An 894,274-nucleotide genomic window follows, 5' to 3' on the forward strand; every position below is an offset into this window, starting at 1 on the left:
TCTGTGTCGTCCCGTCCGTGGGCCAGGTGGTTCTGCGGCGCGGCCAGGCAATAGACCTCCTTGCCGGTCTTGGCGTCGATCCAGTCGTTGGCGGGGATGCCGGTCTCGGACGGATGCAGGCCCGTCAGGATCGTCGAGTGGCCGGGGCAGGTCTCGGTCAGGCCGTGGGTCTGATAGCCGTTGATCGACACCAGTCCCTGGTCCGCCATCCGCCGCAGGCCGCCGGAGTAACGGCTGCGATACTGGTCGAACAGATTGGCGCTGAACTGGTCCACCACGATGGTCACGATCAGCTTCGGCGGCGTCAGGGCCGCGCGGGCGGTCTGCGGCGCCGCCGTCTGGGCGGTCTGGGCCAGGACCGGACCGGCCGCCCCCAGCGACAGGGCGGCCAGGGCCGCCAGCGTGATGCGCGACAGGGACATGGGCTTACTCCGAAACAGCGTGGCTCAGCGTCTTAAAGGCCGCCGATGGCGATGGCGTGACAGCGGATCAGTGGGCCGGTCGGGACCGCAGCCGTCCCAGCTGATGCACGGCGACGGCGATCACCCCGCCGACCATCACCCCGATAATGGCCGAGCCCAGCGCCGTCACCGCCCAGCTGATCACGCCGTGCAGCGGACCCGTCGCGGCGCCGACCGCATGGGCCAGATGCTCCAGCGGCTCGGCCGGCCAGTGCAGGCCCAGCGTATGGGTTCCGTGCACCAGAATGCCGCCGCCGACCCACAGCATGGCGGCGGTCCCGATGATCGACAGGGCGCTCATCACCACCGGCATGCCCTTGACCAGGCCGCGCCCCAGGACGCGAACCCCGCCGTTGGGGCGCTCGGCCAGATGCAGGCCGATGTCGTCCATCTTCACGATCAGGCCCACGACCCCATAGACGGCGACCGTCATGGCGACGCCGACCACCGCCAGAATGGCCGCCTGGGTCAGGATCGGCTGGGCCGCCACATCGGCCAGGGCGATGGCCATGATCTCGCCCGACAGGATCAGGTCGGTCCGCACGGCCCCGGCCACGGTCGCCTTCTCCAGCGACGCGGGATCGTCCTCGGCGGCGACCTCTTCGTCAGGACCATGGCCGCCGAAGACCTCCATCAGCTTCTCGGCGCCCTCGAAACACAGATAGGCCCCGCCGCACATCAGGATCGGGGTTATGGCCCAGGGGGCGAAGGCGCTCAGCAACAGCGCCGCAGGCAGGATCAGCAGCAGTTTGTTGCGAAACGACCCCAGGGCGATCTTGCCGATGATCGGCAGTTCGCGGCTGGGCGACAGGCCGGTGACATAGCGCGGCGTCACGGCCGCATCGTCCACCACCACCCCGGCGGCCTTGGTCGAGGCCTTGCCCGCCGCCGCCCCGACATCGTCGATCGAAGCCGCCGCCATCTTGGCGATGCCCGCCACGTCGTCGAGCAAGGCGATCAAACCGGAAGGCATGCGAGAATCCCCAAGTTGCGCCGCAATAGGCGGTCGCTCCCGGCCCTAGGGCGCGCCGCCGGATTTGTCGAGCGCATCCGCACGACGACGAAAGCCCCGCCGGCGAACCGGCGGGGCTTCCATTCGAACGCATTTCCGATGTCGGTTTTTTTAGAACTTACGGCCAACCCCCACAGAAACGACCCACGGGTCCAGATCCACATCGCTCTTCAGAGCGCCGTCGTTGACGTCGGCGTCGATATTGACCCACACCTTCTTGACGTCGACGTTCAGGCTCCACGGTCCCTGGATGCCGATGTCGGCGCCCGCCTGCAGGGCGTAGCCGAAGTTGTCGTCCAGATCGACTTTGAAGCCGTTCTTGTCCTCGCCGCTGTAGAACAGCATGTAGTTGACGCCCGCGCCGACATAGGGGCTGAACCGGCCCTCGGTCAGCGGGCGATACTGAAGGGTGACGACCGGCGGCAGGACCCAGGTCTCATGAACGGCGACGTCGGTCGTTCCGCCCTGGGCGCGGATCTCATGCTTGGTCGTGCCCAGGATCGCCTCGACCGCCAGATGGTCGGTCAGGAAATAGGTGAAGCCCAAGGTCGGCATCACGCTGTCGCCCACATCGACGTGCAGGCCGGAGTCGGCGCCGGCGGCGGTCGTGATGGCGTTGTCGGCTTCGGAAAAGACGTCCGTCACGCGGCCGGTGATGACCCAGTCGCCCTTCTTGGGCGCTTCCCAGACGGCGGTCTGGGCCATGGCCGGCGCGGCGAAGGCGGCGGCGGCGACGGCTGAGAGGATCAGGGTTTTCAGTTTCATCTTGCTCATCCCCGACGCCCGCTGCCGCCTCATGCGACCTGTTCCGAGCGTCTTGAGAGGGATGTGCGCCCCCTGCAAAGGTTCGGCCTTGATCCAGCGCAAACCCATGCAGGGGTTGGACAATCTGTCCAGTCAGACCACCCGGGCGTGCCGCTTCTCGATGTCGACGGCGGCGGGATCAAAGGCGGCGCAGACCGCTCGCACGAACGGACGACCCAGCTCCGTGACCGTCACCACAGACCCGCCGACCTCGGCCAGCCCGTCCAGCTGGAACGGCAGCAGCCGGGGCCAGGCGGCGTCCACCTCGGCCAGAGCGCGCCCGTGTCGGCGCGCCAGATCCGCCACATCGACGGCGAAGTCGCACATCAGCCGTTCGATGATCTCGCCCACGAAGGCGTCGCGCGGATTCAGGGCCACGCCTCGTGCGACCGGCAGGTCTCCAGCCTCCACAGCAGCGCGCCAGTCTCGCTCCTGGGTGTGGTTCTGAACAAAGCCCAGCGGCGTGCGGCTGATCGACGACGCCCCCAGGCCGATCAGCACCGGCGCCTCGTCGGTCGTATAGCCCTGGAAGTTGCGACGCAGCCGGCCGGCCCGCGCGGCGGCGGCCATGGAATCGTGCGGCAAGGCGAAATGATCCAGTCCGATCGCCTGCCAGCCCTTCTGCACCAGATAGCGCGCCGCCGCCTGGCTCTGGGCGAAGCGCGCCTCGGCCCCAGGCAGATCGGCGTCCTTGATCAGCTTCTGATGCGACTTCATCCACGGCACATGGGCGTAGCCGAACAGGGCGATCCGGTCCGGCCGCAGGGTCGCGACCTGGGCCACCGTATTGACGACGTTCTCGACCGCCTGAAGCGGCAGGCCGTACATCAGGTCGAGGTTCAGCGAGGTCACGCCCTGCGCCCGCAGCGCCTGGGCCGCCCAGCGGATGGTCTCGAAGGATTCCGGCCGGTTCACCGCCGCCTGAACCACGGGCGACAGATCCTGCACCCCCAGGCTGGCGCGGCTCAGGCCGATGCGGCCGGCGGCCTCGATCCAGTCCTGGGTCAGGACTTCGGGGTCCAGTTCGGCGGCGATCTCGAAACAGTCGCCCAGGTCGAACCGGGCGGCCAGGCCGGCGAACAGCCGCTCCAGCTCGTCCGGCGGCAGCATATTGGGCGTGCCGCCGCCCAGATGGATCGAGCCGACCCTCAGGCGTCGACCGTTCAGCCCGCCCATCCGGGCCAGGACCAGATCGGCCTCCTTCAGCAGCAGATCGACATAGCTGCTCATGGGGGCGACCCGGTTCATCGCCCGGGTGTTGCAGCCGCAGTACCAGCACAGCCGCTTGCAGAAGGGGATGTGCAGATACAGCGACACTGCGCGGTCGAGGGGCGCGGCCGACAGCCACGCCCCCCAATCGGCGGCCCCGACGGCGGGCGTGAACTGCGCCGCCGTCGGATAGGAGGTGTAGCGCGGCGCGTGGGCGTCGTAGCGGGCGATCAGCTCGCGCGTCGTCCGCACGTCGGCGCCGGCCGGGCTAGAGAGGGACATCGCCTTCTTTCGCCGCATCGACCGACAGGCCTTGATCGCCTTCGTCGAACAGGTGGAACTCGTGCCAAAGGCCGTTCAGCACGCCGAAACCGACCGCCAGCCCGACACCCAGGATCCAGGAAAAATACCACATGGCTTGATGCTCCTCGGGTTCAGTACAGGTCGGGGTTGGTCTTGAGTGCGGCGGTCGAGGTCCGGCCCCACAGCACCTTGTAGACCCAGCTGGTGTAGGCCAGCACGATGGGCAGGAAGACCAGGGTGCAGATCAGCATGATGAACAGGGTCACGTGGCTGGACGAGGCGTTCCAGACCGTCAGGCTGGACTGCGGGTCGACCGAGCTGGGCAGGATGAAGGGGAACATCGACAGGCCGACGGTCGAGATGATGCCGACGGTCGAGATCGACGACCCGCCGAAGGCCAGGGGCGCGGACCGCAGCCACATCCCCGACAGGCCGACCACCGCCCCGACGAAGCCGAGGGTGGGCGCGATCATCATCCACGGATAGAGCTTGTAGTTGTCCAGCCAGGCGCCGGGCGCGGCCTCGACCGTGGTGCGCAGCGGGTTGGAGAAGCCCTGGATGTCCAGGTCCCCCACGATCCGATAGCCGACGTTGCCGAAGGCCATATACAGGCCGCCCGTCGCGAACAGGACCAGGGCCAGAAGGCCGGCGATGGTGCCGAACAGACGGGCGCGTTCCAGCACCGGTCCCTGTTCCGCCTTGACCGACAGCCAGGCCGCGCCGTGCAGCACCAGCATGGCCACCGACAGCAGGCCGGCGATCAGGCTGAACGGGGTGAACAGGCCCAGCAGATTGCCGTCGTAGAAGGAGCGCAGGTCGCTATCCAGGCGGAAGGGGGCGCCCAAGAGGACGTTGCCGACGGCGACGCCGAACACCAGGGCCGGCACGAAGCCGCCGATGAACAGGCACCAGTCCCAGAACGACCGCCACTTGGGCGACGGCCGCTTGGAGCGGTACTTGAACGACACCGGCCGCAGGATCAGGGCCGACAGGACCAGGAACATGGCCAGGTAGAAGCCCGAGAAGCTGACGGCGTAGACGAAGGGCCAGGCGGCGAAGATGGCGCCGCCGCCCAGGATGAACCACACCTGGTTGCCTTCCCAGGTCGCGCCGACGGTGTTGATCACCATCCGGCGCTCCTCGTCCGTCTTGGCGACGAAGGGCAGCAGGGCCCCGACCCCCAGGTCGAAACCGTCGGTCAGGGAGAAGCCGATCAGCAGCACGCCCAAGAGGGCCCACCAGATCAGGCGAAGGGTTGCGAAGTCGATTGGAAGATCCATGGTCGGATGTCCTCAGTCTGTCTGGTTCAGGCCACGGCCGGGGCGGCGACGGGGGTCGCGGGCGCCTCGGGGGCGGGGGCGCTGAAGGTTTCCTGCTCGTGGAAGGGCCCCTTCTTGATGGCGTAGAGGATCAGCCTGACCTCGACGACGGCCAGGGCGCCGTACAGGGCGGTGAAGCCGATGATGGTACCCCACAGCTGGGGCACGGTCAGGGACGAGGCGCCCAGGAAGGTCGGCAGCACGCCTTCCACCGCCCACGGCTGACGCCCGAACTCGGCCAGGATCCAGCCGAACTCGATCGCGACCCACGGCAGCGGGATCATCAGCACGGCCAGGCGCAGGAACCAGCGGGTGTCATGCTTGCGCACGGTGCACAGGAAGAAGGCCGTGGCGAAGAACAGGATCATGAACATCCCGATGCCGGCCATGATGCGGAAGCTCCAGAACAGGGCCGGCACGTTCGGCACCGTCTCCCAGGCCGTCTGTCTGATCAGCTCGGGCGAAGCCATGCGCGGATCGGCGACGTGGCGCTTCAGCAGCAGGCCATAGCCCAGGTCGCGGCGATGGGTCTCGAACACGCCGCGGGCGACGGGATCGGCCGGATTGGCCTTGACCTTCTCCAGGGCGTCATAGGCGATGACGCCGGATTCGATGCGGTCCTCAGCGGTGGCGACCAGTTCGAAGATGCCCTCGACCGGCTTGTCGATGGTGCGGGTGGCGATCAGACCCATGATCCACGGCACGTGGACGCCGTAATGGGTCTCGCGATCCTTCATGCTGGGGATGCCGATCAGGGTCAGGCCGGCGGGCGCGGGCTCGGTGTGCCACATGGCCTCCAGCGCGGCCAACTTCATCTTCTGGTTGTCGGTCAGGGCGTAGCCGGACTGGTCGCCCAGGACGACGACGGACAGAGAGGCCGCCAGGCCGAAGGCCGAGGCCACGGTCATCGACCGCTTCGCGAAGCCGACATGCTTGCCGCGCAGCAGATAGAAGGCCGAGACGCCCAGCACGAACACCGAGGCGCAGACATAGCCGGCGCTGACGGTGTGGACGAACTTGGCCTGGGCCACCGGGTTGAAGATCACGGCCATGAAGTCCGTCACCTCCATCCGCATCGAGTCCGGATTGAAGGCGGCGCCGACCGGGTTCTGCATCCAGCCGTTGGCGATCAGGATCCACACGGCCGACAGGTTCGTACCCAGCGCCACCATGAAGGTGACCAGCAGGTGGGCCGACGGCTTCAGCTTGTCCCAGCCGAAGAACATCAGACCGACGAAGGTGGCCTCCAGGAAGAAGGCCATCAAGCCCTCAATGGCCAGAGGCGCCCCGAAGATGTCGCCGACATAGTGGCTGTAATAGCTCCAGTTCATGCCGAACTGAAACTCCATGGTGATACCGGTGGCGACGCCCAGCACGAAGTTGATGCCGAACAGCGTGCCCCAGAAGCGCGTGATCGTCCGCCAGATCGGCCGACGGGTCATCACATAGATGGACTCCATGATGACCAGCATGAACGACAGCCCCAGGGTCAGGGGCACGAACAGGAAATGGTAAAGGGCTGTCAGCGCGAACTGCAGCCTGGATAGGTCGACGACCGCGAGGTCGATCATGGCTCTAGGCTCCTTGTAGCCGGCCCCGACGACCGACGTTCGTCCCGCCCTAGAACCAAGGCGGGGCGGTCGCCTTGATTTCGATCAAAGCCCCCCTGCCCCCGGGATCGTAGTGGACTGATCGTCCTTGGACATTTCGCCCAACGACGGTTTGTCCAATGGCTTTCGGCCCTGTCCCGAGGCTGGAGTGTTCGAATGACCTCTGCGCCGATTTCGGCCTCCTCTCCCGCCGCCCCTCCCGCCGTCTGGCTGAAACGGTCCGCCGCGCCCTGGCGGCGTCTGACCGCCCTGGCGGGTCTTCTGGCGGTGGCGGACGTGGTTCCGGCGGTCGGTTTCGCCGGCGGTCTGGCCATGACGGTGGCCGCCTTCGGCGCCTCGCCCCTGGCCGCCCTGCCCTGGCTGCTGCTGGCGGTCGTCAGCCTGACCGCTCGCGGCCTGATCGGTCAGGCTGCGGTGGTGGTGGGCGCGCGCCTGGGCCGTTCGGTCAAGACCAGCGTGCGCGATCGGCTGCTGGCCGACCTGTTCGGCCGGGGCGCCCGATCCGCAGACTCATTGACCGCCGTGGTCGAGGGCGTGGGCGCGCTGGACGGCTATATGTCCCGCTTCACCCCGCTGAAGATGGCCGCCGGCCTTTCGCCCCTGCTGATCATCGCCGTCGCCGCCGTCGCCAGCCCCTTTTCCGCCGGCATACTCCTGTTCACCCTCCTGCCCTTCGTCTTCGGCATGATCCTGGCCGGAACCGCCGCCGCCGGCGAAAGCCGGCGTCAATTCCAGGCGCTGGAACGGCTGTCGGGCCTGTTCGTCGACCGGGTGCGCGCCCTGCCCGCAGTCCTGGCCTTTGACGCCCGCGCCCGCACCACTGTCGAAATCGCCCGCGCCTCCGACGAACTGGAGCGGCGCACCAATCGGGTCATGCGCATCGCCTTCCTGTCCTCCGGGGTGCTGGAGTTCTTCTCGGCCCTGTCGGTCGCCCTGATCGCCGTCTATTGCGGCTTCAACCTGTTGAAGCTCCTGCCCTTCCCCGCGCCGGAGCAGTTGGACCTGCCGCGCGCCTTCTTCGTGCTGGCTCTGGCGCCCGAGGTCTATCAGCCCCTGCGTCGCCTTGCCGCCGCCTATCATGACCGCCAGGCGGCCGAGGCCGCCGTCCCCGCCCTGATCACGCCCGAGCCCGTCGCGCGCGACCGACATATCCTGCCGGAAGACGCCCCGGCGATCCGCTTTTCCAGCGTCTCTATCGCTTACGGAGACGCCGCCCCGGTGATTTCCGATTTCGACCTGGAGGTCCGCCCCGGCCAGATCGTCGCCCTGGTCGGCGCCAGCGGCTCGGGCAAGTCCAGCCTGCTGCACCTGTTCCTGGGCCTGTCGCCCCTGACCGCCGGAGAGGTCGAGGTGGGCGGCGCGCACCTCAGTCAGGCGGGCGACTTCGCCGGTCAGATCGCCTGGGCCAGCCAGAACCCCGTCGTCGTGCCGGGCAGTCTGGGCGACAACATCCGCATCGCCGATCCGTCCGCCTGCCCCGGCCGGATCCTAGTCGCCGCCGGAGAGGCGGGCCTGTTCGGCGATCTGGACCGGCCCATCGACGAACGCGGCGGCGGCCTTTCGGGCGGCGAACGGCGCCGCCTGGGCCTGGCCCGCGCCATTCTGAAGCGCGCCCCCATCCTGCTGCTGGACGAGCCCACGGCCAATCTGGACCCCGCTGCGGAAGACGCCATGCTGGATCTGATCCGCCAGGCGACGCGCGGTCGCACGACCTTGATCGCCACCCATTCCGCCGCCGTCGCGGCCATGGCCGACCGCGTGGTGCGCCTGTGATGAACCGTCCCTCGTCCTCCCGCATCGGCGCCTTGATCGCCGCCCAGCGTCGCGCCCAGCGGCTGCGTCTCCGTATCGCCGCTGCGACCGGCGCGATCGTCGCCGTGGCGGCAACCTGTCTTCTAGGGCTGTCGGGCTGGTTCATCACCAGCGCCGCCCTCGCCGGGGTCGCCGGATCGGCGGCGGTCCAGGCCTTCAACTATATGGTGCCCAGCGCCACCATCCGTCTGCTGGCGATCCTGCGGACCGGCGCCCGCTATATCGAGCGGGTCTCCGGCCATGAGGCGGCGCTGAAGGCCTTGGCGCGGCTGCGTCCGCAACTGTTCGATGCCCTGGCTTCGGCGCCGCCAAGCCGCGCCCTGGCTCTCGCTTCGGGGGAAGCCTCGGCGCGGCTGGTCCAGGATGTGGACGCGGTTCAGACCCTGTTCGTGCGGCTGTCGGCGCCTTGGGCCCTGGGAGCCGGCGCCGCGTCCGCCGCCCTCCTCGCCGGCCTGGCCAGTCCATGGGCGGGCGCGCTCCTGCTGGCCTCAATGGCCCTCTGCGCAGCCGGCGCCCTTCTGATCGCGCGACGTCTGGCCGCCCCCGCCGGGCAGGCGGTTCAGATCGCCGTTGGCCGACTGAAAGACCGGCTGGCCGCCCTGGAGGCCGTATCGCCCGAATTGAAAGCCTATGGGCTGGACCGTTGGGCGGCGACCCAAGCGGCCGAGGCCGCCGCCGATCTGGACCGAGCCCAAGCGGCCCTGACCCAGGCCGGAGGCTGGATGGCCGCCTGGCAGGCGGTCGTCACGGGGGCGGCGGTCGCGGCGGTGGTCCCCGCCACCCTGGGCGCATCCCTGCCTCTGACCGCCCTGGCCGCCCTGGCGGCGGTGATGGGCGTCGAGTCGGTCGCCGGCCTGGTCGGCGCCCTGCAACAGAACGGCGCCGCCGAGGAAGCCGCTCGCCGCCTGGAGGCCCTGCCCTCGGCTCTTCACCCGAATCGGGCGCCGGTTTCGGTCGCCCCGACCCTGGTGCTCCAGGCCGACGGCGCGGCCCTTCATCCGCCGGCGCGCCTGGGCCTGATCGGCCCCTCCGGTGCGGGCAAGACCACGCTGATCGAACGCCTGATCGGCCTGCGGGACGCCCAGCCGGGCGAAGCTCGCCTGGGCGACATCGACGTCGCCGACCTGACCCCCGAGGACCGACGGCCGCTGTTCGCCTATGCCGCCCAGGACGTGCGGCTGATCGACGGCACCGTCCGCGAGAACCTGCTGCTGGCCGGCCCGGCCGACGACGACGCCCTGTGGCGCGCCCTGGACGACGCGGCCCTGGCCGAACGTCTGCGCGCCGACCCGGCGGGTCTGGACGCCCGCATCGGCCCCAACGGCGAACGGCTGTCGGGAGGCGAACGGCGTCGGCTGGGTCTGGCGCGCGCCTATCTGCGGCCCGCCGCCTGGCTGGTGTTGGACGAACCGACCGAGGGGCTGGACCCGGCGACCGAGGCCCAGGTGCTGAAGGCCCTGGATCGACGGCTGAAACAGGCCGGTCAGGGCCTGATCCTGGTCAGCCACCGCTCCGCCCCAACTCAGTTGTGCGACCGGACGATCCGGGTCGAGGGCGTGGGGGAAGACGGCCGGGTCGGCCTGGCGCCCGCCCGCCGGCTCACGCCCGCCTAGAGCATGATCTGAAGCCGATCAGGCTCTAAGCCTCGCCCTCGGCGATGTCGCGCAGCCGCTCGGGTTCTTCGATCCGCAGTTCGCTGAGCGACAGCAGACGGATCACCCCTGTGGTCTTGAACTTGGTCAGGACCCGGCTCACCGTCTCTATGGTCAGGCCCAGATAGTCGGCGATCTCGGATCGGGTCATCGGCAGCCGCACCTGATCCTCGGCCTGCGGCCGCAAGGGATCGCGGCTGGGCAGCTCCAGCAGGAAGGAGGCGATTCGTTCCTGCGCCGTCTTGCGGCCCAAGAGCAGCATCTGGTTCTGGGCGGCGGCCAGTTCGTGGGTCGCCCGATCCAGCAGAGCTTCCTCCAGCCGGGGCCGCTCGCGGACAAGGGCGCGGTATTCGCTCTTGCGGAACCGGCACAGCGTCGCATCCTCGATCGCCTCGCCTGAAAAGGCGTAGTCCTCGCCGGTCGCCAGGCCCACGAAGTCGCCGGCGAACAGGAAGCCCGTGATCTGGCGCCGCCCGTCGGGCAACAGCTTGTAGATCCGCACCGATCCCGAGGTGATGTTGAACAGATGGATGGCCGGATCGCCCTCGCGGATCAGGGCCTCGCCCGCCTTCAGCGACACCCTTTCGGCGATGGCGTCCAGGCCGGCCAGGTCCGCCGGATCCAGGCTGCTGCAGACGCTGAAGGCGCGCGCGCCGCAGCCGACGCAGACCGATTCCTGTCGGCGCTGTGCGCAGTCGGTCGGCAGGGCGCGAAGTTCCAGCATGATGGGGCGATTATGCTCTTGTCCGCCTAAGACGCAATTCTTTTGACGCGGATCAAGGCGGTCCTTTCGTCTAAGCCCTAGACGTCCGACAATGAGCGCACTCCAATACCGACGCCTGAGCGGCGACGAGGCCGACCAGGCCTATGTCATCGCGCGCATGGCTGATTCGACCCTGACGGTGGACGCCTGGCGCGCCCGCGTCGCGGCGGCGCCTGCGGCCGGCGGAGTGATGGCGGCCGTGGCGGGAGGGGTCGTGCGCGCGGTCCTGGCCTATACGATCGCCACCACGACGGAGGGCGAGCGTCAATTCATCGTCGACGCCCTGGTCGCCTTCGATCTCTTGAGGCCCGAGCGGCTCGTCCAGGGCCTGATCGACGCCGCATGCGACCTGGCCCGGCAGAACTGCAAGGCCATAGGCCTGTCGGCGGGCCTGGACGCGCCAGGACGCGACGCCGTGATACGCCATATCGCCGAAGGCGCCGTGCTGCATCGGGTCATCTGATCCAGCGGCGCGGACGGGGCTGCTGGTGCGGGCGGCCGGGATCGAACCGGCAAGGGCTTTCGCCCGGCAGATTTTAAGTCTGCTGCGTCTACCAGTTTCGCCACGCCCGCGAGCCGGTCCGGCTCTATAGCCAGAACCGGCGGCCGGGGCCAAGCGGCTCAGCGCGCAGGCGTGGCCGGGGCGGCGGGGCGCATGGCGCGGAAATCGACGTCCGAATCGGCGATCAGCCACAGCAGCCCCGCCCAGGCGGCGACGTTCTGGCTCAGTTGGGCCGGGTCGATCTTGTCCAGGGTGTCGTTGGCCGTGTGGTGCAGGTCGAAATAGCGGGTTCCGTCCTGGGCCAGGCCGAAGAAGGGCACGCCCAACGGCCCCATAGGCCCGACATCGACCCCGCCCTCGGTCTCGACGCGGTCCGAGGCCAGGACGCCGATCGGATAGAGGACGCGCGTGGCGGCCTTCTGGAAGTCGGAGCCTTGCGCGCCGGCCGGCAGCCGCAGCGCATAGACCCGGTCGGCGCCGAAGTCGCTCTCGCCGGCGATGATGTGCTTGTCCAGGGCGGCGCCCTGGTTGCGGGCGTAGACGCCGCCGCCGTTGCCGGTCCGGGGCGTCGGCTGGGCCACCTCTTCGGAACCATAGAAGATGACGCGCAGGGTGCGCGCCGGGCGACGGCCGCTGTCGGCGATGGCCTTGGCTGCGGCCACCGTAATGGCGCCGCCCGCTCCGTCGTCGATCGCGCCGGTGCCCAGGTCCCAGCTGTCCATGTGCGAGCCCAGGACGATGATCTCGTCCGGCCGGTCGGCGCCGGGCAGGTCGCCGATCACGTTCTGGCTGTGGGTCTCATAGGTATGGGCCGTCGATGTCAGGCGCATCCGCACCGGCTCGCCCAGGGCGACCAGGCGGCTGACCTGGTCGGCGTCCGGCGCCGACAGGGCGAAGGCGGGGATGGTCGGCTTGCCGTCCACATAGCGGGTGGTGCCGGTGTGCGGCATCCGGTCCTCGTCGGACCCGACCGAGCGCATCACGAAGGCCGCCGCCCCCTTGGCCGCGGCGACGCCCGGCCCGGCCCCGCGCACGCGGGTCTGGGGACCATAGCCCGAGCCGTCCTGCATCGGATGCATCTGGCCCAAATCGACATAGACGATCTTGCCCCGCACAGCGGCGTCCGGCGCGGCCTGAAGGTCTTCCATCGAGGCGAAACGGACGATCTCGGCCTCGACTCCGCCTGTGGGGGTGGCTGGCGAATGGCCCAGCGCGGCGGCGACCAGGGCCTGGGCGTGGTCGCCGACAATGGCGGCGGAGCTTTCGCCCCGCTCCCACCCGACCAGAGGAAACTCTTCGATGCGGACGTTCTGGAAGCCGTGGGCGCGCAGATAGTCGGCGGCCCAGGCGGCGGCGTCCTGTTCGGCTTTCGATCCCGCCGGGCGCGCGCCGAACCGGGTCGTCAGCTGGGTGACGTAGTCCAGGGCGATGTTGGAGCGCAGGGCCGCGTCGCGAATGGCGATCGCCCGCTCCACCGTCGCGGCGTCCTGGGCCGACGCCAGGGGCGCAAAGGCGACAAGGCCCAGCGCAAGGGCGCTGGCGGTCAGCAGACGAAGGGACATGGGCGCGGCTCCACTTGGAAAGCCGCGACCCTAGAAAGAGTCAGCCGTTCTGGAAATAGGGTTCCACCGTCCCCTGCAACTTGACGGTCAGGGCCTTGCCCTTGCGGTCCACGCGATTGCCCAGAGCCAGCCGCACCCAGCCCTCGGAGACGCAATATTCCTCGACATTGGTCTTTTCCTCGCCCTTGAACCGGACGCCGACGCCGCGCTGCAACGCCTCGGCGTCGTGATAGGGGCTGGACGGGTCGACGGAGAGGCGGTCGGGAGGCGTGTCGGACATGGTCGGTCAGAGGGCTCGTAGGTCGGAAAGGCGCGGTGATAGCCGCGCCCGGCCGCCCTGCCAACCGAAACCGCCGCTCAGAACCCGAGCCAGAGCCGCGCCAGCGGTATGGCCAGCCACAGGGGCGCCGTCAGCAGGCCGCGCGCCAGCGGGCGCCGAAGGCGGTGCGCAATATACAAGACTTCCCCGAGCATGGCGGACCATCCTCAATGCCTCGCCCCCAAATCGGGCGTGAAGGGAGGATGCGCCCAAATGGGTTAGCGGATCGCCGTCATCCCACTAAGGATGAATCCGCAAGGGACGTCACTGCACCGTCTGGCGCGGCTGGGCGTCGGCGGCCGAGGGCTGATAGGCTTGGGGACCGCTGGCCGGAGCGGCGGCGGGGGTCGCGGTCGGGCGGGCGGCTGGACGGTTCGCCGGGCGGCGGGCGGCCGGACGCGGGGTCTGACGCGCCGGGGGCGCCGCAGCAGGCGTCGGCGCCGGGGACGCAGCCGTCGGACCAGAACCCGGCGTCGCGGGCGCGGCGGCGGCCGGGGCGGGGGTCGCTTCGGCGGCGGCGGCGCGGGCCGCCATCTGCTGCGCCTGGAAGCGGGCGGCCATCTTCTCCGTCAGCTCCTTGGCCTGGGCCGGCGTCATCTGGGCCATGACGGCCGCCAAGGTGCGCGGCCGCATGGCCGCCGCGACCGGCAGACGCACCCGATCCTCCAGCGAAGCCATGACGGGGGCGGCGTCCTTGGGCCGCATGGCCGAATAGACCTGAACCAGCCGGTCGATCTCGGCCTTTTCGCGCTCGTCGACCTGGCCCAGCATCTGCTTCATCTCGGCCTTCAGCGCCTCCAGCGCCTTGACCTTGGCGTCCAGCTTCTGCTCGGCGGCGACCATCAGCGGCAGGGTGGTGGCGAAGTCCTGATCCCGCGCGTCCAGCTCGGTTCGGCGCGCCGACAGGGACTGGATGATCTTCAGCTCGGCCGGAGAAATGCCGGCCTGCTGCGCCAGCTGTTCGGGCGACAGGGCGCAGGTCCCGGCCGGGGCGGGCTTGGGCGCCGCAGCGGCGGCGGCCGGCGCAGCCTCCTCGGCCCAGGCCTTGGCGCCCTCGAACCGGCCCGGCGCGACGCCGGCGGCGCGCACGGCGACGCCCCCGCCGATGGCGACGGCGATCAGGGGGAGAAGGCGGGGGATGCGGGCCATGAAAGAAGGTTCCGAACTCAGGCGGCGAACAGGTCGTCGTCCAGATTACGACGCGCGGCGTTGAGGCTTTGTTTTGCGGTTTGGTTAGCGGAGCCGACGGCGGTCAGGGCCTGGACGATGGCGGCGACATTGTCGCGCCCGGCCGGCGCCCGGCCCGTCGCGGCGCTCGCGACGGTCGGGGTCATGCCCTGGATGCGTTCGGCCAGGGCGGCCATGCGGCGGGCGCGCTCGTCGTCGTCATTGACCAGGCCGGCGGGCGAAACCGGGACCGCGGCCGGACGCGCCGGCTCGGGACGGACGACGGTCTCCTCGTCCCTGCCCCGGGGCGCCGACGTCGGCGCCCGCGCGATCAGCATCTCCAACTGCTGCTTGACCTCGCGCGCCTTGATGATCCGGTCGTGCAGCAGATCCGTCTCCTGGCCCGAGGCGCGCAGATTGGCCAGGGCGGCCTCGGCGCGGCCGGCGGCGGCGTTCAGCTCGGTCACCGCCTGGGCGAAGGCGATCTGCCCGGTGCGAAGGGCCGCCAGCTTGCGCTCCAGCTTGATCCCGTAGCCGACCGCTGCGACCAGCAGCAGCATCAGGACGGCGTCCATGATCATTCCAGCCATCAGCGCGCGCCCTTTATTCTTGCGGCGGATTCAGGGCTGATCGGCCCTTCGACGCGCACGGCGATATGTTGTCCCTTTCGGCCCATGCGGCCGGTCGTCAGGGGGATGGAGCCCGCACGGATCGAAACCTCCGAATCCGGCGTGGCGTTCAGCATCATCGTGTCCCCGACCTTCAGGTTCAAGACGCTGGACAGGGGCATGACCTGCTCGTCCAGCACCGCCCGCACCTCGGTTTCGGTGGTCCAGATTTCGGTGGCCAAGTGGCCTTCCCAGATGTTGTCGCGGCCGAACTTCTCACCCATGAACTGCTGCAGCAGCATCTTGCGGATCGGCTCCAGCGTCGCATAGGGCAGGAGCAGTTCGATCCGTCCGCCGCGATCCTCCATGTCGATCCGCAGCTTGATCAGGATGGCGGCGTTGGCCGGGCGCGCAATGGCGGCGAAGCGCGGATTGGTCTCCAGCCGGTCCAGATTGAAGGTGACCGGGGTCAAGGGCTCGAACGCCTGGCGGGCGTCGTTCAGCACCACCTCCACCATCCGCTGCACCAGCACCCGTTCGATGGTGGTGTAGGGCCGCCCCTCGATCCGCAGGGCCGCCGTGCCGCGACGGCCGCCCAGCAGCACGTCGACGATCGAATAGATCAGGTTGGAATCGACGGTCAGCAGGCCGTAGTTGTCCAGTTCCTCGGCCCGAAACACCGCCAGGATGGCCGGCAGAGGGATGGAGTTCAGATAGTCGCCGAACCGGATCGACGAGATGTTGTCCAGCGACACCTCGACGTTGTCCGAGGTGAAGTTGCGCAAGCTGGTCGTCATCAACCGCACCAGGCGGTCGAACACGATTTCCAGCATCGGCAGGCGTTCGTATGAGACGAGCGCCGAGTTGATGATGGCGCGAATGCCGGACTTTTCCGACCCGTCGTCGTCGCCGAGATCGAAGCCCAGCAGGCTGTCGATCTCGTCCTGGTTCAGGACGCGCTCGGACAGGGCGTCCGCAGGATCGCCCAGTCCGGCCAGGGAATCGATCGGCGCGTCGGTCATCGCCTATTGCACCAGCATTTCTTCGATCAGAACGGCGTCGACCTTGCCCGGCGCGGCGACCAGATTGATGCGGCGCAGAAGCTCGGCGCGCAGCTGATAGGTGCCGGCGGAACCGCTCAGATCCTCGGGGCGAAGCTCCCGCACGAAGCCCGTGAACATGTCCTGCAGGCGCGGCATTTCTTCCTGCAGATGCGTCGCCACCTCGGCGTCATGCATCTCCAGCGTCAGCTTGAGCTTCAGGAAGGTGGGGCGTCCGTCCGGCGACTGGATGTTCATCACCATGTCCGGCAGGGTGTAGAAGGTGACGCCGTCCGGCCCTTCTGAAATCTTGCCCAGCGACGGATCGGCCTCGCCCTCCTTGCCGCCCCCGCCGTGGCCGCCGCCCTTTTCCTCGCCCTTCTTCTCTTCCTTGCCGTGACCGCCCTTTTCCTCGGCCTTGGCTTCGCCGTGGCCGCCTTCCGGCGCGGCGGCTTCCTCGCCATGCGCCTCGGCCGGCTTGGGCTTCATCAGGAAGAAGGCGGCCGCGCCGCCGCCGCCAAGGACCAGCAGGGCGACCGGGGCGATGATGAACAGGATCGGCAGCTTCTTTTTCTTGGGCGCGCCTTCTTCGCCCTCGGCGCCCGCCTCGGCCTCGGTCGCGTCGGCGCTGGGGTCGCCCTTCTTCTTGCCAAGTTTCAACATGCGCTCGCCCCGGAGAATCTACAGGGGAAGATCGGCCCGGCTTGGTTAATGCGACGTTTACAAACGGCAGTTTTTGCCGGGCGAACTCGCCCCTCCTCCCCCGCAAAGCCCCGCCGCGCCTGAATTAACCCTGTTGGCACGGTCATTGCGTAAGGGATTTCCGAAGGAGCCTCGTCGTGGAAAACGCCGCCTATATCGGACTGTCCCGTCAGATGACGCTGCGCCGCGAGCTGGACATCGTGGCCAACAACATCGCCAACGCCGACACCACCGGCTTCAAGGTGGAGCAGCTGATGGTCGGGACGGAAATCGGCCAGCGGGCGCGCAACGACGCCATCCGGCCGTCCGCCAGCTTCGTGCTGGACAACGGCGTCGGCCGGGACTTCGGCCAGGGCGCCATGTCCGAGACGGGCCGCACGCTGGACTTCGCCATCGCCGGAGAAGGCGCCTTCTTCACCGTCCGCGACGGCGCCAACGGCGAGGCCTATACCCGCGACGGCGCCTTCACCCTGGACCCCGAGGGCCGGTTGACGACCAAACAGGGCGCGCCTGTGCTGAGCGGCGGCGCCGAGATCGTGCTGGACCCTGCGCTGGGCGCCATATCGGTCGGCGCGGACGGGACCATCACCCAGGCGGGCCAGATCACCGGCCGCCTTTCCGTCGTCCGGTTCGACACCCTGGGCGTTTTGGAGAAGGGCGGCGACGGCCTCTACCGCAACGGTTCCAACACCCAGCCGGTCGAGGCGAACGACGCCCAGGTCCATCAGGGCGCTCTGGAAGCCTCCAACGTCAACTCCCTCGTCGAGATCACCAACCTGGTCGAGATCAGCCGCGCCTATGAGAGCGTCACCCGGATGATCGAGAACACCACCGACCTGAGCCGTCGCGCCGTCGAGCGCCTCGGCAAGGTCGCATAAGGAACCCTGGACATGCGCGCACTTCGCACCGCCGCCTCGGGCATGGCCGCCCAGCAGCTGAACGTGGAGGTCATCTCCAACAACATCGCCAACATGAACACGGTGGGCTTCAAGAAGCAGCGCGCCGAGTTCCAGGATCTGCTCTATCAGAACGTCGAGCGGATGGGGGCTCAGTCCTCCAGCCAGGGCACGGTCGTCCCGACGGGCATTCAGATCGGCGCCGGCGTCAAGGCCGGGGCGGTCTATCGCGTGACCGAACAGGGCACGCCCCAGCAGACCGGCAATCCCTATGACATGGCGATCGACGGCCGCGGCTATTTCCAGGTGACCCTGCCCTCGGGCGAGATCGGCTACACTCGCGCGGGCAATCTGGCGCTCAGCCCCGAAGGCCAGATCGTCACCGACGACGGCTATCCTCTGGAACCGGCGATCTCCATCCCGCAGGACACGGTCAAGCTGACCATCTCCAAGACCGGCCTGGTCCAGGCGACGCAGCAGGGTCAGACGGCGCCGACCACCGTGGGCCAGATCCAGTTGGCGACCTTCTTCAACGAGGCGGGGCTGGAAGCGATCGGCGACAATTTGCTGCTGGAGACGGCCGCCTCGGGCGCCGCCAACATCGGCTCGCCCGGCGACGTCGGTTTCGGCCAGATCCTGCAGGCCTATACCGAAGCCTCGAACGTCGATGCGGTGTCCGAGATCAGCGCCCTGATCATCGCCCAGCGCGCCTATGAGATGAACTCCAAGGTCATATCGACGGCGGACCAGATGATGTCGGTCACCTCCCAGGTGAAGGGCTAAGCCATGAAGATCGTTCGTAACGCCCTGGCCCTGACCGCCGTCTTCGCTGCGATCGCCGGCGCCGCCTCAGCCGGTTCGGTGGTCCTGAAGTCCAACCCCGTCGACGACGACGGCCGGGTGACGCTGGGCGACCTGTTCGAGGGCGCCGGCGCCGCCTCTGAGGTGGTGGTGGCCCAGCGCGTTGGCCCGTCCGTCGTTCTGGAAGCCGGCGCCCTTCAGGCCCAGGCGCGTCAGGCGGGTCTGGACTGGGACAATCCGACGGGCCTCCGTCGAGTCGCCGTGCGTCGCGCCGCCGCCGTCCCGGTTCAGACCGCCGCCGCCTCGGCCGGCCAGACGGCCCGCCCCGCCTTTGTCTCCGCCGGCGCCCAGGTCATCGCCCGCAACGACATGGTGCGCGTCACCTATCAGGTCGGGGGCGTCAATCTCAGCGTCATGGGCAAGGCGCTGCGCAACGCCGCCCTGGGCGAGCCCGTGGCGGTCATGAACACCTCCTCCAACCGCATCATCGACGCCGTGGCCTCCGGTCCCGGCCAGGCCCTTGCCGGTCCCGCCGCCGACATGGTCCGCGCCAATCCTCAACAATTCGCCGCCCGCTAGGGAAGTCCGTCATGCGTAAGCTCGTCCTCGCCGCCGCCGTCTCCGCCGCCTCCCTGGGCGCCTGCTCCACCGCCGTCGAGGCGGTGCGCGGCCCCCAACTGGCGCCCATCGGCTATCCCGCCGCCCTGGTTCCCACTCAGCAGGCCTATATGGCCGCCCCGGCGATGCGGACCGAATCGACCCCCGCCAGCGCCAACAGCCTGTGGCGGGTCGGCGCCCGCACCTTCTTCGGCGACCAGCGCGCCCGTCACGTCGGCGACATCCTGACCGTCCGCATCGACATCGACGACCGCGCCCAGACCCAGAACACGACCCAGCGGTCGCGGTCCAACGACGCCTCGACCGGAGTGTCCAACTTCTTCGGCCTAGAGAGCAGCCTGGGCCGCGCCTTCCCCGGCGGTTTCGATCCGGCCAAGATGGTCGGGCTGGAAGGCGAAACGAACGCCTCGGGCTCGGGCTCGGTCAACCGGTCCGAAAAGGTCTCTCTGACCATCGCCGCCGTCGTCACCGAGGTTCTGGCCAACGGCAATATGGTCATCCAGGGCCGCCAGGAGGTCCGCACCAATCGTGAGGTTCGCGAACTGACCGTCGCCGGCATCGTGCGGCCGGAAGACATCTCCTCGGCCAATTCGATCAACCACACTCAGATCGCCGAGGCCCGCATCTCCTACGGCGGTCGGGGCGACATCAGCCGGATGCAGGCCACCCCCGCCGCCCAGAGCCTGGTGGAGCGCTTCAGCCCGTTCTGATCCGCTGCGGCGCGAAAGCCACAACCATCAGCCGCGCAAGCGGAGCCGTGAACTGTTGACGGATACCCGCGTTTGACCGTCAGACGCGAGTTAATCAAATGTTCAAGGTTCTGATCCCCGCCGCCGCCGCCATCGCCTTGGTCGCCTTCGCCGCCAAGCCGCAGGCGACCGAGCCCTCGGCCCATATGTCGGCGGAAACGCTGGCCATGGCCTGGCATCTGAGCCACGAGGGCGCCATGGCCAAGCTGGCCTACGGCGTGGCCAACTCCGATCAGTTGGCCCTGATGGTCACCTGCTCGCCCGGCGACCGGACGGCCGTGGTCTATGGCGACGTTCAGCCGGACACGCCTCGCCTGATCAACGCCTCGCACGGTCCCAGCCTGATCGATCCCTTGACCGGCGGCGACGCTACGGAGTCGCGCCTGTCCTTGCAGGACGCCAGTCTGAAGGGTCTCGCCGACCGCGGCGTGATGCGGGTTCAGGGCGATGCAGGCCAGTTCGACCTGACCGCTGACAGGGCCGAGCGGCGGATGATCGCGGACTTTCTGGCCTATTGCGGATCTTCGCGCGCTTGACAAAATACGCGGCTGACGCAGGCTTGACTTCCACCGCCAGCAGGGCCGACCGATGAACCTCATTCTCGCCGCCCTCCTGGCTTTCGGCCAGGCGGGAGCTCCGCGCGCCGCCCCGGTCTGGACCTGGACCCTTTATGAGAACGAGGGTCCGGTCGTTCTGGCCAATGAGGCGCCCGACACGCCCAATCTTCGCGCCACCGTGGAATGTGATCCGCGCTCAGGCGTCGTGGACCTTACGGTATACAAGGAAGACGCCCCGGCGCCCGGCGCCGCCTTCGCGCGCCTGAGCTCCGGCGACGTCGCCGCGACCAGTCCGGCCCGGTTCGGACGGCGGGGACGGCTGCAGGTGACGGTCCGCACCGACCATCCGCTGTTCGCCGCCTTCGTCGGCTCGGGCGATCTGACCATTCAGACGGGCGATCGAACAGACCGGGTGGCCATCCCCCGCGCCCATCTTGCCAAGCTGCGCCGTTTGGCGGACCGTTGCGCCGGTTGAGGAGACCGACGATGTCCCGGCTTAAGCTGATCCCGCCCCTTCTGTCCGTCGCGGCCCTGGCCGCCTGCGCGACCCAGCCGCCGACGGCCGACCTGTCCCCGGCCGCATCCGCCCCCGCCCCGACGCCGGGCTACGACTGGATCCGCAACACGGACGAGCCGCCGCAACAGGCTCTGGTCTACGGCATGGCCCACAGCGACGAGGTCAAGCTTCAGCTCTTCTGCCGTCCGGGTTCCGATGCGCTGGACCTGGCCGCCATGCTCGACAAGCCGGCGCGCCAGCTGCGGCTGGAGTCGGGCGGCGACACCGAAACCTATCGCGCCACTTCGGAAGAGGCGGCGATCAGCGACGGCTATTACGCCCAGGCCCGCGCCCACACGAAGGACCCCGTCTTCCAGCGGTTCCGCCGGCTGGGCTGGATCGCCGTCTGGGACGGGGACGAACGTCATGCCTACGCCGCCCGCCCCGCCGCCCTGGCCGAGATCGAACGCTTCTTCGCCGCCTGCGGATGACGGCTTGACGCCCCCCGTCCGCTCCGCTTGCGTGGCGGCTGAAAGCGGAGGGCGTCATGAAGATCATCGGTTTGGCCGTTGCGGCCTGTCTGGCGACGGCGGCGACCGGCGCGGCTGCGGCCCCGGAGGCTGCGCAGACGGGGGTCCCCGTGGCGGCGCCGGCGACGGCCCGCCCGGCTGAGGCGGCCCTGAACGCCCTGATCGCCGACTACGAAGCCTATCTGAAGGCGATCGACCCCTTCGCTGCGGGCGGAGAGGGCGATGTGGAGGCCATGGGCCGGGTCCCGGACCTGTCGCGCGCCTTCGAACTGGCCCAGCGCGCGCCGCTGGAAGCCTTCGTCGCCCGGGTCGAGGCCATCGACCCGGCAAGTCTTTCCCAGGCGGGGCGGATCAACCACGCCTTCCTGCTGTACAGCCTGAAGCGCGGCGTCGAGGGTCTGGATTACGACGCCTCTCGCCTGGCCTTCGACAGCGAAGGCGGGCCCGGAACCTGGGCCCTCTATGTCGGCCAGAGCACCCGGCTCAACACGGTGGCGGAGGCTCAGGCCTATATCCGGCGCATACGGGGCTTTGGCGACATCTACGCCCAGACCACCGATAACGCCCGGCGGGGTCTCGCCACCGGCATGGTCCAGCCCCGCTCCGTCACCGAAAGCGCCCTGGCCGGGGCGCGCAACGACGTGGCGATCACGCCCGAGGACGAGCCCCTGCTCAAACCCTTCGCCACCCTGCCGGCCACCATCGCCCCCGCAGACCGCGACCGGCTGAGGGCCGAGGCCGCCGCTGCGGTCGCCGCCGTCCTCGTCCCCGCGCGCCAAGCCTGGCTGACCTTCCTGGAGACCGAATACCTGCCCCAGGCTCCGATCGAGCCCGGTCTGGGCAACCGCCCCGGCGGCAAGGCCCTCTACGCCTATCTGGTGCGCGGCCACACCACCACGGACCTGACGCCGGACCAGATCCACCAGATCGGCCTGTCCGAGGTCGCCCGCATCCGCGCCCGGATGGAGGTCGAGATGAAGGCCGCCGGCTGGACCGGCGACTTCGCCGGCTTTTTGAACTTCCTGCGCACCGACCCGCAATTCTACGCCCAGACGCGCGAGGACCTGCTGGAGAAGGCGTCGGAGATGGCCAAGCGTGCGGACGGCGGCCTGCCCGCCCTGTTCGCCACCTTGCCCCGCCTGCCCTATGACGTGCAGCCGGTCCCGCCCCAGATCGAGGCGACCTACACCACCGGCCGCTACAATCCCGGCTCTATGCAGAACGGCGTCCCTGGCCACTATGTGGTCAACACGTCGAAGCTCGACCAGCGCCCCCTGTACGAACTGCCGGCCCTGACCTTGCACGAGGCCGTGCCCGGCCACCACCTCCAGATCGCCCTGCAGCAGGAGGCCGAGGACCAGCCCTATTTCCGTCGCCAGGCCAATGTGACCGCCTTCACCGAGGGCTGGGGCCTGTACCCCGAATACCTGGGCGAGGAGATGGGCTTCTACCGCACGCCCTATGAGCGGTTCGGCCGCCTGTCCTACGAGATGTGGCGCGCCTGCCGCCTGGTGGCCGACACCGGCCTGCACTGGATGGGCTGGTCAGAAGAGCAGGCCCGCGCCTGTTTCCGCGACAACTCGGCCCTGGCGCCCCACAATATCGAGACCGAGCTTCAGCGCTACATCGGCTGGCCCGGCCAGGCCACGGCCTACAAGATCGGCGAGATCCGCCTGCGCGAGATCCGCGCTCGGGCGGAACGCGAACTGGGGCCGAAGTTCAACGTCCGCACCTTCCACGACGCCCTGCTGACGGAGGGCCCGCTGCCGCTGGCCCTGCTGGACCAGCGGATGGACGCCTGGATCGCGGCGGAGAAATAGGACCTTCCCCCGCTTGCGGGGGAAGTGTCAGGCCGTGGCGCGCAGCGACACGCCTGACGATGGGGGAAGTCTTCTGTTCAAACGAGACTCCCCTCTCCGACCCTGGTCCGCTGCGCGGACGCCGGGCCACCTCTCCCGCAAGCGGGAGAGGGTCTTAAGCCCACCCCGGAACCGGCAGGCCCTTCGACGTCAGGAATTCCGGATTGAACAGCTTGGACGCATAGCGCGACCCCGGATCGCACAGGCAGGTGACGATAGTCTTGCCCGGCCCGATCTCGCGCGCCAGCCGCACAGCCCCGGCGATATTGACCCCGGCCGATCCGCCCAGCGACAGACCTTCGTGCTTCACCAGATCGAACAGGATCGGCAGGAACTCGGCGTCCTCGATCCGGTAGGCGTAATCCGGCTTGAACCCCTCCAGATTGCCGGTGATCCGCGCCACCCCGATTCCCTCGGTGATCGACGAGCCCTCGCCCGTCATCTCGCCCTTGGTGAACCAGTTGAACAGGGCCGCGCCGGCGGGATCGGCCAGGGCGATGGTCACCTCCGGCTTCTTCTCGCGCAGATAGGCGGCGACGCCCGAAATGGTGCCGCCTGACCCCACGGCCGAGACGAAGGCGTCGATCTCGCCGCCGGTCTGCGCCCAGATCTCCGGGCCGGTGGTCCTATAGTGGGCGTCGCGGTTGGCGGTGTTGTCGAACTGATTGGCCCAGATGGCCCCGGCCTCTTCGCTCTCGTTCAGCTCAGACGCCAAGCGTCCGGAATAGTGGACGAAATGGTTCGGGCTGGAGAAGGGGGCGGCGTCCACCTCGACCAGGCGTGCGCCCAGCGACCGGATGGCCGACTTCTTCTCCTCCGATTGGGTGCGCGGAATGACGATGACCACCGGATGGCCCAGGGCCGCCCCGACCAGGGCCAGGCCGATGCCGGTGTTGCCCGCCGTGCCCTCGACGATGGTCCCGCCGGGCTTCAGCGCGCCCGACGCCCGCGCGCCCTGAACGATGGACAGGGCGGCGCGGTCCTTGATCGAGCCGCCGGGGTTCATGAACTCGGCCTTGCCCAGGATTTCGCAGCCCGTCTCGTCGGACAGGCGATTCAGGCGGACCAGCGGCGTATGGCCGATCAGGTCGATGACAGACGGTGTGACGGACACGTTTCAGCTTTCAGGCGAGGTCGAACGGGAGGACGATCAGGCGGCGACCTGACGCCTGCCTAGGTGGATGCCGCATTCGACCTTGTCCATCCCCGACCAGCGTCCGGCCCGCGCGTCTTCGTCGTCTTCGACGGCGCGGGTGCAGGGCCAGCAGCCGATGGAGCGGTAGCCCTGCTCGACCAAGGGATGACGGGGCAGGTCGTGCGCCTCCAGCCAGGCCTCGACGGCGTCGGCGTCCCAGTCCGCCAGCGGATTGATCCGCAGCACCCCGTCCAGCACCTCGAACGGTTTCAACGCCGCGCGGGTCGCGGCCTGATAGCGTTTGCGCCCGGTGATCAGGGCGTTGAACCCGACCGTCGCCCGCGCCAGGGGCCGCACCTTCCGCAGGTCGCAGCAGGCGTCGGCGTCGGTCTTCCACAGGTCGTCGCGGGCGTCCAGGCTCGCCTTCTCGTTCGCATCCGGCGTGACCAGCCGCACGTCGGTCAGCCCCAGAGCCTTGGTCAGCTGGGTGCGATAGGACAGGGTCTGCAGGAAATGCTGGCCGGTCTCCAGGAAGACGACCGGCACGTTCGGGTCCGTCTCGGCCACGATGTGCAGCAGGGCCGCCGATTCCGCCCCGAACGAGGATATGGTCCCGACCCGCAGGCCCAGGGCCGGATCCAGCGCCGCCTTCAGGATGTCCGACGCGGCCTTGCCCTCGGTCTCGCGGTTCAGCCGGTCGGCCAGGGCCTGCAGATCCCGATCGTTCGACGCCGCCCGCCGTCTCTGCCAGATGGTCGGGGCGGGATCGACGGCCGGCTGATAGGAGCCGCTGAAGGCCTGATCCATCCGCGCCCAGGCCGCCGTGTCGGCGCCCGGCGCCAGCTCCACCGCGTCGAATCCCGACCGCCGCAGATGGCGCGCCTGGTCCGGCAGGACCTTGCCCGCCGCGATCAGCCGCCCGGCGTAGCCCCGCTCGCGCAGCACCGCCGCCAGCGAGAAGCCGCGCCCGTCGCGAAAGGCGTCAAACTCCAGCACCAGGACGTCGGTTGCGGCGGCGGCCGCCTCGACCTCTTCCAGCGGGGTCGTCACCGACAGGCGCGGCCCGTTCTGAACTCCCTCAAGCGTTTGCAGCATCGAGCGTCTCATAGATGGCGTCGCGGAAGGGATCGGGTCCGACACGGCGCACCGTGTCGATGAACCTCTCGCCCTCGGCGCGGATTTGCAGATAGCGGTCCAGGGTCCGCTGGATGGCGGGCGCCACCTCGTCGGCCGGCAGGCTCTTGCCGACGATGTCGCCCAGCGCCGCCTGTTCGTCGGGCGAACCGCCGACGGTGATCTGGTAGTACTCCTCGCCCTTACGATCCACGCCCAGAACGCCGATGTGGCCGACGTGGTGGTGGCCGCAGGCGTTGATGCACCCGCTCATATTGATACGCACCGGCCCCAGCCTCTCCTGATAGTCCAGGTCCGCCAGCCGTTTCGACAGGGCCTGGGCCACCGGGATCGACCGGGCGTTGGCCAGGCTGCAATAGTCCAGTCCCGGGCAGGCGATGACGTCGGTCGCCAGATCGGCGTTGGCCGTGGCCAGCCCCGCCTCCAGCAGCGCCCGCCAGACCGTCGGCACATCGTCCAGCTTCACATGGGGCAGGACCAGGTTCTGCTCATAGGCGGCGCGCAGTTCGTCGAAGCCGTAGCGTTCGGCCAGGTCGGCGACCGCGTCCATCTGGTCGGCCGTGATGTCGCCCGGCACGCCGCCGACCGGCTTCAGCGACACCACCACCGAGGCATAGCCCGCCTGCCGGTGACGCCGCACATTGTTCCGCGCGAACCGGGCGAAGTCCGGGTCGGCCAGCAGGGCGCGGTCGAACGGCGCGCTGGTCCTGGGCAGATCCTCGAACGGCGGCGGGGCGAAATAGGCCTTGATCCGCTCGGCCTCCTCCTCGGGAATCCGCAGGTCTTCCAGGCGCAGGGTGGCGTAGTGCTTGTCCACCTCCTGGCGAAAGGCCTCCAGCCCGACCGAGGCGACCAGGATCTTGATCCGCGCCTTATGGATATTGTCGCGCCGCCCCAGCAGGTTCCAGGCTCGCAATATAGCGGTCAGATAGGCCAGCAGGTCTGCGGCGGGCACGGCCGAAGCGATCTCCTGACCGATATGGGGCAGTCGCCCCTGCCCCCCGCCGACGAAGACGCGGAAGGCCGTCCCGCCGTCCTCGCCCTTTACGATCTGGAGGCCCACGTCATGGGTCCGGATCGCCGCCCGGTCCTTCTCGGCCCCGATCACCGCGATCTTGAACTTGCGCGGCAGGAACGAGAATTCCGGATGGATGGTCGACCACTGACGGATGATCTCGCACCAGGGTCGCGGATCCTCGATCTCGTCTTCAGCCGCCCCGGCGAAGACGTCGGTCGTGGTGTTGCGGATGCAGTTGCCCGAGGTCTGGATGGCGTGCATCTCGACATCGGCCAGATCGCTCAGGATCGCCGGCAGGTCCGTCAGGGCCGGCCAGTTGTACTGGATGTTCGTCCGCGTGGTGAAATGGCCGTAGCCCTTGTCATAGGTGCGGGCGATATGGGCCAGCCGGCGCATCTGCCGACTGTTGAACGTTCCATAGGGAATGGCGACCCGCAGCATATAGGCGTGAAGCTGCAGATAGACCCCGTTCATCAGCCGCAGCGGCTTGAACTCGTCCTCGGTCAGGGCGCCGGAGGCGCGGCGCGCCACCTGGTCGGAAAACTCCGCCACCCGCTCACGCACCAGGGCGTGGTCGAACTCGTCATAGCGATACATCAGCCCACGCCTCCCGCGACGCTGTGGCCGACGGTCGGACCGGCGGCGCGAATCCGCTCCTTCAGCCGATCCCGGCCCGAGGGCGAGCGATCCTGAACCTCGACCAGATAGGGATTGACGAACACGTCCGGCCGCGCCGCGACCTCGGCCAGCACGATCTCGGCCGCCGCGTCGTCCAGGGTCGAGGCCTGGTCCAGGCGCTCGACCGGCTGATTGTCCACGCCCGCATAGATGACGCGCCCGTCCGACAGGCGGTTTGCGGTGACGATCTTCATGCCGCCGCCTCCGTCCGCACGTCCGGCTGGGCCGCCGAAAACGCCGCCGTCTCGCCCACGAACACCAGGGCCGGACCGGTCAGGTCCGCGCCGCGCACCAGGGCGCCCAGCCCGTCGAGCCGGCCGGTCAGCACCCGCTCATCCGGCCGGCTGCCGTTCTCGACGACGGCCACGGGTGTCGAGCCCGCGCGGCCGGCCGCCATCAGCCTGGCCGCCGTCTCCTCGGCCCGGTCCACGCCCATATAGATGGCAAGGGTATGATTAGGCGCGGCCAGTCGGCTCCAGTCGGCGTCGACGCCGCCCGGCTTGGCCTGGGCCGTGACGAAGGTCACCGCCTGGGCATGGTCGCGGTGGGTCAGGGGAATGCCCGCTGAGGCCGCGCAGGCCAGCGCCGCCGTCACCCCCGGCACGACAAAGACCGGAACCCCGGCCGCCCGCATCGCCTCAAGCTCCTCGCCGCCGCGCCCGAAGACGAAGGGATCGCCGCCCTTCAACCGCACCACCCGGTGACCGGCCCGCGCCTCCTCGATCATCAGGGCTTCGATCTGATCCTGAGGCACCGAATGTTCGCCGCGCGCCTTGCCGACATACAGCCGCTTGGCGTCGCGCCGCGCCCGTTCCAGCACGGCTTCCGGGACCAGCCGGTCGTGGATGATGACGTCGGCGTCCTGAAGCACCCGCAGCGCCTTCAGGGTCAGCAGCTCCGGATCGCCCGACCCCGCCCCGACGATATGGACCATCCCCTGCTCCGGCGCGGCCGAGTTCAGCAGACGCAGCATCTCGCGCCGCGCCTCCGCCGTGCGCCCCTCGGCTGCCAAGGCCGCCGCCGGTCCCCGGAACGCCTTCTCCCAGAACCGTCGCCGCGCCATGAAGTCCGGCACATTGGCCTTGACCGTATCGCGCAGCTCGCGCGCCAGCCGGGCGACATGGGCCAGGCCGGCGGGCAGAACGCCCTCGACGGCCGTGCGGATGTCGCGGGCCAGGATCGGCGCCGATCCGCCGGTAGCGACCCCGATCACCACCTCGTCCCGGTCGATCAGGGCCGGGGTCTGGAAGTCGCTCAGATGGGGCTTGTCCACCACATTGACCTGGGCCCCCGCCGCCCGCGCCAGGGCGCTGAGCCGCGTCAGTTCGTCCGCGTCGTCCAAGGCCATAAAGACCAGCCGCGCGTCCGCTAGGTCGTCCGCCTCGGGCGCGCGCAGCGCCGGCTCAGGCGCGCTCAGCGGGATTTCCATCTTCGGCGGGGCGCCGTCGGGCGCGAACCACAGCAGCTGGGCCGGCGTGTTCAGGAACAGTCGCAGCTTGGCCAGGGCGGGCTCACCGCCGCCGATGATCACGATCTTGGCGGCCTCAAGCGGAATGGAGGCGAGAAATACACGCATCGTCTTGCTTTCAGGGCCGGCGTCGGGGAAGGAGGACGGCGGCGGAGCCCGAACCATCGGCCTCCCCGTCCAGACCCGCAAACCAGATTGCCTTTGGCACGCTGATAGGATTTCTAACGGCGATGGCCCGTTCCCTGCTCCCGCTCAACGCCCTGCGCGCGTTCGAGGCCGCCGCGCGTCACCTGAACTTCTCGCGCGCGGCCGACGAACTGGCGGTGACGCCCGGCGCCGTCAGCCAGCAGATCCGCCTGCTGGAGGACATTGTCGGCGGCCCCCTGTTCGTACGCGAGGCGCGCGGTCTCCAGCTGACCGACCTCGGCCGATCCTCGGTCCCCCTGCTGCGTGAGGGGTTCGAGCGGCTGATGGACGCCTCGGCCCTGCTGCGCGAGCCGCCGCGCAGGAAACAGGTGTCGATCAGCATCGCCCCCGGCTTCGCCTCCAAATGGCTGATGCCGCGCATGGACGACTTCCACGCCGCCCATCCCGAGATCGAGCTTTGGATATCGGCCGACATGGAGACTGCCGACCTGACCGAGGGCAAGGTCGATCTCGCCGTCCGCTACGGCCCCGGCGACTACCCCGGCCTGACCGTGGACCGGTTGATGACCGAAACGGTTCTGCCCGTCTGCGCCCCGTCTCTGATGAACGGCGAACATCCGATCCGCATACCCGCCGACCTGATGCGCCACACCCTGCTGCACGACATGTCCAACGACGGCGACCCCAGCCGCCCCGACTGGGCCATGTGGCTGAAGGCGCGCGGCGTGCGCCACCCCGACCCGCGCCGGGGCTCGCGCTTCAACCAGTCCAGCCTGCTGATCGAGGCCGCCGCTTCCGGCCGCGGCGTCGCCCTGGCCAAACGCACCCTGGCCCAGGCCGACCTGGCCTCGGGCCGTCTGGTCGCCCCCTTCCCCGACGGCTCGGAAGCGGTCGGCTTCGCCTATTACGTCGTCCAGCCCCGCGACCGCCCGCCCTCGCCCAGCGCCACCGCCTTCGTCGCCTGGCTGAAGCGGCAGGCCGTCGATCACGACAATACGATGGGACAGCTTTAGAGCACCGCAAACCTTGACTCCGACGGCGGCCGGACCGACACGACCGCCCCATGATCACGCGCTATTCCCGCCCCGACGCCGCCGCCATCTGGTCGCAAGAGACCAAGTACAAGATCTGGTTCGAGATCGAGGCCCATGCGGCGACCAAGATGGCCGAACTGGGCGTCATCCCCCAGCAGGCCGCCGACGCCATCTGGGCCAAGGGCAAGGACGCGACCTTTGACGCCGACCGCATCGACGAGATCGAGCGCACCACCAAACACGACGTCATCGCCTTCCTGACCCACGTCGCCGAGATCGTCGGCGAAGAGGCGCGTTTCCTGCACCAGGGCATGACCTCGTCGGACGTGCTGGACACCTGTTTCGCGGTCCAGCTGGCCCGGTCGTCGGACCTGCTGATCGAAGGCGTCGATCGCGTCCTGGCCGCGCTGGAAACCCGCGCCAAGGAGCATAAGTACACCCCGACCGTCGGCCGCAGCCACGGCATCCACGCCGAGCCCGTGACCTTCGGCCTGAAGCTCGCCGGCTATCACGCCGAGTTCCAGCGCGCCAAACGCCGCCTGATCACGGCCAAGGAAGAGATCGCCACCTGCGCCATTTCCGGCGCCGTCGGCACCTTCGCCAATGTCGATCCCGCCGTCGAAGCCTATGTGGCCGAACAGATGGGGCTCCAGGTCGAGCCGGTCTCGACCCAGGTCATCCCGCGCGACCGCCACGCCGCCTTCTTCGCCGCCCTGGGCGTGGTCGCCTCTTCGGTCGAGCGTCTGGCGGTCGAGATCCGCCACCTGCAACGCACCGAGGTGCTGGAGGCCGAGGAATTCTTCGACAAGGGTCAGAAGGGCTCGTCGGCCATGCCGCACAAGCGCAACCCCATCCTGACCGAAAACCTGACCGGCTTGGCCCGTCTGGTCCGCTCAGCCGTGACCCCGGCGATGGAAAACGTCGCCCTGTGGCACGAGCGGGACATCAGCCATTCCTCGGTCGAACGCGGCATCGGTCCCGACGCCACCATCCATCTTGACTTCGCCCTGCAACGCCTGGCCGGCGTGATCGAGCGGCTGAACATCTATCCCGAGAACATGCAGAAGAACCTCGACCGCCTGGGCGGTCTGGTGCACTCGCAACGGGTCATGCTGGCCCTGACCCAGGCCGGCGTCTCGCGCGAGGCGGCCTATGCCGCCGTGCAGGAGAACGCCATGAAGGTCTGGCGCGGCGAGGGCGCCTTCCTGGACTTCCTCAAGGCCGACGAGCGCGTCACCCTGCCCCACGATCAGCTCGAAGCCCTGTTCGACCTCGGCTATCACACCAAGAATGTGGACGTGGTGTTCAGGCGGGTGTTCGGCGAGGGGTGAGCCCCGAACCGCAAGACGACCGCCGCATCGGCTTTGCTCCCGTCGTCGATGCGGACACCCGCCTGCTGATCCTCGGCAGCCTGCCGGGCGACGCCTCGCTGAAGGCGGCGCAATATTACGCCCATCCGCGCAACGGCTTCTGGCCTTTGATCGGCGGCGTGCTGGACGAGCCCCTGGCCGCCCTGCCCTACCCCGACCGCCTGGAGCGGTTGAAGGCGCGCGGCGTCGGCCTGTGGGACGTAATCGCCTCGGCCCGGCGATCCGGCAGTCTGGACGCGGCGATCAAGTCGCCCGAGGCCGCCGATCTGCGCGGTCTGATCCAGGACCTCCCCGAACTGCGCGCCGTCGCCTTCAACGGCGGTCTGGCGGCCAAGCTGGGTCGGCGGATCCTGGCCGACCTCGCCGGCCTCGCCCTGGTCGATCTGCCGTCGTCCAGCCCCGCCCATGCAATATCCTTGTCGGCAAAGGCGGAAACCTGGGCCATACTCGGCAAGTTTCTCCCGGATAAGCCTGCCGTCTGATGATCCTGACCCTCTCCTGCCCCGACCGCCACGGCATTGTGGCGGCCGTGTCCGCCTTCCTGCTGGAGCGGGACGCCAACATCTCCGACGCCCAGCAGTTCGGCGACGCCGCCGGCGCCACCTTCTTCATGCGTGTGGTGTTCGAACCGCGCGAAGGCGACGACCCGGCCGCGATCCGCACCGCCTTCGCCCCTCTGGCTGGGCGATTCGACATGGACTGGACCCTGAGGGGGCCGGAACCGCGCAAGGTGATGATTCTGACTTCGCGCTTCGACCATTGCCTGGCGGACCTGCTGTACCGCTGGCGGATCGACGAACTGCCCATGGATGTGACGGCGGTCGTTTCGAACCATCCGCGCGAGATGATCGGCCACGTCGATCTGGGCGACCTGCCCTTCCATCACCTGCCCGTCAGCGCCGCCGACAGGCCGGCCCAGGAGGCCCAGCTTCTGCGCCTGATCGAGGAGACCGGCACGGAGCTGGTCGTTCTGGCCCGCTACATGCAGATTCTGTCCGACGATCTCAGCGGTCGGCTGGCGGGGCGCTGCATCAACATCCACCACTCCTTCCTGCCCGGCTTCAAGGGCGCCCGCCCCTATCACCAGGCCCATGCGCGCGGGGTGAAGGTGATCGGCGCCACGGCCCACTATGTCACCGCCGATCTGGATGAAGGTCCGATCATCGAACAGGACGTGGAGCGAATCAGCCACCGCGACACGCCGGACGACCTGATCCGCAAAGGGCGGGACATCGAACGCCGGGTTCTCGCCCGCGCAGTCCGCCGCCATCTGGAGGACCGGGTTCTGCTGCACGGCGCCAAGACCGTCGTGTTCGAGGACTGAACCCCGCGCTCAAAAATAATTTTGCTGCGGACCGGTCCGCGCCGAAACCAAAGGCGCGTTGCCGTGTTCTTCAGGGGCGCGAGACGCACAGTAAGCCGGGTGAGACATCCCCCAACGTCCCCGGCAAAAAGAAAGGGCCGCACTTTCCCCCGGGTGCGGCCCTTTCGACGTCTGAAGGCCCGAAGGCCGAAAGTCCTATTCGCCGGCGCGAATCTGTTCGCGGGCGATCGAGGCCAGTTCGTCGATCTTGGAGCGGATTTCGCCCTCCGAGACCGTCAGGCCCGAGGCCTTGAAGTCGCCGGCGACCTTGCGGAACACGTCTTCGTCGCCCGGCTGCTCCATGTCGGCGCGCACGATGGCGGCGGCGTACTGGTCCGCGCTGTCGGCCGACAGGCCCATCTTCTCGGCCGCCCACAGGCCCAGCATCTTGTTGCGCCGGGCGATGGCCTTGAATTCCTGCTCCTGATCGAGGGCGAACTTGGCCTCAAAGCCCTTTTCCCGATCGTCGAACGTCGTCATGTCGCTCAGCAAGCTCCGCACACCCCTGACCTCGGGGCAAGCGCCGTCTATAGCCCGCCCGCGCCCGAACGCAACATGGCTTGCGTAGACCTTGGTCCTGTTGCGGCGTCGCACGCGGCGTTCATTTGTGTCGAGGGCCGCCTTCCGCTAAGGAGACGCCGAACGAGATTGACTGCCCGAACGATTCCAAAACGCGCCGCCAGGACCGGGTCTTCCCCTTTCCACCATGGCCGCGCGATTTTTGTTTCTGGAGGGCGCCCGTAAGCCGGGACCGGAATATGAACAGCAAACGCAAGAAGATCTACGAGGGCAAGGCCAAGATCCTGTACGAAGGGCCCGAGCCCGGCACCCTGATCCAGTACTTCAAGGACGACGCCACCGCCTTCAACGCCCAGAAGAAGGCCGTTCTCGAAGGCAAGGGCGTGGTCAACAACCAGATCAGCGAATTCATCATGTCGCGCCTGAACGGCATCGGCGTGACCAACCACTTCATCAAACGCCTGAACCTGCGCGAGCAGCTGATCCGCGAAGTCGAGATCATTCCGCTGGAAGTCGTCTGCCGCAACATCGTCGCCGGCTCGATGAGCCAGCGTCTGGGCATCGAGGAAGGCACGCCCCTGCCCCGCTCGATCATCGAATTCTACTACAAGAAGGACGAGCTCAACGACCCGATGGTCACCGAAGAGCACATCACCGCCTTCAACTGGGCCTCGACCCAGGAACTGGACGACATCCTGGCGATGACGGTTCGGGTCAACGACTATCTGTCAGGTCTGTTCAGCGCGGTCGGCATCACCCTGGTCGATTTCAAGATCGAGTTCGGCCGCATCTGGGAGAACGACTTCAGCCGCGTCATCCTGGCCGACGAGATCAGCCCCGATTCCTGCCGCCTGTGGGACTCCTCGACCGGCGAGAAGATGGACAAGGACCGCTTCCGCCGCGACCTGGGCAATGTCATCGAAAGCTACACCGAAGTCGCCCGTCGCCTGGGCATCATGAAGGGCATGCCGACGGTGATCCAGGGCGGCCTGCACTGATGATTGACGTCGCGGAAGAGGGCGGCGAGTTCCGACGGTCCATTGACCTGGCCGGAACCAGCCGCTTTCGCCGCATCGCGGGCGTCGGGCCGGTCTATGAAGTGACCGCCATTGTCGGGGACCGCATCAGGGCCTGTCTAATCGACAGCGACGAAGCCTTCGACTATCCGCTGGCCGACGCCGAAAACGACCCCCTGGCCTGATGTTCGCCATTTCCTTCGATCTGGACCTCAACGAGACGACCGCTATCCATCCCGCCGGGGTGAGGCAGGCGTATCGCGAGATCGAACGGACGCTGAAACGCTATGATTTCCACCGCGTCCAACAGAGCGTCTATCTCACTGAGATCCCGGACCTCGCTAATCTGACTCTGGCCATGACCGCCCTCAAGGCTCTGCCCTGGTTCCCCCAATGCGTGAAGGACGTTCGCGGCTTCCGCGTCGAGAACTGGTCCGACTTCACTCCCTTCATGAAAGGCAACGGCTGATGGCCAAAATCAAGGTTCACGTCTTCCTCAAGCCCGGCGTTCTGGACGTCCAGGGCAAGGCCGTCGAAGGGGCTCTGCAGGGTCTGGGCTGGTCGGGCGTGTCCAACGCCCGCGTCGGCAAGCTGATCGAGTTCGACCTGGACGGCGTCGAGGATCCGCAAGGCGAGGCCAAGAAGATGTGCGAGCAGCTGCTCGCCAATACGGTGATCGAAGGCTACCGTATCGAGGCGGCTTGAAGCATTCGGCCTCTTCCGCGCGAAGGTGCGGAAGAGGCGCTTGCATCCATACAGCGGACTCCTAGTTAAGCTAACGGCTTGAACGACGGAGCACCTATGCCCTTCACCCTCACCTCCACCGACATTCAGGACGGCGGCGTCCTGCCCGACGCCCAGGTTCACGCCAAGGGCAACACCTCGCCCCACCTCGCCTGGTCGGGCGCGCCGGACGGGACGAAGAGCTACGCCGTCACCTGCTATGATCCCGATGCCCCCACCGGCTCCGGCTTCTGGCACTGGACGGTCGCCAACATCCCCGCCGCTGTGACCGAACTGGCGACCGGCGCCGGCTCGCCCGGCGGTCAGTTGCCGACCAGCGCCGTCCAGGGCCGCACCGACTACGGCAAGGTCGGCTTCGGCGGCGCCGCCCCGCCGCCCGGCCACGGCCCGCACCGCTATGTCTTCACCGTCTTCGCCGTGGACGTGGAGCGGCTGGACGTCACCGCCGACGATTCCGGCGCGGTGTTCGGCTTCAACCTGCATTTCCACACCCTGGCCAAGGCCTCGATCACCGCGACCTATGAGAACCTGGGCTGAGCCCGCCCCTCGGCGGCCGCGCCGCAACCTTATGTGATCGACGATCATTTCCAGCGGGTTGAAGCCTGAGAGGGGCCGCCTATGTTGCAGCGCAACACCCCTCCCCTCTCTCGTTCCAGGATTTTCGAATGGCCGTCTCCGGCGCCGTGGCCGACACTGACGTCGCCGTAAGACCCATGGCTGCGGGCCGTGTGGCCCTGATCCTGATCGCCCTGGCCATGGGCGGTTTCGCCATCGGCGTGACCGAGTTCGCGGCCATGAGCATCCTGCCGGACTTCGCCGCCGGCCTGGGCGTCGACGCCCCCACGGCCGGCCATGTGATCAGCGCCTATGCCGCCGGCGTGGTGGTCGGGGCGCCCATCCTGGCGGTGCTGGGCGCGCGCAGCCCCCGCTGGCTGCTGCTTATCGGCTTCATGGCCCTGTTCGCCGTCGGCAACGGCCTGTCGGCCATGGCGCCCACCTATGAATGGATGCTGGTCTTCCGCTTCCTCAGCGGCGTGCCCCACGGCGCCTATTTCGGCGTGGCGGCCCTGGTCGCCGCCTCCATCGTGCCGCTTCACCTGCGCACCCGCGCCGTCTCGACCATTCTGATGGGGCTGACGGTCGCCACCGTCATCGGCGTCCCCTTCGCCAATCTGGTCAGCCACGCCTTCGGCTGGCGCTGGACCTTCGCCATCGTCAGCGTCCTGGCCGTGATCACCATGGGGTTGGTCGCCCTGTTCGCCCCGCGCGACCCCGCCCATGCCGACGCCAGCCCCTTGCGCGAACTGGGCGCCCTGAAGCGGAGCCAGGTCTGGCTGACGCTCGGCGTCGGCGCGATCGGCTTCGGCGGCATGTTCTGCGTCTACGCCTATCTGGCTTCGACGCTTCAGGCGGTGACCGGCGTGGGGCCGGAGATCCTGCCTTGGGTCTTCGCCGTCTTCGGCGTCGGCATGTTCCTGGGCAATATTCTGGGGGCCTGGGCGGCCGACCGGATCGGCTTTCCGGCGGCGGGCGGCCTGCTGCTGTGGAGCGCCGCCGCCCTGGCCCTCTATCCGTTGGCCGCGCCTCACCTGTGGGCCGTCATGGTCGTGGTCTTTCTGATCGGCGGCGGCGGCGGCCTGGGCTCGGTGCTTCAGACCCGTCTGATGGACGTCGCCGGCGACGCCCAGACCCTGGCTGCGGCCTTGAACCACTCGGCCTTCAACACCGCCAATGCGCTGGGCCCGCTTCTCGGCGGTCTGGCCATCGCCGCCGGCTACGGCTGGACCTCGACCGGCTGGGTCGGCATGGGCCTGTCCCTGGGCGGGTTTGCAATCTTCGTGATCGCCTGGTTGGCGGGGCGCAAATGTGCTGCGTCGGAGCGTTTGGCGTAACCACAGTTTATGGTAGTATGGGCGTATGGCGGACGTCACCAATGACCTCATCTACGAAGTGCTGAAGTCGATGCAGACGCGCCTGGATCGGATCGACGGCAACATCGCCGACGTGAAGGGCGAACTTCAGGCCATGCGCCTCCACCTCAACGGCCTGAACCAAGACGTCTCCAACCTCTATCAGATCGTTGATCGTCAGGACGCCCGTCTCGGCCGGATCGAGACCCGCCTCGGACTTCTTGAACCCGCGCACTGACATTTGCTGAAAACGGTGCTAGAGGCCCGCGCCATGAGCGCAGCCGTCATCGTCTTCCCCGGTTCCAACTGTGATCGCGACTGCAAGGTCGCCGTCGAACGCTCCACCGGCGAGCCCGTCTCGATGGTCTGGCACGCCGAGACCGAACTGCCCCAGGGCCTGGACCTGATCGTCATTCCCGGCGGCTTCTCCTACGGCGACTATCTGCGCTGCGGCGCCATGGCGGCCCAGTCGCCGGTGATGCAGGCCGTGAAGAAGGCGGCGGACGACGGCGTGGCCGTGGTCGGCATCTGCAACGGCTTCCAGATCCTGTGCGAGGCCGGCCTGCTGCCCGGCGCCCTCTTGCGCAACAAGGGCCTGAAATACGTCTGCAAACCCATCAGCCTGACCGTCGCCAACGGCCAGACCCGGTTCACCGCCGGCTATCAGGGCCAGCGCGAAGTGATCATGACCCAGGGCAACGGCGACGGAAACTTCTTCGCCGACGCCGAGACCCTGGCCCGGATCGAGGGCGAGGGCCAGGTGGTCTTCCGCTACGTCGACAACCCCAACGGCTCGGTCAACGACATCGCCGGCATCCAGAATGCGCGCGGCAATGTGCTCGGCATGATGCCCCACCCCGACCGCGCCTTTGAGGCCGAACTGGGCTCCGCCGACGGCGCGGTTCTGTTCCAGAGCATCTACGCGGCGGCTTGACGGCAATCATGCGTTGAGGCGGAGTGGGGTTATGAAAGCCCTCCTCCCCGCCCTCGCCGTTTCCGCCCTCTTGGCCGGCGCCGTCTCCGCGAAGGCGCAGGACGCGCCGCCGCCCCAAGAAGACTGGGTGTTGACCTCCATTCCCGAGCGAAAGGCCACCCTGGCCCTTGCTGAATTCACTTCGGGCGTCACCCTGGTCGCCCGATGCATCGACGGGGCCTACGACCTTTTCATCACCGGCCTGCCCGAGGCCCCCGCACGCGCCACGACGCGCGATCTTGGGCTTTCGGTCGGAGAAGATGCGGCTCTTAAAACCACCGTCTGGACCGTGGGAGAGGATCGCACGACGGCTTTCAGCCGTCTGCCGGCCATGGTGGCGCGCCAATTGGCGGAAGGCGGCGAGCTCCAGATCGTCGCCCAAGGCCCCGACCACCGACGCTACCGCTTCATCATGGCCCTCAACCCGTCCAGCACCGCCCTTGAGCAGACCTTGACCGCCTGCGGTCGGCCTCTGATCGATCCCCGCGACAAGGACACGGAGGGCGACGGGCGAGAAACGCTTCCTGCGCTCGCGCGATGGGAAATCGTTCCCAGACCCCGGTTCCCGGCCCCTGTCGGCGGCCGATCGCCGACGGAAGGTTACGCCGTCCTGTCCTGCGGCGCTGAAAACGACGGTCGGCTGGTGAACTGCCAAATCGAAAGCGAATGGCCGCGAGGTTACGGCCTGGGGCGAGAAGCCTTGCGCTCGGTGGATCGGGCGCGGCTCCGCCTCAATGACGAGGCGGCAGCCGCAGGCCGGCGCCTGGAAGACGGGATAATCGTCTTCTCCATCAACTTCAGGATGGATTAGGACTCACGGTCGCCAGCCCCCCTTTGAGGGCTGGGGCTTAGAAGAACCAAGGTTCTCTCGCGCTCGTGACCCGTGATGATCGCGTTCTTGGCTAACCTGAACGTGCATCAGCGTCTCGGGGGTGATCATGGCGACTATTCTCGATCCACCGCCCCAGGCGGTGCTGGACGACCTCCAGCGGCTGAACGCCCTGGGACGCCGTGGGGTCCAAGATGGCCGGCGACAGTCTGCTGATGGCGACCTGGAACATCCGCGCCTTAGGCGTGAAAGAGGGCGGCGCCCGCGCCCCCCGCGTTCATCCTCGGCAAGGTGGGATCAGCCCGCGTCGTCCACGCCCTGAACCGCCAGGTTCTCATCCAAAGCATCGTCGCCGTCCTCGATCACCGAGACGCCGTTCTCGAGTTCGGGGTCTTCATCGGCGGTGTTGACGCCGCCTGGCTCGCGCTGGGCGGCCAGTTCGCGGGCGCCGACGCCCTGACCGTTTTCGATGGCGCGGTTGGCGGCGACTTCATCGGTTTCGAAATGCGGGGTTTCGGTCTGATCGGCCATGTCGCCTCTCCAGTTGGAACTGGACTGACAACCGGCCGCACGGCCGCCGGTTCCTGACGTCGGTGCAATTCTCAGATGGAACCCTCGGCGCTTCAACGGCTTGCAGAAGCCCCAACCCAAACGACCCGCCGCTGCGGCAAGCGGGCGTATGGTTCAGGGGGTCTTTGACGGAGTCGGCGCCGGTTTCGGACACATCGGACACATCGGACACATCGGACACATCGGACAGTGTTTTAGGGGGCGCCCCGTCGCGTCAAGGGCTCCAGACTGGCGCGGGACAAGGGCCGGAAGGTCAGGAACCGCCCGCCCACGCTCAAGGTCGCCTCATAGGCCTGGGGCCTTTGCAGCAGGGCGGGATCGTCCGCCGCCGCCGCCCGGCCGGAGGCGATCTCGCGCGCGTCCATCGGCGGGACGACCGGTCGCCCGTTGGCGTTCGCCAGGGCCGCCATGAAGCGCCGCACGGCCAGGGCCTGCTGCGGCGGCGTCAGGGCCGCGCGCACCTCGGCCCAGGCCGCCTCGGCCGAGGCGTTCAGAACCAGCGCGGGCGCGGCCTGGGCCTGGGCCTGGCCCAGGGCCGGGTCGCTTCCCCACGCCCCGAGAAGCAGAACGGCCAGGCCGGCGCAGGCGTGAAGGCGGCAACGGATCATCCGGCGACACCAGCATGGGCCGTCCCTCTCTCGCAAGCTTCACATTTTCAACCCAGGCCGGTGAACCTTCCGTCCCCGTGGGGCGTACAGAGCGCTGAACCGTGAAGTGGAACCCCCATGTCTTCGATCCTTCGCCCCACGCCCGCTCAGCGCACCCGTCGCCTGGTGGTCCTGGCCGCCGCCGTCTTCGCCGTGGTCGTCCCCCTGGTTCAGAACCTGGCCGGGCTGGGCCTGACCCAAGCCGAGTTCGCCGCTGAAGGGAACCAGACCCTGCGGGTCGCCGGCTACGCCTTTTCGATCTGGGGCCTGATCTATCTGGGGCTTCTGGCCTACGCCGTGCGTCAGGTTCTCCCCCAGACAGGCGAGAGCGTCCTGATCAACCGGATGGGCTGGCCCTCCGCCGTGGCCTTCTTCGGCCTGGGTCTCTGGATCATCGTGGCGGCCCTGAACCTGAAGGCGGCCAGCGTCGTCATCATCTTCGCCACCCTGATCGCCCTCTTGGCGCCGATGCTGGCCCTGTCGGGCGAGGTGCGGCGGCTCGCCCGCTTCGATCGCGACCGGCTGCTGCTGGTCTGGCCCCTCGCCGCCCTGGCCGGCTGGCTGACGGTGGCGGCGCCGCTGAATCTGATCACCACCCTCACCGCCTTCGACGCCCTGCCCGCCGCCCTGTCGCCGACGGCATGGGCGGTGCTTGCCATCGTCGCCACGACAGGGGTCGCCCTGGCGGTGACGGCGGCGCTGCGGACCCTGGCCTATCCCCTCCCGACGGCCTGGGGCCTCCTGGGCGCCTTCGTCGCGGAACAGGCGGAAAAGCCGGCGGTGGCCTTCACGGCCCTGGCCGGCGCCGTGATCCTGCTCGTCGGCGGCGTCCTTCTCGTGTTCCGCCTCAAGCCTGGAGTCGAACGCGCCGCCTAGGTCGAGGTCGAGGGCGGAACCGCCTTGCCCGCCCCCACGTCAAAGGCGCCGTCCTCGTCATAGCCGACGCTGCCGACGCCGGTCGCCTCTCCGGTCATCCGCTGGCGGCGGCTGGCCAGGGCCGCCTCCGGCGCCGCCGCATCCATCTTCCGCGTCGTTTCGGGATCGTTGGACCGGTCCATCTGCTGGTGCTCGGCGGGGCTGGGCTTGGTCAGATCGTGGGAGGCCATCAGATGCCCTCCCCGTCTTCCTCGGTCTCCTCGACCTCCTTTTGCGCCTCTTCGGCCATGGCGGAGGCGCCGGCGTCGTCGGCGGCGATCTCGGCCCGGTCTTCGTCTTCAGGTGTGGCGGCGGGGTCTATCGGGGTGTCGGTCATGCGGATGCTCCTTTGTCGCCAGGAGACAATGGCGCGGCGCCCGACCCGTTCCGTCCGTCCTTCCCTGGCTCAGATCACGGCCGCGACATCGGTCCTGCCGAAGTCCTCTCCCTTGAACAGCAAGGGTTCGCCCCTGCTGCGGCTCAGCGCATAGGCGAAACAGTCGCCATAGTTCAGCCGCGCCAGATGCCGCCCTTTGCCGAACCGCACCATGGCTTCGCACGCGATCCGCATCTGCGCCAGGTCGACCGGAACCAGATCCAGCCCATAGTCGGCGTGCAGCCGGGCCGCCACAGGCCTCGCGTCCATTCCGAGCCGCGCGCTGAGCACAGCAGTCAACTCGACCCAGGTCGCGACACTGACCATACGAGTTTCTGCGGCCCGAATTCGCTCGTCGAAATGCGAAGCTTCCGGCTCGCCCAGTACGATAGCGACGAACACCGAGGTGTCGATGACCATCAGCGCGGAAGCCCGTGCTCGTCGTACATTTCGTCGTCGATTTCCCGAAGAGACCGGCCATCGCCGGGCGGCAAGGTCCGCAGATAGGCGAACAGCGCCTCGCGCTTCGTCGCCCGCTCCGCCGCCGCCTCGTCGGCGGTCAGTTCCCGCCAGGTCTTGTCCAGGGCGATGTCGATCGCCTCAGTCAGACTGACCCCCAGCCGCTCGGCGACGGCGCGGGCCTTGCGCTCCGTCTCGGCGCGCTTGATGCTGAGGCCCATTCTAGAACTCCCAAAATGCTGTCTAGAATGTAGCCTATCGGCCCTTCACCCGCTAGAAGCGCCGCCCATGACCGCTCCTCAAAAGACCATGGCCGAACTGGCCGCCGAATACGGCCTGGCCCCGAACGAATATCAGGTCGTCCTCGACCGGCTGGGCCGCGAGCCTAATCAGGTGGAACTGGGCGTCTTCTCGGTCATGTGGTCCGAGCACTGCTCCTACAAGTCCTCCAAGATCCACCTGGGCAAGTTCCCCACCACCGGCGAGCGCGTCATCTGCGGTCCGGGCGAGAACGCGGGCGTGATCGACATCGACGACGGCGACGCCTGCATCTTCAAGATGGAGAGCCACAACCACCCCTCCTATATCGAACCCTACCAGGGCGCGGCGACGGGCGTGGGCGGCATCATGCGCGACGTCTTCACCATGGGCGCCCGGCCGGTGGCCCTGCTGAACGCCCTGCGCTTCGGCGATCCGTCGCATGAAAAGACCAAACGCCTGGTCAAGGGCGTGGTCTCCGGCATCGGCGGCTACGGCAACTGCGTCGGCGTGCCGACCGTGGCGGGCGAGACCAACTTCCACGCCGGCTACAACGGCAACATCCTGGTCAACGCCATGTGCGTCGGCCTGGCCAAGGCCGACAGCATCTTCTATTCGGCCGCCCCCTCGGCGGGCCTGTCGGTGGTCTATTTCGGCTCCAAGACCGGCCGCGACGGCATCCACGGCGCCACCATGTCCTCGGCCGAGTTCGACGATGAGTCGGAATCGAAACGCCCTACCGTCCAGGTCGGCGATCCCTTCGCCGAAAAGCTGCTGATCGAGGCGACCCTCGAACTGATGGCCTCGGGCGCCGTCGCCGCCATCCAGGACATGGGCGCGGCCGGCCTGACCTCCTCCTCGGTCGAGATGGCCGGCAAGGGCGGTGTCGGCATCGAGCTGAACATGGACGCCGTGCCCCAGCGCGAAGAGGGCATGACCGCCTATGAGATGATGCTGTCGGAAAGTCAGGAGCGCATGCTGGCGGTCCTGAAGCCCGGCCGCGAGGAAGACGGCTATCGCATCTTCCAGAAGTGGGGCCTGGACGCCGCGGTGATCGGGTTCACCACCGACACCGGCCGACTGGTGCTGAAGCATCACGGCGAGACGGTCTGCGACGTGCCGCTCGCCCCCCTGTTCGACGACGCCCCCCTGTACGACCGCCCCTGGGTCCAGCCCGCGCTGCAGCCGAAGCTGAACCACGCCGATATCCCCGCGCCCGACAACTGGGCCGATGCGGTGATGAAGGTCGTCGCCTGCCCCGACATGGCCTCCAAGCGCTGGATCTGGGAACAGTACGACCGCCACGTCATGGCCGACACGCTTCAGGACTCGGCCACCGGCGCCGACGCCGGCGTGGTCCGCGTCCACGGCACCGACAAGGGCCTGGCCGTCACCTCGGACTGCACCCCCCGCTACGTCCAGAACGACCCCTACGAGGGCGGCAAACAGGCGGTGGCCGAGGCTTGGCGCAACCTGACCGCCGTCGGCTCGCGCCCCATCGCCATCACCGACAATCTGAACTTCGGCAATCCGCAGCGCCCCGAGATCATGGGCCAGATCGTCCGCGCCATCGACGGCATGGCCGAGGCCTGCCGCGAACTGTCCTTCCCCGTCGTCTCGGGCAATGTCAGCCTCTATAACGAGACCAACGGCGTCGCCATTCCGCCCACCCCGACCGTGGGCGCCGTGGGCCTGCTGCCCAACTATGACGTGGTGACGGGCTTCTCCGGCATGGCCGAGGGCGATGCGCTCGTCCTGATCGGCCAGACCGTCGGCGAACTGGGCGCGTCCCTCTATCTGCGCGAGGTGCTGGGCCGCGAGGACGGCGCCCCGCCGCCCGTCGATCTGAAGCTCGAAAAGAAGACCGGCGACTTCGTCCGCGACCTGATCGAGGCCGGCGACCTGACCGTGGTCCACGACCTGTCCGACGGCGGCCTGATCGGCGCCGCCGCCGATCTGGTTCTGGCCTCCGACGTCGGCGTGACCCTGGACGCCTCCAGCGCCGCCCACGCCCACATCTTCCTGTTCGGAGAGGACCAGGCCCGTTATCTGGTCGCCGTCCCCGACGCCGACGCCCTGATCGCCAAGGCCCAGGCCGCCGGCCTGCACGCCTCCGTCGTCGGCCACGCCGGTGGCGACGCCTTCGCCTCTCGCGGCGACAAGGGTGAACTGTTCAGCATTCCCGTCGCCCACCTGCGTGAATGGCACGAGGGCTGGATGCCGGGCTGGCTCGGCGACGCGGCCTGAGCCGTCTGGACTAGCCGGGTTACAAACGGATAAGGGCCGTCGCACGGCGGCCCTTGTTCAGCCTCGACCGGACCCCAAGTCTAGGGCCTCACTGGAGGCATGGACATGACCCTGGCTGCCGACGCCGTCTTCCGCCCCGCCATTCCGCCCCGTCGCACGGGCGGCCCGCTGTCCCTGCTGCCCTTCCTGTGGATCAGCTGGCGCGATCCGATCCGCATGTGGTCCGAGCGGCATTTCACCGAGCCGCAGCTGTACGGAAACAGCGCCTTCGGCGAGATCCTGGTGGTCAGCCACCCCGAGGGCGTCCGCCACGTCCTGACAGAAAATGCATCAAGCTATGTGAAGGGCGACCTGCAACGCCGCGTCCTCGGTCCCATGCTGGCCGAGGGCCTGCTGCTGACCGAGGGGGACGCCTGGCGTCGAGTCCGGCGCATCCTGGCGCCGCTTTTCACCCCCGCAAAGATGGCCACCCTGAACGCCCGTATGGCGGAGGTTTGTCAGGCGCGCGTCGCCGGCTGGTCCCTGTCTGCGCGCGGCCGGGTGCTGGATATCGACAGCGAGATGTCCGGCCTGACCTTCGACATCCTGTCGGCCACCATGTTCTCCGACGACCTGGGCGGCGAGGCCCGCGGCTTCGAGCGCGCCCTGAATCAGTTCCTGGCCAATGGGGCCCGCATCGATCCGCTGGACGTGCTGGGCGCGCCGGACTGGGCGCCCCGTCTGGGTCGTCTGGCCAGTTTCGGTTCGGCCCGCTTCTTCGAACAGCGCGTCCCCCGCTTGGTCGAGGCCCGCCGCGCCCGCATCGAGGCTGGGGACATGCCGCCCCAAGACCTGCTCAGCGCCCTGCTGCTGGCCCGCGACGAGAACGGCGGTCCCGGCCTGTCGGACGATGAGGTCGCCGCCAACATCCTGACCTTCATTTTGGCGGGGCATGAGACCACGGCCCGCGCCCTGGGCTGGACGCTGCACCTGCTGTCGCGCCAGCCTGAGTACATGGCCCGGCTCCAGGCCGAGGCCGAGGCCTTCGACGTCTCCGATCCGCAATGGGCCGAGGCCCTGCCCTGGACCCGCGCCGTGCTGGACGAGACCATGCGCCTGTTTCCGCCCGCCCCGACCATGGCCCGTAAGGCCCTGGCCGACGACGAGATCGGCGGTCAGCCGATCAAGGCCGGCGCCACCGTCATCATCTCGCCGTGGATTCTGCAACGCCACAGCCTGCTGTGGGACGACCCTGACGCCTTCAGGCCGGAGCGCTTCCTGCCCCAAAACCGCAAGTCCATCGACCGCTACGCCTACATCCCCTTCAGCGCCGGTCCCCGCGTCTGCATCGGCGCCGCCTTCGCCATTCAGGAGGCGGTGATCGCCCTGGCCTCCATCCTGCGCGCCGCCGAGGTTGAGCCGATCACGACCATCGAACCCCGCCCCGTGCACCAGATCACCCTGCGCAGTCGCGAACCGATGCGACTTCGGCTGCGGATGCGCCGAGGCTGAAGAATTCACGCGACGGAATTCGCCGCCCGGCGCGTTAAACACAGGTGTCGCCGACCGGGCGCCATTGTTCAGCTTGCCATCAGCTTCAGGACGACCGCGCTGCGAACCGCCATTCTGCTGCCGCCGGGTTCGCTCTTCTCCGAAGCGCGCCCCAACTCCATGGAGACGGTCGTGCGGACGCTCGCCCGCTGCGATCATGATCCAGACACCCGAATTCTCTGCCAGGAGGGCGCCCAGGACCACAACGCCTCCCGCGTGATCGCCCTTCCACGACGCAACACCCAACAGAGTCTGTTCGACGCCCTGCGCGCGCTTCAGCCGGAACTGATCGAACACCATCAGCAGGTGAAACAGGCCCTGGCCGTGTCGGCGCGTTTCCCCCAGGCGGTGCATGTCCTTTATCGACACAATGCATTGAAGCCCGCGCGCCGGTGGTTTGATCGGTGGCGCTACGCCTTGCGCTACAGCCGGATGGACGGCTTCATCTTCGTCAGCCAGGCGGAGAAGACGGCCTTCGCCCGGACCTATCCGCAGTTGGCCGATCGCGCCCACGCCGTGCCCAATCCCATCGACGCCGGCGCCTGGCTGGCGCCGCCGGAAGATCGCCAGCCGATCATCGCCTTCGCCGGACGGGCCATGCCGGAAAAGGGATTGGACGTCCTGTGCGCCGCCTTGCCGGCCGTGCTGGACAGCCACCCGACCTGGCGCGCGGTCCTGATGTTGAACGACTGGGCCGCGCACGCGGACTGGGCCGCCCCGCACCTCACGCCGCTTCAGCGGTTTGGCCCCCGGGTCGCCGTCCTGCGGTCCGCCCCGCTGGACCAGGTGCGCGAACAGATGAAATCCGCCGCCATCGCCGTGACGCCCTCGACCTGGGACGAGCCCTTCGGTTTGACGGCGGTGGAAGCCCATGCGGCGGGCGCCGCCCTTATATCATCGGGGCGCGGCGGCCTTCGCGAAGCCAGCGGCGACCACGCCCACTATCTGGAGGCCGTGACCCCCCGGCATCTGGTCGCGGCGTTGGACGCCTTGATCCGGGAGCCGAACCGCCGCCTGGCCCTGGCCCGCGCGGCCCAGCACTATGTGCTCAAGACCCACACGCCCGAAAGGCGCGCCGCTGAACTGGCCCAGGTGCGCCGCCAGTTGGTCGAAAGCCGGAAACGCCGAGACGCGGCCTGACGCCCCCCGCAGTCGGAAGACCTGTCACATTGTAGGGATAAGGGCGACGAAAACTCAGGATGCGCCGATGACCCGCCTCGCTCTTTCCCGCCGTTCCATGCTTGCGGCTTTCGGCGGCGGCCTGGCCCTGTCGCCGACCGGCCCCGCCCTGGCCCAGGCCGTGTTCGATGTGAACCCCTTCCGGCTGGGCGTGACGGCGGGCGACCCGCTCCCGGACGGCTTCGTCATCTGGACGCGCCTGGCCCCCGACCCGCTCGCCTACGGCTCCGGCATGCCCAAGGCGCCCGTCGCCGTGAAGTGGGAGGTCGCCGCCGACCGTGGCTTCAACACCGTCGTCCGTTTCGGCGAGGCGATCGCCCGGCCCGAGCTGGGCCATTCCGTCCATGTCGAGGTCGAGGGGCTGGAGCCCGCCCGTCCCTATTTCTACCGCTTCCAGTGCGGGACCGAGCGTAGCGGCGTCGGGCGCGCCAAGACCGCCTCCCTGGCCGGCGCCTCCGTCTCGGCCGTCCGCTTCGGCGTCGCCGGCTGCCAAGCCTATGAACAGGGCTATTACACCGCCCACCGCAAGATGGCGGAAGAGGAGCTGGATTTCATCTTCTGCTACGGCGACTACATCTATGAGGGTCGCGCCAACCCCATCTATCAGTCGGGCGCCGGCCCCCAGGACAACACCCGCGTCCACCTGGGCGGCGAAATCTACAGCCTGGACGACTATCGCCGCCGCTATTCCCAGTACACGATGGATGCAGACCTTCAGGCCTCGCGCGCCTCGGCTGCCTGGTTCTGCACCTATGACGATCACGAGGTGGACAACAACTGGGTCGGCGACATTGATCAGGACGGCACGCCGCCTGAGGTCTTCCTGCTGCGTCGCGCCGCCGCCATGCAGGCCTTCTACGAGTTCATGCCGATGCGGAAATCGGCCTTCCCGCGCGGCGCGGGCATGCAGGCCTATCGCCGGGCCCAGTACGGCGACCTGCTGGACGTGGCCTTCCTGGACACCCGCCAGTATCGCACGGACCAGCCCTGCAATGACCGCTTCAACGCCAACTGCCCCGGCATAGAGGCGACGACGGCCCAGGTTCTGGGCGACGCTCAGGAAGCCTGGCTGCTGACCAACCTCGACCGTTCCAAGGCCCGATGGAAGGCCCTGGCTCAGCAGGTCATGATGATGGACCTGAACCGCAACACCTCCGGCGGCCAGGGGGTCAACACCGACAGCTGGGCCGGCTATCGCGTGCCGCGCAACCGGCTGCTGAGCCACATCCGCGACCGCCGCATCGACAATGTCGTGGTCCTGACCGGCGACGAGCATCAGAACTATGCGGGCGGTCTGTGGCTTGACGGCAGCCAGCCCGAGGGCGCCCCCATCGCGGTCGAGTTCGTCGGCACCTCGATCAGCTCGCGCGGCGACGGATCGGACCGCGGCGCCGACTACGACCGGTTTATGGCCGTCAATCCCCAGCTGAAGTTCCGCAACTCCCAGCGCGGCTATGTGGTCTGTGAAGCCACGCCGACCGTCTGGACCACTCAATTCAAGGTTTTGGACAAGGTGTCGGACCGCTCGGGCGTGCTGACGACCCGCCAGACCTTCGCGATCGAGGCGGGATCGAACACGCTGACGCCGGCGTGATGACCTCACATAGGCTGGAGCCTATGGACAGGATATAGCCTCTCAGCTATATAGCGACATGCCATGGGCCGTCAGCAACCATGATGAGTTCGACCCAGAGTTCGACGCCCTCCCAGTCGAAGTCCAGGACGAGCTATTGGCGATGACGGCGCTGTTGGAAGTCTATGGGCCCCGGCTGGGCCGCCCCCATGCCGACACCCTGGCAGGGTCAAGGCACGCCAACATGAAGGAACTTCGGTTCAAGGCGGCCGACGGGGTCTGGCGGGTTGCGTTCGCATTTGATCCGGAGCGGCAGGCCATCCTGCTGGTCGCCGGCGACAAGGCAGGCGTGGCCCAGAAGCGATTCTACAAAGGCCTTATCGCCAAGGCAGACAGCCGGTTCACCAGCCACTTGAGGGCGCTGAAGGAGACATAAGATGGGTCGCACGCGCGAAGAGATCATGGCTGCGCTGCCCGAGGCCCGCCGGGCGCGCATCGACGCCCGCGCCGCCGAACTCGTGGGCGAAGTAGAAGGCCTGAAGGCGTTGCGCGAGCTCGCCGAACGCAGCCAGGAGCAGATCGCTCAGGCGCTTGGAGTAAAGCAGCCTTCGGTGCTCAAGATGGAACGCCAAGCCGATCTCTACCTGTCCACTCTGCGCCGGTTCGTCGAGGCGGCCGGCGGCACCCTTGAACTGCGCGTCGAACTGCCCGGAAAGGGCGTCCTTCACCTCACGGGCATGGGCGACATCAGCCACTGAGATAGGATCCGCCTCGGCCAGGAGAGTGCGGCGACTTCTCCCGTGCGGATCAGAGAACCGGCACCGCCTGGCTCAACCGCCCGCCGACCCGGATCGGCTCGACCCGCGTCGCCAGCCCCGTCCGGTCGTCCGTCTCCACGAAGACGCCGCACACGGTGGCCGGCCCGGACGCAGGCGTATAGCGCCCGCCCGAAATGCGGGTGGTGAAGCGGCGCAGCGGCTCTTCCTTTTCGTTGCCGATCACGCTGTCATAGTCGCAGCAGCCGCCGGCGTCGGTCTGATAGGCCGTGCCGCCGGGCAGTATCTGACAGTCGGCGGTCGGGACGTGGGTATGGGTGCCGACCACCAGGCTGGCGCGCCCGTCGCAGAAATGGCCCATGGCCATCTTCTCGCTGGTCGCCTCGCAGTGCATGTCGACGATGACCGCGTCGGCCACGGCCCCCAGGGGCGCCGCCGCCAGCTCGCGTTCCACCGCCCCGAACGGATCGTCCATCGGGTCCATATGCACCCGGCCCAGCACATTCATCACCAAGACGGTGCGGCCCGTGTCGGTCTCGAACAGATTGGCCCCGGCGCCCGGCGCATCCATCAGCCGCGGATAGTTGGCCGGCCGGATCAGACGCGGCTCGCGCACGATATAGGTCAGGGCCTCGCGCTGGTCCCACGAGTGATTGCCCAGGGTCAGGCAGTCCGCCCCCGCCATGAACAGCTCACGCGCCGTATTCTCGGTAATGCCGAAGCCGCCCGCGGCGTTCTCGGCGTTCACCACCACGAAGTCCAGCTTCAGGTCGCGCTTCAGGCCCGGAAGATGATCGCTGATCCCGTCACGGCCGGACTTGCCGATAACGTCGCCGAAAAACGCCAATCTCATTCGTGTACGCCTTTACCAACATCCGACCAGTCCTCGACCCTTAGGCCGGCAACGCGCTCGAACTCGCCAGTGTTGCGGGTGACGACGGTCAGCCCCCGACTGCGAGCATGACCCGCAATCTGATAGTCATAAGGTCCGATGGGGCGACCGCGACGCTCCAGATCCGCACGGATAGCCGCCGTATGCCGGGCCGCATCTTCGTCGAAAGCAAGAATGTCCAGCCGCGCGAGGAACGACTCCAGCCGTTCGGCGCGACGAGAGTCCGCGAGCTTGTTGGGTCCAACCGCCAGTTCCATGACGACCACCGTCGATACATGAAGCGGCTCGTGCTCAGACCTCAGACGCGCATTCAACGCAGCGCTGCGGCCCCGCAGGATTTCGATACAGATGCTGGTGTCCAGCATATAGCCGGTGCTCACCAGTCCTCCCGCTTCTGCATCTCGGGCTGGTCGCGATCCGGCCAATCCGAAATGCCGGGCTGGTCGAGAAAGTCATCCCACAGCGCATCCACCGGCACCAGGCGCAGGCTCTTGCCCTCCTTGATGACGCGAAGCTCCTTCACGTCATCGGGAAAAGCCACGGCCTTGGGCAGTCGCACGGCCTGCGAGCGATTGGACTTGAAGACCGTAGCTTTCAGCGGGGCGCTCATGGCCTCCCTATCGGCTTGCTGCACGGATATGTCAATGGCATATCCCTCAGAACGCCTGATACCCCGCCTCGGTCAGCACGCCGTGCAGCCGCATGTCGTGCGCCTCCAGGCTCAGCGCCTCCACCGCCTGCCCCGCATAGGCGAAGCCCACCCGGATCACATCGGGCCGGGCCGCAAAGGTGCGGTCGTAGAAGCCGCCGCCCTGCCCCAGCCGGCCGCCGGACGCATCGAAGGCCAGTAGCGGCGTAATGATCAGGTCCGGCTCCACCAACTCGGCCAGCGGCAGGGGCGCGGGACAGCCGGCGGCGTCCAGCTCCAGCGGCTCGCCCGGCGACCAGGCGCGGAAGACCATGGGCGCGTCCCGCTCCAGCACCACCGGAAGGCACAGCCGCCGCCCCGCCGCCTCCAGCGCGACAGCCAGGGCCCCGGTGTCCAACTCAGACCCCATGGCGCGATAGAGGGCGACGACCGCCCCCTGCGGCAGGGCGTCGATGTGGTCGGCGGCGCGTTGGGCGGCGGTCGGATCGGTCCAGGCCAGGGCCTTGCGCCGCGCCCGGGCGGCGGACCGGAGTTCATGCTTGTCGAACATGGGTGCGCTCGGCTGGCGCGCGTCTCACGCGCAGGGCGAAGAAGGGGAGGGGGTTGGCGGCGCCGCAAGAACCGTGAAGGACGTTTAAATCCTCTCGAACCTGGGTAGCCAGGTGGGCTCCATATGCCCAGGCCCTCGAGCCCGGACAGGGACAGATCCCTTCGAGTGAATTAAGGTCGCGAGGAAATGTTGCCTCCGACGTGAGCCGCAGCAGGACCCGCCTTCGCACAAGATAGGGCCTGCGCCCCGCCTTCTCAAGCGGTGTAATCCGATCAGCCGCCTTCAGATGGATTGGGCGATCTTCTCGATCCGGGCTGCAACCGCATTCAGCGCCTCAGCGACGCCGTCACGGGTGGGCGCCGGGTCGCCCGTCGGGGCCGGCGCTCCGCCGCCGTTCAGTCGGGCCTCATGCAGCTCATCCGCCAGGATCAGAGCCGACATCAGGAAAAGCCGCAGATCCCCCACATGGCCGACGTCCTGGGCCACCTGGCGCACCTGGTTGTCGAACTGTTTGGCCAGGATGCGGACCCGCTCCTCCTGTCCGTCGGCGCAGCCCACCGCATAGGGGCGACCGTTCACCTCCACCGTCACCGTCGCCATCAGTCGGCCTCGCCTTCGATTTCATCGCGAGCCTGACGTTCGCCCTGGACCAGCACCTCTCGCACGGCCTCGGCCGCCCGCCCCAAGGCTTCAGACGCCTCGCGCCCCGCAGCCTCCAGTTCGGCCAGGCGTGCGGCGTCCGCCGCCCCGTTCGCATCGCTGCGGGGCGCGAACAGATCGTCGTCGGCGATCGGCGGCGCCGAAGCCGGTCGGGCCTTCAGCGCCAGGATCTTGCGTTCCAGTTCGGCCAGGGCCCGGTCGATACGGGCCCGTGCGGCCGTGGTGGCGTCTGCCATCGGTCGCTCCTTCAAATTGCGTATAGAACCCGAGGACGCGCCGGGGTAAAGCGGCGCGCCTCTGAATTTCCGTTCCCGCCGAAAGGTCTCGCCTCGTGAACGACGTCAAATCCGCCCCCAAGGCCACGCCCCAGCAGATGGCCAACGCCATCCGCGTCCTCGCCATGGACGGAGTCGAAAAGGCCAAGTCGGGCCACCCCGGCATGCCGATGGGCATGGCCGATGTCGCCACGGTGCTGTTTTCGAAGTTTCTGAAGTTCGACGCGAGCCGCCCCGACTGGGCCGACCGCGACCGTTTCATCCTGTCGGCCGGCCACGGCTCGATGCTGATCTACGCGCTTCTGCACCTGACCGGCTACAAGGCCGCGACCAAGGAAGAGCTGTCGAACTTCCGTCAGTGGGGCTCCAAGACCGCCGGCCACCCTGAGTACGGCCATATGCCCGGCGTCGAGGTCACCACCGGCCCCCTGGGTCAGGGCCTGGCCACCTCGGTCGGTTTCGCCATGGCCGAGCGTCACCTCGCCGCCAAATATGGCGAGGACCTGGTCGATCACCGCACCTGGGTCATCGCCGGCGACGGCTGCCTTATGGAAGGCGTCAGCCAAGAGGCCATCGCCCTGGCCGGCCGCTACCGTCTGAACAAACTCACCGTCCTGTGGGACGACAATGAGATCACCATCGACGGCAAGGTCTCCCTGTCGGACGCCACCGACCAGAAGGCCCGCTTCAAGGCCGCCGGCTGGGCGGTCAAGGCCATCGACGGCCATGACATGGACGCCATCAAGTCCGCCCTCAAATGGGCGACGCGCCAGGACAAACCGACCCTGATCGCCTGCAAGACCAAGATCGGCAAGGGCGCCGCCACCATGGAAGGCAGCCACAAGACCCACGGCGCCGCCCTGGGCGCCGCCGAGATCGCCGCCACCCGCCTGGGCCTGGCCTGGGATCACGAACCCTTCGAAATGCCCCAGACCATCGCCGACGCCTGGGCCAAGGTCGGGCGTCGCGGCGCCAAGGACCGCAAGAAGTGGGAGGCCCGCCTCGCCGCCTCGCCCCAGGCCGCCGATTTCACCCGCGCCATGAAGGGCGACCTGCCCGAGGGCGCCTTCGACGCCCTGAACGCCAAGATCGCCGAACTGATCGAAACCCAGCCCGCCCAGGCCACGCGCCAGTCCTCGGGCGCCGCCCTGGACCAGGTCTTCGCCGCCATCCCCGAACTGGTCGGCGGCTCGGCCGACCTGACCGGCTCGAACAACACCTTCGTCGCCGGCACCCCCATCTTCGACCAGCCCGCCTATGAGGGCCGCTACGTCAACTGGGGCATCCGCGAGTTCGGCATGGCCGCCGCCATGAACGGCCTGGCCCTGCACGGCGGGATCATTCCTTACGGCGGCACCTTCATGGTCTTCTCGGACTACAGCCGCCCGGCCATCCGTCTGGGCGCCCTGATGGGGGTCCGCGCCATCCACGTCCTGACGCACGACTCGATCGGCCTGGGCGAGGACGGCCCGACCCACCAGCCGGTCGAACATCTGGCGGCGCTTCGCGCCATCCCGAACCTGAACGTCTTCCGCCCCGCCGACACGGTCGAGGCCATGGAGTGCTGGCAGATCGCCCTGCAGGCCAAGACCACCCCCTCGGCCATGGCCCTGTCGCGCCAGAAGACCCCGGCAGTGCGCACGGTCGCAGCGACGGAAAACCTGTCCGCCAAGGGCGCCTATGAGATCAAGGCGGCCTCGGGCGAGGCCAAGGCCACCCTGTTCGGCACGGGCACGGAACTGGCCCTGGCCCTGAAGGCGGCCGAAGCCCTGGAAGCCGAAGGCGTGCCGACCCGCGTCGTCTCCGTCCCCTGTTTCGAACTGTTCGAGCAGCAGGACGCCGCCTACCAGGCCTCGGTCATCGGCCGCGGCACGGTGCGTGTCGCCGTCGAGGCCGCGATCAAGCAAGGCTGGGAGCGGTTCATCGGCGAAGACGGCGCCTTCGTCGGCATGACCGGCTTCGGCGCCTCCGCCCCCGCCGAAGTCCTCTACGACAAGTTCGGCGTCACCGCCGACGCCGTCGTCGCAGCGGTGAAGGCGCGGCTGTAAAACCATGCCCTTCTCCCGTTGGGAGAAGGTGGCCCGCAGGGCCGGATGAGGGACCGCCGGCGGGCCAGTCGCACCGTCGGTCCCTCACCCTTTCGCGCAAGAACGGCGGCTTCGCCGCCGTGCGCTCAAGCCCTCTCCCGCCGGGAGAGGGAAGGCTTGTGGAGATGTCGATGATTTCGGTTCGCGGTCTGCTGCTGACCATAGTCATGGCCACGGCCTTCACCCCAGCCCCCTATGCCCAAGCTCTCGATATGGGCGTCCGCGCTACGCCTATCGTTATCGGATCATCATGGGCCGTGCCGTCGAACGTCTATGGCGCGACGCGTGAGATCAACGTCTGGCTGCCGCCCGGCTATGCGGGCAGCGGCAAGACCTATCCCGTCCTCTATGTCCTCGACGGCGGCCAGGATCAGGACTTCCACCACATCTCGGGCCTCGCCCAGCTGGGAACCGTCGTCGGCACGACCCGCGACGTGATCGTGGTCGGGATCGCTTCGGTCGACCGCCGCAACGAACTGGCCCTGCCGACGCAAGACCCCGAACTGATCGCCCGCTATCCGACCCAGGGCCATTCCGACCGCTTCCGCCGCTTCCTGGCCGAAGAGGTCCAGCCTTTCGTCGAGACGCGCTTCCGCACCAGCGGCGAGACCGCCCTGATGGGCGAATCCCTGGCCGGCCTGTTCGTGGTCGAGACCTTCCTCAAGGAACCCCAGATGTTCGACGCCTATGTCGCCGTCAGCCCCAGCCTGTGGTGGGACGGGGGCGAACTGGCGCGTCAGTCCGGCGCCCGTCTGCGTGACCAGTCGAACGACCCGCGCACCCTGATCCTGACCCTGGGCGACGAGGGCCCCGAGATGCAGGCCCCGATGGACGTCCTGACCGCCAATCTGCGCGACCACGCCCTGCCCGGCCTGAGCTGGAGCTTCACCCCCCGCCCGACCGAGACCCACGCCACCATCTACCACGGCGCGGCCTTGGACGCCTTCCGCAAGCTCTACGCCGTCCCCACGCCCTGATCCAAACCCCGGAGCCCCCCATGAAACTCGGCACCCCGCTTTCCGACACCGCCGTCCGCGTCATGCTGCTGGGCTCCGGCGAACTGGGCAAGGAGGTCGCCATCGAGCTTCAGCGCCTGGGCGTCGAGGTGGTCGCCGTCGACCGTTATCCGAACGCCCCAGCCATGCAGGTCGCGCACCGCAGCCACGTCATCCCGATGACCGATCCCCAGGTGCTGAACGGCCTGATCATGGCCGAGGCCCCGCACATCATCGTGCCCGAGATCGAGGCCATCGCCACCGAGGTCCTGGCCGACATCGAGGCCGCCGGCATGGCTCGCGTCATTCCCACCGCCCGCGCCGTCCAACTGACCATGAACCGCGAGGGCATCCGCCGTCTCGCCGCCGAAGAGCTGGGCCTGCCCACCAGCCCCTACGCCTTCGCGGGCAGCGCCCAGGAACTGGCCGCCGGCGCCGAAACCGTCGGCTACCCTTGTTTCGTCAAGCCGGTCATGTCCTCGTCCGGCAAGGGCCAGTCCTTTGTCGAAAGCCCCGATGAAATCGCCGACGCCTGGACCTACGCCCAAGACAGCGGCCGCGTCGCCGGCGCCCGTGTGATCGTCGAGGGCCGGATCGACTTCGATTTCGAGATCACCCTGCTGACCGTCCGCTCGCGCGCCGCCGACGGCTCGACCCGCACGGATTTCTGCGCCCCCATCGGCCACCGTCAGGTCAAGGGCGACTATGTCGAGAGCTGGCAGCCCCAGGCCATGAGCCCCGCTGCCCTCGCCGCCTCGCAGGACATCGCCGGCAAGGTCACCGACGCCCTCGGCGGTTTCGGCGTCTTCGGCGTCGAACTGTTCGTCAAGGGCGACCAGGTCTGGTTCTCCGAGGTCTCGCCCCGCCCCCACGACACCGGCCTGGTCACCCTGGCCAGCCAGACCATGAGCGAGTTCGCGCTGCACGCCCGCGCCATCCTGGGCCTGCCCGTCGACGTGACCCAGCGCGAACCGGCCGCCAGCGCCGTCATCTACGGCGGCATGGATGCCCAAGGCGTCGCCTTCGAGGGCGTCGCCGAGGCCTTGTCCGTCCCCACGGCCGATCTGCGCCTGTTCGGCAAGCCCGAAGCCTATGAGCGCCGCCGCATGGGCGTGGCGACCGCGCGCGGCGCCGATGTGGACGAAGCCCGCGAACGGGCGCGGGAGGCGGCGGGTCGGGTAAAGGTGGTCCCGGGCTGACGCCGAACAGGGCGGAATCAACACTGCCTTAACCGTAAGGATTCACCATGCCGGTCTCATCGTTCCGAGGCCGCGTTCCATGTCCCAATTCCAGACCGACGTCATTCACCGTGGCGACTGCATCGAGATTCTGAAAAGCCTGCCCGACGCCTCGGTCGACATGGTCTTCGCCGACCCGCCCTATAATCTTCAGCTGGGCGGCGACCTGCTGAGGCCCGACAATTCCAAGGTCGATGCGGTTGACGACGACTGGGACAAGTTCGGCAGCTTCGCCGAATACGACGCCTTCACCCGCGCCTGGCTGACTGAGTGCCGCCGGGTGCTGAAGCCCGAGGGCTCGATCTGGGTGATCGGCTCCTATCACAACGTCTTCCGCCTGGGCGCGGCGATCCAGGACCTGGGCTTTTGGGTGCTGAACGACATCATCTGGCGCAAGTCCAACCCGATGCCGAACTTCAAGGGCACCCGGTTCACCAACGCCCACGAGACCCTGATCTGGGCCGCCCGGTCGCGCGACCAGAAGCGCTACACCTTCAACTACGATGCGCTGAAGGCCTTCAACGAAGACACCCAGATGCGGTCCGACTGGACCTTCGCCCTGTGCACCGGCGAGGAGCGAATCAAGGACGCCGACGGCAAGAAGGCCCATCCGACCCAGAAGCCCGAGGCCCTGCTGCACCGCGTGCTGCTGTCGGCCACCCGCCCCGGCGACGTGGTCCTGGACCCCTTCTTCGGCACCGGCACCACCGGCGCCGCCGCCAAACGCCTCGGTCGCCACTACATCGGCATCGAGCGGGACGAGACCTATGCGGCCGTCGCCGAGACCCGGATCGCCTCGGTCATTCCCGCCAATCCCGAAGACCTGGCCGTCATGGGCTCCAAGCGCGCCGAACCCAAGGTGCCCTTCGGCGCCCTGGTCGAGGCCGGCCTGCTGAACCCCGGCGACCGTCTGTACTGCCCCAAGGGCGAGCGCGAGGCCCGCGTCCGCGCCGACGGCTCCCTGGTGTCGGGCTCCCTGACCGGATCGATCCACAAGCTGGGCGCCCTGCTGGAGAACGCCCCCGCCTGCAACGGCTGGACCTACTGGCGCTTCAAGACCGACCAGGGGCTGAAGTCGATCGACGCCCTGCGTGCGGAAGTCCGGGCGGGGATGCAGTAGCCGCCCTACGGTAAAGCTCTGTAACTTGCCGGATTTTCGATGGAAATTTCGTCTCCGCGACGGAACCGCGCACCCGCGTGAACATTGATGTCGACAGGCCCGCAGCGCCGGGCTGGAGCAAGCACATCGATGAAGATCGCGCAGGTCACACCGCTTTATGAGGCTGTGCCTCCCAAACTGTATGGCGGCACCGAAAGGGTCGTCGCCCATCTCACAGACGCCCTGGTCGATCTGGGCCATGAGGTCACTCTGTTCGCCTCCGCAGACGCACAGACGCGGGCGCGGCTGATCCCCGTCCGCGACCAGGCCATCCGCCTGGACCCCGCCCCGCTGAAGTCCGATCTCGCCGCCCATATGACCATGCTGGGCGAGGTCCTGGATCGCGTCGATCAGTTCGACGTCATCCACTTCCACACCGACATGATCCACTTCCCCCTGTTCCGGCCCTATGCGGACCGGACCATCACCACATTGCACGGACGGCTCGATCTGAAGGATCTGCCCGGCGTTTACGATCGCTGGAGCGACTTCGGCCTGATTTCCATCTCGGACGACCAGCGCCGCCCCCTGCCCCATGCGAACTGGAAGGCGACCGTGCATCACGGCATGCCCGGCGACCAATATGTCTTCTCGCCGAAGTCAGAGGGCTATCTGGCCTTCCTGGGCCGCATCTCGCCCGAGAAACGACCCGACCGCGCGATTGAGATCGCCACCAAACTGGGCCGCCCGCTGAAGATGGCCGCCAAGGTGGACGCCGCAGACAAGATCTATTGGGAGGAGACCATCCGTCCCATGGTCGAGGCCAATCCCCTGATCGAGTTCATCGGCGAGATCGGCGACCATCAGAAATCAGCCTTCCTGGGCGGCGCCGAGGCCCTGTTGTTCCCGATCGACTGGCCCGAACCCTTCGGCCTGGTGATGATCGAGGCCATGGCCTGCGGCACGCCGGTGGTGGCCTTCCGCTGCGGATCGACGCCGGAAATCATCGAGGACGGCGCCACCGGCTTCCTGGTGGACACCATGGAACAGGCCGTCGCCGCCGCCGACCGTGCCCGCCTCCTGGACCGCGAGGCCATCCGCGCCCGGTTCGAACTGCGCTTCTCGGCCGCCGCCATGGCCCGGCGCTATCTGGACGTCTACGGCGACCTGCTGGCCCGCCGCCCGTTCGCCGAAGCGCCGCTGACGGAGGTGGTGACGCCGCTGCGCCCCCTGGAAGACCGCAGCTTCGCCGCCATAGCCTGATCCCCGTCTTATTGTCGAGGTTGAGCGGCGGAGGGTGAAACCCTCCGCCGTCGGCTTCATTTCATCATCGGAGCGGCCCTTGAGCGCCGCATTCGAATGAGACGTTTCGCGCAGGCTCAACAGCGACGGGGACAGACACCGCATGGACGACGCCTATTCCACCCAGCTGACCGCCGGTGAGTCCATCGAGGCTTCGGGCCTGGAACAGCTGATGGCGCTGAAGGCGGGGGACGCCTTCCTGGTCGCCGACGGCTGGGGCGACATGAAGGGCGGGGCCGACGGCCTGTTCGCCGGGGACACGCGGGTTCTATCGCGCTGGACGATGACCGTGGGCCTGTTGAAGCCGTCGCGGCTGTCGTCCGGCGTCAGCCAGGACAACGTCTTCTTTTCCTGCCACACGACCAATCGCCCCCTGCCGCCGATGGGCGGACGCTCGACCCCGGCCGGGGTGATGCATATCGAACGGCGGCGCTTCCTGTGGGACCGGCGCATGTTCGAACGCATCCAGATGGTCAACCACGGGGTCGAGGACATACTTCTGCCCCTCGCCTTCGACTTCGGGGCCGACTTCGCCGACATCTTCCAGGTGCGGGGGACGCCGCGGGCCAGGCGCGGCACGATCCACGCCCCCACCACCGACGGGCGCCGCGTCACCTTCCGCTACACCGGCCTGGACGGGGTGGACCGCGGCAGCTGCCTCGCCTTTTCCGAACCGCCCGCCCGCCTGACCCCTAACCGCGCCGAGTTCATGTTCAGCCTGCCCAGGGGCCGGTCGATGGAGCTGTTCATCGAATGCGGTGTCGATTCCTGCGAAGCGCCGGACGCCCGTCGCTGGCGGCTGAACGCCATCCAGGCCCGTCTGGCGATGCGGGCCAAGCGGCGGCGCGGCGCCTCGGTGCGCGGCCCCCGCAGCCCGCGGTTCAACGACTGGCTGGACCAGTCGCGGGCGGACATGGCCCTGTTGACCACCGACCTGCCGACCGGCCCCTACCCCTATGCCGGCACGCCCTGGTTCTCGACCCCGTTCGGGCGGGACGGCATCATCGCCGCCTGGCAGATGCTGTGGCTGGACCCGTCCCTGGCCAAGGGCGTCCTGACCTATCTGGCCTCGCGCCAGGCGACTGAGACGTCGCTGTTCCAGGACAGCCAGCCGGGCAAGATCCTGCACGAGACGCGCGGCGGCGAAATGAGCGCCCTGGGCGAGGTGCCCTTCGGCCTCTATTACGGCGGGGTCGACACCACCTGTTTGTTCATCGCCCTGGCCGGCGCCTATGCCGGGCGCACCGGCGATCTGGAGCTGATCCGCAAACTGTGGCCCAATCTGATCGCCGCCGCCGACTGGATGCGCGACTATGGGGATTCCAACGGGGACGGCCTGATCGACTATCAGCGCGGCGCCGACACCGGCCTGTCCAACCAGGGCTGGAAGGATTCCGAGGATTCCATCTTCCACGCCGACGGCCGCTTTCCCAAGGGGCCGATCGCACTCTTAGAAGTTCAAGGCTACGCCTTCGCCGCCTGGCGCGCCCTGGCGGATCTGGGCGAGCGGCTGCACGACGACCGAGCGGTGGAATGGCGCATCCGCGCCGAACAGGTCCGCGCCCTGGTCGAGGACAAATACTGGATGGAGGACGAGGGCTTCTACGCCGTCGCCCTGGACGGAGACGGGGAGCCGTGCCGCGCCATCGCCTCCAACGCCGGCCATCTGCTCTTCACCGGCCTGCCGTCGCCCGAACGGGCGCGGCGCGTGACCCGACGCCTGTTGTCGTCACGGTTCCGCACCGGCTGGGGCGTGCGGACGCTGGAGCTGGGCCAGGCCCGGTTCAATCCGATGAGCTATCACAACGGCTCGGTCTGGCCGCACGACACCGCCATGGCCGCCGCCGGCATGGCCGCCTATGGCGAACGCCAGGCGGTGGCCGAGATCTTGGCCGAGATCTACGCCGCCGCCGCCCATTTCCATCTGCGTCTGCCCGAGCTGTTCTGCGGCTTCCCGCGCGCGCCGGGCGAACCGCCGATCGCCTATCCGGTCGCCTGCCTGCCCCAGGCCTGGGCGGCGGGGTCGGTCTTTCTGATGCTTCAGGCGTCGCTGGGCCTGTCGATCGACGCCTGGAGCGGAACGGTCGATCTGATCGACCCGGTTCTGCCCGCCGGGTTGCAGACGCTGAAGATTCAGGGTCTTCACGTCGGAGACGCCTCGGTCGATCTGGACATCCAGCATGTGGACGGCCGCGCCGTGGTGGTGCCTCGTCGCAAACAGGGCGGGATCGCCATCCGCACCCTGCGGTGATCAGGCGGCGTCTGACTTCCGTTTCAGCCAGTCGCGCAGCGCCTGGTTCATGCGCGTCTGCCATCCCGGCCCGTCCTGTTTGAAGGCGGCCAGCACGTCGGCGTCGAACCTTATGGTGGTCGAGATCTTATCCGCGCCCTTGGGGCGTCCGCGTTGGACCAGCGTCTCTCCTCGATAGTGATCCGCCTTGTCGAACCAGACGTCGTCAAGTTCCGGCGCCTCGTCAGGATCGACCCAATCGGTCTTCGTAGCGTCGCTGTTCACGGTCATTCGCCTTCCTCATCGAAATGATGTGGCGCGCCTCGCCACGCGGCGTCCACACCAGAACCACCATACGGTCGGTCAAACGCCCAATGGTGATCAGACGTCTTTCTCCATAGTCCCGACGATCATCGTCAAACGTCAGATGATCACCGTCGAACACAGCCGACGCCTGGGCGAAATCCAGTCCACGCTCAATCCACGTGCGATCACGCTTGCTGGGATCGAAGGTGATGCGCACAGATTTTTGTTACTACAAAAATAGGTCAGATTCAACGGTCGCCCGATCCAGGGCCTTGGCGAATACGGTGGGCAGGGCCGCGCGCGCCGCTTCGAAAGGCATCCATCGCCAACCCGCCCTCGCCTCGCCTCGCGCCGTCATCACCGTCAAGGTCAGGCTGAAATGGGTGAAAACATGCTCGACCGATCCGACGTCTCGCCAGTCGGCGTCGATCGGCGGCGGCGTCAATGGTTCGCCCGTCGTCCAGTCACTGGTCGGCAGGCCCAGCATTCCGCCCAGCAGACCCTTGTCGGGCCGCGTCTCCACCGCCACCCGACCTTGGTCGTCGAACAAGACCCAGGCGACGCCCTTCCGCTGAGGCCGATCCGTCTTCTTGGTCTTGACCGGATAGCGTTCAGGATCGCCTGACGCGCGACCGGCGCAGGGGTCCGCGATGGGGCACAGGTCGCATAGCGGCGACTTGGGCCGGCACACGGTCGCGCCCAGGTCCATCAGGGCCTGGGCCCAGTCGCCGGGCCTTTGGTCGTTGATGAAGAGGCCCGCCAGCCGCCGGAGTTCGGGCCGCGCCTGGGGGACCGGCGTCTCCACGGCGAACAGCCGCGCCATGACCCGTTCGACATTGCCGTCGACCACATTGGCGGGGCGGTCAAAGGCGATGGCCGCCACCGCTGCGGCCGTATAGGCGCCCACGCCGGGCAAGGCTGAAAGCCCCGCCTCCGTATCGGGAAACACCCCGCCATGTTCGCCCGCCACCGCCCTGGCGCAGGCCAGCAGATTGCGAGCGCGGGCGTAATAGCCCAGTCCCGCCCAGGCGGCCATGACCTCGGCGTCCTGGGCCGCCGCCAGGTCCGACACCGTCGGCCAGCGGCTGGTGAAGGTCTGGAAATAGGGGGTGGCGTGCGGGGTGGTGGTCTGTTGCAGCATGACCTCCGACAACCAGACGCGATAGGGGTCGGGCCTCTGCCGCGTCCCCGGCGGAGCGCGCCAGGCCAGGCTGCGTGCATGGCGGTCGTACCAGTCCAGCAGACGGGCGCGGATCAGGGCGATGTCGGGAGAGACGTCAGTCATGGGATCGGTCTATATAGGCCCATGCGCCGCCCGCTGCCCACAGACGCCGAGGTCCGCGAGATCCTGTCGCGCCGCCGCACCCGCCCGGCGCCGCGCCCGGCGCCGCGCGCGGGCCAGGCCCTGACGCCCCTGATCAAGAAGCTGGACGAACAATTCGGCCGCGGCGCCGGCGCCCTTGAGCCGCGCTGGCGCGAGATCGTCGGAGACCGCCTGGCCCGCGTCACCCGGCCCCAGAAGCTGACCAAGGGCAAGGGCGGCCAGCCCGGCGTGCTGGAGCTGCGCGTCGCCGGCGCCGCCGCCCTGCTGGTCCAGCATCAGTCAGAGGACATCCTGGCGCGGGTGAACCTGTTTCTGGGCGCCGGTTCGGTCGATCGGCTTCGCATCGCCCAGGGACCGATCAAGCCCTTGACCGAGCCGGCCGCCCGCCCCAAACGCGCCGCTGTTCCACCGCCCCTGCCCGCCTCGGCCGAGGCGGAACTGGCGGCCTCCCTGGCCGCCGCACCCGAGGAACTGAAGGCCGCCCTGGCCAAACTGGGCCGAGCGGCGATATCGCGTTCGAACGACCGCGATTGACAAATCTTCGCCGCACCTGTTCTCGAATGATCAAGGTTGCGCGGTTCACCCGGAATCACGCCGCCGATCGCCAACGATCCGACTGAGGAAGTCCTATGGCCCCGACCGAATCCCGCTTCGCCCGCATGAGCCGCCGCGCGGCCATCACCGGCGCCGCCATGGCGACCATGGCCCTGGCCGCCTGCGGCGGCGGCTCCAAGGGCGCCGTCGAGGGCGACATGGGCCTGGGCGCGCCGGAAGGCGCCAAGGTCACCGTGGTCGAATACGCCTCGGTCACCTGCCCCCACTGCGCCCTGTGGCAGAAGAACACCTGGCCGGCGTTCAAGGCCAAGTACGTCGACACCAACAAGGTGCGCTACGTCTTCCGCGAACTGCCGACCCCGCCGGTCGACGCCGCCACCGCCGGCTTCCTGGTCGCGCGCTGCGCCGGGCCGGACAAGTATTTCGACGTCGTCCACCAGCTGATGGCGACCCAGCAGGAGATGCTGACCTCCTCGCCGCGCGACTGGCTGCTGCGCACGGCCCAGGCCGCCGGCCTGTCTGAGCAGCAGTTCAACGACTGCGTCACCGACAAGGCGGCCGTCGCCGCCATGGAGAAGCGCGTCCAGGCCGCCCAAGCCCAAGGCGTGACGGGCACTCCGGCCTTCTACGTGAACGACACCCAGGTCATCACCCCCGGCGGCGAAGGCGCCAGCCTGGCCGACCTGTCGGCCGCCATCGACGCCGAGCTGGCGAAGTAAGCCATGGTCCGGCGCGCCGTCCTCGCCTTTGCTCTGACCGCCGCCCTGGCGGGTCCGGCCTCGGCCGCCGAGCCCCCGCCGCCGGTCACGGCCCAGGACCATGTTCTGGGTCAGGCCGACGCGCCGGTCACGGTGATCGAATACGCCAGCTTCACCTGCGCGCACTGCGCCGTCTTCCACAACGACGTCCTGCCGGCCTTCAAGGCCCGCTACATCGACACGGGCAAGGTCCGGCTGGTGCATCGCAACCTGCCGACCCCGCCCGCCAATGTCGCCGCCGCCGCCGCCGCCGTGGCCATCTGCGCCGCGCCGGGCCGCTATTTCGACGTGGCCGAGGTCTTCATGCGTGACCAGGCCAATCTGCGCACCACCGGCGCCAAGCCCTGGTTCGACGCCGGCCTCGCCGCCACCGGCAAGACGCGCGAACAGGTCGAAACCTGCCTGAACGACCCCGCCACCCGCGCCGCGCTTCAGGCCCAGATCGCCGGCGCCGAGGCGGCTGGGGTCGAGGGCACGCCGACCCTGTTCGTCAACGGCAAGCCTGTCGCCGGTTACTCGCTGGAAGCCCTGTCGGCCGCCGTCGATCCGCTGCTGCGCCGGTAAGCGCCAGGACCGATGCAGTTCCAGCGCCTCCGGCTCGTCGGCTTCAAGTCGTTCGTCGATCCGGCGGAGGTGCACATCGAATCCGGCCTGACCGGCATCGTCGGACCCAACGGCTGCGGCAAGTCCAACGTCCTTGAGAGCCTGCGCTGGGTCATGGGCGCCAATTCGGCCAAGGCCATGCGCGGTCAGGGGATGGACGACGTCATCTTCGCCGGCGCAGCGGGCCGCCCCCCGCGCAGCCACGCCGAAGTCCAGCTGACCATCGACAATGCGCAACGTCGCGCGCCCCAGCCCTTCACCGACAGCCCGGTGCTGGAGGTGTCGCGCCGGATCGACCGGGGCCAGGGTTCGACCTATCGGATCAACGGCAAGGAGGTGCGCGCCCGCGACGTTCAGCTGCTGTTCGCCGACGCCTCGACCGGCGCCAACTCCCCCGCCCTGGTCCGCCAGGGCCAGATCAGCGAGTTGATCGCCGCCAAGCCCCAGAACCGCCGCCGGATCCTTGAGGAAGCGGGCGGCGTCGCCGGCCTGCACACCCGCCGTCACGAGGCGGAGCTTCGCCTGAAGGCGGCCGAGGCCAATCTGGAGCGGCTGGACGACATCGGCCGCGAGCTGGAGACGGCGCTGAATCGGCTGAAGCGCGAAGCCCGTCAGGCCGAGAAATACAAGAAGATCTCCGCCGAGATCCGCGCCCTCCAGGCCGCCCTGCTCTACGCCCGCTGGAACGACGCCCAGATCGCCGCCGAGGCCGCAGCCCTGGAGCTGCGCGCCGCCGACCGCGCCGTGGCCGAGACGACGACCGCCGCCGCCGCCGCCCAGACCGCCGCCCTCGCCGCCCAAGAGGCCCTGAAGCCGGCGCGGGAGGAGGACGCCGTCGCCTCCGCCCTGCTGCACCGGGCCAGTCTGGAGCGCGACCGGCTCGACATGGCCGAACAGGCCGCCCGGGCCGAGGTGGATCGCCTGAAGGCCGAGGCCGCCCGCATCGCCGCCGATACGGAGCGCGAGACCAATATGGCCGCCGACGCCAAGCGCGAGCTGGACCGGCTGGATCACGAACTGGCCCGCCTCCAGGCCGAGATCGCCGCCGCCCCCGCTCGCGGCCCCGAACTGGACAAGGCCCTGGCCGCCGCCGAGGAGGCCCGCAAGACCGCCGACGCCGAGGTCGAACGCCTGGCCGCCGCCCTCGCGGCCGTCGAGGCCCGCGCCAACGCCGAGGCCGCCCGCCGCCGCGACGCCGAGACCCGCCTGTCCCGCGTCGCCGCACAGCTGGAACAGGCGAGGCGCGAACGCGAGGCCCTGGGTCCGCTGGAAACGCCGGAGCTGGAAGCCGCCCGTCAGGCGCTGGAGATCGCCCAGGCCGAACTGACCGCCGCCCGCGAGGCCGTCGAGGCGGCCGAAGTCAGACGCGGCGACCTGGCCCGCGCCGAGCAGGAAGCCCGCACCGCCGCCCGCGCCGCCGAAGACCGGCTGGGCCGGTTGCAGACCGAGGCACGCGGCTTGGCCCAGCTGCTGGTCGGCGGCAAGCGCGACCATCCGCCGGCGCTCGACAAGGTCCGCGCAAACCGAGGCTATGAGGCCGCCCTGGCCGCCGCCTTGGGCGAAGACCTGGACGCGGCCCTGGACGCCCGCGCCGCCGCCTACTGGGGCGGGGCGGAACCTCGCCCGCCCGTCTGGCCCGCAGGCGTCGAACCGCTTTCGGATCATGTCCAGGCTCCCGACCAGTTGGCGGCGCGTCTGGCCCAGTGCGGCGTCGCGCCGCGCGCTCAGGCGGCCGAACTGGCCCGCACCCTGCCGGTCGGCGCCCGTCTGGCGACGCCCGAGGGCGACCTGTTCCGCTGGGACGGCTTCGTCAGCCGCGCCGAAGCGCCCCGTCCCGCCGCCGTGCGTCTGGCCCAACGCACCCGCCTGGCTGAGCTGGAAGCCGAGATCGACAAGGGCAAGCCGGCGCTGGAACAGGCCCAGACCCAACAGAAGGCGGCGGCCGAAGCCTTCCGCGCGGCAGAGGAGGCGGTGAAGACCGCCCGCCTGCAACCCTTCGCCCTCGACAAGGCCGTGACCGCCGCCCGCGACCGTGTCGAAAGCCTGACGCGGGAGCAGACTCGCCGCGAAGCCCGCGCCCAAGCGCTGGACGAGGCCTTGGCGCGGCTGGCGGCCGAAGTTGCCGAGGCTGAAGCCGCCCTGGCCGCCGCCCAGACGGTCGAGGCCCCGTCGGAAACCCTGGCCGGAATGCGGGACGATCTGGCCGCCGCCCGGGCCGCCGCCGACGCGGCTCGCATCGCCGCCCAAACCGCTCGGTCGGACCGTGACGCCGAGGCTCGCGACCGCCAAGGCCGTGAACAGCGCCTGGGCGGTCTGACCCGGGCGCGCGACGGCTGGATCGCCCGGTCCAAGGACAGCGGCGGCCGCATTGCCGCCCTGGAGAAGGACGCGGAGAAGACGGCCGCCCTGCTGAAACAGGCCGAGGTCGCGCCCCAAGGGTTCGCCGAACAGCGCGGCAAGCTGCTGGACACACTGACCGCCGCCGAACAGCGCAAACAGGCTTCGTCCGACGCCATGGCGACCGTCGAGGCGGCTGCGGCCGAGGCCGACCGCGCCGCCCGCGCCGCCGACGCCGCCGCCTCCCAGGCGCGCGAAGCCCGCGCCGGTCTGGCCGCTCGAGCCGAGGCTGCGGCCGAGAAGCTGACCGAGGCCGAGGCGACCTTGCGCGAGACCGCCCAGATGTCGCCCGAAGACCTGGCCCGCAAGCTGACCGACGAGGCCGTGGCCCGACCGCCCGACGCTGCCGGCGCTGAGAGCCTGCTGTACGGGCTGGAGCGCGAGCGCGAGGCCCTGGGCGCCGTCAACCTGCGCGCCGAGGACGAGGCGACCGAATACGGCGAGCGGCTGAACAGCATGAAGTCAGAGCGGATCGACCTGACCCAGGCCATCGCCAAGCTGCGCGACGGCATCGACGAGTTGAACGCCGAGGGCCGCGAACGGCTGATCGCCGCTTTTGACATCATCAACGCCAACTTCAAGGCCCTGTTCGAGGCCCTGTTCGACGGCGGCCAGGCCGAGCTGAAACTGGTCGAGAGCGACGATCCGCTGGAGGCGGGGCTGGAGATTTACGCCTGCCCGCCCGGCAAGCGGCTGTCGGTCATGAGCCTGATGTCGGGGGGCGAACAGGCCCTGACGGCGGCGGCCCTGATCTTCGGCGTCTTCCTGGCCAACCCCGCCCCCGTCTGCGTGCTGGACGAGGTGGACGCCCCGCTGGACGATGCGAACGTGGACCGGTTCTGCAAGATGCTGCACGAGATGCGGTCGCGGACCGACACCCGTTTCATCGTCATCACCCACAATCCGGTGACCATGAGCCGGATGGACCGGCTGTACGGCGTCACCATGCCCGAGCGTGGCATGAGCCAGCTGGTCAGCGTGGATCTGAAACAGGCGGAGACGCTGGTCGCATGATCGCCCTGCTGCTCGCATTCGCCGATCCCCAACTGGTCGAGACCGGCGTCGGCCGGTTCGCCGTCTACGCCGATGTCGCCTCAATCGAGCGGCACGGAGACCTGGCCCGGATGCGCGAGCTTCAGGTCACCGAGGCGGGCTTCAAGGTGGGGGACGTGACCTATGTCGGCGGCTGGTCGCGCTGGGTTTTCGATTGCCGGGCGCGCACGGCGGACCGGCTGGATTTCGCCTCCCTGCGCGAAGACGGGACAGAGGGGCCGGCCACGCCCGACGCCGCGCCCGCCTATCAGGCCGCGCCCGGCGGGGATGCGGCGGAGTTGCTGGCCGTAGCGTGCGGGGAGGCTCCGGCGCGGGAGATCCTCACGCTGGATCAGGCGATCGCTCGGGGCCAGGCGGCGTTGAAGGACTGACGCCGCCCCACCCGGCCGCTGCGCGGCCACCCTCCCCGGAGCGGGGAGGGAGATTAGGGGGCCGCTCTTCCCCCTGCGGCCATTCCAGACGGTCGCGCGGCAGGGCTTCGCGGCATTCGTCGCGCATGAAGGCCATCAGTTTCTCGCGAATCTCGCAGCGCAGGTCGAAGGCGACCGGGGCCGAGCGGGCGCTGGCCAGGCAGCGGACCTGAAGCACCCGTTCGGTGATGTCGGTCACCTGCATGACCTGGACGTCGCCGTCCCAGAGCTTAGAGTTCTTGACGATCCCCTCGAAAGCCTCGCGCAGCTTATCAATCGGGGCCTCGTAATCGACGTAGAAGAAGGCCGTGCCGATCAGGCGGGCGTTCTCGCGCGTCCAGTTCTGGAAGGGTTTGGTGATGAAATAGGAGAGGGGCAGGACCATGCGCCGCCAGTCCCACAGCTTGACCACCACATAGGTGGCGGTGATCTCCTCGACATTGCCCCACTCGTTCTCGACGATGACGGCGTCGTCCAGGCGGATCGGCTGGGTCAGGGCGATCTGGATGCCGGCGACCATGTTCGTCAGGATCGGCTGAAGCGCCAGACCGGCGATGATGCCGACGACGCCGGCCGAGGCCAGCAGGCTGACGCCCCACTGGCGGAAGCCGGAGATGGTCATCAGGGCCAGGCCCACGGTGACGATGAACAGGATCACCTTGGCGACCCGCTGCAGGATGCGAGTCTGGGTCAGGTGTTTGCGGGCGAGCAGATTGTCCTCGACTGAGATATTGTACCGCTTCAGATGCATGACCGACCACATGTCGAGCACCCCTGACGCCATCCAGCCCAGCGTCAGGATGGAGAGGAACAGCAGCACCGCGCGGATGTCGGCCGAGGGTTCGGGATGCATCGGCGACACGGTCACGCCGATGCCGACGCCGATGATGATGATCAGCACCCGCAGCTTGACCCGCGCCCTCTCGACGATCCCGCGCCAGAAGACGTCCTTGTTCCGGACCATGCGGCGCAGGACCGCGAAGACGACCTTGTGCGTCAGCCAGCCGCCGCCGACGAAGACCAGTAGGACGAGGCCGATCACCGCCCATTCGGGCAGCCAGTCGAACTGACGCCACAGGGCGCGGACTTGACGGGTCAGGGCGATGATTTCGGGAGGCATGGGCTCCTAAACGCGCGACAAGCGGGACGGTTGTCGGTCTCAGGCGGCCCCCGCCGTCGCTTCGACCAAGTCCGCCAGGCGTTCGGCGGCGTCGGGGATGGCGACCGAGCGAGCGGCGGCGGACATGGCGGCCAAGCGGGCTGAATCGGACAGGACGCGATCCAGGGCTGCGGTCAAGCTCTCGACGGTCAGGGCGTCCTCCAGAATGACCTCCGCCGCCCCGGCTTCGGTCAGGGCCTTGGCGTTCAGGCGCTGGTGGTCGTCGGTGGCGATCTTGAGCGGGATCAGGACCGAAGGCAGGGCCGCGATCGCCAGTTCGGCGCAGGTCGAGGCGCCGGAGCGGCCGACCACGAGATGGGCCTTGGACAGCCGTTCAGCCATGTCGCGGAAGAAGGGGGCGACCTCGGCCTCGATCCCGGCCTCCAGATAGATCTGGCGCGCCGCCTCCAGCGTCTCGGGTCGGGACTGTTGCTGGACCTTGAGCCGCCGCCGCAGGGCTTCCGGCAGGGCCGCCAGGGCGCGGGGCGTGGTCTCCGACAGGATGCGGGCGCCCTGGCTGCCGCCCGTCACCAGAACCTGGATGGGGCCGCCTTCGGCGGGGGCGACATAGGGGCGATCGAACAGGGCGCGGATGTCGGCGCGCACGGGCGAGCCGACGACGTGGGACCGGCCCTGAACCTTGGCCGGCGCCCGCTCCAGCGTCGGGAAGGACGAGGCCACTTCACCCACATAGGGGGCCAGGATGCGGTTGGTGCGGCCCAGGACGGCGTTCTGCTCATGGATGACGGTCGGCCGCTGCGACGTCACCGCCGCCACCAGGGCCGGGGCGGACGGATAGCCGCCGAAGCCCACCACGACATCGGCGCCCAGCCGGTCGAAGGCGGCCCGCGCCTGCATGACGCCCTTGAAGATCTGCACCCCGGCCTTGATCAGGCCCAGGGGGCCGGCGCCGGTCGCGGCGTCCAGGGCCAGCCGTTCCTCGGCCGGAAAGGCGTGGGCGTACTGCTCGCCCCGATGATCGGTCGCCAGGACCACGCGCCAGCCGCGCCCGGCCAGCTCCCGCGCCAGGGCCTCGGCCGGAAACATGTGGCCGCCGGTGCCGCCGGCGGCGACGACGCAGAGTTTGGACATGGGGCCTCCGGGAGAAACAGTGTCTGAATAGTCCGATTTGTCCGGTCTGAGGACGGCGGGCGGAAAAAAGAGTGTCCGATGTGTCCGATGTGTCCGGTTGGCCGTTCGATCCCTTCGACCCCCATAGAATGCCACGGTTTTTCGGCGCGATGCGGAGAAGGCGGTTGGTCGGGATCAACGCCTTGATAAGGCGCAGGTTTACGGCCCTGATCACGGGCCTTCACGCGCCGCCGCCCTAAAGCAGCCGCCGCCCCGGCCGCGACAGGCTGGCGCCCGGCTCATAGGCGCCCGGCCGACGCCGGGTCAGGGCCAGGGCGAAGCCCATGGTCAGGCCCATGGCGATCATGGAGGAGCCGCCGTAGCTGACAAAGGGCAGGGTCATGCCCTTGGTCGGGATCAGGTTCAGGTTCACCGCCACATTGATGCAGGCCTGAAGCCCGATCAGCATGAAGAGGCCCGCCGAGGCCGTCTGTTCGAACGGATCGGTCAGCTTCATGGCCCGGCGCATGCCCCGGACGACGATGAAGGCGTAAAGGCCGATGATGATCAGGCTGAGGATCAGGCCGAACTCTTCGGCGCCGACGGAATAGATGAAGTCGGTGTGCAGGTCCGGCACCCGGCGCTTCATCACCCCCTCGCCCACCCCGCGGCCCAGGAGGCCGCCCGCGCGGATGGCCTCGGCGGCGGCGTCGATCTGGTGGGTGTCGGTGGTCTCGGGCGAGAAGAAGCGGCTGAGGCGGTCGCGCATGTGGCCGAAGACGAAATAGAGGGAGACCAGACCCGCCATGCCGGCGCTGGCCAGGACCGCCATCCATTTGAACGGCACCCCGGCCATGAAGAAGACGGCCATGAAGGTGGTGGTGATCAGCAGGGTCTGGCCGATGTCCGGCTGGATCAGCAGCAGGCAGACCGTCAGGGCGTAGAAGCCGAACGCAATGGTCACGCCCGGAACCCCCTGGCCCTTCTGCGCCTCGGCGAACATCCAGGCGGCGAAGACGATCAGGCCGGGTTTGGCGAATTCGCTGGGTTGCAGGCTGAAGGGGCCGAAATTCACCCAGCGCGCCGCCCCCTTCACCGTGTCGCCGATGAAGGGCAGGGCCATCATGACGACGATGGCGCCCAGCAGGGCCAGGACGGCGATGCGCCGCACCCCGCGCGGCGACATCAGGGAGGTGGTCAGCATCAGGGTCAGGCTGACCCCTGAAAAGACGATCATCCGCCAGGAATAGTGGAAGGGATCGGTGATGGATTCATCGGCCAGGATGGCGGCCGGGCTGGAGGCGAAGCTGAGGGCCACGCCCAGGCCCATCAGGGCCAGGGCCGCGCCCAAGAGGCCGCGGTCCACAGTCCAGAACCACTGGGCGACCGGGCTCTGGTCGTTGCGGGAGAAGGCGGGGGTGTAGGAGGCGCTCATCGGGCCGTCTCCGGGATTGCGCCGAGGGCCAGGACGGCGGCGCGGAAGGCCTCGCCCCGCGCCTCGAAGTCGGGGTACTGGTCGAAACTGGCGCAGGCGGGCGACAACAGCACGATCTGGTCGCCGCCCGCAGCCTGGGCGTCTGCGGCGGCGGCGGCGACGGCGGCGTCCATGGTGTTTGAGATGACGTGGGGCGTGTCGCCCAGGGTGCGAGCGAAGGCCTGGGCCGCCTCGCCGATCAGATAGGCCTTGGCGATCCGGGGGAAGAGGTCGGGCAGGTCGTCGATGCCGCCGTCCTTGGGCTTGCCGCCCGCGATCCAGAAGACCTTGGGATAGGAGGACAGGGCCTGCCGCGCGGCGTCGGCGTTGGTGGCCTTGGAGTCGTTGATGAAGCGGACCGGGCCGATATGGCCGACGGCCTCCATCCGGTGGGCCAGGCCGGGGAAGGTGAGCAGGCCTTTGACGGCGGCCTCATGCGACACGCCCAGGGCGCGGGCGGCGGCATAGGCGAAGGCGGCGTTCTGGGCGTTGTGACGGCCGGGCAGCGAGCGGGCGGCGGAGAGGTCGGCGAGGATCGCGCCGTCCGACTCTATCGAGGTTGATCGCACCTCTATTCCGCTCATCCCGGCGAAAGCCGGGACCCAGTCCTGTGGGCGCTCCGGCGGGTGCGATGCGGCAGCACGCTGATCCCCGGCATCGTGTCCTGACGAAAGCACTGGGTCCCGGCTTTCGCCGGGATGAGCGGAAGAAATGGTTAGAACACGCGAGGCCAGGTCGCGGACGATCCCCTGCCCCCATTCCTCGTCGACCCCCACCAACGCCACCGCCTCCGGTCCCTGCGCTTGGAATATCCGCCGCTTGGCCGCGACATAGCCCTCCATCCCGCCGTGGCGGTCCAGATGGTCGGGCGAGACATTGGTCAGGATCGCCACGTCCGGCGCGAAGCGCGTGGTCAGGTCCAACTGATAGCTGGAGACCTCGATCACATAGACGGCGCCCGGCGTCGGCTCCGGCAGGGCCAGGACGCCGATGCCGATATTGCCGCCGACATAGACGGTCAGGCCCGCCTGCTGCAGCACCCAGCCGATCAGGGCGGTCGTCGTGGACTTGCCGTTGGTGCCGGTGATGGCGACGACTTTCGGCCGCCGCCCCTGAGGCAAGGCCTCCAGCGCGCGGGCGAATAGTTCGACGTCGCCGATCACGGGCACGCCCGCGTCTCGTGCGCGGTCCACCGTCCAGTGCGGCTTGGGATGGGTCAGGGGGGCGCCGGGCGACAGGACCAGGGCGGCGAAGCCGGACCAGTCGGCCGTGGTCAGATCCTCGACCACGAAGCCCTCGGCCTGGGCCTGAAGCCGGCCCGAGACGCCGTCGTCCCACAGGACGGGGATCGCGCCCCCGGCCTTCAGGGCGCGCGCCGCCGTGATCCCCGACCGTCCCAGGCCGAAGACCGCGACCCGCCGGTTGTCGAAGCCGGGAACGGGGATCATCTCCGCCCGCCGTCATCCTCGGGCTTGACCCGAGGATCGAAGGATCCGCCGCCGGTGGGTAGGGCCGGACGCACAGTCAGGTCCACGCCCGATCCTCGGGTCAAGCCCGAGGATGACGAAACTCGGGTCAAGCCCGAGGATGACGAAGCTCGGGTCAAGCCCGAGGATGACGGAGAATGGGGGAGCCCGCTCATCTCAGTTTCAGCGTCGACAGGCCGAGCAGGGCCAGGGCGCCGGCGATGATCCAGAAGCGGATGACGACGGTGGATTCCGGCCAGCCCATCTTTTCGAAATGGTGGTGGATCGGGGCCATCAGGAAGATGCGCTTCTTGGTCAGCTTGTAATAGCCGACCTGGATCATGACCGAGGCGGCCTCCATCACGAACAGGCCGCCGACGATGCCCAGCACCAGTTCGTGCTTGGTGGTGACGGCTATGGCGCCGAGCGCGCCGCCGAGAGCCAGGGATCCGGTGTCGCCCATGAAGATCTTGGCCGGGGGGGCGTTGTACCAGAGGAAGCCCGCGCCCCCGCCGATCATGGCGGCGCAGAAGATGGCCAGTTCGCCGGCGCCCGGGACGTGGTGGATCTGCAGATACTGGGAGAAGACGAAGTTGCCGGCCAGATAGGAGATCAGACCGAACGCCCCCGCCGCCATCATCACCGGCACGGTCGCCAGCCCGTCCAGACCGTCGGTCAGGTTCACGGCGTTGGAGAAGCCGACGATGGTGAAGGCGGCGAAGGCCACATAGAACCAGCCGATGTTCAGCAGAACCGCCTTGAAGAAGGGGAAGGCGATCGAGGTCTCAAGCCCCGGCGAGGTGGGCGAGGCGGTCATCCAAAGCACGGTCAGAACCCCGGCGATCACGGCCACCGCCGTCTGGGCGACCAGCTTCTGTTTCGAGGTCAGGCCGGCCGAGGTCTGTTTGGTCACCTTGGCGTAGTCGTCGATGAAGCCCAGCACCCCGAAGGCCGCCGTCACGCCGGAAACGATCCAGATATAGGGGTTGGTCAGGTCGCCCCACAGGAAGACGGCCACGCCGATGCCCGCCAGGATCATCAGCCCGCCCATGGTGGGGGTGCCGACCTTGGACAGGTGGGAGACCGGACCGTCGTCGCGGATCGGCTGGCCCCGGCCCTGTTTGGCGCGGATCCAGTTGATGAAGCGGCTGCCCATGGCCACGGCGACGATGGCCGCCGTCGCCAGGGCCAGGGCCGTGCGGACGGTCTGATACTGGATCAGGTTCAGCAGCGGATACTGGTGCGCGACATCGGCGTAATAGAGGTACAGAAGATAGAACATGCGGGGTCTCTATCGGGTCGCCGGGGGCGTGTCAGGGCTTGAAGGGGCGGTTTGAAGATCGGCCAGGGCCTTGGCGACCAGGGACGCCCTGGACCCGTTCGATCCCTTGACCATGACGATATCGCCGGGGCCCGCCAGCACGGACGCCTCGGCGGCGAGTTCGGCGGCGGTTTCGCGCCACAGGCCGCGTCGCGAGACCGGCAGGGCGTCGTACAGATGACGCATCTGGGGACCGGCCGCATGGACCAGGTCCAGGCCGGCGGCCTCGATCGGCTGGGCCAGGCCCTCGTGCAGGGCGCGGCTCTGGTCGCCCAGCTCCAGCATGTCGGTCAGGACCGCGATGCGGCGGCCGGCGGCGGGGCGGGCGGCCAGGCTCTTGAAGCCCGCCGTCATCGACAGGGGATTGGCGTTGTAGCTTTCGTCGATCAGGGTGAAGGCGCCGCCGAGGACGGCGACGGTGCGGGTCTGACCCCGTCCCGCCAGGGGCTGGAAGCCGGCCAGGGCCTGGAGCCCCGTCTCCAGTTCGACGTCCAGGGCGTTCAGCATCAGAAGGACGCACAGGCTGTTCAGCCCCCAATGGGCGCCGGACTGGGCCAGACGATACTCCAGCGGCTTGCCGAACAGTTCGGCGGCGACGGTCGCCCCCTCGGCGTCCGGGCGGAAGTCCTTGAGGCGGGCGTCATGGCCCGGATCGGTCCCGAAGGTGACCAGCCGCGCCCCGACCGCCCTGGCGGCGTCGCACAGCAGGCCCGAGAAGGCGACGTCGCCGTTGGCGACCGCCGTCCCGCCGGGGACCAGGCCCTGGAAGATGGAGGCCTTTTCGCGCGCCACCCCCGCCTCTCCATCCGAGAAGGCCTCGATATGGACCGGACCGACCGTGGTGACGCAGGCCGCGTGGGGGGCGACGAAGCGCGACAGGGGCGCGATCTCGCCGGGGGCGTTCATGCCGATCTCGAAGACGGCGCGCCGGGTCTCGACCGGCATCCGCGCCAGGGTCAGGGGCACGCCGATATGGTTGTTGTAGCTCTTGATCGAGGCGTGGGCCGGGCCGGCCAGATCAAGCCCCGCCTTGATCGCCTGGGTCACGCTGGTCTTGCCGACGCTGCCGGTGACGGCGCCGCGCTTGACCTGGGGGGCGCGCTCGCGGGCGGCGACGCCCAGGGCCTCCAGCCCGTGCAGGGTGTCGGGGACCACGACATAGGGTCCGCCCTCGACCGGCCGTTCGACCAGGGCGGCCGCCGCGCCGGCGGCGAAGGCGGAGGCTGCGAACTCATGCCCGTCGCGCGCGCCCTTCAGGGCCAGGAACAGATCGCCGGGGACGATCTCGCGGCTGTTGTAGGTCAGGCCCGTGACGGGGCGGTCGTCGCCGTGCAGCACGCCGCCCGTGGCGGCGGCGATCTCGGCGGCCGTCCAGAGCGGGCGGGCGGGTGTATCAGGCATACAAAGACAGGGCCTCGGACGCGACGGTGGCGTCGTCGAAGGGATGAGTCGTCCCGCCGACGATCTGGCCCTGTTCATGCCCTTTTCCGGCGATCACCACCACATCCCCGTCGCGCATCATTTCGATGGCGGCTTCGATGGCCGCGCGACGGTCGCCGATCTCCAGCGCATCCGGGCAGCCGGCGCGGACCTGGGCGCGGATCGCGGCGGGGTCTTCAGAGCGGGGATTGTCGTCGGTGACGATGGCGACGTCGGCCAGACGCGCCGCGATCTCGCCCATCAGGGGCCGTTTGCCGCGATCCCGGTCGCCGCCGGCGCCGAAGACCACGATCAGACGGCCGGTCGCATGGGGGCGCAGGGCGGTCAGCACCGTCTCCAGCCCGTCCGGCGTATGGGCGTAGTCGACATAGACCTCGCCGCGCCCGGTTTCCGGCCCGCCGATCCTTTGCAGCCGGCCCTGGGCGCCGGTCAGGCCTTCCAGGGCGCCGATGACGGCGTCGGGGCGGTCGCCGGCGGCGATGCACAGGCCCGCCGCCACCAGGGCGTTCGAGGCCTGGAAGGCGCCGGCCAGGGGCAACAGGATGTCACGCACCTCGCCCTGCACGTCCAGGGTCAGGCGCTGGCCCTCCGGCGTCGCCTGGCGGCCGATCAGGGTCAGGTCGCGCCCGCGTTCGCCCACGCCCATGACCCCCAGGCCCGCCATGATGGAGGCGGCGGCGAAGGCGGAATAGGCGTCGGAATCGGCGTTCAGCACCGCCGTGCGGCCGCGCGGCAGCAGGGCCTCGAACAGGCGCAGCTTGGCGGCGCGATAGGCGTCCATCGTGCCGTGATAGTCGAGATGGTCCTGGGTCAGGTTGGTGAAGGCCGCCGCCTTCAGCGCCACCCCGTCCAGACGCCGCTGGTCGATGCCGTGAGACGAGGCCTCGACCGCCACATGGGTCACGTTCTTGGCGGCCAGTTCGGCCATCAGGCGGGCGGCCTCGGCGGCGTCGGGACTGGTCAGGCCGGGCCCGGTCAGGGCGTAGGTCTTGTCGCCCTTCTGACCGACGACGCCCAGGGTGCCCATGCTGGCCGACTTGTGGCCCAGGCCCGCCCAGATTTGGCGGCAGAAGGCGGCGACCGAGGTCTTGCCGTTGGTGCCCGTCACCGCCACACAGGTCTTGGGCTGGGCGCCGTAGAAGCCGCGCGCGGCGATGGCGTAGGTCCGGCGCACGTCGCCCGAGGTGACCAGGACCGGCGCGACGCCGTCGGGCGTATCGGCCGGCGCCAAGACGGCGGCGGCGCCCTGGGCCAGGGCCTGGGGGATGAAGGCGCGGCCGTCGGCCGTCGTGCCCGGCAGGGCGACGAACAGGGCGCCGGGGGCGACCTTGCGGCTGTCGGCGGTCACGCCGGTGATGATCGGATCGGACGCCACGTCCCGGCGCAGCAGGTCGGACAGGTGCAGCGCGCTCACAGCCCGTCCCCCTGCACGTCCTGATATTGCGGGATCTTCTCGCCCGAGGCCGTGCGCCAGCGGTCGGCGCGGCGTTCGATGCCCAGGAAGCCGGCGATCCGGTCGGCGATGTTGCGCACGGCGGGCGCGGCCACATAGGCGCCGGTCTTGGGATAGGTTCCCGGCTCGTCCATCAGGACGAAGACGGCGTAGCGTTTGGCGGTCAGAGGCCCGTCCACGGGGAAGACGGCGGCGAAGGAGCCCAAGGCGTGACTGGGGTCATAGCGGCCGTTGACCAGCTTGTTGGCCGAGCCCGTCTTGCCCCCGACCCGCAGGCCCGGCGCATCGGCGAAGCCGCCAGAGCCCTTGACCACATTGGCGCGCATCAGCTCCAGCACCGCCCGCGAGGTGTCCTCGGTGACGATCTGCTGCGGCTTGGCGCCGCGCGCGCCGCCGCGACGCAGGGACAGGGGCACCATCCGCCCGCCGTTGGTCAGGGCGCCCATGGCCTGAACCATTTGGGCCGGGGTGATCATGATGCCGTAGCCGAAGGAGAGCGAGGCCAGGGTCGAGTTGTCCCAGCGACGCGGCAGGACCGGCCGGGCCGATTCCTTCAGCTCGATGGTGGAGGCGTCCAGCAGCCCCAGGCGCCGGAAATAGTCGCGCATCGTATCCGGCCCCATCTGCACCGCCAGCTGGGACGTGCCGATGTTGGACGAGTGCAGATAGACCTCTTCCAGGGTCATGACCCGGTTCTGGGCATGGAAGTCCTTGATCTTGCGGTCGCCGATCTGGAAGGCCTCGGAGGCGTCGAACAGGGTGCCCATGTCCGCCCGGCCGGTGTCGAGACCGGCCGCCACCGTAAAGGTCTTGAAGACCGAGCCCATTTCATAGTGGCCCGACACCGCCCGGTTCAGGGTCGCGCCGTCCGGCGCCGCACGGCGGTTCATCTGGCTGAAGTTGGGCCAGCTGGCCATGGCCAGGACTTCGCCGGTCTGGACGTCGGTGACGATGGCGACGGCGCCCTTGGCCTGGTTCTTGATCGCGGCGGCGGCCAGTTCGTTCTCGACCACCCCCTGGACGCGCAGGTCGATCGACAGGGGGAAGCTTTCGCCGCGTTGGCCCGCCGCCCGGATTTCGTCGTTGAAGGCCAGTTCGGCGCCGGAGATCCCCTGCCCGCCCGTATCGGCGTCGCCGATCAGGTGAACGGCCGAGGTTCCCAGCGGATAGGCGCGCCGGTCCTCCGGCTCGAAGGTCACGCCGCCCAGGGCCAGATCATGGACGGCGGCCTTCTCCTGGGGCGTCAGACCGGTCAGCACGATCAAGCGGCGGTCGCCGTCCAGCACCCGTCGAAGCCGCTCGGCCGGAATGCGCGGCAGGGCGCGGCGCAGCTGGCGATAGGCCAGGCCGCGGTCCCAGATCTCCGCCGGGTCGATATAGAGGCCATAGTGGACGATGTTGATCGCCAGCAGCTCGCCGTTGCGGTCCGTCAGGTCGCCGCGCACCAGGGCGTCGGGGCTGGCGCCGAAGCCATGGGCGCCGGCCGGGGCCAACAGGGCCCGATAGGCGGCGCCCAGCGCCAGACCGGCGAAGACGCAGGAGAAGACGATCAGGATCAGGAAGATGCGGACGCGGGTGTCCTCTTCCGGCCGGGCGTCGGCGCGGGCGCGTTCGAAGCCGTGCTCCAGCCGCCAGACCAGTTCCGACAGCCAGCGCCAGAAGGGCGACAGCCGGCCTTGCAGATCCACGCCCGGCGCCGGCCGGTGATAGCGATGATCCTGAACCGTCATTGCGCCGCCTCATCGGATGAGTCGTCGGCAAACAGGCCGGAGGACGGGGCGGCGGACGGGGTGGCGGCCTGAGGCTGAGCCGGGGACGCAGGCGCCGCGGCCGACTTCAGGTGCGGCAACTGGGCTTCATCGGCCTGGCGACGGACGTCGACCGGAGCCATGCCGATCTGGCGCGACAGATTTTCCAGCCGGGCGGGCTGTTCCAGACGGGCCACCTCGGCGCGCAGCAGGCGGACCCGCTGGCGGTTTTCGCGAATGTCGCGCTCAAGCTCGGCGATGCGGCTGCTTTCGCGCGCGGCGGCGGCCTTGGCCGCATAGACCGAGACGATCATCACCGCGACCAGGGTCACGCCGATGATCTCGATCCAGCGGACGCCGCGGATCTTCCAGTCGAACAGCCGTTGCAGGGCGTTGCGGGAATAGCCGAAGAAGGGCGCCGTGGTCATGCCGCCATCCTCCTCTTTTCGGGCGCCCAGGCCGGGGCCTCGGTGCGGATCGCCGCCCGCAGCTTGGCCGAACGGGCGCGCGGATTGGCGGCGCGCTCGGCCTCGCCCGCTTCGCGCGCGCCCTTGAACTGAAGGTTGAAGCTGGGCTTGCGCGGGTCGACGGCCATGGGGGCGTGACGCGATCCAGCCGGCGTATTGCCCGTCCGCTCGGTCAGGAAGGCCTTCACGATCCGGTCTTCCAGAGAATGGAAGGTGACGACGGCCAGACGGCCGCCGGGGGCCAGGGTCGCTTCGGCCGCCTCCAGCCCACGCTCCAGCTCGCCCAGTTCGTCGTTCACGGCGATGCGCAGGGCCTGGAAGACCCGCGTCGCCGGATGGATGGGCGCGCCGCGACGGCCGCCCAAAGCCTTTTCGACCACCTCGGCCAGGTCCAGGGTGCGGGTGAAGGGCTGCTCGGCCCGGCGACGCAGGATGGCGGTGGCGACCCGCCCCGACTGACGCTCTTCGCCGTACAGTTTAAAGATGTGGGCCAGGGGGCCGTGGTCCCAGCCGTTGACGATGTCGGCGGCGGTCTCGCCCTCATCGGACATCCGCATGTCCAGCGGCCCGTCGCGCATGAAGGAGAAGCCGCGCTCGGCCTGATCCAGCTGCATCGACGAGACGCCGATATCGAAGACGGCGCCGTCCAGCCGGGCCTTGCCGCTGTCGGCAAAGGCTTGGGCCAGGCCCGAGAAGGGAGTGCGGACAAGTTGAAACCGGTCGGGGAAGTCGGCGGCCACGGCGTCGGCGTGGGGCTGAACCGTCGGATCGCGATCCAGGGCGATCACCGCGGCGCCGGTCGCCAGAATGGCGCGCGTATAGCCGCCGGCGCCGAAGGTGGCGTCGATCACGACCTCGCCGGGCGCGGGCTTAAGGGCCTCCATCACCTCGGCGAGCAGGACGGGGGCGTGGGGCGCTTCAGTCACGAACCGCCTCCCGCCAGCTTCATCTGGGCCGCCAGTTTCAGCGCGCCGATCTGGGCCATGCCGGCCTTGGCCAGGGCGCGCTGTTCGGCGCGACGGGCCGCCCACTTCTCGCGCGACCAGATCTGGAACCGGTCGTTCAAGCCGACGATGACGACCGTGTCCTCCAGACCCGCCTCGGCGCACAGGGATTCGGGCAGGGTGATGCGGCCGCCCGCGTCATAGGCCAGGCGGACCTGTTCGCCCATCACCTGCCATTCCAGGGCCGAACGTTCCTCGGAGCCGAACGGCAGGGATTCGATCATCTCGGCATAGACGGCGAACAGGCGGTCGCCGCCCGCTTCCAGACAGTCGGCCTCGATGGAAGGGAAGATGAAGACGCCGCCGGCCGCGCCGTTTTCAGCCGTGCGGAAATCATTGGGGATCAGGAGACGGCGCTTGCCGTCCAGCTGCTTCTCGTAGGTCGAGAGAAACACGCCCTGCCCAATCGAACCCTTCGGCCCGTCCCTTAGATGCCTGACGAACGCCCGCCGCGCCCGCCTCTCAGCCCCATCTCATGAGAGTGGGATAGCATGGGATGAAATGGGTCTCAATGGGATCAGCAGTGTTACTTAACCATGTTTTCACGCGATTGGACTTGAAGTCGCTCCGACGGAGAGAACATAAGCGGAACTTGCAAAGTATTCACAGGCTGTGGATCAGTCTAGGCAGTCCAGCGCCCACAAGAGGTTAACGGGCGCCGCCGTGTGGACGGCCCGATCCGGCGGCGAAAAATGGGGATGGAAGCAACTGCCTCAAGCAGGCTGAAGACGCGCAGCCCAAACGAACGGCCTCAAGTAGGCCGAAGGCCGATAGGCCCTCAAAAAAAGATATGCCAGACGGCCTGTAAGCCGGGTTTTGTTCCGCCCCGAAGGACGGCGACGATCATTCCTCTGGACCGTCCATTGCTGAACGGTTCTCGCGACCTACCCGGACATCCAGGGCGGTGAGCCCCGCGAGGCGAACCCCGCACGATGTCCCTATTTGGTCTTGCTCCAGGCGGGGCTTGCCATGCCGTCCCTGTCGCCAGGTCCGCGGTGGGCTCTTACCCCACCCTTTCACCCTTGCCGCCCGCGAACGGGAGGCGGTTTGCTTTCTGTGGCGCTATCCCTCGGGTCGCCCCGGGCGGAAGTTATCCGCCGCCTTTTCACCGTGGAGCCCGGACTTTCCTCGACGGACGCGAAGTCCGCCGCGACCGCCCGGCCGTCTGGCGGGGGCTAGATGCGCCGCCCGGCCGCCCAGGTCAACAGCAGGCGGATCATTCGCGGCTTGACGAGACCGGGGGCGCCGTGACTGCTGGGCGTGGCTGGAGGGGCGAGACCATGACGAAGACGGCGACGAACAAGAGCGTGCGGCTGATGGCGGTATTCGGCCTGGCGTCCCTGGCCGCCGTGGGATTGGGCGCCGCCGTCTGCGCCCTCAGCGGCGTATCGGCGGCCTCCTGGGGACGGAACCTGGCGGCCTGGCTGGTCGGGGCGGTGATCGCCGCTGCCCTGGCGGCGGCGGGGCGGCGCATCGTCTCGCCGGGGGCGGCGCTGGCGGTCGCCGGACTGGCCGTGGCGGGGCTGGCGGCCAGCTTCTTCAATCCAGCCCAGGAGGGGGTGCATCGCTGGATCGACGCCGGGCCGCTGCACGTCAATATCGCCATGGTCGTCCTGCCGTCCCTGTCGGTCGTGCTGGCGGCGGCCGAGGATCGTCGGGCGATCTGGGGCGCCGCCGTCGCAGCCCTGATCCTGCTGGTCGCCCAGCCGGACGCTTCTCAGACCACGACCCTGGCGGCGGTCCTGATCCTGGTCGCCGCCTTTCGCGCGCCCAGCCGTGGAGTGAAGGCCGCTTTGATCCTGTTCGCCGGACTTGCGGCTGCGGCGGCCTGGATGCGGCCCGATCCGTTGCAGCCGGTGGCCGAGGTTGAGGAGATCGTCGGCCTGGCCTTCCAGATCTCGCCCCTGATCGGGGGCCTGGCCCTGATCCTTCTGGCCGTCTTCACAGCGGTTCCGGCCGTCCTGACCCGGGCCGACGCCAGACTGAAGCTGGCCGGGGGCGCGTTGAGCCTGTGTCTGGCCGCCTGGGCGGTCACGCCCTTGTTCGGCGCCTTTCCGGTTCCCCTGGTCGGGGTGGGCATGAGCCCGATCCTGGGCGCCTGGCTGGGGGTCGGACTGCTGGCGGCGACGGCGCGCGCGCGAACCTACTAATCCAGCACGCCCGTGACGCTCTCGACGCTGGCCAGCTGCAGCAGGCCGACCAGACGGGCGCGGGTCTCGCCGTCGGCGACGCCGTCGACGCGCCCGGGCCGCCAGTGGCGCTGGAAGGCGCGGACGGTGGTCTCGGTCTCGACGTCATAGTCGCCGCCGGGCGCCAGCCCATAGCCCAGCCGGTGCAGGCCGGCGCGCAGGACCACGACCCCGATCCCCTGGTCGCCCTTCTGCAGCAGGCCGCCCAGGGCCTTGATCCGTTCGGGCGCCGGTTCGAACCACAGGCCGTGTCCGGCCTCGGCCAGCCGCTTCCAGGGAAAGAGTTCGCCGGGATCGGCCTTGCGATCCGGCGCCAGGTCGGAATGGCCGATGATGCGGTTGTCCGGAATGGTCCAGCGCTGGCGAATCTCGCCGATCAGGGCGATCACCGCGGCGATCTGGGCCTCGGGAAAGGGGCGATAGCCGAACTCATGGCCCGGATTGACGATCTCTATGCCGATGGAGACGGCGTTGCAGTCGTCCTCGCCCCGCCAGACGCCCCGACCGGCGTGCCAGGCGCGCCGTTCCTCGGGCGCCAGCTGGAAGATGCGGCCGTCCTCCTCGACCAGATAATGGGCCGAGACCTTGGCCTCCGGGTCGCGCAGACGGGCCAGGGCGGCCTCGCCGGTCTCCATCCCGGTATAGTGCAGGACCAGCATATCGGGCGGCGCCCGGCGCGCATCGAAGTTCGGCGAGGGCGCCGCGATCAGCTCAACCATGGTTCAGGGGGCTTCAGCGGCCGTGGCGGTCCCAGCCGTAGGCGACCCAGGTGCCGTTGACCTTGTGAGCCTCGATCAGCTCGGGGTCTCCGGCGCGACGGCGCGGGGTCAGGTTGCGGCGCGCCCGCATGGCCAGACCGGCCAGAAAGACCAGCACGCCGGCGAACAGGGCGATCACGGCCACCGCGGCGGCGGTGAAGACGGCCAGAACAGCGCCTACCGCCATGGCGGCGACGGCGGCGATCAGGCCGGCGACCCACAGGATGGAGGCCACCAGGCCGTTGGGCCGGCGACGGGCCGCGACCCCCAGGGAGGCGAGACGTTCAGACTGGAACATGGATCATCCTTTCAGACGTTCCGCAGAACGCCCAAGCCTCAATGTCGGTCCATTGAGACGTGCGGTCAATGGAGCGCCCCCTCACGCCTGTGTGCGATGGATCGTCACGCCTCCTTCAGAAGACCGGCTGATCGGCCAGGACGACCGCGCCCTCGCTGCGCATCCGTTCGCCTTCGATGCGGCGCATGACGGCCTGGGCCTGAGGGTCGGCCATGACCCCGCCCAGCATGACCAGGGCCTGGGCCGCCTCGCTCTGGACCCCGAACATTTCCGACAGGGCCTCCCACGGCGACTTCTGCTTGGGGAAATGTTTGAAGCGGACCGACTCGCCGGCCGGAATCTTGGCCAGGGCCTTGGCCTTGGCCACCGCCTCGTTCAGCCCGCCCAGCTGATCGACCAGACCCAGAGGCAGGGCCTGGGCGCCGGTCCAGACCCGGCCCCTGGCGATCTCGCGCACCCGCGCCGGCTCCAGCTTGCGGCCGGTGGCGACGCGCGTGATGAAGTCGTCGTAGATCCGGTCCATCGAGGCCGCAAAGGCCGCGCGCTGGCTGTTGGTGAAGGGCTGGGTCGGGGAGAAGGCGTCGGCGTAGGAACCACCCACGGTCAGCTCGCGCATGTCCACGCCGAACCGGCCCAGGGCGTCGGCGATCACGAACTTGCCGCCGAACACGCCGATCGAGCCGGTCAGGGTCGAGGGCTGGGCCACGATCCAGTCGGCTTCGGAGCTGATCCAATAGCCGCCGGAGGCGGCGTAGGCGCCCATGGAGACCACCACCGGCTTGCCGGCGGCCTTGGCCGCGCGCACGGCGGCCAGGATCTGTTCCGACGCCTCGGGCGAGCCGCCGGGCGAGGAGACACGGAAGACGATGGCCTTCACGCTCTTGTCCTCAATGGCGTCATAGATGGCTTCGGCCGTATCGTCCGAATGGATGGAGGAGCCGCCGCCGAAGCCGCCGCCGTCGCTGCGGCCGGTCACGATCGCCCCTTCCCCGCCGACGATGGCTATGGCGTTGCGGCCCGATCCGGTCCGTTCGCCCTTTTCAGAGACGTATTTGCCGAATTCGACGATCTCGGCGCCCTTGCCGGCGCGGCGCTTGATCTCGGCCTCGGCCTCCTCGACCTGGCCGATCTTGTCGACCAGCTTGTTCGAAAGGGCCTGTTCCGCCGAATAGGGGCCGGCCTCGATCACCGCCTTCAGGGCGGCCGGGGTCGTCTTGCGGTCCTGGGCGGCGTTGGCCAGGGCGCTGTCGTACAGCGACGTCATCCAGGCCGTCATGGCCTCGCGGTGGGCGGGGGTGTAGTCGCTCTGGGTGTATTCGTTGACGGCGTTCTTGTATTCGTAGCGCTGCTCGAAATCGGCGCGGACGCCGTATTTGTCGAACGCCCGGCCCAGGAACAGACTGTCGGCCGAGAAGCCGGTGGCCTGGAAGCCGGCGGTGTTCTGCATCCACAGTTCCGACGCCGAGGCGCCGACCATATAGGTGGACATCACCGCGCCCGCAGGGGCGAAGCCCTGGCTGTGAGCGATGACCGGCTTGCCCGAGGCGCGGAAGCGGCGGATCGCCTGGCGCAGCTCATCCGCCGAGGCCGGGGTCATGCCGCTTTCCGGCAGGCGGACCAGCACGGCCTTGACGCCGGCGTCCTCCTGGGCCTGGGCCAGACCGTCCACCACCTGGGTCACCGACAGGCCCGATCCCCCGAAGGCCGCGAACGGATTGGTCGAGGGCTGGTCGCTGATCCCCTCGCGCAGGTCCAGTTCCAGCACCATGGTCGCGGGCGTCGTCGGCTTGGAGGCGCCGGCGATGGCGACCGTCAGCAGAACGACCGGGACCACGACGACGAACAGGATCAGTCCGGTGAAGACACCCAGAACCGTCAGAAAGAATTGCTTCATGGGAAAAGGCGCGCTCGCAAGAGGCCGGAATGGCTCAGCCGCACCATAGAGCGGGAACGGTCACCGTCAAATGAACGTCGTGCAACGTGCGGGCGCAGTTCGGCGCCGCACACGGCCGCGGTTGCAATGCGGCGCCGCGATTGATGCGGAGAGCGGAAATCCCTATATGAGCCGCCTGCGAGCGGGGGCTGATCGCCCCGTGTCCTATTTCGGAGACCGCCGTCCCATGCTGGTCACCCTGATGAAGTCCAAGCTGCACCGGGCCACGGTGACCCAGGCCGACCTCGATTACGAGGGGTCGATCGCCATCGACATGGACCTGCTGGACGCGGCCGGAATCTATCCGAACGAACAGGTCGATGTGCTGAACATCACCAACGGCGCCCGTTTCACCACCTACGCCATCGAGGCCCCGCGCGGCTCCAAGGTGATCGGCGTCAACGGCGCCGCCGCGCGCCTGGTCCAGAAGAACGACAAGGTGATCGTCGTCACCTACGGCCAACTGCCCCAGGAAGAAGCCCGCCAGTGGACGCCCAACGTGGTGCTGTTGGACGACAACAACGAGATCAAGCGCCCGGCCTGAGCCGAGATCGTCGCCGATGCAAAAAAGGCCCGCCGGCGACGGCGGGCCTTTCTCATTCTGCGCCCAGGATCAGCGGGCGATGTCGTAGACGCCGGTGATGTCGATCCGCACCGTCAGTTCGCCGGCGGCCACCGGCGTGCTGTCACGGCTTTCCATGGCCACGGCGCGGGCGGCGAACATCGGCTGCGGCGGCTGGGGCGCATAGCCGCCGCCTTCGCTCAGGTTGCGGATGCCCGCCAGCTGGACGTTCAGGGCCTGGGCGTACAGCTGGGCCTTGGCCTGAAGCGCCTGCACGGCCAGTCGGCGCGCCTGGTCCTCGGCCGCCGAGGGATCCTTCAGGCCGAAGCTGATGCCGTCGATCTGATTGACCCCGGCGGCCACCACGGCGTCGGCGGTGGTCCCGACCTTGGTCAGGTCGTTGATCGTCACCGTCACCCGATTCACGGCCTGATAGCCGCGCAGCTTGGGCGGTTCGTTCTGCTGATAGTCATATTGCGCCGACAGGTTCAGGCCCGAGGTCTGGACATCGCGCTCGGCGATCCCGGCGCGGCGCAGGGCGGCCATGACCTGGGTCATGCGGGTCGCATTGTCGCGCATCGCCTCCTGGGCCGTCGCCGCCTCGGTCTGGACGCCGAAACTGATGGTCGCCATGTCCGGCGCGGCCTTGACCTCGCCATAGGCCGACAGGTTCAGCGAGGGCGGAGGCTGCATCATTTGGACGCCCGGCTGGACCGTCTGGGCCGCAGCCGGCGCGACGGCGCCCATCACCGCAGCGGCCGTAAGGGCCCCGCCCAGCATCAGGGATTGGAAGGCGCGTTTCATGAAGATGTCTCCGTGGAAGATCCCGACCGACGGGGTCGTCGATCCATGGCCGTAACCTTGGCCTTTTACGCCTGAACGAACGTCCGGTCGTCGATGTCGGTTTCCGTTCATCTTGATGAATTCGCCGAAACGGACGCGGCGAAGATCAGGCCCTTGGCAAGCCGCGCCCTCCCCTGCTAGGCCGTTCCTCCCGCCGCGCCGCGCCTCTCGGCCGCGTCCCTGGGGGCCTGTAGCTCAATGGTTAGAGCCGACCGCTCATAACGGTCTGGTTGGGGGTTCGAGTCCCTCCGGGCCTACCACGGGACTTCTTTCTCTGAATTTCTCAGCCCTCAGGGGTCTAGCCGAAACGGCCGAACACAAGTAGTCAAACAGCAGATCGCTTGTGCGGTCGATGTCGAACACCCACTTCTCTCTCTTCCAACCGTCGGGAACACGGCGGCGGCGAAGGGATTTTCTTAATCATGGGCCGTTAGGCTCTGAACGTCGGTATTTTCCGACTCTGGAAGCGAGGCAATGAGTATGCGTGCGACCGAAACGATCTAAGCCCCGCCAGCGGGCTGCTGGTTTTTCGCCGAACGGCGAGTGAAAGGGACAGGGCCTCACCAGCCCTGTCCTTTTTGCTTTTTGGCCCTTCCTTTTTGGATTGCCGCGTTCGCTGAAAACGAGCTTTATGCCACCGGGAGGCGCGTGATGTTCAAAGGCAGGTGGTGGGACAGGCTGGGTTGGTTGGCGGGCGCCATAACCTGGATCGCGGGCTGGGCGGCGATCTTTTGGCCGCCGATCAGAGAGTATGGAAAATGCGTGGCGATCAGCGATCCTGCCTTGGCCCACCGGCTGAACGCTGTTGCGGCGGGCCAAGCAGGCGAACTGCCCAAGGTCTGCACCCACGACGCCGTCGACACCTTCATCGCCCTCCTGCAAATCCCGACGCCGATCTATCCAGACGTGCCGATCGGCGGCTATCTGTTCTTGGCGGCGAGCGTCATACCCTTGGTGGTGCTGGGCATCTGGGTTCGACAGGCGATCGAATACTGGGACAATGCGCGCGTCCCACTGTCGGTTTTGGAGACCGACGTCACCCTAAGCTTCGCCGAGCCCGACATGAAGCGGGCAATTTTGACGAGGAAGCAATTCTTCCACGCCAACCAACCCGACGTGGGCGCCTATCATTCGACCACCAAGGTGGATGGGGAAAAGGCGTCGATAGACCCCGACCACCAAGTCTTTGACGCCCAGGTCGGACATCGCTCGATCAAGGGGGAAATCATAAAGCAGGGCAACGAAAAATCGATCAATGTGATCGAGATCTACAACGAATCCCTGCCTCGAAATCCGCTCATAACCATACTGCCCAACCAGGTAGTACATTCGATTTACAAGAATTTCGGCGCATTCTTCAATGTGATCGTCAAGAGAACGACTGTCATTCATCTGGTCGATGAATACAACGCAAAAGAACCGTTCTACTCCATATCTTCGATGCGATATCCGGTGACGAACGTAAAACTGAGGTTCCTTTTCCATTCTGAAACCGCGCCGTCTCCAGAAGACATCTCCGCCTTCCTGATCAAGGACAATCTGGCGATGCGGCTGGCCTTGCCCCCTTGCCATGAGGGCGCCTTCACCACCTATGAGGTGGCGGTGCGAGAGTTCAAATCCGCGACGATCCGCGTCGCCTGGAACAATCGGAACCTGTTCGCTTGGAAGGAGCGGCAGCCGACGGCGGACAAGCCGTCTCAGCCGCCAGCCCCGACCGCGGAGAAGCCTGCGAAGAAATGAGACGTCGCGCCGAACGCGCAGCGCGAGCCTCAGCCGCCCTGGGTCCAGCGTTCGACGTCCGGCTCCAGTCCGATCAGGGCCAGGCCGGCGGGGATGGATTCGAACTCGCGGAAGACTCGGTCCGACAGCGCTCGCCGTCAGCTTTCAGGGAGGCCTTTTAGGCGCTTCAGCCCCTCGCGGGCGTACTCATTGTCTGGATCGAGCCGCAGCGACGTTTCGAAATGGGCGATCGCCGCTGCAAAGTCGCCCTCGGCCGCTGAAAGGTCGGCGAGGCCGTCATGGCTGAACGCCGATTGCGGAAACTGTTCGAGGGTGAAGGCGAACAGGCGGCGCGCCTCCTCCATCGCGGGCAGGCCGGACAGTTCATAGCCGATCTCGACCAAAAGTTCATCGGTGGCGAAGGCTTCGGCCGAGGGCTGGGCCGCCTTCATGGCCTGATACTGGCGGATTCCAGCCTCGGCCCCGCCCGCCATCACCGCGTCCAGGATCACCGTCTTGGGCTGAACATCCGGCAAGGACGTCGCCTCGCCGAAGTAGAGGCCGGCGAGAGCCCGGGCCGTCCCGCCGCCGCTGGCCTCGTCGCTGTTGCTGAGGACCACGATGGTCAGGTCGTCTTCGGGGAAGCGGGCGACCATGTTGGAAAACCCCGGCCCGCTGCCCGCATGGCCGACCATACGGCGACCGTGCCAGGTGCGAATCTCCCAGCCGAAGCCGTAGTTGTTGCGCGCCCCTTCGGTCATCTGGGCCAGGGAGGCGGGCGAGACCAGCCGACCGCCGTCGACGGCCTGGGCCCAGGTCGACAGATCGTCCACGGTGCTGCTCAGCCCCGCCTCGCCATAGACGCCGGTCATCGACTGCGGCGTCGCCTCGATGAAGGCGGAGCCGATCGAATAGTAGCCGGTCGCCAGATGAGGGATGATCCGCCGAGAGGCGTTGAAGACCGTGTGGTCCATGTGAAGCGGCGTCAGAATCCGCTCACGCAGGACCTCCGGATAGGGTTTGCCGGCGACCCGTTCGATGATCGTCCCCAAAAGGTTGTAGCCGGTGTTGCTGTACCGATAGCCCTGGCCCGGCGCGAATTCGAGCGGCCGGTCCCGCACCAGGGCCACGACGCCGCCCGGGCCGTAGGTTCGGCTGTCCAGGGTTTCGTCCCAGTCCGGCAGGCTGGTGTAGTTGGGGATTCCCGAGGTGTGGGTCAGCAGCTGCCGCACGGTGACGGCCCGCCAAGCCGGGGGACAGTCGGCGAGGTGGTCGCAGGCCAGGTCATCGACGCTGAGCCGGCCCTCCTCCTTCAGCATCATGATCAGAAGGGCGGTGAAGGGCTTGGTGACCGAGGCCAGTTGATAGACGGTGTCGGTGTCATTGGGGACGTCGAAGGCCCGGTTCGCCAGTCCATAGCTTCCCCGGAAGACAGGCCTCCCGTGCGCGGCGACCAGGACAGTCCCGCTGAAGGCCGCGTTCTGCACCGCCGCCTTCATATAGGCGTCGAAGGCCGCGCTCAGATCGGGTGCGACGGCGGACGGTGACGGGGCTGACTGGAGCTGGGCGGCCTGGATCGAGGTCGCGCACGCGCCGCTCAGCAGGGCGCAGGCAGCTGCGGCAGCCGCGCGCCAGGTCTTGTTCAAAGCCACGTCAAATCCTCCGTCACATCCAGATATCTTTGCATCAAATTATTTTACGTCAAGATATTTTACACAAAGGTTTGTGCGCGTGGTTTTCACCGCCTATCCTCCCCCCATGATCCAGACCCCCTCCTCGCCGGACGTGATCGACGCCGTCCTGGCTGACTGGCGAAACGCGCGGCCCCAAACCCAGGCCGACGCCCTGAACATCGTGGGACGCATCCTGTGGCTGGGGCGACGGTACGAAGAGGCCGTGGCGCAGATGCTGGCCGAACACGGCCTGTCCTATTCCGACTATGACGTGCTCGCGACCTTGCGCCGCGCCGGCGCGCCCTTCGAACTGTCGCCGACGGATCTGGCTAAGCGTGTCCTGCTGAGCTCCGGCGGCCTGACGGCCTGCCTGCGGCGTCTGGAGACGCGAGGCCTGGTGTCGCGCCACAGTGTGAAGGAAGACCGCCGACGCCTGTTGGCGCAGCTGACGCCGGAAGGTCTGACCCTGGTCGAGGGTTTCATAGACCCGCGTTTCGCCATGGCCGAACGCGCGCTGGCCCCGCTGGACCCGACCCAGAGACGGGAGGCGGAGACGGTGCTGCGCCGCCTGATGACGGCGGCGGAAGACTGAGGCTGCTGCGAATCAGCCGCCCTGGGTCCAGCGTTCGACGTCGGGCTCCAGTCCGATCAGGGCCAGGCCGGCGGCGATGGATTCGAACTCGCCGCCGGTCTCGATCCGGTCGGGGCCGAAGCGGCGGGTGAACAGGGCGCGGACGGCGGGGGTCAGGGAGGTGCCGCCGGTCAGGAAGACGCGGTCGATGGCGGAGGGGTCCAGGCCGGAGCGGTCGATGGCCTGATCCAGCGCCGCCTCCATCTCGGCCAGTTCGGGGGCGATCCAGGCGTCGAACTGGGCCCGCGTCACCGTCGCCTCGATCCGCACCCCGCCCGCGACGAAACGGAAGTCGGCCGTCTCGTCGCGGGAGAGATCCTGTTTCAGGCTGGAGACGGCGCGGTACAGGGCGTGGCCGTGGTTGTCGTCCAGCACCTCGATCAGCCGCTCGATCTTCTCGGGCTCAAGCGAGGTGGTCGCCAGGGCGCGGATGTCGCGCATGTCGCGCGACGCCCGCAGCAGGGCCAGCTGGTCCCAGCGGGCGAAGGCGGAATAATAGCGCTGGGGCGCCGGCAGGGTCTTGCCCAGGCTGGTGTAGAAACTGCCCTTGCCCAGTTCGGGCGAGACCAGATGGTCGATGATCCGATAGTCGAAGGCGTCGCCGGCCACCCCGACGCCGGACTGGGCCAGGGGCGTGGATTTCAGCCCCTCGGGCGTGCGTTCGAACCGGACGATGGAGAAGTCGCTGGTGCCGCCGCCGAAGTCGGCGACCAGGACGGTGGCGTCCCGTTCCAGGGTGCGGGCGAAATAGAAGGCGGCGCCGACGGGTTCATAGGCGTAGCGGACGTCCTCGAACCCCAGCCGCTTGAACGCCGTCTCGTAGCGCGACAGGGCCAGGGCCTCGTCGGGCCGATTGCCGGCGAAGGTCACGGGGCGGCCGACGATGACGCGGGGCGGCAGATCGGCCATGGCGGCCCCCGCATGGTGGCGCAGCTTCAGCAGGAAGGCGGACAGCAGATCCTCGAACGTATAGCGCCGGTCGTGGATGCGGGTCTCGGTGAAGGCGGCGCTGGCGGCGAAGGTCTTGAACGACTGAATGAAGCGCGTGTCCACCGGATCGTCCACATAGGCCTCGATGGCCCAGGGTCCGGCCTCGACCACCCGTTCGGGACGGCCGCCGTCCTCGGCCGGATGGAACTGGAAGCTGAGGGCCGAGCGGAAGGTGGAGACGCCGCCCGCCCCGTCAACCGTGAAACGGACCAGCTCGGCGCCGGTCGCAGGATCGGCCAGGGCCACGACCGAATTGGTCGTGCCGAAGTCTATGCCGATCGTGATCGGCTGCGGCGTGGTCATGACCCGGCTCCTCGAAGGGCGGGCTTCCTACAGTGTCCCGGCGGATTAGGAAACGCCGGATCGCGGCTCTACCGGCGGTTCGTCGCCTCGGCGTGTCGCGCCAGCAAGGCCTCGGCCTGGCCCAGGTGCAGACGTTCGACCATGGCGCCCCCCACCCGGATCGCGCCTCGCCCCTCGGCTTCCGGCGCGGCGAAGGCCGCCACCACCGCCTGCGCCGCCTGGACCTCAGCCTCGGACGGGGCGAAGGCGGCGTTGGCGGCGGCGATCTGGGACGGGTGGATCAGGCTCTTGCCGTCAAAGCCGTACAGCCGGCCCTGCGCCGCCTCGGCCGCCAGGCCGTCGACGTCCTCGATCCGGTTGAACACCCCGTCGATGGCCAGCAGTCCGTGCGCCCGCGCCGCGACCACCAGGGCCGCCAGCCAGGGTTTGAACGGTTCGCGATCCGGCGACGCGCCCGTCCTCAGGGCCTTGGCCAGGTCGTTGACCCCCAGCATCAACCCCTGAAGCCCCCCGCCCGCCGCCGCAATCTCGCTCAGGGCGATCAGGCCGCGCGGCGTCTCGATCATGGCCCACAGGGCCGCATCCGGCGCGCGGGCCGACAGGGCGTAGACGGTCTCGACCGTCTCCACCTTGGGCGCGACGATCAGGCCGGCGCCCGCCTGAGCCAGAGCGTCCAAATCGTCCTCGCCCCAGTCGGTGTCCAGGGCGTTGATCCGCACGCCCAGACGGGGACGAAATCCGCCCGCCTTCACCGCCGCCACGGCGGCCACCCGCGCCTCAATCTTGGCCTCGGGCGCCACGGCGTCTTCCAGATCAAGGACGGCGACATCGCAGTCCACGTTCCGGGCCTTTTCGATCGCCCGGGCGTTGGAGGCCGGCAGATAGAGGACGCTGCGAGCCAGTTCGCCCGACATCAGACCTGCCCGGTGACAGGAACCAGGGCGCCGGTCATGGCTCGGCTATCGGGCGAGGCCAGGAACAGGATCACCGCCGCCAGATCCGCGGGGGCGACCCAGGCGGCCGGATCGGCGTCGGGCATGTCCTTGCGGTTGGCGGGCGTATCAATGATTGACGGCAACACCGCATTGACCGTTACGGACGTGGTTTTCAGCTCCTCCGCCAGGGCCTGGGTCAGGGCGTGGACGCCCAGCTTGGCGGCGCCGTAAGCCCCCATGCCCGCGCCCGGCTTCAGCGCCGCAGCCGAACCGACATTGACGATCCGCCCGTCCGAAGCCGCCTTCAGATAGGGCAGAGCCGCCCGGCTGGCGTTCAGGGCGGTGGTCAGGTTCAGGGCCTGCATCCGGTCCCAGGCCGGCTGCGCGTCGTCCGTCGTCTGCCAGACGAAGCCGCCGGCGATATTGGCCAGCACGTCCAGCCGCCCGAACCGGCTGATCACCGAGGCCACGGCCTCCTCGGCCTGGACCGGGTCGGTCAGGTCGACCCCGCCGATCTCAAGCACCCCGGGCGGAACCGGATGGCCTTCGGCATGGTCGATGACGGCGACCGCCAACCCCGCCGCCAGGGCGGCCTCCAGCACGGCCCGGCCCAGCACCCCGTGCCCGCCCGTGATCGCGATCACCCGTTTCATCTCGTCCTCCATCCCTTTGCCCCTCTCGTCTGTCGGCTCAGCCTGCGGCGAAGACCTTGGCCATCAGGCGTTCCAGCCCCGCCTGGTCCACGGCGTCGAAGGCCGCCGGGGTCGTCGCATCCACGTCGAAGACGGCGATCAGTTCGCCCGAAACGTCAAGCACCGGCACGACGATCTCGCTGGCCGAGCGGCTGTCGCAGGCGATGTGACCGGGGAAGGCGTGGACGTCTTCGACCAGCTGGGTCTGGCGCGTGGCCGCCGCCGTCCCGCACACCCCGCGCCCGAAGGCGATCCGCAGACAGCCCAGCGTCCCCTGATAGGGTCCGACCACCAGTTCGTCCGCCCCATCCGGCGTCTTGTCCGGCGCGACGACGTAGAAGCCGGTCCAGAAGAAGTGGTCGAAGGCGTCGGCCAGCATCGAGGCCACGGTCGCCATCCGCGCGGTCAGATTCGGCTCCCCGTCCAGCACCGCCAGGATCTCGGCCTCGACCTCGGCATAGCGGTCCGCCTTGTCGGCGGGGCGGTCGTCGCGGGGGACATAGGACATGGGCGCTCCTTCGATTCGCAGCCGATATAGGCGCCCCCGCCACCGGAAGCGAGCCTTCGTCCACAGGGTTCAATTTGTTAAATACCGGAAATCGCACAACAAGGTTCGGCGTAGCCAAATTTGCCGCTTGCTGTGGCGCCGCTTTGTCGCAAAACATTGTTAACCATGTTTGGCGGTCTGACCCGTCGGCGTCGGCGCGCCGTCCTGCGTCGCGTCGGCCAGTTGGGATTGCGGGAGCGACAGGAAGGTATGGGCGAGTACGACAACGCCGGTCACGGTCCATCCCAGCTCCAGCGGCATCGCATGCCCCTGGCCGGCGGCGCCGTGGCGGTTCTGGTCCTGCTGATCGCCGTCCTGCTTCTGGCCAGCTGCGGCGACGGCGCCCCCGGCTTCTGGCGCCGAGGGGCCCAGAACGAGGCCGCCCTGTCCTGCCCCCGCCCAGCCTCGGTGACGGGATCCGAATTCAACGCCCAGGAGGCGAGCCTGCGCCACCTGCGCCGCGCCGCCTTCCGCGGCGACTTCTTCGCCCAGCTGGAGCTGGGCTCGCGCTACGCCGCCGTCCGCGTCACCGACAAGAATATCGAGGATCCGATCGAAAGCTCGGTCTGGTACGCCATGGCCCTGGCCAATGACGAGGGCTACGCCCCGATCAACGGGGTCGAACCCCAGGGCGGCGGCCTGTTCGGCGGCGGCCTGCGCCGTCTGTCGAAGTACGACGACTGCCGCGCCTTCGAACGCCACCGCGCCTATCAGGTTCTGGACCGCCAGCTGTCGCGGATGAGCCGCCAGGAGCAGGAGGCGGTGCGCGACCGGGTGATCTACATCCTGTCGACCCAGGACGCCGAGGGCTATCGCACCCTGGCCCGTCTCCACGACGGCCTCTATGGCCCGTTCGGCGAACCTGCCGACAATCGTGAGGCCCGCGAGGCGCTCGGCCGCAAACCCGAGGGCAAGAGCTTGGGCCAGCCCCGTTCGCGCGGCGGCTACTGGGCGGCGGTCAATCTGTTCCAGAGGAACGACGTCGACGCCTATCTCTACAACTATCTGGCGGTTCAGACGGGCGACGTCGGCGCCTATGTGCTGATGAAGGACTTCGAACGCTCCTCGCCCGGCCGCGCCCAATATGCGGGCTTCGTCGAGGCCAAGGCGCGTCAGTGGACCCCGCCGTTCGAATTCTATCCGTTGGAGGCCCCGGCCTCGGGCGTGCCCTTCTCGGACGAGAGCCGCCCGCGCGGCGACGCCTATGAATACGCCCTGTCGCGGCTTCAGGGCGAACTGCCCTTCGTCCATGTGGGCCGCGCCCTGCGCTATCTGGGCGTGACGCCCGAGGCCGTCACCGCCCCTGAGCAACTGTCCCGCCAGCAGATCGAGGCCTTCGAAGCCATGATCGGCCATGCGACCGAAAGCCGGCTGTCGCCGCTGGAGCGGGTCCGCGCCATCCAGCTGGCCGCCGTCAACGGCTCGTCCGAGGCCCAGCTGGTCCTGGCCGTCATGTACGCCGAAGGCATCGGCCTGCCCGCCGACTACGCCCGCTCGTTCAAATGGTTCGAGGAGGCGGCCCGCCAGGGCAGCCCCGAGGCCAAGTTCGCCATGTCCACCTATTTCGCCCTCGGCGTCGCCGGGGTGGCCGATCAGGACAAGGCCGAGGCCGTCGCCTACCGCATCGAATCCGCGCTGTCGGGCTTCGGCCCCTCGGCCTCGCGCTTGCAGGCCCTGTTGTCCCAGGTGTCCCGCGCCCAACAACAGCGCCGCTAAATGGGAGGGTCTGGTCGCATGAACATCCGCTCGCTCGCGAAAGTCTCGCTCCTGGCGGTTTTCGCCCTTTCCGCCCTGGGAGCTATGCCCGCCCCGGTCCAGGCCCAGGTCGCCGCCAAGGTCGAGGCCCAGACCCGGCCCAATTTCGGCGTCCTGCTGGACCCGCCGACCCGCGCCCGGCCCCGCGCCCATCGCCCCTACGACTATGGTCATTATCGCGGTCCCGACTGGCGCCCCCTGCCCCGTCCCCCGCATCAGGAAGAGGTCGTACTGGTCGACTGCGGCGGCAATCCCGGCTCGGGCGCGATCGAGAGCGCGGTCCAGCGGGTGCGTCCGGGCGGCACTCTCATCATCCGGGCCCGGGCCGGCGCCTGCGTCGGCTGGCTGAACATCGACAAGCCGATGACCATCATCGGCGACAGCGGCTTTGATCCGCGCCGCTGGGATGCGGCGACGCCCACCCTCCAGGCGCCCGACGGCCTGCCCTGTCTGACCGCCGCCCCCGGTGTCCGGGTCGAGGTCCGCGACCTGGTCTTCGCCTCGCCCCACGCCGGCGACGCCGCCTGCGTGATCGGCTATGGGGCTGAAATCGTCATGAGCCGGGTCGGCTTCCGCCACGCGGGCGACGAGGCGGCGATCTATGTCGACGGCGGGCTTCTGGACCTGCGCGACGCCCTGATCGACGCCCGCACCGTCTCGGCCGCCGTGGTCGCCGACGGCGCCGCCGTCACCCTGTACGAGACCGCCATCACCGGCGCCGTCTCGGGCGTGGACCTGACGCCGGGCTCCGCCGCCCCCTCCAGCCTGACCTCGGTCACCCTGATCGGATCGGAACAGCCGAACAGCTTCGGCCCGCGCGCCATCGGGGTGATCGTTCGCTCCGCCCGCGATTATGGCCGGGTCGAGATCAGCAACGCCAAGATCTGCGGCTATGTGGAGGGGATTGCGATCGAGGGCGCCTCGGTCTCGGTCTCCAACAGCCGGATCTGCAAGGGCGACAAGGGCGCCGTCCTCTACAACGGCGAACTGCTGTTCGATCAGAACCGCGTCCGGGTGGATCAGGTGGGGGTCGCCGCCGCCTCGGGCCGGGCCGTGATCACAAACAACAGTTTCGCCGGCGTCCGCGACGCCATCTATGGCGAGCCGCGCGCCAGCATCGAGGCCCGCGACAATCGGGTGTGGTCGCGCGACCTGTGCCGCCCCCGTTTCGAAAACCGCTATCGCGACCGTTATGCGCCTTCATGGGGCGGCGGCGACCGCGGCTATGACTGCCAATACAGCCCCTATCCCCGCGACTGGTGGGAGGCCGAAGACGGTCAGTACTATGACTACGGCTATCCGCTGGACGGCTATGATCGGTATCAGCAGGGCTATGGCTGGTACGACCGCAGCGGCCGCTATGTGCCGGACAACCGCTACTACGGCGATGATCGTTGGAGTCGCGGCGGGCGCGGCTGGTAATCGTCCCTGTACGGCGCAGTCCGCCGGTTCGGCGTGATCCGAAAAACCGAGGTTCGGAAACCGGTTTCAGGCTCACGCTTTGTTACAAACGCCATGGTCAAGCCGGTTTCGCCGCGCTAGAGCAGGCCGCATGTGCGAGCGGGTCAACCCGCCGAACCTTAAGACAAAGCTCAGGGGCTTAAGATGACTCAGTGGGTGTACGGCTTCGGCGGAGGCTCCGCCGACGGCGACGCGTCGATGAAGAACCTTCTCGGCGGCAAGGGGGCGAACCTGGCGGAAATGTCCGCCCTGGGCCTGCCCGTCCCGCCCGGCTTCACCATCACCACCGAGGTCTGCACCTACTATTACGCCCACGGCGAGACCTATCCGGCCGATCTGGAAGACCAGGTGAAGACGGCCCTGGCCAAGGTCGAGGGCGTGGTCGGCAAGACCTTCGGCGACGTGGACAACCCCCTGCTGGTCTCGGTGCGTTCGGGCGCGCGAGCCTCGATGCCCGGCATGATGGACACGGTGCTGAACCTGGGCCTGAACGACCAGACGGTCGAAGGCCTGGCGAAACTGTCGGGCGACAGGCGATTCGCCTTCGACAGCTACCGGCGCTTCATCACCATGTATTCCAATGTGGTTCTGGGCCTCAGCCACGACGATTTCGAAGAGGTGCTGGACGCCCACAAGGACCGGCTGGGCGTCAGCGTCGACACCGATCTGAAGGCCGAGGACTGGGAGCGGGTCGTCGAGGACTACAAGGCCGTGGTCGAGCGCGAGCTGGGCCACCCCTTCCCCCAGGATCCGAAGGACCAGTTGTGGGGCGCCGTCGGCGCCGTGTTCGAAAGCTGGATGAACGACCGGGCGAAATTCTATCGCCGCATGCACGACATCCCCGAAAGCTGGGGCACGGCCGTCAATGTCCAGTCGATGGTGTTCGGCAATATGGGCGAGACCTCGGCGACCGGCGTGGCCTTCACCCGTAATCCCTCGACCGGCGAGGCGCGGCTGTACGGCGAGTTCCTGATCAACGCCCAGGGCGAAGACGTGGTCGCGGGCATCCGCACGCCCCAGTCCCTGACCAAGATCGGCCGCGAGGAGATGGGCGAGACCGCCCCTTCGATGGAAGAGGCCATGCCCGAGGTGTTCGGCCAGTTCGTCGAGGTGGTGGGCAAGCTGGAGAGCCATTATCGCGACATGCAGGACATCGAGTTCACGGTCGAACAGGGCCGGCTCTGGATGCTGCAGACCCGCAACGGCAAGCGCACCGCCAAGTCGGCGCTGAAGGTGGCGGTCGATCTGGCGGCGGAAGGCGTGATCAGCCAGGAAGAAGCCGTCAGCCGGGTCGAGCCCTCGGCGCTCGATCAGTTGCTGCACCCGACCCTGGACCCGGAGGCGCCCCGCACCGTCATCGCCGCCGGCCTGCCCGCCTCGCCCGGCGCCGCGACCGGCAAGATCGTGTTCGACGCCGACGAGGCCGAGCGTCTGGCCGGCCTGGGCGAGGCCGTCATCCTGGTGCGCGAGGAGACCAGCCCGGAAGACATCCACGGCATGCATGCGGCGCGCGGCATTGTCACGGCGCGCGGCGGCATGACCAGCCACGCGGCCGTGGTGGCGCGCGGCATGGGCCGGGCCTGCGTCTCCGGCGCCGGCGAGATCCACATCGACGAGGCCAAGGGCGTCTTCAACGCCCGCGGCCGCACCTTCAAGACCGGCGACATCATCACCATCGACGGCTCCAAGGGCGAGGTGCTGGACGGCGCCGTGCCGATGATCGAGCCCGAGCTGACCGGCGACTTCCAGACCCTGATGGGCTGGGCCGACCAGGTGCGCCGCCTGAAGGTGCGCGCCAACGCCGAGACCCCGCTGGACGCCAAGACGGCGCGCGGCTTCGGCGCCGAGGGCATCGGCCTGTGCCGGACCGAACACATGTTCTTCGACGACACCCGGATCGCCGCCGTGCGCGAAATGATCCTGGCCGACGACGAGGCCGGGCGCCGCACGGCCCTGGCCAAGATCGCGCCGTTCCAGAAGTCGGACTTCGTCGAACTGTTCGAGATCATGGCCGGCCTGCCTGTGACGGTGCGTCTGCTGGACCCGCCGCTGCACGAGTTCATCCCGCATACGGACGAGGACATCGACGCCCTGGCCGCCTCGTCTGGCATCGACGCCGAGAAGCTGAAGCGCCGGGCCAAGGAGCTGCACGAGACCAACCCCATGCTGGGCCATCGCGGCTGCCGCCTGGGCGTGGCCTATCCCGAGATCTACGAGATGCAGGTCCGGGCCGTGCTCGAGGCCGCGCTGGAGGTGAAGAAGACCTCGGGCGTGGCGCCGATCCCGGAGATCATGCACCCGCTGGTCGCCCTGGGTCTGGAGATGAAATATCTGCGCGAACTGACCGACCGCACGGCCAAGGCGGTGTTCGCCGAGGCCGGCGACAGCGTCGACTATCTGGTCGGCACCATGATCGAACTGCCCCGCGCCGCCATCCGCGCGGGCGATCTGGCCGAGCACGCCCAGTTCTTCAGCTTCGGCACCAATGACCTGACCCAGACCACCTTCGGCATCAGCCGCGACGATTCAGGGCGGTTCCTGCAGGCCTATCTGGACAAGGGCATCTTCGAGACGGACCCCTTCGTGCGTCTGGACCAGGACGGCGTCGGCGGCCTGATCGAGATCGCGACCGAACGCGGCCGTGCGGTTCGCCCCGAGGTCAAGCTGGGCATCTGCGGCGAGCACGGCGGGGATCCGTCGTCGATCGCCTTCTGCGAAAAGGCCGGCCTGGACTATGTCTCCTGCTCGCCCTACCGCGTGCCGATCGCCCGCCTGGCGGCGGCCCAGGCGGCCCTGAGCGGTGAGCGCGAAAAGGATCGGTAGGCGCCCCTCCTCCTCGGGGCGAGCCCCAGGATGACGGAATGAAATGGAATCAGAGGCGGCGCTGCGAGGCGCCGCCTCTTTTCATTGCGCGCCGCATTTCCGTCTTACTTAGCCGAACACAGTGTGTGTCTCTCCGTCCACAGACGACGATCCGTTCCAGCGGCGCCTGGAACAGAGAACGCCCTCACCTATTTAAGCACTCGCTGGATGGGGCTGATGATCCAACCGGTCATCACATCTAGGAGTTAATAAGAAACAATGCGCAACATTATTCTCGCTGCTGTCGCCGTTTCCGCAATCGCCGCTCCGGCTTTTGCTCAAACCAATCCTGAACCGCGTGGTTACGGATCACTGGGCTATACTCATCTTGAAAGCGACAACGCCACCACCGGCGCCGTGACCGGCCGCCTGGGCGTCAATCTGAACCGCTACCTGGCTCTGGAGACCGAGGCCTCGGTCGGCGTGAAGGACGACGACTTCACCGTCGCCGGCGTGGACGGCACGACCAAGCACGAGTGGGACGCGGCGGGCTATGTGGTCGGCAAGGTGCCGGTTTCCGACAAGCTGGAGCTGTTCGCCCGCGGCGGTTACGGCCACACCGAGCTGAAGCAGGAGTTCCCCGGCGCCAATACCGACGTGGGCGGCGACAGCTGGAACTACGGCGCCGGCGCCAACTACTATCTGGACGGCGTGAACGGCCTGCGGGCCGACTGGACCCGTCGCGACTACCGTGACGACGCGGGCGAGGCGGACGCCTATTCGCTCAGCTACATCCGTCGCTTCTGATCCCGGCGATCAGGCGGATTGAAGAAGGCGCGCTCCGAAAGGGGCGCGCCTTTTGCTTTCAGGACTTCAGGCGAAATCGCGGGCCAGGGCCCAGCGCTGAGAGCCTTCGCCGAACGGACGCACAAACCAGTCGCGGTACTGTTCGAAGGCCTCGATGATCTTCTGACGCAGGGCCTGGGCGTCCACCGCCTCGCCGCGCTGACGTCGGAGGGCCGCAACGCAGTCGACGACCAAATTCTGGTGGGCCGAGCCGCCCATGCTCTTCAGCACGGCGGCGATATCCTGAGCCAGGCTTTCCAGCACTGTCTTCGGCGTCGTCTGAGCCATCTGGGAACTCCCCTGTTCTCGACAATCGAACGCCTCGCAAAATCCGCCGCCGGATTCAAGCGTGGCCTCAGAAATTATCGTCGCAGATCGGGATTAACCTGCCGTAACGCCGGTCGAAACTTTTGGTTTCGTCACCCTAGCCACGCTTGCGCACGAATACCGTCCCGGCCGAGTACCCTGCGCCGAAGCTGCAGATCAGACCGGTCTCGCCGGGGACGAAGCCGTCATTGTGCAGGTGGAAGGCGATGATCGAGCCGGCCGAGGAGGTGTTGGCGTAGTCGTCCAGGATGATGACGTTCTCTTCCGACGACGGTTCGCGACCCAGCACCTTCTTGCCGATCAGCTGGTTCATGTTGATGTTGGCCTGGTGCAGCCACAGCCGCTTCAGCTCGTGCGGATCCAGGCCCAGTTCGCCGGCGTGATCGACGATCATGTCCGAAACCATCGGCACCACGTCGCGGAAGACCTTGCGACCCTGCTGGATGAACAGCTTGTCGTTCTGGACGCTGTCGTCGGCGACCGGCGAATCCAGATGGTCGGTGTCGCGCGCGTTGCGGTTCAGGAAGCCGAAATTGTTGCGGATATTGTTCGAGAAGACGGTCTTCAGCCGCGTGCCCAGCACGTCCCAGCCGCCGGGTCCGGCGGTGCCCGAGGATTCCACGATCACGGCGGTGGCCACATCGCCGAAGATGAAATGGCTGTCGCGGTCGGTGAAGTTCAGGTGGGCCGAGCAGATCTCCGGATTGACCATCAGCACGGCCTTGACCGAGCCGCCGGCGATGAAGTCGGCCGCCGTCTTGATCCCGAAGGTGGCCGAGGAACAGGCCACATTCATGTCGAAGGCGAAGCCCTCGATCCCCAGGGCCTGCTGCACCTCGATGGCCATGGCCGGATAGGGGCGTTGCATGTTGGAGGCGGCGCAGAGCACCGCGCCGATCTCGCTGACCGGCTTGCCCCAGGCCTCGATCGCCTGACGGGCGGCCTTGACCGCCATCTCGGCCAGGATCGACAGCTCCTCATTGCTGCGTTCGGGCAGGTTGGGCGCCATGCGGGCAGGGTCGATCACCCCGGCCTTGTCCATCACGAACCGCTGCTTGATGCCCGAGGCCTTTTCGATGAACTCGGGCGAGGAATGGGGCTTGGCCTCCAGTTCCCCCGCCTCGATCCGATCTGCGTGACGGGCGTTCCAGCCGTCGGCCCAGGCGTTGTAGCTGTCGACCAGTTCGGCGTTGGAGACCGATTGTTCGGGGGTGAAGAGGCCGGTTGCGGCGATGACGGCGTGTTGCACGGGTAGACAGTTTCCTTTGCGAACGCCTTCAATAGGACGGCGGCGGCCTGCGGTCGAGACTGGCGATGATCCCGGCGGCCCAGCGTTGCACCTGGCCGCGCGGCGCCGGGGGCGGCGGCAGATCGCGGGCCGCGATCAGGGCCTGGACCAGATCCTCGGCCTCGCAGGGCCAGCCCTGAGGCGTCACATAGATCGGATAGTGGATCAGGGCGGCCAGGATCAGATGATCGACTGTGGCGCGCCGGGTGCGGCGCTCGAAACTCAGCCGGTCGTCGGTCAGGCCCCAGCCGGCGTAGAAGGGCCGCCCATAGACCGACACCGCCTTGCCCCGCATCAGGGCCTCGAACCCGGTCAGGGAGGTCAGGGTCGCGACCCGGCGGCAGGCGTTCAGGCAGTCGATGATGTCCAGTCCGTCCGCAACCGCATCGACCGAGGCCAGGGCCGAGGCCTCCAGCCGTCCGGGCCGGTTGCCCGCCAGAACGTCGGGATGGTTGCGATAGACCAGGAAGGCGTCGGGGTGATCGGCCCGCGCCGCCTCGACCAGGGCGGAGTTGGTGTTCAGGTCCGGTTCGCAGCCCAGCAGGATCGACTTGTCGTTCTCCACCTGGCCGACGACCAGCAGCACTTCGCGATCGCCACTCCTGTCTTTGGGCCAGTCCGCCGGCGCCTGGCCCTTCAGATTATATTTCGACAGGCCGGCCTCGACGATGCGGGTCCGAAGCGCAGCGGCGCGGGCCAGCTGCTCCGGCGTGGCGGCGGTCGTCTCGATCAGGGTTTCCAGCCGCGACGGGCGCGACGGGTCGTAATAGACCCCCTGGTCGTCCAGGGCGACCGACAGGGCGCCGACGAAATCGGACCCCAGGCCGCGCGAACGGATGAAGCCGTCCTCCATGCGAACGGTCGGGCCGTCAAAGGTTGCGGCGGCCCGGCGCACGGCCTCGCTCTCCTTGCCCGCCCACCAGATCAGCCGACCATTGGTCGCGGCGGCATGGGCGGCGGCCCGCGACGGCGACATGAAATAGCGCATCCGCGCCTTGGGCGAGTTCAGCAGGCGGCGCACCGGCGGGCGTTTGGCCGGGGCGAAGCCGACGGCGGACCAGGGCCCCGCCAGACGGTCGGCGCGGTCGCGCAGGGCGATCAATCGCTCCAGCGCCTGTTCGGCCTCACACCGCTCGCCGGTGACGGGATCGACATAGCGGCTATAGGCGATCAGGGCGGCGGCGGCAACCTGTTCCACCGAGCGCGCCGCGCCGCGTCGGCCCGTGTCCACGGCGTCGGTCGTCAGGCCCCAGCCGGAATAGAAGGGCGCCCCGAAACAGCGGACCGGCAGGCCCCGCAACAGGGCTTCGAACCCCAACGCAGACGTGACGCAATAGACGGCGTCCACCGCCGCCAGCAGGTCGGCCGGCCGCACGTCGGCGTCCACCAGGGTGACGCCGGACAGGTCAGTGACGCAGCCCCGCTTCCGACCCGCCGCCACCGCCGGATGGCGTTTGACGATCAGTTGGGCCTCAGGCTCGTCGCGCCGGGCGGCGGCGACCATGGCGTCGAAACTGTCTTGCGTCGCCAGGCCGTAGCCGATGGAGGCGTCGCCGAAGGTCTGGTCCACGATCAGGACGCGGCGGCCGGGCCGCAGCAGGCCGGGGTCCAGCGGCCCGCCCATGTTGGTCTTGGACACGCCCGAAGCGACGATCCGGTCGATCAGGGCGCGGGCGCGGGCGGTGGTGGCGGCGTCGCACCAGGTGTCGGCGGTCTGGATCAGGTGTTCGAGCCGGCTGGGCCGGGTGGCGTCGTAATAGACGCCCAGATCATCGACGATCAGGCTGAGACTGGCCGCCCCCGCCTCCCCTATGCCGACCGAGCGAAGGAAGCCGTCTTCCAGCGCGACATAGGGGCGGTTGTTCGCTTCCGCCCAGCGGCGACCGGCGGCGGCGGTCGGCTTCAGGCCCCAGCCCAGCACGGCCTGGACCTGATCGCCCGGCAGGCGGCGCAGGTCGTAGTCGTTCAGGAAGACATCGAGGAAGGGGACCTTCAGCACGCCGGGCGCGCAGACCCAGGCGGGGGTTTTGGCGGCGATGTCCGAGGCTGGGGTCAAGGCGGGTCCGACGGATTGAGCGCGAGGTTTAGGGCGGTTGGGGGCGTCGGGCTAGAGTGTGCTGATCTTCCCCCGCTTGCGGGGAAGTGTCAGGCCGTGGCGTGCAGCGACACGCCTGACGATGGGGGAAGTCTTCTTGTTGAAACAAGACTCCCCTCTCCGACCCTGGTCCGGCTACGCCGGACGCCGGGCCACCTCTCCCGCAAGCGGGAGAGGGTCTTCAGCACCTACCCCGCGATCTGGCCGAAGTCCGCCACCTGGCCCATCACGTCGCGCACCTGGCCCAGCAGTTTCAGACGGTTGTCGCGCTCCTCGGGAACGTCCGAGTTGACCATCACCGCCTCGAAGAAGGCGTCGACCGGGGCGCGCAGGGCCGCCAGGGCCGTCATGGCGGCGGCGAAATCCTCGGTCTCCAGCGCGGTCTCGACGGCGGTGCGGGCGGCGTTGACGGCGAAGGCCAGGGTGGTCTCGGCCTCGGGCTGGTTCGGCAGGCCGGTCTGGCCCATGCCGGTCGGAACCGGCCCCTTCTTCTCCTCGGCGCGGAGGATGTTGGAGGCGCGCTTGTAGCCGGCCAGCAGATTGGCCCCGTCGTCGGTGGCGAGGAAGGCGGCCAGGGCCTCGACCCGACGCACGATGCGGACGAGGTCGTCGTCGCCCAGGGCGAAGACGGCGGCGACGAGGTCGTGGCGCTGGCCCTGATCGCGGAGGAGGACGGTCAGGCGGTCGGCGAAGAAGGCGAGAAGGTCGTGAGCCGCGTTAGCCTCGACCGTCACCCCTTGATTCCGATACAGTTGCAACCCGCCTTCAATCTGCTGTCTCAGAGAAAGACGCAGCTCATTTTCAATGATCAAGCGGATCACACCCAAAGCCGCACGACGGAGCGCGAAGGGATCCTTTGAACCCGTGGGCTTTTCATCGATGGCGAAGAAGCCACAGAGAATGTCCAGCTTATCAGCGAGCGCGACCGCGACAGTAACAGGCGCGGTCGGAACGGTATCGTTGGGCCCCTGAGGCTTATAATGATCTCGCACCGCGTCAGAGACAGCATCGGAGTAACCGGCGAGACGAGCGTAGTACCCGCCCATGACCCCTTGCAGCTCCGGGAACTCGCTCACCATCCCAGAAAGAAGGTCGGCTTTCGAGAGTTGCGCGGCTTGCCTCGCAGCGCCAGCATCCCCCTCAATCGCGGGAGCCACATCGGAAGTCTTAGCGACTATACGTTCTAGTCGCTGAGCCAATGTGCCCAGTTTGGCGTGGAAGGTGACGCCCTTCAGCTTTTCGTTCCAGGCGTCGAAGCCGACCTTCTGATCCTCGTCCCAGAAGAAGCGGGCGTCATTCAGGCGGGCGGACAGGACGCGGCTGTTGCCGGCGGCCAGGGCCTTGCCGCCGTCGGTGGCCTCGACATTGGCGACGACCAGGAAGTTGGGGGCCAGGCCCTCCTTCGACGGGTCGCGGACGGCGAAATACTTCTGGTGCACCTTCATCGACAGACGCACGACCTCGGGCGGCAGGGCCAGGAACTGGGGGTCCATGTCGCCCAGGATCGGGGTCGGCCATTCGGCCAGGCCCGCCACCTCGTCCAGCAGGCCGTCGTCATCGACCAAGACGAGGCCGCGCGCGGCGCAGGCGGCCTTGGCCTGTTCCAGAATGCGCAGCTTGCGGTCGGCCACATCCAGCAGGACGAACTCCCGCTCCAGCTGGGTGCGGTAGTCGACGAAGTCGCTGACCTTCAGAAGTTGGCCCGAGCCGAGGAAACGGTGGCCCTCGGTGAGGGCGTCGGATTGGATCCCGTCGATATCGAACAGCACCACCTTGCCGTCGAACAGGCACAGGATGCGCTTGATCGGGCGGACCCAGCGTAGCGTCCCAGAACCCCAGCGCATCGACTTGGGCCAGGGGAAGGCGCGGATGACCTGGTCCACCGTCTCGGCGACCAGATCGGTCGTGGCCCGGCCCTTGGACGACAGGACGGCGTAGAGGACGCCGTCGCGCTCGGTCAGTTGATCGCGGGTCAGGCCGGTCTTGCGCAGGAAACCTTCAAGCGCCTGTTCCGGCGCCGAGGCCTTGGGCCCCTTCACCTCTTCCTCGCGGTCGGGCGTGGCGGCGGGCAGGCCGTCGATCACCAGCGTCAGCCGGCGCGGGCCGGCATAGGTGGTCAGAGCGTCCCAGGTCAGGCCGGCGGCCTTCAGCCGGTCGGAGACCATGCGCTCCAGGTCGCGCGCGGCGCCCTGCTGCATGCGGGCGGGGATTTCTTCGGAGAAGATCTCGAGGAGGAGTTGGGGCATCAGGCGGTTTTCCGCTCTTGTTCAACGTAAGCGAGGGCGCAGGCTTTGCAGAGTTCGCGGATGCGGCCGATGTAGCTCTGGCGTTCGGCGACGGCGATGGCGCCGCGGGCGTCCATCAGGTTGAACAGGTGGCTGGCCTTCAGCACCTGGTCGTAGGCCGGCAGGACCAGGGGCTGGCCCTGGGGTCCAGTCAGGGCCAGAAGGCGAGAGACCTCGGCGACCATATCCTCGAACCGGCGCTTCAGCCCGTCGACGTCATAGCCGTGGAAGTTGGCCTCCGACTGCTGGCGCTCGTTCTCCAGGAAGACCTCGCCATAGGTCAGACCCTCCTTGGTGAACTTGAGGTCATAGACGTTGTCCACGCCCTGGACATACATGGCCAGACGCTCCAGCCCGTAGGTCAGCTCGCCCGAGACCACATCGACCTCGATGCCGCCGACGCCCTGGAAATAGGTGAACTGCGTCACCTCCATCCCGTCGCACCAGACCTCCCAGCCCAGGCCCCAGGCGCCGACCGTCGGGTTCTCCCAGTCGTCCTCGACGAAGCGGATGTCGTGCAGCTTCGGATCAATCCCGATCGCCGCCAGCGAGCCGAGATACAGCTCCTGAAGATTGTCCGGGTTGGGCTTCAGGATGACCTGATACTGATAATAGTGCTGGAGGCGGTTCGGGTTCTCGCCATAGCGGCCGTCGCCGGGGCGGCGGCTGGGCTGGACATAAGCGGCCTTCCACGGCTTGGCGCCGAGCGCGCGCAGGACGGTGGCGGGGTGCAGGGTGCCGGCCCCGACCTCGATGTCATAGGGCTGGAGGATGGCGCAGCCCTGCTCGCCCCAATAGCGGTGCAGGGTCAGGATCAGGTCCTGGAAGGCGAGCGGCTCGGTCGAGGTGGTCAAATCGGGCTCGGGAGGGGCTAAAAAAAGACGGCGGACCATAGGGCCCGGCGCCGCGCGCTTCAACACGCGCGGGGGATTTATGGCTCAGGCGGCGGCGAGGCGGGTCGGGGCGACCCAGGCGACCGGATGGGCGGCCGACAGGGCGGCGGCGGCGGCGGCCGCGTCCTCGCCGGACCGGCACAGGCCGAAGACGGTGGCGCCCGAGCCGGACATGCGCGCCAGGGCCACGCCGGGGGCCGCCGCCACCGCTGAAACCGCATCGGCTATGGCGGGCGTCAGGGCCTCGGCGGGCGGCTGAAGATCGTTGCGAAGACCCGCCAGCCAGTCGATCACGACCGCCGGGCTCCAGTCGGCGGGCGGCGCGGGCCAGGCAAGGGCGTGGGCAGCGGCGCGCGGCGGACCGGCGTCATAGGCCCTGTAGACGGCGCCGGTGGGCGAAGGGACGCCCGGATTGAACAGGACGGCGTGGAGCGGCGGCAGGCGCGGCTCGTCGGTCAGGACCTCGCCCCGCCCCTCGGCCCAGGCGGTGCGCATCCGCAGGCACATGGGGCCGTCGGCGCCGATGACGCCGGCCACGGCCTCCAGCGCCGCATCGTCTATGTCCAGCGCCAGGGCCTGACGCGCCAGTTTCAGGGCGGCGCCGGCGTCGGACGAGCCCCCGCCCAGGCCGGCGGCGATGGGCAGGCGCTTGTCCAGCGTTACCTTCAGCGGCGGTTCGCCTGCGCCGGTCGCCTGGCCCAGGGCGCGAAGCGCGCGCAGGATCAGATTGTCGGGCTCGGCCGCCAGACCCGCGCCGAACGGGCCGCTCACGCTCAGCGACAGGCGGTCGGCGGGCTCGACCGTCACCCGATCCCCGACCTCGCCGAAGGCGACCAGACTGGACAGGGGATGATAGCCGTCGGCGTCCACCGGGCCGACGTGCAGGAACAGATTGATCTTGGCCGGGGCCAGGGCCGTGAGTGGTGGCATGGAGTAGGTCTTAGCGACTTGGGGGCTGGGTCGGAACGGGGAATACGGCGCCCCTCTCCCTTCCCGGTCGTCATCCTAGGGCTTGTCCCCAGGATCCAGACTCCCGGTGTTCGAGCGGACGCACGTCTGCGGACACACCGGGAGTCTGGATCCTCGCCACAAGGGCGAGGATGACGGGCGTGGGTGTGGCAGCGCGGGGGCTGAGCGTGCGGTGGCGCGCCCCCTATTGCGGCACGCCGGTCGCGGGGCCGGCGCCGTCGAGGCCGTTGGCGATCTTGCGTTCGACCTCGGCCTTGCGTTCGGGCTCCGGGTCAAGGCTCAGGACGCGGTTCCACAGCCAGACCGCCTCCCGCCGACGCCCCACCTTCCAGTAGGCGTCGCCCAGGTGATCGGTGATCTCGGGATTGGCGGGCTCCTTGTCGGCCGCCTCCTCCAGGGTGACGACGGCGGTGTCGTAATAGCCCTGTTTGAACTGGGCCCAGCCCAGGGAGTCCTGGATATTGCCGTTCTCGGGCTCGGCGGCGTGGGCCTGGGCCAACAGGCCGGCGCCCTGATCTACGCGCAGACCCTTGTCCACCCACAGATAGCCGAGATAGTTCAGCACGTCGGCGTTGTTCGGGTCCGCCTGATGCGCGGCCCACAGTTCGGCCTCGGCCTCGGGGATGCGGTCCAATGATTCCAGCGCCGCGCCGCGCAGGAAATGGATGTTGGCGCCCTGGTCCGCCGTATTCAGCAGCGGGCCGTTCAGAAGGGCCAGGGCCGCCTCGAACTGTTGCGCCTGGATCAGCTGGCCCGCCAGGACCAGGGCGATGCGCGGATCGTCAGGCTGGGCGGCGGCGGCGGCGCGCAGTTCGGTCAGGGCGGCCTCGGACTGGCCGTCCTCCTCCAGATTGATCGCCAGCTGGGCGCGGGCGCTGGCGTAGAGGACCGGGTCCTCCGGCCCGACGCGCGACAGGGCGGTGCGGGCGGCGGACTTCAGCCCCACCCGGTCCAGCACCTGGGCCAGCTGAATCTGGGTCGCCGCATCCTCGTGCAGGTTCAGGGCGAGCCGCAGATAGACCACCGCAAACTCATTACCCCGTTCGGCCACGGCCTGGGCGGCGGCCGTGGTCAGGGCCTGGGCCGCGCCCTGGCGGAAGTCCGGAACGGGCGGAGGCGGATCTCCGGCCTGAAGCCGCGCCAGGGCGCGGGCGGTCGCCAGATCGGTCTGTCCCTGCATCGCCGCCTGATAGACGGCCAGGGCCTGGTCCCGCTTGCCGCGCCGCTCCAGAAACTCGCCATAGGGCCGGTGGAACAGGGCGCCCAGGGTCGGCAGATCGGACAGCGCCTTCAGCTCGGCCTCCGCCTCGGCGTATTTGCGGCGCTTTTCCAAGAGAAGGGCGCGGTTCTGGCGCGCAAAGGCCAGGGTGACGGGATCGCCCAGGGCCGGTGGCGCGGCCAGGGCGCGGGTCCAGTCGCCGGCCGCCCCCGCGATCCAGGGCGCGACCATCAGCCCGGCGCGGGCGTGCGGGGCGGCGATGGGTCGGGCGGCCAATGCGGCGTCGGCGGCGCGGGCGTCGCCGTGCACGAAGGTCTGGACGGCCGCGAGCAGCCGCCCCCCCTCGGTGAAGGCCGGCGAGGCGTCGGCGGTCGGCGCCAGGCGCGCCGCCACGTCCAGATCGCCGCTGAGCAGGGCCGAGGTGAAGGCCTGTTCGCGCAGGCGCGGCTGTTCCGGCGTCAGGGCCTGGGCCTGGGCCAGAAGATCGGCGCCCCGTTCGCCCTCCCCCGTCATCAGGGCCAGTTTGCCGGCGAGATACAGCCCATAGGCGCTGCGGCCCTGGGCGTCGGTCGGGATCGGCGACCAGACCTCGGGGATGGGTGGTTCGGCCGGTTCGTCATCGCCCGCGACGTCGGTCGCCGGATCGCCTCCGGGCGTCATTTCCTGGGGCGCGCCGTCCTCGGGTTCGTCTTCGGCGGGCGCGGCGTCAGGCGTCTGACCCGGCTCGAGGATTATGGCGGGCGGATGGTCCTGGGACGGATTGACGGACGGCGACGCCGGTCTTGTCTCCTGCGCGACGGCCCCCTGGGCCATGGCCAGGGCGAGGACGGTCAGGGAGGCGGCGAACAGGCGCGAACGGGAGGCGATCATGCGCCGACCCTTCACGCTTTCCACCGCCCCCGCAAGAGCCCCGTCACATGTTCGGATAGTTCGGGCCGCCGCCGCCCTCGGGCGTGGTCCAGACGATGTTCTGCGACGGATCCTTGATGTCGCAGGTTTTGCAGTGGACGCAGTTCTGGGCGTTGATGACGAAACGGGGGTCGGTCTTGGCGACCTCGTCCGCATAGACGACCTCGTACACGCCCGCTGGGCAGTAGAGCCGGGCCGGTTCGCCGTATTTGGGCAGGTTGACCTGGATCGGCTTGGACGGGTCCAGCAGTTTCAGGTGGGCCGGCTGGTCCTCGGCGTGGTTGGTGTTCGAAATGAAGACCGACGACAGCTTGTCGAAGGACAGTTTGCCGTCCGGCTTGGGATAGGCGATCGGCTTGTGCTTGGCGGCGGGCTCGGTCGAGGCCGCGTCGGTCTTGCCGTGTTGCAGGGTCGGGATAGGGGACCAGCCGCCCAGCAGGGTGCGGCACCACATGTCGAACATGCCCAGCGCCCCGCCCAGGGTGGTGCCGAACTTGGACAGCAGAGGCTTGGCGTTTCGGACGACCGACAGCTCCTTATAGACCCAGCTCTTCTTGAAGGCGGCCTCATACTCGACCAGTTCATCGCCGCCGCGTCCGGCCTGAACCGCGTCATAGGCGGCGTCGGCGGCCAGCATGCCGGTCTTCATGGCGTTATGGCTGCCCTTGATCCGGGGCACGTTCACAAAGCCGGCCGAGCAGCCGATCAGGACGCCGCCGGGGAAGCTAAGCTTCGGAATCGACTGCAGGCCGCCCTCGGTGATGGCCCGTGCGCCGTAGGAGATGCGCGTGCCGCCTTCCAGGTGCGAGGCGATGGACGGGTGATGCTTGAACCGCTGGAACTCGTCGAACGGCGACAGATGCGGGTTCTTGTAGTTCAGGTGAACGACATAGCCGATCGCCACATAGCGGTCGCCGAAGTGGTACAGGAAGCTGCCGCCGCCGGTGTGCTCGTCCAGCGGCCAGCCGGTGGTGTGCTGGGCCAGGCCGGGCTGGTGCTTATCCGCCGGCACCTGCCACAGCTCCTTCAGGCCGATGCCGTATTTCTGAGGCGACCTGCCGTCCTGAAGCCTGTGCTTGGCGATGATGGTCTTGGCCAGGGAGCCGCGCACGCCCTCGGCGATGAAGACATATTTGCCGTGCAGTTCGATGCCCGGCTGGAAGTCGCCGGTCGGCTTGCCCTCGCGGTCGATGCCGAAGACGCCGGCGACGACGCCCTTCACTCGACCCGTCTCTTCTTCCCAGACGACGTGGCTGGCGGCCATGCCGGGATAGACCTCGACGCCCAGGGCCTCGGCCTGTTCGCCCAGCCAGCGCGCCACATTGCCCAGGGAGGCGATGTAGCAGCCGTCATTGTGCATGAAGGGGGGCATCAGCCCCATCGGCAGGGCGGCCGACCCTTGCGGACCCAGCAGCAGGAAACGGTCCTGGGTGACGGGCGTCTCCAGCGGGGCGCCGCGCTCCTTCCAGTCGGGGAAGAGTTCGTTCAGCGCCTTGGGGTCGATGACCGCGCCCGACAGGATGTGGCCGCCGACCTCGGCGCCCTTTTCCAGCACGGCGACGCTGATTTCCTTGCCGTCCTTTTCCGCCCGCTGTTTCAGACGGATGGCCGCCGACAGACCGGCGGGGCCGCCGCCGACGATGACGACGTCATACTCCATGACCTCGCGCTCGACGCCCTGAAGAGCCTCCAGCGGCGGCAGATTGTCGATGATGGCTTCCTGGCGGGCGTTTTCCGCGCCGCCCTCGATGGCTTCTTCGGCCATGTCTTCCCCTGAAATCCTGCTTGTTCGTGTGGTTATGCCGCTTATCGGAAGGTGACGCGAGGGCGGTCAAGGCTTATCGGTGTGCTGAGACATGAACGCGCAACCTCACGAGATCGCTGCAATCGAAAGCCTGCTCGCCTTCTGGCGGGATGCGGGGGTGGACGCCTGCTACGGCGAGGCGCCGGTCGATCACACCCATCTGGCCCCGCCCCCCGCCCTGAAGGCGGTGCAGAAGGCCACGGCCTCGGTGGCCGCGCCCCTGGTCGGACCCGGCGCAGTCGATGCGATCGCCCAGGCGAGACGCCTGGCGGCGGGGGCCGCCACGCTCCAGGATCTGGCGGCGGCGGTGGCGGCGTTCGAAGGCTGTCCCCTGCGCGCCATGGGGGCGACCCAGTCGGTCTTCGGCCGTGGCGACCCGAACGCGCCGGTGCTGATCATCGGCGAAGGCCCCGGCACCGAAGAGGACCGGATGGGCCAGCCCTTCGTCGGCAAGGCGGGCAAGCTGCTGGATCGAATGCTGGCGGCGGCCGGACTGACCGGCAAGGTCTTCATCACCAACACCGTCTTCTGGCGCCCGCCGGGCAACCGCACCCCGACCCCGCAGGAACAGGCGGTATGCGCGCCCTTCGTCGAGCGCGCCTTTGCGCTGTTGCAGCCCAGGGCGGTGCTGTTGCTGGGGGCGGCCTCCGCCAAGTCGGTGCTTCAGACCGAGGAGGGCATCATGAAAATCCGCGGCCAGTGGCGGGAGTGGCGCCTGAACGAGGGCGCCGTGTCCGCGCCGGTCGTGCCGACCCTGCACCCCGCCTTCCTTCTGCGCCAACCCCAGGCCAAGCGGCTGGTCTGGGGCGATCTGTTGGCGCTTTCGGCTCGGCTGGACGGCGCAGGTTGAGGTTACCGCCGCTTTAAGGCATGCTGATCGTTTGACGACCAACGCCACACGATCCCCGCCTGACGAGAACGGGCAGGGCGACGCCAACGGGGCCGCCGCGTATGTTGATGTTCCGCCGGGCGCTGATCGCCCCGACTCTGGTGCTTTCGCTCGCCTTCGCCGGCGCGGTGCAGGCCGAGGCGCCTGCAGAGGGAATGGCTGACGTCAGTTCCGGTTCCGTCCGCCCCACGGCCCTGAGTTCATCTGATCGCCTGTCCTACACCACCGCCTTCGACGCCCTGCGGCGCGGCGACATCGAGGCGGCCCGCCTGTCGGCGCGTCAGGCTCAGGACCGCGTCCTGCTGGGTCAGGTCGAGTTCGAAAGCCTGTTCCACCCCGACCATGTCGCCACCTATGAAGAGCTGACCGCCTGGCTTGAATCCTATTCAGACCTGCCCTGCGCGGACCGGGTCTACGCCCTGGCCATGCGGCGTCGGCCCGACGGGGCGCCGGAACCGGTCAAGCCAGGGGGGCTTCTGGGGCGGACCTGGAACAGCGTCGTCGCCGCCGTCTCGGGCGGACCGGCCGTCGATCCGATGAAGGCGGCGCGCGTCGCATACAACAATGACGACCTGACCGGCGCCTCGGCCGTCGGCCGCGAGATCGGCGACTGGTGGACGGTCGGCCTGGCCGAATGGCGGCTGGGTCAGTTCCATCAGGCCTTCGCCGCCTTCGAGCGCGTCGCCAATGATCCGACCGAAGATCCCTGGGTCCGCGCCGGCGCCGCCTATTGGACCGCCCGTGCGGCCTCCCAGTCCGGCCGCCAGGACCGGGTCAACGACTATCTGCGTCTGGCGGGACAGTGGCCGGCGACCTTCTACGGCCAGATCGCCCTGCGTCAGCTGGGCGAAGAACCGGCGATCGAAAACCTGGGCCCCCGACCTTATGAGGCCCCACCCCGGCTGCAGCGCGCCGTCTATGTGCCCCAGGACGGCCGCGTCGGGGCCGATGAGTTGAACGCCTTCGTGCAGAGCGACGCCCGCGCCCGGCGCACCGTCGCCTATTACGAGGTCGGCAGGCGCACCGAGGGCGAGAATGAGCTGCGCGCCGGGCTTCGCACTGCGGTGGGCGACGCCGCCCGGATGTGGATGGCCCTGGCGCGGGTGATGATGCCCAGCAGCGGCGGCGACGTCGCCCGGATCGACGCGACCCGCTTCCCCATGCCGGTGCTGGAGCCGGAGGGCGGCTTCGTCATCGAGAAGGCCCTGGTCTACGCCCTGGCGCGCAAGGAGACCGACTTCAATCCCGACGCCCGGTCCGGCGCCGGCGCCTATGGGCTGATGCAGGTCATGCCGACGACGGCGGCGGAGATGACGGGAGACCGCACCTTCGTGACCGACCCGACCAAGCTTCTGGTCCCGGCGACCAATATGCGGCTGGGTCAGGCCTATGTCAGCCGGATGCTGAACCTGCCGGCCTTCCAGGGCGATCTGTTGCGCGCGGTCGCCTCCTACAACGCCGGCCCTGGCCCGATGCTGGCGGCCCTGAGAAAACTGGGGCCGGACGCCGATCCCCTGCTGCTGATCGAGACGATCGACGTGCCCCAGGCCCGCGAATATGTGGAAAAGGTCGTCGCCGCCTATTGGATCTATCAGCGTCTGTTCGGCGGCCCGCTGAAGACCCTGGATGCGGTCGCTTCGGGCGCCCGGCTCGTGCCGCTGGCCCTGGACTATACGCCGCCGACGGAACAGCCCCTGATGGTGGCCCAGGCCAGCCCGATCGCCGGCGCCCAATAGGTTTTCAGAACACCGCCGCCAGCAGAAGAGCCCAGAAGGCCGCTCCCACCAGGGCCGCCAGGCCGTAGCCGGCTAGCGGACTGAGGCCTTCGGACGAGGCCTTGACCTGAACGGCGGCCTTGGTCGGCGCAGGGGTGTGAAGCGGCATCTCGTCCTCCGGGTGGAACGGGCGGTCCCACGCCGGTCAAGATAACGACGTCATCTTAACGGCCCGTCTGCGGCCAAGGTTGCGAAACCCTTAAGCCAGGGCCTCAGTCTCCCACTGCCGGAAATCCGGTTGGGCCAGGAGGGCGGCGACATAGGTTGCGGCTGCGCCGTCGTCGCCATGGGCGCCGAGGTCGATCTGGAAATGCCGAATGCGCGCAGCGACCGGGGTGAAGAAGGCGTCGGCGATCGACCAGTCCCCGAACAGCCAGGGCCCGGCCTGCCCGAACCGGCCGCGCATCTGGCGAAACAGATCGACCAGCCGGGCCAGATCGCGGTCCAGGGCCGGGTCCGACGGGGTCTCGGACCGGGCCTCGCCGACCATGGGCCGGTCCGGCCCCGTGCCGCAGAAGGTCCGCAAGGCCGAAAAACCGGAATGCATCTCCGCCGTCGCCGATCGGGCCAGGGCGCGGGCCATCGGGTCCGCAGGCCACAGCCGCGCCTCGGGATAGGTCTCGGCCGCCCATTCCGCGATCGCCAGCGTATCCCAGATGAGCGTATCGCCGTGCCTCAGCACCGGGACGAAGCCGGACGGCGAGACCTGACGCAGCGCCGCCTTCTGGGCCTGGGTCTCATAGCGGACGTCCACGGTGGTGAAGTCAGCGCCCGTGCGCTTCATCACCAGCCACCCCCGCAGGGACCAGGTCGAATAGGTCCGGGGGCCGATGATCAGTTCCATATTGGCTCCTCCCGGCGATGCAGTCCCGCCTCAGATGCTGAAGTCCTCGGTCGAGAACCGGCCGTCCAGCCAGGCCACGATCCGTTCCGCCGCATCTTCGGCCGACATGGTCGTGGTGTCGACGACGATCTCGGGCGTTTCGGGCGCCTCATAGGGGCTGTCGATGCCGGTGAAATTCTTCAGTTCGCCGGCGCGGGCCTTCTTGTAGAGGCCCTTGACGTCGCGCTGCTCGGCGACGGCCAGGGGCGTGTCGACATAGACCTCGACGAACTCGCCCGGACCGAGCAACTCACGGGCCATGCGGCGTTCGGCGCGGAAGGGGGAGATGAAGCTGACCAGGACGATCAGGCCGGCGTCCACCATCAGTTTCGACACCTCGGCGACGCGGCGGATGTTTTCGACCCGGTCCTCCTCGGTGAAGCCCAGGTCGCGGTTCAGACCGTGGCGGACGTTGTCGCCGTCCAGCAGATAGGTATGGCGGCCGTCGGCGTGCAGCCGCTTCTCGACCAGGTCGGCGATGGTCGACTTGCCGGCGCCGGACAGGCCGGTCAGCCAGATGACCCTGCCCTTCTGGTTCTTGATGGCCGCGCGCGAACTCTTGTCCACCGACAGGGCCTGCCAATGGATGTTGTGGGCGCGACGCAGGGCGAAGTGCAGCAGGCCCGCCCCGACCGTCCGGTTCGAAATCCGGTCGATCAGGATGAAGCCGCCCAGATCCTTGTTCTGAGCGTAGGGGGCGAAGGCGACGGGGGCGTCCAGCGACAGGTTGCAGACGCCGATCTCGTTCAGCTCAAGCCGTTTGGCCGGCTGCTGCTCCAGGGTGTTGACGTTCACCTTGTGCTTGGGCTCGGTGATGGTCGCCCCGACCAGCTTGGCGCCGATCTTCAGCAAGTAAGGCCGCCCCGGCAGCAAGGGTTCGTCGTCCATCCAGACGACCGTGGCCTCGAACTGGTCGGCGGCCTCCGGCGGGGCGTCGGCGCCGGCCAGGACGTCGCCGCGCGAGACGTCGATCTCGTCGGCCAGGGTCAGGGTGATCGACTGTCCGGCGACGGCCTGGGCTAGGTCGCCGTCGGCGGTGACGATGCGGGCGACGGTCGAGGTCTTGCCCGACGGCAGGACGCGCACCGGATCGCCCGGACGCACCGTGCCGGCGGCGATCTGGCCGGAGAAGCCGCGGAAGTCGAGATTGGGCCGGTTGACCCATTGCACCGGCAGGCGGAAGGGGTCGGCCTGAAGATCGTCCCCGACCTCCAGCGTTTCCAAGAGGCTCATCAGCGGCGGGCCGGCGTACCAGGGCGAATGATTGCTGGCTTCGGTGATGTTGTCGCCGCGCAGGGCGGACATCGGGACGGCGTCAAAGGTCTTCAGCCCGATCTGGTCGGCGAAGGCGGAGAAGTCGGCGACGATGGCGTCGAACACGGACTGCGACCAGCCCATCAGGTCCATCTTGTTCACCGCCAGGATGACATGGCGAATGCCCAGCAGGCTGACCAGATAGGCGTGCCGCCGCGTCTGGGTCAGGACGCCGCGCCGGGCGTCGATCAGGATGACGGCCGCGTCGGCGGTCGAGGCGCCGGTGACCATGTTGCGGGTGTACTGCTCGTGACCCGGCGTGTCGGCGACGATGAATTTGCGCTTTTCGGTCGAGAAGAAGCGATAGGCCACGTCGATGGTGATGCCCTGTTCCCGCTCGGCGGCCAGGCCGTCGACCAGCAGGGCGAAGTCGATGTCGCCCCCTTGCGTGCCGACGCGGCGGCTGTCGGCCTCCAGCGCCGCCATCTGATCCTCGAAGATCATCTTGGAGTCGTAGAGCAGCCGGCCGATCAGGGTGGACTTGCCGTCATCGACGCTGCCGCAGGTGATGAAGCGCAGCAGGCTTTTGTGCTGGTGGGCGTCCAGATAGGCGTCGATGTCGCGGGCGATGAGGTCGGACTGGTGAGCCATCAGAAATAGCCCTCCTGCTTCTTCTTCTCCATCGAGGCGGACTGGTCGTGGTCGATCATCCGGCCCTGACGTTCAGAGGTGGTGGTCAGCAGCATTTCCTGAATGACCTCGGGCAGGGTCGAAGCCGTGCTCTCGACCGCCCCGGTCAGGGGGTAGCAGCCCAGGGTGCGGAAGCGGACGGACTTCATCTGGGGCGTCTCGCCGGGCCGCAGGCGGAAGCGGTCGTCATCGACCATGATCAGGGCGCCGTCGCGCTCCACCACCGGCCGTTCAGCGGCGAGGTACAGAGGCACGATGGGGATGTTCTCCAGATGGATGTATTGCCAGACGTCCAGTTCGGTCCAGTTGGAGATGGGGAAGACGCGGATGCTCTCGCCCGGCCGTTTGCGGGTGTTGTAAAGCCGCCAGAGCTCGGGCCGCTGGTTCTTGGGATCCCAGCGGTGTTCGGCGGTGCGGAAGGAGAAGATCCGTTCCTTGGCCCGCGACTTTTCCTCGTCGCGCCGGGCGCCGCCGAAGGCCGCGTCGAAGCCGTGCAGGGACAGAGCCTGTTTCAGCCCCTCGGTCTTCCACAGGTCGGTGTGGAAGGCCGAGCCGTGGTCGAACGGATTGATGCCGCGCGCGAGGGCTTCCGGGTTCTGGTGCACCAGCAGTTCGACGCCCAGGTCGGCCGCCGCCTGTTCGCGCATGGCGTACATGGCGCGGAACTTCCACGTCGTATCGACGTGCAGCAGAGGGAAGGGCGGTTTGGACGGATAGAAGGCCTTCCAGGCCAGATGCAGCATCACCGCCGAATCCTTGCCGATCGAATACAGCATGACCGGGCGCTCGGCCTCGGCCGCCACCTCCCGCATGATGTGAATGCTCTCGGCCTCCAGGCGCTGAAGATGGGTCAGCCGCGAAGGGCTGATCGCCAAGGGTCGGATCGGGGTCGGCTGTTCAGTCAGAATGGCGGCGTCCACCAGGTCAGGTCTCCATCGAACCCTGACGTGAAAGCCCAGCATGCAATGGGTCGCAAGCGAATGATACTGTCGCCCGTCGAGAGATTTGCACCTGACGGGCGAACGGCCAAGCCTGGGCGGAACCTGAGCCGCATGTGGCGGCTTTATGGCCGAAAGGGGATTCCATCATGAAAACGCTCGCCCGCCTCGCCCTGTCTCTGAGTCTTTGCGGCGCCTTGGCCGCCTGCGTCACGGCCCCTTCGCCGTCCGAATATCGGGCGCCGCAGCCGCTGAAGGCGATCGAAATCGACCGACTCTGGTCCGGGCGTTGGCATGAGGTGGCGCGCCTGCCGGACCGGCTGACCGACGGCTGCGTCGCCGGCGCCTCGGCCTATCGCCCGCTGGGCGGCGACCGGATCGCGGTGCGCGACACCTGTCAGATCGGCACGCCGGAGGGCAGGGAGAAGGCGATCAGCGGGGACGGACGCATCCTGGACCCCGGAACGAACGCCAAGCTGCGCGTGCGTTATCTGCACGGCTTCGTCACCTGGGACTTTTGGGTGCTGGACCGCGCCGACGACTACAGCTGGTTCATCTCCACCGATCCCACCTTCCACCGCCTCTTCATCTACACGCGGGACGTGCCGAGCGCGGCCGAGATCAAGGCCCTGACGGATCGCGCGCGCGCCCTGGGCTATGACGTGAGCCGCCTGGAATACCCCGCCCTGCCGTCCCGCTGAGGATCGGGGTCGGCGACGCATAAGGTCTCTGTCGCGTTTTTGGGTCTGGATTTACGTCGCGTCACGCGAACAATTGGGACACGCCCGTCGGCAATCGCGATGCTTTCGCAGGTGTTTGACCGCCACAAGGTTGACCCGACGGTCCGGCTTCGTTCATCACGAAGACGGGTGGAAACGCACAGACCGGAGAATCGGCGAGCATGGGTTTGGTAGCGAATATTCGCAGGGACGTGAGGTTCGCGCGGGGCCTGTTCCGTCTGCTCAAGCGCATCAAGCCGATCGAGCTGGATAGCGACGTCCTGCTGTGCGACGACTTCGAAGAGGCCGTCGACAAGTTCGCCGACAACATCGCCGTCGAGGACGAGCGCCGCAGCCTGACCTATCGCGACCTGGACGCCATGGCGAACCGCTTCGCCCACTGGGCCAAGAGCCGGGGCCTGCGCCGCAGCGACACCATCGCCCTGATGATGACCAACCGGGTCGAATATCTGGCGGCCTGGATCGGCTTTTCGAAGGTCGGGGTGGCCACCGCCCTGATCAACACCAATCTGACGGGCCAGGGCCTGGCCCACTGCCTGACCATTTCCAATGCCTTCCAGGTCGTCGCGGACGAGGACTGCTGGCGCCAGATCGAGGACGCCCGCCCCCTGGTCGGCCACAATCTGATGCTGTGGGTTCTGGGCCTGGACGACGAGGACGAGAACAGCGAACGCCGGGGCCTGGACAAGCCGGTGCGCGGCGGCTCTTCGGTGCGCCCCGCCCGCAGCGGACGCGAGGGTCTGACGAACCGCGACACGGCCCTTTACATCTACACCTCCGGCACCACCGGCCTGCCCAAGGCCGCCCGCATTCCGCATTCGCGCGCCCGCACCTATATGCGCGCCTTCGCCGGGGCGACCCGTTCGACCCCCAAGGACCGCATCTTCAACGTCCTGCCCCTGTACCATTCGACCGGCGGTCTGGTGGGCGTGGGCGCGGCCCTGCTGAACGGCGCGCGCCTGGTGATCCGCAAGAAGTTTTCGGCCAGCAGCTTCTGGCCGGACGTCGTGGCGTCGGGCGCCACCATGTTCGTCTATATCGGCGAACTGTGCCGCTATCTGGTGAACTGTCCGCCCCAGGCCTATGAGAAGAAGCACAAGCTGCGCTTCGCCTTCGGCAACGGCATGCGCGGCGACGTCTGGCCTGAGTTCCAGAGCCGGTTCAACATTCCCGAGGTGCTGGAGTTCTACGGCTCGACCGAGGGCAATGTCTCCCTGTTCAACTTCGACGGCAAACAGGGCGCCATCGGCCGCGTCCCCAGCTATCTTAAGAAGCAGATCAACATCCGTCTGGTTCAGTGCGACGTCGAGACCGAACAGCCGGTCCGGGGGCCCGACGGCCTGTGCCGCCTGGCCCGCGCGGGCGAGATCGGCGAAGCGATCGGCGAGATCGGCAACGACATCCGTCACGACTTCTCGGGCTATGCCGATAAGGCCGCCTCTCAGAAGAAGATCCTGACCGACGTGTTCAAGAAGGGCGATCGCTGGTTCCGCACCGGCGACCTGATGCGCCAGGACGCCGAGGGCTATTTCTATTTCGTCGATCGGATGGGCGACACCTTCCGCTGGAAGGGCGAGAATGTCTCGACCTCCGAGGTCGAACAGGTCCTGATGGATGCGCCTGGCGTGGCCGAAGCCATCGTCTACGGCATTCCCGTGCCCGGCCAGGAAGGCAAGGCGGGGATGGCCGCCCTGGTGATCGAAGGCAAGTTCGATCCCAAGACCTTCGCCGACCACATCAATGGCAAACTGCCGGCCTACGCCCAACCGGTCTTCCTGCGAATGATCGAGGCGGCCGAGACCACCGGCACCTTCAAATATCGCAAGTCCGACCTTGTGGCCGACGGTTTCGATCCGGAAAAGGTCGGGGCGGCCCTGTATGTGCGCGGCGGCAAGAGCGGCTATCAGAAGCTGACGGCGGCGGCGCGCACGGCCATTCTGAACGGTGAAGGCCGGCTTTGACGGCGGTTGGACGGCGTTTGGCGAAACGCCGTCTTAATCAATAACCGCCATGGTCGACGCCTCTCCGTCTAGGATGTCGCGTCCCCATGTTTCAGATCATCGGCATTGTGCTGCTGTTCGGCCTCGTCTTCGGCAGCTACGCCATCTCCGGCGGCAAGTTCGAAGTCATCATCCACGCCGCCCCGCACGAACTGATGGCCATCGGCGGGGCCGGCATCGCCGCCTTCCTGATCTCCAACTCCCTGCCCGTGATCAAGGGGGCCATGGGCGGCCTGGGCAAGACCTTCGCCGGACCGAAATGGAAGAAGCAGGACTACAAGGACCTCTTGTCCCTGCTGTTCCAGCTGACCAAGACGATGAAGTCCAAGGGCGTGGTGGCCCTGGAAAGCCATATCGAAAAGCCCAAGGAATCGACGATTTTCCAAAAGTACCCCAAGGTGCTGAAGGATCACTTCGCCGTCGACTTCATCTGCGACACCCTGCGGATGATGACGATGAACCTGGAAGATCCGCACCAGGTCGAAGACGCGATGGAAAAACAGCTCGAGAAGCACCACCACGAGCATCTGGAAAACGCCCACGCCCTGCAGAACCTAGCCGACGGCCTGCCCGCCCTCGGAATCGTGGCCGCCGTGCTGGGCGTCATCAAGACCATGGGTTCGATCACCGAACCGCCCGAGGTGCTGGGCACCATGATCGGCGGGGCCCTGGTCGGCACCTTCATGGGCGTGTTCCTGGCCTATGGTCTGGTCGGTCCGTTCGCCGCGCGCCTGACGGCCATCATCAACGAAGAAGCGGCCTATTATAAGATCATCCAGTCGGTCCTGGTGGCCCACCTTCACGGCAATGCGGCCCAGATCTCGGCCGAGATCGGCCGGGGCGACATCCCCTCCTCCCTCCAGCCGTCCTTCAGCGAGATGGAAGAAACGCTGAACAACGTGTCGAACGACTGAACCGGAACACGCCCCAGGCCGGGGTGTTTTCGTCCTGATCTGCGCCGTCGCGATCGCCGCTTGCCCCGGCCTTTGCGGCGGCGCTATCGTTTCGGGCAAGGCCTCAGACCTTGCGAACCGCCTTCTGGAGGATTGTCATGCGCATCACCGCCCTCATCGCCGCCTCGGCCGCCGCCCTCGCCATCGCCGCCTGTTCCAAGGCCCCCGAGGAAAAGGCCGAGGAGGCCGCCAGCGACGCGGTCGAAGCCGCCGGGACCGCAGCCGACGCCGCCCTGACGGCGGACCAGGCCGCCGCCGCTGCGGCCGCAGCCGCCAATGAGGCGGCCCAAGACGCCGACGCCGCGAACGCGGCCACGACGCCGACCGAAACTCCGCCCGTCGACGCCGCCCATTCGGAAGCGGCCAAGCCGGCCGAGCCGGCGCACGACGCCGGTCATGACGCCGGCCACTAAGGTCCAGACCCCGTCTGAAAGGCCGCTCCGTTCGGGGCGGCCTTTTTCGTTGCGGCCGTCCGGGTGTACAGCCGCGCCATGAGTTCCCAAGACGCCTCCCCCCGACTGACCTGGACCGAAGAGGGCGAGCCGCGCTCGGGCCGGTTCGGCGACGTCTATTTCTCGCGCGACGACGGTCTGGCGGAAAGCCGCGCGGTCTTTCTCCAGGGATGCGATCTGCCGGGGGCCTGGGCGGGCCGTCAGGGCTTCACCGTGGCGGAACTGGGGTTCGGAACGGGGTTGAACATCGCCGCCGTGCTGGACCTGTGGCGACGGACGCGGCCTGAGGGCGCACGGCTGAACGTCTTTTCCGTCGAGGGTTTTCCCCTGACCGTCGAGGAAGCCCGTCGCGCCCTGAGCAACTGGCCGGAACTGGCCGAGCCGGCCGAGGCCCTGCTTGAGGCCTGGCCGGAGGCGACGCCCGGCTTCCACCGGGTCGATCTGCCGGGGTTTGACGCCGTGCTTGATCTCGCCGTCGGCGACGTAGGCTGGGCGCTGGATCAATGGAGCGGGACCGCCGACGCCTGGTTCCTGGACGGCTTCTCTCCCGCCCTGAACCCCGACATGTGGTCGCCGCAGGTCCTGGACCGGATCGCAGAACGATCCGCGCCCGACGCCCGTCTCGCCACCTTCACGGTCGCCGGCGCCGTGCGACGGGGATTGAGCGAGCGGGGCTTCGTCGTCGACAAGCGGCCGGGGCATGGGCGCAAGCGCGAACGGCTGGAGGCGCGACGGACGGGGCCGCCACAGGCCGAACACCGACCCCAGGTCGCGATCGTCGGGGCGGGCATAGCCGGCGCCTCGGTCGCGCGCGCCCTGGCGGCCGCGGGGCTGACGGCGGTGGTGATCGAGGCCGATCGGCCGGGCGCAGGCGGTTCGGGCTTCCCCGCCGGCCTGGCGACGCCGCGCCTGGATGCGGGAGACGCGGCCATCGCCGGCCTCTACGCCCAGGCGCTGGAACGGGCGCGACATCTGTACGACGCCACGCCGGGCGCCGTCCTGGGCCGAGGGGTGCTGCAACTGCCCCAGGCCGAGAGAGACCGGGCGGAGAGAGACCGGGCCCGCTTCGCCAAGATCGCCGACCAGCCCCTGTGGCGCGAGGGGGCCATGACGGTGATCGACGCCGCTGCGGCCGAACACCGTCTGGGCGAGGCCCAGGCCGACGGCGGTCTGATGATGGCCGACGCCCGCGTGGTTCGCCCCGCCGCCATTCTGGAGGCCTGGCTGGAAGGGACCCCCGTCCTGTCCGCCTCCGTGGCAAGCATCCGGCGCGCGGGCGACCGCTGGGACCTGCTGGACGCCCAGGGTCGGATCATCGTCACGGCCGACGCCGTCGTGGCGACGGCCGGCTGGGGGGTCGAGGCCCTGCTGGAGACCGGCGCCCTGTCGCCTGTCAGAGGTCAGGCGGACTGGCGCGACGGTCCATCGGTCGAAGGGGCAGCCTGGGGCGGCTATGTCGCCCCCACCGGCGCCGGCCTGCTGTACGGCGCGACCCACACACGCGGAGACGTGGACCTGACCCCGCGCGACGCGGACAGCCGCCAAAACCTTGAGACATTGAAGGCCCGTCTGCCGCAACTGGCCGCGCGACTGTCGCAAGAGGGAGGGCGGCGCGTCGCCGTGCGCGCCACGACCCGCGACCGCCTGCCCGTCGCGGGTCTGAGGAGCGATGGCCTCCATATTCTGTCGGGTCTGGGATCGCGCGGCTTCTGCATCGCGCCCCTGCTGGGCGAACATGTCGCGGCCTTGATCGCCGGCCGGCCCTCGCCCCTCCCCGCAAGCCTGGCGGAACGGGTGTCGCCGGATCGCTTCTGAACCGCGCCTGCCGACGGACTTAACGAGACGGATCGTGTATCGTTGCGCCAAGCTGAAAGGATACGCCATGCGCTTTACGCTGATCGCCCCCGCCCTCGCCTGCCTGCTGACCGGCGCCGCCTTGACGGGTTGCGCCGCCCCTGCCCCGCAGAAGACCCTCGCCGAGACCGGCTCCGAGGCGGCGCGCTGCTTCCGCACCGATCAGGTCCGAAACTTCCGCGCCGAGCGGCCGGCGAACCTCTATGTGCGCTCGGTCCGCGGCGACGTGTTCGAGATCAACACCAGCGGCGGCTGCTGGGATCTGGATTCGGCGATCTCCATCGCCATCACGCCCACGGCGGGCGTGTCCGAAAACGTCTGTGTCGGCGATCCGGTCAACATCCTGGTCCCCAGCGCCACGCCAGGCAACCGGACCTGCCGCGCCTTCATCACCCGTTCCCTGACCGAGGCGGAGGTCGAGGCCCTGCCTGAACGGGTCCGCCCCTGACGCGACGTCGCGGCCGCTTGAAATTGGACGATCACGGGTATCAAATCGCCTCTTCTTGGGGAGGATATGATGCGCGGAATCGCCACATTCGCACTGATCGCCGGCCTGACTCTGACGGCCCAATCCGCTGCGGCCGAAAGCTGGAGCCGTTTTTCGGCGACGGATCGGATCGCCTATCTGGTCGATCTGGACCAGTTGAACGCCGTGGACGGCGTGGTCGCCGCCCGCTTCGCCCGCGTGCCGTCTCAGGGCGATGCGGCGGATCAAAGCCATGAGATCGAAGAAGTTTCGATCCGCTGTTCGGACGGCCAGTCGCGCACGACGACGAATGTGACCATCGGGGCCGACGGGGCGGAGACCGACCGCTATTCCGAGGAGACGCCGTGGGAGCCGTCCCCGGCCGGCGGCATCTACGGCGCCCTGAAAAGCTTCGCCTGCGACAGCATGCGGCCCAGGGGCGACACCTGGCCGACAATCGCCGCCTTCATCGCCGCGGGCCGCGGCGGCTGATAGGCTGAAAGCCTCCGCACACGGTGGATTTGTCGCGGATTTTCAAGCTTAGCGTCACGCAGGCGACGCCTATTCGTCGTCCACACGACATCGCCCCCCGCTACTGAGCGCCATTCAGCCAAGTTGGGGATGATGATGGCGAACGAACTGAAGACGCGGCTGATGGCCGCGGCCGCCCTGAGCGGCGTCCTGGCCATGGCCCAGGCCGCTCAGGCGCAAAGCCAAGAGGCCGGACCGACGGATCTGGACGAGATCGTCGTCACGGCCCAGCTGCGCGAACAGAAGACCATCGAGGTTCCGTTCGCCCTGACCGCCTATTCCGGCCAGTTCCTGGAAGACCTGGGCATTCAGGAGTTCGAACAGCTGTCGGCCTTCGTGCCGGGCTTCCTGGTGCAGAACCAGTCGCCGAACAACCCCGGCTTCGTGATGCGCGGCATCACCTCCGACTCGGGCGCCGCCACGGCCGAGCCCCGCGTCTCGGTGTTCCAGGACGGCGTGTCGATCTCCAAGTCGCGCGGCTCCTATGTCGAACTGTTCGACCTGGCGCGCGTCGAAGTCGCCAAGGGCCCGCAATCGACCCTGTACGGCCGCGGCGCCCTGATCGGGGCGGTCAATCTGGTGCAGAACCGCGCCCAGCCCGGCCAGACCGATGCCTACGCCAATATCGAGGCGGGCAATGAAGACTATCGCATGATCGAGGGCGCGCTGAACCTTCCGGTCGGCGAGACCGCCGGCCTGCGCCTGGCGACCCGGCTGAAGACCCGCGGCGGTTCGGTCGAGAACCTGCGGGGCGGCGACGATTTCAACGGCATCGAAACCAAGGCCGTTCGCCTGTCCGGCGCCTGGGCCCCGTCCGACGCCCTGCGTTTCGACGTGATCGGCAACTATCAGAACGACCACGCCTCGGGCACCTCGTTCAAGTCGATCGCCTATGCGCCGGCCGACCCGAACACGGGGGCCGTCCTGGGCGGCAAGGAGCCCTGGGAAGGCGCGGCCCTGACGCGCGGCGGCGCCTTCGACGGCGGCAAGGACCTGGGGCTGGACCGCGAAGTCTGGGGCTTGACCGGTCTGGCCCGGATCAATCTGAACGCCGCCTGGACCCTGAACTCGACCACCGCCTATCGCGAGTTCGACAACTACGAGACCTTCGACGCCGACGGCGTCTCCCTGCCCGTCCTGACGGCGGCGGAAGAGACCCATGGCGAACAATGGAGCCAGGACCTGCGCCTGGGCTTCGACAACGGCGGCCGCCTGACCGGCTTTGTCGGCGCCGGCTGGTTCCACGAAGAAGGCTATCAGCGCACCCCGGCCCAGTTCGACGAACGCCTGGCCCTGGCCCAGCTGGCCGGCCTGCTGGACGGTTCGCCGACGACGGTCGGCGACCGCACCCTGCCGCTCGCCGCCTATCCCACCGTGGCGCGCGGCGCCCTGGCCGCCCTGTTGACGCCCCTGGGCGCGGGCGCCCTGGCCACGCCGATCGCCGCCAATCTTGACCCGGCCCATATCGAGACCTCGACCAACCGGTCGGAGCTGACCTCCTATGACGTCTTCGGCGACGTCACCTACGCCTTCACCGACCGGTTCGAGATGTCGGCGGGCCTGCGTTACACCCGCGACGACAAGACCACCGGCTACGCCAGTTCGGTGGAGCGCCGTTCGGCCCTGGGCGCTCTTCTGGGTCTTCAGACCGGCGCCGTTCCCGCCACCCAGGTTCCCAGCTTCCTGGCGGCCCTAGCCAATCCGAGCTTCGCCGCCCTGCCCGCCGGCCTCTTCCCGCTGTTCGGTTTGACCGCCCAGCCGACGACCAACAACGGCGACTTCTCCTACTTCGACTCGGAAGACGACGGCCTGACCTGGCGCCTCACGGCCCGCTATGAACTGACCGACGAGACCAATCTGTACGCCAACTACGCCCGCGGTCGTCGCCCGGAAGTCATCAGCGCCTCGGGGCCGTCCGCGCCCAGCGGCGCGGCGCGCTTCACCCCGGTCGATGCGGAAACCGTGGACAGCTATGAGGTCGGCGCCAAGTCGGCACTGCTGGACGGCCGCCTGCGCGTCGACGGCGCGGTCTTCCTGTACAACTACGAAAACTTCCAAACGACGATTCAGCAAGGCACGCAGTTCATCACGACGAACGCGGGCGAGGCCAAGTCTTACGGCTTCGAAGGTCAGGCGAACTTCGCCGTGGCCTCGACCTTGGACCTGTTCGCCACCTATGCCTACAACCACTCGCGCTTCGAGAACGGCATCTACGACGGAAATCAGTTCCGCCTGTCGCCTGACCACGCCGCCTCGATCGGCGCGACCTGGCGCCTGCCGACGACGGGCGGCGAGATCGAGGTCCAGCCGACCTACACCTGGCAGTCCAAGGTCTTCTTCAGCGACGACAACGACATCCCCGCCCTGCAAACGCAGAACTTCGTCGCGGACCTGATCCAGGACGAATATCAGGACGCCTATGGCCTGCTGAACATTCGGGTCCGCTATACGCCGGAAGGCGGAAACTGGGGCCTCGAAGCCTTCGGCGAAAACGTCCTGGACGAGAAGTACATCAAGGACGCCGGCAACACCGGCGACGCCCTGGGCATGCCGACCTTCATCGCCGGTCGTCCGGCGGCCTATGGTCTGGTGTTCAAGCTGAAGCTGTAAGGATCGAACGATGAAACTGGATCGCCGCAGCCTCCTAGGTCTGTTGGGCGCGGGGGCGGCGACGCCCGCCGTCGCCCAGGCCGCCCATGCCGGTCAGGTCGCCTTCCTGCACGGCGTGGCGAGCGGCGATCCCGATCATCATTCGGCCGTCTTCTGGACCCGCGTCACCCCGGCCGATCCGTCGGCCGGGGATATCCCGGTCGTTCTGGAAGTGGCCAAGGACGCCGAATTCACCGACATGGTGCGCCGCACCGCCGACCTGACCGCCCGGGCCGAGCGCGACTTCACCGTCAAACACGATCTGCATGGGCGCGGCCTGGAGCCCGGCCATGAGTATTTCTACCGGTTCATCGCCCGCGGCGTGACCTCGCCCGTCGGTCGGGTCCGCACCCTTCCTCTGGGCGCCACGCCCCAGGTGAACCTCGCCGTGGTGTCGTGCCAGCTGTATCCGGGCGGCCTGTTCAACGCCTATGAGGCCATCTCCCAGTTGGATCGACTGGACGCCGTCGTCCACCTCGGCGACTACATCTATGAATACGGCGCCGCTCCGAACGACTACGGCATGAATACCGGTGCGCCGCTGGGCCGGTCGCCCCTGCCGCCGCATGAGATCGTCAGCCTGGCCGACTATCGAACGCGCCACGCCCAGTACAAGACCGATCCCGACCTTCAGGCCGCCCACGCCCGCGCCGCCTTCATCTGCGTCTGGGACGACCACGAGGTCGCCAACGACACCTGGATGCGAGGCGCCGAGAACCATCAGCCCGCGACCGAAGGCGACTTCCCCGCGCGCAAGGCGGCGGCTCTACGGGCCTATTTCGAATGGATGCCGATCCGCGAAGCCCGCCCCGGGACCATGAAGGAGGCGATCAACCGCAGCTTCCACTTCGGCGACCTGGCCAGCCTGCATATGGTCGAGACCCGGCTGCTGGCCCGCGTCGAACAGATGGAGTTCGCCGACATTCCCAAGACCGCCGACGGGCGGCCGGACCTCGACGCCTTCGAGGCCCAGCGCCAGGACCCGTCGCGCGATCTGCTGGGCGAGCCCCAGCGCCGCTGGCTGGGCGAGGCCATGCGCCAGTCCAAGGCCGCCGGCCGGCCGTGGCAGATCCTGGGTAATCAGGTCATTATGGCCCGGGTCAAGGGGCCGAACATTGAACAGATGGTGCCCCCCGCCCAGCTGGCCCAGATGGTCTCCGGCCTGCCCGACGACGTCCGCCCCCAGGTCGAGACCGCCATCCAGCTGTTCAGACTGGGCCTGCCGTTCAACCTGGACAGCTGGGACGGCTATCCGGCCGGACGCGAGCGTCTGTACGAGACCATGAAACAGGCGGGGGTCGAGCCCATCGTCCTGGCCGGCGACAGCCACGCCTTCTGGGTCAATGAACTGTATGACAACGGAGGGGAGCGCCGGGCGGTCGAGTTCGGAACCTCGGCCATTTCCAGCCCCTCGCCCGGCGACCATGTCGGCGGCCTGCCCCTGGGTCTGGCGCTGCAAGCCGCCAATCCCGAGGTCAAGTTCTGCGACCAGTCGGCCAAGGGTTTCGTGCTGCTGACCCTGGAGCGGGATCAGGCCGTCGGCGAACTGCGCACCGTCTCCACCATCCTGGCCAAGCCGTATGAGAACCGTACGCTGAAACGCTATCGTCTGGCGCGGACTGAGACGGGCCTGGGGCCGTTGGAAGACGTCACCGCACCCGCCTGATCGCCGCCACCGCAAGGGCAGCTCCCAAGAAACACAGGGCGGCGGCCACGAACAGGCTGCGCAAGCCCAGATCCAGCCGCTCCAACAGGACCAGGGCGATCAAGGGGGCGATCGCCTGGGGCAGGGTCACGGCCAGGTTGATCAGGCCCAGATCCTTGCCCCGATCCTGAGCCGAGGGAAGGACGTCGGTCATCAAGGCGATATCGACGGCGCCGTAGCAGCCTTGGCCCAGGCCATAGAGGGCGAAGGCGATCAGGACCAGGGTCCAGTCCGGGGTCGCCGCCATGACGGCCGCTGCGATCGTCAACAGGACCGCCCCCGTCACCCCCAGGGGCTTTCGCCGCGTCACACGCGACCCGTTGACGGCGACCACGGCGCTGACCGCGACCACCCCGACCACGGCGATGGCGGTGACAAGGGAATGACCCGCCTCAGCCGTCCGGCCGGGGAACAGCCGAGCAAAGCCGATGGCGTCGGCGATGTAGAAGAGCAGATAAAAGGCCACCAGCGAATAGCCGGTGACGACCAGGAAACGATAGGACCAGGCCAGGCTGAAGTCGCGGGTTGCAAAGGGCCTGAGCAGGCTCGCCAGGGAGAAGCCCGAAAACACCGGGCGGACCTGCGCCGACGGCGGCGGATCTTCGCGCGACAGCAGGGCGAAGGGCACGGTGGCCGCCGCGACGACGGCGGCCAGGACCGCCAGCCGCGCCGCCTCGCCCTGCGGTCCCCAGGCCATGACCACCGACCCGATCATGGCGGCCAGAGGATAGCCCATGCCCATGACGGCCGACATGGCGCTGCGCCGGTTTTCCGGCACCCGATCAGCGAAGAGGGCCAGGAGCGGCGCCAGCAGGATGTTGAACGCCAGTTGAAACCCGACGAGCGCCAGAACGAAGCCGACGGGTGTCGATGCGCGATGAAGGCCGGCGTAGCTGGCGATCGTCAGCACCGCGCCGATGATGATCCAGGGCCGTCTGCGCCCGTGTCTGGACCGGGTGCGGTCGCTGAGGGCGCCGCCGATGATGTTGCCGACCCCGGCCGCCATACAGCCCCAGAACAGGGCCTGACTGAGCAGGGGGCCTTTGGCCTCGCCGCCGATAAGCTCGGCGTGGAGAGGCGCAAGCACCTGAAGCAGGGGCGCCACGCCGATGAAGCCGCCGATATAGGCGACGGCGTAGCCGAAGAGGAAGGCCGGCCCGGCCGGCCGGGTTGGAACGCCGGCGACCACGGGCGGGGGCGTCAGGCGCGAACGGCCCGCGCCGCCGCGAGGCCCAGCGCCTGGAGGGCGGCGGCGGCGATATGGTCGGCGTTCAGCCCGGCCTGGGCGTACATGGCCGCCGGCGTGTCCTGATCCTGGAAGACGTCGGGCAGGTTCAGTGTGCGGACCTTCAGCCCGCGATCCAGGGCGCCCTTCTCCGCCAGCAGTTGCAGGACGAAGGCGCCGAAGCCGCCCATGGCCCCCTCCTCCACCGTGATCAGGGCCTCGTGCTCGCGGGCCAGGCGCAGGATCAGATCGGCGTCCAGCGGCTTGGCGAAACGGGCGTCGGCGACGGTGGCGGACACGCCGCGCGCCGCCAGCAGGTCAGCGGCCTTCAGCGCTTCCTGAAGTCGGGTGCCCAGGGACAGGATGGCGACGGCGGTCCCCTCGCGCACGATCCGGCCGCGGCCGATCTCGAACGGAGCGGCCAGGTCCGGGATCTCGACCCCGACGCCGTCGCCGCGCGGATAGCGGAAGGCGCTGGGGCGGTCGTCGATGGCCAGGCTGGTCGAGATCATGCCCGCCAGTTCGGCCTCGTCGGCGGCGGCCATCAGCACCATGCCGGGCAAGGCCCCCATGAAGCCGATGTCGAACGATCCGGCGTGGGTCGCCCCGTCGGCGCCGACCAGACCGGCTCGGTCCATGGCAAACCGCACCGGCAGGGACTGGATCGCCACGTCGTGGACGACCTGGTCATAGCCGCGCTGGAGGAAGGTGGAATAGATGGCGCAGACCGGCTTCATCCCGTCGGCGGCCAGGCCGGCGGCGAAGGTGACGGCGTGCTGTTCGGCGATGCCGACGTCATAGGTGCGGTCGGGGAAGGCCTGGCCGAACAGGTCCAGCCCCGTGCCCGAGGGCATGGCGGCGGTGATGGCGACGATCGACGGATCGGCCTTGGCGTGTTTGATCAGTTCGGTCCCGAACACCTTGGTGTAGCTGGGGGCGTTGGAGACGGCCTTGGTCTGCTTGCCCGAGACCACGTCGAACTTGACGACCGCATGAAGTTTGTCGGCGCTGCTCTCGGCGGGGGCGTAGCCCTTGCCCTTCTGCGTCACGACATGGACCAGAACCGGCCGGTCCTCGATGGCCGCCGCCTTCTTCAGGATCGGGACCAGGTTCTCCATGTCGTGACCGTCGATGGGGCCGACATAGTAGAAGCCCAGCTCTTCGAAGAAGGTGCCGCCCGTCACCATCCCACGGGCGTATTCCTCGGCCTTCTTGGCGGCGTTGCGGAACGGACGCGGCAGGTGCTGGGCGAACGAACGGCCCAGGCGGCGAACGTTCTGATAGGCGCCGCCGGACACCAGACCGGCTAAATAGGCGCTCATGCCGCCCACCGGCGGGGCGATGGACATGTCGTTGTCGTTCAGTATGACCATCAGCTGGCCGCTGGTGGCCTCGGCCGCATTGTTCATCGCCTCATAGGCCATGCCGGCCGACATGGAGCCGTCGCCGATGACGGCGACCACCTTGTTCTTTTCCCCCTTCTGGTCGCGCGCGGCGGCGAAGCCCAGGGCGGCGCTGATCGAGGTCGAGGCGTGGGCGGCGCCGAAGGGATCGTATTCGCTCTCGCTGCGCTTGGTGAAGCCGGACAGACCGCCGCCCTGGCGCAGGGTGCGGATGCGATCGCGACGCCCGGTCAGGATCTTGTGCGGATAGCACTGATGGCCGACGTCCCAGATCAGGATGTCCTTGGGCGTCTCGAACACATGGTGAAGCGCCGTGGTCAGCTCGACCACCCCCAGGCCCGCGCCCAGATGGCCGCCGGTCACCGAGACGGCGTCGATGGTCTCGGCTCGCACTTCTTCCGCCAGCTGCTTGAGCTGGGCGATGTCAAAGCCCCGCATGTCGGCGGGAAACTTGACGGTGTCGAGAAGCGGGGTGTCGGGCATCAGCCGGGAAAACCTTGGTAGTCTGATCAATCAACCCGCGAGGGCGGTCGACGTTTCGTATCAGGACCGGCGCCTTAGCACAAAGTCCACGCTCGCCTTGAGGATTTCCGCCTCATCGCCAAAGGACTCCAGGTGGGCGCGAGCCTGATCGGACAACAGCGCGACCCTCTGTCGCGCCTCGTCCAGCCCCAACAGGGTGACGAAATTGGTCTTGCCCAGGGCCGCGTCCTTGCCGCCGGCGGCCTTGCCCATTTCCTCGGCCGAACCCTCGGCGTCCAGAATGTCGTCGACGATCTGATAGGCCAGGCCGACGTCGTGGGCGAAGCTGATCAGGGCGTGCTGATGCTGGGCCGAAGCCTCGGCGATGATCAGCGGAATCTCGAAGGCATAGGCGAACAGGGCGCCGGTCTTCAGACGTTGCATCCGGGCGACCCCGCCCAGGTCGTCGCGCACGCCCAACAGGTCGATCATCTGGCCGCCCGCCATGCCCCGCGCGCCCGAGGCCAGCGACAGCCGGGCCGCCAGTTCGCAGCGGACGGCGGGATCGTCGTGGGTGTCCTCGTGCAGAATGATGTCGAAGGCCGCCGTCTGAAGCGCGTCGCCGGCCAGGACCGCCGTGGCCTCGTCATAGGCGCGGTGGACGGTCGGGCGGCCGCGCCGCATGTCGTCGTCGTCCATACAGGGCAGGTCGTCGTGGACCAGGCTGTAGGCATGGACGCATTCCAGGGCGCAGGCGGCGCGCAGCACCGACCGCGCGTCGATGTCGAACAGCCGCGCCGCCTCAAGGGCGAAAAAGGGCCGCAGCCGTTTGCCCGGTCCCAGGGCCGCATAGCGCATGGCCTCGGTCAGGCGGGATTCCGGCCCTTCCGCGCGCGGCAACAGCTCATCCAGCGCCACCGTCACCAGATCGGCGACCTCGGCGACCCGGTCGATCACGGCCTGCTCGGGCGAATTGGCGGCGATGACCCGGTTCAAGACGATCGACCGCCCTTGGCCGCAAGAGGACGATGCGGCTTCATTCGAACGACGCCGCCTCAACGCCCTTGGCCTGGCCGTCCGGCCCGACCACGATCTTTTCGACCCGCAGCTGGGCCGCCTTCAGACGCGCCTCGCAATGGGCCTTCAGCCGGGCGCCCTCTTCGTACAGGGCGATGGATTCCTCCAGCGGGGCCTGGCCGGATTCCAGGCGCGAGACGATGGTCTCCAGACGCTGCAGCGCGTCTTCGAAGCTGAGGTCGGCGGGAATGGCGGGTGCGGCGTCGGTCATGGCGCGCGACCCTAAAGACCCGGTCGCCCCGCATCAACGGTTATGCGGCTAGCGTTTTTCGTAACGGCGCTGCGACCAGTATTTGAAGCCCTGGTTATGCACCAGTTTCCACCCGTCGGCCTTCAGACGCGCGCCGACCATATGGTTGAAATAGCCGTGGGCGAAGACCAGGACGTCCTGGCCGGTCTCGGCGCGGGCGATCAGCTTGCGGGCCGCCTGTTCGGCGCGAACCTCGGCCTGGGCCCGGGTCTCCTGGCCGCCGTGATGATCGAAGGCGTGCCACCAGAAGCGCGACACCACCCCCCACCATTTCGGCGACAGCTTGATCCAGTCGGGGATCGGCGGCGGCGGCAGGGGCGCCTCGATGAACATGACGTCCGACATCACTTCCCGCCCGGCGACGACGGCGGCGGCCGTCTCCTGGGCCCGCTGGCGGGTGGAGGCGTAGATGGCGCCGGCGCCCTGGGCGGCGGCGACCAGTTCGGGCGGGGGCGTCTGGCCCGCCAGCAGACCGCCGACCTCGTACTTCGCCCACCAGTCTCCGTACTCGCGGGCAGTGATCAGGCACTTGCGCGACAGGGCGGGTTCGCCGTGGCGCGTCAGGATGATGGCGCCGGGCCGGACGCCCCTCGCGGCAGGCGCGCCAACAGAGCCGCCCACCTGAACGGCGGTCTCTTCAGTCGAATCGAGGGACAGGGCGGGGGCTGACATGGCGATGGGACGAACCTTAAGGTTTCAAGGCCTTATACGTCCTAATCCTCCCCGAGCGCGGCGACGTGTGCGACCGCGGAGCGGCCTGGTCCTTCAAGGTCGTAACCGCCCTCGCGCGCGGACACAACCTTGCCCGAACAGGTCCGGCGCGCGTTTCCCCGAACCGCGCAGGTCGCCCAGGTGAAATCCTCGGCCTCGAGCGACGGGTGCGCCAGCGGATCGCGCGCCGCATGGGGGGGCGACCAGCGCATGGGCCGGCATCGAGGCGTGGGTGAAGACCGGAAGGCCGCTCATGTCTCAACCTCCATGCGCAGATGAGCCTCGCCCCAGGCGCGCAGGGCGAGAATGACCGGAGACAGCGTCCGCCCCGCCCCCGTCAGGCGGTAATCGACGCGGGGCGGAACCTGAGCATAGACCGTCCGATGCACCAGTCCCGCCGCCTCCAGCTCGCGCAACTGCTTTGTCAGCATCCGCTGAGTGACGCCGGGAAGATGACGTTTCACCTGACTGAACCGCAGGGGGCCGTCGAGCAGATGATAGACGATCACGCCCTTCCACTTGCCGCCGATCAGATTGAGGGCGGCGTCGACGACGCATTCACCCGGCCGTACGTTTCGAGGCGGCGCCACGAAGGTTTCGGAAAAGACGGTATCCATTCGGGTACTACATACAGAAAAATGCCGTTCTTGCGCCGAATGTAGCTGAAGGCGATGTGGGGCGCGACGACACAAACCAAGGAGCATTGTCATGAAGGCCATCGGCACGACCGGCCCCCGCCCCGTTTCCGATCCCGCCGCCCTGATCGCGTTCGAGGCCGCCGAGCCTGAGCTGCGCCCGCGGGATCTGCTTGTTGCAGTCAAGGCCGTCAGCCTGAACCCCGTGGACACAAAGGTGCGCAGCAGTCGGCAGCCGGACCAGCCCAGCATCCTAGGCTATGACGCCGCAGGCGTGGTGATCGGCGTCGGCGCCGACGTCAGCCTGTTCAAGGTCGGAGACGAGGTCTTCTACGCCGGCCAGATCGACCGCCCCGGCTCGAACGCCGAACGTCAGGCGGTGGACGAACGGATCGTGGGCCGCAAGCCCCGGTCGTTGAACTTTGTCGAGGCCGCCGCCCTGCCCCTGACCGCCATCACCGCCTGGGAACTGCTGTTCGACCGAATGAAGGCGGACCGGCACGAGGACGAGAGCCTGTTGATCGTCGGCGGCGCCGGCGGGGTCGGGTCCATCCTGATCCAGATCGCCAAGGCCATGACGAAACTGCGTGTCGTCGCCACCGCCTCTCGCCCTGAAACCCGCCAATGGTGCCTGGACCTGGGGGCGGACGCCGTCATCGACCATTCCCGCCCCATCGACGAAGCCCTGACGGAAGCCGGCGAACGGGCGCCGAAATATATCGCATCCCTGACCCACACGGCCGGCCATTTCGAGGCCCTGGCCCGCGCCGTGGCGCCCCAGGGGGTCATCGGCGCCATTGACGACTTCAAGGGTCTGCCGGTCGAACTGCTGAAGCAGAAGGCGGCCGGTTTCGTGTGGGAGTTCATGTTCACCCGCCCGGTCCACCAGACCCCCGACATGATCCGGCAGCACGAAATCCTGAACGCCGTGTCGGAGGCGGTCGACGCCGGCGCCATCCGCACCACCCTGACCCGCAACCTGGGCCGGCTTTCGGTCGAGACCCTTCTAGACGGGCATCGCCAGTTGGAAAGCGGCTCGACGATCGGCAAGGTCGCGCTGGACGGCTTCTGAGGCTAAGGGGCGGGTCATGACCGAGATCCTGATCCGCACCCCCCGCCCCGGAGACGCCGAAGCCCTGGGCGCCCTGGGGCGTCGGACCTTCGTCGAGACCTTCGTGACCGGCTTCGGCATTCCCTACCCCGAGGCGGACCTCACGGCCTTTCTGGACGCCAGCTTCGATCCCGAACCGACACGGAAAAAGCTGGCCGAACCCAACGCAGCCTGGTGGGTGGCCGAGCGGGACGGCGAACTCCTGGCCTTCGCCAACGCCGGTCCCAACGGCCTGCCCCACCCCGAGGCGCGGCCGGAGCATATGGAGCTGCGCCGCCTGTATGTGTCCAAGGCCGCCCAGGGCCTGGGCCTGGGCACGAAGCTGCTGACCCTGTCGCTGGACTGGATGGAGGCCAACACGGGCGGCCCGCTCTGGATCGGCGTCTGGAGCGGCAACGAAAAGGCTCAGCGCCTGTACGCCGCCTATGGGTTCGAGAAGGCGGGCGAATATGAATACCCGGTCGGCGCCTGGCGCGACCACGAGTTCATCTTGCGGCGCGGATAGACTATGATCCGGCCATGACCCGCGCCGAACTGCTGGAAAAGCTGCGTGAGCTTAAGCCCTGGCTGGAAGAGCAGGGCATCGTCAACCTGCGCCTGTTCGGCAGCTACGCCCGCGACGAGGCGGGACCGGACAGCGACGTGGATTTGCTGGTGGACACCTCGAGACCGATGGGCATCGAGTTTCTAACGACGGAGCGTCTGCTTTCGGAAAGACTGGAAACGCCGGTCGAGTTCTGTTCGTGGGAAGTCATGCGGCCCTATGTCAGGACGAAGGTCGAGAAAGACCTGATCCTTGTCTGACGAAGCCGATGCGATCCTGATAGCCGAAATCCGGGACGCCGCAAGCCGTGTAAAATCCTACATTGCGCCTGAAGGCCGGGAAGGCTTCATGTGTCAAACCCTGGTCTATGACGCCGTCTGCATGAACCTGTTGCGGACAGGCGAATGCGCCCGCTTCCTGAGCGACGCCGTAAAGACGCGACTGCCGGACATTCCATGGCCCGACATCGTCAGTCTCCGAAATCGAGTGGCGCACAGCTACGAAACGTTGAAGCCGGAAGTCCTCTGGCTGATCGCCAGCGTCAGTCTGCCACAACTGGACGCGGCGCTCCGCAGCCTGGGTGAAGCCTGATGCTCCTGCCCTTCTTCACCGCCCTGCGCGACGCCAAGGTTCCGGTGTCGATGAAGGAATGGCTTCATCTGATGGAGGCCATGGACCGCGATCTGGCGGGCCGCGAGGTCGAGGCCTTCTATCACCTGTCGCGAGCCGTCCTGGTCAAGGACGAGAAACACTATGACCGGTTCGACCAGGTGTTCGGGACCGTATTCAAGGGCGTGGAATCTGTCGGGGCGGGCGAGGACCTGACCACCGACATCCCCGAGGAATGGCTGCGGCTGCTCAACGAGAAATATCTGACCGACGAGGAAAAGGCCCAGATCGAGGCGCTCGGCGGGTTCGACAAGCTGATGGAGACGCTGAAACAGCGGCTGGAGGAGCAGAAGGAACGCCATTCCGGCGGCTCAAAATGGATCGGCACGGGCGGGACCAGTCCCTTCGGCCACGGCGGCTATAATCCCGAGGGCGTGCGGATCGGCGGCCCCGGACGACAGGGTCGGGCGGTCAAGGTCTGGGAAAAGCGCGAGTTCAGGAACCTGGACGACACGGTCGAACTGGGCACGCGCAACATCAAGGTCGCCTTGCGTCGCCTGCGCCGGTTCGCGCGCGAGGGGGCGGCGGAAGAGCTGGACATCGACGGCACCATCGACGGCACGGCGCGCCAGGGCTGGCTGGACATCCAGATGCGGCCAGAGCGACGCAACACGATCAAGGTGCTGCTGTTCCTGGACATCGGCGGCTCGATGGACGGCCACATCAAGCTGGTGGAGGAGCTGTTCTCGGCCGCCCGGACCGAGTTCAAGAACCTGGAATTCTTCTATTTCCACAACTGCCTGTACGAAGGCGTCTGGAAAGACAACCGGCGGCGTCACACCGAGCGGATCGCCACCTGGGACCTGCTGCACAAATACCCCGGCGACTGGCGCGCCATCTTCGTCGGCGATGCGACCATGAGCCCCTATGAGATCACCATGCCCGGTGGTTCGGTCGAACACTGGAACGAGGAGGCCGGGGCGGTGTGGATGAAGCGAGCCCGTCAGCAGTGGGACAAGTCGGTCTGGCTGAACCCGGTGCAGGAACGGTATTGGAGCTACACCGCCTCGGTTGGCCTGTTGCGGGAGCTGATGGAGGACCGAATGTTCCCCCTGACGCTGGAAGGGCTCGACAAGGCGATGCGGGCGCTGACAAGGTAGGTTCGCCTGCGGGGCGAGCCGCCCCGTGGATTGTGAAAGAGGCCAGAGACATGCTCGCCGCCTTCGCCCTGCTTCTTCTGGCCCAACAGGCCGCCCCGACCGTGGTGTGGGAGGCGCCGCCCGCCGCCGAAGCCCCGCCGCCGCGTCCCGCCCACAATGTTCCGGAATGGGGTCTCGCCGATCCGTTCGGCTATGAGCGGGCGCGGTGCAGCCCGCAGCTGCGCGGCGCGAGATCGCTGGAAGTCTGTCAGGCCGAGGTTCGCGCCCAGCTGGCCCTGGCTCTGGGGCCGGATCTGCCCGACGCCCTGCGCCCTGAGGGGATGGCGGGCGACTGCCAGATGGCCCAGGCGGCCCAGGGCGGCTCGTCCTACGGCCTGCAGTGCGGCCCTCAGTCGCGGGCGCCGACCGACTCTCCCCGGCCCAAGGAGGTGGATTGCCGCCCCCGTCCCGAACGGGGCGGCTTCAGTTCGGAATGCCGACCGGTGGGGACGACCGAGGACAAGGGGCTGACGCTGAAGCTATGGGGCAATGACTGACCCGAACGAAAACGCCGCCCGCGATCGCGGACGGCGTTGAACGTCTTTGAATAGTCGGTCGCGTCAGTTGCGATTGTCGCGCAGACTGTCCTTCACGCCGCCGACGGTGTTTTGGACCTTGCCTTCGACCTGGTCCGCCTTGCCCTCAGCCTGAAGCTTGGAATCGCCGGTCATCTTGCCGACGCCTTCCTTGATCTTGCCGCCGACATTCTTGGCGGAGCCTTCAATACGGTCTTGATCTGGCATGGGAATTCTCCTGTTTCGAGCGACGCCGCGATGGCGCTGCAAGGTGAAGGAGAAACGGGAGCGGGTCCGGGCCGTTCCGTAAGGCTCAGCTTGCCCGACGCAGCCACACCGCGACCGCCCAGGCGTGGGAGTCGTGGCGCAGACGCGACAAAGCCACGGTCGGGTCCAGCCAGACCAGGGTGTGATCGTCCTCGCACTTGGCCTGGGGGTTCTCGGCCGTGACCGTCGCGGTCCAGAAGCCGCCGACGTTGCAGAGGGGCTCGCCGGTGCTTTTCAGATGATACTGGCCCGCCTCGGCGATGCGGTTCAGAGGCGTCACAGACAGGCCGGTTTCCTCGACGAACTCGCGCACCAGGGCCTCGACCTCGGTCTCCTCGCCATCCACCGCCCCGCCGGGAAGATCGAAATAGGCGCCGGCCGCTCGTTCGACCCGGACGCAGGCGATCAGGCCGTCGCGCTCCACCACGCCGAAGGCCGTGGCGCGGTGGCGATAGTCGAGCGCGGGATTACGAAGGCCGAACTGGAGCATGATGCAGATCCGACCTTAGAGGTCGAACGCCAATTTGGCGCGCACGCCCTTGTGCGCCGCGTCGAACTCGACGGCTGAGCGCAGGCCCGAGGCCATGGCCGAAATGATCTTGCCGCCCAGGCCGGTGCCCTTGGGTGTTCCGTCTCCCAGACCCGGACCGTCGTCTTCGACCGTCAACAGGGCGCGATGCTCGCCGTCCGGCTTCAGGCTGATGCGGATCTCCCCGCCCTGCCCAGGCTGATAGGCGTACTTCACCGCATTGGTGACCAATTCGGCGACGACGACGCCCAGGGACACGGCCTGGTCCGTGGTGACCCAAAGGGGAGCGGCGTCGACGACCAGACGCGGCGAACCTTCGCCGGGCCCCAGCGACTTGGACAGCTCGTCCATCAGGCCTTGCAGATATTCGTCCATGGCCACCCGGCTCATGTCGCCGGAGGTGTAGAGGCGGCGATGGACGTGGGCCACGGCCTCGATCCGCGCCTGGGATTCACGCAGAGCCTCGCGCGCGCCTTCATCGCTGATGTGGCGCATCTGCAGCGACATGAAGCTGGACACCAGCTGCAGCGAATTGCCGACGCGGTGATTGACCTCGCGCAGCATGGCCTCGGCGCGGTCGCGGGCCAGACGGATCTCTTCCTGGGCGATCTCGTTCTCGCGCTGAAGCCGCCGACGCAACAGGGCGTCCTCGAGGGCCGACCGCAGCAGGGCGGTGAAGTCCTCGGACACGTCCTTGATGACATAGTCTGCGGCGCCGGCGCGCAGGGCGGCGACGGCGATCCGCCCGTCCTGGGCCCCCGTCACATAGACCACGGGCGGCGGCGCCGGCAGGGCCAGGATGTCCGGCAGGACGTCCAGACCGTCCCGGCTGGGCATATAGTGGTCCAGGGCGCAGATGTCGTACTGGTTGGCGGCGAGCAGCTCCAACCCTGCGTCGCCGTCCGGGGCGCAGGTGACGGCGTAGCCGTGGCGGGTCAGTTCCTTCTCGACCAGCCGCGACAGGCCGCGGTCGTCGTCGATGTAGAGCAGACGGATGGGGCCGGACAGTCCGATCGTTAAATCTCCGGCGCCTGCATGACCGACAGGAAGAGACCCAGCTGACGGATCGCGCCGGCGAAGGACTCATAATCGACAGGCTTGGTGATGTAGACGTTGCAGCCCAGGTCGTAGCAGCGCTGGATTTCGACCTTGTCGTCGGTGGTGGTCAGAACCACGACGGGCGCCCGCTTCAAACGGTCGTCGGCCTTCACCTTTTCCAGAATGTCCGTGCCCGACATGTCGGGCAGGTTCAGATCCAGCAGGATCAGCAGCGGGCCGTTGGCCAGGATTTCCGCGCTGAACAGATAGTCCAGAGCGGCCCCGCCCTCATCGAAATGCTTGATCTCGTTGCTGATGTTGGCGCGACGGATGTTCTTTTCGATCAGTTTGGCGTGACCGTGGTCATCCTCGACCATGATGATTTTGACGGCTTGCGTCACAGTACGCCTCCAGGTTCCGACAGGATCAGTCGTTTGGGGAATTTCAGGAGGAAAGTCGAGCCCTTGCCAAGCTCGGACTCGATATCGATCGTGCCGCCGATGCGCCGAACGCTGTTGCGGACGAAGGCCAGGCCCAGGCCCTCGCCTCTTCGGTCCTGTTTCCCGGAGCGCCGGAACAGTTCGAAGATGCGTTCGTGGTCCCGCGCGGCGATGCCGCGACCGTTGTCGGCGACTCGATAGACGACCCAGCCGCCGGGCAGGTCTTCGCCGGATATGACGATTTCGCCAGGGCGGCCGGCGTCCAGATATTTGACCGCATTGTCGATCAGATTGCCCAGAATCTGTTCCATCGACAGGCGGTCGCTTTCGATCGACGGCAGGGCCTCCACCAGGATCTGGGCGCCGGCGGCCTCGGTCTGATGGTGAACGCTGTCGGCGATGTTGCGAGCCATGGCGGTCATGTCCAGGGTCTCCGGCAGGAGATTGCGACGCCCTTCGCGCGAGAGGCGCAGGATGGCGTTGATCAGCCGGTCCATCTTCTCGGTCGAGGCGCGGATGAAGCCCAGGGCCTCGGGCATGTCTTCGCGCACGGCGGTGACGATGTCGGCCGACACCTCGCGTTCCGCCTCGGCCTCGGCCACCCCGCGCTCGATGATCTTTCCGGCCTGCTCCAGTTCGGAGGTGTAGCCCATCACATTGACCAGGGGCGCGCGCAGATCGTGGCTGACGATATAGGCGAAGCGCTGGATTTCCTCATTGGCGCGGGTCAGGGCGGCGGTGCGGTCTCGCACCATGTCCTCCAGGCCGGCGTTGATGGCGGCCACCTCCTCGCGCGCGTGCTGAATCTCGCCGACATAGCGCCGCACCATCCAGGCCGAGAGCAGCGCAAGGACCAGGACCAGCAGGCCGGTGATGGCGTTCATCACCACGGTCATCATGGCGGCGCGCTCGGACACGCGGGTCCGTTCGGCGATGCGCGCGGACTTGAAGGCGTCGAAATCGTCGATGGTCTGGCGCAGCTCGTCCATATAGCGTTTGCCTTCGCCGGACCGCACCGTCTGGATCGCTTGGCCTATGCGGCCCTCACGCGCCAAGGCCAGGGTCGCCTCCATCTCCCTCAGCTTGGCGTCGGAGAGCCTACGGATTTGGGCCACCGGCGCCCGGAGCGTCGGGTCGGCCGCCGCGCCTTCTTCGAGAAACGCCAGGGCAGGCTCGCGCTCCGCGCGCGCCTCCTCAAAGGGCGTCAGGAAATCGCTGCGGCCGGTCAGCAGAAAGCCGCGTTGCGCGGTCTCCGCATTCAGCATGGAGATCAGGACCGTGCGCGACTGGCGGCGCATCTGCTGGGCGTGTTCGATCGCATCGTTAACCGTGGCGGTGCGCTGTATCATGACGAAGGTCGAGATGTTGACCGTCAGCAGCAGGACGAAGGCCAGGACCAGCAGGCCGGTGACGGATCGCGCCAGGGAGGGCGTGCGCACAAAATCGCTGAACCGCGACCAGCTTTGGCTCGAGGGAAGTTTCATGCGGCGCAGCATTAGCGGCGACCGAGGCTGCGTCAAACGGCAGTCACACGAAACTCTTGGGCCTTTCGCGTCTTCTGATGAGTATGGTCTGGCTTGCCGGTCTGCGGCGGGCGGAAAACGGGGGGAAGAGCGATGATCTGGTGGTGGTGGATTTTACCGGCGGCGGCGGCCCTGATTGGCCTGGTTCTGCTGGTCCGCGGCTTGCGCGCCCTGTTCGGCGGCAGGGCGGTGCGGGGCGTGGCGGGCGCGGCGCTCGGCGGCGGCGTCCTCTGGCTGGCGTCCCTGGCGACCCTGTTCGGCCTGAACCTTCAGACCTACGACCGGCTGACCTATGAACGTCCGGTTGCGAGCCTGGAACTGAGGCGCCTCGGGCCGCAGTATTATGAGATCGAGCTGACGCCCCTGTCGCAGGACAGGCCGGCCGCAGCGACCCTCTATCCTGTCCACGGCGACGACTGGCGGATCGACGCCCAGGTGCTGAAGTGGAAACCTTGGGCCAATGTGCTGGGTCTGGATTCCCAATATCGGCTGGAACGCCTGTCGGGTCGCTATCGCACGGTCGAACAGGAGTTGACCGCCGAACGCAGCGCCTATGATCTGGCGGCCATCGAGGAAAACGCCCGCAACGGCGCCCTGCCCTATAAGGTCGAGGCCTGGGACGCGATCCGGCGTTACCGGCGCTACATCGACGCCGCCGATACCCTCTACGGCTCGGCCGCCTATATGCCGATGGCCGAGGGCGCGCGCTATGAGGTCTGGATCACCCAGTCCGGCCTGATCGCCCGCCCGGTCAATGAGGCCGCGCGCGCCGCCTCCGCCGGCGGCTGGACGGTCGCCGACTAGGCCGAATCCACATTCCGCGCCGCCAAGGCACGATGGCGTCCAAGAGTGCGAAGGCGAGGGAGCGCCCCTCCGATCCGTCATGCCCAAAGCCGGCCCCAAAGGCGGCTGTCGATGACAGGTCTCGACAAGGGGGAGCCTAAGCGCTCGTACCGCTGAGGCGGTACAAATACGATTACGTAAGCAACCAGGCGTTTATGATGCAGGAATGCGACACGGTATAATATTGTCGCGCCGCAGGCGGCGGTCTACTCCAATTTACAAGTCGATTGTGTCAGCTCTTCAACAACCGCGGAAGCGGACAGGCGTATCTGGGGGATACAAGATGAAAGTTGCTTTGCTAACCGGCGCCGCAGTGGCCGCCGTACTGGGGGGTCATGCCCATGCCCAGGAAGCCGCACCGGCTCAGACCGTGACCGAAGTCGTCGTAACCGGTTCGCGCATTAAGCGGCCGCAGTTCGACGGGACGATTCCCGGGGTGCAGGTCACCAAGGAAGAAATCATTCAGCGCGGCTTCAACAATGCTTACGACATCGTGCTGAGCCAGCCGATGGTCTATGCCGGCGCCAGTCCTTATGGAAGCAACGGCGGCCAGACCTCAAGCCTGGGCACTGCCTTCGCCGACCTGCTGGGTCTGGGCAGCCAGCGCACCCTGACGTTGGTCAACGGCCGCCGTCAGGTGTCGGGCAACGCCGCGACGCTGTTCGTCACCGGCAACAACGCCGGCTCCCAGGTCGATCTCGGCGCCATTCCGTCGCAGTTGATCGACCGCGTCGACACCCTGACCGTCGGCGGCGCGGCCGCCTATGGGTCGGACGCCATCGCGGGGGTGATAAACTACATCATCAAGGACAAGTACGTCGGCAGCGAGGCGCGCGTGTCTGCGCGGACCTCCGAGCAGGGCGACGCCAACCGCTACAGCTTCAGCGTCATCCACGGTGAGAACCTGATGGATGACCGGGCCAACCTGACCCTGGCCTTCGAAGAAACCAAGACCGACGCCCTGTACGCCGACGCCCGGCCGTGGACGCTCGACGCCGCGACCGGCGTGACCAATGCGTTCAACGGGTCCAAGCGGAACCCGAACTTCGCCGCCAACGCAGCGATTGACATCGCCGGTCTGAACAACGGGGCGTTCCTGCGCAACACCGACGACGGCATCCCGTCCACGGCCTACGCCTACTTCACGCGCAACTCGCTGCAGTATCCGTCGGGTATCGCGTTTACCCCGACGAGTTCCACTGCGGCCTGTCCGACGACGATCGTCGGGGTGACGGCGTGTCTGTTGCCGACGGGTTCGGTCAGCTCGACTTCGCAGCTGGTCCCCGGCATTCCCACCGGCAACGGCCTGTACTTCACCAATGCGCCGTCGGGCACCTTCCCGAACTTCGCGCCGACCTCGCTGCCGACCGGCGTCACGGCTGCGGCCGTGTTCGCCAGGTACGGCGTGACGCCGCCCACCGGCCTGACCGCCGCCCAGCAGAACACTCTCGCCATCAACGTGCTGCAGAGCAAGCTGCCGACCCTGCGCGAGTATCTGGCCCAGAACCCGAACACCGACATCAACCTGATCGTCGGCTCGCTCTATTCGAACATTCCGCGGATCGCCAATACGGACCCGGCGACTCGGGCGTTGTTCCCCTTCATCGCCAAGCCGGTGCGCTTCAACGCCAACGGCGAGGCCGAAAATTGGTCGTTCGCCAATATCGGGGCGCAGGATCAAGGCACCTTGGGCTCCGCGCCCGGAATCGAAGGCAATAACACCAGCCGCTACAGCCTGATTCAAAACGAGCAGACCCGTAAGAACTTCACGGTCTTCGCGACGTTTGACATCAACGACCGGATCAAGGCCTACAGCCAGAACATCTATTCGACGGTTGAAACGGTGCTGCCGCGAAATGGGGCTTCCGGTAACGCCGTGACCTCCGCCGGGAGCGAGACTTCGGGCATTCTGATCAGCATCAACAACCCGTACCTGAGTGCGACGTCGCAGCAGCTGCTGCGCAGCAGCGGCGCGGTCAATAGCGCCAACAACTTCATCATGTCGCGCACCAACCAGGACATCCTGGGCGACAACCCTCAGCGCGGCGTCACCAACATCGGCAACTTCGCCCAAGGCCTGAAGGGCGACTTCGACTTCCTGCACCGCAACTGGACCTGGGACGTGTCCTACACCTACGGCAAGGCTGATGGTAAGGTCGAGTTCACTGGTATTCGGGACCTGGAGTACCTGCTGGCGATCGACACCGTTCGCGACAGCAGCGGCGCCATCACCTGCCGCGCCAAGACCAACCCTTCCGCCTATCTGGGCAAGAGCCCGTCGGTGATTGTCACCAACCTGGCCGACACTCCGGCGGCGAATGGCCTGGTCGCGAAGCAGCCGTTCCAGCCCGTCGTGACCCAGGCCATGATCGACAGCTGCCAACCGCTGAATCCGTTCGGCTACAATCAGATGACGCAGGCGGCGAAAGACTACGTCACCGCTCAGCAGTTCTACGCCTTCGAGAACGTCCAGACCTTCCTGCAAGGCTCGGTGACCGGGGACCTGTTCGAACTGCCGGGCGGTCCGCTGGGCGTGGCGCTCGCCGCCGAACGCCGCACCACGAAGAACGACTACTGGGTCGATGACGTTTCGCGCTACGGTCGCACGCGATCGGCGGCGATCTCGGCGACTCAGTACGAGACCGAGGCGCAGGAATACGGCGTCGAGGTGAATATCCCCGTCCTGGGCAATGGCTTCAACCTGCCGTTCGCCCAACGTCTGGAAATCAACTCGGCGGTTCGTTGGTCCAAGCAGACCGGCGAGGCCGCGACCTTCGTAAACCAGCAAGGTGCGACGGTCAGCCCGACCTACGACGGCGACTGGTCGAAGATCTGGTCGCTCGCCGCCACTTTCCAGCCGATCCGCGACATCACCTTCCGCGGCAATGTCACCCGCTCGATCCGCCAGCCGGACGGCGTGGAGCTGTTCTTGGGCGGTCAGGCTTCCTTCACGTCGATGAGCGACCCGTGCGCAGTCGGCAATATCAACTCGGGCCTGAACCCGGCGACGCGGAAGGCCAACTGTATCGCCGCTGTTCGCGCCGCGGGCTACGCATCGACCAACGCCGAGGCCGAAACCTTCCTCAGCACCTTCAGTCCCGGCACGCCTTCGGTGCTGGGCGCCCGCTTCGGCAACGATGAACTGAAACCGGAGCGCGGCGAAAGCTGGACGGCGGGCGTGGTGCTTGAACCGCGCTACGTGCCGAACCTGCGGATGTCGTTCGATTACATCGACATCCAACTGAAGGACCAGCTGACCCGCGTCTCGGCGGAACAACTTCTGACCTACTGCTACGACTCCGCGTCCTATCCGGACAATAGCGGCCAGTTCGGTCTGAACACCTGCGGCTCGGTTCCGCGGTACACGTCGGGGACGGAGCCGAACCCCAGCCGCGCGTTCAGCGTCAACGACGGCTGGCAGTCCACATATCTGAACCTGGCTCAGACCAACCTGCGCGCCGCCAACATCGTCGTCGTCTATCGCAAAAAGCTGGCGGAGCTGTTCGGGTCGTCGAGCGACTGGGGCAGCGTGTCGGTGAACAGCAACCTCTACCGCGTCTACGAGTCGAGCTTTAGCCCCACGGGTCTGGCGGGCGACACCGAGCAGTATCTCGGCAGCATCGGCACGCCGAAGTGGCAGAGCAACACCACGATCGGCTACACGCGCAAGAGAATCTCCACCAGCCTGAACTTCTACACGCAGTCCGACACCATCCGCTTCAACGGTTCGGTGCCGGCGACGATCGAACAGAACGCCTACCTCGACCGCAAGGGCTACGCCATATACAACCTCTATGTCGGCTATCAGCTCAACGATGAGGTCGATGTGCGTTTCAACGTCAACAACCTCTCCAATAAACGGTGGGAAGAGGAGGCGGTCGGCGCCATCTACAGCACGGTTGGCCGCACCTTCCAGTTCAGCATCAACGGGCGCTTCTAGAGCCTGATCTGTTGCCCAGGAATCGCTTCGCGGTTCCGCTGACGCCTTAATCAGGCTCCAGATTGGGCGAGAGCAGGACCCATCCTTCTGCCGGAACCGCTGCGCGGTTCCGGCAGAAACGATTCTGCTCTGGCGGCTCTGGCCAGGCGATCAGCAAGCAAACCCGTCGTCTGAGGCTCTCACAGGCCACGTCAACCTTGGCGGTCAGCCGCCTCGGCAACACCCCCACAGCCTGATCGGCGCACCCTTTTTTGGGCCTGAAGCTCGGCCGACCGCGATCTGCAGACGGGCCCTGCCCAAGGTCCAGTCCAACATCCGATACAGGTGGTCTGATCCTTGTTCGGATCGCAGACCATGGTTGGGATTGCTCTAGACCTGGCCCAGGGTGCGCAGCTTGGCGCGGGGGTGGATTTCGTTCTGGCTCATGACCACCGTCTGGCCCCGGAACCGCTCGATGATCGAGCGGACATAGGGGCGAGTCTGGGGCCCGGTCAGCAGGACGGGATTCTCGCCGGACATAGCGATCCGTTCGAAGGTGTCGCGGACGGCGCGGATGAAGTCCTGCAGCCGCGACGGCGCCATGGCCAGCTGCTTGTCCTCGCCGCCGCCGATCAGGCTTTCGGCGAAGGCGTTCTCCCATTCGGGCGACAGGGTGACGATCGGCAGGGCGCCGTCGCCGCCCTGGTGCTGCCAGCACAGCTGACGGGCCAGGCGGGCGCGGACGTGTTCGACCAGGGTGGTGACGCTGGTGCTGTGGGGCGCGGCCTCGGCCAGCCCTTCCAGAATGGCGGGCAGATCGCGGATCGAAACCTTCTCGCGCAGCAGGGCCTGAAGCACCCTTTGCAGGGTGGTGACGCTGACGACGCTGGGGATCAGCTCCTCGACCAGCTTCTTCTCTTCGGTTCCCAGCTCCTTCAGCAGCTTCTGCACCTCGCCGTAGGACAGCAGGTCCGCCATATTTTCCTTCAGGATTTCGGTCAGGTGCGTCGTCAGGACCGTGGAAGGATCGACCAGCGTATAGCCGTGGAAGGTCGCTTCTTCGCGCAGGGTTTCGCTGATCCAGGTGGCGGGCAGGCCGAAGGCGGGCTCGCGCATATGTTCGCCCGGCAGTTCCACCTGCCCCCCGGCGGGGTCCATCGCCATCAGATGCCCCAGACGCACCTCGCCCGCCCCAGCCTCCATCTCCTTGATGCGGATGGCGTAGCCCTGGGTCGGCAGGCGCATATTGTCCAGAATGCGGACCTGCGGCATGACGAAGCCGTATTCCTGGGCCAGCGATCGACGGAGCGCCTTGATCTGGTCGGTCAGACGCCGCCCTTCCAGATCATTGATCAGGCTGAGCAGCGAATAGCCCAGCTCGATCTTGACCTCGTCGATCGTCAGCACGTTCGAGATCGGCTCTTCGACCTCCTCCTTGGGGGCGGCCGCAGCGGCGACCTCGGCCTCCGTCGGCTGGGGCTTGAGCCGTTGGCGGCCCAGGCGCCAGGCCATGAAGCCCGAACCGATGGCCAGGGCGGCAAAGGGGATCAGCGGCATGCCGGGGATCAGGCCGATCAGACCCGCCGCCCCCGACACCACGCCCAGAGACACGGGGTTGGTGGCCAGCTGGGTCACCAGGGCCTTGTCCGCCGTGCCCTCGACGCCGGCCTTGGACACCAGGAAGCCGGCGGCGATCGAGATGATGATGGCCGGCACCTGGGTGACCAGACCGTCGCCGATGGTCAGCTGCACATAGGTGTTGGCGGCGTCCATGGCCGGCATGCCGTGCTGCAGGGTGCCGATCAATATGCCGCCGATGGCGTTGATGAAGGTGATGATCAGGCCGGCGACGGCGTCGCCGCGCACGAACTTCGAGGCGCCGTCCATGGCCCCGAAGAAGGTCGATTCCTGCTCCAGCTCCTTGCGGCGCAGCTTGGCCTGGTCCTCGGTGATCAGGCCCGACGACAGGTCGGCGTCGATCGCCATCTGCTTGCCCGGCATGGAGTCGAGGGTGAAGCGGGCCGAGACTTCGGCGATCCGGGTCGAACCCTTGGTGATGACGACGAAGTTCACCACCAGGATGATGGCGAAGATGATCACCCCGATGATGAAGTTGCCCCCCATCATCAGCTCGCCGAAGGCGTTGATCACCTGGCCGGCGCTGTCGTGCCCCTCCTGCCCCTTGGTCAGGATCAGCCGCGTCGAGGCCAGGTTCAGGCCCAGACGGAAAAGGGTCGAAACCAGCAGAACCGTCGGGAAGATGGCGAAGTCCAGCGGCTTCTTCATCATCACGGCGGTCATCAGGATCAGCACGGACGAGACCAGCGAGATCGCCAGCAGCAGGTCCAGAAGCATCTTCGGAACCGGCAGGATCAGCAGCATGATCACCCCGATCACGCCGACCGCCATCAGCACCTCGCCGCGGTTGATCCAGCTCAGCACGTCGCGCCCGGTGGGCCGCGCCATGCCGTCCTTCATCATGATCGGCGCATCAGTCACGGCCCAGGGCCTTCAAGGCGCGGCGGGTCGCCTCGGCGATCACGGCGTCGCGCTGATCCTCCGTCGCCGAGGCGGCGCCGGTGAAATAGGCGGCGATGATGACCGGCGAACCGCTGAGCGGGGTCAGCATGCCCACGTCGTTCGTCGTGCCGCGGGCGCCCGAACCGGTCTTGTGCGCGACGCTCCAACCCTCGGGCGCGCCCGCCTTGATCCGGTTGGGGCCGGTCGGGGAGGCGGTCAGCCAGCCGTGCAACAGGGCGTCGTGCGCCGGCGTCAGTCGATCGCTGAAGGCCATTTCGCGGATGTTGGCGACGGTCTGTTCCGGCAGGCAGGTGTCGCGCGGATCGTCAGGCAGGGCGGTGTTCAAGTCCGGCTCCAGACGAGAGATGACGGTCGTCGTGTCGCCGAAGGTCGGCCACCACGAACGCCATACGCCGATTCCGCCCATCTCGCGGATCAGGATATTGGCGGCCGGATTGTCGCTGACCTCCACCGCCGCCTGCATTAGTTCGCGGATGGTGAGCGTCCGCCCCACCGCCTTTTCGGTCACGGGCGCATGGGGAATGATGTCGGCCGAGGTGATGCGGACCGGCCGGTCCAGCCTTTCCTCGTCCCGCTGCACCCTTTGCAGGATGGCCGCCGCCAGAAAGGGTTTGAAGGTCGAGCAGAAGGGAAACCGCTCCTGGCTGCGCCACAGCGCCCGCACCCCGCTGCCGACGTCCAGGGCGGCGACGCCCAGCCGCCCGCCCCACCGCGTCTCCAGATCGTTCAGGAACAGGTCCGGGGCCGCCTCGGCCTTGACCTTGGTCTGGCTGCGCGGCGTGCAGGCGGCCAGGCCCAGCGCGCCTGCGCCGGCCATCAGCCTCCGCCTGTCCAGACCGCGCCCCATGCTCAGGCGGCGTAGCCCGAGGCCGAGACGCCGGACTGCGGGGCGGGAATGACCGTCCCCTCCTCGGCGTATTCGTTCAGCTTGTTGCGCAGGGTCCGGATGGAGATGCCCAGGATGTTGGCCGCATGGGTGCGATTGCCCAGGCAGTGGGTGAGCGTGTCCAGGATCAGGGTCTTCTCCATCGCCGCCACCGTCTGGCCGACGAAGCTGCGGGTCACGGCGTCGGCCGCCTGGGCCGCCCGGGCCGCAACGCCGCCGCCATAGGGGTTCCCCACGGCCGCCGTTCCCATCATGCCGCCGCCTTCCGCCGTCAGCGGCTGGCCGTCCGGCAGGCGGATGGCGTCCACATCGATCTCGGGTCCGGTCGCCAGCAGCACGGCCCGGTGCATGGCGTTTTCCAGCTCACGGACGTTGCCGGGCCAGCGGTGGGCGCTGATCGCCTGACGCGCCCGCGCCGACATCGGCCGCTCGGGCACGCCGTTGGCCGCCGCATATTTCTTGATGAAGTGATCGGCCAGCACCCCGATGTCGCCCGGCCGTTCGCGCAGGGCCGGCAGGCGCAGATTGACGACGTTCAGCCGGTACAGAAGGTCTTCGCGGAACGTGCCTTCCGCGACGGCCTTGGCCAGGTCGCGGTTGGAGGTGGCGATGATGCGGATATTCACCGGCACGGGCTTGGAGCCGCCCACCCGGTCGATCACCCGCTCCTGGATGGCGCGCAGCAGCTTGGCCTGGAGCCGGGCGTCCATCTCGGAGATTTCGTCCAGCAGCAGGGTGCCGCCGTCGGCCTCTTCGAACTTGCCGATCCGGCGGGCGACGGCGCCCGTGAAGGCGCCCTTCTCGTGACCGAACAGTTCCGATTCCAGCAGATTATCGGGAATGGCCGCGCAGTTGACGCTGATGAAGGGCTTTTCGGACCGGCGCGAATGGTCGTGCATGTAGCGCGCCATCACCTCCTTGCCGACGCCGCTTTCGCCGGTGATCAGGATGGAGGCTTCGGAGCGCGCCACCTGATCGGCCAGTTGCAGCACCGCCTTCATCGCCGGATCGGCTGAGATCATCGGCTTTTCGTCGTCGGCGACGGCGGCCAGGACCGCCGCTATCATCTCCGCATCGGGCGGCAGGGGGATGAACTCCTTGGCCCCGGCCTTGATGGCGGCGGCCGCCTCGCGGGCGTCGGCGTCGACCCCGAAGGCCACCACCGGCACAGTGATCCGCTCGGCCTCGTTCGCGGCGATCAAGGCGGCGATGTCGAGCTGATAATCGACCATCAGCAGGTCGGCGCCCTGCCCCCGTCGAAGCTGTTCTGTCGCCTGATCCGCGCGCTCGACGTGACTGACCTTGGCGCCGTGCGCCATGGCCATCTTCACCGCCGAAGCGAGCTGTCCGCTCAGTCTGCCTACCACCAGAAGACGCATCGTTCTTCTCCTCTAATCCTTCACCCGGTCAGACGCGCAGCGCGCGTCAGCCGCCCGAGTCCTCAGTCTTGATGATTTCCGTCATGGTCACGCCCAGCCGATCCTCGACCACGACGACCTCGCCGCGTGCGATCAGACGGTTGTTGACGAAAATGTCGATCGCCTCGCCGACCTTGCGGTCCAGCTCCAGCACCGAACCCTTGTTCAGCTTCAGCAACTGGGCGACCGACATGTGCGACTTGCCCAGCACGGCCGAGATATTGACCGGAACCTCGAACACCGTCGCCAGATCGGCGGCGGTTTTTTCGCCCGCGTCGTCGGCGACGGCCAGGGCGGTGGAGTCGGGAAATTCCTCGAGCGATAGATCGTCGGAGGCCATCAGAACTCACTCCGGTCGGTGTGGATTGGGGGTTCGGCGTGTCCCGCCTCGGCCGCCAGGGCGGCGCTCAGGGCCTCCGCGACGCGGGCGGCGGAACCTTCGGGATCGTGATCGGCGCGACCGTCGGCCCACTCCAGCTGGAAGGCGGCGACCGCCATGCCGGGTTCGTCGCGGAAGGCGACGACGCCGGTGAAGCCGCTGTCGGCGCAGGCCTGTTCGATTTGGCCGCGCACCACCTCGTCCAGGCCCGAGGCCCGGATCACCAGGCGCGGCGAGGCGTCGATCTCTTGAGCCAGGGACTCCAGGGCGGCGCGCAACGGCGCCTGGGGGAAGCGGTGCAGGGCGGCGTCGGCGATGGCCCGCGCCGCCGCCAGGGCCAGGTCGGCGGACTGTTCGCGATGGGTCTGGGCGACGGTTCGCAGCGACGGCAGGGCGGCGGCGGCGGCCTGGGCGATGTTGGTCAGGGCCATGGCCCGGATGTTTTCGACCTCGGCGAGGGCCTCCTGGCGCGCCTCCAGCCGGGCGGTGGCGACCAGGGCCTCGACCTCTGCGGGCATGTAGCTGCGTTTGACCGGCTTCCAGGCGCTTGCGCGCACCACCGCGCCGTCGGCGTCGAACTCGGTGTCAAAGGCGAAGGGGGTGCTCATGTCAGTAGATCAACTCGTCGTCGGAGCCTTGGCCGGCCAGCATGATCTCGCCGCGCGCGGCCAGATCCTTGGCGACCTGGACCATGGCCATCTGGGCCCCATCCACGTCCTTCAGCCGCACCGGCCCCATGGACTCCATGTCTTCGCGCAGGATCTTGGCGGCGCGTTCGGACATGTTGGAGAAGAACATCTCCCGCAGCCCTTCGGAGGCCCCCTTCATCGCCAGGCCCAGCGAGTCCTTGTCAACGGCCCGCAGAAGGGTCTGAACCCCGCCCGGATCCAGCTTGGACAGGTCTTCGAAGACGAACATCAGGGCGCGGATGCGTTCGGCGGATTCGCGGTTGCGCTCTTCCAGGGCGCCGATGAAGCGCGCCTCGGTCTGTCGGTCGAAACTGTTGAAGATGTCGGCCATCATTTCGTGGCTGTCGCGCTTGGAGGTGCGCGCCAGGTTCGACATGAATTCGGTGCGAAGGGTCGCCTCGATCTTGTCCAGGATTTCGCGCTGGACAGGCTCCATCCGCAGCATCCGCTGGACGCATTCCAGGGCGAAATCCTCCGGCAGGGCCGTCAGCACCCGGGCGGCGTGGTCGGACTTCACCTTGGACAGGATGACGGCGACGGTCTGGGGATATTCGTTCTTCAGATAGTTGGCGAGAACCGCCTCGTTCACATTGCCCAGCTTGTCCCACATGGTCCGGCCGGCCGGACCGCGGATTTCCTCCATCAAGCCGTCGACGCGATCCTTGGGCAGGAAGGCGCTGAGCAGCTTCTGGGTCTGTTCGAAACTGCCCATGACGGCGCCCGTGCCCGACAGGCCGGACACGAACTCCAGCATCAGGGCCTCGACCGCCTCGGCCGTCACATTGCCCAGGGTCGCCATGGCCTGGGAGATCTCCTTGACCTCCTCGTCGTCCAGCCTCTCCCACAGGGCGGTGTGGTCTTCGCCCAGGGCCAGCAGGATGACGGCCGCCTTCTCGGGGCCGGTCAGCCGATTGGGGTCCTCGATGACCGGCTTTTTCGAAACCAGCTTGGCCATCAGCCTTCCGCCACCCAGTTGCGCAGGATGTTGGCGGCCTCGTCAGGATGGGCCTGGACGAAGTCGGCGACCTTCTTGACCGAAGACGCCTTCACCTGCCCTTCGATACGGGCGATGTCGATCTTCTGGTCCATTTCGTTCGGCGCAGGCAGTTGCACCAGCTGGGGCTGGCCGTCCGGGCCGATGACGGTCGTGGTCAAGGTGGCGACCGGCGTGCCGTCCGGGGCGGCCAGAGCCGGCGCTCCAGGACCGGCCGCCCCGCCCGAGCCGGCCGTCTTCAGCAGGGGCCGCAGGACGAAGAAGATCAGCAGCAGCGCCACTGCCGCCAGAATGCCCAATTCAATCAGGCGCATGACGTCGGTCTTGGAGAAGTCCAGCAGCGAAGGCTTGTCGTCCAGCCCCCCGGGCAGGCCGGTGTCGCGGTTGAAGCGGACGTTGATGACCTCGATCTTGTCGCCGCGGGCCTCGTCTATGCCGGCCGCCGCCGCGACCAGGGACTTGATCTGAGCGATCTCCTCGGCCGAGCGCGGCGCATAGGTCGGCTCTCCCTTGCCGTCGGCGGCCGGGGTCCATTTGCCGTCCACGGCGACGGCGACGGCCAGCTTCTTGACCTCGCCCGGCTCCTTGGTGGTCGTGGTGGTGGTGTTGGAGATTTCGTAGTTTGTCGTCTCGGCGTTCTCGGCGGTGGTCGAGCCGGCCGGCGTGGTCGCGGGCGGGGCGCCGCCCGGGATGTTGTTCGCCGCCGTCACGCCGCCGTCGTTCTGGCCGGTCGTGTCCGAGGACTGCGAGCCGTTGGCCGTGGTCGAACGCACGACCTGGCCGTCGGGATCGAACTTCTGTTCCTGGGTGGTGGAGCGGCTTTGGTCGATGTCGGCCGTCACCTGGACCCGCGCCGAGCCGACGCCGACGACGCCCTCGACGATGTCCTTGATGCGCGCCTGAAGCTGGGCCTCGGTATTGCCCTTGGTTTCGGCCGCAGAGGCCGAGGTGAAGCCGCCGTCGTCGCCGGCCGCCAGGGTGCGGTTGTTCTGATCGGCCACCGTGACCCGGTCCGGCTTCAGATTGGGCACGGACGAGGCCACCAGATTGCGGATGGCCCGCACCTGATCCGCCGTCAGATCCCGCCCGCCCAGGCCGACCAGCACGGCGGCGGTGGGTTCGCCCGCAGCAGCGGTGAACATCTCGCGACGCGGCATGGTGATGTGGACGCGGGCGGCGGTGATGCCGCGCATCGACATGATGGTGCGGGCCAGTTCGCCTTGCAGGGCGCGCTGTTCGTTCAGCTGCTGCTGGAACTCGGTCTGGCCCAGGACCGACTGATTGTCGAAGATTTCGTAGCCGACCGAGCCGGAGGTCACGAGCCCCTTTTCGGCGATCAGCATCCGCGCCGTGCCCACGTCGTCGCGATTGACCATGACGGTCGAGCCGTCGCCCTTGGAGGCGTATTTGATGCCGGCCTGTTGCAGGGCGGCGGTGATTTCGCCGGCCTCGCGCAGATCGAGATTGGAATAGAGCAAGGCGTCCGGCGCCTGGCCCACGCGCAGCATGACGGCGACCAGGACGGCGGTCACGCCCGCGGCGACGCCGAGGACGGCGGCCAGACGACCGATCCCGAACTTCTGCAACGCCGCCGTAAAGCCGCCCACGCGCCCACGCCCCAAACTCACGGGAGACACCGACGCCCCGCTAGGCAGAAAATGCCGTGTCGATGGTAAATGGGCCGTTAAGAGACCTTTACGGGCGAACCGCCGCTTCCAGCTCAGTCAGGACCGGTGGCGCGCCGGACGGCAGGGCCGCCCTGGGATCCTTCAGCCAGGCGGCGATGTCGCGATAGACGATCTCGGCGTCCAGATCGCGGTCCAGCAGGTGCCAGCTGTCGGGATACCAGGCCGTCTTCAGGGCGCCGCCCTCGGCCACGGCCCTTTGCAGGGCCTTCTTCATCTGATCCCTTTTGACGATCTCATCGTGCGCGCCGTACATCAGAAGGGCGTCGCCGCGGATGCGGCCCAGGCTGCGCGACGCCGTCTCCATCAGATCGACCAGGCCGTAGATGGTGTCGAACCGGGTGGCCAGGATGCTTTGCGGGTCGCGGCCGTTGCGGACCAGCTCCAGCGTGTTGCTGGAGGCGTGGATGTCGCGCGTGATGAAGCTGGGCGGCTCCAGGGCCACGCCGCCCGCCAGACGCGCGGCGATGTTCAGGACGGCGCTGTTCAACGGCCCCTGGGTCGACCAGCCCCAGACGCCGGGCGCCAGCAGCACCACCCGGTCGGCGTCGGGCGGATCGTCCGATCCGAAGGCGGCGGCGGCCACCGATCCCCCCATGCTCTCGCCGACCACGGCGATGACGGCATGGGGATGGCGCGCGCGGGCCAGGGCGGTCGCCTCGCGCAGGTCCTGGGTCATCTTGGCGGTCCCCGCCCAGACGCCCCTCCCCGGCGCGGCGCCGAAGCCGCGCTGGTCATAGGCCCAGGTCTCGATCCCCTGTTCGGCCCACCAGGGTCCGGCCAGGCGGAAGCTGGCGGCGTGGTCGTTCATACCGTGCAGGGCGACGATGACCGCCCAGGGCTCACGGTCGGTCGGCCCCCAGCGCATCAGAGGCAGCCGCGCTCCATCCGACATGACTAGGGCGCGATCCTCCACGTGCGGCCCGGCGAAGCCCGCCGGAGGCGTCATCGGCGGCTGGATGTGGGGCGCGGCGCAACCGGTCAGGCCCAAGGCCAGTCCTGCGGCCGCGATCAGCCCTCTGGAGGTCATGCGCGCATCCTCATCGGCGTTAAGATCGAGGCGACGCGCATCCGCAGATAGGGGATCACCTCTTCCTCGAACCACGGATTCCGTCTCAGCCAGGCGGTATTGCGCCAGGACGGGTGCGGAAGCACCAGATGGTCGGGGGCGTAGTCCCGCCAGGCCCGCACCGTTTCGGTCATATTACGTTGGGTTCGTGCGCCCAGGGCCCAGGCCTGGGCATAGCCGCCGACCAGCAGGGTCAATTCCATCTGCGGCAGGGCCTGCATCAGCGGCGGCCGCCACAGCTCGGCGCAGCGCGCGGGCGGCGGATAGTCGCCCCCTTTCGGCGCCGTACCGGGATAGCAGAAGGCCTGGGCCGCCACCCCGATGCGACGGTCGGCGTAGAAGGTCTCATAGTCCACCCCCATCCAGTCGCGCAGCCGGTCGCCGGACGGATCGGTGAAGGGCAGGCCGCTTTCATGCACCCGCCGCCCCGGCGCCTGGCCGCAGATCAAGAGCCGCGTCTCGGGAAAGACCCGAACCACCGGGCGCGGCGTATGCGGCAGCACGCCCGCGCAGGCGCGGCAGGCGCGGATGTCGCTCAGAAGGGCGTCGAGACTTCCCACGCCCCGCTCATCCCCGCGAAGGCGGGGACCCAGATCATTGGGGGCTTCCGTCTCGCCGATTTTCAGCGATGCCGATCCCAAAAGCCTTGCCTCAAGAAAAGGACTGGGTCCCCGCCTTCGCGGGGATGAGCGGAGTGGTCAATCTTCGATGTCGTCCTCGGCGACCGGCGGACGGCGGCTCAGCGCCAGGGCCGCCTCCTCCTCGGTCGGCAGACGCAGGCGCGTCACGCCGCGAAAATTGTCCGGATCGACCGGCTTGCCCTTCTTGGTGATGGTCAGCCTGCCCTGCCGCATCAGGCCCAGGGCCGTCGCCCGCACCTTGGGCAGCATGCGCTGCCACTGCTCCGGCTGCAGCGCCTTGGCCACCTCGGCCGGCTCGATGCTCTTGCCCGGCTCAAGCCCGGCGAGTTTATTCAAGATTGCGGTTTCGATCGGATCGCTCATTGCGCCTATATGCTGCACCGCGAGACCAGAAGTAAGGCCGAGTCGTCATGCCGAAGAAAATCACCGTCACCGAGGGCGAGTTCGCCGGCTGGCAGACCTATGATCTGCACGACACCTTCGACGTGGTGGTCGGCCCCTTCTACGGCAAGCTGGATCCCGACGGCCACATGCGCTGCGCCTTCCGCGCCGAGCAGAAACACATGAACGCCGGCGGGCGGATGCACGGCGGCTGTCTGATGACCTTCGCCGACATCGCCATGTTCCAGATCGCCTATCAGGAGATGGAGGGCGCCTCGGGCGTGACGGTCCAGCTCGATTCCACCTTCATCGACGGCGCCTATGTCGGCGAACTGATCGAGGCGACCGGACAGGTGACCAAGGCGGGCAAGAGCCTGATCTTCGTGCGGGGCCAGATCAACACCGGCGAACGGCTGCTGATGACCTTCTCGGGCGTCATCCGCAAGTTCACGCCGCGCGCCTGAGCCGCACGACCAGGGCCATAAGGACGGCGAAACCGGCGGCGGGCCACAGGGCCGCCAGTCCCAGACGGCCGAAAACCAGCGCGCCCAGAACCGCCCCCAGGATCAGGCCGGCCCAGAGCGTCAGATAACCCTTATAGGCGGACCGGTCCCCGCCCCTGACCGCGCTGGCCAGGGCCTGGCCCAGCTTGACCAGGGTTCCGGTCATATAGGTCAGGCTGACCCCGACCTCGCCGTTCCTCAGAAAGACCGAATTCTCCGCCCCCATCGCCATGACCATCAGGCCGACGGCCGCAGGCGTCAGCCCCGCGCCCGCCAGGGCCGCCGCCGACGCCAGCAACAGGGCCTCGAACATCAGAACCCGGCTGCGCGATCGCGCATCCTCGCCGCCCGCGACCAGGGCGCCGAAAAAGGAGCCCAGAACGAACAGGGCCAGGATCCCCGCCAGCTGTCCGGCCGCCGGCCAACGCCCTTCGGCGAGGTTGGCGGCCAACCGCGTGGAGTTGCCGCTCATGAAGGAGACGAACACCCCGCCCAGGTGCAAAAAGCCCAGGCTATCGACATAACCCGCCAGTCCTGCGAGCAGCAGGGCCAGCCGGCGGTCAGACGGCGCCAGCAGCCGCAAGGCGGCTCAGACCCCCGCCTTGGCGGCCGGGCGCTCGCGGCAGGCGTCGAACCAGCGGTGCAGGTTCTCGAACTCGGCGGGCGGGCGATAACGGACCAAACGGGCGAAGTCCAAACCGACCACGGCGACGATGTCGGCGATGGTGAACCGGTTCAGGGCGATGAATTCCCGCTCCGCCAGATGCCGGTCCAGGGTCTTCATGAACCGCTCGGCCGAAACCCGATTGTACTCAGCCACCTGTGGGATCTGCACCGCCTCCAGAGCCGCCAGGGCGGGATGGGAATGGCGCACGTTCAGCATGATCGGATTGGACAGATAGAATTCGCACCGGCGCGTCCACATCTCGACCACCGCCTGTTCGCGGGCGTCGCGGCCGAACAGGTTCGGCTCTGGGTACAGGGCCTCCAGATAGCGGCCGATCGCTACGGATTCGGAAATGGTCTCGCCGTCGTCCAACTCCAGCGCCGGAACATGAGGCACGCCGACCTTGGCGCGATATTCGGCCTTCTTGTGCTCGCCCGTCAGTATGTCGACGTCGATCAGTTCGACGTCTTCGATCCCCTTCTCCGCCATGACCCAGCGGACCCGCCGCGGATTGGGCGCGCGGTGCGAGGTGTAGAGCTTCATCGGGACGTCTCCGTTGTTTTGGGAAACGCTACTGCCCGAAGACCGTCGCTGGCAAGGCGCCGACGATGGCGGCGCTCATCAGCGTGGCCATGAAGCCGGCAAACAGGGCCTTCCAGATCAGCCCCAGAACCTCATGACGACGCTCGGGCATCAGGACCGACAGGCCGGTCACCGTAATGCCCACCGAACCGATGTTGGCGAAGCCGCACAGCGCATAGGTCATCAGCATCCGCGTCCGCTCGCTCATGGCCTCGGCCGGTATCTTGCCCAGGTCGATGAAGGCCACGAACTCGGTCAGGGCCAGTTTGACGCCCAGCAGCCAGCCGCCCTGCCCCGCCTCGCGCGCGTCCACCCCGATCAGCCAGGCCAGGGGGGTGAACAGGAAGCCCAGAATCCGCTCGACCGTCAGCGGCTCGCCGAAGACGATCAAACCGCCCAGCATGATGTTGACCAGGGCGACCAGGGCGACGAACACAATCAGCACGGCCGAAATGTTCAGCACCACCATCAGCCCGTCCGAGGTGCCCTTGGAAATGGCGTCGATGGCGCTGTCGTACTTCAGGGCCGAGTCATAGCTGATGGCCTGGGCCGCCTGTTTGTCGGGCTCGGGCACGATGATCCGCGCCAGCAGCACCCCGGCCGGGGCCGAGACGATGGAGGCGACCAGCACGTGGCCGGCCGCGTTCGGCAGGGTCTGGGACAGGATGCTGGCGTAGGCCACCATGGTCGATCCCGCCACCGTCGCCAGACCGACGGTCATCATCAGGAAGATTTCGGACCGGCTCAGCTTGTCCAGATAGGCCTTGATGACGATCGGGCTTTCGATCGTGCCCAGGAAGATGTTGGCCGCCACCGCAAGGGCCGAGGCGCCGCCCAGCCCCATGGTGCGCTGAAACAGAAAGCCGAAGCCCCGGATCAGCCACTTCAGGATCTTCCAGTGCCACAACAGGGCCGACAGGGCGGAAATCACCATGATCAGCGGCAGGACGTTGAAGGCGAAGGTGAACAGGGCGCCTTCGTTCTGAACCGCATAGGGCTGATCGCCCCCGCCCAGATAGCCGAAGACGAACCGGGTTCCCTGGGCCGTCGCCACGGCTAGGCCGTCGATCGCCCCCGTGACCGCCGCCAGCACCGTTCGCGACCCCGGAATGGCGAACAGGGCCAGCACCAGCGCCGCCTGAACGGCGACGGCGCCGATCGCCAGCTTCCAGGGGAAGACCCGCCGGTTCTCCGAGATCGCCCAGCAGACGGCGATGATGACGACCAGGCCGAACAGGCTCTGGAGGTTCAGAAGGCTGAACATGAAACGGCGATCCCTGCCCGGCCCGCGCCGGCTTCATCCGCTTCAAGGACAAAGTGACGCGGCTGACAAGAGGCGTGCGAAAAAGGGCGGAGCCGACGCCCCGCCCTTTTCCTTGCCTTCGGAAGGCTTGAACCGGCTTACAGCTGGCGGCGCACCAGCTTGCCGTAGGTCTCCATCAGGTCCAGCGACAGGGCGCCGGGGGTGAAGCGGTAGTCGCCCACCTCGGCCACCGGCGTCACCTCGACGGCGGTGCCGGTCAGGAAGCATTCGGAGAAGTCCGACAGCTCTTCGGGACGGATGTCGCGCACCACGACCTCGATCCCCTTGGCCTTGGCGATCTCGATCACCGTCTGACGGGTGATGCCGTCCAGAATGTGCTCGACGCTGGGGGTGTGCAGCACGCCGTCCTTGACGAAGAAGACGTTGGCGCCGGTGGCCTCGGCCACATAGCCGCGCCAGTCCAGCATCAGGGCGTCGGCGAAACCGTTCCGCTCAGCCGTGTTCTTGGACATGGTGCAGATCATGTAGAGGCCGGCGGCCTTGGCCGTGGTCGGGGCCGTCGCCGGGTCGGGGCGGCGCCACTTGGCCCATTCCAGCTTCAGACCGCGCGCCTTGACCTCGGGATCGAAATAGCTGGGCCAATCCCAGACGGCGACCGCCAGATGGACCTTGTTGTTCAGGGCCGAGACGCTGGTCTGTTCCGGCCCCAGATAGGCGACCGGACGCACGTAACAGTCGGTCAGACCGTTCTTGGCGCAGGTTTCGTTACAGATGGCGTCGATTTCAGCGACGCTGTAGGGTATCTCGAAATCGAGCAGGTTCGCGGACCGCTTCAGGCGCTCCGAATGCGGCGTCAGCTTGAAGATTTCGCCGCCGTACATACGCTCACCCTCGAATACCGACGAGCCATAGTGGAGGGCATGGGTCAAAATATGCGTTTTCGTTTCCCGCCAGGGCACGAATTCGCCGTCAAACCAGATCCATCCATCGCGATCGTCGAAAGGAACGAAGGCCATTGAAACACGTCTCCTGCAGAAGTCTCCCTGTTAGAGCCCCCCGAATCGCTCAGGTCAACGGCTGGGATCGGGAGAATCGCGCATGAGCCTGACTGAAACCCGCTCTTACGGCCGCTCGGGACCCATCGCGGGACCGGGGGTGGGCCGTCATCTGCTGATCGTCGATGACGACGACCGCATCCGCGAACTGCTGAAGGAATTCCTGGCGCGGGAAGGCTACCGCGTCACCGGCGCCGCCCACGCGGCGGCGGCCAAGCGGATGATGGAGCTGATCGAGTTCGACCTGGTCGTGCTGGACGTCATGATGCCCGGCGAAAGCGGCCTTGACCTGACCTCCTGGGTCCGCGCCAAGGCCGAGACCTCCAAGACGCCGGTCCTGCTGCTGACGGCGCGGGGCGACCCTGAGGACCGGATCGAAGGTCTGTCGCGCGGCGCCGACGACTATATGTCAAAGCCGTTCGAGCCGCGCGAACTGGCGCTGCGCATCGACGCCATCCTGCGGCGCACCGGCGGCAAGCCGATCGGCCCGCGCGAGATCAAGCTGGGGACGGCGGTCTTCGACATGGAGCGGCTGGAGCTGATCCGCGACGGCGCGCCCCAGCGCCTGACCGAGGCCGAGGCCCAACTTCTGAAGACCCTGGCCCTTCACGCCCATGCCCCGGTCGAGCGGATGAGCCTGTCGCCCGACACCGCCGACATCACCGGCCGCGCCGTGGACGTCCAGGTCACCCGCCTGCGCCGCAAGCTGGAGGTCGATCCCAAGAACCCGCGCTATCTCCAGACCGTGCGCGGCGTCGGCTATATGCTGGCGCCCGACTGAGGGCGGACCCGACGCCATGCGGCTGCTGCCCGCCTATCTGTGGCCGCGTTTCCTGAAGCGGCGGATACCGACCTCGCTGTGGGGCCGGTCGCTGCTGATCATCGTCCTGCCCGTGCTGGTGATGCAGGTGGTGGTGACCTGGATCTTCTTCGACGCCCACTGGCAGACGGTGACGGCGCGCCTGTCCGAAGGTCTGGCCGGCGACATCGCCTGGGCGGTCGAAAGCTATGAGGACGACCCCAGCCCCCGCAATCTGGAGCGGCTGGCCAGCCGGGCCGAACGCTCCATGTCCCTGTCGATCGCCCTGCAGGAGGGACGCACCCTGCCGACCGAAACCCGGCGTGGGCCGATCGGGGTGGTGGACCGGGTGCTGGACCGCGCCTTGGACGCCCGCCTGGACCGCCCCTACTGGTTCGACACCACCCGCTACCCCGCCTATGTCGATATTCAGGTGCAGGAGCCGCAAGGGGTGCTGCGGATCATCGCCCCGCGTGAGCGCGCGGTGGCGACCCAGGCCCACATCTTCGTCCTGTGGCTGGCCGTCGCCACCATACTGCTGATGGGGGTGGCGATCCTGTTCATCCGCAACCAGGTCCGCGCCATCGAACGTCTGGCCGACGCGGCCGAGGCCTTCGGTCGAGGCGAGACCGTGCCCCGTTTCAAGCCGCACGGCGCGCGCGAGGTGCGGGCCGCCGCGACCGCCTTCCTGTCCATGCGCGACCGCATCCAGCGTCATATCGACCAGCGCACCGCCCTGCTCGCCTCGGTCAGCCACGATCTGCGCACGCCCTTGACCCGGCTTCGACTGGAGTTGGCCCTGGCCCCGCCGTTCAAGCGTCAGTCCGCCATGCGCGGCGACCTGGACGAGATGGAGCATATGATCGACGAATATCTGGACTTCGCCCGCGGCGAAGCCGGCGAGCCGCCGAAGCCGGTGTCCATCCGCGATCTGCTGAAGACGGCCGGCGAGGACGCGAAACGCGCCGGCGCCGAAGTCGAGCTGGCGGCGCCGGAGGGGCTGACGGCCTCGCTGCGCCCCCTGGCCTTCAAGCGGGCCTTGGTCAATCTGGCCGGCAACGCCGCTTCGCACGGCGAACGGGTGCGCCTGTCGGCCCGCGCCCTGGCCTCAGGCGGGCTGGAGATTGCGGTGGAGGACGACGGACCCGGCATTCCCGAAGACATGTATGAGGAAGCCTTCCGACCCTTCTCGCGCCTGGACGAATCCCGCAATCAGAACCGCAAGGGTGTCGGCCTGGGCCTGGCCATCGCCAGGGACGTCGCGCGGGGACACGGCGGCGACGTCACCCTGGACCGCAGCGACATGGGCGGACTGAAGGCGATCATCCGCCTGCCCGGACAGGCCTCCATCGTCGCCCCCTCTAGCGAAACGGGGGGCCAGGGCGCATCTTCAGTTCGGACAGGGCATGGAGATGAACACGATGCGTAAACTCGCCTTTCTTGCGCCGCTTGCCGCGACCTTGGCCGTCGCCGCCATGGCTCAGGCGCAGAACCCGAACGTCAACGTCACGATCGGCCCCGACCTGCAGCGCCAGGTCGAAAAACTGGGCGATCGCGAAGTCAATGAACAGATCGACGCCCTTCAGGCCGAAGTGGGCAAGGCGCTGGAGCAACGCTATCCCGGCGCCACGGCCAATCTGGTCCTGAACGATCTGAAGCCGAACCGGCCGACCATGGAGCAGATCCGCCAGAACCCGAGCCTGGACCCCATCCGCAGCGTCTCGATCGGCGGCGCCGCGATCAAGGGCGAAATCGTCACCGCCGACGGCCAGTCGCGGCCGGTGGACTTCTCCTACTTCTCGCCGAACATCCGCGACGTCTGGGGCTACAGCGTCTGGCGCGACGCCGACCGAGCGTTCGAGCGGTTCGGCGACCAGATCGAACGCGGCCGCTTCTAAAGGGTCTCAGGCGCCCATTTCGCGGTTGCGGCGCACCGCCGCCGCGACCGTGTCGTTCAGCATCTCCGTCAGACGCCCGTCCCTCGCCATGGCCTCCAGCCCCGCGCGGGTCGAGCCGCCGGGCGAGGCGATGCGGCCGATCAAGGCGTCCAAGGGATCATCGCCCATCGACTCTGCGGCGGATCGCAGGGTGGCGCGGGCCAGAACGTCAGCCGTGCCCGCGTCCAGTCCCGCCGCCTCCCCGGCGCGCGCCAGGGCCTCTGTGAAGGCGTAAAAATAGGCCGCGCCCGATCCGGCCACGGCCGTCGCGGCGTCCATCAGGGCTTCGTCCGCCAGATCGACCGTCTCGGCCATCGGCTGGAACAGGGCGCGACCCAGGGCGCGCGCCCGATCATCGGCCGACCAGACCGAGGCGACCCCGCGTCCGCGCGAGACGCCGGTGGTCGGCATCACCCGCACGATGGGCCAGCCGCCGATCCCCTCGGCCAGGGTCGGCGCCGTGACGCCCGCCATGACCGACAGGATCACCGCCTTATCGCCCAGGAAGGGCAGAAGCGGCGTAATGACGTCGCGCCACAGGGCGGGCTTGACCGCCAGGACGATCACCTTGGCCTCGGCCAATACCTCGAGCGGCGGATTGACCCGCGCGCCCTGCGCCCGTGCGGCTTCTGCGGCGGGCTTTTGCGAGGGCGTCAGGATGATCAGGTCGGAGGCCGCGACCGTCTGGGTCAGCAGCCAGCCTTCCAGAATGGCCGAGCCCAGCCGACCGCAGCCGACCAGGACGACGGGGCCTTCCACCGGCTGGGGATCAGCCATCAGGCGTTGCCGACCGTCTCGAACAGGCAGGCCTCTATGGCCTCCTGGGGCTTCTTGTTCCCGCGCACCATGAAGTCGAAGGCGGGGTAATAGCGGTCCGCCGCCTCGATCGCCGCATCAATCATCGAGGCCGCCTGGGCCAGGGTCGGCCGCTCGCCCATCGGCAGGGCCAGGGAATGGCGGAAGACGATCTCGCCGTCCTCGGCCCAGACCTCGAAATGGCCCATCCAGGTGCGCTGATTGATCAGGCCGACCAGTTCGTGGGCGGCCGTCTTGCGGCTCTTGGCCACCTTCAGATCAAGGGCGCAGCACAGTTGCAGGCAGTCGCCCTCGGGCCGCCAGGCGAACCAAAGCTCGTAATCCTTCCAGTCCCCTGCGAGCGCAAAGGCCAGATCGCCGTCGTCGGTGCGATCGAACGGCAGGTTCTCGGCCGTAAGAACATGCTCCACGACCTCCAGCGGGTCGAAGGGCACGTCCGTTTCCTCGGGCCGGGCGATGTCCATCAAGTCTCTCAGTTCGGGCTGCGGCCGCCAGAATCACGGCCGTTAACAGAGTGGTAAGCCTGTTCGCGGATTCGGCTCAACCGGCTGCGTCCCCGGGTTGAGTTCCATCTGTGGACGTTCCCGCAGCGGGCTTGGTCGAAGCCTTGGCGGCGGGCTTCTTCCCGGCCTTCAGCTCGGCGATCTCGGCCCGCAGGGCGGCGATCTCGTCCTTCAGCACATCGAACTCGTCGCGCCGGACCAGGTCCATCTCGGCGACGATCCGGTCGGTCTGGGCGCGCCAGGCGGTCTTGGCCTCTTCGCCGGCGGCCTGGGCCAGGCCCATGGCGCCCGTCGTCAGCTTGGCGAACTCATCCAGAAGGGGATTGCGGGTCTGCATCGAAAGGCTCCGACTCGAACGTCGTTAACGGAGGGTCACCGACTATGGTGAACGAAACCTTTCTTTCTGCTGCTTCGGCGGCGCCATCAAGGCGTCGTGATGCGTCTTCACAGGCGACGTAGGCGGCGACGCTTGCTAAACCGCCCGTCAAGAGAACGGCCAGCACAGGAAATCCCCTTGCCCTTTCCCGAATTCGATCCGGTCCTGATCCATCTCGGACCGCTTCCGATCCGCTGGTACGCCTTGGCCTATGTGGCCGGCATCGTCCTGGGCTGGTGGTACGCCGCCCGACTGATCAAGACCGAACGCCTGTGGGCGCCGGGCAAGCCGCCGATCAGCACGACCCAGCTGGACGATCTGGTGCTGTGGATCGTGCTGGGCATCGTCCTGGGCGGCCGCCTGGGCTACGCCCTCTTCTACAAGCCGGTCATGTACGCCCAGCTGTTCACGGGCCAGACCCTGGGCGAACGGTTCGAACTGTTCCAGCTCTGGACCGGCGGGATGAGCTTCCACGGCGGCTTCCTGGGCGTCTGCCTGGCCATCGTCCTCTATTCGCGCGGCCAGAAGATCGACATGCTGCGTCTGGGCGACGTGGTGGCCCCGGTGGTGCCGATCGGCCTGATGTTCGGCCGTCTGGCCAACTTCATCAACGGCGAACTCTGGGGCCGCGAGACGACCGTTCCCTGGGCCATCCGCTTCTGCAACGCCCGTATCCAGCAGATGTACGGCTTCTGCCCCGCCGGCGACGCGCCGCGCCACCCCAGCCAGCTCTATGAGGCGGGCCTGGAGGGGATCGTCCTGCTGTCCATCCTGTCGCTGGGCATCTGGAAGTTCGACCTGCTGAAGAAGCCCGGCTATGTCACCGGCCTGTTCCTGGTCGGCTACGGCGTCTGCCGCGCCGCGCTGGAGAATGTGCGCGAGCCCGACTTCGGCATGCCCGACTTCCCCCTGGGCCTGACCATGGGGATGATGCTGTCCATCCCGATGATCCTGGTCGGCGCCTGGCTGGTTTGGCGCGCCTGGAACCGGCCGCCCGTCGCCGCATGAGCGAAGCCGAGAGCCTGAAGACCCGTCTGGCGCGCGAGATCGCCCTGACAGGGCCGATGACGGTCGCCGACTATGTGACCCGCTGCCTGCATGATCCCAAGGGCGGCTACTACGCCTCGCGACCGGCCCACCAAACGATTCTGGGAGAAGGCGGCGACTTCATCACCGCCCCCCTGATCAGCCAGATGTTCGGCGAACTTATCGGCCTGTGGGCGGTCGAGACCTGGAACCGGCTGGGCGCGCCCGAGCGGTTCCGTCTGGTCGAGGTCGGCCCCGGCGACGGGACATTGATCAGCGACGCCCTGAGGGCGGCCCGCCTGGTTCCCGGCTTTCTGGAAGCCTGCGACCTGATCCTGCTCGAGCCCAGCGGACCTTTGCGCGATCTGCAGGCCAGGGCCCTGGCCGGCGCCGACCTGTCGCCGCGCTGGGTGCGCGACCTGACCCAGATCGAGACCGACGTCCCTGTCGTCCTGATCGCCAACGAGGTGCTGGACTGTATGCCCGCCCGCCAGTTCGTCCGCACCGAGGACGGCTGGGCCGAGCGGCGGATCGGCGTCACCGACGACAACGACCTGATCTTCGGCCTGACCGCGATCACCGGCGGCTTCGAAAAGCCCCCGTTCGACATGACGCCGGGCCAGATTTTCGAGATTTCCGAACAGCAGGCGATCTTCGGCCGCGACCTGGCCCTGCTGATGAAGGCCGCCTCCGGCGCTGCCCTGCTGATCGACTACGGCCGCGCCCGGCCCGAGGCCGGCGACACCCTTCAAGCCCTGCGCCGCCACCAGAAGGTCGATCCGCTGGACAGTCCCGGCGAGGCCGACCTGACTCAGTGGGCCGACTTCCCGCGCGTGCTGGAGGCCGCCGTCCGCGCCGGCGCCGACGTGACCGGCTGCCTGGGACAGGGCGACTTCCTGCGCCGTCTCGGGATCGAAGCCCGCGCGGAACGGTTGAAAACGGGGCGCCCCGATGCGGCCCCCGTCATCGACCGCCAACTGCACCGCCTGACCGCCGAGGACCAGATGGGACGCCTGTTCAAGGCCGCCGCAATCTTCTCCCCCCGCTCGCTGATCGTGCCGGGATGGGATCAATGAGCGACCCGCTGACCAGCCTGGCCCCCATCACCCATCCGCTGCTGACCGCCGCCGGCTTCGACCACGGCTTCTTCACCCGCGCGGGCGGCGTTTCGACCGGCATATACAAGGGCCTGAACACCGGCGTCGGCTCCAAGGACGACCCGGCCGCCGTGGCCGAGAACCGCCGCCGCGTGGCGGCCCATTTCGGGGCTGACGCCGATCATCTGAACGGCTGCTATCAGATCCATTCGGCCGTCGCCCGGGTCGCCGATGGCCCGTGGCGCGGCGACCGCCCCGAGGGCGATGCGGTCGTCTCGGCCGAACCCGGCCTGCTGTGTTCGGTCCTGACCGCCGACTGCGCCCCCGTTCTGATGGCGGACCCTGAGACCCGGATCGTCGCCGCCGTCCACGCCGGCTGGAAGGGCGCCCTGGGCGGGGTGGTCCATTCCGCCGTCTCGGCCATGGAGGCCCTGGGCGCCGCGCCGCGCCGCATCCTGGCCGTCGTCGGCCCCTGCATCGCCCAGCCCAGCTATGAGGTCGGCGTCGATTTCCAGGAGCGGTTCGCCCACCACGACCCCGGCAGCGAACGCTTCTTCAAGCCCGGCGCGGCGGACGACAAACGCCTGTTCGACCTGCCGGGCTTCGTCCTGTGGCGTCTGCAACAGGCCAGGATCGGCCAGGCCGTCTGGACCGGCCACGACACCTGCGCCGACCCGGACCGCTTCTATTCCAACCGCAGGGCGTTCCAACGCGGAGAGCCGGATTTCGGGCGCTTGATTTCCGTGATCGGGGTCTGACTTAATCCGCTTGCCCTCTCCCTCCCCGTCCGGGGAGGGAGAGGGTGTATCACCCCGCCTGGGCCAACTCCGGTACGCGCGTCACTTCCCGCCACGCATGCGGCGCAGCCAGCAGGGCGCGGACCAGCTTGTTGTTGACCGCGTGGCCGGCCTTGTAACCCTCGTATCGGCCCAGCAGGGGCGCGCCCAGGACGTAAAGGTCGCCGATCGCGTCCAGCGCCTTGTGCCGCACGAACTCGCGTTCCATGCGCAGACCGCCGGGGTTCAGAATCTGGTCGCCGTCGATGACCACGGCGTTCTCCAGCGAACCGCCGCGGGCCAGACCCGCCTGGCGCAGGGCCTCGACCTCATGGGCGAAGCCGAAGGTGCGGCAGGCCATGATCTCCTGGCGGAAGGTCGCCTCGTCCACGACGAAGTCGATCACCTGATTGCCGATGGCGGCCGAGGGGAAGTCGATTTCGAACCGCATCTCATAGCGGTCGCACGGCAGAAGCGCGGCGTGTTTGTCGCCCTCGACGACATGAACCGTCTCCAGGATCTCGATATAGCGCTGGGGCAGCGCCTGGGGCCGAAAGCCCGCCCGGTCCAGCAGCCGCACGAACTCCAGCGCCGAGCCGTCCAGGATCGGCAACTCCGGCCCGTCCACCTCGACCACGGCGTTCGATACGCCCAGCGCACAGAAGGCCGCCATCAGGTGCTCGATGGTCGACAGGCGCACGCCCTCCACATTCTCGATCATGGTGTTCAGCCGCGCGTCCACGACCGCCTCGCCCGACACGGGGATGCGGTTGTCGCGGTCGGTGACGTCCGTGCGCACGAAGACGATCCCCGTCCCCGCAGGCGCAGGCCGCACCGCAAGCCGGACCCGGCGGCCCGTGTGCACGCCAACGCCGGCGATAATCGCCGGTGCGATGAGGGTGCGTTCCTGATGGTCGTTCCGGACCGGCAAAGGCAAACTCGCTTCGTTACCGCCGCAGCCCATGGGGACGGACTGCGGCACAGGCCCGGTCTAACGGTTGGCCGGCAACAGGAAAATGAAAGTCGGGTTTCGGATTGTTTCGTTCTGATACGGACGGAACGAAAAACGCCCCGAAGCCGGGCTTCGGGGCGTGGTGGTCAGTTTTTCCGGCGGTCAGTTGGCGAGACGGCGGAGAAAAGAAGGGATCTCCAGATCGTCGTCAGCCTGGCCCGCTTCCGGCTCGGGCGCCGACTGCGGCTGGGCCGACTGGCGCATCTGCGGCTGGGCGCGGCTGTAGGCGGGCTCGGGCTGCGGCTGGGCGCGCTTGCCCCGACCGAACAGGCTCCAGCCGCTGCGGCGATGGTCGCGGTCGTCATAGTCGTCCGCGGCCGGCTCGGGCGAGCGCGCGGCGTAGAGGTCGCCTTGGGGTTCGACCGGGGCGCGGCTCGGCTGGGCCGAGGCGGCCGGGGCGCGCGTCTCATACTCCTCGACCCACGGATCGACGATCGGCTCCAGGGTGCGCGGCGCCGGTTCGGCGACGCGGATCACCGGCTCGGGACGGGGTTCGGCCGCAGCCGGGGCCTGAAAGCTGGGGACGACAGGGGCGGCTTCGATGCGGGGCTCGGGACGGGCCTCGACGCGCGGTTCCGGGGCGCGTTCGGCGCGGACCGGCTCGCGATAGGTCTCGCGGGCGGGCTCCGGGGCGGCGCGCGACGTCTGGGTTCCGTACAGGCCCCCGGCCGAGCGGCGGGCGCTGTGATCGGCCAGGGGGGCCGTCGGCGCCGAGGGCTCGGCGCGCTGCACCACGCCTTCGTCCATGCCGGTGGCGACCACCGAGACGCGGATCTTGCCGTCCAGCGCCGGATCGAAGGCGGCGCCGAAGATGATGTTGGCGTCGCCGTCCACCTCGGCCGAAATGGCGTTGGCGGCTTCGTCGACCTCCAGCAGGGTCATGTCCAGACCGCCGGTGATGTTGACCAGCACGGCCTTGGCGCCCTTCAGGCTGGTTTCGTCCAGCAGCGGATTGGCGATGGCGTTCTGGGCCGCCATCAACGCCCTGTCATCACCGGATGCCTCGCCGGTGCCCATCATCGCCTTGCCCATTTCGGACATGACGGCGCGCACGTCGGCGAAGTCCAGATTGATCAGGCCCGGCAGGATCATCAGGTCGGTGATCGAGCGCACGCCCGAGTGCAGGACCTGGTCGGCCATGCCGAAGGCGTCGGCGAAAGTGGTGCGTTCATTGGCGACGCGGAACAGGTTCTGGTTCGGAATGACGATCAGGGTGTCGACATAGCGTTGCAGCTCGGCGACGCCGGCGTCGGCCAGGCGCATCCGGTGGCGGCCTTCGAAGGTGAAGGGCTTGGTCACCACGCCGACCGTCAGAATGCCGCGATCGCGCGCGCATTTGGCGATGACGGGCGCCGCGCCCGTGCCGGTGCCGCCGCCCATGCCGCAGGTGATGAACACCATATGGGCGCCTTCGAGGTGCTGATGGATCTCGTCGGCGGATTCCTCGGCGGCGTTCATGCCGACCTCGGGGTGGGCGCCGGCGCCCAGGCCTTGGGTGATGGTCTCGCCCAGCTGGATGCGGCGATCCGTCTTGGCGAAGCTGAGGTGCTGCGCGTCGGTGTTGGCCACGACGAACTCGACCCCTTCCAGGCCGGCGTCGATCATATTGTTCACGGCGTTGCCGCCGGCGCCGCCGACGCCGAACACGACGATGCGGGGCTTCAGTTCAGTGTGTTGCGGCTTGACCAATGAGAGCGACATTCTGTTTTCCGACCTTCCGACCCTGCCCCTCGTCCCAAGGCGAACACCCCGCCGAATCACCTTGGTTATGAGCGCGTTAAGGATTGCACCCACGAGGGTTAAGAGATGGTTACGGCGATAATGTGAGTCGGACTCGAGAACAGCACAAAGTGCGAGCTTGGCTGGAGGTTGATGCAAAAAAATGGGGCGGCCTTGTCAGGCCGCCCCCGGAGGTCTTGAAGATTGGCCCCTTACCAGGGCCGATAGTTGAAGCCGATGTTGAAGCGGCGTCCGTAAGGATCGAAGTTCGAGTAGAGCGTCGTACCCAACCACGGCGCCTGCTCGGCGTTGGTCACATTGGTTACGCCAAAGCGGAGATCAAGATCTTCGCGCATGGCGTATTTGAACTGCAGGTCATGACGAGCGAAGTTTCCGGTGTCGAAATACTCAGCTGGCCGCGAGTCCGGATTGTTGATGGCGTCGCGGCGCTGAACAATGTCCTGAGCCGTCTGCCAATCGACAATCCAGGTCGCCGTGAACTTGTCATTCGGCGAATAGGACAGCGAGGACGTCATCCGAACCCGCGGATAATACAAGGAGCTCGAAAGTTCCGTGAAATCGTTCGGATTGGAGATGTTGTTGAACTGCTTCTGCTCGATCAACCACGTGCCACGCAGGCTGTAGTTGATCCGGCCCAGCGACCAAGGCGTGATGTCCGCCAGGTCAGCCGCATAGTTCACGTTGAAGTCCAGGCCGCGCGTAGTCCGCTTGGCGAAGTTGAACGACGCTTGCAGGAAGTCCGTGATCTTGAAGCGGTCATCGTTAGGCGCAGGCAGATCCACGGCGGAACGCGTAATGACGTCGCAGAAAACGTCGTTCAGTGTCGGGCCGTTGACGCACAGGTTCGCAGACGTTTGGCCCGTAACCGTTGAGAGCAGGTCCTTGATCTCGATCTCGTAATAATCGAGCACCAGGCTCAGACCGGGCGCGATCGGAGGCTGATACACCACCGAGAAGGTGAAGGACTCTGACGTTTCCGGCTTGAGGTTGGTGTTGCCTGCGAGGGCGCCGGAAACGCTCGAGCTATACACCGGCCGGAACGCATTGGTGGCCGTGGGATCGGAGAAGTTGAACACTCCACCCAATCCCAGAGACGCCGCTTGGGTCGAGCAGTTCGCAATACGCTGGTTCGCAATGGTGCGGTCAGACAGATTGGCGATCACCTGCGCATCGCAAGGGTCCGTAATGGAAGCGAAGGTTTGGACGCGAGGCCCAAAACGTTCGCTCAGATCGGGCGCGCGGGTCGAGGTGTTGAAGCTCGACTTGAAAGCCAGCTCCGGCACGGGGCGATAAACCAGGTTGATGCCATAGACGTCATCGCCGCCGGTCGTGGTGTAGTCGGAGTAGCGGTACGAACCGCTCAGCTCTGCATAATAACCCAGGAAGCTTTCGCGGAAGAGCGGAACCGCCAACTCAGCAAACACTTCCTTGGTTTCATACTCAGCGCCGGGGGCCCAATCGTCGCCGATGTTGCTCAACAGCCAGCGACCTTCGGCCGTGCGGGTGCGCCCCGTGCCGGTCGTTTCTTGACGGCGGTACTCGGCGCCGAGCGCGACGCCGATCGGGCCGGCGCCCCAGTAGTCACCCACAGTAGCCGAGATCGACGCCACAGCGCTGTCTTGCGTGTTCTTCTCGTCCACCCCCGTCTTGGCGGTGATGTAGTTGATGGCTTCCTGGCTGGCGGCGCCTTCGCCAAAGATGTTGTAAGGCTGGCATTCAGCAACTTCGGGGCTGCTGGCCGTCAACGCGCCAGCCGACCCGGCGGCGGCGCCGGTGTTCTGGTTGGCGATGGTCGCACCGTTGGCCGTCAACAACTTGACCCGGCACACGATCGCATTCGGCGTCCCAAGAACTCCGGCGGTGTCGCGCACGGCGTCCAGAGCGAAGGCGTAGCGAAGACCATCGACCGGGTATTCGGTGTTTTGGTTTTCCACCTCGCCGTGAGTGTAGCCGATATCCCAGCTGATGTCCTTGACGAACCCGAAGCCGTCGTGGGTGCCGTCGGCGCTCACGACAAAGCGGTTTAGTTCGCGAGTGTTTTCTTGGATGCGATCACGAGACCAGGCGGTGTAACGCGCCCAAGGAGCGTTGAACTGTGCGAGGGGCGCGCCGGGGGCCGTCGCCGTGGACGTGCCGTACGGCTGTACGACGTTGCCTTGGATCTGGGCCAGCACATTCGCCGGGAGGAAGGCATTGTCGAGCCGCGACAGAAACGCCGTGGGGCTTGACGTTCTGGCGTTCAGAACCGGCCGTTGCTGCTGCGCAAGCGAATACGAGTTCGTGAAATAGACGTCAGCAAAGGCGGGACCGCCATTTTGCTCCGACTCTTCATAAACGTATTTATATTCTGCGTGAAGGTTGATGTCCGGCGTGAGCTTGAAGTTCAGCCCGGTCTGGTAACGTTGGCTGCGGGACTGAGGGAAGTAGGATTCGCGGTTGAACAGTGCGGGGTTCTCACCGTCCCCGCCGATATGGGTGCCCTGGAAGCGGCCCGTGTTCGCCACCTTGCCGCCGAAATCGGCCAGACGCGCATTGCCGTTCTCGTCAAAGACATAGGTCAGGCCCGGACGGGGATTATAGCAATCCGCCGTCAGGGGACCGTTGGCCGCAAGACAGTTGGAGCTGGTGGCCACATTGGGGACGTTGGGGTTCAGCGTGGGATCGGGCCGCACGCCGTTGGCGATCGTCAGTTGACCGCCACGCAGGATCTGCAGCTGCCGCAGGTCACGATAAAGAACAGCGTCGTAAATACCGTCCGAGGTCAGACCGACAGTGGTCGGATCCGCATCATTGCCGACCAGACCCCAGGCCTTGCCCAACCATTCGATCGATTCCGCATTGACGTCTTCAATGTCTTCGTATTCGCCGAAGCCGTACACATTGAGCCGGTCGTCCAGCAGATTGACACCGCCGAGGATCGAAATCCTCTTGGTGGTTTCATCCCCCCCCTTGTTTATGATGCCGTAGTTGCCATCGACCTCGAGCCCTTCGAAATCCTTGCGGAGGACGAAGTTCAGGACGCCCGAAACAGCGTCGGCGCCGTAAACCGAAGACGCGCCGCCCGTCACGATTTCAATATTCTGGATCAGAAGACGAGGGATCGTATCAACGTCAACCGCCAGCGAACCGGTCTGAGATCCGACGTGCCGGCGACCGTCCACCAGGGTCAGGGTCCGCCCCGCGCCCAAGCTGCGCAGGTTCGGAAGCGAAAGCCCCAACGCTCCCAGCGCATTACCCGTTGTATCGGAAGGAACCTGCGAATTCGACAGGGCCGGAATGGTGGCCAGATAGTCGATCACCGTCGTCTGACCCGTCTCCAGAAGGGCCTCTCGCGACACCTGAATTAGGGGCGTAGGAGCCGTCGTGGGGTCACGACGAATGCGAGACCCGGTGACGACGATTTCTTCGACGTCCGTCGTCGATTCCGATGAGGCGGGTGTCGAGCTCTGCGTTTGGGCGAAAGACGGGGCGGCCGCAGCCAAGACGCCCGCCAAAATTGTCGTGCCAAACAGGATTTTACGAGTGGATCTCATTGAATGAACAGCCCCATGAAAAATCGGGCGGCGATGGGCCGCCACGAACGTGAAGGGTTTGTAACAAGATGGCGGCAGGTATCCATCATTTCGAACACATTCCGAACGTCTTGCCGTCCATATGTAGCGGCAAAGCCACAATTTCGCCTTCGGCTCCTCAGCAAATGAGGTTCAAAATCCTTTGAATTCTGCTGAATTGCGAAAATGTTTTGCGTGTACATGCAAGTTTTCGGGTTATGTTACCAAAACACGTCGATTTATCGGTTAATAAATCCGCGAAATGTGAAAGGTATTTATAAGGCGGCCCGAGATTGATCGCAGCGCCGAAATCGGGGCAAGAAGGTTGCTAGAGGCACCAACCAAGCTTGGTCTCGGCTACATCAAGCGCCGAGTTTGGACTGACGGCCGAAAAGCAGGATTATCTTACAGATTATCCCGCAGCCACCCCGCCACACGCCCCACCACATTGCCGCGGTGCACCTTGGGCGCATCCGCAGCCGTGATTTGCCGCGCCATCAGCTTCCTGGCCGACACCGCCTCACGGGGTCCATAGGCCGCCCGCAACAGCACCCCGGCGGTGGCGCAGAAAGCCGGTCCTGACGCGGCGTCGGCCAAATGTGGCGCCCGTTGGGGTTTTCCGAGGCGGACGGGGCGGTCGAAGACGCGCACGGCCAGTTCCCGCACGCCGTTCAGCTGGCTGGCGCCGCCGGTCAGGACCAGGCCGGCGCCGGGCTCAAGGCCGACCCCTGCCGCCTTCAGCCGGTCGCGCAGCAGTTCCAGCGTCTCTTCCACGCGCGGGGCGATCACCGTCTTCAGCATGGCGCGCGGCACAATGACCGGGCCGGCCGAGGCGTCTTCGCCGCGCGGCGGCGCCTCCAGCATTTCGCGGTCCTCATTGGCGCTGGCCATGGCCGAACCGTGCAGGGTCTTCAGCCGCTCGGCGCCCGCCTTGGACGTGGACAGGCCGCGGGCGATGTCGGACGTCACATGGTCCCCGCCGACGTTCAGGCTCTCCACATGCAGCAGGGACCGTCCGCCCCAGACGGCGGCGCTGGTCGAGCCGCCGCCCATGTCGATACAGACGGCGCCCAGGTCCATCTCGTCTTCTTCCAGGGCGGCGAGCGACGAAACGACGGGCGCGGCGGCCACCCCCTGGAGATCCAGATGGGCCAGCTCCAGACAGTGGCTCAGGGTCGTGAACACATTCTCGGCCATGGAGACGACCAGAAGATCCAGCCCCAGCGACCCGCCGCGCATCGCGCGCGGATCGTGGACGCCGCGCGCCCCATCCACTGACCAGGCGATGGGCAGGACGTGGATGGGCCGACGGTTGGGCAGACGGATCTGGGCCAGGGCCATGCCGATGGCGCGAGCCAGATCGGCGTCGCCGACGGGATTGGAGCCCAGGGACACCCGGGCTTGGACGCGGTGGCTGGCAATCTGGCCGATGGCGGTCGTCACGACGACGCCGGAGACCGGGCTCTGGGCCGCGCGTTCGGCCCGTTCGACGGCATGGCCGATGGCCTGGGCCGCCTCGTCCATATTGATGATGGCGCCGCCCCTGACGCCCTTGGACTGGACGTGGCTGGCGCCGGCGACGCGGATGGTGCGGTCGGCGTGACGCACGCCGTCCGGCTTCATGATGAAGCACGAAACCTTGGACTGGCCGATGTCCAGGGCGGCGATCACCGGCGCGCGGCCGGCGCGGGGGTCCATCCCCCGGCCCTGGTCGTTCGCCGATCCACGCTGCATTCCCGCCATACTCCTACTGGTCCCTGTTAAGCGTCGGCGGCGGGGCGCACCGCAATTTCGTCCGGCGTTCTCAGATCGACCCGGGCGAAGCCCAGGTCGAGCAGGCGTTCGCGCTGATCCAGCGCATCCAGGCGGATCAGGGCCGCCTCCTGTTCCGTGGCCGGCAGCTGGATCAGGCTGCCGTCCTTCAGGCGCAGATCCCAGCGGCGTTCGTCCACCCGCACCACCGCGTCCACCCGGCTCATCAGGCGCGGCCGCTGGGCCAGCAGAGGCAGGATTTCGGCGGCGGCCAGATCGGCGCCCTTGCCCACGACCAGAGGCAGGGTGGGATAGCGGCGGGCGTCGGCGCCCTTGATCACCTGGCCCCGTGTGTCGATGACCTTGATCTGACCGGCCTCTTGCCAGACGGCGAGGCGGTCATGCTCCTTGACCTCGATGATCAGGGTGTCGGGCAACAGGCGCACGACGCGCGCGGACTTGACCCAGCCCACGCCCTGCACCCGGTCGCGAATGGCGTCCAGATCCAGGCTGGTGATCGGCTGGCCTGAATAAAGACCCAGGGCCTGCTGAATGGCCGGCTCGGCCTCGGCCGAGGCGCCGGTGATGTGAACCCGCTTCAGCGACAGTCCCATGCCGGCCGTCATCCCGTCGATCCCGTGGGAGACGGACTGGCCGATCCTTTCGGCCCGCGCGCCCGTCGACAGAATGCCGACGACCAGAAGGGCGCCGGCGCCCAGGGCGATCATGACGGTGCGGGGGGAGACGTCGATCCGGCCGATGGCGGCCATCTTGCCGGGAATGGCGGACGCAGGCTTGGGCGCCCCGCCGCGCGAACGCCCTCCCTTCTTGGGGGCTGCGCCACGCGAGGAAACCGCACTCTGTCGCCGACCGCCGCGAACTACCGCGGGCATGAGGCGTCCTCCACCATCCACCGAACCAGGTCTTCGTAGCTCATTCCGACATGGGCGGCCTGCTCGGGGACGAGCGAGGTCGGCGTCATGCCCGGCTGAGTGTTGACCTCCAGCAGAACCAGATCGTCCTTAACATCGTCATAACGGAAGTCGCTTCTGGACACGCCTTTGCAACCCATGGCGACATGCGCCGCCTCGGCCTGGCGCAGGGCCGCCTCGAAAACGGCGGGCGGCAGGACGGCGGGCAGGACGTGAACCGAACCGCCCGGCGCATATTTGGCCTCATAGTCATAGAAGCCCTTGGTCGGGGTGATGTCGGTCACGGTCAGGGCGCGCGGCCCGTCCGCATAGCCGATCACGGCGACGGCCAGCTCCTTGCCGGCGATATAGGGCTCGACCATCACCTGTTCGCCATAGGCCCAGGACGGATCGCCCACCTCGGCGACCGGCCGATTGGCGCCCTCGCGCACCAGATAGACGCCGACGGACGAGCCCTCGGCGTTCGGCTTGACCACATAGGGCGGTTCGATGACGTGGCGCGCCGCCACCTCATGCCGGTCATACAGGCCGCCGCCCGGAACCTTGATCCCCGCCGCCCTCAGCACGGCCTTGGACTTGTTCTTGTCCATCGCCAGGGCCGAGGCCAGGACGCCGGAATGGGTATAGGGAATCCGCAGGGTCTCCAGAACGCCCTGGACGCAGCCGTCCTCGCCCCAGGCGCCGTGCAGGCAGTTCAGCACCACGTCCGGCTTGATCAGGCCCGACAAGACGTTCGCCAGATCGCGCCCCGCATCCACGCGGCTGACGCGCACCCCCTGCCGCTCCAGCGCCTGGGCGCACTGTTCGCCGGAGGTCAGCGACACCTCCCGCTCGGCGGACAGGCCGCCCATCAGGACGGCGACATGAAGGTCTTCGAATGCGCGGGTCATGGGCTCTCCGATTGCGGCCGAGATGTTTAACAGGCCGTCAACCTTGTCGCCCGCGCGAGGTGAAATTTGTGCGTCAAACGCCGGTGATCAGAGGCGACGCCCGATCCGCTTGATCTCCCACTCCAGCTGAACGCCGGTCTTCTTCAGGACGTCCGCCCGCACCGCCTCGCCCAGGCCCTCGATGTCGGCCGCCGTCGCCTCGCCGGGGTTGATCATGAAGTTGGAGTGCAGCTCGCTGAACATGGCCCCTCCCCCGGTCTCCACGTGCAGCTTGCCGCGCCAGCCGGCCTCGTCGACCAGTTTCCAAGACGAGTGACCGGGCGGATTCTTGAAGGTCGAACCGCCGGTCTTTTCGCGGATCGGCTGGGTGGTTTCGCGGCGGCTGGTGATCTCGTCGATCCGGGCCTGCACCGCCTCGGGCGCGTCCGGGGTTCCACGATAGACGGCCTCAACCCAGATGATGTCGGCCGGCGCCTGCGAATGGCGATAGGTGTAGCCGAAGTCGGCCAGGGCGTAATCGACCCGCTCGCCCTTGCGGTTCAACCCCCAGGCCGAGACCAGCACATCCTTGGTCTCGGACCCGTAGCAACCTGCGTTCATGGTCAGGGCGCCGCCGACCGTGCCCGGAATACCGGCGTAGAATTCCAGCCCGGCGATCCCCGCCTTCGCGCTGGCCTTGGCCACCATGGAGTCCAGCGCCCCTGCGCCGGCCGTGATCGTGTGGCCGTCCGTCGTCACCTGGGCCCAGGGCCGGCCGGCCAGGCGGATCACCACCCCCTCGACCCCGCCGTCGCGGACGATGACGTTCGATCCGACGCCCAGAACCGCCACCGGCACGGCCGGATCCAGGGCCTTGAGAAAATCAGCCAGATCCTCGGCGTCCGCCGGAATGAACAGGGCCTCGGCCGCGCCGCCGACGCGGAACCAGGTGTAGGGCCCGAGCGGTTCGTCCCGCAGCAGCTTGCCGCGAACGGGGGGAAGGGTGATCTCGGTCATGCGGCTTCGATGTCGGTCCGGGAAAAGTCGTCGCCCTTGTACAGCAGGGGCGATCGCGCGTGGCGAGCGCAGGCATAGGCGAAACAGTCGCCGAAGTTCAATGCCGCCGGGTGACGGCCCTTGCCGTACCGGACGTGAGCGCGGATCGCCTCGCGCCGCGCCTCGGCGGGAATGGCGACCACCTCGATATTGAAGTCGGTCAGGAAGGCTTCCACGGCGCCCTCGGCGTCATGGACTTCCATATTCCTGCGCCGCGCCACCGCTATGACCGTCTCCCAAACCGCCATTGGAGAGGTCAGGCGAGGCGAGCCGCGCTGTAGACGCTCAAAAAGATTTCGCGCGTCGGACTCGCCGGTCAGGATGGCGGTCAACGCCGAGGCGTCGACGAACATCAATCCCGCTCATAGAGGCTGTCGATCCAGGCCTTGTCGATCGGCTCTCCTCGCTCTCTTGGCGCTCGCGCCTCCAGCGCCCGGACGAAGGCGAGGCCGCGTTCCACGAAGTCCGACGGCGTCTCAACCTGCTCCAACTCGCGACGCAGCGCGCGGCGCACCGCCTCCGTCTTGCTGATCCCTGCGATGCGGCTGAGGCGTTCAGCCATCCGATCGACTTCGGGATCCTTCACATAAAGGGCCATGGCGTCCTCGAGGGATATACCGTCACGCCACAATATATACTTTCCAGACCTCGCCGGACAAGCCGGGCGTCACCCCAGCGCCTCCAGCTGCGCCGGCAGGCCATAGGCCCAGCTGGTGATGTCGCCGGCGCCCAGCAGCACGACCACGTCCCCCGACTGGGCCTCTTCCTTGATCAGACGCGGCAGGACGGCGGCGTTCTCCAGCGCCTGGACATGACGGTGGCCGTAGCGGCGGATCCCTTCAGTCAGGGCGTGCTTGTCCACCCCTTCGATCGGCTGTTCGCCCGCCGGATAGACGTCGGCGACGATCACGCTGTCGGCGTCGGAGAAACTGGTCGAGAAGTCGTCCATCAGGTCGCGCAGACGGGTGTAGCGGTGCGGCTGGACCACGGCGATGACCCGGCCCTCGCTCACCTGACGCGCCGCCTTCAGCACGGCGGCGATCTCGACCGGGTGGTGGCCGTAATCGTCCACGATTCGCACCCCGTGCACCACGCCCGTCGTCGTAAAGCGGCGCTTGACCCCGCCGAACCCGGCCAGACCCTCGCGGATCGCCTCGTCGGATACGTCCAGCTCGCGCGCCACCGCGATGGCGGCCAGGGCGTTGGACACATTGTGCCAGCCCGCCATCGGCAGGTGCAGATTGTCGATTCGGTGCGTTTCGCCGTTCTGGATCACCACGTCGAACCGGGCGCCGTCCGGCCCCATCTGGCACCCCTCGGCCCGCACCATGGCCTGGGGATTGACGCCATAGGTCACCAGCCGCCGGTTATCGATCGAGGCGACCAGCTTCTGCACCTCGGGATGGTCCAGGCAGACGGCGGCGAAACCGTAGAAGGGGATGTTCTCGACGAAATCGACGAAGGCCTTCCGCACCGCGTCGAAGTCGCCGTAGTGGTCCAGGTGTTCCGGGTCGATGTTGGTCACGATCGCAACAGTGGACTTGAGCCGCAGGAAGCTGCCGTCGCTCTCATCCGCCTCGACCACGATCCAGTCGCCGTCCCCCACCTTGGCGTTGGTGCCATAGGCGTTGATGATGCCGCCGTTGACCACCGTCGGGTCCAGACCGGCCGCATCCAGCAGGGCCGCGACCATGGAGGTCGTTGTCGTCTTGCCGTGGGTGCCGCCGACCGCGATGGAGAACTGCAGCCGCATCAGTTCGGCCAGCATCTCGGCCCGGCGCACCAGGGGGATGCGACGCTCGCGCGCGGCCTTCATCTCGGGATTGTCGGCCTTGACCGCTGTCGAATAGACCACGGCCGAGACGCCCTCGCCGACATGGGCGGCGTCGTGGCCGATGAAGATCTTGGCCCCCAGCTTCTCCAGACGTTCGGTGTTGGCGCTGGCCTTGGCGTCCGAGCCCTGAACCGAATAGCCGATCTTCAGCATGATCTCGGCGATGCCGCTCATGCCTATGCCGCCGATGCCGACGAAATGGACGGGACCGAGGTCGAACGGGACGGGGCGAAGGCGAGCGATCATCCGATGCGCTTAGCAATAGATTTGGCGGATTGCACGGGGGGGGCGTGTATCCAAGTTTCGAAGCCGCGCGAACGGATCGCGCGCCGGAACGCCGGGCCCTGCCTACGACTTTAGTCGATTGGCCTTCGGCGGGCCTATCGTGCAAACAGGACGCGAAATCGTCAGTCGTCCGGTCGAGTAGGAGTAGGTCGTGGGCAAACTTGGAACCCCTCTGGTATTTGGGGTCATCGCGATCCTGGGGGCCGTCTCATTGGGCGTCATCGCCCTGCACCAGGGCGAAAGCGTCAGCGCGGTCTGGATGGTGGTCGCCGCCGTCTGCACCTATGCGATCGCCTACCGCTTCTACAGTCGCTACCTGGCCGGCAGGGTCATGCAGTTGCAGCCCTCGCGCCCGACCCCGGCGGTGCGGCGCGACGACGGCCTGGACTATGTGCCGACGCCCCGGAACGTCCTGTTCGGCCACCACTTCGCCGCCATCGCCGGCGCGGGGCCTCTGGTCGGGCCGGTGCTGGCGGCCCAGATGGGCTATCTGCCCGGCGTGCTGTGGATCCTGGTCGGCGCCGTGCTGGCGGGAGCGGTGCAGGACATGATGGTCCTGTTCATGTCCACCCGGCGCGACGGCAAGTCCCTGGGCGACATGATCCGCACCGAAATGGGCAATATCCCCGGCGTCATCGCCCAGGTCGGCGTGCTGATGATCATGGTCATTATCCTGGCCGTCCTGGCCCTGGTGGTGGTCAAGGCCCTGGCCGAGAGCCCGTGGGGAACCTTCACCGTCGCCGCCACCATTCCCATCGCCGTGTTCATGGGGCTCTACACCCGATTCCTGCGCCCCGGCCGCGTCGGCGAGGTCTCGGTGATCGGCGTCGTCCTCTTGATCCTGGCCATCATCGGCGGCGGCCATGTCGCGGCGGATCCCTTCTGGGGCCCGGCCTTCACCCTGACCGGCCCGACCCTGGCGATCCTGATGATGGTCTATGGCTTCATCGCCTCGGTCATTCCGGTCTGGCTGCTCTTGGCCCCGCGCGACTATCTGTCGACCTTCCTGAAGATCGGCGCCATCGTGGCCCTGGCCGTCGGCATACTGATCGTGCGTCCGCACCTGCAGATGCCCGCAATCACCCCCTTCATCGACGGCACAGGCCCGGTCTTCGCCGGCGCCCTCTTCCCCTTCCTGTTCATCACCATCGCCTGTGGCGCGGTGTCGGGCTTCCACGCCCTGATCTCGTCGGGCACCACGCCCAAACTGCTGGAGAACGAAGCCCAGATTCCGATGATCGGCTACGGCGCCATGCTGTGCGAGAGCTTCGTCGCCGTCATGGCTCTGATCGCCGCCACGGTTCTGGACCCGGCCGTCTATTTCGCCATGAACAGCCCGGCCGCCGTCATCGGCAAGGATGCGGCCTCCGCCGCCGCCGCGGTGGCCCAGTGGGGCTTCCACATCACCCCCGGCGAGCTGGAGCAGCTGGCCCGCGACGTGGGCGAGCATTCGATCCTGTCGCGCGCGGGCGGCGCCCCCACCCTGGCCGTGGGCATGGCCCACATCCTGTCGGGCGTGATCGGCGGCAAGGCCATGATGGCCTTCTGGTATCACTTCGCCATCCTGTTCGAGGCCCTGTTCATCCTGACCACGGTCGATGCCGGCACCCGCGTCTGCCGCTTCATGATCCAGGACCTGCTGGGCGTCGCCATGCCCCAGATGCGCGAGACCAAGTCCTGGGGCGCCAATGTCGTCGCCACGGCCCTGACGGTCGGTCTGTGGGGCTATTTCCTCTATACGGGCGTCGTCGATCCGCTGGGCGGCATCAACAGCCTGTGGCCCCTGTTCGGCATCGCCAATCAGATGCTGGCCGCCGTCGCCCTGATCCTGGGCACGGTCGTCCTGTTCAAGATGAAGCGGGAGCGGTTCGCCTGGGTCATGGTCGTCCCGGCGACCTGGCTCCTGATCTGCACCCTGACGGCCGGCTTCCAGAAGCTGTTCCATCCGGACGTCCGCATCGGCTTCCTGGCCCACGCCCGGAAGTATCAGGAGGCCCTGGGCGCCGGCGAACTGCTGGCCCCGGCCAAGACCGCCGGCGACATGCACCGGATCATCGTCAACGACTACGTCAACTCCGCCCTGACGGCGGGCTTCCTGTTCGTGGTCGTCACCATGGTGATCTATGGCGTCCTGGCCTGTCGCAAGGCCTATCTGAACAGCCGCCCGACCGTGCGCGAATATCCCGAGGCGCACGATCTGACCCCGGCCGACGATGCGGCGGACGTCGCCCGTGCCTGATCCCTCGGGCCAGGACGATCTGCTGTGCCTGTGCCGCGACGCCGCCGTTCGGTGGGGTCGCGGCGTCCGGCGCACGGCCGGCGCCATGATCGGCCAGCCGGACTATGAGGCCTATGTCCGGCATGCGACCGCGACCCACCCCGACCAGCCGCCTCTGGACAAGATCGCCTTCTTCCGCCTGCACGAGCAGCGCCGTTTCGGCGGCGCCGGCGGCTTCAAATGCTGCTGAGCTGACAGCCGAGCCTTCGGCCGTCCTCACTCGGGGAGGCGCGCCCCGTCCCAGGCGAAGACCCCGCCGCTGTCCCCCGGCGTCAACCCCGCCGCCACCGCCAGCAGCCGTTCGGCCGAATGATCCGGGCTGAACAGCCGTCCCTCCCCGACCCCCTTCTGAAACGGCGCGCTCAGTTCCGTATCCACCGTGCCGGGATGAAGCCCGGCGACCACCGCCAGCGGGTGGGTCCGCGCCGTCTCGATCGCCAGATTGCGCAGGATCATGTTCAGCGCCGCCTTGGACGCCCGGTAGGCGTGCCACCCGCCCAGCCGATTGCCCCCGATCGCCCCGACCCGCGCCGACAGGGCCGCAAACACCGCCCGCCGGTCGCGCGGCAGCAGGGGCAGGAAATGTTTGGCCACAAGCGCCGGCCCGACCGTATTGATTCGATAGTCCCTGAGCAGATGCTCGGCCTCGAGCTGACGCAGGGACCGCTCGGGCTGGAAACCGTCGTGCAGGACGCCGGTCGCGACCAGCACCAGGGTCGGCGCGGCGCCTTGCGCGATCCGCGCCGCCGCCTGGGCCAGACTGTCCTCGTCCTCCAGATCGGCCGCCAGGGCCTGGGCGCCGGGAACCGCCGCCGTCGAACGCGACACCGCCCAGACGGCCTCGAACCCGCCCTCGGCGACCAGACGCTGCGTCAGGGCCCGCCCGATCCCGCCCGAGGCGCCGATTACCACCGCCGATCCGCTCATCTTCATCTCCCATGCCGACGCGGCTCATGATAGGGGCGCGTCATGAGCATCACCACGGTCGGCCTCGATGCCGACGACACCCTCTGGCACAATGAGACGATCTTTCGTCTGACTCACGCCCGCTTCGTCGACCTGCTGGACGACCACGGCGACGCCGCCACGATCGAGGCGCGCCTGGCCGAGACCGAACAGCGCAACCTGCGCCTCTACGGCTACGGCGTGAAGGGCTTCACCCTGTCGATGATCGAGACGGCCATGGAGCTGTGCGACGGCGGCGCCCCGCCCGAGGTGGTGCGCGAGATCCTGGCCGCCGGCCGCGAAATGCTGGCCCACCCGGTCGAGACCCTGCCCGGCGTGGACGAGGTGGTCGCCGAACTGGCCGAAAACTACCGCCTGGTCCTGATCACCAAGGGCGACCTCTTGGATCAGGAACGCAAGCTGGCCGCCTCGGGCCTGGGCGACCGGTTCGCGGCGGTCGAGATCGTCTCGGAAAAGGACCGGGCCACCTATGAACGGGTCTTCACCCGCCACGGCACAGGCCCGGCCGAAGCCGTCATGGCCGGCAATTCGATGAAGTCCGACGTCCTGCCCGCCATCGCCGCCGGCGCCTTCGGCGTCCACATCCCCTACCATGTCACCTGGGCCCATGAGCTAGCCGACGCCCCGGTGAACGAGCCGCGCTACGTCTCCCTCTCGCGCATCGCCGAACTGCCCGACTGGATCGCGGCGATCGGCGACGCATAAGCTCTTGCCCCCCCGCCCCTCCCTCTCTAAACGGGCCGCTTAACCGACAACCCGACGCAAGCTCCGCATGGCGACGCCCTGCGGCGGCTACGCGCGCGCAAAGAACCAAGGATCCCCTCGCCCCGTGCACGCCTCGGACATCAGTCATGACGAACGCGACGCCATGGTGCGCGCGGCGCTGGCCGAGCAGGGCGACAGCGGCGTGACGCCGCGCCATACGCTGTTCTTCTTCCTCGGCGACGAGGACGCCCACGGCGACCTGTGCGAGGTGGCGCGGCGCGCCGGCTTCATTGCGCGCGGCGAGGGCGACATGACGATTCTCGAAACCACCATGGCGGTCGATGCGGCGAGCTTTGCGCCCGTCTCGGCCATGATGCAGACCTGGGCCGCGGCCTTCCAGCTGGAGTACGACGGCTGGGAATGCGCGGTCGTGACCCACTAGAACAAAAAGAAGAGGCCCTCCCCATGCCCAAACGCACAGACATCCAGTCGATCCTCATCATCGGCGCCGGCCCCATCGTCATCGGTCAGGCGTGCGAGTTCGACTATTCGGGCGTCCAGGCGTGCAAGGCGCTGAAGGCCGAGGGGTACCGGGTCATCCTGGTCAACTCCAACCCCGCCACCATCATGACCGACCCGGAGGTGGCCGACGCCACCTATATCGAGCCGATCACGCCCGAGATGGTCGAAAAGATCATCGCCAAGGAACGCCCCGACGCCCTTCTGCCCACCATGGGCGGCCAGACCGCGCTGAACACGGCCCTGGCCCTGGACGCCTCTGGCGCGCTGAAGAAGTACGGGGTCGAGATGATCGGCGCCAAGGCCGAGGTCATCGACAAGGCCGAGGATCGCCAGAAGTTCCGCGACGCCATGGACAAGCTGGGGCTGGAGAGCCCCCGCTCCAAGGCCGCCCATTCGATGGAAGAGGCGCTGGAAGGGCTGGAATACGTCGGCCTGCCCGCCGTCATTCGTCCCTCCTTCACCCTGGCCGGCACCGGCGGCGGCATCGCCTTCAACCGCGAGGAGTTCGAGGAGATCGTCCTGCGCGGCCTGGACCTGTCGCCGACCACCGAGGTGCTGATCGAGGAATCCGTCCTGGGCTGGAAGGAGTACGAGATGGAGGTCGTCCGCGACACGGCGGACAACTGCATCATCATCTGCTCGATCGAGAACGTCGATCCGATGGGGGTCCATACCGGCGACAGCATCACCGTCGCCCCTGCGCTGACGCTGACCGACAAGGAATATCAGCGGATGCGGACCGGCTCGATCAATGTGCTCCGCGAAATCGGGGTCGAGACCGGCGGATCGAACGTCCAGTGGGCGATCAATCCCAAGGACGGCCGCATGGTCGTGATCGAGATGAACCCGCGCGTGTCGCGCTCCTCGGCCCTGGCCTCCAAGGCGACCGGTTTCCCCATCGCCAAGGTCGCCGCGCGTCTGGCCGTCGGCTACACCCTGGACGAACTGCAGAACGACATCACCCAGGTCACCCCGGCCAGCTTCGAGCCGTCGATCGACTATGTCGTCACCAAGATCCCGCGCTTCGCCTTCGAGAAATATCCGGGGTCCGAGCCCCTCTTGGGCACCTCGATGAAGTCGGTGGGCGAGGTCATGGCCATCGGCCGCACCTTCCAGGAATCGATGCAGAAGGCCCTGCGCGGGCTTGAGACCGGCCTGTCCGGCTTCGACGAGATCGAGATCGACGGCGTCGCCGATGTCGAGGACGCCGGCGCCGCCCGCGCCGCCGTGGTCCGCGCCCTGGGCGTTCCGACACCCGACCGGATCCGCGTCATCGCCCAGGCCTTCCGCCACGGTCTGACGGTGGAAGAGGTCAACGCCGCCTGCGCCTACGAGCCCTGGTTCCTGCGCCAGATCGCCGACATCGTGCGCGAGGAAGGCCACGTCCGTATCAAGGGCCTGCCCACCGACCCGACCGAGTTCCGCCGCCTGAAGGCCAAGGGCTTCTCCGACGCCCGTCTGGCCGCCCTGACCGGCAAGACCGAGAAAGAGGTCCGCGCCGCCCGTCGCGGCCTGAACGTCCGCCCCGTCTTCAAGCGGATCGACACCTGCGCGGCCGAGTTCGCCAGCGCCACCGCCTATATGTACTCGACCTATGAGACCGGCGCCCTGGGCCAGGTTCCCGAGTGCGAATCCGAACCGTCGGACAAGAAGAAGGCCGTCATCCTGGGCGGCGGCCCGAACCGGATCGGCCAGGGGATCGAGTTCGACTACTGCTGCTGCCACGCGGCCTTCGCCTTCGACGACATCGGCGTCGAGTCGATCATGGTCAACTGCAACCCCGAGACCGTCTCGACCGACTACGACACCTCCGACCGCCTGTATTTCGAGCCCCTGACGGCCGAGGACGTGCTGGAGCTGATCGAGGTCGAGCGGTCCAAGGGCGATCTGATCGGCTGCGTCGTCCAGTTCGGCGGCCAGACCCCGCTGAAACTGGCCCATGCGCTTCAGGAGGACGACATTCCCGTCCTGGGCACCAGCGTCGACTCCATCGACCTGGCCGAGGACCGCGAGCGCTTCCAGCAGATGCTGGAGGCCATCGGCCTGCGCCAGCCCCCCAACGCCCTGGCCCGCAGCGCCGAAGAGGCCGCGCAAAAGGCCGAAGAGGTCGGCTATCCCGTCGTCCTGCGCCCCTCCTATGTGCTCGGCGGCCGCGGCATGATGATCGTCCACGACCGCGAGCAGCTGGACCGCTACGTCCATGAGGCCATGCGCGTCTCGGGCGACGATCCCGTCCTGATCGACCACTATCTGAACCGCGCCACCGAGGTGGACGTGGACGCCCTGTGCGACGACGAGACCGTCTTCGTCGCCGGGGTGCTGGAGCATATCGAGGAAGCCGGCGTCCACTCGGGCGACAGCGCCTGCTCCATGCCGCCCTGGTCGCTGCGTCCCGAGACGGTGGCCGAGCTGAAGCGCCAGACCACCGAAATGGCCAAGGCCCTGAAGGTGCGCGGCCTGATGAACGTCCAGTTTGCGATCGAAGAGCCGCACGGCGATAACCCGCGCATCTTCGTGCTGGAGGTCAATCCGCGCGCCAGCCGCACGGCCCCCTTCGTGGCCAAGACCATCGGCCGGCCCATCGCCTCGATCGCCGCCAAGGTCATGGCGGGCGCGCCCCTGGCCTCCTTCGGCCTGACCGACGCCCCCTATGACCATATCGCGGTCAAGGAAGCCGTCTTCCCCTTCGCCCGCTTCGCCGGGGTGGACACCATCCTGGGCCCGGAAATGCGTTCGACCGGCGAGGTCATGGGCCTGGACTGGAAGCGCGAGGGCGAGGCCGACATGGCCCCCGCCTTCGCCCGCGCCTTCGCCAAGTCCCAGATCGGCGGCGGCGCCAAGCTGCCGACCTCCGGCTGCGCCTTCGTCTCGGTCAAGGAGGACGACAAGCCCTTCATCGTCGAGGCGGTGAAGACCCTGCTGGCCCAGGGCTTCTCCATCATCGCCACCGGCGGCACCCGCGACTATCTGGCCGCCCAGGGGATTGAGGTCGGCCTGGTCAAGAAGGTGCTGGAAGGCCGTCCCCACATCGTCGACGCCATGAAGAACGGCGAGGTCCAGCTGGTCTTCAACACCACCTCGGGCAAGCAGTCGCTGCAGGACAGCTTCTCGCTGCGCCGCACCGCCCTGATGATGAAGATCCCCTACTACACCACCACGGCGGGGGCCCTGGCCGCCGCCCAGGCCATCGGCGCCATCAAGGCCGGCGACCTGGATGTGAAGGCGATCCAGGACTACGCCTGACGGCCATCAGGACGCCGGATCGGCTTCCGGCGCGGCGTCCTCTCCCGCCACGATCCGTGTCGCGGCCAGGTCGGCGGTGACGTTGCCGACGGTGCGGAAGATGTCGGGGATGACCTCGACCGCCAGCAGCAGGGGCAGGACGCCGAGCGGCAGGCCCATGGCCAGACAGATGGGCCCGATGGCGGCGAAGAAGCTGACCTGACCCGGCAGGCCGACCGAGGCGATCGAGACGGCGATGGCCGTCAGTCCGCCGGCGACCAGGGCGGACAGGCTCAGATCCACCCCGTTCAGTTGGGCCACATAGAGGCAGACGGCCAGATTGGCGACCGGGCTGGTGATGCGGAACACCGCCACCGCCAGGGGCAGCACCAGGCCCGCCGAGGTCTGGGGCACGCCCAGCCAGTCGCGCGCCCGCTCGATCATCACCGGCAGGCTGGCCAGCGACGACTGGGTCGAGACGGCCACCACCTGGGCCGGGGCCACGGCGCGCGCGAACCGGGCCAGAGACATCCGCCCCCATAAAGTCGCCACGACATAGAGGATCAGGATCAGGCCGATCTGGCTCAGACAGACGACGGCGACATAGTGGGCCAGGGTGCCCGCCACCCCCAGCCCGGCCCGCAAGCCCACGCCGAGCGCCAGGGCGAAGACCCCGAAAGGCGCGGCCAGCAGCACCCAGTGCACGATCACCACCAGGGTCTCGGCCACCGCCTCGAAGAAGCCGGCCAGGGGGCGGCGCAGCTCGGGCTTGATCCGGGTCGCGGCGAAGCCGAAGGCCACGGCGAAGACCACGACCGCCAGAACCCCGTCGTCGGCCGCCGCCTTGATCAGATGGGCCGGCGCCAGACTGGCCAGAAAGGCGCGGACCCCGTCGGTCCGGGCCGCCTCGCCCGCCGTCTGGGCCACATCGGACGACCCTCCGGCCAGGGGGGCGCGGCCCGCCTCTGGGTCAATGGGCCACAGGGCCAACAGCCCCAGGCCCGCCAGGATGGCGTAGACCGTCGCCCCGACCAGCAGGACGCCGAACACCGTCAGGGCCCGCGCCGCGATCCGCCCCGTCGCCGCCGCATCGGCGATGGAGACGATCCCCGTCACCAGAAGGCTGAAGACCAGGGGGATGACGGTCATTCGAAGGGCGTTCAGCCAGACCTGCCCCAGGCTCTCGATCACGCCCAACCCTCCGGTCAACAGGGGCGCATCGGCGCCTTGGGCCAAGGCGCCGACGACCACCCCGGCGACGAGGGCGGCGATCACAGCGAAGCTGAGCGAGGTGAAGAAGGCGGCGAGTCGGGAAGAGCGCATACGCCACGGCTAGCACCGGTTTCGTCCGCGCGCGCGTTAAACCTTCTATCGCCCGTCGTCAGCCCATGTCGTCGCAGGTGGAAACGCCCCCGCCGCCGCGCGTTGAGCCGGAAACAAAGGAGGCTTCCATGCCGCGTCTGAACTCCATCGTCCCCCTGGTCGGCAGCCTGCTGCTGTCGCGCGGCGGCCGTCGTCTGGCCGGACGCCACGCCGGCAAACTGGCTCTGGCCACACTGGCGCTGGAGGTCTGGCGCAACCGCCGTCAGAAGGCGGGTCAGACCCAGGATCAGACGACGTCCGAGCCGCGCCCCCGGCCTCGATCGCGATGGAGCGGCCGGTCCCCGCGATAGGTCTGGACTTCCCCGACGGTGAGGCGGAATAGTCCGTTCCGCCGCATCAGGAGCCGCCCGATGATCAAGGTCCACCATCTGAACGACAGCCGGTCCCAGCGCGTCCTTTGGCTGCTGGAGGAGCTGGGGCTGGATTATGAGGTCGTGCGCTATGAACGCGACGCCAAGACCCGGCTGGCCCCGCCTGAACTGATCGCCGTCCATCCGCTGGGCAAGTCCCCCGTCATCGAGGACGGGGCTATCAAGGTCGCCGAGACCGGCGCCGTCGTCGAATATCTGCTGGACGCCCACGGCCGGGGCCGGCTGCGCCCGCCTCCCGGCACGGAAGAGGCGCGGCGCTTCACCTATTGGCTTCACTATGCGGAAGGGTCGGCCATGCCGCCCCTGCTGCTGAAACTGGTGTTCGGCCTGCTGCCCCGCCGCGCCCCCGCCCTGCTCAAACCCCTCGTCAACGGAATCGCCGCCAAGGCCCAGAGCGGCTTCGTCGATCCGCAGCTTCGCACCCATATCGGCTTTTGGGAGGATGAACTGGGCCGGTCCGAATGGTTCGCCGGGGATCAGTTCACCGCCGCCGACATCATGATGAGTTTCCCGGTCGAGGCCGGGGCGGACCGGGCCTTCGACATAGCAACCAAGCCGCGCCTGGCCGCCTTCCTGCAACGCATCCACGCCCGTCCCGCCTATCAGCGGGCGCTGGAACGGGGCGGCCCCTACACCTATGCGTGATGGCGTCGCGGGGATGCGCCGCGCAACCCGACGGGGATGAAGGCGTTAACGTCTCATGCGCCTTCAAACCATTCAGATCGTGGCCGGACTCGTCGCGGCCGTCGCCTTCATCCTGGCCTTCATGGCGGCCGGCGCCGCCGTGGCGTCGAGCCTGTTCATGCTGATGGGCCTGGCCGCTGTCGCCTGGCTGGCCTACAGCCTCATCAAGAGCGTCACCCACCGCAGCGGCAAGACCAAACCCCCCGCCCGCGCCTGATCTCGATCGGGCGTGGAGGCGCGCCCTTGAATTGCGGCGCGATAAGCCCTAGTGTCTATGCCCGGCCGCGCCCGCCCCGCGGCCTTTTGTCTGCCTATTTCGCGTCTTTCCAGTCTCCGGGCGAACCAGAAAAATCACGACACCAATGGAAAAAGTGCCGATGACGGGCGAGGGCTACCGTGTCCTCGACGATCAACTGAAGCAATTGAAGTCGGTCGAGCGGCCGGCCGTCATCGCGGCCATATCCGAGGCCCGCGAGCACGGCGACCTGTCCGAAAACGCCGAATACCACGCCGCCAAGGAGCGTCAGGGCTGGATCGAGGGCCAGATCGCCGAGATCGAGGACAAGATCAGCCGCGCCCAGGTCATCGACGTGTCGAAACTGTCGGGCAATCAGGTCAAGTTCGGCGCCACCGTCACCGTGGTCGACGAGGACACGGAAGAAGAGGCTTGCTATCAGATCGTCGGCGAACACGAGGCCGATGTGAAGAAGGGCAAGATCTCCATCGCCTCGCCGATCGCCCGCGCGATGATCTCCAAGGAGGTCGGCGACGTGGTCGAGGTCAACACCCCCGGCGGGGTCAAGGCCTACGAGATCCTCAAGGTCGAGTGGAAATAACCACAGATCGAATAACCGTCTCCCTCCCCGTTCCGGGGAGGGTCGTCGCGCAGCGACGGGGTGGGGGCGGCCCGGCGGGCCGCTCTTGCTCGATCGGCCCCTTGTCTGTGGGGCGTCGCCGTGCCCGCCCCACCCGGCCTCGCTTCGCTCGCTCCCCCTCCTCGGAGGGGGGAGACAGAACAGATGTCTGACCCCGTCTCCATCTGGGTCGTCTCCGACGGCCGCACCGGCATAGAGAACCAGGCCCTGGGCTTGGCCGAGGCGGTTCAGCGCCTGACCCCGGCCGAGATCACGGTCAAACACGTTCGCTGGCGGCCCCTGTTCGACCGTCTGCCGTCGGCGCTGAAGACCCCGGCCATGTTGGCGTCCGCTCCGCTCGCGGCGCCCTGGCCTGATCTCTGGATCGCCACCGGTCGTGCCACCCTGCCCCTCTCGACCCGCATCAAGCGCTGGAGCGGCGGCAAGACCTTCGTGGTTCAGACCCAGGACCCGCGCTGGGCCAACGCCCGCTACGACCTGATCGTCGCCCCGGCCCATGACGGCCTGTCGGGCGACAATGTCTTCGAGATCACCGGCTCGCCTCACCGCGTCACGCCGGAGCGGATCGCCCAGGCCGCGCCGGCCTTCGCCGACCGGATCGCCCCCCTGCCCCATCCCCGCGTCGCCGTCCTGATCGGCGGCCGGTCCAAGGCTTTCGACCTGACCCAGGCCCATGCGGCGGACTTGGCCGACCGGATCGCCGCCGCCGTCCGGGCCTCAGGCGGTTCGCTGATGCTGACCTTCTCGCGCCGAACGCCAGATGCGGCCAAGGCGGTGATGACCGAACGCCTGTCGGGCCTGCCCGGCTGGATCTGGGACGGAACCGGCGACAACCCCCTGTTCGGCTTCCTGCATTTCGCCGACCATGTGCTGGTCACTCAGGACAGCGCCAACATGGCCGCCGAGGCCGCCTCGACCGGCAAGCCGGTTCACATCCTGCCCATGGTCGCGCTGAAGCCCGCCGGCAAGTTCGCCCGCCTGCACGAGGATCTTCAATCCCACGGCGCGACCCGTCCCTTCGACGGCGCGCTGGACCGCTGGACCTACGCCCCCCTGGCGGAAACCGACCGGGCGGCACGGGCGGTTCTCGAGGCGATGGGGACGCGGTAAATCGCACCCTCACTTTCGTCATCCTCCGGCAAGCCGCGTCTTCGCGGCGCAGACCGGGGGACCCAGCGGCGCCGAAGGCGAAATCTTTCCGCAGCAAGATGCGGAGACAACTGGTCCGCGACAGGTTCGCGCTATCGCGCGCCGCTGGGTCCCCCGGTCTCGCTACGCTCGCCGGAGGATGACGAAAGGAGGGGTTCAGTCGCCGCCCCCTCCGCCGCCACTGTCACAGCCGCCGTCCGCGCTGGAGTCGGCGCAGCCTGACGTGTCCGACGTCGGCGGGACGGCGCCGCCGTCCGAACCGTCGCCCTTCTTGGCCTTGGCGTTCGCCGCGCCCATCAAGGCCACGCCGAGGCCCGATCCGATGGCCGTGCCCAGGGCGAGGCCCAGGCCGACATTGTCCATCGCCACGCCCAAGGCCACGCCGATCGACAGACCCATGCCGATCCCGATCGGCAGGAAGGCCGCGTTCTTGTTGGTCATTCTCATCTCCCCTTCATCTTCGGCGAGACTATCATCGCGCAAACGGGAATCAGCCCCTAAATAGGCGCATGACCCAAGCTCGTACCGTCCGCGTCGCCATCATCGGCTCCGGCCCCGCCGGCTGGACCGCCGCCATCTACGCCGCCCGCGCCTCGCTGAACCCCGTCGTCATCGCCGGTCTCCAGCCCGGGGGCCAGTTGACCATCACCACCGACGTCGAGAACTATCCCGGCTTCGCCGAGACCATTCAGGGCCCTTGGCTGATGGAGCAGATGCAGGCCCAGGCCCTGCACGTCGGCACGGAAGTCATCCACGACATCGTCGTCTCCGCCGATCTGTCGCAGCGCCCGTTCCGGCTGAAGCTGGACGGCGGCGAGGAAATCCTGGCCGAGACGGTCATCATCTCCACGGGCGCCCAGGCCAAGTGGCTGGGTCTGGAGTCCGAGGCCGCCTATCAGGGCTTCGGCGTCTCCGCCTGCGCCACCTGCGACGGCTTCTTCTATCGCGGCAAGAACGTGGTCGTGGTCGGCGGCGGCAACACGGCCGTCGAGGAAGCGCTGTTCCTCACCAACTTCGCCGCCAAGGTCACGGTGGTCCACCGTCGCGACGAGTTCCGCGCCGAGAAGATCCTGCAAGACCGCCTGTTCGCCCACCCCAAGGTCGAGGTGATCTGGAACGTGGCGGTGAAAGAGGTGCTGGGCGTGGTGGACGGCGTCGCCCGCAACGTCACCGGCGTTCGCTTGAAGAACGTTCAGGACGGTTCGACCCAGGATATCCCCGCCGACGGCGTCTTCATCGCCATCGGTCACGCCCCGTCGTCGGAACTGTTCAAGGGTCAGCTCGAGACCAATTCGGGCGGCTATATCCGCGTCAAACCCGGCACGGCCCAGACGGCGATCGAGGGCGTCTGGGCGGCCGGCGACGTGACCGACGACGTCTATCGGCAGGCTGTGACTGCGGCGGGCATGGGCTGTATGGCCGCGCTCGAAGCCAGCCGTTTCCTGGCCGAGGAAGACCACGCCAAGGCCAACCATCCCATCAGCCATAAGGAAGCCGAGAAGATCGGCGTCTGGTGATCGTCTAAAAGGGCGGCCTCAGGCGAACAGCTGCAGACCCGGCGGCGCATATTGGACCGGCTGGCCTGTGCGGCGGCGCAGGGCGTAATCGACCGCCGTCTGCACCGCCTGTTCATCGGTCGGCTTGGACAGGACGCCAATGGCGCCCGCGACGCCGTCGCGCACCATGCCCGGATTGGCGGTCATGAACAGGACGGTCACGCCCATCTCCTGACCCAGCTCCCGCCCCAGGCTGATGCCCGTGGGGCCGTCGGACAGGTGGATGTCGACCAGGGCCAGATCGACCTCGTTCTCACGGGCCAAATTCTGGGCCGACTTCGACGTCGACGCCACACCCACGACCTTATGGCCCAAGTCTTCCAGGACGAAACGCAGCTCCATGGCGACGAGCGCTTCGTCTTCAATGATCAGGATGCGGGCGGTCATGAGGCGGGAGGCGGGTGCTTATGTTCTATGGCGGACAAAACGCAGAAAACGGCGATCGGTTTCAGTCAGGGTGGCTAAAGCCGGTCTCTTTCCGCCGCCCGGCGGCGCGAGAGCGCCGTAGCGGGCAAATCCACAACAATTCTTAAACCGTCGGCCGCCCATTCGCCGTGCAGCCGCCCCCCCAGTTGGCCCTCCACCGACAGACTGGCCAGCGAGGAGCCGAACCCCTGACGCTCGGGCGGCCCTTCGATCACCGGACCGCCGATCTCGGTCCAGGTCAGGATGAACCGGTCGTCGTCGCGGCGGGTGATCAGCTCGACCCGTCCCGCCGTCGCCGCCAGGGCGCCGTACTTGGCCGCATTGGTGGCCAGTTCGTGGAACAGCAGGGCGACGGAGGTCGCCGCCTGGTCGTCGAACACGGCGTCGTCGCCGCTGATGTGAACGCGCGGAGCGCCCGTGTCATCGCTGTACGCCCTGAACAGATCCGCCAGGAAGGTGTGCAGGGTGGTGGCCCCCACCGTCGGCTGAGACGCCTCCGTGTGCGGTCGGACGAACTCATGGGCGCGGGCCAGGGCGGCGATACGGGTCCGCAGAGACGAAGCAAAGGCCCGGGCCTCAGGATACTGACGGGCCGACAGGGCCACGAGCGCCGTGACCACGGCGAAGATGTTCTTGATCCGGTGGCTCAGCTCCTGGCTGACCAATTCGCGACCCTGCTCCAGCCGTTTCAGCTCGTCGATGTCGGTGCAGGTGCCGAACCAGCGGGTGATCTCGCCATCCTCGTTGCGGATCGCCACCGCCCGCCCCAAGGTCCAGCGATAGACCCCCGAATGGTGCTTCAGCCGATATTCGATCTCATAGGGTTCGCCCGTCTCCAGCGACCGGCTCCAGCGGGCCCTGGCCCGCTGCTGATCGTCGGGATGGAACATGTCGTTCCAGCCTTCGCCGTCCGTCGATCCGGCGGGCACGCCGGTGAACTCGTACCAGCGCGCATTGTAGTAGTCGTGGAAGCCGTCGGGCCGCGTCGACCAGACCATCTGGGGCATGGCGTCGGCCAGCACCCGGAACTGGGCCTCGCTGGCCCTCAGCCGGGCGGCGACGTCGTCGGACGCCTCCAAGGCCCGTTCAAGCGCGTCCCGGCCCTCGTCTCTCTGACGCAGGGCGCGGCGCAGTTCCATCTGCGACATCACCTGACCGGCCAGGGTCTTGAGCGCCGTCTCCTGAAGCTCAGTCAGACCTTCCGGCCGGGGCTGGGTGTCCAGAACGCACAGGGTGCCCAAGGGCAGGCCGCTGGGCGTCTTCAGCAACCGCCCCGCATAGAAGCGCAAGCCCGGCGCCTCATGCACCAGAGGATTGCCGTCGAACCGGGCGTCCTTCGTCGCATCCGGCACCACCAGCCCGTCCTCATTCAACAGAGCGTGGGCGCAGAAGGAGGTCGCCAGCGGCGTCTCGCGCACGCCCAGCCCGACCTCGGCCTTGAACCACTGCCGTCCGGAGTCGATCAGATTGACGACCGCGATCGGGGTCTCGCAGATGCGGGCGATCAAGGCCACCACGTCGTCAAAGGCGGCCTCGCGCGCCGTATCCAGAATGCCGTAGTCTCTCAGGGCCGCCAGACGCTCGGACTCATCCCACCGTGCAGGTTCAGCAATGGGGTCGGTCAAACAGGCGTCCTTTCGAGGCCGTAAGCGGGATCAGCAGCTTCAATGCTCGACCCGCGCAAGCGTTGCATTAGAACGCCCATCGCTTCACTTGGCGGGGCGTCCGACCTCTTCCACCGCCATCACGGCGACGCCTGGCGGAGCGGGCTCCGGCTCCGGCCTGGCCTCCAGGGCCTGAAGCCGCGCATTGATGGCGGCGACCTCTTCCTGGGTAGGCAGACGACGTCCGCCCAGGCTGACCACGCCCACCACCCTTTGACGTCCATCGACCTCGACGGTCTTGAGCGGGGCCGCCTGCCCTGCCTCGGCGGGGACCGCGTCCGGGTCCGGGCCTCCGGTCCCTTGGCCGGGCTGAACGCCGGGTCGGGGGCGGGCGAACCGCGCTTCATCGATCAGGGGCTCGCGTCCCTTGTAAACGGCGCGGAAGGCGGCCGTCTCCCCGTAAAGACCCTTCCAGCGATAGAAGACGTGCGTCCCGATCTTGTTGACGCGCGAGACGGTCGGCGCCCACCAGGGATCCACATAGTCGGCGTGATAGTGGGTGGCGGTCCCCACCGTCTGGGCCACATAGCCGTTCAGGGCCTTTTCGGCCGCCTTGCGCGCCCGCTCCCACGCCCAGGGAACCGGCGCCTGGGACAGGGCGCCGTCGCAGGTGAAGCTGAACTGGCACCCGGTCGTCCGCTCGGCGCCTTCAAACACAACGCCGCACACCGTGTCGGCGTAGTTGGGATCGCGCACGCGGTTCAGCACCACCTGAGCCACCGCCGCCTGGCCCTCGTCGGGCTCCAGCGCCGCCTCGTAATAGACCGCCTGGGTCAGGCACCGCAGGGCGCGACGGCGATCCTCGGCCCCGCCCTTGAAGACGAAGGGCCGCGCCGGACGCAGGGCTCCGGCCGTCACCAGGGTCGCACCTGGGGTGAAGGCCGCCGGGATCAGGGCCGGATCGTGCCGCTGCGCCAGGGCCAGCTGCGAGGCGCTCAGCCGTCCCTCAAGAGCGGCCAGGCCGTGGGGCCCCAGATCGCCCTGGGTGATCCGCGCCACGGCCTCCGCGGTCCGATCCGCGTCCGGCCGCACGGCCGAGCCAGCCGACAGGGCGACGCCCAGCACGGCGGCGGCGGCGGGCAAGGCCGCAGCCGAGCGCCTGACCGCCGCCCAAATCCGGTTCCAAGGGGTGAGGACCATTCTGTTCCACAGCAGGCGCGACCGGGTCATGGACGCAGGAGGCCCGGACTGTGCCCGCATTTCGGGGCCGTTTTCAGGCGGACCGCCGATCCGCCTTATCGACCGCCCAGGCTGGCCCGCAACATCCAGGCGAACTTCTCGTGCGCCGCCAGACGCTGGGTCAGCAGATCCACGGTCACGTCGTCGCCGTCCCCGTCCGCCACGTCCAGGGCGGAGCGCATGGTGGCGATCAAGGTCTCATGATCGCGCATCAGCTCGCGCAGCATGTCGGGCGCGTCCTTTTCCGGCTCGCCGTCGCGAATACTGGTCAGGTTGGCGAAGGCGCCGTAGCCCTGCGGCGCCAACTCGCCCAGGGCGCGGATACGTTCGGCGATGTCGTCCAGGGCCGCCCACTGGTCGCGATACTGCTGCTCCAGCATATTGTGCAGCGAGAAGAATTCAGGCCCCCGCACGTTCCAATGATAGCCGTGGGTCTTCAGATAGACGGCGTAGGCGTCCGCCAGAACCCGGGTCAGTTGCTCAACCACGTCGCCGCGCTCGCTCTGGGACAGTCCGGTGTCAATGGTTGCGGTCATAATACGCTCCGTGGGTGTGAGTTCGTCGCCGGCAATCTAGACGGAATCCGGCAGGCAGGAACGCAAAACCGCAACAAGCGTTGCATCACATAACGTCGCATCGAACGACGTGAGGGGACGGGCACAATATGACGCCAGGCGCGGTCTTTCGCCGATTTCTGAACGCCGAAGCCGGTCTCCTCGTTCTCGCCCGTCTGAAGTCCGGTCCCGCCTGGCGGAGAATTCTAGTCGGACTGGCCGGCGCCGGCGCAGGACTGGCGGTGCGGGCGGCCACCGCCGGCTTTTACGGCGGGATCACCGGCTTCATGATCCTACTGCCGGGCGTCATTCTGGCGGCCTTGGCCGGCGGACGTCTGGCGGGTCTGACGGCGGTTGCGGGGTCTCTGCTGGGCGGCTGGGCGCTGGTCGCCTTGAACCCCGGCCCGACGACCCCGCATCTGGGCGTGGTCGCCACCTCCAACTTCGTCTTGGTGGGCCTGTTCTGCACCTGGCTGGGCGCCTCCTTGCGCCAGACCCTGATCCGGCTGGATTCCGTCGTCTCGGCCCTGTCCCTGTCCAACGCGCGGTTTGACGAGACCGGCGCCTTTCTGGGCTATGCCGGGATCAACCTGAACGTGGACGGGGCGCGCGAACCGCTGGAGAAGGCCGCCCGCGCCGAGCGCCGCCAGCATTTCCTTCTGAACCTCAGCGACCGCCTGCGCGACCTGTCCGACCCGGAGCGGATGATGGCCGAGGTCGAGGCGTCCCTGGGCGGCCTGCTGAGCGCGAACCGCGTCGGCTACGGCGAGGTGGACGAGACGGGCGAAGTCGTCTCCTTGAGCCGCGACTGGATTCAGGGCGTCGCCAGCGTTCACGGGCGCGCGCCGAGCGTCTTCAATCCCGCCCTCGTCGCCGACCTGTTCGACGGTCGGACCATCCGCATCGACGACGTCCGCGACGACCCCCGTTCGGCCGACATCGCCGCCGCCTTCGCCGAAATCCAGACCCGCGCCCTGATCCGAGCGCCGCTGATCCGCAACGGCCGATTGCGCGCCTTCCTCTATGTCCACGCCGCCGCCCCCCGACGCTGGACTGACGCGGAGGTCCAGCTGGTCGAGGAGGTCGCCGCCCGCACCTGGGTCGAGATCGAACGCGCCCGCGCCGAGACCGAGACCCGCGAGAGCGAACAGCGCTTCCGCGCCATCGCCGACACCGCGCCGGTCCTGATCTGGGTCACGCGCCAGGATCGCCGCCGCGCCTTCATCAACCAGGCCTATGCGGACTTCTTCGGCGCGGACTATGAGACGGCCCTTGCGGCGGACTGGCGCGCCCGGCTGCACCCGGACGACCAGGACCGCATCCTTCGGGAGTCCCTGGCCGGAGAGGCGACGAGAGAACCGTTTTCTCTGGAGGCTCGGTATCGGCGTCATGACGGCGAGTGGCGCTGGCTGAAATCCTTCTCTCGTCCGCGCATGGCCGGAAGCGAGTTGATCGGCTTCGTCGGCGTCGCCTTCGACGTCACCGACATGCGCGAGGCCCAGGCCCGGCTGACCGAATCCGAAAGCCGGTTCCGCACCGTCGCGGACAGCGCTCCGGCCATGATCTGGATGACGGACGCGACGCCCCGGATCGTCTTCGCCAACAAACGCTATCGGCTGTTCTGCGACATCCGCTCGCAGCGCCAGTTGCTGGACGGCTGGCGCAGACTGATGCATCCGGACGACGAGACGGTGTTCGACGCCGCCTTCCTGCGGGCCTTCCAGGCGCGGGATCGGTTCGAGGCGCTCAGCCGGGCCAATCATCCGACCCTGGGGCTGCGCTGGCTCCGGACCGAGGGCGTGCCCCGGTTCGACGCGGCCGGCGCCTTCCAAGGCTATGTCGGCGCCACCATCGACGTCACCGACGCCAAACGCGCCGAGGACGACCTGAAACACATCAATGAGCTGCTGGAGGAGCGGGTCGCGGAGGCCCTGACCGAAAAGGCCGCCGCAGAGGCCCATCTGATGCACGCCCAGCGGATGGAGGCGGTCGGCCGCCTCACCGGCGGTGTCGCCCACGATTTCAACAATCTGCTGACGGTGGTGATCGGGGCGCTGGACATCATCCTGCGCTCCGACGACGCCGCAAAACGCAAGAAGCTGGGCGAGGCCGCCCTGGCCGCCGCCCGTCGGGGAGAGAGCCTGACCCACCAGCTTCTGGCCTTTTCGCGCCGTCAGGCCCTGCGTCCCGAACCGGTCGATCTGAACGGCCTGATCCGCGAGGGCGAGCCCTTGCTGCGCCGGGCCGTCGGCGAGGCCGTGGACTTCAAGATCCGGCTGAAGCGCGGCGGCGTTCGCGTCAACGTCGATCCCGCTCAGTTCGAGGCCGCCCTGCTGAACCTGGTCGTCAACGCCCGCGACGCCCTGGGCGACGTGACCGGGCGCGACGCCGCATCAGCCGATGCGGCCAGCAAGGCCGACGGGCCGCCTCGATCGGGTCGAGACGGCCCCGTCCGCGCCGGCGCCCGCATCACGATCCAAACCCAGGCCTGTTCCGTAGCGGCGGGGCAGATCCCGGAACTGGCGGCGGGCGACTATGTCTGCGTCGCCGTGTCCGACAACGGATCGGGCATGTCGGCCGATGTCATCGACCGCGTCTTCGAACCCTTCTTCACCACCAAGCCAATCGGCAAGGGAACGGGCCTGGGCCTCAGCCAGGTCTATGGCTTCGCGCGACAGTCGGGCGGCGGGGTCCACATCGCTTCCAGCCCCGGCCGCGGCTCGGAGATTCGCCTCTATCTGCCGCCGCTGATCGCGGACAAGGCCGCCCCGTCGCCCGAACCGGCCGACGTCGACGCCGCCCTGCCGAACGGCCACCGCCTGCTGCTGGTGGAGGACGACGCGGATGTCGCGGCCATCGCCCTGGATCAGTTGGAAAGCTTCGGCCTGGACGTCGAATGGGTCGAGAACGGCCCCGAGGCGCTGAAGGCCCTGGAACGGGCGCGCTTCGACGTCATGTTGACCGATGTGGTCATGCCGGGCGGCATGAGCGGCGTCGATCTGGCGCGTCAGGCCGCGCGTGACTGGCCCCAGATGCGGATCGTCCTGACCTCGGGTTATGTGGGCGACGATGTGGACCAGGTTCTGGCCGACACGCCCTGGCCCTTCCTGCGCAAACCCTATTCGCCCGAGCAATTGCGCGCCGTTCTTTCGACGGCGGGGCCGCGGCCAAACCATTAGATCCAAGAAAAACGCGCCGCAGAGGCTGCGGCGCGTTTTTCTTCGTCAGTTCCAAGGCCGCCTCAGCGGCGCGCCTTGCGGGCGGCGTAGCGCGCGTCGCGCCTTGCCTTCTGCTCTTCCTTGGTCAGTTGCTTGCGCGCCTTGCGGTCGGCCCGCTTCTCGGCCTCGATCGCTTCCTGAGCGGCCATTTCGGCGGCCAGACGCGCAGCCTCCTTCTCGGCCTTCTCGCGGCGCTGTTCCGCCTTGGCCAGTTCGTGCTGCTGGCGCAGGGCTTCCTTTTCGGCGGCGCGCTTCTCAGCCAGGCGCTCGAATTCGGGATCGGGGGCGGCGGGTTTGGGCTTGAACTTGGCGAGCAGAGCCTTCTTGGCTTCCTGCTGGGCGGTCAGGCGGTCGGTAAATCCGGTCTTCAAATCTTTCATGCGAAAGCGTCAGGGTTCCTTGTGATCGGCCAGCGGCCATCGGGGGTCGGGCGGCGGAGAACGCGCGCGTCCCGAAGCGGGGCGCACAAAGCCTATGCAGGGACCAAAAGCAAGGTTCGCCGCCACGAAATCGGCCGCGTGCACGAAATGGCGCGCTTAAGGCGCCCTTACCTGCTCCAGTGATGCAGATAGGTCGCGCCCGCCCCTTTGCAAGGGGCAGGCGCAAGGGCGGGTTCGTCAGTTGGGCTTCTGCGCCTGGCCGACGGCGGTTCCGGCCGCTCCACCGACGGCGGCGCCCACGGGTCCGCCCACCACAGCCCCCGCCACCGCGCCGCTCGCGGCCTTTTGCTCGATAGTGGTTCCGCAGGCCGTCAGCGCCAGGGCGCCGGCGGCGATGCAGGTCGTGATGATCATGCGCGACATGGCGTCTCTCCAAAAGGTCACGCTTGAACGCCGCGCCGCGCTTGAGGTTCCCAGAGAGATCCAGAACTGACGAATACGGGAAACGGACCAACGGACAACACAATCCGCGCGCCATTCAGCAGATATGGGGAAATGTGACAATCTACAGCCGAGACGCCGTGCAACCCTATACAGTATTCGCTCTATCCACTGTCGCAATCTGGCCCATATTGTCATGCCGTCGGGGCTACATCGTAAAAATACCTAATCCTTTCGTCGCCTTAACCAGCCGCTTGCGAATCAGCCACATTCAGGTCACAAACTTCGCTATATAGGCCCGTCCTCGACGCACGGGCTGTATGTGCCGCGCGCCGAATGCCGGCTGGGCCGGCGACCGTTTCGGGTCGCCCCGCCGGCGAGACTACCCGGGGGCAGCGTTTCTCGCCCTGCTGAACAGGATGAACTCGTTGTCGCATTCCTCGCAGACGCGCGGCCCCGCCCGCACCGATCATGTGGCGAAGATCAAGCCCGTGACGGCGGCTGCGGCCTTTGGCTGTCTGGTGGGACTGGCGATCGGCGGCGCCTATCTGGGCGGGACCATGGCGCGCAATGCGACGCTGCGGGCCCAGGCCGAACGGATCCAGGGCGCCACCGCCGCCGGCTTCACCGAAGAAGCCCTGTCCGCCGCCGCCGGCGGTCTGGACGCCAGCGCCCTGTCGATCGCTCGTCGGCACGACCCCTACACCAGCGCCGGCGCCGCCGAGCGCGATCGCCAGGCCGAGCTTCTGGCGGCCCGTCTGGATCAGTTGGACGCCAACCGCGATCCCAAGCTGCGCCACGCCAATCTCTCCACCCCCGTCGGCGCCAAGCCCTTCCGCCTGGATCACGCCTTGGACGCCAGCCGCGACCTCGATTGCCTGACCCAGGTCGTCTATTATGAAGCGCGGGGCGAGGGCCGCGACGGCATGCGGGCCGTGGCCCAGGTCGTCCTGAACCGCGTCCGCCACCCCGCCTTCCCCAAGAGCATCTGCGCCGTCGTCTATCAGGGCGCCGCGCGCCGCACCGGCTGCCAGTTCTCCTTCACCTGCAACGGCGTGATGCGCGGCCGGATCAACCAGGCCGCCTGGAACCGAGCGCGCGGCATCGCCTCCTCGGCCCTGTCCGGATCGGTCTATGCAGGCGTCGGCAACGCCACCCATTTCCACACCACCGGCGTGTCGCCCGACTGGCGCAACACCCTGATCCGGGTGAACCAGGTGGGCAGCCATCTCTTCTATCGGTTCGGCGGTCGCGCCGGCTCAGGCGGGGCCTTCACCTACGCCGCCCGTCCGTCTCAGGCCGACGATCAGCCCCGTCTGATCCAGGCGGGTCTCAATCCTGTCGAAGCGGCCCGCCAGGCCGGACAGGCCGTGGCCTATTCCCTGATCCTGGCCCAGGAGGGCGGCGCCGAGCCCCAGGCTGCGCCGACGACGAACGCCCGCCCCGCCGCCAAGCCTGCGGAAGCGGCCGTCGCCACCCAGACGTCCGGCCAGGCTTCCACCCCGCCCGCCGCCCGGCCCACGGCCGCCTCGGCGCCGCGCGGCGCGGCGCCCCGGGCTGAGGCCAGGACGGAAACGGCGGACGCCTCCAACCCCGTCTGATCGCAAAGGTGCTTCAGTCCGGGCCGAAAGGCCCCCGTGTCGTCCGGTTCTGATCGAATTCGCCGAACCGACGGCCGGGCTTGTCCGGGCTTGAGGTCTGCTCCCGCCCGACGCCGATCATGCTCAGCCGGTCGTAGCCGACGCTGAGCGGTTGAGCGGGCGCCCGCCGCACCCGCAGGGCCTGGGGCGTCTGGGGCGTCTGGGACATCGGTCGCTCCTCGCGCGGTTCATCGTATGAACGTCGCGCGCGGCGGGCTGTTCCCCTGGCTTCACAGGGCGTCCAGGCCGATGTCCAGCACGGGCGCCGAATGGGTCAGGGCCCCGACCGAGATCACATCGACCCCGGTCTCCGCGATCGCCCGCACCGTCGTCAAATCCACCCCGCCGGACGCCTCCAGCCGGATGCGCCCCCCGGTCCAGGCCACCGCCCGCCTCAGGTCCGCCAGGCTGAAATTGTCCAGCATGATCACGTCCGGCGCCAGGTCGTCACTGATCAGGGCCAGGACTTCGCTCAGCTGATCCAGCCCATCCACCTCGACCTCCACCTTCATCAGGTGAGGGGCGAAGGTCTTGGCCCGCCGCACGGCCTCGCCCACCCCGCCGCAGACGGCGACGTGGTTGTCCTTGATCAGGATGGCGTCATCCAGGCCGAACCGGTGGTTCACCCCGCCGCCGCAGGCCACCGCATGTTTCTCCAGCGCCCGCAGACCCGGCGTCGTCTTGCGGGTGTCGGCGATCCGCGCCCTGGTCCCGGCGACCGCCTGAACATAGGCCCGCGTCAGGGTCGCCACCCCGCTCAGCCGTCCGACCAGGTTCAGGGCCGTCCGCTCGGCGGACAGGAAGGCGCGCGCGTCGGCCTCGACCACCGCCAGCACGGCCCCCGTCTCGAACGCCGCCCCGTCGGCCAGCCGAAGCTCAACGTCGGCCGTCGGGTCCATCGCCTGCACGGCCAGCCGCACGGCCTGAATCCCGGCCAGAACGCCGGCCTTGCGCGCCGTGAAGGCCGCCTTCATGCGCGCCCCTGGGGGAATACAGGCCAGGGCCGTGACGTCGCCCGCCCGCCCCAGGTCTTCCGCCAGGGCCATCCGCACCACCGGTTCGATCAGGACCTCCGGCAGGGATCGGTTCAGGGCCATGTCTCGGGAGGTCTCCATAGAGGCTGTCATTCCGCCGCCAGGGCGAGGTCTCCGGCCAGTCTGATCCGCGTATGAGCAGCGTTCGCGGCCTTCTGCGGATAATCCGCGCGGTAATGGCCACCCCGGCTCTCATGCCGATCCAGCGCCGCCTGGGCGATCAGCCGCGCCGCCAGAAGACAGGCCGCCGGCCCGTGCCGGGCCTCCAGCCGGTCGATCAGGGCGATCAGGGCCGTCAGACCGGCCTCGTCACGCACCACCCCGGCCTGGGCCGTCATCGCCGTCCTCAGCTCGGCCAGGGCCGCCTCGGGCAGATCGGGCGCCAGGGGCGTCGCGACCGGCCGTCCGCCCCCCGTCTCGCCCGACGCGACCCGCCCGGCCCGCCGTCCGAAGGCTGCGGCCTCAAGCAGGGAGTTGGACGCCAGACGATTGGCGCCGTGCACCCCCGTCGCCGCGCATTCGCCGACGGCGTACAGGCCCGGAACCGTCGTGCGACCTTCGGCGTCGGCGGCGACCCCGCCCATGTGATAGTGGCAGGCCGCCATCACCGGAATGGGGCTGACGCGCGGGTCCAGCCCGGCGCGCATGCATGCGGCGAAGACGGCCGGAAACTCGTGCGGAAAGCCCTCTCCCACAGCCGTGCGCGCATCCAGAAAGGCGCCCCGGCCTGCGGTCCGCGCGGCATGGACGGCCCGGGCCACCACGTCGCGGGGCTTCAGATCGGCGTCGGCCTCTTCGCCCAACAGGAAGGCGCCCGCGCCGTCGATCAGCCGCGCCCCCTCGCCGCGCAAGGCTTCGGTCGCCAGGGGCGCGGGGTCCAGGCCGACGTCAATGGCCGTGGGGTGAAACTGCACGAACTCGGGGTCCAGAATCTCCGCCCCCGCCCGCGCCGCCAGGGCCATGCCCTCGCCTTTCAAGGCGGCGGGGGTGGTGGTGGCGGCGAACAGCCCCCCGGCGCCCCCGGTCGCCAGAACCACGGCCGAGGCCGTAACCTCGACCAGCCGTTCGCCGCGGGCGGCGACCGCCCCGACCACCCGGCCGGTCTCATCCTGCATCAGCCCCTTCAGCCGGGCGTCTTCCCAGACCTCGATCCGGGCCTCGGCCCGCACGGCTGCGACAACGGCCGACAGAATGGCGCGTCCGGCGCCGTCGCCGCCGACCCGCGCCACGCGCGCCACGGAATGGGCCGCCTCCAGACTGACGACGAAGCTGCCGTCCCCATACCGGTCGAACGGCGCCCCCAGGGCCGCCAGCCATTCAACGGTTTCGCGCCCGGCCTCGGTCAAGGCCTGGGCCGCGCCTGGATCGACCAGACCCGCCCCGGCCGCCTCGGTGTCGCGAGCGTGCAGCTCGGCCGAGTCCACAGCCGTCAGGGCCGCCGCCATCCCGCCTTGAGCCCAGGCGGACGAACAGCCGCTCAGCAGCGGCTCCGGCGTCAGGACCAGAACCCTCGCCCCAGCCTGCGCGGCCTCCAGCGCGGCCGACAGCCCCGCCAGTCCGGCGCCGAAGATCACCGGCCCCTCATGTCGCACGCGGCTCATCGTCCGATCCCCAGATAGTTCAGGCCCAGCCGAACGGCGCCGGCCGGATCACCCTCGGTCACGGGCATCAGGGCGCCGACCGCCGCCGCCGCGCAGAGGGCCAGGGTCAGCAGATAAAGCCCCAGGCTCCTGCCCGCCTCGGGCCAGCTCAGCGTGCCCCACGCCGCGCGCCAGACGCCGCGCTTCAGATGGCTGAACACCGACAGGGCCAGGAAGGCGGCCAGGATGAACCGGCCCGTGGAAAGACCCCACCACACCACGGCCACGCCGATGACCAGCAGGACGATCTGCTCAAGCCGCGGATGAACCCGCGTCAGCACCGGCCCCAGAGCCTTGGACCCGTCCAGCGGCGGAGCGGGAACCAGGTTCACCAAGTTCAGCATGGCGATGAAGAAGGCGCCAGCCAACCATTCCCCCTGGCCCGTCGCCATCCCGACGGCGACGAAGGGGATCATGGCCAGAAGACCGAAGGCCGGCCCGGCCAGCGAAACCAGCACTCCGTCCCACTCGCTTCGAGGCGCGCGCCGTCCCTTGGCCAGTCCGCCCAGGAAGGGGATGATGTAGATGCGCGCCGGACCCATGCCGAGCCGGTTCATCGCCAGGGCGTGCCCCGCCTCATGCACGAACAGGCCGATCAGCACCGCCCCCGCCACGACGACGCTGCCGGTTATCCACCACAGGAAGCCCGCCATCAGGGCCGTGGACAGCACGGCCCAGACCAGGCTCTGATCCTTCTCGACCGGTTCTTCGGCCACCGCCTCGGTCTGGGCCGGCCGCGCGCCCGCCGCTTCGGGCTTGATGTCCCACGGCCCCAGGGGACGGTCGGGCGCGGGGGCGGGTGTGTCTGTCTTGCTCATGGCGTCCAGATGGGCGCGGCGCCCTGTCCCGACGAGGGGACCGATCGCCGCGTCGCTCAGATCAGCTCCACATCGACGTGATGCCGCGCCTTGACGATGTCGTAGCGGGCCGGGATCGCCGGCGGCGGCAGGTCGATCATCCGCTGCACCGCCATCCGCCCGCGTTCGATCATCGCCTCGGGCACGGTCACTTCGAACTGCATGTTCAGCAGGCAGTCGTGGATGTTCTGAAGCGTGATCCGCTTCATGTGCGGGCACAGGTTGCAGGGACCCACGAACTCCACGCTCGGCACGTCGCCCTTGATGTTGGAGGCCATCGAACATTCGGTGATCAGCACCACCCGCTTGGGTCGCCGTTGTTCGACATAGTCGGTCATGGCCGCCGTCGATCCGGCGAAGTCGGACGCCGCCAGTATCTCTTCCGGGCATTCGGGGTGGGCCAGAACCTCGGCGTCGGGCCAGGCGTCGCGCATGTCGGCGATGTCCTGGGCGGTGAAGCGCTTGTGCACCTCGCAGTGCCCCTTCCAGGCGATGATCCCCACCGTCGTCTGGGCCGCCACATTGCGCGCCAGGAATTCGTCGGGGATCAGGATGACCCGGTCCACGCCCCATTCCTTGGCCGCCCATTCCACCACCTGAACGGCGTTGGCGGATGTGCAGCAGATGTCGGTCTCGGCCTTCACCTCGGCCGTGGTGTTCACATAGGTGATGACCGGCAGGCCCGGATAGCGCTGCTTGATCAGCCGCACGTCCGCCCCCGTGATCGACGAGGCCAGCGAACATCCCGCCCGCAGATCGGGGATCAGCACGGTCTTCTCCGGGCTCAGGATCTTCGAGGTCTCGGCCATGAAGTGCACGCCGGCCTGAACGATCACCTTGGCGTCCGACCGGGCGGCCTCCTTGGCCAGGCCCAGGCTGTCGCCGACATAGTCGCCGACCCCGTGGAAGATCTCGGGCGTCATATAGTTGTGAGCCAGGATCACGGCGTCGCGCTCGCGCTTCAGCCGGTTGATCTCGCTGATCAGCCGCGCCTGTTCGGGCCACTCCAGCGGCGTGACGTGGTCCTTGACCTTCGCCCACACCCCGGCGGTCTCCCGCTCCAGTTCCTGCGTCAGACCAAAGGCGCCGTCGGCCATGATCCTCTCCCATCGACCCTTATGCTCAAAGTTAGCATAAGCAGAACCAATGTAGGCCGATGGGGGACGGGCGCAAGCGGATTGTTCAGTCGATCAGCTCGAACAGATCGCCCAGCGGGACATCCAAAGCCTTGGCCAGGGTCAGGGCCACCACGACCGACGGGGTGAAGACTCGGTTTTCAATCGTGTTCACCGTCTTGCGCGACAGCCCGGCCCGGTCCGCCAGCTCCTGCTGCGTCAGACCGGCGGCCGTCCGCACCTCCTTCAACCGCACGGCCAGCCGAGGCTCAGCCACGCGACGCCTGCCGGTCCAGCCACCAGTAACGCAGCGCGGCGGTCATCGCCGCGACCTCGAAAACAGCGGGCATCCCCGCGACCGTCAGGGGCGGCTGAAAAAGACCGGCGACATAGAGGACAGCCACGGACGCCAGCGAGACCCGGAACGACCAAGCCGTCGCGCTTCGGCGGAAATGGATCATCAGTTCGTCTGCCGCCTTGGGCAGGGCCCCGGCGCGCCTTTGCCACACCTTGCCCCCCAACATCACGCTCATGACGGTCAAAGGCATCGCCAGGGATGCCAACGCCCGCTTCCAGTCCTCCATGTCACCCCCGCCGGACGCGATCCGCCAGGCCGCATCCACTCCGAAGGCCGTACAAAGCAGACCGAGCGCCGCCAAAAAGACCATGCCCAAGGCCTCGGCGCTTTGAGCTTGGTCCTTGTCCAGTCCGCCCTTCACGGCCTCGCGATCCGCTTCGAGCCGCCCCCCGAGATCGACAGCCAGAACCACCGTCAGACCCAGAACAGCCAGACCGAACCCGAACGCCGCCATCGACAACAGCGCGGAGCCCTTCAGTTGCGCCGCCACGATCATCAATCCGAAGGCGGCTAGGGCTAGCGCGCCCAGCAGGAAGCCTTCGCGCTTCATACGCTTCAACCGCGCCCGCGCCCGCGTTCTCGACAGAGCGATCCGCTCCGCATTCCCGTCCGCCTCACCCACGGTCGGCCTCACGGTCTAGAAGATAATAGCGCAACACCGCCGCCGTGCCGGTCAGGTAAAGGAGGGCCGGCAAGGCCGCGACCGCCGCAGCCGGTCGCCAAAGCCCCAGTGCAAAAACACCGACCATCCCAACGGCGGCGACACCCAGGGCCGTAGCCAGCGCCCTGTGTCGGAATGACAGCGTCAGTTCGTCGTCCAGCAGTCGTTTCATCCGCTTGTCGCGCCGATTGTCCAGACCGGCCACCATCAGCAGCATGAGGCCGCCGATCATGGGCCCCATCACGACCATTAGATCATCCACGCCCCCCGGCGCGCCCGACGCCAAGCCCCAACCGGCCTTGACCGACAGGAAGGTCAGATAGGCGCCGGTGATCGGCATGACGGCCATGGAATGCGCCCGCTGCCGTTGGACCTTGTCGCGATAGGCGGAGCCGGTCTGTAGCTTGTAGGTGTCAGCATTCGGCAGGAAACGCCGCGCGAAGAAGGCGCTCGCAATGATGGCGGCGACGCCCGCCGCCATCGTCACGCCGCCGATTAGACGCCCCTTCTCGGGGTTCGCCGGCCACTCCTCCATGACCAGAAGGCCGGTCACCAGCAGGGCCAGTCCAACTCCGCCCAGGCCTGCGCAGATCGCGAGACGCTGTGTGCGCCTCCGCTCTCGCGCCCGTACCTCACGTCTTTCCTGATCGTCCATCATGGCCCCGCGTCACCTACAGGCGACATATAACCCATGGGTTACTCGGCGCGTCAAGCGGCCCGGTCGCTCGCCTCCGACGCAAGCCTTCTGCGTGCTTCGGCCGCCTGACGTCCGCGATGCCGGGGCGCCGCCGGGCTATTTCAACACCTCGCCACCTGGTCTTGCGCCGATAACCGTCGCCGCAGACGGCAAGAACCGTTCCCAAACCCGGCAGGTTCGCCTAGACAACGGCCGACTTCATTCCGCAGAAGACCGACTTCCCGACATTTCCATGCAAGACACCATCCGCCGCATCCTCACCGCCCGCGTCTATGACGTGGCGGAGGAAACGCCCCTCGATCCGCTGCGTCGCCTGTCGGCGCGGCTCGCGCGGCCGGTGCTGCTGAAGCGCGAAGATCTGCAGCCGGTGTTTTCGTTCAAGATCCGCGGCGCCTACAACAAGATCGCCGGCCTGTCCCAGGCGGAACTGTCAAAGGGTGTGATCTGCGCCTCGGCCGGCAATCACGCGCAAGGGGTGGCCCTGGCCGCCGCCCGCCGCAACATCCCCTCGACCATCGTCATGCCGACGACCACCCCCGGCATCAAGGTGGCCGCCGTGCGCGCCCTGGGCGGCGAAGTGGTCCTGCACGGCGACAGTTTCGACGAGGCCTATGCTCACGCCCGCCATTTGGAGAGCCGGACCGGCGCCGCCTTCATCCACCCCTTCGACGACCCCGACGTCATCGCCGGCCAGGGCACGGTGGGGCTGGAGATCGCCCGTCAGCACGCCGACCCCATAGAGGCCGTCTTCGTCCCCATCGGCGGCGGCGGTCTGGCCGCGGGCGTCGCCGCTATCGTCAAATTCCTGCGTCCCGAAACCCGCGTCATCGGCGTCGAGCCCGTCGACGCCCCCACGATGAAGGCCGCCGTCGACGCCGGCGAGGTCGTGACCCTGAACGAGGTCGGCCTGTTCGCCGACGGGGTGGCCGTGCGCCGCGCCGGGGCCGAGACCTTCCGCCTGTGCAGGGATCTGCTGGACGAAATCGTCCTGGTGGACACCGACGCCATCTGCGCCGCCATCAAGGACATCTTCGACGACAGCCGCGCCGTCGCCGAACCCTCGGGCGCCGTGGCGCTTGCGGGGCTCAAGGCCTGGGCCGCCGCCCATTCCGGATCGGGCGCCCTGATCGCCGTCAACTCCGGCGCCAATGTCAATTTCGACCGGCTGCGCCATGTCGCGGAGCGGGCCGAGATCGGCGAGGGCGCCGAGGCCCTGCTGGCCGTGGCCATGAAGGACGACCGCGACGACTACCGCCGTTTCCTCGACAGTCTGGACGGCCGCTCGGTCACCGAGTTCAACTACCGCTGGTCCGGCGACGGCCAGGCCCAGATCTTCGTCGGCGTGGCCCTGCGCAACGGTCCGCACGAGCGCGACGACCTGATCGCTCGGCTCCGCGCCGGCGGCTATGCGGTCGAGGACATGAGCGACAACGAGACCGCCAAGCTGCACGTCCGCTATATGGTCGGCGGCCGCACCGTCGGCCTGCCCCACGAACGCATCCTGCGCTTCCAATTCCCCGAGCGGCCGGGCGCTTTCCTACGCTTCCTGAACAGCCTCCAGCCCGCCTGGGCCCTGACCCTGTTCCACTATCGCAACCACGGCGACGACGTCGGCCGGGTCCTGGCGGGAATCAGCGTCCCGCCCGAAGAACAGACCCAACTGGCCGCCGCCCTCGCCGACCTGGGCTACCCCTACGTCGACGAAACCACCAACCCCGCCTGCCGCCTCTTCCTTGACGGGACTTGACCCAGAGGGGAAGACGGTCGCCATGTCTGATCCCGCCCCTCCCCATCGCCGCGCCGTCCTGTCGGGTGCGGGCGCCCTGGCCCTCAGCGGCTGCGCCACCCTGTCGGGGGCGCCGGCCCGGCAGACGGTCTGGACCTTCGACCGGCTGGCCGACATCGGCGGCGAGCGGACGACGGTGGAGGGTGCGCCGGCCCTGATCGACAGCCCCTATGGCCGGGCTGTACGGTTCGACGGCGTGGACGACGCCTTGTTCATCGACAGCCATCCGCTGGCCGGAGCCGAGACCTTCACCTTCGAGGCCCTGTTCCGTCCCGACGGCGGCGCCTTCGAACAGCGGTGGTTCCACCTGGCGGAAGAGGCGCCGGCGGGCCAGCCCCCGTCCCAGACCCGCTTCCTGTTCGAAATCCGCGTCGTGCGCGACCGCTGGTACCTGGACGCCTTCACCCGCGGCCCCGGCTACAACCACACCCTGATCTTCCCGGAGCGGCTGTACCCCTGCGGACAGTGGTTCCATGTGGCCCAGACCTTCGACGGAACGATGTACCGGTCCTATGTCGACGGCGTTTTGCAGGGCGAACATCCGATCGCCTTCAAGCCCCAGGGTCCGGGACAGGCCTCCGTCGGCTGCCGGATCAATCGGCTGAACTATTTCAACGGCGCGGTGCGTCAGGCCCGCTTCACCCCCGCCGCCTTGGCGCCGGACCGGTTCACGCGACGCTGAACCGATCGGCGCCCCGCTCATGCGCCAGAAGCCAGCGTTTGCGCTCCACCCCGCCGGCGTAGCCGGTCAGGGCGCCGTTCGCGCCGATCACCCGGTGGCACGGCACGATGATCGCCACCGGATTGGCGCCGTTGGCCAGCCCCACGGCCCGCGCCGCCCTGGGCGATCCAACCGCCGCCGCCAGCCGGCCATAGGTCCAGGTCTCGCCCGCCGGAATGGTGCGCAGCGCCGCCCAGACCGATCTTTGGAAGGCCCCGCCGCCGGTCCGCACCTCCAATCCCTCAAAGGCGCTCAGCTCGCCGGCGAACCGGGCGTCGGCCGCCCGCCGCACCCCCTCCGCTCGTCCCGTCCTCAGGGCGACCGGCCCGTAGTGGCGGTGCAGCAGCCGCCGCATCCGGTCTTCATAGTCGTGAAAGTCCAGGGCCCGCACCGCCCCGTCCGCGTCCGTCACCACCAGAATCTCGCCCAGAGGCGAGGCGAACCGATCCAGCGTCAGGTCCGAGGCCGCCGTCGCGGGTTCAGTCATGGCTCATCTCCTTGATCATGTTCCAATACAGGGCCCCATAGGCGCGCCACGGCCGCCACCGCTCGGCCCGCGCCGTCAGGGCGGCGTCGACGCCGGTCAGCCGGTCGCTGGGCGCGTCCTCTCCGTCGTCGATCCAGTCGCCGACGGGACGCAGACCCGGCCGCGCGGCCAGGACCGGCGCCAGTTCGGGGTCAGCGGACAGGTCGCGCGTGATCGCCTCCGGATCGGCCGCCAGGTCGAACACGCGCCGCACCCGCGCCAGGACGCCGGGCAGGGCCTTCAACTCGTCGATGCGGGCCTCGACCACAGCCTTGCCGAGCGCGCCGGAGCGCACCGTCACTGCGCCCTCGGTCCCATCCACCGACTTGCGCAGCCGCCGCGTCCAGGCGCCGTCCGCCGTGGTTTCGTCGGCCGCCCCACGGGCCGCCAAGGCCGCCGACACGAAGTCCCAGTCATAGGGCGGGCGATAGGCCAGGTTCAGGGTCACGCGCCCGCCGCCCTCCTCCGCCGCCCTGCGCCGCCGCAGGGCCGAGGGCGGGCGCCCGTACAGGGCCTGGAAGGTTTCATTGAACCGGCGCACGCTGCCGAAGCCCGACGCCATCGCCACCTCGGCCATGGTCAGTTCGGTCTCATGGATCAGCTGTTTGGCCAGAAGCACTCGCCGGGTCTGGGCCACGCTGACGGGGGCGGCGCCCAGATGCTGGCGAAACAGTCGCCGCAGGTGCCGCTCCCCCACCCCCAGCCGCTCGGCCAGGGCCTCGGCGTCCCCGTCGTCCAGCGCGCCCGCCTCGATCAGGGCCAGGGCGCGGCTGACGGTGTTGGACGTGCCGCGCCAGGCGCCCATCTCCGGCGCCGTCTCGGGCCGACAGCGCAGACAGGCGCGAAACCCCGCCGCCTCGGCCGAGGCCGCAGTCGGGTGGAACACCACATTCTCTCGCCGCGGCGTCCGCGCCGGACAGACCGGCCGACAGTAGATGCCGGTCGAGGTGACCCCCGTGAAGAACCGCCCGTCGAACCGGGCGTCGCGCGCGCTCAGCGCCCGCCAGCAGGCTTCCGCATCCAGGGTCTGTTCCATCGGCGCAGAATGGGCGTTTCAGCCGCACCTGTCTCGCGGTTTTCGGCCATGGATGAGCGTGAGAATTCCATCCGAGAACGGGGGTTTCGCTGAGACCCCATGCGACATAACCTCTCACCTGCGCACGCAGAGGCGCAGTTATAAAACAATGGGAGTCACGCCTTGGTTCGCCTACCTTTTTCCACGCTCGCCGTCCTGGGGGCCGGCGCCGTCCTCGTCGCCTTCACCGCCGCCGCCCAGGACAGGGTCAGCCCGGAACCCGCCGCCTCCGGCCGCGCCCTGCCGGTCGGCGCCTATCGTGAGACCTGCCGGGGGATCACTCTGAACGGCGATCGGCTGCGCGCCCGCTGCATCGCCAAGAACGGTCAGTCCGTTTCGTCGACCCTCAGCGTCCGCAGCTGCCGGGGCGCGGCGATCCGCAATGACGACGGCCGCCTGGCCTGCACGCCGGCTTCGGCCCCCCGCTCGGCCTGACTGCGGAGGAGGCGACCGGCCGGACCGGTCGCCTTTCTGCGGACCTACATAGGCCAGAACAGCAGAATGGCCGGCGGACCGATGATCAGCACCAGCAGGCTGAGCGGCGCCCCCAGCTTGGGATAGTCCGAGAACTTGTAGCCGCCCGGCCCCATGACCAGGGTGTTGCACTGGTGTCCGATGGGGGTCAGGAAGTCGCACGCCGCCCCCACGGCCACGGCCATCAGGAAGGGATCGGGGCGATAGCCCAGCTGCTGGGCAAGGGTCGCGGCGATCGGCGCCACCACCAGAACCGTCGCGGCGTTGTTCAGGAAGGGCGTCACCGCCATGGCCGCAAACATCATTCCCGCCACCGCGATCACGGGCGGAATGCCCTGGAACACCGACCGCAGTCCGCCGGCGATCAGATCGGCTCCGCCCGTCTGCTGGATCGCGTCCGAGACGGGGATTAGGGCGGCGATCAGCACCAGCAGCGGTCCGTCCAGCGCCGCATAGGCTTCGCGCATCTTCAGACCGCCCAGGGCCACGATGATCACCGCCGCGCCGAAGAAGGCGATGGAGACCGGGATCAGGCCGAAGCCCACCATCACCATCGCCGCCGTCAGGACCAGGGCGGGCAGGAATTTTCGCCTCTGTCCGCCCAGGCGCATCTCCCGTTCGGCCAACGGCAGCAGGCCCAGGTCCGCCAGTTTTCCGGGCAGGCCCGATTCCGACCCCTGGAGCAAGAGGACGTCTCCGGCCTGGAGCTTGGCCGTCCGCAGATGCTGGGTCAGCTCATAGCCGCTGCGCGACACGCCCAGCAGATTCAGCCCGTGCTGACCATACAGATCCAGCGACCGCACCGACTGCCCCACCAGCTTAGAATCCGCCCCGATCACGGCCTCGGCCAGACTGACCTCGTCCTTGGCCTCCTCCAGCAACACCGGCCGGTCGCCGCGCACCAGCTTCAGCTTGGCGGCGTCGATGAACCCCTCCAGCGCCTCCTGATCGCCCTTGATCAACAGGGTGTCGCCGGGGCGGACGATGGTGTTGCCGCGCGGGCGCGTCTTGCGCTTGCCGTCGCGGATCAGGGCCATGACCTGGATGTCGTCCACAGCGAGGGCCTTCAGAGCGTTGATCGGTCGCGGCTCCATCAGCCAATCCTCGGGAACGCGGGCCTCGGTCAGATAGGCGTTGGCCGACAGGGCCGCCGACAGGCCGATGGTCCCGGTCCGGTCCTTGGGCAGCAGCCTGTAGCCGAAGGCCAGAAACACCAGGGCCGCCGCCGTCAGGATCAGGCCGACGGGCGCATAGTCGAACATGCGAAACGGCTCGCCGGTCATGGTCTCGCGCACCTCGGCGACCAGGATGTTGGGGGCGGTGCCCACCAGGGTGACCATTCCCCCCGCCATGGCGCCGAAGGCCATGGGCATCAGCAGGCGCGACTGTTTGGTCCCGGTGCGTCGGCTGACCTGCAACGCCACCGGCATCATGATGGCCAGGGCGCCGACGTTCTTGGTGACCATGGACAGCAGGGTCACGGCCGCCGTCAGCACCGGCGCCTGAGACCGTTCGGTCTTCAGATACGGCATGATCCGCTTCAGGGCCATTTCGACGATGCCCGACTTGGCGAAGGCGGCCGAGACCACCAGGGCGCAGGCGATGATCACCGTGACGTCGTTGGAAAAGCCTTCGAAGGCCGCGTCCGCCGGAATGACCCCGATCGCCAGCCCCGCGACCAAGGCCGCCAAGGCGACCAGATCATAGCGGAACCTTCCCCAGATGAAGGCTGCGACCGTCAGCCCCACCAGGCCGAAGGCCAAACCCTGTTGTAACGTCACGCTTAAGCCCCGACCCGGCCGCCCGTCGCCGCCGTTTCAACTGCAACGGCGAAGGCGGCCGGAGGTTCAACACCGTCCGACGATCATCCGCCCCACGCCGCGCAGGACGCGCCAGACCTCGCCGACGAAGGCCCAGACCACGATGATCATCAACAGGGCGGCCAGTTCGCCGCCATGGTCCCCGGTCCGGTCGAACAGGCTCCGCACCCGGTCGAAGAAATCGGTCACCGTCCCGACCCAGATCACCGGGCTCAGCGGCGACCAGAACCACAGCCACAACAGGCCCCAGGCCGCCGCCGCCCCAAAGCTGATGTCGCTCACGGCCGTCAGCCGCGCATTGCCGCCCGAGGCCGCTCGCATCAGGTCGAACACCACCCGCGCCGCAGCGAACAGGGTCACGGGCCAATAGGCGGCGTCGATGATCTGGACCAGGATGCGGCCGTAATCGACCCCGTCCAGACTGCCGGCCAGGTCTTCCGGCCGGATCGAGGCCATGGGCAACAGGCCGGTCCACCACAGCAGCAGAACCGCCCAGGCGATGGCGCTGGCGACGGCCTTGGCGGCGGGCGACATCTCGGCGCTCTTGCGCACCGCCGGCCCCGGCTTGGCCGCCCGGGCCGCGTCGCGACCGCGCGCCAGCCGCTCGCGCCAGGTCTCGGCGTCCAGGTCGCCGCCCAGTTCGAACAGGCCCAGATCCTTGACCCGCCATTTGGCGATGAAGTCCGGCTTCTTCTCCTGCCGCTCCAGCACGAAGCCGATCAGGGTGACGACCCCGATCACCGTCACCGCCCCGCTGAACAGGGCGCCGAAACTCTGACCTATGGCCTGGCCCAGATAGATGTCCCCGACCAGCACCCGCACCGCCAGACCGATCAGGGTGACGCAGCCCATCACCACCAGGGCCGTCTTCACCGCGAACAGCCACCAGGGATACAGCTCCGGCCCGATCAGCGACTGGGGCCCCGACCGATAGCGCGCCGCCACCGTCAGCGGATGGCCCACCTCGCGCAGCAGGGCCTCGACCTCGTCGTCGCCGGGCGCCCGGCCCAGTCGCGCCTCCAGCGCCTCGATCCGGCCCATGATCTCGTCGCGCAGCTCGGCGACGATGTCGTCGCGCGTCGCCTTGGGCAGCTGGGCCGCCACCGCCTTCAGATACCGTTCGACCAGGTCCATCCCGCTCTCTCCCTCAATCCCCATGATCACAACATCGTCTCCAGCGAGGCCGACAGGCCCCGCCATTCGGCCGCCAGCCGCGCCAGCAGGACCTCGCCCCGCGCCGACAGGCGGTAGAAGCGCTTCTTGCGCCGCTCCTCCTCGCGCCATTCGCTGTCCAGCAGCCCCTGCCCCTCCAGCCGGCGCAGCAGCGGATAGAGGGTGCTCTCCTCCATCTCGACGCCCGCCGCATTCAGGGCGACCCGCAGCGAATAGCCGTATTGCTCCGTCCTCAGACTGGCCAACACCGCCAGGATCAAAGACCCCCGCCGCAGCTCCAGCCGCAGACTCTCGAACAGCAGTTCCTCATCCTGACTCACCCGCCGATCTCCATGCGTCACATAGTGTGTTACACACAGTGTATGCGACATACTGTGTGAGGGAGTCAAGGCCGTCTGATACGCGCCTTGGCAGGCGCAGTCCGCACGCCTACAGTCACGCCAAGGTTGCGGGGCACGATGTGACGCTGAATTTCGACGACTATCTGAAGGCCCTGGCCGCGACGCCGATCGACGCCAAGACCGAGCACACCGATCGCGGGGCGCTGGAACGGCTGCTGAAAGAAGCCGCCGCTGACGCCGACACACGGCTCCATGTCCGCCACGAGCCACGCGGCGACAAGGACGGCGGCGGCCGCCCCGACTTTATGGTCAAGCGCGACGCCCGCGTGGTCGGTTATGTCGAGAACAAGCAGATCGACGACAGCCTGGACAAGCTGATCCGCTCGGATCAGGTAAAAAAATACCAGAAGCTGTCCGAAAACCTTCTGCTCACCGACTATCTGGAATTCGTCTGGCTGAAGAAGGGGCAGGACCCACAGCGCGCCCGCCTCGCCCACTCCACCGACCTGTCGGCCAAAAAGCTGGCGCTGAAGCCTGAGGCGGTCGATCAGGTCGCCAAACTTCTGCGCGCCTTCTTCTCGACCGCGCCCCAGAACATCGGCCGGGGCCAGACGCTGGCGGTGGAACTGGCGACCCGCGCCGCCCTGCTGCGCGACTTCCTGACCGAGGAACTGGTTCGCCAGCAGAAAGACAATGACCTCGGAAAGCTGCACGGTCTCTACGCCGCTTTCAGAGACCAGATCTTCCACGACCTGGACATCAAGGCCTTCGCCGACGCCTTCGCCCAGATGCTGGCCTACGGACTGTTCCTGGCGCGTCTGAACGCAGGCGCGGGTGTCGAGGTCACGCTGGACAATGTCCGCAAATTCATCCCCGGCAGCTTCAGCCTGATCCGCGAACTGGTCCGCTTCCTGGAAGAGATGGACGAGCCGGAATACAAACCCAGCCGCTGGGTCGTGGACGAAATCCTGTCCATCGTGAACGGCATCGACCTCGCCGCCATCCACAACGACCTGTCGTTTCGGGCGCGCAAGGCCGTCAGCCGCAAGGTCAAGGCCGGAGACGAGGAGGAGCATCGCCTCTTCGAGAAGGACCCCTTCATCTACTTCTACGAGGACTTTCTGAAGGCCTACGACCCGGCGATGCGCAAAGGGCGCGGCGTCTATTACACCCCGCCGCCGGTGGTGAACTTCATCGTCCGCGCCATCGACGACATCCTGAAGGACACCTTCGGCATCACGGACGGCCTGGCGGACCACAAGCGGGTCACGGTGCTGGACTTCGCCACCGGCACGGGCACCTTCCTGCTGGAGGTGTTCGAGCGCATCTTCGAAACCATCGGCGGGCCTGAATCAGGGCGGGCGGACGGCATCGTCCGCGAACATCTGACGAAGAACATCTACGGCTTCGAATATCTGATCGCCCCCTACACCATCGCCCACCTGAAGCTGTCGCAATACCTGCGCGACAAGGGTCATCCGATGGTCGCGTCCGAGCGTGAGCGGCTCAAGCTGCCACCGATGGACAAAGACGCCAGGCTCCAAGTCTTCCTGACCAACACGCTGGAGCCGGTGGAGCCGCAGGGCAATCTGCTGATGCCCGCCCTTGCAGAGGAGGTGAAGGGGGCTCAGGCGGTCAAGGACAAGCCGATACTAGTGATCACGGGGAACCCGCCGTATTCGGCCGCTTCGAAGAATAAGGGCGAGTGGATCACCGCCGCCATCGAAGCTTACAAGCAGGTGGACGGGAAGCATTTCGGTGAGCGCAAACACTGGCTCCACGATGACTATGTCAAGTTCATCCGCTTTGCACAGATGAAGATGGACGCTGTTGACGAGGGTGTGGTCGGGATCATCACCAACCATTCCTGGCTGGACAACCCGACCTTCCGCGGGATGCGCCAATCGCTGATGATGAGCTTCGATCAGATTTACGTTCTCGACCTTCACGGCAATGCTAAGAAGAAAGAGAAGTCACCCGATGGGTCTAAGGACGACAACGTGTTCGATATCGAACAGGGCGTCGCAATCAGCATATTCGTTAAACGACCTGGGCTCGAGCGCGGCGTTTGGCGGGGCGACATTTACGGCCGGAGGCTCCAGAAATACAATATTTTGGCCGACGCTACGCTCGCCACCAAGGAACTCGGACCCATTAAGCCAGCGTCTCCGTTCTATCTGTTTGAAGACAGCGTGGCTGGACGAGCGACTTATGAACAACTGCCTCTGTTAGCTGACATATTCCAAAAGGGCGTATCTGGAATCGTCACTGCCCGTGACCATCTCGCCATGGATTTCACGGAGGGGGAACTGAAGGCCAAAGTCCAGGAATTCGCCGATGGCGAAATGCGCCTTGGCATTACACCAACCCGCAGCTGGTCGCCGGAAGCTGCAAGAGCTGCGCTGCTTGAAAAACCCGACTGGAAAGACAGCATCCGTCGAACTGGGTTCCATCCCTTCGACGAGCGCCTGATGGTCTATGACCGTCGGCTTGTGGATTGGGGACGCTGGGACTTCATGCCGGAGATCAATCCCAGCAACATCGCATTGACCACAACCCGCATGACGAAGGATTCGGGATCGATTTTTTGCACGGAAATGCCGATAGGGCACAAGTTTTCGTCGGTCTATGATCTGTCTTACGCATATCCTTTGAGGCTCCGCAGTAGATCAGAGGAAAACCTCTCCCCCGCCTTCCGAGACTTCATCGACGACCGCTACGGCCAGCACTACGATCCCGAGCAGGTCCTCGGCTACATCTACGCCGTGCTGCACGCCCCGACCTATCGGACGCGCTATGCGGAGTTCCTGCGCATCGACTTCCCGCGCATCCCCTTCGCCGAGACGCCCGAACAGTTCGAGGCCCTGTCGGTCCTCGGCTGGGCGCTGATTCAGACCCATCTGTTGAAGACCGTCCCGCGCTCCAAACCGCGTCTGGGCGACTATACGGGCAAGGGCGATCACATGGTCGAGGCCGTGCGGTATTCGCCCGAGGAGCAGACCGTCTGGATCAATAAGACCCAGGGCTTCGCCAACCTGCCCCAGGCCGTCTGGGACTTTCACATCGGCGGCTATCAGGTGATCGACAAATATCTGAAGAGCCGCAAGGGCCGCGTCCTGAACCTGGACGAACAGACCCACGTCGGAAACATCGCCGAGGCCTTGCAATTCACCATCGCCCAGATGGGCCGGATCGACGCCGAGTATCTGAAGGCGTTCCCGCCTCAGTGACCGCTCTCCCGCCGCGAGAGAACGGGGGATAAATCCCCGGCTCCGCTCGCGCCCAGCGGCGGCCCGCGCGATACTGAGTGCGAATCGTACCGAAAGCCCGCCCATGCCCTCCGCACAGGCCGAACTGTTTCCCTCGCCCCAACCCGACCTCTTCGGCGACCCCGCCCCGGCGGCGCCCGCCTATGTCGTGCCCTATCCCATTGCGGTGAACACCCTGCGGCGGACGCTGGAGATGTTGCAGGCGGCCGAGGTCTGGCCCTGGGATGCGGACATGAAGGCGGCGCGGATGGAGCGCAACGTGCCCAAGATGCTGGCCGTCCTGCCCCCGGACGAGGCTGCGGACTGGCGCCGCCGGATCGAGGCCGAGGCCGCGCGGCTCGACGCCTGACCGCCCGCAACCCGCGCGGCCCTGCGGCGCTATGGCGAGACCGTCCGTCCCGCGCTAAGTTCCGTTCATGAACCGTTCTTCGACGCCGAAGCCCGCTGCGGCCAAGCCGTCCATGTCCCTGATCCACGCCGTGCTTCAGGCGGCGAACCGCCCGATGGACGCCGCCGCCGTGTCGCGCGCCTTCAAGGGCGGCGGCAAGCGGATCGAACAGCGGGTGGTGCAGGCCCTGTCCACCCTGGTCCGCTACGGCTGGATCAACGCCCTGCCCGGTGGAACCTACGCCGCGCGCCGCGCGGCTTGACGGAGACCTGATCAATGTCTCGACTATGGATGGTGCGGCTCGGCAAGTTCGGCGAACAGGAGGCCCACGCCCTGGAAACCGGGGAACTGGTCACGGGATGGGAGCTGCCGGACCTGACGCCTGCCAACACGCGCGAGGCGGTGCTGTCCATCCTGCACCAGGCCCTGCCGGACGAACAGCCGGGCACGTTGCGCAACTGGGCCGCTCAGCTGAACCAGTTGAAGAACGTCGCCGTTGCAGGCGATCTGGTGGTGACGCCCTTGAAGACCACCGGTCGTCTGGCCGTCGGCAGGCTTCAGCCCGGCTATATCCACACCGAGGCCGGGGCGCCCGCCCGTCGTGTGGAATGGCTGCGCACGGATCTGCCGCGCGACGCTCTGAAACAGGATCTGCTCTATAGTCTCGGCGCGTCGCAGACGGTGTGCGAGATCAGCCGTAACGAAGCGCTGGCGCGCCTGCTCGCCGCCGTCGAGACCGGCGTGGACCCCGGCGCAGCCGCCCTGCCCTCAACCAAGCCGTCATCGACGCCGGAAACCGGGGCGGAGGAAGCCGCCGAAACGTCCGATATCGCGGACCTGGCCGAGTTGGCGCGCGACCAGATCGAGCGGCGCATATCCAGCCAGTTCGCAGGCCACGCCTTCACGCGCTTGATCGCCGCGCTTTTAGGAACTCAGGGATATCAAGTCGAGGTGTCGCCACCCGGGCCGGATCGAGGCATCGACATCGTCGCAGGCCAGGGCGCCCTCGGCCTGAGCGGCCCCAAGCTTGTCGTTCAAGTCAAGTCCGGCGGCATAGTGGTGGACCAGCCGACGCTTCAAGGACTGATCGGCTGCATCCATGACGTTCATGCCGATCATGGCCTTTTGGTCAGTTGGTCCGGCTTTAGCCCGCCAGTACGAAAACGTGTGAATGAGCTGTACTTCCGAGTGCGGCTTTGGGACCGCAAACAGATCGTTGACGCCCTGCTGACCCATTACGATGACCTTCCAGCCGACATACGCGCCGAACTGCCGCTGCGACGCATCTGGACCCTGGTTCCTGACATGACGGTATAATCGCCTTCGATCGCAAAAAGGGGCGGCGGACCGAAGTCCGCCGCCCCGTTCTTGTCGCGCTGACGTCGCCTTAGAAGGACTTGGTCAGGTTCACGAAGGCCGTGCGGCCCAGGTAGTCGTAGCCCGAGTACAGCGGGGCGTTGCCGACCCGGTTGTACACGCCCGCCGAGATGGTCGGGGGGTTTTCGTTGAACAGGTTGCGAACGCCCAGGGTGGCGGTCCAGCCGTCGGCCGAATACTGGACCGAGGCGTTGTGCAGCCAGTAGTCGTCCACCGCGAGGTCGTAGTCCGAGGTGACCGGATCTTCCTCATAGTAGGCGTAGCTGTCGGTGCCCTGGATCCATTCGACGCCATAGCGGACGCGCCATTGATCCCAAGCGTAGGAGACGTCGGCGGTGCCGGTGAACTCCGGATTGTTGACCATGCCGGTGTAGTCGACCAGCGGGTCTTCCTCGAACAGCTTGTTGGAGATCTCCGTGTACTGGGTGATCGCCAGGTTCAGCAGGGCCGTGCCGGGACCGACGTCCTTGCGATAGCGGACCGTATAGTCCAGCCCCTTCACATTGTCGGTGGCCAGGTTCACGTAGCTGTCCGAGACCGTCAGGCTGTTGTCCGCCGGATCACGCGACACCAGGCGGCAGAAGCCGGCGTCGGCGGCGAAGTCTTCCGGGTTGGAGTCGTAGCAGCGGGTCAGGATTTCGCCTGCGCCGGTGCGCGACACGCCGTTCTCGACCTCGATCTCATAGTAGTCGACGGCGAAGGCCAGGTCGCCCCAGCTTGAAGGCATCGGAGGACGCACAACCAGACCCAGGGTCATGTTGGTCGAGGTCTCGGCCGACAGGCCGGCCTCAGCGCCCCCTGCGGTGATCACCCGGACGCTGTTGGTGGACTGGAAGTCGCCGGCCAGGCCTTCGGACGCGCAGTTGGCGACGCGGTTGGGGTTCACGCCCGGCGCGCCGTAGTCGTTGCAGCGGTCGATCGAGTTCGACTGGAAGCCGCTGGTGGCGCCGACGAACTGTTCGAACAGGGCCGGGGCCCGGTAGGAGGTGCCGTAGGTGCCGCGAACCGTGATCCAGTCGATCGGACGATAGACCAGGCCGACCTTGTAGGTCGTGTCGTCGCCGTAGGAGTCATAGTCGGTGTAACGGGCCGAACCGTTCAGGGTCAGCTCGCGAACGCCAGGCAGATCGACCAGCAGCGGGGCCTCGATCTCGCCGAAGACTTCCTTCACCGAATCCGAACCGCGGGTGATGGCCGAGGTCGAATAGTTGTAGGTGTTGCCCAGCTGGCTATCCAGGCCCGGGGTGTCGTCGATCTCGGACTCACGCCATTCGGCGCCGAAGAAGCCCATGACGCGGCCGGCGGGCAGGCTGAACAGCGGACCGTCGATGCCGATGCTGGCGACCTTCTCGATGAACTCGGTCGTGCCGGTCACCGGACGGAAGACATAGTCCTTCCAGTCCTGCGGCAGGACGCCGCCGATGGTCTGGGTCGTCAGGGCCGGAGCCGCGACACAGCCGGGGTTCGACGCCAGGGTGGCGCACTGGAAGCCGCCCGCGCCGTCGCTGACCACGTCCAGCGAAGCGATCAGATTGTCGGTCAGGAACTGTTCGCTGGTGTAGGTCGACTTGGACCGCGAATAGCTGACATAGGCGTCATAGCGCCATTCAGGCACGAAGAAGTCGCCCTTGATCCCGGCGACGTAGCGGCCGAAATCGACCTCCTGTTCGGAGTGATCGTTGCCGTAGCCGATGAAGGCGCGCACGCCGACGTCTTGGCCCTGGTTCAGCCCTTGGTCGCCAAAGGCGACGCTGCCCTGCAGATTGGCGGGGATCAGGGGGCTGCCGACGGCGTAGTCCAGCGCCAGCTGGCGGTAACCGGTTTGCGACGACTTGCGCTGATTGAACAGGGCCTCGCCGTAGATTTCAGCATTGCCCAGGGCGTTCAACTGATAGCCGGCTTCGCCGTACAGGGTGGTGATCTCGACCGGCGAGATCAGCGACTCGTTCAGCATCCGGTCTTCGAAGGTGTCGCGGACGTTCAGGTCGTTGCCCGGGCCGCCCACGCCTTCAAAGCCGACCAGACCGGTCGTGACGGCCGAGTTCGGACGCCAGCGGTTGAAGGTCGTGCCGGTCGCGCCCGGCGCCGCGACGCCGGTCGTGGCGCCCGTGGCGATCGTGTTGATCGTCACGCCGTTCGAGCCGGTCGTGGTGACCGGATAGCATTTCGACTGGCCGGTCAGCGGGTCGATATAGTCCTGACCGTTCCGGAAACCGTCGGTCTGGCAACGGGTGAACTCGCGGTCGCGCAGGGTCAGTTCGTCGCGCTCGTAGCGCTCGATCGAACCGGCGGCGCGCCAGCGATCGCCACGAACGCCTGCGGTCAGCGACAGACGGGTCGAACCGCCCGCGCCATTGGCCTCCAGCGGCTCGTTGCGCTGTCCTTCAAAGACCAGGCCTTCGAAGTTCTGGCGGGTCTGGATATTGACCACCCCGGCGACGGCGTCGGAGCCGTAGACCGAAGAGGCGCCGTCGCGCAGGACTTCGACCCGGTCGATCATGGCGGTCGGCAGGACGTTCAGGTCAGCCGCGCCGACCGAACCGCGCGAACCGGCCGGCGAAACGCGACGGCCGTTCAGCAGCACCAGAGTCCGGCTCGGGCTCATGCCGCGCAGGCCGATGGTGTTGGCGCCGGGGCCGCCGTCGGTGACATAGCCGCCGTAGGCGTTGTTGATTTGGGACGTGCCGCCGGTGACGGCGGTGCTTTGCAGCGCCTCAGTGGTCGAGGCGAAGCCCTGCAGGGTCGCCTCTTCGCGTGTCACCACCTGGGTCGGCGAGGGCGCATTGTAGTTGTCGCGCCGGATGCGCGAGCCGATGACGACGATGTCCTCGACCTGGGCGGAGCCGTCCTGGGCCGCCGTTCCGTCCTGAACCACGGCGGCGTCCTGGGCCAAGGCGCCGGAAGCGGCCAAGACCGAGATAGAAGCGGCCAATCCCCCGACAATCGTCGAAGAAAGAAGAGTGTTTTTACGAGTACGCATACGCCCCATTCACAAACAGTATTGATACACTACTTAGATCGGTAGCCGGGTAACAAAGGTATATATCACCGATACATCAAATGTATCAGTTCTGTGACTCTGTTAGGGATCAGGAATACGGGCCGCAACCAAAAAGTCGCACAAACGTACGATTAGCGACGAAAAACCGCAAAACAGCAGCCACGTCGCGGCATATCGAAGCATGTTCTTTTCGCGTAGTGACGTTTTGTCGCCATTTTTTGGCCCGCATGCGCCACATTCCGGGCGCTACAGGCGCTCTTCGGCTCTCTGGCGCCCTTGAAGTCGCCGCACTAAGTTCTGTTCATGAACCGTTCTTCGACGCCGAAGCCCGCTGCGGCCAAGCCCGCCAAGCCCGTCTCCGCAAAGCCCGTCCATGTGCCCGATCCCGGCGTGCGGGAGGCGGCGGCCGCCTTCATTCGCGACACCGGGAAAATGCCGATGTTCGCCCCGGTGACGGGTCCGCGCCTGACGCCGGAGGAGCCGGTCGCCGCCCCGGCCGACTGGGTGCCGCACCGCCCCTCGCGCGAAGGCGCCAAGAAGGGCGGGCGCTTTCGGCTGGAGACGAAATACACCCCCGCCGGCGATCAGCCCGCCGCCATCGCCGAACTGGTGGCCCAGGCCGAGGCGGGCGACCGGGATCAGGTGCTGCTGGGCGTCACCGGCTCGGGCAAGACCTTCACCATGGCCAAGGTCATCGAACAGACCCAGCGCCCGGCCCTGATCCTCGCCCCCAACAAGACCCTGGCGGCCCAGCTCTATTCCGAATTCAAGAGCTTCTTCCCGGACAATGCGGTCGAATATTTCGTCAGCTACTACGACTATTATCAGCCCGAAGCCTATGTCCCCCGCACCGACACCTATATTGAGAAGGACAGCTCGATAAACGAGCAGATCGACCGGATGCGCCACTCGGCGACGCGGGCGATCCTGGAGCGGGACGACGTCATCGTGGTCGCCTCCGTCTCCTGCATCTACGGCATAGGCTCGGTCGAGACCTATACGGCCATGACCTTCAGCCTGAAGGTCGGCGACCAGATCGACGAGGCCAAGCTGAGGGCCGATCTGATCGCGCTGCAGTACAAGCGCAACGACCTGAACTTCGAACGCGGCATGTTCAGGAAGCGCGGCGACGTGATCGAAATCTTCCCCGTCCACCTGGAGGACCGGGCCTGGCGCATCAGCCTGTTCGGCGACGAGCTGGAGGCGATCCAGGAGTTCGACCCCCTGACCGGCAAAAAGACCGCCGACCTGACCGAAATCACCGTCTACGCCGCCAGCCACTATGTGACGCCGCGCCCGACGCTGAACCAGGCCGTCAACGGCATCAAGGCCGAGCTGAAGGAGACGCTGGACTGGATGATCGAGAACGGCAAACTGCTGGAGGCCCAGCGGCTGGAGCAACGCACCCGTTTCGACCTGGAGATGATGGAGGCCACTGGCAGCTGCGCCGGCATCGAGAACTATTCCCGCTGGCTGACCGGCCGCGCCCCGGGCGAGCCCCCGCCCACCTTCTTCGAATACATCCCCGACAACGCCCTGCTGTTCGTGGACGAGAGCCACGTCACCATCGGCCAGATCAACGGCATGTTCCGCGGCGACTACCGCCGCAAGTCCACCCTGGCCGAATACGGCTTCCGCCTGCCCTCCTGCATCGACAACCGCCCGCTGAAGTTCGAGGAATGGGACGCCATGCGCCCCCAGACCATCCACGTCTCGGCCACCCCCGGCCCCTGGGAGATGGAGCGGGCCGGCGGCGTCTTCGTGGAGCAGGTCATCCGTCCCACCGGCCTGATCGACCCCCCGGTCGAGATCCGCCCGGTCTCCGGCGCCACCCGCAACCAGGTCGACGACGTCATCGACGAGGTCAAGGCCACCACCCGCGCCGGCTACCGCAGCCTGGTCACCACCCTGACCAAGAAGATGGCCGAGGACCTGACCGAATATATGCATGAACAGGGGATCCGCGTCCGCTACATGCACTCCGACGTCGACACGCTGGAGCGGATCGAGATCCTGCGCGACCTGCGTCTGGGCGCCTTCGACTGCCTGATCGGCATCAACCTGCTGCGCGAGGGGCTCGACATCCCCGAGTGCGGCCTGGTCGCCATCCTGGACGCGGACAAGGAGGGCTTCCTGCGCTCCGAGACCAGCCTGATCCAGACCATCGGCCGCGCCGCGCGCAACGTCGACGGCCGCGTCATCCTCTACGCCGACCGCATGACCGGCTCGATGGAGCGCGCCATCGCCGAGACCGACCGCCGCCGCGAACGCCAGATGGCCTACAACGCCGAACACGGCATCACGCCCGAAAGCGTCAAGCGCGACATCAAGGAAATCCTCGACAGCCCCTATGAGTCCCGCGAGATGGACCGCCTGACCCGCCCCGGCGTGGCCGAGGCCTCCAAACCCTTCGTCGGCTCCAACTTCCAGGCCGCGCTCAAGGACCTGGAAGGCCGCATGCGCGAGGCCGCCTCCAACCTGGAGTTCGAGGAAGCGGCCCGCCTGCGCGACGAGATCAAGCGCATGAAGCTGCTGGACCTGGAATTCGCCAACGAGGCCCTGACGGGGGCGGGCGAAGAAGTGGACAAGTCGGCGCCGAAGAAGTGGCGCAGGGAGGCGGCGGCGGAGAAGGCGGAGGCGTTTAGGAAGGGGCGGTTGTAGAGAAGCTGTCCCTTCTAACGGCGCACCACCCTGGGAAACCGGTGTTGTCCATCCGCAAGCGATGCCTTACGTGTTGGGAAATCAACCTTATCGGGAATCGCCATGCCACAAATGTCGAGGCTGGACTGGGATCTCACAAACGCTCGCATTAAAACGGTAGCCTCACAGCACCAGCTGAAAACTCCTTCTGTGGGTTTATTGTGGCTAGCTTTACAGCAGTACTTCCCCAGCCAAGATACTGCGTTTCAAGAACTCATCACTGATGGACCAGACGATCGAGGCGTTGATGCGATTCATCTTGTTGGTAACGATGATGCCGTTACCGTATACATATTTCAGTGTAAAATTCGGGAATCGATCGAAGGCACTAGCAAAACAATCAACGTTGACGATGTACTTAAGAGCACAAACTTTATATCACAGCTGATAAACAAGTCAGATGACTTAAGGAAATGCGGCAATCTGAGACTTAGAGAAGGCATAGAGCGAATTTGGAATCTGCATGAAGCAGGCACATATTGCTCTTATGAACTTGTCTTCGTCTCCAATGACTCAGGCATAGGAGACGCAGCAAAAGCGAACCTTGCTAGCTTTGCGGCCGAGCACCCACAAGTGAAATATGGACAGTACGCTGCATCAGACCTGATAAGAGATCTGAGTAGAACGCGGAAGGACGCGGAGGACGGTCAGCTTCAGGCGATATCTAAGGAGATATTTGAGAGATCTGACGGCGACATTAGGGGTCTTGTGGCAAGCGTTGATGCACGATCCCTGATTGCACTTATCACAGAGGCTGATGGCGGCACAGTCAAGCGGCATATTTTTGATGATAATCTTAGAGTATACCTAGGATCAAACTCCGGCTATAACTCTCATATAGTTGAAACCGCAACATCACAGACTGACAGCCATCTATTTTGGTACCTCAACAACGGCATCACTATAACCTGCAAGGATTACTCATACAACAAGGGGCATCCAAACCCGGTAATTACGATAAAAGACTTTCAGATTGTGAATGGTGCTCAGACTTCACATTCACTCGTGGAGTCCTCGAAAATAGGCGGCGATTCATTAGAGCAGGTTGTAGTTGCCGTAAAGATTTATGCGACCGGACGACCTGATATTGCCGAACGCGTGGCCGTTGCGACCAACAGCCAAGCTCGTATTCAAGGACGAGATCTGCGCGCCAACCACCCGATAATGAAGAAGTTCGAGAAATTATTCGCAGATCGCGATATGTATTTCGAGCGAAAGAGAAACATGTACGCCGATAAACCAGATCATCAAAGAATAGATGCTCTGAAACTTGGCCAGATCATAATGTCATATTACCTTCGCGAGCCAGATAGCGCAAGAACATCATCTGATTCAATATTTGATTCTCGATTCCATCATATATTTAATGATAGAATAGATATTGAAGATTTGTTGAAGGTAGCAAAATTCTATAATCGTATAGAAACGATGAGAGATGAAGTGAGCGCAAAGTTTGGCGATCACATAGAAAGCAGCGGCGATCTTCAGTATCTTATTTTTGGCCATTGGTACATCTTGTTTGCTGCAGGCCTGTTACTTGCTAGAGATAGCGCGCCATTTCCCGCCGTCCAGGACGAGGAGAAGCTTTTGATAGATGCAATTTCGATTGTTGCTCGTGCTTGTGATCAAACTAAACAAGTTGCGCATTATCAGATGTTCAGAAGCCCCCGTACTAAAGAGAAAATCGCAGCAGAAATAAGCGGCAAACAGCTCGAGCTGTTTGTAAATTGAACCGATGTTCGCCCAACATCCCCGCGCGGCGGCGCTGCTAAAGGACCGAGGACACGGTTTAATTGGGCGCGGCTGATCTCCTAGCCGCGCGGGTCAGGCCCTGGGCCTTCATCGCCGTTCTGATCCCTTCTCCCCTTGCGGGAGAAGGAAGGGTGATTAGCGCCCTGGTAAAGACCGTCGCCGTCATACTAACCTCAGGTTGGCGGGGAGACTGGGTTGGTCGATCAGGGCAAGTATGGCCGCAACTGGGATGATGAGGAGTTGGACCTCATCGTCGCCGACTATTTCGCCATGCTCGACGACGCCGTCTCTGGTCGTCCGCTGGTCAAGGCCCGCCACGCCAAGGCCTTGTCACAGCGGATCGGCCGAACCGTCGGCTCGGTCGGTCAGAAATACGGAAACATCTCCGCCGTCCTGACCGAACTGGGCATGCCCAAGCTGAATGGTTTCGGTAGTCGGCCGAACTACCAAGAGGCCATCTTCTCCGCACTGGAACGCCATCTCGACCAGCACCCAGCCGCTTGGGACATCGGGATGCCATTGCGCGACTCCCTGCGGGCCCAAGCGACCGAACAGCCGACGTATGGAAGCGGGGTGTCAGAGCCCTCGACCGTGTTTGAGCCGGCGCCACTGCTGATGACCGCGGCCCCTCCCCTTGGCGCGGAGAGGCCCCGGCGACCCGCGGGCCTGTCGCGACTGGTTCGGAAGTTCGATCCGGCGGCTCGCGATCAGCGGAACCGGCAGCTTGGCTTGTTAGGCGAAGAGCGCATCTTCCATCACGAACGCGCCCAGTTGATCGCCCATGACCGGGCGGATCTAGCGACGAAGGTCGAATGGACGTCGCAGGAGCGCGGAGACGGGGCCGGGTACGACATCCGCAGCTTCGATCCGACGAATGGTCGTGAGCGACTGATCGAGGTGAAGGCCACGCGCGGCGGCCCATCGACGGACTTCTTCCTCACGCGAACGGAGTGCGAGGCAGCGGAGGAGCGGCCTGACGCATGGCGGCTTTACCGCGTGCATAGCTTGCCCGTCCGGCCGGAATTTTTCGTCCTCGCGCCGCCGCTGGAAAGCGCGGTGGTGCTGACGCCGGAGGCGTGGCGGGCGTCCTTCTGACCCCTCATCCGACCTCGCTGCGCTCGGCCACCTTCTCCCGCAGGGGGAGAAGGAAGAGGTTGCAATCTTTGCGAGTGTTGCGCACAATCTTTATATGAACGACTGGCTGCAATCCCGCGCCAAACAGATGCGCCGCGAGCCCGTCCATTATGAGCGGCGGCTGTGGGGATTGTTGCGGGATCGGCGGCTGGCGGGGCTGAAGTTTCGGCGGCAGATGGTGATCGGGCGGTATATCGTCGACTTCGTCTGTCTGAGGCATCGGCTGATCGTCGAGGCGGACGGGCCGCAGCATGACGACCGGATCGAGGACGCCGAGCGCGACGCCTGGCTGCGCGAACAGGGGTTCCGGGTGCTGCGGTTTCCGAATGGGATGATCGGGAACCAGCGGCAAGAAGTGCTGTCGGCCATTGTGGCGGCGACGGAGGAAGGCCTGACGCGCGATTAAACCTTCCTTCTCCCCTTGCGGGAGAAGGTGGGCGAGCGAAGCGAGGTCGGATGAGGGGTTTCACCGGTTCTGACGGTTCAGGCTGAACGACCCTTCATCCGGCCCTGGGCCACCTTCTCCCGCAAGGGGAGAAGGAAGGACGTGTTGCGTCCGGGTTTGGCGTAACGGCGATTTAGGCCGTGGAGGCATGAGCCAGGGCATTCACCGCAAGATCCGATCCGACGCCGTCTGGGCCGAGGTGCGCAAGGCGTGGGAGGCTGGGGAGACGGCGCGGTCGGTGGCGCGGCGGTATGATGTGGGGGTGCACGCCCTGTGGAAGCGGCGCGAGGCGGAGGGCTGGGCGCGGCCCGAGCCGAAGGCGGGGCCGGTGGAGCCGGCCGAGGGCTGGGTCGCCTATGTGCAGACGCGCCGCGACGCCTTCGAGGCTCGCCTGGCGGATGCGCGGGCGCTGGCCGAATGTCTGGTCGAGGCGATGAAGGACGAGCGGCTGACGCGGGCGCCGCACTGGCATATTCCGTGGCTGTATCGCTGGCGCGCCGACCATCTGGGCCCCGAGGCGGCGGCGCGGGACCGGGAACGGGCGGTGGAGATGGGGTATGTCTGGGCCGAGGCGTTCTGGGACGAGGACGGGGCGCTGAGGCCGCTTTACCGACTGGATGCAGAGATGGCGCGTCTGCACCCGCAGGAGTGGCGCCGGGCGGTGGGCGTGCCGGAGGGTGGAGGTGGGACTCCTTCTTCCCTTGCGGGAGAAGGTGGACGACCCTCGGGCTTGTCCCGAGGGGAGGTCGGATGAGGGGTTGCACCAGCCCTGACGGTCCACGCCGAACCGACCCCTCATCCGGCCCTGCGGGCTACCTTCTCCCGCAAGGGGAGAAGGAAGAAGTTGAGCGCGGCGGTCTCCATTTCGGCGGCCAAGCCATCCCCTGATCGTTCGTCATCCTCCGGCAAGCCGCGCCGGCCGCCGCGCCCCGGTCGCCACCTGACCATGGATGGCCGATAACCTGACCGAGTCCATGCACGAAGAGGCGGCTCGCTTGCGCGACGAGATCAAGCGTATGAAGAAGATGGACCTGGAGTTCGCCCAGGACATGATGAGCAGCTGAGCCCCTGCGGCGATCGAGACCTGACCCATGATACGTCTTTATGTGACCGGCGACCTGTCGCCCGGCGCCGCCGTCGCCCCGACCCTGGACCAGTCGCGCTACCTGACCCAGGTCATGCGGCTGAAGGCGGGCGACGAACTGCTGGTCTTCAACGGCCGCGACGGGGAATGGCGCGCCGCGATCGCCGAGGTGCTGAAGAAGGGCGTCATCCTGCGCGCCGAGGCCCAGACCCGACCCCAGACGCTCGGCCCGGATCTGGAGCTGATCGTCGCCGTGGTGAAGAAGGCCCGGGTCGAGACCATCGTCGAAAAGGCCGCGGAACTGGGCGCCCGCCGGGTGCGGCTGGTGCTGACGAAACGCACCAATGCGGACCGCATCCGTCTGGACCGGCTGGACGCCATCGCCGAGGAGGCCGCCGAACAGACCGGCCGCCTGGACGTCCCCCGCATCGACGATCCGATCAAGCTGGACGCCGTCTTGACCGATTGGGAGGCCGGGCGGCGGCTGATGTTCTGCGACGAAACCGGCGGGGCGCCGGCGATTTCGGCCCTGACGGCGGCCGTTCAGGGATTCCAGGATCAAAAATGGTCCATTCTGATCGGCCCCGAAGGCGGCTTTTCGCCCGAGGAGGGCGAACGGCTCCGCGCCCTGCCCTTCACCACCGCCGTTTCGCTCGGCCCGCGCATCCTGCGCGCCGACACCGCCGCCATCGCCGCCATGAGCCTGTGGCAGGCGGCGGTCGGCGACTGGGACCGCTGAGAGACGCCGTTCCCCCTCATTCCTCCCCCATTCCTCCCCCTTGGGGGAGGGGGACCGCCGCGCCCTTGGCGGGGTGGAGGGCGCGACGCCGCAGCGCCCCTCCGTCTCTCAGCTGCGCTCCGAGCCACCCCCCCAGAGGGGGAGGATTTTTGACGTTGCGATCCGTTCCGGAATACGCGCCGCCCCCTTGAGCCTTGCCTCAACCTCGCCCATCTAGCCGCGACAGACGGTCGCTGATGCGCCGAGAGGATCTGACGCATGACCGACAACGCGCCGCTGAGCCGGACCGCCCTGATCGAGGCCATGTCCAAGGGGATCAAGCCCAAGGACCAGTGGCGCATCGGCGCCGAGCACGAAAAGTTCGGCTTCGACAAGACCACCCTGGCCCGCCCCGCCTATGACGGCCCGAACGGCATCAAGGCCATGCTGGAGGGGCTGCAGCGCTTCGGCTGGACGCCGGTCGAGGAGAACGGTTTTCTGATCGGGCTGGAGCGCAAGAACGACGAGGGCTTCGTCGCCTCGGTCAGCCTGGAGCCCGGCGGACAGTTCGAACTGTCGGGCGCGCCGCTCCTGACCATCCACGACATCTGCAACGAGACCGGCCAGCATCTGATGGAGGTCAAACAGGTGGCCGACCAGCTGGGCGTCGGCTTCCTGGGCGCCGGCTTCGACCCTTTGTGGACCCGCGAGCAGACGCCGGTCATGCCCAAGGGCCGCTATGACATCATGCGCGCCTACATGCCCAAGGTGGGGTCGCTGGGCCTGGACATGATGCTGCGCACCTGCACCATCCAGGCCAATCTGGACTTCGATTCCGAAGCCGACATGGTGCTGAAGTTCCGCACCTCCCTGGCGCTTCAGCCGATCGCCACCGCCCTGTTCGCCAACAGCCCCTTCACCGAAGGCCGGCCCAACGGCTTCCTGTCGGCCCGCGCCAATGTCTGGACGGACACCGACCCGGATCGAACCGGCATGCTGGGCTTCGTCTTCGAAGACGGCTTCGGCTTCGAGCGCTACGCCGACTATGCGCTGGACACCCCGATGTATTTCGCCAAGCGCGACGGTCGATACGTCGACGCCTCGGGCCAGTCGTTCCGTGATTTCCAGGCCGGGAAACTGCCCGCCCTGCCCGGCGACTATCCGACCATCAAGGACTGGAACGACCATCTGACCACCCTCTTCCCCGAGGTGCGGCTGAAGGCCTATCTTGAGATGCGCGGCGCCGACGGCGGCCCGTGGAGCCGGATCTGCGCCCTGCCCGCCCTGTGGGCCGGCGTCCTGTACGACGCGCCGTCGCTGGCGGCCGCCTGGGACCTGGTCAAAGACTGGGACATCGCCGACCACGAGCGCCTGCGCCGCGACGTGACCCGCCTGGGCCTCAAGGCCGAAGTTGCGGGCCGCAGCGTGCGCGACATCGCCGTGGACCTGGTCAATATCGCCAAACAGGGTCTGAAGAACCGGGCGCGCTTCTCGGGCGGCATGGTGGACGAGCGCGGCTATCTGTCCGAACTGGAAGACATCGCCGACAGCGGGATCACCCCGGCCGAGCGGCTGCTGGACCTGTACCACGGCCCCTGGGGCGGCGATGTGAAGCGGATTTACGCCGATTTCGCCTACTGATGAAAAGGCGTCCTTAACCCGCAAGCTGTACGGCGTGTCCCATACGGGTAAGCCGAACAATGACCAGCCGCTCGATCGCAGACTCGCTCACGCCTGCCGCGCCCTTTGACGCCCCTCGCAGGGCGCCGGAGCTGGATCTCGACACCTTCTTCGACGTCTCGCTGGATCTGCTGGTGGTGCGCGACATCAACGGGCCCGTGCTCAAGGCCAGCGCCTCCTGGTTCACCGTGCTCGGCTATCGTCCCGAGGCGTTGGTGGGCCGCCTCCTGCCCAGCCTGATCCATCCCGACGACCAGGAGGCGACGCGCGAGGCCATGGCCGAGGTCGTCAGCCGTCGGCCGGGCGATCCCGTCCTGGGCCAGATCAACCGGTATCGCCACCGGGACGGCCGCTACGTCACCCTGGAATGGCGCGCCCAGCGGCTGGGGAACCGGATCTTCGGCGTCGCGCGCGACGTCACCGAGAAGGTCGCGGCTGAGCGCGCCCTGATGGAGGCCAAGGCCGCAGCGGAAGCCGCCAACCAGGCCAAATCCGACTTCCTGGCCAATATGAGCCATGAAATCCGCACGCCGCTGAACGGCGTCATCGGAATCGTCGACGCCCTGTCGAAGACCGACCTCAGCCCAGAACAGGCCGAGATGGTCGCCTTGATCGCGAGTTCGGGCGTAACGCTGGAGCGCCTGGTCTCGGACATTCTGGACGTATCCAAGATCGAGGCCGGCCAGTTGAACCTGGAGACCCGCCCCTTCGACCTGGACGAGGCGCTGGAGGCCAGCCTGGACGTGGCGCGGCTGCGGGCCGAGGCCAAGGGCCTGACCCTGGAGGTGCGGCGCGACGCCGACGCCCGCGGCGTCTTCGTCGGCGACAGTCTGCGAATCCGCCAGATCCTGGACAATCTCCTGTCCAATGCGGTCAAGTTCACCCAGCACGGCGGCGTCCAAGTCGACGTCCGGGTGTGCGAAGACTCCGACGGCCTGACCGTGCTGAGCCTGACGGTGCAGGATACCGGGGTGGGCTTTTCCTGCGACCAGGGCGCGCGCCTGTTCGAGCGGTTCACTCAGGCCGACAGCACCGTCACCCGTCGCTTCGGCGGGACTGGCCTCGGTCTGTCGATCTGCCACGCCCTGACGGAGATGATGGGCGGCCGCATCAGAGCCGCCTCGACCCCGGGCGTCGGCAGCCGGTTCATGGTCGAGATTCCGCTGCCGCGCGTCAGCAGCCTGGGCGACTACGATGTCCGGACGCGCGGCCGGACGACCCAGATCGCCGCGCCCCTGCCCGCGCTCCGCGTGCTTCTGGCCGAAGATCACCCCGTCAACCAGCGGGTCGTCCAGTTGATCCTGGGCGCGCACGACATGCAGATCGTCACGGTCGACAACGGGCTCCAGGCCCTTGAGGCCTTCCAGAGCCAGGACTTCGACCTGGTGCTGATGGACATGCAGATGCCGGAAATGGACGGCCTGACGGCGACACGCGCCATTCGCCGGGCGGAGGCGAGCCGCCATAGGCGCACCCCCGTCATCATGCTCAGCGCCAACGCCATGGACGACCACCGCCGTCAGGCCCTGGCGGCCGGCGCCGATCTGCACGTCTCCAAGCCCGTCACCGCCGCCGCCCTGCTGGGCGGCATTCAAGCCCTGATGGCCGCCCCTGCGACCGCCTCTGACGTGCGAGCGGGGTAAGGCCCCGTCCTGAGGGACAAATCGGACACATCGGACAGTTCGGACACCCTTTTTCGGCCGATCGTCCCTTTGGGGGGTGAGAATTGACAAAGTTTGCCAAAGGTCCATCCTCTGCCGCGATAGGGAAGGATCGCCCATGGCCACGATGAACATCTCCCTGCCCGACCCGATGAAGGCCTGGGTCGAGGAACAGGCCCAATCGGGCCGCTACGCCAACGCCTCCGACGTCATCCGCGACCTTATCCGCCGAGAGCAGGTCAAAGCCGAAAAAATCGCGCACTGGCAAAGATTGATCGATGAAGGCCGGGCCAGCGGCATCAGCGACCGCACACCTCGGCAGGTGATCGACGAATTGCGCGCCAAACTTCGCAATACGGCTTGAGCCGTGGGGCGCTTGCGGCTCACCGAAGACGCGGATCATGATCTCGCGAACATTTACATCCAAGGTGTGCAGACGTTCGGCATGGCGCAAGCCGACCGATATATCGACGACCTTCTGCAAGCGCTGGACCGAATCCAGGACTTCCCGAACATCGCCCGACTGCGTGAGACCATCACGCCGGCCGTTAGGGCGTATGTCTTCAGGTCTCATGTGATCTTGTATGATTTGGAGGATGACGACGGCGTCGTCGTCATTCGCATCCGTCACGCACATGAGGACTGGATGAATCTGGTTCAGGAGATAGACGATCCATGATGACCCACCCCATCCACATCGGCATAGGCGGCTGGACCTATGAGCCCTGGCGCGGGGTCTTCTATCCAGAGGGCCTGGTTCAAAAGCGCGAGCTGGAATACGCCGCCTCGAAACTGACCTCGATCGAGATCAACGGCACCTATTATTCGACCTTCAAACCCGACAGCTGGAAGAAGTGGCGCGACGAGACGCCGGACGGCTTCGTCTTCTCGGTCAAGGCCAGCCGCTACTGCACCAATCGCAAGGTCCTGTCCGAAGGCGGCGAGAGCTTCGACCGATTCCTGTCCCAGGGCCTGACCGAACTGGGCGACAGGCTGGGGCCGATCAACTGGCAGTTCATGGGGACCAAGAAGTTCGATCCAGAGGACTTCGAGGGTTTCTTGAAGCTGCTGCCGCCCGAGAAGGACGGGGTCCGCCTGCGCCACGCCATGGAGGTCCGCAACCCGACCTTCGCCATCGAACAGTTCTATGACCTGGCCCGCAAATACGGCGTCGCCATCGTCTACGCCGTCGATGACGAAGAGCCGACCTGGCCCCAGATCGACGAGGCGACCGCCGACTTCTCCTATGCCCGGCTGATGTCCAGCCGCCAGGACGAACCCACCGGCATGACCGCCAACGAACTGTCCGCCGTCGCCGACCAGGTCCGCGCCTGGGCCGAGCGCGGCGAGGTCTTCGCCTATTTCATCTCGGGGGCCAAGGCGCGCAATCCGGCGGCGGCCATGGCTCTGATCGCCCAGCTCAAATAGGGCCGGCCTTGCGGGCGGCGCCTGCGGTGCGCATCTGTCAGCCACGCCCTAAAGCCTGAAGGACTCCCCATGCCGATCGCCACCCGCGCCTTCGCCGCGACCGCCGCCGACAAGCCCCTGGTCCCTTACAGCTTCGAGCGGCGCGATCCCGGCCCGGACGATGTGCTGATCGACATCAAATACTGCGGCATCTGCCATTCGGACCTGCACATGGCCCGCAGCGAGACCGGACCCGCCTCCTATCCCCTGGTGCCGGGCCACGAGATCGCCGGCGTGGTCAAGGCCGTCGGCTCCAACGTCGTCCGGTTCAAGGAAGGCGACCGCGTCGGCGTCGGCTGCATGGTCGACAGCTGCCGCGAATGTTCATCCTGCCGCGAGGGGCTTGAGCAATATTGCGTGCCCGGCTTCACCGGCACCTATGGGGCCAAGGACAGGAAGGGCGGCACGGCCGAGACCATCACCCAGGGCGGCTATTCCGACCATATCACGGTCGATCAGCACTTCGTCGTCACCATTCCCGACAGCCTGCCGCTGGACGTCGCCGCCCCCCTGCTGTGCGCCGGGGTGACGACCTATTCGCCGCTGAAGGAATGGAAGGTCGGACCGGGCTCCAAGGTGGCGGTCATCGGCCTGGGCGGACTGGGCCATATGGCGGTCAAGCTGGCCGCCGCCATGGGCGCCGAGGTCACCGTCCTGTCCACCTCCGACCGCAAGAAGGCCGATGCGGAGCGGATGGGCGCCGAACATTTCCTGATCAGCAGCGACAAGGCGGCGATGAAGGCGGCGGCCGAAAGCTTCGACCTCATCATCAACACCGTCTCGGCGACCCACGAGATCGCCGCCCACACCCAGCTTCTGGCCCGCGACGGGACCATGGTCATGCTGGGGCTGACCACCGAGGGCCTGCCGGTGTTCGCCGTGCCCCTGCTGTGGCGTCGGCGGCGGATCGCCGGCTCTCTGATCGGCGGCATGGCCGAGACCCAGGAGATGCTGAACTTCTGCGCCGAACACGGCATCGCCTGCGACATCGAGACCATCGCCCCGGACCAGATCAATGACGCCTATGAGCGGATGCTGAAGTCCGACGTCCGCTATCGGTTCGTCATCGACATGGCGAAGATGGCGGCCTGACGCGCCTGAACAGGCGTAAAGGCGCCGCAGGGGAAATCGGCCTTTGATCCGCAACCCCTGCGCGGCTACACCTTGAGCGACAGTCCGCAGCAGACGGACGCGAGGAAACAAGGACGGACGGATGGCGCGCGTAGCATTGGTGACCGGCGGAACCCGGGGCATAGGCAAGGCGATCGTTCAACGCCTCAGCGAGGACGGCATAAGGGTGGCCGCCGGCTATTCCGGCAATGACGAGGCGGCCCAGGCCACCGCCCGCGCCCTGGGCGTCATGGTGGTCAAGGGCAATGTCGGCAGTTTCGAGGACTGCGCCCGCGCCGTCAGCGAGGTCGAGGCCGAACTGGGTCCGATCGACATCCTGGTCAACAATGCCGGCATTACCCGCGACGGCTTCTTCCACAAGATGAGCCACGACCAGTGGTCCGACGTGATCCGGGTGAATATGGACAGCGTCTTCAACATGACGCGCCAGGTCATCAACGGCATGCGCGACCGGGGCCACGGCCGGATCGTCAACATCTCCTCGATCAACGGTCAGAAAGGTCAGATCGGCCAGACCAACTATTCCGCCGCCAAGGCCGGAATGATCGGCTTCACCAAGGCCCTGGCGCTGGAAAACGCCAGGAAGGGCGTGACCGTCAACTGCATCGCCCCCGGCTATATCGACACCGAAATGGTCGGCGCCATGGACCCCAAGGTTCTGGAATCGATCGTGTCGCAGATTCCCGTCGGCCGCCTGGGCAAGGGCGAGGAGATCGCCGACATGGTCTCCTGGCTGGTGGGCGAGCGTGCTGGATATGTCACAGGCTGCACCCTGTCGCTGAACGGCGGCCAATACCTGGTCGGGTGAACGGGCTTCGCCCAAAATCCGCCGCGTGACGGTTTCATCCATAGTCTCATGATGTTGACGGGATCGGCCTGGGCGAAAAAATCGCCGCGCGGGACTGCGACGGCGCTTGCCGCCGTCGTCGCCCTTGGCCTGTCCGTCGCCGCCCCGGCCGTCCTGCCGGCCGACTGCCACGCCCAGTCGCGCCGCAACCTGCCCCCGTCGGCCCGCTACGTCTCCGGCACGGGTCAAGCCTTCGTGCTGGATGTGACGGGCGCCCGGCCCCTGATGCGGTTCGAGCAGTCGACCGAGATCTGGGTGCTGCGTCCGACCGCCGCGCCGCGCGGCGACATCATCTATCGCAACGACAACGGCGATCAGATCCTGCGGGTCACGCCCGACGGCGGCATGACCCTCTACACCACCGCCGCGCCGCAAGGATCGCCGGTGTCGCGCAACGGCGAGGCCGCGCCCCTTCTGGCGCCGGGCCTGACCGCCGTTCAGCTGTGGAACTACATCGTCCGCCAGAGCGACCGCGCCAGCCGGGCTCTGGGGCGCCTGGTCGTGGTCGATGTCGATATCCAGCCGGGGTCCGAGGCGGTGGCCGCCGACGCCCTGTCCACCGCCGTGGACGCCATCGTCCGCATGGCCCGCTCGCCCAATCTACGGTCCGAAGCCAACCGCATCCGGCGGATCGAAATCGTCGATCAGGGCCGCACCAGCCAGACGGCCTTCAGCCGCGGCACCCTGCGGATCGTGATCGAGCCGCGCGCCGGCGTCGCGGGCCGCCCGTCCTCGGCGCGGATCGTGCGCCTGGTGGCGGACGACGTCCTCAGCCGCTGAAGCCGTCCTTGGCCGCCCGACGCGCGGCGAACTGCTCTGCGTCACCCGCCCGCAGGAAGGGGTTGAACCGCAGTTCCGTCTCGAGGGTCGTGGGCACGGTCGCCTCGCCCCGCGCCCGCGCCTCAAAGATCGCCTCGGCGTGGGCGGCCGTCTCGGGCCGGGGGTCCAGGCTCAGGGTGAAGCGCGCATTGGCGGCCGTATATTCATGGGCGCACAAGATCACCGTCTCCGGCGGCCAGGCCGCCAGGGTCTGAAGGCTGGCCCACATCTGTTCGGGCGTCCCCTCGAACAGGCGGCCGCAACCCAGGGCGAACAGGGTGTCGCCGACGAAGGCCGCCCCCGCCTCCACCGACCGATAGACGACGTGGCCCAGGGTGTGGCCCGGCGTACCCGTGACCTCAAACCGGGTCTCGCCCACCGCGACCGTGTCCCCATCGCCGACGACGCGGTCCAGCGGGGCCACGCGCGCGACCTCCTGCGGCCCCACGATCTCGCACCCCGTCTCGGCCTTCAGCCTCTCGTTGCCCTCGGTATGGTCGGGGTGCCAGTGGGTGTTCAGGATCAGGTCCAGCCGCCCCCAGCCCAGGCCGTCCAGCTCTTGCAGGATGCGCGCCGCGTCCGGCGTATCGACCGCCGCGACGGTTCCCGTCGCCCGATCGCGGATCAGAAAGCCGTAGTTGTCGCTGCGGCACGGGAACAGATGAACGTCCAGGGTCATGGCGACGTTCTAGCAGGACGGACCCCGGCGGCCTATGGTGGCGACATGCGGCGCAGCATCGACGAGCTTCGAACCTTCTACGGCGAGCCGACCGGCGCCCTGGCCCGTCGGCTGCTGGCCCGTCGGCTGGAGGACGCCTGGGGCGAGGCGGCGGGCTGCGACGTCCTGGGCCTGGGCTACGCCACCCCCTGGCTGGACGCCTTCGTCGGGGCGCGACGGGTCGTGGCGGCCATGCCCGGCGGCCAGGGGGTCGAACACTGGCCCAGCGTCGGCCGCAACCGCAGCCTGCTGGTCGATGACCGCCGCCTGCCTTTCGCGGCCGGCGCCTTTGACCGCATCCTGCTGGTCCACGCCCTCGAGGAGGCCGACGACCCGACGGCCCTGCTGCTGGAGGCGGTGCGCGCCCTGGCCCCGACCGGCCGCATCATCCTGGCCGCCGCCGCACGGGGCGGGCTCTGGTCCCGCGCTGAAAACACCCCCTTCGGCCACGGCCGGCCGTTCACGCGGGGCCAGCTGGAACGGCTGGTGCGCGAGGCGGGGCTGGAGCCGACGGCCTGGTCCCAGACCCTCTATGTCCCACCCTGGTCGCCCCTTCTGCCCCTGGCCGACGGTTTCGAACAGGTCGGCCGTCGGATCGCGCCGGGCGCGGCCGGTCTGATCCTGCTGGAGGCGTCGCGTCAGGCCTACGCCCGCATCCGCCCCAGCGGCAAGGCCCAGCGCGTCCCGGCCAAGGCGGCGCTTGCGCCTCAGCCTGCCGCCTCCGTCTCGCACGACGGGCCGCTCGGCTGATCGCTTCTGACGGGGAGTTGACGTCGTTCCATCTGGTCGCCGCCTGCGAACGGCCTTATGGCGAAGCCCCATGCATCGACTGATCCTCATGCGGCACGCCCAGGCCGAGCCGAACAGCCCGTCCGGCGGCGATGAAGCCCGCCCCCTGTCCGCCGTCGGACGCAACGAAGCCCTGCTGATGGGGCGGGCCCTGGCTGAGCGCGGGCTGAAGCCCGATCTGGCCCTGGTATCCTCGGCGGTCCGCACCCGCCAGACCTGGGAGCAGATGCATGACGCCTTCGGCGATGTGGAGGTGCGCGACGAGCCGCGCCTGTACAACGCCCCCGCCGACGTCCTGCGCGGCTTCGTCGAGGCCAGCGAGGAAGAGGCCGGCTGTCTGCTGGTTCTGGCCCACAATCCGGGGGTCCATGCGCTGGCCGGCGACTATCTGTCGGAAAGCGCGGCCTCGCCCGCCATTCTCGATCGCCTGGCCGCAGGTTTTCCGACCGGGGCGGCGGCCCTGTTCACCGTCGATGCGGCCGGGCGCTGCACCTACGAAGGCTTTCTGACCCCGCGCACCCTGGGCGGGGCGGCATGACGTCCGTCGCCTACAAGATCCTGTCGTCGAACGACTGGCGCCGCATGGTGGCGGAAGGTCGCTACGAAGGCTCCGTCGTCGATCTGGCCGACGGCTACATCCATATGTCGACGGCCGATCAACTGGCCGAGACCGCGCGCCGCCACTACGCCGGTCAGGCCGATCTGATGCTGCTGACGATCGATCTGGCGCTGCTCGACGAAGCCCTGGTGTGGGAGCCGTCGCGCGGCGGCGCCCTGTTTCCCCATCTCTACGCCCCCCTGCCCGTCGCCGCCGTCACCGCCAGCCGCCCCTTCGCCGTAGCCGAGGACGGGGCCATGCGGTTCGAGGATGCGGCATGAACCTGTTCGACGGCTTGGCGGCCGGCCTGCGCCGTCTGGACCCGGAAACCGCGCACCGGCTGGCGATCCAGGGTCTGGCCCTGGCGCCCCTGCCCGCCGCCCCGGTCGATGATCCCATCCTGCACACGACAATCGCCGGCCTCGACCTGCCCAATCCGATCGGCCTGGCGGCGGGATTGGACAAGAACGGGGAGGCGCTGCGCGGCCTGTCGCGGCTTGGCTTCGGCTTTGTGGAATGCGGCTCGGTCACGCCCCGGCCCCAGGCCGGCAATCCCCGGCCGCGGCTGTTCCGACTGCAGGAAGACCAGGCGATCATCAATCGCATGGGCTTCAACAACGCCGGGCTCGACGCCTTCGCCGCCCGGCTTGAGCGACGCCCCCAGGGCGTCGTCGTCGGCGCCAATCTGGGCGCCAACAAGGATACGGAGGACAAGGCGGCCGACTATGTCGCCGGGCTTCAGCGCCTCGCGGGCCGGGCCGCCTATTTCACGGTCAATATCTCCTCGCCCAATACGCCCGGCCTGCGCGCCTTGCAGGGGCGGGACCAGCTGGACGATCTGCTGGGTCGGATCGAGGCGGCCCGGCCGACGGCCCGACCCGACCGCGCGCCGGTCTTCCTGAAGATCGCGCCGGACCTGGTCGCAGGCGAGATCGGCATGATCGTCGAGGCCGCCCTGGCCCATCGGATCGACGGGCTGATCGTCTCCAACACCACCCTGGAACGCCCCGAAACCCTAAGCTCGCCCCAGGCCGGAGAGAGCGGCGGCCTGTCGGGTCTTCCCTTGCGTCCCTTCGCCGAAAGGGCGCTGCGGGCGGCGGCCGAGGCGGCGCAAGGCCGTCTGCCGCTGATCGCCGTCGGCGGGATCGACAGCGGGGCCGAAGCCTATGCTCGCCTTCGCCTGGGGGCCTCGGCGGTGCAGATCTATTCCGCCCTGATCTATCAGGGACCGGGATTGGTCGGCGCGATCAAACGCGACCTGGCCGCCCGCCTGCGCGCCGACGGGTTTTCCACCGTTTCCGCCGCCGTGGGATCGGGCCGTTGACGGAGCGTTAGTTTCGATCTGCGCATCCTGTGGCCCGACGAACGAAGACCGTTCGCGCCGATGGGAAGCGGAATGCAACAGACGAACATGGTCCCAACGGCTGTGAGTGGCTGGACTGTGGCGTCTCGCTTCCGCGCCAAGCAGGCGGCGCAACGGCTGGCGACGGCGGCGGCGACCGCCCTGGTCGTGACGCCGATGCTGGGTTGGCGGCTCTCGCTGCTCTGGCTGCTGATCTACGGCCTGGCCCAGACGGTGGAATGGGCGGTCCTGCGCATGGCTTCACGCGCGCCCGACGCTCGCCTACGGAAAATCCCGACCTGCGCCGCGATCCTGATCAGCGCCGCGACCTTCGGCGGCCTGTCCATTCCCATGTGGCTGATGGGCGGCGCAATGGGCGGCCTGTGCGCGGCCCTGATGCTGCCGGCGCAGATGCTGTTTTCGATGATCAACGCGCCCCGATCCAAGATGCTTCTGGCTGCGACCCTTTCGCCGCCGATGCTGTATCTGCTGTCCACGCCGTTCTTCGCCGCCCATTTCGGGGCCGGCGTCTCGGTCATCATGACCGCCTCTGCGGCCGTGGTGATGTTCGTCATCTTCACCGTGCTCAGTTGGCAAATCATCAGCGAGACGGCCGAAAAGCGCCAGCGGGCGCGCGACGAGGCGGATCGGCTGCGGCGGCAGGCCGAACAGAATCTGGCGGCCCATACCGCCTTCCTGGCGGCGATCGGCCATGATCTGCGCACCCCGATCGGCGCCATCCTGACCGGCGCGGCCGAGCTTCAGGCGGCCGACGCCGCTTCTCGCGCCAACACCGCCCTGATCACCGACGCGGGCCTCATGATGAAGGCCCTGCTGGACGATCTTTTGGACCACACCCGCATCGGCGCCGGCCGGATGAAGGTCGAGGTGGTGGATTTCGATCTGCGCGCCATGCTGGCCCAGACCCTGCGTCTGTGGCGCGGACCGATCGAGGCCAAGGGCCTGACCTTGCGGGTCGAGGGCGCCGCCCAGATGCCGCGCGACGTCAAGGGCGATCCCATGCGGATCCGTCAGGTGCTGAACAATCTGATGTCCAATGCGGTCAAGTTCACCGCCGAGGGACAGATCACCCTGCGCCTTGAGGCCTGGCCGGAAGAGCCGTCCGGCTATGCCCTTCTGTTCGAAGTCGCCGATACGGGTCCGGGCCTGACCGCCGAGCAGATGGAGCGCCTCTTCAACCCCTTCGATCAGACGGCCGAAGGCGTCGGCGCCCAGTTCGGCGGCTCGGGCCTGGGCCTGTCCATCAGCCGGGATCTGACCGAGTTGATGGGGGGACGGCTGACGGCGCGCAGCGCCCCCGGCCAGGGCGCGCGCTTCACCGTGTCTCTGTTCCTGCCGGCCGGCCGGGCGACGGAGCGAACGGCTCCAGCGGCCCGGGGGCTGACGGCCCGCCCCGACGCGCTGGCCCTGCCCCTTGCCGCCCCGCCTATTGCGCCCCTTGCCGAAGACGTCCCAGCGCCAGCCGCCGACACGCCGCCTCCGCCCGAAGAGGCCGACCGTCCGTTGAAGCTGCTGGTGGTCGATGACCACGACATCAACCGTCGCGCGGTTCAGCTGATCCTCGAGCCCCTGGGCTGCGACATCGTCACCGCCTCCGACGGGGTGATCGCCTTGCAACGCTGCGCCGAAGTCGTCTTCGACGTCATCTTCATGGACGTGCGCATGCCCGAGCTTGATGGGCGCGAGACCACCCGCCGGCTGCGCGCCGGCGACGGTCCGAACGCCCGAACACCCGTTGTGGCCGTGACGGCGGATTCCGCGCCGGAAGACATCGCCGCCTGCCAGGCCGCCGGCATGGCCTATTTCGTCTCCAAGCCCCTGACGCCGCCGGCCCTGTTCGCAGCGCTACAGCATGTGTTGGACGACGCGGCCCAGGACGCAGGCGCTGCAACGCCTCAGCCTTCGACCTCAGACGTCGACGCGGCCTGACCCTTGATCTCGGCGACCAGCCGAGCGGCGAAATCGGGTGTGCGCAGGTCACACTCCCATACGATCACCACCCGCCAGCCGTCGGCCGTCAGGGTCTCGGCCGATCGCGCGTCTCTGGCGCGGTTGCGGGCGATCTTGCCGCCCCAGTAGTCGGCGTTGGCCTTGGGCTTGCGCGATCCTCGCGGACAGTCATGGCCGTGCCAGAAGCAGCCGTGGACGAAGACGGCGACCCGCCGCCCTTTCATTGTCAGATCCGGCCGTCCCGCCAGCCCCTGGCCGCCTAGCCGATAGCCGATCCCGGCCGCGCGCAGCACCCTGCGCACGGCCAGTTCGGGCGAGGTGTCCCGCCCCTTGACGCGGCGCATCACCGCGCTGCGCTTCTCGGGGCTGAAGACGTCCGTCGTCATGCGTGTTGGGCCGCGCTCAAAATGCGAAGCGTCGGCGCGGCCCGATCCCGATCCCGATCAGAGTTGGGCCAGCAGATGCTCGGCCGAGGAGACCTTGAACTCGCCGCCCTGTTCGACGTTCAGCTCGGTCACGACGCCGTCCTTGACCAGCATCGAATAGCGTTGCGACCGCTCGCCCAGGCCGAAGCCCGAGCCGTCGAGCACCAGGCCGAGCGCGCGGGTCAGTTCGCCGTTGCCGTCCGCCAGCATGACGATCGAGCCGTCTTCCACCCCCTGGCTCTCGGCCCAGGCCTTCATCACAAAGGCGTCGTTGACGGAGAGGCAGGCGACGACGTCGACGCCCTTGCCCTTGAAGGCGTCCAGATTGTCCTTGAAGCCTGGCAGGTGACGGGCCGAGCAGGTGGGGGTGAAGGCGCCGGGGACGGCGAACAGCGCCACGGTCTTGCCGGCGAAGACGTCGGCGGTGTTGACGGGCTTGGGGCCTTCCGCCGTGGCCTGGGCGAAGGTCGCCTCGGGAATGCGGTCGCCGATCTGGATGGTCATGGAATCTCTCCGCGCGGGTTGGCTTGGGTGCGCCTGCGACAGATAGCGGCCGACGCCGCCAAGACAAGCTCGGCGCGCTTGCGCCGGGCCCATTCAGCCCCGATTATGGAAACCATGACCGACGCCTCCTCCCTGACGGGCCGTCTTCTGGTCGCCATGCCCGGCATCGGCGATCCCCGGTTCGAACACGCCGTAATTCTGATCTGCGCCCATGGGCCGGACCACGCCATGGGTCTGAGGCTGGACCGGCCCGCCCAGGGAATCGATCTGAAGGCGGTGCTGGACAAGCTGGACGCGCCCGCGCCGGAACAGTCCGTAGGCCGTCCGGTTCTGATGGGCGGGCCGGTCGAGCGCGAACGCGGCTTCGTCCTGCACACCGACGACTGGAGCGTGGGGGACGACACCCTGCCCTTCGGCGACGGCCTGGCCATGACGGGGACGCGCGAGGCCCTGGCGGCGATGACCGACACGGTCATGGGACCGCGCCACGCCACCTTGCTGCTCGGCTACGCCGGCTGGGGCGAGGGGCAGTTGGAAGACGAACTGGCCGATAACGTCTGGCTGACCACGGAAGCGGACCTGGACCTGATCTTCGACAGCGATCACCAGACCAAATGGACCCGCGCCCTGGCCCGCATGGGCGTGGACGCCGGCCGGCTGTCGGCCCAGGGCGGACGGGCCTGACCGCCTTTCAGGCGTCCGCGTCCTCCTCCTCGTCCGGCTGCGCATCCTCGTTCAGCGCGCCGTTCAGAGGTGCGGCGATGCGCGCAGCCAACAGGCTCAAGACCTTCAAGGCGATGTCCAGCTCTTCCTGAGAGAGGCCCTGGAACAGGATGTCGCGATCCCGCGCCGCCATGGCTTCGGACTGTTCAAGCGCCTGATAGCCCCGGGGCTCCAGCTTGATCGTATTGGCCCGGCCGTCACCGGGTCGACGCTGTTTGGAAATCAGCCCGTCGGCCAGCAGACGCGCGACGCGACGCGACAGGGTCGGTTCCGAGATTTGAAGACTGGCGGCGAGCTCCGCCTGGGTCATGCCGTCGGGCGCGGTCTTCAGGACGCGAAGAGGAGCTCTTTGGGCGTTCGTATAGCCGGCGGATTTGAAGAGACGGGCGGCGCGCGCTGTAAAACGGCGCGCCACTAAAGCGGTCTTTTGGCTGATCAGAAGCTGCGTCAAGGACCTTTGGCTCACATTCTCTTCTTCTGACGCCCCGATACTCAACTGATCGAATTTACTTTCTACAACGGCATCTTGCATACGTAAGGACCAAGCTGAACAGGCTGACGGAAACGCGCCGTCAATCACTAAGCATTTTCCAATGCCCTAGTCTGGAGAGCGGATACACGCAAGACTTTGTCTCCTTCGAGTTGAAAATTGAGATATAATCTCGCCAACACGCCTTAGCCATGCAACCGTTCTGCTCCACGATTAAGGCGACAGCGTTTACATCTCCACCACAGTTACCTAAGTAAGACTGCATATAATGCGGCGCTGAATACTTGCGCGCACAACAATGACACCGGGAGCATTCCCCCTTAGCGTGTCGCCAGCGAAATCAGCAGCAGCAGAACCAAAACCAGACAAACCCCCTGCCAGAACCGCACCGGATCGCGCTCAATCAGCGACAGGGGGCGGGGGGCCGGGGCGGCCGCCGCGCTGCCGGTCTCCAGCACATGGATCAGTTCCTCGACGTCCTCGAACCGCTCGTCCGGATCGACGGCGACGGCGCGCAGGACGGCGGCCTCCAGCCAGGCGGGCATGTCCGGTCGGCGTCGCCCGGGCGGGGTCGGGGGGCGATCGAAGCGCGGCGCGTCCGACGGATCCACCTCGCCCCAAGGATAAGTCCCGGTGAACAGCCGGTACAGGGTGACCCCCAAGGCGAACTGGTCGGTGGCGGCGCTCCCGCTTTCGCCGTCGTACATTTCGGGCGCCTTGAAACCGGCCGTGCCCGGCGCCTCGGCCTCGGCGAACTCCTCGGCCCGCTTCAGCCGGGCCACGCCCAGATCGACCAGCTTCAGCCCGCCGTGCGTCTCCAGGATCACATTGTCCGGCTTGATGTCGCGGTGGATCACCCCGGCCCGATGCAGGGCCGCCACCCCCCGCGCCAGCTTCAGGGCCACGCCGATCCCCTCGGCGATCTCGAACGGCCCGTCCTCGGCCAGGCGGGCATGCAGGGTCTGGCCCTGATAGAAGGGCTGGACGATATAGAGCCGGCTCTGGCGCCCCGCATCCGGCGTCAGCACCTTGCCGACGAAGGGGCTGTCGATGCGCCGGCCGATGAAGGCTTCGCGCAGGAAGGCGGTCCTCGCCCCCCGTTCCGACACCGCCGCCGGCTTGGGGAACTTCAGCACCACCCGTTCTTCACCAGACCGCGCCAGGAACAGCCGCGTATAGCGGCCGTCGGCGACCAGCCGCTCCAGATGAAACCCGTCCACCGTCTCGCCCTGGTTCGGCGGCGGCAGGATGGCCAGGCCTTCGGCCTCGGCCGTGATCGCCTCCCAGTCGGGCGCCCCGACCCGGATGACGTCGAGGATCAGGACGGTGGCGTTGTCGCGCGCCCCCGCCTCGGCGACCTCGTCCAGAATGGCCTGGGCGTCGGCGTCGGGCGATCCGCGCCGTGCCAGCAGCCGCGCCAGGGCGGCCTCGTTCAGCACCCCGTGCACCCCGTCCGTGGTCAGCATCAACCGGTCGTGCGGCTGCAGCTCCACATGGCGCACGTCCAGCTTCACGTCCGCCTCGATGCCGACGGCGCGGTACAGCACATGGCTCAGCCCCTGCTGGGCCCGGGTGTGATCCTCAGTCAGCCGGGTCAGCACCCCGTCGCGGAAATGCCAGGCCCGGCTGTCCCCCACATGAAGCGCCACCGCCTCACGTCCCCGCAGGATCAGGGCGGTGAAGGTGGTCGCCGCCGCCTCCATCGCCGGATCAATCTTGCCCCGCGCATGAAGCCAGCGGTTGAAGCCTCTCAGCGCCTTGATCCCGTTGGCGGCGATGCCGTTCAGCGGGTTCTGATCCAGATAGCCGTCGATAAAGCTGCGCGTCGTCAGCTCGGCCGCCATCCGCCCGGCCTTCGATCCCGACACCCCGTCGGCGATGACCGCCACGACCCCGTGCTCGCGCTGCTCGGCCGCCGTGCCCAGATGCACCCCGCCGAAATCCTGATTGTCCGCCTTGGGCCCCTTTGCGGTGGCGAAACCGGCGGCGATCTCCAGTCTGGCGTCGGTCATGCACCCCCCAGCCGTCATCCTCGCCCTTGTGGCGAGGATCCATACGCCCGGTGTCGCCGGGGCTTACCGTCATCGACGGAGTCGATGGATCCTAGGCACAAGGCCTGGGATGACGAAAAGTGAAATCTAAGCCGACCGCTGCTTCAGCGGCGCCGTGCCGTCCGCCAGGCTTTCGGCCAGATAGACCTCCGCCTCCTGGGCCGGCAGCGCCGGGGCGTAGCCGAAGCCCTGGCCGTAGTGGCACTGGGCTTCCAGCAGCAGGGCGGCCAGTTCGGCGTTCTCGACCCCTTCGGCGACGACCTCCAGCGACAGGTCGCGGCCCAGGTTGACGACCGACTTGACGATCTTGGCCGAACCCTCGTCCTTGTTCATCGTCAGGACGAAATAGCGGTCGATCTTCAGCGTATCGAACGGCAGGCGCGCCAGGTACGACAGCGACGAGAAGCCGGTGCCGAAATCATCCAGCGCCAGCGACGCCCCGACGTCCTTCAGTGACTGAAGAACCTCGGCGGCGCGGGCGGTGTCGCGCATGATGTCGCCCTCGGTCACCTCCAGCTTCAGGGCGCCGCGGGGCAGGCCCGCCTCCTTGATCACCCGCGCCACGTCCTCGCACAGATGCGGCCGTTCGATCTCGCCGACCGACAGGTTCACGCTGCAAAACAGCTTTCCGGCCAGGGGGTGGCGTTGAATCCATTCCGCCAGTTGCCGCGCCGACTGAGTCATCATCAGCAGACCCAGGTCGTTCATCATCCCCAGGTCGGCCGTCAGGCCCAGGAACTCGTCCGGCGGCACCAGGCCCCGCCGGGGATGACGCCAGCGCGCCAGGGCCTCAAAGCCCGCCACGGCGCCGGTCTTCAGGTTCACGATCGGCTGGAAGAAGGGGGTGATCTCGCCGCGCACGAAGGCGTTTCTCAGATCCGCCTCCAGCGCCAGTCGGCTCAGGGAATCGCTTTCCAGGGCGCGCCCATAGGCGGCCGACCCGCCCCGCCCGGCCGCCTTGGCCGATTCCACCGCCAGCTCGACCCGGCGCAGCAGTTCTGAGGCGTCGGGCGCATCCGGCCCGCCCTCGACGATGACGGCGCCGATCGAGACGGTGGGATAGATGTCGAACCCCGCGACCCGCAGCGGCTGTTCCAGCGCCTCGCGCACCCGATAGCTGGTGTGAGAGGCGGTCTTGGGCACGATGATGGCGAACTCGTCCTCGCCGATCCGCGCGGCGGCCGCATCCTTGGGGAAGGCGGCGGCGAGGCGCGACCCCAGGGCCGACAGCACCAGATCCGTCCGCTCATGGCCCAGGGCCTCGTTCAGACGACGCAGACGGTCCACGTCGCCGACGACCAATTCATACTCGCCCGCCTGGGTCAGCACCTCGCCGACGCGGGCGATGAAGGCGCGACGGTCCAGAAGGCCGGTCAGGGCGTCGCGGTCCGAACCGGTGAACTTGGCCTCCAGCGCGACGACGCCGGCGGCGCGAAGGCCGTCCTCAAGCCAGACCCCGCGCCACAGGCAGGTCTCGGCTCCGCGCATCCGCAGGCGCACCGCGATTTCGGCGCCCTCCTCCTGCGGCTTCAGCATCTTCTCGGCCAGCGACCGATCCTGCGGCAGGGTCGAGGCGACAAAGCCGGCGCCCGAACATTCCGGCGCCAGGGGTCCCAGCCCCAGGGCGCGGGTGGCGCCGGTGAAACGCAGCTGATCCTCGGCCGGAGTCCAGACCCACAGGGCCGTATCGGCCGCCGCCAGGGCCTCGATGGCGGCGGTGGCGTCCCAGGCCAGCGAGCGAGGTCGCGCGTTCACAGCAGTCGTTCCCTCAAGACGACCCCCGGCCGCCGCGATCAAACTCGTCCTCCACGAGGCCGAACAGCAGATGATCTGCCCAATCGCCGTTAATTTTCAAATAAGCGCGGGCCAGACCCTCGTGCCGAAAACCCGATTTCTCAAGAACGCGACGCGATCCGTGGTTGCTGGGCAGGCAGGCGGCCTCCAGCCGGTGCAGTTTCAGCCGCTCGAAACTGTAGGCGACCACGGCGCGCACCGCCGCCGTTCCATGGCCGCGCCCGGCGAAGGGCTGACCGATCCAGTAGCCCAGGGTGCCCGTCTCGGCCACGCCGCGCCGCACGTTCGACAGGGTCACGGCTCCGACCAGGGTCTTGCCGTCCTCGATGAAGATGAAGAAGGGCCAGGCGTTGCCCAGCTCCATTTCCCGCGCATAGATCGACAGGCGACGGCGAAAGGCGCCCTTGCTCAGATCGTCCTCGGGCCAGGCCGGCTCCCACGGCTGGAGATAGTCGCGCGACCCGTCGCGCAACCGCGACCAGGCCGCATAGTCCGCAGCGCGCGGGGGGCGCAGCAGCACGCCCTCGCCCCGGACAACCGGCCCGGCCACATCGCTCATCCAGTCCAGCAGCGCCATCGCCTCCAGCGTAAAGCATGAACGCGAGGGGTGAAACCCGGCCGCAGGCTTCCGGCGACGGAGATTCCGCCTTGGAGCCGTTGAACGGACAAAGCCGGCAAGGAGACCACCCATGGCCGCATCCGCCTTCGAGGCCGCCGTCGCCGTGACCCGGCTGGGCCTGGGCGCGCGTCCCGGCGAGATCGACCGCGTCGCCGCCGATCCCAGAGGCTGGGCGCTGGGTCAGATCCGGGCCGAAGGCGCGCCCCAACCCTCCGGCGCCGCCGTCTCGACCGCTGAACGGATGGAGGCCTTCCTGGCCTATCAGGCCAGCGGGACCGGCCGGCGCGAGGCGGCGGCGCCCGGCGGCGCGCCCGATCCGACGGCCGAGGCCGCGCGTCAGGCCCGGCAGGCGGCGCGGCGCGCCATAACCGAGGACACGGCCCGCGGCTTTCTGGACCGGGTGCGTCTGGGCCTGGAGACCGACCAGGGGTTCGCCGAGCGCTGGGCCCTGTTCTGGGCCAACGCCCTGACCGTCTCGGCCGCCAAATTCACCGCCGGCGCCTTCGTCGACACCTATGAGCGCGAAGCCATTCGCCCCCATGTCTTCGGCCGGTTCGAGGATCTGGTCCTCGCCGCCGAACAGCATCCGGCCATGCTTCTGTACCTTGATCAGGCCCGATCGGCCGGGCCGGACAGCCGGGCCGGCGCGCGCCGCAGGCTGGGGCTGAACGAGAATCTGGCCCGCGAAATGCTGGAGCTGCACACGGTCGGCGCCGACGGCGGCTATGATCAGGCCGACGTCACCGAACTGGCCCGCGCCCTGACGGGATGGTCGATCCCCCGCCAGCAGGATCGGCAGAGGGCGGACGGCGGCGGCTTCGTCTTCCGGCCGGAGATTCACGAACCCGGCGTCCGAACGGTCATGGGCCGGACCTACGCCCAGACCGGCCGCCGACAGGGCGAGGCCATATTGCGGGATCTGGCGCGCCATCCGGCCACGGCCAAGCGGCTGTCGCGGCGGATCGCGGCCCATTTCGTCGCCGACGATCCGCCCCCGGCCCTGGTCGCTCGGCTCGAGGCCGCCTGGACCGGATCTCAAGGCGATCTGGCTGAGGTCGCCCGCGCCCTGATCGAAGCGCCCGAGACCTGGACGCCCCAGGCCGCCAAGATCAAGACGCCCTATGAGTTCGTCGTCTCGGCCGGACGGGCTCTGGATGAAGGCCCCCGACGCCCCGCGCTTCTGCGACAGGCGCTGATCGCCATGGGCCAGCCGCCCTTCGCGCCGCCGTCACCCGAGGGCTGGCCCGACACGGCCGCCGACTGGGCCGGGCCCGACGCCCTGGTCAAGCGGCTGAACTGGGCGCGGACCACCGCCGGCGCCGCCGTCGTCACCGATGTGAACGCCGTCGCCCTCGCCGCCCTGGGCCGCCGAATGGGCGAGCGCACCCGCTCGGCCGTCGCCCGGGCCGAGAGTCGGCCCGAGGCCCTGACCCTTCTTCTGATGTCGCCGGAGTTCCAGCGCCGATGACCCACCCCGCCTTGCATCGCCGCGCCTTTTTGGGCGGATCGGCCGCCGGCCTGAGCCTGGCCTTCGTCGGACGCGCCTTCGCCCAATCGGGCGCTCAAGGCGTCGCGTCGGACAACAAGCTGGTCGTGATCCTCGCGCGGGGCGCCATGGACGGACTGTCGGTGACGGTCCCCTACGCCGATCCAAACTATGCGGCCCTGCGCGGCGGCCTGGCCCTGGCCGAGCCCGGCCAGGCCGACGGCGTGTTGGCTTTGGCCGACGGTTTCGGCCTGCATCCGGCTCTCGGCGGCCTGCACGCCCTGTATCGTCGCGGCCAGATGCGGTTCGCGCCGGCCGTGGCCCTGCCTGTGCGGGTGCGGTCGCATTTCGACGCCCAGGACGTGCTGGAGAACGGCGGCGAGAGCCTGCGTCGCCAGGACGACGGCTGGCTGAACCGCGCCATCGTCGCGGCGGGCGGGCGAAGACTGACGGGCCTGGCGATCGGCGCTCAGACGCCCCTGATCCTGCGCGGCGAGGCGCCCGTCTCCGGCTGGGCGCCGGGTGAACGGGTGCGTGAGGACGACCGGATCGCCGGTCTGCTGCAAGACCTCTATGTCGAGGATCCGCTGTTGGGACAAAGCCTCGCGCGCGGCCTGGCGACTGAGGAACGCGCGGCCCTGGACGGCGACGGCGGGCGGGTGGGGCGCAATGACGCCCAGGCCCTGGGTCAGGCGGTGGCGCGGCTGATGACCGGAACCGAGGGGGCGAACGTCGTCGCCCTGTCGCTGGACGGCTGGGACACCCACGCGGGCCAGAAGGCGCAGCTTCAGACGCGGCTGACGGGGCTGGGCCGGCTGATCGCGGGGCTGGAGACGGGTCTGGGCGACGACTGGCGCCGCACCGTGGTGGTGGTCGCCACCGAGTTCGGCCGCACCGCCCGCGCCAACGGGACCTGGGGCACCGACCACGGAACGGCGTCCTCGCTGATCCTGGCGGGCGGCGCCGTTCGAGCGGGCGGGCTGATCGGCGACTGGCCCGGTCTGGCCGACAATCGTCTGTTCGAAGGCCGCGACCTGGCCCCCACCCTGGACGTTCGCGCCGTGTTCAAGGGCGTGCTGCGCGATCACCTGGGCCTGGACCGCGCCCAGCTGGATACGCGGGTCTTCCCGGACAGCGCCGCAGAGGCGCAGACGATCGACGGCCTGGTCTGATCTCGGGCCGCGTTTCTCAGCTTGCGCCTGTCACGCCGCTTCGGGCGTCGTCTGTTTGCAGATGCGGTTCAGGTCCGCCCGGATCGAACTGCCCTGGAAGTGGGAGATGTCGGCGCTGGAATAGCCCTCGGCCGACAGGGCCTTGACCACATCGCCGGTGTTCAGACATTCGGGGGTGCGGGCAAGCTGATAGGCGCGCTCGACCACATGGGTGCGATTCATGACACAAGACCTTTCGTGAGCCGTAACAACGCCTTGGAAGCGCAGCTGTTCCGCCGCTCAGACGCCATAATACGCCCCGCCTTGCTTTTGTCGGAAAAGCCTGCGCTAATAAGCCTCGTCGATCTCTCTGCGTAACGCCCACTCTCCTTGCGAACGCATGAGTCCAGGCCGATCCCATTCAGACCCGACAGGCCGCAGGGACGTTCCCTCGGTCAACTTCTAACGGAGGTCTCAAAATGGCTACCGGCACTGTCAAATGGTTCAACCCGACCAAGGGTTACGGCTTCATCCAACCCGACGACGGCGGCAAGGACGTCTTCGTCCACATCTCGGCCGTCGAAGGCGCTGGCCTGCGCGGCCTGGATGAAAACCAGAAGGTTTCCTACGAGCTGGAACGCGACAAGCGTTCGGGCAAGGAATCCGCTGGCCAGCTGCAAACCATCGGCTGATTTCAGCTTCACGGCTGATCTGGCGACGGCGGCTCCGAAAGGAGCCGCCGTTTTCAATTGGGGCGTCCGCCCTCTTTAAACGCCGTCATCCGGGCGAGACTATTTGGTCTTCTCGATCCACCCCGCAAAGGCGTCGAGGAACCCCTTCAGGAACTCTCGCGTCCCCTCGTTCTTCAGCCTCCCATCCTCTTCGTTCAGCAGACCGGCGACATTGCCCACATAGGCTTCGGGCTGCTGCATGGTGGGCATGTTCAGAAAGACCAGGGGCTGGCGCAGGTGGTGGTTGGCGCCGAAGGCCCCGATGGCGCCGGGCGAGACGCTGACGATGGCGGCCGGCTTGCCCGCCCAGATGCTGTCGCCATAGGGGCACGAGCCGACGTCCAGGGCGTTCTTCAGGGCGCCGGGGATCGAGCGATTATATTCCGGCGTGACGAACAGCACGGCCTGAACTTCCGCCATTTCCGCCCGGAACCGGGTCCAGGCGGCCGGCGGCGTCTCCGTCTCCAGATCGGGGTTATAGAGCGGCAGATCGCCGATCTCGACCGGCTCCACCTCCAGCTCGGGCGCGGCCAGGATCTTCATCTCCAGCCCGACGGCGCGGGAATAGGACCCCTCGCGCAGACTGCCGACGATCAGGGCGACACGGACGGACATGGGCGGCTCCGGATTGGAATGGATCAAGCGTCAGCTTAACAGACGTCCGCTTGGGATGTTCCCTCGCCTCGCCTCCGAAGCATCGAACACCGCACAACTATAGATCAGCCGCCCCGTCAAAAAACGGTAGGTCGCGCCGACCAGGCGCGACAGGCTTCCGCTCTGCCGAACCACATCATGGGTTTCGCGCAGCCGATAGCCCAGGCGCTCGATCTCCGCTGGGCCCGACACGCCCCATCGGAACCTCGCCTTGGTCTTGCGGACGCTCGGATTGCGGCGTCCGTTCCGCGCCATCATCGGCGAGGCGAAGTCGAGGACCAGCCTCAGAGCGCTCTGACGGCGGGCGGCCTCTTCGGCGGATGCGGCGAGCCATCTCCGACCCTGCTCCGGTTCCAGATACATGGACACGCCCTCGGCCGCCATCAGGACAGGCCGGCCGGTCCGCCATCCGATCGCCTCCGCCCATGCGGCGACGTCCGTCCCGTCGCCGGCCCAGCTGCGAACCCGAGGCAGGGCCGGAACCAGGGCTTCGCGCAAGGCGATGACTTCAGGAAAATCGATGTCGATCCAATCCAAACCGGACGGCAGGCCCAGCCGGTGGGGGCGGGTGTCCAGTCCCGATCCGATGGAAACCACCAGGCCGTCCGGATGAGCCTGGATGAAGGTCGCCGTCACCCGATCGAACCACCGACTCCGGACCAGGGCCCCGCGCAGACTGGCGCGATCGTGGGCGAACCGGTTCGGGTCGAAGTCCAAGGCCGCCCCGATCGTCTCGGCCGCAGGATCGACGAACCCCAGATCCGGGTTCAGCCTGTGGGCGAGCAGCCGCGCGGCCAGGGTGATCAGCAGGGTCTCTGGAACGCCGCTCAGAGCCGGCGAGGCCTTGGCGGACCCGATCACAGCTTCCACCCCAGTTCAAAGCCCGCTTCGCGCGATCGACCGATGGGCGAGTACCAGTTGCCGTCATTGCCGAAGCCGAGGTTGCGGAAGGCCAATCCCGTGCCGCGCCGCACGTCGGTGAGATTGTCCACGAACAGCCGCGCCGACCAGCGCGGCCCCTCATAACCGGCCTGAAGGCCGACGGTCTGATAGGCGGGCTGAACCGCCTCCCCCAAGGTCTCCAGCGACTGTTTGCCCGTCAGCCCGACCTCCGCCCTGACGTAGAGGCCGGCGGCGGTCTGATAGCGAGCGGCCAGATAGCCGTCATAGGCCGGCGTCAGCTTGACCCGCCGACCCCGGGCATTGAGCGTCGGACTGACCTGCAGATCGCGGTAGCGGGCGTCCGCATAGCCGATGTTGGCCGTCAGCGTCAGGCCGGTGATCGGTTCGGCTGCGGCCTCCAACTCGAACCCCTTGCTGTCGATGGAGGCGTCGGAACCGATATAGTCGGACGAGATGATCCGGCCCGAAGCGTCGGCCGCGACCTGGATTTCCTGCCAATTGTCCGAGCGGATGTAGAAGGCTGCGCCGGCCAGGCGCAGACTTCCGTCGATCGAACGCCATTTGAACCCACCCTCCTGGCTCCACATCGTCTCAGAGGCGTAGCGCAGCACGTCGTCGCTCAGATCCTTCTGAGCCGCCGTCAGGTTGAAGCCGCCGGGGATGTAACCCTTGGCCGCCGTCGCATAGAGGGTCAGTTGATCGGTAGGCTCGTAACGCACCGAAAACCGCGGCAGCCAGGCCTCGAAATCCGCCGACAGGGCGGCGTCGCGATAGAGGAACAGACTGCCCCCGCCCATGTCGAGCTGACCGGCGCTCTGTTGGGCCTCCCGGTGCGCATGGTCATAGCGAACCCCTGCCCCCAGGGTCAGTTTCGGCAGGGCGGCAGGCGACCAGTTGGCCGAGGCGAAGGCGCCCCAGTCGCGCGCCTGGGCGAACTGATTGGGGGCGCGCACGAAGGAGTCCAGCCCGCCCGGCCCCACGAAGGTCGCCAGAAAGCGATCGTCGTCCTGACGGTAGTGGCTGACGCCGACGATGTACTTGAACGGCCGGTCGGCGGGCGAGACGAAGCGAAGCTCGGCGTTCCAGAAATCCTTGACCTTGGCGTCCTGCCCCGAGGCCGTCGGCAGGCCGGTGAAGTCGAAGTCCAGGCCGCGCGCATCGGTGTCCAGTCGTCGCCACGAGGCCGCCGCCTCGATCGTGCCGTAGCCGGGTCGATAGGCGGCGCTCACGCCGGTCACGATCTCCTGCTCGTCGGTGCGCTTGGGCGCGTCATTGACATAGGTGAACCGCCCAATCCGGCGCCCGCCGTTGAAACGGTCGGCGTAGCTTCGATTATAGAGATCGAGGTCCAACGGGAAATATTCCTGATCGAAGACGCCCGGCGCGCGGGTGTCCAGCACATAGGCGGTGGCGTTCACCGTCAGTCGATCGCTGGGCCGCCACCGCAGCCGCCCTTGCAGAAAGGTTTCGCCGATGCGGCCTTCAGGGCGGCCCGGCTGAAGATTCCGCAGAAAGCTGTCGCCTTGCGACGCCTTGAAAGCCAGAGAGCCGCTGAGGGTGTCGCCGTGCAGGGGGCCGCCGACGAAACCGTCGAGGGTTCCGCTGCGGCCGCCGCTGAAGGTGGTGGCCGTCGCCCGCGCCTCGGCCGTCAGCCGGTCGGTCGGCGCGCGCGTGTTGATCACGATCAGACCGGACTCGCTGTTGGCGCCGTACAGGGTCGCCTGAGGCCCACGCAGAACCTCGATCGATTCGACCTGGTTCAGCACCGCATTGGACAGCTCCCTGAACGGAATGCCGTCGATGTAGACGGCGGCGCGGTTGACGATGAACGGGTTGGATTCGATGCCCCGGATGGAGATGAAGGTGCTGCCCAACTGGCCGCTTTCATTGAACTGGACATTGGGCACGACGGCGTCGAGCTGCCGCACGTCGCGAATTCGGGCCTGGTTCAGCATCTCGCGGTTCAGCACCGTCACCGAGACGTCGGCGTCCTGAAGGCGGGTTTCCCGCCGCGTTCCGGTGACGACGATCTCGTCCAGGGTCTGGGCCTTCGTCGCCTCCTGGGCTGCGGCCGGCTGGACGCTCGCCAGGACGGAGGCGACGACGGAGAGTGAGCGGAACGGAAACATGCAGACAAGCCCCTTCGCCCGCATTATTGCGAACGATTATCAGCCCGTGTTACAATATACCATGTCCTCTACGCCGCTCCGTTCCGAGACTGACCGATCCGATCCGGGATTTAAGCGCAGGCTTTCGTCCGATCGGGCCCATATCGAAGGCCATGCCGGCGCAGGCGTGGTTCACCGGATGTCCGGTCTGAACGGCTTGATCGTACGCGCGGACCATCGACCGTTCGAGGGGGCGGTCGAGAACGGTCCCTATCTGCGGCTCGCCCTTCGCCTGAGCGGGAGCGCGCCCCTGATGCAACGTCTCGGCGACAGCCGCTTGGAGGGGGTTTGGCGGGCCGGATCGGTCGTCGTCGGCCCGTCTGACCGATCAGGGCTGGCGCGGTCCGGCGCCGTGTCGATGATCGGGCTGGCGATTTCGCCCCAGGCCGTTCCTCACTGCCCGCTCGATGCGGAACGGATCGAACGACTGGCCTGCGGTTTCCATGACGACCCCCTTCTGGCCGCCGTCTTGACGGCCCTGTTTTACGAGGCGGACGCGCACGGCGCTTCCACCGCCTTTTTTGAGCATGGCCTGTCCTTGGTCTTCCGCCGGTTGAGCGAGCTGAACGGTCCTGTCGCACACCCGCGCGCCGCCCGCGCCCTGTCGCAGGTCCGACTGAACCGCGTTTACGCCCTCGTCACGGACAGGCTCGAGGCCGACGTCTCGGTGGCTGAGATGGCGGCTGCGGCCGGCATGGACGCCAGCGGATTCACGCGCGCGCTCCGGGCGCGCACCGGCCTTGCGCCCTATGCCTGGCTGACCCGTCTTCGGATGGAACGGGCCGCCGGCCTCTTGGCCGGAGGCCTGTCGGTCACCGAAACGTCCAGTCGGGTCGGCTACGCCAATGCGAGCAAGTTCGCCCGCGCCTTCCGCCGCGTGACGGGACGCTCGCCTTCGGAGTGGAGGCGCGAATTCTAGAGCCTGCTTAAACCGCGGGCCGGACCACGCCCTACCCCCGGAACAGCGCCGCCGCGAAGGCCTCGCCCGCCGGCGCCGCGGACTTCGGTCCCAGGACGGCGCTGGCCGCCTGTCGTCCCTCCAACAGACGTGCTCCCGCCGCCCGCACGTCCGCCACCGTCTGCGCCTCCAGCTGTTCGGTCATGGACAGGCTGGAGCGAGGCGCGCCGAAGATCAGGGTCTGGGCGGCGTTGCGACCGGCCCGGCTCATCGGGTTTTCGTCCGACATCCACAGACCGGCCTTCATCACCGCCTTGGCGCGCGACAGCTCCTTTTCGGTCGGCCCGGTCTCGGCCAGGGCCCGCACCTCGCCCGCCGCCACCTGGGCCAGCTCTTTCGCCCGGTCCGCCGCCGCCCCGGCGTATATGCCCAGCACCCCGGCGTCTTCATACGGCTCCTGATAGGCGTCGATGGCGTAGGCCAGGCCCCGCTCCTCGCGCGCGCTCTGGAACAGGCGCGAGGCCATGCCCCCGCCCAGGATTTCGCCGAACAGCCGCATCGACGACAGGGCCGGATCGGTCGCCGACAGGGCCGGCAGTTGGAACACCAGATTGGCCTGTTCGATCTTGCGCGTCAGGGTCGCATGGCCGCCGACGAACAGGGCGGGCGCCGGCGCCTCGACGGGGGTCGCGACCGCCGCCCCGAACCAGCGCTCGGCCAGGGCCAGCAGCTCGCCCTCCTCCACCGCGCCCGACACCGACACCACCATCCGGTCGGGCGAATAGAGCCGCGCGCGCCAGGCCTCGACCGCCGCCCTGTCCGCCGGTTTCAGACTGTCGACCGAGCCCAGGATCGGCCGCCCCAGCGGCTGGCCGGCGAAGGCCCGCGTTTGGGCCATTTCGAACACATGGTCGTCGGGCGTGTCGAAGGCCTCGGCGATCTCCTGGGCCACCACGTCCTTTTCGCGCTCGATCTCGGCCGGGTCCAGCGTGGGGCGGAAGACCAGGTCCGACAGCACCTGCATGGCCAGCGGCAGCGACCCGTCCAGCCCCCGCACCTCGAAGCTGGTCCGCTCATAGCCGGTCGAGGCGTTGATCGTGCCGCCCTCGGCCTCGATCCGTTCGACGATCTCGCGGGCGGCCATGTCGCCGGCGCCCTTGAACACCAGATGCTCCAGCAGGTGCGACCAGCCGGAGCGATCCTCGGGCTCCCACCGCGCCCCGCCCTTGACGGTGACGACGACGGCGAGGGTCTTCAGGCCGGGCATAGGATCGCAGATGACGCGGACGCCGTTGGACAGGGTGTGCAGGGAAGCGGTCAGGAGATGTCCTTCTTATTCCGACGTCGGAGCAAGGCGACATAGAAGCCCAGGAGCGCGACCGCCAGTCCGAACCAGGTCAGGGCGTAGCCGAAATGATTGTTGGAAAAGGCCGCGGGCGGGGCGGAGGGCGTCAGGGCCGCAAACTCGGGATTGGTCTGGGTCACGGCGAACACCGCCTCGGGCCGCACCGGCCCCTGCACCTTCAGAGCCTGGGCCATGGCGGCGGTGTCGCGCGCATAGAAGCGCCCGTTCGCCGGGGCCGGCGTCAGCCCGCCCGGCGGATCGAAGCGGCGGAACTCGCCGATCAGCACCAGGGGCAGGCTGGTCTCGATCACGCGCGGACGGGCCGACACCCCGTCGGCGACGAAGCCCCGGTCGATCAGCAGGCTGAAATCCGCTCCCGCCGGTTTGCACGCCGAGATCAGCCGCACCCCCGCCTGGCCCTCATGGATGGACTGAAGCTCGACATAGGGGGCGGTCGCCAGACCCGGACAGACGATCAGCGCCTTCCTGAACTCCAGGTCGCCGTCCGCCAGCACCTGATCCAGGGGCTCAGGCGGCTTGGCCGCCGCCGCCTCGGCCGCCGCGATCAGCCCCTCCTTCCACTTCAGCCGCTCGACCTGCCAGACGCCCAGGCCGATCAGCAGGACCAGGGCCGCAGCCGTCGCCAGCGTCAGTATCCAAGGAAACCGCCTCACGTCTGATTCCTGTATTGCAGGCCGATCATCAGCCCACGCCCCGGCCGCATCAGGGCCAGCGACAGGACGACCACCAGCGGCAGCCAGACGACCAGATGCAGCCACATCGGCGGATGGTATTTGATCTCAACGACCAGGGCCGAGAAGCCGACCACGACGCCGGCGATCTGCATGATGAAGCTGGCCGGGCCGTCGCCGGTCTGGATGGTCGAAAAGTCGAGGCCGCAGGTGTCGCATCCCGGCCGCACCTTCAGAAAGCCCGCAAACAGCCGCCCCTCGCCACAGCGCGGGCAGCGCCCTTTCAGCCCCGCCCGCACGGCGGAAACGGCGACGGCGGGAGACGATGGCTCGCCCCCCGCCGCCGGGATCTTGTCCGTGGTGTCCGGGATCAACCGAAGACGACGTAGACGAAGGCGAACAGGAACAGCCAGACCACGTCCACGAAATGCCAGTACCAGGCCGCCGCCTCAAAGCCGAAATGCTTCTGCGGTGTGAAGTCGCCGGCCAGCAGACGGATCAGGCAGACGGTCAGGAAGATGGTTCCCACCAGCACGTGGAAGCCGTGGAAGCCCGTCGCCATGAAGAAGATCGAACCATAAAGGCCCGAGTTGACCGCTTCCTCGTTGAAGAACAGGTGCTCGTGCAGGATGTGGTTGTATTCGTAGGCCTGAACGCAGGTGAAGAAGACGCCCAGGATCACCGTCAGGACCAGGGCCAGCTTGGCGCCGCTGCGGTCGCCGACCTGGATCGCATGGTGGGCCCAGGTCACGGTGCAGCCGCTCAGCAGCAGGGTCACGGTGTTCAGCAGCGGCAGCTGCCACGGCGACAGAACCTCGACCCCCTTGGGCGGCCAGGTGGACCAGGCCTTGGCGGTGTCGGCCCAGGCGCCGACTTCCGGCGTCAGGGCGCGCGATTCGTGGAACAGCGCCATGTCGAAGAACATCCAGAAGAAGGCGACGAAGAACATCACCTCCGACGCGATGAACAGGATCATGCCGTAGCGCAGGCCGATCGAAACGACCGGCGTATGGTCCCCGCCCTTGGATTCCTTGATGACGTCCGACCACCAGCCGAACATGGACACCAGCACCCCCGCCAGGCCGGCGAAGAAGACGCCCGGCTTGCCCTCGGCCAGGAAGTTGGCGGCGATCGGACCGTTTTCGGCCGGGGCCAGCCCCTTCATCCAGATGACGGCGCCGATGAACATGATCGTCGCGGCGATCGAGGACACCAGCGGCCACGGACTAGGCGGCACGAGGTGATAGTCGTGATGCGGAGCGGCGTGCGCGTCGGCCATGCGTTTCATCTCTATCTTGGGCTGGCGATGAACTCGCCTTATCGGCCAGCTATAACCGCCGCTTTTGCAACACGCCAGTGGATCGGCGCCTTTCCGCCTTGATCCTGCACCGGACGGCCCTACTCCCGCGCCTCCAGGGCGGCGAACGCCTTGGCCGCGAACACCGACAGCGGCTGCGGCAGGGCGTCGAGCGCGAACCAGCCGATGTCCGACAGCTTGTCCGGCTCAGTCAGCCGAGGCTCGCCGGCGAAATCGCGCGTGACATAGATCAGCGACAGCCAGTGCTGGCCGTCCGTCGCGATGATCTCTTCGGTCCAGCACAGGAAGTCGACGGCGCCGATCGTCAGGCCGCTCTCCTCCTCCGCCTCACGCCGGGCGGCCTCGGCGGACCGTTCGCCATGATCGACCTTGCCGCCGACGATGTTCCAATGCCCCGCCTCGGGCGGCTTCAGCCGTTTGCACAGCAGCACCCGCCCATCTGGCCGCTGAATCACCAGACCGCAGCCGACGCCGGGAAAGTCGACGCCGGGACGGCCCATCAGGCGTTCGGCCCGGTCGGCGCGTCGACCGACGGATAGAAGGTGTAGCTCAGGGTGATTTCGCGCGCGCCCTTGGCCTCGCGGTCGGTGGCCAGTTCGGGGGCGATGAAATACTGGACCGGGAACTGGCGCGTCTCGCCCGCCGCCAGGGTCTGATCCTGGAAGCAGAAACATTGCAGCTTCTGGAAATAGGGGCCGGTGTACTCCGGCACCACATTATATCCGGCCCGCACCTGGATCGGCTGGTCCGAGGTGTTGGTGACGTCGAAATAGGCCAGGCCCGTGGCCCCGATCCGCACCCTCTGGGTCGTCTGTTCGGCGCGGAAGGTCATGGGCAGGCCGCGCACATTGGTGTCGAACCGCACCAGCACCGTCTGGTCCAGAACCGTGTCCGGCGCCTTGTCCGCCCGCCGCACCGTGCCGTCGAAGCCCGTGACCTGACAGAACATCCGATAAAGCGGCACGGCGGCGAAGGCCGCGCCCGTCATCCCCATGACGCCCAGGACGCACAGGATGGCGATCAGATTCTGACGGCCCGGCTTCCTCATTGCGGCCCCGCCGTCGTCGCCGCCTCCAAGAGGGCGCGCTCGGCCGCCTGATTCTGTTGCAGACGCAGGACGGTGGTGGCGAAGACCAGGACGATGAAGGCCGCCAGGGCGGCCGCGATCCAGACGTTGCGCCGTTTGCGGGCGCGCAATTCTTCAGGCGTCAGACGCATGGCTCAGACTCCGAGGCCGGCTATGGCCTCGACCAGAAAGGCCGAGAACAGGGCGACCAGATACAGGATCGAAAAGGCGAACAGATCCCGCGCCGGTTTGGCCTGGACCTTGACGTCATACAATGCGGCCTCGCGTCCCACCGTGTCGGCCTTGTCGGGCTCGTCGCCGGCGCGTGAGCGATAAAGCCGCCAGGCCAGGCCCAGGAAGGCCAGGCCGCCGCCGACCGACACCACGGCGTAGATCAGCCCGCCCATCCCCACCAGGGCCGGCGCCACCGCCGAGGCGACGAAGATCAGCGAATAGATCAGGATCTGCAGCCGGGTGGACTTCGCCCCCCGCGCCACAGGCATCATCGGTATGCCCGCCTTGGCGTAGTCGCCGGCCGAATAGAGGGCCAAGGCCCAGGAGTGCGGCGGGGTCCACAGGAAGATGATCAGGAACAGCAGCCAGGCCTGCCACGGCGCCTGGCCCGTCGCCGCCGCCCAGCCGATCACCGGGGGAAAGGCGCCCGCCGCCCCGCCGATGACGATGTTCTGGGGCGTCCGCCGCTTCAGCAGCAGGGTGTAGAAGCCGGCGTAATAGACGATGGTCAGGGCCAGCAGCCCCGCCGCGAACCAGTTGGCGTTCATCCCCAGCAGCATGACCGAAAACAGGCTCAGGATGACGCCATAGGCCATCGCATCATTTTTCCGAACGCGCCCCGCCGCCACCGGCCGGCCGCGCGTGCGCCGCATCAGGGCGTCGGTCTCGCCCTCCAGCGCCATGTTCAGCGAACCGGCCGCGCCTGCGCCCACGGCGATGCACAGTATGGCGATGGCGGCGACCAGCGGGTTCATCGACCCCGGCGCCATGACCAGCCCGGTCGCGGCGGTGAAGACCACCACCGACATGACGCGCGGCTTCAGCAGCTGGAAGAAGTCTTCCGGCTGGGCGGTCGAAATCGCGGGACGGTCGTGAACGTCTTGGGTCATGGGTGCGGGGGTCATGGATGGGGACCGAATAACACACCCCAAAGCAGAAGGCCGCCCCTTCCGTGGAAAGAGCGGCCCTCCGTTCGGGATCTCAGCCCGGGATCAGTGCTCGTCGCCCTTGACCACCGGCAGTTCGTTGAACTGGTGCTGCGGCGGCGGCGAGGACAGGGTCCACTCCAGGGTCGTGGCGCCCTCGCCCCAGGGATTGGCGACGCCCGGACGGCGACGAATCGCGGCTTCCAGCAGCATGACCAGGAAGACCAGCACGCCGACGATGGTGATCGCATAGCCGATGGAGGAGACCTGGTTCCACAGGGTGTAGGCGTCCGGATAGTCGATATAGCGACGCGGCATGGCCTGCAGGCCCAGGAAGTGCTGGGGGAAGAAGATCAGGTTCACGCCCACGAACATGATCCAGAAATGGGTCGCGCCGAGGAACTCGTTGTACTTCACCCCGAACATCTTCTCGAACCAGTAGTAGAAGCCCGCGAAGATGGCGAAGACGGCGCCCAGCGACAGCACATAGTGGAAGTGGGCCACGACGTAATAGGTGTCGTGCAGGCTGTAATCGATGCCGGCGTTGGACAGGACCACGCCCGTCACCCCGCCCACGGTGAACAGGAAGATGAAGCCGATGGCCCACAACATGGGCGTCTTGAAGCTGATGGAGCCGCCCCACATGGTGGCGATCCAGCTGAAGATCTTCACCCCCGTCGGCACGGCGATGATCATGGTCGCGGCCACGAAATAGGCGCGCAGATTGATGCTCATCCCCACCGTGTACATGTGGTGGGCCCAGACGATGAAGCCGATGAAGCCGATGGCCACCATGGCGTAGGCCATGGCCAGGTATCCGAACACCGGCTTGCGGCTGAAGGTCGAGACGATGTGGCTGATGATGCCGAAGCCCGGCAGGATCAGGATGTACACTTCCGGGTGGCCGAAGAACCAGAACAGGTGCTGGTACATGATCGGGTCGCCGCCGCCGGCCGGGTCGAAGAAGTGGGTGCCGAAGTTGCGGTCGGTCAGCAGCATGGTGATGGCGCCGGCCAGCACCGGCAGCGACAGCAGCAGCAGGAAGGCGGTGATCAGCACCGACCAGGCGAACAGCGGCATCCGGTGCAGCGTCATGCCCGGCGCCCGCATGTTCAGGATCGTCGTGATGAAGTTGATCGCCCCCAGGATCGAGCTGGCGCCCGCCACGTGTAGGGCGAAGATGGCCAGATCAAACGCCGGGCCGACGTGGCCCGTGGTCGACAGGGGCGGATAGGCCGTCCAGCCCCCGCCGAAGCCCTTGCCCGGCCCGCCGTCGGTGAACATCGACAGGACCAGCAGGCACCAGGCCGCAACCAGCAGCCAGAAGGAGATGTTGTTCATGCGCGGGAAGGCCATGTCCGGCGCCCCGATCATGATGGGCACGAACCAGTTGCCGAAGCCGCCGATCATGGCGGGCATGACCATGAAGAAGATCATGATCAGGGCGTGGGCCGTGACGGTGACGTTGTAGCCGTGTTTGGACTGCTCCACGAGGCCCAGCAGCTGGATCGACGAGCCTTCCTTGAAAATCTGGATGCCCGGCTCGGCCAGTTCCCAGCGGATCAGGCCCGACAGGGCGCCCCCGACCACGCCCGCCATGATGGCGAACAGCAGGTACAGGGTGCCGATGTCCTTGTGGTTGGTCGACAGGAACCAGCGGGTGAAAAAGCCCGGCTTGTGGTCGTCGTGATGATGGGCCTCGGGCGCGTGAAGGGTGTCGCGGGTCGAAATCGTAGCGTCAGCCATGGAACTGCTCGCCTCTTACTGGGCGGCCGGCGCGGCGGGAGCCGCGGCGGGAGCGGATTGAGCGGTCGGCGTCGTCGCCGTCTGGGCGGTGGGGATGTCGGTCTGGGCGCCGGCCTGGGGACCGGTGGTCGCCGTGCCGACCACGGGCGCGCCCGTGGTTCCCGCCTCGGCCTGGGCCGCCGTGCCGCCGGGGGCGGCCTCAGGCGTCTTCGGCGTCATCGACCCGCCCTTGGAGGCGACCCAGCGCGCGAACTCGGCCTGGGTCACGACATTGATCTGAATCGGCATGAAGGCGTGATCGACGCCGCACAGTTCCGAACACTGACCGTAGAAGACGCCGGTGCGCTCGGCCTTGAACCAGGTCTCATTGACCCGGCCCGGCACGGCGTCGGTCTTCAGGCCGAAGGCCGGCAGGGCCACGGAATGGATCACGTCCGAGGCGGTGATCAGAAGACGCACCGTCTTGCCGACCGGCACCACCATCGGCTCGTCCGCCGCCAGGCGATAGACGCTGTGCGACAGGCCGCGCTCGGCCAGCTCGCTCTCGGGCACCATGTTGGAGATGTATTCGGAAACGCCCTGGTCGGGATATTCATAGGCCCAGTTCCACTGGTTGCCCGTCACCTTCACCGTCAGGTCAGGCTCGGGCATGTCGTGATAGGCGAACAGCAGCCGGAACGAGAACAGCGAGATGAAGACCAGGATCACCACCGGCAGCACGGTCCAGATGATCTCGACCGTGGTGTTGTGGCTCCAGCGCGCGGGCGTGGCGTTGGCGCGCTTATTGTAGCGGAACACGATCCAGGCCAGCAGAGCCAGAACCAACAGGGTGATGCCGGTGATCACGGGCATCAGCACGATGTTGTGGAACCAGATGGCGTCGTGCTTCAGCGGCGCGGCGGCCGGCTGAAGGTCGATCCCGCCCGGCGTCGGCTGACCCATCAGGTCCTGCGCCCACACCGGCGCCGCAGAGACCAGCGCCAGTCCGACAGCCGCCGTTACAGAGGCGGTCGCCGCTCTGGTCCATCTCAGGGCTCGCGTCCCCATTCCCATACGAAGTCCCCATAATATCGTTTCGCAGCAGAGACTTGCGAATGGCTCGCAAATCTTCGCGCGGGCATGTTGGTCCGCCCGACACTTGGTTGAGTCCCTATCGGATCGCCCCTCGCTTGCCAAGCGATCCGCGCGCGCCTTCGCCGCAAACCCGCCGCGATTGGCGGCGGCGGGCTGCGGATTAAACCTTCGTCATGTTTAAACAGGTACCTTGCGTCACAAGGTACCTTGTCGTAGTCAATCTCCATCAAAGGAGACGTCGAGGTGACCGAAACCATCGAGATACAGCTGAAGAAGGGGGTTCTGGGGCTTTGCGTCCTGGCGCTTCTGAACCGGGCGGACAGCTACGCCTATGAGATCGCCAGCCGCCTTTCCGACGCGATCGGCATGGGGGAAGGCACCATCTACCCCCTGATGCGGCGAATGCAGTCGGACGGCCAGGTCGAGACCTATCTGGTCGAATCCTCGTCCGGCCCGTCGCGCAAATACTATCGTTTGACCGAGGCCGGTCGCGCGGCCCTCGCCGCCCAGACCGCCGAATGGTCGGCCTTCACCACGGCCGTCGAAGCCGTCCTGGCCAGCGACGCGCCCCATATTCAAGAGCCGACGGCTCAACCGGAGGGAACGGAACAATGACGAGATCGGAATTCATCGTCCGTCTCAGAAACGGCCTGGTCGGCCTGCCGACCGCCACGGCGAACGACATCGTCGCCGACTATGAGACTCATTTCGCCGACGGCCTGGCCGCCGGCCGCACCGAGGCCGAGGTGGCCGCCGCCCTGGGCGATCCGGGCCGTCTGGCCCGCGAGCTTAAGGCAGAGGCCGGGATCCAGCGCTGGCGCCAGGAGAAGAACCCCTCCGCCGCCGCCGCCGCCGTCTTCGCCGTCCTGGGCCTGGGCGCCGTCGACATCCTGATCCTGCTGCCCATTCTGATGGGGGTGGTCGGGACCATCTTCGGCTTCTTCATCGCCGCCATCGCCCTGTTCTTCTCCGGCGGCGCGATCATGGTGGCCGGACCCTTCGCCGGCTTCCCCGGCGGCCCCTTCGCCGCAATCCTGATGGGTCTGGGCCTGATGGCCGGGGCCGTCTTCATCGGCGCCCTTCTGACCATCGTCACCGTCTGGCTGGTCAACGGCCTCGTCTGGTTCGCCCGCCTCCACTACCGGCTGCTGAAGCCGGCGCTTGAACCCCAGTCCGAAACCGCCAACGCAGGAGCCGCGCAATGATCCGCACCCTGTTCATCATCGCCGGCGCCGCCCTGGTGCTGTGCATCGTCACCGTGGGGGGCGCCATCGCCCTGGGCGGTCATGATCTGCAACGCCACGGTTGGGCCTGGACGATCAAGGACCGCGACGGAGAAACCATCCGTTTCGAACGGGTCAAAAGCGGAGAGGTCGAAGACCTCGGCCCCTTCACCACCCGCACCCTGGCCTGGACCGGCGGCGACACCCTGACCGTCGATTCCAGCATCGACGTCGAATACCGCCAGGGTCCTGAAAACACCGTGGTCGTCACCGGACCCAAGGCCCTGGCGGACCGGGTCCGGCTGGACGGCGGTCGGCTGTCCCTGGGCGACGGCGACGAGCGGATCGTCTTCGGCTGGAGCAGCGGAAACTTCTCGGCCCGGTCGGAGCGTGACGAACTGCGGGTCGTCGTGACCGCGCCCAACGTCGTCCGCTTCGTCTCCAATGCGTCCGGCGATCTGGACATCAAGGCCTATGACCAGCCCACCCTGGCCCTGGACGTCTCCGGCTCCGCCGATGTGACCGCCGAAGGCCGCACCGACGCCCTCCGGCTGGAGATCGACGGGTCCGGCGACGCGGATCTGAGGGCCTTGGCGGCGCGCGACGCCACGGTGGACATCTCCGGCTCCGGCGACGCCAATGTCGCCCCGACCGGCGACGTCCAGGTGCGGATCGACGGCTCCGGCGACGTCACCCTGGCGGCCCGCCCGGCCAAGCTGACGACTGAACTCTCGGGCTCCGGCGACGTGTATCAGGACTGACGACGAAAAAGACCCTCCCCCGCTTGCGGGGGAGGGATTTCTTGATTGCAGACAAACCAACCCTTGCTTGACGCTCTTGTCTCCTCCCCACAAGGTGGGGAGGTGGCGCGGCGCGGCTTCGCGCCGTGACGGAGGGGCTCTTGACGCACGAAGGCTCTGTCTCACGCGCTCGGATCCTTCGCCGCGCGCTGACCCCGCCGGAAGCCCGACTTTGGGTGCGCCTGAGACGCCGCGCGCTGGGCGGGTTAAAGTTCCGCCGCCAACACCCGATCGGCGTCTATGTGCTCGACTTCTATTGCCCCGAAGCCAGGCTGGCGATTGAGATTGACGGCGAAAGCCACGCCGGCCGAGCCGAGCGTGACGCCCGACGGACCTGCTGGCTCGAGACGCGCGAAATCGCAGTGCTGCGTTTTCCGGCGGAAGAGGTGCGGGTCAATCTCGATGCAGTGCTCGATTTCATCGTGCTGAAGGCTCGACATCGAATTCGCGGCTGAGCCCCTCCACCACCGCGCAAGAGGCGCGGCGGTCCCCCTCCCCGCAAGCGGGGAGGAGACGGAGTGCTTCGTTCCGCCTTCACCCTGCCCTTCATTCCGGTTAAGCCTCGGTCATGACCTCCGCCCCTCTTCCCGACGCCGGCGCCAACTGGGTGGATCGCCATGCGCCGGAGCGGCTGAAGCCCTGGCTGAAGCTGGGCCGGTTCGACCGGCCCATCGGCATATGGCTGCTGCTCCTGCCCGGCTGGCAGGGGATCGCCCTGGCCCTGGCCCAGTATCGCCAGGCGCCCGGCCTCTATGACCTGTGGCTGTTCGTCGGCTTCGGGATCGGCGCCTGCTTGATGCGCGCCGCCGGCTGCGCCTTCAACGACATCGTCGACCGCGACTTCGACGCCCGGGTCTCCCGCACCGCCCTTCGCCCCATCCCCGCCGGCCTGATCTCCGTCAAACAGGCCTGGGCCTTCGTGATCGGCTGCAGCCTGATCAGCCTCATGATCCTGCTGACCCTGCCCAAGGTCGCCATCCTGCTGGGCGTCGGCTCCTGCGCCCTGGTCGCCGCCTATCCCTTCATGAAGCGGATCACCTGGTGGCCCCAGGCCTGGCTGGGCCTGACCTTCAACTGGGGCGCCCTGATGGGGTTCGCCTCCGCCCTGCCCCTGGCGGCGGCCGCCCTTCTGCTGCCGGCCGACATCGCCGGCGAGTTCCGCCCCTTCCTCTGGTCGCCGCCCAGCGACAGCGGCCACGCCGTCGCCCTGGTCTGGCAGGCCTATGTCCCCGCCGTCCTCCTCTACCTCGGCGGCGTCTTCTGGACCCTGGGCTACGACACCGTCTACGCCCTTCAGGACATCGAGGACGACGCCATGATCGGGGTCAAATCCTCGGCCCGCCGCCTGGCCTCGGCGGTGCGCCCCGGCGTCGCCGTCTTCTACGGGATCAGCCTGGTTCTGGCCGCCCTGGCCGGTCTTTCCGCCGGTCTCGGCCCGCTGTTCTGGCTGGGCCTGGCCCTCTACGCCGCCCATCTGGCCCGCCAGGTGGTCCGGCTGGACCGCACCGACGGCGCCCTGGCGCTGACACTGTTCAAGTCCAACCGCGAGGCGGGCTTCATCCTGCTGGCCGCCCTCGCCCTCGGATCTCTCGGCCAAAACCTGATCGGCCTGTGAAGGAGCCCCCCATGACCTCCACCGTTCGTCTGCTGCTGCTGTCCGCCGCCGTCGCCGCAACCGTCGCCGCCTGCCAGAGGCGCGAAGACAAGGCCGAGACGCCCCCGCCCGCCCCGATCACCGCCGCCCCGGTCGATCCGGCCGCCGCCGGGGCGCCGATGAGCTTCGACTCCAAGACCCAGTACGCCACGGTCAAACTGACCCTGCCGGACGCGCTCAAGTCCAAGCCCGACCTGCACGCCCCCCTCTACGCCGCCGCGGTGCGCGACCTGCGCCAGTTCTCCGAAGGCGCCCAGGCCGACCTGTCCGAGGCGGGCGGCGGACCGAACCCCTATGAAAAGACCATCGCCTTCGACCCCGGCGCCGAGACCGGCAAGCTGTTCAGCCTGGTCCGCACCGATTTCGAGTACACCGGCGGCGCCCATCCCAACACCAGCTTCTCGGCCGTCCTGTGGGACAAGGCGATGAAGAAGCGGCTCGGCTTCGCGGACCTGTTCCGACCCGGCGCCGACCTGTCGGGCCTGAACAAGGCCCTGTGCGACGCCGCCAACGCCGCCAAACAGGCCCGTTCGCCGGGGTCGGAAAGGGCGACTTCGGACGGCAAGATGTGGACCTGCCCCAAGGCCGTCTCCACCCCCTTCGTCCTGGCGCCCAGCACCACCCCGGGCAAGGCGGGCGGCGTCGTCTTCCTGATCGGCGCCTATCAGATCGGCCCCTATTCGGACGGCCCCTATCGGATCGCCGTGCCCCAGTCGGTCTTCCGGTCCCTGCTCAACCCGGCCTACGCCGACGAATTCGCCGGCGCGCCGGTCAAGGCCGGGGACGTCACGCCCAAGGCGGGCTGATCCGCTCGCTCGGCGGGATCAGTCCGCCAGGAACTGATCGACCCGTTCCGCGAACCTCTGCGGCTGATCGGCCATGATGAAGTGGCGGCTGTCGTCCACCCGGATCAGCTTGACCCCGGGCAGGGCGGCGTATTCGCGTCCCCACAGGGCGTCCGCCATGGCCGCAGGCGCCCCGCCGTTCGCATCTGCGGCGTAGAGCACCGTGACGGGCGTCGTCATGGCCGATAGACCGGGACGGACGTCGGTGGTCATCACCTCATGGATGGCCGTGGCCAGGGCGCGGCGGTCCGAGGCCAGGGTCCAGTCGACCATGGCCGTCCGCGTCGCCGGATCGCGCGCCAGGCCGATAGCCCCCTGTTCTTGGGCCGCCCGCATCGCCGCCTCGTCCTGGCTCAGCATGGCCTGGGCCGCCTGGTCGGCGAAGGGCCGGGCCGTCTCGGGCGTCACCTGCGGGCCGAACAGGGCCGAAAAGAAGGGCAGATTGTCCACCGCCATCACCCGCCCCACGGCCTCGGGATGACGCTGGGCCAGCATCAGGGCCGACAGTCCGCCCATCGAATGGCCGATGACCGCCGGCTTTTGCAGACCGGCGGTCTGAACATAGGCCGCCAGGGCCTCGACCGCCGGCTCCAGCAGCGGCCCGTCGCCGTGGGTCCAGGGCTGACCGGCGAAGCCCGCCAGCTGGACCAGATGGCCCCGGGGGGTCGCCTTCAGCCGATCGGCCGTGGCCCGCCACACCTCTCGCGAACAACCATAGCCGGGGATCAGGATCACGTCGGGTCCGCGTCCGACCACCTCGACCGACAGCCGGTCCGAAGCGAAGGCGGGAGCGACGGCCCCCGGCGTCTCGGCCAAGGCGGCGGTCACGCCGATCATCAGCGAGGGCGTGCAGACGGCCAGTCCGAACAGGGCGGCGCGCAGGCGCGGGCGCGCCTTGAAGAAGGCGTTGTACATCGGATGTCTCCTGTCTTGAGGTTTTGAAGTCGGGTCCGCCGCCTCAGGCGTGCGGGTTCTCGAAGATGTCTTCGACCGGACGGCCGAAGGTGGCGGCGATGCGATAGGCCAGGTCCAGCGACGGATCGTGCCGTTCGGTCTCCAGCGCGATCACCGCCTGTCGCGATACGCCCAGGGCCTGGCCCAACTGTTCCTGGGTCCAGCCGCGCTCGACGCGCAGCAGCTTCAGCCGGTTCTTCATCGGCTGGTCCGGATGAAGGGGGCGGTAAGGCCGTACATGCCCCAGAACAGCGGCACGATCAGCCAGGTCTGCATATGGGGCGCCCCGGCGAAGCTCTCGCCGAAGCCCCAGAAGGTGGCGACCGCCATGGCCAGCCCCGAGGAGACGATGAACTGTTTGGCCGTCACCCCCCGCACGAACTCGTCGCTTTCGCGCATCAGGGACAGGACGGCCCAGATCTGGCCGATCACCGGCGCCGACACGACCGCCGCCAAGGCCCAGGCCGCCGGCTTGCCCATCACCTCGTCAAAGGCGTCGGTCGTCATCATGGATACGCAGATCGCCACATAGGGGATGGTGAAGGCCATGATGCGAATGACGTAGCGCCTATGCGCCGGGGTGGTCGATTTTCCGAAACTCATCATATCCCGCTCTCCTCTTGTAAGGCGAACCTGACATCGCCTCCATGTAATGTCAACCTGACTTTTTGTCATTATCGCCTTACATGCCCCGTCCGGTTTCGAAAGCCCCGCAGTTGCGCTAGGATCGGCCCATGCCCGCCGCCCCGCGCATCGCCCCCTCGGCCCTGTTCGCCCCTGACGACTGGCGGCCGTTCCAGACCCGGTCGGCCTGGGTCGGGCCGCTGCTGGTCGCCCATTGCTGGGGGGTCATCGCCCTGGCGGTCGGGGCGGGGGTCCTGATCCCCTGGCTGATCCCGATCTGCGTCATGATCATCGGCACGCGCCAGCTGGGCCTGGCCATATTGATGCATGAGGCGGCCCACGGCGGCCTGTCCAAGGATCTGCGGCTGAACGACTTTCTGGGTCAATGGCTGTGCGCCGTGCCGATCGGGGCGGACCTTGGCGCCTATCGCCCCTATCATCTGAACCACCACCGCTTCGCCCAGCAGCCGGAAGACCCCGACCTGATGCTGTCGGCGCCCTTTCCCGTCTCCCCCGCCTCGCTCCGCCGCAAGATGATCCGCGACCTGACCGGACAGACCTTCTTCAAACAGAGAATCGTCCTGCCCCTCGCCCTGGCGGCCCGGTCAAAGAGCGCAAAGGGCGAAGCGGCCGCCGATCCCGCGCATGAGTATGACGCGGTGGTGACCGGCCGTTCGGTCCTGCCCTTCCTGGTCTTCAATACGATCCTGCTGGCCGGCTTCATCGCCGCAGGCGTATGGTGGGCCTTCTTCGCCCTGTGGCTGCTGCCGATGGCGACCTGGTTTCCGCTGGTGACGCGGCTCCGGAACATCGCCGAACACGCCTGCGTCGAAGGATCCGACGCCGACCCCTTCCGCGCGGCCCGCACCACTCGCGCCGCCTGGTGGGAGCGCGCCTTCATCGCCCCCTATTGGGTCAACTTCCATGCGGAGCATCATCTGTTCATGCACGTCCCCTGCTGGAAGCTGCCGGCGCTTCACCGGGCCGTTCGCGCCCGGCCCCAGGCGGCGGGCATGGAGGTGGCGCCGGGCTATGTCGAGGTTCTGAAGACGGCGACCCGCCGCCCGTGACCGTCATCGCCGATCCCGCCGCCTTCATCCGGGCCAACACCCGGCTGCAGCCCGTCCCCCATGCGCCCGAGATCACCCTGTGGCTGGCGGACGAAGTCACCCCCATCTGGAGGCTGACGGAGGAAGAGCTGGGCGAACTGGGCCTGCCCCCGCCCTTCTGGGCCTTCGCCTGGGCGGGCGGTCAGGCGCTGGCCCGCTATCTGCTGGATCACCCGCAGGAGGTGGCCGGCAAGCGGGTGCTGGACTTCGCCGCCGGTTCGGGTCTGGTCGGTGTTGCCGCCATGCGGGCAGGCGCCGCCTGCGCCCTCTGCGCCGATATCGACCCCTTCTGTGAAGCCGCCGTCGCCGCCAACGCCCAGGCGAACGGCGTGGCCCTGAACTTCGTGGGCCACGACCTGCTGAACGCGCCGCCGCCGCCCGTCGACGTCATCTGCGCGGGCGACATCTGCTATGAAAAGCCGATGACCGAGGCTGTCCTGGCCTGGCTGGGTCAGGCGCGGGCGGCGGGGACGCGGGTTCTGATCGGCGATCCCGGCCGAACCTATTTCCCGCGTTCGAGCCTGGACTTCCTGGCCGAATACCGGGTGCCCACAACCCGCGAGCTGGAGGATCAGGAGATCAAGCGCGCCTCGGTCTGGGCCCTGCCCTGAAGGGCGGCGGGAGCGATCGCCGCCCTCGCCGATCCGGTCAGTGGGCGACCGGCTGAACCCCTTGGGTCTTCTCGGCCTGTTCGCGATGCCGGCCCTCGGCGAATTCCTCGATCATTTTGGCGTTGAAGGCGGGGATGTCGTCGGGATTGCGGCTGGTCACCAGACCCTGATCCACCACCACCGGCTCGTCCACCACATCGGCGCCGGCGTTTCTCAGATCGGTGCGAATGCTGTTGAAGGCCGTCATCGTCCGGCCCTCGACCACCCCCGCCTCGATCAGCAGCCAGGGCGCATGGCAGATGGCCGCCACCGGCTTTCCGGCGTCGAAGAAGGCCCGGACGAACTTGACCGCATCCTCATTCGCCCGCAGCTGGTCGGGATTCGCCACGCCGCCCGGCAGCATCAGGGCCGAATAGGCCGAGGCGTCCACCCCCGCCACCGCCTTGTCCGCCGTCACCTTGTCGCCCGGCGTCAGATGGTTGAAGCCCTGGAAGTCGCCGGCCTTCAGCGACACGATCTCAACCGCCGCCCCGGCCTCTTTCAGCGCCTTCATCGGCTCGGTCAGTTCCACCAGTTCTACGCCGTCGGTCGCCAGAATGGCGACGGTCTTGCCAGAGAGGGTCTTGCCAGAGAGGGTCTGGGCCATGGGATAACTCCTGATTTGAGGTGGGTTCGCCCTGTTCAACCCCGTGGGGCGACAGGGGTTGCGGCCGCGCTTGGCGAGACGCGATCACACCCCATCTGTCGGTCATGAGACGCGCCCTGCCCCTCCTTCTCCTCGCCGCCGCCCTCGGCCCCAGCGCGGTCCAGGCCCAGGTCGCGCCCTATCCCTATCCTCAGCCCGGCTTCCCCTATCCGGGCGGCGCCCCCGCCGCGATCGCCGATCAGCACCGCTATGAGAACGAGCGGATCCGTCTTCAGGCCCAGGCCAACGCCGCCCTGGCCCGCCGTCTGGACGCCGAGGCGGCCCAGCGACGCCTGACGCTGGAAGCGGCGCGCCAAGCGACGGCGGCGCCGGCCCCATCCGTCCACGATCTCCGCCGGTCGCCCCGCCGGCGTCCCCATCGACGTCCCCGCCCCCCACGGCTTCGGAACCCCGACGCAGCCTCAGCGAAATCGACGCCTGGCTGGACCGCCCGCGCTGACGCATCCCTTCCCTTCCGTTCGCGTTCTGGCCTAGCTTCAGGCGGAACGGGCGGAGGAAACTCATGCGGTGGCAGGGCGGCAGGACGGGGCGGCGGGATCGAGGACCGTCGGGGCCTCGGAGGCGGCGCGCTCGCCGGGGGCGGCCTCGGCGTCGGCGTGCTCGCCATCATCGGCTATCTGGTCTTCGGCATCGATCCCTCGACCACGACCCAGCTGGCCAGCCGGTTCGGCGGGGTCGGCGCGGAACAACAGGGGCAGACCGGCACGCCTGAAGATCAGGCCGGACGCTTCGTCGATGTGGTCGGAGGCAATATCAACGACGTCTGGGCGCAGAAGCTGAACGGGTATGAACGCCCGCGCGTCGTCATCTACGAACAGGGCACTTCGACCGGCTGCGGCTACGGCCAGTCGGCCATGGGCCCCTTCTATTGTCCGACCGACCGCACCGTCTATCTGGACCTGGGCTTCTGGCAGGAGATGGAGACCCAGCTGGGCGCCTCGGGCGCCGACTTCGCCCGCGCCTATGTCATCGCCCATGAGTTCGGCCACCACGTCCAGACCCTGACCGGAACCTCCGACCAGGTGCGTCAGGCCCAGCAGCGCGCCAGGGGCGAGGCCGAGGCCAACCGCTATTCGGTCGCGCTGGAGCTTCAGGCCGACTGCTATGCCGGGGTCTGGGCCCGAAACGCCGCCGCCGTGTCGAACAACCAGGTGGCGCTGGAGCCCGGCGACATCGAAGAGGGGATGAAGACGGCCCAGGCCATCGGCGACGATACGCTGCAACGCCGGGCGGGCGGGCGCGTCTCGCCCGAAAGCTTCACCCACGGCTCCTCGGCCCAGCGGGTCGAATGGCTCCAGCGCGGCTATCAGTCCGGCGACCCCGCCGCCTGCGACACCTTCAGCGGCGCCTGAGCCGCCCAGCCTTCAGACTTCAGTACGGACCTCCCATGCATCCTCGCGCCGGCCAGACCGCTCTCGCCGAAGACCTGATCGACCTGGACGCCCTGCTGGGCGCCTATGAGAGCGTCGTTCCCGACATGGGCGATCCCGGCCAGCGGGTGGTCTTCGGCACCTCGGGCCATCGCGGCTCCAGCCTGGACGGCGCCTTCAACCAGACCCACATCCTGGCGATCGCCCAGTCGATCGCCGACTATCGCGCCGCCCAGGGGATCGACGGCCCCCTGTTCATCGGCCGCGACACCCACGCCCTGTCCGAACCCGCCTTCCGCACCACGGTCCAGGTTCTGGTCGCCAACGGGGTGGAGGTGCTGATCGATTCCGGCGACGGCTTCACCCCGACCCCGGCCGTCTCCCACGCCATACTGACCCATAATCGGGCCGGGCGGCGTCAGGCTGACGGCGTCCTGATCACCCCGTCGCACAATCCGCCGCGCGACGGCGGTCTGAAGTACAATCCCCCCTCGGGCGGCCCGGCCGGGAGCGAGGCGACCGCCGCCATCGCCGCCCGCGCCAATCAGCTGATCGAAGGCGGCCTGTCCGAGGTCAAACGCCTGCCCTTCGACCAGGCCTTGGCGGCCGCCGGCCGGTTCGACTTCATGACCGCCTATGTCGACGACCTCGACAGTGTCCTGGATCTGGACGCGATCCGCGATGCGGGGGTGCGCATCGGCGCCGATCCCCTTGGCGGGGCGGCGGTCGCCTATTGGGGCCGGATCGCCGAACGCTGGGGCCTGGACCTGACCGTGGTCAATGCGGCCGTCGATCCGCGCTGGGCCTTCATGCCGCTGGACGCCGACGGCAAGATTCGCATGGACTGCTCCTCCCCCTCGGCCATGGCGGGTCTGATCGGCATGATGCAGGGCGGCTCGGCCTATGACGTCGCCTTCGGCAATGACGCCGACGCCGACCGGCACGGGATCGTCACGCCCGACGGGGGCCTGATAAACCCCAACCACTTCCTGGCCGCCGCCATCGCCTATCTGTTCGCCCATCGGCCCGGCTGGGGTCCGCAGGTGGCGGTGGGCAAGACCCTGGTCTCCTCCTCCATGATCGACCGGGTCGTCGCGGGCCTGGGTCGCCGCCTGCTGGAAACGCCCGTCGGCTTCAAACATTTCGTGCCCGGCCTGCTGGATGGGACCGTCGGCTTCGGCGGAGAGGAATCGGCGGGAGCGTCCTTCCTGCGCCGCGACGGAACGGTCTGGTCCACCGACAAGGACGGCCTCATTCTCTGCCTCCTGGCGGCCGAGATTCAGGCCCGCACCGGCGCCGGCGCCGACCGCCTCTACGCCGATCTGACCGACCGCTACGGCGCCCCCGACTACGCCCGGATCGACGCCCCCGCCGACCGAGCGCAAAAGGCGCGGCTGGCGGCCCTCAGCCCCTCGGACGTGACCGCGACCACCCTGGCCGGTCAACCCATCGCCGACATCCTGACCCAGGCCCCCGGCAACGGCGAACCGATCGGGGGTCTGAAGGTCGTGACCGCCGACGCCTGGTTCGCCGCCCGCCCGTCGGGCACCGAGGACGTCTACAAGATCTACGCCGAATCCTTCCTCGGCCCCGACCATCTGGCCCAGGTCCAGACCGAGGCCAAGGCGGTGGTGGCCGCAGCCCTCTGCTGATCGGCGTCACCGCCCGACGGTGATCTCCATCGGTCGCGAGACGAACAGGCCCGGCCCGCCCAGGTCCAGCACCAGCCGGCGATCCTCAAAGGCCGCCATGCCGACCAGGGCGTCGGGGAAGCCCGGCACGGCCACGTTGTCGTAAACCGCCACCTCGGCCCGGCGATACAGGGCGTCGCCGATGGTCAGGGTGCGCACGACCACCGTCTCGGCCCCCACCACCCCGCCCAGGACGATGCTCTGGCCGGCCGTGCGGGGGCGCCCGTCCAGAAGGCCCGCCGCCTGGGCCGTTTCGCGCGTCACCGCCAGCACGGCCGAGGCGCCGGTGTCCACCACCGCAGTCACCGTCGCCCCCTCGACCGTGATGGTCGTCTCCAGCGCCCGTCCGGCACGCCGCACGGCGATCGGCGCCAGGCCCCGGCCCGGCGTCCAGCCGTCTCTGGGCAGAAACCGCATCCGCCGCCGGCCGGTGTCCAGCTCCAGCACCACTTCGCTCAGCACGTCCTGGCCGATGATCAGGGGCGCGCCCAGACCCTGTTCTCCCGCCAGAGGTCCCAGGTTCAGTATGGCGGTCCTCAACCCGTCCAGCCTCAGTCCGCCGATCCGCACGTCCAGGGTCGCGGCCCGCCCCATCTGGGCCCCGCCCCCGACCCCATAGGCCACCATCGGCAGGGGAAGGCCCTCGCCCAGCCCCAGCCGATCCACCAGGGCGCGATCCGCCACCGAATACTGGGCGCCGGAATCGACCAGGGCCCGGACCGGCGCCCCGTTCAGCAGAACCTCCACCGTCGGCGTCGCCGCGCGCGGCTGAGCATAGCCCAGCCAGCCCGAAGACCCGTCCGGTCCAAACCCCGCCTGGGGCTGTCGCCACAGCACATGGTCCCTCAGCCACCAGGCCCCGGCCACGCCGCCGGCGACCAAGCCCAGCCGGATCAGGAGATCGCGTCTTCTCATGTCTGATCACATGGACCGTCCGGCGCTTGGACGCCAGCGGGGACGATGGTCGCAGGGCCGTCCGCCACTGCGGCTTCGCGCGAGCGGCCCTCGGAAATCAGCACGAAATTGTCGCAAACCGGCTCGCCCGCCGCCCGTCCGACAATTTCCTCCCGCGCAGGGCCAGAAACCGGGTGACGCCGCCGCCCCGTCTGGCTAGGACCAGACCACTATGAGCACCTCCAGCGCCCGTTACGTCTCCACCCGCGGCCAGGCCCCCGAGACCGATTTCGCCGACGCCCTGCTGCGCGGCATCGCCCCCGACGGCGGCCTCTATATGCCGACCGCCTGGCCGAGGTTGTCGCCCTCCGCCTGGGACGCGAGCGCCGACTACAAGTCCATCGCCCTGCAAGCCGTCGCCCCCTTCATCGGCGACGCCCTGCCGGCGGGCGCGCTCGACCGCGCCCTGGACCGGCTGACGGCCGGCTTCGCCCATCCCGCCGTCACCCCCCTGGTGGAGCTTGAGCCCGGCCTGTTCGTGCTGGAGCTGTTCCACGGCCCCACCGCCGCCTTCAAGGATCTGGCGATGCAGCTGGTCGCCGCCCTGACGGACGAGGCCCTGGCGGCGTCCGGCGAGCGTCTGACCATTCTCACCGCCACCTCCGGCGACACCGGCGCCGCCGCCGTGCGCGCCTTCGCCGGCGCCCAGTCGGTCGATCTGGTGGTGCTGCACCCGCTGGACCGCGTCTCGCCGGTTCAGCGCAAGCAGATGACCACGGTCCAGGCCGACAATGTGCTGAATCTGGCCGTGCGCGGCGACTTCGACGACTGCCAGCGTCTGGTGAAGGGCCTGCTGGCTGAGGAATCCCTACGCGAACGCGGCCGCCTGTCCTCGGTCAATTCGATCAACTGGGCCCGGCTGGCGGGTCAGATCCCCTATTATGTCTCGGCCACGGCCCAGCTGGGCGGCCCGGCGACCTTCGTCGTCCCCACCGGCAATTTCGGCGACGCCTTCGCCGGCATCGCCGCCACGAAGATGGGCCTGCCGTCCAACGGCTTCGTCGCGGCGGTGAACCAGAACGACGCCCTGGCCCGCGCCGTCAACGACGGCCTCTATTCCCGTCGTCCGGCGATCGAGAGCGGCAGCGTGTCGATGGACGTCCAGGCCCCGTCCAACTTCGAACGCCTGGTCTATGAGGCCACCGGCCGCGACGGGGACCGCACCCGCGCCGTGTTCGAAACCTTCGCCCGCGACGGCGCCGTCGCCTTCGATCCGGATCTGCTGACCGCCCTGCGCGCCGCCGTCGCGGCCGTCTCCATCGACGAGACCGAAACCCGCGCCGAGATCGCCCACGCCCATGAGACCTGGGGCCGCGTCGTCTGCCCCCACACCGCCGTGGCCCTGGCCGCCGCCCGCCGGATCGACCGTTCGACCGGCCCCGTCGTCGCCCTGTCCACCGCCCATCCGTCCAAGTTCGGCGCCTTCGTCTCCGACGTCCTGGGCTTCGAACCCGAACCGGCTCCCGTCATCGCCGCCCTGGGCGATCAGGCCGAGCGGATGACGGTCGTGGACGCCGACCTGGCCGCCGTCCTGGCGGAAATCAAAGCTTAGGACGAGGACGAAATCGCCTGGCTCAACCGGCCTAGGCCGTAGTTCAGCCCGCACTTTACATCATATTGGCGCGCCACGGACAGGATCGGCCGCCAGTCCCAGGTCTTGAACTCGCCGTCGTCGGCCCGCTTCATCAGGGCCTTGGACGCCTCTTCGCGTCCCTGCCACACGGCGGCGTAGATCAGGCCGAACTCGCGCCCGCCCAGGACCGTATCCTCCAGCGTCCGGCGCGACGACTGGGCCAGGGTCGACCCGGCCGAGAACCAGTTGGCGCTGGCGTTGGGCGAGGCCACACCCCCGATGGCGGCCAGGGCCAGGCCGGCGATGTCCAGGCTGCTGCGGGTCGCATTCCGGTCGATCGAGACGGCGGTCAGATAGCGGTCGCACCGCAGATCGGATTCGGCGACCAGGGCGTAGACCAGCTGCTTGCCCCGGGTCTCGGCGTTCCATTTCGCCCACTGCTCGTCCATCCGAGTCTCGGCGGCCTTGCTCGCCTCGGCCGTCACCACGTCCACGCCCAGCACATGGCCTGAACCGCCGACGCCCAGTTCGCCCTGGGGCTTCATCTTCAGCGTGGTGCAGCCCCCGGCCGCAAGGCAGGCGGCGATTACGGCGCCCGTCATGGTCATACGCATAGGCGGCCTCCCCTTTGCAGGGGAGACTGCGTCAACAATCAGACGTTGTCAAATCGTTGGTATGCGAACTAGCGGCGACGCCCGCCCGTCAGCATGCCCATCAGCAGCAGGCCGACGCCGGCCACCGACAGGGTGGTCACCAGCGGCCGCTTGCGCGCCTCGGCGGCCACGGTCCGGGCCTTGTCGCGATAACCGGCCGGGGCCTTTTCGACCAGACGATCGACGGCGTCCATCGCCTTGCCGAAGGTCTCCAGCGACCGGCCCTTGGCGTCCTCAAGAGCGCCCTCGACCTGCAGCTTCTGGTCGCCGACCAGCTTGCCGAAACCCTTCTTGGTCTTGCCGGTCGCCTGATACGCGGCGCCCTCGATCCGTTCGTCAGTCATGGTGAAATCTCATCCTCGGGGAGCGCGGCCCTGATGGCCGCGTGACGATGAAAATCCCGGAACCCGCTTCCGTTCCAGCGACAAATTCACCGTTTCTCCTCTTGCTTCCCCACGGCGGAAGGGCCTCGTGCGGCGTCGGGGGTGGGGAAGGCTGGCGAGGTCGCACCGCTCGCGCCCAATGCCGCCAATCCTAAGAACCCGATCAGAAAGCCGAAGGCGAACTCCGCATAGGCCAGATTGACGGTCCAACGCCAAGCTTCGCCGTTGAAACCGGGCCATTCCGGCACGCTTTCAGCGTAATAGCTGAACAATCCGACCACCCAGACAGCCGGCAAGCCTACGAGTGCCCCGCCGACTAGAATCGACCGATATCCAAGTTCTTGTCGGAATACATAGGCAGTCCCGCCGCATGCGCCGAAGATCACCCAAGCCACTATGACGTGAGGAGGGGCGAAGACTACAGTCTTCCAAAGCAGCTCGAAACGCGCGCCGCCGCCGTTGAGGCCGACAAGCACAAAGGTCACGTAGGCGATCGCGGAAATCGCCGCTCCTCCAATCCCGACAAGCCTCACAAGCTGCGCTTTCCGCATGCCTCAGCATATAATGAACAGTCGAGCTGGCCAATTTTCCAATCCCACAGCCGCTTCCCGCCAGCCGGAACCGCGCGCGCCCTCTAGACCCGCCGCGTTCGGCCGTGTCGCCCCTCGACCGGCCTCCAAACGCAAAGAGGAGAGCCCCCGTGTACGCTCTGAAAGACAAGGTCGCCGTCGTCACCGGCGCCAGCTCCGGCATCGGCCAGGCGGCCGCCCGACTGTTCGCCCGCCTGGGCGCCAAGGTGGTGGTTTCGGCCCGCCGAGAAGCCGAACTCGCCGCCCTGGTCGCGGCCATACAGGCCGAAGGGGGCGAGGCCTGCGCAGTCCCAGGCGACGTGTGCGACGAGGCCACGGCTGCGGCCCTGACCACGGCGGCGGAGGAGCGGTTCGGCGGCCTGGACATCGCCTTCAACAACGCCGGCGCCATCCCCGAAACCGCCCCGACGCCGGACCTGTCGGTCGCCGGCTGGAAACAGACCCTGGACATCAACCTGACCGGCGCCTTCCTGTGCGCCAAGCATCAGATCCCCGCCATGCAGAGGCGCGGCGGCGGCTCGATCGTCTTCACCTCCACCTTTGTCGGCCATACCGTCGGCTTTCCGGGCATGGCGGCCTACGCCTCGGCCAAGGCGGGTCTGATCGGCCTGACCCAGGTCATCGCCGCCGAGTTCGGCGCCCAGAACATCCGCGCCAACGCCCTGCTGTGCGGCGGGGTGGACACGCCGATGGGCCGGGCCGTCGCCGACACCCCCGAAACCCTGGCCTTCGTCTCGGGCCTGCACGCCCTCAAACGCATCGCCCAGCCCGAGGAAATCGCCCAGGCTGCGGCCTTCCTCGCCTCCGACGCCGCCGGCTTCATGACAGGCACGGCGACACGGGTGGACGGCGGCGTCTCCATCTGCCGGACCTGATCTCGGGGCGATGTCTCCTCCCCTCTGGGGGAGGTGGCGCGGCGCCTCTTCGGCGCCGTGACGGAGGGGGTCTCAATCCGGATTAGGTGCGGCGGAGAGCCCCCTCCACCCTTCGAAGCCCCCTCCCCCCAGGCGGGCGGCAGACGGCTCATGTCGCACGAGGAGCGGCGATGAACTTCGGTCTTTTCAGCGCTCTGGCGCGGTTCGAACCCAATCGGCCCGCCGCCCTTCCAATCCGTGTGACAATCCCCGCCCCGGTCTTTGAAAACCGAACCCCTCGCGTTCGGCCCTGCGGCGTCGCTCCCGTCGATTTCGGACAGATCGGACACATCGGACACTCTTTTTCCTGTCCGATCCGGGGTCCCTTCAGACGGTCTCCACCGCCCGCCAGTGATCCATCCGCCGCAGGAAGACCGCCGGGTCCTTGGGCGTCACCAGTTTGGACGGGTCGTGGAAGATGCGGTCGTGTAGGCGGGTGACGGTGAACCTCAGGGCCGCCGCCTCGCCCAGTCGGGGCAGGGCCGCGCGTTCGGCCTCGTTCAGCGGCCGCACCGCCTCATAGCCGCGCTGGAAGGCCGCCAGGGCGTCCGGCATGGGCCGCCCCTCGGCGTCGAAACCCCAGGCCGACAGGGCGATGGCCAGGTCATAGACCAGCGGTCCGGTGCAGCCGAAATAGAAGTCGATCACGGCCGAAACGGTCCCGTTCTCGAACAGGATGTTGTCGGGGAAATAGTCGGCATGGATCGCCCCGGTCGGCAGATCGTCCGCAAACGGATTATCCAGCCGCACCAGCGCCGCCTCGACCTGATCCAGCAGGCTGCGGTCCTCGCCCGAGGCGCCCGCCGCGCACCGGTCCGCCAGCCGCCGCCACATGGCCGGCCCGACCGGATTCTCGCGCCGCCCGGCGAAGCTCTGGGCCGTCTGGTGCAGTCGCGCCAGCACCGCCCCCGCCGCCGCCTGATCGGCCTCGGACGGATGGCGCAGCCAGGCGCCGGTCTTCCATTCGATCACCGCCGCCGCCCGGCCGTTCAGCCGTCCCAGCCATCCGCCCGAACGGTCCTCGATCGGCGTCGGGCAGGGAAAGCCCCGCCCCGCCAGATGGGCCGTCAGCCCCAGGCAGAAGGGCAGAGACGCCTCGTCCGTCCGCGCCTCGAACAGGGTCAGGACGAACCGTCTGCGGCTCGCCCCGTCCTGGGTCTCCAGCCGGTAGTTGGTGTTCTCCACCCCCTCGGCGATGGCGGCCAGTTCGACCACCTCGCCCAGGTCGTAGCCGGCCAGGAACGCCCTGGCCTCGTCCAGCGCAACGGGGGTGAAGACGGCCATGGCCTAGTTCAGGCCCGCGTCGGCGCGGCGCGCGCGCACGATCTCGGCCAGATCGGCCATGATGCTCTCGGTCGTGGCCCAGCGGCCGGCGCCCCGGCCCCGGCAGCGCCACACCCGCCCGTCGGCGCCGTAAACCTTCAGGGCGTTGCCCTCGCCGCGCAGGCTGGAGAACAAGGGGTCGCCGTGCCCGGCCGTCAGCTTGACCGACGGCGTGATGACCCCGTCCTTCAGATGGGCGGCGCCGATCTGGCGCACCCCGCCCTCGGCCGACGTCGCCTCGGTCAGGCAGTCGCGCGGGACCTCGCCGTCGGGCGAGCGGCCGAAGGCCTCGTGGCACAGCAGCCGCACCTTGGCGGCGGCGTCCAGCCCCTCCAGGTCCGCCGACGGGTCCTCTTCCGCAAAGCCCGCCGCCCGGGCGTCGGCCAGGGCCTCGGCGAAGGCCGCCCCGTCGCCCAGCCGCTCCAGCATGAAGTTGACCGTGCCGTTCAGCACCGCCTCGAACCCGACCACCTCGCCGGCGGCGCGGGCCGCCCGCACCGTCTCGATCATCGGCGAGCCCCCGCCGACCGAGGCCGACCAGAAGATCCGTCGCCCCTTGGCCTTGGCCAGATCCTGAAGCCCGCCGGGATCGCGGCTGACCGCCTGCTTGTTGGCGCTGGCCACGTCGCAGCCGGCCTCCAGGGCGGCGCGGATCACCGCATGGCCCGCCTCGCCTTCCGACAGGGCCTCCAGCACGATGTCCGGCTTCTTGGCCCAGAGGACCGCCGGGTCGGCGGTGAACAGCGATTGCGGGCAGGCCACGTCGCGGACCTTCTTCGGGTTGCGCACCAGCACCCCCACCACGTCATAGCGCGGATCGTTCAGCAACCGCGCCAGGACCCCGCCGCCCACCACGCCGCAGCCGGCGACCGCCACCTTCAGCGGCGGCAGGGCCGGCGCCGGTCCGGGGGGCGCCGACCGCTTGCCGATCACCGTGCCGTCGGCCCGGTCCAGGGCCGCGACCTCGATCTCCACGCCCCGGCTCTCGCCCAGGTCGATCGCGTCGTGCTGAACCAAGGCGCCGCCCAGCTTGCGCGCCACGTCCCAGGAGGCTCGGCGATAGCGCAGGGCCGGGGCCGTCCGGTCGTTCGGATCGTGGTCGTACAGGCCGTCGACGTCCTTCACCAGACGCACCTTCTTCAGGCCCAGTTCCGCCGCCAGGAAGACCGCCGTCAGGTCCGATCCGCCCCGGCCCAACAGGGCGATCCGCCCGTCCGGCCGCACCGCGCCGAAGCCTGGCACCACCACCACCTCGTGCCGGTCCAGCGCCTGTTTCAGATGGTCGGGCCGCAGGCCGCAGGGGCGCGAATGCTCCGGCTCGCCTTCGGCGACGATGCCCAGTTCCCGCACCGACAGGGCGCAGGCGTCCAGGCCGATCCGGTCGCAGGCGATGGCCACCAGGGCCGCCGACTTCTCCTCGCCCAGGGCCACATAGCCGGGCAGCAGTTCGTTGGAATGGGCCAGGCCCAGGGCCCGCGCCTCGCCCAGCATCTGGTCGGTCGCCCCGCCGAAGGCCGAGACCACCGCCACCACCTTCCGTCCCGCCCGCACATGGCCGTAGACGGCCGAGGCCACCAGCGGCGCCTCCGCCGGGGTTCGCAGGATCGACGACCCGAACTTCAGCACCACCACCTCGGCGGCGGGCTGTTTACTCGGTTCGAGGTTCTCGGATTTCTCTACGACGGCGAGGGAGGCTGACATTGGGTTTCTCGAGCGATGTTCGGAAGGGGTGGGGTGAAATGAAAAACCCCGCCTGGCGGACCGGGCGGGGTTCGGGTTCTGCGGTTGCCGGCGTCCGGCGCGCTAAACTCGTCCCGCCCGTGAGGGCATGGTGGTGGTGGCGCCGGTGGTGCCGCCAATAATCGAGCCGCCAATGGTCATGCCGAAGGCCGTCGCGGCGAGGCCGGCGACGGTCGAAACTTCGGCGATGAGCAGGTGCTGGCGCACAGGTCTGATCCGGTTGAAATCTGAGCCTAGGGTGATCGGACCCCACCCTCGCTGTCAAGCCGCATTGGATGATTTTTTCGCAACGACGACTTTCGGGGTCGTTTCAGACCAGCCAAGGCCGCGCGAACTATCAACTTGGGTTGAATTTTTCGCTTGACCGGCTCCGCCTGTTTGATCAACGTAAGATCACTCATCAAGACCGGCTGAGGGATTAGGCCCTTTGACGCCGGGGCAACCATCGGGTTCCGCCCGAAACGGTGCCAACTCCTGCGGGGTCCTTCGGGGTCGCGAGAGATGAGTGGAGCATCGACGAGGCGACGCTCCACGATCTGTCACCGCATCGAGCCTTGCTGAGCGAGAACGATGCGGACGACGATAGATGACCCTGGCTGAAACATCCCTGCTCGAAGAACCCGACTGTCGGCCCCAGCCGACGGCCAAGCCTGTGCGCGAACGCGGCGGCGCCCGCGACGTGATCGTTCCCCTTCCCGCCGACTTCCGCCTCGCTTCCGGCGAAAAACTGAAACAGCCCAACGTCATCGGCCGCCTGCACGGCCGCGCCGGGGCGCCCGTCGTCGTCGTGGCCGGCGGCATTTCGGCCGGCCGGTTCGTCCACCGCACCGAGACCAACGGCCTGGGCTGGTGGTCCGGCGCCGTCTCCGTGCGCGGCCCCATCGACCTGTCGCGGCTTCAGGTCCTGGCCGTCGACTTCGCGCCCGGCCAGGAGTTCCAGGATGCGCCCGTCACCATCACCACCCACGATCAGGCCCGCCTGCTGGCCCTGGTTCTGAACCATCTGAAGGTCGAACGGGTCGCCGCCTTCGTCGGCTGTTCCTACGGGGGCATGGTCGCCCTGGCCTTCGCTGAACTCTATCCCGACTGGGCCGAACAGTTGATCGTCGTCTCGGCCGCCCACCGCGCCCATCCCCAGGCCACGGCCTGGCGCGGCATCCAGCGCCGCATCCTCCAGTTCGCCGTCGACGCCGGCCGCCCGGAAGAAGGCGTCGCCCTGGCCCGCGAACTGGCCATGACCACCTATCGCACGGCGGAAGAGTTCAACGACCGGTTCGACACCACCGCCCCGGCCGCCGTCGGCGGCGCCTATCCCGTCTGCGACTATCTGACGGCGCGGGGCCAGGCCTATCGCACCCACACCACCCCGGCCCGCTGGCTGTCGATGTCGGATTCGCTGGATCGCCACAGTGTGACGCCCGAGGCCATAACCACCCCCGTCACCCTGATCGGCTTCACCTCCGACCGGCTGGTGCCGATCGACGACATGCGCGAACTGGCCGCGCGCCTGCCGACCCTGTGGCGCTTCGTCGAGGCGCCCTCCCTCTACGGCCACGACGCCTTTCTGAAGGAGGACGCCTTCGTCGGCGAAGTCCTCCGCGCCGCCTTCAAGGATATCCAAGCATGACGACCCGCCCCGCCAGCCCGCACACCATCGCCGCCCGCACGGGCGTGGATACGGACACGGCCCACGGCGCGGTCATGCCGCCGCTCTATCTGTCGTCCAACTATTCCTTCGCCGGTTTCGACCAGAAGCGGAAGTACGACTACAGCCGATCGGGCAATCCGACCCGCGACGTCCTGGCCGAGACCCTGGCCGAGCTGGAGGGCGGCGCCGGCTGCGTCATCACCGCCACCGGCATGGCGGCCGTCGATCTGCCCCTGGCCCTGCTGGAGCCCGGCGACCTGCTGATCGCCCCGCACGACTGTTACGGCGGCACCTGCCGCCTGCTGAACGCCCGCGCCCGCAAAGGCCATTTCGAGCTGCTGCTGGTCGATCAGGGCGATCCGGAAGCCCTGGAGGCCGCCCTGGCGCTGAAGCCCAAGCTGGTCTTGGTCGAGACCCCGTCCAACCCGCTGCTTCGTCTGGTCGACGTCGCCGACATCTGCACCCGCGCCCATGCGGCGGGCGCCAAGGTCGTCTGCGACAACACCTTCCTGTCGCCGGCCCTTCAGAACCCGATCAAGCTGGGCGCCGACTTCGTGGTCCATTCCACGACCAAGTTCATCAACGGCCATTCCGACGTGGTCGGCGGCGCGGTCGTGTCGGCCGACGCCGAGGATCACCAGACCCTGGCCTGGTGGGCCAACTGCACCGGCGTGACCGGCTCGCCCTTCGACGCCTATCTGACCCTGCGCGGCGTGCGCACCCTGTTCGCCCGGATCGAGCGGCAGCAGGCCACGGCCGGCGCGATCGCCCAAAGGCTGGCCGGCCACCCGGCGGTCAAGGCCGTCCACTATCCGGGCCTGAAGTCCCACCCGAACCACGCCCTGGTCACGGCCCAGCAAGCGGGGCCGGGCGCCATGCTCAGCTTCGAACTGGCGGGCGGGGCCGAGGCGGTGCGGACCCTGGTCGAAAGCCTGGACGTCTTCACCCTGGCCGAATCCCTGGGCGGGGTTGAAAGCCTGATCGCCCATCCCGCCACCATGACCCACGCCGCCATGACGCCGGAACAGCGCGCCACCGCCGGCATCGGCGACGGCTTGGTGCGGCTGTCGGTCGGGCTGGAACATGTCGAGGATCTGATCGCCGACCTGTTCCCGGCGCTGGACGCCCTCTCGCCGGCCGAAGCGGCCGAGGCGGCGTGATTTTTCGCTTGCAGAAGGGACCAATCCGGGGCAAATGCGCCGCCCCGGCCGCGGTCCCTTCGTCTATCGGTTAGGACGTCAGGTTTTCAACCTGAAAAGAGGGGTTCGACTCCCCTAGGGACTGCCACCGGCGCCGTTCATCGGCTGCATGACGAGGCGTATTGAGAAAGCGCTCCGCCTCCAGATTAAGATTTCAGTAAGCATTTTGTTCGGATCGAGACACCAACTCATTCGAATCACGGACTTTTTTCGGACGCACTCAGGAACTATCCACAGGTGTTGTGGTTAATTCCCCGTTAGCGCGGCGCAGAAGCGCCTGTCCTTCTGAACCGAGATTCTGATGTATATCGCCATCGCCCGTCCGGCGGTGGAGCCCCAAGGCCCCGACGCCGTCGCCGTCCCCGGCTCTCCCGCCATCGTCGAATTGTCGCCGCGCGCCCTGCATGCGCGCCTTCTGGAAAACGCCGCCCTCAGGCGGATGCGCGGCCTGGAGCGCCGACGCGAGCGTCGGCTCGACGACGCCGACTACTGGCTGCACGCCGCGCCGATGGCCGTGCGAAAGGCCAGCGCCCTGCGCGAGGACAAGAGTTTCGCCCCCCTGCCCTGATCAGTTGACGGGTCGCCTGGCCGGATCAGCGGAGCTCCGGCGTCCGACGTCTCAGCGAAGCCGCCAGCTTGTCCAGCTTTTGACGGGCGGACTTGGGGCGGACGCGTTTGCGGTGCTCGAAACCGCCACCCCACCGCTGATGCATCGCCGCGTCCAGATGGGGATGGCGGTCATGCTGGTGCACGACGGCGCTGGCCGTGCCGTCCGGGTTGATGACCCGGCCGCCTTGAACCGACAGAAGGTCGCCCGGCGTCAGGCCCAGGGTCGCCACACGGCCATAGTTGGGCTGGACCGTCGCCGCCGCCAGACCCTGATGGACCGCCATATTGAAGGCCGCCTGATCCGCGCCGAAGGCCCCGCCGATCTCGGAACGCGGAATGGCGGCCAGCGACAGGATCAGCCGCGACAGGCGCGACACCTCGACCCGCGGCCCCACGAGGGTGCCCACGCACAGGCAGGAACGATCCGCCAGGGCCGTCGCGGTCGCCTCGCCGAACAGGGCGCGCAGATATTTCATGTTGAAGGCATGAGCGCCCAGGGGGGCGTCAGCCTCGATGAAGACTTCCAGCCCGTGCGGATGGGGCGCGAACGGCGGGGCCTGGAAGACGACGTCACGCACGTCGCAGGCCAGGGCGGCGCCCGGCCGATCGCCCAGCAGGCCGGCGAAGGCGACGAACCTCTGCATCACCGGATGGGGCGCCCAGCCGCGCCAGGTCGGCGCGTCCACGGCGGTCACGTCATTCTGGGCCAGGAACTCGCGCAACTCGGCGTCCGTATCCACCACCAGGGCGACAGGACCGTCGAACACCGCCCGCAAGGACCGCACGAAGGGCGCGACATCGGCCGCATCATAGCCGGTGGCGTAGCCGACCACCACATCGCCGTCAGGCAAGGGGGTCATCCCGCGCTCCGCCTCCAGCGCCTGCGCCAGCCAGTCCAGATAGTCCGACCGGGCCGCTGCCTGGTTCATCGGCTCAGCGCGCGGCCATCAGATCGGCGAACCGGTCGAACAGATACAGGCTGTCCGTGGGTCCGGGCGAGGCCTCGGGGTGGTGCTGGACGCTGAAGATCGGCTTGTCCTTGACGGCGATGCCGCAGTTGGTGCCGTCGAACAGGCTGACGTGGGTTTCGGTCACGGCGTCGGGCAGGCTGTCGCGATCGACCGTGAAGCCGTGGTTCATCGAGACGATTTCGACCTTGCCGGTGGTCAGATCCTTGACCGGATGGTTGGCGCCGTGGTGGCCCTGATCCATCTTCACCGTCTTGGCGCCCAGGGCGAGGGCCAGCATCTGGTGGCCCAGGCAGATGCCCATCAGGGGCTTGCCGCTGGCGACCAGCTTCTGGATCTCCGGCACGGCGTATTCGCCGGTCGCGGCCGGGTCGCCGGGCCCGTTCGACAGCACCACGCCGTCCGGATTGCGGGCCAGAACCTCTTCCGCCGTCGTCGTCGCCGGAACCACGGTGATGCGGGCGCCCGTTGAGGCCAGGGCGCGCAGGATGTTGCGCTTCACCCCATAGTCGATGACCACGACGTCCTTGCGCCCCTGGGTCTTGGGGTGGCCTTCAGGCCATTCCCACAGCCCCTCGTCCCATTCGAAGGCTTGCAGGGTGGAGGCGGGCTTGGCCAGGTCCAGACCAACGAGGCCGGTCCATTCCCGCGCCTGGGCGACCAGGGCCTCCAGATCGAACGCGCCGTCCGGATCATGGGCGATCACGGCGTGGGGCGCGCCCTTGTCTCGGATGATCTTGGTCAGGGCGCGGGTGTCCACCCCGGCCAGACCCACGACGCCGCGCCGCTTCATCCAGTCGTCGAAACTGGCGTCCGAGCGATAGTTGGCCGGATCGGTCGGAACGTCGCGGAAGATGGCGCCCCGCGCCGAGGTGTCGGACCCGCCGCCCATCTGTTCGATGTCTTCGACATTGGTCCCCACATTGCCGACGTGCGGGAAGGTGAAGGCCAAGATCTGGCTCATGTAGGACGGGTCGGTCAGGATTTCCTGATAGCCGGTCATGGCGGTGTTGAAGACCACCTCGCCCAGGGCCGATCCGACCGCCCCGACTCCGATTCCCTGAAGGATCGTGCCGTCTGCAAGCGCGAGAACGCCTGTGGCGCCCGGAAGAATCTTGGTCGTCATGGGCGCGCTCCTAAACACGAATCCAGCCCGAAAGGAGGCCGAAGACAAACGGCGGGCTCGTTAAGCCCTGCCGTCCGCTCCGTCAACGTCCGCAGGATCAGGCCGGGCCGATCAGACGGAACTGAGCCGCCGAACCGCCCTGGGCGTGCGGGGCCAGCCACAGGTCGAACAGGCCGGGTTCGATCCGGTAGGCGCCGTCCTCGCCGATGAAGCCCAGCTGACGCGGGTTCAGGGTGAAACGCACCGTCTGGCTCTGACCGGGACGCAGGCTGACCCGTTTGAAATCCTTCAGCAGACGGCCCGGTTGGGTCAGGCTGGCGACCCGGTCGTGGATATAGAGCTGCACCAGTTCCTCGGCCGGGTGGGCGCCCTGGTTGGTCACGGTGACGGCGACGTCCAGCGTCCCGTTCCACGGCAGTTGATCGCTCGCCATCTCAACCGGCCCATAGACCACCTCGCCATAGGTCAGGCCGAAACCGAACGGATAGAGGGCTGTATTGGTCGTCTCGCGATAGCGGGCCTTGTATTCCTCGACCGGCAGGTCCGGGTTGGCCGGACGTCCCGTGTTCTTGTGGTCGTAGGAATAGGGCTGCTGGCCCGACTTGTGCGGGAAGCTGATCGGCAGGCGGGCCGAGGGACCATGGTCGCCGAAGATCACGTCGGCGACGGCGTGGCCCATCTGCTCGCCCAGGAACCAGGTCACGACGACGGCTTGGGCGTTCTTGACATTGCCCTCCAGCGCCAGGGCCCGGCCGTTGCGCAGCAGGATGACCATGGGCTTGTTCAGGGCGGCCATGGCGTCGACCAGAGCCATCTGCGGCGCCGGCACGACGATCTCGGTGCGGGACTGTGCCTCGCCCGACATCTTCTGGCTTTCGCCGATGGCCAGCACGATGACATCAGCGTTGGCGGCCGCACGGACAGCCTCGTCGATGCCGCCGTCCAGCGCGCTCTCGACGCCGGAGCCGCGCGCGACGGTCAGGGCTTGCGGATCGCTCATGGCGGCGCGGAAGCCGGCCTCCAGCGAGACGCGACGCTCAGGCGCGCCCCAGATGGTCCACGGCCCCCAGACATTGTCCACGTCATCGGCGAAGGGGCCGATCAGGGCGATCTTCTGGCTCTTGTTCAGCGGCAGAAGGCCGTTGTCGTTCTTCAGCAGGACCACGGACTTGCGGCCCGCTTCGCGCGACAGGGCGATATGATCGCGCGAGCCGACCACGGCCTTCTCACGCGCCACGTCCGTGCCGCGATAGGGATCGTCGAACAGGCCCAGCGCCGCCTTGGTGTGCAGCAGACGGCGCACCGCCTCGTCCAGTCGGGCCATGGACACCTCGCCCGAGGCGACCAGGCTGGGCAGATGCTCCAGATAGAGGCCCGAGACCATCGACACATCTACGCCGGCGTTGAAGGCCAGGCGGGCGGCGTCGCGGCCGTCCTCGGCGAAGCCGTGGGCGATCAGCTCCTGTTCGGAGGTGTAGTCGGAGACGACGAAGCCCTCGAAACCCCATTCGCCGCGCAAAATGTCGGTCAGCAGTTTGCGGCTGCCCGAGGCCGGCACCCCGTTCAGATCGTTGAAGGCGCTCATGATCGACAGGCAACCCGCGTCCACCGCCGCCTTGAACGGCGGCAGGAAGACCCCGCGCAGGGTCTGTTCGCTCATGTCGGTGGTGTTGTACTCGACCCCGCCGACGGCGGCCGAATAGGCGGCCATGTGTTTGGCGGTGGCCAAGACGGCGTCGCGGTCGTCCAGCCCCTTTTCGCCCTGGAAGCCGCGCACCCGGGCGGCGGCCAGCAGATTGTTCAGCAGAACGTCCTCGCCCGCGCCCTCGACGTTGCGGCCCCAGCGCTGGTCGCGGGCCACGTCCACCATGGGGGCGTAGGTCTGGTGCACGGCCGAGGCCGCCGTCTCCACCGCCGCCGCCCGGGCGGTGCGATAGGCCAGTTGGGTGTCGAAAGCCGCCGCCTCGGCCAGGGGCACGGGGAAGATGGTGGACAGGCCGTGGATCACGTCCGCCGCGAACAGCAGTGGGATCTTCAGCCGGCTCTCTTCCATCGCGACCTGCTGAATGCGGCGGCCGGCCTCGGCGCCGATGCCGTTGAACAGGCTGCCGACCTTGCCCTCGCGGATCATGGCGGTGACGCGCGCCGGGTCGCCCGTGCCGTCCAGCGGGTTCACCGCCGTCGGCATCCAGCGGAACGGATCGGCGAGCAGATTGAGCTGGCCCGCCTTCTCCTCAACCGTCATGGCCGAAATCAGATCCTCGATCCGCTGGCGGTGACGCTGAACGGCGCGGGCGGTTTCGGCGGAAGCAGGCATGGAATACACTCCGGCGCCCATCAGGGCGAGAAGCCCGAGGCCAGACAAGAAGTTTCGACGGGAAGCCGAAGGCTTTTCAGGTCGCGTCTTAATGGGGCGCTCCTTCGGGGCAGATGGATCGGCGAACTGGTGGCCTAACCTCTGGCGACCGCCCCCGTCCAGACCCGCGCCGCATGTAAATGATGTAACAGGCGCCCGAAGTCCTTCAACTCGAGAGCAGCCTAAAGGCCAAGCTCAGCCCAGGGCGATGTCCAGGAACATCATCCCCACCAGACCGACCATCAGCCCGATCATGGAGCCGTCGCCGGTCGATCGCTCACGCGTCTCGGGAATGATCTCTGCGGTGACGACATAGATCATGGCTCCGGCCGCCAGACCCAGGCCCCAGGGCAGGGCGCCGGGCAAGGCGCCGACCACGCTCGCGCCGATCAGCCCGCCGACCGGCTCGACCAGACCCGAGGCCAGGGCGGCCGCAAAGGCGGCGATGCGGCCGTATCCCAAAGAGGCCATGGCGGCCGAGACGGCCAGGCCTTCGGGCATGTTCTGAATCCCGATGCCGAGCGTCGTCGCCAGCCCCTGGTGCAGGTCGCCGCCGCCGAAGCTGACGCCCACGGCCGCGCCTTCCGGAAAGTTGTGCAGGGTGATGGCGATGATGAACAGCCAGATGCGGCGCGCCAGATGTTTCGACTGGGCCGGTCCGATCGCCAGCATGTCCACCGGCGCGAACCGGTTCATCAGGCCGATGACCGTGGCCCCGATCAGCACCGCCGCCGCCATGGTTCCCGCCGCCCAGCCGCGCGACGCCCCGCCCGTTTGCAGCACCTCCACCCCCGGCATGATCAGCGAGAAGAAGGAGGCCGCCAGCATCACCCCGGCGGCGAAGCCTAGGAGCACGCTCTGGGTCTGCTGACCGGGCCTTTTGACCACCAGCATCGGCGCCGCGCCGACCGCCGTCATCAGACCGGCCGCCAGACTGCCCAGGGCGCCTGCGGCGATAGGGGACAGGGATTCCATCATCGCCCTGCTGTGACGGCACAGACGACAAGAGACAAGCGGCGATCGGCCGTTTAGAGAAACCTTCATGTCCCAGGCCGCCTCCCCCGCGCCGCGTCCGGACGCCGCCTCCGCCCTGGGGGCCGCCCGCCGGGTCGTGGTCAAGATCGGATCGTCTCTGTTGATCGACGCCGAGACGCGGCGGCCGACGCGCGAGTGGCTGGCCGCCATGGCCGAGGATCTGGCGCGGCTGAGGACCGAGGGGCGCGAGGTGATCGTCGTCTCGTCCGGTTCGATCGCACTGGGGCGCGGCCGCCTGCCGAACCTGGGCGCGCGGCTGGAGGACAAGCAGGCGGCGGCCTCGGTGGGCCAGTCCCTGCTGATGGCCGCCTGGTCCGAAGCCCTGGCCCCTCACGGCCTGGTCGCCGGGCAGGTCCTCCTGACCCGCGACGACACCGAACGGCGCCGGCGCTGGCTGAACGGCCGCGCCACGGTCGAGGCCCTGCTGGCCCACGGAGTCGTGCCCATCGTCAATGAGAACGACACCGTCGCCACCGAAGAGATCCGCTATGGCGACAACGATCGGCTGGCGGCGCGCACGGCCCAGCTGGCGCGGGCGGATCTGCTGATTTTGCTGTCCGACGTCGACGGCCTCTACACCGCCGATCCACGGCGAGACCCAAACGCCGTCCACCTGCCTCTGATCGAGAGCCTCGGCCCCGACGTCCTGGCCATGGGCGGCGGCGCCAACGCCCAGGCCGGGGTCGGCACCGGCGGCATGGCGACTAAGCTGGCGGCGGCGCAGATCGCCCGCTCGGCCGGCTGCGCCACCGTCATCGCCTCGGGCCAGACCCTGTCGCCTCTGAGCGCGGTTCGCACCGGGGCGCGCGCCACCCTGATCACGGCGCCCGACACCCCGATGGCCGCCTATAAGCAGTGGATCGCCGGCAGCCTGTCGCCCGCCGGAACCCTGACGCTGGACCCCGGCGCCGTCGCCGCGCTGAAGGCCGGCAAGAGCCTGTTGCCCGCCGGGGTCACGGCCGTCTCGGGCGACTTCGAAAAGGGCGACTGCGTGCGCCTGATCGACGCCGAAAACCGGCCTGTCGGGGTGGGCTTAGCCGCCTACGCCGCCGAAGAGGCCGCCCGCATCCGGGGCCGCCGCAGCGATGAGATCGAGTCCGTTCTGGGCTATCGCGGCGCCTCGGTCCTGATCCACCGCGACGACCTGGTGCTGGACGACCGATGACCGAGACTCTGACGCTGAACGAACAGATGCTGGAGCGGGGCCGATGCGCCCGCGCCGCTGCGGCGGGTCTGCGCGACGCCCCGGCCGGCGCCCGCACCCGCGCGCTGGACAGCCTGGCCCGACGATTGACCGCCGCCGAGGCGGACATTCTGGCCGCCAACGCCCGAGACGTGGCCGCAGCCCGTGCGAACGGCATGGCCGAGGCCCAAATCGACCGATTGCTGCTGACCCCCGCCCGCGTCGCCGGCATGGCCCAGGCGGTCAAGACCATCGCCGCCGTGCCCGATCCCCTGGGCGTCGAGACCGAGCGCTGGACCCCCGCCAACGGCCTGGACATCGCGCGGGTCCGCACCCCGATCGGCGTGCTGGGCGTGATCTATGAGAGCCGCCCCAACGTCCCCGCCGACGCCGCCGCCCTGTGCATCCGCTCGGGCAACGCCGCCATCCTGCGCTGCGGATCGGACTGCCTCCAGTCGTCGCTGGCCATCGCCGGCCTGATCGCCGAATCCCTGGCGGAGGCCGGCCTGCCCGCCGATGCGGTGCAACTGGTCGATACGCCCGACCGCGAAGCCGTCGGCCTGATGCTGAGCGGGTTGGACGGGGCGATCGACGTCATCATTCCGCGCGGCGGCAAGAGCCTGGTGGCCCGCGTCCAGGCCGAGGCGAAGACGGCGGTGCTCAGCCATCTGGAGGGGCTGAACCACACCTATCTGCACGAGGCGGCCGATCTGGAGGTCGCGCGGGCCGTGGTGCTGAACGCCAAGATGCGACGGGTTTCGGTCTGCGGCGCGACCGAGACCCTGCTGGTGGATCGCGCGGCTGCCGAACGTCTGCTGCCCCCGGTCGCCGCCGACCTGATCGCCGCCGGATGCGAACTGCGCGGGGACGATGCGGCGCGGGCCCTGGTTCCCGCCATGATCCCGGCGACGGAGGCCGACTGGACCACCGAATATCTGGCGCCCGTCCTGGCGGTTCGGGTGGTGGAGGATCTGGACGCGGCCGTGGCCCACATCGCCCGCTACGGTTCGGGCCATACGGAGGCGATCATCACCACCGACGCCTCGGCCGCCGAACGGTTCGCCGCCCAGGTGGACAGCGCCATCGTCCTGATCAACGCCTCGACCCAGTTCGCCGACGGGGGAGAGTTCGGCTTCGGCGGCGAGATCGGCATATCGACCGCCCGCCTGCACGCCCGCGGCCCCGTCGGCGCCGAACAGTTGACCACCTACAAATACATAGTGCGGGGTCAGGGCCAGACGCGGCCGTGACGCAAAAAGGCTGGAGACGTTTTCCGCCTCCGGCCCCTTCGGATCATCTCATCACGGCCTCAAGCAGCGCGAAGCGCAATAGGCCCAAGAGCAAGCTTATGCTCTGCCCTCGGGCAGAGCATAAGCGATCACATAGTCGCCCTTCGGCGTCTCCATGAAGTGGTGGCCGCCCGCCATGATGACGAGATACTGCCGGCCGTCCTGCTCATAGATCATCGGATTGGCCTGTCCCCCGGCGGGCAGGACGTCGGACCACACCGTCTCGCCGGTTTCGATGTCGATGGCGCGGATCAGGTCGTCGGTCGCCGCGGCGATGAAGATCAGGCCGCCGGCCGTCACCACCGAGCCGCCGTTGTTCGGCGTGCCGATCTCCAGCGGCAGGTGCGAGGGAATGCCCCACGGCCCGTTCTTGCGGGCCGTCCCGAACGGCCGGTCCCACAGGGTCTTGCCCGAGCGCATGTCGATGGCGGTGATGCCGCCGTAGGGAGGCTCCTTGCACAGCAGGCCCGTCCACTTCACGCGCCAGCCGGCGTTGACGTCGATGGCGTAGGGGACGCCGATCTGCGGATCGCCCGCCCCTTCCGCCTTGGACAGGCTGCCGCCGCGCGCGCTCGCCTCCTGCTGCCGGGCGATGTAGCGAGGGTCGTCGCGCGGGAACCAGCCCCGCTCATTGGCCTCTTCGCGCGGCACCAGCCGGTTGTAGTTGGGCATGTCGTTGTAGTTGGCGATGATCACGCCGCGCACAGGATCGACCGCCACGCCGCCCCAGTCCGAGCCGCCGTTATAGCCGGGATAGTTGATGTAGTGGTTGGTCGAAGGCGGGGTGTAGTAGCCCTGATAGTCCGCCTTCCTGAAGTTGATGCGGCAGAACATCTGGTCGATGGGCGACATGCCCCACATGTCCCGCTCCTCCAGATTGGGCTTGCGCAGTGTGGCGAACAGCGAAAAGGGCTGGGTCGGCGACCGTTGGCCCTGTTCGGTTCCGCCCGTGGTCGGGACCGGACGTTCCTCGACCCCATGCAGCAACTGGCCGGTGGCGCGGTTGAACACATACATGTCGCCCTGTTTGGTGGGCAGCAACAGGGCCGGAACCACGCCGCCCCCCGTCGGGAAGTCGATTAAGGTCGCCTGGGAGCCCAGGTCGAAGTCCCAGACGTCCTTATGCACCGTCTGGAAATGCCAGCGGGGCTTGCCGGTCGTCACGTCCAGCGCGACCAGGGCGGTGGAGTATTCATTCTCGGCCGGTCGCCGCGAGCTGGACCAGTAGTCGGCGGACGAATTGCCCATCGGCAGATAGACCAGACCCAGCGCCTCGTCCCCCGTGGCCGTGGTCCACATATTCGGCGTGCCCGGCGTATAGGTCTCTCCTTCCGGCGGCAGGCCGTTGCGGTCGGGGCGCATCATGTCCCAGGCGAAACGCAGTTCACCCGTCTCCACATCGAAGCCCTGGATCACGCCCGAGGCGTTCCAGCGCTTCTGGCCGTCCAGCACCTGATGCCCCGTGACGATCACCCCGCGCACGATCACAGGGGCGGAAGTTATCGAGACCATTCCCGGATAGGGCTCGCCCATGCCGCGCTTGATGTCGACGGCGCCGTTCTGGCCGAAGGCGGGGCACGGGCGTCCGGTGCGCGCATCGACGGCGATGATGCGGCCGTCCAGCGTACCCTCGATGATCTTGGTCGCGCAGGGATCGGCCGCGCTCGCATCGGAGCGCGCGTGATAGGTCACGCCGCGGCAGGCGGCCGTATAGGGGATGTTCTCGTCGGCGACCTGAGGGTCATAGGTCCACTTCTGACGGCCGGTGGCGGCGTCCAGGGCGAACAGTTTGTTGCGGGCCGAGCAGAGATAGACGGTGTCGCCGATCTTCAGAGGCGTGGTCTCAGCGCCCCACCGTTCTTCCGGCAAGTCGCCGGTGCGGAAGGTCCAGGCCCGTTCCAGTCGACCGACATTGTCCTTGTTGATCTGCGTCAGAGGCGAATAGCGCTGGGCGCTGTCCGTGCCGCCCCAGGCGGGCCAGTCGGCGCCGGTCTTCAGCAGGGCCGGGTCGTTGTAGGCGCCGCGCGCGCCCGGCGCCGGGCTGGCGATCTGAGCGCGGTTGGCCTGGGCCACGGCGAAGCCGAACACCACCGTCAGGACCGCCAGTCCCAAGGCGCCGCCGCCCGCCAGCCGTTTGCCGCCCCGCCCCATCAGCACGGGCAGGCTAGCCAGAACCAGGAACATCAGAACCAGCGGGCCGACCAGACGCGGGACCAGGGCCCATCCGTCCAGCCCCTTTTCCCAAAGCGCCCAGACCAGGGTGAACAGGAAGGCGCCGCCGTAGATCCAGGCGCCCCGCACGTCGCGCAAGACCAGAAGCACGCCCGAGGCGATCAGCAGCAGGCCGACGATCAGATAATACCAGGAGCCGCCCAGGGCCGCGAGCTGCGCCCCGCCGAAGACGAGGATCGCTCCGATCAGGGAGATAAGGAGGCCGAGGAGCAGCGTCAGCCATCCTCCCAGGCCAGTCGGCGTGGTCCATCTCGGCATGGAGCCCCCGTTTTCGATTGCGGTTGAGACAGGCTCAACGAACGGACGTCGCACAGGTTCCGAATTCGGCGCCTACAGACCCTAAAGCCGTTCCAAGTGGAGCGGCGGACGCACATATTTATCGCCACAAAGCCCGTATATCTGATGATTTGTTGCGATTTGTTCGAGCAATAGCCCGTGGCAGCAATAATATTTGCCTCACACCGCCGCTTTGCTGCATATGCGAGGGATGCATAAGACCCTGAAGCAAGGCGGGACTTTCGTGGTCGAACCCCGCCGCCTGTCCAAGGCCTCCGCCGAACTGCGCGCGCGCGGTTTCGGTGAGATCACGATTCCGCCCTCGACCGAGACGGCGGAGAAACAGGCGTCGCGCTGCACCGACTGCGGCGTGCCGTTCTGCCAGAACGCCTGCCCGCTTCAGAACAACATCCCAGACTGGCTGCGCCTGTCGGCCGAGAACGAGGCGCAGGAGGCGTGGCGCGTGGCGTCCCTGACCTCCACCATGCCCGAGATCTGCGGCCGCATCTGTCCGCAGGACCGGCTGTGCGAAGGCGGCTGCACCCTGAACCAGTCGGGCTGGGACGCCGTGACCATCGGCTCGGTCGAGGCCTGGCTGGGCGATCAGGCCTTCGCCAACGGCTGGGTCGAACCGATCCGGCCCCAGGCCGAACGCGGCGAGAGCGTCGGCATCGTCGGGGCGGGACCGGCCGGTCTGGCCGCCGCCGACCGGCTGCGCAGCGAAGGCTATCAGGTCACCGTCTATGACCGCCACGACCGGGCCGGCGGCCTGCTGATCTACGGCATTCCCGGCTTCAAGCTGGAGAAGCATGTGGTCCAGCGGCGCGTGGACCGTCTGATCGACGGCGGCGTTCAGTTCGTCCTGGGCTGCGAGGTCGGCAAGGACGTGACCCTGACCGAGTTGCGCGACCGCCACGACGTGGTCCTCCTGGCCATGGGCGTCTACCAGCCCCGCGTCCTGTCCGCGCCGGGGCGGGGTCCGGACTCCACCGTGGCGGCCCTCTCCTATCTGACCCATCAGAACCGGCGCGACCTGGGCGACGCCCAACAGGACGGCTGGCACGAGGCGCGCGGCAAGCGAGTGGTCGTGATCGGCGGCGGCGACACCGCCATGGACTGCGTCCGCACCGCGATCCGCCAGGGCGCGGCCTCCGTCACCTGCCTGTATCGTCGCGACCGGGAAAACATGCCCGGCTCGGCCCGCGAAGTGGTCAACGCCGAGGAGGAAGGTGTCGTCTTCGAATGGCTGGGCGCGCCCAAGGCCCTGCTGTCCCAGGGCGATCGCGTCACCGGCGTCCGCGCCGCGCGGATGCAACTGACCGAGGCGGCCCCCGGCGAGCGGCGCGACATCGTGCCCGTGCCCGGCGCCGACTTCGATATTCCGGCCGACATCGTCATCGAGGCCCTGGGCTTTTCGCCCGAGCCCTTCGCCGCGCATGAGCCGAACCTGACACTCCGCGACGACGGCACCATCAAGGTCGGCGCCGTCAGCTTCGCCACCAGCCTGCCCGGCGTCTTCGCCGCCGGCGACGCGGTGCGCGGGGCCTCGCTGGTCGTCTGGGCTGTGCGGGAAGGCCAGGACGCCGCCGCCGAGATCGATCGTTACCTGAAGACCCGCACCGAGGAGGTCGCGGCATGACCGATTGGCTGAACAAGTACGAACAGACCCGCGACCGGCTGGAAGCCGAAAACGCCTATGACCGCAGCGCCGAGCGCGACGCCTGCGGCGTGGGCCTGGTCTGCTCCATCGACGGCACGCCGCGCCGCGACGTGGTCGAATATGCGATCCGCAGCCTGAAGGCCGTGGCCCACCGCGGCGCCGTCGATCCCGACGGCCTGTCTGGCGACGGCGCCGGCGTCATGTGCGAACTGCCACAAGGCTTCTTCGCCGACCAGGTGGCCTCGATCGGTCAGTCCGTGCGGCCCGGTCCGATCTGCGTGGGCCAGGTCTTCCTGCCGCGCACGGACCTGGGGGCCCAGGACCGCGCCCGCGCCATCGTCGAGACCGAGGCCCTGCGCGCCGGCTTCTGGATCTACGGCTGGCGTCAGACGCCCATCGACCTGTCGGTCGTCGGGACCAAGGCCGGCGCCACCCGGCCCGAGATCGAACAGATCATGCTGGCCCCGCCGCTGGACGACGCCGGCCAGCCGCTGGACGGCGAGGCGCTGGAGCGTGAACTGTACCTGTGCCGCCGCCGCATCGAAAAGACGGTCAAGACCGAGAACTTGGCGGGGGTCTACATCTGCACCCTGTCCGCGCGCTCCATCGCCTACAAGGGGATGGTGCGGGCCGAACTGCTGGGGAACCTGTATCCCGACCTGGAGGATCCGCGCTTCGTCTCGGCCTACGCCGTCTTCCACCAGCGCTATTCCACCAACACCTTCCCGGAATGGAAGCTGGCCCAGCCCTTCCGCATGCTGGCCCACAACGGCGAGATCAACACGCTGAAGGGCAACCTCAACTGGATGAAGTCGCACGAGATCCGCATGGCCGCCCAGGCCTTCGGGGATCGTGACCGCGAGGTGAAGCCGGTGGTTCAGCCGGGCGGGTCCGACTCGGCCGCCCTGGACAATGTCATGGAGGTGCTGGTCCATGCCGGTCGCCCCGCGCCGATGGCCAAGGCCCTGCTGATCCCCGAGGCCTGGGCCAAGGACGATGTGGTCATGCCGCCCGAGCACCGGGCCTTCTACGCTTACTGCAACGCCGTGATGGAGCCGTGGGACGGCCCGGCCGCCATCTGCGCCGCCGACGGCCGCTGGATCGTAGCGGGCAAGGACCGCAACGGCCTGCGCCCGCTGCGCGCGGTCGAGACCGTGGACGGCCTCTTGATGGCCGGGTCCGAAGCCGGTCTGGTGCCCATCCCCGAAAGCCGGGTGAAGCGCCGCCTGCACATCGGCCCCGGCAAGCTGATCGCCGTCGATATGAAGCACGGCCGGGTTTATGACGAGCATGAGGCCGTCGACGCCCTGGCCGCCGCCCACCCCTATACGGAGTGGCTGGACAATATGGTCGATCTGGAGCCGATCATCGGCCCCGGACCGGAACCGCGTTCGGCCTCCGGCGAGGACCTGACCCGCCGCCAGATCGCCGCCGGCTACAGCCGCGAGGACCTGGACCTGCTGCTGGACGCCCTGGTCCGCGACGGCAAGGAGGCGGTCGGCTCCATGGGCGACGACGCCCCGCCGGCGGTGCTTTCGGCCCTGCCGCGCCCGTTGAGCCACTATTTCCGCCAGAACTTCAGCCAGGTCACCAACCCGCCCATCGACCCCCTGCGTGAAGCCGGGGCGATGAGCCTGAAGACCCGGTTCAAGAACCTGGGCAACATCCTGGCTCAGGAAGAGGCGCAGACGGACGTCTTTGTTCTGGACAGCCCCGTCCTGACCAACGGCATGTACGAGCGGATGGTCGCGACTGTCGGCGCGGGTTCGACCGTGGTCATCGACTGCAGCTATGACGTCCCCGCCGACGACGCGCGGTCCGGCGCGGGCCTGCGCGCGGCATTAGACCGGATCATGGACGAGGCCGAGGCCGCCGCTCGCGACGGCGCGGCCCTGATCGTGCTGACCGACCAACAAAGCTCGGCGACGCGGCTGGCGGCCCCGATGATCCTGGCCACAGCCGGGGTTCACGGGCGGCTGACTGCGGCGGGCCTGCGCACCTATTGCTCGATCGTGGTCCGCACCGCCGAGACCCTGGACCCGCATGGGTTCGCGGTTCTGGTCGGGGTCGGCGCCACCACCGTCAACGCCTGGCTGGCCCAGGACCTGTTCCAGGAGCGTCTGGACCGGGGCCTGTACCCCGGCCTGACCCTGCGCGACGCCTGCCTGAACTATAAGGCGGGCATCGAGGCGGGTCTCTTGAAGACCCTGGCGCGCAAGGGGATCAGTGTCATCTCCGCCTATCGCGGCGGCTGCGAGTTCGAGGTGCTGGGCCTGTCCCGCGCCCTGACGGCCGAGTTCTTCCCCGGCGCCCCGTCGCGCATCTCCGGCATCGGGCTGGCGGGTCTGGAGCAGGCGGCGCTGAAGCGGCACAAGGTCGCCTGGGGCGAGGCCCAGCCCTCCCCCGCCATCGGCGGCTTCTTCAAGATCCGCGCGGGCGGCGAGGCTCACGCCCACGAGGCCAAGACGATCCACCTGCTGCAGGACGCCTGCAACCGGGGCGACTACCGCCGGTTCAAGCAGTTTTCGGAAGCCGTCCGAAACCAGCCGGACCTGTCGCTGCGCGACCTGCTGGACTTCCGCGAAGGGACGCCGATTCCCATCGATCAGGTCGAGAGCGTGTCGGACATCCGCCGCCGCTTCCTGACCCAGGCCATGTCCCTGGGCGCCCTGGGGCCTGAGGCGCACGAGACGCTGAACATAGCCATGAACCGCATCGGCGCCCGCTCGGTCTCGGGCGAAGGCGGCGAGGATCCCGAACGCTATCACCCGCGCCCCAACGGCGACGACGCCAACTCGGCGGTGAAACAGGTGGCCTCGGGCCGGTTCGGCGTCACGGCCGAATATCTGAACCAGTGCCGCGAGATCGAGATCAAGGTGGCCCAGGGCGCCAAGCCCGGCGAGGGCGGCCAACTGCCCGGCTTCAAGGTGACCGAGTTCATCGCCCGGATGCGCCACGCCGTGCCCGGCACCACCCTGATCAGCCCGCCGCCGCACCACGACATCTATTCGATCGAGGATCTGGCCCAGCTGATCTATGATCTGAAGGCCATCAACCCAGACGCCAAGGTGACGGTGAAGCTGGTGTCCGCCTCGGGCATCGGGGCCATTGCGTCCGGGGTGGCCAAGGCCAATGCCGACGCCATCCTGATCGCCGGCCACAACGGCGGCACCGGCGCCTCGCCCCAGACCTCGATCAAATACGCCGGCCTACCGTGGGAGATCGGCTTGGCCGAGGCCCATCAGGTGCTGACGCTGAACAATCTGCGCGGCTCAGTCACGCTGAGGACCGACGGCGGGGTCCGCACGGGCCGCGACGTCGTCATCGCCGCCATGCTGGGCGCCGAGGAATACGGGGTCGGCACCGCCGCCCTGATCGCCATGGGCTGTCTGATGGTGCGCCAGTGCCATTCGAACACCTGCCCCGTCGGCGTCTGCTCCCAGGACGAGCGGCTGCGCGAGAAGTTCACCGGCACGCCGGACAAGGTCGTGAACCTGTTCACCTTCATCGCCGAGGAGACACGCGAGATTCTGGCCTCGATCGGCGCCCGGACGATGGACGAGATCATCGGCCGCACCGACCTGTTGCGTCAGGTCCGGCGCGGCGGGTCTCACCTGGACGACCTCGATCTGAACCCCCTGCTGGTCCAGGTCGACGAGGGCGCCGCCGGCAAGTGGGCGGACAAGGGCCGCAAGCCCATCGCCGACAGTCTGGACGCCCGGGTGCTGAAGGATGCGGTGCGGTTCCTGGATCGGGGCCAGACGCTGGAACTGTCCTATCCGCTGAACAACACCCAGCGGACGGTCGGCGCCGCCGTCTCGTCCGCCATCGTGCGGCGTTTCGGTTCCCAGGGTCCGGCCGGACGGCTGAAGCTGCGTCTGGAAGGCATCGCCGGCCAGAGCTTCGGCGCCTTTGCGGCCAAGGGGCTGGAACTGCACCTGACGGGCGAAGCCAACGACTATGTCGGCAAGGGCCTCTCGGGGGCCGAGATTTCGATCCGCACGCCGGAATGGCGCGAGGATCAGCTGATCTGCGGCAACACGACCCTGTACGGGGCGACCTCCGGCCGGCTGTTCGTCGCCGGCGCGGCGGGCGAGCGGTTCGCGGTGCGCAACTCGGGCGCGGAAGCCGTGGTCGAGGGCCTGGGCGCCCACGGCTGCGAATATATGACCGGCGGCCGGGTGGTCGTCCTGGGCTCGGTCGGCTGGAACCTGGCGGCGGGCATGAGCGGCGGCGAGCTGTTCGTGCTGGACCAGCCGAGCCACGCCGCGCGCGCCCTGAACGGCGATCTGGCCGGCGTGACCGACATCGACGCGGCCGCGGCCGAACGACTGCGCGAACTGGTCGAGGCGCACCTGGCCGCGACGGCCTCGCCCTTGGCGCGGCGCCTGTTGAGCGACTGGGACAACACGCTTGACCGTTTCGTTCGCATCGTACCGCTCACGGACATTGTCAGGGCGGAGGAACGGCTTAAGACTTCGGCCTGAAGCCTGGTTGCGCCGTCCTTCCTCTCCTCCCCGAGACGCCTGAAATGACCCGAACCGCCGCCCTTTCCGCCTTCACCGCCATCGGGGCGGCGTCGCTCGCCTCACCGGCCCTGGCGGCGCCTGCCCTGCTGGCCCACCAGGCGCCGCTGGTCATCGACAATGCGGCGACGGCCTGGATTCTGACATCCACCGCCCTGGTTCTGCTGATGACCCTGCCGGGCCTGGCCCTGTTCTACGGCGGCATGGTCAGGAAGAAGAATATCATCAGCGTCATCGCCCAGTCGGCGGCGGCCTTCGCCCTCGTCTCGGTGCTGTGGTTCCTGGTCGGCTATTCCCTGTCGTTCGGCACCGCTCCCGACGCGGTCAACGGCCTTATCGGCGGGGTCCAGGCGGCCTTCCTGAACGGGGTGACGATGCAGACGGCGCACAGCCTGCTGCCGGGCCTGCCGGAACTGCTGTTCGTCAGTTTCCAGATGACCTTCGCCATCATAACCCCGGCCCTGATCGCCGGCGCCTTCGCCGAACGGATGAAGTTTTCGGCCAGCCTGCTGTTCTTCGCCCTGTGGCACCTGATAGTCTATGCGCCGATCTGCCATCAGGTCTGGGGCGGCGGCTATCTGGGCGGACTGGGGGTGCTGGACTTTGCGGGCGGAGCAGTGGTTCACGTCAATGCGGGCGTCGCCGGCCTGGTCTGCGCCCTGGTGCTGGGACCGCGCCACGGCTTCGGCCGCGACAACATGGCTCCCGCCAATCTGGTTTACAGCGCCATCGGCACCGGCCTGCTGCTGGTCGGCTGGATCGGCTTCAACGCCGGGTCGGCCGGGGCGGCCGACGCCCTGGCCGCCACCGCCGCCTTCAACACCATCCTGGCCGCCGCCGCCGCCGCCCTGGGCTGGATGGCGATCGAATGGTTCGACCGCAAACGCCCGACCCTGCTGGGCCTGCTGTCCGGCATCGTGGGGGGTCTGGTCGCCATCACGCCCGCCGCCGGCTTTGTCGATCCCAAGGGCGCCTTCTTCATCGGCCTGATCGCCGGCCCGGCCTGCTACGCCGGAGCGGTCTGGCTGAAGCACGCCCTGAAATATGACGACAGTCTGGACGCCTTCGGCGTGCACGGGATCGGCGGCATCGTCGGCGCCCTTTTGACCGGCGTCTTCGCCACCACCAGCGTCAACGCCCTGGCGGAGGGGGCGACCGTCTGGAAACAGGCCGTCGGCCTGGCCGGCGCAATCGCCTGGAGCGCGGCGGGCACCTTCCTGGTCTTGATGATCTGCAAGTTCACCACCGGCCTGCGCGTCGCCAGGGACGAAGAGGTCGAGGGACTGGACTATACCCAGCATGGCGAAGCCATCCACTGAGGTCATGGACAGGGGCGGTTGATCCCGTCCCCGTCCGCCCCCATCTTCATCTGTGATCGAAGGTCTTGCCGTTTGCGGGAGACCGTCGGTCGGTCGCTTTTTCGAGGACCCAGATGACGACGACCCGCACCGTTCTGTTCGACAGCCCCTTTCTGCTGGGCTTTGACCATACACGCGCCCTGATCGACCGCGCCGCCAAGGCCGCCGCCGAGAGCTATCCGCCCTATAATGTCGAGCAGATCGCCGACACGGGGGTTCGGATCAGCTTGGCTGTGGCCGGCTTTTCGCCGGACGAGCTGGCCATCACGCTTGAGGGGCGTCAGCTGATCATCGCCGGCAAGCGCGACGAGGCCGGCAAGGGCGAACAGGCCTTCCTGCATCGCGGCATCGCCTCTCGCGGCTTCGTCAGGAGCTTCGTCCTCGCCGACGGGCTGGAGGTTCAGGGCGCGCGGCTGGAACACGGTCTGCTGCACGTCGATCTGATCCGGCCCGAGGCGGAACGCCAGGTGCGGCGCATTCCCATCACGGCGGGCTGAAAAGCGCGGCCGTTCGAACCGCCCGGCGATCCGGGCGTTGTGAAATCAAAGGAGGCGGTCCTATGACGCCGATTATGACCAAGGAAGATTTTGCGGGCCTGGGCGCCCCCGACCTCGTCTATGTGCGCGAGGTGAAGGCGTCCGACCTGCTGGAAGAGGCGGTCGAGATGAAGGACGTCGCCTTCGACCCGAACCAGTCGCTCTACGCCGTCCACAGCGCCGACGGCGAACGCCTGGCGGTGATGCTGGACCGCGACACCGCCTTTGCGGCCGCCGTCGCACACGAGCTGGAGCCCGTCTCGGTTCACTGAGCAGAAAGGGAAGAGGCCGCCGCCTGCTGTCAGGCGGCGGTCGCGGGAGCGTCGTCCTTGACGAACAGGGCGCGGATCGCGTCGGCGGTGTGCGCCTGACGCAACTGCTCCCTCAGCTCGGCTGAACGCAGGGCGCGAGACGCCGCGGCCAGCGCGCGCAGATGCTCGGCCCCATCCTTGGGCGGAGCGAACAGGGCGAACAGAAGATCCACCGGGCGATCGTCGACGGCGTCATAGGCGACCGGCGAATCCAGGCGCACGAAGACGGCCGAAACCCGATCGATCTCCTTCAGCCGGGCGTGCGGCACGGCGACGCCCGACCCAAGGCCGGTGGAGCCCAGGGCTTCGCGCTCCAGCAGGGCTTCGAACACACGGGTCTGATCCACGCCCATGGCCTGGGCGGCCGCCTCAGCGACCGCGTGCAGCGCTTGCCGCTTGGAAGAAGCGCCGCCGCGCAGCACTACGCCGTTGGGCGCCAGGAGGTCTGCGATATGCATTGTAGCCGACTCCAGACAGGCGAATGGCTGTCGCGGGCGCCCCTTTAGAGGCTCCCGCGACAAAGTCAAACGCGGCTGTTCACCTAGTGGCCGTTGGTCTTGCCGGTACGCTCGGGGTCGATCCAGCCGACGTTGCCGTCAGGACGGCGATAGACGACCGACAGACCGCCGTGGGCGGCGTTGCGGAACAGGACGACCGGATAGCCCGTCATGTCCAGTTCGAGCACGGCCCGCCCCACGGTGATGGTCCGGATCTCATGCTCGGTTTCGGCGATGACCATGCCGACCGGGGGCGGACCGTCGCTGTCGCCGGCGTCGCCGAAGACGTCGTCCTCCACGCTGTCGGGATCCCGCAGCACGATGCTGCGGGCGACTTCGCGCGCGGCGTCTTCGGTCTTTTCAGGCGACAGACCCTTGGGTCCGATATGGTGGTCCTTGAGCCGGCGCTTGTAGCGGCGGACGCGCTTTTCGAGACGGTCCAGCGCCTCGGTGAAGGCGGAGTGGGCGTCGCCGCCCATACCCGTCGTCACCAGAGTCTGGCCCGACGCGAGGCGGACCCAACAGTCCACCTTGAAGCCGTGGCCGTCCTTGGACACCACGACCTCGGCGTCGTCACCGCCGCGGGCGAAGTATTTTCCGACCCCTTCTTCGAGTTCCTGGGAGATGCGCGAGCCTAACGCTTCGCCGACATCCACTTGCTTGCCGCTGACTTGGACTTGCATGAGGATAGAACGCTCCCGCTCGCATTTGGTGTCAATCGGGATCACCGATTTGTGGTCACGCTTGGCAGGCGCCCCTAACCATTCTGCGACGCTCGACGGACGACGGAATTCTCAAGGCTTCCCGATACTTGGCGACTGTTCGGCGGGCGATGTCGATGCCGGTTTCCTTAAGGATTTCGACGATTCTGTCGTCGGACAAAATGTCCCCCCCCAGGCTCTCGCCGTCGATCATGGTTTTTATCTTATGACGGACGGCTTCGGCCGAATGGCTGGCGGCGCCGTCGGTCGATTGGATGGCGGCGGTGAAGAAGAATTTCAGTTCGAACACCCCGCGCGGGGTCGAGACATATTTGTTCGAGGTGACGCGGCTGACCGTCGATTCATGCATGCCGATGGCGTCGGCCACCGTCTTCAGATTCAACGGACGCAGGAACTCGACCCCGAAGGCCAGGAAGGCGTCCTGCTGACGCACGATTTCAGAGGCCACCTTCAGGATGGTCTTGGCCCTCTGGTCCAGCGACTTGACCAGCCAGCTGGCCTGGGCCGCGCATTCGGCGACGAAGGTCTTTTCCGTTTCCGACCGCGCGCCGGCCTGGACCAGTCCATGGTAGCGTTTGTCGATCAGCAGGCGCGGCAGGGTGTCGGCGTTCAGTTCGACCCGCCAGCCGCCGGCGGGATCAGGCCGCACATGGACGTCAGGGACCACCGTCTGGGCGGGTTCGCCGCCGAAGCCGGCGCCGGGTCGCGGCGTCAGGCCCTTCAGCTCGGCGATCATCTCGTTCAGATCCTCGGCGTCGACGCCGCAGACCTTCTTCAGCCCCGCCATATCCCGACGCGCCAAAAGGTCCAGATTGTCCAGCAGGGCCGCCATGGCCGGATCGAAGCGATTGCGCTCGATCAGCTGCAGCTTCAGGCATTCGGGCACGGAACGGGCCATGACGCCGGTCGGTTCGAACCCGTGGCAGACGGCCAGGACCGCCTCGATCCGCGCCAGATCGACCCCCAGCCGATCGGCGAACTCCGCCAGTTCGCCGCGCAGATAGCCCCCTTCGTCCGTCGCATCGATCAGGGTCAGGGCGATGCCGTGGTCGGCCGGCGACAGGCCCGCCGAAGAGGCCTGGGCCTGGAGATGCTCCCACAGGGTGGGTTCATGAGCGTCGGGGCGCTCGCCGTCGCCTTCGAACACGACGCCGCCCTTGCCGGCGCTGGACCAGTCCGACAGACCGGGCTGAGCCTCGTCGGTCAGGCGGTCGCTGGTGCGTTCTCCAGGCGCCGCGTCGCCATAGACGTCGTCGGAACCGGCGTCCATCGCGGCGACCGAATCCTGGCCCACCCCTTCGCCGAAAGACATTTCCTGATCGGCGACGGGATCGGCCGCCCTTTCGGGCGCGTCAGCCTCTCCGCCCTCGGGCTCGTCGCGTTGCAGCAGCGGATTACGCTCCAGCTCGGCCTCGACGAACTCCTCCAGCTCGAGATTGGACAGTTGCAGCAGCTTGATCGCCTGCTGCAGCTGGGGCGTGATGACGAGCCCCTGCCCCTGTCTGATCTCTAGACGCTGCCCGATCACTTACGGTTTTCCTGCGGGCGCCAAAACTGGCCCGGAACTTGCTGTCGAGAGTGCCGCCCATTGGTTAACACCCGACAAACGGGGGGGTGCGGGCCCGTCCTGACCCGCACGTCTGAGCCTTGGCGACCGGCGGGCAGAGCGCCGCCGCCCTTCGATCAGATGTAGTTTTCGCCCAGATAGACCCGCCGCACCTCGGGGTCGTTGACCGCCTCGTCCGCCGTGCCTTCGAACAGGACCGCGCCGCCCGAGATGATCGAAACCCGATCAGTGATGTCCAGGGTCTCGCGCACATTGTGGTCGGTGATCAGGACGCCGATCCCCTGCCCCGCCAGATAGCGGATCACCGAACGGATGTCGGCGATGGCCAGGGGGTCGATGCCGGCGAAGGGCTCGTCCAGCAGGATGAAGGAGGGGCGTCCCGCAAGCGCCCGGGCGATCTCGACCCGACGCCGCTCGCCGCCCGACAGGGCGGTGGCCGGGGCGTGACGCAGATGGTCGATGTGCAGTTCCGCCAGCAGCCGCTCCGTCTCCGCCTCGACCCGGTCGCGCGGATAGTTCAATTCGGCCACGGCCTTGATGTTCTGCTCCACCGTCATGCCGCGGAAGATGGAGGCTTCCTGGGCCAGATAGCCCAGGCCCATCCGGCTGCGCTGATACATGGGCTGGCCGGTGATGTCCTCGCCGTCCAGCCAGATCGAGCCGGAGTCGGGCGGGATCAGGCCGGTGATCATATAGAAGCAGGTCGTCTTGCCGGCGCCGTTGGGGCCGAGCAGGCCCGCGACCTCGCCGCGCTGGACGGTCAGGGAGACGTCGCGCACCACCTGCCGGGCGCCGAACGCGCGGGCGATGTTGCGCACCCGCAGGCCCTTTTCCGCGCGCGCGACCTCAGGCGTCGGCTCGGGCGCCGGCCGATCGTCCAGATTCAGGGCTGAGAGTTCTTTACGCGCCAAAGGTCGAGATCCGTGCGGCCTTCCCGGACGGGCGCCTAGTTGGTTCCGTTGGGATAGAAGACGCCCTGGACCCGATTGCCGGCGGCGCCGCGCGGCGCGCCTTCCATACGAGCGGTCTGCGTATTGACGTTATAGACCAGACGCGATCCGGTCAGCACGTTCTGTCCCTGGGTCAGGATGACATTTCCCGTCACCACAATCTCGCCGGAGCTCAGATTATAGACCGCCCGATCGCCGCGCATGGTCTGGTCCGGCGTGACGAAATAGACCGATCCGGCCGCCTCGGCCCGCTCCAGATCGCCGCCCGATCCAGAGACCAGGGTCAGTTGGTCGGCGCGAAACCGATTGGCGCCCTGCACGGCCTCAGCCCGCCCCCGCAGAATGACCCGGTTCGGCGCATATTCGACCCCGTCCGCCCCATAGGCGACCGGCTGGTTCGAGCCCCGCGTCTGGGCGTCGCCCACGGCAGGCAGGGCCAGGAGGGCCATCGCCCCCGCCGCCGCGACCGCGGCCCGTGTTCCAAAGATCTTCATCATGGTCATTCGCCTGAACCCGAGGGGGTCAGAACCCCTCGCACCTTGTTGTCGCCGGAGCCTTTGAACACCACGCGCTCGCCCTGATCATAGATCGCATAGGACGAAGCGTTGATGGTTCCAATAGGGCCCGCGCCCTGAACGCCTTTTGAACCGGTGATGATTCCGGTCGAGGTGTCGACCACCGCCTCGGGCGTGGTCAGCACAAAACCCGTGCCCCCGTCCGAAATCCGCACATTGGGGCCGATGGTCACGGTCTTGGCCTGCTCGTCATAGGTTCCGCCGTCGGCGGTCATCTCCGTGACCTTGCGCCCGCCCAGGTTCAGCTTCAGCGCCGGGCCGATCAGGCGGAAACGGCCGGTCGCCGCATCGCGCACGGCGCCCTGGGCCCCGACGGTGAAGGCGCGGCCTTGCGCGTCCTGGCCGTGGAACAGGGGCTTGTCCAGGCGGACCTCCTGGCCCTGACTGGCCTTGCGCTCCACGCCGGACATGACGGTGCGGAAGACCGTCCAGGTCAGGACGCCCCCCGCCAGCACCAGGATGATGATCGGCAGGACGCGGCGATACAGTTTGACCCGGCGGGAATGGGCGCGCCAGCGCGCCCCGGCCAGGGCGACCCGCTGTTCGTCCGCCTCGATGCGGGTCTGTTCGCCGGGTTCGGTCAAGACGGCCTCAGCTGTGGGCGAAAATGTCGACCTCGTCCCATCCGGCGAGATCGAGCGCCGAACGGCTCGGCAGGAAGTCGAAGCAGCGGGCGGCCAGTTCGGCCCGCCCCTCGCGCGCCAGCATCTGATCCAGCCGCGCCTTGGCCGCATGCAGATAAAGAACGTCTGAGGCGGCGTAGTCCAGCTGGGCCGGGCTCAGCTCGGCCGCGCCCCAGTCGGACGACTGCTGCGCCTTGGACAGGTCCACTCCCACCAGCTCGCGCACCACGTCCTTCAGACCGTGGCGGTCCGTATAGGTGCGGGCCAGTTTGGAGGCGATCTTGGTGCAATAGACCGGCCGGGTCTCCACCCCCAGGTGCAGCTGGAACATGCCGATGTCGAAGCGGCCGAAGTGGAAGATCTTGGTCACGGCCGGGTCGGTCAGCAGCCGCTTCAGATTCGGACAGTCGTAGGCGGGACGGTTCAGCCGCACCACATGGGCGTTTCCGTCGCCGGACGACAGCTGGACCACGCACAGGGGGTCGCGACGGAAACGCAGGCCCATGGTCTCGGAATCGATGGCGACTTCCGCCCCCAGGTCCAGGTCGTCGGGCAGGTCGCCCTCATGCAGAAAAACAGTCATGGGCAGGTTCTTACACGGCGAAGGCGCGCGGCGAAACGGCCTCGCGACAGGCATGATGAGGGGCCGGAAACGACGACGGCGCCGTGTCCGAAAACACGGCGCCGTCTGAAAGATGGTGCCCAGAAGAGGACTCGAACCTCCACGGCCGTTAAGCCACTGGCACCTGAAGCCAGCGCGTCTACCAATTCCGCCATCTGGGCCCCGTCGGCAGCGCCTTGCGGCGTTTCCATCGGGAAGGCGCGGACCTCTAAGGGAGGGTCCGGGCGGGGTCAACAGGGATTTTTCATCGGCGGGCGGTTTTATTTTCCAAGCGTCGCCGCAGGGCGGCGTCCAGCCTGCGTTAAGCCTGTTCGCTTACTCCGCCTTGAGGCGAGCCGGCCTAGCATCCGCCCATGGCCCCGCCGACCCTGACCCAGACGACGCCCGATCGGCGCGCGGCCGTGCGGCGTCCCTACCGCCGTCAGCGACGGCCGGAGGAGCGGGTGCGCCTCTTGGGCGAGGCGGTCGATCTGGTCCGGCCCGAAGAGGTGCTGCACCATGTTCAGGCGGCGGTGGCAGAGGGCCGCAAGACCCTGATCGCCAACCACAATCTGCACAGCCTGCATCTGATCCAGACCCAGGCGGAGATGCGGGCCTTCTATGACCGCGCCGACCTGGTCCAGGTCGATTCGACGCCTCTGATCTGGTTCCTGCGCGCCCTCGGCCTGCCCGGTCGCGGCTTTCACCGATCCACCTATCTGGACTGGCGGGACCATTTCTGGAGCGTCGCCGACCGCCGGGGCTGGCGCGTCATGTCGATCGGCGGGGCGCCCGCCGTCGGCCCGGAGGCGGCCCGGCGCCTGGCCGAACGCTATCCTGGCGCGGAGATTCGCACCCGCCACGGCTTCTTCGACGCCCGCCCCGGATCTGCCGACAACGCCGACATCCTGGCGGACATCCGCGCCTTCTCGCCCCACATCCTGTTCGTCGGCATGGGCATGCCTCGCCAGGAGTCGTGGATCGCGACCGTGTTCTACGATCTGCCCGCCTGCGTCGTCTTTTCGGTCGGGGCGGCTTTCGACTATGAGGCCGGCGTCCAGAAGTCGGCGCCGCGCTGGATGGGCCGGGTCGGGCTGGAATGGGCCTATCGCCTGCTGCACGATCCCCGGCGCCTGTTTCACCGCTATTGCGTCGAACCGTGGAGCCTGGCGCCTCTGGCCTTGCGTGAACTTGGCGCCGCCTTCGCCCTAAGGCGACGACGCCAAGCGGATTGATCTAAATCCTACTTGGCAGATAGATATTTATCGGCATGATCGACTTCCGCCTCCGCCCGTTCTGTCAGGGTGAAGGGTCGCCCCACGGGCATTACGGGAGCATCGATGTCGCAAGACCATGGACCCAGGGTGGCGATCATCGGCGCCGGCTTCAGCGGCCTGCTGACCGCGATACAGCTTTTGAGGCGGTCGCCCATCGTGCGGGTGACGCTGATCGAGCGGCGCGACGCCTTCGGTCCCGGCGTCGCCTATGACACCGGCAATCCCGGCCATCTGCTGAACGTCCGCCTGGACAATATGAGCGCCTTTCCCGACCGACCCGACCATCTGGCGAACTGGCTGGCGGAACAGCCGTCCTGGCGCGCCCAGGACGGCTTCATCACACGCGGCGTGTACGGCGACTATCTGCGGCATCTGCTGGCGGAAACGCTCGAAGGCAATGCGGACGAGGCGGGGCGAATGACCCTCGTCCACGGCGAGGCCCAGGCGATCGACCGCCGCGACGGCGGGTGGCGGATCATGGTTGGTTCGGAAGTCATCGCGGCCGATGCGGGGATCCTGGCCCTGGGCAATCTGGAGCCCGCCTCCCCGCCCGGCGTCGATGCGACGGTCCGCGCCTCGGCCGTCTATGTCGAAAACCCGTGGCGTATCGACACGGCTGCGGTCGGGGCTGCGCGCAACATCCTTCTGATCGGCTCCGGCCTGACTATGGTGGATGCGGCCCTGACCCTGCGGCGACCGGGACGGCGCTTCACCGCCTTGTCGCGACACGGCCTCCTGCCCCGCGGCCACGCCACGGTTCCGCCGGCGCCCTTCGACGGCGCCTTTTCGGGCGGTCCGTCCGAAGTCCTGTCCCAAGTGCGGCGCGCCGTCCTGACCCACGATTGGCGGGCTGTGTTCGATCGCCTAAGGCACGGCGCCCGCGACCTGTGGCGCGCCTGGACGCCGCAGCAGAAGCGCCGCTTCCTGCGTCATCTTCGCCCCTTGTGGGATGTTCACCGCCACCGGACGGCGCCGGGCGTGACGCGAGAAATCGCCGCCATGCTGGCTGCGGGGGATCTGACGGTGCTGGCGGGCAAGCTGACCGGAGTGGTGCTGGACGACGGTTCGGTCGAGGCCGCCTGGCGGCCGCGCCACCGTCGCCGGCCGATCCGGGACAGGTTTGACCTGGTGATCAACTGCACCGGCCCGCTGGGCGTCATTCAGCACAGCGCCGAGCCGGTGATCCGCAATCTGCTGGCCCAGGGCTACGGTCGGCCCGATCCGATCGGCCTGGGGCTGGAGGTCGATCAGGGCGGGCAGCTGATCGGGGGCGAGGGCGCCCCAACCCCTGACCTTTACGCCATCGGCCCTTTGACCCGCGGCGCCTTTTGGGAAATGACCGCCGTGCCCGATCTGCGAGGGCAGGCGCGGGACTTGGCGGCGGTGGTGGCAGACCGACTGACGAACGCCGACGGCTCGGTCAGATCGGCATGGCCATGATTTCCTTATAGGCCGAGATGACCTGGTCGCGGACGGACATCACCGTCTCCAGCGACGCCTCGGCCGAGCTCAGCGCCGTGACCACGTCGATCAGATTGCCCTGGCCCTGGATCGACTTGGTCATCTGGGTCTCGGCCGCCCGCGTCTGGTCGGCGAGCCCGGTCATGGCGCTCTTGACCAGGTCGGCGAAGCCGTTGTCGCCGACGGCCGGCGGCTGGGCGGCGACGGGCATGGCCCCGCCCTGGACGGCGGCATAGGCCTTGGCGGCCATCATCGGGTTCATGGCCTAGTCCCTCAGCGTTTGATGATGTCGAGGGTGCGGCTGTCCATCGACCGCGCCGTCTCGATGACGTTCAGATTGGCCTCATAGGCCCGCTGGGCCTCGCGCATGTCCATGGCCTCGACCAGGGTGTCGACATTGGGTCGCATCACATAGCCCTGGGCGTTGGCCGCCGGATGGGAGGGGTCGTAGTCCATCTTGAAATCGCTGTCGTCGGGGCGGACCTCGGCCAAGGCGACGCCGGTCGCGCCGTCCACCTCTCGTGCCTGAAAGACGGGGATCTGCCGACGATAGGGCTCGCCGCCCGGCGTGCGGGCCGTGGACTGGGCGTTGGCGATGTTCTCGGCGATCACCCGCATGCGCGACTGCTGGGCCTTCAGGGCCGAGGCCGCCACGGCCATGGCGCTGTTCGAGGGGGGGACGGGATCAGGCATGGGTCAGGCCTCCGGTTCAGGCCGCGCCGGGCTTGCGCGCGGCCATGCGGATCATCGACATGGATTTCTGGTAAAAGCCGATGGCGGCGTCATAGGCCATGCGGCTCTCGGCCATCTTCAGCATCTGCTCTTCGACCACCACCGAATTGCCGTCCAGGGTGGTCTCAGAGTCCGGGGACTTGGACGAATCGAAGCGGGGCGGCGCCACGGCGGGCGCCAGATGGGCCCGGTTGGTCCGCACCATCGGCAGTCCGCCGCCGGAGCGCAGGGCGGCGGCGAAGTCGCTGGGCTGTTTCAGGTCGCGGCCGACGAAGCCGGGGGTGTCGGCGTTGGCCACGTTTTCGGCGATGACCTTCTGGCGGGCGTCCAGCCAGCCCAGCCGGCCCTTGATCTGTCCCAGCAGCGGAATGTCGGCGACGCCCATGGCGGTCTCCCGTGCGGCGCAAAAATGCGCGATGGGCAGAAAATGCCGCCTGCATGGTTAATAGGGCGTTATCTCAACGCCTCGTTAACCAGGCTGATTAAGACTTGGGGTCACAGCGCCGACTGCGCCGGGGCCCAAAGCGTATGAACTTCCTTGATCTCGCCCGCGCCGTCTTCGGCCTGGCCTTCACCCTGGGCCTGATCGGCCTGGCGGCCTACGCCGCGCGCCGCTACGCCCCCCAGCTGCTGGCGCGACTGAACGCAGAACGCGGCGAACGGCGGATGCAGGTGGTCGAGACCCTGGTTCTGGACCCCGCCCGCCGCCTGGTCCTGGTGCGGATCGACGACGAGGAGCGGCTGATCCTGCTGGGCGAAGGCCGCGAACTGATCGAGCCGCGCCAGCCGGGGATTTTCAAGTGAAGGGCGCAAAACCGCTTCCCCCCCGCCGGAGCGGGGAGAAGGTCTTCACGGTTCCCGCCGCCTCCGAACTGAAGCGCGCGGCCCTCTTGTCGCTGATCACCACCCTGGTCTGCCTGGCCTGGCCGATCGCGGCCCTGGCCCAGGAAGCCGCCCAGTCCGGCTCGGCCATCAACATCGACCTGGGCACTGGGGCCGGCCTGACCCAGCGGGTGGTCCAACTGGTCGGACTGATGACCGTGCTGTCGCTGGCGCCGTCGATCGTCATCATGACCACCAGCTTCGTGCGGATCGTCGTGGTCCTGTCCCTGCTGCGCACCGCCCTCGGCATGCAGCAGTCGCCGCCGAACGCCGTTCTGGTGTCCCTGGCCCTGTTCCTGAGCGCCATCGTCATGGCCCCGACCTGGCAGGACGCCTATGATTCGGGCATCCGCCCGCTGCTGGATCAGCAGATGGAACTGCCCCAGGCCTTCGACGCGGCGTCCGAACCTGTGAAAACTTTCATGCTGGCCCAGGTGGACCGTTCGGACCTGGCGCTCTTCACCCGACTGAGCCGCGTCGAGCCCCCGACCAACCTCCAGGAACTGCCCCTTCGGGTCGTCACACCGGCCTTCATGATCAGCGAGCTGAAGAAGGCTTTCGAAATCGGATTTCTTCTTTTCGTTCCGTTCCTTGTCATCGACCTGGTTGTGGCCAGCGTACTGATGTCCATGGGTATGATGATGCTTCCGCCAGTGGTGGTTTCCTTACCTTTCAAACTGATCTTCTTCGTCCTGGTGGACGGCTGGAGACTGGTCGCCGGGAGCCTGGTGGAGAGCTTCCAGCGGGCGTCCGGAACCGGATAATCCCCGCCCTATAAGGCTTTGCGCCGTTTCCCCGCTTGCAAAGCCAAGCGAAATCCGTGTTGATCCCCCGGTCCTCGCCCTGAATCGGGCGACTAACACTGGAAATGTCTCTTATGACCACTCAAGCCGAACTGATCGCCGCCGTCGCCAAGGACGCCGGTGTCTCGCAGGCCGACGCCGGCAAGGTGCTGACCGCCATCGTCGAAAACATCCACGCCAGCCTGAAGGCCGGCGGCGACGTGCGCATCTCGAACCTGGGCGTCTTCGACACCGCCGACCGCGCCGAGCGTGAAGGCCGCAACCCGGCCACGGGCGCGACCATCAAGATCGCCGCCTCCAAGGCCGTGCGCTTCCGCGTCTCCAAGCCGCTGAAGGACGCCGTCAACGGCTAAGACCTTCGGGTCCAGACTGCGGATCTGATCTGCGGATCAACGGGCGGGGGTCGCTGGGCGGCTCCCGCCCGCTTCTTTTCTGAAGTCCTGTTTGGCGGCATTGACCCAGCCGACGAAGGTGTCGGCGTTGGCCGACAGGCCGGCGAAATCGGCCGCGCCCGCCACCCCCGACAGGTCGTCGTCCAAGGCCACGCGAATCGCATTGGCCGAACGCGCCCGGGCGATGAAGGGCGAATACTGACCCCGAAGTCGATCCAGGGCCGCGCGGTTTCCACTCAGCGAATAGCCGACCCCGGCCCGGATCAGCCAGCTCTCCTCGGCGGGCGTCAAAGGTGCGTCCGTCTGTTTGTGGCGATCGCCCAGACGCGCCTCATACAGGGGGGCGGCGTCCGCCCACTTCTGCTGTTTCCAGAAGACGTCGCCGCGCACTTCGCGCGCGGGCGCCGACTGATCCCGATCCAGAACCTCAAGCGCGTGATCGTAACGCCCCAGGTCCATCAGGGCCCGCGCTTCCAGGGCGCGGCGTTGGCTGTTGACGGCGGTCGGCAAGAGGGTGGTGCGCGACCCCCAGATCGCCTGAAGCGCCTTCTCCGGCTGACGGTCCATCAGATAGACGGTGGCCAGATCGGTGGCGACCTGCGCCTTGGCCACCCCGTCCAGCCGCTCGTCCACCTGGTGTTTCAGCAGTTCGGCGGCCTGATCCAGCAGATCGACGTCGATCAGGCGGCGCGACAGGCGGCGCACCATTTCATCGCCGTCTGCGCCGATCGGCGTCAGTTCGCGGAAGTCATAGAAGAGGGCCAGGGCCTGAACGGGTTGCAGGCCGTCGGCGGCGCCTTCCAGGAACAGGGCGCGGAAAGCCTTGGACTGGTCCGCCTGGATCTCGGCGGCGCCCGGCACGTTCGCCATCCGCTTGCCGGCGCTGCGCAGGGCGTCCAGCGCCTCACGATAGCGGCCCTGCTGCAGATAGAGGTCCGCCAGTTTGCGGATCACCGCCAGTTCGGTCGCATCGCCGCGCCAGCGCCACTTCAGCAGCTCCAGCTGCTGGGCCGCCTGGTCGGGCGTCAGGGCGCCCTTGTCCAGCTCCAGGCTGATGGCGCCCAGTTTGGCGGGGGTGGCGATGCCGTCCAGCGGGGCGCGCGCCACCGCCTTATAGACCGCCAGCGCCCGCGCCTTGTCGCCTGTCAGATCAAACAGACGCGCCTGAACGACCCGCGCCGCCAGCTGGTCGGCCGCCGAGGCGTTCTGGCTGAACACATAGTCCAGCAGCTGGCGCGCGGCGGGCAGATCGCCCGTTTCGATCGCCGCCAGCGCGTGGGCGGCGCCGAAGCGGGCGCGCCATTCCTTGGGGAAGTCGTCGATGACCGAGGCCCCGGCGGCGAAGGCGCGGCGCGCCCCCTCCCAGTCGCCCTGTTCGGCGGCGATATAGCCCTGCCAGACCTTGGCGGCGGGATCGTTGGACAGGGCGGCGCCGGCGAAGTCGATCTGGGCCTCCTCCAACCGGCCGACGCCGACGCGGGCGGCGCCGCGCAGGCCCCGCACCTCCGGCTCGCCCTGCATATTGGGGGCCTGGGCGATCAGGGCGTTCAGCACGCCGATCGCCTCGTAGTTCAGGCCCGAACCGACCAGAAACCGCGACAGGGCCAGGCGAGCGCCGATCGGGGCGCGGGGATTGTCCGTCGCGGCCAGGGTCTCCTGGGCCGCAGCGTCCTGAAGTCGGCGATAGCGTTCGGAAAAGCCCTCGGTCGCCGCCCATTCCTCAAGGATCAGGCTGGGATGGGGCGCCCGTTTCGGCGCCTCGGCCTCACGCTCGTCCGCCTCCAGGGTCGCCGACGGCGGCGAAAGGGTCAGGCCGTTCGGGCGGCTGAGGGTGACCAGATCGCCTCCAGCCTCGATCTTCAGATCGTCGGTCGACGTCTCCACCGCCAGGCCTTGAGCCGTCGGGATCAGGCTGAGGTCGATCGTGCTGCGCGAGCCCGAGAAGCCCTTGCCGGGCGCAAGGGCGGTGACGGCGGCGAACCGGTCGCCGACGAGGGGATCGGTCAGCCAGACCGTCTTGGTGGCTCCCGCCATCCGGGCCACCAGGGCGTCGGAGCCGTCGTCTGCGCGGTCCACCTCCACGCCCGAGGCGCCGGTCGGCGGCCCGCCGATGGTCACGGTCCAGGTCCCGCCCTGCCCGTCCGCCGCAACCGCCAGCCCCTCCGGCGCCGCGATGCGGACGGCGGTGTAGTCGCCGCCGGCGGCCCAGCGCGCGTCCTTGGCGGGCCCCAGCGCCTTGGCGCCGGCCAGATCCATCTTGGCGGCGGCGTCGAAGACGATCCAGACCGCCTCACCCCGCCGGAAGACGGCGGCGCCGACCGGGGCGCCCCACTGGAAGGTCAGAACCGTCTTCTCGTCGCTGGAGACGGCGCGGACCGGCACGACGGCATTGATCTTGGCCCCGGTCTCTTGCGCCGGCGTCTCCGGCGCCTTGCCCGGCGCATAGAGGTTCAGCCAGACGGCGCCGTCGGCCACGCCGGAACGGGCGTCGGCGCCCTCGGCCAGGGTGATGACCAGGTCGGTCGCCCCGCCGCGCGCCATTCGGGTCTCGACCGCCTTGACCCCCTGCGGCGGATCGACGCGCAGACGCGAAATGTCAGGGGCGGCCGAGACGCCCAGGCGGACGATGACCTTGTCGGCCTCACGCCGCACCTGGCTGCGCACGCCGATGACGCCGGCGAATTCGACGCGGGTGAACTCGCTGGATTGGCCGATGCTGATCGACAGGGGATCGCTGGAGCGGCCGGCCTCCTGGGCCAGGGGCGCAAGCGGCGCAAAGGCGACCGCCCCGGCCGCGGCGGCGGCCACGGTCGTCTTCAGCAGGCGCTTGCTGTGCGGGGTCCCGGACATATCGGCCCAGCCATGCCGCAAAAGCTCTTTAATCGCGGTTAACCGACGTTCACCCGCGATTCCACGAATGGGACGGTTCGCCCACGCGACAGGCCGGGCGATCTGGCGCATCATGGGGCCATGACCGATTATCCCCGCCTCAGCACCCTGAAGACCGGCCTGGGCTGCAAATGCCCGCGCTGCGGCCAGGGTCCCCTGTTCAAAGGGTATCTGACCCTGCGCGAAGCCTGTCCGAACTGTGGGCTCAGCTACGGCTTTGCGGACCCTGCGGACGGCCCGGCCTTCTTCGTCATGTCGGCGGTCGGCCTGGTCGGCATGATCCTGTTGATGGTCATCGACTTCACGATGAAGCCGCCCATCTGGGTCCACGCAGTCGTCACCCTGCCGATCCTGATCGCCCTATGCCTGGGCTGTCTGAGGCCGTTCAAAGCCTGGCTGGTGGCGGAGCAGTATGTGCACAAGGCCGCCCCGCCGGAATTCTCCAGCAACGGCAAGCACGGGGATTAGGGGCGGGGTGCTCGCCCCCTGCCCCTCAGTCGATGCAGAGGGTCGCGCCCGCCTTGCCGTCCTCCACCGGCGTATTGCAGCCGAAGCGGTCGCTGGTCGCCTGACAGACGCCGGTCGCGGCGGTTCCGGGCGCGATCCCGCTGTTGCCCTCGATCCGGCAGTCGCCCTGGCACTGGTCGCCGTCGGTGCAACGCTTGCCGGCGTCGGCGTAGTTGATCACGCACTGCCAGGATTGCAGCCGGCCGACCTGTTTCATCGTCCCGCCGCGCGCGGCGCAGGCCGAGGCGTCGGCGCTCTGCATCGGGGCGTCCGAGCCCGCCGTGGTCTGCGGGGTGCAGGCGGCCGCCAGAAGGGCGGCGGCGGCGAGAAGAGGGATACGGATCATTCGACCTGTCCTTTGGCGAAGCCCGACCAGACGTCGTCGTAGTCGAGCTGCATCTGCGGCGATTCCGACGCCCATTTCGTGATCCGGATCGGCGCCCGGGTCTCGAACATGAAGGCCAGGGTGTCAGTGATCTTGTGCGGCTTCAGTTCCGCATTGATCGCACCCTCGTAGCTGGCCTGGTCCGGGCCGTGGCCGCTCATCCGGTTGTGCAGGCTGGCGCCGCCGGGGGCGAAACCGCCGGCCTTGGCGTCATAGGCGCCGGTCACCAGGCCCATGAATTCGCTCATGACGTTTCTGTGGAACCAGGGCGGGCGGAAGGTGTGCTCGGCCACCATCCAGCGCGGCGGGAAGATGACGAAGTCGATATTGGCCGTGCCCGGCGTCTCCGACGGACTGGTCAGGACAGTGAAGATCGACGGATCGGGGTGATCGTAGCTGACCGTGTTGATGGTGTTGAACCGCGCCGTGTTATAGCGGCAGGGTGCCAGATTGCCGTGCCAGGCTGCGACGTCCAGCGGGCTGTGGTCGAAGGTGGTGGCCCACAGGCGTCCGCCGTATTTCTGGACGCACTGGGTCGGGCGATCCACGTCCTCATAGGCGGCGACCGGGGTTTCGAAGTCGCGCGGATTGGCCAGGCCGTTGGCGCCGATGGGACCGAGGTCCGGCAGACGGAACGGGCTGCCGTAGTTTTCGCAGACATAGCCCCGAACGGGCCCGTCGATCTCGACGCGGAAGCGGACGCCGCGCGGGATCAGGACGATGTGGCCAGGCTGGGCCTCGATCACCCCCATCTCGGTGACGAACCGGTGCGAGCCCTGTTGGGGCACGATCAGCAGTTCGCCGTCGGCGTCGTAGAAGACGCGGTCGATCATCGACCGATTGGCGACATAGAGGTGGACGCCCGCCCCGGCTCCGGCGTCGGGATCGCCGGCGCCGCCGTAGGTGACCAGACCCTCGACCCAGTCGGTCGCGGTCTCGGGGATCGGCAGCGGGTCCCAACGCATGCGGTTGGGGTTGGGCGGGGTCTCGTCGAACGGGCCGGAGCGGACGCGCCCCTGGTCGAAGGCCACATAGGGGCCGTGCTGGGCCGAGGGACGAAGGCGGTACAGCCAGCTGCGCCGGTTCTCCGCGCGCGGTGCGGTGAAGGCCGTGCCGGACAGCTGTTCGGCATAGAGGCCCATCGGCGTCTTCTGCGGCGAATTCTGGCCCTGCGGCAGGGCGCCGGGCGCGGCCTCGGTCGCGAAATGATTGCCGAAGCCGGTCAGATAGGCGGGCGCGTTGGATCGCGTCGTCATGTGCATGTCTCCCTTGGCGGGAGGTTTAGAAGGTTCAACGGCGGCCGTCATCCGCCCGTCGACCGCCTCTCTTTCATTTGGCGTAATGGTACCGGCATTGCGCGATCAGAAGGGCGTCTTCCGTTGGGCGATAAACCAGTCGATGCTCCTGATCGATGCGCCGCGACCACCAGCCGGACAACTCGCCCTTCAGCGGTTCAGGCTTGCCGGTTCCCGAAAACGGCGTGCGCAGGCATTCGCGGATCAGGCCGTTGATCTTTTTCAGCTGCTTCGTGTCGGTGGATTGCCAATAGAGATAATCCTCCCAGGCCGCCTCCTGAAACGTCAGCCTCATTCAATCAGGTCGCGCGGCTGACCGCCGCCGGCGTCCAGCTCGGCGACGGCCTTGCGCAGGCGTTCGGCGTTCGCCGGGCTGCGCAGCAGATAGTCCGTCTCCTGCCAGGAGGCGAAGTCCTCCAGCGACATCAGCACCGCCGCAGGCTTGCCGCCGTCGCGCGTGATGATGGTGTAGTCATGGTCCGCCGTCACCCGGTCGATGGCCGACGCGAGATTCTTGCGAAGTTCGGTGACGGACATGGCCTTCATAGCGATAATGTACATATTTACGTACATTATCGCTAGCCTTTTACGTGGTCAGAGCGTCCGCGCGATCAAGAGCTTCATGATCTCGTTGGTCCCGCCGTAGATCCGCTGGACCCGGGCGTCCTTGTACAGCTGGGCGATCGGATATTCGTTCATATAGCCGTAGCCGCCGTGCAGCTGCAGCATCTCGTCGATGGTCTCGCCCTGGATGTCGGTGACCCAGTATTTGGCCATGGAGGCGGTGGCGGCGTCGAGCTTGCCCTGCAAGTGCAGGCCGATGCAGTGGTCGACGAAGACCTTGGCGACGGTCAGCTTGGTCTTGACCTCGGCCAGTTTGAACTGGGTGTTCTGGAAGTCGATGACGCGTTTGCCGAAGGCCTTGCGCTCCTTGACGTAGGCCAGGGTGGCCTCCAGCCCGCGCTCGGCGGCGGCGACGCCCTGGACGGCGATGTTCAGCCGTTCCTGGGGCAGTTGCTGCATCAGCTGGACGAAGCCCTGGCCCTCGACCCCGCCGATGACGTTGTCGCCGGGGACCTTCACGTCGTTGAAGAACAGTTCTGAGGTGTCGTTCCCCTCCATGCCGATCTTGTGCAGGTTCCGGCCGCGTTCGAAGCCTTCGGCGCCGTCCGTCTCGACCACGATCAGGGACGTGCCCTTGGCGCCCTCGGCCGGGTCGGTCTTGGCCACCACGATGATGAAGTTGGCCAGCTGGCCGTTGGTGATGAAGGTCTTGGAGCCGTTGACGACATAGCCGTTGCCGCTCTTGATCGCCGTGGTCTTGACCCCTTGCAGGTCCGAGCCCGCGCCCGGTTCGGTCATGGCGATGGCGCCGACCAGTTCGCCGGAGGCCAGACGCGGCAGCCAGCGCTTCTTCTGCTCCTCGGTGCCGTAGTGCCAGATGTAGGGGGCGACGATGGCGTTGTGCAGGCTGATGCCGAAATGGTCCGCGCCCTTCCAGCCCAGCTGACGCATCAGCACCACCTCATGCCGATAGTCGCCGCCCATGCCGCCGTCTTCTTCCGGCATGGACAGGCCCAGAAGGCCGTCGGCGCCGGCCTGGCTCCACAGGGCGCGCGGCACGCTGGAGTCGGCGATCCACTGCTGCACCTTCTCCGGCGGCGCGTGCTCGTCGATCCATTTGCCGACGCTGTCGGAGAAGAGGGTGATCTCTTCTTCACGCATGAAATCGGGGTCGGGGCTGCCCAGCACGTTCATCGGTTTTGTCCCTGTGGTGCGAGGGCTTCGCGCCCTTCTGGTTGGAAAGAAAGACGGGCCGGCGAAGTCAGCCGGCCCGTTCCATCGTCAGTCTAGTGTCAGAACGCCTCGACCGGCATGGCCATCAGCACGTCCGCGCCGGTCTTCATCTTCTTCAGATGGGCTTCGGCGTCGGGCAGGATGCGCTCGACGAAGTAGCGGCCGGTCTGAAGCTTGGCGGCGTAATAGGGGTCGGTCGAACCGGACTCGATCTGGGCCTGGGCGACCTTGGCCATCAGCGCCCACATATAGGCCAGCGCCGTCAGGCCGAAGACGTTCAGATAGTCGGTCGAGGCGGCGCCGGCGTTGTCCGGATTGGCCATGCCGTTCTGCATCAGCCACATGGTGCCTTCCTGCAGCTTGGCCTTGGCGTCGGCCAGGCCGTCGATGAAGGGCTTCAGCGTTTCGTCGCCGCCGTTCTCCGCCACGAAGGCGTCGATCTCGCCGAACCAGGTCATGATGGCGCGGCCGCCGTTGGCGGGCAGTTTTCGGCCGACCAGGTCCAGGGCCTGGATGCCGTTGGCGCCCTCATAGATCATGGTGATGCGCGCATCGCGCAGATACTGCGAGGCCGGGAAGTGTTCGGTGTAGCCCGAACCGCCGTGGACCTGCATGGCCAGGGAGGCGACGTGGAAGCCCTTGTCGGTCAGATAGGCCTTCAGCACCGGGGTCAGCAGACCCATGTAGTCCTTGGCCTTGGTCGCCACGGCCTCGTCTTCCGACTTCTCCAGATCGGCGTGAAGCGCGGTCCACAGGATGAAGGCCTGGCCGCCTTCGACGAAGGCGCGGGCCTCCAGCAGCATGCGGCGCACGTCGGGATGGACGATGATCGGGTCGGCGGGGCCTTCCGGGTTCTTCGGCCCGGTCAGGCTGCGGCCCTGCAGGCGGTCCTTGGCGAACTCGACGGCGGCCTGATAGGCGGCGGTGGCGATGGCCAGGCCCTGCAGACCCGTACCCAGGCGAGCCTCGTTCATGACCACGAACATATTGTTCATGCCCCGGCCTTCCTCGCCGATCAGCCAGCCCTTGGCGCCGTCGTACTGCATGACGCAGGTGGCGTTGCCGTGGATGCCCATCTTGTGCTCGAGCCCGGCGCATTCGAGCTTGTTGCGCTCACCCAGCGAACCGTCCTCATTGACCAGATATTTGGGCACGACGAACAGCGACAGGCCCTTGATGCCCGGCTGGGCGCCTTCGATCCGCGCCAGGACGGTGTGGATGATGTTGTCGGAGAAGTCGTGCTCGCCCGCCGAGATCCAGATTTTCTGGCCGGTGATGGAGAAGCTGCCGTCGTCGTTGCGCACGGCCTTGGTGCGGACCATGCCCAGGTCGGTGCCGCACTGGGGCTCGGTCAGGTTCATCGTGCCGGACCATTCGCCGGACACCATCTTGGGCAGGTATTTGGCCTTGATCTCGTCCGAGGCGCTGGCGTGGATGCCGGCATAGGCCGAGGCGGTCAGGCCCGGATACATGGAGAAGGCCGCCGAGGCGCCGGCGGTCATCTGACCGAAGGCCGAGGCGACGATCGAGGGCATGCCCTGGCCGCCGTAGGCCGGATCGGCGGCCAAGGCCATCCAGCCGGCTTCCGACATGGCCTTGTAGGCTTCCTTCCAGCCCTTGGGACCGGTCACGACGCCGCCTTCGGACCAGTGGCAGCCTTCCTTGTCGCCGGGGTTGTTGATCGGGGCGATGACCTCGTCGGCGAACTTGGCGCCTTCCTCCAGGATCTGGTTGACCAGGTCCGACGACACGTCCTGGAAGCCAGGCTGGTTCGTGTACCGGTCGATCTCCAGCACCTCGTTGAGGATGAAGGTGAAATCGCGGACGGGCGACTTGTAGGCCATGGATCAGGCTCTCGCTTTGAAGGGGTGGTGGTGGTCTTGGTTGAGACGCGCGCGCAGCAGCTTCTCGTAATCTTCGGCGCCGGGCAGCAGGTCGGGACGGTGCTCGCTCAGCTTGGACTCCATCCAGGCGCAGGCGTCCTCCGCTGTCTGGATGGCGCCTTCGATGTCTTCCAACTGCTGTTTCAAGGCCGCGATCTGGGCGCGGTGACGCCGCAGGGCCACGGCCATCTGGTGGACGTTGTGATCCTTGCGGTCGTACAGATCCAGCATCTCCTGGATCTCCTGCAGGGTGAAGCCGATGCGGCGTCCCCGCAGGATCAGCTTCAGACGTGCGCGGTCGCGGGCGTCATAAACGCGGGTTTGACCCTTGCGCGCAGGGGTCAGCAGACCCTTGTCCTCATAGAAACGCAGCGCCCGCGCCGTGGCGTCGAACTCGCGGCACAGCTGGCGAATGGAATAGGTGCGATGGTCGTCGGCGGTGGCCATGAAGGCACCATAACTTGACGTGCGCGTAAAGGAAAGAGTTTACGTGCGCGTAAGGGTAAGCTTTTCGTCGCCACCCCTCCCTCGCGGCGCGCCAGGCAAAGAAAAGCCCGGAGCCTGGGGAAGGCTCCGGGCGCGACACACCGGGTCGGAGGGGGAGAGGCCCCGGCGATCGATCCTGTTTCAGGCGCGCCGCCGTCCCAAGAGGACGGGAACGGTGAGCGCCAGGAGAATGAGGTTCACCACCGCCAGGCCGATGTCGCGGCTCAGGGCGTGGACCATCAGCATGGTCGCCTCCATCACGATCAGTCCGGCCGAGGCGCTCAGCAACAGAGGGCGACCCACGCGCCAGGAGATCAGCGGCGCCAGAACGCTCAGGCCCAGCGCCATCTCCACCAAGCCCAGTCCACGCACCATGTTTTCCGGCGCGACCGCAGGCCAGCCCATCAGGGCGATCAGATTGGTCATCGGCTCGGTCAGCTTGGCGTAACCGGCGGCGATGAAGAACATCGCGATCCAGCCCTGGAAGGTCCACAGTGTTACGTTCTTGTAGACGGAGCGGGTGCGCGACTGGGCGACGGGCAGAGTGGTGGAGGTCATCGGGGAGCGCCTGATTGGTAACAGTTGCGAGATCGGATCGAGCAACTCCGTTCGCAAGGGGTATGTAGCGCAGCCGATGCATTTTGTCATCGCCGGATGACATCAGTTGATGACATCGGCTGATGACTTATTGTTTCTGTGACATCCACGCTACAGGCGACCCGTCGCCCTTCCCTGAGGATCACCCCTCTTCCGACTGAGGTCCCGGTGTCTGGACGATCAGATCGCCCGGCTGGCAGTCCAGCTCTCTACAAAGGGCGTCCAGGGTGGAGAAGCGCACGGCGCGGGCCTTGCCGGTCTTCAGGATCGACAGATTGGCCATCGTCACCCCGACGCGGTCGGACAGTTCGGTCAAGGACATGCGGCGCTCCAGCAGCAGCCGGTCCAGTTGGATCATGATCATGGCGCGCCTCAGACCGTCGCCAGCTGTTCGTCGCGCATGGCCGAGCCCTGGCGAAACACCTCGGCCAGGATGAAGACGACCAGAATGCCCAGCCACGATCCTAGGCTGAAGTCATAGTCGGAAACCGACTCTCCCATGACGTGCGGCGCCACAAGAGCCAGCATCAAGGCGGTGAGCTGGATACCCATCAGGCCCAGCCCCACGCCCTGCAGCCGCTTGACGTTGGCGAACTCGAAGGCGTCGCCCTGATTGACCGAAAGCAGGATGCGGCGCAGTCGGTTGATGATCCACCAAGTGAAGCCGCAGGCCAGGAAGGCGCCGAGCAGGGTCAACCGCTCCGGCCAGTGCAGGTCGCGCGCGTCGCTGCTGTCGAGGTCCCTCATTCCGTCGACGAACCCCGCAGCAAAATCGGGCGATATGATGCTGGCGGCCAAGCAGATCGCCATGATCCCGGTGGCCAGCATGACGAAGACGTTGGCGAACCCCAGGCACCAGCGCAGGGCGCTTGAGATAGAGTATTTTCCGATCAGTCTCATGTCGAACAGCCCTTCCTTCGGCGCGCCCTCCGCAGCGCCTTAGTGACTACCGATATGGTTTCATCGATAAACAGGCAAGAAAATTATCGATAAACGAGATGACGATTTTGTAAGGTTCTGCATCAAGCGGTGAAGGCCCAGGCGAGGCGCGCCGCCTCCAGCCGGGCCAGCTTGGCCCGGAAGGGCGCCCAGTCGTCGGCGGCGTCGATGGCGGCCCAGATCGCCTCGACCTCGTCGATCAGCATTTCTTCGGGCTCGCGCGCGGCGAACATCGGATGCTCCAGCCGTTCGATCCGGTCGGGCTCGTGCTCCATCAGGGCGAAGCGGAAGGCGTCGAAGGCCTCGCCCTGATAGAGTTTCGCGCGCGGTCCCGACAAGGCGCGCGCGGCCGAGGCGAAGCCGCCGAACCAGTCGAAGAACAGCGGCTCCCAGCGAAGCCCCTCCCCGCCTTCGCGCAGCAGGGCCAGGGCCGTGTCGACCAGCCGTTGGTCCGCCGCCTCCCCCAGGCTCAGCACGCCGAACCGCATGAGAAAGGCCGCACGCAATTCGCGGATATAGGCTGGGCCGAAGCCGTTCAAGGCGTCGGTCAGGGGCTCGACCTCGGCGACCAGCTTCAGGCATCCGGCCAACTGGGTCAGGTTCCAGAACACCGCCTCCGGCTGGCGGGCGAAGGCGTAAAGGCCGGTCTGGTCGAAATAGGCGGCGGTGAAGCCCGGCTGATAGGACGGCAGGAAGCGCCAGGGGCCATAGTCGAAACTCTCGCCCGTGACGTTCAGATTGTCGGTGTTGAGCACCCCGTGGACGAAACCCGCCGCGATCCAGCGCGCGGTCAGTCTGGCCGAGGCCTCGACGACGGCGCGCAGCAGGCCGGGCGCGTCCCCTGCCGCGACCTGTGGGTGATACAGGCCGCGGACGTGCTCGATCAGCGCTTCGATCTGATCGACCCGCCCCAGATAGGCCGCCCGCTGGAAGGTTCCGAACCGGATATGGGAGTGCGACAGCCGCACCAGGACCGCCGAACGGGTCGGCGACGGCTCGTCGCCCCGCTCCAGCGCCTCGCCGGTCTCGATCAAGGAGAAGGCGCGGCTGGTCGGAACCCCCAGGGCCTCCAGCATCGCGGCCGCCAGAACCTCGCGCACCCCGCCTTTCAAGGTCAACCGACCGTCGCCGCCGCGCGACCAGGGCGTCTGGCCCGATCCCTTGGTCCCCAGATCCAGCAGCCGAGGCCGCACGCCGCGCCGCGCGGCCGTCGCCTGCGGCGTCTCCCACATCTGGGCCGCCAGAAAGCCGCGCCCGTCGCCCAGGTCGGGGTTGTAGTGACGGAACTGATGGCCGTGATAGCGCATCGCCAACGGCCCCGGCTGGCCCGGCAGGGGTTCGAACCGGCCGAAGGCGGCGATCCATTCGGCCTCGCTCAGCCCGTCCAGCCCCACCTCGGCGGCGGCGCGCTGATTGCGGAAACGCAAATCGGCCTTGGGAAAGCGCGCGGCCTCCACGGCGTCGGCGAAGTCCGGCCCCAGATTGAAAAAGACGGGAGCGGGGCGGTAGTCGGCGTGGACGGGCATGGCGGTCAGTTGCGCCCGCCTGGACGCTTTCGCAAGGCGCGGACTCGTCGCTGATCAGCTGAAGACTGACCTAGCGTCAAAATTTTCTGTCTCTTCCGTGTCACAGAAGGGCCGAACTAGGGCGAAAAATGGTCGCGGGTGTCAGCGCTCGCTTGTCGTTCGGCGGGAAGCAGGCTTAGCCTCACCTTACTGAACGCGCCTCCACGCAGAGGCGCGTCGATTGGGAAATAGGAAACGCTTCGGTCGCCCCGCGACCGAGCTTCAGAGCCGGGAGGACGCTTCGTTGCGCCATACTAACCGCTACCTCAGAACCACCGTGTCCGCCGCCGTGGTCGGCGCCGCCGCCTTCGGCTTCGCCGGCATGGCCGCCGCCCAGGAAGCGCCGGCGACCGTGGACGACATCATCGTCACCGCCCAGAAGCGCGAACAGAGCCTGCAGGACGTGCCGATCGTGGTCACCACCCTGTCGCAGGAGGTGCTGGACGGCGCGGGCGTGCAGGACATCAAGGATCTGCAGATCCTGACCCCCGGCATGACCGTCACCTCGACCCAGTCGGAAGCCTCGACCACCGTCCGTATCCGCGGCGCCGGCACCGTGGGCGACAACCCCGGTCTGGAAAGCTCGGTCGGCGTGGTCATCGACGGCGTCTATCGTTCGCGCAACTCGGTCGGCTTCGGCGACCTGGGCGAACTGAGCCGCATCGAGGTGCTGAAGGGGCCGCAAGGCACCCTGTTCGGCAAGAACACCTCGGCCGGCGTCATCAACATCATCACCGAACGTCCGTCGTTCGACCCGTCGATCTCGGCCGAACTGACCGCCGGCAACTACGGCGCCGTCGGCGGCTCCGTCTCGGTGACCGGCGGCCTGACCGATCAGATCGCCGGCCGCCTGTTCGTCGCCCATCGCGAGCGCGACGGCTTCTATGACGTCAATCTGGGCGACGGCCCCCGCACCCTGACGGAAGACAACACCCAGGACTACTGGACCGGCCGTGGCCAGCTGCTGATCCTGCCCAGCGACGAGGTGTCGATCCGCCTGATCGCCGACTACACCAAGCGCGACGAATACTGCTGCGCCGCCGTTCAGACCCGCGTCGGCCCGACCCAGGCCTTCATCGCCGCCCTGACGGCGCCGAACGGCCCCGGCCAGCGTCCGCCGGTCGCCGGCTTCGGCACGGTGCCCTTCAGCCGCACCGCCTATTCGAACCGCGAGACCCCGCAAGAGATCGAGGACATGGGTCTGTCGGCGGAGGCCACCATCGACCTGCCCAGCCTGAACGCCACCCTGACGTCCCAGACCTCGTGGCGCGACTGGTCGTTCCAGCAGGGGATGGACCTGGACTACACCGGCGCCGACATCCTGTACCGCGCCAATGACGGCTCCAACGGCTATGGGGTCGGCAACCTGACCCAGGAACTGCGCCTGGCCGGGACGACGGACAAGTTCGACTGGCTGGTCGGCCTGTTCGCCACCAAGGAGGAGGTCTATCGCGACGACAGCTATGTCTACGGCGCCGACTACAACGCCTTCGCCTCCCTGCTGCTGACGGCCTCCCTTCCCGCCTCCGTGGGCGGCCCCAGCCCCAGCCGCCTGGGCTGTTTCACCAATCCCCAGGGCTTCCTGGTCGGCACCGCCGGTCCGGCCGCCGGACAGCCGCTCTGCGTGATCGGCGCCGTGCCCCCCAGCGCCGCCGCCCCCACCTTCAGCGCGGGCAAGGCCTATGAGGACCACTATTCGCAGAAGTCCGAATCGGTCGCCGTCTTCACCAACAACACCTATCGGGTGACGGAGGCGTTCGAGATCAACCTGGGTCTGCGCTACACCTATGACAGCAAGCGCCTGCTGGGCCTTCAGGACAATCTGGGAACCAACGGCGCGGCCTGCGGCGGCGCCCTGGCGAACCAGAACCCGGCCAATCGCGCGGTCTCGCCCATCCCCGGCACGGCCAATGTCGCCACCCCAGCGGCGGCGCTGGGCCTTCTGTGCCTGCCCTGGTCCAACCCGCAGTACGACAACCGCCGCATCCAGGAGAAGTTCAGCGACACCGACCTGAGCGGTACCCTGAAGGCCTCCTACCGCCTGAACCCCTCGGTCATGGGCTATGTCTCCTACGCCCGCGGCTACAAGGGCGCCGGCTATAATATGGACCGGGTGCAGACGGGGGTGACGCCGGACGCCTCGCTCTTCTTCGACGCCGAGACGGTCGACAGCTATGAGGCCGGTCTGAAGACGACCCTGTTCAACCGCACCATGCTGTTGAACATCACCTACTTCGACCAGAAGTTCGAAAACTTCCAGCTGAACACCTTCCTGGGCACCGCCTTCGTGGTGGAATCCATCCCGGAACTGACCTCGCGCGGCGTCGACGCCGACATGGTCTGGTTCACCCCGATCGAGGGCCTGTCCTTCCAGGGCGGCGTCACCTACACCGACGCCAAATACGGCGACTTCACCGGCGCCGATCTGTCGAACCCGGCGCGCTTCCCGCAGCTGTCGCTGCTGCCGGGCGCCCGCGCCTCCTTCGCCCCGGAATGGTCGCTGACCGGCGCCTTGGCCTTCGACCGCTCTCTGGGCGGCGGCCTGCGCGGCGGCTTCAACCTGTCGGCCAAATATTCGACCGAGTACAACACCGGCTCGGACCTGCTGCCGTACAAGAACCAGGAGGCCTTCACCGTCGTGAACGGCCGCATCTCGATCGGTTCGGAAGACGAGCGCTGGACCGTGGATGTCTGGGGTCAGAACCTGCTGCAGGAAGAATACACCCAGGTGGCTTTCGCCGCCCCGCTGCAGGGCACGGCCTTCACCAACACCACCACGCCCCAGCCGGACGGCACCTACTACAACATCGCCACCGACACCGCGACCTACAACGCCTATCTGGGCGCCCCGCGCACCTGGGGCGTGACGCTGAAGGTCAAATACTGATCGTCTGAACCGCCGCGGCCCCAAGGGCTGACAGGGCGGAACGACGAAGGGCCGACCGGGAAACCGGCCGGCCCTTTTTCTTTGCAGGGGGACGGGATGGCGGCGGAGGCGGCCGCCCTTCGACCGGAAGGCGCTTACTCCCCTTCCGTCATCCTCGGTTTGCCCCCGTCATCCTCGGGCTTGACCCCGTCATCCTCGGGCTTGACCCCGTCATCCTCGGGCTTGACCCGAGGATCGAGGGGGCCGCCGCTTGTGCGAGACCCCGGACGCAGCGTCCGATCCGGGCCCGATCCTCGGGTCAAGCCCGAGGATGACGGGGGGGGGCGGCCGAGGCTATGCTTGCCGCCCCCGCGAGTGGGGAAGGTCGGGTTTAGGAGCCGGCGGCAATTTCGCAGTGCGACCCTTCGCGGACATTCGACCACACCGTTGTCGCTTGCCCCGATGTAGATCTCCCCGATAGATTGTTTCGATAAATCCTTGGGGGTATCGCATTGCTAATTCACACTCGAACAATCCGAGAGGTCTGCCTTAAAGCCAGGTCAGCTTCGTGGGTGATAGTGGCTGCACTGTCTTTGTCAGCGTGCACGTCGATTGAAAATCAAGTCACCGACTTGATAAGCAGCAGCGAAAGCCGCCTACCGCGCGAGGCAATCGCACACCAAGAACTATCAAATGAGGAGTTGATGGTGTTTGGCCAGCCTGGCCTCAAGGAGTTTGAGATCGCACGTCGGTTCGAGGCAGGCTCCTTCGGCTTTCCCATAAAGCCTGAGTGTGCGCTCTCATTTTACCGAAGATCAGGCTCAACACGAACAGTCTTGCGAGAAGATCGCGCGGCTGGTGGAGCTAACCAACCGATCACCTATCTCGGCTTTCCGCCTGCTCGCACGGCGGCTCGACGCCTAGAGGCTGAAGGCATGACAGTCCGTTCTGATGAAGCTTCTTGCCTCTCATCCGTTCGAAGAGCGGTTCCGTAAATGGAGTCCGCGGGCATTTACGCTAACCAACCCGAGCTGACGTCGACCGCGACCGCTTTCCGGCCTGGAGGCCAACGTCCGCTTTCGGCCTCGAAGACCAGGGCTGAAATCGACCCGTTGCAGACGTTGGCATGAGATGCGAGTTTCTCGCGAGCGGGGATCACCATGTCAGCACCGGACTACGACGACCCAAAGTCGAAGCTAAAGTTGCGCCTCCGGCCCATGAACGGCTCGGGAACGGCGCTAAAGTGGGGTAGCGTTCTCGGCGTAATAGGTGCCGCCCTTTGCCTTCTCGGCTTTGTCGCGAGCCTCATCCCCGGCGTTCAGCGTGACGGGAGTCCCCTGTGGTTGCTCTTGGGAGCGGCTGTGTTCGCTGGCCAGTCGGGGTTCTTCTATTTGGGTCACAAGCTGGTTCGTCGCTTGCGTTGATCCGCGTCCGCTTTCCACCCATAGCGGACGTTCGCCGATTCCGCATCCGGTTCGCCGCCTCCCGCCACGCCAGCCCTTCACCATCGCCAGAAGAAGGCCCGGCCGGAGAATCTCTCCGGCCGGGCCTCATCGTCTCACGAGGAACGCGGATCAGCCGATCCGATCCTCCACAGCCGGCTCCTCATGCCCGTGCTGCCCGTGGGTCAGACGGCTCAACCGGCTTTCCATGCGGCGCTTCAGGCCGTCGATCAGGCTGAAGACCACCGGCACGAACATCAGCGACAGGGCGGTGGAGGTGATCAACCCGCCGATGACGGCGATGGCCATGGGCGAGCGGAAGGCGGTGCCCTCGCCGAAGGCGGCGGCGATCGGCAGCATGCCAAGGCCCATCGCCATCGTCGTCATGATGATGGGCCGCGCCCGCTTGTGGGCGGCGTCCATCAGGGCGTCGTGGCGGTTCATCCCCTTCTCCATCGCCATGATGGCGTAATCGACCAGCAGGATGGAGTTCTTGGCCGCGATCCCGGTCAGCATGATGATGCCGATCAGGGCCGGCATCGACAGCGACTTGCCCGTCACCAGCAGCAGGAAGAAGGCGCCGCCGAACGACACCGGTAGCGCCGCCAGGATGGTGATCGGGTGGAAGAAGCTTTTGAACAGCAGGACCAGCACGACATACATCAGCAGGATGCCTGTGATGATGGCGAAGGCGAAGCCCGCGCCCAGCTCCTGGAAGCTTTCGGCGTCGCCCGACGGCTGTTGGCTGACGCCCTGGGGCAGGCTCTTGATCGACGGCAGGGCGTTGACCGCCTCGGTCGCCTGGCTGAGCGTCAGGCCGCTCAGCTCGGCGGTGATGTTGGCGACGCGCAGTCGGTCCAGACGGTTGATCTGGTTCGGCCCGGCGCCGAAGGTGATGTCGGCCACCGCCGACAGTGGGACGGTGGCGCCCGAGGCGGTCGGCACGCGCAGAGTCTCCAGCACCCCCAGGTCCGAGCGGGCGTCCTCCTTCAGCATGACGCGAATCGGCACCTGACGGTCGCCCAGGTTGAACTTGGCCAGCAGCTGATCGGCGTCGCCCAGGGTGGCGACGCGCGCCACCTGGCTGATGTCCTGGGTGGACACCCCCTGCAGGGCGGCGACGTCCGCGCGCGGCGTGACCAGGATTTCGGGCCGCACCAGAGAGGCGGAGGAGACGACGTTCGACAGGCCGGAGATGTTGCGCATCTCCCGCTCTACCTTGGCGGCCGCCGGCTCGAGGACGTCGGGATCGTCGCCGACCAAGGCGATGGTCAGCAGGCTGGAGCCCCCGCCCCCGCCCGAAGAGCCGAACTGGACGCGGGCGCCCGGCACCTGACGCAGGGTCGGCCCCATGTCGCGCTCGAACGCCTGCTGGCTCAGCTTGCGGTCCCAGCGCCCGACCAGGTTGACGGTCAGATTGGCGCTGCGCACCTCGCCCGACGATCCGCCGCCGCCCGGCCCGAAGCTGGTGGTGGCCGAGCCGATGGAGGAATAGACCGACTTGACCTCCGGCCGCTTCATCAGTTCGCGATTGATCCGCTGCACGGCCGCGTCCGTCTCGGACAGGGTCGTGCCGGGCGGGAACTGAACGGTGATGGTGGAGCGGGAAATGTCCTCGACCGGAATGAATTCCCCCGGCAGGCGCGTCGCCATGAAGATGGACAGGAAGAAGAACAGCACGCCCATGCCCAGCACCCAGACGCGGTGATCGAACATCCGGTCCGCCACCTTGCGGCGGAACCAGCCGGCCTGCGGATGATGCTCGGCCCGGCGTTTGCGCCAGTCGTCGCCGAGCGCCCAGTTCAGGGCCTTCAGATAGGGTCCCATCCAGAAGGGATCGCCGTGTTCCTTGCCCTGGTCGCGCTTCAGCAGATAGGCGCCCATCAGGGGCGTCAGGGTCCGCGCCACCAATAGGGAGAACAGCACGCTGACGCAGGTGGCGATGGCGAAGCTCTTGAAGAACTGGCCCACGATGCCCGGCATGAAGCCGGTCGGGGCGAAGACCGCCACCAGGGTCGCCGTGGTCGCCATGACCGCCAGGCCGATCTCGTCCGCCGCCTCGATCGCCGCCGGATAGGGCGGCTTGCCGTCGCGGATGTGTCGGACGATGTTTTCGATCTCCACGATGGCGTCATCGACCAGGATGCCGATGGTCAGTGAGAGGGCCAGCAGGGTCACCACGTTCAGCGACTGATTGGTCAGGTCCATGACCCAGAAGGTCGGGATCAGCGACAGCGGCATGGCGACCGCCGCAATCAGGGTCGCCCGCCAGTCCCGCAGGAAGATGAAGACCACGGCGATGGCCAGAAGGGCGCCCAGCACCAGGGTCTCGACCGAGGCGTGGAAGTTGTTGACGACGTCTTCAGTGGTGTTGGCGACCTCTTCGAAGGTCACATCCGCGCGTTCGGCGTCCAGCTTGGCCAGTTCGGCCTTGACCCGGTCATAGACGTCCACCTCGGAGGAGCCGATGGCGCGCGAGACGCCGAAGCCGACCACCTCCTGGCCGTTGAACCGGGCGCGGCCGCGCGGTTCGGACCATTCGTCAGTGACTTCGCCCAGGTCGCCCAGGCGCACGCTGCGGCTGCCGATCGGAATCAAGGTCTCGCGCAGCTGTTCGACAGACTGGGCCGAGCCGACGGTGCGGATAGCCTGTTCTTCGCCGGCGATCTCGCCGCGCCCGCCGGGCAGGTTGATGTTGGAGGCGCGCAGCTGGTTCGACACCTGGGCCGCCGTCACGCCCGAGGCGGCGAGGCGCGCAGGGTCCAGCTTGATGCGGATTTCACGGCTGACGCCGCCGTCGCGGCTGATCTGGCTGACGCCGCGCACCGACAACAGGCGTTTGGCCACCGTATTGTCGACGAACCAGCTCAGCTCCTCCGGGCTCATGCCCGGCGCCCGCACGACGAAGTTGGCGAAGGGGATGGCGGTGAACTCGATCCGCTGGACGATCGGCTCCTGAACGTCCGCCGGCAGGTTCTGGCGGATGCCGCTGACGGCGTTGCGCACGTCATTGGTCACCTTCTCCAGGTCCACCCCCAGCTGGAACTCGATCGAGGTGGTCGACACCCCCTCATTGACCACCGAGGTGATGTGTTTGACCGATCCCAGGCCCGCCACGGCGTCCTCGACCAGACGCGTGACCTGAGTCTCCATCTCCGTCGGCGCGGCGCCGGACTGGATCACGGTGACGGCCACGACCGGCAGGTCGACGTCGGGGAAGTTGTTGGTGCGGAGCTTGAAATAGCTCATCGTCCCCGCGATCGTCAGGACGACGAACAACAGGACGATCGGAATGGGATTCCGGATCGACCAGGACGAGATGTTCTGAAAACCCATCGGTCCGGTTCCTTAGCGCGCGGCTTGACCGGCGGGGGCCGGAGCGGCGGCAGCCGCAGTCGCCGGAGCCACCGTCACATGGTCGCCCTCGCCCAGGAAGCCGGCGCCCTGAACCACCACGCGCTGGCCGGCCTGAAGGCCCTGAACGGCCACCTGATCGCCTGTGCGCGCGCCCGTGGTCACGGGAGCGAAGCGAACCGCCTCGCCCTGGCCGATCACATAGACGCCCGGCTTGCCTTCGCGATAGACGATCGCCGCCCCTGGCACGACCAGGGCCGGCTGGTCGCCGACGGCGATCTCGGCGCGGGCGAACATGCCCGGACGCAGTTGCGCCGCCGGGGCCAGAGAGATGCGCGCCAGACCCAGGCGGGTGGCGGGATCGACTTGCGGCGTGACGATCCGCACCGTGCCGGTCGTGGGCGCCGCCTCGCTGGAGGTCACGGTCGCCGACTGACCGGCGCGAACCAGGGCCAGCTCGGTCTCGGGCACCTGGGCGTCCAGCTCCAGCCGACCGTCGCGCACCATGCGGAACAGCTCGGTCCCGGCGGCGATGATCTGGCCCTTGGTCACGCTGCGGCTGGTGATCAGACCGGCGACGGGCGCGCGGATGGTGGCCTGGCTGAGGCGGGTCTGGGTTTCCGACAGGGCGGCGCGGGCGGCCGCCAGATTGGCGTTGGAGCTGCGCTGATTGGCCAGGGCCGTGTCCAGAGACGCCTGGCTGAGGAAGCCCCGCTCCTTCAGCTGCTGGGCGCGCGTCAGGGCCGCATCGTCGCGGGCGACGTTGGCCTCGGCCTGCTGCACCTGGGCCTGCTGCTGACGCAGCTGGGCGCGCAGCAGGACGTCGTTCATCTGCACCAGGGGCTGGCCCTGACGGACGTAGGAGCCTTCGTCCACATAGACGGCGACGGCCGTCAGGCCGCCGGTCTCGGCCGCCACCGGCACCTCCTCCCAGGCCGAAACCGAGCCCGAGGCGCTGACGGTGCGGCTGAGGTTGATCGAAGCCACCGTGGCGGCCGTGACGGTCTGGCGCGCGCCGGCGGTCGTGTCGGCCTTCTTCTCATCGCCTCCCCCGCCGCAACTCGCCAAGAGGGCCGACAGGGCGACGGCGCAGAGGGCGGCAGCGGTTCGGGTCGTCATGGACACGGGGGAGTTCCTCGGTTTCAGGCGAAGCGGATCGCCGGCTCGCGCCGGTCGGGAAGGTGCTTGGCTAATACCCCGTCCGCGCCTCCGCCTCAAACCCGGACGAGCAACATTGCAGAGGTGTAATCTACGACGGGGCGTTCCCGCCGGACCTGGGCGGCTGGTCCAAAAGGAATACGCATGTTAGGGGCGCGCGGATGACGACTCCTCCGATCTCGAACATCCGGAATTTCAGCGTGGTCGCGCACATCGACCACGGCAAGTCCACCCTGTCCGACCGCCTGATCCAGCACACCGGCGGGCTGACCGCGCGCGAGATGTCGGAACAGGTTCTCGACAATATGGAGATCGAGAAGGAGCGGGGCATCACCATCAAGGCCCAGACCGTGCGCCTGACCTACAAGGCCAGGGACGGCGAGGAGTATATCCTGAACCTGATGGACACGCCCGGCCACGTGGACTTCGCCTATGAGGTCTCGCGCAGCCTCGCCGCTTGCGAGGGCTCGCTGCTGGTGGTGGATGCGTCGCAGGGGGTTGAGGCCCAGACCCTGGCGAACGTCTATCAGGCCATCGACAACAATCACGAGATCGTCCCGGTCCTGAACAAGATCGACCTGCCCGCCGCCGAGCCGGAACGGGTCAAGGCCCAGATCGAGGACGTCATCGGCCTGGACGCCTCCGACGCAGTGGAATGTTCGGCCAAGTCGGGCCTGGGCATCGAGGAGGTGCTGGAGGCCATCGTCACCCGCCTGCCGGCGCCCAAGGGCGACCCCGACGCCCCGCTGAAGGCCATGCTGGTCGACGCCTGGTACGACCCCTATCTGGGCGTCGTCGTCCTGGTCCGCGTCTTCGACGGCGTGCTGAAGACCGGCATGCGGGTCAAGATGATGCGCAACGGCTCGACCCACCTGATCGACCGGGTCGGCGTCTTCCTGCCCAAGAACACTGCGGTGGACCAGCTGGGCCCCGGCGAGGTCGGCTTCATCACCGCCCAGATCAAGGAAGTGGCCCACGCCGCCGTCGGCGACACCATCACCGACGAGAAACGGCCCACGGCCGAACCGCTGAAGGGGTTCAAGGAGGTCCAGTCGGTGGTCTTCTGCGGCCTGTTCCCGGTGGACGCCGCCGATTTCGAGGACCTGCGCGCCGCCATCGGCAAGCTGCGCCTGAACGACGCCAGCTTCACCTATGAGATGGAATCCAGCGCCGCCCTGGGCTTCGGCTTCCGCTGCGGCTTCCTGGGTCTGCTGCACCTGGAGATCATCCAGGAGCGGCTGAGCCGCGAGTTCAACCTGGATCTGATCGCCACCGCCCCGTCGGTCGTCTACAAGATCGGCCTGCGCGACGGCTCCGAGATGGACCTGCACAATCCGGCCGACCTGCCCGACGTGATGCAGATCGACACCATAGCCGAACCCTGGATCAAGGCCACCATCCTGACCCCCGACGAATACCTGGGCGGCGTCATCAAACTGTGCCAGGACCGCCGCGGCCAGCAGGTGGAGCTGTCCTATGTCGGCAGCCGCGCCATGGTGGTTTACGAACTGCCGCTGAACGAGGTGGTGTTCGACTTCTACGACCGGCTGAAGTCCATCTCCAAGGGCTACGCCTCGTTCGACTATGAGATCACCGAATACAAGGTCGGCGACCTGGTGAAGATGTCCATCCTGGTCAACGCCGAGCCGGTGGACGCCCTGTCCATGCTGGTCCACCGCCAGCGGGCCGAGACGCGCGGCCGGGGCATGGTCGAGAAGATGAAGGAGCTGATCCCGCCCCATCTGTTCCAGATCCCGATCCAGGCGGCCATCGGCGGCAAGATCATCGCCCGCGAGACCGTGCGCGCCCTGCGCAAGGACGTGACCTCCAAATGCTACGGCGGCGACGCGACGCGGAAGAAGAAGCTGCTGGAGAAGCAGAAGGCCGGCAAGAAGCGGATGCGCCAGTTCGGCAAGGTCGAAATCCCCCAGGAAGCCTTCATCGCCGCCCTGAAGATGGACGAGGATTGATCCCCCCTCAAAACCCCTGGCTCCTCGCCAGCCGTTCGGTGTGGAACTGAGCGTCGCCCAGGAGTTCGTTGAGGACGCGGACGCGCTTCATATAGAGGCCGACGTCGAAGGCGTCGGTCATGCCGACGCCGCCGTGCATCTGGACCGCCTCCTGCACCGCCAGTTCGGCGGCGCGGCCGGCCTTGGCCTTGGCGACGGAGGCCGCAAGGTCGGCGTCGTCGCGGCCGGCGTCGATGGCCTGGAGTGCGGCCAGGGTGGCGGCGCGGGCCAAGGCCAGTTCGGTATAGAGATGGGCGGCGCGGTGTTGCAGGGCCTGGAACTCGCCGATCAGACGGCCGAACTGTTTGCGGGTGCGCAGATACTCCAACGTGATCTTGAAGGCCTGGTCCCCGGCGCCGGTCAGGGTCGAGGCGGCGCAGGCGCGCCCCAGCGCCAGGGCGGGGTTCAGCAGGACCTCCCCCCCGCCGACGGCGCCGATCACGGCGTCGGCGTCGATTTCGACGTCGCTCAGCGTCACGCGGGCGGCGTTGTGGGCGTCGACCATGACGGTGCGTTCGACCGCGACCCCGTCCGCCTTGGGATCGACCAGGAAGAGGGTGATCCCCTCCTCCGCCCGCGCCGCCACGATCAGGGCGTCGGCGATATGGCCGTCCAGCACCAGGGCCTTGGCGCCGTTCAGGCGAAAGCCGTTGCCGGACCGTTCGGCGCGCGCGGCGATGCGGCTGGGGGCGTGTTTGGCCCCCTCGTCGATCGCCAGGGACAGGACGGCCTCGCCCGCCGCGATCCGGGGCAGCCAGGCCTGCTGGGCCTCAGAGCCGCCGTCGCTCAGCACCTTGGCAGACAGGACGGCCGAGCCCATGAAGGGCGACGGGGTCAGGGTGCGGCCCAGACTCTCGGCGATCACCCCCGCCTCGACGGCGCCCAGGCCCAGGCCGCCGTGCGCCTCGGGGATCAGGACGCCGGCGAAGCCCATCTCGCCGAAGCCGCGCCACAGGTCGGGCGACAGGCCGTCGGGATCGCGATCGTCGCGCAGTTTGCGCAGATGGTCCAGCGGGGCGTGTTCAGCCAGAAAGCCGTCGGCGGCGTCCTGGAGCATCGTCTGTTCTTCGGTCAGGATCAGGGGCATTGGGGTCCCAGGGCTGTGCGGCGGAAGAACCCCTCCACCACTTCGTGGTCCCCCTCCCCACTGCGTGGGGAGGAGACGGCGGGGCTCAGGCGCCCGGCAGTTGCAGCAGGTGTTTGGCGATGATGTTCAGCTGAATCTCGCTGGTCCCGCCCTCGATGGAATTGGCCTTGGTGCGCAGCCAGTCGCGGGCGGCGGCGCCGCCGTGCGAGCGTTCGCCCTCCCATTCCAGGGCGTCGATCCCGCCGGCCGCCATCCGCAGTTCGTGGCGGCGCTTGTTCAGTTCCGAGCCGTAGTATTTCAGCATGGAGGCGATGGCCGGATGGGCCTGTTTGGCCTTCATCTGATCGCCGGCCCGCTCCATCGCCAGGCGGAAGGCGGCGGCGTCGATCTCCAGTTCGGCGATCCGGGCGCGCAGCATGGGGTCGTCCAGCCGGCCCTCGGCGTCGGCGCCGATCGTCTCCAGGGCAGTCTGGGCCAGGGGACGGCCGGCGCCGACCTCGCCCATGGCGCCGATCATGGTCCGCTCATGGGCCAGCAGATATTTGGCCACGTCCCAGCCGCGGTTCAGCGTGCCGACCAGGTTTTCCTTCTCCACCCGCACATCGTCGAAGAAGGTTTCGCAGAAGGGGGACTTGCCGCTGATCAGGGTGATGGGCCGGGTGGTGACGCCCGGCGTCTTCATGTCGAACAGGACGAAGGAGATGCCCAGATGTTTGGGCGCCTCCGGATCGGTGCGGACCAGGCAGAAGATCCAGTCGGCCTTGTCGGCGTAGGAGGTCCAGATCTTCTGGCCGTTGACGATCCAGTGGTCGCCGCGATCCTCCGCCTTGGTCTGGATCGAGGCCAAGTCGGAGCCGGCGCCGGGCTCGGAATAGCCTTGGCACCAGCGGATTTCGCCGCGCACGATCTCGGGCAGGAACCGCTTCTTCTGTTCTTCGGTCCCGAAGGCCAGAAGCGCCGGGCCCAGCATCCAGACGCCGAAACTGGCCAGGGCCGGCTGGGCCTTGATGCGCCGCAGCTCCGACGCCAACACCTTGGCCTCTTCGCGGCTTAAGCCCCCGCCGCCGTACTCTCGGGGCCATTCCGGCGCCGTCCAACCGCGCGCGCCCATCCGTTCCAGCCAGAGCCTGTGCCCCGGCGTGGCGAAGACGGCGTCGCGCCCGCCCCAGATCGTATCCGCCTCGGAGGCCATGGGACCGCGCACCTCGGGCGGGCAGTTCTCTTCCAGCCAGGCGCGCGTTTCGGTGCGGAAGGCGTCCAGATCGGTCATGTCGCGTGTTCCCCGCGTTTCCTCTTTGGAGGGGAGGTTAGCAGATGGGTTTCGATTGGCTACGGTCATTTGCGCCCAGGCAACAGCTTGGCCGCCCGCGCGTTGGTGGTCCTGAAACTAAGGGGGCGGCCCAGGGGGCGACCATGACCTATCTGACCCGCGCGGTGTTCGGCGGCGCCAGCCTGCTGCTGCTTTTGGCCGCCACCGCCCTGATCGGCTTCGGCGTCAAGGACGCGCTGGAGACCATTCGCGCGCCCGGCCAGTCGGGGGCCGAGGCGGTGCTGGACGTGCTGGGCTATGTCATCGTCGCCATCGCCGTCTTCGACGTGGCCAAATACATCTTCGAAGACGAGGTGCGGCGCGGCAATGAGCGGCGCAGCGCCGCCGAGGCCCGGCGCAGCCTGACGAAATTCCTGTCCACCATCGTCATCGCCCTGTTCCTGGAGGCCCTGGTGGTGGTGTTCAAGACCGCGCGCGAGGACGTCAGCCAGCTGATCTATCCGACCGCCCTGCTGATCGCAGCCGTCCTGGTGCTGGTGGGCCTGGGCGCCTTCCAGCGGTTCTCGGCCTCGGTCGAGGAAAAGGTCGGCGAGGACGACGAGGCGGAGGAGCGCAGGGACGCCGTCAAGCGAAAGACGGGCGCCGGAAAATCCTAGTCCTTCTTCGGCAGGAAGGGCGAGAAGGTGATGACGGTGAAGGTGTCGCGGACGTGCGGCCGGGTCTGGACCTGTTTGGTCACGAAGGTTCCGATGTCGGCGTCGCGCGGCAGGTTGAACTTGGCCAGCAGATCGTGCTGGCCCGAGGTCGAATAGACCTCCGACACGTTCTCCACATGGTCCACGATGTCGGCGGCCACCTCATTGGCGTAGCCCAGCTCGGTTTTGATGAAGACGAAGATGGCGGTCATCATGGCGGGGGCTCTCCTATTGCTGGTCCGCCTCCTAAACGGTTTTGGACGCGGCGTCGAAGACGGCCAGTGAAACAATATGTTCCGCCACAGCGCCCCGAACCGGACCGCGCGGCTTTCGTTTTCTGCGGCGGCTGGGATAAGCAGGGCGCGAAGGCCGGGCGACCGGTTGAGGAAACACAGGCGTTCCGGCGCGGGTCGGACAGGCGGAGATTTGAGACATGGCCCATGATCGCGTCAGCGTGCTGAAGGCGCTTCAGACCCAGGGCGTCTGCCCGGTCTTCTATCATCCCGATCCCGAGGTCAGCCTGAACGTCATCCGCGCCTGTGCGCGCGGCGGGGCGCCGGTGGTGGAGTTCACCAATCGCGGCGACTTCGCCTGCGACCTGTTCGGCGAGATCAATCGCGAACTGATCAAGACCGATCCTTGGGTGGTTCTGGGCATCGGCTCGGTCGTCGACAGCGGCACGGCGGCCCTCTATCTGAACCGGGGCGCGCGTTTCGTGGTCAGCCCCTGCCTGGTCCCCGACGTGGCCAAGGTCTGCAACCGGCGCATGGTCGCCTACTTCCCCGGCTGCGGCTCGGTGACCGACATCGGCGAGGCGCATGAACTGGGCTGCGACATCGTCAAACTGTTCCCTGGTTCGTCGGTCGGCGGGCCGGACTTCGTCAAGGCGGTCAAGGGTCCGATGCCCTGGGTCAAGATCATGCCGACCGGCGGGGTCGATCCCGACGAAGCCTCAATCGCCAAATGGTTCGGCGCCGGAATCGTGGCGGCGGGCATGGGATCCAAACTGGTGACGGACGCGGCGGTGAAGGCCGGCGACTGGGCCGCCATCGAGAGCTCGGTGCGCGAGGCGGTTCAGGCTGTCGCCGCCTTCCGCGCCTCCAAGGCCTGAGGTCAGCGAGGGACGTCGCCGGCTTCGGGCGGCGGCGGCCCCTCGCCGGCCGGGCGATCGGCCCGGCCGGCGCCTGGTCCCTTGCGCGCCAATATGTCGGCCATGATGCGGCGGTCCTCGACGTCCAGGGCGCCCAGAATGGCGATGGCGCCGCCTTCCAGACGGGCGCGGCCGCGCATTTCGGCGGCGCGGGAGTCATTCAGCAGGGCCTGGACCCGCTCGGGATTCATCTGCGGTTGGCGCGCGGCCTCGACCGCCTGACGGCGGGCCTCGCGCGCGGCGTCGAAATCGGGACGGGCCGACAGGGCGACGGCGCGCATGCGGGCGCGCACCTCGCGTCGGGTTTCGGGGCTCAGCTCCGCCACCAGGGCGCGAAAGCCGCCGGCGCGACCGGGCTGGCGCTGTTCGGCGACGTGCTGGTCCACCTTGGCCCGGCTGACGGCGAAGGCGACCCCGCCGGCCAGGGCGAACAGGTTCAGGGCCACAGAGACCGCCAGGGCGATTTTCAGCCCGCGTCCGCTCATCGAAGAACCTCCGTATCGTCCACCCCGGTCAGGCTGGATTGATAAAGCACCGCATCAGCCCGCTCGTTGGCGGTCAGTTCGCTGGTCAGGCCGACCCCCGCCACAACCCCGGCGCAGGCCGCCGCCGCCCAGCCGGCGCCCAGATAGAAGGCGAGCCGGTCCAGATGGAAACGACGGCTTCTGGCCTTGGGCGCGGCGGCGAGAACCCGCGCGGTCAGGACGGCCGAGGGCGCCGGCGCCGGCGCGGCGTCCAGCAGGGCGTCCAGCGCCGCCGCCTCGTCGAGCACCGCCTTCAGCGACGGATCAGCCGCGATCAGGCTTTCGGCGAAGGCGCGTTCGGACGCCGGCCATCGACGCAGGTCGGCGCCGTAAGCCTCCGCCAGGGCGTGCAACCGTTGCGCCTTCATCTCGCCTCTCCTCTCAGCGCCGCAGCCGGGGCGCGGGGCGCCAGGTCCGACAAGGACTGACGCAATGCGCGGCGACCGCGCGACAACAGACTTTCCAGCGCCTCGACGCTGATCTCCATCAGGGCGGCCGCCTCGATATTGGACAGTTCCTGATAATGACACAGGACCACCGCCTCGCGCTGCCGATCCGGCAGGCGGCTCAACGCCTGTCCGACCCGCAAGCCCGTTTCGGCCGCCATCAGACCCCGATCCGGGGCCGGTCCCTCGTCGGGACGGTCGGGGGGCGTTTGCGTCGGAATCTCGCGACGACGCCGCAGCCGATCGTAACAGAGGTTCAGCGCCACCCGGTGCAGCCAGGTGTCGAACCGCGCCTGGCCCGGCGTCCACCGGGGCGCCTGTTTCCACGCCTTAAACATCGTTTCCTGAGCCACGTCCTCGGCCTCGACCGCATCGCCCAGCATCCGCTGCGCCAAGGCCAGGATGCGCGGCAGTTTGCGCGCGACGAGCGCCTGGGCCGCCGCCGGATCGCCCTGACCCACGCGGCGCACCAGATCCTCGTCGGGGTCGATGATCGCGACCAAGCCTGCCTCTTCCGATCCGGACGAAAGGGACCGATTCGCGCGCGAAGGCCGACCCCGACACTGTTCTTACGCCGAACCGGCCGGCGGGGAAGCCGGTTGTTGCGCGGAGCGGGCCTGACGCCGTTCGGCGCGGTGGGCCTGGGCGGCCGCACGGCGCTCCTCGGGGGTGACGACGCCGTCGTGATCGGCGTCCATCGTGTCGAACCGTTCGCCCAGTTTGGCGGCGACGTCCGAAATCGTCACCGGACCGGCCTGGCGATGGGCGCCGTCCTTGCCGCGACGAGGTCCGTCGCCGCGACCCGCCCGTTCGCGACGACCGCCGGCCTCGCCGCGCGCCGCGCGGGCGGCCTCGAACTCGGCGCGGCTGACCGCGCCGTCGCCGTTCGCATCCAGCTTGGCGAAGCGCGAATCCGCGTGCCGGGCGCGCCGGGCCTGAACGGCGGCCTCGCGCTCGGCGACGCTGACCACGCCGTCACGGTCGGCGTCCAAGGCGGTCAGACGCGCGATGTGCTGATCCACGAATTCGGCCCGCGTCACCGGACCGGCGCGACGGGCTTCACCGCGTCGATGATGGGGGCGGTCGGCTTGGGGTCCCGAATGCGCCGCCGTCGGCGCAGGACCTGGGGGCGGCGTCTGGGCCGTGGCGGCGCCGGCCAGGCCCGCCAAGGCGATGACGCCGAGGCCGGTCAGCAAGGTTGTTCTCATCTCGATCTTCTCCTGGGCCGTGGCAAGCACGGCCTTTTCGTCGCCCCGTCAGGAGGTTGAACGCGGGTCCGGCGATTCTCCGTCGCGACCGGCCGGAACCGCCTGCTCGAAGGCCCGACGCGCTTGGGCGCGCAGGTCCGTCAGCCGGGTCTTCAGGCCCTCGAAGTCGGGCGCCCCCGCCGCCTCGGCCAGCCGCTGCTGAAAGACCGCCGGCTCGGCCTCGGGATCGACCCGGCCTTCGAAGGCGGCCGCCAGGAGCTGGGCCAGTCGCTGCTGGATGCGCCAGGCCTCGGCCAGGATCGGGTCTTGCCCGAGGGCCTGAAGCGTCGACAGGGTCAAGGGCTCGCCCGCCGCCGCAGCCTGAAGCTGGCGGTACTGGGCGGCGAACTCGGCGTCCACCTGGCCGCCCGGCGAGAGCTTCAGATCCCAGAAGCCGTGCGGACGGCGTTCCCGATCCATCAGGGCGCGCATCCGGCGCACATCCGCCGCCACGTTGACGCCCGGCCGGGGCCGCCGCAGCGCCGCCTCGATCCCCGCCGACACCCGGTCGGCGAAGGCCGGGTCGCTGGCCCAGACCACGCGCGCGCGGGTCAGGACCATGAACTCCCAGGTCTCGGCCTCGGCCGCGTAATAGTCGTCGAAGGCGGACAGCCGCACCGAAACCGGCCCCTTGGACCCGGTGGGCCGCAGCCGCATGTCCACCTCATACAGGCCGCCCTCGGCGGTATGGGCCGACAGGGCTGCGATCAGCCGCTGGGTGAAACGGGCGTAGAAGACGTCGGCGGTCCAGCCCTTGATCTCCGACACGGCCTCGGGCGGGGCGTCGTACAGGGTCATCAGGTCCAGGTCCGACCCGGCCGTCATCTCGCGTGAGCCGGCCTTGCCCAGGGCCACCACGGCGACGGCGCCGGGAAAGGCCCCGCCCAGCCGTTCCGCCTCGACCAGGGCGGCGGGCGCCAGGATACGCATGGCGGCGTCGGCCAGATCGGCATAGGCCCGGCCGGCGGCCTCGGGTCCCGCGCGGCCGGTCATGGCGTGCAGGCCGATGCGGAACATCTGTTCGCGGTGCAGACGCCGCACGGCGTTCATCGCCCCTTCGAAATCCTCCGCCTCGCCCGCCTCGCGCAGCATCTGTTCGCCCAGGCCGGTGTCGTCGGACAGGTCGGCCAGAAAGCGGGCGTCCAGAATCCCGTCCAGGGCCGCCGGCTGACGGCCCAGGGTGCGGGCCAGGCGCGGCGCGAAGGCCATGACCCCCAGCACCATTTCGAACAATTTGGGCTGGTTCAGGAACAGGGCCTGAACCTGAACCCCGGCGGCCAGGCCCGAAAAGAAGACGGCGAACCGGCGAAAGGCCTCGTCCGGCGCGCCCGTGCGCGCCAGGGCCTCCAGCAGGCGCGGCGCCAGGCGGGTGAACAGTTCGCGGCCCCGCTCGGTCCGGGTCGCGGGAATGCGGCCGTGGTGCCAGGAGCGGATGGTGTCGGCGACCGAGGCCGCCTCGGAAAACCCCATGCGGCCCAGGGTCAGAAGGGTCTCCGGATCGTTCTCCACCCCGGTGAAGACCAGGCTGCCGTAGCTGGAGTCCAGGTCTTCGCCGCCTTCGAACAGTTCGCCGTAGCGGGCGTTGACCCGCGCCAGCAGCGCTTCGACATGGGCGTCGAAGGCGGCCAGATCGGCCCAGCCGGCCAGGGCGGCGACGGCGGCGCGCGCCTGGGGGCTCTCGGGCAGGCGGTGGGTCTGTTCGTCGTCCAGCATCTGGACCCGGTGTTCCAGCCCGCGCAGTTCGACATAGGCGGCCGACATCTCCTCGGCGACCGCGGTCGGAATATGGTCGGCCTCGGCCAAGGCGGTCAGGGCGGCCAGGGTGCGCGGCGCCCTCAGGTCCGGGTCGCGTCCCGCCAGGATCAGCTGCTGGGTCTGGGCGTAGAATTCGATCTCGCGGATGCCGCCCCGACCCAGTTTCAGATTGGCGCCGGCGGCCTGAAGCCCCTCGCCCGTCTTGTGGACGTGGATCTGTTTCTTGATCGACTGAATGTCCAGAACGGCGGCGTAGTCCAGGCTGCGGCGCCAGACGAAGGGGCGCAGGGCCTTGACGAAACGGGCGGCCGCGCGGGGATCGCCCAGCACGGGCCGGGCCTTGATGAAGGCCGCCCTTTCCCAGTTCTGGCCGACGCTCTCGTAATAGGCCAGGGCCATGGGGGCGGCGACCACCGGCGGGGTCGAGGACGGATCGGGCCGCAGCCGCAGGTCGACGCGGAAGACATAGCCGTCGGCGGTGCGTTCGCTCAGCAGGCCGGCGATCCCCTTGCCGACGCGATTGGCGAAGTCCTGCATCTCCTCGCCCTCGCGCAGGGCCAGCCCCATCAGGCGCGGCTCGAAAAAGAGGGAGATGTCGATGTCGGACGAATAGTTCAGCTCGTGCGCGCCATGTTTGCCCATGGCCAGGCCGAACAGGCCGGGGACGGGGCCGCGCGGATCGTCGGGCGGCGAGACCAGCCGCCCCCTCGCCCGCTGCTCGGCGGCGACGGCGCGCAGGGCGGCGCGGCAGGCGGCGTCGGCGAAGCCGGACAGGGCGCCGGTCACCTGATCCAGGTCCCAGACCCCGCCGAGGTCAGCCAGGGCCGTCAGCAGGTGCAGATCGGCCTTCAGCACCCGCAGAGGCGCGCGGACCTCATCGGGTTCGGCGTTCAGGGCGTCGGTCTCGGCGAGGATGCGGATCAGGCCCGAGGTCGGATTGGTCTCCAGCAGGCGGCGCAGATGGGCGGGGCGACGCCGCATCAGGCCGGCGAGATAGGGCGAGGCCCCCGCCACCGGCGCCAGGGCCGGCCAGGCCGCGTCCAGAGTGTCGGCCCAGCCCTCGGATGCGGCGGCCTCGAACAGGGTTTCGTGCAGGCGTTCGGCGGCGGCGGGGTCGGCGACGGGACCGGCGGGGACGAGGCTATGCGCCAACGGAACTGAGGTTTTGGTTTCGGGCATCAAATCATCCGCTCATCCCGGCGAAAGCCGGGACCCAGTGCTTTCGCTCGGCAATGCGTTGGACCACGATCCAAGACACACTCACAAGCCTGAACGCCCAAAGAACTGGGTCCCGGCTTTCGCCGGGATGAGCGGAAATTAGGGGAGATCAGGTCGAGGCCGAGGCCGGCGGCAGAACCAGGGCCACGCGAAGACCCGGCCCGTAACCTTCATAGGCGCCGGGGCCTTCATCCAGCACCACCCGACCGCCGTGCGCCTCGGCCACAGCCGTGACCAGGGACAGGCCCAGACCCGAGCCCGGTTCGGTGCGGCTGTTGTCCAACCGCACGAAACGCTGGACCACCCGCTCACGGTCCTCCTCCGGCACGCCGGGGCCGGTGTCGGTGACCGAATATTCGATCTCGCCGGACGACCGCCGCCGCGCCCGCAGCTTCACCGCGCCGCCGGAGGGCGTGTATTTGATGGCGTTGTCGATCAGATTGGCCAGGGCCTGGGCCAGGAAGGGCTGGTTGCCCTCGATCATCAGGCCGGTCTCGATCTCGGCCGAGAAGTCGATGTCCTTGTCCTCGGCCGCCGGTTCGTACAGTTCGGCCATGTCGGCGGCCAGGGCGGCGGCGTCCATCCGCTGGGGGTCCGGCGCCCCGCCCGATTGCAGCCGGGCGATGGCGAGCACGGTGTTGAAGGTCTTCAGCAGATGGTCCGCCTCGTCCAGGGCCACGCCCAGGGCGTCTACCCCGTCGATCTGGCCCGCCTCGGCGTCGATCAGGGCCACCTCCAGCTTGGCCCGCATCCGCGTCAGGGGCGAGCGCAAGTCGTGGGCGATGGCGTCGCCGGCGTGGCGGATGGAGGCCATGGACGCCTCCAGCCGATCCAGCATCAGGTTCAGCCCCTGGCTGAGTTCGTCAAGCTCGTCGCCGGAATGGCGGATCGGGGCGCGGACCTTCAGATCCCCCTCCTGCACGGCTGAGACGACCCGGTTCAGCCCGGCCATGGCGCTTTCGACCCGGCGGCTGATGTAGAGGCCGCCCGCAAGGCCCAGCAGGATGACCAGGCCCATGGCGCCCCACAGGGCCTGGGTCAGGCGGGCCAGATAGTCCTCGACGTCGCCGATGTCGGCCCCGACGAACAGATGTTCGCCGCCCGCCAGCCGGGTGTCGATGCCGATCGACTGGCGCCGCCGCACCCGGCCCTCGGCGTCGGTGTCGGTCAGGCGGAAGGGCTCCCAGTCGCCCGTATCGACCCCCTCGGGCACGTCGGAGATGTTGGCGGTGATGATCTTTCCGTCCGCCCCCTTCAGCACATACAGATAGGGGCCGGCGCGGATGGCGCGCTCGACCAGGGCCTGGTTCAGGGCGTCCAGGCCCCGGGTGCGATAGACGGCGGTCAGGGCCGCCCGCTCAGCCTCCACCTCCGCCTGGGCGCGACCTTGGGCCTCCGAGGCCGAGGCGAAATAGACATAGGCCAGGATCGCCCCCGCCGCCGCCACGAACAGGGCCAGGAACAGCAGCGTCAGGCGAAAGGGCGTGCGGCGAAGGAGGGAGGGAAGGCGCATGGGGCTTGTTAGTGGCGAGTGACGCGTGGCGAGTGGCGAGCAAGCGCAGGGACAGACAGGGGCTTGCGCGGGGCCTGACCATAAATCGCCGCTCGGTCGCCAGCCTCAATCATTCTCGCCACTCGCCACTAACCACGCGCCACTCCGAACGTCACGCCTCCAACCGATACCCCGCCCCACGCACGGTCTGGAGCATGGCGCGCTCGAAACCCTTGTCGATCTTGGAGCGCAGGCGGCTGATGTGGACGTCGATGACATTGGTCTGGGGGTCGAAATGGTATTCCCAGACCTTTTCCAGCAGCATGGTGCGCGTCACCGACTGGCCGGCGTGGCGCATCAGGAACTCCAGCAGCTGGAACTCGCGCGGTTGGAGGTCGATCTCTGTGGTTCCGCGATGAACCGTGCGGGCGATCAGATTCATCTCCAGATCGCCGACCTTCAGCACGGTCTGGACCCCGCCGGTCTCGCGGCGCCGCGCCAGGGCCTCGACCCGCGCGATCAGCTCGGCGAAGGCGTAGGGCTTGACCAGATAGTCGTCGGCGCCGGCCTTCAGGCCGGTGACCCGGTCCTCGACTTCGCCCAGGGCCGACAGGAAGAGGACCGGAGTCTGGTCCCCGCCCTTCCTGACCGTCTCGACCATGCCGACGCCGTCGAGACGCGGCATCATCCGGTCGACCACATAGACGTCATAGCCGCCCTTTTGCGACTCCAGCAGGCCGAAGGCGCCGTCCACGGCATGGGTCACCTCATGGCCGGCCTCGGTCAGGCCGCGCACCATGGCCGTCGCCGCCTCGGCGTCGTCCTCGACCACCAGAATCCGCATCGAAACCCCTCCCGGAATCAAAATCGCCGCCGATGGTAGCGCATCGGCGGCGATTCAGTGAGTTACGGCTTGGTCAGATTACCGATCAGTTCTTGGACAGTTCGATCTTCGGGCGGGAAGCTCGACGCAGCCATCTCCTCGGTCAACAAAAATTGACGAAGCGGAATACATTTTCAAGTTGACGACTCAACCACTAAAACGCGAACCAACTGAGCGCCACTTGGCATTCGACCTGGGAGATCAAACGTGAAGAGAACACTGATTGCTTTGAGCTTGTTGTCGTCAGCCATAGGTTCGTCCGCCCTCGCATCACCGACAGCGCCGTCTCACCAACCCACCTCCGTGCGGACGGTTATGGTCTGCATAACCAATCACTACCCAGATGGGGCGCCATTTTTAGACTGCCAGATCGTATATTTATACGACGACGAGATCATTCAAGCGTGATTTCTAAAAGTGAACAGCCCGCCATCAGAAATGATGGCGGGCTGTTTCGTGCTCTATTTTTTGAAAGTCAGCACATAGGGTACGTTGCCCTGACCCCGAACCCAGATCAGGAGATAAGCTCCGGATCGGCCAGACGCTTTCACCGAAGCTACGGCGTTTCGGAAGTCGTCCACGGTTCTTACGGGCGTATTCTGAACCTGCTGGACCACGACCCCTTGCCCAAGGCGGGCATCGACACCGGTTTCAACACCCATAATCGCCAAACCTTCGACGGAGGCCGGCGCGCCCAGACGTTGGCGCAGGGCTGGAGTGAGAGGAGTCAAGTTTAGACCTTCGACTGTGGCCGAAGCTCCCGAAGGATCGTTCGGAGCGGCTCCGCCTTGGCCGAGGCCGTTTTCGCTGTTCAGTTCCGTCTCAGAAGGGCGGGTACCGGATCGTGCCGTGATCGTTTGTCGGCGACCGTCACGCAGCACCTCCATCCGAAGCGTGTCTCCCGGCTTAGCCGCGCCAACTAAGCGCGTCAGCTTCGTCGATGAATCAATCACCTCGCCATTCAGCGAGACGACAAGATCGCTGAACCTGAGGCCAGCCTTGTCGGCCGGACCTTCAGGGGTGACCTCAGCAACGAGGGCGCCCTTCTGGTCGGCTTTCAGCCCCAAAGCACCCAACTCCTCGGTGGTTGGCGTACTGATTTTCACGCCGAGATAGCCTCTCTCAATCACCTCCCCACGCATCAAGCGCGACGTGATCTGCTTAGCGATTTCCGCCGGAATCGCGAAGCCTATGCCGACTGACGAGCCAGTTGGAGACAGAATGACGGAGTTGACACCAATAACGCGACCGTAGACATCAAAGGTCGGCCCGCCCGAGTTCCCGCGATTGATGGCGGCGTCGATCTGCAGAAAATCGGTGTATGCTGAAGAGGCATCCGGCAAGCTGCGGGCTTTCGCAGAGACAATCCCCGCCGTCGCCGTGCCGCCCAGCCCGAAGGGGTTGCCCACAGCGATCACCCAGTCGCCCACGCGGGGTTCGGCCGTTTCTTCAAAGCTGACGTATTTGAAGTTGTCGCCATCGACCTTGATCACGGCCAGATCGGTGGCCTCATCGCGCCCCACCAGACGCGCGGGCAGTTCGCGGCCGTCCGACATCTTGACCTTGATCTCGGTGGCGTCGGCGACGACGTGGTTGTTGGTGACGATGAAACCGTCCTGCGAGATGAAGAAGCCCGAACCGGCGCCCTGGGTGGTGCGGGGTTCGGCGTCTTCGCCATCGCTGCGGCCCTGGGGCGGGACGAACTGGAACGGCAGGCCGGGGATTTGGAAGGCGCCGCCCTGGGGCTGATCCACCTTGACCGTCACGTCGATCTGGACGACGGCCGGGGCGACCTGGTCGAAGATGTCAGCAAAGCTGTTGGGCGCGCCGGGCGGAGGCGAGAAGCGGTCGCCGTTGGCGGGGACGGGGGTGATCCGGTTGACGGCCTGGGGGTCGGCGTGGGCGCCGGGCCAGGTGACGATCCCGCCCGCCGTCGCTCCCGCCGCCAGGGTCAGGCCGGCCAAGGCCCCGAGAATGAACTCTTTGCGCTTCAGCATCTTGTTCTTGCGATCCTCTGTCGGGGCCGCGCCCCGTCTCGCTCTTGATATAGGCCGAACGGGCGTTACGCCAATTTCAGCGTTCGATGGTTGATCCCGACAAGCGCCCGTCGTGAGGCGAGGTTGCGTCCAGATCGCGGCGAAGCGTCTCATTTGCGAGAACTTCGTCCAGCCGACGCTCCTCCTCAGGCGAAAGGGGCGCGACCTCCGTCGGGCGCCGGCGCGCGCGCAGGATCAGCGCCCCCCCCGCCAGCAGGACGAGGACGAAGGGGCCGAACCACAACAGCCAGGTTCCGGCCCGCACCGGCGGGGTGAACAGGACATAGTCGCCGAACCGCCGGACCAGATCCTGACGCACGGCCTGATCGGAGGCGCCGGCGGCGATCTGTTCGCGGATCAGCCGGCGCATGTCGCCGGCGACGCCCGCCGGACTGTCGGCGATGGCCTCGTGCTGGCAGACGACGCAACGGACGTCCTTGAACAGAGCCTGGGCGCGGGCTTCCTGAGCCGGGTCGCTCAAGGGGCGGTCGGGGGCGGCGGCGGGCTCGGCCGCCGTCAGCATCAGGGCCAGGAGCGGCGCAGCCAGCAGGATCGAGAGCCGCCTCACGCCGGCCTCCGCCGTCGCGCGCCGACGCCCAGCCGCAGCCGGCGATCCAGCAGGGACAACAGGCCGCCGAAGGCCATGATCATCGGCCCGAGGAAGATCAGCCGCGCCCAGGGATTCCAGTACAGGCGGACGACCCAGGCGGGAGCCTCAGTCGTTCCGGCCCGCTCGCCCATCACCACATAGACGTCGTCCAGACCCCGGAAATCCAGCCCCACCTCGGTCGTGGTCTGGCCGCCTGCGGGGAAGAAGCGGCGTTCGGCCGTGACGGTCTTCGCCCGACCCCGGTCGTTTGACGGTCGCACGGTCAGACGCCCCTGTTCGGCCAGATAGTTGGGGCCTTCGACCACCCGGACCTGATCCAGCGTGACGGTCCAGGGCCCGGCGGAAACGGTTTGGCCCAAGGTCAGGGCGCGGGCGGCCTCGGCCTTGAAGCCGGTCTCGACCACCGCCCCCAGGATGAATACCCCCAGACCCAGATGGGCCAGGCTCATGCCCCAGGCGCCGAGCGGCAGACCCTTGAGGCGACGCAGGATCTCGGCGGTCGAGGCGCGGAACAGCCGCGCCCGTTCGGCGACCTCAGCCAGGGCGCCCAGGATCAGCCAGGCGCCCAGGCCGATCCCGGCGGCGGCCAGAGCCTTCTTCGGCGACCACAGGGCGTAGGCGGCGAGGGCGCAGACCAGGGCCAGACCCGCCGCGACCGCCAGCCTCTGCATCGCCCCAGGCAGGTCGCCGCGCTTCCAGGCCAGCAGAGGCCCGGCAGGCAGGATCAGGAAGGCGACCGTCATCAGCGGAACGAAGGTGGCGGCGAAATAGGGCGGGCCGACCGAAATGGTCGCGCCGGAGGCCGCCTCCAGGATCAGCGGATAGAGGGTGCCCAAAAGCACGGTCGCCGCCGCCGCCGTCAGGAACAGATTGTTCAGCACCAGGGCGCCCTCGCGGCTTACGGGTGCGAACATTCCGCCGCCCTTCAGCTGGGGCGCGCGCCAGGCGAACAGGGCGAAGGCGGCGCCGGCCGTGAGGCCCAGGATGGCCAGCAGCATCATCCCGCGCTGGGGATCAACGGCGAAGGCGTGGACGCTGGTCAGGACGCCCGATCGCACCAGGAAGGCGCCCAGCATCGAGAAGCTGAAGGCCAGAAGCGCCAGAAAGACGGTCCATCCCGCCAGGGCCCCGCGCCGCTCGGTGACCACCGCGCTGTGCAATAGGGCCGCGCCCGCCAGCCAGGGCATGAAGCTGGCGTTCTCGACCGGGTCCCAGAACCACCAGCCGCCCCAGCCCAGCTCATAATAGGCCCAGAAGGAGCCCAGGGTGATGCCGACCGTCAGAAAGGCCCAACTGGCCAGGGCCCAGGGGCGCACCCACCGGCCCCAGGCGGGCCAGAAGGCGGTCTGAGCCCGCCCTTCGATCAGGGCCGCCACGGCCAGGGAGAAACAGACCGAAAATCCGACATAGCCCGCATAGAGCAGCGGCGGATGGACGGCCAGGGCCGGGTCCTGAAGCAAGGGGTTCAGCGAGGCGCCCTGGAAGGGGGCGGGGTCCAGGCGGACAAAGGGGCTGGAGGTAAAGACGGCGAAGGCCAGGAACAGCGAGCCCAGAGCGCCTTGGGTCGCCACGGCCGAGGCCTTCAGCCCGAACGGCAGGCCGCGCGCGCGGGCCAGGACGGCGCCGAAGACCGTCAGGACCAGGCACCACAGCAAGAGCGATCCCTCGTGACTGCCCCAGGCGCCGGCGACCTTGTACAGCATCGGCTTGTCGGTGTGGCTGTTGGCCGCGACGTTGGAGACCGAGAAGTCCGAGATGACGAAGGCGTAGATCAGGGCCGCAAAGGCCAGGGCCGTCGCCGCCGCGGCGCCGATCGCCGCCCCTTCAGCCGCCCCGGCCAGCACGGGGCTGCGCCGGGCCCGCCCCGCCGCCGACAGCACGGTCTGAAGCACCGACAGGGCCAGGGCCAGGGCAAGGGCGAAGGCCCCGAACTCGACGATCATAGGCTTTCAGCCTGCGGCCTGCTTGAGCGCGTGGTCTCGGCCGCGCTATCGGCCTGCGGCCTATTTGAGCGCATGGTCTCGGTCGAGGTCTCCGGCCGCCATTCGCCCTTGGCCTTGATCCGGTCGGCGACCTCGCGCGGCATATAGTTCTCGTCGTGCTTGGCCAGGACTTGGCTGGCGTGGAAGACGCGGTCGGCGCCGAACGCCCCTTGCGCCACGATCCCCTGCCCCTCGCGGAACAGGTCGGGCAGGTCGCCGTGATACTGGACCTGGGTCGCGGCGATATTGTCGGTGACGGTGAAAACGACGACGCCGTCGCCAGACTTCCGCACGCTGCCGGTCTCGACCAGGCCGCCCAGCCGGATGTTGCGGCCTTCCGGCGCCTTGTCGACCGTAGCCTCGGACGGGGAATAGAAGAAGGTCACGCTGTCCTGCATGGCCCACAGCGACAGGCCGACCGCCAGGGCCAGGATCGGCGCCACGGCGGCGACGATCCACAGGCGACGGCGCGCCTTCGGCGATTTCGGCAGCCAACTCATGACTTAGCGGACCCGCTCCCCGACGGATTTTTCTTTCCGTCTACAGAGGCCGGCGCCCCGCGCCAACGGCTCATTCCGCCCTCGGCAGGCGGCGTTCCAGATCCTTGCGACGCGGATCGGCCGGATCGAGGGCGGCGATCAGCGGCGTCCACATGGCCCGCGTCTCGGCCGCATCCCCCCGACGCAGGGCCGCCTCGCCCAGGAAGAAGCGGGCGCCCAGCTGATCGGGATCGTGTTTCACCGCCTGGCGGAAGGCGGCCTCGGCGTCGGCGCCGATCTGGTCGTCATTGGCCCGCACCAGGCTTTCGCCCAGCCGCGCCCAGGCCTGGGCGTTCTCGGGCTCCCGCTCGATCAGCCGACGAAAGGCCGAGGCGGCGCCCAAGGGGTCGTCGGCGGCGAAACGGGCCGCGCCCAGCATGGCCAGGGCCTGGGGGTCGTTCGGTCGATCCTGGGCCGCGCGCGCCGCCACAGCCGCCAGTTGGGCCGGCTGCAGCGTCTCCAGCCGGGTGGACCAGTCATCCACCCGCCGCTGATAGGCTTGGTCCGGCAGGCCCGGCGATCCGGTCAGGACGTAAAGCCCCAGGGCGGCGGCCGTCGCGGCGGCGATCCCGCCCAGCACCCACAGCCGGTCGCGACGATCGGTCTTGGGCGCCGGCGTCGTCCCTGACTGCCCGGCCAGCAGACGCCGGGCCGCCTCGGCGCGCGCCGCCGCATGGGCGGCCTCGTCCAGCAACCCCCGCGCCTTCAGACGGTCCAGTTCGGCGAGTTCGCGCGCCCCGATCTGGGCCTGCGTCGCCGGAGTCGGGTCGGCGCCGGAACGGGCGCCGGTCAGCACCAGAAGGGCGGCGCCAGCCGCCGCGAGACCGGTCATTATCCAGAAGGCGATCATCCCCGCCGTCTATCGCATCAGGCGGCGGCGGGCGAGGCCCCTTGGGTCGCCAGAAGCGCCTCGGCGGCGGCGGCGCGACGTCGCACCGCCCGCGCGGCCTCCAGCGCGTCGATCAAGGTCAGGAACCGCGCCGCGACGCCGACCAGACGCAAGGGTCCCTCCGGCTGGGCGACCTGGCCGTCCGCCAGATGATCCAGGGCCTCATTGGCCCAGATGGACAGATAGTCGGTCAGCTCGGTCTTCAAGGCCATCCGATCCGCCTCGCAGCCGAAGACGACGGCGGCGCCCCTCAGCCCCCCGACGGCGTTCAGCAGGCCGGCGGCCGCCTCGACCGCCTCGCCCGTCGCGGGCGCGTCCAGCCAGGGCGAGAGTCGCGTCATCCGGCCGCTCAGCCTCTGCCGCTTCATCGGCAGGGCCGCATGGACGGCGGCCGAGGCGGACTTCATCAGGCCGGACATCTGACCCGCCACCTGGATCCGCGCCATCCGGGCGGCCCGGCCCCAGGGCGAGTCCGGCCGCAGTTGCAGACACAGGTCGATCTCGCCCAGCACCCCGGCGCACCAGGCGACCTCCTGAACCACCTCGGCCATGGCTGCCTCGTCCGGGCCGGGCCGGGCGGCGGCGATCCGTGCGACGCGCGTCGTGACCGAGGCCAGCAGACGTTCGACAAAGACGCCCATGTCCGAATGGCTCAGCATCGCCTCCTTATCGGCGAGGCGATTGGTGCGGGTCACGACACGCAGCATCCGTTCGGCGTCGGCGACATGGGCGAAGAGGATGTCGACCATCCGGCGCCCGCCTTCGGGCGAGACGGCAAGACAGTCCTGGATCAACAGGCGCAGTCCCGCCGCCTGTTCGTCGTCGGGACGGTCGAGCCAGGCAGGCAAACGCGGCGTAGCGGTTCGCGCCAAGGGGGCCAGGTCGAAACAGCCGGCGAGCTCCGCCGGGGTCGGAGCGGGGGCGGCGGCCGGCGACAGGTTCGAAACCCGCGCCGGCGGAGACGGATCGGCCCAAACGTCGCCGGGCCGATCCCGCAGCACAGCCGCCGCCCGGGCGCACAGCCGATCGGCGACCAGGGTCCAGTCGCCGTGCGACGGACCCGCCCCGTCCAGCAGGCTGAGATAGGGCTCGTCGCCGACCTTGGCCTCGCGCCAGAGACGGGCCAGAACCGGCCGGGGAAAGGTCAGGGCCGCCACCTGGTCGGCGCGCGGCCGGAACAGGGGGATCAGGGGCGCGAACGCCTGATCCCGGCGGGCGCGATCGCGGATTTCCGCCTGAATCAGGATCGCCAGCTCGCCCGCCTTGTCGCCCGGCAGTCCGCCGACAGCCGCCTCCAGCTGCGCCAGACCGTCATCGGGGCAGGCCTGGACGGCCGCCTCCAGGGCGGCGCGATGGGCGGCGGACAGGGCAGTCAAGACGGTTCCCTGGGTACGATTTGAGGCCCGACCCTGCACCAATGTGATTAACAACGGCTTGGCGCCCCTTGAGCCGGTCGCGCGGCGCGCCATATTCCCGCCACCACCACGCCAGGCGCCATTCGCCGCAGGAACGGGAGCGCCCATGCCGGTTATCGAGATCCAAGGTCTGACCAAGACCTATCCGTCGGGTCTTCAAGCCCTGAAGCGGGTCGATCTGACCATAGACAGGGGCGAGATCTTCGCCCTGTTGGGGCCGAACGGGGCCGGCAAGACCACCCTGATCTCGATCATCTGCGGCATCGTCAACGCCACCACGGGGACTGTGGTGGCCGACGGCCACGACATCCGCAAGGATTTCCGCGCCGCTCGGATGAAGATCGGCCTGGTGCCGCAGGAGCTGACCACCGACGCCTTCGAGACGGTGCTGGCCACCGTCACCTTCAGCCGGGGCCTGTTCGGCAAGCCGGGGAAGCCCGCCCTGATCGAACAGATTCTGAAGGACCTGTCGCTGTGGGACAAGCGCGACGCCAAGATCATGACCCTGTCGGGCGGGATGAAGCGGCGGGTGATGATCGCCAAGGCCCTGAGCCACGAGCCGGACATCCTGTTTCTGGACGAGCCGACCGCCGGGGTGGACGTCGAACTGCGCCGCGACATGTGGGCCATGGTGCGCAAACTGCGCGAGCGCGGCGTCACCATCATCCTGACCACCCACTATATCGAAGAGGCCGAGGAGATGGCCGACCGGGTGGGCGTCATCCTCAAGGGCGAGCTGATCCTGGTCGAGGAGAAGACCGCCCTGATGAAGAAGCTGGGCAAGAAGACCCTGACCCTGAACCTGGTCGAACCCCTGACCGCCCTGCCCGCCGACCTGTCGGACTGGGACCTGAGGCTGAGCCCGGACGGGGGCGAGCTGGAATATAGTTTCGACGCCAACGCCGAAGACACCGGCGTGCCCGCCCTGATCCGCCGGCTGGACCGGTTGGAGATCGGCTTCAAAGACCTGAACACCCGCCAGAGCTCGCTGGAAGACATCTTTGTCAGCCTGGTCCACCGCGACGGAGAGGCTGCCTGATGACCTTCAACGGATACGGCGTCTGGGCCATCTATCGGTTCGAAATGGCCCGGGCGCTGCGCACCCTGTGGCAGAGCGTGGTCACGCCGGTGATCACCACCGCCCTCTATTTCGTCGTCTTCGGCAGCGCCATCGGCGGGCGGATGGAGGCGGTGGACGGGGTGGCCTACGGCGCCTTCATCGTGCCCGGGCTGATCATGCTGAGCCTGTTCACCCAGTCGATCTTCAACGCCTCCTTCGGCATCTATTTCCCCAAGTTCACGGGGACCATCTATGAGATCCTGTCGGCGCCCGTGTCGTCGCTGGAGGTGGTGATCGCCTATGTCGGGGCGGCGGCGACCAAGTCGGCGGTGCTGGGGCTGATCATCCTGGCGACGGCGGCCCTGTTCGTGCCGCTTCAGGTGCTGCATCCGGTGATGATGCTGGCCATGCTGGTGCTGATTTCGGTGACCTTCAGCCTGTTCGGCTTCATCATCGGCATCTGGGCCGGCAGTTTCGAACAGCTGAACTTCATCCCCATGCTGATCGTCACGCCCCTGACCTTCCTGGGCGGCTCCTTCTATTCGATCGACATGCTGCCCGAGGGCTGGCGGACCGTGGCCCTGTTCAATCCGGTGGTCTATCTGATCTCAGGGTTTCGCTGGACCTTCTACGGCGCGGGCGACGTGGCGATCGGGATCAGCGTGGCCGCGACCCTGGGCTTTTTCGCCCTGTGCCTTGGGGTGGTCATGTGGATGTTCAAGACCGGCTATCGGCTGAAGGCCTAGACTTCCCAATCCGGGCGTCACGAAACCGGCCAGATCGCCAGCGATTAGAGCAACATGTCCGACGATAAGAAGACCGTTTCCGATCCAGCGCCCCAGCCGTCCCCTGGCGAACCCTTCGTCCGAAAGGCAGTCACCTGGGGTCGGATGCCCGTGACGACCTTTCACGTCGGCCCGGTGCCCGTCGCGCCCAATCCGCTGGACCGGATTCCGGATCGGCCGCCGCTGAAGACGCCGTTGACCACTGCGCCCGAGGGGCGAGCGCAAGGTCGGCAAGGTCAGGCGTCCGGCCTGCTTCAGGGCGGCCTGCAGCCGCAGCGCCCCGCGCCCGCGCCGCGTCCGAGAGCCGGCGCGAGCATTCTGGCCGGTTCGTTGATCCCTCAGGCCCGTCCCGCCCCGGCTGCGCCCCGACGCCCGCCCCGACGCCCGCCCCAGCGGATTCGACGCTTCGCCCGCTGCCCGCCGCGCCCCAGCCTCTTGCGGAGCCTGCGCCGTCCGCTCTGGAACGGCCGCCTGCCCAGGCGACGCGGCCCGAGACGGACGCCGCCGCCCCCCCTGTCGGCGCTCCTGTCGACGCCGCCCAGATTCCCGAGATCACGCCGACCACTCCCGTTGCACGTCGAGCAGAGAAGGCGCCGTCGCGTCTGCCGCTCTATGTCGGGGCTGGACTGGTCGTCGCCGCCTTGCTGGGCGGCGGACTGTGGTTCGCCCTGCGTCCCGCCCCCGCCCCTGCTCCCGCCGCCCCGCCGACAGTCCCGGCCGCCGCAGCGCCCATCCAGGCTGAAACCGCTCCGGCGCCCTCGGCGGCGGTGGTCGAGGCGGAAGCGCCCGCTGCCGAACCGGCGCCTGAGCCCGCTTCCACATCAGCGCCCGCGCCGGCCGAGACCACGCGGACACCCCCCGCGCCGGCCGCTCGCCCGACGACGCCTCCAGCCGCGACCGCGTCCCGCCCGACCCAGAGCCAGACCCAGACGCCCGCGACGACTCCGGCGCCCAGCCAAACGGCGCCGGCCGTCCAACCGCCGGCGGTGGTCATCGTGCCGCAGACGCCGCCCCCGACCGCCGCGCGCCCCACCCAGACCGATCCCGACGCCCCAATCGTCACCCGGCCCCAGCCGCTCGACTGAGATTTCGATCTCGTCTCCTCTCCAGTTCGCGGGGAGGAGACGACGGCGGCTCACGCCGTGCGGATGATCCCGCCGCTCGCCGCCACCGGCCAGGGCGTCAGCCGCCCGCCGGCGCAGGGGCCGCCGCGGCATTCGCCGGTCAGGGGCTCGAACACCGCCCCGTGCCAGCCGCACAGGATCAGGCCGCCGTCTGGCGTCAGATAGCGGTCAAGCTCGACCGCAATGGGAAAGCCTGCGTGGGGGCAGCGATCGACCCAGCCCGCGACGACCCCATTCTTTCGCACGACGAAGCCGTGGAAGAAGGCCTCCCCGATCTGAAGCACGAAGCCGCGCGCCCCGGGATCGGCGATGTCGACCTCGGCGCACAGGGCGACGCCGGGAGGCGTCTTCCAGACCCGTTTGCGTTCGGTCTCGCCTTCAGACACGTTCGGCCTTCAGCGGGCGCGACAACAGGCCGTCGATCAGGCCGTCGACGGTGATCTCGCCCGCCAGCAGGGCGGCGATGCCCTCGGCGATCGGAGTCTCTACGCCCAGACGGGCGGCCAGGGCGCGCACGGCCGGCGCGCTCTCGTAACCCTCGGCCACCGACCGTTTGCCGGCCAGGGCCTGTTCCACCGTCTGGCCCTGTCCCAGGGCCAAGCCCAGGCTCATATTGCGCGACTGGGGGCTGGAGCAGGTCAGGACCAGATCGCCCAGGCCGCACAGGCCCGCCACCGTCTCGGCCTGGCCGCCCATGGCGACGGCGAGCCGGGTCATTTCCGCAAAGCCGCGCGTGATCAGGGCGGCGTGGGCGCTGCGTCCCAGCTGACGCCCCTCGGAGACGCCGCAGGCGATGGCGAGGACGTTCTTCAACGCCCCGCCCGCCTCGGCCCCGATCAGGTCGGTGGCCAGATAGGGCCGAAAGCCCGGCGCCGACAGGGTGTTCAGCAGCGCCTGACCCAGTCCTTCGTCGGCGCAGGCCAGGGTGACCGCCGTCGGCAGACCGCGCGCCACTTCGCCCGCGAAACTGGGGCCGGACAGGACCGCGGCCGGGGCGTCCGGCAGGGTCTCGGCCAGAACCTCGGTCATCAGCTTCATCGTGCCCCGCTCGACCCCCTTGGAGCAGAGCACCACCGGCACGCCGGGGCGGTGATGGGGCGCGAAGGCCGTCAGGGTCGCGCGCATATGCTGGGCCGGCGGCACGGCCAGGATCAGGTCGCAGTCGCCCAAGTCGGCCAGATCAGCGGTGAATTTGAGCCCCTCGGCCAAGGGCACGCCCGGCAGATACAGGTCGTTGGCGCGCGTCGTTCTCAAGGTCTCGACCAGCTGGGGCTCACGCGCCTGAAGCGTCGTATCCAGTCCGGCGCGGACGCAGACCTGGGCCAGGGCGGTGCCCCAGGCGCCGGCGCCGATGACCCCTGCGGTGCGGAATTCCATGCGCCCTCCCGAGGCGTTCTCGTTCGTCATGCCTTTGCGCCCTTGCGGCCGGGCTTGTGCGAAGGATCGGCCAGGGCGCGCGCTTCGTCCAGCGGCCATCGCGGCCGGGCGACCACGTCGATGTCGCTGGTCAGCCCGAGCGCCAGCCGTTCGGCCCCCGCCAGGGCGATCATGGCCGCATTGTCGGTGCAATAGGCCAGAGGCGGCGCCAGGAAGTCGAAACCGTGTTTCGCCGCCGTCGCCTGCAAGGTGGCGCGAATGGTCTTGTTGGCGGCCACGCCGCCAGCGACGACAAAGAGGCGATGATCGTGGGTCTCGGCATAGGCGGCCAGAGCCCGTTCGGACCGGTCGGCCAGCTGCCGGGCGATGGCGGTCTGGACCGCGTCGGCCAGATCGGCCTTGTCCTGGTCGGTTTCGCAGGTCTGGGCGATGCGGAAGGCGGCCGTCTTCAGACCCGAGAAGGAGAAGTCGCAGTCCTTGCGTCCCAAGAGGGCGCGCGGCAGGTCGATCTTCGATCCGTCGCCCTGCTGCGCCAACCGTTCCAGCGCCGGCCCGCCCGGATAGCCCAGGCCCAGGGCCTTGGCGATCTTGTCGAAGGCCTCGCCCGCCGCATCGTCTATGGTGGCGCCGATCCGGCTCATGTCGCCGACGCCCCGCACCTCCAGAATCTGGCAATGACCGCCGGAGACCAGCAAGAGCAGGAAGGGATAGGCGACCTCCTGCCCCAGACGGGCCGAGACCGCGTGGCCTTCGAGATGGTTGACCGCCACCAGGGGCAGACCGCGCGCCAGGGCCGCCGCCTTGCCGAAGCTGAGGCCGACCATGACGCCGCCGACCAGGCCCGGTCCGGCGGTCGCGGCGATCCCGTCCAAGCCGTCATAGCCCAGGCCGGATTCGGCCATGGCGCGACGCGTGACCTCGGCGATCATCTCCACATGGCTGCGGGCGGCGATTTCAGGGACGACGCCGCCATAGGCCGCATGATCGTCGATCTGGCTGTGAACGACCGAGGACAGCACCTCGGCCCGGCCGCCCCGTTCGGACGGGTGCAGGCGCACCACCGAGGCGGCGGTTTCGTCGCAGCTGGTCTCCAGACCCAGCACCGTCAGGGCTTTACCGGAACGAGGGGGGACATCCCGTCCAGTTGCCGCTGCGGCGCCGCTGCTATAGTCGGCGGAACTCTCCATCGGATCGAGGTAGCGATCCGGCGTCCGGTAAGCAACGCTCATGACCCTTCCCCTCCGCATCGGCACCCGGCGCTCCAAACTGGCCCTGGCCCAGTCGGGCATGATGCAGCGCGCCATCGGCCGGGCACTGGGCATAGCCGAGGCCGAGATCGAAACGGCCGTGCCCCTGGTCGAGATCGTCACCACCGGCGACCGCGTCCAGGACCGCCGCCTGATGGAGCTGGGCGGCAAGGCCCTGTTTACTAAGGAGATCGAGGAAGCCCTGCTGGACGGCCGGATCGACATCGCCATCCATTCGATGAAGGACGTCCCGGCCGAACAGCCCGAGGGCCTGTGCATCGCCGCCATTCCGGAACGCGAGGACGCGCGCGACGCCTTCATCAGCCGTGACTTCGACAGTTTCGACGCCCTGCCCTTCGGCGCCCGTCTGGGCACCGCCAGCCTGCGCCGTCAGGCCCAGGCCCTGGCCCTGCGCCCCGACCTGAAAGTCGAGATGCTGCGGGGCAATATCGACACCCGGCTGCGCCGCGCCGCCGAGGGCGATTTCGACGCCATTCTGCTGGCCGTCTCGGGCATGACCCGGCTGGGGGTGACCGAACACATCCGCGAAAAGCTGCCGCTGGACGCCTTTCTGCCCGCGCCGGGCCAGGGCGCCCTGGCCATTCAGACCCGCGCCGAGGATATCGACGCGCCTTGGGTCGCCGCCCTGAACCACGCCCCGACCGCCGTCGCCGTCGCGGCCGAGCGCGGGGCGATGACGGCGCTGGAAGGCTCCTGCCGGACGGCGGTGGGCGCCTACGCCGTGATTGACGGCGACACCCTGCGGCTGACCACGGAAATGCTCAGCCCCGACGGCTCGGCCCGCTGGCGCCGCGCCGGCGAACTGTTCCAGCCGACCGAGGCCGACGCGCGCGCCCTGGGCGAAAAGCTGGGGGCCGAGGTCCACGCCTTCGCCGGCGATCAGGAGGTCGATCCGGCGAGCCTGGACGGATGACCGTCTCCCCCCGCCCGGCCCCGGCCAAGCCTCGCGTCTGGATCACCCGGGCCGAGCCGGGGGCGTCGCGCACCGCCGCCCGACTGCGCGACTTGGGATGCGAGCCCCTGATCCATCCGTTGCTGGCGGTGGAGCGCCTGGCCCCGCCCCTGCCCGACCTCGACCGCTTCGCCGCCCTGGCCTTCACCAGCGCCAACGGTGTCGCCGCCTTCGCCGCCCTGACGCCGCGCCGTGACCGACCCGTCTTCGCCGTCGGCGAGGCCACGGCGGGGGCTGCGCGTGAGGCCGGATTCGTCGCGGTTCGCTCGGCCGACGGCGATCTGACCGATCTCGCCCGATTGATCGCCGCCGAACTGAGCGAGGCCGTTCTGCTGGCGCCCCTGGCCGAAACCCCCGCAGGCGATTTAGCCGCCGCGCTCGACGCGGCACAGGCCCGCAACGTCGCGGTCCAGCCCTTGACCGTCTATCGCACGGCCTGGGCCGCTCGTGTCGATCCACCCGCTTTTGACGCGGTCCTGGTCCATTCCCCACGCGCCGCTCAGGCCCTGGCGGCCTGGGCGGCGTCCTCGCCGGCTCGCCTGGCCGGGGTGGTCTGCGCCTGCATCTCCGCCGCCGCAGCCGCCCCCCTGACCCCGCTCGGCCTGACCACTGCTGTGTCCGAACGGCCGAACGAGACGACATTGTTGAAGACCTTGAAAGCGGCGCTTGGCAAGCGCGACGCGCCCGTATAAAGAGCGCCTCTCGCACGGGCCGTTTCCGCCCGCGCGACCGGGCCGCTTTAGCTCAGCCGGTAGAGCACCTCATTCGTAATGAGGGGGTCAGGTGTTCGAGTCACCTAAGCGGCACCACTTTTTCCCAGTTGCCCTGAGACGATCGTGCCTCGGCGAAAGCCGCGCTGAATTAGGGATGTTAGGCAGGATTTTATTAGGTCGCGGCCGTTATGGGGGGCGCCTTCAGGGATGCGGCCGTCCCACCTTGACGCGGGCCGCAGGAAGGCGCGTGATTTCGGCATGTTGTTCAACGATGGACATTGAGTCGCGCGGCGATCGGCGGAGCCGCTTTCATCCCTGAGTAGCCTTAGACTCCCATTCTGAGTACGTACCATCCCTCTAATGCAGAGCTTTGGCTTGACGGCATGGAGGATTTCGGGCCTGACGGCCTCTAATATCGTTCCGAAGGTTGTTATGAGCGACGCAGTAGACCCCGTTGACATCGCGATCGGCGCCCGCATCCGCGCCCGCCGCGAAGAACTCCGCATCACCCAGGCCCAGCTGGCGGCCGGCGCAGGCGTGACCTTCCAGCAGATCCAGAAGTACGAGCGCGGCGTGAACCGTGTCTCGGCTGCGCGTCTGCTGCAGATCGCCGCCGTGCTGAAATCGACCGGCGCGGCCCTGCTGGGCGAACTGGACACCGCCGAGGGCGACGATCTGGTTCTGGCTCAGCCGGGCGTATCGGAACTGCTGTCGGCCTTCCGCGCCATCGGCGACGGCGACAAGCGCGACGCCCTCCTGGTGGTGGCCAAGGGCCTGCGCGGCTGAGATCAGAGCGGCGGCTGCAGCAGTCGGTTGACCGCCGCCCCCTGCCCCGCGCCGACGGCGAAATCCGCCAGCCAGATCTGGACGGCCTCCAAGGCGCGGGCGTCCAGACTGTCCGAACGGCCGGAGTCGGCGATGTTCTGACGGACGATCTCCAAAAGACAGGCCGCCTCGGTCGCGCTGGACGGCGCGTGTTTCAAGAGGCGGGCCTCGGCCTCCACCATCGGCCCCAGGTCCAGTTCGGCCAGCAGATTGTCGTCGCTGGCGGCGACGCCAGCCGCTCCAAGGGTGTCGGCGATGCGGGCGGTCTCGAACCACGATCGAAAGAGCGGCATGAAGGCCGGGGCGGTCGAAGCGGTCACTGATACAGTTCCTTCTTTAAAGCGAAAGCGCGCGGCGTTCTTGACTAGGACGGGTTCGCGCATAGGGGGCCGCATTGGCCTCCCACACGCCGAAGATCGCCAGAAGCAGCAGTTCGAACCAGACCACCATCCGGGCCGAAACCATCGACCACATCAGGGGTTGGGACGCGCCGAGCGCGGCGAAATGGGTCGATAGAGCGATCAGTTGTGCCCCGGCCGCCAACATCAGCCACCACCGTTGATAGACGAGCGCCAACCCCGTCAGCAGGCCGAACATGCCCAGGGAGAGGCCCGCCACCGCCCAACGGAAGCTGCCGATCGTGAGGTGATCCAGGATCGGAGAGCCGAACTGGAGGGCCAGGAGGCCCGCCAGAACCAGCCGCTCCGGCGTCCGACCCTTCCAGGCCAGCAGCGCCATGGCGCCGTAGGTCAGGGCTTCCAGCAGGATCGAGAGGGGCGAGCCCACCGGCGGGACCGATCAGGCCGCGACGGAAAGAACGGGGGCGACGGGATTACCGGTCTTGTCTTCGCGCGTGCCGTCCAGGTTCCAGCCGATCTGATGGTCCTCGGCGACCTTGGCCAGTCCGTCATGCGCCGAAATGACCGCGCCGCGCACCTGGGTCAGTTGGCTGAGGCCCTGAACCATGTCGGCGAGGACCGCCTGGCCCACCTCCGCGGCCAGATGCGCCTCAGCACGGCTTTCCAGGGCCGTCTGGACCAATCTGCAGACCTCGATCATCGCCCTGTCCACGGCGTGTTCGGTCGTTCGTATTTGTCGCGCCACCCTGACGCCGACCTGAATATTTCTCATGGCTCGCCCTCCTGCTCAAAGCCGCTGCGTCAGCGCACCGCTTCGGGGGCGATCCGGTCGAACAGGGATGGAAGCACCATGCCCGCCGTCACAATCCCGATGGCGAGCAGAAGGGCGATGGCGGAACCCGCGACGATGATCCCCAGCCGCGCGACGACCCCTCGGGGCGGAGCGGGCAGGAACCAACCGGCATCCCCGGCGGCTTCCGCATCGCCGGACTGTTCGGCCGACGCCGGGGCAACAAAGCCGTCTTCCGGCGCGCCAGAAATGAGTATCGGCTGCCCTGAGTAGCCGTTACTCAGCCGGCGCGCGGCCAGCTTGCGGTCCGAAACCCCCAGCTTGCCGTAGGCCCGGTGCAGGTGGTTGCCGACCGTGCGAGGCGAAATCCCCAGACGCGCGGCGATTTCCTTATCCTCCAGTCCCTGGCCCGCCAGGCGGACGCATTCCCTCTCTCTCGGCGACAGGTTTTCGGACATCACGCGCTCCCCCGTCTGTCATAACGGATTTCCGCGCCTCGACCAGACCGGGGTCTCGGATATAGCTGGGCAAGAGTCAGGACATCACTTGAACATATAAGCATATGTTTATATGTCTTGCCGCCTGACACTGACAGGAGCCTCTCTTGGCCGCTCGTTCCTCCTTCCTCTTCACCTCGGAAAGCGTGTCCGAAGGACACCCGGACAAGGTCGCCGACCGCATCTCGGACACCGTCGTCGACGCCTTCCTGTCCAAGGACCCCGAGGCCCGCGTCGCCTGCGAAACCCTGGTGACGACCCAGCGGATCGTGCTGGCCGGCGAGGTCCGCGCCACCCAGCCGGGCAATACCAAGGAACAGAACGAAGCCTTCACCCAGTCGATCATCGACAGCCTGGAGCCCCTGGTTCGCGCTGCGGTGAAGGACATCGGTTACGAGCAGGACGGCTTCCACTGGGCGACGGCCGACTACGCCTGCCATCTGCACGCCCAGTCGGCCGACATCGCCGTGGGCGTCGATTCGACCAATGAGAAGGATGAGGGCGCAGGCGACCAGGGCATCATGTTCGGCTACGCCTCGAACGAGACGCCGGAGCTGATGCCGGCGACCCTGCAGTACAGCCACAACATCCTGAAGCGCCTCGCCGAGGTGCGTCACGCCGGCGGCTCGCTTCTGGAACCGGACGCCAAGAGCCAGGTCACGATCGAGTACGAGGACGGCAAGCCCAAGCGCGCCGCCTCCATCGTTCTTTCGACCCAGCACGCCAAGGGACTGAGCGCCGCCCAGGTGGCCGAGATCGTCAAACCCTATATCCTCGAGGTGCTGCCGGAAGGCTTCACTGACGATAAGACCGTCTGGCACATCAATCCGACCGGCATTTTCGAGATCGGCGGGCCGGACGGCGACGCCGGACTGACGGGACGCAAGATCATCGTCGACACCTACGGCGGCGCAGCGCCCCACGGCGGCGGCGCCTTCTCGGGCAAGGACCCCACCAAGGTGGATCGTTCGGCCGCCTACGCCTGCCGCTACCTGGCCAAGAATGTGGTGGCGGCGGGTCTGGCCGATCGCTGCACCATCCAGATCTCCTACGCCATTGGGGTCGCGGAGCCCCAGTCGATCCACGTCGATCTACACGGCACGGGCAAGGTGTCCGAGGCCGTGCTGGAAGACAAACTGCTGGGCCTGATCGGCGGCGCGACGCCGCGCGCCATCCGCCAGCACCTGGGGCTGAACAAGCCGATCTACGCCCGCACCGCCGCCTATGGCCACTTCGGCCGCGCGCCGGACGCCGACGGCGGCTTCAGCTGGGAAAGGACCGATCTGGTCGATCAGTTGAAGGCCCTGGCCTGAGACCTCAGCCGGCCTGATCCTCCAGGGTCAGGCCGCGCACCCCCGCCAGATTGGCGCCCGTCAGCTCGATCTGACGGGTCTGGGCGCCGTGCATGACGGCGCGGCCCAGATCGGCGCTCGTCAGCACCGCCCGGCGCAGATCCGCGCCGGACAGGTCGGCGCCCCTCAGATTGGCGCCGGTCAGGTCCGCCGCCAGCAGCCGGTCGGCCCCGATCAGCAGCGGCCCCAGTTGCGCCCCGCGCAGGTCCGCCCCGCTCATCTTGGCGTTCTTCAGCCGCGCGCCGCGCAGATCGGCGCGGTAGAGTCGCGCCGAGCGCAGGTCGGCGTTCTCCAGATGGGCGCCCTGAAGCTGCACCCCCTCCATGTCCAGGCCGTAGAAGACCGCCCCCTTGGCCGACAGGGCGGTCAGGTTCAGGCCGGTGATCGACTTCAGCGGGCGCAGATCGACACCGTCGAAAACCGAAGGCTGCCCCTCCGTCCCGCCCGTCTCGCACCAGCGGGCGTGTTCGCGCAGCATTTCCGCCGCCGGCATGCGATCGACCGAGGCGCCGGCGGACCGGTCGTCGGTCAGGGTTCCTTCCATATTGGCGCCGTCGGCGCGCCACATCGTCATCTTGCAGCCCACCAGGATGGCGTCGCGCATGTCCGCCCCCGACAGGTCGGCGCCCGACAGGTCGGCCCCGGCCAGGTCCGCGCCGCGGAAATCGGCCTGTTTCAGATTGGCGCGGACCATTTTGCAGTCCTTCATCACCGCGCCCGAGAAGTCGGCCTTGATGGCGATGACGCCCGACATGCGCGAACGCTGCAGATTGGCCCCGGCTAAACAGGCGCCCATCATTTCGCTTTCCTGGCGCTGACGCGGTTCGATGACCTTGAACCCCAGTTTGGCGTCGGCGGCGGCGATGGTGCCTTCGCGCAGATCGGCCTCGAACAGGTCCGCGCCCGACAGGTCCGCCCCGCGCAGACAGGCGCCGCGCAGATCGGCCCGACGCAGGCTGGCGTCCGCCAGGACGACGTCCTGCATGTCCGCGCCGAAGAAGTTGGCGTTGTCCAGCCTGGCGCCGGTCAGGTCGCAGTTTTCCAGACAGGCGGCGGCGAAATCCGCATCGGCCAGATTGCGGCCCCTCAGGCTGAGGCCCGAGATGTCCATCCAGGCGAAGACGGCGCGGGCGCCGCCGGGGCGGGCCTGGAACAGGCGGTCGTGCCGGGCGCAGATCACGTCCAGTTCCGCCTGGGTCAGGCGCTTGCGCACGATGGGTTCAGCCGCCTGCATTCGATCAGCCTAGGCCCAGCTGATTTAAGAAAGCCTTTAGCGACAGTCGCTTGTCACTCGGTCAGCAGGCCCTGATCACGCAGGGCGTCGGCCAGCTCTCCCGCCGAGGTCCATAGGCGCGTATAGCCCGCCTCCCCCAGCCGCTTCAGCTCGGTGACCAGGTCGGCCTTGGGCGAGGCGACGAAACGGCCGTCGAAACCGGCGCCGTCCTTGCTGACCCGCACCAGGGGGCGGCCGGTTTCCAACCGGTGCAGAAACCCCTCGCACAGGGCCGCGCCCTCTTCGCACATAAGGCCCGTTTCGACCGTCAGCCCCTCGGCGCGCAGGCGTTCGGTGCCCCGGCCGGCCGCAAAGGGCGACGGGTCCAGACAGGCGATGACGACGCGCGCCACCCCGGCCTCGGTCAGGAAGTGGGCGCAGGACTTGCGGCCCGACGATCGGGCGCCGCACGGCTCCAGGGTGACATAGACCGTCGCGCCCTCGACGTCGGACCCGGCGGCGGGGACCGCCTGCTCTTCGGCGTGGGGACGGCCGCCGGGAGCGGTCGCGGCCTGGGCGATGACCCGCCCGTCCTTGACGATGACGCAGCCGACCGCCGGATTGGGCCAGGTCTCGCCCATACGGCCTGTCGCCAGGTCTATGGCCTGGGCCATGAAGCCGCGATCGGCGTCGCTCCAGCTCATGGCAGGGTCGGCAGGGTTTCGGCGCGATCGGCGTCCAGATAGCGGGCGGCGGTCGGCTTCAAAGCGAGGTCCAGCTGAATCTCCAGCGGATTGCCGGTGGGAATTTCGACCCCGACGATCTGATCGTCCGGCACGGCGAACAGCAGTTTGACGATGGCGCGCAGGGAGTTGCCGTGGGCGGCGATCAGCACGTCCTCGCCCGCCTTCAGCCGCGGCGCGATCTCGGCGTCCCAATAGGGCTCCACCCGGTCCAGGGTGGTCTTCAGGCTTTCGGTGTCCGGGATGGCCTTGCCGGCGTAGCGGGGGTCGGCGTTGAAATCGAACTCGCCGCCCGGCGCCAGAGGCGGCGGCGGGACGTCATAGCTGCGTCGCCAGATCTTGACCTGATCCTCGCCGTGCTTCTCGGCCGTCTCGGCCTTGTTCAGCCCGGTCAGGCCGCCGTAGTGACGCTCGTTCAGCCGCCAGTCCTCGATCACCGGCACGTCGGTCAGCCCGGCCGATTGCAGGGCCAGGGCGCCGGTGCGTTTGGCGCGTTTCAGCACCGAGGTGAACATGACGGCGGGCTTGAACCCGGCCTGGGCGATCAGTTCGCCGCCCCGACGGGCCTGGGCCTCGCCTTCCGCCGTCAGATCGACGTCCACCCAGCCTGTGAAGCGGTTCTCGAGGTTCCACTGGCTCTGGCCATGGCGGAGCAGGATCAGGCGCGGCATTCGACGGTCCTTTGCAAACAGTCTGTCCGGGTAAGCCGCCGTCATGAGCCGGTCAAGGTTTTGACGCAGGTGCGAAACCGACCGCCTTGTCCGCCGATCGTCGGATGGATAGGGTTCGCCTATGTCCGATCGTCTGTTCTTCCCCTTGGCCGGCGCCGTCATCGTGATCCTGACGGCCCTGGCCCTGGTCTGGCCTTAAGCCCGCCGTCAGAACAGGATCTTGCGCAGATTGATGCGGAAGACCCGGCCCTGGGGGTCCAGATAGTCGCGCTGATAGTTGACCGGGGTCGAACCGTCGCTGCTGGTCACCGAGACGCGGTCGTCGAACAGGTTCTGAACCCCAACGCCGACGCGGGCCCCCTTCAGGAAGGGGAAACGCTCCACCAGTCCCGTGCGTTGGGTCAGGTCGGCGAAGGCGAACAGATTGACCGTCGTGCGGTCCGAAAAGTCCAGGTCGGTCGCGCCGGGACCGTCGCCGTTCACCGTGGTGCCCGAGCGCCAGTTGGCGTTGACGAAGGCGCCGTAGCCGTTCTTGAACACACCGGTCTGAAGCTGGACCTCATGGCGCGACTGGCCGCCCGAGCCGGAGATGGAGTCGCCGCCCAACAGGTCCAGGGGCGCCAGGCCGTCGCGGATCACGACCTCGTCCTGCACCCGCCAGGTGTGGGTCAGCGACAGGTTGAACATGCCCTGACCCGGCTGCATGCCCGGCCCGCGCGAGCCGCGCAGACGGCCGCCCCCCGGACCACCGGGCCCGCCGGGACCGCCGGGTCCGCCGCCCATCCGGATCACGCCGCCGCCAGGGCCGGGGCCGCCCGGGCCGCCCCCAGGCCCCCTCTGGCCTGCAAGCGCGGGATTGGCCTTGCCGAAGGGCCGCGAGAAGTTGAAGCCCCACTGAACGTCCTGCTGGTCGCGCTTGGCGAAGTTCAGCGGCCGGGCGTCGATCGAGACCAGGTCGCCGTCGGCGTTACGGACGAACCGCTCCGGCAGGGCCGCCTCCAGGTCCGGGGTGATGGCGGGAAAGCTGGCGATCTCATTGTCGATCTCGGTGCGGGTATAGGCCAGGTTCAGCCGCAGATCGGTCGCTGACAGGGGCTGCCAGTTGACGCCCAGCTTCAGGATGCGTCGATCCTCCGCCTTCAGATTGGGATCGCCGCCGCTGATCTGGGTGATTTCGACGGTCTGGTTGGTCGCATAGTCGAAGACCGGAGTATTGGGCGTGGCGATCGTCGGATCGTTCAGCTGCTGCACCGTAGGGGCCTTGCCCTCGTCCGAATAGTTGGCCGACAGGGACAGCCGCTCGACCGGCGACCAATTCAGGCCGCCGCCGATGCTGGAGACCCCGCCGAATTCCGACAGCTCCTGATAGGCCAGGTTCATATTGGCCGACAGATCGCCGATGCCCGCCAGGACGCCGCGATCCACGCTGGCGATCGGCAGGTCGAAGTTCGCCTGGACGCTGCCCAGGTCGCGCGACTGGGAGCGGTCTGTCGCCAGGCCGGAGCGGACGCTTTCGGAGTCCAGCGCCTGATGCTCTCCGCCGAACTTGAAGGTGGTGGTGATCCCGCCGGCAGGCAGCTCCCAGGCCGTGCCGTTCAGCACCACCTCCCCCTCCAGCGATTGGGAGATCGACTGGGCGGTGTCGCGGCGCACCGGCCCGACCGCGCTGGTTAGATCGCTATAGGGGTTCACCGTCGTGTCGCCGGCGGCGATCCGGGCCAGGAGGTCGTCGTCCTCGACCCCTCGGCCGGTGACGGTGTCGGTCCGGGTGCGGCTGTATTCACCGGTCGCGGTCCAGCGCCAGTCGCCCAGATAGCCGTCGAACACGGCGCCCAGTTCGGCGCTGCGCGTATTGGTCTGGCGGGTCAGGGCCTGGGGCAGGTCCAGATAGCGATAAAGGGTCGCCGCATCGCCTCCCGGCGACCAGGGATTGCCGTCCGGCAGGGTCAGGGTGACGCCCGGCAGGCCCAGATAGCTGCGGCTGGCGCTGTCTTCCAGACTGCCGCTCAGGGTCATGCCGACCTTGTCGTTCAGATCGTGCTTGTAGGTTCCCGCCACCGAGGCCTCGGCCGAACGCGGCAGCAGGGTGCGATAGGCGTTCAGGTCCCTGTCGGCGACGGAGTCTTGCGGCGTCGTCCCCGACCGGTCGATGTCGCGCTCGTCCTCGTACAGAGGGTTGCTGGTCGAACCGTTGATGTCCATCGACCAGCGATCGGCGCCGGCGATCTTCAGCAGATTGTTTTCGCTGGCCGTGGTGGTGCGTCCGCCCTGCTCGGGCCGACTGACGTTGACCGAGGCGGTCAGGGAGCGGAAATCGGCCTTCAGCACGATGTTCACGACCCGCTGGTTGGCGCTGTAGCCATAGGAGAGGGCCGTCTCCTCAGGCAGGACCTCGAACCGCTCTATGGCCTCAGGCGGAATGCCGCGGATTTCGCGAAAGCCCGAGATGCGCCGGCCATTGACCAGAAAGACGGGCGAACCGCCCCGCGCGCTGCGGGTCTGGGCCTCCAGCAGGGTGACCAGTTCGCCGATGTTGGTGGCGCCGAAGGCCTGAATCTGGGTCGCGTCATAGGAGACGATCGGCTCCTGCCCGCCCAGGGCCACGCCGCGCTTGGTCGCCGTCACCTCGACGTCAGGCAGGACCACAGCCGGCGCGGCCGGCTGGGTCTGCTGAACATCAGCGGCGGCGGGCGTCAGGGCGAGCAGCAGGAGCGCGGCGGAGGTCATGAAACATCGGTCCGTGACGAGGAGGTCGGCACCCTTGGGACGCGAAAATCATGGCCGGAAAGCGGCGAATATCATGACGCTTTCGAAAGCGTGTCAAAGACTCAACACCCTTGATTTTCCTGCGACGGATAAGGGTCTCAGCCGCGTTGAAGGGTGTTTGGGCGACGTCGCCGCCGCCCGCTGAGGTTAGAACTCTTCCCAACCGTCGGATGCAGCGTCGGTTGAAATCACGCCGCCGTTGGCGACCTTGAGCGTCTTCTGCGGGGCCGTGCGGGGCCTAGCCGTCGCGACGGGCGCTGAGGCGGGTTTGGCCCCCGGCGTCTTGCCCGCCGCCGACACCTGGAAGAAGGCGACCTGGGCCGACAGTTCGGCGGTCTCCTGGCGCAGGGCGGCGCTGGCGGCCGTGGCCTGTTCGACCATGGCGGCGTTTTGCTGAGTGACCTGATCCATCTGATTCACGGCCACATTGATTTCTTGCAGGCCCGTCGCCTGCTCCTTGGCCGAGGCGGCGATCTCGACCACCAGGGCGCTGATGTCGTTGACCTGGGCGGCGATGGCCTGGAGGGCCGAGCCGGCCTCGCTGACCAGGCGCACGCCGTTCTCGACCTCGGCGCCGGAGCTGTTGATCAGGGTCTTGATCTCCTTGGCGGCCTCGGCCGAACGCTGAGCCAGGGCCCGGACTTCCGAGGCGACGACCGCAAAGCCGCGACCGCTCTCGCCCGCCCGCGCCGCCTCGACCCCGGCGTTCAGAGCCAGAAGATTGGTCTGGAAGGCGATCTCGTCGATGACGCCGACGATCTGGCTGATCTGACGCGAGCCGTCTTCGATCTTCTGCATGGCTTCGACAGCGTTCATCACGACGGCGCCTGACGCTTCCGCGCTCTGGCGGGCGCCGCTCGTGACGACGGCGGCCTGGCTGGCGCCGTCGGCCGTCTTGCGGACCGTGACGGTGATCTCGTCCAGGGCGGCGGCGGTCTCCTCCAGGCTGGCGGCCTGTTGTTCGGTGCGACGCGACAGGTCGTCAGAGGCCTGGCTGATTTCACCTGCGCCGCTGTCGATGCCGTGGACCGAGCCCAGAACGCCGGTGACCGTCTCTTCCAGACGGGCGATCGAGCGGTTGAAGTCCGTCTTCAGAACCTCGCTGCGCGGCGGGAAGGGCGCATTGATGCGGTAAACGAGGTCGCCTTCGGCAAGGGCGTGCAACCCCTTGCCCAGGTTTTCGATGACGACGGCGTTTTCGGCAGCCTCCTGGGCGGCGGCGGCCTCGCGGCGGCGGCGATCGGCCTCGGAGTCATTGCGCAGGGCGTCGGCTTCCTGTTCCAGCGTCTTGGCGCGCAGGCCGTTATCGCGAAACACCTGCATGGCCTGGGCCATGGCGCCGACCTCGTCCTTGCGGTCCGTGTCGGGAATGGCGACGTCCAGCTTGCCTTGGGCCATGATCGACATGGCGCCCGTCATGCGCCGCACCGGCGCGACCATCAGGATTGACAACTGGACGCCCAGGAAGACGGCGGCGACGATCAGGATCAGGCCGCCGACGGCCAGGGCGATGAAGGAGGCGGTGATGGCGGACGACTGCTGGGCGTCGCGCAGATTCATCCGCTCGATCTCCATGTCGCGCAGATCGCTGATGGCTTTGGTGATGTGGGTCACCCGGACGCGATCGCCGGAATCCACCAGGACCCGCCGCGCCGCATCGATGCGCGCGGGATCAAGCGCAGCCTCGGTCAGGGGCGTGCCGAACTCGGTCCGCCAGGCGGCGGCGTCGGCGCGAGCCTTCTGCACCAGGGCGGCTTCTTCGGGCGTCAGATCGGCGGCGGCCAGGGCGGCGCTCGACTCTTCGAACTGCTCCCACCCCTTTCGATAAACCCCCAGATAGTCTTCGTTGCCCGTCAGCAGCACGCCCCGCATCTGCGAGTTGAGGCGGATGACGCCCTTTTCCGCGACATGGGTATGTTCGATGATCGCCTTGCTTTCGGCGTTCAGCCGCGCAGCAGTCCGCATCTCCGACAGCTGAAAGAAGACCGCACCGATCATGGCTGCGGCGACCGTCAGCAGAAGGGCGAAGGCGATCGCCAGTTTCCGCTGCATCGGAATATTCTTCAGGTTCATCGGACTGTCCCGGAGAGTTGGTGGGGCGGGGAAAGCCCGGAGCGGCGGGCCGCTCCGGGCTATGTTGTCTAGCTGAGCAAACCTTAAAAAGCCGTCTGGACGCGGACCGTGGCGGTATTGCCGCTGTCGTCGCCCAGGAAGGTTCCGGTGCGGTTGTCGACCGACCAGGCGCTCCAGTGGGCCGAGACGCGCGTATTGTTGGTCGGGTACCAGTTGACGCCCAACAGCCAGCTGTCGCCCTCGCCGCCCGTGGCGATGTCGCTGTAGTCGGCCTGATCGTACCGCCCCACGATTTCGACGGCGCCGTAGCCGTCGGCGCCGAGCGGATTCAGCACCTTGGGACGCGCCCAGGTGCCCGTCTTGGCCGACAGCGGCGGCTTTTCACCGGTCAGGAAGAAGCCGGCCGAGACGCTGTAGGCGTCCTGATCATAGTCGCGCGCCGCCGTTTCCAGCACCCGCCGACCGCCCTCGGCCATCAGCCAGCCCGAACCCTGGACCCCGCCCAGTTCGAGACCCAGACCCTTGCTGCCCTTGGGATCGGCGTAGACGCCGCCTTGGAGCCGCAGATTGTCGTTGCCGCGGGACGAGACGACCAGGCTGCGCGACGCCACCGAGGCGTTCGGCGTCAGGTCTTCGACGAAGCCCCAGCCGCCGAGGTGCAGATGGCCGGCGTCCGTCTTGAACGGCGCCCAGTGGGTGCGGGCCATGACAGTGACCGAGTCATTGGTCGCGCCGCTGCTGATCGCATCGCCCGTCACGGACAGAGAGGCGTGCCAGACGCTGCCGGTCAGCTTGGACGAGACGCCGACCCCATAGGCGCCCCGTTCCGGGCCGATGGTGGAGACCATCAGGCTGCGCTCGAGGAAGGGGGTCATGTCCTCGGGCGTGCCGCCTTCGACGCCGCGGTCGTTCAGGCGCTGGCCCATGGAAATTTCGAGATCCCGGCCGCCCCATTTGGTGCTGTAGGCCATGAAGGCGTTGGCGACGCTGACGGCGTTGTCGGCGATGTCGCCTTCGATCCAGTAGCTGAAGCCGCCGGCGATCTTGCCCTGGGCGCCCAGACGCAGCCCGCGCAGTTCGGTGGTGGTCAGGTTGCGGCTGTCGTAGTCCGAGCCGAAGGTGTTGGACAGGTCGGCGGTGACGCGGATGCGCGGCTTGAAGGTGAAGGCGCCGTCGGGGCTGCGCATCTCGGGCAGGCCGCTGGACCAGTCGGTGGTGGAGACCGGCGCCGGCGCGGCGGCGGTCTGGATCACAGGACGTGCGGCGGCCGGGGCGGGGGCGCCGGCGGCCGCAGGAGCCTGCTGGGCGGCGGCCTGAGCTTCCAACTGTTCGAGACGGGCCGAGAGCGCCTGGACCTGGGCGCGCAGGGCGGAGATTTCGTCCGTCGAAGGCGACTGGGCGAAGGCGGAGGTGGCGAGCGCGGCGAGGCCGACGCCCGCCGCGAGGGTGCGGAGGCGTTTCATGAGAACCCCTGTAAACTTAGGATGTTAAGGAACGGCTGAACCGCGATACGCAGAACTGCGTAAACCGTGGCGGTTTTTTCAGCGGGTGCTGGGCGCCGTCGTCGCGGGGCGGAAAAGCCGGCAGCGACGGCGCCCAAGGCCGTCAGTCGGCGGTGACCAGATCCTTGTCGCCAGGGCCGGCGGCGGGATCGGGTTGGGCGGCGATCGGCTGGGCCGGGCCGTTCAAGGCCGCCGCCAGCGCATTCCGGTCCAGTTCGCCCTCCCACCGAGCGACGACGATGGTGGCCACCGCATTGCCGATGAAGTTGGTCAGGGCGCGGCATTCGCTCATGAAGCGGTCGATGCCCAGGATCAGGGCCATGCCCGCCACCGGGACGGTCGGAACCACCGACAGGGTGGCCGCCAGGGTGATGAAGCCGGCGCCGGTGATGCCGGCCGCACCCTTGGACGACAGCATGGCGACCGCCAGAAGCAGGATCTGCTGTTCCAGCGACAGATGAATGTTCAGGGCCTGGGCGATGAACAGGGCCGCCATCGTCATATAGATGTTGGTGCCGTCCAGATTGAACGAATAGCCAGTCGGCACGACCAGGCCGACCACCGACTTGGAGGCGCCGGCCCGCTCCATCTTGTTCAGCAGCGACGGCAGGGCGGCTTCCGACGAGGAGGTGCCCAGGACCAGCAGCAGTTCTTCCTTCAGATAGCGGATCAGCTTCAGGATGTTGAAGCCGTTCGCCCAGGCGACCAGGCCCAGGACGCCGACCACGAAGATGACGGCGGTGATGTAGAAGGTGGCGACCAGGGCGGCCAGATTGGCGATCGAACCGATGCCGTACTTGCCGATGGTGAAGGCGAAGGCCCCGAAGGCCCCGATCGGCGCGGCCTTCATCAGGATGGCCACCAGTTTGAAGAAGGCGTGGCTGACCGATTCCAGGAAGTTCAGAACCGGCTTGCCGACATCGCCCACCATGGCCAGGGCCAGGCCGAACAGGACCGAGACGAACAGGACCTGCAGGATGTTGCCCTCGGAGAAGGCGCTGGCGAAGGTGTCGGCGATGATCCCCATCAGGAAGCCGGTGACGGTCGTCTCATGCGCCTGTTCCGAATATTTGGCGACGGCGCCGGCGTCCAGGCTGGCGGGATCTATGTTCAGACCGTGGCCCGGCTGGACGACGTTGGCGATGATCAGGCCGACGATCAGGGCCAGGGTCGAGAAGGTCAGGAAGTAGGCGAAGGCCTTGGCCGCCACGCGCCCCACCCGGCCGATGTCGCTCATGCCCGCAATGCCGGTGACGATCGTCAGGAAGATGACCGGGGCGATGATCATCTTCACCAGTTTGATGAAGGCGTCGCCCAGCGGCTTGAGGCTCTCCCCGAAGCTGGGCCAGAAATGGCCGATAAGGGCCCCCGCGACGATGGCGGTCAGAACCTGAAAATAGAGATGCCGATAGAAGGGCCGAGGCGCGGTCGGCTGGGCGGCGGAAGGGAGCGCGATCACGGATGTCTCCTGTGGTGGCGGGACGGGCCCGCGGTTTCCTCGACGGCCCTCGCTGCTGTCGTCGAGGCGCCGAGACGACTGTCCCGCACGCTGGAACCAGGTCCAAACGCGATCGACGTTTGATATAGAGATCTGTAAAAACACGTTATTTTCGGAAAGCGCCGCTCGTGGGGCCATTTGCCATGCGAAGTATCGCACGCCGGACTCGCGCTATTGTGCGAAATATCGCACAAGTAACGAATGAACCTCTCTGCGGTCCGAGAACTTATCGAAAGATCGTCGAGTTTCATTTGGCGCCCCTGGGCCCTGCTCAGCCTGGGCTGGCTGACGGCGGGCCTGGTCCTCGCCGGCCTGGCGGGGGAGGCGGCGCGGCGCGACGCGACCCAGGAGTTGGCGCGCCAGGCGACGACAGGCGCCGCCCTCCATGCGGCCGTCCTGCGCAGCGAGCTGGAGAAACAGCGCGCCATCCCCGTCGTCCTGGCCGAAGACCCGGATGTGGCGGCGTTGCTCGCCCGGCCCGGCGACCAGGCGGCCGAGGCGGTCGATCGCAAGCTGGAGCGACTGGCGGATCAGACCCGCGCCGCCGTCATCTATGTTTTGGACGCGCAGGGGCTGACGCTGGCGTCCAGCAACTGGCGCGCCCCCACCAGTTTCGTCGGGGTCCGTTATGATTTTCGGCCCTATTTCATCAACGCCATGCGCGACGGCCAGGGCGAATTCTACGCCCTGGGCACGCGCAGCGGCCGCCCCGGCCTCTATCTGTCGCGCCGGCTGGACGCCGCCGACGGCCGCCCCCTGGGCGTGGTGGTGCTGAAGGTGGAGTTCGACGCCCTGGAGGCGCAATGGCGGAGCTCGGACGAGCCGGCCTGGGTCGCCGACCCGGGCGGCGTGGTCCTGGTCGCCAGCGTGCCGGAATGGCGCTTTCGCGCCACCGGTCCGATGGACGAAGCGCGGCGAAGGCTCAGCCTGACCGATCTGACCCTGCGTCCCGGCGCCCTGGCCCCCCTGCCCTTCCAGACGCCCCCCGGCGATCGGCCCCGTCTGGTGCGCGCCGCCGTCGGCGAGGCGCGGCCCCAGACCTGGATGCATGCCCAGACGGACACGGCCACGCCGGGGTGGACCCTGCATCTTCTGACGCCCGAGCGTGGCGCCGTCGGAACCGCCGTGGCGACCGCGCGCGGCCTGGCGGTTCTTACCGTCAGCCTGCTGGCCCTCATCGTGGGGGTGCTGCTGCGCCGTCGCCGGCTGGCTGTCCTTCGCGCCCGCGCCGAAGAGGAGGGCCGGCTGGAGCTGGAACGTCGCATCCGCGAACGGACCCACGAACTGCACGAAGCCAATCAGGCGCTCAACCGCCAGATCGAAGAGCGTCGCCGGGCCGAGGCCGCACGGGAGCTGTTGCGGGATGAACTGGTGCAGGCCAGCAAGCTGGCGGCCCTGGGCCAGATCGTGGCCGGGGTGGCCCACGAGATCAACCAGCCCGTAGCCGCCATATGGACCTACGCCGACACGGCCGTGACCCTGCTGGAACGGCGCGAGACCGACAAGGTCCTGGACGCCCTGCGGCGGATCGGCGACCTGACCCGCCGGATCGGCGCCATCACTCAGGACTTGCGCCTGTTCTCGCGCAAGGCCGCCCCGAACATCGATGAAATCCGGCTGGAGGACGCCATCCAGGGCGGACTGCAGCTGACCCGCGGCCGATTGGAGGAAGGCGGGATTCGGCTGGAGCGGATCGGATCGGGCGAGATCAAGGTCCACGCTGACCAGTTCCGGCTGGAACAGGTGATCGTCAATCTGATCAAGAACGCCGCCGAGGCCATGGAAGGGCAGGCGGACCCCCAGTTGGTCCTGACGGTCGAGCGCCGGGGCGAACGGGTGCGCCTGATCATCGCCGACAACGGCCCCGGGCTGGCGCCCGAAGTGGCCCGACAGCTGTTCACCCCCTTTGTCACCACCCGCTCCAACGGACTGGGGCTGGGCCTGGTCATCTGCCGTGACATCATCGCCAGCTTCGGCGGCGAGCTGGACCTGGCGCCCAGCGACAGGGGCGCGACCTTCGTCGCCGCCCTGAGGCCCGCCTGATGCAGAGCGCCGCCTCCCGCGCCGTCATGCTGATTGAAGACGACGGCGATTTCCGCCAGGCCCTGGTCGAGCGCATGACGCTGGAGGGCTATGAGGTGCGCGCCTTCGCCGCCGCCGAGCCGGCCCTGAAGGCCGTCGCCGCCGATTTCGACGGGGCGGTCGTGACCGATCTGCGCATGCCGGGCCTGGACGGCCGCCAGTTGCTGGCGCGGATTCAGGCCCTGGACCCTGCGCTTCCCGTGATCATGATCACCGGCCACGGCGACATCGCCGATGCGGTCGCCGCTATGCAGAGCGGGGCCTATGACTTCGTCGCCAAGCCCTTTCCGTTCGAACGCCTGCGCGACAGCCTGAACCGGGCGCTGGAGAAGCGCAGCCTGGTGCTGGACAATCGGCGGCTGACCGCCCTGGCGGCCGCCGATGGGGGCCATGAGCTGCCCCTCGCCGGCGCCTCTCCCGCCATCACGGCGCTGCGCGTCACCATCGCCCAGATCGCCGATGCGAAGATGGACGTGCTGATCGAGGGCGAGACCGGCGTCGGCAAGGAGGCGGTGGCGCGCGCCCTGCACAACGGCGGACGCCGCCGTGTCGGCCCCTTCGTCGCCGTCAACTGCGGCGCCCTGCCCGACGGGCTGATCGAGAGCGAGCTGTTCGGCCATGAGCTTGGCGCCTTCGCCGGCGCCATGCGGCGGCGCGTGGGCCATGTGGAGCGGGCCCACAACGGCTCGCTGTTCCTCGACGAGGTCGAGAGCATGCCGCTGGCGGTCCAGGTCAAGATGCTGCGGGTGCTGGAAGAACGCGAGATTCACCCGATCGGCGCCAATGAGCCGCGGGTGCTGGACCTGCGCATCCTGGCCTCGGCCAAGATCGACCTGGGCGAGGCGGCGCGACGCGGCGTCTTTCGCGAAGACCTCTTCTATCGCCTGAACGTCGTGCGGCTGCGCGTGCCGCCGTTACGCGAACGGCGCGAAGACATTCCGTTGCTGTTCGCCCACTTCCTGCGCCGGGCGGCCGACCGTCAGGGGCTGGATGCGCCGGAGGTTGACGACGGGGTGCGCCGTCGTCTGCTGGAGGAGGCCTGGCCCGGCAATATCCGCGAACTGGCCCATTTCGCCGAAAGGGTGGTTCTGGGCCTGGAGGACGGTCGCGCCGAGGCGACGTCGGATCTCAGCCTGCCCGACCGTCTGCACCGGTTCGAGGGCGAACTGCTGCGCGACGCCCTGGAGACCCACCGGGGCGACATCGTCGCCGTGCTGGAAGAGATGCGGATTCCGCGCAAGACCCTCTATGACAAGCTGCAGCGGCACGGCCTGAAGCCCGCCGACTTCCGCCGCTGACCGTCAGGCCGCGGCCGGCGCGTGCGACCGTTCGGCCGAACCCATGACCGCCGAGAGACCGTCGATAAGGCCGGCGAAGGTGATCGGCTTGGACAGATGGCCGTCGGCTCCCGCCGCCCGCCCCGCCTCCACATGTTCCGGCATGGCGTTGGCCGTCAGCATGATGATGGGGGTGCGTTTTCGGTTGTCCTGGCGTTCCAGGGCGCGGATGGCGGCGGTTGCGGTCAGGCCGTCCATCACCGGCATCTGCATGTCCATCAACACCAGGTCGAAGGGCTCGCGCCGGACGGCCTCCAGCGCCTGACGCCCGTCCTCGACCACGACCAGTTCGGCCGGCGTCTCGGCCAGCATGATCTCGATGACCTTGCGGTTCGCCGGATGGTCGTCAGCCAGCAGAACGCGCGCGGGGAAGGGGAAGTCGTCGCTCCTCGCCGTCTCCGCAGGCGCTGACGCCGACGCCTTGACGCGCGCCAGGGGCAGTTCGAACCAGAACTCGGCCCCCTCGCCCGGACGGCTGCGGCACTCCAGCCCCCCGCCCATCAACTCGACCAGATCGCGCGAGATGGACAGACCCAGGCCGGTGCCGCCAAACCGGCGGGTGATCGAGCCGTCCGCCTGCTGAAACCGGCCGAAGATACGGGCTTTCTGCTCCTCGTCGAAACCGCAACCGGTGTCCTTGACGGTGAAGCGCATCCGCTCGGCGTCGACCGCAGACGCCGTCACCGTGACCGAACCCGTCTCCGTGAACTTCAAGGCGTTTGAGATCAGGTTCGAAAGGACCTGACGCAGACGCACCAGATCGCCCTCGACCGGCCCTTCGGCCGCCGGTCCGACCTCAAGGCGCAGGGCGACGCCCTTCTGGTCTGCGGAGGGTCGATAAAGGGCGGCAACGCCGCGCACCGCCTCGCCCAGGTCGAAGACCGAACGCTCCAAGGCGATCTGTCCGGCCTCGATCTTGGCCGAGTCGAGGATGTCGGACAGCAGCCGCTCCAGCGTCACGCCCGAGCTTCGGATCACCTCGACCATCTCGCGCTCGCGCGGCGCCAGCCGGGCGCGGGTCAGGGCGTCGGCCATCGCCACCACGCCGTTCAAGGGGGTTCGGATCTCATGGCTCATATTGGCCAGGAACTCGGACTTGGCGCGACTGGCCTCTTCGGCGCGACGACGCGCGACCTTCAGATCCTTGGCCTGGCTGGCCATCCACAGCACGGCGGCGAGGGCGGAGAGGACGAAGATGACGGAGATGGCCAGCAACACGCCCTGCAAATGGGTGTTTGATCGCGCCGTCTCCAGCTGGGCGCGGCGCTCGGTCAGCTGTTGCTGCATGTCGCCCGTGACCTGACGAATGCCGTCGCTGAAACGACGGGCGTCGGCGACCCGATCTTCCTGCATGTGGCGGCGAAGCTTGACGAAGGCTTCCGAGGCCCGCCCTTCGGCGAACAGGATTTCAGCCTCCACATGGTCGATCTCGGACGCGGCCTCTCGCTGTGATTCTTCAGCTGCGCGACGACGGATTTGGACAAGGTCACGGCGCGCCGCCTCGATCTGGCCGGTCTGGGCCCGCGCGACGGCCCGCGACGGCAAGAGTTGCGAGGCGAGGAAGGACGCCTGCCCGAGATTTTCACCCAACGGCGCCAGACACTGAAGCACCCCGCCAGGATCATTCGCCGCTTCGAACGTCTGAGCGCACAGGGCCGCGTCGTAGACCGCCAAGTTGGGCAGACCGGACCGAACCGTCAGACGGTGGTGAATCTCGTAAAGGCTTTTCGCCCGATCAATGTCGCCCAACTGCGCCGACAGATAGGCCAGATTGTAGATGGCGTCGAAATCCGGACGAGGATAGTCGGGATTGGCGAGGTCGATCTCAAAATGGCCGAAGGCGGCGGTGGCCCCGTCGATGTCGTTCAACTGCATCAGGCCGATTCCGGTCATTTCCCACAGGCTGGCCCGCGCCGCCCGGGCATAGGGCGCCTCGTCTGGGATCAGGGCGTCGGCGTCCGCCAGCGCCTTCAACCCCTGGCCGATCTCATCCTGATCCATCAGCGCCACGGCCCACAGCCGGATCGCATGGGTCCGGGCGAACCAGTCCGGCTCCATGGCGGCGTGTTCGCGCATCTCTGCGGCGGCGGCGCGGTCGCCCCCGTCATAGCGAAGCGCCAGCCGGTTCAGATCGGCGATGCGGACATAGCGCTCGTCCCTCTGGTGGCGCGCGGCCGCAGCCAGGCGGTCGTTCCACAGCTGCGCCGTCTTGAACTCGCCCTGGTTCATGAAGGTCCAGACGACATGGTAGAGCCGTTGCAGGCCTTCACGATCATTGCGGCTCAGGGCGTCCTGACCGAAACGCTCCAGATCCTGAAAGCTGGCGGCGGCGGCGCGCCGTTCGACCGCCTGGGCCAATTCCAGCGGCGACCGCCCTCTCGTCTGGCTGGCGCCGGCGTCACCGGCCCCTAAAAGACTGGCGAGGACGAGCAGGAGGACGGCGATAGGCGTTGATCTGGGCATGCGGTTTCCGATTTGATCGGAAAATGGCCTGCATTTGGTTGAACAAGCTTTATCGCCCCAGTGGGCGTTTATCCTTAAGCCCGCAAATTCACACTCTGCGTTGACCGCCTACGGCCTTTCGGCTATAGGCCCGCCCTCTTGAGATTTCCGCGCCGTGGACGTGTGCTCCGCGGCGTTTTCCGTTCGAAGGTTTGACATGGCCAACAACCCCGGCGCCCGCAAGGCGATCCGCAAGATCGAAGCGCGGACCGAAGTGAACAAGGCGCGCCGTTCGCGCGTCCGCACCTATCTGCGCAAGTTCCAGGAAGCCCTGGCCGGCGGCGACGCTGCGGTGGCCAAGGCCGCCTTCATCGAGGCCCAGTCCGAACTGATGCGCGCCGTCTCCAAGGGCGTCGTTCACAAGAACACCGGGTCGCGCAAGGTGTCGCGTCTGGCCGCGCAGCTGAAGAAGCTTTCGGCCGCCTGACCCGTTAAGGGTTTTCCAGCATACGGAAGGGCTGTCGTCGTTCCGTTATGCCATTTGTTCGCGTTTTCAACGGCGAAGGAGCAGATGCTCCTTCGCCGTTTTGCGTTCCCCGGTTAACTCTCTTTACGCACGAATACGGAGTCCGGCGTGTCGGTCGGACGAATTTCCCAAGCAGGATTAGCGTTTGACGGAGTCAAACAATTTAACTGCGAATCAACCAACGAATCAGCGTTGACCCGACCGGCGCGCCGCGTAAGTTTTGGGCTCTAACGCACTTCCATCCCAACACGGATGAAGACGGCGCGGGACGATAGTTTCGCGTTGGCGGGAGATGTCTGTCCAGGAGTTCGGCCCCGCCCGAAAAGCATCGCTTTTCGGGGCTGGAGAAGTCGTCCCTGAACCATCGCCCTGAAGTGCAGACGATCGGATTGGCTTTTTGGATTGGGTGGCGGAGCGATGGTTGGGGGTGCGATGGCGGCGGCGAACGGCGTGGACGGATCGAACATGACGGATCCGAACCGCATCTGGAACGAGGCCTCGTTGCGCCTGAGGGCGGAAATCGGCGACGGCCCCTTCTCGTCCTATATCGCCCCCTCGGCCGTGCGGATGGATTCCGCCGGTCAGCTGATCCTGGTCACCCCCACCGCCTACGCCCGCGACTGGGTTCGCAAGAACGCCCTGCGGCGTATGAACGAGCTGTGGCTGGGCCTGGACCGGCTGAACCGCCGGCTGGACGTCCGCTGCCGCGCCGAAGTGGGCTCGGCGCCCCCGGCCTCGGCGGTGATCGGCGGCAATGTGGTGGACGCCACTCCCCGTCTGGCGGCCCTGGCCCAGCCCACCGTCGCCCCCGTCGCCGACGGCGCCCGGGCCGTGCGCGCCGCAGGCCTGCAGGAGCGTCTGACCTTCGACAGCTTCGTGGAGGGTCAGGGCAACGCCTTCGCCCTGGCCATCGCCAAACAGGTGGCCAGCTGGGCCGACGGCCACTTCAACCCCGTCTTCTTCTGCGGCCCCTACGGCTACGGCAAGACCCACCTGCTGAACGCCATCGCCTGGGAGGCCCAACGCCTGCGGCCCGAGGCCAAGGTGGTCTATCTGACCGCCGAACGCTTCCTGTCGACCTTCGTCAAGGCGATGCAGGACCGTTCGACCGCCGCCTTCAAGGAAAGCCTGCGCTCGGCCGACATGCTGCTGCTGGACGACGTCCAGTTCGTGGGCGGCAAGGCGAGCACCCAGGAGGAGCTGCTGTCGACCCTGACCGCCCTGATCGAGGACGGGAAACGGATCGTCTTCTCGGCCGACCGCGCGCCCATGGCCCTGACCGAAGTCGAACCGCGCCTGCGCAGCCATCTGTCCGCCGGCCTGACCTGCCCGGTCGAGGCGGGCGACCGGGCGCTGAAGATCGCCGTGGCCCAAAACCGTCTGAAGGCTCTGTCGGCCCTGGGCGTCGTCCAGGGGGAGGCCGCGCCCGAGGTGCTGGCCCAGCTGGTGGATCGCACCCCCGGTTCGATGCGCGAACTGGAAGGCGCCGTGAACACCCTGGCCGCCGCGGCCGGATCGCGTCTTTCGTCCCTCTCGGTGGACGAGGCCTCGACCCTGCTGGGCGCCGCCCTGCGCGGCGGACCGGAGCGCCGCATCACGGTCGATGAGATCCAGAAGACGGTCGCCGACCATTTCAACCTGAAACAGGCCGACCTGCTCAGCGAGCGCCGCACCCGTTCGGTGGCCCGTCCCCGTCAGATGGCCATGTATCTGTGCAAGCAGCACACCACCCGCTCCTACCCCGACATCGGCCGTCGCTTCGGCGGACGCGACCACACCACCGTCCTGCACGGCGTGCGCAAGATCGAGGAGCTGATGGCCCAGGACGACCAGATCGCCCGCGACGTCGAGGCCCTGGCCCGCAAGCTGCGGGGCTGATTTCGAGCGGCGAGCGGTCGGCGGCGAAGGGCGAGCGAATAGAAAACGTCTCATCCCGCCGATTTGCCCCCAATATCCCTCGTCACTCGCCAACTAACCACGCGCCGCTTCCTTGCTCCTTGCGCCCAATCCGCTAGTGTCCAAGGCCCTTTATCGTGGCGCTCCAGCCTGAGTCGCCGCATCCGGGCGAGACGATATGCAACTGACCATCGAACGATCCGCGCTCCTTAGGGCCCTGGGCCATGTGCAGAGCGTGGTCGAACGTCGAAACACCATTCCGATCCTGTCCAACGTCCTGCTCAGCGCGGGCCGTGACCGTCTGGCCTTCGCCGCCACCGATCTGGACATGGAGATGGTGGACGAGGCCGAGGCTACGGTGAACGTCGAGGGCCAGATCACCGCCCCCGCCCACACACTGTATGAGATCGTGCGCAAGCTGCCGGAAGGCGCCGAGGTCTCTCTGACCTATTCGGGCGACGATCCCCGTCTGGTGGTGTCGGCCGGTCGGTCACGCTTCAACCTGCCGGTCCTGCCGGCCGGCGATTTCCCGGTCATGTCGACCGACAGCGCCGGCGCGTCCTATGTCATGCCCAAGGAAGACCTGGCGCGGCTGATCGACAAGACCCGGTTCGCGGTCTCGACTGAAGAGACGCGTTACTATCTGAACGGCCTTTATCTGCACACGGTGGCCGAGGCCGGCGTGCCTCTGCTGCGCGCCGTGGCGACCGACGGCCACCGCCTGGCCCTGGCCGAGACCCCGGCGCCCGACGGCGCGGCCGGCGGCCCCGGCGTCATCGTGCCGCGCAAGACGGTGGATCAGGTCCGTCGCCTGCTGGACGACGCCGGCGGCCCGGTCGAGATCACCGTCTCGGCCCAGAAGATCCGCTTCCAGCTGGGCGAGGCCAGCCTGACCTCCAAGGTCATCGACGGCGCCTTCCCGGACTATCTGCGCGTCATTCCGCGCGGCAACGACAAACAGGCCGACATCGACAACGCCCTGTTCGCCAAGGCCGTCGACCGCGTGGCCACCATCTCGGCCGAGAAGAGCCGTTCGGTGAAACTGGCCTTCGACAACGACCGGGTGAAGCTGACCGTCCGCAACATGGAGGCCGGTCAGGCCGAGGAAGAGGTCGAGATCGGCTATTCCGACGAGCCGTTCGAAATCGGCTTCAACGCCCGCTATCTGCTGGACGTCGCGGGCCAGATCACCGGCGAAAACGCCGCCTTCCGCTTCGCCGACCCGGCCTCGCCGACGCTGGTGCTCGATCCGGGCGATCCGGGCGTGCAGTATGTGCTGATGCCGTTGCGGGTGTGATCGAGTGGCGAGTGGTGAGTGATGAGTGGCGAGCACGACTCGTCCTGCTTTTCTCGCCACTCGCCACGCGCCACTCGTCACCTCCTTGATCTCCTCCCTCACCCTCACCGATTTCCGCTCCTATTCGAGCGCACGGCTGGAGCTCGCCTCCGGCCCGGTGGTGCTTCACGGCCCGAACGGGGCGGGCAAGACCAATCTGCTGGAGGCGATAAGCCTTCTGACCCCCGGCAAGGGGTTGCGGGGCGCGACCGCCGCCGAGATGGGGCGGCGTGAGCCCGGCGAGGCGGTGGGCCGCCCCTGGGCCGTCATGGTGGAGCTGGACGACGAGACCCGTCTGGGCACCGGCGTTCAGACGGCCGGCGCGGCGCGGCGCATCGTCCGCATCGACGGCGAGACGGCGCAGCCGGGGCGGTTGCTCGACTATCTGCGCCCGGTCTGGGCCACGCCCGAGCAGGACCGGCTGTTCTCCGACGCCCGGGCCGAGCGGCTGAAATTCTTCGACCGTCTGGTCTTCGCCGCCGATCCCGATCACGCCGCCAGCGTTTCCGCCTATGAAAAGGCCCTGCGCGAGCGGCTGCGACTTCTAACCGACGCTCAGAACGGACGCGAGGCCGACCCCGTCTGGCTGGACGCCCTGGAGGCCCGGCTGGGGGAAGCCGGCGCCCGCGCGGCCCTGGCCCGCGTCGCCGCCCTGCACGCCCTCCAGGCCGCCATCGACGTCCGCCGCGACCGACCCTTCCCCCAGGCCGACCTGGGCCTGGACGGCCCCGCCGAACAGATGGCCGAGGCCGGCGCCGAAGAAGACGAGATCGCCGCCGCGATCCGCGACGGCCTGGCCCGCGCCCGCCCCCGCGACGGCGCCGCCGGCCGCTCCCTGTTCGGCCCTCACCGCACCGACCTGACCGCCCTTCACCGCGAGAAGAACCGCCCCGCCGCCGAAGGGTCGTCCGGCGAGCAGAAGGCCCTGGTCCTGAACCTGATCCTGGCCCAGATCAGCCGCCTGTCACACCAGTCGGCCCGCCCCGTCCTGCTGCTGGACGAGGCCCCCGCCCACCTGGACGAGGCCCGCCGCGCGGCCCTGTTCGACGAGATCACAGCCCTGGATCTGCAGGCCTTCATGACCGGCACCGAACGGGGCCTGTTCGCCGGTCTGGAGGGCCGCGCCCAGTTCGTCCGCGTCGCCGGCGGGGCGCTGGAGCGCGACTAGGAATCCACGCCGGAATTCCTCGCTTTTTCGCCGAAATTTCCTATATGTTGCGGGCTTCGACGCGGTGCGATCCCGTCGTCGATTCGAGGGCCCTGAGCGGCGCTCACTCCCCGTCCCGGTCGGGACTTCAGAGCCAAAGATTTCATGACCGATCCGATTGCCGAACAGCCCGAATACGGCGCCGATTCCATCAAGGTTCTCAAAGGCCTGGACGCGGTGCGCAAGCGTCCCGGCATGTATATCGGCGATACGGACGACGGCTCGGGCCTGCACCACATGGTCTATGAGGTGGTGGACAACGCCATCGACGAGGCCCTGGCCGGCCACGCCGACCTGGTCCAGGTCATTCTGAACGCCGACGGCTCGGTGACGGTCACCGACAACGGCCGGGGCATTCCGACCGACATCCACGCCGAGGAAGGCGTCTCGGCGGCCGAGGTCATCATGACCCAGCTGCACGCCGGGGGTAAGTTCGACCAGAACTCCTACAAGGTCTCCGGCGGCCTGCACGGCGTGGGCGTGTCGGTGGTCAACGCCCTGTCCGACTGGCTGGAACTGAAGATCTATCGCGACGGCAAGCAGCACCAGATGCGGTTCGAGCGCGGCGACACGGTCAAGTCGCTGGAAGTCACCGGCACGGCGCCGATCCGCACCACGGGCGACAAGGCCGGCCAGCCCCTGAGCGGCACCGAGGTGACCTTCTTCCCCTCGATCACGACCTTCAGCCACATCGACTTCGACTTCAAGACGCTGGAGCACCGCCTGAGGGAACTGGCCTTCCTGAACTCGGGCGTGGTCATTCGCCTGGCCGACATGCGCCACGCCGAGCCGATCGACGTCACCCTGCACTATGAGGGCGGGGTCGAGGCCTTCGTGCGCCACCTGGACAAGTCGAAACAGCCCCTGCTGAAGGACGTCATCGTCATTCGCGGCAAGAAGGAGGGGATCGAGCTCGATCTCGCCCTGTGGTGGAACGACAGCTACCACGAGACCATGCTGTGCTTCACCAACAACATCCCCCAGCGGGATGGGGGCACCCACCTGTCGGCCTTCCGCGCCAGCCTGACCCGCGTCATGGGCGGCTATATCGAAAGCTCGGGCCTGGCGAAGAAGGAGAAGGTCGCCCCGACCGGCGAGGACGCGCGCGAGGGCCTGACCTGCGTCCTGTCGGTCAAGGTGCCGGACCCCAAATTCTCCAGCCAGACCAAGGACAAGCTGGTCTCCTCCGAGGTGCGGCCGGCCGTTGAGGCCCTGTGCTCGGAAGGCCTGTCCACCTGGTTCGAGGAACATCCGGTCGAGGCCAAGATGATCGTCGCCAAGATCATCGAGGCCGCCTCCGCCCGTGAAGCGGCGCGCAAGGCCCGCGACCTGACCCGCCGCAAGTCGGCGCTGGAGATCAGCTCCCTGCCCGGCAAGCTGGCCGACTGCCAGGAACGCGATCCCGCCAAGTCCGAACTGTTCATCGTCGAGGGCGACAGCGCCGGCGGCTCGGCCAAACAGGCGCGCAACCGCGAGAACCAGGCCGTCCTGCCCCTGCGCGGCAAGATCCTGAACGTCGAACGCGCCCGGTTCGACCGGATGCTGTCGTCGGACCTGATCGGCACCCTGATCCTGGCGCTGGGCACCGGCATCGGCCGCGACGACTTCAACGCCGACAAGCTGCGCTATCACAAGATCATCCTGATGGCGGACGCCGACGTCGACGGCGCCCACATCCGCACCCTGCTGCTGACCTTCTTCTATCGGCAGATGCCCGAGCTGATCACGCGCGGCCATGTCTATATCGCCCAGCCGCCCCTGTATAAGGTCTCCAAGGGCAAGCAGTCGCGCTACCTGAAAGACCAGGCCGAGATGGACGCCTATCTGATCGAGGAAGGCTCGTCCGAGGCCGAGCTGGACCTGTCGACCGGCGAACGTCGGATGGGTCTGGATCTGCAGTCCCTGGTGCGCGAGGCCAAGGCCTTCAAGGCCGGGGTTGATCGCCTGAGCCAGCGCGCGCCCGCCTTCGCCGTCGAACAGGCGGCCCTGGCCGGCCTGTTCAACGAGAACGCCGACACCGCCGAGGCGGCTGCGGCCGCCGCCGTCCGCCTGAACCTCTATGCCGAGGAGGGCGACGGCGACTGGACCGGCGCGCCGGGCGAGCAGGGCGCCGTGATCTTCACCCGCACCCGTCGCGCGGTCCAGGAGACCATCGTCCTGGAAGAGACCCTGATCCGGTCGCTGGACGCCCGCCGCCTGGCCGAACGCGCCGCCGCCTTCGACGGCGTCTTCGCCGCCCCCGCCACCTATCGCCGCAAGGACAAGTCCACGACCATCCGCGGGCCGCTGGACCTGCTGAACGCAGTGCTGGACGCCGGCAAGAAGGGCCTGGCCATCCAGCGCTACAAGGGTCTGGGCGAGATGAACCCGGAACAGCTGTGGGAGACGACGCTGGACGCCAACGCCCGCACCCTGCTGCAGGTCTCGGTCGAGCACGAGGAAGACGCCAACGACCTGTTCGCCAAGCTGATGGGCGACGTGGTCGAACCCCGCCGCGACTTCATCCAGGAAAACGCCCTGGACGCCGCCGTCGACGTCTGACGCTCGGTCACCTACCCCCATCGAAACAAGCCGCCCCCGATCTGCGATCGGGGGCGGTTCAGTTTGGCGTCAGGGTTTGACGAGCTGAGCGAAGTCCGGCTGGAGGGAACGTCCCCCAGCCGGCATCGCCCTGATCCTGGATCAGTAGGAATAGGCCAGGCGGACCAGGAAGTTCCGGCCGGGTTCCATATAGTCCTTCTGATAGGAGGGGCTTTCGCCCTTGGTCGTATAGTAGCGGTGGCCGTCCAGGATGTTCTGGACGTCGAAGTCCATCGTCAGGCCGGGACGGAAGGTGTAGCGCGAGTGGAAGTCCAGGCTCTTGTTGGGCTGGACCCATTTGTCCACGGCGTTGTCACGCAGGTCTTCGATATAGGCGCCCTGATACTGATAGGACAGCCGGGCTTCGAAGCCGTACTTCTGATAGGTCAGAGAGGCGTTGTAGATCAGATCCGGCGCCTGGATGAAGGAGATCTTGCGCCCCCTGCGGTAGTCCAGACCCGTCTCGGCCTCGCTGACCTGACGGGTCAGATTGGCCTCGACCCCGAAGCCGTCGAAGGGCGCGGCCATGCCTTCGAAGGACTTGATCAGGTTCAGTTCGACGCCGGTGATCCGGGCCGTCTCACCGTTCTTGGGCTGAGTGATGGTGATGACGCCCTCTTGAGTGTCGGCGTCCACGGCGCTGCCGTTGGTGAAGATGAAGTGGTCGATCTTCTTGTGGAAGACGCCGATCGACACCAGGCTGGAACGGTCCGGGTAATATTCAGCCGAAACGTCCAGGTTCAGGGCCTCGGCCGGTTTCAGGTCGGGATTGCCCCGGCTGATGGAGACGATCTCGCCCAGGGTCTCGCCCGGCCTCGGTTTCGCCCGGCCGACGCTGACGCCGCGCGAGATGTTGCTGAACTCGGGCCGGGAGAAGCTGGTCCAGATCGCGCCGCGATAGACGAAGTTTTCCGACGGGCGATAGATCGCCGTCACGCTGGGCAGGACGTTGGTGTAGTGGCTGTCGGTGTCGCCGAAGCCGCTCCGGTCGCCGTCTTCGATCCAGTTGGTGTTGGTGACTTCCGTGTGTTCGACGCGCACCCCGGCGACCACGTCCAGATCGTTGAGCTGGAAGCTGGCCAGGCCGTAACCGGCGTAGATGGTCTCCTCACCGCTCTTATCGCTCGAGTTCAGATCGGCGTAGGAATAGTTGACCGGATTGGCCTTCTGGGCGGCCTCGATGGCGGCCTTCACCTTGTCGCGGTTCAGGATGGCGCCGTAGTAGTAGCGGCCATTCAGAACGTTGCGGACCTCGCGGTCGATCAGGCCCGACTGACCCAGACTCTTGCCCGCCAGCGGCGTGTTGTCGAACGAACCGCCCCAGATCGGCGTGGCGTCGTACTCCCGCTCGGACCGCAGGATCTTCACGCCCGCCTTCAGATGACGGACGAGGCCTTCCATCTCATAGACGGCGTCGAACTTGAACGCCGTGCGCGCGTCGGTCTGTTTGTCGCGGCTGCGGCCGCCGCCGTCATAGGGCAGCAGATTGGGATCGTTCGGCGCGTTCTGGGCGAAGGCCGGCAGTTGCGGCATGGGGAAGCGCGGATCATAGGACGACCACAAGAGGCCCGTCTGGTTGAACGGCGCCGAGCAGGCGTCGCAGTTATAGCCGATGGAGAAGCTGTCCGGTCCGCCCTTCTCGCCGGCGCTGTAGCTGAGGTCGTAATCCAGGGTCAGGCGGTCCAGACGGCTCTGGCCGCCCAGATTGATGGTGCCCAGGGTCGAGGTCTGGTCCAGGGTCTGGAAGGTGCGGGCGAACTGGAAGGTCTCGGGCTTCCACACGCCGGACCGGCCGAACAGGGACCAGTAGGACGAGCTGCTCTGACGGTCCGCGTCCGTGATCACGCCGTCAGCGTCGAAGTCTTTGATCTGGGCGGTGGTGTAGCTGTAGATGCGGCCCTTGGCGCCGAAGCCGACGACCGCATTGTCCGGCTGGATCAGGCTGGTGTCTTCCAGATCGACCTGCTGGAGGCGTTTGGTCTTGCGGCTGCGGAAGTCGGTGTAGTCATTGGTGCCGGTCCGTTCCAGACGGCTGTACTGACCGCGCAGATAGAAGTCGTTCGTGTCCCCGCGATAGTCGATCGAGAAGTTCCCGCCGAACCGCTCTTGCTCGATGCGACGGTAGTCCAGGTCGATGCCCGGCAGGTACATCGAACGCTCGTCGATCTCTTCGGTGCTGTTCCGACGCCAGCGATAGGGCTCCCACTCGCCGTCGTTCTCGGTCTCTTCGTTCAGGCCGTTGCTCTTGCCGTAGTTGAAGGAGACGAAGGCGCCGAAACGGCTGTCGGACGGCAGGCGGCTGGCAAAGTCCAGCTGGACCTGACCGGCGCCGTCCTTTTCATCCTGCTCGCGGGCGCGGTCGTTGATCCCATAGCTGAGGAAGGCGCGCGCCACCGGGCGGGCGAAATCGAAGGCCGTGGGGGTCTGGAAGTTGACGGAGCCGCCGATGGCGTCGCCGTCCATGTCCGGCGTCAGGGTCTTGGAGACGGTGATGCTCTTCAGGCCGTTGGGCGGCAGGACCGTCATCGACATCTTGCGGCTGTCGGGATCGGTCAGGGCCACGCGGACGCCGTTGATCGAATAGGCGTTGAAGGTGCCGGCCAGGCCGCGCACCGAGACATATTCGCCTTCGCCCGTCTCCTGGTTCACGACGACGTTGATGCCGGGCGCGCGGGCCAGGGCGTCGGCGACATTGGCGTCGGGCAGCTTGCCCAGGTCGTCGGACGAAATCACGCTGGAGACCACGCCCGAGCGGCGCTGGGCCTCGATGGCGTTGGCGGTGCTGAGGCGCTGGCCGGTCACGACGACCTCCTCCACCTCGGCGGGCGTGGATTGCGGCGCGGCGGTCTGGGCGTGGGCGACGCCCGCGACCAGGGCGGCGGAACCCGCCAGGAGGACGGCGCGCAGGCCGGTCCCGGCGGTGGTGTGACGATGAACGGCCCGTTCCTGGGCCATGAGATGACGCGACATGACTGTCTCCATTGATCCTGATGTGTGGTCGGATCGGCCATCGAGGTCCGCTCAAGGCAGGCGTCAGCGATCAGCGACGCGCGGGCGCGCCCTGACTGCATCAACCGCTCGACCCAGACCCGGGCCGAAAACTATTGGATTGCGACGGCGCCGCCGGAACCGGCGGGCCGATGTCTTTCGCTCCGTCTATCCGGAGCGGTGACGACTGGACCCTTCACTCATTCAACAACCCCCATTCGTTGAAATGAAAACTAGGCTTCCGCCCTGCGGTTGATCAGGTCGCAGAGAAGCTGGCGATAGGCCTCGAAACCGGCGACCTCGACGCCCTGGGCCTTGCCCAGTTCGTCGTAGCGGCGCAGCCGAAGGGCGGCTTCGGCCGCCGGCAAGGCCATGAATTCCTCCACCTCGGCCGGGCTCATCGGTCCGCCCTGCAAGGCCAGGCTCTGAAGCGAGGCGGCGCTCAGCCGATCGACATAGCCCGGCGCCGTGGCGGCCAGACACCGTTTGGCCGCCACATGCAGTCGGACCGGCTCGGTCACTTCAGGTCCAAAGGCGCGGGCCAGATAGCCGGCGCTGATGTGTTCGTGACGGGTGTCGATGCCCCGGTCGGCGGCGTCCTCGCCGGCCTTCTGCATCATGTGGCCGACGTCGTGCAGCAAGGCCGCCGCCACCAGGGCGGGCGGAGCCCCGTCCGCCTGGGCATGGTGCGCCGTCTGCACCGCATGCTCCAGCTGGGTGACGTCCTCCCCGTAATGCAGCCCGCCCAGCCGGGCGAACAGGTCCGAAAGTTCAGAGACGAAGGCGTCGGCGTCCACGGGAGAGGTCATCAAATTTCCGTCGTAAGCAGCGGTCGAAAGAGCGGGGGTCACAGGCGCATCCGCCCGATGGCCGGATCGGTGCGGCTGGGGCGGCCGGTCTCCACATGACCGGCCAGCCTCTGGATGAAGGTCGGATCATTCTCCAGGCTCACCGTCAGGTCGTACCAGTGGTCGCTGCCGCGCAGGTCCCAGGTCGATTGCGACGCTGCGCCGGGCCGGACGGTCAGCCGACGCCGCGCCTCGCCTTCGGACAGGGGATAGGCGGGGTCCATGTCCAGCACCGCCAGAACCGGCTCTTCGCCCGCGCCCGTCACGCCCACGGTCAGCACGCCCCTGGCGTCTGTGGCGATCATCACCTGCGGCTGGGGCTGGGCGGCGTCGCCGGCGAAGCGGCGGTAGAAACCATTGGGTCCGTGAACCGTCAGATCATAAGGACCCGGCCGGCCGGTGTTCCAGTGTCCGGCCGCATAGGTCTCTCCGGCGGCGAGGGTGAAGCGCCAGGGGCCTGCGCGATCGGTGGCGTCGAACACCTGGAAGACCGCGCCGGTGCGGCCGCGGTTGACCAGGTCGATCCAGACAGCCCCATCGGCGACGCGGGCCTGGGCGGCCAGATCATAGGGCAGAGGGCGGGCGCCCCGCTGCGGCCCGTCCTGAACGGCCGGAACCTGGCGCTCGGGAATCCGCAGGGTCGGCGCGGCCTTGGATCGGGCCACGCGCTGCATGTAGTCGGCCGTTGCGGGCAGAGACAGGGCGGCCCAGTCCTGGTTGGGACGCGCAAAATCGAAGGCCGACGTCAGGTCGCCGCAGACGGCCCGACGCCAGTCGCTGATGTTCTCCTCCCGAACGCCGAAACGTTTTTCGAGGAACTGCAGCGTCGAGGTGTGGTCGAACACCTCCGAACAGACGAAGCCGCCGCGGCTCCAGGGCGAGACCACGATTGCGGGCACCCGAATGCCCAGGCCCAGCGGATGGGCGCCGCGATGGGCCGGATCGGCGTCGGGCCCATAGACCTTGGCCTCGCCGGCGACGGAGACGGTGCTGTGGCCCTGGTCCGGCGTCAGGGGCGGCATCGGCGGCTGGATATGATCGTAGAAGCCGCCGGCCTCGTCATAGTTGACGATGAAGACGGTCTTGGAGAAGACCTCCGGGTGATCGACCAGGGCCTCGATCAGCTGGGCGCAGACGTGCTCGCCCTTGGACGGCTCGGCGTCGGGATGTTCCGACAGATCCCGCGCCGTCACGATCCAGGACACCTGCGGCAGGCGCCCGCCCGCTATGTCGGCGCGGAAGGCCTCCACCAGCTGCTCGCCGTCCGATCGGGTGCGGTCCGGGCCGGTCTTATGCTCCGACACCCAGGACCGGCCGCGCTGATACAGGGGCGACTCCTTGGGGCAGGGCCGGAAGGGCTTGAAGACCGACAGGATGTTGTCGCCGAAATTGTCGTACTCCTGATAGACCTTCCAGCTGACGCCCGCCGCCTGGAGCCGTTCGGCGTAGGTGGTCCAGTCATGCGGACCGCGCGCCATCTCCATGTCTTCGGCCATGTCGGCGCTGGGCGTCTCGTCCTCGCCGTAGTTGCTCATCTCGGGGTCGCCGCCGACCTTTCCGCCGCCGTTGCAGCCGGTCCAGAGGTGCAGCCGGTTCGGATAGGTCTGGGTCAGGGTCGAGCAGTGATAGGCGTCGCAGACGGTGAAGCCGCTGGCCAGGGCGTAGTAGAAGGGCAGGTCCGAGGCCTTGTAATAGGCCATCCGCTTATGCAGCTCGCCGGAATGGCCCCACTGGTCATAACGGCCGCCGTTGACGATGGTGACGGCGGCCTTGTGGCCCTGGTCCGACCCGTCGACCGTATAGGCGTTGGTGGTGCGGGAATCCCCATGGAAGGGAATGACGAAGCCGTCGGGGTGCTGGTCGCTGGGCTGACGCCAGACGCTGGCCCCGCCCGGCAGCCGTTGGGGGCGCGGATCGCCGAAGCCGCGCACCCCGTTCAGCGCGCCGAAATAGTGATCAAAGGCGCGGTTCTCCTGCATGAAGATGACCACGTGTTCGACGTCCATGATGGTGCCGGTGGCGTTGTTGGCGGGAATGGCCATCGCCTTGCGCACCGTGGCGGGCAGCAGGTTCAGGGCCGCGCCGGCGGCCGCGCCGCCCAGAGCGCCCCGCAGGAAAGACCGACGATCATTTGACATGGATCAAATCCCCCTCTTCATTTTTGGTATAGACCAGAAGGGCGGTCACCTTCGGCGAAATTTTCATGAAGCTTGCGCGGCGGATGTCTGAACCATCCGTGGGCGGACCCGGCTCGCTTGACCCGCAATGCTCGAATTCGCATCTTCCGACCGGGCGGGAATCGACCGTCGTTTGAGCGATTCCATGACGCAGCCGGACAGTCTCCATTACCTCGGGGTGCGCGACGCCATCGCCGCGCGGATCGCGGGCGGAGAGTTGAAGCCGGGCGAACGCCTGCCCTCCGAACGTCAGTTGCAGGTCGGCGGCGGCGTGGCGCGCGGCACGATCCGCGAGGCCCTGTTCCAGCTGGAGGCCGAGGGGGTCATCTATCGAAAGGACCGCAGCGGCTGGTACGTCTCTCCCCCGCCCGTCGTCTATGATCCGACGCGCTGGGAGGGCTTCATGTCCTATGTGGAGGCCCAGGGACGCCGGCCGACCACCGAAACCCTGAGCAAGACCGAGATCGCCTGCACCCCGGTTCTGGCGCCGATCTTCGGCCGTCCGGTGGGGGCCCCCATGTACCGCATCCGCCGTCGGCGTTCGGTCGACGGCCGTGCGGTTCTGGTGGAGACCATCGTCGTGGACGCCGCCATGGCCCCGGACCTGCTCAGCCATCCGCTGGACGGCTCCCTGACCAGCGTGCTGAAGTCCGCCTACAACATCGCCGTGGCCCGCAACCGGGTGGACATGCAGCCCTGCGCCCTGACGCGCGGCGAGGCCGAGGCGTTGCAGGTCAAGTCGGGCCTGCCCGGCCTGAACGTGGTCCGAACCAGTTATGACGCCCAGGGCCGGGTGGTCGAATTCGACCGCGAATACTGGCGCCACGACGCCCTGAAGATCAGCGTCGACATCCGGGTGCGTTAAGCCCTCGGGCGATCAGGCCCTCCGCGCCGCCTCGGCCTCCAGGGCCGGGATCAGATCCGCCACCGTGTCGATGACCCGGTCGGCGCCCGCCTTCAGCAGACGATCGGCGGCTGCGGCCAGCCGGGCCGACCGTTCGTCCGCATCCAGCTCGGCCAGGGCCTGGGCCGTCAGCCCCGTCAGATTGCCGGACGCGGCGACCCCGATGGTGAAACAGCCGGCGTTGCGCCCCTCGGCGATCCCCACCTCGGCGTCATCCACCTTGACCACGCGCGACAGGGGCCAGACGCCCAGATCGGCGCAGGCCTTGTAGATCATCAGGGGCGACGGCCGTCCCTGAGGCGTCTCATGGGCGCAGACCACCAGGTCGGGGGCGTAACCCTGGTCGGCCGCACGGGGCAGGACCGCCTGCATCATCTCGCGCGTATAGCCGGTGCAGGAGGCGATCTTCAGACCCTCGCCCCGCAGCCGGGCCACGACCTCGGCGGCGCCGGGGATCAGGTCCGCCGTTTCCTGGGCCAGGCGGATCATCGGCTGCTGGAGTTCGCCCATGACCCGTTCGATCGCCGCCGTATCGGGCGCCGCGCCGTGCGCCGCCCGCCAGGCCTCATTGACGCGGGGCTGTTCGAACAGGGCCCGCACGTGATCGGCCTTGGCCCGGCCCATGTCCCGGCGCGCCTCGTCCTCCGTCACGGGCGTGTCCAAGGCGGCGAAGGCCTCCATCAGGGCCAGAACGGGCGCCCGGCTACCGAAATCGACCATAGTGCCGGCCCAGTCGAAAACGACCATGTCGAAACTGTCGCGGATGGGGGTCATGGTCACGTCTCCTGAAACAGGTCTGCAATCACCTCTTCGCCGAAGGCGAAGCCGGTGGAGGCGCCGTTGCCGGCGGTGATGAGGGCCAGGCGCACGGCCGGGTGCGGCGCCGCGATCAGATCGGCCTGGGGGCCTCGGGCATAGGTTCCGGTCCAGCGCTGGAGCACCGGCGGGGCGGGGTGGCCGGTGGCGGCGCGCCATTCGTCCAGGATCAACTGATCGACCGCCTCGCTGGCGAAGGGGTCCGGCGTGGCCGCGTCGTGGTGGCTGTCGCCCATGACCAGGGCGCCGTCGGCGTCCTGGACCGCGATCAGATGGACCCCGTTCGTCAGGGCCTGGCCCTGCTCCGCCTCCAGCCGCGCGCGCAGGGCGGCCGCCTCCGGCAGGGCGGCGTAGCCGCCGTAGCGCACCAGGCCCAGGTCCGACATGACCGGAGCGGGCAGATTGAAGCCGGGCGAGGCCAGCCGCATCATCTGAAGCTTGCAGCGGGTGACCCCCGCCTGGGCCATTTGATCGGGAAACAGACTGACCAGGTCGTCGCCGGGACAGACAACGATCCGCTCGGCCTCCACCACGCCCCGACTGGTGACGAGGCGCGGCGGCTCGACGGTCTGGACGGCGGTCTGTCGCCGAAACGCGACGCCGAAGCGATCCGCCAGCCAGGCGGCCAGACGCGGGATGGCGATGCGGGAATCCACGCGCAGCTCGTGGGGGCTCCACAGGGCGGCGACAGTCTGGGGGCCGATGACCTGCGGCGCCCGCGCCCGCGCCTCCTCCCCCGTCATCAGCCGACACCCTTCGCCCATTTCGGTGGCCGTGAAGGCCTCCAGCACGGCCGCAGCCTCGGGCCGGCGCACAGGCAGCCAAAGGCCGCGTTGCAGGACCGGCACGTCCGCCTCCCGCGCCACCTCGTCCCAGATGGCGCGGCTGCGGTGGGCGCGGCTCCAGACCTTCCCCCGCGGCTGGCCCGTGACGGTGACGAAGCCGAAATTGCGGATCGAGGCGCCGTTGGCCTGGGCGTCGCGGTCGATCACCACGACCGACAGGCCCCGCCGCGCGGCCGCCAGGGCGCAGGCCAGGCCGACGATCCCCGCCCCCACCACAGCGACGTCGTAGCGTCTCTCCGTCATCCTCGTCCTCGTCATCCAAGCGTCGCAGCAGTGGTCTAGACCACGCGCGTGCAACGGGATGATGTCAAATGATGAAACGGATGCGGTTGTGGCTGGCCCAGGCGAATCCTGTCGTCTTCGTCCTGTTCGCGGGTCTGGCGGGTTTCTGCGCCTATTTTTCCATGTACGCCTTCCGCAAACCCTTTACGGCGGCGACCTTCGACGTCGTGCCTGGATGGGACTTCGCCCTGGACTATAAGATCGCCCTGGTGATCGCCCAGGTCGCCGGCTACGCCCTGTCCAAGCTGATCGGGGTCAAGGTGATCGCCGAAATGCGGGCCGAACGCCGCGCCCTGGCCATCGTGCTTCTGATCGGGGCGTCCTGGCTCGCCCTGGTGCTGTTCGCGGTGACGCCGGCGCCGTGGAACGTCGCCGCCCTGTTCCTGAACGGCCTGCCCTTGGGCCTGATCTGGGGTCTGGTGTTCGGCTTCATGGAGGGGCGGCGCACCAGCGAGGTGCTGGGCGCCATATTGTGCGCCAGCTTCATCCTGTCTTCCGGCGTGGTGAAATCGGTCGGCAAGGCCCTGATGGAGCATCAGCACGTCAGCCCCTTCTGGATGCCGGCGACCGTCGGGGTGGTCTTCATGCCCCTGCTGGCCGTTTCGGTTTTGGCCCTGGCCGCCCTGCCCCCGCCCAGTCCCGCCGATGAGGCCGAGCGGGTCGCCCGCCGCCCGATGATGGCGGGGGAGCGGGCCGCCTTTCTGGCGCGCCACTGGCCGGTGCTGGTCCTGCTGATCGCCGCCTATGTGCTGCTGACGGCCTTCCGAGACCTGCGCGACAACTTCGCCGCCGAGATCTGGCGGGCCCTGGGCTATGGCGACGCCGCCTCGGTCTTCACCGCCAGCGAAGGCCCGGTCGCGGTCCTGTCTCTGGTCGCCATGGGCGTTCTGATCGCGGTCAAGAACAACGGCCGCGCCCTCCTGCTCATGCATGGGGTCATACTGGCCGGTTTCGCACTATTGGGCCTGTCCACCCTGGCCTTCCAGCATGGTTTGATGTCGCCGATCGCCTGGATGATCGCGGGCGGCGCGGGGCTTTATCTGGCCTACACCCCCTTCAACGCCATGCTGTTCGACCGGATGATCGCCTATTCCGGCACAGTCGCCACCGCCGGCTTTCTGATCTATCTGGCCGACGCCACCGGCTATCTGGGCAGTGTGGCCCTGCTGCTGTTCAAGAACTTCGCCGTCGTGGACCTGCCCTGGCTGCCCTTCTTCACCGGCGCCGCCTATGCGACCAGCCTTGCGGGCCTGGTGCTGGTGGGGGGCTCGGCCCTGCTGTTTCTGCGCGGACGGCGGGACGGCGCGTCTTCAACTTGACTTTCGCGGCCGAAGCGCCCATTTGCGCTGCATCGCACAATCGCGATCTCCGGCGTCTCCAGCGCGTGTGGGTCCGCTTTCGGACCTGACTGTAGCAGCCGCCGGCTCCTCATAGTCATTCGCTGCCCGGACACGCGGGGCGGCGCCCGATCCACCCCGCAGGCCTCGTCTTTGAGGCTCCGTCGGGACTGGCGGTGCGCGGCCCGACGGCGTCATGCCATGGCCGATGCGCGTCGCCGCACGCGAAAGAAACTGCCGTGAGCACCACCTTCGAATCCATGGGCCTCAACAAGGCCCTCCTCCAAGCCCTGGCCTCGACCGGCTACGTCAAGCCGACCCCGATCCAGGAAAAAGCCATCCCCGACGTCATGCTGGGCAAGGACTTGCTGGGCATCGCCCAGACGGGCACCGGCAAGACGGCGGCCTTCGCCCTGCCGATCCTGCATCGCCTGGCCGAGAACCGCACCCCGCCCGTGCCGCGTACCACGCGCGCCCTGATCCTGAGCCCCACGCGCGAACTGGCGACCCAGATCGGCGACAGCTTCAAGGCCTACGGCGCCCATCTGGGCTTTCGGGTCGCGGTCATCTTCGGCGGGGTGAAATACGGCGCCCAGGAACGCGCCCTGCAACAGGGGCTGGACATCCTGGTCGCGGCGCCCGGCCGTCTGCTGGACCATATCCAGCAAAAGACGCTGGACCTGTCCTCGACCGAGATCTTCGTTCTGGACGAGGCTGACCAGATGCTGGACCTCGGCTTCATCAAGCCGATCCGTCAGATCGTCAGCCGCATGCCGGCGCGCCGTCAGAACCTGTTCTTCTCGGCCACCATGCCGACCGAAATCGGCAAACTGGCGGGCGAACTGCTGAAGGATCCGGTCAAGGTCCAGGTCACGCCGCAATCGACCACGGTCCAGCGCATCAGCCAGTCGGTCGTCTATATTGAACAGGGCAAGAAGCGCGCCCTGCTGACCGAGATGTTCAGCGATCCCGAGTACAAGCGCTGCCTGGTCTTCACCAAGACCAAGCACGGCGCCGACAAGGTCGCGGCCTATCTGGAAGCCGGTGGGGTCGAGGCCGGCGCCATCCACGGCAACAAGTCCCAGCCCCAGCGTGAACGCACCCTGGAAGCCTTCAAGAAGGGCAAGCTGCGGGTGCTGGTCGCCACCGACATCGCCGCGCGCGGCATCGACGTGGACGGCGTCTCCCACGTCGTGAACTTCGAACTGCCGCACGTGCCGGAATCCTATGTCCACCGCATCGGCCGCACCGCGCGGGCGGGCAAGGACGGCACGGCCGTCAGCTTCGTCGCCGGCGACGAGATGAAGCTGCTGCGCGACATCGAAAAGGTCACGCGCCAGAAGACCCCGGTCGCGGACCGCCGCAACGACAAACAGCTGGCGGCCCTGGACGCCTCCATCATGGCCGCCGGTGTCGCCAAGAAGGCGACCCTGCCCGAACGTGAAGGCGGCGATCGCAACGAAGGCGGTCGCGGCGGGCGGGGACGTCGGGTTCCGCACCGCGACGGCGTCCGTCCGGAAGGCGGCGGCCAGCCCCACCGCCAGCGCCGCAACCGCCCCGGCGGCGAGGCGGCGGCTCCCCGTCCGGAGAAGACCTACAACCCCCTGGCCGGCGAAAAGACGACCCCGCGCGAACCGCGCCCGTCCGATGCGCGCCAGCACGAGCCCCGTCCGGTCGGCGAAATGAAGCGCCGCCCCCGTCGCCGCCCCTCCAACGGCGGCAAGGGCTACGCCGCCAAGGGGTGATCCTCACCGCCTTCCCCCCGCCTGCGGGAGAGGGTCTGGAAAGAAAAACGGCGGCGCCTTTGCAGGCGCCGCCGCTGTCATGTCAGCCGGGGCTGAACCGACTTAGAAGTTCCAGGTCGCGCCCAGCGAGAAGCCGACGCCCGAACCCTTGGCCTCGCCCCGCAGGTTCGAGATGACCAGGCCGTTGTTGTACAGGTCGCGCGTGTCGTTGATCGTGGCCGTGTCGATGTCGATATAGGTCACGGCGCCGTCGAAGGTCATCGAACCGATCGTCTTGGACAGGCCGGCGGCGTACAGCCAGCGGTCGCCGTCGGGGATGCGGGCGGTGCGGTGATCGTCCGGCGTCGGCGTCGGGTCATAGCCCAGGCCGGCGCGGACCGTCATGGTCGGATCAATCTTGTAGTCGAAGCCGATCGCGCCGGTGGTGACGTCGTCATAGTCCTGAACGATGGTCGAGGATCCCGTGGCGCCGTAAGCGACGCGGATGGCGTCGAACTCGCTCCAGCCGATCTGATTGACCTGGGCGTTCAGGGTCAGGCGGTCATTGACGGCGTAGCGGGCCGAGACGGTGGCGAACCAGGGGGTGGTGAAACTGGCGACGCCGTCAGCCGAGACGTTGGCGGGAGCCAGGACGCCGGTCAGGCCCGAGATGTTCACCGTGCCGTCCAGCTCGTGCTCGATCTTGGAGCGATACGACAGACCCAGGTCCAGCTTGCCGAAATGCATCTGGGCGCCGGCGTTCCAGCCGTAGTTCCAGCCGTCGCCTTCCAGCTGGTTGCGGCCGTCGGTCGACGGCGAGACGACATAGGCGGGCGACAGGACGGCCGGGATCGGCGCGTTCGGCAAGGCCGAGGACAGGGTGGCCTTGGCGAACTGAGCGTCAAAGCCGGCGCCGATGTCCAGCCAGTCGGTGACCGTCATGGCGGCGACCAGGCTGACGTTGGCCGAGCGCAGTTCCGACGTCAGGGCGTCGTAACGGGCGAAGTCCGTCGGCTCGTACTTGGTGGTGAAGTTGTAGGGCGCCTGGACGGCCAGGCCGACGTTGAAGCGGTCGCCGATCGGCATGGAGACGGCGAAGTTCGGCACGATGCCGCTTTCGACCACCTCGTGGACGTGCGGGTCGCCGTTGACCGGATAGGTGCGGCTGACGACGCCGACGCCGGCGACCGGCACATTGTAGGTCAGGGTCGAGCCGGTGTTGTCGACGTCGGAATCCAGGACCAGGCCGTGCATGCCGACATAGAGTTCACGCTGGGTTCCGGCGATGGCGGCCGGGTTCCACCACAGCGACTGGACGCCCTTGTCGGCGCCGACGCCGGCGTTGGCGCGGCCCTGGGCGCGGGTCGATTGTTCTTGGACGTAGAAGGAGCCGGCCATGGCCGGAGCGGCGACGCCGGCCAGCAGGGCGGTCGTCAGCGCAATGCCGCCCACGCGGGCGAAATTCCTGGGAGTCATAAGAGCCATTCCTATAGTTCAGCCCCCGCCATTTACGCGGCGGTGGGTATCGGGGAGGTCGATCGCACGGCAGCGCTTTCGTCAGGAAAACGTTGCATGCGTGGCGGGTCTCCGCCCGGAAACGGGCGAAACTGTGTCTTAAAAAGCCCACATGATCACACCGGCGAGAGGTTACGCCGGGGCAGGTTCATTCGGATGAACGACAGTGTCGCGCAATACACAGTCGTTCTTTCCGCAACGGAAGGAATCCTTGACCGCCCCACATTCGCCTTGCGTATCCGTGATAGGATCGCCATCTGAAGCCGCTTCCGTCGCCGAATAGAGCCCCATGTACGAAACGCCCGAACTGGAAACCGACGCCTTGGTCCGCTCCAGCGCCATCCGCATCCATCAGGCTGAGGATTTCGAAGGCATGCGCAAGGCCGGGCGTCTGGTGGCCGAGGCGTTGGACATGATCACGGCCCATGTGAAGCCGGGCGTCACGACGGGCGCGATCGACGACCTGATCCGCGAATTCACCCTGGACCACGGGGGCCTGCCCGCCTGCCTGGGCTACAAGGGCTATGAGAAGACCGTCTGCACCTCGATCAACCACGTCGTCTGCCACGGCATCCCCGGCGACAAGGTTCTGAAAGAGGGCGACATCGTCAACATCGACCACACCGTCATCGTCGACGGCTGGCACGGCGATTCCAGCCGCATGTATGCGGTGGGCGAGATCAATGCCCGGGCCAAGAAGCTGATCGACGTCACCTATCAGTCGCTGGAGCTGGGCCTGGAGCAGGTCAAGCCGGGCAATACGTTCGGCGACATCGGCTTCGCCATCCAGAAGTTCGTCGAGGCCCAGCGGATGAGCGTGGTGCGTGACTTCTGCGGCCACGGCATCGGCCGCGTCTTCCACGACAGCCCCAACGTCCTGCACTATGGCAGGAAGGGCGAGGGCGCCGTGCTTAAGGCCGGCATGTTCTTCACCGTCGAGCCGATGGTGAACCTGGGCAAACCCCATGTGAAGGTCCTGTCCGACGGCTGGACCGCCGTGACCCGCGACAAGTCCCTGTCGGCCCAGTGCGAACACACCATCGGGGTGACGGAAGACGGACTGGAGATCTTCACCGCCTCTCCGGCAGGACTGTTCCGCCCGAACTGAACCCTTGATCCCCGACCGCCTTCCGCTCAGGTTGCAGAGCGGGAGGGGACATGCCGGACGATCTGACACCTGAGCCTCGGTCTAGGCCGCGCCACAGCGGCCATCGCGATCGGCTGCGCGAACGGGCCGCCAAGGGCGGCCTGGACGCCCTGCCCGACTATGAACTGCTGGAACTGCTGCTGTTCCGCAGCGTGCCCTATAAGGACACCAAGCCGCTGGCCAAGGATCTGCTGGCGCGGTTCGGCGGGCTGGAGGGCATCGGCGCCGCCAGCCACGAGGCGGTCGAGGATCAGGTGGCGCGTTCCCTGGGCTATGCGCCCGGCAAGGCGACGCGGGCGGTGGCGCTGGACCTTCAGCTGATCTTCGACGTGACGCGGCGGATCGCGCGCGAGCCGACGGCGAAACGGCCCGTCATCTCGTCCTGGAGCGCCCTTCTGGCCTATGTGCGCGTGGCCTTGCAGCACGAGCCGCGCGAGCAGTTCCGCGTCCTCTACCTGGACAAGAAGAACCAGCTGATCCTGGACGAGATCCAGAACAGGGGCACGGTGGATCACGCGCCGGTCTATCCGCGCGAAGTGGTGCGTCGCGCTCTGGAGCTGTCAGCCAGCGCCCTGATCCTGGTCCACAATCACCCTTCCGGCGACCCGACGCCCAGCCGCGCCGACATCGAGATCACCAAACAGGTTGTGCAGGCCGGCCGCGCCCTTAATGTCGAGGTTCACGACCATCTGGTCGTCGGCCGCGACGGGGTGGCCAGCTTCAAACAATTGGGTCTGATGTGATGATCAATCTGTCGCGCCGCAGCCTGATCGCCGCGTCCGGACTCGCCGCTGCGGGGGCCGCAGCCGCTGGATCGGCCTTGGCCGAAGCGGCGCCCGTCGTCATGGCCTCGACCTGGGACTTCGGCGCGGCGGCCAACGCCGAAGGCTGGAGGGTGCGCCAGAGCGGCGGCTCGGCCCTGGACATGGTCGAGGCGGCGGCCCGCGTGCCCGAGGCCGATCCGACCAACGCCTCGGTCGGCCTGGGCGGCTATCCGGACAGGGACGGCCATGTGACCCTGGACGCCGTGATCATGGACGAAGCGGGCGGCCTGGGCGCCGTCTGCGCCCTTGAGGACGTGGTTCACGCCGTCTCGGTCGCGCGCCGGGTGATGGAGAAGACCCCGCACGTCATCCTGGTCGGCGCCGGCGCGCGGGATTTCGCCCTGTCGGAAGGGTTCGAGGCGACCAATCTGCTGACGCCCCAGGCCGAGGCCGCCTGGCGCGAATGGCTGAAGACCGCCCGCTACGCCCCGCGCGCCAACAGCGAGAACGACGACTGGCGCCGGGCGGGCGCCGGCGGGGTTCTGGATCATGACACCATCGGCGTCCTGGGCCGCGACGCGACCGGCCGCATGGCCGGGGCCTGCACCACCTCCGGCATGGCGTTCAAGATGCGGGGCCGCGTGGGCGACAGTCCGATCGTGGGCGCCGGCCTGTTCGTCGACGGCGAGGTCGGCGCCGCCACGGCGACCGGGGTGGGCGAAGAGGTGCTGCGGGTCTGCGGCGCCCACGCCGTGGTCGAGGCCATGCGTCACGGAATGGACCCCGCGACCGCCTGTCGGCAGACGATCGAACGGATCGCCCGGCTGCGGGGGCGGGCCGTCGCTGAGGCCCAGGTCGGGCTTCTGGCCCTGACCAAGGCGGGGCGCGTCGGGGCCTTCGCCCTTCAGCCCGGCTTCACCTACGCCGTCACACGCGCCGACGGGGGGACCGAAATCTTGAACGCCGAAAGCCTGTTCGGATGAACCGGCCGACCCTGACCACCGAGCGGCTGGTGCTGACGCCGGTCGATCTGGCCGACCTTGAGGACCTGCAAGCCCTCTGGGCCGATGCGGACTTTACGCGCCACATCACCGGCCGTCCCATGACCACCGAGGAGGTCTGGTTCCGCCTGCTGCGCGACCTGGGCCAATGGGGCGTAAGGGGCTACGGCAGTTGGACGATCCGCCTGATCGAAGGCGGCGCCTATGTGGGCAATGTCTCGATCCTGGATCATCGACGGCTGATCGATCCGCCGATCGACGATCCGGAACTGGGCTGGGGCCTGGCGCCCGCCTTCCAGGGACGGGGCTTTGCGAAAGAGGCCCTGGAGGCGGCCCTGGCCTGGGCCGACGCCCATCTGAGGGCGGCGCGGACCCTGTGCATGATTTCGCCCGACAATCTGGCCTCCGTTCGCCTGGCCGAGCGGGTCGGCTACCGCCCCTATCGGCGCACCACCTATAGGGACGAGCCGGTTCAGCTGTTCGAACGACCCGGGGGTGCGAACTGGGCGCGAACTGAGCGCGAACCGGGTGCAGGCTGACCGAACCGGCCCCGCCGTAGTCCGTCGTTAAGGTTTATGGGGCAGTCTGACGCGACCAGATCGAAGGCCCGCCCATGCCCATGTCCGTCGAAACCCTGCGTCGGCATCTGATCGACGCCTTTCCCGACGCGGAAATCGCCATCGAAGACCTCGCCGGGGACGGCGATCATTATCGCGCCCGCATCGTTTCCAACGCCTTTGCGGGCCTGGCGCGCGTGCGCCAGCATCAGTTGGTCTACGCCGCCCTGAAGGGACAGATGGGCGGCGCCCTGCACGCCCTGGCCCTGGAAACCTCAGCCCCGTCCGACAAGGGGTGATCGGATGCGCTATCGTCCCTTCGGCGCCTCGGGCGCGGCGATTTCCAATCTGACGCTCAGCTTCGGCCCCGGCTGCCTGGCGCGGGGACGCGAAGCGGCGCTGGACCTGCTCTACTCGGCGCTTGAGGCGGGCATCAACGCCTATCGGCTGGAGACCGCCGATTCCGTTCTGGCCGAGATTCTGGGCGAAGCCCTGTCCCACGTGGACCGCAAACTGGTGTGCGTGGCCCTGACCCTGGGCGCCGACCGCGACTTTTCGGCCGAAGCCATGACCGCCGCCCTGGATCGCGTGCTGCACTTCTCGCGCCTGGGCTGGATCGACATCGCCATCCTGCAGGAACCGGGGGAACACGAACTGTCGCAACAGGCGCTGAACGCTCTGAAGGCGGCGCGCGCGGCCGACCGCGTCAAACTGCTGGGCGTGGCGGGTTCGGGCGACGTCATGGACGCCTACATCTCCACCGGCGCCTTCGACGTCCTGGCGACGCCGTTCGACATCAATGCTGACTGGAAGCGGCGCAACCGCCTGCGCGCCGCACGCGAACAGGACATGGCCGTCATCGCCTATGACTTCTACACCGACCGTCGCGCCCGGCCGCGCGGCCCAGAGACCGTCGCCAAAAAGGGCCTGTTCGGTCTGGGCGCGCCCAAGCCGCCGCAACGTTCTGGCGGACCGGACGCCTTCGGCTTTCTGTATCGCACCCCCGGCTGGTCGGCCGAGTCCATCTGCCTGGGCTATGTGCTGACTGAGACGACGATCTCCAGCGTCATCGTGCGCGCCACCGACCCCGACCATCTGCGGATCTTGGCCGAGACGCCCGAGCGCGATCTGCCCCCGTCCCTGGCCGCCCAGATCGAAATGGGTCGCGTCGCCGCCTCGGCCGCGGCCTGACTGAGCGCGTCAGAACCGCGTCGGTTCGCCGCGCCTTGACCCGGCGGTCCCCTCTCCCTAGCTGACGGTCTTCGCGAAAGGCTTCTCCCGTGACCGACACCGTTTCCGCCGACCCCGTCCACGCCTTCATCAGCGACACCGTGAGCCAGCACGACGTCGTCCTGTTCATGAAGGGCACGCCGGACCAGCCGCGCTGCGGCTTCTCGTCCCTGGCGGTGCAGATTCTCGACCATGTGGGCGCGCCCTTCGTCGGCGTCGACGTCTTGCAGGACGAGGCCCTGCGCGAAGGCGTCAAGACCTTCACCGACTGGCCGACCATTCCCCAGCTCTATGTGAAGGGCGAATTCGTCGGCGGCTCGGACATCGTGCGCGAGATGTTCCAGGCCGGCGAGCTTCAGGCCCTGATGGCCGAAAAGGGCGTGGCCCTGGACGGGGGCGCGGGCGAGGCCTGATGGCGCGTCCCGCCCTGACGCCGCGCGAGGACCGGGAGGTCTTCGTCGTCCCGCTGGAGGTCCGGCCCGACCATATCGACGCCAACGGCCATGTGAACAATGTGGTCTATGTCGGCTGGCTTCAGGACGTCGGCACGGCCCATTGGAACGCCCGGTTCGACGAAGAGACGCGGGCCCGCTGGTCCTGGGTCGCCCTGCGGCACGAGATCGACTATCTGCGCGCCATAGAGCCGAATGCGACCGGCGTCATGGCCCGTACCTGGGTCGGCGATCCCCAGGGGCCGCGGTTCAACCGCTATGTTCGGATCGAGGACGGCCAGGGCCGGCTGTGCGCCCAGGGCGTGTCCGAATGGTGCCTGGTGGACGCCGCCACCTTGAGGCCGCACCGCATCCCCCCGCCGATGGTCGCCGTCTTTTCGACGACGACCGGGGCGACGGCTATTTCAGCGGATTGACGATGCGGGCCGGGGTTCCCGGCTCCAGACCCAGTTCGGCATAGGTCCAGCGCAGTTCGACCCCGTCGGGAACCAGGGCCTTGCACAGGTCCTGTTTGGTCCGGCGCAGGGTGATTTCGGTCGGATCATTGTCGGCGATCGACACTTCGAAATCCGACGCCTGGGTGCAGCCGTTGGAATCGACCCGCGCCACCAGGGCGCCGTCGGCGAAGCGGGCCTCGCGGATGGCCTCCGCCGGAGGCCCGTCCTTGCGCGAGACGTTGACCGAGACATTCTCGCCGGCCTCGCTGTCATAGATGACGCAGCCGGCCAGCAGCGGTGCGGCCAGGGCGCCGACCGCCAGGATACGCAGCCCCCGCATCATTGGTCGGACGCCGGGGTGGTGATCACCCGGGTGGTCGGCTTTTCGGTCGAAACGATGATGCAGCCCGACAGCAGCGGGGCGGCGATGGCGATGGCGAGAGCGAGACGAAGCATTGGTGTTCCCCAGTTGAAGCTTGAGCCTTTTGTGACGCGCTCACCGCCGCCACACACGTGAATTTTCGGCAAGCCAGGTGAACAATCGGAAAGGTCGGGCTTGATCCGCCGGACCGAGTCGCCCGGGCCGTTCAGGTCTGGGGCAGTTGATAGGGATTGTTGACGCTGACGGGCGAGCCGGGCGCCAGGCCCAGTTCCTCGAACGACCATTTCAGCTCGACGCCGCGGATTGAGGGCTTGTCGCACCTGTCCTCGTCGATCCGGCGCAGGGTGATGATCGCGTCCCCGCCCTTGATGCTGACGATGGGGATCAGATCCTCCTTGCGGGTGCAGCCGTTGGAGCTGACCCAGAAGACCGCCTGGTCCTTGGTGAAGGCCGCTGCATGGATCGGCTCCAGGGCGCCGGGCATGCCGACGGTCGAGACGGTGGGCCCGTCCAGACCGCCCGCACAGGCGGCCAAGCTCGCCGATGCGGCGGCGATCAAAGCCAAGCGTTTCATGATGGAGTCGTGCAACGGACGACCTCCCCTGCCTCAAAGCCTGAACCGGCCGAGAATGCGCCTGTTCGCTCCTTGAGGGAACAGCATAAAAGGCGAAAGGCCCCGGACGAATCCGAGGCCCTCAACTGAACACTTCAAAGGGACGACCAAGGGGCTCAAGTAGCCCGAAGGGCGATAGCCCCCTTGAAGAAAGCTTCGTAAGCTCGGCTTACGAAGCGTAGTATTCGACGACCAGGTTCGGTTCCATCTTGACGGCGTAGGGCACGTCCGACAGTTCCGGCACGCGGACGTAACGCACCGCGAACGAACGGTCCGACAGTTCCAGATAGTCCGGCACGTCGCGTTCCGACGACTGCTGGGCTTCCAGCACCAGGGCCATGTTGCGCGACTTTTCCTTCACCGAGACGACGTCGTCGGGCTTCACGCGGTAGGAACCGATGTCGACCTTCTTGCCGTTGACCAGGACGTGGCCGTGGCTGACGAACTGGCGGGCGGCCCAGACGGTGGGCACGAACTTGGCGCGATAGACGATGGCGTCCAGGCGCGATTCCAGCAGGCCGATCAGGTTTTCCGAGGTGTTGCCCTTGCGGCGAGCAGCCTCGTCATAGGTCTTGGCGAACTGCTTTTCGGTGATGTTGCCGTAGTAGCCCTTCAGCTTCTGCTTGGCCTTCAGTTGCAGGCCGAAGTCAGAGACCTTGGACTTGCGGCGTTGGCCGTGCTGACCGGGACCGTAGGAACGCTTGTTGACCGGAGACTTGGCGCGACCCCACAGGTTTTCACCCATGGCGCGGTCGATCTTGTATTTGGCGCTGTGGCGCTTGGACATTCTATTCTCTTTTCGACGATGCGGCCCGGCGTCCCCTGAATTGGGGATGCGATCTCAACGGCGGTCCACGCATCTTCCGTCATGAATCCCGCCTGCGGCGAACCGAGGCGTGGAAGGCGGCGCTTATGGCCATGCAGACTGTCGGAGTCAAGTCAGACAGGCCGTTAAGCACGATGGCGGGGAACCAAGCCGGGCCTCGCTTCTTTCCTGTTCCGACGCAGACCGCCGAGGAGAAGGGAGGATTGAAATGCGAACCGACGCCCCACGCTTTCAGGCCGGCCTGTCCGACCGCGGGTTCGAGACGCTGAAACGCAGGCTGGTCGAACTGGTCGAGCCGCTCAGCGACCACCAGCTGCTGGATCTGGCCGACGGCATCCACGACCTGCTGCGCCAGCGCCGCACCGTGCGCCGCCATCACGCCGAGCGGATGAACGACCGGCTGCGCGACGGCCTGCCCATCTGACGAAAACACCCGCCGGAGGTCTCTCCGGCGGGTGTTCGTTCGGCTTGCCTAAGCCCGCTTATTGGGCGACCGCGGCGGCGTACAGTTCGTTGACCTTATTCCAGTTCACCACCGTCCAGAACGACTTCAGATAGTCGGCGCGGCGGTTCTGGTATTTCAGATAATAGGCGTGTTCCCAGACGTCGGCGCCCAGAACGACCTCGCCCCGCTCCTCGACCACATCCATCAGCGGATTGTCCTGGTTCGGGGTGGAGGTGATCTTCAGCTTGCCGTTCTGCACGATCAGCCAGGCCCAGCCCGAGCCGAACTGGGCGGCGCCGGCGGCGTTGAAGTCTTCCTTGAACTTGTCCATGCCGCCCAGGTCGCGGTCGATGGCGGCGGCCAGCTCGGCCGAGGGTTCGCCCGCCTGACCCGCCGGGGCCAGCAGTTCCCAGAACAGGCTGTGGTTCCAGTGACCGCCGCCGTTGTTGCGCACGGCCTTGGGCGCGGTCGAGATGCTGGTGAAGATCTCTTCCAGAGTCTTGTTCTGAAGCGAGGCGTCGGCGTCGACCGCCTTGTTCAGATTGTCGACATAGGTCTGGTGGTGCTTGTCATGGTGGAAGGTCATCGTCTCCTTGTCGATGGCCGGCTCCAGCGCGTCATAGGCATAGGGCAGCGGGGGCAGGGTGAAGGCCATGGGGAGTTTCCTCTCGCGACAGATTTCCGATACGCCTCATCTAGGCGCCCGTTCGTGAAACCCAAGCGACGACGCCCGGATTCGTTCCGACTTATCGACCGGGAACGGTCAAGCTGGCAAGTTGGACTTCAGACAGTCGCGCACGGCCCGTTTCAGATCGCCCGGCGCATTGGGCTCGTCCACCCCTTCCGCAGCGAGGACCGCCCGCACGGCGGCGTCCAGCCCGCCCGGCAGGGCCGCGATCACGCGCTTTTGCCCCTTCTCATGCAGGCAGAACCCCACCTCGCGGCACAGGGCGGAAAACATCGGCTCATAGGGATCGGGGGCGCTCATGCCGTCCCCTTAACATCAGGGGATCAGACGGGACAGCCAGTGCGCCAGGTTCAGCGCAAACTGCTGATCGTCGTGCCCTTCAGTGTTGAGACCGAACCGAACCGGCGCGCGGTCCGGCTGGTCGGGAAAACGAATGATCTGGGCGGTCAACATCGCCGCCTCGCCCAGCACCACCACCCGCCCCCGTCCAAAGGAGAAGGCCAGACCCTGGGCGGGTAACGCCGGTCGCGTGTGCCCGCTGAATAGGGTTTCGGCCCGCTCGCCTCGGGCCAGGCCCTCCCGAACGGCTTGCAAGGCCTCTCTGTCGGTCGCCTCCAGAGCGTCCGCGCTCATCGCCATCAAGATGGTGGAGCCGGCGGGGCCCTCCAGCGACTGGCCCGTAAAGGTCTTCACGACGCGGACGCGCTCGGCTTCATTTCGCCCGGCGATGATGGGATGATCGCCCAGGGCCTGAGACGGAAAGGTCAGGTTGGCGGTCAGATCGTCGCCTATCCGCTGAAAGGCGTAGCCCTTGCCCATTTTGACGCCGAACCGCTCCGCCAGGGCCTCCGCCGCCGAACCGTGGGGCGCATGATCGGCGACCAGCAGCAGCGAGCCGCCCTGGCTGACCCAGTTGGCCGCCGCTTCGATTTCGCCGGGATCGAAGGCTGAAATGCGAGATCCGTCTTCGGGAGCGGCGGGATTGACGACCACCAGCACCGCGACGTCCCGCAGCGCGCCGGCCTCGTCCAGACGCCCGCGCCCCGCCTCCACCCGATAGCCGTCGGCGCGCAGCAGGGCGGCGAAACCCGCATAGCGTCCCTCGATCGTCTGAAGGCTGCCGTGCCCCTGATCAATGCGGATCAACGGCCCCGCCTCGGCATAGGCGGGAACGACGCCCTGGGGGCGCCAATCCAGATCGCCGGACTGCTCCTGCGCCGCCGACGCCCCGGCCGAAAGGCACAAGGCCATGCCGGCAAACAGCGTCAGCCGAAGGCTCATGATTCTAGCCCCTCAACCGCGCGGCGTGAAAGGCGACGTGGTCGGCGATGAAGCTGGTCATGAAGAAGTAGGAGTGGTCATAGCCGGGCTGCATCCGCAGGGTCAGGCCCTGGCCTGCGGTCTCGGCGGCCGCGCGCAGCAGTTCGGGCTTCAGCTGGTCGGTCAGGAAGCTGTCGGCGTCGCCCTGGTCCACCAGTATGTCGTCATACGCGCCGCGCGCGGCGCCCGCCTCGATCAGCCTGGTGGCGTCGTGGCGGTCCCATTCGGCGCGGTCCTCGCCCAGATAGGCGGTGAAGGCCTTTTCGCCCCAGGGGCAGCGCGTCGGCGAACAGATGGGGGCGAAGGCCGAGACCGAGCGGAACAGGTCGGGGTGACGAAGCGCCAGGGTCAAGGCGCCGTGCCCGCCCATGGAATGGCCGCTGATCGAGCGGACGCCGGTGGTCGGGAACTCGGCGTCGATCAGGCCGATCAGTTCGTCCGTGACATAGGTCTCCATGCGGAAATGCGGCGCCCAGGGCGCCTGCGTCGCATCGACGTAGAAGCCCGCCCCCTGGCCCAGGTCATAGGCCGGGTCGTCGGCGACGCCTCTTCCCTCAAGATCGGGGCCGCGCGGGCTGGTGTCCGGCGCCACGATGATGAGGCCGTGCTCGGCGGCGGCCTGGTAGGCGCCGGCCTTGGTGGTGAAATTATCCTCGGTGCAGGTCAGGCCCGACAGCCAGATCAGCACGGGGAACGGCCCCTCCCCGCCCGGAACGAAGACCGACAGGGTCATGGGCGCGCCCGTGGCCGCGCTGTCGTGTTTCAGATAGCGCAGGGTTCCGCCGTGGACGGCGTGGGTCTTGGTGGTTTGGAGGCTCATGCGACGCTTTCCGGCAGGCTCAGGAGACGAACATCCATGTCATTGACGGCGCCCAGTTTGCGAGCGAGCTTGCCATCGGCGGTGATGAGCGCCAGCCCCTGCCGTCGCGCCGTCACGGCATAAAGGCAGTCGATCATGGAATGGTTGAGGTCGCAGGCTAAGGTGAAGGCTTCCGAAATCAGCGCTCGGTGATCGGTCAGATCGACGACCTGCCGAATGATGGACAAATTCTCTGTCGCGGACGACGCCTGCAATTCGCCACGAACGACATAGCGACGAAAAACATTGGCCGCTTCCATCAGCATCAGGTCCGGCGCAACGGCCGGGCCGTGTATTTGGCGCGCCTCGATCGCGGCGTCAGCCAGCGGATCGTCGATGAACCATTTGACGACGACGCTGGCGTCGAAGACAGCGCTCACTGATCGCGGTCTTCGCGGATCAGAGCCGTGGAGTCGAGCGCTGAGCCTCGCGTTTGCTCGCGGGATCGTCGAGAAGCCGCCTCGAACCGCGCCTCGACGTCCATGGCCTCGCGCGCGGCCATGTCCCTGAACTTCTGCTCCAGGGAAATGTTCTCCGCCTTCGCCATCATCTTGAGACGGGCGACGATATAGTCGTCGAGATCGCGAACCAGAACCTGAGCCATAAGTCATGATAGCATAGCGCTATCACGACGCCAACGCCTCACCCAGGCCGTTCAGCCGACCCGGTGCACGGCGCAGATCTTGTTGCCCGACGGATCGCGCAGATAGGCCAGATACAGTTTGCCGAACGTCCCCTGGCGCAGGCCGGGCGGGTCTTCGATCGCGGTTCCGCCGGCCTCCACGCCCGCGGCGTGGAAGGCGTCGACCGCCGCCGTGTCCTTGGCCGCAAAGCCGATGGTGCCGCCGTTGGCGTGGCAGGCCGGTTCGCCGTCGATCGGCTTGCCCACGGCGAAGGCGCCGTGGGCCGTGCGCCACCAGTAGCGGCCCTTGGGATCCGGCCCCATGGCCGGATCAAGGCCGAGCGCGCCCAGGGCGGCGTCATAGAAGCGGCGCGAGGCCTCGACGTCATTGGCGCCGACGGTGATGTGGGTGAACATGCGTTTCTCTCCCTTGAACTAGAACACCACCACCGACCGGATGCTCTCTCCGGCGTGCATCAGGTCGAAAGCCTCGTTGATGCGCTCCAGCGGCAGGGTGTGGGTGATCATCGGGTCGATCTCGATTTTGCCGTCCATGTACCAGTCGACGATCTTGGGCGTATCGGTGCGGCCGCGCGCCCCGCCGAAGGCGGAGCCGCGCCAGACCCGGCCGGTGACCAGCTGGAACGGGCGGGTGGCGATCTCCTTGCCCGCCTCGGCCACGCCGATGATGATGCTCTCGCCCCAGCCGCGGTGGCAGGCCTCAAGCGCCTGGCGCATGACCACAGTGTTGCCGGTGCAGTCGAAGGTGTAGTCGGCGCCGCCGCCGGTCAGTTCGACCAGATGGGCGACCACGTCGGAGACCTCTTTCGGATTGACGAAATGGGTCATGCCGAAGCGGCGGCCCCACTCTTCCTTGTCGGGGTTGATGTCCACGCCCACGATCATGTCGGCGCCGACCATCTTCAGCCCCTGAATGACGTTCAGGCCGATGCCGCCCAGGCCGAAGACCACGGCGTTGGCGCCCGGCTCGACCTTGGCCGTATTGACCACGGCCCCGACGCCGGTGGTCACGCCGCAGCCGACGTAGCAGGCCTTATCGAAGGGGGCGTCCTTCCTGATCTTGGCCACCGCGATCTCGGGCAGGACGGTGTAGTTGGAGAAGGTCGAACAGCCCATATAGTGGGCGATGGCCTGGCCCTTGTAGCTGAAGCGGCTGGTCCCGTCGGGCATCAGACCCTTGCCTTGGGTGGCGCGGATCGAGGTGCAGAGGTTGGTCTTGCGCGACAGGCACGACTTACACTGACGGCACTCGGGCGTGTACAGCGGAATGACGTGGTCGCCGACGGCGACCGAGGTCACGCCCGGCCCCACCTCGACCACCACGCCCGCGCCTTCGTGCCCCAGGATCGAGGGGAAGATGCCCTCGCTGTCCAGACCGTCCAGCGTATAGGCGTCGGTGTGGCAGATCCCCGTCGCCTTGATCTCGATCAGCACCTCGCCGGCGCGCGGCCCCTCCAGATCGACCTCGACGATCTCGAGCGGCTTCTTGGCTTCGAAGGCGACGGCGGCGCGGGTTTTCATGGCGGGGACTCCTCGGTTTGCGCCTGTGTGTCACGAGGGGCGTCGCCGACGCTAGCCCCGCGCCGAAAACGCCACTCAGAATTTTTTAGTGCACTTTCGTGCAGATTTTTGAGATTTACTCGCAAGTGCGCGCGACATTCGATGTCTATCGCGCAACCACGCCAAGATCGGACGCAGGCTGACCGTCGGCGTCGAACGCGCTAATCAGGGTCATGACCCATCGCAACCTCGTCGTCCTGACCGGCGCCGGCATATCGGCCGAGAGCGGCGTGCCGACGTTTCGCGCGAGCGACGGCCTGTGGTGCGGGCACAGGGTGGAAGAGGTGGCGACGCCGGAGGGATATTCGGCGAACCCCGCCCTGGTGCAGGACTTCTACAATCAGCGACGGCGGCAGCTGGCGGAGGTCCGGCCCAATGCGGCGCATGTCGCGCTAGCGGAGCTGGCCGCGCGGTGGGACGGCGACTTCCTGCTGGTGACGCAGAACGTCGACGATCTGCACGACCGGGCCCATGCCGAGACGTCGCCCGCCGCCGGGTTCGAGCTGATCCATATGCACGGCGAACTGCTGAAGGCGCGCTGCACCCGTTCGGGCGTGGTGATGGACTGGGCAGGGGACATGGCGGCGGACGAGCCTTCCCCGCACCATCCGCAAGGGCGGATGCGGCCGCACATCGTCTGGTTCGGGGAGATGCCGCTGCAGATGGAGCGGATCGAGGCGGCGCTGGCGGCCTGCGACCTGTTCGTCTCCATCGGCACCTCGGGGGCGGTCTATCCGGCGGCGGGGTTCGTGCAGTCGGCGCGCTACGCCGGCGCACGGACGGTCGAGATCAATCTGGAGCCGACGCAAGGGGCGCGCCTGTTCGACGAGGGGGTCTATGGTCCTGCGACCGAGGCCGTGCCGGCCTTCTTCCGCGACCTATAGACCTGAAAACGACGGCCGCATCGCTGCGGCCGCCGATCTCTGGATCAAGCCTGATCAGGCCAGGACGACGATGGTCACGCGCCGGTTCTGCGCCCGGCCTTCGGGGGTGTCGTTCGAGGCCACCGGCTCTTCCTGACCATAGGAGATGGTCGACATCCGGTTCAGGGCCACGCCCTGGCGGTTCAGGAAGCGGCGCACGGCCTCGGCCCGCTGCTCGCCCAGCTGGTCGTTATGCTCGGGCGTGCCGGTGGAGTCGGTATAGCCCTGGATCTCCAGATAGACGTTGCGGTTCTCGCTTTGCAGACGCTGGGCGAACTGGGCCAGCCGCTGTTCCGCCTCGGGCGACAGGGCGGCGGCGTCGGTCGGGAACTTCACGGAATCGTCGGACAGGACGCCTGATAGAGGAACTTGCCTTCCGCCAGCTTGTGGGCGTCATTGGCCCGTTGCAGGGCCTGGCCCGCCGTGCCCTCGACCTGGGTCACCCGGTTGTCCACCACCTCGACCTGATCACGCACGAAACGATGGCTGGCGCAGCCGCTCGCCGCAAAGCCCATCGCGACGAGGGCGCCGCCGAGGACCGCCGTCCTGAGTTTCGATCTGCTCAAGTTCATGTCTCCTTCTTGCTGGGGGCGCCACGCCCAGTTCATGCGCCCGATGAAACTGCGGTAGGCGACAAGGCGGAGTAATGACGCGCTTTAGGCGGCAAAATGTCAGCTTAGCCGTTCGGTCTTCGACGAAACCCGCCATTTTCGATGAACAAGTGGAACCAGAAGGCGCGCCGTTACGTTGCGCCGCCAGCAGGCTTCGCCGTATGGCGGACAATCTGGACTATTGCTGATCTTAGACAGCGACCAGTTGTATTCGCGCCTTCGCCACCTTCCTGACGCGACTGAATGTTTTCAACAGACAGTCGTGATTTTTTACAGGGGTTCGTCGCGAATGACCATGCGAACGACGTCTCACATCGCATCACGGATCGGCGATTGAGCCCGGCGGCGATCCGGCGACGGGCCCTGGCGGTCGCGCCGGTGGTCTTCGGCCATGCGGCCCTGGTGCTGATGATGACGGCCGTGCGGCCCGAGCCGCCGGCCCGGCCGACGCCGGAGCCGGCGATCCTGGTCGAACTGGTCGCTCCACCGCCACAGCCGCCGCCCGCGCGCATCCCCGCGCCGGACCCTTCCCCGACGCCGGACGCCCCGGCTGCGGCGGCCCAGACACCCGCCCCGGCCAAGCCCGCCTCCCGACACGCCCCGCCCGCCGTCGCGGGCGCGGCGCGCAAGATCGTCGACCGGCTTCCGCCCGATATCGAACCCTGCCGCCGCCCCGCCCCGCCGGGACCGCCCCTGCCCTGCTCGGCGCAGCGCAGCTGGCGGGCGCCGCGACGGTCGGCGCCGGTCCGGGCGGCGGGGCGGAATGGAGTCGGCGGCGCGGGCGGGAACGGCGGGACGGGATCAGGCCCAGGCTCCGGCGGCGGGTCCTGCGACATGGTGCGCTGGGTTCAGGAGGCGGTGCGCGACGACGCCGCCGTGCGCCGCGCCGTCATCGCCGCCAGCCGGGAGATGAACGCGGCCGGTCGGGCCATGCTGGTCTGGAACGGCGACTGGCTGCAAAGCCGCAACCAGGCCGGCAAGGGTCTGGCCGGAGTGCGCCAGGCCATTGCGCTGGAGGTCGCCTTCGCCCCGGCCGAGTGCCGAAACCAGCGGATGACGGGCCTAGCCGTGCTGACCCTGGAGGACGGCGTCGACGGGGCGCGGATCGCCCTGGGCAAGGGCAGCTGGCGCTGGTCGGACCTGCTGGGGGTGGGGTAACGATTTTTCTTTCGTCATCCTCCGGCAAGCCTCGCCTTCGCGGCGCAGACCGGGAGATGACGAAAGAAGAACAGGTTAGCCGCGCGGCCCGAACAGGATGATCCCCGCCCCGACCAGACAGACCGCCGCGCCGATCAGATCCCAGCGGTCGGGCGTCGTCTTCTCGACCATCGCCATCCAGACCAGAGAGGCGCAGATATAGACCCCGCCATAGGCGGCGAAGGCCCGGCCCGCCGCCTCGCTGGGGACCAGGGTCAGCAGCCAGGCGAAGGCGATCAGACAAACAAGGCCCGGCGCCAGCCACAGCGGCGAGCGATCCAGCTTCAGCCAGGCCCAGAAGGCGAAACAGCCGCCGATCTCCGCCAGCGCCGCCAGCGGGTAGATCAGCAACGCCTTCACTCGGGCGTTTCCGGCTTCTCAGCCTTCGCCGCCCGTTCCGCCGCCATCTTGGCCAGCACCCGGCCCCGGCCCCGGGCCAGGGCGTGGATGGCGCCGCGCATGGTGGCGACCTCCTGTTCGGAGAAGGCGGCGCGGCCCAGCATGACGCGCAGGTTCTGGCTCATCGAGCGCTTCTTCTCGGGCGGATAGAAGAAGCCGCCGTTCTCCAGCTCCTCCTCCAGATGTTCGTACAGGCCGATCAACAGGTCGTTCGACGCCGGCGGCTCAGCCTCGCGGAAGCGCGGCGGCGGGGCGTCCAGGATCAGGGTGCGCCACTCATAGGCGTTGATCGCCACCGCCTGGGCCAGGTTCAGCGAATGGTGCTTCGGGTCGATCGGAATGGTGACGATGCCGGCGCACAGGGCGATGTCGGTCGTCTCCAGGCCGGCGCGCTCGCCGCCGAACAGCAGGCCGGTCTTCAGGCCCGAGGCGGTGTCGTCATAGAGGACGCGACTGGCCTCGCGCGGGGTGCGGACCGGCTGGCGCGTCTCACGCGGGCGGGCGGTGGTGGCGAAGACGGTGTTGAGGTCGGCGATGGCCTCGGCGACCGTGTCGAACACCCGCACCCCCTCCAGCACCCAGTCGGCGCCCGAGGCCGTGGCCCAGGCTCGCTCCTGGGGCCAGCCGTCGCGGGGACTGACCAGACGCAGATCGACAAGGCCGAAGTTCGCCATCACCCGCGCCACGGCGCCGATGTTCTCGGCCATCTGCGGCTTGTCGAGGATGACGGCGGGGGGAGTGAGGTCGGACATTCGATGCACATACTCTTTCCGCTCATCCCGGCGAAAGCCGGGACCCAGTGCTTTCGCATCGCCAACGGCGCCTTAATGCGTCGGACGAAAGGTCGAGCGCCGCTTTCAAGATCGAAGCGCCCAAAGGTCTGGGTCCCGGCTTTCGCCGGGATGAGCGGATAACGGGCGTCAGTCCTCGCCGACCAGGGCCAGCCAGGGATCGGCGGTTCCGGCCTCGACCTCGGCGACCTTGACGGCGGGCCAGCCGATGGAGGCGTCGGCGGAGGCGGTCCAGGCGGCCGCGATGAAGTCGCGCAGCTCGGCCGCGCCCGCCGCCAGCCGTTCGTTGACGAAGGCCGCGCCGCGCGGATCGTTGTCGCGGAAGGCCCCCGCCTTCTCCAGTCGATAGAAGGGAACGACCGTGCCGAGCGTGGTGGTCAGATAGGCGACGGTGCGCGCCTTGACGTCGAAACCCGTCAGATCGGCGGCGGGCATGGCGGCCTCGACCGCATCCAGACGGGCGACGCGGCTGGTGAAGGCGCCTTCGAACTGGGCGTGGGTCTGGCGCGAATTGGTGAAGCCTTCCGGGTTCGGAAAATCGCCCCAGCCGTTGTAGTGGATCGTCGTATGGTGCGGCTGGGAGCCGTCGCCGACATAGTGGCCCATCACCCCGATGTCTCGCAGGATCAGGGCCTCGCGGCGGATACGGTCGGCGCGGTACCAGGCCTGACGCTCCATATTGGTCTCGCGCTTTTCGGCGGCGTTCAGCACGCGCCAATAGGCGAAGTCGCGGCCCAGGTTCTGCCAGGCGTCCATCATGGCGTAGGGCAGATAGCCGGCGTCATCGACGTCCAGACCGGCCTGGGTCAGGGCGGCGTCATACTCTGACTTCAGACGCGGCAGGGCGGTCAAGCTCATGCCGCGCTGGTCGAAGACCCGCCCCTGATCGTCCAGGTCGATGAAGTGGGCGGTGTCGCGCTCGCGGTCATGCGGCTGGCCCGCGCCCTTCCAGCGGTCGGGCTCGCGCGCCAGTTCGCCCACGTCGGCGACGGCGCCGGGGGTCTTCAGAAAGGCGGGCAGGTCGTCCGGCAGGGCCCGCATCGCCGCCACCCCGATCAGCCGGTGCCCCGTATTGCCCCAGGCGTCCACCTGGACGGCGGGGACGGCGACGGCGAGGACGGCCATTGCGGCGATGGCGAGACGTTTCATACGGATGACCCTTGCGCAGATCACGACCGTCTAACGCATCCTTGATCGGCTCTCCAGCCCGACGGGGTGGCGATCGTGGCGCGAACGCCTAGGTTAGGCGGGCTCCCCGCCCTCCTGTTCCCTTCAAGGCTCCACCGTCGCGGGCGAGTGACGGCGTGATTGCGTCGTCGTCGTCACTGACGGCTTTCGTGGACGCCAGACCGAAAGGACCACGCATGATGCGCGCGCCCCGTTTCGCCCTTCTCGTCTCCGCCGCCGCCCTTCTGACGGCCGCAGGGGCCCAGGCCCAAACCGCCACGCCCTATCAACCCGCCTCCGGCCAGACGACGCCGACCCAGGCGGCCCCGGCCGATCCGAACGATCCTTCGACCTTCACCGATGAAGAACTGCGCAAATACGACGCCGCCATCACCCGCGTCCGCGCCGTCAGCGACACCCTGAACGGTGCCCAGCCGACGCCGGAACAGCAGGCGGAAATGGCCGCTGCGGTCCAGGAGTCCGGGCTTGAGGTCGTGCGCTTCAACGCCATTTCGCGCGCCGCTGCGGACAATCCGGTGATCGACGCCCGGATCAGGGCCATGAAGGCGCCGCCGCCCGTCCCCGGCTCCGTCGCCGCCGGGGTGAGCGAGGCCGAACTGACCCAGTTCGTCCAGGCCATGGAGAAGATCCGCGCCGTCACCGCCACTGTGCAGAACGGCCAGGCCACGCCGGAACAGAGCGCCCAGCTGACCGCCGCCGTCCAGGGCTCGGGCCTGGCCGTGGATCGCTTCAACGCCATCGCCGCCGCCGTGTCCCAAGATGCGGGGCTGCGCGCCCGGGCCGAACTGATCGGCGCCCGTTATCAGGCGGCGTCTCAATAAGGCTCAGGATGCGACGGGTTCGTCCTCGGCCGTCGGGGCGGACGGACCCGCCTCGTCCTCGTTCAACAGCCGACCCTCGCGGCGCGGCTTGATATAGGGGGCCGGCTGCGGCGTCGGCATGTTTCCGCGCATCAGCTGGCGGCCCGCCGTGATGCCGCCGGTCAACTGAAGGTCCAGCCGCGCTTCGTCGCGGCGGCGCACGTCGCCAATCGTCTCGGCCGCCTCGTGCTCGTCCATGCCCAGTTCGACCAGGGCGCGTTCGCCGAACTTCAGGGCGGATTCGAAGGTCTCGCGGATCTGATAGTCCACTCCGGCCTGGATCAGCCGCATCGAATGGCCCCGGTCGAAGGCGCGGGCCATGATCTTGGTCGTCGGAAACTCGGACTTGACCAGTTCGACGATGCGGTCGGCGACCTCGGGCTTGTCCACGCAGACCAGGACGATCTCGGCCTCATCGGCGCCGGACGCCCGCAGCGTATGCAGCTGGGCGCCGTCGCCGTAATAGACCTTGAAGCCGAACTGGGAGGCGGCCTGGATCATCTCGACGTCGTTCTCGATGATCGAGACGTCCACGTCGCGGGCCAGAAGGGGCTGGGACACGACCTGGGCGAAACGGCCGAAGCCGATGATCAGCACCTGCCCGCGCAGATCCTTGGCGAATTCCACGCCGTCCGCATCTTCGGCCGACACGGTCGGCTTGGGCAGGAGACGCTGGGTCAGCAGACTGGTCAGCGGCGTCAGGGCCATAGACAGGATGACGATGGCCGACATCATGGCCCCGACCTGGGCGTCGAACAAACCGGCCGTCACCGCCGCGCCATATAGGACGAAGGCGAACTCGCCGCCCTGGGCGAACAGGGCCGCGCGTTCCACCGCCTCATGGTGCGAAGCCTTGAACAGGCGGGCGACGGCATAGATGCCCAGAGCCTTCACCGCCATGAAGGCGACCACGCCGCCGACGACCAGACGCCAGTCGGCGACCACCACCGACAGGTCCAGCGACATGCCGACGCTGAGGAAGAACAGGCCCAGCAGAATGGCCCGGAACGGCTCCACATCCGCTTCCAGCTGATGGCGGAAGCTGGATTCCGACAGCAGGACCCCCGCCAGGAAGGCGCCCATGGCCATCGACAGACCGCCCAGGGACATGGCCCAGGCGGCGCCGACGACGACCAGCAGGGCCGCAGCCGTCATCACCTCGCGCCCGCCGTAGCGCGCCAGAAGACGGAAGATCGGATTGACCAGATATTTGCCGGCCAGCAGCACCCCGCCGACCGCCGCCACCGCAAAGCCGACGGTCTGCCACAGGGGCGGCGCCTGTTCGTTCGCCACGCCCAGGACCGAGGCCAGGACGGCGACGACGGCCAGAAGCGGCACGATGGCCAGGTCTTCCAGCAGCAGGATGGAGACCGCGCGCTGTCCCGCTCCGCCCGCGATCGCGCCGCGCTCTTCCAGCATCTGCATGATGACGGCGGTGGAGGACAGGACAAACCCCATGGCCCCGACGAAGGCGACGGGGGCGGAGAAGCCCGCCAGCATGGCGGTCAGAGTCAGAATGAAGCCGCAGAACAGGACCTGGGCCGCGCCCAGGCCGAAAATCTCTTTCCTCAGTCCCCACAGGCGTTTGGGCCGCATCTCCAGCCCGATGATGAACAGGAAGATGACCACGCCGAACTCGGCGACGTGGAGAATGGTCTCGGGCTCGCGGAACAGCTTCAGGCCGAACGGACCGATGGCCAGGCCCGCCGCCAGATAGCCCAGCACCGAGCCCAGGCCGACCCGTTTGAACACCGGCACGGCGATCACCCCCGCCGCCAGCAGCGCCGCCGCCGCCCCCAAATCCAATCCCGACGTCGGCTCGGCCATACTGCACCCCTGAAGCTAGGCTCCCATTGTGGGGAGGCTCGCCTCAGATTGCGAGATGGCGCCGACGACACAATCCTCGTTCGACGAACGAACGGCGACTGCGGCGCCACAGTTTCGCCCCAGCCCGCCCGCCGAGTGACGCAAACACGTGAGGGAGAAACCATGTCGCGTCTCTTCAGGATCACCGCCGTCGCCGCCCTGGGGGTGTCGGTCGCCACGCCGCCGATGGCGCCCCCCGCCTTCGCCCAAACCCAGGCGCAAACCCGACCCGCATCCTCGGGCAAGGCCCTGGACGGCGAGCCCACCCCGGCCGCCTGCGCCCCCTTCGGCTTTCGACTGCCCCAGACGCAGCGCGAGGTCGCCCGATCCTTCGCCACCCCGATCGTGGTGACGGGCTCGCGCGTCCAGGCGAATGCGGCGCCGAGCGCCCCGCCGCCGGCGCCGCCGGGGGTTCCCACGAACACCGAACGCTATCCTGACGCCACGCCCAATCCGGTGAAGCGGACGGCGGATCAGCCGGTCTCGACCTTCTCGATCGACGTGGACACGGCCGCCTACGCCAACGTCCGTCGCTTCATCGACGAGGGACGTCGCCCGCCGAAGGACGCCGTGCGGGTCGAGGAGCTGATCAACGCCTTCGACTACGGCTACGACCGTCCCACCTCCCAGGCGCGGCCCTTTTCCGTCACGACCGCGATCACGGCCTCGCCCTGGGCGGCCGGGGATGGGACGCCGCAGGCCGATCGGGGCGGCCGCCAGATCGTCCATATCGGTCTTCAGGGCTATGAGTTGCCTGAGGCCGAACGCCGCCCGCTGAACCTGACCTTCCTGGTGGACGTCTCGGGTTCGATGAACAGCCCCGACAAGCTGGACCTGGCCAAGAAGGCGATGAACCTGGCCATCGACCGGCTGCGCCCCCAGGACAGCCTGGCCGTCACCTATTACGCCGAAGGCGCCGGCACGACCCTGGCCCCGACGCCGGGCGATCAGAAGCTGAAGATGCGCTGCGCCGTCGCCAGCCTTTACGCCTCGGGCGGCACGGCGGGGGCGACGGGCATGACCAACGCCTATGATCAGGCCCAGGCGAACTTCGCCCGTGACAAGGTCAACCGCATCCTGATGTTCACCGACGGCGACTTCAACGTGGGCGTCACCGACGACAAGCGGCTGGAGGACTATGTCGCCGACAAGCGCCAGACGGGAATCTATCTGTCGGTCTACGGCTTCGGGCGGGGCAACTATCAGGACGCGCGGATGCAGGCCATCGCCCAGGCGGGCAACGGCGTCGCGGCCTATGTCGACAGTCTGCGCGAGGCGCGCCACCTGTTCGGGCCCGCCTTCGACAAGGGCGCCTTCCCCATCGCCGACGACGTCAAGATCCAGGTCGAGTTCAACCCCGCCCGCGTCGCCGAATGGCGGCTGATCGGATATGAAACCCGGCTGCTGAACGAGGAAGACTTCGCCAACGACCGGATCGACGCGGGCGAGGTCGGTTCCGGCGCCAGCGTCACCGCCCTCTATGAAATCACCCCCGTCGGCGGCGCGACCCAGGTCCCTGAGCGGCGCTATCCCGACAATCGGATCGGGATCGGCGGCGGCGATCCGAACGGCGAGATCGGCTTCATCCAGATCCGCTACAAACAGCCGGGCCAGAGCCGGTCCGAGCTGATCCAGCAGCCCCTGACCAACGCTGCGACCGGCCCCGTCGGCGCCCAGCCGCCGGAAGCGACGCGCTGGGCCTTGGCCGTCGCCGCCTTCGGTCAGAAGCTGAGGGACGATCCCTGGATGGCGGCCGACTACGGCTGGGATCAGATCGTCGAACAGGCCCAAGGCGCGCGGGGCGACGATCCCTATGGCGACCGGGCCGAGTTCGTGCAGCTGGTCCGTGCGGCGAAAGACCTGCCGCCTTCCCGGACGCCGTAAGGCCGGAACCGCGATGCGCGCGACGGGTTTTCAGCGCGACAGTCAGACAAGGAAGGCCCGTGATGAAGATCCGCGACGTGATGACCCGCGACGTCCATCTGGCGCGCCCCGGCGATACGATCCAGGCGGTGGCCGAACGGATGGCGCGCGGCGACTTCGGCTTCGTGCCCGTCGCCGAAGGAGACCGGCTGATCGGCGCCGTGACCGACCGCGACCTGGTGGTCCGCGCCTTGGCCGCCGGGGCCGCCCCCACCGCCCCGATCGTCGAGTACATCACGCGCGATCCGCACACCGTGCTGGACACCGATGATCTGAAGTCTGTGCTGGACCTGATGGCCTCGCGCCAGATTCGGCGCGCGCCCGTGGTGGACAAGCACGGCCGCATCGTCGGCGTGATCTCGCTGGGCGACCTATCGACGCGGGTGAAGGAGCGGTATGCCGGCGAGGCCCTGGAGAGCATTTCGCGTTAACGCTGTCCGGTTACTCTAAGCTAAGGCGGGCCGACCATCCTTAGCCGGCTAAATGGGCCGGAGAACAGCTATGGCGCGCGCGCAGTTTCAGAAGGGGCAGAAGGTCTGGGTCGAATGCGTCGGCGCCTGGGCGACGATCGAAAAGGTCCAACCGGTCTGGGCCAAGGGGTTCGAAGAGCCCGTGCGCGTCACCTATGACGTGGGCCTGGGGCGGGAGTTCGCCGCTTCGGAACTGATGACCGCCGCTGAAGACGGGGCGGGCCGCGACCTGGGCGTCTGGCGCGTGCTACGCGCCCGCAACAAGTGGCAGGCCGAGGAAGACTGTCTGCACCACCCTCAGCCCGGCACCTATCCCGTGGTCGTCACCGACACCGCCGACTGGGGCGGCTGGCGCGTGCCCGGCGCCGAATACGACCGCGATCCGCAACGGATCGAGTTTCAGGCGCGCCTGATCACGGCGGCGCCCCAGCTGATGCGGCTGGCCGAAAGCCTGATCGCCCTGGCGGCGGAAGCGCCCGAAGACGCCCCGCCCGCCGTGCTGGACCTGGCGCGACAGGCCCGCAGCGCCCTTCATCCGGTCGTGACCGTGGCGCAGGAGGCGCAGACGTCGCCGCAATCCCCAGCCGTCGCCGCCTGACGGGTCAGAAACCGTTAACCAAGTCTCGACAGGAATCCGCGACGCAGCCTAGATTCGCCTGATCAGCGGCATTTTGGCGGGAGAGCGACTTGCGGGGCATGGAGCGGCGGCAGCAAGGACGGGGACGGCGCGCCTCCGACCACGCCCCCGTCGGCGCCCCGGCCTGGATCCGCATCGGCGTCCTGGTCCTGGCCCTGGGCGCGACCGGCTATGCACTGATGATGTCGCGCCATCTGAGCCAGCCCGGCCGCGAGGCCCATCGTCTGCGTGACGAAAACCTGGCCTTGAACGCCCAACTGGCCGCCAGCCGGATCGCCGTCCAGATCCAGGCCGCCCAGACCGGCTTCGACGCCGCCGCCCCCGTCCTGGGACAGGACGCCGCCCCCCTGGCGGCGGTCGAGGCGGCGCGACGCGCGGCGCCCGACGTCAGCTTTTCCGTAGTCGACACCTCGGGCGCCCTGGTGGCGGCGCAAGGGGCGCGCAAGCCCGGCGCCCTGACCCTGGCCGGACCCCAGGCGGGCGGGCGGCGGCTGGAGGCCCATGTGGCCCAGGACCTGCCGGCTGCGCCCCCCTATCGGATCGTCTCGGCTTCCGGCCGTGTCCTGGCCTCGTCCCAGCCGGGCGAGGCGGGGCAATCGGCCGAAGCCCTGATCGGGGTGGAGCCCAAGGACCTGCCGTCCCTGACCACGCCCCGCGCCGCGCGGGGCGGCGGGGCGGTCGCGGCCGCGCCGATCGCGCCGGGCGGCCCCTATGTGACGGTGCTGGATCCCGAGGCCGAGGGCGGCGGGCTGATGGACGAAGCCTGGGTGCTGATCGCCCCCGTGCTGCTGGGCCTGGGCGTGCTGATCCTCTATCTGATCCAGGGCCTGCGACGCGCCAGGGCCAGCCGGGAATGGGCCTCGTCCGAGCGGCGGTTCCGGGTCGCGGTCGAGGCGGCTCGGTGCGGCGTCTGGGAATGGGACCTGGCGGGCGAGGAAGTCACCCTGTCCGACTATATGGCGACCCTGCTCGGCTTCGAACGCGGCGGGGTCGTGCAGGCCGAAGACGTCATGGCCCGCATACATCCCCGTTTCCGCGACGAAGTCCGCCACGCCCTCGATCAGGCGGCAGCCTACGGCGCCTTCGAAGTCACCTTCCCCGTGGCGGCCGAGGACGGGCGCACCCGCTGGATCGACGCGCGGGGACAGGCCCGCGGCGCGCGCGGCGAGGTCGGCTTTTCCGCCATATTGGGCGTGGCCCTGGACATCACCGAGGCCCGCCGCGCCAAGGCGGCCGCCCAAGCCGCCGAAAGCCGCCTGCGCGACGGGGTCGAGAGCATTTCCGACGCCTTCGTCCTGTTCGACCGCAACGGCCGCCTGATCCTGTGGAACCAGGGCTTCGAGGACGCCTTCGCCTTCACCCCCGGCGTGGTCCGGCGCGGTGCGCTGAAGGACGAGCTGAACCGGATCGCCGCCCTGGCGATCAAGGCCGAACACGCCCCCTCCGACGGGCGGGCGGGCCTGCGCGAGGTCGAACTGCACGACGGCCGCTGGCTGCAGCTGGCCGAACGCTTCACCTCAGAAGGCGGCTCGGTCGTCACCGCCGCCGACATCACCGCCATCAAGCGCGAAGAGGCCGAACGCCGCCGCGCCGTCGAAGACCTGAGCCGCACCGTCGCCCAGCTGGAATCCAGCCAGCAAATGCTGTCCCAGCTGGCGCGCCAATATGAGATCGCCATGACCCGGGCCGAGGCCGCCAACCAGGCCAAGTCCGAATTCCTGGCCAATATGAGCCATGAGCTGCGCACGCCTCTGAACGCCATCAACGGCTTTTCGGAGATCATGGCCGCCGAGCTGTTCGGTCCCATCGGCGATAAATACAAGGGTTACGCCGCCGACATATTGAAGTCGGGCCAGCATCTGCTCAGCCTGATCAACGACGTGCTGGACATGGCCAAGATCGAGGCCGGCAAGATGACCCTGTACTATGAGCCGGTGTCGCTGAAGGGGGTGTGCGAGGACGCGGTGCGGCTGATGCGCGGCAAGGTCCAGGAGGCGGACCTGACCCTGAGCGTCGTGGGCGAGGATCTGCCCGACATCGAGGCGGACCAGCGCGGACTGAAACAGGTGATGCTGAACCTGATCTCCAACACGGTGAAATTCACCCCCGCCGGCGGACGGATCACCCTGACCCTGGCGGCGACGCAAGACGAAGACGGTCAGGCGCGGGTCAAGGTCTCCTGCGCCGACACCGGCATCGGCATCGCCCCCGAAAATCTGGCCCGCCTGGCCCGCCCCTTCGAACAGGTCGAGGGCCAGCACTCCAAGACCACCCAGGGCACCGGCCTGGGCCTGGCCCTGACCAAGTCCCTGATCGAAATGCACGGCGGCCGCCTGACCCTGGAAAGCGAACCCGGCGTCGGCACGGTGGTCAGCTTCGACCTGCCGGTGAAACGGCCCGAGGGCACGGTGACGCCGATGAAACAGGCGTTCGCGGCCTAGCACCGACCGCGAGGACGGCTCGAAAACGGTCGGGCTTCGCCCTTGCTTCACGCGCGGCTTGAAGGCATGAGGGAGGCCTCACCTTGGACCTGTCCCTACAGCTAGGAGGCGGGTGGCTATCCTGACCGCCGATCCGTCAGGAAACCGACCCAAGCCTTGGGTCATCCCCACTGAAATCTCAATGACAATAGTTGCGTCCGTGCGCCAGCAATGGCTCGCCAACCCACGCCGTGATCTGCTGGCGGGGACCGTCGTCGCCCTGGCCCTGATCCCCGAGGCCATCGCCTTTTCGATCATCGCCGGGGTCGATCCGGCGGTCGGCCTGTACGCCAGCTTCGTGATCGCGGTGACCATCGCCTTCGTCGGCGGTCGCCCGGCCATGATCTCGGCGGCGACCGGCGCCATGGCCCTGCTGATGGTCGGGCTCGTGCGCGATCACGGGCTGGAATATCTGTTCGCGGCGTCGCTGCTGACCGGCGTGTTTCAGATCCTCATCGGCCTGATGAAGCTGGGTCGCTACATAAGGTTCGTCTCGCGCAGCGTGATGACCGGCTTCGTCAACGCCCTGGCGATCCTGATCTTCCTGGCGCAGATGCCTGAACTGATCGGCGCCGACTGGCAGACCTTCGCCCTGGTCGGCGCGGCCCTGGCGATCATCTACGGCTTCCCCAGGATCACAAGGGCGGTCCCGTCTCCGCTGGTCGCCATCGTCGCCGTCAGCGCCTTCGTGATCCTGACGGGGCTTGATGTCCGCACTGTCGGCGACATGGGCCAGATGCCCTCGGCCCTGCCGATGTTCCATATTCCGAACGTGCCGCTGACCTGGGAGACGCTGACCGTCATCGGTCCGGTGGCTGCGACCCTGGCCTTTGTGGGCCTGTTGGAAAGCCTGCTGACCGCCAATCTGTTGGACGACATCACCGACACGCCGTCGGACAAGGACCGAGAGACGCGCGGACAGGGCATGGCCAATATCGCCTCGTCCCTCTTCGGCGGCATGGCGGGCTGCGCCATGATCGGCCAGTCGATCATCAATGTGACCAGCGGAGCCCGCGGACGCCTGTCCACCCTGTGGGCCGGCCTGTTCCTGCTGTTTCTGATCCTGGTGCTTAAGGACTGGGTCGCCCGAATTCCCATGGCGGCCCTGGTGGCGGTGATGATCATGGTCTCGATCGGCGCCTTCGACTGGGGTTCAGTGTTGAAACTGCGCTCCACGCCGTTTCAGTCGTCTGTGGTGATGATCGCCACGACAGCGACGGTGGTCGTCACCCACGACCTGTCGAAGGGGGTGGTCCTGGGCGTGATCCTGTCCGCCGTCTTCTTCATGCGCAAGGTCGGCAAGACCGTTCGCGTGGAGGAGATCGAGACGTCGCAAGAGGGCGTGTTGCGATACCGGGTGACCGGCAATCTCTTTTTCGCCTCGGCCGACGTGTTCGCCGCCGCCTTCGAACATCACGGCCGACCGACCCGCGTCGAGATCGACATGACCGACGCCCATCTCTGGGATCTGACCGGCGTGGCCGCCGTGGACAAGGTCGTGTTCCGCTATCGCCGTCAGGGGGCGCAGGTCGACCTCATCGGAATGAATGAGGCCGGGCGAACCCTGATCGACAAGCTGGGCCGGCATGACAAGAGCCACCTGCCCGTGGGCGCCGCCCACTGAGCCTCTTGTCGCCGTCGGCGGACCATCGGTCGGTCCGCCCCGCCCCCTAAACCAGCTCTACCCCCATCGCCGTCGCCTCGCCGCCGCCGATGCACAGGGCGGCCATGCCCCGGGTCTTGCCGCGCGCCTTCAGGGCGGACAGCAGGGTGGTCAGGACGCGGGCGCCGGAGGCGCCCAGCGGGTGGCCCAGGGCGCACGCGCCGCCGTTGACGTTGATCTTGTCGTGGGGGACGCCCAGCTCCTGCATGGCGATCATCGGCACGATGGCGAAGGCCTCGTTGACCTCCCACAGATCGACGTCCTCAGGCGTCCAGCCGGCCTTCTTCAGCGCCTTTTGCAGGGCGAAGACCGGGGCGGTGGTGAACAGGCTGGGCTCATGGGCGTGGGCGGCCTGGGCCACGACGCGGGCGATGGGGGTCAGGCCCAGGGCCTGGGCCGTGGACTGGCGCATCATCACCAGGGCGGCCGCGCCGTCCGAGATGGAGGCGGCCGAGGCGGCGGTGATGGTCCCGTCCTTGCCGAAGGCGGGCTTCAGATTGGGGATCTTGGACGGATCGGACTTGGTCGGCTGTTCGTCGCGGTCCACGACCACCACCCCCTTGCGCGTCTTGACCTCGACCGGCGTGATCTCGGCGTCGAAGTCGCCGCTGTCCTGGGCGCGCTTGGCCCGGCCGGCGCTTTCGACCGCATAGGCGTCCTGCTGTTCGCGGGTGAACTGATAGGCCTTGGCCGTGTCCTCGGCGAACTGGCCCATCAGCTTGCCGGGCTCATAGGCGTCTTCCAGACCGTCCAGATACATGCTGTCGGAGATGACGTCATGGCCGATGCGGGCGCCGCCCCGGTGCTTGTGCATCAGATAGGGGGCGTTGGTCATGGACTCCATGCCGCCCGCCACGATCACCTCGGCCGAGCCGGCCAGCAGGGCGTCATGGGCCATCATGGCCGCCTGCATGCCCGAGCCGCACATCTTGTTGATCGTGGTCGCCTCGGCCGAGATCGGCAGGCCCGCGCCCAGCCCCGCCTGACGCGCCGGCGCCTGGCCCAGGCCGGCGGGCAGGACGCAGCCCATGATGATCTGTTCGACCTTGTCCGGCGCCAGGCCCGCCCGCTCCAGCGCCGCCTTCACCGCCGCCGCGCCCAGGTCGGTGGACTTGGCGTCCGACAGCACGCCCTGGAATCCGCCCATCGGGGTTCTGGCGTAGGAGACGATGACGACGGGATCTTGGGCGGGATCGGGGGACATGGCGGGCTTCCTCTTGATTTGGCGCCTGAGATAGCGATCCGACCGCCCGTTGTGAACCGGGATGCGAACCGGGTCGGGCGCAGCTCAGGCGAAATGGAGCCTTCGGTAACGGCCCCGGAAATAGAGCAGGGGATCGCGGCGCGGCTCGAACCGGGCGCGCGTGACCCGGCCGATAAAGACCAGATGATCCCCCGCCTCCACCACCTGATGGGTGGCGCATTCGAAACTGGCCAGGGAGCCGGACAGTATGGGGGCGCCGGTGTCCCAGCTCTCCCAGGCGACGCCGTCGAACCGTTCGGCCGACGACCGGGCGAAAACGCCCGACATCGGCTGCTGGCCGATGTGCAGGACGTTGATGGCGAAATGCTCGGCCCTTCTGAACCGCTCCAGGTTCGACGAACTGCGCGCCAGGCAGAACAGGATCAGGGGCGGGTCCAGCGACACCGAGGAGAAGGAGTTGGCGGTCAGCCCCACCGGCCGGCCCTGTTCATCCAGGGTGGTGACCACCGTGACCCCGGTGGCGAAACAGCCCAGGGCGTCGCGCAGGGTCCGGGCGTCCGACCCGGCCTGATAATGCAGGGCCTGGCGCGGCGCATGGCGTTCCAGAAAGCCCAGCAGCGCCGCCTCGGTCGCCTCGCCCGCCGGTTCGGCTTCCAGATCGAGCCGCGGCAGGTCTGCGGGCGTCGCCGCATCCGGCGCCGCCCCGACCACGATCAGACAGCTGACCAGGGCCGGGCCGGTCACGACCAGGGCCGGATGGACCGCCGCCAGGGTCTGGGCCGAACACAGCACGGCGGGTCGGGACGACAGTTCGGTCAAAAGGGCGCGCAGGGCGACCGCCGCCCCCTCCCCGTCCGCCTCGTCCAGCGGGGCCAGCAACACGTGACGCCCGGCCTCCACCAGGGCCCGCACCCACCGTCGCCCGTCCGCCGACAGCCGCTCGGGCGAACCGATCAGCAGGACGACCGGGTCCTCGGGATCGCCCAGACCTTGGACGTTCAGACCTTGGACGTCCAGGCCTCCGATCCGGGGCGGCGATTCAGTCATGAGGCGAGGCGGTCCAATCGGAAACGAAAGGCGTCTTTTAGGGGAAGTCCGCCCTCGGACGCCACGATTTACGACGCCGTCCCCGATTCGGATCATCCGGCGTCCAGCGAGGCCGTGGCGAAGGCGAACAGCCGGTCGACGGCCCGGCGGCGGGTATTCGACGGCGCCGCTTCCGGTTCGGTCGGGCAGACGCAGCAGTCGGGCGGCGCTGATCTCCTTTTCAGTAGACGTCCCGGCGATAGCGGCCGTCCTCCAGCAGGGTCAGCAGGGCCTCCGCGCCCAGCGCCGCCTCCAGGGCTGCATGGACCCCCTGGGACATCCCCTCCAGACTGCCGCAGACATAGAGGGCCGCGCCCCGGTCCACCCAGGCGCGGACGTCCGGCGCCGCCGCCGCGACCAGATCCTGCACATAGCGGCCGTCGCTGGGATCGCGCGAGAAACACCGGTCCAGCCGGGTCAGAACGCCGGACGCCAGCCAGGCCTGAAGCTCGGCGTCGAAGAAGGCGTCGTGGGCCTGGGTCCGTTCGCCGAACATCAGCCAGGCGCCGCTCCCCTGGCCCCCGTCTTGGGCCGCGCGGGCCTTCAGATGGGCCCTCAGCCCCGCGATCCCCGTGCCGTTGCCGATCAGGATCATCGGCGTCTGATCCTCCGGGCCGTGGAAGCTGCGGTTGGTCCGCACCCGCATGTCGATGGTTGCGCCCAGAGCCAGGTCCTGGGTCAGCCGGCCCGAGGCCAGGCCGGGCGTCCCGTCCGGCCGGCGCATCAGCCGCACCACCAGTTCGACCCGCCCGTCCGCCGGCACCGAGGCGATCGAATATTCGCGCGCGCCCGGCGTCACGCCGTCGCGCTCGGGCAGCCCCACCTCGGCGATGTCCCCGGCGGACCAGGGCGGCGCCGTCCCGACCGGCTCCAAGACCAGATGATAGGCTTCGCCGCCCGGACTGCCGGGATTGATCAGGGTCCGCTGCGTCAGCCGCCAGGGCTCATAGGCGGGCGGGGTCCAGTCCGGCGCCGTGACCCGGCCGGTGATCTGGTTCAACTGATGCTGCCAATGGCGCACGGCGCCCGCGTCCCCGGCGTCCACCTCCACCAGATCGAACAGGGGCTCGGCGCCCGAGCGCCTCAGCCAGCCGTCCAGCGCATGGCCGAAGCCGCAGAACTGATCATAGCTGCGGTCGCCCAGGGCCATCAGGCCGAACCGAAGCCCGCCCAGGTCGGCCGGCGCCCCCATGGCCTTTCGCACCAGCCGCGCGGCGCTGTCGGGCGGATCGCCTTCACCCGTCGTCGAGACGATCAGCAGGGCCCGGCCCGCCGCCTTCAGCGTCGCCAGGTCCAGGTCGGCAAACGACAGGACCCGCGCCCCCAAGCCGCCGTCCTGCAAGGCTCGGGCGGTCATCCAGGCCAGGTCCTCGGCCAGTCCCGTCTGGCTGGCGAAGGCCACAAGCACCGTCTCCTCCCCGTCTCCGGCCAGGGCCTCGGAGCGGGCGCGCGCCGCCGCCTTCGCCCGGCGCTCGCGCCAGACGATCAGGCCGATCAGGACCAGCCAGAGGCCGACGGCCGCCAGGGCCAGAAGCCAGCGGGACGGATCGTTCGTCACCCCGGCGCCGCCTCCGCCCCATCCTCCATCATGGCCTTGAAGGCCGGGCTCATCCGCTCGACCAGGCCGCGCGGCGTGCGTTCGACGAACAGGGCGGCCAAACCGACCGCTTCAGCGTACTCCGGCCCCTCGAACGGCCCCATGACCGTCAGGGCGCTGGCGTAGGCGTCGGCCTTCATGGCCGAGGCGTGCAGCACGGTGACCGAGGCCAGATTGTTGCTGACCGGCCGCCCCGTCGATCCGTCGATCGTATGAGGATAGAGCCGCCCCTCATGGCGGAAGGCGCGGCGATAGTCGCCGCTGGTCGCCATGGCCAGGTCGAACAGGGCCGCCACCGTGCGGGGCGAGGCGTCGCCCTCCACCCGCTCGATCTCCACCCACCAGGGCTGGGCGTCAGGCTTGACCCCGCGCCCCTTCAGCTCTCCGCCGATCTCGACCAGGTGCGAGGTCGCGCCCAGGGCCGTCAGGGCGTCCGACACCCGGTCCACCGCATGGCCCTTGGCGATGCCGGACAGGTCCAGCTTCATCCCGCCCGGCTGCATCAGGCCGCGCGCCTCGCGGTTCATCCGCAGCCGTCCCCAGCCGCTGACCTTCAGGGCCGCCTCGACCTCTTCGTCGCTGGGCAGGGGCAGAAGGGCGCCGCGCGGTCCCGGCGGGCCGAAACCCCACAGATCGACCAGGGCGCCCAGGGTCGGATCGACCGCCCCATTGGTCTCGTCGCCCAGGTCCATGGCCGCATCGACCAGATCCCAGAACGGCTGGGACACCGCCCACATGCCGGGCGGGGCGGCGTTGAACCGGCTGATCTCGCTGGACGGCTCCCACGGGCTGAACAGGGCCACGACCGTCGCCAGCTCCCGCTCGATCGCCTCGCGCAGGGCCGCCTCGGTCAGGCCGCGCGGCCCGATGGCGCGCACGCTCCAGGTCGTGCCCATGGTCCGGCCGTCCAGCGCCTGGATATGATCGCCGGGCGGCCGGGGCGGCGGCCCCTCGACCGGCGGGATCAGGACGCGGTTGTCGACCCGGTCCGCAAGCGGAACCGGGTCTCCCAGGGTGAGGACGGGCGGGGCGGCGCGCGAACCGCGCGAAAAGGGCGTGTCGGACATGCCCAGGGTCTAGGGCAGGACTTCCATCACCGCCACATAGTTGGCGTTGGTCCCCAGGGCCTCGCCTTGGGCCGGGGTGCGGACCGAGGCGTTCAGCCAGTACAGGCCGGCCTCGGGCCAGGTGACGGTGAAGACGCCGTCGGCGCCGGTCTTGACCGTCATCTCCTCGGGATTGTCGCGATAGCGCAGGCCGCCGCGCGCGACGGTCACGTCCAGGTCGGCGGCGGGCTGGCCGTCCTTCAGCAGTTTGAAGCTGGCGGCCTCGCCGGCGACCAGATCGTTCGGATGGGTCACGGGGACCAGCTCCAGTCCCTCGCCCGTGGTCTTGAACACGGTGTCGGTCGGATTGTTCAGGGTGACGAAGGTTTCGATCCGGCTGGCGGTGCGGGTCGCCTGGACGTCGGTCGCGCCTTCGGGCAGGGCGGCCGGATATTCGGCTGCAGTTCCACGCCAACGCTTCTGTTCGCCGTTCAGGGTGTAGCTGGCCATGACGCCGCCCATGACGTTGGCGACCTTATAGGTGCCGTTCTGCGTCAGATGGACGTCGAAGGTGGTGCGGTACTGGGCCTGCATCAGATGTTCGGGCTGGACGGTCGAGCCGTCGGGCGCCGTCACCACCAGGCCCGTCATCCGCATGGCGGCGTGGTCGGGGATGAAGACCCCGTTGGACATGCCCGCATCGAAACCGACCCAGGCGTCGGCGCCCGACAGGCTGGTCGAGGTCGGCGCCATCCAGGCGCGGTGCGCCTGGGCGGCCAGGGGCGCAGCCAGGGCGGCGGCGAAGGCCAGAAGCGCGACGGTCTTTTTCATGGGTCTGTTCCTCAGCGAGAGACGGTGACGCGCACGGCGCCCAGTTCGGTGGAGCCGGAGGCGTCGGCGGTATTGGCCCCGCCCCAGCGGAAGGGCACGCGCACCACCTCGCGCCCGCCCAGTTCGCGCGCCGCCTCGACCACCAGATTGTACTGGCCGGGCTGAAGCCCGCGCAGCCGGGCGGCGGGGACGTTGACGGTCTGGCGGCCCGGCGCGCGGGTGGCGCCCGAAATCCCGTCGGCCGGCAGGCTCATGGCCCGGCCCCCCTTGCGCCACCAGGTGCGCAGGTCCTTCAGCCAGTCCTTGCCGTCGCCCTCATTGTTGCGGGTCTGCTGGTACCAGACCGCCAGGGTCTGGACCGCCGTCTGATCCGGCCGCTCGATCCAGACCGCCACATAGGGCCGGTGATAGGAGGCGGTGTTCAGCCGCGGCACCTCGACCGTGACCGACAAATCCGCCGCCAGGGCCGGGGCGGCGGCCAGGGTCAGACCGGCGGTGGTGACGACGATGGGGAGAAGACGCATCCGTTACACTCTCAATGGATGAAGATCAGGGCGATGACGACGGGGATCAACAGGCCCAGCGCCGCCAGGGGCCAGGTGGAGGGACGGCCGCGTGCATGCAGCCACATCAGCCCCAGCCCCGTCACCGCAAAGATGACGCAGGCGACGGCGAAGACGTCGATGAACCAGAACCAGACCGCGCCTGCATTCCGCCCCTTATGCAGGTCGTTCAGATAGGCGATCCAGCCGCGCGTGGTCTTTTCATGGACCGCCTCGCCCGTCGCCCGGTCGATGGTCAACCAGCCGTCGCCGCCGGGGATCGGCAGGGCGACGTAGATCTCCTCGGGCGTCGTCTCGGTCGGCCGCCCGGCGATCTGAACCTTCAGCGCCTCGGCCGACCAGCGGGCGACGGCGTCGGGAACCGGTTCGGTCGTCTCCTGCGGATAGGCCGAAAGCCGTTGCAGCAGGGGCGCCGGCAGGGTGGCGGTCTGTTCGACCGTCACCGGCTGGGCCGGAATGGAGGCCGCATGGTTCAGGGTGATGCCCGTGACCGCGAACAGGATCATGCCGACCAGGCTGACAGCCGCCGAAATCCAGTGCCAGGAATGGAGCTGCTTCAGCCAGAAGGACCGCGCGCCGTTCAGCGCCGCCTTCGGCTTTTTCGCGCCCCTTGAGGTCGGCTCGATCTGGTTTTGTGCGGCGAGTTCAGTCACGGAACGGCTGTGCCACTGTTGCGAACCGTTTGCAATAGAAAGCCATGCGGCGAATTCGTCGCGCAGAGACCGTCAGTAGCTGAACCTGACCCCGGCCCGCACCGTGCGCGGGGGGCCGTAGCCCGCGACGTCGGACCCGGTCATCGACACCTCCACATCCGCGTCGAAAGCGTTGTCGACGGCGGCCCAGATCATCACCCCGTCCCCGGCCGACCATTCCGCGCGAGCGTCCAGGGTGACGGCGGGGTCCAGGGTGCGGCTGTTCAGATCATCGTCGAACCGGGCCGATTCATAGCGCGCGGCCAGACCCAGGCTCAGCCGATCCGTCGCCCGCCAGTCGACGCCCGCCGTCGCGCTCCATTCCGGCGCCTGGGCCGGACGCAGGCCCGTCAGCTGGGGCGCCGCCGCGCCGCCGTCCACCTCGGCGTCGGTCCAGGACAGGGCGGCGTTCAGCGCCAGGGCCTCGCTCGCCCGGACCGAACCGTTCAGCTCCAGGCCCCAGGCTTTGATCGTGCCGGCGTTCTGGCGTTGGCGCAGCACGCCGCCCGCCGGCACGAAGCCCGCGCGCGGGAAGGTCGCCGGTCCTTCGCCGATCGTCACATTGACGATGGCGTCCTCGATCTCGTTCCAGAAGACGGTCGCCCCCCAGGCGACGCCGCTCCGGTCGAAGGCCAGGCCCGTCTCGATCCCGCGAAGGGTTTCGGGCTCCAGCCCCGCATTCGCCTCGGTGATGTCGTTGCCGACCCGGAAAGGCCGGTGCAGTTCGTTCAGGGTCGCGGGCCGAAAGCCCGAATAGGCCGCCGCCCGCCAAGCGTAACCCTCGCCCAGCCAGGCGGCCAGATCGCGCCGCGCCGCCAGTCGCGCGCTGACCACCTCGCCCGACCGGTCCTCGTCGGTCTCGTCCAGGATCGGCGCCCCGGTCGCCAGCGTGTATTCGTAGCGAAAGCCCGCCTCGTTCTTCCACCGGTCGTAGCGGAGACCGCCCGCGACCAGCCAGTCCCCGCCGGTCCACGACCCGTCCACATAGGCCCCGGCCACCGAGGTCTCGCCGCCCGCGCGCCGTCCCCGCGCGAAGCCCGCGCCGGTGGGATTGCTGAAGAACTCATTGGTCGCACCCTCGTTGAAGCGGGCGTCGGCGCCGACCTCCCACTCCAGCCGGCCGCCCGCGATCTCGGCCACGCGACGGCGCAGGGCCGCGTTCAGCCCCCAGCCGGTCGCCGGGGTCTTGTACTGATCATTGGCCGGGGTCGTGGTCGATCGGTCCGCCGCCACCGAGGCCGAGCTGTTGGCGAAGTCGCTCTCGATCCGCCACGCCTGCAGCCGCCAGCCGTAACCGTCGACGGGCGGCGCCTTGGCCGCCGTGGCGCTCAGGCTGTGTCCGCTGGCGTTGGACCGGGCGTTCAGCAGGCCGGAGCCCCGATCCTCTTCCCAGGTCGCCGCGCGCAGAGACAGGTTCGCCCCTTGCAGATTCACCCCGTCCAGCGGCGCATCGACCCGCAGGGCGGCGCTGCGGCTGTCCAGATCCAGCGGCGTGTCCGCCGCTCCCGCCGCCGATCCGCGCACGGGCGTATAGCCGTCGCTGGTCTCATACAGGCCCGACAGGGTCACGCCGACGGGGCCCAACATCGTCGATCCCGATCCCGCCCCCCGCGCCCCGCCGCGCGCGGCGAGCGACAGGTCCAGCACCCCGCCCCGCGCCCGCTCCGTCAGGGCGATGGTCCCGGTCAGGGCGCCCGCGCCATAGGGCCCCGCGCCCGCGCCGCGCACGACGTCCACCCGCTCCAGCGATTCCGGCGCGACCTGGGACCAGATCACCCAGCCGCCGAACGGATCGTTCAGCGGGACTCCGTCCAGGGTCACCAGGGTCCGCCCCGCGCCGGACGGGGCGATGGCCCTGAGCGAAATCCCCTGGGTCGTCGGATTGGCGGCCAGGCTGGAGGTGCGGCGGAACAGGGACACGGCGGGCACGGTCCGCAGGGCCTCGTCCAGCCGGACGGACCGCTCCAGCACGGTTTGATCCAGCCGAACCACCGAAAAGGCGGCGTCGGCGGCGGCGGGCGGCAGACGGGCCGCCGTCACCGTGATTTCAGACAATTGGGCGGGCGGAGCGGGGGGCGCGTCTTGGAACATCCCGGTCACAATAGACCAGCCCCGCCTTGGTTCAGCCCTGCGACCTTATAAAGCGGACTGCGACCCTGGGGTCACAGACGGGGCGGTCGGGACGTCACACCTCGGACCAGCGCCGCAGAAGATTGTGATAGACGCCGGTCAGTTCGATCACCGCCTGATCCTTCGGCCCCTTCTCCAGGGCCACCCGCTGGGTCGCCACGTCCAGACGGAACAGCATCTCGCGGTCGCCGTCGTCCCGGATCAGGCTCTGCATCCACATGAAGGACGAGACCCGCGCCCCGCGCGTCACCGGCATGACCTTGTGCAGGCTCTTGGACGGATAAAGCACCAGATCCCCGGCCGGCAGCTTGACCGACTGCGGCCCGTACATCTCCTCGATGATCAGCTCGCCGCCGTCATAGTCCTCGGGCTCGGACAGGAACAGGGTCGCCGACAGGTCGCTCCGTATACGGATTGAACCGCCGCCCCGCTGCTGGCGGATGGCGTTGTCCACGTGCAGGCCGAACTCGCCCCCGCCCTCATAGCGGTTGAACAAGGGCGGAAAGATCGTGTGCGGCAGGGCGGCGGCGACGAACATGGGATTGGCGTTCAAGGCCTGGACGATCAGGGCCGAGACCTCCTTGGCGACGTCGGAGTCTTCCGGCAGCTGCTGGTTCCGCTTGGCCGTCGCCGACTGATGGCCCGAGGTCATGTTTCCGTCGGCCCACGGTCCGGCGTCCAGCCGCTCGCGCAGGGCCTTCACTTCGGCCTTGGAGAAGACTTCGGGGATTTGCAGCAGCACGTCGCTCTCGCTGGAAAAGAGAAAGGCGGCCCCGCCGGAAGGACGGAGCCGCCAGTTATAGGCCGGGGATAGAGGCCTTTAGAAGCGCAGGTTCAGGGCCAGAATGGCCTGGCGTCCCGCCGCCGGATCGGCGTGGTGCACGCCGTTGGTGCGGATGATGTATTCCTCGTCCGTGGCGTTCTTGACGTTCAGCTGCAGGCTGGCGCGGTCCGAAAGGTCATAGGTGGCGAAGGCGTCAACGCGGGTCCATTCGGGCGCATAGACGCGGTTGTTCCCGCCGCCGGCCCCGCCCTGGTTTCCGCCCCAGGACTTGGAGGTGTAATAGACGCCGCCGCCGATCGTCAGTTTGGGCAGCAGGCGATAGGTGGTGAACAGGCTCGCGCTGTTCTTGGGCGTATTGGCTAGGGGCAGGCCTTGCAGCGGATTGACGCTTGCGACCGGCGGCGTGCCCGACACGACCACGGCCGCCTTGGTCAGCTCGGAGTCCATGTAGGTATAGCCGCCGAACACGGTCCACTTCGGCGTGATGCTGCCTGACACGCCCAGTTCGAAGCCGGTGACCTCGACCTCGCCTTCCTGACGGAAGATGTTCGGCTCGACCAGGATCAGGGCGTTCTTGCGGGTCAGATGGAAGGCGGCCGCCGACAGGGCGAGACGGTCGTTCAAGACATTGGCCTTGGCGCCGATCTCGAAGCTCTCGGTGTCTTCCGGATCCAGAACGGTGTTGGCGACGCCATCGACCGTGCCCGTGCCGCCCGAGGCGTTCTGGTCGCCCGCCGAAATGGTCGGCGGCGTCGAGGAGGTGGACCAGGACGCATAGACGCTGCTGTTCTGCGTCGGCTTGAACACCAGACCAACCTGATAGTTGGTGAACTCCCAGGTCCGCTCGGGCACGACCGTATAGCCTGCCGTGGTCCAGACGCCGGCCGTCTGGCTCGACGTCGCATTCAGGCCGCGCACCGAATACTGATCCCACCGCACGCCCAGGTTCAGGATCAGCCGCTCGGTCAGGGTGATGCTGTCGTTGGCGTAAAGGCCGATGGTCTCGGTGGTGTTGGAGCTGGTCGGGCCACGGTTGATCACGCCGGTCCAGGCGTCGTCCGGCGTGGGATCATAGACGCGGGTGCAGTCGTCGGCGCCCAGGGCGCTGGCCGCCGTCGGCCTCGATCCGGAGACTGTGGTCAGACCCGTCGGGCAGGCGGCGCCGGAGGTGGTGTAGGTCGAATAGGCCGCATTGCGGTTCCGCTCGCGCGTCAGCTCCAGACCCACGTCATAGCTGTGTTTGAACGCCCCCGTCTCGAACCGGCCGTACAGGTCGGTGACATTGGCCAGGGTGGTGACGGGGTTCCAGCGGGTCTTGGTCCCCCGCTTCATCCAATAGGTCCCGTCGGCCGCGCGGCCGACATAGCCGCCGTCGCCGGGGTTGGTGACGATGTAGTCGTTCAGCGTCTCCGCATAGCGGCTGACGTTGCGGATCGTCAGAAGGTCGCTGAAGCGGTGCTCGGCCTTGAAGGTGAAGCTGTCGACCTCATTGGTCAGATAGTCGCGCGCCTTCAGCCCGTAGAAGCTGCCATAGGGGACGTCCAGCACGCCGCTGTCGGTCGTGCGCGACTGGATCTTGGTGAACAGCGGAATGCCGTAGTCCGGCGTCTGATCGCCGGTCAGATGATAGTAGCTGAAGACCATGGACGAGCCGGTTCCCAGGCCCGCCCCCAGGCTGACGCCCAGGCCCCATTTGTCGTAATCGACGCTGTCGCGACCGGGCACGTCGCCCTGGGCGCCCATCAGATTGATCCGCAGGGCGGCGGTTTCACCCAGCGGCATATTGGCGTCGATCGTGCCGCGGACATAGCCGTCCGTCCCGACGCCGGCGCTGAAGTTGTTGAAGGCGTTCAGTTTAGGCGATTTGGAGCTCAGATTGACGCTGCCCCCGCCCGAGCCCCGGCCGGAATAGACGGCGTCCGGCCCCTTGATCACCTCGACCTGTTCCAGGTTGAACACTTCGCGCTGCTGGCCCCCCGTATCCCGCAGACCGTCGACGAAGATGTTGTTGCCGGACGACTGGCCGCGGATGAAGGGACGGTCCGCCAGGGGCTGACCGCCCTCGCCGGCGCCGAAGGTGATGCCGGGCGAATTCTGCAACAGGTCCTGCAGCGACGAGGCCGCCGTCTGTTCGATGATCGCCTGGGGAATGACGGTCACGGCGCGGGGCGTATCGACCAGGGGAGCGACGAATTCGGGACTGACCGGCGCAGGCTTCTTCAGCTGGCCGTTGACGTCGATCGTGCCCAGGTTGGCGGGCTGTTGTTGCTGATCCACGGTGACGACCACGCCGTCTTCGGCGGTCGCGTCAGCGGCGAGGGCGATGGCGGGGGCGGCGACCAGCATGCCGGCGGCGCTGGAGGCGAAGAGAAGCGCGCGAAGCGAGGCGGCGCGAGAGTCGGACATGTTTTGGCGACCTTTTGGTCTGATTTTGCGATGCGGTCGCAATAACCAGCTTCATCGGGTCGCACAAGAGCGATTGCGAGCGGGTCGCAACTTAATTCGAGACGACGCTGATCGTGCGAGACGGCGCCGTCTGCGCGCCCAAATCAAGCCAGTTCGGCGCCGGCATGGCTTGGTGCGCCGCAGCCAATGCCTCCGACCACCGCCGGCCCAGATCGCGGAAATAGGGATCATCGGCCTCCAGCCGACGCTCCATCCCCGACAGATTGTCGCGGCGGATCACGATCAGATCCAGCGGCGGCCCCACGGCGATGTTGGAGCGAATGGTCGAGTCAAACGAGATCAGCCCCAGCTTCACCGCCTCCGACAGCGGGGTGTCGGAATGCAGGGCTCGGTCCAGGATCGGCTTGCCGTATTTCAGCTCGCCGATCTGCAGATACGGCGTGTCGGCCCCGCATTCGATGAAATTGCCCTGGCCGTAGATCAGATACAGCCCCATCTTGCCGCCCGCGATCTGGCCGCCCAGCAGCATGGAGGCGTTGACGTTCAGGGCGTCGGCGGCCGGCGAGGCGGGCGTATTGATCGTGGCCCGGACCGTGGCCATCGCATGGCCCAGGATCTGGGCCGCTCGAAACAGGGTCGGCGCGGTCTCCAGCGTCTCCGGCCCGCTAGAATCCGGCAGCTTGACCCCTTCGGCCACCATGGCCAGGGCCGTCTGGGTCACCGACAGATTGCCCGCCGTCGCCACGGCCAGCACCCGCTCGCCCGGCTTTTCGAAGACGTGCAGCTTTCGATAGGACGAGATGTTGTCCACGCCCGCATTGGTGCGGGTGTCGGCGATCATCGCCAACCCCTCGTGCACCAACATGCCTACGCAATAGGTCACTGTCCCCTATCCGCTCCCCGTTCCGCGAATCCGCAGACGCTAACAGATTCCCGCGACATGACGATCAGGACCATCCCCGGCTCTGATGTTGTTGCCGGCCCTGTTGCACAGGCCGCACATGAAGGGCCACCGTCAGACTGCCGACCCCGCCGCCATAGCTGGTTCCCCGGATCGGCGTCGCCCCCAGCGAGTCCAGGCCCACGGCGATGCGCACATAGCTCTCGGTCGGGCAGACGCCGTTGGCCGCGTCGAACCCGACCCAGCCCAGATCCTCGATCCAGGCCTCGGCCCAGGCGTGGGCGGCGTCCTGGTCGTGCTGGCCGTCCGACCGGTTCAGATGGCCCGAGACATAACGGGCCGGCACGCCCAGGGTCCGGGCGCAGGCGATGAAGATCTGGGCGTGATCCTGGCAGACCCCGCGACCGATGGCGAAGGCCTCGGACGCCGTATGGGTGGCGGAGGTCGCCCCGACCTCGAAAGCGACGCCGGCGTGGATGGCCCCCATCAGACGGTGCATCCGCTCCAAGGCCGCGCCCTCGGGCACGGACCGGGCGAAGTCGATCAGGGCCGCATCGGCCTGGGTCAGCCGGGTGTCGCGCAGATAGACGCCCGGCTGCAGCCGCTCGTTCTGCCCCCGGATCACCCCGCCGGTGTCCACGGTCGACACCTCGCCCGTCACCCGGATGGTCAGGGCGTCGGTCGGCCGCTCGGTATAGAGGCTGTGCACGATATTGCCGAAGGCGTCGTCGCTGCGGCGCAGCCGGGCGTCGACGTCGGTCTCGATCCGCCATTCCCGCACCTGCTGGGCCTCGCAGGACCGGGGCGTGAGCCGCAGCACCTGGACGATGAACCGCGCGGGCCGGGCGTAGGCGTAGCGGGTGGAGTGGTCGATCCGGATCCGCATGGTCAGACCAGATACTGTTCGTGGATGGCGGCGCCCAGGGCGTTGTTCTCGTTCAGAAAGCCCTGGATGTATTCATGCAGGCCCGACTGGAAGATGTCCTCGATCCGGGCCTCGTTGAACTGGGTCAGGCGGTTCGACGCCAGCCGCTGGGCCGGGCCGCGCCGGCCGTAGTCGGCCGCCAGCTTCTCCAGATAGCTGACGATCATCCCCTGACACGACGCCAGGGACCGCGGCATCTGCCGGTTCAGCACCAAGAGGTCCGCCACCAGCCAGGGCCGCACGCTCTCGCGGTAAACCCAGCGATAGGCGGTCAGGGCCGAAACCTCACGCAGCAGGGTGGTCCACTGGAAATAGTCCAGCTGTCCCCCCACCCGTTCGCCCGGCGGCAGCAGCAGATGATATTTGACGTCCAGCAGGCGGGCGGTGTTGTCCGCCCGTTCGATCGCCATGCCCAGCCGCAGGAACCAGTAGGCGTCGTTCCTGAGCATCGTCCGCGACGAGGCCCCCTCCACCGCCAGGGACGTCGATTTCACGAAGTCCAGGAAGTTGGTGAAGTCGTCGCGCCGGGTCGGCTCGCCCAGTTCGTTCAGCCCGTTCCAGGCGCCGTTGATCGCCTCCCACAGTTCGATGGTCAGGGCGGTCCGCACCGAACGGGCGTTGGTCCGCGCCCGGGTGATACAGGCCTTGATCGAGGTCGTATTGTCGGCGCCGAAGGCCAGATATTCGCGGACCGACTTTTCCGACACGGTGCGGCCGGTGGCGTCGAAGGCCGACTTCACCCCCGACGAGGCGATGGCCCCGGCCCAGGCGGTGACGGTCGCCTGATCCTTGGCCGGCAGGGCCGCCAGGCGGATCGCCGCCTCCAGAATGCGCGCAAGAAAATCGGCCCGCTCCATATAGCGGCCGGTCCAGTACAGGCTGTCAGCAGTGCGAGAGAGCATCTCAGGTCTCCTCCCCATTCATGGGGAGGTGGCGCGGCGCTCCTTCAGCGCCGTGACGGAGGGGTTCTTGCCGCATCACCAGCTTCCGTGCGGCGTCCAGAGCCCCTCCACCACCGGCTGCGCCGGCGGTCCCCCTCCCCGCACAGCGGGGAGGAGACAGTGTGGTCGCCTCAAACATCCAGCACCCAGGTGTCCTTGGTTCCGCCGCCCTGGCTGGAGTTGACCACCAGCGACCCCTCCTTCAGCGCCACCCGCGTCAGCCCGCCCGGCGCGACCCGCACCCCCGCCGGACTGGACAGGACGAACGGCCTGAGATCGACGTGGCGCGGCGACAGGGCTCCGCCCGCCAGGGTCGGGGCCGTCGACAGGCTCAGCGTCGGCTGGGCGATGAAGTCGTCGGGATCGGCGATCAGCTTGGCGCGGAAGGCCTCGATCTCGGCCTGGGTCGAGGTGGGCCCCACCAGCATGCCGTAGCCGCCCGATCCGCCGACCTCCTTGACCACCAGTTCCGGCAGCTTCTCCAGCACCTCCTTCAGCGCCTCCGGCTCGCGGCAGCGCCAGGTCGGCACATTCTTCAATATGGCGTCCTCGCCGGTGAAGAAGCGGATGATCTCGGGCATATAGGTATAGACGGCCTTGTCGTCGGCCACCCCGGTCCCGACCGCATTGGCCAGGGTCACACGCCCGGCGAAATAGGCCGACATCAGCCCCGGCGCCCCAACCGCCGAATCCGGCATGAAGGTCAGGGGGTCGATGAAGTCGTCGTCGATGCGGCGATAGATGACGTCGACCCGCTTGGGCCCCTCGGTCGTGCGCATATAGACGGTGTCGTCATTGACGAAGAGATCCCCGCCCTCGACCAGTTCGACCCCCAGCTTGTCGGCCAGGAAGCTGTGCTCGTAATAGGCCGAGTTGAACGGCCCCGGCGTCAGCACCACGATGGTCGGGTCCTCGCCCGCCCCCGACGGCGCCGAGGCCTGGAGCGACCGCAGCAGCATGTCGGTATAGATTTCGACCGGCCGCACCGCATGTTCGGCGAACAGGTCGGGGAACAGCCGCATCATCATCTCGCGGTTCTCCAGCATATAGGAGACCCCCGACGGCGTGCGGACATTGTCCTCCAGCACATAGAAGCCGTCCTCGCCCGTGCGGACCAGATCGACCCCGGCGATATGGCACCAGACGTCGCCGGGCGGACGCCGCCCCTGCATCTCGGGTCGATAGTGCGGATTGGTCAGGATCAGGTCGGCGGGCACGATCCCGGCGCGGATACAGTCCTGCGGTCCGTAGATGTCCTTCAGGAAGGCGTTGATGGCGGTGACCCGCTGCTTCAGCCCCTTCTCCAGACCGCCCCATTCATCAGCGCCGATGATGCGCGGCACGACGTCGAACGGGATCAGCCGCTCGTTGGATTCCTCGTCGCCATAGACGGCGAAGGTCACCCCCATGCGGCGGAAGAACAGCTCCGCCTGGCGCGAGCGCGCCTGCAGCAGATCCGGCGGGGCGTTTTCCAGCCAGGCCGCCAGGGTCTTGTAGCTGTCGCGGATCGCGCCGGATCCGCCGCCGTTCATTTCGTCGAAAGCTCTCGTCATCCGCCCCCGCCGCGTTGAGATCACAGCTTGATCGCGACCCAACGAAAAGCGCAACAGTTTTGTTGCACTGCGGCGAAGCTTCAACAACCAGACCCTCCCCCGCCTGCGGGAGAGGTGGCCCGTCGATCGCGCAGCGATCCAGGGTCGGAGAGGGAAGTTCTGCTCAAAGCAAGAAGACTCACCCCATCGTCAGGCGTGTCGCTTCGCGCCACGGCCTGACACTTCCCCCGCAAGCGGGGGAAGGCCGGGTGAAAATCACACCCCCACCGCCTTCATCGAAACCGAGACGTCCGCCAGCTTCGCCACATCCACCGGCGTCCCCTTCCCGATCAACTGCTTGCCTGCCATGAACTCCGGCGGGGCGTTGACCGCCTCGACGCAGACCACCCGGTCGCCGTTCAGGTGGAAGACCGCAAATCCCCCCGCCGATGGATCGCCTCGCACCACCTGGCGGTCCGCATCGAACGGCAGGCCCGCGATCTGAAGCTTGAAGTCGTACTGATCGGACCAGAACCACGGCACCTCCGGCGCCGGCCCCGGTCGCCCGACGATGGCCGCCGCCGCCTGTTTGGCCTGTTCCAGCGCGTTGGGCACGCTCTCCAGCCGGTGCGAGACCCCGCCGTGCACGGGAATCGGCCGCCGCGTCATGTCGCCGACGGCGAAGATGGCCGGGTCGCTGGTCCGCGCCTGATCATCCACCACCACCCCGTCGTCGCATCTCAGACCCGCCGACCGCGCCAGCCTGTCGCAGGCCAGGGCGCCCACCCCGACCAGAACCGCATCCGCCTGCACCGTCGACCCGTCGGCCAGGGTCACGCCGTCATGGGCGACCGCGACCACCTCGGCGCCCGTGATGATCTCCACCCCCCGCGCCCGGTGCTGGGCGGTGAAGAAGGCCGACAGGGTCTCCGACGCCACCCGCGCCAGCACGCGCGGCGCCCGTTCGATCACCACCGCCTCGGCGCCCAAGGCGCGGGCCGAGGCCGCCGCCTCCAGACCCACATAGCCGCCGCCGACCACCGCCAGCCGTTTGCCCGGCCCCAGCACGGCCTTCAGCCGCTCGGCGTCCTTCAGCGTCCTCAGCTCCAGCAGGTCGGGATGGTCCCCGCCCGGAACCGGCAGTTTGCGCGCCGTCGATCCCGTCGCCAGCACCAGGACGTCATAGGGTTCGCTCGTCCCGTCGTGGAAGGCGACCGTCTTGGCCTCCGGGTCCACCGACACGGCGACAGTCGAGGGTCGGAAGTCGATGTTCTGCTCGGCGTAAAAGCTCAGCGGCCGCAGCAGCAGCGCCTCAAGATCCGCCTCCCCCTTCAGCCAGGCCTTGGACAGGGGCGGCCGCTGATACGGCGGCGCATCCTCCTCGCCGACCAGCACGATGGGGCCTTCATGCCCATACTGCCGCAGAAAGGCCGCGACGGAGCCGCCGGCGTGGCCGGCGCCGATGATCAGGATCTTGGTCATGGGGGGTGATTTAGAGTGGCGAGTGGCGAGTGGCGAGTGGCGAGATAAACGCCCCCGGCTTTCAACCGTCGTCCTCGGGGCTGACGAAACCTGGCTGGACCGCACAAAGCGCCGTCTTAAAACTCGCCACTCGCCACTCGCCACTCGCCACTAAACGCCCCTTGACCGTTCCACTGTTACAGCATAGTGGAACGCGCATGACGACCCCGCCCGCCCGCGACGCCCTCTACGACGCCCTGCTGTCGATGCAGACGCGCGCCGAGATGGACGCCTTTCTGGCCGACCTGTGCACCCCGGCGGAACTGCGCGCCTTCGCCGAGCGCTGGCAGGTGGCGCGCCTCTTGGACGCCGGCGGCAAATCCTATCGCGAGATCGCGGCCGAGGCCCACGCCAGCCCCACCACCGTCGTCCGCGTCGCCCGTTACCTCAAAGACATGCCGCACCAGGGCTACCGCAGCGCCCTGGACCGCCTGAAGAACACGAACTGAGTATCCGAACATGAGCACCGTACAGGGCCGGCTTCGCATCGCCGTCCAGAAATCCGGCCGTCTGGCCGACCGCAGCCTCGACCTGATCCGCGACGCGGGTCTGAAATGGGTCAAGGGCCACAACGACCTGCTGTATCGGGTCGAGAACTATCCGATCGACCTGTTGCGCGTCCGCGACGACGACATCCCCACCTTCGTGGCCGACGGCGTCTGCGACCTGGGGATCGTCGGCGAGAACGTGCTGGAGGAAGGCCGCAACGGCGGTCCCAATGCGTCGGTCGTCATGCCCCTGGGCTTCGGCCGCTGCACCCTGAAGATCGCTGCGCCCCCGACCCTGGCCTATGAAGGCCCGGCCTCGCTGGAGGGCCTGCGGATCGCCACCTCCTATCCCAAGATCCTGCGCCGCTTCCTGGACGAGCGGGGGGTCAAGGCCGACATCGTCGTCATGCGCGGCGCCGTCGAGGTCGCGCCCCGGCTGAAACTGGCCGCCGCCATCTGCGACCTGGTCTCGACCGGCGCGACGCTGGAGGCCAACGGCCTGGGCGCCAAGGACACGGTGCTGGAAAGCCAGGCCGTGCTGATCCAGTCCCCCGTCGCCCCCGAACCCGACCTGCAGCACCTTCTGGACAGCATCATCGAGCGGATGGCCGGCGTCGTGTCGTCCCAGGGCGCCAAATACGTCATGCTGAACGCCCCGCGCGCGGCGCTGGACGAAATCACCGCCATCCTGCCGGGCGCCGGTTCGCCCACCGTCATGCCCCTGTCGGGCCGCGACGACGCGGTCGCCGTCCACGCCGTCTGCCAGGAGGCCGTCTTCTGGGAGACGCTGGAGAAGCTGAAGGCCGCCGGCGCCTCGGCCATACTGGTCCTGCCCATCGAGAAGATGATGTGATGACCACGGCCTTCAAACGTATCGACTGGTCTTCCCTCGACGCCGCCGGCAAGACGGCGGCCCTGGCCCGCCCGGCCCAGCGCACCGCCGGCGACGTCACCGAGGTGGTCCGCGCCATTCTGGACGACGTGCGCGCGCGCGGCGGCGCGGCCGTCACCGACTGGTGCCAGAAGCTGGACAAGGCCCCGCCCCGCCGCATCGCCATCACGCCCGAGATCGTGGCCGAGGCCCGCAACGCCCTGCCCCCCGCCGACGTCCGCGCCCTGCGGATGGCGGCCGACAATATCCGCGTCTTCCACCAGGCGACCCGGCCGGAGGACACCGACTTCGTCGAGACCACGCCGGGCGTCCGCTCCAAACTGGCCTGGCGTCCGATCGCCTCGGCCGGTCTCTACATCCCCGGCGGCACCGCCCCCCTCTTCTCCTCGCTTCTGATGCTGGCCATTCCGGCCGGCGTCGCGGGGGTAGGTGTGCGGGTCGCCGTGACCCCGCCGGACAAGTCGGGCGGCGTCCACCCCGCCATGATCCTGGCCGCCGCAGAGGCGGAGATGGACGCCCTCTGGCTGATGGGCGGCGCCCAGGCCATCGCCGCCCTGACCTTCGGCGTCGAACTGGAGGACGGCGTCATCCCCGCCTGCGACAAGCTGTTCGGCCCCGGAAACGCCTACGTCGCCGAGGCCAAGAAACAGGCGTCGGCCCTGCCCGGTGGCCCCGCCGTCGACATGCCCGCCGGCCCGTCCGAGCTGATGGTCGTCGTCGACCGCGACGCTGCGCCCGAGATCGCCGCCGCCGACCTGCTCAGCCAGGCCGAGCACGACGCCGACGCGCAAGTTCTCCTGGTCTCCACCAGCCGCGCCACCATCGACTATATTCTGACCGAGGTTGAGGCCCAGGTGGCGACCCTGCCGCGCGAGGCCGTCGCCCGCGCCTCGCTGAACGAGGCCCGCGCCGTCCTGGTCCGCGACCTCGACGCCGCCTGCGAGGTGATCAACCTCTACGGCCCCGAACACCTGGCGCTTCAGGTGGACGATCCCGAGGCCCTGCTCCCCGCCGTCAAGGCCGCCGGCGCCGTCTTCGTCGGCCGGTTCGCGGCCGAGACCCTGGGCGACTACGCCGCCGGCCCCAGCCACGTCCTGCCGACCGACGGCGGCGCCCGCACCCTGGGCGGCGTCACCACTTCCAGCTTCATGACCACCATGTCGGTCCAGCTGGTCACCGAGGCCGGCGCCCGCGCCCTGGCCCCCATCGCCGCCCGCCTGGCCCGGATGGAGGGCTTGGAAGCCCACGCCCGCGCGGCGGATCTGAGGAGCGAGGGATGAGGGCCGCCTTTAAAGACCCTCTCCCGCTTGCGGGAGAGGTGGCCCGTCGTTCGCGCAGCGAACCAGGGTCGGAGAGGGGCGTTTCGCCAAGTCGCAGAACTCCCCCCATCGTCAGGCGTGTCGCTTCGCGCCACGACCTGACACTTCCCCCGCAAGCGGGGGAAGATCATAGCGGAGCCGCCCTATGACCCTGCCCGCCCCCTATCCCCCGCTGGTCTCCGGCGGCGAGGGCCTGGACCGCTATCCGGGCGAGGCCGCCGCCCTCCCCGCCCGCATGGCGGCGATCTACGCCGTGCCAGCCGACCAGGTCCTGCCGGTGCGCGGCCTGACCCATGGGCTGGAGCTGGCCTACCGCCTCGCCGCCCGCGACGGCGGTTCGGTCGAGGCGCCGAAGGCCGAGCCCTATGACCGTCTCGCCGCCATCTATCCGGCCAGGGGCGAGGTCGCGGCGGTGGTCGTCCGCGCCCTGGGCTCGCCCGAGGCGGTCGCCGAAATGGCCGCCCGCGTCGCCCCCGCCCTGCTGGTGGTGGACGAGGGCCTGATCGAATTCTCCGACAGCGTCTCCGCCGCCACCGTCGTGGCCGATCAGCCCAACCTGGTCGTGCTGCGCAGCCTGTCCCTGGCCTATGGCCTGGCCGGCGCCCGCGTCGGCGCCGCCATCGCCCAGGCCCCGACCCTGGCCCGCCTCGCCTCGGTGCTGGAGCCCTACGCCCTGCCGGAGCCCCTGGTGCGGCTGGCGCTTCAGGCCCTGGACCCGTCGCGGATGATCGAGACGACCGAGCGCATCGCCTCGGTCCGGCGCGAGCGCGAGCGATTGGCCCGCGAACTGGGCCGCGACCTGACGGTCGAGCCCGGCGTCGGCCCCATCATCATGGCCCGCCCCGAAGACCCGGCCGCCGCCTTGGCGCGCTTGAAGACCTATGGGATCGAGGCCGACCGGTCCGGCGACCGGCTGCGCCTGCCCGTCTCGATCAAGCCCGAGGTCAACGACCGGCTGCTGGCCGCCTTCGGCCTGACGCCCGCCAAGCGCCGCCCGGCCCGCGTCGGCCAGGCCGTGCGCGATACGAAAGAGACCCGCATCGTCTGCGCCGTCGACCTGGACGCCCCCGGCCCCATCAGGATCGAGACCGGCGTCGGCTTCTTCGACCACATGCTGGAGCAGATCGCGGCCCACGGCGGCTTCTCCCTGCGGCTCCAGTGCGAGGGCGACCTGCACACCGACCCCCACCACACGATCGAGGACAGCGCCATCGCCCTGGGCCATGCGCTGAAACAGGCGCTGGGCGAGCGAAAGGGCATCGCCCGCTACGGCTTCGTCCTGCCGATGGACGAGGCCAATGCGACGGTCTCCATCGACCTGTCCGGCCGGCCCTATCCGCTGTTCGAAGGCACGTTCGACACCCCCTTCATCGGCGACTACCGCACCGACCTGACCGCCCACGTCTTCCGCTCACTGGCCGAGGCCATGGGCGCCGCCGTCCATATCTCGGTCACAGGCCAGGACGACCACCACAAGACCGAAGCCGTCTACAAGGCCTTCGGCCGAGCGCTCCGTCAGGCCATCCGGGTCGAGGGCGATGCGGTGCCGAGCACGAAGGGGGTTCTGTGATGAAATCCTCCCCCCTTGGGGGAGGGGGACCGCGAAGCGGTGGAGGGGGCCGGCCCGCGCGCCGGCGCCTGACGCTCCACACCTCGTGCGTCATCTCCCCCTCCACCACGCTACGCGCGGTCCCCCTCCCCCGACGGGGGAGGATCGCATGACCGAGGTCGCTGTCATCGCCTACGGCGCCGGCAACGTCGCCTCGGTCCAGTTCGCCCTGGAACGTCTCGGCGCCACTGTGCGCCTGACCGACGATCCCGCCGTGATCACAGACGCCGAACGGGTCATCCTGCCCGGCGTGGGCGCAGCCGGTTACGCCATGAGCCGCCTGTCCGAACTGGGCCTGGTCGAACCGATCCGCGCCTTCCCCCGTCCCCTGCTGGGCGTCTGCCTGGGCCAGCAACTTCTGTTCGAAACCAGCCAGGAGGGCGAAGGCGTCGATCTGCTGGGCTTCATCCCCGGCGCCGTGTCCCGGCTGGAGCCGGCGGGCGCCCTGCCCGTGCCGCATATGGGCTGGAGCCGGCTGAGGCGCGACCGAGACGACCCGCTGCTGGAGGGGGTCGCCGACGGCGCCTACGCCTATTTCGTCCACGGCTATGTCTGTCCCGACGGCCCCGCCACCCTGGCCCACGCCGACTACGGCGGCCCCGTGCCCGCCATAGTCCGCACCGCCAACCGCTGGGGCTGCCAGTTCCACCCCGAACGCTCGGCCGAGGCCGGGGCGACGATCTTGCGGAATTTTCTGAACCTATGACCCCCACCCCATCGTCATTCCCCGACGAAGCGAAGCGGAGATCGGGGAACCCAGCGGCGCCGAAGGCGATGCCGGCTTCGATTGAGGTCGCGGACGCATTTCGCCTGACGGCGCCGCTGGGTTCCCCGGTCGCTACGCGCCGGAGAATGACGAAAGAGAGAAACGTCCCATGCTGATCTACCCCGCCATCGACCTGAAGGACGGCGTCTGCGTGCGCCTGATGCACGGCAAGTTCGACCAGGTGACGCAGTACGACGAACAGCCCGCCGCCCGCCTCAGCGCCTTCGCGGCCGAGGGCGCCGAGTGGATTCACATCGTCGATCTGGACGGGGCCGAGGCGGGCGAGGCGCGCCAGCACGCCCTGATCGGCGAACTGGCCCAGGCCCTCGAGATCAAGATCCAGTCCGGCGGCGGCGTCCGCAGCGCCAATGATGTGGCCAAGCTGCTGGAGGCCGGGGTCTCCCGCGTCGTCGTCGGCTCCCTGGCGGTGACCCAGCCCAATGACGTCGCCGCCTGGCTGAAGGGTTTCGGCCCCGAACGCATCACCCTGGCCCTGGACGTCAAGATCGAGGACGGCGTGCCCGTTCCTGCCCTGAAGGGCTGGACCCAGTCGTCCGGCGTCACCCTGTGGGAGGCGCTGGATCGCTATCCCACGGGCACGGCCAAACACCTGCTGGTCACAGACGTCGGCCGCGACGGGGCCCTGACCGGCCCCAATCTGGAGCTGCTGGCCGAAATCCGCCGCCGTCGTCCCGATGTCGTCCTTCAGGCGTCCGGCGGCATCTCGTCTCTGGACGATCTCGTCGCGGTCAAGGCCCTGGGCTGCAACGGCGCCGTCGTCGGCCGCGCCCTGTACGAGAACCGCTTCACCCTGCCGCAAGCCATAGCGGCGGCCACGGCATGACCGCGCGCCGTATCGTCCCCTGTCTGGACGTCAAGGACGGCCGGGTGGTCAAGGGCGTCAAGTTCGTCGGCCACACCGACATGGGCGACGCCGCTGAACTGGCCGCCCGCTACCGCGACGCCGGCGCCGACGAACTGGTCTTCTACGACATCACCGCCAGCCCCGAGGGCCGGACCCTCGACTATGGCTGGATCAAGGACATCGCCCGGCTGCTGGACATCCCCTTCTGCGTCGCCGGCGGCATCCGCAGCGTCGATCAGGCCGCCCGCTGCCTGGACCACGGCGCGGACAAGGTCTCGATCAACTCTCCCGCCCTGGAACGCCCCGAACTGATCGCCGAAATGGCCGCGCGGCTGGGCGGGCAATGCGTCGTCGTCGGCGTCGACAGTCGACTGGAAGACGGCGAATGGGTGGTCCACAAATACACCGGCGACCCCGACGCCCGCCGCCGCGCCGGCAAACGCACCCTGGACTGGCTGGACGAGGCCCAGAGCCTGGGCGCCGGCGAGATCGTTCTGAACTGCATCGACCAGGACGGGGTTCGACGCGGCTACGACATCGAACAGCTGTCCGCCGCCCGCGCGCGCCTGACCATCCCCCTGATCGCCTCGGGCGGCGCCGGCGCGCCCGAACATTTCCGCGACGTCTTCAATCAGGCCGACGTCTCCGGCGCCCTGGCCGCCAGCGTCTTCCACACCGGCGCCATCGCCATCCCGGACCTGAAGGCCTATCTGGCGGGCGAAGGCCTGGAGATGAGATTGTGACCCGATCCCCGCAATCCTCCCCCCTTGGGGGGGACCGCGAAGCGGTGGAGGGGCCCGCCCGCGCGCCGCCGCTCGACGCCAACACCCGCACGCCCTTACCCCTCCACCACCCCGGCGGTCCCCCCCCCAGAGGGGGAGGATTTTTGAGGAGATCACCCCATGATCGACCCCGCTGCCATCGACTTCGAAAAAGGAAACGGCCTGGTCGCCGTGGTGGTCCAGGACGCCGCCACGCTCCAGGTCCTGACCCTGGCCTATATGGATCGCGCCGCCCTGGACGAGACGATCCAGTCGGGTGAGGCCACCTTCTTCTCCCGCTCGCGCGGCGGGCGCTGGAGAAAGGGCGAGACCTCGGGCGACCGGCTGCGGGTCGTCTCCATCACCCCCGACTGCGACGGCGACGCCCTGGTCCTGGCGGTCGATCCGGTCGGAAACGCCTGCCACCTGAACCGCACCAGCTGTTTCGGCGCCGCCGACGCGCCGGGTCTCGGCCGCATCGCCCGGCTGGAACAGACTATCGCCGAGCGGGCCGCCGCTGATCCGTCCGAAAGCTGGACCGCCAAACTGGTCGCCCAAGGCCCCAAACGCATCGCCCAGAAGGTCGGCGAAGAGGGGGTGGAGACCGCCCTGGCGGGCGTCGCCGGCCCGGATGAGGAACTCGCCGGCGAGGCGGCGGATTTGATCTATCACCTGCTCGTTCTTCTCCATGTCCGTAACATGGTGTTTCAGGACGTGCTGGACGTGTTGGCCTCGCGGGCGGAAGCGGGCAAAGGCCCAAAGACTAGAGCCTGATCGGTTGAAGTGGAATCGCTTCGCGATTCCGCTGAAGCCGTGAATCAGGCTCCAGATCAAACCGAGAGCATGATTCACGCTTCTGTCGGAACCGCGAAGCGGTTCCGTCCGAAACGATCATGCTCTAGGCCGTAAAGGCGTTCGTCCCGACAAATGGGATATTCGAGGGAATTTCGATGGCGGCTCTCATTCTGTTCGGCGGCGGCGGCGATCTGGCGATGCGGATGCTGTTGCCTTCGCTCTACTTCCTGGAACACGACGGACTCCTGCCCGACGGCCTGAAGATCATCGGCGCCGCCCGCTCCGAGGAGACGGCTGAGGACTATGTCGCCAAGGTCCATGAGGCGGTGAAGGCTCGCGCCGAACAGGATCAGGCCTGGGACGACCATTCCTGGACCCGGATGAAGGCCCGGCTCGACTATCTGGCGGTGGACGCCACCTCGGCCGACAGCCTGAAGCCGCTGAAGGACAAGGTCGGGGACGGCGAGGTCACCTCCTTCCTGGCCGTTTCCCCCTCGCTGTACGGCCGCATCGTCACGGCGATGAAGGCGGCGGGTCTGGCCGAGCGCAACTGCCGCATCGTGCTGGAGAAGCCGGTCGGCCGCGACCTCAAGTCCTTCCTCGAGATCGACGACGCCGTGGCCCACGCCTTCCGCGAGGACCAGGTGTTCCGCATCGACCACTATCTGGGCAAGGAGACGGTCCAGAACCTGACGGCCCTGCGCTTCGGCAACACCATCTTCGAGCCCCTGTGGAACAATCTGACGATCGACCACGTCCAGATCACCATCGGCGAAACGGTGGGGGTCGGCGACCGCTGGCCCTACTATGACGAGTACGGCGCATTGCGCGACATGCTCCAGAACCACATGCTCCAGCTGCTGTGCCTGGTCGCCATGGAGCCGCCCAGCGATCTGGATCCGGAGTCCCTCCGCAACGAAAAGGTCAAGGTGCTGCGGTCCCTCCGACCCATCACCCACGAGGAGGCCGAGCGCGTCACCGTGCGCGGCCAGTATGTGGCGGGCGTGTCCGAGGGCAGGCCGGCCAAGGGCTATATCGAGGAGCGCGGCGCACCGTCCGACACCGAGACCTTCGTCGCCATCCGGGCCGACATCGACAACTGGCGCTGGGCGGGCGTGCCCTTCTTCATGCGCACCGGCAAGCGCCTGCCCGAGAAGCGCACCGAAATCGTCATCCAGTTCAAGCCCGTGCCCCACTCCATCTTCGACGATGAAGAGGGCGAGGCGCTGGCCAACCGCATGATCATCGAGCTTCAGCCCGAGGAGGACATCTCCCTGACGGTGATGAACAAGCGGCCCGGCCTGGACAAGCGGATGCAGCTCCAGCCCATCACCATGAGCCTGTCCTGGGGCGTGGACGGAAAATCCGCCGCCCCCCCGCGCCGCCGCATCGCCTATGAGCGGCTGCTGCTGGACGCCATGGCGGGCGACTCCACCCTGTTCGTCCGCCGCGACGAGGCGGAACAGGCGTGGAAATGGGTCGACGAGGTCGCCGAGGCCTGGGCTGAATCCGGCCACAAGCCCGACGAATACGTCGCCGGAACCTGGGGCCCCGACAGCGCCGACATGCTGATGATCCGCACCGGCCGCGACTGGAACACGACCGATGTCTGAGACGCCTGTGATCGAAACCTTCCCCACCGTCGACGCCTGGGCCGAGGCTGTCGCCGCCCGCCTGGCCGAGACCCTGGGTGCCGCCGTGCGCGACAAGGGCGGGGCTGTCTTCGCCGGTCCTGGGGGGACCACCCCCGCCCCCGTCTATCGCCGCCTCGCCGCGACCGACCTGGACTGGGCCAGGATCGCCGTGACCCTAGTGGACGAACGCTACGTCCCCGAGACCTCGCCTGAGTCCAACGCCCGGCTGATCCGCGACGTCCTGTTGCAGGACAAGGCGGCCGCCGCCCGCTTCATCCCCCTCTATACGCCCGAGGTCACAGTGGACCGGGCCGCCATCGTCGCCGCCCACGCCCTGGTCGATGCGGGCGGGCGTTTCGACGCGGTCCTTCTCGGCATGGGGGAGGACGGCCATATCTGCTCCATGTTCCCTGACAGCCCCACCCTGAAGACGCTTCTGACCCCGACGCTGAAGCCGACGGTGCTGGGCGTGCCCCACGGCCGCGACGGCGCCGCGCCGACGATCGAGCGCCTGTCGATCAACCTGCCCTATCTGATGTCCGCCGGCCGGGTGATCCTGGGCCTGAAGGGCGCCGCCAAACGCCGGGTTTTTGAAGAGCAGGCCAAGGGCGATCCCAAGATCCAGCCCATCGCCGCCCTGATCGCGGCGAACGTTCCCCTTGAAGTTCTGTGGACGGAGGAAGGCTGATATGGCGCTTCATCCCACTGTCGCCGCGGTCACCGACCGCATCATCGAGAAGAGCCGCGCGACCCGCGCCGACTATCTGCGCCGCATGGACGCCGCCCGCGATTCCGGCGCCGGCCGCGCCAAGCTCTCCTGCGCCAACTGGGCCCACGCCTTCGCCGGCCAGACCATAGCCGACAAGTTGACGGCGATGGACGGGTCCAAGCCCAACCTGGGCATCGTCACCGCCTATAACGACATGCTGTCGGCCCACCAGCCGTTCGAGCGCTTCCCCGGCGTGGTCCGCGAAGCGGTGCGTCAGGTCGGCGCCACGGCCCAGGTCGCCGGCGGCACCCCCGCCATGTGCGACGGCGTCACCCAGGGGCGCCCCGGCATGGAGCTGTCCCTGTTCAGCCGCGACGTCATCGCCATGTCCGCCGGCGTGGCCCTGACGCATGACGCCTTCGACGCCGCCCTGATGCTGGGCGTCTGCGACAAGATCGTGCCCGGCCTGTTCATGGGCGCCCTGGCCTTCGGCCATCTGCCGGTCGTCTTCGCCCCCGCCGGCCCCATGCCGTCCGGCATTCCGAATGCGGAGAAAGCCCGCGTCCGCGCCGAATACGCTCAGAACAAGGTCGATCGTCAGACCCTGCTGGAAAGCGAGATCGGCTCCTACCACTCGCCCGGCACCTGCACCTTCTACGGCACGGCCAACTCCAACCAGATGATGATGGAACTGGGGGGCTTGCACATGCCCTCCACCGCCTTCGTCCATCCGGACACCGGCCTGCGCGACGCCCTGACCGCCGCCGCCGCCCAGCGCGCCGTCGAACTGGCCCGCAGCGGCGAGGGCCGCATGGCCGACGTGATCGACGAAAAGTCCATCGTCAACATGATCGTGGCCCTCTTGGCCACCGGCGGCTCGACCAACCACGCCATCCACCTGGTCGCCATGGCGCGGGCGGCGGGCGTGCTGATCGACTGGACCGACATGGACGAGCTGTCGTCCGTCACCCCCCTGCTGGCCCGCGTCTATCCCAACGGCTCGGCCGATGTGAACGCCTTCCAGGCCGCCGGCGGCGTCGCCTTCGTCGCCCGCGAACTGGCCGAGCACGGCCATATCCACACCGACGTCACGACCATCATGGGTCGCGGCATCGAGGCCTATTTCCAGGAACCGTCGATGGTGGACGGCCAGCTGGTCTGGCGCGACGGGGTCAAGGAAAGCCTCGATCGCGACATCCTGCGCCCCGCCTCCGATCCCTTCGACAAGGAGGGGGGGCTGCGCCTGGTCCAGGGCGACCTCGGCCGCGCCGTCATCAAGGTCTCGGCGGTCAAGCCCGAGAACCGCATCGTCGAGGCCCCCGCCGCCGTCTTCGAAACCCAGGAGGACGCGCTCCAGGCCTTCAAGGACGGCAAGCTGTTCCGCGACGTGGTCGTGGTCCTGCGCTTCCAGGGGCCCAAGGCCAACGGCATGCCCGAACTGCACAGCCTGTCGCCGGCCCTGTCGGTCATTCAGGACAAGGGGTTCAAGGTCGCCTTCGTCACCGACGGCCGCATGTCGGGCGCCAGCGGCAAGACCCCGGCCGCCATTCACGTCAGCCCTGAGGCCCTCGCCGGCGGCCCCCTGGCCCATGTGAAGGACGGCGACGTCATCCGCCTCGACGCCGAGGCCGGGGTGCTGACCACGGTCGGCGTCGACGGCCTGACCGACCGGCCCGCCGCGACCCGTTCCAGCGTCCACGCCGAGGGCTCGGCCTGGGGCTACGGCCGTGAGCTGTTCGGCGCCTTCCGCCATGTGGTCACGACGGCCGAAGAGGGCGCCACCGTCTGTTTCGCCTTCCCCTCCGGCGCCCAGGCCCATACGGACACCCCGCCCGACCCCAATCTCGTCGACCGGACCGTCGACGCCTGATCCGACGCACCGACTGCAGGAAACGACCCTATGACTGACAAGACCCTCCTCGTCGGAGACGTCGGCGGCACCAACGCCCGTTTCGCCGTGGCCCGCATGGTGGACGGCAAGCCCGTGCTGGACCACCACGAGAGCTTCCCGGCCGAAACCTATCCGACCTTCCTGGAAGGGGTCGCCGCCTTCATCGACGGCTGCGAGGTCAAGCCGACCGGCGGCGTCATCGCCGTGGCCGGCCCCGTCACCGACGGCGCCATCGACCTGACCAACTCGCCCTGGCAGGTGTCGGAAAGCGAGCTGTCTACCCTGGGTCTTTCGCCGGTCAAGCTGATCAACGATTTCGAGGCCCTGGCCTGGGGCGCCCCCATCGTGCCGGAAGACCAGTTGGAAAGCCTGGGCGGCCCCGTCGACGGCGACCCGCATTCCACCGTCGCCGTCCTGGGCCCCGGCACCGGCTTCGGCGTCTCGGCCCTGGTGCGCGACGCCCACGGCAAGGAGATGGCCATGCCGTCCGAAGGGGGCCACGCCTGTTTCCCGCCCGGAGACCCGGTCGAGGACGAGATCCTGCGCATCCTGCGCCGCCGCTATGACCGCGTCTCGATCGAGCGTCTGATCTGCGGCCCCGGCCTGTTGAACATGCACCGGGCCCTGGCCGAGATCGACGGGCGCGAGACCCATATCGACGACCCCGCCCAGATCACCCAGACCGCCCTGGCCGATCCGAACAGCCCCTGCGGCGCCACCCTGGCCCGCTTCTGCGCCATCCTGGGCGCGGTCGCCGGCGACATCGCCCTGACCACCGGCGCGCGCGGCGGCGTCTATATCGCCGGGGGCATCGTCCCGCGCATCCTGCCCTTCATCAAGGCCAGCCCCTTCCGCCAGAGATTCGAGCGCAAGGGCCGGTTCAAGGAATATATGCAGGAGATCCCGACCAAGGTGATCATGCACAAACACGCCGCCCTCCTGGGCGCCGCGCGGGTCGCCTTCGCCGAGGCCGAGGGCTGAGATCACGAAAAGCTCACGGCGGCGTGAACTGAACCGCCGCCGTGACGTTTCCCTGCCTCCACAATGGAAGGAAACGTCATGAAAAAGATCGCTGTCGCCGCCGCCTCCCTGTTCGTCCTGTCGGGCCTCGCCGCCTGCGGTGAAAGCGCCGCCGACAAGGCCGCCGAAAACCGCGCCGACGCCGTCGAGGCCCAGGGCGAAGCCCGCGCCGACCAGCTGGAGGCCCAGGCCGACGCCGCCCCGACCGACGCTCAGAAGGACGCCCTGAACCGCCAGGCCGACCAGGTCGAGGACAACGCCGACCGCCGCGCCGATCAGATCGAGCAACAGGGCGGCAACGCCGACGGCGGCATGACCACCCACAACACCCCGACCACCAACTAAGGTCGGCGTCTAGGCGATCCGTCGCCCCGCCCCCCGTCCGTCATCCTCGGGCTTGACCCGAGGACCGGGCGCGGGGCGGTCTGTGCTTCGCCCGTTCGCACCAGCGACGGATCATCTGATCCTCGGGTCAAGCCCGAGGATGACGGGAGGGCGGCCACGGCACAAACGCACTCGTCCGCTTCACATAGTCCGCATAGCCCGGCCGCGACCGGTTGATCGCCTTTTCGGTAATCCCGATCCCCGACCAGCGCGTCAGGGTGAAGGTCAGGAAGATCGGCCCGGCGATGGACCACAGGCCCACGCCCGTCTCGGCCGCGATCAGCCACAGCCCCCACCAGACGCAGGCGTCGCCGAAATAGTTCGGATGGCGCGTATAGCGCCACAGGCCGGTGTCCAGCACCTTGCCCTTATTGGCCGGATCGCTTCTGAAGGCCGCCAGCTGGGCGTCACCCGTGCTTTCGATGACGATCCCCGCCAGGGCCAGCCCCGCCCCGATCAGGGCGAGCCCCCCCGCCGCCGGCGCGTCGGCGACCTGGCCCAGCTGCACCGGCAGGGCCGTCAGCCAGGCCAGAAAGGCCTGGGGCAGAAAGACGAACAGCAGGGCCGTCTTGGCGAAGGACCAGCCCTTGTTCCGTTCCTGATCCTCGACGATCTGCACATAGCGGCCGTCCGCCCCGCTGGCCCGCCACCGCCCGAACAGATGCAGCCCCAGCCGCAGCGCCCAGACTGCGCAGATCACGACCAGCAGTATCTTGCGCGTCGGATCGCCGTCGGTCCGCGGCAGGGTCACCAGGGCCAGCAGCAACATGCCCAAGGGCCAGACCGCATCGACGAAACTGACGTCCTTCAGCCTCAGAGCGACCAGCCATAGCCCCAGCATCACGGCGACGATCAGGACCAGGTTCTGGGCCAGGAGGAGGAGGACGTCGGTCAGGGTCATGGGCCTGATACGGCGACGGGGCGCTTCTGGATGGCAGGACTATCAACGACTAGGGATCTACACCCACGCTCGCCAAAGGAAGCACAAGCCCTTGCAAGAGATGTATCCTTATGGGATACTTTTGGCCTGCCATGGAGACCCCGCGTGGAGATCAAGAACTTCAAGAGCAAGGGCCTGAAGGCCCTTTACCAGGCGGAAAAGGGCGCCGCCGTCAAAGGCGTTCCCGCTGAATTGACCAAGAAGCTGAGAGACCAACTCACCCTGCTTCAGTCCGCCTCCAACATCCACCAGATCGCCTCCATGGGCATGTGGAAGGTTCATGAACTCAAACCGAAACAGCCGGGCAAATGGTCCATGTGGGTGACGGGCAACTACCGACTGACCTTTTGGGTGGACAGCGAGACCAACGCGATTTCGGACGTTGATTTGGAAGATTATCATTAGGTCGATGCACGGCGCGGCCCTCGACCTCAAAAGTCGTTCTTCGTGCGGGTTGAAAGGTTTTCAGGCGGCCGTTGGAGCCGAGGCTCTTTAAAGTTGACGACGCCATCGGGACAGATGTATCCTTTAACGATACAACGGAAACCGGCGACGGTTCAAACCAACAGCCCAACCAACGCATTTAGAGCAAGCGCCATGACCAAGATGAACGCTCCGGTCCACCCCGGAGAGATCATTCGGGACCACATCCTTCCGGCTTTCGGTCTGACCATCGTCAGTGCGGCTGAAGCGCTGAACGTCGCCCGTCCCGGCTTCAACAACATGCTCAACGGCAAGCGCGCCCTGACGCATGAAATGGCGCTCAAGATCGAAGCCTTGACGGGCGTGTCTGCGGAAATGCTGACCAACGCTCAAAACGAATATGATCTGGCCCAGGCGCGCTCGAAGAAGCGGGAAATCACCGCCGGGATTCGGAAGCTTGAGCCGATCGCGGCCTAAGCGGGGCCTATCCCGCCTCCGCCACCGTCAACTCCGGCCACCGCCCCCGCGCATTCTCGACAGTCCTGGCCCAGCCCTTGGCCACCGGCCGGTTCGGATTGGGCCGCACGACCATGGCGAACACATCCTCCAGTCCGAACGGCGCCGCCATGGTGATCGCATCGTCCGCCTCCAGCCGCACCCCGACGGCGAAGGCGGGGGCCACGAACCGGCTCAGGGCCTCGTCGGTCGAATGCAGAGCCTCATAGGGCTCGCCGAACCGGTTTTCGAACCACAGATGCACCCGCGCCTGGTTGCGCACCTCGACCTGGCTGCGGAAGGGTTCGTCAAAGGCGGCGGCGACCCGTTTGATCACCTCGTCCTCGGCCTCATAGGACAGGTCCGATCCGTCGAAATAGGCCAGGTCATAGTCCTTGATCCCGTATCCCGACGGCCGTCCCGTCCTGGCGTTCCATACCGCCTGATAGACGGCGCCCGACACCAGCCGCCAGTCGGGCAGGCCCAGCCCCCGCACCGTCCGCAAAACGTGCATCAGGCCGGGATCGGCGCGGACGATGTCGATCAGCTTCTGGCTCAGGGGGGCGTTCATCCGCCTCCCTTACCCTTCCCATCCGTCCTGCGGGAGAGGCCGTCCGCCTTCATCCCCAGATGCGCGCCCCCGCACGTCCCGTCATCCTGGGTCTTGTCCCCAGGATCCAGACTCCGGGCGCCAAAGACGGCGCACCTTGCGGAAACACCGGGCGTCTGGATCCTCGCCACAAGGGCGAGGATGACGAACGCAACGGAGGCCCGCCTCGCAACGGCGGACCATGCCCGCCGCCCGTTACGCGCGCGATTGTCGAGGCGAGCCCGAAAAGGTTCAAAGGCTTAGGGCTTCACCCGTCAAAACAGCCGGCGCCCTTCCGCGCGGCCCTATATTGGCGTTCCGGTCTTTGACATCGCAACGCGCGCAGAACGTGGCCCCGCCGGACAGTCCGATCGGAGCCCGCCCATTTTCTTTGTGAAATCAATGGCCGTCGGACAGATCGGACACATCGGACACCCTTTTTTCAGCGTCCGACGGACCGCCGCCTCAGCCCCGCACGGGCCAGCCGTGATCCAGCGGCCCGTGTCCGCCGCCCAGGCCGGGCGCCCGCCGGATCGCCTCGCCGACATAGGCCCAGGCTTCGGCGACCGCGACCTCCAGCGGCCGCCCCAGGGCCAGGCCGGCCGCGCACGCGCTGGCCAGGGTGCAGCCGGTGCCGTGGGTGTGGCGGGTGTCGATCCGCTCGGCCTCCAGCACCGTCTCTCCGTCGGCCGTCATCAAGAGGTCGATCACCGTCGGCCCGTCCACATGGCCGCCCTTCATCAGCACGGCCTTGGCGCCCAGGTTCAGCAGGGCCTCGCCCGCCCGCCTCTGGCCGTCGATGTCGCGCACCTCAAGCCCGGTCAGGGCCTCGGCCTCGGGCGCATTGGGGGTCAGAAGGGCCGCGCGCGGGATCATCAGGCTCCGAACCGCCTCCACCGCCGCATCGGGCAGCAGGGGATGGCCGCCCTTGGCCACCATGACCGGATCGACCACGGCCGGGGCCTCGGCCTCGTCCAGCAGGCCCGCAACCGTCTCGACCACCTCGACCGAGCCCAGCATGCCGGTCTTGACCGCGTCGGTCCCGATGTCCTCCAGCACCGCCCGCGCCTGGGCCGTGATGACCTCCAGCGGCAGGGGATGGACGCCGTGAACCCCCAGGGTGTTCTGGACGGTGATCGCCGTGATCGCCGTGGCGGCGAACCCGCCCATCATCGTCACCGCCTTGATGTCGGCCTGGACCCCCGCGCCCCCGCCGCTGTCCGACCCCGCCAGGATCAGGACCCTGCCCATTCTTCTTTCGCTACCGCCGCCCGCGCGGGGGGCGTCTGCTTGAGCGAGGCTCATCAGTGCGCCCCCGAGAACAGCTTTAAGCCCACGATCCCGGCCACGATCAGCAGGATGCACACCGCCCGCACCGCCGTCGCCGGCTCGCCATAGACGACGATCCCGACCAGGGCCGCGCCCACCGCCCCGATCCCGGTCCAAACCGCATAGGCCGTGCCGATCGGCAGCCTCTGGGTCGCCACCCACAGCAGGACCATGCTGGCCGCCAGGGCGATCAGCACCCCCAGCGAGGTCAGCGGCCTTTGCAGGCTGACGTTCTTGAGGCCGGACGCCCACAGCACTTCCAGCAGGCCGGCGACGACCAGCGTCGCCCACGGATTGATCGACATCACCCAGGACATGGGGACCAGATGGCCCAGGCCGTCGCCGGGGGCAAGCGTGTCACTCCGCCGCCGCCACCGCCGCCTGAAGCTTCAGCGCCTGAACCGTCTCGCGCACGTCATGGACCCGCACCATCCGCGCCCCGCGCCGCGCCCCCTCCAGGGCCAGGGCCAGGGAGCCGCCCAGCCGGTCGGTCGCCTCCACCGCCGTCGGATCGACGGCCTGGATCGTCCGCTTGCGGCTGGCGGCGTAAAGCACCGGAAAGCCCAGGGCGACCAGCTCGCCCAGCCGCGCCGTCAGGGCCATGTTGTGCGCCGGGGTCTTGCCGAAGCCGATGCCCGGGTCCAGCCAGATCCGCGCGCGCGCCACCCCCGCCGCCGTCGCCGCCTCGGCCCGGCCCAGCAGATAGGCCCGCACCTCGGCGACCACGTCCTCATACTGGGGATCGGCCTGCATGGTCCGGGGTTCGCCCCTCATGTGCATCAGCACCACCTCGCACCCCAGCTCGGCCGCGACGGCTGCGCTGTCCGGCGCATGGCTCAGGGCGGTCACATCGTTCCACATCGTCGCCCCGGCCGCGACGGCCGCGCGGGCCACGGCCGGCTTCATCGTATCGACGCTGATCGGGCCGCCCCAGCGGGCGCGAACGGCCTCGATCACCGGAACGACCCGGTCGATCTCCTCGGCCTCGCTGACCGGCTCGGCGCCCGGCCGGGTGCTCTCGCCCCCGACGTCCAGCACCTCGGCCCCCTGCTCGACCAGCCGCATCGCCTGGCCTGCCGCCGCCTCGGTCGACGCCCAGCGCCCCCCGTCCGAGAAGCTGTCGGGCGTGACATTGACGATGCCCATGACCTTGACCGTCACGCCTTCCTCCCGATCAGTCCGCCCAGAGCCTCCAGATAGGCGTCGAAGGCCTTGCGCCCTTCAAGCGTGATCGCCGCCCGCGTCAGGGGCTTGTTGTTCACGAAGCTCTTGGAGATGGCGACATAGCCCGCCTCCTCCAGCTTCTTCAGATGCACCGACAGATTGCCCTGGGTCGCCTCCAGCACCGTCTTTAGCTCGGTGAAGTCGGCGGCCTCGACGTCGGCCAGATAGACCATGATCCCCAGCCGCATCCGGCCGTGGATGACCTCGTCGATTCGCCCCAGGTCGTTCAGCCCCATGGGTCAGACGGCGTCCGCAGCGGGGCGGGCCTTCAAGGCTTCGCGGGTGATGATCCAGCCCGGCCCGGCGAACAGCAGGAACAGAGCCGCCGTCGCGACGAGCAGATAGGCCAGGGGCTCGCGGACCAACAGCCCCAGGGCCACCGCCGTCGCCCATCCCCCGATCGACGCCGCCAGCATCCAGCCCTTCTTCTTCAGCGTCCAGGCCACATACCAGGCGGCCGACTGGAGCGCGAAGATCATCGCCGGATAATAGAGCCAGACGGCGAAGTCCTGGTCTCGCGCCGAGCCGAAGCCGAAGACGATGACGATGGCCAGATTGGCCATGCCCGCCCCGCTGAAGGCGGCGTTCAGGGTGCGGGTGACGACGGGGCTGGCCTTGGGCCGCTTGCGGTCCTCCCGGATGGCCCAGGCCATCACCAGCAGGAAGGCGACGGTCACGCCTGTGACGAAGGCCAGGCTGATCGGCCCGGACCAGCGGATCACCCCCGCCGCCTGTCCGAGGTGAAACAGGCACTGCAGCCCGTACAGCAGGCCGCCGGCCAGATAGAGGACGCCCAAGGTCAGTGTGGCTCTCGGATCGCCCCCGCCCTGGACGATCGATCGAAGGAAGGCCAGGTCGGCTTCGGGCGAGCTGCGGGACGTGTCGTTCATCGATGATTCCTCTGCGGCTTGCGCGTCCTTCGGATGGACGCGGCGACGGGGGTTGGCAAGCTATTCGGCGGGCGACGGGGCTGAGGCGGCCGGGCGACGCCGCCACGGAACCCGGCGGCCGTTCAGCCAGCGGCCCATGAAGCTGTGGCGGATCAGCAGCTCATAGCCGGCGATCGACGCCGCCAGCGCTCCGCCGACGATCAAGGCCAGTTTGACCGGCCAGGCTAGGCTCCAGTCCTGCACCAGCACCTGACCGACCATCACCAGCGGCAGATGGACGATATAGATCCAATAGGCCGCATCGGCGAAATAGCGCCGCACCGCGCTGTGGCCCGAGCAGAACCGAACGGCCAAGGCGACCGCCGCCAGGCTGGAGGCGTAGACGGCGACCCCGAAGGCGCCCGCCGTCGCCGCCTTGATCGCCGGATCGGTGATAGGCTCCAACCTGGGATTGGGACCGCCCGCCAGAGCCAGGGCCGTCGCGCCTGCCGCCAGGGCGAGGCCGAGATGAAGCGGCCACCGCGCCGCGATCCGCTCGAGCAGGTCGCGGCGCCGGTCCAGCAGGGCGCCCAGGCCGAAGGCCAGTCCGAACCCGACCAGGGCCGGGGTGTTGGGGATCAGGCCCGCGTCGGGCGTCGGCACGCCGAAGAAGGCGACCCAGTTCGGATGCAGCCACAGGGCCAGGGCCAGGGGCGCGCCCAGGACGACGGCGCCGCCCGGCTGAACCAGCAACGCCGTCGCGCGATCCACCACCGCCCGCCCCCAGCCGCCCTGCCGGTCCAGGGCCGCGAACGGCGCCCGCACGAAGATCAGGCCGACATAGAAGATCAGCAGGACCCACAGGAACCACAGATGGGTCAACGGCAGATTGGTCCAGTCATAGGTCGGAGGCGGCGGCGCATCGGCCGCCGTCAGGCCATGTAGGCCCGCATTCCAGATCAGGACCGCGACAATGGCCGTCAGCGACGGCCCCCAGAAGACCGCCAGCGGTCCCGCAATCCGCGTCAGCCGGTTGATCCCGAACCGCACCAGCCCCCGCCGCGCCAGCATCATATGGGCGAACAGACCCGCAATCAGAAAGAAGGTCGCCATCCGAAACAGGTGAATGGCGAAGAAAAGGCCGCTGGCCCAGACCGACCGCTGATCGTCGACCACCACCCAGATCGGCGTCGGAAAGAAGGCCATGGCGCCGTGGAGCACCAAACCCAGGAGCAGGGCGGCGCCCCGTAGGGCGTCCAGGCCGTGAAGGCGCTCGCCCGTCTTGATGTCGTCTGCGGTCATGATCCTCGTCTCCCCGTTCGAGAGACGTATTGCACAGACTTGTTTGCTTTTCAAACTTGTTCGCCAAAGGCCACCTCATGGCGTTTCGACTGGGCGTTCGGGGCGACCGCCCGACCGGCGCCCTTAAGATCGACCGCTTCGTTAGAAACGAAAAACGCCCGGGATCCGAAGACGCCGGGCGAAGATCGATGAGGGCGGCCCGTCGGGCGCGCGATCAGCTGCTCGGCGGCGCCGGGCTGGTGGCGGCGGGCGGCGCGGCCGGGGTCGCCTGGGTGGTCGCCGGTTCGCCGACGGCGGGGGCCTCGCCCGTCGCCTCGGTGGCGGGGGCGCCCTCGGCGGGGGCGGCTTCACCCTCGGCGGGGGCGGCGGCGCCAGGCTGGCGGGCCGGATCGGGCGCGGGGATGGCGAAGCCGCTCGAGCCCTGGCTGCGCAGCCAGGCGATCAGATTGATCCGGGTCTGGGTGTCGCGGATGCCGGCGAAGGACATCTTGGTGCCGGGCACATAGCGGGCGGGGGCGGTGATGAAGCTGTTCAGCTGGTCATAGCCCCAGGTCGGCGCCTCGGCCTTGTGCTTGGCCATGGCGTCCGAATAGGCGAAGCCGGCGCGGTGCATGACCGGGCCGCCCACCACCCCGTACAGATTCGGGCCGATGCCGTCCGCCCCGCCCTGCGTCGCGTTGTGGCAGGCCTGGCAACGGGCGAAGGCGGCCTCGCCGGCGGCCAGGTCGGCGGTCGGCAGGACCGTGCCCCAGTCCGGCGGCAGCTCGGCCTGTTCGGCGCCGGCGACCTCATCCGGCGCATCGACGAAATAGCCCATCTTTTCCGGCGGTTCGGAATGATAGATCAGGCCCGACGCCTGTTGAACGACCAGGATGACGAAGGCCGTCCCCAGAGCCGCGCCGAAAATCTTGTTCCACTTTAGATCGCCGCTCATGCGCGTCGTCTCACCCGTCCCTAGGTTTCCCAACTTCCCCGTCTTGCGCAGAGAAGCCTTCCTTGCCGGATCACGTCTTGCACGGTAGCGCAGGGTTCGCAACCGGCGCGACGAACGCGACGGCGCCGCTCGACAAGGACAGGCCCCGCCAGACCCATGAATCCCCTGATAATGATACCGGCTCGCATGGCCGCGACCCGCCTGCCGAACAAGCCCCTGGCCGACATCGGCGGCCGGCCGATGATCGTTCGGGCCTATGAACAGGCCGCCGCCTCGGGCCTGCCGGTCGTCGTCGCCGCCGGCGATCCCGAGATCGTGGCCGTGGTCGAGGCGGCGGGCGGCCGGGCGATCCTGACCGACCCCGACCTGCCGTCCGGCTCTGACCGCATCCGGGCCGCCGTGGACGCCATAGACCCCGAGGGCGATTTCGACGCCGTGATCAACGTCCAGGGCGACATGCCCTTCGCCGATCCGGGCCTGGCGACCGCCTGCGCGGCCGTGCTGCACGGCGAGCCGGCCTGCGACATCGCCACCCTGGTCGCCGCAGAGGCCGATCCGTCGGACCGGGCCAATCCCGATGTGGTCAAGGCGGTCCTGGCCCTGAAAAGCAACGAATGGGGCGAGGCCGAGCGTCAGGGCCGCGCCCTCTATTTCACCCGTTCGACCCTGTATGGCGATGCGCCGATCTGGCGTCACATCGGCGTCTACGGCTATCGCCGCGCGGCCCTGAACCGCTTCTGCGCCGCGCCCCAGTCGCCGCTGGAGAAGCGCGAGAAGCTGGAACAGCTGCGGGCCCTGGAGATGGGGATGCAGATCTGGGCCGCCGTGATCGATGAGGCGCCCCTGTCGGTCGACAATCCCGCCGACCTGGAGGCGGCGCGGGCGCTGGCCTGAGGGCAGACAACGTCTCTACCCTACGCCTCCTCCGCCCAGGCCTTGATCAGGCTGTGGGCGATGGCGAAGGGCGGCGGGGCCTGAATGGTCGGGTGGGCGCCGGCCAGAACCGCCCTCGCCTCGGCCCGCGTCAGCCAGGCCACGCTCTCCAGCTCGGTCTGATCCGGCCGCGCCTGGTCGTCCGAGACTTCGGCGATCAGGCCGATCATCAGCTGTGACGGGAAGGGCCAGGGCTGGCTGGAGTGATAGACGGCGTCGATCACCGTCAGGCCCGCCTCTTCCTTGACCTCGCGGGCGCAGGCCTCCTCGATCGACTCGCCGGGCTCCAGGAAGCCGGCCAGGGCCGACATCCGCCCCGGCGCCCAGGCCGCCTGGCGGCCCAGCAGACAGACCGGCTCGGCCCCGCCCTTATAGACCGGCAGCATGATGGTGACCGGATCGACGCGCGGGAAATGCTCGGTCCCGCAGGCCGGGCAGCGCCGCTTCCACCCGCCCGAGGCCGTCTCGCTCAGCGTGCCGCAATTGGCGCAGAAACCGTGTTTGCGGCGCCAGTCGAACAGGCTCTTGGCCCCGCCCGCCATGGCCGCGTCCTGGGCCGGAAGAATGGCTGCGGCGGCGCGCATCTCATGAAAGGCGCCCAGCCCCCGAACCGGCCCCTCGGCCGGATCGAGCGAACCTTCGAACTCGACCGCAAAGACCGGCGCGGCCTTCCAGAGCCCCAGGAAGACGTCGCGATCCGGAACCATGTCGCGGGCGTGTTTCAGCGACAGCCAGGCCAGGCGCGGCCCGTCCGCCGTCTCCTCGACCAGGGGGCGCCCCTCCCACAGCACCATGGACTGGGCCTCCGGGTTCGCCTCCTGCTCGGCCAGCCAGTCGGGGTCGTTGCGCAGGTCGCCCGCGCGGTCGAGCGGATTGCCGGAGAAGACGTTCTGATGAGCCATGCCGCCTTGTAGCTCTTGATTCCGCCGGCCGCACCCGTCATATCCCCGCTTGGAGATCGCGGGCGAAGGCTTCGCCAACCTGGTCAGGGCCGGAAGGCAGCAGCCACAACGAATTCCCCTTCGGGTCGCGGTCTCTACTTCCTTTGTTTGTGCGCTAACACTCGCCGCGCGGCGGCTCGCTGCTTGAGCGCGTTTGGTGCGCTAACGCTTGCGACGCGGTCGCTCGCGGCTTGAGCGCGTGTGTTCGCGTCCCTCTCCCGCTTGCGGGAGAGGTGGCCGGGCGTCCGCAGAGCGGACCAGGGTCGGAGAGGGAAGTTTTCCTTCAGGACACGTGACTTCCCCCATCGTCAGGCGTGTCGCTGCGCGCCACGACCTGACACTTCCCGCGCAAGCGGGGGAAGGTCCGAAGGAAGCCCTTCGCCCCGCCGCTCACCCGCTGTAAGACTTCGCCCATGAGCGACAACGACCCGAATCTCGACGGCCCGCCCTGGGAAGAGGACGACGTCGTCGAGCGCGACGAGAACACCGACGACATGTTCGGCGCCCCCGTCCCGGCGGCCGGGCCCGTCCCTGCGCCTGCGCCGGCCGCGCCGCCGCCTGTCGCCGCCGTCAGCGAGGATCAGGCCGACGACGGCGCCGCCTATCAGGTGCTGGCGCGCAAATACCGGCCGCGCACCTTCGAGGATCTGATCGGTCAGGAGGCGATGGTGAGGACGCTCACCAACGCCTTCGCCACCGGGCGGATCGCCCACGCCTTCATGCTGACCGGGGTTCGCGGCGTCGGCAAGACGACCACCGCCCGCCTCCTGGCCCGCGCCCTGAACAATGAGACGGAGACCATCGACCGTCCGTCCCTGACCCTGACCGCCCACGGCCGGCACGACGCCGCCATCATGGCCGGCCAGCATATGGACGTGATGGAGATGGACGCGGCCTCCCACACCGGGGTCAACGACATCCGCGACATCCTGGAGAGCGTCCGCTACGCCCCCGTCGAGGCGCGCTACAAGGTCTATGTGCTGGACGAGGTCCACATGCTGTCGACGCAGGCCTTCAACGCCCTGCTGAAGACGCTGGAGGAGCCGCCGCCCCACGCCAAATTCATCTTCGCCACCACCGAGATCCGCAAGGTGCCGGTGACGATCCTGAGCCGCTGCCAGCGCTTCGACCTGCGTCGGGTCGAGCCCGAGATCCTGGTCGATCACCTGGGCCGGATCGCCGAGCGCGAGGGGATGAAGATCGAGCAGGACGCCCTGGCCCTGATCGCGCGCGCGGCCGAAGGGTCGGTGCGCGACGGCCTGTCCCTGCTGGACCAGGCCCTGGTCCAGGCCGAGCGGGGACAGGTGGTCAAGACCGAGACAGTGCGCGACATGCTGGGGTTGGCCGACCGCAGCCAGACCATCGCCCTGTTCGAGAGCGTCATGGCCGGCCGCACGCCCGAGGCCCTTGAGAGCTTCCGCACCCTTTACGGCTTCGGCGCCGATCCGGTGCAGGTGACCAATGACCTCTTGGAACACTGCCACGCCGCCTCGGTGGCCAAGATGCTGGGGCCGAACGCGACCCGACTGCCCAATGACCAGGCCCAGAAGCTGGCGGCCCTGGGCGCCGCCATTCCGGCGGCCACCCTGTCGCGCACCTGGCAGATGCTGCTGAAGGCCCTGGACGAGGTGCGGCGCGCGCCCAATCCCGCCGATGCGGTCGAGATGGCCATCGTCCGCCTGGCCTACGCCGCCGACCTGCCGGGACCGGAGGAGGCGTTAAAGCGGCTTCAGTCGGGCGAGCCCTTCGGGGGCGGATCGGCCCCGCGTGGCGGCGGCTCCGGCGGCGGGGGCGGGACCTCGGCCCAGCTGGCCGCGCGGCCGGTCATGGCCCCCGCCCTGCCCGATCCCCAGACCTTCGAACAGGTCGTGGCCCTGATCGGCGAGAAGCGCGAAGTCGGCCTGCAGATGGACGTGGAGCGGTTCGTCAAACCCGTCTCGTTCAAGCCCGGCGCCATCGTCTATGAGAGCGTTGAGGGCGCGCCGGTCGAACTGGCCCGGCGGCTGGCCGGCCGGCTGAAGGAATGGACCGGCCGCACCTGGCTGATCGCCGCCAACGGCCAGGGCGGCGGCGACACCCTTATCGAACGCCAGAGGAAGGAACGGGCCGCCGAGCGCCAGAAGATCGAGGCCGATCCCTTCATCAAGGCGGTGCTGCTGGCCTTTCCCGGCGCCCAGCTGGGCGAGATCAAGACGATCGCCCCAACCGTCGTCACGCCCGAAATCCCCGACGTCGCCGAGGATGACGACGAGGACTGACCGAGGGTTCAACCTTCCAGGGAGATGACCGGCCCGGCCTCGACCGGGGCGGACCGGCGTCCGCCGCGGCGGCGCTTCAGCCAGGCGCGGACGCGCGACTGGATCCGGTCGTCGACGGCGAAGTGGAAGGCGAAGGCGAAGGCCACGGCCGCCAGGACGCCGCAGCCCCACAGAACCCACTGGACCGGCTCGGACAGGGCGAAGCGCGTGTTCGCCGCATTGACCACGCCGAACCAGGCGATGCGAACCACCTCGTTGGAGATGAACATGGAGAAGGAGACCAGGGCCGCGGTCTCCACCAGCCTGGACGGGCGGCGCACGGGCACGGCGCCGGCGGCCAGGATGATCAGCGAGATCATCGCCAGCGAGACCAGGGCGGTCTTGCCGAAGGCCTGGGCCGCGACCAGGCCGCAGAAGGCGGCGACCCCGACCCAGCCGGCGAAGCGCGGATGGATCCACACCGACTGGGCGAACCAGGCCAGGCTCATGCCCAGGACGAACAGGGGCAGGGCCCGGATGAAGCCGTAGCCCATCGGCATCTGATAGACGGGATAGGCCAGAAGGCTCCAGCACAGCTGATTGGCGACCAGATAGCCGCCGATCCCCAGGGCCAGGGCGCTCCACGGCCCCAGCCGCGTCAGGCCGCGCAGGATCCAGGGGAAGCACAGATAGCAGCCGATCAGGGCCGAGATCGACCAGGTCGGCGCGTTCCAGCCCAGGCCGCCGTACACCCCATAGGACTGAACCAGCAGCAGCTGGGCCGGCAGCTGGTCCCAGCGGAACCATTCGGGATTGCGGGGCGCGATCCCGACCGAGGCGCTGAGCAGCACCAGGGCGACCAGAGACAGGCCCAGGATCAGATGGGCCGGGACGACCCGCAACACCCGCTTCAGGACGAAGTCGCCGTGCGACATCCGTCCACCGCCGACCGCCGCCCCATAGACCCGCATCAGCACATAGCCGGAATCGATCAGGAAGAAGTTGGTCAGCAGGAAGCCGCCGCGTTCGAACACCGGATGAACCGCCTCAGCCAGCGGGACCGGGCCGGCCGCCTGGAAGTGGTGCAGAATGATCAGGAAGGCCACAATGAAACGCAGGGCGTCGAGCCAGCCGCCCCGAGCGATCGGGGTTGTCTCATTCCGGGTCGAAATCAGGGTCCAGGGCACGGGGAAGGCCTCCTTGGCCCCCTCCCCCGCAAGAGACGGGCCGGGTTCAGCCCCGGACCAGCCTCAGGAACTCCTCGCGGGTGCGCGGATCGTCGCGGACCACGCCGATCAGATGGCTGGTCGACAGGCTGGCGCCCGGCGCATTGACCCCGCGCAGGGTCATGCAGCTGTGCTCGGCCTCGATCACCACCCCGACGCCGTGCGGCTTCAGCACCGTATTGATGGCCTCGGCGATCTCGGCGGTCATCTTCTCCTGGATCTGCAGGCGCCGGGCGAAGCCGCGCACCACCCGCGCCAGTTTGGAGATGCCCACCACCCGGTCGGTCGGCAGATAGGCCACATGGGCCCGACCCACGACCGGCAGCATATGGTGTTCGCAGAAGCTGACGAAGCGGATGTCCTTCAGCACCACCAGCTGATCATAGCCGCCCGTCTCCTCGAAGGTCTTCTCCAGATAGGACAACGGGTCGGTCTCATAGCCCGAGAACAGCTCGCGATAGCTGCGCGCCACCCGCGCCGGGGTCTCCAGGAGACCCTCGCGGTCGGGATCGTCCCCCGCCCATTCGATCAGGGTGCGCACCGCCGCCTCGGCGTCGGCCTGGGTCAGACGGGAGGCGCGGGCGGTCTTGGGGGGGACGTCGGTCATGACAGGGCCTATAGCGAGCCGAACACGAAAAGCAAAAATCCTACCCCTTACGCTGCGGCGACGCGGTCAGACGCCGGACCGGGAAAAACAGTGTCCGATGTGTCCGATGTGTCCGGAAATCGGCGGCGGGCGCGAAAAAATGTGTCCGATCTGTCCGATGTATCCAAGTTGCGCGCCGCATCTGGTCCATAGGAGCGCCTTCCGCAGAAGGTCAGGAACAGCCGTCCATCTACTCGTCGATTCGATCTGGATTCTGGAGCGACTTGCGATCGTGCGACGCCACTCTGCGCTCAACCTTCTTTATGTCTTCCGCAGCAGGCAGGGCTTCCGGCCGAATGCCGCGGTCCAAAAGGGTTTTTCGGACTGCCTTGTTGTTGGTGACATGTTCGGAAGAAATGGCGCCTTCCGTTCTCATGGCGTGGGCGCGGGCGTTGAAGATGGTGATTTCTGTCGCGAAATCCTTGGCCTTCAAGATGATGGTGGGCGCAAAATCCGCGAGGGGACGGCTGTCCGGCACCTTCCATGTCGCCTTCATCGCCTGCGTTGATCGGCCGAACAACGCGCCGTCGCCCTTGCTACGGATTAGAGCGAAGTTCTGGTTCTCGCCGGTTTGTTCATAGATAATTCCGGACAGCTCTTTCTCCGTCTGCGTCAACTTGCGGCGAGCAAGCAAACGCTCCACTTCGAGCATGCGCTGTTCCACCAACTCGGCTCGACGAGTTTGAATGGCGAAGTAGCTTTGCGCAAAAGCGATCTCAGGTTTCGCAGAATCGCCGTTCTGAGCCACCAGATAACATGCGAACCGTGTGAGCATCACGTCATCGATCTGGCGTCGCCCGCCCGACCCCAGGTCGACCATTTTGTTGACGTCAACAAAATGGTGCCCGATCTCGTGTCCCGAGAGCTCACAGGCCGTCTTGGCCTTTGACAGGACGTTCTGGAAATTCCGCCACTCGGCGTATCCGAGCAGATGTTGAACGTCTCGCCCAAGCCAATAGTCCACGCCCGCGTCCGTCTGTTGTGCGTGACCTTCGAAGGTCTCGGTCAGATGAGCGATCACCTCCCTCTTCATATCGCCCCTCCTCGATGACAGCGCGCCCCAATATCGCAACCCATGATAGAACAGACAAGAGAGGCTGGGGTTCAGGAGATCCGCCACCGTTATCTCCCCGTTAACCATCCTCCCGGCATTTTCTGCCCAGTGTTTTGCGGGAGTCTCGGCCGATGAACGGCGCGGAAGTTCTGGATGTGGGGCGTGACGCCATCTGGCTGACGATCCAGCTGTGCCTGCCGGTGCTGATCGTGGGCCTGGTGGTGGGCGTGGTGATCGGTCTGTTTCAGGCCCTGACGCAGATTCAGGAACAGACCCTGATCTATGCGCCCAAGATCATCGCCATCTTCGTCTCCCTGCTGCTGTTCCTGCCGCTGATGGGCGCCCTGTTGGGCGGCTTCATGCGCCAGATCGCCGCCCGCATCGCGGGCATGTAGGGTGGGCGGGTCCGAGACGCGGGGCGTCTGATGGACGGCTGGGCCACCGCCGACCAGGTCTGGGCCGGCGGGCTGATCTTCGCCCGGATCGGGGCGATCCTGATGGTCATGCCCGGCTTCGGCGAGGCCTATGTGCCGCCGCGCATCCGCCTGTCCCTGGCCCTGTTGATCAGCCTGGTCCTGTGGCCCGTGGTGCGGGCGGGCCTGCCCGGCCTGCCCGACGGCCTGGGCGGCATGGTCGGCTGGATCATCCGCGAGGTCGTGACCGGGCTGATGATCGGCCTTTTGCTGCGGCTGTTGATGACGGCCCTGACCACGGCGGGCGAGATCGTCTCCCTGCAGACCACCCTCAGCTTCGCCCAGACGGCCAATCCGCTGCAGGCCCAGCCGGGATCGACCATCGCCTCGTTTCTGATGCTGTTCGGGGTGACGCTGATCTTCGCCACAGACACCCACCATCTGTTCATCGCCGGCATGGTCGGCTCCTACAAGCTGATCGCCCCGGCCCAGCCGCTGATGATGAACGACTTCACCGCCATGGCGGTGCGGACCGTGGGGGACAGCTTCCTGTTGGGGGTTCAGCTGTCGGCGCCGGTTCTGGTCTTCGCCCTGATCTTCAACCTGGCCTCGGGTCTGGTGGCGCGGGTCATGCCGTCGTTTCAGGTCTATTTCGCCGCCGCGCCCCTGAGCGTGATCCTGGGTCTTTCGATCTTCGCCCTCAGCCTGGGGGCGCTGGGGACTGTCTTCATCGACCGCTATCGACGCCTGGGCGAGCTGTTCGCGGCCGGGGTGATGGGAGGCGCCGGTGGCTGAAGGCGCCGATCCCGAGTCGAAAACCGAAGAGGCGACACCCCGAAAACTTGAGGAAGCCCGCAAGAAGGGCGATGTCGCCAAGTCCCAGGACGTGGGTCAGGTGCTGGCGCTCGCCGGGGCGGCCTCGGTGATCCTGGGGGCCGGGGGCTGGTTCGCCGGGTCCATGGCCGAACAGCTCCTGCCCTTCATCGCCGCCCCGCACCAGATGCTGGGCATGCTGGATTCCGGAGCGGGGACGCAAGTGTTGGCCCGCGCCCTGTGGGCCATGACCCCGTTTCTGGGGGCCGTCATGCTGGCCACCATCATCGGCGGGGCGGGCGGGCATCTGGCCCAGTCCGGCCTGATCTTCACCGGCGAGAAGCTGAAGCCGCAGTGGTCGGCGGTGAACCCCCTGTCGGGGTTCAAACGCATCTTCGGGCCTGACGGCCTGATGCAGTTCGTCAAGACCCTGATCAAGCTGATCGCCGTATGCGTGGTGTGCTGGATGGTGCTGAAGCCCCACACGCGCGAGTTCGAGAACCTGGTGACGGTGAGCCCCCTGGCCCTGTTGCCCCTGGCGCGGGACATGGCCCTGGCCCTGTTCGTGGCGGCCATCATCCTGCTGGGAGCCACCGCCGGCGCCGACTTCATCTGGCAGAAGATGCGCTTCGCCAAGCGGATGCGGATGACCAAGGAAGAGCTGAAGGAAGACTATAAGCAGACCGAGGGCGACCCGCACGTCAAGGCCAAGCTGAAGCAGATCCGCATGCAGCGCAGCCGCCAGCGGATGATGGCCAATGTGCCCAAGGCCACGGTGATCGTGACCAACCCGACCCACTATTCGGTGGCCCTGCGCTATGAGCCGGACCAGGGGGACGGGGCGCCGGTCTGCGTCGCCAAGGGGGTGGACGCCCTGGCCCTGCGCATCCGCGAGGTGGCCAAGGAACACGACGTGCCCATCGTCGAGAACGTGCCTCTGGCGCGCGCGCTCTACGCCACCGTCGAGGTGGACGAGGTGATCCCCAAGGAGCATTTCGAGGCCGCCGCCAAGATCATCGGCTTCGTCTTCCAATCGCGAAAACGCCGGTAACGCCGCCGTAAGGCTTGCCGCCCGATTTCAGCGTATGATCAGCCTACTGATTCGCGAGGCCGCATGACGCCCAACCGCCGTCTTTCGTTCGACCTGCTCTCGGCCGTGATGGCTTTCGGGGCGGTGGCGACGGTCGCCGCCCTGGCCTATCCGGCCTTTCGGGCCAATCCGACCTCGGCGCCGGGCCTGATCCTGATCGTCACCGTGGGGCTGATCGCCCTGATCGCCCTGTTCGGTTTCCGCCGGGCCGAGACGGTCCAGCCGTCCAGCGACGTGGCGGTTGAACTGCTGGACGCCATGGCCGAGCCGGCCGCCCTGGTGTGGGAGACGGGCCAGGTCCTGGCCTTCAACGGCGCCTGGGCCGAGGCCAACGGCGCCACCACCGCCCTGCCCCGCGGCAAGTCGGCCCAGGCCCTCTATATGGCCTTCGCCCAGGCGCGGCGGGGCGAGCCGGGCCACGCCATCGTCCAGATCGGGGCGCGCGAGTTCGAGGTGGTGATCGGCCGGGCCGGCCCCGACCGGTTTCTGATGCGGGCCGCGCCCGAGGCGGTCCTGCCGCTGGCCGCCGTTCCGGCCCAGGCCCAGGGGACGAACGGCGAGGCCCGCGCCATGGCCGCCGGCGCCCCGTTCGGCTCGGCCGTCATCGCGGGTTCGGACCTGTTCGCCGGCCGGGCGGAAGAGGCCAATGCGGCCCTGGCGATCCTGACCGGACCCAACGCCGCGCGCGACGCCGCCTTCGGCCATCTGTTCGATCCGACGGGCGTGGTCGAGGCGCGGGCCAAGCTGGCGGCCGGGTCGTCCGGCCCGATCGAACTGGTGGCGCGGGCCTATCCCGACAAGATGCTGCATCTGTATGTGGCGCCCGAGGGCGAGCGCCAACGCATCTGGCTGTTCGACGTCTCGGCCCAGAAGTCGATGGAGCTGCAGCTCAGCCAGGCCCAGAAGATGCAGGCCGTGGGCCAGCTGGCGGGCGGGGTGGCGCACGACTTCAACAATCTGCTGACGGCCATCCAGCTGCAGCTGTCGGGCCTGCTGGAACGGCACCCGGTCGGCGATCCCTCCTATGAGGGGCTGAACGAGATCCGCCAGACGGCCATCCGGGCGGCGGACCTGGTGAGGAAGCTGCTGGCCTTTTCGCGCAAGTCGACGGTGCGGCGCGAACGGCTGGACCTGGGCGAGCTGGTGGGCGAGTTCGCCATACTGCTGCGCCGGCTGCTGCGCGAGGACGTGCGGCTGGAGACCGACTACGGTCGGGACCTGCCGATCGTTCTGGCCGACAAGAGCCAGCTGGAGACGGCGGTGATGAACCTGGCGGTCAACGCCCGCGACGCCATGCGCGGCGTGGTCGAACCCGGCGACGCCGTCGTGACCATCACCACCCGCCGCCTGACCGCCCAGCAGGCGCGCGAAATGGGCTGGGCCGCCGCCCCGACCGACGAGGTGGCCCTGATCGAGGTGTCCGACACCGGCCCCGGCGTGCCGCCCGAACTGGTGGACAAGATCTTCGAGCCCTTCTTCACCACCAAGGCGGTGAACGAGGGCACCGGCATGGGCCTGGCCACCGTCTACGGCATCGCCCAGCAGGCCGGGGGCCATATCTCGGTCAGCAATATCGAAGGCCCCCACGGCATGAGCATGGGCGCCGCCTTCCGCATCTTCCTGCCCGCCGCGGGCGAGGCGGAACTGGCCGAGGTCCAGCCGGTCGAGGTCAAGGTCAAGGCGCCGCGCGACCTGTCGGGCGCCGGGCGCATCCTGTTCGTCGAGGACGAGGACGCGGTGCGCGGCATCGCCGCCCGCCTGCTGCGCCAGCGCGGCTATGAGGTCATCGAGGCCGCCGACGGCGAGGAGGCCCTGATGCTGGCCGAGGAGCACGCCGGCCAGATCGACATGATGATCTCCGACGTCATCATGCCCGGCCTGGACGGCCCGTCCCTGCTGAAGAAGGCGCGCAAATATCTGGGCGACGCCCCGGTCATGTTCATCTCGGGCTATGCCGAGAGCGACTTTTCGGACCTGTTGCAGGACGAGGCGGGGGTCTCCTTCCTGCCCAAGCCGCTGGACATCAAGACCCTGGCGGAACGGGTCAAGCAGGAGCTGCACGCGGGCTGAGCCCTACCGGCGCCGGCTCAGGTCAGACGATCGGATCAGCTTATCGGATCAGGCGGCGCGGCGGACGGCGGCGGGGGTCTTCACATAGAGACCCTGACGGCCGCTGACGGGGCGGAAGGCGACCGTCTCGCCCTCCAGCCGCTCATCCAGGCCCAGGAACAGACAGCCGTCATCGACGAGGCGGCGCTCCAGCCCGTCCAGCAGCCGCGCGCGGCGCGACGGCTCCATATGGGTCAGGACGTTGCGGCAGAAGATGACGTCGAACCGCATCTCGTCCGTCGGCTCGTCCAGCAGATTGGCCCGGCCGAACCGGACGATCTCCGCCAGTTCGGGACGCACCCGCCAGTTCTCCTCGTCCGGTTCGAACCAGCGCAGCATGGCCCGCGCGTTCAGGCCGCGCTGAATCTCGAAACCGGTGTAGAGGCCCGCACGGGCCTTATCGATCGCACGCTGCGACAGGTCGGTGGCGACGATCTCGGCCGCAGCGCCGGCCGCCTTGGCCGCCATGGCGATGGACCAGGCCTCCTGCCCGGTGGAGCAGCCCGCCGACCAGAGGCTGACCCGCCCGCCGGGCCGCGCCTTGGCCAGGGCAGGCAGAAGCTCCTGTTCCAGGACGTCGAAGGGGGCGCGGTCGCGGCGGAACCAGGTTTCGGGGTTCAGCAGGGACTCGATCACCGCCCAGCCCAGGGAGGCGACCGGATGGGCCCACAGATTGGCCAGCAGGGCCTCGACATTGGCGTAGCCTTCGCGCCGCGCGATCGGCCCCAGCCGATGCTCGGCCAAATTCATGCGATCCCGCGTCAGCCTGTAGCCGGCGCGGGTGGCCAAGAGTCCCTGGAGCTTGTCGAAGTCCTCGGGAGTCATGCCGCGATCGCGCCGACCTCCGTCAGCTTGGATTGAAGGATCTCGCCGTCGAACGGCTTCATCACATAGTCGTCGGCGCCGGCCGCAAGAGCCTCCGCGATGCGTTCGGGCCGGGTTTCGATGGTGCAGAACAGCACCTTGGGCCGTCCGCCCTCAGGCAGGGCGCGCAGACGCCGCAGAAAGGTCAGCCCGTCCATCACCGGCATGTTCCAATCGACCAGGATCATGTCGGGCATGACGCCGGTGCAGTAGGACAGGGCCTCGGCCCCGTCCGCCGCCTCATCCACCTCATAGCCGAAGCCTTCGACGATCCGACGCGCCACCTTGCGGATGATGCGGCTGTCGTCGACGATCAGGCAGGTTTTGAAGTTCAAGGCGGGCTCCCAGGCGGAGACGGTCGGCCGATGTGCGTCGCTTAATATGGCAGATCGCCAGTTAACGAGTCGTTGGGAAACGCCTCCAGGGCGACCTAGTGGGGCATGCGCGCGACCAGGGCGATCCGCTCTTCCTGCACCGCCACTCGCAGGGTTCCGCCCGCCTCCTTGACCGTCAGCCACAGCCAATAGGGCTGAATCCATTGGCCCGCCAGACCCTCGGTCAGGCGCCGGCCGGTCAGGCCGACGACGGCCTCGGGCTTCAGCCGGGCCCGGGCGCCCTCGGCGAACCCTTCAAGGAAGAGGGCGCCGTGTGCGACCCGCGACTGGATCACCGCATTGCCGCCCAGGGGCAGAGCCCCGACCGTCAGATAGGCCAGGTTGGTGAGAGCCCGCGCCTGGGGCTTGGAGAACTCCTGCTCCTCGATCCGCCAGTCCAGAGAGGCGCGACCGCCCGCCGTCATGCCGACCACCAGATCGCGCAGCTCGCGCGCGGTGAACCGCTCGCTGCTGGTCGCCGCGCCGAAGGCCACCCGCGCGAAATGGACCAGGGCCACCATCTTGTTGGCGCTCTGTTCGATCAGGGCCAGGGCGTCGTCGCGCATGTCCTGGGCCGAAGGGTCCTTCATCAGATCCAGGCCCGAGACGATCGCGCCCGAGGGGCTGATGAAGTCGTGGCACAGTTTGGCGGCCACATAGGTCGCCAGCTCCGTCCCCTCGAACGGCAGGTCCAGGGCGGGCGGGGCGGCGTTTTCGGCGTCGGTCGGGATCATTGAGCCTGCATACTCTCGTCGGCGTTCAGGTCACAGTCAGGAGGCGCAAGAGAAGCTGACGTGATTTGCCGGTTCATGGAACCGGCTCAATGGTCTATCGAGCCCGCAATGACGACCTCCCCCTCCCCCGCGACCGCCGACAAGACCCTCTCGCGCGATCTGGCCTCCGGCGCCCTGGCCCTGGCGATCGCCGAGATCGCCGAAGACGCCGCCCGCCTGATCCTGCCCTATTGGCGCAGCGACACCGCCGTCGAGACCAAGTCCGACGACAGCCCCGTGACCCAGGCCGACCGCGCGGCCGAGGCCCTGATCCTGGAACGGCTCGCCGCCCTCTATCCCGGCGTCCAGACGGTGGCGGAAGAGGCCGTCGCCGAAAGCGGCGCCCCGGCCCAGGCCGAGGACTGGTTCTGGCTGATCGATCCGCTGGACGGGACCAAGGGGTTCGTGCGCGGCGGCGAAGCCTTCACCGTCAACATCGCCCTGATCCACGCCGGCCGTCCGGTCGCGGGGGTGGTCACGACGCCGGCGACGGCGACCACCTGGCGCACCGGCGCCCCCGGCCAGGGCGCCTTCCGTCGCCAGTTCGGCGAACAGCAGGAGGGCGAGGCCCATTCCGGCGCCGAATGGCGGCCGATCAAGGTGCGCGACCGGCCGGCCGAGGGGATGGCCCTGTTGAGCCACAGCGTCACCGATGAGGAGGCGGCGCGTCTCGCCGCCCGGCACGGCTGCACCCGCTGGCAGGGCACGGACTCCTCGCTGAAGTTCTGCCTGATCGCCGAGGGCCGATTCGACGCCTATCCGCGCTCGGGTCCGACCTCGGAGTGGGACACCGCAGCCGGTCAGGCCGTGCTGGAGGCCGCCGGAGGGCGCGTCCTGGCCGACGACGGCCAGCCTCTGTCCTACGGCAAGCCCCGCTTCCTGAACGGCCCCTTCGTCGCGATGGGCGGCTGAGGCTTCAAAGGCCCGACTGCAACAGCAGCAGGCCCGCGCGTTCGGCCAGGGCGGGGACGCCCATTTCGCGGGCCGTCAGGACGGCCTCGTTCAGGATCAGGTTCAGGCGGCGCGGTTCTGGGCCGCCAAGGCGCCGACGCGCCAGGGCCACACCGGCCAGGCTGATCTGGTCGGCCGCCCAATCGAGCGGGGCGGCGGCGGCCAGACGACGGCGCAGCCGATCCTCCAGCACGTCCAGGCCGGCGCGGTCTTCCATGGCTTCGACCAGGGCGATCTCGCGCGCCAGCCGGCGCTCGCGGACCAGGGCGCCGATGATCAGCCCCTGGCCCTGGGTCAGGACTTCGGCCTGGTTCAGCACCATCAGCGGCAGGGCGTCGCCGCCGGAGCGCAGAACCTGGATCGCCGCCCAGTCCAGAGGGCTGTGATCGGGGGTGAACTGGTCGGCGGCGGCTTCAAACATGGAGCGGCCCTGGTCCTGGGCCTCGGCGTGGTCGGCCAGGGTCGCCAGGGCGGACAGGCCGGCGCCGCACATGGCCAGGGCGCGGGCCCGGGTCAGGGGACGGTGATCGGGCGAGGCGCCTTCGACCAATATGCCCAGGTCGCGCCCGGCGTGGTCCAGCAGGCGGGGGTCGCGCTGAATCACCCCGGCCTCGAGCGCGAAGGCGGCCTGATCCAGACGAAGGTCCACATCCTCGCCGGACAGGTCGTGCTGGGCCGCATCCATCAGGGCGGCGGCGTCCATCAGCGCCTTCGCATCGCCGGACAGGCGGGCCTTGCGGGCCTTCAGCCGGGCGTGGGTCGCCGCCAGGTCGGCGGCGGTCTTGGATCGGCGCGGACGCCCCGCCCCCGCCACAAGGGCCAGGGCGCGGTCCAGATGAGCCGGATCGCCGCACAGGTCGAAGCGCAGCATCAACCCTTGCGCCTTGGCGCCGGCGGCGCGGGCGGCCTGGTCGTCGCCCTGGGCGTTGCGGACCAGGCTGTCGGCGCAACGGTCGGCGCGGGTCAGGCTGTCGGCCGCCCCGCTGCGGCGGGCGTGCTCGCGCCACAGGGCGGCGGCGCGGAATTCGGTGTCGAAGGGGCGGGCGCAGGAGACGCGGCCGGCGTCGGTGGCCTCGCGCCGGGCCTCGGCGGCCAGGAGATCGACTCCGATCAGTTCGACCCAGCCCAGATCCTCGCTCTCACGAGCCTGGGCGAAGAGTTTGCGAAGATCACGACCGAACTCGAACATAGGATTGAACGCCTTAAAATCCCGGATCGGGACGAAAGACGTCCCTTGCCGTCGGTCTCCTGCAAACGCAGCGCCGCCACGAACGTTCAGCCGCGCCCCAAGCCGACATTTCGGCCTCAGTTCAGGTTCGGCGTCTTGCGCCGACACCGCTGCAGGGCGGCGCGGGCGGCGGGGGCGTCGGCGCTGAGCTGGCGCACCGCCTCGATACGGGCGCGGGTCTGATCCGCCTCGGCGGCGCGGGCGGGCTTGCCGGCCGCCGTCGCCGCCTGCATGGCCGCCAGCGACCAGAAAAGGGCCGCGTCATAGAGGCTGCGGCCCTCGGCGCTTTCTCCGCCCTCCAGCTCGGACGCCGCCTGGGTCAGGCCGGCGCAACGCACCGATTCCTCATAGGAGACCAGACCCGCAGCGGGCGCCTGTTGCAGCATCAGGCCGGCGATGGTCAGCGAGACCCACATCGAATGCTCCAAGACCTTTCCGATAGACGGTTCCGAAGGGACGGCCCCGAACGTCGGCCCTATCAGATCATGTTCATGCGGCGGCGAGAAGGTCGAACTGCGCCCCATTTACACCCGTTTGCGATTAACTGACGCGAAGGGCGAAACCCTGTATGCTGCCGTGCAGCAAGAGGCCCGCCGACGCCGGTCGCGGCGCGGCCCAACGGATGGTCATGCTCTACGCCCTTCATGAACTCGCCTATCAGTCGGCCCTGCCCTGGCGCTTCGGCGCCCAGATGGCGCGCCGGTTCTGGAGCTCGCCGTTGAATCCGGCGGCGGACACGGCCCTGGCCCGCACCGCCTACGCCTCGGCCGAACTGTTCGAGAGCGTCACCCGCCGCTACGGCAAGCCCGACTGGCGGCTGGAGACCCTCGAGATCGGCGGCAAGCCGGTCCGCACGGTCGAACAGGTGATCTGGCAGAGCCCCTGGTGCCGCCTGGTCCGCTTCGCCCGGAACATCGGCGATCTGAAGCGCGCCAAAAAACCCGCGTCCGGTCCCGCCGTCCTGATCGTCGCCCCCCTGTCCGGCCATTACGCCACCCTGCTGCGCGGCACGGTCGAGGCCTTCCTTCAGGACCACGACGTCTATGTGACCGACTGGATCAACGCCCGCCAGGTTCCGGTGCTGGAAGGGCGGTTCGACTTCTTCGACTATATCGACCATGTCCGGCGGATGCTGGCCGAGATCGGCGGCCGGCCCCACGTCGTCGGGGTCTGCCAGCCCGGCCCGCCCGTCCTGGCGGCCTGTGCGATCATGGCCGAGGACGGCGACGAGAACCGCCCCGCCTCGATGACCTTCATGGGTTCGCCCATCGACGCCCGCCTGTCGCCGACCGTGACGAACCAGCTGGCGGAGGAGAAGCCCTTCACCTGGTTCAAGTCGAACATGATCCACACCGTGCCCCTGCCCTATCCGGGGTTCGGACGGCGGGTCTATCCGGGCTTCGTCCAGCTCTACAGCTTCATGTCGATGAACGAAGAGCGCCACCGCGACGCCCACTGGGACTATTTCACCAGCCTGATCGCCGGGGACGGCGACGGGGTGGAGAAGCACGAGGAATTCTACGACGAATATCTGTCGGTTCTGGACCTGACCGAGGAATTCTATCTTCAGACCATCGACATCGTCTTCCAGCAGCATCTGCTGGCGCGCGGCCTGTTGGAGCATCGCGGCCGCAGGGTCGATCTGAGCAAGATCGCCGACATCGGCCTGATGACGGTCGAGGGCGAGAAGGACGACATTTCCGGCGTCGGCCAGACCCAGGCGGCGCACGGCCTGTGCCCGAACATCCCCGAGGATCAGAGGGTGCTGTACGTCCAGCCCGGCGTGGGCCATTACGGGGTCTTCAACGGTCGTCGTTTCCGCGAGGAGATCTATCCCCGCGTTCGCGACTTCATCGCCCGGAACGAGGCCCGACTTGGCGTATCGCAACGGTCAGCGGCTGCCGCTTGACGAAGACCGGCCCGAACCCGGTTCGGGTCCGACGCTGAGACTGTCGGTCAATCCGCGCGCGCGGCGCCTGTCGGTACGGATCGACGCCCGGGCCGGCGAGGCGGTGGTGATCGCCCCGACCGAGCGCGGCCTGGTCCAGGCCGTGGCCTTCGCCCGTTCGAAAAGCGTCTGGATCGCCGAACGCCTGGCCGTGCGCCCCCGGAGCCGGCCGTTGCAGCCGGGCCAGGTCATCGCCCTGCGCGGCCGGCCCGTGCGGCTGGAGGCGACGCCCGGCGCCGGCGCGGCGCGGCTGGTCGAGGAGGGAACCGTCATCCGCTCCGGCGGCGAGGGCGAGGCCTATGCCCGTCGGGTCGAGAATCTGCTGAAGCGCGAGGCGCGCGCCACCCTGGTCGAACGCACCGAACACCATTTGCGGACCCTGGGTCAGAAGCCGGTCCAGGTGTCGATCGCCGACACCCGCTCGCGCTGGGGCTCATGCAGCCCGCACAACCGCACCATCCGCTATTCCTGGCGGGTCATCATGGCCCCGCCCCCGGTCATCGACTACCTCGCCGCCCACGAGGTCGCCCACCTGGTCCACGCCGACCACAGCCCGGCCTATTGGTCGGTGGTCGAGCGGCTGGTCGGGGACCACAGGCCCTGGCGCAAATGGCTGAAGGACTACGGCGCGGCGCTTCATGCGGTGGGGCGGTAGGCGGCGTCCCAGACCCTCTCCCGCTTGCGGGAGAGGTGGCCCGACGTTCGCGCAGCGAACCAGGGTCGGAGAGGGGAGTCTTCTTCCAAGAGGCTAGACTTCCCCCATCGTCAGCCGTCTCGCTGTGCTCGACGAGCTGACACTTCCCCCGCAAGCGGGGGAAGGTCTGTGGGGGCTTCCCCGAAGGATCAGAAGAAAAGCGGATCGCTGCGTTTCTCGGCCGGTTGGCGGCCTTCCGGCTGCTGGTCCGGCGGATCGCGCGGCGCCGGCTTGACCTTCGGCTGGTCCAGCGGCTGTTTCGGGTCCGACGGCGCGGCGACCTCCGGCTGTTCGGCATAGGGGTCGCCCTCGGCGGCCGGGTCGGTCGGCTGGATCGGCAGACCGTCCTCGCCGATGCCCGACATCAGGTCGCCGATCGGATCGGGCGCGACCCAGCCCTCGGGCATGGGCGGACCGTCGGGGATGCGCGGGGCGTTCAGGCGCGGCAGGGCCGCCTCCATGAAGCCCTTCCAGATGGCGGCGGGCGAGGAGCCGCCGGTCACGCCGCGCATGGCGGTGTTGTCGTCCTTGCCCACCCAGACGGCGGTGACGAAGCCGCCGGTGTAGCCGACGAACCAGGCGTCCTTATAGTCGGAGGTGGTGCCGGTCTTGCCCGCCAGGTCGCGCCCGGCGATGGCCGCGCTGCGCCCGGTGCCCGAGGTCATGACCCCGCGCAGCATCTGGTTCATGTAATAGAGGGGCGGATTGTTGATGGCCTGACCGCTCTGGCCGCTTGCGCGCTGATAGATGACGCGGCCCTGGGGCGTGCGGATGCGGCTGATGCCATAGGCCTCGACCCGGCGGCCGCCGTTGGCGAAGGCGTCATAGGCGGTGGCCATCTCCAGCGGCGAGACCTCGACGGCGCCCAGAGCCATGGCCGGCTCCAGACCGATCCGGCTTTCGATGCCCAGGCGCCGCGCGGCCCGGGCGACGCTGTCGCGGCCGATCTGGTCGGCGACGGAGGCCGCCACCGTATTGATTGATTGGGCCACCGCCTGGGACAGGGGCATGGGGCCGGCGAAGGTGTTGGAATAGTTCTTCGGCGACCAGTTGCCGATGGTGACCGGCTGATCGACCACCGGGGTCTGGGGCGTATAGCCGGCCTCGACCGCCGCCAGGTAGACGAAGGGTTTGAAGGCCGAACCCGCCTGACGCCGCGCCTCGACGGCGCGGTTGAATTGGCTGTCGGCATAGGAGCCGCCGCCGATCATGGCCCGCACCCGGCCGTCGCCGTCCAGGGCCACCAGGGCCGCCTGCTGCACCCCCTTGCCCTCGTCGCGGTCCAGAATGCGCCGCACCGAGCGTTCGGCCGCCGTCTGCAGGGTCAGGTCCAGGGTGGTCTCGACCACCAGATCCTCGGTCGGCTCGCCGACCAGGCCGCGGATCGACTGGTCCAGCCAGTCGATGAAATACTGGGCGTGCTGGGTCGCCAGGGTGCGCGACACGATGATGGGCTGGGTCACGGCCTGTTCGCGCTGGGCGGCGGTGATGACCCCGGCCTCCTCCATCTCGTTCAGCACGACGGTGGCGCGGTTGGCGGCCCGCTCGCTCTCTGACACCGGCGAATAGCGCGAGGGCGCCTTCAGCAGGCCGGCCAGAAGCGCGGCCTCGCCGACCGTCAGATCCTTGGCCGACTTGTCGAAATAGCGTTGCGACGCCGCCTCGATCCCATAGGCGCCGGCGCCGAAATAGACCCGGTTCAGATAGAGGGCCAGGATCTCCTTCTTGGAGAATTTCATCTCCAGCCAGACCGCCAGCATCAGTTCCTGCACCTTGCGGCGCATGTTCTGGTCCGGCGTCAGAAACAGGTTCTTGGCCAGCTGCTGCGTCAGGGTGGAGCCGCCTTGGACCACCCGGCCGGCGCGCATATTGGTGGCCATGGCCCGCATCATGCCGATGGGGTCGAAACCGGGGTGGTGATAGAAGCGCCGGTCCTCGATGGCGATGAAGGCGGCCGGCACATAGTCGGGCAGGCTGTCCAGATCGGCCGGCGGCGCCATCTGGGTGCCGCGCGTCGCGATCAGGGCGCCGTTGCGGTCCAGATAGGTGATCGAGGGCTGACGATCGACATTATACAGGGTCGAGGTGTCGGGCAGGCCGCGCGCAAACACCGCGAAGAAGACCACCAGGAAGATCAGCCCCCAGACCGCCAGCACCACGCCCCAATAGAGCGCCCTTTGCAACGGCGTGCGGGCGGGCCTGTCGCCGCCCTGTTGTCCGCCCCCGAACCCTGGACCCGCCATGACTTTCCTTCAGATGCCGCGCTGAGGCGGATTAGCTCATACCGACGTGTACCGCGTATGAACCGCCGCCGAAACGGCTCCGCTGACTTCACACCAGCGTGAGCGGCTATTTCGCCGAAAGAATGGCGCGGCGAGCCAGCCAGACGCCGGTCCCGGCGCCGTCGGCCTCCATAGAAAGACCGGCGTCCGCCAGCAGGGCGCGATAGGCGGCGGGGTCCAGACTGCCGTGATACAGGGGTTCGCCGCGCCATTCGCCGAGGGTCTCGCCATGGGCGGGACCGCTGGTGAACATCAGCCGCCCGCCGGGCCCCACCTGGTTCGCCAGGGCGGGCAGAACCCGCAACTGATCTTCAGGCGTCAGATGAAAGAGGCTGTGCCAGGCCAGGACGCCGTCGAACAGGTCGTCCGGCGGCGGGTCGCGCATGTCGGCGGTCTCCCAGACGCCGGCCGGCAGGGTTTTCCGCGCATGGGCGATCAGGGCCGACGAGGAATCTCGCCCCACGACCCTGAAACCCCGCGCCAGAAGGGCCGCGCCGATCGGCCAGCCCGAACCGCAGCCGACGTCGAGAAGGCGGGCGTTCGACGGCAGGTCGGCGACGAACCGGTCCAGCCATTCGGCCTCGTTCGGACCGTTCGGTCCCGCATAGAGGGACGGGCCGCGGTCGGCGATCCAGCCCTCGGCCCCATCCTGATAGAGACCGACCACTCGGTCCGCCGCAGGATGGCTCATTGCGCCAGAAAGGCGTCCAGCGCGCCGTAGAAGACCTGGGGCTGGTCGAACATGATGAAGTGGGCGCTGTCGTCGATCCGCTTCAGGGTCACGCCCGGCAGGCCGGCGTAGGACATCTGATAGACGGCGTCGGTGATCTGGGGCGTCATGCGCGGGTCGTTGAACTTGACGTAGACGACCTCGGTCGGGGCCGTGATCTTGGCCAGTTCGGGGCGCAGGTCGGTCGCCACCAGTTCGCGGAAGGCGGCGGCCGAGACCTTCTGATCGCTGGTCCGCATGTCCTCCAGCGCCTCTTCACGGCGGCTTTCGGTATTGATCATGCCGTTGATGGAGGCGGTCGCCTGGGCCACATAGGCCTCGCGCGGGCTGTTGGCCTGGGCGACCCAGATCTGGTCCGCGACCGGTTTGACGCTGTCGGCCGTGGTTCCGGGCGGGCCGAACATGGCGCCCATGAAGGGGATCATGTCCACCACCATAAGACGGCCGACGCTGTCGGGATGGCGCGCGGCCAGCATCAGGCCGATGGTTCCGCCCATCGAATGGCCGACGACGGCGGGCTTGGGCAGATTGTTCTCGCGGATATAGCGGGCGATTTCGTCGGCGACCGGTGCGGCGACGGGGGTCGGGGCGTCCCCGGTTTGGGCGTTGCCTTCGGCCGGGGCGCCGGCGAAGCCCTGGACATGGATGCGGTGAACGCGCCAGCCGACGCCGTCCTGGGCCGTCAGATGATCCACCGTCCCCTGCCAGATTTCCGGCGAAGAGCTGAGGCCGGGGATCAGGATGATGTCGCGCCCGTCCATGTCGCCGTCGATGCGGACGTGGATGCGGTCGGAGGCGAAGTCCGCATGGTGGTGGCCGTGCGCCGAGCCGTGCTCGGAATGGGTCCCGTGGCTGTTCTGGGCTTCGGCCTGGGCCTGAACCGTGGTGGCGGCGAAAAGGGCCGCAGCGAAACTCAAGGCGCGAAACATGGCGAAACTCCCCTGTGAAGCCATCCTTATGACGTCTTCACTTTGCATTGTAAAGTTCTCTGAGGGCTTCGTGAGGACAGACCCCGCGTCCCTCTGTTATGAGGCGCGCATGAAGCCCGCAGACGCCGCTCCCGTCCAGCCCCCTCAAGCCGAAGCCGCCCCGTCCAAGAGCGGCGCCCAGCCGTTCGGCAAGGGATTCGTCGCCGACGCCTGGTATTTCGTCGCCCTGTCGCGCGACGTCGCCCCGGCCGGGCTGAAACGCTATGAGATCATGGGCGAACCCGTCCTGATCGGCCGCACCCGCGCGGGGGCCGTCTATGGGATGCGCGACATCTGCCCCCACCGCGCCGCCCCCCTGTCGGCCGGGAAGCTGGTGGAGAAGCCCGGCGAGGGCGAGACGATCGAATGCCCCTATCACGGCTGGCGCTTCCGGCCCGACGGGGTCTGCGCCGCCATTCCGTCCCTGGTCGAGGATCAGGCGTTCGAGGCGAACCGCATCAAGGTGCGGTCCTATCCGGTGCGCGAGAGCCAAGGCATGGTCTTCGTCTGGATGGCCTCGGACGCCCGCAATCCGTCAGAACCGGACCATGAGCCCCCCGTCTTCCCCGGCGTCGTCGGATCCGGCCCGAAACTGGTCGAATGGATGGAGTTCGACAGCCATATCGACCACGCCGTCGTCGGCCTGATGGACCCGGCCCACGGCCCCTATGTCCACCAGCAATGGTGGTGGCGGTCCGAACATTCGATGCACGAAAAGGCCAAGGCCTTCGCACCCGTAGACTTCGGCTGGGCCATGGTGCGCCACGCCCCCTCGTCGAACAGCCGCCTCTACAAGATCCTGGGCGGCGCCCCTGCGACCGAGATCACCTTCCGCCTGCCCGGCTATCGCTGGGAGCATATCCAGGTGGGCGAGAAACAGGTCCTGGCCCTGACCTGCCTGACCCCGATCAGCGACACCAAGACCCGCATCACCCAGATCTTCTGGTCCGACCACTGGGTCTTCGACCTGGCCAAGCCCTTCCTGCGGATGGGGGTGGTCGCCTTCCTGAAACAGGACGGCGGCATGGTGAACCTGCAAAACGAGGGCCTGCGCTACGACCCCGCCCTGATCTGGATCGACGACGCCGATAAACAGGCCAAATGGTACCAGCAGCTCAAGCGCGAATGGACCAGGAGCCGCGCAGAGGGGCGGGCGTTCGCCAATCCGATCCAGCCCGTGACGCTTCGGTGGAAGAGCTGACACAAAACGACCCTCTCCCGCTTGCGGGAGAGGTGGCCCGGCGTCCGCGCAGCGGACCAGGGTCGGAGAGGGAAGTCTTGCTTAAAGCAAGAAGACTTCCCCCATCGTCAGCCGTCTCGCTCTGCTCGACGAGCTGACACTTCCCCCGCGAGCGGGGGAAGGTCCGGATTACACCCTCAGCCCATGCTCCCCGGCCAGGTCGGCCAGTTTCACCATCGGGCGCGGGCCCCAGTGGGCGATGACTTCGGACGCGGCCAGGGAGCCCAGTTTCCCGGCCTCCTCCAGCGACAGACCGCGCGCCAGACCCAAGAGAAAGCCGGCGGCGTACTGGTCGCCGGCGCCCGTGGTGTCGATCACCTTGGCGACCGGATAGGCGGCGACCGCGACGCGCTCAGCACCCTTGATCACCACCGAGCCCTGCTCCCCGCGCGTCACGGCGGCGATCTCGACAATGGCGGCCAGTTTCGCCGCAGCGGCGTCGAAATCATCGGTTTCGAACAGGGCGCCCAGTTCGGCCTCATTGGCCAGGACGATGTCGGCCGACTGTTCGATGAAGCTCAGCAGTTCGGCGCGCCAGCGGGCGACGACGAAGGTGTCCGACAGGGTGATGGCCACCTTGCGGCCGGCCTTGTGCGCGGCGGCGGCGGCGCGTTCGAAGGCGGCGCGCGCCGGGGCCGGGTCGAACAGATAGCCTTCCAGATAGACGATCTGGCTGGCGCCGATCAGGGCCTCGTCGATGTCGTCGGCGAACAGCTGATTGGCGGCGCCCAGGAAGGTCGCCATGGTCCGCGCCCCATCGGGCAGGACGTTGATCAGGCAGCGGCCGGTGCCGAAACCCTGGTCGGCCCCGCCGGTCAGGACCGGGGTGTCGAAATGGACGCCGGCGGCGCGGATGTCGTGGGTGAAGACCTGACCCAGGACGTCGTCGGCCACCTTGCCGATATAGGCCGCCCGGCCGCCGAAGGAGCCGACGCCGGCGACGGTGTTGCCCGCCGATCCGCCCGAGGCCTCGACGCCGGGCGCCATGGCGTCATACAGGGCGGCGCTGCGTTCGGCGTCGACCAGCTGCATCGAGTTGGGGGCCAGGTCCTGGGCCGTCAGAAAGGCGGCGTCGCAGGGGCTGAGCACGTCGACGATGGCGTTGCCGACGGCGCAGACGTCATATTGGGCGGTGTTCTGGGTCATGGGCGCGCCTTAGCGGTTGAAGACCGGCACGTCACCCGAAAACCTATAAGGAAGCCCTTATATGTATCGGCAGGTTGCGATAGGCAGGGCGCATGACCCGGATCGCCGTCCTGACCCCCGACCCCGCCGACAAATCCTACATCGGCCGCTGGCCCGAGGTGTTGGCGCGTCTGAAGGCCACGCTGGAGACGACCGGCGCAGAGATCACGCCCACGCCCTGGACCGACCATGTCGAGGACGCCTCGGGGCTGGAGGGCCATGACCTGATCCTGCCGGTCATCGCCTGGGGCTATCACCGCGACCACGCCCGCTGGCTGAAGGCCTGCGCGACCTGGGCGACGGCCGGCCTGCCGATCGCCAATGCGGCCTCGGTCCTGGGTTGGAATTCGGACAAGACCTATCTGGCCCGGTTGGCGGACAAGGGCGTGCCCATTCCCCCGACCCGCTGGAGCGAGGCGATCACCCAGGACCAAGTGGACGCCGCCTTCGCCGAAACCGGCGCCCCGACCCTCATCATAAAGCCGACGGTGTCCGCTGGCGCCTTCCGCACCCTGCGCCTGACGCCGGGACAGCCCCTGACCGAGGCGCCGGAAGGTCCGGCCATGATCCAGCCCTATCTGAAGTCGATCGAGACCGAGGGAGAGACCTCCCTGCTCTTCTTCGGCGGCCGGTTCAGCCATGCGGTCAACAAGCGGCCGGTCCCCGGCGACTTCCGTATCCAGATCCAGTTCGGCGGCCTCTACACGACCGTGACGCCCGACGCGGCCGCCTTGGCCCTGGCCGAACAGGTGCTGGCGGCGGTCGAGGAGCCCCTGCTCTACGCCCGCATCGATCTGGCGCGCGACGACGCCGGCGCCTGGGTGCTGATGGAGGCCGAGCTGATCGAGCCCGACTTCTATCTGGACCATGACCCGGCGAACGGCTCAGGCTTCGCCGAAGCGGTTCGAAACCGCCTTTAGAAGGCTTGCCACTCGCCTGCCGCAGCGACCAGACGCGGGCGAGGGCGCAGGGTTTCGGCGGCGAAGGCTTCGATCCGGGCCTGGGCTTGGCGGATCGGCGCCGGAGCCGCCTCGCCTTGCCCCTCGGACAGTCGGAACCGGCCGACCAGTTCGGCCAGGTCGGTCGCCTCGCGGTCGAGGCTCAGGCTGGCGGCCGTCGATTCCTCGACCATCGCGGCATTTTGCTGAGTGACCTGGTCCATGTCGTTGACGGCGTTGTTGACCTCGGCCAGGGCCACGGCCTGTTCCTGGGTCGAGGCGCGGATTTCGCCCATCAGGCGCGTGACGTCATGGATGCGGATGGCGATGTCCGAAAGAGCCTCGCCCGATTCCCGCACCAGTTTGACGCCGGACTCGACCTGAGCGCTGGAGGTGGAGATCAAGGCCTTGATCTCGCGGGCCGAGTCGGCGGACCGCTGGGCCAGGGCGCGGACCTCGGAGGCCACGACCGCAAAGCCGCGACCAGCCTCGCCCGCCCGGGCCGCCTCGACCCCGGCATTGAGCGCCAAAAGATTGGTCTGGAAGGCGATCTCGTCGATGACGCCGATGATCTGGCCGATCTGGGCGGAAGAGGCCTCGATCTGCTCCATGGCGGAAACGGCGCGCTGAACCACCGCGCCGCCGGTCTCGGCCTGGGTGCGGGTCTGGCCCACGACCGCATCGGCGGACTGGGCGTTCTCGGCTGTCCGGCGCACGGTGGCGGTGATCTGGTCCAGGGCGGCGGCGGTCTCTTCCAGTCCGGCGGCCTGACGCTCGGTGCGGCGCGACAGGTCTTCGGCGGCGCTGCTGATCTCATTGGCGCCGGACTGCATGGAGGCCGCATTGACGCGAATGACCGCCACCGCCTGATCCAGGGCGGCGATCGCTCGATTGAAGTCTTCGCGCAGAACCGCATAGTCGCCGGGGAAGGCGTCGGTGATCCTGTAGGACAGATCGCCGGCCGCCAGGGCGGACAGGGCGCGCCCGGTCGATTGGACCACCGAGGCCTGAACCTGGGCGGCGAGACGGTCCGCCTCCAGACGCCGCTCGCGCTCGGCCTCGACGGCGGTGATGTCGGTGGCGAACTTGACCACCTTGCACGGCTTTCCGTCGATGTCGAAGATCGGATTGTAGCTGGCCTCGATGACCACGCGCGCGCCGTTCTTGGCGTAGCGGACGAACTTGTCGGCGATGAATTCGCCCGCATTCAGCCGGCGCCACAGGTCGGCGTAGGCGGGCGTATTGGCGTCTTGCGGATCGACGAAGATGCGGTGGTGGGCGCCCTGCACCTCATCCAGGCGGTAGCCCATCACGGATAAGAAGTTCTCGTTCGCCTCCAGGATCGTCCCGTCCAGGGCGAATTCGATGACCGCCTGCGACCGCTTCAGCGCCGCGACCATGCCGGTCAGTTCCTGAAGCTCTTGTTGCTGGCGACGCTTCTGCGCTGTGCCGAACATTCCACACTCCTGTGTCTTCGTCGGAGGGTTATCGGCGAGATTGCCTAATGATTGATTATATCAAATTTGATATTTTTGATTTTTTCAGGTTTTGTGCTTAACAACCTGTGTTTGGGTGCGAACTCGCGCCCCCGCGGCGGCTCGAGGAGGGCGAAATGGCGAAGGCGCAGATTGGTTCCGACGGGTTCCGCGATCTGGAGATCGACGCCCAGCTGTGCCTGGCGCTTCAGACCGGAGCCAGTCTGGTGACGCGCATCTATCGACGTCTGCTCGACCCCCTGGGTCTGACCCACCCCCAGTATCTGATCCTGCTGGCCCTGTGGGAGAGCGGGCGTCCCCTGACCATGGGCGAGATTGGTCGGCGCACGCACATGGAGACAGGCGCCCTGACGCCTCAGGTCAAGCGGATGGAGGCGTCCGGCCTTCTGACCCGGCGACGCGACGCCGAGGACGAGCGTCGGGTCTGGGTCGAGCCCACCGAAGCGGGCTGGTCCCTGCGTGAGAAGGTGCTGGGCGTGCGGCGCCAGGTGGTGGAGCGCCTCCCCTTGTCCGGCGCCCAGATCGCCGAACTGCGCGCCATCCTGCAGACGATGAATGCGGATATGGAAGCCGCAGAGGCGGCGAACGCCGCCTGAAGCCCCTCAGGGCGCCGCCTCGCCCAGAGCCGCCAGCCCCGCCCGCGACGGACACAGGTCGGCGATGACGCAGGCCAGGCATTTGGGCTTGCGCGCCGTGCAGGTGTAGCGGCCGTGCAGGATCAGCCAGTGGTGGGCCTTGGGCAGCCACGGCTCCGGCACGACCTGGAACAGCTGGGCCTCCACCTTGTCCGGCGTATTGGCGTTGGCCAGCCCCAGCCGGTGCGAGACGCGGAAGACATGGGTGTCCACGGCGATGGCCGGCTCGATCCCCAGTTCGTTCAGCACCACCGAGGCGGTCTTTCGCCCCACGCCCGGCAGGGCCTGGAGATCGGTTCGGTTCAGCGGAACCTCGCCCCCGTGTTGCTCCAGCACGATCCGGCTCAGGGCGATGACGTTCCGCGCCTTGCCGCGATAGAGGCCGATGGAGGCGATGTAGGGAACCAGTCCCTCCTCCCCGAGAGCCAGCATCTTTTCCGGCGTGTCCGCGACCTGGAACAGCCGGTCGGTGGCCTTGTTGACCGCGACGTCCGTGGTCTGGGCCGACAGGGCGACGGCGACGACCAGGGTGAAGGGGTTGGAGAAGTTCAGCTCGGTCTTCGGCTCGGGCATGACGCCGGACAGCCGTTCGAAGATGGTCTCGACCCGGTCCTCGTCAGGCGGCCAGCGCAGCACGGGAACCGAGGCGCCGGTCATAACCGCCGGGCGTTTCGGGCCGGGCTTAAGCGGCTTGGCGGCTGTTTTTCTGGCCTTGGTCGGCGTCATGACTCGCTGTCGCCGTCGTCGCGGCGCGGGTCAAGACCCAGGGTCGCCAACCCTTGGGCTTTCAGGGCCGCGTCCGCCGCCCGCTCGCCCTCCATCCAGGCGCCGTGGGCCGTGCCGTAATAGACCGGCGCCGTCGCCTCGCCCGCCAGGAAGATCCGGTCCTCGACCGCCGTCCGCAGCTTCGCCCGGTCCCCCGCATGGCCTGGCAGGGCGTGGGAATAGGCGCCGCGCGACCAAGGATCGACGCCCCAGTTCGACACCGCCACGGCCTCCAGCCGCCGTCTCATGTTCGACCCCAGGGCCGCGACCAGTTCGGACACGGCGAAGTCGACCAGGGCGGCAGGCCCCTGCGCCTCCAGCCCCCAGGCCAGGTCGGCGCCGAAATAGGCTTCTATCATCGGCCGTCCGAACGGTCGCAGATGATAGCCGCCGGTCTCGGCCGTGTCGGTCCGCGTCCACAGCTGGGTGTCGGGCTGGAAGTCGCCCGCACCCCGCACCGTCATATGCACCTTGGACGCCAGGCCCAGGGGCACGCCCGCCGTCGCCTCCAGCCAGGCGGGAACCGGCGGCTCGATCCGCACCGCCTCGGCGGCCATCAGGCTGTTGGGGACCGTCAGGATCACGGCCCGCGCCGTCAGCTCGCCCCGGCTGGTCTCCAGCCGCAAAAGGGGGCCGGAGCGGTCGATGCGCCGCACGGCGCAGTCGCGCACCACGGCGTCCGACACCGCCTCGCCCAGCCGGGCGACCAGCCGGCCATACCCCTCGCGCACTCGCCAGTTCACCCCGGTGTCGCCATAGGCGTCGTAGTCCAGGCTGGACACCTCGTCGAACCGCGCCCCGTTCAGGGCGCCCGAGATGGCGTCCATCCGGGCGTTCCAACGGCAGTCGGGGTCGAAGAAGTCGGAGGCGGGCCGGTCTTCACCCCGCGCCGCCGCTTCGCTTACGCGCTGATCGAAGGCCGCGAAGGCCTCGCCGAACTCGGCCAGGTCGGCGCGCGTAATCTCGTGATCGAAGGCCTGGGTCCGCCACGGCGGCGGGGTCCGGTCCAGGGTCAGGCCCTCGGCCTCCACCCGCCGCGCCAGGACATTGTCGTCGGCCGAGTGCAGCCAGCCGCAGCCCATGTCCAGACCCTCGCCTTCGACCTGGGCCGTCCAGGCGCGCCCGCCGATCCGGTCGCGCGCCTCCAGCACCAGAACCGACAGGCCGGGCCGCACCAGCCGCCGCGCGGCGGCGATCCCCGCCGCCCCTGCCCCGACGACCGCCACATCGACTTCGGACGGCAGGGGATTCGAAGCTCGGGCGCGGTCGGTCATGAGGCGAGGACATACACGAAAACCAGGCGTGATCGGGCTTCTGGCGATTGGAGATTGATTTTTGGACGGCGACGTCCATTTTAGCGCCGCTTCAAAACGCCGCACCCTCCCCCGGATGTCCCCATGTCCCCTGAACTGAAGAAACGCCTGCCGCTGTTCGCCGCGATCCTCGTCGGCCTCGCCCTGATCGCGGGCGGGATCGTCTGGTGGCTGAACGGCCAGAGGTGGGAGAGCACTGACAACGCCTTCGTCCAGGCCGACACCACCCTGGTCAGCCCCCAGCTGGCCGGCCGGGTGACCGAGGTCCTGGTCGGCGACAACCAGCGGGTCGAGGCCGGTCAGGTCCTGGTCAAGCTGGACGACAGCGACCAGCGCGCCGAACTGATCCGCGCCGAGGCCAACCTCCAGGCCGCCCTGGCCGCCGTCGGCAATGTCGACGCCCAGGCCGAGCAGGAGAAGGCGACCGTCGCCGCCCGCGCCGCCGCCGTGGCCCAGGCCCGCGCCCAGGCCGGCCTGGCCCGCGCCGAGGTCGACCGCTACGGCAAGCTGGCCCAGCAGGGCTGGGTCTCGCAGCAGCGAATCCAGACCGAACGCGCCGGCGCCGCCACCGCCGACGCCGCCGTGGCCCAGGCCCAGGCCGCCCTGGTCGCCGAACAGCGCACCGCCGGGGTGCTGGGCTCAACCCGCGAACAGAGCGTCGCCGCCGTCGAACAGGCCCGCGCCCAGGTCGAAAAGGCCCGCATCGCCCTGGAACGCACGGTGATCCGCGCGCCCATCGCCGGCGTCGTCGGGGCCCGCAGCGTCCGCCCCGGCCAGTTCGTCAACGCCGGAACCCAGCTGCTGTCGATCGTGCCCCTGACCCGGACCTATATCGTCGCCAACTTCAAGGAGACCCAGCTGGACCGGATGCGGCTGGGCCAAACCGTCGAGATTTCCGCCGACGCCTTCCCCGGCCGCAAGATCGAAGGCCGGATCGACAGCTTCGCCCCCGCCACCGGTTCCGAATTCGCCCTGATCCCGGTCGAGAACGCCACCGGCAACTTCACCAAGATCACCCAGCGCGTACCTGTTCGGATCGTCGTCAGCGGCGCCGACCGGAACCTGGCCCTGCGCCCCGGTCTGTCGGTGGACGTCAAGGTGGACCTGAAGAGCCCGGGCGGCGCGAGCTTCGCCGAAGCCTCCATCGCGGCCCCCCGCCCGTGACCGCCGCAGCCCCCGCCGCCGGCGGCGGGGCCCCGTCCGACGCCAGGGCCCCCGTCGCCGGCCATCCCGAGATCAACTGGACCATGCTGCTGCTCGGCTTCGCCGGCATGGTGGTGGGCCAGTTCATGGCCATCCTCGACATCCAGATCGTCGCCGCCTCCCTGCCCCAGATCCAGGCCGGGGTCGGCGCCTCGGCCGACGAGATCAGCTGGATCCAGACCGCCTATCTGATCCCCGAGGTCGTCATGATCCCCCTGTCGGGCTTCCTGTCACGGCTCTGGGGCACCCAGCGGCTGTTCCTGGCCTCCTGCGCCGGCTTCGTCCTGATGAGCGTGGCCACGGGCCTGTCGACGTCTATCGACATGATGATCCTGTTCCGGGCCATCCAGGGCTTCGTCGGCGGGGCCATGATCCCGACCGTTTTCGCCGTGGCCTTCACCGCCTTTCCGCCGGACAAGCGGGTCACGGCCAGCGTGGTCATGGGGCTGATCGTCACCCTGGCCCCCACCGTCGGCCCGACGCTCGGCGGCCATCTGACCGAATGGCTCAGCTGGCGCTGGCTGTTCTTCATCAATGTGGGGCCGGGCCTGCTGGTCCTCTTCCTGGTCGGACGGTATGGGAACTTCGACAAGGGCGACCCGTCCCTGGCCAAGGGGTTCGACTGGTGGGGCCTGGGCCTGATGGCCGCCTTCCTGATGTCGATGCAATATGTGCTCGAGGAGGGCGCCAAGAACGACTGGTTCGACGACACCCATATCCTGATGCTGACGGTCGTCGCCGCCGTGGCCGGGCCGATCTTCGTCTGGCGCTCCCTGACCTATCGCCAGCCGATCGTCGAGCTGCGCGCCTTCGGCAACCGCAACTTCCTGGTCGGCTTCGTCATGACCTTCACGGTCGGCTTCGCCCTGTTCGGCGGCACCTTCCTGTTGCCCCTCTTCCTGGGGCGGGTGCGGGAGTATTCGTCGTCGGAAGTGGGCACGACCATGGTCGTCTCGGGTCTTGCGATGTTCGCCACCGCCCCCTTCGCCGGGCGCCTGGTGCGCCGGATGGACGCGCGGATCCTGATGTTCGGCGGCTTCATGCTGTGCGCCTGGGGCATGTGGGAGGCGCGGATCGTCACCGACGACTGGGGCTTCTGGGAGTTCGCCTCGGTCCAGGCTTTCCGCGGGGTCGGCGTCATGCTGGCCATGATCGCCTCGCAGCAGGTGACCATGGCCACCCTGCCGCCGCACATGGTCAAGAACGCCTCGGGCCTGGTCAACCTGTCGCGCAATGTCGGCGGCGCCTTCGGCCTGGCGATCCTGAACACCGGCCTGACCACCAATACGGCCATCCATATGGGCGAACTGACCAGCGGCATCGCCCAGGGCGACCAGGCCATGCGCAACATGATGGCCGGCATGGCCCAGCGCTTCGCCGGCACCATCGACCCGGCCGCTTCGGCGATGAAGGCCGTCTATGGCATCCTGCAGAAACAGGCCACCACCATGGCCTTCGGCGACGCCTTCGCCTTGCTGGGCATCATGTGCGCCGGGGCCGCCTTCGTCACCCTGCTGGCCCAGCCGGTCAAGGCCCAGCCGGGCGCGCCCCCGTCGGACGCCCACTGATGGCGCGCCGGCGGGGCCAGATCGACGAGAAGAAGAGCGAGGCCATCCTCGACGCCGCCGCGGCCCTGTTCGCGGACAAGGGTCTGGCCGTGTCGATGGAGGAGATCGCCCGCGTCGCGGGGGTGTCGAAACAAACGGTCTACAACCGGTTCGCCACCAAGCTGGACCTGGCCCGGGCCATGGCCAGCCAGAAGTCCGACGCCATCGTCGCGCCGCTGAAGTCGGCCGCCCCCCCGGCCGAGGTGCTGGAGGCCCTGGCCCGGCTGCTGCTGGACCGGGTCTGTCACCCGGACAAGGTCGGCTCGATGCGCGGCGTCGCCCTGCTGTCGGCCGAGGCGCCCGAACTGGCCCAGGCCGTCTACGAGGCCGGCCCCTTGCGCAGCCTGAACCTGCTGTCGGCCTGGCTGGCGGACCAGACCCGCGCCGGCCGGCTGAACGTGCCCGATCCGGACGAAGCGGCCGAGATGTTCTCGGGCCTGGTCCTGGGCCACGGCCATCTGCGGGCCATGCTGAACGTGCCTCAGATCGACGAGGCCCGCCGCGACCGCCGCGCCCGCGAAGCCGCCCGCCTCTTCGTCACGGCCTATGCGCCGACGCTGGATCAAGCTAGGTGAGACGGTCGCGTAAAGGAGTTCGCCCATGCTGATCCACCTGTCGTCCTGGCCCGAGATCGACGCCCGCATCGCCTCTGACCAGCCCCTGTCCAAGACGGTCGTGGTTCCCATCGGCTCCAATGAGCAACACGGCCCGACGGGTCTGCTCGGCACCGACTGGCTGTGCCCCGAGATCATCGCCCATGAGGCCGAGCGCGCCGACGCCGCCCTGACGGTGGCCCCGACCTTCAACATCGGCATGGCCCAGCATCACCTGGCCTTCGCCGGGACCATCTCCCTGCGGCCTTCCACCTTCATGGCCGCCATCACCGACTGGGTCTCGTCGCTGAGCCGCCACGGGTTCGAGCGGATCTATTTCCTCAACGGCCACGGCGGGAACGTCGCCACCATCGAGGCGACCTTCTCGGAAATCTACGCCGAATGGAGCTTCGTCGAGGACGAACCCCCGTTTGTTCTGAAGCTGAAGAACTGGTGGGACCTGCCGGGCGTCCAGGCCCTGTGCAACCAGATCTTCCCGACCGGCCACGGCATGCACGCGACCCCGTCCGAGATCGCCGTGACCCAGGCCGCCTATCCCGACCGGATCAAGACGGCCGACTACAGCCCCCAGATCGCGCCCAGCGGCCCGATCCGCGACGCCCTGGATTATCGCGCCCGCTTCCCCGACGGCCGCATCGGCTCCGACCCGGCCCAGGCCAGCCCCGAAAAGGGCCGCCGCATCATCGATCTGGCGGTCCCCGCCCTCTTGTCCGACGTCGCGGCCTTCGCCGCCGAGACGCGGCCCCAAGCCGTGTCGGGAGCCGGGTTCTGAGCCGCAGGGCCCGCGTCCCCGCCGCCGTCGCGCCGGCGGTGCTGGGCGCCGAACTGCTGAACGCCTCGGCCCAGGTGATCGCCGCCCGCACCGGGCGAATGGTTCAGGGGCTGACCGATCCGGCCGGACAGGATCTGGCCGAGCTGTCGCTGATGACGACCGAGAAGACCGAGGCCCTGGCCGCCGCCGCCGCCGCCCTGTCGGTTCGCGCGGGCGCCGTCGGCGAACGCCTGGGCCAGGCGGCCCTGGACGAGGGGGCGCGGGCGATGCAGGCCGCGACCGAGATCGCCTGCGCCCTGACCCCCGCCGCGGCCGCCCAGGCCCAGTTCCGCTACGCCCTGGGCTGGTGGAGCCGCGCCGCCGGCCAGACCCTGACCCTGAGCGCCGAACTGACCCAGGCCCAGACCGCCGCCCTGACCCCCATCCACAAGACCGCCGTCGCCAACGCCAAACGGCTGAGGAAGCGCTGAAGCGGACGACTGTCTCCCCCCGCTCTTGCGGGGAGGGGGACCGCGAAGCGGTGGAGGGGTTCTGGACGCCGCAGAGGCCGGCCTTGCGATTTGGACGGGAGGCGGACCCGAAGGCCGCCTAAGCCGCGCCCGTCCCCTCCTCGCGATGAGGGCACCCCGGCCAGCAGCAGGGGCGGCGCTTGCCGTCGCTCAGGTTCTCGCGGCCCCAGTCGATCCGCTTCAGCCGGGTCTCGGTCTTCTTCGCCGACTCGACCCAGCAAATCCATTCGTTGCGGGCCAGGGGCGTGATCGACATCCAGGTGGCGCAGGCGGCGACGTCACGGCTCACCGCCTCCGCCAGATCGGCGGGCAGGTCATGAACCACGCCTCCGGGCAGGTCTGTCGGATCAGCCATGCCGGGAGGGTCTCAGCCCCTGGCGTGCGACGCAAGCCGTTTCGCCGCCTCCCCGCCGTCAGGCGACCTCGACCACCTTCAGCCTGGGCTTCTTGGCCTTGCCGGGCTTGGCGGGGCGGACGGCCTTCTTGGCGGCCTTTTCGGCCTTCTTGGCTTCCTTCTCGGCCAGTTTCGCGGCCTTCTTGGCGGCCTTGGCCTCAGCCTTGGCGGCGTCGGGGGCGGCGTCGGCGGCGGCGGCCAGTTCGGCCAACTGGGTCAGGAAGGCGTCGCGCTGGCCCTTGGGCAGCAGGGCCATGATCCGTTTGTCGGCGGTCTCGACCAGGGGGCGGGCGGCCTCCAGTCGGGCGGCGCCCTCCGGCGACAGGCGAACCGCCTTGGCGCGGGCGTCCAGGGTCGAGCGTTCGCGCTCCAGGAGGCCCTTGGCGGTCATCCGCGTGACCAGATCGGCCAGGGTGGAGCGGTCGATGCCGGTCATCCGCACCAGCTCGGTCTGGGTCAGGCCCGCCTTCAGCGAGGCGGCCTCCAGGACCGCGAACTGACGCTGGGTCAGGCCGTCGGGGCCCATTTCCTCGGAATAGATGTCCAGCGCCAACTGCAAGGCCCGGTGCATCAGATGGCTGGGCGAGGTTCCCAGCGGCCCGACCTTCCGAACGGCTTTGCCAGACTTGACCATTTCGAGCTTCCCCCGGACCGCTTTCGTCCGCATGCGTATCAGCCACGCTTTACGATTTGACGCGAGAAGTATGTCGGTTGCACGACATTTTGTCTGTAAGCTCCCGTCATTCCGCCATCAGAGGCCCGTGTCCGGCGAGATCGGACCCGGCTCTTCGTCCTTGATCATATTCTTCATGATCAGCGGCACCTGGGACAGGCCGAACAGGGAGGCGGCGATCCAAAGGACGCCCCGGAAACTGGTCCAGACGTCGTTGGGATTGGGCGTCTCACGCCCCAGGGCATGCCAGACGGCCGTGACGGCCTCAGGGCTGCGGAACACTTCGTTCAACAGGGCGACGGCCAGGAAATAGAGGCCGTAGCGCAGGGTCAGGGTGCGCCAGGCGGCGTCGTTGACCCGGATGGCCGAGCCCAGCAGGGCCTTGAACGGATATTTCTTCAGCGGGATGGAGCCCAGCAGCACCACCGCCAGAAGCCCGTTCTGAACCGTCAGCTTCAGCTTCACATAGAGGTCGTCGTGGGTGAAGACGGTCAGGAGGCCGAACACCAGGGCGAACAGGCCGGTGATCAGCGGCAGGGGGGCGAAGCGCCGCTCGACCGCATAGCCGACCCCCAGGGCCAGGGCCGAGGCGCCGACCAGCACCCAGGTCGCGAAGATCATGTCCCGCGTGGCGAAATAGCTGATCATGAAGGCGGCGAGCGCCCCGAAATCGACCAGCTGGCGGATCCACTGGCGGTTCTTGCTCTCGGGCGCAGGCGCGGGGGCGTCGGTCATCTCAGTCCTCCAGCCCCACCAGGGAGCGCGAAAAGGCGCGGGCGTCGAAGGGTTGCAGATCCTCCACCCCCTCGCCCACGCCGATCAGCATCAGGGGGGCGTCGGACGCATGGGCCACGGGCACCAGCACCCCGCCCCGCGCCGTGCCGTCCAGCTTGGTCATCACCACCCCGGTGACGAAGGCGGTGCGGCCGAAGATCTGTTCCTGGGCCAGGGCGTTGCGGCCCACGGTGGCGTCCAGCACCAGAAGGGTGTCATGCGGGGCGTCCGGATCGACCTTCTTCAGCACCCGCACGATCTTCAGCAGTTCGTCCATCAGGGCCGACTTGTTCTGCAGCCGCCCGGCCGTGTCGATCAGGACCACGTCGAACCCCTCGGCCCGCGCCTTGGCATAGGCGTCAAAGGCCAGGCCCGCCGCATCGGCCCCGTCGCGACGGCTCTCGAAATGGGCGCCGGCCCGCTCGGCCCAGACCTTCAGCTGTTCGCGGGCCGCGGCGCGGAAGGTGTCGCCGGCGACGATCATCACCTTGGCGCCCTTGGCCGTCAGATCGGCGGCGATCTTGCCCAGGGTCGTCGTCTTGCCCGAGCCGTTCACCCCGACGAACAGGACCACATAGGGTTTGGGGCCGGACAGGGGATCGAAGGTCGCCTGACGCGGCGCCAGTTCGGCGGCGACCGCCTCGGCCAGGGCCTCCTTGACCTCGCGTTCGGGGGCGTCCTTGCCGAACTTCAGGGAACGGAACCGCTCGACGATGCGGGCGGCGGCGGCGGGGCCCAGGTCGCTTTCCAGCAGATGCTCTTCCAGCTGCTCCAGCGAAGCCTCGGACAGGGGCTCCTTGACGAAGGCGGAGACGACCTGGTCGGTCATCTGTTTGGAGGAGCGGGAGAGCCCTTGCGACAGGCGCTGGAACCAGCCCTTTTTCGGCGTATCGGTCATGACAGGGCTTTAGCTCCCGCAAGCCCCGGCGTCACCCGCATTCGCGACGTCGGACGATCCGCCGCCTTGCTGCAGGGGCGGGCGTCGGAAAAGCAGTGTCCGAACTGTCCGATGTGTCCGGTCGGGCGGATCGCCCCTCTTCCGCCGGCGGGAGAGACAGGCCGGCGTTCGGAGAGCCGAACCGGGGTCGGAGAGGGCAGGCGCGGGAAGGTCGGCGACGCGGCCTCGGCGCGCGAAAAACAGTGTCCGATGTGTCCGATGTGTCCGATTGCATCTCCCCTCCGTCGCTATTCCCATTATGCGCCGGTGGGGCGGGGCGAAGGGTCGATTGGCTCCAGCAGCCGCAACCGATTGATATTGCAGAGGCGACGTCGCTTCGGACCTGGGGATCTCCCGCAGCCGGCTTGCGCGCGCCGGGAGGGATAGATATACGAAACGTATTCGAATCATATCAGGACCACCCCATGGGCATCGTCAATATCGAGGATGAGCTGCACGAACAGCTGCGGCGGGCCAGCAAGGCCTCCTATCGGTCGATCAACGCCCAGGCCGCCTTCTGGATCAGGCTGGGCATGTTGTGCGAAACCCATCCGGGGATGAGCTTTCAGGAACTGATGGCGCGCGAGCTGCGGGCGGCAGGGGTGGAGACGCCGGACCTGACGGACGCGGCGGCGTGACCAAGACCCCGGCCGAGATCGCCCTGATGGCCGAGGCGGGGCGGCGGCTGGCCCAGGTCTTCACCCATCTGGACGGCCTGCCCCTGGAGGGGATGAGCACCCTGGAGATCAACGACCGGGTCGAGGCCTTCATCGTCGATGAGCTGAAGGCGCGACCGGCCAGCAAGGGTCAGTACGGCTACGGCTTCGTGCTGAACAGTTCGCGAAACGCCGTGGTCTGCCACGGCGTGCCCTCGGCGGACGAGGTGCTGAAGGACGGGGACATCGTCAATCTGGACATAACGCTTGAGAAGGACGGCTTCATCGCCGATTCGTCCAAGACCTATCTGATCGGCTCGGTCGGACCCCAGGCGCGCAGGCTGGTGCGCACCACCTATGAGGCCCTGTGGAAGGGGATCAGGGCCGTGCGGCCCGGCGCCCGGCTGGGCGACATCGGCTTCGCCATCGAACGCCACGCCAAGACGGCCGGCTATTCGGTCGTGCGCGACTACTGCGGCCACGGCATCGGGCGCGAGATGCATGAAGAGCCCCAGGTGCTGCATTTCGGCCGGGCCGGGACCGGCCTGACCCTGAAGGAAGGCATGGTCTTCACCATAGAGCCGATGCTGAACCAGGGCGTGCGCACCGTTCGGACCGAGGACGACGGCTGGACGGTGACGACGGCCGACGGCAAGCTGTCGGCCCAGTTCGAACATACGGTGGCGGTGACGGCGGACGGGGTGCGGGTGCTGACCCTGAGGCCGGACGAGGCGCGGTGAAGCCGTCTGAAATCCTCCCCCTCTGGGGGGAGGTGGATCGACGCGAAGCGGCGAGACGGAGGGGGCGTGAAGCGTCTGGCAGCGGTGCGGCGTTGCCCCCTCCACCGCCTACGGCGGTCCCCCCCCCCCAAGGGGGGGGGAGGAATGGGGCCGCCGAACCATTCCCGCCGTACGTCATTCCCCGCTATAGAGGTCCGGCCGGCGCGGGCCGGGTGATGCGGACGATGTGATGACCGAGAGCCACCCCTTTTTCTCGCCCAAGACCCACGGCTTCGTGCGGGTGGCGGCGGCGACGCCGGTCAGCCATGTGGGCGATCCGGCCGCGAACGCTCAGGCGCATCTGGCGCTGATCCGGCAGGCGGCGGACCAGGGTGTGGACCTGATGGTGTTTCCGGAGCTGTCGCTGTCAGCCTATGCGATCGACGACCTGCACATGCAGGCGGCCCTGCTGGACGAGGTGGAGCGGCAGGTCGCGGTCCTGGCCCAGGCGACCGGGGGGGGCACGGCCGAGCATGAGCTGATCGCCGTGGTCGGGGCGCCGCTGCGGCAGGGGGACGCCCTGTTCAACTGCGCCGTGGTGATGGGCGGGGGCGAGGTGCTGGCCGTGGTGCCCAAGACCTATCTGCCCAATTATCGCGAATATTATGAGAAGCGCTGGTTCGCCCCAGCGACGGCCCGGACCGAGGACGTGATCCGGCTGAACGGGGAGACGGTGGATTTCGCGCCGGGCCTGATCTTCGAGGCGGTGAACCGGCCCGGCTTCGTCTTTGCGGTTGAGATCTGCGAGGACTATTGGGCCCCCTTACCGCCCTCGACCCGCGCCGCCCTTGCGGGGGCGCGCATCCTGCTGAACCTGTCGGCCTCCAACATCGTCATCGGCAAGGCGGACGAGCGCGCCATGCTGAGCGCCAGCCATTCGGCCCGGACCCTGTCGGCCTATGTCTTCACCGCCTCGGGCTGGGGCGAATCGACCACCGACCTGGCCTGGGACGGTCAGGCGACCATCCACGAACTGGGGACGAAGCTGGCCGAGGGCGAACGGTTCGCCCTGGAGAACCAGCTGACGATCGCCGACGTCGATGTGGACCGGATCGGCCTGGACCGGCTGAGAAACGGCACCTTCGCCGACTGCGCCCGCAACGAGGGAGAGGCCGCGACGGTCGTGCCCTTCATGGCGCGCAATCCTCCCCCGGGGGGGACCGCGAAGCGGTGGAGGGTTGGGGCGGCCCCCCTCCGTCACGGCGCTGCGCGCCGCGCCACCTCCCCCAGGGGGGGAGGATTGATCCGGCCGCTGGACCGTTTCCCCTTCGTGCCGGACGATGCGGGGCGGCTGGATCAGGACTGCTACGAAGCCTTCAACATCCAGGTTCAGGGCCTGATGCGCCGAATGGCGGCGACCAAGGGCGAACGTCTGGTGATCGGCGTCTCGGGCGGGCTGGATTCGACCCAGGCCCTGCTGGTCGCCTGCCGCGCCTTCGACCGGATGAACCTGCCGCGGTCGAACATACTGGGCTTCACCATGCCGGGGTTCGCGACGTCCGAGGGCACCAAGTCCAACGCCTGGGCCCTGATGAAGGCCCTTGGGGTGACGGGGGCCGAGATCGACATCCGCCCGGCCGCCGAACAGATGTTCAAGGACATCGGCCACCCCTATTCGGCGGGCGAACCGGTGCATGACATCACCTTCGAGAATGTGCAGGCGGGCTTGAGGACCGACTATCTGTTCCGTCTGGCCAACCAGAACCGGGCCTTTGTGCTGGGGACCGGCGACCTGTCGGAACTGGCCCTGGGCTGGGCCACCTATGGCGTCGGCGACCATATGAGCCACTATAATGTCAACGGCGGGGTGGCGAAGACCCTGATCCGCCATCTGATCCGCTGGGTGGCCGATCGCGAACTGGTCGGCGCCGAGGCGAGCCCGACGCTGCACGCCATTCTGAACACCGAGATCTCGCCCGAACTGGTCCCCGCCAAGGACGGGGCGATCCAGTCGACCGAAGGGACGGTCGGCCCCTATGCGCTGAACGACTTCTTCCTGTTCTACATCAGCCGCTTCGGCATGACGCCGTCCAAGGTCGCCTTCCTGGCGCATCAGGCCTGGGGCGAGGCCGGCGCCGGACACTGGCCCGCCAATACGCCCGACGACGAAAAGGTCGAATACGACCTGGCCGCCATCAAGGCCTGGCTGCGGAAGTTCCTGATCCGCTTCTTCCAGACCGCCCAGTTCAAACGCTCGGCCCTGCCGAACGGGCCCAAGGTGGTGACGGGCGGCTCCCTGTCCCCGCGCGGCGACTGGCGCGCCCCGTCGGACGGCAATGCGCGGGTCTGGCTGGACGAGCTGGAGGCCAATGTGCCGGACTAACTGTTTCCTCCCCACGATGTGGGGAGGAGGCATTGTGCAATAGCCATATCTTTAGCGTGGATATTTGGCGATCCCCTCGCTAGAAGCTTCGCCATGACCGAAGACGTGACCAAGGACTCCAACGGCAACATCCTGGCCGACGGCGACAACGTGACCCTGATCAAGGATCTGAAGGTCAAGGGTTCGGGCGGGGTGACGCTGAAGCGAGGGACCCTGGTCAAGAACATCCGCCTGACCGGCGACCCCGACGAGATCGAGGCCAATGTCGAGAAGGTGCGCGGCCTGGTCCTGCGCACCGAGTTCGTCAAGAAGGCTTAAGGCCCCTCTTCCCAAACGGAACCTCAGCCGCCATCTAGCGGCCATGACCGACACCCTCGACGCCCCCGTCTCGACCGCCGCCCCCCAGGGTTCGGGCGGCAAGATCCCCGTCACCGTCCTGACCGGCTATCTGGGCGCGGGCAAGACCACCCTCTTGAACCGCATCCTGACCGAGGATCACGGCAAGCGTTACGCCGTCATCGTCAATGAATTCGGCGAGATCGGCATCGACAATGATCTGGTGGTCGGCGCTGACGAGGACGTGTTCGAGATGAACAACGGCTGCGTCTGCTGCACGGTGCGCGGCGACCTGATCCGGGTGGTTGCGGGCCTGATGAAGCGGCAGCGTCCCGGCAAGCCGGCCTTCGACGCCATCATCGTCGAGACCACGGGCCTGGCCGACCCCGGCCCGGTGGCCCAGACCTTCTTCGTCGACGAGGACGTCAAGGCCAAGACCCAGCTGGACAGCGTCACCACCCTGGTCGACGCCAAGCACGTGATGGCGCGGCTGGACGACTCCAAGGAGGCGCGCGAACAGGTGGCCTTCGCCGACCGGATCATCCTGAACAAGGTCGATCTGGCGACCCCGGAAGAGATGGAGGCGGTCGAGGCCCGTCTGCGGGCGCTGAACCCCCTGGCGCCCATCGTCCGGGCCGAACGGTCGAACGTGCCGCTGGATCAGGTGCTGGGCCTGGGCGCCTTCGACCTGGACCGGATCCTGGAGGTCAAGCCGGACTTCGTGAACCCGCCGCACGGCGCCGAGGGCCATGTGCATGACGAACACTGCGGCCATGACCACCATCATCATGACCATGACCATGACCATGATCATCATGATCATGACCACAGCCACGGGGCGCGCGGTCACGCCCACCAGGACGACATCAAGGGGATTTCCCTGTCGCTGGACCGGCCGCTGGACGGCGCGAAGTTCACCGCCTGGCTGGACCGTCTGCTGGGCGAACAGGGTCAGAACATCCTGCGCGCCAAGGGCATCATCGACCTGAAGGGCGAAGACCGCCGCCTGGTCTTCCAGGCCGTCCATATGATCCTGGAGGGCGACCTGCAGCGCGAATGGGGCGAGAACGAACGCCGCTGGAGCCGCGCCGTCTTCATCGGCCGCGATCTGGACGAGGCGGAGCTGAAGGCCGGGTTCGAGGCCTGCGCGGCCTGAACCGTCCGGCGGGCTTGCGTCGCCCGCGCGCCCCATGCCAACTGGCCGTTGTTTGGGGGCGGGACCGTTGGAACAGCACAGTCAGCCGGATCTGACGATCGACCTGGGTTCGGGCGTGCGCGCCCTCGCCTCGGCCGATCCGGATTCGTCGATCCTGACCCGCTTCTTCGAAGGCTATGACCGGGCCTTCGTCCTGCCGGACGAGCGCGAGGATTTGGCGGGTTTTCGCAAATGCCTGGCCCTGAACCGGACGCATCGCCGGGCGTTCGGCCGCACCCACTGCGAACTGGTTGCGGTGCTGGAGGACGAAGGCGGCGCGCGTCTGGGCGGGATCAACTTCCTGGCCACCGCCGTCAACCGGGCCTCGGCGCCGGACATCGCGGTCGCATTGAACTATGTCTATGTCGAGGAGGCGGCGCGGGGGCGCGGCCTGCTCCGCCTGGCGCTTTCGGCGGTGCGCCGACTGGCGACCCAGGCCCTGGACGCCGGTCCGAACGCCCAGACCGCCGTCTTCATCGAACAGAACGACCCCTTGCGCCTGACGCCCGAGGAGGCCGCCGCCGACACCCTGCGTTCGGGCCTGGATCAGGTCGATCGACTGGCGATCTGGGCGCGGATGGGAGCCGAGGTGGTGGACTTTCCCTATGTCCAGCCGGCCCTGTCGGCGGATCAGGACGATGAGGACGGGCTGATCTACGCCGCCGTCGACTATCCGGGCGAGGCGGTGGATGCGGGTCTGCTGCACGACCATCTGGAGAGCTTCTTCAGGATTTCGGTGCTGAAGGGCGAGGCCGGACCGCCGGGCGGAGCGGCCGAGCGCCAGATCGCCGACCTGGCCGCGCGCCGGGAGCCGGCGGCCCTGTTGCCGATGACCCCGGCCCTGGCGCGGCTGCGGTCCGGCCGGGGGACGGGGTTCGACAGTTTCCGGGACTTGGCGAGGGAGGCCGCAGGTCGATGACGGTGCGAGGCGAGCGGCCGGAGACGGACGACTATGAACAGGCGCGCTCGGGCGCCCTGTATTGGACCCTGTCGCTCTATATCGGGCCGGATCGGGTGGCCGAGGCCCTGAATCTGGCGCCCGGAGAGCGGATCGAGCCGCCCGTCTTTCGCCGGACCCAGAGGAACCATCTGCCGTCCCTCGCCCTGGGCCACGCCATCGACCCCCTGATGAACGACATCGCCGATCGCGAAATCCGGGGCGAGTTGCAGGAGTTCCTGCTGTCCACGGCGGACGATGCGGGAATCAAGAACCTGGACGAGGCTGCGCTGGCCATCCGAAGCCATGAAGACCTGATCTTCAGCCTGCCCAAGTCCGTCTCCTGGACCACCGAGGGGGTGCGGTTTCACGCCCATCCGCCCGGAATGGACGATGACCGGCTGGTGCGGCTGCGCCGGTTCTGGCTGTCCCACAACGACGGCTCGCTGAGCTACCACCTCAGCTTCAGCCACTATTATGGCGGCGGCTATGTGGATGCGGAGGGTCGCCGGCGCTCGGGCTACGACCCCTCGACCTATTATTTCCTGTCCCTGCTGCAGAAGCTGGCCGCGCCCAAGGAATATGTGCTGGACCCGCAGCGCCTGAAGCCTGCCGAGGCCGATCCCCACCCCTTCCTGGACGTCTTCAGCGAGACCAAGCTGGACATCGGTCCTTTGGACGACATCAGGGTAAGGCGAGCGACCGGCCCTGAGGGCCAGGCCCCGACCCAGGCTGAGCCCCAGCGGTTCTGGCCGTTCGTCAGGACGGTGTTCGAGCGCGACGCCGTCCGCCTGTTCCCCCGTCTGGCGGCGGAACTCGATCCCTCCAAGCCGCCCAGGCCCGGTTTCGAAACCCGTCTGCTGGAACTGGCGCCCGTCATGGAGACGCCGGGGCTGAAGGCGCCCAAGTCGCGCTTCATGTTCATGCTGCACGACGAACGCTTCTTCGACCGGCTGATGCCGGTGGACGAGGCGACGAAGATCCCGGCGCCGCGCAAGCGGATGGTGCAGCCGCTCTGTTACGACCCGTATCAGGACCGCATCCGCGCCCTGACCAAGCCCGTGAACGGCCGACCGCCCAAGGCGGTGCATCTGGGCGCCCCGCCCGCAGGGACCAAGGCCGGCGAAAGGGCTGATCCTGAGTTCTGGAACTGGGTCGAGCGCCGGGCGGACTATGAGGCCGCCTTGGAAGACGGGGTCTTCGTGCGTCGCAATCCGACGCCGGACCCGGCGCGCGGCGACGAAGGCCGGTGGCTGCCGATCTCGGACAGGGCGACGCCGCAGGCGCGGATGGCGGATTTCGTCGAGGCGATGCGGACCGGCCAGGCCGTCCAGATCAAGGCTTTTCGCAAGCCGAACGAAGCCGAGGCGCGCCCCCGGCTGGAGACGCCGATCGAGCATCACCTTCCCGCTTTCGAAATCGCGCGGGCGGACTGTCTGGACTATCTGTTCCTGGCGGGATTCAACCAGAACATCATAGACTTCATGAACCAGGACACCTCGGAGATCCTGGACAGCATCGACCCCATCTATCCCGACAGTTCCGAACAGAGCGACGAGCGGTTCTTCGTCCGCTACGCCAACCACCGGGCCATGATCACCTATGTGCCCAAGAGCCGCAGCCTGGAGATCGGCAACGACTATATCGGCGCCTGCCCCTACGCCTTCCTGATCCACGCCCTGGCCCTGCACAACGAGTTCCTGGCGCGGGAGCATGAGCAGAAGACCATGGCCCGGATCGATCGGATCGAGGCCCTGGTGGACGAGCGCGCGCCCGCCGACGATCCCCGCATCCGCGCCATGGCGGATCGAGAGCCGCTGGACGGCGAGGACCGGCTGAGCCAGGCCGAGTTCGCCATCAACCAGGCCAAGCTGGCCGAGTTCGCCCAGTACGAAAGGTTCAGACACGCCAATCCCTTCCGCTACGACACCGAGCGGGACGTGTTCAAAAAGCTGGAGGAGCTGCGGGGCGTCAGCCGCAAGAACAAGGCCCTGTCCCTGGCGATCCAGAGCCTGGAGGACCACGCCAGCGACCTGGCCCGCCGCCAGCAGAAGCGGGCGGATGCAGCCCAGGCGGCGGCCGAGCGCAAGCAGAAGGATGCGGAAGAGGCGGCGGCCAAACGCGGCCGTCATCTGAACTTCCTGCTCAGCATGACCGGCGTGTTCGGCGCGGGGCAGATGTTCTACTGGATCGGCGAGAAGGCGGCCGGCGGAGAAGGCAAGGACTCGGAGCCGGCGCGTCAGTTGTTCGGGCTTCTGCCCTCGGCCCCCTGGGCGGGAAACTTGATCCTGTCTTTAACAGAAGGGCTGATGACCGTCGCGCTCATCCTGTTCTTCGTTCACCTGGGACGATGGGGCTACGCCGTTTTCGCCAAAAAGGGCTGATCCCGGCAGCCTGAAACCCCCAGGCCTTGCGGAGCCGCCGATCCATCGACCGGTTCAGCGCCGCAAGGCTGTTGGAAGGCTCAGCGCCGGGCCTTCTTGCGCTGGCCCGCCTTGCCCTTGGGTCGCGACAGGCGCACGACCTTGCGCGCGTTCTCTTCCGCCGTGGTGCGCACGGTGGGGATGGAACGCGGGGCCAGGCCGTAGAGGGAGGCCATGGGGGCGTCCTCGACCGCGGCGATCTCATGCTCGCCATAGCCGTTGAAGCCGGTCGTCATGGCCACCCCATAGGCGCCCAGCATGCCGATCTCGATGAAGTCGCCTTCGCGGATGTCGGCCGGCAGCCAGAAGGGGCCGGGCATATGGTCGATCGAATCGCAGGTCGGGCCGTAGAATTGGAAGGCCTTCAGCTCGCCCGAGGCTTCGCCGTCCCGGACCAGCTTGGTCGGGAAGGGCCAGCGCGAGTGGGTGGCGTCGAACAGGGAGCCGTAGGAGCCGTCGTTCAGATACAGGGCGTCGCCCTTGCGCAGATCGACGCGGGCCAGGATCGACGAGGATTCGGCGACCAGGGCCCGGCCGGGCTCGCACCACAGTTCGGTGGTTTCCGACACCGGCATTTCGTTGAAGCCGCGATGGATGGCGTCGGCGTATTCGCTCATGTCCGGCGGGACCATGCCCGGATAGACCGAGGGGAAGCCGCCGCCGACATCGACGATGTCCACGATCACGCCCGCGCGGCTGATCGACCGGCCGACCTGGGCCATGGCGGCCTGGTAGGCGGTCGGGCGCATGCATTGCGAACCGACGTGGAAGCTGACGCCCATCAGCCCGTCCTTGACCGCCTGGCGCGTGGCCAGCAGCAGGGCCGGAGCCTGATCGACCGGCACGCCGAACTTGCCCGACAGGGTGTAGGCCGCCCCGTCGGCCGAGACGGCCATGCGCACGATCAGATTCAGGTCGTCGGCGCCGCCGGTGGCGTCGAGGATCTTGTTCAGCTCGTCCACGCAGTCGAGCGAGAAGGTCCGCACGCCGTGGTCGAAATAGGCCTTGGTGATGGCCGACCGGCTCTTGACCGGATGCATGAAGGCCAGGCGCGCGTCGGCGCTGACCGAACGGACCAGTTCGATCTCGGCGAGAGAGGCGACGTCGAAGCTGCGAACGCCGGATTCAACCAGGGTCTGGATGACCCAGGCGGACGGGTTCGCCTTCACCGCATAGAAGACGTCGGCTTTCAGATTATCCTGGAACCAGCGCGCCGCTACGGAAACCGAGCGCGGCCGCACGAGGGCGACGGGACGCTCAGGGGACCGCTCACGGACCAGGTCCAGGGGAAGTTGGTACGTGCGCAATTCACGTAACCCCCTGCTAATTGTTAAACCCAGACCGGCGTTAGCGGCGCAGCATCAGACCTACGGGGTCCGCCGGAAGGCGCGATATGGGGGCATTGGACTGTCATGTAAAGGGGTTTTTTCGTGACAGGGCCTGGGTTCGAGCCCGAATTGACTGTCACAATTCTCTTTGACGGCGGTCAGCTTGACGGCGGTCAGGCAACCGCAGCGGTTCTGCGCCGTTGCCTCGGCTGGAGGGCGCAATGAATCGGTGGCTGTTCCTGTGGCGCAAATGGACGCGCCAACTGTGGGTCAAGGCGACCGCCTACGCCGGGGTGGGGGTGGCCGCCGCCCTGCTGGCCGCCGCCCTGGCCCCCTGGGTGCCCGACGACATGGCCGAACGACTGGGCGGCGAGTCGGTCGAATCCATCCTGACCATCTTGGCCTCCAGCCTGCTGGGCGTGGCGACCTTCTCCGTCGGCGCCATGGTGACGGCCTATACGTCGGTCTCCACAGCCGCCAGCCCCCGGGTCGCCGCCCTGGTGACCTCCGACGACGAGACCCAGAAGGCTCTGGCCACCTTCGTCGGCGCCTTCCTCTACGCCATCGTCTCGGTGACGGCGATCAACGCCCATTATTACGGCCAGAACGGGCGGGCCATTCTGTTCCTGGTCAGCCTGGCCATGGTCGGACTGGTGGCCTTTCGGCTGCTGGCCTGGATCAACCGTCTGTCCAGCCTGGCGCGGGTCGGCCATACGATCGACCTGGTGGAGGCGCGCGCGCTGAAGGCCCTGGAAACGCGGCGCGACGCCCCCTTCTTCGGCGGCCGGGCGGGCCGGCTGACCACGGGCGCCGAGATCGTCGCCCCCTGCACCGGCTACGTCCAGAACGTCGATCCCTCTCGGCTTCAGGCCATGGCCGAGGCGCGCGACTGTCAGGTGGAGATCGTCGCCCCTCCCGGCGCCTTCGTGCGACGCGGCGCGGTGCTGGCGCGCATCAGCCTGGCGGCCTGCGACGAAGAGGCCCAGGCCGATTTCCGTTCGGCCTTCGCCCTGGGGGATTCGCGCTCCTTCGACCAGGATCCGCGGTTCGGACTGATCGTCCTGGGCGAGATCGCCGCCAAGGCCCTGTCGCCCGGCGTCAACGACCCCGGCACGGCCATTCAGGTGATCGGGACGGGGGTGCGGCTGCTGGACGTCTGGGTCCAGCCGCCCGAAGACGACGGGCCCAGGCCGCCGCGCTGCGACCGACTGCTGGGGCCGGCGGTCACGGCCGAAGACCTGCTGGAAGACCTGTTCGGTCCGATCGCCCGTTATGGGGCGGGCGATCTGGCCGTGGCCGTGCGGCTGCAGAAAGGGCTGGCCGCGCTGGCGGCCACGCCGCGACTGGCCGGGCCGGTCGCCGTCCTGGCCCAGGCGGCCGTGGAGCGATCGCGCGCCGCCCTGCCGATCGAGGCGGACATCCGACGGCTGGAGGCGGTCGCCCTGGCGCGCTGACAGGGCCGCTGCGACACCAGGTTGCAAGGCGGCGCGGACGACGGGGTCTGGACGAGATTGCGCCGGACGTGCGATTAAGACTTGCCCAAACGCCCCGGTCGCGTCATGCGGCGCCCGTTCGCCACAGCCTTCCCAGCGAGTTCATGAGTTCATCCGCAGCCGCCGCCCCAGGCCTGGTCCTGGCGCGTGACGTGTCGAAGACCTTCGGATCGCGAAAGGCGCTGGACGGCGTCTCGATCTCCGTCGCCTCGGGCGAGATGGTGGCCCTGATCGGTCCGTCGGGATCGGGCAAGTCCACGCTTCTGCGCTCCATCACCGGCCTTCAGTCCATCGACCCCGGCAAGGGGACGATCAGCGTCTTCGGCGAGACGGTGCAGAAGGACGGCCGCGTCACCGGCGCCGTGCGCCAGGCGCGCGCGCGGCTGGGCATGATCTTCCAGCAATTCAACCTGGTCGGCCGGCTGACCCTGTTCTCCAACGTCATGCTGGGGGCGCTGGGCCGCCTGCCGACCTGGCAGGGCCTCTTGGGCCTGTGGCCCCAGGCCGACAAGGACCGGGCCATGGCCGCCCTGCACCGGGTCGGGGTCAGCGACTACGCCGGCCAGCGCGCCAACACCCTGTCGGGCGGTCAGCAGCAGCGCGGCGCCATCGCCCGCGCCATCGTCCAGGGCGCCAAGGCCATCCTGGCCGACGAGCCGGTCGCCTCGCTGGACCCGGTGTCGGCCCGCAAGGTGATGGAGCTGCTGGTCGAGCTGAATCGGCGCGACGGCATGGGGGTGATCGTCACCCTGCACCAGGTCGACTACGCCATCCGCTACTGCGACCGCGTCATCGCGTTGCAGGGCGGCAAGATCGTCTATGACGGTCCCGCCACGGGCCTGGACCACCAGCGCCTCATCGACATCTACGGTCCCGAATTCGAGGACGCGTTCTGGGAGACCAAGGCATGAGCCTGTCCCGCACATCTCTTTCCCGTCGTCTGTTCGCAGCGGCCGGCGCCGCCGTCCTGCTGCTGGGCGTCGCCTCGTGCGGCGGCGGTGAGGAGAAGAAGACGTCCGGCGCCATGCCGTCGGAACTGACCTTCTCCATCCTGTCGGCCGAAGGCCAGGCCTCGTCCGGCCCGCTGTGGCAGCCCCTGCTGGACGACATGTCCAAGGCGATCGGCGTTCCGGTGAAGCCCTTCTTCGCCGGCAACTACAACGTCCTGATCGAGGCCATGCGCTTCAACCAGACCCAGGTGGCCTGGTTCTCGGCCAAGCCGGCGCTCGAAGCCGTGGACCGCGCCCAGGGCGAGGTCATCGCCCGGATCGTCGATCCGGAAGGCCGCGACAGCTACACCTCGACCCTGATCGTGCGGAAGGGTTCGGGCATTACGCTGGACAAGGTTCTGGCCTGCGGCAAGCAATATGACTTCGGCATCGGCGACGCCCAGTCGACCTCGGGCACCCTGGCGCCCCTGACCTTCCTGTTCAATCCGCGCGGCATCGTGCCGAACCAGTGTTTCAAGACCGTGCGTTCGGCCAGCCACCAGGCCAACGCCTTCGCCGTAGCGACGGGCGTGGTCGACGTCGCCACCTCCAACTCGGTCAACACCGTCTTCATGCGCCGCGAGAACCCGCAGCTGGCGTCGCAGATCGAGGACATCTGGGTCTCTCCGCCGATCCCGGAATCGGGCATCGTCATCCGCGAAGACCTGGACCCGGTGCTGAAGGAGAAGCTGCGCAGCTTCTTCCTGACCTACGGCCAGGGCCAGGGGCCTGAAGCCGACCGTCAACGTCAGGTGCTGGCGGGGCTGAACTATTCGATGTTCCGCGCCGCCGACGATTCCTATCTGGACCCGGTGCGGGAAATGGTCGCCGACCAGAAGCTGGCCGAGGCCAAGGCCAAGAACGACCAGGCCGCCGTGGCCGCCGCCGAACGCGAACTGGCCGCCCTGCGCGCCAAGCGCGAGGTCCAGCCTTGACCGACGCCGCCGCCGAGATTGCCGCCGCCGACAAGGCCGCCCGCGGCGGCCTGGCCCCGGACGCCGTTCCCGCTGCGCCGAAGAAGCCCCTGTCCTCAACCCTGTTCGACCTGATGCTGTGGGGCGGTCTGGCGATCATCCTGATCGCCAGCTTCGGCAAGGTGGACATGCAGAACATCGGCCGGCTCTTCTCGGGCTCGTCGAACATCTCGACCTATGGGGCGGATCTGCTGCGGCCCGACTGGGGCGCCATTTTTCCGCCCGGGGACTTCTGGACCGCCTTCACCCATGTCTTCACCCAGCCGACCGCCAGCCTGGCGGGTCAGATGTGGCTGACGGTGCAGATCGCCCTGTGGGGCACCTTCCTGGCCGTCTTCCTGGCCCTGCCGCTCAGCCTGATGGCGTCGCGCAACATCGCGCCCGGCTGGATGGTCTTCATCGTGCGCCGGGTCATGGACCTGCTGCGCTCGATCCCCGACCTGGTGATCGCCACCCTGTTCATCGTCGCCGTCGGCCTGGGGCCGCTGGCGGGGGTGCTGGCGCTTGCGCTGAACACCGGCGGCGTCCTGGCCAAGCTGTTTTCCGAAGCGGTCGAGTCGATCGACAAGGGGCCCGTCGAGGGGGTGCGCGCCACCGGCGCCGGCAAGCTGCATGAGATCGTCTGGGGCGTCTTCCCCCAGGTGGCACCCCTGTGGACCTCCTTCGCCCTGTACCGGTTCGAATCCAACAGCCGGGCGGCCACGGTGCTGGGCCTGATCGGCGCGGGCGGCATCGGCCAGACCCTGTTCGAAAGCATCCAGGCCTTCGACTACAGCCGCGTCGCCGCCATCGCCATCGTCATCGTGGTCGCCGTGACCCTGATCGACACCCTGTCCCAGGTGATGCGCAAGCGCCTGCTGTAAGGCCCCGACCTCACGCTCATTGCCGGAAAAACCTTCACAATCCTCTGGTCTAACCGTCGCCAAACCGATGCTCAGGGAGAGCGCACGATGATCCGCACACTGAAACTGACGACGGCGGCCGCCGCCCTTCTGGCCCTGGCGGCCTGCGGCGACGGCGGAACCGGCGGCGGCGCCTCCAGCGCCCGCTCCGGCATCTGGGCGGCCGGCTCCTCGACCGTCTTCCCCTTCGCCACCCGCGTGGCTGAGAACTTCGCCCGCACCTCCGGCGGCGCCGCGCCCCGCGTTGAATCCCTGGGCACCGGCGGCGGCATTCAGGCCTTCTGCCAGGGCGTCGGCCCGACGACGCCCGACATCGCCAACGCCTCGCGCCCGATGAAGGCGTCCGAGTTCGACCTGTGCCAGAAGAACGGCGTGACCGACATCGTCGAACTGAAGATCGGCTTCGACGGCATTGTCATCGCCACCGCCCGCAACGGAAACAGCTTCAACTTCGAACTGAACGACCTGTATGAAGGCCTGGCCAAGGAAGTGCCGGGCGCCGACGGTCAGTTCGTCGCCAACCCGGCCAAGACCTGGAACGAGGTCAACAAGGGCCTGCCGAACCAGCGCATCCAGGTCTATGGCCCGCCGCCCACCTCGGGCACGCGCGACGCCTTCCTGGAGCTGGGCATGACCCCCGGCGCCAAGCTGGTTCCTGCGACCGCCGCCGTGGAAAAGGCCGACAAGAACCGGTTCGAAGCCCTGGCCCACACCCTGCGTGAAGACGGCTCCTGGATCGATTCGGGCGAGAACGACAACGCCATCGTCCAGACCCTGAGCCGCACGCCCGGATCGCTGGGCGTGTTCGGCTATTCCTTCCTGGAACAGAACCTGGACACGGTGAAGCCCGAGACCATCGACGGCGTCACGCCCAATGCCGAAACCATCGCCAGCGGGGAATATCCGCTGTCGCGCAGCCTCTACATCTATGTGAAGAAGGCCCACATCGGCGTCATCCCCGGCCTGCAGCAATTCGTACAGGAGTTCCTGTCGGAAGGCGCCGCGGGCAAGGGCGGCTATCTGGCCGACCGCGGCCTGATCCCGCTGCCGGAAGACCAGCTGCAGGCCCAGCGCGCTGCGGCTACGGCCCTGACCCCGATGCAGCGTCCCGCCGGCTGAGGCGGAACCGACCGCCGTCCCGCCCCTTCTTTCGCCGGCCCGCACCGGCTAAGAGGGGCGGGATAGCTGTCAGGATTCATTGATGACCACCACGCCCGCGCGTCTGCGCAAGGCCGTTCTGCCCGTCGCGGGCCTCGGCACCCGGGTTCTGCCCGGCACCAAGACGACCCCCAAGGAACTGCTGAACGTCGTCGATCGGCCGATCCTCTCCTACATCGTCGAAGAGGCCCGAGAGGCGGGGATCGAGCACATCGTCTTCGTCACCGGCCGCTCCAAGGGGGCGATCGAGGACTATTTCGATCACCAGATCGAGCTTGAGGCTCAACTGCAGGCCAAGGGCAAAACCGACATCCTGGAAATGATGAACGCCGAACTGGCCTCGGCCGGCGAGATGAGCTTCACCCGCCAGATGCAGCCCAAGGGGCTGGGCCATGCGGTCTGGTGCGCCCGCGACATCATCGGACATGAGCCTTTCGCCGTCCTTCTGCCCGACGTGATCGTGGATGGACAACCCGGCGCCTTGAAGCAGTTGCTGGAGGCCTACGAGGAGGTCGGCGGCAATCTGATCGGCGTCGAAGCCGTGCCCGAGAGCGAGACCCACAAATACGGCATCGTCGATCCGGCCGGCCGTGACGGCCGCCGAATCACCATGAAGGGCATGGTCGAGAAGCCGGCCCAAGGGACGGCGCCGTCGAACCTGTCGATCTCGGGCCGCTACATCCTGCAGCCGGAAATCTTCGACCTGCTGGCCACCCAGGAACGCGGCGCCGGCAATGAGATCCAGCTGACCGACGCCATGGCCCGACTGATGGCGACCCAGGTCTTCACCGCCGTCGAATACGAAGGCGTGACCCACGACTGCGGCGACAAGATCGGCCTGTTGCGCGCAAACGTCGCCCTGGCCCTGAAGCGCCCAGACCTGGGCGAGGCTGCGCGGGCGGCGGTTTCGGCCCTGCTGTGACGCAAGGGAAGGCGGCAGGGGTTCCGGTTCGCGCCGACCCCTGCTAACCCTCCCGGCAAATCATCAGGAGACGAACCATGGCCACATCCGAAGGCTGGGACATGCCGACCGGCGACCTCATGAAGGGCAAGAAGGGCCTGATCATGGGGGTGGCCAATTCGAGTTCGATCGCCTGGGGCATCGCCTCGCAGCTGGCGGCGCAGGGCGCCGAACTGGCCTTCACCTATCTGGGCGAGAGCCTGGAGCGGCGCGTGCGCCCTCTGGCCGAGAGCGTCGGCGCCAAGCTGCTGATCCCGGCCGACGTCACCGACGACGCCTCGATGGACGCCGCCTTCGCCGAGCTGGAAAAGACCTTCGGCACGATCGACTTCGTCGTCCACTCGGTGGCCTTCGCCAACAAGGACGAGCTGAAGGGCAGTTTCGTCGACAACACCACCCGCGACAGCTTCCTTCTGGCCCTGAACATCTCGGCCTTCAGCTTCGTGGACGTGTCGCGTCGCGCCGCCAAGCTGATGCCGAACGGCGGCAGCCTGATCACCCTGACCTATCTGGGGTCCGAACGGGTCATTCCGAACTACAACACCATGGGCGTGGCCAAGGCGGCGCTGGAGGCGGCGACCCGCTATATCGCGCGCGACCTGGGGCCCAAGAACATCCGCGTCAACGCCATTTCGGCCGGGGCCATGCGCACCCTGTCGCTGGCCGGAATCTCGGGCGGGCGCGGCCTGCACTCCAAGAGCGCCCAGTTCTCCCTGATCAAGGAAGAGACCTCGATGGAGGGCGTCGCCGGCGCCGCCCTGTGGCTGTGCTCGGACCTGGGTCGCTCGACCACGGGCGAGGTGGTCCATGTGGACGCCGGCTTCCACGCCGTGGGTCTGCCGGAAGACTTCGAAGGCTGATCCCGCTTCCGCCCCTTGAGGCGACGGTTTAAGGGCCGGAGCATGACTGCTCCGGCCTTTTCCATGCGCGCCCCGCCCGCCTCCGCCTTTTCTTCGGCGGCCGTCGCCACGGTGATCGGCTTCGGCGGGACCGTGGCCCTGGTGGTTCAGGCGGGGCAGGCCCTGGGCGCGGACGCCGGCCAGATCGGCTCCATGGTGACTGCGCTCTGCCTAGCCATCGGCGTTCCCGGCGCCCTCTTGAGCTGGCGGCTGAAAATCCCCGTGGTCCTGGCCTGGTCCACGCCGGGCGCGGCCCTGCTGGCCGCTTCGACGCTGGGGCTGTCGTGGGCGACGGCGGTCGGCGCCTTCGTCTTTGCCGCCCTGCTGATGATCCTGACCGGCCTGATCCCGGCCCTGGGACGGCTGGCGGGGCGGATCCCGTCAGCGATCGCCTCGGCCATGCTGGCGGGGGTTCTGCTGCCCTTTGTGCTGCGGCTGTTCAAGATCGTGCCCGACGAGACGGCGTTGACGGTGGGTCTGATTGCGATCTTTCTGGTCTTGCGGCGGCTTTGGCCGACCTGGGCCCTGCCCGCCGTTCTGGGCGCGGCCTTTGCGGTTCTGGCGATGCGGGGACAGTTGGGCCTGCCCGCTGGAACCGGCCTGTTCGGACATCTGGAGCCCGTCGCCCCCGCCTTTGACTGGAAGGCGGCGGTCAGTCTGGGCTTTCCGCTGTTTCTGGTGACCCTGGCGGCGCAGAATCTGCCGGGGCTGGTCGTGTTGCAGAGCGCGGGCTATCCGCCGCCGGCCAATCGGCTGATCCTGTCGACCGGGATCGCCAGCCTGATCGCGGCGCCCTTTGGAGCCCATGGGGTCAATCTGGCGGCCATCACGGCGGCGATCTGCACCGGGCCGGACGCCCATCCGGATGCGGGTCGGCGCTGGATCGTCGGGGTGATCTACGGCGGCTTCTACCTCATCGTGGCCCTGTTCGCCGCGCCGCTGGCGGGCCTGTTCATCGCCATGCCCCCGGCCGTGCTGGCGGCCGTGACGGGACTGGCCCTGATCGCCCCCCTGACCGGCGCCTTGCAGAGCCTGACGGCCGATGCGCCCTCGCGCGAGGCCGCCGTCCTGACCTTTGCGGCGACGGCCTCGGGACTGGCCCTGTTCGGGGTGGGATCGGCCTTCTGGGGGCTGGTCGTCGGATTTGCGGCCCTGGGCGCGGGGCGCCTGCTCCGTCGCGCCTAGTTCCGCGCCGGGATGTTCAGACCGCGCTGCACCGCAGGACGGGCCAGGCCGCGCTCCAGCCAGGCTGCGACGCGGGGGAAGTCCGCAAAGCCCACGATCTCGCCCGCCTCATAGAAGCCGATCAGATTGCGGACCCAGCCGAGGGTGGCGACATCGGCGATGGAATAGTCGCCCATGATCCAGTCGCGGGGTTCTCCGCCCTCATTGGCAAGCCGCGTCTCCAGCACGCCCAGCAGGCGGCGGCTTTCGGCGACGTAGCGGTCGCGCGGACGCTTGTCCTCATAGTCCTTGCCCGCGAACTTGTGGAAGAAGCCCAGCTGGCCGAACATGGGGCCGATCGCCCCCATCTGGAACATGATCCACTGGATCGTCTCGTACCGTGTGGCGGGATCGCTCGAGAGCAGTTTGCCTGTCTTTTCCGCCAGATAGATCAGGATGGCGCCGGATTCGAACAGGGCCAAGGGCTGACCGTTCGGGCCGTCGGGATCGAGGATGGCCGGGATCTTGCCGTTGGGGTTCAGCGACAGATATTCCGGCCCCCAGGTCTCATTGGCCATGATGTCGATCAGGTGCGGCTCATAGGCCAGGCCGATCTCCTCCAGCATGATCGAGACCTTCACGCCGTTGGGCGTGGGCAGGGAATAGAGCTGGAGCCGATCAGGATGCTGGGCCGGCCAGCGGGTGGTGATCGGGAAGGCGGACAGGTCGGTCATGGCGAGGCCTCGGCTTTGCGATAGGCCTATGTCGGCGCCCGCCGCGCCATTCGCAACACCCTTGGGCGCGAATACCTCAGTCCGGCTCGCGCTCGCCGACTTCGGTCGGGGGCGCGGCGGTCAGCCAGCCTTCGGAAAGCCGCAGCTCGGGCGTCGCTTCCTTGGTGAAGGGCAGGTACCAGGTCGGACCGCCGGTCGCGGGGGCGATCTCCAGCATGTCGTCGGCGCCGAAATTCTGGACCGACTTGACCGAGCCCATGGCGGCGCCGGCGATGTCGCGGACCTCCAGGCCGATCAGGTCGGCGAGATAGAATTCGTCCTCCTCCGGCTCGGGGAAGCGGTCGCGGGGGACGTAGAGTTTCAGGCCGCGCAGGGCGTCGGCCTGTTCCTTGGTGGCGACCTCCTTGGCCCGGCCGACGACGCCGTTCTTGTCCGGCCGGGTCGAGGTCAGGGTCAGGGCCACCGAGCCGTCTGCGCGCAACAGCGGACCATAGGCGGTCAGGGCCAGGGGATCGGCGGTGAAGGCGGTCACCCGCACCTCGCCCCGCACCCCGAAACCGCCGCCGATCTGGCCGACGAGGATGAGCCTTCTTTCCTGGGTCATGGTCTGGGTCCGTCGTCCTAGATCTTCCCCCGCTTGCGGGGGAAGTGTCAGGCCGTGACGCGAAGCGGCACGCCTGACGATGGGGGAAGTCCTCTTCCTTGGAAGAACACTCCCCTCTCCGACCCTGGATCGGCTGCGCCGATCGCCGGGCCACCTCTCCCGCAAGCGGGAGAGGGTCTAGTAGCGCATGAAAAAGGCGGCGTCACAGGACGCCGCCTTGATCGTGTCGAGACCGAAGGCCTTAGGCCTCGGTGGTCTCTTCAGCAGCCGGGGCTTCTTCAGCGGCGGCTTCGGCGGCCGGAGCCTCTTCAGCAGCCGGAGCGTTCTTGGCGGCTTCGGCCTCTTCCTTGGCGCGGGCGGCGGCTTCGGCGGCTTCAGCCTTGGCGGCGGCTTCGGCTTCCAGGCGGTCGGCTTCGCGCTGGGCGCGTTCAGCGGCGCGCTCCTGCGCCTTCTTGCCGGGGGCGCCCTTGTTCGGGTTGTTGCCCTGCGACCACTTCACCTTGGCGCCCAGGGTCTCGTCCTGCGACAGGAAGCGGGCGACGCGGTCGGTCGGCTGGGCGCCCTTGCCGAGCCATTCGGCGATCCGCTCGACCTTCAGGGCGACGCGCGGCTGGGCGCCGTCCTTGGGCAGCATCGGGTTGTAGGAGCCGACCTTCTCGATGAACTTGCCGTCGCGCGGGGCGTGCGAATCGGCGACGACGATGTGGTAGTAGGGGCGCTTCTTGGCGCCGCCGCGGGCCAGACGAATCTTCAGCATTTCAAGTCTCTTTCTAGGAAGTCGTTATTTCTTGGGAAGGCCGGGCAGGCCCGGAAGCCCCCCCGGCAGTTGTCCGCCGCCCAGACCCGCCAGGCGGTCCTGAATGGCTTTCAATTCGTCGGCCGAGGGCTCGGCCATCTTGCCGCCGCCCAGGGCCTTCAGTCGGTTCAGATCGGGGCCGCCGCCCATGCCGGGGATGCCCCCGCCGCCGCCGAGGCCGCCCAGCATGGCGGCCATCTGCTGCATCTTCTTGGGACCGCCGCGCGCCATCTGTTTGACCATGTCGGCCATCTGGCGGTGCTGTTTCAGCACGCGGTTGACGTCCTGGACCTCGACCCCGGCGCCGGCGGCGATCCGCTTCTTGCGGCTGGCGTTCAGGAGGTCGGGCTTCTTGCGCTCGGCCTTGGTCATCGAGGAGATGATGGCTTCCTGGCGCAGGATCATGCGGTCGTCGACGCCGCTGTCGGCCATCTGGGCCTTCATCTTGGCCACGCCGGGCAGCATGCCCATGATGCCCTGAAGCCCGCCCATCCGCTTCATCTGCTGAAGCTGGCCGGCGAGATCGTCCAGGTCGAACTGGCCCTTGGCCAGCTTCCTGGCCATCTTTTCGGCCTTGGCCTGGTCCAGGTCCTGGGCGGCCTTTTCGACCAGGGCGACGATGTCGCCCTGCCCCAGGATGCGGCCGGCGACGCGGCGGGCGTCGAAGACGTCCAGCGCATCGACCTTTTCGCCGGCGCCCAGATATTTGATCGGCAGGCCGGTGACGGCCCGCATCGACAGCATGGCGCCGCCGCGGCCGTCGCCGTCGGCCCGGGTCAGGACCAGGCCGGTCAGGGGCAGGCGCTCATGGAAGGCCTTGGCGGTGCGGACGGCGTCCTGGCCGGTCAGGCTGTCGGCGACCAGCAGGGTCTCGACCGGCTTGGCGATGTCGGCGACCTCGGCCACCTCGTTCATCAGCCCTTCGTCCAGGGTGATGCGGCCGGCGGTGTCGAGGATCAGGACGTCGAAGCCCTGAAGCTTGGCGGACTGCAGGGCCCGGCGGGTGATCTGGACCGCGCTTTCGCCCGCCACGATGGGCAGGACGGCGACGTCGATCTGTTTGCCCAGCTGGGCCAGCTGCTCCATGGCGGCCGGACGGCGCGTGTCCAGCGAGGCCATCATGACCTTCTTGCGATCGAACTTGGTCAGGCGCAGCGCCAGCTTGGCCGAGGTCGTGGTCTTGCCCGAGCCCTGAAGGCCGGCCATCAGCACCACGGCGGGCGGGTTGGCGTTGGTGTTCAGCGGGACCGGCTCTTCGCCGCCCAGCATTTCGATCAGACCGTCATAGACGATCTTGACCACCTGATCGGCGGGCTTGACCGAACGGATGACCTCTTCGCCGGTGGCGCGCTCGGTGGCGAAGGCGATGAATTCCTTGACGACCGGCAGGGCGACGTCGGCCTCGAGCAGGGCCACGCGCACCTCGCGCATCGCCTCGGCCACATCCTTTTCGGACAGGGCGCCGCGGCCGGTGATCCGGTCGAAAACGCCTGTCAGCCGCTCGTTCAGAGCCTCGAACATTCACTACCTCATGTGGCGCAGGTGAAACGGCTCCATACGACAACGACCCCCGGCGACGATCACGTCGGCGGAGGGTTCTCGCCCACCTCGTCCCGACGGAGCGGGGGTCGTGTGGGTGGAGACGCGAGGTTCACTTGCGTCGGAAGCGGCGGCTTATGAAGGAAAACGGGGGGAAAGGCAACCGATGCGAGTCACGTCCCCGCCCGCTTTGCGTCATCCTCGGGCTTGACCCGAGGATCGAATGCGCCGCCGCTCTGCGCGGACGTCAGGCGCACGTCTCGCTCCTCGCCCGATCCTCGGGTCAAGCCCGAGGATGACGGAGAAGACTAGACATCAGTCCTCAGGCGTCTCTTCCGACCCCTCGTCCGCCTTCGGTTCCGAACCCGGCTCGGTCACCACAATCCCCTCCGGCGGGGCCGACAGTTTGGACAGGTCGCCGCCGGCGCGCAGGACGTCCAGGGCGCGTTGCAGCTGGTAGTCTTTTTCCTTGTCATAGGCCTCGCCCGGGGCTTCACGCGGGGTGTGCGGCCCCTTGCGCTCGGCGCCGATGGAGGAGTCCAGGGCCGTGGCGTAGGCGGCCTCGGAATAGATGAAGCTGGAGCGCGAGACGATCCGGGCCTCGGCCTCGGACCGGGCGACCTCCAGGTCCGGCTCGATGCCGATCTTCTGGATCGAGGCGCCCGAGGGCGTGTAGTAGCGGGCCGTGGTGATCGACAGGGCGCCGTCGCGCCCCTGACGCAGCGGGATCACCGTCTGGACCGAGCCCTTGCCGAAGCTGGTCAGGCCGACGATGGTCGCCCGCTCGTGGTCCTTCAGGGCGCCGGCGACGATTTCGGAGGCGGAGGCCGAGCCGTAGTTGACCAGGACCACCAGAGGCAGGCCGCCGGTCAGGTCGCCGGGCTTGGCGGAATAGCGCTGAATCTGCTCGGGCTTCCTGCCGCGCTGGCTGACGATCTCGCCGCGCTCCAGGAAGGCGTCGGACACGTCGATGGCCGCGTTCAGCAGGCCGCCGCCGTTGTTGCGCAGGTCCAGGACATAGCCCTTCACACCCGGCTTCTGAGCCTTGATCTTGGCGATGGCCTCGGACAGTTCGCGGCCGGTGTTCTCATTGAAGGTCGAGACGCGCAGATAGCCGAAATCGCCCTCGACCCGGCCAGTGACCGACTGGACCTTGATGATCTCGCGGGTCAGGGTCACCTCGCGCGGCTCCTCCCCGTCGCGCAGGAAGGTGACGCGCACGCTGGTGCCGGCCGCGCCGCGCAGCTTTTCCGACACCTGGCTGACGGTCAGGCCCGCCGCGTTCTGACCTTCGATGGCGCTGATGACGTCGCCGGCCTGAACCCCGGCCTTGGCGGCGGGGCTTTCGTCCATCGGGGAGATGACCTTCACCAGGCCGCCCTCGGAGGTGATGGTCAGGCCGACGCCCGAATACTGGCCCTCGGTCCGCTCGCGCAGTTCGTCATAGTTGGACGGCGGCAGATAGTTGGAGTGGGGATCCAGCGCCGTCATCATGCCGGCGAGGGCGGCCTCGATCAGCTTCTTGTTGTCGACCGGGACCACATAGGCCTGCTCGACGATGCCGACCACGTCGCCGAACAGCTCCAGCATGCGGAAGGTTTCGTTGCGGGGCGTCTGGCTGGTGGCGACGGCGGCCGAGCCGCCGAGAACCAGGGCGGCGCAGCCGACGAGGAGCAGTTTACGCATTCGGTCTCTTTCGGTCGGGCCGATCATGGAAGGCGCCCGTTGGGAGGGTAGGGCCGCACAGACACGACGAAATCGTGGCTGAGCGGCGTCGGTCCGATAAAATCAGCGTCCGGCGGGAAAGCAAGGCCAATCGTCGCCCGAGGGCGCATCCGGCCGCTCATTGCAGCCAAGGACCGGGGTCGATCGGGCGCTCGTCCCGGCGCAGTTCGAAATAGACGTCGCCGTCCGGCCCGCTGCGGCCCAGGGTCTGGCCGTCGGAGACCCGGGCGTCCGCCTGGACGTCCAACTGCTCCAGCCCGGCGATCACCGCCCGCCAGCCGGGGCCGAGATCAAGAATCACCACCTGGCCCCAGCCCGTCAGGGGACCGGCGTAGGCCACCTTGGCGTCAGCCGGGGCGGCGACGGGGGCGCGGTCGGCGCGCCAGCGCCAGCCCGAGGTTCCCGCCCCCCAGGTCTGGGTCGGCGCGCCGCGCACGGGCGGACTGAGCCGGTTGCGGCCGGCCGGCAGGCGCGCGGTCTCGGCCTCGGCGGCCTCGGCCTCCTGCGCGGAGGGGACGGCGCCGCCCAGGTCGCGGATTCGAGCCTCCAGCGCCCGCGCCGCCCGTTCGGCGCTGCGCGCCTCGGCGTTCAGCACGGCGGTGAGGGCGGTCTTGCGCGCGGTCAGCCCCTCGATCTGGGCGCGGCGATCGCCCTGGGCGCTTTCGGTGGTCAAGAGCCGTTCCGAGGACAGGACCGCCAGGCGGCGAATGCGCATGATCTCGGCCTGACGCTCGGCCAGGGCCTTGGCGCGGCGCTCCAGCTCGGGCGTCATGGCCTTCAACAGGATGGAGGCGCGCACCGTGTCGATCGCCTTGTCGGCGGGAACCAGAAGCGGCGGCGGCGGGCGGCGGCTCATCATCTGAAGCGCGCTGAGCAGACGCCCCTGGGCGCCGCGCTCGCGGGCCAGGTCCGTGACCAGGTCCGCCTCCCGTTCGCTCAGCTGCTTCAGCCGGGCCCTCTGGTCCTCGATCTGGCGGTCGTCGGTTCGTTCGTCGGCGCGCAGGGCGGCGAGCCGACGCTCCAGCTGGGCCAGTTCGGCCTTGGCGGCCTCGGCGTCGGCGCGCAGGCGCCGCGCCCGCACGGCCTCGTCGCGATAGTCGGCCTGGATCCGCGCCAGCTCGCTCTCGGACGCTTGGCGCCCCGCCGCCGGGGCGGCGAGGACCAGGCCCGTCATCAGGGCGAGAGAGAGTGCTGAGGCGCGGCCCATGTCAGTCGCGATGATAAGGCGATCCGGCCAGGATGGTCACGGCCCGATAGAGCTGTTCGGCCAACATGGCGCGGGCCAGGGCGTGGGGCCAGGTCTGGGGACCGAAGGCCAGGGTCGAGGCGGCGGCGGCGCGCACGCTTTCGTCCAGCCCGTCCGCCCCGCCGATGGCGAAGACCAGACGGCGTTCGCCCTGGTCGCGCAGCTTGGCGACGTGGTCGGCGAAGGCGCGCGAGGAATAGGTCTTGCCCCGTTCGTCGCAGGCGATCAGGTGCGCGCCCTCGGCGGCCGCAAGGATCAACTCGGCCTCCGGCGCCTTGCCGGGTTTACGGGCTTCCAGATCGATCAGTTCGAGGGGACCGAGGCCCAGCGCGCGTCCCGCAAGGGTGGCGCGCCGGGCGTAGTCGTCGGCGAGCGTCGCCTCAGGCCCCCGGCCCGGTCGGCCGATGGCGACGATGCTCAGCTTCATTCTCTAGTCGCGGACCATGCGGTGGGCCGAGTCCACGGCCCAGATCTTCTCGATATTGTAGAAGGTCCGCACTTCCGGGCGGAACAGGTGGACGATCACGTCGCCGGCGTCGATCAGCACCCAGTCGCAGTGCGGCAGGCCCTCGACCTTGGCCTTGCCCAGGCCCTGATCCTTCAGGGTGCGCAGCAGGTGGTCGGCGATGGCGCCGACGTGGCGGTGCGAGCGGCCGGAGGCGACGATCATGGTGTCGGCCATGGCGCTTTTGCCCTTCAGGTCGATCAGGACCATGTCCTGAGCCTTGTCCTCGTCGAGGCGGCTCAGCAGGGCTTCTTCAAGCGGAGTCGATCCGACCGGGCGGGGGACGGAATCCCCGAATGCGGCGGTCGTTTCAGATCCGTCTTCGGAATGGAGAGGTTCGATAGGGTCCATCTCGTGCGCCGTGTTCGAAACGGCGGCGTCTTGCGCGTCATACGCGGGCGAGGGGGTCAGCGGAGGGCTCCAGGAGCATTGACTAAAGCAGCCCCTTAGCACGGATGGGGGCGAACGTGAACCGGCGCCGGGATCACGAGCCCGCGTCCGGCCTCTTCGAGGCCCGGATGGCGGTCGAGGACAGGGGATTCAGGGGCGCCGTCAGATAGGTCCAGGCCGGGGCCGCCAGGGTCGGCAGAAGGCCCGCCTGCTCCGCCGGTATGCGGAAGGCGGCGAAGCGGGCGGCCGCCGGCGCCGTGCGGCTGTCCAGTTGCGATCCCGGCCGAGCGATCACCGCCACGGGCATCAGCCGCATGATGTCGGTCCAGCCCCTCCAGCGATGGAAGCCGGCCAGATTGTCCGATCCCATGACCCAGACGAAATGGACGCCCGGATGGCGGGCGACCAGCAGGCGCAGGGTCTCGACCGTCCAGACCACCCCGGCCCGGCTTTCGAAATCCGAGACGATCATGGACGGGCCCCCAACCCTGGCCTGGGCCTGGGCCGAGGCCATCCGTTCGGCCAGGGGGGCGCTGTCGCGCGCGTCCTTCAAAGGGTTCTGGGGGGAGACCAGCCAGACCACCCGATCCAGGCCCAGCCGCCGCATGGCCGTCTCGGCCACATGGGCGTGGCCTTCATGGGCCGGATTGAACGATCCGCCGAACAGGCCGACCTTCATCCCCGGCGTCAGGATCAGCCCGTCGCGAAGCGCCCCCGGTCGGGGGCCGGCGCCTTGGGGCGCGGGACCGGCGTGAAAGAAGGGCAAGCGAGGCGTCTCGGGGGTTATGCTCAAGGCGGCCTTATCATGGGGGCGACCGCCCTGTCCCCCGATTATTCGTCCGACCTCAGACGGCGGCTTCGAACAGGGCCTCGCGCGTCACGTCGGCGTGGGTCATGGGGAACATGTGACCGCCGCCGCGCACCACCTCGACCGAGACGTGCGGCAGGCCGCGCGGCGACGAGGGCACGTGGGTCAAGGCGCCGTGTTCCGCCTTTAGAATGCGGATTGGACCGCAATAGAGGCGAAGCGCCCGCCAGGGATCGTGCGCCTGGGCGGCGTAGTTGGCCGCCTCCCAGGCCGGGGTGGCGGCCAGGGTGAAGCCGTCGGGGCCTTCCACCAAGCCTTCGGACAGATAGTCGGCCAGCACCATGTCGGGCCAGCCCTTGAACGCCCCCCGACCGCGGTAGGCGGCCATGGCCTCCTCGCGGCTGGCGAACAGGGCGCGGCGGCGAAGCGTGGCGCGTGCGATCGGAATGCGGGACAGAAACCGGTGGGCGAAGGGCAGGTTGAACACCAGCATGGCGGACCGCCGCCAGATCACTGCGTCCAGCAGAACCAGGCTGGCGACCCGGTCCGGCCGCTCCGCCGCCGCCAGCAGGGAGGCGGTCCCGCCCATGGAATGGCCCGCCAGGACCGGCGGCGGACCTTCGATCGTCTCCATCAGGGCCAGAAGATCGTCGCGGTGATCCCGCCAGCTGGTCTTGGGCCGGGCGAACACCGGCAGGTCAGAGGCCCCATGGCCACGAAGGTCCGGGGCCCAGATCCGCAGCGACGTCGACAGGGGCGACAACAGGCTGCGATAGGCGCCGGCGTTGAAACCGTTGGCGTGGGAGAAGATCAGATCGACCGGACGCTTCGGATCCCCGAAGTCCAGGACCGACATCCGCCCCCCGCCCCATCGATTGTCGATCGGGACGCTGAGCCGGCGCGGCGGAGACATCAGGGCCGCATCCATGATCAGGCCGCGTCCCGGCAGGCCGCGCACAGGCCGTGCGCCTCGATCGTGGTGCGGGCGATCGCATAGCCGGCGGCGGCGCCGGCGGCGGCGATGACGTCCTGGCCCGGCCCGTCAATCTCGCGCGTCACCCCGCAACAGTCGCAGATCAGAAAGGCGGCCGCATGGCTGCCCCCGACCTCCTGGCCGGCGCAGGCGACATAGGCGCTGATCGAAGCGATCCGATGGGCCATGCCGTGGCGTTCCAGGAATTCGAGCGCGCGATAGACGGTGGGCGGCTTGGCGGCCTGTCCGTCCTCGCCGAACCGGGCGATCAGATCATAGGCCTTCACCGGCTCGCCGCTCTCGAGCAGCAGCGACAGCACCCGGCGGCGCGGCGGGGTCATGCGCTCGCCGGCCGAGACCACCCGCGCCTCCGCCTCGGACAGGGCGCGGTCCAGGCGTGCGCCGTCAAGGCCGGAATGAAGATGATCATGGTCGCAGACGGCGTTCATGAGCCACAGCTAATCCTTGATAAGCCCGGCCGCAACAGAACACGGCTTGCAGTCCGTGATGTTATCTCATAACAGAAACGCTTCCTCTCCTGAACCCCAGTGATGTCCATGCGTCAGACCGTCACCCGCTCGCTTCTGCTTTCCGCCGTCGCCTGGAGCGCCCTGGGCGCCGCCGCCCTGGCCCAGACCGGCCCCGGCCGTCCGGCCCAGGTCGATGACGTCATCGTCACCGCCACCCCCTATGGCGTCACCCAGCGCGCCACCACCATCGCCACCGACGTGCTGGACGACCAGGCCCTGGCCATCGCCCCGGCGACGTCTCTGGGCGATCTGGTCAACGGCCTGCCAGGCGTGCGCTCGACCGACTTCGCCCCCGGCGCCAGCCGCCCGGTGATCCGGGGCCTGTCCGGCCCGCGCGTCCAGGTGCTGACCAACGGCCTGGGCCAGATCGACGCCAGCTCCGTTTCGCCGGACCACGCCGTGGCCACCGATCCCGGCGAAGCCCATCGGATCGAGGTCGTGCGCGGCCCGGCCACCCTGGTCTATGGCGGCTCGGCCATCGGCGGGGTGGTCAACATCATCGACGACCGCATCCCTGAAGCCCTGCCTGAAGGCGGGGTCGAGGGTCGGGTCTCGACCCAATATTCCAGCGTGGACGACGGCCGCGGCGCCTCGGGCCATGTCACCGTCGGCGCCGGCCGGTTCGCCTTCAACCTGAGCGGCGTGACCCGCAAGACGGACGATTATGACATCCCCTCTCCCGCCCGGTCCCAGGTTCTGGCCGACAGCGACGGCGAGCCGCGCGGCGCGGGCGACAAACAGCCGAACTCCTGGTCCGAGCTGAACGCCTGGGGCGTCGGCGGCTCCTATATCGCCGACAAGGGCTTCGTCGGCCTGTCCTACAAGAAGACCGAAAGCGAGTACGGCACGGTCGCCGAGCCGGAAGTCTTCATCAATCTGGAGCAGGAGCGCTGGGACGGCCGCGGCGAATACCGGTTCGACGCCGGTCCCTTCGCCAAGGTTCGCGCCTCCTACGGCCACGCCGACTACACCCACACCGAGTTCGAAGGACCGGGCGAGCCGGGCACCGTCTTCAACTCCGACGGCTGGGAGACCCGCGGCGAGCTGGTCCAGCGCGAGCGGAACGGCTGGAACGGCGCCGTCGGCGTCCAGGCCCTGGAGCGCAATTTCGAGGCGATCGGCGAGGAGGCCTTCGTCCCGACCGTCAAGATCGAGGAACAGGGCCTCTACACCGTCCAGCGCTATGACCGCGACCGCTACGGCTTCGAGGGCGGGCTGCGCTATGACCGCCGCACCCTGAGCGCCGTTCCGCTGGGCGAGACGGCCGAGGTGGAGCGTCAGTTCGACAACTGGTCCGCCAGCGGCGCCGCCTTCCTGCGTCCCCAGGCCGGCCTGTTCCTGGGGCTGAGCCTGTCGCGGACGGAACGCGCGCCCAGCGAGGTCGAACTGTTCGCCGACGGCGTCCACGTCGCCACCGCCGCCTATGAGACCGGCGACCTGGGCCTGGACACCGAGAAGGTGACCACGCTGGAGGGCACGGTCCACTTCGACCGTGACCGGTTCTCCGGGGATCTGCACCTCTACAAGGCCTGGTACGACGGCTTCATCGACGAACGCCGCACCGGCGCAGACTTCACCACCGACGAGGGCGAGACCTTCCCCGTCTATCGCTTCGTCCAGACCGACGCCGACTTCTACGGTTTCGAGGCCGAGGCCGCCTACGCCCTGTGGCAGGACGGAGATCGCAAACTGTCGCTGGAGGGGGCGGCCGACTATGTCCGCACCGACACGGACCTGGGTCCGGCCGCGCGCATTCCGCCCTGGTCGGCGACTGCCCGTCTGGCCTGGACCTCGACGCTTTGGGACCTGACTGGCGAAGTGCGCCACGTCGGCGAACAGGACAGGCTGGCGGAAGGCGAACTGCCGACCGACGCCTATACGCTGGTCAATCTGCGCGGCGCGGTTCGGCCGTTCGCCGACAAGGACGTCACCGTCTTCGCCGAGGCGCACAATCTGACGGACGAGGAGGCGCGCGAGCATACCTCCTTCCTGAAGGACATCGCGCCCCTGCCCGGGCGCAACCTGCGGATCGGCGTCAGCTACGCCTTCTGACCGGTTCCTGATCGGGCGGTTTGCCGCTGAGGCGGGCTTGGGCTAGAAGGCCCGCCTCATTCCACTCCAAGAGCGCCTGGCTCCTCATGACCGATACGAACAACTCGCCGCTCGAAGGCAACGTCCTCTTCTATACGAAGCCGGAACCGCTGGACCCGACCCTGCACGGCGCGCTGGGCGTCAACGCCGCCGACAAGCCCTACGCCTTCGTCGGCCAGACCAACATCGTGCCGCTGACGGTGACCGAGTTCGCCGCCGCCGCCCTGTCCTATCCGGTGATCTTCACCGGTGAGAACCGCCAGCCGGTCGTGGTCATGGGGCTGCGCCAGGGCGAGACCCTGTTCGTGGCGGACGACGGCGACTCCCGCCCCGACGCCTACATCCCCGCCTATGTGCGCCGCTATCCGTTCGTCTTCGCCGACGACAAGCAGAACCAGCGCCTGATCCTGTGCATCGACCGGGGCGCCCCGATCGTGGCCGAGGGCGGCCAGAACCCGCTGTTCGTCGAGGGCAAGCCCAGCGACTACACCAATATGGCGATGGAGTTCTGCAACAACTTCGAACAGGAGCGTCAGCGCACCGAAGCCTTCGTCAAGCTGATCCAGGACCTGGACCTGCTGGACGTGCGTGAAGCTGTCTTCACCCCGCGCAACCCGGACGGCACGCCCGGCGCGCCCCAGAAGCTGGCCGAATATTACGCCGTGTCGGAAGACAAGCTGAGGGCCCTGCCGGCCGAGAAGCTGGCCGAGCTGCGCGACAACGGCGCCCTGGGCCAGATCTATGCCCATCTGGTGTCGCTGCTGGGCTGGGACCGCCTGATCGCCCTGGCCTTCCTTCGCCAGGCCCCGGCCAGCGTCAACTGAGCCTCGGCCTGACGTCAAAGAGAACGCCCGCCGGTCGCACCGGCGGGCGTTTTCAATTTCAGCGTCGGGAGAACAGGGCGCGGGTCAGGCAGGAGAAGACCAGCCGCCCGGCCTCGTCCAGCAGATCGTGCTGGGCGATGACGATGCCTTTTCCGTCCCCGACCGGATCCTTGCCCATGACGGTCATCCGGCCTCGCAGCAGCTCGCCCGGCGGCGGATTGCGCAGATAACGCAGCCCGTCGACGGCCAGGATCTTGGTCTGGGCCCAGGCGCCCGACTTCTCGGCCGCCAACCGGCTCCACAGGGCGTAGATCATCGCATCGGGCGCCCCATAGGCGGCGTCCCAGCCGGGCGCGAACCGCTCGACGAAGAGGTCGAGCGCCCCCGGATCGACCGCACAGGCCCCCAGGGGCACGACCTGCCCCGTCTCCAGATCCTCGAAATGGACGAGCAGGGGGTCGCTCATGGAAATCCTTCAGCCTGGTTCTTCGGAAACACGGACCAGCAGCTTGCCGTCGTGGTCGCCGGTGAACAAGCGGTTCAACGAGTCCACCGCGCCTTCCAGGCCGTCATCGACGTGGACCTTCCACTTCACCCTGCCCTCGGCCAGCCACGAACCCATCTCCGCGACCATTTCGCGGGCGCGAGGCGCATAGTCCAGCACCAGGAAGCCCTGGACGTGGAGCCGATGGGTGATGATCCGGGCGAAGTTGGGCGACGGCGGCGCCTTGGTGGCGTTGTAGGATGAGACGAGGCCGCACACCGCCATCCGGCCGTGGACCTTGAGCCGGTTGAAGACGGCTATCATGATGTCGCCGCCGACGTTTTCGAAGTTGAGATCGATTCCGTCGGGCGCCAGCCGGTCCAGCGCGTCGCCGACGTCCTCGTTCTTGTAGTCGATCGCCGCGTCGAACCCGAGTTCGTCGGTCAGCCAGGCGCATTTCTCAGGGCCGCCGGCGACGCCGATGACGCGACAGCCGCGCTGTTTGGCGATCTGGCCGGCGATCGAACCCACCGCCCCCGCCGCCGCAGAGATCACCATCGTCTCGCCCGCCTTGGCTTTCAGCACGTCGGTGACGCCGAAATAGGCCGTAAGCCCGGTCATGCCCAGGACCGACATATTGGCCGTCAGCGGCAGGCCGGGCGCCCGGTGCACGGGCCGAAGCCCGGCTTCGGGCACGACGGCGTAATCCGCCCACCCACCGGCGGCGGGCATGACGACGTCGCCGACCTTGAACCGGTCCGACCGGCTGTGCTCCACCACCCCCAGGGTCAGGCCGCGCATGACCTCTCCCAGCCCCACAGGCGGCAGATAGCCTTCGGAATCGTTCATCCAGGTCCTGTTGGTGGGGTCCAGCGACAGATAGACGGTGCGGACCAGCGCCTCGGATTCCTTCACCTCCGGCACGGGCGTCTCGACCAGCTCCAGGTCGCCGGGCTGAACCAGGCCCTTGGGCCGCTGACGCAGCACCCACTGACGATTGATCTTGGCGTTGGAAACCATGCGTCTCTCTCCGTGCGTTTTCTTTGAGGATCATCTTGGCCCTGCGCGCGGCGCGGGTCGAGGGCCGGGTTGAAAAGAAAAAGGCGGTCCAAGCGGACCGCCTTTGAAGTGGCATCATCGAGAATGAGGTGCGGAGGCGGCAGATTGGCTGTCGCCAATCTCAAGTCGGGGGGGCGTCGCCGCCTCCGCAGTCTCCTAACGGCGTGGGTGAACCCCGGTTCCCGACAACAGGCGGCTTTTTTTCGTGCCTGGCGCGAAAGATCCCGGGTAGGAACGCCGTTACTCAGGCGGCGTTGTGTCTGGTCATAAGCAACAGCCGGGACGCAGACCATGACGCACCAAGAACCGCAACCGAACAACGATCGTCTGGTCGATCGTCAGGGCGTAGATGCGCGCTCGGCTCGCCAGGGCCGATCCGGCAGCCGAATCCTGCTGATCCTTATCGCCTCCCTGGGCGGCGCGGCGCTTTTGCTGGGTCTGCTTTGGATGTTCAGCCAGGGCGGCCTGTCCCAGACCAACGCCAACGACGGGGACCAGGCGGTCGATGCGCGCGCCTTCAGCGGCGATGCTGCGACGCCGCCGGCCGCCGACGCGCCGACCGGCCCGAACGGCGAGCCGCAGCCCGTGCCCACCGGAGAGGCGGCGAACGTCAACGCCCCGACCCAGCCGTCCAGCTGATGTGAAAAAGCCCCGGCGCCGAGGCGGCCGGGGCTTCATCCGCACCCTTGGGGGCGCAAGAGGGTTCGAGATTAAGCCGCTTCCTTGTGGCGCGACGGATGGAAGAACAGGGCCTGGCTGATCGCCGCCTTCACCGTCTCGGGCTGGAAGGGCTTGGTGATCAGGAAGGTCGGCTCAGGCCTTTCGCCGGTCAGAAGGCGTTCGGGGAAGGCGGTGATGAAGATCACCGGCACGTCGATGTCCTTCAGGATGTCCTTGACCGCATCAATGCCGGAAGAGCCGTCGGCCAGCTGGATGTCGGCAAGAACCAGGCCGGGCTTGTGGCGAGCCACCGCCTCGACGGCCTCGTCATGGGTGGTCGCAGCCCCGGTGACGCGGTGGCCCAGTTCCTTCACCAGGCTCTGAATGTCGGCGGAGATGATGGCCTCGTCCTCGATCACCAGGACGTCGGTGGCCAGTTCGGCGTCGATGTCCGACTGGGCGTCGGCGATCAGCCGCTCGACGTCGCGGGGATCGGCCGAAAGGATCTGGGCCGCTTCCGAAGGCGTGAAGCCTTCCAGGGCCGTCAGCAGAAAGGCCTGGCGCGAGCGCGGCGCGATCCGCATCAGGCGACGCGAAGCCTCGTCGCGGCCGTCGCCCAAGGCGCCGATCTGAGACCCGCTTTCCAACTGGGCGCCGGTCGAGGACCAGATGGCGTGGAAGACGTGATAGAGGGCGACGCGCGGCGTCATGTCCGGCGAGAGCTGCTGCTCTCCCGCAGCCAGCGCTTCGAGTGCGACCCGCACATAGTTGTCGCCGGTCGATTGATCGCCGGTGAGGGCCCGCGCATAGCGGCGGACATAGGGCAGATGCGGCGCAAGTCTGGCCAGAAGGCTCATGCTGGATAGTCCCCGACAGAGGCTGCGCGCCCGAGGATGGACGACAGCGATACAGAGGCTGAAAACGCCAAAGCCCCGATGCGGTTCCGCAGCGCTTGCGCTCTGTCGATTTTTATTACCGCATCTGAGGAACCCGGAGCCAGAGGGACCGTTAATGGACCTGCATTTCTGCACTGCAGTTGGGTGGGCGGTGTTCTGTCTATGATTGACTCTTCCGATTCCTCGCGGCGCAAGGGCGCCGGCAACACGGGGGAGGCGGGGCTCGAAGAAGCTCGCCTTCGTCAACAGGCCATCGGCGTCAAGCTACGGCACATGTTCGACGAGGTGGTCAACGAGCCCGTGCCTGACGAATTCCTGGATATTCTGAAGCGCGCCGACGCCAAGGCGTCGGACGGTGGCGCATGAGCACGTCCCGATTGGGCGCCGCGCCCAAACCCGCCTCTGCGGATGATGAGGGCTTCAAGCGGGAACTGGTCCTGCTGATTCCGCATCTGCGCGCCTTCGCCCGCACCTTGACGGGCGATGCGACGGCCGCTGACGATCTGGCCCAGGATGCGATGATGAAGGCCTGGGACGCGCGCGCCAGCTACCAGATGGGCACCAATATGAAGGCCTGGACCTTCATGATCCTGCGCAACCAGTTCTATTCCGAGAAACGCCGGTCCTGGCGTCAGTCGCAGCTGGACCAGGAGGCCGCCGAGCGGACCCTGGTGGCGGTGGACGACCCCGAGGCCCCGGTGGCCCTGGACGAACTGCGTCAGGCGCTGAAGACCCTGCCCGAAGAGCAGCGCGAGGCCCTGATCCTGGTCGGCGCCGGAGGCTTCGCCTATGAGGAGGCGGCCGAAATCTGCGGCTGCGCCGTCGGCACGGTCAAGAGCCGCGTCAGCCGGGCGCGCCGCGCGCTTCTGACCACCTTGGAAAAGGGCGGATACAGCCGCGACGGCAAGGCCGCCGGGGACGCCATGCGCACCATTCTCGGCGAGGCCGACAGGCTGGCCGGCGCGCGGTCCTGAGCCTCGGTGAACCAGGCCGCCCAATCCGACGCCCCCGCGCCGAGGCCTCGCCTGGGACGACGCTGGAATTCGGCCCGGTTCCAAGGCATTCGCTTCCGGCTGGGCACGGCCATGGCCTTGGCCCTGCTGCCCATCCTGATCCTGATCGTCATCCAGACCCAGGCGGACTTCCGCCGGCAGGCGGATGATCGCCGCACCGATCTGCAACTCGCCGCCGAACGCAGCGCCGGCAGCGCCAAGGCGCGGCTGGACAGCGCCCAGGTTCTGCTGCGCGCGCTCAGCCCCGACGCCCTGGGCCCCTATTGCGCGCCACGCCTGACCGCCCTGGTCGATCGGCTGGAGGGTTATGAGGGCCTTTATCGCCTGAGCCCGACGGGCGAGGCGGTCTGTTCCTCCGGACGTCCCGAGGGATTGCGGTCGGGCGTGACGCCGGCGGCGGGCTCGACCTGGTTCCAACGGCTTCGCCGCGGCGAGGATCTGGTGGTGGTTCGCGCCCCCGTCTACGCCGGCTATCCCGCCGCCCTGATCGTCGCCATCCGGGCCGAACGGCCGATGGGCCGGTTCGACGGCGCCATGGCGGCCGTCATTCCCCTGTCGGCGCTTCAGCCGGACACTCGCGATCCGGCCCTGCCCGACCAGTCCGAAGCGGCGCTGACGGACGCCGCAGGGCGGGTGCTGCTCGCCAGCGACCCCGCCGCCTTCCGCCTGTCGGACGGGGGCGACGTCACCGGCTGGGTGGAGCGCGCGCGAGACCAGGGCTCGGCCGTCTTTGCGGGCAAGGACAGCCAGGGCCAGCGCCGCGACTACGCCGGAGCGGTTCTGGCCGGGGGCGATCTCTACGCCCTGCTGTCGGCGCCGGCGCCGGGGCTGTTGTCCTGGGCGCGGCTCAATCCGATCGGCACCCTGCTTCTGCCCCTGGGCGCCTGGCTGACGGCCTTCGCCGCCGTCATGCTGCTGTCCGAGCGGATCTTCATCCGCTGGCTGGACTATCTGGAACGGATCGCCGCCCTCTATGCGCGCGGTCGCTTTTCGGTGCGGCCGCTCCAGGCCATGAACGCCCCGTCGGAAATCCGCGTCATGGCTCGGACCCTGGACGAAATGGCCGAGGCCATCACCCAGCGCGACCGGGAGCTGAACGCCTCCCTGGCCGAAAAGGACGCGCTGATGCGCGAAATCCACCACAGGGTGAAGAACAATCTGCAGATCATCTCCTCGCTTCTGTCGATGCAGCAGCGGGCCCTGACCGACGCCCCGGCCAAGGCGGCGCTGGGCGACACGCGCCAGCGGATTTCGGCCCTGGCCCTGATCTATCGCACCCTGTACCAGAGCGAGGACATCCGCCACGCCGACGCCCGCGACTTCCTGAACGAGCTGGTGGGCCAGCTCATCGCCGGCGAGGCGGTGCGCGGCCATGTGGTGGTCAGTTCGGTGGACGCCGATTCCCTCTATGTCGATCCTGACAAGCTGGCGCCCCTGGCCCTGTGGCTGGTCGAGGCCGTCAACAATGCGCAGAAGCACGCCTTCGCCGGTCGCGGCGGCGCGCTGAAGGTCCGCTTCCGGGTCTATGGCGAGACGTCCATTCTGGAAGTCGAGGACGACGGTCCGGGGGGCTCCGCCGCCGCCGAGGCTGGCGTGGGTCAGACCCTGATGGGCGCCTTCGCCAAACAGCTGCGGGGCGAGACCGAGTTCGTGGAGGCGCCGGGCGGCGGCTCCATCGCCCGCATGACCTTCGCCACGCCCGAAGCCCTGTCGCCCGCCGACCCGGCCGACAAGGCCTGAAGCCGGAGGGAACCGCCGCCGTGGCGTCGCGTTCCTAGGGCAAGACCGACAGACTCCCATGTCGGCTGAACCGGAGCCTTCTCATGCGTAAGATCTTTGTCCTGGTCGCCGCCGCCGCCGCCCTGACCACCGCCGCCTGCAACACCGTCGAAGGCGTGGGCCGCGACACCCAGGCCGCCGGCCAAGCCGTGACCGGCGCCGCCCAAGACGCCAAGAACTAAGCCGCCGCCGCCTCGCCTTCCCGACAGGCGAGCCGCATCGGACTTGCAAGGCCCCGCTTCGTCGGGGCCTTGTTCGTTTCGGGACAGCCTCAGGAGATTGATCGTGAACCAGACCGCCAAGAACGCCGGCCTCGCCCTGATGCGCCAGCACGCCCTGATCGCCGGCGAGCCGATCCCGGCGAACGGGTCAGGCATTGCGGTGGACGACCCCGCGACCGGCGAGGTGATCGGCCATGTCCCCGAGCTGGGCGCCGCAGAGACGGACGCCGCGATCCAGGCTGCCGCCGAGGCCTTTCCCGACTGGTCGCGCGGCGATCCGCACAGGCGTGCGGCCTTCCTGCGCCAGTGGGCCGCCTTGATTGATCAGAACCTCGAAGGCCTGGGCGCCCTGATGGCCCTGGAGAACGGCAAGCCCTTCGAGGAGGCCAAGGGGGAGGTGACCTACGCCAACGGCTTCATCAAATGGTTCGCCGGCGAGGCCGAGCGGCTGATCGGCGAGACCCAGGACAGCCCGCTGGGCCATCTGCTGCTGACCTATCGCGAGGCGGTGGGGCCCTGCGCCCTGATCACCCCGTGGAACTTCCCGGCGGCCATGCTGACGCGCAAACTGGGACCGGCCTTTGCAGCGGGATGCACCGCCGTGGTCAAGCCAGCCAGCCAGACCCCGTTCACGGCCATCGCCCTGGCCGAGCTCGCCTATCAGGCCGGCCTGCCGGTCGGCGCCCTGTCGATCGTGACGGGCGAGGCGAGCGTGATCGGCAAGGTGCTGACGGACAGCCCCCTGATCCGCAAACTGTCCTTCACCGGCTCGACCGGCGTGGGCCGCAAGCTGGCCGAACAGTGCGCCCCGACCTTGAAACGGGTGTCGATGGAACTGGGCGGGGCCGCCCCCCTAATCGTCTTCGCCGACGCCGATCTGGACCTGGCCGTCGCCGAGACCATCAAGGGCAAGTTCAGGAACTCGGGCCAGACCTGCGTCTGCCCCAACCGGGTCTATGTCGAGCGGTCCGTCGCCGAGGCCTATGCCGAGAAGCTGGCGGCCGAGGTGGCGAAGATCAAGGTGGGCGCAGCCTTCGAAGAGGGGGTCAAGGTCGGTCCCCTGATCGAGGACAAGGCGATCGAGAAGGTCGAGAAACATGTGACGGCGGTGAGGGCCGACGGCGGGCGGGTTCTGACCGGCGGATCGCGTCATGAGTTGGGCGGCCGCTTCTTCCAGCCGACCGTGACCCTGGGCGGCGACGACGCCCTGTTCCGCGAGGAAGAGACGTTCGGTCCGATGATCCCGGTCTTCGCCTTCGACACCGAGACCGAGGCGCTGGACAAGGCCAACGCCAGCGAATTCGGCCTGGCCTCCTATCTGTTCACCCGCGACCTGGATCGGGCCATGCGGTTCAGCCGCCGCATCGAGGCGGGCATGTGCGGGGTCAACACCGGCCTGATCTCCACCGCCGTCGCCCCGTTCGGCGGGGTCAAACAGTCCGGCTACGGCCGCGAGGGCTCGATCCACGGCATAGACGAATATGTGGATGTGAAGACCGTGACCCTGGCGCTGAGATAGAGGTCAAGCCGCGTCGAAGGTCGTTTCCACCTCGGCGACCGTCCGAGCGATCCTCTGGGGTTCTTGATCGATCATCCGCAGAAACGCCAAGAGCGGCAAATCCGGCGATGACCGCGCCTGCTCCCAATCCCGCAGACGCGCCAGGCCGATCCGATAGGTGGCGGCGAACTGAGGCTGGCTCAGGCCGAGCCCCTCTCTGACCCGGCGCACCTCGCGCGCCACCGCCATCCGCATCAGGCGATCTGAATCCACCGGCGGGTTGTCCGCGTCGGAGACGGCGCCGACGGCTAGGACCTCATCCGACCGCCGGCCTGCGTCACGCAGCGCGCCTTCGTCCAGCGCGGGCGTCTGTCCCCGATTACGGGTGAAGGAAACTTGCTTCATAGGCCTTTCTTTCATGGGCGGTCGCCGCTCGGGCGGAGATGGTGCGGATCACGGCCTCTTCAGGTTCGGCGTAGACCACGACCAGCACCGTTTCTCCGACACGGCCGATGCACAGGCTCCTGTATTCGCCGTTGGAGAACTGATCGAAGTCCTCGAGCCTCCAGGGATCATCGAACACATAGGTCGCATCCTCGAAACGGACGCCGTGTTTGACGAAGTTGGATCGAGCCTTCCCGTCATCCCACTGGAAATGTAGTTCGTCCTCCACTCTTGCATCATACGGGTTTTCCGCACGGCCGCAACTAAATGGGCAGAACCCCGCGCTTGACCACCGATCGCATGGCCACGCTGGACGAGACCCGGTGGACGCCGGGCAGGCGCGTCAGGGTCTTGGCGTGGACCCGTTCCAGATCATCGACGTCGCGCACCACCAGACGCAGCAGATAGTCGGCGCCGCCGGTCATCAGATAGCATTCCATCACCTCGGGCGCGGCCGCCACCGCCTGTTCGAAGGCGCTCAGCGCCGCCTCGGACTGGGACGACAGGGTGACGGTGACGAAGACGCTGATCGGCAGGCCCACGGCCCGTTCGCTGATCACGGCCGCATAATGATCGACCACGCCGGCCGCTTCCAGCGCTCGCAGCCGGCGCAGGCAGGCGCTTTCGGACAGGGCCACCTGACGGGCCAGGTCGGCGTTGGTCATGCGGCCGTCCTGTTGCAGCAGACGGAGCATCTTCCTGTCGGTTCCGTCCAGTTCGACGGCGGAAACGGTCTTCATGGGCCAACCTCTTCGCAGAAAATTCGCATGTACGGCGATCAGGCCCTGAAATGAACAGGATTCTGCGTTCGGCTCGGCGCTATATGTGCCGTCTGCGATCCGCCCAGGAGAGGCGGAGGTTTGAACCCATCACGGAGAGGCCCCATGCGAGTCGGCGTTCCCAGCGAGATCAAGAAGAACGAACACCGGGTCGGCCTGACGCCGACGGCGGTGCGCGAATATGTGGCCCACGGCCATTCGGTCTCGGTCCAGACCGGCGCCGGCCTGGGCGCCGGCTTCACCGATGCGGATTACGAGAAGGCCGGCGCGACCCTGGTCCCCGACGCGGCGACCGTCTTTGCCAACAACGACATGATCGTGAAGGTCAAGGAGCCGCAGAAGGTCGAGTGGGAGATGCTGCGCGAGGACCAGATCCTCTACACCTATCTGCACCTGGCGCCGGATCCGGAACAGACCAAGGGCCTCCTGGCGTCGAAATGCGCGGCCGTGGCCTATGAGACCGTGACCGATGCGCGCGGCGGCCTGCCGCTGCTGGCGCCCATGTCCGAAGTCGCCGGTCGGATCGCCGTCTTCTCGGCGGCAGAGACCCTGTTGAAGCACAACGGCGGCATGGGTCTGCTGTTCTGCGGCGTGCCGGGCGTGGCGCCGGCTCGCGTGCTGGTGCTGGGCGGCGGCGTGGTCGGTCTGAACGCAGCGCGGATGGCCATGGGCCTGGGCGCCGAGGTGGTGGTGCTGGAGCGCTCGATCCCCCGCATGGCCTATATCGACGAAGTCACCAACGGCCGGGTCATCACCCGCTATTCCTCGATCGGCGCGATCGAAGAGGAAATCGTCAAGGCCGATGTGGTGATCGGCGCCGTCCTGGTGCCCGGCGCCTCGGCGCCGAAACTGGTCAAGCGCGAACATCTGGCCAAGATGAAGCCCGGCTCCGTGCTGGTCGACGTGGCCATCGACCAGGGCGGCTGTTTCGAGACCTCGCACGCGACGACCCACGAAGACCCGACCTATGTCATCGACGGCGTGGTCCACTATTGCGTCGCCAACATGCCCGGCGCCGCGCCCCGCACCAGTTCCGAAGCCCTGAACAACGCCACCCTGCCCTTCGGCCTGGCCCTGGCGGATCACGGTCTGGAGGCGCTGAAGAAGGACCCGCACCTGGCGCGCGGCCTGAACGTTCTGAAGGGCGAGATCACCTATCCGGCGGTCGCCCAGGCTCTGGGCATGGACTGGAGCGATCCGTTCGGCGTCTGGGCCAAGGGCTGATCTAGACGCTCAGCGAGACGCCGGCCGCCCCCAGTTCGCGGCCGGCGGTCTCGACCGCGCGCAGCGCCTCGGCGGCGGCCTGATCGGCCTCGTCCGCCTGTCGAGTCTGAGCAGGGTTTGAGCTCGCCTGCTGCTGAGCGCGCTTGGCCAGGGTCTTGATCTGGTTGGCGAGGTCGCGGACCTCCCTCAGAAAGTCGCGGTCCTCCTGCTGGGCGGCGCTGCGGCGGGCCTGTTCTAGGCTCCGCGCCTGGGCCTCTTCGGCCATGCGGCGATAGGGATTGGCGTCCGCCTTGGCGGCCCCGTCCGACTTTTCACCTTCCGACTTTTCACCTTCCGACTGGGTCTGATCGACGCCCGGTTCTTTCTGGCCTTCCGCCGCCGACGCCGTCTCGGTCGAGGCCGCATCCGGGGCTGCGGCGACCTCAGCGCCTGTATCGGCGGCGGCCGCAGGATCGGAGGCCGTCTCGCCCTGAAGGGTCGCCGTCGGCGCGCCCGAGGCCGCCGCCGCCAGGCCGCCGCCTGCATCCCCGCCGCCGTACATCTTCACGGCGGCCTTCAGCTCTCGCGCCAACTGAGCCAACAGCTTGGGATCGGCCGAGCCGCTCATTTGCAGCATTCGGATGCGGGCCTTGAGCTGTTCGACCTTCTGTTTGGCCGAAGCCTTGCGCTGCGCCTTGGCGTCGTCGGCGGCGGCGCTCGCGCTCTGTTTCAGGGTCTCCACGGCGGAACGGGCGGCGCGCAGCTTGGCTTCGGCGCGCTCCTGCACCTGTTTTTCCCGCTGCGCCCGACTTTCCGCCAGGACAGTCGTCATGGAGGTTGCGACCGAGACATTCATTGGAGGGAGTCTGGCGCGACAGGCTTAACACCCTCTGAATGACGGGGCGCCTCGCCCTCGCCGCCGTCTTTTGGCATAAGCCCGCGATGAAGTTCCTCGACCAGGCCAAGATCTATATCCGCTCCGGCAACGGCGGCGCGGGCTCCGTGTCGTTTCGACGCGAGAAATTCATTCCCAACGGCGGCCCCGACGGCGGCGACGGCGGCAAGGGCGGCGACGTCTGGATCGAGGCGGTCGAGGGGCTGAACACCCTGATCGACTATCGCTACCAGCAGCATTTCAAGGCCCAGACCGGCCACCACGGCCAGGGCCGCCAGATGCACGGCGGCAAGGGCGAGGACGTGGTCCTGAAGGTGCCGGTCGGCACCCAGGTGCTGGACGAAGACAAGGAGACGGTGCTGCTGGACATGGATACGCCCGGCAAGGTCGAGCTGCTGCTGAAGGGGGGCAATGGCGGCTGGGGCAATGTCCGCTTCAAGGGACCGACCAACCAGGCGCCCGCCTACGCCAACCCCGGCCAGGAGGGCCAGGAGCGTTGGGTCTGGCTGAGGCTGAAACTGATCGCCGACATCGGCCTGGCGGGCCTGCCCAACGCGGGCAAGTCCACCTTCCTTTCGGCGGCCAGCGCGGCCAAGCCCAAGATCGCCGACTATCCCTTCACCACCCTGGCGCCTAATCTGGGCATGGTGGACCTGTCGCCGACCGAACGGTTCGTCATCGCCGACATCCCCGGCCTGATCGAGGGCGCCAGCGAAGGCGCGGGCCTGGGCACCCGCTTCCTGGGCCATGTCGAACGCTCGGCCAGCCTGATCCATCTGATCGACGGCACGCAGGAGGACGTGGTCCAGGCCTATCACATCATCCGGGGCGAACTTGAAGCCTATGGCGAAGGGCTGGCGGACAAGGCCGAGATCCTGGCCTTGAACAAGATCGACGCCCTGACGCCCGAAGAGCGCGAGGAAAAGGCGGCGGCCCTGGAGGCGGTCGCGGGCCGTCGGCCCATGCTGGTGTCGGGCGTGTCCGGCGAGGGCGTGCCCGCCCTGCTGCGCGCCGCCTGGGCCGAGGTGAAGAAGACCCGGGGCGCCCTGGGCGGGGACAGCGAGGCGGATCAGGTCTCGGGCTGGCAGCCCTGATTGACGGCGGCCGCGCGCCCGACAGATGTGGCGCGCGCACGTCACCCTGAGATTTCGGCGATCTGGGTCTGCGTGAATGAAGCGGACAACGGTTTTCGATGCTATGCGTTAACCGTGCCAACGGTGAAGCTGGAGCACCCCGCCTGATGCGTCGTTTCTTGATATGGTCGGTTCTGGCCGCCCTGGTCGGTCTGGTTTTGGCCGGGACGGGCTATTGGGCCTATTGGAACTTCTATTCGCGCTTCCAGCCCGTCACCATCACGCGCAATCAGGCCCAGATTCAGCAGCTGCTGGACGAGGCTTCCTGGGTCTCGGGCGGCGGCGGGGGCGACCCCCTCTATGTCATCGGCTATCGCGACAGCGCCTCGACCCAGCGTTACGTCCGCGAAGAGATCGACAAGCTGAAGGCGGCCGGGGTGGAGCCCCGCATCATCCTGTTCGCCCGGGCCGACCGGGAAGGCGCAGCCCAGTCCACGGCGGCCGAACGGGCCACCGTCGCCGAACTGTGGCTGACCCGCGACTGGTCGCTGTACCAGCGCTGGATCCAGACACCCGCGCGAGAATGGACGGCGGCCGGCATTCCGGCGGCCGACGGCAATCTGGCCCGCGCCGCCGTGGTCGAGGCCAGTCGTCAGTTCGACGCCCGCCTGACCGAACTGCTGAAGGACGCAGGCGTGCAGATCACCTATCCGCTGGTGCTGTGGCGGGATCGGGACGGATTCCTGAAGGCCTGCGGCTGCGCCGACAGCCGCGCCTGGCCGTTCATCCGCGATGACCTGAACGCGCCGGATCGGGTCGGGACGGCCACGCCCGATGCGGACGCCGCCTCGGCGCCTTACGGCGGTGAAACGCCCGCTCCGGGCTCCGATCCCTCCGCCCTGCCCTATCCGAACCTGCCGGCCATTCCGCCGGCCGCCACACCGCCTGGAGCCGCTCCACAGGCTCCTGGCGCGCCGACGCCGGGCGCCCAGGGTTCGGCCCCCAATGGGCAGGCCCCCGACCGAACGCCGCCGCCCCGCGCCGCGCCGACGCCCAAGACCCAGGACGACAGCACCTTTTTCTGATCGGGCTCCCGCCCCTTCAAGCCGCCTTCACACCGCCCGGCAGGCCGCGATCAGCCGATCCACGTCCGCAGCGTCCTGATAAAGGCCGAAGCCGAAGCGGATCACGTCGTCGCGGACGTCCGTCACCACCCCCGCCGCCAGCAGGGTCGCGCGCCACGCCTGGGCGTTGGGATGACGCAGGGCCAGGAACCGGGCGCGCGTCCCGTCGCCGACGACGGGGTTCAAAATCTCGGCCTCGCCGAAAACACCCGCCTCGCCCGCACCGACCGCCGCCTGGAACTGCAACGCCAGCGCCCGGCCGTGTTCGGCGACGTCCTCCGTCGTCAGCCCCGCCTGGCTCAGCATCCCGCGGGCGGCGTTGAACCGGTACAGGGCCGAACTGTCGAAGGTGGCCCCCCAGAAACGGCCGCCGTCCGAGCGATACTGAACCCCGCCGGGCGGCCCCGACAGATCCCCGAACTCGGCGAACCAGCCGGTGATGACGGGCCTGGGGCCGAAACCGTCGGGCGCGTGCAGGAAACAGGCGCCCTCGCCCGCCATGGCGTACTTATAGCCGCCGGCGACATAGAAGACCCGGTCCGCGACGCCCGACAGGTCGGTCGGCGTGGCCATGAAGCCGTGATAGCCGTCGATCAGCACCCAGGGGCCCTCCGGCCGGGCCAGCGCCGCCAGGGCCTCGATCCGGTCGAACAGCCCCCCGGTGCGGAAGAAGACATGGCTGACGACGATCCAGTCGTAGCCGCCGCCCTGGGCCGCCGCAGCGAACCGCTCTGCAAAGGTCTCGAACGGGGCCAGGGGCACGCGCGTGACGACGGCCTGGCCCGCCTCCTCCCACCGGTCGGCCTGGCGACGGAACGAGTGGAACTCTCCGTCCGTCGACAGGATCCGCACGGGCCGGCGCTCGATCGCCGAAAAGACCCGCAGCAGCAGATCGTGAGTGTTGGGGGCGAAGACCAGGCTGTTCGGGTCGGGAAGCCCCAGTTCGGCCGCGACCTCCGCCTGGGCCCGGGGAATGACCTCGCCGAAGATCAGATCCCATTTGCGATCGGCGTGCAGATTGGCGTCGAGCCAGGCCTGCTGCTGCGCCTCGAATGAGGCGTCAGGCCACAGATGGTGGCTGTGGGCGGCGAAATGCAGGCGCTCAGGCGCCAGGGACAGGGCGCGTGAAAAGAGGGCTTTGAACGACATGGGCGCACCATGACGGCTTCGACCCCGAACGTCGAGATCAGCGCGCCCGCCGGAGCCCCAACATCCCCAGCCAGCCGCCGCTGGTCAGCAGGGCCACGTCCAGCAGGGCCAGGGGCAGGGGCGTGGGGACTGGCGCGGCGATGAAACGGGCCTTCCATTCGGGGCCGAACTTGCCCTTGTAGCTGCGCAGACCCTGGAAGCCGTAAAGGGCGCCGCCCTCTTCGAACACCAGGGCGCCCACCCGCGCGAAGACAGGGGCGATGCGGCGATCCTCCAGCCCCGCCAGGGGCGCCATGCCCAGGTCGAACTCGGCGATCCCCTCGGCCTTGGCCCATTGGACGCAGCGGGTGAACAGATAGTCCATGACCCCGTGCGGGGCGTCGGGCGTATAGCGCATCAGATCCACCGCCGCCTCGCCCGGCGTGACCAGAAGATTGGCGAAGGCCACGATCCGGTCGCCCTCGCGCATCACCGCCAGCGGCGTCAGGTCCAGATAGTCGATGTCGAACCGGCCCAGAGAGAAGGCCTTTTCGGCCCCGTTGTGCATGGCCAGCCAGGCGTCCGAAATGGCGCGCAGTTCGGCCTCCAGAGGCCGGGCTGACCCGGGCGGCAGGACTTCGAACCGCGCCCCTTCCCGCTCGGCCCGGTTCAGGGCCGTGCGGAGGTTCTGCTTGCCCTTGCCCTCGGTGGTGAAGGTTTCCGTGCGGATCACCGCCGTCTCCCCGACCTTGCGAAGGGCCAGGCCCATGGTCGCCAGTTCGCCCAATATGTCGTCGCCGACGGAATAGAAGACCGCCGAACCGCCGTAGCTGTCGGCCATTTCGGCGAAGGCCCAGAGCAGCTCCTGCCGCTCCGCCATCAGGCCGGCGGGTTCGCCCATGGCGATCCAGCGCCGCCCGCGCACGCGATAGGCCAGGAAGCTGCGGCCCGACGGGCTGAACAGCAGGGCCTTGTCGCCCAGCATGGCCAGCCAGGCTTCCGGGGCGGCGGCGTCGGCCGTCTCCAGCGCCTGACGCGCGCGTTCGATCTCCTCGCGCGACGCCGGGCCGTGGCTGTCGGCGCCGGGCGAACTGAGCAGAGACCGGCCTGCGACCAACAGGGTCAGCAGGGACAGGACCAGACCGGCCCGCAGGAAGCCGGAAGCCTGGCGATCGACCAGGAAACGCCACCACAGTTCGTCCGAATAGGCCACGTCCCGATAGGCGAAAAACCCCAGCCACAGCATGGAGATCACCACGGCGATCAACAGCAGCAGCCAGCCCGGCCGCAGAGGCTCGCTGAGACGCGAACGCCGGTTGAAGGCCGAGCGGCACGGCGCCAGCAGGACAGCCACGAGGATCAGATCGATCGATTCCCGCCAGTCCAGCCCCTTCAACAGAGAAAAGACCGCCCCCGCCGCCAGGGCCGCCATCGCCGCCCAATAGGCGCCGCGCCTGCGCCGCCACAGGCCCGCCGACAGCAACAGCAGGATAAAGCCGGCGATGCTGGCCATGAAATGCGACAGGTCGATCAGTATGGGCGAGACGACGCCCGTCAGGAGCCGTAACCGCTCGTCGAACTCGGGCGTCACCGCCGAGATCAGCATCAGCGCCCCCGCGCCGAAGGCGAGGACGGCGAAAACCTGGGGCGTCAGCTCATAGGCCAGCCCGAGCAGCCGCCGCACGAGCCGAGGCCCATAGATGTTCTTCTGGCTCACAGAGCCCCCCGATTCGCCTTTTCCGCCCCATCATAGACCAAGACTCGTCCAACCGGGGCGGGTCCAAGGTCATTTAGAGGCGCGTGAAACAATCCGTAACACGGCGGGTTTGGTCGATGCGGGCGCCGGGCCCGCTTGTACGAGGGTATAGTCCCATGAACATCAAGACCGCTTTTCTGACCAGCGCCGCCGCCGCCTTTCTGATCGCCGCGCCGGCCCTGGCCCAAGACGCCGCCTCGACCCCGCCGGCCTCTCCAGACGCCGCGGCCGCAGCTTCGAGCCAACAGAGCCTGCAACTGACGCCGGGCGTCTCGGTGCAAGGCCCTGACGGCGAGCTGGGCAAGCTGGAAGGCGTTCAGACCAACGCCTCGGGCGCTCAGGAGCTGACTGTCCGCGGCGCGGACGGCCAGGTTCGCGCCGTGCCGCTGAACGGCATTCGCCAGGAAGGCGAAGCCGTTAAGGTGGATTACACCAAGGCTGAGTTCGACGCCGCAGCCGCCATCGAGGGCGAGGCTTCCGCCACCCCCGACGCGACGACGCCGCCCGCTGACGACGCCATGACGTCTCCGACCGCGCCTGAGCCGACGACTGCGCCTGACGCGGCCCAGCCTACGCCGCCGACCCTGCCCGCCGAGCCGGCCCCGACCGAACCCACGGACCCCGCGACCTCAAGCGATCCGATGACCCCGCCGACCAGTCCCCAGGGCTGATCGCGGCAAGCCTCTGAAGGCTTGATCCTGGAAGGCGGTCGGCTCAGCCGGCCGCCTTTCCTGTGTCGGTGATCCGAGCCGGACAAAAAGAAGGGGCGGTTCCTGCGAACCGCCCCTTCGTCTTATATTGCCTTAAGTCGGGGGTCAGGCGCGACGCTTGACCAGGCCCAACAGGAACAGAAGGATCACGGCGCCGATGGTGGCGACGATGGTCGAACCGATCCAGCCGCCCCAGCTGATGCCCAGGGCGCCGGCGATGAAGCCGCCGATCAGGGCGCCGATGACGCCGACGATCAGATTGGTGATCAGGCCGTGGTTACGACCCATGATCTGTTCCGCGAGCCAGCCCGCGACGATGCCGATGATGATCCAGGCGATAATGCCCATGAGTTTGGTCCCTTCCTTCAAAAGCCAAGCTGCCGACTAAATGCGTCCGCCCCGATCGGGTTGCGCAACCCCGTCCCGATTCCCGGACAGGGGCCGCCAGCCCTTGCGAAGCCCGATTCCGGCATGGCGATTGCGAGGTTTCGGGCGAGCCGTGCCAATTCGGGACGGGTTGCAGATGAGGAATTGGGGGCCATGGCCACCGACATCGATCTCCACCTGGGCCGCCGTCTGCGGCGTCGCCGTCGCCTGCTGGGGCTGACGCAACAGCAGTTGGCCGTGCAGGTGGGCATCCGCTTCCAGCAGATTCAGAAATACGAATGCGGCGCCAACCGCATCTCGGCCGCCCGCCTGTGGCAGCTGGCCCAGGCGCTGGAGACGCCGGTCAGCTATTTCTATGACGGCGTGGCCGAAGCCCTGGAGAATAAGGGCGGCCTGCCCACGGCCCAGGAGGTCTTCTCGCGCAAGGAGACCCTGGACCTGATCCAGGCCTATTATCAGCTGGAGGAGCGCCCGCGCCGCCGCCTGCTGGACCTGGCCAAGTCGCTGCACGACTCCAAGGACGTCGCCGCCTGATCTGACGCCTCAGCCGGGCCCCTTCGGTTCCGTCCCGATCGATCATGCTCTAAGAGCCGCGCATGACCGAGTTCGAATCCTTTGCCGTGGAACTGGCGCACGCAGCCGCGCGCGTCACCCTGCCCTTCTTCCGCTCCGACATCGGCCATGAGGACAAGGGCGGCGCCAAGGGCTTCGACCCCGTGACCGAGGCCGACAAACAGGCCGAGGCGGCCATTCGCCGCCTGATCGCCGAACGCTATCCCGACCACGGGGTGATCGGCGAGGAATACGGCGAGGACCGGCCCGACGCCGAACATGTGTGGATTCTGGACCCCGTCGATGGGACGCGGGCCTTCATCTCGGGCCTGCCGCTGTGGACCACCCTGATCGCCCTGCGCGTCGGCGGCAAGCCGACCGTGGGCGTGATCGCCCAGCCCTATCTGGACGAGATCTTCATCGGCGGCCCGTCCGGCGCCCGGCTGCTGCGCGGCGAAACCGAGACGCCTTTGGCCGTGCGGGCCTGCGAGCATCTGACCGAGGCCGTCATCTCGACCACCGATCCGAACATCTTCAACGGCGCCGAACTGGGCGCCTGGACCCAGGTCCGCGCCGCCGCCCGCCTGGCCCGCCTGGGCTGCGACGCCTACGCCTACGCCATGGTGGCGGCCGGCAAGATGGACCTGGTCGCCGAAACCAGCCTGAAACCCTGGGACTGGTCCGCCTTGGTCCCGGTGATCGAGGCCGCCGGCGGCCAGGTGGTCAACTGGCGCGGCGCCACCCCGGACGACAGCGGCCAGATCCTGGCCGTGGGGGATGAACGGCTGATCGATCAGGCCCTGGTGACCTTGAAGCGGGCGGCGGCCTGAGAGGCGGAAGTCGGGACTGTCCGCGAGGGGTGGAAAGCAGACTTTAGCTCGCGTAGCGTCGCCGTATGGTCAGTTGGTTCAAAAGTGGCTGCGAGACCTGCCGCCAAGGCATCTTGTCGGGAGACATTTCCTCGCCTGCATTAATCGGAACCAGCAAAGCGCACCATGCCCACCTTCGCCGTTGCCAAGTCTGCGGGGCATGGTGGGAGGAGAACGAACGCGAGGCTCATGTCATCCCCGAACGGAAAGCGCGGGACACTTTCAAGGAGCTATTCTGAAAGTCCGACATGGGTCGATTTGCGAAATGGACCTCGGCGCCGAAATCCGACCTTGCCCCAACCTCAGCGGCAAAAATCTCTCCCGCCGTCATCCTCGGGCTTGACCCGAGGACCGGGCGCGGATCGGGCTCTGCGCTTGCCCCCTTCGCACAAGCGGCGGATCGTTCGATCCTCGGGGCAAGCCCGAGGATGACGACAGGGGGGTAGGCCCCTCACGCCACCGACGGCGTCTCCTCCGTCACGTCCTCGACCCGCGCCGACGGATCGGCCACGGCCCCCTTCGGCGGGGAGACATATTCCGCCATGGCGTCGAACTCGTCGAGGAAGACGGCGCGCATGGGGTCGGCTTCCATGATGACTTCGTGCTTGGCGCCGGGGACCTCGACATAGCGGCCGCGGCCCAGGCGTTTGGCGGCCCAGCGGGCGGTCTGTTTCCAGACCACGTCGTCGGCGTCGGCCTGGACGATGGAGACGGGGATCTTGACGGATTTCAGCGCCTTGGGCTTGAGCGCGCGCTCGCCGGCGTCCAGGGCGAAGGCCAGCCAGCCGTAGGTGGGGCCGCCGATGGCCAGGTGGGGGCAGGCGTACAGCTGCTGGCGCCACATCTCATAGCGGGTCTCGTCCGAGGTCAGGGCGTCCTCGGCGAAGGTGTGGTCGAACGGATCGTCCGGGTCGCCCAGCAGATAGTCGCCCGCATGGCCGTGGCGGATGCTCCAGCGCACGGCCAGCTTGACCGACCACATCGACCGTTTGCCCGTCTTGATCCGCAGCATGGGGCTGGACAGGACGGCGCCCGAAAAACGGGTCTCCCCGGCTTCCAGGGTCAGCAGGTTCAGACAGGCGCCCATCGAATGGCCGACCATGATCCAGGGCTTGGGGCACTGGTCCTCGAAGGTGTCCAGCAGCCGGCCGTAGTCGTCCAGAAACTCCTCCACCGCGCGGGCGTGACCCTTCAGCCGGTCGGGCAGGAGCCGGGCCGACAGGCCCTGGCCGCGCCAGTCATGGGTCAGGACGCACCAGCCGCGCGCCAGGAAGTTGCCGATGACCTCGAAATATTTCTCGATCGGCTCGGTGCGGCCGGGGCTGAGCACCACGGTGCCGCGCGGCTGTTCCGCGGTCAGGTGGGACGGCTTCCAGATGGCGGCGCGCAGCCGCATGCCGCCGGCGCCCCGATACCATTCGCCCTTGCCGCCGGGCGGCGAGGACGCGCCGGGAACCCCCATAAGGGGTGCGTTGGCGGCGAAGGCTTGGGCGCGGTTCACTCGGGCTTCCTGAACTTCAAGGTCATACGGTCGCTTTCGCCGATCGCTTCAAACTTGGATCGGTCGAAGGTCGGGTCAGCGGGCTGGCCCTGGGGGGCGGTCAGACGCATCGGCGGCAGGGTGTCGACACCGAACGGATGGTCCTTGGTGTCCTTCTCATTGGCGTTGATCTCGGAGGCCGCGACGAAGACGAAGCCGGCCTCGGCCGCCAGCTGTTTGACGAAGGCCTCCTGGACATAGCCGTTGGCGGCCACCGGATCCTGGTCCTCCTCCGGGGCCAGGCGGTGCTGCACCACCCCCAGAACCCCGCCGGGCTTGAGCGCCGCAAAGGCGTCGGCGAAGGCCTTTTCGGCGATGCCCGCCGCCATCCAGCCGTGCAGGGTGCGCATGAACAGGCACAGGTCCACCGTCCCGGCCGGCGCCACGGGGCCGGATGCGGCGCCGAAGGTGGTGAACTGGGGCTCGCCGTACAGCTTCTTGTCCGCACTGAACCGGGTCTGGAAGGCGGCGTTCAGCGCGGTCTGGGCCGGGTCGGCGGCGGGGCCTTCGGGAAAGAGGGCGGCGATATAGCTACCCTTGCCGCGCGCCAGATAGGGAGCCAGGATTTCGGTGTACCAGCCGCTGCCCGGCCAGAATTCGACCACCGTCATACTGGGCTGAAGACCGAAGAAGCGCAGGGTCTCCATCGGGTGGCGAAAGGCGTCGCGCGGCCGGTCCTGGGCGCGCCAGGGGCCGGCGACGGCCCATTCCAGCGAACCTTCCGGCGGACCCGAGGGGGCCGGCGGCGCCTCGGGAGCGGCCTCCTTCTTGCGGCCGCAGGCGGCCAAACCGGTCAGGGCCAGACCGGTCGCGCCGGTCAGCAGGAATCGGCGGGACAGGCCGTGGGACGTCGCAGAAAGATCAACCATCAAAACACCCCCTCGGAAGCCGGCCCCCGCGTCCGGCTAACCTTGGTCGAACGGGCTTACCCACGTTCGCGACGCGGGTCAAAAGGGACTATTCGGGTTTGCGGAAACGCAGGGTCATACGGTCGCTTTCGCCGATCGCGTCGAAGGCCGCGCGCTGGTCCGGGGTCAGGGCGCCCGAGCCGTCGCGGGCCTGTGACTGGCGCACCGGCGGCAGGGTCCAGACGCCGAACGGATGGTCGTGGTCGTCCTTGGGGTTGGCGTTCAGCTCGCTGCGCGCCTCCAGCACGAAGCCGGCGTCCTGGGCCTCATGGATCACATAGCTTTCGGGGACATAGCCGGTGGAGGCGACCTCGGCGACGTTCAGCCCCTCGGCGCTGCGGTGCTGCTCCACCGCCAGAACCCCGCCGGGCTTCAGGGCGGCGTAAAACGCCTTCAGATAGGGCTCGGTGCGCCCGTCGCGCGACCAGTTGTGGAAGGCGCGGGCCACCAGGATGAAGTCGGCCGAACCGGGGGCGACCTCCATCGTCTCCAGCGGGCGGTTGACGGCGACGTATCGACCGCCGGTCGCCGCGGCGTAGGGTTCGAGGATATGGCGCCACCAGCTGGCGCGGCCGGGCTCGATCTCCACCACCGTCATGCCGGGCTGCAGCCCCCAGAAGGTCAGGGATTCGTAAGGATGGCGGGCGGCGTCGCGGGCGCGGTCTTCGGGCGGGCGAGTCGGGGCGGCGACGGCGGCCTGAAGCGCCTTATCTTCCTCCAGGATCGGCAGGGTGCTGGACAGGGCCGAGCGCGGCGGGGTCCAGGCGCCTTCCGTCTGGGCTGGGACGGTTTGGGCGGCGGCGGGAAGGGCGACGAGGACGGCGGCGAGGCCGAGCAGATGAAGGCGCATGGGGGACGGGCTCCTGGTGCGGGTCACCTTCCTTAAGAGACCTGAGGACAGGCGCAAATGACGATCCCGAGACACCGACATTCGGTCGCAGCCTGGGCGCCCCTTGACGGCCGATCTGCGCCTCCCATCTTTGTTTCCGAGAGCGCCGATGTCGGGCTCTCCGGACGGACGAGGCCGGTTTCGGGTCGTCGGTCTGAACTCCCACCGTCCGGGCAAATCGCCGGGCGGCTCAACCTTGCTGATCCTCAGGAGGATGCTGATGCGTACCTATGATTTCACCCCGCTGTACCGTTCGGCCGTCGGTTTCGACCGCCTGGCCAACCTGCTGGAAACCGCCGCGCGGACCAGCCAGGACAGCGGCTATCCCCCGTACAATATCGAGACCACGGGCGAGAACGCCTATCGCATCGAGATCGCCGTCGCCGGATTTTCTCCCGACGAGCTGAACATCGAGGTGAAGGAAAATCTGCTGACCGTGACCGGGCGCAAGACCGCCAATGACGACGCCGCCGCGCAGAAGACCTATCTGCACCGCGGCCTGGCCGAGCGCGACTTCGAACGCCGCTTCCAGCTGGCCGACTATGTGGTCGTGACCGAGGCCAATCTGGTCAACGGCCTGCTGTCGATCTCGCTGAAGCGCGAACTGCCCGAGGCGCTGAAGCCCCGCCGGATCGAGATCGGCGGCGCCCAGCCCCTGATCGAGGGCAAGACCGAGAAGTCCAAGGCGGCCTGATCGGTCCGACAGAACTGGAAAGGGCGGCGGTTTCGCCGCCCTTTTTCTATGCCGGCTTTCGGCCCGCCAGATGGGCGAAGGCGGCGACCACCTGTTCATAGGCCGGACGTTTGAACGGCACGATAAGGTCGCAGGCCTCCGACAGGTCGCCCCAGCGCCAGGCGTCGAACTCGATCTCCTCGTCGGCCTGCAGGTCGATCTCGCTGTCCTTGCCGGTGAAGCGGAAGGCGAACCACTGCTGGCGCTGCCCCTTGAAGCCGCGCCAGGCCTTGGGATTGTTTATCGCCTCCGGTGGGAAGTCGTACAGGATCCAGTCGTCGGTCCGGGCGAGGAACTCCACCGAGGTCACGCCGGTCTCTTCCTTCAGCTCGCGCAGGGCCGCGACCGTCAGATCCTCGCCGTCATCCACCCCGCCCTGCGGAAACTGCCAGTTATGCGGTCCCGGCGTCGCGTGTCGCCGGCCGTACCAGACCTGGCCGTCGGCGTTGAACAGCACGACACCGACATTGGGGCGGTAGAGGGTGAGGTCGGTCATCGAGTGGCGAGTGGCGGGTGGCGATTGGCGAGGAAGAACGACCGCCCCTGTGCGCTCGGAGGGCGAGCGTCCCTACTCGCCACGCGCCACTCGCCACTCGCCACTTCCTAGCGCCCCGGCCGAAGCGTCATCGCCGACGCCGGCGCCAGTTGCAGGCCGCGCTGCTCCAGGCCGGCGGTCCAGCGGGCCGCGGCCTCGACCGTGACCGGATAGGCGAAGCCGGTCCCCATGGCCGAGCCGCGCAGCTTGGCCTGGGCCTCCAGACTGTTCAGGGCGCCGATGATGGCGGCGGGCGACTGGGTCTGGTCGATCACCTTGTCGGCGCTGGCCCTGGCCCAGGCGCCGGGGCGGCGCTGGAAGGAGCCGTCGTCCAGGAAGGCGAGACCCTTCTGGCGCAGAATCGTCAGGAAGGCGCCCATGCCCGCGTCCGAACCGGCGAACCGGTCGCCCAGATAGTTGGTCACGCCGAAATAGCCTGTGGCGCGACCCAGCAGCCAGTCCAGCTTGGCCTCGACATCGTCGGGCGTGCCGTTGGCCAAAAGCGTATAGGGGCCGGGGTCGTTGTCGGGATAGCCGCTGGGCTCCATCGGCATTTCCAGCATGACCTCATGGCCCTGGGCCCGGGCCTGGTCGATCCAGGACTGGAGATTGTCGGCATAGGGGACGAAGCTGAGGGTCACCTCGGCCGGCAGGCGTTCGATGGCGGCGCGGGTGGTGACGGCGTTCAGCCCCAGGCCGCCGACGATCAGGGCCACGCGCGGCTTGCCGTTCGAGCGGAAGGGCCGGGCGTAGGCCTGGGCCGGGACGCGGCCGTCGGGCGCGATCATCGGCAGGGGACCGCTGGGGCCGGGCTGGGACAGGCCGGCGATCGGCGCCTTGGGCAGGGGCGAGGCCGGCTGGACCGGGGCGCTGTAGCTGGCGCCGCCCGCGACGGAAGCGCCGTCCGGCAGGGTGATCAAGGCCTCGCCGCCCGCCGCGCCCGACGGATCGCCGCTTCCCGTCAAATCCTGATAAAGGCCCATGGCTCCCATGGAGAAGGCTTCGAATCCGGTCGGGGCTGGGGCGTCCGGCGCGGCCGGCGCCCGGTCCAGGGCGATGCGGGCCGAAGGCGTGCCGGCGCGCGGGTCGCCCAGGACGGTCAAGAAGAGGGCGGTCGAGGTCAGCAGGAAGACGCCGGCCAGGGCCGCGACCACCGGCGGCTTCTTCAGCACGGCGACGACGGGTTTCAGACTCGGCTTGGCGCGCGGCGCCGGCGGGGCGCCGGCGGCGGCGGCGAGGGCGGACTGGCGTTTGGCGAACATGGACACGGGGCGGAATCCTTCACCCCCATGCTGCCATGCGCTCAGTTAAGAAATCCTAACGGGCGTTCACCACGATTGGAGCTGAGGGCGGCTGTCACGGATCGTGCGTTGACGGGCGTGTTTGCGGCCCCTCAGATGGGCTTCTCCCCACGCCGACCGAGGATATTCGCCGATGATGAGCCCTGCCGCCGACGACGCCCTGCGCGAAGAAGTCCGACTGCTGGGCGGGCTTCTGGGCGAGGTCATTCGCGCCGAAGGCGGAGAGGCCCTGTTCGAACACGTCGAGGCCGTGCGCCAGGCCTCCGTCGCCTATCACCGCGACCCCGCCTCCCATCCGGCGAAGCGGCTGGAGAAGCTGCTGACCGCCATGAGCGTGGATCAGGCGGCGGGTCTGGCGCACGGTTTCGCCCTCTTTTCCCTGCTCGCCAACATCGCCGAGGACCGGGCCACCCGCCGACGCGCCCAGCACCAGGCCGAGGCCGGCGCGCGTCCCGACACGCCCGAGGGCGCCTTGCTGCGGCTGGCCGATCAGAAGATCGACAAGGCGGCGGTGCGCGCCCTGTTGGACGAGGCCCTGATCTCGCCGGTCCTGACCGCCCACCCGTCCGAGGTGCGGCGCAAGAGCGTCATCGACCGGATCACCGCCATCTCCGATCTGCTGGATTCCTGCGACAAGGCCGGCGACGCCTGTTCGACGGCCCAGATCAACGAACCCCTGCGCCGCCAGATCGTCATCCTGTGGGCCACCCGCCTGGTGCGCACCCAGGGTCTGGTGGTGCAGGACGAGATCGACACCGTCGTCTCCTTCCTGGACCGCATCTTCCTGCGGGTCGCGCCGAAACAGCTGTCGGCCTGGCGTCGTCTGCTGGACGCGCCCCAGCTTCAGCCCTTCCTGCGGGTGGGCACCTGGGTCGGGGGCGACCGGGACGGCAATCCGAACGTGGACGGCGCGGTGCTGAGCGCCGCCTTCCGCACCCAGGCGCGGGCGGTCCTGGGCTTCTATCTGGAAGAGGTCCACGCCCTGGGCGCCGAGCTCAGCCTGGCGGCGGAACTGGCCGAGGTCTCGCCGGAACTGGCGGCCCTGGCCGACGCCGCCCAGGACCCGTCGCCGCACCGGGCGGACGAGCCCTATCGCCGCGCCCTGACCGGGGTCTATGCGCGTCTGGCCGCCACCTATGAGGCGCGGGGCGGCGCCCTGCCCCCGCGCCGCGCGGCCGTCGCGGCCGAAGCCTATGCCGGCCCCGACGCCTTCGAGGCCGATCTGCGAATCCTGCGCGACAGCCTGGTCTCGCACCACGGCGAGGTGTTCGCCGACGACCGGCTGAACGATCTGATCACGGCGGTCGAAATCTTCGGCTTCCACATGGCGACCCTGGACCTGCGCCAGAACTCGGACGTCCATGAGCGGGTCGTCGCCGACCTGTTGAAGACCGCCGGGGTCTGCCCCGACTATTCGGCCCTGGACGAAGAGGGACGGCTCGCCGTCCTGGCGGCCGAACTGGCCTCGCCGCGCCTGCTGTTCAGTCCCTATGCCGACTATGCGGCCGAAACCCTGAAGGAGCGGGCCATTCTCCAGGCCGCCGCCGACGCCCTGGCCGCCTTCGGCCCCCAGGCGATCCGCACCCATATCGTCTCCAAGACCGACGCGGCCTCGGACCTCTTGGAGGTCTATCTGCTGCTGAAGGAGGTGGGCCTCTACCGGCCCGAAGACCCCGCCGCCTGTCCGATCCAGGCCGCGCCTCTGTTCGAAACCATCGAAGACCTTCGGGCCTCGCGCCCGACCCTGGAGCGGCTGCTGAAGGAGCCCTCGGCCCTCGCCGTCGCCAAGGCGCGCGGGGTGCAGGAGGTGATGATCGGCTATTCGGACTCCAACAAGGACGGCTCCTATCTGACCTCGGGCTGGGAACTGCACGAGGCCTCGCGCGCCCTTGTCGAGGTGACGCGGGCCGCCGGTCTGAAGCTGCAGCTGTTCCACGGACGCGGCGGCACGGTCGGACGCGGCGGCGGCTCGGCCTTCGCCGGGGTCCTGGCCCAGCCGGAGGGCACGGTCCAGGGACGCATACGCACCACCGAACAGGGCGAGGTCATCGCCAACAAATACGGCGAGCCGGAGATCGCCCTGCGCAATCTGGACGCCCTGACCTGCGGCGCCGTGCTGGCCTCCCTGGGCCAGGGACGGGACCAGGCCTTCACCGCCGAACACGGCGCCACCCTGTCGGACCTGTCGGCCCGGTCGATGGCCGCCTATCGCAAGCTGGTCTATGAGACCCAGGGCTTCGTCGACTATTACCGCGCCGCCACCCCCATCGCCGAGATCGCCGACCTGAAGATCGGTTCGCGCCCGTCGTCGCGGACCGCCTCGACCCGGATCGAGGATCTGCGCGCCATTCCGTGGGTGTTCAGCTGGTCCCAGAGCCGGGTCATGCTGCCGGGCTGGTTCGGCTTCGGCTCGGCGGTCCAGGGCTGCGACATGGGCGAGTTGAAGGCGATGGCCGAGGCCTGGCCCTTCTTCAAGACTCTTGTTCAGAACATGGAAATGGTCATGGCCAAGTCGGACATGACCATCGCCCGTCGATACGCCACCCTGGTGAGCGACGCGGGTCTGGCCGCCGCCATCTTCGGCGAAATCCGCGACGAATGGCAGAGGACGCACGACGCCATCCTGGCCATCACCGGCCATGACAAGCTGCTGGGCGGCCAGCCGGAACTGGACCGTCTGATCCGACTGCGGATGCCCTATGTCGAGCCGCTGAACCACGTCCAGATCGAGCTGATCCGTCGCCGTCGCGCCGGGGACGAAGACCCCCGCGTCCGCGAAGGCATATTGCTGGCCATCAACGGCGTGGCGGCGGGTCTGAGGAACAGCGGCTGATTTCCGCCGACACCCTAAATCCGATTTAATTCAACCGTCACAGATCGGCGCCGTAATTCTCACTGCGGCGTTACAGAAGAAAGCTATTGCGCCTTCATCGTCACTTCGGGCGATTATCGTTCCCTAGGAGCTAAAACGATGAAGGTTCTTTCCCCCGTTCTCTTCGCCGTCGCCGTCCTGTCCGCCTCCTCCGCCCTGGCTCAGGACGTCCGGCTCCCCTTCGGCGATCTGGACCTGGCCTCGACGGCCGGCGCCGCCGCCTTCGACGCCCGCGTCCATCAGGCGGCCGAGCGTCTGTGCCGCGACATCAGCTTCACCGCAGGCCAGATCACCAATCGCCGCTCCTGCCGCGCGGCTGTGCGGGCGGAGGCTCTGAGCCGGCTGCCGCGCGTCCGCCGCGTCGAATATGTCCGCGCCTCGCGGGACGCCCGTCCCGTCGTTCGCGCCGCGACCGCGTCCGACGAAGGCTGAACGGCGAACCGGCGAGGGGCGCTGCGTCCCTCGCCGGCGCTCTGCATCACAGCCATCTGGTCCGCTTGAAGGCGACGTAGAGGCCGAGGCAGACCCCGGCGATCACCGCCATGACGGCCGGATAGCCGTAGCGCCAGTGCAGTTCCGGCATGTGTTCGAAATTCATGCCATAGATGCCGGCTATGGCGGTGGGCACGGCCAGCAGCGCCGCCCAGGAGGCGAGCTTGCGGGTGATGACCCCCTGCCTCTGCTGTTCCAGCAGATTGGCGACTTCAAAGACGGACGACAGGATTTCGGTCAGGCCGTTCAGTCGGCTGTTGACCCGTCGAACATGGTCGCCGACGTCGCGGAAATAGGGTCGGACGTCGGGGTCGATACAGGGCAGGTCCAGAGACTGGAGCTTGCCCGCCACCTCCTCCATCGGCCCCAGGATGCGGCGAAACTTCAGCAGTTCGCGGCGAAGGGTGAACAGGCGGCGGATTTCGTTGCGCGACAGAAACGCCTCTAGCGCCCTCTGCTCGATCTCCAGCACGGCGTCCTCGGAATGATCGACGATGGGCACATAGGCGTCGACGATGAAGTCGAGAACGCCGTGGAGCACAAAGTCCGGCCCGGCCCGCAGCTGGGCCGGCGAGGCCTCCAGCTGGGTCCGCAGGGCCGTGTGGGCGCGGTTCGAGCCGTGACGGATGCTGATGACGTGGTCATCCCCCACGAAGACGTGGGTTTCGCCGTACTGGATATGGTCCTCGATCTTTTCCGCCGTCCGAGCGACCACGAACAGTTCGCGCCCATAGACCTCGACCTTGGGCATCTGATGGGCCGACAGGGCGTCCTCGACCGCCAGGGGGTGCAGGTTGAAGCGCCGGACCAGAACCTCGAACTCGGCGTCGGTCGGGTCGTGCAGGCCGATCCAGACGAACTCGCCGGGCTGCAGGGTCAGTCCTTCGCGGGTCAGAGGCGCGGCGCGCTCCCTCTGACCGTCGCGATAGACGTAGGAGGCGACGACGGGCATGGGCGCTTCTTCTTTCTTCGGCAGTCCTCCCGACTTAGGCCAGACCGCGCGCAAACGAAACGGCCGGCGGATCGCTCCGCCGGCCGCAAACGTCATTCAGCCCGTTCGGGCCTCAAACAGGCCCCCGGATCAGGAAACCGGGAAGCCCCGGACCTTCAGCAGAGCCGCCACGTCGGGGTCGCGGCCGCGGAAGGCGCGGTAGGCCTCGGCCCGGTCGGTGGTGTTGCCCGGCGCCAGCATGATCGACTTGAACCGGCCGGCGATGTCCGGATTGAAGACGTCGCCCGACTCCTCGAAATAGGCCCAGGTGTCGGCGTCCATCGTCTCGGACCACAGGTAGCTGTAGTAGCCGGCCGAATAGGCGTCGGACGTGAACAGGTGATTGAACTGCGGCAGGCGGTGCCGCATCACGATCTCCTTGGGCATGCCGATCCGCGTCAGGCTGGCCTTTTCGAAGGCGTCGATGTCGGTCGGCGGCACGGCTTGGGTGTGCAGGTCCATGTCGACGATGGCCGAGGACAGATAGCTGACGGTCGCATAGCCCTGGTTGAAGGTGGACGAGGCCTGGATCTTGTCGACCAGGGCCTGGGGCATGGCTTCGCCCGTCTGATAGTGTTTCAGATAGCCGTCCAGGATCGGCCGGCTCAGCACCCAGTGCTCGTGCACCTGCGACGGATATTCGACGAAGTCGCGCGGGGTGTTGCCGAACGACGGATAGGTCACGTTCGACGAGAAATAGTGCAGGGTGTGGCCGAACTCGTGGAACAGGGTCTCGGCGTCGTCCAGCGAGATCAGCACCGGCTCGCCCGGCTCGGGCTTGGTGAAGTTGTTGTTGTTCGAGCCCAGGATCACCTTGGATCCGTCCAGGGTCGAGAAGGACCGATAGGTGGTCATCCAGGCGCCCGAACGCTTGCCCGGACGGGCGTAGTCGTCAGTGTAATACAGGCCGATCAGCTTGCCGGTGGCCTTGTCGTGCAGCTCATAGACCTCGACGTCCGGCTCGAAGGTCGGAACTGAGCCCTTGGGCAGTTTGGTGAATTTGAAGCCGTACAGACGCTCGGCCATGGCGAAGGAGCCGGCACGGACCGCGTTCAGCTCGAAATAGGGCTTCAGCTGGTTCTGATCCAGGTCGTACTTGGCCTTACGCACCTTCTCGGCGAAGTAGAGATAGTCCCAGGGTTCGATGTCGAAACCGGCGATCGCCTTCATGTCGGCGACCTCTTCGGCGACGCGGGCCTTGGCCGGGGCCCAGACGCGGTCCATCAGATTTTGCGCATTGGCTGGGGTCTTGGCCATGGTGTCCTGCATCCGCAGTTCCGCATGGTTGCGATAGCCCAACAGCTTGGCGCGCTGGTCCCGCAGCTTCACGATCTCGGCGATGGTCGAGTTGGTGTCGTTGGCGTCGCCGTTGTCGCCGCGGTTGACGAACTTCTTCCAGACCTGCTCGCGCAGGGCCCGGTCGTCGGCGAAGGTCAGGAAGGGGTCCACGGCCGAACGGGTGTTCAGAATGGCCCAGCCCTGCAGATTGCGGCTGCGCGCGGCCGAGGCGGCGGCGGCCTTGTTCGAGGCGGGCAGGCCGGCGACGCCGGCTTCGTTGGGGATCAGGGTCCAGCTGTTCTCATCAGCCACCACCTTCTGGCCGAAACGGGTGAAGGCGTTGGAGAGGGCGGTGTTGATCCGGCCCAGCTCGGCCTTGCCGGCCGCGTCCAGATTGGCGCCGGAGCGGATGAAGGCGTCGCGGCGACGTTCGGCCAGACGCTTCTGCTGGGGGCTGAGACCCAGGGCGTCGGCGTTGTCGGCGACGGTCTTGATGCGCTGGAACAGTTTTTCGTTGAAGGTGATCTCGTCCGAGGCGGCCGACAGGATGGGCGACAGTTCGGTGTCGACGGCGTCATAGGCCTCGCCGCCGATGTTGGAGGTCATGACGCCATAGATGTTCGACGCCCGGTCCAGCGGCTCGCCGGCCAGCTCCATCGCCGCCAGGGTGTTGGCGAAGGTGGGCGGTTCGGGATTATTCGCAATGGCCGCGATGTCGGCCCGCTGCAGCTCGATTCCCTCCAGCATGGCTTCGCGCAGCTTGGCCGGCGTCACCTTGTCGAACGGCGGCACGCCGTCATAGGGGCCGGTCCAGGGCTGGAGCAGTTCGGCCTTCGGCGTCGCGCTCGGCAGGACGGCGCGGGCGATGCGCGCCTCTTCCGCGACCGAGACCGGCGAGACCCCGCCCCCGCCGGCGCCGCCCGTCGTTCCACAGGCCGAAAGGGCCATCAGGCTGCCGCCCGCGATGAGAAGCTGGCGTCTGTGCATCGAATGCTCCGTAGGAAAACCATTTCGACCGTACACTTAGGCGCACATGGATCGCGCGTCACCTGACAGAGACGCAATCTTCTCGCCGATCGGGTTGGATACGTCGTCGCACTGTTCTAAAGCGCGCCTATGGCTATTGGCGTTTTCGACTCCGGCGTGGGCGGCCTGACCGTCCATCGTGAACTGACGCGGCGGTTCCCGCAGCGCGACTTCGTCTATCTGGCGGACCAGGCCCACGCCCCCTACGGCGGGCGGGGCGGCGAGGAGATCGTCGATCTGACCAGGGCCGGGTGCGAGCGGCTGTTCGAGGCCGGCGCCTCGGTCGTGGTCCTGGCCTGCAACACCGCCAGCGCCATCGCCCTGCGCCGCCTGCAACAGACCTGGATCCCCGGCCTGCGCGAACGGCTGGGCCGACCTGTGAACGTGCTGGGCATCATCGTGCCCACCATCGAGGCTGCGACGGGCCTGCCCTGGAGTTTCGAGGCCGAACGCCCCCAGGAGGGCGAAAAGATTCAGGCGGTGGACATCACCGGTGTCTTCTGCACCGCCGCCACCGCCATCAGCCGCGTGTTCGAGATCGAGATCGACAAACGGCGCGAGGACATCGCCGTCTTCTGCGAACCCTGCCCCGGCCTGGCCGGCCTGATCGAACTGGGCGCCCCGGTCGAAGAACTGACGGTGGTGGTGAAGGATCATGTCGACGCCCTGCGCCGCCGCATCGGCCGCCACCCGGACAAGGCCATATTGGGCTGCACCCACTATGAGATTATCGCCGAACTGTTCGCTGAGGCCCTGCCGGCGGGTACGGCGCTGATCGAACAGCCGACGGCGGTGGCCGACGCCCTGGACCGCTATTTCGCCCGCCATCCCGAATACGCCCTGGGCGACGGCGGCCGCCGCGACTTCCTGACCACCGGCCAGGCCGGGCCTCAGTCGGACCTGATCGCCCGCTTCTGGGGCGCCCCGCTGACCTTCGATCAGGCTTAAGCGCAGCGGCTCAACACCCCGGACAGTCCGGCAGGGGTTCGTTCTCCAGCTGGAGCGTCGTGTGGCGGATCGCATGGCGTCGCGCCACCGCCTGGGCCTCTCGCAGAAGCATGTCGCCGTCCGTCCGGTCGTGGACCAGGTGGGCCGTCAGGGCGGTCTCGGTCGTGGACAGGGCCCAGACGTGCAGGTCGTGCACCGCGCGCACGCCCGGCAGGGCGCACAGTCCCTGTTCCAGCGCCGTCATGTCGACGTCGTCCGGCGCCCCGTCCATCGCCAGATGGACCGAGTCCTTCAGCAGGCCCCAGGTCGACCACAGGATGACGGCGACGATGACCAGGCTGACGATCGGATCGACCACGGACCAGCCGGTCAGCAGAATCACACCCCCCGCGAGGACGACGCCCAAGGACACTCCCGCGTCGGCCATCATGTGCAGATAGGCGCCGCGCGCGTTCAGATCGTGCTGGGACTTCATGAACAACAGGGCCGTGCCCAGATTGATGATGAAGCCGACGGCGGCCACCGCCATGATGACGCCCGAGCCGACCGGCGCCGGTTCCGCAAACCGCCGCACGGCCTCGAAGGCGATGGCGCCGCAGGCGAAGATCAGCAGCACGGCGTTGGCCAGGGCCGCCAGGACCGTCGCCTTGCCGAAACCGTAGGTGCTCCGTCCGCCCGCCGCCCCGTGCGCCCCGCGCCGCGCCAGCCAGGCCGCCCCGCCGGCCATGGCCAGGCCCAGGACATCCGACAGATTATGGCCGGCGTCGGCCAGGAGAGCGGTGGAATCCGCGATCAGCCCGGCCGCGAATTCGCAGACCACAAAGGCCAGATTGACCGCCAGGCCGACGGCGTAGCGCCAGTCTCCTGTGTCCACAGGGCCATGGGCGTGCCCATGGCCGTGATGGTGATGATGACGCCCCCCGTGCGCGTGGTGATGACCGTCGTGCGCATGATTATGGTCGTGATCATGGTCGTGGTGGGCGGAGGGACTTCCGGGCTGGGCTGTCATGGCTCTCGCCTATACGCCAATTCCGCAAACAGCGAAGCTGCTACATGATAACGCTTTGAATGTTATCATGTAATATCCCATCAATGCTGATGCAGCGCGACCAGCAGCCCCAGGCCGATCAGGGCCAGGCCCAGCACCGCGCCTTCATAGCGCGCCCATCGCTCCAGCCGCAGGATTGAGGCGCCCGCACTGGCCAGGGCCGTGAAGACGGCCATGCCGGCGATGGTGCCCAGGGCGAAGATCAGGGTCAGCAGGGCCAGGGCCGTCATCCCCTCCGAGGCCGAAGACAGATAGATGGGCAAGAGGACCTCGCCCGGGGACACGGCCATCATCGCCACCAGACCCAGGAAGGCCGCCTTGTCCGATACGGCGGGGGCGGCGATTTCCAACGCGGGGCCGCCCGCCACGGCCGGGCGTTTCAGCGTGGCCCGCGCCAGATAGAAGGCGCCGAACAGGAACAGCAGGACGGCGGCCAGATGCGGCAGCAGACCCTCCACCCAGCGCTCCAGCGCCAGGCCCGCCGCCACGATCAGTCCGCCGACCAGGGCGGTGGTGGCGATATGGGCCAGGCCGGCGACGGCCACCACCGCCAGCACCCGCGACGCGCGCCAGCCCTGCGCCCGCCCCACCAGGGTGAAGGGCAGCCAGTGGGTCGGGAGGGCCGCATGCAGGAAGGCCGCGACGAAGCCGCCCCCCAGGAGAGACAGCAGGACAGGCGGGTCGGACGGCGGGGACATGACCGGCCCTATAGCTTGTTACTTTATAACAGTCGAGCCCGAATCGCCCCTACAGCCAGTCGGCGAAAGGCTCGCGGTCCAGCATCTCCTCATAGGTGGGGCGGGGGCGAATCACGGCCCACTGTTCGCCGTCCACCAGAACCTCGGGGACCAGGGGCCGGCTGTTGTACTCGCTGGCCATGACGGCCCCATAGGCGCCGGCGCCGGTGAAGACCACCAGATCCTCGGGCTCCAGCGGCGGCAGGAGCCGCTCGCGGGCGAAGGTGTCGCCGGTCTCGCACACGGGGCCGACCACATCATAGGGCCGGGCCGCGCCGGGCCGGGGATTGACCGGGCGGATGTCGTGATAGGCGTCATAGAGGGCCGGGCGCATCAGATCGTTCATCGCCGCATCCAGCACCAGGAACCGGCGGCCGTCCGAGCGTTCATTCACCTGGATCACCTGGCTCAGCAGCACCCCGGCGTTGGCGGCCAGAAGACGGCCCGGCTCGAAGGCCGCCTCGACCTCCAGCCCCGCCAGGACGCGGGCCGCCATGGCGACATAGTCGGCCGGCGACGGCGGTTCCGTTCCCCCGGCGTAGGGCACGCCCAGGCCGCCGCCCAGGTCGAGCCGGGTCACGGCGTGGCCCTGGCGTCTCAGCTCGCGGGTCATGTCGGCCAGGATCGTGAAGGCCGCCTCCAGCGGCGCCAGGTCGGTGATCTGGCTGCCGATATGACAGGCCAGGCCCACGGGCGTGGCGTGGGGCGAGGCCGAGGCGCGGGCGTAGAGCGCCATCGCCTCCTCGACCGGAACGCCGAACTTGTCGCCCTTGCCGCCCGTCGTGATCTTGGCGTGGCCGCCGGCCCCGACGTTCGGATTGACCCGCACGGCGACGGCCGGGGCGGCCTGCATCAGGGCGGCGACGGCGATCAGCCGGTCCAGTTCGGCCCCGGACTCGATATTGATCTGGCGCACCCCGATGCTGATGGCGAAGGCGATCTCCATGTCGGTCTTGCCGACGCCGGAGAAGATGATCTTGTCGGCCGGCACCCCGGCGGCCAAGGCCCGGCGGATCTCCCCTTCCGAAACCGTATCGGCCCCCGAACCCAGCCGGGCCAGGGTCGCCAGGACCGAAAGGTTGGAGTTGGCCTTGACCGCAAAGGCGATCAGGGCCTCGCCCAGGGCGTCGCGGTGCGCGTCGGCGGCGGCGCGCAGCAGGCCATAGTGCCGCTTCAGCGTCGCGGTCGAATAGACATAGACGGGCGTGCCCACCTCGTCGGCGATCAGCTCCAGCGGCGCGCCCTCGGCGTGCAAGGCGCCGTTCTTGAGATCGAAATGGTGCAAGGCGGCCTAGCGGGGGTCGTTGGCGGCGGGATTGGCGCCGAAGGGATTGGAGGGGCCGCCGTCGATCGGCACGCTGCTGGACGGCCGGTTGATGGTCGCCGGCTCGGGCAGGCTGGGGGCGCGGCTGCTGCGGGGCGCTCGCTCGGTCTCGCGCCTGGGCGATTCCAGATCGGCCATACGACCGCAGCCGGCGACCGACAGGGCGAGCAGGCCCGCGAGGATCAGGGTCTTCTTCATAAGCGGGCTCTCCAGTCGGCGATACGCGCGCGGACCTGTTCCGGCGCGGTGCCGCCATAGCTCTGACGGCTCCGGCACGAAGCCTCGGCGGTCAGCACCTTGTAAACCGCTTCCGTGATCCCCGGCTCGAGTTTCTGCATTTCTTCCAGCGGCAGTTGCGACAGGTCCACGCCCAGGGCTTCCGCCTGTTTCACCGCCGCGCCCGTGACGTGGTGCGCCTTGCGGAAGGGCAGGTTCAGTTCGCGCACCAGCCAGTCGGCCAGGTCCGTCGCGGTCGAGAAGCCGGCGCCGGCTGCGGCCGCCATCCGTTCGGTATTGGGCCGCAAGGCCGAGACCATGGCGGTCATGGCGACCAGGGCTAGGTCCAGGGCGTCGAACGCCTCGAACACCGGCGGCTTGTCCTCCTGCATGTCCTTGGAATAGGCCAGCGGCAGGCCCTTCATTACGGTGGACAGGGCGACCAGCGACCCCATGATCCGACCGGTCTTGGCGCGCACCAGTTCGGCGGCGTCGGGATTGCGCTTCTGCGGCATGATCGACGAACCGGTGGTCAGGTCGTCGGGCAGGGTGGCGAAGCCGAACATCGGCGTCATCCAGACCACGATCTCTTCCGCCAGGCGCGACAGGTGGCCCGCCGTGATCGAGGCGGCGGCCAGGCTTTCCAGGGCGAAGTCGCGGTCCGAGACGGCGTCCAGCGAGTTCGCCATCGGCCGGTCGAAACCCAGTTCCGCCGCCGTCATATGGCGGTCGATCGGGAAGGGCGAACCGGCGAGCGCCGCGGCGCCCAGGGGGCTTTCGTTCATCCGCGTCCGGGCGTCGGCGAACCGGCCCGCGTCGCGGCCGAACATTTCGACATAGGCCATCAGATGATGGCCCAGGGTCACAGGCTGGGCGGTCTGCAGATGGGTGAAGCCGGGCATCAGGTCGGCCGCATGCTGTTCGGCCCGGTCCAGAAGCGCGGCCTGCAAGGCCTTCAGCTGGGCGATCGAGCGGTCGCAGGCGTCGCGGACCCACAGGCGGAAGTCCAGGGCCACCTGGTCGTTGCGGCTGCGGGCGGTGTGCAGCCGGCCCGACGGCTCGCCGATCAGCTCGGACAGCCGGGCCTCCACATTCATGTGGATGTCCTCATACTGGTCGCGGAAGGGGAAGGTCCCGTTCAGGATCTCGGTCTCGACGGCGTCCAGCCCGCCCAGAATGGCCTCGGCGTCCGCCGTCTGGATCACGCCCTGCTGGGCCAGCATCCGACAATGGGCGCGCGATCCGGCCAGATCCTGACGCCACAGACGCCGGTCCACCCCGATGGAGACGTTGATCGCCTGCATGATCTCGGCGGGCCGCGACGAAAAGCGGCCGCCCCACATGTCTTGACCTGCGGGCTTCGCCGGGGCCTTAGAAGCATCGACTTGGGCGGTATTGGAGGCGGCGTCGGTCATGAGTGGCTCGAGAAAGGCGATCTGGGCGGTCGTCGGCGCTCTGGTGCTGATCAGCACGCTCGCCGGCGCCGGCGGCTTGGCGATGTCGCTATACGCCAATCATAGGCAGAAGGCGCAACCCCAGACGACGCCCGTCGCAAAAAGCGATCTGGCCCGGTTCGCCGTCGGACCGCTGGCGGCGCTCCAGACGCCGTCCGAACTGAAGCCTGCGCCCGAATATATGTTCCGCGACCGCAACGGCACGGCCGTGCGGTTCTCGGCCTTCAAGGGCAAGGTGGTGGTCGTCAATCTATGGGCCATGTGGTGCGCCCCCTGCCGCACCGAAATGCCCACCCTGGCGGCCCTGGCCCGGTCCTATCAGACCAACGAGGACCTGATCGTCCTGCCGATCAATGTCGACGCCACCGCCGACGCCCTGGCCGACGCCAGGAGCTTCATCGACGTGCACGAGCCTCTGCCGCTGTACAGCGACATCCGCTTCCAACTGCCGTTCGAGTTTCCGGGCAAGGGCAAGATGCCCCAGACCGTCTTCCTGGATCGCGAAGGCCGCATCCGCGCGATCTTTGCGGGCGAGGCCGACTGGAACAGTCCCGAGGCCCACGCCCTGATCGACGCCCTGCTGGCGGAAGGCGCGCCCGCCGCCTGATCGGGGCGGAGCCTCAGTTTTCGTCGGGCACGCGCCGGTCGGTCGCCGGATCCACGGCGCCCGGCCGACCTTCGGCGGCGGCCTCGGCCTGGTTTTCCTCCAGCTTGTCGGCGACCTTGCCGGCCCCGCTCTCGACCGCTTGAGCCGCCTTCATGGCGCCGGATTCGATCACTTCTCCGGCCTGGGACGCCGCCTCGGCGGTGTTGTCGGCGGCCGCCTCGGCATGGGCCTCGGTCTTTTCCTGCTCCGCCTGGGTGCAGGCGGCGGCGGTGAGGGCGAAGGCGGCGGCGACGGTCAGCAGCATCGACTTGCGGATGGTCATGCGAATTCTCCGGTCAAGGTTGTCCGCCGGTGAACGCCGCAGGGGCGTACCGGTTGCGCCTGTGGCCGAACCGTCGATGTCGGAGAACAAGGGGAAGGTGGTGACTGGAGGCGGGATCGAACCGCCGACCTGTGGGTTATGAATCCACCGCTCTAACCATCTGAGCTACCCAGTCGTATCCCGCATCCGGGCCTTCGCGAGGCCTGGGCCAGCGCGAAAGAGGCGTGCCTATATCGCCGTCGCGCGCGCGGTTCAAGTCGTGTCGATGCAGATCGTGCGGCGATAGGGCGCAAGACGGGGCAGGAGCGGACAGATAACGCTGGGGTTTCTTCGTTACCGACGCCCCCAACCCGCCCGGAGCCGCCCATGCGCCCCATCGCCCTCGCCGCCTCGACCGCCCTGCTCGTCCTCGCCGCCGCCTGCGGCGCGAACGGAGAGACCGCCTCCGCATCCGGCCAGTCGGGCGCCCCGCTGGAGACCCGGCCCGCCAACAATCCCGACCAGCAGCCCGCCTTCCCCGGCCAGACCCGGGCGCCGGGGGTGAAGACCGAACAGGCGATGCGCCACAGCGTGGTCGCCTCGGGCTTGTCGCATCCCTGGGGCTTGGCCCTGATGCCCGACGGGCGCTGGCTGGTGACGGAAAAGCCCGGCCGGCTGCGGATAATCACGGCCCAGGGCCAAGTCGGCGAACCGGTCCAGGGCCTGCCCCGCGTCGATGCGCGCGGCCAGGGCGGCCTGCTGGACGTCGTCGTCAGCCCCGGCTTCGCCCAGGACCGTCTGATCTACTGGAGCTATGCGGAGCCTCGGGACGGCGGCAACGCCACCTCGGTCGCACGGGGGCGGCTGTCCGACGACGGCGCGCGGGTGGACAATGTCCAGGTCGTCTTCCGCGCCCTGCCCGCCTATGACGGCGACAAACATTTCGGCTCGTCCCTGGCCTTTGCGCCGGACGGCAAGCTGTTCATCACCCTGGGTGAACGCTCCGACCGGCCGATGCGGCCCCAGGCCCAGGATCTGGGCTCGCACATGGGCAAGACCATCCGCATCAACGCCGACGGCACGGTTCCCCAGGACAATCCCTTCGTCGGCCGCGCCGGCGCCCTGCCCGAGATCTGGAGCCTGGGCCACCGCAACGTCCAGGGGATCGCCGTCCAGCCCGGCACGGGCGCGATCTGGACCATCGAGCACGGGACGCGCGGCGGCGACGAGGTCAATCTGGACAGGGCGGGCCTGAACTACGGCTGGCCCGACGCGGCTTACGGCGTCGAATATGCGGGCGGCGCGATCAACAGCGGCGCGACCCAGAAGGCCGGCACGGAACAGCCCGTCTATTATTGGGATCCGGTCATCGCGCCGGGTGGGGCGGTCTTCTACCAGGGCGCCATGTTCCCGGCCTGGGACGGCGATCTGCTGGTCACCGCGCTGAAGGAGAAGCATATCGCCCGGCTGGTGATCGAAAATGATCGCGTCGTCGGGGAAGAGCGGCTGCTGACCGACCTGGGCGAGCGTGTGCGCGACGTGGCGATCGGCCCAGACGGCGCCGTCTGGGCGATCACCGACGAGAACGACGGAAAATTGGTCCGACTGGCTGCGGCCGAGTAGTCTTTAGCGAAGCGCGGGCCCGCCCCTGCGGGCCTCGCCCATAGGAGAATGCCATGCGCCACGCCACATCCTGCATCTGGGCGGCGACCCTGGTCGCCCTGCCTTTGATCGCCGCCTGCGCCTCGACCGGCGTCGAAAACCGCTACCAGACCGAGTTGGACGCCCTGGAGGCGCGCTGTACGGCGCGGCAGGGGATATTGGTCACCACGGGTCTGCAGACCGGCCGTCCAGAGACCGACTACGCCTGCCGGATCAGCGGCGTCGCCACCCGAATCCCCGGCGACTGACGGCTGGGGCGCCGCGCCTCGACCGCCTCACGCGCCTTGTTACTTGACGTTGACGTAAACGTAGGGTTCTTGGCGACCAAGCTTTGATCCTACCCGGCCATAAGCCGCGCCGCCCTTTCCGGGCGACGTCGCTCCGGCCCAAAGATGGAGACTCCCTGTCATGGCTGACGCCTATATCTACGACGCCGTCCGCACCCCCCGCGGCAAGGGCAAGAAGGACGGCTCGTTGCACGAGATCACCGGCCTCAGCCTGGCGACCCAGGTCCTGGAGGCCCTGCGCGACCGCAACGACCTGGACACCTCCAAGGTGGATGACGTCATCCTGGGCTGCGTCACGCCCGTGGGCGAACTGGGCGCCGACATCGCCCGCACCGCCGTTCTGTCCGCCGGCTGGTCGCAATATACGGCCGGGGTTCAAGTGAACCGCTTCTGCGCCTCGGGCCTGGAAGCCGTGAACATGGCCGCTGCCAAGGTGAAGTCGGGCGAGTCCGACTTCGCCGTCGGCGGCGGGGTCGAGGTCATGAGCCGCGTGCCCATGGGTTCGGACATGGGCGCCTGGCCGACCGATCCTTCGTCGGCCTTCCCGACCTATTTCGTGCCCCAGGGCGTCTCGGCTGACATGATCGCGACCAAGTACGGCTTCAGCCGCGACGACGTGGACGCCTATTCGGTCGAAAGCCACAAGCGCGCCGCCCGCTCCTGGGCCGAGGGCCGGTTCAACAAGTCGGTCATCGCCGTGAAGGATCAGCTGGGCCTGACCATTCTGGACCGCGACGAGACCATTCGTCCGAACACGGACATGCAGACCCTGGGCGGACTGAACCCCTCCTTCACCATGATGGGCGAAATGGCCTTCGACAGCGTGATCAACCAGCGCTATCCCGAGGTCGAGCGGGTCAACCACGTCCACACCCCCGGCAACTCCTCCGGCATCGTCGATGGTTCGGCGGGCGTGCTGATCGGTTCGCTTGAGGCCGGCCGGGCCCTGGGGCTGAAGCCGCGCGCCAAGATCCTGGGCGGCGCCTCGATCGGCTCGGAACCGTCGATCATGCTGACCGGACCCGAATATGTGTCCAAGAAGCTGCTCGGCAAGCTGGGCATGACGACCGACGACATCGACCTGTGGGAGCTGAACGAGGCCTTCGCCGCCGTGGTGCTGCGCTACATGCAGGCCATGAACATCCCGCACGACAAGATGAACGTCTGCGGCGGCGCCATCGCCATGGGCCACCCCCTGGGGGCCACCGGCGCCATCATCACGGGCACGGTGCTGGACGAGCTGGAGCGCTCGAACAAATCGACGGCCCTGATCACCCTGTGCATCGGCGGGGGCAGGGGCCCCGCCACCGTCATCGAACGCGTCTGATCCATTGCCCCCCCGTGGGGGGAGCTGTCAGCGAAGCTGACTGAGGGGGGCGAACCCATCGCCGGCGTCGGCGGCGGCCCCCTCCACCGCTTCGCGGTCCCCCTCCCCCGCTGGGGGAGGATCTGAGGAAGAGAGATTATGGAAAACTTCAAGATCGACATCGACGCCGACGGCATCGCCGTCATCGCCTTCGACGTGCCGGGCCGTTCGATGAACACCCTGACCAGCGCGGTGATGAAGGAGATCCCGGAACTGGTCGAACGGATCAAGACCGACGAAACCATCAAGGGCGCCGTCATCACCTCGGGCAAGGCCTCGGGCTTCTGCGCCGGCGCGGACCTGGGCGACATGGCGGGCGGCGTGCTTTCCGGCGGCGGCGACCTGCAGAAGGCCTTCGACGCCGGCTGGGCGCTGAACGGCGCCTTCCGCGCGCTCGAGACCTGCGGCAAGCCGGTGGCGGCGGCGATCAACGGCCTGGCCCTGGGCGGCGGGCTGGAGTTCACCCTCGCCTGCCACTACCGCGTGGTCGAGAACGACAACAAGATCCAGCTGGGCCTGCCCGAGATCAAGGTCGGCCTCTTCCCCGGCGGCGGCGGCACCCAGCGCCTGACGCGCCTGGTGGGCGTTCAGAACGCCATGATGGCCATGAGCGAGGGCAAGTCCTTCCGCCCGAACGACGCCAAGGGCGCCGGCATCGTCCATGAGGTGGTCGAAAAGGGCCAAGCGGTCGAGGCGGCCAAGGCCTGGATCAAGAACGGCGGCAAGGCCGTCCAGCCCTGGGACGACAAGTCCTTCAAACTGCCCGGCGGCGGCCCCTATCACCCGGCCGGCATCCAGAACTTCATGGTCGGCAACGCCATGCTGCGCAAACAGTCCTATGGCAACTATCCGGCCGTGGTGAACCTGATGAAGGCCGTCTACGAGGGAACCCAGGTTCCGATGGACGCGGCCCTGCGGATCGAGACCCGCTATTTCATCAAGACCCTGATGACGCCCCAGGCCCAGGCGATGATTCGATCGCTGTTCCTGTCCAAACAGGAGCTGGACAAGGGCGCCGTGCGTCCCGCGGGCGTGCCCAAGTCGGACCCGAAGAAGGTCTCGGTCCTGGGCGCGGGCATGATGGGCGCCGGCATCGCCTATGTGCAGGTCATGGCCGGCATCGAGACCGTGCTGATCGACCAGACCCAGGAAGCCGCCGACAAGGGCAAGGCCCATGTCGAGGAGCTGTTGAAGAAGCGTCTGTCGCGCGGTCAGATGACCCAGGAGAAGTATGACGCCACCCTGGCCCTGGTCACGGCGACGACCGACTATGACCACATCAAGGGGTCGGACCTTGTGATCGAGGCGGTGTTCGAAAACCGCGAGATCAAGGCCGACGTGACCAAGCGGGCCGAGGCCCAGCTGGTCGAAGGCGCCGTCTTCGGCTCCAACACCTCGACCCTGCCGATCACCGGCCTGGCCGAGGCCAGCGTGCGGCCCGAGGACTTCATCGGCATCCACTTCTTCTCGCCGGTCGACAAGATGATGCTGGTCGAGATCATCCTGGGCGAGAAGACGGGTCAGGCCGCCATCGCCAAGGCGCTGGACTATGTGCTGAAGATCAAGAAGACGCCGATCGTGGTCAACGACTCGCGCGGCTTCTACACCTCGCGCTGCTTCTCCACCTTCCTGATGGAAGGCATGGCCATGCTGGAGGAGGGTTACGGCCCGGCCCTGATCGACAATGTCGGGCGGATGACCGGCATGCCGCGCGGCCCGCTGGAGATGCACGACGACGTCGCCCTGGACCTGTCCTACAAGATCGCCAAACAGACGGCGCTGGACCTGGGCGACAAATACGTCCCGACCGAAGGCGCCGACATTGTCGCCAAGATGGTCGAGGGCGGACGCTACGGCCGCAAGAACGGCAAGGGCTTCTACGACTATGATCAGAAGCCCAAGACGATCTGGAAGGGGCTGAGCGAGCTGGCGCCGACCACCAAGGGCATCGATGCGCCCGAGGAGGCGACCGCCTTCGCCCAGATCGACGAGCTGAAGACCCGCCTGCTGTACCGCCAGGCCGTCGAGGTCGCCCGCTGCTGGGAAGAGGGCGTCATCGACGACCCGCGCGAGGCCGACCTGGGCGCCATCCTGGGCTGGGGCTTCGCGCCCTGGACCGGCGGCCCGATCAGCATGATCGACGGCATCGGCCTGGCCAAGTTCGTCGAAACGGCGGATCGCCTGGCCGCGACCTATGGCGACCGGTTCAAGGTCCCGGACCTGCTGCGCGACATGGCCGCCAAGAACGAGACCTTCTACGGCCGGTTCGCCCCGGAGAAGGCCGCCGCCTGATTGGCTGCGGAAAGTGTGAGTAAGGAACGGGCGGCCTTCGGGCCGCCCGTTTTGGTTTGGGGCTGCCCTCTTCTTTCGTCATTCCGGGCGAAGCGCAGCGGAGACCCGGAACCCAGCGGCGCGCGTGAGCGCGAACCTGTCACGGACTCGATCTTCAGGCGTTGTGCGGCGGATAGATTTCGCCTGACGGCGCCGCTGGGTTCCGGGTCTTCGGGCCAAGCGGCCCTTCGCCCGGGATGACGAAAGAAAAAAAGACCCGCCCGACACGAGGTCGGACGGGTCGCTCCGCCGCCCCTCGCGGGGTCGGTGGCGGGTCGCTTGGGGCGACGGAGTATCCTTAAGGTCCGGAGAGGCTCAGCCTTCCAGATCCTGGCCTTCGTCGGGCTCGGGCGTGCCCAGCAGTTCATCGGCGATCTTGTTGGTCGAGGCGCGCACCGCCTTTTCGATCGAGGCGGCGATGTCGGGGTTCTGTTTCAGGAATTCGCGCACATTCTCGCGGCCCTGACCGATCCGGGTCGAGTCATAGCTGAACCAGCTGCCCGACTTCTCGATCACCCCGGCCTTGACGCCCAGGTCGATCACCTCGCCCAGTTTGGAGATGCCCTCGCCGTACATGATGTCGAAGATGACCTCGCGGAACGGCGGGGCGACCTTGTTCTTGACCACCTTGACCCGGGTGGTGTTGCCGACCACCTCGTCGCGGTTCTTGATCGCACCGGTGCGGCGGATGTCCAGGCGCACCGAGGCGTAGAATTTCAGCGCATTGCCGCCCGTCGTCGTCTCAGGGCTGCCGTACATGACCCCGATCTTGTGGCGGATCTGGTTGATGAACAGGACGATGCATTTGGACTTGGAGATCGAGGCCGTCAGCTTGCGAAGCGCCTGGCTCATCAGACGGGCCTGAAGGCCGGGCAGGCTGTCGCCCATCTCGCCCTCGATTTCCGCGCGCGGCGTCAGGGCCGCGACCGAATCGACCACCACGATGTCCACAGCGCCCGAGCGCACCAGGGTGTCCACGATCTCCAGCGCCTGTTCCCCGGCGTCGGGCTGGGACACCAAGAGATCGTCCAGGTTCACGCCCAGCTTCTGAGCGTAGACCGGATCCAGGGCGTGTTCGGCGTCGACGAAGGCGGCGACCCCGCCCTTCTTCTGCACCTCGGCCACCGTGTGCAGGGCCAGGGTGGTCTTGCCGGAGGATTCCGGGCCGAACACCTCGATCACCCGCCCGACCGGCAGGCCGCCGATGCCGAGCGCCATGTCCAAGCCCAGCGAGCCGGTCGAGACGCTTTCGATCTCGGCCACCACGCCGGCCTTGCCCAGTTTCATCACCGAGCCCTTGCCGAAGGCGCGATCGATCTGGGCGATCGCCGCCTCGAGAGCCCGTTGTTTTTCGCCGTCTTCCTTACCCACCAGTTTCAAAGCCGCCTGTGCCATTGCCTTCGTCTCCCTTGCCATGATTCCCGTCAGAAGCTTGGGAGAGACCCGCCATGGACCCGCCCCCGTTTGGTGAGGCCGACTATGTGCACGGTTTGTTCCAGTTCACAAGATGTTCTCATCAGAGACCGACGAATCTCTTCGAGTCTACGTCCGTTTCTGACGCATCACTCGGCGACGACGTCCACAGCCGAAGCCGGTTCGGCATGGCGCGCAGCGAGGGACAGGCCGCAGCCCAGGATCAGCACGGCCGTCGACAGGCCCGCGAGGGTGTGACTCCAAGAGCTGGGCGTTCCGGAGGCTTCCCCCCGCATCGGCGCCAGGGGCCGGACCAGGACGAGGATCAGCAGGGCGATCAGGGCCAGGGCCCAGGCCTGGCTCATGCCCACGCCCAGGAAGATGAAATGGCCCAGGCCGAACAGCCAGCCGCCGACCAGGACCGTGACCACGGCCGCCGTCGCCAGGGCCGCCCACCGCTCCAGCCGGGCGCCGATCAGGGCGGCCAGAGCCGCCGCGAAGGCCGCCGCCAGGCCGGTCCAGACGAACAGCAGGGCCGCCTCGGGGGCGATCGCCTGAACCAGGCCGCCCAGAACCAGCACCAGGACGATCGCGCCCAGCCAGCCGCCCCAGACCGTCTCGTCCTCGCCGTCCGGCCAGAGGCTTAGGGCGACGCCGACCACGGCGGCGCCGAGCACCAGATAATCGACCCCGCCCAGGACCGTCGCCAGAACGGCCGCCGCCGCGACCACCCAGGCCAGCAACCGCCGCCCGATCAGGGCCCGCCCGGCCGTCAAGGCCAGCAGGACCGCCAGCACGGCCAGACCAGCCCCCGCCTCCATCCAAGGCAGGCGACGCAGCATCATGTAATAGGTCTCGGCGGAGTCGATTCGCTCGCCGATCGGCCCCGCCAGGACCCGCGCCGCCTGGGCCGCCACCATGCCGACGCTCAGCAGCCACAGGCCGCCGGTGAAGCCCTTCACCCCCTGTCTCCAGGTCAGGCCGGTCGCATGACGCGCGCCCCAGGCGGCGAAGGCCGTGAGCCCAAGGGCCAGAGCCAGCAGGCCCCAGCCCGTCTCAGGCCCATGGCGCAGAAGCCCCAGGCCGAAGACGTCGGAATAGACCGAGTTCCGCGTCGTCTGGGGCAGGGTCGGCGCGCGCAACAGGGCGTCGGCCGTCTCCAGCGCCTGGGCGCCGATATGCTGGACGCTGCCCTGGTCGAGAGCGTCCGGCGTCGAACCGGGCGAGTGGTACTGAGCCGGGCGGCCGAGGAAGGCCAGATTGATCCCCGCCAGTCCCCGGTCGGCGGCGATGGTGAAGTCGGTGCCGTTGGGCATCAGCCGATAGACGAAGACGGCGAGCGCATTGCTGGACGGCCCGCCCTCGGCCCGCCGCGCCGCCCGGGCGTACAGATCGACCGTCTGGGCGTTTCCGGGGCCGGTCTCGAACATCAGGGCCCGACCGCCGCCGCCCCGCGCCTCCAGGTTCACCACCGCCCCGACCCGGTCGCGCAGCGGATGTTCGCTGAAGAAGGCGCGCGCCCCGTCCAGGTTCAGCTCCTCGGCGTCGGTCAGGAGGACGATCAGTCCGCGATCGGCCGGTCCCCGCGCCTTGATCGCCCGCACGGCTTCCAGAACGGCGGCCACCCCGCTGGCGTCGTCGGCCGCCCCCGGCGACCCCGGCACGCTGTCGTAATGGGCCATCAACACCACCAGAGGCAGGCGCGGGTTCCGGCCGGGCAGGACGCCGACCAGATTGACGGCAGAGACCCCTTCGGTGGAAAGGCCGTTCCGCTCCATCCGCCGCACGGCCGCCGGAGACAGGGCGCCGGCCTGAAACCTTGGCGACAGGCCCAGTTCCGCCATCCGGCCATAGAGATAGGCCTGGACCAGGGCGTGGTCGGTCGAGCCGACCGGCCGGGGCGCCCGCGCCATCAGCCGCACGTCCTGCATCGCCCTTTCGGCGGAAAAAGCGGCGGCCGGCGCGCTCGCCGGCTGGGGTCGAGGGGTCTGGGTGGTGAGCACGGCCAGACCCAGGGCCGCCGTCAGAGCCGCCAAAAACAAGACCAGCCGCATGCGATCCATCCCCCGAAGTCTCTAGCGGCACTAAGGACCGAGGCCGTGGCGTTTCGCAAGAGCGAGACGTCAGCGCCCCGTCAGCGTCCTGTCCGGTTCCGCTCGACCCGGTTGCCGACCGCCCCATCGCCGTCGTCGGCGCTGGAACCGAAGGGATAGCCCGCGTCGTCGGCGCAATAGCGCCGGTTTCCCTGGCGCGCGCCGACCACCACCGTGCGAGGTCGCAGCCAGCCGGCGCCCGAGAAGATATTGTCCGTGATCTGATTATAGGACGGCGTCTGGTGTCGGATCACCCCGTCCTCGCCGCAGTTGCGGTACAGAAAGATCCCGCCCCGACCGCCCAGGGCGAACCGGTTGCCGATGATGCGATTGGCGCCTGACCCGTCCACGGCGATCATTTCGCGCCCGGTGCGCAGGACGAAGTCGTTGTCCTGGATCAGGGCGCCCGCGCTTTCGGCGTCCAGATAGACGGCGGTGGAGACCGAACGGCCGGTGAAGCGCGATTCCCGGACGGTCGTCCGCGTCACCCCTGGTCCGACATAGAGGGGAATGGTCCCTGTCGCCTGAAACCGCACCTGCTCCAGCACGGTCTCGGACGGAGCCGCCGCCTGGGCTGCGGTCGTGTGGTCCGGGCGGCGGGACGAGGCCAGAAGATCCCGCATCGACCCGCCCGCCCCCATGCCCCAGATGCGGATGTTGCCGACGACGGTGCAGTGGCGCACCACCGCGCCGATCGGCCGGCTCCACCCCTGCGGTGTCTGGCGCGACCAGACGGCGACGGTGGGGGATTGGGCGGTCGCCTGACCCGGCTGGCGGATCGTCCCGCCGCCGCAGTCCAGACCGGCGCCTGAGGCTTCCGCCCCCTCGATCAGGACCGGACGGGACACGTTCGCCCCCGCCAGGACGGCGCGACACAGCAGCCGATAGGGGCGGTCGGAGGGGGGAGTCAGGGCGCGCACCTCCTGCGGCGTGCACGGTCTGGCGGCGGGGCGGGCGGCGGGACGGTCGTCGATCGGCGCCAGCAAGGACAGCAGCAGGAGGCCGACCATTTCAGTCAGCGGCCGTCGCCGCCAGGGCGGCCCGTTCGGCGGCGCATCCCGGATTGGTCAGGCCGGCGGCGCGGCGCGCCTCCAGCTCTCGCCGCGCCGCCTCCGCCTCGGCCTGGAAGGCCGGCGCGGCGATGATCTGTAAGGCGACGGCCCGCCCGAGGGCCGCGCCCGCCGCGACGTCGCTGGGAGAGTTCATCGCGCAAACCATTCGGCTGACGCCGATCTGACGTCCGATGCGGCGCACCGCGCTCGCATGATCCGGCTCCAGCGCGGCCAAGACCTCGGCATAGGCCGCGCCTGCCGCCGCGCCCAGGGACGGATAGGCGGCGCTGTCGCGCATCGCCGGCGTCAGCCGTTCGCAGGCCGGGCGGTCAGGATCGTTCGACACAGGCCGGGCGCGACGCGCGCGGGCCGCGACCTGTTCGGACACGGTCCGCACATCGTGAAACGCCTTGGCCGCCATCCGATCCAGCGTCTGTGTTTCTGCATCGCCTCCCAGCCGCAGCCCCAGGGCGCAGTCGAAATGTTGCAGGGCCAGGGGCGGACGAACCTCGGCGTGGGCGGTGGCCAGCAGCCACCGATCCGACTGTTCCAAGGCCCGGAACCGGTCCGACTGGTCGCGGTCTTGGCGGTCGGCGGCCGAGCCCGCATCGGGAGCGGACGGCGCGGCCTCAGCCAATCGCGCCAAGGCCTCGGGCGACAGATAGCCGCTGTCGGCCAGGACGAAGACCGGCGCGGGGGACGGCCGCCCCCCGCCCGCACAGGCCGACAGGACAAAGGCTGTCGTCAGAACCGCCGCGAAGGAAGCGGCGAACGGCTTCACCGCCCTTCGCTCCAGCTCAGCTGCACGGAGGTCTCTCCGCCTTCGCCGGGGGCGGCGACGACGTGGATATTGGTCGCACCCGCCGGGCCGCCGGCGGCGCCATAGGCGCGGGCGTCGCCCTGGTTCATCCCCATGACCGACGAAAGCCCGGCCTGTTCGGCCCGTTCACGATAAAAGGCCACCACCTCGTCGGGACTGGCGGAGGTGCGGAAGGTGACCAGGCCGCCGTCTCCGTCGGGTCCGGTCGCCGTCGTCCCCGGCTGATCCAAGACCGCGCCGGGATAAAGGGCGGCGTAGTCGGGCGCCCCCGGGGCGGCGGGCTCAACGCCGCCGCTTGAGGCGGGGGCGGCGGTTTCGGCGTCGGGCGCGACCGCAGTACCGACCGCCGCGGCCGGCGGCGCTTCAGTCGCTGCAGGAGCGGCGCGGCCTTGGGCCGTCTGGGCCTCCTCTCGGCCGCAAGCGGCGAGCGTCAATATCAGAAAGGCGGCCGAGGCCGCCGAAAGGCGTATCATCGGGGAATCGTCCCTTGGACCCGTGGTCGAGGCGGCACCGTGGCCTAAGGATGCGGCGCCAGCAAGGCGTTCAGTCGCCGCCGCGCCCGCCCTCGACCGGATCGCCCGCCTCGCCGGTGAAACGGCGGCCGGACTCCGCGACGGCGTTCGGCTCCGCGTTCGACGGCGACTGGGGGTCGGCCTCCGCCCGCCCTTCGGCCGCCAGGGCCTTGTTGATGACTGCTGAATCCGGATCCTCGTCCGAACCGCTCGCCGAGCCGCCGCGCAGCGAACCCGCCCGCGTGTCCGATCCCGAATCCGATCCGTCCAGCGCCTCGATCAGAGCGTCGCCCATCTGACCCAGATCGGGCTTTTCGCCGACGTCCTGGGCCTCGCGCGCCTCGCGGCCCTCGATCTGGGGCTCCACAGCCTTGTCTTCGCTCACGGCGCCGTCTCCTGTTCTTTTCAGAGTCCCCGCTCAAAGCCCTTTGACGCAGTTCGGGTTCCCGGCGGGTCCGCAGACGCCCCGCCCCCGCAAACGCTCCGCCCCTTGAACCGCGACCGAGGCTGCCGATCTAAGCTCCATGATCCCCTTTTCCGTTCTCGATCTCTCTCCCATCGTCGAAGGGGGCGACGCCCGTCGCGCCTTCGACGAGACCCTGGCCCTGGCCCAGGCGGCCGATCGGCTGGGCTATCAGCGGTTCTGGCTGGCCGAGCATCACAACATGCCGGGCATAGCCTCCGCCGCGACCGCGATCGTCATCGGTCACGTCGCGGCGGGCACCGAGCGGATCCGGGTCGGTTCGGGCGGGGTCATGTTGCCCAATCACGCGCCCCTGGTGGTCGCCGAACAGTTCGGCACTCTGGAGACCCTCTATCCCGGCCGTATCGACCTGGGCCTGGGTCGGGCGCCCGGAACCGACGGGGCCACGGCGCGCGCCCTGCGCCGCTATTTCGAGGGGGCGGACCATTTTCCGCGCGACGTGGTCGAACTGATCCAGTGGTTCGAGCCGGCCGCCGAGAACCAGCCGGTCCGGGCCGTGCCGGGCGCGGGGCTGCGCGTGCCGATCTGGCTCCTGGGCTCCAGCCTGTTCAGCGCTCAGCTGGCGGGGCAGCTGGGCCTGCCCTACGCCTTCGCCAGCCATTTTGCGCCGGAACTTCTTCTGGAGGCCCTGGCCCTCTATCGCCGCAACTTCACCCCGTCCGACCGGCTTGCCGCCCCCCACGCCATGGCCGTGCTGAACGTCTTCGCCGCCGAGACGGACGCGGAGGGCGTGCGCCTGGCCACCTCGATGCAGCAGAGTTTCGCCCGGCTTTCCACCGGCAAGCCCGGACGCCTGCCGCCGCCGGTCGATGACATCGCCGCCGTTCTGACCCCGCAGCAGATCGAGAGCGCGCGCAGCCGCCTGACCTATTCCGCCGTCGGCGGGCCAGAGACCGTCCAGAAGCAGCTGTCGGACTTCATCGCCCTGACCCAGGTGGACGAGCTGATGATCACCGGCATGATGTTCGACAAGGCCGCGCGAATCCGCAGTCTGGAGATCGTAGCCGAGGCGCGCGAACGCCAGGCGGCCTGATCTTCGGACCGCAGGACGTCAGGCGCGCAGCCTGCCGCCCTGTTTCTCGACCGCCGCCACCACCTTGGCGGTCAGGGCCTCGATCTCGGCCTCGGCCAGGGTGGCCTCGCGCGGCTGGATCACGACCTCCAGGGCGACGGACTTGAAGCCCTCGTCCACCCCCTTGCCGCGATAGACGTCGAACACCCGGACGTCGGCGATCAGGGCCTTGTCGGCGCCGGCTGCCGCCCGGATCAGATCGCCGACCGGCTTGGCCTCCTCGACCACGAAGGCGAAATCGCGGGTCAGGGGCATGAAGGCCGACAGGTCGGCGGTTCCCCGCGCCTTGCCCGACCCATTCTTGCCTTTCTGGCCGCGCGGCTCGGGCACGGCGTCCAGCACGATTTCGAAGGCCAGCATGGGCGCATCGGCGTCCAGCGCCTTCAGCACGCGCGGATGCAGCTCGCCGAACTCGACCATCACATTCTTGGGCCCCAGCTGCAGGCGGGCCGAACGGCCGGGGTGCCACCAGTCGCGATTCTGGCCCTGGACCAGCTGCAGCGAGGCGACCGGGGCGCCGATCTCCTCCAGCACGGCGGTCAGATCGGCCTTCAGGGCGAACAGGGCGTCTTCTCCGGCGCCGGCCCAGTGGCGAGCGGCGTGGGGCGCGACCAAGCCCGCGACGACGGTGCGCTGATCACCAGGATCGTCGCCCAGATAGATGGGGCCGATCTCGAACAGGGCGGCGTCGGCGAAGCCGCGCGCGGCGTTCCTCGCCGCCGCCTGGATCAGGTTCGGCAGGGCCGACGGGCGCATACAGTCCAGATCGGCCGCAATGGGGTTCTCCAGCACCAGCCGTTCGTCCCCGCCGCCGAACAGGGCGGCGGTCGATTGTTTGGTGAAGGACCAGGTGACGGCCTCGGCATAGCCAAGAGCGGCAAGCGCCCGGCGCGCCGTGCGGACGCGGGCCTGGCGGGGGCTCAGCACCCCGCCGGCGGGGCGGGCGACCTCGGGCAGGGGCGTGTCGGGCAGGCGGTCGAAGCCCTCGATCCGCGCCACCTCTTCCACCAGATCCGCCCGGCCCTCGACGTCGCGCCGCCACGACGGCGGGGTGACGATCCAGGGTTCGGCCTGACCGGCCGGGGCGGCCTGAACCAGGAAGCCGAGCTGGCCCAGGATGGTCCCGATCCGATCCGTCGGCAGATCCATGCCGCTGAGCCGCTTCACATAGGCGGGGTCGAAGGCGAAGGGCGCCGGCCCAGCCGGGGGCTCGCCGACGAAGACGATCTCGGACGGCTCGCCGCCGCACAGGTCCAGGATCAGGCGGGTGGCCAGCTCCAGCCCCGGCGTGACCGAGACCGGATCGACGCCGCGCGCGAACCGATACTGGGCGTCGGAATGGATGCCGAGCGCGCGGCCCGTCTGGGCGATGACCAGAGGGTCGAACCAGGCGCTTTCCAGGAAGACGTCGGTAGTGTCGTCGTCGCAGCCGGTGCTTTCGCCGCCCATGACCCCGCCCAGGCCGATGGGGCGCTCGCCCCCGGCGTCGGCGATGACGCAGTCGGCGGCGGAGACCGCATAGGTCTTGCCGTCCAGGGCGATCAGATGCTCGGGCTCGCCGCCCTCGATATGGGCTGTCCCGGCCGAAACCTGTCCGCCCCGCACCACGATCTCGGTCCCAGACAGCTTGGCCAGGTCATAGACGTGCAGCGGGCGGGCGCGGTCGTAGGCGATCAGATTGGTCACATCGACCAGGCGGTTGATCGGGCGCAGGCCGATGGCGGTCAGGCGTTTCTGCAGCCAAGCCGGCGACGGGCCGTTCTTGACGCCCCGGATCACCCGACCGGCGAAGACCGGGCACATCTCGGGCGCGTCCAGCCGCACGCTGATCGGCGACGGGAAGCCCCCGCGCACCACGGCGATGTCGAAATGCTTCAGCTTGCCGACGCCGGCGGCGGCCAGATCGCGCGCGATCCCCGCCACGCCCAGCCAGTCGGGCCGGTTCGGCGTGACCTCGAAGTCGATGACGGGCTCGGCGCCGAACAGGCCGGCGACCGGGGTTCCCACCGGGATCTCCGGCGGCAGTTCCTGGATGCCGTCGCTTTCGTCGGCCAGCTCAAGCTCCGAGGCCGAGCACAGCATGCCGTTGGACACCACGCCGCGCACCGGCTTCTCGACCAGGGTGACGCCAAGACCCGGCACATAGGCGCCGATGGGGGCGTAGATGGTGGTCAGGCCCGCCCGCGCGTTCGGGGCGCCGCAGACGATCTCCTTCATCCCGTCCACCGTCTCGACCTGACAGACCTGCAGCCGGTCGGCGTTGGGGTGGCGTTCGGCCGAAATGATCCGGGCCACGGTGAAGGGCGCCAGCTTGGCGGCGGGGTCGAGCACCTCCTCGACCTCCAGCCCGGCCATGGTCATGGCCTCGGCGATCTGATGGACATCGGCCTCGGTTTCGAGGTGATCCTTGAGCCAGGACAGGGTGAACTTCATGCCGGAACCCCGCCCAGAACCTGCTGGATATTGGTCAGAAACTCCGGCGCCCCGGTGAAGCCGACGCGCAGGAAGCGGCAGTTGACGAAGCTGCAGTCCTGGAAGGCGACCGTGCCGGTGACCTTTTCAGGGCCGACCGGCTGAAGCAGCAGATTACGCGGGTCGCCCATGGCGTCGCCCATGTTGCAGCCGTCGAAGCTGCACCCGCCCACGGCCAGCAGCACAGCCGGCCCTTCCAGAAAGCAGTCGCGGAAGGTCTTGCCGGCGATCATCGCCTCGCCGCGCTGCGCGGCCTCAATGACCAGCTGCGGCAGCCAGATATGGACGCCCTCATAGGCGGGACCGGCCCCGATCAGGGGCAGTTTCAGCGTGTCGTCTTCGATCTTCATGATTCAGCTCAGGCCCGAAGCCGGATTGGGGGCCGCGAAGGCCGAAAAGCCGTAGTGCGCCAGCCAGCGCGTGTCGGCCTCGAACATGGGGCGCAGATCCGGCACGCCGTATTTCAGCATGGCCAGCCGATCCACCCCCATGCCGAAGGCGAATCCCTGACATTCGTCCGGGTCGATGCCGCAGTTCTTCAGCACATTGGGATGCACCATGCCGCAGCCCAGGATCTCCAGCCAGTCGTCGCCCGTGTTGAACACCAGCTTCCCGCCCGAGCGGTCGCAGCGGATGTCCATCTCCGCCGAGGGCTCGGTGAAGGGGAAGTGGTGCGGACGGAAGCGCGCCTGAACCGCGTCCAGCTCGAAGAAGCGGGCGATGAAGGTCTGAAGCGTGGTCTTCAGATGGCCCATATGGATGTCCCGGTCGATCACCAGACCTTCGATCTGGTGGAACATCGGCGTGTGGGTGGCGTCCGAATCCTTGCGGAAGGTGCGGCCCGGCGCGACGATGCGGATCGGCGGCTTTTGCGACATCATGGTGCGGACCTGCACCGGGCTGGTGTGGGTCCGCAGCACCTTGCGCTCGCCTGTCTCGGGATCGGGCTTCAGGAAGAAGGTGTCGTGCATCTCCCGCGCCGGATGTTTCGGCGGGAAGTTCAGGGCGGTGAAGTTGTGGAAGTCGTCCTCGATGTCCGGGCCTTCCGCGACCGCAAAGCCCATCTCGGCGAACAGGGCGATCATCTCGTCCATCACCTGCATGGTGGGGTGCACCCCGCCCTTGCGACGCGGACGGGCCGGCAGGGTCAGGTCGACCCGCTCGGCCTGGAGCCGGGCGTCCAGTTCGGCCGCCTCCAGTTCGGCCTTCCTGGCCGTGATGGCGGCGGCGACGCGGTCGCGCAGGCCGTTGATCATCGGCCCCTGTTCGCGGCGTTCGTCGGGGCTCAGGGCGCCCATCCCCTTCAGCAGGCCGGAAACGGAGCCGGACTTGCCCAGGGCGGCGACGCGCACCTCCTCCAGGGCGGCGACGCTCTCTGCGCCGCCGATGGCGTTGATCAGGTCGAGTTCGAGTGTGGCGAGATCGGTCATTTGGCCCGTGCCTTAGCGGGCCGGAGCCGTTTCGTCACCCTTCAAGGCGCGGTTTGCGCCCCGGCGATGGCCTGAAGTTCCGACGCCGGCGCCTTGTTGGCCGCGACGATCCAAGCGGGCGGTTCGGGCTCCCCGCGAATGGCTTCGCCGTCGGTGACCTTCCAGCGGTGCAGCCACGAGATTCCATTGGCGCGGACATAGGTGTCAGCGTGCTGATAGATCGGGTCCGACAGGGCCTCCTCCAGGGGCACGAACCGATAGCCGCGCGCCAGATAGAGGGCGTGGATCTGCGGATAATAGGCCTGGTTCAGGCTGTTGGCGTGCAGCAGCAGGACCTGGGCCGGCTCGCGCCCGCCGGTCAGTTCGGCGCTGTAGGGTTCATAGAAGTCGAGCACCCGGGTCATATGGGCCACATAGGCCTCGCCGATCCGCCGCTTCAGCGCCGCGTCGCCCAACTGCTCGGCCTTGCGATAGACGTCGGCGAACATCCAGTCGTTGTTGTCGATGGTGACCGGCGCGACCGTATAGCCGCGCTTGGCCAGGCCGGCGGCGATGGCGTCATGCTTTTCCTGAGTCTCGCCGGTGAAGAGATAGGGGTGGCGGAACCAGCGCAGGGTCCGCCCGTGCGCCTGAAGCGCGGCCCGTGTCGTCGCAGCGCCGGCGTCCACATCGGCCAGATAGGCTTCCGCCGTCGTCTGGTGGATATTGATATGGCTGAAGCTGTGATTGCCCAGGTCGAGCCCGGCGTCCAGCCACAGGTTCAGAACCGTCGGCAGGGTCGAGGCCCGCGTCGCTTCGCACACCCGGCCGTCGTTGACGAAGGCCGTCCCATGGGTATCCAGCGGCTTGAGCATGGCCAGGAAATCCGTCGTCAACCGCATCAGCTGCGCCTGGTCGCACAGGGCCGCCGCCGGCCCCTGATAGGGCAGGTCGTCAAAGGTCACGGCCACCTTCCGATCCTGGGCGAGGGCCGGGCTGCCGAGACCAGCGACCAGGGCGAGGATCAGGCTGAAGAGGCGGCGCGTCATACTCAAAGCCTAACGCCTGTCGCCGCACGCGCAACCCCGGCTTATTTCATCAGTTTACGGAATAAATGTCGGAAAGACGCCGCGAAAGGTTCATCCACGGCAAAGCTGATATTAAAGATCGACCGCTAAGCCCGCTGATGTGGACATTGGGGGGCCGAATGCCGCTGATTGGTGACTTTGTCGAATTGATCGCGCCGGTCGCCCCGTCCACCCTGGGCGCCGAGGTGTTCGACCGTTTCCAGCGAGAACCCAACACCCTGGCGATCGCGGTGGTGGGCCAGGACGGACGGCCCTTGGGGCTGATTGAGCGCAACGCCTTCACCCTGCGGATGGCGGCGGAGTACGGCCGCGCCCTCTACGCCCGCAAGCCGGCGGCGAGTTTGATGGACCGCAACGCCCCGGTGGCCGAGGCTTCGACCAGTGCGGAGTTCTTTTTCCAGGCCTATGGGGCGGCCGAACTGGGCGCTCTCTTGGGCGGCTTCATCGTTGTGGCCGATGGCCGCTACCTGGGGGTCGGCACCGCCCTGCAGATCGTCCAGGCCGGCGCCGCCCTGCACCGCCAAAGGGCCGAGGAGATGGGCGCCCTGGCCCGCGATCTGGCCGCCGCCGAGGCCGAGGCCGTCGCCTCCAGCCGCGCCAAATCGGAATTCCTGGCCGTGATGAGCCATGAAATCCGCACCCCTCTGAACGGCGTCCTGGGTGTCGCGGCCCTGATGGAGAAGAAGCTCGAGCAGGAAGAGCTGCGGCCTTACGTCCGTACCGTCATCGATTCCGGCCAGAGCCTGCTGCGGCTGTTGACCGACGCCCTGGACATGTCTCGCGCCTCGGCCGGAATGCTGACCCTGGAGGAGGAGCCGCTGAACCTGTCGGCCGTGGCCTTCGACATCGACGCCCTGTGGCGCGCGCGCGCCGAGGAGAAGGCGCTGAGCCTGACGGTCCGCACCGAGTTCGAGGCCGGCCCCTGGGTCAGGGCGGACGGCATGCGCATCAAACAATTGCTGAACAATCTGGTCGGCAACGCCCTGAAGTTCACCCAGAGCGGCGGTGTGATCGTCACCCTGTCCAGCCACTTGACCCCTGACGGGGTCAGAGTCGAGCTGACGGTGGACGACAGCGGTCCCGGCGTGCCTGAAGCGGCGGCGGCGACCATTTTCGAACCCTTCAACACCGGCAAGGCGGGGCGCGAAGGCGCGGGCGCCGGCCTGGGCCTGGCCATCTGCCGCCAGATCGCCGAACGGATGGACGGCGGCATCGGCCTCAGCGTCTCGCCCCAGGGCGGGGCGCGCTTCCATGTCGTCCTGCCCCTGACCGCCTGCGCGGCCGAAGAGGCCGCCGCCGCCGCTCCGATGGCAGAGCCCATCCCGCACGAGACCCTGCATGTCCTCGTGGTCGACGACAACGCCGCCAACCGTTTCGTCGCCGCCAAGCTGCTGGAGATGTTCAACTGCACGGTCGAACTGGCCGAGAACGGACAGGAGGCGCTGGACGCCGTCAGCAACCGCCCCTTCGACCTGGCTTTGATGGACATCAAGATGCCGGTCATGGATGGGATCGCGGCGACCCGCGCCATCCGCGCCCTGCCCGGACCGGCCGCCCGCCTGCCCATCCTGGCCCTGACGGCCAACGCCGACGAGCGCGACGAGCTGGACTATGTCGCCGCCGGCATGAACGGGGTGGCGCAGAAGCCGATTCAACCCGACGCCCTGTTGAACGCCATTCGCCTGGTCCTGGCCGAAGCCGAAGCAGAGACCCCGGCGGCCGAGAGGGCCGCAGCCTGATCCCTGAAACGAAGAACGCCCGCCCCGGCGAACCGGAGCGGGCGTTGATCCTTGTCGCGAAAACCCGGCTTAGGCCAGGGCGGCGCGGACCTTGTCGGCGATCGCCTTGAAGCCGGTCGGATCGGCGGCGATGGCGGCCAGAACCTTGCGGTCCAGCTCGACGCCGGCCTTGTTCAGGCCGTTGATGAACTGGCTGTAGGTGAAGCCTTCGATACGGGCGGCCGCGTTGATGCGCTGGATCCACAGGGCGCGGAAGTTGCGCTTCTTGGCGCGGCGGTCGCGATAGGCATATTGCCCGGCGCGGTCGACGGCGGCCTTGGCCGTACGGATCGTATTCTTGCGGCGGCCGGAGAAGCCCTTGGCCTGCTCCAGAACCTTCTTGTGCTTGGCGTGCGAAGTTACGCCACGTTTCACGCGAGCCATGTCGCTATTCCTTCAAATTCTTTGGGTTGGATCAGTTCGTACAGCGCGCGCCGATCAGGCGTACGGCATGTAGGACTTGATCTTCTTGGCGTCGGCGTCGGACATGGTCTCGGTGCCGCGGTTCTGGCGGATGTATTTCGAGTTGTGGCTGATCAAGCGGTGACGCTTGCCCGCAACCCCGGCCTTCACCTTGCCAGTGGCCGTGAATTTGAAGCGCTTCTTGGCGCCCGACTTCGTCTTCAGTTTCGGCATTTCAGTCTCCATATTGGAGGGGCGACCGTCCTTCGGACTGTTTGAGCCCGTCGGGGGAGGTGTCTCTCCAGAGTTATGAACCGCCCAGGCATGCCTGTTCGCCCGGCGGTTCGGTACGCGAAGGCGCGGCTTCTACGCGAAGACCGAGGCCAGCGCAAGATGAGTCAGGCCGGGGCTTTCACGCCGTCATCGACCTTGCGAATGACCCGCCCCGCATTCAGCGCCATCACCGCCGCCGGAACGGTCAAGAGCGCCGATCAGGAAGGGCCAGTCATGCCCCAGGCCGGAGAACAGGCCCCCAGCGACCATGGGGCCGAAGATGCGCGCCACCGAGCTGGAGGCCATGTTGAGCCCCAGCATGGCCCCCTGCCGATCCGGCGGCGAGGCCCGGCTGATCATGGCCGAGATATTGGGCATGGCCAGGGACATGCCGCAGGCGCCCACGGCCATGATGATCGGAACGACCCATCCCTGCACCACCGGCAGGGACAGGCCGCCCAGCTCCAGCCGGGCCGCCGGGAACCACTCGACCGGCGCCAGCACCTGAAGCACCAGCGAGGCCCCGAACAGCAGCATGCCGGTCGCCAGCACCCGCGCCTCGCCGAACCGGCGCGCCAGCCGCCCTGCCAGGAAGCCCTGATTCAGGACCGAAATCACGCCCACGATCATGAAGCTGAGCCCCACCTCCCGCGCGCCCCAGGCGTAGCGGCTTTCGGACCACAGGCCGAAGACGCTCTCCATGGCCGAGAAGCCGGCCATATAGATCAGGGTGACGACCAGAACCCGCGACACCACCGGATTGGTCCGCGCGTCCTTCAACCCCGCCAGGAAGGCCGGACGCGCCGCCGTGGGATCGGCCTTGGCCCGGCTTTCGCGCAGAAAGACCATCACTCCGATGGCCGCCAGGGCCGCCAGGGCTGCGGCCAGGAAAATCGGCAACTGATAGCCCAGCCGCCCCAGCTGCGGCTGGGTCAGCAGTCCGCCCAGCCCCGGCCCGACGATGAAGCCCAGGCCGAAGGCCGCGCCGATCAGCCCCATCCGCCCCGCCCGCTGTTCCGGCGGGGTGACGTCGGCCACATAGCCCTGGACCGTCGAAATATTGCCCGCCCCCAGGCCGGTGAACAGCCTGACCGCGACGGCCAGCCAGATATTGGGCACGAAGGCCAGCATCAGATAGCCCAGCGCATTGGCCACAAGCGTCGCCAGCAGCACAGGTTTTCTCCCCACCCGATCCGACAGCCGCCCCCAGAAGGGTTCGGCGAAGAACTGGCCCAGGGAATAGGCCGAGAACATCAGGGTGATCTGCCAGGCCTCGGCCTTCAGGCTCTGGGCGAAGAAGGGCAGCAGCGGCACCACCAGGCCGAACCCGACCAGATTGATGAAGACCACCGCGAACAGCACCGCCAGGGCGGGCGCGCGGACGGCGGGAGGCGAAGACGGCGTCTGGCTCATGGTCAAGCCTTAGCGCGGCGCTCGCCTTTGGAGAAGCGGACGGCCGCCACCCTGGTGCGACGGGCGAAGGAAGATGAACCGCTTGCTAGTTCGGGGGATTGTTCTCTTCGAGAAAGCGGATCGTCGCCTCCAGCATCTGCAGCCGCGTCTCGGCCTGTGACAGCGAATGATCTTCTCCGTCCAGAGCGATCAGCTCCACCGGCTTGCCGGCACGGCGCAGGGCGTCGGCCATGATCGTGCTCTGTTCGTAAGGCACCACCGTGTCCCGCCGACCGTGGATCAACAGGATAGGCGCATCCACCCTGTCCGCTTGGCGCGCCGGAGAACGCTCATCGAGGGTCCGATCGCCGGAACCTGCGCCCCCCATGAAACGGTTCCAATAGCGGATGATCGGATTGCGAGATTCGGCCCCTGACCCGGACAAGCGCGTCTCGCTGGTCAGCATGGCGCGAAGGTCGGAAACGCCCGCCACGGAGACAGCGCACCGATACACCCCCGGATCCAAGGCCGGCCCGGCAAGAGCGGCATAACCACCATAGCTGGCGCCGACGATGCAAACCTTTTCGGGATCGATAATTCCACGCCCGGCGAGGAAGCGCACCCCGTCGGAAAGGTCCGTCTGCATTTTCCGCCCCCACTCGCCGTAGCCCGCCTCCAAAAAGGCCTGCCCCAGACCGTCCGATCCGCGGAAGTTGGGTTGCAAAACCGCGTACCCACGCGCCGCCATCGCCTGTGCCCACCAGTCAAAACCTAGGTAATCACGCGACTGCGGACCGCCGTGTGGAAACACTATGAGCGGCAGACCGCGCGCATCCTTCCCCGGCGGCAGGGTGAGGTAGGCCGGGATCTCCAGTCCATCTGATGCGGAATATCGAATCGCCTGCTGGAAGGCGATCTGATCGCCACGGATGTCCGGATAGGCGCGCCCGACGACGCTGACGCTTCGAGCCGCCGCGTCGTAGATGTAATAGGTTCCCGCGTCACCGACTTCTCCGGCGCCCTCGCTGTAAAAAACAAACTTGGTGTAATCCGAATTGTAGGAAACGACCGTTAATTGCCGAGCCGGCAAGCCTCGGTGCATCAGATCGAAAGCGGCCTCGAGTTTAGGCTCGAAGAAGACCCACTGGCTGCTGTCGCCGCCCGCCCCGATGGCTAGCAAACGTCCCGTGCGGTCATAGATGGCTTGGTCCGCCGCTGCAGGCAGATCGGTTCTTCGCCTTCTGGAGCCGTCGGCTAAACCCAACTCCAGCAGAACATTTTCGCCGTCTTCCAGCGCGCTCACCATGACGGTGTCGCCTTGCGGTCCGAAGCCCCACACGTTTGGCCCGTCCAACAGATCGGTCCTACGATAGATTTCTCGCCACCCTGAGCCTTGAGGCACGCTCAGGCGAATGCGGCCCGTCTCGGGATCGCTGGCGATGCGCAGCTTCACCTCGCCGTCGGCGCCTAGCAAATAGCCTCGCGTGTCGCGTAGTCCTGATGAGGACAGGACGCCGCGCCCCGTATCCAAGTCGATGCGATATATGTCGGGTGTCCAAGCGTTGCGCTCGGTGGTCATCGCCTGAACGTATAGAACCGGTCGCCCGCCTCGCTCGCCGCGCCAATAGTCATAGACGGCGTTGACCACGGCCCGATCCGCACTGCGCAAAGCGCGAGCGACTCGCTTTGTCCGGACATTGACGATGTCCAACTGAGGCAACAGAGATTCGCCGATGGTCAGCTGACTTTCGAACACCAAGGACCTGATGAGGACGTGATCTGGCGACGCCCACGACACGCCTACCGGCCTCCGATCACTAACGTCGATGGCGGCGAGAACCTCCCCATTCACCGTCTGTACAATCACTTCGCTGGCGCCGCCCTGACGCCGCAGATAAGCGAGCGTCGAACCGTCATCGGAAAGACTGACCCTGCTTATGGCTGGGAGAGCGGCATAAGCGGCGATCGATGGAGCAGGTGGATGCTGGGCGTGCGCAGCTCCTCCGGCCAGCAGAACGACCATCGAGAAAGCGGCTGCAAGACCGCTGCGAAAAGCTGAAAAATTCAACGACGCCCCCCAGCAAACTACCGGTTGTTCTCGCACCTGTCTTTCCCCCACTCAAGAGGCATTCGGCTTGCGGCGGGGCGAACCCCCTGTGGAGACGCCTCGGCGATAAGAACGACTGGCCGGGTCCAGGCGACCCTCGACAGGGGCAGGCCTTAAGAGGGACCGGCACATCAAGGCTAAGACGCGCCGAACTCACAGCAAGAAGCCCCGGCCGTCTCCAGCCGGGGCTTCTCAATCTGCGGAAATGGCCCCCTCAGCGCGGGGCCAGGATCATGATCATCTGGCGGCCTTCCATCTTGGGCGCGAACTCGACCTTGGCGATTTCGTCGAAATCGGCCTGGACCTTGTTCAGCAGCTTCATGCCCAGTTCGGGGTGGGCCATTTCACGACCGCGGAAGCGCAGGGTGACCTTCACCTTGTCGCCCTCGTCGAAGAAGCGGTGCATGGCCTTGGCCTTCACCTCATAATCGTGGGTGTCGATGTTGGGACGGAGCTTGATCTCCTTCAGTTCGACGACCTTCTGGCGCTTGCGCTGCTCGGCCTTCTTCTTCTGTTCCTGGAAACGGTGCTTGCCGTAGTCGAGGATCTTGGCCACCGGCGGCTCGGAGGTGGAGACGATCTCGACCAGATCCAGCCCGGCTTCCTCGGCGGCTTCCAGAGCGGCGGAGGTGGGCATGACGCCCTGCTTTTCCCCGTTCTGGTCGATGAGCAGAACGCGAGGGGCGCGGATATCCTGGTTCATACGCGGCCCGTCTTTCACGGGTGGCGCTTGCATGGGACGGCGAATGGGCGTCGTTTCCTTATGTGGTCAAAGAAGGCGTGTGTCGTGATGAGCGAACGGGCGCGGCTGTGGCCACGGTCCCCTCTCGCCCGGCAATATGCGTCAGGAAGCCCTATTTTTCAAGGCTCGGCGGGCGCTCCGGCGATATAGGCGTCGTGCAGGGCCAGTACGGCCTCGAAGACGTGATCGACCGTCAGGTCCTCGATCGGGGCGAACTGGCCGCGCGTTTCGTTCGAGGCGGCGGTGCGCGTCTTGGCCCCCCAGGGCCCGTACAACCACCATTCCGTGGGCCCGAACAGGCCCAGGGTCGGGCGCCCCAGCGCGGCCGAGACGTGCATCAGGCCCGAGTCATTGCCGACGAACAGATCGGCCCGGTCGATGGCGGCGGCCGAGGCTAGTATGTCGCCCTTGCCGACGAAGTCGATCCCCCGCAGCCCCGCCGCCTCCAGGGCCGGGGTCGCCGGCGGCCGGTCGCCCGGTCCGCCCACGGGCATGAAGCGCCAGCCGTCGAAACGGGGCTCGGCCTTCAGCTTCTCGACCAGGGCGCCCCAGCGGTCGGCGGGCCAGCTCTTGCCCGGCTGGTGGGCGATGGGGGCGAGCGCAATGATCGGTCCGGGACCGGCGCCGCCGGCCAGCTGCGGATCGATGACGGCGGCGGCCTCGGCCCGCGCCTGGTCGTCCAGGAAGATTTCGGGATCGAGCGGCGTCTGCGACCCCATCAGGCGCGACACCATCTCGACCTTGCGCAGGCCGGTCTCCCAGGATCGGTTGTAGACGATGCGCCGTTTCGCCGGGATCAGATAGGCCAGGGCCGAACCGCGAATGTCGATCACCAGGTCCCAGCGCGTACCGACGACCTGTTTCCAAAGATCGACCCAGTGACCGGCCATCTTCTTCTTGTCGAGCACGAGGGTCCGGACCACGCCCGGCGCCGAGCGGAAGAAGGGGGCGGGCGGCCGACCGCAGGCGACGGTGATCTGCGCCCCCGGAACCTGACGCGCGATCTCTCGGATCACGCCCGAGGAAATCACGCAGTCGCCGATGCGGTTGGAGGTGACGAACAGGACCTGGGGTGCGGACAAACGACTGACCTTTCACACCGTCATCCTCGGGCTTGACCCGAGGATCGGGTGCGCCGCGAAAGACTGCGGATGGAGTGGCGACTGTCGCCGCCTTCAGCCGTCCGTGTGCGTCACGCCCGATCCTCGGGTCAAGCCCGAGGATGACGAAGACGCGAACAGGAGGATGACGCCCATACAAAGTCGCGGCACAAGAGCCCCATGAACGATCTTCAACACCTGTCCCGCCCCGATGGCGAAACGCTCGCCTTCAAACGGATCAACGGCTCCGGTCCCACCGTCGTTTGGATCGGCGGCTTCCGTTCGGACATGGAGGGGACCAAGGCCCTCGCCCTGGACGCCGCCGCGCGCGACCGCGGTTGGAGCTTCATCCGCTACGACCATTTCGCCCACGGCCAGTCGTCCGGCGACTGGCGCCGGGCCACCATCGGTCGCTGGCGCGAGGATGCGATCGCCCTGATCGACAGCCTGTCGGGCCCGGTCATCCCGGTCGGCTCGTCGATGGGCGGCTGGGTCTCGCTGCTGGCGGCCTTGGCGCGGCCACAGCGGATCAAGGGTCTGGTCCTGATCAATCCGGCCCAGGACTTTACCGAACGGCTGATGTGGCCAGGCCTGGCCGACCACGAGCGCCAGGCCATAGTGCGCGAGGGCGAAACCCTGATCGTCGAGGAGGGCCTAGGCGAATATGTCCTGACCCGTCGCATGTTCGAGGAGGCGCGCGACTGGCTGCTGCTGGACGGCGTCATCGACATCGCCGCCCCGGTCCATATCCTGCAAGGCCGGGCCGACGACGTGGTGCCCTGGCGTCATCAGGTCGAACTGATCGAGCGGCTGACGGGCGGCGACGTCCGCCTGGACCTGATCGACGGCGGCGACCACCGGCTGTCGTCGCCGGCGGACCTGACCCGGCTGGTCGAGGCGGTGGAGGGGATGCGGGGCTGATCGACCCAACTCCTCCGTCACCCTCGGGCTTGACCCGAGGGCCGGACCATCCGGCGCTCTGCGCCAGAGGCGACGCACCGCCCGCCCCACATCCGATCCTCGGGTCAAGCCCGAGGATGACGGAATCAGGGACCGCCTACTTCGCGCCCGTCAGCGCGCCATACAGATCCGTCCGCCGATCGCGGAAGAAGCCCCAGGCCGCGCGGTACTGGTCCAGTTCGTCCAGGTCGAAGCGGTGCACCAGCACCCCCTCCTCCTCGGCGCCCAGGCTCTCGACCAGCGTTCCCTGCTGATCGGCGATGAAGGAATGGCCGTAGAAGGTCTGGCCGACCTCGGTCACCGTCTCATGGCCGATGCGATTGGCCCCGACCACCGGCACGGCGTTGGACACGGCGTGGCCCTGCATGGCCCGACGCCACGGCTCGGCCGTGTGCAGGCTGGCGTCGTGCGGCTCGGTGCCGATGGCGGTCGGATACATCAGCACGTCGGCGCCCATCAGCATCATGGCCCGCGCGGCCTCGGGGAACCACTGGTCCCAGCAGATGCCGACCCCGACCTTGCCGAATCGCGTCTTCCAGACCTTGAAGCCCGTATCGCCCGGCCGGAAGTAATATTTCTCCTGATAGCCGGGGCCGTCGGGGATATGGCTCTTGCGATAGACGCCCAGGGCCTCGCCGTCGGCGTCCAGCATGACCAGCGAATTGTAGTATTGCGGCCCGTCCTTTTCGAAGATCGAGACCGGGATGGCCACGCCCAGCTCCCTGGCCACCGGCGACAGGGCCGTGACGCACGGATGCTCGCGCCACTCATAGGCCTGGGCGAACCAGTGCTCCTCCTGCGACACGCAGAAATACGGCCCCTGGAACAGTTCCGAAGGCAGGATCACCTGCGCGCCCTTGCCCGCCGCCTCGCGCACGAAGTCGATGGTCTTGTCGATATTGGCCTGCATGTCCTCGCCGTAGGAGGTCTGGATGCCGGCGACGGTGATGGTTCTGGAAGTGGCGAGTGGCGAGTGGCGAGTGGCGAGGGAAGTCATTTCGTGCGCTCCTCGAGTTTGGAGATGAGGCCGGAAAGCATCCGACTGATTTCGTCGGCGGGTTCGAGCAGCCGCGTCAGGGCGGCTTCATCGAGGTAGGTCAGGCGTTGGGCGATGATCAGTTGGGTCTCCACCTCCGCCAGAGAGCCTCGGGCGATGGAGAGGAAACGCAGAAACTCAGGCGTGGAGCGCCGGGCGCAACCTTCGGCGATGTTGGAAGGCACAGACACGGCAGCCCGCCTGACCTGGCTGATCAGTCCGAAGCGTTCATCCGGGGGCCATTCGCAGGTCGCCGCATAGACGAGCTCGACCCAGGTCAGCGCCTTCTGCCAGACCAGCAGGTCGCGATAGTGACGAACCTCGCCACTCGCCACTCGCCACTCGCCACTCATTCCGGCTCCTGCTGGGAGATGCAGTGGAACGAACCGCCGCCCGTCAGGATGGCGTTCGACGGCAGGGGGATGATCTCTCGATCGGGGAAGGCCTCCTTCAACGCCTGACAGGCCATGTCGGCCGCGCGATCGTCGCCATAGGTCGGCACCACTACCGCCCCATTGGCGATCAGGAAGTTCATATGGCTGGCCGGGACCGGGCGCTCGTCCTCGTCCAGCACCAGGCCCGGCGACGGGATCCTCAGTACACGGATCTTGCGGCCGGCAGCGTCGGTCAGGACCGACAGATCGCGGGCCACGGCGTCATAGACCTCGGCATTGGGATCGTTACGCCCCCAGGCGATCGGGCAGGCCACGACGCCCGGTGCGACGAAACGCGCCAGATTGTCGACATGGCCGTCGGTGTGATCGTTCAGCAGGCCGTCGCCCAGCCAGAGCACTTTTTTCGCCCCGACGGCGGCTTCCAGAGCGGCGGTCGCCACCGCCTCGTCCTGGTTCCAGGCCGGGTTGCGGTTCGGGTTCAGCAGGCACTGGCGCGTGGTCAGGACCGTGCCCTCCCCGTCATGATCCAGCGACCCGCCCTCCATGACGAAGTCGTTCCAGCTCAGGGTCGCGCCGGAATGGACGCCGATCTGTTCGGCCACCGTCTCGTCGCCCGGCATCACATATTTCTCGCCCCAGCCGTTGAAGCGGAAGGCGGCGGCCGTCTTCGATCCCGCCCAGAACAGAGGACCGGTGTCGCGCAGCCAGACGTCGCCGAACACGCCCGCCACCACCTCGACGTTCGCGCCGTCGGCGAAACGCGCCCGCACGCCCTCCGCCAGCTCCGGCGCCCCGACCATCAGCTTCACCCGTTCGCGCCCCGGCCCGGCCAGGGCCCGCACCAGAGCCTCGACCTCGTCCTGGGCCTGTTCGAAGGGTTCGAACCAGTATTCGGCATGGCTGGGCCAGCCCACCCAGATGGCGCGGTGCGGAGCCCATTCGGCGGGGAGAGGAGCGGTCATGGGCGGGCGAGAGTCCTGTCAGGGTTCGAAGGCGACGGGCGGGCGACCCGCGAGCCGCGCCATATGGCCTCAATGGCCCCCGACTTCAACGGCGCCGGACGCCCAGGGGCCGCCCCCAAAGAAAAAGGGCGGCCCGCGAACGGACCGCCCTTCGTCAGCACATTGCTCGCTTCACTCAGAACGAGATGCGGGCGCCGAACTTAATCTGCCAGGTCGAGGCCGGCAGTTGGGCGTTCGGGCGCTTAGCCTCACCACCGAGCGGCGTTCCGGCAGCGCCTGCGCTTTGCAGCGAGGAGTACTGGTACACTGCATTGGGGGCGGCGCAGGAGGAGGCGACGCCGGCCGTCTGGCAGTTCAGCACAACCGTACCGACGCCGCGATAGAACGGATACTGCTCCAGAACGCCCCACTTCTCGTTGAGCAGGTTCCCGAAGTTCTCGATGTCCATGTACAGCTTCAGCTTGCCGGTCGGCAGAACCGGAACCGGGATTTCCTGCGACAGGCGCAGGTCCACCGTGGTGACGGCGCCGGTGCGGAAGGCGTTCCGCGGCGCAATCGAGCCGGCGTACTTGATCAGACCCGTGTTGTTCAGGAAGGCGTTGAAGTCCGTCAGATTAAAGCCCGACGCATAGGTGATGCGGGGATCGCTCGTGGCGGTGACGACGCCGTTGCCGTCGGTCTGGGGCACGTAGAAGAGCTGGTTCGACGTACCCAGGGCGCCGGAGTACGACTGCGGAACGGCGTTGCCGAAATCGTTGTCGTAGTTGCCCGTGCGACTGCTGTGATAAACGTAGGAGAAGGGCAGGCCCGAGCGGCGTTGGGCGAAGACGTTGATGGACGTTTCGTTGTCGCCGAAGAAGGCGCGGGTGTAGTTCGCGTTGACCGTGAACTTGTGACGGATTTCGTAGTCCGACGTCGCCAGCACCGGGTTGTTGTGATCAGCCGAAGCGAAGCGGACATAGGACGAGTCCGGCTGCGAGCTGGTCATCGGATTGCCGTCTTCCGATTCCGTGTAGGTGTAGGTGCTGCGGACGTCCAGACCTTCGAACACACCGTCGCGCCACGTCTTCTGACCCGTCAGAGCGACCGAGGTCGAGGATCCGCCGTCCTTCAGATTATCCAGCAGCAGATCGAAGACCACCGGGCCAGTCGGGTGGGTATAGACCGGACGACCGTCCGGCGCTGAACCCGAGCGGGTTGCGAGCAGATCGCGGTAATAGAGGGCGTTCTCGAAATCCGTACGGATGACGTCCGCCTGCAGACGGAAGTCTTCGATCAGCGGCAGGCGGAAATCGCGGGCGACCGTCAGGTTGTACTTCCAGGCGCTGGGGATTTCGAAGTTCGGATCCAGCGCCACCACGCTGCCGTTGCCGGGCGTGAAGGTGCAGTTCGCGCCGGTGGGAACGACGGAGAGATCCGTCACGCCCCGAATGGCGCCGGTGCAGACCGCATTGGTGATCCGCGCGCCGTCGTTGCCGAAGGGGTTGCCGATCTGGACGTTGGTGCCGATGGCCGAGAAGCGACCGACGCCGCCCGAGATCGACCAGTCGCTGGGCGTCCAGTTGAAGCCCAGGCGCGGCATCAGCAGGTCACGACCGTCCAGATTGGCGGTGTTGTCGAAACCGTTGCGGGTGCGGAAGTTGGTGTTCAGCACCGGACGGTCGTCCATGGCGAACCAGTCGTAGCGCAGGCCGTAATTCAGGCGAAGCGTGTCGCTGATCTGCCAAGTGTCTTCGGCGTACAGCGAGTTCACGTCGTAACCGAATTCGACAGCCCCGTCGCGCGCAGTGCCGAACCGAGCGGGAACGGTGCCGCCGGTCGGGTTGACCGCGCCGCGAATGATCAGGCCAGAAGCGTTACCGGCCAGGAAGTCGGCATAGCTGTTGAACGTCCACTGACCCAGCGACTGCGACACGAAGACGTTGGTGAAGTCGCGCGTTTCAATCCGCGCGCCGGCCATGAAGTCGTGCGAACCCCAGCTATAGCGGCCGATCAGTTCGGCGTTCTTCACTTCACTGTACAGATAGTTGTCGTGACGGAAGTTGTCGGCGCCGAACTGGATTTGCGGCGTGCCCGAGCCGGCTTGAACACCCGCCAGATCGGAAACGTTGACCGTGACTTGGCCGACAGTCAGTCCGCCGACAGGCAGCTGGGTGGTTTCAGTTTCCTTGTAGCCGACCCGCAGTTCGGTCGAGAAGGCGTCCGTCCACTGCGAGTTCAACTGAGCGTTCCAGGTCGTGAGGCGCTCATCCTTGACATACTGGCTGGATTCCAGCGCCAACCGCGGCTGCGTGGTCGAGCCGCCGTTAATGAAGGCCGACGTGGTCGAACCGTTGAACGAGGTGCCGGTCGTCTCTTGGAAGGTCACGGCCAAGCGATGGTTGGCGTTGATGTTCCAGTCGATCTTGGCAAGGTACTTTTCGTCCTGGACGGGGGGGGCCACATTGACGAACGAACCCGTCTCATAGCCGTAGCGCGTCTTGGCGCCTTGCCGGAAGGTTTCGACGGCCGAAGTGGTGATGCGCGGAATCGGATTTGCGAAGCCGGCGTCGACCGGACCTTCGTTCAGCGAGAACTGCGACTCAAACTTTTCGTAAGACGCGAAGAAGAACAGGGTGTCGCGGATGATCGGACCGCCCAGGGTGGCGCCCCAGGTCTTTTCGTCGAAGACGCGGTTATAGTCTTGGCGGGCGCGGAAACCGTTGCCGCGCGGGCCGTAACCCCAGTACCGGTCGCCCAGCAGGCTGTCGTCCGACTTCTCATAGAAGGCCGAGCCCGAGAAGGTGTTGGTGCCGGACTTGGTGACGGCGTTGATCGAACCGCCGACAAAGCCGTTGTTGATGACGCTGAAGGGCGCCACCGAAACGTTCAAAGCCTGAATGGCGTCGATGGAGATCGGCGACCGTTGGGTGGGATAGCCGTTGCCGTTCAAGCCGAACTCGTCGTTCTGGCGAATGCCGTCGACGGTGAACTGGTTCTGGCGCGTATTGGTGCCGGCGAACGACAGGGCGTCTTCGTTCGAGGGGTCAAGCGTCACAAACGGATCGAGGCGCGCGATGTCCTTCGGATCACGGCTGATCGAGGCGGCGGCGGCGATGTCGCCCGCGCCGTAGTTCGAGCCGGTGCCGTAGCCGAAGTCGTTGGAGAAGCGCTGGCCGGTCACCGTAATGGCTTCCAGCTCGGCGGCGGCCTGATTGACGATCACGTCGCCGTTGACGGCGTCGCCCACACCGATGCTGTCCAGCTGAACGCCGCCTTCACCGGCCGCGCTTGACACCGTCACCGTGTATGGTCCGCCGGCGCGCAGACCCCGCGCGCTGTAGAAGCCCGACGAGTCCGACATGGTGGTGACGGTCGTGCCGGTGGGCTCGTGAACGATGGTCACCGAGCCGACCACGGCCGCGCCGGAGCCGTCCAGGATGCGGCCGCGGATGGCGCCGGTCGTCTCTTGAGCAAAGACGGCCGTCGAGGCCGACATCATGATGGCGGCGGCCGAAACGCCATACGCCAATTTACGGAAGGTCATTCGCTATCCCCAGCTGGTGGACCAAAAAAGTCGGAAACGTGGTCGTCACGTCTAAATCCGGCCCCGTGTACGATCCATCTTGTAACGCTAGGTGACACATATGTGTCAGAGTCGTGACAGCGCCCTTGGGTGGCTCAGAGAGCACACCCTTGACGCCCTTAAGCGCAAATTTTGTTCAGGAAACCCGCTCGAACACGTCCGCTACGCCCTCGGCGGTGCGCCGAATGGCGCGCGGCTCGTGGAAATTGCCGTTGACCTGACTCTGGGCGATCACATGGGCGCGGAACCGGGCGAAAAGGGCGGGGTCCGGGGCCTGGGGTTTGGACCAGAAGTCGTTCAACGCCTGCTGATCCGTCAGACCGTCGAAGTTGAAGAAGGCGTCGCCCAGCACCTTGACCGGCGTCTGGAACCCCAGGGCCGAAAGCGCGGCGGAAGAGTTGTTGACCACCATGCCCTGAGAGGCGCGGCACAGCTGGGCCAGGTTTCCGCCGTCGATGAAATCGACCCGGCCTTGCAGCTCCCGCTCGATGACCAGGCGCCGCGTGACGGCTTCCAGATCGATCAGGCCCGGGTCCAGAGGGTGGTTCTTGATCACCAGCCGCGCCGCCTTGGGCGCATGGACGGCGAAACTGGTCATCACCTCCGCGAGGAAGGCCGTATTGTCGGCATAGCGGGAATAGCGCAGCAGCTGGGCGTCGCCCTCCCGCTGAAGACAGGCGATGAAGAAGGGGCCCCGCGCGGCAATCACCTCCACATCGTTGCGTGACGGCGACTGAAGGGCCAGACCGAAATATCGCCGGACGTGACCCAGGCACTGGCTGAGCGGAGAGGCGGTATAGTGGCTGGCGTGGCGCGGAAAGAGAAAGCCCCCCACGGCCTGAGCCACATGATAGGCGGTGATGTTGACCACATGGTGCGGCAGGATCCGCCCCACGGGTTTCGGATCGGGCAAAAGCGGCGCCGGCTCCGGATAGCCGTCCTTGAAACGCGGCAGGCCGCTTGAGGCGTTCACGCCGTTCTGTTCGACGGTGATCCAGTCCGGGCGGAAATAGCCGTTCTCCAACACCCAAACGCGTGGCCCAAGCCCTTCCGCCGCAGACAGAACCGCGCGATTGTAAGGGCCGCCCTCGCCGAACAGCAGAAGATCGGTGAAATCGGCCGTCAGTTCCGCCAGTCGCGAAGCCCAGACCTGGGCGGAGTGTTTGAACACCCTTCCCCCCGCTCGCGGCCAGTTCAAGGCGTCGCCCGCATTGAAGATCATTCGCTGGACGGTCGCGCCGCGGGCTTCGAGAGTCCGCGCCAAGGCGACGCCGAACGGCCCGAACGGCGCCGAGACGATAAGGAATCTCCGACCATCCAAGCTTTGGATCGCGCGATCTGGCCCGGCCTCCGCACCGTTTTTTTGAGACGTAGGGAAGACGGCGATTTCGGCCGCCCGCTGCGGCGTGGGGGTGCGAAGGCGAAGCTGAGGTCGAGGCGCGCTCATGACCTCTCCGCGAAGCCGGTAGCGCCTACGCCGCCGGCCCAAGAAGGTTCGATTGGAGTGTCTTAAATCGACCATCTAAAGGGTTCCACGCCGTCCGGCCTGGCGATCCATACAACGCCAGGTCGCTTCACCTCTCCGATCAGGACGTCTGGCGCAAGAGAGTTTGTTCGATGGCTTTGTCGCGCTTAGCCGCAGAGGGATCAACCCACTAAAGCTGAGCGATGGGGAAAATGCGGGGGCGCCTGAGGCAGGCACGCGAGGAAGCCGACGCCCTGGATACAAGGGCGCCGGCTCTCGAACTTTCCGCTGACAGACTTCCAAGAACAAGACCCGATCTGACGATGTCAGACCGAGTCTTGCCTGTCTTAGAAGTTGATGTCGATGGTGGCGCGACGGTTGAGCGGTTCGCGCACGCCGTCGGCGGTGGGCTTGGCCAGTGCGGTTTCGCCCTTGCCGTCGAGGGCGATGACGCCGCCGTTGACGCCTTGGGCGACCAGGGCGTCCGCGACGGTGCGCGAACGACGGTTCGACAGGCCGACGTTGTAGGCGGCCGAGCCCGAGGTGTCGGTGTAGCCGACGATCAGGACGCGGGTCGGACGGCCCGACTTGGCGTAGTTGGCGGCCTGGGTCACGACCGAGCGAGCCTCAGCCGTCAGGTCCGAGCGATCCCAGTCGAAATAGACCACGAACTGACGCGCGGCCGGGGTCTGCGGAACCGGCGGCGGGGGCGGCGGTTCCGCAGACCNAGATTGCCGATGGTGTCGACGTTGACGCGGTTCACGCCGGCGCCCAGGCCGACGAAGGGACGCACGCCCCAGGCTTCATAGCCGAAGTCATAGATGACGTTGGCCATCAGGGTGGCGGACTCGATGTCGCCTTCCGGCGAATAGCAGCCGCCCGTCGCCGGGGTCAGGTTGCACAGACCCTGGGTGCCCGAAACGGCGCGCACCGTGCCGATGTCGCCCGAGCGGTAGCCGCCTTCGAGCTCGACGCGCCAGTTGGGGTTGAAGCGATAACCCAGGCGAGCAAAGGCCGCCCAGCCGTCGTTCACTTCATAGTTCCAGTTCGCGCCGGTGGTCGACGACTCGGCGTTGATGTCGTCGATCATGTGGTAGCCGGCGTCGATCGCGCCATACCAACCGTTGGGATCTGCCGAGGCCGCGCCAGCTGAGAACAGCCCGGCGACAGCGACGGATGCGAGAAGTTTGAGCTTCATAGCTTCCTCGTTCTGTAAAAAATGCCCGAAGCCGAGCTGTCCGCCCGACGTTCAGGAGCCGAACGGCAGGCTGCGGCTGCGGTTCCCTCGCATCTGCGAACAATGTGGCGACTGTGGCGCCCTTTCAACACAAAAGACCTGGGCGCCGACGACCCGACGAGGCTCTCCGCTTGCCTTACCGCGGGGGGAGGCGCCTAAGTTCCGCCCATGAGGAAACACGGCCGCGCCTCCAAAGCGGCGAACGAAACCGGGAAGGACTCTCCATGCGCGAAGCCGTCATCGTCTCCACCGCCCGCACCCCGATAGGCCGGGCCTATCGCGGGGCCTTCAACGACACCCAGGCCCAACAGCTGGGCGCCCATGCCGTCAGACACGCGGTCCAGCGCGCCGGCGTCGAGCCGGCCGAGATCGAGGACGTGATCATGGGCGCGGCCCTGCAGCAGGGCTCGACCGGAACCAATGTCGCCCGCCAGGTCGCCCTGGCGGCCGGTCTGCCGTCTTCGGTTCCGGGCATGAGCCTGGATCGTCAATGCGCCTCGGGCCTGATGGCCGTCGCCACGGCGGCCAAACAGGTGATCTTCGACCAGCAGAAGATGGCGGTCGGCGGCGGCCTGGAGAGCATCTCCCTGGTCCAGAACCAGTATATGAACCTGTACCGCGGCAAGGACGAGGCCCTGCTGAAGCTGGCGCCCCATATATATATGTCGATGCTGGAGACGGCCGAGGTCGTGGCCCGCCGCTACAATATCAGCCGCGACCGCCAGGACGAATACGCCCTTCAGTCCCAGCAGCGCACGGCGGCGGCCCAGGCGGCGGGCCGGCTCGACGCCGAGATCGTGCCCATGACGACCACCATGCTGGTCACGGACAAGGCGACCGGCGAGACCGCTTCGAAAGAGGTGACCCTGTCCACGGACGAGGGCAACCGGCCCGAAACCACTCTGGAAGGGTTGAAGGCGCTGAAACCCGTCTTCGGCAGCGGCGAGGCGATCCAGCAGGGCGAATACATCACCGCCGGCAATGCGTCCCAGTTGTCCGACGGCGCCTCGGCCTGTGTGATCATGGAGGCCGGCGAGGCGGTGAAACGCAATCTTCAGCCGCTCGGCGCCTATCGCGGCATGGCGGTGGCGGGGGTGGAGCCGGACGAGATGGGCATCGGCCCCGTCTACGCCGTGCCCAAATTGCTGAAGCGCCACGGGCTGACGGTGGACGACATCGGCATCTGGGAGCTGAACGAGGCCTTCGCCGTCCAGGTTCTCTATTGTCGCGACACCCTGGGCATCCCCGACGAGCTGCTGAACGTCTCAGGCGGCGCCATCTCCATCGGCCACCCCTATGGCATGTCGGGCGCCCGGATGACCGGCCACGTCCTGATCGAGGGCAAGCGGCGCGGGGCCAAATACGGCGTCGTCACCATGTGCGTCGGCGGCGGCATGGGCGCGGCGGGGCTGTTCGAGATTTATTAAGGCGGCCACGCCCCATTCCAAATCCGTCATCCTCGGGCTTGACCCGAGGACCGGGCGTGGATCGGGCTGTGCATCGCCTTTGGCGCAATGCGGCGGACCACCCGGCCCTCGGGTCAAGCCCGAGGGTGACGGTGGCGCGGGATCAAACCTTCTCGCTGATCTTGATCGCCGCGCGGCACCCAGCCTTGATCACCCCGCTCAGCAGCCGATAGGCCGGCGCGTCGCGGCTGCCGTGCTCGACGGCGTGATCGTGGTGGGCCAGCTCCTCGTCCCGGAACTGTTTCAGCTCGGCCGCCAGGGCCGGGTCGCGGTCGCCGATCTCGGCGATCTGGTCGGCGTAGTGTTTCTCGATCACGCTCTCGACCGCCTCGGTGCAGGCGTGGGCCGCCTTTTCGCCGATCAGGGCCGTGCCGGCGCCCAGGGCCGAGGCGGCGATGCGCCACAGCGGCGTCATGGCCGTCGGCCGCACGCGGCGTTCGTTCAGCAGTCGCTCGAACCGGGCCAGGTGAACCGCCTCCTGATCCTGCATTTCGCCGAGGTCGCGCACGATGTCGCCGCGCGCCTTGCGCCCCTCGAACACGGCCTTCTGTGCGCGATAGATCAGGACCGCCGCATATTCGCCGGCGTGATCGACGCGAAGGATTTCGTCCATCCGCGCCCTGTCCGCGCCCAGGCCCGGGCGGGGCAGAGGAGTGTGCGGGGCGGCGTCGGTCATGGGATCAGGCCCTTTCGAAGCGGGGGGCGCGGGCGTCCTTGGGGCGTTTGGTCGCCAGCAGGCTGAACCCGGCCAACGCCAGGGAGATCAGGGCGTTCCAACCGGCCATCGACAGGCCCAGCCAGCTCCAGGCCACGGAATCGCACATGGCCACCCTCTGGGCCGGCCCCGTGCCCAGGGCCAGGGCGGTCAGGCTCTCCAGATCGACCGACCCGCTGCTGACGCAGGTCGCCGGCAGGCTCCACCACTTGTATTCGCCGCCCATATGGAAGACGGCGGTGATCGCGCCCGTCGCAAACACGGCCCCCAGCAGGAAGGCGGCGATCCGGGGCGTGCCGCGTCGCCCGCCGCTCAGCACCGTCCAGGCCGTCGCCACGGCCGCCACGGCCACGGCGCCCCAATAGACCTCGCGCTGTTTCAGACAAAGGTTGCACGGCGCCAGGCCCGCGAACCGTTCGAACCCATGGGCTGCGCCCAGCATGGCCAGCGACGCGGCCAGGGCGAAGGCGGTCCACCAACGGGTCAGCAGGCGATAGAGGCTTCTCATTGCGAAACGGTCTTACTCCGGTCCGGTCCCCGCGTCGACTTACAGAAGCTTCAGCACGACGATCAGGGCGATCAGCAGAACCAGACCGATCCCGGACCACAGGGCCAGGCGCTTTTCCACCTGGGCCAGCATGGCCGGGCCCCAGCGTTTCAGAATCCAGGCCTCCAAGAAGAACCGCCCGCCCCGTGTCACGACCGACGCCGCCATGAAGACCGGAAAGCTGAAGGCCGCCAGGCCCGAGGCGATGGTCACCAGCTTGTAGGGGATCGGCGTCAGCCCCTTGATCAATATGACCCACAGACCCCACTGGGCGAACCACTGGCGGAAATGATCCAGCCCGTCGGCATGGCCCAGGAACCGCAGGATCGCCAGGCCCACGTCGGTCAGGAAATAGCCGATGGCGTAGCCCAGCATCCCGCCTAGAACCGAGGCGATCGTGCAGACCCCGGCGTAGACATAGGCCCGCTCCGGCCGGGCCAGGATCATCGGCGCCAGCATGACGTCGGGCGGAATGGGAAAGAAGGAACTCTCGGCGAAGGAGACCGCCGCCAGGGCCGGCGTGGCGTGGCGATGGCGCGCCAGGTCGAACACGCCGTCATAAAGTCTGCGAAGCATGGAGATTTCCTCGAACCGCCCCGCCCTAGCAAGACCCGGTCTCGCCGTCACCCGCTGCGACAACGCAACGCTCGCGACTGAAGCGGTTGCGGTTTAAGCCCCTCAGATGACCGCGCCCCGCCCATCCCCCCAGGCTGACGACGTCAGCCACGACATCACCCGTCTGCTGCGTCGCCTGTCCGACGAGGGCGGCGAGGCCGGCCTGACCCTGGACGAGATCCGCGATCGGCTGGACGAGCGCGCCTACGGCCTTTTGATCCTGCTGCTGTCCATCCCCTGCCTGGTGCCGGGCCTTTACGGCGTGCCCCAGGTCGTGGGCGTCATCGTCATTCTATTAGCCGCACAGATGCTGGTCGGGCGCGAAGAGCCCTGGCTGCCGCGCTGGTTCCTGAAGCTGCGCGCCAAGGGCTCCTGGCTGAAGGCCATGGCCGATTTCGCCGAAACCAAACTGGGCTGGATCGACCGGCTGTCGCGCCCCCGCCTGCGGCGTTTCGCCGACGGTCCGGGCGAGAAGCTGGCGGCGATCTTCATGATCCTGGCCACGGCCACCATCGTCCTGCCCCTGACCAACACCGTCCCCTCCGTGGCCCTGGCCCTGCTGTCGGTCGGCCTGATCCAGCGCGACGGCCTGTTCGTGATCGCCGGAGCGGCGGTGACGACGGCCTGGCTGACGATTTTGGGCGCGGTGGGAACCGGCCTATTGATGGGCGCCGAGTGGGCGACCCGCTGGCTGCCGGGCTGAGGCCGGGAGTGGTTCCAGCGCTGCAAGCGTAACCTTAGATGTCCAAGAATTAACGGGCGTCTGGGCGGCGATCCGTGGAAGGTGGCGTGACCGACCGACGGTCGATCTTTCTCAAATTCCTTTCACGGCGCGTCATGGCTTTGCCTCTTCGTTTCTCCCGCATCTTGTTCGTCGCCGCCGGCGCGCTGCTGGCCGCCGCCCTGCCCGCCGCCGCCCAGGACTACCGCCAGTCCTTCCATCCCGATCAGCTGAAGGGACCGCCCGCCGGCGCGCTGAACGAGGTCTTGGTGCTAGGCACGCCGCACTTGTCGAACATGGGCGACGGCTTCAAGGTCGAAAGCCTATCGCCGCTACTGGATCGGTTGGCGGCCTGGAAGCCGACCGCCATCGCGACCGAGGATCTATCGGGCCTGCAATGCGACAGCCTGCGTCGCTATCCGTCGCGCTATGCCGAGACGGTCGAAACCTATTGCTGGGATCCCGCCCCCGCCGCCCTGGCGACCGGTCTGGACGTGCCAGCCGCCAACGCCGAGGCCGAGCGGCTGCTGGCCGAGTGGCCCGCACACCCCACGCCGGCCCAGCGGCGTCATCTGGCGGCGGTCTTCCTGGCGGCCGGCGAGCGGGGATCGGCCCTGGTCCAATGGCTTCGCCTGCCCGCCCAGGACCGCACCGCCGGGGACGGTCTGAACGACGCCTTGGTCGCCGTGCTGAACCGGATCAAGGACCGAGCCAATGAGACCTATCTGATCTCCGCGCCCCTGGCCGCGAGGCTGGGGCTGGAGCGGCTGTGGAGCGTCGACGACCACTCCGCCGACACGCCCGATCCGACCGATCCCATCGAGAAGAAAGCCTATGCCGACGCGATCATGGGCGCGTGGAATAATCCCGCTAGCCAAACCCGACGAACGCAGGATGCGGAACTGGGCGCCGCCCTCGATCAGCCCGACGGCGTGCTGCGCATGTACCGCGTCTATAATGCGCCGACGACGCCGCCCCTGATCTATCAGTCCGACTTCGGCGCCACCCTGGTCGAGCCGTCGCCGCAGGCCTTCGGCCGCCGCTACCTCGGCTATTGGGAAACGCGAAACCTGCGCATGGTCGCCAATATGCGCGATGTTCTGGGCCGCTATCCGGGCACGCGGATGCTGACCATCGTGGGGGCCTCGCACAAGGGCTACTACGAGGCCTATCTGGACCAGATGCACGATGTCCGGCTGGTCGATCCCGAACCCGTCCTGCGCTGATCGCATGAAGAGGGCGGAGCCGCCGTTCATCACGACCCCGTGGGTCTGCCTTGGCTCTGTCGTCATCCGCGACTAGGTTCCGCGCCAATCGGCGGCCCCTATCGGTTAAGCCCGCCTCAGAACGCTACGCGGGAGACGCGCCATGAACGACATGACCCCCAACCCCAGCCAGGCCCCTCATCAGCCGACGGCTGAACAGATCGACCGGGAAAATCCCCTGGGCGTCGACGGTTTCGAATTCGTCGAATTCACCGGCCCTGAGCCCCAGGCGATGATCGCGCGGCTGGAGATGATGGGCTTCACCAAGACCCATGTGAACCCCAAGACCGACGTGGTGCGCCTGAAACAGGGCGACATCTCCTTCCTCGTCCACCGCTCGCCCAAGGGCCAGGCGGCGGACTTCGCCAGGGATCACGGCCCCTCGGCCAACGGCATGGCCTTCCGCACCAATGACGCCAAGGCCGCCTATGAGGGGGCGCTCCAGCGCGGCGCCGTGGCCGCGACGGATGCCGACGGCGGCGCCCTGGGCGACTATCCCTACATCCTGCAAGGCATCGGCGGCTCGCTGCTGTACGTCATCGACCAGTACGGCGACGCCGGCTCCCTCTATGACGCCTGGGACGAGATCGAGGGCTGGGAAGAGGCCGAGCGCAAGAACAACGTCGGCCTGGAGGTGCTGGACCACCTGACCCACAACGTCCGTCGCGGCCAGATGCGCACCTGGTCGGGCTTCTACAATTCGGTCTTCAACTTCGAGGAACAGAAGTATTTCGACATCAAGGGCAAGGCGACCGGCCTCTTCTCCCAGGCCATGATCGCGCCGGACCGCGCCATCCGCATCCCGCTGAACGAGAGCCAGGACGAAAACTCCCAGATCGAGGAGTTCATCCGCCGCTACAACGGCGAAGGCATCCAGCACATCGCCCTGACCACAGAGAACATCTTCGAGACGGTCGAGGCCATGCGCGCCCGCGGCGTGGACTTCCAGGACACGATCGAGACCTATTTCGAACTGATCGACAAACGCCTGCCCAACCACGGCGAGGACGTGGAGCGGATGCGCAAGAACCGCATCCTGATCGACGGTTCGGACGAAGAGGGCCTGCTGCTGCAGATCTTCACCCAGGACACCTTCGGCCCGATCTTCTTCGAGATCATCCAGCGCAAGGGCAATGAAGGCTTCGGCAACGGCAATTTCCAGGCCCTGTTCGATTCCATCGAACTGGACCAGATCCGTCGCGGCGTCATCAAGGTCGACGCCTGAATGAAGATGCGGCCGCCGACCTGGCTGCCCTGGCTCGGCCCGGCCCTTGCGGCCGGCGCCGGCGCCCTGGCCGGGCGTTTCTGGCTGGAGGGCGGCTTCTGGACGGTCCTGATCGCCGCCCTGATCTGCGGCTTCGCCCCCATCGTCGCCTACAGGATCTGGAAACGGCTGCACCACCGGGGGTGAGGGTTCCTGGACAGGACTTTGCGGGGAGCGGGCTGGATGGGTGTCGGCTGTCGCGGGTTGCGGACTTTCAGGCTATGGAGCCGTCAGCATAACAAAGGCAACGCCGTCCGATAGGTCAGCCTGCCAGCGACCACCACGAATGATCAGAATTCGGGGGAATCGTCGGCTTTGTCGTCTTCCCGACGAGTCTGTGTAGTCGACGATGAAGTCGAAACTTATTCGTTGCTCTGGCTGTATCCGGCCAATCATCCGTTCATGCATTAGGTATGCACCATAACAGAGGGCGAAGAATGATAGGCTGGGATCAATCGGAAACTGGCGAACAGAGTTTTGCGAAGATCCGCTTCCTACCTGATCAACAAGGCTGAAAGCTTGGTCGGGTAACCGAAATCCGCCGATGATTTCACCATCTATCCTAAGAGACACACCGAAACTGTCATGGTCCACGGATAGCGTGGGAGCGTGATTAGCAATTTTTGATTGTGTGTCAGCGAAAATCGTTTCGAAATCTAGTTCGATCCGGACTGAAGCGTCGTATGCGGCCCCATTTCCGATGTTCCTTAAGAGAAAAAAGTAGTCAGTATCTCCGCCGTTCACATAAGCAGCCTTCTCCGTGGGTTTCTCCCAGAAGACTTCGCGTATAGAAGAAGATGCCATCTTTATCTGAAAGTGACGGGATGGGATAAGAAGTTGAGGCTCGAATTGGAATCGAACTTGCTTCCAAGCCAATCGGGCCGAGTAGGCAGCAACGCCAGCAGCTGCCACGGTCCCGGCGGCACTCAACATGTCGATCCAGGTCGAAGCGTCCATCGAAGCGATGCTACACGCCTGTGGACCAACTGTCTGCAACGGGTCGATTTGCGACCTAGCCCATCAGTTGCAAGGCGGTCCTGTGCGCACGGCGACGCCCTCTCACGTTGACGGGCCGTCCCATCGCCCAAACTCAACACTCTGATTTTCCCGCGTTTCCGTTTTTCTTCGGCCAATCGACCTGACACGCCCGAACGCGGCGTTACAATGCGACGGGCCGGCGCCTCTGAAGAAAGTGCACCAATTGCACCGTGTTTTGTCGCCGAAGGGGGACTTCACCATGCGCATCGCCTGTGTCGGACTGATTGCACTCTTTGCACTGTGTTTTTCCTCGGCCCATGCCCAGGTCGAGGCCCAGGACGCCGCGCCGCGCTGGTCGCTGGCGATCCACGGCGGGGCGGGCGTGATCGAGCGGTCCAGCCTGACGCCCGCGCAGGACGCGGCCTATCGCGCGGCGCTGCAAGCCGCGCTGGACGCCGGTTCAGCCGTGCTGAAGAGCGGCGGCTCGGCGCTGGATGCGGTCCAGGCCGCCGTCGAGGTCATGGAGGACGATCCCCTGTTCAACGCCGGGCGCGGAGCGGTCTTCACCGCCGCCGGCCGTAACGAACTGGACGCCGCCGTCATGAACGGCGCGGACCTGACCGCCGGCGCGGTCGCCGGCCTGACTGCGACCCGCCACCCGGTCGCCGCCGCCCGGGCGGTGATGGAGCGGTCGCCCCACGTCATGCTGATCGGCCCCGGCGCCGACGCCTTCGCCGCCTCGGTCGGGCTGGAGCAGGTCGACCCGTCCTTCTTCTTCACCGAGCGCCGCTGGCAGGGTCTGGTCAAGGCCCTGACCGAGGCCGGCTTGCCCATCCCCGACCGTCCCGCCGGTGCGCCCGCGCCCCACCATCAGGGCGCCGAAATCGCCCCGCCCCTGAACGAGAAGAAGTTCGGCACGGTCGGCGCCGTGGCCCTGGACAGCCAGGGTCGCCTCGCCGCCGCCACCTCGACCGGCGGCATGACCGCCAAACGCTGGGGCCGGGTCGGGGACGTGCCGATCATCGGCGCCGGCGCCTATGCCTCCAACGCCGACGGCTGCGCCGTCTCGGCCACCGGCTCGGGCGAATATTTCATCCGCTCCACCGTCGCCCGCGACATCTGCCGCCGCACCGCCGACGGCGCGACCGTCCAGGCGGCGGCGGAGGCCGAAATCGCCGACGTCGGCTCGATCGGCGGCGACGGCGGCGTCATCGTCATGGGCCTGAACGGAACCCCCGCCTTCGCCATGAACACCTCGGGCATGTATCGGGGGGCGGTGTCTTCGAATACCCCGACCCGCGTCGCCATATACGCCGACGAAGACTGACCTCCTCTTTCGTCATCCTCCGACAAGCCGCGCAGCGGCGCAGATCGGGGGACCCAGCGGCGCGAGCGAGCGCGAACCTGTCGCGGACTCGCCCCTTAGCGTTCTTGCGGCGGATGGATTTCGCCTTCGGCGCCGCTGGGTCCCCCGGTTCCGCTGCGCGGCCCGGAGGATGACGAAAGCAAAAAGCCGTTTCCTCCTGTAAGACTGCCCCCATGACACCCACCGACGACGAACTGACCAAGATGGCCGAGGAGGAGCTGGACGCCGCCTGCGCCATGCCCTTCGTCGAGCTGAAGAAGATCACCCCCTGGGGCGATGCGTTCGAGGGGTTCGCCCCGTCGGGCCGCACGGTCGAGGTCGAGCGTCGCTATCTGTGGGCGGTCGAGCCCGAGGGCGGCGTCATCGTCGAGGTCGAGGTGCGCGACCGCGCGGCCCGGACCGGCGCCGAGGCCCGCGCCCTGCTGACCCCTGCCGCCTGAGGGCTGTCGTTAACCTTTTTCTTGGCCCGGCTTCGCCGCTGCGGCATCATGGTTCGGCGAACAACGGGTCAGACAGGGTGCGGCATGTCGGCGAGCGTCTCCAACTATCCGCAGGATTTCCAGACACCCGATCCGGCGGCGTTAGAACCCGTTGACTCCACTCTATTCCTTGGCGTCCACCCGCTGCTGCTCCTGCTGCTGGCGGCCCTGATCCTGGGTCTGACGGTCCTGGCCTGGCGGGCCGGCAAGGGCGCCTCGACCACCCAGGCCGACGCCGCCGAATCAATCTGGCGCGCCATCGACCGCGCCTGCCACGCGGCCATGACCGCCAACAGCGACGCCCTGGTCGGCGCCGCCAAGGCCCTGCGCGCCACCTATGACGACTGCCTGGGCGCCGTCGTCGTCCTGGCCGAGGGGCCGTCCAAGCCTCTGAAAGCCGTCGATCACGCCCTGAAGGGCCGGATCAAGGAGACGGTCAAACCGAAGGAAGAGACGCCCCCGCAAGAGCCGACGGCCAAGCCCGACCAAGAAGCCCACCGTCCGTCCCCCCCTCACCCCGCCGTCCCGGCCAATGTGACCGTGGTCTCCAACAGCCATGTGGTCATCAAGGGCGACCGGGTGGAGCACGGCCCCGCCGATGAATCCGGCCCCGCCCAAGCCCCGGCGTCGCCGTGCTGGACAAGCCCCTACGCCCCGCTCCCGCCCACGCCCGTCCCGCCGCCCGCACCCGCTCCCGCCAAACCGGTCGAGAAGGAGATCGAGCGAGAGATGACAAAGGCCGAACAGCTGGCCGCCCTGCGCGAGGCCGTGGCCCAGTTCAACGACCACTGGTGCCGCCGCAAGGAGCGGATCGAGGAACTGCGCGCCGCCCACCGCCAGCTGTCCACGCCGCGCCCCGGCGGCCAGACGCCCGGCCACGGCCGCAGCGCCCACTGATCCCTCCCTCTGTTCCCCCGGGCGCGATTTCGGTCTAGGCGTGGGGCATGAAACTCGCCTCGCTCAAGCACGGCCGCGACGGCCGCCTCGTGGTCGTCTCGCAGGACCTGCACTGGTTCACCGACGCCTTTCTGATCGCCCCCACGCTCCAGGCGGCTCTGGACGACTGGGCCCGCTGCGGCCCCCAGTTGGCGGCCCTGGCCGAGAGCCTGGAGCATGAGGCCGTGCCGCGCGGCCGTTTCCACGAAAGGGACGCCGCCTCTCCCCTGCCCCGCGCCTATCAGTGGGCCGACGGCTCGGCCTATGTGAACCATGTCGAACTGGTGCGCCGCGCCCGCGGCGCAGAAATGCCCGAAAGCTTCTGGACCGACCCCCTGATGTATCAGGGCGGCTCCGACGGCTTCCTGGCGCCCCGCGATCCCATCCCGCTGGCCGATCCGGCCTGGGGCTGCGACCTTGAGGCCGAGATCGTGGTCGTGACCGGCGACGTGTCCCAGGGCGCGACGCGGGACGAGGCCCTGGCCGCCGTCCGCCTGGTCGGCCTGGTCAACGACGTCTCCCTGCGCAATCTGATCCCGGCCGAACTGGCCAAGGGTTTCGGCTTCGTCCAGTCCAAGCCCTCAAGCGCCCTCTCGCCCGTCTTCGTCACGCCCGACGCCCTGGGCGACCGCTGGAAGGACGGCAAGCTGCACGGAACCCTGTCGGTTCAGCTGAACGGCAAGGACTTCGGCAAGGCCGACGCCGGGGTCGACATGACCTTCGACTTCGGAACCCTGATCGCCCATCTGGCCAAGACCCGGTCCCTGTCGGCCGGAACGATCATCGGCTCGGGCACGGTGTCCAACCGCGACGCCGACGGCGGACCCGGCAAGCCGGTCACGGAAGGCGGCCTGGGCTATTCCTGCATCGCCGAGGTCCGCACGGTCGAGACGATCCTGCGCGGCGCGCCCGAAACCCCCTTCCTGACCCACGGCGACACGGTGCGGATCGAGATGCTGGACGATCATCACCGCTCCATCTTCGGCGCCATCGAACAAACGGTGGCCCCGCTTCCGGCCGGGTCCTGACGGGTGTAGGCTGGGCCGCGTCGGCTTCCGGGGGGAGGCCCGGAGAACGACATGCCGCCTGAAAAACTGATCCCGCTTCTGGTCTTCCCGGCCGTCCTGGCGCTTGTCCTGCTGCGGAACCGGCGGCGGCGGCCGCTGAAGCTGAAGTTCATCTGGGTGACGCCTGCGGTGGTCCTGCCGCTGATCGCGCTTGGCCTTTGGGGTTCGACCCAGGCGCCCGGCGCGGTCCACGCGCCGTTCGGCCCCGCCGGCTGGGCGATCCTGGCCTTGGGCGGACTGTTGGGGGGCTTGGCCGGCTGGTATCGCGGCAAGACGGTGGTCATCGAAAAGGAGCCGGACGGCAGCCTCATGGCTCAGGCCTCGCCCCTGGGGCTGATCCTGCTGGTCGCCCTGTTCGCGGGCCGCACGGCCCTGCGCGACCTGATCGAAGGTCATGCGGCCCAGTGGCATCTGAACGCAATGGCCGTGACCGACGCCTTCCTGGTCTTCGCCATGGGGCTGATCGTCATGCAGCGGGTCGAAATCTATATTCGCGCCAAACGCATCCTCGCCGGCGGGACCGACGCCCATGTGGAGGTCGCGGCGCCGCCCGCCGCTTGACGGTGGGCCGACGCCGACGCGGTTGAATTGCGGCCGAGGCCGGTATAGGAGCGGTGCCTTCGCGCCTGTGCGGGTGTGGTGGAATTGGTAGACGCGCTGGACTCAAAATCCAGTTCCGAGAGGAGTGTCGGTTCGAGCCCGACCACCCGCACCAAAGATCAGATCCGGCGGACGCCGCCGCAGCCGCGCCCGCCGCCTCTCTTCTCGTCTCTTCAGTCTTCGATCGGGGTCGTCCGACCTGCGCCCGCCCCTGCGCCCAGGTCCGCGCCGGTCACGGGGTCGGACTCGGGGTCCGACATGGTCCGGCTCATGAAGGCTTCCACCGCCTTGACCGCCTTGGCGTCCATCTCGACCGTGGCGTGGCCGTCGCCGCCGTCCACCGCCATCTGCATCTCGCGATCGGACACCACCTCCCACTGCTCGCCCTCGTTCCAGGGACCGGAGGCGTCGCCTTCGCCTTGGGACATGTTGTAATATTTGTCGGCGAACTCCGGCCGGCCGGGGATCTTGCCGGGAGGGAAGTTGGCGGGGATGGCGTAGAGCGCCTTTTCGAACGACTTCTGGTGCGCCACTTCGCGCGTCATCAGGAAGGACAGGGCGTCCTTGATCCCCGGATCGTCGGTGACGTTGATCAGTCGTTCATAGACGATCTTGGCGCGAGCCTCGGCGGCGATGTTGGAGCGCAGGTCGCAGGCCGGATCGCCGATGGAGTCGATATAGGCGGCCGTCCACGGCACGCCGGACGAGTTCACCAGGGCCGTGCCGCCGCCATAGAGGATCGACATGGTGTGGCTGTCTCCGCCGGAGGTCATGCTGGCGTAGAGATCCGCCTCTTCCTCGGCCGCCTCAGCCAGCTTGCCCTTGGCGCCGCGGTTCAGCATGGCGACGATGGAGCCGATGACTTCCAGATGGCTCAGTTCCTCGGTCGCGATGTCCATCAGCATGTCGCGCCGATTGACGTCCTCGTCGGCCAGGCCCTGGGTGAAGTAGCGCATGGCCGCCGCCAGCTCGCCCTGCGGCCCGCCGAACTGCTCCAGCATCAGGGTGGCCAGGCCGGGGTTCGGCTCCGCCACCCGCACCGTATACATCAGCTTCTTGTTGTGCATGAACATGGGTCAATCCTTGATTGCGTAGCCGATCAACGGCTGGGGTTTTCGCCGTCGCGTTTCAGACGCAGATATTTCTCGGTCAGGGTCGGCAGGCTCTCGTCGACCCAGCGGGCCATCCGCTGCTCCTCCTCCAGGGTCGCAGCGAGCGGATCGAGCGCTGAGGTATAGTCGCCGTGCCGGGCCAGGAGGATCAGCCCCTTGTAGACGGCCGCCTCATAGTTCTCGAAGGCGAAGTTGGCGAAGGCGTTCTTCAGGATCTCGTCCTCGGCGAAGACATGGCCCATGGCCGCCATTGATCCGCCCAGCGAAAGGGCGGCGTCCTTCAGGCCGGAAGGCGTCTCGTCAAACTGTCCCAGCAGCTGTTCCAGCCGGGTGATCTGCTGTTCGGTCTCGGCCCGGTGCGCCGTCAGCTGATCGGCGACCTCGGTGAAGTTCTTGGCGCGTTCGATCTGACGGTCCATCAGGGCCAGGGCCTGATGTTCGACCCCATGGGCGTTCTTCAGTCCGGTCACGAACACCTCGCGCCAGACGTCATCTGTCATCACAGCCATACATCCGCTCCTTGATTGGGATGCGGAGGTAACCGGACCTGCCGGCCGATGTTTCCGGGTGTCGAATAGCGGACGCGCCGGAACGATCGCCGCCGTAATGCGCGTGCCGGACGGCCGGACCTGTGATGTGGAAGGGTCGCCTCTGCGGCGCGATCGGGGCGGCGATTACGCCGGGCCGACACTGCACGGCCTGTACCGGAGCCAGTCAGGTTCGGCGCGTCGCCGCGTCGGAGCCAGTCAGGTTCGGAACAGGCCGTGGAAGATCGAGGTACGATACAGGTTCGACCTGCGAAGGCTTTTGCCACTAAGTCGCAGTGTTGAAAAGATGCTTTTGTGCTTAAGCAAGTGTTTCGTCGTCCCGGTCCAAGGCGCGTCGCAGGAATCCGGTCACATCCTTCAAAACCGGGGCCTTGGCGCGAAACAGGGGCGAGAAGCTCGCCACCAGATCGGCGTGATCCAGGCCGGGATAGAGCTTGGCCTCAGACCGGCCGCCGACGGCGCGCTGGCGCGCGTGCAGCAGGCGGGTGTCCTCGTCATGGACCACGACGTCCGCCGTGCCGTGGCCCAGCCAGATCGGCGGAGCGTCGGGGCGGACGAAGGTGATCGGCTGGGTCAGGGTCGGATCGGGCGCCCGGCCGAAGGCGTTGCGGGACGCCGCCACATCGAAGGGCAGAAAGTCGTAAGGTCCCGCCAGACCGGCCGCGGCCCGGATCAGGTCCGGCCGCTCGACCGCCGCCATATAGCGCCGATCCAGGGTGATCATCATCGCCAGATAGGCGCCCGCCGAATGGCCCAGCACGCCCAGGCGGCGCGGCTCCCCGCCGTGGTCCGCCGCCGCCTCGGCCGCTGCAGCCGTCGCGGCGGCGGCGTCCTGAACGAAGGCGGGAAAGACCACCTGCGGAACCAGACGATAGTCCGGCAGGGCGACGACGAACCCCTGGGCCGCCAGGGCCTGCGCCGCCCAGCCATACAGGTCGCGCGACCCCGAATCCCAGCCCCCGCCATAGAAGAAGACCAGGACCGGATGGGGACCCGGCGCCTTGGGCGCATAGAGGTCCATGCGCTGGCGCGGGTCGTCGCCGTAAGGCAGGTCGCGCGCCACGCGACGCGCGCCGGCATCCCGCGGCCCCAGGCTGTTCAACAGGCCGAGCGGCGAAAGCGCCGGCGAGCTCAGGGGCGAACAGGCCGCCGCCACCAGTCCCAGGGCGGGCGCGAAAAAGCCCCGACGCGTCATCTGATCCGATCCATGGACCTCAATACGCCCGGCGATGCGGATCGGCTCAACAGCTTGCGGAATCTTTCTGAAACACCCTAGCGCGCGCCGGCGATCAGCTGGCCGCAGTTGGCGTCCTCCGCCAGACCGGGATCGACGAAGGCGAACAGGGCCGTCACCGGCGCCGCCACCGTGGCCAAGAGGCCGGCCAAGCCGCCCTGGCTCGCCACCGCGCCGACGTCCACCCCGACGCGGGGCGCCGTCAGCGGCCCCTGGACGGTGATGGGCGCCCAGACCCGCAGCAGACGCGGCTTCTTGGACTCGCCGTCGATCCGCAGGTTCAGCGTCTCCTGCCCCAGGTCGATCGTCCCCCCGCCCTGAGCCAGCACCACATCGGTGTCGATGACCAGGGTCTTGGCGGTGGCCGTCCCGCCGCTGACGTTGAAATCGGCGACGGCGCAGCGGATCTGGGCGGTCGACTGATCTCCGCTCAGCAGCTTCAACAGACCCGCGCTGGCGTTGATGCCCAACAGTTCGGCGAAGGCGGCCCGCATCCGCCCGTCCGGCACGACCAGGCTGATCGTGCCCTTGGACGAGGCGGCGAACTGGTGGACCGAGGCGCCCGGCCCCTCCAGTCGGGCGCGACCCAGGGCGCGACCCGTCAGCGGCGGCGCGCCGTTCCGGGCGGGCATGATGGACTCCAGAGGATAGCCGCTCAGCCGCAGGTCGACACGGCTGTAGGGCCGCGCCTGGGTGGCGTCGATCCGCGCCGTCCCGTTCAGCGCCCCGCGATTGAAGTCGAAGCTGATCGGGTCGAGGTTCAATATCCCGTCCTTCAGCTCGGCGCCCAGGTTCACCGCCCGCACGTCCAGCTCATTGGCCTTCACCGCAGCGGCGCGATAGGTCAGGCTGCCGTCCATCTGGCGCAGCCGTTCTGTCTGGAGCGGCGCGTCCGGCAGCAGTTTTCCGCCCTTCGCCACCGGCGCCTCCGTCTCGGTTCCGCGCGCATTGGTGACGGTCCGCGCCCCCAGGACGGCCGCCAGGTCGTCGATGTCCAGACGACGCGACGCCAGTTCGGCCTCGACCCGCAGCCGGCCGCCGCCCTGGACCCGCAGATCGCCGGACAGGTCCGAGGCCCCCACCCGGCCGTCAAAGTCGTTGAAGGTCCAGACGGCCTCGTTTCGCTTCAGCGCGCCGCTCAGCCGATAGGGGGGCGTATTGGGCAGGGTCAGGCCGGTCAGCAGATAGAGGTCCGCCAGATCGCGCCCCTCCAACGTCAGGGTCGCGTCGAACCGACCCAGGTCGAAGGGCCGGGTGACGGCGCCCGTAGCGGTCAGGCTGGAGCCCGCTCCCGCCATCCGGGCCTTGAAGCGATAGGGCCGGTCGCGGCGAATATTGACGAAGGGCCCGCCCTCGATCCGCAGCGTCAGAGGCGACCGGTTGACCGTCCCTTCGCCTTGCAGGAGGAAGCCCGCGTCGCCGTCCGCGCCTTCGTGCGCATCGACGGCCGCATCCAGGGTCATCTTGCGCCGCCGCTCTTCGAACACCAGACGCCCGTCGGTGATGACCAGCTTCTGAATCACCGGCAGTTTCATGCCTTGGCCGTCGTCGGCGTGGTCGGCGTTCAAAGCCCAGCTCTTGCGGCCGTCTTCGGCGGCGATCAGGACCAGCTGCGGCCGGGTGAAGCGCAGCAGGGGCATTTCGACCTGGCCCGCCAGCAGCCGCCGCAACCGCACCGAGGCCTCGACCGTGTCGATTCTGGCCGTGTCGCGATCGCGCGCCCAGTCCGGGCCGCCGATCTTCAGTCCCTGGACCCTGACCGAGGGGGTCCAGCTGAAGAGATGAACATTCAGATCGCCGTCGATGGCGATGTCGCGGTGATATTCCGCCGAGGCCCAACGGCCGATCGGTCCCCTCAGCCGGTTCCAGTCGAAACAGGCCAGAAAGATCAGGACGACGGCGATCAGAAACAGGGTCAGGCCGCCGGCCCACCATTCGGCCGGTCCTGGGCGGCGCACGGCGGCGTAGACGGGATCATTGCGCCTGATCCAGTCGCGTCCCTGGACGGCGCGCGCCTTGGCCGAGGCGGCGCCCGCGCCGATCCGCGTCCTTAAGGCGTTCCAGTTCAACATCTTGGGCAAGGGCCGGCCTCCAGAAGCAGAGACAACGCCCCAAGGCGGTTTTGGCGCCGCCGCCCCTTTCGGGCCCGCCTCATCCGCCTCGATATTGGTCCGTTTACCGCATATTTTTCGCAATAGCTTTACATTGTAGAAAATGCGCGCATATTTGGTCCGAGTCCTGACTTTAATTCAGGCCGTAGGAGGATGCCCGATGACCCGTTTGATCACCCCCGCCCTGATCGCCGCCGCCTTGATCGCGCCCGGTCTGGCGCACGCCCAAACCCAGCCCGAAACGCAGGATAAGCCCCGTCTTCAGGCCGTTCGCGCCGAGCTCGACCGCGCTCAGACGCGCAGCTCTGCCGTCCAGCCGGTGATGATCTGTGAAACCGACGCCGCCACCCGGCGCGCCTACCAGCGCGAGTTCGGCGCCGCGCCCGTCTTCGTCACGGCGGAGGACGCCATGGCCGCGCGCCGGGCGGGTGAACATTGGGCCGCGCCCCGTTGCATGACCGAGCGGCAGTACGAGCGGCTGGTCTCCTCGACCCAGGACCGCGCCGGCCTCTAACCCCGTCGCGCATTAAAAAAGGGGCGCGGCCTTTGCGGCTGCGCCCCTTCGTCGTTCCGGCGTCGTTCCGGAGCACCGCCCCTATTGGGCGGGGGCCAGGTGTTTGTTCAGCCAGCTGAACACCTCATTGTGCCATTGCAGGCTGTTGGCCGGCTTCAGCACCCAGTGGTTCTCGTTCGGGAAGACGATCAGGCGGCTGTCGATGCCACGGCGTTGCAGGGCGGTGAAGGTGGACAGGCCCTGAGCCGTCGGAATGCGGAAGTCCAGATCGCCCTGGACCACCAGCATCGGCGTCTTCCAGTTCTCGACATGGTTGGCCGGGTTGAACTTCTGATAGCCCTCCGGCCTGTCCCACGGCGTGCCGCCGTATTCCCACTCGGTGAACCACAGCTCCTCGGTCGAATAGCCCATGCCGAAGGTGTCGAAGACCCCGTCGTGATTGACCAGGCATTTGAAGGCGTCCGACCAGTTGCCGGCGATCCAGTTGATCATATAGCCGCCGTAGGAGGCCCCCAGGGCGCAGGCGTTGGCGCCGTCCAGGAAGGCGTACTTCGCTTGAGCCGCCGCCCAGCCCTTCTGAAGGTCCTCCAGCGGCCGGTCGCCCCAGTGCTGGCTGATGGCGTCGGTGAAGGCCTGGCCGTAACCGGTCGAGCCGTGGAAATCGATCATCACCACCGCATAGCCGGCGCCGGCGTAGGTTTCGGGATTCCAGCGATAGGACCAGCTGTCGCCGAACGACCCCTGGGGGCCGCCGTGGATCAGGAAGGCGACCGGATATTTGCGACCCTCGACATAGCCGACCGGCTTGATGACATAGCCGTGGACCGTCTCATTGTTCCAGCCGGGGAAGCTGAACTGCTCGTATTCCCCGAAGGCCTTGGCCTCCAGGGCCGGATTGGCCTGGGTCAGGCGACGCGGCGTTTCACGACCCAGATAGGTCTTGAAATACAGATCGCTGGGCGACTTCAGACTGTCCTGGGCGAAGACGAAGCCCGACGGCGTCTGCTGGAAGGCCGAGACATGGCCGGGTCCGGTGACCGGCGTCACCACCCCGTTGCGCGTATCCACCGCGAACAGCTTGGTCGAGCCGACGTCGCCGGCGGTCGTATAAAGCGTCTGGCCGTCGCGCGACCATTGCAGGGTGTCGGCCGAGCGATCCCAGTTCGAGGCGATCTCGCGCTTCTGACCGCTCTGCACGTCCATCAGCACGATCTGATAGCGATCGGCCTCAAAGCCCGGCCGCGCCATGGCGCGATAGGCCAGGGTGCGGCCGTCCGGCGAAAACACCGGGCCCGCGTCCCAGGCCGGATTGTCCTGGGTCAGATTGGTGAAGGTCCCGTCCCCGCTCAGGCCGTTGGTCTTCCACAGGTCGAAATTGGTGCTCCACGGCTCGCTCTTGCCGGCCAGACGCGCCGAAAAGACGATGGAGTCGCCGGCCGGGGTGAAGACGAAGTCGCTTTCGTCGCCGAACGGCTTGGACGGGGTGTCGCCGTCGAAGCCCTTGGTGACCCAGACCGGATTGCCGGTCGCCTGGCCGTTGCGGCCGATCGACTGGACGAACAGGTGGTTCTGGGTGTGGTCATTCCACGTGTCCCAATGGCGCACGAACATCCGGTCATAGACCTGGCCGGTCGACTTCCGCTCTGCCACGGCCTTGCCCATCTCGACCGAGGCGTTCAGGTCGGCCGCGTCCGGATAGACGGCCAGCGACACCGCCACCTTGTCGCCCGAGGGACTGATCCGATAGGCGTTCACGTCCAGCGGCAGGTTCGTCACCTGCACCGGCGCGGCCGTCGGCGAGGCGACGCGCCACACCTGGCTGGTCCCCGACTTGCCCGACAGGAAATACAGATTGCCGTCGGCGCCCCAGCGGGCGGTGTTGGCGCCCTGGTCCGAAATGGCCAGCCGGCGCGGCGCGGCGTCCGGCGTTTCCAGGTCCAATATCCACAGGCTGCCGCTGCGGCGGTTCGCCTCCACATCCGTCGTCGTCACCGAATAGACGACGTAACGGCCGTCCGGCGACACCTGCGGATCGCCCAGCCGGTTGGCCGAGATCATGTCCTGATAGGTGAAGGCGTCAGGCGTCGCGGCCGGCGCCGGAACCGGGGCGGGCGGAACCTGGGCCAGGGCCGGAGCGGCGCTCATCAGGGCGCCCGAGAAGGCGACGGCCGCGCAGGCGGCGAACAGGAGGGAACGGTGGCGCATGAAGCAGTCCTCGCAAAGCTTGCAGCGGCGAGGCGTAGCACCCTCGTTCGCCGGGCGGAAGTTGCTGACAGCTCAGAAGTTAGCTAAGCTGCTTGGACCAAGGAGCGCGACATGACCACCGTCACCGTCCACCACGCCAAGACCCATCTCTCCAAACTGATCGCCGCCGCCGAACGCGGCGAAGAGGTGGTGATCGCCCGCGGCGACAAGCCGGCGGTGCGGATCGTGCCGTTCGAGGCGGCGAAACCTGAACGCAGGCGAGGTCGGCTGAAGGGCATGGGGCGTTTCGACGAGAGCTTTTTTGATCCGCTGCCCGAAGAGGAACTCCGCCTCTGGGAGGGCCGGGGAGATTGAACCTCCTGCTCGATACCCACGCCCTGATGTGGTGGGTTTGGGACGACGAACGGCTGTCGGGCGCAGCCGACGACGCCATCCGGAACGCTGACGCCGTCTTTGTCAGCAGCGTGTCGGCCATCGAGATCGCGATCAAGTTTCGCATCGGCAAGCTGCCGAACGCCCACGCCCTGGCCGAGCAGTTTGCGGACGTCATGCGTCGAGAGGGGTTCGCCGAACTCCCCGTGAGCTGGCGCGAAGCCAGCCTGGCCGGTCGGATGGCGGGCGAGCACCGCGACCCATTCGACCGGCTGCTGATCGCCCAGGGCCTGCTCAACGACCTGCCCCTGGTCTCGAACGAAACCCTGTTCGACGGCTTCGGCGTGGCCCGGCTCTGGTAGGCTTGCTCCCTTTCGCCGAACCGGCGACAAGCGGTCGTCCATGAATTCCGCCGCCCTTCCCGTCCGCCGCTCGCCCCACATCGTCGATGTGCTGATCGCCGAGCGTGCGCCCCGTCTGACCGCCTCGCCGCTGTGGCCGGCGGTGCGCCCGCTGCTCTATTCGATCTTGAACTACAAGGCGGCCGTGCGGATGGCCGACGCGGTGCGTGACCGCTCGGGCTCCGAGAGCCTGGACTATGTGTCGGACCTGCTTCGGCTGAAGGTGACGGCGTCCCCTCTGGACCGCCTGCCCGCGACGGGCCGGTGCGTCGTCGTCGCCAACCATCCGACCGGCATAGCCGACGGAGTCGCGGTCTATGACGCCGTCAAACGGCGCCGTCCCGACGCGGTCTTCTTCGCCAACGCCGACGCCCTGCGCGTCTCGCCGCGACTGGCCGAGACGGTGATCCCGGTCGAATGGGTTCACGACAAACGCACCCGCGAGAAGACCCGCGCCACCCTGAACGCCGCCAAGGCGGCCTTCGAGGCCGAACGCTGCGTGGTCATGTTCCCCGCCGGCCGTCTGGCCCGCGTCGGCGCCGACGGCCTGCTGACCGACCCCGAATGGGCGCCGACCGCCGCCTCCCTGGCGCGGAAATACGGCGCCCCGGTCGTGCCCATGCACGTCGCCGGCCCCTACAGCCGGCTGTTCCACCTGTTCGACAAGGTTTCGCAGGAGCTGCGCGACGTGACCCTGTTCCACGAACTGCTGAACAAGGCGGGCAAGCCTTTCGATATCCTGGTCGGCCGCCCCATCCCGCCCGAACGGCTGGACGTGGACGCCGTAAAGGCCACCGTAGCGCTGAAACATTTCACCGAACGCACCCTGGCCGTCGATCCAGACGCGGTGTTCCCATGAAGGTCGAACTCCCTGACGCCGAGGCCACCACCCGTCTGGGCCAAGTCATCGCCCCCCTTTTGGCGCCGGGCGACAGCCTGCTGCTGTACGGGCCGCTGGGCATGGGCAAGTCCACCCTGGCGCGCGGCCTGATCCGGACCCTGACCACGCCGGACGAGGAGGTGCCGAGCCCCACCTTCACCCTGGTCCAGTTCTATGAATCCGACCTGCCCGTCGCCCATTTCGACCTCTATCGCCTGACCCGACCGGAAGAGGCGTTCGAGATCGGCCTGGACGAGGCCCTGGACGAGGGCTGCGCCCTCATTGAATGGCCCGAGCGGCTGGGCGAGGATCCGGGCCGGTTCTTGGGGCCCGACCGGCTGATCATCGAAATTTCCGAACACGGCGACGGCCGTGTTGCGACCGTTTCCGGCGTAGGCCGGTGGGAAGACCTGATCGACCATGTCCGTCTCTGATCGCGAACAGCTTCGCCTCGACTTCCTGGCCGCCGCCGGCCTGGCCGAGGCTGCGCGCGCGCCTCTGCCGGGCGACGCCTCGACGCGGCGCTACGAACGGCTGACCCCGCCGGGCGGCCCCACCCTGATGCTGATGGACCAGGCGCCCGCCGCCGAGAGCCCGCCCGCCGATCCGGCCTGGACGCCCGAGCAGCGTCACGCCGCAGGCTGGAACGCCGTCGCCCGCCTTTCGGCCGGTCGGATCGAGGCCTTCGCCGCCGTCGCCGCCCATCTGAAGTCGTTGGGTCTGTCCGCGCCTGAAATCCCGGCCTTGGACGCGCCCAACGGCCTGGCGGTGCTGGAGGATTTTGGCGACGCCCTGTTCGCCCGCGTCATCGAGGACGGCGCCGAGGAGACGCCCCTCTATCTGACCGCCATCGAGGCCCTGGCCGCCCTGCACGAGGCCGGGACCCCGCCTGAGGTGCTGACCGGTCCCGGCGGCGACTGGCCGCTCCTGACCTATGACGAGACGGCGCTCCAGGGCGGGGCCGATCTGTTCATCGACTGGTTGCCCCGTCTGGACGCGCGCGTCGCCTTCGACGCCGCCGCCGTGGCGGAGTGGCGAGAGGCCTGGGCGCCGATCGTCGCCTCGGGCGCGGGCGGCGCCTCGGTCATGGCCCATCGCGACTATCACGCCGAGAACCTGATCTGGCTGCCCGAGCGTGAAGGCCCCGCCCGCGTCGGCATGATCGACTTCCAGGACGCGGTGCGCGCCCACCCGTCCTGGGATCTGCACTCCCTCCTTCAGGACGCCCGCCGCGACGTGTCGCCGGCGCTGGAGGCCGAGGCCCTGGACCGCTATTTCGCCCTGCGCCCCCAGGTGGACCGCGCCGCCTTCATGGCCGACTACGCGGGGCTCGCCGCCCTGAACGAGGCGCGGATCATCGGCATCTTCGCCCGGCTGATCGCGCGCGACGGCAAGCCCCGTTATCGTCAGTTCCTGCCGCGCATGTGGCGGCATCTGAACGCCAATCTGGACCAGCCGGCCCTGGCGCCCGTCGCCCGCTGGTTCGACTGTTACGTTCCTGCCGAGGCGCGCGCATGACCCACGCTCCCAAGACTGCGATGGTCCTGGCCGCCGGCCTGGGCACCCGGATGCGTCCCCTGACCGACGACCGGCCCAAGGCCCTGGTCGAGGTGGCGGGCCGCGCCCTGATCGACCATGTGTTGGACCGTCTGGCCGACGCCGGGGTGGAGACGGTGGTCGTCAATGTGCACTGGTTCGCCGACCGGCTGGAAGCCCATCTGGCCGCGCGCGGACGCGGCCCCCGCATCCTCCTCTCCGACGAACGGGCCGAACTGCTGGAGACCGGCGGCGGGCTGAAGAAGGCCCGCCCCCTGCTGGGCGACAATCCCGTATTCGTCGCCAATATCGACAGTGTCTGGATCGACAGAGGCGACGCCCTGACCGATCTGATCCGCCTGTGGAACCCGGACACGATGGACGCCGCCCTGCTGCTGGCCCGCCGCGAGGGCTCCATCGGCTTCGAGGGCGACGGCGATTTCTTCCTGGCCGACGACGGGAGACTGACCTTCCGCAGCGACGCCCCCTCCGCCCCCTTCGCCTATATGGGCGTCCACATCACCCGCCCCGGCTATGCTGACCACGGGCCCGACGGCGCCTTTTCCCTCAGCCCCCTGTGGCGCAAGTCCGCCGCCGAGGGCCGTCTCTACGGCTGCGTTCTGGACGGCGACTGGATGCACGTCGGCGATCCCCAGGCGCGGGATCAGGCCGAGGTGAAATTGGCGGGATTGGAGTGAGCGCGTTCGATCCCTTCACGGCGTCCTGCCCCCGCTGGTACGCCGTCCCCGCCCACCGGCCCTTCCTTGAAGACCTGGCCGCCGGCGTCCTGGCCTGGCTGGGCGATCTGCCGCCCGAGACCCTGTCGGACGCCACCCTCCTTCTGCCCAACCGGCGCGCCGCCCGCGCCCCCCCCCCCCCCCCCCCGCCCCCCCCCCCCCCCCCCCCTCCCCCCCCCCCCCCCCCCCCCTCCCCCCCCCCCACCCGCCGTAAGGCGGCGATCCAGTCCTTGTTCGCTGAACTAGACTCCCTCACTCTTGTCTGCATCTACAATCTTGTAGAGGTTTCGGTCGATCCAGGAGACTCGCGCCAGAGAAGGACAACGCAGTGATGAATCAGCANACGGGCACGAGGGTTGGTTTTTTTTTAAGGTGAGACGGCCGCCAGCGACTTCACCACGGCGTGGTCCCCCGCCCGGGTAAGGGGTGTAAAGGAGACGGTCCCCGCCCTGACCCGCCGGTTCGAGATGGCGCGGATGATCGTCGAGCAGTTCGACGACAGCCTGACGCCGATGCGGGCCCTGGATCTGGCGGATGCGCTCGGCGGCTTCCTCGATTCCTGCCAGCTGGAAGAGGTTCCGAACCCCGAACGGATCGCGACCCTGGTCGACGGCGAGATGGCCGAACACTGGGAACGCTCGGCCGAATTCCTGGGCCTGGCGGTCGAGGCCTGGCCCAAACGCCTCGCCGAACTGGGCCTGGTCGATCCAGCCTGGCGCCGCGCCACGCTTCTGCGCCGCCTCGCCGAACTGTGGGACCACACGCCCCCGACCCAGGCCGTCATCGCCGCCGGTTCGACCGGCACCGTCCCCGCCGCCGCCGACGTCCTGGGCGCCGTGGCCAGAGCGCCCCTGGGCTGCGTCGTCCTGCCCGGTCTCGATCTCGATCTGGATCCGGCGGTCTGGGAACGGCTGGACGAACAGCATCCGCAAAGCGCCATGAAGCGACTGCTGGACCGGGTCGAGGTCGCCCGCACCGACGTCCGCCCCTGGTTCGCCCCGCCCCGGCCGCCCGCCGCCCTCGCCCGCGGCCAGGCCCGCCAGCGCCTGGTCAACGAGGCCCTGCGGCCCGCCGAGGCCACCGACGACTGGCGCCGCGCCATCCGCGACCTCCGCTCGACCGCCGCCGCGCGCGGCGAGGCCCGCGACCCCATAGCCGAAGGTCTGCAAGGCCTGTCCCTGCTGACCGCCCGCGCCGAGGAGGAGGCCGCAACGGCCATCGCCCTGATGATGCGCGAGACGCTGGAGACGCCGGGCAAGACTTGCGCGCTTGTGACGCCGGACCAGGCCCTGGGCCGCCGCGTCGCCGCAAGACTGGAGCGCTGGGGCGTCATCCCGGATTCCTCGGCAGGCAGCCCCCTGTCGCGCTTGCCCGCCGGCGCCCTGGTCGATCTGTGCGCCCGCTGGATCGCCGATCCGGTCCAGCCCCATCTGCTGCTGGCCGTCATCAAACATCCGCTGGTCCGGTTCGACCTGGGCGACGCGCCTCAAGCCGCCGCCGTCGCCGCGCTTGAGGAACACGCCCTGCGCGGCCCGCGCCCCCGCGACTTCGCCGCCGTGCGCCGCCGTCTGCTGGAAGCCGTTCAGCCCGACCGGCGCGGCAAGGCTCCGCCCGAGTGGAAACGGGAACGCCTGTCGGCCGCCACCCGCCTGGTCGAGCGTTTGCAAACCGCCGTCGAGACCGCTACCGCCGTCTTCACCCCCGACGCAGACCTGAACGTCGCCGCCTCCGCCCTGACGCGCCTGATCGAGACCCTGGCCGGCCAGGACGCCTGGGCCGGCCCCGACGGCGAGGCCGCCGCCGCCCTTCTGTCCGGCCTGATCGAGGGGGGCGCCGCCCTGGGCCGTATCGACCGGGCCGACCTGGCCGAGCTGACCTCCTCCCTGGTGCGCGAGACCGTGGTCCGCACCGGGGGCGCCACCCATCCGTCTCTGCGGATCCTGGGGGCCATAGAGGCGCGGCTTGTGCGCGCCGACCGGATGATCCTGGCGGGCTTGGAGGAAGGCGTCTGGCCCCAGGCCGCGCCTACCGATCCCTTCCTGTCGCGCCCGATGCGCAAGGCCCTGGGCCTGCCCCCGCCCGAACGCCGCCTGGGCCAGACGGCACAGGACTTCGTCCAGGCCGCCTGCGCCGAGGAGGTGATTCTGGTCCACAGTGAACGACGCGGCGGCCAGCCTGCCGTCCGCTCCCGCTGGCTGTGGCGGCTGGAGATGCTGACGCGGGGGGCGGGAGTCGACCTGCCCCGCCCCAGCACCGTCCTGGACTGGGCCCGCGCGCTCGACGCGCCGCCGCCCGGCCCGCCGCGCTTCGCCAAACGGCCCGAGCCGCGCCCGCCGGTGCATCGCCGCCCGCGCAGCCTCTATGTCACCCGCATCGAACGCTGGGTGCGCGACCCCTACGCCATCTACGCCCTGTGGGTGCTGGGGCTGGAGGCGATGGAGCGTCCCGGCGCGTCCGCCGAAGCGCTCGCCCGTGGCGACGCCGTCCACGCCGCTGTCGAACGACTGACGCTGGACTGGCCCCATGACCTGCCCGACGACTGCGAGGCCGTCCTTCACGACCACCTGTTGCGCGAACTGGGCGCGCGCGGTTTCGAGGATGCGGCCATGGCGCGCGAGGCGCCGCTCGCCCGCAACTGCGCTCGCTGGCTGACCGATTTCGAGCGCCGCCGCCGTGCACGCGGGATCGAAATCCTGGTCGAGCAACAGGGCGCCCTGACCTTCGACGCCCCCGCCGGCCCCTTCACCGTCAAGGCCTTCGCGGACCGGATCGAACTGTCGTCCGACGGGGCGGCGGTGATGGACTTCAAGACCGGGGCGGCGCCGTCCGCCAAACAGGTCAAGTCCGGCTTCGCCCCCCAGCTGACCCTGACCGCCGCCATCCTGGCCGACGGCGGGTTCGAGGGCGCCAAGGGCCCGGTCACGCCCGACGAACTGACCTATGTCCGCGTGGTCGGGCGCAAGACGGCGGGCGAGGTCATCACCCGCGCCTCGGGCGCCGAGGCCGCCGACATGGCCCAGGCGGCGCTGGAGGGACTGAAGCGCCGCGTCGCTCGCTTCGACGACCCGAACACCCCCTATGTCTCCTGGGCCGCGCCCCAGTTCATGGGCGCCCAGGGCGGCAACTACGACCATCTGGCCCGCGTCTGGGAATGGTCGGTGATCGGCGACGGGGACGAAGAATGAGCGTGTCCCCCCAGATCGTCGCCGCCGATCCGCGCCTGACCGTCTTCGTCACCGCCAACGCCGGCTCGGGCAAGACCACCACCCTGGTCAACCGGGTGGCGCGGCTGTTGCTGGATCAGGTCGATCCCGGCGCCATCCTGTGCGTCACCTACACCAAGGCCGCCGCCGCCGAGATGCAGGCCCGGCTGTTCGACCAGCTGGGCGGCTGGGCCGTGCTGGACGACGCCGCCCTGTCGCGTGAACTGGCCCGGCTGGACGACGGCGATCCGCAGACCCTCGATCACGCCGCCCTGTCCCGCGCCCGCAAACTGTTCGCCCGGGCGCTGGAGACGCCCGGCGGGCTTAAGATCCAGACCCTTCACGCCTTCTGCGAGAAGCTGCTGCGTCGTTTCCCGCTGGAGGCCGGTGTCTCGCCCCGTTTCACCGTGCTGGAAGACCAGGCCGCCGCCGCCCTCAGCCATGCTGCGCGCGAAGACCTGGCCCGCGCCGCCGTCGCCGACCCGGACGGTCCCATCGGCCAAGCCTACAGCCATTTCGCCGTCGAGCTGGACTGGCAGCGGTTTCAGGCCCTGCTGTCCATGATCGAGGCCAGGCGCGCCGACCTGCTGGACTATATCGACCGCGCCGAGGCGGGGATCGCGCCCGACCCTCACGCCCTCACCGGGGCCGAAGCGGGCCGCAGCCCGGAAGACCTGGAGCGGGATTTCGTCGCCTGGATCGACCCCGCCGAATGGAACCGCATGGCCGAGGCCATGGCGACCGGCTCGACCAATGACAAGAAGATCGCCGACGCCATGAGCGTGGCCGCCCCGCCCCACGCCGGCTTCGCCGCCCTGGCGGGCGTCTTCTGCACCCAGGCGGGCGAGCCGCGAAAAAGCATGGGCACCAAGTCGGCGCCCCAGGGCGCCGTCGGCCGGCTGTTGGACCTCCAGACCAAATACCTCGCCGCCCGCGAGGCCCTGCGTAAGGCCAAGGTCGCCGACGACACGATCAAGGTCCTGACCCTGGCCCGCGCCCACGCCGCCTTCTACGAGGCCGCCAAGGCCCAGCGCGGGGCGCTGGACTTCCCCGACCTGGTCGCCCGCGCCGCCGCCCTTCTGACCCGCAGCGGGGCCGCCGCCTGGGTGCTGTACAAGCTGGACGGCGGGGTCGATCACGTCCTGATCGACGAGGCCCAGGACACCGCCCCCGACCAGTGGGCCATCGTCCGCGCCCTGACCGGAGAGTTCTACTCAGGCCAGACGTCGGGCCGCACCGTCTTCGCCGTCGGCGACGAGAAACAGTCGATCTACTCCTTCCAGGGCGCCCGGCCGGAACGGCTGCGCCAGGAGCGGGCCGACTTCCTGGCCCTGGCCGAGGGCGCCGGCGAGCCCTTCGCCGGGCCGGAGCTGAACACCTCCTACCGTTCGACCGAAGAGGTGCTGGCCTTTGTCGACGCCGTCTTCGCCGATCCCGACCGCACCCGCGCCCTGACCGGCCCCCAGGGCGACATCGCCCGCCATATCCCCGCCCGCATCGGCCAGCACGGGGCCGTCGACCTGTGGCCCCTGTTCCTGGACGAACCCGCGCCCGAGACCGACGCCTGGGACGATCCGGTCGATCAGGAAAGCGCCGGCAGCGCCAGGAAGCGCCTGGCCCGCGACCTGGCCCGCGAGATCCGCCGCCAGGTCGAAAGCGGCCTGGCCGTCTTCGACAGCCGAACGCGGGATCTGCGCCCCGCCGGCTACGGCGACTACATCGTCCTGGTCCGCCGCCGCGACGCCACCTTCGAAGAGATCATCCGCGCGCTGAAGACCGAGGGAGTCCCCGTCGCCGGCGCCGACCGGCTGAAACTGTCCAGCCATATCGTCTTCGACGACCTGATCTCTCTGGCCCGCTTCGCCCTCTTCCCCGACGACGACCTGTCGCTGGCCGAGGTGCTGCGCAGCCCCCTGTGCGACGTGGACGAGGACGGCCTCTATGCGCTGGCCGGGCGCGAGAACCGGAAAGGCGGCCAGCTGTGGCGCGACCTGCGCGACCGGGCGCACGAACGCCCCGAATGGACGCGCGCGCGGGATGCGCTCCAGGCCGCCATAGCCGCGCGCGGCGGCGACCCGTTCGCCTTCTTCTCCCAGGCCCTGAACCGGGTGGACGACTTGGGGCTCTCCGGCCGCGCCCGCATCCTGGCCCGGCTGGGCCGCGAGGCTGAAGAAGCCATAGGCGAAACCTTGAACCAGGTCCTGGCGGCCGAGAACCGCGGCGCGATCGACCTTGAATCCTGCCTCGCCCAGCTCGAGGCCGCCGACGTCGAGGTGAAGCGCGAACTGGAGGGGGCGCGCGGCGAGGTCCGCGTCATGACCGTCCACGGCGCCAAGGGGCTGGAGGCGCCGATCGTCATCCTGCCCGACACCACCATGAAGGCGAAGGCGCAGGGGCCGTCCCTGATGCCCGCCGTCACGCCCGAGGGCGAAGGCGAGGCCTGGCTGATGGCGCCCGGCTCGGCCCGTGACGACTGCCCCGCCTCGGCCGACGCCCGGGCCGCGCGCCAGGCCCGCACCGACGACGAGACCCTGCGCCTGCTCTATGTGGCCCTGACCCGCGCGCGGGACCGCGTCATCGTCATGGGCCGCGCCTCCAGCCGGGGCGCCGAGGCCGGCAGCTGGTGGTCGGTGATCGAGGAGACCTTCGACCGGCTGGGGGATCAGGTGCGCGAGGTGGAGAACGGCGTCCGCCGCTTCGGCGTCGATCCCGAACATCGCCCGACCCAGGCCGCCGCGACCGCCTCCGCCGACGCCCTGCCCGCCTGGGCCGCAGTGCCGCCCCCGCCCGACGCCGCCGCCCGCTTCGCCTCGCCGTCGCGGATGGAAGGCCAGGTCCGCATCCCCCCCCTCGCCGCTCGCCCGCAGCGCGGCGGCGGCGCGTCTTTGGGCCGGTTCCGCCGCGGCGACCTGATCCACCGGCTGCTGGAGCGCCTGCCCGAGATCGCGCCCGCCGACCGCCCCGACGCCGCCCGCCGCCTTCTGGCGCGCGAGACCGATCTGGACGAGGCCCAGCGCGCCGAGATGATCGCCGCCGCCTTCTCCGTGCTGGACGACGCCCGCTTCGCCCCCGTCTTCGGCCCCGGCTCCCGCGCCGAGGTGGCCCTGACCGGCGCCCTGGCCGGCCCCCCGGCCGGCCTATCGAACGTGGCGATCAACGGCCGGATCGACCGACTGGTGGTCACGCCCGATCGGGTGCTCGTGATCGACTACAAGACCAACCGCCCCGCCCCCGACGCCCTGGACCGGGTCGATCCCGCCTATGTGCTTCAGGCCGCCGTCTATGTCGCCGTGCTGAAACGCCTCTACCCCGACCGCCCGGTCGAGGCCGCCCTGGTCTGGACCGACGGACCCAAGCTGATGCCGATCCCGCAGGCCATGCTGGATGCGGCGTTGGCGGACAGTTGAATTGCCCGCGATTCGCTCCCACATCTGCCTCCGAACCCGGACAGACCGGACCATCTCAACATGCGCTCAAGCCGCTCGCCCCTACGGGCCCGGCGACCGCGCCCCAGGGAGCCATTCATGGCGACAGTCAAAGTCACGGACGAAAGCTTCGACGCCGACGTCCTGAAATCCTCCACCCCCGTCCTGGTGGACTTCTGGGCGGAATGGTGCGGCCCCTGCAAACAGATCGGCCCGGCTTTGGAACAGATCGCCGACGAACTGGGCGGCCAGGTCACCGTGGCCAAGATCAACATCGACGACAGCCCCCTGACCCCGTCCAAACTGGGCGTGAAGGGCATCCCCACCTTGATGCTGTTCAAGGACGGTCAGATGACCTCGATGAAGGTCGGCGCCATGCCCAAGGGCAAGATCGTCGAATGGCTGGCCGAGGCCGGCGTCAAGGCCGACGCCTGATCCTTCCGCCTGTCCGACAGGATCGAACGCCCGCCGGTTCCGACCGGCGGGCGTTTTTGCTAGAAGGCCGCTCATGAGCGACGAAACCCCGCCCGACGACACCCCGGACGACATCCCCGGCGAAACCCCGGTTCAGAAGGCCCTGCGCCTGAAGACCGCCAAGCTGGAGGCTCGGCCCAAGCCGCCGCGGGGCGGACGCTTCCAGCGCGAACAGGCCGCCCGCCTCGCCGCCGGCAAGTCCAAGCCCTGGATGACCCGCTAGACGGGCCAGGTCTCCGGGCTGGCGCCCAGCACCTCGCCCGCCAGATACAGAGACCCGCAGATCGCCACCCGGCCCGCACCGAACCGCAAGGCCAGGTCCAGGGCCTCGCCGACCGAGCCCGCCGGGGTCGCCGCCAGACCATGGCCGCGCGCCACGGCCGCCAGGGCCGCAGGCTCGGCCGCCGCCCCGTCGAAGCCGACGGTGAAGACCGTGGCCTGGCTGTCCTTCAGGGCCGCAAAGAAACCACCGGCGTCCTTATTGCCCAGCATGCCGCAGATCAGGGCCAGGGGGCGCGGCGCCCGCGCCTGACGCTCGGCGAGAAAAGCCGCCAGCGCCCGTCCGGCATGGGGATTGTGCCCCCCGTCCAGCCACAGCTCCGCCTCCGCCGCCTTGGCCGCCTGCCCATAGGGTCCGGTCGAGATCCGCTGCAGCCGCGCCGGCCACCGCACGGCCTTCAGCCCCTCGATGATCGCGCTTTCCGGCAGATCCAGCTCCAGGGCGGCGGCTATGGCCACGGCCGCATTGTCGATCTGGTGCGCGCCCGCCAGGGCGGGCGCCGGCAGGTCCATGAACAGGTCCGCCGTCTGGAAGGCCATGCCGCCCCGCTCGGCCCAGGCGTCGAAATCCACCCCCAGCACCGTCAGCCGCGCACGGACGTCGGCGGCCCGGCGTTCGATGGCCTTGAACGCCTCCTCGCGCTGGCGCCCGATCACACCCGGCGCCCCCGCCTTCAACACCCCGGCCTTTTCCGAGGCGATCCCGGCCAGGTCCGTGCCCAGAAACTCGGCATGATCATAGTCGACCGGGGTGATCACGCTCAGCAGCGGCCGCTCGATGACGTTGGTGGCGTCCAGCACCCCGCCCAGGCCGACCTCGATCACCGCCAGATCGGCCGGTGTCTCGGCCATGGCCAGGAAGGCGGCGGCGGTGGTGCTCTCGAAAACGGTCGCCTCCCCGGACACGCCCTCGATCCGGTCGAGGATGGCGTTCAGATGATCGTCCTCGATCAACCGCCCCGCCAGCCGGATCCGCTCGTTGAACCGCACCAGATGGGGCGAAGTATAGGCATGGACCTTCAGCCCCGCCGCCTCGGCGATGGCCCGGATCAGGGCCACGGTCGATCCCTTGCCGTTCGTCCCCGCCACATGGACCACCGGCGGCAGCCGATGCTGCGGATCGCCCAGGGCGGCGCACAGGGCGCGCATCCGGTCCAGCGACAGATCAATCCGCTGCGGATGTCGGGCGCGCAGCCGCTCGGAGATGGGGTCCAAGGCCGTCAGGCCGCCTGGCGGTTTCCGCCCATCAGCACGGACAGGATCCGGCCCAGGACTTGGGGCAGATCGGCGCGGGTCACGACCCGGTCGACCATGCCCTTCTCCTGCAGATATTCGGCGCGCTGGAAGCCCGGCGGCAGTTTCTCGCGGATGGTGGCCTCGATCACGCGCGGACCGGCGAAGCCGATCAAGGCCCCCGGCTCAGCCAGATGCACGTCCCCCAGCATGGCGTAGGAGGCGGTCACCCCGCCCGTGGTCGGGTCGGTCAGCACCACCACATAGGGCAGTTTCGCCGACTTCAGCTCTTCGATGGCCAGGGTGGTGCGCGCCATCTGCATCAGCGACAGGGCGCCTTCCTGCATCCGCGCCCCGCCGGCGGCGGTGAAACAGACCAGCGGAACCTTGCGGGCCACGGCCTCGCGCGCCGCCTTGATGAAGGCCTCGCCCGCCGCCATGCCCAGCGACCCGCCCATGAAGGTGAAGTCCTGAACGATCACCACCGCCTTCTGACCGCCGACCGAACCCCAGCCGATGGCCATGGTGTCCTTGCGGCCCGCCGCCTTGCGCGCGGCGTTCAGCCGGTCCTTGTAGGACTTGCCGTCCGAGAACTTCAGCGGATCTTCCGGCACGTCCGGCGTCTCGATCGTATCATAGACGGCGCCGTCGAAGGTGGCCTTCAACCGCGTCGGCGCATCGATCCGCATATGGCGGCCCGACGGCGTCACCCACAGGGCGGCCTCCAGGTCCGAGCGGTACAGCATCTCGCCGGTGTCGGGGTCCTTGACCCACAGATTGTCGGGGGTGTCGCGGCGCGACACGATCTTGCGGACGCCGGGCGCGAAACGGCTCAGCCAGCCGCCGCGCTTTTCCTGGGGTTTGTTCTTGTCGACCATGGGCGGGCTCTTAGACGGTTTCCGTCGCGGAAGCACTAGTCACGACCGATCGAACCGCGTCGCCTAGGGCCTTGACCCGGGCCAGCACGCGCGTCGCGGCTGGCTCATTGGCCTCCACAGCGGCGGCCACCTCGTCCACCAGGGCCGAGCCGACCACCACCGCGTCGGCGACGCGGGCGATCTCGGCCGCCCGTTCCGGCGTCTTGACCCCGAAGCCGACCGCGACCGGCAGGCCCGAGGCCTTGCGCACCCGCTCCACCGCCGGCGCCACGACGTCGGCCTTCGCCTCCTTGACCCCGGTCACGCCCGCGACGGCGACATAATAGACGAAGCCCGAAGTGCCCTGGACCACGATCTTCAGCCGTTCGTCGTCCGAGGTCGGGGTCGCCAGGCGGATCAGCGAGATCGAGACCTTGTCCAGCGCCTCGATCAGCGGCCCGGCCTCTTCCGGCGGACAGTCCACCACGATCAGCCCGTCGATGCCGCACTCGGCCGCATAGGCGGCGAAGGCGTCATAGCCCAGGCTTTCGATCGGGTTCAGATAGCCCATCAGCACGATGGGCGTGACGTCGTCGCCCTTACGGAACTCGCGCGCCAGATCCATCGTCGAGCGCAGGCCGAAACCCGCCTTCAATCCGCGAATGGCGGCCCGCTGGATCGGCGGCCCCTCGGCCATCGGATCGCTGAACGGAAAGCCCAGTTCGATGATGTCGGCCCCGGCGGCGGGCAGCCCCTTCAGGATCGCCAGCGCCTCTTCGCGCGACGGATCGCCCCCCATCACATAGGGGATAAAGGCCGCCCGGCCCTCGGCCTTCAGTGCGGCGAAACAGGCGTCGATACGGGCGGTGGTCATTGGGTCGATGTGTCCGAAGCAGGCTTCTCGGCGGCGGCGGCCTGCCCGCACACGTCGCCCGGAATGGTGGCGAAGCCCAGATAGGCGGGCAGTTCGGCGACGGCGGTCTTGGTCGTGTCGTAGAAGGCGACCATCTGCATACCGTCGCAACCGCCGCCCTCGCGACGCTTGATCAGGACGACGCGGTTTTCGTCGCCGCCCGCCGCCAGCCAGCCCTTGGTCTCCAGATCGGCGATATAGGCCTCGGCCAGGGCGCCGACCTGACCCAGGGGCGCGGTGACGCACCAGGCCCGGCCGGCCAGATTGTTCAGTCCGCCGCAATCGGGCGAAAGCTGCGCGCCCGACAACAGGCCGACGTCGGCCGGGCCGCCTTGCGGCGCAGCGGGGACCGGCGTCTGGGTAGGCGTCTGGGCCTGCGCAACGGCGGCGGACAAGCTCAGGACGGCGGTCGCCGCAAGAAGAGTACGGATCACAGGTCCACTCCCAGATGACGGGCGACCTGGAAGATGTCCTTGTCGCCCCGGCCCGACATCAGCAGGACGACATCGCCGCCCTTGCCGACTTCGCGCGCCACTTCGCCGGTCCGCGCCAGGGCGTGGGCCGGTTCCAGGGCCGGGATGATGCCTTCCAGCTTCGAGCACAGCTGGAAGGCCTCCAGCGCCTCATTGTCCGTCGCCGAGCGATATTCGGCCCGGCCGATGTCGTGCAGCCAGGCGTGCTCCGGCCCGATGCCGGGATAGTCCAGCCCGGCCGAGATCGAATGGCCCTCGACGATGTTTCCGTCCTCGTCCTGCAGCAGATAGGTACGATTGCCGTGCAGCACGCCCGAGCGACCGCCCTTCAGCGAGGCCGCATGGTCCGGCGTGTCCAGCCCGTGGCCCGCCGCCTCGACCCCGATCAGCCGCACGCCTTCGTCTTCGATGAAGGGGTGGAAGGCGCCGATGGCGTTCGATCCGCCGCCGATACAGGCCACGACGGCGTCCGGCAGCTTGCCGAACTGAGCCTGGGACTGGCGCTTGATCTCCTTGCCGATCACCGACTGGAAGTCGCGCACCATGGCCGGATAGGGGTGCGGACCCGCCGCCGTGCCGATGATGTAATAGGTGTCCGAGACGTTTGTGACCCAGTCGCGCATCGCCTCGTTCATCGCGTCCTTCAGGGTCGCGGCGCCGGCGGTGACGGGGAAGACCTCGGTCCCCAACAGACGCATGCGGAAGACGTTCGGCTGCTGCCGCTCCACGTCGACCGCCCCCATATAGACGGTGCAGGGCAGGCCGAACCGCGCCGAGACGGTCGCCGAGGCGACCCCGTGCTGGCCGGCGCCGGTCTCGGCGATGATCCGGGTCTTGCCCATGCGCCGGGCCAGCAGAATCTGGCCCATACAGTTGTTGATCTTGTGCGCGCCGGTGTGATTCAGATCCTCGCGCTTCAGCCAGATCTTGGCCCCGCCGAAATGTTCGGTCAGCCGCCCGGCGAAATACAGCGGGCTCTCGCGACCCACATAGTGGGTCAGATAGCCGTCCAGTTCGGCCTGGAAACTGGGGTCCGCCTTGGCCGCCTTATAGGCCGCATCCAGCTCATGGATCAGCGGCATCAGGGTCTCGGCCACGAACTGCCCGCCGTAAGGCCCGAACCGTCCCTGCGCGTCCGGCCAGGCATAGGCGTTGGAGAGCGGCTGAGCGGGATCAGGAGCTTGGATGGGCGTTTGAGCGTTCACGGTTTCGACTTTCACGCGGAGAGGCGTCGTAATTACGACCGGCGCGCGTTTTGGATGAAGGCCGCGATCCGGTCGGCGTCCTTAACACCCGGCGCGCTTTCGACGCCAGAGGAGACGTCCAGCATCGGCGCCCCGGCGATCCGCAGCGCCTCGGCCACATTCTCGGGGTTCAGCCCCCCCGCCAGGAACCACGGATGACGGAAGGCCCGATCCGCCAGCAGGGTCCAGTCGAAACTATGCCCCACCCCGCCGGGCAGGACCGACCCCTCGGGCGGCTTGGCGTCGAACATCAGATGATCGGCGTGATAATCCCATTCGTCGGCCGCGGCGAAGTCGTCCCCGTGTCGGATCGGCAGGGCCTTGATCACCCCCGCCCCGGTCAGGGCCCGCACGGTTTCCGCCCGCGCCGGGGTCTCTGATCCGTGCAGCTGGATGAAGTCCGGCCTCAGCGTCCGCGCGATCTCTCCCAGCAGGGCGTCGTCCGGATCGACCGTCACCGCCACGATCTTCGCCCGCCCCCGCGCCCGCTCGAACAGGTCGGCGGCCGCCGCAGGCGCCAGGTGGCGCGGGCTCTTGGGAAACACCACCGCCCCCACGAAGTCCGCCCCGCCGTCCAGGGCGGCGTCCAGGGTGTCGGGCGTCGTCAGGCCGCAGATCTTGATCTTGATCGTCATGGGACGATCACCGTCAGCCCTATGTCGGTGGCGACCGTGGCCATGTCCTCGTCAAGAGTCGCCAGGCTGCAGCCATGCCTCGCCGCCAGCGCGAGATGAAGCGCATCGGGAGCGCGCAATCTCACGTCGTTTTTCACCAGGCGCCGCGCTTCCACCATGTCACCGTCAACCACAGAAAGGACGACCCTGCCTCTCAACCATTGGTCCAGTTGCAGTTCGAACTCGCGCCGATCCCTGTCGCGCAGATTGCGCATACGAGTCTTCACCGCCAAGGCGGAGGAAAACTCTGTGAGAGCCCAACTGCTCATGACGAAGGCATCGACACCCGCGATCCAGACCGACGCCCGCTCAGTGTGCTTGTCGGTCTGAAACAGGGACATCAGGACGCTGGTGTCCAGATAGACGGTCAAATCTCTTCGTTCCGCATCCGGCGCAAGAGGGTTACGGAGTCCATCTCGGCTTCAGACTTGATCCGCACACGTTTCAGCCAGTCCATGTCCATCGGCCCTGACGTCGGCTCGACCTCCTGCGCCGGCTCCAGTCGCGCCACAGGCACGCCGCGCCGTGTGATGGTCACGGCCTCGCCCGCCAGCATGCGATCCAGCAGCTTGGGCAGGTTGTTCTTGGCTTCGGCGACGGAGTAGCTGGACATGGCCATCAAGATAGCCATCTGACCGTCCAATGTCCAATCAGTCGAAGATTAGCGCGATCTCCTCTGGCGTCAGCAGCCGCCACTGCCCCGGTGCCAGATCGGCCGGCAGCGTCAGCCCGCCCAGCCGCTCGCGATGCAGGGTCTCCACATGGTTGCCGACGGCGGCGAACATGCGGCGCACCTGGTGATAGCGTCCCTCCGTCACCGTCAGCAGGGCCTCGGTCGGGGACACGACCTCCAGCACGGCAGGCGCCAGCGGCTTGTCCTCGCCCTCCAGCACCAGCTCGCCGGAGGCGAACAGCGCCCCTTCCGTCCCCGTCAGCGGCCGCGCCAGTCCGGCGCGATAGACCTTGGCCACATGGCGTTTGGGACTGATCACCCGGTGCAGCAGGTCGCCGTCGTCGGTCAGCAGCAACAGGCCGCTGGTCTGTTTGTCCAGCCGTCCGATGGTCGAGATGGCCGGATCGCGGCGCCGCCACCGGTCCGGCAGGATGTCATAGACCAGCGCCCCATCTTCCTTGTGGGAACAGGTCATGCCCAGCGGCTTGTTCAGCAGGATCACCAGACCCTGCACCGGATCCAGCGGTTCGCCGTCGATCTCCATCCGGCTGGGCAGGTCCGGCGTCACGGCGATCCGCTTCGACACGTCCGTCAGATCCGCGCCGTCCAGCACGATCCCGCCCGCCTTGGCCATCCGCGCCATCTCGGCCCGCGACCCGTAGCCCATCGAGCCGAGCAGTCGATCGACGCGCGAGGTGATGGTTTTCCCCACTCTCGTCATCCTCCGGCAAGCCGCTTGCGGCGCAGACCGGGGGACCCAGCGGCGCCGAAGGCGATGCCTCCGCCGTCCAGATATTTGGGACGGAACGCCGCGACAGTTTCGCGCTCGCGCGCGCCGCTGGGTCCCCCGGTCTCGCTGCGCTCGCCGGAGGATGACGAAAGAAGGCTCACTTCACCGCCTCGAACAGCTTGTACCCGCCCTCGTCGGCGACCAGTCGCACCCGGCCGAAGGCGGCGTTCAGCTCGGCCTCATAGGGCAGATGCCGATTGGCCACGATCCAGGCGACCCCGCCCTTCTTCAGCAACTCCGCCGCCTTGCGGATGAAGGCCTGGCCCAGCCGTCGATCCTCGGCCCCGCCGTCGTGGAAGGGCGGATTGCTGACGACGAAGTTCAGTTCGCCCGCCGCAGCCAGCGTCCGCACATCGGCCCATTCAAAGCTCGCCCGCGAGTCTTCGACATTCTTCCGCGCCGCCTCGATTGCGCGGCGATCCAGGTCGATCAGCCGCAGGCCCGTCACCCCCGCCGACCGCAGGACCACCGTCGCCAGAGCCCCATAGCCGCAGCCCAGATCGGCGCCCGCCCCATTCAGCGCCGGCAGGTATTCGGCCAGCAGGGCCGAGCCTGCGTCGATCCGGTCCCAGGCGAAGATCCCCGGCTGGGACCAGGCCTCCAGCCCCGGCACGATCCGCGCCGCCCCCTCGGCTATGGCCTCGTCGATCCCGGCCATCGTCTCGGGTCTGACCACGATGCAACGCCGGTGGTGCGCCTTGGCCGTCTCGCCCACCTCGACGCCGAAGCCGGTCAGCTCCTTCTTCAGCCGCGACCCGCCCTTGTCCTTCAGGGCCATGACGTCCAGCCGCCCCCCGACCTTCAGCGCCCTCAGCGCCAGGGCCAGCACATGGCGCCGCTCCAGCACGCCGGGCGGGGCGTAGATCATGATCTCGTCGACCGAGCCTTCGCTCACAGCCTCCAGGGCGGTCGAGCCGGGGATCAGGGGCGAGACTTGGATCGCGGCGCCGGCGCCGGTGCTGGGCGGATCGAAGACGACCGGCGGTCGGCCGTAAAGAAGCGTGCTCATGCCCGCCCCTTAGATGGTGAACGCGAAAATCGCCAGCCGGGGCCTCAGAACCCCGCCTGCAACAGGGCCAGACCGACCACTCCGACCACGATCCGCCACCAGGCGAAGGGGCCAAAGCCGTGCCTGGACACGAAGTCCAGCAGGAAGCGCACCACCACCAGGGCGGTCAGGAAGGCCACCACAAAGCCCACCACGATCAGGCCGACGTCGCTGAAATCCAGCGTCTTGTGGTTCTTCAGCAGGTCATAGGCCACCGCCGCCCCCATGGTGGGCAGGGCCAGAAAGAAGCTGAACTCGGCCGCCGACCGCTTGTCGGTCTTCAGCAACAGGCCGCCGGCGATGGTGGCGCCGGATCGCGACACGCCGGGGATCATGGCCAGGCATTGGAACAGGCCGATCAGAAAATAGACCCGCATCGGATACTGGCTGGCGTCCAGCCACTGGGGCCGCTTGTCCATCCGGTCCAGGGCCAACAGGATCACCCCGCCGACGATCAGGGCGACGCAGATCACCTGGGGCGTTTCGAACAGCACGTCTTTGATGAAGCCATAGGCCAAAAAGCCGCCCGCCACGGCGGGCGCAAAGGCCAGCAGCAGGCCGATCAGGAACCGCCGCGCCTCCGGATCAACAGGCCAGCGCGTGGCCAGGGTCCACAGCCGTTTGAAATAGACGCTGACGATGGCCAGCAGCGCCCCCAGCTGGATGACGATCTCGAACGTCTTGCCCGCGCTCTCGAAGCCCATGAAATGGCCCAAAAGCAGCATGTGCCCGGTGGAGGACACTGGAATGAACTCGGTCAGTCCTTCGACCAGGCCGAGAATGATCGCCGCAAGCCAGTCCGACATGAAGTCCCCGTCACAGGCCGGAGGTCAGTGCGCGCCCGGCTCGGGCCCCACATAGCGCAATCGCGCCCGGATAGGCGAGCCGTCCGTCGCCTGATCCACAGCATGGGCCAACAGGCCGACCAGCCGCCCCAGCAGCAGCAGGTCGCCCGCTCCCGTCGGCCCCAGATCCAGCCGCCGCGCGATCAGGGCCAGGGCCAGATGGAAGCCGGCCGGCCGGCCCGCCGCCGCCTCGCCCTCGGCGAGCAGGGCCTGGAGGTCCGCCGGCAGCCCCGTCGCCTCCAGCAGGGGTCGCGTCCGCGGATCGACCCGGCCGAAGGCCGCCGTCTCCTCGAAGCCCGGCACCCCGCCCTTCAGGGCCAGCCAGCGTCGCGCCGCGCCCGAAGGGTCGCGCCGCGCCTCCCCCACATAGGCCACGACCTCGCCCAGCTCGCCCAGAGGGGCCCCGCTCAGGGTGGTGATCCCGGCCAGGACCGCCCCGGCCAGGGGCGCGCCGCCGAAGGCCGCCGCCCGCGTCGCCAGCACCGCCTCGTCCAGACCGCAGTCGGCCCCCAGCACCAGGGCGCGGCGGATCAGATGGCTGTCGCGTTCGAACGCCTTGAAGCCGCGCGCCAGACGCTGGTGCAGATACAGGCGCGGGCCGGGGCCGGAGACGCTGTCCACCACCTCGTTCAGCAGCGAGGCCGCCTCCTGTTTCAGTCCCGCCGGGTCGTGGCTGCGCAGGGAGCGGTCCTCGATCGCGCGACGGCCCAGTACGGCCAGAACCCGCCTCTGGGTCGAACCGCCGACGATCGGATCGATACGCGGCTTCAGTCCGACGAAGGGGTCCCCGTCCCGCACGTCCCACAGCAGGCGGGCCGCCGCCTCGACGGTCGCCGTCTCAGCCAGCTGCACCGCGTCCAGACCGCGATAGAACAGCCGGCCTTCGGCGATCAGGCCTACGGAGGATTGAATGTCGGCCTCGCCGCGCGCCGCCGCCCCCACGACCGGCGCCCGCACCTCGGTCTCGCCTTCGGCCCCGTCGCCGCACAGGCGGGCCACGTCGGCGGCGGCGTACAGGCTTCTGCGGGGATCGGCGGGGTCGGGACGGGCGGCGATCCGGCCCCGACTGACATAGGCGTACAGGGTCTGGGCCTTGACCCCCAGCCGGGTCAGGGCCTCATGTCTCGCGATCCAGCGTTCGTCAGCGTCCATGCCGCCCCCACGACTACGACCGATGCCCCGTATGAACGGAGACCGGCATAGCGCCGTTTCGTGTCCTTAACCCTAATGACGCGCCCGATCCAGTTGGACCAGTCCAAATGAGCGCCCCGGTTGGCTTTCCGCCACGATTGCGCGACAAGACCAGCCGATTACGCCGACGCCCGCCCCCGCCCGACCGACAGCCGCGTGATGCGGCGCGTGGCCAGATGCGGATCCTCCGAAGGGGGCGGGGCGGCCTTGACCCTGATCGCGCTGAAGGCCTTCGCCCTGGGCGCCTCCGGCTCGGTCTCCATCCTGGCCAGTCTGACGGATTCGGTTCTGGACCTGGCGGCCTCCCTGGCCACCTTCTTCGCCGTGCGCTGGGCCGCCGCGCCCCCGGACGAGGATCATCGCTACGGCCACGGCAAGGGCGAGGCCCTGGCGGCCCTGGTCCAGGCGGGTCTGGTCTTCGCCTCGGCCCTGTTCATCGGCTGGGAGGGGCTGCAGCGCATCTTCGACCCGCGTCCCGTCACCGCCGGAAGCTGGGCCGTGGGGGTGGTCATCGCCTCCATCGCCGTCACGGGCTGGCTGGTCTGGATGCAGACCCGCGCCCTGAAGACCAGCGGCTCCCTGGCGGTCGCGGGCGACCGCGCCCATTACGCCGCCGATCTGGCCTCCAATCTGGTGGTGCTGGTCGGGGTGATCTCGGGCGCCTTCCTCGGCGCGCCGGGGCTGGACGCCGCCGCCGGACTGGTGGTCGCCGTCTGGCTGTTCTGGGGCGCGATCGGCATGTTGAGGGCCGCCGCCGACCATCTGCTGGACCGCGCCGTCCCGGAAAGCGACCGCGCCGCCATCGCCCAGGCCGTGCTGGCCGACCCCCGCATCCAGGGCGTCCACCAGCTTCGCACCCGCATGGCCGGTTCGGTCATGATGATCCAGATGCATGTCGATCTGGACCCCGACCTGCGTCTGGAGGCGGCCCACGCCATCGTCGTCGAGGCCGAACGCCGCGTGCTCAGCCACTATCCCACGGCCGACATCCTGATCCACGCCGACCCGCGCGGGCGCGCCGTCGCTGCCGCCCCGTCCGAACCGGCGCCCGCCGCCGAGGCCCAGGCCCCTGCTGCGGACACGCCGCCGGCCCCGCCCAAAGGCCCCTGGTCCTGACGGCTCCGCCGTCGATGCGGTAAACGGACATTAACGGGTGCGGGCGCATCTAGGGCCTATGTCCGGCTCCTGCGTCCTGTTCCACTTCCCCTTCCAGCCCGCCTCGCGCGCGGCGCGCCTGGGCCTGGGCGAGGCGCGGATCGAATGGACCGATACGCCGGTTCGTCCGTGGGAAGAGGATTGCCCGGTCAATGATCTGAACCCCTCGGGCCTGCCGCCCGTCGTCCAGACGACCGACCGCGGTCGCCCCCTGACCCTGTGCGAACTGCCGGCCGTCCTGGGCTGGATCGAGGACCAGCAGAAGGCGCCCCTGCTCCTGCCCGCCGACCCCGCCGAACGGGCCGAGGCGCGCCGCCTGACCGGCTGGTTCGAGCGCCGCTTCACCGACGAAGTCGACGCCGTCCTTCTGCACGAGCGGATGGAGAAACCCCTGCTCAAACTGGGCCCGCCCGAGGCCCGCGCCCTGCGCCACGGCCGCGACGCCCTGAAATCCCACCTCGCCATGCTGGAAGACCTGGTCGCCGCCCGCGACTGGCTGGCCGGCCGCCGCCTGTCCCAGGCTGACCTGATCGCCGCCGCCCACCTGTCGGTCCTCGACTATTTCGGCGAGGTCCAGTGGACCCACTGGCCCGCGCTGAAGCTCTGGTACTCCAAGGTCAAATCCCGCCCCTGCTTCCGCCCCCTGCTGGCCGACCGCTTCGTCGGCGTGCCGCCGTCGGGGTGGTATGCCGATCTGGACTTCTAAAGCGCCTCGGCCCCCAATCGCGCGATCCACAGCTTCGCTCGACTGACCAGCTCATCCTTGCGGCGCAGGTCCGAGACGTCCTCCGGCAGACGGTCCAGCTGTTCGAAGCGGAAATCCTCGGGTGCGTGCGCCTTCCAGGCCGCCTGGAGCGACCGATAGGGGCTGCCGCCGTGACGCAGCGCGAACCACAGGCCGTTCTGTTCGGTGTCGATGTGGCGGCTCTTGCCGACCCAGACCTGGCCCGTCGCGCTGCAGATCACAGCATAGACCCCGGCGATGGTCGGCCGCTCCTTATATTCCGCGATCAGGGTCTTGCGATCTGTCTGGGTCATGGCGCTCTCTTATTTATCCGGGTATAAATATGACGACTAATTTCATCCGGGTAAATACATGGGCGACGAAAATCGCAATCTGGTTCTGTTCGACGGCCCCCGCCGCATCGCCAGAGGCTCGGACGCCGCTGTAGCGGCCGCCTTGCGCAAGGCCCTGGAGGCGGCGCCTCAAGCCGCGCTGCGCGTGTTCGATCTGGCGACCGGTCGGCCGGTCGACCTGGACCTCCGCGAGACAGAAGCCGCTCCGGCCGCCAGGCGCGGCCGTCCGCGCCTGGGCGTCGCCGCGCGCGAGGTCACGCTGTTGCCTCGCCACTGGGACTGGCTGGCCGCCCAGCCCGGCGGCGCCTCGGCCGCCCTGCGGCGTCTGGTGGACCAGGCCCGCAAGGCCTGCGCGGACGACGACGCGCGGCGCCGCCGCACCGAGGCCGCCTATGGCTTCATGGTCGAAATGGCCGGCGACGCCCCCGATTTCGAAGAGGCCAGCCGCGCCCTGTTCGCCGGCGACCGCGTCAGGCTCGCCGCCCTGACCACGCCTTGGCCCACGGACATCCAGGCCCAGATTCTGGACATGTTCGACGGCGAGGCCGCATCGCCCGAATGACCGCCCCAAGACCCTCTCCCGCTTGCGGGAGAGGTGGCCCGGCCTCCGCGCAGCGGACCAGGGTCGGAGAGGGAAGTGTCGCCAAAGGCTAGACTTCCCCCATCGTCAGCCGTCTCGCTCCGCTCGACGCGCTGACACTTCCCCCGCAAGCGGGGGAAGGTCTTCCTCGCCCGATTTCGTGCTATCCCCCGCCCCGTGTCCGACCGCCTGAAAACCTTCATCCGCCGGCGCGCGGCCGAGCTCGGCTTCGACGTCTGCCGCTTCGCCTCGGCCGCCGACGCCTGGCCGGCAGGCGAGCGGCTGCGCGAGTTTGTCGATCAGGGCCGGCACGGCGACATGGCGTGGATGCAGACCACCCTGGACCGCCGCCGGCACCCCACCGCCATGTGGGACGAGGCCAGGACCGCCATCGTCCTGGGCATGAACTACGGCCCCGACGACAACCCGCTGGACCAGCTGGCCGACCGCTCGGCCGCCTATATCTCGGTCTATGCGCGGGGCGACGACTATCATGAGGTGATCAAGGGCCGGCTGAAACAGCTGGCGGGCCAGATCGCCGCCCGCAACGGCGCCGACATCAAGGTCTTCGTCGACACGGCGCCCCTGATGGAAAAGCCGTTGGCCCAGCGCGCCGGACTGGGCTGGCAGGGCAAACACACCAATCTGCTCAGCCGCACCCACGGCAACTGGTTGTTTCTGGGCACGATCCTGACCGCCGCCGAGATCGAGCCGGACGCGGCCGAGACCGAACACTGCGGCCGCTGCACCGCCTGTCTCGACGCCTGCCCCACCAAGGCCTTCCCCGCCCCCTTCCAGCTCGACGCCCGACGCTGCCTCTCCTACCTGACCATCGAATTCGGCGGTCCCTGGCCGGTCGAGTTCCGCACCCTGACCGGATCGCGCATCTATGGCTGCGACGACTGTTTAGCCGTCTGTCCGTGGAACAAGTTCGCGCAAGAGGCCCGCGAGATCCGGCTTCAGCCCCGCCCGGCCCTTGAAAGCCCACGCCTGGACGACCTGCTGGGGCTGGACGACCCCGCCTTTCGCGCCCTCTTCGCCAAGAGCCCGGTCAAGCGGATCGGCCGGGATCGGTTTCTCAGGAACGTGCTCTACGCCGTGGGAAACTCGGGTGACGCGACGCTGATCGCCCCGACGAAAGCCTTGCTGGCTGACCCCTCGCCCCTGGTGCGCGGCGCCGCCGTCTGGGCCCTGTCGCAGCTGACGCCGGCCGCCGCCTTCGCGGCCTTGGCCCAGGCGACGACCGAAACCGATCCCCAGGTTCTGGAGGAATGGCGGCGGTCCGAAACGGCTTGGTCCTCATGACCCACGCGATGGACGGACGCGATTTCAAAAGCTTGCTCGAAATCAGCGCTCTTCAACCCACCGCGCGCGCCGAGACGGTTATACTGCCGTCCTGATCTTTGACATTCACCGCAACGCTGCGAGCCGATCGCAAAAATCTGCACGAAAGTGCACTCAAAAAATTCGCAGTGCACTTTTTCGTCTCCTCCCCACGACGTGGGGAGAAGACGGATCGTGCGGGCCTCACCCCATCGCGGTCCCGACGCCCGATCCGCCGCCCGGCGCCTTGGCCACGTCCAGCAGCTTCAGCCGGAAGATCAGGACCGAATTGGCCGGAATCTTGGGGCTGGCGCGTTCGCCATAGCCCAGGGCGGGCGGCACATAGAGGATCCATTCGTCGCCGACATGCATCTTCTGCAAGGCCTCGGTCCAGCCCTTGACCACCTCCTCGGGGGTGAAGATGGCCGGCGCCCCGCGCGCGAAGGAGCTGTCGAAGACGGTGTCGTCGATCAGCTTGCCCTCGTAATCGACCTTGACCAGGTCGTTGCGGTCCGGACTGACGCCGCCGGCCGGGCCCGACTGGACGACCTTGTACTGAAGCCCGCTGGGCAGGGTGACGACGCCCTCTTCCTTGGCGTTCTTCTCCAGGAAGGCGACGGCCTCGGCCTTGCCCGCGTTCGGATCGACCGGCTCGGATCGGCCGCAGCCCGCCAGCAACACGGCCGCCAGCAGCGCCGCCCTACCCCATCCGAAGTTCATAGCCGCGTTCCTTCAAGGCCTCGCCGATCTCGTCGGCGTGGGTGCTATCGCGCGTTTCGACCATGATGTCGAACTCCGCCCCCTTGGCCGGCACGTCCAGGGCCAGACGGTTGTGGACCACGTCAATGATGTTTCCGCCCAGGCCGCCGATCACCGCCGCCATGGCCGACAACATGCCCGGCCGGTCGTCGCCCAGGATGCGATAGACGATCAACCTCCGCTCACGGACCATCTCGCGGTTCAGCACCACCGCCAGCATCCGCGGGTCGATATTGCCCCCGCACAGCTCCAGCCCGACCTTCATCCCCTTGAACCGATCAGGATAGGCCAGAAGCGCCGCCAGACCGCCGGCGCCCGCCCCCTCCGACACTGTCTTCTCATAGGTGACGTAATAGGAGACGGCCCGTTCGAAGTCCGCCTCCTCGCAGACGAAGACCTCGTCGATCAGCGGATTGGCCAGGGCGAAGGGGATGTCGCCGACCGCCTTGATGGCGATCCCCTCGGCTATGGTCTGGCCGGTGCAGACCGGCGGCTTTCCGGCCCGTTTGGCGGTGAAGGAGGGATAGCGCGCCGCCTCCACCCCGAAGACCTTGATGTCCGGCTTCATCGCCTTGGCCGCGATGGCGCAGCCGGCGATCAGGCCGCCGCCGCCGATCGGAATGATCAGGGCCTCCAGATCCGGCGCGTCCTCCAGGAACTCGATGGCGCAGACACCCTGGCCCGCCACTATGCCTTCGTCGTCGAAGGCCGAGACGAAGACATAACCCTTCTCCGCCTCCAGCCGTTTGGCCGCCTCGGTCGAGCCGGTGAAGTCCAGCCCCTCGATCACCACGATCGCCCCGTGCGACCGGGTGCCGTTGATCTTGGCGAAGGGGGTGCCCTCCGGCATCACAATGGTGACCGGCACCCCCAGCCGTCCGCCGTGATAGGCCAGGGCCTGGGCGTGGTTGCCGGCGCTGGCCGCGACCACGCCGCGCTTGCGCTCCTCGGGGGTCAGCATCAGCAGCCGGTTCAGCGCGCCGCGCTCCTTGAAGCTGCCGGTGAAGTGCAGATTGTCGAACTTGACCCAGACCTCGGCCCCCGTCAGCTGCGACAGCTTGCGGGAATAGCGGGCGGGGGTGCGGTCCACCTGACCGGCGATCCGGCCCTGGGCCGCCTCGATATCGGCGAAGGTGACGGTCATATAGGCGGGCTCCAGTACTGCCTGCCGGGCGCTGCGCCCGAGCATTTCCGCCGCCTCTTTCGCGCTTTGTCGGTTCCGGGTCCAGAGGGTGCAACCTTGACCGTGGCGAGGGCGTTGTGGGTCGTGCGATGGACCGTCGCATCCCGGCCCTTCCCCTGGGGCCGGATTCTCGGAAGGAAGCCCCCATGTCGATCCGCCCCCTCGCCCTGGCCGCCGTCGCGGCCGCCGCCCTTTCGGCCTGCGCCCCCACGACCTTCCCCGCCGGCGCCCCGACCGGCGGCCCCGCCGCCTTCAACGCGGCCGACTTCGCCTGGTCCCAGCGCACCGGCCAGGCCGCCATAGAGGGCCGCGTCGCCTACACCCAGGACGGAAAGTCCTACGCCTGCGTCGCCTCGGCCGGCCTGACGCCCGAGACCCCCTATACCCGCGCCCGTTTCCGCACCCTCTACGGCTCCACCGACCGGGCCGCCGTCCCCGCCGCCGTGGTGCGGGCCCGCACCGTGCCCGACGCCAGCGCCGACTACACCGGCTTTGTCCGATCCGAGCCCTGCCGCGACGGCCGGTTCCGTTTCAGCGACCTGCCCGACGGCGGCTGGTTCCTGATCGTGCCGGTGCGGACGGGCGACGAGCCGCCCCTGGTCCTGATGCGGCGCGTTGACACGCGCGGCGGCCGCGTCGTCAACGTCACCCTGTAAGCCGATCCGTAGCGTCCCCACGATCCTCCGCCCGGCGACCCGCCGGGCCCCGTTCAGGGAGACTGACATGAGACCCGCCCCGATCCTCGCCGCCCTCCTCCTGTTGTCGGGCGGCCTTTCGGTCGCCGCCCCGACCCAGGCCCAGGCTCAGACCTATTCCAGCTACGGCTCCTACCGGACCTATGAGTACGGCTATGGTCATGAGGACCGGGCTTGGCGCCGCGACGCCCACCGCCGCTACGACTTCAACGGCCAGGCGGATCGGCCGGGCGACTATCGCTGCGACCGCTATTGGGACGCCGGCCGCAGCGACTGCGGCGCCGCCTGGCGCGACCAGCGGCCGGTCCGCGATCGGGCCTGGAGCGATCGCCGCTGGGCGCCGGATTACGGCCATGGCCGCCCCGGCGTCTATCCCGGCGCCTACGGTCGCCCTGACCTGATCTATCCCGGCGGCGGCGTCGGCTACGGCCAGGACTATGGACGGGGTTACGGCTACGGCGCGGCGCGCGATCCCTATCGCGTCGCCTGGTGCCGCGCCTCCTATCGCTCCTATGACCCGGTCGGCGGCTACTACCGCACCTACGACGGGCGACTGGTCTTCTGCGGCTGAGCCGCCCAACCGTCTTCATACGGATGAAGCTCACGAAGTTGCGATTCCGGTAACGGGGATCGCCATCTTCTGGCCGCGACCGGCCCCGACTTATCCCCGCCTGTCGCCGAAGATCAGGGGAGGGTCTTGATGTCCCAGCATAATATCATCGGGTCCGAAGCCTTCACCCGGGGTCCGATGATCCTGGTTCGCCAGTATCGGGCGGGCGGCGCGCGCCGTCGCCGCGCCCGAACGGCGGCCGCCTTCATCGCCGGGGCGACCGCCATGCTGCTGGCCGGCCTGGTCGGAGCGGCCGTGGTCTACGGCCCCGGCCTGGCAGGCTGATCGAGAGGCGCGGCTCAGGCCAGCCAGACCATCATCCGCGTGTCCGCCTCGGCGCCCCGCGCGCGGCTCCAGGCGCGGCGGGTCTCTCCCGTATAGAGAAAGCCCGCCTTCTCCAGCACCCGGCCCGACGCCGGATTGTCGGCGAAATGGCCGGCGACCAGGGCGCGCCGCTTCCACCGCCGTCCGGCCCAGACAAGGGCGCCGTCCAGCGCTTCGGTCGCAAATCCGCGCCCCCAATAGTCTCTGCCGATCCAATAGCCGGTCTCGGGCACCCGGTCCTCGCCTTCGAACAGGCCGATCACCCCGATCGGCCCTTCCGCCTCATGCTCGATGACGAAGGTGTTGGCCCGCGCCGGGTCCTGGGAGGCGACCTGAATGACGAAGTCTTCCGCATCCTCGATGCGGAACGGGTGCGGCATTCGCTTGGTCATGCGCGCAATGTCCAGATCATTGGCCAGGGCCGCGATGCGCGGCGCGTCCTGCGGCGCAGGGGCGCGCAGGATCAGGCGCCGGGTCTCCACGACGGGAGAGGTTTCGATGACGCACATGGCGTTCGCCTCCGTTCGGACCGCCTCCTTGGAGGGCTCGGGCGGTCTTCGAGGCGGGGAAACGCAAACGGGGAGCCTGGTGATCCAGACTCCCCGCGGAATAGTTCCCTGGTCCGGATCGGCTGCTTCGGTGAGCAACGCGATCCGGTATGTTCCAGACTGCGTTACTCGGCGGCGAGCGCCTGGGCGGCGTCGTCATTCGCCGCAAGGATCGACACGTAACAACGGCCGCCGCGTTTGGTGGTGAACTTCACCGCGCCGTTTGTCAGGGCGAACAGGGTATGGTCGCGGCCCATGCCGATGTTCTCACCCGGGTGGAAGGTGGTGCCGCGCTGACGCACGATGATGTTGCCGGCCAGCACGCGCTCGCCGCCGAACTTCTTCACGCCGAGGCGCTTCGACTCAGAGTCGCGACCGTTGCGCGACGAACCGCCGGATTTCTTGTGAGCCATCTTGCCGCTCCGTCTTTCCTGAGCGTCCTACCGGCCTGTCGGCCTACTTGAGGACGTCTCTCTTAACTGGTCTGGCGCCAGGGCGCCGGTGAATGTCTTAGGCTTCGTCGCCGGCGGCTTCAGCCTTGGGCGCGGCCTTCTTCTTGGCCGGGGCCTTCTTGGCGGGAGCCGAGCTCTCGACCACGGCGGCCTTGACGTCGGCGCCGTCGGCTTCGGTCACGACCGTCTCGGTCGAACCCAGCGACGAGGTCGCGCCGCGGGTCGCGAGACCGCGGGCCCGCAGATTGATCTCGGCCTTGGTGATCAGCTCGACCTTGCCGTCCCACTTGGCGGACTGGCCGGCGCCTTCGATGCCGGTGATGCGCAGGACCGATTCCATCTGGCGATGGCCGTTGGTGCGGCGATAGCCCTGGCGACGGATTTTCTTGAAGATCTTGATCTTCTCACCCTTGCGGGTCTCGATCAGGGTTGCGCCGACGAAGGCGCCGTCGACCAGGGGCGCGCCCACGGTCACGCCGTTGTCGCCGCCCAGCATCAGGACGCTGTCGAACTTCAGCTCAGCGCCGGCGTCGCCGTCGAGCTTTTCGACGACGATGGTGTCGCCCGGTTGAACCCGGTACTGCTTGCCGCCGGTCTTGATCACCGCGTACATGTTGAAGCCTCAGCGCAAACGCAAAAAAGAATACGCCCTCCGGGAGGACCCCCGGGGGCGAAGAGCGGCGACATATACGGAAGGGCGTCTCAGAGTCAACGCCGAACCGGCCGCTTTTATCGTCAGTCCAGCGCGCAGATGTCCGGCAGGCCGCGCAGGCCGCCGGCGTTGTCCAGGCCGTAGCCGACCAGAAACCGATTTGGAGCCTCCCAGCCGACGAAGTCCGGCTCGGGCGCGCGGGGGGCGGGCCAGGGCTTGCGGGCGAAGACGCAGGTCAGGACTTCGGACGCCCCGCCTTCGCGCGCGATCCGCGCCGCCTCGGCCAAGGACAGGCCGGTGTCGAAGACGTCGTCCAGGATCAGCACCTTGCGCCCAGCGATCGGCCGCTGGAACGGCGCATAGACGTCGATCGCGCCCCGGCTGGTCTTCTCGTCCCCATAGGAGGCGAGCCAAAGCGCGTCGAAACGAAGGTTGCGGCCGATGCGGGACAGGGCGCGGGTCAGGTCGGCGGCGAACCACAGCCCCCCGGTCAGAAGCACGGCCGCCACCGTCTCGTCATCGGTGACGGGGGCGATGCGGGCGGCGAGGTCCGCCACGATACGGGCGATGTCGGCCTCGGCCAGGAGAACGGTCGGCGTGGGGGAGGGATCAGCCATGAGAGGCGGATACCGCCTCCCCATGAGCCCTGTCCACCGTCGCGAGGGGTCGGGCCTCGATCGGAGCAGGCTGACGCTCGCCCATCCCCGGCGCCACCGCCGAGCGCAGGCCGTTGGAAGCCGGCGCCAGTTCCGCATGGGCGTCGGCGGGCGCATGGCCCTCGGAGGCGGCGGCCGGCGCATGATCGGCCGGAGCGTGGGCGGCGGCGGGCGGCGCATGGGCCTCGCCGTGGGCCTCGACCCCATGGCCTTCGTCTCCATGGCTTTCGGGCGACCCGTAGGGAGCCGGTGCGTGGCCGTTCGGCGCGGCGGGCGGCGCCTCGACGGTGACGAAGTTGACGCCGATGTCGGCGGCGTGTCCGCCGGGGTCGGGGATCAGGACGGCGAAGCCCTGCACCTTGCCGGGCAGGACCGGCGCAGCGTCGATGGTCACCAGTTTGAAGCCGATCTCGGCGCCGTGTTCGTCCAGCAGGGCCACCCGCACCGGCGGGGCCACGATCTCGGTGTCACGCACGTTGCGCAGGGCGCCGGAGACCAGGACCATGCCGGGCCGCGAAGGAACCTCCTTGGCGCTCATGGCCTCGAAGTCGAGGCCGACGGGGTTCACCGGGGCGCCGACTGCGGCATAGGCGGCCGCGGCGCGGGGAAAGGCGTCGACCACCTCGATCCGGAACAGGAAGGCCGAGACGATCAGGCCCACGAAGACGCTGGCCAGACCGGCCCAGACCACGCCGTGGGTGGCGGCCCGACGCAGGCGTCGCTGCTGTTCGGCGCGGGCGCGGAAGGCCTTGGGCAGTTCCGGCGCCGGGGTTTCGGCCAGGCTGGCGGGCTCAGAGACGGCTTCCGGCTCGGGCGTAGAGATGACGCGCGGTTCGGGCGCGACGCTCAGCTCCAGCGGTTCATCGGGGCTCGCCCGCCACACCTCGCCGCAAGATTTGCAGCGGACCTTGCGGCCGTTCGCCCCCAAGACGTCGTCGGGAATGAAATAGCTGGTGGCGCAGGCGGGGCAGGTCAGTATCATGTGGCTGACTGCGAGGCTGTCGCCCCCTCCCGTAAGGCGCGGTCCACGCCCTGTCCCTGAAAACAAACCCTATGCCGTCCCCCCCCAGCGCCGCCGATTCCGCCCCCGTCGCCGAGACCGCCCGCCTGTCGGGCGTGGGTTTCGGCTATGCGGACGCGCCCGACGTGCTGCGAGACGTTAACCTCATTCTGACGCGAGGCTCTTTCCACTTCCTTACCGGACCGTCCGGCGCCGGAAAGTCGTCGCTGCTGCGGCTTCTGACCCTGGCCGACCGGCCGACCAAGGGAAGCCTGCGCCTGTTCGGGACCGACGTTTCACACATCGACCGGCGCGACATTCCCGCTTTTCGACGCCGCATGGGGGTGGTGTTTCAGGATTTCCGCCTGCTGGACCATCTGTCCGCCTTCGACAATGCGGCCCTTCCGCTGCGGCTCGCGGGCGGGCGCGAGGCCGACTACGCCGCCGATGTCGAAGAGATGCTGAAATGGGTCGGGCTGGGCCGCCGGATGGACGCCCGTCCGCCCGCCCTGTCCGGGGGCGAGAAACAGAGGCTGGCCATCGCCCGCGCCGTCATCACCCGTCCCGGCCTGATCGTGGCGGACGAACCGACCGGCAGCGTGGACGCCGTCATGGCCGACAAGCTGCTGCGCCTGTTTCAGTCGCTGAACCGCCTGGGGGCCACCGTCCTGATCGCCAGCCATGACCAGGCCCTGGCCGAACGGTCGGGGGCCAGGGTGCTGAAGCTGGACCAGGGCCGGTTGAGCGAAGCCGGCAGGATGGCCGCATGACGCCGTCGATCCTGGCCCGGAGCCTTCCCCGACGTCGACCCGGCCTGCTGCCCCCCGCCGCTGCGGGCGAGCCCTGGCTGATGACGGTCATCGCCGTCCTGTGTTTTCTGGCCTGTCTGGCCGCCGTCGCCGCCTCGGCCGCCGATCGGGCCGCCCATGGCTGGGCGCGTCAACTGGGGGCGGAGGCGACCGTCCAGGTGCGGCCCCGCGTCGGCGAAAGCGGCGACACCGCCGCCGCCCGCGCCGCCGAAACCCTGGCGGGCGTCAACGGCGTCGAAGAGGCCGCCGCCCTTGACCGCAAGGCGGCCGAGGATCTGCTGCGGCCCTGGCTGGGCGACGCCGTCCTGCCCGACCTGCCCCTGCCGCATCTGGTGACGGTCCGGCTGGACCCCGACGCCCCGGCCAGCGCCGTGACCCTGAGCCGCGCCCTGGCCGAGGCCGGTCTGGACGCCACGGTGGACGACCACAGTCTGTGGCGAGGCGAGGTCGAACGGTCGGCCGCCCTGATCACGGTCCTGGCGGGCGCGGCCTTCCTGGCGATCGCCTTCGCCGCCGCCGCCGCCATCGCCTACGCCACCCGCGCCGGCCTGGCCGCCGGCCGAGGCGTGATCGAGACCCTGAGCCTGAACGGGGCGACCGACGGGCGCATCGCCTGGCTGTTCCAGCGGCGGTTCGCCCTGATCGCGGCCGGCGCCGGCGCCGTCGGCGCCGTGCTGGCGGCCCTGCTTCTGGCCTTTGTGCGGTTCCTGGGCGGATCGGGCGGCCTGACCCAGGCCCTGCCCGTGACCTGGGGGGATCTGCTGTTGCTCTCGCCATGTCCGCTGCTGGCGGCTACGGTGGCGCTTGTCGCGGCCAGATTCGCCGCCATGCAGGTGCTGGGCTCAGGCAGGGGGAAGGCATGAGACTGCTCGTCGTCATCGGCATCGTCGCCCTGATCTGGCTGGTCGGCCTGTTCGCCTTCGCCCATCGGGTGCGCGAACTGACCCCCGCCGACGAACCCGCCCCCGCCGACGCCATCGTGGCCCTGACCGGCCCTTCGTCCGAACGGGTCAACGCCGCCATCCGCCTGCTGGAGCAGGGCAAGGGCGAACGGGTGCTGATCTCGGGCGTGAACCGCGAGGTCCGCCGTCGCGAACTGCGTGAACTGACCCCCGGCTCGAGCCGCCTGTTCAACTGCTGCGTCGATCTGGGCTTCGAGGCCGAGGATACGGTGGGCAACGCCCAGGAGATCGCCGCCTGGGCGAGGTCCAAGGGCTATGATCATCTGATCGTCGTCACCTCCGACTATCACATGCCCCGCTCCCTGGTGGAAATCCGCGGCCAGGCGCCGGGCTTGGAACTGACCCCCTACGCCGTCTCCACGCCGTCGCTGGACAATCGGCACTGGTGGCGGGCCACGGTCACGGCCCGCCGGATGACCCTGGAATATATGAAATACCTCGCCGCCCTGGGGCGAGGCCGTGCGACGGCTCAGCCGAGACGCCCCCGCCCCAAACCCAGCCCCAGCCCCAGCCTCAGAGCCCGAGGCTTCCGCCCCGACCGAAAAGGCCTCCGCCTAAGTGAACACCCTGCGTTCCCTGCTCTTCACCGCCTGGCTCTATCTGTCGATGCCGATCATCGCCATCGGCCTGTCGCCCGTGCTGCTGGCGCCGCACCGCTATGTTCAAGGCGTGTGCAAGCTGTGGGCGCGGGTCGCCCTGTTCGGCCTGCGCTGGATCGCCGGAGTCAGGGTCGAGGTGCGCGGGCTGGAGAACGCCCCGACCGGGGCCGCCCTGATCGCCTCCAAACACCAGGGGATGCTGGACATCGTCGCCCTGCTGGCGGTCCTGCCCGACGCCTGTTTCGTCATGAAGAAGGAGCTGATGCCCCTGCCCTTCTTCGGCTGGTTCGCCTGGCGGTCCAAGATGATCGCCGTGGATCGCGCCGGTCACGCCAAGGCGTTGAAGGACATGACGCGCCAGGCCAAAGACCGCCTGGCCGAGGGCCGCCAGATCGTCATCTTCCCCGAAGGCACGCGCAACGCACCCGGCGTCCCCGGCGATTACAAGCCCGGCGTCGCGGCCATCTATCGCGATCTGGAGGGGCCCTGCTGGCCCGTCGCCACCAACTCGGGCGTCCACTGGCCCGCCCACGGCTTCCGCCGCTATCCGGGGACGGTGGTGTTCGAGTTCCTGGAGCCCATCCCCGCCGGACTGAAACGCGGACAGATGATGGCGTTGCTGGAAAGTCGCATCGAGACGGCTTCCGCCGCCCTGTTGGAGCCAAAGGCCGCGCTCGAACGTATGGGGTGACCGATCCCGTACGAGGAAGCTCCCCCATGTCCCTGCGCCGCCTGGCCCTGACCGCCGCCGCCTTCACCGCCGCCGCCCTGACCGGGGGCGCCGCCCTGGCCCAGTCCCAGCCCTATGAGCAGATCCGCCCCGCAGCCGACGGCTGGACCGTCGATCTGGGCGTCGGCGCCCTCTACAGCAAGGACAGCGGGGGCGACACGGGCTCTGAGACGCGGGTCGTGCCCTGGGTCTCGGCCAACTATCGCGACGTCGTCTATCTGAACGCCATCGACGGCCTGGGCTGGAATGCGGTCAAGACCGACAGCTTCCGCGCCGGGCTGCAATTGCGCCCCCGCTTTTCGCCGGAAGACATCGAGGGCCTGGACCTGGATCGGCCCGACTTCGGCGCCGACGTCGCCGCCTACGCCTTCCAGCGCCTGCCGGGCAATATCGTCGTCGGCGGCCGGGTCAGCCGCGATGTGACCGACGTCAGCGAAGGGACTGAATACTACGCCTCGGTCGGCCATCAGCGGGTGACGCCGATCGGCCTGATGAACGTCTCGGTCTATGCGCGCGGCGGCGACGCCAAACTGGCCGACGCCTATTACGGCGTCAGCGCCGAAGAGGCCGCCCGCAACGGCATCGCCCCCTATTCGCCGGGCAGCGGCCTGCAAGGGGCGGGCGCCAGCCTGTTCCTGCTGGTCCCGCTGAACGACAAATGGGGCGCCGGCGCCCTGATCAACTATGAGCGCCGGCTGGGCGACGTGGCCGACAGCCCCCTGTCTGAGGAAGACGACACGATCCGCACGGGCGTCTTCTTCGCCCGTCGCTTCGGCGGCTGAAGCGGAATGCGGCGACCGATCAGGTCGCCGCGAACTCGCTGAGCGCGTCGATGACGGCGCGGTTCTGGTCTTCGGTGCCGATGGTGATCCGCAGGCCCTGCGGCAGGCCGTAGCCGCCGACCGGCCGCACGATGATCCCCTTGCCGTTCAGATAATCGCTGGCCGCCGCCGCCCGTTCGGCCGTCTCGAACAGCACCAGGACGAAGTTGCCCGCGCTGGGCAGGACTTCCAGACCGAAGCCGCGCAGGGCCTGGGTCAGGCGCGGCTTCCACGTGGCGATCAGCTCGCGCGACGCCTGCTGGTGCGCCTCGTCGCCCAGGGCCGCCGTCGCCGCCTCCAGCCCCGGAACCGAGACGTTGAACGGCAGGCGGATGCGGTCGATCGCCTCGGCCACCTTCAGCGGCGCATAGCCGAAGCCGATCCGCAAACCGCCCAGGCCGTGGATCTTGGAGAAGGTGCGGGTGACGACGATGTTCTCGGCGTCGCGGGCCAGGGGGAAGGCCGTCTCCCAGTCCGGCTCGGTCACATATTCGGCATAGGCCTCGTCGATCACCAGAATGACGTGAGCCGGCAGGGCCGCGTGCAGGCGGCGGATTTCTTCGCCGGAATTGTAGCTGCCGGTCGGGTTCGACGGATTGGAGACATAGACGATCTTGGTCCGCTCATCGACCTGGGCCAGAAGCGCGTCCACCTCGGCCTTGTAGTTCGGCTCGGGCGCCAGCTTGACCTGGGCCTCGCAGGCCTTGGCGCTGATGCGATAGGCCAGAAAGCCGTACTGGCCGCAGACGATGTTGTCGCCCGCAGTCAGATAGGTCTGGTTCAGCAGGGCGAAGACCTCGTCCGAGCCGTTGCCGAAGATCAGCCGCTCGGGCTCCAGCCCGTGGGTCTGGGCCACGGCCGTCCGCAGCTTGGTCGCCCGCCCGTCGGGATAGATGTGGATGTTGCGAACCGCCGCCTCATAGGCCGCGCGCGCCTTTTCGCCGGCGCCCAGCATGTTCTCGTTTGAGGACAGCTTCATCGGTTCGGCGACGCCGGCGATGGACGACTTGCCCCCGACATAGGGGGCGATGTCGAGGATGCCGGGCTTGGGCTGGGGGCCCTGGGGCGCGTCGGTCATGGAAAACCTTGATCTCAGAAGATGGGGGCGGCGCCGATGACGCCGGTCAGGCGGCCGGGGGCGTTCGTCAGCCGCCCGTCCTCGGCCTGCACATAGCCTGCCAGGGCGAACAGCTTCAAGCCGCCTGCCGCAGCCAAAGGATCGGCGACCAGCCCGGCCTCGCCCATGGCTTCGACGATCTTCGTCTCGGACCAGCCGCTGTCGGTGACCCAGAAGGTCCGATCCTCTCCGGTCGGCCCGGACCCCTCGCGCGTCACCAGAAAGGCTTGGGGACGGGCGCGGGCGTCGTCCGGCAGGGCCCCCGCGATCTTCAGCTCCGGCCGGGCCAGGAGCCGACCCCACCAGGGACGATCGGACGACAGGTCGATCAGAGCCCGCGCCCCCTCCTCGGCGGCCTTCAGCGCCTCCTCGGCCGGCAGAGGCCTCCCGCCCAGGCCGTACCGGTCAGCCGCCAGCGCCTGGGCCAGGCCGCCGCTGGTGATCAGGGCCGGCCCGACGGCGGCCTCGATCCGCCCCCACAGGGCCTTCAGCACCTTCGCATCGACAGGCTGCGCCCCAGCCAGAAGCGCGCGCAGACTCAGGGCCGAGGCGTCCAGGCGCGTGCGAGGGCCGGCGGCCAGGCGCGCTCGCACCGCCTCGACCACCGCCCGGTCCAGGGCGTCCAGGGCCGCATCGGCCGGGGGTTCGTTCAGGAACGCCATCAGAACAGCTTGGGCGCAGGGGCCAGGGCGAAGGGCCCCAGCCAGGTCCGGCCGTCGCGGAAGACCAGGGTCAGCGGAACCTCTTCGCCCCCGGCCGCCTGGGCGGCGCCCGCCGCTGCGGCGGCCCCGACCGCGCCCAGACGTTCGCCGGGCCGGCTGCGGCTTGCCACCAGGCCCGAAAGCGCCGGCAGCGGCCTTTGCGACTGGAGCGTCACCTGGCCGGTCAGCCGCCCGTCGGCGTCGGCCTTCAGGACGTCGCTGCTCAGGGTGGCGCGGCTTTCGCCGGCCTGAAGATCCCCGCGCAGATTGCGAAAGGTCCCGCCGCCCTTGGTCCAGGCGGAAAAGACCCCTGCGGCGTCGCCCCCCTTCAACAGACTGGCCTGACCGATCGTGGCCTCCAGCTGGGTCGTCAGCTGTCCGTCCTGGGCGAAGCCCTCGACCGGCCCGTCGCGCCGTCCCTGGCCGTCGACCAGTCGGAACATGACGTCGATGTCGTCGGTCGCGACGGTCGAGCCTTCCAGATGCGGCCGCGTGTAGAATTCGATCCGCGCCGCCCGGGCGATGGGGAAGGGCTCGCCCTGGGGCAGGGCCGTGAAGATCGGATTGACCAGCTCCAGCGCCAGATTGGGCCAGCGCTGATCAATGCCGCCGGCGCTCATGCGGATCGCATCGCCGTGGACCGCCACCTTGCCCTTGCCGGCGCGGGTCAGGACCAGCCCCTCCGGCGCCGCGACCACCCATTTGGTCGGCTGATAGGCGTTGGCCTCGGCCTCCAGCTCCGGCGCCGCCAGGGCCAGGCCCGAAGGCGCGGCCACGGTGACGTGGGTCAGGCGCACATGGGCGCGGAACGGCCAGCCGACGATCCGCTTGTCGGCGTAGCGGACCTCCCACCCCTGCTGGCGCAGGCTCGCCGCCTGGGCCTCCAGCCCCGCGTCGATCCGACGGGTCAGATAGAACCACCAGCCCGTCCAGGCGGCCAGGGCGATCAGCACCAGGATGAAGGGGCCGTAAAGGCCGGCGCGGCTGTGTCGCGGGGTCGAGGGCTCGGTCATGCAAACTCCGGTTCAAGGCCGCTATACCCCAACCGGCCCCGCCCGCATAAGGCGTCAGGCCGTCAGATCGACCAGCCGCGCGGCCGCCGCCCGCACCGCCTCATCCGGCGCCAGACCCAGCAGCAGCCCCCTCTGGCCGCCGTTGATCAGGATCTGGTCGAACAGCGCCGCCGTCTCGTCGAACAGGGTCGGAACGGCCTTGCGCTGACCGAAGGGACTGACCCCGCCGACCTTGTAGCCCGTCAGCCGTTCGGCGTCGGCGGGCTTCATCATCTGGGCCGATTTGGCGCCGAGGGCGGCGGCCAGCTTCTTCATGCTGACCTCGGCGTCGGAGGGAATGACGACACAGGCAGGCGCCCCGTCCGCCAGGGTCATCAGGGTCTTGAAAACTTCTTCCGGCGGCCGCCCCAGGGCTTCAGCCGCCTGAAGCCCCACGCGCGGCGCATCGGGATCATAGGAATAGGGAAACAGTTCGAACGCGACGCCCGCCTTGGCGAGGGCGACGGTGGCGGGCGTGGTCTTCGACATCTCAATCGGTCTCGGTCTGGGGCGTCGTCTGAAGAAAGTCACGGGTCAGGGCGACGGCGTCGGCCAGACCCATGCGCTGCACCTCTATCCCAGGCGGCAGGCTGGCGAACAGCCGGGTCGGGGTGGCGGCGTCCAGCATCAGGAAGACCCCCTTGTCGTCGCCGCGCCGGATCAGCCGCCCGAAGGCCTGGGCGATGCGGGCGCGGGCCAGGGCGTCGTCATAGCCCCTGCCCTGCCCGAACTGGCCGCCCAGCCGTTCGCGCCGCGCCTTGTGCAGCAGGTCCGGGCGCGGCCAGGGCGCCCGGTCGAAGGCCAGGACTCGCAGGGACCGGCCCGGCACGTCCACCCCGTCCCGCACCGCGTCCGTGCCCAGCAGGCAGGCGTTCTCCTCGACCCGGAACATGTCGACCAGGGCGCCGACCTCCAACGGATCGACGTGCTGGGCGTAAAGCGGCACCCCGGCCTTGGCCAGGTCCGGCCCCAGCCGCTCATAGACCGCCTTCAGCCGACGGATGGCGGTGAACAGGCCCAGGCCCCCGCCTCCGGCCGCCAGGAACAGCTCACGCATCGCCGCCGCCGTCTGGCGCGGATCGTCCTTGACCAGGTCGTTGACGACGATGACCCGGCTGTTGGCCGCATAGTCGAACGGGCTCTCGACCTTCAGGGTGCGCGGCGGCTCGATCAGCCGGGCCGAGCCGGTCCTGAGCCGCGCCAGGTCGAACGGATCGTCCTGCAAGGGGTCCGACAGGGTCGCCGAGGTCACCAGCACCCCGTGCGAGGGCGCGATCACCGCCGCCTCCAGCGGGACGGTGGGATCAATCCAGTGGCGGCGCAGGGCCACGTCGTGGATGCGGCCGAAAGCGGTCTCGGCCGACAGCCAGTCGACGAAGTCGGGATCGGGCTCGCTCCCACCGTCCTCCAGCGCCGCCAGCATCGACCGCCACCCCGGCAGGGTCATCCGCGCGCGTCGGTCCAGGCCGCGCAAGGCCCCCTCGATCCGCGACCGCTGCGACCCGTCCAGCTCGGCCGCCTCGTCGTCGAGGACGTCCTCCAGATGCCGGGCCAGGGCCAGAAGCGGGGCCTCGACCGCCGCCAGGGCCTGGGCCGCCGCCCGCGCCGTTTCCGCCACGGGATCGGTCACGGGCTTGAGCGCGCACTCCATGCCGAACTCGGCCCCGCCATAAGGGGTTTCGGCCGTGCGGGCGCGCAGCTGATCCAGGGCGGCGGCTAAAAAGGCCTCGATCGGCCCGATCGGATTGACCTCGCCCGAGGCCGGGGCCACCCGGCCGGACACCCCCTCGCCGGGCAGGGCGGCGGCCGCGCGGATCGCGTCCTGAAGCGCCTTCAGCGCCGCCTCATTGTCCCCGACCAGATCGCCCAGCCTCTGTTCCAGACCGCGTCCGCGCCGCCCCCGCCCCTCGGGTCCGCGAATCCAGCGGCGCAGCTCGGCGGCCTCCTGGCCCGACAGACAGGCGGAAAAGGCGCTGTCGGCGGCGTCGAACAGATGGTGGCCCTCGTCGAAGACGATCCGCTTCAGCGCCGCCGTCTCTCCGTCCTGCTGCTGCCCCCGAGCCGAGCGCGCCCCGTCGAAGGCCGCCTGGGTCAGGACCAGGGCGTGGTTGGCGATGACCAGGTCGGCGCGACGGCTGGCGCGTATGGTCTTTTCGACGAAACAGGTGCGGTAGTGGGGGCAGGCGGCGTGGACGCACTCGCCCCGCCGGTCGACCAGATTGGCCGCGCCGGCCGCATGGGCGGGCGGGACGGCGAACAGGCCCGACAGCCAGCCGGGGAAGTCGCCGCCGGTCATGTCCCCGTCGCGCGTGTGCAGGGCCCAGCGTCCGGCCAGGCCCAGGCCGATCAGGTCGCCGCTCCCCAACTGGGCCGCCTGGACCATGTCCTGAAGATTGAGGACGCACAGATAGTTCTCGCGCCCCTTGCGGATCACCGTCTTTCGGCGGCGCTCCTCCGGATCGGGCCACAGAGCATGGCTTTCCCGGTCGATCTGGCGTTGCAGGGCCCGCGTATAGGTCGAGATCCAGGCCGCCCCCTGGTTCCGCTCGGCCCAGAGCGAGGCCGGCGCCAGATAGCCCAGGGTCTTGCCTGTCCCCGTCCCCGCCTCGGCCAGCAGCACCCGCGGCCGCCCCTCCTCATTCCTCGGCGAAAAGGCGAAGGCGGCCTCGGCGGCGTAGTCGGACTGGGTCGGCCGCGTCTCGTCCAGGCCCGAGGCCTGAAGCAGCTTCTCCAGCCGGATGCGCGCGCTCTCGCTGTCGACGGGGGCCGAGCCCGCCTCGCCGCGCGGCGCCTCGTCCTCCCATTCCGTCAGCCGGCTCCAGACGTCCAGGCCCGATCCGCGATGCTGGCGCGCCCGCACCCCGCCCGCCTCCAGGGCCTCAACCACCCGCTCGCCCCAGGCCCAACCCGCCCNCCCCGCCCGGCCCGCCGGTGAAGAACCCCTCGGCCGCCCCCCGCCCGGCGCGGGGGCGGTGTGCGACGACCAGGGGGCGCGGAAGATCGGGCGGGGTGGCGAGCGCCGGCGGCAGGTCCAGCCAGGGCTCGGCGCCGCTCAGGCGGGATTCGGCGATGACGGATTCGTCGGACACGGCCGCAGCATAGCGAGCTGACCAGCGAAACGGAACGGGAACATCTGGTTTCGCCGGCCTTCTGCCTCTATATGTCGTCCAAACGAGGAGATCGCCGTGAACAAGCCGATTGATCCCGATGCGTGGCTGGAAGCGCTCGCCGCTCGTGTCGAGGCTGACGGCCCTCAAAAGCTGGAGGTCGAAGGCCACGATCCTTTGGTCGTGATCCCCCTGAATCGGTTCCAGGAAATGCAGAAGCGCAAACCGACCATGCTGGAGATTCTCCGCGGCATGGACTGGTCCGACGTCGATCTTACCCGCGACCCCCGGCCGGCGCGCGAGGCTGATTTTTGAGGTTTCTGCTCGACACCAACGCCATCAGCGAACTGGGCAAGCCTCGCCCCGACCCCGGCTTCATGGCGTGGCACGACCAGCAGGCCGAAACTGCGGACCGGCAAGAGGGAATTTTCCTAAGCGTTCTTCTACTGGGCGAGATGGATCGCGGCATTCTGAACCTGCCTGAAAGTCCCAAGCGGGCCGAGCTTTCGAAGCGGCGGGATTTGATCCTGTCGGTTTATCGAAAGCGGATCCTGCCCGTCGATGTCGACGTCGCGCGGCGATGGGGCGCCGTCAGCGACGCACATCGGAGGCAGGGTCTGACGCCCGGCGTGATCGACGAACTGATCGCGGCGACCGCCCTAGTCCATGATCTGACCCTCGTCACCCGAAATGTCCGCCATTTCGAACACAGCGGCTGCCGTCTGCTGTCGCCGTGGAGCGGATGACGACGCTTCCGCCCCTGTTCGCCGACTGGTTCGCGTCGCGCGGCTGGTCGCCCCGGCGGCATCAGCTGGAGATGGTCGCGGCGGGCCAGGCGGGGGCGCACGCCCTGCTGGTCGCGCCGACCGGCGGCGGCAAGACCTTGGCGGGGTTTCTGCCCAGTCTGGTCGAGCTGGCGGAACGCGGACCCAAGCCGCAGACAGGACCAGGCTCGGGCGTCCACACCCTCTATCTGTCGCCGCTGAAGGCCCTGACCACCGACGTCGAACGCAATCTGATGACGCCGATCCGCGAGATCGGGCTGAACATCCATGTCGAGACCCGCACCGGCGACACCAAACAGTCGAAACGCCAGCGTCAGCGCGACTTCCCGCCCGACATCCTGCTGACCACGCCGGAACAGTTGGCCCTGTTCTGCGCCTGGGAAGGCGCGCGGTCCTATTTCGCCGATCTGAGATGCGTCGTGCTGGACGAGGTCCACGCCATCTGGAGCGGCAAGCGCGGCGATCTGCTGTCGCTGGGGCTGGGACGGTTGCAGAGCTTCGCACCCGGCATGCGCCGGGTGGGTCTGAGCGCGACCATCGAAGACCCCGATCTGATCCGAAGGTGGCTGGCGCCGCGCTTCAATCCTCCCCCATCGGGGGAGGGGGACCGCGAAGCGGTGGAGGGGGCCGACCTTGACGCCGAGTCCGAAGCAAGCCCCCCTCACCAGGCTTCGCCTGGTCCCCTCCCCCCATCGCGGGGAGATTTGGTGCGCCTGGTCAAGGGCGACCCCGGCGCCCCGGCCGTCATCGACGTGCTGATTTCCGAAGGCCATGTCCCCTGGGCGGGCCACACCGGCCGACACGCCATCCCCGAGGTCTACGCCGCCATTCAGCGCGCCAACCTGGCCCTGATCTTCGTCAACACCCGCTGGCAGTCGGAGTTCGTCTTCCAGCAACTCTGGGCGATCAATGACGATAACCTGCCCATCGGCCTGCACCACGGCTCCCTGGCCGCCGAACAAAGACGCAAGGTCGAGGCGGCCATGGCGCGGGGCGACCTGCGGGCCGTGGTCTGCACCTCGACGCTGGATCTCGGCATCGACTGGGGCGACGTCGATCTGGTCATCCAGATGGCGGCGCCCAAGGGGTCCAGCCGTCTGGTCCAACGGATCGGCCGCGCCAACCACCGGCTGGACGAACCATCGCGCGCCCTCTTGGTCCCCGCCAGCCGTTTCGAAATGCTGGAATGCCAGGCGGCGCGCGAGGCGGTGGCCGACAACGCCTTCGACTGGGAGCCGATCCATATCGGCACCCTGGATGCGCTGGCCCAGCACGTCATGGGGGTGGCCTGTTCCGAAGCCTTCGACATGACGGCCCTGTACGACGAGATCACCGGCTGCGGCCCCTATCGCGACCTGACCTGGGCGCAGTTCGAGGAGGTGGTCGATTTCGTCGCGACCGGCGGCTATGCGCTGCGCACCTACGACCGGTTCGCCCGCATCGTCAGGACGCCCGACGGCCGCTGGAAAGTCCGCAATCAGCACATCGCCCAGCGCCACCGGATGAATGTCGGCGCCATTGTCTCGGCCGGAACCCTGAACGTGCGCGTGGCGGGCCGGCGCGGCGGGGCCTCGCGTCAGCTGGTCCCCGGCCGCAAGGTGGGCGAGGCCGAGGAATGGTATTTCGAACAGCTGACGCCCGGGGACACCTTTCTGTTCGCCGGCCAGGTCTGGGCGTTTCAGGGCATCGTCGGGACCGACGCCCTGGTCACCCACGCCAACGACAAGGAGCCCAAGATTCCGTCCTGGGGCGGGTCCAAATTCCCGCTGTCGACATCCTTAGCCGACCGGGTGCGGACCATGGTCCAGGACCCGGACCACTGGCGCGTCCTGCCGCCCGACGTTCAGGAATGGCTGGAACTCCAGGCCGAGCGCTCCGCGATCCCCGACGCCGAATCCATGCTGGTGGAGACCTTTCCGCGCGGCAGCCGGCATTTCCTGGTCGCCTATCCGTTCGAGGGCAATCTGGCCCACACCACCCTGTGCATGCTGCTGACCCGGCGGCTGGACCGGCTGGGCGTCGGGCCGCTGGGCTTTGTGGTCACCGACTATTCCCTGGCCGTCTGGTCCATCAAGCCGATGGACCGGATCGACCTGGACGCCCTGTTCCAACCGGACATGCTGGGCGACGATCTGGAGGCCTGGCTGGAGGAGAGCTTCATGATGAAGCGGTCCTTCCGCAATTGCGCCCTGATCTCGGGCTTGATCGAGCGCCGCCAGCCGGGCGCCGAGAAGACCGGCCGGCAGGTGACCTTCTCCACCGACCTGATCTACGACGTGCTCCGCCGCCATCAGCCCGACCATCTGCTGCTGAAGACCGCCCGCGCCGACGCCGCTTCCGGCCTGTTGGACGTGGCGCGGCTGGGCCAGATGCTGACGCGGATCGAGGGTCGCATCCGTCATCAGCCCCTGACCCGCCCCTCGCCCTTCTGCGTGCCCGTCCTGGTCCAGATCGGGCGAGAGCGGGTCGGCGGGGACGCCGCCGAAATGATCCTGGACGAAAGCGCCGAACAGCTGATCGCCGAAGTCATGGACGAGGCGCCCGCATGAACGCCGCCCTGCGCCAGACCCTGTCCCCCACGCGCAAGCCCTGCGGGTCCTTGCGGGTCCAGATCGCGGGCGAGACCTGCGTGCTGCGCTGTTCCGGGGCTTTGTGGCTTCCCGCCCATCGCACCCTGGTCGCGGCGGACCTGCACCTTGAGAAGGGCTCGGCCTTCGCCGCGCGCGGCCAGATGCTGCCGCCCTACGACAGCCGCGCCACCCTGGACCGGCTGGAGGCGGAGATCGCCGAACTGGCCCCGGTCCGGATCATCCTGCTGGGCGACAGCTTCCATGACCGAAAGGCCGTGCCGCGCATGGCGGTGGAAGACCGCCTCCGCCTGGATCGACTGGCGGCGGGGCGCGACTGGATCTGGCTGGAGGGCAATCACGACCGTGAAGCCCTGACCGCCTCCGCGCTCGGTTTGCCCGGCGTGGTCCTGGCAGAGATGCGGCTGGGCGGGCTTCGCCTGACCCACGAGCCGGAGCCCCGCACCGGGACGGACGACCGCCAGGGCGAGGTCGCCGGCCACCTGCATCCCGCCGCGCGCGTGGTCGCCTATGGTCGCGGCGTTCGCCGCCCCTGTTTCATCACCGACGGATCGCGCCTGATCCTGCCGGCCTTCGGCGCCTTCACCGGCGGGCTGGACGTCTGTGATCCGGCCATAGCCGACCTGTTCGGCTCAGAACCGATGGCCGCCGTCCTGGGCCGCGACAAGGTCCATGCCGTGTCATGGAAGACCTGCGCCGAGCCCGCCGGCCTAGACCGCCGGCGTCCGAGTCGGTTCGCCTGACGCCGCGCCTCGACGGGATTCAGGGCTCCAGCTCGATGTCCCAGTACAGGATATTCGATGCCGCGAACTCTCGTTCTATCCTATTGATAAAGCTGATTTTTCTAAGAACTTAGGAAATCTCAGCGACGATTGGTCACCATATGGTCACCAGAAGAGGGGAAGAGCCAGCAATCTGGATCAATACCCACTTCCTGAAATCCCATAGCAGAAACCCGGTCGGAAATCTCCCGACCAGCGGCCGCTGAGCCGCCGAAAGCCCTAGCCCAACTTAGTGAGCCAGCAGTGGGGTGCGTGCGGGCTATCCTCGCTGTGCGACCAGCAGCCGTTTGCATCAGCAGACGCTGGAGGTGAGAACATCTAATGTCCGCCTCCGATCCGCGATCGGCCCCGAGCTCACCCTTTCGGCGTGCCGAGATCGTTGTTAGTCGGTCAGCGTGCTAGGCTTATGCATCGACCCCGAAGCCTCAATAGCAACTATCACCTCGACACGGAGACCGCCTCCTGGTGAGCGCAAGAACTGCACCTGTCCCCCATGGGCCTTCACTGTGGCGAGGACGATAGAGAGGCCCAGACCGCTCCCTCCGGAAGGTGCATTGGCCGCACGGAAGAAGCGCCTACCCAGCCGATGCAGATCCGAGAAGGCCACGCCCGGGCCGTCGTCCTCGACGATTAAACGCCCGGAAGTCGGGTCGTAACTGATCACGACTGAGGATGCCGCATGCGCCTGCGCGTTGGCGAGGAGATTGGCAGCCGCTGCCTCGAAGCGATCTGGATCCACGTTAAGCAGCGCGTCACCTTCAACGATCGACACCCGATCATCGCCTTCCGCTCCTGCAAACAGCGACCGAAGCGTCACCCAGCGGCGATCTTCGTCGCTAACCGGCATCTCGTCCTCGCGCGCCAAGACGAGAAGACCTGTGACGAGGCGGGCAGTGCGATCGACAGAGGTCTGGATCTGCTCCAGCGCGCGTCTTCGAACGGCCGTATCCGAAGACGACGCCGCAATCTGCGCCTGGACGCGCAGGCCTGCCAGAGGCGTACGCAATTCGTGCGCGGCAGCGGCCGTGAACTCGGCCTCGCGACGTCGCGCTGCGCCAAGGCGTGACATCAAGTCGTTCAGCGCCAGGGCGAAGGGACGGAGTTCGCGGGCGTCCGGCGATACGTCCAACGCCGTCAGATCTTCCGCATCCCGTACCGCAAGGCTGCGGGTCATTTGTCGAATAGGGGTCAGCCCCCGCCCTACCGACCACCAGATCAATACGCCAAGCACCAGCAGACCAAGGACCGCCGGACCGATCAAAGCGGTGACGACATTGCCGACCAGGTGCTCGCGAACGGCCAGATTGTCCCCGACCATGACCCTGAAACCGGCATCACGATCATGCACCGTGTAGACGCGCCAGCGCTCGCCCCGGATCGTGCGTTCTGAAAAACCGTCGCCCCCTTCCGACAACCGCTCCGCAGGCGCGCTTTGGGACCGACCAATCAGATCGCCTTCCAGCGACCAGATCTGGCAGGAGAGCTGACGGTCGTAGACATCGGCGGCCCCGCTTTCCGGAGCCTGCATCGCCGGGCGCACGCTGCCGGCCTGCATCAGGGACGAGACCATGCGGGCCGACTCCATCAGGCGCCGGTCCAGCACCCGTTGCACCTCGGCCCGGGTCTGGATCTCGACCCAGACGACCGCGCCGCCCCAGACGAGGGCGGTCACGAGCGCGAGGGTGGCGAACAGACGCAGGCGGATCGAGCTCATTGCAGGGTGTATCCTACGCCGCGGACGGTGCGGATGAAGCCGGCTCCCAACTTGGCCCGGAGATAGTGGATGTGCACTTCCACCGCGTTAGAGCCGATCTCCTCCTGCCAACCGTACAGGCGTTCTTCTAGCTGACTGCGCGAGAGGACCTGTGCAGGCCGTTCCATCAGGGCCTCCAGGATGGCGAACTCACGTCTCGAAAGGGGCAGGTCCCCCTCTTCACGCCAAGCCAGACGCGACTGGGGATCAAGGGTCACCCCGCCGTGGCGCAAGGCGGGCGCCGAGCGCCCAAGCAGGCGACGCCGCACCGCGCGCAGTCGCGCCGCCAGTTCGTCGAGATCGAAAGGCTTGCCGACATAGTCGTCCGCGCCGGCGTCCAGACCCACAATGCGGTCCCGACTGTCATCGCGCGCCGACAAGACCACCACGCCGACATCCATGTCGCGCTCGCGAACGAAACGCAGCACCGAAAGGCCGTCGCCATCAGGAAGACCCAAATCCAGCACGACCGCATCGAACGCCGAGCTTTCCAGCGCCGCGAGGGCGTCCTCGACCCGCCCGACGACTTCGACCGTCCAGCCGCAGGCGCTGAGCCCGACCTGGAGGCCGTCGGCGAGAACGGGATCATCTTCTATGGCGAGCAGTCTCATGCGGCGTGAGGTGGAAGTTGCGGCTTAAGCCTGACTTAAGCTCGTTTGCCGACGAGATGGCCATGAGGTTTTTCCGCCGACTGTTGCCCGCCGCTCTCGCGATCCTGTCCTTCACCCTTCCGGGTTCGGCATTGGGTCAGGCTCCGCTATCGCCTGACAAGGCCTTCTCCCTGACGGTGACGCGTGAGGCTGACGGCGACCTGGCCTTCGCCTGGGACATTGCGCCCGGCCATTATCTCTATCGTGACCACACCGTCGCCAGCACGCCGGGCGGGAAAGCATCGCTGCCTCTGGAGCTTGCGACCGGCGAAACCAAGGACGATCCGGGCTTTGGCGTCGTCGACGTCTGGCATGACGAGGGTCGCGCGACCCTATCGGCGCAGACCCTGACGCAGGTTGGCGGCCCGACGTCGGTCAACATCACCTACCAGGGGTGCCTCGAGGACTCGATCTGCTACCCGCCGATGACGCGGACAGTGGACGTGCCGACCCGGCCGCAGTCCGAGGTTGCCGCTCGGGAGGCCGATGCGCAGACCGCTCAGGCCGCCGCTCTGCTGGCGATCCAGGCGCCGGGCGCTGCACCCACACCCGCACTCGCGAGTGATGAGGGCGCGTTGGCGCCTCCGCCGGTCGCGCCATCGCCGGCGGTCATCCCGGACCCCAGCCCGGGCTTCGTCGATCGCTTGGCGCTGCAGGGCGGGGCCACCTGGGTCCTGCTCGCCTTCTTCGGTTTCGGCGTGCTTCTGGCCTTCACGCCCTGCGTCTTTCCCATGTACCCGATCCTGGCCGGCGTCATCGGACGCGGCGTGGACGGGCGCGGTACGCGCCGAGGCCTGATGCTCTCGGTCGCCTATGTGCTGGGCCTTTCCGTCGCCTTCGCCCTGCTGGGCGTCGCGGCCGCCTGGTCCGGACAGAACCTGCAGATGGCGCTCCAGTCGGTTTGGGCGATCGGCGCTCTGGTTGTCGTCTTCGTCGTTCTCGCCGCGTCCATGTTCGGCGGCTTCGAGTTGCAACTGCCCTCGGCCTGGACCAGCCGCCTGTCCCGCGACAGCGGTGACGGACGGCGGTCCCTGCCCTCAGCCGCAGGTCTGGGCTTCGTCTCCGCCCTCATCGTGGGCCCTTGCGTCACCGCGCCCTTGGCGGGCGCCCTGCTCTATATCGCACAGACCGGCGACGTTGGGCTGGGCGCGGCGGCCCTGTTCTTCCTGGGCCTGGGCAAGGGGGTGCCCTTGATCGTGTTCGGCACGGTCGGCGCGCGCTTCCTGCCCAAGGCTGGGCCGTGGATGGACCGGGTGAAGATGCTGTTCGGCTTCATCTTCCTGGGCATGGCCTGGTGGCTGGCCGGCCGCATCCTGCCGCCGAGCGCGACGCTGGCTTTCGGCGCGGCGCTGGCGCTCGGTCTGGCGGCGGCTCTCGGCCTGTTCCAGCCGCTGAGCCCGAATCTGAGAAACGGCGTCGCACGTGTCGCTGGCCTGGCGGCCGCGACCTGGGGCCTGTTGCTGCTGGTCGGCCTCAGTCTCGGGGCGGACGACCCGTGGCGTCCGCTTGAGCCCCTGGCGCGGCCCGCTGGAATCTCAGCCGCCGCGCCGGTCGAAACCGCAGCGGTCGTGCTGGATCAGACGGCGCTCGACCGCGCCGTCGCCGATGCCGCCGCGCGCGAACGTCCCGCCCTGGTCTATTTCACCGCCGACTGGTGCGTCAGCTGCAAGGTGATCGAGCGGACGGTGTTCGAGGACCCCGCGGTCATCGCCGGCCTTTCGAACACCGACCTCATCAAGGTCGACGTCACGCGCAGCACGCCCGAGGCGCGCGCGCTTCTTGAGCGGCACGGAGTGATCGGACCGCCGACGATGATCTTCCTGTCGCCCTCGGCGACCGAAGCGCCGGGCAGCCGACTGATCGGAGAGATGTCGGCCCAAGACGTCGCCTCCGCCCTGCAGAGCGCCGGAGCCGCCGCATGAACGCCATCACCCTGGGCCCGCTCGTCCTGTCGGGCGAGCGGTTCGCCATCATCGCCGGCGTGTTCGTCTTCATGATCGGCGTCGGGCTGTTGGCCAGCCGGGTCAGCCCGCGCTTCAACCTGTGGAGCACGGTCCTAGTCTTCGGCGGTCTGGCGGTCGCCCGCCTCGGTCACGTGGCGACGCACTGGGAGTATTTCGGGGCTGACCCGTGGCGGGCGCTCGCGGTCTGGCAGGGCGGATTCAGTTGGATCTGGGTCGCGCCGGTCGTGATCCTGGCCACCATTCTGCTGCTGCGCACGACGCGCGAACGCGCCTGGGCCATTGCGCCTGTGCTGGCCAGCGCCTTGGTTTGGACCACCGCCCATCAGTTGGCCTCGGCGACGCAGCCCATGGCGCCGCCCGCCCTGACGCTGGCCGCGATGGACGCACCGGCGATCGACCTTTCGGCGCCGATCGATCGGCCTACGGTGATCAATCTCTGGGCCACCTGGTGCCCGCCCTGCCGGCGCGAGATGCCGGCTTTGGCCCAGGCCGAAAAAGCCCATCCGAATGTGCGCTTCCTCTTCGTCAACCAGGGCGAGGGCGAAGCCGGCGTTCGGGCCTTTCTGCAGAGCCAGGGGCTGGCCCTCGACCATGTGCTGTTCGACGAGGCCATGGCGCTGCCCCGCCACTACGGTACGGCCGGCATTCCGGTGACCCTGTTCCTCCACGCCGACGGCCGTCTGGCCAAGGCCCACATGGGGGAAATCGCCCCCGAACAGATCGCGACCGAAATCGCGCGTCTGCACTGACCCCCTCGCCTCACGGAGCTTCCATGAACCGCACCTTCGCCCCTGCCTTCGCCGCCGTCCTGGCGCTCGCCGCCTGCGGCCCGGCCGACGCCGACAACGGCGCGGCGCCCGCCAGCCCTTCCGCCGCCTCCGGACAAGACATGCCGCCCATCGCCCAGGTCGGCTTCAATGACCTGCTGCGCGATCCCGCAGCGCCCTTCATCGGCGCCGAGAACGCCGATGTGACCATCATCGGCTTCGTCGATTACAACTGCCCCTACTGCAAGAAGATGCAGCCTGAGATCGACGGCCTGCTGAAGGCGGACACCAAGGTGCGCGTCCTGTACAAGGATTGGCCGATCTTCGGCGACGTCTCGGAGACCGCCGCCCGGACCGCCCTCGCCGCCGCCTATCAGGGCAAGTACGAGGCCGTCCATAACGCCTTCATGCTGTCGCCGTCGCGCATCGGCGACCAGGCGGACATCACCCGTCTGGTCCAGTCGGCCGGCGTGGACATGGCGCGCCTGAATCAGGACCTGGCCGAACACCGCGCAGACATCGACGCGGTGCTGGACCGAAATGGTCGAGAAGCGGCGGCCCTGGCCCTGCAGGGCACGCCCGCCTTTATCATCAACGGCAATCTGATCCCCGGCGGCATGCCCCAGGCGCAACTCGAAGCGGTGATCGGTCGTATCCGCTCCGGACAACCGCTGCGCTGAAGCCGACCATGACCACCCTGACCCTGCTCCAGCTGAACGACCTCCACGGCTATCTCGAGCCGCATCCCGAACTGGTGCGCACCGAAGGCGGCTGGCGGTTCGAACGGCTGGGCGGGGTCGCCCGCATCGCGCGCCTCTTCGAAGAGGCGCGCGCCGAAGGTGCATGCCTGACCCTGGACAACGGCGACACCTTCCATGGCACGCGGGTCGCCGTCGCCAGCCGGGGCGAGGCGCTGGTTCCGATCATGAACGCCCTGAAGATCGACGCCATGACGGCGCACTGGGAGTTCGCCTATGGCCCGGCGGGGTTCAAGGCGTTGGCGGCGGGACTGGATTATCCCGTCCTGGCCGCCAATGTCTTCCGCAAGGATGACGGCGCGCCGGAGTTCGACGGGCGGTGGGTGTTCGAGCGCGGCGGTCTGAGGATCGGCGTGATCGGCCTGGCCTGCCCCATCATCGACAAGACGATGCCCCCCGCCTTCTCTGAAGGCGTGCGGTTTGAAATGGGTGTGGCCGAAGCCCGCGAGCAGCTGCACCAGCTCCGCGAGGAAAAGGTCGATCTGGTCGTCCTGCTGTCGCACCTGGGCTTTCCGCAGGATCTGAAGCTGGCCGCCGAAACGCCGGGCATCGACGTGATCCTGAGCGGTCATACCCATAACCGCCTGCACGAACCGGCCCGCGTCGGCGACACCCTGATCATCCAGTCCGGCTGCCACGGCGCCTATATCGGCCGGCTGGATCTGGAGATTGCAGAGGGCCGCGTGTGCCTGCGGCGCCATCGGCTCATAGCCGTGGACGCTGGCCCCGAAGACGATCAAGTCGCCGGCTTGGTGGAGATGGCCCTGGCGCCCGAGCGCGAGCGTCTGGCGCGCATCGTCGGCCGCACCGCCATCCCCCTTCACCGCTACGCCATGGCCAGCGCGCCGATGGACGACGTCCTGCTGGCGGCGGCGGCGCAGGCGGCGGGCGTGGACATCGCCTTCTCCAACGGCTGGCGCTACGGCGCGCCCGTCGCGCCGGGTCCGGTCACTCTGGGCGACCTCTACAATATGGCGCCGATGAATCCGCCGATCTCACGCACGACGCTGACCGGGGCCGAGTTGCAAGCGATGCTGGAAGAAAATCTGGAGCGCACCTTCGCCGCCGACCCGTATGAGCAGATGGGCGGCTACATCAAACGTTGCCGGGGTCTCACGGCCTTCGTGAAGCTTGAGAATCCCAAGGGGCTGCGCCTCGACCGCCTGCTGGTCGGAGACCGCCCTGTCGAGCCGGAGGCGGACTATCTGGTGGCCTTCGTCACCGCCCAAGGGGTGCCCGAACATTACGGGCGAGACCGCCGGACGCTCGACATCGACACTGTGGGCGCGCTTGAATCCTGGTTCGCCGACCATACGCCTGGCGAGACCGATCTGCCCGTCAGCGTCCTCATCATCTGAAGGAACACCTTATGGACTCCGTCGCCGCCCGCGACTTCTGGAACAGCCGCTATGACCGCCAGGACTATCTGTTCGGCGAGACGCCCAACGCCTTCCTGGCCGCTCAGATCGCGCGGCTCCAGCCCGGCATGACCGCTCTGGCGGTCGCCGACGGCGAGGGCCGAAACGGCGTGTGGCTCGCCGAACAGGGCCTGGCCGTCACCACCACGGATATCGCCCCGCGCGCGGTCGAGAAGGCCCTCGCCCTGGCCGAGCGACGTGGCGTCACACTGGACGCCCAGGTGGCGGACTTCGAGACCTGGGGCTGGCCGCAGGGTGCGTTCGACGTCGTGGTCGCCGTCTTCATTCAGTTCGCCCCGCCTCCCCAGCGCGACCGACTTTTCGAGCGTATGAAGGCGGCCGTGAAGCCTGGCGGCCTGGTCCTGTTGCAGGGCTATCGGCCGGAACAGATCGCCTATGGCACCGGCGGTCCGGGGCAGGTCGAGAACCTCTACACCGAGGCGCTGCTCCGCGACGCCTTCGCCGACTTCGACATCCTGCATCTGAAAAGCCACGACAGCGACGTCTCCGAAGGCGCCGGCCACAGCGGCCGGTCCGCCCTGATCGATCTCATCGCCCGCCGTCCCTGACCCCCAGCGCCCGCACACCGGAACCCGCCATGAAAACCCTCGTGATCGCCCTGTCCTTGGCCGCCTCCCTGGCGGCCTCCCCGAGCTTCGCCCAGGCTGTCTCAGGCTTCGGCGGCTTCAAGCCCCTGCCCGAGGCCGGCGAACAGCCGGATCCGTCGCGCATCTATCGGGTCATCTTCGACGTGTCCCAGGGCGGTGCGGACGACAGGCCGCTGAAGGGATTGGATCGCGTCGCGCGGCTGGTGAATATGCTGGCGGCGGGCGGCGTGGACGCCGACCACCGTCAGATCGTGGTCGTCCTGCACGGCGCCGCCACCCCTGCAGTTCTCTCCGACGCCGCCTGGACCGCGCGCGGCAAGGGCGACGCCAACCCCAACAGCGCCCTGATCCGCGCCCTCATCGCCGCCGGCGTCCAGGTTCGACTGTGCGGCCAGGCCATGGCGGGGAACGGCATCGCGCAAGCCGATCTCGAAGCGGGCGTGAGCGTTGATCTCGCCGCCCTGATGACGGTCATCCACCTTCAACAGGCCGGATACGCCCTGGTTGTGAACTGACGGCTCGGCATAGGCGGAACCTTTCCTGAGCATAAGAACTATTAGTTTGCGTAAGTATTTATGTAATTGTTCATTGGGGCGTCTGAAGGAGATATCGACATGACCGGACTGCCCCGCCTCAACGAACCCGCCCCCGACTTTCACGCCCGCACCACGCACGGGGATCGCAGCTTGGCCGATTACCGCGGCAAATGGCTGATCCTCTTCTCGCACCCGTCGGACTTCACCCCGGTCTGCACGACCGAGTTCATCGGGTTCGCCAAGCATGCGAATGAGTTCGCCGCCATGAACTGCGAGCTCCTGGGCCTCTCGATAGACAGCATCTTCTCGCACCTAGCCTGGACCCGGAACATCAAGGAGAAGTTCGGCGTCGAAATCCCCTTCCCCATCATCGAGGATCTGAAGATGGAGGTGGCCCAGGCCTACGGAATGATCCACCCCGGGGCGGCCGACACCTCGGCTGTTCGCGCCACCTTCCTGATCGATCCGGAAGGCAAGCTGCGCGCCATGGTCTACTATCCCATGAGCAATGGCCGCAGCATCGAAGAGTTCGTTCGGCTGCTCACCGCGCTCCAGGCGTCCGACGCCAACGGGGTCGCGACGCCTGAGAACTGGCGCCCTGGCCAACCGGCCATCGTCCCCCCGCCCAAGGCCGCCGAGGCGGCCGAGGCTCGCGCTTCCGAGGGTTACGTCTACACCGACTGGTATTTCTCGACGCGCGACCTCCCCGACGCCCCGAAAGCCGCCTGATCGGATTCCGGCCGGACCTCGCAAGCGGTCCGGCCTTTTTCTTCGCAAACCAAACGGAGCCTTCATGCAGATCATCGACCACGGCGGAGCGCGCATCGCGGCGCTCCACGACAAGAAGACCGGCAGTTGGCAGTATGTCGTCTCCGACCCGGTCAGCCGCAAATGCGCGATCATCGATCCGGTCTGGGATTTCGACGAGAAGGCGGCGGCGACCTCGACCCGCAACGCCGACGCCATCCTGGACTACGTCAAGGCGGAGGGCCTGACCGTCGAGTGGCTGCTGGACACCCATCCCCACGCCGACCACTTCTCCGCCGCGCCCTTCCTCAACGAGAAACTGGGCGCGCCGACCGCCATCGGCGAAAAGGTCATCGGCGTCCAGAAGCTGTGGAAGGACATCTACGGCCTGGACGACGACTTTCCGGCCGATGGTCGCCAGTGGGACCGACTCTTCAAGGCTGGCGACACGTTCGCTGTTGGCGACCTGCCGGCGCGGGTGATGTTCTCACCGGGGCACACCATGGCCTCCATCACCTATGTGATTGGCGGCAACGCCTTCGTCCACGACACCCTGATGATGCCCTATGCCGGCACCTCGCGCGCCGACTTTCCGGGCGGCGACTCGAAGACTCTCTTCCGAAGCATCCAGGACATCCTGGCCCTGCCTGAAGAGACCGCCGTCTTCGTTGGCCACGACTATGGCCCGGATGGCCGCGAGCCCGCCTGCTTCAGCACCGTGAGAGAGCAGAAGGCGGACAACATCCATGTCGGCGGCGGACGCGGCGAGGCGGATTTCGTGCGGCTCCGCGACGATCGGGACGCCACCCTGCCCTTGCCGAATCTGATGCTCTACGCGCTTCAGGTGAACATCCGCGGCGGGGTGCTGCCGCCGGCCGCGCCGGACGGGCGCGTCTATTTCAAGATTCCCGCCAATCACTTCGCCCCACCCCAGGAGAATTCTTGATGCGCCCGTCCGCACTGACGCTGGCCGCCCTCCTGAGCGCAACGGCCCTGGCCGCCCACGCCCAGACGCCCGCCGATCCACTTCATGTCTACGGTCCCGGCGGCCCCTCCCCCGCCATGCGCGACGCCGCGAAGGCCTATGAGGCGCGCACCGGTCGCGCCGTGGCCGTCGTCGCCGGACCCACGCCCCAATGGCTGGACCAGGCCAAGGCGGATGGCGACCTGATCTTCTCAGGCTCCGAGACGATGATGACCGACTTCGTCAGCGCCCTGGAGGGCCGCATCCGCGCCGAGGCGGTCGAGCCGCTCTATCTGCGCACCGCCTCCATCCTCGTTCGGCCGGGAAATCCGGACGGCATCGGCGGCCTTGAGGATCTTTTCCAGCCCGATCGCCGGGTCTTGGTTGTCAACGGCGCGGGCCAGAACGGCCTGTGGGAGGACATGGCCGGTCGCACCGGCGACATCGCCAAGGTGCGCGCCCTGCGTCGCAACATCGTCGTCTACGCCCGCAACAGCGCCGAGGCCCGACAAGCCTGGATCGACGACCCGACGCTGGACGCCTGGATCATCTGGGGCATCTGGCAGGTCGCCAATCCGGACCTCGCTGATGTGGTCGAGGTCGAAGAGCCCTACCGCATCTACCGCGACGCCGGCGCCGTTGTGACAGAGACCGGCCGCCAGGACGCCGACGCCCAGCCGTTCCTCGACTTTCTGAAGTCCGACGAGGGGGCCGCCATCTTCGCGCGGTGGGGCTGGCGGACCGGCCAACCTTAAGCCTGCCTTAAGGTGAACCCTGCGGTGTCGGCGGCATGGTTGATCGTCGCTCCTCAATCCTGAACCGCCGACACCTGCTGGCGGCCGCAGCGGCGCCGCTCTGGGTCTCTACGGCGGCGCGAGCAGCACCCGCGCCCGCCGCCTTTGACATCACTGTTCTGACTACAGCCTTCTACGCGGCCCGCGGCGGACGCCCCGCCTGGGCGGGGTCCGCGCGCCGGCAAGCCATGGACGCCCTAGCTCTGGCGGACCGCCACGGGCTGTCGGCGCCCGACGGTCTCGCCCTTAGCGAAGCAGAACTGACCCAGGCCGTCCTGATCCTGGCTGAGGCGCTCGCCCATGGCCGGGTCGATCCAGCATCCGTCGAGACGCTCTGGGAGATGGATCGCAACCAAGTCGACACGCCGCCTCTCCTCGCAAAGGCGGTCGACGACGGAACACTTGCGGCGACGATGGCCGGCCTCGCACCCCAGGACCGCGGCTATCAGGGCCTGTGCGACGGCTTCCTCCGCTATCGCGCCATCGCCGACCGCGGCGGTTGGCCGCCCTTTGCCCTGGGCGCGACGATCGAACCATTTGCGTCCGACCCGCGCCTTCCCGCCCTCCTGCCGCGCCTTCGGGTGGAAGGCGATCTCAGCGACGCCGCCGCCGCGATGGTCGGCCCGTCTGGCGGTGAATACGGCTCCATTGTGCAAGAGGCCGTTCGGGCGTTCCAGGTGCGCCACGGTCTTGAAGCGGACGCCCGCATCGGCCCGGCGACCCAGCGGGCGCTGTCGATTTCGGCCGAGGCCCGTGCTCGCCAGATCGCGCTCAATCTGGAACGCCGCCGTTGGCTAAAGAGAGACGTCGCCCCGGAGCGGATCGAGGTGAACACCGCCGCCTCCATCATGGTCTACTGGAAGGACGGCCGGCCCGTGCATTCGATGCGGGTCGTAACGGGTGACGCCGACAATGCGACGCCCAGCCTCGAACGGCCCTTCGCCTCGGTCGTCGCCAATCCGCCCTGGACGGTGCCGACCTCCATCGCCCAGCGCGAGATCCTGCCGCGCGGCGCCGCCTATATGCGGGCGAACAACATGACGATTCAGAATGGCATGGTGGTTCAGCGCGCCGGCCCGAACGCCGCCCTGGGCCAGGTCAAGTTCGAACTTCAGGACAGCTACGCCATCTTCCTGCACGACACCCCGTCGCGGGGTGCGTTCGAGCGGAGCTTCCGCCATCTCAGTCACGGCTGCGTGCGGGTGCAGGACGCGGTCGGCTTCGCTCGGCTACTGCTCGCGCCCGACCCCGCAAGGCTCGCCCGATTCGACGCCGCGCTGGACAGCGGCGAGACCGTCCGGGTGGCGACCGGTCGGCCGATCGACGTGCGCCTGCTGTATTGGACGGCCTTTCTGGACGGCCAGGGCCGCGTCGCCTTTCGCGATGACATCTATCGTCGCGACACCCGTCTGGCGGAGGCGTTGGGTATCGCCTTGCAGCTGCCGCGGCCCGACGACCGGCGCGCCGATGCGGACGACGTCGGCCCCTGACGGTTATTCGGTCGTGCGGCCGTCGAAATGCTCGTGGTCGGCGGAGGCCTCTTCCACCGTGGCGTGAACCGTACCGTCGCGATGCTCCGGCGGACCATAAAGGGTGTAGAGCCGAAGCGGTTCGGACCCCGTGCTGACCACATTGTGGCGGGCGCCCCGAGGGACGATGACCCCGTCGTCCGCCTTCACGGCATGACGAACGCCGTCGATCCAGATTTCGCCCTCGCCCGCCTCGATGCGGAAGAACTGGTCGCGGTCGTCGTGGACCTCTTCGCCGATCTCCTGGCCGTGCGGAATGGCCATGAGGACGAGCTGCAGATTGTGGCCGGTGTAGAGAACGCGGCGAAAGTCTGTGTTCTCTTCCGTCAGACGTTCGATATTGTCGATGAAGCCCTTCACGAGAGTCTCCTGTGCGGGTTTGCCGTCAGCGCCGTGCGACGGCGGTGATGCGGGCGAATTGCGCCGTGTCGCCGCGCGCCGGCGTCGATGTGCGGGGCGCCGGGGCGGCGGCTCGCGCGCCGACCGCCTTCGCATCGCCGCAGAAGATTTCGTAGAGCATGCCCATGACCGCCTGGGCCCGGTCGTCGGCGATCGAATAGAAGATCGAGCGGGACTGACGGCGGGTCTTGACCAGGCCATACTGGCGCAGCTCAGCCAGTTGTTGGGATAGCGCCGGCTGCTTGATGCCAAGGTCCGCCTCGAGCTGGCCCACCGAGCGCTCCTCTTCGGCGATGTGACACAGGATCAGCAGCCGGTTGGCGTTGGCCAGCTGGCGTAACAGCTCTGCGGCCTCCGGCGCCTTTTCCTTCAACCGCTCCATGGCGGCCGCTTGATCGTCGGTCATGCGCGGCGCTCGCGATAGTACCAGGGCGCATCGCCGTCACCGTCGGCGATGGCGGCGTCCAGAGTGGTGGCGGCCGGCTCCAGCAGGGCGTCGCCGGGCGTCCAGCCCGCCGGCGTGGAGGCCGCCTCACGGTCAGACGTCTGCAAGGCGGTGACGAGACGCAGCAGCTCATCAACCGAGCGGCCGATGTTCATCGGGTACCAGCTGATGGCGCGCACCACGCCTTCGGGATCGATCACGAAAGTGGCGCGCACCGTCGCGCTGTCGCTTGAGCCGGCGTCCACCATGCCGAAGGCGTGGCCGATGGCCATGGAGGGATCTTCGATGATCGGGAACGGCACCTTCACGCCGAAGCGGCGGTAGATGTCCTTCAGCCAGGCCAAGTGCGAATACAGACTGTCGACTGACAGGGCCATCAGATCGCAGTCGATCGCCGCGAAGGCGTCGGCCTGTCGGGCCAAAGCCACGAACTCGCTGGTGCAGACCGGGGTGAAGTCCGCCGGATGCGAGAACAGCACCAGCCAGCGTCCACGGTAGTCGCTGAGGCGCTTTTCGCCCTGGGTCGTGCGCGCGGTGAAATCCGGCGCCGTGTCGTTGATGCGCAGGGCGCGCATCGCGGCGGTGTCGACGGTCGGCGCAGTGTCTGTCGTTTCCATGGCGGCAAGCTAAGCGCTTCACGCCCTTTCCGCTACATTAAAATACATACTTGTATGAACTATGAATGGGTATATGTGTTGAGTCACCGAAACGGAGACACGCCATGTCCTCGCCCATCCCCGATCCCGCCCGCGACCACGCCGCCGACATCGTGCGCGCCGCGCTCGCCGATCCCGCTCAACGCCCCTTGGTCAAATCATTCTTCGACGAGGCCACCTTCACCGTCAGCCATGTCGTGCGCGATCCCGGCTCCGATGTCTGCGCCATCATTGACAGCGTGCTGGACTACGATCCGGCTTCGGGCCGCACCACGCACGCTTCGGCCGATGCGCTCATTGATTACGTAAAATCCGAAGGTCTCACGGTTCAGTGGCTGCTCGAGACGCACGCCCATGCCGATCACCTGTCGGCGGCGCCCTATCTTCAGGAAAAGCTCGGCGGTCAGCTCGCCATCGGCCATGAGATCCTCACCGTCCAGGCGGTCTTCGGCAAGATCTTCAACGAAGGAACCGACTTCCGCCGCGACGGCAGCCAGTTCGACCATCTGTTCAACGACGGCGACCGGTTCGAGATCGGCGGGTTGAAGGCCACGGTCCTGCATGTGCCCGGCCACACCCCGGCCTGTCTGGCCTATGTCATCGGCGACGCCGTCTTCCCCGGCGACACCATGTTCATGCCCGACTACGGCACGGCGCGCTGCGACTTCCCTGGCGGCGACGCCCGGACCCTGTATCGCTCGATCCATCGCCTGACCTCCCTGCCGGACGAGGCGCGGGTCTTCCTGTGTCACGATTACAAGGCGCCCCCGGGCCGGACCGAGTTCGCCTGGGAGACCACCATCGGCGCCCAACGCACCGGCAATATTCATATCCGCGACGACGTCAGCGAGGACGAGTTCGTGGCCATGCGCACCCAGCGCGACGCCACCCTTCCCATGCCCAAGCTGATCCTGCCGTCGGTTCAGGTGAACATGAACGGCGGCCGCCCGCCCGAGCCCGAGGACAATGGGGTGCGCTACCTCAAGGTCCCGCTCAACGCGCTGTGAGACGAGCCCCCGATGCTTGAGCCCCTCCCCTTCATCTGGCCGCTGGCCGGCGGTCTGCTGGTCGGCCTGTCGGCTGGCCTCTATCTGCTGCTCAACGGGCGCGTGGCCGGGATTTCCGGCCTGACCGCCGCAGCGACCGGCCTGTCAAAAGGCGCGCCGCGCATTCTGGGCCTGCTTTTCATCGCCGGCCTGCTGGGCGGCGCGGCCCTGGCCTCGGCGCTGATCCGCAGGCCCGAGGTGCAGATCACTTCGGAGGTCTGGCTGCTGGTGCTCGGCGGCCTGATCGTCGGCTTCGGCACCCGCTGGGGCTCGGGCTGCACCAGCGGCCACGGCGTCTGCGGCCTGGCCCGCCTGTCGCCCCGCTCCATCGTGGCCACCGGCGTCTTCATGGCGGTCGCGGCGCTCACCGTCTTCATCACCCGACACCTGTTGGGAGGCCTGGCGTGAACCGGCTGATCGTCGCAGTCCTGTGCGGCCTGCTGTTCGGCGCCGGCATGGTGGTGTCCGACATGATCAACCCGGCCCGCGTCCTGGCCTTCCTGGATGTGACGGGCGCCTGGGACCCCTCGCTGGCCTTCGTTATGGGCGGGGCGCTGATCCCCTCCGCCATCGCCTATCTGATCCGCCGGCGCATGGAGGCTCCGGTCGCGGCTGACACCTTCCATGTGCCTGAGAGCCGCAACATCGACACCCCCTTGGTCGGCGGGGCCGTCCTGTTCGGCCTGGGCTGGGGCCTGGTCGGTCTGTGCCCCGGCCCCGCGCTGGCGGCCCTGACGACCGGCGCCTGGCAGGCCTTCGTCTTCGTGGGCGCCCTCGTAGCCGGCATGGCGCTGTTCCGCCTGACGCTCGACCGAAACGCCTGAACCAGAAAAGACCCTAGGGAGACAAAGCCATGGATATCCGCCCCCTGGACGAGGCCCTGTCCGCCTCGCCCCAGATCGCCCCGGAAGACCTGCCCGCCATCGCGGCCCAGGGTTTCCGGTCGGTGATCTCCAACCGACCCGACGGCGAAGAGCCCGGCCAGCCCAGCTCCGAAGATCTGCGCCAGGCCGCCGAGGCTGCGGGACTGGCTTTCGCCCATGTTCCCGTGGTCGGCGGCGCAATCTCCGACCAGGACGTGGCGGACTTCCGCGAGGCTCTGGCCAACCTGCCCCAGCCTGTGTTCGGCTTCTGCCGCACCGGCACGCGCACGACCACCCTGTGGGCGCTGGCGAACGTCGCCTCGATAAGCGCTGACGATCTGATCGCACGCGCCAAGAGCGCCGGCTACGACCTCGGCGCCCTGCGTCCCCGTCTCGAAGGAGCCGCGTCATGAGCGCCCAGTACGCCCCCCTGGAGTCCTGCGATGTCCTGATCGTCGGCGGCGGATCCGCCGGCATCGCCACAGCCGCCAGCCTCCTGCGTCGTCGCCCCGACCTTGATGTCCGCATCGTCGAGCCATCCGAACATCACTACTATCAGCCCGGCTGGACCATGGTCGGCGCCGGCGTCTTCACGCCCGAGCGGACCCGGCGCCGCACCGAGGACCTGATCCCCCAAGGCGCCCAGTGGGTGCGCGGCTCGGTCGCGGCTTTCGACCCCATCCACGATCGCGTCGAACTGACCGACGGCCGCTGGATCGGCTATCGCATGCTGGTCGCGGCGCCGGGACTGAAGCTGGACTGGGGCGCCATTCCGGGCCTGGCGGAAACGCTCGGGCGCAACAACGTCACCTCCAACTACGGCTATGAGACCGCGCCCTACACCTGGAAGCTGGTCCAGGCGATGCAGAGCGGTCGGGCGATCTTCACCCAGCCGCCCATGCCGATCAAATGCGCCGGCGCCCCGCAGAAGGCCATGTATCTGTCGGCCGATCACTGGCGCGACCACGGTCGAAACGACATCGAGATCGAATTCCACAACGCCGGCCCGGTGCTGTTCGGGGTCAAGGACTACGTTCCGGCCCTGATGGAATATGTCAGCAAATACCGCATCGACCTGAACTTCGGATCGAAACTGGTGGCGGTGGACGGCCCGGCGCGGATCGCGACCTTCGCCGTGACCGGTGCGGACGGTGAAGTTCGCCAGGTTCGGCGCGAGTTCGACTTCCTGCACGTCTGCCCGCCGCAGACGGCGCCGGACTTCATTCGCGAAAGTCCGCTGGCCGCCGAAAGCGGCTGGATCGAGGTGGATGACGCCACCTTGCGCCACAAGCGGTTCGAAAACGTCTTCGGTCTGGGCGACGCCTGTTCGGCACCCAACGCCAAGACTGCTGCGGCCGCCCGCAAACAGGCGCCCGTGGTGGCCGAGAACATCCTGTCGCTGCTGGACGGCCAGCCGATGCGGGCGGTCTATGACGGCTATGGCTCATGTCCGCTCACGGTCGAGCGCGGCAAGATCGTGCTGGCCGAGTTCGGCTATGGCGGCAAGCTCCTGCCCAGCTTCCCGAAATGGATGCTCGACGGGACCAAGCCGACCCGTCTGGCCTGGCATCTGAAGGCCCAGGCCCTGCCCGAAATCTACTGGCTTGGGATGTTGCGCGGTCGCGAATGGCTGGCCGGCCCCCACCACATCGAACCCGCCCCCCAGCTTCGCCCTGCTGTCGCCTGAGCCTGATCATGGACCTGTCTCCGCTGCAGTACGGCCTCGGCGCCGGCGCCGGCTCGCTCGTCGGCTTCACCCTGGGCCTGGTCGGCGGCGGCGGGTCCATCCTGGCCGTGCCGCTGATCGTCTATCTGGTCGGGGTCAAGGAGCCGCACCTGGCGATCGGCACCAGCGCCTTCGCCGTGGCCGCCAACGCCTTCGCCAATGTGATCAATCATGCCCGCCACGGCACGGTGAAATGGAAAATTGCCAGTCTGTTCGCGGTCGCCGGGGTGCTCGGAGCCTTTCTGGGTTCGAGCCTGGGCAAGGCCGTGGATGGTCAGAAGCTGCTGGCCCTTTTCGCCGTCCTGATGCTGGTCGTCGGGGTGCTGATGTTGCGGGGCCGCTCCGCCGGCGGAGACCCGAACGTCCAGCTTGATCGGCGCAATGCACCCAAGCTCGTCGGCACGGGCCTGGCCACGGGCGTGATGTCGGGCTTCTTCGGCATCGGCGGCGGCTTCCTTATCGTGCCCAGCCTGATGTTCTCGACCCGCATGCCGATCTACTATGCCGTCGGCTCTTCCTTGGTCGGCGTCACCGCCTTCGGCCTGACCACGGCCTTCAACTACGCTCTGGACGGCTGGGTCGACTGGCCCCTGGCGGCCGTCTTCATCGGCGGCGGCGTGCTGGGCGGTCTGGTCGGCGCACGGCTCGCCAAGGCCCTGTCGGGACAGAAAGGCGTCTTGAATACCGTCTTCGCGGGGCTGATCTTCGTCGTCGCCTTCTATATGCTTTACCGCAGCGCCGGCGCGCTCGGCTTGATCGGTTGAAACGCTTCCATGGAACTTGACGCCCTGATCCTGGCTCGGATGCAGTTCGCCTTCACCGTCGCCTTCCACATCGTCTTCCCGGCCTTCTCTATCGGCCTGGCCAGCTATCTGGCCGTGCTGGAGGCCCTGTGGCTGAAGACAGGGCGCGAGCTCTATCTGAACCTTTTCAAATACTGGCTGAAGATCTTCGCCGTCGCCTTCGGCATGGGCGTCGTCTCGGGTCTGGTGATGTCCTATCAGTTCGGCACCAACTGGTCGGTCTTCTCCGACAAGGCCGGACCCGTCATCGGCCCCCTGATGGCCTATGAGGTGCTCAGCGCCTTCTTCCTCGAGGCGGGCTTCCTGGGCGTGATGCTGTTCGGCCTGAACCGGGTCGGCAAGAAGCTGCACTTCCTGGCCACCCTGATGGTCGCCATCGGCACCTTCGCCTCGGCCTTCTGGATCCTGTCCGTCAACAGCTGGATGCAGACGCCGCAAGGCTACGCCATCAACGAGGTCGGCCAGTTCATCCCGGCCGACTGGTTCAAGATCGTCTTCAACCCGTCCTTCCCCTATCGCCTCGCCCACATGCTGCTGGCGGCCTACCTGACGACCGGTCTGGTGGTCGGCGCGGTCGGCGCCTGGCACCTCATGAAGGAGCGGACCAACAAGGGCGCGCGCAAGATGTTCGCCATGGCCATGGGCATGATCCTGGTCGCCGCTCCGGTGCAGATCTTCATCGGCGACATGCACGGGTTGAACACCCTGGAGCACCAGCCCGCCAAGGTCATGGCGATGGAAGGCCACTTCGAAAGCCACCCGGACGGGGCGCCGCTGATCCTGTTCGGCCTGCCCGATCGCGAGGCCGCCACCGTCCATGGCGCGGTCGAGGTTCCGAAGCTGTCGTCCCTGATCCTGAAGCATGATCCAAACGCGCCTCTGGCCGGTCTCGACACCGTCGCCCGCGCCGACTGGCCGCCGGTGGAGATCGTCTTCTGGTCCTTCCGCGTCATGGTGGGACTGGGCATGGCCATGCTGCTGCTGGGGCTATGGGGGTTGTACGCCCGCCTGCGCAGCCGCCTCTATGACGCCCCCTGGCTGCACCGCTTCGCCCTGATCATGGGACCGATGGGGTTCGTCGCCGTGCTGGCGGGCTGGATCACCACGGAGGTCGGCCGCCAGCCCTGGACCGTCTACGGCCTGCTGCGCACCGCCGACAGCGCCGCGCCCCTGGCGGCGCCCGCCGTCGCAACCTCCCTGGCCGCCTTCGCCGTGGTCTATTTCACCGTCTTCGGCGCCGGGGTCTTCTACATCCTGCGTCTGATGAGCCATGCGCCGCACCGGGACGAGCCGGGCGTGGCGGAAACCCCGATCCGCACGGCGGGCATCACCCCCGCCCCCGCCATCGACCCGGACCGCCCCATCCCGACCGGCGAGGAGACCGATCATGAGCGTTGATCTGACCCTGGTCTGGGCCGGCCTGCTGGCCTTCGCCGTCTTCGCCTATATCGTCATGGACGGGTTCGACCTGGGCGTCGGCATCCTGTTCCCGACACTGAAGGCCGGCGATCAGCGCGACAAGGCGATGAACTCGATCGCCCCGGTGTGGGACGGCAACGAAACCTGGCTGATCCTGGGCGGCGGCGGTCTGTTCGCCGCCTTCCCGCTCGCTTACGCCGTGTTGATGCCGGCGGTCTACACGCCGATCATCGCCATGCTGCTGGGGCTGGTCTTCCGGGGCGTCGCCTTTGAATACCGCTGGCGCACCGTGCGGGCCAAGCCCGTCTGGGATGTCGCCTTCTTCGGCGGCTCCCTCCTGGCCGCCTTCTCCCAGGGCGTCACCCTGGGGGCCATCCTGCAGGGGGTCGAAGTGTCCGGTCGCGCCTATGGCGGCGGCTGGTGGGACTGGCTCAGCCCCTTCAGCCTGCTGACCGGTGTGGCCGTCGTCGTCGGCTACGCCCTTCTCGGCGCCACCTGGCTGAACATGAAGACGGATGGCGCGCTCCAGACCCACGCCCGGTCCCAGGCCTGGAAGTTGGGGCCGGCGACCTTGCTGATGATCGGCGCGGTCAGCCTGGCCACCCCGTTCCTCGACGGCGAATACGCCCGCCGGTGGTTCGACTGGCCCGGCGTGCTTCTGACGGCCCAGGTGCCGTTGCTCGTCCTGATCGTCGCGGCCGCCTTCTTCTGGACCATGCGTCAGAAGCGTGAGGTCTGGCCCTTCCTGCTGTCGCTGGGCCTGTTCGCGGTGACCTTCGCCGGGCTGGGCGTCAGCGTCTTCCCTTACGCCGTACCCGACGAGATCACCCTCTGGCAGGCCGCAGCTCCCGCCTCCAGCCAGCTGTTCATGCTGGTCGGCGCCCTGATCCTGATCCCGATCATCCTAGCCTACACCGCCTACGCCTACTGGGTGTTCCGCGGCAAGGTCGGCGACGACGGTTACCACTGATGCGTCGCGGCTCCACAAACGGGCTCCGGCAGGGCCTCTGGTTCGTCGCGCTCTGGGCGCTGGGCGTGGGCGTCCTGGGCATCGTCGCCTATCTGCTGCGCGGCGTTCTCAAGCTGGCCGGGGGGTGAGCCCGCAGGCGCCGAACCGCTGGCCCTGGCCGCCGCTCATCACGGGCGGCGCCGTCCTTGTCGCGCTCATCACGGCGCGTCTGTGGTCCCCGCCCGCTCTCTTCCCCGGCGCCTTCGCCGCTGGCGGCCTCCTGGTCGGGCTCGCCCTTGGTTTGGACCTCTGGGCCATGCTGGTGATGCGGCGGTGGCGCGCCAACATCCTGCCGCACCGGGCGGCGACCGCTCTGGTCACGACCGGTCCGTTCGCCTGGAGCCGCAACCCGATCTATCTCGCCAACGGCCTGCTGCTGCTCGGCCTCGGCGGCCTGTTCGACAACGCCTGGTTCTTCGTGGCCGCCCCCGTCGCCGCCTTCGCCACCGACCGCCTCGCCATCCGGCGCGAGGAACGACACCTGACGGCCCTCTTCGGGCCAGCCTGGTCCGCCTACGCCGATCGCGTGGACCGCTGGTTTGGGCGGCGGATGCCGTCGCAATCACCTTAAGGCTGGCTTAAGCTTGGCCCGGCCTGTTGCGACAAAACGCAGCAGGAAACGACGATGGGAGACATCAAGAGGCCCGCGCCAACCACGGGAACGCTTGTCCGGTGCTGATGGGCCTCCTCATGAGCGGTGCGATCGCCGCCGCCGGGCAACCCACGGACGCCCAGGATAGCTGGCGCGTCTCCGGATCGGCGCGCGCGCGGGGAGAGACGCTGTCAGGCCAGTTTTGTCCGATGGCGGAGCCAAGCGACGCCGTCCTGACGACGCGGCTGACGCTGGCCGTCGAGCGGGATGTGGGTCACGTGACGTTCGGGCGAGGTGTTCGATTCGCGGGCGTTCGGGCAAGGTCCGCTGTCGTCGGTCGGCGTTGGCGAGGTCAATGCGCTGGAGTTGGTTCAGGCCTACGCCAAGATCCGTCTCGGCGCGCGACGTGAGCGGACACTGAAACTCGGCCGCTTCACCATGGATCTGGGTTCCAAGCGTTTCGTTTCTCGCCAGAATTTTCGCAACACCACCAACGCCTATACCGGCGCCCGTTTCGACACGCCCCTGGCCGACGGCGCGCTGACGGCCTTCTGGGTCATGCCGCAGGTGCGGTTGCCGGACGACAGGGCCGCCATCGAGGACAATCGGATCGCGTGGGATCGAGAGAGTTCCAACCTGCAGTTCGCCGGCCTGTTTTGGACTCGCGACCTCGGCCAGCGGCGGTCGCTCGACCTCTATGTCTACGGCCTGACCGAAAGCGATGACGCGGACCAGCAGACCCGAAACCGCCGGCTGGCGACGCCCGGCGTCCGTTGGCGCCATTCGCCGGCGGCCGGGGCGTGGGATGTCGAGGTCGAGGCGGCGGCCCAGGTCGGTCAGGTCCGGCGCTCGGCCTCGCCCGCAGACACCCAGGATGTGGATGTCAGGGCGGGCTTCATTCATCTGGAGGCGGGACGTACATTCGCCCACGACTGGTCGCCGAGACTCGCCGCCCAGTTCGACAATGTCACGGGCGATGGGGGACGGGGCGACTATGGCCGGTTCGACACCCTGTACGGCGCACGCCGCTTCGAGTTCGGCCCCGCCGGTCTCTACGGCCCGGTCTCGCGCGCCAACCTCGTGTCGCCCGGCGTTCGCCTCGAGGTAAAGCCCGACCGCAAGCTGGACGGCTTCGTCGCGGTGCGGGGCCTGTGGTTGGAAGACGCGCGCGACAGTCTGGGCGCGACGGGGGTCATCGACCCGTCGAGCGACAGCGGCCGCTTTGGCGGAACTCAGATCGAGGCGCGGGTCCGCTACAAGCTGACCCCCGACGTCACTCTGGAGACCGGCGGCGCCCGGCTCTTCAAGGGCGGCGCCCTGACCGATGCCCCGAACGCGCCGGCGACCGCCGACACCACCTACGGCTATGTGGACGTGACCTATGCCTTCTGACAGAGTCCTCGCCCCATGTCGCTGACCATCGGCCTCCTGCTGGCGCTCAGCTTCCTCGTGTCCTTGCTGGCCCTCGCCTTTCTGATCTGGGCGGTGACGAATCGGCAGCTCCAACTACACCAGGGCCAGGCCTACACCGTCTTCACGCCCGGCGAGGCGGGCACGCCCGACGATGCGACGATGGCCGGCGAGGACACCCAGTCCGTCGGGCCGCATCACTATGACACCGAGCGCGAGGGCATCGATGCGGTCTCGCGCCGCCCCGTGATGATCCTGATCGGCAGCGGCATCACCTGGCTGGTCATCGGCTCCATTTTCGGCCTGATGGCCTCGCTGAAGCTGCACTGGCCGGACTGGCTGACGGACGTCGCGCCGCTGACCTTTGGCCGGGTCCGCACGCTTCATCTGAATCTCGTGATCTATGGCTGGCTGTCGATGACCGGCATCGGCGTGGCGCTCTGGATCGCCCCGCGCATCTTTCATACGGAGCTGCGACATCCCCGACTGCCTGTGATCGGGGCCGTGCTCTGGAACATCGCCGTGGCCTGCGGCGCTCTGGCGATCGCCTCGGGCTGGACGGATGGCGAGGAATGGCTGGAGATCCCCTGGCAGATCGATGGGCTGTTGGCCCTGGCCGGGGCCTTCTTCGTCTGGCCGCTTCTCCACACAGCACTACGGCGCAACGTGGACCACATCTATGTGACCGGTTGGTACTATCTCGGGGCGCTGTGCTGGTTCCCCATTCTGTTCTTCATCGCCAATCTGCCGGGCATCCATTCGGGCGTGCAGGAGGCGACGGTCAACTGGTGGTTCGCCCACAATGTCCTGGGGCTCTGGCTGACCCCGCTGGGCGTTGGCGCGGCCTATTATTTCATTCCCAAGATCATCGGCAAACCCATCTACTCCTACAGCCTGTCGCTGCTCGGCTTCTGGGCGCTCGCCTTGTTCTACAGTCAGGTCGGCATCCACCATCTGATCGGCGGTCCGGTGCCGACCTGGGTGGTGACCCTGTCGATCGTCCACAGTGTGATGATGTTCGTTCCGGTGATCGCCGTGGCCATCAACCAGCACGTCACGGTCGCCCGCAACCTGTGGGCCTTCAAGGCCTCGGTCCCTCTGCGGTTCATCTCGCTGGGGGCGGTCATGTATACCCTGGCGTCCTTCCAGGGGTCGATCGAAGCCTTGCGCACGATCAATACCGTGACCCACTTCACCCAATACACGGTCGGGCACGCCCATCTCGGCGCCTATGGTTTTGTGTCCTTCATACTGTTCGGCGCGGTCTACCACATGGGCCCGCGACTGACGGGACGGCAGTGGCCCGAACCGGCCCTGATCAAGGCCCATTTCTGGCTCGTGGTCATCGGCTTCGCCATCTACTTCTTCGCCCTGACCATCGGCGGCGTGCTGCAGGGTCTGGCCATGCTGGACGCGACGCGCCCCTTCGCCGACAGCGTCACCGTCCTGGCGCCCTATCTTGAGGCCCGGTCTGTCGGCGGCGGGCTGATGACCCTGGGTCACCTCATCTTCGCGGGCCATTTCATAGCCCTGCTGGCCAAGGGCCGCGCGCCCCAGGCCGGGGCCGTCCCCACCGACACCGTTCCGGCGACCACAGCATGAACCGCGTCATTCCTCTGGGCGTCCTCGCCCTCGCCATCCTGGCCTTCGCCACCCTGATGCTGGTCATCCTTCCCGGCATCCAGATCCGCGAGCAAGCGCCCACGCCGGGTCTGCTGCCCTACACGGAGGCGGAGCTTCGGGGACGGGCGGCCTATGTCTCCGAAGGCTGCGTCTATTGTCACAGCCAGCAGCCCCGCGCCCTGGACCAGGCGCCGGACAGCGAACGCGGCTGGGGCCGGGCCGCGGTGGCCTCCGACTATTTCTACGACCAGCCCCATCAACTGGGCACCATGCGCACCGGGCCGGATCTCCAGAATGTGGGCGCGCGACTGCCGAGCGAAGCCTGGCACATGACCCACCTCTATCAGCCGCGCGCGATCTACGACTGGAGCATCATGCCGGCCTATCCTTATCTGTTCGAGGTCAAGGACAAGGCGGCGCCGGGCGACGTTGTCGTTGCGCTGCCGGAACGCTATGCGCCCAAGGGCAAGGTCGTCGTGGCCAGACCGCAGGCGCGCGACCTCGTGGCCTATCTGCGCAGCCTGGACCGGACCTTCCCTGCCCCGCCCACGGCCGTCCGCGACGACGGATACAGCGAAAAGGGCGAGCCGAAATGATCCGCAAAAGGCCGCCTGACGCCCCTCGGCCCCGCGAACCGGACGAGGCCTTCGAACCCTACGAGGAATTCCGGCGCATTCCGCTGCCGGTCTACTGGATCGCCATCGCCCTGGCGATCTGGGGCGCGGTCACCTTGTGGGACAACGCCCAGGCGGTCAGCGTCGGGCGAGAAGAACGCGCCGAGCAGATCGAGGACATCCCCGCCCTCGCCTTGAACAGCGGCGCTCAGGTCTTCGAGGCGCGGTGTTCGACCTGCCATCAGCCCAACGCCGTGGGCGTGCGCAGCGCCATCCCGCCGCTGGCGGGATCCCGGTTCGTCGCCGCCGATCCGGCCGTCATCGTGCAGATCCTGCTGCATGGGATCGACGGCCCGATCGATGTCGGCGGCAAGGTCTTCGACGGCCATATGCCGAGCTTCGCAAGCGTGCTGTCCGACGCCCAATTGGCGCGGGTCGCCACCCATGTCCGCCAGACCTGGGGCGGCGATGACCAAGAGATCACGCCCGCCTTCGTGACGGCGCAGCGCGACCGCTTCCCCGGCCGCGGGGCCTGGCGCGGAGGCGAGGAGCTGGCTCGGGTCGTCGATCCCGGATTGGCGCCTCAACCTCCGGTCGGACCTGTCCGGATCTTCAGTTTCGACGATCCTGGCGTGATGCGTCTGGTCACAGAGGGCCGAGGCGAAGCCTGGGCCTGCGCCTCCTGTCACGGCGCCGCCGGCGAGGGCGGCGCCAACGTGCCCCGACTGGCAGGTCTGCCCGAGGGTTACATCGTCAAACAGCTGCAGGACTATGTCTCGGGCCGCCGTCGCAATGAGACCATGCAGACCGTCGCCGGCGCCCTGAGCGACGCCGACCGACGCGGCCTCGCGCGATACTATTCGGCCCTGCGCACGCCCTCCACAGCGCGGCCGGAGCTTGGCGGCGGACTGAAGCGTGGCGAGCAGCTGGCGCTGTATGGCGACTGGTCCAAGAACCTTCCCGCCTGTTTCAGTTGCCATGGCCCCTCGGGCTTCGGCGTGGCGCCGAACTTCCCCTCCCTGGCGGCCCAGCATCCCGCCTATACGGCCTCGCAGCTGGCCGCTTGGGTCGGGGGGCAGCGCGACAACTCTGACGTCCAGCTGATGAACGAGGTCGCACGCAATCTGTCCGACGCGGACCGACGCGCGATCGCCGACTATCTGGCGACCCTTCCGCCGGTGCCGGCCGCTTCCGATGATGAAAGGCGATGACCATGGATGACGACGCTCCGCCTCCCGCACCGCAGGATCGGCCCGCCAAGGGCCGGTTCGCCCGTGACGTGATCTATGCCGTCGGCGGCGGCTTCGCCCTGTTCGCCATCGCCGCCTACGCCTTTGACGCGGGCTGGCTGCGGGATCGCAAGGCTGGCGAGGCCGACGGCGACAGGAACGTCCACGCAGCCCTGTTCCAGCCGCCGCCGGACAGCGCCATCCCCGACGGGCCGGAAGGCGATGCGATCCGGCGCGGCCAGGCGATCTTCATGAACACCTCGGCCAATGCCTCGGATTTTGTCGGCAACAATCTTTCGTGCTCGAACTGCCACCTCGACGGCGGTCGACGGGCCAACTCGGCGCCCATGTGGGCCGCCTGGACCGTCTATCCCAAATACCGTTCCAAGAATAAGCAGATCAACACCATGGAAGATCGGGTGAAGGGCTGTTTCACCTATTCGATGAACGCCCAGCATTCGCCGACCGGCGGCCCGCCGCCGGCCGGTCACGACGTCTACAAGGACCTGCAAATCTATATGCACTGGCTCGCCACCGGAGCCCCGACGGGCCAAGACTTGGAGGGCGCCGGCTATCCGGAGCTTGAAAAGACCGCGGCGGGTTACGACCCGGCGCGCGGGAGCCGGGTCTACGCCGCCAACTGCGCGACCTGCCATGGTGCGGACGGCCAGGGGCAGTACGACCTGAATGGACGGCCGGTCTTCCCGGCGCTCTGGGGCCCGCGGTCCTATAACTGGGGCGCCGGCATGGCGCGGGTGAACACCGCCGCCGGCTTCATCAAGGCCAATATGCCGCTCGGCCAGAGCGATCGTCTCACAGACCAGCAGGCCTGGGACGTCGCCGCCTTCATCAACAGCCACGAGCGCCCCAAGGATCCCCGCCAGACCGGGACAGTGCAGGAGACGGCCCAAAAGAACCACAGCGGCGAGGAGACGTTTTACGGGCGCACCTACCAGGGCCGTCTGATCGGGGTGGGCACGCCTGAACCGGCCGCTCGCGCCCGGCCTTGAGCGCAGACCCCCGCCAGCAGCTGTTCGCCGTGGACGGCCTCTTCTGCGGCGGGTGCGCGCGCGGTCTAGAGCGTCGGCTTGGCGAAACCGACGGCGTCCTCCTGGCCCGGGTCCACCACCTTTCCGCCTCGGCCCTGGTGCGATGGGACACACAGCGCTGCGATACCGCTCATCTTCGCGCCGTCGTCCGTCAGGCCGGCTATCGCCTGATCGAGCGCGCCGACCCTCAGGATGCGGTGGACCGGTTCGACGGTCAAATCCGCCAGTTGACGCTCAGGCTCGCCGTGTCGGTGGCCTTCGGCATGTGGGCGATGGTCGCAGCGATCGTGATCTATGTGACTCCGAGCCTCGGCGCGAACCTCGGCTGGAGGCTGGCTATCGCCAGCGGTCTGCTGGCCTCGCCGGTGCTTCTCTATGGCGGTTGGGACATCGGCCGCATGGCGATCCGATCCCTGCGTCTCCGCGCGCCCGGGCTCGACCTCCTGGTCACGCTCGGCGTTCTGGGCGCCGTGGCGGCCTCGCTCGTTCATCTAGGGGCCGGCGATCGCCACGTCTACTTCGACACGGCGGTCATGCTGATCACCCTGCTGCTGACCGGACGTCTGATCGAGACCCATATCCGCCGCAGGGCCGCCCAGGGCGTGGTGGCGATGGGCCGTTTGTTCGACGACACGGCCCTGGTCTGGCGGGAGGCGGACGGCTGGCAGGCGGCGCCCAGCGCCAGCCTCCGTCTTGGCGATCTCGTGCGGATCCCTGCCGGCGCCGTAGCGACCGTCGATGGCCTGATCTTGACCGGTAAGAGCCGCCTGAACTCGGCCGTGCTGAACGGCGAATCCGCGCCGCGCGCCATCACTCCGGGAGACCGCATCAGCGCGGGGGCCGTCAATCTCGACCGGATGATCGAAGTCTCGGTTGATCGCGAAGCCGGAGATCGCGACGTGGATCGGATGGGGGGACGGGTGGCCCTAGAACTGGCGACGCGCGGCGGTGACGAGGACCGGATCGCGCGCCTGGCCGGCACGCTGACCCAGGGCCTGATCCTGGCGGCCGTCCTGGTGACGGCAGCGACGCTGGCGGTTATGGCCGACGGGGGCGAGGCGGTGATGCGCGGCCTGGTCGTGCTCCTGGCGGCCTGCCCCTGCGCCCTGGCCCTGGCCGCGCCCCTGGCGCAGGCGCGGCTCTCGGCCAAGGCCGCCGGGCACGGTCTGCGGTTTTCCGATCCCGGCGTCGTCGATCGCATGGCCGGGCTGCGCACCGCCTTTCTGGACAAGACCGGGACCCTGACCCTGGGCCGCCTCGAGGTGGTCGCCGTCGACCCCTGCCCCGGCTGGTCTGTGGCGCAGGTGCTGGACCTGGCGGCGCGTGCGGAGACCGGCATCGCCCATCCCCTTGCGCAGGCCGTCGTCGCCGCCGCGTCGATCGGCGACGCGGTCGTCGTCGGCGGTCAACGCCTGGATCGCGGCGCCGAGACGACGCTGGCGGACGGAACCCACGTCCATGTCGGCGGCGTCGCTAGTTTGCAGGGAGAAACCCGTCTTCGGGTCACCGTGGATGGTCTCGCGGTCGGCGACCTTCTGCTCGCCGATGCGCTGGACCCCAGCGCCGCCGACGGTGTGGCGCAGCTCAAACGGCGAGGATTGCGGGTCGCCATGGCCACCGGCGACGCCGACGGGCCGGCCCTGGCGGTCGCGCAGCGGATCGGCCTGGACGCCGCTGCGGTCCACTGGGGCTGCACCCCCGCCGACAAGGCCGACAGGATCAGGAACACGAGAGGACCTGTGCTCTTCGTCGGCGACGGCGTGAACGACGCCCCCGCCCTGACCGCCGCCGCCTGCGGGGTCTCGGTGGCCCGGGCGCATCCGGCCGCCGCGGCCACGGCGGCGATCGTCATCCTCGAAGGGGGTCTTGAACAGGTCGACGTGGCGCTAAGCCTGGCCGCCGAGACACGCCGCAAAATCCGCCAGAATGTCGTCCTCGCCCTCGCCTACAACATCATCGTCCTGCCCCTGGCGGCTTTGGGCCTGCTTTCTCCCTTGGGGGCCGCAATCGCCATGACCGCGAGTTCCCTGCTGGTGCTGCTGAATGCGTTGCGAGATTGACCGACGGGGCAGTCCGGGGGCCATCCGCCCTCGGCGCCGGACGAACACCGACACCTCATGTCTTGCGTTGAGCGCCGGTTTCGACCCAGCACGGCTGTGGGATTTCGATAGAGGGCCTTTCGCGCGGGCGCTCGGACGACGGGGAACGTCCGGCGATCCTCAGATCTGGAGCCAAGAGACGCCAATGGCTCGGCAGCGATCGCGGGGAAGATGTTGAGCGGAGCACGCTTGTTTCTAGCCCGCCGCTACGAACGATCTGATGGCGATTGCCATGGAGTTCCGCTCAGCAGCCTGCGCCAAAAGTCCGTTCTGCGAATTGGGCGCCCTAAGTCTGATCCGCACGATCCCATCCGCGCATGATGACCCCCTACTCGACGTCAAGATATGCTGATCGCGCATGCCGTCATCCTCCCGCCGAGCGCAGTCAGGAGGATGTGCCCCGGCTTCTTCGGCGCAGCGGTCAGATTCGCTCCGCCGAAAAGACATATATTCATAGGGCGTCACCCGTGGTTGTCTCGATCTGCGCCGGTTAGGGCGCCGCCTGTCGAGGCGCGACCAGCTTAGGGAAGTAGGGCGGCGGCTTGCAGGGCGCGCCGGCGATCAGCGGATGCACCTTGGCGAGTTTCACACCGAGGCATTGCGTTACGAAATCGCCCGCGTCATAGGCCCCTGGCGCGCCTTCAAATGACTGGTGGTGATAGACGGCGTTTCGCGCATCCCGGATGCGGTCGAGCCAAGTCACCGCGAGTTGCTTCGGAACCATTTGCCCCTTGAAGACGAACTTGGGCGCGAAGAGCGACCAGTGGTCCTCAATCAGGAAGACGAGGTGTCCGAAGTCGCAGGCTGTCAGGAGCTCGTTCCCGGTGCGAAAGCTGGTGACCGCGACCTTCTTGTCGATCAGGGACTGCAGGATTCGCCCCATTCGGTAGGGAATCTCGCGGTTGACGTCGACGTTGCCGATGCGCGTCACCGACCGGGGATCCCACGCGCTCGACATCAGCCCTTTGAGTACAGGGTTCCACCAACCTTGGATGCCGTAGTGGGTCTCCAGCTCGACGGCGAGGCTCGCGCGCAGGGCGGTCTCGACCGTGTGGAACATCGGGAACATCTGAGCGTGCTCAGCGACCTTGCGATTGTAGATTCGGTAGATCGCGTCGCGGATATCGCCCTCAGCCGGTTCTTCCGGCAGCTTCTTTTTCGCGGTCGCCGCGATCTCCTGGATGGCGCCGCTCAAAAGCTGCGAGCTGACGACCGACAGGTCCGTTCGGAGACGGTCGATTACGGCTTGGTCGGGTCGCTGCGGCAGGGCGTCGATGAGGGCGTTCAGGGATTCTGTGATAGACTTGGTCACGCGCCGACGCCCCCGCTCCAGCCCGGCGCATTGACGAACCGGGAAACAAACCTCATATTCACGGCACTCCAGCCACGTCGTTCCGTGGGTTCGTTACCAGCCGCAAGGCTGGCGTGGAATGAGTCTAAACAGACTTCCAAGGGCCGCCGCGAGGCGGCCCTTCTACTTTGGGCCTCGATCCGAGCGGTCAGGCCGTCGCCTTCCACCTCGTGCGTCGAGACCGGATCGGTCACGGCTCCACCAAGGGTTCAAGTCTTGAGCGAGAGCTGCAGCTTGTCCTGATAGACCCTGATGCGCTTTTTCGCCCTGGCGACGACGTCGTCGTAGAAGAGGATTTCGGAATAGGTCTCGCCCAGTTGTCGCCTGGCCACCGGGTCGCGGAGCTCACCTGAGGAAAACCAGCCCGTGCCGGTCGGAAACTGGGTCCAGGTCTCGCCGAGCCGCAGCGGGTTGAGCGTGTCGCCGATCAGATAGCAGTAGAAACGGTTGAGCTTGCCGCCGGACTTGGCCGCAAGGAGATGGGCGTACTCCCGCAGGTCGCCGGTGTGATCGTCCATCGACACGCCAGGCGCCTTGAACTCGACAATGATCGCCGACCCCTCCTTGCTGAAGAGCGCGATATCGGGGCGTTTCGCGGCATGGTCATTGGAACGCTCGACCAACAGCTTGGCGAACTCGCGATCGATATCGTCCTCGAAGACGGTCTCGTCCCCCTCCCAGACGATACTGGCCAGCGGAACATCCGACGCGATGTAGTCGTAGTACTGGTAATCCTCGCTCAGCAGCCAGATGTCGTGATCGGTGACGTCGGTGCTGTCCCGCCGCATCGGGAAGAAAATGCTGTGAATGATCCGTTCGTCCTTGCGGCGGACACCATCCGCCAACGACTGCATGGCGAGGTTCTTGCCGCAGGCCAGGGCGAGAATTTCCACGATGGCGGCGCGGCGAACGACGAGCTGGGACAGGTTCGCCATGTCGAAATTCTTGAGCGACGAGGTGTACTTCCAGGCCAGCTGGTTGATTTTCGCGCGGAACTCCTCGGAATCCGGTTCGGCGCGGATGATCTCCTCCTTCAGGTCGAAGATTTCCGCCGTCTCCTCAATGACCCGCTCCTGGTACTTCTTGAGCACGCGCTCGACCACCGACTGCGCCGGCTCGCCGTAGACGATGCGCGTCGAGGTGTCGGCCAACATGGCTTCGCTCACACCAAACTGATCGGTGAGTTCCTTGATCACGACCTCCTTCGTCCAATCCGCCGGAACGACCATCTCCTCGATCACCGGATCGATGGCGGCATGGATGTCGGCGTAAGAGAGGGGATCCGAGGCGAAGAGGTCCGCCGTCGGGATTTCGGCGGGAATGTCGTCGAAGCCGTCGCGCTGTTCGTTTACCCGTTGGTCGAGGAAGTCGCTCTCCACGAGGACGATGTGGTGAAAGCCGCCGACGGGGTTGTTCTGCTCGGTCTTCGTACGGAGGTAGTAGCCGGTGATGTCTTGCACCGGAGAGGATTTGGCGCAGAAGGCGATCGCATTCCTGGGCAGGCCGAACTCGGCGGCGTCCAGCTGATAATGCGAGAGCCGGAAGGTCTGATGGACCCCGGTCCCCTCGCCCGTCGACGGATTCCGCTCCTCGACCTCTACCGACCGCGTCGCGGTCACTTTCGGAAGATCGGCCCGCTTCAGCACTTCTGTGTTGGCGTCGCCGTCGCCATGGCGGGTCACAAAGGCGATGCCGAAATCCCCCAGGCGTTCATCCAGCCCGACGAGACGCTGGAGGAAGGCCATGAGCATCTGACGCTTCAGCGCTGCAGCGGAGAAGAGCGTGCTGGGGGCCGCCCCCGCGAAGCGCGGCCGCGCCGTCTCCTTGAAGGCGCCGAGCGACAGCGCCGTGCCGATATCCTTTTCCGCGCCGGGCGTTTCCGAGAAGTCCTCGAAATCGATCTGCTTGGTCGGCTCGGCGTAATCCATGCGTCGATGGATCGCCTCCCCGCCCCGCCTGAACGTGCTCTCGATCGAAAGCGAACCGAAGTAGTGGAAATACTGAATGCGCCCCGCGCCCTTGCACTTGCCGATCCCGGCGATATGCAGGTCGTCCTTGTATGATGTGTCCTTGGTGAGGAACGCCTTCAGCTGATCGTCGCCGAGCCCGCAACCGTTGTCGCGGCAGCGTACTGACATCACCTCGAGCTCACCGAACAGATCGCTCGTCCTGAACACCACGTCCACACGGACATCGAGCGCCGGCGCCGAAGGCTCGGCATCCTTTCGGATCAGGTAGGAGTCGATGGCATTCGAGATCAGTTCCTCGAACACAACATAGGGGTTCTTACTGAGCTTCGTATTCTTGATGCTGCCCCGGATATCGAGCGTCATAGTCGTGTCGGCCCGTCTTCGAGGTGTCGCCCTTCCCTCTCCAGACCAGCGGCTGCAGGGCAAGTCAAGGCGACTTCGTTCGCCTTGGAGGGCGTCCGCGACCGAACCTGACGCAAGCGAACCGCTCTGGTTGGCTCGCGCCTCAGGGGCGCCGAATGGACCTGCCCGGTTCGATCCCTACCGCCAAACCCGCGCCGCTCAGAAGGGCGACAGCGCCAGATCGACCTTCTCGACAACGGCTCGGAAGAGTTCGGCCGTTTCAGTCACATAGGCCTTGGTGAAGACCGTCAGCTTCTCGTTGTTCTTGTCGCGGCCGTTTCGATGGACGCAGTCGTGGCGATGCTGGATCGCGACGAACAGCTTCTCCCTCTGAGCCGTCTCCTTGAGGAGTTCGACCTCCAGGGCGATACGGTACAGCGTGTCGACCTTGGCGAGGTTGTGATAGCGAATGTCGGCCAGATAGGCGCCCACCCTGTCGCGGATCAGGCCGGGATTCTCCTGAATCTCCGCTAGGGTGAACCGCTCCTTGGCGAGTTCCTTGTCGCCGGCGAGGAGCCGTCCCAGACGCTTCTCATCGGCGAGCACCTCCTTGAGAAGGGTGTCGCCGAGGAAGGCTTCAAGTGCTGCGACGTGCTGGGAGAAGACCATCCGGTTGATCAGCGCGCCGCCATCGTCCGAGCCGTGGGCTTCGAGATAGGCCTGCGCCTGCTCGAACGACTCCACCCAGATCGAGAGCGGGTTTTCCGGAAGCGTGTAGTCCGACCAGTCCTCCTCGGGCGAGTAGAAGGCGACATCCGCAGAGACCGCTGTTCCAGGATGGTTGTTGAGTGTGACTGCGCAACTGCCCGCGTTGTTCACCACATAGGCCTCGAAGACGGCTTCGCAGTGCGGGCACTCTACCTCGGTCTCGCCTTCGGAATTCAGGTCCGACATGCTTTCGGCTGCGCTCCAGTCCGGCTCAGGCACCTCCGCGCTCGTGACCGCCAGGGCCTGGCAGTCCGGGCATGTGAACTGGATCTGCGTCTCGAAACACTGGGTCATGCGGGCGCGGTCCTCTTGAATGGGCGGGGGTCGGCATTGGGCCGACCGCGCGAACGCCAGATATCGCGGAACAGGACCGACTTCGCCCCCAAGTTGCTGTCTCTGGACAGACTATCACAGGACCGGAGTAGAACGACGCCCTCCGAAGCTCCCAATACGCAACAAGTTCGTTGATCGTCCGCAAAAAAATTGCGGGTTAAGCGCAATCTATTGGCGGTCAAAATATAACCTTGCATTGCATCAAATATATCTGCACTAATTTGTGTAATCGGATCGGCTCCCCCCCGTTTCCCGGTCCGCCCATTGTTCAGTCGAGGGCGTCATGCAGACTTCCGAACCACGAGACCCCTATGGAGCGGCTCTGGGTGCTCTAAAGCGGTTCGCCGAGGCGGGCCGGTTTGTCCCGGGCGAGCCGATCGTGGTGACGGAACTGGCGGCGGAGGTGGGACTGAGCGCCACCCCGGTCCGGGAAGCCCTGGCATGTCTCGCGGGACAAGGGCTCATCGAACGCAGACGCGGACGCGGCTACTTCTACCCGTCGCTGACCCCGGCCGAGATCATCGACCTGTTCGAACTTCAGCTCGCCTATCTCCACGCCGCGTTGACCCTCTACCCCCGCGGGCTCACACCTTTGCGCAAGGCGGCCGTTGCCGTCGATCCGCTCGACGGCGTTCAGGCCCTGTTCGACGCGATCATCAACCAGTCGACCAACGCCGCGCTCGTGCTGGCCCATCAACGTGTCGTCGATCGGCTCAAGGCCGTTCTCAAGGCCGAGCGAGCCCATGAAGACACTGACGGCGCGACCGTAAGGACCATGATGGAGGTGATCGTCGACGGGCGGATCCCGGCGCTCCTGGGTCTGCTGGAATCCTATCACGAGCGCCGCTGCTCACGGGCAACGATCCTGGTGATCGAGGCCGCCTGATCCCCTCACTCCGTCCCACTTCGCGCCACCTCTTCCCGGGGCCGGACGCCGGCGAAGACCAGAGCGGCCAGTGCACCAGCCGCCCCGATGCGCCGGTCATGGTAGCGCCCGACAGAAGCAGCGAAGGCGGGCGCGACCTCCTCGTTGTAGGCGGTGTAGAGCCCCCTCGCCTCGTCACAGAGATCGTCAAACAGGGTCGCCTCATGGCGGCGCACCAGATCGAGCTGCCCACTCACCTTCTGAAATCCGTCCCACAGGACCTGATTGCCGGCGCTGCAGACGATGGTCGCGAACAACCGGTTGACGGCCGCTATGGGACGACCGTGTTCGTAAGCGGGTGCCGGCGGGCGCACGGCTCCGAGGGCGCGCAGGTTCACCTCGACGGCGATGCGGACGTAGTGGCCATGCATCGCCCAACGGTCACGGGCTGCGGTGGCGTCCAGCCGCAGGGTGACATAGCCGCCGGACGAGGCCCGTTCCACCAAGCCTTCTCCGCTCAGTCGGGCCAGGGCCTCGCGGATCGGCGTCGTCGACAGGCGCAATCTCTGGGCCTCGTCCTGGACGATGACCGGCGAGCCGCCGGCCAAGGTTCCCGAATGGATACGCTCACGCAACGACGACAACGCCTGGGTGAACGGGTCGCGGTTACGCGCCATGTTCAGATTCCGGTCTTTTCGAAGCCCCCGCCGGCTCCCGATCGTCCGCCCACGCATCGTTCCCCATACAGGCGAGTTCGTCTGCGAAAATCTTCGTCGGGAAGCCCGCCACGGGATTGCAAATCGCCCGCCGTTTTCTTGCGGGATGGCCCGCTCGCTTCGAAATCATCCAAAAAAGTCGCACACGCCTGCATTGATCCGACACAACGAACACAGCACCTTTGGTGGTGAAAGGTCGAATTGCCGATGCCTCCCGATCCACCAGAAAAGTTGAGTGATGCACGGCTGATCGGTCTGGCGGCGCGGGCGGTCCGCCGTGCCCGGAACATGACGGCGCAGCAGGTGGCGACCGCCATGAACCTGCCGCTACGGACCTATGAGTATTTCGAGGCGGGCACGGGGCGGGGGAACCTCGACTACGTCCACCCGGTCGCCGTCGCCACGAACTGCGACCCGTGGGCGCTCCTGCTTGGGCCGCCGCCCGGGGCGACCGAGTTCGCGCGTCAGACCGCCGACAGCAAGCTGATGCTGATCTTCCTGATCGCCCTGGGCGAGTTCGTCAGGACGATGGGAGACCGGCTGCTGACCCTCGATCCCCGCGCCCTGATCGAGGCCTTCACCGAGACCTTCCGTAAGCTGGAAGAGGAAAACCGGGCCAAGAGCGAGGAGACCGAGTCCTGGCTGGATGCTGGCCGCGACCGGCTGGCGGGAAAGCCGCCGGAAGATGAGGACTGAGCCGCAGCAGTTGAAATACACGACAGATATAGATTGCCGGTTGGAGCCGTCGCGCCCCTCATGAAGCGTCGCAATTCCGCGACCTCGAGTAGGGAGACTGACCATGACCACCCGTTCGAAGATCCGGCTGATCGCCTTCGGCCCGGCGTCGATCCTGACGCGCGGCGCTGAAAAGGGGACCATCCCCGAGAACGACGTCGGCGTTTACCCGGCGCAAGCCTGAACGCCACGGCGGACGCGATCCGTCGCGTCCGCCTCCATCTCGGCTTTCGGCATGTCGCCGGTCGTGCCTGCACGACGCCGGAGGTCGGGTCCCTGGCGACTCCCCGCAAACGCGCCTCGGCGCATCCCCCAGGAGACTACGATGACCCAACTGAAGCTTCGCCTGCTGTCCTTCGGCGCCGCCGGCGTCCTGACCCGCGGAACCGACATGGGCACCCTGCCGGAGAACGACTTCGGCGTGTGGCGTCCCCTCGCCTGAACGTCTTCATGAGCGGCGGCCGAAGCCGGTCGCCGCTCCCTCTTCGCCCTGCTTCAGCCGATCAACAAGCCTTGTCCCAGACCTCCTCAGTCTCCTCAACAGGCAGCTCGTCGCGACCGCCGTCCAGCGTGCGCCCGAAGTGCAATGGCGCTACTGGTCCGAGGCGCCGGTGACCGATCACGCGCCGCATGAAATCGCTTCATCCGCGACCCTGCCCGTCGAAAGCCGCCCGCTCACCGTTGGGGTTCACATCGCACCGGTCGAAGCCGACCTCATCATCCTCGACCTGCGCTCGGACACCTACGCCTGCTTGCCTCACGCGGCGCCTGCACTTCGCGTCATCGGCCCGAACGTCGAGGCCGATCTCGGGCTGCTGGGGCTCCTGACCGAGGCCGGCCTCGTCGACGGCGCATCACGTCGTCCCGGCATCACGCCGCCACCGCCTCCCGTCCGCCCGTTCAGAACCAGATCAGGGCTGTCGTCGATTCCGGCGGCGGCGCACCTGTTCGTCGCCGCCAGCAGGGCGCGACGTCTGGGGCCCAACCCGCCCATCCAGGCCCTGATCAATGCGCTGCCTCGCAGACCAGTCGGGCGTGTCGATACCACGAGGGTGGCGGCGGTGACCGCCGCCTTCGCCCGCCTGATGCCTTGGGTGCCCGGTCAGGGAGCCTGCCTTCACAGAGCCTTCCTGCTTCTGTTCATGCTCCGGTGCGCAGGCGCCGACGCCGTCTGGGTGTTCGGCGTCCGTACCTGGCCTTTCAGCGCCCACTGCTGGCTGCAGTTGGGAGACGCCGTACTGGATGACGATCCGGAGCGGGTGTCGCGGTACACCCCGATCATGGCGGTCTGATGCGGGGCTTTCTGACCTTCAGCTGGACTCCAGACGACCCCGAAGCGGTTCGCGCCGCCAGAACCCTGAAATCGGCGGCGCTCGAGGACGGCTGGACCGAGTTCGAGATGCGGGGGGCGTGCTGGGTCGGCGTGCGTGGCCCCAACCCGCCCAGGGCTTACAGCCCCCGCACGGGGACCTTGATCATCGGCGAGGTCTTCACCCACCCGGACGCGGTCTCGGGCGGGGCGGACGGCGAGACCGACGAGGCCTTCGCCGCCTGGTACAGCCGCAACCGCTGGGGCCGCTATGTCATCCTCTTCCGTGAACCGAGCGGCGCCATTACGCGGGTGTTCAGAGACCCTTCCGGAAGCCTCGCCGTTCATGGATGGCGGGCTCGCAGCGTCCAGGTCCTGACCTCTGAGGTCTCCGACGCCGTCATCGCCGCCGCGCCACCGGAGGCCGGGTTCGACTGGGATCGCGTTCGCGCGCTGGCGGAACGCCCGTTCGACCTCGGAGGTCCGCCTCCGCTTACCGGCATCACGACCGTCGAACCCGGCTGTCTCGCCGAAATCGACGGCCCGTCCTTGCCGCTCTGGTCGCCGGAGACCATCGCGCGAACGCCGACGCGCCGCGCGGCGGATGCACGCCGGAACCTTCGCCAGACCCTCGATCTCTGCGTATCCGCCCTGGCCGGACGCCGGGCGATCGGCATCGAGATTTCCGGTGGTCTGGACTCCGCGATCGTCGGCGGAGCGCTCAAGGCGCTGGGGCGCCCCGTCGCCTTTGCACTGAACACCCGAGGCTCCCACGCCGAAACGGACGAGCGACAATACGCGCAGGAGGTGGCTGAGAGGCTGGGGGTCGATCTCACCTGCCGCAAGCGTGGCCCGGTCGCCTATTCGGCCGAACTGTTCGAGGCGACGGCAGGGGATCCCTGGCCAAGCCAGAACGGTCGCGATCTTGGAAATGACCTCCTCGTCGCGGCGACCTGCCGAGAAGCAGGCATCGAAACCTTGCTGACGGGCAAGGGCGGAGACGCGCTGTTTTTCCAGATGCACACGCCGTTGGCCTTTGCGGACCTGTGGTGGCGCCGTCCGCTGCGCTCGCTGGCGTCCGGCCAGCTGCCTGGCGTGGCGCGATGGACCCGGAGCTCGACCTGGTCGCTGATCCGGACGGCGCGAGCGAGCCAGCGCGACGCCGCCGACGATCTGCCGCCCGGCAAGCGGATGCAGATCGCCGCGATCGCCAGCGGTCTCGCCTATTACTCGACCTGCCGACGCTCCGGGGCGATCGACATGATCCACCCCCTCATGGCTCAGCCGCTCATCGAATGGAGCCTGCGGACGCCCGTGCCCCATCTTGTGCCCAACGGACGAGAGCGCGGGCTCGCGCGCGACGCCTTTGCGGACCGGGTGCCGGCCTCGATCACAAGCCGTCAGGGCAAGGGCGACTACGCCGCCTATTTCAATCAGCAGGCGGCGGAGAACCTCCCCTTCCTGAGGGGCTATCTTCTTGAGGGACGGCTGGCGGCGGAGCACGTCATCGATCGCTCCGTCATGGAAGCTCGGCTGGATGAAGATGCGCTTCGCTGGCAGGGAGGCGCGTCGGAAATCCTTGCGGCGGTGTCTCTGGAGGCCTGGGTTCGTCGTTGGGAAGGGCGACGACAGGGGGCATGAGCCGTGACGGCGGCACACCGATCGTCCGCCCGAACCAGGCGTCGATGCGCGCCCAGAGATCCCGCACCGTACCCGGGCTGTAGAACAGGTGCTGCTCGCCCCAGTAGGTGACGATCTGGGCGTCCTTGTTCTGCCGCCAGAGCGCCGTGAAGACCGCCTCGGCCTCGTTGATCCCGACAAAATCGAACTCGCCGTGGATCAGAAGAACCGGCGAAATGATCCGATCCGCGTGAAAGAGCGGACTGTTGTCGATGTAGGCTTCAGGGGCCCTCCAGGGCGGGGCGCCGATTCCGCCCTGGCCGGCCTCACTCCAGCCGGCGTTTCGGCGCAACATCATTAAACCGAACTCAGGGTTCTGCCGCAGGTAGCTGCCGAAGCCGCCCCACCCCGCCGCCAGATTGGCCGTCGTGGACATGATGACATAGCTGCGAATTCGCTGCGTCTCGGTGGCCAGCACAAGACCCGCGTACCCCCCGAAACTGTGGCCGATGTAGCCGACCCGACTGCCGTCGAGTTCAGGATACTGGCCCAAGGCGGCGTCCAGGGTCGCGACGATCCGCTCGGTCAGATGGGCCGCGGGACCATCACCACTCGTGGGCGGCAAGGCGGGCGTCAGAACCGCATAGCCCAGTCCGGCGAGGAGTTGCACATTGGTCATCGTGTAGAACTCGGCGGGATTGCCTCCCGGACGCACATTCGCCCCGGGATAGGCGACGATGATCAGAGGCGTCCCGGGCAAGAGACCGCCGGGCGGGCTGTAGAGCCAGCTCTCCCCATACCCTTCCGGAGCCCCCGGCGTTCTCACAGGCAGCGGCCTGGCGAACTCGATCTTTGCATAGGCCTCGTTCACCTGAGCGATCGGCGTGGGTTCAGTCCCGTGCTGGAGGAGCCGCAAGGTCTCCACTCCGTTCTCGACGACGACATCGATCAAGACAGTCTCTCCGGCCGCATTCAGAGCGGGAGAGGCCTCGCGCGAGATCTCCTGCATCGGTCCGGCGGGGCTCATCCGCAGGACGTCGCCGTCCGAGGTTCGGCCGAACGTCCAGTCCCGCGAGGGCGGTGTGTTGAGCCGTCGGCGGGGCGAGGCCCAATGAGTCAGGGTCGTCATGCTGGATAGGCGTTCCGTCGCGGGGACGCGGGTGGCCTCTCCGTTCTGGTCGATGGACCAGAGCGCCCCATCGGAGAAGGTCAGGAAGCGGTCCGCCGACACGGCTTCGAGGCCGCCTGGGGCCGAGGGCAGGTCTCGGGTGAGGTTGACCGGATGCTCCCCTGCGCGGCGCCAGTCCAGACGAGAATCACCGGCGCCGCGCCCCAGGATGACCGCGTCGTCCCCGAGCCAGGCCGCGCGAACGGTCAGGAAGCTGGAGTCCCGGGTCTGGCCGACATCGGGCTCGACGCCGCCCAGATCGAGCGGCGCGACCTCGCCCCGTCCCGGCGCAATCGCGAGGAGGCGACCGGCGGAGGCCCGCATGGATCGCGCCCTGTCCCAAACCAGAAGCCGGTCGTTCACGGACCAGCCGAGCAGGCCGCTCGCGATGTTGCAGTCCCCGCAAGGACGCCAGGTCCCGCCCGTCTCCAGATCCAGCACCGTCAGACGGCGGGTCTCGGCCTGATCGGAGGGCCGCAGCGGCGCGTCCGGATCGACGGGCTCCGGGGCGCCGCGATCCACAACGGCGAGCCAACGCCCGCTGCGCGCAAGCGCCATGTCCAGGGTTTGCCCCTCATGGACGAGCCTGCGCTCGCCGGACGCCAGGTCGATCCTCCAGATCCTCAACCTGGCGGCGGAAGCGACGGGTTCGGCCAAGGCGCCCGCACCCCAGACGGTCGATGAAACACCGCCCTGCCCCGTCGCCGCCCGCCAGTCCCGACTATTCCGCGCCCCGGTCGCGAGCGCCCCGATCTCATAGGGGAGATCACCGTCGATCCTCGCGGTGAGGAGCAGCTCGTCGTCTGTTCGCCAGAGCGTCGTCTCTCCCTTGATCGGCGGCTCCGCGCCGAGGCCCAGCCACCTGACGAATCCGGACGCGAGCTCGACGACGCCGGTCTCCCAGCGGTCGTTCTGAAGGCGATGCACGACGAGACGACGTCCATTAGGAGAGAACTCTCCCATGACGACGCCGCGTCGATCCGCTTCGCCAAGGAGAGGTCTTGGATTGGCGGGATCGCTGCGATCGGCGACCCAGACCTCACTCGTCGTCCACCGTCCGAAGTAGCCGAGATCGAACCTGTCGGCGGCGGCGTGAGGCCCCTGCCTCTCGAACAGGATGCGCCGCTCGTCAGGAGAGACCCGGACCGCGCCGAAGCTCTCGTTTTGCATCAGGTGATCGACCGTAAATGGATCGGCGACCACCGGGGTCGCCACGGACGCCAGCGCAAGCGCCAGCATCCGCGGCAAAAGCCGCTGCCTTGCGATCATGGCCGAGGCTCACCAGCGCTTCGTCAGCTGCAGTGAGACGACACGGCCGAGGATTGTCGCATTGGCCGGGTCGAAGCCGAAGCCCTGCGGGTTGTTGTAGAACGGCGGATCCTCGTCGAAGAGATTCTGCGCGCTGAGGGCGACATCAACGCCGTCGAGGCCGAAGCGACCCGATGGCGACCAGCGGAGTTGGGCGTCGACCGTGGTCCAGGACGCGACCTTCGCGTTCGTCAGAGTGCGGTAATCGTCGACATAGTTCACGCCGATCCGCCCGCCCCAGTCGTCGAACGACCACCGCGCGGCCGCCTGCAGGCGGAGGTCCGCAGGATAGCCGACGAGATCGACCAGCTGCTCGCGCGGCGCCACAGGGGTGAGCTTTCGGCTGTACTCCAGAACGTAGCTCCCGCCGGCGTCCAGCTCGATGCGATGCCGGCCCAGGTCGAAACCGTATCCGGCGTTGAAATCGACGCCGCGCGTCCGCAGCTCCCCTGTGTTCGCCCAACGACCGTCGAGGATGACCCTGAAGTTCGCCGCCGGGTACTGGCCTGGCTGGAGATAGAAGGGGCTCGACAGATAGCTCTGGACGAGGGCCAGATCGGCAGGGCTGGACCCGGGATTCACGAAGGTGAGGAACGGCGTCAGCGAGGGATTGCTCAGCACCGTGGTGAGGTTGCTGGACGCCGGTCGGCCGATCCGGTCATCGAACAGGATGTCGAAATAGTTGGCCCCGAACCGCAAGCCATTCGGGCGGCGGACCTCGAAGCCGACCGTCAGGCTTTCGGCCTCCTCGGGCTGGAGCTCTGTGTTCCCGCCGAGATGGATCAGCGTCAGCTGACTGCCCGTCGGCGAGGCCAGGTTGGCGGCGCCGATCTGCACCCGCTCGTACAGCTCCGTGAGCGCCGGCGCCCGGAAGGAGGTGCCCCAGCTGGCTCGTGTCGTCAGACCGTCGAAAGGCTCCCAGATCAGGCCGACCTTAGGGTTCGTCGTCGATCCGAAATCGCTGTAGTCCTCCGTCCGCGCAGCCACGCTCAGCTCGAGTCGGCGGATGCCCGGAAGCGTGAAGTCGCCGCCCACGAGCGGCGCGCGCACCTCGAAGAAGGCCGCCTGGATTTCTCGCGTTCGGAAGGTGAGCGCGCTCTCGCTGGGCGTCACCCCGGATCGGAAGGCCGCGCTTCTATTGCGCAGTGTCTCGCGGCGATAGTTGGCCCCCGCCGCGAGTTTCAGCGATCCTCCCGGCAGCTCCATCAGGACCCCGTCGACCACCGCATTGACCGTCTCGACCCGGTTGCGGGCCCAGTCGCGGTCAAAGCCTTGGCTGATGAAATCCAGAACGGCGGCGTTGTTGGCGGACCCTGATCCGAACAGGTTCAGATAGCCGTCCCGAGACGCGCTGAACGGAGTCGCGGGGTTGTCGGCGACAGAGCCGAGGGCCTCGTTCAGGAAGGTCGTGTTGATCTGGTTTTCCTGGGCCCCATAGTTCATCTCCTCGGCCCAGGAGCCGTAGACGTCGAGCGACCATGAGCCGCCGAGACCCACGTCGGCGCCCAGCGTCGTGGCGAGGCTGCGCGAGCGGCCGGAGCGCAGGGTCGGCCCAAGTTCTCGTCCGAAATCGTAGGCGATGAGATGAGAGGTCGATCCGTTCGGAGAGACGAAGTGCGGGTTGGCCGCCGTCACCGTATAGAGACCGCCGCCCGACAGACTGGCGTATTCGTAGGAGCGGTCGCTCCAGCGAAGGTCTCCGGAGAGCTCGACCCGGGAGCCGAGTTCCTGGCGAAATCGCGCATAGGCGGTCTGGCGCTCCTGGTTGGGCAGGAGATCCACGCCGTTGCGGCGATTGGAAAGATTGGCCTGACCCGCCGCAAAGTCGGCCGATGTCCGCGCGACGCCGTCCGCGCCGGGTCGGATGGCAAAGGCCGAGACATAGGCTCCGAGGCCCGCATCGAACCGCGCGATGTTCCCCGGAGCGCCATAGATGCTGCGGTAGTTGAGGCCGCCCCACGGGCGAAGATCTCCGGTCGCGGTGTAGGCGCGATCACCGGAGTTCAGCGCGCCGGCGTCCTGGTATTCATAGCTGATCAGGGCCGAGCCCGATGACCAGCTCGCGCCGATGAGGTGCGAGGCGGTGAAGTCTTCCGCGCCACCCTGCGCCGTCGCCACGCGCACCCGGCTTTCCTGGCCGTCGAACGACCGCCGCAGAATGACATTGACGACGCCGCCCACCGCGTCCGAACCGTACAGCGCGGACGCGCCGTCGAGCAGCACATCGACCCGTTCGAGTGCCGCGCCTGGAATGGCGGACAGGTCGGCGAACTCACCACGCGATCCCGTTCCGGCGATCCGGCGCCCGTTGACGAGGACGAGCGTCGAGTCCTCGCCCAGCCCCCGCAGATTGACCCCCGTCGACAGCGAACTGTTGCTGCCTTGGGTGTCGTTGAGGGTCAGCAACGTCCCAGGGGTCGCCGACCCGGCGTAGCTTTGCGGCAAGGTGGTCAGGACGTCTGCGATGCTGCCGGCGCCGCGCGCATCCAGGTCCCCGCGTGAGATCACGGTCACGGGCGACGGCGACTCTCCCGGACCGCGCAGAAGAGACCCCGTGACGATGATGTCGTCGATCTGCGTCGCGTCCGCCATCGCTGCCTGCTGGCTGCCGGCACGACGCAGGACGATCACCCCAGGCCGACTGCGAGACCAGACGACACCGCTCCCCGCGAGCAGGCGATCGAGCGCCGCGTCCGGCTCATGGCGGCCGCTCAGGCCAGGCGTGCGAAGGCCCGCGACGAGGTCGGCGGTGTAGAGCATCTGCACATCCGCCTGCCTGGCATAGGCGATCAGCGCCACGTCCAACGAACCGCCGGAAATGTTGAACTCGCGGGCCGTCTGGGCCTGTGCGTCAGTGGCGAAGGCCACGGCGGCGATAGGCACGAGCGCGACGCCGGCGAGCAGGCTTCGGGTGCAGATAGTCATGTGGTCAGTCCCCTCCGACGCAAGGGCGCGTCGAACAGGAGACGATGGGGCGTCACCTGATCTGAGTGGGGAGCCGAAATTTTTATCCGCCGACGGATCGCGCGGTGAGGCGAACGCCGCCGTCGGCCTGCGGCTGGGCGCTCAGATCGAAGAGATCCGAGACGGCCGCCACGAAGGCGTCACGGTCGCCCGTGGCGAAGGTTCCGTTGACCGCGACCTCTGATTCGGGGCCGGCGGCCAGAACGATCTTGTCCGGCAGGTAGCGATTGACCTCGGCGACGGCTTCGCGAAGAGGCGTGCCCTTGAAAACGAGATGACCCTGGGTCCAGCTCGTCTCGAGTATCGCGTCGACGGCGACCGGCGCAGGATCACGGCCTGCGGTATGTACCTGCTGTCCCGCCGCCAGCCGCCAGTTGCGGGTCTCGGCCTGAACATCGGTCACCGCGACCGATCCCTCGACAAGGGTCACACGCGCGCCCGTGGATTCCCGCCGGACATCGAAGACGGTGCCGAGGGCCGTGACCTCCGTCCCACCGGCTTCCACGCGGAAAGGCCGCGCGGCGTCATGCGCCACGGTGAACAGCGCCTGACCCTGTTCCAGCACGATACGACGTTCGCCCGAGGCGAAGCGGACCCGTATCCGTGTGTCCGTATCCAGCCTGACCTGTGTTCCGTCGTCGAGCGCGACGACCCGCTGACCACCGATCTCTGTCTCGTAAAGGCCTCGCGAGGGCAACCAGAGGACCAGCGCCAGAGCCACGGCAGCCACGGCAGCCACGGGGACGAGGACCGCAACGGCCGGGAAGAAGCGTCGCGGCCAGGCGCGTTTCGTCCCCGACCGCGAGGTCCGCAGCGTGGCTTGTGTCAGGTTCTGGATATCGCCATCCGATGAGAGGGATCCCGTGCTTCGCCAAAGTCGCTCGACCCTGTGATAGGCCTCTGCGTTGCCAGCAGTCTCGCGCCAGGTCTTGAAGGCATGGAGCGTGTCTGCGGACACGGGGCGTTCCCCGAGCCGGACATGCCACTCGGCCGCTTCACGGTCCGCAACGCCCGTCGCGCTTTGCGGGTCGCTCATGGCGTTCCCCATCGGCTACAGCCGCAACTGGGCTGCGCAGTACTCGAGCGCCTTGATCATCCGCCATTGCACGGTCGTCACGGGGATGTTCAGCCGCTCGCCTATCTCTTGATACTCCAGATGCGCGAAACGGCTCAAGACGAACACGTCGCGCAGGCGGGGCGGCATCGTCAGAATGATCTGCTTGAGAAGGACCATGTCGATCTGCGACGCGGGATCCACCAGCGGATTCGGATCCAGCTTGTCGCTGGAGGCCAGGGGCGCAGGCCCTCGCCGCCTTGCCCGGTCGATGACCAGGTTGTCGACGATCTTCAGGAGAAGCGCCTTGGGGTGTTCGATCAGGCCCTTGCGACTGTATGGCGCGGCCCGGATCCAGGCCTCCTGGACGAGGTCCTCGGTTTCGTCGCCGAAGCGCCGCCTCAACCGGGCCGTCAGCCAACCGGAATAGGCGCGATAGAGATCGTGAAGGCCGTGATCGGCCTCCTTGTCTCCCACACCTCCAATTCGATCCGACACGGGCTCGCCTCCAGATGATGAGGCGAGCCCGGCCGAAGCACCGGGTGTTGAGACCATGCTTGAGGCATGCGCCGACGCCTTTAGCCCCCAAGTCGTTGTCCGAGGGGCCTGGACATACGCGCCAGCCACACCGCTGCCGCGGAGCGAAGATGTAGAATGATCGTCTCAAGCGAGGTTCTCACGCCTCGGCGCCGCCCGAAGGCGACGCACTAAAAGCTTGAATCATGGCGACGGGGTTTGCAAGCGGGCCAGTTCGATCGGCATCGTCAGTGAATGAACAGAGCCGCCGTCAGAGCCAAGCCAAAGCAGTAAGTGCCGATCGCCCCTGCGGCCTTCGCCACGCTCATGCGTTCGAGGGTTGCGCTGGTCAGGAAGCCGGCGACCACCAGTACTCGGCTAAAAGTCGCTCCAACCATGGCGACCGCCGCCCAGGCGGGTGCATGGCCGAGTATCGGCAGGGCGAGGAAGAGCAGAGCAAGGAACGGCGCGAACTCCGCAGTGTTGCCGTGGGCGCGTGACAGCTTGGTTGTGAAGGACGTCGGCCCGACGACGCCGATGTAGAAATCTTTCGTGAAAGACCGCCGGATCGAGATCGCCAGCCCAAGGCCGAAAAGCAGGCACCCGAGTATGGCGGTGCAGATGAGGGCGACAACCATGGAACCTCCGAAGCCAGCGATGGGTCTCCGGTCTTCTGGATGGGACGCGGACCCCTGGATTGTCAGATCTGATCCCTAATTGGCCGCGGTCTAGGCTTCTGGCCTCAGGTCGGTGCGCGGGCTCAGCCGCCATCTGCGGCCTTTAGAGACAGGATCCGTTCCTGGCAGGTCTCGGCCACGACATCGCGCAAGCGACGGGCGCTCTCCGCGAGAGCATCGAGGTCCTCGACAGTCACGTCGTACTGGTCTGAGTACCGCGCCTCCACGTAGGCGCGCTTGAGGGTTTCGAACCGGCGCTTATCGATGCGCTGCTCGCGGGGCCAAGCCTCGATCAAGCGCTTGTCGACATCCTCCGCAAGGGAGCGGAGGAACTTGATGTTGTGAGAGCGCGGGAAATAGAAGGTGTGAACGAGCAAGAAGCAGATGTAAGCGCGCTCCGCAGCCTGATGGAGGGAGAAGGCCGCGTCTCGACGCCAACCGATTACTCCCCCCTTTTTTATCTGATCGGCAGCGGTCTCAAGCGCCCTCGTGATGCTATCCGACCACTGACCTAGATAACGTTCAGCCATCTCGACGGCGTCGCGCGGCGTCATTGGCTTGGGCACAGCGAGCGGATGGCCGGGTAGCTCGTAAAGCATGACGCCGTCCCGGACGATGTCGGTCCAGAAGTATTCGCCGCGCCCAAGGGCCTGGTTCACCTCCGCGAGGTCGTGAACGATTATGTTGACGATGCGGCCGACGGAGGGGTCGTGGAGGATCTTGTTCTCCGCCTCCCACCAGTAGTCGGCGATGTCGGTCAGCTTCGGGTGGCTGACGATGACCAACAGATCGAAGTCCGAGAGGTAGCCGTTGTCCGGCTCGTCCACCCAGTCGGTGCGAGCGTAGCTTCCGAACAGGATGATCTTTAGGACCTTCCCGCCCTTGCGCCAGTCCGACGTGCCCCCCGCGCCCTTGCGAAGAGCAGCCTCGAACTCTGTCAGTAAGGTCGTGCGGACTTGCGCAAGCTCTTGCTGCTGAAGGTCTGGAAGATGATCAAGCGTCGTTTTCATTGATGCGAGTCTAACCGGAAATCGCACCGCTGATCGACAGGTTTCCAGTTCTGCATCAAGACTCCCGGAAGCGAGTCAGCCAGCGGCTGCTGAACCGCCGACTGCGCACTCGGAACCTTCCTTCCGTGTCGGAGGCCCTCGGCGTGCGAGCACGTCAGGCAGCATCTAGTGAGGCGGTGCAGGCGATATCCAATGAGGGCAGCGCCTTGACGATCCGTACCGTTTCCACGCTAGCCGTAATCACGCTTTGAAGCAGCTTCAGGGGATAGGCGGGGTCTTCCACGACCTCCACTGCATAGCGGTTGGCGTCATTGACGATGCCGCTCGGCTTGTCGCTCGCCACACCCTGCCGCTCCATGACCCATTCGATCGCGGACTTGCCGTTTACGACGTAGTCATAGGCTTCCAAAGGCACACCCGTGACGGTGATCTGGCCATTGTAGTGAATGACGGACCGGTCGATCCCGCCCCGTTTGCCGGCGAAACGCATTTGCTCCACCCGGAAGAAGGCTTCCGGGTCGTCAATTCTCGCCAACCGCAGATCCCCCTGGGCGATCGATACCGGATAAGGGTTCAGGGTGTCGAAGTTCAGGTGAAGTTGCCCCAATGTCCGACCGGCATCGCTGAACGCCCGGAAGTCGGCGGCGAACGGTAGTCGGGGATGGACTTTCTGCAGATCGGCGTCGAACCGTCTCCGATACTCGGGCGAATGCAGAACGCCGTAGACATACCAGAATAGGTCGTCCTTGCTGATGGAGGGATCTTGGTAGTGATCGCGGGCACGCCTCAGCGCCCAATCCGTCACGCCGTCCCGTCGGGCCAGCGCGCCGCCCGTGTCCGCGAAAAGATCCTTGGTCTTCTGGTCCGGCGTCTCATAGACGAAACGCGGGTAGCACATGTTGGTGTCGGTCAGGTGCATGTTGGGAACCTGATCGGTCACCAGACAGGAGAAGCCCTTGCGGTCCGTGACGCCGGTGCAGGTGATGACGAGGTTTTCACTGCTCGCGCTCGGGAACATGCGCTTGGTCAGGTTCACCATCTCGTTCACCCGACGATCAAAGTAGAGAAACTGGCGGACAAACGGCCGGTGCGCTGAAGGCACGATATTGGCGGCATCAAACGCAATGCGTTTGCCGCGCTCCGCGTCCTTTTTCAGCGCGCGCGACCAGCTGATCCGGTGCGGATCGCTGGACACCACCGCCTCCAGAGCCGGCCGCTCATCCTTGGACAGGCCCTCGCAGGCGTCCTGGTATCGAGCTGTCTCCTCGTTATAGGCGGCGATGAGTTTGCGCGCCCTTTGTTCGACCTGGGTGGGCGAGCTTGCATAGACCCAGGGGTCCCGACTGGTGATGACCCCGAAGGAGTTGGACTGAAACACCGAGCCGCCGTCACGGCCGTCACGCTCGGCAAGCGGAAGGAAAGCCTGGAAGGCAGGGTCCCTCTGGTTGATCCAGTCACCCTCGGCGTTGGGCGTGACCCTGCTCCAGGCGATGCCGGAGGACGATCCGGCTTTCGCAATCGCCGCCAGCTTCTCCTCACGTGTCAGGTAGTCGCCGATGTCGAAGTAGTTGATGGTCCCGTCGCCCGGCCGGTCCGGATTCTTGATCAGAACCGTGATCGCGACCGGGGTTCTCGATCCCGAGCCGAACACCTTTCCGCCCTCCCGACGGGACGCTTCTCCGGCGGTGCGTTGATCGCCGCGAAGGTCGAAGATGGAGATCGAGCTGAACTCCTCGACCAGCGTCTTGCGCAAGCCGTCCAGGTTCTTGGCATCGATGAAGGACCCGTTGGTAACGAAGGCGATCACGCCACGATCCTGCACCCGATCCGAGGCCCATCGAATGGCGCGGACGTAGGAATCGTAGTTCGCCTTGGCGAGCTTCGACGCCGAGGCCTTGGCGTAGGTTTCGCGTATCTTGCGGTCCAGCGACGGGTAGTCGAGGTTCTTGTTGTTCTCGTTCTCGCTGCCCTGCTGGGCCGAATAGGGCGGATTGCCGAGGACCACCCGCACGTCGAGCGCCTTCTGCCGCGTCCGGCGACTGCTGTTGTCGACCATCAGGTCGTTGAGAAGGTCACGATCTTGCTCATAGAGTTGGAAGGTGTCCGTCAGGCAGATGCCGCCGAACGGCTCCCAGCTGCCGGACAGAGTCGAGTAGACCGCTTCGATGTTGATGGCGGCGATATAGTAGGCGAGCAGGACGATTTCGTTGGCGTGGAGCTCTTCGCGATACTTCCGGGACAACTCCTCCGGCTTGATCAGACCCGACTGGAGCAACCGGGTGATGAAGGTGCCCGTGCCGGTGAACGGATCTACAATGTGAACCCCGGGGCTTCCGAGGGTCAGCTCGAACTCTGACCGCAGCGTGTCGTCCACGGAGCGGATGATGAAGTCCACGATCTCGACCGGGGTGTAGACAATCCCGAGTTTCTCGGTCATCCGCGGGAACGCGGTCCGGAAGAATTTGTCGTAGAGCTCGATGACGATCCGCTGCTTGGCTTCCGCGCTGTCGATGCCCGCCGCCCGGCGACGGACGCTGTCATAGAAGCGCTGAAGGGACTCCGCCTCCTTTTCCAGGTTCTGGGCCTGCAACACATCCAGCACGGACTGCATCGCCCGCGACACGGGGTTGTTGGCCGCGAAGCTGTGGTCCTGGAACAGGGCCTCAAACACCGGCCGGGTGATGATGTGCTGCGCAAGCATCTCGACGGCTTCCGCCTCGGTGATGCTGTCGTTCAGATCGTCCCGGATCTCCGCCAGGAAACGCTGGAAGGCGGCCTGTTCCGCCGAGCCGTCTTTGCGGACGACGGCGTCGATACGAGTGACGTGGGTCTTGGCGATCTCAGCGATGTCGCTGGCCCAGGTCTCCCAATAGTCCCGCCGCCCTACCTTCTTGACGATCTTGGCCATGATGGCGCGGGCGAACTCGTCAAACACAAAGGCCAGTTGCTCGTCGCTGCCCCGCAGAGCCACGTCGCGCACCACGTCGTCCTCGCTCGCCGCGCTGCCTTCTCCGATGCCGGACGCCTTGCCGGCCGGGGAGCGGCTGGGCAGCTTGTTGCTGACGGCGATGACCTCGATCTGGTCGGACACGTCCACGCCCAGATCCATCTTATTGATCGTGGCGTCGAACCGCTCATCGTGCGAACGCAGGGCGTTGAGGATCTGCCAGACCACGCGATAGCGTTCGTTGTCGGCCAGGGCCTCTTCCGGCGTCATCCCGGCCGGCACGCCGATCGGCAGGATGACATATCCCATCGACTTGCCCGGCACGCGCCGCATGACCCGACCGACGCTCTGGACCACGTCGATCTGTGATTTGCGCGGATGCAGGAAGAGGATCGCGTCCAGCGCCGGAACGTCGACGCCCTCAGACAGACAGCGAGCGTTGCTCAGGATGCGGCAGACATCATCGGGCGTTTTGGCCTTGAGCCAGTCGAGGCGCTCCGTCCGCGCCTTGGCGCCGAAGGTCCCGTCGACGTGGCGCAGTTCGCACGCAAGAGGCTCCCTGCCCTCCTCCACGGTAATGCCCTCGTCCGAGGTGAGGTAGTCCTTAACCACGTCCGAGAACTGTTCGCAGATGAGCTTGGAGCTGGCGATATCCCGGCAGAAGGCTAGGGCCTTGTGCATCGGGGCGGGATCGGACGCGACGTCTTCGCGCAGGCCCGCCTTCGTCAGCGCCTTGTAACAGCCGACGATCTTGGTCGCGTCATCCAGCTTCAGTTCATTCTGCGCATCCGCCAGACGCGCCTGGATGCTGGCGCCGACCATGCCCTCATCGACGGCGAGCACAATGACCTTGTAGTCGGTGAGCAGCTCGTTCTCGACCGCCCAGCCGAAGCCGCGTGTGAAGAAGGTGGGGCCGTAGAGCGCCTCATTGTCCATCGAGGACAGTTCGACAGACGCTTCTCCCGCCTTCGCCTTGACCGTCTCGCCGAACACACGCGGCGTCGCCGTCATGTAGAGACGGCGCCGGCCCGCGAGGAAGCCCTGGTCGTGCACCTTCACAAAGTTGGACTGATCCTCCCCGGGGAAGGTCGCTCCGGTGGTGCGATGGGCTTCATCGCAGATGATCAGGTCAAACTCCGGCAGGCCATGCTTCGACTGGGCGTCAGCGACGACCTGGATCGACTGATAGGTGGCGAAGACGACCGTCATCCTGTCGGGCGCCGCCGCGTTCACCCGGCGCGCCAGCTTCGCCGCGTCCGTCGTGGCCGGATAGTCCAGATCGTGGATGTCGATCTCGGCGATGTCGTCATTGTCCTTGCGACGTCGACCCACCTGCGCGTCCGAGCAGACGGCGAAGGAGCGTAGCGGAAGGGCAGTATCGATCGTCCACTCCCGAACCGATTGGGACATCAGGGACAGGGACGGCACCAGGAAGAGGACGTGCTTGCCGACGCCGGCGAGATCCTCGGCGATTTTCAGACCGGTGAAGGTCTTGCCGGTGCCGCACGCCATGATGAGCTTGCCGCGATCGTGGGTCTCGAACCCCTCCCGAGTACACCGCATCGCATCCAGCTGATGCGGTCGGGGCGCCTTGCGGGGCGCGAGGCCCACCGATCCGTCCCGCACATAGCCGGCCCAGTCTATGGGGCTGTCTTCAAACCGGTCCAATCCGATCCGGGTCGTCTCGATCTGCTGGCCGTCCAGCGCGTCCCGCGCGTTCTTCCCCCAGGGCGCGACGGTCGTGTCGATGATGAGGCGACGGCTGAAGGCCGACTTTCCGGACGCGGTGAAGAAGCTGTCGATGTCCCCCTTCTGGATGACGTGATCCTCGCGGTAGAACTTGCATTGCACCGCGCAATATCCGCCCCCGTCCCGTATCCGGGCCACCAGATCCACGCCGGTGTCCACGGCGGACACGCCGTTGAGGGACGCCCACTCCTGGAAGGTCCAGGCGTCGTCATACTCCTGGGTCATGCCCGGATCGTTCTTCATGAACGAGAGCGCGACCCGCTCGAAATAGGTCCCCTTCTCCCGCTCCGAGGTCGCCGACGATCGCAGATGGGACAACAGGGTTCTGATGTTGGGCATAGAAATCCGGGAGCAGGGGCGAACAGCATGGGCAGGTCGCCCTTGCCCTCGACACTATTCCGACACGCGCGCGCGGGGAACGTGGTCAAATGGTCTAAACTAGCTCGGCCTGATGTTCCATCTCATGGGTCGAGCGGGGAGTTTGACGGCCAGCTCCGAACTTCTCGACATCCGGGCGGCCGTGACAGACCTGAAGTGCGACAGTGCCTCACTGGCACCAAAGCCGGAGGTACCGACCTTATTGATTCGAACCATCGCGGGCTCATGAATGATCGGCGCTGCGAGAGGGAATTTGCCGCAACCACGGCGTCCTGACTGGTAACGACATTCCTCGTCGAAGAAAGACCATTCTGGGAGAGCATCCGGATCGGCGAACAACCTCAAGACGTTGCCAACACCGGCCTGACAGTGCAGCTTCGGAAATGTGGTCTCGCCACGCAACCGAGTTCCCAGAGCACGCCACATCAAATGCTTTCATCGATCAAGAAAGTAGACGGCCTCGGCGTCTTTTCGAAGTACGCCGCCGCGAAGGACTTGGCGGACTTCGAACGGTTCAACGTCATCTTCGGCGAGAACGGATCCGGCAAGACCACCCTGTCCAGAATGTTCTCCGCGCTCGAAGCGGGTGCCCACGCCGACCACCCCGACCTTCAGTATTCGGTCCAATGCCCGTCAGGCGTGATTACTCAAGGCGTCGCATACCCAAGGAAAGTCCGCACCTTCAACGCTGACTTCGTTGAGGCCAATGTCGGCGGCTGCGAAGGCCCCATTCCCCACGTTCTGATCGTCGGAGAGGAGAACAAGGCCCTGGCCGCCGAGCTCGTCCTCGAACAGGCCGCGGTGCTTGATCGAACCAGGGCGATCGCCGCCGCCGAGACGGCCATCACAAAGCTGGAGACCGAGCGGGGAAAACTGTTCTCCGCGATTGCGAAGACGATCGGTGAGGCCACCAGCGGCGCGACCCTTCGCAGCTACCGCCGCCCCAACGCCGAAGCCGCCTATGCGAAGATGACGACACTCGCACAGCTGGAGACGGAGGCTTTCGAGCGCCACCGGGCGACCGTCAAGCAGGACGAGATGGAAGCGATCGAGGTCTTCGGCCTTCCCCCTCAGTTGAGACAGGACGGGCCGCCGAGGCCCTTCGTGGAAGAGGTGACCCTGTCCCTCGCCGACGTCGGAAGAACGACCCTGCGAACCGCTCAGGCGACCGTGATCGCACGGCTGGCCACCCATCCCGACATCGACCAATGGGCCGATGCCGGCCTCAGGCTCCATCGCGAACATGGGAGTGAGCGGTGCGAGTTCTGCGCCCAGCCCATGCCGGCCGCGCGACTGGCTCAACTCGCGGCGCACTTCAGTGACGAAGATCAGGAGCTGAAATTTTCCATCGAAACCGACCTGCGGCGCATCGAGGTCCTGCGCGAACAGGCCAGACGGCTTCAGCCGCCGGAGAAGCTCGCGCTCTATTCCGAACTGCGTGACGAGGCGGCGGCGGCGACGGACGCTTTCGAGGTCGCCCGCACGGCCCTTTTCGCCAAACTGGACGAGGCGGCCGGTGCCTTGAACGGAAAACTGTCCCTGCGGACGACGTCCTACGACACCGCGCTGACGGTTGATCTGGAGGACCTGTTGGGCTCGGCCGGCAGGCTCGAGGCCGTCACGACGCGCCACAATGAGAAATGCGCGAGCTTCGAGGCTGAAAAGGACGCCGCGCGCACCGCGCTGGAAAGCCATTACCTCTCGTCGATCTCCGATCAGGTCATCGCGATCGACGCACAGATCGGCGCGCAGCGGAAACTGATAGCCGATCACGAGTCCGGGTCGATCGAACCGTTCGCCACGAGAAGCCTCGAAGACCTGCAGACGTCGATCGTGGAGAAGAAGGCCAGGGTGGCGAACGCGCATACGGCCGGCGCGGACCTGACCCAGAAGCTCAAGACCTTCCTAGGCCGCGATGAGTTGAGCTTCGTCTCCGCCGACGAGGGCTACCTTGTCCATCGGCGCGGCACACCGGCCAAACGTCTCAGTGAAGGCGAAAAGACCGCCATCGCCTTCGTCTATTTCATCGTCGGCCTTTCGGATCAGTCCTTCGACCTGAGCGAAGGGGTCGTCGTGATCGACGACCCGATCTCGAGTCTGGACTCGACCTCGATCTATCAGGCGTTCTCGTACATGAAAAATGCGGTGAAGGACGCCAAACAGGTGTTCGTCCTCACCCACAACTTCGACTTCCTCAAACTGGTCCTCAACTGGTTCCACGGCATTCCGAAGAGGGTGGGCGGAAAGGCCTATTTCATGCTGGTTTGCAGTGAGACGCCCACGGGCCGGTTCTCAAGAATCTGCAAGCTCGACCAGCTGCTCCAAGAACACGCCTCGGAATATCAGTACCTATTCAAGACGCTCTACAAGTACGAGGCCGACGGCACGATCGCGAGCGCCTATCATATTCCCAATGTCGCGCGGAAAGTGCTGGAGACCTTCCTCGAGTTCCATGTTCCCGCCAAGAGCACGCTTTACGAGAAGCTCGAAGCGACCGGTTTCGATCCGCACAAGCGCACAGCGATATTCAAGTTCGCAAACGATCTATCCCATATGACAGGAAAGGGCTTTGACCCAGCCTTGGTGTCCGAAACTCAGAAGAACACGAGACACCTTCTAGAGATGATCAAGACGGTGGCGCCCGGGCACTACGATGGACTTGCCGCACTTTCATCCTGAGGTCGCGGTTTCGCGTAGCCCGGGCTAGGAGTCGACATCCTCGAAGATCGAGTCCGTCACGCTTGGGCGCTCCTGAATCGCCGGCTCCGTCACGGATGGCGTCCAGTCCGAATAAGTCTGGGCGGGCTGTTCGGCTTCCAGATCTGCGATGTGGGACTCGATATCGGCATAGAGCCTGGCGAAGTCATCATTGGACTCGAGCTCGAAGTAGCTCTGCGCCTGCTGCAAATTGTCCTTGAAGTCCTCGTACATGCTGATCTCGTTGTCGGAGCCGTACCGACCGAACTCGCCGAAGACATTTGGAATGTCCGAGAGCCAGGCCTGACGGAACGCCTCGACGTAGTCCGCGAACTCATCGCCCCTGAAAACCTGTTGCAGGACCTTGTCGGTCAGAGGGCCGGCTTGAAGCCATTGAATCGAGTGATCCCGGATGTCCTTGGCCATGCCGCGCCGCACGTCCTCGGGAAGCAGGTCCCAGGAGGCCAGGGCCGCGATCAGCAGCTTCCCGCCCAGGGCCTGCCCTCCCGCCTCGACGCTCGCAGCCCACTCCAGAATATCGGGTCGGGCCTCCAGCATCAGGACCAGGAAGGCCCGCTCACATCGCGCGCCCAGAAACGACTTGAGGGACTCGTCCAGCGGCTGGGTCTTCAATCGCTCGATCAGCACCGGATAGAGCGAGGGCGGAATGCGAATGCGCCCGGCCTCCGACGCCTTGGGATTGCACGCCACCTCGGCCAGCAACCGGTCCAGCTTTGCGCCATGTGCGTAGAGCTCCACAAGCTCGGGCGAGCCGGCGACCAGGCTGGCGAAGGCGTCCGTCACAGTTGGATGCCGAAACACCCACTTGTCGCAGTCCTCTTCCGAAATCAGTCGCGTGAGGCTGTCGTTGAGATGCTGCATCGCGAGCGCGAGTTCCGAGCGGGTGACGCCCATCAACCGGGTCACCATCTCGAGGGCTGGCGTGGTGCTGATCGGCGAGGGCACCCCGGTCTGGGAGTTCAGGAAGATCAGCGCGACCGCCGCCCGGGACGCATCGTCGAGTTCCTCGAGCACTTCTGTCAGAAACTCGATCGGATGTTCGACCAAGCTGGTCAAACGCTCCTCGGTGATGGCAAGCCGTCTGGTGAACAGTGGGTCACCCAGGCGTCGGGCGGTCTCGGGAAGGAAGGCCGGATTTGCGGCGACGCCACGCAGGAAGGGCTTGAGCTGCTTTCGCATTGGCCTCGGCTGGACCCGGCGAACATGATTGTAGAGCATCTGCGCACGCTCCGTCTCGGACAGGGCGTGAACGTCCACGAGAACCTGGCTCTCCTTCAGCAGGGGGAAGGCGCTGGATTTCAGGTGGGTCCTCGCGGCCTCCCAGATGTGTTTGCGTGACGTGAAGACGATGCGGGCGCCGCCTTCGACCGCGGCTCGCAAGCCACTGAGCTCGGAGTTCCAACGCCCCATTCGGGAGGCGTCGAAATGGTTCGGACCAAAGGCGTCGTCGACCCATAGGAACTGTTTCTCTCCGGGATGCCAGAGGTCCAGCTGTTCGGGTGCATTGATCTTCAGGGCACCGAGACATCCGTCATCAAGAGCACCAAGCGCCAGGATCGCCGCGATCGTCGACTTTCCGGACGCCGGGTCACCCAGAAGGATGACGAACCCATGCTCCTCGAGGGCGGTCACCGCCGAGCGGTATGCATCCGTCGGCACGAAACAGCTGAGATCCGACCCCATCGAGTCAAGTATGGCCTTGGCCTGCTTGTAGCCGTGCCCGGTGATGATGTGAGACAGGTCGCCAATGCCGTAAACGCGGGGCACGAGCATACGCAGTTTGGGGCTTTCGGTCAGTTGCTGGACGATCCAGTCGCCGCCGTATGTCCGGCATCTTGCGACGCCAGCCTTCTCGAAGGCGGCACATATCGCGGCGTCCGCTTCTCCGGAAACACCGGCGTTGGTCAGGATGACGTAGTCGTGCGCTAGTCCTTCGGCCGCCAACTTCTCCGCCTTTGCGAGCTCATCTTTCAGACCCGACAAGACGAGGTTCGCGCCTGGCTTTCCGAGAAATTTACATTGGATGGTCGATTTGAGCTTGACGTCCACGCCCTGTTCCCAGGAACCGAGAAACGCGGCGTCGCGGCCGCCGTCCTTCGAGCCCAGGAAGGTCTGCACGGGCCGTTCCAGCACTTGGGAGGCTAAGGCGGCCGCCAGATCCTGAAAGGCTTTCCAGCCTAGTTGACTGAGGTCGTAGCTCACGTTCGCTCGAAGCCCGTTCACACAATGCGGCAAGTTGACCGCAAATCGGAAGGCAGACCTCTGCTCCAGAGCCACAGTCGTTTGACGCTATCCATCTAGCTGGTCCGTGTCATCGTTACGACGACAGCTCTTCGCGATGAACAGCTCGGCCCGGCCTGTATAAACCGACGAGGTGTCTGGTGGCTGATGGCAGCAACAACAACATCCGCCCGCTCTAAGAACGCATATGAAGCCTCGCCCGGAAGCGGACATCGCCGACTGCCGCTGCGTGTCAGAGCCGGCCCTTGCTGCAGCCAATGCTGCGCAGAATGCCGAATTGCTGTCGGGCAAAGTTCGTTGTCACGTCTTGAGCCGGGCCCAAAAGGCTGAAGGCTCCATACGTGGACCTCCCAGCGGGATACCGCGTCCCAGAAATGCAGTTCTCGTCATCCGCGCACCTATTCGCTCCCAAGCGAAGTCCTGCAATGGACGCGGTGCGACCGTGTTCCTACAGTTGCTCCACCTAAATGTTCGGAAGGTCACGCAGTGACAGAGGCGCTCCTCAATCAACTGGTCGAAGCGGTCGAGGCGCACTACGCCGTTCCCGACGCGCCGCCCCTGCTCGCCTCTCGCTTCGGACAGGCCAACAAGGCCCTTTTGAACGACCTGAAGGGCGCCTACGGCGGACTGCTGGCTGCCGTCCGGGCCGCTGGCGAGGACCGGCTCAAGATCGCCGACAGCCGGCCCGGGCGGGAGGTGATCGCGCCGGCGGACCGGGCTGCGGATATCGGCAACGAGGTTCAGCAACTGTCCGCCACGGCGCGGGCGGCGGGCTCCAGTTTCGACAGCCTTCCGAAGTCCGTGCAAATCGCGTTCTGCGTTCGAACGGAGGCGGGAGAGATCGTCACCCTGCGCGTGACCTCCCCGTTCGACTACAAGCGCATCAAGGTCGGCGAACTGGTGCGGCCCGGCTTCCGCGTCATCGCTGAGGAGTATCGCAAACCCGGCCTCGCCCTCTCCTCCGCGACGGTGCAGGACAAGCAGGCCTTGTGGCAGCAGTTCCTTGCCTGGGCGCAGCAGGAGCAGCTCGACCCGTCGACCTTCCAGGCCGCCAAGAAAGACAGCAACGCCCTGGCCCGTTTCCTCGCCGCCCAACCTTCGGACATCATCGGCCGCATCGTCATTCCAGCCGATATCGCAGAGATCCTACTTCGGAGGAGCTAGCGGTGGCGGGGAAGGTCAAGACCAAGGCGAAACCTGTTTCGCGGGCGAAAACACGCGGCGTCGCCGGCCGAGCGCCGCTTCTCGTTCTGGCCGGCTTGCCGCAAGCCACTGCCGGCCCGGCCGCGAACACGATCAACAACGACGGCCAAACCCCGTGGCGAGCGACAGCAGTTGCGTTCCCGGAGCGCGACCCCGTCTACGACGTCGCCGCCGTTGAGGAGCTCGCCGCTCAGGTTCTCGCCTACGCCCGAGAGAACTATCAGGGCGAAGACGATCCGGTGAACCCGACCCGCATCGTTCTCGCCTATGTCGATGACGACTGGACCCAGCCTCTGTGGGAGGTCTTCGGCAGTGCCGTCTTTCCGGTCCGGATGACCGATCCCGGATGGGAATGGCCGGATGGGCGTCCATGGCGTTTCGACGCGGATGCCGTCCATGCTGCCGTGAACCGCGCACTTGTCACAGCCGAAAGCGGGGAGGTGAACGACACCCGGCTGAGGCTTGAAGCCCATCGGCGCGATGATCCGTTGCTGCTGCCGCCCCGCAACTTTGAGCTAGCCCAAAAGGCTGTGCTTCATGAGCGCTTTCTCGACCTGTTAGAGAGCGGAATCGCACCCGCAAACATCGCCGCGATCGACGCAGAGGTTAAGTCCCGGAAGTTCCCCTTCGAGCGCCTGAAAAAGTTCTACAGCAAGACTGGCGGGCAGAATAAAAGCTTCGCGGTCGATGCGCGCGATCTTGTCTTCGCCAAGGCTCATGTGGGTCAGGATGGCGGGCTCCACGACATTCCTGCCGAGGCCGAGGTTGATCTGACCGCAGCCAGACTTCGTCGGGAACTGGAAAGCCGGTTCCGTTTTGGCACGCCGCTCCAGCCCGCCGGCTTCCAGCACGATGTTCAGAAGGAGTTCGACGCTCCGCTCGTCCGGGAGCGCATGTTCTGCGTCGGCAGGGGCGAAGTGAACGTCTTCGGCGATCACGCGAATGTCTTCGGCAGCGACATGATCACCGCAGAACGGATTGAAGACGCCCAGAAAGAGTAAAGGACGGATGCTGGTGCACCCGCCCGATACATAGTCGCGTTATCTTCGTTTACCGCCGATTCAGTTGAGGTCTCAACTGCGTCGGCCCCAAAGCTCCGAGGCCCTATGTCCCCAGTGCCCGGTTTCAACGGATCCAAGATCCTCGGCGACGGCGAGAGAGGTGTGATCCCCTCGTCAGTCCCGTGCACTTCCACCAAAAATGGCTCAGGTGCGAATTAGGATAACGCAAAAACCTGCGTACTATTTATGCGCAAACCGCCTCCACGACAAGACGCAGCCTTTAAAGCGCCTGGCGGAGGTGCGCCGGGCGTTGAGAACATGTGAGATTCGCATGCGCTCACGCCTTTAGCCGAAGCCTGTACATACGCGTGAGCCGCACCGGGCGACGTCATCCTAGCTTAGTGCGCGGCCGACAGGTAGTTCGCGGATCGTGAGCCGTCGTCAGGCCAGCAGCACGGCGGCGGCCTCGGCCGGCGTATGGACCATGTAGTCCGGCACGGCGGCGCTGAGCGCTGAGGCCGCGCCATATCCCCACGACACGGCCATGGCGGCCACATCAACGTGGTGCGCCGCTTCGATGTCCCTCACCTCATCGCCGACGGCGCACACACGGGCGGGCTCGACATCCAGTTTGCGGATCAGGGACGAGAAGCGCGCCCCTTTGCCGAACAACGACGCGCCGCAGCTGAAGGCCGAGATCAACGCCGCCGATGGCCCGAGGACCGCGCGGACATTTTCCTCGCTGTTGGAGCTGACGACGGCCGATCGGACGCCGTTGTCATGCAGGCGCCGGAGCAGCTCCGGCACACCGTCGAACAGACGAATGAGATGGGCCTCGGTCGCCATGCGACGGCGCAGGTCGGCGGCGACGCCAGGAAGGCGAAGGGGCGAGACGCCGAGCGACTTGACGACCTCGCGGGTCGGAAGACCGCGCAGTCGTTCGATCTCCGCCGCGTCGGGAGACCGGAAGCGATGCGTCTCGGCGAGGCTCGGCAGCTGGGCGATGAACCAGGCCGCGCTGTCGGCGAGGACGCCGTCGAAGTCGAAGAGGACGAGTTTGTACTGGGCCATTCGGATCGCCATAGCGGGAATACGGCCGGCGGGCACGAGGTCCGGCCTCGCTGTGCCCTGCCGGCCACGAGAAACAGGGTGAACGCGGCCGTTAACGGCGACGCTTAAACGAGCTTTCAGCGCCTCGCCCTAGGGGTCGGGCATGAGCTTCCCCGTCGCCAGACCCGATCGCCGCATTCTCGCGCGCCGCCGCTGCGCCGAACAGTGCGTCATCGAATACGGCCAGGGAGAGACAACGCCCGGCGTGCTGCGCCAGCTCGATCTGCACGGCGCCCGCGTCAGACTCCTCCAACGCGGCGCCGCGCTCTCTGGCGATGTCCGCATCCTCACCCAGGCCGGCGATGAGGTTTTCGGCGCGACGGCCTGGCGCATTGGCGACGTGGTCGGCGTGCGGCGGCACTCCCGATCCGAAGCCAGGATCAGGGCGCACGGGGCGAGCTGATCCCGCTCCAGACTTGAGGCGCTAGAAGTCGAAGCCAAGCTGCCCCTCCGCGATGACCGGCCCGGTCCGACGACGGGGGCGGGACTTCGGCTTGCCAGCTCCCGGTGACAGCGACGGGGTCGGCTTTGGGGTCGCCGGCGCAATGACGCGGTCTTCCCGAGGACGGTGCGGCGTCGGCCTGACCGGCCGGGCTGTCGGTTCGGATTCCGGTGTCGGCCCGCGGCTCTCGTTCCAACGGGCGATATCGCGCTCGCGCCAGGCCACCCGGCCCGGCGAGATCGGCACCGGCTCCGGAAAGTCTCCCGCCTGACGCATGCGCCAGGCGGTCGTGCGGCCGAGACCCGTCAGGTCGCGGACCTGGCGCCAGCCCAGGAACCGCTCGAGCCCGTCGTCATGGGCCATGGCGCTGTTCCAGAAGCGCCGTCGCGCGATCGCCCATGACCGAGGCGAGGGCCGCCGCATCGTTGGCCGCGTCCAGAGGATCGCGGCTCCACCAGACCAGCAGCACGGCCTTGAGCGGATAGCTGACCGCCGGGTCGTTCATCAGGGTCTCGAGACTGGGGCGATCGGGCGTCATGAGGTCGCCTCCCGTCGCCGGGCCTCCCGCCGCAGTCGCTGGCGTTCGCTCGACGAAGCGACGGGCGCCGTGATCTGGGCCTCGGCCCAGGTCTCCAGCAGGTCCAGCGGATAGTAGGGCTTGTTGCGGATGTGTCGGCACGGCGGACCGCCCGATCCGGTCGAATAGGCGCGCGCCAGGGTCGTCGGCTTCATCCGGATGCCCTTGCCCTCCAGAAACACGGACGCCTCCGCGCGGGTCAGCAGCGTCTCCCGGGGCGAGGGCGCGGCCGCCTCCGAGCTGCCCTGAGGGGTCGCCGCGAAGGTCACAGCCCGGCCTCCGCCGGCGCGCATTCCCGCGACGATCGCACTCCCCGTCCCGCCGTGAGCGCCAGATAGCAGTTGATCACCGAGACGACGTAGTTCTGGGTCTCGGTGATGTTCGGGATCCGGCCCAGCCGGGCGACCCGATCCGGACCCGAATTATAGGCCGCGAGAGCGAGGCGAAGGTCGCCGAAGCGAAGAATCTGGCGGGCCAGATAGTCGGCCCCTCCTCGCAGGTTCTCATAGGGATCGAAGCGGTCGCGCACGCCGAGATCCGCGGCGGTGCCCGGCATCAGCTGGGTCAGGCCGCACGCGCCGGCGTGGGAGCAGGCCTGGGCGCGGTAGGCGCTTTCCACCACCACAAGGGCATGGAGCAGCTTGCGATCCAGACCATGCCGGTCGGCCGCCTCTGCGATCGCGTCGGCGAAGGGCTGGTCGAGGTCCGCAAGACGGACGGCCTCGAGACCGGCGACTTCAGGCGCGGGTGTTTCCGGGACGGCGCCCACGAACAGGTCGCCGCCGGCCGGGCGCCAGTCGACGCGGGTCTGGGCCGCGACCGGCGTCGCCGCAAGGGCGATGACGGCGGCAAGGGGAAGCAGGCGGATTACCATGTCAGGGTCTCCCGATAGACGCCCTCGATCTGGGCGATCCTCACCGGCCCGAAATACCGGCTGTCCAGGCTGGCCGGCGTATCGCCGAGCAGCAGTCGTTCGTCGGAGGCGAGCCTGCGGCAGCCTCGCCAGGCCGGAAGCGCGACGCCCGCTCGATCCCGCGCGTGGATGCGGACCGTGCGCATCGGGGCGATGAGCCATCGGCCGTCCGAGCAGACCGTGTCGCCGCCCGTCGCCGCCACCCGTTTGATCAGCCGCACCTCGGCGGGCATCCCCTGGCGCGAAAGATAGGCCCGCACGATCTCGGGCTGACGAATGGCGACCACCGCGCCGCGCCCGATCTCCGGGGCCGAGGTGCGGACATAGACGCCCCGAGGCAGGCTTGGGCTCTCATTGACCAGGGCCAAGGCGGGACGCTGCGCCGCGACCGCGCCGAAGGCGAGGAGGCCAACCGCGGGCGCGACGGCCGCTACGAGAAGACGACGGAGACGGGTCATCGGCGGTATGGCTCCAGAATGAGGTCGCGGGTGATCATCACCCGGACCGGGGCCCCCGCCCGGACCCGTATGGACGGCTGGACGCCGAGCTCGCGATCGACGAGCCGCCCGCCGACCTGGGAGGCCTCGATCGAGGCGGCGCTCCCCGCGCTGGCGGCGAACGATCGATCCTCGGACCCGCCGCGAGCCAGTTCGCCCAGGGTGGTGATGGCGCCCGCGAACAGGGTCGCCACGCCGAGCGGAAGCAGCCGCCGGTCCACCTCTCCCCGCACGCCGACCGCGCCCTGCGCATCCACGCCGGGTTCTTCCGACAGGATCAGGCTCTTGCCATTGGGAAGGATCAGTCGATCCCAGACGAGGAAGGCCCGACGATCGCCGTGGGCGCTCTCGCCTTCGTGGCGGCCGATCAGGCGGGTCCCCTGCGGAACGACCAGATGCCGACCGGTGATGGAGTCGAAGACGTTCTGGCTGACCGTGGCCACGACCGGACCGGGACGCGAGGTGTCCACGGCCGTCAGCAGAACGCCCGGAATGATGGCGCCGGCCTTCAACTCATAGGGCGAGACCGGCGCCAGGAGGCCGTGGGGGCTGTAGATGGCGCCATAGTCCCGCATCGTAGAGGACGGCGGCGCATCCGTTCGCCCGCTTCCGGCCTGAACGGCGGCGCCGCTCGACGGGCCGCCGAAGAACAGCCCGGACGCCGCCGCCTGTTCCGCCGGTCGCGGCCCTCTGGGAACCGTCGCGTATGACGGCGCCGGCACGCGTGCGGGCGGCGGCGAGGCGGTGGGCGGCGCCTCTTCCGGCGTCTCGCCCCGCCGCTCCGGCAAGGTGTCCGCCCGGGCAAGCCGGTCGTAGCTCGCCGGCTGGTCCGTGACCCGTTCCGAGGGTCGCACGCTGCCCCGCGCCTCGCCGCCGCCGTCGGCGTCAGCGGCGTCCCGGGCCTGACGCGTCATCTGCGGCTGGACGACGAAGGCCCAGGCCAGCGAGCCGGACACCAGGAGCGCGGCGACCATCACCGCACCCTGAACCACAGGCTTGCGGATGCGGACAGCGCCCGGCCGGGGAGCGCGGCCCATCAGGGGTGGCGGCGGAACCTTCGGCGTCGATGTCGGGGTGGAGGGAGGCGGCGCGACGTCGTCGCCGACACTGTCTGGAGAGAGATTGGGATCGGTCATCGGGCGGCTCCCGGAATGCGACGGATACGGACGATCTGCGGTCGACGGTCGCCGAGCCGGAGCTCGGCCTCGTCAAACAGGCGGTCGACGATCAGGACGCCGTCGGCCTGCCGGTAGTTGACCAGCTGAAGTTCCTCGCCCGCCCGAACGAAGAGGGCCGGCGCCTCATCGATCGCAGCCCCCGGCGACAGGGTGATGAAGGTCCGCGCGCCGTCGTTGAAGACGGCGGTCGGAGCCCAGCGCGGAGACCGCCCTCGCGCCTCTATCCTGTAGCGCGCGTCGATGGGGCCCTGGGGCGTCGCCGCCTGCACATCGACCGGGGGAAGGCCAGACAGCGGATCGGCGACCGCGTGCCCTGAGGCCGCGAAGCCGTAGTCCCAGGCGATGGCGGCGTTGAAGGCGTCGGCGCCGCCGCTGCGCAAGGTCAGAAGATAGACCCGCTGGCTGGTGGTCAGGACGAGGTTGGTCTCCAGGCCCGCCTGCAAGGGTTTGATCAGGACATGGGTCCGGGCGGAAGCGCCGGCGCCCGACTGGCTTTCGCCGATCTGCCACCGCACCGTATCCCCGGCCGCCTTGGCCGTGACCGTTTCGCCGGGCGCCAGGGTGAGGGTGGTCACCCGCAGGGGCGCGGTCCAGACCTCGTACACCCGACCGTCGGACCAGCCGAACACCTGGACTCCGCCCACGAAGGCGTCGGCGCTGGAGGCGGCGCGAGCGGATCGATTGGCTTCGGCGATCGCGGCGCGTCCGGAAGGCGTCTCCGGCGGCGGCGTCTCTGGACGACGTCGGCGCGGCGGCTCCGCCCGCGCGACCGCTTCGAGATAGGGTCGGGCCGTCGAGCCAGGCTCGACGGGCGGCTGGACCGGGTCCGGCTCCGCCGAAGGCAGAGGCTCGGACCCTGCCTCGGGTGTCGGGACGTCGGGCGTGATCGCCTGGGACAGCAGGATGGGGTCGGCGTCCGGCCCTCTCAGAAGGGCGCAGCCGGAGAGCACGAGAGCGGCGACCGCCGAAAGGGCGGTCACGCTCAGGAAGCGTCGGGGGTCCATGAGACATCCTCGATCTTGAGGCCAAGGGGATTGCGCATCAGCTCGGCCTCGTTGCGGGGCGGCTGATGGGCGACGGTGATCAGGGCGCGCCAACGCTCGGCCCCGGCCTGCTGGCCGTTCACGAAGCGGGTCTCGCGCCATTGCAGGTCGAAGGTGCGATCGCTGCGGCGGACGACGTTCAGCACCTCCACATTGACGGCTTCCCGCCCCGCCTCCGCGAACGGATCGTTGGCCTGGGCCCAGTCGTTCAGGAAGGTGGAGGCCTTGGGGGTCAGGAGATCGTAGGCGCGCAGCCAGTTCTGCCGGATCACGATCGGATCGATGGATTTGGAACGGACGTCACGGATCCATTGGGCGAGCGCGTAGCCGGTCTGGGCCTCGGTCGGTTCGTACCGGCCGTCCAGGGCGGTGATCCTCTGGGTCTGGCCCCAGTCGGACACCTCGACGACGAACGGCCGCACCACCGCGCGATCGGCCTGGACCCACCAACCGGCGCCCAGAAAGGCCGCCAACGCAAGATTGGCCAGGGCGATACGCCGCCAGTTCCGGGCATGGGCGATGGAGAGGCCCATCCGGTCGTCCCAGACCTGGCCGGCCCTCTGGTACGGCGTGGCCTCGGGCGACGCGGTCAGGGCGCGTTTCGGTTTGAAGAAGGGATGCATGCTCAATCCTCGGGTCTGACGGTGGGCTTGAGGGCGCCGCTGTTCTCACCGGCCGGCATCAGGGCGCGACCGGAATTGGCGATGAAGAAGGCCTGGAGGGCGGCGGACCGGCCGCCGGAGCGTCCCCCCTTCGCGCCCCCGCCCTGCGGCCGGTCCTCGGACAGGGACGGCCGGAAACGGGTGTCGGCTTGGCCGCCCGCCTTGCCCGGAGGCGGGCCGGACGGATCCGGTTGAGGAGGCGGCGCCTCCGACGGCGCTGGAGCGGGAGATCCTGGGGCCATGGCTGCGCCCGCCGGCGGTGCGGCGTCACCGCCGGACGGCGCCGGACCTCGCGGCCGCCCGGCTGGTCCCGGCCCGGGTCCCGGGCCCGGCGATGGCCGCGGTCCGCCGCCCGAGGGCGCGCCTCCCGAGGGCGGGCCGCCGCCTGATGGTCGCGCCCCGGAGGCGGCCCCGGCGGCGGATCGTGACGACCCGCTGACCGCTGCGGCCCGCCCGGCCATGGCGCCGGCGCCCGCGACACCGCCGGCGACGAGGGCGCCTGCCCCGGCGACGGCGAGCCCGCTGGTCAGGGCCGCGCCCGCTCCCAGGGCGGGGCCGCCGGTCACCAGGGCCGAGGCCAGGTTAGGGATGAAGATCGCCAGCATCGCCAGCAGCAGGGCGGCGACCAGGATGGTGAGGGCTTCATAGATGTCGGGATTGGCGGAGGGCTGCAGCTGGTCGAAGATCGTCCGCGCGCCGGAGACGACGATGGCCAGGGCCAGCACCTTGAGCCCCGAGGACACGACATAGCCGAGCGGTCGTTCGGCCAGGAAGGCGGTCTTGTTCCAGATGCCGAACGGCAGCAGGACGAAGCCGCCCAGGGTGACGATCTTGAACTCCAGCAGGGAGACGATGATCTGCAGGGCCAGGATGGCGAAGGCCAGCATGATGCCGATCATCGCCAGGCCGAGGATCAGGGCGTCCGCCATATTGCCCATGACGTCGAGCGGGTTCTCGACCGGGGCCGGCGTCTCTCCCAGCGCCTTCACGATCTCCCAGCCCTGCTGGAGGATGGCCCCGGGGTTCAGGAACTCCTCCCGCGACAGGGAGCCTCCTCCCGCCGTCAGGCCGAGCTCGAGAAACCCGGCGTAGATCGTCTCGGAAAGGGCCTGCCAGTCGTTGATGATCCAGGCGAAGGCGCCGATCAGCAACACCTTGCCGAAGCCGGACGCCAGCACCTCCCGGTTGGGAGAGAGCGCCCATTGGATCCCTGTCAGGGCCACGACGAGCGCGATCAGCAAGCCGAAAACGCCGTTGACCGACCCGGACAGGGCGTCGAAGCCGGCGGTGACGGTGTTCGAGAACACCACCATCAGCTCGTTGGGGGTCTCCATGCCGGGGCCGGCCATGGCAGTCTCCTCAGTCTCGGGCGTGGGGCAAGGGGTTGAAGGACGGGGCGGCCGGGGTTGAGGATCCGCGTTCCCAGAAGCGACGGCGCGCCTCGATCGCCGCTTCGCGGTCGGCGGCCTGACGGGCCGCGCCCTCGGCCATCAGCCGGGACTGGGCCAGGAGCACCGTCCGCATGCTGGCCAGGTCCTCGGCGAGAACGGACAGCATCTGGGTCGAGGACTGGATCGCGGCGGTCTCGCCCTCCGCCGCCTCGCTCGCGGCCATGGCGCCGCGCAGCCGGCCGTCCCGGCTCTGGGCCAACCGCTCCAGCTCCGCCGCCGTGCGCGCCAGATCCTCGGCGGTCCGCCGCGCGGTCGTGGACCGGTCGGCGCCGAGTGCGGTGAGGTCCGAGAGCGACAGATCGTCGGGGTAAAGATCCGCGAACTGCCGCTGGACGCCGTCCAGGGTCGAGGCCGTGCCCCGAACCGTTCGCGCTAGCTCGCCGATGTCGCGCAGGGTTTCAGAGGATTCCGCGAGATGGCTGTAGGGCGAAGCGGCGAGACTGCGGGCCTGATTGGCGAGGGCGCGGGCCTCGTTGGCGAGGCTCTCGATCTGCCGCGCGGCCGAGAGCATGGCCTCGACATCGGCCTTGGCGTCGTACACCGCCCATTGCGCGCTCGCCGGTTGGGGCGCCGCCGCGAGCGTCAGCGAAAGCGCGGCGAGCCCGCAGAGCCAGTGGCGGCTATTCGGCCGCGAGACGATGGGCGACGGCCGGATCGAAGCTGTCAAAGACGTTGTCGACATGGTGGACTCCCTTGGCTTTGAGGAATTCGCGGGCGAAGCGGTCCGGCCGGAGATCGGCCGGATCGAGAGCCGCCAGCACGCTCTCGATGAGGGTCTGGTCCTCCGGGGACGAGGCGCCGCACAGGGCGAGCCCGGCACCGCTGAGCTTGAGGTCGAAGAGACGTCGGCCTTCGGGCTGACGCAGGTAGTAGGTGCGCTTGGGCGTGGCCCAGGCGATTAGCTCCAGCTGGCGGCGGTTCAGACCGAACATCCGGTAGAGGTCCGCCGAGGCGGGCTCGAGCGCGCGGGGGTTCGGCAGGAAGATCTGGGTCGGGCAGCTTTCGATCAGCGCCGACGCGATCGACGAGCGCACGACGTCGTCGAGCGACTGGGTGGCGAAAACCACCGCCACGCCCTTCTTGCGGAGCGTCTTCAGCCACTCGCGGATGCGGGCGGCGAAGGCGGTCTCGCCGAGGAACAGCCAGGCCTCGTCGAGGATCAGCAGGGTCGGCCGGCCGTCAAAGCCGCGCTCGATCTCGTGGAACAGGGCCGCGAGCACCGGAGCGACCGCCGACGGCGTCGCCATCAGGCTCTCGAGCTCGAAACATTCGAAGGCGGCGAGTGTCTCGTCTTCCGGAGCGACGCCGTCGATGAGCGCGCCATGAGGCCCCTTGAGCGTCAGGGGCTCCAGGGCCGCGGCCACCGCCTTGTCCTGGACGAGGGCCGTGAAGACGGTCAGCGTCCGCTGCGCCACGGGGGCCTGGGCCAGGGCGCCGAGCGCGGCCCAGATCTCCTCGCGGATGCGCGGCGTCGGCTCGAGGCCCGCGAGCCGGACGGCGTCGGCCAGCCACTCCGAAGCCCAGGCCCGTTCGCCGTCATCCTCGATGCGCGCCAGCGGCTGGAGGGTGAACGCGCCTCCGGGCTGGAGGGGATGCCAGCGCCCGCCGGCCGCCAGCGCTGCGGCCCGGGCGCTGCGGCCCTTGTCGAAGACCACGACGCGTCCCTCGGGGTAGCGGAACCACTGAAGGGCGAGGAAGGCGAGCAGGGCGCTCTTGCCCGAGCCGGTCGGCCCGACCACCATCGCATGGCCGACGTCGCCCACATGCAGGGCCAACCTGAACGGCGTCGATCCGCTTGTCCTTGCGACCGCGAGCGGCGGCCCCTGCAGGCGCGGGTCAGAGGTCGGGCCGGCCCAGACCGCCGAGACGGGCAGGAGGTCGGCGAGGTTCAGGGTGGAAACCAGAGGCCGGCGCACATCCGCATAGGGCTCGCCCGGCAGGGAGCCCAGCCAGGCTTCCACAGCGTTCAGATCCTCGGTCCGGGCGACGAAGCCCTGGGCGTTGAGCGTCGCCTCGATCGCCCGCGCCTGTTCCGCCGCCCGTTCGGGATCGCGCGCCATCACCGTGATCGTCGTCGTCAGATAGCCGTAGGCGCAGGCGTCCGAGCCGAGCGCTTCGAGCGCCCCGTCGCACTCGTCGGTCTTGGCCGCCGCATCCGTGTCGAGGAGCGGAACCTCCTCCTTGGTGATGGCCTCGCGCAGCAGGACCCCGACACCCTTGCGCTTGGCGAACCACCGCTTGCGGAGCTTGACGAGCTCGACCTCGGCGTCTGCCTTGTCCAGACCGATCCAGCGCGCGCTCCAGCGGTAGGCAAACGGCAGGGCCCCGAGCGCGTCGAGCAGTCCCGGTCGCGTGCTCGCCGGAAGCCCCCTCACCGAGACCACCTTCAACGTCTGGCCGTCCAGCGTCGGAGACACACCGCCGAGGAGCGGCGCGTCCGCCAGCCAGGCGTCAAGGAACATCGGCGTCGCCGGCAGCGCGAGCTGGATCGACCGGGGAGACACGCAGTCGTGCAGCCAGGTCAGGATCTCCGCGTCGTCCAGCATGGCGACTTGCGGCAGGGCGTCGGCCAGCAGGTCGACGATCTGCGCCGTCTCGCGGGCGAAGGCGTCCAGGGCGGTGCGCCAGTCGCGGCTTGCCGGATCGGCGCCGTCGAAGAGGACACGCTCCATCCGGCGGGGCTGGTCCGCCGGCGGGAGCCACGTCAGGGCCGCCCGATAGTCGGTCTCGTAGGCCGGCTCACTGGTTTCGAAGAGCGAGCGACGCTCGGCGTCGACCAGCCAGGCCGCGGCGATCTCGAACTCGCTCCTGGGATAGGGCTGGGCGGATCGGCGACGCGCCTCGACATGCAGGCACCACCCGCTGCCCAGACGCTTCAGGGCGTTGTTGAGCCGCGCGCGAACCGACATCAGCTCCAGGTCGGAGGCCGACTCGAGATCCGGACCCCGGAACCGCAGACCGCAGGTGAAGGAGCCGTCCTTGTTCAGCACCACCCCGGGGGCGACCATGGCCGCCCAGGGCAGATGATCGGCCAGGAGGGCGGGCCGGCGGCGATGTTCATCCAGGAAGCGCATATCAGCTCTCACGCATCGAGATGGCCCGGCAGGGCGAGGTGACGGCGAAGGACGTCGAAGAACCGCTTGTCCGCCCGCGCGGCGTAGAGGCCGATCGCGTGGGCGACAGCCCACCACAGGAGACCCAGCCACCAGATCCGCAGCGCCAGCCCCAAGACCACCGCCACGGTGCCCATCAGGATGGCGTAGTCGCGAGGCATGCCCGCCAGGGTGACGGGCTCGGTCAGGGCTCCTGCGACCGGAAGATCCCAGCCGGGCGGGCGGTGATCGGACGACGTCTCGGACATCAGGCGATCTCCGCCCCACCGGCGAAGCCGAAGAACTGCAGGAAGAAGGTGGAAGCGGCGAAGGCGATCGACAGGCCGAAGAGAATCCCGAGCCCTCGCCGCATGGAGGAGCCGTTCTCGCTCATGGCGACCCCGGCGCCGAACAACACCACCGCCACGACGGCCGCGGCCTGGACGACCGGCCCCGTGATCGATTCCACGATCTGCTGGAGCGGTCCCTCCCAGGGCATACCGGATCCGCCCGCCAATGCCTGGCCGGCGAAGAACAGGCCGCAAGTCACCGTCGCGGCCGAGAGGCCACGTTGAAGTAAACGTCGCATGGTTTGAGTTCCTGTGGTCTTGCCGGAAGATCGGCGTTTACAATCCACAGCAAGCAAAACCATCCACAGGCTGTCAACGCGCCCCACGAATATATTTTACGGCGTTGTAGGGCATGCTTTTTACTCGCGGTAACTGAGATCGACTTTCGCCTTCAGAGAGTTGACGGCAAGTCTTGGAGGCACAGCTTTATCCCCGCCACGGCTGAAGTTCGGGCGCCGAGGTCCGGATTTGGCCATGATCCGAATCCGTCGGCTCCGCCGTCGTCGGCGCTCAGCGCATGCGGGAAGGTCGCCCGCCTCTATTGTCCGACCACAGGCTCCCGGGCGAAGCCACAACAGCTTTTTGAAACTCGGCGGGTGCTTTCACGCCCCCAGCGACGCCGGCTTACGTCGACCGCTAGGAAAAATCTCTGCGGACCGCGACAGGCTCTTCTGCCAATATTGGCCCGGCCCTGTGTTCGCTCGCCTGTCTGACCATCGACGCAACTTCGTATTGGGCATTGATCGCGGACCGATCTCAATATGAGCACCGGCTGTCGAGCGGGCCGTACAATCCTTCGACCGCAAAGCACCAGCAGCAGACATTGACGAGTGTCCGGGAAACGGGCGTCTGACGACGTGCACTTCCGCCGTTGTCTGCATTGGCGACATCCGTCACCGCCTGCGTCCTCGGCGCTGTTGCCGTTTCCCTCGACCTCCCTTACAGGCCGAAGGACTAGGGGAACCGCGTGAGCCGAACGCTTCGTCAGATCTTCGCCTGCCTGGCCGTGACGCTCGTCGTCGCGTTGCAGGGCTATGGCGTGGCGTCGGCGCAGCATCAGGTGGCTCACACCGTCGAGTTCCCCGGGGTCTCGTTTGAAGCCTCCTCCTACGACGGGCATGATCACGACCACGATCAAGCGGTCGAGGATCACGACGCCGGACCGTCGGTCGATGCGGCGACGCCCGACGACGGCGACAAGCCGGTCGGTCACCACCACCACTCGACCGGCGATCTGCACATCGCCCTGAATACGGCCAGCCACCCGTCCGACGACCGCAACACGCTGTCGTCGCGACTGCCGCTGGGCCGCGACCAACTCCCCCCCGGGGCCGACCGCGAGGCGCCCTCCGACCCTCCAAAAGCACGCGCCTGATCACCTGAAACGCTGATCCTGCGCGGCCGCACGGCTGCGCGCGCCCTTTTGGAGCCCATCCTTGTCATACTCGAAGTCCGGTCTGGCCGGATGGCGGGTGCGAGCCGTTTCGACGCTCGCGCTCGCCCTGGCGGCGGCCTTGCCGACCGCGCAGGCGTTCGCTCAGGCGACGCCTGAAGATCCACCCGCGACCGCTCCGGCCGCGCCTCTCCTTACTCTGGACCAGGCGCTCGCCCGGGCCGCCGAAGCCGACCCCGCCCGGGCCGGTGTCGCGGCGCGGATGCGCGCCGTCGAGGCCGGTGTGCGTCAGGCCGACGTGAGGCCGAACCCCACCCTCGGCCTGATGGTCGAGAATCTGCCGACCCTCGGCGCCGGCGACTTCATGAGCCGGACCGAGACGACGCTGACCTATGAACAGCGCCTGGAACGCGGCGGCGACCGACCGGCGCGTGTCGCCCTGGCCCAGAGCGAGGGCGCCCTGATCATCGCCCAGGCCCAGGCGGCGCGGCTCGATCGGTTGGAAACCGTCCAGCGGCTGTGGACCGAGGCGCTGGCCGCCGAGGCCCTGCTGGAGATCGCCCGCGAACGGCTGGACCTGGCCGAACGCTTCCAGTTGGAGGTGCAACGCCGGGTGGATGCCGCCCGCGATCCCCTGTTTGCAGGAGCGCGCGCCGAGGCCGAACTGGCCCAGGCCCAGATCGAGTTCGATCAGGCCGATGTGACGATGCGCACCGCGCGCATCTCGCTGGCCCGCTACTGGGACGGCCGGGTCGACTTCTCGCTCGGTGCGGATGCGTTCGAGGACACCAGCGCCTCGCGCATCGCGGCCGGGGCTCCGGCCCAGGCGGACCTCGACGTCTTCCTTGCGCGACGCGCCACCGCCGAGGCCCAGGTGCGGGTCGAGACGGCCCGCGCGGTCGTCGATCCGACCGTCAGCGTCGGCGTCCGGCACATCTGGGACAATGACGTCTCGCTGGTGTTCGGCGGTTCGATCCCCCTGCAACGCTACGATCGCAACCAGGGCGCCATCGACCGCGCCCGGGCCGAGGGCTTGGCCGCCCAAGCGGACGCCGAGGCGTTCCGTCTGGATCGCGAGCGGGAGATCGCCCGCCTTCAAGTGCAGCTCCTCAGCCGCGCCACCGAGGCTCGCCGGATCGCGGAGGAGACCTTGCCCCAAGCCGAACGGGCCGTGGTTCTGGTCCGCGACGGCTTCAACCGAGGCGGCTTCACCTATAACGACGTCATCTCCGCCCAGACATCCCTGCTTCAGACCCGGGCGCGGCGCGTCGCCGTGCTCCAGGCCTTCCACAATGACCGCGCCCGCCTCGACCGGCTGACCGGCGCGCACGCCGATCTGCTCGGCATGGAGTTCCAACCATGAACCGCTATCCATCACGCCGCTTCGCCATCGGCGGGGCGATGACCGCGCTCGCGCTGGCTATGGCTGCCTGCGGAGGCGGCTCGGAGAAGGCCGAGAAGGCCGAAGGAGCCGAAGGCGCCGCCGCGACCGACTATGAGCGCGGTCCGCACAACGGCCGCCTGCTGCGCGATGGCGACTTCTCCCTTGAGGTCACCATCTACGAGGAAGGGCCGGAGCCCCTGTTCCGACTCTATCCCTACCTGAAGGATAGGCCCTTCGATCCGCGTCAGGTCCAGGCCTCCATCGCCCTGACCCGTCTGGGTCCCAAGGTTGATCGCTTCAACTTCACGGCCGAGAACGATTACCTGGCCAGCCCGGGCGTCGTGTCTGAGCCCCACTCCTTCGACGTCGCGGTCGCGGCGACACGGGGCAATCAGCGCTCGAATTGGACCTACCAGTCCTATGAGGGACGCACGATCATTTCCGCCGACGCAGCGCGGGCTGGCGGCGTCACCACCGAGCGCGCGGGGTCGGCAGTCCTGGGCGAGAGCCTGCCGCTTGCCGGACGGGTCGAGATCAAACCCGAGGGTCAGGCCGAAGTGCACGCGCGCTATCCAGGCCGCGTCGTTTCGATGGCGGTGGAACTGGGCAGTCGAGTGCGCCGGGGCCAGGTGATCGCTCGCGTCGAGTCGAGCGAGAGCCTGCAAACCTACGCTATCACTGCCCCTATTTCGGGCGTGGTGACGGTCAAGAACGTGAACCCGGGCCAGATTACCGGCAATGGCGAGCCCATGCTGGAGATCGGCGACCCGTCTCAGCTTCACGCCGAGTTCTTCCTTTATCCTCGCGATGCCGAGCGGGTGCGGGTCGGACAGCGGGTCGAAGTGCGGAGCCTGGCCGGCGATAGCAGGGTCAGCGCCGTGATCGAGGCCATTTTGCCTTCAGCGGACGTGCTCAGCCAGACCTTGGTCGCCCACGTCCATCTGCCGGCGGGCTCCGGTTCATGGCGACCGGGCCTGGGAGTCGAGGGGACGGTCTATGTCGGCTCCGGCGAAGTTCCCTTGGCCGTCCGGACGAAGGCCCTCCAGCCGTTCCGCGACTTCACCGTCGTCTACGCCAAGGTTGGCAATACCTACGAGGTCCGCATGCTGGACCTGGGCCGGCGCACCGACGAGTGGACCGAGATTCTGGGCGGGCTTGAGCCCGGCACGGAATATGTCGTGGACGGCGCCTTCCTCATTCGCGCGGACATCGAGAAGTCCGGCGCGAGCCACGACCACTAAGCGGGGGATGCGCCACAATGCTTGAACGCATCATCCGCCTGTCGATCCAGTTCCGCTGGGTCGTCATGGCGCTCGTGCTGGTCGCCTGCGCGGTCGGAGTCTGGAGCTTCCAGCGCCTTCCGATCGACGCGACGCCGGACATCACCAACGTCCAGATACAGGTCAACACAGAGGCCCCCGGCTATTCGCCGTTGGAAGCCGAACAACGCATCACCTTCCCGGTCGAGACCGCCATCGCGGGCGTGCCGGGCCTGTCCTACACCCGCTCCGTCTCGCGCTACGGCCTGAGCCAGGTCACTGTCGTGTTCGAGGACGGCACCGACATCTACCGGGCGCGGCAACTGGTCAACGAGCGGCTTCAGACCGCCCTGGGCCAGCTTCCGCCCGGCGTGTCGCCCGAACTCGGCCCGATCGCCACCGGGCTCGGCGAAATCTTCATGTATACGATCGAGGCCGCACCCGGCGCCCGCAAGGCGGACGGCTCGACCTATACGCCCGAGGATCTGCGGACGCTTCAGGACTGGGTCATCCGGCCCCAGATGCGCAACACGCCCGGCGTCACCGAGGTCAACACCATCGGCGGCTTCGAGCGGCAGTATCACGTCACCCCGCGCCCGGAGCGGCTCGCCGCCTACGGCGTGACCATGGGCGAAGTGGTCGAGGCGCTGAACCGCAACAACGCCAACGTCGGCGCGGGCTATGTCGAACGCTACGGCGAGCAGTATCTGATCCGCGTGCCGGGTCAGGCCTCGACCACCGAGGACCTGCTCAACATCGTGGTGACGACGCGGGGCGGGGTTCCGATCCGCATCGCCGAGGTCGCCGACGTTGGTCTGGGTGAGGAGCTGCGCACCGGGGCCGCGACCGAGAACGGCAAGGAGACGGTGCTCGCCACCGTCCTGATGTTGGCCGGAGAGAACAGCCGTGTGGTGGCCCAGGCCGCCGCCGCCAAGCTGGAGGAAGCCTCGCGGGCTCTTCCCAACGGGGTCGTCGCCTCGCCCGTCTACGACCGGACCAACCTGGTCGAACGCGCCATCAAGACGGTGGAGAAGAACCTCGTCGAAGGCGCCCTTCTGGTCATCGTCATCCTGTTCCTGCTGCTCGGAAACATCCGCGCGGCCCTGATCACGGCGGCGGTCATCCCGATCACCATGCTCATGACCATCACCGGCATGGTGCAGGCCGGGGTGTCGGGCAACCTGATGTCGCTGGGGGCCCTAGACTTCGGTCTGATCGTCGACGGCGCCGTCATCATCGTCGAGAACTGTCTGCGGCGGTTCGCCGAGACCCAGCATCAGCACGGGCGTCTGCTCACCCGTCAAGAGCGGTTCGACCTCGCGGCCGAAGCCTCCAGCGAGGTCATCCGGCCGTCGCTGTTCGGCGTCCTGATCATCACCCTGGTTTATGTGCCGATCTTCGCCCTGGACGGGGTCGAGGGTAAGACCTTCCACCCGATGGCGATCACCGTCGTCATCGCCCTGACCGGGGCGCTCCTGCTGTCGCTGACCTTCGTGCCGGCCGCCGTGGCCATGTTCGTCACGGGCAAGGTGCAGGAGAAGGACAGCTTCGTCATGCGCTGGGCGCGGGTCGGCTACCGGCCGGCGCTCGACTTCGCGCTCAAGGCGCGCGGCCTGATGATCGGCGGCGCTGTCGCCCTGGTCCTGCTGGCAGGTTTTGTCGCCTCTCGAATGGGTTCGGAATTCGTGCCGAACCTGGATGAGGGCGACATCGCCATGCACGCGCTGCGCATCCCGGGCACCAGCCTGAGTCAGGCCATCCAGATGCAGACCGCTCTGGAGGCGCGGCTGGCGCGGTTCCCGGAAGTGGAGCGGGTCGTCGCCAAGATCGGCACAGCCGAGGTGGCGACCGATCCTGTCCCGCCGTCCGTCGCCGACACCTTCATCTTGCTGAAGGACCGGGACCAATGGCCAAACCCGCGCAAGGATCGCCTCGAACTGGTGCGCGAGATGGAGGAGGCGGTGAACGCCGTCCCCGGCTCGAAATACGAGTTCACCCAGCCGATCCAGATGCGCTTCAACGAACTGCTCTCGGGCGTTCGGGCCGATGTCGCCATCAAGATCCACGGCGACGACCTCGACCAGCTGGTGGCCCTCGGCTCGCAGATCGAGGAGATCGTCGGCTCGGTCGAGGGCGCGGCCGATCCGCAATCGGAACAGGTCACCGGCCTGCCCATGTTGCAGATCACGCCGAACCGCGCCGCCATCGCGCGGCTGGGTCTCAGCATCGACGACGTCCAGCAGGTCATTTCGACCTCCATGGGCGGCACGACGGCGGGCCAGATCTTCGAGGGCGACCGTCGTTTCGACGTCGTCGTCCGCCTGCCCGAGGACCTGCGCTCCAACACCGACGCCATCGGCCGCATCCAGGTCCCGCTGCCGGCGTCGGAGGGACAACCTCGCGCCTTCGTGCCGCTCAGCGAGATCGCCACGATCGAACTGGAGACCGGCCCGAACCAGATCAGCCGCGAGGATGGGAAGCGACGCATCGTCGTCACCGCCAACGTCCGCGACCGCGATCTGGGCTCCTTCATCGGAGAGGTGCGCGAGCGCGTCGAACGCGATGTGGAACTGCCTGCCGGCTACTGGATCACCTATGGCGGCACCTTCGAACAACTAATCTCGGCCGCCCAGCGGCTTCAGGTCGTGGTTCCGGCGGTGCTGCTGCTGATCCTGGGCCTGTTGTTCGCCCTGTTCCGCTCGTGGCGGGACAGCCTGATCGTCTTCTCGGGAGTGCCTCTGGCGCTGACCGGGGGCGTGGCCTTCCTGGCCATGCGGGGCCTGCCCCTGTCCATCTCGGCGGGCGTCGGCTTCATCGCGCTTTCGGGCGTGGCGGTGCTGAACGGCGTAGTGATGGTCAGCTTCATCCGGGGCTTGATCGAAGAGGGCAGGCCGGTGGGCGAGGCGATCCGCGAGGGCGCCCTGACCCGTCTGCGCCCGGTTCTGATGACCGCGCTCGTGGCCAGCCTGGGCTTCGTGCCCATGGCCCTGAACGTGGGCGCCGGCGCCGAGGTCCAGCGTCCGCTGGCCACGGTGGTCATCGGCGGGATCCTCTCCTCGACGATCCTGACCCTGCTCGTGCTCCCGGCCCTCTACAGCCTGATGCACAGACGGGAGCGCGCCTCGGACAAGCCGCGCCGGCCGTGGCTGGATCGTCTGCCGTTCCGCAAGCCCAGGAGCGTCTGATGCGCGCCAGATCTCAATCCTCACACACAAGGTCGATCATGAAATCTCTTCAGAACCGCGCCCCTTGGTCGTGGCTCCACTCGCCCTGGGCGCTCGCTCTGATGGCGATCACCCTTCTCGTCCTCGACGGCGTCTTCAGTCAGGCCCTCGCCCACGGCGTGGCCGAGGGCGACAAAGGCTATATCCAGGAAACCTCCGGCTTCCTTTTCTGGCCGTTCGTCTATCTGGGGGCCAAGCACATGGTCACCGGCTACGACCACCTGCTGTTCCTGTTCGGGGTGATCTTCTTCCTCTACCGGATGAAGGACATCTCTATCTATGTAACCCTGTTCGCCATCGGTCACTCGTCCACCCTGCTGCTGGGCGTCCTGACCAACGTCAGCGTTTCCAGCTACCTCATCGACGCCATCATCGGTCTGTCAGTCGTCTACAAGGCGCTCGACAACATGGGCGCCTATCAGCGGTGGTTCGGCTTTCAGCCCTCGACTAAGGCCGCGACCGTGATCTTCGGTCTGTTCCACGGCTTCGGCCTGGCGACCAAGCTCCAGGACTTCCAGCTCTCGCCCGACGGCCTGATCGGCAACCTGATCGCCTTCAACATCGGGGTCGAGGCCGGACAGCTTCTGGCTCTGGGCGGCATCCTGATCCTGATGGGATTCTGGCGCCGCTCGAACAGCTTCTGGAAACACGCCTACCTCACCAACGTCGTGCTGATGACGCTCGGCTTCCTCCTGACGGGCTACCAGCTCGTCGGCCTCTTCGTCATGTGATCGGAGACCTCGAATGTATAACGCAAACCGCCCCAACCCCTCCGACCTGCCCAGCACGTCCGAGCTTCTGAAATCGACCGGCATCGCCGCCGCGATCGCCGCCGTTCTGACGGTGACCGTGGTCATGCCGGCCGAATACGGAATTGATCCAACCCGTATCGGGTCAGTCTTCGGCCTGACCGAGATGGGCCGCATCAAGCGCCAGCTCGCCGCCGAGGCGGCGGCGGAAGAGGAAGGCGTCGCACCCCAGGCGGTCACGGTCGCCACGACGCCCCTGACCCCGCTGGCGCAAGCCCCCGCTCCGGCTGTCGAACCCCAGCCCACGACAGAAGCCGCCACGCCTCCGGTCGTGGGTGCAGCACCGGTCGTCGCCGCTTCAACCCCCGCACCGGCAGTCCGTTCGGACCGGACGAGCCTGACGCTCGAACCCGACGAAGGTGGCGAGATCAAGCTGACCATGAGGGAAGGCGACCGGGCCGAATTCACCTGGTCCACTGACGGCGGCGCGGTGAACTACGACACCCACGGCGATGGTCGCGGGATAAGCTATCATGGCTATGGCAAGGGCACAGACACCCGTGTCCAGGGCGCCATCATCGCCGCCTTTGACGGGCATCATGGGTGGTTCTGGCGCAATCGCGGCGATGAAACCGTCACCATCACCCTGGTGACGAGCGGCGCCTATGAGTCAGTCGAGTTCGTCGACTAGACCCCAGGCGATCTGCTTCTGATCATCCGGGCGAGGCGGTCCGACGCCGCCTCGCCCATCACCTTCCAGCCGGCCTTTCCATTGGACGCTTCGCCATGTCGCTGTTCTCACCCCTCCGTCATCCCGCCTATTGCAAACTGTTCACGGCCCAGGTCGCGGCGCTGCTCGGCACGGGTCTCGCGACCGTGGCGCTGGGTCTGCTGGCCCATGATCTCGCCGGGGCCAATGCGGGCGAGATCCTAGGCATCGTGCTGGGCATCAAGATGGTCGCCTATGTCGGGGTCGCGCCCTTCGCCAGCGCCTTGGTCAGCAACCTGCCGCGCAAGACCCTGCTTGTGAGCCTGGACATCGTCCGCGCGCTGGTCGCCGCCAGCCTGCCGTTCGTCAGCGAGGGCTGGCAGGTCTACGCCCTGATGACGGTGCTCTATGTCGCCGCCGCCGCCTTCACCCCCGCCTTCCAGGCCATGATCCCGGACCTGCTTCCGGACGAGCGCGAATACACCGAGGCCCTGTCGCTCTCGCGCCTCGCCGCCGATCTGGAGAGCGTCGCCAGTCCCGTGCTCGCGGCCTTGCTACTGTCGGTTATGATGTGGAGCGGCCTCTTCGGCGGCACGGCGATCGGCTTCGTCATCTCGGCCCTGTTCGTCGTCTCGGCGGCGCTCCCGACCACCAAGGCCGCCGCGCCGCGTCCCTTCATCGAACGCCTGACCGGGGGGCTGCGCCTGTTCCTGCTGACGCCCCGTCTGCGCGGCGTCCTCGCCTTCAGCCTCGCCACCTCGGCGGGCGGCGCCATGGTGTTCGTCAACACCGTCGTCCTAGTTCAGTCCGGCTTCGACCTCGGCGAACAGGCGACCGCCTGGGCTCTCGCCGCCTTCGGTCTCGGATCGATGGCCACCGCCCTGACGCTGCCCCGCGTGCTGGAGCGCGTCCCGGATCGCAGCGTCGTCGCCACGGGCGGCGTGATCATGACCCTTGTCCTGGTCGCCGGCAGCATGCTCGCCACCCGCTACCCGGTTCTTCTGGGGCTGTGGTTGGTGCTGGGCGCCGGCTACGGCATGACCCTGGTGCCGATTGGGCGGGTTCTGCGTCGGTCGTCTGCAGCAGAGGACCGGCCCGCCCTGTTCGCCGCCTACTTCGCCCTGTCCCACGCCTGCTGGCTGATCGCCTACCCGGTGTCTGGACTGGTCAGCGCGACGGTCAATCCGGCCGCCGCCTTCCTAACGCTGGCGGCCCTCTGCGCGATCGGTCTGGTTGCGGGCCTGGTTCTTTGGCCGCGCCGCGATCCGGAGGCGGTTCCGCACAGTCACCCGGAGTTAGCCCCGGACGATCCGCACCTTGCCGATCACCCGGCGCGGGACGGTGTACACAGCCATGCCTTCGTTCTGGACGCTCAGCATCGACGCTGGCCGGGCTGAAGAATCACCACTTGTGAACGCCTTGCGGCAGGCGCTCGGCGACGACCATCTCGAAGCCATGGCCGAAGCTGGTCTATCGGCGGGACATATATTGATAAGTCCGTCATAGCCGGTTGACGGACGCGAGGGTCGGTATACCAAGGAGGTCCGGGCTATCGCGGGCGCCCGGTGTCGGCGGCCCTGTCGCCCAAGACCCGCTCTAACCCGCGCCTCCGGCGCGGCAAGGAGCGATGATGACCCAGGTTGCCGCCTCTCCATCCAGCGAGCCTATTCCCCCGTCGCTCAGCCATGCCGCCCTGTTCTGGCGGTTCCTCAAGTTCGGCGGCCTCGCCTTTGGCGGGCCGGTCGCTCAGATCGCCATGCTCCGGCGCGAACTGATCGACGAGGAGCGCTGGATGTCCAGCGCCCGCTTCAACCGGCTGTTGGCCGTGCTTCAGGTCCTGCCTGGACCCGAGGCGCACGAACTCAGCGTCCATCTGGGCATGCGCGCCAGAGGTCGCTTGGGCGGGGTATTGGCAGGGTTGGGCTTCATGCTGCCGGGCTTCGTCCTGATGATGGTCCTGTCCTGGCTCTATTTCCGCATTAACTTTGATCGGGCTTGGGTGGGGGCGGCTTTTCTGGGCGTTCAGGCGGCGGTCGTTGCTCTGATCTTTCGCGCCGTCCAACGGATCGGTCAGCACATCCTGGTCGATCGCTGGCTCTGGGGCGTGGGCGTCGCCAGCGCCGCCGCGGCGCTCGCCAGTGTCAGTTTCTGGATCACCCTGCCCGCGGCGGGGGTGGTCTACGCGCTCGCCAAGGCTGGACGGCGCGGTCTCGCTTTAGGCGTGACGGCCATCGCGCTTGCGGCGGCGGTAATGGTCCACACGCTGACGCCCCAGCCGACGGCTAGAGCGGCCGCCGACTTCATCGCGACTTCCCCGGGATCGGTGGCGCCGTGGCTCCTGCTCCTGTCGGGGCTGAAGGCTGGGCTGCTGACCTTCGGCGGCGCCTATACCGCCATCCCTTTTCTCCGGAACGATGCGGCAGCGCATGGATGGATGAGCGACGGACAGTTTCTCGACGGTTTGGCCCTGTCCGGCGTGCTGCCCGCGCCGTTGATCATCTTCTCGACCTTCATTGGCTATGTCGCGGGCGGTCCTCTTGGCGCGCTGGCGATCACCGCAGGCATCTTCCTGCCGGCCTTCGCCTTCTCCCTGATCTTCTACGAGCGTTTGGAGACCGTGGTGGAGATGGAGGCGATCAAGACGGTTCTGGAAGGCGTCGCGGCCGGCGTAGTGGGCCTGATCGTCGTGACGGCCTTCCAGCTATTTTCCGGACTGATGACGCCGCTAGATCGCGCGCCCGCGCTTCTCGCCATTGTTCTCGCCGCCTTCGCCGCCAACTGGTTCTGGAAAAGCAAGCTGGCCCCGCCGATCATCCTGGCGGTCGGAGGATTGGCTGGGGTGGTTCTGCTCTAACCGACATCGGACACTTTAAATCGCGGCTACGAGTCAGTTCTTGTCTCGTTGCAGTGGACTATTTGAGACTGCAAGGCGACCGAGCTCAGAGGCTTCGAGTGGCATACCCGCCTACGGAAATACCATCGACCCGCAGTACAGGATCGATGCGGCGCTCTTCCTTCCCCCTGCGGATATGAACGATAATATTGACTGCATTGGCTATGACGCGAGTTGCCAAAGGTGAGCCAACTTCAGCAAGCAAATCCTCTAACCGTGTCAGCGCTTCCTCTGCGGAATTGGCGTGGATCGTCGAAAGACCGCCCGGGTGCCCGGTGTTCCACGCCTTGAGCGTCTCGAGCGCCGCCGACCCTTCTCGCATCTCACCCACGACGATCCGATCGGGCCGCATGCGCAGGGCGTCACGGACCAGGTCGACGACCCCGATCGAGACCGGATGGCGACGCGTGAGCGTGGCTACCAGATCCCAGGCGGAACATTGAAGCTCGGGGGTGTCTTCGATCAGGAAGACACGATCGTTCGCGAACGCCGGCTCCGCGAGCAGCGCGTTAGCGAGGGTCGTCTTCCCTGAACCCGTGCCGCCCGAGATCAGCAGGTTCTTCCTGGTCAGGACAGCCTCTCGCAGAACGCCGGCCTGGTCTTTCGTAATCACGCCGTCACGGACATAGTCGTCCAGGGTCCAGATCACGGCCGGGCGTTTTCGGATCGAAAAGGCGGGCGCGGCGGTGACCGGCGGAAGAAAGCCCTGGAACCGTTCTCCGGTGACCGGAAGGACGCCTGCCAGACGTGGATTCTCCCGGGTGACCGGATCCCCGACATAGTCCGCGATCAACCGGATGACCCGTTCCCGGGCTTCTGACTCCAACTCGTGGCCGGTATCGGCGCGCCCGGTCCCGACGCGATCCAGGACCAGGCGCCCATCCGGGTTGACGAGGACTTCGACCACAAGCGGATCGGTGAGCGCCTCCAGGATGTCGGGCCCCAGCGCGTGGCGAAGCGCCTCCAGCTTCCGTTCGCCGACGATAGGATGGACGCTCATTCGGCCGTCCCGCGCTGCGGCCTGCCGCCCGAGATCAACCGGGCGGCCGTGTCATCGAGAAGCTGTTCGATCCGGCGGTCCACTGCGGCGCGGGCGACAGGATCCTGATCCGTGACGGCGTCCGGCAAACGCATGAAGAAGGCGCGGGCGACCTCGATGACCAGCTCCTGGATGATTTGCACGTCTCGCGCCGTCGACCGCATGTGGTCTCTTAGCGCGCGGTCGAGCTGAAGCAGACGGTCGTCCGGATCGGCGGGGAGGCTTCTGGCCAGGCCCTTCGCAAGCGAGCGTCCGGCGGCCTGGCTGATCGGAATATTGGCCGAGCGCGCTTCCCGCTGCAGGGCGGCGACCACGCGGGGGTCGGTGAGATAGACCTGAACCCGCGTCGCCCCGGTCTCACGCCCGCCCATCCCCGCCTCCCTGCAACCCGTCAAGCACCGCCTGTTCCGCCGCGAAGGCGGTCGAAATCCGCTCGTAGGTCTCGGCCGCCCTGGCGGCGACGCGTCGGTCATGGATCGCCGCCTCCACCTCTTTGAACAGCGGCAGGGCCGCCTCCGGATCCTCGCCCAGCCCCCGTCGTCCCGCCCATGGGTGAACCGGTGCGCCAGGCGTGTCGACGCCAGCCGCCTGATCCGGCGGCGGCAGGTCCGCGCGCGCCCGGAAGGGTCGCTCCCTGTCGTAGAGCACCTTGCGTGTCCGCAGCGGTCTGTGCCCTGCCGCAAAGGTCAGCTGCACCTCGTCCGGCAGCGCGCGGATCTCGCCCGGCTCCAGCAGGGGGCGTTCGATCTCGGAGCGTGACACCGAACTTCGGCCGGAGCCCAGCCCGGCGGGACCACTGCGGCTGGTCTTTCGCTCCAGCACGGTGCCGGTGAGCTTCGACACCTTGTCCTGGGTCAGCGGATCGAGAGCGCTGAAGGCGGTATAGACATGGCAGTTGTCGAGGATGGTGTTGTTGGCCCCATAGGTCTCGACGATGTCGTTCAGGGACTGGGCGACGAACATTGTCTTGATGCCGTAGCCGCTCATCAGGCGCAGGGACTTCTCGAAGAAGGCCAGTCGGCCCAGCAGCGGGAACTCGTCCATGAGCATCAAAAGGCGCCGGCGCTTCTCGCGGCCCGCGTCGTCGGCGTGCTCTGCGGCGGTCAGGGCCTGGGCCGCCGCGTAGAAGAGAAGCCGGATCACCGGTCGCAAAGCGACGGCGTCGGCCGGAGCGACCTGCACATAGAGGGAGACGGGCGCCTCGGCGCACATGAGGTCCCCGAGCGCGAAATCCGATGCCGACAGCGCGTGTACCAGGTCGTCGCCGGCCAGCCATTTGAGATAGCTGCGCGCCGTGCCCTGCACCGACGTGCGAAAGCGGTCGTGCATGGCCGCGTAGCCCTTCACCGCCGTGGAGATGAACGGATGGACCTCGGGGACGCCCTCGGGACCCAGACGATGAAGGGTCCGGACCATGACGTCGGCGGCGGCGTCCAGATCGGCGAGGATCGTCCGGACCGTCAGCAACGTCTTCTCCGCGTCCGGAGCCGTGTAGAGGACGTGCAGGATCACCGCCTCGAGGATCTCGGAGGCCGCCTTGTCCCAGATGGCCTCGTCGTCCCGTGCGCCTCCCGGATCGCTGAGGATGGCGACCAGCCGCTGGACCTGCGCCAGTTCCTGGGGCCCCGGTCTGATCTCCGCCAGAGGATTGAAGCGCGCGGACGCCGGGTCTCGCGGGTTGAAGTAGAGCGCATGACTGTGCTGGGCGCGCCAACCGGCGGTCACCCGCCACAGCTCCCCCTTGGGATCATGGACCAGGACGCTGTCGGTCCAGCTCAACAGGGTGGGGACGACATGGCCCCGTCCCTTCCCCGCGCGGGTCCCGCCCGTCACGAGCGTCGGGCGCAGGTCGGTCGTCGCCAGAAGACGGCCCTGCAACCGCCCGAGGACGCACCCCGCGTCGTGCCTCAGGCCCGCACGGCGAGCCTCCGCCAGGCCGCCCCACCCGCGCGTTCGCTTCACGGCGCCGCCGTCGAACAGAAGCAGGCCCCCGGCGCCCGCGGCCATCACGAGCATGAAGACCGAGAGCGGCAGGGCGAAGGCGTCCCCCTCCGCCGCCCCGAACCTCTGGCGCCAGACGAGGATCATCCAGGGCCAGTAGACGCCTGTCTCGTCCAGCCGGAGCGCCGGCCCCAGCGTCACATGATAGCGATAAAGCCAGGCGAAGGTCTGGGTGGACGCCTGAAGCGCGACTAGTAGTGCGGCGACAAGACCGGCGAGGCGTGCTGGCGGCATGACGACCATCCGTTCGAAGACCATCGAGACTTCGAGGGAGAGGGCCGTTTGAGGCGACTTTCTGGCCGCAAATCCGGTCCTCGGGCGCCGTCGACGCCGATATAGAGGCGTGTCACGCGGGTGAGCCGTTTTGCCCGATCCGGCCGGACCGCAATATATTCTCGCTGTCGGCTCGTCTCCGAGCCGTGACGGGTCAGTTGCCGCCTTCGCGCACCCCGGCGGCCCTCAGGAGGTCGCCGACACGACGACCGTCGAGCCGGCAGGTCGCGATCACCCGATCATAGACGATCACCCGGCCGCTACGTCCTCGCGTCGCCACGCATTCGAGGCGTCGGCCCATCACCAGACGGCGCAACTGGTCCCGGGCGGCGCGTCCGCCCGGTGCGTTGAGCTCCGGGGCATTGAAGTCCGCGAGCCTCACCTCGATCCAGGTGGAGGGGTTCGTGCTGTCGCCGACGCAGAGCCCGTCGCCATCGCCGACATAGCGGGTTTGCCCCGAGAAAACCTGTCCGGCGCGATCTGGCAGTCGCCCCTCGCACGGATCGGCATGGGCGATCGCGGGCGCGGCGAGGAGCGGGAGGATGAGCCACCATTTCATCGGATCAACCTGGGCCGATCCGGTCGGATCGAAAAGCGCGATCGGGAAGAAAGGAAGGGCGGCCGGGAATGCTCCGCTTGGGAGCCTTGCTGGAGACCGCCATGCGCCCGCTTCCTGACCTCGAACCCGCGATCGCCGCGGCTGGGCGTTCGCCCGACACGAGTTCCCTCGCCAACCTCGACGACCGCGCCCTCCTCGCGCTTCTGCTGGGCCGCAGCATGCGACAGACATCAATGCCCGCCGTGGACGCCCTGTTCGACCGGTTCGGCGACATCGCCGCCATTGCTTCCGCCGATGTGCCGGAACTGGCGCGCGCCAGCGGACTGGGACCAGCGGCTCTCACCGACCTGAAACTGCTTCGTGTGCTCAGCGAACGGCTGGTCCGCGCCGAGGCTTCGAGACGGCCCGTCATCACCAGCTGGACGGCCTTGCTCGCCTATGTTCGGGTCGCATTGGCCGAGGAACCCCGCGAGCAGTTCCGGGCCCTGTTCCTCGACAAGCGCAACCGGCTCCTGAGCGACGAACTGGTCGCCCAGGGCACGATCGACCATGCCCCCGTCTATCCGCGCGAGGTCGTGCGGCGGGCGCTGGAGGGGTCGGCCGCGTCCATCATCCTCGTGCACAATCACCCTTCGGGCGATCCCGAGCCGTCCCGCGCCGACATCGAGATGACGCGGAAGATCGTCGACGCCGCCAAGGTCTTCGACATCCAGGTTCACGATCATCTGGTCGTCGGGAGGGACGGTACGGCCAGCCTGCGCACCCTCGGGCACTTCCGGTGAGCCTGCGCCAGATCGTGGCGATCCTCGGCGGAGACCTCTACCAGAACGGCTTGCGCGCCAATGTGCCGGCGCCCGGCCATGGGAAGGCGGACCGTTCCGTCTCGCTCCTGCTCGATGGCGGCCGTGTCGTCATCCACACCTTCGGCGCGGCCGATTGGCGGGAGGTGCGCGACGACCTGCGGCGTCGCGGACTGGTCGATCACGGCGGTCGGCTCATGGGTGTCGCGGACACGCCGGACAGGCCCGTGATCGACCACCCCCGACGGCGGGCGGTCGCGGGTGCGCTCTGGCAGGATGGGGTAAGGCCCGCCCGGACCGGCGTGGTCGCACGTCACCTCGCCGTGCGCGGCGTCGCTTGGCGGGAAGACCTCGACGACCTGCTCGAACATCCCCGCGCGCCCCTCTCGGTCTACCGGCCGGGGCGGCGCGTCGGACGCGCGATGATGACCGGGATCCGGTCGCCCTCGGGGGATCTCACGGCCGTCGAGCTCACCTATCTCGCGACCAACGGGCAGGTCGCATCGGGTCTGAGCGTTCCCCGCAAGACCGTGGGCCAAGTCCCGCCGGGATCGGCCGTACGGCTGCGTCCCGCGGCGGCGCGGATGCTGGTGGCCGAAGGCGTCGTCACCACCCTGTCCGCCATGGTCCGCTTCGACCTGCCGGGCTGGGCGCTCATGTCAGCCGGAAACCTCTCGCGGTGGCATGCACCCCACCATGTTTCGACGGTTCTAATCGCCGGAGACCGGGGCGAAGCCGGGGAGATCGCCGCGATGCGGCTGGCCAGGCGGCTCGAGCGCGATGGCGTGGAAGCGATCGTCGCCTTTCCCCCAGCCCCGTTCGGCGACTGGAACGAGGCCGCTCGAGACCATCAGAAAGCGGGAAAGGAAGAGCGCGGACGGGCGCCGTAAAGGCGGGGATGGACCTCGCCTACGGCAGGAGAGCCCTCATGTCCCGTTCCACCGCCGTCGCCGTCGTCGCCACCCCCTTCCAGGTCGCGTCGACCCGTAACCGCCCGCTGGTCCATCTCCGTGATCTCGACATCGCCCCGGAGAACCTTCGCTTCGGCGAGCCCTCCGACGATGACATTCCGCTGCTTGCCGAGACTCTGTTCGCCGCCGGTCAGCTGCAGCCCCTGACCGTCCGGCCCGGTCGAAAGAAGGAAGCCGCCAACATGGCGCTCGACGGCAGGCGGCGCTTGCTGGCGCTTCGTCTTCTGGTCGAACAGGGACGTATCGACGACAGCTTCCTCGTCGATGTCTTCGTCGAGACGGATCCCGCCCGCCAGGCCGCGGCCGTCCTGCTCACCAACACGGCCGTGCCGGTCCATGTCGCCGACATCATCGCGGCGATCGGCCGGATGCTGAAACGCAAGCTCGGCGTGCCCACGATCGCCAAGGCGCTGGGATACGCGGAAATCGACATCAAACGTCTCGCGGCCCTTGCCGCCCTGCCGGATGTCGCGCTGCAGGCGCTGCGGCTCGGCCGGCTGAACCTGCGCCAGGCGCGCCTGCTCGCCAGGCTCTCCGACCCCGACGAGCAGGCGGAGCTGGCCCGGATGACCCTCGACGGTCACGGTTTCCAGGATTGGCGCGTGACCGAAAAGCTCGACGAGGCTCGCGTCACCGCGCGCGACCCTCGCTGCGCCCTCATCGGCCCGGAGCGATACGCCGAGGCCGGCGGCCGCTCCGAGACCGATCTGTTCGGCGAGCTGCCGCCGGTGCTGCTGGACCCGGCCATTCTCACGGAGGCCTGGACCCGACGTGCACGGGAGATCGCCCTGATCTACGAGGCCGAGGGCCTGGCGGTCCACGTCACGGCGGGCCCCGAACCGGACCTGCCGGACGATCTGGAAGCCGCCGGTTACGTCTACGGCGGCATGCTTCCGGCCACGGAGATGGCGGCCTACCGCGACAAGCGAGACGCCTTCAACGCCGCCGTCGAAGGGGTCGAGGCGGTCCTGACGGAGACGACCGACGCCGAGGCGGTGGACGCCGCGCTCGACGTCATGATCCGCGACCGCCTGGCCATGGATCAGGCGGGATGGAGCGGCCGGGCAGCCACGACCCTGGTCCTGCGTCCTGCACTACGCACCGGGATCGAAGTCCGGTGCTTCACGCCCGTGGAACCGGAAGTCGAGGACGAGACCGACGATGAGGCGCCCGCCTCCGCGGGGGGCATCGCTGCCGCTCCCGTCTACCGGCCGCCCGAGGTCGATACGCCGGAACCCGAGACCGAGGGCGTCAACCACGCCCTTCACGCCGTGCGCACCGACGTGGCCACCCGCGGTCTGATCCGCGCCCTCGCCGACGATCCCGGCGTCGCCTTCACGGCGCTGATCGCCCGCCTGTTCAATCAGCTGGCCGTCAGGACCTCCGGCCAGAGGTCCGAGTCCGCCCTCGCCCTGACCGCGTCCGCCTTCAAGCCGACCGGCGGTCGCGTCATCGAGGCGTTGGACGGCGAGGTCCGCCAGAGGCTCGACGATCGACGCGCCGCGTGGGAGGCGTCGGGCCAGACGGTGATCGCCTGGGTGCATGGTCTCGCCCATGGCGACAAGATGGGTTTGCTGGCCGAGCTCACCGCCCTCTCCCTGGATGTTCGGGAGGAGCGGACCACACTGATCCGCAAGTCGGCCCGGGCCGAAGCCGCTGAACTCGCCGAGCTTTGCGGCGCGGACATCAGTCTGCACTGGACCCCGGACGCCGAGTTCCTGAAGCCGCATTCCAAAACCCTGCTGCTGAAGATGCTGGAAGAGATGGACCGGGCCGATGTGAGAGCGGCCCTGCTGAAGAAGGCCGATCTGATCCCCTGGGTCGAGGAGAATGCGGCCGAGAAGGGATGGGCGCCGGCCAGCCTGTCCTGGACCACACCGCCCGACGTCGACGAGGTCGCGGCGTCGGACGCTGACGGTCCGGAGAGCGATACGGCGGAAGAGAGCGAAGGCGATGCTGACGACGGCGTCGGCGCCTTCGAGGTCACCGCTGAAGGCGAGGCGGCGCTCGACGACGCCGCCTGATCCAGGCGTGAAGACGACGAGGCCCGTCGCGACATCGTCGCGGCGGGCCTTCGTCATGGAAGGCGGGAGGAAGGGCGGCTGGGCGCGAGCCTGGAGGACCGGAGGGATGAGCCCGCCGCTCCAGGCGACGGAGCCCTTCCCATGACCGCCGCGCAGACACCGCCTCAGACCGCCAGCCTCTCGCTCTTCAGCGCACCACGCCCGTGCGACCGCGCCGCCAACCTCATGGCCGCAGCCCGGGTGCTCGCCACCCACCTGGCCCGGTCCCGCCCGCTGCACCGCAAACTGGTCTCCAGCGTCATGACCACCGGCTTCGGCGGGTCGGACGCCGAGGGCTTGTGGAACTGGCGGGACGCCTATGAGGCCATCGAGGCGGCGACCGTTTTGCAGATCCGCCGGCTGGCGCCCCAGGTGTCGCGGCTCGAGGACGCGCCGGCCGCCATCGCCGTCCTTCTGGCGACGGTCGGCGCCCTGGGTCTGACCCACAGCCGACGCAGCGAAGATCAGATCGCGCTGGACCAGTTCTCCACGCCGCCGGAACTGGCGGCGCTCGTGGTGCTGGCCGGTCAGGTTCGCCCGGGTGACCAAGTGCTGGAGCCTTCGGCGGGCACCGGGCTGATCGCTATCGTGGCCGAGGCCTGCGGCGGAGTTCTGACGCTGAACGAACTGGCCGAGGGTCGCGCCGTCCTGCTCGACGGCCTCTTCGTTTCGGCGACGCGGTCACGTCTTGATGGACGACGCGTCCAGAACCTGTTGCCGGGCGCGGGCGGGTTCGACGTCGCGGTCTGCAATCCGCCCTTCACCGATCTGGAGGCGCATCTGACCGGGGCCTTCTCGGCCCTGGCCGATGGCGGGCGCCTGGCCGCCGTCGTGCCGATCACCGCCCTCATCGACGAGGGTCTGATGCGTCGGTTGAGCGCCAGGGGGCGTGTCGTCGCCCGGATCGGCTTTCCGCCACGCGCCTTCTCCAGGCACGGCACCAGCGTGGAGACCGGGTTGCTGGTTCTGGACCGGCTCGAGGGCGGCGCCGCGGTCGCTGCGCTCGCGAACGGTGAAGATCTCGCCGCCTGTGCCGCCCTGGCCTCGGCTGTGCCCGAGCGCGTCAAGGCGAGGCCGAGGGTTCGCCTCGAACTCGGGGCGCAGACCTTGCTGGCGCCCCGGGACCGGTCACTCGCCCTGCCGTCCGGGCGTCTCGGCTTCCTCGCGGGAGCGTCCCCCATCACCTATCAGACCCTCGCCTGGACGGGCGAGGGCCGCGATGTCGGCCTCTACCAGGCGCACCGGCTGGCGCGGATCGCCCTGACGGCGCAGACGCCCCACCCGTCAGCCCTGGTCGAGTCCGGTCCGATGGCCTCGGTCGCCCCGCCCGCCCCGTCATACCGGCCGGTCCTTCCGGCGGCGGTGCGTCTCGACGGCCGGATCTCCGACGCCCAGCTGGAGACGGTCATCTACGCCGGCGAGGCTCACGCCGGCATGCTGCCCGCCTGGTGGACGCCGGGAGAGTCGGCTCGTCAGCTCAGGTTGTCGCGGGAGGAGGATGAGGGTTCCGTCCAGCTCCGGCGCGGCTTCTTCCTTGGCGACGGCACCGGCTGCGGCAAGGGCCGGGAGATCGCCGCCGTCATCGCCGACAACATGGCCCAGGGGCGGACCAAGGCCCTGTGGTTGTCGAAGAACGACTCCCTGCTGGACGACGCCCGGCGCGATTGGGCCGCCATCGGCGGCGGGGCCCACGACATCGTGCCGCTCAACAGCTGGAAGTTGGGAGATGGCGTGCGGCTGGATCGCGGGATTGTCTTCACCACCTACGCCACCCTGCGTCAGCCTGCGCGCGGCCAGAAGATGTCGCGGCTCGACCAGATCGTCGCCTGGCTGGGCGAGGATTTCGACGGGGTCATCGCCTTCGACGAGGCCCACGCCATGGCCAACGCCGCGGGGGGCGGCAAGGGGGCGCGGGGAACGAAGAAGGCCTCCCTGCAGGGGATGGCCGGCCTGGCGCTTCAGAACCGGCTGCCGAACGCCCGGGTGCTCTATGTCTCGGCGACCGGCGCCACCACCGCGGAGAATCTGGCTTACGCGGCCCGTCTGGGTCTTTGGGGCGGGCCGGAGGCGCCCTTCGTCACCCGCGACGACTTCCTCGACGCCATGGACAAGGGCGGGGTCGCCGCCATGGAGCTCGTCGCGCGCGAGCTCAAGGCGCTCGGCCTCTATGTGGCGCGGTCGTTGTCGTTCGAGGGCGTCGAGTACGAGCCGCTCTTCCACGCCCTGACCGAGGACGACATCAGCATCTGGGACGCCTGGGCCGACGCCTTCCAGCTGATCCACGCCAATCTGGGCGAGGCGCTGAAAGCGACCGGCTTCAATGATGAGGAAGGCAAGGCCAAGAGCGGCCTGGCCGCCTCAGCCGTCCATTCCGCGTTTGAAGGCGCCAAGCTGCGCTTCTTCGGCCACCTCCTCGCGGGATTGAAGGCGCCGACGCTTGCGGCGTCGATCCGGGCGGACCTGACCGAAGGGCGTTCCGCCGTGATCCAGATCGTTTCGACGAACGAGGCGGTGATGGAGCGAAGACTGGCGTCCATCCCGCCGGAGGAATGGAACAACCTCTCCATTGACCTGACGCCGCGCGAATATGTCCTCGACTATCTGCGCGAGGCTTTCCCGGTGAATCTCATGGAGGCGATCGAGGGTGACGACGGCTCGGTGACGCTGGTCCCGGTCATGGTCGACGGCCGGCCCGCCGTGAGCCAGGAGGCGTTGCGCCGGCGCGAAGACCTGATCGAGAAGATGGCGCTCCTGCCCGCCGTGCCCGGCGTTCTGGACGCCCTTCTGGACACCTTCGGAACAGAGGCGGTCGCAGAGATCACGGGACGGTCGCGTCGCGTCGTCGCGCGCGACGGACGCCGGCTCGTCGAGCGCCGCGGCGCCTCGGCCGCGCGGTCGGAGACCGACGCCTTCATGTCCGGCCGCAAGCGTATCCTGGTCTTCTCGGACGCAGGCGGCACAGGACGCAGCTACCACTCCGACCTCTCGGCGCCGAACCAGCAGCGCCGCTCGCACTACCTGGTCGAACCGGGCTGGCGGGCGGATGCCGCCATCCAGGGTCTGGGGCGCAGTCATCGCACCCATCAGGCCTGTCCGCCGCTGTTCCGCCCGGTCACCACCGACATCCACGGCGAGAAGCGGTTCACCTCGACCATCGCTCGACGGCTGGATTCGCTGGGAGCCCTGACGCGCGGCGAACGCCGAACGGCCGGGGCCGGTCTGTTCCGGGCCGAGGACAATCTGGAAAGCCCGTGGGCGCGACGCGCCTTGCTCGTCTTCTATGGCGCGCTCGGCTTTGGCGAGCTGTCGTCCATGACGCTGGAGGACTTCGAGACCAGGACCGGCCTGAAGCTGCGCGACGCCGACGGGGGGCTCAAGCTCTCCGACGACCTGCCGCCGATCCACACCTTCCTGAACCGGCTGCTGGCGTTGCGCATCGCCGACCAGAACGCCCTGTTCGCCGACTTCGACGGCATCCTTTCAGGCATTCTCGAAAGGGCCGCCGCCTCGGCCGACCTGGACCGCGGGCTGGAGGACATCGAGGCTGAGGAGTTGGCCGTGGTGGAGGAGGAGACCATCCGGACCGACGTCTCGACCGGGGCGGAAACCGCACTCGTCACCTTCGAACTCAAGGTGCGGCGTGAACTCGTCAGCTCGGACGCGGCGTTGGCAGGCGCTGAAGGCTCGGCCTTCCGCCTGGTCGTCAACGACCGTTCCGGCCGCGCCGCCCTGGCCGAGTTCGGGTTGACCACCACGACCGATGACGACCGGCTTGTTCCGGCGGTGCGCCTCTTGCGGCCTGACCAGCATCAGGTCACGCCGGAGAAGACGTTCGAGGAGTCGGCCTGGGCCCAGACCGATGAGGCGGCGTGGCGGGCGGTCTGGGACGCCGAAGTCGCCGCGACCGATCCGTGGCGGACGCGCCGCCTGACCCTGGCGACCGGCCTTCTGTTGCCAATCTGGGGAAGGCTGCCGTCCAAGGGCTGTTCGGTTCGCCGCGTACGCGCGCCGGACGGTCGGCGTTGGCTGGGCCGCGTGCTGGACGAGGTTCAGGCCGCCAGCCTGAAGACGGCGCTGGGCCTGACCGAGGTCGGCGACGCCTGGGCCGATGGCGGGCGCACCGCTGCGGCCGTACTCGACCGCAATGTCCAGCTCGCCCTTTCGGGCGGCCTGTGGCTCAAGCGATCGCGGGTCATGGACCGCTGGCGGCTGGAAGTGGTCGGGGGCCGCACCGACCGTGACGCCCTGGTCTCGCTCGGCTGCTTCGTCGAGATCATCGCCTATGCCCCACGGGTCTTCGTTCCGGTGGACCGGCCCGATGTCGTGGAGGGGGTGCTGCGCCGCCATCCGGTCCAGTCGATCCTGGAGGGTGCCGCAGCCTAGCGAAACAGCGACTTACGCTTGCCGGCTCACTGCGGGTCGCCGGGCGCGATACCGACAAGTCCGGCGACTGGAATCAACAGCGGCAGCGCGCCGACGATTACCAAATGGGAAGAGCGACACCGTCCCGCGAAACCCAGACCGGCTGCGGCCTGGCGGTCTGCGCTGCAGTCTCAAGGCCGTGCCGCTTCGGCCACTCCGGGGTGATCGTGATGACGCGGACCGAACTGCAACTGATCTCGCGTCAGAACAAGAAGGCCGAACCCCAAGAGACATACAGTCGCCATGGCGGCGGTCATGACCCGTCCAGCCTGCCCCTTCCGCCCGAGACGATAGGTCATGATCGCCAGGAGCGACATGAGAACGCCGAAGGACACGAACACCGGGATGCGGTAGGTCGCCGCCAGCGGTACGGCGAGACAGACGACGATCGCGCCGGCGACGAGGCTCGCGCCAATCGCGATCAGTGTGTCCTGCACCGGCCGGAACGGCTCTGGCCTCCCGTATAGCTTGGACCGGCCGCGCCCCTTGTAGCGCCCTGGACGCCATCGAGGAGCCTTGCTCCGGATCGGGGATCGCTTGCCCCCCATGGCTTCAGCCCTGCGCGTCCGCCGGGCGAGCCGCGCGGTTGGCCAGCCACACCCGCATACGGACAATTTCAGCTTCCTGAGTCCGAATGATCTCCTCCGCGAGGCCCTTGACCTCGGGATCCGAACCTTGGTCGAGCGCAATCCTTGCCATGGCGACCGCCCCCTCGTGGTGGGCGATCATCCCGCGCATGAAGTCGACATCGGCGTCGCCGCTGTAGTCGATGTTCATAGCGGCGTGCATCCGCTCGTTCGCCTCCTTGTAGGAACGGGTGGCGGGATTATCCGAGGCGGCATCGCCGTGCCCGGCATGCTGGTCGATCGGGCGTGCATCGACTGCCGTCGGCTCCGGCGCCGGGCGACCCTGCCGCGAGAGCATCCCGAAGCCGAAGACCGAGATCAGGAGAAAGGCGGCGATGACGCCAACCCAGCCGAGACGTTTCATTGGACTATCCTTTGCTTTCCTGAAGGCGGGTCATTCGACGCCGCGCGGACCGCGCCACGCCAGAAGGCGAAGCGCGTTGAAGACGACCAGCAGGGTGGAACCCTCGTGGAGGGCGACGGCAGGGCCGATGCCGAGACCGAGGATCGTCGCCGGGACGAGGAACGCCACGACCCCGAGGCTGACGAACAGGTTCTGGCGGATGATGCGGCGGGTTTGACGGCTGAGACCCACGGTGAAGGGCAACTTCGACAAATCATCCGCCATCAAGGCTACGTCGGCGGTCTCCAGGGCGACGTCCGATCCCGCCGCACCCATGGCGACGCCGACCGTCGCGGTGGCCATCGCCGGAGCATCGTTGACGCCATCGCCGACCATGGCGACCTTGGTCTCCGCCCGGAGTTTCTTGATGGCGTCGACCTTGTCCTCCGGCATCAGGTCGCCCCACGCCTCGGTCAGCCCGACCTGACCGGCCACCGCCTGGGCCGCCTTCTGGTGGTCGCCCGAGATCATGATCATGCGGCGAATGCCGAGCGCGCGGAGCGCGGTAAGGGTCTCGCGCGCCTTGGCCCGAGGCGTGTCGAGAAGGCCGATGACCCCGAGATCCTTTGTCCCGCGGCGAACCACCATGAGCGTCCGTCCCTGGTTTCGAAGGCCCGCGACGGCGATCTCGGTGTCCGGTGCGAGCGGAGCGATGGCGTCCGAACCGAACATCTCCGGTTTGCCGATCCAAACATCCTGGTCGTCCAGGCGTGCCGTGACGCCCTTGCCAGTCAGGCTACGCAAATCCGTTGCGGTTCGAACGGGGGCGGCGACCAACCGCTGGCTTCCGTCGCGGACGATCGCTTCCGCCAAGGGGTGATCGCTGAGCCGTTCGACCGCGACAGCAATCTCCAGGAGCTCGCTCTCTGTCGTCTGGCCGAACGGAACGACATCGGTGATCCGCGGCCGCCCCTCGGTCAGCGTCCCGGTCTTGTCAAACGCGATGGCGTCGAGCGCTCCCAGGTTTTCGAGCGGCGCGCCACCCTTGACGAGAACCCCGGCGCGGGCCGCCCGGGCGACCCCGGACAACACCGCGCTCGGCGTGGCGATCGCGAGAGCGCACGGACTGGCGGCCACCAGCACGGCCATCGCCCGATAGAAGCTGTCGCGGAACGGCTCGTCGACGACAACCCATGCAAACAGGAGGACGAAGGCCAGACCGAGCACGAGGGGCACGAAGACGCGCTCGAAGCGATCGGTGAAGCGCTGGGTCGGCGACTTTTGGGTCTCGGCCTCACTCACCATCCGGACGACCTTGGCCAAGGTGGTGTCGTTGGATCGACGCGTCGTTTCGATCTCGATGGCGCCGCCGCCGTTAATGGTGCCGGCGAAGACCACCGACGCCGCCGAGACATTCGCCGGCTTGGCGCGGGCCTCCTCGGGGTTCAGGACAGGCTGCTTGTCCACCGGAATGCTCTCCCCTGTCACGGGAGCCTGGTTCACGCTGGATGTTCCCTTCACGACGAAGCCGTCGGCCGGGAGACGCTCGTTCGGCCGGACGACGACGAGGTCGCCGACTTCCAGCTCTTCGACCGGAAGTTCGACGACGGCCTCTCCTCGCCGCACATGAGCGGTGCGCGGGGCCAAGGCGGCCAGAGCCTCGATCGCCTTCTTGGCGCGACCCATCGCGAAGTGTTCGAGGGCGTGCCCGAGGCTGAACAGGAACAGTAGCAGCGCCCCTTCCGCCCAGGCTCCGAGCGCCGCGGCGCCGGCTGCGGCCACCAGCATCAGGGTGTCGATCTCGAAACGCTTGCGCCGCAGATTCCCGACAGCCTCGCCGACCGTGAACCAGCCGCCCAAGGCATAGGCGATCAGGAAAAGGCCGAAGGGCAGCCATCCCGGCACGCCCGGAATGAATTTCTCGATCAGCCAACCAATCGTGAGCGCGACACCGCTGCCGACCGCGAAAATGAGCTCCGTGTTGGGTCCGAGGAAGCCGCCATGACCATGGTCGTGCCCGTCGCCTTCGGAATGTCCGTGGTCATGGCCATCGCCATCGAAGTGGCCATGGCCGTGACCGTCATCGGGCGTATGACTGGCCTCGTCATCGGATGGCGCAGTCGGCTGCGCATCAGGGCGCTTTGCAGTGGCTGAAGCAGCGTCCTCCGTCGCTCCGACCAGTGCGAGGCCGTGGCTCGCAAGGCGATCGACAAGCGTCTCACGGTTCGTGATCTGCCGGTCGAACTCCAGGCGCAGAGCGCCAGCCGGATCCAGCACCGCCTCGATCACGCCGGCTTCTTCGCCGAGCGCGGCCGCGAGCGTGCGGGCGTGCCGGGCGTGGCGGACACCCTCCACTCGCCCGACGAGATGCCCGAAACGCTCACTGACCTCGGCTCCGGCCTGACGCGCACGGCGACGGACCTGAGCCAGCGACAGCTGGTCGGGGTCGTAATGGATGCAAAGCTCTGGGCCTCCCTCGCCTTCGGCGACATGCGCCTCAGAGACGCCGGGTTCGGCCCGCAACAGCGCGATCAGCCGTCCAACGCAGCCGTCCTGCACATCGGGCGCATGAGGCAGGAGGACGGGAATGTTGAGGCGGAGGGTCTTGGGCATGATCGGGCTCCTCAGGAGACATCACGGGTAGGGATCGAGCGGTCAGGCACGAACATCCCGGCGCGCTGGGCGACGGCTCCAGCGACGAAGGCGGCGATCGCCAAAGCCGCACTCAGGAGGATGACCAGTCGCTTGCGGTTCATCTCGACCTCACGGTAGGGCGATGAGAGCGTCGAGCCAGCCGAGGTTCTGGAGGTGCTCCAGTCCCTCGAACACGGGCAACGCCAGAAGGAAGACAAGGCCGTCGCGGACAGTCCGGAGGAAGAAGGCCGGCCGGACGGACAGTTCCGCCTCATCACGCCAGAGGCGCAGGTTCGGAACGAAGCGGGGGGTGCGCACGACGTAGCTGCGGTAGGTGTCGCCGAAGGCCGACGTCAGGAAGCTTTCCTCTCGGCTCGCGACGATGCGGAACACGATCCAGCAGGCGACGGCGAAGGTGGCGCCGACGGTCAGGCTGCCCGTCTGTGCGCCGATCCCGAATGCGCCGATGAAGCTGAAAACATAAAGCGGGTTTCGACACAGCGAATAAGGCCCGCTGGTGACGATCTCCTGCTTCTTTCGGCCGCCGATGTAGAGCGAGCACCAGGCGCGCCCCAAGACGCAAACCATGATGGCGATCAGCCCGAGATGTTCGACGGGATGCTCGAGCTGTGGCTGGGCCTTCACGAGAGCGGTCCAGGCCAGCAGGGCGAACAACCCGGCGGCGATGAAGAGTTTGCGCCAGCGCTGGACGGAGGCGATGTCGATCAACGGCGGGCTCATGTCACCGAGCTCTCCGCGTCGCGTCGCGCAAGGCGCGCATCGCGTAGAATGTCGAAGCCGCCCTTGGCGGCTATGGCGGCGACCAGCACCCCCACCAGCAGGTCGGGCCACGACTGGTCCAACCACATCACCAGGCCGCCTGCGACGAGGATGCCGCCGTTCGAGGCGAAATCGTTCAGGCTGAATGTCTCGGCCGCCTTCATGTTGACGTCGCTGCTCTGCTGACGACGGATCAACAGCAGGCAGATCAGATTGATAACCGCCGCTACGACAGCGAGCACCATCATGGTCGGTCCGACCGGCTCGGTTCCCGTCAGCGTCCGGCGCAGGGCGTCGAGCAGGACGAGGACCGAGAAGATCAGCAGCATCACGCCGGAGACCTGAGCCGCCCGCGTCTTCCAGATCAGCGCGCGCCCGACGGCGAGGAAGCTGATCAGATAGACGGCCGCGTCGGAGCCGTTGTCGACGGCGTTCGCGAGCAGAGCGCTGGAGTCGGCGGCGAGGCCGCCGACTCCCAGGCCCACGAACAGCAGAGCGTTCAGGAACAGCACCACCAGGAGGGTGCGGCGCTGGACCTGCTCTGTTTCGTGGGCCCCGCTCATTCCTCGATCCCTTCCGCCTTCCGGTGTTTCACGGCCTTGGCCGCGAAGGTCGGAAGGACAAGGAGCGTCAGCGCGGTGGCCGTGAGCAGGCCTCCGATGACCACGGTGGCCAGCGGCTTCTGCACTTCGGCGCCGGCGCCGTGAGCGAATGCCATCGGGATAAACCCGACGATGGCGACGAGAGCCGTCGTCAGGACGGCGCGAAGCCGGCTTGTCGCGCCTTCGATGGCGGCAAGACGCGGCGCCGCTCCGCCCGTGAGACGCTCCCGAATGGCCTGCATCAGCACGAGACCGTTCAAGGTCGCGACGCCGGACACGGCGATGAAGCCGACCGCTGCGGAAACCGAGAACGGCATCCCCCTGAGGACAAGCGCCAGGGCGCCGCCGACCAGAGCCAACGGAACGCACGCGAACACCAGGCCCGCCTCGGCGAAGGATCCCAGAGCCATGAAAAGCAAGACCCCGATCAGGATGAAGACGATCGGAATGACCAGCCCCAGACGCTGTTCGGCCCGCTTCAGGTTCTCGAACTGGCCACCCCAGGTCAGGGAGTAGCCGGTCGGAAGATCGACGTCGGCCTCCACCTTGGCCTGGGCCTCGGTGACGAAGCCGCCCAGGTCGCGCCCGCGAACGTTGGCCTGCACCACCATCCGCCGGCTGCCGTCATTGCGGCTGATCTGGTTCTGTCCTTCCGCGACCTGAATCCGGGCGACGGAGGAGAGCGGCACGGTCACGCCTGTGGCGGTCGTTACCGGCAGAGCCGCAAGGGCCGCCGGATCATTCCGTGCATCATCCGCGAGACGGACGACGACGCTGAAGCGACGATCGCCTTCGAAGATTTGCCCGGCCTCGGCGCCGCCGACCGCGGCCGAAACCGCCTCGGAGACATCGGCGGCCGACAAGCCGTAGTTGGCGGCCGCGAAACGATCCACGCTGACGGTCAGGGTGGGCAGCCCGGACGCCTGTTCGACGCGAACGTCGGCAGATCCGGGCGTTGCGCGCAGGGCGGCGGCGACCCGGTCCGCAGTGGCCTGCAGCTGGGTGAAGTCGTCGCCATAGACCATCACGGCGAGGTCGGTCCGAACCCCCGAGATCAGCTCGTTGAAGCGCAGCTCGATGGGCTGGCTGAACTCGAAGCTGTTGCCGAGTTGTCCGGCGGCGAGCTCTTCGAACCGTTCGATCAGCTCCTCTTTCGGAAGGTTCGGATCGGGCCACTCCTTGCGGTCTTTCAGGACGATGACCGCGTCCGAAATGTTCGGCGGCATCGGGTCCACCGCCGCCTCCGCCGTCCCGGTCCGGGCGAAGACAGTCTTCACCTCGGGCTGGGCCTTGATGACGCGTTCGAGGGCCATCTGCATCGCCAGCGATTGTTCCAGCGAGGCGGACGGCACGCGCAACGCCTGCATGGCGATATCGCCTTCATCCAGGGTCGGAATGAACTCCCGCCCCAAAGAACTGAAGGCGATGCCGCCAATGACGAGGGCGCCGAGCGCGGACGCCAGGACGACTTTGGGCCGGTCGACGGCGGCGCGGATCGCCGGTTCGATCCAGCGCCGCGCGTATCGGAGGATGAAGGTCTCGTGCTCGTGGGCGTGGCCGTGCTCATCGACCTCGACCTTCTTCGGATCCCGGACCAGCAGGGCCGTCATCGCCGGCACGAAGGTGAAGGAGAAGATGAAGGCGCCGACGAGGGCCAGCATCACCGTTGCGCCCATGGGGATGAAGGTCTTGCCCTCCACGCCCTCAAGCATCAGCAGCGGCGTGAAGACCAGGAGGATGATCAGCTGGCCAAAAGCAGCCGGTTTGACCATCTGACGCGCCGCGGCTCCAGCAACCTCGAGCCGCTCCCGGCGTGTCAGCATTCGACCGGCTTCGGCCCGCCGCTGGCTGAGCATCAGCAGGGTATTCTCGACCACCACGACCGCGCCGTCGACCAGAAGGCCGAAGTCCAGCGCGCCGAGGCTCATCAGGTTTCCGCTGATGCCAAAGCGGTTCATGCCGATGACCGCGAACAGGAAGCTGATCGGGATCATCAGGGCGGTGATCGAGGCCGCACGGATGTTGCCGAGCAGCAGGAACAGCACCACGATCACCAGCAGAGCGCCTTCGATCAGGTTCTTGGCGACGGTTGAGATGGTCTTGTTGACCAGCGAGCTGCGGTTCAGGACCGGTTCGGCGACAACGCTCGGCGGCAGGCTCGCGGAAACCTCCTCGAGACGTTCGGCTGCGGCTTGGGCCACCGTCCGGCTGTTGCCGCCGGCCAGCATCAGCGCCGTACCAACCACGGCCTCGTGGCCGTCGCGGCTGGCGCCGCCGAGACGCGGCGCCTGGCCAATCTCGACGGTGGCGACGTCGGCGACCCGGACGACCAGTCCGTTGCGGTTGACGACGGGGGCCTGGGCGAGATCCGGGATGGTCTGCGCCAAGGCGTCGGTCCGCACGGTCAAGGCTTCGCCGGACCGCTGGACATAGCCAGCGCCAGCCTGGGTGTTAGCCCGTTCCAGCGCGACGACGAGATCGTTCAGGCTCAGACCGTAACCCGCCAGACGCGCGGCGTCGGGTCGGACCGCATACTCCTTCACATAGCCGCCGTTCACATCAACGCCGGCCAGTCCCTTCGCGGTCCGCATGCGCGGGGCGATGATCCAGTCCTGAACCGTGCGGAGATAGGTTGCGCGGGCCTGGGGCGTGGTCAGGAGTTCGCCTTCGGGCGTCAGATAGGCGCCGCCCGCCTGCCAGCCGGGCTCACCCGGTTTGGCGAGGTTGGCGCTGTTGAACGGCTTGAAGTCGACCGTCCACATCAGCACCTCGCCCAGTCCCGTGGTGATGGGCGCAAGCGCCGGCTCCACGCCTTCGGGCAACCGTTCGCGCGCCTGGGCCATCCGTTCGGCCACCTGCTGGCGGGCGAAGTAGATGTCCGTGTTGTCGGAGAAGACGACCGTGACCTGGCTGAAGCCGTTTCGGCTCAGCGACCGCGTGGTCTGGATGCCAGGAATACCCGCCATCGCGGTTTCGAGCGGATAGGTGACCTGACGTTCCATCTGCTCGGGCGCGAGCGCTGGCGCGATGGTGTTGATCTGAACCTGCCGGTTGGTGATGTCCGGCACGGCGTCGATGGGTAGCTGCGTCAGGTTGTAGAGGCCGAAGGCGGCGACGATCGCCGTCGCCAGGACCACGAACCATCGGAAGCGGACCGAGGCTTCGATAAGTGCTTTGAACATGACGCCCCCTAGTGCCCGTGCTCGGCTTCGCCCTTGGCCATTTCGGCCTTGAGCAGGAAGGCGTTGGCGGACGCCACGCGTTCAGATCCGGTGAGCCCGCGCAGGATCTCGGTGCGGCCCGCGGCCTGGCGGCCTGCGAGCACTTGCACGGCTTGGAAGCCGCCCTCGACCTGCACGAAGACCACGGTGTTTCCATCGACGGTCTGGACCGCCTCGGTGGGCACGGTCATCCCGCCAGTCGCCTCGCCGGTCACGATGGCGCCAGTGACGGCCGAACCGGCTGGCGGCAGAGACGCGCCAGAGGGTCGGGCCCGGATCACGGTCGCGCCGCTTTCGCTGAGACCGGCGTCGGCGGCGACGCCGGTGACGACGGCGTCGAACTCGCCGTTCGGCCCGGTCACGCGCATTGGCGCACCGGCACGCACATTGGCCGCAAGGGCAGGCGGTGCGTTGAAGACCATCTCGACACGAGCAGGATTGCTGACTTCCGCCACCACGCCGCCCTGGGCGACGAACCCGCCCGGACCGACCTGGACGCTGCTGACCACGCCCGAGATCGGACTGGTCACGCTGAGCCTGCCCGAAGCGTTCGGAGAGCCAGCGGCCGCCGAGCGGGCGCGAGCGGCGCGGGTCGCCGCCTCGGCGCTCAGGAACTGGGCGCGTGACGCTTCGACCTCCTGCCGCGCGACGATGCCCTGATCCGCCAGACTGCGATTTCGCTCATAGGCCTGGCGCGCCGCTTCAGCGGATGCCCCGGCCGCGTCGGCGTCCGCGCGGAAGGTCGCCGCCTCGCCGCTGACAAGGCTCACAAGCGGCTGACCGGCGCGGACCGACTGACCCGGCGCGACGAGAACGCGCTCGACGCGACCTCCGACGGCAGCGCCCACGGCAGCGCGAGAATCGACCATCGGCTCTACGCGGCCGGCGAGCCGGGTCTCCCCTCCTCCTCCGCCGCCGACGCCGACGACCGTGATGCCCGCTGCCTGGATCTCTGCTGTGGTGAGTTCAATCCGACCTTCGGTCTCTGCCCCGGCGGCCTCCCCCTCGGCGTGTCCCCCCTCTTCCTCGGCATGGCCGGCTTCGCCTTCGGCGGCAGCCGGCGCGGCGGGTTCGGAGGACCGGGTGGCCAACCAGAGGCCGCCGCCTCCGAGAATGACCAGGGCGGCGACGCCGCCGATCAGCAGGGTCTTGTTCGATGTGCGCTTGCGCATCACTGGGCTCCTTCGAAGGGGGCGCGGCCATCAAGGCGCGCGAGATCGATCTCGGCTCGGACGCGCGCGAGACGCGCGTCGACCGCTGCAGACCGGGCGTTGACGAGGGCGGGGCGGGGCACCCGCAGTTCGACCTGGGAAATGCGGCCGGACTCAAAGCCGATGCGGGACAGGCGATAGGCTTCCTCTGCGGCGGTGACGCCGCCGTCAGCAGCGTTGACGCGACTGACCGAGGCCGAAAGGCGAGCGACCGCGGCAGCGCGGTCCGCCTGGGCTTCCTGCCGCGCACTCATCAGCCGGGCGTCGGCAGCGCGAAACTCGGCTTGCGCCGCTTCGATGTTTCCCCGGTTCCGGTCGAACAACGGCAGCGGCATGCTGACGCCGAAAGTCAGCGCCGTCGCATCTTCCGCCTCGAAGCGGCGGATGCCGATACTGGCGTTGATGTCGGGGCGGGCCTGAACCCGTTGAACATCGATGCGTCGTTCGGCGGCGGACCGTTGGGCTTCGGCGACGCGGACCGTCGGCGCATCCTCGATCACGGATCCGATCGTCGTCGGCGCCTCGTCGAGAAGGCTGTCTTCGATCTGCGTGACCGGAACCGGGATCATGGCGACAGCCGTGAGACGGGCATAGGCCGCGTCGCGTTCCGCGACAGCTTCATCCCGCGTCGCGCGCGCCGAGGCAGCCTCGGCCTCCCCCTGAATGCCGCGGAGGAGAGGTTCGCGACCTTCCTCCACGAGGGTCAGGGCCGCGCGGGCATCCGCGACGGTCAGCGTGAGGGTTTCTTCCGCGAGCGTGGCTCGCCTCTGCGCGGCCTCCGCTTCGGCATAGATCAGGGCCAGGCGGCCTGCGGCGTCGATGACCGCAAGGTCTCGTTGAAGGCCCACTGCGCCGGCCTCGGCGCGAGCGGCGGCGATGCGCGTCGAACGACGTCCCCACAGCTCGAGATCCTGACTGATCGCCAGGGTCATGTCCGCGTTGTTCAGACCCGAATAGGGGCCTGAGCCATAGGCGTTCTCGACATCGAAGCCGAGGACAGGGTTGGGACGCACCCGTGCCTGACGGACACGGGCTTCCGCTGCGTCGTAGTTGGCGCCCGCCTCAAGGGTCGCAGGCGCATTCCCGAGTTGAGCGAGGAGTTGGGCATAGGTCGGAGCTGGGTCAGCCCATACGGGACTGGCCAGGGTCGCCGCGATCGCAGCGAGGGCGCAGCCGACCGCGTAACGCGGCCGCCTGCGAGATGTGGGAGACATGATTCATTTCCAGAGTTTCTGAGGACGAAGAGGCGCGCTAAGGCGCAGGTCTTCGGTCAGACTCTGGGAGGACGCTTCAGGCCGTCAGGCGTGATGGACGCCCGGAAGTCATCCTGTCGGCCGCTTTGCAGAGGAGGCTCGCCGAACGACGGAGCAAAGGCGTCCACGGCAGGACCGCGCGCCGTTGAGGTGTGGTGGCAGTGGCCGTGCGAGCAGATCCCGTGACCGCCGCTCTTGCCGCTGTGGTCGCCCTCGCTTTGATCATGATCGACGACCGCGTGAGCCGCAGGCGGTTCCGGCAGACAGGTCGCGGCGTCGACGGCGGGCGCAAAGAAGAAGGCGGCGAAGACAAGAGTCATCGCCACGATCAGCTTCGCCCATGTCGTCATCGACCAAGTCATCGCGCGCTGCATACTTTCGTTCTCGAAGTTAGGCAATGCGTTACAAAGTCCGAGCAGCGGCGTGGGCTGCGCGGCTCTCCGCCCTAGCCTGCACCAAGATCGAAATGGCGGACTGGAGGAAGACGCCGCCCAGCAGAAGGCCCGCCAGCAAGTCCGGCCACCGGGATCCAGTCAGCCAGACCAGCCCGCCGGCCGCGGCGACGCCCAGGCTGTGGATCAGATCGTTCCGTGTGCAAAGCCAGACGGAGCGCACGTTGGCGTCACCGTCACGGAAACGCACGAGCAGCAGGGCGGCGATTAGATTCGCGGCGAAGCCGACCAGTCCCAGACCGGTGATGACGACGCCTTCGGGCGGCTGCCCCGTGACCGCTCTCCAGACGGCGTAGCCGAGAATGCTCACGGCCATGACGAGGAGGCTTGCGCTTTTGAAGACTGCGGCACCGGACCGCACCCGCACGGACTTGCCGATGGCCCAGAGGCTGACGGCGTAGGTGGCGCTGTCGGCCAGGAAGTCCATCGCATTGGCGGCGAGAGCCGCCGATCCCTGCATGAGACCGCCCGCGGCGACCGCGAAGAACCCACCCAGATTAAGGGCGATGACGGCCATCAGCACGCGCCGATAGGCGGGCGAGGCCCCGTCGAACCGGACCTGATGGCCGCAGCAGCCTCGGGCCGGGGCGCAGGATTCTGTCGGAGCGGGCGTCGTCATGCACCCTTCATGCATCCTCTAGCCACTAGAGGATCAAGCCCTATATTTCGAGCATGGCCAGAGACCCATCCCCTCCCCCGCTCCGGACGATCGGGCGCCTTTCGGCCGAGACCGGCGTGAAGGTTCCGACGATCCGGTTCTACGAGAAGATCGGACTGCTGGAGGAGCCGCCCCGCACCGCGAGCGACCGACGCCTTTACGACGGCGCTGCGACGCGGCGGCTCGCCTTCATTCGCCACGCGCGGCAGCTGGGGTTCGAGATCGACGACATCCGCGCCCTGCTGGCGCTGTCCGACGAACCCGACCAGCCCTGCACGGAGGTCAACCGGATCGCCGAACGCCAGCTTGCGGCGGTTGAGACTCGCATCGCCGGGCTTCAGGCGCTGCACGCCGAACTCACCCGTATTCAGGCGGCGAGTTGCTCAGGTGGGCGGATTTCCGACTGCCGAGTGATTGAGGCGCTTGGAAACCATGCGCACTGTGACGGTCTCCACGCATGACGACGGCCCTTCGCGTTCCGTCACTCCAAACAACCTTGGCCGTATCGGTCAGGTGAACGACCCGGCGGAGCACCAGTGGTTCCGAAAGTCGAGCGTACTCTTCGTCGCGGTTGCCGGCCGCCACGAGCGGCCAGTCCGGGTGGATATCCCAGGCGAGGGTGAGAACGCACATGCCCCAGCATCGCGCGAAAGCGGATCGATAGCGACAGTCCAGGCGGTCACGCCCGGGGCGAAAGCGCCCGGCCGGGAGCTGAGGAGGAAGGGAGGTCTCGGGCGAAGCGGGATTGGGGAGATCGGCTCCCCGGCGGCTTCGCATCAACAGGAGACTGATATGCAGACCATGGTGTTCACGGGCCGCCTCGCGGCCGACCCCCAGATCAGCGACGACTTCGGCAAGGCGGTCTTCCGCCTGCTCGAACAGCGCGGGACCGACAATGCCGGCAAGGCCCGGCTGGTCGGCGTCAACTGCGTCAGCTGGTCGAAGGGCCTCAACGAGAAGGTCATCGCGCGCGGGCTGGCGCAAGGGTGCGAGGCCGTCGTGATCGGCGCCTTCATCGACACCGCCTACACCGCCCGCGACGGGTCGGAGCGGACGGCCAAGGAGCTGGTGATCAATCGGCTCACCGTCCTCGACTGGGCGGAAGACCGCCAGGCCGATGCGAGCGCAGACGCGGCGGACGACCGCGCCGCCGCCTGATCCTCAACCGCTCATCCTGATTTCAAGGAGACTGACCATGCAAACCCTGACCCTCGAAGGCTACCTGGCCGCAGACCCTTCCATCCTGTCGGCGCAAGGCTCCGGCAAGAAGCGCGCGAGCTTCCGCGTGGTGGAAACCACCCGCTTCCGGCGCGCCAACGGTGAACCCGGCGAGCGGACCACCGGCTTCAACTGTATCTGCTTCAACGAGGCGACGGCTGAAAACTACATCCAGCCCTATGCCCGAAAGGGCAGCCGCGTCGTGATCCAGGGCCATGTCGAAAACGACACCTGGACCGGCAAGGACGGGGTGGAGCACTACGACCTTCGCCTCGTCGTCAGCGACATCCGGTTGAAGAACCGGCGCGTCGTCGGCGAACCGTCCGAAGACCGCTCCGGCGTCGCCGATCGCGGCGTCGAGGCGGGCGGCGGCTACGATCTCAACGACGACATCCCGTTCTGATCCGAAGGGGAGATTTGAAGGGCCCGGGCGCGCTGCGCCTCGGGCCCTTCTTCGTGCTGGCGACGGAAAGGCCGGAGGAAGGGCGCGGTCGGACGAGCCATCGGGGCTCGCCGAAGGAGACCGCCATGTCCGCATGGACCCAAGCCCGTATCAATCTGCTGAAGCGCCTGTGGCCCGAAGGGCGGAGCGCCGAGACCATCGCCCTGGAACTCGGCGGCGGCCTCACCCGCAACGCCGTCCTCGGCAAGGTCGCTCGCCTCGGCCTCTCGGAGGGGCGCACAGGCGCCCGGACTCGTCGCGAGGCGGCGCATCACGTGGCGCCCGAGCCGCCGCCCGATGGCGTTGCGACCATTCTGTCGGTGAGGCGGATGGATTGCCGTTGGCCGTATGGCGAACCGGGCGACGCCGCCTTCAGCCTCTGCGGTCGTCCGTCTGAACGCGGCGCCTTCTGCGCCGCCCATGCAGCGATCGCCTATCGGCCCACACCGCTGTCGGTGGAGGGCCTTATGCGCCTCGCGGGCGTGGCGCCTTGAGGACGGCTCGCTCGCCTGGGGATGCGCCGCCGGCCCGCCGGCGTCGAGGGACGAGAAGATCGACGCCTTCTCGTCCGTATCGGCGCGACGGCGCCGAATGGAGTCGTCGTCGCGAAGGGCGACGACGACTTGCCCCCACACAACGCCCTCCGACTTTGTCACGGCACCCCGGAAGTCAACGGCTGCGCCGTTCCCCTCCACGGAGGGCAAGCGGCCCTCCGCTCCGGTGACTGCCGAGGACCCCGCCGTGGCCAAAGCCGGGGTCGTTGCGCATGGGGCGCTTCGACAGTCTCTTTTCAAAGGAATGGTTCGATGACCCACTTCAACACCGCCTTCTCCGCCTCTTCGAAGACCGACTCCGCCTTCGACGACCTGACCGCGTCCTTGGGGGATGCGCGTCCGCACCCCACCGAGGACGCCCTGATCCAGCTGGGGCGCGCGCTCATGACCGAGCTCGTGGACGTGATCTCCGACACCGCTCTGGAGGACTATCAGACGATCCTCGGCGAAGCGCTTATCGGCGCCTTCCACTCGGCCGCGGGACGGATTGAACGGGACGCCGACCGCGCCCGTGACGCGATGCGCGCCCTGGATCGGGATTTCGACGGATCGGAAGCGGCCGATGTCGAACTTCAGGACGCAACGGCGAAAGCGAGATCCGGAGATGCGGCGACGCAGGCCTGCGAACTGATCCGGGATGCGGCCTCCGAAACCTGGACGATCGCGACCGGGGAGGTCTGGACCGCCTGGCGGGGATCACGGCGCGGCACCCATCTGACGGCGGCGCAGCTGGAGGCGAAACAGGCGATCCGGGCGATCCGGAATCGTCGGTCCGGAGAGGCCGATCCGGGCGGTCCGGTCGTCGCCTTCCGGGGCGCGCCGATGGCGGACACGGCCGAGGACGCCGGGCGGATCTTCGACGCCCTCAACTGGGCTAAGGGGGAGTGGCCGGACATGGCTCTGGCGACGACCGGGGCGAAAGGCTCCGAGAAGCTGGCGATCAAATGGGCCCAGCAGAAGGGGGTGAAGCTGATCCTCGCCCGGGCGGATTTCGACAGGAACGGAAAGGCGGCTCCCTTCCGGGCGAACGACGAGTTGATCGCGCTGGAGCCGGAGGTCTGCCTGACCCTGGTCCATTCGCTGGCCGGGGTGCGGGAGGATCAGCGGCCGTTCGGACCGGCGCTCAACCTCGGCCAGAAGGCGATGGAGAACGGGCTGCGGCACGTGCCCATCAAGGCCCGGGCCGCCTGAGACATCACGATCTGGATCAATGACCCGCTCGGCTTCGGCCGGGCGGGATTTTTCTTGTCATCCGGCGGACCCGAAGCGGTCTGAACGCCGGGGTCGCCTGGGTCTTGCCGAGGTTTGATCGGCTGTGTTCACTGTTGGAGAGGCTGGTTGGAAATCGTCAGATTGAGGGCTTAGGGCAAGATAAAAGAGGGGTTTTGGCCTTCTGTTTTCCTGAGCCCGGGCAGACACTTGCGAGGATTGCGGAGACCGACGTCGACTTGCGCTGAGTTGACGCCTGATTCCGCGACGACGACAGGCCGGAGCCCCGATCATGCAGGTCCGAACCGCCATTGAGGTACGCCTCGCCCAAGCGTCAAAGGATGACGTCTCGACCTTGAAAGTGCGCCTTCCGCAGAGGTTGAAGTCGGACAAGACCAGCGTCCGGATCGCCATGTTCCAGAGGCTCGCGGCCTCGCGCCTGTTCGCCTACGGGGACCGCGCCGGGTGTCTGCGCGCGGCCCAGAACCGCTCGGGTCGTCCCTTCCGTCTCGACGTCCGGCAGCGCGTCACGGTCAAGGCGCTGGTGTCCCGGCACATGGGCAAGGGGTTCGCCCGGGGCGCGGCGCTCGCCGCCCATATCGCCTATCTCGGCCGCATGGGCGCGGGCGAGGACGGCGAGCGCGCGGCCTTTTTCGGACCGGTGCGTGAGAGGGTCGATCCGACCGGCGCCACGGAGTGCTGGGCGAAGGACAGGCACCATTTTCGCTTCATCATTTCACCCGAGCACGGCGATCGGATTTCGGACCTCCAGGGCTTCGCCAGGGAGGTCATGTCGAGGGTCGCCGACGACCTTGGAGAACCGGGTCTGAACTGGATCGCCGTCTGCCATTTCGACACCGACCAGCCGCACGCCCATGTGCTTGTGCGCGGCCGGAGAAGCGACGGCCGGGACCTCGTGATTCCGCGCGACTACATCGGCTACGGCTTTCGCGCCCGGGCCCAGGAAGTGGCCCAGGAGCGGCTCGGCGACCTCAGCCGTCAGGACGCCGAACGGCGGGTCTGGCGTGAGACCGAGGCCGACCGGTTCACCGCCTTCGACCGCCGTCTCCTGGCAGCTGCGGACAACAACGGCTGTGTCGATGACGGGATCGGGGGCACTGACGCCTGGACGGCGCTGACCCGGGGACGGTTGCGCCATCTGGAGACCCTGGGCCTCGCCGAACGAACAGGGCGGCGCTTCCGGCTGGCCCCGGATATGGAAGCCCGACTTCGGAGGCTGCAGCTCTCGAAGGACGTCATTCGCACCCTCAACCAACGGCGTCTTGACGGCGCGCGGTCGGCGGAACAGCTGGGCAAGGCGCCGGTCCAGGGCAAGGTCGTGAAGACCGGCTTCCACGACGAACTGGGCGGCTCCGCCTATGTGGTGGTGCGCGCCGCTGACGGCTCCGAACACTATGGGCGGCTGGGTGTCGGCGAGACCCCGCCAACCGTGGGAAAAGCGGTCACGCTTTCGCTCGATGCGCGCGGCTTCGCCCAGGTCCTCAGCGGCAAGCATCTGGGTCAGGATCTGGGTCGGTGACGATTTGCCGAACTCATGCCGCTTCCGGGAAGACCTTCTCGACAGACAGGCTGCCTTCCGGCAGGGGGCGCAGCAGCTCGGCCTCGGGTTTGCGCAGGTCCAGCCAATCGAGGGCCGCATCGGGTCTCAGCAGGACGATCTGGCGGTCGTGGTAGGGGGCGATGTCCGGTCCCGGCTCGGTGGTCAGCATGGCGAAGGCGCCGTCTCGAACCAGGCCGGCGACCCAGAAGATCGGCGCGTCGGCCATGGTGAACCGCCACTTGGTCTTGCGCTTCTGACCCGGCTCGGCATCGGTGAACTCGAAGAAGCCGTCGGTGGGGATCAGGCAGCGGGTGACGCCGTCGAAGGATCGACCGTCGGATCGGAAGTTGAACACGGGTCTTCCCTGTGGCGACTTCCAGGCCCAGGGCGACACGATCAGCTGCGAGCCATCGGGGCCTCGCGTGATGATGGGCGCCCGGTCGCCGATACGGATCGAGGCCATGGGTCCGAAGTTGGGCATGCCGCCGGGAAAGACGAGACGGTCGCCGGTTCGGTTGAAGGTCTCGATCACCTCGTCGAACGGCAGGATGAGCTGATACTCGTTGCACATGCGGACCTCCGTCTACCGCCCCATTGATCGCCGACTTCGCTGAAAAAGCCAGCGGCGACCGTCCCTGGCCGTCCTGGCGCGCGGTCCACAGGTCGTCCGGCGAAGGGGATAAGAGATGAGCGAAGGTTGACTCTTCGCATCATACAGAACCAGAACATTACAGGAACATTCATCAGCCTTGGGAACAGGAGGCTTCTCATGCGCGCCCGCCTGCCTGCCGGGCTCGACATCCTGCGCGATCGGATCCGCGCCCTTGAACAGGGCGGCCGGAACACCACCGGGGTGTTGCCCTTCGGCGTGAAAGATCTCGATCGCCATCTCCCCAGCGGCGGTCTTTCACTGGGCGCCGTTCATGAGATCGCAGGCGGCGGCGAGGAGGCCGTGGACGGCGCCGCAGCCGCCCTGTTCGCCGCAGGCATCGCCGCCCGGCGGCCCGGCCAGGTGTTGTGGTGCGTAACCCGCCCCGACCTCTTCGCACCGGCCCTGCGTCAGGCCGGTCTGGGGCCGGACCGGGTGATCTATGTCGAGGCCGGGGACGAGCCTTCCCTTCTCGCCTGTTTCGAGGAAGGCCTTCGTCATCCCGGTCTGGCCGCCGTCGTGGCCGAGACCGCCCGCCTCAGTCTCGTCGCGTCCCGACGGCTGCAACTGGCCGCCGAAGACTCGGGCGGCCTGGGTCTGGCGGTGCGCCGATGGCGACGGGCTTCGGAAGCCGCCGACTTCGGTCAGCACACCGCCTCCGCCACGCGCTGGCGCATCAGCCCGGCCCCCTCCTCGCCCTTGCCCGTGCCCGGCGTGGGGCGGGCGCGCTGGTTCGTCGAACTCATCCGTTGTCGCGGCGCCGAGGCCGCGGATTTCACCTTGGAAGCCTGTGATGAGACGGGTCGTCTCGCTCTACCTGCCGAACTGGTCCGTCGATCGTCTGCGACGCGGACTGGCGGACGTCGCGCCGCCGCCTGAGCTTCCCCTGATCCTCGCGGGTCGGTCCGGGCGCCGTCGGATCGTGCTCGCCGCCAACACGGCGGCGCTGGCCCAGGGCGCACGCGTCGGCATGGCGGCGACCCAGGCTCAGGCCCTCATCCCCGGCCTCGACGTTCGGGTGGCGGATCCGGCGGGCGACGAGGCCGCGCTCGGTCGTCTCGCCGTCTGGGCCATGCGCCGGTACGCCCCCGTCTGCCAGCCCGATCCGCCGGATGGCCTCGCCATCGACGCCACCGGGGCCGCCCACCTTCAGGGCGGGGAGGCCGCCATGCTGGCGGACATGATCCTACGCCTGAAGGAGGAAGGCATTGAAGCCGACGCCGCGATCGGTCCGACCTATGGCTCCGCCCATGCCGTGGTCCGCTTCCGACGCGCGCACCGTATGATCGCGCCCGACGCCGTCGACGCCGCCATCGCAGGATTGCCGCTGGCGGCGCTGCGGCTTCCGGAGGCGTTGATCGCGCATCTGCACCGGATGGGCTTCGACCGGATCGCCGACGTCGCACATCGGCCTCGCGCGCCTCTCACGCTCCGGTTCGGTCATGACCTCGGCCGTCGCATCGACCAGGCCTACGGGCGTGTGGACGAGCCGCTCGTCCCGGTCGAGGCGCCGGAGATCCCGACGGTGTCGCGGGTGTTCGGGGAGCCGATCGGCGCGCCGGAGACCCTCGAGCGCCATGTCACGGCGCTCGCCTCGGAACTGTGCGCGGCGTTGGAGATCCTGAGCCTGGGAGCCAGACGGCTGGACTGGTTGTGCGTCCGTGTCGACAACCGGGTCGAGGCGCAGAGGGTGGGCCTGGCCCGACCGACCCGGGATGCGGCCCGGCTGTCGCGCCTGCTGACCGACCGGATCGAAAAGATCGATCCGGGGTTCGGCATCGAGCGCATGACCCTGTCCGCAGTCCAGGCCGAACCCCTCGATTGGCGGTGGGGCAAGAGCGCCTTGGGCGAGACCGAGGGGCCAGACCTGTCGGATCTCGTCGATATGCTGTCCAACCGCATCGGCGCCCAGCGCCTGTATCGACTGGTCCCGGTCGAGAGCGACGTGCCCGAGCGCTCCGTCGGCAAGGCGCCGCCCCTTTCTGTCGCTCCGGTTCTGGACTGGACGCCGGATTGGCCGCGTCCCGCACGCCTGTTGAAGCGGCCCGAGCCCGTCGAGACCATGGCCCTGCTGCCCGACAATCCCCCGACCCACTTCACATGGCGAGGCGTACGGCGTCGGGTAGTCCGCGCGGACGGCCCTGAAAGGATATTCGGAGAATGGCGACGGCGGGACGCCGAGGTCTGGGCCGTTCGTGACTACTTCCAGGTTGAGGATGAGGTGGGGCGGCGGTTCTGGTTGTTCCGGGCTGGCGACGGCGAAGATGGTCGGACGGGGTCGCAAGCCTGGTTTATCCATGGACTGTTCGGGTGATCGATTGTCGCGTCAATCCGGGGTCACCTCGTTGGGCGCGTCGGGAGCGGCCTCGTCGGCCAACCAGTGCGAGGGGATGAGGAAATCGGCCTCGCCGCGCCAGTTGGCCACCTCTTTGACGCCCTCGATGTCGCCCCATGCATGATGGTCCGCATGATCCAGCACGATGATCTGCAGGCGGGAGTTGAACGACCCGTGCGCGCGAGCGAGGCTCGCGAAAATCTTGCGCGTACTCTCCAGATCGCCGAGCCGACCTTTGCGCCCACGAGCGGCGCCAATCGACTCTCCAGGCTCGTCAAGATCGGCTTCGCCGGTGACGATCTGTTCGAAGGTGTCGCTCGGGAAATAGACCTGGCTCGGCTGATCTATGACGAGGAAGGTCGGCACCGGATTGTTCTGGAGACGATTGAGGAAGACCCCGTGAAGCGCGAGCAGGGCGGCGAGATGGTAGGCCATCCAGTTCTCGCCGCTGCCGATTTCCCAGAGAAAATCCGCGCCCTTGGCGCCCTCGCGTTCGAACCGGAGATTCAGCTCGCGCTCATCGAGCATGGGCCGGCCTTCGGCGCCTTCGATCCCGAGATGCTCGATGAAGCGGACGATGTGGCTTGAGATACGGGCATGGACGTCCGAAGCGCGGCGGCGGCGTTCTTCGTCGTTGCCTTGCCGCTCGATATCCCGGATGTCGCCGCGAAGTTTGGCGACCTGGGCCTCCAGACCCTCGTCACCCTGGATATCCCCGAGCATGCGCAAGGCCTGTTCGGTCGATCCGATAAATCTGAAGATGTTCTCCAGGCTCTGCGACTGGCCGCGTTCCTTATCGACCTGCGCCTCGAACTCGCGTCGGGTGCGTTGCAGGGCCTGAAGATCGTTTTCCGCCTGAAGCAGGGAGCCCTGAACAGCGATAAGGTCACGATCAACCATAGGCCGAGCGGTCGTCGCGCCAGTCGAGAGGCTCTGCAGCTCAGCGATCGGGTCGTTCAGTTCCTCCAGGGCGTCTTTCGCCGCTTCGGTGTCCGATCCACACAGAACGCAGGACTCTCCCGCGACATGAGCCTTGAACCAGCCGACACCTTTCACGCTCGCCGACTGCTCAGCCAGCACATCGGCATAGTCGACCACCGCTCGGGAAAGGCTGCGCAGCTTGCGTAGGCGACGCCGTTCGGCGCCGATCTTCTGGTCGAGCGCCTGCTCCTGACGACGAATGTCGTCCAGCCGGGTCACCGCAGCCGTGACCCGGCCAGGAGCGGCGACAGATTGACCGCCGGCGGCGACCACCTCGGCGAGCACCGAGAGCAGCCCGCGCAGGTCTCCGGGCGGCTCTCCGGGCGGCACGAGACTGAGCTCCTGGGCGCGGAAGAAGGCGCCGCGTGCGTTTGCGCTCCAGTTGTCGATGGCGTTGCGCCGGGTCCGCAGCTCTGTCTCGACCTTGCGTAATTCGTCACGCAGCAGCCGAAGGCGATGGAGTCTCACCAAGTCTTCGTTGGTCACGATCCCCAAAGCGAGAGGCAGCACGTGGCGCAAGGTCTCGCGATGCTCCGAAGAGTCCGCCTTGAAGAAGAGCGTGTAGGGATTGGCCACGACATGTTGTGGCAGAAGGTTGAAGGCCGCCAGATCGCGGAAACTCGCCCGCCCGCCGAAGCCTTTGTCCTTCTCCGGATCGAGCGCCAGATTGGACAGGCCGGAATAGATGTCGAGCAGCGCTTTAAGACGCGCGACGTTGGAGTTCGCCGCCGGGCGCATGGGCAGGGGCTGCTCCACCTCAGGCCCCTGTTGCAGCCATATCTCCTCGGACACCTGACGCGCCGCCGGCTTAGGGCGGGCGATCCTCATAAGGCCGGCGTCGGTTTCGATGGTTAGTCCGAACCAAGAAACCGCGTTGCGGATCACACCGACAGCGATCGAGCAGGAGCCCGACCCGAGCACATAGTCGATGATGTTGACGATCGAGGATTTGCCAGTGCCGCTCCATCCGGTCACCACCGACACCGCGCCCGGGTCGAAGGTCAGCGTCCGGGGTTCGAAGCGAACGTCTTCCGGCCAGATGATGATTTCGCGGATGAAGAGCTTCATGGGTCAGAACTCGATGTTCAGCTGTCGCTGGGCGGCTTCAAAGCCGTCCATGGCGAACCAGGTCCCGAGCCGCTTGGCGGCGCTCAGGACGTGAGAGACCGGGGGGTCGAGATCCCGGATAGCTTGCGGAAGATCGGCGCCGCTCATCGCCCTGAAGCGAGGAAAGCCTTCTCCGCCTTCGCGGATCAGAAGGCCCGAGGCGACACCCACCTGCAGCGCCTTGAGCGCGGTGTCGGCATGCGCCTCCACACGGCGTTGCAGGCCGGCGAGCAAGTCGGGCCGCTCCACGACGGCTTTGAGGAACCCGCTGTCGAAATTCATGCCGTGGACCTTGTCCACCGTCGCGCGGTGAAGAAGCAGGGCGGCGCTGACCACAAAGATGGGCAGGATCGGCGGCGCGCCATGGGCCTTGCCGGCGTGGCGCTGGGCGACATGCCAGAAGGCGCTGGCCATCAGAGCCGGGTTTCTGGCCAGCAGTTCCTCGTGATCAATCTTCACCGGAGGGCTCCGGGGAATAGTTAGGGTCCCACCAGACCTGATTCTCGTCTGCCAGGCGGTGGTAGTGGCCGGACGTCATGTAGAGCTCGCCGCAGGGCTGACCATCCAGCGGTTCCTGGTGATCATAAGTGGCGTCGGCGAGCACGGCTTGTCCGATCTCCGTCGGCGGCTTGGGCTTCATCTCCCGGGTTCGGCGCCGCATCAAATTCTGCCATCGGGTGCGCAGGCGGTCACCCCGATCGCGCCATTCCCCGTCGGCGACCTCGCCCTCGATGACGAGCCGGTGCTTTTCGGCATTGAACTTCAGGAAATGATCGACGGCGTCGACAACATCCTCATCCTGGGCTTCGATCCGGCCGAGGTGCTCGACAAACGTCCGCGACAAGGCGCCGGCACGATCGGCGTCGGACACCCGTACATCCGAGGCCGCCCTCGGAAGAAGGCGGCTCCGCGCCTGGCGAGCCTGGAGGGCATCCTTCTGGAGTAGAATCGCGGCACGCGACACCATTCCGGGACGCCCGGCATTCCATTCCTCACGCACCAGCCGCGTCAGCCATCCGAGCAGGCCGTCCAGAATGTCCTCCGCATTCGCCCTGGGGCTCAAACCGAGGCCGTTCGCCATGGCGGCGCGATCCTCTGCCGGGTCGCCGGCCTCGACGATCTCGATGCGTCCGATCAGGTCGAGCAGTTCGTCGTCGGAGCGTTGTAGCACCCGGTCGATCAAGGCCTGCGCCTGTGTGACCTTGGTCGTTTTCTTGGACGGCGCCGTGCCTTCGGCTCGCAGGGCGACCAACACCTGCGCCGCGCTCGCCTCGCCAAGCTTGCGCTTCTTCAAGAGGGTGGAAATGGCCGTCTCCACAGGCCGATTGACGAAGAAGAGATATCGCTCGCAGGCGATCGCCTCAGGCGTCTCCTGCTGGAGCAACCAGATTTCCAGCGTGCGCCAGATCGCCTTGCTGCGGTCAGAGAGCAATCGGGCGCTGGGCGTCGCCGTGCTCTTGTCCTGTTCCTGAACGACGGCCTTACCATCCTTGAGGACGACCACGTCGTCCAGATGTTCCACGGCGATCACGGCCCCCACACCGGCATGGGCCAGATGGTGAAGCGCCCTTTCGAGTTGAAGGATGTAGCCGGCCGCCTGCGGCGCCGCCGTGTTGTTTATCGCCGCCAACCCCGACCCTAACTTCAACGGCGTTCCGCTTCGCCGGACAGCGGTTAGTTGTACGGATTCCTGCAAGAACGCCAATAGCTGGCTGGAACGAAGACTTTTTAATCCCGGCAGCCTCGACAGTTGGGATAGCGTCGGTCTGCGTTGCACGTCTAGATTATCGATCGGGCCGGAAGGGAGCGAGGGACGTGGAGCATTACACCAGCCGGGTGCGCGACAGCATCCTGCCCCTGTCCATCGCCAAAACCCTGCCTGCGGCGTTCCGCGAATGGCGGTTCACCGAGCGGACCGAGGACCACGGCGCGCCGGTCGAGACCTGTCGCCTCTGCGGTCAGGAAGGGCTCCGCTACCACTTCGAGATCGGCAACGAGCGGACCGACGAGACCCTTTGGGTCGGGTCACACTGCATTCTGAAGTTCGACGTCGCCATCGTCCAGGAAGGACGCCGACTGACGCCACAGGAGGCCAAGCGGCGACTGACCGAACTGACCAATGAGATGCAGCTCAAGGCCTGCATCGCCGCGCTGGAGAAGCTGGCTGCTGCGGAGAACAACGCGATCCTTGAAGGCGCGTTGGAATACTACAAGCGGCACGGGACATTGACGCCGAAATACGCAAACGTGGTCTTCTGGCGTCTGAAGACCAATGGGATCGACCACCAGCCCAGCTTCTTCAAGGTCGAGCTCAAACGTCAGCAGCACATCGACGATTTACAGTCGATGCCCACTGGACGCGTGCACAGGTTCTGGGCAGCGCTTAGTCCTGCCCAGCGAAAGAAGGCCATCGCCCTCGGTCACACGCCACCGCCCCCTGAATAAGAAAGTGATCTCGCTTTCCTGGCGTCGAAGAATGTGAACATAACGGGAACAAACCTCCCGTTGGGCCCATGTCGTACGTCGAACTCCAATGCGCGTCCCACTTCTCGTTCCTGAGAGGGGCGAGTTCTTGCGAGGAGCTGTTTGCCCAGGCGGCCGCCTGTGGGCTCGACGCGCTGGCGGTGACGGACCGGAACAGTCTGGCGGGCATCGTCCGGGCGCACGAGGCAGCGCGGGCGACCGGGGTTCGGCTGATCGTGGGCTGCCGTCTCGTGCTGGAGGATGGGGCGGAGATTCTCGTCTATCCCCGGGACCGGGCGGGCTACGCCCGGCTCTGTCGCCTGCTGACGGTGGGCAAGCGGCGGGCGGGCAAGGGCGGATGCCGGCTCGGGTGGGACGACCTGGAGACTTGGGGCGAAGGATGGATCGCCGTGCTGGTCCCCGACGGCCTGACGGCGGCGCGTCGGAACCTGGTGCATCTGGTCGAAGTCTTCGGCGACGACGCCCATCTGGCCCTGACCCTGCATCGGCGGCCGCGCGACCAGATGAGACTGCATCAGCTCTGCGAAGCCGCGAGGGCCGCGGCGGTGCGGACGGTGGTGACCAACGACGTTCTGTTCCACCATCCCGACCGCAGGATCCTGCAGGATGTCGTCACCTGTATCCGGGAAGGCTGCACCATCGACGACGTGGGCTTTCGCCGGAGCCGGACGGCCGACCGGCACCTGAAGCCGGTGGGCGAGATGCACCGACTGTTCGCGCGCTATCCGGAGGCCCTAGCGCGCACGGTCGAGATCGCCGATCTCTGCCGCTTCAGCCTGGACGAGCTGGCCTACCAGTATCCGCGCGAGGCGGCGGCGGGACAGACCCCGCAGGAGGCGCTGGAGGCCCTGACCTGGGCGGGGGCGGCGGACCGGTATCCGGAAGGCTTGCCTGACAAGGTGCGGGCGGCGCTGAAACACGAGCTCGGACTGATCGAGACCCTGGGCTATGCGCCCTACTTCCTGACCGTTCACTCCATCGTCCGCTTCGCCCGCAGCCGGGACATCCTGTGTCAGGGGCGAGGGTCGGCCGCCAACTCGGCGGTCTGCTTCGTGCTGGGCGTCACCTCCATCGATCCGGGGCGCAACGACCTCCTGTTCGAACGCTTCGTCAGTCAGGAGCGCAAGGAGCCGCCGGACATCGACGTCGACTTCGAGCACGAGCGCCGCGAGGAGGTGATCCAGTGGATCTATGACACCTATGGGCGGGACCGGTCCGCCCTGTGCGCCACCGTCATCCGCTACCGCTCGCGCGGCGCCCTGCGCGATGTCGGCAAGGCGCTGGGCCTGACCGAAGACCTGATCAAGACCCTCTCGTCCCAGGTCTGGAGCTATTCGTCGGAGGGGGTCGAGGATCGGCACGCCGAGGAGCTGAACCTCAATCTGGAGGACCGGCGTCTGAGGTTGGCGCTGGACCTGTCACGACAGCTGATCGGGTTTCCGCGCCACCTGTCCCAGCATCCCGGCGGGTTCGTCCTGACCGACGACCGGCTGGACGATCTCGTGCCCATCGAGCCGGCGGCGATGAAGGATCGTCAGGTGATCGAATGGGACAAGGACGACATCGACGCCTTGAAGTTCATGAAGGTCGATGTCCTGGCGCTGGGCATGCTCAGCTGCATGCGGCGCGGTCTCGACCTGTTGCGCGATCACAAGGGCATGGATCTGGACCTGGCCTCCATCCCGGCCGAGGATCCCAAGACCTACGCCATGATCCGCAAGGCCGACACGCTCGGGGTCTTCCAGATCGAAAGCCGCGCGCAGATGGCCATGCTGCCGCGCATCAAGCCGCGCACCTTCTATGACCTGGTGATCGAGGTCGCCATCGTGCGACCGGGCCCCATTCAGGGCGACATGGTCCATCCTTACCTGCGGCGCCGCGAGGGGAAGGAGCCGGTCGTCTTTCCCAAGCCGGAACTGGAGGAGGTTCTGGGCAAGACGCTCGGCGTGCCCCTGTTCCAGGAGCAGGCGATGCGGGTGGCGATCGAATGCGCCGGATTCACCGCGTCGGAAGCCGATCAGCTGCGCCGCGCCATGGCGACCTTCAAATTCACCGGCGGGGTCAGCCACTTCAAGGACAAGCTGGTCGGAGGGATGGTCGAGCGGGGCTATACGGCCGAGTTCGCGGAGAAGACCTTCAGCCAGCTGGAAGGCTTCGGATCCTACGGCTTCCCGGAAAGCCATGCGGCGTCGTTCGCCCTGATCGCCTACGCCTCCTCCTGGCTCAAGTGCTGGCATCCCGATGTCTTCTGCGCCGCCCTGCTCAACGCCCAGCCGATGGGGTTCTACGCGCCGGCCCAGATCGTGCGGGACGCCCGCGAGCACGGGGTCGAGGTGCGGCCGGTCTGCGTCAATGCCAGTCGCTGGGACTGCACCCTGGAGCCCACGGAGCGGGAGGACCGGTTCGCGGTGCGGCTGGGACTGCGCATGGTGCGGGGCCTGGCCAACGGGGACGCGGCCCGGCTGGTGACGAACCGCGGGGATCGGCCCTTCGCCGGCATCGACGATCTGTGGCGACGGGCCATGACGCCCGTCGGGGCCCTGACGCGACTGGCCGAGGCCGACGCCTTTCTGGAGGGGCTCCGCCTGTCCCGCCGCGACGCCCTGTGGTCGATCAAGGCGCTCCGCGACGATCCCCTGCCGCTGTTCGCGGCGGCCTCGGCGGAGGCCGGCGAACTCGTGCCGGAGGTGGATGAGCCTGATGCTGCCCTGCCGGCCATGCCCGCCGGTCAGGAGGTGGTGGAGGACTACACCCATGTGGGCGTGACGCTGCGGGACCACCCGCTGGCCTTCCTGCGCGACGAACTCCAGGTCCGGCATGTGATGACCTGCGCCGACGGGACGGCCATGCGCGACCGCCGCCTGACCCGGGTCGCCGGCCTCGTTCTGGTCCGTCAGAAGCCGGGATCGGCCAAGGGGGTGATGTTCATCACCATCGAGGACGAGACCGGTGTGGCCAATCTAGTGATCTGGCCGAGCCTCTACGAGCAGCAGCGGCGGGTGGTGCTGGGCGCCAGCCTGCTGGTGGTCGACGGCAGGGTGCAGCGCGAAGGCGAGGTGGTGCACATCGTCGCCGAGCGGCTGCACGACGGCTCGGACCTCTTGGCGTCGCTGGGCCGGAGGGGCGAGTTCCGGTTGCCGCATGGGCGGGGCGACGAGGTCTATCGGGGCAGTAAGCCGGACGCCCGGACACCCAAGGCCCGGGACATCTACATTCCGGACCTGTCGCTCGAGGGCATTCGAGTCAGGACGCGGGACTTTCGGTAGGCATGAGATCGCACCACTTTCCCAGCCGCCTACGGCATCCTAAAGCTCCGCATTAAGGACGAGACCAACCCCGGGGCTATTTGATGGACAAGATGGAGTGGGCAGTCGAGAGCCTGGAGTATCTTCGTAAAGCCCGCATCGCGATCGACGATGAGTTTCGCGGCGCCATGCAAGATGCGAAGGGCTACCCAGGGTCCTGGAAGGATCCATGGCATGGCACATCGCGCGATATCATTTCCAATCTCTACCACTACTCCGAGGAGTTTGTGGCGGACGTCCGGATCCCAAATGAGATGTTCGCCTCACCTGAGCGATTTGAGCAGGGGCTCGTAGCGTACCGGGCTTTCGTGCAGGCAATGGTCGACGACCTCGACGAGGAGCAGGCCGCCTACGAACTCAAGCACAAGATCGTCGGCGCACCACACATCGTCGACGTCGCCCGCCGGCAGGTTTTCCACGTTCTCGGAGCCATTGATTACACCTTGGCACGCAAACCCTCGCCACCCGCTGCCACAGTCAGTTCCGAAACCGCGGATCTGGACCTGATCGTCACACTTGCCCGCCGTTTCCACGAGAGTGTCCTTGCTTTGAAGACCCACCCGCACGGTGGAGCGGTTTATGCCATCAAGGACGAGTGGGACTGCCAATACCTGTTCCGCTCGATCCTCGCCGCCTACTTCCCGGATGTGCGTGAAGAGGAATGGAGCCCATCCGTCGCCGGCAGCGCGTCGAGGTGCGAGTTCTTTCTCAAACCGCTGCGGGCGATGGTGGAACTCAAATACGTCCGCAAGTCCGACACGACCAAGATCAAGAAAGAACTCGCCAACGACTTTGTCGATTACGGCGGTAACAGCGAAGTCGACCGGCTCATCTGCCTCGTTTACGATCCCGACAACCACCTGAAAAACCCTGCAGGCTTCCAGTCCGATCTGTCTAAACCACGGACCGGCCTGATTGACGTGAAGGTCATCGTCTCTCCACCGCGATGAGGGGTGATGCCGCAGGCGTCAGTGCATTTCGGACCGATGCATGGGCGGTGGCGGCTCGGTCATATCCAGGCTGTCGATCATGATGTCGATTTCCGCCTGCACAACATCGAGGTCACGCCCTTCGAACATCTGTTCGGCGGCCTCACGCCAAGCCGCTCGGAGCAACTCTCGGGCATCGTCGGGTAACATATCCTCGAGATAGTGGAGGCCGCGCTCCGCGAGCAGGCGCTGGGCGACCACGCCGGCGCGCGTCGCAATATCTCCTGCGGGGGCCGCGTCGCCGGCCGCACCTCGCTTCAGTGACTTTGTGCGCCTTGGCATGACGAAGGATGTCCCGGCTAGGCGTGTCCGCGCACAGCCGCGTCGGCCAGCACGCGCGCGCGGAAAGACTCGAGATCGAATCCGACTGTGTGATCATCGATCGCCAGAAGCGGCTCAACTGCCGCGGCAGCCACTACGTCGGCATGTATGTAGTCAGCGCCTTCGGCGTCCCCCGGAAGCGTCCAGGCTCGCAGACCACGATCATCATGCAACCGCGCGAGCGCCTCCAGCCGAAGCTGAATGGCAAAGGCATTAAGCGCTGCCTCATCCGCTTCGTCACGCTCCTCGAGTAGTCTGAACAGGCGGAAGGCGCGACCTTCGAACGAACCACGTTGATCCGCAGGCAGTTCGCCGATGGCTTCCAACGACGCCGCAAAAAGCTCGGGCGATACCTCGGCGCTCATGGCTCGATCCGTGAAGCTAGACATGCAGTTCCCCTGAACGGCTGTGGTTCACCAGTATGGGCGTAAAAGCCCGCTCGACTATGTCCGCACTCGAGGGCAACGCCAAGGCCACCTTCATTCACCACCGCTTGATGTCTTGCTTCTCCGCGGGATCCAAGAGAAACCGAAGTTCATAAGCGACCCATCTCACAAGGCTGTGATCGATTTCCTTACTCAGAACCAGATCGGAACAGGCCGAAACAGATCGAACAGGTCACCTATTCATTCCGTCCATCAGTTCTCTACGTCCGCCGGTTGCGGTTTATTTCCGTCGATGCTTGCTTGGTTGCAGTTCTGGTTCAGACGGAAAGGAGCGCCACATGGCCGGTCTACATCTTCACGGAACTGAGGAAATGCTGCTGACCCGCAAGGAAGCGTCCACCGAGCTTCTACGTATGGGCATCCGCCGGTCACCGTCGACACTGGCGAAGGTGTTCTGCACCCGGTCTGACGGACCGCCCTGCACCCACCTCGGGCGGACCCCCTACTACCCCAAGAGCCTGCTGCACGAGTGGGCGCGCAGCCAGCTCTCGGGCCTCCGGTCTTCGTCGAGCCAGCCTCGCCAGGCCGGACATTGGGGCGAGGCCGCTCACGAGGGCGCCTAGCTCCCCAGTCCATCGCGACAACTTCGGCCGCCCGGCGACCCGCCGGGCGGCCGTCTTTCAATGGGCCGTCTGTCCGTCTTCAACCGACCAGCCCGCGAGAGAGGCGGCGACGCTCTCGCTGATCCTGTCGGCGGCGGCACGGACCGGGTCGTCCGCCAGGTGGGCGTATCGACTTGTGGTGCTGACGTGACTGTGGCCGAGCAGCTTGCCGATGAGCTGAAGCCCTTCGCCGCCGGCCAGCCCGGCGCTCGCGAAGCTGTGCCGAAGGTCATGGATCCGCAGGTCTTCCATCCCGGCGCGTTTGCGGATGCCGACCCAGGCCCAGTCGAGATTGGCGATCGGACGCTTGGGATCCTTCCGATCCGGGAACACGTAGATGCTCCCGTTCGAGAGCAGGCCCTCGATCAGCTTCAGCGCCGCGCTCCCGAGACGGATCACCTTCGCCCCGGTCTTGGAATCCTCCAGCCGGAGCATCCCCATGGTGCGGTCGATCTCCGACCACTTGAGCCTGGCGATCTCGTTCTTGCGGGCGCCGGTCAGCGCCAGCAGGCGGATGATGTTGATGTGGCGCGGATCGCCCCCATGCTTCTCGAGCTCCGCCAGGACATCGCCGAGCCGGGCCAGTTCGGCCGGGGAAAGGAAGCGGTCCCGACGGTTGTCCTTGTAGCGTTTCACCCCTCGCGTGGGGTTGGTCTTCACGAACTCCCGCTCAACGGCGAACGTGAAGATACCGCCCAGCAGTCCGACCGTGCGCGAGGCCGCATGAATACCGCCGCGAGTGTGCGGCGTCGCCTCTCCACGAATGCGTCCCGACCCGACATCGACCATCAGCCGCTCGATGTCCGCTCGGCCGATATCGGTGACCTTCATCTTGCCCAGGCGGGGTTTGATGTGGCGGGCGATGCGGATGCGATCGATCCGAAGGGTCGTCGCTTTCTTCATCGTCACGCCCTCCTTCATGTAGAGGTCGCAGAGCTCCGACATGGTCAGTTCTTCGCGTCGTTCGACTTTGGTCCCCTGAGGGTCACCACCTGACGCGACTTCGGCCAGTACAGCGGCCGCTCGTTCGCGGGCTTCCTCGGCGGTCACGACGCCATGGCGAGCGATGTGAAGGAGGCGGTCAGCGCCGCCGATCGTCCTGTATCGAACGACGTAGGTTTTGGTATCGCTGACGGCGACGCGCACCCCGAAACCCTTGAGCTGCGTGTCCCAGAGGGTGAAGCGCACCCCTTCAGACGTCAGGGCGTCGACCAGGCGTTTGGTGATCTTTCCGGACCTCGGGTTCTGAACCATTCGATCTCTCCTCGGGCCCACGAGGGGTCCCGTTTCTGGTCCCGGTTTTGGTCACCACATGGTCACCAGCCGGGAGGATTTCGGAGGATAATCGAGAAATCAGCGGTAAAAGAACGAACCCTGAACCTGCCCACCACAAGGGTGTTTGAGCCATTTCGAGCAACTGAAAAGAACCCTAAGGTTCGAGCTCTATGTCCCAGTACAGGTAATCGAGCCAGCTCTGGTGCAGATAATGGGGCGGGAAACGCCGTCCCGCCTCCTGAAGCTGCCAGGCGTTGGGGCGGTAGGGTTCGCGCCGGATCGGCATCAGGGCCTGGCGCGGCGTCCGCCCGCCCTTGGTCAGATTGCAGGGACCGCAGGCGGCGACGATGTTCTCCCAGGTCGTGCGTCCGCCCTGGGACCGAGGGATCACATGGTCGAACGTCAGTTCGGTGGAGGCGCCGCAATACTGACAGGCGAAGCCGTCGCGCAGGAAGACGTTGAACCGGGTGAAGGCCGGGCTGCGATCCTGATCCACATAGGTCTTGAGCGCGATGACGCTGGGCAGTTGCATCTCCATCGACGGAGAGCGCACCACCTTCTCGTACAGGGACACCACGTCCACCCGATCCTGATAGACCGCCTTGACCGCCTCCTCCCACGGCCACAGCGACAGGGGATAGTAGGACAGGGGCCGAAAATCCGCATTCAGCACCAGGGCCGGAAAGCCCGACGGCGGTCGATGGAGAACCTGCATCAGGCCCTCCCGCTCACAGCGGAGGATATGGAGGCGACAGGATTGAAGACGGATCTCCTTCCCTAGTCAGAGGTCGATAGCCTAACGCCGATTCGAAGACGTCGCCATGACGAACAGACGACGAAACCGGGTCAATTTCGCGCCGGGAACCCCGGCAGGGTCCATCCCCAGCGCAGGGCGCCCGCGCGCAGCATGAAGCCGGCGACCGCTGCGACGATGGCGGCGGGCCAGATCGGCGTCTCGGGCATCCTCAGGACGATATAGAGGGTCGCGGCCAGGATGGCGGCGGTGACATTGATCTCGCGCCGCAGCAGGATCGACGGCTGGCCGGCCAGGGTGTCACGCACCACCCCGCCGAAACAGGCGGTCAAGGTGCCCATGACGATGCAGATCAGGGGGTGGGCGCCGGCCGCCTCGGCCTTGGCCGCCCCCATGACCCCATAGGCGCCCAGGCCGACGGCGTCGAGCCACAGAAGGGCGCGGAACCGCCAGTCCCTCTGGCCGATCAGCCACAGCACCACCGCCGCCGACAGGCAGACGGCCATATAGCGCCAGTCCTGGACCCAGAAGACCGGCAGGCCCAGCAGCAGGTCGCGCAGGGTCCCGCCCCCGACGCCGGTGATGGCGGCGAAGAAGGCGAAGGTGACGACGTCGTGCTTTTCCCGCGCCGCCGCCAGGGCGCCCGTGGCGGCGAAGACCGCCACCCCGGCGAAGTCCAGGGCCGCCAGCACGGTCTGGGGGTTGCGCAGCGGCTCGGTCAGGGCGGGGTCCAGCGGGGTCATGGCGTGTGATCCTCCAGCGCGATCTCGCCGCGCCGCACCCCGCCATACCATCCCCACAGCAGATGCGCCGCCACCCCGCGGTGCGGCCGCCAGCGCTCGGCCCGGGCATAGGCCTGTTTCTCGTTCGGCCGGACCTCGGCCCGGTCGGCCCAGCGCATGGCCTCCTGCAAGGCCACGTCCCCGCCGGGAAAGACGTTCAGCCGCCCCTCGCAGAACATCAAATAGGTTTCGGCCGTCCATTTGCCGACGCCCCGGATGGCGGTCAGGGCGGCGATCGCGGCCTCGTCCGACAGGGTCTGCATATGATCCAGGTCGATCCGCCCCTCCACCTGGGCCAGGGCGATCTCGCGTCCGTAGCGCGCCTTCTGCCCCGACAGGCCGAAGGCGCGCAGCGCCTCGACGTCGTGGGCCAGCACCGCCTCCGGCGTCACGGCCCCGCCCAGCCCCTCGACCGTGCGCCCCCAGATGGAGGCGGCGGCGGCGACCGAGACCTGCTGTTCCACGATCATGCGGAACAGACCCTCATAGCCGCCAGGCCGCAGCCGCCATTCGAAGGCGGGCGTCTGGGCATGGGCCCGCGCCAGGGCGGGATCGGCCTGGGCCAGAGCGTCTCGAGCGGCGGCGATATCCTGGACTGTCGGGGCGACGGGCATTGCCCACGCTTAGAGCATGATCGTTTCAGGCGGAACCGCGAGGCGGTTCCGGCAGAAGCGTGAATCATGCTCTCGCTCTAATCCGGAGCCTGATTCACCGTTTCAGCGGAACCGCGAAGCGGTTCCTCCTCAACGGATCAGGCTCTGGGACCGATGTGGGCTCTCGAAAAGGGCGGGGCGCCGTTCGGGTCCGGAAACCGCTAGGATCAGGGAAATGTTCGCCACCCGTTTCGCCCCCTCCCCCACCGGCCGCCTGCACAAGGGCCACGCCTTTTCCGCCCTGACCGCCTGGACGGCGGCTCGGAGGGCCGGGGGGCGGTTCGTTCTGCGGATCGAGGACATCGACCCGACCCGCTGCCGCCCGGAGTTCGAGGTCGGGATTCTGGAGGACCTGGCCTGGCTGGGGCTGGACTGGGAGACGCCGGTGCGGCGCCAGTCGGCGCATCTGGACGATTACGCCGCCGTTCTGGACCATCTGCGGCGTCAGGGGCTTCTGTACCGGTGCTTCCGAACGCGCAAGGACATCCTGGACGGCCTGGGCGATGCGCCCCACGGGGCGATGGAGGCGGTGCGCCCCGGCCCCCATGCGGCGGAGGAGGAGGCGAGGTTTCTGGACGAGGGCCGGCCCTTCGCCTGGCGGCTGTCGCTGGACCGGGCGCGGCAGGGCCTGGGGGAGGCGGGCTGGACGAGCCTGACCTTCGTCGAGGAAGGGGCGGGACCGGGCGGCGAGACCGGCTTGATCCCGGTGCGGCCCGAGGCGGGGGGCGATGTGGTGCTGGCCCGCAAGGACGCGGGCGTCGCCTATCATCTGGCGGTCGCCCATGACGACGCCCTGCAGGGGATCGACCATGTGATCCGGGGCCAGGACCTGTTCGAGGCCACCCATGTGCAGCGGCTGATCCAGACCCTGATGGGCTGGCCCTCCCCCGTCTATCGCCACCACCCCCTGCTGACCGGGCCGGACGGGCGGCGCTACGCCAAGCGGGATCGGTCCGTGACCCTGGCGGAACTGCGCGCCGGCGGCCTGACGGCCGAGACCCTGCGGGCCGAACTGGGCTTCAGTTCCGGCGACTGAAGACGCGCGAGGCGCCGTAGCCCGTCAGGGCCGCCAACAGGACGCAGACCAGGCCGTAAAGCCACGGCCGACGATGGGCGAACTCATAGATGTCTCGCTCCAGACCCACCTTCTCGACCGTCAGGGTCAGGTTCGAAACCGACTGGGGCTCCCCGTCCTGGAACAGCCAGACCTCGGCGTAATATTTGCCGGTCGGGGCGACGGTGGGCAGTTTCACCTCGGCCCGGAACAGGCCACGGTCCACGAACTCGACCCCCTTGGGATCGGTGTCGTAAAGGGCCGCCGCCTCCTTCAGCCGGATCACCGCGCGCCGCCAGTCCAGATAGTCGTCGCCCAGACGGCTGACCACCACGTCGCGCACGCCGTAGCGGGTGACGGTGCGGCTCTCCTCCGGCGCGTCGATCCTCAGGTGATCGACCCCCACCCCCAGCCGCCGCAGCTGGCCGAACTCAGCGATTTCGGACAGGGGCCGGGTCGAGGCGGTCATGTAGAAGCCGGGCGCCCCCTCGAACAGTACCGGGCGGCTGTTCAGCCAGACGCCCATGTTGCGCGTCTTCTTGACCAGACGCACGGGCGCGTCCGGTCCGCGCACCACCACCACCACATCGGCGGGTTCCGGCGTCGGATTGAAGACGGCGCCGAACAGCACGATCGAGGCGCCGCGGAAGCTGGAATCGACCCGCACCCGCGCGTCGGTCAGGGCGGCTGCGACGCGCAGCTCCCCGGTCGTGGCCTCGGACCGGTCGGGCGCCGGAAGCGTGAGAGGGGCCTCGATCGCGGGCGGAGGCGGTGGAAGCGCCTGCATCAGTCGGCGACCCCCGGCGCGATCAGGAAGATGTCGCTGGGCCGGACGAACAGCTCCAGCCCCATCTGGATCCCCACCAGAAGAACGATCAGCCCCAGGGCGGCGCGCAGTTCTTCCGCCCGGAACCGACCGGCGAACCGGGCGCCGATCTGGGCCCCGACGACCCCGCCCAGAAGCAGGATGGTGGACAGGACGATGTCGACCGTCTGGTTGCGCCCGGCCTGAAGAATGGTGGTGATGGCGGTGGTTATGATGATCTGGAACAGGCTGGTGCCGACCACGGCGCCGGCCCGCATCCGCAGGACGTAGAGCATGGCGGGCACCAGGATGAAGCCGCCCCCCACCCCCATAATGGCCGACAGCACCCCTGCGAAAACGCCCAGGCCGAACGGCGGGAGGGCGCTGATGTAGAGGCCCGACTTGGGGAATTTCATCTTCAGCGGCAGGCCGTACAGCCACATGGGCCGGCGGCGCTCCTTGCGGGGCGCAGGCAGACCCCGGCGGCGGCGCAGGATTTCGGTCAGGCTCTCGTTCAGCATCAGCCCGCCGATGACGCCCAGGAAGACCAGATAGGACAGGGCCACCACCAGGTCCGCCTGACCCAGCAGCCGCAGATAGCGAAACAGCTCGACCCCGGCCAAGGCGCCGACGGCGCCGCCGCCCGCCATCACCAACCCCATGCGGAAATCGACCGCCCCCTGGCCGGCGTAGCGGATCACGCCCGAGGTCGAGGAGGCCACGACGTGGCTGGCCTGGCTGGCGACCGCCACGGTCGGGGGAATGCCGAGGAAGACCAGGATCGGGGCCATCAGGAAGCCGCCGCCGATGCCGAACAGGCCCGAGACGAAGCCGACCACCGCCCCCAGGATCACCAGGGTCGGCCAGTTCACCGAAACCTCGGCGATCGGCAGATAGATATCCAAAGGACGCGCCTTCGGCTGGAGCGAAACGGAAAGCGCCGAACGGCGACAGCTGGTCTTTAGCGACGGGGACGGCGCGCCGCCACCCTGGTCTGGGGCTTTGATCCGAAACCCGGCCTCAGCCCGTCGCCTTGGCGGACTGCTGCGACACAAAGGCCTCGGCGGCGGTGCGGGCGGCGCGCTGGGCCGTGGCGCTGGCGGTCGGGCGCAGACGGTTCACCGCCGCCTGAGCCTCGCTGTCGCCGCCGCGCGCGGCGATCATGTACCACTTCAGCGCCTCGGTCAGATTCTTGGCCACCCCGTCGGCGCCCGTCTCATAGATGCGCGCGACATTATACTGGCTGTCCGGCAGGCCGTGTTCGGCCGCCTTCACCAGCCAGATCAGGCCTTCCGCCTGATTGGCGGCTCCGCCGTCGCCTTCATACAGCTGCATGCCGTACAGGTGCATGCCGCGCGGGTCGCCGTTCTCGGCCGCGCGACGACCCCAACGGCGGCTCTCGACCGGATCGGCCGCGACTCCGTCCGCCCCGGCCAGATAGAGCTGTCCCAGATAGGTCTGGGCCGGGGCGTAGCCGAGGTTGGCCGCCTTCTTCAAGGCTTCGACGCCTTCCGGATCGCCGCTCTCGATCTGTTCCACGGCGCGGTCATAGGCCTCCGCCCCCGCCTCGGCGGTCGGAACGGCGTCGGCGGGCGTCACCGCCATGGCGAGAGGCGGAGCGGCCGGCTCGGCCGCCGCCAGCGCCGCGTCGCGTCCCGACAGGCCGGGCAGGTTGATGTCAGGCAGGCCCGAACCGTCGGCCAGGCTGAGCGAAGCATAGGCGCCGCCCGTCAGGGCCACCGCCGTCACCGAGGCCAGAAAGGCCTTTTTGACGGTCGAACCGTCGCGGGCGGCCTGTTTGTCCAGACGTTCCTGCAGCTTGGACTTGCCGCCGCGTTTCGGCGCCAGGCCGAAACCCTGGCGCGGCGCCTCGACCGGCGTCGGAACCGCCATGGCGGCGCGCGCGGCGTTGATGGTCGACCGGGTCGAAGAGGCGCGCCCCGCAGCCGCAGCGGCGCCCATGGAGGCGCGCAGGCGTCGGGAATCGGTGAACTCCGTCTCGCCGCCGAAATCGTCCTCGCGCGCAGAGACGTCCAGGGCGGAGGTTTCCGCCGGCGCCGGGGCGGCGAAGCCCGGGGCCGTGGCGTCCAGCGCATCCTCGACGTCGGCCCCGCCGAAGCCGCCGAACGGCTGAATGACCGGGCTCGCCTCGGCTGCGGGCGCGGGATCAGGCGTCGGCGCGGGCGGGGGCGGGGCGCGCTCCGGCTCGGGTTCGGGCGTCGCAGGTTCGGCGCTGAAGGACGTCGCCGAGACGGCGGCGGCGAAGGACGACGGGAAGGGCGCCGTCTTGGGCGTCATCGACGCATCGCTGGACCAGGCGTCTGCGTCGTCGAAGGAATCGTCCGGGAAGACGGCCGCGCGCCAGTCCGGTTCGACCGGGGCCGAGACGGCCGACCGGGCCGTCCGCGCCGCGACGGCGCGAGGCTTGGGCTCGGCCTCGGGAATGTCCCAGCCCCCTTCGGCTACGACATCGGCGGCCGGCGCGCTTCGGTCTTCGAAGGCGGCGCGGTCCGCCGCGCCGGCTTGACGGGCGCTGATGCTCTCGCGGGCTTCGGCCAGCAGCCGGGCCGTGCGCTCCTCGCTCAGCCGCATCCGCTCGGCCAGTTCGCCCGAGGCGCGGTCGTAGCGCTGCTCGATCTTCTCGGCGCTTTCCGACAGACGCCGGGCGATGTCGTCCAGCGCCTGCTGCGAGCGGCGCTCGGACTGGACGATCCGGTCGCTGAGCTGATCGGAGATGCGGGTGATCTCCCCGCCCAGCTTCTCCAGCGCCAGGGCGTGACGGTCCTCTGTCGCGGTCAGCCTCTGTTCGACCCGATCGACGTGGCGGGCGAAGGTCTGGTCGACCTGGGCCGAATGGCGCGCCAGGTCTTCGTCCACCTTGCGGCTGACGGCGCGGGTCACGGCCTCGGCCTGCTCGGCGCCCGCCCGTTCGGCGGCCTGCATCCGCGCATTCAGGTTCTGGGCGATCTTCAGGACCTCGCGCCCCATCGCCTCCAGACCCTGGGCGCCCTTGCGCTCGGAGGCCTGGACCTGGTCGTTGACGGCCTGAACCGCCCGTTCGATCCGGTCGATCCGAGCGCCCGTCTCGGCGGCGTCGAGCCGCTGCATCATCTCGGCGCGGTTGCTGTCGATCTGACGCGACAGGGTCTCGGCCAGTTTTTCGAACCGGGCGGCGTCGCGGGCCCCTTCCGGCTCGACCCGGCCCTCGGCGGCGCGCAGCCTCTGATCCAGATCGGCGAAGGACCGTTCCAGCGCCTTCAGGGCCTCGGTGGTGCGGCTTTGCGCCTGGTCCAGACGCGCCCCGACCTGGGCCAGAAGATCCGAGCCAGCGCCGGGTCCGGCGGCCTTTTCGACCGCCTCCATCCGCTGGCGCAGATCCGCCACGCCGGCGCGTTGACGCTCTTCGATGTCGTACAGCCGCCCCGCCAGGGCGCCGATGGACTGTTCGACCTTGCCGAAGCCTTCCTGAACCTGAGGACCGGTGTCCCGTTCGAAGGCGCGCAGACGGCGGTGCCCCTCGCGCAGCTCCTCGGCGATGTCGTCAATGCGCCGGGCCTGCCCTTTGGTCTGGGCGTCATGACCGTCCAGGCGGCGCACCAGGCCGGCGACGGCCTGATCGACCCCCTGGATGGCGACGGTCGAACGGCGCTCGGCCGCCTCCAGCCGGGCGGCCAGGGCGTCGATCGAGGCGCTGACCCTCTGCCATTTCTCGTCCGACGGCTCATAGGCGTCGTCCAGACGGCGGGCGCGATGGCGGCGGTCATAGGTGTCGGCGACAGGACCGCGGCGCGGAAGCGTGGCGTAGCCCTCTTCCTCGTCGTCCATGATCATGGAGTTCAGCCACTCGCCCAGGGTCATGCCTGAACGGCGCGCAAGATCCTTAGCGACCTCGCGGGCTTTCGGGTCGATGCCCTTAACACTCCAAGGCGCGGCTGCGCTCACTGATTCGGCTCCCGACCCATGCGGCAAGGCTATAACGCCAATATCGAGGGTGTAAACGTGTGGTTAACCGCAAGATGTTGCGGCCTCTCTCCAGCCTGTGGAAATCTCGCCGCACCCTGTGTTTCTGGGCCGATCAGGGTTAACGTCGCCTTAAGATTAAGACTTCGGCAAGACTTCCCTTGCGCAACCGACCGGGCTTGGGCAGGTGCAGCCGATGGACCTGAACGCCACACTGATCCTGCTGGTCGCCGCCCTGGCGGTCATGGTCTTCGCCGGCTGGCGGGGCGCCCAGCCGCCCAATCCGTTCAAGGGGCCGCGAATGACGCCCTGGCGGTTCATCATGCTGGGCGCCGCGGCCCTGGCCCTGCTCTTGCTGATTCATCTGGCGACCCTGTTCGGCGCCGAACGCGCGCCCTGGATTCCCTGAGCCGTCCCCCGTCAGGAACCCGATCCGAGCCCGACCATTGTCTCCGCGACCCCAAAGGAGACGCACGACATGGCCGACACCCTGACCCCTGCCCAGGCCGAGAAGGAATTCTGGGACAGTCTGAAGGACTCCAACACCGGCATGCTGGGCCTGGACCAGGCCGGCTACCACCATCAGCCGATGACCGGCTTCGGCGAGCCCGAGACCGGGACCATCTGGTTCTTCAGTCGCGACGACACCGACTTCGCCCGCGACGTGGCCGTGGGCGGTCAGGACGGCATGTTCTGCTACCAGGCCAAGGACCAGAAGGTTCAGGCCTGCATCCACGGCGCCCTGTCGATCGACCAGGACCGCGCGCGCATCGACAAATACTGGAATCCAGTCGTGGCCGCCTGGTACCCGGACGGCAAGGGCGATCCGCACCTGACCCTGATCCGCTTTGACGCCGAGGACGGTCGGGTCTGGGTGTCGGACAAGGGCGGCCTGGGCTTCGGCTACCAGATCCTGAAGGCCAATCTGACCAAGACCCAGCCGGACGTCGGCGGCGTGTCGGACGTCAATCTGAGCTAGAGCATGAGGCGGCGCCGAGATTTTCGTCTCGGCGCCGTTTCCATCAGCCTGCGAAACACCAGGCCAGAACCGCCTTCTGGGCGTGGATGCGGTTCTCCGCCTCGTCCCAGACCAGAGAGCGGGGACCGTCGATGACGGCGTCAGTCACTTCTTCGCCCCGGTGAGCGGGCAGGCAGTGCAAGAAGACCGCATTCGGATCAGCCAGCTCCATCAGGGCCTCGTCCACCGTATAGGGCTCGAAGGCCGCCAGGCGCGCCTCATAGTCCTGATCGCCCATAGAGACCCAGGTGTCGGTGACCACGATGTCGGCGCCCTTGACCGCCTCGCGCGGATCGCTGGTCAGGGTCACGGCGGCCCCGCCCTTTTCGAGATCGCGCAGGTCGGGATGGTATTCGGCCGGGCAGGCGACGTTCAGGTGGAAGCCGAACTTGGGCGCCGCATGCATGAAGCTGTGGCAGACATTGTTGCCGTCGCCGACCCAGGCGACGGTCTTGCCCGCGATTGGGCCGCAATGTTCCTCGATCGTCTGCAGATCGGCCAGGATCTGGCACGGATGCGACCGATCGGTCAGGCCGTTGATCACCGGCACGGTCGAAACCCGGGCGAAGCGTTCGACGTCCTCATGCCGATTGGCGCGGATCATCACCGCATCGACCATGCGCGACAGGACGCGGGCCGTGTCCTCGACGGGTTCCCCCCGGCCCAGCTGCATGTCCGAGGCGGTGGCGATGATGGAGGCGCCGCCCAGCTGGCGGATGGCCGCGTCGAAGCTGAACCGGGTGCGGGTCGAGTTCTTCTCGAAGATCATCGCCAGGACGTGGTCCTTGCCTGGCGCGTCGGCGTCGGCACGCCCCTGGGGCCAGCCCTTGCGGGCGGCTTTCCGCGCATGGGCGTCGTCCAGAATGGCGCGCAGGTCGGCGGCGTCCAGCTGATGGATGTCGAGGAAGTGGCGGGTCATGGGTGATCCGGTCGAGGCGAAAAAAGTTTCATCACAAAGAGCACAACGGCGTCACGACGAACACGACGGAAGGCGGCCGGTGAGATCATAAAACCAGACGGCGAAAGCCGTCCTTTAGTCTGGGCGTATTGAAGTTGATCAGATAGCCCAATCTGATCTGACTAAACCTCAGATAGGTGAGTATCTGAGCAGTATGGATCGACGCCAGGGCGTCGATCGCTTTCACCTCGACGATCACCTGACTCTCCACCAGTAGATCGAGCCGGAAACCGACATCCAATCGGTCTTCGCGATAGTGGACGGGGATGGCGACCTGCCGTTCAACGGCAAGACCCGCACGCATCAGATCGCTGGCGAGGCAATGCTCGTAAACCGACTCCAGCAAGCCCGGCCCAAGTTCCCGATGCACGGCGAAGGCCGCGTCCATAACGGCGCGACCGACCTCGTTCACTTTCGGGGAAACAGGCTCCCTCCCGTCGTGGCCGTGGTGCATTCGCCGTGCCCGTTGTGATGAAACCGATCAGGCGGCCCACCTCTCGCGGGCGGCCTCGCAGGCGGCTTCGAACCGGGTGATCAGTTCGCGGGCCTCGTCGAGCGTCAGGTTCAGCGGCGGCAGCAGACGTACGCAGTTGTCGCCGCCGCCGGCGATCAGCAGCTGTTGCGTGTCGCGCGCCAGGGCCATGAACTCGCGATTGTTCGGAACCAGCTTGACCCCGATCAGCAGCCCCTTGCCGCGCACATCGACGATGACGTCCGGGAAGCGGGACTGAAGCCCGGCCAGCTGCTGCTTCAGATAGCCGGCGATCTCATTGACGTTGTTCAGGATCTCGGGCGTGTTGATCAGGGACAGGGCCTTGCCCCCGACGGCCATGGCGAGCGGATTGCCGCCGAAGGTCGAGCCGTGGACGCCGACCGTCATGCCCGAGGCGGCCTCGGCCGTGGCCAGGCAGGCGCCGATGGGGAAGCCGCCGCCCAGGGCCTTGGCCACCGCCATGATGTCGGGCGACATGCCGGCCCATTCGTGGGCCCACAGCTTGCCGGTCCGGCCCATGCCGCACTGGACCTCGTCGAAGATGATCAGGACGCCGTGCTGGTCGCACAGCTCACGCAGTCCGCGCAGGCACTGTTCCGGCATGGCGCGGCAGCCGCCCTCGCCCTGGACGGGCTCGACGATGACGGCCGCCGTGGTCGGATTGGCGATGGCCGCCTTGATGGCCTCGTGGTCGCCCCACTTCAGCTGGTGGAAGCCTTGCATGGCGGGGCCGAAGCCCTCGGTGTAGCTGGGGTTGGCGGCGGCGTTGATGGCGCCGTAGGTGCGGCCGTGGAAGGAGCCGTCGAAGCCGTAGATGTCGATCCGCTCGGGCGCGCCCTTGGCCGAATGATATTTGCGCGCCGTCTTCAGGGCGCATTCGACCGCTTCCGTGCCCGAGTTGGTGAAGAAGACCACGTCGGCGAAGCTCGCGTCGCACAGGGCGTCGGCCAAAGCCTCCTGGCCCGGGATGCGGAAGATGTTGGACACGTGCCACAGCTTCTCGGCCTGATCCTTGACCGCCTGGACCAGTTCGGGATGGGCGTGGCCCAGGCCGTTGGTCGAGATGCCGGCGACGCAATCGAGATATTCGGTCCCGTCGGTCGACCACAGGCGAGCGCCTCGGCCGCGTTCCACTTCCAGCGGCGCGCGATTGTAGACACCCATCAGATGGTTCGTGGACACGGGACTAAGACCTCCAAAAGCGATACGGCCCCGACGCGAGGCGCGACGGAGCCGGTTTCATAGGGACAGGGGTTGTCGGATGAGTGACGGTGTTAGTCAACACCGGCGCCATGGGCTTTCGTCAGGGCGCCGCCCGATCCAGCCGCAGCGTCAGGTCGGCGATGAAGCGGCCGAAACGGGCCACGTCCTCGCCGTTCAGATAGGACAGCTTGTCCTCGGTCGAATGGATGCGCTGGAAGACCGGCGGGACGAAGCCCTCCTTCAGGCCGTTGTCCTCGCCGCCGTTGAAGGCCAGCCACATCTGGTGGGCGCCGACGGCGTCCTGGGTTCCCAGCGAGACTACGGGCACGCCGGCCGCTGAGAAGACCCGGTCGTCGCTGGGCGGATAGACGGGGAAGGCGACGCAGTTGACGCCCTGCTCCGCGCACTGGCTGCGCAGGGCCGCCAGGACGAAGCCGGACTGGGCGCCGTTGTTCTCGCCGTACATGACGGTGCGGCCATAGGCGGCGACGTCGGCGTTGATCACGGCGTGGATGCGGCTCTTGTCGTGGCTCTCCAGCCAGGCCTTGGCGCCGATCAGGCCCAGCTCCTCCTGGTCGGTCAGGACGAAGATCAGCCGGTGGCCGGTCGTCTGGCCCTTCAGCGTCTTCATCGCCTCGATCATGGCCAGGACCGAGCCGGCGTTGTCGACGATCCCTTGCGACATCGACCCGTCGCGCAGTTTCACCGCGTCATAGTGGGCGGTCAGGACGATGTCCTTGGGCCCGTCGCCCAGGGTGACGACCACGTTCGAGCCGGCCATGGGACCGGTGCGTTGATTGCCGCCCTCGAAGGTCTGGACTTCGTGCGGCAGACCGGCGGCCGTCAGTTGATCGACGATGACAGCCATGCGCTCGGCGTTCGTCGGCTTGACGAAGGCGGCGGCGGCCGTCTGGATCGTGGCGCCGGACTCCTGGGCGGCGGCCGGAAGGGCGACAAGAAGCGCCGCAGCGGCGACGAGCGAACGGAACAGCATGGCGGACCTCCCCAAGACGATCCGCCAGAGTTATCCGCCTAGCTCTTCAGACGCCAGCCCGAACGGAACACCAGCCAGCAGATCGTTCCCATGACAACCATCAGGACGGCCGATCCGATCACGCCGATCGTCAGATTGCTCTCAGCATGGCCGATGAAGCCGTAACGGAAACCGTCGATCAGATAGAAGAAGGGGTTGTAGCGGCTGATCGTGCGGAAGGGTTCGGGCAGGTTCTCGACCAGATAGAAGGTGCCCGACAGGAAGGTCATCGGCATGACGATGAAGTTCTGGACCGCCGCCAGGTGATCGAACTTCTCGCTCCACAGACCCGCCAGCACCCCGGTCATCCCCATGATGAAGCTGGCCGAAAGGGCGAACCAGACGATGGCCAGCACATTGGCGACGCCAAGCGGCGCGAACGGCAGGACGCACAGGGCCGTGACCAGACCGACCACCGCGCCCCGCGTCGCCGCGCCCAGGGTAAAGCCCATGGTCAGCTCCAGCGGGCTGAGCGGCGGGGTCAGGAAGTCGGTGGCCGTGCCCATGATCTTGGCCTGGATCAGGCTGGACGAGGCGTTGGCGAAGGCGTTGTTCAGCATGGCCATCATGATCAGGCCGGGCGCCACGAACAGGGCGAAGGGCGTGCCGTGCAGCGGCGGGCGCGCGTCCTGGAGCGCGACCACGAAGACCAGCATATAGAGCAGGGTCGTCACCACCGGCGCAGCCACCGTCTGGGCCCCCACCTTCCAGAACCGCCGCACCTCGCGCAGATACAGGGTCTGAACCCCGATCCAGTTGATCCCCGGATAGCGCCGCGGCTGCGGCAGTCCGGACGGGCGGGTGGCGATCAGGTCGGGCGTGGTCTCGGTCATGAGCCGCCAGATGCGCTTTGCGCCCTTGCTGCGCAAGGGAGTGGCGAGTGGTTAGTGACGAGTGGCGAGAAGGCGCGGGCGTTCAGAGTGCGAACCATCGCCGACCGGAAGGCTCAGAGACGGCGGACGCAGCAGGCTGCCACTCGCCACTCGCCACTCGCCACTCAAGCGATTCAACATCTGGTTTCTGTGGACAGTGCGATTCGCACATATTGCGTCTGTTAACGGCTGGTTTACGATTAGTGGTAGGTCAAGACCCCAGAGGGGGAGCCTGAACCTAGATATTGAATCCAAACTCGCTGGAGGGTGGCATGACCGCAGGCTGGACTGACGACCGCGTAGGCGCGCTGAAGAAGCTCTGGCTGGAAGGCCAGTCCGCGAGCCAGATCGCCAAACAACTGGGCGGCGGGGTCACCCGCAACGCCGTGATCGGCAAGGTTCACCGTCTGGGCCTGTCGGGCCGGGCCGCCCCGTCCCAGCCGGCGCGCACCGCCGCGACCTTCCGCACCGCCCGCCCGCGCCCTGCGGCCCCGGCCGCGACGGCGGCCGCCCAGCCGGCCGCGCCGCGCCGCCTGGAAGTGGTCCAACCCAAGGCGGTTCAACCGGCCGCTCCGGCGCCCGCCCCGATCCCGGACCTGCCCGGCACGGCCACGGTGATGACCCTGGGCGCCCATATGTGCAAATGGCCGATCGGCGATCCGTCGTCGCGCGAGTTCAGCTTCTGCGGCCGCCGCGCCTCGGAAGGCGTCTATTGCGTCGAACACGCCCGGGTCGCCTACCAACCCCAGGTCAAGCGCGGCAAGGACGGCTCGTCCGACTTGGCTCGCAGCCTGCGCCGCTACATTTAAGGGCGACATGTTTGGAGGCGCTACCGCGCTTCGCGCTACTTGAGCGCCGCGCGGCAGCGGCGCTCTGCGCTCAAGTCCTGAGCGACCGCGTCGCGAACATAGCGCACTAAAATGAAGCGGGTCATGCCCGCGTCACAGATGCTCCTTATGGAGCCGACCTCCCCCTCGCCGGTCGCGCAAGCGGCCGGCGAGACTCTAGGGGGCGGGGCTGCGGTTCATCCGGGTTGACGCAGCCCCATCCGCTTTCGCTCAGTTCAACACCCGTCTTGCACCGGGTGTATCCAGCGAGAAGGCCGGGATCTCGACCTCGAAACTGCGCCCCTCGGCGTCGGTCATATAATAGGCCCCGACCATGGACCCGCTGTCGGTCGGCAGGGGACAACCCGAGGCGTAGGCATAGCTGCCGCCCGGCTCAATGACCGGCTGTTCGCCCACCACGCCCGGCCCGCGCACCTCCTCGACATGGCCGTGGCCGTCGGTGATGGTCCAGCGGCGGGCCATCAGCTGGACCGTCGTCCCGCTCAGGTTCACGATCTCGACCTGATAGGCCCAGACCCAGCGACCCTCGTCCGGGTCCGACTGGCCCGCCAGATAGGAGGGCCGGACCCGGATCAGTATGCCGTTCGTTTCGGCGGTATAGGCAGGACCATCGTGCATGGGCTATATGCTCGCCCCGCCGCGCGCGGGCCGCAAGCGCGACTTGGCGACAGGTCGCGAAAACCGTGTGAGACTGACGCCATGAACGCCTTCCAAGCGCCCCGTCCCGGCATCCTGCCCGCCCAGTCCATCGAGACCCTGATCGCCGCCGGCGCCATCACGTCCGACACCCCCTTCGATCATGACCAGGTTCAGCCCGCCAGCCTGGATCTGCGACTTTCGGACCAGGCCTGGCGCGTGCGCGCCTCCTTCCTGCCCGGCCGGCGCAAGGTCGAGGAACGGATCGCCGACGTGGCCATGCACCGGATCGAGATCACCGACGCCGGCGTCGTGCTGGAAAAGGGCTGCGTCTACATCGTGCGCCTTCAGGAGCGGCTGAACCTGCCCAAGGGGCTGATCGCCCGGGCCAATCCCAAGTCCTCGACCGGCCGGGTGGACGTCTTCGTGCGCCTGCTGACCGACCAGGGCGCCAGTTTCGACGATGTGGCCGAGGGCTATGACGGCCCCCTCTATATGGAGGTCGCGCCCCAGACCTTCTCCATCCTGGTGCGACCCGGCACCCGGCTGAACCAACTCAGGCTGAAGGCCGGCGATCCGCCCAAGCTGGAGACCCGCTCGGTCGGCGTCGATCTGCAGGGCGGCGACATCGTCGGCTTCCGCGGGCGCCGCCACGCCGGGGTGGTGGATCTGGACCATATCGACGGCCACGACCCGCGCGACTTCTGGGAGCCGCTGACCCTGCGTCGCGGCGAACTGCTGCTGGATCCGGGCGAGTTCTACATCCTGGCCTCGTCCGACGACGTCGAAATTCCGGTCGATCAGGCCGCCGAAATGACCCCCATCGACCCGTCGGTAGGCGAGTTCCGCGTCCACTACGCCGGCTTCTTCGACCCTGGCTTCGGCACGGATGAGGCGCACGGCGCCGGCTCCAAGGGGGTGCTGGAGGTCCGCACCCACGATACGCCGTTCCTGCTCGAGCACGGCCAGATCGTCGCCCGCCTGGTCTATGAGCCCCTGACCGAACGGCCCAGCCGGCTGTATGGCGAAAGCGGCAGCCACTATCAGAACCAGGGCCTGAAGCTGTCGAAGCATTTCAGGGGATGGTGAGCCGGCGCTAAGGTCTCCTCCCCGCTTCGCGGGGAGGTGGCTCGGAGCGACGCGGAGAGACGGAGGGGTTCTTTCCGCACCACAGAAGCCCGTGTGGCTTCAAGAGCCCCTCCACCGCTTCGCGGTCCCCCTCCCCACTGCGTGGGGAGGAGACGCGGTCGTTAAGTCAGCTTGTCCGCCTTCCGCAGCCCCGGGAACATCGCCGACCAGGCGCCCGTGGCCGCCAGGGCCCCGAGCCCGCCGAACACCGCCGCCCCGACCGCGCCCAGCATTCGCACCATGACGCCGGAATAGGCCTCGCCCAGTTCGTTCGAGGCGCCTATGAACAGCATGGAGACCGACGAGACCCGGCCGCGCATATGGTCGGGCGTGGCCAGCTGGATCAGGGTCTGGCGCACATTGACGCTGATCATGTCCGCCGCCCCGCCGATCAGCAGGGCCAGGCCGGACAGCCAGACGATCTTGGACAGGCCGAAGGTCAGGGTGCACAGGCCGAACACCGCCACGGCCGAGAACATCCAGCGCCCGCCGTTCCGCCGGATCGGGAAACGGCTCAGATAGATGGCCATGCCCATGGCCCCGACGCCGAAGGCCGCGCGCAGCAGGCCGAAGCCCTGGGGTCCGACATGAAGGATGTCGCGGGCGAAGATCGGCGTCAGAAGCGCGACGCCCGCCAGCAGGACCACGACCAGGTCCAGCGAAATGGCGCCGAGCACGATCTTGGTCTTCCACACATAGGCCAGCCCCTCCTTGACCGAGTCGATCGGCGACAGGGGATTGGCCTGGGGCGCCGGCTTGCCGCTGGTGCGGATCAGAATGAAGGCGGCGACGGCCAAGAGGAACATGCCCAGCGACACCGCATAGGCCAGGGGCACATTGACGCCCACGATCACCCCGCCCAGGGCCGGACCGGCGATGGCCCCGGTCTGGAAGGCGATGGACTGGGCGGCGATGGCCGGCGGCAGGGCCTTGCGGCCCACCACCATCGGCAGGAAGGCCTGGCTGGCCGGCGCCAGGAAGGCTCGCGCGGCGCCGAACAGGGCCGCGACCGCCAGAAGCCCCCACAGGGGCGGGTTTCCGTGCAGCGCCATGGCCAGAAAGGATCCGGCGCAGGCCGCCTCGACCAGGATGGAGACCCACACCGTGCGCTTCCTGTCCCGCCGGTCGGCCATGGCCCCCGCCGGCAGGGTGAAGGCCAGAAGCGGCAGGAACTGACACAGGCCGACCGGGCCCAGATACAGGCTGGCCTGTTCGATCGGATGGTCGCGCCGGGCGATCTCATAGCCCTGCCACAACAGGGCCGAGGACTGGATCTGAATCGCCAGAACCGCGACCACCCGGCCGAACCACAGAAGGCGAAAGTCGCGGATGCCCCAGGGGCTGTCCGGTCCCTCGGGCGGAGGCGGCGGAACCGGCGGGGCGGCGGGGGCGGTGTCGAGGGTTTCTGTGCTCACGTGCGTCTGGGGAACTTCGGATAGGGCGAACCGTCGCGGTGGAAGTAGCGGTCCGCGCCCGCAGGCAGGACCATGTCGATGTCGGGATAGTCGCAAGGGGTGACAGTTTGGCTGCGCGTGCCGACCTCGAGCAGAACCGCCTCACGGCCGGATCGGTTCTCGATCCGGTGGCCGTTGGGGACGCCGGCCTTGAAACCGGCGCAGTCGCCGGCGCGAAGCACGGTCTCGCCGTCGTCCTCGACCAGGACGACCTCGCCCTCGACCACCATCACGAACTCGTCTTCGGCCTCGTGCCAGTGGCGCTGGCTGGACCAGGCGCCGTCAGGCAGGCGCAGCAGGTTGACGCCGAACTGGGTCAGGCCCGCCGCATCGCCCAGCTTCCAGCGGCGGCGCGACAGACAGGGGCCGGCGAACGCGTCCGGATAGGTCGTGCCGTCGCCTCTGGGCGCGCTGTCGATGTCGATCTTGGGCATGGGACTTCTCGCCGTTGCGCGATGTCCCTAAAGCATAGGCGCATGAGCCGCGCATCAACTCCTGTGATCGATCCTGTCGAACTGACCCGCGACCTGATCCGTATTCCCTCGGTTACCCCCGCCGACGAGGGGGCCATGGACGTGCTGGAACGGCATCTGACGGCCCTGGGCTTCCACTGCCGGCGCCTGGCCTTCGAGGGGCCGGGGGGCGAAGGGGTCCATGCGCGGATCGAGAACCTGTATGCGCGGCGCGGAACCGCCTCGCCCAACCTGTGCTTCGCCGGCCATACGGACGTGGTGCCGACCGGGCCGTCGGAACAGTGGTCGTCGCAACCCTTCACCGCCGAGGTCAGGGACGGCGTCCTGTACGGACGCGGCGCGGTGGACATGAAGGGCGGGATCGCCGCCTGGGTCGCGGCCGTGTCCCAGGTGCTGGCGGAGGGCGAACCGAAGGGCTCCCTCTCCTTCCTGATCACCGGCGACGAGGAAGGCCCGGCGCTTCACGGCACCAAACGGGTGGTCGAGACCCTGGCGGCCGAGGGCGAGGTGATCGACGCCTGCATCGTGGGCGAACCCTCGTCGTCGCAGCACCTGGGCGACATGATCAAGGTCGGTCGGCGCGGCTCGCTGAACAGCTGGATCACCGTCACGGGCAAACAGGGCCACGTCGCCTATCCCGAACGGGCGGCCAATCCGGCCCCGGTGATCGCCCGACTGATGAGCCGGCTGAACGACCATGTGCTGGACGACGGATACGAAGGCTTCCCGCCGTCGAACCTGGAGATCACCACGATCGACATCGGCAATCCGGCGACCAACATCATCCCGGCCGAGGCGAAGGCGCGGCTGAACATCCGCTTCAACCCCCGCCATACGGGCGATGCTCTGATCGAATGGCTGAACCGCGAGGCTGGGGCCATCCAGGCCGAGACCGGGCTGCAGATCACCCTGGACCACCTGTGTTCCGGCGAGGCCTTCCTGACCGAACCCGGCGCCTTCGTCAGCGCCGTGCAGGACGCCGTCGAGGCCGAGCTGGGCCGCCGCCCCGAAGCCTCGACCACCGGCGGCACCTCCGACGCCCGCTTCATCCGCGCCCTGTGCCCGGTGCTGGAGCTAGGCCTGGTCGGCCAGACCATGCACCAGATCGACGAACGGGTGCCGACAGCGGAGCTGGAGGCGCTGACGGCCGTCTATCGCCGGGTGATCGAGACGGTGTTCGAGCGGTTGTAGTCATATCCGTCTCCTCCCCGCTCTGCGGGGAGGGATCGCGAAGCGGTGGAGGGGCCTGTCCGCCGCACCGAGTCCGGGTCAGCAGCCCCTCCGTCACGGCGCTGAAGAAGCGCCGCGCCACCTCCCCGCTAGGCGGGGAGGAGACGACGAACCCATTCCGCTTGTGCAACGACCATCGCTCGGCGACACTCGAATCATGGCCGTCGAAGAGTTCAAGAGCGCAAAGACCGAGTGGAAGGATGTGGTCCTGGTCTGCCGCAAATGCTCCAAGAAGCTGGACGGCGGTTTCGGGCCGGACGGGGACCTGACCCTGAAGAAGGCCCTGCGGAAATATCTGCACCTGAAGAAGGGCAAGAAGGGGCGCAAGGGGGCGCTGACCGTCACCAGCGCCGACTGTTTCGACATCTGTCCCAAGGGCGCCGTGGTCGCGGTCAATACGGCCCAGCCCAAGAAGCTGCTGATCATTCCGGCCGGCGCCGACCTGTTCGAGGTCAAGACGCGGTTGGGGCTGGACGACGGGCGGCGGCTGAAGAGGGTCGTTCCCGACTGAGACGTCTTCCTTCCGCCGGCCAGCCGTGTCAGATCGGCGCCATGGAAGACGCCAAGATCGAACGACGCGCCGGGGTGCAGGCGACCTCTGACCGGCTCTGGGAGCTGGTCTCGGACCTGCCCGGCTGGAACCGCTGGAATCCGCACGAGACCGATGTGGAGGGCGCCATCGCCTTTGGCGGCCAGCTGACGATCACCGAGGCCTTTCCCGGCCAGGGCGAGCGGCGGGCGGCGGCCCGGGTTGCGGAATGGCGGCCCTATGTGCGGCTGGTCTGGACCGAGAACCGGGGCTTTCTGTTCCGCACCCTGCGCTACATCGACATCGAGGAGCTGGAGAAGGGGCGCTGCATCGTCTCGTCTGGCCACAAATTCGCGGGCCTGCGCGGCGAACTGTTTCACGACAAGCACAGAAACGCCCTGCGCGAGGCGCACCAGGCCATCGTCGACGGATTGAAGGCCGCCGCAGAAGGCTGACGCTTCAGCCTTTGGCCATGGTGTCCATGATGTTCAGGATCGCCGGGCCCAGGATGACGATGAACAGGACCGGCAGGAAGAACAGGATCATCGGCACCGTCAGCTGGGCCGGCAGGGCCGCAGCCTTCTTCTCCGCCGCCGACAGGCGCAGTTCGCGGTTCTCCTTGGCCATGACGCGCAGGGCCGAGGACAGGGGGGTGCCGTAGGTCTCGGCCTGGGTCATGGCGACCGCCACCGACTTGACGCCTGGATGGTTGGTGCGCCGGCCCAGGTTCTCATAGGCCATGCGGCGGTCCGGCAGATAGCTGAGCTCGGCCGACAGCAGGGACAGTTCCTCGGCCAGTTCGATCGAGGAGGAGCCGATCTCCTGGCTGACCTTGTTGACGGCCGCCTCGATCGACATGCCCGCCTCGACGCAGATCAGCAGCAGGTCCAGGGCGTCGGGAAAGGCCAGCATGATCGAGGCCCGGCGTTTGGCGATGCGGTTCTTCACATAGAGGTTCGGCGCATAGAAGCCGGCGACCACGGCGCCCATACAGGCGCTGATCTTGTTCATCGTCGGCCAGTCGACGATCTTGAGCACGAACAGATAGAAGACCGCCACCGCCAGGAACAGGAAGGGCGAGGCGAAGCGGAAGAAGTAGAAGGTGGTCAAGGGACGCGGACCGCGATAGCCGGCTTGGGCCATCTGGTCGGCGACCTTCGGGTCTTCCAGCAGCTTGGTCAGGTTCAGCCGGTCGACGAGCAGCTTCTTGAAGCCCTCGTCATCGCTGTGGCGCAGCGCGCCCTGGCCCGACTGGATCGCAGCGCGTGAGCGACGCTTCAGGTCGTCGCGGCGCTCCGAAACCGCCTTCATCCGCTTGTCCAGCTGAACGCCCCGGGTCATGGAAGACAGCAGGGTCAGGACGGTGGCGAAGACCAGCACCCCCACCCCTATGCTGAGCAGGTTTTGCGGGTCGGTGATGAAGCGAATGAAACCGTCCATGTCCCCGCCTCAGATCTTGAACGAGATCATGCGCTTCATGACGAAGACGCCCAGTCCCATCAGAACCCCCGCCAGCAGCAACAGGGCGTTGCCGCGGATGTCGGTGAACAGGGACATCATGTAGCCGGGACTGGTGAACATCACCATGGCCATGACGGCCGGCGGCAGGGAGCCGATGATCCCGGCCGAAGCCAGGGCTTCGGACGACATGGCCTTGACCTTTTCGGCCATCATCCGGCGGGCGCGCAGAACCGCCGACAGATTGCCCAGGGCCTCGGCCAGATTGCCGCCGGTCTTCTGCTGGATGGCGATGACGATGGTGAAGAAGCGCAGCTCCGGCGACGGCATGCGCTCGTACATCCGCTCCAGCCCCTGTTCCAGCGTCATGCCGACCCCCAGGCCCTCGACCAGCAGCTTGAACTCGGGCCCCAGGGGCGCCGGGCTTTCGCGGGCGATGATCTTGAAACACTCGTGGACCGGCAGGCCGGACTTGATGCCCCGCACGATGACGTCGACGGCGTTGGGGAACTCCAGGGAGAATTTCTTCATCCGGCCCTTGGCCAGGAAGCTGACGATCCAGCGCGGCAGGCCCAGCGCCACCCCCACGCCCAGACCGAGCGCCAGAATGACGTGCAGCCCGAACACCAGGCCCAGCAGGGCCGCGATCCCGCCGGCGACGGCGCTGACGATGTAGAAGGTCCGCACGCCTATGCTCAGGCCCGCCTGTTTCAGCCGCACTGACATGGTGGCGCGGGCCTTGCGCTCGCGGCGATCGGCCTCTTTCAACTGTTCGGCGATCTGTTTGCGGCGGGCCTCGGGCGTACTGGCCGCGGACGCCGCCCTGCGCGCCGTGGCGGCGTTTCGCTTGGTCTCGCCCAGCTTGTTGGCCCGCTTCAGGGCCTGGCTCGAGGAATCGTCTCCACCGACGAAGACCCAGCCCAGGCCGCCGATGGTGATGAAGGCCAGAACAGCGGCGAGAATCGGCAGCATGCCCCTACTCCGCCGCGTCCAGGGCGTCGGCCAGCTCGCGCTCCAGCCCATAGTAGCGGGCGCGGTCCCAGAAGCGGGGACGGGCGATGCCGGTGGAGCGGTGGCGGCCGATGATCTTGCCGTTCTCGTCCTCGCCGGTGATGTCGTAGACGAACAGATCCTGGGTCACGATCACGTCGCCCTCCAGACCCACCACCTCGGTGATGTGGGTGATGCGGCGCGAGCCGTCGCGCAGGCGCGCGGCCTGGATGATGACGTCGACCGAGCCGACGATCATCTCGCGGATGGTCCTGGACGGCAGGCCGTAGCCGCCCATGGTGATCATCGACTCCATCCGGCTGATGGCTTCGCGCGGGGAGTTGGCGTGCAGCGTGCCCATCGAGCCGTCGTGGCCGGTGTTCATGGCCTGGAGCAGGTCGAAGGCCTCGGGCCCGCGCACCTCGCCGACGATGATCCGCTCGGGCCGCATCCGCAGACAGTTCTTGACCAGGTCCCGCATGGTGATCTGGCCCTGGCCCTCCAGGTTGGGGGGCCGGGTCTCCAGGCGCACGACGTGCGGCTGCTGCAGCTGAAGTTCGGCCGCGTCCTCGCAGGTGATGACCCGCTCGGTCGGGTCGATGAAGGCCGTCAGGGTGTTCAGCAGCGTCGTCTTGCCCGAGCCGGTGCCGCCCGAGATGACCAGATTGCATCGTGAAGCGCCGATGACGCCGAGGACGCGCGCCCCCTCGGGACTGATGGAGGCGTACTCCACCAGATTCTTCATCGTCAGCTTGTCCTTCTTGAACTTGCGGATCGTCAGGGTCGGTCCGTCGATCGCCAGGGGCGGAGCGATGACGTTGACGCGCGAGCCGTCGGGCAGGCGAGCGTCGCAGATGGGGCTGGATTCATCGACGCGGCGACCGACCTGAGAGACGATCCGCTGGCAGATGTTCATCAGCTGGGCGTTGTCGCGGAAGCGGACATTGGTCAGCTGGACCTTGCCCCCCACTTCGATGAAGACCCGGCCGGCGCCGTTGACCATGATGTCGGCGATGTCGTCGCGCGCCAGCAGCGGCTCCAGCGGGCCATAGCCCAGGACGTCATTGACGATGTCCTGGACCAGGTGCTCCTGCTCGGCCACCGACATGGAGACGTTCTTGATCGCCACCAGTTCGGCGACGATGTCGCGGATCTCTTCCGACGCCGTCTTGTTGTCGAGCTGAGCTAGGTTGGCCAGATCGATGGTGTTCATCAACGCATTGAAGATGGTGGTCTTCGTGGCGTGATAATAGTCGCTCTGTTCCCGGACGATCTCGGCGACCGCCTGGGCCTTCTTCAACTGTTCGAAACCGGCGGTCGGCCGGGGCCCTGCAGCCTTGCCCCCCGACGGGGGCGGGGGCGCCTCGGACGGGGATGAAGGTCGGGCCGCCAGGGCGTCCAGCCGGTCCGGCTTGGGCGGGGCCGCCCCGACCGGGTCCATCTCGCCGAAACCGGCCGCCGCAGTCAGATCGTCAGGTCCGCCGAAGGCGAAGGCCTCGGTCTGGACGCCGGGCGTCGGCTGACGCAGGGGCGCGTCAAAACCCGTGGCGGCGGGCGGCGCGGCAGAGGGCGCCTCGCGCAGGGGCGCCGCGCCGACGCCGGGTTGACCTGTGCGTTTGCCGAACATCCGTCAGCGTTTCTTGAACAGAGAGCCGAAGAGGGATTTGGACGCCCTGTCCTCCTCGGCGGGTCGCGCCGCCTTGACGGGCTTGCCTACGGCCGCAGCCGGCAGCTCTCGGCGCGAGACGATCTGGGCCAGGGTCTGGAAGGCTTCGGCCGCCTTGGTCTTGGCGCCGGCGTCCAGGATCATCTGGCCGTTGTTGGCCGCCGCCCCGAAGGTCTTGGCGTCGAACGGGATGATCAGGCTGGGATGCACGCCCAGGGCGGCGCCGAAATCCTTGGCCGGAATTTCCGGCCGGCCGGGCACGCCGACCTGGTTCAGCACCAGACGCGGCGGAGCGTCGTTGGGCCGGCCCTGACGGACCAGGTCGATCATGTTCTTGGCGTTGCGCAGCGCCGCCAGATCGGGGGTCGCCACCACTACCACCTCGTCGGCGCTGATCAGGGTGCGGCGCATCCACGGCGACCAAAGATGCGGCAGGTCCAGGATGACGAAGGGGGCGGTGGCGCGGATACGCGTCGTGACCTCTTCAAACGCCTCGGTGGAGATGTCCCAGTCGGTGTCCAGGGTCGCCGGGGCCGCGAACAGGCTCAGCTTGTCGGTGCAGCGGACCATCATCCGGTCCAGCAGGGTCGCATCCAGACGGTCCGGCTGGCCCAAGGCGTCGACCACCCCGTTCAGCGGATCCTGGTTGAAGTCCAGCCCGGCCGTGCCGAACGGCAGGTCGTAGTCGACGATGACGGTGTTGGCGCCGATCCGCTCAGAGATCGCATAGGCGGTGTTGTGCGCCACGGCCGAGGCGCCCGCCCCGCCCCGCGCGCCGACGAAGGCGATGGAGCGGCCGACGAAGGGCTGGGCCGGATCGTTGAACAGGCCGCCGATCGCCGCGATCAGCTGCAGGGGCTGAAGGGGGGCGACCAGATATTCGCTGACGCCGCGCCGCATCAGTTCGCGGAACAGAAGGATGTCGTTGGTCGCCCCGATCACCACCACCTTGGTGCCGGTGTCGCAGACCTCGGCCAGCTGATCCACCTCCCACAGCAGGGTCTGGGGGTCCTTCAGGCATTCGACGATGATCAGGGGCGGGGTCGGCTCATGGCGATAGGTCTCGACCGCCCCCATGACCCCGCCGATGCGGATCTGGGTGGTGGCGCGCGACAGGCGCCGGTCCTGGGCCGCGCGCTCGGCTGCGGCCAGGGTGTCCTGACGTTCGGCGAAAACATGGATGGCGATGCGGGGCACCGACACCTCGCCTATGGCGCCGACGGGCGCCAGGCTGGTCTCGGCCGACATCATGGGCGCCAGAGCGGGCGCCGAATGGGGCGTCGCCGCAGGCGCGGGCGCAAGCGTCGACTGCGCCCTGGCCACCATCTCGCCGACAGGATTGAAGCTTGAGGACGCGGGGGCCTGGGGCGAACCCCCGCCGGAGGGCGCCGGCTGGCCCGGATGGGGGCCGGCGCTCAGGAAGGCGGCCGATCGGGCGTCCGAGGTCGGGAAGGCGGACGGCTCGGAAAAGTCCATGTCGACGTCGAAACCGTCGTCCAGGGCGTCGAAGGGGCGAGGCGCGGCGGGGTTCATCAGGCTCAGTCCACCGCCGTCGAAATGCGCGCGCTCTCCACCAGCGTCTCCTGGGGTGCGGCGGTCTGCTCGCCGGCGGCGTATTTGTCGAACACCACCGTGCGCCGCCCGGCCGAGGCGGGGGTCATGGCGCGCGGCCCTGCAATGTCGCGCGGGTCGGCGATCTGGGCCGCCAGATTGGCGTTGACCGCGCAGCCGAAGTTGGACGAGGACCTGTTGTCCCCGGTCCGGCTCAGATTGCCCCAGGCCGTTCCGCAGCGGGGCACGGCCGCCTGGACGGTTTCGAAACCGACCAGGACCGGCGCGCGCGGATTGGGTCCGTCATAGCCGACGATGCGAAGCCGGTCTCCACCCACACCGAGGCGCGTCAGGGCGTCGCGCACGGCGTAGGCGGTCTGGGCGGCGACCGGATCGTCCCCGGCCGGCGCCTCGATCGTGATAGAACCGGCGCCGACGGCGGCGAACCGTTCGACCAGGGCGGCTAGGGCGGCGTTCTGATTGGCCGAAAGGCCGTCGTCGTGAACGGCGAGGGCGATCCGGTCCAGGCCGGTCTCCACCTGGAGCGCATAGCGGGAGGTCGGCGTCAGGGGCGGTTCACCGCCCAGGCTGCCTGGGCCGCCGACGCAGGCGGAGAGACCGAGCGCCGCGCCGGCCAACAGGGCGAGAGGCAAGAACGAGAGACGGGTCATGAGCTCACTCGATCACATAGCCGACGGCGCCCTGCCAAGCGGCGCCTGAACCGGCCGGTCCGGGAGCGGGCGCGCCATAGACCTGGTTCAGCTGTCCGAACAGGATGGTCTGGGAATCCGTGGCGATCCGCAGGCCGTCGGCAGGGGTCTGCATCCGATCCGGCGAGGTGGGACTGACGATATAGGGCTCGACGATGACGACCAGCTCGGTCTCGCCGTTCAGATAGTCGCGCGAGCGGAACAGGGAGCCCAGCACCGGCAGATTGGTCATGCCGGGCAGGGAATCGACCGCCTGCCTCGTGCTTTCCTGCAACAGGCCGGCGATCATCATCGCGCCGCCTGACGGCAGTTCAACCGTGTTTTCGCTGCGTCGGACGGTCAGGCCCGGCAGGGTGATGGACGAGGCCGTGCCGGCGCCGATGGTGAACCCGCCCTGTTCGGTCAGTTCGGACACCTCGACCTTGACCTGAAGCGAGATGCGGCCGCCCGACAGGACGATGGGCCGGAAGGCCAGGCCCACGCCGTAGGGCTTATAGGTCACGGTGATGTTGCCGTCCCGATCCCGCCCGGTCGGCAGGGGAAACTCGCCCCCGGCCAGGAAGTTTGCGGATTCGCCGTTCACCGACGTCAGATTGGGCTCGGCCAGGGTCCGGGCCAGACCGACCCGCTCGAACGCCTCCAGACAGCCGGTGGCGTTCGTGCCCGTCATGGTGCGGAAGGCGGTGGAGGCGATATCCTGGATGGCGTTCGAGACCGAGGCCGCGCTCGAGGAGCCGGTCGACGCCTGGGCCAGGGCCGTTCCAGGGACCTGAACCAGATTGCCGTTGACGTCGGTGACCGTAACCGTTGTCGGGAAGGGGGCGCCCGTCCAGGTCTGGGAGGCGCTGGCGTTCGAGCCGGCGCTCGTCTGACTGCCGCTGGAGACCGTGCTGGTCCCGTTCGTCGTCCGACCGCCGGTCTGATTGTAACACAACCCCCCGCCTCCGACCGCCGCCCCGTTCACCCCATAGGTGTTGGGGCGACTGAAGCCGTAGGAGTGGATGCCCGAGCCCTTCAGGATGTCGGCGTTGAAACCCAGTTGCTTCAGGCTGCTGCGCTGCACCTCGACCACGCGCACCTTCAGCGTCACCTGGTCCGAGCCGGAGACGCTGATCATATTGATCACCTTTTCCGGGGCCGAAACGAAGGCGCGGGCGACCTGGGCCGCCTGGGCCGCCTGGGCCGGGCTGTCCGCCGTTCCGGTCAGTATGACGCTGTCGTTGACGGCCTCGGCGTGGATGCCGCCGCCGGGGGCCACGCGGCTGAGCGTGTCCTGCAGGGCGCTGACGCCCGCATCGACCCGGACGCGCAGGCTCAGAATGGTGCGGCCGGCGGCGTCCAGGAAGACGGCGTCGGTCTCACCCGGCGCGATCCCGATCACGGTGATCCGGCGCGGCGAATGCAGCATGGCCTCGGCCACCTGCGGATTGGAGACGATCACGTCACGGGCGTCGGCCGGCAGATCCACGGCGAAGGAGGTGCCGCGCGGCAGGTTGATCAGCCGCGGCGCCGTCCCCATCGACACGGCGGCACGCGTCTGGGCAGTTCCGGCGGCCGGCGCCAGGACCAGGCCGGCGGCGGCGACCGTGATCAGGACGGCCTTGGACAGGATCGAGGCTCTCACGGCGTCACCACGGTTTCAGGCGTCCCGCCGCGATAGACCCGCACGTTGCGCGTCAGGACCGCCGCCTGGGGCGCGCGGGTCGCGCCGGACGGCCCCGCCGTATCGGCGTAGGAGCGCAGCGACAGGGACAGTTCGCCCTCGGACTTGGCCTGGGCCAGAAGCACGGCGTCTTGGGGGCGGACCTCCAGGGTGGCGGTCGCCCCGACCACGGCCTGGGCGTCGTCGCCGACGCGGGTGGACTGGTCGATGGCCAGGACCTTGACGTTCTGCATCACTGTGGCCGACGAATATTTGGAGCCCGAGCCGCCGCCCTCCACCGCCCCGGAAGGAGTCTCCTTCTGGGCGGTCAGGACGACGTCGACCCGGTCGCCGGGCAGGATGAAGCCGCCGGCGGCCGATTCCACCGTGACCGCAATGGCCATGGCGCGCATGCCGGGCTCCAGATAGGCCGCCAGATAGCCGCTGTCGCCCGCGCGCACGATCTTGCGCGCCACGATCGGCTCTCCGGCGAGAATGGGTTCGCGCACGACCGAGCCGACATAGTCGGACTTGACTCCGGTCCCGACCAGGCGGCCGGCGGCCTCGCCGACCCGCTGAACCGCGCCGGCGGTCTTGTCGGCGACGGCCTTTTCATCAGCGGGCTTGGCCTCGGCCGGCTTGTCGGCGGCGGCGGGAAGCGGGACGGAGCCGTCGCTGATGAAGGCGGGGTTCAACTGATCGACCGGCCAGTCCTTCCAGGACAGGTCGCTGTCGGTCAGGCGTTTGCCGGGCTCCAGATCGCGGGCAGCGACCAAAATCTTGGCCATGGGGCGCGCCTCGACAGGCGCGGCGGCGGCCGGCGCGGCGGGCTCGCCCTGCCCCATGGCGCGCACGACCAGAGCCAGGCCCAGTGCGGACACGGCGGCGATGCAAAGGACGACGATGCGGGCGGGCTTCATCCAGACGATCTCCGGCAGGCGCGGCGAGCCGGACATGATCCTCGCCCCCTACCGTTAACGATCATGAGGCCCGAGAGTTAACGCTTCCTAAGCGACGCCCGCTTGCGCAACCTCAAGAAACCGCCAAGGCGCGAACGACCATGTCGCCCTCGGGAAAGGTCATCAGGGCGCCGATGGCGATGGCGACGCCATAGGGAATATCGCCCTTGGGCTCCAGCAGGCGGGCGACCCACGGAAGGCGCGGCGGGAGCGGAGACAGCAGAGGATAGTATTGGCGGGCGAGGATCAGCAGGAGGCAGAAGCCGCCGCCGGCCAGGGCGATCCACAGGAGCAGCGGCCCCAGATCGCCGAACCCCAACCACAGGCAGGCCGCAGCCAGGGCCTTGGCGTCCCCGCCCCCGATCCAGTTCAGGGCGAACAGAGCCATGCCGAGGATCAGGGCGGCGAAGCCGACGCCCAGATGGACGGCGATCTCAGGCAGGGTCAGGCCGACGAGCAGGGCCGCCGGAAAGAAGGCGGCCAGCAGGGCCAGGGAGATCCAGTTCGGAATCCGCATCGTGGCCAGGTCGTGCAGACCCGTGGCCACCATCAGGATCGGAAAGACGGCCAGGAAGGGAAGGCTCAGAAGGTCCATGACCCCATGCTGGCACGGGCGGATTAAGGCCGGGTTGCCGCGCCACAAAGAAGAAGGGCCGGAGCGTGCGCTCCGGCCCTTCCCAGGCTTCAAGACGTTGAGGCGTCTTAGGACTTCTTGCCTTCCAGGCCGTCGGAGACGGCTTGAAGCTTGGTGTTAAGGTTGGTGCCGATGGTGCCGAGCACGGTGATGATCACGACGGCGATCAGAGCGGCGATCAGGCCGTATTCGATGGCGGTGGCGCCGGATTCGTCCTTAGCGAAACGCGAGATGAACTTGGTCATGGTGAGTTCCCTTGTGTATATGTCTAGCGAGCAACTTGGCGGGGGGAGCCGGTAGCCCGCTTGACCCCCAAAACGCACGGTTAGAATGACCAAGAGGCGTTAAGGCCAGGTCACGGTTTTTAGTTACCTGCGGATTCACCACAGAAAATCCCGGATCGACGAACTTCAGCCTTTGTTGAGGAAGCCTGGGCCATCATGCGCGCGTCCGCGCTGATGCGCGCCCTTGTTTCAGAGCCGCCGATGCCCCGCCTTTCCATCGCCGTCATCACCGCCGTCCTCGCCCTGGCCGGCCTGCCCGCCCAGGCGCAGAGCCCGAACGGCGCGCTCAATGTCGAGATCGACCGCTCCGCGCGCGTCCAGCTGCGGGGCGCCGCCGCCTCGGTCATCGTCGCCAATCCTCAGATCGCCGACGTCACCGTGGTGGACGCCAACACCCTGTTCATCGTCGGAAAGGGCTATGGGGTGACCGAGGTGGTGGCGGTCGACGGCGTGGGCCGCACCCTGTTCCAGCGCGAGATCGTGGTTACCGGCGGATCGACCGGATCGGTTCGGGTCTGGCGCGGGGCCCAGGCCACGGAAATGACCTGCGGCGCCTCCTGCGCCCCCAGCCTGCGCGCCGGCGCCGCCGCGACCGGCCCGGCCTCGGCGCCCTGATCCATGGCGGCGCTGGATCGTTCTCCCCGTCGCGGCTCCGCCGGTCACCGTGAAGGCGCGGCGGCGGTGGAGTTCGCCCTGGTCGCCACCCCCTTCTTTCTTCTGCTGTTCTCGATCTTCCAGCTGGGTCTGGTCTTCATCACCGACGCCGTCGCCGAAAACGCCCTGTTGACCGTCAGCCGCGAAATCCGAACCGGCGAGGCCCAGGCCAAGGGTCTGGATCAGGCCGGGTTCAAACAGGCCTTCTGCGATCAGATGAGCGTGTTCAAGAGCGACTGCGCCGCCCGCGCCACCGTCGATGTCCGGGTCGTCGCCAAATTCTCCGACAATATCGACCCGCCCAAGGACGAGAACGGCGTCCTGGACCTGTCCAAGACCGGCTACGACCCCGGCGCGGCCCAGAATCTGGTCGTCGCGCGTGTCTGGTACAAACAGCCGATGATCGTGCCCGCCCTGACCCAGTCCGTGAGCGCCGCGGGGCCCGGACAGATCATGATCTCCGCCACCACCGCCTTCCGCAACGAGCCCTTCTGATGCGCCGGTCCCTGATGCGCAGGCTGGCGCGCGACGAGACCGGGGTCTCTGCGGTCGAATTCGCCCTGATCGCCCCGGTCATGATCCTGTTCTATGCAGGCATGGTCGATCTGTGTCAGGGCTATATGGCTGTGCGTCGCACCAGCCATGTGGCCGCTTCGGTCGCGGATTTGACCGCCCAGTCCCGCGACATCACCAAGGCCGACATCGACAACGTCTTTTTGGTGGGCCCCTCCATCATGGCGCCCTTCGCCCCGGCCTCGCTGGAACAGAGGGTCAGCAGCGTCAGCCGGGACACGACGACCAAATATACGGTGAACTGGAGCCGCAGCTGGGCGGCCTCGGGCGGGAGTGGGGCCCTCAGCGGCCGACTCACCGTCGCGGACGCCGACATTCCCGCTGATCTCCTGCCGGTCGGGTCGTCGATCATCATCGCCGAGGCCCGCTACACCTACGCCTCGCCGTTCCAGCGCTTCCTGCCGTCCGCCAGCTTCACCCGCCGCGCCTATCTGAATCCGCGCGAGGTGACGCAGATCGCCTGTACGGACTGCTGACCCGTCAGAGCCTGTCTAAGGGCGGCGATCTTTGTTTCGGTCTCGGCAAGTTCGGACTGAGGGTCGCTGTCGGCGACGATTCCGGCGCCGGCCAGGGTGCGGAAGGTCCAACACTCGTCCCGGCGCTCGAACGCGGCGGTGCGGATCAGGACCGAGGCGGTCAGCCCCCCGCCGTCTTCCAGAATGAACAGCGACCCGCACCAGGCGCCGCGCGGCGGCTCATATTCGGCGATCACCTTCATGGCCTGGTGTTTGGGCGCCCCGGTGATCGAGCCGGGCGGGAAGGTCGCCTCCAGCAGGTCGGCCGGCGTCACCCCCGGCTCGGCCCGGCCGACCACGGTCGAGACCAGATGGTGGACGGTCGGATGGCTCTCGATCGCGAACAGCCGTTCGACCGCGACCGAGCCGACGCGCGAGGCGCGGGCCAGGTCGTTGCGCATCAGATCGACGATCATCAGGTTTTCGGCCCGGTCCTTGGCGCTGGCCTGAAGCGCGGCGGCCAGGGCCGCGTCCTCGAGCGGGTCGGCCGACCGGGCGCGCGTGCCCTTGATCGGCCGCGCCTCGATGCGCCGGGCCTCGCCGTCCAAGGCCAGGAAGAGCTCAGGCGAATTGGACACCAGGGCCCGGTCCCCGATCCGCCAGAAGGCGCCGTAGGGCGAGGCGCGCCCCTGTTGCAGCCGCAGGAAGACGTCGAACGGATCGGCCTTTGGCTTCAGCGCGCCGCCCCAGGCGCGGGCGATATTGGCCTGAAACAGTTCACCGGCCGCGATCCGGGCGACCACCTCGGCCACGGCGTCGCGATAGGCCTGGTCCGGCGCCTCGGCCGCAAAGGTCTCGGCCGGAGCGTCGGGAGTCGCAGGCGTGACCGCCGCCGCCCGCCATTTCGACGCCTGAACGGCCGCCGCCTCGGCCTGCGCCGCCGTCGCCCCCCGGCCGACGGCGCGAACACGCCGCTGATGATGGTCAAAGCTCAGCATGGCCGGATAGCGGGCCAGGATCAGGTCGGGCCACACCAGGGGCCGCTCGCCGGTCGCCGGTCGCGCGCCCGCGTCATAGGCGGCCAGTCCCACCGTCCCTGCGCTCCAGGCCGGATCGCGCAGGGGGTCGAACAGATCGGCTTCGACCCCGCCCACATGAACCCGATCCGGCGCCGTCGCCACATGGGACCAGCGGCCGCCGGGACCGCCGTCCGACAGCAGGGCCAGGGCGCCGTCCGTCCCACCGATCCCGGCCGCGACAGCCAAGGGGTCCGTCCACGGATGATCGCGGACGACCACATGGGTCAGGGCGCCGTTCACGCCGACAGCCGCGCCTCGATTCGGGCGCGCAGAGCGGCGTCGACGCCCAGGGCCTGTTCCAGATAGGCGTCCAGGGATCCGTATCGCGCCTCGACCTCGGCGAAGGCGGCGTCCAGATAGGCGGCCTCCACCCCGAGGAAGGCCACCACCGCGTCGTCGGAGGCGACACGGCCGGTCATCTCGTGCAGACGCCGGGCAATGGCGGGGGCGCGACCGACCAGATCGACGGCCGTATTGGTCAGCAGATAGTCCTCGATCAGGTCGTCGTGGTGGACGCCCAGCAGATGATGCGTCAAGGCGGCGAGAAAGCCGGTCCGGTCCTTGCCCGCCGCGCAGTGGATCAGCACGGGTCGGTCCTGATCGCCCCCCATCTGTCCCAGGGCTTGGAAATAGCGGCCGAAAACGTCGATGTGGGCGGCGTCGAACGGCAGGCTGCGATAGGTCTGGGTCATGAAACGCCGACCCGAATCCGGCGTCAGGTCCGCCGTTTTCAGGAAGGTGATGTGGGGCGCCTCGGCCCCGTCGTCGATCCCGCCCTCGATCACCAGGGCGTCGAAACCGTCATGCCGTCGCGAGGGCTGGTCGCGCCTTTCGCCCGGTCGGCGCAGATCGACCACCGCCCCCAGGCCGAACCCCTTCAGCCGCTCCAGATCGGCCTCGCTGGCCCGTGCGTGATGGCCCGAACGCAGCAGGCGGCCGGGGCGGATGCGTCGCCCGGCCGCCGTGGCGTAGTCGCCATAGTCGCGGAAGTTGTCGATGGCCTCGAAGGCGTGGAGACGGTCGCTCATGCACCGCTTCTAGCGCGCCGGAAGCAGCCCCGCCATGGCGTCCAGATAGGCGACGAAGGCGGCGCGGCCGTCTTCGGTCAGACGGGCCTGGGTCAGGGGCTTGCGGCCGATGAAGCTCTTGGTCACGGCGACGAAACCCGCCTCCTCCAGCTTCCTCAGATGGACCGACAGATTGCCGTCGGTCGTCTGCAGCCGGGTCTTCAAGGTGTTGAAGTCGGCTGTGTCCGCACCGGACAGATAGGCCATGATCCCCAGCCGGATCCGCCCGTGGATGACGTCGTCGATCCGGCTGATGTCGAAGTCATCGGCCATCAGACGATCTCCGACGGTTCCTGCCGCATCAGGATCAGACCGGGGACCAGGGCGACGGCGGCCAGGACCAGGGCATAGACCAGATAGATGGCCGGACTGTCCGCAAACCAGGCGACGGCGACGGCGCCGACGTAGGACATCAGGGCCGTGACGCTCATCCACCGCACGCGCGTCATGGCCGCCGCGACCATCCAGGCCGATCCATAGGCCGTCAGAACCACCGTCGGCATGACCGCCATCCAGGCCCAGCTTCCACTCTTCACCGACAGGGCGGTGAGGGCCAACCAGGTGACGAAGATGCCGAAGCCCACGCCGGACCAGGCCGCGCCCACCGCCCGATTGCCCGACGAATTATAGCCGGGGCGTCCCTTCATCCGCCCGATCAGCACGACCAGGGCGGCCGCGAAGACCAGGGCCGAACCGATCCAAAGCCAGAGCGCCGCCCAGGGATTCAGCGCGATCAAGTCGGTCTTGAGCGCCCACTGCCCCAGGCTGGCGCCTCCGAAGATGATGGCCGCAGCCACCAGTATGGGGCCCGCCAGCAGGGGCGCGTGCCGACCTTCGTGAGCCAAAGCCCGCATATAGGCGATGTCGTCTTGGATCGTCTGCGTGTCGCGCGTCATGGCGAACTCCTCCTGAAATCCGATGATCACAGGATGCACAATGCGCTTTGCATTGTAAAGCGCTTTCTTGATCTGCGACAGCGAACAGACCTTCCCCCGCTTGCGGGGGAAGTGTCAGCTCGTCGAGCGCAGCGAGACGGCTGACGATGGGGGAAGTCTTCTTTTCAAGAGAAACTTCCCCCTCCGACCCTGATTCGCAGCGCGAACGCCGGGCCACCTCCCCCGCAAGCGGGAGAGGGTCTATCGCGCCCCTCTTAACGGAACGGCGGCTCGTCGAAGGCGCGGAGCTTGCGGGAGTGGAGTTTCGGTCCCTCGTCCCGCATCAGGCCGACCGCCTGGATGCCGATCTGCAGATGTTCCGAGATCGAGCCTTCGTAGAAGCGGTTGGCCTGGCCCGGCAGTTTGATCTCGCCGTGCAGCGGCTTGTCCGAGACGCACAGCAGGGTGCCGTAGGGCACCCGGAACCGGTAGCCTTGCGCGGCGATGGTGGCGCTTTCCATGTCGATGGCGACGGCGCGGCTCTGGTTGAAGCGAAGGGCCGACTTGGAATAGCGCAGCTCCCAGTTCCGGTCGTCGGTGGTGACGACGGTTCCGGTGCGCAGGCGCAGCTTGACCTCGTCGCCGGGCATGCCGCTGACCGACTTGGTGGCGTCGTACAGGGCGCGCTGGACCTCGGCGATCGAGGGGATCGGAATGTCCGGCGGCAGGACCGCGTCAAGCACATGATCGTCGCGCAGATAGGCGTGGGCCAGGACATAGTCGCCGATCGACTGGCTGGCGCGCAGGCCCCCGCAGTGGCCGATCATCAGCCAGACGTGCGGGCGGGTGACGGCGAGGTGGTCGGTGATCGTCTTGGCGTTGGACGGGCCGACGCCGATATTGACCAGGGTCACTCCTTGGTGGCCCGGCGCCGTCAGGTGATAGGCCGGCATCTGGTGCTTCTTCCAGGCCGTATCGCTGATCGCCGTCTCGGGATTGGGGGTGTCGCGCGTGATCACCACCCCGCCGGCGCAGGACAGGGTCTGATAGGGGGTGCCCGGCGTCTGCAGCTGTTCGATGGCCCAGCGCACGAACTCGTCGACGTAGCGGTTGTAGTTGGTGAACAGGACATAGGACTGGACGTCGTCCACCGGGGTTCCGGTGTAGTGTCTCAGCCGCGCCAGGGAGAAGTCGGTCCGCAGGCCGTCGAAATGCGACAGGGGGAAGTCGCCGCCCATGTCGAACAAACCATCGGCGATCTCGTCGCCGATGTGGGCCAGGTCCGTGGTCGGGAACCAGCGCGCCAGGGCCGCCGTCATCGACCGGTCCAGCGCCACCTCCAGTCCGTCGGTCACATAGGGGAAGGGGATTTCCTGGTTCGAAATCCCGACCTCGAAGGTCGCGCCGTACTCCTGTTCCAGCAGGCCCAGCTGTTCGGTCAGATAGGGGCGGAACAGGTCGGGGCGGGTGACGGTGGTGGAATAGGTTCCCTGTTTGGCCAGCCGGGCATAGGCGCGCGGCTCCAGGTCCTGGGGGCGATCCCCGTCCCAGCGGATGCGAAGTTCGGGATAGGCGAACACCCCTTCGGCGCGTTTGACCGGATCGGGCCGGGCGCCGGTGTTGACGAAATCCCGCACGGCGTCGCGCAGGTTGGTCACGGATTGGGTGTAGAGGGTTTCGAGGCGGTCCAGCGCCGCCTGTGCTGTCATCTGTTCTGTCATGACTTCCTCTAGCGAAGCTTCATGACATTGGCGAGGCGCCCGGCGTTCAACCTCGATTTCGCTGCATTGCAGCAATTTATAGCCGGCGACTGGTTGCGGTTCGCGGCGCGGCGGGGCATCTGGCCCGGATGTCCGTTTCCGCCGCGTCAGCCCCCGCCAGAAGAGAACCCGGATTCGTCGAGTTCGTCTGTCTGATCGCCCTGATGATGGCGCTGAACGCCCTGGCGATCGATTCCATGCTGCCCGCCCTGCCCGCCATAGGCGCCGACCTGGGCGTGGCGAACGAAAACAGCCGTCAGTGGGTGGTGACCGCCTATCTTCTGGGCTTTGGCGCGGCGCAGCTGATCTATGGTCCGGTCGCAGACCGGTTCGGACGCAAGTCGGTGCTGCTGTTCGGCGTCGGCGTCTATGTGATGTTCAGCCTGCTGGCGACCCTGGCCCCGACCTTCGAGACCCTGATCCTGGCGCGGATCGGCCAGGGGCTGGGCAGCGCCTGCACCCGCGTGCTGGCCGTCTCCATCGTGCGCGACCGCTATGAGGGGCGCACCATGGCGCGTGTCATGTCGTTCAGCTTCCTGGTCTTCCTGGGCGTGCCGATCCTGGCGCCGTCCCTGGGGCAACTGATCATGCTGGTCGGGCCGTGGCGCTGGATCTTCGCCGGCCTGGGTCTGATCGGCGTCGGTCTGATCGTCTGGGCATCCTTACGCCTGCCCGAGACCCTGAAGCCGGAGGATCGTCTGCCGATCCAGGTCAAACGCCTGACCTCGGCCTATCGCACCGCCCTGACCGACCGCACCGCCCTGGGCTACACCCTGGCCATGACGGCCATCACCGGCGCCCTGTTCGGCTTCATCAACTCCTCGCAGCAGATCTTCGCCGACGTCTTCGACGCCGAGGCCGCCTTCCCCGCCGTCTTCGCCCTGATCGCGGGCGGCATAGCGGTCGCCTCCCTGGTCAACGCCCGACTGGTGGTGCGGCTGGGCTCGCGCAAGATCTCCCATACCGCCCTGATCGGCTTCACCACCGTCTCGGCGGTCCATGCGGCGGTGGCCCTCAGCGGCCATGAAACCCTGATCACCTTCGCCGTCCTCCAGACCCTGACCATGTTCTGTTTCGGCCTGATCGCCGGGAACTTCGGCGCCATGGCCATGGAGACCATGGGCCATATCGCCGGCACGGCCGCCTCGATCCAGGGCTTCATCTCCACCGTCTTCGGCTCCCTGCTGGGCTTCGCCGTGGGTCAGCAGTTCAACGGCACGACCGTGCCCATGTCCCTGGGCTTCACCGTCTTCGGCCTGACGGCCCTGGCCCTGGTCCTGTTCGCCGAGCGGGGCCGGCTGTTCCGGGCCCATCACCAGCCGCCCGCACCACAAGGCTGAAGCCATCGGGCTTGAAAAAGGCGCGGCCCTGGATGGCCTTCGTCACAACGCGCACGGCGAGGGCCACGGAGAACACGACGGGACCGAACGCGCCTCGGCCTTTCGGCTCCATGTCCAGACCGTCGATCAATCTGCGGCTTCACGGCCGCAGGCGGGCAAGCCCTTGCCGAACCGGCACGGCCTGGTCGTGTCCGTTGTGACCCTCGCCGTGCCCGTTGTGACGAACCCGTCTCTCGGGGCGCAGGGGCGTTGACCGGTCCCACTGCGCTGCCGAATGCTCTGGAGCGAGGCTTGATCTTTTCGCCGTTTCCGCGCGTTCTCCGGGCCAAGCTCATGATCTGATCCGGAAAGCCTCGATGACGCGCAAAGCCTTCGGCCTCGTCTCCGCCCTCGCACTCGCCTCGGCCCTGGGCCTTTCGGCCTGTTCGACCACGACCGGAAGCGCGGCCCTGGCGCCGCCGGCCGTCGCGCCCGCCCCCGGCCCGGACGCCGTCGACAGCCACACCTACGCCCGTCCCGAGATCGCCCGCGTCGTCGATGTGGCCCTGGACCTGACCGCGAACTTCGAGGCCAAGACCCTGTCGGGCACGGCGACCCTGGACATCCTGGCCGTCCCCGGCGCCAACGAGATCGTGCTCGACATCCGCAATCTGGACATTCAGGACGTGCGCGACGCCTCGGGTCAGCCGCTGCGTTACGTCGTCGGCGACAATGACGCCATCAAGGGCCAGCCCCTGACCGTCTATTTCCCGGCCTTCGCGCCCAACGAACGGCGCAAGATCACCGTCCGCTATTCGACCCGGCCCGATGCGGCGGCCCTGCAATGGCTGTCGCCCAGCCAGACGGCGGGCGGACAGAAGCCCTATCTGTTCAGCCAGGGCCAGGCCATCCTGACCCGCACCTGGGTGCCGACCCAGGACAGCCCCGGCATTCGCCAGACCTATTCGGCCCGGGTCACCGCGCCCGAAGACCTGACCGTGGTCATGAGCGCCGACCATCTGACGCCGAACGGCGAGCCCGCCGCCGACGGCATGAAGACCTGGCGCTTCCGGATGGACAATCCGATCCCGCCCTATCTGATCGCCATCGGCGTCGGCGACATCGCCTTCGCCCCCTTCGACGAACGCACCGGGGTCTGGACCGAGCCCAGCCGCCTGCGCGCCGCCGCCCATGAGCTGGAGCCGACCGCCGAAATGGTGGACGCGGCCGAAAAGCTCTACGGCCCCTATCGCTGGGGCCGCTACGACCTCCTGGTCCTGCCGCCCTCCTTCCCGTTCGGCGGGATGGAGAACCCCAAGCTGACCTTCGCCACCCCGACCATCATCGCCGGGGACCGGTCGCTGGTCTCGCTGGTGGCGCACGAACTGGCCCACTCCTGGTCCGGCAATCTGGTGACCAACGCCACCTGGAACGACTTCTGGCTGAACGAGGGCTTCACCGTCTATTTCGAGAACCGGATCATGGAGTCGGTCTATGGCCATGACCGCGCCATGCAGGAGCAGGTCCTGGGCTGGGACAGCCTTCAGGACACGCTGAAGTCCCTGCCTGCGGCCGACACCCGCCTGCATCTGGACCTGAAGGGCCGCGACCCCGACGACGGCATGAACGACATCGCCTATGAGAAGGGCGCCCTGTTCCTGCGCACCGTCGAACGCACCGTGGGCCGGGATCGGTTCGACGCCTGGCTGCGCGGCTATTTCGACCGCAACGCCTATCGCCCCATGACCACGGCCATGTTCCTGGACGACATCCGCTCCCATCTGGTGAAGGGGGACGCGGCCCTGGAATCCCAGCTTCAGCTGGATGCCTGGGTCTATCAGCCCGGCCTACCATCCAACGCCGTCGCCCCTGTCTCGAACGCCTTCGCCCCGGTCGATGCGGCGGCGATCGCCTTCTTCAAGGACAGGGGCCCGGCCTCGGCCATCCCCTGGGGCGAATGGAACACTCAGCAGCGCCAGCGTTTCCTGGGCTGGCGGCCCGACGGCCTGCGCGCCGGCGCCGACTGGCTGACCGAGGCCCAGCTGGCCGATCTGGAACGGACCCTGAACCTGGCGAACGAGGGCAACAGCGAACTGACCTTCGCCTGGCTGCAGATCGCCCTGGCCCACCGCTATCAGCCGTCGGTCGCCACGGCGGAGCGGTTCCTGACCAGCCAGGGCCGGCGCAAATTCGTCCTGCCCCTGTTCCAGACCCTGTGGAACGAGGGCGACTGGGGTCGTTCCATCGCCCGCCGCATCTACGCCGAGGCCCGGCCCCTGTATCACCCGGTGACCAGCGGCTCGGTCGACGACCTGGTGGGCCGGCCGTAAAGCAAAAGACCCTCTCCCGCTTGCGGGAGAGACCATCCCCGGCGTTCGCGAAGCGAACCAGGGTCGGAGAGGGGAGTCTTGTTTCAGAGGAAAAACGCCCCCCATCGTCGGGCGTGTCGCTTCGCGCCATGACCTGACGCTTCCCCCGCAAGCGGGGGAAGGTGGGCCTCGCCACCACCCCTACAGATTGACCACCGTCGCCCCGTCCTCCTCCGCCAGCCGCTCGGCCAACACCGCGCGGTGGCATCCCGCGTGATCGGCCTCGAAACACAGCAGGGCCACGCGCTTCTCACCCGCCAGATCCTTCAGCCGGGCGTACTCCAACTGGGCCTGGGGCTCGGCCAGATGGTCGGCGAAAATCGCGCGCATCTCGGCGACATGGCCCTTGCGGGCCGCGTCGCGACCGGCCTTGGGCGTGCCCAGCCCCCGCAGATGCAGATAGTCGATCCCCTCGGCCTTCAGGCTTTCGCCCAGGACCGTCTTGGAAAAGCCGGCGCGGCGCGAGGCGGCGACCGCCCGGACGTCGATCAGCAGATCGACCCCGGCGCCCTTCAGCCGCCCGATCACCTCCGCCTGGGTCGCCCCCTCATATCCGATGGTGAAAATCTGCATTGTCCCTAGATGGGCGAGCGCCGCGCGATCGCCAAGCCGCCCTCAGCCTTTCCAACCGCTTAGGGCTCCAAACCCGCCTTCTACGCCCCTGGGCCGCCCGCCGTGCGACAGTCGCGGATCGACGGGGACGAGCGGAGGCGGCGGACGGGCGAGCAGATCGGATCGGATCGGATCGGACAGATCGGACAGATCGGACAGATCGGACACATCGGACACATCGGACACTCTTTTTCAGGAGCGGACGACCGCGCGAACCGGACACATCGGACACATCGGACACTCTTTTTCAGGAGCGGACGACGGCGCGGATCGGACAAATCGGACAAATCGGACTCTGTTTTTCGTTTCATCCGCCCGGACCGGGTCGCCCGCGTTGCGATGCGGCGCCCCATCGGCTATCCCGCCGACACGGAATTCACTGGAGCTTCTCCCATGGCTGACCTCGCCCCCGGCGTCGTGACCCTCTTCGGAGGTTCGGGCTTCATCGGAGCCCAGGCGGTGCGCGCCCTGGCCCGTCGCGGCTGGCGCATCCGCGTGGCGGTGCGCAACCCGGTCCTGGCCATCGAGGTCCAGCCGGCCGGCGATCCGGGCCAGATCCAGTTCATGCGCTGCGACGTCACCAGCGCCGAGGATGTGGCGGCGGCCGTGCGCGGCTCGAACGCCGTGGTCAATCTGGTCGGCGTCCTGCACGACGGCGGCGGCAAGCGCGGCTTCAAGAGCGCCCACGTCGAGGCCGCCAAGAACATCGCCCAGGCGGCCAGGGCCGCCGGCGTCGAACGGGTCGTCCAGATCTCGGCCATCGGCGCCGACGCCGACAGCCCCTCCGCCTACGCCCGCACCAAGGGCGAGGCGGAAAACGAGATCCGCGCCGTCTATCCTGACGCCGTCATCCTGCGTCCTTCGCTGGTGTTCGGCGCCGACGACGGCTTCCTGAACCGGTTCGCCGCCATGGCGACCCTGGCGCCCGCCTTGCCGCTGATCGGCGGCGGCAAGACCCGGTTCCAGCCGGTCTATGTCGGCGATGTGGCCGAGGCCGTGGCCCGGGCCGTGACCCGAGGCGACGCGGCCGGCCGCACCTATGAACTGGGCGGACCGGACATCTATACCTTCCGCGAGGTGCTGGAGCTGGTGAAGCGCGAGACCCACCGCGACCGTGTGCTGGCCCCCATTCCCTTCCCGGTCGCCCGGCTGCTGGGCTCGCTGCTCCAGACCGTCAGCCTGATCGGTCTGACCCCGCCCCTGACCCGCGACCAGGTCGTCATGCTGCAGAAGGACAATGTGGTCTCGCCGGGCGCCGAGGGTCTGGCCGCGTTGGGCGTCGCCCATCCGACCAGCATGGAGTCGATCGCGCCCTCCTATCTGTACCGTTATCGGGTCGGCGGCCAGTTCGCCCCCTCGCCCGCGCACTGATCCGTCCCCAGCCGCGTCAGCCGCTCGGCCGTGAAAGCGGTCAAAGGGGCTTCGCAGGTCGGAACAAAGAGTGCACAACCTTCGGATGCCGGCTACGCAGACCCAGCCCCGCCCCGCCACGACGCCCGGTCTGGCCGACGCCCGCTCCCTGCTGTCGCGGGTCTGGGGCCATGGCGACTTCCGCGGCCTGCAAAGCCAGGTGGTGGCCGAGGTTCTGGCCGGGCGCGACGTCCTGGCCGTCCTGCCGACCGGCGGCGGCAAGAGCGTCTGCTATCAGATCCCGGCCATCCTTCGCCCCGGCCTGGGCCTGGTGGTCTCGCCCCTGATCGCCCTGATGACCGACCAGGTCGAGGCCCTGAAACAGCAGGGGGTGGCGGCCGCCCGGCTGGATTCCGGCGTCTCGCTGGACGAACGGTCGGCCATCTGGGCCGCCGCCCGCTCAGGCGACCTCGACCTGCTCTACGTCTCGCCCGAAGGCTTGGCGGCGGGCGCCATGATGGATCGGCTGGCCGAACTGCCCCTCAGCCTGATCGCCATCGACGAGGCCCACTGCGTCAGCCAGTGGGGCCACGACTTCCGCCCCGACTATCGCAGCCTGGGCCTGCTGGCCGAGCGGTTCCCCCACGTCCCCCGCATCGCCGTGACCGCCACGGCCGACGCCCGCACCCGCGACGACATCCTGCGCTCGCTGCGGCTGGAGGGGGCCCGGGTCTTCGTCGACAGTTTCGCCCGCCCGAACCTGCAGCTGTCGGCCGAACGCAAGGAGAGCGCCTCACGCGCCAGGACCGACGCCCGCGTCATCGAACTGGTGCGCGAACGGCGCGGCAAGTCGGGCGTAGTCTATTGCGGCAGCCGCGACGGCTGCGAACGCGTGGCCCAGGCCCTGCGCGACGCCGGGACCAACGCCATCGCCTATCACGCGGGCATGGACACGAAGGAGCGCGACCGCCGTCTGGAGCGGTTCCTAGCCGAGGACGGGGCCGTCATGGTGGCCACCATCGCCTTCGGCATGGGGGTCGACAAGGCCGACGTCCGCTTCGTCATCCACGCCGATCCGCCCGGCAGCCTGGAGGCCTATTGGCAGGAGATCGGTCGGGGCGGCCGGGACGGCGAACCGGCCGAGGGCATCACCCTGTACGGCCCCTCCGACATCGCCTGGGCCCTGCGCCGGCTGGACGGCCGCCCGATGGCCGAAGAGGTCAAACAGGTTCAGGTGCGCAAGGCCCGCCAGCTGTTCGCCATGCTGGACGGCGCCGTCTGCCGCGCCCAGGCCGTGCGCCGCTATTTCGGCGAGCACGACGCGGAGCCTTGCGGCGTCTGCGACATCTGCGGCGACCCGCCCCAGACCTATGACGCCACCGTCCCCGCGCAAAAGGCCCTGGCGGCGGTCCAGCGCCTGGGCGGCCGGTTCGGCCGGGGCCGGGTGATCGACCACCTGACCGGCCGCACCAAGGACGTCCAGCCGTGGGAGCAGCAGCTGTCCACCTGGGGCATAGGCGCCGACGTCTCGCCCAACGGCTGGCGCGACATCGTCGACCACCTGCTGTTCGAGGGCCTGCTGGTCGAGGACCCGAACGACGGCAAGCCCCTGGTCGGCCTGGGCGACCCCGAGGCGGTGCGCGCCGTGTACAAGGCCGAGCGCAGGATCGAGGTGCGCCGCGCACCGGTTCGCGCCTCCAGTTCCAGCTCGGGCCGCCGCGACCGCTCGGGCGAGGGCCGCAACGCCGCGCTCGAGACGATGGACGCCGACGTCCGCGCCCGCTTCGAGCGCTTACGCGCCTGGCGCCGCGACCGTGCTTCGGAACAGCACGTCCCGCCCTATGTCATCTTCCAGGACAAGACCCTGCTGGAGATCGCCCAGGCCCAACCGCGCGACCTGACCGCCCTGGCCGCCCTGCCCGGCGTGGGCCAGTCGAAACTGGACCGCTACGGCAAGGGGGTGCTGGAGACGTTGGCGAAGGGTCTGGAGTCCGTAGACGGTCGTCCTTCCGACATCATCGACAAGGCGCGCGATCTGCGGCGGGACATGAGCCTGCCCGAGGTCCAGCTCTGGCAGGCGCTGCGGGGCGAGAAATTGGGCGGGCTGAGGTTCCGACGCCAGCACCCGATACCGCCCTATGTGCTCGACTTCTACTGCGCCGGCGTTCGACTGGCGGTCGAGATCGACGGCGACAGTCACGACGGCCGTGCGGCGCAGGACGCGCGCCGCGACGCCTTCCTGCTCGAGCTGGGCATACGCACCCTGCGGGTTCCGGCCCGCGACGTGCTGAACGATCTTCCCGCCGTGACCGATCACATTTATCGCGAGGCCAAAGGCCAATAGGACCCTCTCCCGCTTGCGGGGGAGGTGGCCCGGCGTTCGCGCAGCGAACCAGGGTCGGAGGGGGAAGTCTTCTTTCTTCCAGAAGCGGAACTTCCCCCATCGTCAGCCGTCTCGCTTCGCTCGACGAGCTGACACTTCCCCCGCAAGCGGGGGAAGATCTTTGCCTATCCCAGAAACTGCTCCACGGCCGCCTGGAACCGGGCCGGTTGGTCGATCATCACCTGGTGGTCGGCGCCCTCGATGCGCACGAACTGGGCCGGGCGCGGCAGGGTGGAGAAGCCGTAGCGGTAAAGCCCCTCCAGCCGGTTGCGCGGATTGTTCGTATCCCGCGTCCAGCCGTAGACCACCGTGACCGGGGCGGTGACGTCGCGCAGCCGGGGCCGCAGATCCACGGTCAGGGCCTCGTACAGCCCCTGGGCCAGCACCCGCCGGTCGCCGCCCTGAAGGCCCAGGCCGTCGAACACCATGTCCCCCGCCAGACCCAGGTCGCCGCCCAGGGCCGAGACCTGGCCCTTCAGCGCCTGGTCGCCGAACAGCATCAGGGCCTGATAGCCCAGCCGCGCCAGGGGCTCGACCTCGCGCGTCGTGACGCGGGAATCGACCAGGGCCGGAAAGAAGGGGGCGGAATCGACCACCATCACCCGCCCGACTCGGCCACGCATGTCCGCCGCCACGCGCAGCGCGATCTGACCGCCCAGCGAATGGCCGATCAGAGCGGGCCGGGACAGCCTGTGCTCGCGGATGTAGCGTTCGATCTCCAGCGCAGCCGGGGCGGCCAGGGCGCCGCGGGCGTTGGCGCCGATGTCCGTCTGACCAAAGCCGCGGATCGTCACCAGATGAACCCGATAGCGGCCCTCCAGCCTGTCCGCCGTCGACCGCCAGGCCGCCCCGGTCGATCCCAGGCCGGGGATGAAGATCACGTCCGGCCCCGCGCCTCGCGTCTCCACGATGATCCGATCAGAGCGGAAGGCGGGCAGGAACGCAGCCGACCCCTGAGCCGAGGCGGCTCCGGGCAGGACGACGAACAGGATGGCGAGGAGCGAGACAAGAAGGCGGCGCATGGTCCGCTCCTAACGCCGGATCACGGCGATCGGTTGACGGCTGCGGCGGTCGGTCACCGCCCCTTGAAGTCGGGTTTGCGCTTTTCGACGAAGGCGGCCATGCCCTCCTTCTGATCGTCGAAGGCGAACAGGGAGTGGAACAGGCGGCGTTCGAAACGGACGCCCTCGGTCAAGGTCGTCTCCAGGGCGACATTGACCATCTCCTTGTTCATCATCACCGCCAGGGGACTTTGCGAGGCGATCTTGGCGGCCGCCGCGCGGGCCTCGTCCAGCAGGGCCTCGGGGGCGACGACACGGCTGACCAGGCCGGCGCGCTCGGCTTCCGCCGCATCCATCATCCGGGCGGTCAGGATCATGTCCATGGCCTTGGACTTGCCGACCAGGCGGGTCAGCCGCTGGGAGCCGCCGATGCCGGGCGCCACGCCCAGATTGATTTCCGGCTGGCCGAACTTCGCCGTCTCGGAAGCGATGATGAAGTCGCACAACATCGCCAGTTCGCAGCCGCCGCCCAGGGCATAGCCCGACACGGCGGCGATGATCGGCTTTCTGAAGCGGGTGATCCGGTCGTGGCCCAGGGCGAAGAAATTGCCCTTGAACATGTCGGCGTAGGACTGGTCCGCCATCTCCTTGATGTCGGCGCCGGCGGCGAAGGCCTTGGCCGAGCCGGTGAGGATCAGGCAGCGCACGCTGTCGTCCGTCTCGACCGCATCCAGGAAGGCCGCCAGTTCGCCGAACAGGGTCGAGTTCAGGGCGTTCAGCGCCTCGGGCCGGTTCAGGGTGACGACGGCGTAGCCGTCGGCGCAGCGTTCGATCAGAAGGGTGGAATAGGCATCGGACATGGCGTTCTCCTCTGGCGCCCGCTCATACAGGTCCGGGCGCCCGGCCGCTAGCGGCGCGGCGTCAGCGCCAGGGTCAGCCCGGCGCGAACCAGTTCAGCGACGACCACCATCGCCAACAGCAGATTGGCGGCGATCACCTGTCCCCGCGCCCCAGCGAGGTCCAGGCTCCAGCCGAAGCTCGCCGATACGGCCAGCGTCAGGGCGGCCATCAGCATCAGGCCCACCAGAAGCATCAGGGCGACATGGCCCGCTTGCAAGGCCGCCTGCAGGGTCGGCCCTTCGTCCAGAGTTCGGCTGCGGCGCCGGAACAGGCGCGCGATCAGGCTCGTCGCCCCAGCCTCCGCCGCAACGGCGACGGTCAGGGCCGCCAGGAACCACCAGACCAGTCCGTCCAGCTCGCCCCCGCGCAGCCCCTGCACGAAATGGACGAAATAGGCGCCCCAGACGGCTAGGCTGACGATCAGGCTGATCCAGAGGTGAATCCTGCGCATGGTCTGGTCTTTCGGGCTTATCGCTTCTGGCAGGACGGGCAGTAGAAGGTGGAGCGGCCGCCCTGGACGATCCGGGCGACCGTCCCCGTGCAGCCCTCGCCCCGGCACGGTTCGCCCTCGCGGCCGTAGACGTCGAACCGGTGCTGGAAATAGCCTTGGCCGCCCTCGGCGTTGGCGAAGTCCTTCAGGGTCGATCCCCCGGCGGCGATGGCGTCGTTCAGCACGTCGCGGACCACCGAGGCCAGGGTCTCCAGCCGCGCCTTCGACAGCGATCCGGCCGCCACCAGGGGCGAGATCCGGGCCCGGTACAGGGCCTCGCAGACATAGATGTTGCCCAGACCCGCGACGATGCGCTGGTCCAGCAGGGAGACCTTGATGTTCTGGCTCTTGCCTGCGAAGGCCTCGGCCAGATGGGCGCCGGAAAAGCCATTGCCCAGCGGCTCGGGCCCCAGGCCGGCGAACCAGGGGTGGGCCTCGACCTGGGCGGTGGGGATCAGGCCCATGAAGCCGAACCGGCGCGCGTCGGCGTAGCCGATGCGGGTCGCGGCGCCGTCGCGCACGGCGCAGCCGCTGAAATGCTCGTGCTTGCCCGCGATGGGCGCCGCCTCCTCGAACTCGCCCAGCTGGGCGCCGTCCAGGGTGAAACGGCCGGTCATGCCGAGATGGGTGATCCAGGTCTCGCCGGTGGACAGGGGCAGAAGCAGATATTTGGCTCGCCGGTCCACGCGTTCGACCGTCGCCCCCTCCAGCCGCTCAACGAAGCCTTCCGGGAACGGAAAGCGCAGGTCGGGCCGGTTGATCCGCACCCGCGACAGGCGCGCGCCCGCCAGCACCGGCGTCAGGCCGCGCCGGACGGTTTCGACCTCGGGAAGTTCAGGCATGGGGCGCTCCTAGCCGGTCTTGGAACCTAGGCCAAGTCGATCGTCCGTGCTCGCCCCGATGTTTGGAAAACATTGTTCGTAATGACGCGGGAACGACACCGCACTCTGGCATTGGCGTCTCCAGACCAATCCGGGGGGAATGTGTCTCAGTCCGTCATCACGCCCGCGCCGCGTCTGCGCCTCTCGTCCTGGACGGACTTGAGCGCTCGCCTTCGCCTCACGCGCGAGGACGCAGCCATTCTGGCCGCAGCGGCCGTCCTGGCGATCAGCGCCTATTTTCTGGTCTTTCCAGGCGTAGACATCGCCGTGAGCCGCCTCTTCTACCGACCTGAGGCCGGCTTCTTCCTGGCCGGCGATCCCGTGCTCAAGGCCTTGCGCAAGAGTTCCACCCTGGTCCTGGCCCTCCTGCTGCTGGGGGTGATCGGCCGCCTGATCTGGCGGGCCCTGCGCGGGCGTTCCGTCGGCGCCGCAGCGCGGCGGGCGATGTTCGCCGTCGCGGCCCTGGCCCTCGGACCGGGGCTGGTCGTCAATCTGCTGTTCAAGAGCCTTTGGGGGCGCGCTCGCCCGGTCCAGATCGACCAGTTCGGCGGCGACGCGGCCTTTACCCCGGCCTGGGTGATCAGCGACGCCTGCCAGTCCAACTGCTCCTTCGTCTCCGGCGAGGGCTCCAGCGCCGCCTGGATGGTGGGCGTCCTGCTGGTGGTCACTCCGGCGCGGTGGCGACCGGCCGTCCTGCCGCTGGGGCTCGTCTACGCCTTGGCCCTGTCGATGAACCGGCTGGCCTTCGGCGGGCATTTCCTGTCCGACATCCTGCTGTCCTGGGCCCTGACGGCCCTGGTCATGGCGGGGGTCTATCGGGTGACGGCGGCCGCCCCGGGCCTGGTTCGGCGGGCGCGCCGGCGCCTTCGCTGGAGCCGGCCCCTACCCGCCTGAGGAGTCCGCTGAGCGTGACCAGTTGCCGCAGGGGCCGTTATGGGCTTACGTCCCGGTCGAACGTGGGAACCGATCTTCATGACTGACGCCGTCGCTGCGCCCCAAACCCGAAAGGGCCGGCTTGAACTGACCCTTCGCGCCCTTGTGCTGGGCTGCCTGCTGGCGGTGATCTTCACCGCCGCCAACACCTATCTGGGCCTTCTGGTCGGCCTGACCTTCGCCTCGGCCATTCCGGCGGCGGTCATCTCCATGGCCGTGCTGCGGGCCTTCAAGACCTCGACCATCTGGGAGAATATGACGGTCCAGACCGTGGCCTCGGTCGGCGGGGCCATGAGCTCGATCATCTTCGTCCTGCCGGGCCTGGTGATGATCGGCTGGTGGCTGGAGTTTCCCTTCTGGCAGTCGGTGGCCATCTGCATCCTGGGCGGCGTCCTGGGGGTGACCTTCTCCATCCCGCTGCGCCGCGCCCTGGTGACGGGCGGCGGCCTGCCCTATCCGGAAGGCGTCGCCGCCGCCGAGGTGCTGAAGGTCGGCTCGCGCGGAGCCGAACAGACCGAGAGCGCGGTGCGCGAGAACAAGTCCGGCCTGTGGATCGTGGTCGCCGGCGCCGTCGTCTCCGCCGGCTACGCCCTGCTGGTCGCGGGCCGCGTCTTCGCCGGCGAGGCCGCCAAGTTCTTCAAGCTTCCGGCCGCCCTGGGCGGCGGGGCCACCGGCATGGGCTTCGGCATGCAGTTCGCCCTTCTGGGCGCCGGCCACCTGATCGGCCTGACGGTCGGCCTGGCCCAGCTGTTCGGCCTGATCCTGGCCTGGGCCATCGCCGTGCCGATCCTGACCAGCCCCGACACCGTGGCCTGGCTGACGGCGCACGGCATCCCCTCCATCGCCTCCACCCTGCCCGCCGGGACGGGCGCCGAGGAGCTGGCCGGACGGGTCTGGAGCCGCGAAGTCCGCTTCATGGGCGCCGGCGTCATCGGCGTGGCCGCCATCTGGACCTTGATCAAGCTGGCCGGTCCCCTGGTCGGCGGCCTGACCTCGGCCCTGGCCGCCAACGCCCGCCGCAATCACGGCGAAGCGCTGGAACTGACCGAACAGGATCTGCCGATCAAGCTGGTGGGCGGTATCTCGCTCGTCTGTCTGATCGGCATCGCCGGCCTTCTGGCCTGGTTCGCCCAGACCGCCCCGGCCCTGGCCGGATCGACGCCCCTGCTGGTGATCGGCGGCCTGGTCTATGTGGTCCTGATCGGCTTCGCCGTGGCCGCCATCTGCGGATACATGGCCGGCCTGATCGGCTCGTCGAACAGCCCGGTCTCGGGCGTCGGCATACTGGCCGTCGTGATCGCCTCCCTGCTGATGCTGGGCGTGATGGCGATCGCGGGCGTGCCCGCCGATCCGTCCATCATCGCCTTCGCCCTGATCGTGACCGCCGTGGTCTTCGCCGTCGCCGTCATCGCCAATGACAATCTCCAGGATCTGAAGACCGGCCAGCTGGTCGAGGCCACGCCCTGGCGCCAGCAGGTCGCCCTGATCGTCGGCGTCGGCGCCGGCGCCCTGGTCATTCCGTTGATCCTGAACCTTCTGAACCAGGCCTTCGGCTTCGAGGGCGGCCCGCCCGCCATCGTCGAGGGGGCCAAGACCCTGGCGGCGCCTCAGGCCACCCTGATCTCGGCCCTGGCGCGCGGCGTCATCGGCGGCGACCTGCGCTGGGACCTGATCGGCCTGGGCGCGGTGATCGGCGTGGTCATCATCATCCTGGACGCCGTGCTGGAGAAGGCGACCGGCAAGAAGATCAAGCTGCCGCCCCTGGCCGTCGGCATCGGCTTCTATCTGCCGGCCGCCGTCACCACCATGCTGGTCATCGGCGCCGTCTGCGGCTGGATCTACGACAAGGCGGTCTCCAGCACCCGTTACGCCGATGTGGCGCGCCGCATGGGCGTGCTGCTGGCCTCGGGCCTGATCGTGGGCGAAAGCCTGTTCGGCGTCTTCACCGCCGGCGTCATCGTCGCCACCCGCGACGACGCGCCGTTCGCCATGCTGCCCGAGGGCTCGACCTGGCCCGCCATGCTGGCGGGGATCGTCGGCTTCGCCGTCGCCGTGATCGGGCTGTACGCCTGGACCCGCAGCCGCGCCGCCAAGGTGTAAGGGCGGCTCAGACGATCTGATCGAGAACGAAGGCGACCCGCTCAGCGACGGTCGCCTTCGGCATTTCTACGAGGCGATATCCATAGCGGGGATAAACCATGGCCATGGCCTCGTAGGTGCGCTTCGCCTCGTTGAAATCCTGACGTCGTTCGGCGTCCTGTCCAAAGATTTCGGGCCAGGGCGGAGCGATGAACACGGTCGGATGGTAGCGCAGGGTGCGCGCCGCCTCAGACATATGATCAGGGACTTGCAGACCGCACAGAGTCAGATAGCCGATGACGTCAGGGAGACCGCGATCGTGAAAGACCACACCGTCGGCCAATCGACTGCGGTCATGCGCTTCGATGTCATGCTCGAACATGCGCTGCGCGAACAGGGTGCGGTCTCGCCAAGGCAGGGCGGGACCGTTCACCGATTGTTGCCGGCGTATAATCGCCCGACCGGCCTCGGGTTCGACGCCGTAACCCAGGTTAGCCAGCGCCTCGATCAGGCTGGTCTTGCCCGAACCGGGTCCGCCCGTGATGACGACGCCGGTCATGCGTTCCGCGTCGCCACCATCATATAGTTGATCCCCGCGTCGTCGCTCTGGCTCCAGCGGTCGGTCAGCGGATCGTAATTGAGGCCGTAAGGCCCCTCGACGGTCACAGCCTCCTGAGACAGCATGGCCCGGATCTCCTGGGGCTTCAGGAACTGGCGCCAGTCGTGCGTCCCGGCCGGCACCCAGCGCAGCACATATTCCGCCGCCACCTTGCCGAGCGCCAGGGACTTCAGGGTGCGGTTCAGGGTGGCGACCATCATCACCCCGCCCGGCCGGACCAGGCGCGAACAGGCGCGCACGAAGCCTTCCGGATCGGCGACATGCTCGATCACCTCCATGGTCAGGACCACATCGAACGGCCCCGCCTTTTCCGCCTCCATCTGTTCAACGGTCGCCGGGCGATAGGCGATGTCCAGCCCGACCATCTCGGCATGGGCGCGCGCTGTGCCGATGTTCTCGGTCGAGGCGTCGATGGCGGTGACGGTAAAGCCCATCCGCCGCATCGGCTCGGCGATCAGCCCGCCGCCGCAGCCGACGTCCAGCAGGGCCAGACCCTCGAACGGGCGGCGCGCTCGCGAATCCCGGCCCAGCCGGGCGCACAGCTGCTCGCGGATCAGCTTCAACCGCGCCGGATTGAACCGATGCAGAGGCGCGAACGGCCCGTGCGCATCCCACCATTCGGCCGCCTGGGCCGAGAAGCGGGCGACGTCGGCCGGGTCAATCGATGCGCCGAATGCGCCTTCGGGCGAATTTTGCGAAAAACCATGCCCTTCGCGGGGTAGGCGAGACGGTGCGGCGTCGCTAGAAGCGGTCATGACGCGAGGGATGGACCTTCGCGCCCTTTCACGCAAGCAGGGGGCGGAACGCCACGATGACGCGGCCCGAAACCACACGACTGGTGATGAAGTTCGGCGGCACCTCCATGGGGGACCTCGAACGCATTCGTCGCGCGGCGCGGATCGTCGCCGCAGAGGCCGCCTCGGGCAAGAAGGTGGCTGTCGTCGTCTCGGCCATGGCCGGCAAGACGAACGAGCTGGTCGCCTGGACCGACGGCGCCGGTCCGGCCGCCGCCGGCCTGCCGCTCAGCGACGACGAATATGATGTGGTGGTGGCCTCGGGCGAACAGGTGACGTCCGGCCTCCTGGCCATGACGCTGCGCAACATGGGTCTGAACGCCCGGTCCTGGATGGGCTGGCAGGTGCCGATCGTCACCGACGACGCCCACGGCCGCGCCCGGATCGTCGACATCCCCGGCGAGAAGCTGGGCGCCGCCGTCGATGCGGGCGAAATCGCCGTCGTGCCCGGCTTCCAGGGCGTGACCCCCGACGGCAAGATCACCACCCTGGGCCGGGGCGGATCGGACACCTCGGCCGTCGCCGTGGCGGCCGCCCTGTCCTGCCCCTGCGACATCTACACCGACGTGGACGGGGTCTATACGACCGATCCCCGCATCGAGAGCCGCGCGCGGCGTCTGAACAAGGTCTCCTTCGAGGAGATGCTGGAAATGGCCTCCCTGGGGGCCAAGGTGCTGCAAACCCGATCGGTCGAACTCGCCATGGCCAAACAGGTGCCTGTGCGGGTTCTGTCCAGCTTCATCGAACCGGACGAGTCCGGCCAAATGCCCGACAAGGGCGGAACCCTGATCTGCGACGAGGAGGAGATCGTGGAAAAACGCATCGTGTCCGGCGTGACCATGAGCCGTGACGAGGCCCGCATCACCCTTTTGGGCCTGTCCGACCGGGTGGACGCCCCCGCAGACGTCTTCACCCGTCTGGCCGAGGCCAACGTCAATGTGGACATGATCGTCCAGAGCCAGGCCCGCACCGCCAATACGGTGAACCTGACCTTCACGACCGGCCGCCGCGACGCCGTGCGCGCCGCCGACATCATGAAGGCGGCCCAGGCCGACCTGGCTTTCGAGGAGATCCGCGTCGACGAGGACGTGGCCAAGGTCTCCGTCGTCGGGGTCGGCATGCGCAGCCACGCCGGCGTGGCCCAGACCATGTTCAAGGCCCTGGCCGACAAGGGGGTCAAGTTTCAGGCCATTTCGACGTCGGAGATCAAGATCAGCGTGCTGATCGACGCCGCCTATGCCGAACTGGCCGTGCGCGCCCTCCATTCGGCTTACGGCCTGGACGCTGTATAGGTGATTTGAACGGGCGCTGCGGCGCCGAGGCGCGGGAGCCATGATGCCGGCAGGCGGCGCGATGACCAGGGGACCACGCAACCTCCTGCGCCAGATCCGCGAGGCTCTGGGCGGGGCGGGCGCGGGCGCGACCCCGGCTCAGGACCGCCTGAACATGGTGGTGCAGATCATCGCCCGGTCGATGGTCGCCGAGGTCTGCTCCATCTATCTGCGCCGGGCCTCGGGCGAGCTGGAGCTTTTCGCGACCGAAGGTCTGAACCCCGGCGCCGTCCACAACACCCGTCTGCGCCCAGGCGAGGGTCTGGTCGGCGAAGTGGCGCGGACCGCCCAGCCGATCAGTCTGTCGGACGCCCCGTCGCATCCGGCCTTCTCCTATCGTCCGGAAACGGGCGAAGACCCCTATCACGCCTTCCTCGGCGCCCCGCTGCTGCGCGGCGGCCGCGCCATTGGCGTGCTGGTGGTGCAGAACCGCACCGAGCGGCGCTATGACGAGGACGAGGTCGAGGACATCCAGACCATAGCCATGGTCCTGGCCGAAACCGTCTCCTCGGGCGAACTGCTGGACCAGGAGGAGCTGCGCGACGTCGAACTGGCGCCGCATCGGCCGGAACGGCTGAAAGGCCAGAAGTTCGGCGACGGCCTGGCGTTCGGCCATGTGGTGCTGCACGAGGCGCCCCTGCCGCCGGAAAAACTGCTGGCGGAGGACCCCGGTCTGGAGGAGGCCCGCCTGAAGCTGGCCCTGGCCTCGCTGAAGACCGGTCTGGACGCCATGCTGGACAAGGGTCAGGGCTTGGCCGGTCCCTCGTTCGAGGTGCTGGAGACCTATCGGATGTTCGCCGACGATCGGGGCTGGAACCGGTCGCTGGAAGAGGCGGTGAGGAACGGCCTGACCGCAGAGGCGGCGGTGGACCGAGTCAGGAACGAGCACCGCGCCCGCTTCGCCCAGGCGCGCGATCCCTATATCCGCGAGCGGCTGCACGACTTCGAAGACCTGGCAAACCGGCTGCTGCGGGTGCTGGCGGGCGACAAGCCCGGCGAGCGCGAACTGCCCGACGACGCCATAGTGGTGGCGCGCAACCTGGGTCCGGCTGATCTGCTGGAATATCCGCGCGACAAGCTGAAGGGCCTGCTGCTCGAAGAGGGATCGGCGGCCAGCCACGCCGCCATCGTGGCCCGCGCGCTGCAGATTCCCTGCGTCGGTCGTCTGATGGGACTGCGCGACCGGCTGTCGGAAGGCGATATGGTCATCGCCGACGGCGAGACCGGCGAGGCCTATCTGCGCCCTCGCCCCGACATGATCGAGGCCGTCCAGTCGCGAATGGCTGTACGTGACCAGCGCCGGGCCCAGTTCGCCCAGCTGCGCGACACCCCCGCCGTGACCCTGGACGGCCAGCGGATCAGCCTTTTGACCAACGCCGGCCTGGCGGTGGATCTGGAGAATCTGAACGAGACGGGGGCGGAAGGCATCGGCCTGTTCCGCACCGAATTCCAGTTCATGGTCTCGGACGAACTGCCCAGGCTGGACGCCCAGACCGCCCTTTACAAGCTGGTGCTGGACGCCGCCGGCGACCGGCCCGTCACCTTCCGCACCCTGGACATCGGCGGCGACAAGGTCCTGCCCTATCTGGAGGCGGAGCGGGAGGAAAACCCCGCCCTGGGCCGACGCGCCATCCGCCTGGGCCTGGACCGGCCGTCCCTGCTGCGGATGCAACTTCGGGCCCTGCTGACGGCGGCGGCGGGCCGCGAACTGCGCGTCATGTTCCCGATGATCGCCACGGTGGACGAGTTCCGGGCCGCGCGCGAACTGGTCGACGTCGAATGCGCCTGGGCTCGGCGGCGCGGCCGCGCCCTGCCCGCCCTGTTGCGCGTCGGCGCCATGGTCGAATGCCCGTCCCTGCTGTGGCATTTGGACGCGCTTCTGCCCCTGACCGACTTCGTCTCGATCGGCACCAACGACCTGTTCCAGTACATGTACGCCGCCGACCGGACCAATCCCCTGGTGTCGGACCGCTACGACCCTCTGTCGCCGCCCACCTTGCGTGCGCTCCAGACCATCCAGAAGGCGTGCGCCGACACCGGCACCCCGGTCTCGATCTGCGGCGAACTGGCGGGCCGGCCGCTGGAGGCCTTCGCCCTGATCACCCTGGGCTTCACCCGCCTGTCGGCGCCTGCGGGCGGGGTCGGGCCGGTCAAACGGATGATCCTGTCGGCCGATCTGACGGCTGCGCGGCGCGGCCTGAACAATCTGCTGAACCTCTCCACCGGTTCGATCCGCAATGAGATCGAATCCCTGGCCCGGAAATTGAACGTCGCCGCCTGAGGATTGGCGCGCGCATCCCGAATCGGGAAACGCCGTTGATGGGGCTGACGATATGGTTTATCCACAGGACGCATGGGGTCCGCCGAAGGGGAGAGGCGCGTCCCGTCGCGAAGACATGCTACCGGACGGGTCCGTTGCGAGTACGGGGCGGCTCTCTGTCGTTCCGAGTGTGGGGTCAGGCGTCATGGCGCTGGATGCGGGGAACGCCCCCGAAGAGTTCAAGGCTCATCCGGACTGGAAGGACCTCGCGCCCTCCATCACCGAGGCCGCGACTCTGGGCGACGGCCTGCGCCGCGCCCGCGAACAGTCGGGAAAGTCCCTGGCCGATCTCTCCGCCGAAACCAAGGTCCATACCCGCTTCCTGATCGCTCTGGAGCAGAACGACTGGTCGTCCCTGCCCTCGCGCGTCTTCGCCATCGGCTATGTGCGGGGCTATGCGGCGGCCCTGGGGCTGGACGAACAGCTGGCCGTGGAGCGGTTCAAGCGCGAAAGCCCGGACACCTCCGCCCCGTTGAAGGCGCCGATCGGCATCGCCTTTGAGGACGTCAAACGCTATTCGCCGCGGATCATCGGTCTCGTCGCCATAGTGGCCGTCGCCCTGATCGGCTGGAACGTGTTTCAGCGCCTCAACATCCACCAGGAGGTCCGCCCGTCCGACATCGCCGCCGTGCCGGAAAGCTGGCGGCTGGGAGAGGTGCCCGGCCAGGCCGCCCCGATCGCGCTGGGCGCCCCCAGGGCTGCGCCGCCGGACCAGACGACGCCCGCCCTCTATGTCACGCCCGGCCTTGAGGCCCAGCTGACCGGGGTCGATCCGAACGATCCGGCGGTGATCGCGGCGGCCCAGGCGGCGGACGCCGCCCCGGTTCAGAAGGCGTTCAATCCGCGCGGCGCCGTCTACGGCGCCCCGGCCACCGCCTCTCAGGTGGTCATTCAGGCCAAGAAGGCCGGCGCGCTGGTGGTTAGGCTGGGCGGGGGTCAGGCCCTGTTCGCCCGGCAGATGGCGCCGGGAGAGGCCTGGCGCGCCCCCATGGGCGTCAGCGCCACGATCGACGTGTCTGATCCAGCCGCCTTTGACGTCTATCTGAACGGCGAGCATAGCGGCGTCCTGCCCGCCCTTCTGACCCCTTTGACCCAGCTGAACAGCCGCGCCGAACAGGCGGCCCGGCAGGTGGCGGAGGAGCAGGCGCGCCGTCAGGCCCAGCTTCAGGCCGAGCGTTCGGCTCAGCTCCTGCGAACCCAGGACGCCGCACCGACGGGCGAGACGGTCGCCAATCCCGGCGCCGGCGTAACGACGAACTGACCGTTACGCCGGTGGTCGCGGAGCCGCAGAGCGCCTATATGGGCCGGAAATGAGCGACCACACTTCAGAACTCGGCCACGTCCGTCCCTGGCGCCATATCGAACGGCGCAAGAGCCGCCAGATTCGCGTCGGCTCAGTCCTGGTCGGCGGCGACGCCCCGATCAGCGTCCAGTCGATGACCAATACGCCGACGTCCGACGCGGCGGCGACGATCGATCAGATCCGTCAGCTGGAAGAGGCCGGCGCCGACATCGTTCGCGTCTCCTGCCCCGACGTTGAATCGACCCAAGCGTTTCGCACCATCGTCCGCGAGGCCAAGGCTCCCTTGGTCGCCGACATCCATTTCCACTACAAGCGCGGCATCGAGGCGGCCGAGGCGGGCGCCGCCTGCCTGCGCATCAATCCGGGCAATATCGGCAGCCCGGATCGGGTCCGCGACGTCATCCAGGCCGCCCGCGACAACGGCTGCTCCATGCGGATCGGCGTCAACGCCGGTTCTCTGGAGAAGGAGCTGCTCGAGAAGTACGGCGAGCCCTGCCCCGACGCCATGGTCGAGAGCGCCCTGAACCACGCCCGCATCCTGCAGGACAACGACTTCCACGAGTTCAAGATCTCGGTAAAGGCGTCGGACCCCTTCCTGACCGTCGCCGCCTATCAGCAGCTGGCGGACGCCATCGACTGCCCCCTGCACCTGGGCGTGACCGAGGCGGGGCCGCTGCGCACCGGCACGATCAAGTCGTCCATCGGCCTGGGCTCCATGCTGTGGGCGGGGATCGGCGACACCATCCGCGTCTCCCTGGCCGCCGATCCGGTCGAGGAGATCAAGGTCGGTTTCGACATTCTGAAGTCGCTGGGCCTGCGTCACCGGGGCGTCAACATCATCGCCTGCCCGTCCTGCGCGCGTCAGGGCTTCAACGTCATCGAGACGGTCGGCCTGCTGGAAGAAAAGCTGGCCCATATCTCGACGCCGATGAGCCTGTCGGTCATCGGCTGCGTCGTGAACGGCCCGGGCGAGGCCCTCTATACCGACATCGGCTTCACCGGCGGCGGCAAGGGCGCGGGCATGGTCTATCTGAACGGCAAGATCGCCCACAAACAGGCCAATGAGGGCATGATCGACCATATCGTCGAGCTGGTGGAACAAAAGGCCGCCGAGCTGGAGGCGGCGCGGGCGGCGGAGCTTCAGGCGGCTGAATAGGTCGCGCGCCCTCCAGTTGTGTCATTTTGGATAAATTTGACGCCGCTTGATTGACGGCTCGCATCCCAAGTGCAACCTAGGCCGTAAGTCCGCCTGGGGAGGGCGGGCTGCAATCCATTGAGGGGCTTCATGAAATTCCGTAATCCCGCGCACATGGGCGTGCGTGCGCTCGCGCTTGTCGGCGTGGCGCTGTCTTTGCCGGCCTGCGCTACCGTGACGCGCGGCTCGAGCCAACAATTCACCGTCCAAAGCACGCCGCCCGGCGCGCAGGTCAGCACCTCGAACGGCTTCGAATGCCAGGCCACGCCCTGCACCTTCCGCATGCCGCGCAAGGATGCATTCCGCATCACCGTGTCCAAGGACGGCTATGTTTCGCAGACCCATGACATCACCAGCAGCGTGTCAGGCGCCGGCGGCACGGCCATGGCGGGCAACATCCTGGTCGGTGGCCTGATCGGCGGGGCGATCGACGCCACCTCGGGCGCCATGAATGATCTGAAGCCCAATCCGCTGATCGTCACCCTGCGCACCCCGGCCGAAGAAGCGGCCGCGCGCGCCGCCGCGCCCGCCGCGGGCGCCCAGGCGGCGACCCAACAATGATGTTGCGTCGTCTCGCCATGGCCGGCTGCGCGGCCGGGCTTTTAGGCCTAGCCGCCTGCGCCAGTCCGTCCAACCCCGCCATGATGACCCTGCCGGCCACCGCCGGCCTGACCGCCTCTTCAGGCGATCTGGGCTATCGCTCGGTGACGACCGTGACCGTTTCCGGCGGTCAGGCCACCAATCCGATGTGGACGTCCGAAGTCTCCAACGCCGACTTCAAGACGGCGCTGGAAAACTCCCTGGCCGCCGCCGGCTATATGGGAAGCGAAGGGCCGGCCATGACGGTCGCGGCCTCTCTGATCGACCTGAAGCAGCCCCTGGCGGGCTTCGACATGTCGGTGACGAGCCAGGTCCGCTACACGGTGTCCCAGGCCGACCGCACCGTCTTCGATGAAACGGTGGCCGCCACCGGGACGGCGACCATGGGCCAGGCCTTCATGGGGGTCGAACGTCTGCGGATGGCGAACGAGGCGTCCATTCGGGAAAACATCAAGGCCTTCCTGACCCGCTTCCGCGCCCGCGCGCATTAAGCCGCCTTTCGGCGACGGCGGCCCGCCGCCGTCGCCGCTTCGCCTCAGATGACCTTGAACAGCCTCAGCGCCTGATAGCCCGCCGAAAGCAGCACCACCGCCCCGACCCCGTAGGTCAGCACCCGACGCGGCGCGATCCGGGCGATGACGCCGGCGAAGGGCGCGGCGATCAGCCCGCCCAGGATCAGGCCCAGCACCGCCATGGCGTGGGTGGCCACGCCCTCGGCCTGGTCCCAGTGGCCGGTCAGCAGCGCCGCCAGGAAGGTGGCGGAGATGGCGGAGGTGACGAAGAACTCGGCCGTATTGGTGGTGCCGATCGAGGCGCGCGGGTCCTGGCCCGATCCCACCAGGGTCGTCGTGACCGTCGGCCCCCAGCCGCCGCCGCCGACGGCGTCGAAGAAGCCCCCGACCACCCCCAGGGGACCGGCCAGTTTCAACGGAAACAGTCGCGCGCGCGTCTGGCGGGTGGCGCGCCAGATGATCACACCGCCCATGATCGCCAGATAGGCAGTGATCCAGGGCTTGATCAGGTCGCCGTCGATGCTGGTGAGGACGAAGGCGCCCAGGCCGCCGCCAACCACCCCACCCAGGGCCAGGGGGGCGAACAGCTTCCAGTTCACATTCTTGTTCACCGTGTGCGACCCCGCAGACGCAGCCGTGGTGAAGACTTCCGCGGCGTGAACGCTGGCCGAGGCCGTCGCGGGCGGCACGCCGAATGAAAGCAGGACGGTGGAGGAGATCACCCCATAGGCCATGCCCAGGGCGCCGTCGACGACCTGGGCCAAGAACCCGACGCACAGAAACAGCAGGAAGTCTTGCATGGCCCCTCCAGAGGGTCACGAGGTTGGGGCTTTATCTCCTACTGGGTCAATAGGAGAAAACTTCGCAGCGGCTTGCAGAAGGGTTCGCGTCTCGAAAACGGCGGCGACGGCGTCGCGCCCGTCCTGCAGCACCGGGCGAAGCGGACAGGTGTCCAGGTCGGGACAGGTTTCACAAGGCCCGAAGGCGGTGCGGGATGCGCAGGGCGCGAGCGCCAGAGGGCCTTCCAGCGCTCGGATCACATCGGCGAAACTGATGCGGTCGGCCGGCGCGGCCAGGGCGTAGCCGCCGGTCCTCCCGCGTTTGGACACGAGCAGATGCCGCCGACGCAGGTCCAGCAATATGGCTTCCAGGAACTTTCGCGGCGCCGCGGCGGCCTCGGCGATCTCGCCGATGGTGGCGGGGCCCCCGCCCGGCAGGCCGGCGAGATGCACCATGGCGCGAAGGGCGTAGCGGGATCGGTTCGACAGCATGCCGTCTGATCGCCCGCCCACCGGCCGGACGCAAGCGCCTCGCCGTCAGCCCTCGCGTCGCCTACCGGCCAGGGCCGCCAGAATCTGCGCCCCCGTATAGGGTTTAAACACGACAGTCTCGGCCGGATCGGCGCGGCGGACCGCCTCGACGTCACCCGACGTCAGCACCACCCGCATGTCCCAGCGTCGTTTCAATCGCTCCGCCAGTCCCCTTCCCGTCGCCCCGTCCGACAGATTGACGTCCAACAGGGCGGCGTCGATGGCGTGCAGCGCCGCGGCCGCCTCAGCCGGCGCCGCGCTGTGGAACGGCCCGACCACCCTGTGCCCGGCCTCGGTCAAAAGCTCGGTCAAGGCGGCTGCGGCGTCTGGATCGTCTTCAACGACCAGCACCGTCAGGGGGCCTGTTTCGACGGGAGCGGGGGTCTGGGCCGGCGCTGGGGCTGGTTCGGCGACCGGTTGGTCCGACGCCCGCCCCACCGTCCGACTGATGACGGCGCGCAGATCGCGCCAGACCATGGCGGCGGTACGGTCGACGGCCAGGCCGTATCGAACCGCCAGGGCGTCCAGTTCACGCCTGCGGCTCGGCGACAGATCGCCCCCTCGCTCCGCCAGGCGCCGGTCGTAGAGGCGGCAGAGCTCCTCCACGTCATGATCGACCGGCGGTTTCGCCGACCGGATGGGGTAGGGGGTTTCAGAAGCGCGATGGGGCAGGCGGTCGAACATGGCGTCCTTCTCACAGCGTCAGCGACTCCACGGCCAGCTAAACCCGGACCATGACGTTCGCCACCGCGGCTGACGCCATCGTTATCAAAGTTCACGAACCCGGCGCCGGGCGGCGTTGCGATGATCGACATCGCCCCCCCAGGCGGGCTAAGGACGGCCCCTCTCATTGTCCCAGGATGGTTCCGCCTTGCGTCTGCCCCAGGCCCGTCTCGATCAGGTGCTCGACCGTTTCCACGAGGTGGAGGCCCGGATGGGCGCGGCGACCGACGGGGCCGAGATCGTCCGCCTGTCCAAGGAACACGCCGAGCTGAAGCCCGTCGCCGACGCGGTCCAGGGCCTGGCCCGGCTCCGCGCCGAAATGGCCGATCTGGAGGTGATGGCGTCCGACCCCGAAATGGCCGCCATGGCCCAGGAGGAGCTGCGCGACCTGACCGACCGCCTGCCGCAGTTGGAGCGCGACGTGGCCCTGCTGCTGGCCCCGCGCGACGCCGATGAAAACGCCTCGGCCGTGCTGGAGGTCCGCGCCGGCACCGGCGGAGACGAGGCGGCCCTGTTCGCCGGCGACCTGTTCCGCATGTATTCGCGCTATGCCTCCACCCGGGGCTGGCGGGTCGAGGTCGACAGCGTCTCCGAAGGCGACGCCGGCGGCTACAAGGAAATCGTCGCCACCGTCACCGGCGAGGGCGTGTTCGGCCGGCTGAAGTTCGAGAGCGGCGTCCACCGGGTCCAGCGCGTGCCGACCACCGAGGCCGGCGGCCGCATCCACACCTCAGCCGCCACCGTCGCCGTCCTGCCCGAGGTCGAGGACGTCGAGATCGAGATCCGCGACCAGGACATCCGCATCGACACCTTCCGCAGCTCGGGCGCGGGGGGTCAGCACGTCAACAAGACCGACTCGGCCGTGCGGATCACCCACCTGCCGACCGGCATCGTCGTCACCTCGTCCGAAAAGTCCCAGCACGTGAACCGGGACAAGGCGATGAAGAACCTGCGGGTCCGCCTGTACGACATGCAGCGCCAGGCCAAGGATCTGGCCCGCGCCGACTCGCGCAAGTCCCAGGTGGGGTCTGGCGACCGGTCCGAACGGATCCGCACCTACAACTTCCCGCAAGGGCGGGTGACCGACCACCGCATCGGCCTGACCCTGCACAGCCTGCCCCAGGTGTTGGAGGGCGACATCGACCCCCTGCTGGACGCCCTGATCGCCGAGGACCAGGCCGCCCGCCTTGCGGACCTGGAGGCCGAGTTCGGCTAGGCCTGGTTTTCGCCTGGGTCCGCGTCGTCCACGCCTCCCCTGGGCGCGGGATCGGGCTCGGTTTCTTTAACGATGATCGGGTGCGACCCTGCCGGGACCTTGCCGCCCTTGCCAAATTGTCGTCGCAGCCACGTCCAGGCCGCCCCTATTCAGCCCAGCACGCCGACCGTCGGGAGCCAAAGGACGATCCCGGTGGCGGCGGTGTAGCCGGTAAAGGCGTAGACTGACTGGCGGCGTCCGCTGACGGCCTCAGGCTCCCCGATACGAGAGACATGATCGGTCCAGAGCAGATACAGCGCCTGGACCGTCCATCCCGCCATGAAGGCGACGACAGCCCAGCCGCTGAGGGCCGCCAGGGCCGCGCCAGAAAGCATGACCAGTACGCCGGCCAGAACGATCACGCCATCGCCGAACTGCTCGGCGACGGGAATGGCGACCAGGCCCGACAAGGCCCTTTGCAGACGCCAGTTGAGCCAGGCCTGATACAGAAGCATCAGACCGCCCAAGACGTAGAACACCCCTATCGCGCGCGCCGCCCATTCCATGGCGAGAATAGGGCGCGCCTTTTGGGCGGTTTGTCAGTGCGGAAGAACCCGTAGTCACGCAATGACTCCACCTCTGACGTCGCCAAGACACAAACGTCGATATTCGACACTACGGGCTCGGCCCGACATCAGGCCCAACAAAAAAGGCGGCGAAATCGCCGCCTTTTCAGTTTCTTACAGGTCCAGCAGGGCCCGCTGCGGGTCTTCCAGCAGCTCCTTGATCCGCACCAGGAAGGTCACGGCCTCCTTGCCGTCGACGATGCGGTGGTCATAGCTGAGGGCCAGATACATCATCGGCCGGATCTTGACCTCGCCGTTGATGGCCATCGGACGCTGGACGATGTTGTGCATGCCCAGGATGCCGGACTGGGGCGCGTTCAGGATCGGCGTCGACATCAGCGACCCATAGGTGCCGCCGTTGGTGATGGTGAAGGTGCCGCCCTGCAGCTGGTCCATGGTCAGGGCGCCGTCGCGGGCGGCCTTGCCCAGGGCGCCGATGCCCTTTTCGATACCGGCCAGGCTCAGGGTGTCGGCGTCGCGCAGCACCGGAACCACCAGACCCTTGTCGGTGCCGACAGCGACGCCGATGTCATAGTGGTTCTTGTAGATGATGTCCGTGCCGTCGATCTCGGCGTTGACCGCCGGGATTTCCTGAAGCGCGGCGACCACCGCCTTGGTGAAGAAGGACATGAAGCCCAGCTTCACCCCGTGGCGCTTTTCGAACACCTCTTTGTACTGGGCGCGCAGGGCCATGACATTGGTCATGTCCACCTCGTTGAAGGTGGTCAGCTGGGCGGCCGTGTTCTGGGATTCCTTCAGGCGACGGGCGATGGTCTGACGCAAGCGCGTCATCTTCACCCGCTCCTCGCGCGGGGCCAGGGCGCGCGGGGCGGCAGGTGCGGCGGCCGGCGCCGGCGCGGCCGCAACGGCCCCGATCGCGGCGATGGCGTCGCCCTTGGTGATATTGCCCTTGGGCCCCGTGGCGGCGATGGCCCTCGGGTCCAGGTTGTTCTCGGCGACCACGCGCTGGACGGCGGGCGACAGGGTCTCGTTCTTAGATACCTGGGCAGAGCCGGTGCTGGCCGGGGCCGCAGCCGGAGCGGCGGCCGGCGCAGCCGCAGCGGCGGCGCCCGAGGCGGCAATTGAACCGATCTTCTGGCCCGGGGTGACGGTCGAACCTTCGTCCGCGGCGATGGTCAGGACGCCGTCGGCCGGGGCCGAAACCTCGACCGCGACCTTGTCGGTCTCGATCTCGACCAGCAGTTCATCCTTCTTGACCGCCTCGCCGCTCTTCTTGAGCCACTTGCCCATCGAGCCCTCGGCGACGCTTTCGCCCATCACCGGCACGGTGATGTCGATGCTGGAAGCGGCGGCGGCGGGAGCCGCCGCCTTGGGCTCGCCCTTGGCGGCCTTGGCGGGAGCAGCGGCCGGGGCGGCGGCGGCCGCGCCGCCTTCGGTCACCGAACCCAGGACCGTGCCGGGCGCCACGGTGTCGCCCTCGGCGGCGTTGATGGCGCCCAGGACGCCGTCGGCCGGAGCCACGACCTCCAGAGAGACCTTGTCTGTCTCCAGTTCGACGAGCAGTTCGTCTTTCTTGACCGCGTCGCCGACCTTCTTGGTCCATTTCGCGATGGTGGCTTCGGTGACGGATTCACCGAGGGCGGGGGTCAGGATGTCGGCCATGTCGGGTCCAGCTGTCTCTAGGTCTGTCTTAAACGCTTATCAGGCGAAGGCTTCGTTGGTGAAGGCCTCGAGCTCCTTCAGGTGCCGGCTCATCAGGCCGGCGGCCGTGGAGGCCGAGCCGGGCCGTCCGACGTAGCGGGCGCGCTTGGCCGCGACGTCCAGCTTGTCCAGCGTCAGCTCCAGCCACGGATCGACGAAGGTCCAGCCGCCCATGTTCTTCGGCTCTTCCTGGCACCAGACCAGTTCGGCCTTCGGGAAGCGGGCCAGTTCCTTGCGCAGCGACTGGATCGGCCACGGATAGAACTGTTCCAGACGCAGGATGTAGACGTCGTCCACCGCCTGGCCTTCCTTCATCTTCTTCTCGCGCACGTCCAGCAGGTCGTAATAGACCTTGCCCGAGCACAGGATCACGCGGCGGATGTCCTTGTCCGCCTTGATCTTGATCCCGGCGACGTCCGGACGGGTCTGGGCGTCGTCGTGCAGCACGCGGTGGAAGGACGAACCCTCGGCCAGGTCGCGCAGCGGCGAGACCGCCTTCTTGTGACGCAATAGCGACTTGGGCGTCATCAGGATCAGCGGCTTGCGGAACGGCCGGTGCATCTGGCGACGCAGGATGTGGAAATAGTTGGCCGGGGTCGTGCAGTTGGCGACCTGGATATTGTCCTCGGCGCAGGCCTGGAGGAAGCGTTCCAGGCGGGCGGAGGAGTGTTCCGGTCCCTGACCTTCATAGCCGTGCGGCAGCAGCATGGTCAGGCCGCTCATCCGCAGCCACTTGCGTTCCCCGGAGGTGATGAACTGGTCGATCACCACCTGGGCGCCGTTCACGAAGTCGCCGAACTGGCCTTCCCACAGCACCAGGGTGTTCGGGTCGGCCAGGGAATAGCCGTACTCGAAGCCCAGCACCGCCTCTTCCGACAGGGCCGAGTCGATGACCTCGAAATTGGCCTGGCCTTCGCGCAGATTGTTCAGCGGCATGTACCGCTCTTCGGTCGTCTGGTCGATGATGCCCGAGTGGCGCTGGGAGAAGGTGCCGCGCACCGAATCCTGGCCGGACAGGCGCACGGGGAAGCCCTCGTCCACCAGTGAGGCGAAGGCCAGGCTCTCGGCCGTGGCCCAGTCCAGGCCCTCGCCGGTCGAGACCGCCTCGCGGCGAGCCTCGATGACCCGCTTCAGCGTCTTGTGCATGTCGACGCTGTTGGGAATGGTGGTCAGGCGCGCGCCCAGGTCCTGGAGCTTGGCCAGGGGCACCGCCGTATCGCCGCGCAGCTCTTCCTTGGCGGCGCCCATGCCCTTCCACTGGCCGTCCAGCCAGTCGGCCTTGTCCGCCTTGAAGGTCTTGCCCGCCTCGAACTGTTCGTCGAGGAATTTCTCGAACCGCTCGATCTCGGCGTCGACCTCGGCCTGGGAAATCACGCCCTCTGCGATCAGGCGCTGCGAATAGAGTTCGCGCGTCGAGGGCTGGGCGCGGATCTTCGAATACATCAGCGGCTGGGTGAAGGTCGGGTCGTCGCCTTCGTTGTGGCCGAAGCGGCGGTAGCAGAACATGTCCACCACCGCGTCCTTGTGGAACTTCTGACGATACTCCGTCGCCACCTTGGCGGCGAAGACGACCGCTTCCGGATCGTCGCCGTTCACGTGGAAGATCGGCGCCTGGACCATCAGGGCGACGTCCGACGGATAGGGCGACGAGCGCGAGTTCCGCGGGCTGGTGGTGAAGCCGATCTGGTTGTTGATGACGAAATGCAGGGTGCCGCCGGTGCGGTAACCCTTCAGCCCCATCAGGGCGAAACATTCGGCCACCACGCCCTGGCCGGCGAAGGCGGCGTCGCCGTGGATCAGCAGGGGCACGACCTTGGAACGGTCCAGCGCCCATTCGGCCTCGGGCTTGCCGGCGTTGGCCTCGCGGATGTCGAAGGCCTGTTTGGCGCGCGCCTTGCCCAGAACGACCGGGTTGACGATTTCGAGGTGCGACGGGTTGGCGGTCAGCGACAGGTGGACGTGGTTGCCGTCGAACTCTCGGTTCGAAGAGGCGCCCATGTGATATTTGACGTCGCCGGAGCCTTCGATGTCGCTGGGCACGGCCGAGCCGCCCTGGAACTCGTGGAAGATGACCTTGTAGGGCTTGCCCATGACGGCGGCCAGCACGTTCAGGCGGCCGCGGTGGGCCATGCCCAGCACCACCTCGTCGACGCCCAGATTGCCGCCGCGCTTGATCACCTGCTCCAGGGCCGGGACCATGGCCTCGCCGCCGTCCAGGCCGAACCGCTTAGTGCCGGGGAAACGCTTGTGCAGGAAGCGCTCGAAGCCCTCGGCCTCGATCAGCTTGTTCAGGATGGCCAGCTTGCCTTCCTTGGTGAAGGCGTTCTGCTCGAACTTGTCCGGCCCCTCGAACCGCTGCTGAAGCCAGGCCTTCTCCTCCGGCTCAGCGATATGCATGTACTGGATGCCGATATTGCCGCAGTAGGTGCGCTTCAGAATGTCCAGCACCTGGCGGATGGTGCCGGTCTGCAGGCCCAGGACGCCGTCCAGGAAGATCGGCCGATCCAGGTCGGCGCCGCTGAAGCCGTAGAATTCCGGCGTCAATTCAGGGTTTTCGACGGGCTGTTCGATGCCCAGCGGGTCCAGATTGGCCTGGAGGTGGCCGCGCACGCGATAGCTGCGGATCAGCATCAGGGCGCGGATGGAATCGTGGGCGGCGGCGCGGATCGCCTCGGGCGAGGCCTCGGCCGGCGCGGCTTTGGAGGCTGCGGGCGCCGGGGCGCCGGGCTTCTTGGAATCAGGCTTGGGCGCCGGCCAGCGGCCGTCGAATACGGCGGTCGCCTCGGTCGGCTCGGCGACGGCGGCGCGGCCCCAGCCGCCGGCCTCGGCCGAGGCCTTCACGGCGGCGGCGTTGTCGCGCAGTTGATCGAAGAAAGCCTTCCATTCCGCCGAGACCGAGCCGGGATCATTGGCCCATTTCTCGTGCAGCTCCTCGATATAGGCCGCGTTCGACCCGTAGAGGAAGGAGGTCTCGGCAAAGACCTGGTTCAGCCGACCCGCATCGTCCGCCATTGTTCTCGTCTATTCCCTGGCCCCTGCGGACACATCTCCGTGAGGGGCGCGCCCGTCATATAGGCCCGCTTTCCTTATGGGTCATGACCGAAACGGGGCAATTCGGTGAGAAATTGGTCGCATGCGAAAGAAAAACGCTCCCGGCCGAAGCCGAGGGCGTCCCATCCTGCCGAGACCGGCATTTTTGATGCGTGAGGCGATGCCTACGCCGCTTACGGGTCTCAGCCCTTCAGCACTTCCACCAGGGTCTTGCCCAGACGGGCCGGCGATTGCGACATGCGGATGCCGGCGGCCTCCATCGCCGCGATCTTGGATTCCGCATCGCCCTTGCCGCCCGAGACGACGGCGCCGGCGTGGCCCATGGTGCGGCCCTTGGGCGCCGTGCGACCCGCGATGAAGCCGGCCATCGGCTTCTTGCGGCCCTTCTTGGCCTCGTCGATCAGGAACTGGGCGGCGTCTTCTTCCGCGCCGCCGCCGATTTCACCGATCATGATGATCGAGGTGGTTTCGGGATCGGCCAGGAACATCTCCAGCACGTCGATGAATTCGGTGCCCTTGACCGGGTCGCCGCCGATGCCCACGGCCGTGGTCTGACCCAGGCCCTCATTGGTGGTCTGGAACACGGCCTCATAGGTCAGGGTGCCCGAACGCGACACGATGCCGACCGAGCCCTTCTTGAAGATATTGCCCGGCATGATGCCGATCTTGCACTCGTCCGGCGTCAGGACGCCCGGGCAGTTCGGGCCCAAGAGGCGGGAGTTGGAGCCTTCCAGCCGGCGCTTGACCTTGACCATGTCCATCACCGGAATGCCCTCGGTGATGCAGGTGATGAAGGGGATTTCGGCGTCGATGGCTTCGATGATGGCGGCGGCGGCGCCTGACGGCGGGACATAGATGACCGAGGCGTCGGCGCCCGTGGCGTCCTTGGCTTCGGCGACCGAGGCGTAGATCGGCAGGGTTTCGCCGTGTGAACCGGTCCAGTTCGTGCCGCCCTTGGTCGGGTGGACGCCGGCGACCATCTGGGTGCCGTGATAGGCCAGGGCCTGTTCGGTGTGGAAGCCGCCGGTCTTGCCGGTCAGGCCCTGGACGATGATCTTGGTGTCTTTGTTGACGAGGATGGACATGGAGTCTCGCTTGTTGGGTTAGGCGGGAAGGAAGGGGTTTTCGACACGGACCGACCCATAGGTCTGACCGTGATTGAGGTCTTCGGAATAGAGCACCTTGGCGCCCAGCCGTTCGGCGGCGGCGATGATGGCGCCGTCCCAGTAGGAAATCATGTAACGCTGGGCGTTCTCGATACCGCTGCGGACCACCCTGTAGTCGATGGGCTGGAAGGGCTTCTTGGACAACCGAAACACCCACTCCTGCGCCTCCTCCGGAGTCAGAGGGCGCGCACCCTTGCGTTGGGCGGTGACATAGAATTCGGCCAGAACCTGACCCGAGGTGCCGAAGCGTCGGGTCAGAAGTTCAAGCGCACGATCGTACTTCGCCGGTTCATCGACAGAACCGAGCGCGGCGTAGATCAGGATGTTGGTGTCCAGGAAGACGTCAGCGCCAGCGATCAAAACGAGGCTCGCCGCTATATGCATCTTCTCTGGCGGGGCGCCAGTCGCCCATCCGGCCTTCGCTTTCGCGGGCCAGCTTCAGCAAGGCTTCGGTCGCCTCGTCGTGTTCCGTTTCTTCCTCGACCAGTCGAGCCAGGAAACCGCGCACCATCTCATTGACGCTGGTCCGCTTCATAGCGGCCAGAACACGCACCTTGTCGAGCAGGGCGTCATCTATGGCGAGGGTGATGTTGCGGGTCATGTTCGCGAGCGGGGCGGCTTACACGGGTTATGTGGAGCACATAGGCCGCGTGGACAGACCAGGCAAGCCCGGTCAGATATTCAGTAACAACCCGAGCCGTCGCAAGATCGCCTGCTGCCAGGGTTTCAGGGCGTAGAGGTCCGCGAACAGGGCGGCTTCCTCACCCGCTTCTCGCGCCTGAACATAGGCCGCCTGCTGGCGGCGGCGACGGCGCCCCATTTCGGCGGTGTCGCCCGCCGCGACGCGCCGGTCCCACTTGGCCCGCCAGGCGTCCAAGCCGATGGCGTCGTGATGCAGCAGCCAGGCCGTGCGCCCCGTCCCGGGATCGCGCGCCCGCGCCGCCTTCAACGGCCGGTCCCCGCGCTTGGACTCATGGATGCAGACCATGACGTCAGGCAGGCCACGCCGCACCGCGTGCTTGCCCATGTGATGCGCCAGAAGACCACGAACGAAGAAGCGCCCGCGTCCCGGATAGATCAGGTCTGCGAACTGGTCCGACAAAGGGCCGTGATAGGGTTTGCGCGCCAGCGTGGCTCCATACTCGCGCGTCAGGTCGTCGCCGGCCCGCCACACCGCCTCGAGCGAGGGGAAGATGACCGCCTCGCGTTCGGCCGCCACGGCGCCGAGCACAGCGGACACGTCGACATCGCCCAGGATCATCTCGTCGATGTCCACGACCAGCAGCCAATCGGAGGCCAGGGTGGAATAGGCCTCGGCATAGACGACCCTCTGGCGATCCTCGACCGCCTGGGGCCGACCACCGCGCGTCGTCCAGAAGGCCGCGTCGCAGACGATAAGATCCTTGGGATCGAGCCCGACCTGGACCGGGTCAGGTGCATCCTCGCCGTCGAAATAGATTCTGATCCGCGCCGGGTGCTTAGCCCGATAATGGTCGGTGAAGGCCGCGAGATGACGCGCGGGCGCCAAAGCCATCGCGACCACTTCGAAATCCGGCAAGGCTCCCTCCGTCCATAGGCGACGACTATGGCGGGGCGTCGCAGCCCTCCGCAACGAGAAACGGCGACGCTGCAAGCAGCGCCGCCGTCAGAGCATCAAAGACGATCTCTTGACGTTTAGCCGACCGCCGCGACGATCTTCTGGGCGGCGTCGTCCAGGTCGTCGGCGGCCTGGATGGTCAGGCCGGACTCGTTCAGGATTTTCTTGCCCAGTTCGGCGTTGGTGCCTTCCAGACGCACGACCAGCGGCACCTTCAGGCCCACTTCCTTCACGGCCGCGACCACGCCCTCGGCGATGACGTCGCACTTCATGATGCCGCCGAAGATGTTGACCAGGATGCCCTGGACGTTCGGGTCGGCGGTGATGATCTTGAAGGCCGCCGCGACCTTCTCCTTGCCGGCGCCGCCGCCGACGTCGCAGAAGTTGGCCGGCTCCTTGCCGTACAGTTTGATGATGTCCATCGTCGCCATGGCCAGGCCGGCGCCGTTGACCATGCAACCGATGTTGCCGTCCAGCGAGACATAGGCCAGGTCCCATTTGGAGGCTTCGATTTCCTTGGCGTCTTCCTCGGTCTCGTCGCGCAGGGCGCGGATGTCTTCGTGGCGGAACAGGGCGTTGCCGTCGAAGCTGACCTTGGCGTCCAGGACGCGCAGATGGCCGTCCTTCATGACGATCAGCGGGTTCACCTCCAGCATGTCCATGTCCTTCTCGACGAAGGCCTTGTACAGGGCGGGGAACAGCGACTTGCCGTCTTCGGCCGCAGCGCCCGTCAGGCCGTAGGCGGCGTTGATGGCGGCGACGTCGGCGTCGGTCACGCCCGTGGCGGGGTCGATGACGATGTTCTGGATCTTCTCGGGCGTGTCGTGGGCGACGGTTTCGATGTCCATGCCGCCTTCGGTCGAGACGACGAAGGCGATGCGGCCGTAGGCGCGATCGACCAGCAGCGAGCAATACAGCTCACGATCAATGTCGGCGCCGTCTTCGATATAGAGGCGGTTGACCTGTTTGCCGGCCTCGCCCGTCTGGGCGGTGACCAGGGTGTTGCCCAGCATCTCCTTGGCGTGGGCGACGACTTCCTCGATCGAGAAGGCGAGGCGCACGCCGCCCTTGGCGTCGGCCGGCAGTTCCTTGAACTTGCCCTTGCCGCGGCCCCCGGCGTGGATTTGCGACTTCACCACATAGAGCGGGCCAGGCAGTTGCTTGGCGGCGGCCTCGGCCTGATCGGCCGAGGTGATGGGCACGCCTGCGGCGACGGGGGCGCCGAAGCCCTTGAGAACCTGCTTGGCCTGATATTCGTGGATGTTCATGGAGACCGCCGCAATCTTTGCTGGGAAGAGTTTGCGGGGCTTATAGGCCCCGCGCCTTCGCAGGTGCAACCGTCTGATTATGACCCTTCAGTCCACCCAGTCCCGCTTCAGCGTCCGCGAGGCCCCAAACAGCAGAATGGCCGCCAGCACATAGAAGCTCATGCCGGTGTAGATGGCCCACCGCAGGCTCTCCTCCCCGAACCGGGGCGCCAGGAGGTCGCTCATCCAGCCGAAGTAGTAGAAGCCGACCGCGATCCCCAGCAGATTGTTGATCAGCAGAAACAGGGCCGAGGCGGTGGAGCGCATGGCCGCCGGGACCAGATGCTGGACCGCCGCCGTGATCGGCCCCAGCCAGGCCAGGTTCAACCCCGTGGGCAGAAGGAAGATCAGGAAGGCCAGGATCAGCTGCTGCGCATGGCTGCCCCCGCCCGGCAGGACGAGGCCGATCAGCCAGGGCGAGTTCATCGCCAGGATGAAACAGGGCGCCGAGATCAGAAAGGCCACGGCCGGGGTCAGGGGATAGGCGCCCTTGCCCTTCTTCGACAGCTTGTCGGCGATCATTCCGCCCAGCCAAATGCCCAGGAGGCCGCCGATCAGGGCGATGCCCGAATAGTACCAGCTGGTCTGGCGCAGGCTCAGGTCGAAACTGCGCATGAAGAACAGGGGCAACCAGCCGGCGACGCCATAGCCGCATACGGAGGACGAGGCCGCGCCCAGGGCCAGCAGCCAGAAGCTGGGCTTCTTGATCACGACCGATGCGGTGCGCCGCGCGACCATCAAGGAGGCGCCGATCACCCCAGCCAGCAGGCCGCCGAAGGCGAGCACCAGCGGATTGCCGAGCGACAGACCCAGCAGCCAGTCCAGCCCCCCCAGGACCAGAAGACCGGCGCCCAGGCCCAGCATGATCTGGGCCGCGATCTTGCCCGCCCGATCCGTCCCGACCGGCGCGGCGGCCAGAGCCGCGACCTGGGCTTCGGTCTTCACTGCATCGGTTCCGCCGCGCTTGGGATCCTTGACCGTCAGCCGCAGCAGGGGCGCGACCAGCAGACCCGACAGGCCGACGACGATGAAGGCCGTGCGCCAGCCGTAGGTCGCCGCCAGCAGCCCACCGACCAGGGTCCCCGCCGCCATGCCCAGCGGAATCCCGAAGGCGAAGGCGGCCAGGGCCCGCGCTCTCTGATGCGGCGGGAAATAGTCGGCGATCAGCGAATAGGCCGGCGCCACCCCGCCCGCCTCGCCCACGCCCACCCCCATCCGGCACAGGAACAGCTGGCCGAACGAGCCGGCCATGCCGCACAGGGCGGTGAAGCCCGACCAGACGGCGAGCGCCCCGGTCATGATCCAGACCCGGCTGAACCGGTCGGCCAGCCAGGCCAGGGGAATGGCCAGGGTCGAATAGACCGAGGCGAAGGCGATGCCGCCCAACAGACCGAACTGGCTGTCGGACATGCCGAACTCTTCCTTCAGCGGCGCCGCCAGAATGCCGATGATCTGCCGATCCAGGAAGTTCAGCATGTAGATCAGGATCAGCACCGCCAGCACATAGAAGCGGTAGCCCGGTCGATGCGGCGCGGGCGCCTCCGTCACGGTGTCGGTCGTCATCGGCGTTTCCCTCGACATGTTCTTCTTGTTGGGGCGAGCCTAGCCGCAAGTCCGCCCCCTGCAAAGCAAAGGGCGGCGGCCTTTGGACCGCCGCCCTCCGTCAGGCGTCTTCGGCGATCAGAACCGGTAGGTCAGGCGAGCCGAATAGGTGGTCGGCGGGCCGTAGAAGGCGCTGATCGAGTTGTTGTAGGTCGCGCCGGGGAAGCTGTAGCCCCCGACCTTGTAGCGGACATCGGTCAGGTTGCGGCCGAACAGACCGACCTCCCACCGCCGGCTGGGCGCCGTCCACACCACGCTGGCGTCGGCCAGGACATAGCCGTCCTGGTCCAGGATGGGGTCCGGCGTGTCGAACAGGTGGTAGTCGGACCGGTACGACAGCGACGGAGTCACCCGGATCTCCCCGCCCATAATGTCGCCCCGCCAGGTCATGCCGTAATAGGCCGACCATTCCGGCGAGTTCTGCGGCTCGCGCGTGTCCG

The 894,274-nt window shown here is 68.0% G+C and carries 850 protein-coding genes, 7 tRNA genes, 3 other RNA genes, 9 pseudogenes, 1 riboswitch and 1 other annotated feature (2 of these 871 cut by a window edge); of the genes and pseudogenes, 384 read left to right on the forward strand and 485 right to left on the reverse strand.

Features of this window, described 5'->3' with window-relative positions; genetic code table 11:
- The 7 genes from JMT67_RS05870 to JMT67_RS05900 form a co-directional block, all read right to left on the reverse strand.
- On the reverse strand, positions 1-422 hold the 5' end (the start) of the coding sequence (locus tag JMT67_RS05870) for an alkaline phosphatase family protein (protein WP_201462946.1). 1,261 nt of this gene lie to the left of the window's left edge; 422 of the gene's 1,683 nt are visible here — the first part of the coding sequence; it begins with the start codon at positions 420-422; its stop codon lies beyond the left edge, outside the window.
- A gap of 67 nt (positions 423-489) precedes the next feature.
- Positions 490-1,434 (reverse strand): DUF808 domain-containing protein, encoded by a 945-nt coding sequence (locus JMT67_RS05875; protein ID WP_201462947.1) that lies wholly within the window; start codon positions 1,432-1,434, stop codon positions 490-492.
- A gap of 150 nt (positions 1,435-1,584) precedes the next feature.
- A complete protein-coding gene (locus JMT67_RS05880; RefSeq protein WP_152950753.1) occupies positions 1,585-2,247 on the reverse strand; it encodes an OmpW/AlkL family protein in 663 nt (220 codons plus the stop codon).
- A 123-nt stretch (positions 2,248-2,370) separates the two neighbouring features.
- Positions 2,371-3,768 (reverse strand): oxygen-independent coproporphyrinogen III oxidase, encoded by a 1,398-nt coding sequence (gene hemN / locus JMT67_RS05885; protein ID WP_201462948.1) that lies wholly within the window; start codon positions 3,766-3,768, stop codon positions 2,371-2,373.
- Positions 3,755-3,901: a cytochrome bd-I oxidase subunit CydX gene (gene cydX / locus JMT67_RS05890; RefSeq protein ID WP_054766299.1), complete on the reverse strand. Its 147-nt coding sequence runs from the start codon at positions 3,899-3,901 to the stop codon at positions 3,755-3,757. Before cydX ends, hemN begins: the two co-directional genes overlap by 14 nt.
- A 19-nt stretch (positions 3,902-3,920) precedes the next feature.
- Complete coding sequence (cydB, locus tag JMT67_RS05895; RefSeq protein WP_201462949.1) at positions 3,921-5,069, reverse strand: cytochrome d ubiquinol oxidase subunit II; 1,149 nt, start codon at positions 5,067-5,069, stop codon at positions 3,921-3,923.
- Between the two features lie 26 nt (positions 5,070-5,095).
- Complete coding sequence (locus tag JMT67_RS05900) at positions 5,096-6,676, reverse strand: cytochrome ubiquinol oxidase subunit I (protein WP_183215224.1); 1,581 nt, start codon at positions 6,674-6,676, stop codon at positions 5,096-5,098.
- A 198-nt stretch (positions 6,677-6,874) separates the two neighbouring features.
- Here JMT67_RS05900 and cydD point away from each other — a divergent pair, with 198 nt between their 5' ends.
- Complete coding sequence (gene cydD / locus JMT67_RS05905) at positions 6,875-8,491, forward strand: thiol reductant ABC exporter subunit CydD (protein WP_201462950.1); 1,617 nt, start codon at positions 6,875-6,877, stop codon at positions 8,489-8,491.
- Positions 8,491-10,143: an amino acid ABC transporter ATP-binding/permease protein gene (locus JMT67_RS05910; RefSeq protein WP_201462951.1), complete on the forward strand. Its 1,653-nt coding sequence runs from the start codon at positions 8,491-8,493 to the stop codon at positions 10,141-10,143. Before cydD ends, JMT67_RS05910 begins: the two co-directional genes overlap by 1 nt.
- A gap of 25 nt (positions 10,144-10,168) precedes the next feature.
- Here the strand turns inward: JMT67_RS05910 and JMT67_RS05915 are convergent, their stop codons facing one another.
- Positions 10,169-10,906 (reverse strand): helix-turn-helix domain-containing protein, encoded by a 738-nt coding sequence (locus tag JMT67_RS05915; RefSeq protein ID WP_233455811.1) that lies wholly within the window; start codon positions 10,904-10,906, stop codon positions 10,169-10,171.
- Positions 10,907-10,997: 91 nt separating this feature from the next.
- Here JMT67_RS05915 and JMT67_RS05920 point away from each other — a divergent pair, with 91 nt between their 5' ends.
- Complete coding sequence (locus tag JMT67_RS05920) at positions 10,998-11,408, forward strand: hypothetical protein (RefSeq protein ID WP_201462952.1); 411 nt, start codon at positions 10,998-11,000, stop codon at positions 11,406-11,408.
- Positions 11,409-11,431: 23 nt separating this feature from the next.
- Here the strand turns inward: JMT67_RS05920 and JMT67_RS05925 are convergent.
- From JMT67_RS05925 to JMT67_RS05955, 7 genes are all read right to left on the reverse strand, one after another.
- Positions 11,432-11,518, reverse strand: a tRNA-Leu gene (locus tag JMT67_RS05925).
- A gap of 48 nt (positions 11,519-11,566) precedes the next feature.
- Positions 11,567-13,009, reverse strand: coding sequence for a M20/M25/M40 family metallo-hydrolase (locus tag JMT67_RS05930; RefSeq protein WP_201462953.1), 1,443 nt, complete (start codon positions 13,007-13,009; stop codon positions 11,567-11,569).
- A gap of 40 nt (positions 13,010-13,049) precedes the next feature.
- A complete protein-coding gene (locus JMT67_RS05935) occupies positions 13,050-13,289 on the reverse strand; it encodes a DUF3297 family protein (RefSeq protein WP_054766378.1) in 240 nt (79 codons plus the stop codon).
- 303 nt (positions 13,290-13,592) lie between these two features.
- Complete coding sequence (locus tag JMT67_RS05940; RefSeq protein ID WP_201462954.1) at positions 13,593-14,477, reverse strand: MotE family protein; 885 nt, start codon at positions 14,475-14,477, stop codon at positions 13,593-13,595.
- Positions 14,478-14,494: 17 nt separating this feature from the next.
- Complete coding sequence (locus JMT67_RS05945; protein WP_201462955.1) at positions 14,495-15,085, reverse strand: DUF6468 domain-containing protein; 591 nt, start codon at positions 15,083-15,085, stop codon at positions 14,495-14,497.
- On the reverse strand, positions 15,085-16,125 hold the full coding sequence (gene fliM / locus JMT67_RS05950; protein WP_054766381.1) for a flagellar motor switch protein FliM: 1,041 nt from the start codon (positions 16,123-16,125) through the stop codon (positions 15,085-15,087). The genes JMT67_RS05945 and fliM overlap by 1 nt, the downstream gene beginning before the upstream one ends.
- Positions 16,126-16,128: 3 nt before the next feature.
- On the reverse strand, positions 16,129-16,806 hold the full coding sequence (locus JMT67_RS05955; RefSeq protein WP_201462956.1) for a flagellar basal body-associated FliL family protein: 678 nt from the start codon (positions 16,804-16,806) through the stop codon (positions 16,129-16,131).
- Between the two features lie 176 nt (positions 16,807-16,982).
- On the opposite strand from JMT67_RS05955, the gene flgF reads away from it, so the two are divergent.
- The 8 genes from flgF to JMT67_RS05995 all read left to right on the forward strand — a co-directional run bounded on the left by flgF (position 16,983) and on the right by JMT67_RS05995 (position 23,312).
- A complete protein-coding gene (flgF, locus tag JMT67_RS05960; RefSeq protein ID WP_182714065.1) occupies positions 16,983-17,723 on the forward strand; it encodes a flagellar basal-body rod protein FlgF in 741 nt (246 codons plus the stop codon).
- Between the two features lie 12 nt (positions 17,724-17,735).
- The gene (gene flgG / locus JMT67_RS05965) at positions 17,736-18,524 is read left to right on the forward strand and encodes a flagellar basal-body rod protein FlgG (protein WP_183214906.1); all 789 of its coding nucleotides are present in this window, start codon (positions 17,736-17,738) and stop codon (positions 18,522-18,524) included.
- A gap of 3 nt (positions 18,525-18,527) precedes the next feature.
- Positions 18,528-19,121 (forward strand): flagella basal body P-ring formation protein FlgA, encoded by a 594-nt coding sequence (locus tag JMT67_RS16400; protein WP_152950759.1) that lies wholly within the window; start codon positions 18,528-18,530, stop codon positions 19,119-19,121.
- Between the two features lie 11 nt (positions 19,122-19,132).
- Positions 19,133-19,870, forward strand: coding sequence for a flagellar basal body L-ring protein FlgH (flgH, locus tag JMT67_RS05975; RefSeq protein WP_152950760.1), 738 nt, complete (start codon positions 19,133-19,135; stop codon positions 19,868-19,870).
- Positions 19,871-19,968: 98 nt separating this feature from the next.
- Positions 19,969-20,445, forward strand: a complete 477-nt coding sequence (locus JMT67_RS05980; RefSeq protein WP_201462957.1) for a hypothetical protein — start codon at positions 19,969-19,971, stop codon at positions 20,443-20,445.
- Positions 20,446-20,497: 52 nt separating this feature from the next.
- Positions 20,498-20,941: a hypothetical protein gene (locus JMT67_RS05985; RefSeq protein ID WP_152950762.1), complete on the forward strand. Its 444-nt coding sequence runs from the start codon at positions 20,498-20,500 to the stop codon at positions 20,939-20,941.
- A gap of 11 nt (positions 20,942-20,952) precedes the next feature.
- The gene (locus JMT67_RS05990; RefSeq protein ID WP_201462958.1) at positions 20,953-21,453 is read left to right on the forward strand and encodes a hypothetical protein; all 501 of its coding nucleotides are present in this window, start codon (positions 20,953-20,955) and stop codon (positions 21,451-21,453) included.
- 56 nt (positions 21,454-21,509) lie between these two features.
- Complete coding sequence (locus JMT67_RS05995) at positions 21,510-23,312, forward strand: DUF885 domain-containing protein (protein WP_201462959.1); 1,803 nt, start codon at positions 21,510-21,512, stop codon at positions 23,310-23,312.
- A gap of 154 nt (positions 23,313-23,466) precedes the next feature.
- Here JMT67_RS05995 and JMT67_RS06000 read toward each other — a convergent pair whose 3' ends face one another.
- Genes JMT67_RS06000 through cysG form a run of 5 tightly spaced genes read right to left on the reverse strand, consistent with a single transcriptional unit; the run spans position 23,467 to position 28,892 of the window.
- A complete protein-coding gene (locus tag JMT67_RS06000; RefSeq protein WP_201462960.1) occupies positions 23,467-24,465 on the reverse strand; it encodes a cysteine synthase A in 999 nt (332 codons plus the stop codon).
- 36 nt (positions 24,466-24,501) lie between these two features.
- A complete protein-coding gene (locus JMT67_RS06005; RefSeq protein WP_201462961.1) occupies positions 24,502-25,581 on the reverse strand; it encodes a phosphoadenylyl-sulfate reductase in 1,080 nt (359 codons plus the stop codon).
- Positions 25,565-27,235 carry a nitrite/sulfite reductase gene (locus JMT67_RS06010; protein ID WP_201462962.1) on the reverse strand — a complete coding sequence of 557 codons (1,671 nt, stop codon included), beginning with the start codon at positions 27,233-27,235 and terminating at the stop codon, positions 25,565-25,567. Before JMT67_RS06010 ends, JMT67_RS06005 begins: the two co-directional genes overlap by 17 nt.
- On the reverse strand, positions 27,235-27,510 hold the full coding sequence (locus JMT67_RS06015) for a DUF2849 domain-containing protein (protein ID WP_201462963.1): 276 nt from the start codon (positions 27,508-27,510) through the stop codon (positions 27,235-27,237). The genes JMT67_RS06010 and JMT67_RS06015 overlap by 1 nt, the downstream gene beginning before the upstream one ends.
- On the reverse strand, positions 27,507-28,892 hold the full coding sequence (gene cysG, locus JMT67_RS06020) for a siroheme synthase CysG (RefSeq protein WP_201462964.1): 1,386 nt from the start codon (positions 28,890-28,892) through the stop codon (positions 27,507-27,509). The genes JMT67_RS06015 and cysG overlap by 4 nt, the downstream gene beginning before the upstream one ends.
- A gap of 122 nt (positions 28,893-29,014) precedes the next feature.
- On the opposite strand from cysG, the gene gcvA reads away from it, so the two are divergent.
- From gcvA to purU, 4 genes are read left to right on the forward strand one after another with little or no spacing between them, the layout of a single operon-like run.
- Entirely contained in the window at positions 29,015-29,944 is a 930-nt protein-coding gene (gcvA, locus tag JMT67_RS06025; RefSeq protein WP_201462965.1) for a transcriptional regulator GcvA, read from the forward strand.
- 50 nt (positions 29,945-29,994) lie between these two features.
- Entirely contained in the window at positions 29,995-31,296 is a 1,302-nt protein-coding gene (purB, locus tag JMT67_RS06030; protein ID WP_201462966.1) for an adenylosuccinate lyase, read from the forward strand.
- Positions 31,293-31,817, forward strand: coding sequence for a DNA-deoxyinosine glycosylase (locus JMT67_RS06035; RefSeq protein ID WP_201462967.1), 525 nt, complete (start codon positions 31,293-31,295; stop codon positions 31,815-31,817). The genes purB and JMT67_RS06035 overlap by 4 nt, the downstream gene beginning before the upstream one ends.
- The gene (gene purU, locus JMT67_RS06040) at positions 31,817-32,659 is read left to right on the forward strand and encodes a formyltetrahydrofolate deformylase (protein WP_201462968.1); all 843 of its coding nucleotides are present in this window, start codon (positions 31,817-31,819) and stop codon (positions 32,657-32,659) included. Before JMT67_RS06035 ends, purU begins: the two co-directional genes overlap by 1 nt.
- A gap of 195 nt (positions 32,660-32,854) precedes the next feature.
- Here purU and JMT67_RS06045 read toward each other — a convergent pair whose 3' ends face one another.
- Positions 32,855-33,178, reverse strand: coding sequence for a DUF1476 domain-containing protein (locus JMT67_RS06045; RefSeq protein ID WP_054767022.1), 324 nt, complete (start codon positions 33,176-33,178; stop codon positions 32,855-32,857).
- Positions 33,179-33,456: 278 nt separating this feature from the next.
- Between JMT67_RS06045 and purC the strand changes: the two genes are divergently transcribed.
- From purC to JMT67_RS06090, 9 genes are all read left to right on the forward strand, one after another.
- Positions 33,457-34,215, forward strand: coding sequence for a phosphoribosylaminoimidazolesuccinocarboxamide synthase (purC, locus tag JMT67_RS06050; protein WP_054766400.1), 759 nt, complete (start codon positions 33,457-33,459; stop codon positions 34,213-34,215).
- A complete protein-coding gene (locus JMT67_RS06055; protein ID WP_183214917.1) occupies positions 34,215-34,418 on the forward strand; it encodes a hypothetical protein in 204 nt (67 codons plus the stop codon). Before purC ends, JMT67_RS06055 begins: the two co-directional genes overlap by 1 nt.
- The gene (locus JMT67_RS06060; RefSeq protein ID WP_054766402.1) at positions 34,418-34,702 is read left to right on the forward strand and encodes a hypothetical protein; all 285 of its coding nucleotides are present in this window, start codon (positions 34,418-34,420) and stop codon (positions 34,700-34,702) included. The genes JMT67_RS06055 and JMT67_RS06060 overlap by 1 nt, the downstream gene beginning before the upstream one ends.
- Positions 34,702-34,938 (forward strand): phosphoribosylformylglycinamidine synthase subunit PurS, encoded by a 237-nt coding sequence (gene purS, locus JMT67_RS06065; protein WP_191554365.1) that lies wholly within the window; start codon positions 34,702-34,704, stop codon positions 34,936-34,938. The genes JMT67_RS06060 and purS overlap by 1 nt, the downstream gene beginning before the upstream one ends.
- Positions 34,939-35,034: 96 nt before the next feature.
- A complete protein-coding gene (locus JMT67_RS06070) occupies positions 35,035-35,514 on the forward strand; it encodes a YbhB/YbcL family Raf kinase inhibitor-like protein (protein ID WP_201462969.1) in 480 nt (159 codons plus the stop codon).
- A 128-nt stretch (positions 35,515-35,642) separates the two neighbouring features.
- The gene (locus JMT67_RS06075; protein WP_201462970.1) at positions 35,643-36,869 is read left to right on the forward strand and encodes an MFS transporter; all 1,227 of its coding nucleotides are present in this window, start codon (positions 35,643-35,645) and stop codon (positions 36,867-36,869) included.
- A gap of 25 nt (positions 36,870-36,894) precedes the next feature.
- Positions 36,895-37,125: a hypothetical protein gene (locus JMT67_RS06080; RefSeq protein WP_054766405.1), complete on the forward strand. Its 231-nt coding sequence runs from the start codon at positions 36,895-36,897 to the stop codon at positions 37,123-37,125.
- A gap of 33 nt (positions 37,126-37,158) precedes the next feature.
- Positions 37,159-37,821, forward strand: coding sequence for a phosphoribosylformylglycinamidine synthase subunit PurQ (gene purQ / locus JMT67_RS06085; protein ID WP_201462971.1), 663 nt, complete (start codon positions 37,159-37,161; stop codon positions 37,819-37,821).
- A 31-nt stretch (positions 37,822-37,852) separates the two neighbouring features.
- The gene (locus tag JMT67_RS06090) at positions 37,853-38,671 is read left to right on the forward strand and encodes an energy transducer TonB (RefSeq protein WP_224764395.1); all 819 of its coding nucleotides are present in this window, start codon (positions 37,853-37,855) and stop codon (positions 38,669-38,671) included.
- Positions 38,672-38,986: 315 nt separating this feature from the next.
- On the opposite strand, the gene JMT67_RS06095 is transcribed toward JMT67_RS06090, so the two are convergent.
- Positions 38,987-39,220: a hypothetical protein gene (locus JMT67_RS06095; protein ID WP_182714085.1), complete on the reverse strand. Its 234-nt coding sequence runs from the start codon at positions 39,218-39,220 to the stop codon at positions 38,987-38,989.
- A gap of 233 nt (positions 39,221-39,453) precedes the next feature.
- Positions 39,454-39,867 carry a hypothetical protein gene (locus tag JMT67_RS06100; protein ID WP_201462972.1) on the reverse strand — a complete coding sequence of 138 codons (414 nt, stop codon included), beginning with the start codon at positions 39,865-39,867 and terminating at the stop codon, positions 39,454-39,456.
- 117 nt (positions 39,868-39,984) lie between these two features.
- Here JMT67_RS06100 and JMT67_RS06105 point away from each other — a divergent pair, with 117 nt between their 5' ends.
- Positions 39,985-40,782: a hypothetical protein gene (locus JMT67_RS06105; RefSeq protein WP_201462973.1), complete on the forward strand. Its 798-nt coding sequence runs from the start codon at positions 39,985-39,987 to the stop codon at positions 40,780-40,782.
- Here the strand turns inward: JMT67_RS06105 and JMT67_RS06110 are convergent.
- From JMT67_RS06110 to JMT67_RS06125, 4 genes are all read right to left on the reverse strand, one after another.
- Positions 40,779-41,012 (reverse strand): Tat pathway signal protein, encoded by a 234-nt coding sequence (locus JMT67_RS06110; protein WP_201462974.1) that lies wholly within the window; start codon positions 41,010-41,012, stop codon positions 40,779-40,781. The genes JMT67_RS06105 and JMT67_RS06110 overlap by 4 nt on opposite strands.
- Positions 41,012-41,158: a hypothetical protein gene (locus tag JMT67_RS06115; protein ID WP_201462975.1), complete on the reverse strand. Its 147-nt coding sequence runs from the start codon at positions 41,156-41,158 to the stop codon at positions 41,012-41,014. The genes JMT67_RS06110 and JMT67_RS06115 overlap by 1 nt, the downstream gene beginning before the upstream one ends.
- Positions 41,159-41,227: 69 nt before the next feature.
- Positions 41,228-41,617, reverse strand: a complete 390-nt coding sequence (locus tag JMT67_RS06120) for a type II toxin-antitoxin system VapC family toxin (RefSeq protein ID WP_201462976.1) — start codon at positions 41,615-41,617, stop codon at positions 41,228-41,230.
- Positions 41,617-41,877 carry a type II toxin-antitoxin system VapB family antitoxin gene (locus tag JMT67_RS06125; RefSeq protein WP_201462977.1) on the reverse strand — a complete coding sequence of 87 codons (261 nt, stop codon included), beginning with the start codon at positions 41,875-41,877 and terminating at the stop codon, positions 41,617-41,619. The genes JMT67_RS06120 and JMT67_RS06125 overlap by 1 nt, the downstream gene beginning before the upstream one ends.
- A 67-nt stretch (positions 41,878-41,944) precedes the next feature.
- Between JMT67_RS06125 and purL the strand changes: the two genes are divergently transcribed.
- The 6 genes from purL to JMT67_RS06155 all read left to right on the forward strand — a co-directional run bounded on the left by purL (position 41,945) and on the right by JMT67_RS06155 (position 49,201).
- Complete coding sequence (gene purL, locus JMT67_RS06130) at positions 41,945-44,161, forward strand: phosphoribosylformylglycinamidine synthase subunit PurL (RefSeq protein WP_201462978.1); 2,217 nt, start codon at positions 41,945-41,947, stop codon at positions 44,159-44,161.
- A 105-nt stretch (positions 44,162-44,266) separates the two neighbouring features.
- Positions 44,267-45,652 (forward strand): cytochrome P450, encoded by a 1,386-nt coding sequence (locus JMT67_RS06135; protein WP_233455812.1) that lies wholly within the window; start codon positions 44,267-44,269, stop codon positions 45,650-45,652.
- A 171-nt stretch (positions 45,653-45,823) separates the two neighbouring features.
- Positions 45,824-46,831 carry a glycosyltransferase family 4 protein gene (locus JMT67_RS06140; protein WP_231681330.1) on the forward strand — a complete coding sequence of 336 codons (1,008 nt, stop codon included), beginning with the start codon at positions 45,824-45,826 and terminating at the stop codon, positions 46,829-46,831.
- Between the two features lie 67 nt (positions 46,832-46,898).
- Positions 46,899-48,464, forward strand: coding sequence for an alkaline phosphatase D family protein (locus tag JMT67_RS06145; RefSeq protein ID WP_233455813.1), 1,566 nt, complete (start codon positions 46,899-46,901; stop codon positions 48,462-48,464).
- Positions 48,465-48,522: 58 nt separating this feature from the next.
- Complete coding sequence (locus JMT67_RS06150) at positions 48,523-48,879, forward strand: type II toxin-antitoxin system RelE/ParE family toxin (RefSeq protein ID WP_201462980.1); 357 nt, start codon at positions 48,523-48,525, stop codon at positions 48,877-48,879.
- Between the two features lies 1 nt (position 48,880).
- Positions 48,881-49,201: an XRE family transcriptional regulator gene (locus tag JMT67_RS06155; RefSeq protein WP_182714043.1), complete on the forward strand. Its 321-nt coding sequence runs from the start codon at positions 48,881-48,883 to the stop codon at positions 49,199-49,201.
- A 49-nt stretch (positions 49,202-49,250) separates the two neighbouring features.
- On the opposite strand, the gene JMT67_RS06160 is transcribed toward JMT67_RS06155, so the two are convergent.
- From JMT67_RS06160 to JMT67_RS06190, 7 genes are all read right to left on the reverse strand, one after another.
- The gene (locus JMT67_RS06160; protein WP_054766419.1) at positions 49,251-50,072 is read right to left on the reverse strand and encodes a TIGR00282 family metallophosphoesterase; all 822 of its coding nucleotides are present in this window, start codon (positions 50,070-50,072) and stop codon (positions 49,251-49,253) included.
- The gene (locus JMT67_RS06165; protein ID WP_201462981.1) at positions 50,069-50,491 is read right to left on the reverse strand and encodes a type II toxin-antitoxin system VapC family toxin; all 423 of its coding nucleotides are present in this window, start codon (positions 50,489-50,491) and stop codon (positions 50,069-50,071) included. Before JMT67_RS06165 ends, JMT67_RS06160 begins: the two co-directional genes overlap by 4 nt.
- Positions 50,488-50,721, reverse strand: coding sequence for a type II toxin-antitoxin system VapB family antitoxin (gene vapB / locus JMT67_RS06170; protein ID WP_221205100.1), 234 nt, complete (start codon positions 50,719-50,721; stop codon positions 50,488-50,490). The genes JMT67_RS06165 and vapB overlap by 4 nt, the downstream gene beginning before the upstream one ends.
- A gap of 46 nt (positions 50,722-50,767) precedes the next feature.
- Positions 50,768-51,310: a 5-formyltetrahydrofolate cyclo-ligase gene (locus JMT67_RS06175; protein ID WP_201462982.1), complete on the reverse strand. Its 543-nt coding sequence runs from the start codon at positions 51,308-51,310 to the stop codon at positions 50,768-50,770.
- A 55-nt stretch (positions 51,311-51,365) separates the two neighbouring features.
- A non-coding RNA gene (gene ssrS, locus JMT67_RS06180) (6S RNA) lies at positions 51,366-51,527 on the reverse strand.
- Positions 51,528-51,592: 65 nt separating this feature from the next.
- On the reverse strand, positions 51,593-51,910 hold the full coding sequence (locus tag JMT67_RS06185) for a cell division protein ZapA (RefSeq protein WP_054766423.1): 318 nt from the start codon (positions 51,908-51,910) through the stop codon (positions 51,593-51,595).
- On the reverse strand, positions 51,910-52,206 hold the full coding sequence (locus JMT67_RS06190; RefSeq protein WP_054766424.1) for a hypothetical protein: 297 nt from the start codon (positions 52,204-52,206) through the stop codon (positions 51,910-51,912). Before JMT67_RS06190 ends, JMT67_RS06185 begins: the two co-directional genes overlap by 1 nt.
- 95 nt (positions 52,207-52,301) lie before the next feature.
- Here JMT67_RS06190 and tkt point away from each other — a divergent pair, with 95 nt between their 5' ends.
- The 6 genes from tkt (at position 52,302) to JMT67_RS06220 (ending at position 61,217) form a co-directional block, all read left to right on the forward strand.
- Entirely contained in the window at positions 52,302-54,293 is a 1,992-nt protein-coding gene (tkt, locus tag JMT67_RS06195; RefSeq protein WP_201462983.1) for a transketolase, read from the forward strand.
- A 164-nt stretch (positions 54,294-54,457) separates the two neighbouring features.
- A complete protein-coding gene (locus tag JMT67_RS06200; RefSeq protein WP_233455814.1) occupies positions 54,458-55,309 on the forward strand; it encodes an alpha/beta hydrolase in 852 nt (283 codons plus the stop codon).
- A 20-nt stretch (positions 55,310-55,329) separates the two neighbouring features.
- Positions 55,330-56,526, forward strand: coding sequence for a formate-dependent phosphoribosylglycinamide formyltransferase (gene purT, locus JMT67_RS06205; RefSeq protein WP_183214936.1), 1,197 nt, complete (start codon positions 55,330-55,332; stop codon positions 56,524-56,526).
- Between the two features lie 79 nt (positions 56,527-56,605).
- Entirely contained in the window at positions 56,606-57,685 is a 1,080-nt protein-coding gene (locus tag JMT67_RS06210) for a site-specific DNA-methyltransferase (RefSeq protein WP_183214937.1), read from the forward strand.
- A 129-nt stretch (positions 57,686-57,814) separates the two neighbouring features.
- Entirely contained in the window at positions 57,815-58,927 is a 1,113-nt protein-coding gene (locus tag JMT67_RS06215; RefSeq protein WP_183214938.1) for a glycosyltransferase family 4 protein, read from the forward strand.
- A 142-nt stretch (positions 58,928-59,069) separates the two neighbouring features.
- Entirely contained in the window at positions 59,070-61,217 is a 2,148-nt protein-coding gene (locus tag JMT67_RS06220; protein WP_201462984.1) for an amylo-alpha-1,6-glucosidase, read from the forward strand.
- On the opposite strand, the gene JMT67_RS06225 is transcribed toward JMT67_RS06220, so the two are convergent.
- Genes JMT67_RS06225 through mutY form a run of 3 tightly spaced genes read right to left on the reverse strand, consistent with a single transcriptional unit; the run spans position 61,218 to position 62,787 of the window.
- Positions 61,218-61,487 carry a BrnA antitoxin family protein gene (locus JMT67_RS06225; protein ID WP_182713319.1) on the reverse strand — a complete coding sequence of 90 codons (270 nt, stop codon included), beginning with the start codon at positions 61,485-61,487 and terminating at the stop codon, positions 61,218-61,220.
- The gene (locus tag JMT67_RS06230; protein WP_152950794.1) at positions 61,441-61,719 is read right to left on the reverse strand and encodes a BrnT family toxin; all 279 of its coding nucleotides are present in this window, start codon (positions 61,717-61,719) and stop codon (positions 61,441-61,443) included. Before JMT67_RS06230 ends, JMT67_RS06225 begins: the two co-directional genes overlap by 47 nt.
- Positions 61,720-61,731: 12 nt before the next feature.
- The gene (gene mutY, locus JMT67_RS06235; RefSeq protein WP_183214940.1) at positions 61,732-62,787 is read right to left on the reverse strand and encodes an A/G-specific adenine glycosylase; all 1,056 of its coding nucleotides are present in this window, start codon (positions 62,785-62,787) and stop codon (positions 61,732-61,734) included.
- A 21-nt stretch (positions 62,788-62,808) separates the two neighbouring features.
- On the opposite strand from mutY, the gene JMT67_RS06240 reads away from it, so the two are divergent.
- The 5 genes from JMT67_RS06240 (at position 62,809) to JMT67_RS06260 (ending at position 68,563) form a co-directional block, all read left to right on the forward strand.
- Positions 62,809-63,360 carry a DUF721 domain-containing protein gene (locus JMT67_RS06240; protein ID WP_054766431.1) on the forward strand — a complete coding sequence of 184 codons (552 nt, stop codon included), beginning with the start codon at positions 62,809-62,811 and terminating at the stop codon, positions 63,358-63,360.
- Between the two features lie 95 nt (positions 63,361-63,455).
- Positions 63,456-64,100: a DsbA family protein gene (locus JMT67_RS06245; RefSeq protein WP_054766432.1), complete on the forward strand. Its 645-nt coding sequence runs from the start codon at positions 63,456-63,458 to the stop codon at positions 64,098-64,100.
- 3 nt (positions 64,101-64,103) lie between these two features.
- Complete coding sequence (locus JMT67_RS06250) at positions 64,104-64,703, forward strand: thioredoxin domain-containing protein (RefSeq protein WP_054766433.1); 600 nt, start codon at positions 64,104-64,106, stop codon at positions 64,701-64,703.
- A 12-nt stretch (positions 64,704-64,715) separates the two neighbouring features.
- A complete protein-coding gene (locus tag JMT67_RS06255) occupies positions 64,716-68,153 on the forward strand; it encodes an AAA family ATPase (protein ID WP_201462985.1) in 3,438 nt (1,145 codons plus the stop codon).
- Positions 68,150-68,563, forward strand: a complete 414-nt coding sequence (locus JMT67_RS06260) for a surface-adhesin E family protein (protein WP_054766435.1) — start codon at positions 68,150-68,152, stop codon at positions 68,561-68,563. The genes JMT67_RS06255 and JMT67_RS06260 overlap by 4 nt, the downstream gene beginning before the upstream one ends.
- Here JMT67_RS06260 and JMT67_RS06265 read toward each other — a convergent pair.
- The 12 genes from JMT67_RS06265 to rnpB all read right to left on the reverse strand — a co-directional run bounded on the left by JMT67_RS06265 (position 68,514) and on the right by rnpB (position 82,374).
- Positions 68,514-69,722, reverse strand: coding sequence for a mechanosensitive ion channel family protein (locus tag JMT67_RS06265; RefSeq protein ID WP_201462986.1), 1,209 nt, complete (start codon positions 69,720-69,722; stop codon positions 68,514-68,516). The genes JMT67_RS06260 and JMT67_RS06265 overlap by 50 nt on opposite strands.
- A gap of 39 nt (positions 69,723-69,761) precedes the next feature.
- Positions 69,762-70,853 (reverse strand): undecaprenyldiphospho-muramoylpentapeptide beta-N-acetylglucosaminyltransferase, encoded by a 1,092-nt coding sequence (murG, locus tag JMT67_RS06270; RefSeq protein ID WP_201462987.1) that lies wholly within the window; start codon positions 70,851-70,853, stop codon positions 69,762-69,764.
- A 235-nt stretch (positions 70,854-71,088) separates the two neighbouring features.
- Positions 71,089-72,267 carry a peptidoglycan glycosyltransferase FtsW gene (locus JMT67_RS06275; RefSeq protein WP_201462988.1) on the reverse strand — a complete coding sequence of 393 codons (1,179 nt, stop codon included), beginning with the start codon at positions 72,265-72,267 and terminating at the stop codon, positions 71,089-71,091.
- The gene (murD, locus tag JMT67_RS06280) at positions 72,264-73,754 is read right to left on the reverse strand and encodes a UDP-N-acetylmuramoyl-L-alanine--D-glutamate ligase (protein ID WP_201462989.1); all 1,491 of its coding nucleotides are present in this window, start codon (positions 73,752-73,754) and stop codon (positions 72,264-72,266) included. Before murD ends, JMT67_RS06275 begins: the two co-directional genes overlap by 4 nt.
- Before the next feature lie 190 nt (positions 73,755-73,944).
- Positions 73,945-75,054, reverse strand: coding sequence for a phospho-N-acetylmuramoyl-pentapeptide-transferase (mraY, locus tag JMT67_RS06285; RefSeq protein WP_201462990.1), 1,110 nt, complete (start codon positions 75,052-75,054; stop codon positions 73,945-73,947).
- A 9-nt stretch (positions 75,055-75,063) separates the two neighbouring features.
- Positions 75,064-76,494, reverse strand: coding sequence for a UDP-N-acetylmuramoyl-tripeptide--D-alanyl-D-alanine ligase (locus tag JMT67_RS06290; protein ID WP_201462991.1), 1,431 nt, complete (start codon positions 76,492-76,494; stop codon positions 75,064-75,066).
- Positions 76,487-77,947, reverse strand: a complete 1,461-nt coding sequence (locus tag JMT67_RS06295) for a UDP-N-acetylmuramoyl-L-alanyl-D-glutamate--2,6-diaminopimelate ligase (RefSeq protein ID WP_201462992.1) — start codon at positions 77,945-77,947, stop codon at positions 76,487-76,489. The genes JMT67_RS06290 and JMT67_RS06295 overlap by 8 nt, the downstream gene beginning before the upstream one ends.
- Positions 77,944-79,716 (reverse strand): peptidoglycan D,D-transpeptidase FtsI family protein, encoded by a 1,773-nt coding sequence (locus JMT67_RS06300; protein WP_201462993.1) that lies wholly within the window; start codon positions 79,714-79,716, stop codon positions 77,944-77,946. The genes JMT67_RS06295 and JMT67_RS06300 overlap by 4 nt, the downstream gene beginning before the upstream one ends.
- On the reverse strand, positions 79,713-80,162 hold the full coding sequence (gene ftsL / locus JMT67_RS06305; RefSeq protein ID WP_201462994.1) for a cell division protein FtsL: 450 nt from the start codon (positions 80,160-80,162) through the stop codon (positions 79,713-79,715). The genes JMT67_RS06300 and ftsL overlap by 4 nt, the downstream gene beginning before the upstream one ends.
- Entirely contained in the window at positions 80,159-81,127 is a 969-nt protein-coding gene (rsmH, locus tag JMT67_RS06310; RefSeq protein WP_201462995.1) for a 16S rRNA (cytosine(1402)-N(4))-methyltransferase RsmH, read from the reverse strand. Before rsmH ends, ftsL begins: the two co-directional genes overlap by 4 nt.
- Complete coding sequence (locus JMT67_RS06315; RefSeq protein WP_054766445.1) at positions 81,124-81,600, reverse strand: division/cell wall cluster transcriptional repressor MraZ; 477 nt, start codon at positions 81,598-81,600, stop codon at positions 81,124-81,126. Before JMT67_RS06315 ends, rsmH begins: the two co-directional genes overlap by 4 nt.
- Positions 81,601-81,994: 394 nt before the next feature.
- Positions 81,995-82,374: RNase P RNA component class A (rnpB, locus tag JMT67_RS06320), an RNA gene on the reverse strand.
- Between the two features lie 111 nt (positions 82,375-82,485).
- On the opposite strand from rnpB, the gene JMT67_RS06325 reads away from it, so the two are divergent.
- Positions 82,486-83,355, forward strand: a complete 870-nt coding sequence (locus JMT67_RS06325) for a hypothetical protein (RefSeq protein WP_201462996.1) — start codon at positions 82,486-82,488, stop codon at positions 83,353-83,355.
- Here JMT67_RS06325 and JMT67_RS06330 read toward each other — a convergent pair.
- From JMT67_RS06330 to sppA, 3 genes are all read right to left on the reverse strand, one after another.
- Positions 83,352-84,113 (reverse strand): peptidoglycan recognition protein family protein, encoded by a 762-nt coding sequence (locus tag JMT67_RS06330; RefSeq protein ID WP_201462997.1) that lies wholly within the window; start codon positions 84,111-84,113, stop codon positions 83,352-83,354. The genes JMT67_RS06325 and JMT67_RS06330 overlap by 4 nt on opposite strands.
- Before the next feature lie 13 nt (positions 84,114-84,126).
- Entirely contained in the window at positions 84,127-84,450 is a 324-nt protein-coding gene (locus JMT67_RS06335) for a hypothetical protein (protein ID WP_054766448.1), read from the reverse strand.
- Positions 84,451-84,565: 115 nt separating this feature from the next.
- A complete protein-coding gene (gene sppA / locus JMT67_RS06340) occupies positions 84,566-86,344 on the reverse strand; it encodes a signal peptide peptidase SppA (protein WP_201462998.1) in 1,779 nt (592 codons plus the stop codon).
- A gap of 226 nt (positions 86,345-86,570) precedes the next feature.
- On the opposite strand from sppA, the gene panD reads away from it, so the two are divergent.
- Complete coding sequence (gene panD / locus JMT67_RS06345) at positions 86,571-86,927, forward strand: aspartate 1-decarboxylase (protein WP_183214957.1); 357 nt, start codon at positions 86,571-86,573, stop codon at positions 86,925-86,927.
- A 69-nt stretch (positions 86,928-86,996) separates the two neighbouring features.
- On the opposite strand, the gene JMT67_RS06350 is transcribed toward panD, so the two are convergent.
- A complete protein-coding gene (locus tag JMT67_RS06350; RefSeq protein ID WP_201462999.1) occupies positions 86,997-87,749 on the reverse strand; it encodes an SIMPL domain-containing protein in 753 nt (250 codons plus the stop codon).
- Between the two features lie 223 nt (positions 87,750-87,972).
- Between JMT67_RS06350 and JMT67_RS06355 the strand changes: the two genes are divergently transcribed.
- A tRNA-Ile gene (locus JMT67_RS06355) sits at positions 87,973-88,048 on the forward strand.
- A gap of 391 nt (positions 88,049-88,439) precedes the next feature.
- On the forward strand, positions 88,440-89,528 hold the full coding sequence (locus tag JMT67_RS06360) for a hypothetical protein (RefSeq protein ID WP_201463000.1): 1,089 nt from the start codon (positions 88,440-88,442) through the stop codon (positions 89,526-89,528).
- Positions 89,529-89,665: 137 nt separating this feature from the next.
- Here JMT67_RS06360 and JMT67_RS06365 read toward each other — a convergent pair whose 3' ends face one another.
- A complete protein-coding gene (locus JMT67_RS06365; RefSeq protein WP_201463001.1) occupies positions 89,666-91,159 on the reverse strand; it encodes a serine hydrolase domain-containing protein in 1,494 nt (497 codons plus the stop codon).
- A gap of 79 nt (positions 91,160-91,238) precedes the next feature.
- Between JMT67_RS06365 and JMT67_RS06370 the strand changes: the two genes are divergently transcribed.
- Positions 91,239-91,772 carry a MarR family winged helix-turn-helix transcriptional regulator gene (locus JMT67_RS06370; RefSeq protein WP_183214960.1) on the forward strand — a complete coding sequence of 178 codons (534 nt, stop codon included), beginning with the start codon at positions 91,239-91,241 and terminating at the stop codon, positions 91,770-91,772.
- A gap of 12 nt (positions 91,773-91,784) precedes the next feature.
- Here the strand turns inward: JMT67_RS06370 and JMT67_RS06375 are convergent, their stop codons facing one another.
- The 4 genes from JMT67_RS06375 to JMT67_RS06390 form a co-directional block, all read right to left on the reverse strand.
- Positions 91,785-93,104 carry an Hsp70 family protein gene (locus tag JMT67_RS06375; RefSeq protein ID WP_183214961.1) on the reverse strand — a complete coding sequence of 440 codons (1,320 nt, stop codon included), beginning with the start codon at positions 93,102-93,104 and terminating at the stop codon, positions 91,785-91,787.
- A gap of 68 nt (positions 93,105-93,172) precedes the next feature.
- Positions 93,173-94,018: an HpcH/HpaI aldolase/citrate lyase family protein gene (locus JMT67_RS06380; RefSeq protein WP_201463002.1), complete on the reverse strand. Its 846-nt coding sequence runs from the start codon at positions 94,016-94,018 to the stop codon at positions 93,173-93,175.
- On the reverse strand, positions 94,018-94,692 hold the full coding sequence (locus JMT67_RS06385; protein ID WP_233455815.1) for an SDR family NAD(P)-dependent oxidoreductase: 675 nt from the start codon (positions 94,690-94,692) through the stop codon (positions 94,018-94,020). Before JMT67_RS06385 ends, JMT67_RS06380 begins: the two co-directional genes overlap by 1 nt.
- Before the next feature lie 37 nt (positions 94,693-94,729).
- Entirely contained in the window at positions 94,730-95,239 is a 510-nt protein-coding gene (locus JMT67_RS06390; protein ID WP_183214964.1) for a GAF domain-containing protein, read from the reverse strand.
- A 249-nt stretch (positions 95,240-95,488) separates the two neighbouring features.
- On the opposite strand from JMT67_RS06390, the gene JMT67_RS06395 reads away from it, so the two are divergent.
- The 4 genes from JMT67_RS06395 to JMT67_RS06410 all read left to right on the forward strand — a co-directional run bounded on the left by JMT67_RS06395 (position 95,489) and on the right by JMT67_RS06410 (position 102,103).
- Positions 95,489-96,994, forward strand: coding sequence for a tetratricopeptide repeat protein (locus tag JMT67_RS06395; protein ID WP_201463004.1), 1,506 nt, complete (start codon positions 95,489-95,491; stop codon positions 96,992-96,994).
- 84 nt (positions 96,995-97,078) lie between these two features.
- A complete protein-coding gene (locus tag JMT67_RS06400) occupies positions 97,079-98,455 on the forward strand; it encodes a right-handed parallel beta-helix repeat-containing protein (RefSeq protein ID WP_233455816.1) in 1,377 nt (458 codons plus the stop codon).
- A gap of 183 nt (positions 98,456-98,638) precedes the next feature.
- Positions 98,639-101,317: a pyruvate, phosphate dikinase gene (gene ppdK / locus JMT67_RS06405; protein ID WP_201463006.1), complete on the forward strand. Its 2,679-nt coding sequence runs from the start codon at positions 98,639-98,641 to the stop codon at positions 101,315-101,317.
- A gap of 258 nt (positions 101,318-101,575) precedes the next feature.
- Entirely contained in the window at positions 101,576-102,103 is a 528-nt protein-coding gene (locus JMT67_RS06410) for a porin family protein (protein WP_201463007.1), read from the forward strand.
- Positions 102,104-102,169: 66 nt separating this feature from the next.
- On the opposite strand, the gene JMT67_RS06415 is transcribed toward JMT67_RS06410, so the two are convergent.
- The 8 genes from JMT67_RS06415 to JMT67_RS06450 form a co-directional block, all read right to left on the reverse strand.
- Positions 102,170-102,430, reverse strand: a complete 261-nt coding sequence (locus JMT67_RS06415; RefSeq protein ID WP_182713300.1) for a hypothetical protein — start codon at positions 102,428-102,430, stop codon at positions 102,170-102,172.
- Between the two features lie 136 nt (positions 102,431-102,566).
- Positions 102,567-103,718 carry a beta-ketoacyl-ACP synthase III gene (locus tag JMT67_RS06420; RefSeq protein ID WP_201463008.1) on the reverse strand — a complete coding sequence of 384 codons (1,152 nt, stop codon included), beginning with the start codon at positions 103,716-103,718 and terminating at the stop codon, positions 102,567-102,569.
- Between the two features lie 28 nt (positions 103,719-103,746).
- Positions 103,747-105,813 carry a capsular polysaccharide biosynthesis protein gene (locus JMT67_RS06425; RefSeq protein ID WP_233455817.1) on the reverse strand — a complete coding sequence of 689 codons (2,067 nt, stop codon included), beginning with the start codon at positions 105,811-105,813 and terminating at the stop codon, positions 103,747-103,749.
- A gap of 227 nt (positions 105,814-106,040) precedes the next feature.
- Positions 106,041-108,098, reverse strand: coding sequence for a glycine--tRNA ligase subunit beta (gene glyS / locus JMT67_RS06430; RefSeq protein ID WP_201463009.1), 2,058 nt, complete (start codon positions 108,096-108,098; stop codon positions 106,041-106,043).
- A complete protein-coding gene (locus JMT67_RS06435; protein ID WP_233455818.1) occupies positions 108,098-108,991 on the reverse strand; it encodes a glycine--tRNA ligase subunit alpha in 894 nt (297 codons plus the stop codon). Before JMT67_RS06435 ends, glyS begins: the two co-directional genes overlap by 1 nt.
- A gap of 84 nt (positions 108,992-109,075) precedes the next feature.
- A complete protein-coding gene (locus JMT67_RS06440; RefSeq protein ID WP_183214972.1) occupies positions 109,076-109,960 on the reverse strand; it encodes a 4-(cytidine 5'-diphospho)-2-C-methyl-D-erythritol kinase in 885 nt (294 codons plus the stop codon).
- A gap of 223 nt (positions 109,961-110,183) precedes the next feature.
- Positions 110,184-112,088 carry a tetratricopeptide repeat protein gene (locus JMT67_RS06445; RefSeq protein WP_183214973.1) on the reverse strand — a complete coding sequence of 635 codons (1,905 nt, stop codon included), beginning with the start codon at positions 112,086-112,088 and terminating at the stop codon, positions 110,184-110,186.
- Positions 112,089-112,131: 43 nt separating this feature from the next.
- Complete coding sequence (locus tag JMT67_RS06450; protein ID WP_201463988.1) at positions 112,132-113,787, reverse strand: electron transfer flavoprotein-ubiquinone oxidoreductase; 1,656 nt, start codon at positions 113,785-113,787, stop codon at positions 112,132-112,134.
- 196 nt (positions 113,788-113,983) lie between these two features.
- Between JMT67_RS06450 and JMT67_RS06455 the strand changes: the two genes are divergently transcribed.
- Together JMT67_RS06455 and JMT67_RS06460 are read left to right on the forward strand one after the other, a co-directional pair.
- Positions 113,984-114,781 (forward strand): uracil-DNA glycosylase, encoded by a 798-nt coding sequence (locus tag JMT67_RS06455; RefSeq protein ID WP_201463011.1) that lies wholly within the window; start codon positions 113,984-113,986, stop codon positions 114,779-114,781.
- A 101-nt stretch (positions 114,782-114,882) separates the two neighbouring features.
- A complete protein-coding gene (locus JMT67_RS06460; RefSeq protein ID WP_201463012.1) occupies positions 114,883-116,556 on the forward strand; it encodes a lytic transglycosylase domain-containing protein in 1,674 nt (557 codons plus the stop codon).
- 4 nt (positions 116,557-116,560) lie between these two features.
- On the opposite strand, the gene JMT67_RS06465 is transcribed toward JMT67_RS06460, so the two are convergent.
- The 4 genes from JMT67_RS06465 to cysD all read right to left on the reverse strand — a co-directional run bounded on the left by JMT67_RS06465 (position 116,561) and on the right by cysD (position 120,342).
- Positions 116,561-116,704, reverse strand: a complete 144-nt coding sequence (locus JMT67_RS06465; RefSeq protein WP_156314214.1) for a hypothetical protein — start codon at positions 116,702-116,704, stop codon at positions 116,561-116,563.
- Between the two features lie 90 nt (positions 116,705-116,794).
- Positions 116,795-117,439 carry a glutathione S-transferase gene (locus JMT67_RS06470; protein WP_201463013.1) on the reverse strand — a complete coding sequence of 215 codons (645 nt, stop codon included), beginning with the start codon at positions 117,437-117,439 and terminating at the stop codon, positions 116,795-116,797.
- Between the two features lie 30 nt (positions 117,440-117,469).
- Positions 117,470-119,383 carry a sulfate adenylyltransferase subunit CysN gene (gene cysN, locus JMT67_RS06475; protein ID WP_201463014.1) on the reverse strand — a complete coding sequence of 638 codons (1,914 nt, stop codon included), beginning with the start codon at positions 119,381-119,383 and terminating at the stop codon, positions 117,470-117,472.
- Positions 119,383-120,342 (reverse strand): sulfate adenylyltransferase subunit CysD, encoded by a 960-nt coding sequence (gene cysD / locus JMT67_RS06480; protein ID WP_233455819.1) that lies wholly within the window; start codon positions 120,340-120,342, stop codon positions 119,383-119,385. Before cysD ends, cysN begins: the two co-directional genes overlap by 1 nt.
- A gap of 167 nt (positions 120,343-120,509) precedes the next feature.
- Here cysD and JMT67_RS06485 point away from each other — a divergent pair, with 167 nt between their 5' ends.
- The 9 genes from JMT67_RS06485 to JMT67_RS06525 all read left to right on the forward strand — a co-directional run bounded on the left by JMT67_RS06485 (position 120,510) and on the right by JMT67_RS06525 (position 131,671).
- Complete coding sequence (locus tag JMT67_RS06485) at positions 120,510-121,061, forward strand: lipocalin family protein (protein WP_201463015.1); 552 nt, start codon at positions 120,510-120,512, stop codon at positions 121,059-121,061.
- A 200-nt stretch (positions 121,062-121,261) separates the two neighbouring features.
- Complete coding sequence (locus JMT67_RS06490; protein WP_183214979.1) at positions 121,262-123,061, forward strand: long-chain-acyl-CoA synthetase; 1,800 nt, start codon at positions 121,262-121,264, stop codon at positions 123,059-123,061.
- A gap of 86 nt (positions 123,062-123,147) precedes the next feature.
- On the forward strand, positions 123,148-124,014 hold the full coding sequence (gene motA, locus JMT67_RS06495) for a flagellar motor stator protein MotA (protein WP_183214980.1): 867 nt from the start codon (positions 123,148-123,150) through the stop codon (positions 124,012-124,014).
- 137 nt (positions 124,015-124,151) lie between these two features.
- Complete coding sequence (locus JMT67_RS06500) at positions 124,152-124,466, forward strand: hypothetical protein (protein WP_054766475.1); 315 nt, start codon at positions 124,152-124,154, stop codon at positions 124,464-124,466.
- A 78-nt stretch (positions 124,467-124,544) separates the two neighbouring features.
- Positions 124,545-126,320, forward strand: coding sequence for a tRNA (5-methylaminomethyl-2-thiouridine)(34)-methyltransferase MnmD (mnmD, locus tag JMT67_RS06505; protein WP_201463016.1), 1,776 nt, complete (start codon positions 124,545-124,547; stop codon positions 126,318-126,320).
- A gap of 67 nt (positions 126,321-126,387) precedes the next feature.
- Positions 126,388-126,807: a DUF6491 family protein gene (locus tag JMT67_RS06510; protein WP_201463017.1), complete on the forward strand. Its 420-nt coding sequence runs from the start codon at positions 126,388-126,390 to the stop codon at positions 126,805-126,807.
- 69 nt (positions 126,808-126,876) lie between these two features.
- A complete protein-coding gene (locus JMT67_RS06515; RefSeq protein ID WP_054767030.1) occupies positions 126,877-127,317 on the forward strand; it encodes a hypothetical protein in 441 nt (146 codons plus the stop codon).
- Between the two features lie 135 nt (positions 127,318-127,452).
- Positions 127,453-129,966 carry a TonB-dependent receptor gene (locus JMT67_RS06520; RefSeq protein WP_201463018.1) on the forward strand — a complete coding sequence of 838 codons (2,514 nt, stop codon included), beginning with the start codon at positions 127,453-127,455 and terminating at the stop codon, positions 129,964-129,966.
- Positions 129,967-129,976: 10 nt separating this feature from the next.
- Positions 129,977-131,671 carry an alkaline phosphatase D family protein gene (locus tag JMT67_RS06525; RefSeq protein ID WP_201463019.1) on the forward strand — a complete coding sequence of 565 codons (1,695 nt, stop codon included), beginning with the start codon at positions 129,977-129,979 and terminating at the stop codon, positions 131,669-131,671.
- Here JMT67_RS06525 and JMT67_RS06530 read toward each other — a convergent pair.
- The 7 genes from JMT67_RS06530 to JMT67_RS06555 all read right to left on the reverse strand — a co-directional run bounded on the left by JMT67_RS06530 (position 131,655) and on the right by JMT67_RS06555 (position 137,455).
- A complete protein-coding gene (locus JMT67_RS06530) occupies positions 131,655-132,899 on the reverse strand; it encodes an MFS transporter (protein ID WP_183214985.1) in 1,245 nt (414 codons plus the stop codon). The genes JMT67_RS06525 and JMT67_RS06530 overlap by 17 nt on opposite strands.
- A gap of 11 nt (positions 132,900-132,910) precedes the next feature.
- Positions 132,911-134,821, reverse strand: a complete 1,911-nt coding sequence (gene dxs / locus JMT67_RS06535) for a 1-deoxy-D-xylulose-5-phosphate synthase (RefSeq protein ID WP_375782435.1) — start codon at positions 134,819-134,821, stop codon at positions 132,911-132,913.
- A gap of 60 nt (positions 134,822-134,881) precedes the next feature.
- The gene (locus JMT67_RS06540) at positions 134,882-135,757 is read right to left on the reverse strand and encodes a polyprenyl synthetase family protein (protein WP_152951165.1); all 876 of its coding nucleotides are present in this window, start codon (positions 135,755-135,757) and stop codon (positions 134,882-134,884) included.
- Positions 135,758-135,836: 79 nt separating this feature from the next.
- Positions 135,837-136,088 carry an exodeoxyribonuclease VII small subunit gene (locus tag JMT67_RS06545; RefSeq protein WP_054766482.1) on the reverse strand — a complete coding sequence of 84 codons (252 nt, stop codon included), beginning with the start codon at positions 136,086-136,088 and terminating at the stop codon, positions 135,837-135,839.
- 48 nt (positions 136,089-136,136) lie between these two features.
- Positions 136,137-136,799: a histidine phosphatase family protein gene (locus JMT67_RS06550; RefSeq protein ID WP_183214986.1), complete on the reverse strand. Its 663-nt coding sequence runs from the start codon at positions 136,797-136,799 to the stop codon at positions 136,137-136,139.
- A 41-nt stretch (positions 136,800-136,840) separates the two neighbouring features.
- The gene (locus tag JMT67_RS16475) at positions 136,841-137,050 is read right to left on the reverse strand and encodes an arginase family protein (protein ID WP_325100319.1); all 210 of its coding nucleotides are present in this window, start codon (positions 137,048-137,050) and stop codon (positions 136,841-136,843) included.
- Positions 137,051-137,089: 39 nt separating this feature from the next.
- Complete coding sequence (locus JMT67_RS06555; protein ID WP_221233496.1) at positions 137,090-137,455, reverse strand: winged helix-turn-helix transcriptional regulator; 366 nt, start codon at positions 137,453-137,455, stop codon at positions 137,090-137,092.
- 91 nt (positions 137,456-137,546) lie between these two features.
- On the opposite strand from JMT67_RS06555, the gene JMT67_RS06560 reads away from it, so the two are divergent.
- From JMT67_RS06560 to JMT67_RS06585, 6 genes are read left to right on the forward strand one after another with little or no spacing between them, the layout of a single operon-like run.
- On the forward strand, positions 137,547-138,545 hold the full coding sequence (locus JMT67_RS06560) for a zinc-binding alcohol dehydrogenase family protein (protein WP_183214987.1): 999 nt from the start codon (positions 137,547-137,549) through the stop codon (positions 138,543-138,545).
- Between the two features lie 16 nt (positions 138,546-138,561).
- Positions 138,562-139,089, forward strand: a complete 528-nt coding sequence (locus tag JMT67_RS06565; protein WP_201463020.1) for a GNAT family N-acetyltransferase — start codon at positions 138,562-138,564, stop codon at positions 139,087-139,089.
- Positions 139,090-139,103: 14 nt separating this feature from the next.
- The gene (locus JMT67_RS06570) at positions 139,104-139,388 is read left to right on the forward strand and encodes a nucleotidyltransferase family protein (RefSeq protein ID WP_007442198.1); all 285 of its coding nucleotides are present in this window, start codon (positions 139,104-139,106) and stop codon (positions 139,386-139,388) included.
- Positions 139,381-139,719 (forward strand): HepT-like ribonuclease domain-containing protein, encoded by a 339-nt coding sequence (locus JMT67_RS06575; protein ID WP_191554411.1) that lies wholly within the window; start codon positions 139,381-139,383, stop codon positions 139,717-139,719. The genes JMT67_RS06570 and JMT67_RS06575 overlap by 8 nt, the downstream gene beginning before the upstream one ends.
- Complete coding sequence (locus JMT67_RS06580; RefSeq protein WP_201463021.1) at positions 139,719-140,897, forward strand: vWA domain-containing protein; 1,179 nt, start codon at positions 139,719-139,721, stop codon at positions 140,895-140,897. Before JMT67_RS06575 ends, JMT67_RS06580 begins: the two co-directional genes overlap by 1 nt.
- A 50-nt stretch (positions 140,898-140,947) precedes the next feature.
- The gene (locus JMT67_RS06585) at positions 140,948-141,433 is read left to right on the forward strand and encodes a hypothetical protein (protein WP_183214991.1); all 486 of its coding nucleotides are present in this window, start codon (positions 140,948-140,950) and stop codon (positions 141,431-141,433) included.
- A gap of 63 nt (positions 141,434-141,496) precedes the next feature.
- Here JMT67_RS06585 and JMT67_RS06590 read toward each other — a convergent pair whose 3' ends face one another.
- The 5 genes from JMT67_RS06590 to JMT67_RS06610 form a co-directional block, all read right to left on the reverse strand.
- Positions 141,497-141,679, reverse strand: coding sequence for a CsbD family protein (locus tag JMT67_RS06590; RefSeq protein WP_183214992.1), 183 nt, complete (start codon positions 141,677-141,679; stop codon positions 141,497-141,499).
- An 85-nt stretch (positions 141,680-141,764) separates the two neighbouring features.
- Positions 141,765-142,208 carry an NUDIX domain-containing protein gene (locus JMT67_RS06595; protein WP_182713277.1) on the reverse strand — a complete coding sequence of 148 codons (444 nt, stop codon included), beginning with the start codon at positions 142,206-142,208 and terminating at the stop codon, positions 141,765-141,767.
- Positions 142,209-142,223: 15 nt separating this feature from the next.
- Positions 142,224-143,261, reverse strand: coding sequence for a sensor histidine kinase (locus tag JMT67_RS06600; protein ID WP_183215240.1), 1,038 nt, complete (start codon positions 143,259-143,261; stop codon positions 142,224-142,226).
- Positions 143,262-143,263: 2 nt separating this feature from the next.
- Positions 143,264-143,686, reverse strand: a complete 423-nt coding sequence (locus JMT67_RS06605; protein ID WP_224761032.1) for a response regulator — start codon at positions 143,684-143,686, stop codon at positions 143,264-143,266.
- A complete protein-coding gene (locus JMT67_RS06610) occupies positions 143,683-145,209 on the reverse strand; it encodes a sensor histidine kinase (protein WP_054767033.1) in 1,527 nt (508 codons plus the stop codon). The genes JMT67_RS06605 and JMT67_RS06610 overlap by 4 nt, the downstream gene beginning before the upstream one ends.
- Before the next feature lie 132 nt (positions 145,210-145,341).
- On the opposite strand from JMT67_RS06610, the gene JMT67_RS06615 reads away from it, so the two are divergent.
- Both JMT67_RS06615 and JMT67_RS06620 read left to right on the forward strand, forming a co-directional pair.
- On the forward strand, positions 145,342-146,052 hold the full coding sequence (locus JMT67_RS06615) for a hypothetical protein (RefSeq protein ID WP_054766493.1): 711 nt from the start codon (positions 145,342-145,344) through the stop codon (positions 146,050-146,052).
- Between the two features lie 409 nt (positions 146,053-146,461).
- The gene (locus JMT67_RS06620; RefSeq protein WP_201463022.1) at positions 146,462-150,031 is read left to right on the forward strand and encodes a TonB-dependent receptor; all 3,570 of its coding nucleotides are present in this window, start codon (positions 146,462-146,464) and stop codon (positions 150,029-150,031) included.
- Positions 150,032-150,400: 369 nt separating this feature from the next.
- Here the strand turns inward: JMT67_RS06620 and flhA are convergent, their stop codons facing one another.
- From flhA to JMT67_RS06670, 10 genes are all read right to left on the reverse strand, one after another.
- Positions 150,401-152,491 (reverse strand): flagellar biosynthesis protein FlhA, encoded by a 2,091-nt coding sequence (gene flhA, locus JMT67_RS06625; protein WP_191555081.1) that lies wholly within the window; start codon positions 152,489-152,491, stop codon positions 150,401-150,403.
- A 10-nt stretch (positions 152,492-152,501) separates the two neighbouring features.
- A complete protein-coding gene (bla, locus tag JMT67_RS06630; RefSeq protein ID WP_224761035.1) occupies positions 152,502-153,368 on the reverse strand; it encodes a class A beta-lactamase in 867 nt (288 codons plus the stop codon).
- A 32-nt stretch (positions 153,369-153,400) separates the two neighbouring features.
- Positions 153,401-154,816: a sigma-54-dependent transcriptional regulator FlbD gene (flbD, locus tag JMT67_RS06635; RefSeq protein WP_054766495.1), complete on the reverse strand. Its 1,416-nt coding sequence runs from the start codon at positions 154,814-154,816 to the stop codon at positions 153,401-153,403.
- 46 nt (positions 154,817-154,862) lie between these two features.
- Entirely contained in the window at positions 154,863-155,195 is a 333-nt protein-coding gene (fliN, locus tag JMT67_RS06640) for a flagellar motor switch protein FliN (RefSeq protein ID WP_054766496.1), read from the reverse strand.
- The gene (locus JMT67_RS06645) at positions 155,195-155,842 is read right to left on the reverse strand and encodes a FliH/SctL family protein (RefSeq protein ID WP_054766497.1); all 648 of its coding nucleotides are present in this window, start codon (positions 155,840-155,842) and stop codon (positions 155,195-155,197) included. Before JMT67_RS06645 ends, fliN begins: the two co-directional genes overlap by 1 nt.
- Position 155,843: 1 nt before the next feature.
- On the reverse strand, positions 155,844-156,878 hold the full coding sequence (fliG, locus tag JMT67_RS06650) for a flagellar motor switch protein FliG (RefSeq protein ID WP_054766498.1): 1,035 nt from the start codon (positions 156,876-156,878) through the stop codon (positions 155,844-155,846).
- The gene (gene fliF, locus JMT67_RS06655) at positions 156,878-158,524 is read right to left on the reverse strand and encodes a flagellar basal-body MS-ring/collar protein FliF (RefSeq protein ID WP_201463990.1); all 1,647 of its coding nucleotides are present in this window, start codon (positions 158,522-158,524) and stop codon (positions 156,878-156,880) included. Before fliF ends, fliG begins: the two co-directional genes overlap by 1 nt.
- 88 nt (positions 158,525-158,612) lie before the next feature.
- The gene (locus tag JMT67_RS06660) at positions 158,613-159,632 is read right to left on the reverse strand and encodes an alpha/beta fold hydrolase (RefSeq protein ID WP_201463023.1); all 1,020 of its coding nucleotides are present in this window, start codon (positions 159,630-159,632) and stop codon (positions 158,613-158,615) included.
- On the reverse strand, positions 159,629-160,231 hold the full coding sequence (locus JMT67_RS06665) for a uracil-DNA glycosylase family protein (RefSeq protein ID WP_201463024.1): 603 nt from the start codon (positions 160,229-160,231) through the stop codon (positions 159,629-159,631). The genes JMT67_RS06660 and JMT67_RS06665 overlap by 4 nt, the downstream gene beginning before the upstream one ends.
- Before the next feature lie 138 nt (positions 160,232-160,369).
- A complete protein-coding gene (locus JMT67_RS06670; protein ID WP_201463025.1) occupies positions 160,370-160,675 on the reverse strand; it encodes a DUF3253 domain-containing protein in 306 nt (101 codons plus the stop codon).
- A 47-nt stretch (positions 160,676-160,722) separates the two neighbouring features.
- Between JMT67_RS06670 and JMT67_RS06675 the strand changes: the two genes are divergently transcribed.
- Positions 160,723-161,157 (forward strand): PaaI family thioesterase, encoded by a 435-nt coding sequence (locus JMT67_RS06675; protein ID WP_201463026.1) that lies wholly within the window; start codon positions 160,723-160,725, stop codon positions 161,155-161,157.
- On the opposite strand, the gene JMT67_RS06680 is transcribed toward JMT67_RS06675, so the two are convergent.
- The 4 genes from JMT67_RS06680 to JMT67_RS06695 all read right to left on the reverse strand — a co-directional run bounded on the left by JMT67_RS06680 (position 161,141) and on the right by JMT67_RS06695 (position 164,725).
- Positions 161,141-161,779 (reverse strand): YoaK family protein, encoded by a 639-nt coding sequence (locus JMT67_RS06680; protein ID WP_325100320.1) that lies wholly within the window; start codon positions 161,777-161,779, stop codon positions 161,141-161,143. The two genes, JMT67_RS06675 and JMT67_RS06680, sit on opposite strands and share 17 nt — an antisense overlap.
- Positions 161,780-161,785: 6 nt before the next feature.
- A complete protein-coding gene (locus JMT67_RS06685) occupies positions 161,786-162,406 on the reverse strand; it encodes a glutathione S-transferase family protein (RefSeq protein WP_201463027.1) in 621 nt (206 codons plus the stop codon).
- A 28-nt stretch (positions 162,407-162,434) separates the two neighbouring features.
- Positions 162,435-163,709, reverse strand: coding sequence for a NupC/NupG family nucleoside CNT transporter (locus JMT67_RS06690; protein WP_201463028.1), 1,275 nt, complete (start codon positions 163,707-163,709; stop codon positions 162,435-162,437).
- A gap of 137 nt (positions 163,710-163,846) precedes the next feature.
- Positions 163,847-164,725 (reverse strand): branched-chain amino acid aminotransferase, encoded by an 879-nt coding sequence (locus JMT67_RS06695; RefSeq protein WP_054766511.1) that lies wholly within the window; start codon positions 164,723-164,725, stop codon positions 163,847-163,849.
- A gap of 82 nt (positions 164,726-164,807) precedes the next feature.
- Between JMT67_RS06695 and JMT67_RS06700 the strand changes: the two genes are divergently transcribed.
- Genes JMT67_RS06700 through JMT67_RS06710 form a run of 3 tightly spaced genes read left to right on the forward strand, consistent with a single transcriptional unit; the run spans position 164,808 to position 167,461 of the window.
- Positions 164,808-165,545 carry a response regulator gene (locus JMT67_RS06700; RefSeq protein WP_183215000.1) on the forward strand — a complete coding sequence of 246 codons (738 nt, stop codon included), beginning with the start codon at positions 164,808-164,810 and terminating at the stop codon, positions 165,543-165,545.
- Between the two features lie 16 nt (positions 165,546-165,561).
- Positions 165,562-166,992 carry an ATP-binding protein gene (locus JMT67_RS06705; RefSeq protein ID WP_233455820.1) on the forward strand — a complete coding sequence of 477 codons (1,431 nt, stop codon included), beginning with the start codon at positions 165,562-165,564 and terminating at the stop codon, positions 166,990-166,992.
- Positions 166,985-167,461: a hypothetical protein gene (locus JMT67_RS06710; RefSeq protein WP_201463029.1), complete on the forward strand. Its 477-nt coding sequence runs from the start codon at positions 166,985-166,987 to the stop codon at positions 167,459-167,461. Before JMT67_RS06705 ends, JMT67_RS06710 begins: the two co-directional genes overlap by 8 nt.
- A gap of 6 nt (positions 167,462-167,467) precedes the next feature.
- Here JMT67_RS06710 and JMT67_RS06715 read toward each other — a convergent pair whose 3' ends face one another.
- The 3 genes from JMT67_RS06715 to JMT67_RS06725 all read right to left on the reverse strand — a co-directional run bounded on the left by JMT67_RS06715 (position 167,468) and on the right by JMT67_RS06725 (position 169,156).
- Positions 167,468-168,277, reverse strand: a complete 810-nt coding sequence (locus JMT67_RS06715; RefSeq protein ID WP_201463030.1) for a pyrroline-5-carboxylate reductase family protein — start codon at positions 168,275-168,277, stop codon at positions 167,468-167,470.
- Positions 168,277-168,780, reverse strand: a complete 504-nt coding sequence (locus JMT67_RS06720; protein WP_054766514.1) for a type III secretion system chaperone family protein — start codon at positions 168,778-168,780, stop codon at positions 168,277-168,279. The genes JMT67_RS06715 and JMT67_RS06720 overlap by 1 nt, the downstream gene beginning before the upstream one ends.
- A gap of 76 nt (positions 168,781-168,856) precedes the next feature.
- Positions 168,857-169,156, reverse strand: a complete 300-nt coding sequence (locus JMT67_RS06725) for an accessory factor UbiK family protein (RefSeq protein ID WP_054766515.1) — start codon at positions 169,154-169,156, stop codon at positions 168,857-168,859.
- Positions 169,157-169,333: 177 nt separating this feature from the next.
- On the opposite strand from JMT67_RS06725, the gene lgt reads away from it, so the two are divergent.
- The 3 genes from lgt to pgeF are packed head-to-tail and all read left to right on the forward strand — an operon-like array spanning position 169,334 to position 172,076.
- Positions 169,334-170,203, forward strand: a complete 870-nt coding sequence (lgt, locus tag JMT67_RS06730) for a prolipoprotein diacylglyceryl transferase (RefSeq protein WP_201463031.1) — start codon at positions 169,334-169,336, stop codon at positions 170,201-170,203.
- On the forward strand, positions 170,200-171,297 hold the full coding sequence (locus tag JMT67_RS06735; protein ID WP_201463032.1) for a class I SAM-dependent methyltransferase: 1,098 nt from the start codon (positions 170,200-170,202) through the stop codon (positions 171,295-171,297). Before lgt ends, JMT67_RS06735 begins: the two co-directional genes overlap by 4 nt.
- Complete coding sequence (gene pgeF / locus JMT67_RS06740) at positions 171,294-172,076, forward strand: peptidoglycan editing factor PgeF (RefSeq protein ID WP_201463033.1); 783 nt, start codon at positions 171,294-171,296, stop codon at positions 172,074-172,076. The genes JMT67_RS06735 and pgeF overlap by 4 nt, the downstream gene beginning before the upstream one ends.
- 49 nt (positions 172,077-172,125) lie before the next feature.
- On the opposite strand, the gene lpxC is transcribed toward pgeF, so the two are convergent.
- From lpxC to murC, 10 genes are all read right to left on the reverse strand, one after another.
- Positions 172,126-173,025 (reverse strand): UDP-3-O-acyl-N-acetylglucosamine deacetylase, encoded by a 900-nt coding sequence (gene lpxC / locus JMT67_RS06745; protein WP_182713328.1) that lies wholly within the window; start codon positions 173,023-173,025, stop codon positions 172,126-172,128.
- A 183-nt stretch (positions 173,026-173,208) separates the two neighbouring features.
- The gene (gene ftsZ / locus JMT67_RS06750) at positions 173,209-174,807 is read right to left on the reverse strand and encodes a cell division protein FtsZ (protein WP_201463034.1); all 1,599 of its coding nucleotides are present in this window, start codon (positions 174,805-174,807) and stop codon (positions 173,209-173,211) included.
- Positions 174,808-175,037: 230 nt separating this feature from the next.
- Positions 175,038-178,328 carry a TonB-dependent receptor gene (locus tag JMT67_RS06755; protein WP_233455821.1) on the reverse strand — a complete coding sequence of 1,097 codons (3,291 nt, stop codon included), beginning with the start codon at positions 178,326-178,328 and terminating at the stop codon, positions 175,038-175,040.
- 474 nt (positions 178,329-178,802) lie between these two features.
- A complete protein-coding gene (ftsA, locus tag JMT67_RS06760; RefSeq protein ID WP_201463992.1) occupies positions 178,803-180,095 on the reverse strand; it encodes a cell division protein FtsA in 1,293 nt (430 codons plus the stop codon).
- A 62-nt stretch (positions 180,096-180,157) separates the two neighbouring features.
- The gene (locus tag JMT67_RS06765; protein ID WP_201463036.1) at positions 180,158-181,042 is read right to left on the reverse strand and encodes a cell division protein FtsQ/DivIB; all 885 of its coding nucleotides are present in this window, start codon (positions 181,040-181,042) and stop codon (positions 180,158-180,160) included.
- Entirely contained in the window at positions 181,030-181,971 is a 942-nt protein-coding gene (locus JMT67_RS06770) for a D-alanine--D-alanine ligase (protein WP_201463037.1), read from the reverse strand. Before JMT67_RS06770 ends, JMT67_RS06765 begins: the two co-directional genes overlap by 13 nt.
- An 87-nt stretch (positions 181,972-182,058) precedes the next feature.
- A complete protein-coding gene (gene murB, locus JMT67_RS06775; RefSeq protein WP_201463038.1) occupies positions 182,059-182,967 on the reverse strand; it encodes a UDP-N-acetylmuramate dehydrogenase in 909 nt (302 codons plus the stop codon).
- Positions 182,964-183,359, reverse strand: coding sequence for a type II toxin-antitoxin system VapC family toxin (locus JMT67_RS06780; RefSeq protein WP_201463039.1), 396 nt, complete (start codon positions 183,357-183,359; stop codon positions 182,964-182,966). The genes murB and JMT67_RS06780 overlap by 4 nt, the downstream gene beginning before the upstream one ends.
- Positions 183,359-183,604, reverse strand: a complete 246-nt coding sequence (locus tag JMT67_RS06785) for a type II toxin-antitoxin system VapB family antitoxin (RefSeq protein WP_201463040.1) — start codon at positions 183,602-183,604, stop codon at positions 183,359-183,361. The genes JMT67_RS06780 and JMT67_RS06785 overlap by 1 nt, the downstream gene beginning before the upstream one ends.
- A gap of 69 nt (positions 183,605-183,673) precedes the next feature.
- Positions 183,674-185,086: a UDP-N-acetylmuramate--L-alanine ligase gene (gene murC / locus JMT67_RS06790; RefSeq protein ID WP_201463041.1), complete on the reverse strand. Its 1,413-nt coding sequence runs from the start codon at positions 185,084-185,086 to the stop codon at positions 183,674-183,676.
- Positions 185,087-185,276: 190 nt separating this feature from the next.
- On the opposite strand from murC, the gene JMT67_RS06795 reads away from it, so the two are divergent.
- Positions 185,277-187,364 (forward strand): carbon starvation CstA family protein, encoded by a 2,088-nt coding sequence (locus JMT67_RS06795; protein ID WP_201463042.1) that lies wholly within the window; start codon positions 185,277-185,279, stop codon positions 187,362-187,364.
- On the forward strand, positions 187,357-187,593 hold the full coding sequence (locus JMT67_RS06800; protein ID WP_224764281.1) for a YbdD/YjiX family protein: 237 nt from the start codon (positions 187,357-187,359) through the stop codon (positions 187,591-187,593). Before JMT67_RS06795 ends, JMT67_RS06800 begins: the two co-directional genes overlap by 8 nt.
- Before the next feature lie 26 nt (positions 187,594-187,619).
- Here JMT67_RS06800 and JMT67_RS06805 read toward each other — a convergent pair whose 3' ends face one another.
- Positions 187,620-188,330: an SDR family NAD(P)-dependent oxidoreductase gene (locus tag JMT67_RS06805; RefSeq protein WP_201463043.1), complete on the reverse strand. Its 711-nt coding sequence runs from the start codon at positions 188,328-188,330 to the stop codon at positions 187,620-187,622.
- 42 nt (positions 188,331-188,372) lie between these two features.
- Here JMT67_RS06805 and JMT67_RS06810 point away from each other — a divergent pair, with 42 nt between their 5' ends.
- From JMT67_RS06810 to carB, 3 genes are all read left to right on the forward strand, one after another.
- Positions 188,373-189,074: an HAD family hydrolase gene (locus JMT67_RS06810; RefSeq protein ID WP_054766530.1), complete on the forward strand. Its 702-nt coding sequence runs from the start codon at positions 188,373-188,375 to the stop codon at positions 189,072-189,074.
- A 124-nt stretch (positions 189,075-189,198) separates the two neighbouring features.
- Complete coding sequence (locus JMT67_RS06815) at positions 189,199-189,516, forward strand: ribonuclease E inhibitor RraB (RefSeq protein ID WP_224761038.1); 318 nt, start codon at positions 189,199-189,201, stop codon at positions 189,514-189,516.
- Positions 189,517-189,539: 23 nt separating this feature from the next.
- On the forward strand, positions 189,540-192,839 hold the full coding sequence (carB, locus tag JMT67_RS06820) for a carbamoyl-phosphate synthase large subunit (protein WP_201463044.1): 3,300 nt from the start codon (positions 189,540-189,542) through the stop codon (positions 192,837-192,839).
- Positions 192,840-192,845: 6 nt separating this feature from the next.
- On the opposite strand, the gene JMT67_RS06825 is transcribed toward carB, so the two are convergent.
- Positions 192,846-194,141: a dicarboxylate/amino acid:cation symporter gene (locus JMT67_RS06825; protein WP_201463045.1), complete on the reverse strand. Its 1,296-nt coding sequence runs from the start codon at positions 194,139-194,141 to the stop codon at positions 192,846-192,848.
- A 128-nt stretch (positions 194,142-194,269) separates the two neighbouring features.
- On the opposite strand from JMT67_RS06825, the gene JMT67_RS06830 reads away from it, so the two are divergent.
- From JMT67_RS06830 to JMT67_RS06850, 5 genes are all read left to right on the forward strand, one after another.
- Positions 194,270-194,491, forward strand: a complete 222-nt coding sequence (locus tag JMT67_RS06830) for a cysteine protease (RefSeq protein ID WP_191554434.1) — start codon at positions 194,270-194,272, stop codon at positions 194,489-194,491.
- A gap of 60 nt (positions 194,492-194,551) precedes the next feature.
- Positions 194,552-195,217 carry a glutathione S-transferase family protein gene (locus JMT67_RS06835; protein ID WP_183215016.1) on the forward strand — a complete coding sequence of 222 codons (666 nt, stop codon included), beginning with the start codon at positions 194,552-194,554 and terminating at the stop codon, positions 195,215-195,217.
- A 55-nt stretch (positions 195,218-195,272) separates the two neighbouring features.
- Positions 195,273-195,473 (forward strand): hypothetical protein, encoded by a 201-nt coding sequence (locus JMT67_RS06840; RefSeq protein WP_152950872.1) that lies wholly within the window; start codon positions 195,273-195,275, stop codon positions 195,471-195,473.
- Positions 195,474-195,618: 145 nt separating this feature from the next.
- Positions 195,619-196,092: a transcription elongation factor GreA gene (greA, locus tag JMT67_RS06845; protein ID WP_152950873.1), complete on the forward strand. Its 474-nt coding sequence runs from the start codon at positions 195,619-195,621 to the stop codon at positions 196,090-196,092.
- A 183-nt stretch (positions 196,093-196,275) separates the two neighbouring features.
- Positions 196,276-197,241 carry a mitochondrial fission ELM1 family protein gene (locus JMT67_RS06850; protein WP_201463046.1) on the forward strand — a complete coding sequence of 322 codons (966 nt, stop codon included), beginning with the start codon at positions 196,276-196,278 and terminating at the stop codon, positions 197,239-197,241.
- Between the two features lie 195 nt (positions 197,242-197,436).
- On the opposite strand, the gene JMT67_RS06855 is transcribed toward JMT67_RS06850, so the two are convergent.
- Complete coding sequence (locus JMT67_RS06855; RefSeq protein WP_201463047.1) at positions 197,437-197,721, reverse strand: hypothetical protein; 285 nt, start codon at positions 197,719-197,721, stop codon at positions 197,437-197,439.
- A 68-nt stretch (positions 197,722-197,789) separates the two neighbouring features.
- Here JMT67_RS06855 and trxB point away from each other — a divergent pair, with 68 nt between their 5' ends.
- Positions 197,790-198,797, forward strand: coding sequence for a thioredoxin-disulfide reductase (gene trxB / locus JMT67_RS06860; protein WP_201463048.1), 1,008 nt, complete (start codon positions 197,790-197,792; stop codon positions 198,795-198,797).
- A gap of 18 nt (positions 198,798-198,815) precedes the next feature.
- On the opposite strand, the gene JMT67_RS06865 is transcribed toward trxB, so the two are convergent.
- From JMT67_RS06865 to JMT67_RS06880, 4 genes are all read right to left on the reverse strand, one after another.
- Complete coding sequence (locus JMT67_RS06865; RefSeq protein ID WP_054766540.1) at positions 198,816-199,223, reverse strand: response regulator; 408 nt, start codon at positions 199,221-199,223, stop codon at positions 198,816-198,818.
- A 74-nt stretch (positions 199,224-199,297) separates the two neighbouring features.
- Positions 199,298-200,887, reverse strand: a complete 1,590-nt coding sequence (locus JMT67_RS06870; RefSeq protein ID WP_233455822.1) for a sensor histidine kinase — start codon at positions 200,885-200,887, stop codon at positions 199,298-199,300.
- A gap of 84 nt (positions 200,888-200,971) precedes the next feature.
- On the reverse strand, positions 200,972-202,066 hold the full coding sequence (locus JMT67_RS06875) for a cell wall hydrolase (protein WP_201463049.1): 1,095 nt from the start codon (positions 202,064-202,066) through the stop codon (positions 200,972-200,974).
- Positions 202,067-202,161: 95 nt separating this feature from the next.
- A complete protein-coding gene (locus JMT67_RS06880) occupies positions 202,162-202,641 on the reverse strand; it encodes a Dps family protein (protein WP_054766541.1) in 480 nt (159 codons plus the stop codon).
- A gap of 128 nt (positions 202,642-202,769) precedes the next feature.
- Here JMT67_RS06880 and JMT67_RS06885 point away from each other — a divergent pair, with 128 nt between their 5' ends.
- Positions 202,770-205,838: a PAS domain S-box protein gene (locus tag JMT67_RS06885; RefSeq protein ID WP_201463050.1), complete on the forward strand. Its 3,069-nt coding sequence runs from the start codon at positions 202,770-202,772 to the stop codon at positions 205,836-205,838.
- 62 nt (positions 205,839-205,900) lie between these two features.
- On the opposite strand, the gene JMT67_RS06890 is transcribed toward JMT67_RS06885, so the two are convergent.
- Both JMT67_RS06890 and JMT67_RS06895 read right to left on the reverse strand, forming a co-directional pair.
- A complete protein-coding gene (locus tag JMT67_RS06890) occupies positions 205,901-206,257 on the reverse strand; it encodes a DUF6481 family protein (RefSeq protein WP_054766543.1) in 357 nt (118 codons plus the stop codon).
- Positions 206,258-206,494: 237 nt separating this feature from the next.
- Positions 206,495-206,680: a hypothetical protein gene (locus JMT67_RS06895; protein WP_007442649.1), complete on the reverse strand. Its 186-nt coding sequence runs from the start codon at positions 206,678-206,680 to the stop codon at positions 206,495-206,497.
- A 446-nt stretch (positions 206,681-207,126) separates the two neighbouring features.
- Between JMT67_RS06895 and JMT67_RS06900 the strand changes: the two genes are divergently transcribed.
- A complete protein-coding gene (locus JMT67_RS06900; protein WP_233455823.1) occupies positions 207,127-208,299 on the forward strand; it encodes a cell wall hydrolase in 1,173 nt (390 codons plus the stop codon).
- 13 nt (positions 208,300-208,312) lie between these two features.
- Here JMT67_RS06900 and JMT67_RS06905 read toward each other — a convergent pair whose 3' ends face one another.
- The 8 genes from JMT67_RS06905 to JMT67_RS06940 form a co-directional block, all read right to left on the reverse strand.
- A complete protein-coding gene (locus JMT67_RS06905; RefSeq protein WP_201463051.1) occupies positions 208,313-208,507 on the reverse strand; it encodes a hypothetical protein in 195 nt (64 codons plus the stop codon).
- 61 nt (positions 208,508-208,568) lie between these two features.
- On the reverse strand, positions 208,569-209,453 hold the full coding sequence (gene nadC, locus JMT67_RS06910; protein WP_407645720.1) for a carboxylating nicotinate-nucleotide diphosphorylase: 885 nt from the start codon (positions 209,451-209,453) through the stop codon (positions 208,569-208,571).
- Positions 209,454-209,461: 8 nt separating this feature from the next.
- A complete protein-coding gene (locus tag JMT67_RS06915) occupies positions 209,462-210,973 on the reverse strand; it encodes an L-aspartate oxidase (RefSeq protein ID WP_201463052.1) in 1,512 nt (503 codons plus the stop codon).
- The gene (locus JMT67_RS06920; protein WP_054766547.1) at positions 210,970-211,830 is read right to left on the reverse strand and encodes a metalloprotease; all 861 of its coding nucleotides are present in this window, start codon (positions 211,828-211,830) and stop codon (positions 210,970-210,972) included. Before JMT67_RS06920 ends, JMT67_RS06915 begins: the two co-directional genes overlap by 4 nt.
- Before the next feature lie 56 nt (positions 211,831-211,886).
- Positions 211,887-212,966 carry a quinolinate synthase NadA gene (gene nadA / locus JMT67_RS06925; RefSeq protein WP_201463053.1) on the reverse strand — a complete coding sequence of 360 codons (1,080 nt, stop codon included), beginning with the start codon at positions 212,964-212,966 and terminating at the stop codon, positions 211,887-211,889.
- An 85-nt stretch (positions 212,967-213,051) separates the two neighbouring features.
- On the reverse strand, positions 213,052-213,261 hold the full coding sequence (locus tag JMT67_RS06930; RefSeq protein WP_201463054.1) for a helix-turn-helix transcriptional regulator: 210 nt from the start codon (positions 213,259-213,261) through the stop codon (positions 213,052-213,054).
- A complete protein-coding gene (locus JMT67_RS06935) occupies positions 213,254-213,901 on the reverse strand; it encodes a hypothetical protein (protein ID WP_233455824.1) in 648 nt (215 codons plus the stop codon). Before JMT67_RS06935 ends, JMT67_RS06930 begins: the two co-directional genes overlap by 8 nt.
- 55 nt (positions 213,902-213,956) lie before the next feature.
- Positions 213,957-214,556 (reverse strand): hypothetical protein, encoded by a 600-nt coding sequence (locus JMT67_RS06940; protein WP_201463056.1) that lies wholly within the window; start codon positions 214,554-214,556, stop codon positions 213,957-213,959.
- 376 nt (positions 214,557-214,932) lie between these two features.
- Here JMT67_RS06940 and ilvA point away from each other — a divergent pair, with 376 nt between their 5' ends.
- Entirely contained in the window at positions 214,933-216,447 is a 1,515-nt protein-coding gene (ilvA, locus tag JMT67_RS06945; RefSeq protein ID WP_183215028.1) for a threonine ammonia-lyase, biosynthetic, read from the forward strand.
- A gap of 22 nt (positions 216,448-216,469) precedes the next feature.
- Positions 216,470-217,168, forward strand: a complete 699-nt coding sequence (locus JMT67_RS06950) for a LamG domain-containing protein (protein WP_183215029.1) — start codon at positions 216,470-216,472, stop codon at positions 217,166-217,168.
- Here JMT67_RS06950 and JMT67_RS06955 read toward each other — a convergent pair.
- Both JMT67_RS06955 and JMT67_RS06960 read right to left on the reverse strand, forming a co-directional pair.
- Positions 217,155-217,694, reverse strand: coding sequence for a methylated-DNA--[protein]-cysteine S-methyltransferase (locus JMT67_RS06955; protein WP_201463057.1), 540 nt, complete (start codon positions 217,692-217,694; stop codon positions 217,155-217,157). The two genes, JMT67_RS06950 and JMT67_RS06955, sit on opposite strands and share 14 nt — an antisense overlap.
- A complete protein-coding gene (locus tag JMT67_RS06960; RefSeq protein WP_201463058.1) occupies positions 217,687-218,769 on the reverse strand; it encodes a bifunctional transcriptional activator/DNA repair enzyme AdaA in 1,083 nt (360 codons plus the stop codon). Before JMT67_RS06960 ends, JMT67_RS06955 begins: the two co-directional genes overlap by 8 nt.
- A 162-nt stretch (positions 218,770-218,931) precedes the next feature.
- Between JMT67_RS06960 and JMT67_RS06965 the strand changes: the two genes are divergently transcribed.
- Positions 218,932-219,243 (forward strand): hypothetical protein, encoded by a 312-nt coding sequence (locus tag JMT67_RS06965; RefSeq protein ID WP_054766553.1) that lies wholly within the window; start codon positions 218,932-218,934, stop codon positions 219,241-219,243.
- A gap of 44 nt (positions 219,244-219,287) precedes the next feature.
- Here JMT67_RS06965 and JMT67_RS06970 read toward each other — a convergent pair whose 3' ends face one another.
- The 3 genes from JMT67_RS06970 to JMT67_RS06980 form a co-directional block, all read right to left on the reverse strand.
- Positions 219,288-221,063 carry an SLC13 family permease gene (locus JMT67_RS06970; protein ID WP_201463059.1) on the reverse strand — a complete coding sequence of 592 codons (1,776 nt, stop codon included), beginning with the start codon at positions 221,061-221,063 and terminating at the stop codon, positions 219,288-219,290.
- A gap of 66 nt (positions 221,064-221,129) precedes the next feature.
- Positions 221,130-222,236: an HAAS signaling domain-containing protein gene (locus JMT67_RS06975; protein ID WP_201463060.1), complete on the reverse strand. Its 1,107-nt coding sequence runs from the start codon at positions 222,234-222,236 to the stop codon at positions 221,130-221,132.
- A gap of 26 nt (positions 222,237-222,262) precedes the next feature.
- Positions 222,263-222,595 (reverse strand): PadR family transcriptional regulator, encoded by a 333-nt coding sequence (locus JMT67_RS06980; RefSeq protein ID WP_201463061.1) that lies wholly within the window; start codon positions 222,593-222,595, stop codon positions 222,263-222,265.
- Positions 222,596-222,735: 140 nt separating this feature from the next.
- Between JMT67_RS06980 and JMT67_RS06985 the strand changes: the two genes are divergently transcribed.
- The 4 genes from JMT67_RS06985 (at position 222,736) to JMT67_RS07000 (ending at position 227,590) form a co-directional block, all read left to right on the forward strand.
- Positions 222,736-225,846: a type ISP restriction/modification enzyme gene (locus JMT67_RS06985; RefSeq protein WP_201463062.1), complete on the forward strand. Its 3,111-nt coding sequence runs from the start codon at positions 222,736-222,738 to the stop codon at positions 225,844-225,846.
- Between the two features lie 103 nt (positions 225,847-225,949).
- Positions 225,950-226,234, forward strand: a complete 285-nt coding sequence (locus JMT67_RS06990) for a hypothetical protein (protein ID WP_201463063.1) — start codon at positions 225,950-225,952, stop codon at positions 226,232-226,234.
- 67 nt (positions 226,235-226,301) lie between these two features.
- Positions 226,302-226,535, forward strand: a complete 234-nt coding sequence (locus JMT67_RS06995) for a hypothetical protein (protein WP_201463064.1) — start codon at positions 226,302-226,304, stop codon at positions 226,533-226,535.
- A 14-nt stretch (positions 226,536-226,549) separates the two neighbouring features.
- Positions 226,550-227,590 (forward strand): restriction endonuclease, encoded by a 1,041-nt coding sequence (locus tag JMT67_RS07000; protein WP_201463065.1) that lies wholly within the window; start codon positions 226,550-226,552, stop codon positions 227,588-227,590.
- 70 nt (positions 227,591-227,660) lie between these two features.
- Here the strand turns inward: JMT67_RS07000 and JMT67_RS07005 are convergent, their stop codons facing one another.
- A complete protein-coding gene (locus tag JMT67_RS07005; RefSeq protein WP_233455825.1) occupies positions 227,661-230,582 on the reverse strand; it encodes a TonB-dependent receptor domain-containing protein in 2,922 nt (973 codons plus the stop codon).
- A 372-nt stretch (positions 230,583-230,954) separates the two neighbouring features.
- Here JMT67_RS07005 and uvrB point away from each other — a divergent pair, with 372 nt between their 5' ends.
- The 14 genes and pseudogenes from uvrB to JMT67_RS07075 all read left to right on the forward strand — a co-directional run bounded on the left by uvrB (position 230,955) and on the right by JMT67_RS07075 (position 246,050).
- On the forward strand, positions 230,955-233,312 hold the full coding sequence (gene uvrB / locus JMT67_RS07010) for an excinuclease ABC subunit UvrB (protein WP_201463067.1): 2,358 nt from the start codon (positions 230,955-230,957) through the stop codon (positions 233,310-233,312).
- A 102-nt stretch (positions 233,313-233,414) separates the two neighbouring features.
- Positions 233,415-235,082: an AIPR family protein gene (locus JMT67_RS07015; protein ID WP_201463068.1), complete on the forward strand. Its 1,668-nt coding sequence runs from the start codon at positions 233,415-233,417 to the stop codon at positions 235,080-235,082.
- Between the two features lie 216 nt (positions 235,083-235,298).
- A complete protein-coding gene (locus JMT67_RS07020; RefSeq protein WP_201463069.1) occupies positions 235,299-236,198 on the forward strand; it encodes a DUF3883 domain-containing protein in 900 nt (299 codons plus the stop codon).
- Between the two features lie 151 nt (positions 236,199-236,349).
- Positions 236,350-236,566 (forward strand): annotated as a pseudogene (locus tag JMT67_RS16515) (DUF559 domain-containing protein); the annotation flags it as partial.
- A gap of 264 nt (positions 236,567-236,830) precedes the next feature.
- Positions 236,831-237,436: a hypothetical protein gene (locus JMT67_RS07030; protein ID WP_201463071.1), complete on the forward strand. Its 606-nt coding sequence runs from the start codon at positions 236,831-236,833 to the stop codon at positions 237,434-237,436.
- Positions 237,437-237,773: 337 nt separating this feature from the next.
- Positions 237,774-238,505 (forward strand): 16S rRNA (uracil(1498)-N(3))-methyltransferase, encoded by a 732-nt coding sequence (locus tag JMT67_RS07035; RefSeq protein WP_201463072.1) that lies wholly within the window; start codon positions 237,774-237,776, stop codon positions 238,503-238,505.
- A 258-nt stretch (positions 238,506-238,763) separates the two neighbouring features.
- The gene (locus JMT67_RS07040) at positions 238,764-240,125 is read left to right on the forward strand and encodes a glutamate--cysteine ligase (protein WP_054766569.1); all 1,362 of its coding nucleotides are present in this window, start codon (positions 238,764-238,766) and stop codon (positions 240,123-240,125) included.
- Between the two features lie 59 nt (positions 240,126-240,184).
- Positions 240,185-241,807 carry an ATP-binding protein gene (locus tag JMT67_RS07045; protein ID WP_201463073.1) on the forward strand — a complete coding sequence of 541 codons (1,623 nt, stop codon included), beginning with the start codon at positions 240,185-240,187 and terminating at the stop codon, positions 241,805-241,807.
- 136 nt (positions 241,808-241,943) lie between these two features.
- Complete coding sequence (locus JMT67_RS07050; RefSeq protein WP_201463074.1) at positions 241,944-242,189, forward strand: type II toxin-antitoxin system ParD family antitoxin; 246 nt, start codon at positions 241,944-241,946, stop codon at positions 242,187-242,189.
- Positions 242,190-242,201: 12 nt separating this feature from the next.
- Positions 242,202-242,504, forward strand: coding sequence for a type II toxin-antitoxin system RelE/ParE family toxin (locus JMT67_RS07055; RefSeq protein ID WP_201463075.1), 303 nt, complete (start codon positions 242,202-242,204; stop codon positions 242,502-242,504).
- Positions 242,504-243,253, forward strand: coding sequence for a DUF72 domain-containing protein (locus tag JMT67_RS07060; protein ID WP_201463996.1), 750 nt, complete (start codon positions 242,504-242,506; stop codon positions 243,251-243,253). Before JMT67_RS07055 ends, JMT67_RS07060 begins: the two co-directional genes overlap by 1 nt.
- 69 nt (positions 243,254-243,322) lie before the next feature.
- Positions 243,323-244,384, forward strand: a complete 1,062-nt coding sequence (locus JMT67_RS07065; protein WP_233455826.1) for an NAD(P)-dependent alcohol dehydrogenase — start codon at positions 243,323-243,325, stop codon at positions 244,382-244,384.
- A 121-nt stretch (positions 244,385-244,505) separates the two neighbouring features.
- Positions 244,506-245,231: an acetoacetyl-CoA reductase gene (gene phbB / locus JMT67_RS07070; RefSeq protein ID WP_054766575.1), complete on the forward strand. Its 726-nt coding sequence runs from the start codon at positions 244,506-244,508 to the stop codon at positions 245,229-245,231.
- A gap of 48 nt (positions 245,232-245,279) precedes the next feature.
- Positions 245,280-246,050 carry a DUF4908 domain-containing protein gene (locus tag JMT67_RS07075; protein ID WP_054766576.1) on the forward strand — a complete coding sequence of 257 codons (771 nt, stop codon included), beginning with the start codon at positions 245,280-245,282 and terminating at the stop codon, positions 246,048-246,050.
- Here JMT67_RS07075 and gloB read toward each other — a convergent pair.
- Positions 246,040-246,768, reverse strand: a complete 729-nt coding sequence (gloB, locus tag JMT67_RS07080; RefSeq protein ID WP_201463076.1) for a hydroxyacylglutathione hydrolase — start codon at positions 246,766-246,768, stop codon at positions 246,040-246,042. The genes JMT67_RS07075 and gloB overlap by 11 nt on opposite strands.
- 45 nt (positions 246,769-246,813) lie before the next feature.
- Between gloB and JMT67_RS07085 the strand changes: the two genes are divergently transcribed.
- The 5 genes from JMT67_RS07085 (at position 246,814) to JMT67_RS07105 (ending at position 251,486) form a co-directional block, all read left to right on the forward strand.
- Entirely contained in the window at positions 246,814-247,557 is a 744-nt protein-coding gene (locus JMT67_RS07085) for a class I SAM-dependent methyltransferase (RefSeq protein WP_201463077.1), read from the forward strand.
- Positions 247,558-247,627: 70 nt separating this feature from the next.
- Entirely contained in the window at positions 247,628-248,134 is a 507-nt protein-coding gene (locus tag JMT67_RS07090) for a SixA phosphatase family protein (protein ID WP_201463078.1), read from the forward strand.
- Entirely contained in the window at positions 248,131-248,475 is a 345-nt protein-coding gene (locus tag JMT67_RS07095) for a DUF952 domain-containing protein (protein WP_201463079.1), read from the forward strand. The genes JMT67_RS07090 and JMT67_RS07095 overlap by 4 nt, the downstream gene beginning before the upstream one ends.
- On the forward strand, positions 248,472-249,518 hold the full coding sequence (locus JMT67_RS07100) for a quinone-dependent dihydroorotate dehydrogenase (RefSeq protein ID WP_182714406.1): 1,047 nt from the start codon (positions 248,472-248,474) through the stop codon (positions 249,516-249,518). The genes JMT67_RS07095 and JMT67_RS07100 overlap by 4 nt, the downstream gene beginning before the upstream one ends.
- A 72-nt stretch (positions 249,519-249,590) precedes the next feature.
- Positions 249,591-251,486, forward strand: coding sequence for an ATP-binding protein (locus JMT67_RS07105; RefSeq protein WP_201463080.1), 1,896 nt, complete (start codon positions 249,591-249,593; stop codon positions 251,484-251,486).
- On the opposite strand, the gene JMT67_RS07110 is transcribed toward JMT67_RS07105, so the two are convergent.
- Positions 251,453-251,893 (reverse strand): very short patch repair endonuclease, encoded by a 441-nt coding sequence (locus JMT67_RS07110; protein ID WP_054766583.1) that lies wholly within the window; start codon positions 251,891-251,893, stop codon positions 251,453-251,455. The two genes, JMT67_RS07105 and JMT67_RS07110, sit on opposite strands and share 34 nt — an antisense overlap.
- A 57-nt stretch (positions 251,894-251,950) precedes the next feature.
- Entirely contained in the window at positions 251,951-252,436 is a 486-nt protein-coding gene (locus JMT67_RS07115) for a peroxiredoxin (protein WP_054766584.1), read from the reverse strand.
- Positions 252,437-252,550: 114 nt separating this feature from the next.
- On the opposite strand from JMT67_RS07115, the gene JMT67_RS07120 reads away from it, so the two are divergent.
- Positions 252,551-253,120 carry a YqgE/AlgH family protein gene (locus tag JMT67_RS07120; protein WP_152950915.1) on the forward strand — a complete coding sequence of 190 codons (570 nt, stop codon included), beginning with the start codon at positions 252,551-252,553 and terminating at the stop codon, positions 253,118-253,120.
- A gap of 7 nt (positions 253,121-253,127) precedes the next feature.
- On the opposite strand, the gene JMT67_RS07125 is transcribed toward JMT67_RS07120, so the two are convergent.
- The 4 genes from JMT67_RS07125 to JMT67_RS07140 all read right to left on the reverse strand — a co-directional run bounded on the left by JMT67_RS07125 (position 253,128) and on the right by JMT67_RS07140 (position 258,071).
- Positions 253,128-253,574 (reverse strand): MarR family winged helix-turn-helix transcriptional regulator, encoded by a 447-nt coding sequence (locus JMT67_RS07125; protein WP_201463081.1) that lies wholly within the window; start codon positions 253,572-253,574, stop codon positions 253,128-253,130.
- Positions 253,575-253,969: 395 nt separating this feature from the next.
- Positions 253,970-255,661: a bifunctional protein-serine/threonine kinase/phosphatase gene (locus tag JMT67_RS07130; protein WP_201463082.1), complete on the reverse strand. Its 1,692-nt coding sequence runs from the start codon at positions 255,659-255,661 to the stop codon at positions 253,970-253,972.
- A gap of 126 nt (positions 255,662-255,787) precedes the next feature.
- Positions 255,788-257,455 carry a putative bifunctional diguanylate cyclase/phosphodiesterase gene (locus tag JMT67_RS07135; RefSeq protein WP_201463083.1) on the reverse strand — a complete coding sequence of 556 codons (1,668 nt, stop codon included), beginning with the start codon at positions 257,453-257,455 and terminating at the stop codon, positions 255,788-255,790.
- A 13-nt stretch (positions 257,456-257,468) separates the two neighbouring features.
- Positions 257,469-258,071 carry a GNAT family N-acetyltransferase gene (locus JMT67_RS07140; protein ID WP_182714410.1) on the reverse strand — a complete coding sequence of 201 codons (603 nt, stop codon included), beginning with the start codon at positions 258,069-258,071 and terminating at the stop codon, positions 257,469-257,471.
- A 112-nt stretch (positions 258,072-258,183) separates the two neighbouring features.
- On the opposite strand from JMT67_RS07140, the gene JMT67_RS07145 reads away from it, so the two are divergent.
- A complete protein-coding gene (locus JMT67_RS07145; RefSeq protein WP_201463084.1) occupies positions 258,184-259,581 on the forward strand; it encodes a DUF1800 domain-containing protein in 1,398 nt (465 codons plus the stop codon).
- Complete coding sequence (locus JMT67_RS07150) at positions 259,578-260,771, forward strand: DUF1501 domain-containing protein (protein ID WP_201463085.1); 1,194 nt, start codon at positions 259,578-259,580, stop codon at positions 260,769-260,771. The genes JMT67_RS07145 and JMT67_RS07150 overlap by 4 nt, the downstream gene beginning before the upstream one ends.
- 30 nt (positions 260,772-260,801) lie before the next feature.
- Here JMT67_RS07150 and JMT67_RS07155 read toward each other — a convergent pair whose 3' ends face one another.
- Complete coding sequence (locus JMT67_RS07155) at positions 260,802-260,993, reverse strand: hypothetical protein (protein ID WP_007443424.1); 192 nt, start codon at positions 260,991-260,993, stop codon at positions 260,802-260,804.
- Positions 260,994-261,229: 236 nt separating this feature from the next.
- Between JMT67_RS07155 and JMT67_RS07160 the strand changes: the two genes are divergently transcribed.
- The gene (locus JMT67_RS07160) at positions 261,230-261,442 is read left to right on the forward strand and encodes a cold-shock protein (RefSeq protein ID WP_008260410.1); all 213 of its coding nucleotides are present in this window, start codon (positions 261,230-261,232) and stop codon (positions 261,440-261,442) included.
- Positions 261,443-261,541: 99 nt separating this feature from the next.
- On the opposite strand, the gene JMT67_RS07165 is transcribed toward JMT67_RS07160, so the two are convergent.
- From JMT67_RS07165 to JMT67_RS07175, 3 genes are read right to left on the reverse strand one after another with little or no spacing between them, the layout of a single operon-like run.
- On the reverse strand, positions 261,542-262,096 hold the full coding sequence (locus tag JMT67_RS07165) for an NADPH-dependent FMN reductase (protein ID WP_201463086.1): 555 nt from the start codon (positions 262,094-262,096) through the stop codon (positions 261,542-261,544).
- Positions 262,097-262,126: 30 nt separating this feature from the next.
- Entirely contained in the window at positions 262,127-263,005 is an 879-nt protein-coding gene (locus JMT67_RS07170) for a class I SAM-dependent methyltransferase (RefSeq protein WP_201463087.1), read from the reverse strand.
- Positions 262,993-265,167, reverse strand: a complete 2,175-nt coding sequence (locus tag JMT67_RS07175) for a TonB-dependent receptor (protein WP_183215053.1) — start codon at positions 265,165-265,167, stop codon at positions 262,993-262,995. Before JMT67_RS07175 ends, JMT67_RS07170 begins: the two co-directional genes overlap by 13 nt.
- Positions 265,168-265,228: 61 nt before the next feature.
- Here JMT67_RS07175 and JMT67_RS07180 point away from each other — a divergent pair, with 61 nt between their 5' ends.
- A complete protein-coding gene (locus tag JMT67_RS07180) occupies positions 265,229-266,125 on the forward strand; it encodes a helix-turn-helix domain-containing protein (RefSeq protein WP_191553862.1) in 897 nt (298 codons plus the stop codon).
- A 31-nt stretch (positions 266,126-266,156) separates the two neighbouring features.
- On the opposite strand, the gene JMT67_RS07185 is transcribed toward JMT67_RS07180, so the two are convergent.
- The 10 genes from JMT67_RS07185 to coxB all read right to left on the reverse strand — a co-directional run bounded on the left by JMT67_RS07185 (position 266,157) and on the right by coxB (position 274,478).
- Positions 266,157-267,371, reverse strand: a complete 1,215-nt coding sequence (locus JMT67_RS07185; RefSeq protein ID WP_201463088.1) for a M16 family metallopeptidase — start codon at positions 267,369-267,371, stop codon at positions 266,157-266,159.
- A 50-nt stretch (positions 267,372-267,421) separates the two neighbouring features.
- Positions 267,422-268,123, reverse strand: coding sequence for an SURF1 family protein (locus JMT67_RS07190; protein WP_201463089.1), 702 nt, complete (start codon positions 268,121-268,123; stop codon positions 267,422-267,424).
- On the reverse strand, positions 268,120-268,515 hold the full coding sequence (locus JMT67_RS07195; RefSeq protein WP_201463090.1) for a DUF983 domain-containing protein: 396 nt from the start codon (positions 268,513-268,515) through the stop codon (positions 268,120-268,122). Before JMT67_RS07195 ends, JMT67_RS07190 begins: the two co-directional genes overlap by 4 nt.
- Positions 268,512-269,420, reverse strand: a complete 909-nt coding sequence (locus JMT67_RS07200) for a cytochrome c oxidase subunit 3 (RefSeq protein ID WP_054766596.1) — start codon at positions 269,418-269,420, stop codon at positions 268,512-268,514. Before JMT67_RS07200 ends, JMT67_RS07195 begins: the two co-directional genes overlap by 4 nt.
- A gap of 119 nt (positions 269,421-269,539) precedes the next feature.
- Positions 269,540-269,959: an NUDIX domain-containing protein gene (locus JMT67_RS07205; RefSeq protein ID WP_201463091.1), complete on the reverse strand. Its 420-nt coding sequence runs from the start codon at positions 269,957-269,959 to the stop codon at positions 269,540-269,542.
- Complete coding sequence (locus tag JMT67_RS07210) at positions 269,959-270,507, reverse strand: cytochrome c oxidase assembly protein (RefSeq protein WP_183215058.1); 549 nt, start codon at positions 270,505-270,507, stop codon at positions 269,959-269,961. The genes JMT67_RS07205 and JMT67_RS07210 overlap by 1 nt, the downstream gene beginning before the upstream one ends.
- Complete coding sequence (locus JMT67_RS07215) at positions 270,504-270,677, reverse strand: hypothetical protein (protein WP_201463092.1); 174 nt, start codon at positions 270,675-270,677, stop codon at positions 270,504-270,506. Before JMT67_RS07215 ends, JMT67_RS07210 begins: the two co-directional genes overlap by 4 nt.
- Positions 270,678-270,680: 3 nt before the next feature.
- Positions 270,681-271,664 (reverse strand): heme o synthase, encoded by a 984-nt coding sequence (gene cyoE, locus JMT67_RS07220; protein ID WP_201463093.1) that lies wholly within the window; start codon positions 271,662-271,664, stop codon positions 270,681-270,683.
- An 87-nt stretch (positions 271,665-271,751) separates the two neighbouring features.
- Complete coding sequence (gene ctaD / locus JMT67_RS07225) at positions 271,752-273,431, reverse strand: cytochrome c oxidase subunit I (RefSeq protein WP_183215060.1); 1,680 nt, start codon at positions 273,429-273,431, stop codon at positions 271,752-271,754.
- Between the two features lie 15 nt (positions 273,432-273,446).
- Entirely contained in the window at positions 273,447-274,478 is a 1,032-nt protein-coding gene (gene coxB / locus JMT67_RS07230) for a cytochrome c oxidase subunit II (protein ID WP_233455828.1), read from the reverse strand.
- Between the two features lie 270 nt (positions 274,479-274,748).
- Between coxB and JMT67_RS07235 the strand changes: the two genes are divergently transcribed.
- The 6 genes from JMT67_RS07235 to JMT67_RS07260 all read left to right on the forward strand — a co-directional run bounded on the left by JMT67_RS07235 (position 274,749) and on the right by JMT67_RS07260 (position 278,988).
- Positions 274,749-275,120: a PadR family transcriptional regulator gene (locus JMT67_RS07235; RefSeq protein WP_054766602.1), complete on the forward strand. Its 372-nt coding sequence runs from the start codon at positions 274,749-274,751 to the stop codon at positions 275,118-275,120.
- A complete protein-coding gene (locus tag JMT67_RS07240; RefSeq protein WP_054766603.1) occupies positions 275,117-275,710 on the forward strand; it encodes a DUF1700 domain-containing protein in 594 nt (197 codons plus the stop codon). The genes JMT67_RS07235 and JMT67_RS07240 overlap by 4 nt, the downstream gene beginning before the upstream one ends.
- Entirely contained in the window at positions 275,707-276,489 is a 783-nt protein-coding gene (locus JMT67_RS07245; protein ID WP_054766604.1) for a GIN domain-containing protein, read from the forward strand. The genes JMT67_RS07240 and JMT67_RS07245 overlap by 4 nt, the downstream gene beginning before the upstream one ends.
- Before the next feature lie 140 nt (positions 276,490-276,629).
- A complete protein-coding gene (locus tag JMT67_RS07250) occupies positions 276,630-276,983 on the forward strand; it encodes an endonuclease domain-containing protein (RefSeq protein ID WP_233455829.1) in 354 nt (117 codons plus the stop codon).
- 113 nt (positions 276,984-277,096) lie between these two features.
- Positions 277,097-278,143: a UbiA family prenyltransferase gene (locus JMT67_RS07255; protein ID WP_201463096.1), complete on the forward strand. Its 1,047-nt coding sequence runs from the start codon at positions 277,097-277,099 to the stop codon at positions 278,141-278,143.
- Between the two features lie 11 nt (positions 278,144-278,154).
- Complete coding sequence (locus tag JMT67_RS07260) at positions 278,155-278,988, forward strand: DUF3298 and DUF4163 domain-containing protein (protein ID WP_201463097.1); 834 nt, start codon at positions 278,155-278,157, stop codon at positions 278,986-278,988.
- A gap of 18 nt (positions 278,989-279,006) precedes the next feature.
- Here the strand turns inward: JMT67_RS07260 and JMT67_RS07265 are convergent, their stop codons facing one another.
- From JMT67_RS07265 to JMT67_RS07275, 3 genes are read right to left on the reverse strand one after another with little or no spacing between them, the layout of a single operon-like run.
- A complete protein-coding gene (locus tag JMT67_RS07265; RefSeq protein WP_201463098.1) occupies positions 279,007-279,942 on the reverse strand; it encodes an alpha/beta fold hydrolase in 936 nt (311 codons plus the stop codon).
- A 43-nt stretch (positions 279,943-279,985) separates the two neighbouring features.
- Entirely contained in the window at positions 279,986-280,183 is a 198-nt protein-coding gene (locus tag JMT67_RS07270; RefSeq protein ID WP_054766608.1) for a helix-turn-helix transcriptional regulator, read from the reverse strand.
- On the reverse strand, positions 280,180-280,587 hold the full coding sequence (locus JMT67_RS07275) for a hypothetical protein (protein WP_183215064.1): 408 nt from the start codon (positions 280,585-280,587) through the stop codon (positions 280,180-280,182). Before JMT67_RS07275 ends, JMT67_RS07270 begins: the two co-directional genes overlap by 4 nt.
- 128 nt (positions 280,588-280,715) lie before the next feature.
- Here JMT67_RS07275 and JMT67_RS07280 point away from each other — a divergent pair, with 128 nt between their 5' ends.
- The gene (locus tag JMT67_RS07280; RefSeq protein ID WP_201463099.1) at positions 280,716-281,675 is read left to right on the forward strand and encodes a fatty acid desaturase family protein; all 960 of its coding nucleotides are present in this window, start codon (positions 280,716-280,718) and stop codon (positions 281,673-281,675) included.
- Complete coding sequence (locus tag JMT67_RS07285) at positions 281,672-282,325, forward strand: class I SAM-dependent methyltransferase (RefSeq protein ID WP_233455830.1); 654 nt, start codon at positions 281,672-281,674, stop codon at positions 282,323-282,325. The genes JMT67_RS07280 and JMT67_RS07285 overlap by 4 nt, the downstream gene beginning before the upstream one ends.
- 37 nt (positions 282,326-282,362) lie before the next feature.
- Here JMT67_RS07285 and JMT67_RS07290 read toward each other — a convergent pair whose 3' ends face one another.
- Both JMT67_RS07290 and JMT67_RS16555 read right to left on the reverse strand, forming a co-directional pair.
- Complete coding sequence (locus JMT67_RS07290) at positions 282,363-282,971, reverse strand: type 1 glutamine amidotransferase domain-containing protein (RefSeq protein WP_201463100.1); 609 nt, start codon at positions 282,969-282,971, stop codon at positions 282,363-282,365.
- 35 nt (positions 282,972-283,006) lie between these two features.
- Positions 283,007-283,390 (reverse strand): hypothetical protein, encoded by a 384-nt coding sequence (locus JMT67_RS16555; protein ID WP_456061816.1) that lies wholly within the window; start codon positions 283,388-283,390, stop codon positions 283,007-283,009.
- A gap of 143 nt (positions 283,391-283,533) precedes the next feature.
- On the opposite strand from JMT67_RS16555, the pseudogene ypfJ reads away from it, so the two are divergent.
- Together ypfJ and pgm are read left to right on the forward strand one after the other, a co-directional pair.
- Positions 283,534-284,383, forward strand: a pseudogene (gene ypfJ / locus JMT67_RS16560) (KPN_02809 family neutral zinc metallopeptidase).
- A gap of 35 nt (positions 284,384-284,418) precedes the next feature.
- Positions 284,419-286,053 (forward strand): phosphoglucomutase (alpha-D-glucose-1,6-bisphosphate-dependent), encoded by a 1,635-nt coding sequence (gene pgm / locus JMT67_RS07300; protein WP_201463101.1) that lies wholly within the window; start codon positions 284,419-284,421, stop codon positions 286,051-286,053.
- A gap of 6 nt (positions 286,054-286,059) precedes the next feature.
- On the opposite strand, the gene JMT67_RS07305 is transcribed toward pgm, so the two are convergent.
- Entirely contained in the window at positions 286,060-287,007 is a 948-nt protein-coding gene (locus tag JMT67_RS07305; RefSeq protein ID WP_183215071.1) for an aspartyl protease family protein, read from the reverse strand.
- Positions 287,008-287,218: 211 nt separating this feature from the next.
- Here JMT67_RS07305 and thrC point away from each other — a divergent pair, with 211 nt between their 5' ends.
- Positions 287,219-288,598, forward strand: a complete 1,380-nt coding sequence (gene thrC, locus JMT67_RS07310) for a threonine synthase (protein ID WP_201463102.1) — start codon at positions 287,219-287,221, stop codon at positions 288,596-288,598.
- Here the strand turns inward: thrC and JMT67_RS07315 are convergent.
- From JMT67_RS07315 to JMT67_RS07325, 3 genes are all read right to left on the reverse strand, one after another.
- Positions 288,595-289,233, reverse strand: a complete 639-nt coding sequence (locus JMT67_RS07315; protein WP_201463103.1) for a hypothetical protein — start codon at positions 289,231-289,233, stop codon at positions 288,595-288,597. The two genes, thrC and JMT67_RS07315, sit on opposite strands and share 4 nt — an antisense overlap.
- Before the next feature lie 68 nt (positions 289,234-289,301).
- Complete coding sequence (locus tag JMT67_RS07320) at positions 289,302-289,616, reverse strand: CsbD family protein (protein ID WP_183215075.1); 315 nt, start codon at positions 289,614-289,616, stop codon at positions 289,302-289,304.
- A gap of 86 nt (positions 289,617-289,702) precedes the next feature.
- Positions 289,703-290,206: a hypothetical protein gene (locus JMT67_RS07325; protein WP_201463104.1), complete on the reverse strand. Its 504-nt coding sequence runs from the start codon at positions 290,204-290,206 to the stop codon at positions 289,703-289,705.
- Positions 290,207-290,355: 149 nt separating this feature from the next.
- Here JMT67_RS07325 and JMT67_RS07330 point away from each other — a divergent pair, with 149 nt between their 5' ends.
- Positions 290,356-291,120: an SDR family oxidoreductase gene (locus JMT67_RS07330; protein ID WP_201463105.1), complete on the forward strand. Its 765-nt coding sequence runs from the start codon at positions 290,356-290,358 to the stop codon at positions 291,118-291,120.
- Between the two features lie 366 nt (positions 291,121-291,486).
- On the opposite strand, the gene thrB is transcribed toward JMT67_RS07330, so the two are convergent.
- The 3 genes from thrB to JMT67_RS07345 form a co-directional block, all read right to left on the reverse strand.
- Positions 291,487-292,443 (reverse strand): homoserine kinase, encoded by a 957-nt coding sequence (gene thrB, locus JMT67_RS07335; RefSeq protein ID WP_201463106.1) that lies wholly within the window; start codon positions 292,441-292,443, stop codon positions 291,487-291,489.
- A 3-nt stretch (positions 292,444-292,446) separates the two neighbouring features.
- Entirely contained in the window at positions 292,447-294,183 is a 1,737-nt protein-coding gene (locus JMT67_RS07340) for an amino acid kinase family protein (RefSeq protein WP_201463107.1), read from the reverse strand.
- 102 nt (positions 294,184-294,285) lie between these two features.
- Positions 294,286-294,429 carry a hypothetical protein gene (locus JMT67_RS07345; protein WP_182714224.1) on the reverse strand — a complete coding sequence of 48 codons (144 nt, stop codon included), beginning with the start codon at positions 294,427-294,429 and terminating at the stop codon, positions 294,286-294,288.
- A 187-nt stretch (positions 294,430-294,616) separates the two neighbouring features.
- Positions 294,617-294,730, forward strand: a riboswitch (SAM riboswitch).
- A 78-nt stretch (positions 294,731-294,808) separates the two neighbouring features.
- Between JMT67_RS07345 and metX the strand changes: the two genes are divergently transcribed.
- The 4 genes from metX to JMT67_RS07365 all read left to right on the forward strand — a co-directional run bounded on the left by metX (position 294,809) and on the right by JMT67_RS07365 (position 297,637).
- A complete protein-coding gene (gene metX / locus JMT67_RS07350; RefSeq protein WP_201463108.1) occupies positions 294,809-295,849 on the forward strand; it encodes a homoserine O-succinyltransferase MetX in 1,041 nt (346 codons plus the stop codon).
- Positions 295,846-297,030, forward strand: coding sequence for a cystathionine gamma-synthase (gene metB, locus JMT67_RS07355; RefSeq protein WP_152950947.1), 1,185 nt, complete (start codon positions 295,846-295,848; stop codon positions 297,028-297,030). The genes metX and metB overlap by 4 nt, the downstream gene beginning before the upstream one ends.
- A 52-nt stretch (positions 297,031-297,082) precedes the next feature.
- A tRNA-Glu gene (locus JMT67_RS07360) sits at positions 297,083-297,157 on the forward strand.
- Positions 297,158-297,370: 213 nt separating this feature from the next.
- Positions 297,371-297,637, forward strand: coding sequence for a hypothetical protein (locus JMT67_RS07365; RefSeq protein ID WP_201463109.1), 267 nt, complete (start codon positions 297,371-297,373; stop codon positions 297,635-297,637).
- Between the two features lie 25 nt (positions 297,638-297,662).
- Here JMT67_RS07365 and JMT67_RS07370 read toward each other — a convergent pair whose 3' ends face one another.
- The 4 genes from JMT67_RS07370 to JMT67_RS07385 all read right to left on the reverse strand — a co-directional run bounded on the left by JMT67_RS07370 (position 297,663) and on the right by JMT67_RS07385 (position 303,103).
- Complete coding sequence (locus JMT67_RS07370) at positions 297,663-298,607, reverse strand: hypothetical protein (RefSeq protein WP_201463110.1); 945 nt, start codon at positions 298,605-298,607, stop codon at positions 297,663-297,665.
- Between the two features lie 4 nt (positions 298,608-298,611).
- Positions 298,612-299,772, reverse strand: a complete 1,161-nt coding sequence (gene carA, locus JMT67_RS07375; protein WP_201463111.1) for a glutamine-hydrolyzing carbamoyl-phosphate synthase small subunit — start codon at positions 299,770-299,772, stop codon at positions 298,612-298,614.
- A gap of 97 nt (positions 299,773-299,869) precedes the next feature.
- Entirely contained in the window at positions 299,870-302,089 is a 2,220-nt protein-coding gene (locus tag JMT67_RS07380; protein ID WP_201463112.1) for a glycoside hydrolase family 3 N-terminal domain-containing protein, read from the reverse strand.
- 234 nt (positions 302,090-302,323) lie between these two features.
- Entirely contained in the window at positions 302,324-303,103 is a 780-nt protein-coding gene (locus JMT67_RS07385) for a ZIP family metal transporter (protein ID WP_233455832.1), read from the reverse strand.
- A gap of 67 nt (positions 303,104-303,170) precedes the next feature.
- On the opposite strand from JMT67_RS07385, the gene proB reads away from it, so the two are divergent.
- Together proB and JMT67_RS07395 are read left to right on the forward strand one after the other, a co-directional pair.
- Positions 303,171-304,328 carry a glutamate 5-kinase gene (proB, locus tag JMT67_RS07390; RefSeq protein WP_201463114.1) on the forward strand — a complete coding sequence of 386 codons (1,158 nt, stop codon included), beginning with the start codon at positions 303,171-303,173 and terminating at the stop codon, positions 304,326-304,328.
- The gene (locus tag JMT67_RS07395) at positions 304,325-305,596 is read left to right on the forward strand and encodes a glutamate-5-semialdehyde dehydrogenase (protein WP_201463115.1); all 1,272 of its coding nucleotides are present in this window, start codon (positions 304,325-304,327) and stop codon (positions 305,594-305,596) included. Before proB ends, JMT67_RS07395 begins: the two co-directional genes overlap by 4 nt.
- A 96-nt stretch (positions 305,597-305,692) precedes the next feature.
- Here the strand turns inward: JMT67_RS07395 and JMT67_RS07400 are convergent, their stop codons facing one another.
- Entirely contained in the window at positions 305,693-308,125 is a 2,433-nt protein-coding gene (locus JMT67_RS07400; RefSeq protein ID WP_201463116.1) for a membrane-bound PQQ-dependent dehydrogenase, glucose/quinate/shikimate family, read from the reverse strand.
- Between the two features lie 229 nt (positions 308,126-308,354).
- On the opposite strand from JMT67_RS07400, the gene JMT67_RS07405 reads away from it, so the two are divergent.
- From JMT67_RS07405 to JMT67_RS07425, 5 genes are all read left to right on the forward strand, one after another.
- On the forward strand, positions 308,355-309,782 hold the full coding sequence (locus JMT67_RS07405; protein ID WP_201463117.1) for an NAD(P)-dependent oxidoreductase: 1,428 nt from the start codon (positions 308,355-308,357) through the stop codon (positions 309,780-309,782).
- Positions 309,779-314,290: a glutamate synthase large subunit gene (gene gltB / locus JMT67_RS07410; RefSeq protein ID WP_201463118.1), complete on the forward strand. Its 4,512-nt coding sequence runs from the start codon at positions 309,779-309,781 to the stop codon at positions 314,288-314,290. The genes JMT67_RS07405 and gltB overlap by 4 nt, the downstream gene beginning before the upstream one ends.
- Before the next feature lie 44 nt (positions 314,291-314,334).
- Positions 314,335-315,648, forward strand: a complete 1,314-nt coding sequence (locus JMT67_RS07415) for an ammonium transporter (RefSeq protein WP_201463119.1) — start codon at positions 314,335-314,337, stop codon at positions 315,646-315,648.
- 113 nt (positions 315,649-315,761) lie between these two features.
- Complete coding sequence (locus JMT67_RS07420) at positions 315,762-316,184, forward strand: Hsp20 family protein (RefSeq protein WP_152950961.1); 423 nt, start codon at positions 315,762-315,764, stop codon at positions 316,182-316,184.
- Positions 316,185-316,246: 62 nt separating this feature from the next.
- Positions 316,247-316,495, forward strand: a complete 249-nt coding sequence (locus JMT67_RS07425) for a DUF1150 family protein (RefSeq protein ID WP_054766640.1) — start codon at positions 316,247-316,249, stop codon at positions 316,493-316,495.
- Positions 316,496-316,524: 29 nt separating this feature from the next.
- On the opposite strand, the gene ptsN is transcribed toward JMT67_RS07425, so the two are convergent.
- The 8 genes from ptsN to JMT67_RS07465 all read right to left on the reverse strand — a co-directional run bounded on the left by ptsN (position 316,525) and on the right by JMT67_RS07465 (position 322,251).
- Positions 316,525-316,992 carry a PTS IIA-like nitrogen regulatory protein PtsN gene (gene ptsN, locus JMT67_RS07430; protein WP_201463120.1) on the reverse strand — a complete coding sequence of 156 codons (468 nt, stop codon included), beginning with the start codon at positions 316,990-316,992 and terminating at the stop codon, positions 316,525-316,527.
- 83 nt (positions 316,993-317,075) lie between these two features.
- Positions 317,076-317,714, reverse strand: a complete 639-nt coding sequence (gene hpf, locus JMT67_RS07435; protein ID WP_054766642.1) for a ribosome hibernation-promoting factor, HPF/YfiA family — start codon at positions 317,712-317,714, stop codon at positions 317,076-317,078.
- A 55-nt stretch (positions 317,715-317,769) separates the two neighbouring features.
- Complete coding sequence (gene rpoN / locus JMT67_RS07440; RefSeq protein ID WP_201463121.1) at positions 317,770-319,281, reverse strand: RNA polymerase factor sigma-54; 1,512 nt, start codon at positions 319,279-319,281, stop codon at positions 317,770-317,772.
- Between the two features lie 155 nt (positions 319,282-319,436).
- Positions 319,437-320,231, reverse strand: coding sequence for an LPS export ABC transporter ATP-binding protein (gene lptB / locus JMT67_RS07445; protein WP_054766644.1), 795 nt, complete (start codon positions 320,229-320,231; stop codon positions 319,437-319,439).
- Positions 320,232-320,266: 35 nt separating this feature from the next.
- Complete coding sequence (locus JMT67_RS07450) at positions 320,267-320,767, reverse strand: LptA/OstA family protein (RefSeq protein WP_233455833.1); 501 nt, start codon at positions 320,765-320,767, stop codon at positions 320,267-320,269.
- Positions 320,768-320,769: 2 nt separating this feature from the next.
- Complete coding sequence (gene lptC / locus JMT67_RS07455; RefSeq protein WP_054766646.1) at positions 320,770-321,429, reverse strand: LPS export ABC transporter periplasmic protein LptC; 660 nt, start codon at positions 321,427-321,429, stop codon at positions 320,770-320,772.
- 7 nt (positions 321,430-321,436) lie between these two features.
- Positions 321,437-322,051 carry a ribonuclease D gene (locus JMT67_RS07460; RefSeq protein ID WP_054766647.1) on the reverse strand — a complete coding sequence of 205 codons (615 nt, stop codon included), beginning with the start codon at positions 322,049-322,051 and terminating at the stop codon, positions 321,437-321,439.
- Between the two features lie 113 nt (positions 322,052-322,164).
- Positions 322,165-322,251: transfer RNA gene (locus JMT67_RS07465), tRNA-Leu, on the reverse strand.
- 192 nt (positions 322,252-322,443) lie between these two features.
- Here JMT67_RS07465 and JMT67_RS07470 point away from each other — a divergent pair.
- Positions 322,444-323,304: a WecB/TagA/CpsF family glycosyltransferase gene (locus JMT67_RS07470; protein WP_201463122.1), complete on the forward strand. Its 861-nt coding sequence runs from the start codon at positions 322,444-322,446 to the stop codon at positions 323,302-323,304.
- Between the two features lie 105 nt (positions 323,305-323,409).
- Complete coding sequence (locus JMT67_RS07475) at positions 323,410-324,786, forward strand: FAD/NAD(P)-binding protein (RefSeq protein WP_201463123.1); 1,377 nt, start codon at positions 323,410-323,412, stop codon at positions 324,784-324,786.
- Here the strand turns inward: JMT67_RS07475 and JMT67_RS07480 are convergent.
- From JMT67_RS07480 to JMT67_RS07490, 3 genes are read right to left on the reverse strand one after another with little or no spacing between them, the layout of a single operon-like run.
- Positions 324,767-325,069 carry a flagellar hook-basal body complex protein FliE gene (locus JMT67_RS07480; RefSeq protein ID WP_152950965.1) on the reverse strand — a complete coding sequence of 101 codons (303 nt, stop codon included), beginning with the start codon at positions 325,067-325,069 and terminating at the stop codon, positions 324,767-324,769. The genes JMT67_RS07475 and JMT67_RS07480 overlap by 20 nt on opposite strands.
- Before the next feature lie 11 nt (positions 325,070-325,080).
- Positions 325,081-325,467, reverse strand: coding sequence for a flagellar basal body rod protein FlgC (gene flgC, locus JMT67_RS07485; RefSeq protein WP_054766651.1), 387 nt, complete (start codon positions 325,465-325,467; stop codon positions 325,081-325,083).
- Between the two features lie 49 nt (positions 325,468-325,516).
- Positions 325,517-325,924, reverse strand: coding sequence for a flagellar basal body protein (locus JMT67_RS07490; protein WP_183215095.1), 408 nt, complete (start codon positions 325,922-325,924; stop codon positions 325,517-325,519).
- 143 nt (positions 325,925-326,067) lie between these two features.
- Between JMT67_RS07490 and JMT67_RS07495 the strand changes: the two genes are divergently transcribed.
- From JMT67_RS07495 to JMT67_RS07505, 3 genes are all read left to right on the forward strand, one after another.
- Positions 326,068-326,343, forward strand: a complete 276-nt coding sequence (locus JMT67_RS07495; protein WP_152950966.1) for a flagellar biosynthetic protein FliO — start codon at positions 326,068-326,070, stop codon at positions 326,341-326,343.
- 68 nt (positions 326,344-326,411) lie between these two features.
- The gene (gene fliP / locus JMT67_RS07500) at positions 326,412-327,185 is read left to right on the forward strand and encodes a flagellar type III secretion system pore protein FliP (protein WP_201464001.1); all 774 of its coding nucleotides are present in this window, start codon (positions 326,412-326,414) and stop codon (positions 327,183-327,185) included.
- Between the two features lie 113 nt (positions 327,186-327,298).
- Positions 327,299-327,577, forward strand: coding sequence for an HU family DNA-binding protein (locus JMT67_RS07505; RefSeq protein ID WP_054766654.1), 279 nt, complete (start codon positions 327,299-327,301; stop codon positions 327,575-327,577).
- A 36-nt stretch (positions 327,578-327,613) separates the two neighbouring features.
- Here the strand turns inward: JMT67_RS07505 and JMT67_RS07510 are convergent, their stop codons facing one another.
- Positions 327,614-330,466: a tetratricopeptide repeat protein gene (locus tag JMT67_RS07510; RefSeq protein ID WP_233455834.1), complete on the reverse strand. Its 2,853-nt coding sequence runs from the start codon at positions 330,464-330,466 to the stop codon at positions 327,614-327,616.
- A gap of 120 nt (positions 330,467-330,586) precedes the next feature.
- On the opposite strand from JMT67_RS07510, the gene JMT67_RS07515 reads away from it, so the two are divergent.
- Positions 330,587-330,973: a DUF983 domain-containing protein gene (locus JMT67_RS07515; RefSeq protein ID WP_054766656.1), complete on the forward strand. Its 387-nt coding sequence runs from the start codon at positions 330,587-330,589 to the stop codon at positions 330,971-330,973.
- A gap of 25 nt (positions 330,974-330,998) precedes the next feature.
- On the opposite strand, the gene JMT67_RS07520 is transcribed toward JMT67_RS07515, so the two are convergent.
- The 11 genes from JMT67_RS07520 to JMT67_RS07570 all read right to left on the reverse strand — a co-directional run bounded on the left by JMT67_RS07520 (position 330,999) and on the right by JMT67_RS07570 (position 339,920).
- Positions 330,999-331,358 (reverse strand): hypothetical protein, encoded by a 360-nt coding sequence (locus JMT67_RS07520; RefSeq protein ID WP_152950967.1) that lies wholly within the window; start codon positions 331,356-331,358, stop codon positions 330,999-331,001.
- Positions 331,355-332,653, reverse strand: a complete 1,299-nt coding sequence (hmgA, locus tag JMT67_RS07525) for a homogentisate 1,2-dioxygenase (RefSeq protein ID WP_201463124.1) — start codon at positions 332,651-332,653, stop codon at positions 331,355-331,357. Before hmgA ends, JMT67_RS07520 begins: the two co-directional genes overlap by 4 nt.
- 73 nt (positions 332,654-332,726) lie before the next feature.
- Positions 332,727-332,987: a Txe/YoeB family addiction module toxin gene (locus JMT67_RS07530; protein WP_152950968.1), complete on the reverse strand. Its 261-nt coding sequence runs from the start codon at positions 332,985-332,987 to the stop codon at positions 332,727-332,729.
- Positions 332,984-333,253 carry a type II toxin-antitoxin system Phd/YefM family antitoxin gene (locus JMT67_RS07535; RefSeq protein WP_224761054.1) on the reverse strand — a complete coding sequence of 90 codons (270 nt, stop codon included), beginning with the start codon at positions 333,251-333,253 and terminating at the stop codon, positions 332,984-332,986. The genes JMT67_RS07530 and JMT67_RS07535 overlap by 4 nt, the downstream gene beginning before the upstream one ends.
- A gap of 33 nt (positions 333,254-333,286) precedes the next feature.
- Positions 333,287-334,450, reverse strand: a complete 1,164-nt coding sequence (locus JMT67_RS07540; RefSeq protein ID WP_201463125.1) for an acyl-CoA dehydrogenase family protein — start codon at positions 334,448-334,450, stop codon at positions 333,287-333,289.
- 98 nt (positions 334,451-334,548) lie between these two features.
- Positions 334,549-336,333 carry an acyl-CoA dehydrogenase C-terminal domain-containing protein gene (locus JMT67_RS07545; RefSeq protein WP_201463126.1) on the reverse strand — a complete coding sequence of 595 codons (1,785 nt, stop codon included), beginning with the start codon at positions 336,331-336,333 and terminating at the stop codon, positions 334,549-334,551.
- 3 nt (positions 336,334-336,336) lie between these two features.
- Complete coding sequence (locus JMT67_RS07550; RefSeq protein ID WP_054766660.1) at positions 336,337-336,819, reverse strand: MerR family transcriptional regulator; 483 nt, start codon at positions 336,817-336,819, stop codon at positions 336,337-336,339.
- Positions 336,820-336,999: 180 nt separating this feature from the next.
- Positions 337,000-337,416 (reverse strand): DoxX family protein, encoded by a 417-nt coding sequence (locus tag JMT67_RS07555; RefSeq protein ID WP_054766661.1) that lies wholly within the window; start codon positions 337,414-337,416, stop codon positions 337,000-337,002.
- Between the two features lie 181 nt (positions 337,417-337,597).
- Positions 337,598-337,819 carry a helix-turn-helix domain-containing protein gene (locus tag JMT67_RS07560; protein WP_152950972.1) on the reverse strand — a complete coding sequence of 74 codons (222 nt, stop codon included), beginning with the start codon at positions 337,817-337,819 and terminating at the stop codon, positions 337,598-337,600.
- Positions 337,820-337,827: 8 nt separating this feature from the next.
- Entirely contained in the window at positions 337,828-338,355 is a 528-nt protein-coding gene (locus JMT67_RS07565) for a DUF2975 domain-containing protein (protein ID WP_183215101.1), read from the reverse strand.
- Between the two features lie 122 nt (positions 338,356-338,477).
- The gene (locus tag JMT67_RS07570; protein WP_201463127.1) at positions 338,478-339,920 is read right to left on the reverse strand and encodes a protein adenylyltransferase SelO family protein; all 1,443 of its coding nucleotides are present in this window, start codon (positions 339,918-339,920) and stop codon (positions 338,478-338,480) included.
- A 361-nt stretch (positions 339,921-340,281) separates the two neighbouring features.
- Here JMT67_RS07570 and JMT67_RS07575 point away from each other — a divergent pair, with 361 nt between their 5' ends.
- The gene (locus JMT67_RS07575; RefSeq protein WP_407645742.1) at positions 340,282-342,846 is read left to right on the forward strand and encodes a TonB-dependent receptor; all 2,565 of its coding nucleotides are present in this window, start codon (positions 340,282-340,284) and stop codon (positions 342,844-342,846) included.
- Positions 342,847-344,399: 1,553 nt separating this feature from the next.
- On the opposite strand, the gene JMT67_RS07580 is transcribed toward JMT67_RS07575, so the two are convergent.
- Positions 344,400-347,603, reverse strand: a complete 3,204-nt coding sequence (locus JMT67_RS07580) for an efflux RND transporter permease subunit (protein ID WP_201463128.1) — start codon at positions 347,601-347,603, stop codon at positions 344,400-344,402.
- A 12-nt stretch (positions 347,604-347,615) separates the two neighbouring features.
- Positions 347,616-348,740 carry an efflux RND transporter periplasmic adaptor subunit gene (locus JMT67_RS07585; protein ID WP_201463129.1) on the reverse strand — a complete coding sequence of 375 codons (1,125 nt, stop codon included), beginning with the start codon at positions 348,738-348,740 and terminating at the stop codon, positions 347,616-347,618.
- 200 nt (positions 348,741-348,940) lie between these two features.
- On the opposite strand from JMT67_RS07585, the gene lepA reads away from it, so the two are divergent.
- Positions 348,941-350,749, forward strand: a complete 1,809-nt coding sequence (gene lepA, locus JMT67_RS07590; protein WP_182714958.1) for a translation elongation factor 4 — start codon at positions 348,941-348,943, stop codon at positions 350,747-350,749.
- Between the two features lie 7 nt (positions 350,750-350,756).
- On the opposite strand, the gene JMT67_RS07595 is transcribed toward lepA, so the two are convergent.
- Both JMT67_RS07595 and JMT67_RS07600 read right to left on the reverse strand, forming a co-directional pair.
- A complete protein-coding gene (locus JMT67_RS07595; RefSeq protein WP_201463130.1) occupies positions 350,757-351,875 on the reverse strand; it encodes an acyl-CoA dehydrogenase family protein in 1,119 nt (372 codons plus the stop codon).
- A gap of 85 nt (positions 351,876-351,960) precedes the next feature.
- Entirely contained in the window at positions 351,961-353,145 is a 1,185-nt protein-coding gene (locus tag JMT67_RS07600) for an acyl-CoA dehydrogenase family protein (protein ID WP_152950976.1), read from the reverse strand.
- Between the two features lie 143 nt (positions 353,146-353,288).
- Here JMT67_RS07600 and JMT67_RS07605 point away from each other — a divergent pair, with 143 nt between their 5' ends.
- Positions 353,289-353,801, forward strand: a complete 513-nt coding sequence (locus tag JMT67_RS07605; RefSeq protein ID WP_152950977.1) for a GNAT family acetyltransferase — start codon at positions 353,289-353,291, stop codon at positions 353,799-353,801.
- Here the strand turns inward: JMT67_RS07605 and JMT67_RS07610 are convergent.
- Complete coding sequence (locus JMT67_RS07610) at positions 353,798-354,055, reverse strand: Lrp/AsnC ligand binding domain-containing protein (protein WP_054766672.1); 258 nt, start codon at positions 354,053-354,055, stop codon at positions 353,798-353,800. The genes JMT67_RS07605 and JMT67_RS07610 overlap by 4 nt on opposite strands.
- A gap of 218 nt (positions 354,056-354,273) precedes the next feature.
- Between JMT67_RS07610 and JMT67_RS07615 the strand changes: the two genes are divergently transcribed.
- On the forward strand, positions 354,274-354,951 hold the full coding sequence (locus JMT67_RS07615) for a bifunctional 4-hydroxy-2-oxoglutarate aldolase/2-dehydro-3-deoxy-phosphogluconate aldolase (protein ID WP_054766673.1): 678 nt from the start codon (positions 354,274-354,276) through the stop codon (positions 354,949-354,951).
- A 2-nt stretch (positions 354,952-354,953) separates the two neighbouring features.
- On the opposite strand, the gene JMT67_RS07620 is transcribed toward JMT67_RS07615, so the two are convergent.
- From JMT67_RS07620 to JMT67_RS07680, 13 genes are all read right to left on the reverse strand, one after another.
- Positions 354,954-355,475 carry a periplasmic heavy metal sensor gene (locus JMT67_RS07620; protein ID WP_054766674.1) on the reverse strand — a complete coding sequence of 174 codons (522 nt, stop codon included), beginning with the start codon at positions 355,473-355,475 and terminating at the stop codon, positions 354,954-354,956.
- Positions 355,472-355,882 (reverse strand): hypothetical protein, encoded by a 411-nt coding sequence (locus JMT67_RS07625; RefSeq protein ID WP_054766675.1) that lies wholly within the window; start codon positions 355,880-355,882, stop codon positions 355,472-355,474. Before JMT67_RS07625 ends, JMT67_RS07620 begins: the two co-directional genes overlap by 4 nt.
- Complete coding sequence (locus JMT67_RS07630) at positions 355,879-356,463, reverse strand: RNA polymerase sigma factor (RefSeq protein WP_183215108.1); 585 nt, start codon at positions 356,461-356,463, stop codon at positions 355,879-355,881. The genes JMT67_RS07625 and JMT67_RS07630 overlap by 4 nt, the downstream gene beginning before the upstream one ends.
- A 66-nt stretch (positions 356,464-356,529) precedes the next feature.
- Positions 356,530-357,168: an EF-hand domain-containing protein gene (locus JMT67_RS07635; RefSeq protein ID WP_152950981.1), complete on the reverse strand. Its 639-nt coding sequence runs from the start codon at positions 357,166-357,168 to the stop codon at positions 356,530-356,532.
- A gap of 48 nt (positions 357,169-357,216) precedes the next feature.
- Positions 357,217-360,141 (reverse strand): bifunctional [glutamine synthetase] adenylyltransferase/[glutamine synthetase]-adenylyl-L-tyrosine phosphorylase, encoded by a 2,925-nt coding sequence (locus JMT67_RS07640; protein ID WP_201463131.1) that lies wholly within the window; start codon positions 360,139-360,141, stop codon positions 357,217-357,219.
- 148 nt (positions 360,142-360,289) lie between these two features.
- Entirely contained in the window at positions 360,290-361,693 is a 1,404-nt protein-coding gene (locus JMT67_RS07645) for a sensor histidine kinase (protein ID WP_054766678.1), read from the reverse strand.
- Between the two features lie 151 nt (positions 361,694-361,844).
- Positions 361,845-362,516, reverse strand: a complete 672-nt coding sequence (locus JMT67_RS07650) for a response regulator transcription factor (RefSeq protein WP_182714964.1) — start codon at positions 362,514-362,516, stop codon at positions 361,845-361,847.
- 500 nt (positions 362,517-363,016) lie between these two features.
- Complete coding sequence (locus JMT67_RS07655; protein ID WP_054766680.1) at positions 363,017-364,552, reverse strand: trypsin-like peptidase domain-containing protein; 1,536 nt, start codon at positions 364,550-364,552, stop codon at positions 363,017-363,019.
- Between the two features lie 76 nt (positions 364,553-364,628).
- Positions 364,629-365,159, reverse strand: a complete 531-nt coding sequence (locus tag JMT67_RS07660; protein ID WP_201463132.1) for a cytochrome c-type biogenesis protein — start codon at positions 365,157-365,159, stop codon at positions 364,629-364,631.
- Positions 365,156-367,144 carry a heme lyase CcmF/NrfE family subunit gene (locus tag JMT67_RS07665; protein WP_201463133.1) on the reverse strand — a complete coding sequence of 663 codons (1,989 nt, stop codon included), beginning with the start codon at positions 367,142-367,144 and terminating at the stop codon, positions 365,156-365,158. Before JMT67_RS07665 ends, JMT67_RS07660 begins: the two co-directional genes overlap by 4 nt.
- Positions 367,141-367,683, reverse strand: a complete 543-nt coding sequence (gene ccmE, locus JMT67_RS07670) for a cytochrome c maturation protein CcmE (protein ID WP_201463134.1) — start codon at positions 367,681-367,683, stop codon at positions 367,141-367,143. Before ccmE ends, JMT67_RS07665 begins: the two co-directional genes overlap by 4 nt.
- Positions 367,684-367,753: 70 nt before the next feature.
- The gene (gene ccmI / locus JMT67_RS07675; protein WP_201463135.1) at positions 367,754-368,572 is read right to left on the reverse strand and encodes a c-type cytochrome biogenesis protein CcmI; all 819 of its coding nucleotides are present in this window, start codon (positions 368,570-368,572) and stop codon (positions 367,754-367,756) included.
- A gap of 17 nt (positions 368,573-368,589) precedes the next feature.
- Positions 368,590-369,987: a hypothetical protein gene (locus JMT67_RS07680; RefSeq protein ID WP_201463136.1), complete on the reverse strand. Its 1,398-nt coding sequence runs from the start codon at positions 369,985-369,987 to the stop codon at positions 368,590-368,592.
- A 145-nt stretch (positions 369,988-370,132) separates the two neighbouring features.
- Here JMT67_RS07680 and JMT67_RS07685 point away from each other — a divergent pair, with 145 nt between their 5' ends.
- The 3 genes from JMT67_RS07685 to JMT67_RS07695 all read left to right on the forward strand — a co-directional run bounded on the left by JMT67_RS07685 (position 370,133) and on the right by JMT67_RS07695 (position 372,956).
- Positions 370,133-371,065, forward strand: coding sequence for an ABC transporter ATP-binding protein (locus JMT67_RS07685; protein WP_201463137.1), 933 nt, complete (start codon positions 370,133-370,135; stop codon positions 371,063-371,065).
- Positions 371,065-371,832, forward strand: coding sequence for an ABC transporter permease (locus tag JMT67_RS07690; RefSeq protein WP_201463138.1), 768 nt, complete (start codon positions 371,065-371,067; stop codon positions 371,830-371,832). Before JMT67_RS07685 ends, JMT67_RS07690 begins: the two co-directional genes overlap by 1 nt.
- 680 nt (positions 371,833-372,512) lie before the next feature.
- Complete coding sequence (locus tag JMT67_RS07695; RefSeq protein WP_201463139.1) at positions 372,513-372,956, forward strand: hypothetical protein; 444 nt, start codon at positions 372,513-372,515, stop codon at positions 372,954-372,956.
- Positions 372,957-373,006: 50 nt separating this feature from the next.
- Here JMT67_RS07695 and JMT67_RS07700 read toward each other — a convergent pair whose 3' ends face one another.
- From JMT67_RS07700 to tsaD, 3 genes are read right to left on the reverse strand one after another with little or no spacing between them, the layout of a single operon-like run.
- On the reverse strand, positions 373,007-373,381 hold the full coding sequence (locus JMT67_RS07700) for a Rieske (2Fe-2S) protein (RefSeq protein WP_201463140.1): 375 nt from the start codon (positions 373,379-373,381) through the stop codon (positions 373,007-373,009).
- Positions 373,374-374,372, reverse strand: a complete 999-nt coding sequence (locus JMT67_RS07705) for an NAD(P)H-dependent glycerol-3-phosphate dehydrogenase (protein ID WP_201464004.1) — start codon at positions 374,370-374,372, stop codon at positions 373,374-373,376. The genes JMT67_RS07700 and JMT67_RS07705 overlap by 8 nt, the downstream gene beginning before the upstream one ends.
- A gap of 26 nt (positions 374,373-374,398) precedes the next feature.
- Entirely contained in the window at positions 374,399-375,601 is a 1,203-nt protein-coding gene (gene tsaD / locus JMT67_RS07710; RefSeq protein WP_224764397.1) for a tRNA (adenosine(37)-N6)-threonylcarbamoyltransferase complex transferase subunit TsaD, read from the reverse strand.
- Here tsaD and hemC point away from each other — a divergent pair.
- From hemC to JMT67_RS07730, 4 genes are all read left to right on the forward strand, one after another.
- Positions 375,600-376,553 carry a hydroxymethylbilane synthase gene (gene hemC / locus JMT67_RS07715; protein ID WP_183215120.1) on the forward strand — a complete coding sequence of 318 codons (954 nt, stop codon included), beginning with the start codon at positions 375,600-375,602 and terminating at the stop codon, positions 376,551-376,553. The two genes, tsaD and hemC, sit on opposite strands and share 2 nt — an antisense overlap.
- Positions 376,550-377,284, forward strand: a complete 735-nt coding sequence (locus JMT67_RS07720; protein WP_201463141.1) for a uroporphyrinogen-III synthase — start codon at positions 376,550-376,552, stop codon at positions 377,282-377,284. The genes hemC and JMT67_RS07720 overlap by 4 nt, the downstream gene beginning before the upstream one ends.
- A gap of 41 nt (positions 377,285-377,325) precedes the next feature.
- Positions 377,326-377,401, forward strand: a tRNA-Thr gene (locus JMT67_RS07725).
- Positions 377,402-377,737: 336 nt separating this feature from the next.
- Positions 377,738-378,091: a helix-turn-helix domain-containing protein gene (locus JMT67_RS07730; RefSeq protein ID WP_054766704.1), complete on the forward strand. Its 354-nt coding sequence runs from the start codon at positions 377,738-377,740 to the stop codon at positions 378,089-378,091.
- Between the two features lie 2 nt (positions 378,092-378,093).
- Here JMT67_RS07730 and JMT67_RS07735 read toward each other — a convergent pair whose 3' ends face one another.
- Genes JMT67_RS07735 through JMT67_RS07750 form a run of 4 tightly spaced genes read right to left on the reverse strand, consistent with a single transcriptional unit; the run spans position 378,094 to position 379,737 of the window.
- Positions 378,094-378,450, reverse strand: a complete 357-nt coding sequence (locus tag JMT67_RS07735) for a hypothetical protein (RefSeq protein ID WP_224764398.1) — start codon at positions 378,448-378,450, stop codon at positions 378,094-378,096.
- 16 nt (positions 378,451-378,466) lie between these two features.
- Positions 378,467-378,916, reverse strand: coding sequence for a hypothetical protein (locus JMT67_RS07740; protein WP_224764399.1), 450 nt, complete (start codon positions 378,914-378,916; stop codon positions 378,467-378,469).
- A gap of 12 nt (positions 378,917-378,928) precedes the next feature.
- Positions 378,929-379,261: a hypothetical protein gene (locus JMT67_RS07745; protein ID WP_182714179.1), complete on the reverse strand. Its 333-nt coding sequence runs from the start codon at positions 379,259-379,261 to the stop codon at positions 378,929-378,931.
- Between the two features lie 29 nt (positions 379,262-379,290).
- Positions 379,291-379,737: a helix-turn-helix domain-containing protein gene (locus JMT67_RS07750; protein ID WP_201463142.1), complete on the reverse strand. Its 447-nt coding sequence runs from the start codon at positions 379,735-379,737 to the stop codon at positions 379,291-379,293.
- A 146-nt stretch (positions 379,738-379,883) separates the two neighbouring features.
- On the opposite strand from JMT67_RS07750, the gene metK reads away from it, so the two are divergent.
- Positions 379,884-381,089, forward strand: coding sequence for a methionine adenosyltransferase (gene metK, locus JMT67_RS07755; protein WP_201463143.1), 1,206 nt, complete (start codon positions 379,884-379,886; stop codon positions 381,087-381,089).
- Positions 381,090-381,093: 4 nt separating this feature from the next.
- Here metK and JMT67_RS07760 read toward each other — a convergent pair whose 3' ends face one another.
- The 7 genes from JMT67_RS07760 to JMT67_RS07790 all read right to left on the reverse strand — a co-directional run bounded on the left by JMT67_RS07760 (position 381,094) and on the right by JMT67_RS07790 (position 391,555).
- Positions 381,094-382,362, reverse strand: coding sequence for a pentapeptide repeat-containing protein (locus JMT67_RS07760; protein WP_191554521.1), 1,269 nt, complete (start codon positions 382,360-382,362; stop codon positions 381,094-381,096).
- 53 nt (positions 382,363-382,415) lie between these two features.
- Positions 382,416-383,045, reverse strand: coding sequence for a bifunctional diaminohydroxyphosphoribosylaminopyrimidine deaminase/5-amino-6-(5-phosphoribosylamino)uracil reductase RibD (locus tag JMT67_RS07765; RefSeq protein WP_201463144.1), 630 nt, complete (start codon positions 383,043-383,045; stop codon positions 382,416-382,418).
- Entirely contained in the window at positions 383,042-383,755 is a 714-nt protein-coding gene (locus JMT67_RS07770; protein ID WP_183215126.1) for a 2,3-bisphosphoglycerate-dependent phosphoglycerate mutase, read from the reverse strand. The genes JMT67_RS07765 and JMT67_RS07770 overlap by 4 nt, the downstream gene beginning before the upstream one ends.
- Before the next feature lie 207 nt (positions 383,756-383,962).
- Positions 383,963-386,482, reverse strand: coding sequence for a TonB-dependent receptor plug domain-containing protein (locus JMT67_RS07775; protein ID WP_201463145.1), 2,520 nt, complete (start codon positions 386,480-386,482; stop codon positions 383,963-383,965).
- Between the two features lie 186 nt (positions 386,483-386,668).
- Positions 386,669-388,594: a methyl-accepting chemotaxis protein gene (locus JMT67_RS07780; RefSeq protein ID WP_201463146.1), complete on the reverse strand. Its 1,926-nt coding sequence runs from the start codon at positions 388,592-388,594 to the stop codon at positions 386,669-386,671.
- Between the two features lie 83 nt (positions 388,595-388,677).
- A complete protein-coding gene (locus tag JMT67_RS07785) occupies positions 388,678-390,057 on the reverse strand; it encodes an OprO/OprP family phosphate-selective porin (RefSeq protein ID WP_183215127.1) in 1,380 nt (459 codons plus the stop codon).
- Between the two features lie 142 nt (positions 390,058-390,199).
- On the reverse strand, positions 390,200-391,555 hold the full coding sequence (locus JMT67_RS07790; RefSeq protein ID WP_325100321.1) for a dicarboxylate/amino acid:cation symporter: 1,356 nt from the start codon (positions 391,553-391,555) through the stop codon (positions 390,200-390,202).
- A gap of 240 nt (positions 391,556-391,795) precedes the next feature.
- Here JMT67_RS07790 and JMT67_RS07795 point away from each other — a divergent pair, with 240 nt between their 5' ends.
- Positions 391,796-393,637: a sensor histidine kinase gene (locus JMT67_RS07795; protein ID WP_233455836.1), complete on the forward strand. Its 1,842-nt coding sequence runs from the start codon at positions 391,796-391,798 to the stop codon at positions 393,635-393,637.
- Positions 393,637-394,974 (forward strand): sigma-54-dependent transcriptional regulator, encoded by a 1,338-nt coding sequence (locus JMT67_RS07800; RefSeq protein ID WP_183215128.1) that lies wholly within the window; start codon positions 393,637-393,639, stop codon positions 394,972-394,974. The genes JMT67_RS07795 and JMT67_RS07800 overlap by 1 nt, the downstream gene beginning before the upstream one ends.
- A gap of 3 nt (positions 394,975-394,977) precedes the next feature.
- On the opposite strand, the gene JMT67_RS07805 is transcribed toward JMT67_RS07800, so the two are convergent.
- Positions 394,978-397,476 (reverse strand): ATP-binding protein, encoded by a 2,499-nt coding sequence (locus JMT67_RS07805; protein ID WP_054766716.1) that lies wholly within the window; start codon positions 397,474-397,476, stop codon positions 394,978-394,980.
- 196 nt (positions 397,477-397,672) lie between these two features.
- On the opposite strand from JMT67_RS07805, the gene rpsT reads away from it, so the two are divergent.
- From rpsT to gyrB, 5 genes are all read left to right on the forward strand, one after another.
- Positions 397,673-397,942 (forward strand): 30S ribosomal protein S20, encoded by a 270-nt coding sequence (gene rpsT, locus JMT67_RS07810; RefSeq protein WP_054766717.1) that lies wholly within the window; start codon positions 397,673-397,675, stop codon positions 397,940-397,942.
- A gap of 504 nt (positions 397,943-398,446) precedes the next feature.
- The gene (gene dnaA / locus JMT67_RS07815; RefSeq protein WP_233455837.1) at positions 398,447-399,859 is read left to right on the forward strand and encodes a chromosomal replication initiator protein DnaA; all 1,413 of its coding nucleotides are present in this window, start codon (positions 398,447-398,449) and stop codon (positions 399,857-399,859) included.
- A gap of 196 nt (positions 399,860-400,055) precedes the next feature.
- Positions 400,056-401,174: a DNA polymerase III subunit beta gene (gene dnaN, locus JMT67_RS07820; RefSeq protein ID WP_054763870.1), complete on the forward strand. Its 1,119-nt coding sequence runs from the start codon at positions 400,056-400,058 to the stop codon at positions 401,172-401,174.
- 85 nt (positions 401,175-401,259) lie between these two features.
- Entirely contained in the window at positions 401,260-402,381 is a 1,122-nt protein-coding gene (gene recF / locus JMT67_RS07825) for a DNA replication/repair protein RecF (protein WP_201463147.1), read from the forward strand.
- A 144-nt stretch (positions 402,382-402,525) separates the two neighbouring features.
- Positions 402,526-404,961, forward strand: a complete 2,436-nt coding sequence (gyrB, locus tag JMT67_RS07830) for a DNA topoisomerase (ATP-hydrolyzing) subunit B (protein ID WP_201463148.1) — start codon at positions 402,526-402,528, stop codon at positions 404,959-404,961.
- A gap of 141 nt (positions 404,962-405,102) precedes the next feature.
- On the opposite strand, the gene JMT67_RS07835 is transcribed toward gyrB, so the two are convergent.
- From JMT67_RS07835 to JMT67_RS07845, 3 genes are all read right to left on the reverse strand, one after another.
- A complete protein-coding gene (locus JMT67_RS07835) occupies positions 405,103-407,970 on the reverse strand; it encodes a TonB-dependent receptor (RefSeq protein WP_233455838.1) in 2,868 nt (955 codons plus the stop codon).
- Between the two features lie 251 nt (positions 407,971-408,221).
- Entirely contained in the window at positions 408,222-408,797 is a 576-nt protein-coding gene (locus tag JMT67_RS07840) for an HD domain-containing protein (RefSeq protein WP_182714194.1), read from the reverse strand.
- A gap of 38 nt (positions 408,798-408,835) precedes the next feature.
- The gene (locus JMT67_RS07845; RefSeq protein ID WP_201463150.1) at positions 408,836-410,974 is read right to left on the reverse strand and encodes a phosphocholine-specific phospholipase C; all 2,139 of its coding nucleotides are present in this window, start codon (positions 410,972-410,974) and stop codon (positions 408,836-408,838) included.
- Between the two features lie 184 nt (positions 410,975-411,158).
- On the opposite strand from JMT67_RS07845, the gene JMT67_RS07850 reads away from it, so the two are divergent.
- Complete coding sequence (locus JMT67_RS07850; RefSeq protein ID WP_054766720.1) at positions 411,159-411,878, forward strand: UTRA domain-containing protein; 720 nt, start codon at positions 411,159-411,161, stop codon at positions 411,876-411,878.
- Between the two features lie 12 nt (positions 411,879-411,890).
- Here JMT67_RS07850 and phnX read toward each other — a convergent pair whose 3' ends face one another.
- Entirely contained in the window at positions 411,891-412,691 is an 801-nt protein-coding gene (gene phnX, locus JMT67_RS07855) for a phosphonoacetaldehyde hydrolase (protein WP_182714197.1), read from the reverse strand.
- Positions 412,692-412,693: 2 nt separating this feature from the next.
- Positions 412,694-413,821 (reverse strand): TIGR03364 family FAD-dependent oxidoreductase, encoded by a 1,128-nt coding sequence (locus tag JMT67_RS07860; protein WP_201463151.1) that lies wholly within the window; start codon positions 413,819-413,821, stop codon positions 412,694-412,696.
- Positions 413,822-413,892: 71 nt separating this feature from the next.
- Between JMT67_RS07860 and JMT67_RS07865 the strand changes: the two genes are divergently transcribed.
- Positions 413,893-415,179: a DUF5690 family protein gene (locus JMT67_RS07865; protein ID WP_233455927.1), complete on the forward strand. Its 1,287-nt coding sequence runs from the start codon at positions 413,893-413,895 to the stop codon at positions 415,177-415,179.
- Positions 415,180-415,457: 278 nt separating this feature from the next.
- Positions 415,458-416,942 carry a DEAD/DEAH box helicase gene (locus tag JMT67_RS07870; protein WP_201464008.1) on the forward strand — a complete coding sequence of 495 codons (1,485 nt, stop codon included), beginning with the start codon at positions 415,458-415,460 and terminating at the stop codon, positions 416,940-416,942.
- Between the two features lie 102 nt (positions 416,943-417,044).
- Here JMT67_RS07870 and JMT67_RS07875 read toward each other — a convergent pair whose 3' ends face one another.
- Complete coding sequence (locus JMT67_RS07875) at positions 417,045-418,406, reverse strand: OmpP1/FadL family transporter (RefSeq protein WP_325100322.1); 1,362 nt, start codon at positions 418,404-418,406, stop codon at positions 417,045-417,047.
- 319 nt (positions 418,407-418,725) lie between these two features.
- Between JMT67_RS07875 and map (JMT67_RS07880) the strand changes: the two genes are divergently transcribed.
- The 8 genes from map (JMT67_RS07880) (at position 418,726) to JMT67_RS07915 (ending at position 424,003) form a co-directional block, all read left to right on the forward strand.
- Positions 418,726-419,544: a type I methionyl aminopeptidase gene (gene map / locus JMT67_RS07880; protein ID WP_191558482.1), complete on the forward strand. Its 819-nt coding sequence runs from the start codon at positions 418,726-418,728 to the stop codon at positions 419,542-419,544.
- 50 nt (positions 419,545-419,594) lie between these two features.
- A complete protein-coding gene (gene radC / locus JMT67_RS07885) occupies positions 419,595-420,326 on the forward strand; it encodes a RadC family protein (RefSeq protein WP_201463153.1) in 732 nt (243 codons plus the stop codon).
- Entirely contained in the window at positions 420,326-421,330 is a 1,005-nt protein-coding gene (locus JMT67_RS07890) for a N(4)-(beta-N-acetylglucosaminyl)-L-asparaginase (RefSeq protein WP_201463154.1), read from the forward strand. Before radC (JMT67_RS07885) ends, JMT67_RS07890 begins: the two co-directional genes overlap by 1 nt.
- The gene (locus tag JMT67_RS07895) at positions 421,327-421,887 is read left to right on the forward strand and encodes a GNAT family N-acetyltransferase (RefSeq protein ID WP_183215141.1); all 561 of its coding nucleotides are present in this window, start codon (positions 421,327-421,329) and stop codon (positions 421,885-421,887) included. Before JMT67_RS07890 ends, JMT67_RS07895 begins: the two co-directional genes overlap by 4 nt.
- 74 nt (positions 421,888-421,961) lie before the next feature.
- Positions 421,962-422,204: a BolA/IbaG family iron-sulfur metabolism protein gene (locus tag JMT67_RS07900; RefSeq protein WP_054763938.1), complete on the forward strand. Its 243-nt coding sequence runs from the start codon at positions 421,962-421,964 to the stop codon at positions 422,202-422,204.
- Between the two features lie 4 nt (positions 422,205-422,208).
- A complete protein-coding gene (locus JMT67_RS07905; protein WP_054763939.1) occupies positions 422,209-423,096 on the forward strand; it encodes an aldo-keto reductase family protein in 888 nt (295 codons plus the stop codon).
- A gap of 89 nt (positions 423,097-423,185) precedes the next feature.
- On the forward strand, positions 423,186-423,548 hold the full coding sequence (gene grxD, locus JMT67_RS07910; RefSeq protein WP_054763940.1) for a Grx4 family monothiol glutaredoxin: 363 nt from the start codon (positions 423,186-423,188) through the stop codon (positions 423,546-423,548).
- Positions 423,548-424,003 (forward strand): acyl-CoA thioesterase, encoded by a 456-nt coding sequence (locus JMT67_RS07915; protein ID WP_201463155.1) that lies wholly within the window; start codon positions 423,548-423,550, stop codon positions 424,001-424,003. The genes grxD and JMT67_RS07915 overlap by 1 nt, the downstream gene beginning before the upstream one ends.
- On the opposite strand, the gene JMT67_RS07920 is transcribed toward JMT67_RS07915, so the two are convergent.
- From JMT67_RS07920 to rpsD, 3 genes are all read right to left on the reverse strand, one after another.
- Positions 423,987-424,367, reverse strand: a complete 381-nt coding sequence (locus JMT67_RS07920; protein ID WP_054763942.1) for a hypothetical protein — start codon at positions 424,365-424,367, stop codon at positions 423,987-423,989. The two genes, JMT67_RS07915 and JMT67_RS07920, sit on opposite strands and share 17 nt — an antisense overlap.
- Positions 424,368-424,611: 244 nt before the next feature.
- Positions 424,612-424,980: a hypothetical protein gene (locus tag JMT67_RS07925; RefSeq protein ID WP_054766727.1), complete on the reverse strand. Its 369-nt coding sequence runs from the start codon at positions 424,978-424,980 to the stop codon at positions 424,612-424,614.
- A 208-nt stretch (positions 424,981-425,188) separates the two neighbouring features.
- A complete protein-coding gene (gene rpsD, locus JMT67_RS07930) occupies positions 425,189-425,806 on the reverse strand; it encodes a 30S ribosomal protein S4 (RefSeq protein WP_054763944.1) in 618 nt (205 codons plus the stop codon).
- A 247-nt stretch (positions 425,807-426,053) separates the two neighbouring features.
- On the opposite strand from rpsD, the gene JMT67_RS07935 reads away from it, so the two are divergent.
- Positions 426,054-426,269 carry a hypothetical protein gene (locus tag JMT67_RS07935; protein WP_201463156.1) on the forward strand — a complete coding sequence of 72 codons (216 nt, stop codon included), beginning with the start codon at positions 426,054-426,056 and terminating at the stop codon, positions 426,267-426,269.
- Positions 426,270-426,327: 58 nt separating this feature from the next.
- Here JMT67_RS07935 and JMT67_RS07940 read toward each other — a convergent pair whose 3' ends face one another.
- The 8 genes from JMT67_RS07940 to JMT67_RS07975 form a co-directional block, all read right to left on the reverse strand.
- Positions 426,328-426,945, reverse strand: a complete 618-nt coding sequence (locus tag JMT67_RS07940; RefSeq protein ID WP_054763946.1) for a superoxide dismutase — start codon at positions 426,943-426,945, stop codon at positions 426,328-426,330.
- Positions 426,946-427,053: 108 nt separating this feature from the next.
- Positions 427,054-427,278, reverse strand: coding sequence for a hypothetical protein (locus JMT67_RS07945; protein WP_201463157.1), 225 nt, complete (start codon positions 427,276-427,278; stop codon positions 427,054-427,056).
- A 15-nt stretch (positions 427,279-427,293) separates the two neighbouring features.
- Positions 427,294-428,259 carry a DUF4350 domain-containing protein gene (locus tag JMT67_RS07950; RefSeq protein WP_183215145.1) on the reverse strand — a complete coding sequence of 322 codons (966 nt, stop codon included), beginning with the start codon at positions 428,257-428,259 and terminating at the stop codon, positions 427,294-427,296.
- Between the two features lie 4 nt (positions 428,260-428,263).
- Entirely contained in the window at positions 428,264-429,118 is an 855-nt protein-coding gene (gene fghA / locus JMT67_RS07955; RefSeq protein WP_201463158.1) for an S-formylglutathione hydrolase, read from the reverse strand.
- Positions 429,115-429,537: a type II toxin-antitoxin system VapC family toxin gene (locus JMT67_RS07960; RefSeq protein WP_183215147.1), complete on the reverse strand. Its 423-nt coding sequence runs from the start codon at positions 429,535-429,537 to the stop codon at positions 429,115-429,117. Before JMT67_RS07960 ends, fghA begins: the two co-directional genes overlap by 4 nt.
- The gene (locus tag JMT67_RS07965; protein WP_201463159.1) at positions 429,534-429,761 is read right to left on the reverse strand and encodes a FitA-like ribbon-helix-helix domain-containing protein; all 228 of its coding nucleotides are present in this window, start codon (positions 429,759-429,761) and stop codon (positions 429,534-429,536) included. Before JMT67_RS07965 ends, JMT67_RS07960 begins: the two co-directional genes overlap by 4 nt.
- A gap of 51 nt (positions 429,762-429,812) precedes the next feature.
- A complete protein-coding gene (locus JMT67_RS07970) occupies positions 429,813-430,196 on the reverse strand; it encodes a VOC family protein (RefSeq protein WP_201463160.1) in 384 nt (127 codons plus the stop codon).
- An 18-nt stretch (positions 430,197-430,214) separates the two neighbouring features.
- Positions 430,215-431,321 carry an S-(hydroxymethyl)glutathione dehydrogenase/class III alcohol dehydrogenase gene (locus JMT67_RS07975; protein ID WP_183215150.1) on the reverse strand — a complete coding sequence of 369 codons (1,107 nt, stop codon included), beginning with the start codon at positions 431,319-431,321 and terminating at the stop codon, positions 430,215-430,217.
- A 212-nt stretch (positions 431,322-431,533) separates the two neighbouring features.
- On the opposite strand from JMT67_RS07975, the gene cobB reads away from it, so the two are divergent.
- The gene (gene cobB / locus JMT67_RS07980; protein ID WP_183215151.1) at positions 431,534-432,244 is read left to right on the forward strand and encodes a Sir2 family NAD+-dependent deacetylase; all 711 of its coding nucleotides are present in this window, start codon (positions 431,534-431,536) and stop codon (positions 432,242-432,244) included.
- Between the two features lie 54 nt (positions 432,245-432,298).
- On the opposite strand, the pseudogene JMT67_RS07985 reads toward cobB, so the two are convergent.
- A pseudogene (locus JMT67_RS07985) lies at positions 432,299-432,855 on the reverse strand (OmpA family protein).
- A 372-nt stretch (positions 432,856-433,227) separates the two neighbouring features.
- Here JMT67_RS07985 and JMT67_RS07990 point away from each other — a divergent pair.
- The gene (locus JMT67_RS07990; RefSeq protein WP_201463161.1) at positions 433,228-434,052 is read left to right on the forward strand and encodes a hypothetical protein; all 825 of its coding nucleotides are present in this window, start codon (positions 433,228-433,230) and stop codon (positions 434,050-434,052) included.
- 75 nt (positions 434,053-434,127) lie between these two features.
- Here JMT67_RS07990 and JMT67_RS07995 read toward each other — a convergent pair whose 3' ends face one another.
- The 3 genes from JMT67_RS07995 to JMT67_RS08005 all read right to left on the reverse strand — a co-directional run bounded on the left by JMT67_RS07995 (position 434,128) and on the right by JMT67_RS08005 (position 436,430).
- Entirely contained in the window at positions 434,128-434,451 is a 324-nt protein-coding gene (locus JMT67_RS07995) for a YnfA family protein (protein WP_191554540.1), read from the reverse strand.
- Positions 434,448-435,242 (reverse strand): RNA methyltransferase, encoded by a 795-nt coding sequence (locus JMT67_RS08000; RefSeq protein WP_201463162.1) that lies wholly within the window; start codon positions 435,240-435,242, stop codon positions 434,448-434,450. Before JMT67_RS08000 ends, JMT67_RS07995 begins: the two co-directional genes overlap by 4 nt.
- A 168-nt stretch (positions 435,243-435,410) precedes the next feature.
- Entirely contained in the window at positions 435,411-436,430 is a 1,020-nt protein-coding gene (locus JMT67_RS08005) for a phospholipase C/P1 nuclease family protein (protein WP_201463163.1), read from the reverse strand.
- A 218-nt stretch (positions 436,431-436,648) separates the two neighbouring features.
- Here JMT67_RS08005 and JMT67_RS08010 point away from each other — a divergent pair, with 218 nt between their 5' ends.
- The gene (locus JMT67_RS08010) at positions 436,649-437,290 is read left to right on the forward strand and encodes a DUF4168 domain-containing protein (RefSeq protein ID WP_201463164.1); all 642 of its coding nucleotides are present in this window, start codon (positions 436,649-436,651) and stop codon (positions 437,288-437,290) included.
- 3 nt (positions 437,291-437,293) lie between these two features.
- Here JMT67_RS08010 and JMT67_RS08015 read toward each other — a convergent pair whose 3' ends face one another.
- The gene (locus JMT67_RS08015; RefSeq protein ID WP_201463165.1) at positions 437,294-439,156 is read right to left on the reverse strand and encodes a monovalent cation:proton antiporter-2 (CPA2) family protein; all 1,863 of its coding nucleotides are present in this window, start codon (positions 439,154-439,156) and stop codon (positions 437,294-437,296) included.
- A gap of 162 nt (positions 439,157-439,318) precedes the next feature.
- On the opposite strand from JMT67_RS08015, the gene JMT67_RS08020 reads away from it, so the two are divergent.
- The 5 genes from JMT67_RS08020 to JMT67_RS08040 all read left to right on the forward strand — a co-directional run bounded on the left by JMT67_RS08020 (position 439,319) and on the right by JMT67_RS08040 (position 446,329).
- Positions 439,319-441,079, forward strand: a complete 1,761-nt coding sequence (locus tag JMT67_RS08020; protein ID WP_201463166.1) for a vWA domain-containing protein — start codon at positions 439,319-439,321, stop codon at positions 441,077-441,079.
- Between the two features lie 62 nt (positions 441,080-441,141).
- Positions 441,142-441,549: a CBS domain-containing protein gene (locus JMT67_RS08025; protein ID WP_152948888.1), complete on the forward strand. Its 408-nt coding sequence runs from the start codon at positions 441,142-441,144 to the stop codon at positions 441,547-441,549.
- 70 nt (positions 441,550-441,619) lie between these two features.
- Entirely contained in the window at positions 441,620-442,186 is a 567-nt protein-coding gene (locus JMT67_RS08030; RefSeq protein WP_183215158.1) for a hypothetical protein, read from the forward strand.
- A 98-nt stretch (positions 442,187-442,284) separates the two neighbouring features.
- Positions 442,285-444,666, forward strand: a complete 2,382-nt coding sequence (locus JMT67_RS08035) for a PAS domain-containing sensor histidine kinase (RefSeq protein ID WP_201464010.1) — start codon at positions 442,285-442,287, stop codon at positions 444,664-444,666.
- Positions 444,667-444,748: 82 nt separating this feature from the next.
- Positions 444,749-444,812, forward strand: a sequence feature (sul1 is cis-regulatory element that is thought to sense ions involved in sulfur or methionine metabolism; They are found in Alphaproteobacteria).
- A gap of 35 nt (positions 444,813-444,847) precedes the next feature.
- Entirely contained in the window at positions 444,848-446,329 is a 1,482-nt protein-coding gene (locus JMT67_RS08040) for a SulP family inorganic anion transporter (RefSeq protein WP_201463167.1), read from the forward strand.
- Between the two features lie 46 nt (positions 446,330-446,375).
- Here JMT67_RS08040 and JMT67_RS08045 read toward each other — a convergent pair whose 3' ends face one another.
- The 15 genes from JMT67_RS08045 to JMT67_RS08115 form a co-directional block, all read right to left on the reverse strand.
- Positions 446,376-447,572: an acetyl-CoA C-acyltransferase gene (locus JMT67_RS08045; protein WP_152948890.1), complete on the reverse strand. Its 1,197-nt coding sequence runs from the start codon at positions 447,570-447,572 to the stop codon at positions 446,376-446,378.
- A gap of 84 nt (positions 447,573-447,656) precedes the next feature.
- Complete coding sequence (locus tag JMT67_RS08050; RefSeq protein ID WP_201463168.1) at positions 447,657-448,619, reverse strand: flavin reductase family protein; 963 nt, start codon at positions 448,617-448,619, stop codon at positions 447,657-447,659.
- 220 nt (positions 448,620-448,839) lie between these two features.
- Positions 448,840-450,216 carry a sulfite reductase subunit alpha gene (locus tag JMT67_RS08055; RefSeq protein ID WP_201463169.1) on the reverse strand — a complete coding sequence of 459 codons (1,377 nt, stop codon included), beginning with the start codon at positions 450,214-450,216 and terminating at the stop codon, positions 448,840-448,842.
- Positions 450,213-451,322 carry an FAD:protein FMN transferase gene (locus tag JMT67_RS08060; protein ID WP_201463170.1) on the reverse strand — a complete coding sequence of 370 codons (1,110 nt, stop codon included), beginning with the start codon at positions 451,320-451,322 and terminating at the stop codon, positions 450,213-450,215. Before JMT67_RS08060 ends, JMT67_RS08055 begins: the two co-directional genes overlap by 4 nt.
- Positions 451,323-451,331: 9 nt before the next feature.
- Positions 451,332-452,132: a DUF4198 domain-containing protein gene (locus tag JMT67_RS08065; protein ID WP_201463171.1), complete on the reverse strand. Its 801-nt coding sequence runs from the start codon at positions 452,130-452,132 to the stop codon at positions 451,332-451,334.
- A gap of 11 nt (positions 452,133-452,143) precedes the next feature.
- On the reverse strand, positions 452,144-452,656 hold the full coding sequence (locus JMT67_RS08070; protein ID WP_152948894.1) for a DUF2271 domain-containing protein: 513 nt from the start codon (positions 452,654-452,656) through the stop codon (positions 452,144-452,146).
- Positions 452,657-452,667: 11 nt separating this feature from the next.
- Positions 452,668-453,348, reverse strand: a complete 681-nt coding sequence (locus JMT67_RS08075) for a PepSY-associated TM helix domain-containing protein (RefSeq protein WP_407645723.1) — start codon at positions 453,346-453,348, stop codon at positions 452,668-452,670.
- A gap of 72 nt (positions 453,349-453,420) precedes the next feature.
- Positions 453,421-455,478 (reverse strand): TonB-dependent receptor, encoded by a 2,058-nt coding sequence (locus JMT67_RS08080; protein ID WP_201463172.1) that lies wholly within the window; start codon positions 455,476-455,478, stop codon positions 453,421-453,423.
- A gap of 94 nt (positions 455,479-455,572) precedes the next feature.
- A complete protein-coding gene (locus tag JMT67_RS08085) occupies positions 455,573-456,259 on the reverse strand; it encodes a Fe2+-dependent dioxygenase (protein ID WP_183215168.1) in 687 nt (228 codons plus the stop codon).
- A 78-nt stretch (positions 456,260-456,337) separates the two neighbouring features.
- Entirely contained in the window at positions 456,338-458,707 is a 2,370-nt protein-coding gene (locus tag JMT67_RS08090; protein ID WP_201463173.1) for a TonB-dependent receptor, read from the reverse strand.
- A gap of 91 nt (positions 458,708-458,798) precedes the next feature.
- On the reverse strand, positions 458,799-459,590 hold the full coding sequence (locus tag JMT67_RS08095; protein ID WP_201463174.1) for a peptidase: 792 nt from the start codon (positions 459,588-459,590) through the stop codon (positions 458,799-458,801).
- Between the two features lie 64 nt (positions 459,591-459,654).
- Positions 459,655-460,494 carry a transglutaminase family protein gene (locus tag JMT67_RS08100; RefSeq protein ID WP_201463175.1) on the reverse strand — a complete coding sequence of 280 codons (840 nt, stop codon included), beginning with the start codon at positions 460,492-460,494 and terminating at the stop codon, positions 459,655-459,657.
- A gap of 2 nt (positions 460,495-460,496) precedes the next feature.
- Positions 460,497-461,435: an alpha-E domain-containing protein gene (locus JMT67_RS08105; RefSeq protein ID WP_152948901.1), complete on the reverse strand. Its 939-nt coding sequence runs from the start codon at positions 461,433-461,435 to the stop codon at positions 460,497-460,499.
- Between the two features lie 170 nt (positions 461,436-461,605).
- Positions 461,606-463,027: a circularly permuted type 2 ATP-grasp protein gene (locus JMT67_RS08110; RefSeq protein ID WP_152948902.1), complete on the reverse strand. Its 1,422-nt coding sequence runs from the start codon at positions 463,025-463,027 to the stop codon at positions 461,606-461,608.
- A 255-nt stretch (positions 463,028-463,282) separates the two neighbouring features.
- Entirely contained in the window at positions 463,283-464,488 is a 1,206-nt protein-coding gene (locus JMT67_RS08115; protein WP_201463176.1) for an NAD(P)/FAD-dependent oxidoreductase, read from the reverse strand.
- A 197-nt stretch (positions 464,489-464,685) separates the two neighbouring features.
- Between JMT67_RS08115 and JMT67_RS08120 the strand changes: the two genes are divergently transcribed.
- The 13 genes from JMT67_RS08120 to JMT67_RS08180 all read left to right on the forward strand — a co-directional run bounded on the left by JMT67_RS08120 (position 464,686) and on the right by JMT67_RS08180 (position 477,621).
- Positions 464,686-464,976 carry a YerC/YecD family TrpR-related protein gene (locus JMT67_RS08120; protein WP_201463177.1) on the forward strand — a complete coding sequence of 97 codons (291 nt, stop codon included), beginning with the start codon at positions 464,686-464,688 and terminating at the stop codon, positions 464,974-464,976.
- Between the two features lie 10 nt (positions 464,977-464,986).
- On the forward strand, positions 464,987-465,868 hold the full coding sequence (hisG, locus tag JMT67_RS08125) for an ATP phosphoribosyltransferase (protein ID WP_182715141.1): 882 nt from the start codon (positions 464,987-464,989) through the stop codon (positions 465,866-465,868).
- Entirely contained in the window at positions 465,868-467,187 is a 1,320-nt protein-coding gene (hisD, locus tag JMT67_RS08130; RefSeq protein WP_201463178.1) for a histidinol dehydrogenase, read from the forward strand. Before hisG ends, hisD begins: the two co-directional genes overlap by 1 nt.
- Positions 467,188-467,371: 184 nt before the next feature.
- A complete protein-coding gene (hisB, locus tag JMT67_RS08135; RefSeq protein WP_201463179.1) occupies positions 467,372-468,796 on the forward strand; it encodes an imidazoleglycerol-phosphate dehydratase HisB in 1,425 nt (474 codons plus the stop codon).
- A 148-nt stretch (positions 468,797-468,944) separates the two neighbouring features.
- Positions 468,945-469,541, forward strand: a complete 597-nt coding sequence (hisH, locus tag JMT67_RS08140) for an imidazole glycerol phosphate synthase subunit HisH (RefSeq protein WP_201463180.1) — start codon at positions 468,945-468,947, stop codon at positions 469,539-469,541.
- A 169-nt stretch (positions 469,542-469,710) separates the two neighbouring features.
- On the forward strand, positions 469,711-470,445 hold the full coding sequence (gene hisA / locus JMT67_RS08145; RefSeq protein ID WP_201463181.1) for a 1-(5-phosphoribosyl)-5-[(5-phosphoribosylamino)methylideneamino]imidazole-4-carboxamide isomerase: 735 nt from the start codon (positions 469,711-469,713) through the stop codon (positions 470,443-470,445).
- Complete coding sequence (gene hisF / locus JMT67_RS08150) at positions 470,442-471,209, forward strand: imidazole glycerol phosphate synthase subunit HisF (protein WP_191554561.1); 768 nt, start codon at positions 470,442-470,444, stop codon at positions 471,207-471,209. Before hisA ends, hisF begins: the two co-directional genes overlap by 4 nt.
- A gap of 159 nt (positions 471,210-471,368) precedes the next feature.
- Entirely contained in the window at positions 471,369-472,001 is a 633-nt protein-coding gene (gene hisIE / locus JMT67_RS08155) for a bifunctional phosphoribosyl-AMP cyclohydrolase/phosphoribosyl-ATP diphosphatase HisIE (protein WP_201463182.1), read from the forward strand.
- A gap of 176 nt (positions 472,002-472,177) precedes the next feature.
- Positions 472,178-473,635, forward strand: a complete 1,458-nt coding sequence (zwf, locus tag JMT67_RS08160; protein ID WP_201463183.1) for a glucose-6-phosphate dehydrogenase — start codon at positions 472,178-472,180, stop codon at positions 473,633-473,635.
- Entirely contained in the window at positions 473,628-474,344 is a 717-nt protein-coding gene (gene pgl, locus JMT67_RS08165) for a 6-phosphogluconolactonase (RefSeq protein ID WP_233455839.1), read from the forward strand. Before zwf ends, pgl begins: the two co-directional genes overlap by 8 nt.
- A 1-nt stretch (position 474,345) precedes the next feature.
- Positions 474,346-476,235 (forward strand): phosphogluconate dehydratase, encoded by a 1,890-nt coding sequence (gene edd, locus JMT67_RS08170; RefSeq protein ID WP_201463184.1) that lies wholly within the window; start codon positions 474,346-474,348, stop codon positions 476,233-476,235.
- Positions 476,236-476,265: 30 nt separating this feature from the next.
- A complete protein-coding gene (gene glk, locus JMT67_RS08175) occupies positions 476,266-477,237 on the forward strand; it encodes a glucokinase (protein WP_201463185.1) in 972 nt (323 codons plus the stop codon).
- A gap of 78 nt (positions 477,238-477,315) precedes the next feature.
- Positions 477,316-477,621, forward strand: a complete 306-nt coding sequence (locus tag JMT67_RS08180; protein WP_201463186.1) for a hypothetical protein — start codon at positions 477,316-477,318, stop codon at positions 477,619-477,621.
- 127 nt (positions 477,622-477,748) lie between these two features.
- Here the strand turns inward: JMT67_RS08180 and JMT67_RS08185 are convergent, their stop codons facing one another.
- On the reverse strand, positions 477,749-478,561 hold the full coding sequence (locus tag JMT67_RS08185) for a DUF1295 domain-containing protein (RefSeq protein ID WP_201463187.1): 813 nt from the start codon (positions 478,559-478,561) through the stop codon (positions 477,749-477,751).
- Positions 478,562-478,705: 144 nt separating this feature from the next.
- On the opposite strand from JMT67_RS08185, the gene JMT67_RS08190 reads away from it, so the two are divergent.
- The gene (locus JMT67_RS08190; protein ID WP_201463188.1) at positions 478,706-479,005 is read left to right on the forward strand and encodes a type II toxin-antitoxin system RelE/ParE family toxin; all 300 of its coding nucleotides are present in this window, start codon (positions 478,706-478,708) and stop codon (positions 479,003-479,005) included.
- 192 nt (positions 479,006-479,197) lie between these two features.
- Entirely contained in the window at positions 479,198-479,500 is a 303-nt protein-coding gene (locus tag JMT67_RS08195) for a HigA family addiction module antitoxin (protein WP_201463189.1), read from the forward strand.
- Positions 479,501-479,507: 7 nt separating this feature from the next.
- On the opposite strand, the gene JMT67_RS08200 is transcribed toward JMT67_RS08195, so the two are convergent.
- From JMT67_RS08200 to JMT67_RS08235, 8 genes are all read right to left on the reverse strand, one after another.
- Positions 479,508-480,089, reverse strand: a complete 582-nt coding sequence (locus JMT67_RS08200) for a nucleotidyltransferase family protein (protein WP_201463190.1) — start codon at positions 480,087-480,089, stop codon at positions 479,508-479,510.
- 483 nt (positions 480,090-480,572) lie between these two features.
- A complete protein-coding gene (thiD, locus tag JMT67_RS08205; protein ID WP_201463191.1) occupies positions 480,573-481,358 on the reverse strand; it encodes a bifunctional hydroxymethylpyrimidine kinase/phosphomethylpyrimidine kinase in 786 nt (261 codons plus the stop codon).
- Between the two features lie 53 nt (positions 481,359-481,411).
- Complete coding sequence (locus JMT67_RS08210; RefSeq protein WP_201463192.1) at positions 481,412-481,753, reverse strand: DMT family transporter; 342 nt, start codon at positions 481,751-481,753, stop codon at positions 481,412-481,414.
- A gap of 40 nt (positions 481,754-481,793) precedes the next feature.
- On the reverse strand, positions 481,794-482,582 hold the full coding sequence (gene folP, locus JMT67_RS08215) for a dihydropteroate synthase (RefSeq protein ID WP_201464013.1): 789 nt from the start codon (positions 482,580-482,582) through the stop codon (positions 481,794-481,796).
- A gap of 11 nt (positions 482,583-482,593) precedes the next feature.
- Complete coding sequence (locus JMT67_RS08220; RefSeq protein WP_054763993.1) at positions 482,594-482,896, reverse strand: winged helix-turn-helix domain-containing protein; 303 nt, start codon at positions 482,894-482,896, stop codon at positions 482,594-482,596.
- Between the two features lie 3 nt (positions 482,897-482,899).
- Positions 482,900-483,550, reverse strand: coding sequence for a hypothetical protein (locus JMT67_RS08225; RefSeq protein WP_201463193.1), 651 nt, complete (start codon positions 483,548-483,550; stop codon positions 482,900-482,902).
- Between the two features lie 60 nt (positions 483,551-483,610).
- Positions 483,611-484,831 (reverse strand): acyltransferase family protein, encoded by a 1,221-nt coding sequence (locus JMT67_RS08230; RefSeq protein WP_201463194.1) that lies wholly within the window; start codon positions 484,829-484,831, stop codon positions 483,611-483,613.
- A gap of 214 nt (positions 484,832-485,045) precedes the next feature.
- Positions 485,046-485,765, reverse strand: a complete 720-nt coding sequence (locus tag JMT67_RS08235; RefSeq protein ID WP_201463195.1) for a c-type cytochrome — start codon at positions 485,763-485,765, stop codon at positions 485,046-485,048.
- A gap of 156 nt (positions 485,766-485,921) precedes the next feature.
- Here JMT67_RS08235 and JMT67_RS08240 point away from each other — a divergent pair, with 156 nt between their 5' ends.
- Positions 485,922-486,659, forward strand: a complete 738-nt coding sequence (locus tag JMT67_RS08240) for a 3-deoxy-manno-octulosonate cytidylyltransferase (protein WP_201463196.1) — start codon at positions 485,922-485,924, stop codon at positions 486,657-486,659.
- 20 nt (positions 486,660-486,679) lie between these two features.
- Here JMT67_RS08240 and nudC read toward each other — a convergent pair whose 3' ends face one another.
- Positions 486,680-487,600, reverse strand: coding sequence for an NAD(+) diphosphatase (gene nudC / locus JMT67_RS08245; protein ID WP_201463197.1), 921 nt, complete (start codon positions 487,598-487,600; stop codon positions 486,680-486,682).
- Between the two features lie 47 nt (positions 487,601-487,647).
- On the opposite strand from nudC, the gene ffs reads away from it, so the two are divergent.
- Positions 487,648-487,743: signal recognition particle sRNA small type (ffs, locus tag JMT67_RS08250), an RNA gene on the forward strand.
- Positions 487,744-488,052: 309 nt separating this feature from the next.
- Positions 488,053-489,897, forward strand: coding sequence for a DNA polymerase III subunit gamma/tau (locus JMT67_RS08255; RefSeq protein ID WP_201463198.1), 1,845 nt, complete (start codon positions 488,053-488,055; stop codon positions 489,895-489,897).
- Positions 489,898-489,905: 8 nt separating this feature from the next.
- Here JMT67_RS08255 and JMT67_RS08260 read toward each other — a convergent pair whose 3' ends face one another.
- The 3 genes from JMT67_RS08260 to dinD form a co-directional block, all read right to left on the reverse strand.
- Positions 489,906-491,063, reverse strand: coding sequence for an acyltransferase family protein (locus JMT67_RS08260; protein WP_201463199.1), 1,158 nt, complete (start codon positions 491,061-491,063; stop codon positions 489,906-489,908).
- Between the two features lie 46 nt (positions 491,064-491,109).
- Positions 491,110-491,709: a GTP cyclohydrolase I FolE gene (gene folE / locus JMT67_RS08265; protein WP_152948939.1), complete on the reverse strand. Its 600-nt coding sequence runs from the start codon at positions 491,707-491,709 to the stop codon at positions 491,110-491,112.
- 229 nt (positions 491,710-491,938) lie between these two features.
- Complete coding sequence (gene dinD, locus JMT67_RS08270; RefSeq protein ID WP_152948940.1) at positions 491,939-492,781, reverse strand: DNA damage-inducible protein D; 843 nt, start codon at positions 492,779-492,781, stop codon at positions 491,939-491,941.
- Between the two features lie 152 nt (positions 492,782-492,933).
- On the opposite strand from dinD, the gene fliQ reads away from it, so the two are divergent.
- From fliQ to cckA, 4 genes are all read left to right on the forward strand, one after another.
- Positions 492,934-493,197 (forward strand): flagellar biosynthesis protein FliQ, encoded by a 264-nt coding sequence (fliQ, locus tag JMT67_RS08275; protein ID WP_054764003.1) that lies wholly within the window; start codon positions 492,934-492,936, stop codon positions 493,195-493,197.
- Positions 493,198-493,227: 30 nt separating this feature from the next.
- A complete protein-coding gene (gene fliR, locus JMT67_RS08280) occupies positions 493,228-494,010 on the forward strand; it encodes a flagellar biosynthetic protein FliR (RefSeq protein ID WP_201463200.1) in 783 nt (260 codons plus the stop codon).
- On the forward strand, positions 494,003-495,079 hold the full coding sequence (flhB, locus tag JMT67_RS08285; RefSeq protein ID WP_054764005.1) for a flagellar biosynthesis protein FlhB: 1,077 nt from the start codon (positions 494,003-494,005) through the stop codon (positions 495,077-495,079). Before fliR ends, flhB begins: the two co-directional genes overlap by 8 nt.
- Positions 495,080-495,142: 63 nt before the next feature.
- Positions 495,143-497,188: a cell cycle histidine kinase CckA gene (gene cckA / locus JMT67_RS08290; RefSeq protein WP_201463201.1), complete on the forward strand. Its 2,046-nt coding sequence runs from the start codon at positions 495,143-495,145 to the stop codon at positions 497,186-497,188.
- 48 nt (positions 497,189-497,236) lie between these two features.
- Here the strand turns inward: cckA and JMT67_RS08295 are convergent, their stop codons facing one another.
- The 3 genes from JMT67_RS08295 to chpT all read right to left on the reverse strand — a co-directional run bounded on the left by JMT67_RS08295 (position 497,237) and on the right by chpT (position 499,199).
- The gene (locus tag JMT67_RS08295) at positions 497,237-498,052 is read right to left on the reverse strand and encodes a CheR family methyltransferase (RefSeq protein WP_201463202.1); all 816 of its coding nucleotides are present in this window, start codon (positions 498,050-498,052) and stop codon (positions 497,237-497,239) included.
- Positions 498,049-498,426: a response regulator gene (locus tag JMT67_RS08300; protein WP_182714674.1), complete on the reverse strand. Its 378-nt coding sequence runs from the start codon at positions 498,424-498,426 to the stop codon at positions 498,049-498,051. Before JMT67_RS08300 ends, JMT67_RS08295 begins: the two co-directional genes overlap by 4 nt.
- Positions 498,427-498,521: 95 nt before the next feature.
- Positions 498,522-499,199 carry a histidine phosphotransferase ChpT gene (gene chpT / locus JMT67_RS08305; protein ID WP_201463203.1) on the reverse strand — a complete coding sequence of 226 codons (678 nt, stop codon included), beginning with the start codon at positions 499,197-499,199 and terminating at the stop codon, positions 498,522-498,524.
- Positions 499,200-499,307: 108 nt separating this feature from the next.
- Here chpT and cysQ point away from each other — a divergent pair, with 108 nt between their 5' ends.
- Complete coding sequence (cysQ, locus tag JMT67_RS08310) at positions 499,308-500,150, forward strand: 3'(2'),5'-bisphosphate nucleotidase CysQ (protein WP_201463204.1); 843 nt, start codon at positions 499,308-499,310, stop codon at positions 500,148-500,150.
- A 4-nt stretch (positions 500,151-500,154) separates the two neighbouring features.
- Here cysQ and JMT67_RS08315 read toward each other — a convergent pair whose 3' ends face one another.
- Complete coding sequence (locus JMT67_RS08315; RefSeq protein ID WP_054764011.1) at positions 500,155-501,378, reverse strand: hypothetical protein; 1,224 nt, start codon at positions 501,376-501,378, stop codon at positions 500,155-500,157.
- 116 nt (positions 501,379-501,494) lie between these two features.
- The gene (locus JMT67_RS08320) at positions 501,495-501,833 is read right to left on the reverse strand and encodes a hypothetical protein (RefSeq protein WP_054764012.1); all 339 of its coding nucleotides are present in this window, start codon (positions 501,831-501,833) and stop codon (positions 501,495-501,497) included.
- 212 nt (positions 501,834-502,045) lie between these two features.
- Here JMT67_RS08320 and JMT67_RS08325 point away from each other — a divergent pair, with 212 nt between their 5' ends.
- Positions 502,046-503,326 carry a polyhydroxyalkanoate depolymerase gene (locus JMT67_RS08325; RefSeq protein WP_201464014.1) on the forward strand — a complete coding sequence of 427 codons (1,281 nt, stop codon included), beginning with the start codon at positions 502,046-502,048 and terminating at the stop codon, positions 503,324-503,326.
- Positions 503,292-504,020 carry a M48 family metallopeptidase gene (locus JMT67_RS08330; RefSeq protein ID WP_183215197.1) on the forward strand — a complete coding sequence of 243 codons (729 nt, stop codon included), beginning with the start codon at positions 503,292-503,294 and terminating at the stop codon, positions 504,018-504,020. Before JMT67_RS08325 ends, JMT67_RS08330 begins: the two co-directional genes overlap by 35 nt.
- 188 nt (positions 504,021-504,208) lie before the next feature.
- Here JMT67_RS08330 and JMT67_RS08335 read toward each other — a convergent pair whose 3' ends face one another.
- From JMT67_RS08335 to JMT67_RS08345, 3 genes are all read right to left on the reverse strand, one after another.
- A complete protein-coding gene (locus JMT67_RS08335; protein ID WP_201463205.1) occupies positions 504,209-506,302 on the reverse strand; it encodes a transglycosylase domain-containing protein in 2,094 nt (697 codons plus the stop codon).
- A gap of 106 nt (positions 506,303-506,408) precedes the next feature.
- Positions 506,409-507,032, reverse strand: a complete 624-nt coding sequence (locus JMT67_RS08340) for a class I SAM-dependent methyltransferase (protein ID WP_201463206.1) — start codon at positions 507,030-507,032, stop codon at positions 506,409-506,411.
- On the reverse strand, positions 507,029-508,000 hold the full coding sequence (locus tag JMT67_RS08345; RefSeq protein WP_201463207.1) for an alpha/beta fold hydrolase: 972 nt from the start codon (positions 507,998-508,000) through the stop codon (positions 507,029-507,031). The genes JMT67_RS08340 and JMT67_RS08345 overlap by 4 nt, the downstream gene beginning before the upstream one ends.
- A gap of 109 nt (positions 508,001-508,109) precedes the next feature.
- On the opposite strand from JMT67_RS08345, the gene JMT67_RS08350 reads away from it, so the two are divergent.
- Entirely contained in the window at positions 508,110-509,240 is a 1,131-nt protein-coding gene (locus JMT67_RS08350; RefSeq protein ID WP_201463208.1) for an aromatic ring-hydroxylating oxygenase subunit alpha, read from the forward strand.
- Positions 509,241-509,408: 168 nt separating this feature from the next.
- On the opposite strand, the gene JMT67_RS08355 is transcribed toward JMT67_RS08350, so the two are convergent.
- Complete coding sequence (locus JMT67_RS08355; protein WP_191554585.1) at positions 509,409-510,425, reverse strand: adenosine kinase; 1,017 nt, start codon at positions 510,423-510,425, stop codon at positions 509,409-509,411.
- A gap of 92 nt (positions 510,426-510,517) precedes the next feature.
- On the opposite strand from JMT67_RS08355, the gene JMT67_RS08360 reads away from it, so the two are divergent.
- A complete protein-coding gene (locus JMT67_RS08360; protein WP_201463209.1) occupies positions 510,518-511,384 on the forward strand; it encodes an ATP-grasp domain-containing protein in 867 nt (288 codons plus the stop codon).
- Here JMT67_RS08360 and JMT67_RS08365 read toward each other — a convergent pair.
- Entirely contained in the window at positions 511,381-512,859 is a 1,479-nt protein-coding gene (locus JMT67_RS08365) for a methyl-accepting chemotaxis protein (RefSeq protein WP_201463210.1), read from the reverse strand. The genes JMT67_RS08360 and JMT67_RS08365 overlap by 4 nt on opposite strands.
- A gap of 155 nt (positions 512,860-513,014) precedes the next feature.
- On the opposite strand from JMT67_RS08365, the gene JMT67_RS08370 reads away from it, so the two are divergent.
- Entirely contained in the window at positions 513,015-513,494 is a 480-nt protein-coding gene (locus tag JMT67_RS08370) for a MarR family winged helix-turn-helix transcriptional regulator (protein WP_191554588.1), read from the forward strand.
- Positions 513,495-513,500: 6 nt separating this feature from the next.
- On the opposite strand, the gene nth is transcribed toward JMT67_RS08370, so the two are convergent.
- Together nth and JMT67_RS08380 are read right to left on the reverse strand one after the other, a co-directional pair.
- Entirely contained in the window at positions 513,501-514,259 is a 759-nt protein-coding gene (gene nth / locus JMT67_RS08375; protein ID WP_201463211.1) for an endonuclease III, read from the reverse strand.
- Positions 514,256-515,572: a flavin monoamine oxidase family protein gene (locus JMT67_RS08380; protein WP_201463212.1), complete on the reverse strand. Its 1,317-nt coding sequence runs from the start codon at positions 515,570-515,572 to the stop codon at positions 514,256-514,258. The genes nth and JMT67_RS08380 overlap by 4 nt, the downstream gene beginning before the upstream one ends.
- A gap of 123 nt (positions 515,573-515,695) precedes the next feature.
- Here JMT67_RS08380 and JMT67_RS08385 point away from each other — a divergent pair, with 123 nt between their 5' ends.
- The 5 genes from JMT67_RS08385 to JMT67_RS08405 are packed head-to-tail and all read left to right on the forward strand — an operon-like array spanning position 515,696 to position 520,277.
- The gene (locus JMT67_RS08385; RefSeq protein ID WP_201463213.1) at positions 515,696-516,775 is read left to right on the forward strand and encodes an HlyD family secretion protein; all 1,080 of its coding nucleotides are present in this window, start codon (positions 515,696-515,698) and stop codon (positions 516,773-516,775) included.
- A complete protein-coding gene (locus tag JMT67_RS08390) occupies positions 516,772-518,382 on the forward strand; it encodes a DHA2 family efflux MFS transporter permease subunit (RefSeq protein ID WP_201463214.1) in 1,611 nt (536 codons plus the stop codon). The genes JMT67_RS08385 and JMT67_RS08390 overlap by 4 nt, the downstream gene beginning before the upstream one ends.
- Positions 518,382-518,996, forward strand: coding sequence for a TetR/AcrR family transcriptional regulator (locus tag JMT67_RS08395; RefSeq protein ID WP_201463215.1), 615 nt, complete (start codon positions 518,382-518,384; stop codon positions 518,994-518,996). The genes JMT67_RS08390 and JMT67_RS08395 overlap by 1 nt, the downstream gene beginning before the upstream one ends.
- A 25-nt stretch (positions 518,997-519,021) precedes the next feature.
- A complete protein-coding gene (locus JMT67_RS08400; RefSeq protein WP_201463216.1) occupies positions 519,022-519,807 on the forward strand; it encodes a creatininase family protein in 786 nt (261 codons plus the stop codon).
- Positions 519,808-519,845: 38 nt separating this feature from the next.
- Positions 519,846-520,277, forward strand: coding sequence for a phasin (locus tag JMT67_RS08405; RefSeq protein WP_224764409.1), 432 nt, complete (start codon positions 519,846-519,848; stop codon positions 520,275-520,277).
- A gap of 118 nt (positions 520,278-520,395) precedes the next feature.
- Here JMT67_RS08405 and JMT67_RS08410 read toward each other — a convergent pair whose 3' ends face one another.
- The 4 genes from JMT67_RS08410 to ftsY form a co-directional block, all read right to left on the reverse strand.
- Positions 520,396-520,671: a YdeI/OmpD-associated family protein gene (locus JMT67_RS08410; protein ID WP_183215214.1), complete on the reverse strand. Its 276-nt coding sequence runs from the start codon at positions 520,669-520,671 to the stop codon at positions 520,396-520,398.
- 58 nt (positions 520,672-520,729) lie between these two features.
- Positions 520,730-521,344, reverse strand: a complete 615-nt coding sequence (locus JMT67_RS08415; protein ID WP_201463217.1) for a MarR family winged helix-turn-helix transcriptional regulator — start codon at positions 521,342-521,344, stop codon at positions 520,730-520,732.
- A gap of 117 nt (positions 521,345-521,461) precedes the next feature.
- Positions 521,462-522,118 carry an inner membrane-spanning protein YciB gene (locus tag JMT67_RS08420; protein WP_201463218.1) on the reverse strand — a complete coding sequence of 219 codons (657 nt, stop codon included), beginning with the start codon at positions 522,116-522,118 and terminating at the stop codon, positions 521,462-521,464.
- Between the two features lies 1 nt (position 522,119).
- Positions 522,120-523,055 carry a signal recognition particle-docking protein FtsY gene (gene ftsY / locus JMT67_RS08425; RefSeq protein ID WP_201463219.1) on the reverse strand — a complete coding sequence of 312 codons (936 nt, stop codon included), beginning with the start codon at positions 523,053-523,055 and terminating at the stop codon, positions 522,120-522,122.
- A 464-nt stretch (positions 523,056-523,519) separates the two neighbouring features.
- On the opposite strand from ftsY, the gene JMT67_RS08430 reads away from it, so the two are divergent.
- The 7 genes from JMT67_RS08430 (at position 523,520) to JMT67_RS08460 (ending at position 531,704) form a co-directional block, all read left to right on the forward strand.
- Positions 523,520-523,732, forward strand: coding sequence for a ParD-like family protein (locus tag JMT67_RS08430; protein ID WP_054764030.1), 213 nt, complete (start codon positions 523,520-523,522; stop codon positions 523,730-523,732).
- Positions 523,729-524,490, forward strand: a complete 762-nt coding sequence (map, locus tag JMT67_RS08435; protein ID WP_183215218.1) for a type I methionyl aminopeptidase — start codon at positions 523,729-523,731, stop codon at positions 524,488-524,490. Before JMT67_RS08430 ends, map (JMT67_RS08435) begins: the two co-directional genes overlap by 4 nt.
- Before the next feature lie 229 nt (positions 524,491-524,719).
- Complete coding sequence (locus JMT67_RS08440) at positions 524,720-526,852, forward strand: NAD(+) synthase (protein ID WP_201463220.1); 2,133 nt, start codon at positions 524,720-524,722, stop codon at positions 526,850-526,852.
- A gap of 93 nt (positions 526,853-526,945) precedes the next feature.
- Complete coding sequence (locus tag JMT67_RS08445) at positions 526,946-527,170, forward strand: alkylphosphonate utilization protein (RefSeq protein WP_152948964.1); 225 nt, start codon at positions 526,946-526,948, stop codon at positions 527,168-527,170.
- A gap of 43 nt (positions 527,171-527,213) precedes the next feature.
- On the forward strand, positions 527,214-528,344 hold the full coding sequence (locus JMT67_RS08450) for a CobW family GTP-binding protein (RefSeq protein WP_183218338.1): 1,131 nt from the start codon (positions 527,214-527,216) through the stop codon (positions 528,342-528,344).
- Between the two features lie 67 nt (positions 528,345-528,411).
- Complete coding sequence (locus JMT67_RS08455) at positions 528,412-529,302, forward strand: hypothetical protein (protein WP_183218336.1); 891 nt, start codon at positions 528,412-528,414, stop codon at positions 529,300-529,302.
- On the forward strand, positions 529,299-531,704 hold the full coding sequence (locus JMT67_RS08460) for a hypothetical protein (RefSeq protein WP_201463221.1): 2,406 nt from the start codon (positions 529,299-529,301) through the stop codon (positions 531,702-531,704). The genes JMT67_RS08455 and JMT67_RS08460 overlap by 4 nt, the downstream gene beginning before the upstream one ends.
- A gap of 80 nt (positions 531,705-531,784) precedes the next feature.
- Here JMT67_RS08460 and JMT67_RS08465 read toward each other — a convergent pair whose 3' ends face one another.
- Positions 531,785-533,050 carry a type III PLP-dependent enzyme gene (locus tag JMT67_RS08465; protein ID WP_201463222.1) on the reverse strand — a complete coding sequence of 422 codons (1,266 nt, stop codon included), beginning with the start codon at positions 533,048-533,050 and terminating at the stop codon, positions 531,785-531,787.
- Positions 533,051-533,292: 242 nt separating this feature from the next.
- On the opposite strand from JMT67_RS08465, the gene JMT67_RS08470 reads away from it, so the two are divergent.
- The 8 genes from JMT67_RS08470 (at position 533,293) to JMT67_RS08505 (ending at position 541,632) form a co-directional block, all read left to right on the forward strand.
- Positions 533,293-534,525: a DUF2254 domain-containing protein gene (locus tag JMT67_RS08470; protein WP_201463223.1), complete on the forward strand. Its 1,233-nt coding sequence runs from the start codon at positions 533,293-533,295 to the stop codon at positions 534,523-534,525.
- A 143-nt stretch (positions 534,526-534,668) separates the two neighbouring features.
- Positions 534,669-535,475 carry a phosphonate ABC transporter ATP-binding protein gene (phnC, locus tag JMT67_RS08475; RefSeq protein WP_054764038.1) on the forward strand — a complete coding sequence of 269 codons (807 nt, stop codon included), beginning with the start codon at positions 534,669-534,671 and terminating at the stop codon, positions 535,473-535,475.
- Complete coding sequence (gene phnD / locus JMT67_RS08480; protein WP_201463224.1) at positions 535,472-536,488, forward strand: phosphate/phosphite/phosphonate ABC transporter substrate-binding protein; 1,017 nt, start codon at positions 535,472-535,474, stop codon at positions 536,486-536,488. The genes phnC and phnD overlap by 4 nt, the downstream gene beginning before the upstream one ends.
- On the forward strand, positions 536,485-537,390 hold the full coding sequence (gene phnE / locus JMT67_RS08485; protein ID WP_370513365.1) for a phosphonate ABC transporter, permease protein PhnE: 906 nt from the start codon (positions 536,485-536,487) through the stop codon (positions 537,388-537,390). The genes phnD and phnE overlap by 4 nt, the downstream gene beginning before the upstream one ends.
- 87 nt (positions 537,391-537,477) lie before the next feature.
- Complete coding sequence (locus tag JMT67_RS08490; RefSeq protein WP_201463225.1) at positions 537,478-538,548, forward strand: substrate-binding domain-containing protein; 1,071 nt, start codon at positions 537,478-537,480, stop codon at positions 538,546-538,548.
- An 82-nt stretch (positions 538,549-538,630) separates the two neighbouring features.
- Complete coding sequence (gene galU / locus JMT67_RS08495; protein ID WP_152948972.1) at positions 538,631-539,509, forward strand: UTP--glucose-1-phosphate uridylyltransferase GalU; 879 nt, start codon at positions 538,631-538,633, stop codon at positions 539,507-539,509.
- 101 nt (positions 539,510-539,610) lie between these two features.
- Entirely contained in the window at positions 539,611-540,408 is a 798-nt protein-coding gene (locus JMT67_RS08500; RefSeq protein ID WP_183218344.1) for an enoyl-ACP reductase FabI, read from the forward strand.
- Between the two features lie 42 nt (positions 540,409-540,450).
- Positions 540,451-541,632 carry a benzoate/H(+) symporter BenE family transporter gene (locus tag JMT67_RS08505; protein ID WP_233455840.1) on the forward strand — a complete coding sequence of 394 codons (1,182 nt, stop codon included), beginning with the start codon at positions 540,451-540,453 and terminating at the stop codon, positions 541,630-541,632.
- Here the strand turns inward: JMT67_RS08505 and JMT67_RS08510 are convergent.
- From JMT67_RS08510 to JMT67_RS08560, 11 genes are all read right to left on the reverse strand, one after another.
- Positions 541,629-542,345, reverse strand: a complete 717-nt coding sequence (locus JMT67_RS08510) for a glutathione S-transferase N-terminal domain-containing protein (RefSeq protein ID WP_201463226.1) — start codon at positions 542,343-542,345, stop codon at positions 541,629-541,631. The two genes, JMT67_RS08505 and JMT67_RS08510, sit on opposite strands and share 4 nt — an antisense overlap.
- A 76-nt stretch (positions 542,346-542,421) precedes the next feature.
- Entirely contained in the window at positions 542,422-542,949 is a 528-nt protein-coding gene (rimM, locus tag JMT67_RS08515; RefSeq protein WP_201463227.1) for a ribosome maturation factor RimM, read from the reverse strand.
- Positions 542,950-543,190: 241 nt separating this feature from the next.
- Complete coding sequence (rpsP, locus tag JMT67_RS08520; RefSeq protein ID WP_054764044.1) at positions 543,191-543,706, reverse strand: 30S ribosomal protein S16; 516 nt, start codon at positions 543,704-543,706, stop codon at positions 543,191-543,193.
- 24 nt (positions 543,707-543,730) lie between these two features.
- The gene (gene ffh / locus JMT67_RS08525; RefSeq protein WP_201463228.1) at positions 543,731-545,266 is read right to left on the reverse strand and encodes a signal recognition particle protein; all 1,536 of its coding nucleotides are present in this window, start codon (positions 545,264-545,266) and stop codon (positions 543,731-543,733) included.
- Between the two features lie 333 nt (positions 545,267-545,599).
- Positions 545,600-546,970, reverse strand: a complete 1,371-nt coding sequence (locus tag JMT67_RS08530; protein WP_183218314.1) for a S41 family peptidase — start codon at positions 546,968-546,970, stop codon at positions 545,600-545,602.
- A 157-nt stretch (positions 546,971-547,127) separates the two neighbouring features.
- Entirely contained in the window at positions 547,128-548,216 is a 1,089-nt protein-coding gene (locus tag JMT67_RS08535; protein WP_201463229.1) for a murein hydrolase activator EnvC family protein, read from the reverse strand.
- A 1-nt stretch (position 548,217) separates the two neighbouring features.
- Entirely contained in the window at positions 548,218-548,682 is a 465-nt protein-coding gene (gene rlmH, locus JMT67_RS08540; RefSeq protein ID WP_152948980.1) for a 23S rRNA (pseudouridine(1915)-N(3))-methyltransferase RlmH, read from the reverse strand.
- Positions 548,683-548,685: 3 nt separating this feature from the next.
- Entirely contained in the window at positions 548,686-549,111 is a 426-nt protein-coding gene (rsfS, locus tag JMT67_RS08545) for a ribosome silencing factor (RefSeq protein WP_082382550.1), read from the reverse strand.
- A gap of 133 nt (positions 549,112-549,244) precedes the next feature.
- Positions 549,245-549,943, reverse strand: coding sequence for a nicotinate-nucleotide adenylyltransferase (locus JMT67_RS08550; RefSeq protein WP_257720136.1), 699 nt, complete (start codon positions 549,941-549,943; stop codon positions 549,245-549,247).
- 52 nt (positions 549,944-549,995) lie between these two features.
- Positions 549,996-550,886 carry an alpha/beta hydrolase gene (locus JMT67_RS08555; RefSeq protein WP_201464016.1) on the reverse strand — a complete coding sequence of 297 codons (891 nt, stop codon included), beginning with the start codon at positions 550,884-550,886 and terminating at the stop codon, positions 549,996-549,998.
- A gap of 2 nt (positions 550,887-550,888) precedes the next feature.
- Entirely contained in the window at positions 550,889-551,380 is a 492-nt protein-coding gene (locus JMT67_RS08560) for a Fur family transcriptional regulator (RefSeq protein WP_054764050.1), read from the reverse strand.
- Positions 551,381-551,482: 102 nt separating this feature from the next.
- On the opposite strand from JMT67_RS08560, the gene JMT67_RS08565 reads away from it, so the two are divergent.
- A complete protein-coding gene (locus JMT67_RS08565; RefSeq protein WP_201463230.1) occupies positions 551,483-553,513 on the forward strand; it encodes a TonB-dependent receptor in 2,031 nt (676 codons plus the stop codon).
- 86 nt (positions 553,514-553,599) lie between these two features.
- Positions 553,600-554,376 (forward strand): SapC family protein, encoded by a 777-nt coding sequence (locus JMT67_RS08570; protein WP_201463231.1) that lies wholly within the window; start codon positions 553,600-553,602, stop codon positions 554,374-554,376.
- A gap of 58 nt (positions 554,377-554,434) precedes the next feature.
- Here JMT67_RS08570 and JMT67_RS08575 read toward each other — a convergent pair whose 3' ends face one another.
- Positions 554,435-554,842 (reverse strand): hotdog family protein, encoded by a 408-nt coding sequence (locus JMT67_RS08575; RefSeq protein ID WP_054764053.1) that lies wholly within the window; start codon positions 554,840-554,842, stop codon positions 554,435-554,437.
- A 9-nt stretch (positions 554,843-554,851) separates the two neighbouring features.
- Complete coding sequence (locus JMT67_RS08580) at positions 554,852-555,880, reverse strand: NADP-dependent oxidoreductase (RefSeq protein WP_201463232.1); 1,029 nt, start codon at positions 555,878-555,880, stop codon at positions 554,852-554,854.
- 330 nt (positions 555,881-556,210) lie between these two features.
- On the opposite strand from JMT67_RS08580, the gene JMT67_RS08585 reads away from it, so the two are divergent.
- Positions 556,211-556,558, forward strand: coding sequence for a hypothetical protein (locus tag JMT67_RS08585; protein ID WP_152948986.1), 348 nt, complete (start codon positions 556,211-556,213; stop codon positions 556,556-556,558).
- 71 nt (positions 556,559-556,629) lie between these two features.
- Here JMT67_RS08585 and phyR read toward each other — a convergent pair whose 3' ends face one another.
- On the reverse strand, positions 556,630-557,436 hold the full coding sequence (gene phyR / locus JMT67_RS08590) for an anti-anti sigma factor/receiver protein PhyR (protein ID WP_152948987.1): 807 nt from the start codon (positions 557,434-557,436) through the stop codon (positions 556,630-556,632).
- 201 nt (positions 557,437-557,637) lie between these two features.
- Here phyR and nepR point away from each other — a divergent pair, with 201 nt between their 5' ends.
- The 5 genes from nepR to JMT67_RS08615 all read left to right on the forward strand — a co-directional run bounded on the left by nepR (position 557,638) and on the right by JMT67_RS08615 (position 562,007).
- On the forward strand, positions 557,638-557,841 hold the full coding sequence (gene nepR, locus JMT67_RS08595) for an anti-sigma T factor NepR (RefSeq protein ID WP_054764057.1): 204 nt from the start codon (positions 557,638-557,640) through the stop codon (positions 557,839-557,841).
- Positions 557,838-558,449, forward strand: coding sequence for a sigma-70 family RNA polymerase sigma factor (locus JMT67_RS08600; RefSeq protein ID WP_054764058.1), 612 nt, complete (start codon positions 557,838-557,840; stop codon positions 558,447-558,449). Before nepR ends, JMT67_RS08600 begins: the two co-directional genes overlap by 4 nt.
- A gap of 6 nt (positions 558,450-558,455) precedes the next feature.
- Positions 558,456-560,228, forward strand: coding sequence for a sensor histidine kinase PhyK (gene phyK, locus JMT67_RS08605; RefSeq protein WP_321208007.1), 1,773 nt, complete (start codon positions 558,456-558,458; stop codon positions 560,226-560,228).
- Positions 560,229-560,311: 83 nt separating this feature from the next.
- Positions 560,312-560,449 carry an entericidin A/B family lipoprotein gene (locus JMT67_RS08610; protein WP_017505506.1) on the forward strand — a complete coding sequence of 46 codons (138 nt, stop codon included), beginning with the start codon at positions 560,312-560,314 and terminating at the stop codon, positions 560,447-560,449.
- A gap of 103 nt (positions 560,450-560,552) precedes the next feature.
- Positions 560,553-562,007 carry an NAD-dependent succinate-semialdehyde dehydrogenase gene (locus JMT67_RS08615; protein ID WP_182714016.1) on the forward strand — a complete coding sequence of 485 codons (1,455 nt, stop codon included), beginning with the start codon at positions 560,553-560,555 and terminating at the stop codon, positions 562,005-562,007.
- Between the two features lie 3 nt (positions 562,008-562,010).
- Here the strand turns inward: JMT67_RS08615 and JMT67_RS08620 are convergent, their stop codons facing one another.
- The 3 genes from JMT67_RS08620 to JMT67_RS08630 are packed head-to-tail and all read right to left on the reverse strand — an operon-like array spanning position 562,011 to position 563,170.
- A complete protein-coding gene (locus JMT67_RS08620) occupies positions 562,011-562,391 on the reverse strand; it encodes a helix-turn-helix domain-containing protein (RefSeq protein WP_054764059.1) in 381 nt (126 codons plus the stop codon).
- Positions 562,366-562,659: a BrnT family toxin gene (locus JMT67_RS08625; protein WP_183218368.1), complete on the reverse strand. Its 294-nt coding sequence runs from the start codon at positions 562,657-562,659 to the stop codon at positions 562,366-562,368. Before JMT67_RS08625 ends, JMT67_RS08620 begins: the two co-directional genes overlap by 26 nt.
- Before the next feature lie 34 nt (positions 562,660-562,693).
- Positions 562,694-563,170, reverse strand: coding sequence for an Lrp/AsnC family transcriptional regulator (locus JMT67_RS08630; protein WP_054764061.1), 477 nt, complete (start codon positions 563,168-563,170; stop codon positions 562,694-562,696).
- A gap of 144 nt (positions 563,171-563,314) precedes the next feature.
- On the opposite strand from JMT67_RS08630, the gene ald reads away from it, so the two are divergent.
- Positions 563,315-564,433, forward strand: coding sequence for an alanine dehydrogenase (ald, locus tag JMT67_RS08635; protein WP_183218366.1), 1,119 nt, complete (start codon positions 563,315-563,317; stop codon positions 564,431-564,433).
- A 1-nt stretch (position 564,434) separates the two neighbouring features.
- On the opposite strand, the gene JMT67_RS08640 is transcribed toward ald, so the two are convergent.
- Positions 564,435-565,244 (reverse strand): hypothetical protein, encoded by an 810-nt coding sequence (locus tag JMT67_RS08640; RefSeq protein WP_201463233.1) that lies wholly within the window; start codon positions 565,242-565,244, stop codon positions 564,435-564,437.
- Positions 565,245-565,354: 110 nt separating this feature from the next.
- Here JMT67_RS08640 and obgE point away from each other — a divergent pair, with 110 nt between their 5' ends.
- Both obgE and JMT67_RS08650 read left to right on the forward strand, forming a co-directional pair.
- Positions 565,355-566,401: a GTPase ObgE gene (obgE, locus tag JMT67_RS08645; RefSeq protein ID WP_183218364.1), complete on the forward strand. Its 1,047-nt coding sequence runs from the start codon at positions 565,355-565,357 to the stop codon at positions 566,399-566,401.
- A gap of 146 nt (positions 566,402-566,547) precedes the next feature.
- A complete protein-coding gene (locus JMT67_RS08650; protein ID WP_183218362.1) occupies positions 566,548-567,465 on the forward strand; it encodes a hypothetical protein in 918 nt (305 codons plus the stop codon).
- 27 nt (positions 567,466-567,492) lie between these two features.
- Here JMT67_RS08650 and JMT67_RS08655 read toward each other — a convergent pair whose 3' ends face one another.
- Both JMT67_RS08655 and JMT67_RS08660 read right to left on the reverse strand, forming a co-directional pair.
- Complete coding sequence (locus tag JMT67_RS08655) at positions 567,493-568,653, reverse strand: kynureninase/PvdN C-terminal domain-containing protein (protein WP_201463234.1); 1,161 nt, start codon at positions 568,651-568,653, stop codon at positions 567,493-567,495.
- Positions 568,654-568,690: 37 nt separating this feature from the next.
- The gene (locus JMT67_RS08660) at positions 568,691-570,349 is read right to left on the reverse strand and encodes a GNAT family N-acetyltransferase (protein ID WP_152948995.1); all 1,659 of its coding nucleotides are present in this window, start codon (positions 570,347-570,349) and stop codon (positions 568,691-568,693) included.
- A gap of 155 nt (positions 570,350-570,504) precedes the next feature.
- Here JMT67_RS08660 and JMT67_RS08665 point away from each other — a divergent pair, with 155 nt between their 5' ends.
- Positions 570,505-571,059 (forward strand): hypothetical protein, encoded by a 555-nt coding sequence (locus JMT67_RS08665; protein ID WP_201463235.1) that lies wholly within the window; start codon positions 570,505-570,507, stop codon positions 571,057-571,059.
- 144 nt (positions 571,060-571,203) lie between these two features.
- Here JMT67_RS08665 and JMT67_RS08670 read toward each other — a convergent pair whose 3' ends face one another.
- Positions 571,204-571,446 carry a GlsB/YeaQ/YmgE family stress response membrane protein gene (locus tag JMT67_RS08670; RefSeq protein ID WP_007442559.1) on the reverse strand — a complete coding sequence of 81 codons (243 nt, stop codon included), beginning with the start codon at positions 571,444-571,446 and terminating at the stop codon, positions 571,204-571,206.
- A gap of 192 nt (positions 571,447-571,638) precedes the next feature.
- Between JMT67_RS08670 and JMT67_RS08675 the strand changes: the two genes are divergently transcribed.
- A complete protein-coding gene (locus JMT67_RS08675) occupies positions 571,639-572,019 on the forward strand; it encodes a helix-turn-helix domain-containing protein (RefSeq protein ID WP_054764069.1) in 381 nt (126 codons plus the stop codon).
- A 62-nt stretch (positions 572,020-572,081) separates the two neighbouring features.
- Positions 572,082-572,867, forward strand: a complete 786-nt coding sequence (gene hisN, locus JMT67_RS08680; RefSeq protein ID WP_201463236.1) for a histidinol-phosphatase — start codon at positions 572,082-572,084, stop codon at positions 572,865-572,867.
- 490 nt (positions 572,868-573,357) lie between these two features.
- On the opposite strand, the gene JMT67_RS08685 is transcribed toward hisN, so the two are convergent.
- The 3 genes from JMT67_RS08685 to JMT67_RS08695 form a co-directional block, all read right to left on the reverse strand.
- Positions 573,358-574,407 (reverse strand): alpha/beta fold hydrolase, encoded by a 1,050-nt coding sequence (locus JMT67_RS08685; protein ID WP_201463237.1) that lies wholly within the window; start codon positions 574,405-574,407, stop codon positions 573,358-573,360.
- Positions 574,404-575,315, reverse strand: a complete 912-nt coding sequence (locus JMT67_RS08690; protein WP_183218138.1) for a class I SAM-dependent methyltransferase — start codon at positions 575,313-575,315, stop codon at positions 574,404-574,406. Before JMT67_RS08690 ends, JMT67_RS08685 begins: the two co-directional genes overlap by 4 nt.
- A gap of 88 nt (positions 575,316-575,403) precedes the next feature.
- The gene (locus JMT67_RS08695; RefSeq protein WP_201463238.1) at positions 575,404-576,204 is read right to left on the reverse strand and encodes a class I SAM-dependent methyltransferase; all 801 of its coding nucleotides are present in this window, start codon (positions 576,202-576,204) and stop codon (positions 575,404-575,406) included.
- A 259-nt stretch (positions 576,205-576,463) separates the two neighbouring features.
- On the opposite strand from JMT67_RS08695, the gene JMT67_RS08700 reads away from it, so the two are divergent.
- Positions 576,464-576,937, forward strand: a complete 474-nt coding sequence (locus JMT67_RS08700) for an Hsp20 family protein (protein ID WP_201463239.1) — start codon at positions 576,464-576,466, stop codon at positions 576,935-576,937.
- 46 nt (positions 576,938-576,983) lie between these two features.
- On the opposite strand, the gene JMT67_RS08705 is transcribed toward JMT67_RS08700, so the two are convergent.
- Together JMT67_RS08705 and JMT67_RS08710 are read right to left on the reverse strand one after the other, a co-directional pair.
- Entirely contained in the window at positions 576,984-577,472 is a 489-nt protein-coding gene (locus JMT67_RS08705; protein ID WP_201463240.1) for an RNA pyrophosphohydrolase, read from the reverse strand.
- Positions 577,473-577,579: 107 nt separating this feature from the next.
- Positions 577,580-578,773: a divergent polysaccharide deacetylase family protein gene (locus tag JMT67_RS08710; RefSeq protein ID WP_201464018.1), complete on the reverse strand. Its 1,194-nt coding sequence runs from the start codon at positions 578,771-578,773 to the stop codon at positions 577,580-577,582.
- A 172-nt stretch (positions 578,774-578,945) separates the two neighbouring features.
- Between JMT67_RS08710 and ppc the strand changes: the two genes are divergently transcribed.
- Positions 578,946-581,645 (forward strand): phosphoenolpyruvate carboxylase, encoded by a 2,700-nt coding sequence (ppc, locus tag JMT67_RS08715; protein ID WP_325100327.1) that lies wholly within the window; start codon positions 578,946-578,948, stop codon positions 581,643-581,645.
- A 138-nt stretch (positions 581,646-581,783) separates the two neighbouring features.
- Entirely contained in the window at positions 581,784-582,116 is a 333-nt protein-coding gene (locus JMT67_RS08720; protein ID WP_201463242.1) for a UrcA family protein, read from the forward strand.
- Between the two features lie 46 nt (positions 582,117-582,162).
- Here the strand turns inward: JMT67_RS08720 and JMT67_RS08725 are convergent, their stop codons facing one another.
- Both JMT67_RS08725 and JMT67_RS08730 read right to left on the reverse strand, forming a co-directional pair.
- Positions 582,163-583,128: a magnesium and cobalt transport protein CorA gene (locus JMT67_RS08725; RefSeq protein ID WP_201463243.1), complete on the reverse strand. Its 966-nt coding sequence runs from the start codon at positions 583,126-583,128 to the stop codon at positions 582,163-582,165.
- 129 nt (positions 583,129-583,257) lie between these two features.
- Positions 583,258-585,432: a M3 family metallopeptidase gene (locus JMT67_RS08730; RefSeq protein ID WP_201463244.1), complete on the reverse strand. Its 2,175-nt coding sequence runs from the start codon at positions 585,430-585,432 to the stop codon at positions 583,258-583,260.
- A gap of 129 nt (positions 585,433-585,561) precedes the next feature.
- Between JMT67_RS08730 and JMT67_RS08735 the strand changes: the two genes are divergently transcribed.
- A complete protein-coding gene (locus JMT67_RS08735; protein WP_201463245.1) occupies positions 585,562-586,419 on the forward strand; it encodes a glutamate racemase in 858 nt (285 codons plus the stop codon).
- A 10-nt stretch (positions 586,420-586,429) separates the two neighbouring features.
- Here JMT67_RS08735 and JMT67_RS08740 read toward each other — a convergent pair whose 3' ends face one another.
- From JMT67_RS08740 to argH, 5 genes are all read right to left on the reverse strand, one after another.
- Complete coding sequence (locus tag JMT67_RS08740; RefSeq protein WP_201463246.1) at positions 586,430-587,428, reverse strand: cation diffusion facilitator family transporter; 999 nt, start codon at positions 587,426-587,428, stop codon at positions 586,430-586,432.
- Between the two features lie 80 nt (positions 587,429-587,508).
- A complete protein-coding gene (locus tag JMT67_RS08745) occupies positions 587,509-588,165 on the reverse strand; it encodes a hypothetical protein (RefSeq protein ID WP_054764081.1) in 657 nt (218 codons plus the stop codon).
- A gap of 49 nt (positions 588,166-588,214) precedes the next feature.
- On the reverse strand, positions 588,215-589,489 hold the full coding sequence (gene lysA / locus JMT67_RS08750) for a diaminopimelate decarboxylase (protein WP_201463247.1): 1,275 nt from the start codon (positions 589,487-589,489) through the stop codon (positions 588,215-588,217).
- A 6-nt stretch (positions 589,490-589,495) separates the two neighbouring features.
- A complete protein-coding gene (locus JMT67_RS08755; RefSeq protein WP_201463248.1) occupies positions 589,496-589,726 on the reverse strand; it encodes a hypothetical protein in 231 nt (76 codons plus the stop codon).
- Positions 589,723-591,159 (reverse strand): argininosuccinate lyase, encoded by a 1,437-nt coding sequence (argH, locus tag JMT67_RS08760; RefSeq protein WP_201463249.1) that lies wholly within the window; start codon positions 591,157-591,159, stop codon positions 589,723-589,725. The genes JMT67_RS08755 and argH overlap by 4 nt, the downstream gene beginning before the upstream one ends.
- On the opposite strand from argH, the gene JMT67_RS08765 reads away from it, so the two are divergent.
- Entirely contained in the window at positions 591,158-591,805 is a 648-nt protein-coding gene (locus JMT67_RS08765; protein WP_152949008.1) for a TlpA family protein disulfide reductase, read from the forward strand. The two genes, argH and JMT67_RS08765, sit on opposite strands and share 2 nt — an antisense overlap.
- A 13-nt stretch (positions 591,806-591,818) precedes the next feature.
- On the opposite strand, the gene JMT67_RS08770 is transcribed toward JMT67_RS08765, so the two are convergent.
- Positions 591,819-592,127: a hypothetical protein gene (locus JMT67_RS08770; protein ID WP_201463250.1), complete on the reverse strand. Its 309-nt coding sequence runs from the start codon at positions 592,125-592,127 to the stop codon at positions 591,819-591,821.
- Positions 592,128-592,225: 98 nt separating this feature from the next.
- A tRNA-Met gene (locus JMT67_RS08775) sits at positions 592,226-592,302 on the reverse strand.
- Positions 592,303-592,493: 191 nt separating this feature from the next.
- Here JMT67_RS08775 and JMT67_RS08780 point away from each other — a divergent pair.
- The 4 genes from JMT67_RS08780 (at position 592,494) to JMT67_RS08795 (ending at position 597,713) form a co-directional block, all read left to right on the forward strand.
- Positions 592,494-593,729, forward strand: a complete 1,236-nt coding sequence (locus JMT67_RS08780) for a PQQ-dependent sugar dehydrogenase (RefSeq protein WP_201463251.1) — start codon at positions 592,494-592,496, stop codon at positions 593,727-593,729.
- A gap of 53 nt (positions 593,730-593,782) precedes the next feature.
- Complete coding sequence (locus JMT67_RS08785; RefSeq protein WP_201463252.1) at positions 593,783-594,016, forward strand: hypothetical protein; 234 nt, start codon at positions 593,783-593,785, stop codon at positions 594,014-594,016.
- Between the two features lie 160 nt (positions 594,017-594,176).
- Positions 594,177-595,382, forward strand: a complete 1,206-nt coding sequence (locus tag JMT67_RS08790) for an acetyl-CoA C-acetyltransferase (RefSeq protein WP_201463253.1) — start codon at positions 594,177-594,179, stop codon at positions 595,380-595,382.
- Positions 595,383-595,520: 138 nt separating this feature from the next.
- Entirely contained in the window at positions 595,521-597,713 is a 2,193-nt protein-coding gene (locus tag JMT67_RS08795) for a 3-hydroxyacyl-CoA dehydrogenase NAD-binding domain-containing protein (protein ID WP_201463254.1), read from the forward strand.
- A gap of 354 nt (positions 597,714-598,067) precedes the next feature.
- Here JMT67_RS08795 and recA read toward each other — a convergent pair whose 3' ends face one another.
- The 6 genes from recA to JMT67_RS16245 all read right to left on the reverse strand — a co-directional run bounded on the left by recA (position 598,068) and on the right by JMT67_RS16245 (position 604,027).
- The gene (gene recA / locus JMT67_RS08800; protein ID WP_054764091.1) at positions 598,068-599,147 is read right to left on the reverse strand and encodes a recombinase RecA; all 1,080 of its coding nucleotides are present in this window, start codon (positions 599,145-599,147) and stop codon (positions 598,068-598,070) included.
- Positions 599,148-599,314: 167 nt separating this feature from the next.
- Positions 599,315-601,219 carry a M20/M25/M40 family metallo-hydrolase gene (locus JMT67_RS08805; RefSeq protein WP_201463255.1) on the reverse strand — a complete coding sequence of 635 codons (1,905 nt, stop codon included), beginning with the start codon at positions 601,217-601,219 and terminating at the stop codon, positions 599,315-599,317.
- An 80-nt stretch (positions 601,220-601,299) separates the two neighbouring features.
- Complete coding sequence (locus JMT67_RS08810; RefSeq protein ID WP_201463256.1) at positions 601,300-602,268, reverse strand: right-handed parallel beta-helix repeat-containing protein; 969 nt, start codon at positions 602,266-602,268, stop codon at positions 601,300-601,302.
- Between the two features lies 1 nt (position 602,269).
- Positions 602,270-603,091 (reverse strand): phosphatase PAP2 family protein, encoded by an 822-nt coding sequence (locus tag JMT67_RS08815; protein WP_183218094.1) that lies wholly within the window; start codon positions 603,089-603,091, stop codon positions 602,270-602,272.
- Entirely contained in the window at positions 603,088-603,603 is a 516-nt protein-coding gene (locus JMT67_RS08820; protein WP_201463257.1) for a hypothetical protein, read from the reverse strand. The genes JMT67_RS08815 and JMT67_RS08820 overlap by 4 nt, the downstream gene beginning before the upstream one ends.
- Before the next feature lie 70 nt (positions 603,604-603,673).
- Entirely contained in the window at positions 603,674-604,027 is a 354-nt protein-coding gene (locus tag JMT67_RS16245; RefSeq protein WP_233455842.1) for a ribonuclease, read from the reverse strand.
- A gap of 139 nt (positions 604,028-604,166) precedes the next feature.
- On the opposite strand from JMT67_RS16245, the gene JMT67_RS08830 reads away from it, so the two are divergent.
- Entirely contained in the window at positions 604,167-605,159 is a 993-nt protein-coding gene (locus JMT67_RS08830; RefSeq protein ID WP_201463258.1) for an LLM class flavin-dependent oxidoreductase, read from the forward strand.
- A gap of 18 nt (positions 605,160-605,177) precedes the next feature.
- Here JMT67_RS08830 and pheT read toward each other — a convergent pair whose 3' ends face one another.
- From pheT to JMT67_RS08850, 4 genes are read right to left on the reverse strand one after another with little or no spacing between them, the layout of a single operon-like run.
- Positions 605,178-607,631 carry a phenylalanine--tRNA ligase subunit beta gene (gene pheT / locus JMT67_RS08835; protein ID WP_201463259.1) on the reverse strand — a complete coding sequence of 818 codons (2,454 nt, stop codon included), beginning with the start codon at positions 607,629-607,631 and terminating at the stop codon, positions 605,178-605,180.
- Positions 607,628-608,020 (reverse strand): hypothetical protein, encoded by a 393-nt coding sequence (locus JMT67_RS08840; RefSeq protein WP_224761097.1) that lies wholly within the window; start codon positions 608,018-608,020, stop codon positions 607,628-607,630. Before JMT67_RS08840 ends, pheT begins: the two co-directional genes overlap by 4 nt.
- Positions 608,021-608,023: 3 nt before the next feature.
- On the reverse strand, positions 608,024-609,100 hold the full coding sequence (gene pheS / locus JMT67_RS08845) for a phenylalanine--tRNA ligase subunit alpha (protein WP_201463260.1): 1,077 nt from the start codon (positions 609,098-609,100) through the stop codon (positions 608,024-608,026).
- Positions 609,101-609,141: 41 nt separating this feature from the next.
- Positions 609,142-610,128 (reverse strand): polysaccharide deacetylase family protein, encoded by a 987-nt coding sequence (locus JMT67_RS08850; RefSeq protein WP_201463261.1) that lies wholly within the window; start codon positions 610,126-610,128, stop codon positions 609,142-609,144.
- A 158-nt stretch (positions 610,129-610,286) separates the two neighbouring features.
- Between JMT67_RS08850 and JMT67_RS08855 the strand changes: the two genes are divergently transcribed.
- The gene (locus JMT67_RS08855) at positions 610,287-611,906 is read left to right on the forward strand and encodes an ATP-binding protein (protein ID WP_201463262.1); all 1,620 of its coding nucleotides are present in this window, start codon (positions 610,287-610,289) and stop codon (positions 611,904-611,906) included.
- A 69-nt stretch (positions 611,907-611,975) separates the two neighbouring features.
- Here the strand turns inward: JMT67_RS08855 and rplT are convergent, their stop codons facing one another.
- From rplT to JMT67_RS08885, 6 genes are all read right to left on the reverse strand, one after another.
- The gene (rplT, locus tag JMT67_RS08860) at positions 611,976-612,329 is read right to left on the reverse strand and encodes a 50S ribosomal protein L20 (RefSeq protein ID WP_054764100.1); all 354 of its coding nucleotides are present in this window, start codon (positions 612,327-612,329) and stop codon (positions 611,976-611,978) included.
- Positions 612,330-612,383: 54 nt separating this feature from the next.
- A complete protein-coding gene (gene rpmI, locus JMT67_RS08865; RefSeq protein WP_054766748.1) occupies positions 612,384-612,581 on the reverse strand; it encodes a 50S ribosomal protein L35 in 198 nt (65 codons plus the stop codon).
- Positions 612,582-612,767: 186 nt separating this feature from the next.
- Complete coding sequence (locus tag JMT67_RS08870) at positions 612,768-614,033, reverse strand: MFS transporter (protein ID WP_407645726.1); 1,266 nt, start codon at positions 614,031-614,033, stop codon at positions 612,768-612,770.
- A gap of 85 nt (positions 614,034-614,118) precedes the next feature.
- Positions 614,119-616,080, reverse strand: coding sequence for an alpha/beta hydrolase family protein (locus JMT67_RS08875; protein WP_201463263.1), 1,962 nt, complete (start codon positions 616,078-616,080; stop codon positions 614,119-614,121).
- 253 nt (positions 616,081-616,333) lie between these two features.
- A complete protein-coding gene (infC, locus tag JMT67_RS08880) occupies positions 616,334-616,855 on the reverse strand; it encodes a translation initiation factor IF-3 (RefSeq protein ID WP_039244129.1) in 522 nt (173 codons plus the stop codon).
- Between the two features lie 125 nt (positions 616,856-616,980).
- Complete coding sequence (locus JMT67_RS08885; protein ID WP_054764103.1) at positions 616,981-617,943, reverse strand: glycosyltransferase family 9 protein; 963 nt, start codon at positions 617,941-617,943, stop codon at positions 616,981-616,983.
- Positions 617,944-618,141: 198 nt separating this feature from the next.
- Between JMT67_RS08885 and JMT67_RS08890 the strand changes: the two genes are divergently transcribed.
- A complete protein-coding gene (locus tag JMT67_RS08890) occupies positions 618,142-618,882 on the forward strand; it encodes an alpha/beta fold hydrolase (RefSeq protein WP_201463264.1) in 741 nt (246 codons plus the stop codon).
- A gap of 136 nt (positions 618,883-619,018) precedes the next feature.
- On the opposite strand, the gene aguB is transcribed toward JMT67_RS08890, so the two are convergent.
- From aguB to JMT67_RS08920, 6 genes and pseudogenes are all read right to left on the reverse strand, one after another.
- On the reverse strand, positions 619,019-619,918 hold the full coding sequence (gene aguB, locus JMT67_RS08895; RefSeq protein ID WP_201463265.1) for an N-carbamoylputrescine amidase: 900 nt from the start codon (positions 619,916-619,918) through the stop codon (positions 619,019-619,021).
- Positions 619,915-620,310, reverse strand: coding sequence for a four helix bundle protein (locus JMT67_RS08900; protein WP_201463266.1), 396 nt, complete (start codon positions 620,308-620,310; stop codon positions 619,915-619,917). The genes aguB and JMT67_RS08900 overlap by 4 nt, the downstream gene beginning before the upstream one ends.
- Complete coding sequence (locus JMT67_RS08905; protein ID WP_201463267.1) at positions 620,307-621,314, reverse strand: agmatine deiminase family protein; 1,008 nt, start codon at positions 621,312-621,314, stop codon at positions 620,307-620,309. The genes JMT67_RS08900 and JMT67_RS08905 overlap by 4 nt, the downstream gene beginning before the upstream one ends.
- Before the next feature lie 175 nt (positions 621,315-621,489).
- Complete coding sequence (locus tag JMT67_RS08910) at positions 621,490-624,840, reverse strand: TonB-dependent receptor (protein WP_201463268.1); 3,351 nt, start codon at positions 624,838-624,840, stop codon at positions 621,490-621,492.
- 175 nt (positions 624,841-625,015) lie between these two features.
- Positions 625,016-626,050: a capsular biosynthesis protein gene (locus JMT67_RS08915; protein WP_233455843.1), complete on the reverse strand. Its 1,035-nt coding sequence runs from the start codon at positions 626,048-626,050 to the stop codon at positions 625,016-625,018.
- A gap of 641 nt (positions 626,051-626,691) precedes the next feature.
- A pseudogene (locus tag JMT67_RS08920) lies at positions 626,692-627,542 on the reverse strand (OmpA family protein).
- 263 nt (positions 627,543-627,805) lie between these two features.
- Between JMT67_RS08920 and JMT67_RS08925 the strand changes: the two are divergent.
- Positions 627,806-629,008 (forward strand): acetyl-CoA C-acyltransferase, encoded by a 1,203-nt coding sequence (locus tag JMT67_RS08925; protein ID WP_201463270.1) that lies wholly within the window; start codon positions 627,806-627,808, stop codon positions 629,006-629,008.
- 142 nt (positions 629,009-629,150) lie between these two features.
- Here JMT67_RS08925 and JMT67_RS08930 read toward each other — a convergent pair whose 3' ends face one another.
- Genes JMT67_RS08930 through JMT67_RS08940 form a run of 3 tightly spaced genes read right to left on the reverse strand, consistent with a single transcriptional unit; the run spans position 629,151 to position 630,885 of the window.
- Positions 629,151-629,723: a demethoxyubiquinone hydroxylase family protein gene (locus tag JMT67_RS08930; RefSeq protein ID WP_191559142.1), complete on the reverse strand. Its 573-nt coding sequence runs from the start codon at positions 629,721-629,723 to the stop codon at positions 629,151-629,153.
- A gap of 4 nt (positions 629,724-629,727) precedes the next feature.
- Positions 629,728-630,270 (reverse strand): disulfide bond formation protein B, encoded by a 543-nt coding sequence (locus JMT67_RS08935; RefSeq protein ID WP_183218053.1) that lies wholly within the window; start codon positions 630,268-630,270, stop codon positions 629,728-629,730.
- Positions 630,271-630,309: 39 nt separating this feature from the next.
- Complete coding sequence (locus JMT67_RS08940; RefSeq protein WP_191554634.1) at positions 630,310-630,885, reverse strand: YqaA family protein; 576 nt, start codon at positions 630,883-630,885, stop codon at positions 630,310-630,312.
- Positions 630,886-630,991: 106 nt separating this feature from the next.
- Between JMT67_RS08940 and JMT67_RS08945 the strand changes: the two genes are divergently transcribed.
- From JMT67_RS08945 to JMT67_RS08960, 4 genes are all read left to right on the forward strand, one after another.
- A complete protein-coding gene (locus JMT67_RS08945; RefSeq protein ID WP_201463271.1) occupies positions 630,992-631,627 on the forward strand; it encodes an exopolysaccharide biosynthesis protein in 636 nt (211 codons plus the stop codon).
- Between the two features lie 134 nt (positions 631,628-631,761).
- Positions 631,762-632,871 carry a DUF5694 domain-containing protein gene (locus tag JMT67_RS08950; protein ID WP_183218046.1) on the forward strand — a complete coding sequence of 370 codons (1,110 nt, stop codon included), beginning with the start codon at positions 631,762-631,764 and terminating at the stop codon, positions 632,869-632,871.
- Positions 632,872-633,022: 151 nt separating this feature from the next.
- The gene (gene hppD, locus JMT67_RS08955; protein ID WP_182715127.1) at positions 633,023-634,135 is read left to right on the forward strand and encodes a 4-hydroxyphenylpyruvate dioxygenase; all 1,113 of its coding nucleotides are present in this window, start codon (positions 633,023-633,025) and stop codon (positions 634,133-634,135) included.
- Entirely contained in the window at positions 634,136-634,321 is a 186-nt protein-coding gene (locus JMT67_RS08960) for a hypothetical protein (RefSeq protein ID WP_054764115.1), read from the forward strand.
- Between the two features lie 72 nt (positions 634,322-634,393).
- Here the strand turns inward: JMT67_RS08960 and JMT67_RS08965 are convergent, their stop codons facing one another.
- On the reverse strand, positions 634,394-635,131 hold the full coding sequence (locus JMT67_RS08965; RefSeq protein WP_201463272.1) for a hypothetical protein: 738 nt from the start codon (positions 635,129-635,131) through the stop codon (positions 634,394-634,396).
- Positions 635,132-635,411: 280 nt separating this feature from the next.
- Here JMT67_RS08965 and JMT67_RS08970 point away from each other — a divergent pair, with 280 nt between their 5' ends.
- From JMT67_RS08970 to JMT67_RS08995, 6 genes are all read left to right on the forward strand, one after another.
- The gene (locus JMT67_RS08970) at positions 635,412-636,479 is read left to right on the forward strand and encodes an isoaspartyl peptidase/L-asparaginase family protein (RefSeq protein ID WP_201463273.1); all 1,068 of its coding nucleotides are present in this window, start codon (positions 635,412-635,414) and stop codon (positions 636,477-636,479) included.
- 212 nt (positions 636,480-636,691) lie between these two features.
- On the forward strand, positions 636,692-636,958 hold the full coding sequence (locus JMT67_RS08975) for a hypothetical protein (protein WP_201463274.1): 267 nt from the start codon (positions 636,692-636,694) through the stop codon (positions 636,956-636,958).
- Between the two features lie 84 nt (positions 636,959-637,042).
- A complete protein-coding gene (locus JMT67_RS08980) occupies positions 637,043-637,894 on the forward strand; it encodes a hypothetical protein (RefSeq protein WP_201463275.1) in 852 nt (283 codons plus the stop codon).
- Between the two features lie 47 nt (positions 637,895-637,941).
- A complete protein-coding gene (locus JMT67_RS08985) occupies positions 637,942-638,961 on the forward strand; it encodes a fumarylacetoacetate hydrolase family protein (RefSeq protein WP_201463276.1) in 1,020 nt (339 codons plus the stop codon).
- A gap of 51 nt (positions 638,962-639,012) precedes the next feature.
- A complete protein-coding gene (locus tag JMT67_RS08990; RefSeq protein ID WP_152949090.1) occupies positions 639,013-639,561 on the forward strand; it encodes a CcdC protein domain-containing protein in 549 nt (182 codons plus the stop codon).
- Positions 639,562-639,630: 69 nt separating this feature from the next.
- A tRNA-Leu gene (locus JMT67_RS08995) sits at positions 639,631-639,715 on the forward strand.
- 58 nt (positions 639,716-639,773) lie between these two features.
- Here JMT67_RS08995 and JMT67_RS09000 read toward each other — a convergent pair.
- From JMT67_RS09000 to JMT67_RS09015, 4 genes are all read right to left on the reverse strand, one after another.
- Positions 639,774-640,673 (reverse strand): manganese catalase family protein, encoded by a 900-nt coding sequence (locus tag JMT67_RS09000; RefSeq protein ID WP_201463277.1) that lies wholly within the window; start codon positions 640,671-640,673, stop codon positions 639,774-639,776.
- Between the two features lie 26 nt (positions 640,674-640,699).
- Positions 640,700-641,221 (reverse strand): ferritin-like domain-containing protein, encoded by a 522-nt coding sequence (locus JMT67_RS09005; RefSeq protein ID WP_224764388.1) that lies wholly within the window; start codon positions 641,219-641,221, stop codon positions 640,700-640,702.
- A 337-nt stretch (positions 641,222-641,558) separates the two neighbouring features.
- Positions 641,559-642,455, reverse strand: coding sequence for an alpha/beta hydrolase (locus tag JMT67_RS09010; protein WP_201463278.1), 897 nt, complete (start codon positions 642,453-642,455; stop codon positions 641,559-641,561).
- 77 nt (positions 642,456-642,532) lie between these two features.
- Positions 642,533-644,566: an AsmA family protein gene (locus JMT67_RS09015; protein WP_201464019.1), complete on the reverse strand. Its 2,034-nt coding sequence runs from the start codon at positions 644,564-644,566 to the stop codon at positions 642,533-642,535.
- Between the two features lie 199 nt (positions 644,567-644,765).
- Between JMT67_RS09015 and JMT67_RS09020 the strand changes: the two genes are divergently transcribed.
- On the forward strand, positions 644,766-645,119 hold the full coding sequence (locus JMT67_RS09020) for a hypothetical protein (protein ID WP_054764123.1): 354 nt from the start codon (positions 644,766-644,768) through the stop codon (positions 645,117-645,119).
- 81 nt (positions 645,120-645,200) lie between these two features.
- On the opposite strand, the gene JMT67_RS09025 is transcribed toward JMT67_RS09020, so the two are convergent.
- Positions 645,201-647,324: an alpha/beta hydrolase family protein gene (locus JMT67_RS09025; protein ID WP_183217902.1), complete on the reverse strand. Its 2,124-nt coding sequence runs from the start codon at positions 647,322-647,324 to the stop codon at positions 645,201-645,203.
- 111 nt (positions 647,325-647,435) lie between these two features.
- Between JMT67_RS09025 and JMT67_RS09030 the strand changes: the two genes are divergently transcribed.
- From JMT67_RS09030 to JMT67_RS09075, 10 genes and pseudogenes are all read left to right on the forward strand, one after another.
- Positions 647,436-647,678 carry a type II toxin-antitoxin system Phd/YefM family antitoxin gene (locus tag JMT67_RS09030; RefSeq protein WP_054764125.1) on the forward strand — a complete coding sequence of 81 codons (243 nt, stop codon included), beginning with the start codon at positions 647,436-647,438 and terminating at the stop codon, positions 647,676-647,678.
- On the forward strand, positions 647,675-648,058 hold the full coding sequence (locus JMT67_RS09035; protein WP_201463279.1) for a type II toxin-antitoxin system VapC family toxin: 384 nt from the start codon (positions 647,675-647,677) through the stop codon (positions 648,056-648,058). Before JMT67_RS09030 ends, JMT67_RS09035 begins: the two co-directional genes overlap by 4 nt.
- 40 nt (positions 648,059-648,098) lie before the next feature.
- Complete coding sequence (locus tag JMT67_RS09040; protein WP_201463280.1) at positions 648,099-648,956, forward strand: GNAT family N-acetyltransferase; 858 nt, start codon at positions 648,099-648,101, stop codon at positions 648,954-648,956.
- Positions 648,953-649,411, forward strand: coding sequence for a tRNA (adenosine(37)-N6)-threonylcarbamoyltransferase complex ATPase subunit type 1 TsaE (tsaE, locus tag JMT67_RS09045; protein WP_201463281.1), 459 nt, complete (start codon positions 648,953-648,955; stop codon positions 649,409-649,411). The genes JMT67_RS09040 and tsaE overlap by 4 nt, the downstream gene beginning before the upstream one ends.
- Positions 649,398-650,495, forward strand: a complete 1,098-nt coding sequence (gene amgK, locus JMT67_RS09050) for an N-acetylmuramate/N-acetylglucosamine kinase AmgK (protein ID WP_201463282.1) — start codon at positions 649,398-649,400, stop codon at positions 650,493-650,495. Before tsaE ends, amgK begins: the two co-directional genes overlap by 14 nt.
- 20 nt (positions 650,496-650,515) lie before the next feature.
- Positions 650,516-651,211, forward strand: a complete 696-nt coding sequence (gene murU / locus JMT67_RS09055) for an N-acetylmuramate alpha-1-phosphate uridylyltransferase MurU (protein WP_201464020.1) — start codon at positions 650,516-650,518, stop codon at positions 651,209-651,211.
- Positions 651,208-654,435, forward strand: a pseudogene (addB, locus tag JMT67_RS09060) (double-strand break repair protein AddB). Before murU ends, addB begins: the two are co-directional and overlap by 4 nt.
- Positions 654,432-657,860 carry a double-strand break repair helicase AddA gene (gene addA / locus JMT67_RS09065; protein WP_201463283.1) on the forward strand — a complete coding sequence of 1,143 codons (3,429 nt, stop codon included), beginning with the start codon at positions 654,432-654,434 and terminating at the stop codon, positions 657,858-657,860. The pseudogene addB and the gene addA overlap by 4 nt, the downstream one beginning before the upstream one ends.
- 117 nt (positions 657,861-657,977) lie before the next feature.
- A complete protein-coding gene (gene trxA / locus JMT67_RS09070; protein WP_054764133.1) occupies positions 657,978-658,313 on the forward strand; it encodes a thioredoxin in 336 nt (111 codons plus the stop codon).
- 73 nt (positions 658,314-658,386) lie between these two features.
- Positions 658,387-658,575 carry a hypothetical protein gene (locus JMT67_RS09075; protein ID WP_201463284.1) on the forward strand — a complete coding sequence of 63 codons (189 nt, stop codon included), beginning with the start codon at positions 658,387-658,389 and terminating at the stop codon, positions 658,573-658,575.
- Here JMT67_RS09075 and JMT67_RS09080 read toward each other — a convergent pair.
- The 12 genes from JMT67_RS09080 to JMT67_RS09135 all read right to left on the reverse strand — a co-directional run bounded on the left by JMT67_RS09080 (position 658,572) and on the right by JMT67_RS09135 (position 668,533).
- Complete coding sequence (locus JMT67_RS09080) at positions 658,572-659,846, reverse strand: bifunctional folylpolyglutamate synthase/dihydrofolate synthase (RefSeq protein WP_201463285.1); 1,275 nt, start codon at positions 659,844-659,846, stop codon at positions 658,572-658,574. The two genes, JMT67_RS09075 and JMT67_RS09080, sit on opposite strands and share 4 nt — an antisense overlap.
- Positions 659,847-659,851: 5 nt before the next feature.
- The gene (locus tag JMT67_RS09085; RefSeq protein ID WP_201463286.1) at positions 659,852-660,742 is read right to left on the reverse strand and encodes an acetyl-CoA carboxylase carboxyltransferase subunit beta; all 891 of its coding nucleotides are present in this window, start codon (positions 660,740-660,742) and stop codon (positions 659,852-659,854) included.
- 10 nt (positions 660,743-660,752) lie between these two features.
- A complete protein-coding gene (trpA, locus tag JMT67_RS09090; protein WP_201463287.1) occupies positions 660,753-661,595 on the reverse strand; it encodes a tryptophan synthase subunit alpha in 843 nt (280 codons plus the stop codon).
- Positions 661,592-662,068, reverse strand: coding sequence for a hypothetical protein (locus JMT67_RS09095; RefSeq protein WP_201463288.1), 477 nt, complete (start codon positions 662,066-662,068; stop codon positions 661,592-661,594). The genes trpA and JMT67_RS09095 overlap by 4 nt, the downstream gene beginning before the upstream one ends.
- Positions 662,065-663,294, reverse strand: coding sequence for a tryptophan synthase subunit beta (gene trpB, locus JMT67_RS09100; RefSeq protein ID WP_201464021.1), 1,230 nt, complete (start codon positions 663,292-663,294; stop codon positions 662,065-662,067). The genes JMT67_RS09095 and trpB overlap by 4 nt, the downstream gene beginning before the upstream one ends.
- Before the next feature lie 50 nt (positions 663,295-663,344).
- Entirely contained in the window at positions 663,345-663,986 is a 642-nt protein-coding gene (locus tag JMT67_RS09105; RefSeq protein WP_201463289.1) for a phosphoribosylanthranilate isomerase, read from the reverse strand.
- Entirely contained in the window at positions 663,983-664,396 is a 414-nt protein-coding gene (locus JMT67_RS09110; protein WP_152949107.1) for a type II toxin-antitoxin system VapC family toxin, read from the reverse strand. Before JMT67_RS09110 ends, JMT67_RS09105 begins: the two co-directional genes overlap by 4 nt.
- A complete protein-coding gene (locus JMT67_RS09115) occupies positions 664,393-664,656 on the reverse strand; it encodes a type II toxin-antitoxin system Phd/YefM family antitoxin (RefSeq protein WP_182714770.1) in 264 nt (87 codons plus the stop codon). The genes JMT67_RS09110 and JMT67_RS09115 overlap by 4 nt, the downstream gene beginning before the upstream one ends.
- A gap of 19 nt (positions 664,657-664,675) precedes the next feature.
- On the reverse strand, positions 664,676-665,410 hold the full coding sequence (locus JMT67_RS09120) for a pseudouridine synthase (protein WP_201463290.1): 735 nt from the start codon (positions 665,408-665,410) through the stop codon (positions 664,676-664,678).
- A 175-nt stretch (positions 665,411-665,585) separates the two neighbouring features.
- On the reverse strand, positions 665,586-666,497 hold the full coding sequence (locus JMT67_RS09125; protein ID WP_201463291.1) for a class I SAM-dependent methyltransferase: 912 nt from the start codon (positions 666,495-666,497) through the stop codon (positions 665,586-665,588).
- A gap of 44 nt (positions 666,498-666,541) precedes the next feature.
- Positions 666,542-667,342, reverse strand: a complete 801-nt coding sequence (locus JMT67_RS09130; RefSeq protein WP_201463292.1) for an undecaprenyl-diphosphate phosphatase — start codon at positions 667,340-667,342, stop codon at positions 666,542-666,544.
- 24 nt (positions 667,343-667,366) lie between these two features.
- Positions 667,367-668,533 carry a citrate/2-methylcitrate synthase gene (locus JMT67_RS09135; RefSeq protein WP_054764144.1) on the reverse strand — a complete coding sequence of 389 codons (1,167 nt, stop codon included), beginning with the start codon at positions 668,531-668,533 and terminating at the stop codon, positions 667,367-667,369.
- A gap of 246 nt (positions 668,534-668,779) precedes the next feature.
- Between JMT67_RS09135 and JMT67_RS09140 the strand changes: the two genes are divergently transcribed.
- Both JMT67_RS09140 and fzlA read left to right on the forward strand, forming a co-directional pair.
- The gene (locus tag JMT67_RS09140) at positions 668,780-669,688 is read left to right on the forward strand and encodes a cation diffusion facilitator family transporter (RefSeq protein WP_233455846.1); all 909 of its coding nucleotides are present in this window, start codon (positions 668,780-668,782) and stop codon (positions 669,686-669,688) included.
- 58 nt (positions 669,689-669,746) lie between these two features.
- Positions 669,747-670,433, forward strand: a complete 687-nt coding sequence (gene fzlA, locus JMT67_RS09145; RefSeq protein ID WP_054764146.1) for an FtsZ-binding protein FzlA — start codon at positions 669,747-669,749, stop codon at positions 670,431-670,433.
- Here fzlA and JMT67_RS09150 read toward each other — a convergent pair.
- A complete protein-coding gene (locus JMT67_RS09150) occupies positions 670,430-670,765 on the reverse strand; it encodes a GIY-YIG nuclease family protein (RefSeq protein WP_182715162.1) in 336 nt (111 codons plus the stop codon). The two genes, fzlA and JMT67_RS09150, sit on opposite strands and share 4 nt — an antisense overlap.
- Positions 670,766-670,823: 58 nt before the next feature.
- Between JMT67_RS09150 and JMT67_RS09155 the strand changes: the two genes are divergently transcribed.
- The gene (locus JMT67_RS09155) at positions 670,824-671,366 is read left to right on the forward strand and encodes a DUF2239 family protein (RefSeq protein WP_201463293.1); all 543 of its coding nucleotides are present in this window, start codon (positions 670,824-670,826) and stop codon (positions 671,364-671,366) included.
- A 195-nt stretch (positions 671,367-671,561) separates the two neighbouring features.
- Positions 671,562-672,689 (forward strand): tRNA epoxyqueuosine(34) reductase QueG, encoded by a 1,128-nt coding sequence (gene queG / locus JMT67_RS09160; RefSeq protein WP_201463294.1) that lies wholly within the window; start codon positions 671,562-671,564, stop codon positions 672,687-672,689.
- A 222-nt stretch (positions 672,690-672,911) separates the two neighbouring features.
- Here queG and JMT67_RS09165 read toward each other — a convergent pair whose 3' ends face one another.
- On the reverse strand, positions 672,912-673,427 hold the full coding sequence (locus JMT67_RS09165) for an FKBP-type peptidyl-prolyl cis-trans isomerase (RefSeq protein WP_201463295.1): 516 nt from the start codon (positions 673,425-673,427) through the stop codon (positions 672,912-672,914).
- Positions 673,408-674,610: a threonine ammonia-lyase gene (locus JMT67_RS09170; RefSeq protein ID WP_201464023.1), complete on the reverse strand. Its 1,203-nt coding sequence runs from the start codon at positions 674,608-674,610 to the stop codon at positions 673,408-673,410. The genes JMT67_RS09165 and JMT67_RS09170 overlap by 20 nt, the downstream gene beginning before the upstream one ends.
- Positions 674,611-674,795: 185 nt before the next feature.
- Here JMT67_RS09170 and JMT67_RS09175 point away from each other — a divergent pair, with 185 nt between their 5' ends.
- The 3 genes from JMT67_RS09175 (at position 674,796) to JMT67_RS09185 (ending at position 676,239) form a co-directional block, all read left to right on the forward strand.
- Positions 674,796-675,305, forward strand: coding sequence for a hypothetical protein (locus JMT67_RS09175; RefSeq protein ID WP_201463296.1), 510 nt, complete (start codon positions 674,796-674,798; stop codon positions 675,303-675,305).
- Between the two features lie 67 nt (positions 675,306-675,372).
- Positions 675,373-675,915, forward strand: coding sequence for a BA14K family protein (locus JMT67_RS09180; protein WP_201463297.1), 543 nt, complete (start codon positions 675,373-675,375; stop codon positions 675,913-675,915).
- Between the two features lie 129 nt (positions 675,916-676,044).
- Positions 676,045-676,239 (forward strand): hypothetical protein, encoded by a 195-nt coding sequence (locus JMT67_RS09185; RefSeq protein WP_182714603.1) that lies wholly within the window; start codon positions 676,045-676,047, stop codon positions 676,237-676,239.
- Positions 676,240-676,253: 14 nt separating this feature from the next.
- Here JMT67_RS09185 and JMT67_RS09190 read toward each other — a convergent pair whose 3' ends face one another.
- The 5 genes from JMT67_RS09190 to JMT67_RS09210 form a co-directional block, all read right to left on the reverse strand.
- Positions 676,254-676,787, reverse strand: a complete 534-nt coding sequence (locus JMT67_RS09190) for a GNAT family N-acetyltransferase (protein ID WP_054764154.1) — start codon at positions 676,785-676,787, stop codon at positions 676,254-676,256.
- A 164-nt stretch (positions 676,788-676,951) separates the two neighbouring features.
- Positions 676,952-677,239, reverse strand: a complete 288-nt coding sequence (gene rpmA, locus JMT67_RS09195) for a 50S ribosomal protein L27 (protein ID WP_054764155.1) — start codon at positions 677,237-677,239, stop codon at positions 676,952-676,954.
- Positions 677,240-677,336: 97 nt separating this feature from the next.
- A complete protein-coding gene (gene rplU, locus JMT67_RS09200) occupies positions 677,337-677,891 on the reverse strand; it encodes a 50S ribosomal protein L21 (RefSeq protein ID WP_152949121.1) in 555 nt (184 codons plus the stop codon).
- Between the two features lie 122 nt (positions 677,892-678,013).
- Positions 678,014-678,547 (reverse strand): phosphoribosyltransferase, encoded by a 534-nt coding sequence (locus JMT67_RS09205; RefSeq protein WP_054764157.1) that lies wholly within the window; start codon positions 678,545-678,547, stop codon positions 678,014-678,016.
- Positions 678,540-679,568 carry an MJ0042-type zinc finger domain-containing protein gene (locus tag JMT67_RS09210; protein WP_201463298.1) on the reverse strand — a complete coding sequence of 343 codons (1,029 nt, stop codon included), beginning with the start codon at positions 679,566-679,568 and terminating at the stop codon, positions 678,540-678,542. Before JMT67_RS09210 ends, JMT67_RS09205 begins: the two co-directional genes overlap by 8 nt.
- A gap of 71 nt (positions 679,569-679,639) precedes the next feature.
- Here JMT67_RS09210 and JMT67_RS09215 point away from each other — a divergent pair, with 71 nt between their 5' ends.
- The 5 genes and pseudogenes from JMT67_RS09215 to JMT67_RS09235 all read left to right on the forward strand — a co-directional run bounded on the left by JMT67_RS09215 (position 679,640) and on the right by JMT67_RS09235 (position 683,468).
- A complete protein-coding gene (locus tag JMT67_RS09215) occupies positions 679,640-680,356 on the forward strand; it encodes a cell division ATP-binding protein FtsE (protein ID WP_201463299.1) in 717 nt (238 codons plus the stop codon).
- Positions 680,353-681,258 carry a cell division protein FtsX gene (locus JMT67_RS09220; RefSeq protein ID WP_054764160.1) on the forward strand — a complete coding sequence of 302 codons (906 nt, stop codon included), beginning with the start codon at positions 680,353-680,355 and terminating at the stop codon, positions 681,256-681,258. The genes JMT67_RS09215 and JMT67_RS09220 overlap by 4 nt, the downstream gene beginning before the upstream one ends.
- Positions 681,255-681,725 (forward strand): annotated as a pseudogene (locus JMT67_RS09225) (YdcF family protein); the annotation flags it as partial. The gene JMT67_RS09220 and the pseudogene JMT67_RS09225, both read left to right, overlap by 4 nt.
- Before the next feature lie 190 nt (positions 681,726-681,915).
- On the forward strand, positions 681,916-682,647 hold the full coding sequence (locus tag JMT67_RS09230; protein ID WP_183217865.1) for a lysophospholipid acyltransferase family protein: 732 nt from the start codon (positions 681,916-681,918) through the stop codon (positions 682,645-682,647).
- A 26-nt stretch (positions 682,648-682,673) separates the two neighbouring features.
- The gene (locus tag JMT67_RS09235; RefSeq protein ID WP_201464024.1) at positions 682,674-683,468 is read left to right on the forward strand and encodes a MipA/OmpV family protein; all 795 of its coding nucleotides are present in this window, start codon (positions 682,674-682,676) and stop codon (positions 683,466-683,468) included.
- Between the two features lie 19 nt (positions 683,469-683,487).
- Here JMT67_RS09235 and hisC read toward each other — a convergent pair whose 3' ends face one another.
- From hisC to JMT67_RS09260, 5 genes and pseudogenes are all read right to left on the reverse strand, one after another.
- Positions 683,488-684,585 (reverse strand): histidinol-phosphate transaminase, encoded by a 1,098-nt coding sequence (gene hisC / locus JMT67_RS09240; RefSeq protein WP_201463300.1) that lies wholly within the window; start codon positions 684,583-684,585, stop codon positions 683,488-683,490.
- Between the two features lie 14 nt (positions 684,586-684,599).
- Positions 684,600-685,286, reverse strand: a complete 687-nt coding sequence (locus JMT67_RS09245; protein ID WP_201463301.1) for a hypothetical protein — start codon at positions 685,284-685,286, stop codon at positions 684,600-684,602.
- Positions 685,286-686,338, reverse strand: coding sequence for a DUF2125 domain-containing protein (locus tag JMT67_RS09250; protein WP_201463302.1), 1,053 nt, complete (start codon positions 686,336-686,338; stop codon positions 685,286-685,288). Before JMT67_RS09250 ends, JMT67_RS09245 begins: the two co-directional genes overlap by 1 nt.
- 54 nt (positions 686,339-686,392) lie before the next feature.
- Positions 686,393-686,866 carry a Cys-tRNA(Pro) deacylase gene (gene ybaK, locus JMT67_RS09255; RefSeq protein ID WP_201463303.1) on the reverse strand — a complete coding sequence of 158 codons (474 nt, stop codon included), beginning with the start codon at positions 686,864-686,866 and terminating at the stop codon, positions 686,393-686,395.
- Between the two features lies 1 nt (position 686,867).
- Positions 686,868-689,348, reverse strand: a pseudogene (locus JMT67_RS09260) (ATP-dependent DNA helicase); the annotation flags it as partial.
- A gap of 214 nt (positions 689,349-689,562) precedes the next feature.
- Between JMT67_RS09260 and JMT67_RS09270 the strand changes: the two are divergent.
- Genes JMT67_RS09270 through pdeM form a run of 4 tightly spaced genes read left to right on the forward strand, consistent with a single transcriptional unit; the run spans position 689,563 to position 693,600 of the window.
- Entirely contained in the window at positions 689,563-689,799 is a 237-nt protein-coding gene (locus JMT67_RS09270) for a hypothetical protein (RefSeq protein WP_054764169.1), read from the forward strand.
- On the forward strand, positions 689,796-690,230 hold the full coding sequence (locus JMT67_RS09275; RefSeq protein WP_201463305.1) for a type II toxin-antitoxin system VapC family toxin: 435 nt from the start codon (positions 689,796-689,798) through the stop codon (positions 690,228-690,230). Before JMT67_RS09270 ends, JMT67_RS09275 begins: the two co-directional genes overlap by 4 nt.
- Entirely contained in the window at positions 690,227-692,818 is a 2,592-nt protein-coding gene (locus JMT67_RS09280) for a ligase-associated DNA damage response DEXH box helicase (protein WP_201463306.1), read from the forward strand. Before JMT67_RS09275 ends, JMT67_RS09280 begins: the two co-directional genes overlap by 4 nt.
- Positions 692,815-693,600, forward strand: a complete 786-nt coding sequence (pdeM, locus tag JMT67_RS09285) for a ligase-associated DNA damage response endonuclease PdeM (protein WP_201463307.1) — start codon at positions 692,815-692,817, stop codon at positions 693,598-693,600. The genes JMT67_RS09280 and pdeM overlap by 4 nt, the downstream gene beginning before the upstream one ends.
- A gap of 421 nt (positions 693,601-694,021) precedes the next feature.
- Here the strand turns inward: pdeM and JMT67_RS09290 are convergent, their stop codons facing one another.
- Together JMT67_RS09290 and JMT67_RS09295 are read right to left on the reverse strand one after the other, a co-directional pair.
- Positions 694,022-695,353: an ATP-binding protein gene (locus JMT67_RS09290; protein ID WP_035308677.1), complete on the reverse strand. Its 1,332-nt coding sequence runs from the start codon at positions 695,351-695,353 to the stop codon at positions 694,022-694,024.
- Entirely contained in the window at positions 695,350-696,003 is a 654-nt protein-coding gene (locus JMT67_RS09295) for a response regulator (protein ID WP_035308676.1), read from the reverse strand. Before JMT67_RS09295 ends, JMT67_RS09290 begins: the two co-directional genes overlap by 4 nt.
- Before the next feature lie 62 nt (positions 696,004-696,065).
- Between JMT67_RS09295 and dsbD the strand changes: the two genes are divergently transcribed.
- From dsbD to JMT67_RS09345, 10 genes are all read left to right on the forward strand, one after another.
- Positions 696,066-697,964, forward strand: a complete 1,899-nt coding sequence (gene dsbD / locus JMT67_RS09300) for a protein-disulfide reductase DsbD (protein ID WP_224764426.1) — start codon at positions 696,066-696,068, stop codon at positions 697,962-697,964.
- Positions 697,961-698,755 carry a TlpA disulfide reductase family protein gene (locus JMT67_RS09305; RefSeq protein ID WP_035308673.1) on the forward strand — a complete coding sequence of 265 codons (795 nt, stop codon included), beginning with the start codon at positions 697,961-697,963 and terminating at the stop codon, positions 698,753-698,755. The genes dsbD and JMT67_RS09305 overlap by 4 nt, the downstream gene beginning before the upstream one ends.
- A 23-nt stretch (positions 698,756-698,778) precedes the next feature.
- Entirely contained in the window at positions 698,779-699,453 is a 675-nt protein-coding gene (locus JMT67_RS09310) for a DsbA family protein (RefSeq protein WP_035308672.1), read from the forward strand.
- An 8-nt stretch (positions 699,454-699,461) separates the two neighbouring features.
- Positions 699,462-700,889 carry a bifunctional metallophosphatase/5'-nucleotidase gene (locus JMT67_RS09315; RefSeq protein WP_201463308.1) on the forward strand — a complete coding sequence of 476 codons (1,428 nt, stop codon included), beginning with the start codon at positions 699,462-699,464 and terminating at the stop codon, positions 700,887-700,889.
- Between the two features lie 11 nt (positions 700,890-700,900).
- Positions 700,901-701,518, forward strand: coding sequence for an SAM-dependent methyltransferase (locus tag JMT67_RS09320; protein WP_035308670.1), 618 nt, complete (start codon positions 700,901-700,903; stop codon positions 701,516-701,518).
- 29 nt (positions 701,519-701,547) lie between these two features.
- The gene (locus JMT67_RS09325; RefSeq protein ID WP_052005017.1) at positions 701,548-702,072 is read left to right on the forward strand and encodes a DsrE family protein; all 525 of its coding nucleotides are present in this window, start codon (positions 701,548-701,550) and stop codon (positions 702,070-702,072) included.
- 99 nt (positions 702,073-702,171) lie between these two features.
- Entirely contained in the window at positions 702,172-702,822 is a 651-nt protein-coding gene (locus tag JMT67_RS09330; protein WP_054764173.1) for a peroxiredoxin, read from the forward strand.
- Positions 702,823-702,886: 64 nt separating this feature from the next.
- Positions 702,887-703,786, forward strand: coding sequence for an MBL fold metallo-hydrolase (locus tag JMT67_RS09335; protein ID WP_052005015.1), 900 nt, complete (start codon positions 702,887-702,889; stop codon positions 703,784-703,786).
- A complete protein-coding gene (locus JMT67_RS09340) occupies positions 703,786-704,559 on the forward strand; it encodes a substrate-binding domain-containing protein (protein WP_035308668.1) in 774 nt (257 codons plus the stop codon). The genes JMT67_RS09335 and JMT67_RS09340 overlap by 1 nt, the downstream gene beginning before the upstream one ends.
- A gap of 35 nt (positions 704,560-704,594) precedes the next feature.
- Positions 704,595-706,088, forward strand: coding sequence for a L,D-transpeptidase family protein (locus JMT67_RS09345; protein WP_201463309.1), 1,494 nt, complete (start codon positions 704,595-704,597; stop codon positions 706,086-706,088).
- A gap of 3 nt (positions 706,089-706,091) precedes the next feature.
- On the opposite strand, the gene JMT67_RS09350 is transcribed toward JMT67_RS09345, so the two are convergent.
- Genes JMT67_RS09350 through JMT67_RS09360 form a run of 3 tightly spaced genes read right to left on the reverse strand, consistent with a single transcriptional unit; the run spans position 706,092 to position 707,588 of the window.
- Complete coding sequence (locus tag JMT67_RS09350) at positions 706,092-706,487, reverse strand: cupin domain-containing protein (RefSeq protein ID WP_054764176.1); 396 nt, start codon at positions 706,485-706,487, stop codon at positions 706,092-706,094.
- A 25-nt stretch (positions 706,488-706,512) separates the two neighbouring features.
- On the reverse strand, positions 706,513-706,932 hold the full coding sequence (locus tag JMT67_RS09355; protein ID WP_054764177.1) for an ArsR/SmtB family transcription factor: 420 nt from the start codon (positions 706,930-706,932) through the stop codon (positions 706,513-706,515).
- Positions 706,929-707,588 (reverse strand): peroxiredoxin, encoded by a 660-nt coding sequence (locus tag JMT67_RS09360; protein WP_054764178.1) that lies wholly within the window; start codon positions 707,586-707,588, stop codon positions 706,929-706,931. Before JMT67_RS09360 ends, JMT67_RS09355 begins: the two co-directional genes overlap by 4 nt.
- 104 nt (positions 707,589-707,692) lie before the next feature.
- Between JMT67_RS09360 and JMT67_RS09365 the strand changes: the two genes are divergently transcribed.
- The 16 genes from JMT67_RS09365 to JMT67_RS09440 all read left to right on the forward strand — a co-directional run bounded on the left by JMT67_RS09365 (position 707,693) and on the right by JMT67_RS09440 (position 723,070).
- Entirely contained in the window at positions 707,693-708,634 is a 942-nt protein-coding gene (locus JMT67_RS09365; RefSeq protein ID WP_054764179.1) for an MBL fold metallo-hydrolase, read from the forward strand.
- A 12-nt stretch (positions 708,635-708,646) separates the two neighbouring features.
- Positions 708,647-709,081, forward strand: coding sequence for a YeeE/YedE family protein (locus JMT67_RS09370; RefSeq protein ID WP_054764180.1), 435 nt, complete (start codon positions 708,647-708,649; stop codon positions 709,079-709,081).
- A complete protein-coding gene (locus JMT67_RS09375; protein ID WP_197273334.1) occupies positions 709,078-709,497 on the forward strand; it encodes a DUF6691 family protein in 420 nt (139 codons plus the stop codon). The genes JMT67_RS09370 and JMT67_RS09375 overlap by 4 nt, the downstream gene beginning before the upstream one ends.
- A 29-nt stretch (positions 709,498-709,526) precedes the next feature.
- The gene (locus JMT67_RS09380; RefSeq protein ID WP_201463310.1) at positions 709,527-709,949 is read left to right on the forward strand and encodes a TIGR01244 family sulfur transferase; all 423 of its coding nucleotides are present in this window, start codon (positions 709,527-709,529) and stop codon (positions 709,947-709,949) included.
- On the forward strand, positions 709,946-711,223 hold the full coding sequence (locus JMT67_RS09385) for an NAD(P)/FAD-dependent oxidoreductase (protein ID WP_035308651.1): 1,278 nt from the start codon (positions 709,946-709,948) through the stop codon (positions 711,221-711,223). The genes JMT67_RS09380 and JMT67_RS09385 overlap by 4 nt, the downstream gene beginning before the upstream one ends.
- Before the next feature lie 8 nt (positions 711,224-711,231).
- A complete protein-coding gene (locus JMT67_RS09390; protein WP_054764183.1) occupies positions 711,232-712,026 on the forward strand; it encodes a sulfite exporter TauE/SafE family protein in 795 nt (264 codons plus the stop codon).
- A gap of 9 nt (positions 712,027-712,035) precedes the next feature.
- Positions 712,036-713,463 (forward strand): cytochrome ubiquinol oxidase subunit I, encoded by a 1,428-nt coding sequence (locus JMT67_RS09395; RefSeq protein ID WP_201463311.1) that lies wholly within the window; start codon positions 712,036-712,038, stop codon positions 713,461-713,463.
- Positions 713,453-714,454 carry a cytochrome d ubiquinol oxidase subunit II gene (cydB, locus tag JMT67_RS09400; protein ID WP_035308644.1) on the forward strand — a complete coding sequence of 334 codons (1,002 nt, stop codon included), beginning with the start codon at positions 713,453-713,455 and terminating at the stop codon, positions 714,452-714,454. Before JMT67_RS09395 ends, cydB (JMT67_RS09400) begins: the two co-directional genes overlap by 11 nt.
- The gene (locus JMT67_RS09405; protein ID WP_137721941.1) at positions 714,454-714,582 is read left to right on the forward strand and encodes a DUF2474 family protein; all 129 of its coding nucleotides are present in this window, start codon (positions 714,454-714,456) and stop codon (positions 714,580-714,582) included. Before cydB (JMT67_RS09400) ends, JMT67_RS09405 begins: the two co-directional genes overlap by 1 nt.
- Positions 714,579-715,064: a methyltransferase family protein gene (locus JMT67_RS09410; RefSeq protein WP_054764186.1), complete on the forward strand. Its 486-nt coding sequence runs from the start codon at positions 714,579-714,581 to the stop codon at positions 715,062-715,064. Before JMT67_RS09405 ends, JMT67_RS09410 begins: the two co-directional genes overlap by 4 nt.
- Before the next feature lie 315 nt (positions 715,065-715,379).
- Positions 715,380-716,477, forward strand: coding sequence for an alginate export family protein (locus JMT67_RS09415; RefSeq protein ID WP_052004684.1), 1,098 nt, complete (start codon positions 715,380-715,382; stop codon positions 716,475-716,477).
- Positions 716,478-716,492: 15 nt separating this feature from the next.
- On the forward strand, positions 716,493-718,097 hold the full coding sequence (locus JMT67_RS09420) for a cbb3-type cytochrome c oxidase subunit I (protein ID WP_201463312.1): 1,605 nt from the start codon (positions 716,493-716,495) through the stop codon (positions 718,095-718,097).
- Entirely contained in the window at positions 718,094-718,714 is a 621-nt protein-coding gene (locus JMT67_RS09425) for a cbb3-type cytochrome c oxidase subunit II (RefSeq protein ID WP_035305693.1), read from the forward strand. The genes JMT67_RS09420 and JMT67_RS09425 overlap by 4 nt, the downstream gene beginning before the upstream one ends.
- Positions 718,711-719,943, forward strand: a complete 1,233-nt coding sequence (locus JMT67_RS09430; protein WP_052004686.1) for a c-type cytochrome — start codon at positions 718,711-718,713, stop codon at positions 719,941-719,943. The genes JMT67_RS09425 and JMT67_RS09430 overlap by 4 nt, the downstream gene beginning before the upstream one ends.
- A 2-nt stretch (positions 719,944-719,945) precedes the next feature.
- Positions 719,946-720,971, forward strand: a complete 1,026-nt coding sequence (locus JMT67_RS09435; RefSeq protein WP_052004688.1) for a c-type cytochrome — start codon at positions 719,946-719,948, stop codon at positions 720,969-720,971.
- The gene (locus JMT67_RS09440) at positions 720,968-723,070 is read left to right on the forward strand and encodes a heavy metal translocating P-type ATPase (RefSeq protein ID WP_035305696.1); all 2,103 of its coding nucleotides are present in this window, start codon (positions 720,968-720,970) and stop codon (positions 723,068-723,070) included. Before JMT67_RS09435 ends, JMT67_RS09440 begins: the two co-directional genes overlap by 4 nt.
- 529 nt (positions 723,071-723,599) lie before the next feature.
- On the opposite strand, the gene JMT67_RS09445 is transcribed toward JMT67_RS09440, so the two are convergent.
- The 3 genes from JMT67_RS09445 to JMT67_RS09455 form a co-directional block, all read right to left on the reverse strand.
- Positions 723,600-724,421: a hypothetical protein gene (locus JMT67_RS09445; protein ID WP_201463313.1), complete on the reverse strand. Its 822-nt coding sequence runs from the start codon at positions 724,419-724,421 to the stop codon at positions 723,600-723,602.
- 248 nt (positions 724,422-724,669) lie between these two features.
- On the reverse strand, positions 724,670-726,793 hold the full coding sequence (locus JMT67_RS16255; RefSeq protein ID WP_233455848.1) for a hypothetical protein: 2,124 nt from the start codon (positions 726,791-726,793) through the stop codon (positions 724,670-724,672).
- A 198-nt stretch (positions 726,794-726,991) separates the two neighbouring features.
- Entirely contained in the window at positions 726,992-727,834 is an 843-nt protein-coding gene (locus JMT67_RS09455; protein WP_201463314.1) for a hypothetical protein, read from the reverse strand.
- A 322-nt stretch (positions 727,835-728,156) separates the two neighbouring features.
- On the opposite strand from JMT67_RS09455, the gene JMT67_RS09460 reads away from it, so the two are divergent.
- A complete protein-coding gene (locus JMT67_RS09460; protein ID WP_201463315.1) occupies positions 728,157-728,759 on the forward strand; it encodes a GntR family transcriptional regulator in 603 nt (200 codons plus the stop codon).
- Between the two features lie 5 nt (positions 728,760-728,764).
- On the opposite strand, the gene JMT67_RS09465 is transcribed toward JMT67_RS09460, so the two are convergent.
- Positions 728,765-729,415: a GntR family transcriptional regulator gene (locus tag JMT67_RS09465; protein ID WP_201463316.1), complete on the reverse strand. Its 651-nt coding sequence runs from the start codon at positions 729,413-729,415 to the stop codon at positions 728,765-728,767.
- A gap of 270 nt (positions 729,416-729,685) precedes the next feature.
- On the opposite strand from JMT67_RS09465, the gene JMT67_RS09470 reads away from it, so the two are divergent.
- The 3 genes from JMT67_RS09470 (at position 729,686) to JMT67_RS16260 (ending at position 733,139) form a co-directional block, all read left to right on the forward strand.
- Entirely contained in the window at positions 729,686-730,150 is a 465-nt protein-coding gene (locus JMT67_RS09470; RefSeq protein WP_201463317.1) for a hypothetical protein, read from the forward strand.
- A gap of 650 nt (positions 730,151-730,800) precedes the next feature.
- Positions 730,801-731,481, forward strand: coding sequence for a lasso peptide biosynthesis B2 protein (locus JMT67_RS09475; protein WP_201463318.1), 681 nt, complete (start codon positions 730,801-730,803; stop codon positions 731,479-731,481).
- The gene (locus tag JMT67_RS16260) at positions 731,481-733,139 is read left to right on the forward strand and encodes an asparagine synthase-related protein (protein WP_233455849.1); all 1,659 of its coding nucleotides are present in this window, start codon (positions 731,481-731,483) and stop codon (positions 733,137-733,139) included. The genes JMT67_RS09475 and JMT67_RS16260 overlap by 1 nt, the downstream gene beginning before the upstream one ends.
- A gap of 28 nt (positions 733,140-733,167) precedes the next feature.
- Here the strand turns inward: JMT67_RS16260 and JMT67_RS16480 are convergent.
- The 7 genes and pseudogenes from JMT67_RS16480 to JMT67_RS09510 form a co-directional block, all read right to left on the reverse strand.
- Positions 733,168-735,555, reverse strand: a pseudogene (locus tag JMT67_RS16480) (alpha/beta hydrolase family protein); the annotation flags it as partial.
- 9 nt (positions 735,556-735,564) lie between these two features.
- Entirely contained in the window at positions 735,565-738,519 is a 2,955-nt protein-coding gene (locus tag JMT67_RS09485; protein ID WP_201463320.1) for a TonB-dependent receptor, read from the reverse strand.
- An 82-nt stretch (positions 738,520-738,601) separates the two neighbouring features.
- Complete coding sequence (locus JMT67_RS09490; protein WP_201463321.1) at positions 738,602-739,594, reverse strand: FecR family protein; 993 nt, start codon at positions 739,592-739,594, stop codon at positions 738,602-738,604.
- Between the two features lie 15 nt (positions 739,595-739,609).
- The gene (locus tag JMT67_RS09495; protein ID WP_201463322.1) at positions 739,610-740,167 is read right to left on the reverse strand and encodes an RNA polymerase sigma factor; all 558 of its coding nucleotides are present in this window, start codon (positions 740,165-740,167) and stop codon (positions 739,610-739,612) included.
- Positions 740,168-740,376: 209 nt separating this feature from the next.
- Positions 740,377-740,766, reverse strand: a complete 390-nt coding sequence (locus JMT67_RS09500; protein WP_201463323.1) for an MAPEG family protein — start codon at positions 740,764-740,766, stop codon at positions 740,377-740,379.
- Between the two features lie 122 nt (positions 740,767-740,888).
- Positions 740,889-741,815, reverse strand: a complete 927-nt coding sequence (locus JMT67_RS09505; RefSeq protein ID WP_201463324.1) for a HEPN domain-containing protein — start codon at positions 741,813-741,815, stop codon at positions 740,889-740,891.
- 154 nt (positions 741,816-741,969) lie between these two features.
- Positions 741,970-746,754, reverse strand: coding sequence for a DEAD/DEAH box helicase (locus tag JMT67_RS09510; RefSeq protein ID WP_201463325.1), 4,785 nt, complete (start codon positions 746,752-746,754; stop codon positions 741,970-741,972).
- A gap of 564 nt (positions 746,755-747,318) precedes the next feature.
- Here JMT67_RS09510 and JMT67_RS09515 point away from each other — a divergent pair.
- The gene (locus JMT67_RS09515; protein ID WP_201463326.1) at positions 747,319-749,568 is read left to right on the forward strand and encodes an AAA family ATPase; all 2,250 of its coding nucleotides are present in this window, start codon (positions 747,319-747,321) and stop codon (positions 749,566-749,568) included.
- A 24-nt stretch (positions 749,569-749,592) separates the two neighbouring features.
- Here the strand turns inward: JMT67_RS09515 and JMT67_RS09520 are convergent, their stop codons facing one another.
- Positions 749,593-751,809, reverse strand: a complete 2,217-nt coding sequence (locus JMT67_RS09520) for an nSTAND3 domain-containing NTPase (RefSeq protein WP_201463327.1) — start codon at positions 751,807-751,809, stop codon at positions 749,593-749,595.
- A gap of 525 nt (positions 751,810-752,334) precedes the next feature.
- Here JMT67_RS09520 and JMT67_RS09525 point away from each other — a divergent pair.
- Together JMT67_RS09525 and JMT67_RS09530 are read left to right on the forward strand one after the other, a co-directional pair.
- The gene (locus tag JMT67_RS09525; RefSeq protein WP_201463328.1) at positions 752,335-753,012 is read left to right on the forward strand and encodes a hypothetical protein; all 678 of its coding nucleotides are present in this window, start codon (positions 752,335-752,337) and stop codon (positions 753,010-753,012) included.
- A 2-nt stretch (positions 753,013-753,014) separates the two neighbouring features.
- Positions 753,015-754,052, forward strand: coding sequence for a hypothetical protein (locus JMT67_RS09530; RefSeq protein WP_201463329.1), 1,038 nt, complete (start codon positions 753,015-753,017; stop codon positions 754,050-754,052).
- A 441-nt stretch (positions 754,053-754,493) separates the two neighbouring features.
- Here JMT67_RS09530 and JMT67_RS09535 read toward each other — a convergent pair whose 3' ends face one another.
- Positions 754,494-755,123 carry an HAD hydrolase-like protein gene (locus JMT67_RS09535; RefSeq protein WP_201463330.1) on the reverse strand — a complete coding sequence of 210 codons (630 nt, stop codon included), beginning with the start codon at positions 755,121-755,123 and terminating at the stop codon, positions 754,494-754,496.
- A 142-nt stretch (positions 755,124-755,265) separates the two neighbouring features.
- Here JMT67_RS09535 and JMT67_RS09540 point away from each other — a divergent pair, with 142 nt between their 5' ends.
- Complete coding sequence (locus JMT67_RS09540; protein WP_201463331.1) at positions 755,266-755,565, forward strand: hypothetical protein; 300 nt, start codon at positions 755,266-755,268, stop codon at positions 755,563-755,565.
- Between the two features lie 21 nt (positions 755,566-755,586).
- On the opposite strand, the gene JMT67_RS09545 is transcribed toward JMT67_RS09540, so the two are convergent.
- The 13 genes from JMT67_RS09545 to JMT67_RS09605 all read right to left on the reverse strand — a co-directional run bounded on the left by JMT67_RS09545 (position 755,587) and on the right by JMT67_RS09605 (position 765,606).
- A complete protein-coding gene (locus tag JMT67_RS09545; RefSeq protein ID WP_201463332.1) occupies positions 755,587-755,967 on the reverse strand; it encodes a helix-turn-helix transcriptional regulator in 381 nt (126 codons plus the stop codon).
- On the reverse strand, positions 755,957-756,142 hold the full coding sequence (locus tag JMT67_RS09550) for a hypothetical protein (RefSeq protein ID WP_201463333.1): 186 nt from the start codon (positions 756,140-756,142) through the stop codon (positions 755,957-755,959). Before JMT67_RS09550 ends, JMT67_RS09545 begins: the two co-directional genes overlap by 11 nt.
- On the reverse strand, positions 756,139-756,450 hold the full coding sequence (locus JMT67_RS09555) for a hypothetical protein (protein WP_201464073.1): 312 nt from the start codon (positions 756,448-756,450) through the stop codon (positions 756,139-756,141). The genes JMT67_RS09550 and JMT67_RS09555 overlap by 4 nt, the downstream gene beginning before the upstream one ends.
- Positions 756,447-757,055 (reverse strand): lytic transglycosylase domain-containing protein, encoded by a 609-nt coding sequence (locus tag JMT67_RS09560; RefSeq protein ID WP_201463334.1) that lies wholly within the window; start codon positions 757,053-757,055, stop codon positions 756,447-756,449. Before JMT67_RS09560 ends, JMT67_RS09555 begins: the two co-directional genes overlap by 4 nt.
- Entirely contained in the window at positions 757,049-757,552 is a 504-nt protein-coding gene (locus JMT67_RS09565) for a S26 family signal peptidase (RefSeq protein WP_201463335.1), read from the reverse strand. Before JMT67_RS09565 ends, JMT67_RS09560 begins: the two co-directional genes overlap by 7 nt.
- Positions 757,549-758,727: a TrbI/VirB10 family protein gene (locus JMT67_RS09570; protein ID WP_201463336.1), complete on the reverse strand. Its 1,179-nt coding sequence runs from the start codon at positions 758,725-758,727 to the stop codon at positions 757,549-757,551. The genes JMT67_RS09565 and JMT67_RS09570 overlap by 4 nt, the downstream gene beginning before the upstream one ends.
- Positions 758,724-759,773 (reverse strand): TrbG/VirB9 family P-type conjugative transfer protein, encoded by a 1,050-nt coding sequence (locus JMT67_RS09575; RefSeq protein ID WP_201463337.1) that lies wholly within the window; start codon positions 759,771-759,773, stop codon positions 758,724-758,726. The genes JMT67_RS09570 and JMT67_RS09575 overlap by 4 nt, the downstream gene beginning before the upstream one ends.
- Complete coding sequence (trbF, locus tag JMT67_RS09580; RefSeq protein ID WP_201463338.1) at positions 759,752-760,435, reverse strand: conjugal transfer protein TrbF; 684 nt, start codon at positions 760,433-760,435, stop codon at positions 759,752-759,754. The genes JMT67_RS09575 and trbF overlap by 22 nt, the downstream gene beginning before the upstream one ends.
- A gap of 2 nt (positions 760,436-760,437) precedes the next feature.
- Positions 760,438-761,823 carry a P-type conjugative transfer protein TrbL gene (trbL, locus tag JMT67_RS09585; protein ID WP_233455850.1) on the reverse strand — a complete coding sequence of 462 codons (1,386 nt, stop codon included), beginning with the start codon at positions 761,821-761,823 and terminating at the stop codon, positions 760,438-760,440.
- Positions 761,824-761,833: 10 nt separating this feature from the next.
- On the reverse strand, positions 761,834-762,466 hold the full coding sequence (locus JMT67_RS09590; protein WP_201463339.1) for a conjugal transfer protein TrbJ: 633 nt from the start codon (positions 762,464-762,466) through the stop codon (positions 761,834-761,836).
- Between the two features lie 79 nt (positions 762,467-762,545).
- Positions 762,546-764,999, reverse strand: coding sequence for a conjugal transfer protein TrbE (gene trbE, locus JMT67_RS09595; RefSeq protein WP_201463340.1), 2,454 nt, complete (start codon positions 764,997-764,999; stop codon positions 762,546-762,548).
- Positions 765,000-765,007: 8 nt separating this feature from the next.
- Positions 765,008-765,286, reverse strand: a complete 279-nt coding sequence (locus JMT67_RS09600) for a VirB3 family type IV secretion system protein (RefSeq protein WP_191558242.1) — start codon at positions 765,284-765,286, stop codon at positions 765,008-765,010.
- Entirely contained in the window at positions 765,286-765,606 is a 321-nt protein-coding gene (locus JMT67_RS09605; RefSeq protein ID WP_054764203.1) for a TrbC/VirB2 family protein, read from the reverse strand. Before JMT67_RS09605 ends, JMT67_RS09600 begins: the two co-directional genes overlap by 1 nt.
- Positions 765,607-766,334: 728 nt before the next feature.
- Between JMT67_RS09605 and JMT67_RS09610 the strand changes: the two genes are divergently transcribed.
- From JMT67_RS09610 to chrA, 8 genes are all read left to right on the forward strand, one after another.
- Positions 766,335-766,742 carry a hypothetical protein gene (locus JMT67_RS09610; RefSeq protein ID WP_201463341.1) on the forward strand — a complete coding sequence of 136 codons (408 nt, stop codon included), beginning with the start codon at positions 766,335-766,337 and terminating at the stop codon, positions 766,740-766,742.
- 61 nt (positions 766,743-766,803) lie between these two features.
- Positions 766,804-768,123: a TolC family protein gene (locus JMT67_RS09615; RefSeq protein ID WP_201463342.1), complete on the forward strand. Its 1,320-nt coding sequence runs from the start codon at positions 766,804-766,806 to the stop codon at positions 768,121-768,123.
- A complete protein-coding gene (locus JMT67_RS09620) occupies positions 768,120-769,385 on the forward strand; it encodes an efflux RND transporter periplasmic adaptor subunit (protein ID WP_201463343.1) in 1,266 nt (421 codons plus the stop codon). Before JMT67_RS09615 ends, JMT67_RS09620 begins: the two co-directional genes overlap by 4 nt.
- A gap of 17 nt (positions 769,386-769,402) precedes the next feature.
- Positions 769,403-772,588, forward strand: coding sequence for an efflux RND transporter permease subunit (locus JMT67_RS09625; protein WP_201463344.1), 3,186 nt, complete (start codon positions 769,403-769,405; stop codon positions 772,586-772,588).
- Positions 772,589-772,626: 38 nt separating this feature from the next.
- Positions 772,627-773,358: a HupE/UreJ family protein gene (locus tag JMT67_RS09630; protein ID WP_201463345.1), complete on the forward strand. Its 732-nt coding sequence runs from the start codon at positions 772,627-772,629 to the stop codon at positions 773,356-773,358.
- Between the two features lie 13 nt (positions 773,359-773,371).
- Positions 773,372-774,067, forward strand: a complete 696-nt coding sequence (locus JMT67_RS09635) for a transmembrane anchor protein (protein WP_201463346.1) — start codon at positions 773,372-773,374, stop codon at positions 774,065-774,067.
- 95 nt (positions 774,068-774,162) lie between these two features.
- The gene (locus JMT67_RS09640; RefSeq protein ID WP_201463347.1) at positions 774,163-775,482 is read left to right on the forward strand and encodes an MFS transporter; all 1,320 of its coding nucleotides are present in this window, start codon (positions 774,163-774,165) and stop codon (positions 775,480-775,482) included.
- 233 nt (positions 775,483-775,715) lie between these two features.
- Positions 775,716-776,939 (forward strand): chromate efflux transporter, encoded by a 1,224-nt coding sequence (gene chrA, locus JMT67_RS09645; RefSeq protein WP_233455851.1) that lies wholly within the window; start codon positions 775,716-775,718, stop codon positions 776,937-776,939.
- A gap of 85 nt (positions 776,940-777,024) precedes the next feature.
- On the opposite strand, the gene trbB is transcribed toward chrA, so the two are convergent.
- From trbB to JMT67_RS09665, 4 genes are all read right to left on the reverse strand, one after another.
- A complete protein-coding gene (gene trbB / locus JMT67_RS09650) occupies positions 777,025-777,978 on the reverse strand; it encodes a P-type conjugative transfer ATPase TrbB (protein WP_201463349.1) in 954 nt (317 codons plus the stop codon).
- Entirely contained in the window at positions 777,975-778,388 is a 414-nt protein-coding gene (locus JMT67_RS09655) for a hypothetical protein (protein WP_054764207.1), read from the reverse strand. Before JMT67_RS09655 ends, trbB begins: the two co-directional genes overlap by 4 nt.
- Positions 778,375-780,252: a type IV secretory system conjugative DNA transfer family protein gene (locus JMT67_RS09660; RefSeq protein WP_201463350.1), complete on the reverse strand. Its 1,878-nt coding sequence runs from the start codon at positions 780,250-780,252 to the stop codon at positions 778,375-778,377. Before JMT67_RS09660 ends, JMT67_RS09655 begins: the two co-directional genes overlap by 14 nt.
- 193 nt (positions 780,253-780,445) lie before the next feature.
- Entirely contained in the window at positions 780,446-780,850 is a 405-nt protein-coding gene (locus JMT67_RS09665) for a thermonuclease family protein (protein WP_035306061.1), read from the reverse strand.
- Between the two features lie 86 nt (positions 780,851-780,936).
- Between JMT67_RS09665 and radC (JMT67_RS09670) the strand changes: the two genes are divergently transcribed.
- From radC (JMT67_RS09670) to JMT67_RS09685, 4 genes are all read left to right on the forward strand, one after another.
- On the forward strand, positions 780,937-781,632 hold the full coding sequence (gene radC / locus JMT67_RS09670; RefSeq protein WP_231681370.1) for a RadC family protein: 696 nt from the start codon (positions 780,937-780,939) through the stop codon (positions 781,630-781,632).
- Positions 781,629-782,540 carry a toprim domain-containing protein gene (locus JMT67_RS09675; protein ID WP_054764208.1) on the forward strand — a complete coding sequence of 304 codons (912 nt, stop codon included), beginning with the start codon at positions 781,629-781,631 and terminating at the stop codon, positions 782,538-782,540. Before radC (JMT67_RS09670) ends, JMT67_RS09675 begins: the two co-directional genes overlap by 4 nt.
- 38 nt (positions 782,541-782,578) lie before the next feature.
- Positions 782,579-784,645, forward strand: a complete 2,067-nt coding sequence (locus JMT67_RS09680; protein WP_052004749.1) for a ParB/RepB/Spo0J family partition protein — start codon at positions 782,579-782,581, stop codon at positions 784,643-784,645.
- Positions 784,646-784,786: 141 nt separating this feature from the next.
- Entirely contained in the window at positions 784,787-789,067 is a 4,281-nt protein-coding gene (locus tag JMT67_RS09685) for a strawberry notch-like NTP hydrolase domain-containing protein (protein WP_035307822.1), read from the forward strand.
- Positions 789,068-789,237: 170 nt separating this feature from the next.
- On the opposite strand, the gene JMT67_RS09690 is transcribed toward JMT67_RS09685, so the two are convergent.
- The 11 genes from JMT67_RS09690 to JMT67_RS09735 all read right to left on the reverse strand — a co-directional run bounded on the left by JMT67_RS09690 (position 789,238) and on the right by JMT67_RS09735 (position 800,847).
- Positions 789,238-789,543, reverse strand: coding sequence for a hypothetical protein (locus tag JMT67_RS09690; protein ID WP_035307824.1), 306 nt, complete (start codon positions 789,541-789,543; stop codon positions 789,238-789,240).
- Between the two features lie 115 nt (positions 789,544-789,658).
- Positions 789,659-790,096: a CopM family metallochaperone gene (gene copM / locus JMT67_RS09695; protein ID WP_035307825.1), complete on the reverse strand. Its 438-nt coding sequence runs from the start codon at positions 790,094-790,096 to the stop codon at positions 789,659-789,661.
- 30 nt (positions 790,097-790,126) lie between these two features.
- Positions 790,127-792,688: a heavy metal translocating P-type ATPase gene (locus JMT67_RS09700; RefSeq protein ID WP_035307827.1), complete on the reverse strand. Its 2,562-nt coding sequence runs from the start codon at positions 792,686-792,688 to the stop codon at positions 790,127-790,129.
- An 11-nt stretch (positions 792,689-792,699) separates the two neighbouring features.
- Positions 792,700-792,831 (reverse strand): hypothetical protein, encoded by a 132-nt coding sequence (locus JMT67_RS16405; RefSeq protein WP_255347087.1) that lies wholly within the window; start codon positions 792,829-792,831, stop codon positions 792,700-792,702.
- A 7-nt stretch (positions 792,832-792,838) separates the two neighbouring features.
- Positions 792,839-793,438 carry a methyltransferase family protein gene (locus JMT67_RS09705; RefSeq protein ID WP_224764254.1) on the reverse strand — a complete coding sequence of 200 codons (600 nt, stop codon included), beginning with the start codon at positions 793,436-793,438 and terminating at the stop codon, positions 792,839-792,841.
- 8 nt (positions 793,439-793,446) lie between these two features.
- On the reverse strand, positions 793,447-794,052 hold the full coding sequence (locus JMT67_RS09710; RefSeq protein ID WP_035307831.1) for a cation transporter: 606 nt from the start codon (positions 794,050-794,052) through the stop codon (positions 793,447-793,449).
- Positions 794,049-797,273: an efflux RND transporter permease subunit gene (locus JMT67_RS09715; protein WP_201463351.1), complete on the reverse strand. Its 3,225-nt coding sequence runs from the start codon at positions 797,271-797,273 to the stop codon at positions 794,049-794,051. Before JMT67_RS09715 ends, JMT67_RS09710 begins: the two co-directional genes overlap by 4 nt.
- 8 nt (positions 797,274-797,281) lie before the next feature.
- A complete protein-coding gene (locus tag JMT67_RS09720; RefSeq protein WP_035307835.1) occupies positions 797,282-798,484 on the reverse strand; it encodes an efflux RND transporter periplasmic adaptor subunit in 1,203 nt (400 codons plus the stop codon).
- The gene (locus JMT67_RS09725) at positions 798,484-799,737 is read right to left on the reverse strand and encodes a TolC family protein (protein WP_201463352.1); all 1,254 of its coding nucleotides are present in this window, start codon (positions 799,735-799,737) and stop codon (positions 798,484-798,486) included. The genes JMT67_RS09720 and JMT67_RS09725 overlap by 1 nt, the downstream gene beginning before the upstream one ends.
- Positions 799,738-799,793: 56 nt before the next feature.
- A complete protein-coding gene (locus tag JMT67_RS09730; protein ID WP_197019742.1) occupies positions 799,794-800,150 on the reverse strand; it encodes a hypothetical protein in 357 nt (118 codons plus the stop codon).
- Between the two features lie 28 nt (positions 800,151-800,178).
- Positions 800,179-800,847 (reverse strand): cation transporter, encoded by a 669-nt coding sequence (locus JMT67_RS09735; protein WP_119412790.1) that lies wholly within the window; start codon positions 800,845-800,847, stop codon positions 800,179-800,181.
- A 53-nt stretch (positions 800,848-800,900) separates the two neighbouring features.
- Here JMT67_RS09735 and JMT67_RS09740 point away from each other — a divergent pair, with 53 nt between their 5' ends.
- Positions 800,901-801,347, forward strand: coding sequence for a MerR family transcriptional regulator (locus tag JMT67_RS09740; protein WP_035307839.1), 447 nt, complete (start codon positions 800,901-800,903; stop codon positions 801,345-801,347).
- Here JMT67_RS09740 and JMT67_RS16520 read toward each other — a convergent pair.
- Complete coding sequence (locus tag JMT67_RS16520; protein ID WP_368664386.1) at positions 801,244-801,663, reverse strand: NRDE family protein; 420 nt, start codon at positions 801,661-801,663, stop codon at positions 801,244-801,246. The genes JMT67_RS09740 and JMT67_RS16520 overlap by 104 nt on opposite strands.
- 15 nt (positions 801,664-801,678) lie before the next feature.
- Here JMT67_RS16520 and JMT67_RS09750 point away from each other — a divergent pair, with 15 nt between their 5' ends.
- The 5 genes from JMT67_RS09750 to JMT67_RS09770 all read left to right on the forward strand — a co-directional run bounded on the left by JMT67_RS09750 (position 801,679) and on the right by JMT67_RS09770 (position 805,849).
- Positions 801,679-802,044 carry a single-stranded DNA-binding protein gene (locus JMT67_RS09750; protein ID WP_035307841.1) on the forward strand — a complete coding sequence of 122 codons (366 nt, stop codon included), beginning with the start codon at positions 801,679-801,681 and terminating at the stop codon, positions 802,042-802,044.
- Between the two features lie 37 nt (positions 802,045-802,081).
- A complete protein-coding gene (locus JMT67_RS09755) occupies positions 802,082-802,507 on the forward strand; it encodes a single-stranded DNA-binding protein (protein WP_035307844.1) in 426 nt (141 codons plus the stop codon).
- A gap of 125 nt (positions 802,508-802,632) precedes the next feature.
- Complete coding sequence (locus JMT67_RS09760; RefSeq protein WP_066555132.1) at positions 802,633-803,040, forward strand: GcrA family cell cycle regulator; 408 nt, start codon at positions 802,633-802,635, stop codon at positions 803,038-803,040.
- A gap of 312 nt (positions 803,041-803,352) precedes the next feature.
- Positions 803,353-804,291, forward strand: coding sequence for a DUF2493 domain-containing protein (locus JMT67_RS09765; RefSeq protein ID WP_035307847.1), 939 nt, complete (start codon positions 803,353-803,355; stop codon positions 804,289-804,291).
- Positions 804,292-804,670: 379 nt separating this feature from the next.
- Positions 804,671-805,849, forward strand: a complete 1,179-nt coding sequence (locus tag JMT67_RS09770; RefSeq protein ID WP_224764257.1) for a DUF3363 domain-containing protein — start codon at positions 804,671-804,673, stop codon at positions 805,847-805,849.
- 13 nt (positions 805,850-805,862) lie between these two features.
- Here the strand turns inward: JMT67_RS09770 and JMT67_RS09775 are convergent, their stop codons facing one another.
- Positions 805,863-806,441, reverse strand: a complete 579-nt coding sequence (locus JMT67_RS09775) for an SOS response-associated peptidase family protein (protein WP_035307852.1) — start codon at positions 806,439-806,441, stop codon at positions 805,863-805,865.
- Between the two features lie 198 nt (positions 806,442-806,639).
- Between JMT67_RS09775 and JMT67_RS09780 the strand changes: the two genes are divergently transcribed.
- Together JMT67_RS09780 and JMT67_RS09785 are read left to right on the forward strand one after the other, a co-directional pair.
- Positions 806,640-807,398: an ImuA family protein gene (locus JMT67_RS09780; protein WP_035307855.1), complete on the forward strand. Its 759-nt coding sequence runs from the start codon at positions 806,640-806,642 to the stop codon at positions 807,396-807,398.
- A complete protein-coding gene (locus JMT67_RS09785; RefSeq protein WP_054764214.1) occupies positions 807,313-808,833 on the forward strand; it encodes a Y-family DNA polymerase in 1,521 nt (506 codons plus the stop codon). Before JMT67_RS09780 ends, JMT67_RS09785 begins: the two co-directional genes overlap by 86 nt.
- 12 nt (positions 808,834-808,845) lie before the next feature.
- On the opposite strand, the gene JMT67_RS09790 is transcribed toward JMT67_RS09785, so the two are convergent.
- Genes JMT67_RS09790 through JMT67_RS09800 form a run of 3 tightly spaced genes read right to left on the reverse strand, consistent with a single transcriptional unit; the run spans position 808,846 to position 812,572 of the window.
- A complete protein-coding gene (locus JMT67_RS09790) occupies positions 808,846-810,903 on the reverse strand; it encodes a DUF3732 domain-containing protein (protein WP_201463353.1) in 2,058 nt (685 codons plus the stop codon).
- A 3-nt stretch (positions 810,904-810,906) separates the two neighbouring features.
- Positions 810,907-811,401 (reverse strand): three component ABC system middle component, encoded by a 495-nt coding sequence (locus JMT67_RS09795; protein ID WP_035307862.1) that lies wholly within the window; start codon positions 811,399-811,401, stop codon positions 810,907-810,909.
- Positions 811,391-812,572, reverse strand: coding sequence for an ABC-three component system protein (locus tag JMT67_RS09800; protein WP_035307863.1), 1,182 nt, complete (start codon positions 812,570-812,572; stop codon positions 811,391-811,393). The genes JMT67_RS09795 and JMT67_RS09800 overlap by 11 nt, the downstream gene beginning before the upstream one ends.
- 185 nt (positions 812,573-812,757) lie before the next feature.
- On the opposite strand from JMT67_RS09800, the gene JMT67_RS09805 reads away from it, so the two are divergent.
- From JMT67_RS09805 to JMT67_RS09820, 4 genes are all read left to right on the forward strand, one after another.
- Positions 812,758-813,387 (forward strand): hypothetical protein, encoded by a 630-nt coding sequence (locus JMT67_RS09805; RefSeq protein ID WP_035307865.1) that lies wholly within the window; start codon positions 812,758-812,760, stop codon positions 813,385-813,387.
- Positions 813,388-813,455: 68 nt separating this feature from the next.
- Complete coding sequence (locus JMT67_RS09810; protein WP_054764215.1) at positions 813,456-816,692, forward strand: error-prone DNA polymerase; 3,237 nt, start codon at positions 813,456-813,458, stop codon at positions 816,690-816,692.
- A gap of 83 nt (positions 816,693-816,775) precedes the next feature.
- Positions 816,776-817,681 carry a PD-(D/E)XK nuclease domain-containing protein gene (locus JMT67_RS09815; protein ID WP_052005029.1) on the forward strand — a complete coding sequence of 302 codons (906 nt, stop codon included), beginning with the start codon at positions 816,776-816,778 and terminating at the stop codon, positions 817,679-817,681.
- A 6-nt stretch (positions 817,682-817,687) separates the two neighbouring features.
- Positions 817,688-817,867 carry a hypothetical protein gene (locus tag JMT67_RS09820; protein ID WP_155988133.1) on the forward strand — a complete coding sequence of 60 codons (180 nt, stop codon included), beginning with the start codon at positions 817,688-817,690 and terminating at the stop codon, positions 817,865-817,867.
- A 152-nt stretch (positions 817,868-818,019) separates the two neighbouring features.
- Here JMT67_RS09820 and JMT67_RS09825 read toward each other — a convergent pair whose 3' ends face one another.
- From JMT67_RS09825 to JMT67_RS09845, 5 genes are all read right to left on the reverse strand, one after another.
- Positions 818,020-818,406 (reverse strand): hypothetical protein, encoded by a 387-nt coding sequence (locus tag JMT67_RS09825; RefSeq protein WP_054764216.1) that lies wholly within the window; start codon positions 818,404-818,406, stop codon positions 818,020-818,022.
- A 701-nt stretch (positions 818,407-819,107) separates the two neighbouring features.
- Positions 819,108-820,343, reverse strand: coding sequence for a tyrosine-type recombinase/integrase (locus tag JMT67_RS09830; protein ID WP_035308713.1), 1,236 nt, complete (start codon positions 820,341-820,343; stop codon positions 819,108-819,110).
- A gap of 175 nt (positions 820,344-820,518) precedes the next feature.
- Positions 820,519-821,079: an HNH endonuclease gene (locus JMT67_RS09835; RefSeq protein WP_054764217.1), complete on the reverse strand. Its 561-nt coding sequence runs from the start codon at positions 821,077-821,079 to the stop codon at positions 820,519-820,521.
- A 131-nt stretch (positions 821,080-821,210) separates the two neighbouring features.
- Positions 821,211-821,861 (reverse strand): trimeric intracellular cation channel family protein, encoded by a 651-nt coding sequence (locus tag JMT67_RS09840; protein ID WP_201463354.1) that lies wholly within the window; start codon positions 821,859-821,861, stop codon positions 821,211-821,213.
- Positions 821,858-822,514 (reverse strand): DNA-3-methyladenine glycosylase family protein, encoded by a 657-nt coding sequence (locus JMT67_RS09845; RefSeq protein WP_183216667.1) that lies wholly within the window; start codon positions 822,512-822,514, stop codon positions 821,858-821,860. The genes JMT67_RS09840 and JMT67_RS09845 overlap by 4 nt, the downstream gene beginning before the upstream one ends.
- A gap of 214 nt (positions 822,515-822,728) precedes the next feature.
- Between JMT67_RS09845 and gluQRS the strand changes: the two genes are divergently transcribed.
- Positions 822,729-823,589 carry a tRNA glutamyl-Q(34) synthetase GluQRS gene (gene gluQRS / locus JMT67_RS09850; RefSeq protein ID WP_201463355.1) on the forward strand — a complete coding sequence of 287 codons (861 nt, stop codon included), beginning with the start codon at positions 822,729-822,731 and terminating at the stop codon, positions 823,587-823,589.
- Here the strand turns inward: gluQRS and JMT67_RS09855 are convergent.
- From JMT67_RS09855 to JMT67_RS09865, 3 genes are all read right to left on the reverse strand, one after another.
- Positions 823,573-824,394: a TIGR02186 family protein gene (locus JMT67_RS09855; RefSeq protein ID WP_182714621.1), complete on the reverse strand. Its 822-nt coding sequence runs from the start codon at positions 824,392-824,394 to the stop codon at positions 823,573-823,575. The genes gluQRS and JMT67_RS09855 overlap by 17 nt on opposite strands.
- Positions 824,394-825,317 (reverse strand): sulfite exporter TauE/SafE family protein, encoded by a 924-nt coding sequence (locus JMT67_RS09860; RefSeq protein ID WP_201463356.1) that lies wholly within the window; start codon positions 825,315-825,317, stop codon positions 824,394-824,396. Before JMT67_RS09860 ends, JMT67_RS09855 begins: the two co-directional genes overlap by 1 nt.
- 115 nt (positions 825,318-825,432) lie before the next feature.
- Positions 825,433-828,354 carry an SEL1-like repeat protein gene (locus JMT67_RS09865; protein ID WP_456061818.1) on the reverse strand — a complete coding sequence of 974 codons (2,922 nt, stop codon included), beginning with the start codon at positions 828,352-828,354 and terminating at the stop codon, positions 825,433-825,435.
- Between the two features lie 214 nt (positions 828,355-828,568).
- Here JMT67_RS09865 and JMT67_RS09870 point away from each other — a divergent pair, with 214 nt between their 5' ends.
- Both JMT67_RS09870 and JMT67_RS09875 read left to right on the forward strand, forming a co-directional pair.
- Positions 828,569-828,781 carry a hypothetical protein gene (locus JMT67_RS09870; RefSeq protein WP_152949135.1) on the forward strand — a complete coding sequence of 71 codons (213 nt, stop codon included), beginning with the start codon at positions 828,569-828,571 and terminating at the stop codon, positions 828,779-828,781.
- Positions 828,782-828,850: 69 nt separating this feature from the next.
- Positions 828,851-829,351, forward strand: a complete 501-nt coding sequence (locus tag JMT67_RS09875; RefSeq protein WP_201463358.1) for a pyridoxamine 5'-phosphate oxidase family protein — start codon at positions 828,851-828,853, stop codon at positions 829,349-829,351.
- Positions 829,352-829,394: 43 nt separating this feature from the next.
- Here JMT67_RS09875 and argF read toward each other — a convergent pair whose 3' ends face one another.
- The 5 genes from argF to JMT67_RS09900 all read right to left on the reverse strand — a co-directional run bounded on the left by argF (position 829,395) and on the right by JMT67_RS09900 (position 833,910).
- Positions 829,395-830,309: an ornithine carbamoyltransferase gene (argF, locus tag JMT67_RS09880; protein ID WP_201463359.1), complete on the reverse strand. Its 915-nt coding sequence runs from the start codon at positions 830,307-830,309 to the stop codon at positions 829,395-829,397.
- Between the two features lie 85 nt (positions 830,310-830,394).
- The gene (locus JMT67_RS09885; protein ID WP_182714625.1) at positions 830,395-830,802 is read right to left on the reverse strand and encodes a GxxExxY protein; all 408 of its coding nucleotides are present in this window, start codon (positions 830,800-830,802) and stop codon (positions 830,395-830,397) included.
- Between the two features lie 27 nt (positions 830,803-830,829).
- Positions 830,830-832,047, reverse strand: coding sequence for an aspartate aminotransferase family protein (locus tag JMT67_RS09890; RefSeq protein WP_267904156.1), 1,218 nt, complete (start codon positions 832,045-832,047; stop codon positions 830,830-830,832).
- Positions 832,048-832,144: 97 nt separating this feature from the next.
- Positions 832,145-833,038 (reverse strand): M28 family metallopeptidase, encoded by an 894-nt coding sequence (locus tag JMT67_RS09895; protein ID WP_201463361.1) that lies wholly within the window; start codon positions 833,036-833,038, stop codon positions 832,145-832,147.
- A gap of 38 nt (positions 833,039-833,076) precedes the next feature.
- Complete coding sequence (locus tag JMT67_RS09900) at positions 833,077-833,910, reverse strand: ABC transporter permease (protein ID WP_201463362.1); 834 nt, start codon at positions 833,908-833,910, stop codon at positions 833,077-833,079.
- Between the two features lie 311 nt (positions 833,911-834,221).
- Between JMT67_RS09900 and gcrA the strand changes: the two genes are divergently transcribed.
- Entirely contained in the window at positions 834,222-834,758 is a 537-nt protein-coding gene (gene gcrA, locus JMT67_RS09905; protein WP_054764228.1) for a cell cycle sigma 70 cofactor GcrA, read from the forward strand.
- Between the two features lie 249 nt (positions 834,759-835,007).
- Here the strand turns inward: gcrA and apaG are convergent, their stop codons facing one another.
- Positions 835,008-835,415, reverse strand: a complete 408-nt coding sequence (gene apaG / locus JMT67_RS09910; RefSeq protein ID WP_152949141.1) for a Co2+/Mg2+ efflux protein ApaG — start codon at positions 835,413-835,415, stop codon at positions 835,008-835,010.
- 81 nt (positions 835,416-835,496) lie between these two features.
- Between apaG and JMT67_RS09915 the strand changes: the two genes are divergently transcribed.
- Complete coding sequence (locus tag JMT67_RS09915; RefSeq protein ID WP_201463363.1) at positions 835,497-836,522, forward strand: 2'-deoxycytidine 5'-triphosphate deaminase; 1,026 nt, start codon at positions 835,497-835,499, stop codon at positions 836,520-836,522.
- A 161-nt stretch (positions 836,523-836,683) separates the two neighbouring features.
- Here the strand turns inward: JMT67_RS09915 and JMT67_RS09920 are convergent, their stop codons facing one another.
- Together JMT67_RS09920 and JMT67_RS09925 are read right to left on the reverse strand one after the other, a co-directional pair.
- Positions 836,684-837,976, reverse strand: a complete 1,293-nt coding sequence (locus JMT67_RS09920) for an MFS transporter (protein ID WP_456061819.1) — start codon at positions 837,974-837,976, stop codon at positions 836,684-836,686.
- A complete protein-coding gene (locus JMT67_RS09925; RefSeq protein ID WP_201463364.1) occupies positions 837,973-838,449 on the reverse strand; it encodes a cupin domain-containing protein in 477 nt (158 codons plus the stop codon). The genes JMT67_RS09920 and JMT67_RS09925 overlap by 4 nt, the downstream gene beginning before the upstream one ends.
- A 42-nt stretch (positions 838,450-838,491) precedes the next feature.
- Between JMT67_RS09925 and dapE the strand changes: the two genes are divergently transcribed.
- The 3 genes from dapE to JMT67_RS09940 all read left to right on the forward strand — a co-directional run bounded on the left by dapE (position 838,492) and on the right by JMT67_RS09940 (position 840,702).
- Entirely contained in the window at positions 838,492-839,679 is a 1,188-nt protein-coding gene (gene dapE, locus JMT67_RS09930; protein WP_201463365.1) for a succinyl-diaminopimelate desuccinylase, read from the forward strand.
- A gap of 196 nt (positions 839,680-839,875) precedes the next feature.
- A complete protein-coding gene (locus tag JMT67_RS09935) occupies positions 839,876-840,229 on the forward strand; it encodes a hypothetical protein (protein ID WP_201463366.1) in 354 nt (117 codons plus the stop codon).
- 41 nt (positions 840,230-840,270) lie between these two features.
- Positions 840,271-840,702, forward strand: coding sequence for an SRPBCC domain-containing protein (locus JMT67_RS09940; protein WP_054764234.1), 432 nt, complete (start codon positions 840,271-840,273; stop codon positions 840,700-840,702).
- Between the two features lie 4 nt (positions 840,703-840,706).
- Here the strand turns inward: JMT67_RS09940 and JMT67_RS09945 are convergent, their stop codons facing one another.
- The 9 genes from JMT67_RS09945 to JMT67_RS09985 all read right to left on the reverse strand — a co-directional run bounded on the left by JMT67_RS09945 (position 840,707) and on the right by JMT67_RS09985 (position 850,102).
- Positions 840,707-841,687, reverse strand: coding sequence for a type II secretion system F family protein (locus JMT67_RS09945; protein WP_054764235.1), 981 nt, complete (start codon positions 841,685-841,687; stop codon positions 840,707-840,709).
- 9 nt (positions 841,688-841,696) lie between these two features.
- Positions 841,697-842,677: a type II secretion system F family protein gene (locus tag JMT67_RS09950; RefSeq protein ID WP_183216647.1), complete on the reverse strand. Its 981-nt coding sequence runs from the start codon at positions 842,675-842,677 to the stop codon at positions 841,697-841,699.
- 4 nt (positions 842,678-842,681) lie between these two features.
- Entirely contained in the window at positions 842,682-844,136 is a 1,455-nt protein-coding gene (locus JMT67_RS09955) for a CpaF family protein (protein ID WP_054766766.1), read from the reverse strand.
- A gap of 189 nt (positions 844,137-844,325) precedes the next feature.
- Positions 844,326-845,894, reverse strand: coding sequence for an AAA family ATPase (locus JMT67_RS09960; protein ID WP_233455852.1), 1,569 nt, complete (start codon positions 845,892-845,894; stop codon positions 844,326-844,328).
- 5 nt (positions 845,895-845,899) lie between these two features.
- Positions 845,900-846,583, reverse strand: coding sequence for a CpaD family pilus assembly protein (locus JMT67_RS09965; RefSeq protein ID WP_201463367.1), 684 nt, complete (start codon positions 846,581-846,583; stop codon positions 845,900-845,902).
- A 4-nt stretch (positions 846,584-846,587) separates the two neighbouring features.
- The gene (locus JMT67_RS09970; RefSeq protein ID WP_054764239.1) at positions 846,588-848,246 is read right to left on the reverse strand and encodes a type II and III secretion system protein family protein; all 1,659 of its coding nucleotides are present in this window, start codon (positions 848,244-848,246) and stop codon (positions 846,588-846,590) included.
- A complete protein-coding gene (gene cpaB, locus JMT67_RS09975) occupies positions 848,243-849,220 on the reverse strand; it encodes a Flp pilus assembly protein CpaB (RefSeq protein ID WP_233455853.1) in 978 nt (325 codons plus the stop codon). Before cpaB ends, JMT67_RS09970 begins: the two co-directional genes overlap by 4 nt.
- Before the next feature lie 76 nt (positions 849,221-849,296).
- A complete protein-coding gene (locus JMT67_RS09980; RefSeq protein WP_201463368.1) occupies positions 849,297-849,818 on the reverse strand; it encodes an A24 family peptidase in 522 nt (173 codons plus the stop codon).
- A 107-nt stretch (positions 849,819-849,925) separates the two neighbouring features.
- On the reverse strand, positions 849,926-850,102 hold the full coding sequence (locus JMT67_RS09985) for a Flp family type IVb pilin (RefSeq protein ID WP_182713898.1): 177 nt from the start codon (positions 850,100-850,102) through the stop codon (positions 849,926-849,928).
- Positions 850,103-850,342: 240 nt separating this feature from the next.
- Here JMT67_RS09985 and JMT67_RS09990 point away from each other — a divergent pair, with 240 nt between their 5' ends.
- From JMT67_RS09990 to JMT67_RS10000, 3 genes are read left to right on the forward strand one after another with little or no spacing between them, the layout of a single operon-like run.
- Positions 850,343-850,756 carry a pilus assembly protein N-terminal domain-containing protein gene (locus tag JMT67_RS09990; protein ID WP_182713897.1) on the forward strand — a complete coding sequence of 138 codons (414 nt, stop codon included), beginning with the start codon at positions 850,343-850,345 and terminating at the stop codon, positions 850,754-850,756.
- Positions 850,757-850,759: 3 nt separating this feature from the next.
- Entirely contained in the window at positions 850,760-851,290 is a 531-nt protein-coding gene (locus JMT67_RS09995; protein ID WP_054764242.1) for a TadE/TadG family type IV pilus assembly protein, read from the forward strand.
- Positions 851,290-851,844, forward strand: a complete 555-nt coding sequence (locus JMT67_RS10000) for a TadE/TadG family type IV pilus assembly protein (RefSeq protein ID WP_054764243.1) — start codon at positions 851,290-851,292, stop codon at positions 851,842-851,844. The genes JMT67_RS09995 and JMT67_RS10000 overlap by 1 nt, the downstream gene beginning before the upstream one ends.
- Here the strand turns inward: JMT67_RS10000 and JMT67_RS10005 are convergent.
- The 5 genes from JMT67_RS10005 to JMT67_RS10025 form a co-directional block, all read right to left on the reverse strand.
- The gene (locus JMT67_RS10005; RefSeq protein WP_201463369.1) at positions 851,796-853,142 is read right to left on the reverse strand and encodes an anthranilate synthase component I family protein; all 1,347 of its coding nucleotides are present in this window, start codon (positions 853,140-853,142) and stop codon (positions 851,796-851,798) included. The two genes, JMT67_RS10000 and JMT67_RS10005, sit on opposite strands and share 49 nt — an antisense overlap.
- A complete protein-coding gene (locus JMT67_RS10010; RefSeq protein WP_201463370.1) occupies positions 853,139-853,930 on the reverse strand; it encodes a tyrosine-protein phosphatase in 792 nt (263 codons plus the stop codon). The genes JMT67_RS10005 and JMT67_RS10010 overlap by 4 nt, the downstream gene beginning before the upstream one ends.
- A gap of 9 nt (positions 853,931-853,939) precedes the next feature.
- Entirely contained in the window at positions 853,940-854,242 is a 303-nt protein-coding gene (locus JMT67_RS10015) for a winged helix-turn-helix domain-containing protein (RefSeq protein WP_201463371.1), read from the reverse strand.
- On the reverse strand, positions 854,242-854,865 hold the full coding sequence (locus JMT67_RS10020; protein WP_183216633.1) for a hypothetical protein: 624 nt from the start codon (positions 854,863-854,865) through the stop codon (positions 854,242-854,244). The genes JMT67_RS10015 and JMT67_RS10020 overlap by 1 nt, the downstream gene beginning before the upstream one ends.
- A 254-nt stretch (positions 854,866-855,119) precedes the next feature.
- The gene (locus tag JMT67_RS10025; protein WP_201463373.1) at positions 855,120-856,565 is read right to left on the reverse strand and encodes an AMP nucleosidase; all 1,446 of its coding nucleotides are present in this window, start codon (positions 856,563-856,565) and stop codon (positions 855,120-855,122) included.
- 128 nt (positions 856,566-856,693) lie between these two features.
- On the opposite strand from JMT67_RS10025, the gene JMT67_RS10030 reads away from it, so the two are divergent.
- Both JMT67_RS10030 and JMT67_RS10035 read left to right on the forward strand, forming a co-directional pair.
- The gene (locus tag JMT67_RS10030) at positions 856,694-857,944 is read left to right on the forward strand and encodes a multidrug effflux MFS transporter (RefSeq protein WP_201463374.1); all 1,251 of its coding nucleotides are present in this window, start codon (positions 856,694-856,696) and stop codon (positions 857,942-857,944) included.
- A gap of 356 nt (positions 857,945-858,300) precedes the next feature.
- A complete protein-coding gene (locus JMT67_RS10035; RefSeq protein ID WP_201463375.1) occupies positions 858,301-860,253 on the forward strand; it encodes a M1 family metallopeptidase in 1,953 nt (650 codons plus the stop codon).
- Positions 860,254-860,433: 180 nt separating this feature from the next.
- Here JMT67_RS10035 and JMT67_RS10040 read toward each other — a convergent pair whose 3' ends face one another.
- Complete coding sequence (locus JMT67_RS10040; protein ID WP_182713891.1) at positions 860,434-860,865, reverse strand: DUF488 domain-containing protein; 432 nt, start codon at positions 860,863-860,865, stop codon at positions 860,434-860,436.
- 432 nt (positions 860,866-861,297) lie between these two features.
- On the opposite strand from JMT67_RS10040, the gene JMT67_RS10045 reads away from it, so the two are divergent.
- From JMT67_RS10045 to JMT67_RS10055, 3 genes and pseudogenes are all read left to right on the forward strand, one after another.
- Positions 861,298-862,275, forward strand: coding sequence for a complex I NDUFA9 subunit family protein (locus JMT67_RS10045; RefSeq protein WP_201463376.1), 978 nt, complete (start codon positions 861,298-861,300; stop codon positions 862,273-862,275).
- 85 nt (positions 862,276-862,360) lie between these two features.
- Positions 862,361-864,229 (forward strand): annotated as a pseudogene (recQ, locus tag JMT67_RS10050) (DNA helicase RecQ); the annotation flags it as partial.
- 72 nt (positions 864,230-864,301) lie between these two features.
- Complete coding sequence (locus tag JMT67_RS10055) at positions 864,302-864,598, forward strand: endonuclease domain-containing protein (protein WP_201464030.1); 297 nt, start codon at positions 864,302-864,304, stop codon at positions 864,596-864,598.
- A gap of 164 nt (positions 864,599-864,762) precedes the next feature.
- Here the strand turns inward: JMT67_RS10055 and JMT67_RS10060 are convergent, their stop codons facing one another.
- The 4 genes from JMT67_RS10060 to mutM are packed head-to-tail and all read right to left on the reverse strand — an operon-like array spanning position 864,763 to position 867,870.
- A complete protein-coding gene (locus tag JMT67_RS10060) occupies positions 864,763-865,659 on the reverse strand; it encodes an alpha/beta fold hydrolase (RefSeq protein WP_201463377.1) in 897 nt (298 codons plus the stop codon).
- Positions 865,660-865,712: 53 nt separating this feature from the next.
- Positions 865,713-866,498, reverse strand: a complete 786-nt coding sequence (locus JMT67_RS10065) for an enoyl-CoA hydratase (protein WP_201463378.1) — start codon at positions 866,496-866,498, stop codon at positions 865,713-865,715.
- A 47-nt stretch (positions 866,499-866,545) separates the two neighbouring features.
- Positions 866,546-866,989 (reverse strand): hypothetical protein, encoded by a 444-nt coding sequence (locus JMT67_RS10070; RefSeq protein ID WP_201463379.1) that lies wholly within the window; start codon positions 866,987-866,989, stop codon positions 866,546-866,548.
- A 17-nt stretch (positions 866,990-867,006) separates the two neighbouring features.
- Positions 867,007-867,870, reverse strand: coding sequence for a bifunctional DNA-formamidopyrimidine glycosylase/DNA-(apurinic or apyrimidinic site) lyase (gene mutM / locus JMT67_RS10075; protein WP_201463380.1), 864 nt, complete (start codon positions 867,868-867,870; stop codon positions 867,007-867,009).
- Positions 867,871-868,068: 198 nt separating this feature from the next.
- On the opposite strand from mutM, the gene JMT67_RS10080 reads away from it, so the two are divergent.
- Together JMT67_RS10080 and JMT67_RS10085 are read left to right on the forward strand one after the other, a co-directional pair.
- Positions 868,069-868,803 carry a phosphatase PAP2 family protein gene (locus tag JMT67_RS10080; protein ID WP_233455854.1) on the forward strand — a complete coding sequence of 245 codons (735 nt, stop codon included), beginning with the start codon at positions 868,069-868,071 and terminating at the stop codon, positions 868,801-868,803.
- Positions 868,804-868,881: 78 nt separating this feature from the next.
- A complete protein-coding gene (locus JMT67_RS10085; RefSeq protein ID WP_201463382.1) occupies positions 868,882-870,942 on the forward strand; it encodes an OPT family oligopeptide transporter in 2,061 nt (686 codons plus the stop codon).
- 7 nt (positions 870,943-870,949) lie between these two features.
- On the opposite strand, the gene JMT67_RS10090 is transcribed toward JMT67_RS10085, so the two are convergent.
- Both JMT67_RS10090 and ubiG read right to left on the reverse strand, forming a co-directional pair.
- Complete coding sequence (locus tag JMT67_RS10090; protein ID WP_191558448.1) at positions 870,950-871,480, reverse strand: AAA family ATPase; 531 nt, start codon at positions 871,478-871,480, stop codon at positions 870,950-870,952.
- A complete protein-coding gene (gene ubiG / locus JMT67_RS10095; protein ID WP_191558447.1) occupies positions 871,477-872,295 on the reverse strand; it encodes a bifunctional 2-polyprenyl-6-hydroxyphenol methylase/3-demethylubiquinol 3-O-methyltransferase UbiG in 819 nt (272 codons plus the stop codon). The genes JMT67_RS10090 and ubiG overlap by 4 nt, the downstream gene beginning before the upstream one ends.
- Before the next feature lie 56 nt (positions 872,296-872,351).
- Between ubiG and JMT67_RS10100 the strand changes: the two genes are divergently transcribed.
- The 6 genes from JMT67_RS10100 (at position 872,352) to JMT67_RS10125 (ending at position 879,574) form a co-directional block, all read left to right on the forward strand.
- Positions 872,352-873,626 carry an aspartate kinase gene (locus tag JMT67_RS10100; protein WP_182713883.1) on the forward strand — a complete coding sequence of 425 codons (1,275 nt, stop codon included), beginning with the start codon at positions 872,352-872,354 and terminating at the stop codon, positions 873,624-873,626.
- 61 nt (positions 873,627-873,687) lie between these two features.
- A complete protein-coding gene (ptsP, locus tag JMT67_RS10105) occupies positions 873,688-875,946 on the forward strand; it encodes a phosphoenolpyruvate--protein phosphotransferase (protein ID WP_306414842.1) in 2,259 nt (752 codons plus the stop codon).
- Between the two features lie 184 nt (positions 875,947-876,130).
- Positions 876,131-877,246, forward strand: a complete 1,116-nt coding sequence (locus JMT67_RS10110) for a helix-turn-helix domain-containing protein (RefSeq protein WP_182713881.1) — start codon at positions 876,131-876,133, stop codon at positions 877,244-877,246.
- A gap of 49 nt (positions 877,247-877,295) precedes the next feature.
- Complete coding sequence (gene ispG, locus JMT67_RS10115; protein ID WP_201463383.1) at positions 877,296-878,444, forward strand: flavodoxin-dependent (E)-4-hydroxy-3-methylbut-2-enyl-diphosphate synthase; 1,149 nt, start codon at positions 877,296-877,298, stop codon at positions 878,442-878,444.
- A 129-nt stretch (positions 878,445-878,573) separates the two neighbouring features.
- Complete coding sequence (locus tag JMT67_RS10120; protein ID WP_233455855.1) at positions 878,574-879,044, forward strand: PEGA domain-containing protein; 471 nt, start codon at positions 878,574-878,576, stop codon at positions 879,042-879,044.
- Entirely contained in the window at positions 879,044-879,574 is a 531-nt protein-coding gene (locus JMT67_RS10125; protein ID WP_201463384.1) for a YajG family lipoprotein, read from the forward strand. The genes JMT67_RS10120 and JMT67_RS10125 overlap by 1 nt, the downstream gene beginning before the upstream one ends.
- Before the next feature lie 44 nt (positions 879,575-879,618).
- Here JMT67_RS10125 and JMT67_RS10130 read toward each other — a convergent pair whose 3' ends face one another.
- Genes JMT67_RS10130 through JMT67_RS10140 form a run of 3 tightly spaced genes read right to left on the reverse strand, consistent with a single transcriptional unit; the run spans position 879,619 to position 881,589 of the window.
- The gene (locus JMT67_RS10130) at positions 879,619-880,395 is read right to left on the reverse strand and encodes a sulfite exporter TauE/SafE family protein (protein WP_201463385.1); all 777 of its coding nucleotides are present in this window, start codon (positions 880,393-880,395) and stop codon (positions 879,619-879,621) included.
- Positions 880,396-880,410: 15 nt separating this feature from the next.
- A complete protein-coding gene (locus JMT67_RS10135) occupies positions 880,411-880,866 on the reverse strand; it encodes an RrF2 family transcriptional regulator (protein WP_054764262.1) in 456 nt (151 codons plus the stop codon).
- A 45-nt stretch (positions 880,867-880,911) separates the two neighbouring features.
- Entirely contained in the window at positions 880,912-881,589 is a 678-nt protein-coding gene (locus tag JMT67_RS10140) for a response regulator (protein ID WP_201463386.1), read from the reverse strand.
- Positions 881,590-881,776: 187 nt separating this feature from the next.
- On the opposite strand from JMT67_RS10140, the gene prfA reads away from it, so the two are divergent.
- Positions 881,777-882,844, forward strand: a complete 1,068-nt coding sequence (gene prfA / locus JMT67_RS10145) for a peptide chain release factor 1 (protein ID WP_183216599.1) — start codon at positions 881,777-881,779, stop codon at positions 882,842-882,844.
- 149 nt (positions 882,845-882,993) lie between these two features.
- Here prfA and JMT67_RS10150 read toward each other — a convergent pair whose 3' ends face one another.
- The 10 genes from JMT67_RS10150 to JMT67_RS10195 all read right to left on the reverse strand — a co-directional run.
- The gene (locus tag JMT67_RS10150; protein WP_201463387.1) at positions 882,994-883,338 is read right to left on the reverse strand and encodes a hypothetical protein; all 345 of its coding nucleotides are present in this window, start codon (positions 883,336-883,338) and stop codon (positions 882,994-882,996) included.
- A gap of 225 nt (positions 883,339-883,563) precedes the next feature.
- On the reverse strand, positions 883,564-885,072 hold the full coding sequence (odhB, locus tag JMT67_RS10155; protein WP_201463388.1) for a 2-oxoglutarate dehydrogenase complex dihydrolipoyllysine-residue succinyltransferase: 1,509 nt from the start codon (positions 885,070-885,072) through the stop codon (positions 883,564-883,566).
- Positions 885,073-885,111: 39 nt separating this feature from the next.
- Positions 885,112-888,123: a 2-oxoglutarate dehydrogenase E1 component gene (locus tag JMT67_RS10160; protein ID WP_201463389.1), complete on the reverse strand. Its 3,012-nt coding sequence runs from the start codon at positions 888,121-888,123 to the stop codon at positions 885,112-885,114.
- A 221-nt stretch (positions 888,124-888,344) separates the two neighbouring features.
- A complete protein-coding gene (sucD, locus tag JMT67_RS10165) occupies positions 888,345-889,247 on the reverse strand; it encodes a succinate--CoA ligase subunit alpha (RefSeq protein ID WP_054764268.1) in 903 nt (300 codons plus the stop codon).
- A gap of 18 nt (positions 889,248-889,265) precedes the next feature.
- Positions 889,266-889,688, reverse strand: coding sequence for a PIN domain-containing protein (locus JMT67_RS10170; RefSeq protein ID WP_182713871.1), 423 nt, complete (start codon positions 889,686-889,688; stop codon positions 889,266-889,268).
- Positions 889,672-889,929, reverse strand: coding sequence for a ribbon-helix-helix protein, CopG family (locus tag JMT67_RS10175; protein ID WP_054764270.1), 258 nt, complete (start codon positions 889,927-889,929; stop codon positions 889,672-889,674). The genes JMT67_RS10170 and JMT67_RS10175 overlap by 17 nt, the downstream gene beginning before the upstream one ends.
- A 72-nt stretch (positions 889,930-890,001) precedes the next feature.
- Complete coding sequence (locus JMT67_RS10180; RefSeq protein WP_152949166.1) at positions 890,002-890,886, reverse strand: hypothetical protein; 885 nt, start codon at positions 890,884-890,886, stop codon at positions 890,002-890,004.
- Between the two features lie 116 nt (positions 890,887-891,002).
- On the reverse strand, positions 891,003-892,193 hold the full coding sequence (gene sucC, locus JMT67_RS10185; RefSeq protein WP_201463390.1) for an ADP-forming succinate--CoA ligase subunit beta: 1,191 nt from the start codon (positions 892,191-892,193) through the stop codon (positions 891,003-891,005).
- Positions 892,194-892,280: 87 nt separating this feature from the next.
- Positions 892,281-893,795: a spinster family MFS transporter gene (locus JMT67_RS10190; protein ID WP_183216587.1), complete on the reverse strand. Its 1,515-nt coding sequence runs from the start codon at positions 893,793-893,795 to the stop codon at positions 892,281-892,283.
- Positions 893,796-893,912: 117 nt separating this feature from the next.
- Positions 893,913-894,274: the final stretch of a TonB-dependent receptor gene (locus JMT67_RS10195; protein WP_201463391.1), read on the reverse strand. 1,864 nt of this gene lie beyond the right edge of the window; only the last 362 of its 2,226 coding nucleotides appear in the window; its start codon lies beyond the right edge, outside the window; its stop codon occupies positions 893,913-893,915.

This window comes from Brevundimonas aurantiaca, from assembly GCF_904830995.1.
Taxonomy (GTDB): domain Bacteria; phylum Pseudomonadota; class Alphaproteobacteria; order Caulobacterales; family Caulobacteraceae; genus Brevundimonas; species Brevundimonas aurantiaca.

What these genes read in the sequence shown, in the direction of transcription:
- JMT67_RS05875 (WP_201462947.1), bottom strand. Translation starts at nt 1,434, where the DNA reads ATGCCTTCCGGTTTGATCGCCTTGCTCGACGACGTGGCGGGCATCGCC.
- JMT67_RS05880 (WP_152950753.1), bottom strand. Translation starts at nt 2,247, where the DNA reads ATGAGCAAGATGAAACTGAAAACCCTGATCCTCTCAGCCGTCGCCGCC.
- hemN (WP_201462948.1), bottom strand. Translation starts at nt 3,768, where the DNA reads ATGTCCCTCTCTAGCCCGGCCGGCGCCGACGTGCGGACGACGCGCGAG.
- cydX (WP_054766299.1), bottom strand. Translation starts at nt 3,901, where the DNA reads ATGTGGTATTTTTCCTGGATCCTGGGTGTCGGGCTGGCGGTCGGTTTC.
- cydB (WP_201462949.1), bottom strand. Translation starts at nt 5,069, where the DNA reads ATGGATCTTCCAATCGACTTCGCAACCCTTCGCCTGATCTGGTGGGCC.
- cydD (WP_201462950.1), top strand. Translation starts at nt 6,875, where the DNA reads ATGACCTCTGCGCCGATTTCGGCCTCCTCTCCCGCCGCCCCTCCCGCC.
- JMT67_RS05910 (WP_201462951.1), top strand. Translation starts at nt 8,491, where the DNA reads ATGAACCGTCCCTCGTCCTCCCGCATCGGCGCCTTGATCGCCGCCCAG.
- JMT67_RS05915 (WP_233455811.1), bottom strand. Translation starts at nt 10,906, where the DNA reads ATGCTGGAACTTCGCGCCCTGCCGACCGACTGCGCACAGCGCCGACAG.
- JMT67_RS05920 (WP_201462952.1), top strand. Translation starts at nt 10,998, where the DNA reads ATGAGCGCACTCCAATACCGACGCCTGAGCGGCGACGAGGCCGACCAG.
- JMT67_RS05930 (WP_201462953.1), bottom strand. Translation starts at nt 13,009, where the DNA reads ATGTCCCTTCGTCTGCTGACCGCCAGCGCCCTTGCGCTGGGCCTTGTC.
- JMT67_RS05935 (WP_054766378.1), bottom strand. Translation starts at nt 13,289, where the DNA reads ATGTCCGACACGCCTCCCGACCGCCTCTCCGTCGACCCGTCCAGCCCC.
- JMT67_RS05940 (WP_201462954.1), bottom strand. Translation starts at nt 14,477, where the DNA reads ATGGCCCGCATCCCCCGCCTTCTCCCCCTGATCGCCGTCGCCATCGGC.
- JMT67_RS05945 (WP_201462955.1), bottom strand. Translation starts at nt 15,085, where the DNA reads ATGGCTGGAATGATCATGGACGCCGTCCTGATGCTGCTGCTGGTCGCA.
- fliM (WP_054766381.1), bottom strand. Translation starts at nt 16,125, where the DNA reads ATGACCGACGCGCCGATCGATTCCCTGGCCGGACTGGGCGATCCTGCG.
- JMT67_RS05955 (WP_201462956.1), bottom strand. Translation starts at nt 16,806, where the DNA reads ATGTTGAAACTTGGCAAGAAGAAGGGCGACCCCAGCGCCGACGCGACC.
- flgG (WP_183214906.1), top strand. Translation starts at nt 17,736, where the DNA reads ATGCGCGCACTTCGCACCGCCGCCTCGGGCATGGCCGCCCAGCAGCTG.
- JMT67_RS16400 (WP_152950759.1), top strand. Translation starts at nt 18,528, where the DNA reads ATGAAGATCGTTCGTAACGCCCTGGCCCTGACCGCCGTCTTCGCTGCG.
- flgH (WP_152950760.1), top strand. Translation starts at nt 19,133, where the DNA reads ATGCGTAAGCTCGTCCTCGCCGCCGCCGTCTCCGCCGCCTCCCTGGGC.
- JMT67_RS05980 (WP_201462957.1), top strand. Translation starts at nt 19,969, where the DNA reads ATGTTCAAGGTTCTGATCCCCGCCGCCGCCGCCATCGCCTTGGTCGCC.
- JMT67_RS05985 (WP_152950762.1), top strand. Translation starts at nt 20,498, where the DNA reads ATGAACCTCATTCTCGCCGCCCTCCTGGCTTTCGGCCAGGCGGGAGCT.
- JMT67_RS05990 (WP_201462958.1), top strand. Translation starts at nt 20,953, where the DNA reads ATGTCCCGGCTTAAGCTGATCCCGCCCCTTCTGTCCGTCGCGGCCCTG.
- JMT67_RS05995 (WP_201462959.1), top strand. Translation starts at nt 21,510, where the DNA reads ATGAAGATCATCGGTTTGGCCGTTGCGGCCTGTCTGGCGACGGCGGCG.
- JMT67_RS06005 (WP_201462961.1), bottom strand. Translation starts at nt 25,581, where the DNA reads ATGCTGCAAACGCTTGAGGGAGTTCAGAACGGGCCGCGCCTGTCGGTG.
- JMT67_RS06010 (WP_201462962.1), bottom strand. Translation starts at nt 27,235, where the DNA reads ATGTATCGCTATGACGAGTTCGACCACGCCCTGGTGCGTGAGCGGGTG.
- JMT67_RS06015 (WP_201462963.1), bottom strand. Translation starts at nt 27,510, where the DNA reads ATGAAGATCGTCACCGCAAACCGCCTGTCGGACGGGCGCGTCATCTAT.
- cysG (WP_201462964.1), bottom strand. Translation starts at nt 28,892, where the DNA reads ATGCGTGTATTTCTCGCCTCCATTCCGCTTGAGGCCGCCAAGATCGTG.
- gcvA (WP_201462965.1), top strand. Translation starts at nt 29,015, where the DNA reads ATGGCCCGTTCCCTGCTCCCGCTCAACGCCCTGCGCGCGTTCGAGGCC.
- purB (WP_201462966.1), top strand. Translation starts at nt 29,995, where the DNA reads ATGATCACGCGCTATTCCCGCCCCGACGCCGCCGCCATCTGGTCGCAA.
- purU (WP_201462968.1), top strand. Translation starts at nt 31,817, where the DNA reads ATGATCCTGACCCTCTCCTGCCCCGACCGCCACGGCATTGTGGCGGCC.
- JMT67_RS06045 (WP_054767022.1), bottom strand. Translation starts at nt 33,178, where the DNA reads ATGACGACGTTCGACGATCGGGAAAAGGGCTTTGAGGCCAAGTTCGCC.
- purC (WP_054766400.1), top strand. Translation starts at nt 33,457, where the DNA reads ATGAACAGCAAACGCAAGAAGATCTACGAGGGCAAGGCCAAGATCCTG.
- JMT67_RS06055 (WP_183214917.1), top strand. Translation starts at nt 34,215, where the DNA reads ATGATTGACGTCGCGGAAGAGGGCGGCGAGTTCCGACGGTCCATTGAC.
- JMT67_RS06060 (WP_054766402.1), top strand. Translation starts at nt 34,418, where the DNA reads ATGTTCGCCATTTCCTTCGATCTGGACCTCAACGAGACGACCGCTATC.
- purS (WP_191554365.1), top strand. Translation starts at nt 34,702, where the DNA reads ATGGCCAAAATCAAGGTTCACGTCTTCCTCAAGCCCGGCGTTCTGGAC.
- JMT67_RS06070 (WP_201462969.1), top strand. Translation starts at nt 35,035, where the DNA reads ATGCCCTTCACCCTCACCTCCACCGACATTCAGGACGGCGGCGTCCTG.
- JMT67_RS06075 (WP_201462970.1), top strand. Translation starts at nt 35,643, where the DNA reads ATGGCCGTCTCCGGCGCCGTGGCCGACACTGACGTCGCCGTAAGACCC.
- JMT67_RS06080 (WP_054766405.1), top strand. Translation starts at nt 36,895, where the DNA reads ATGGCGGACGTCACCAATGACCTCATCTACGAAGTGCTGAAGTCGATG.
- purQ (WP_201462971.1), top strand. Translation starts at nt 37,159, where the DNA reads ATGAGCGCAGCCGTCATCGTCTTCCCCGGTTCCAACTGTGATCGCGAC.
- JMT67_RS06090 (WP_224764395.1), top strand. Translation starts at nt 37,853, where the DNA reads ATGAAAGCCCTCCTCCCCGCCCTCGCCGTTTCCGCCCTCTTGGCCGGC.
- JMT67_RS06095 (WP_182714085.1), bottom strand. Translation starts at nt 39,220, where the DNA reads ATGGCCGATCAGACCGAAACCCCGCATTTCGAAACCGATGAAGTCGCC.
- JMT67_RS06100 (WP_201462972.1), bottom strand. Translation starts at nt 39,867, where the DNA reads ATGATCCGTTGCCGCCTTCACGCCTGCGCCGGCCTGGCCGTTCTGCTT.
- JMT67_RS06105 (WP_201462973.1), top strand. Translation starts at nt 39,985, where the DNA reads ATGTCTTCGATCCTTCGCCCCACGCCCGCTCAGCGCACCCGTCGCCTG.
- JMT67_RS06110 (WP_201462974.1), bottom strand. Translation starts at nt 41,012, where the DNA reads ATGGCCTCCCACGATCTGACCAAGCCCAGCCCCGCCGAGCACCAGCAG.
- JMT67_RS06115 (WP_201462975.1), bottom strand. Translation starts at nt 41,158, where the DNA reads ATGACCGACACCCCGATAGACCCCGCCGCCACACCTGAAGACGAAGAC.
- JMT67_RS06120 (WP_201462976.1), bottom strand. Translation starts at nt 41,617, where the DNA reads ATGGTCATCGACACCTCGGTGTTCGTCGCTATCGTACTGGGCGAGCCG.
- JMT67_RS06125 (WP_201462977.1), bottom strand. Translation starts at nt 41,877, where the DNA reads ATGGGCCTCAGCATCAAGCGCGCCGAGACGGAGCGCAAGGCCCGCGCC.
- purL (WP_201462978.1), top strand. Translation starts at nt 41,945, where the DNA reads ATGACCGCTCCTCAAAAGACCATGGCCGAACTGGCCGCCGAATACGGC.
- JMT67_RS06135 (WP_233455812.1), top strand. Translation starts at nt 44,267, where the DNA reads ATGACCCTGGCTGCCGACGCCGTCTTCCGCCCCGCCATTCCGCCCCGT.
- JMT67_RS06145 (WP_233455813.1), top strand. Translation starts at nt 46,899, where the DNA reads ATGACCCGCCTCGCTCTTTCCCGCCGTTCCATGCTTGCGGCTTTCGGC.
- JMT67_RS06150 (WP_201462980.1), top strand. Translation starts at nt 48,523, where the DNA reads ATGCCATGGGCCGTCAGCAACCATGATGAGTTCGACCCAGAGTTCGAC.
- JMT67_RS06155 (WP_182714043.1), top strand. Translation starts at nt 48,881, where the DNA reads ATGGGTCGCACGCGCGAAGAGATCATGGCTGCGCTGCCCGAGGCCCGC.
- JMT67_RS06160 (WP_054766419.1), bottom strand. Translation starts at nt 50,072, where the DNA reads ATGAGATTGGCGTTTTTCGGCGACGTTATCGGCAAGTCCGGCCGTGAC.
- vapB (WP_221205100.1), bottom strand. Translation starts at nt 50,721, where the DNA reads ATGAGCGCCCCGCTGAAAGCTACGGTCTTCAAGTCCAATCGCTCGCAG.
- JMT67_RS06175 (WP_201462982.1), bottom strand. Translation starts at nt 51,310, where the DNA reads ATGTTCGACAAGCATGAACTCCGGTCCGCCGCCCGGGCGCGGCGCAAG.
- JMT67_RS06185 (WP_054766423.1), bottom strand. Translation starts at nt 51,910, where the DNA reads ATGGCGACGGTGACGGTGGAGGTGAACGGTCGCCCCTATGCGGTGGGC.
- JMT67_RS06190 (WP_054766424.1), bottom strand. Translation starts at nt 52,206, where the DNA reads ATGGCAGACGCCACCACGGCCGCACGGGCCCGTATCGACCGGGCCCTG.
- JMT67_RS06200 (WP_233455814.1), top strand. Translation starts at nt 54,458, where the DNA reads ATGTCGATGATTTCGGTTCGCGGTCTGCTGCTGACCATAGTCATGGCC.
- purT (WP_183214936.1), top strand. Translation starts at nt 55,330, where the DNA reads ATGAAACTCGGCACCCCGCTTTCCGACACCGCCGTCCGCGTCATGCTG.
- JMT67_RS06210 (WP_183214937.1), top strand. Translation starts at nt 56,606, where the DNA reads ATGTCCCAATTCCAGACCGACGTCATTCACCGTGGCGACTGCATCGAG.
- JMT67_RS06215 (WP_183214938.1), top strand. Translation starts at nt 57,815, where the DNA reads ATGAAGATCGCGCAGGTCACACCGCTTTATGAGGCTGTGCCTCCCAAA.
- JMT67_RS06220 (WP_201462984.1), top strand. Translation starts at nt 59,070, where the DNA reads ATGGACGACGCCTATTCCACCCAGCTGACCGCCGGTGAGTCCATCGAG.
- JMT67_RS06225 (WP_182713319.1), bottom strand. Translation starts at nt 61,487, where the DNA reads ATGACCGTGAACAGCGACGCTACGAAGACCGATTGGGTCGATCCTGAC.
- mutY (WP_183214940.1), bottom strand. Translation starts at nt 62,787, where the DNA reads ATGACTGACGTCTCTCCCGACATCGCCCTGATCCGCGCCCGTCTGCTG.
- JMT67_RS06240 (WP_054766431.1), top strand. Translation starts at nt 62,809, where the DNA reads ATGCGCCGCCCGCTGCCCACAGACGCCGAGGTCCGCGAGATCCTGTCG.
- JMT67_RS06245 (WP_054766432.1), top strand. Translation starts at nt 63,456, where the DNA reads ATGGCCCCGACCGAATCCCGCTTCGCCCGCATGAGCCGCCGCGCGGCC.
- JMT67_RS06250 (WP_054766433.1), top strand. Translation starts at nt 64,104, where the DNA reads ATGGTCCGGCGCGCCGTCCTCGCCTTTGCTCTGACCGCCGCCCTGGCG.
- JMT67_RS06255 (WP_201462985.1), top strand. Translation starts at nt 64,716, where the DNA reads ATGCAGTTCCAGCGCCTCCGGCTCGTCGGCTTCAAGTCGTTCGTCGAT.
- JMT67_RS06260 (WP_054766435.1), top strand. Translation starts at nt 68,150, where the DNA reads ATGATCGCCCTGCTGCTCGCATTCGCCGATCCCCAACTGGTCGAGACC.
- JMT67_RS06265 (WP_201462986.1), bottom strand. Translation starts at nt 69,722, where the DNA reads ATGCCTCCCGAAATCATCGCCCTGACCCGTCAAGTCCGCGCCCTGTGG.
- murG (WP_201462987.1), bottom strand. Translation starts at nt 70,853, where the DNA reads ATGTCCAAACTCTGCGTCGTCGCCGCCGGCGGCACCGGCGGCCACATG.
- JMT67_RS06275 (WP_201462988.1), bottom strand. Translation starts at nt 72,267, where the DNA reads ATGAGCGCCTCCTACACCCCCGCCTTCTCCCGCAACGACCAGAGCCCG.
- murD (WP_201462989.1), bottom strand. Translation starts at nt 73,754, where the DNA reads ATGATCCCCGTTCCCGGCTTCGACAACCGGCGGGTCGCGGTCTTCGGC.
- mraY (WP_201462990.1), bottom strand. Translation starts at nt 75,054, where the DNA reads ATGTTCTATCTTCTGTACCTCTATTACGCCGATGTCGCGCACCAGTAT.
- JMT67_RS06290 (WP_201462991.1), bottom strand. Translation starts at nt 76,494, where the DNA reads ATGCCTGATACACCCGCCCGCCCGCTCTGGACGGCCGCCGAGATCGCC.
- JMT67_RS06300 (WP_201462993.1), bottom strand. Translation starts at nt 79,716, where the DNA reads ATGACGGTTCAGGATCATCGCTATCACCGGCCGGCGCCGGGCGTGGAT.
- ftsL (WP_201462994.1), bottom strand. Translation starts at nt 80,162, where the DNA reads ATGACCACGGCGCCCTTCTTCGGCTATTCCCGCAACGCCCTGCAACGG.
- JMT67_RS06325 (WP_201462996.1), top strand. Translation starts at nt 82,486, where the DNA reads ATGACGAAGACGGCGACGAACAAGAGCGTGCGGCTGATGGCGGTATTC.
- JMT67_RS06330 (WP_201462997.1), bottom strand. Translation starts at nt 84,113, where the DNA reads ATGGTTGAGCTGATCGCGGCGCCCTCGCCGAACTTCGATGCGCGCCGG.
- JMT67_RS06335 (WP_054766448.1), bottom strand. Translation starts at nt 84,450, where the DNA reads ATGTTCCAGTCTGAACGTCTCGCCTCCCTGGGGGTCGCGGCCCGTCGC.
- sppA (WP_201462998.1), bottom strand. Translation starts at nt 86,344, where the DNA reads ATGAAGCAATTCTTTCTGACGGTTCTGGGTGTCTTCACCGGACTGATC.
- panD (WP_183214957.1), top strand. Translation starts at nt 86,571, where the DNA reads ATGCTGGTCACCCTGATGAAGTCCAAGCTGCACCGGGCCACGGTGACC.
- JMT67_RS06350 (WP_201462999.1), bottom strand. Translation starts at nt 87,749, where the DNA reads ATGAAACGCGCCTTCCAATCCCTGATGCTGGGCGGGGCCCTTACGGCC.
- JMT67_RS06360 (WP_201463000.1), top strand. Translation starts at nt 88,440, where the DNA reads ATGTTCAAAGGCAGGTGGTGGGACAGGCTGGGTTGGTTGGCGGGCGCC.
- JMT67_RS06375 (WP_183214961.1), bottom strand. Translation starts at nt 93,104, where the DNA reads ATGACCACGCCGCAGCCGATCACGATCGGCATAGACTTCGGCACGACC.
- JMT67_RS06380 (WP_201463002.1), bottom strand. Translation starts at nt 94,018, where the DNA reads ATGTCGGGCGAACTGGCTCGCAGCGTCCTCTATCTGCCGGCCTCCAAC.
- JMT67_RS06385 (WP_233455815.1), bottom strand. Translation starts at nt 94,692, where the DNA reads ATGAAACGGGTGATCGCGATCACGGGCGGGCACGGGGTGCTGGGCCGG.
- JMT67_RS06390 (WP_183214964.1), bottom strand. Translation starts at nt 95,239, where the DNA reads ATGTCCTATGTCCCCCGCGACGACCGCCCCGCCGACAAGGCGGACCGC.
- JMT67_RS06395 (WP_201463004.1), top strand. Translation starts at nt 95,489, where the DNA reads ATGGGCGAGTACGACAACGCCGGTCACGGTCCATCCCAGCTCCAGCGG.
- JMT67_RS06400 (WP_233455816.1), top strand. Translation starts at nt 97,079, where the DNA reads ATGCCCGCCCCGGTCCAGGCCCAGGTCGCCGCCAAGGTCGAGGCCCAG.
- ppdK (WP_201463006.1), top strand. Translation starts at nt 98,639, where the DNA reads ATGACTCAGTGGGTGTACGGCTTCGGCGGAGGCTCCGCCGACGGCGAC.
- JMT67_RS06410 (WP_201463007.1), top strand. Translation starts at nt 101,576, where the DNA reads ATGCGCAACATTATTCTCGCTGCTGTCGCCGTTTCCGCAATCGCCGCT.
- JMT67_RS06415 (WP_182713300.1), bottom strand. Translation starts at nt 102,430, where the DNA reads ATGGCTCAGACGACGCCGAAGACAGTGCTGGAAAGCCTGGCTCAGGAT.
- glyS (WP_201463009.1), bottom strand. Translation starts at nt 108,098, where the DNA reads ATGCCCCAACTCCTCCTCGAGATCTTCTCCGAAGAAATCCCCGCCCGC.
- JMT67_RS06440 (WP_183214972.1), bottom strand. Translation starts at nt 109,960, where the DNA reads ATGCCACCACTCACGGCCCTGGCCCCGGCCAAGATCAATCTGTTCCTG.
- JMT67_RS06445 (WP_183214973.1), bottom strand. Translation starts at nt 112,088, where the DNA reads ATGATCGCCTCCCGTTCGCGCCTGTTCGCCGCCTCCCTGACCGTCCTC.
- JMT67_RS06450 (WP_201463988.1), bottom strand. Translation starts at nt 113,787, where the DNA reads ATGGAGTATGACGTCGTCATCGTCGGCGGCGGCCCCGCCGGTCTGTCG.
- JMT67_RS06455 (WP_201463011.1), top strand. Translation starts at nt 113,984, where the DNA reads ATGAACGCGCAACCTCACGAGATCGCTGCAATCGAAAGCCTGCTCGCC.
- JMT67_RS06460 (WP_201463012.1), top strand. Translation starts at nt 114,883, where the DNA reads ATGTTGATGTTCCGCCGGGCGCTGATCGCCCCGACTCTGGTGCTTTCG.
- JMT67_RS06465 (WP_156314214.1), bottom strand. Translation starts at nt 116,704, where the DNA reads ATGCCGCTTCACACCCCTGCGCCGACCAAGGCCGCCGTTCAGGTCAAG.
- JMT67_RS06470 (WP_201463013.1), bottom strand. Translation starts at nt 117,439, where the DNA reads ATGGAACTGATCATCGGCCCCCGGACCTATTCGACCTGGTCCCTGCGG.
- cysN (WP_201463014.1), bottom strand. Translation starts at nt 119,383, where the DNA reads ATGGCTCACCAGTCCGACCTCATCGCCCGCGACATCGACGCCTATCTG.
- JMT67_RS06485 (WP_201463015.1), top strand. Translation starts at nt 120,510, where the DNA reads ATGAAAACGCTCGCCCGCCTCGCCCTGTCTCTGAGTCTTTGCGGCGCC.
- JMT67_RS06490 (WP_183214979.1), top strand. Translation starts at nt 121,262, where the DNA reads ATGGGTTTGGTAGCGAATATTCGCAGGGACGTGAGGTTCGCGCGGGGC.
- motA (WP_183214980.1), top strand. Translation starts at nt 123,148, where the DNA reads ATGTTTCAGATCATCGGCATTGTGCTGCTGTTCGGCCTCGTCTTCGGC.
- JMT67_RS06500 (WP_054766475.1), top strand. Translation starts at nt 124,152, where the DNA reads ATGCGCATCACCGCCCTCATCGCCGCCTCGGCCGCCGCCCTCGCCATC.
- mnmD (WP_201463016.1), top strand. Translation starts at nt 124,545, where the DNA reads ATGAGTTCCCAAGACGCCTCCCCCCGACTGACCTGGACCGAAGAGGGC.
- JMT67_RS06510 (WP_201463017.1), top strand. Translation starts at nt 126,388, where the DNA reads ATGCGCTTTACGCTGATCGCCCCCGCCCTCGCCTGCCTGCTGACCGGC.
- JMT67_RS06515 (WP_054767030.1), top strand. Translation starts at nt 126,877, where the DNA reads ATGCGCGGAATCGCCACATTCGCACTGATCGCCGGCCTGACTCTGACG.
- JMT67_RS06520 (WP_201463018.1), top strand. Translation starts at nt 127,453, where the DNA reads ATGGCGAACGAACTGAAGACGCGGCTGATGGCCGCGGCCGCCCTGAGC.
- JMT67_RS06525 (WP_201463019.1), top strand. Translation starts at nt 129,977, where the DNA reads ATGAAACTGGATCGCCGCAGCCTCCTAGGTCTGTTGGGCGCGGGGGCG.
- dxs (WP_375782435.1), bottom strand. Translation starts at nt 134,821, where the DNA reads ATGCCCGACACCCCGCTTCTCGACACCGTCAAGTTTCCCGCCGACATG.
- JMT67_RS06545 (WP_054766482.1), bottom strand. Translation starts at nt 136,088, where the DNA reads ATGACCGACGCCGCACCCGCCATTCCCGCCGACCTCAGCTTCGAAGAC.
- JMT67_RS06550 (WP_183214986.1), bottom strand. Translation starts at nt 136,799, where the DNA reads ATGTCAGCCCCCGCCCTGTCCCTCGATTCGACTGAAGAGACCGCCGTT.
- JMT67_RS16475 (WP_325100319.1), bottom strand. Translation starts at nt 137,050, where the DNA reads ATGCGCTGGTCGCCCCCCCATGCGGCGCGCGATCCGCTGGCGCACCCG.
- JMT67_RS06555 (WP_221233496.1), bottom strand. Translation starts at nt 137,455, where the DNA reads ATGGATACCGTCTTTTCCGAAACCTTCGTGGCGCCGCCTCGAAACGTA.
- JMT67_RS06560 (WP_183214987.1), top strand. Translation starts at nt 137,547, where the DNA reads ATGAAGGCCATCGGCACGACCGGCCCCCGCCCCGTTTCCGATCCCGCC.
- JMT67_RS06565 (WP_201463020.1), top strand. Translation starts at nt 138,562, where the DNA reads ATGACCGAGATCCTGATCCGCACCCCCCGCCCCGGAGACGCCGAAGCC.
- JMT67_RS06570 (WP_007442198.1), top strand. Translation starts at nt 139,104, where the DNA reads ATGACCCGCGCCGAACTGCTGGAAAAGCTGCGTGAGCTTAAGCCCTGG.
- JMT67_RS06580 (WP_201463021.1), top strand. Translation starts at nt 139,719, where the DNA reads ATGCTCCTGCCCTTCTTCACCGCCCTGCGCGACGCCAAGGTTCCGGTG.
- JMT67_RS06585 (WP_183214991.1), top strand. Translation starts at nt 140,948, where the DNA reads ATGCTCGCCGCCTTCGCCCTGCTTCTTCTGGCCCAACAGGCCGCCCCG.
- JMT67_RS06590 (WP_183214992.1), bottom strand. Translation starts at nt 141,679, where the DNA reads ATGCCAGATCAAGACCGTATTGAAGGCTCCGCCAAGAATGTCGGCGGC.
- JMT67_RS06595 (WP_182713277.1), bottom strand. Translation starts at nt 142,208, where the DNA reads ATGCTCCAGTTCGGCCTTCGTAATCCCGCGCTCGACTATCGCCACCGC.
- JMT67_RS06610 (WP_054767033.1), bottom strand. Translation starts at nt 145,209, where the DNA reads ATGAAACTTCCCTCGAGCCAAAGCTGGTCGCGGTTCAGCGATTTTGTG.
- JMT67_RS06615 (WP_054766493.1), top strand. Translation starts at nt 145,342, where the DNA reads ATGATCTGGTGGTGGTGGATTTTACCGGCGGCGGCGGCCCTGATTGGC.
- flhA (WP_191555081.1), bottom strand. Translation starts at nt 152,491, where the DNA reads ATGATGAAGGACGGCATGGCGCGGCCCACCGGGCGCGACGTGCTGAGC.
- bla (WP_224761035.1), bottom strand. Translation starts at nt 153,368, where the DNA reads ATGGCCGGCGCAGGCGCGCTGGGCCTGGCCGCCTGCACGCCGCGCAGC.
- flbD (WP_054766495.1), bottom strand. Translation starts at nt 154,816, where the DNA reads ATGCGTCTTCTGGTGGTAGGCAGACTGAGCGGACAGCTCGCTTCGGCG.
- fliN (WP_054766496.1), bottom strand. Translation starts at nt 155,195, where the DNA reads ATGGCCTCCGACGATCTATCGCTCGAGGAATTTCCCGACTCCACCGCC.
- JMT67_RS06645 (WP_054766497.1), bottom strand. Translation starts at nt 155,842, where the DNA reads ATGAGCACCCCCTTCGCCTTTGACACCGAGTTCGACGCCGACGGCGCG.
- fliG (WP_054766498.1), bottom strand. Translation starts at nt 156,878, where the DNA reads ATGGCCAAGCTGGTTTCGAAAAAGCCGGTCATCGAGGACCCCAATCGG.
- JMT67_RS06660 (WP_201463023.1), bottom strand. Translation starts at nt 159,632, where the DNA reads ATGACCTCCAGAGGGCTGATCGCGGCCGCAGGACTGGCCTTGGGCCTG.
- JMT67_RS06670 (WP_201463025.1), bottom strand. Translation starts at nt 160,675, where the DNA reads ATGAGCGATCCGATCGAAACCGCAATCTTGAATAAACTCGCCGGGCTT.
- JMT67_RS06675 (WP_201463026.1), top strand. Translation starts at nt 160,723, where the DNA reads ATGCCGAAGAAAATCACCGTCACCGAGGGCGAGTTCGCCGGCTGGCAG.
- JMT67_RS06685 (WP_201463027.1), bottom strand. Translation starts at nt 162,406, where the DNA reads ATGAAGCTCTACACCTCGCACCGCGCGCCCAATCCGCGGCGGGTCCGC.
- JMT67_RS06690 (WP_201463028.1), bottom strand. Translation starts at nt 163,709, where the DNA reads ATGTTCAGCCTTCTGAACCTCCAGAGCCTGTTCGGCCTGGTCGTCATC.
- JMT67_RS06695 (WP_054766511.1), bottom strand. Translation starts at nt 164,725, where the DNA reads ATGGCCTTCGTTCCTTTCGACGATCGCGATGGATGGATCTGGTTTGAC.
- JMT67_RS06700 (WP_183215000.1), top strand. Translation starts at nt 164,808, where the DNA reads ATGAGCCTGACTGAAACCCGCTCTTACGGCCGCTCGGGACCCATCGCG.
- JMT67_RS06705 (WP_233455820.1), top strand. Translation starts at nt 165,562, where the DNA reads ATGCGGCTGCTGCCCGCCTATCTGTGGCCGCGTTTCCTGAAGCGGCGG.
- JMT67_RS06710 (WP_201463029.1), top strand. Translation starts at nt 166,985, where the DNA reads ATGCGTAAACTCGCCTTTCTTGCGCCGCTTGCCGCGACCTTGGCCGTC.
- JMT67_RS06715 (WP_201463030.1), bottom strand. Translation starts at nt 168,277, where the DNA reads ATGGCTGATCCCCAGCCGGTGGAAGGCCCCGTCGTCCTGGTCGGCTGC.
- JMT67_RS06720 (WP_054766514.1), bottom strand. Translation starts at nt 168,780, where the DNA reads ATGGACATCGCCCGGCCCGAGGAAACGGACGTGCCCTTCGACCCGCTG.
- JMT67_RS06725 (WP_054766515.1), bottom strand. Translation starts at nt 169,156, where the DNA reads ATGCAGACCCGCAATCCCCTTCTGGATGAGTTCGCCAAGCTGACGACG.
- JMT67_RS06735 (WP_201463032.1), top strand. Translation starts at nt 170,200, where the DNA reads ATGAGCGAAGCCGAGAGCCTGAAGACCCGTCTGGCGCGCGAGATCGCC.
- pgeF (WP_201463033.1), top strand. Translation starts at nt 171,294, where the DNA reads ATGAGCGACCCGCTGACCAGCCTGGCCCCCATCACCCATCCGCTGCTG.
- ftsZ (WP_201463034.1), bottom strand. Translation starts at nt 174,807, where the DNA reads ATGTCGCTCTCATTGGTCAAGCCGCAACACACTGAACTGAAGCCCCGC.
- ftsA (WP_201463992.1), bottom strand. Translation starts at nt 180,095, where the DNA reads ATGGACCCCCGCGCCGGCCGCGCGCCGGTGATCGCCGCCCTGGACATC.
- JMT67_RS06765 (WP_201463036.1), bottom strand. Translation starts at nt 181,042, where the DNA reads ATGCCCGCGGTAGTTCGCGGCGGTCGGCGACAGAGTGCGGTTTCCTCG.
- JMT67_RS06770 (WP_201463037.1), bottom strand. Translation starts at nt 181,971, where the DNA reads ATGACCCGCGCATTCGAAGACCTTCATGTCGCCGTCCTGATGGGCGGC.
- murB (WP_201463038.1), bottom strand. Translation starts at nt 182,967, where the DNA reads ATGACCGAGATCACCCTTCCCCCCGTTCGCGGCAAGCTGCTGCGGGAC.
- JMT67_RS06780 (WP_201463039.1), bottom strand. Translation starts at nt 183,359, where the DNA reads ATGTTCGTCGACGCCTCGGCGTTGACCGCCATCCTGACCGGCGAGTCC.
- JMT67_RS06785 (WP_201463040.1), bottom strand. Translation starts at nt 183,604, where the DNA reads ATGGCCCTTTATGTGAAGGATCCCGAAGTCGATCGGATGGCTGAACGC.
- murC (WP_201463041.1), bottom strand. Translation starts at nt 185,086, where the DNA reads ATGATCGCTCGCCTTCGCCCCGTCCCGTTCGACCTCGGTCCCGTCCAT.
- JMT67_RS06805 (WP_201463043.1), bottom strand. Translation starts at nt 188,330, where the DNA reads ATGAGCGGATCGGCGGTGGTAATCGGCGCCTCGGGCGGGATCGGGCGG.
- JMT67_RS06810 (WP_054766530.1), top strand. Translation starts at nt 188,373, where the DNA reads ATGAGCATCACCACGGTCGGCCTCGATGCCGACGACACCCTCTGGCAC.
- carB (WP_201463044.1), top strand. Translation starts at nt 189,540, where the DNA reads ATGCCCAAACGCACAGACATCCAGTCGATCCTCATCATCGGCGCCGGC.
- JMT67_RS06825 (WP_201463045.1), bottom strand. Translation starts at nt 194,141, where the DNA reads ATGCGCTCTTCCCGACTCGCCGCCTTCTTCACCTCGCTCAGCTTCGCT.
- JMT67_RS06830 (WP_191554434.1), top strand. Translation starts at nt 194,270, where the DNA reads ATGCCGCGTCTGAACTCCATCGTCCCCCTGGTCGGCAGCCTGCTGCTG.
- JMT67_RS06835 (WP_183215016.1), top strand. Translation starts at nt 194,552, where the DNA reads ATGATCAAGGTCCACCATCTGAACGACAGCCGGTCCCAGCGCGTCCTT.
- JMT67_RS06840 (WP_152950872.1), top strand. Translation starts at nt 195,273, where the DNA reads ATGCGCCTTCAAACCATTCAGATCGTGGCCGGACTCGTCGCGGCCGTC.
- greA (WP_152950873.1), top strand. Translation starts at nt 195,619, where the DNA reads ATGGAAAAAGTGCCGATGACGGGCGAGGGCTACCGTGTCCTCGACGAT.
- JMT67_RS06850 (WP_201463046.1), top strand. Translation starts at nt 196,276, where the DNA reads ATGTCTGACCCCGTCTCCATCTGGGTCGTCTCCGACGGCCGCACCGGC.
- JMT67_RS06855 (WP_201463047.1), bottom strand. Translation starts at nt 197,721, where the DNA reads ATGACCAACAAGAACGCGGCCTTCCTGCCGATCGGGATCGGCATGGGT.
- trxB (WP_201463048.1), top strand. Translation starts at nt 197,790, where the DNA reads ATGACCCAAGCTCGTACCGTCCGCGTCGCCATCATCGGCTCCGGCCCC.
- JMT67_RS06865 (WP_054766540.1), bottom strand. Translation starts at nt 199,223, where the DNA reads ATGACCGCCCGCATCCTGATCATTGAAGACGAAGCGCTCGTCGCCATG.
- JMT67_RS06875 (WP_201463049.1), bottom strand. Translation starts at nt 202,066, where the DNA reads ATGGTCCTCACCCCTTGGAACCGGATTTGGGCGGCGGTCAGGCGCTCG.
- JMT67_RS06880 (WP_054766541.1), bottom strand. Translation starts at nt 202,641, where the DNA reads ATGACCGCAACCATTGACACCGGACTGTCCCAGAGCGAGCGCGGCGAC.
- JMT67_RS06885 (WP_201463050.1), top strand. Translation starts at nt 202,770, where the DNA reads ATGACGCCAGGCGCGGTCTTTCGCCGATTTCTGAACGCCGAAGCCGGT.
- JMT67_RS06890 (WP_054766543.1), bottom strand. Translation starts at nt 206,257, where the DNA reads ATGAAAGATTTGAAGACCGGATTTACCGACCGCCTGACCGCCCAGCAG.
- JMT67_RS06895 (WP_007442649.1), bottom strand. Translation starts at nt 206,680, where the DNA reads ATGTCGCGCATGATCATCACGACCTGCATCGCCGCCGGCGCCCTGGCG.
- JMT67_RS06905 (WP_201463051.1), bottom strand. Translation starts at nt 208,507, where the DNA reads ATGTCCCAGACGCCCCAGACGCCCCAGGCCCTGCGGGTGCGGCGGGCG.
- nadC (WP_407645720.1), bottom strand. Translation starts at nt 209,453, where the DNA reads ATGGAGACCTCCCGAGACATGGCCCTGAACCGATCCCTGCCGGAGGTC.
- JMT67_RS06915 (WP_201463052.1), bottom strand. Translation starts at nt 210,973, where the DNA reads ATGAGCCGCGTGCGACATGAGGGGCCGGTGATCTTCGGCGCCGGACTG.
- JMT67_RS06920 (WP_054766547.1), bottom strand. Translation starts at nt 211,830, where the DNA reads ATGAGCAAGACAGACACACCCGCCCCCGCGCCCGACCGTCCCCTGGGG.
- nadA (WP_201463053.1), bottom strand. Translation starts at nt 212,966, where the DNA reads ATGGCCGACGGCGCCTTTGGTCTGACGCAGGAACTGGAGCGGGAGACC.
- ilvA (WP_183215028.1), top strand. Translation starts at nt 214,933, where the DNA reads ATGCAAGACACCATCCGCCGCATCCTCACCGCCCGCGTCTATGACGTG.
- JMT67_RS06950 (WP_183215029.1), top strand. Translation starts at nt 216,470, where the DNA reads ATGTCTGATCCCGCCCCTCCCCATCGCCGCGCCGTCCTGTCGGGTGCG.
- JMT67_RS06955 (WP_201463057.1), bottom strand. Translation starts at nt 217,694, where the DNA reads ATGACTGAACCCGCGACGGCGGCCTCGGACCTGACGCTGGATCGGTTC.
- JMT67_RS06960 (WP_201463058.1), bottom strand. Translation starts at nt 218,769, where the DNA reads ATGGAACAGACCCTGGATGCGGAAGCCTGCTGGCGGGCGCTGAGCGCG.
- JMT67_RS06975 (WP_201463060.1), bottom strand. Translation starts at nt 222,236, where the DNA reads ATGGACCTGGTCGAACGGTATCTGAAGGCGGTGGCGGCCCAGCTGCCC.
- JMT67_RS06990 (WP_201463063.1), top strand. Translation starts at nt 225,950, where the DNA reads ATGCCCTCCGCACAGGCCGAACTGTTTCCCTCGCCCCAACCCGACCTC.
- JMT67_RS06995 (WP_201463064.1), top strand. Translation starts at nt 226,302, where the DNA reads ATGAACCGTTCTTCGACGCCGAAGCCCGCTGCGGCCAAGCCGTCCATG.
- JMT67_RS07000 (WP_201463065.1), top strand. Translation starts at nt 226,550, where the DNA reads ATGTCTCGACTATGGATGGTGCGGCTCGGCAAGTTCGGCGAACAGGAG.
- uvrB (WP_201463067.1), top strand. Translation starts at nt 230,955, where the DNA reads ATGAACCGTTCTTCGACGCCGAAGCCCGCTGCGGCCAAGCCCGCCAAG.
- JMT67_RS07015 (WP_201463068.1), top strand. Translation starts at nt 233,415, where the DNA reads ATGCCACAAATGTCGAGGCTGGACTGGGATCTCACAAACGCTCGCATT.
- JMT67_RS07030 (WP_201463071.1), top strand. Translation starts at nt 236,831, where the DNA reads ATGAGCCAGGGCATTCACCGCAAGATCCGATCCGACGCCGTCTGGGCC.
- JMT67_RS07035 (WP_201463072.1), top strand. Translation starts at nt 237,774, where the DNA reads ATGATACGTCTTTATGTGACCGGCGACCTGTCGCCCGGCGCCGCCGTC.
- JMT67_RS07040 (WP_054766569.1), top strand. Translation starts at nt 238,764, where the DNA reads ATGACCGACAACGCGCCGCTGAGCCGGACCGCCCTGATCGAGGCCATG.
- JMT67_RS07045 (WP_201463073.1), top strand. Translation starts at nt 240,185, where the DNA reads ATGACCAGCCGCTCGATCGCAGACTCGCTCACGCCTGCCGCGCCCTTT.
- JMT67_RS07050 (WP_201463074.1), top strand. Translation starts at nt 241,944, where the DNA reads ATGGCCACGATGAACATCTCCCTGCCCGACCCGATGAAGGCCTGGGTC.
- JMT67_RS07060 (WP_201463996.1), top strand. Translation starts at nt 242,504, where the DNA reads ATGACCCACCCCATCCACATCGGCATAGGCGGCTGGACCTATGAGCCC.
- JMT67_RS07065 (WP_233455826.1), top strand. Translation starts at nt 243,323, where the DNA reads ATGCCGATCGCCACCCGCGCCTTCGCCGCGACCGCCGCCGACAAGCCC.
- phbB (WP_054766575.1), top strand. Translation starts at nt 244,506, where the DNA reads ATGGCGCGCGTAGCATTGGTGACCGGCGGAACCCGGGGCATAGGCAAG.
- JMT67_RS07075 (WP_054766576.1), top strand. Translation starts at nt 245,280, where the DNA reads ATGATGTTGACGGGATCGGCCTGGGCGAAAAAATCGCCGCGCGGGACT.
- gloB (WP_201463076.1), bottom strand. Translation starts at nt 246,768, where the DNA reads ATGACCCTGGACGTTCATCTGTTCCCGTGCCGCAGCGACAACTACGGC.
- JMT67_RS07085 (WP_201463077.1), top strand. Translation starts at nt 246,814, where the DNA reads ATGCGGCGCAGCATCGACGAGCTTCGAACCTTCTACGGCGAGCCGACC.
- JMT67_RS07090 (WP_201463078.1), top strand. Translation starts at nt 247,628, where the DNA reads ATGCATCGACTGATCCTCATGCGGCACGCCCAGGCCGAGCCGAACAGC.
- JMT67_RS07095 (WP_201463079.1), top strand. Translation starts at nt 248,131, where the DNA reads ATGACGTCCGTCGCCTACAAGATCCTGTCGTCGAACGACTGGCGCCGC.
- JMT67_RS07100 (WP_182714406.1), top strand. Translation starts at nt 248,472, where the DNA reads ATGAACCTGTTCGACGGCTTGGCGGCCGGCCTGCGCCGTCTGGACCCG.
- JMT67_RS07105 (WP_201463080.1), top strand. Translation starts at nt 249,591, where the DNA reads ATGCAACAGACGAACATGGTCCCAACGGCTGTGAGTGGCTGGACTGTG.
- JMT67_RS07110 (WP_054766583.1), bottom strand. Translation starts at nt 251,893, where the DNA reads ATGACGACGGACGTCTTCAGCCCCGAGAAGCGCAGCGCGGTGATGCGC.
- JMT67_RS07115 (WP_054766584.1), bottom strand. Translation starts at nt 252,436, where the DNA reads ATGACCATCCAGATCGGCGACCGCATTCCCGAGGCGACCTTCGCCCAG.
- JMT67_RS07120 (WP_152950915.1), top strand. Translation starts at nt 252,551, where the DNA reads ATGACCGACGCCTCCTCCCTGACGGGCCGTCTTCTGGTCGCCATGCCC.
- JMT67_RS07130 (WP_201463082.1), bottom strand. Translation starts at nt 255,661, where the DNA reads ATGACCGACGCCAGACTGGAGATCGCCGCCGGTTTCGCCACCGCAAAG.
- JMT67_RS07140 (WP_182714410.1), bottom strand. Translation starts at nt 258,071, where the DNA reads ATGGCGCTGCTGGACTGGATGAGCGATGTGGCCGGGCCGGTTGTCCGG.
- JMT67_RS07145 (WP_201463084.1), top strand. Translation starts at nt 258,184, where the DNA reads ATGGCCGCATCCGCCTTCGAGGCCGCCGTCGCCGTGACCCGGCTGGGC.
- JMT67_RS07150 (WP_201463085.1), top strand. Translation starts at nt 259,578, where the DNA reads ATGACCCACCCCGCCTTGCATCGCCGCGCCTTTTTGGGCGGATCGGCC.
- JMT67_RS07155 (WP_007443424.1), bottom strand. Translation starts at nt 260,993, where the DNA reads ATGAATCGCACCCATGTGGTCGAGCGCGCCTATCAGCTTGCCCGCACC.
- JMT67_RS07160 (WP_008260410.1), top strand. Translation starts at nt 261,230, where the DNA reads ATGGCTACCGGCACTGTCAAATGGTTCAACCCGACCAAGGGTTACGGC.
- JMT67_RS07165 (WP_201463086.1), bottom strand. Translation starts at nt 262,096, where the DNA reads ATGTCCGTCCGTGTCGCCCTGATCGTCGGCAGTCTGCGCGAGGGGTCC.
- JMT67_RS07175 (WP_183215053.1), bottom strand. Translation starts at nt 265,167, where the DNA reads ATGTTTCCGTTCCGCTCACTCTCCGTCGTCGCCTCCGTCCTGGCGAGC.
- JMT67_RS07180 (WP_191553862.1), top strand. Translation starts at nt 265,229, where the DNA reads ATGTCCTCTACGCCGCTCCGTTCCGAGACTGACCGATCCGATCCGGGA.
- JMT67_RS07185 (WP_201463088.1), bottom strand. Translation starts at nt 267,371, where the DNA reads ATGCCCGGCCTGAAGACCCTCGCCGTCGTCGTCACCGTCAAGGGCGGG.
- JMT67_RS07200 (WP_054766596.1), bottom strand. Translation starts at nt 269,420, where the DNA reads ATGGCCGACGCGCACGCCGCTCCGCATCACGACTATCACCTCGTGCCG.
- JMT67_RS07205 (WP_201463091.1), bottom strand. Translation starts at nt 269,959, where the DNA reads ATGGGCCGTCCCGGCGTCGACTTTCCCGGCGTCGGCTGCGGTCTGGTG.
- JMT67_RS07210 (WP_183215058.1), bottom strand. Translation starts at nt 270,507, where the DNA reads ATGAGGAAGCCGGGCCGTCAGAATCTGATCGCCATCCTGTGCGTCCTG.
- JMT67_RS07215 (WP_201463092.1), bottom strand. Translation starts at nt 270,677, where the DNA reads ATGCGTCTGACGCCTGAAGAATTGCGCGCCCGCAAACGGCGCAACGTC.
- cyoE (WP_201463093.1), bottom strand. Translation starts at nt 271,664, where the DNA reads ATGACCCCCGCACCCATGACCCAAGACGTTCACGACCGTCCCGCGATT.
- ctaD (WP_183215060.1), bottom strand. Translation starts at nt 273,431, where the DNA reads ATGGCTGACGCTACGATTTCGACCCGCGACACCCTTCACGCGCCCGAG.
- coxB (WP_233455828.1), bottom strand. Translation starts at nt 274,478, where the DNA reads ATGGGGACGCGAGCCCTGAGATGGACCAGAGCGGCGACCGCCTCTGTA.
- JMT67_RS07240 (WP_054766603.1), top strand. Translation starts at nt 275,117, where the DNA reads ATGACGAGATCGGAATTCATCGTCCGTCTCAGAAACGGCCTGGTCGGC.
- JMT67_RS07245 (WP_054766604.1), top strand. Translation starts at nt 275,707, where the DNA reads ATGATCCGCACCCTGTTCATCATCGCCGGCGCCGCCCTGGTGCTGTGC.
- JMT67_RS07255 (WP_201463096.1), top strand. Translation starts at nt 277,097, where the DNA reads ATGACCTCCGCCCCTCTTCCCGACGCCGGCGCCAACTGGGTGGATCGC.
- JMT67_RS07260 (WP_201463097.1), top strand. Translation starts at nt 278,155, where the DNA reads ATGACCTCCACCGTTCGTCTGCTGCTGCTGTCCGCCGCCGTCGCCGCA.
- JMT67_RS07265 (WP_201463098.1), bottom strand. Translation starts at nt 279,942, where the DNA reads ATGTACAACGCCTTCTTCAAGGCGCGCCCGCGCCTGCGCGCCGCCCTG.
- JMT67_RS07270 (WP_054766608.1), bottom strand. Translation starts at nt 280,183, where the DNA reads ATGAAGAACCGGCTGAAGCTGCTGCGCGTCGAGCGCGGCTGGACCCAG.
- JMT67_RS07275 (WP_183215064.1), bottom strand. Translation starts at nt 280,587, where the DNA reads ATGATGAGTTTCGGAAAATCGACCACCCCGGCGCATAGGCGCTACGTC.
- JMT67_RS07280 (WP_201463099.1), top strand. Translation starts at nt 280,716, where the DNA reads ATGCCCGCCGCCCCGCGCATCGCCCCCTCGGCCCTGTTCGCCCCTGAC.
- JMT67_RS07290 (WP_201463100.1), bottom strand. Translation starts at nt 282,971, where the DNA reads ATGGCCCAGACCCTCTCTGGCAAGACCCTCTCTGGCAAGACCGTCGCC.
- JMT67_RS16555 (WP_456061816.1), bottom strand. Translation starts at nt 283,390, where the DNA reads ATGGGGACGCCGGCGGGGCGACCGGCGGAGATCGTGGACGGATGGGGC.
- pgm (WP_201463101.1), top strand. Translation starts at nt 284,419, where the DNA reads ATGCATCCTCGCGCCGGCCAGACCGCTCTCGCCGAAGACCTGATCGAC.
- JMT67_RS07305 (WP_183215071.1), bottom strand. Translation starts at nt 287,007, where the DNA reads ATGAGAAGACGCGATCTCCTGATCCGGCTGGGCTTGGTCGCCGGCGGC.
- thrC (WP_201463102.1), top strand. Translation starts at nt 287,219, where the DNA reads ATGAGCACCTCCAGCGCCCGTTACGTCTCCACCCGCGGCCAGGCCCCC.
- JMT67_RS07315 (WP_201463103.1), bottom strand. Translation starts at nt 289,233, where the DNA reads ATGCGTATGACCATGACGGGCGCCGTAATCGCCGCCTGCCTTGCGGCC.
- JMT67_RS07320 (WP_183215075.1), bottom strand. Translation starts at nt 289,616, where the DNA reads ATGACTGACGAACGGATCGAGGGCGCCGCGTATCAGGCGACCGGCAAG.
- JMT67_RS07325 (WP_201463104.1), bottom strand. Translation starts at nt 290,206, where the DNA reads ATGCGGAAAGCGCAGCTTGTGAGGCTTGTCGGGATTGGAGGAGCGGCG.
- thrB (WP_201463106.1), bottom strand. Translation starts at nt 292,443, where the DNA reads ATGGCCGTCTTCACCCCCGTTGCGCTGGACGAGGCCAGGGCGTTCCTG.
- JMT67_RS07340 (WP_201463107.1), bottom strand. Translation starts at nt 294,183, where the DNA reads ATGTCAGCCTCCCTCGCCGTCGTAGAGAAATCCGAGAACCTCGAACCG.
- metX (WP_201463108.1), top strand. Translation starts at nt 294,809, where the DNA reads ATGACCCTGGCTGAAACATCCCTGCTCGAAGAACCCGACTGTCGGCCC.
- metB (WP_152950947.1), top strand. Translation starts at nt 295,846, where the DNA reads ATGACGACCCGCCCCGCCAGCCCGCACACCATCGCCGCCCGCACGGGC.
- JMT67_RS07365 (WP_201463109.1), top strand. Translation starts at nt 297,371, where the DNA reads ATGTATATCGCCATCGCCCGTCCGGCGGTGGAGCCCCAAGGCCCCGAC.
- JMT67_RS07370 (WP_201463110.1), bottom strand. Translation starts at nt 298,607, where the DNA reads ATGAACCAGGCAGCGGCCCGGTCGGACTATCTGGACTGGCTGGCGCAG.
- carA (WP_201463111.1), bottom strand. Translation starts at nt 299,772, where the DNA reads ATGACGACCAAGATTCTTCCGGGCGCCACAGGCGTTCTCGCGCTTGCA.
- JMT67_RS07380 (WP_201463112.1), bottom strand. Translation starts at nt 302,089, where the DNA reads ATGCCTGCTTCCGCCGAAACCGCCCGCGCCGTTCAGCGTCACCGCCAG.
- JMT67_RS07385 (WP_233455832.1), bottom strand. Translation starts at nt 303,103, where the DNA reads ATGGAATCCCTGTCCCCTATCGCCGCAGGCGCCCTGGGCAGTCTGGCG.
- proB (WP_201463114.1), top strand. Translation starts at nt 303,171, where the DNA reads ATGTCCCAGGCCGCCTCCCCCGCGCCGCGTCCGGACGCCGCCTCCGCC.
- JMT67_RS07395 (WP_201463115.1), top strand. Translation starts at nt 304,325, where the DNA reads ATGACCGAGACTCTGACGCTGAACGAACAGATGCTGGAGCGGGGCCGA.
- JMT67_RS07400 (WP_201463116.1), bottom strand. Translation starts at nt 308,125, where the DNA reads ATGCCGAGATGGACCACGCCGACTGGCCTGGGAGGATGGCTGACGCTG.
- JMT67_RS07405 (WP_201463117.1), top strand. Translation starts at nt 308,355, where the DNA reads ATGCATAAGACCCTGAAGCAAGGCGGGACTTTCGTGGTCGAACCCCGC.
- gltB (WP_201463118.1), top strand. Translation starts at nt 309,779, where the DNA reads ATGACCGATTGGCTGAACAAGTACGAACAGACCCGCGACCGGCTGGAA.
- JMT67_RS07415 (WP_201463119.1), top strand. Translation starts at nt 314,335, where the DNA reads ATGACCCGAACCGCCGCCCTTTCCGCCTTCACCGCCATCGGGGCGGCG.
- JMT67_RS07420 (WP_152950961.1), top strand. Translation starts at nt 315,762, where the DNA reads ATGACGACGACCCGCACCGTTCTGTTCGACAGCCCCTTTCTGCTGGGC.
- JMT67_RS07425 (WP_054766640.1), top strand. Translation starts at nt 316,247, where the DNA reads ATGACGCCGATTATGACCAAGGAAGATTTTGCGGGCCTGGGCGCCCCC.
- ptsN (WP_201463120.1), bottom strand. Translation starts at nt 316,992, where the DNA reads ATGCATATCGCAGACCTCCTGGCGCCCAACGGCGTAGTGCTGCGCGGC.
- hpf (WP_054766642.1), bottom strand. Translation starts at nt 317,714, where the DNA reads ATGCAAGTCCAAGTCAGCGGCAAGCAAGTGGATGTCGGCGAAGCGTTA.
- JMT67_RS07450 (WP_233455833.1), bottom strand. Translation starts at nt 320,767, where the DNA reads ATGATGAAGATCTTTGGAACACGGGCCGCGGTCGCGGCGGCGGGGGCG.
- JMT67_RS07460 (WP_054766647.1), bottom strand. Translation starts at nt 322,051, where the DNA reads ATGACTGTTTTTCTGCATGAGGGCGACCTGCCCGACGACCTGGACCTG.
- JMT67_RS07470 (WP_201463122.1), top strand. Translation starts at nt 322,444, where the DNA reads ATGGCCCCGCCGACCCTGACCCAGACGACGCCCGATCGGCGCGCGGCC.
- JMT67_RS07475 (WP_201463123.1), top strand. Translation starts at nt 323,410, where the DNA reads ATGTCGCAAGACCATGGACCCAGGGTGGCGATCATCGGCGCCGGCTTC.
- JMT67_RS07480 (WP_152950965.1), bottom strand. Translation starts at nt 325,069, where the DNA reads ATGAACCCGATGATGGCCGCCAAGGCCTATGCCGCCGTCCAGGGCGGG.
- flgC (WP_054766651.1), bottom strand. Translation starts at nt 325,467, where the DNA reads ATGGCCGTGGCGGCCTCGGCCCTGAAGGCCCAGCAGTCGCGCATGCGG.
- JMT67_RS07490 (WP_183215095.1), bottom strand. Translation starts at nt 325,924, where the DNA reads ATGGGCGTCGCCGACATTCCGCTGCTGGGACAGATCAAGGGCCGGCTG.
- JMT67_RS07495 (WP_152950966.1), top strand. Translation starts at nt 326,068, where the DNA reads ATGAACTTCCTTGATCTCGCCCGCGCCGTCTTCGGCCTGGCCTTCACC.
- JMT67_RS07505 (WP_054766654.1), top strand. Translation starts at nt 327,299, where the DNA reads ATGACCACTCAAGCCGAACTGATCGCCGCCGTCGCCAAGGACGCCGGT.
- JMT67_RS07510 (WP_233455834.1), bottom strand. Translation starts at nt 330,466, where the DNA reads ATGTCCGGGACCCCGCACAGCAAGCGCCTGCTGAAGACGACCGTGGCC.
- JMT67_RS07515 (WP_054766656.1), top strand. Translation starts at nt 330,587, where the DNA reads ATGACCGATTATCCCCGCCTCAGCACCCTGAAGACCGGCCTGGGCTGC.
- JMT67_RS07520 (WP_152950967.1), bottom strand. Translation starts at nt 331,358, where the DNA reads ATGATCCGTATCCCTCTTCTCGCCGCCGCCGCCCTTCTGGCGGCCGCC.
- hmgA (WP_201463124.1), bottom strand. Translation starts at nt 332,653, where the DNA reads ATGACGACGCGATCCAACGCGCCCGCCTATCTGACCGGCTTCGGCAAT.
- JMT67_RS07530 (WP_152950968.1), bottom strand. Translation starts at nt 332,987, where the DNA reads ATGAGGCTGACGTTTCAGGAGGCGGCCTGGGAGGATTATCTCTATTGG.
- JMT67_RS07535 (WP_224761054.1), bottom strand. Translation starts at nt 333,253, where the DNA reads ATGTACATTATCGCTATGAAGGCCATGTCCGTCACCGAACTTCGCAAG.
- JMT67_RS07540 (WP_201463125.1), bottom strand. Translation starts at nt 334,450, where the DNA reads ATGAACGTGCTGGGCAGCCCCGACCCCGATTTCATGCGTGAAGAAGAG.
- JMT67_RS07545 (WP_201463126.1), bottom strand. Translation starts at nt 336,333, where the DNA reads ATGGCCTACAAGTCGCCCGTCCGCGATTTCACCTTCATCCTCAACGAG.
- JMT67_RS07550 (WP_054766660.1), bottom strand. Translation starts at nt 336,819, where the DNA reads ATGGCCACCGCCGACGACCATCGCACCTATTCCATTCGCCAGCTGTGC.
- JMT67_RS07555 (WP_054766661.1), bottom strand. Translation starts at nt 337,416, where the DNA reads ATGACCTCCACCACTCTGCCCGTCGCCCAGTCGCGCACCCGCTCCGTC.
- JMT67_RS07560 (WP_152950972.1), bottom strand. Translation starts at nt 337,819, where the DNA reads ATGATCATGATCCAACTGGACCGGCTGCTGCTGGAGCGCCGCATGTCC.
- JMT67_RS07565 (WP_183215101.1), bottom strand. Translation starts at nt 338,355, where the DNA reads ATGAGACTGATCGGAAAATACTCTATCTCAAGCGCCCTGCGCTGGTGC.
- JMT67_RS07570 (WP_201463127.1), bottom strand. Translation starts at nt 339,920, where the DNA reads ATGCCCGTCCACGCCGACTACCGCCCCGCTCCCGTCTTTTTCAATCTG.
- JMT67_RS07575 (WP_407645742.1), top strand. Translation starts at nt 340,282, where the DNA reads ATGGCCGCCGCCCAGGAAGCGCCGGCGACCGTGGACGACATCATCGTC.
- JMT67_RS07580 (WP_201463128.1), bottom strand. Translation starts at nt 347,603, where the DNA reads ATGGGTTTTCAGAACATCTCGTCCTGGTCGATCCGGAATCCCATTCCG.
- JMT67_RS07585 (WP_201463129.1), bottom strand. Translation starts at nt 348,740, where the DNA reads ATGACGACCCGAACCGCTGCCGCCCTCTGCGCCGTCGCCCTGTCGGCC.
- lepA (WP_182714958.1), top strand. Translation starts at nt 348,941, where the DNA reads ATGACGACTCCTCCGATCTCGAACATCCGGAATTTCAGCGTGGTCGCG.
- JMT67_RS07595 (WP_201463130.1), bottom strand. Translation starts at nt 351,875, where the DNA reads ATGCCCCTGATCCTGACCGAAGAACAGACGATGCTCCAGGACGCCGCC.
- JMT67_RS07600 (WP_152950976.1), bottom strand. Translation starts at nt 353,145, where the DNA reads ATGACCGATCTGGACGCCTTCCGCACCGAAACGCGCGCCTGGCTGGAA.
- JMT67_RS07605 (WP_152950977.1), top strand. Translation starts at nt 353,289, where the DNA reads ATGACCTATCTGACCCGCGCGGTGTTCGGCGGCGCCAGCCTGCTGCTG.
- JMT67_RS07610 (WP_054766672.1), bottom strand. Translation starts at nt 354,055, where the DNA reads ATGATGACCGCCATCTTCGTCTTCATCAAAACCGAGCTGGGCTACGCC.
- JMT67_RS07615 (WP_054766673.1), top strand. Translation starts at nt 354,274, where the DNA reads ATGGCCCATGATCGCGTCAGCGTGCTGAAGGCGCTTCAGACCCAGGGC.
- JMT67_RS07620 (WP_054766674.1), bottom strand. Translation starts at nt 355,475, where the DNA reads ATGAGCGGACGCGGGCTGAAAATCGCCCTGGCGGTCTCTGTGGCCCTG.
- JMT67_RS07625 (WP_054766675.1), bottom strand. Translation starts at nt 355,882, where the DNA reads ATGAAGGCGCAACGGTTGCACGCCCTGGCGGAGGCTTACGGCGCCGAC.
- JMT67_RS07635 (WP_152950981.1), bottom strand. Translation starts at nt 357,168, where the DNA reads ATGAGAACAACCTTGCTGACCGGCCTCGGCGTCATCGCCTTGGCGGGC.
- JMT67_RS07640 (WP_201463131.1), bottom strand. Translation starts at nt 360,141, where the DNA reads ATGCCCGAAACCAAAACCTCAGTTCCGTTGGCGCATAGCCTCGTCCCC.
- JMT67_RS07645 (WP_054766678.1), bottom strand. Translation starts at nt 361,693, where the DNA reads ATGCGCCTTCCCTCCCTCCTTCGCCGCACGCCCTTTCGCCTGACGCTG.
- JMT67_RS07650 (WP_182714964.1), bottom strand. Translation starts at nt 362,516, where the DNA reads ATGCGGATTCTGGTGGTCGAGGACGACGCCGAGGCGGCGACGGCCATG.
- JMT67_RS07655 (WP_054766680.1), bottom strand. Translation starts at nt 364,552, where the DNA reads ATGCTGAAGCGCAAAGAGTTCATTCTCGGGGCCTTGGCCGGCCTGACC.
- JMT67_RS07665 (WP_201463133.1), bottom strand. Translation starts at nt 367,144, where the DNA reads ATGATCGTCGAGTTCGGGGCCTTCGCCCTTGCCCTGGCCCTGGCCCTG.
- ccmE (WP_201463134.1), bottom strand. Translation starts at nt 367,683, where the DNA reads ATGAGTTGGCTGCCGAAATCGCCGAAGGCGCGCCGTCGCCTGTGGATC.
- ccmI (WP_201463135.1), bottom strand. Translation starts at nt 368,572, where the DNA reads ATGATCGCCTTCTGGATAATGACCGGTCTCGCGGCGGCTGGCGCCGCC.
- JMT67_RS07685 (WP_201463137.1), top strand. Translation starts at nt 370,133, where the DNA reads ATGCCGGTTATCGAGATCCAAGGTCTGACCAAGACCTATCCGTCGGGT.
- JMT67_RS07690 (WP_201463138.1), top strand. Translation starts at nt 371,065, where the DNA reads ATGACCTTCAACGGATACGGCGTCTGGGCCATCTATCGGTTCGAAATG.
- JMT67_RS07705 (WP_201464004.1), bottom strand. Translation starts at nt 374,372, where the DNA reads ATGGAATTCCGCACCGCAGGGGTCATCGGCGCCGGCGCCTGGGGCACC.
- hemC (WP_183215120.1), top strand. Translation starts at nt 375,600, where the DNA reads ATGACCCTTCCCCTCCGCATCGGCACCCGGCGCTCCAAACTGGCCCTG.
- tsaD (WP_224764397.1), bottom strand. Translation starts at nt 375,601, where the DNA reads ATGAGCGTTGCTTACCGGACGCCGGATCGCTACCTCGATCCGATGGAG.
- JMT67_RS07720 (WP_201463141.1), top strand. Translation starts at nt 376,550, where the DNA reads ATGACCGTCTCCCCCCGCCCGGCCCCGGCCAAGCCTCGCGTCTGGATC.
- JMT67_RS07730 (WP_054766704.1), top strand. Translation starts at nt 377,738, where the DNA reads ATGAGCGACGCAGTAGACCCCGTTGACATCGCGATCGGCGCCCGCATC.
- JMT67_RS07745 (WP_182714179.1), bottom strand. Translation starts at nt 379,261, where the DNA reads ATGAGAAATATTCAGGTCGGCGTCAGGGTGGCGCGACAAATACGAACG.
- JMT67_RS07750 (WP_201463142.1), bottom strand. Translation starts at nt 379,737, where the DNA reads ATGTCCGAAAACCTGTCGCCGAGAGAGAGGGAATGCGTCCGCCTGGCG.
- JMT67_RS07760 (WP_191554521.1), bottom strand. Translation starts at nt 382,362, where the DNA reads ATGCAGGCGGCTGAACCCATCGTGCGCAAGCGCCTGACCCAGGCGGAA.
- JMT67_RS07765 (WP_201463144.1), bottom strand. Translation starts at nt 383,045, where the DNA reads ATGAGCTGGAGCGACGCCGATCGCGGCTTCATGGCCCAGGCCATAGAC.
- JMT67_RS07770 (WP_183215126.1), bottom strand. Translation starts at nt 383,755, where the DNA reads ATGCCGCGCCTGATCCTGCTCCGCCATGGCCAGAGCCAGTGGAACCTC.
- JMT67_RS07775 (WP_201463145.1), bottom strand. Translation starts at nt 386,482, where the DNA reads ATGACCTCCGCCGCGCTCCTGCTGCTCGCCCTGACGCCCGCCGCCGCT.
- JMT67_RS07780 (WP_201463146.1), bottom strand. Translation starts at nt 388,594, where the DNA reads ATGAACCTGAAGAATATTCCGATGCAGCGGAAACTGGCGATCGCCTTC.
- JMT67_RS07785 (WP_183215127.1), bottom strand. Translation starts at nt 390,057, where the DNA reads ATGAAACGCCTCCGCACCCTCGCGGCGGGCGTCGGCCTCGCCGCGCTC.
- JMT67_RS07795 (WP_233455836.1), top strand. Translation starts at nt 391,796, where the DNA reads ATGAACCTCTCTGCGGTCCGAGAACTTATCGAAAGATCGTCGAGTTTC.
- JMT67_RS07800 (WP_183215128.1), top strand. Translation starts at nt 393,637, where the DNA reads ATGCAGAGCGCCGCCTCCCGCGCCGTCATGCTGATTGAAGACGACGGC.
- JMT67_RS07805 (WP_054766716.1), bottom strand. Translation starts at nt 397,476, where the DNA reads ATGCCCAGATCAACGCCTATCGCCGTCCTCCTGCTCGTCCTCGCCAGT.
- rpsT (WP_054766717.1), top strand. Translation starts at nt 397,673, where the DNA reads ATGGCCAACAACCCCGGCGCCCGCAAGGCGATCCGCAAGATCGAAGCG.
- dnaA (WP_233455837.1), top strand. Translation starts at nt 398,447, where the DNA reads ATGACGGATCCGAACCGCATCTGGAACGAGGCCTCGTTGCGCCTGAGG.
- dnaN (WP_054763870.1), top strand. Translation starts at nt 400,056, where the DNA reads ATGCAACTGACCATCGAACGATCCGCGCTCCTTAGGGCCCTGGGCCAT.
- gyrB (WP_201463148.1), top strand. Translation starts at nt 402,526, where the DNA reads ATGACCGATCCGATTGCCGAACAGCCCGAATACGGCGCCGATTCCATC.
- JMT67_RS07835 (WP_233455838.1), bottom strand. Translation starts at nt 407,970, where the DNA reads ATGTCGCGTCATCTCATGGCCCAGGAACGGGCCGTTCATCGTCACACC.
- JMT67_RS07840 (WP_182714194.1), bottom strand. Translation starts at nt 408,797, where the DNA reads ATGACCTCTCCCGTGGACGCCGACGCCTTCGTCTCTGAACTTTCGGAC.
- JMT67_RS07845 (WP_201463150.1), bottom strand. Translation starts at nt 410,974, where the DNA reads ATGTCAAATGATCGTCGGTCTTTCCTGCGGGGCGCTCTGGGCGGCGCG.
- JMT67_RS07850 (WP_054766720.1), top strand. Translation starts at nt 411,159, where the DNA reads ATGACGCAGCCGGACAGTCTCCATTACCTCGGGGTGCGCGACGCCATC.
- phnX (WP_182714197.1), bottom strand. Translation starts at nt 412,691, where the DNA reads ATGACCCCCATCCGCGACAGTTTCGACATGGTCGTTTTCGACTGGGCC.
- JMT67_RS07860 (WP_201463151.1), bottom strand. Translation starts at nt 413,821, where the DNA reads ATGACGGAGAGACGCTACGACGTCGCTGTGGTGGGGGCGGGGATCGTC.
- JMT67_RS07865 (WP_233455927.1), top strand. Translation starts at nt 413,893, where the DNA reads ATGAAACGGATGCGGTTGTGGCTGGCCCAGGCGAATCCTGTCGTCTTC.
- JMT67_RS07870 (WP_201464008.1), top strand. Translation starts at nt 415,458, where the DNA reads ATGGGCCTCAACAAGGCCCTCCTCCAAGCCCTGGCCTCGACCGGCTAC.
- JMT67_RS07875 (WP_325100322.1), bottom strand. Translation starts at nt 418,406, where the DNA reads ATGGCTCTTATGACTCCCAGGAATTTCGCCCGCGTGGGCGGCATTGCG.
- map (WP_191558482.1), top strand. Translation starts at nt 418,726, where the DNA reads ATGTACGAAACGCCCGAACTGGAAACCGACGCCTTGGTCCGCTCCAGC.
- radC (WP_201463153.1), top strand. Translation starts at nt 419,595, where the DNA reads ATGCCGGACGATCTGACACCTGAGCCTCGGTCTAGGCCGCGCCACAGC.
- JMT67_RS07890 (WP_201463154.1), top strand. Translation starts at nt 420,326, where the DNA reads ATGATCAATCTGTCGCGCCGCAGCCTGATCGCCGCGTCCGGACTCGCC.
- JMT67_RS07895 (WP_183215141.1), top strand. Translation starts at nt 421,327, where the DNA reads ATGAACCGGCCGACCCTGACCACCGAGCGGCTGGTGCTGACGCCGGTC.
- JMT67_RS07900 (WP_054763938.1), top strand. Translation starts at nt 421,962, where the DNA reads ATGCCCATGTCCGTCGAAACCCTGCGTCGGCATCTGATCGACGCCTTT.
- JMT67_RS07905 (WP_054763939.1), top strand. Translation starts at nt 422,209, where the DNA reads ATGCGCTATCGTCCCTTCGGCGCCTCGGGCGCGGCGATTTCCAATCTG.
- JMT67_RS07915 (WP_201463155.1), top strand. Translation starts at nt 423,548, where the DNA reads ATGGCGCGTCCCGCCCTGACGCCGCGCGAGGACCGGGAGGTCTTCGTC.
- JMT67_RS07920 (WP_054763942.1), bottom strand. Translation starts at nt 424,367, where the DNA reads ATGATGCGGGGGCTGCGTATCCTGGCGGTCGGCGCCCTGGCCGCACCG.
- JMT67_RS07925 (WP_054766727.1), bottom strand. Translation starts at nt 424,980, where the DNA reads ATGAAACGCTTGGCTTTGATCGCCGCCGCATCGGCGAGCTTGGCCGCC.
- rpsD (WP_054763944.1), bottom strand. Translation starts at nt 425,806, where the DNA reads ATGTCCAAGCGCCACAGCGCCAAATACAAGATCGACCGCGCCATGGGT.
- JMT67_RS07935 (WP_201463156.1), top strand. Translation starts at nt 426,054, where the DNA reads ATGCGAACCGACGCCCCACGCTTTCAGGCCGGCCTGTCCGACCGCGGG.
- JMT67_RS07940 (WP_054763946.1), bottom strand. Translation starts at nt 426,945, where the DNA reads ATGGCCTTCACCCTGCCCCCGCTGCCCTATGCCTATGACGCGCTGGAG.
- JMT67_RS07945 (WP_201463157.1), bottom strand. Translation starts at nt 427,278, where the DNA reads ATGAGCGCCCCCGATCCCTATGAGCCGATGTTTTCCGCCCTGTGCCGC.
- JMT67_RS07950 (WP_183215145.1), bottom strand. Translation starts at nt 428,259, where the DNA reads ATGAGCCTTCGGCTGACGCTGTTTGCCGGCATGGCCTTGTGCCTTTCG.
- fghA (WP_201463158.1), bottom strand. Translation starts at nt 429,118, where the DNA reads ATGAGCCTCCAAACCACCAAGACCCACGCCGTCCACGGCGGAACCCTG.
- JMT67_RS07965 (WP_201463159.1), bottom strand. Translation starts at nt 429,761, where the DNA reads ATGGCTCAGGTTCTGGTTCGCGATCTCGACGACTATATCGTCGCCCGT.
- JMT67_RS07970 (WP_201463160.1), bottom strand. Translation starts at nt 430,196, where the DNA reads ATGTTCACCCACATCACCGTCGGCGCCAATGACGTCGAGGCCTCGCGC.
- JMT67_RS07975 (WP_183215150.1), bottom strand. Translation starts at nt 431,321, where the DNA reads ATGAAAACCCGCGCCGCCGTCGCCTTCGAAGCCAAGAAGCCGCTCGAG.
- cobB (WP_183215151.1), top strand. Translation starts at nt 431,534, where the DNA reads ATGACCCATCGCAACCTCGTCGTCCTGACCGGCGCCGGCATATCGGCC.
- JMT67_RS08000 (WP_201463162.1), bottom strand. Translation starts at nt 435,242, where the DNA reads ATGTCCGACCTCACTCCCCCCGCCGTCATCCTCGACAAGCCGCAGATG.
- JMT67_RS08005 (WP_201463163.1), bottom strand. Translation starts at nt 436,430, where the DNA reads ATGAAACGTCTCGCCATCGCCGCAATGGCCGTCCTCGCCGTCGCCGTC.
- JMT67_RS08010 (WP_201463164.1), top strand. Translation starts at nt 436,649, where the DNA reads ATGCGCGCGCCCCGTTTCGCCCTTCTCGTCTCCGCCGCCGCCCTTCTG.
- JMT67_RS08015 (WP_201463165.1), bottom strand. Translation starts at nt 439,156, where the DNA reads ATGGCCGAGCCGACGTCGGGATTGGATTTGGGGGCGGCGGCGGCGCTG.
- JMT67_RS08020 (WP_201463166.1), top strand. Translation starts at nt 439,319, where the DNA reads ATGTCGCGTCTCTTCAGGATCACCGCCGTCGCCGCCCTGGGGGTGTCG.
- JMT67_RS08025 (WP_152948888.1), top strand. Translation starts at nt 441,142, where the DNA reads ATGAAGATCCGCGACGTGATGACCCGCGACGTCCATCTGGCGCGCCCC.
- JMT67_RS08030 (WP_183215158.1), top strand. Translation starts at nt 441,620, where the DNA reads ATGGCGCGCGCGCAGTTTCAGAAGGGGCAGAAGGTCTGGGTCGAATGC.
- JMT67_RS08035 (WP_201464010.1), top strand. Translation starts at nt 442,285, where the DNA reads ATGGAGCGGCGGCAGCAAGGACGGGGACGGCGCGCCTCCGACCACGCC.
- JMT67_RS08040 (WP_201463167.1), top strand. Translation starts at nt 444,848, where the DNA reads ATGACAATAGTTGCGTCCGTGCGCCAGCAATGGCTCGCCAACCCACGC.
- JMT67_RS08045 (WP_152948890.1), bottom strand. Translation starts at nt 447,572, where the DNA reads ATGTCCCCCGATCCCGCCCAAGATCCCGTCGTCATCGTCTCCTACGCC.
- JMT67_RS08050 (WP_201463168.1), bottom strand. Translation starts at nt 448,619, where the DNA reads ATGACTGAATCGCCGCCCCGGATCGGAGGCCTGGACGTCCAAGGTCTG.
- JMT67_RS08060 (WP_201463170.1), bottom strand. Translation starts at nt 451,322, where the DNA reads ATGTCCGACACGCCCTTTTCGCGCGGTTCGCGCGCCGCCCCGCCCGTC.
- JMT67_RS08065 (WP_201463171.1), bottom strand. Translation starts at nt 452,132, where the DNA reads ATGAAAAAGACCGTCGCGCTTCTGGCCTTCGCCGCCGCCCTGGCTGCG.
- JMT67_RS08070 (WP_152948894.1), bottom strand. Translation starts at nt 452,656, where the DNA reads ATGCGTCTTCTCCCCATCGTCGTCACCACCGCCGGTCTGACCCTGGCC.
- JMT67_RS08080 (WP_201463172.1), bottom strand. Translation starts at nt 455,478, where the DNA reads ATGTTCCAAGACGCGCCCCCCGCTCCGCCCGCCCAATTGTCTGAAATC.
- JMT67_RS08090 (WP_201463173.1), bottom strand. Translation starts at nt 458,707, where the DNA reads ATGTCCGACTCTCGCGCCGCCTCGCTTCGCGCGCTTCTCTTCGCCTCC.
- JMT67_RS08100 (WP_201463175.1), bottom strand. Translation starts at nt 460,494, where the DNA reads ATGCGGATCCGGATCGACCACTCCACCCGCTACGCCTACGCCCGGCCC.
- JMT67_RS08105 (WP_152948901.1), bottom strand. Translation starts at nt 461,435, where the DNA reads ATGCTCTCTCGCACTGCTGACAGCCTGTACTGGACCGGCCGCTATATG.
- JMT67_RS08110 (WP_152948902.1), bottom strand. Translation starts at nt 463,027, where the DNA reads ATGACGAGAGCTTTCGACGAAATGAACGGCGGCGGATCCGGCGCGATC.
- JMT67_RS08115 (WP_201463176.1), bottom strand. Translation starts at nt 464,488, where the DNA reads ATGACCAAGATCCTGATCATCGGCGCCGGCCACGCCGGCGGCTCCGTC.
- JMT67_RS08120 (WP_201463177.1), top strand. Translation starts at nt 464,686, where the DNA reads ATGACGACCCCGCCCGCCCGCGACGCCCTCTACGACGCCCTGCTGTCG.
- hisG (WP_182715141.1), top strand. Translation starts at nt 464,987, where the DNA reads ATGAGCACCGTACAGGGCCGGCTTCGCATCGCCGTCCAGAAATCCGGC.
- hisD (WP_201463178.1), top strand. Translation starts at nt 465,868, where the DNA reads ATGACCACGGCCTTCAAACGTATCGACTGGTCTTCCCTCGACGCCGCC.
- hisB (WP_201463179.1), top strand. Translation starts at nt 467,372, where the DNA reads ATGACCCTGCCCGCCCCCTATCCCCCGCTGGTCTCCGGCGGCGAGGGC.
- hisH (WP_201463180.1), top strand. Translation starts at nt 468,945, where the DNA reads ATGACCGAGGTCGCTGTCATCGCCTACGGCGCCGGCAACGTCGCCTCG.
- hisA (WP_201463181.1), top strand. Translation starts at nt 469,711, where the DNA reads ATGCTGATCTACCCCGCCATCGACCTGAAGGACGGCGTCTGCGTGCGC.
- hisF (WP_191554561.1), top strand. Translation starts at nt 470,442, where the DNA reads ATGACCGCGCGCCGTATCGTCCCCTGTCTGGACGTCAAGGACGGCCGG.
- hisIE (WP_201463182.1), top strand. Translation starts at nt 471,369, where the DNA reads ATGATCGACCCCGCTGCCATCGACTTCGAAAAAGGAAACGGCCTGGTC.
- zwf (WP_201463183.1), top strand. Translation starts at nt 472,178, where the DNA reads ATGGCGGCTCTCATTCTGTTCGGCGGCGGCGGCGATCTGGCGATGCGG.
- pgl (WP_233455839.1), top strand. Translation starts at nt 473,628, where the DNA reads ATGTCTGAGACGCCTGTGATCGAAACCTTCCCCACCGTCGACGCCTGG.
- edd (WP_201463184.1), top strand. Translation starts at nt 474,346, where the DNA reads ATGGCGCTTCATCCCACTGTCGCCGCGGTCACCGACCGCATCATCGAG.
- glk (WP_201463185.1), top strand. Translation starts at nt 476,266, where the DNA reads ATGACTGACAAGACCCTCCTCGTCGGAGACGTCGGCGGCACCAACGCC.
- JMT67_RS08180 (WP_201463186.1), top strand. Translation starts at nt 477,316, where the DNA reads ATGAAAAAGATCGCTGTCGCCGCCGCCTCCCTGTTCGTCCTGTCGGGC.
- JMT67_RS08185 (WP_201463187.1), bottom strand. Translation starts at nt 478,561, where the DNA reads ATGACCCTGACCGACGTCCTCCTCCTCCTGGCCCAGAACCTGGTCCTG.
- JMT67_RS08195 (WP_201463189.1), top strand. Translation starts at nt 479,198, where the DNA reads ATGACCAAGATGAACGCTCCGGTCCACCCCGGAGAGATCATTCGGGAC.
- JMT67_RS08200 (WP_201463190.1), bottom strand. Translation starts at nt 480,089, where the DNA reads ATGAACGCCCCCCTGAGCCAGAAGCTGATCGACATCGTCCGCGCCGAT.
- thiD (WP_201463191.1), bottom strand. Translation starts at nt 481,358, where the DNA reads ATGGGCAGGGTCCTGATCCTGGCGGGGTCGGACAGCGGCGGGGGCGCG.
- JMT67_RS08210 (WP_201463192.1), bottom strand. Translation starts at nt 481,753, where the DNA reads ATGTCCTGGGTGATGTCGATCAATCCGTGGGCGACGCTGGTCGTCGCC.
- folP (WP_201464013.1), bottom strand. Translation starts at nt 482,582, where the DNA reads ATGGGCATCGTCAATGTCACGCCCGACAGCTTCTCGGACGGGGGGCGC.
- JMT67_RS08220 (WP_054763993.1), bottom strand. Translation starts at nt 482,896, where the DNA reads ATGGGGCTGAACGACCTGGGGCGAATCGACGAGGTCATCCACGGCCGG.
- JMT67_RS08225 (WP_201463193.1), bottom strand. Translation starts at nt 483,550, where the DNA reads ATGAACGACACGTCCCGCAGCTCGCCCGAAGCCGACCTGGCCTTCCTT.
- JMT67_RS08230 (WP_201463194.1), bottom strand. Translation starts at nt 484,831, where the DNA reads ATGACCGCAGACGACATCAAGACGGGCGAGCGCCTTCACGGCCTGGAC.
- JMT67_RS08235 (WP_201463195.1), bottom strand. Translation starts at nt 485,765, where the DNA reads ATGAGCGGCGATCTAAAGTGGAACAAGATTTTCGGCGCGGCTCTGGGG.
- JMT67_RS08240 (WP_201463196.1), top strand. Translation starts at nt 485,922, where the DNA reads ATGAATCCCCTGATAATGATACCGGCTCGCATGGCCGCGACCCGCCTG.
- nudC (WP_201463197.1), bottom strand. Translation starts at nt 487,600, where the DNA reads ATGGCTCATCAGAACGTCTTCTCCGGCAATCCGCTCGACCGCGCGGGC.
- JMT67_RS08255 (WP_201463198.1), top strand. Translation starts at nt 488,053, where the DNA reads ATGAGCGACAACGACCCGAATCTCGACGGCCCGCCCTGGGAAGAGGAC.
- folE (WP_152948939.1), bottom strand. Translation starts at nt 491,709, where the DNA reads ATGACCGACGTCCCCCCCAAGACCGCCCGCGCCTCCCGTCTGACCCAG.
- dinD (WP_152948940.1), bottom strand. Translation starts at nt 492,781, where the DNA reads ATGAAGAGGGAGGTGATCGCTCATCTGACCGAGACCTTCGAAGGTCAC.
- fliQ (WP_054764003.1), top strand. Translation starts at nt 492,934, where the DNA reads ATGAACGGCGCGGAAGTTCTGGATGTGGGGCGTGACGCCATCTGGCTG.
- fliR (WP_201463200.1), top strand. Translation starts at nt 493,228, where the DNA reads ATGGACGGCTGGGCCACCGCCGACCAGGTCTGGGCCGGCGGGCTGATC.
- cckA (WP_201463201.1), top strand. Translation starts at nt 495,143, where the DNA reads ATGACGCCCAACCGCCGTCTTTCGTTCGACCTGCTCTCGGCCGTGATG.
- JMT67_RS08295 (WP_201463202.1), bottom strand. Translation starts at nt 498,052, where the DNA reads ATGACTCCCGAGGACTTCGACAAGCTCCAGGGACTCTTGGCCACCCGC.
- chpT (WP_201463203.1), bottom strand. Translation starts at nt 499,199, where the DNA reads ATGATCCCGACCGACGCCGAAAACGCCGCCCCGCCCGCCCTGGACCTG.
- cysQ (WP_201463204.1), top strand. Translation starts at nt 499,308, where the DNA reads ATGACGACCTCCCCCTCCCCCGCGACCGCCGACAAGACCCTCTCGCGC.
- JMT67_RS08315 (WP_054764011.1), bottom strand. Translation starts at nt 501,378, where the DNA reads ATGTTCGAGTTCGGTCGTGATCTTCGCAAACTCTTCGCCCAGGCTCGT.
- JMT67_RS08320 (WP_054764012.1), bottom strand. Translation starts at nt 501,833, where the DNA reads ATGTGGGTCTCGCTGACCATCGCCGGCCTGATGCTGCAACAGGCGCCC.
- JMT67_RS08325 (WP_201464014.1), top strand. Translation starts at nt 502,046, where the DNA reads ATGCTCTACGCCCTTCATGAACTCGCCTATCAGTCGGCCCTGCCCTGG.
- JMT67_RS08335 (WP_201463205.1), bottom strand. Translation starts at nt 506,302, where the DNA reads ATGGCGGGTCCAGGGTTCGGGGGCGGACAACAGGGCGGCGACAGGCCC.
- JMT67_RS08340 (WP_201463206.1), bottom strand. Translation starts at nt 507,032, where the DNA reads ATGAGCCATCCTGCGGCGGACCGAGTGGTCGGTCTCTATCAGGATGGG.
- JMT67_RS08345 (WP_201463207.1), bottom strand. Translation starts at nt 508,000, where the DNA reads ATGTTTCGCGCCTTGAGTTTCGCTGCGGCCCTTTTCGCCGCCACCACG.
- JMT67_RS08350 (WP_201463208.1), top strand. Translation starts at nt 508,110, where the DNA reads ATGAAGCCCGCAGACGCCGCTCCCGTCCAGCCCCCTCAAGCCGAAGCC.
- JMT67_RS08355 (WP_191554585.1), bottom strand. Translation starts at nt 510,425, where the DNA reads ATGACCCAGAACACCGCCCAATATGACGTCTGCGCCGTCGGCAACGCC.
- JMT67_RS08360 (WP_201463209.1), top strand. Translation starts at nt 510,518, where the DNA reads ATGACCCGGATCGCCGTCCTGACCCCCGACCCCGCCGACAAATCCTAC.
- JMT67_RS08365 (WP_201463210.1), bottom strand. Translation starts at nt 512,859, where the DNA reads ATGTTCGGCACAGCGCAGAAGCGTCGCCAGCAACAAGAGCTTCAGGAA.
- JMT67_RS08370 (WP_191554588.1), top strand. Translation starts at nt 513,015, where the DNA reads ATGGCGAAGGCGCAGATTGGTTCCGACGGGTTCCGCGATCTGGAGATC.
- nth (WP_201463211.1), bottom strand. Translation starts at nt 514,259, where the DNA reads ATGACGCCGACCAAGGCCAGAAAAACAGCCGCCAAGCCGCTTAAGCCC.
- JMT67_RS08380 (WP_201463212.1), bottom strand. Translation starts at nt 515,572, where the DNA reads ATGACCGACCGCGCCCGAGCTTCGAATCCCCTGCCGTCCGAAGTCGAT.
- JMT67_RS08385 (WP_201463213.1), top strand. Translation starts at nt 515,696, where the DNA reads ATGTCCCCTGAACTGAAGAAACGCCTGCCGCTGTTCGCCGCGATCCTC.
- JMT67_RS08395 (WP_201463215.1), top strand. Translation starts at nt 518,382, where the DNA reads ATGGCGCGCCGGCGGGGCCAGATCGACGAGAAGAAGAGCGAGGCCATC.
- JMT67_RS08400 (WP_201463216.1), top strand. Translation starts at nt 519,022, where the DNA reads ATGCTGATCCACCTGTCGTCCTGGCCCGAGATCGACGCCCGCATCGCC.
- JMT67_RS08410 (WP_183215214.1), bottom strand. Translation starts at nt 520,671, where the DNA reads ATGGCTGATCCGACAGACCTGCCCGGAGGCGTGGTTCATGACCTGCCC.
- JMT67_RS08415 (WP_201463217.1), bottom strand. Translation starts at nt 521,344, where the DNA reads ATGGTCAAGTCTGGCAAAGCCGTTCGGAAGGTCGGGCCGCTGGGAACC.
- JMT67_RS08420 (WP_201463218.1), bottom strand. Translation starts at nt 522,118, where the DNA reads ATGACCGACGCCCCCGCGCCTGCGCCCGAGAGCAAGAACCGCCAGTGG.
- ftsY (WP_201463219.1), bottom strand. Translation starts at nt 523,055, where the DNA reads ATGACCGATACGCCGAAAAAGGGCTGGTTCCAGCGCCTGTCGCAAGGG.
- JMT67_RS08430 (WP_054764030.1), top strand. Translation starts at nt 523,520, where the DNA reads ATGGGCATCGTCAATATCGAGGATGAGCTGCACGAACAGCTGCGGCGG.
- JMT67_RS08440 (WP_201463220.1), top strand. Translation starts at nt 524,720, where the DNA reads ATGACCGAGAGCCACCCCTTTTTCTCGCCCAAGACCCACGGCTTCGTG.
- JMT67_RS08445 (WP_152948964.1), top strand. Translation starts at nt 526,946, where the DNA reads ATGACCGAAGACGTGACCAAGGACTCCAACGGCAACATCCTGGCCGAC.
- JMT67_RS08450 (WP_183218338.1), top strand. Translation starts at nt 527,214, where the DNA reads ATGACCGACACCCTCGACGCCCCCGTCTCGACCGCCGCCCCCCAGGGT.
- JMT67_RS08460 (WP_201463221.1), top strand. Translation starts at nt 529,299, where the DNA reads ATGACGGTGCGAGGCGAGCGGCCGGAGACGGACGACTATGAACAGGCG.
- JMT67_RS08470 (WP_201463223.1), top strand. Translation starts at nt 533,293, where the DNA reads ATGAATCGGTGGCTGTTCCTGTGGCGCAAATGGACGCGCCAACTGTGG.
- phnC (WP_054764038.1), top strand. Translation starts at nt 534,669, where the DNA reads ATGAGTTCATCCGCAGCCGCCGCCCCAGGCCTGGTCCTGGCGCGTGAC.
- phnD (WP_201463224.1), top strand. Translation starts at nt 535,472, where the DNA reads ATGAGCCTGTCCCGCACATCTCTTTCCCGTCGTCTGTTCGCAGCGGCC.
- JMT67_RS08490 (WP_201463225.1), top strand. Translation starts at nt 537,478, where the DNA reads ATGATCCGCACACTGAAACTGACGACGGCGGCCGCCGCCCTTCTGGCC.
- galU (WP_152948972.1), top strand. Translation starts at nt 538,631, where the DNA reads ATGACCACCACGCCCGCGCGTCTGCGCAAGGCCGTTCTGCCCGTCGCG.
- JMT67_RS08500 (WP_183218344.1), top strand. Translation starts at nt 539,611, where the DNA reads ATGCCGACCGGCGACCTCATGAAGGGCAAGAAGGGCCTGATCATGGGG.
- JMT67_RS08505 (WP_233455840.1), top strand. Translation starts at nt 540,451, where the DNA reads ATGACTGCTCCGGCCTTTTCCATGCGCGCCCCGCCCGCCTCCGCCTTT.
- JMT67_RS08510 (WP_201463226.1), bottom strand. Translation starts at nt 542,345, where the DNA reads ATGACCGACCTGTCCGCCTTCCCGATCACCACCCGCTGGCCGGCCCAG.
- rimM (WP_201463227.1), bottom strand. Translation starts at nt 542,949, where the DNA reads ATGACCCAGGAAAGAAGGCTCATCCTCGTCGGCCAGATCGGCGGCGGT.
- rpsP (WP_054764044.1), bottom strand. Translation starts at nt 543,706, where the DNA reads ATGCTGAAGATTCGTCTGGCCCGCGGCGGCGCCAAGAAGCGCCCCTAC.
- ffh (WP_201463228.1), bottom strand. Translation starts at nt 545,266, where the DNA reads ATGTTCGAGGCTCTGAACGAGCGGCTGACAGGCGTTTTCGACCGGATC.
- JMT67_RS08530 (WP_183218314.1), bottom strand. Translation starts at nt 546,970, where the DNA reads ATGCGTAAACTGCTCCTCGTCGGCTGCGCCGCCCTGGTTCTCGGCGGC.
- JMT67_RS08535 (WP_201463229.1), bottom strand. Translation starts at nt 548,216, where the DNA reads ATGGGCCGCGCCTCAGCACTCTCTCTCGCCCTGATGACGGGCCTGGTC.
- rlmH (WP_152948980.1), bottom strand. Translation starts at nt 548,682, where the DNA reads ATGAAGCTGAGCATCGTCGCCATCGGCCGACCGGGCCGGGGGCCTGAG.
- rsfS (WP_082382550.1), bottom strand. Translation starts at nt 549,111, where the DNA reads ATGGACCCTATCGAACCTCTCCATTCCGAAGACGGATCTGAAACGACC.
- JMT67_RS08555 (WP_201464016.1), bottom strand. Translation starts at nt 550,886, where the DNA reads ATGGATGCGGCCCTGATGTCTCCGCCGCGCCGGCTCAGCGTCCCGATC.
- JMT67_RS08560 (WP_054764050.1), bottom strand. Translation starts at nt 551,380, where the DNA reads ATGAACGCCGTCTGCGACCATGATCATCTTCATTCCGGCCTTGACGGC.
- JMT67_RS08565 (WP_201463230.1), top strand. Translation starts at nt 551,483, where the DNA reads ATGTCCATGCGTCAGACCGTCACCCGCTCGCTTCTGCTTTCCGCCGTC.
- JMT67_RS08570 (WP_201463231.1), top strand. Translation starts at nt 553,600, where the DNA reads ATGACCGATACGAACAACTCGCCGCTCGAAGGCAACGTCCTCTTCTAT.
- JMT67_RS08575 (WP_054764053.1), bottom strand. Translation starts at nt 554,842, where the DNA reads ATGAGCGACCCCCTGCTCGTCCATTTCGAGGATCTGGAGACGGGGCAG.
- JMT67_RS08580 (WP_201463232.1), bottom strand. Translation starts at nt 555,880, where the DNA reads ATGGTTTCCAACGCCAAGATCAATCGTCAGTGGGTGCTGCGTCAGCGG.
- JMT67_RS08585 (WP_152948986.1), top strand. Translation starts at nt 556,211, where the DNA reads ATGACGCACCAAGAACCGCAACCGAACAACGATCGTCTGGTCGATCGT.
- phyR (WP_152948987.1), bottom strand. Translation starts at nt 557,436, where the DNA reads ATGAGCCTTCTGGCCAGACTTGCGCCGCATCTGCCCTATGTCCGCCGC.
- nepR (WP_054764057.1), top strand. Translation starts at nt 557,638, where the DNA reads ATGATTGACTCTTCCGATTCCTCGCGGCGCAAGGGCGCCGGCAACACG.
- JMT67_RS08600 (WP_054764058.1), top strand. Translation starts at nt 557,838, where the DNA reads ATGAGCACGTCCCGATTGGGCGCCGCGCCCAAACCCGCCTCTGCGGAT.
- JMT67_RS08610 (WP_017505506.1), top strand. Translation starts at nt 560,312, where the DNA reads ATGCGTAAGATCTTTGTCCTGGTCGCCGCCGCCGCCGCCCTGACCACC.
- JMT67_RS08620 (WP_054764059.1), bottom strand. Translation starts at nt 562,391, where the DNA reads ATGAAGCAAGTTTCCTTCACCCGTAATCGGGGACAGACGCCCGCGCTG.
- JMT67_RS08630 (WP_054764061.1), bottom strand. Translation starts at nt 563,170, where the DNA reads ATGAAGACCGTTTCCGCCGTCGAACTGGACGGAACCGACAGGAAGATG.
- ald (WP_183218366.1), top strand. Translation starts at nt 563,315, where the DNA reads ATGCGAGTCGGCGTTCCCAGCGAGATCAAGAAGAACGAACACCGGGTC.
- JMT67_RS08640 (WP_201463233.1), bottom strand. Translation starts at nt 565,244, where the DNA reads ATGACGACTGTCCTGGCGGAAAGTCGGGCGCAGCGGGAAAAACAGGTG.
- obgE (WP_183218364.1), top strand. Translation starts at nt 565,355, where the DNA reads ATGAAGTTCCTCGACCAGGCCAAGATCTATATCCGCTCCGGCAACGGC.
- JMT67_RS08650 (WP_183218362.1), top strand. Translation starts at nt 566,548, where the DNA reads ATGCGTCGTTTCTTGATATGGTCGGTTCTGGCCGCCCTGGTCGGTCTG.
- JMT67_RS08655 (WP_201463234.1), bottom strand. Translation starts at nt 568,653, where the DNA reads ATGTCGTTCAAAGCCCTCTTTTCACGCGCCCTGTCCCTGGCGCCTGAG.
- JMT67_RS08665 (WP_201463235.1), top strand. Translation starts at nt 570,505, where the DNA reads ATGAACATCAAGACCGCTTTTCTGACCAGCGCCGCCGCCGCCTTTCTG.
- JMT67_RS08670 (WP_007442559.1), bottom strand. Translation starts at nt 571,446, where the DNA reads ATGGGCATTATCGCCTGGATCATCATCGGCATCGTCGCGGGCTGGCTC.
- JMT67_RS08675 (WP_054764069.1), top strand. Translation starts at nt 571,639, where the DNA reads ATGGCCACCGACATCGATCTCCACCTGGGCCGCCGTCTGCGGCGTCGC.
- hisN (WP_201463236.1), top strand. Translation starts at nt 572,082, where the DNA reads ATGACCGAGTTCGAATCCTTTGCCGTGGAACTGGCGCACGCAGCCGCG.
- JMT67_RS08690 (WP_183218138.1), bottom strand. Translation starts at nt 575,315, where the DNA reads ATGGTTGATCTTTCTGCGACGTCCCACGGCCTGTCCCGCCGATTCCTG.
- JMT67_RS08695 (WP_201463238.1), bottom strand. Translation starts at nt 576,204, where the DNA reads ATGCGCCTTCATCTGCTCGGCCTCGCCGCCGTCCTCGTCGCCCTTCCC.
- JMT67_RS08700 (WP_201463239.1), top strand. Translation starts at nt 576,464, where the DNA reads ATGCGTACCTATGATTTCACCCCGCTGTACCGTTCGGCCGTCGGTTTC.
- JMT67_RS08705 (WP_201463240.1), bottom strand. Translation starts at nt 577,472, where the DNA reads ATGACCGACCTCACCCTCTACCGCCCCAATGTCGGTGTCGTGCTGTTC.
- JMT67_RS08710 (WP_201464018.1), bottom strand. Translation starts at nt 578,773, where the DNA reads ATGTTCGCCAAACGCCAGTCCGCCCTCGCCGCCGCCGCCGGCGCCCCG.
- ppc (WP_325100327.1), top strand. Translation starts at nt 578,946, where the DNA reads ATGATGAGCCCTGCCGCCGACGACGCCCTGCGCGAAGAAGTCCGACTG.
- JMT67_RS08720 (WP_201463242.1), top strand. Translation starts at nt 581,784, where the DNA reads ATGAAGGTTCTTTCCCCCGTTCTCTTCGCCGTCGCCGTCCTGTCCGCC.
- JMT67_RS08725 (WP_201463243.1), bottom strand. Translation starts at nt 583,128, where the DNA reads ATGCCCGTCGTCGCCTCCTACGTCTATCGCGACGGTCAGAGGGAGCGC.
- JMT67_RS08730 (WP_201463244.1), bottom strand. Translation starts at nt 585,432, where the DNA reads ATGCACAGACGCCAGCTTCTCATCGCGGGCGGCAGCCTGATGGCCCTT.
- JMT67_RS08735 (WP_201463245.1), top strand. Translation starts at nt 585,562, where the DNA reads ATGGCTATTGGCGTTTTCGACTCCGGCGTGGGCGGCCTGACCGTCCAT.
- JMT67_RS08740 (WP_201463246.1), bottom strand. Translation starts at nt 587,428, where the DNA reads ATGACAGCCCAGCCCGGAAGTCCCTCCGCCCACCACGACCATGATCAC.
- JMT67_RS08745 (WP_054764081.1), bottom strand. Translation starts at nt 588,165, where the DNA reads ATGTCCCCGCCGTCCGACCCGCCTGTCCTGCTGTCTCTCCTGGGGGGC.
- JMT67_RS08755 (WP_201463248.1), bottom strand. Translation starts at nt 589,726, where the DNA reads ATGAAGAAGACCCTGATCCTCGCGGGCCTGCTCGCCCTGTCGGTCGCC.
- JMT67_RS08765 (WP_152949008.1), top strand. Translation starts at nt 591,158, where the DNA reads ATGAGTGGCTCGAGAAAGGCGATCTGGGCGGTCGTCGGCGCTCTGGTG.
- argH (WP_201463249.1), bottom strand. Translation starts at nt 591,159, where the DNA reads ATGACCGACGCCGCCTCCAATACCGCCCAAGTCGATGCTTCTAAGGCC.
- JMT67_RS08770 (WP_201463250.1), bottom strand. Translation starts at nt 592,127, where the DNA reads ATGACCATCCGCAAGTCGATGCTGCTGACCGTCGCCGCCGCCTTCGCC.
- JMT67_RS08780 (WP_201463251.1), top strand. Translation starts at nt 592,494, where the DNA reads ATGCGCCCCATCGCCCTCGCCGCCTCGACCGCCCTGCTCGTCCTCGCC.
- JMT67_RS08785 (WP_201463252.1), top strand. Translation starts at nt 593,783, where the DNA reads ATGCGCCACGCCACATCCTGCATCTGGGCGGCGACCCTGGTCGCCCTG.
- JMT67_RS08790 (WP_201463253.1), top strand. Translation starts at nt 594,177, where the DNA reads ATGGCTGACGCCTATATCTACGACGCCGTCCGCACCCCCCGCGGCAAG.
- JMT67_RS08795 (WP_201463254.1), top strand. Translation starts at nt 595,521, where the DNA reads ATGGAAAACTTCAAGATCGACATCGACGCCGACGGCATCGCCGTCATC.
- recA (WP_054764091.1), bottom strand. Translation starts at nt 599,147, where the DNA reads ATGGCACAGGCGGCTTTGAAACTGGTGGGTAAGGAAGACGGCGAAAAA.
- JMT67_RS08805 (WP_201463255.1), bottom strand. Translation starts at nt 601,219, where the DNA reads ATGCGGCTGGTCTTGTTTTTGGCGGCTCTGACGGCGGCCCTGGGTCTG.
- JMT67_RS08810 (WP_201463256.1), bottom strand. Translation starts at nt 602,268, where the DNA reads ATGGTCGGCCTCCTGCTGCTGTCCTTGCTGGCGCCGATCGACGACCGT.
- JMT67_RS08820 (WP_201463257.1), bottom strand. Translation starts at nt 603,603, where the DNA reads ATGATACGCCTTTCGGCGGCCTCGGCCGCCTTTCTGATATTGACGCTC.
- JMT67_RS08830 (WP_201463258.1), top strand. Translation starts at nt 604,167, where the DNA reads ATGATCCCCTTTTCCGTTCTCGATCTCTCTCCCATCGTCGAAGGGGGC.
- pheT (WP_201463259.1), bottom strand. Translation starts at nt 607,631, where the DNA reads ATGAAGTTCACCCTGTCCTGGCTCAAGGATCACCTCGAAACCGAGGCC.
- JMT67_RS08840 (WP_224761097.1), bottom strand. Translation starts at nt 608,020, where the DNA reads ATGAAGATCGAAGACGACACGCTGAAACTGCCCCTGATCGGGGCCGGT.
- pheS (WP_201463260.1), bottom strand. Translation starts at nt 609,100, where the DNA reads ATGACCGATCTCGCCACACTCGAACTCGACCTGATCAACGCCATCGGC.
- JMT67_RS08850 (WP_201463261.1), bottom strand. Translation starts at nt 610,128, where the DNA reads ATGACGCGCCGCCTCTTCAGCCTGATCCTCGCCCTGGTCGCTGGTCTC.
- JMT67_RS08855 (WP_201463262.1), top strand. Translation starts at nt 610,287, where the DNA reads ATGCCGCTGATTGGTGACTTTGTCGAATTGATCGCGCCGGTCGCCCCG.
- rplT (WP_054764100.1), bottom strand. Translation starts at nt 612,329, where the DNA reads ATGGCTCGCGTGAAACGTGGCGTAACTTCGCACGCCAAGCACAAGAAG.
- rpmI (WP_054766748.1), bottom strand. Translation starts at nt 612,581, where the DNA reads ATGCCGAAACTGAAGACGAAGTCGGGCGCCAAGAAGCGCTTCAAATTC.
- JMT67_RS08870 (WP_407645726.1), bottom strand. Translation starts at nt 614,033, where the DNA reads ATGAGCCAGACGCCGTCTTCGCCTCCCGCCGTCCGCGCGCCCGCCCTG.
- infC (WP_039244129.1), bottom strand. Translation starts at nt 616,855, where the DNA reads ATGCAAGCGCCACCCGTGAAAGACGGGCCGCGTATGAACCAGGATATC.
- JMT67_RS08890 (WP_201463264.1), top strand. Translation starts at nt 618,142, where the DNA reads ATGAACGATCTTCAACACCTGTCCCGCCCCGATGGCGAAACGCTCGCC.
- aguB (WP_201463265.1), bottom strand. Translation starts at nt 619,918, where the DNA reads ATGACTTCCCTCGCCACTCGCCACTCGCCACTCGCCACTTCCAGAACC.
- JMT67_RS08900 (WP_201463266.1), bottom strand. Translation starts at nt 620,310, where the DNA reads ATGAGTGGCGAGTGGCGAGTGGCGAGTGGCGAGGTTCGTCACTATCGC.
- JMT67_RS08905 (WP_201463267.1), bottom strand. Translation starts at nt 621,314, where the DNA reads ATGACCGCTCCTCTCCCCGCCGAATGGGCTCCGCACCGCGCCATCTGG.
- JMT67_RS08910 (WP_201463268.1), bottom strand. Translation starts at nt 624,840, where the DNA reads ATGACCTTCCGTAAATTGGCGTATGGCGTTTCGGCCGCCGCCATCATG.
- JMT67_RS08925 (WP_201463270.1), top strand. Translation starts at nt 627,806, where the DNA reads ATGCGCGAAGCCGTCATCGTCTCCACCGCCCGCACCCCGATAGGCCGG.
- JMT67_RS08930 (WP_191559142.1), bottom strand. Translation starts at nt 629,723, where the DNA reads ATGACCGACGCCGCCCCGCACACTCCTCTGCCCCGCCCGGGCCTGGGC.
- JMT67_RS08935 (WP_183218053.1), bottom strand. Translation starts at nt 630,270, where the DNA reads ATGAGAAGCCTCTATCGCCTGCTGACCCGTTGGTGGACCGCCTTCGCC.
- JMT67_RS08940 (WP_191554634.1), bottom strand. Translation starts at nt 630,885, where the DNA reads ATGCTTCGCAGACTTTATGACGGCGTGTTCGACCTGGCGCGCCATCGC.
- JMT67_RS08945 (WP_201463271.1), top strand. Translation starts at nt 630,992, where the DNA reads ATGACCGCGCCCCGCCCATCCCCCCAGGCTGACGACGTCAGCCACGAC.
- JMT67_RS08950 (WP_183218046.1), top strand. Translation starts at nt 631,762, where the DNA reads ATGGCTTTGCCTCTTCGTTTCTCCCGCATCTTGTTCGTCGCCGCCGGC.
- hppD (WP_182715127.1), top strand. Translation starts at nt 633,023, where the DNA reads ATGACCCCCAACCCCAGCCAGGCCCCTCATCAGCCGACGGCTGAACAG.
- JMT67_RS08960 (WP_054764115.1), top strand. Translation starts at nt 634,136, where the DNA reads ATGAAGATGCGGCCGCCGACCTGGCTGCCCTGGCTCGGCCCGGCCCTT.
- JMT67_RS08965 (WP_201463272.1), bottom strand. Translation starts at nt 635,131, where the DNA reads ATGGACGCTTCGACCTGGATCGACATGTTGAGTGCCGCCGGGACCGTG.
- JMT67_RS08970 (WP_201463273.1), top strand. Translation starts at nt 635,412, where the DNA reads ATGCGCATCGCCTGTGTCGGACTGATTGCACTCTTTGCACTGTGTTTT.
- JMT67_RS08975 (WP_201463274.1), top strand. Translation starts at nt 636,692, where the DNA reads ATGACACCCACCGACGACGAACTGACCAAGATGGCCGAGGAGGAGCTG.
- JMT67_RS08980 (WP_201463275.1), top strand. Translation starts at nt 637,043, where the DNA reads ATGTCGGCGAGCGTCTCCAACTATCCGCAGGATTTCCAGACACCCGAT.
- JMT67_RS08985 (WP_201463276.1), top strand. Translation starts at nt 637,942, where the DNA reads ATGAAACTCGCCTCGCTCAAGCACGGCCGCGACGGCCGCCTCGTGGTC.
- JMT67_RS08990 (WP_152949090.1), top strand. Translation starts at nt 639,013, where the DNA reads ATGCCGCCTGAAAAACTGATCCCGCTTCTGGTCTTCCCGGCCGTCCTG.
- JMT67_RS09000 (WP_201463277.1), bottom strand. Translation starts at nt 640,673, where the DNA reads ATGTTCATGCACAACAAGAAGCTGATGTATACGGTGCGGGTGGCGGAG.
- JMT67_RS09005 (WP_224764388.1), bottom strand. Translation starts at nt 641,221, where the DNA reads ATGGCTGTGATGACAGATGACGTCTGGCGCGAGGTGTTCGTGACCGGA.
- JMT67_RS09010 (WP_201463278.1), bottom strand. Translation starts at nt 642,455, where the DNA reads ATGACGCGTCGGGGCTTTTTCGCGCCCGCCCTGGGACTGGTGGCGGCG.
- JMT67_RS09015 (WP_201464019.1), bottom strand. Translation starts at nt 644,566, where the DNA reads ATGTTGAACTGGAACGCCTTAAGGACGCGGATCGGCGCGGGCGCCGCC.
- JMT67_RS09020 (WP_054764123.1), top strand. Translation starts at nt 644,766, where the DNA reads ATGACCCGTTTGATCACCCCCGCCCTGATCGCCGCCGCCTTGATCGCG.
- JMT67_RS09025 (WP_183217902.1), bottom strand. Translation starts at nt 647,324, where the DNA reads ATGCGCCACCGTTCCCTCCTGTTCGCCGCCTGCGCGGCCGTCGCCTTC.
- JMT67_RS09030 (WP_054764125.1), top strand. Translation starts at nt 647,436, where the DNA reads ATGACCACCGTCACCGTCCACCACGCCAAGACCCATCTCTCCAAACTG.
- JMT67_RS09040 (WP_201463280.1), top strand. Translation starts at nt 648,099, where the DNA reads ATGAATTCCGCCGCCCTTCCCGTCCGCCGCTCGCCCCACATCGTCGAT.
- tsaE (WP_201463281.1), top strand. Translation starts at nt 648,953, where the DNA reads ATGAAGGTCGAACTCCCTGACGCCGAGGCCACCACCCGTCTGGGCCAA.
- amgK (WP_201463282.1), top strand. Translation starts at nt 649,398, where the DNA reads ATGTCCGTCTCTGATCGCGAACAGCTTCGCCTCGACTTCCTGGCCGCC.
- murU (WP_201464020.1), top strand. Translation starts at nt 650,516, where the DNA reads ATGGTCCTGGCCGCCGGCCTGGGCACCCGGATGCGTCCCCTGACCGAC.
- addA (WP_201463283.1), top strand. Translation starts at nt 654,432, where the DNA reads ATGAGCGTGTCCCCCCAGATCGTCGCCGCCGATCCGCGCCTGACCGTC.
- trxA (WP_054764133.1), top strand. Translation starts at nt 657,978, where the DNA reads ATGGCGACAGTCAAAGTCACGGACGAAAGCTTCGACGCCGACGTCCTG.
- JMT67_RS09075 (WP_201463284.1), top strand. Translation starts at nt 658,387, where the DNA reads ATGAGCGACGAAACCCCGCCCGACGACACCCCGGACGACATCCCCGGC.
- JMT67_RS09085 (WP_201463286.1), bottom strand. Translation starts at nt 660,742, where the DNA reads ATGGTCGACAAGAACAAACCCCAGGAAAAGCGCGGCGGCTGGCTGAGC.
- trpA (WP_201463287.1), bottom strand. Translation starts at nt 661,595, where the DNA reads ATGACCACCGCCCGTATCGACGCCTGTTTCGCCGCACTGAAGGCCGAG.
- JMT67_RS09105 (WP_201463289.1), bottom strand. Translation starts at nt 663,986, where the DNA reads ATGACGATCAAGATCAAGATCTGCGGCCTGACGACGCCCGACACCCTG.
- JMT67_RS09115 (WP_182714770.1), bottom strand. Translation starts at nt 664,656, where the DNA reads ATGGCTATCTTGATGGCCATGTCCAGCTACTCCGTCGCCGAAGCCAAG.
- JMT67_RS09125 (WP_201463291.1), bottom strand. Translation starts at nt 666,497, where the DNA reads ATGAGCACGCTTCTTTACGGCCGACCGCCGGTCGTCTTCGATCCGCCC.
- JMT67_RS09130 (WP_201463292.1), bottom strand. Translation starts at nt 667,342, where the DNA reads ATGTCGGACTGGCTTGCGGCGATCATTCTCGGCCTGGTCGAAGGACTG.
- JMT67_RS09135 (WP_054764144.1), bottom strand. Translation starts at nt 668,533, where the DNA reads ATGGACGCTGACGAACGCTGGATCGCGAGACATGAGGCCCTGACCCGG.
- fzlA (WP_054764146.1), top strand. Translation starts at nt 669,747, where the DNA reads ATGTCCGGCTCCTGCGTCCTGTTCCACTTCCCCTTCCAGCCCGCCTCG.
- JMT67_RS09150 (WP_182715162.1), bottom strand. Translation starts at nt 670,765, where the DNA reads ATGACCCAGACAGATCGCAAGACCCTGATCGCGGAATATAAGGAGCGG.
- JMT67_RS09155 (WP_201463293.1), top strand. Translation starts at nt 670,824, where the DNA reads ATGGGCGACGAAAATCGCAATCTGGTTCTGTTCGACGGCCCCCGCCGC.
- JMT67_RS09165 (WP_201463295.1), bottom strand. Translation starts at nt 673,427, where the DNA reads ATGAACTTCGGATGGGGTAGGGCGGCGCTGCTGGCGGCCGTGTTGCTG.
- JMT67_RS09170 (WP_201464023.1), bottom strand. Translation starts at nt 674,610, where the DNA reads ATGACCGTCACCTTCGCCGATATCGAGGCGGCCCAGGGCCGGATCGCC.
- JMT67_RS09175 (WP_201463296.1), top strand. Translation starts at nt 674,796, where the DNA reads ATGTCGATCCGCCCCCTCGCCCTGGCCGCCGTCGCGGCCGCCGCCCTT.
- JMT67_RS09180 (WP_201463297.1), top strand. Translation starts at nt 675,373, where the DNA reads ATGAGACCCGCCCCGATCCTCGCCGCCCTCCTCCTGTTGTCGGGCGGC.
- JMT67_RS09185 (WP_182714603.1), top strand. Translation starts at nt 676,045, where the DNA reads ATGTCCCAGCATAATATCATCGGGTCCGAAGCCTTCACCCGGGGTCCG.
- JMT67_RS09190 (WP_054764154.1), bottom strand. Translation starts at nt 676,787, where the DNA reads ATGTGCGTCATCGAAACCTCTCCCGTCGTGGAGACCCGGCGCCTGATC.
- rpmA (WP_054764155.1), bottom strand. Translation starts at nt 677,239, where the DNA reads ATGGCTCACAAGAAATCCGGCGGTTCGTCGCGCAACGGTCGCGACTCT.
- rplU (WP_152949121.1), bottom strand. Translation starts at nt 677,891, where the DNA reads ATGTACGCGGTGATCAAGACCGGCGGCAAGCAGTACCGGGTTCAACCG.
- JMT67_RS09205 (WP_054764157.1), bottom strand. Translation starts at nt 678,547, where the DNA reads ATGGCTGATCCCTCCCCCACGCCGACCGTTCTCCTGGCCGAGGCCGAC.
- JMT67_RS09210 (WP_201463298.1), bottom strand. Translation starts at nt 679,568, where the DNA reads ATGATACTGACCTGCCCCGCCTGCGCCACCAGCTATTTCATTCCCGAC.
- JMT67_RS09215 (WP_201463299.1), top strand. Translation starts at nt 679,640, where the DNA reads ATGCCGTCCCCCCCCAGCGCCGCCGATTCCGCCCCCGTCGCCGAGACC.
- JMT67_RS09220 (WP_054764160.1), top strand. Translation starts at nt 680,353, where the DNA reads ATGACGCCGTCGATCCTGGCCCGGAGCCTTCCCCGACGTCGACCCGGC.
- JMT67_RS09235 (WP_201464024.1), top strand. Translation starts at nt 682,674, where the DNA reads ATGTCCCTGCGCCGCCTGGCCCTGACCGCCGCCGCCTTCACCGCCGCC.
- hisC (WP_201463300.1), bottom strand. Translation starts at nt 684,585, where the DNA reads ATGACCGACGCGCCCCAGGGCCCCCAGCCCAAGCCCGGCATCCTCGAC.
- JMT67_RS09245 (WP_201463301.1), bottom strand. Translation starts at nt 685,286, where the DNA reads ATGGCGTTCCTGAACGAACCCCCGGCCGATGCGGCCCTGGACGCCCTG.
- JMT67_RS09250 (WP_201463302.1), bottom strand. Translation starts at nt 686,338, where the DNA reads ATGACCGAGCCCTCGACCCCGCGACACAGCCGCGCCGGCCTTTACGGC.
- ybaK (WP_201463303.1), bottom strand. Translation starts at nt 686,866, where the DNA reads ATGTCGAAGACCACGCCCGCCACCGTCGCCCTCGCCAAGGCGGGCGTC.
- JMT67_RS09280 (WP_201463306.1), top strand. Translation starts at nt 690,227, where the DNA reads ATGACGACGCTTCCGCCCCTGTTCGCCGACTGGTTCGCGTCGCGCGGC.
- pdeM (WP_201463307.1), top strand. Translation starts at nt 692,815, where the DNA reads ATGAACGCCGCCCTGCGCCAGACCCTGTCCCCCACGCGCAAGCCCTGC.
- JMT67_RS09290 (WP_035308677.1), bottom strand. Translation starts at nt 695,353, where the DNA reads ATGAGCTCGATCCGCCTGCGTCTGTTCGCCACCCTCGCGCTCGTGACC.
- JMT67_RS09295 (WP_035308676.1), bottom strand. Translation starts at nt 696,003, where the DNA reads ATGAGACTGCTCGCCATAGAAGATGATCCCGTTCTCGCCGACGGCCTC.
- dsbD (WP_224764426.1), top strand. Translation starts at nt 696,066, where the DNA reads ATGAGGTTTTTCCGCCGACTGTTGCCCGCCGCTCTCGCGATCCTGTCC.
- JMT67_RS09305 (WP_035308673.1), top strand. Translation starts at nt 697,961, where the DNA reads ATGAACGCCATCACCCTGGGCCCGCTCGTCCTGTCGGGCGAGCGGTTC.
- JMT67_RS09310 (WP_035308672.1), top strand. Translation starts at nt 698,779, where the DNA reads ATGAACCGCACCTTCGCCCCTGCCTTCGCCGCCGTCCTGGCGCTCGCC.
- JMT67_RS09315 (WP_201463308.1), top strand. Translation starts at nt 699,462, where the DNA reads ATGACCACCCTGACCCTGCTCCAGCTGAACGACCTCCACGGCTATCTC.
- JMT67_RS09320 (WP_035308670.1), top strand. Translation starts at nt 700,901, where the DNA reads ATGGACTCCGTCGCCGCCCGCGACTTCTGGAACAGCCGCTATGACCGC.
- JMT67_RS09325 (WP_052005017.1), top strand. Translation starts at nt 701,548, where the DNA reads ATGAAAACCCTCGTGATCGCCCTGTCCTTGGCCGCCTCCCTGGCGGCC.
- JMT67_RS09330 (WP_054764173.1), top strand. Translation starts at nt 702,172, where the DNA reads ATGACCGGACTGCCCCGCCTCAACGAACCCGCCCCCGACTTTCACGCC.
- JMT67_RS09335 (WP_052005015.1), top strand. Translation starts at nt 702,887, where the DNA reads ATGCAGATCATCGACCACGGCGGAGCGCGCATCGCGGCGCTCCACGAC.
- JMT67_RS09340 (WP_035308668.1), top strand. Translation starts at nt 703,786, where the DNA reads ATGCGCCCGTCCGCACTGACGCTGGCCGCCCTCCTGAGCGCAACGGCC.
- JMT67_RS09345 (WP_201463309.1), top strand. Translation starts at nt 704,595, where the DNA reads ATGGTTGATCGTCGCTCCTCAATCCTGAACCGCCGACACCTGCTGGCG.
- JMT67_RS09355 (WP_054764177.1), bottom strand. Translation starts at nt 706,932, where the DNA reads ATGACCGACGATCAAGCGGCCGCCATGGAGCGGTTGAAGGAAAAGGCG.
- JMT67_RS09360 (WP_054764178.1), bottom strand. Translation starts at nt 707,588, where the DNA reads ATGGAAACGACAGACACTGCGCCGACCGTCGACACCGCCGCGATGCGC.
- JMT67_RS09365 (WP_054764179.1), top strand. Translation starts at nt 707,693, where the DNA reads ATGTCCTCGCCCATCCCCGATCCCGCCCGCGACCACGCCGCCGACATC.
- JMT67_RS09370 (WP_054764180.1), top strand. Translation starts at nt 708,647, where the DNA reads ATGCTTGAGCCCCTCCCCTTCATCTGGCCGCTGGCCGGCGGTCTGCTG.
- JMT67_RS09380 (WP_201463310.1), top strand. Translation starts at nt 709,527, where the DNA reads ATGGATATCCGCCCCCTGGACGAGGCCCTGTCCGCCTCGCCCCAGATC.
- JMT67_RS09385 (WP_035308651.1), top strand. Translation starts at nt 709,946, where the DNA reads ATGAGCGCCCAGTACGCCCCCCTGGAGTCCTGCGATGTCCTGATCGTC.
- JMT67_RS09390 (WP_054764183.1), top strand. Translation starts at nt 711,232, where the DNA reads ATGGACCTGTCTCCGCTGCAGTACGGCCTCGGCGCCGGCGCCGGCTCG.
- JMT67_RS09395 (WP_201463311.1), top strand. Translation starts at nt 712,036, where the DNA reads ATGGAACTTGACGCCCTGATCCTGGCTCGGATGCAGTTCGCCTTCACC.
- cydB (WP_035308644.1), top strand. Translation starts at nt 713,453, where the DNA reads ATGAGCGTTGATCTGACCCTGGTCTGGGCCGGCCTGCTGGCCTTCGCC.
- JMT67_RS09405 (WP_137721941.1), top strand. Translation starts at nt 714,454, where the DNA reads ATGCGTCGCGGCTCCACAAACGGGCTCCGGCAGGGCCTCTGGTTCGTC.
- JMT67_RS09420 (WP_201463312.1), top strand. Translation starts at nt 716,493, where the DNA reads ATGTCGCTGACCATCGGCCTCCTGCTGGCGCTCAGCTTCCTCGTGTCC.
- JMT67_RS09425 (WP_035305693.1), top strand. Translation starts at nt 718,094, where the DNA reads ATGAACCGCGTCATTCCTCTGGGCGTCCTCGCCCTCGCCATCCTGGCC.
- JMT67_RS09430 (WP_052004686.1), top strand. Translation starts at nt 718,711, where the DNA reads ATGATCCGCAAAAGGCCGCCTGACGCCCCTCGGCCCCGCGAACCGGAC.
- JMT67_RS09435 (WP_052004688.1), top strand. Translation starts at nt 719,946, where the DNA reads ATGGATGACGACGCTCCGCCTCCCGCACCGCAGGATCGGCCCGCCAAG.
- JMT67_RS16255 (WP_233455848.1), bottom strand. Translation starts at nt 726,793, where the DNA reads ATGACGCTCGATATCCGGGGCAGCATCAAGAATACGAAGCTCAGTAAG.
- JMT67_RS09455 (WP_201463314.1), bottom strand. Translation starts at nt 727,834, where the DNA reads ATGACCCAGTGTTTCGAGACGCAGATCCAGTTCACATGCCCGGACTGC.
- JMT67_RS09460 (WP_201463315.1), top strand. Translation starts at nt 728,157, where the DNA reads ATGCAGACTTCCGAACCACGAGACCCCTATGGAGCGGCTCTGGGTGCT.
- JMT67_RS09465 (WP_201463316.1), bottom strand. Translation starts at nt 729,415, where the DNA reads ATGGCGCGTAACCGCGACCCGTTCACCCAGGCGTTGTCGTCGTTGCGT.
- JMT67_RS16260 (WP_233455849.1), top strand. Translation starts at nt 731,481, where the DNA reads ATGCGGGGCTTTCTGACCTTCAGCTGGACTCCAGACGACCCCGAAGCG.
- JMT67_RS09485 (WP_201463320.1), bottom strand. Translation starts at nt 738,519, where the DNA reads ATGACTATCTGCACCCGAAGCCTGCTCGCCGGCGTCGCGCTCGTGCCT.
- JMT67_RS09490 (WP_201463321.1), bottom strand. Translation starts at nt 739,594, where the DNA reads ATGAGCGACCCGCAAAGCGCGACGGGCGTTGCGGACCGTGAAGCGGCC.
- JMT67_RS09495 (WP_201463322.1), bottom strand. Translation starts at nt 740,167, where the DNA reads ATGGTCTCAACACCCGGTGCTTCGGCCGGGCTCGCCTCATCATCTGGA.
- JMT67_RS09500 (WP_201463323.1), bottom strand. Translation starts at nt 740,766, where the DNA reads ATGGTTGTCGCCCTCATCTGCACCGCCATACTCGGGTGCCTGCTTTTC.
- JMT67_RS09505 (WP_201463324.1), bottom strand. Translation starts at nt 741,815, where the DNA reads ATGAAAACGACGCTTGATCATCTTCCAGACCTTCAGCAGCAAGAGCTT.
- JMT67_RS09510 (WP_201463325.1), bottom strand. Translation starts at nt 746,754, where the DNA reads ATGAAGAACGATCCGGGCATGACCCAGGAGTATGACGACGCCTGGACC.
- JMT67_RS09515 (WP_201463326.1), top strand. Translation starts at nt 747,319, where the DNA reads ATGCTTTCATCGATCAAGAAAGTAGACGGCCTCGGCGTCTTTTCGAAG.
- JMT67_RS09535 (WP_201463330.1), bottom strand. Translation starts at nt 755,123, where the DNA reads ATGGCCCAGTACAAACTCGTCCTCTTCGACTTCGACGGCGTCCTCGCC.
- JMT67_RS09540 (WP_201463331.1), top strand. Translation starts at nt 755,266, where the DNA reads ATGAGCTTCCCCGTCGCCAGACCCGATCGCCGCATTCTCGCGCGCCGC.
- JMT67_RS09545 (WP_201463332.1), bottom strand. Translation starts at nt 755,967, where the DNA reads ATGGCCCATGACGACGGGCTCGAGCGGTTCCTGGGCTGGCGCCAGGTC.
- JMT67_RS09550 (WP_201463333.1), bottom strand. Translation starts at nt 756,142, where the DNA reads ATGACGCCCGATCGCCCCAGTCTCGAGACCCTGATGAACGACCCGGCG.
- JMT67_RS09560 (WP_201463334.1), bottom strand. Translation starts at nt 757,055, where the DNA reads ATGGTAATCCGCCTGCTTCCCCTTGCCGCCGTCATCGCCCTTGCGGCG.
- JMT67_RS09565 (WP_201463335.1), bottom strand. Translation starts at nt 757,552, where the DNA reads ATGACCCGTCTCCGTCGTCTTCTCGTAGCGGCCGTCGCGCCCGCGGTT.
- JMT67_RS09570 (WP_201463336.1), bottom strand. Translation starts at nt 758,727, where the DNA reads ATGACCGATCCCAATCTCTCTCCAGACAGTGTCGGCGACGACGTCGCG.
- JMT67_RS09575 (WP_201463337.1), bottom strand. Translation starts at nt 759,773, where the DNA reads ATGGACCCCCGACGCTTCCTGAGCGTGACCGCCCTTTCGGCGGTCGCC.
- trbF (WP_201463338.1), bottom strand. Translation starts at nt 760,435, where the DNA reads ATGCATCCCTTCTTCAAACCGAAACGCGCCCTGACCGCGTCGCCCGAG.
- trbL (WP_233455850.1), bottom strand. Translation starts at nt 761,823, where the DNA reads ATGGCCGGCCCCGGCATGGAGACCCCCAACGAGCTGATGGTGGTGTTC.
- trbE (WP_201463340.1), bottom strand. Translation starts at nt 764,999, where the DNA reads ATGCGCTTCCTGGATGAACATCGCCGCCGGCCCGCCCTCCTGGCCGAT.
- JMT67_RS09600 (WP_191558242.1), bottom strand. Translation starts at nt 765,286, where the DNA reads ATGTCCGAGACGTCGTCCGATCACCGCCCGCCCGGCTGGGATCTTCCG.
- JMT67_RS09605 (WP_054764203.1), bottom strand. Translation starts at nt 765,606, where the DNA reads ATGCGACGTTTACTTCAACGTGGCCTCTCGGCCGCGACGGTGACTTGC.
- JMT67_RS09620 (WP_201463343.1), top strand. Translation starts at nt 768,120, where the DNA reads ATGAACCGCTATCCATCACGCCGCTTCGCCATCGGCGGGGCGATGACC.
- JMT67_RS09625 (WP_201463344.1), top strand. Translation starts at nt 769,403, where the DNA reads ATGCTTGAACGCATCATCCGCCTGTCGATCCAGTTCCGCTGGGTCGTC.
- JMT67_RS09630 (WP_201463345.1), top strand. Translation starts at nt 772,627, where the DNA reads ATGAAATCTCTTCAGAACCGCGCCCCTTGGTCGTGGCTCCACTCGCCC.
- JMT67_RS09635 (WP_201463346.1), top strand. Translation starts at nt 773,372, where the DNA reads ATGTATAACGCAAACCGCCCCAACCCCTCCGACCTGCCCAGCACGTCC.
- JMT67_RS09640 (WP_201463347.1), top strand. Translation starts at nt 774,163, where the DNA reads ATGTCGCTGTTCTCACCCCTCCGTCATCCCGCCTATTGCAAACTGTTC.
- chrA (WP_233455851.1), top strand. Translation starts at nt 775,716, where the DNA reads ATGACCCAGGTTGCCGCCTCTCCATCCAGCGAGCCTATTCCCCCGTCG.
- trbB (WP_201463349.1), bottom strand. Translation starts at nt 777,978, where the DNA reads ATGAGCGTCCATCCTATCGTCGGCGAACGGAAGCTGGAGGCGCTTCGC.
- JMT67_RS09655 (WP_054764207.1), bottom strand. Translation starts at nt 778,388, where the DNA reads ATGGGCGGGCGTGAGACCGGGGCGACGCGGGTTCAGGTCTATCTCACC.
- JMT67_RS09660 (WP_201463350.1), bottom strand. Translation starts at nt 780,252, where the DNA reads ATGCCGCCAGCACGCCTCGCCGGTCTTGTCGCCGCACTACTAGTCGCG.
- JMT67_RS09665 (WP_035306061.1), bottom strand. Translation starts at nt 780,850, where the DNA reads ATGAAATGGTGGCTCATCCTCCCGCTCCTCGCCGCGCCCGCGATCGCC.
- JMT67_RS09680 (WP_052004749.1), top strand. Translation starts at nt 782,579, where the DNA reads ATGTCCCGTTCCACCGCCGTCGCCGTCGTCGCCACCCCCTTCCAGGTC.
- JMT67_RS09685 (WP_035307822.1), top strand. Translation starts at nt 784,787, where the DNA reads ATGACCGCCGCGCAGACACCGCCTCAGACCGCCAGCCTCTCGCTCTTC.
- copM (WP_035307825.1), bottom strand. Translation starts at nt 790,096, where the DNA reads ATGAAACGTCTCGGCTGGGTTGGCGTCATCGCCGCCTTTCTCCTGATC.
- JMT67_RS09700 (WP_035307827.1), bottom strand. Translation starts at nt 792,688, where the DNA reads ATGCCCAAGACCCTCCGCCTCAACATTCCCGTCCTCCTGCCTCATGCG.
- JMT67_RS16405 (WP_255347087.1), bottom strand. Translation starts at nt 792,831, where the DNA reads ATGAACCGCAAGCGACTGGTCATCCTCCTGAGTGCGGCTTTGGCGATC.
- JMT67_RS09710 (WP_035307831.1), bottom strand. Translation starts at nt 794,052, where the DNA reads ATGAGCGGGGCCCACGAAACAGAGCAGGTCCAGCGCCGCACCCTCCTG.
- JMT67_RS09715 (WP_201463351.1), bottom strand. Translation starts at nt 797,273, where the DNA reads ATGTTCAAAGCACTTATCGAAGCCTCGGTCCGCTTCCGATGGTTCGTG.
- JMT67_RS09720 (WP_035307835.1), bottom strand. Translation starts at nt 798,484, where the DNA reads ATGCGCAAGCGCACATCGAACAAGACCCTGCTGATCGGCGGCGTCGCC.
- JMT67_RS09725 (WP_201463352.1), bottom strand. Translation starts at nt 799,737, where the DNA reads ATGTCTCCCACATCTCGCAGGCGGCCGCGTTACGCGGTCGGCTGCGCC.
- JMT67_RS09730 (WP_197019742.1), bottom strand. Translation starts at nt 800,150, where the DNA reads ATGCAGCGCGCGATGACTTGGTCGATGACGACATGGGCGAAGCTGATC.
- JMT67_RS09735 (WP_119412790.1), bottom strand. Translation starts at nt 800,847, where the DNA reads ATGACGACGCCCGCTCCGACAGAATCCTGCGCCCCGGCCCGAGGCTGC.
- JMT67_RS09740 (WP_035307839.1), top strand. Translation starts at nt 800,901, where the DNA reads ATGGCCAGAGACCCATCCCCTCCCCCGCTCCGGACGATCGGGCGCCTT.
- JMT67_RS16520 (WP_368664386.1), bottom strand. Translation starts at nt 801,663, where the DNA reads ATGCGAAGCCGCCGGGGAGCCGATCTCCCCAATCCCGCTTCGCCCGAG.
- JMT67_RS09750 (WP_035307841.1), top strand. Translation starts at nt 801,679, where the DNA reads ATGCAGACCATGGTGTTCACGGGCCGCCTCGCGGCCGACCCCCAGATC.
- JMT67_RS09755 (WP_035307844.1), top strand. Translation starts at nt 802,082, where the DNA reads ATGCAAACCCTGACCCTCGAAGGCTACCTGGCCGCAGACCCTTCCATC.
- JMT67_RS09760 (WP_066555132.1), top strand. Translation starts at nt 802,633, where the DNA reads ATGTCCGCATGGACCCAAGCCCGTATCAATCTGCTGAAGCGCCTGTGG.
- JMT67_RS09765 (WP_035307847.1), top strand. Translation starts at nt 803,353, where the DNA reads ATGACCCACTTCAACACCGCCTTCTCCGCCTCTTCGAAGACCGACTCC.
- JMT67_RS09775 (WP_035307852.1), bottom strand. Translation starts at nt 806,441, where the DNA reads ATGTGCAACGAGTATCAGCTCATCCTGCCGTTCGACGAGGTGATCGAG.
- JMT67_RS09780 (WP_035307855.1), top strand. Translation starts at nt 806,640, where the DNA reads ATGCGCGCCCGCCTGCCTGCCGGGCTCGACATCCTGCGCGATCGGATC.
- JMT67_RS09785 (WP_054764214.1), top strand. Translation starts at nt 807,313, where the DNA reads ATGAGACGGGTCGTCTCGCTCTACCTGCCGAACTGGTCCGTCGATCGT.
- JMT67_RS09790 (WP_201463353.1), bottom strand. Translation starts at nt 810,903, where the DNA reads ATGAAGCTCTTCATCCGCGAAATCATCATCTGGCCGGAAGACGTTCGC.
- JMT67_RS09810 (WP_054764215.1), top strand. Translation starts at nt 813,456, where the DNA reads ATGTCGTACGTCGAACTCCAATGCGCGTCCCACTTCTCGTTCCTGAGA.
- JMT67_RS09815 (WP_052005029.1), top strand. Translation starts at nt 816,776, where the DNA reads ATGGACAAGATGGAGTGGGCAGTCGAGAGCCTGGAGTATCTTCGTAAA.
- JMT67_RS09820 (WP_155988133.1), top strand. Translation starts at nt 817,688, where the DNA reads ATGCCGCAGGCGTCAGTGCATTTCGGACCGATGCATGGGCGGTGGCGG.
- JMT67_RS09825 (WP_054764216.1), bottom strand. Translation starts at nt 818,406, where the DNA reads ATGAGCGCCGAGGTATCGCCCGAGCTTTTTGCGGCGTCGTTGGAAGCC.
- JMT67_RS09830 (WP_035308713.1), bottom strand. Translation starts at nt 820,343, where the DNA reads ATGGTTCAGAACCCGAGGTCCGGAAAGATCACCAAACGCCTGGTCGAC.
- JMT67_RS09835 (WP_054764217.1), bottom strand. Translation starts at nt 821,079, where the DNA reads ATGCAGGTTCTCCATCGACCGCCGTCGGGCTTTCCGGCCCTGGTGCTG.
- JMT67_RS09840 (WP_201463354.1), bottom strand. Translation starts at nt 821,861, where the DNA reads ATGACCCCGCTGGACCCCGCCCTGACCGAGCCGCTGCGCAACCCCCAG.
- JMT67_RS09845 (WP_183216667.1), bottom strand. Translation starts at nt 822,514, where the DNA reads ATGCCCGTCGCCCCGACAGTCCAGGATATCGCCGCCGCTCGAGACGCT.
- gluQRS (WP_201463355.1), top strand. Translation starts at nt 822,729, where the DNA reads ATGTTCGCCACCCGTTTCGCCCCCTCCCCCACCGGCCGCCTGCACAAG.
- JMT67_RS09855 (WP_182714621.1), bottom strand. Translation starts at nt 824,394, where the DNA reads ATGCAGGCGCTTCCACCGCCTCCGCCCGCGATCGAGGCCCCTCTCACG.
- JMT67_RS09870 (WP_152949135.1), top strand. Translation starts at nt 828,569, where the DNA reads ATGGACCTGAACGCCACACTGATCCTGCTGGTCGCCGCCCTGGCGGTC.
- JMT67_RS09875 (WP_201463358.1), top strand. Translation starts at nt 828,851, where the DNA reads ATGGCCGACACCCTGACCCCTGCCCAGGCCGAGAAGGAATTCTGGGAC.
- argF (WP_201463359.1), bottom strand. Translation starts at nt 830,309, where the DNA reads ATGACCCGCCACTTCCTCGACATCCATCAGCTGGACGCCGCCGACCTG.
- JMT67_RS09885 (WP_182714625.1), bottom strand. Translation starts at nt 830,802, where the DNA reads ATGCACCACGGCCACGACGGGAGGGAGCCTGTTTCCCCGAAAGTGAAC.
- JMT67_RS09895 (WP_201463361.1), bottom strand. Translation starts at nt 833,038, where the DNA reads ATGCTGTTCCGTTCGCTCGTCGCCGCTGCGGCGCTTCTTGTCGCCCTT.
- JMT67_RS09900 (WP_201463362.1), bottom strand. Translation starts at nt 833,910, where the DNA reads ATGACCGAGACCACGCCCGACCTGATCGCCACCCGCCCGTCCGGACTG.
- gcrA (WP_054764228.1), top strand. Translation starts at nt 834,222, where the DNA reads ATGACCGCAGGCTGGACTGACGACCGCGTAGGCGCGCTGAAGAAGCTC.
- apaG (WP_152949141.1), bottom strand. Translation starts at nt 835,415, where the DNA reads ATGCACGATGGTCCTGCCTATACCGCCGAAACGAACGGCATACTGATC.
- JMT67_RS09915 (WP_201463363.1), top strand. Translation starts at nt 835,497, where the DNA reads ATGAACGCCTTCCAAGCGCCCCGTCCCGGCATCCTGCCCGCCCAGTCC.
- JMT67_RS09925 (WP_201463364.1), bottom strand. Translation starts at nt 838,449, where the DNA reads ATGCCCAAGATCGACATCGACAGCGCGCCCAGAGGCGACGGCACGACC.
- dapE (WP_201463365.1), top strand. Translation starts at nt 838,492, where the DNA reads ATGAGCCGCGCATCAACTCCTGTGATCGATCCTGTCGAACTGACCCGC.
- JMT67_RS09935 (WP_201463366.1), top strand. Translation starts at nt 839,876, where the DNA reads ATGGCCGTCGAAGAGTTCAAGAGCGCAAAGACCGAGTGGAAGGATGTG.
- JMT67_RS09940 (WP_054764234.1), top strand. Translation starts at nt 840,271, where the DNA reads ATGGAAGACGCCAAGATCGAACGACGCGCCGGGGTGCAGGCGACCTCT.
- JMT67_RS09945 (WP_054764235.1), bottom strand. Translation starts at nt 841,687, where the DNA reads ATGGACGGTTTCATTCGCTTCATCACCGACCCGCAAAACCTGCTCAGC.
- JMT67_RS09950 (WP_183216647.1), bottom strand. Translation starts at nt 842,677, where the DNA reads ATGCTGCCGATTCTCGCCGCTGTTCTGGCCTTCATCACCATCGGCGGC.
- JMT67_RS09955 (WP_054766766.1), bottom strand. Translation starts at nt 844,136, where the DNA reads ATGGACCCGGTCGGGGCGGCCCCGCCCAAGCCGGACCGGCTGGACGCC.
- JMT67_RS09960 (WP_233455852.1), bottom strand. Translation starts at nt 845,894, where the DNA reads ATGAACCCCGCCGCGCCTCGCCCCTTCGACGCCCTGGACGACGGTTTC.
- JMT67_RS09965 (WP_201463367.1), bottom strand. Translation starts at nt 846,583, where the DNA reads ATGACCCGTCTCTCGTTCTTGCCTCTCGCCCTGTTGGCCGGCGCGGCG.
- cpaB (WP_233455853.1), bottom strand. Translation starts at nt 849,220, where the DNA reads ATGTCCGGCTCGCCGCGCCTGCCGGAGATCGTCTGGATGAAGCCCGCC.
- JMT67_RS09980 (WP_201463368.1), bottom strand. Translation starts at nt 849,818, where the DNA reads ATGGACCTTCTGAGCCTTCCCTTCCTGGCCGTCTTTCCGATCCTGATG.
- JMT67_RS09985 (WP_182713898.1), bottom strand. Translation starts at nt 850,102, where the DNA reads ATGACCAAGTTCATCTCGCGTTTCGCTAAGGACGAATCCGGCGCCACC.
- JMT67_RS09990 (WP_182713897.1), top strand. Translation starts at nt 850,343, where the DNA reads ATGCCCCGCCTTTCCATCGCCGTCATCACCGCCGTCCTCGCCCTGGCC.
- JMT67_RS09995 (WP_054764242.1), top strand. Translation starts at nt 850,760, where the DNA reads ATGGCGGCGCTGGATCGTTCTCCCCGTCGCGGCTCCGCCGGTCACCGT.
- JMT67_RS10000 (WP_054764243.1), top strand. Translation starts at nt 851,290, where the DNA reads ATGCGCCGGTCCCTGATGCGCAGGCTGGCGCGCGACGAGACCGGGGTC.
- JMT67_RS10010 (WP_201463370.1), bottom strand. Translation starts at nt 853,930, where the DNA reads ATGAGCGACCGTCTCCACGCCTTCGAGGCCATCGACAACTTCCGCGAC.
- JMT67_RS10015 (WP_201463371.1), bottom strand. Translation starts at nt 854,242, where the DNA reads ATGGCCGATGACTTCGACATCAGCCGGATCGACGACGTCATCCACGGG.
- JMT67_RS10020 (WP_183216633.1), bottom strand. Translation starts at nt 854,865, where the DNA reads ATGACGCGCGACACGCAGACGATCCAAGACGACATCGCCTATATGCGG.
- JMT67_RS10025 (WP_201463373.1), bottom strand. Translation starts at nt 856,565, where the DNA reads ATGACAGAACAGATGACAGCACAGGCGGCGCTGGACCGCCTCGAAACC.
- JMT67_RS10030 (WP_201463374.1), top strand. Translation starts at nt 856,694, where the DNA reads ATGTCCGTTTCCGCCGCGTCAGCCCCCGCCAGAAGAGAACCCGGATTC.
- JMT67_RS10035 (WP_201463375.1), top strand. Translation starts at nt 858,301, where the DNA reads ATGACGCGCAAAGCCTTCGGCCTCGTCTCCGCCCTCGCACTCGCCTCG.
- JMT67_RS10040 (WP_182713891.1), bottom strand. Translation starts at nt 860,865, where the DNA reads ATGCAGATTTTCACCATCGGATATGAGGGGGCGACCCAGGCGGAGGTG.
- JMT67_RS10045 (WP_201463376.1), top strand. Translation starts at nt 861,298, where the DNA reads ATGGCTGACCTCGCCCCCGGCGTCGTGACCCTCTTCGGAGGTTCGGGC.
- JMT67_RS10055 (WP_201464030.1), top strand. Translation starts at nt 864,302, where the DNA reads ATGAGCCTGCCCGAGGTCCAGCTCTGGCAGGCGCTGCGGGGCGAGAAA.
- JMT67_RS10060 (WP_201463377.1), bottom strand. Translation starts at nt 865,659, where the DNA reads ATGCGCCGCCTTCTTGTCTCGCTCCTCGCCATCCTGTTCGTCGTCCTG.
- JMT67_RS10065 (WP_201463378.1), bottom strand. Translation starts at nt 866,498, where the DNA reads ATGTCCGATGCCTATTCCACCCTTCTGATCGAACGCTGCGCCGACGGC.
- JMT67_RS10070 (WP_201463379.1), bottom strand. Translation starts at nt 866,989, where the DNA reads ATGCGCAGGATTCACCTCTGGATCAGCCTGATCGTCAGCCTAGCCGTC.
- mutM (WP_201463380.1), bottom strand. Translation starts at nt 867,870, where the DNA reads ATGCCTGAACTTCCCGAGGTCGAAACCGTCCGGCGCGGCCTGACGCCG.
- JMT67_RS10085 (WP_201463382.1), top strand. Translation starts at nt 868,882, where the DNA reads ATGACTGACGCCGTCGCTGCGCCCCAAACCCGAAAGGGCCGGCTTGAA.
- JMT67_RS10090 (WP_191558448.1), bottom strand. Translation starts at nt 871,480, where the DNA reads ATGACCGGCGTCGTCATCACGGGCGGACCCGGTTCGGGCAAGACCAGC.
- ubiG (WP_191558447.1), bottom strand. Translation starts at nt 872,295, where the DNA reads ATGACCGCTTCTAGCGACGCCGCACCGTCTCGCCTACCCCGCGAAGGG.
- JMT67_RS10100 (WP_182713883.1), top strand. Translation starts at nt 872,352, where the DNA reads ATGACGCGGCCCGAAACCACACGACTGGTGATGAAGTTCGGCGGCACC.
- ptsP (WP_306414842.1), top strand. Translation starts at nt 873,688, where the DNA reads ATGACCAGGGGACCACGCAACCTCCTGCGCCAGATCCGCGAGGCTCTG.
- JMT67_RS10110 (WP_182713881.1), top strand. Translation starts at nt 876,131, where the DNA reads ATGGCGCTGGATGCGGGGAACGCCCCCGAAGAGTTCAAGGCTCATCCG.
- ispG (WP_201463383.1), top strand. Translation starts at nt 877,296, where the DNA reads ATGAGCGACCACACTTCAGAACTCGGCCACGTCCGTCCCTGGCGCCAT.
- JMT67_RS10120 (WP_233455855.1), top strand. Translation starts at nt 878,574, where the DNA reads ATGAAATTCCGTAATCCCGCGCACATGGGCGTGCGTGCGCTCGCGCTT.
- JMT67_RS10125 (WP_201463384.1), top strand. Translation starts at nt 879,044, where the DNA reads ATGTTGCGTCGTCTCGCCATGGCCGGCTGCGCGGCCGGGCTTTTAGGC.
- JMT67_RS10130 (WP_201463385.1), bottom strand. Translation starts at nt 880,395, where the DNA reads ATGCAAGACTTCCTGCTGTTTCTGTGCGTCGGGTTCTTGGCCCAGGTC.
- JMT67_RS10135 (WP_054764262.1), bottom strand. Translation starts at nt 880,866, where the DNA reads ATGCTGTCGAACCGATCCCGCTACGCCCTTCGCGCCATGGTGCATCTC.
- JMT67_RS10140 (WP_201463386.1), bottom strand. Translation starts at nt 881,589, where the DNA reads ATGTTCGACCGCCTGCCCCATCGCGCTTCTGAAACCCCCTACCCCATC.
- JMT67_RS10150 (WP_201463387.1), bottom strand. Translation starts at nt 883,338, where the DNA reads ATGCTTCTGTATCAGGCCTGGCTCAACTGGCGTCTGCAAAGGGCCTTG.
- odhB (WP_201463388.1), bottom strand. Translation starts at nt 885,072, where the DNA reads ATGGCCGACATCCTGACCCCCGCCCTCGGTGAATCCGTCACCGAAGCC.
- JMT67_RS10160 (WP_201463389.1), bottom strand. Translation starts at nt 888,123, where the DNA reads ATGGCGGACGATGCGGGTCGGCTGAACCAGGTCTTTGCCGAGACCTCC.
- sucD (WP_054764268.1), bottom strand. Translation starts at nt 889,247, where the DNA reads ATGTCCATCCTCGTCAACAAAGACACCAAGATCATCGTCCAGGGCCTG.
- JMT67_RS10175 (WP_054764270.1), bottom strand. Translation starts at nt 889,929, where the DNA reads ATGACCCGCAACATCACCCTCGCCATAGATGACGCCCTGCTCGACAAG.
- sucC (WP_201463390.1), bottom strand. Translation starts at nt 892,193, where the DNA reads ATGAACATCCACGAATATCAGGCCAAGCAGGTTCTCAAGGGCTTCGGC.
- JMT67_RS10190 (WP_183216587.1), bottom strand. Translation starts at nt 893,795, where the DNA reads ATGACGACCGACACCGTGACGGAGGCGCCCGCGCCGCATCGACCGGGC.